Below are 832,942 nucleotides of genomic sequence, written 5' to 3'. Positions count from 1 at the left end.
CTGCCGTGGGCGTTGGAGATTTGAGAAGAGTTGCTCCTAGTACGAGAGGACCGGAGTGAACGAACCTCTGGTGTTCGGGTTGTTACGCCAGTAGCATTGCCCGGTAGCTATGTTCGGAAAGGATAACCGCTGAAAGCATCTAAGCGGGAAGCCTCCTTCAAGACGAGATCTCCCTTGGACGTAAGTCCACTGAAGTGCCGTTGAAGACTACGACGTTGATAGGCTGGGTGTGTAAGCGCTGTGAGGCGTTGAGCTAACCAGTACTAATTGCACGTGAGGCTTGACCATATAATCGCAGGTTTTTGGTGAAAGACTTACCAGGAACTGAGATTGTGTGAATAAGCAATCGTAAGACTTTGATGACAGGTCAGATTTGTATAACGCAAAGTACGACTGAGTACGAGTAAAAAGCTACAGCATACAGTCTTCATTCATTGAATTGTTGAGAACAACCGGTCGGAGGAATCTGGCCGGACAGCCCGGCTGCGCAATAACACATTGCAAAGCGGGGTTTACAGAATTGCCTGACGAACATAGCGAGTGTGAACCACCTGATCCCATCCCGAACTCAGAAGTGAAAGTGCTCAGCGCCGATGGTAGTGTGGGGTTTCCCCATGTGAGAGTAGGTCATTGTCAGGCATCTAATAACAAACCCCATCCGGCGTTGCCGGGTGGGGTTTTTTATTAGATGCGCAATGACGGCGTTGCGTTGCAACGCGTCATTGTGATTCGGATTCTGGCTAAGCCAGAATCCTCACCCTTCGGGCGGCTTCGCCGTCCTGAATGCTGCGCATTCAGTCAGGCATCTCATGAGTAGTGGGGTAGTGTCAAAAATGTTTCGCACTTTTTCTTCAGGGGCAGTCCCGGTTTTTGGTTAGGCTGCTGAGTGTATTGCTTCCTGATCCATCTCCCTCAGCAACTCCATGTTCATGTACTTGCGGGTTCCCCAAGACGTGGCAGAAACATGCCGAAGCCTAGCAGCCACCAGCATCAATGCAGAGTGACCATCCGGGAAAGCACCGACTACCTTGGTCCTGCGCCTAGCTTCCTTGAGCAGCCGTTCCATCGGATTGTTGGTCTTCAGCTTCAGCCAATGCTGCGGTGGATAAGCATAGTAGGTCAGAGTTTCATGAATTGAGTTCTCTACCAGCTCTGCTGCCACTTTGAGCTTCATCGCTTTTAATTTCTCAACGACATCCCTGGCCTTATTCTCAGCGGCCTCACGACTCTCCTGGGCGTGAATGGCCTTCAGCATGGCCGCTACCTCTCTGACCCTGCCACTAGGCACATGGGAGAATACATTGCGATAAAAATGAACAGCACAGCGTTGCCAGTCCGCGTCCGGATAGACCTCTGCAAGTGACTCGATCAGGCCCAGACAGGCATCTGAGATAAACAGCCTGACGCCTTTCAATCCGCGTTTCTTCAGCTCCTTGAGGAAGCCCAGCCAACCGGACTTGTCTTCCTTATGCCCCTCAGAGACGCCCAGAATGCGCCTGAAGCCGTCACTGTCTACACCAATGGCCGCCAGCACCGAGACATTCTTCACCTCGCCGCCCCAGCTGCGCTTGAGCACGATCCCGTCCAGATATACGTAGGCGAAATCCCCCTCAAGGGGCTGGCTACGCCAGCGTTCAATATGCTTATAGACCTTCTTGTTGAGATTGGAGACCGTGCCTGACGAAACCCGGGTGCCCCACAGCGCCTCAGTAATATCTTCCACGCGACGAACTGAAACCCCAGCCAGGTACATCTGCACAATGGCTTCCTCGATGGATATATCCCGGCGTCGATAGCGTTCAATTATTGCTGTCTCAAAGGTCTGCTTCCGCAATTTCGGCACCTTGATCTCGACTTCTCCGGCTTTCGTGTGGAGTTTCCGTTTGTAGCTACCGGCCCTGGAATCAATGCGGTCCGGGGAGTGCTCGTAACGCTGGGCATTGCAGAGATCATCAGCCTCAGCGTCAAGCATGGCATTCAATGTCTCTTCAACGGTTCCCCTAACCATCTCATCCAGATGGCCGCGGATCTCGCTCTCGTCGATACGTATCACCTTGCTCAAAGGTTTTGTGTTATCGTTTTTCATGGGTGGCTTCCTTATGGTCTGTACTGTGGTTTGGCGATTACAGTTTTAACAGACCGGGGCCACCCCCTTCAAAAAAATGTGCGAAAAATATTTTACGTTATCAGTAGTGGGGATGGGCTCTTTTATCAGGGACTGGTGGGGGCTGCTAATGTCGGTCTTTTGGGCTGACCTGGGCTGAGCAGAAGGCTGATGGGTTTTGTGATTCGTATTTCGTGTGCGCCCGAAATCCTCACCCCTCAGGGGCAGCCTTTGGCTGTCCATAACGCTGACACGTTTGTGATTCGTATTTCGCGAGGGCGCGAAATCCTCACCCCTTTGGGGCAGCCCTTGGTGGTCTGTAAGGCTGACGCGTTATATGACGCGGATTCTGGCTGAGCCAGAATCCTACTTGGTTTCGTGGTCAGGTGGTCCGCTCAGATATATTTCGTTTGTATCCACGCCTATTACACCCTCGGGTATAAAATTCATCGCTAATGATTTTCTGATTGCATCATTTTCATGCCGGTTTACTTTGTGTTTTAAATAGGAGGGGAATATTAATACCGTATCGTTACCCAGTTCGAAAACGTAGGATGGGCCATTCAGAACATTGTAGGTTGTGGGCTTTAAATCAAACTGATTGGTGACAGGCTTTTCAAAAGTTATTTTCGACTTTTTTCCTTCCGGTAAATCAAAATAATACACCGCACTGAACATGGCGTTGCCGTGGTTATGTAAAACCGAAATCTTGTTTTTCTCGGTTTTAGTAAACCAGGATGTCGTCATATAAAAGGTATTCTCATACAACATTACGTTTTTTGTGTAGTCGTTGATAATGTCTACAAATGCCTTTTTTAAATTCGCATTTTCGTCCAATACTTTCAGATTTTTGGATATCTGCAGGAAATAATCAGCATTGTCTTCAGAATTTGTGCTTTTCCACTCCTGTTTGTCATACAAGCCGTGAATTTTTTCCAGGTCAACTTCCACGTCGTTATAAGCGACGATTGGTTCAGGAAATATAGGAAGAATTAGTGGTTTCATTTGTTGGGTGTCTCCAAGCTTGCTTGTGGAACATCATTTCGATCAGCGGTATGTTCTGCCCCTGACTCGGATGCTGATGTAATGCTTTGAAAATCGACTTTTTGTAGAGCCTATCCCTGGGCGGTTTACGATCTCTACATTTTATTCATTCTTTATACTGTATTAACTCTAAGGAGCCTCTGCTCAATTACCACAATGCTCTGGCCTTCAGACGAGTCCTCTGGCATAGCAGGCTGTAACGATTCAGGAGAAAATTTCGTGAGACAGCTTTTGTCAATTTTGATTTCTCGTCCGCTTATATTGCAGTATGCCAGCTCTGTTGTTACACGGTGCCGGGAATACGACCTTAAATCCAAGCCTCTCCCTGTCAGTTACATGCGACTGATGCGTGACATGAACATGTCTGATGCCAGTGAGTCTTAACCTGTCGGCCGGTCCCTTCTCAAGATATCACCAGGGTTACAGTATCCGAGTGATAAATTGTTACACGACGTGGGGGGGCCATTGCCACGACTGAAACTCGAGCGTTAGTGCTGGATGTCTGCCATTCGGGGTGAGATTCTCAACGCCAGATGACTTGAATTCAACAGATTTATCCTTGAAGGGCAGCATAGGATGATTTTCTTACTCAGGTCCGGAATGAGAGATTTCCGGGGTTGTAGAGGGGGCGGAGTGGTGGATCTTTGTGTACGTGTAATCAACTGGTTTACAGACATCAACTGCCAGTACCTTGTACCTGGGCTTGCGCCAGGGAACCCGCGCCTGTCCTCGGGTATTCCGACGGTTTCCGGGTCGCGGTTATCCAGGCAACCAGGGGAGGTAACTGGTCTTCTCTTCCCGGGAAAGTTCTGTCCCCGGGTGTTTCGTGTTCTTTTACGTAAATCAGTTCCGCTGAATCGGGTGCGTGAATTTTACCAGTTACAAAGAATTACAAAATATTCCCTCCTGGTTGTCTTTAACTAATTGAAATATCTATGTTAAATGCAAACAGGTTGTCGTATCGGGCTTGCTTGTGGATAGCAGATTAGTTATCCTTCGCGACCCGATCTCTGGCTACTGTAAAACCTGAGTTATCGCCGATTGATGTAGCCTTCTTCAGCGAACGGAATGGCGAGTTGGGGAATTTGCGCGCACAAGTTACCCCGTACCCTGGTGTTAAGCTGGCATTAATCCATAACCGCGCACTATTAAAGACACAATATCGAGAGAGTCCAAGATGAAAACAAGAAACCGATTGATTTCGTCATTCATCGTCAGCGCCGGCACTCTAGCCTGCGTTTCCCTGGCATGGGGCCAAACAGGCACCAGCGTTTATGAAGGTGACTGGCCACAATACCATGGCAATGAATTTGCCCAACGTTACTCGCCGCTTGACCAGATTAATTCTGAAAACGTTGGCTCTCTCGAGCTGGCCTGGCGCTTTTCAACAGAGAATTTTGGTCCCACCACCGACTTCAACAATCCTTCAACACCCCTCGAGGTTGATGGGGTGTTGTACGCCAACATAGCCAGCACCCGCAACGTGGTGGCGCTGGATGCGACAACTGGACAGGTTTTGTGGTTGTGGCGCCCGCAGGAAGGCGAGCGATTTGACGAAGCGCCCCGCAAGGGCGCCGGTCGGGGTGTCGCTTTCTGGAGCGACGGCAACGAATCCCGGGTGATTGATGTCACCCCGGGTTATCACCTGGTTTCTTTGGATGCAGAGACAGGTATCCCCGATCCGAATTTCGGTGACAACGGCATTGTTGATCTGTTTGTCGGTCTGCGGAATGCCGATGATCCACGCTTCCCGTATCCGGATATCGGTCTGTCGGCTGCGCCCTTCGTGATGAACGATGTGATCGTGGTAGGCGCGGCACACCGGGTCGGTATGCGTCCCCGTTCCAAGGCCAACGTCAAAGGTGACGTGCGTGGCTTCGATGCCCGTACCGGAGAGCTGCTGTGGACGTTCCGTACCATTCCGGAAAGGGGTGAGTATGGATTCGAATCCTGGCTCGATCAGGGTGTCGAGTTTACCGGTAACGCCGGTGTCTGGGCACCAATGTCGGGCGACCCTGAACTCGGCCTGGTTTACCTGCCAGTTGAGTCCGCTACCGGTGACCGTTTCGGTGGCGATCGCCCGGGCGACAACCTGTTTTCAGATTCCATAGTTGCGCTGGACATCAAGACCGGTGAGCGCCAATGGCACTACCAGTTAACCCACCATGATATCTGGGACTGGGATATTCCTTCAGCGCCGGTATTGGCCGACCTGCCCAGCGGCCGCAAAATACTGATGTCGGTAACCAAGCAAAACTGGGTCTACACCTTTGATCGTCAGACCGGTGAGCCGATCTGGCCTATCGAGGAAAGGCCTGTCCCTGCTGGCGATGTCCCCGGCGAGTGGTACTCCCCTACACAGCCCTTTCCTACCCGCCCGGCTCCTTTTGACCGGCAGGGCTTTACCGAGGATGACCTGATCGACTGGACACCGGAAATCCGCGCGCTGGCGCTGGAAGCCATTGAAGGTTTCCGGCTGGCGCCCAGCGTCTACACTCCCCCGTCTCTGGCAGATGCCGCGGATGGTACCCGCGGCGTGTTGGCCTTACCGTCAGCTACGGGCGGCGCCAACTGGGAAGGGGCAGCCATGGATCCGGAAACGGGAATCCTCTATGTCCCGTCCCGTACTGCACTGGCGGTGATGTCACTGCAGAAAGATGAGGAGTCCGATCTCGAATACAGCGCGGCGTTCGGCGTGCGGGTACCCCGGGTCCAGGGCCTGGAGATCGTCAAGCCGCCTTACGGTCGGGTTACGGCTATCGATATGAATACCGGTGACCATCTGTGGATGATCGCCAATGCCGATACCCCTGAACGCCTCGCCAATCACCGCCTGTTAGAGGGCGTTGACATCCCTGCCACCGGCATCCCGACGCGAGCGGGAGTCCTGTTGACCAAGACCCTGCTGTTTGTCGCGGAAGGAACCGGCGGTCCCGGGGCTCAGCCTATTTTCAGGGCTGTGGACAAGCAGACCGGGGAAAGAATTGCAGAAATTGAATTGCCAAACCTGCAGTCCGGTTTACCTTTTACCTATGAGCATGCAGGCAAGCAATATGTAGCCATGTTCGTTGGTGGTGGAGGCCAGCCTGCTGAACTGGTCGCCTACGCATTACCGTAATTTTATTGATCAGGAGTAAATACATCATGCGAACTTTATCTCATACCTTGATGCTGGCCTCGGTTCTGGTTCTGGCTTCCTTACCGGCCCGCGCTGCCAACTGGGAACTTGACCCGGCGCAGTCCCTTGTCATCTTCAAATACTCGTACGGCAGTGAACCTTTTCAGGGTGAGTTCAGAAACGTCCAGGCGACATTCGACATCGACCCATTACGACCCAGTGCCTGTGAATTTCAGGTCACTATTCCCATCAACGATGTCTATGTTGATTCGCCGGAAGTCAAAGACTATCTGCTGGACTATGAACTGTTTGACGTGGATACCTGGCCGACGGCCACTTTTACGGCCGAGAATTGCAGCGTACAGTCTGCCAATTCTTTCGTATCCGACGGCACACTGACTATCCGCGATCAGACCCATCCAATCAGCTTTCCGTTCATGCTTGATGTGGAAACCTGTGATGGCCAGGTCTGTTTCCATCTGACCAGTGAAGTGACTATTCAGCGCCTTGAATACGGCGTGGGCCAGGGTTACTGGGCGAATACCGCTGAAGTTCCAAACGAAGTGACCATTGAGGTCGATGTCTACGCAATCCAGCAGTAATTAGATAGGTTAATTAGATGACTAGCAGATTATTTTCCAACATCGGTCGGGTTTCACTGATCCTGGCCTGCTCGGCGTTACTGATGTCGTGTGATCGTCTCCTGACGCCCGGCCAAACAACTGATATAGCAGAGCTGCGCTCGGGTGCCTACACGCTGGATACCGATCACGCAGCATTGCTGTTCAAGATAAACCACCTGGGTTTTTCGACTTTCATTGGCCGTTTCACTCAATTCGATGCGACGTTGGATTTTGACCCGGAGAATATCGAGAACTCCAGTCTTGAAGTGATTGTGGACATGAACTCCATTGATGTGAATCTGCCGGAGTTCGAGGAAGAACTGCGGGGCGGTAGCTGGCTTGATGCGGAGACTTACCCCCAGGCGATCTATCGAACCACTTCGTTTGTTGAGGCAACCGGGGAAAATTCGTTTGTATTCGCCGGCGATCTGACTTTCCACGGTGTCACGGCTCCGGTCAATCTGCAAATCGATTTTCATGGTGGTGGCCGTAATTTCCTGACTCGCAGCTACACACTGGGTTTTTCGGCCAGTGCTGAATTTCTTCGCTCTGACTTCGGCGTCGATCGGTTTACCAGTTTTGGTGTCGGCGATGAGATCGAGCTGGAGATTCACGTAGAGTTTATGGAAGGCAGTTAGCCTTTGATGCCTATCAGCCTATAGCACTGGTGGTCAGTAAGCCTGTACTCTGACGGCACTACTCTGAGCGCTGGAACTCTAAAAACCCCGGATTGGTCACAATCCGGGGTTTTTTACTCAGGTACCGATCATTTACCGGTCAGCAGGCGGCGCGACATCAAACGGTCGACTGTTGCCTGGCGTCAGCGTACCGCATTGAGGTTCGCTGTAAATCTCTAACGATTTTCCAGGCGATTGAAATCGAAAAGGCCACCCTCGACAGGATTGCGGGTCAGGAATGCCTCGTGCATAGCGTCGGCAATTTGCCAGAATTCAGGATCCGACCGGCGGATACCAAAGTCGTCCAGCAGTCTCCCGTAATCCTCCTCTGTACCCAGAGCCTGCACCTGCGTTACAAAATCCGCGAGTTGGGCAATGGTCACCCGTACGAGAATTTCCGGATATGCGCCGATAAAGTCATAGGCCAGGCTTACGGTGTCCTCTTCTGGAAGGCGGCGTTCCTCATTGTTGAACAGATGAGAAATATTTGTGTAAGCGTTGTTAGTCAGTAAAGTGTAGTAATGTGCCGTTTCGCTGTCGGGGTCAGCAATCTGAATAAACAGGGTCTGAGGTAAGACCGATGCGGCGACACCTCTGGTGCTGGCGAGTTGTGCGAGCAAGTCTCGTTCGCGCGGCCCGGTAAATCCGTTCTCCAACCCATGATGACTGCTCAGTACGGGTGCCAGATGTTCCCTGAGGCGTTGGTGCATTTCGCTCAAAGGGTTCTCTGCAGATAATCCGGTTGTCGAAAGATCATTGTTGAACTGACGGTGGGCGGCGATGAATTCGCTGACCGGATTAACCGAGCCCCGATACCAGGTGGACCAGGCTTGCGAGCTTGCTTCGGCTGGCAGAAACAGGAGGAAGTTGGATTCCCCTTCCATACGGAGGAAATCCATGTAAATGCGCGAGTTCAGCTGGTGTGAGACATTCCCATAGACATCAAAACCGGCTACCAGCAGGTAGTGAATGCGTTCGAGCAAAGGGTAATCGATAACCCACGTCGTCTGTGGAGTATCGCCAAGCAAGCCTTTGACCACTGAGGCGCTGTCGAAATGGCGAAAAATAGTCAACGCCGCATTGTCATTCTGCCCGTTCCCATCCCAGATCAGATCCATGCCGACAGGCTGTATTCCGGCAAGCTCTTCCTCAATGTAATTCTGGCGCGCGGTCAGGTAGTTTCTCTCGTCGCGAGCATATTCGATCCAGTTCACTTGAAAGGCAGTACTTCCAGAACTGGCGGGCAGAGGCATGGCCTCCAGGTGCTCCAGAATCGGGGCGGCATCGGCAAAGGGGCTGGTCGGGTCGATAAAGGTTACCCAGAAATAGTCATTGATCACGTTCAGCGCCGTTTGGCCTCTGCAGACCGGTCCTTTGATGAAGCCCATGATGGTGAATTGTGCTTCGTCCAGAAGGAAACGATAGCGGGATTCGGAAGGCAGTTCCCGGAAGGTGAGAAACGGATTGGATGATTGTTCCAGCTCATAGGAGGGCAGAGCAGTCACTTCGTAATCGGGCACATAAAACAGCTCATTCCAAAAATTTCTTCTTTCTGCGTCGAGCCTGTAGGGCAGGTTGTTCTTTACGGAGATACTTTCCCGAACCGGCATCAGACGGTAATAGACGCGCTCAATGCCGGGATCGGAAATTGGCAGGGGTGTATTGGCTATACGAATCGGCTGGCCGGGAGGGGTCGTGGATCTGACGAGATTGAAAAAAACCGGCTCAGCACTTTCTTTGAAATAGAGATTGGCAAGAAACAAGTGCTCGTAAAGGTAGCGGTTCACCAGCCTGGCTTTCAGAGAATCACCGTTGAAATAGCTTTCCCATTCGCTGACCAGAGCCTGGAGCTCAGGAGTAATCCGGTTTCTGTTCTGGAAAGGCGCACCCTCGGCAATCCACTCGAGCACCAGCTCGGTTTCAGCCGGCTGCAGCCCTGGCAATCCATAAGGCATGCCCCAGAGCGGTTTCTCCGTCCGATAATCGTCGTATTCTTCGATGGCCGGGCACACTTGGTCCCGATTCAAGCGAAAATCAAAAGTATCCGGGAGAATGCGTGCCTCGGGCAAGGGATTCTCTTGTTTCAGCAATAGTTGTTGAGCAAGCACGCTGCCCGACAGATTGGCCTCTCTGGTATTTTCCCGCTCGTTGAGTACCGGGAAAAAATCTTTCTGGCGCCATTGCGCCGTTGAAGAGGCGTCTATGAAAAGACGGGAGGGCTCATCGGCCAGCAGTCTTGACCCATGGTAGACAAAACTTTTGGATGCCCCCCGGGTTAAACCCTCGAAGGCGCTCAGCTTCAGCTGACAAGGTGCGTCATAGCAGGCATGGCAGACGACGCAGCGTTTCTCGAGAACAGGATTGACCTCGCTCCAGAAGTCCACACTTCCACTGGTCAATGGCTGATCATAGCGGGCAGGGTCGGCTTCACCGAGCTCTGCATCGAGTGCGGTTTGTGCCGCGATGCCACAACCTGCAAGCAGCCCGATGATGAACAATAGTGCGCTAAATCCAGAAAACTTGAGCATTTTGGGATTCCTGTTCGGGAGCCTGGCTTACAGGCTGTCTGGTCAATAAAACGGGTACGAGTGCGCAGGTCAATCGGTTTAAGCAAACACTGTTTCTGAATCTGTATGCAATCCGTTAGCACTCACGAGAGTATCGGTTCGAGTATTTTTTTCAATGGATCCAGGTGGCGCTCATATCGCTCCCAGGCTCGGGAACTCCCCTGGTACATAGGCAGCTTCACCTGATTCCTGCTGACCGTTTGAACCTCCCTGGGATTGTTGTAGAACTCCAGACAGGCTGGTTCCCATTCGATGCCGCAGTGAGTCAGTAACCTTCTGGTTTCTTCTCCCTGGCTGGTGGTCAGCTGTTCGTAGTTCAGGTCATAGATCTGTGTGCCGTGACGTTCTTTCCAGAACTTCATCAGCTCGTTATACAGGCGATAAAATTCTCCTATGTCGCGCAGATCGCAGGCGTAGCCATTCGACGTGCCGGCAAACGCCGTCTTGTAGAGGGACCAGCAGACAGCCATGGGCTCGCGTTCGGTATGCACGATGATGGCGTCAGGAAAGGCGGAAAGGATGAAACCGAGCCACAGAAAATTGACCGGCATTTTATCCGTGACGATCTGGTTGTCAGTCAACTGCCGGATTTGCTGCAGGTAGTGTTCTTGCAGTTGCGGGAGGTAGTCATTCAATGCCACGCGAGGATGATAGTCGGTGAACAGTTTGACGAAGCCGAAGCACCACTGCCCCATGGCTTTCAGTTCGCCTCCGCCATAGACCTTCGAGTGGGAGGCCAGGATCTGCTCAACCAGGCTTGTGCCGGATCTCGGCATGCCCACTATAAAGATTGGTTTCAGTGAATTGGCCATTTCCAGGGGTTGTACCGGTTGAGCGGAGAAAATTTCCCGTACCCGGGCAACCGTACTTCTGGCGTCGGCCAGGTTATCGGTCTTGCCTCGCCTGTGGTGCCAGTTTGCTTCCTCCAGGTAGCTGAAGCAGCGCTCGGTATCGCCAAGATCATCGCTCACCTTAGCCAGGGCAAAGCCCAGCAGGACAGCCTGCTGGCTGCTGCGGCTGACTTGGGCATACTGATCTTCCATGGCCTTCAGAAGTTCGTTTCTTTCACTCCAGGTCCTGGAGTAGGCCTGTTCAATGAAATCCTCGAATTGCTTTTCCGTCGCTGATGCTGGCATGGCGGCACTATAAATCACGGACCCTTCTGGATCAAATTACCTGCCTGACACATCGAGCAGCCGAAGCAAGGTGCACTGAATGGCCGCAGAATTTGCTGCTCAATGGTTGCAGCTTGGCTATAATCCGGGTTAGGGAAAATCATTTATAACCCGGTGCAAATAAAAACCGGATTCTTACCAAAAAAAGGCGAGAGAACATTGCAGGAATCAACCAGCGGGCTGATTGAGCAGCCCACAGCAATCAATCAGTCCAGCCAGGTTGACACCTGGCTGGTGCGGGCGCACAGCCTGGCGGCTTTTGCGACACTGCTGCTGGCCGTGTTATTCGGTATTGTAGTCTCACTGCAGTTTTTCCTGCCGGATTTCGCCGGCCTGCTACCCAGTTGGGGGCGTCTGAGGTATGCCCATACCCAGGGCATTATGCTGGGCTGGCTGGGTAATGCCTTTCTCGCCTTTCTCTATCATGCCGTGCCTATCCTCAGCGGCCGCCAGGTGACCAGTCGGCGCCTCGGATTGTGGTTGTTCGGGATCTGGAACTTCGCCGTTATGCTGCCTGGCTGGGTGCTGGTACTGGCCGGCGTGAGTCAGCCGCTGGAATGGGCTGAATTTCCCCTGCCTGTCGATCTGCTGGTAATCGTTGCCTTTATCCTGGCAGCTATCCAGTTTCTCCCACCCTTCTTTCAGCGCGGTTTTGAAAACCTGTATGTTTCAAGCTGGTACATTATCGGCGCTCTGGTGTTTACCCTGCTGTCCTACCCGATGGGCAATATTGTTCCTGAGCTGGTACCGGGAGCGGCCGGCGCAGCATTCAGTGGTTTGTGGATTCACGATGCGGTCGGCCTGTTTGTGACCCCGCTGGCACTGGCTATTCTTTATTTCGTCATTCCGGCCAGTACCGGTCGGCCGATTTTTTCCCATTTCCTTTCCATGCTGGGGTTCTGGGGGCTGTTCTTCTTATACCCGCTGAACGGCATACATCACTATATTTTTTCTGTCATACCCATGGCTGCCCAGACTACCGCCATTCTGGCCTCTTTTCTGCTTGGCGCGGTGGTGGTGATCGTGGTCAGCAATCTGATGCTATCCCAGCGTGGAGCGGGCCTGATACCGGCCGAGCCGGCGCTGCGTTTCGCCTCCATGTCGGTGGTTTTTTATCTGATAGTCAGCCTGCAGGGTTCCCTGCAGGCCAATATGAGTTTCAGTCAGGCCATACACTTTACCGATTTCGTTATCGGACACTCACATCTGGCGATGTTGGGGTTTGCCACCTTTGCCGGTATTGCCGCCATACTTCATGCCTGGCAGCGGATCCCTGATGCGCCTTATAACGCCCGCGCCATCGACTGGGCCTACGGGCTGCTGGTAGTGGGCATTACTCTGATGGTGGTTGACCTGACGGTCGCCGGGCTGGTGCAGGGCGGCCTGTGGCTGGATGGCGCACCCTGGCTTGAATCGGTTCGCGCGTCCCGACCTTACTGGGTTTTTCGCAGTCTCTCGGCGGTGCCGGTCGCGGCCGGCTTCGTAATGCTCTTTTATGGGCTGCTGGTCGGGCCCCGCGGTGCGGGTGTCAGTGCTGCCGAGGTGACACGACGGGCTCTGGGTCCCGAGCAGGCCAGTGTAGACACCCATTCCCCCATGCAGGATCCCTCCCGGGCCCTGCGCCTGTCTTATATTGTCGCATCGGTGGCAGGAGTGGCTTTCTTTGTATTTTCCGTGTCTTTGCTGGGCGTCTTGCCGCGCGCAGTGTTGGAGCGACAGACAGCAGTGCTCGGGCCCGCGCAGGAACTGCCCCTTACGCCATCGGAACTGCGAGGGCGTGACATCTATGCCCGGGAAGGCTGCGCCTATTGCCATACCCAGCAGATCCGCTATACGGCGGCGGACATGCAGCGCTTCGGTGCACCCACCCTGGCCTGGGAGGGGCGCTTTGACTTCCCCCATATGCTCGGCACCCGCCGCATAGGCCCGGACCTGTCGCGCGCTGGTAATACCAGGACCAGGCAATGGCAGCTGGCACATCTGTATGCTCCGCGCAGTGTGGTACCTCAATCCATCATGCCGGCCTACCCGGAGTTTTTCGAGGGCTCACCGCTTCGTCCCCGGCAGCAAGCGCAGGACCTGGTGGCGTATCTGGAAACCCTCGGTCGGGCCCGGGAACTGGCGTGGCCGGAGGGTGACGCCAGGGGTCGCCAGGCGCTGCCTGATGATCAGTGGGCGCAGATGTCTCTGGGGGCGACAGAACTGAACGCCCATGCCGCGCGCACCCGGCCCCGTGGCGACGCACCCCGCCTGGTCGAGCAGCCGGTCACTGACAGAGGTCTGCAGCTATGGCAGGACAACTGCAGCGGCTGCCATGGCGACGAGGGGCTTGGTGACGGATTGGCCGCGGCGTGGCTGCAGCCGGCGCCGGTCAACCTGGCGGCGCATGAGTACCGGGCGGATTTACTGGCCGATATTCTCTGGAACGGCGTGCACAACAGCGCCATGCCGGCCTGGCGTGATCGCAGCCTGGAAGAGCTGGCGCTCCTGGCTGCGGTGGTGCAATCGATAAGCTCGGTGAACGATTCACCGGGAGAGACCGTGCAGATTCTGGCGGGCCAGGCGGTGTATTCGGCCCACTGTGCAGAGTGCCATGGGGATGCGGGCGATGGGAATGGGTTCGCGGCGGCGAGTTTGCCTATTCCCATCGCTCCGACCGATTTTACCCGGGAGCGACTGAGTCTGGAGGAGAGCCTCAGAATTTTGCGCAACGGGGTGCCTGGCACGTCCATGGCGCCCTGGGGCGATCGACTTACCGACAGTGATATGCTGGCTGTCAGCCACTACCTGTCGTCTTTATACCAGCGAACCGGATCAGGAGGAGGGCAGTAGTGATAAGTTCAGTAATCGTCCTGCTGACGCTGTTAATGGCAGCCGTGTTTGTTCTGGTTTATGTGCTACGGCCCGGGTGGCGTGCACGTATCGAACAGCCCAAATACGGTTTTCAGCAACAATTGCAGCATTATGACCGCCTGCTGCAGCCGACAAAGGCAGAATCCCACGCCGAGGAACGCCCATGAATCCATCAAGCAGCACAACAGGCCGGCAATCAGGCAGCACCGTACTGGCTTTATTGGTCAGCACGGTATTGGGTGTTGGTGTCATCGCCGGAGTCCTGTTGTTGCGTCCGGCCCCGGTGTCGGACTCCAGTCCGGAGCCCAGTGTCGAATACGGGCGGCGCCTGATAAGGGAAACTGCGGCGCTGATGGGCCCCGGGCACGAGGACCCGGCGATGCGTTATTCAGGCACCAACATGGATTGTGCGTCCTGCCACCTGGAGGCTGGAACGCGGCCAGGCACCCTGTCTCTGCTTCAGTCCGCCGCCAGCTATCCACGGTTTTCTGGCCGGGACGGTGGGGAGCGGGATCTTCGGGACCGCATCAACGGCTGTATGACCCGCAGCATGAATGGCCGCGAGTTGGCGCGAGACAGCCTGGAGATACGCTCCATGGAATTGTATATCAATAACCTCTATAACCAGTTTGGACTTATGGGGGAAACCCGACGCCAGTCCGGCGAGCCGCCGGTGTTTGTCGAGCCAGACCGGGCGGCTGACGTGGCCGCGGGAGAAATTGTCTATAAAGAGCGCTGCCAGGTTTGTCACGGCGACGACGGAGAGGGATTGCCGGCTTCAACAGACATGGCTGAGGGTTACCTGTTTCCACCGCTGTGGGGCCCGGACAGTTTCAACAATGGTGCGGGTATGACGCGGCTGTTGACTGCGGCCCGCTTCATCAAGGCAAGAATGCCTCTTGGACAACCCGACCTTACCGACGCTCAGGCTTTCGATGTGGCAGCCTATGTCAATTCTCACGAGCGTCCTCAAAGGGCCAATCTGGAATTGGATTATCCTGACCTTACCAACAAGCCGGTTGACAGCCCTTACCCGCCTTATGCGGATCAGTTCCCGCTCGAGCAGCATCGCCTTGGCCCATTCGGACCAATTCGTGAGTACTATCGGAATCTGGAAGTGTCCGGAGACCGCTGAGCCACGGCCCTCGGAAGGGTGCTTTGGGGGAAGGATGCTTTTAAGGAGTCTCTGATTAAGGGTGAGGAGACCCCTGATCAGACATTCCATCCACAGAGATGCCTGATCAGGGGGCGGAAGCCTTGGTTTGCTTGCCCTCCCTCAGCCCGCAGCGAACAGCAGGCTGTAACCGTATTCCTGGGCGCGGGTCGCAGCCAGCACGCCGGCCGGCACAAAACGGCTGTTGGGAATATTGTTGCTGATAAGCTCCTGGTGTATCTCTTCGAACGAGCTGCTACTGGAGCGGGCCAGCATGCCGGCTACAGCCTGGGTCGCCCGGCTGCAGATTGCAAACTGTACACCTTTGCCGGCCAACGTTGCCAACGTAGTCCCACGGTTGCCATAAGCGGCCTGCTCAATGTTCATCGGATTTACTGCCAGGGGCTGATCGCTGCCTGGCGCAGTGAGACCGACGAAACGGCTTAAGCCCTCACCGTATTTCGCCCAGATGGCGTCATTGTAACCAAGCGGGGTAGACATGTGCCTGAAGCAGACAATCATGGCGTAGTCAGCATCACTGCCACCATACACTTCGCTATGCCCTGTCAGGATATTATTGGCGTAGTTCAGCGCATCGGCGCCGCCGGCACCGCGGGAGGAGTCAATAAATGCCCGGTGGGTGCCAGGCAGCTCATCCATCCAGGCATCCTGCTCGTGGCGTGCCGGGGTAAAACCGGCGCTACCGTGATGTTGTGCGTGATTATCAGCCGCCCGGGCCGTTGCAGCCAGGGTGGCGCCAGTAGCAACCACACCTACGCCGGTCAGGAAACGGCGTCGCCGGTTCAGCAGTTTGGAATCCTCTCTCATAGTCTTGCCTCGTCTGGCTTTTCTGGTTCAAAAAATGGTTTTTTCAGCTACACGGCTGATTTTACAGTAAAAAATCTGGCAACTCAGCCGCCTCTTCTAGCATTCAACTACAGAAGAGGCCTGTTGTCGAGTGCTGGGAGCTGGAAAGCTGACCCAGCGCAAACCGCTACCTGACGCAAGTTGGCTTTCCCCGTGTCCTGAAGAGTGAGACCCCTCGAAGTCGTCATGGATACAAAGGCCCGGAGCCAATACCGGGCAGTCACTGGCCCGGCAGAGATTGTCTGTCTCAGAGGCCGAGAGTCAGATTCAGTCCGTCAGCGGTATCCTGTTGTCGGGATCAGGTCTGAAGATCAGGTAGGAAATGTCGGTTTCGAGTTCACTGAACCAGTGCGGTGTATGCCCCGGAATAATTATGACATCACCGGGGACTACCCGGCGACTGACGCCGTTTTCGATGGCTGTCCCGCGCACCCAGGTTTCGTTTTCCTGACGTGCCTCGGTCATGGTGCCACCTGTCACCAGAGTCGCATAGCCGCTCAGCATGTAGTAAATCTCGGTCGTGTTCACCTGGTGTAGATTCGAGCCCCCGGGAAGCTCCCTGGGTCGGAATACTCCGTAAACGCCGACCCGGTAGTCTCCGGTTACTTCGACATTCCTTATCGGTCGATCACTTACCCGGTCCTTGGGAAGCGCATCAATAAATTTGGCAATTTCTTCTGCTGTAACATCGGTTGCCACAGGGGGGATTGCGGGTGCAGGCGATTGTGCTCCTGTGCCGGGGGCCAGCACGATAAACAAAAGTGAGAGCGCGATTTTTTTCATGATTATAGCTCCTGGTAAAGGCCTGGCAGTGGCCTGCTGTCTGTTGCCTGTGGATCTCCGTGGGACGGCACTGACCCCCACGCTGGTCTGAGAGCCTCTAATTGCCTGTGTATCCTGGCCCATGCAGTATCTTTCCCGGTCGTCGGCCGGTATGCCTGCCATCGGCGACCACCAGCTCGCCGTTCACCAGCACAAACTTCATGCCTACCGCGTACTGATGGGGGTCCTCGAAGGTGGCCCGGTCGGCTACTTCGTCGGCATCGAAGATGGCTATATCTGCATAAAAGCCCTCTGCCAGCAGCCCGCGGTCACGGATGCTGAGCCGTTGGGCAGTCATGCTGGTCATTTTACGGATCGCTTCTTCCAGGGAAATCACCCCACGCTCCCTGACGTAATACCCGAGTACCCGGGCGAATGTGCCGTATTGACGCGGGTGTGGCGCGCCGACGCCAAAAACCCCCAGCGGGCCATCGGAGCCGATTGCGACAGCGGGGTGTTGCATGATCCGATCGACGTCCTCCGGGCCTATGGCGTGATAGACGGCGCTCGCACCGCCGCCCTTGACGATTTCGAACACAATTTCCGCGGCGTTTTCCGGTGTGGGCTCCAGGCCTTTTTCGATTGCCAGATCAGCCAGGTTTTTGCCCTCCATGGAACGGTCCCAGGTGTTGCGGGAGATAAACACGTTGCGGGGGTGGCCGCCCCCACGGTCGTAAAGAATCTTATCGACGATGGCGTCCTTGACGGTCTGGCGGGTCTCCTGGCTGTCGATCCGGGCCAGCATCCTGTCGTTGCCGCCTTCCTGCGCCCATTGAGGAATCAGCGCCGTGATGCCGGTCTGGGAGGCCGTGTACGGGTATTGGTCAACGGTGACATCGATGCCCCGCGCCCGCGCCTCATCGACCAGTCTGAGAGAATCTGCGGACTTTCCCCAGTTCTCCACACCGATGACTTTATGATGGGTTATCTGCACCGGGATAGCGGCTTCCTCGCCGATGCGGATCGTTTCCTCGACGGAGTCGAGCAGCTGGTAGGCTTCCTCGCGCATATGGGAAATGTAGATGCCACCGTACTCTGCGGCGACCCGGGACAATTCAATAATCTCCTCGGTAGGAGTGAAACTGCCCGGTACATAAAACAGACCGGTGGAAATCCCCAGCGCTCCCTGTTCCATCGCTTCGGCCACCATGTCTTTCATGCGCTGCAACTCCGGGGCCGTTGCGTCGCGGTCTTCGGGCCCGATTACCAGGTTTCTGACCGTTCCCTGGCCCACAAAGACGGCCCAGTTCGGGCTGATTCCCAGTTCCTCGATCTGTCGATAGTGCTCGCCGACAGGGAAGGGCGAGCTGCCGTCATTGCCTTCGGTCAGGGTGGTGACGCCCTGCAGCAGTGAGCTTTCCGCCGTGGGTACATCGAAGATGCCGCGCAGGGCGTGGGTATGAGGGTCGATGAAACCAGGGGCTACCGTAAGTCCGCTGGCATTGATTACTGTGTCGGCGCCGGCGTCCGACAAGTCTCCGATTTTTTCGATACGATCGGCGCGGATCCCGATATCAGCCTTGAACCAGGGATTCCCGGCACCGTCTATCAATCTGCCATCCCGAATGATGATGTCATAGCGGTCCTGCGCCACCGCGTTACAGGCAATCAGACTGAGCAGCAGCCAGAATCCAGCACGAAAAATCTGCATGGTTGTGTGACCTTTGAGGAGAGTGGAAAAAATGGCATCCTCGTGAGCATAGAAGGATTCTTAAATATTGTCTATTTCAACCGGTCAATGGGGCTGCTGGAGAGACCAGTAAAGGTAACAGGGCAAACGCCAGGCGCGATTGCAGGGTGGGCAGGCAGGCTGCTGGCCTGGTCGCACAGGACAGGCACTGTGTTCGCGCCAGAAGCTGTGATTCATGCCAGCGGAAAATTCTGATCTTCAGGCCCGGTACCTGCCTGCTGCGGAAGGGATCCCCGGTCGCCTGCAACGATGCATTGGGGCAAGTGATGAACAAAAGTCAAAAGGCAGGATCCTCTCTTGCGCTTGCGCGTAGATGCAGGAAAGCCTGTCTCCGTGGTTACAGTCAGCATCTCAGAGCTGACTTGATTAACAGGAAGAGTATCTCTGCTTTTTCTTGAATCGGGCGCTGGTCAACGCGGGTCCGGTTGCAGTGATTTTTTGAAGCGTTTGAAGTTTTTCACGTAACTGTCAGCGCTGTCAGCAAGCCTTGCCTGCTGCTCTGGCGACAGAGCTTTTACCACCCTGGCGGGGGCACCCATTACCAGGGAGCCATCGGGGATCTCTTTGTTCTCGGTAACCAGGCTGTTAGCACCTATCAGGCAGTTTTTACCGATTCTGGCACCGTTGAGAATGATTGACCCAATACCGATCAATGAGTTGTCGCCTATCGTACAACCGTGCAGCACCACCTGGTGACCGACTGTGACATTGCGGCCTATGGTTAAGGGGATGCCGGGGTCGGTATGCAGCACTGCACCGTCCTGAATGTTTGAATTTTCGCCGACCGTAATGAGTTCGTTATCGCCGCGAATCACGGCGTTGAACCAGACGCTGGTATTATTTTCCAGTCTTACCAGGCCTACGACCGTCGCGTTGTCGGCGACAAAATAATCCGCGCCGACGATTTCAACCCGTTTGTCTCCCAACCGGTAAATCATTATGCCTTCTGCCCCTCAGACTCTGTCACGGTAAACGGAACACGAACAGGGTGTTGCCCCCGCTACGCTGCCGCAGTTCGGGAGTCAGATTGCGGTAGGTGACGCCGCCACCGGCCGCGATGGCGATATATTGCACGCCGTCGACACTGTAGGAAACCGGGAATCCTCCTGCCGTCGAATTCAGCAATTGCTCCCAGAGGATCTCGCCCGTGTCGGCATCGAATGCGCGAAAGCGCCGCGCGTCATCGGTAACAAAAACCAGGCCGCCACCGGTGGTCAACACCGAGCCGCCAATACCGGCTCGCTGCCGGTGAATCCACTTGGCCTCGCCAGTGGCTACATCGACGGCAGAGAGCAGGCCGACCTGGTCTTCAAGGCCGGGTGTTGCGACCACCAGGCTGGTGGCAGAGCGATGGTGCAGGCCAACGGTCGGCTCCACCGGATTCAGGTATTGTTCCATACAGGCGTTGTTGGTGGGCGTATAGACAGCATTGGTCTGAGGGCTGTAGGCGATCGAATTCCAGTTGATACCGCCGCGGGTGGTGGGGCAGATGGTTTTCCGCTGCCGGATCTCGGTGTAGTAAAGATCCGCATTGGTAATGCCTTTGTGTCCCTCGATGTCGACTCCGACTATGACGTTCTGGTAATTGGTTTCCCTGGCCCAGAGAAATTCGCCGGTAGCGGCGTCCAGGGTCCAGATGATTCCGGTTTTGCCGGGCACGCCGGTGATGACCTTGCGACGGGCGCTGGATTCGATATTCGGGTTGATCCAGGATACAGCCTCTGCGTTGGGCGTTACTTCGGACTCGACTACGAGGCGTCCAAACGGGTGATCGAGGTCCCAGTTGCCGCCGGGAATGTGCTGAAAATACCAGGCAATTTCACCGGTATCGGCACGCAGGGCCAGGGTGGAGTTGGTGTAAAGAACATCCCCGCCGTCGGTCTGGCGCTGGATATCTCCCCAGGGAATCGGTACACCAACTCCGATGTAAATCAGATCCAGCTCCGGATCATAGCTGGGGGGCATCCAGGCAGAGCCACCGCGGCGGCGCTCGTCGGGCACATCGCCCCAGGTTTCCCCGTTCGGTTCTCCCACGCGGGGAACAGTGTTGGTCCGCCACAGCTCCTCGCCGGTTTCAGGGTCATGGGCGGAGACCCAGCAGAAGGTATTGATGTAGTAGCAACCGGACATACCGGCGACCAGTTTGCCGTCCAGAATCTGTGGCCCACCGGAATAGTGCTGGCCCACGGTCCAATCGCCCATCTGCCTTTCCCAGATCACTTCGCCGCTGCGTACGTCCAATGCGATCAGGTAGGCATCACGGGTCGCCAGGTACAGCCTGTCGCCATACAGGGTCCCATTGCGGTTAGCGCATGCCAAAGGTGCCACGTGATCCACTTCCGGGCGTCGGTACTCCCATAGCAATGTGCCGTTGGTGGCGTCCACGGCTTCAATAAAGTCACAGGCCTGGGGCAGAAACATTACGCCGTCGTGCACCAGCGGCGTGGTTTCCTGCAGGCCGGGTGCCATGGTCCAGGCCCAGGCCAGGCGCAGGCTGTCGACATTGTCCTTGTTGATCTGGTCAAGGGGGCTGTACCCCCAGTGATTCTGTGTGCCACGCCACATCAGCCAGTCGCTGGCGGGAGGGCTTTCCAGTTCAGCGTAGGTGACCGGCGTATACTCCTCCAGCAAGGACTGGGCGGTCGCTCCCAGTGTGACCATGGCCAGAGATGACTGGACCAGGGCGAGAGCAAAACAGCGGGTGAGGGGATTATTCATATTATTTTTTCCCTGTTTGTCAGGACCGCAAGAATAAAAGGTCTTGCGGTCGGAGCGCAACTGGATGGAGCCCATCAAGGCAAAGCAAATACCCAGATGACGCCACCTTGAGGCACAAATGTACGGGTACCGCGAATCTGGTCGACGCGACCGGTCATGCCGGCGGCATCAACTCCCCAGCCGGACTGCACGGCTACGTACTGTTTACCGCCCACTGAGAAGGTTGAGGGTACGCCGATGATTCCCGAGTTGGTGCGGAAACTCCACAGTTCCTCCCCGGTGCTGGCGTCGTGGGCGCGGAAGTAACGGTCCGTAGTACCGCCGCTGAAGATCAGGTTGCCGCCCGTTGTAAGTATGCCGCCCCAGTTATGGGATTCAAACTCACGGGTCCAGACTTCCTCTCCGGTGTTCATGTTCCAGGCCTGGATTTCACCGATGTGGTCGGCTCCTTCGCGCAGGGTGAACTCCGTGCGGGCGCCGGTATAGGAACTGCCCGGCATGTAGGTCACTTCACGACCCTGAATCGCACCGCAGTGATTGTCGTTGGCCGGGATATATACCAGCCCGGTTTCAGGGTTGTAGGCGGCCGGAGGCCAGTCTTTTCCACCCCATAAGGATGGACAGAATGACGTGGTGCTGCCATCAGAGGTTGGCTTGTGTTCCGGGTCGTAGGTCGGTCGGCCGGTTTCCGGATCGATGCTGAGGAACGCATCCTGGTAGACATAAGGCACCGCGTCGATAAAACCGATCCGATCGGCCTGCCGTTCCAGTAACCACAGGTAGCCGTTCCTTCCCGGGTGCACCAGGGCGTTGATTTCCCGACCGCTTCTTTCCACCGGCATCAGGATAGGCGTGGACACCTCGTCCCAGTCCCAGGAGCCGTTCCAGTGGTATTGGTGATGGGCACGAATGGCACCACTGTCCACATCCAGGGCCAGCACGGAATTGGTATACAGGTTGTCGCCGGGCCGCTGGTCGCCGATCCACGGGCCAGGGTTTCCGGTGCCAAAATACGCCAGGCCCAATTCCGGGTCATAGTGCCCGGGAACCCACACGGCGGCTCCGCCGGTACGCCAGGATTCGCCTGGCCAGGTTTCATTGCCGGGTTCCCCGGGGGAGGGTACCGTGTAAGTCCTCCAGAGTTCTTCACCGGACTCGGCATCCAGGGCGACCACAAAACCGCGGATGCCCAGCTCGCCGCCCGAGGCGCCCACCATGATTTTGCCATCGATAGCCAGCGGGGCCATGGTGATGTAATAACCGAAGCTGTTGTCCTGCACCGGAGTATCCCAGACTTTCTGACCGGTTCGGGCATCCAGCGCAATGACGCGGGCATCCAGAGTCGCCGTATAGACCTTATCACCATAAAGTGCCACGCCGCGGTTGGTTCTGTGGAAGGCGATGAGGCTCTGGGGCAGATCGTGCTGATACCGCCACAAGAGATCGCCACTCGCCGCATCAAGCGCGTAAACCAGGTTCTGGGGGGTGGTGACAAACATAACCCCGTCATTCACTATCGGTGGCGCCTCGTGGCCGCCCAGAACACCGGTTGAGAAGGTCCAGACGGGCAGCAGTTCGCGCACATTGTCCGCGTCTATCTGGTCCAGAGGACTGTACCCCCAGCCATCCAGAGTGCCCCGGTAAGACAGCCAGTTGTGGTCTTCCGGGTTCACCAGCCGGGCGTCGGTCACCGGGCTGTAGTCCGCCAGTGGCGCTTGCGCCGAGGTGGTGATTGTGTTCAGGCAGATCGCCAGCACAGAGGCCAGGGCTAGGGGGTAACGGGCTACGGACATCATCGATCCTCGTTAAATTATTGTTTTCAGGATGTGCGATTAAGGCGCTGGCTGAAACGTTATTCCCTGCGTCGGGATTTGTCCAGTTCAGCGGGCCTTTGGATCAGCCTGCCGGGTTACTCGGTAAATTGATAGAATGCCGCCGCCGCCCGGTACAGGTTATACACATCGATTTTGGAGCTGACCGCGAAGGGCGTATGGATAGAGAGCAACGGTACGCCAAAGTCGATCACCTCATTGTTCTGGGAGGAGAAAATGCCGCCGATAGTCCCCCCGCCGGCGCTGCCCACTTTATAGGTGGAGGTCTGCCAGGGCACCTGGTTGGCATCCAGCAAAGCGCGGGTCCAGGCGATAAACTCAGAGTTGGCGTTATTGCCCTGGCCGTACAACTTCAGATTGACGCCGTAACCCAGTTTGGGGGCATTGCCGATTTCCCAGGCACCCGGGTTCATGGGGTTAATGCCTGGATTAACATCGATGGAAACAAACCGGGTATTGCGCATGGCGGTGCGCAGATGGGGTTCGCGGTAACTGTCGCCGAGCTCCGCCAGCAGCAGCCGGGACAGCAGGTCGGTGTAGTAGTCCGACCCGGCACCGGTGTTGTTGCGATTGCCCACTTCTTCGTTGTCCACCAGGTAAGCAACCGCCGTGTATTCAGGGATTTCAACCTCTGCCAGGGCGCGCATGCTGGTGTAAGCGGCAAGTCGGTCGTCCTGGCCATAGGCCGCGATCAGGCCACGATCGAACCCCATATCTCTCGGTGCGCCGGCAGGCACCAGCGACAGCTCCGCAGACACCAGGTCGGCAGCAGTAATGCCATAGGTTTCTCCCAGGTACGTAAGGATCTGCTGACGTACCTCTTCGCCGGCCATACCGGGAATATGGCCGATGACCGGATCCAGGTCTTCAGGGCCGAGAAACTCATCGAGGCGCTGGCTGCCGCGGCCCCGATCGACGTGCGGCGACAGCTCCGGGATCATGAATACCGGATCATCGGGATCAAGACCGATTGAGATGTTGACCACAGTGCCGTCCTTTTTGTCGATTCGACCCAGCAGCGCCAGGGGCAGGTTGGTCCACTGGTGGAATTTTATACCGCCGTGGTAGTTGGTCTGGAACAGGGCGAATTCACTGTTCTGATAGAGCGGGCGGCCTTTCAGTTCCAGCCGTGGTGAGTCGATGTGGGAACCGATGATGTGAAAGCCTTCCGTCATGGAGCGGCGGCCAATGATCATCAGGCTGATGGTCCGGTCCCGGTTGACCTCGTAGTAGCGAGCCCCGGGAGTGGCGAAAGACCGGTCATTCCACTGGCTAAAGCCATTGGCCTCGGCAAACGCCACCGCTTCGGTCACGAAGCTCAGCTCCGTTCGCGCCCGATGGATAAAATCCTTGTAGTTGTCAGCGAAGTCGAAAATGGCTTGACGCTGGGCTTCGGTAGTACCCAGCCAGGATGATTTACAGTCCAGGGAGTCCTGGCAATCTGTCGCATTTTGCGCGGCGACAGTGAATGGTAAGCAGGCAAGTATCAGTAGTAGTGTAGCGAAAGACTTGTTCATGACGGTTCTCTTGACGGGTAGGTAAAACAAATTCCTCAGACAATAATCAATCCGGCAGTCCGGTGTGTCGATGGAGCGGGCTAGCGGTCAATAACCTCGAATAACCAGACTGACCCGCTGGTCACAGCCTGTCCTGCCGCCGGGTTGAGCTGATCCGGGCCGCCGGCGTATTTGCGGATTACTTCTGACATTACCCGGGCCGCGATCGGGCCCTCAGTTATGCGGTTCAGCCGCTGGGGGTAAATCCTGTCATCGACCCGGATAAGAATCCGATTGTCCTCGGCCAGGTAAGTGGGCCACTGCTTCCAGAGCTGGCCGAGGGTGGAGGTCATGTAGCCACTGACAATATAAAGCCTGCCATCCACTACCGGTACCCAGACTGTGCGCGAGGTGGCCGGGTTCAGGGTCTGAATTTCTATCTCTTCCCTGTCGCGGATGAAATCCCAGTTATCCGGCGAAGGAGAAAGCTCCCCGCTGCGGAAAGGCCCGCCTATACTGATGGTAAACCAGGGCCAGAATTCGACCGGACCATCATGCAGGCGCATGGCGCCGTAAGAGACACCGAGCAGCAATACAAGGGCCGCGATGCCTGTCAGGACCCACTTGGCCAGAAGATTTATCATTATCAGCCCATCCGGAATGTATGCCGTTATAGCCAATCGCTGGCCGGGTATGCGCCATCGCCCCGGATTTACGGAGCTGCCTGGAGCAGTATACGCATTTGTTCTCAGCGAAACGAGTTCAGGCGCCGACAGAGCTTCCAGATGGGAAGCTTTTGCTGCCCTTAAGGGGTATTATCCAGAAAACTTCTGATTTCTCACTGCAGCACTCTGCGGTAAGTAATCAGAAGTTCACGGAACAAGTTCCATCAGACTACCGCAGAATTTTGCTGCAGTTAATCAGAGCTTTCTTAAGCCCGGCAGAGGGGTACACCATGGGAATGATCAAACAGGCACTTATAGTCATCCTTTGTCTGCTGCTGATCCCGATCACAGCAGTTGCCACGGCTGCCGCCAAGGCTAGATTTGCTGATGGTCCTAATCGGGTATTTTCCGGGGGCCCACTGATTGCGGGTGAGCTTCATGACGGAAGGGAACCCGACTGGCGTTTTGTTAACGCACTGCCGACCATTGAAATGCAATTGCTGGACCCGCCGCTGTCGCGCCGAATCTGGACCGTTGAGTATGCAGGCAGACTTTACGTCTGGTCCGGCTACATGGGCAGTACGGTGGGGTGCCTGTGGAAACGTTGGCCGGTGCAGGCGCAGCGGGATGGTCGAGCGGTGTTCCGCATAAATGGGGTACGTTATGAGCGGGAGCTGCGGCGAATCCAGTCTGGCGAGGCACTGGACGGTATCGCGGCAGCAATCACCAGTAAGTACCCCTCGCAGACAGATCGGGCGGCAATTGAAAACGGCGATGTGTGGTTGTTTGAAGCCGCGCCGAGAAACTGACCGGATCCGGAGTGTAATGATGAAGAGTTTCTATTGGGGTATTGCGGCGGCGCTGCTGCTTACCGTGCTGATTGTCGCTTTCGTACCCGGCGCCGCTGATACGGTAGAGCGAATCTTTCAACAGTACCTGGGCCGCGCTGCCAGGTAAGTGCAATCGTTGACAGGCTCCGGATGCGTTTGCCAGCCTCACAGCAGCAGGATTCCGGGCAGGTGGACTTGCCCCGCAATTACTTTTATTCTGTTGCCAATCAGGCAGTAAACCCGGAGGACGCTGACCATGAAAGCGAGTCTGCGGGTCCTGATAGTCATCCAACGGTGGGGCATTAAATGAAACATCGACCCTGTTTATCAGCCGGAGTTTTCGCGCTGGCAGCTACGGTTGCAAGCGCTGTCACCCAGGCTCAGCAAGCAGCCTATGAACCACCCCGGACCGAATGGGGACAGCCGGATCTGCAGGGAGTGTGGAACTTCGCCACCAACATTCCCCTGGAGCGTCCGGCCGCCCTTGGCGACAAAGCCTATTTCACCGATGAAGAGATAGCAGCGCTGGCCGCTCAAACGGAGGCTGGTCTGCAGGCGCTGAACAATGCCGGCGCCAATGGTTACAACACTTTCTGGCTGGAAATGGGCAGCGGTCAGGATAATCGCACCTCATTGATCATTTACCCGGAAAACGGCCGTCTGCCGGCTCCCAGGGAGGGGGTGTCACGTGTGAATGGCGGGCTTGGCAACGACGTGGACGGAGTTCGCCCGGTTCGATTTATTGTTGGCGGTATCGGCAAAGACGGGCCGGAAGACCGAGGCCTATCCGAGCGCTGCCTGATGGGATTCAATGCCGGCCCCCCGTTCACGCCGAATCTTTACAACAACAACATTCAGGTTTTCCAGAACCGGGACACGGCGGTCATCATGACCGAGATGGTGCACACCGCACGGGTCGTGCCTCTTGACGGTCGCGAGCATGTGGATGACAAGGTGCGACTCTGGTCCGGTGACTCCCGTGGCTACTGGGACGGTGATACCCTGGTGGTCGAAACCCGGAACTTCAACAGCCTGACCAAGAGCTTTGGTGCCTATGGGGATTCCAGTGATAAATTATTGATCGAGCGGTTCACGCGCACGGGCCCTTTCACTATGCAGTACGAATTCACTGTCGATGACCCTGCCACTTTTACCGATCGGTTTACCGCCATGATCACCATGTCCAGGGTGGATGGACAGATTTACGAGTACGCCTGCCACGAGGGCAATTACGCCATGCAGAATCTGCTGCGGGGAGCTCGAATGGAAGAGCAGGGACTGGTGGAGAGCGGCCAGTAAATAATTTACTGGTCCGCCACTGACTGACAGGGGGCGAGGCTCAACGACTTACTGAGAAATGGGGATGCGCAGCTCCTGCCCGACCTGAAGCGTATCGTCATCCAGCTTGTTCTCCATCATGATGGTGGCGACCGTGGTGCCGTACTGGTTGCCAATGCGCCACAGGGTGTCACCTTTCCTAACCTTGTGATTGACCAGACTGACACGGGCAAGCTCTCTGGTAGTCGATGTCGCGGTGCCTTCACTTCCCGTTGTGGGGATCTGCAATTCCTGACCCACGCGAATCATGTCCCCGTTCAGTGAGTTGGCCGCTCTGATTCTGGCGACACTGATACCAGTCAGCGCGGAAATCTCTGACAGGGTATCACCACGCCGAACAATGTACTGGCTGGTGCCGCCAATCATCGAAGCTACATAGCTTTCATAACTCTCGACAAACACCGCGACATGATAATGGGGTGGACGTCTTTCCCGGGTTACATCCAGCACACCCTTGGCTTCCAGGGATAAGAGTGTATTTTCCAGCCAGGAACGGCATTGACGGCCCCTGGGCACACGCAGATCCACGGCCATGCCAGCCGGATGGACGGAGCGGGTGGCAGCATTGGGAGGCTGTTGGTCTATAGGTCTCGACAGGCTGGTCACCGTCAGTTTTTCACCGCAGGCATTGCGGTATTGGGTACTGAGGCGATTGACGAAAAGTTTGACGCCAGCGCGAGCGTACGGAAACGAGACATCATGCAATGTCAGACTCTGGGTGGGCAGTACGCGGACCAGTTGCCCACCCTCTACCAGGCGAGACATGTGCTGGGCGGTCTGCACGAAGGTAAACCCGTAGGCCACCGCCAGATTGTTCTGCCTTTCAATTGAAGATGACGATCCCCGCAAAGTCTGTGCGTGGGCGCTAAGAGCCAGTGTCAGGCTCGATGCAGTTAAGAAGCCAAGAACAAGTTTGTTCAAAACGTGTTTCCTTTGAGTCCTGTATTCTGATCTGTCTTGTTTTTTTGATAATTCTTTTGCCTGCTTGCCCGTCACTGCGGCCCCGGCGCCAATCACGGTGTCTGGCGGGTCAAGCCACGCAGGCGCTGGATCAGCCCGCTACTGATAGCGGGGTTATCGTCACCCGAAACCTCGAGTTTGTCCAGTACCTGACTGAATTTAATAGTAAATGTGTCTGGATTTTTATTGCTTGTGTCATGCTTTTTGAGAAAAACTTTAATTTTGAGTGGGATTTTTCCTGCTTTTCTAACCAGATCACACTATTCTGCCGCCAGCTGCTGTGCCGCTTCCGCCAATAGCGGGGCCAGGGAGATACAGTTGCTGGCATGGCTGATACTGTCAGTGCTCCAGATCTCCGCGACACCAGCCTCACGCATGCGCTGCTGAGCACCCGGGGCAAACAGAGCGTGGGTTACCAGTACATTCACGCGCGTCGCGCCCTTTTGCAGGCACTGGGAGGCGGCGATGGCCACAGTCTCGCCACTGCTGACCACATCGTCCACCAGCACGATTTCGCGGCCGGTCATTGCCAGGTCGGGGAGCTCAACGGTCACCTGGCGGTCGCCGGAGCGTGTCTTGCTCCCCACCCCGAACTCCAGGCCACAGTCTCTGGCAATGGTTTCCACCCACTGCAGAGATTCGCTGTCCGGGCCAAGCAGTAACGGATTGTCGCGGGCCCGGAGAAAACGGCTCATCGCCGGCCCGGCCGATACGGCCAGGCTGTTCTGCAGTGGGATTGCCTCCTGCAGTGCGTGAATCCGGTGAAGGTGGGGGTCCACGGTAATAACATCGTCAAACAGCCCGGCAAGAAAACTGCCGACGATCTGTTGACTGATTGCCTCGCCAGGATAGAACGCAATGTCCTGGCGCATGTAGCACAGATAAGGTGCTATCAACGAAACGCGCCGGGCGCCCAGCTGTCGTGCCGCAGTGGCGGCCAGCAGCAGTTCGATCAGCTTGTCATTGGGACGATCGAGGCTGCGGCAGCAGGTCACGTGCTCCGGCAGCCCGGCAGGCAGTGTCACTTTGCTTTCGCCATCAGGGAAACGGTGCACAGAAACTTCTGCGTACTCTTCACCCAGAGCGGTGGCGAGATTTTTCGCCTGATTCCGGTAATCTTCAAACCCAAGCAGCATCAGAACTCCACAAAAGGTTTCGGTATGAATTCGTCCCGGCCTATCCGGTATCCGCTGTCCTCTTCACATAACTGTCGCGCGAATTTGAAATCGGCGGGAAACTGGGCGAATACCCGGTAAAGAGGGTCGCCTTTTTCAACCGGGTCGCCCAACTTTCTGCACAGATCAACACCGGCACCCTTATCCATTGGTGCACCTGCAAAGCGTGCAATATGCGCCATCTGCAGATTGTCGATTGCGGTCACAATTCCGCTCTCCGGGGCGCAGACTTCATGTACCAGCCTGCCCAGCTCCCAATCAGGATCGCGGGCGCCCTGCGCCTTGATCAGGGAGTTCATCTTGGTCAGTGCGCGGCCCGAATCCAGAATGTCCCGCGCAATTGAAAAACCCGAGCCACCCCGTACATCAGGGTCGAATTCCAGAATCCGGCCCGCCAGTTGCAGTGACTTCTGGCGCAGATCCTGCGGTGCTTGCGGGTTGTTCTCCAGCACCGACATGACATCACGGGCCTCCAGCTTGGGCCCGATACCATTCCCCACGGGCTGGCGTCCATCGGTAATAACCACCTCCAGGTGCAGGTTCAATTGGTCGCCAACGAACTCAAACAGTTTACGCAGCCGCTGGGCATCAGACATCCGTCGGATTTTGGCAGTGGGACCCACCGGGATATCTATAAGCAGGTGGGTTGAGCCCGCTGCCAGTTTCTTGGACAGAATCGAGGCCACCATCTGCCCCTGAGAATCGATTCCCAGCGGACGTTCTACTGAGATCATGATATCGTCGGCGGGCGACAGTCGGGCTGTACCGCCCCAGGCCATGCAGCCTCGTTCTTTCCTTACAATATCGTGCAGCCTGCCAATGCTCAGGTTGACTTCGGCCAACACTTCCATGGTATCGGCTGTACCTGCCGGCGAGGTGATGGCACGGCTGGAGGTTTTGGGAATCAACATACCATGGGCTGCCACGATGGGTACCACCAGCATGGAGGTGCGGTTGCCAGGAATGCCACCGATGCAATGCTTGTCGGCCACCAGGTCTTCACTCCAGTCAAGCTGTTCTCCGGAGCCCACCATGGCCTGCGTCAGGTACAGCACTTCATCCCGGTCCAGCTCGGTTTTACCCGTCGCCACCAGAAAGGAGGCAATTTCCATCTTGGAGTAGCGACTCTCGGTTATGTCCTGGATGATGTGGCTGAATTCTTCGGAGCTAAGACGCTCACCATCGATCTTGCGGCGTACTGAGTTCATGGAGACAGGCGGTCCTGCATGTTCCACCGACACCAGTTCGCCTTCCTTGAGGCCCAGATTGTCAAAGGCCTGCTCGGAGAGAGCCAGTTGATCGGTCAGAACAATGCGGTCATCGTCAACAACGTTCAGCACCGCCAGAATCCGCTGTCCGTCCCCACAGATTCTGACTTTACTCAGGGCCTGGAACCCCTCGGTCCGATAGACTTCGCAATCCCGATGCAGGTACACGACATTTTCGTGATAGGTGTCAATGCCCAAGCGCACCAGCTTCAAGGTGGGAGCTTGAGCTGAAGACAGGTTGGTGGATTTTCTGGAAGATTTCATGGCGCGCCAGCCCGTATTTTCTGTGGATGCTCGTTGGAATCCCTCAGCGCTGTTTCCGCCAATGGCGGGAACAGCAGGAGTTATTGTAACCAGAACAGGTATCGGCAGCTATGTGCAAGCCCGCAATTCATGGATTGCAGTCAAGTGGTTTTCAGCCTGGCCTGAAAGGCGCACAATGACATCTGTCCAAACAGATAAATGCGAGGGAAAAATGAACAGGATTAATAAACTGGTGCTGTCCGGCGTGGTAGCACTGCTGCTCCTGCCGGGGCTGGTCAGCGCGCAGCGTTCCTATATCGGCCCGTCAGACTCTTCCAGTGAAGACGGACCTCCGTTCAGCAGCGCCGTGCTGACTGGCGATACGCTGTATATTTCTGGAACGCTGGGTCTTGAAGGCCGCCAGGTGCCGGAAGACCCGGCCGAAGAGGCGCGTAACCTTCTCGATTCCATTCAGGACATTCTGCTGGAGGCTGGAATGACCATGGACGATTTGGTTTATGTGCAGATCTTCTGCTCCGATGTTGCCCACTACGATGTTTTCAATAGTGTGTATCGCCGCTATTTTTCACAGGAATTTCCGGCCCGGGCTTTCATTGGGGCCGGGACACTGCTGTTTAATGCCCGATTTGAAATGCAGGCTATTGCGGTAAAGCGCCAGTAGCACTGATTGATGCCGGACCGGGTCAGTCCATTGCCGGAGACATTCATTCCGGCAATGGAAAAAGGCCAGGGGGCCAACCCGGGGGGGCGGTCACGCTGGCCTTGTGCTGATCGCCGACGGGCTATTTGCTGAGCTCTGTTCAGCGCAGCTGATGCCCGGTGGCCTGACTCAGGTCAGGCCAGCACCTTGCGGAACACCTCCACGGCTTTCTGCATTTCTTCCATGCTGCCGAGTGATATACGGCAGTGGGTGTTCTGCAGCGGCGGGAAATCACGACCCACCAGAACCTTTTCCTGGAGGCAGGCCTCGCGGAACTGGCGGGCGGGCATGCCCAGGTTGACGAAGATGTGGTTGGTGTGGGAATCCGGCACCTGATAACCCATGTCCCGGAATGCTGCGATAGTAAAATCCCGCACCCGGGCGTTCTCCTCCGCTTCCCACTCGATATGCGCTTTGTCTTCAAGGGCAGTGAGCGCGGCAACTGCTGCCAGCATGTTCACGTCGCCCATTCCCCATGCCTGACGAATCGCAGTCAGGGTCGACTCCTGCCCGAGCGCGTAGCCGATTCGCATACCGGCCAGGCCGTGAGCCTTGGAAAAGGAGCGGGTAATGAATACGTTTTCAAACTCCATGGCCAGAGGCAATGCAGTTTTCATCGCGCCCGGCCGGGTATAGTTGATATAGGCTTCGTCGATATGAATCAGGGTGTCCGGGGACTCGCGCATGACCCGGCGGACGAACTGCTCTACAGCATCGGGGCCGTGGACGGTACCGGTAGGGTTATTAGGGTTGCAGAAATAAACCAGGCCCGCACCGCGCCCTGCCTCTGCGAGGGTATTCAGATCGATAGCCATCGAACTGTCCAGATCCAGATGGGTTATCGGTACGCCAATCTGTCTGGCGGTGGCCTCGCTGGTGGAGTAGGTGGGCATCGGTGTGACAAATTTTTTGCTGGAGGAGCAGAAAGCCCTGACCGCACCCTGCAGTAAAGGAGTGGATCCAGTAGCCAGCTGTACATTGCTGGTGTCCACATTGTAGTAAGCGGCAATGCCTTCCTGGAGTTCATTCACATGATCCGGCGAATAACCGCGGCCCATCCGTTTACTGGTGTGATTGTGAACGGCTTCGATGGTCTTAGGGCCAGGGCCCCGGGCGCTTTCATTCTGATTGAGCTGCATTATGCCGCCATCGTAGATGCCGGAATGGTGTGCTTGCCTGGTCTGGGCTTCAGCGGTCCTGCTCAGAATCGCCGTGCCTGACAGCAGCCCGGCGGCAGCGGTACCGAGACCTACTGTTTTAACAAATCCTCGTCGCGTTGTTTTCATTACTGACTCCTGGGGCGTCCGGCTGGACGCCGCTCTGTTTAACATGATTGTTGGTCAGAGACTTCGCTTACAAACTGCGAAGCTCGGCATCTAGACGCTCCGTAAAGCCTCGGCCATAGCCTGGAAGGCATCTTCTACAACGACCCGTGCCGAGGCTACGTTGATTCGCATGTGACCAGCGCCGCCCTCGCCATAGGTGGTTCCCGGATTCAGCAGTACGCCGGATCTTTCCACCAGCCAGTCCTGAAAATAGTGCTCTGGAGATCGAAGGCCCATTTCTTTCGCCATGTCACTGGCGTTGATGGCAGACATTGCGCGGCTGAAGTCAAGGAAGGTAAGGAACGTGCCCTCGGCCCGTTTGTATTCCACCATGGGCATATTGCGTTTCACGAAATGCTCCACCCAGGTGTGATTGGCATCAATGTAAGGCATGACCTGATCAAACCATTCGCCACCTTCACGGTAAGCCGCTTCGTTTGCTATCACGCCGAGTATATTGAGATCGGCACGGTGATTCTGGCGCACCCTGCCAAGCAGGGTAGGGTTGCGGCTGTAAAAATAGGCGTTTTTCATGCCCGCCAGGTTAAAGGTCTTGCTGACGGCATTAAAGGAGACGCTGTTGTTTACCACTTCGGCGTCGGGCAGGCTCGCGAAGGGCACATATTTATGCCCAGCCCGAACAAAGTCAGAGTGTATTTCATCGGACAGCACGACGATCTGATGATCCAGGCACAGGCGCCCGATGCGCAGCAGTTCCTCTTGCGTCCAGACGTTGCCGGTCGGGTTCTGTGGGTTGCAGACGATCATGGCATTGACGTCTGGCGTCATCTTCGACTCCAGGTCTTCCCAGTCGATCTCCCACCGGCCGTTGCTATAGACCATGGGGCTGTCGACAGTGTCTGCCCGGGTGTGCTGACACATTGAGTAAAAGCCGTTATATATCGGTGACAGCATTAAGGTCTTTGTTCCGGCAGGAACGAATGTACGCAGCCCGGCGATAACGCCCGGATAGACGCCATGAGAGATAACTATGGAATTCGGATCCAGGTCCATACCGTGGCGGGTGCCATTCCATTGAACGATCGCATCGCGCAGTGAATCGGTGCTGCTGATATAGCCCCAACTCTCGTGCTGCAGCCGCTCGGCCAGCGCTTCGGCGATACAGGGAGGCGCCTGAAAGTCCAGAGAGGCGATTCCCATTCCGTACTTGAATTTGTCGCCGTAGGTTCTTACCGGGGAATCCCAGCGGGCGCAGTTTGAGCCCCGCCGGTCGTAGGGTGTATCGAGGTCATACTTGCCATTATTGAGGCGGGTATTGGAAGAGGGCGTAGCCGCCTGCGTCGTATTTGGTGACAGTGTGCCCGCGGTTGCGGTTGCACCCGCCAGGGCAGTTAAGCCAGCGTTCTTCATGAAAGTGCGACGGTTGATTCCGGTGATTCGGGCCATTGAGAGCCTCCTCAGGTTTGTTGTTATTGCAGACAGTCCCCGTTCCCTAGCAGGATATACCCGAAAGTGCGACCAGGTAAAGCGCAGCGCGCCACGAGGCCTTGTGGCAGCAAGGACTGACTTCGAGAAACCAAAGCGGTTTTTTAGATTTGCAGCGGAAGGTGTTGAAAAAACGCTTCTTTTTCCAAAGCTGGAACCATTTCACAGGAATTTATCGCGGATTTGCCGATAATGGTGTTCGAGGAATCCCTGATTAATCAGAGGTTCTTTAAGTTGATACAGTGCAGTTGCCTGAATGACATACGCTGACGGGCCCGGGTGCTGACAGCCAGTGGAGTTCAATGCCAAGGACAACCCCGTGCATACTGCAGAGTCGTGGTAGAGAGTGAGAGGTAGAAAAATGGCTGATCGTAGCCAGGACATTCGAGAGCGACGCATTGGCGAGTGCCGTGTCGCGGAGCGCCGCAAGTCACAGCGCAGGAAGAGTGAAGCCAGTCTGGAGGAATTACTGGAGGCCGACCCCGGCTTCATCGATCGTCGCGAGGGGGAGCGCAGGATTGCCGAGCGCCGCCAGGGTGGCCGGCGTACGAGAGATCGTCGGCACTGAGCTGGCTGTCAAAGCAGGGTAAGCCCCAGGCCCCTCTTGTGCTGTCGCCGTATAATCTTTAGTATCCAAAATTCTTCGGGTGGTTTTACTTCCCGCCAGACTGGCTTGAATTGCGATAAAAATAAAAACAGCAATGAGTCCTCAAGAAATGCTAGATTTCGTTTCCCGCGACAGGAGCCACGGTTCCACGGAGCTGGCGTTGCTGGCGCTGGAAAAAATCGCCGCGCTGAGCACGGAACAAAGTAACGAATCTCCCACCAGGCTGCGCGCTGTTTTGTTGGCACTGATATCAGAGCTGCAGAGCAGCCGCCCCAGCATGGCTGCGCTGCAAAACATTCTGCAGCAGCTCTATGATCGCATCGCAGAAGTACCGGAAAACGAGCAGCAGCATTTCGGTAGTCTGGTGAGCGGCATCTGTGAGCAGGCAATTCGCCAGGTCCACGGCCAGCAGAAGGCCATAGTAACATCCATGCTGGAGCGGATTGCGCCAGATGATGTCATCATGACCCACAGTCTCAGTTCGACGGTGCGCCAGCTTTTTCAGCGGCTGGCTGAAACCGGTTGCCAGAACCGGGTAATAGTTACCGAATCCCGTCCTGGCAATGAGGGCACAGTACTGGCCGAGCTCGTGGCTGATCTGGGTATCTCCGTCACTTTTATCACGGATGCTGAGGTCGACCTGTTTGTACCCCGGGTCGACAAGGTGATCCTGGGGGCCGACACGGTGTTGGCAGACGGCTCGGTAATCAACAAGGTGGGTACAGTCTCGATGGCATTGTCCGCCAGTTATCACGGTGTGCCGGTGTATGTCTGTGCAGAATCTTTCAAACAGAAAGCTGACAACGAATTCAGGCTTGAAGAAATGGCGGCGGAAGAACTTGACTTTGTTCATCCCGGTGTTGAAGTTCGAAATATCTATTTTGAGCGATTACCCGCCGAGTTGATCACCTGCAGGGTTGATGAAAACACCGCTTTATCAACAACTGAAATGGTCGGCTGAGGCTGCTCGAAGCTGCTGCCATTCGTTCCACAATGTCTTGAACAGAGGTTCCTTCCACCACCCTGCTGTATAGAGTGCAGGTGGGGGAAATTGCATAGATAGGATCTGTGTCTGCCAGGTCAATACCGCGGCTGCCATCATAGTGCCGTCACAGTCCGGGCCGCGAGCCTGACACACTATTCGGGGTGGCGCTGGGTTATAGCCCCGGGTCGACCGGGTATGACGGCCTCTGTGGCGCCGGCACTGACAGTGCGGGCGAATCATGCACCAACATGCGCCATGCGTGCACCTATAATGGTCGGTATAAAATACAGCAGCTGATTCTCGCAATTTAACGCCAAAAGCTTCTCTGTGGGGCTATACCTGGCGAACAGACAGGTTACAATTCAGGTTCGCATGATCCTGAACTTCCCAGTATTTCGGAGAAAATCTATGTATCGCGTACGTCAGTTACTGAGTCTGACGCTTCCTTTGACATTGACACTCGTCCTGTCCCCGGCAGCGTCCGCCCAAGTCCCCATCATTCAGCCTGGAGCGCCCGGGCAGGGCAGTCAGATTATTTCCCCCGAGGAAGCCTCCAACCTCGCCTCTATCGAATACACAGAGGCGGATATCCGTTTTCTGCAGGGCATGATTTCCCACCATGCTCAGGCTATGGAGATGTCTGCCCTGGCCGGATCCCGGTCCAGTCGCGAAGAAATTGAGCTTCTGGCTGACCGGATCAACCTGTCCCAGGAAGATGAAATTTCCATGATGCAGGGTTGGCTGGAAGAGCGGGGACTGGAGGTGCCGGAGGCCCATGCTCACCATGCCGACGGGTTTGATCTGATGCCGGGCATGCTCAGCGAGGAGGAGTTCGCCGAGCTGGAACAGGCAGAGGGGCCGCAATTTGACCGGCTGTACCTGCAGTACATGATCAAGCATCACAATGGTGCATTGCAGATGGTGGAAAATCTGCTGGATCAATTCGGTTCCGCCCAGGACCCGGTGCTGTATGCCTTCACTTCCGACGTGACTTCGGATCAGACCAGTGAGATCGAGCGCATGGATGCCCTGCTGGCCAGTTTTTCGCCAGACCCGCGGGTAGGGCTGGCCGCAGGATTCCGGGATGCCGGCGAAGCGGCGCTGAATATGCGACTGCTTTCGACTCTGCCAAAGCCACCCGGTTTTTTCGATCCGGCCAATCCTGCCGGCCTGCCGGTGAGCCGACTGGCCGAGCTGGAGACCCTGGAGCCTGAAAGCCAGGAGCAGACGACTGAGCAAAGCGGTGTCGTTGAAGAGACCGTTACCGATGTGGCGGTTACCGGGCAGGCTGAGACTCCCCAGGATGAAGAGGAGGAAGAAGATGAAAATGCCGACCCCCGACCCTCGCTGCTCAGTTTCTCCAATACGGACCTGTTGTTCAGTGGAGATGCCCTGGTGGCCGGTAACTACCATGGTTTTAACATCTATGACATCAGTAACCCAGCCAGCCCGGAACTGATGAGTTCGGTCGTTTGTCCAGGCGGCCAGGGTGATGTGTCGCTGGTTGGTGACTTGTTGATCATGTCAGTGCAGGAGGTGCGCGGCCGCCTGGACTGTGGGCTTCAGGGAGTGGCACCACCGGTCAGCGATGAGCGAATCAGGGGTATCCGGATATTTGATGTCAGCGACATGCGCATGCCTCAGCAGGTGGCGGCTGTGCAGACCTGCCGTGGTTCTCATACCCATACCGTGGTGTCGAACGGCAATGACGAGGGCAATATCTATGTCTATGTCTCCGGTACCAGTCGGGTCAGGGATGACGAGGAGCTGGCCGGTTGTTCCGACGATTCGCCATTCGAGAACCCCGAATCGGCGTTGTTCCGGATCGAGGTGATCGAGATTCCGGTAGACAGTCCGGAAAATGCCCGGATCGTCAATCGTCCGTTCATTTTTTCAGATCCGGAATCCGGCGTTCTGGCCGGCCTCTGGCGAGGCGGTGACCATGGGCCGGACACCCAGCGCACCAGCGAAACCAATCAGTGTCACGACATCACCACATTTCCAGACATCGGTCTGGCCGCAGGCGCCTGTTCAGGTAACGGCATCCTGCTGGATATCTCTGACCCTGCCAACCCGGCGCGGCTTGACGAAGTGATTGATCCAGGCTTTGCCTACTGGCATTCGGCCACCTTTAATAACGACGGCAGCAAGGTCATCTTCACGGATGAGTGGGGTGGCGGCGGACGGCCCCGATGCCGTGCCCAGGATCCTCAGACCTGGGGTGCCGACGCATTTTATGACATTGTGGATGGTCAGCTGCAGTTCCGCAGTCACTACAAGATGCCGGCCCCGCAAACGGATACGGAAAATTGCGTGGCTCACAACGGTTCACTGGTGCCGGTTCCCGGTCGCGATATTTTCGTCCAGGCCTGGTATCAGGGCGGCATTTCGGTAGTGGATTTCACGGACTCCTCGAACCCGGTGGAGATCGCTTTCTTCGATCGCGGCCCGGTGGATGAGGAAGAGCTGATTACCGCCGGGTACTGGTCGGCATACTGGTACGGTGGGTATGTTTATGGCACTGAAATAGCGCGAGGGCTGGATGTGTTTGCGCTGGAGCCAAGTGACTTTTTGACTGCCGATGAAATTGCTGCCGCCTCCCTGCGGGGAGCTGACCTGGTTGTGAATGCTCAGACCCAGGAGCGCGTGGAGTGGCCTGCGGTACCGGTGGTGGCCAGGGCCTATCTGGATCAGCTGCGACGTGGTCAGGATATTGACGCGCCAAGGGCTGCGGCGCTTGGTGCCGCGCTGGACCGGGCGGCGCAGCTGCTTGATACCGAGCAGGCAGACCAGGCGACGGCCAGGGAGCTGGTCTCTCTGGCTGACTCCTTTGAGGTACAGGCGGGCGGCAGAAGCGGCATTACTCAGCAGCGGATGCTGGCGCTGGCTGAAACGTTGCAGGGAATCGCTGAGAACCTGCGCTAGCCAGACCGGAAGCCGGTCTGCAGAGACTGTTGCCGCCGACCGGACAGAGACAGAAAAAGCCAGTGCCCCAGGGCACTGGCTTTTTTTTGAGCAGAGTTTATTGTCCCCATTGTCTGTACATGGAGGGCAATAGCTTTTACTCTCCACGGAAAGCCAGCCGATTCCCGGGCACTGCGGGGAGCGCCTGAAAATAACTGAAAATAATAATCTTCATCAGGAGAAGGCAATCATGATGACCTCACGTTTTATCCGCGCAGAGCGAAACCTGCTGACCTGGCTTGGGGGGCTGTTGTTCTGTTTGATCACTTCGTCCGCCTCGGCCCAGCGCCTGCCAGGAACTGAAAACGGTGAATGGCGCTATCTGGGGGGTGATTCCGGGAACACCCGTTCGTCGCCCCTGGCGCAGATTAATCGTGACAATTTTGATGAGCTGGAAGTTGCCTGGATCTGGCGCAGTGACAACTTCGGCCCCAACCTGGATTATTTTTTCCGCTCCACGCCGATTTATGTGGATGGCATCCTCTACACGGTGGCCACGCCCCGGCGTCAGGTTGTCGCCATGGACCCTGCCACCGGCGAGACACTGTGGACATTCCGTGAGCCGGAAACCATCCGGCATCAGCGGTCCCCCCGGCAAGCCTATGGTAAGGGTGTGACCTACGCGGAAATCAACGGCCGAGGAGTGGTTTATGTCACCACGCCGGGATTCTTTCTCTGGGCGCTGGATGCCAAAACCGGCCGTCCGTTAGCAAACTGGGGCGCCGAATTCCCGGTTGGTGGATTTCCTGAGACGGGAGCAATCGATCTGATTCCGCGCCTGGTTGAAGACTGGGGGCCCTGGCAGGACTATCTGGTAGCCGGAGGCAGCTACGACCCGGATTATGGTATCCCCCGGGAACTAGGCATGGTTACTGCTTCTGCGCCGCCGATAGTCGTTAACGGGGTGCTGGTGGTACTGGTGGGGCACCAGCCCGGTTATGGTCAGACCCGGATCGAGAATGTGCCCGGTGACATCATGGGTTTCGACGCGGCAACGGGGGAATTTCTCTGGAAATTTCATGTGATCCCCCGGCCCGGTGAAGTGGGGCACGAAACCTGGCTTAATGACGCCTGGCGCTGGTCCGGGGACATGTCAACCTGGGCGCCGGCTTCGGCCGACCCGGAGCTTGGCCTCGTCTACCTGGTAACCAACGCCTCGACCGTGCAGTCCTATGCGGGGCATCGTCCCGGCGACAATCTGTTCGGAGGCAGTGTGCTGGCGCTGGATGTGGCGACCGGGGAAAGGCGCTGGCATTTTCAGATCCATCACAGTGATCAATGGAACTATGATCTGCCAACGGCCCCCATTCTCATGAACCTGACTGTCGATGGCCAGGAGATACCGGCTCTTATTCAGAACACCAAGCAGGGACTGGTATTCGCCTTTAACCGGGAGACCGGCGAGCCCATCTGGCCTATCGAGGAACGACCTGTCATCCAGACTGAAGTGCCCGGTAATTACACGTCACCGACCCAGCCTTATCCGACCTGGCCGGAGCCGGTAGACCCGATTGTACTGAACGGGATTACTGAGGAATTTGTTATCGACTACACACCGGCCTTGAAGAACCAGGCGCTGGAAATACTCAGCCAGTTCCGGGTCGGCGGCCTTTATGTGCCTGCGCTGCCCGAGAATCACGACAACCCGTTTCTCAATAACGTAGGCTGTCTGGGGGGTGGAAACGTCATTCCCCACCCGCCGGTTGCGGACCCGGACACCGGGCTGATGTTTAACTCCCATAGACGAACCTGCTCGGCCCCGGGGTTCATGCGTCCGACCAATGGCGTGGACCGTGACAATCCCAATTACCCCGAGCCCGGTACTGGCGGGGCGACACCCAACAGTACGCCAACCACCGGGAAGACGGTGGTGGCGTGGCTGCCGGGCGGTGGCGGTGGTCTGCCAAGAATTGACGGCTTGACGCTTTATAAAAGAATGAACAACCAGCTTACCGCTTACCAGATGAACACGGGTGAGAAAGCGTGGTCGCTGCCGGTGGGAGAGGCTCCTGAAGAGATTAGAAACCATCCTCTGCTGCAGGGTGTTGACGTGCCCAATAGCGGAGGTGAGGGATGGTCAATTCAGATGCCCATGGGGGACATCCTGGTTCAGACCAGGGCGCTGAGCGAAGGTATGGCGCAAATGGAACCTGACGCACCGCTGACTCTTAATGCACGGGATAAGTTTACCGGTGAGGTTCTCGCCAGCGTACCGCTGCCGGCCCCCGGGCAATATGGGATGATGACCTACCTGCATAACGGCAAGCAGTACATAGTGGTACAGGTAGGCAGTTCCCGGACGGATTTCCCCGGGGCGTTGGTGGCCTACCGTTTGCCGGATTGATTTCCTCGTAACCGGGAACTTCTGTGACCCAGGTAGCATTCCCGAGGCTGCGGGCTATACAGGTTTAATGCACAGCTCTAGGATTAGTTCGTAAAGTTTCATTTAGCACATGAAAGCTGTGAAGAAGTCCTATGAAAAGAAAGATTCATCAAGTCATTGACGTGACTCTGTTCGGGGTCGGAATAGTGACCATTCTGGCGAGTGTTGTGCTTGTCGACGCAGCGGGTCTGCAGGCACAGGTTATGCTGGTGATTCTGGGACTGCTGGTCATGGAGGCTGGTGTCTGGGGTGCGGCCCGCAAAGCCTTCTCGAATGAGCGTCAGTACTCTCGCCTTCGAGAGGAAGGTGACCGGATGATCGACCTGATCCGTAAACTGAACGGCGCGGCGGTAGCCCGTGCGCAGGGGGTGGAAGACGGAACCCGGTTTCAGGCAACCCTGGAGGAGATGCATGCCTCGGTGCGCTTTATGGCCGAACTCGCCGCCGTTAAAGACGACCAGAATTATGATCGGTTTGTGGAGGCGCAATCGGGAAGTTCCCAAGGCGAATCCAGCAGTAGACAGCACTTTTCTGACGTCGCCTGAGCCACCCTGTCTGCCCGGACAGAAGTGCCAGGACAGGTTCACGAGCCCTAGCATCAGACCCAACTCCACCCGAAGGGGTTTGCAGGCAAACTCACTGCCTTCGTTGCCTCGCCTTGACAGGCCGACGGCAAGGCGCCTCGTCAGTGACCTCGCCAGAAAGCCAGAGCGATTCCCTTATTAATCAAAGGTTCCTAAAGTCGCGGCTGCCGGGAGGTGAGTTTCCTGTTAGCATGCGGCAACCGTTTGATAACCAATCTGATCACCTCTGACATTGACAGAAGTGCCATGGCTAAACCGTTTCTTATCTTGCAACTGCGCCCTGAGGATGTCACCGCAGACGACGAGCTGGCAGCCATAAAGCGTTATGGAGGGCTGGATGAGAAAGAAGTGGTGCGACGACGGGTAGAACAGCAGGGGTTCGGTGGCATTGATCTGTGCCATTATTCAGCAATTATTGTCGGCGGCAGCCCTTTTGATGTGAGCACCCCGGCGGGGAGCAAAAGCACAACCCAGAAATCCATAGAAGCCGGCTTTGGCCTGTTGTTTGATCAGATTGCCGCCAGGGACTTTCCCTTCCTGGGCTGCTGTTCGGGTAATGGACTGCTGGGCAATTACTGTGGCGCCTCCATTTCGACCCATTACGGAGAAGCTGTGGGTGGAACCGACATTCATCTGACCGATGACGGCATAAAGGATCCGCTGCTGAAGGGACTGCCTCGCACAATAAGGGTTCTGGTGGGGCACAAGGAAGCCTGTGACACCGTACCCCCTGGCTGTACACTGCTGGCGGGTAATGCAAGCTGTCCGGTACAGATGTTCCGGTTCAAGTCCAATATCTATGCCACCCAGTTCCACCCTGAAGGCGACGCCGCCGGGTTCACCGTGCGAATCAATGCCTACCGGCATCACGGTTATTTTCCTCCCGCCAGGGCTGATGCGTTGATCGCTATGGTTGCTAATGAAAAAACGCCGGAGGCGCAACTCATACTGCGCCGTTTTGTAGACCGCTTCAGGGAACTCTAATCAGCCCGGGGATTGCTGGGACATTTGATTAATTGCCGCAGCAGATTGCGGTAAATAACCTGAGGATTCTCAGTCGGGATTTTCCTGTATCACCATCAATGGAGTGCCTTCAGAGCAGACAAACCCCTTATAGTTGGTGGGAAATATTCGTGTCGGATCGATCGGCGGTTGAGGCTGTCTTCCGCGGGGTAAATAGTGTGTGACCAGGCTTTTTCTGCTGAGCTGATGGTTGGTCCGGGGCGACCCGCCGTGATACAGACCCGAACTCCAGAGCAGCACGTCGCCTTTTGAGGGCGTAAAGCGCTGCAACTCCAGGCCTGCTGACGCGGCGGCCTTATCGAGCCCGTCGCTGTATTTGCTCAGATCGCCTGCAGCCCAGACGCTGTCATTTTCAAAAACCACATCCCCGAGCCTGTGGCTGCCCGGATAGTACTGCAGTTCTCCCGATCCAGGCTCTATGTCTTCCAGTGCTATCCAGGAGGCGATGAACTCGCGGGGTGAGCTGACGTGTACGAAGGCGATATCACAATGGGTTGGCTGCTGAGAGCCATACTCGAAACTCAAGGATTGGAAGGCGACTGGCAGCCGTTCGAAAACCAACGTTAAGAAACGGTGGACGCGCTCTGAGAAGATCGCCCGACGGGCCGCCTCCGAGACCATGTGAAGATCCAGTAGTTTGGCCTCTTCTTCAAGCATGTGTTCCTTCACAGCGGGCTCCCAGAACTTTTTCCCATCGCGCCAGAACGACGTGCGACAAACTGACGGGCTGGCATTGAGAACCCGCTCGATGTCACTGTTTACCGCATCAATCAGGTTGTCGGGTATGGCGTTTGGAATGACTACGTAGCCATTATGGATCCAGTCGCGCAGCAGCCTGGCTTCATCCTCGCTGATCCAGCCCAGTTCCAGTTTACCGGCTAGCAGGTCGAGACTGTTCTGCAGATCCGTCCAGAATCCGCCATAGGCATTGGTAAAGGCAGTTTTTTCCGAGGGAGTTTCTGTAGTCATGGTTCTGCTGTGCAACTCTCCTTAACAATTAACCGGGCTGAGGGTCGGATTCCGGCAAGTGGTCCCGGAATATTATTATTGGCGGTTTAATAACCGGCGCTGTCAGTGACGAAAGTGTGAAAAGATGTACTCAAGGTCGATCTTGTATTCGTTTTCATCCAGGACCGATTTGATGGTCCGCCCACCGGGGTGTTCCTGGTATTCACGGGTATCCACAATCAGGGGCTGACGGCTGCGTTTGTTCTCATCCAGCACGATAGTTACTTTCGGGTGCAGGCGGCTGGTCTTGTTACTGTCGATTACAACTGCTCCTTCACCGCTGCGCAATTCGACCAACGAGCCGGTCGGGTAAATGCCCAGGCAGGCGATAAATTCTTCTACCAGCCAGCCGTCAAATTGGGAATCCCGGCACGAGAACAGAATTTTAATGGCTTCGGTCGCCGGCCTGGAATTATCATAACAGCGATTGGTCGTTATGGCGTCATAGGTGTCCACGATAGAAATAATCCGCGTGTACAAGCCAAGACTGCTCGCTTTAGCGCCCCGGGGATAACCGCCTCCGTCAATACGCTCATGATGCCCCCACGCTGCATCGATGGCCTCTTTCGGCAGTCCCTTGTCTTCTTCAAGGATTGCCTTGCCAATCTGGCAGTGGGTTTTGATGACGGCAAATTCTTCCTCGGTGAGCCGGCCCGGCTTGTTCAATACTGCGGGGTCGACCTGCATTTTGCCGACGTCATGCAGCATGCCGCACAGCCCCAGTTTTTCCAGTGAACTCTCATCCAGTCCCAGATGGCGTCCCATGGCAATAGCAAGAATCCCAACGTTGAGACAGTGCTCGGCGGTATACTCGTCGCGGTTACGCAAGCGGCTTAACCACAGCATGGCGTTCGGGTTTTCGATGATGCTGGTTACGCAGGCTTTGACCGAACGGCGCACATTAGTGACGTTAATCCCCCCACCGCGACGCACATCCTTTAATACATCCTTGATAACTCCCAGGTTGTCCTGGTGCTTTTTGAATGCAGTGTCGAATACGTCTTCAACCGGCCTGGCGGATTGATAGCGGTCCGGTTTCGCCGACTTGAGACGTTGCTTGTCCACTGGTGAGATCTGGGACTTTTTACGGGGGGGAGTGGCTGGTGCATTCACGAGTGCCCGGGGGCTCTGGACATGGAGGCTCTTGCCTTTATCGATGTAAATGAAGGCACATTCTTTTTTTACTTTTTCCAACAGTCTGTCGTTGTCCAGCAGAAAGCCCTGGAACAGGAAGGGCGTCTCCAGCCAGGGGCGATCAGCATAGGCCATGTACATGCCAAGGCGAATGTCGTTGGCATTGACTCTGATCAGCTCGCGATCAGTCTTGGGGGGGTGGTCTGCCATGTAATTTCGGTGTACATCAGGGAGTAGGGGTGATTTTAACTATCAGTAGCGATCCGCGAATAGTACTTAAATCACGGTTTCAGTGAAAGTCCGCTGACAGGCTTTCATTGACCAGACAACCGCAGAGCGGGAAAAGCCTGTTTAAAGCCTGCTTAAGTGCCGGACGATAGGGGAAAAGGGTTTGGGAACAAAATATTGCAGCAATCTTTGGGCTTCGCCTATACTCCCCCAGCTCCCCCAGCTCCCCCAGCTCCCCCAGCTGCCTCTGCGGCTGAGTGGCTGGTACCAGCATGACCGGTGTCTCTGTTTCTGCAAATAGAGGCCAAACAGACTGGGCAATGCGCTTCAGTCATCCGCGCCCTGCTAAACCACAGAGTGATAGTGGGAATAGTGGCGATAAATATAGGGGGATATGGCAAGGTGGTTTATAGCCTGATGAATGTCGCCCAATATAGCTTTAGCTGGCTGAAAAGACTGGAATTGAATGTGGAAAAATTAGAAAGAATTAAAAAGAATTAAAAAGAATTACAAAAAGAGCCGCTATAAAGTGACCAGAAAAAAGCAAAAATTGAAGAAAATAGGAAATTTAAAGAGAGAGTTAAAATCAACAAGAATTTATAACCCTGAAGCCTCCATTCCCTTGCAATAAACTCAGACAGGTCCAAACTGGCTCAGTGTTCTAGGTTCATACCCACAAGATATCTAGGGGGATATTATGCGCAATACCTTTCCCGGCAAGCGTAATGCACTTACGTTAGCAGTCATGATTGCAGGGACTTCCCTGACGTTGTCCGCTGTAGCACAGCAGGATGAAGTTGAAGAAGTTGTAGTCACAGGATCCTATCTCAGGGGCACGCCGGAAGATGCGCCGTCGCCGGTGGATGTCATCGACCGGGCCAGTATCGAGGCCCAGGGCGCATCCCAGATATGGGACGTGATTCGAAATCTCGAAGTCAACCAGGGGTCCGATACCAGTGTGGCGGGCACCAACGATGCCGGCCAGCTATCCGGTACGGCCTCGGTCAATCTGAGGAATCTCGGAGGTAACTCGACGTTGACCCTCATAAACGGCAAGCGCTTTACCCCGGCTGCCGTTGTGAGCAGCTCTGGCCAGGAGTTTGTTGATCTTAATAGTATCCCGCTGGTCATGACAGACCGGGTTGAAGTGCTGACTGACGGTGGCTCCGCCCTTTACGGATCCGACGCGGTAGCCGGTGTGGTTAACATCATCATGCGCACCGACTTCGAAGGCCTGGAGCTCTATGCCGATACCCAGGGAATCCAGGAAGCCGGCAGTACTTATGAGGAAACCATCAGTGGTATCTGGGGAACCAGTTTTAACGATGGTGACACGCGTCTTGTTCTGTCTGGCGAATATTTCAATCGCGACCCAGTCGCCCTGGAGGATTCCCAGTATTTCGATGAGGACCGGACCATCAATACCGGCCGGGTAGGGTCATTCAGCGTCAGCGGTGTGTTGGGTAATCCTTTTACCGCAGCTGGATCCCGGTACATCGATAATGATCTTACTGCCCAGAATAAGGCCGAGCGCGCAGCATTGGGCGAGGCTTTCAGTGGGCTGCGGGGCGTCGTCTATGTAGATCCGCTGTGTGACGAGCTCGCCGGTAATCAGGGTGACTTCTTTGTCGATAACCGTTACAGCGGCATTGGCAGACGCAGCGGAACCTGTGTCGAGGATAATATGGACAATCAGTTCATCGCTATCGGTCAGGAACGCACCAGTGCCGCTGCCAGCTTTGAGCACACCTTCAGTGATTCACTGGAGTTCTACTCGTTCTTCCAATATTCCGATACGGAAACGATTCGAGAGTGGGACGGCACCGCTTCTTCCCGCTCTACCCATCTGTTTCTTGATCCTACTACACTCGGCGCGCTTTCCAGCTTCTTCGGCAATGGTGTGGCGCCATTACCCACTAATGCACCAATTCTGGCGGCAAACGGGGGCCCGGGTTTCGGCTGGTATGGCAGTGGCGTGCTGACCGGCTGGCCTCGTACTGATGACGACCTGACCACTGAAAATACTTCGTCGGGCGTGCAAACTGGGCTGCGCGGCGAATTCACCGCCCTTGACGATCGCCGGTTCAATTACGATGTCAGTCTGTCCTGGAGTGATTCCAGTATCGAACAGAATGTGGCGACACTGCAAAGAGACCGGACGGAACTGGCCATCAATGGCCTTGGCGGCCCCAACTGTACGCCGAATGGTACAACCGATGCCAATTTCCTGGGTGTCTCCAGCTTCGCGCCCCTTGCAGGGCTGTTCGATGTTGTGTTTCCGGGCTATATCCTCAATACACGGGAGTCCTACTCCCTGGCGTTGACCAGTACTAATCATGGCCAGGGCGGCTGTGAGTTCTTCAATCCGTTTCTGACTGCGCTGACCGACCCCAACCTGGCCAATTCCCAGGAGCTGTTGGACTGGATGTCCACCCGCATCAAGCGCGCCGACAAGCGTAACCAGTTGATGGTCTTCGACGCGATAGTTTCCGGTGAGCTGTTCGAAATGACCGGCGGTACCGCCCAGTTCGCAGCCGGCGTGCAGCGCCGGGAACGTGATGCCTCAGGCAGGGCACCGGCAATCAATCAACCAGGCCTGACAGTTATTACAGGATACGGAGATGCACCCTTTCCGGGCGGCGATCTGTTCGCGACACCCAATCAGTTCGAAGAGGGAATTACCAATAATCTGGAGTGCGCCAGCTGTATCTTCAACTTCGATGACAGCCGAAGTATCAATGCGGCATTTGTAGAGTTCTCCCTGCCGTTCGCGGCCAATGTGGAATCCCAGGTTGCCCTGCGCTGGGAGGACTATGGCGGTAATATTGGCAGCGATATTTCGCCGAAGGTTGCCTTAAGCTGGCGGCCGATCGAAGAACTGCTGCTGCGCGGTTCTTTTTCCCAGTCGTTCCGGGCACCCAATATCGGGGTTGTAAACCAGGCATTTGAGGCTTTCTCCACGACCGTGCTGGATCCTCTCCGGAATCAGGACGTGCGTGCCGGTCTGCTGCCTGCTACCAATGACAACGGGATCGCCAATAGCTCCTTTACCTCCGGGGCACCGAACCCGGATCTGGGTAACGAAAACGCCAATACCTACAATATCGGCTTTCAATGGACTCCTGACGGAGCCTTTGACGGCCTGCGTCTCGGTGCCGATATCTGGCGTTTCGAGGTGGAAGACCGTGTGCTGCCGTTGATTCCGCGGGCGGCGCTGAATCCTGAAATCGCCGCATTCAACGCGGCGGTACAGGATCCCAATAACTTTATCCTGAACGACAGCATCCCGCTGGATGGCCGGGGGCCGGATGGTCAGCCCATCGCGTGTAATCCAAACGATCCGTCCACCTATGACGATCGCCGCAACTGTGTGGTGAATCCGGCTGCCTACGTGGTACCGGGCATCCAGCGCACAGTGAATGATGAGAATGCGGGACTGACAACCATCGTGTTGCCGGCGGTCAATGCGGGTAATATCGAAGTCCAGGGTATCGACGTCAGTGCTGGCTACAGCTGGGACAACGATTGGGGTCGGTTCCGCGTCGGTATTGAGTACACCCACGTTGACGAATATCTGGTCAAAGACGTGCCTGGTCTGGAGCTTGGCCTGCAGGAGACTGGCAAGTTCGACGCCGCGGGTGTAGACGGCGAACAGAATATTGTGCGGGAAGTGCCAGACAACAGAGGAACCATCAGTTTCAGCTGGAGTCGTGATGATCACCGTCTTTCTGTTTTTAATCGTCATATCGGTTCTTATCAGGTACTCAGCCACGATGATTACCTCGCCAACCCGACCCGTAATCCGCTTGATGCCGCTTTCGCCAAGCCAAAGGTCGCAAGCTACGACACCTGGGATTTGCAGTACAGCTACACCATGCGCTGGTCCAATCTGGCGCTGGGAGAGACTCAGTTCTCTCTGGGTGTGATCGACCTGACTGACGAGGATATTCCGCTGTTCCGACGTAATACATACGATGCATCGGTATTCGATGCCCGCGGTCGACGCTGGTACGCGAGAGCGAGGTGGTCGTTCTAGAACGGTCCGATTGCGCAGCCTGGCAGACCAGGCGCCAGCCAGTACAAAAAGCGGCGATGAGTGATCATCGCCGCTTTTTCATTGGGGGCGGGTATGGATGGAGCTATTCAGGCTCCCTGGCTCCCTTTATTTTTGCCCGCAGACCTTGCAGGGATTTTTCGATGGAGTCCCGGGCGTTGGCAGAGACACTTCCATTCGTGTATTCTTTTCGCACGGCCTCTTCAAACTGCAAGATAACCCTGTCGATACCACGAGAATTTTCGGCGTCGGCGTCGTGCTGATCAAACAGATTAATGGCCTGTTCGGTTTTACGGCCAAACTTCAACAGTGAGGCGAACAGGGCTTTTTCTCCATGGTTGCCTTGTACAACGTCGATACAGAAAACCACCACCGACAGGGGGCTCAGCAACAGATCCCTGAGGGCATCAATATACAGTTTTACCTGAAAGACCAACAGCCTGCGGAACTGTGGCCAGATATGCGCCGGGGCTTTTATCCCGGTCTCAGGTCCGTGTTCGGAAGCGGCAGGCTTTTCACCTGTTGCCCCGGAGTCAGCCTGCGTGTCCCGGTCCACAGATTGTGATTTATCCTGCATTTTAACTCTCCAGCTTTACAGAAAAATAAGTAACTGCTGAACGGCATTCAGTTGCCAAAGATAATACAATTTTCGTACCAGGCGTGTACAAGCACGGAAATCGCCTGCTGGCAGGAATAGAAAAGCGGGCGAATCGGTCAGAATCGCCAATATATAGCGCGTTATTTTAAGGCGCCTCTGATCAATAAGTTCGACTAATCAGGTGCCAAAGCGGTAACGCAGCTTGACCACCAACTGGTCTCCTAACGGATCGTCCCAGGAATTCTGGAACAGATCGTCGAATTCGTCGAACAGTATCCGACGGCTGTCACCCTTGGTGTAGACGACGAAAAGGTCGGACAAGGGTGCGATCTGCCAGCGATAGCGCAGCTGAAAATTCAATTGAGACAGGCTGAAGCTGTCCGTAGGCCCGGCGGGCTTGGTGACTTTGTTCAGATCCCGATTCTTGGTCGGGGCGTCACTCGGCAGGTAATAAAACTCATCTTCTGTCGCTTCGATACCTGCCCATTGCATGACCATCCGGAACTGTTGCTTGGCGCTTAAAAAGTAGTCGAAGTTGACGTTGATACGCAGTTGATCCGCCTTAAAAGCGGTGAAGTTCTGATCTTCCTGGTGAATCAGCCAGCCATTCCGGTCGTTGTAGATGACTTCGCCTGACATATTGACGGTGTCAAGAGGCTGCCAGGTGACACCGGCGTTGTACTGCAGGTTTGTTCCGCCGGCGAACTCTCCGGAAGAGCCAAAGCTCACATTATAGCTGAGCGGCAGCGCGGAGTTGGTCGAATAACCCAGGCTGTAATTGGTTCGTTCCGAAACGGCATAAGTGCCATTGCCAAAGCTGTTTAGATCGTCATAGCGTTTGGGGAAATGCATCAGGCTGAGGCTGACCCGGTCCAGGTTGTTGAGCGTAATATTCATGTTCATGACGGGGAGGGCGTTGTTGGTACGATCACCGTTGCCGTTTTCCTCGTAACGAATGAACGGATTAAAGCTGAAATTTCTGGCCCAGCCCAGGTTGGATTTGATCCATTGAAAGCGATACCACACCTCCCGGCTGTCGTTGCGCTCCTGGAATCCAAAATCGTTTACTTCCAGTGTGTCATCCAGGTAATTCATTTGCAGTGTGTGCTGTAATCCCTGTCTTGGCGTATAGACGAAGTCGGCAAAGATCCCCTGACCACTGCCATGATCGTCGGAGTCGGAATTGATTGCCTGGCCGTCGACGCGGAAGCGACCGTCCGTAGTGAGGTAGTGAAAATCCACTGCGTGAACTTCCGCATCGGATTCCGGGTGGGTTACCAGCGAGCCAATGTAACCCAGGCCTCGGTAGGCGGCGTTCTGACTGTCTTCGTAAATCAGGCGGAAGGCCGTAAAGTCACGACCGACCTGGGAATAGCGCTGGTTATTGACCCGGAATTCGCTGTCGTCTTCCGATGCAGCCAGAACCCCGTAACGAAGGGCGCCAGCCTGGCCGGTCATTTTAACTGCGCCTATCAGATCGGCCGGCCTGATACGCTCACGGGTTGGCAGGCGCTGCCCGGGTGGTAACGCCGGAGGGCGGGGCCGGGCGCCAATACGTCGTGTATTGACGATGGCAAGGCGCTTGCCGTTTCGACCTGTGGAGCGTGGCGTGGTATTGAAGATCTCCTGGCCTTCCTGGAAAAACAGCCGTCTGTCAGGAAAGAAAACTTCGACCGCAGTCAGGTTGACCACCACATTGTCAGACTCTATCGAGCCGAAATCCGGATTTACCGTGGCAGTCATCTGGAAATTGCTCGATGGCCGCCAGAAAACGTCAAACCCCGCCTCGGTGTTGTTCGAGTTATCCACCTGGTCGAGGGTGGAGGCAATGTAGGGGAAAATACTCCATTGCTGGCGGGGGTTGATGCCGTCCAGTTCGAGCAGGGGGAGATTGCTCATGAAAATGGCTTCGGATCTGGCAATCGGTGGCCAGGCCCAGGACTGGTCGAGGTGAGCCACCTGCCTCTCCGTGTACACGCCAATACGTCGGGCTTCATCTTCCTGGGGCATGGCCATCTGTCCCCAGGGAATAAAAAATTCCGCCGACCAGCCGTGCTCGGTCACCTGGGTGGCACCGTACCAGGCACCGTCCCATTCGTTGCTGTACTGGCGCTCCGGCAGTATGGTCCCGTCAAGCTGGTTGTCGCCAAGGGCCAGCATCATCCAATAGCCGAACAACCCTTCGCCGGAGGTGTCAAGAGTCACGCCTATGCGGTCTCGATTGAGCGGAAGATTGTCCCGGGTGCTGATTCGCTGGACCAGCGTTTCCGCGGGCTGCTCCATATCGAAGGAAAGATAGAGCCCGCGACGGGTGTAAAAGATGCGTGTTTCCGTATCGTAGGGCACTTCATCCAGCGTGTCGGGAATAATAACCCGCATGTCGTTAATGACTTCAATGCGCTGCCATACCGGTTCATCGATTGCACCGTCGATGTCAATGTCAGCCTCGTCATGGTCAACAGACAGTAGCTTGATCGGTATGCTTCTGCCGTCCTGGAGTAGCAAGCCGCCGGAGGGTTGTGACTGACCGATGTCAGTTTGCTGGGCGACAGCACTGTTGGCTGTCCAGACGAAAAGCAGTACCAGCACTGCCAGGGTTCTGACCTTGAGCATAAGCGAATCGGATTATTTCAATTGGGCCGTCGGTCTTTCCCTGGCAGCAAAGAATGCCGCAGGCCCGACAGGCCGGTTTTTTTTTTCCTGTCGAATATGGCTCGGCAGGCATGAAGCGGCCAATTGTACGCGCTGAACTCCCTCGCTAAAAGTACACTGGGGCCGGAAATCCTCTGACTGACCTGCCAGCGAGCCGAAGTGCTTCCAGCTTCCCTGACCGATGCCGGATTACAGGTAAAATTTCCTTCTTGGCCAGCAGGTTATGCCTGGTCTGCCAAATTGAAATAGGGCCCAAGGTGGTTTATGCTTCCGGGTCTAATCGCCTCGCAGTAACCACGTAGTAGAAGGTAGTCCTCATGGCAACAGGCAGATCAAACCGTAAGAACAGGTCAGGCAACGGCATGCAGCTGGCCGCAGCAGGGCAAACAGCCGCGCTTCAGCAGGCCCAGACTTCTCTCCAGGCTCTGCTGTTACCGTTGTTGCTGGCTGCTGCCCTGTTTACGGTGTCGCTCAATCCCAGGATTCAGCAGAACCCGACGTTGATCTGGTCATTCTGGGCAGCGGCAGTGTTTATCGTCGTCTGGCTTGGACTGTTGTTTGTGCAGTTGAAACAGCATGAGTCCAGCCGGTCATTCACGGTAGTGCTGCGGTCCCAACACTACATTCAGGCCCTGGTTCAGAGCAGCCTGTATCTTTACTGGGGCTACTATTGGCAACCCGTGTACTCCCATTTCTGGTTGCTGGTGGGACAGCTTCTGTTTGCCTACAGTTTCGATATATTGCTCGCCTGGAGTCGTCGCGAACAGTACACGCTGGGATTTGGACCGATTCCTATAATTCTCAGTATCAATCTGTTCCTGTGGTTCCGCGACGACTGGTTTTACATGCAGTTTCTGATGATTGGCGCGGGCTTCATGGGTAAGGAATTTGTCCGCTGGCAGCGTGAGGGGAGAAGCGTCCACATTTTCAATCCCTCTGCATTCGCGCTCGGGCTGTTTTCACTGGTGCTGATCAGTACGGGTACAACGGATCTCACCTGGGGGCGGGAGATTGCCTCGACTCTCACCCTGGCTCCCAATATATACACCTTCCTGTTTTTAATCGGGCTGGTGGTGATGTATTTCTTTTCAATAACCCTGGTCGCAGGGACGGCGGCGCTGGTTTTGTTCGGGCTCAGTGCCCTGTATTCCGCCGTGGCGGGAGTTCCCTATTTCATCGATTCCGAAATCCCGGCGGCGGTGTTCCTGGGCTTGCATCTATTGATCACCGACCCTTCCACGTCGCCGCGGACACCGCTGGGCAAGACTCTGTTCGGTGCCTTGTATGGGCTGGGCGTGTTCGGGCTGTATTCCTTGTTGGGCGCCATCGGTGTGCCCACCTTCTACGACAAGCTGCTATGTGTGCCACTGCTCAATCTCAGTGTCATCGCCATCGATCGCTACGTGCGTTCCATAAATTCCGAGCGGATCGTTAACGTGTGGAATGAAAGGTGGGCCGGGTTGCGCCCGAATCTCGCCCACATGGCGATCTGGATTCTATTGTTCGGTTGCATGAGTCTGCTGGGGAAAACTGATGGCCGGCATACCGGTGACAGCGTGCCGTTCTGGCAACAGGCTTGCGCGGACGGCCGGGGAAACAGCTGCGATCGCCTGCTGCAGCTGGAATCCACCTATTGTGGCGATAATTCCGCCTGGGCCTGCAATGAACTGGGAATCCACTATCTCGAGGGGCGTATTGTACAGCCGGATCAGGAACTGGCCCTTGGTTACCTGGCGCGGGCCTGCGAGCTGAAATTCCAGGCTGCCTGCGTCAACCTGTTGAATCCGGAAACCGTTGCTCATCAGGATCCTCGCGAACTGGATCTGCGCCTGATGTTGCGCCAGGGAGGCTTGAACCTGATGGAAATGCCCGGACCGGTACTCTATGACCGCGCCTGCCAGCACGGCTGGACCTTCGCCTGTAACCCGCTGGTCGCGACGCGATGAGCACAGAACCATGAGTGCAGAGCGCGGGAATGCCGGCTCCGGGCCCGCCAGGGGTGAAGGTAGCGGCAGCACTCAGGTGGAACAGCGCAGTGGCACAATCGGGTTTGTTATTCTGTCGGTACTGGTGGCTTTTGTAGCCATCTGGATGTATGTCCAGGGGCGTGAGGCATTGCTGCCATCAGAACCTGCAGAAGTCGCAGCTGCCGGCGCTGTGATTGAAGGATTTCGCCCCGATCTCTGGCAATTACCTGATGAACCGATGCTTGGCTTTGTGGAAATTGCCGCCGGCGAGTTCCTGATGGGGTCGAATCCCGCAGTGGATCGACAGGCTTATGAAAATGAGCGCTGGTCCCAGGGTTCGCGTCAGGGGACCGTGGAGCTGCCGCGGTTTTATATCACTCGATACGAAGTCACCGTAGGCCAGTACAGTGCTTTCGTGCAGGATACCGGCCGGCCGTTTGTCCAGGCGGCGCTGTCCGTCGAGCCGGACCATCCCGTAGCCAACATTACCTGGACCGATGCGCTGGCCTATGGCCGCTGGCTGCAGGCGCGTCTCCTGGAAAGTGCACGGACTCCCGAGGCGATACGCGATCTGCTGGCCGAGGGGTGGCAGATAACCCTGCCGACCGAAGCGCAATGGGAAAAATCCGCCCGTGGCAGCGAAGGCGGGATCTATCCCTGGGGTAACCGGCTGCTGGAGGGGCGGGCCAACTTTGGCGCGCAAACAACCCGCCCGGTGGGAAGCTACGACTGCCCGGACTGCAGTTACGGCCTGTCTGACATGAGCGGCAATGTCTGGGAGTTAACCCGCAGTCCGTTTCAGCCCTATCCTTACAGGGGTGAAGTTGACCTCGGTAATTTGGGCGAAGACGCGCTTTGGGTAATGCGGGGCGGTTCCTACGCTGACGGCCCGGCCAATATCCGTGCTGCAGTGCGAGGCGGTGTAGACCCGGGTGTGCGTAACGCCACCATCGGCTTCCGCCTGGTACTGACACCCCCCTGATTCTGCCTTTACCTGAACCGGACACGAATTCCGGGGCACAAAAAACCCGGGCGTGAGGCCCGGGTTTTTTTGTTTTCCAGGATTCCCCGGGAGCTGCTACTTATCTGCTTCGTAATACTGATAGAAGCCGAAGAACATTTCCTGCCAGGTCTGCTCTCCAAAGTTGATTTCCACGGAAGGATCCGGGTTATAAGGATTCATTTCCGAGTTGTCAAAAGTCGCGTTGAATACCAGCTCACTGCCGGCGGGGACGAACATTGGCTCCTTGAAGTCGTAAGTCGTCTGCCAGTTAAACTGATAATTGGGCACATTGAGAAGCCGCTCTTCAGACCCGTCCGGGTAGATCAGTTTAAAGTCCGCATCGTAGCCACGGTAATGCATGTGTGGCCCGAGCATGCTGAGGTAGATATCCTCTGGGAACACCTTCGAAGCAGTCATCTCATGGCGATTGGCATGAGGTGGAATAGCGATATTCAGATCGGCTGCTGAACCGCCGAACACTGTCTTGGTGGGCTTTTCGTCGTGGAGGAAGATAGCTATTTCAGACGCATCCACGGTTTCCTTGCCGGAAGTGGTGTAATGCATCTGCAGCAGCAGTCCACCGCCGGGGCGAAGGGGGTAACCGGTGTTTTCCGGGAACGTATTGGGTGCATTGCCGGGTGCGTAGGCGCCCATGCCGATACCCTGGTTGAGGATTTCAAATTGATTAACACCGTCGCCACCAAATGTGAAGGCGATGATGTGGTGCAGCACCTGTCGGTCGCCTGGCTTGAACTCCACACCTTTGACCCAAAGCTCTTGTTCGTTGTTAAGAGGAATGGGGATGTTGCGGTAGTCGATCACGCCGGTGGCCGGGATTTCCTGGGGAGGAATCTTGACAATCATGTCAGGTTCGCCCCAACGCTCGGCAAGCTCCCACTCGGGGGCATGGTGCTCGATGGCTGCCAGCGGGTCGGTGCCGCTGGTGTTTGGAGATCCTGCATCGATCCAATGCAGAAGTGTCCGGGTTTCGTCGATGGTGATGTGGCTCTGATCCTGGTAAAGATGAACAAAATCCGGATCGATCTGCGCCGGCGGCATGCGCTTGGTCAAAAGAACTTCACGGATCATCGGCGACCACCCTTGCAGCATCTGGTGGCTGTTCATGGCAAAGGGTGCAATGCCCCCATCCTGGTGGCAGGAGACACAACGGTTTTCGACGATAGGAACAATGTCGCTGGCGTAGTCTATTCCTGCTGTGGCGCTCTGTGCACGGGCGGTGTAGACAATGGCCTCACCGCTGCTGGGTTGGCCTGTGAGGCTGATTTCACTGCCGTCCACCACGTTCTCCAGCACTTCCCGCAGGTAATGATCACGGGCCCGACGCCGGTTGCTGCCCTCAGTGAAGCGATCGTTGAGGGAGCCGTTGTAGACTACTTCGCGGGCAGCCGGGTCGATAACGATAACCTGTGCCGCACGGCTGACGTTCAGTAACTCAGAAACCGTCTGGGTGTCGTCGATCAGAATCGGGATCTGGATTTCTTTTTCGGCGGCAGTTTTTGCAACCAGGGCTTTATCAGCGATGCCGGTGGACTCAATCATAAAGAAGGCAATCTGCTCTTCTTCGAATCGATCCATGACCTGGTTGAAATCGCGCAGAGCGTCTTCAACCACTTCACTCACAGGGTCATAGACAAACAGCACTATCGCGTCATGGTCTGCGTAGCGGCTGACCTGGTGGAATTTGCCGAAGTGGTCGATGAGCGAGAAGTCGCTGATGCGTTGAGCCAGGGCGGTCGAACTCAGCCCGGTAGCTAGCGCTGCCACTCCCACGACCTTCAACAGGTTGTTAAATCTGAACATAGGGTTTGTCCTCAGCTGCAGGATTCATTGATATTGGTAGTTAAACTACTCCAATGAGACGCATAGTAGAAGCTGTTGGTAAACAATACTTCCTGAATATTGCAATCAGGCGTTATTTTAAACATTCAGACAGGTGTTTTTTCAATCAACCTGAGGAGCCTCTGACTGGAAAGGGATTGATCTGAATCGCTGCCGGCCTGGAAATCAGCGTGGGCCGCACGGCCCTTGTCGTTTCGAATTCACAGCAGGTCGCGGTTGGGAGTAATATGGCCACCTTGGGTGGATCCTTTCCTGTTTGAAGCAGGAGTAGGCTCGTCCCGAAAGTTGCTGGCGTCGCGGTTGTCAATGTCAATCGGGCACAGCCCAGGAAAACCCGATACTGGAAAAATAAACACACAGAACTATCAACAAACAGTAAAAACAACAAACAAATAAACAGTACAAACAAATAAATAGTACAAACAATTAAAGGATCAGACTGCCAGGTGCGCTCTAAAATTTTGCCCGATCAATTCTTCGCCTTGCTCTGCACAGGATTCCTGCTCGCGATGCCGCAGTCGACAATGGCCGAGACAGTGCGGTTTGCCCACTGTTTTGCCGGCTGTCCGACCGGGGCACCAGCAGACAATCATGTTATCGCCCGCTCCATCTACACGCTTTCTTTCAATTCCGACACGCGGATTGCCGATTGGTCCGCCTATACGGTCACAGCCGGGTCTATCGGAGTTGCGACTAATCTTTCGCGCGCCCCACTTGTCGACCCGTTTGTCACCAGCATGTTGGATCCCGGTGAATTTCCCGCTGCCGGGGAGGGGAACCACCTGATACTCGATTATCTTGTCCCCTTGGTGAGCTTTGCCGGCACACCATTCTGGGCGGAAGCCAATTTCCTGACCAATCGCGTACCACGCAACAGTGAGCTGAACCGGGGATCCTGGTATGGGTTGGAGTGGGCGGTGCGTAACCTGGCCAATCGGACAGCCAGCCTTTATGTAGTAACGGGCCCGCTTTTTGCCGAAACCGTACAGCTGTCAACGGCAGCAGCTGCAGGTGCGGTACCAAGTGGTTTTTTCAAAGTGGTAGTGGATGAAGGCGGGCACATGGCGGCATTCCTGTTTCCGCAGGAACTGCCCTTCCATGTGCACCATTGTGAACAACTGACCTCGGTCGCCGAGATCGAGCAGTTGAGTGGCCTTGACCTGTTTCCCGAGCTGACCCAGGCGCCACTTGAAGATCTCAGCGAGAAGCTGGGTTGCTTCCGTCCCTAGCCTCAACGAGACCGTGGCCCAGGGCCTGCCGCCAGTTCAGTCCGTTATCGTTGCCGGCTGGTGCAAGCGAGTTCTGACCCGGGTTACGGGCAGTGGGGCTAGGCCTTGTTGATCAGCTCTCTGCCCGGTTTCCGGTGCTAGAGCACTTCGATCAGGAAGTAGTCATCCTGTACCAGGCCTCGTATTGTCCGGTCCAGGGCATCGGTCATTGCTTTGCTCATCCCCTCCGATTCCGGTGCGGTGCCGCGACCGAATAGCACCGTTTCCCAGATAGTGCGGCCTGACCCCTGCAGTTGAACCCGGGTGCGCAGGGTGACCTGGATGGAGTTGACTCCGTTATTGTCAACCAGCTGGACCTGGGTGGACTCGATTGATCCTGCCAGGGTCACGTTTTCACCGGAATCAACCAGTGCGGCCTTGCCGTTCTCCAGGCCCTGAACCAGGGCGTCACGAACAATTGCTGCCAGAGGCCTGTCAGCGACATAGCCTTCCGCAATCAGATTGGGGTTACCGCCACGGGAATCCGTGAATTCACCGACTTTCATCGGTCCGCGGGACATGTTGCTGAAATCTGCTCTTACTGTGCCCTCAAAGAGGTAGTTGACGGTAAGCTCTTCCGCCGCAAATGCCGAAGAGGCAAGCGCGGTGCATAGAATTAAAAATGCAATGGTCTGTTTCATGACTGACTCCCTTAAATTACTGCTACTGCTTGTTCCTGGTATTCGCGCTTGTACGTTGGTTGGCGGATACGTCAATTGTCGAAGGTTTTAAAGTAAAAGGCCACCGCTGGGTGGCCTTTTCCCTGATTTTCGCGGCAGATTACCGGTTGTTGATCGCACTGGCGGGCCACGGTGCCCCTTCGCGGATAGTTGCCAGCTCTCGCATCCCCCGATAGACGAATTTCTGCACTCGTTTTCCCTCATAGGTTTCCGTCGTGTAGATGTTGCCCTCGGAATCGGTCACGATGCTATGGGGAGAAAAGAACAGCCCAGGCTGCCTGCCACCCTCCCCGAATGAGTAAAGCACTTCGAGGGTTTCACGGTCCAGGATGTGGACTTTCATATCACCGCCGTTCGCGACATACATGAATTCCTGGCCAGCGTCCCTGGAGAAAGTGATGTCCCAGGTGGAACCGGCAAGTGTCAATGGGTTGATCTGACCCTCCTTGACAAAGGTGCCATCAGGGCGGAACACCTGGATGCGGTCGGCGCCCCGGTCACACACATAGATAAGGCCATCATTGGAGGGCTCGGCGCAGTGCACCGGGCCTCGAAACTGCTGTGGTAATGCCTCTCCGGGAATATAGGTATTGTCTGCGTCATCGTCCGGGCGATTGCCGTAGGCCCCCCAGTAACGCTTGAAAGCCCCGCTGGCCATGTCAACAACGGCCACCCGGCGGTTGCCGTAGCCGTCGGCAAAATAAGCTTCACCGGCATCGTTGTCAAAGGCAATCTCGGCGACACGGGAGAAGTGGGTCGTGCTGTTGCTGTCGATGTCCTCGCCGGGTGTACCGATAGTCCGTATGTATTCACCCTCCCGGCTGAATACCAGCACGTGAGAGTCACCGCCGCCATTGCCGCCTATCCAGACGTTGCCATTGGGTGCGACTTCGATACCGTGGTTGGATTCCGGCCACACGTACTCGCCGTCCGGCGACGGGCCGCCCCAGGCATTGATCAGGTTGCCATCGATATCGAATTCCAGGATCGGCGGCGCCGCCGTGCAGCATTCAGCACGGCCGAGGGTCAGGCCGATTTCCTGGTTCATGAACATGCTGTTCTGGTCCCGATGTACGATGTAGACGTGGTCACGGGCATCGGTTGCCACGCCGATGGTTCGACCAAGAATCCACTTGTTGGGCAGGGGCTGGGGCCAGAATGGATCAACTTCAAACTGAGGTACCAGCCGCGAGCCGCTGGCTGCACTGGCGGTCTGCTGCAACCGATGTTGACCGACGCCAAGGCTTATCAGCAGCGCGCCAGCGAGGCTGAGGGTGATGAGAGGGCTTGGTGCAAATTTCATGGCACTGTCCTTTTTGAGTTATTCTTTTGTGATACAGCAGGATGAGTATAAGCCGGCAGGCCGCGGGAGTTAAAGTGCTGTTGTGCCGGGTCCGGGCTGGTTGGCAGCGCCCTGAGGACCTGCAGGCCCCGACTGGCATGACGGGCAATAAAAAAGCCGCAGCGCGTTGAGCGCTGCGGCTTTTGTCTGCTCGGTAGAAGCTGTTACTGCAAGGCTTCCGCGGGCCAGGTTGGAGCACGGTCTCTGACGGTTACGGGGCGCATGCCCTGGTAAACGAATTTCTGAACCCGCTTTCCTTCGTAAGTTTCCGTTGTATAGATATTGCCCTGGGAGTCGGTCGCAATGCTGTGTGGTGCGAAGAACAGCCCTGGCTGGCGACCACCATCACCGAAGGTGTAAAGAACTTCCATGGATTCACGGTCGATGATGTAAATCTTGAAGTTCTGACCGTCGGCCAGGTAGATGAATTCCTGCTCGTCATCCGGCGAGAAGGCGATGTCCCAGGTTGAGCCCTGAGCCAGCGTGGCAGGAGAGATAACGACTTCGCGCACGTAGGTGCCATCCTTGCGGAACACCTGAATACGGTCAGCGCCACGGTCACAGACGTAGAGCAGGCCATCATTGGATGGTTCGGCACAATGCACCGGGCCACGGAACTGCTGTGGACCAGGCTCACCCGGCGTGTAAGTGACATCGGCGTCATCATCCGGACGATTCCCGTAGGCGCCCCAGTAGCGCTTGAAGGCGCCGGTTGCCACGTCAACTACCGCTACCCGGCGGTTGCGATACCCGTCTGCCAGGTAGGCTTCACCAGCCTCTGCATCGATGGCGATTTCAGCCACCTGGGCGAAGTGGGTGGTGGAATTACTGTCCCGATCATTGCCCGGTACACCGATGGTGCGGATGTATTCACCGTCCCGGGAGAAGACCAGTACGTGAGAGTCGCCGCCACCGTTGCCGCCAATCCAGACGTCGCCGTTGGGTGCAACATCGATGCCGTGATTTGAGGCCGGCCATACGTAAGGAGCGCCTTCAACGGGCCCACCCCAGGCATTAACCAGTTTACCGTCGACATCGAATTCGAGGATCGGAGGTGCCGGTGTGCAGCACTCAGAGACGCCGGAATACAGGCCAATCTCCTGGATCCGCATAAACTGGGATTCAGAATTACGGTGGACAATGAATACATGGTCGCGTTCGTCAACGTCCACACCGATGGTGTTACCCTGAACCCAATGATTGGGTAGCGGGTCCGGCCACAGCGGATCGACCTGAAAATGGGGCGCGATCACATCATTGGCGGCTGCTTCTATCGCCTGATCCTGGAGGCGGGCTTGTCCGACACCAAGGGCTACTACGCCCAGGGCTAGGGACAGGCCGGTTAATAATTTCAGTTTCTTCATTCTTATTTCCTCTGATTGCCGGGGCCTGATTAAAGATGATCGGCCTCGCGACGGGCTGCAAGGGTGAGGTTTGAGTATATGATTACTCAATCGTGTTTAAAAGGGGGGAGTGCATGATCTTGTCAGAGTTCGTGGCAACTGCAGCCTTGCCTGTCTCTGGCGTAACCCGGTCAGAATTCGCAGGCGAAAAAAAACCGCGGCAGATTGACCTGCCGCGGTTTTTGTTTTCTCAGCTTGCTTTTACAGTTCTGAGGCCGGCCAGGTTGAGGCGCGGTCACGCACTGTTACCGGGCGCATACCCTGGAACAGGAACTTCTGAACTCGCTTGCCTTCGTAGGTTTCGGTGGTGTAGATGTTACCCTCCGAATCCGTGGCAATACTGTGCGGTGCATAGAACAGACCAGGTTGACGGCCGCCGTCACCGAAGGTGTAAAGAACCTCCATGGATTCGCGGTCGATGATGTAGATCTTGAAGTTCTGACCGTCGGCCAGGTAAATGAATTCCTGCTCGTCGTCCGGTGAGAAAGCGATATCCCAGGTTGAGCCCTGTGACAGGGTAGCCGGGGAAATGATTACTTCCCGAACGTAAGTGCCGTCCTTGCGGAACACCTGAATTCGGTCAGCACCTCGGTCGCACACGTAGACCAGGCCATCGAGAGAAGGCTCAGCACAGTGAACCGGGCCACGGAACTGTGAGGGTCCAGGCTCACCCGGGGTATAGGTTACATCGGCATCGTCGTCAGGACGGTTGCCGTAGGCACCCCAGTAACGCTTGAACGCACCGGTGGCCACGTCGACTACCGCTACCCGGCGATTGCGATAACCGTCGGCCAGGTAGGCTTCACCCGCGTCCACGTCGATGGCAATTTCAGCCACCTGGGAGAAGTGAGTTGTGGAGTTACTGTCCCTGTCGTTGCCTGGAACACCCACGGTGCGGATGTATTCACCGTCCCGGGTGAAGACCAGTACGTGGGAGTCACCGCCACCGTTGCCACCGATCCAGACGTCGCCGTTAGGGGCAACTTCGATACCGTGGTTTGAAGCCGGCCATACGTAAGGAGCGCCTTCCTGCGCGCCACCCCAGGCATTAACCAGGTTGCCTTCGATATCGAATTCCAGAATTGGCGGTGCCGGTGTACAGCACTCAGCCACGCCTGCATACAGACCGATTTCGGTGCGCAGCGAGAACATGGATTCCTGGTCGCGATGTACGACGAAGATGTGATCCCGGTCGTCAACGTCGACGCCGATGGTACGTCCCTGCACCCAGTGATTGGGGAGAGGCTTAGGCCAGAACGGATCGACCTGAAAATGCGGAGCCATTACGTCATTGGCGGCGGCCACAGCCGACTCCTGCAGCTGAGATTGACCTATGCCGAGAGCTACCAGTCCTGCGACTAGAACGGCCCCCAGTGTGATTTTAGTTTTTGTCATGCTTCCCTCCGAATACCCACTCGCGGATTTTTCATTATTGATCAAGCAGGGCGAGTATACTCGCTTACTGGGGGTCCGTATACTCGCTGATCAGCTTCCGGTCGGCTTAGTTACAATTTCTGACAATTTGCCAAAGGGCCAGGGGCCGAAATCTGCAGGCCGGGCAGGCCTGCCTCTTGCGCCGGGATAACCTGGTGCATTAAGGTGGCCGGCTCCCGGGAGAGCGCCTGGAATAACCCAAACAATCATCAAACCAGGGTAGTTGAAGCATGCAAGCACTAGTGTCATCTCTTAGGCACCTTGTTTTAAAGGGTCTAATTCCTTGTTTTTTATTGCTATTTTCTGGCTACGTCCTGGCTCATGATATCCCTACGCGGGTGACGGTTTACGCCTTTGTCAAACCGGAAGGCAATCAGCTAAACGTGCTGTTGCGGGTGCCCATGGAAGCGCTGGGCGAGATCGTTTTCCCGACCCGCGGTCCAGGCTACCTGATTATCTCCGAGGCCGATTTCGAACTGCAGGACGCTGCTCGCGTCTATATTACTGAATCTATTGCCTTTTTTGAAAACGGTGTGGAGCTTGAAGAAAAGTCCCTGGAGCGGGTTAGGGTCTCGCTGCCCTCCAACCGGTCATTCAGCAGCTACGACGACGCCTACGCAAACATCACCAGTCCGCCGCTGAGTGACGATGTCAATCTGTTCTGGCGTCAGGGGCTGCTGGATATGCAGGTCACCTTTACCATTGATTCCGCTCAATCCGACTTCTCGGTGGATCCGAAGCTGGGAACCCTGTCGGATCAGACAACGACCGTGTTGCGCTTTCTGCCCCCTGGCGGTGGCGAGCGGGTCTTCAATTACACCGGTAACCCGGGAGAAGTCCTTCTCGATCCGCGCTGGTATCAAGCAGTTTATCGCTTTGTCGCGATGGGTTTCACCCACATTCTGGAAGGGCTCGACCACCTGCTGTTCCTGTTCTGCCTGGTAATCCCGGTGCGCAGTATTCGCGGCCTGATTCCGGTGGTCACCTCTTTTACCGTGGCGCATTCCATCACGCTCCTGGGTTCCGCCTTCGGACTGTCGCCGGGAACGCTCTGGTTTCCCCCGCTGATCGAGACGCTGATCGCCCTGTCTATCGTTTACATGGCCTTTGAAAACATTGTCGGCGCCAGACTGTCCCACCGCTGGATAGTGACTTTTGGTTTCGGTCTGATTCACGGATTCGGCTTTGCCTTTCTGTTCAGCGACACCCTGCAGTTTGCCGGTGGTCACCTGTTTTCTTCGTTGCTGGCGTTCAACGTGGGCGTGGAACTGGGGCAGTTGATGATTCTACTGCTGGTGATCCCGTTGTTGAATCTGTTGTTTCGCTACATCGTGGCTGAGCGGGTAGGGACCATCCTGCTGTCCGCGCTGATAGCCCATAGCGCCTGGCATTGGATGATGGATCGGGGATCTCTGTTGAGTCAGTATCAGGTTCAGATGCCGGTTCTGGATGCCCAGTTCTTTGCTGGTCTGATGCGCTGGGGGATGCTGGCAATTATCGCTGCTGCGGCAGTCTGGGGTATGTATGAGGTTTTTCGCCGCTTTGGTGCGGTGACTCCGATTCTTGGAGGCAGGGCCCCTGCCGAGAAACTCGAATCCTCCTGATATTGGTAGCGCTATAAAAAAGGCGGAATCTCAGGATTCCGCCTTTTTTATGTCTTATCACACTCGACAGGCTGGAGTCACTGCCGGAGCCGGTATTTCCGCAGCTTCCGCTGGGCAACCTCGGCGCCGTACACATTGCCGTCTTCGTCAGCCGTAACACCCTCTGCCACGCTGGTTCCCCGGGCTGCGCCGGAGTTGGGGTCGGGGATGAAGGCGGTGACAAAGCCGTCCACGGCACTGCCGATGCGAATGCCGCGGTACCAGCCGGAGTTCCGCCGGGGGCCGGTGTTGGACTCGGAATCCGCCGAATAAAGTACATCGTTGGCGTCGATATAGAGGCCGCTGGGCCGGCCAAACTGGGTCCAGGTGTCGATGTGGTTGCCGTCCTGGTCGAAAATCTGCAGCCGGCTGTTGGCACGGTCAGCAACGAACAGGCGACCCTGGGAGTCCATTGCGAGGGCGTGAGGGACACGGATTTCGCCGTCTTCGGAGCCAGTCCCACCCCACTCCATAAGGTATTCACCTTCACTGGAGTACTTGACGATGCGGTTGTTGCCATCCGCCGAGTGTCCATCGGCGACAAAAATGTCACCATTCGGCGCCACCAGAACGTCGTTAGGCTGATCAAAGATATAGTGTCCCTTACCTGCCAGGCCCGGTTGACCCAGGCTCATCAGCAGTTCACCCTCCGGACTGAACTTGTGTACCTGGTGTCCCATGCCGCGGTCATCGTCACCACGGGCGTCGGCTATCCAGACATTGCCTTCAGGGTCCACGTGGATGCCGTGGGGCCACACGATCAGTCCGGCGCCAAAGCTGCGTACCACATTGCCCTGCGGGTCGATAAGAAAAATCGGGTCCAGCTCTGGTGTGTCAAGGCAATTACCATTGGCGCCGCAACGTTCGGCCGCCCAGAGGTAGCCGTCGCCTGCGTAATACACGGTGCTGGTGGCTCCCCAGGTCCGGCCGTTCGGGAGGGTTACCCAGTCTTCCTGAGCGGGGTTTACGGTTTCATAAGGGTTTGGAATGACATTGGGATTGTCCAGTTGGGCCACTGCCTGTGTGGTTATCAGGCAAGCTGCCCCCAGGCATGTAATCCAGGCTGTTAGTGATCTTAGACGAGACATTGTTTTCCTCCGCTCCATTGCGCTACAAGGGATGACTGCTACCTGACAAAAGGTATCTCACTGTACTGGATTATCCTACGGATGTCTCTGTCCCCTGGCAGGCAGAAGTCCCAACCCCAGGCCCCTGAAGTCTCATGGGTACGCCATGTCGGTTACCTCCAGGGGAGGGCGAGTGGGCGTAATCACCGTCTTTTTGTCCCGGGGTGGCAGAAGCAGTCTCGTCTGCCGCATCGATGGGGCATTTCAGCTCTGTCAGCAGACCGTGCCGGCTAACTTTCCGGGATAATGTGCAGTACAATCCCCCCGCGATTTTGACAACTGGAGTGTTACGATGAAACTGCTGCGAAACTTGGGTGTCACCCTGGTTGGAAGTCTGCTGGCTGCCGCCAGCGCCTATGGCCTGCCCGATCGGGTCGGCGACTTTGCGTTACTCGACGGTACTGGCGAATTCCACCAGTTCAGCCGTTACGGGCATAGTGAGGCACTGGTCATTATGGCCTATGCTGAAGACTGTGCCGCCATGGGGCCGGCACTCGACCAGTTCCGCTCGGTTCAACAGGCCTGGCAGGAGCAGGGAATCGCCTTTATGCTGATCGACGCCGAAAATATCGGCCGCTCCGAGGTTGCCCGGGTGAATGCCGGCATGCCGGTTCTGGTGGATGACGGTCAACTGGTTTCAGAGACCCTGGGCTTTACCTCCGCGGGCGAGGTGGTGGTGCTGGATCCCGATCGACTCACTGTCCTGTACCGTGGGCCAGTACATGAACAACTGACCGCTCATATTCAGGGCGCCACCGAGGGAAGCATCGATGCAACCACTGTGCTGCCGGCTTCCGGTTGTGCTATCGACTACCCCGTGAAGGAGATGCACGCGAATAATGTGCCTGATTACGCCACCGACGTGGCGCCAATCATCGCGGAGCAGTGCGCAATCTGCCACCGTGAAGGCGGTATTGGCCCCTTCGCCATCAACAGCCATCTGATGCTGCAGGGCTGGTCGCCGATGATCCGGGAAGTATTGTTATCCAAGCGTATGCCGCCAGAGCAGGTGGATCCGGCTATCGGGCATTTCGACAACGCACGGTACATTTCCGAGCAGGATTTACAGACGCTTGTCCACTGGATCGATGCCGGCGCGCCGCGGGGGATGATCGCCTCAGACCCGCTTGCCGAATTGACCTTTCCAGGCCTGGATGATTGGCAGCTCGGAGAGCCTGATTACGTTATCACGGCGCCCAGGCAGGAGATTCCTGCCACCGGTGTGTTGGACTATATCAACGTAGATGTCGAGTTACCGTTTGATGACGACCAGTGGGTTCGCGCTGTGCAGTTTGTACCGGGCGATCGTTCTGTTCTGCACCACCTGCTGACCTATGTCACCGCGCCATCAGAAAACTTTGAAGGCGGTGAGCAGGACACCCGCTCCATCGCCAGACGTTTTCTTGAAGGCTATGCGCCCGGTAAGATTGAGGCCATGGAGTTTCCGGAGGATACCGGGGTCTTTATCCCGGCAGGTCACAAACTGTCCATGCAGTTTCACTACACCACCAACGGTCGAGCCACTTCCGACGAAACCACGTTGGGGCTGTACCTCTATGATGAGCCACCGAAATACGAAAATTTCACCCGTTCCGTGGCAACCATGTTCAGAATCCCGCCCTATGCCAGGGATCATGAGCTGAAGGCCCAATATACCTTTGAAGAGGATGTGGTTGTAACCGGCTTGCGGGCCCACATGCACTTCCGTGGTAAAGACATGAAGTTTTCCGTTCTGCAGCCGGACGGCTCGCTGAAGGATCTGCTCAGCGTCCCCAACTACAGCTATGCCTGGCAGCCCACCTACCAGCTGTCGGAGCCGGAGTTTATTCCGGCGGGATCGCGGGTAGTCGTGTCAGGATCTTTCGATAATTCCGAGTACAACCCGGCAAACCCGGATCCCAGCAAGGAGCTTACCTTCGGCTTGCAAAGCTGGGACGAAATGTTTATCGGGTACTGGACCTACCACGCGGCTGAGCCCACCAACCCCTGACGGCTGCTGATATAACGCGGCCGGTGCAGAGCTCTTTCCAGCGGACAGGGCGGCCCTGCACCGGCCGCCTGATTCGGCTGATTAGCCGCGAAACGGCGAAATAAGTGCCGTTCGGCCAATATTGCCACGTCATTGCGTTGTGTCGGGTGACATTAACTTGCTATTATTCGTCGGCTTTTTTTCCATAATAAAAACCTGGGAGAGCGGTATATGTCCTCGCTTTTTATCATCATCTTTGGACTCGCGGGATTTACATTCGGCTGGTTCGTTTACTCGAAATTCATCGCCGAAAAAATCTATCGGCTCGACCCGGATTACGAAACCCCTGCCCACCGGTTAAACGATGGCATCGACTACGTACCTACCAACAAGTTTGTGTTGTGGGGTGCGCACTTCACCGCTGTTGCTGGTGCGGCGCCCATCGTGGGGCCCGCCATTGCAGTCTATTGGGGATGGGTGCCGGCTCTTCTGTGGGTGACCCTCGGTTCCATCTTCTTCGCGGGCGTCCATGATATGGGAGCTCTCTGGGCCAGTACCCGGCACGGCGCGAAGTCGATCGGTGCTCTTTCAGAAAGCGTGATCGGCAAGCGGGCGAGATCGCTGTTCATGGTTGTCATCTTTCTTCTACTATTGATGGTCAACGCGGTATTCGGCAGCATCATTGCCAATGAAATGGTCGAGTTTCCCACTTCCGTATTCCCGGCCTGGGCGGCAATTCCCGTGGCTATCGCCATTGGCGTGTTAATTCGCCGGAAGTACAACCTGCTGCTCATTTCTGTGGTTGGTGTGGCAATACTTTACTTCACGATTTACATCGGCAGCATCTGGCCTCTTGGACTGCCTGAAGAGATCCCCGTGCTGGGCGACAACGGTTCATGGATAATTATCCTCTTCGTCTATGCAGGTATCGCGTCCATGTTGCCGGTCTGGCTGCTACTTCAGCCCAGGGACTACATCAACGGGGCGCAGCTGGTTATTGGCCTGTTGGTTCTCTACTCGGCAGTTCTGATTACCGGTCCCGAAATCACGGCGCCGGCATTTAATCAGAATCTCGCCGCGGGGACGCCACCTCTGTTCCCGATGCTTTTTGTGACCATTGCCTGCGGTGCGATCTCCGGGTTTCACGGGATTGTTTCGTCCGGTACCAGTTCCAAGCAGATCAGCAATGAGAAGGACGCGCGGTTTGTGGGTTATCTTGGCGCCCTGGGCGAAGGCTCTCTGGCACTGATTACGATCGTTGCGGTGACAGGCTCACTCTATGCCGCCACTGGTGCCGATTGGAGCACGATCTATCCTGCCTACAACCAGGGGCCACCGGCCAGCAAATTCATCGAGGGTGGTGCCGAGCTGATCTTCCAGGGCTGGGGTATGTCATTAGCGTTCTCGCAGACCATGCTTACTGTCATGGTAGTGCTGTTCGCCGGAACCACAATGGATGCCGGCTTGCGACTGCAGCGGTATATCATTCAGGAGTGGGGTGATATCTACAAGATCAACCCGTTAAAGAATAACTATATCGCCACCTTGCTGGCAGTGGGCACCTGTCTGCTGCTGGCGTTTGGTGCATCGGTGGAATATCCGGGCGATGGCGGCAACAGGATCTGGCCTATTTTCGGTGCCGGCAATCAGATTCTGGCGAGCATGACCTTGCTGGTGATTTCCATTTACCTGATGAAGCTCAAGCGTAACTTCCTGCCAACCCTGCTGCCCATGATTTTTGTTATCGTGGTGGCATTCTGGGCCAGCGGTCTGTCGCTTATTACCTACGTTCGGCAGGCCAACTGGTTGTTGGTGATTCTCAGTCTGGCGGTTATGGCTGCCAGTATCGTCGTCATGCTGGAGGCACTTTCCGAGATATCGAAACTCCGAAAAGGAGAGTCGACACTGGCGGAAGAGGATCCGGCAAGTTCCGGCGGCGAGTAAGGATCAGCCTGGTGGGCGATCCTGGCGGCAGAAATGCCGGTAGGGTTTGCCCGCACAGGCGGCAAGGTAAGTAACAGGAGGGAGACGTGAAGTTGTCACGCTCCCTTTTTTGATGGTGGCTTTTTGATGGTGGCGTAACTGCCTTTGATCGCGCCTTTCGCTGAAGTTTCCGGTGCGTTTCGCTAAGCTGCGGGTGCTTCAGGCGCTGCGCTGCGAGCTTGGATCCCGGCGTGACTCGTCGCGCTAACAACTGTGTTTGCCCGCAACTCTCTGTTTCACTGAACTCACTACGTCATGACCTCGCGCTCTCTATTGAACATCCTGGCCGACGGCAAGTGGCACGGCAGGGCGAAACTGCTCGCTGAAACCAGGCTTGATCTTAAATCTCTGGAGGCTGAGTTGGTCGGGTTTCCGGACGAGGGGCTGAACCTTGAGGTTGACGAGGTGCGTGGCTATCGATTGATCGAGCCCCTGATCCTGCTTGATCGCGATCTGATAGGGGCCGCAATCAGCCCCTCTCTGCAGAAATCGCTGGCCTGCTTCGAAGTGCATCAGACTATCGACTCAACCAACTCACAGGCCATGCGCTGGTTGAGTGGTGGGGGCAGGGGGCAGGGACTGTTCCTGGCGGAACAACAGCTCAGCGGACGAGGCAGGCGAGGGCGGACCTGGGTGAGCCCTCCGGCACGCAATATTTACCTGACCGTGGTCTGGCCCGTGCCGGATCTGCAGTCAGCACTGGGTGGGTTGAGTCTGGTTACGGCGCTGAGTCTGGTTGACGGTTTACGTGCGGCTGGCGTGCAGGGTGGCGAATCGTTGCGGGTCAAATGGCCGAATGATGTCTGGCTCGGCGATGCGAAGCTGGCCGGCATTTTATTGGAGCTGCACGGAGCTCAGTCCAGTTCCGCTCATGTGATAATCGGTATGGGTATCAATGTGTCCCTGTCCGAGCGGGATCGGGCAAGTATCGATCAGGCGGCGACGGATCTCCGTTCCTGGGGTAATTCAGCCATTGATCGCAATAGCCTGGTCGCAGCGATCCTGTCGCATCTGGAGAAAAACCTACAGCAGCTCTTTGTCAGTGGGTTTGAGCCATTCCGGGCGCAATGGAGTCGCCTGGATGCCCTGCATGGCCAGGAAGTGGAAATTACCGATGGTAAAAGACGGTTAAACGGTATGGTAAAAGGTGTCGGCGCTACTGGAGCGTTAATCCTTCAGAGCGACGATGGTGATCAGCAGGTCAGTGGCGGCGAAGTCGCACCGTCATTGCGACCGGTGAGCACGGCAGCAGAACAGTCTGATCAAGAATAACCGGATGCCTGATCAGAGAATCTTCTCATTCAACAGCTGGAAAAGACCCCATCGGACTGAACCATGATTCTGGAATTGGACATTGGCAACACGCGCATAAAGTGGCGCGTAATAGACCTTGAAGATGTGGTGAAAGCAGCGGGAGTGGCAGACAACCTGCAACAGTTATTCGACCAGACGGTCAGAGCCTATTCGCTGCAGCGGGTCCGGGTAGCCTGTGTGCGGGCCGAGGGGTTTCTGCCGGATCTCATCCGCCAGTTACATGAGCAATGGGGGCTGACGGTGCAGGTAGCAAAGGTGTTGCGCGAATGTCAGGGAGTAACGGTCGGTTACAGTGATCCGCAGAAACTGGGTGTGGACCGCTGGCTGACCCTGCTGGCTGCCCATCGGGATGCTGCTGGCGCTGCTGTTATAGTAGACTGCGGAACTGCACTGACTATCGACCTGGTCGAAGCCAGCGGGAGGCACCTGGGTGGCTATATTGTCCCGGGTTTCAGGCTGAGTCCGGAGGCGCTGACTCGAAATACTGCAATTCGCCTGGCACCCCGGCCAGTCTGGAGTCTGGAGCCGGGCAACTCCAGCGAAGACGCTATTTATCATGGCACACTGGTGATGTTGACGGCGCTGGTGGAGAAAGTGATCGCGCGGGAGCTCCGGCAATTGTCCGCCTGCGGCGTGCCTGTTCTCTATTTGACCGGAGGGGATGCGCCCTTACTAAGAGATTTCCTGACAACCGATGGCGTTGAAATCCGTGAGGTGCCGAGCCTGGTGTTCGACGGTCTTGGTCTGGCTTTGCCGTGATAAGGCCGGGGACGGGTTGTCGCGGAGTAATTGCGAGGGGCGCAGCCAGGCCAGGTTACCCATTGCGGTGTTTCCTTCCCGGTTGAATTGAGGTGAGCTTGAGCCGATCAGGCTGACTTCGCGCCTGTCTGACCAGCCCGTTATCGTGAAGGTTAGAAAATCTCCGCGAAACGATTGCACAAGGTTAGCAATTCCCCTAAAATGCCGCGTTTGAATCAGAGGGCCAACGGAATTTGCTCCAGGGGAGCTCTGCGGGGAGGGGTTCCCGAGCGGTCAAAGGGATCAGACTGTAAATCTGACGCGAAAGCTTCGGTGGTTCGAATCCACCCCCCTCCACCATCTGGAAACAAGCCGAGAACGTATTGTTTCTGGCAGGCGGGTATAGTTCAGAGGTAGAACCCCAGCCTTCCAAGCTGGTCGCGCGGGTTCGATTCCCGCTACCCGCTCCATCTTATAAGTCGTATGTCGTATAAGGTTAGGGCGAAGTAGATAGAGTAATAAAAAGTTGCTGATCAATTAAACTGCGGACCGCTGGCCTCTGGTCGGCCAGATCCTACAGGGGTTGGCTCGCATAGCTCAGGCGGTAGAGCACTTCATTGGTAATGAAGAGGTCTCCGGTTCGACTCCGGATGTGAGCACCATTCCGCAGGCTCGTGGTATCAGCTGGGCAGGGTCAGCAGATCCTAAAAGATAGCAGGACAAAAATAGCAGCAATAAGTAACAAATAACAAAGGTGCTGGTGACAGGCCCGTGTCAAGGTCGAGCCAGGCGATCAGAATTACCCGGCACATAACCCAGATTACAAAATAACTCCGCGGCGGGAAAAAACACGCCCGGTAGAAAACGGCAGTAAAGCTTGTAGACAGTTAGAACTTAGACTCAGCTATAAGAAGGTAGAGGCAGGCAAAATGGCGAAGGAAAAATTTGAAAGAACCAAGGTACACGTAAACGTTGGCACGATTGGTCACGTTGACCATGGTAAGACGACGTTAACGGCAGCGTTGACAAAGGTATGCGCAGAAGCCTACGGCGGCAGTGCAAGGGCGTTTGATCAGATCGATAACGCGCCGGAAGAGCGGGAGCGTGGTATCACCATTGCGACTTCCCACGTGGAATATGATTCGCCAAATCGTCACTACGCCCACGTTGACTGTCCGGGGCACGCGGACTACGTGAAGAACATGATTACCGGTGCGGCGCAGATGGACGGCGCGATTCTGGTTGTGTCTGCAGCGGATGGTCCGATGCCACAGACGCGCGAGCACATTCTGCTGTCCCGTCAGGTAGGTGTTCCGTACATTGTTGTGTACATGAACAAGGCTGACATGGTTGACGACGAAGAGCTGCTGGAGCTGGTGGAGATGGAAGTTCGGGAACTGCTGGACAGTTACGAATTTCCGGGCGACGACACGCCGATCATTATCGGTTCGGCGCTGAAGGCGCTGGAAGGTGATACCTCTGATATAGGTGCGCCGTCGGTGATGAAGCTGGTGGAAACTCTGGACAGCTACATTCCTGAGCCTGAGCGTGACATCGATAAGCCATTCCTGATGCCGATCGAAGACGTTTTCTCGATTTCGGGTCGAGGTACGGTAGTTACCGGCCGTATCGAGCGTGGCATCGTGAAGGTGGGCGACGAGATCTCGATTGTGGGTATCAAGGACACTACCAAGACAACCTGTACAGGTGTTGAGATGTTCCGCAAGCTGCTTGACGAAGGTCGTGCGGGTGAAAACGTTGGCGTACTGCTGCGTGGGACCAAGCGTGAAGACGTTGAGCGTGGCCAGGTACTGGCGCAGCCGGGAACGATTACGCCTCACACCAAGTTTGAATCGGAAGTGTATATTCTGAGCAAGGACGAGGGTGGCCGTCATACGCCATTTTTCAAAGGCTACCGTCCGCAGTTTTACTTCCGTACAACCGACGTAACGGGCTCTGTTGAGCTGCCGGAAGGTGTTGAGATGGTGATGCCGGGGGACAACATCAAGATGGAAGTGACGTTGATAGCACCGATTGCGATGGATGAAGGTCTGCGTTTCGCGATCCGTGAAGGTGGCCGAACAGTCGGTGCCGGCGTGGTAGCCAAGATCCTCGAATAAGAAATTAGCGTAGCAAGACGACGAGCCGAAACATCTGATTGGGTGTTTCGGCTTAGTCATCTTTAGGAAAAACTGAAATCTGTCTGCAAGGTAAGCCTTGCAAAGGCAAAGAATCTAGGCCAGTAGCTCAATTGGCAGAGCAGCGGTCTCCAAAACCGCAGGTTGGGGGTTCGATTCCCTCCTGGCCTGCCAGCTTTGAAGCTGAGCAGGTAAAGCGATACTCACACGGTCTGGATTAGAGGCTGGATTGAAACACAAGATCACGGAACTCTTATGGCTGAGAAGGTAAACGAGCAAAGTAAAGGGATGGACTGGTTGAAATGGGCTGTCGTCGCCGTGCTGGTTGGCGGGGGCATTTACGCAAACACCTACTTTGCGGCTGAATCGCTTTTATTAAGAACGGTGGGTTTACTCGTGCTGGCCGCTCTGGCCGGGTGGGTGGCTGTACAAACCACAAAAGGGCGTGCCTTTCTGGATCTTTGCCTTGAGGCACGAGTCGAGATCCGCAAGGTTGTGTGGCCGACCCGTCAGGAAACCACCCAGACCACAATCGTAGTACTGGTCGTCGTTTTTATCGTAGCGTTGATTCTCTGGCTTCTTGACTGGGGCTTAAACGGCATTGTTTCGGTCATTATCAGCTAAAGGGATTCACTCATGACTAAACGTTGGTATGTGGTGCACGCCTATTCCGGCTACGAAAAGAAGGTAATGAACGCACTGCAAGAGCGCATTACCTTATCTGGCATGGAAGATTATTTCGATGAGGTGCTGGTTCCTACCGAGGAAGTGCTGGAGATGCGCGGCGGTCAGAAGCGCAAGAGCGAGCGGAAATTTTTTCCTGGCTATGTGCTGGTCAGAATGGAGCTGAACGACGATACCTGGCACCTTGTCAAGGACACGCCCCGGGTCATGGGGTTTATCGGAGGCACCCCTGAAAAGCCGGCGCCGATCACTGATAAAGAGGCTAACAAGATTCTTCAGCGCATGGAGGCCAGCGAAGAGACGCCTACCCACAAGACTATTTACGAGCCTGGTGAAATGGTTCGGGTTACTGACGGTCCTTTCAATGATTTCACGGGCACAGTTGAAGAAGTGAACTACGAAAAAAGTCGCCTCCGGGTGGCGGTATTGATTTTTGGCAGGTCCACTCCGGTCGAACTTGAATTCGGTCAGGTGGAGAAAAGTTAGGAAGCGCTTTTTCGAAAGGCGTTTTTCAGGGCGGGTGCAGTGTTGGGCTCCTCTTCATCGCCATGTCACGGCGAGTGTCAAAGGGTTTCACCACAGTATCCATTTTAGAAGTCGAGTCCCGCAGCAGATATTTTGGGACACGCCGGGGAGCTTGATAGCGGGTCCGCGAATGCGGATGGCTGAAGCAAGCGTTTGAACCCAAAGGAGTAGCACATGGCAAAGAAAGTACTGGCTTACATCAAGCTCCAGGTTGGAGCTGGCAAAGCAAATCCAAGTCCGCCAGTCGGTCCCGCACTGGGCCAGCATGGCGTAAATATCATGGAGTTCTGCAAGGCGTTTAACGCGCAGACCCAGGGTCTCGAGGCAGGTCTTCCGATTCCGGTGGTTATCACCGTGTATGCAGATCGCAGCTTTACCTTTATCACTAAAACCCCGCCGGCGGCGATTCTTCTTTTCAAGGCCGCAGGCCTGCAAAAAGGCAGCGGCAGACCGAACACTGAAAAAGTGGGCAAGGTTAACCGCGCACAGCTGGAAGAAATCGCGGCACAGAAAATGCCGGATCTGACTGCAGCCAGTATGGATGCGGCGGTGCGAACGCTCGCTGGTACCGCACGCAGCGCAGGTATCGAAGTAGAGGGGGTTAACTAGTCATGGCGAAACTTACCAAGAAGCGCAAAGCTATTCGGGAAAAAATAGGTGAAAAAACTACCTTTACGATCGACGAAGCAGTGGCTTTGTTGAGCGAATTCAGTTCCGGCAAGTTCAAGGAATCACTCGATGTGGCGGTGAACCTTGGGGTTGATCCTCGTAAATCTGATCAGGTGGTTCGCGGGTCCACTATTCTGCCAAACGGCTCCGGTAAATCGGTTCGTGTGGCGGTATTTGCCCAGGGCGAAAATGCCGAGAAAGCCAAAGCGGCGGGTGCCGATGTGGTCGGGTTCGACGACCTGGCCGAGAGCATACTGGCTGGCAACCTGGATTTTGACGTGGTGATAGCCTCTCCCGATGCCATGCGAGTGGTCGGCAAGCTTGGCCAGGTGCTCGGCCCCCGAGGCCTGATGCCCAATCCAAAGGTGGGAACTGTCACCGCGGATGTGGAAGGGGCAGTCAAGAATGCCAAGGCCGGTCAGGTTCGCTACCGAACCGATAAGAAGGGCATTATCCATGGCGGCATTGGTCAGGTGGGCTTTGAGGCGGATGCCGTCAAGGGGAACCTGGAAGCACTGCTGGCCGACCTGAAAAAAGTCAAACCTGCTTCGTCCAAGGGTGTGTACATCCAGAAAGTTGTTCTTTCTTCTACGATGGGCCCGGGCCTGGTGATTGACCAGTCTTCATTAACTATTTAACGCTGTCGGATCGACAGCGTAGTGATGCGGTTGGTATCAGGAGCTTCAGTCATCGATTCTCGATTTTTGAGTGATTGATAAAAAACCCGCATCATTACCAACTTTGGGGTTCTGCCTGGCTTTGTTCTGGCAGGGCCATCAAAGACCGTAGGTGTGGCCGCTCAGGCGACCACTTAATTTTGGCCTACGCAGATGGTGTAACCCGACCTGGATCAAGCCGTACCGGGTCATGATCACCGTTTATAAGTCGGCACGGTTACCCCGGTAGCTGTGTCATTCAACGACTGGAAACAGTCAAAGGAGTATAGCTAGTGGCTATTAGACTTGAAGACAAGAAGCAAATCGTCTCTGAAGTCAACGAGGCTGCTAACAGTGCTTTGTCAGCAGTGCTCGCCGATTATCGCGGCGTCACTGTGAGTGACATGACAGAGCTTCGTAAAAGTGCTCGAGAAAACAAGGTCTACCTGCGGGTTGTCAGAAATACGCTCTTGAAAAGAGCTGTTAAAGACACTGACTTTGAGTGCATTAATGAAGTTCTGGTTGGTCCAACAATCCTCGCATTTTCCCAGGAAGATCCCGGTGCCGCTGCTCGCGTGCTGAAGGATTTTGCCAAGGATCACGACGATTTTGAGATCAAGGCGCTGTCAATAGGCGGCAAGCTCCTGGATGCCAGTGACATCGATGTATTGGCCAAATTGCCTACGTATGATCAGGCAATTTCCATACTGATGAGCGTCATGCTGGCTCCGGTTACCAAGCTTGCCAGAACCTTTAACGAGGTTCCGTCCAAGGTTACCCGCGCGGTTGCAGCGGTACGTGACCAGAAGAAAGAGGCGGCCTGAGCCTGAGTTCTGTAAACGATTTTTTAACTTTTTAAATTTTAACTAGGAGATAAGAGTCATGGCTCTTTCTAAAGAAGAAATTCTTGATGCAATCGCCGAAATGTCGGTAATGGATGTAGTCCAGCTGGTCGAAGCGATGGAAGAAAAATTTGGCGTTTCCGCTGCCGCTGCAGTTGCTGCTGCACCCGCCGCTGCTGGTGGTGAAGCCGCCGCTGTGGAAGAGAAGGATGAGTTTGATGTCATTCTCGCCGGTGCCGGTGAGAAGAAAGTCAACGTCATCAAGGCCGTTCGTGCCATCACTGGCCTGGGCCTGAAAGAAGCCAAGGAACTGGTAGACAGCGCACCTTCAACAGTTAAGGAAGCTGCCTCCAAGGGTGAAGCTGAAGAAGCCAAGAAGCAGCTGGAAGAAGCTGGCGCGACCGTCGAGCTCAAGTAAAGACGTCGTTGCCTGTGCGGTATTGTCAAAGTCAGGCCGGATTTATTTCGGCCTGACTTTGGTTTACTGAATTACACCAAAGTTGATGATGCTAGGAAAACGCTAATGGCCTATTCGTACACTGAGAAAAAACGTATTCGCAAGAATTTTGGCAAATTGCCATCGGCGATGGATATTCCCTATCTGTTGTCGATTCAGGTCGACTCTTACAAGCAGTTTACCCAGGTTGATCTGACTCCGGAAGAGCGTCTTGATCAAGGACTGCATGCGGCATTTAAGTCAGTTTTTCCTATCGTCAGCTATTCCGGCAAGGCCGTGCTGGAATACGTCAGTTATGAGTTGGGCAAGCCGGTTTTTGACGTCAAGGAATGTCAATTACGAGGCTCAACCTACTCAGTATCCTTGCGGGTTAAAGTCAGGCTGATTCTTTATGATAAGGAATCGACCACGCAAACAATCAAGGATATCAAGGAGCAGGAAGTTTACATGGGCGAGATTCCGCTCATGACCGATAGCGGCACGTTTGTGATCAATGGGACAGAGCGGGTAGTAGTGTCTCAGCTGCATCGATCCCCGGGTGTATTTTTCGACCATGATCGCGGTAAAACCCATAGCTCAGGGAAGCTGCTGTATTCCGCGCGGGTAATTCCCTATCGTGGTTCCTGGCTGGATTTTGAGTTTGATCCGAAGGATCTCGTTTACGTTCGAATCGATCGTCGTCGAAAGTTGCCGGCCACGGTTCTGTTGCGGGCGCTGGGTTATAGTTCTGAAGAAATCCTGTCCACGTTTTTCGAGAACGACCAGTTCAAGATCTCACACACCAAGGAGCCTTCTTTTTCATTGAAGCTTGTTCCCAGCCGCCTGCGCGGCGAAGTGTTGTCGTTCACGGTCAAGGACAAGAAAGGCAAAGTCATTGTCGAGGAAGGTCGCCGGGTTACCAGTCGACATATTCGTGAGATGGAAAACGCCAATCTGACAGATCTCAAGGTGAGTCGTGAGTATCTGGTAGGGAAACCGCTGGCTCGGGATATTATCGATACCGAAACCGGTGAGGTGAAGTTCGCCTGTAACACCGAAATTACAGAAGAAATACTGGATACGCTGCTCGACTACAAGGTTAAGAGTTTCGAGACCATTTACACGAACGACCTGGATTGTGGCTCGTTCGTCTCCGATACCTTGCGTATCGATTCCACTACTTCGAAGTTGGAAGCGATGGTGGAAATTTACCGCATGATGCGTCCGGGTGAGCCTCCCACGAAGGATTCCGCGGAAAATCTTTTCGCCAATCTGTTCTTCTCACCGGAACGCTACGACCTGTCGGCAGTCGGCCGCATGAAATTCAACCGTCGTCTGGGGCGCCAGGACTCGACAGGGGAATCGGTACTGAGCGTCGACGACATAACCGACGTTCTCAAGACTCTGATAGCCATTCGTAACGGTTTCGGTTCGGTGGATGATATCGATCATCTGGGTAATCGACGGGTCAGATCCGTAGGAGAGATGGCTGAGAATGCCTTCCGGGTCGGCCTGGTTCGCGTCGAGCGGGCGGTGAAGGAGCGCCTCAGTATGGCGGATTCCGAAGGCCTGATGCCGCAGGATATGATCAATGCCAAACCAGTTGCCGCGGCGATCAAGGAGTTCTTCGGTTCCAGCCAGCTGTCCCAGTTTATGGATCAGAACAACCCGCTTTCCGAAGTTACTCACAAGCGCCGCGTTTCGGCTGTTGGGCCAGGTGGTCTGACCAGGGAAAGAGCAGGATTTGAGGTGCGGGACGTGCATCCTACGCACTATGGTCGAGTCTGCCCGATTGAGACACCGGAAGGTCCGAACATCGGCCTGATCAATTCACTGGCGACCTACGCCAGAACCAATTCCTATGGGTTTCTTGAAAGTCCGTATAGAAAGGTTAACAGCAATAAGGTAACGGACGAGATTGATTTTCTCTCGGCGATCGATGAGAGCGATTTTGTAATCGCGCAGGCCAGCGCGGCCCTTAACGCTAAGGGTGGCTTTGTAGATAATCTGGTAACCGTCCGTTACAAGGGTGAAACCACCCTTAAACCCCGGGAAGAAGTTGACTACATGGACGTTGCACCTCAGCAGATGGTGTCGGTTGCAGCGGCTCTGATTCCATTCCTGGAGCACGACGACGCAAACCGGGCATTGATGGGTTCCAACATGCAGCGCCAGGCTGTGCCGACGCTGAAGACCGAGAAGCCCCTGGTGGGAACCGGTATGGAGCGTAACGTAGCACGGGATTCTGGCGTGTGCGTGGTCGCTGAGCGTGGTGGTGTTATCGAGAGTGTCGATGCGGCGCGAATCATTGTGCGGGTGAACGACGAGGAAACGGATGCCGGTGAGGCAGGTGTAGATATCTATAACCTCACTAAATATACCCGGTCCAACCAGAATACCTGTATCAGTCAGCGACCGCTGGTCGGTGAGGGCGATATCATCAATAAGGGTGATATTCTGGCCGATGGTCCGTCTATCGATACCGGAGAGCTGGCACTTGGCCAGAATATGCGTATCGCGTTCATGCCCTGGAACGGTTATAACTTCGAGGATTCCATCCTTATTTCAGAACGGGTGGTTAAGGAAGATCGGTTCACAACCATTCACATCCAGGAGCTGACCTGTGTCGCCCGGGATACCAAGCTGGGTTCGGAAGAGATTACCGCCGACATACCCAATGTGGGTGAAGGTGCCCTGAGCAAGCTGGACGAGTCCGGTATTGTCTATATCGGTGCCGAGGTGAAGGCTGGCGATATCCTGGTGGGCAAAGTAACGCCGAAAGGTGAAACTCAGCTTACTCCGGAAGAGAAGCTGCTGCGGGCCATCTTTGGCGAAAAAGCCTCTGATGTGAAAGATACTTCTTTGCGTGTGCCTACCAGCGTTACCGGCACAGTTATCGATGTGCAGGTCTTTACCCGTGACGGCCTGGAGAAGGATCAGCGTGCCATCGAGATAGAGCAGATGCAGCTGAGCAAGGTCCGCAAGGATATTGAGGACGAATACCGCATCGTCGAGGGTGCCACGTTCGAGCGGCTTGAAAAAGCTTTGCTCAACAAAGTAGTGGCAGGTGGACCGGGCATCAAGAAGGGCGCCAAGGTAACCAAGGAATACCTGACCAGTCTGGATCGGGCAGACTGGTTCAAGCTGCGGATGTCCAATGATGCGGCGAATCAGCAATTGGAACGGGCAGAGGAGCAGCTTAAAGAGCGCCGTCTGGAGCTTGATGAGCGTTTCGAAGACAAACGGACAAAACTGACCCAGGGTGACGATCTGGCGCCCGGCGTACTCAAGATCGTCAAGGTTTACCTGGCTATCAAGCGCCGTATCCAGCCAGGTGACAAGATGGCGGGACGACACGGAAACAAGGGTGTGATTTCAGCCATTATGCCTGTCGAAGATATGCCTTACGATGAGAAGGGTGATCCGGTGGATATTGTGCTGAATCCTCTGGGGGTGCCTTCCCGAATGAACGTGGGACAGATTCTCGAGACTCACCTGGGAGCCGCCAGCAAAGGGCTTGGGGACCGCATCAACGCCATGCTCGAGCAGCAGAAGAAGGTGGCCGAGATCCGCAAACTGCTGGAAGATATTTACAACAAAGTTGGCGATCGCAAAGAGGATCTGAAGAGTCTTACGGACGACGAGATCCTGGTATTGGCCAATAATCTGCGAGACGGCGTGCCCATGGCAACACCGGTATTTGACGGTGCGGTTGAGTCTGAAATCAAGGACATGTTGAAGCTGGCGGAAATAGACGAAAGTGGTCAGGTGGTACTGCATGACGGTCGCACCGGAGAAGCCTTCGATCGAAAGGTGACTGTCGGCATCATGTATATGCTGAAGCTTAATCACCTGGTTGATGACAAGATGCATGCCCGATCAACCGGCTCCTACAGTCTTGTCACTCAGCAGCCGCTGGGCGGTAAGGCCCAGTTTGGTGGCCAGAGATTTGGTGAAATGGAAGTGTGGGCACTGGAAGCGTACGGGGCAGCCTATACGCTGCAGGAAATGTTAACGGTCAAGTCTGATGACGTCGCTGGCAGAACCAAGATGTATAAGAACATCGTGGATGGCGATCATCGCATGGAGCCAGCAATGCCAGAGTCGTTTAATGTGCTCCTGAAAGAAATCAGGTCTCTGGGCATCGACATGGAACTGGATCAATCCAAGTAACACCGTTGCACGAATCCGTTAAATAGAAACCAGTGATTTATGAGACCCGTCACCCTCAACAAGGTGACGGGTGGAGGAAATAGAATGAAAGACCTGTTAGGTTTGCTCAAATCTCAGTCACCCTCTGAAGAGTTTGATTCCATTCGCATTGGGCTGGCATCCCCGGAAATGATCAGGGCCTGGTCTTTTGGTGAGGTGAAAAAGCCGGAGACGATTAACTATCGAACGTTCAAGCCGGAACGGGATGGCTTGTTCTGCGCCAAGATATTCGGACCGGTAAAGGATTACGAGTGCCTGTGCGGTAAATACAAGCGTCTCAAGCATCGCGGTGTTATCTGTGAAAAATGCGGTGTTGAAGTGGCGTTATCCAAGGTGCGTCGCGATCGCATGGGGCATATCGAACTGGCCAGCCCGGTTGCCCACATCTGGTTTCTGAAGTCGCTGCCTTCCCGTATTGGTTTGCTGCTGGATATGACGCTGCGTGATATCGAGAGGATTCTGTACTTCGAGTCCTTCGTTGTCACTGATCCGGGCATGACCACGCTGGAAAAAGGTCAGCTGCTGACCGATGAGCAATACTACGAGGCTATGGAAGAATTCAGTGACGAATTCGAAGCCAAGATGGGCGCCGAGGCGGTTCAGCAACTGATGCAGGATATGGATCTCAACACAGAGGTGGCTTCACTGCGGGAGGAGATTCCACAGACCAATTCTGAGACCAAACTGAAGAAGCTGTCCAAGCGTCTGAAGCTACTGGAAGCGTTTGTGGAATCCGGCAATAAGCCAGAGTGGATGATCATGTCGGTGTTGCCGGTACTGCCGCCAGACTTGCGGCCTCTGGTCCCACTGGACGGCGGTCGCTTTGCAACTTCCGATCTGAACGATCTTTATCGGCGGGTTATCAACCGCAACAATCGACTGAAGCGCCTGCTTGACCTGAACGCGCCGGATATTATCGTGCGGAACGAGAAGCGTATGCTTCAGGAAGCCGTTGATGCCCTGTTGGACAACGGTCGCCGCGGTCGGGCGATTACCGGCTCCAACAAGCGGCCGTTGAAATCCCTGGCGGACATGATTAAAGGTAAACAGGGACGCTTCAGGCAGAATCTGTTGGGTAAGCGGGTCGACTATTCCGGTCGCTCGGTCATCGTGGTTGGCCCAACTTTGAAGCTGCATCAATGCGGGCTGCCGAAGAAAATGGCGTTGGAGCTGTTCAAGCCTTTTATTTTCGGCAAGCTTGAGCGACGAGGCCTGGCAACCACAATCAAGGCGGCCAAGAAGATGGTCGAACGGGAAACGCCGGAAGTCTGGGACATACTCGCCGATGTGATCCGCGAGCACCCGGTGCTTCTGAACCGGGCTCCCACTCTGCACAGGCTCGGCATTCAGGCGTTCGAGCCGGTACTGATCGAGGGTAAGGCAATTCAATTGCACCCGCTGGTCTGTGCCGCCTACAACGCGGATTTCGACGGTGACCAGATGGCGGTTCACGTGCCGCTGACGCTGGAAGCGCAGTTGGAAGCGCGGACCCTGATGATGTCAACCAATAATATCCTGGCGCCAGCTAACGGTGAGCCTATTATTGTACCTTCCCAGGACGTTGTGCTGGGGCTTTACTACATGACCCGGGAGCGGGTTAACGCCAAGGGCGAGGGCATGGCGTTTGCAGATCCTGACGAGGTGCAGCGCGCTTACCAGACTGGTGAAGTCCACCTGCAGGCGCGCGTCAAGGTACGCATCAATGATCTGGAAATTGACGAGGCGGGAGAAAAGCAGGCAATCACCAGGCTGGTCGATACCACCCCTGGGCGAGTGTTGCTGTATAACGTTGTTCCAAAAGGCCTGCCGTTTTCCATGGTCAACCAGAAAATGGCCAAGAAGCAGATTTCTTCTATCTTGAATGCCTGTTACAGAAATGTAGGGCTGAAGGAAACGGTTATTTTCGCTGACCAGTTAATGTACACCGGTTACAAGTATTCGACCCGGTCCGGTTCCTCAATTGGTGTAAACGATTTCGAAATACCGGCTGAAAAGGTGAAGATCATTGCCCAGGCAACTGCCGAGGTGGAAGAGATCGAATCACAGTTCGCCTCAGGTCTGGTAACACAGGGCGAGAAATACAACAAGGTGATTGACATCTGGTCCCGAGCCAATGACCTGGTGGCTAAATCCATGATGGAAGCGATCTCCAAGGAGACGGTGATCAACAAGGATGGCGAGGAAGAAGAGCAGGAGTCCTTTAACTCCGTCTTTATCTATGCTGACTCCGGAGCTCGAGGCTCCCCCGCGCAGATTCGTCAGCTGGCTGGTATGCGAGGTCTGATGGCGCGGCCGGATGGATCCATTATTGAAACGCCGATTACAGCTAACTTCCGCGAGGGACTGAACGTATCCCAATACTTCACTTCGACACACGGAGCACGTAAAGGTCTTGCTGATACAGCACTCAAGACCGCTAACTCCGGTTACCTGACCCGACGCCTGGTAGACATTTCTCAGGATCTGGTTATTACCGAAGTGGATTGCGGTACTTCTGCGGGGCTGAACATGTCTCCGATCATCGAAGGTGGAGACATTATTGCCGCCCTGGGTGAGCGGGTGCTTGGGCGGGTGCTGGCCGCGGACGTGGCCCATGAAGACACCGGCGAAGTGATTGCCGAAGCCGGCACCATGATTAATGAGCAGCTGGTTGAGATACTTGAGACCAGCGGTATCGATGAGGTGTATGTGCGATCGCCCATCACCTGTGAGACCCGCTTCGGTATCTGCGGCATGTGCTATGGACGCGACCTCGCGCGAGGTCATCAGGCCAATGTGGGTGAGGCTGTCGGCGTGGTTGCCGCGCAGTCTATCGGCGAGCCTGGTACCCAGTTAACGATGCGTACGTTCCATATCGGTGGAGCCGCGTCACGGGCCACTGCATCAGACAGTGTGCAGGTTAAGAATACCGGTACCGTGCATCTGCACAATATGAAGACCGTGGAAAACTCCAAGGGTGAGCTGGTCGTTGTTTCCCGCTCCGGCGAATTGATAGTCAATGACACCAATGGCCGCGAACGCGAGAAGTACAAGCTTCCGTACGGTGCCCTGATTGTTATCGGTAACAAAAAGGACGTGGAGGCAGGCCAGATCGTTGCTACCTGGGATCCGCACACCCACCCGATAGTTTCGGAAGTCGCCGGTAAGGTGAAATTTGAAGCAATGGAAGAGGGAATTACCGTTCGTGAGCAGACCGACGAAATTACCGGCCTGACCAGCATGTCGATCATGGATCCCGGCGAGCGCTCCGCGTCAGCCAAGGAATTGCGCCCAGGCGTTGTGCTGCTGGATGGCAAGGGCAAGGAAATATGCCTGCCTGGCAGCAAGCAACCGGCGCGCTACTTTCTGCCTCCGGCGGCTATTGTCAGTATCAAGGACGGTGTCGATCTCAATATCGGTGACATTATTGCGAGAATACCTCAGGAAGGTTCCAAGACTCGTGATATCACCGGTGGTCTGCCCAGGGTTGCCGACCTTTTCGAAGCCCGCAGACCGAAGGAGCCGGCAATTCTCGCCGAGATTTCCGGCACCGTGAGCTTTGGTAAGGAGACCAAGGGCAAGCGTCGCCTGGTAATTACCCCGAAAGACGGAGTGAACCCCATCGATGGCAGCGATCACTACGAAACGCTGATCCCCAAGTGGCGTACCATGACCGTTTTCGAAGGTGAGCAGATCGAAAAAGGCGAGGTGGTTTCGGAAGGACCTCCGTCTCCCCATGACATTCTTCGTCTGAAGGGGGTTGAAGCGCTGGCGGAATATATCGTCAACGAGGTTCAGGACGTCTACCGCTTGCAGGGTGTGCGTATCAATGACAAGCACATTGAGGTAATCGTTCGGCAGATGCTTCGCAAGGTGGAGGTTACCGATCCGGGCGATTCCATTCTGATCAAGGGCGAGCAGATTACCTATACGCAAATGCTGGAGGTCAACGACAAGCTGGGTGAGGAAGATAAAGCTGAAGCGAAGTTCGAGCGTATGCTGCTCGGTATTACCAAGGCATCGCTGGCGACTGAGTCCTTCATCTCGGCCGCTTCCTTCCAGGAAACCACCCGGGTACTCACCGAGGCAGCCGTCACAGGCAAGCGGGATTTCCTGCGCGGCCTGAAGGAAAACGTGGTGGTGGGTCGACTGATCCCGGCGGGAACCGGTCTGGCTTACCACGAAGCCCGGAGGCTGGCCGCCGAAGAGGCGTCAGCTGTCCATGAGGGGGTCAGTGCCGTGGACGTGGAAGCCGCATTGACTGAAGCCCTCAAAGAGGAATCCTCTGCATCGGATTGAGCCGATGAACCGGGTATTTGACCGGAAGGGTTCTGGAAAAGTTGACTACAGGGGGCGGGATCATTAAACTCTCGCCTCCTTTATCAGTACCGCCCTAAAACAGGCGGCCGGATACAGGAATTGCGCTGTAAGAGCCCAAAGGGGGTAACTTGACAGCGGCAGGCGGAATTTAGGAGCAAAGATGGCGACAATTAACCAATTGGTGCGTAAACCACGCAAGAGCAAGGTCGAAAAGAGTGACGTGCCGGCTCTGCAGGGGTGCCCCCAACGACGGGGTGTATGTACCCGTGTTTACACGACGACACCAAAGAAACCGAACTCGGCATTGCGTAAAGTCTGTCGTGTGCGATTGACCAATGGTTACGAAGTATCGTCCTACATTGGAGGCGAAGGTCACAACCTTCAGGAGCACTCGGTAGTTCTGATCCGTGGTGGTCGTGTCAAGGATCTTCCTGGTGTGCGCTATCACACCGTGCGCGGCAGTCTGGATACCTCCGGGGTTTCAGACCGCAAGCAGGCCCGCTCAAAGTATGGGGCCAAGCGGCCCAAAGGCTAAGTCAAGTCGTACTGAAAGTCTTACAGCGTCAGCGTTGGGGTGATTCTGCGATCTGATTGAAGTTCTGCGGTGAATTTTATCCGGATTCATTAGCTTTGAATCCGGCGCATGCCTGGCAGAGTCGGGTGTTGCAAAATAAAAATCTGGCAATCTGTGTACTGCCAGATTTTTTGTATATGGATTTCCGCAATTTTCGGTCAAAAACCGGTCGCGGAAGAGCAGGCTACAGGATGTAGACTTTCATTCTGACCCACGCGGTTACCATGAATAGTAGAGAGTAAGGCCAGGTAGACACTCCCGCTTGGGACGTGAATCCTGGATAACCCTGAATAAACATGAGGTCTCAAAAATGCCTAGAAGAAGAGTGGCGGCGAAACGTGAAGTTTTGCCAGATCCTAAATTTGGAAGTAAAACCCTGGCCAAGTTCATGAACCACGTCATGGTCGATGGAAAGAAGTCGGTTGCCGAGAAGATCGTATACGGCGCCCTGGACGTCGTGACTCAGAACAGCGGTTCGGACCCCCTGGAGGTGTTTGAGCAGGCACTGGAAGCCATCGCTCCCATGGTGGAAGTGAAATCCCGGCGTGTGGGTGGTGCGACTTACCAGGTGCCGGTTGAAGTGAGGCCTGAGCGACGCAATGCTCTGGCGATGCGCTGGCTGGTTGAACACTCCCGGGCACGGGGTGAGAAGTCCATGGCACTGCGACTGGCGGGAGAAATTTCCGATGCGGCGCAAGGCCGAGGCAATGCCGTACGCAAGCGGGAAGACGTGCATCGTATGGCAGAAGCCAACCGTGCGTTCTCCCATTATAGGTTCTGATTTAATCCATAACTTTTTAACTAGATAAGCTCATAGAGGTTTTAGTTGTGGCCAGAAAGCACCCACTGAAACGTTACAGAAACATCGGGATCGTCGCTCACGTCGACGCGGGTAAAACCACCACCACGGAACGGGTGCTGTTTTACACCGGTATTTCTCACAAAATCGGTGAGGTGCACGATGGCGCTGCCGTCATGGATTGGATGGAGCAGGAGCAGGAGCGCGGTATTACTATTACCTCGGCTGCTACCACCTGTTTCTGGAACGGTATGGACAGTCAGTACGATGAGCACCGAATCAACATCATCGATACCCCGGGGCACGTTGACTTTACCATTGAGGTAGAGCGTTCACTGCGGGTTCTGGACGGTGCAGTTGTGGTACTTTGCGCGTCATCAGGGGTACAGCCACAGACCGAAACGGTGTGGCGTCAGGCTAATCGCTATGAAGTACCCCGCGTGGTTTTCGTCAATAAAATGGACCGGGCCGGAGCCAACTTTCTGAAAGTGGTTCAGCAGATGAAAGATCGGCTCAATGCCAACCCGGTTCCGATGCAGCTGGCTATTGGTGCTGAGGATGAATTCAAGGGTGTCATCGACCTGGTCAAAATGAAATCTATCGTCTGGAACGAAGCCGATCAGGGCACCACGTTTACGTATGAGGACATTCCTGCCGAGCTGCAGGCCGAGTGTGAGGAGTGGCGGGAACACCTGGTTGAAGCCGCTGCCGAAGCTAACGAAGAGCTGATGGACAAGTACCTCGAAGGTGGTGAACTGACCGAGGAGGAAGTGGTCAAAGGTATCCGCCAACGAACTCTGGCCAGTGAGATTGTGCCGACTTTCTGCGGTTCCGCGTTTAAAAACAAGGGTGTTCAGGCAGTTCTCGATGCGGTCGTTGACTATCTGCCAGCGCCTACAGAAGTTAAGGCTATCGAGGGTACGCTGGAAGACGGTTCCAGGACTACCTGTGAAGCAGACGACAAAGCCCCTTTCGCGGCATTGGCGTTTAAAATTGCGACTGACCCGTTCGTGGGTACACTGACTTTTTTCCGGGTATACTCCGGTGTACTGAATTCCGGCGACAGTGTTTTCAACCCCATCAAGCACAAGAAGGAACGTGTCGGTCGAATGGTGCAGATGCACTCCAATTCCCGCGAAGAAATTAAAGAAGTACTGGCCGGCGATATTGCCGCTGCCGTTGGCTTGAAGGATGTGACTACCGGTGAGACGCTTTGCTCCCCGAATCACATAGTTACCCTGGAGAAAATGGATTTTCCAGAGCCGGTTATCTCCGTTGCGGTTGAGCCCAAGACCAAGGCTGACCAGGAAAAGATGGGCATTGCCCTCGGCAAACTGGCTCAGGAGGACCCGTCATTCCGCGTCGAAACCGATGAGGAGTCTGGCCAGACCATTATTTCCGGAATGGGCGAATTGCACCTGGATGTACTGGTTGACCGGATGCGCCGCGAGTTTGGCGTCGAGGCCAATATCGGCAAGCCCCAGGTAGCTTACCGTGAAACGATCCGCAAGGCTGTCGAGGTTGAAGGCAAGCACGTCAAGCAATCGGGGGGTCGCGGTCAGTACGGTCATGTGTGGCTGCGCCTGGAGCCAGTGGATCCCGACGAAGAGTACCAATTTGTCAACGAGATCGTTGGTGGTGTGGTTCCAAGGGAATATATTCCGGCAGTGGACAAGGGCGTTCAGGAGCAGATGAAGAATGGCTGTCTGGCGGGCTACCCGCTGCTGGCTATGAAAGTCTCCCTGTACGATGGCTCCTTCCACGATGTGGACTCCAGCGAAATGGCATTTAAAATCGCCGGCTCCATGGCATTGAAGAAAGGCGCGCTGCTGGCAGATCCGGCATTGCTGGAACCGGTCATGAAGGTGGAAGTTGTAACGCCGGAGGAGTACATGGGTGACGTGATGGGTGACCTGAACCGTCGACGAGGCATGGTGCAGGGTATGAATGACAGCCCCAGTGGCAAGGTCATCGATGCCGAAGTGCCCCTGTCGGAGATGTTCGGGTATTCCACCGACTTGCGTTCTGCCACTCAGGGCCGGGCAACCTATACCATGGAATTTCTCAAGTACGCTGAAGTGCCAGGCAGTATTGCTGAGGCAATCATCAACAAAGGTTAATTCCTGATTCATTACAAATTACTGATTGAGGTGACATTGTGGCGAAGGAAAAATTTGAAAGAACCAAGGTACACGTAAACGTTGGCACGATTGGTCACGTTGACCATGGTAAGACGACGTTAACGGCAGCGTTGACAAAGGTATGCGCAGAAGCCTACGGCGGCAGTGCAAGGGCGTTTGATCAGATCGATAACGCGCCGGAAGAGCGGGAGCGTGGTATCACCATTGCGACTTCCCACGTGGAATATGATTCGCCAAATCGTCACTACGCCCACGTTGACTGTCCGGGGCACGCGGACTACGTGAAGAACATGATTACCGGTGCGGCGCAGATGGACGGCGCGATTCTGGTTGTGTCTGCAGCGGATGGTCCGATGCCACAGACGCGCGAGCACATTCTGCTGTCCCGTCAGGTAGGTGTTCCGTACATTGTTGTGTACATGAACAAGGCTGACATGGTTGACGACGAAGAGCTGCTGGAGCTGGTGGAGATGGAAGTTCGGGAACTGCTGGACAGTTACGAATTTCCGGGCGACGACACGCCGATCATTATCGGTTCGGCGCTGAAGGCGCTGGAAGGTGATACCTCTGATATAGGTGCGCCGTCGGTGATGAAGCTGGTGGAAACTCTGGACAGCTACATTCCTGAGCCTGAGCGTGACATCGATAAGCCATTCCTGATGCCGATCGAAGACGTTTTCTCGATTTCGGGTCGAGGTACGGTAGTTACCGGCCGTATCGAGCGTGGCATCGTGAAGGTGGGCGACGAGATCTCGATTGTGGGTATCAAGGACACTACCAAGACAACCTGTACAGGTGTTGAGATGTTCCGCAAGCTGCTTGACGAAGGTCGTGCGGGTGAAAACGTTGGCGTACTGCTGCGTGGGACCAAGCGTGAAGACGTTGAGCGTGGCCAGGTACTGGCGCAGCCGGGAACGATTACGCCTCACACCAAGTTTGAATCGGAAGTGTATATTCTGAGCAAGGACGAGGGTGGCCGTCATACGCCATTTTTCAAAGGCTACCGTCCGCAGTTTTACTTCCGTACAACCGACGTAACGGGCTCTGTTGAGCTGCCGGAAGGTGTTGAGATGGTGATGCCGGGGGACAACATCAAGATGGAAGTGACGTTGATAGCACCGATTGCGATGGATGAAGGTCTGCGTTTCGCGATCCGTGAAGGTGGCCGAACAGTCGGTGCCGGCGTGGTAGCCAAGATCCTCGAGTGATGATTTAGCGGGAAGGCTGGGTGGCCGCCGGCTATGATTGGCAGCCACCTTGACCTGCTCTTGATTAATGCATGCAGGGTCAGCAGTTTTCCTTGACAGATCAGGGTCGCGGCCTTAGACTTTCCGCTCCGTTTTTTCGGGCCTTGTTTTAACCGGCATGGGGTCCTAAGAACTGTACTGTAACTTGTTATTTTGAAAGAATTTTTTGGAGTTAGACTAGATGCAGAATCAACGTATCAGAATCCGGCTGAAAGCCTTCGATCACAAGTTGATTGACCAGTCTACCCAGGAGATCGTTGATACGGTCAAGCGGACCGGCGCTCACGTTAAAGGCCCCATCCCGCTGCCTACCAACAAGGAGCGTTTTACAGTACTGATTTCTCCTCACGTCAACAAAGACGCGCGGGACCAGTACGAAATCCGCACCCATAAGCGGCTGCTGGATATCGTAGAGCCCACGGAAAAGACAGTTGAAGCGCTGATGAAGCTGGATCTGGCAGCTGGCGTGGAAGTGCAGATCAGCCTGGGGTAATACCAGGCGACGATAAGAATCCGGCTCGCCGATTTGCGAGAAGCAGCCGGCGCTAACAGTCCAAATTACTTTTAGCAGAAAGAACAGATTTATTAAAACCAGACTGCCTGGCAGCTGGTTCAGGGCCACTCACCATTTCGGTTTTTGGCGGAAGCGGGTGGCATACATGGTGTAACGCACCGGAAATCAATGGTTTCCCTATGCGGCCATAGTGGGTTAGAGCCCCGTACACGATGAGGTTAAGACAATGTCGATTGGTTTAGTCGGTCGAAAAAGCGGCATGACGCGCGTTTTCACCGAAGAAGGTGTATCAATTCCGGTAACTGTTATCGAAGTGCAACCCAACAGGGTCACTCAGATCAAGACAGTGGAATCCGATGGCTATGACGCTATTCAGGTGACCACCGGATCCCGAAAAGCATCACAGCTCAAGAAATCCGAAGCTGGCCATTACTCCAAAGCCGGGGTAGAAGCCGGAGAGGGCCTGTGGGAGTTCCGCACTGAAGGCGAGGATCTCGGTGAGATCGCGACCGGCAGTGAAATCAAGGTGGATCGGTTTGAAGCCGGTCAGAAAGTCGATGTAACCGGAACGTCTAAGGGTAAGGGATTTCAGGGTGGCATCAAGCGCCACAATTTCAGCATGCAGGACGCTACCCACGGTAACTCGGTTTCTCACCGGGCACCCGGCTCAATCGGCCAGTGCCAGACTCCGGGCCGCGTCTGGAAAGGTAAGAAAATGGCCGGCCAGATGGGTAACGTTAAGAAAACCCTGCAAGGCATGGAAGTCGTGAAGGTTGATGCGGAAAACAATCTGCTGCTCATCAAGGGTGCTTTGCCCGGAGCGACAGGGTCCAGCCTCATCGTCCGACCAGCAACCAAGTCCAGGGGGTAAGCAGTGGAACTGAGTCTTGCAATGCCCGGCAATAAGGCGGGCAACGAAACGATTTCTCTTTCTGACGATACGTTCGGTCGGGAATTCAACGAGCCACTGGTCCACCAGACGGTGGTCTCCTACCTGGCTGGTGCTCGCCAGGGAACGGTAAAGCAGAAGAGCCGCTCTGAAGTAAGAGGTGGCGGACGCAAGCCGTGGCGACAGAAAGGGACCGGCCGCGCGCGAGCCGGGACTATCAGAAGTCCGATCTGGCGTTCCGGTGGTACCACGTTCGCGGCACGCCCACGGGATTACAGTCAGAAGCTGAACCGTAAGATGTACCGCGGTGCCATGAAGTGTATTCTGTCCGAACTGGTTCGGCAGGAGCGTCTCGTGGTGGTAGACAACTTTGAACTGGATTCCCACAAAACCAAGAGTCTGGTCAGCAAGTTGAAGGAATTCAACCTGGAAAACGTGCTGATCGTGGCTGAAGATGTGGCGGAAAATCTCTACCTGGCGGCACGTAATCTCCACACCGTGGATGTGCTGGACGTGGCAGGCCTGGATCCAGTCAGCCTGATCGGCTTCGAGAAGGTTCTGGTGACGGTGCCGGCGCTGAAGAAGATTGAGGAGGTGCTGGCATGAATGTGCAAAGACTGTATTCCGTGATCCTTGCGCCCCATGTGTCGGAAAAATCCGCCATGATGGGTGAGGCCAACAACCAGTACGCGTTCAAAGTAGCGCGCGATGCCAGCAAGCCTGAAATTAAGGAAGCGGTAGAGAAAATTTTCAATGTGGTAGTTGAAGAACTGCAGGTTTTGAATGTGAAAGGTAAAACCAAGCGCACCGGTCGCGGCAAGATCCGTCGCCGGTCGGATTGGAAAAAAGCCTACGTACGGTTGGAAGCGGGTCATGAAATTGACTTTGCCGACCTGGGTTAGGGGGAGCAGTAGCTATGCCAGTAATCAAGTGTAAACCTACTTCACCCGGACGGCGTTTCGTCGTCAAAGTGGTGAACCCCGACCTGCACAAGGGTCAGCCTTATGCGCCTTTGGTAGCGATCAAGTCCAAGACCGGCGGTCGCAACAACGCGGGCCGTATTACCAGGCGTCACGCCGGGGGTGGCCACAAGCAGAAGTATCGGATCATCGATTTCCGACGCAATAAAGATGGCATCAACGCAACGGTAGAAAGGCTGGAGTACGATCCAAACCGTTCGGCCAACATCGCGCTGCTGCTGTACGCCGATGGTGAGCGTCGCTATATCATTGCGCCGGGCAAGGTAAGCGCCGGTGATACGGTGGTGTCCGGCGAAGATTCGCCAATCAAGGTTGGCAACTGCCTGCCTCTGCGCAAGATTCCGGTGGGAAGCACCGTTCATTGTGTAGAGATGAAGCCAGGCAAGGGTGCTCAACTGGCCCGAAGCGCCGGCACATCGCTGCAGCTGGTCGCCAGAGAAGGTGATTACGCAACGCTGCGCTTGCGCTCCGGTGAGATGCGCCGGGTGCTGTCCGACTGCCGGGCAACTCTGGGCGAAGTATCCAATTCAGAGCATAGCCTGCGATCACTGGGTAAAGCCGGTGCTTCCAGGTGGCGCGGCGTACGACCAACGGTTCGCGGTGTGGCAATGAATCCAGTTGACCACCCACATGGTGGTGGTGAGGGTCGTACCTCCGGTGGACGTCATCCAGTGTCACCGTGGGGAACTCCGACCAAGGGTTACAAGACCAGAACCAACAAGCGAACCACGAAGATGATCGTTCGCCGTAGAAATGCCAGCCGCTAGGTAAAGAGAGGAATCAGACAGTGCCACGTTCGCTGAAGAAAGGACCGTTTATCGATCTTCACCTGATGAAGAAAGTCCAGACTGCTGTTGAGAAGAATGACAAGCGCCCGATCAAGACCTGGTCGCGACGCTCCATGGTTTCTCCGGATATGCTGGGGCTGACAATTGCCGTACACAATGGCCGCCAGCACGTGCCAGTCTTTGTCACCGAAGATATGGTCGGTCATAAGCTGGGTGAATTTGCTTTGACCCGCACCTATCGCGGGCACGTTGCCGACAAGAAGGCACGTTAAGAGGAGTTTGCAATGGAAGTTGTAGCAAAGCTAAGAGGTGCCAGGATGTCCGCCCAGAAGGCGCGACTGGTAGCTGATCAGATTCGCGGCAAGGCCGTTGAAGAAGCTTTGGAAATTTTGACCTTCAGCCCCAAGAAGGGTGCTGGGATCATTAAGAAGGTTCTGAATTCCGCGATTGCCAATGCTGAACATAATGAAGGCGCAGATGTCGATGAATTGAAAGTATCGACTATCTGTGTAGATGAAGGAATGACCATGAAACGTATCATGCCTCGAGCCAAGGGGCGTGCTGACCGGATTCTGAAGCGTTCCTGCCATATAACAATCACCGTCGCTGACAGCTAGGAGTAACGGATGGGTCAAAAAGTACATCCAACTGGAATTCGGCTTGGAATAGTAAAAAAGCATACGTCGGTCTGGTATGCCGATGGCGCTAACTATGCAAAGCAACTGCTGATAGATCTGCAGGTGCGCGAATTCCTCAAGAAGCGACTGGCCAATGCCTCAGTGGCTCGTGTGGAAATTGAGCGACCGGCGCAAACCGCCCGTATTACTATTTTTACGGCTCGTCCAGGTATCGTGATTGGCAAAAAAGGCGAGGATGTCGAAGCCTTGCGTGGTGTGCTCTCCGAGAAGATGGGCGTGCCGGTTCATATTAATATTGAAGAGATCAGGAAGCCTGATCTGGATGCCCAACTGGTGGCAGACAGCGTAGCCCAGCAACTTGAACGTCGCGTGATGTTTCGACGTGCCATGAAGCGGGTCGTTCAAAACGCCATGCGCCAGGGTGCCGAAGGAATCAAGGTACAGGTGAGCGGTCGTCTTGGTGGAGCTGAAATTGCCCGTACCGAATGGTACCGCGAAGGTCGCGTACCTCTGCACACGCTGCGGGCGGACATCGATTATGCAACCTCTGAGGCAAGCACGACTTACGGCCTGATCGGAATCAAGGTCTGGATATTCAAAGGCGAAATCCTGGATCTGAACGAGGCTAAGCCGGTGGCACCGAGCAAGTAGGCGACGGCACTGAGCAAGTAAAGGGATAATCAGATGTTACAACCCAAGCGCACAAAATTTCGCAAGATGATGAAAGGCCGCAATCGAGGCCTGTCACATCGATCGAGCAAAGTAGATTTCGGCGAGTATGGCCTGAAAGCCATCTCCCGGGGACGTCTGACCGCCCGTCAGATCGAGGCAGCCCGTCGTGCCATGACACGCCATATTAAACGGGGTGGAAAAATCTGGATTCGGGTGTTCCCGGATAAGCCGATTACCCAGAAGCCTCTGGAAGTACGTCAGGGTAAAGGTAAGGGCAGTGTTGAGTACTGGGTTGCACAGATTCAGCCAGGTAGAGTGATGTTTGAAATTGAAGGTGTGGATGAGGAACTGGCCCGGGAGGCTTTCCGGCTGGCGTCTGCCAAGTTGCCGTTCGACACAACCTTCGTTAAACGGACGGTGATGTGATGAATACAAGCGAGCTGCGGGAGAAGTCGGTAGCAGAGTTGCAACAGCAACTGGGGGACCTTTGCAAAGACCGGTTTAACTACCGGATGCAGGTTAATACCGGTCAGTTGGGACAGACGCATTTGTTGAAGACGGTGCGCCGCGATATTGCCAGGGTAAAAACCGTCATCTCTGAAAAGCAGAAGAGTGGGGCTTGATTATGTCAGAAGCGAATACCGAGAAAGCTACACGGACAGTTACGGGCAGAGTGGTAAGCAACAAGATGGACAAGTCCATCGTAGTGCTGATCGAGCGACGGGTTAAGCATCCGGTTTACGGCAAGTACGTGAAGCGTTCCACCAAAATACACGCTCATGATGCCAACAACGATTGTATGCCTGGTGATGAAGTGACTATCAAAGAAGTGGCGCCGATTTCCAAGACCAAGTCCTGGTCGCTGGTGTCCATCGACGAGCGGGCGGTGCAGGTTTAAGTCCGGCTTGGCAGGACAATTAGATAATTGATGAACATTTGCGTATTCGTCCCCAAAGTCAGAAGTTTATAGACTGACGGATACAGATGGAGAGGATCGATGATTCAGGTACAGTCGTATTTAGATGTGGCAGATAACAGCGGCGCCCGGCGTGTCATGTGTATCAAGGTGCTGGGTGGCTCCCATCGTCGGTACGCGCGTATCGGTGACGTTATCAAGGTAACCGTTAAAGAAGCGATTCCTCGTGGCAAGGTCAAAAAAGGTCAGGTGTTAACGGCGCTGGTTGTTCGCACCAAGCAGGGAGTCAGGCGTGGTGATGGCTCATTGATCCGTTTCGACGACAATGCGGCGATCCTGCTGAATAACCAGAATGCTCCGATCGGCACCCGGGTCTTCGGACCAGTGACTCGTGAATTACGAACAGAAAAATTCATGCGAATTATTTCGCTGGCACCGGAAGTACTGTAGTCGATCAGCCGGCAGTTCAAAATTTAGGCAGAGGCAAAAATGCGCAAGTTAAAAAGCAACGACGAAGTAATCGTCATAGCCGGTAAAGATAAGGGCAAAAGGGGCACCATTATGCGTCTGATTAACGATCGGAAAGTGATCGTTTCGGGTGTCAATATGGTGAAACGACACACCAAGCCAAACCCGAACATGGGCCAGCCTGGTGGAATTCTGGAACGGGAGGCGGCGATAGATATTTCCAATATCGCAATCTTCAATCCGCAGACGAATAAGGCTGATCGAGTCGGCATCAAGGTGTCGGAAGACGGCGCTAAGTCGCGCGTTTTTAAATCGAATGATCAGGAAATTGATTAGCAATAAGCTGGCGAGTTATCAAGATGGCTCTTAAAGAGAAATACAAGACAGAAGTGATACCGGCGCTGACCGAACAGTTCGGTTACGACAACCCCATGCGCGTGCCTAAGATTACCAAGGTCGTACTGAATATGGGTTTGAGTGAAGCCGTTACAGACAAGAAGGTGCTGGAGAGTGCGGCCAGTGAGCTGGCCATGATCAGCGGTCAGAAAGTGGTCATTACCAAGGCGCGAAAATCCATTGCTGGATTCAAGATCAGGGAAGGCTGGCCTGTCGGGTGCAAGGTTACCCTGCGTGGTCAGCGTATGTACGATTTTCTGGATCGATTGGTTGGTATCGCGATTCCTCGTATTCGGGACTTCCGCGGGCTTAATCCGAAGTCTTTCGACGGGCGGGGTAACTACGCCATGGGAGTCACCGAACAGATCATCTTTCCAGAGATCGATTACGACAAGACAGATGCGCTGCGTGGTATGGATATCACAATTACCACCACCGCAAGAAGCGATGACGAAGGCAGAGCTCTGCTGGCGGCATTGAATTTCCCGTTCCGGGGTATGACAGGTAAGAAGGAAGCGAACGCAGAGGAGTCTTCCAATGGCTAAAGCATCTATGATTGCGCGTGAAACCAAGCGTGCAAAGACAGTAGCCAAGTACGCTGAAAAGCGCCAGGCACTGAAGGCCATCATCAGCGACTCGAAGGCCAGTGACGAAGAAAAGTGGGACGCGCAGGTGAAACTGCAGAAACTTCCCCGGGACGCCAGTCCTGTTCGTCAGCAGCGACGTTGCCAGATTACCGGTCGACCCCATGGCGTGTATCGTAAGTTTGGTCTGTGCCGCCACAAGTTGCGTGAAGCGGCTATGCGTGGAGACGTACCTGGTCTGCATAAGGCAAGTTGGTAAGCTGGAGAGTATTTATGAGTATGTCAGATCCCATTGCAGATTTTCTGACCAGAATCCGTAACGCACAGATGGCGGGAATGGTGGAAATCAACTGCCCGTCGTCGAAGATCAAGGTAGCCATTTGCCAGGTTCTCGAAAGCGAAGGTTATATAGCCGGCCATTCTGTTGCTGAGAGCGACGGTAAACCGGAGCTCAAGGTTAACCTGAAGTATTTCAAGGGTAAGCCTGTGATCGAGGAAATTAAACGGGTCAGTCGCCCGGGATTGCGCTATTACCGTGGTAAGGACGAACTGCCAAAGAACCGTGCCGGGTTGGGTATCGCAATATTGTCGACCAATAAAGGATTGATGACAGATAAGCAGGCTCATGCAGCCGGAATCGGCGGCGAGGTGCTCTGTACTGTCTTCTAAAGACCAGTTACAAGCCAGTTACAGTAGTTACAGTAAAAGAGATTAACTATGTCCAGAATAGCAAACGCACCAGTTGTCTTGCCCAAAGGCGTTGAGGCGACCCTGAACGACAGCGCTATCGCGGTGAAGGGATCCAAGGGCAATCTGAACCTGGCATTACACGAGTGGGTCAGTGTCCAGCAGGACGGTGATTCCCTGAAAATTGCCGCGACCAACGACAGCCGCAAGGCCAACGCGATGGCCGGAACGTTTCGAGCACTCATCAACAATATGGTGGTAGGTGTCAGCGAAGGGTTTCAAAAGAAGTTGGAATTACAGGGTGTAGGTTACCGGGCTAAGGCCCAGGGCAATTCGGTTAATCTGACGGTGGGTTTTTCGCACCCGATCGATTACGCGCTGCCTGCCGGCGTCACTGCCGAGACACCCACGCAGACTGAGATTGTTATTTCGGGCGCTGACAAGCAGCAGGTTGGCCAGGTGGCCGCGGAGATTCGCGAATTTCGACCGCCTGAGCCTTACAAGGGTAAAGGTATTCGCTACGCAGATGAACGCGTGTATCGCAAAGAGGCGAAAAAGAAATAAGGCTTTAGATTATGAACGTAAAGAAACAGGCCCGTATTCGTCGCGCGCGTCGTGGCAGGGCAAAAATCAGTGGGCTGCGAGCCAATCGCCTGTGTGTTTACCGCACACCCCGCCATATTTATGCGCAGATTATTGCGCCCAGTGGTGGCGAAATTTTGGCCAGTGCTTCAACGTTGGATAAATCTCTGCGAGGAGGTAAAACCGGAAACATTGAAGCGGCAACCAAAATTGGTGAATTGATCGCTGAACGAGCCAAGGCTGCCGGTATCAGCAAGGTCGCATTTGACCGCAGTGGTTACGATTACCACGGTCGGGTAAAGGCACTTGCGGATGCGGCACGAGAAGGCGGTCTGGACTTCTAAGGATTTAAGATATGGCATTTAAAGACGAGCCGGGTAAGAACGAAGAGGGTCTGCAGGAAAAGCTGATCCAGGTAAACCGTGTTGCCAAAGTGGTCAAAGGGGGTCGTATATTCGGCTTTACCGCACTGACCGCTGTAGGTGACGGGAACGGGCGCGTGGGTTTCGGTCGGGGTAAAGCCCGCGAAGTCCCTCTGGCGATTCAGAAGGCGATGGAATCGGCACGCCGTAACATGATCACGGTTTCTCTGGATGGCCACACGCTACAGTATCCGGTCCGGGCCCGTCACGGTGCCTCTAAGGTCTACATGCAGCCTGCGTCCGAAGGTACCGGCGTAATTGCCGGAGGTGCCATGCGCGCCATCCTGGAACTGGCTGGTGTGCAGAACGTACTGGCGAAGTGCTACGGCTCCACAAACCCGGTAAACGTTGTTCGTGCGACTTTCGAAGGTCTCAAGAACATGCGTGCACCCGAGGAAATCGCTGCCAAGCGCGGTAAAACTGTTGAAGAGATTCTGGACTAGGTTATGGCCGGCAAGAAAGTGAAAGTAACATTAGTGCGCAGCCCGGTAGGGCAAATGGACCGTCATCGGCAGTGTGTCCGGGGTCTGGGCTTGCGAAAGATGCACCAGTCGGTTGAAGTGGAAGATACTCCGGCCGTGCGTGGAATGATTAACAAGGTGCGCTACCTGCTTGCCGTTGAAGGTGAGTAGGGGTACAGACAGGTAACGAGGAATAACAGATGCGATTGAATTCATTGAGCCCGGCTCCGGGAAGCACCAAAGCGCGCAAACGCGTTGGCCGCGGTATTGGTAGCGGCTCGGGTAAAACCGCTGGCTCCGGTCATAAGGGGCAGAAGTCGCGCAGTGGTGCATCTGTGAGCCCGGCGTTCGAAGGCGGCCAGATGCCTCTTCACATGCGTCTGCCAAAATTCGGATTCAGTTCCCGGGTAGGCCGCAAAACGGCGCAGGTACGTACCAGCGAACTGAACAAAGTGGACGCTGATGTGATAAACATCGAGGCTTTGCAAAAGGCCAATCTGATCACAGCGAACATTACGCGGGTGAAAGTCATGCTTTCCGGCGACGTCACCAAGGCAGTCAACCTGCAGGGTATCGGTGTGACTAAAGGTGCCCGTGCTGCGATCGAGGCAGCCGGTGGTAAAGTCGAGTAAGCATTGCAAACAAACTGAGTAGCAGAAAAGGCAAAAATGGCTAACAAACCGAACATTAATCCGGAAAACATCGGAGCCGGTCTGGGGGAATTAAAATCCAGACTGCTGTTCCTGTTGATTGCCATTTTTATATACCGCATAGGTACCCACATACCAGTACCCGGTATCGATCCTATTCAACTGTCACTGTTTTTCGATCGCAATGAAAATACCTTTGCCGGCATGATTAACATGTTCGGCGGCGGAGCCCTGGAACGCATGAGTATTCTGGCGCTCGGTATCATGCCTTACATTTCAGCCTCGATCATCATGCAACTGCTGACCGCGGTGAGTCCGCAGCTGGATCAGCTAAAGAAAGAAGGTGAATCCGGTCGCCGTAAGATCACTCAGTACACCCGTTATGGTGCATTGGGTCTGGCACTGGTACAGGGTGCCGGAATGACTGTAGGCGTCCTGGCTCCAATGGCTTATGCGCCGGGTGTTGCTTTTAATGTCACAGCGATTATCTCGCTCGTTACCGGCGCCATGTTCATGATGTGGTTGGGAGAGCAGATTACCGAGCGAGGCATAGGGAACGGGATTTCCATGCTGATCTTCGCCGGGATTGTTGCCGGGTTCCCGACTGCGATCGGTACTTCCCTGACCCAGGCTTACGAAGGGCAGATCAGCGGTATCCTGTTGCTGCTGGTAGGAGTTATTGCGGTCGGTGTGATCGCCTGTATCGTCTATGTGGAGCGGGCCCAGCGGCGTATTACCGTAAACTACGCCAAGCGCCAGCAGGGGCGAAGAATGTACCAGGCTCAAACCAGCCACCTGCCGCTTAAAATTAACATGGCCGGTGTAATTCCTGCGATTTTTGCCAGCAGCATTCTGCTGTTCCCGGCCTCGTTGGGACAGTGGTTCGGGCAGTCTTCCCAGGGCTTCGAGTGGATGCAGGATCTGGCCTTGATGATCGGTCCAGGGCAGCCTCTCTACATCATTATTTTCAGCGCTATGATCATCTTCTTCTGCTTCTTTTATACGGCGCTGGTTTTCAACCCAAGGGACGTGGCGGACAATCTCAAGCGTTCAGGCGCTTTTATTCCCGGCATCCGACCCGGTGAGCAGACCGCCAAGTATATTGATGGCGTGATTACCCGATTGACAATGTTTGGTGCTATTTACATAACTCTGGTTTGTCTGCTGCCTAATTTTATGCAGATGCTGGCCAACGTACCCTTTAATCTGGGTGGTACAGCATTGCTGATCGTGGTGGTGGTGACCATGGATTTCTGGTCACAGGTGCAATCGCATCTTATGTCCCATCAGTACGACTCGCTGATGAAGAAATCCAAATTAAGCAACTACGGGCGAAGCGGATTCTAGGAGTAGAACGGTGAAAGTGAGAGCTTCAGTTAAGAAAATTTGCCGGAACTGTAAAGTCATTAAGCGTAATGGCACAGTACGGGTGATTTGCACGGAGCCCAGGCACAAACAGCGCCAGGGTTAACGAAGCGAAGCATACCTTAGGCCCATCAGTTGATTTTTATCGGGTCTGAGTATATGCTTTCGCGCCTTTTGTGGCGGGGCAGGGCAGTTAAGCAATCAGGGGTCATTCCCATTTGTCTGCCACCCGAATTGACAGGAATAAGCGGAGTAAACTATGGCACGTATTGCCGGTGTCAACATACCAGATAACAAGCATATCGTGATTTCCCTGCGCTATGTGTACGGCGTTGGTCCGACTACTGCGAAGTCTATTTGTGAGAAGACCGGCATAGCGCCGTCCACCAAGACCAGCGAGTTGTCTCCAGAGGAACTGGACGCGGTGCGTGCAGAAGTGTCGACTTTGACCGTTGAAGGCGATCTGCGTCGTGAAGTTTCCATGAATATCAAGCGCTTGATGGACCTGGGCTGCAATCGTGGTATTCGGCACCGACGTTCGTTGCCGGTTCGTGGACAGCGCACCAAGACTAATGCGAGAACCCGCAAAGGTCCGCGCAAACCTATCAGAAAATAATTGTTACCAGTTGGAATAGAGTATGGCGAATCCAGGCAACAAGGGAACCAAGAAGAAGGCGCGTAAGGCAGTCATCGACGGCATTGCGTTTATTCATGCTTCTTTTAACAATACGATTATTACTATCACCGACCGGCAAGGTAATGCACTTAGCTGGGCTACTGCCGGCGGTTCCGGTTTCCGTGGTTCCAGAAAGAGCACTCCATTCGCTGCCCAGGTAGCGGCTGAGAAAGCAGGCAAGCAGGCGATCGAACTGTACGGTCTCAAGCACCTGGATGTGAAGGTTAACGGGCCAGGCCCGGGCCGTGAGTCTGCAGTACGGGCGTTAAACGCCTGTGGACTGAAGGTCAGCAACATTACGGATGTGACGCCTATTCCCCACAATGGTTGTCGGCCTCCCAAGAAGCGCAGGGTGTAATGCGAGAGCACCTGCTAAACACGGACTGGTACAGACAAGTTAAAGACTAGTAACCTCGAGTTACAGGAGAACGATATGGCCCGCTATTTAGGCCCGAAATGCAAACTGTCCCGGCGCGAAGGCACCGATCTTTTTCTCAAGAGCGGCGTGCGGCCCATCGACAGCAAGTGCAAGACTGACACCATCCCCGGTCAGCACGGCCAGCGCCGTGGCCGACTGTCCGACTACGGTGTACAGTTGCGTGAAAAGCAAAAAGTACGTCGAACCTACGGAGTACTGGAAAAGCAGTTCCGTGGTTATTACAAGGAAGCTGCGCGGCTGAAGGGAGCCACCGGCGAAAACCTCCTGCAATTGCTGGAAAGTCGACTCGACAACGTGGTCTATCGCATGGGTTTCGGTTCCACGCGTGCTGAATCGCGGCAGCTGGTTGCCCATAAAGCGATCCTGGTGAACGGTGAGGTGGTGAACATCCCGTCCTATCAGATCGCAGAGGGTGACGTTGTTTCGATTCGTGGCAAAGCTAAGGAACAGCTGCGCATTAAGTCAGCCCTGGATCTGGCCGCTCAGCGTGGCCCGGTCGAGTGGATGTCAGTGGATCACTCAAAACTGGAAGGACAGTTTGTTCGCAAACCTGATCGCGCAGATTTGCCTGCAGAGATCAATGAGAACCTGATCGTCGAGCTCTACTCCAAGTAGCAACCCAGTTAATTGCCAAGGCAGAAGGTGTATTCATGCAAATTTCATTGTCGGATTTTTTAACCCCACAAGTGATACAGGTCGAAGAGTACGACAAGTGTCACTCTAAAGTTGTCCTGGAGCCTCTGGAGCGGGGTTTCGGTCACACACTGGGTAACGCCCTGCGCCGTATTTTGCTGTCTTCCATGCCGGGTTGCGCTGTAGAAGAAGTAGAGATTGATGGTGTAGTGCATGAATACAGCACCATCGAGGGTGTCCGCGAGGACGTCATTGAAATTCTGCTCAACCTGAAAGGTCTCGCCGTTATTCTGAACAGTGGCGAAGAAGCCATTCTTAATCTGTCCAAGAAGGGCCCTGGTGTAGTTACTGCGGCGGATATTCAGACCGATCACGATGTGGATATCATCAACCCTGAGCATGTCATAGCGAACCTGAATAAGAATGGTGAACTGACCATGCGCATCACGGTTCGCAAGGGCAGGGGCTATGCGCCAGCCGACAGTCGGGTCAGTGATGACGATGAGACCCGGGCGGTAGGCAAGTTGTTTCTGGATTCGTCTTACACGCCGGTTACCCGTGTCTCCTACTCTGTGGAGAACGCACGGGTGGAACAGCGTACCGACCTGGACAAGCTGATCATCGAACTGAAAACCAACGGCACCATCGAACCGGAAGAAGCAATTCGTCGCGCTGCTACTATTCTGCAGCACCAGCTGGCTGTCTTCGTTGATCTGCAGAGTGAACTCATTTCTGAACCAGAGGAGCATGAAGACGAGATCGATCCGATTCTGCTGCGGCCGGTTGATGATCTGGAGTTGACTGTCAGGTCAGCAAATTGCCTGAAGGCAGAAGATATCTATTACATTGGTGACCTTATTCAACGCACAGAGGTAGAGCTGTTAAAGACTCCAAACCTGGGCAAGAAGTCACTCACCGAAATAAAGGACGTATTGGCTACCAGAGGATTGTCCCTGGGGCTGCGTCTCGAGAACTGGCCACCGGCGAGCCTGAAGTCTGACGATCGAGCGGCTTGAACTAAAGGATAGGAAACAGATATGCGTCATCGACATAGTGGGCGTCAATTAAATCGTAACAGCCCGCATAGAAAAGCAATGTTTCGCAACATGACCATCTCCCTGGTCGAGCACGAAGTCATCAAGACTACGCTTGCCAAGGCGAAGGAACTGCGAATGGTGGCTGAGCCATTGATTACCCTTGCCAAGCGTGACAGCGTGGCGAATCGCAGGATAGCCTTCAATCGCGTGCGGGACAAGGCGGCGGTAGGCAAGCTGTTTACCGAGCTGGGTCCACGCTATGTGGAGCGCCCTGGTGGTTACATTCGCATCCTTAAGTGTGGCCTGCGACCAGGAGACAAGGCTCCGATGGCGTTTGTCGAACTGGTAGACCGCCCTCTGGATGGTCAGGATGGTTCGGCCGACGAAGAGTAGCCACTTCGCGCCGGCAATCCAGGCCAGGCGTTAAATCAAAGCAATTCGCAGGAAGCCGGGTCTGACTCGGCTTTTTTATGCTGGGCCGAATCCCAGCTACAGGTGTAGACAGCCGGTTTCCGCGCTTTACTCACGACACGTGGCTGGCTTTGCACCCTGACTCCCGATAATCAAGAAATACTGCAAGGAGTGTGATCACATGACGGCGACTTTCAATCCACCGGTTCGAGTGCTGATGGGGCCAGGTCCCTCCGATGTGAGCCCGCGGGTTTTGCAGGCCCTGTCACGGCCCATTATCGGCCATCTTGATCCGGCGTTCGTTGGTATGATGGATGAGGTCAAGGGCTTGTTGCAATACGCTTTTCAGACCAGTAACGAACTGACTTTACCCGTGTCGGCACCCGGCTCGGCTGGCATGGAAACCGTTTTTGTCAATCTGCTGGAACCCGGGGACAAGGTCGTGGTCTGTCAGAATGGAGTCTTCGGCGGGCGCATGAAAGAGAACGTCGAGCGCTGTGGTGCGGAAGCGGTACTGGTAAGTGATGAATGGGGCCAGCCGGTAGATGTGGACAAAGTTAAGAGCGCCCTGGCCAGTAACCCCGACGCCAAAGCTCTTGCGTTTGTGCATGCGGAAACGTCGACGGGTGCGCGCAGTGATGTGCAGGCCCTGACCGGCCTCGCCAGGGAACACGATTGTCTCAGCATTGTTGACAGTGTAACCGGCCTGGCCGGAATCGAACTGCGAGTCGATGAGTGGGGCATTGATGCTATTTACTCCGGTTCCCAGAAATGCCTGTCCTGTGTACCTGGGCTCTCGCCGGTCAGCTTCAGCGAGCGGGCCGCGCAGGTCATCAGGAATCGCGGTCAGCGGGTTCAGAGCTGGTTTCTTGACCTTAATCTGGTTATGGCCTACTGGGGGAGTGGAGAGAAGCGCAGTTATCACCACACGGCCCCTGTCAATTCCTTGTATGCCCTGCATGAGTCACTGGTGATGCTTAAAGAAGAGGGGCTCGAGCAGTCCTGGGCGCGGCACCGTAAAAATCACCTGGCATTTGCCGCGGGTGTCGAGGCCATGGGGCTTTCATTCGTAGTCGATGAAAACTACCGATTACCCCAGCTGAATACCGTTACTGTACCGGCAACTATAGACGAGGCCGCGGTAAGGGCCAGGTTGCTGGCTGACTACGGACTGGAAATTGGAGCTGGCCTGGGCAGCCTGTCCGGCAGGGTTTGGCGCATAGGTCTGATGGGCTTTGCCTCAAACAAAAAGAATGTACTGCTCTGCCTGTCTGCGCTTGACGAAGTATTGGCGAGTCTTGGCGCTCCTGTTGAGCGAGGCGCTGCAGTGAGCGCCGCACAGGACTACTACCGCAGTTCTAATTAATTACGTTGTCCGTTCAAGGATGCATCTGACTGTTGCTTCCTGGAGACTGCTTCTGACTGGCGAGCACCGGGCTCTGTATTTGAAAAGGCTCCCATGGCAACTGTGCAATTCACTGTTTTAAAATCCAGCGCCGTGCTGGAATTGCAGTTGCTTGCCGCGCTGTGGGGAGGCTCTTTTCTGTTACTTCGCATGCTGGCGCCAGCATTCGGGCCGTTTTTCCTGATAGAGAGTCGTGTCCTGGCCGGCCTGATGGTCCTGTTGCCGTTCCTGGTATTCTCTCCTGGATTGAAGGAGCTGCTGGCTCACTGGCGGGCTATAGCCCTGTTGAGTCTGACCAACATGTGCCTGCCGTTCTGCCTGCTGGCGTTTGCCAGCCTGTATCTTGGTGCCGGCACGGTTTCTATATTAAATGCGACCGTACCCTTTTTTGCAGCGGCAACCGGCTTTTTTCTTTTCGGTGAACGACTGGGTATAGCTGCCGTGACAGGCCTGATAACCGGCTTTACTGGCGTTGTGCTTCTGATGGCTGGGGACGTCGGTACCATCGCCGTGTCGGATACCCTGGTGGCGTTCGGGGCCGGGCTGACGGCAGCGTTCTTTTACGGTTATTCCGCTAATGTCATCAATCATCGACTGTTGGGAGTTAGCGGTCTGGCCATAACCACAGGATCCCTTTTGTGCACTTCAATCTATCTGCTGCCGACACTGATCTGGTTTCGACCTGAATCAATGCCAGAAAGCCGCCTCTGGTTAGGGGTCCTGCTTCTGGGCACGGTCTGCACCGGTTTGCCTTACCTGATTTTCTACCGCCTGATCATGCGCATAGGCGCCTACCAGACCCTGACGGTTACCTACCTGGTTCCCGTGTTCAGTCTTTTCTACGGCATGATTCTTCTGGCCGAGCGGGTCACCCTGGTGATGCTGTTTGGCGCATTGATGGTTTTGCTGGGGGTTGCCATTACAACAGGCCGACTCCGACTCTTCTCTCCTCGCTCAAAATAAAGCCTTGATACCAGCCCGGCTGGCTGATCAACCAGAGGTTGCCTGGCACAGGATCGACAAATTTCCGGTTTGCGACCTGGGTCAACGTTAGGTGCTTCGCTATTGTATGAAAATAGCGTCAACTTCTGGTTAAAGCGGGATCAGGTGCCGTATTCAGTGGACGGCACAGGGAATCAGGGAAAGCTAATAACTATCTGAAATGTTGATTAATTCAGAAGAGCAAGAGCGACCTACGCTGCCAGTCTCAGAATCAGCTCAGTGAGTTCTACCGGGAAGTAGAAATGCGTATAGATACTGTCATGAAAGTGGTTAAAGTTGACTCCTCGCCGCAGGAGCAATCACCAGCCGTAAGGACCCGCCTCGATCTGCAGCCGCCGCCATTTGCAGAACTGATGGATGGTCCGGACTACACCAATTGCCTGATTGCCGTCGAGATTCACCGCAACCAGCGCATCAAAGGCAAGCTTTGCCGCTTCGATGCGGATGCGGAGATGCTGGAAATTCTCGAGACAAGTAAAAGTAAGCCTACCAGTCTCGCATTCAGCGACATCAAATTCATACGGTTCGAAAAGCCCTATCAGGTAACTATCGAACAGGATGATCAGGCTGAGACTGAAGGAAAACTCCCTGTCGACAACGAAGCAAGGGATTTCCAGGTTTTCTTCAAGGACCGTCTTGAGATTACCGGCAAGACTTACGGTTCTCGCGTAGACAAGAACGGCATTCACTTTTACGAGCAGCAGAAGAAAGGGCGTAAATGGCGCTACTGTACCCATCTGTTCGTTTCCAAGGCAGCGGTGGAAAACTACATCATTGGTGAGCAGATTGGTGGCATGCTGGTTCGGAGTAATGCCATCAGCCAGGATGATCTGGAGAACGTCTTAAGTGAACAGCAGGAGCGGCGCTCCAAACTCCTTGGTGAATACCTGATTGGCAACCACATTGTCGACGGGGAGGATCTTGAGAAGGTTCTTGCCCGCCAGAAGAGCATGCCCAACGTCAAGCTGGGGGAACTGCTTATCAGCGAGGAGTTGATTACCGAGAATCAGCTGAACGAGGCACTGCGGGTTCAGAAACAGAAGCGCAAGAGCTCGCTGGGTGAAATTCTGGTTGAAAAAGAGCTGATCGATCGGGAAGAAATCCAGCATTGCCTGGCAAACAAGTTGGGCATTCCCTTTGTCAATCTCCGGCATTTCAATATTATGCCGGAGGCAGTAAAGCTGGTCAGCGCCGACACGGCTTTTTCACACGAAGCCATGCCACTGTACGTGTACGCGAACAAGCTGGTAGTTGCCTTGGAAGACCCCACCGACTGGCAGGTAATCGAAGCTCTGCGGGTTGGTTCCAACAAGCAGATCGAGCCAGTCATGGCTTCCCGGAGCGATATTAACTGGGCGGTCAACTTCCATTATACGTCTGACGATCTGGCCGCCAGCTCCACTTCTGCAAATCACTCTGAACCTGACTATGACTCAAATCTGTTCTCGGCTTTCGAATTAGCCGAGGTCACCAATCAGTCGGTGCTCCGCCTGGTGAACAGGATCATCGAAGACGCTCACCGGAAGAAAGTTGCCGACATCCATATAGAACCCGATGCCGAGAATCAGAAAGTCGTCGTCCGGTTCCGGAAAGACGGCGAGTTATCCGTGTACTACCGTTTCCCCTGGAAATTCGGAGCGGCTTTTGCCTCGCGGCTGAAAACCATGGCGCAGCTGAATATTACAGAGCGAAAACGGCCTCAGGTCGGCAAGGTCGATTTCCGGAAATTTGCGGACATCGATCTGGATCTGCGGGTATCGACGCTGCCGACTTCCGGGAGCGACGAGGACCTGGTTATTTCCCTGCTTGGAAAAAGTCGCTGTATGCCAGTCAATGCCATCGGTTTCGCCGCTCACGAACTTGACCGTGTGCTGGACACGATTTCTGTCAGGCAGGGACTGTTCCTGATCACCGGCCCCGCTGGCGCCGGCAAGACATCCACCATGCACTCTTTGATCAGTTACCTCAATCATCCGGGCCGCAAGATCTGTACGATAGAAGGCCCTATTGCCATCAGGCAGCAGGGCCTAAGGCAGATTGAGATTAACGATGGCAGTGGTATGGGGCCCGGCGCAGCGCTGAATGCGGCGCTGAATGCCCATCCGGATGTCATCATGGTTGAAGATCTGCGTGATGAGGAGGCCGCCCGGGTGGCGGTGAAGGCAGCGCTGTCCGGCCACCTGGTGCTGGCCGGATTGTCCGCTGAAACAGCGACGGACGCTCTGCAGCGGCTGATGGATCTTGGCATCAACCGCCTGGACCTGGCGGATTCGTTACTGGGTATTGCGTCCCAGAAACTGGTGAGAACCCTGTGCATCTCCTGCAAGACCCCGTATCGGGTAGAAAACAAGGAGCTGCTGTTCCTGGCAGGCCAGTATTGCCAGGAGATCACCCGCAGTGGGGGTGCGGCCACCAGTAAAGAGTCTATCAGCCGGGTGGTTCGGGATTGGGAGCAGCGGTTACGCCCGAGGGACGGCTTCATCCTCTACAAGGCGACGGGTTGCAAGGACTGTCTGGATACCGGGTATCGTGGTCATACCGCTGCCCACCAGGTGCTGAGAATGTCGCCGGAAATCAGGCGCCTGATTGTCAACAAGGTGTCAATGGAGCAGATCAGAGAGAAATCCATGCTGCTCTCCATGCGCAGTCTCAAACAGGACGGCCTTGAGAAGGTGTTACAGGGCTATACGGATTACTCCCAGGTACGCGTACTGTAAACCGGTCTTAGTCACCGGAACCCGCTGACACTGTCAGCAACGTTTCTGACCCAGGCAAGCTACCGCCGGCAATAAAAAAGCCCGCTACCTGACGATAGCGGGCTTTTTCAATGACTGGCAGAAAACGCTAGTGCGCGGCGCCGCTGCTTGTCGCATTGCCATCAGGTAATGCCATGGCAGTGAGGGTCGGTCCAGTCTGCAGAATAATGTACTGCCGGCCTTCATGTACCCAGGAACTCATGCCATAGCGGCTGCGGTCAGGCACTTCGATCTCGGAAAGAATCTCACCGCTGTTCTTATCGATGGCATACAGCATTGCTGTGCCGTCGGTTGCTGTATCGGAATAGACCAGCATATTGGCGGTGACCACCATGGGTACCAGGTTACCGGTACCGGTATTGTCCACATCCAATCCGTTCTCGTCGATGAAGCTCTGGATTCGCTGCGGCGTTTCCCCGGTGGGAATCATCCAGGCATGCTCACCCGTGTTCATGTCGATAGCGGTAATGCGGCTGTAGGGCGGCTTGTACAACGGGATGCCCTCTGGATGACGGGGCGCGCCGGCTCCTGGACCGTTGGCATACTGGGAGAAAGTGGTTCCGGTGGGTGCTGCCCACTGCAGATCGGCTTCCTCGCCGGGTACCAGTCGGATAGGACTGCAGGCGGTATGTGATGAAACATACAGCATGCCACTGTTCGGATCAGCAACCGCAGGGGCGGTGATGTTGGCACCGCCACCGCCGCCTGGGCAGAACATCGCGGCTCGCTTGCCCAGTTCATTGCCAGCGTGGATCGGCGGGTTGAACAAGGGACCCATCTGGTATTCGGCGAAGGCATCGATAGCCTGCTGCCGTAACTGCGGAGTCCAGTCAACCAGATCGTTTACGCCGACACCCTGAATGTCGAAGGGGGCCGGTTTGGTCGGGAAAGGCTGCGTTGGCGACAGCTTTTCACCGGGCACGATGGACTGCGGTACTTCCCGCTCAACGATCGGCCAGATTGGCTCGCCGGTGAGGCGGTTGAAGGCGTAGACAAAGGATTGCTTCGTCACCTGGGCTACGGCCGGTACCATGCCGCGACCAGGCATGTTGAGGTCCAGTAATACCGGGGCAGTAGGATTATCGTAGTTCCAGATGTCGTGATGCACCATCTGGAAGTGCCAGGCACGCTCACCGGTGCTGGCCCGCAGCGCGATCAGGCTGGTACCGTAAAGGTTATCACCAGGACGGAAGCCGCCGTAGTAATCGATGGTCGCCCCGTTGGTGGGAACGTAGACCAGGTCGTTGGCCGGGTCAGCGGAGATAGGTGCCCAGGAGGAAACGTCGCCTGTCCACTGCCAGGCATCATTTTCCCAGGTCTCGTGGCCGTACTCACCTGGTCGCGGGATGACATTGAACTTCCACTTGAAGGCTCCGGTACGGGCATCGTAAGCCAGGATGTCGCCGGGAATGTTTTCGATTCGCGACTGGTGATAGCCCTGTTCAGCAGAGTTGCCCACGATTACGGTGTCGTTAACCACGATCGGTGGTGAAGAGGAAGTGATGTAGCCAACTTCCAGGGGAATGCCTTCATAGGGATCGTAGGGGTGACCAAGGTCAGCCAGCAGGTCCACTACGCCAGTCTGCGGGAAGCCTTCCACCGGTACCGGCTTGCCGAAGCCTTCCAGTGGTGCGCCGGTCTCCGCATCCAGCGCGGTCAGGAAAAACGCTGGCGAGATAATATAGACCACGCCACGGCCATCGATTTCCGCATAGCCGACGCCTTTGCCGTAATCGGCGCGCATGGAGTATTCCCAGCGTTCGGTATTAGGCTCGCGATAGGACCAGATAGTCTCACCGGTTTTCGGATCGAGCGCTACGACATGGCGTCGCGCACCGGCTACGGTGAACAGCTTGCCGTCGATATAGCTGGGCGTGGAGCGCCCGCTCTGGGCGTCGAAGCTGGCGCCGTCCCAGACCCAGGCAACTTCCAGATCTGCAAAATTTTCCGGAGTTATCTGATCAGCGGGGGTATAACGGGTGTGGGCGAAGTCATTGCCGAGTGTGTACCACTCGATCGTGTCCTGGCCCATGACGAATGCAGGTGAAAGCAGTAGGAAGGCAGCGAAACCAGAAATAATATTCTTAAATTTCAAGACGTTGCCCAAAGCCTCCACGGTGGTTATTGTTTTCATTTTAGACCTCACTTGGATAGCTGTAATAAAAAGCGCGGTATTCCAGAAACACGACGCTCAGCCTGCCAAAGGCTACCGCATGAAGGTGCTGATGTCTATCAGCCTGAGCGATGAAAAAAGGCGATTACAGCCCTTACCCGGCGGGCAATCCAGGCATTTGAAAGTCCAGATTCCGCAGCCCGGAAACCAGTTCCGCCTGTTGCTGTTCAGTCAGGGCTGACAGGGGAGGGCGCACCCGGGTCCACTCCGGGTCCTGAGCAGTATAGGCCAGCGTGGCTTTCAGCGCCGCTATCATCGGGAAGCCCTGAAAAAAAGCGCGGCACAGGTCCAGGGCTTGTTGCCGTTCGGCGGCGTCCTCCTGCTGCCAGTTCTCCCACAGTTGTCTGATAGGTGCAGGATTGACGTTCGCGGTCGCGGAAATGCAGCCGGCTCCTCCACCCTGCATAGTGGCCAGCAGGAAGCTCTCGGAACCGCAGAATACCCTGAAATTTTCCCAGCCCGCATTCAGCAGTGCCTGCGTATTCTGCCAGTCTCCCGAACTGTCCTTGATTCCTGCAACGGTCTCCGGGTAGGCGGCAACCAACCTGTCGATCAGGTTAAGTGACAAGGGTACCTGGGCGATAGGGGGGATGTGATAGAGATAGAGCTGCAGCGCACTGTCACCAACCCGTTGTATCACTTCCGAATAAAACGCAAACAACCCGTCGTCGGAAACTCCTTTGTAATAGAAGGGTGGCAGCATGAGAACTCCGCGACAACCCAGCCGGACGGCCTGGCGGGTCAGGTGGACCGAGTCTGTCAGCGCGCAGCAGCCGGTGCCGGGCATCATTCTGGCAGGATCGATACCGGCTTCTACCAGGGCATCGAGCAATTGGTTGCGTTCGTCCACGGACAGCGAATTGGCTTCACTGTTGGTGCCGAAAACGGCCAGATTGACACCCTGAGACAGCAGCCAGTGGCAGTGCGCGATCAGACGCCTGGAGTCAGGGTTCAATTGCTTGTCAAAGGGCGTGATAACAGGGGCGAGGACACCAGTAAAGCGATCGATAGACACGTTGCAGATTCTCCTTGGCCCGGTGGCGGCAGGTGCTGCCACCCGAGCCAGTCTGTCAGGAAACCTCTGCTTAACCGCCGCAGAGTAGCGCGGTAGTTAACCCGAGGTTTCTTGAAACAATTGTGCGGCCCAGCATAGCAGACAAGCGGATTGGCCGGCGAGGGAAAAGCTGAGGCTTATTCAGTAGTTATCTATTGTTGTCCACTACCCGTGGCGCTATAGTTAGGTGCTTGAAAGTTTACCGGAACAGTAGCGCCAGCCGCGCGTTGGAAGTACACCATGACCCGCAAGAAAACCTCTGTTGTCAGCACCTGCCATGCCGCCAACCTGACCGCCGTGCCGCGCAATCCGGCCGTGGCGAGGCAGGCGGGCAATACTCTGGTCTGGTCGCTGGTTGTACTGGGGGGGCTGGGCGTGGTCGCCGTGCTGATCTGGCTGGCACTGGGTATGCTGGAACGCTCCCGCATCAATTCGGTAATAGAATCCCTTAACGGCACTGCGGCAGCGGTGTTTGCGTACCAGGATCGCTATGGTCGCACGCCCGGCGATGACGGCCCGGCGGCGTCCCTGGCAGCCCGCGGGACACACTGGTCAACAGTAACGGCCGGCGACGTGGACGGGCGGCTGGATATCGGCATTAACCAGCTTTTTACCGGCAATGGGGAATCCGGACCTTTCTGGCAACAATTGCGTGCTTCGGGGTTCTGGTCGGGCGACCCTGCGGTAAGTGGTCAGGCAGCCCTGCCGCGGAATCCCTGGGGCGGACTGCTGAGTGCATTGGCCGACGAGATGGGCGGAGGGCTGGCAGGTAACAAGGTCTGCACCAGCCAGGTTCCGGGTGCGGCCGCATTGGCCATTGATCTGCAACTGGATGATGGTGATGGTGCCACCGGTCGTCTGCGGGCGACACCGGGCAATCGGGGGGTCGATACCAATCCGTCCAATGCGCCACTGTCGAGGCCCTACAGCGAAGAAGTCGACTACACTATCTGTTATCGCATGTAAGGCCTGCAGGCGCAGACCGAATAAGACTGCTGGCCTGATCCTGGCCGGGCCGGGCGACTGTCAGGCGGAGTTGCCTGTCTGCTCCCGCCTGCCGGCGAAAAGGCCAAGCAGCAACATTGGCCAGATTCCCACGTGCACCATGACATCGGCTGTATTGAATACATAGTTCCAGTAGGGAATGTGTTGAATGTCGATGAAGTCGATAACGCTGCCGTAAATCAGACGGTCCAGTACATTGCTGGCGCCGCCACCCACAATAAATCCGAAACAGACATATTCGTAGCGCTGTATTTCCTGTCCGAGGGCCAGGTAAGCGGTGACTCCTGCCAGCAGCAGGGCGCTGACCAGTGCGAACAGCCAGCCACTGCCCTGCAGCATACCGAATACGCCGCCGTGATTACGAATATGGGTGAAGTGGACAAGGCTGTTGAATACAACCGTGGAATTTTCCGGGATAGCTCTATAGACCGCGTAGCCGATGAGTTGCGCAAAGGCCAGGGTAGCCACCGCAATAAGCGCGAAAAGTAGCAGTAATTTCGCTTTGGGTTGCATTTTTAATACCACTCGATCGATACCACCCGGTGCCTGTCTGTGTGTCGGCGAACGCGGCACAGCATAGCACAGTCACAGTGCACGACGTCCAGCAGCAGTGTCTGTCAGACTCCCGCAGAGCGTTGTGGTAACTAAGCCGAGGTTCCCTGGTTTGAACCAGAGTTGAGAAAAGCCTCGTAGTCGATCCCTCCGTAGCGGATTATCCTGCCGGCCCCAGACGTTTCCAGTTCCAGAATGCTGTGTGCGCAGTTAGGCATCCTGGGAGGCTCCCACAGGCGTGACAGGTGTCTTCCTTCAAAGTGGCAAAGCACAGATTTGATCAGTGCTCCGTGGCTGACGATAGCAACCTCCTCATGAACTTCCGCCGGAAGGATTTCTGCCAGCGCACTGAGGCCCCGTTGCTGCAGCTGTTTGAATGTCTCCGCGCCGGGGAGGGAGAACCGATCGGGCTGGTGCCAGAAAAAGTTGTACTGATCAGGGTCCTGTTCCGCCAGTTCGTCGTACAGATTGCCTTCCCATGGGCCCAGGTATATTTCTCTGAGTTCATCGTGGTAACTGATTTCCACAGCGGATTCGCTGAACAGAATGTGGGCAGTCTCCCGGGTGCGCAGGCTGCTGCTGCAATAGACCCGGCTGATGGGCAAGCCGTTCAATACCACAGCCAGCTGGCTGGCCTGCTGCCGGCCCTGCTCCGAGAGGCGCGACTCCATCTGCCCCTGTACCCGGCGCATGGCATTCCAGTCCGTTTCTCCGTGTCTGATCAAGTGCAGCCGCATGGTCATTCCAGTAAGGTTATGGTCTGCTTCGCGTTCTTGCTACCGCATCGAGCCAGCCGGCGTAACGCTGTGTCCGCCAGCTTTCATCACGGGCGGGGATAAAGGTTTTTTCGAGTCGCCAGCGTTCGGCGACCTGGTCCAGTGAGTGGAAAATTCCCGCCTGCAGACCGGCCAGATAGGCTGCGCCCAGGGCTGTGGTTTCGATCACTTCAGGTCGGTCAACACGGCAGTTCAGTATGTCGGCCAGACTCTGGAGCAGGTAGTCGTTGGTGACCATGCCGCCATCCACCCGCAGAGCAGTCAGGCGGGCACCGTCCCGTTTGATCGCTTCCAGCAGGTCGAGACTCTGATAGCAGACGGACAAAAGCGCCGCAGTGACGACTTCCTTGATGCCGGTATCCCGGGTCAAACCGAATATGGCACCTCTCGCATCCGCATCCCAGTAAGGGGCGCCAAGGCCGGTAAAGGCCGGTACCAGGTAGACGGAAAGGTCCTCAGCCGTTTCCCTTGCAAGTTGTTCAGAGTCCGCGGCGCTGGTGATCAGTTGCAGGCCGTCACGAATCCATTGCATAGTGGCGCCGGCCATGAAGATACTGCCCTCAATGGCGTAGCTGGTCTCGTTTTGCAGGCGGTAGCCAACAGTTGTCAGGAGACGGTTTTTCGATGTCAGAGTCTGTGAACCGGTGTTCAGCAGCATGAAGCAGCCGGTCCCGTAAGTACTTTTAGCCATCCCTGCTTCAAAACAGCATTGGCCAAAGGCAGCGGCCTGTTGATCTCCGGCAATACCCTGTATCGGTATCTCGGCCCCCATGACGTCAACTGCGGTGACACCGAACTCCGCCGCGCAGTCGCGCACCTTCGGGAGCATGCTGGCGGGCACGTCAAACAGCTCCAGTAATTCCTGATCCCAGCACTGCCGGTGAATGTTGAAAAGCAACGTGCGGGAGGCATTGGTTGCGTCGGTACAATGATTCCTGCCACCGGTAAGTCGCCACAGTAGAAAACTGTCAACCGTACCAAAGGCCAGCCGGCCCTGTTGAGCAAGCTCGCGGGCCCCTTCCGTATGATCCAGAATCCATTTCAGTTTGGTGGCAGAAAAATAGGGGTCCAGCAGCAGTCCGGTTCTACTTTGAACGAATGGTTCTTTATCCTGGGCCTTAAGAGTCTCGCAGAAGTCTGCAGTGCGCCGGTCCTGCCACACGATTGCATTGTACAGAGGTTTGCCGCTCTGGCGATCCCACACCAGCGTGGTTTCCCGCTGGTTTGTAATACCCAGCGTGGTAATATCCCCGGGTAACAGCCCCGCACTGTGTAAGGCCTGGCGACAGCTGTTCAGCGTGGTCTGCCAGATATCTTCCGGGTTATGTTCCACCCAGCCATTGCGGGGGAAAAGCTGGGGGAATTCTTCCTGACCAATACCAAGCAGTTGGCCATGCTGATTGAATAACAGGGCACGGCTGCTGGTGGTTCCCTGATCTATAGCCAGTATATGTCGCGTCATTTCTGTTGCCTGAAGTCGGACCCATCCCGGTTTGGATACGGCATTGTACTACTGATAACTGTCAGATGCGGGGTTGCTGCGCCGGTTGTAACGGCAGCAACTCTCCCTCAAGAGAGTCGTATCCTGATCTGTGTTCAGCCTCAAACAGTATATACAATGGCGATATGCTGCATCGGAGGCTGGCCGGCAGATATGCTGCGGACGTCCTTGGTTTCGCGACCTGCCAGCAGCAAGCGCCGATTATTTCACAACTGTCTGTCGATCAGGAACAGAGATATGGATTCGTACGACCTGGCCGTTCTGGGGGGAGGAATCAACGGTGCCGGAATAGCGGCCGATGCCTCCGGTAGGGGGCTGAGAGTAGCGCTGCTTGAACAGGATGACCTGGGCGGTGCGACGTCATCGGCCTCTAGCAAGCTGGTGCATGGCGGGTTGCGCTATCTGGAGACCTGGGAGTTCAGGCTGGTGCGCAAGGCACTGCAAGAGTCTCAGCTGCTGCTGGAACTGGCGCCCCACCTGATCAACCCCATCGACATCTATCTTCCCCACCAGAAGCATTTACGCCCCTGGCTGCTGATCTGGACCGGCCTGTTTCTTTACAACCACCTGGCTTCCAGGCCGTCCTACCCCCGAGCCCGTTCGCTCCACTTTGACAGCGAAAGCCCCTTGCGAGCAGAGCTGACCCGGGGCTTCAGTTTTTCGGATGGACAGGTTGACGACGCGAGACTGGTCGTCCTGAATGCCTTCCAGGCGAGGACGCTGGGGGCCGACATCTATGTCCGTCACCGTTGTATGCGGCTTGAGCCGGGGGCTGACGGCTGGAACATTACGGCACGGGACCTTTTGAACAGCGAAGATCGCCAGTTCCATGCCAGAGTCGTCGTCAATGCAGCCGGACCCTGGGTGAGTTCGCTTTACACTGCAAGTACCGGCAGGCAGGCCAGACACGATATCCGCCTGGTCAAGGGCAGCCATATTGTAGTTCCGAGGGCCTATGCCGGTGATCAGGCTTATATGCTGCAGAATGAAGACGGGCGGATTGTGTTTGTTATTCCCTATCTGGGCCGTTACACCATGATCGGGACTACCGAAGAGGAGATTGATGGCGATCCAGCGGCAGCTACTGTGTCCGAGCGTGAAATCGACTATCTTCTGGCGACTTACAACGCTTATTTCAGAAACACATTGAACAAGGGGGATCTGGTCGATAGCTGGTCCGGCGTCCGCCCGCTCATCGATGACGAGGAGGAGACAGCAACCCGTGCATCCCGGGATTATCAGCTGATCTTTGAGGATACAGCCTTACCGCTGCTGTCCGTCTATGGGGGCAAGTTGACCACCTACAGGCGCCTGGCTGAGGAGGCCGTCGACAAACTCTCTGCTCACTTCGCGGAGCTGCCGGCCTCCCGTACGGCGAGAGATTGCCTGCCTGGCGGCGACTTTAAGTCCCGCCAGCAATTACAGCAGCAACTGGCCGATCAATACCCCTGGTTGTCAGAGGCACTGATTCAGCGGTGGGTGAGCAGTTACGGAACCTTATCCAGAAAGATTCTGGCAGACTGCGAGGGGGCTGCCGATCTCGGCCAACAGTTTGGTCATGGGCTGAGTCAGTGCGAAGTTGACTACCTGCTGGAGTGGGAGTGGGCAAAAACCGCGGAGGATATACTGTCCCGACGGACCGGGCTGGAACTCTTGTTCAGTGCAGAAGAAAAGGCTAACCTCGCGCGCTATATCGACCTGAAATCACCGCTCCCCTAATCTTAGAAGCCGGTGAGACCGCAGCAGGAGTCAGTAGCAGGTCCGCATCAGGACAGTTGGGTAACCGCTGTAGAACCCTGAAAAAAGGAGCGCTAACAGCACGGGTACACAGACACCAAGGGCATGAAAAAGTACGCGGGTGGTATCAGAAAAATACCGGAAAGCTGCAGGTAAAGGTTCAAACAACGTGCGAGATTTAACGAGTACAGTACGAGGAAGTGAAGATGATTTCTGATTTCAAAGTCAGCCTCCCAGGGATAACCTGTGCGGCAGTTTTACTGGTCCTGACCGGACAAACCTGGGCGCAGGCACCGGCAGCGACTGTTACCGGGCCTATTGAGTCCACGGCGCCCGGCGATCCGTCCAGAAATTTTATCTACAATGCCTCTGCCATCGAGCTGGCTGCCAATGGCTACCTGGAAGAAGAGTACTTCATAGCGGGAGAGGCCAACCGCTACACTGCACCGGAACTGGCTACCGGTGAGATACAGGATAGCGGGCATCCTTACCGGACCCGCTTTTTTGTTCGCCGGCCGCGATCAGGTGTGGATTTCAATGGTACCGTGATTATCGAGTGGCTGAATGTGACAGGTGGCACCGATAAGGATATTGATTGGTGGCAATCCGGCCATCACCTGGTCGACAACGGCTATGCATTTATCGGTGTTTCAGCGCAGCGGGTGGGTATTGAGTCGCTGCGTGAGTGGAGTCCGTCGCGTTATGGGTCTCTGGATGTCAGCCACGGTGGGTTGATCGATGACGATGCCCTGTCCTACGATATTTTATCCGCCGTAGCACACGCCGTGACGCGAGTCGGCGATCAGGTACCTGAAGGTCAGGTGGATATTCTGGGCGGCCTGCGAGCGGAGCGGCTCATTGCCACCGGGCATTCGCAATCGGCCAGTCGCCTGGCTGCCTACTTCAATCATGTGCATCCCCGTGACCCGGTTTTTGATGGCGTGATGATCCATGGTGGCGGTGGTCGGGTCAGGGATGACCAGAATGTACGGATCTTCAAAGTGATGGCGGAAACCGATATGCCTCGGCGGGCCGCGGACCGGCAACCGGACAGTAATTATTTCCGTCAGTGGGAAGTGGCCGGCAGTTCTCACGTGGACATCGTGTTCGAGATTGAATTTGCCCGTATGCGGGCCCTGGCTGAGGGGCAACCGGTGGAGGCAGCCACGGCGCGGCCCCAGAACTGTCAGCTGCCCCCCTATAGTCGTGTACCGTTCCGGGATGTCATGAACGCTGCCTTTGAACATCTTGTGCAGTGGATCGACACCGGCAATCCGCCACCCACCGCGGCGCCCTTGCAGGTGGCCCGCTGGCTGCCGGAGCTGGAGTTTGCGCGGGACAGTTATGGCAATATCCTGGGCGGAATTCGCCTCGCGGAGCATGCCGTACCAACGGCGCGTAATACCGGGATGAACAGTGCCGCCAATGGTGGCTCGGGATTCTGTTTTCTGTACGGTTCACATGAACCTTTTGATGCAGTGACTCTGCGCAGCCTGTATCCCAGTCGGGATGCTTATATTGAGGCGGTGCGGAGCGTCGCAGAGCAGAATGTCGAGGCGGGTTACATTCTGCCGGAAGCCGCCGCGCGGACTGTCCGGGAGGCGGAACAGGCGGTAATTGGTCGCTGAGGGGGTTGACAGCGGGCAGCCCCCTTACCAACCGGCCCTGGATCTGAATGGTCAGCTGAGCAGGCGTGTCTGCTTACTGGACTTTTCCACCAGTTCTGCCAGGGTCTTGCAGCGGCTGGTCCATTCCGCGCGCAATGCGTCAGCCTGATCCGCCAGCTTCGGGTGTAGCTCGAAACCCAGTTTCATGCGGGTTTTACCCTCGTCGGCGGTCAATTCCATGGTGAGCAAAGTCAGGGGTGCAGCGTCGCTTTCTTCGCCAATGGTGCACTGCAGCTTCTCGGGGCGACGGATCTCCCGGTAGGTGCCGGTCAGTCGTCGCTGCCCATCGGCTCTGACAACTTCCAGCAGGAAATTACCCCCTGGCAGAGGCTTGTTCTCCAGCGCTATGACTTCCTGCGTGCCGCTTTTTGGACCGAACATCCAGCTCCCCGCCAGATAGGGGATGAGCCAGGCATCGAACACGGTTTCCAGACTGGCGTTATAACTGCGCCGGATTTGAAACTTCACCGGCTTGACCGCGCCGGCTGAGGCATCACCAAAAAAATTCATCTGACCATCATTCATTGGGCAGAGCCTATTTGAATTCCTGTTCGACTTCATCTTTGCGGGCGCCGGCCAGCACGCCGGGCAGGGAATAATTGCCTTCGTGGCAGGCATACTCATAGAGTCTGTCGGTGGTAAGTTGCATCGGAATTTCACCGCTGAAGTCGCTGACGAAGGTATCCGGGTCGTGAACGGTAAAGCTGTAGTTGATCTTGTCCTCGGCTACCCGGGTAAAGCGCTCGGTTACCTGCATGGTGTCCGATGAATTTCGAAACCGCTGACTGGGGTTGATGCGGGTAGTCTCCACCACCAGCGTGGCACCTTCCCAGCGTCCGGTGGAGTCTCCCATCCAGGGTGTCATAACCCCCGGCAGTGACTGTTCACCGATACGGATTATCCTGACGTCGTGAACCATTTCCACCAGAATCATGACGTAGCCAGGCGATTGCACGATCTGATAGTGGTTGTTGTAAAGGATCGGCAGCATGGGGGGGCCGGAACTTGAGCCAAAAGAAAGCATACAGCGTTCCGGCAGGGGCCTGGCTTCCGGGCCATCAAAGGCGCCGCGGAGGTTGCGCTGTTCCCTGGCGCGTTCGATTCTGGCCAGAGCGCTGCCGGTGTACTCCGGTAGTTGTCCGTCCGGTGGGTCGATCAGCAGAGAACTGCGATATTCCCCGTCATAGACGGCTACCCGGGTGCCGTCATCGAACCAGAAATTGTTATAGCTGTCGGCCAGCTCGATGGCGTCCTTGCTGGGAGGCGGACGATCGGGGTCGCTGGGCTGATCCTGCTGCACGGTATAATCCGCGATGCGCCGCTCCCAGGCTTGTGCCTGGTCCCTGCTGAGCACCAGGTTCTGGAATTCCGCCGGCCTGGTGAGGGGGGTGATTGTGTTGTTCGTCCAGGTTCCCTGCAGGTCTGGCGCTCCAAAGGCTGTTAGGGGAGGCTGGTACCCCGCGCTCTGGGCTGCAGCCGGCAGCGGGCAGCCAAGGCTGGCTATCAGAGCCAGTCCGCCTGCAGTTTTTAGAATCAAATGATTGGCCCTGATTTGCATGCTGGTCTCCTGATTATTCTGTTGCCAGTGCTGCCTGCTCTGGTTTTTGAAGCTTGAGTAAAAAACGATCGGTGTTTCGACCCAGCATCGGATCGAAGATAGAGCGTACGCGCCGGTCATTGGGGTTATGCAGCAGGTCGCTGTCACCTGCCACCAGAAATCCGGCTTGCTCAGCCACGCCGATGGCCTGAGCTTTTTCCATGCGATGAAAGCGACGGTTCTCACGGCCCGCGTCACCAGCATGATCGATGACACCGACAATGCCGCCCGGTTTGAGCAACGTTTTCAGGCTGCTGAGCATCTGTAAGGCGCGTTCGGGGCCGGGATTGTAATAATCGTGGAGAATCTGCACTACCATAATGACGTCGACGGATTCCGGCTCGATGCTCAGGTCTTCGATACGCTCAACCAGGTGGGTGACGTTGGTCAGGTTGCCGGCCTGAATCTTTGCTTCCAGCGCTTCCCCTTGCGAGATCTCCTGGCGGTCTTCTTCAAAGCGCAGTCCGCGCGGTGTGTTCTGGGCGAATACCCTGCCTGTTGGTCCAACGGCCTTGGAGAGGATGAAGGTGTAATAACCGCCCGCTGCGTAGACATCCAGCACTGTCATGCCCGGCTCGACGCCAAGGAAGTCCAGCACTTCGACAGGCTTGCGGGCCTCGTCCCGGACAAAGTCCGTTACATCCCGATCGGGTCCGCTGATAGCCCTGCGCAGCGCAACCTTGTCGACGGCCAGACTGCTGTTGCTTAGCAGTAGCAGGGCGCAGGCGCAAAGCAGCAAATTAAACTTGATCAAAGTGAGTCCCCGAGGCTTTACCTGGCTGGAAGTCTCTAAGTTAATACCATAAGACCCGGGCCTGCAACTGCCGGCAGCGCATCAGCCAGGCAGACCTATTCCCCGCGCCATCAGTACGGCCAGAACCGGCAGGATCAGCAACAGCACAATTTCTGTCCGCAGGGCCCAGATAAGCAGGCGCGGAACGGCAATTTCCTGTGCGGTGGATTTTCTGTGCCGGAAGAAAAATTGCGTGGGGTAGAGGGAAATCAGTGCGGCAAGGAAAAAGATTCCAACTTTCAGGTGGAACAGAGGATTGCTGCTGTAAAACTCAGCCGGTTTTCCAATCCACAGCCACAGGGTCAACCCGAACAGGAAAACGAAAACCGCGCTGATCCCGTACACGCCGTCTATTCTGGCGAGATTGCGGGCATCCTCACCGGTGATGCGGGGGGCGATCGCCATGTTCTGGATCAGCAATGATCCTCCCAGGCCAAGCAGGGCAATGAAGTGCAGGTATCTGAATATCACATAGCTCATTGGTGTGCTCTGAGTTGCAGGTCAGGGTGTGAAGGATTGTAAGACGGCTATTGTAGCCTAAGGAGCCTCTGACCAAGTACCACAATGCTCTGGCATTCAGACAAGCCCGCTGGCAAGGCGCATTGCCGCCGGCATGCTCAGGCCTGTCAAGGCAGTACAACGAAGCCAGCGGGCTTGTCTGAAGGCCCCGCCGGGCCGGGCCTGTCGGGCGCCACTGCGCTGTTGACCTGCTTGGCAAGGGAGTGACTGTTCCCTGCGCACGACGCCTGGCAGCAGCGCCCGACAGACTCCCGCACAGCGTTGTGGTACCTGGTCAGAGGCTCCCTGATCAGACGACAGGTCAGAAGCACAGAAAGACGCCACCATCCTGGCGCCGCGGCAGTGCAGGCCCCGGGCGGTCGGGATTGGCAGGCATTGACCCACCCCACTAATCCGCTATCATCCGTCTTCTACTCATGGAACGCTGACAGGACACGCCGGAATAATGAATAAGAATTTCTATGGACTGATCGAATCCCGCCTGGCTGGGGCACCACAGAAAATCTGTCTTGATTGCGCAGACGGTGAGCAGATCAGCAACGCAGAGCTGCTGGCGCTGACTGCCCGCATCAGTCACTTCATCAGGCAGCAGGGGATTGAACCGGGGGAGCGTCTGGTCGTTCAGGTGCCCAAGTCTGCTTTTGCAGTGGCGCTCTACCTGGCCTGTCTGCGCTCCGGAGTCATCTACATTCCTCTCAATACCAGCTATACCCCTGAAGAGGTCAGCTATTTTCTTGGCGACGCGACCCCCCGTCTGTTTGTCTGCGATCCTGATCGGATCACCAGCCTGGCCGAAGTAGCAGAAAAACACGGCGCCCGGTTACTGACGCTGGATGCCAATGGCGAGGGAAGCCTGCCGGACAGCATCGACGGTGTCGAAGCAGACCTTGCTGTAGCCGCAATGGCTGACAATGACATCGCGGTCATCCTCTATACGTCGGGTACCACGGGCCGTTCCAAAGGCGCAATGCTCAGTCATCGTAATCTGGCCAGCAATGCCCAGCACCTGGTCCAGCTATGGGGCTTCACCAGCGACGATGTGCTGCTGCATGCGCTGCCTATTTACCACGTTCACGGCCTCTTCGTGGCGCTCCATTGTGCCCTGTTGAGCGGAGCAACCATGAAATTCCTGCCTGGTTTCGATGCCGACAGGATTATCAGCTGCCTGCCGGAATCCACCGTACTGATGGGGGTGCCGACCTTTTATACCAGGCTGTTGAAACACCCCGATTTCGGCAGGGAAGTCTGCAGCTCGATGCGCCTGTTCATTTCCGGTTCGGCGCCGCTGCTGGCGGAAACCTTTGAGGAATTCGAGCAGCGCACCGGACAGAGGATTCTTGAGCGGTATGGTATGACCGAAACCGGTATGCTGGTATCCAACCCTCTGCAGGGGGAACGGGTGGCCGGCACGGTAGGTTTCCCGCTTCCTGAGGTGGAAACCCGCATTGTTGATGAAAACAGAAATGTCGTCCCTGTGGGGGAAGTGGGAATCCTGGAAGTAAAGGGGCCGAACGTTTTCCAGGGATACTGGAAAATGCCGGAGAAAACCGCCGAAGAATTCCGCGATGATGGTTTTTTCATTACCGGCGACCTGGCCAGCTGCGATGCTCAGGGGCGCATTACTCTGGTAGGCAGAAATAAGGACATGATCATTTCCGGTGGCCTGAATATCTACCCGATAGAGATAGAAACCTGCATCAACGAAATACCCGGTGTTGTCGAATCGGCAGTGATCGGTGTGCCTCATACGGACTTCGGGGAATGCGTGGTAGCTGTCATCGTGAGCGAGGCTGAAGGCGCGGTGAGCGAGGCGCAGGTCTATGAAACCCTGGCCACCCAGATAGCCCGCTTCAAGCAACCGAAGCAGATTGTCTTCGTAAATTCCCTACCACGAAACACGATGGGAAAGGTCCAAAAAAATCTCTTACGGGACCAATACAAGGACATCTTGGCAAGCTAACGAGCACGGTTGTAAGTCCAGAAAAATCTCTTACGGGATCAATACAAGGACATCCTGGCAAGTTAGCGGTCACGGTTGTAACTGGAAAAGAGCTTAAGTTCGCGACCAGTAAAATAGAGTTCCAGTCAGTTGGCACGCAGGGTTGCAGTTCAAAAAGAACATGACACCGACAGATCAGCAAAAACCGCCCTGCCGGAAAGCAATAACCGTCACAACAAAAAAGAACATTCCAAAAGCCCATCCCATAGGAGTCTCTCTATTGAATGCCATTCGATTCATCGCGACGATTATCGTGTCAGTCTTATGCCAATTGCCGTTGCATGCCGCCCCGGCATCCGGCCTGCCACTGGCGGACCCGCGATCGGCAGGAGTGAACCCGGAAAGCCTGGCCGGTATATCCCGTTTATTGCGCCAGCATGTCGATGACGGTCTCATCGCCGGCGCTGTGGCGGGCGTTGCCCGTCATGGTCAGGTGGTGTATCTGGAAAGTGTCGGGTGGCAGGATGTTGAGCAACAGCAACCTATGCAAACTGACTCTATTTTTCAGATTCGCTCCATGTCCAAGCCCATTACCGCCGTCGCTGCACTGCAATTGATTGAGCAGGGCAGGCTGTCGCTGGATGACCCTGTGTCCCGGTACATACCCCGGTTTGGTTATATGTTTGTGTACATCAATCCGGATGAACCTTTTCTTAGCGCCCAGCGCAAACCCGAGCGTGAAATCACGATTCGGGATCTATTGCTGAATACGGCCGGGCTGAGTCATCGCAACAGTCTGTTGTACCGGCGCATGGGTGTCCGCTCCAGAGCTGACACACTCGAGCAGCTGGTCAATAAGGTGGCAGGCGTCCCACTTATAGGGGATCCTGGTGAGCAGTGGGTCTACAGTATTTCTATTACGGTGCTAGGGCGGGTGGTGGAGGTTGTCTCCGGCCAGGCGCTTGACGATTACCTTGCTGCGCAGGTGTTCGGCCCACTGGCAATGCAGGACTCCGGATTTTTCGTGCCGGAAGACCGCGTGGCGCGGCTGGCCCGACCGTACCAGGCGCCCCAGGACAGTCAGCCATTGTCACCCATTGAGGCGATGGACATCCCTATCACCAGCGATCCGCCCCTGCTTGAGGGGGCTGCCGGCCTGGTGAGCACGGTCCCTGATTACCTGCGCTTTCTGCAGTCCCTGCTGGCGGGTGGCGAACTGGATGGCCAGCGCATATTAGGCGCAGACACGGTAGCCCAGATGACCTGTAATCAGATAGACGAGGCCCTGTTTCCGTTTGGTACCAACCCGGCCAATCCCATGCTGGACCGGGGCTGGGGCTATGGGCTTGCGGTTGTCACGGATGCCACGCAAAGTGAATTCGGCGTTAATAACGGTGAGTTCGGCTGGAATGGTTCTCTGGGTACATTTTCCTGGGCCGATCCTGAAACCGGAACTGTTGCCATTCTGATGCTGCAGATACAGCCGTCCAACGCCCATGGCCTGGCCGGGGAGTTCAAGGATCTGGTGTATCACAGTCTCGACGTTAACCGTTGATCTGTTGTCAGAACCTGAACCCCCGACGGGGACCCCTGGCCGGCGGTGCCCTTCTGCTGGAGGGGTTCCCTATTGAATGTGGCTCTGGTCGATGAACCCGTCACTGTTAGGCATGACAATGGACGGCAGGGAACTGGCGTCCAGCACCAGATCCCGCTCGACAATGCCGTTAAGGAACAGGACGTAAGCGGTGACCTGGTAGACCTCAGTGTCAGACAGTGACTTCGGCGCGTCGGCGGGCATGGCGCGACGGATGAAGTCAAACACGGTAGTGGCATGGGGCCAGTAACTGCCGACAGTGCGCAGAGGCGGGCCTTCAGAAAGCATCGATCCGCCCACCAGCACGGTGGCCGCTGTCAGCCCTTCGCCGTTTGAGCCATGGCAGGCCCGGCAACGAGCCTGGAATACGGCCTCTCCCTGCGCGGCAGTGCCTTGCCCGGCAGGCAGTCCTGCACCATCAGGAGATACTATCAGGTCAAATTCTGCCAGCTGCGCCTGGCTGATGGGAGTTCCCAGTGCAGGCGTGGCTTCCGCGGCAGAATTGCTGCTCGGGATCAGAGCCAGACAGACAGACAGGGCCATTGTCAGGGTGGTGTGTTTAAACATAAGTATTCCTCACGGTACCGTCCGCTGCCACAGCCCAACTCTGGTAACCGTGGTAGTGATAGAAACTCAGGCTGCCCCGCTCCGAGACGACGGTGCTGCGGGTAGGTTGCACGTTGCCGCGATCATCGGTGGCGCGACTGAGCAGGACTGCGTCCTGCCCCTGCCATTCCCAGGGAATTCTGAAGCGGGTCAGGGCTTTTTCGGTCTGTCGGGATTCCAGCAGTGCGTCCGCCCAGCTCGCGCCTCCGTCGGCAGAAACCTCCACCCGGCGAATTGCCCCGGCACCGGACCAGGCAATTCCGGTGACCTGGTAAAGGCCGCGGCGAGTGAGTGCCATCTGCCCGGAAGGGCTGGTTATCACTGATTTGCAGCCCATCGGAAAGGTAAACTGCAGGCTGCTGCGGTCCGGCAGGGTGTCCGTGTATTTAGAGGTTTCATCCCGGAATTGCGAGGGACCGGTGGTCAATTTCAACTGGGTCAACCATTTGACACTGATATTGCCTTCCCAGCCCGGCACAAATAACCGTATGGGATAGCCCTGCTCCGGTCTGATGGGTTCGCCGTTCTGATACAGTGCCACCAGCACGTCATCCAGTGCTTTGGTCAGTGGCAGTGAGCGTCCCATGCTGGCTCCGTCCGCCCCCACGGCGCTGATCCAGCTGGCTTCGCTAAGGACGCCAGCCTCGGCCAGCAGGTCCGCAAGCCGGATACCGGTCCACTCGGCGCAGGACACCAGGCCGTGAATACTCTGGGCGGTGCCGTCAACCGGCGTGTCGCCGAGCAGGGTGCCGCTGTTGCCAGAGCATTCCAGAAAATAAATCCGGCTGATCATCGGGTAGGCAAGCAGATCTTCGTAGCTGAAGACCAGGGGCTGGCGTACCAGGCCATTGATCACCAGTTGATGGGCGGCCGGATCGATGTCCGGGATGCCCGCATGGTGCCGCTCAAAATGGAGACTGTTGGGCGTAATGGTGCCCTGCAGCTCATGCAGCGGTGTTCTGGATGCACCGCCACCCGGGTAAATGGGGCTGGGGTTGCCGGCCAGCCGTCCGATGTGGTGGGTGTGGGAGGAGCGGCGCCCGTAAGCGCTGGGCCCCGGCCCTGGTTGACGTGACCAGGCCGGGATTTCAAATCTCGTCCCCTTGTCGGCGCCCAGGGCCTGTCCGGCTGCTGCCATGCCAAGGCCGCTGAGCCCGAGGCCCAGCAGGTGGCGGCGGTGAATGAGGCCGTTGCCGGCCGCCTTGATCAGCGAATCATTGGAACTCATTGTCGTTGCTCTTGTAGATGAACCCGGTCGGGGGCGCAATACAGAAGCGCAGTGTCTCACACCCCCACCAGACAGACGCCATTATCCCCAACACCGCCGAGCTAATCCAGTACCAAAAAAAGCTGAGTGGTGGGAGCTGGCTGCGGGTGCCGGTTGCCGCCCCTGACCTTTTCTCTCTGTGTTACCCTTGCCCCTGACTGACTACAGGAAGAGAGAAGGGGGGACCGATGGCAGCCAAGCAGCAGCATAGACTGAATTCCGGATTCGGCGCGAAAACCGAGCCGTCAGACATCCTGGCCAGCAGCAATCTTCAGGGCAAAGTGGCCCTGGTCACCGGTGGCTACAGCGGTATCGGTCTGGAGACGACCCGGGCACTGCTCAACGCCGGAGCCAGGGTGCATGTGCCGGTCAGATCGGCGGAAAAAGCCGCGGCGAATCTGGCTGGACTGCCAGGGGAAGTTATCGTTGGACAGATGGATCTGGCGGAACAGTCCAGCATCCGCAACTACACCGGTGGGGTGCTGCGCAGTGAAGAGAAATTGGACCTGCTGATTAACAATGCGGGTGTCATGGCCTGCCCGGAGACACGGGTTGGCCCTGGCTGGGAGTACCAGTTCGCCACCAACCATCTCGGTCATTTCGCGCTCACCACGCAGTTGTTACCGTTGCTGCAGAATGCCGGGCAGTCCAGGGTGGTCTGTCTCTCCTCCGTCGGTCATCGGCGCTCCGGTATTCGCTGGGGTGACATACATTTCACCCAGGAACCTTACGACAAATGGGTCGCCTACGGACAGGCCAAAACCGCCAATGCCCTGTTTGCCCTGGGCCTGGACCTGAAGTTCCGGCAGGACAATATACGGGGGTTTTCGGTGCATCCGGGAGGCATAATGACACCGCTGCAGAGGCATCTGGATAACGAGGAAATGGCGGCACTGGGCTGGCTGGACGAGGAGGGTAACCTGTCGGAACTGGCCCGTCAGATGTTCAAGTCTCCCACCCAAGGCTGTTCAACTACGCTGTGGGCGGCAACCAGTCCGGCACTTGACGGGCTGGGTGGTCTGTACTGCGAGGACTGTGATGTAGCCGATCTGGCCAGCGCCGAAACTCCCCGCTACAAAGGTGTCGAGTCCTGGGCTGCCGATGACGAGGAGGCCCTGCGGTTATGGGAAGTGACGGAACAGATGCTGGCCACCGACTGATCGTCAGCGGGGATCGGTTGCGTCAACGGCACGGGACATTATTAATGCCTGCACTGTGGTGGATTTGAATTCCCTGCGATACAGCACAAATACCGTGAGCGAACAGGCCAGCAGGAAAACCCAGGGGTTGATAAACCAGCCGAGTACTGCCAGGGCGAAGAAATACGCCCGCAGGCCGTAATTATAGCTGTGTGCCGCACGGTCAAGCACCTTGGCCATGGCTTTGAAATCACGGTTTTTTGCCACCGCCTGGTAGTCATCTGCCCGGTCATAATACCTGACCGTGTTAAACGAGGAGCCAAACAGGATAAAGCAGAATCCGTATTGCCTGATTGACCATGTGAAGGTGAAAAAGCCATAAGTAAAAATGACGATAAGCAGGAGTAATTTCAGCTGGATCACCTGCAGTGAAACCGCCGAGACGAAGCTGAGCGAGGAAAGGTTCATGAAAATGTCGCTGGCGGTGCTCAATACACCCACCAGACTCGCCAGTATCAGCAGCGACGTAGAGGCAAAGAAAGACACTTGCCTCTCAAGGCTGGCAAGTAACTCGGCGTCCACTTCGCTCATGCCGGTCCGGCTGAGTTTGTCGATCCACTCCTTGCGGAACTTGTAAAGCACGCTGGACAGGGTGTCGGTCTTCTTGGCAGCGCGGCGGGCAAACGCGGAATAACCGATCCAGCAGAGCAGGAACCAGAAAAAGGCGAAAATATCGAGCCACGTGAATGACATGTCGGGTAATGTGAAGTCCATAGCGGGTTCTTATCCCTGACCGGTCTGGTTGAACGCAAGGGACCGGGCAAGCAGGCGTAACAGGATTGTTGTAATTTACGCGCAGTATACCCAATTTTTGTGTCATTTATCAGGCAGCGGAAAACAGGGTTTTCAATCACCAGTAAAATAATCAGAGGTTCCAGGTGCCTCTTCGCCGTTGAGAATATCCTATGACTTTGAAAGCTTCCGATAATCACAGTCCGCTGATCGTGGTCAGCGATGCGCGGGTACGAATAGGGCGCCGCAGGATTCTCAGCATCGACCAGTTCCGAATCCAGCCCGGCGAGCACTGGTGCGTGCTGGGTGGTAACGGGGCTGGTAAAAGCCTGCTGGCGAGGCTGCTCTGTGGCGAACTTGTCAGTGGCAGACAGGCCGTGGCTTACAGGGCTGATTTCGATCCAGCCCGGCACATCGAGACGGTTTCTTTCGAGGAGCAGCAGCGGCTCTGGGCGTTGGACAACCGGCACGATATCAGTGAATACAGCGCCGAGGCGCAGGATGCCGGCACGACCGTTGCCAGATTTATCTGCGGCTCGCGCAGTCCTCAGTTGCTTGATCAGGCGTCGACCCTGGCGTTGTTGGTCAGGTTGGAAATCGATACGCTGCTGCAGCGGGGAATTCGTTTCCTGTCCTCAGGACAGATGAGGAAAGTCATGGTCGCCAGGGCTCTGCTGAGTAAGACAGCTGGAGAGAAGAGACTGCTGGTGCTGGATGACCCCCTGGAGGCCATCGACCGACAATCCGCGCCCGGCGTGCGTGACCTGCTGCGGCAGTGGATGGATAGCGAGACGGCCACAGTGCTGTTGAGCCGGCGGGAAAAGGAGATTTTGCCGGGCATTACGCATCTGGCGCTCATGGAAAATCTACAACTGGTCGGCCGGGGCCCTATTGATACCATGCCCGCCAGCGAAGCCTACCAGCGCATCGCCCACCCGGAGGTCAACGCACCGGCTGTGCTGCCGGTGCCGGGTCCGCAGGAGTGCCGGCAGGACACTGACGTAGCGCCGGTGCGGCTCAACAAGGTGACGGCGGCCTATGGAGACAGGCTGGTGCTTAATCAGGCCAGCTGGCTGATGAAGGCGGGGGACCATACCCTGATCGAGGGCCCCAACGGCTGCGGCAAATCAACATTGTTGAGTCTTATTGACGGTGAGAATCACAAAGCCTATGGGCAGGAGGTTTACCTGTTTGGCGTGCGGCGTGGCAGTGGCGAATCGGTCTGGGATATCAAATCCTACTTTGGCATCGTATCCAATGAAATTCACAACCGGTACGTGAAGGGCTGGAAGGTTCTCGACGTCGTCGTGTCGGGCTTTTTCGATTCGGTAGGCCTGTACGATGACAGCGGTGCCAGCCAGGAAGAAATGGCGCGGGCCTGGCTGAAGTCTCTGGGCCTGATTGACCTGGCCGGAGACTACTTCCACGAGATTTCCTTCGGTCAGCAACGGTTGACATTGCTGGCCAGGGCAATGGTGAAACAGCCGGCGGTGCTGATTCTGGACGAGCCCTGTGTCGGCCTGGACGATTATTTCCGCCGGCTGGTGCTGTTAACCGTGGACTGCATCGCTGAACAGACACGGACACAGATCATATACGTCAGCCATACCGAAGGCGAAGAGCCCCGCTGCATCAATCAGCGCCTGCGTTTTGAAGCGGCACCCGGGGGCGGTTTCCGACTGCTGGAAAAAAGCGGGGCGGCAACCGGGTAAACTGACGTTGCCGGCGTGACAGCAGGCGCAGTGTCAGCGGTATTTCTGTCACTGGATTCTCACAGTCAACTAGTTAGTGCGCGTAATCTGTATTCTGGCGAATCCTACGTTGTTGGTGTACGCACCCTGACTGTCGTTGACGAACAGCTTGAGGTCACCTTCGCAGGGCGCCGTATAGTTGTAGGAATCGGTCTGGCTGTCGTACTGCAATTCAGAGAGCCCAACCAGACTGTCGCTGCGGCAACCATCCTGGTAGAACATCAGTTCAAACCAGCGGTGCTGCCGGGAGCGCTTCAACAGGGCAAAGGCATCGGCCGGCATCAGGCTGTCGGCAAAGCCAAGCGGCCCCAGTGCCACACCGTTTTCATCGGCGTCGACTTCACCGTCTATCCAGTTGCTTATCAGGGGAATCTCCAGCCTGTAACTGGCGCCGGCTGCGAGATTGAGCCCGGCATCCGCTGCTGGTTCGGTGGTAAAGAAGCGGAAGCTGGCGGATTGCCCAGGGGCCAGTGTCCGGCCATCGTTTCCAGGAGTCGGATCAATATACATTTGGGCATTGCAGGCGGTCAGCAGGCCAAAGAGCAGTAACAATTGATAACGCATAGGTCATTCCTTACTGGAAAATTAACTGAAAGGTCGGTGGTCGGGAAAGTCGGCCGATTCTGCAGCACTGCCCCTGAGGCCGTCGCCGCGACGGGGCCCGAGCAGCCGGTCATAAGCCGTCGGTAGCCTAGAGTGCCTTTCCCGCATAATCAGGTCAAGCTTTGTTATTGACCAAAGAGGTCAGCCGCGGGCGAAGCGGGAAGATTTGCTGCTGAAAGCCGCCAGTGCTGCGACCGGCCGCTGCCTGTTTCCGGGTTACGCCTGTGCTGTAATCGGGCAGGGGAAACTGCTAAAGTGCAGCTGTTTCGTCCATCAAAAGAGGAGTAATTAGGTGAAAACCATCAGACTGGCAGCCCTGTGCTTGCTGTTTTCCAATTCATTGTCGCTGCAGGCCCTCGAGGACGTCGACCCGGCCCTGCAGGAAATTACCAACTTTCGGCAGTACAGCGCTACCTTTGCCAGTGCCGGTCAGCCAACCCGTGAGCAGTTTACGACGTTGAGCGAGCAGGGCTTCGAGCGGGTGGTCTACATCGCGTTCACCAACAACCGCAATGCTCTGGCAGACGAGGACCTGGTGGTCAAGGAGCTGGGTATGGAGTACATGCAGGTTCCGGTGGACTTCTCCAATCCACTGCCCAGCGATTTTTATGCCTTTGCTGATTCCATGCGCCGGGCACCCGAAAAAAAGACACTGCTTCACTGTCAGGTAAATGCCCGTGCCACGGCATTCAGTTTTCTGTATCGGGTGATCTATCAGGATGTGCCCGTGGCCCAGGCCAAGGCAGACATGAACTCAGTCTGGCAGCCTAACGAAGTGTGGCGCGATTTCATCTTCGAGGTACTGGAACAGAATGCTATCTCTCCAGACTGCCCGGACTGTGACTGGACTCCACCGCCAGCCAACCAGTGAACTGCCGGGAAACCAGCCAAGGGATTGCCGGGGCTGAGCCACGGCACTGAAATTGGATCTGCCCTTTAGCCGGTCCTTGAACTAAAAAAGCCCCGCTGACGCGGGGCTTTTTTATGTAAGCTTATTAAGCCTTATCAGTCGCCGCTCTGGTCGGCGTACTTCCAGCTGTAAAAGCCCATGAACATCTCTTCCCAGCTCTGCTCGCCCCAATAAATTGTTTCGTTGGGGTCCGGGTTGTAGGGGTTCTGGGATGAGTTGTCGAAGGCGCCCCGGGCCACGATGCGGGTGCCCGCCGGAACAAACAAAGGCTCTTTGAGGGCATGGGTCAGCTGCCAGTTGAACGAATAGTTCGGTACCGACAGGATCAGCTCCTCACTGCCGTCAGGGTAGATGGCAGTGAAATCCATACGCTTGCCGCGGAAATGCATGTGCGGCATCAGGCTGTGGATGTAGGCGTCCTTTGGCACCACGGTCTCAACTGCCATTTCGTGATCCTTGGCCTGGGGCGGGATCGCGATGCTGAAGTTGTTGCCGATCCCACCTGCCATGCGCTCGGCAGGTATTTCGCCTTCCGGGTAGAAGTAGATGCCGATTTCGGTAGTGTCCACGGACTCTTTACCGGACGTGGTGTAGTGCATCTGCAGGCTCAGGGTGGAGCCGGCTTTCAGTAGGCCTCCGGTGCCTTCCGGGTACATATCTGACGCGGTGCCGGGCGCGTAACCTGCGATGGAAGCCTGGTCGGGATCGCCGCTGGCACCCAGGAACACACCCAGATCTACTTCAGGACCCAGGAGCTCAAGGATTTCACCGATATTCGGTTGCTGACCGCTGGCAGCGGCGGCAAACAGGGCGACGCGAATCTCCTGAGCTTTTTCTTCCGGCAGGCTGTTGATCACTTCCATGAGGATCTCGCGCTGGTCCCGCATGCCCTCGGGGGGTACTACCGAAGTAATGACGTGATGGACTACCGTGGGGTCGCCAGGGACCACTTCACTGCCGCGTACCCAGACATCCTTTTCCAGCTCCAGATCGACGGGGATATTCATATAATCGACGATTCCGGTAGCAGGGATTGTTTGAGGTTCAATCTGCACGACAAGGTCCGGCTCGCCATTAGACCATTTGCTGTCCGGCCAGGTCAGCTGTGCCAGGGGATCCGCGCCATCGTCCACCGGAGATCCGGCATCGACCCAGTGAATCAGGGTCTGCATTTCAGCGTCGGTGAGATTCATCGGATTTTTGAGTGCGTGCCCTACCTTGTTATCGACCTGGCCTGGCGGCATGCGCTTGGTCAAAACGACCTCACGAATCATCGGCGACCAGCCCTGAGCGGACAGGCTGCTGTCGAGGGCAAAGGGCGCAATCCCGCCAGCGCGATGGCAGCTGGCACAATTATCGGCAATGATCGGGGCAACCTCTGCCACGTAGGAAGGCACGCTGGCGGTGTGTTGCGCCCGGGCCGGGAAGTCGATCAGGCTGCCGCCGGCCTGGGCTTCAATCTGCACTTCGGCGCCTGCCAGGTGCTGTTGCAGTGCCGCGCCCAGGTGCTCCTGCACCGGACCTCGGTAGACAACCTCAAAAGTCTTCGGGTCGTAGATTAATGCCTCTCCGATGCGGCTTGCGCCCAGAGTCTCGGCAACCAGTTGGGCATCATCCATGAGAACCGGCAGGTCGGCACCAAGCCCGTCAAGTTCGTTCTTTATGCTGTCTCGATCGGATTGCAGGCCCGGGTTGAGTAGCATGAACAGGACACCTTGATCCTGGTATTGACTCTGCAGTTCCAGCAGGGTGGGCAGATTGGCCGCGACTTCGGCCGCTCCGTTCGCCTGCACCATCAGGACAACCGCCGCCTGGTCGTCGTACCAGGCCATGTGATGGAAAGTTCCCTGATGGTCGATCAGGGCAAAGTCACCGACGCGCTCGGCGGCGCCGGCAAATGACGCGGTCACCGTCATGGCAATGCCAATCAGGCCAACGATTGATTTCTTCACAGTAATTACCCTCGTGCTGCGTATGCTGATGAATGTCAGGATCTTCTGTTGCCAAAGAGCTGAAAAAAACCACTGGCAACAGTCCTCAGGAGGAACCGATAAACCTTGCCGGGGACGTGGAATTGAAAATGCCCCGAATTCGCCCGGTCAGGTCGACCATGTGGAAGATCCAGTAAGCAGGCCCATATTAACCATTTCCCACCGGACTGAAAGCCTTTTACGTGGAAGGGACTGAAATCAAGGATTCTGTTACTAGTAATGGAAAACCTGGCTCCCTCTGGCAAGCCAGTTTTTAAAGTCATTGTCGTCCTGAAGCAGATCAGTGCTGAAAGTTTCAGTTACTGATATTTGAAACGACCTTAAAAGGCAATAAGAAACAACGGATTAGAAATGGGTGCGCCGGATGCGGCAGCCTGTTTCCGGTTCGGGTCGCATCGGGGGAAAATTTACGGCTTTATCGATGTCGAGAATCCCTTTAAACTTCGTGGTTATTGGCGACGCCCGGTGCGCCGGCCGATTTCAATCATCATTCACTGGAGTAAGCCCATGAAAACGCAGCTGAACCGGTCAGAAAAAAGACTCAACGGAGTGATACTGCCAGGCAGCCTTGATGGACGGGTTGTCATCACGGAACGGCGCTACTAGAACGGGGGATCAGGTATGCGGCAGGATTCACCAGGAACTGACCACGGTTCCGATAAGGTCGGGCGGGCAGGGTTGGTGTTGCTGGCAGTGCTGGCGACAGTGTCTGCCTGGCCCCAGGGCGCTTTTTCTCAGAGTGTTGATAATGGTCCCTGGTTCGGGCTGGCTCCGCCGCCGGTGCTGCAGCCCCATGTCAGCCCCGCAATAATCGGCAACCGCGGGCCCGCACCGGCAGTGGTTCCTGCCGGCGAGTCGGGTTATGCCGAACTTGCTGGCGAGCGGATCAGTCAGGATCTGCGCCAGATTGTCGATTTTTCCGTGCAGAGCAGGCTCTCACAGGAGCTGGGTGGTGCACAGATGTGGGGGAGAGTGAGCGGATTCCCGTCTGCGAATGCAACCATAGACTGGGTAACGGACCAGTTCCGTCAGGCCGGGATTGAAGAGATCCGGGTGCAGCAATTTCAGCAGGATCCCGGTGCGGAGCTGTGGCTGCCGGTCAGCTGGGAAGTCACTCTGCTGGGTGATGACCGGTTTGGCGCCGGGAGCGCCGATGTTGTTCTCACCACGGCCGTGGCGCTGGCTCCCTCCGCAATCTCTGGCGGCAGTCTTATCGCACCCGTGGTCTACGTCGGCACGGGCAGTCCGGCGGAACTCGTGAATGTGGACGTGCGTGGCAGGATCGCTATTCAGCGTGTTACTCCCCAGGCCCATCTGGTCTTCGAACGGGCCAGGTTTGTGCCCCAGGCCAATGACATCATGTCCCGGGGCGCTGTCGCCGTGGTCAACATAATCGACCAGCCCGGTAATGAAATGGCCCGTGATATGTCCGATTGCGGCGGACCCTGTTTTAATATTGGTGGGCGGGATGGCCACTTTCTGAGTCGGGTTATGAACGCTGCCGCGCTGGCGGGAACCCTGGATCAGCTGCAAATGCGTTTGTCCCTCGAGGCTAAGGTCCATCGCGATCTGAGCGGAGAAAACGTGGTCGCGGTCATCCCCGGGGCAAGTGATGAAACCATTGTTCTGAATGCACATATCGATGCCTGGTATGATGGCGCCGGAGACAATGGTGACGGGCTGGCCGTGCTGGTGGCACTGGCCAGACATTTCTCCCGCCCGGAAATTCAGCTGCAAAGGACGCTGGTGCTGGTTGCCAGCGCAGGGCATCATACCCGTGGCCTGAATGGTCCTCGTGCGGCGGTCTCCCTGAACCCCGATCTGTTTGACAACAGTGTCCTGATTTTCAACCTGGAGCATGTTGCGCAACGTAATTTTTCACCGGCCCGCAGTCAGTTCGAGGATGGTTACCGGGAATACATTGCCGATTCCGGCGAAGCTCCAATCGTTGCCGGAATCACCAACCAGTCGCCTTTCCTGCAACAATTGTTCGACCGCGGCGTCCAGCGCTACGGCACAAATTTTGTATCCGGTAATTCCACCATGGCCAGTGGTGAGGGCGGAGGGTACCGCAGTGCGGGAGTTCCTCTAGTTACCACCATGCAGGCGCCGCCGCTGTATCATACCAGCGGTGAGGTATACGAAGTGGTTTCGACACCGGGTCTGGAGCGGATGGCTCGTTTTATGGCCTGGTTTGTAAAACAGGTGGATACCGCCAGTAAAACGACCATCGATCCGTAAAGTAAAGTGAACCGGGCCTGACTGGCTCACGTAACTCACGCAGTCAACAAACAACGAAAGCGATCAGACATGCGCGCCATCTTACTACTGAATCTGGGTACACCCGCCGCACCCACGGCGAAAGGTTTACGGGAATTTTACCGACACTTTTTCTCCGACCCTTACGTGTTCGATATTCCTGCCTGGGCGCGCTGGGCCCTGAGAAACTTTATCATCCTGCCGTTCAGAGCGCCTAAAACCGCCAGGGACTATGAAACCATCTGGCTGGAAGGCGGATCACCACTGAAAGTGTATACCGACCAGCTGAAAATCCGCTTGCAGGACGCCATGGATCCGACCCGTAGTCGTATGCGGGTGTTTGTCGGGATGGGTTACAGTGAGCCGATGATCGCTGACACCATGGCCGAAATCGAGCAATTGGGCATTACCGATATCCTGGTTTTCCCGTTGTTTCCCCAATACTCGACAGCCACCACCGAATCGGTGCTCCACGGCGTGACCAAGGCGGCGGAGCGCTGGAAAAAGCGCCCTCGTATGACTGTCATTAAAGATATGTTCGGGGAGCCGGCCTTCATCAGAGCATGGACTCAGTTGATTGACAAACATCTGCGTCAGAATCATCCGCGCAAGAAGGTGGATCACGTAATTTTCAGTTATCACGGTCTGCCGGAAAAAAACATCAAGAAAGCTGACAAGGCGGATTATTGTCAGTTTGGCAGTTGCTGCGATGAGATCACCAGCAAGAACAGGTATTGCTACCGGGCCCAATGCATGCAAACCACCCGTTCCATCGCGGGGGAACTTGGCTGGGATTCAGACTTCTACTCCGTGGCGTTTCAGTCCCGCTTCGGGCGGGACCCCTGGATTCAACCTTATCTTGATGAGTTCCTGGAGGAACTGGCAGGTAAAGGCGTAAAGCGGGTCGCGGTCTTGACTCCCTCGTTTGTATCCGACTGCCTTGAAACCACTCACGAAATCGGTATCGAGTACCGGGAGCTGTTCAAGGAAAAGGGCGGGGAGGACCTGGTGCTGATCCCCAATCTGAATAATGAGGAATTCTGGTTCAGTGCGGTCGCCGAAATAGTCGAGAGGCACTTGAGCCGATCAGTCTTTCTGAGCTCAGTATAAGCCTGCTTTCTACCGCTCAACACTGACCAGTTCATAGCAGGGGCTGTATTGCCGACTGCCTATTTTCATGCGCTTGTTGGCGACGCATTCGTCCAGCAGGTTATCTATTGCCTGCATGACGGATTGATCGCCCTGCAGTCTGTAAGGACCGTGCTGCTCCACCTGCCTGATGCCGTAGGGTTTTACGTTGCCCGCCACTATCCCCGAGAACGCCCTGCGCAGATCGGCTACCAGTTGGGCTGAGGGCCGATCGCTGAACAGCCTGAGCCCCGCCATGTTCTCATGAGTGACCTGAAACGGGGACTGCATGGATTCTGGAATATGCAGTTCCCAGTTAAAGGCGTAGGACTCGTCACGGCGTCTTCTGTGTGCGATAACCTGATTCAGATTGCGCCGGGTAAGCTGTGCGACCAGTGCGGCATTGTCGTTGACTACCTGATAGTAAGCCGTAGCGGCTTCGCCCAGCGTATCGCGGATGAAACGGTCGACCATTGTGAAGTAGTCTTCGTAACCGGTTGGTGCGGTAAGGATTACCGGTATCGGGATCGAGCGGTTTTCTTCTCGCATCACGACGCCCAACAGGTACAGAATCTCCTCGATAGTACCAACCCCGCCGGGAAACACTATTATGGTATGGGCGAGCCGTACGAATGCCTCCAGGCGCTTTTCAATATCCGGCAGAATGACCAGTTCGTTGACCGATGGGTTGGGGGATTCCGAGGCGATGATGCCCGGTTCGGTAATCCCCACATACCTGCCTGTGCCGATAGCCTGCTTGGCATGTCCGATCATGGCTCCTTTCATCGGGCCTTTCATGGCGCCGATTCCGCAGCCGGTTGCGATATCCAGGCCCCGCAGGCCGAGCTGGTAGCCGACTTCCTTGGTATAGTCGTACTCAGTCCGGCTGATGGCATGACCGCCCCAGCACACTACCAATTGGGGTGGCTGATTAGGTTGTACGACGTTGGCGTTGCGTAAGATTCTGAATACCGTGTCGGTAATACCCTCGCCGGTAGAGATGTCGAAGCCGCCGAGACTCCCTATTTTGGCCTGGGTATAGACAATATCGCGGAGTGCGGAGAACAGGTGTTGTTCAATACCGCGGATCAGTTTTCCGTCGACAAAGGCCGACGCGGGTGCGTTCTGTACCCGCAGTTTGATGCCACGGGACTCAGGTACGATTTCAACCTGAAAATCGGCAAATGTCTGCAGCATCTGATCCGGATCGTCGGTTTCATTGCCGGTGTTGAGGACCGCCAGCGCGCAGTCCCTGAAAGTCTGAAAAACATCTTCCGTGGTTTCCATTGCCAATTGAATTTCGTGGTGCGAAAGCAGATTCAGGCTGGTGGAAGGCCTGACGAAGCACTCTTTTACTTTATCCAAGTCTGAAGTCCTGTGGCTGATTTTCTGATATGAATCAATACGTTCATCCCTGTCTTTCGTATTCTTTGCAGTGTGATAAATGGTATCTCAGGAGGCAAGAACATGGGAGCAGCAACGCAGGAACGACACGAAAAACTGGGGCCAGTGGCCTTAAAGATACTGACAGGTTACGTCGTAATCATGTTGGTAGGTTTTTTAGCAGGCGGATTGTTTTAAACCCAGGACCTGTTGGGTCTAACAAAAAAGGCCGGCTGACAAGCCGGCCTTTTTTATGCTGAGCCTGATTTTGTCAGGCGCTGATAGCCCGCTTGACGAGGTTCTGCAGCAGGGGCACCTTGAAGCCGTTGTGAGCCAGTTCTCTGGCCCCCTCGGTTGCCAGTGCCGCCACGGATTCGCCGGTCGCCAGACTTTTGGCCTGACCTCGCACGGCATTTTCCACGGTGGTCAGTCGACGCGGCGTAGCCTGTACGGCACCCGCCACGATGCGGCTGTTCTGGATTGTGCCACCGCTGACCTGAAAAGCCGCCGCCACGTTCACCAGGGAAAAATCCCAGACGTTGCGGTCAGCCACTTTCTCGAAGTAGAAGGTGGCGTTGGCCCAGGTAGCAGGGATCCTGACTGCGGTGAGAATTTCACCCGGTCGCAGAACCGTGGTGTTCTCGATGTCCAAGGCAGGTCCGACGAAGTATTCCTCAGCCGACACGGTGCGCTCACCGTCGACGCTGCGGATCACCATGGTCGCATCCAGTGCGACTACCGCCGGGGCGGTGTCTGATGCGCTGGCGGCTACACAGCGGCTGCCTTCGAACAGCGAGTGTTCACGGTTCATGCCTTCAGGGGTGTCCGCGTAACACAGGTTGCCGCCGGCGCGATAGCAGGACAGACCCCTGCGGTAGTACCAGCAGCGCACATCCTGAGACAGGTTGCCGCCAAGGGTACCGATGTTGCGAATCTGAGGACTCGCAACGACCCGGGCTGCATCGGACAGCAGGGAATACCTTGACTGGATCAGGTCGCTGTTGGCGATTTCAGTCAGGGTCGTCAGAGCGCCGATTTCGATGCCGTCGGCAGTCTCCCGGATGCCTCGCAGCGACTCGATTCCGCTGAGGTCGATCAGTGCGTCTACCGATTTGGCGCGGTCCTTCAGCCAGCCGTAGGTATCCTGACCGCCGCCCACCAACCAACCTCTTTCTGCCAGTCGGTCAGCTATGTCAAGAGCTTCCTCAACCCGGGCGGGCTGGTAGAGCTCCATATTTGGCATTACATCATGTGATGGCATAGTGAACCTCAGAATGTATTAGTTTTTAGAGTCTTGGAGCTGTAGGAATTACCAGCCAAGTGATTGATGATCATATCCGTGGTGGTCGGCGCCGTGTTGAACAGGTGGCCGTCGAGCGCGTCGGATATGGCGCTCGCCAGGGCGGCTGCTGAGGCGCCCTGAGTCGGTTCACCAATACCGCGAGCACCCACTGGATTCTGCGGATCCGGGATGTTCACCGCGGCGATCTTGGTGTTCAGATTCACATCCTTGTAAGTAGGAGGCTTACTCTGGTAAAGACCGACGTTGGCTGGCAGGCCGTTCTGCGGATCGTAGACATGGCGCTCAAGACTGGTAAGTCCTACGCCCCAGACTGCGCCGCCACGCATGGCATTGTTGAAGTTCTTGGGGTGCACGACGGTGCCACAATCGGCAACCATCGCGTAGTCAAGGATTTCGTACTTGCCGGTGTCCAGATCCAGCTCGATTTCGCAGAAACCAACCTGAATTCCCGGCGGCTGTCCCTGACCCGGAATATTGTCCTTCGCCACGCCAACCAGACCGGTTCCCTGCAGACCTTGGACGGCACGCTGGGTGATCGGGTTGATGTCATCGGGGTATTCCATGCCGCTGAATTTTCCGCCCATGGCTATTGCGCGCTGAGCCGCTTCGGCATAAGTCAATCCCTGATCCGGATCGCTGCTGAGGAATACCCGCTCACCACCGATCTCGTAGTCGTCCGCCGAACCACCCAGTTCGGCTGCGGCGATTTCCTTCATCTTGGTGATGGCATCCTGGGCTGCGACCCAGTTGGTCCGACTGTGGGTGAAGATGGTATTACTGCCACCCTGGCCGGAGCTGTGGGGCAGGTGTCGGTCAGTTCTGGCGTTATGTATCTCGCAATTTTCCCAGGGTACCTGCAAAGCCTCCGCTGCCACCCGGCAGGTTGCTGCGTAGGAATAAGTACCCAGGTTACCGACGCCGCTGTGAATGTGCACTTTGCCATCCGGCGCGATTCGGACCAGGCCGTCATAGCCGCGACTGCCGGCGCCGTGATAGCCGATACCGATACCTACGCCGCGTACCTTGCTGCCGTTGCGTTTTGGCTGGCTGATCTTGTCCTGCCAGCCAAACAGGCGCTCACCCTGGTCCAGCGCTTCAGTGACGAAGGCGCTGGTCAGCGGGCCGCGACTGCCACCCTGGAAACCCTGGCTGTTGGCGGCGTTGACACGACGAAATGCAACCCGGTCCATACCAACAGTTCTGGCTACCTTATCGGTGATAGGTGCCAGCACCGAAGCCATTTCATTCTGGCCGGGCCCCCGTTGGGCGCCTCGAGGCGTGGTATTGGTATAAACAGATATTCCCCGGTAGCGCATGGACTCCGGCTGGTAGGCAATAGTAACGTGCGCGGCAGAGGAGTTGCCGCTGCCGCCGCCGGTCGCACCGCCGTCGTTAACGATGGCCAGGTCGACTGCGGAAACTTTGCCGTCAGCCTTGACACCGACTTTGATCCAGCCTTGCATGCCGGAGCGCGCAGAACCGATATAAAACTCCTGTTCCCGGGTAATGCGGGTCTGCACCGGGCGGTTCAGCATCCGGGCGAAATTACCGGTGATGGCCATGTAAGGGTAGGGACCGATCTTGGAACCGAACCCACCACCTGTAGCTTCGTTGATGAATACCAGGTCCGCTTCGGGGATATTCAGCATCCGCGCCAGGCCATTGTCGTTGGCACTCTGGCTCTGGGACGAGCCGGCAAAATAGCACTTGCCATTTTCCCAGTAGGCCATACAGGTACGGGCTTCCAGAGAGTGGTGTGGGTAACCCATGGTGACGAAGGGCTCTTCGATAATGTGGGCCGCTTCCGCAAAGCCGGCGTCGACATCACCGAATGCCCATTCCTGGGTAAACTCGCCGCCGACTGGCTCGCGGCCTTCCCGGATCGCGTCAATGGCTGACTGAGGCCACTTGATGTCTCGAATTTCGGCGCCGACGATGGGCGCGCCTTCCGGGCCTTCTTCCTGGGTACGAACCAGTACGTTACCCTCAGGGTAGGCATTCGGTCCGCCAGGTGTGAGGCTGACCAGTGGGTCGACCACGAAATTTCGCCGCTCGAAGTCCACGCGGATACGTGCAATGGCACTTTCGGCGATTTCTTCAGTGACGGCCGCGACCGCCAGAATGGGCTGGCCGACGAAGGTGACGTAGTCGGAGGCCAGCGCGGGGTTGCCCGGCGGTGGCACGGGAGGCAGATCGTCGGCCGTAAAAACACCCACTACGCCGTCCATTCGCAACGCTTCCGCATAGTCGATATTGACTACCCTGCCGCTGGGCAGGGGGCTCGTCAGGATGCGCGCAAAAACCATGCCTTCGCGCTTGTGATCCTCAGCGTATTTGATCTCACCTGTGACCTTGCCAGGCACATCAGGTGGCGTGAAATCTTTTCCAATGTGCATAGTCATACTAATTGCCCCGAGGCGCGCATCACGCCATTCAGATAATGTTCATAGGCACCACACCGACAAAGATTGCCAGACATGGCCTGGATGGCTTCTTCTCTGGTCGGCCTGGGGTTATCCCGCAACAAGGCTACTGCAGACATCACCTGGCCCGGTGTGCAGAAACCGCATTGCGGTGCGTTTTCCGCAACGAAAGCCGCCTGTACCGGATGCAGGGTGCCATCGGCGGCCTTGATGCCTTCGATGGTGGTCACTGCGCGGCCCCGGACGTTGTGAGTCAGAACTGAACAGGCGTAGTTGGGGACGCCATCGATATGCACCGTGCAGGCTCCACACTCACCACGATTACAGCCGATCTTGGTACCGGTCAGGTCAAGCTTGTAGCGAAGCGTGTAGGCAAGGGTCTCGGATGGCAGGACATCGACAGGCCTGGTTCGCCCGTTTACGTTAAGGTTTATCAAGCGCTCTGCGGCGTTCTGCCCGGACTGGGCGTTCGCAAGGTAAAAGCTGGCACCGGTTGAAGCGGCGGCACCGGAGAAAATTACCCCCTTGATAAAACGTCTGCGTGTTAGTTTAGGGTTCACTGACATTGCTCCGTTTCATTATTTTGAGGAGTGGTCGCAACCCTTTCGGGCCACAACGCTGGATAGCTTTGGTATTCGCATCTATACCTGCCCCAGAAGGTACGATTTTCCAGCTGAAAATGCAAATGAATGAAGGGTTTGTGGCGGGACAATGGCCCGAATTCGGGGGCCGTTCAGCGGAACCGGGTCAGAAAATTGCAGACTGTTACATTTTTACCCACCGATTCGATGAATTCCCTACAGAATACGTGGAAAAGCGGCTGTCTTTACCGCCACTGCCGGTGCCACTCGCTGGCGGGCTTTCTGCCGCTCAGGCGAGTATCTTTTTCATGTAAAAACCGGTGTGCGAGCCCTTGACCCGGGCCAGCTGCTCGGGCGTTCCTTCGGCTACGATTTGCCCCCCCTCGTTGCCGCCCTCCGGGCCGAGGTCGACCAGCCAGTCGGCGGTCTTGATGACATCGAGGTTATGTTCGATCACCACGATGGTATTTCCCTGATCCCGCAGATGATGCAGTACCTTCAACAACTGGCGGATGTCCTGGAAGTGCAGGCCGGTGGTAGGCTCGTCGAGAATATACAGAGTCTTGCCGGTATCCCGTTTGGACAGTTCCCGTGACAGTTTGACCCGTTGGGCCTCTCCACCGGACAGCGTGGTGGCGGCCTGGCCGAGGCAGACATAAGACAGCCCCACGTCGATCAGGGTTTGCAGCTTGCGTGCGATAGCCGGCACCGGGCTGAAGAATCCGGCGGCATCTTCGATGGTCATATCCAGCACTTCGCTGATATTTTTGCCCTTGTAGGTAACTTCCAGGGTTTCCCGGTTGTAACGCTTACCCCGGCACACGTCGCAGGCGACGTAAATATCCGGCAGGAAATGCATCTCGACCTTGACCACCCCATCGCCCTGGCAGGCTTCGCAGCGACCGCCCTTGACGTTGAAGCTGAAGCGGCCCGGTTTATAGCCCCGTGCGCGCGCTTCCTGGGTGCCGGCGAACAATTCCCGCACCGGCGTGAAGATACCGGTATAGGTCGCCGGGTTTGAACGTGGCGTACGGCCGATGGGGCTCTGGTCTATGTCTACCACTTTGTCCAGCAGTTCCAGACCTTCGATGCTGTCGAAAGGAGCAGGAGTCAGGGTGGTTGCCTTGTTCAGTTGCGTCGCCGTAAGAGGATAGAGGGTGCTGTTAATCAGCGTCGACTTGCCGGATCCGGACACGCCGGTCACACAGGTGAAGAGGCCGATTGGGATTTCCAGATCAACAGATTTTAAATTGTTACCCTTGGCCCCTTTTAGCCGAAGAATGCGCTCTTTATCGATAGGAATGCGCTTTTCCGGGATACTGATCTTTTCCTTGCCGGACAGAAATTTCCCGGTGAGCGAGTCCTTGGATTGCAGGATATCTTTCAGTGCACCCTCGGCGACGATGTGCCCCCCGTGTACCCCGGCTCCGGGGCCGATGTCGATGATATGGTCGGCGCTGCGGATGGCTTCTTCGTCGTGTTCGACGACAATCACGGTATTACCCAGATCGCGCAGATGGAATAGCGTATTCAGCAGGCGATCGTTGTCTCGTTGGTGCAGCCCGATGGATGGTTCATCCAGAATGTACATAACGCCTACCAGCCCCGCGCCGATCTGGCTGGCCAGCCGGATGCGCTGGGCCTCACCTCCGGAAAGTGTCTCGGCACTGCGATTCAGGGTAAGGTAATTCAGCCCTACGTCCACCAGGAATTTCAGCCTTGCCTGCAGTTCCTTGAGAATCTTTTCCGCAATCCGGGCCTGCTTGCCCTGCAGCTTTAATTTCCGGAAATAGTCCGTCGACTGTGCCACTGTCATGGCCGTGATGCCGGGGAGGTTCTGCCCCTTGATAAGCACGTGGCGGGCATCTTTCCGCAGGCGCGTGCCCTGGCAATCGGGACAGGACTGGGAGCTGAGGAACTTGGTCAGCTCCTCACGGACCATGGAAGACTCGGTCTCCCGGTAGCGGCGTTCCATGTTCGGCAGGATGCCTTCGAAGGGATGGCTGCGGACAACCGTATCGCCCCGGTCATTGACGAAGTGAAAGTCGATGTTTTCACCTCTACTGCCCTTGAGGATGACTTCCTGGTGCTTTTTGGTCAGCTTTTCAAAGGGCTTGTCGAGCTGAAAGCCGTAGTGATCAGCCAGTGAGTTGAGCATCTGGAAGTAGTACATGTTGCGTCGGTCCCAGCCGCGGATTGCGCCCTCGGCCAGAGACAGTGCCGAATCCACCACGATACGCTGTTCGTCGAAATACTGCTTGACGCCAAGGCCGTCACAACTGGCGCAGGCCCCGGCGGGATTGTTGAAGGAGAACAGCCGTGGCTCGAGTTCGCTGATGCTGTGTCCGCACTGGGGACACGCAAAAAGCGAGGAAAACACCAGGTCCGGCTGCCCGGCGTCGTCATCCATGAAGCTGACCAGTGCCAGACCATCCGCCAGCTGCAGGGCGGTTTCGAAACTTTCGGCCAGGCGCTGTTCGATGCCTTCCTTGACCTTGAGGCGGTCGACGACCACCTCGATATTATGCTTCTTGTTTTTTTCCAGCTCTGGCGGGTACTCGATCTCGCAAACCAGCCCATCGACCCGGGCCCGGATAAAACCACTGGTTCTGAGCTCGCTGAAAACATGCAGGTGTTCACCCTTGCGGTCCCGGATGATCGGTGCCAGAACCATGAGCCGGCTGTCCGGCGGCAGGGACATGACCTGATCGACCATCTGGCTGACTGTCTGTGCCTCGAGTTTGAGACCGTGCTCAGGACAATGGGGTTCGCCGGCCCGGGCGAACAGCAGGCGCAGGTAGTCGTAGATCTCGGTGATGGTCCCTACGGTGGAGCGAGGATTGTGGGAGGTGGATTTCTGCTCGATGGAAATGGCCGGCGACAGCCCCTCGATGTGATCGATATCGGGCTTTTCCATCATGGATAGAAACTGGCGCGCGTAGGTTGAGAGCGACTCCACGTAGCGCCGCTGCCCTTCCGCGTAGAGGGTGTCAAACGCCAGAGACGATTTCCCCGATCCGGACAGCCCGGTGATCACCACCAGTTTGTCGCGGGGGATGGTGACATTGATGTTCTTGAGATTGTGGGTGCGGGCACCCCTGACAATTATCTTATCCATGAACCGCCTGGCTGCACTGTCTGGAAAACAAACCGCCCATTATCTGAAGAATTGCTTACGGGAGTAAAGCTGATCCTCGAATTAACGGAAGTTCTTTTCTTTCTTTCACATTGGTCTGTGCAGGCTCTGGTTAATTGTTGCAAAGGATTAAAGTAGTTCCAGCAGAGTTTTCGTGAATCATAGACAGCTGAATCGTGAGAGTATTCGGGCTTCGAGCGGCGGCGGCTGACCAGGCTGTGGCCCGCGGCAGACCGCGCCCCTCCGGGGTACCCTCACTACGAAAAATGCCCTGGAAGGCGGTCATTTTTCTTCACTCGGCGCTGGTCTTTGATCGCCGCGGGTCACAGCCTGGTCAGCCGCCTCGAGTGAGGTGAAGTCTGATGCGTCCTGGCTTCAACCAAGAGCAGCCTTGTTTTGCTCCTGGACTGCCGGATGCGATTCTTTCCTGTCACGGCTGCTTATCTGATGCGCCTTGTCTCGGTGATATCAGATAAAGCATGGCAGTGAATGCAAGTTGATCGAGTCTTCGATTCAGAAGCCAGCACCTCACTGTTCGCAAAAATGCCAGGTTTCCAGCCGGGGGGTGGCGGCGTAACCAATTTCATAGTGGGCCAGCGGCAGGGTGAGAGGCGAACGCCTTAAACCTTCAGCTTCTCAAAGCGCTCAAAGTCTGTTGAAACAAAGTTGTAGCGTAATGATCAGCACTGGAAAGCCCACAAATCCTGAACCTCTTCCGCCGAGCATCATTGTCAGTCAGCAGGACGATACGCATGAATAGCACGGGCAAGGAACGACACCAGGAGGTCATCCAGTATGCACGGCCCTTACCTTACCGGTCCTCCGATAAGTCCAACTTGACCAGAAGTTTCTGGAGATGGCCCTTGTTTTAATCCGCCGATTTATTTCTCTATGCCAGCCTCATGGTATAGACTTACCAGAGCAAACAGGCGGATTATTCTGACGGGAGGTCAAGGTGGCAAGTCGAGGTGTAAACAAGGTAATACTGGTCGGTAACGTGGGCGGTGACCCGGAAGTTCGGTATATGCCAACCGGGGGTGCCGTAGTGAACCTGACTCTGGCCACCTCAGAGTCCTGGAAAGACAAGAGTTCCGGTGAGAACGTCGAGAAGACCGAGTGGCATCGGGTGGTATTTTTCAACCGTCTGGCCGAGATTGTCGGCGAATACGTTCGAAAGGGCTCAAAGCTGTATGTAGAGGGTCGCCTTCAGACCCGCTCCTGGGAGCAGGATGGTGTCAAGCGTTATGCTACCGAGATAGTCGCGAACGAGATGCAGATGCTGGATTCCCGGGGTGCAGGTCAGGGGGCATCGGACTTTGGACAGGCTGGGGCGTCCCAGGCGGCACCCAGATCGGAGCCGCAGCAGGCGCCAGCCAACTTTGATAACTTCGACGACGACATTCCTTTCTGAATGGCCCTCTGCTTCGACGGTGACAGTCGAAGCAGAGGGCTTCTTATACCAGTCGTCTGGTGATAGTCTGCTGGTGTCAAAAGCCCCTGGGGTTACAGTTCGTCCACCGGCGAGAAACTTTGTCAGGCACGCTTGGCGAAAGTGACTTGAGTCAATTCCCGGGCGCGTCCTGCAGACATACGCAACGGCTGTAGTGAAAACGCTTCAGGGTACCTATAATTAGCGCTTCAAGCCTGGTGTCTGGAAGTCAGACAGCTGATCTGCTGTCTAGCCGCTGCTGAGAGTTTTCCAAGTGAAATTGATGATTGCGGGCGCCGAGTCGCCCACTGGACAGGAACTTCTGGAGTTGTTGACACAACAGGGGGTGAACTTCTCCCTGCTGCCGGCAAGCCTGTTGCAATCTGCGGATAACTCCGTGCTTGATCAGTTTATAAAGAGCTATCACCCCGACCAGTTGATCAACCTGCACACTTTCGAGCCAGGCTCCCAGACGGCACTTGTTGCGGCGGAGACTGCGCGACAGGAATGCGCGCTGGTGCAAAGAGATCATCCCGCCCTGCTGGCCGGCATCTGTGAGCGTCAGGGTATTCCCATGTTGCACCTGTCCACCTGTTACGTTTTCGACGGCGGGAAGCGGCTCGGGTACAACGAGCAGGACGCTACCAGCCCGGTTGGTGTGTATGGAAGCACAGCCCTGCAGGGCGAGCTGGCAGTGAAGAAACTGGCCAAACACGTGATTATTCGGGTTGGCTGGACTTTCGGGCGCCGCCAGTACGACATCATTGAATCCTGGATTCGGCTGTGCAAGAAACAGGGTGGAGAGCTGGCGGTGCTGCAGCGACGCTTCAGTCCGACCCCCAACGAGGATGTCGCCCGGGTGATTCTGGCAGTGTGTCGGCAGGTGGATTGTGAAGCCAGCGTATGGGGTGAGTATCACTATTGTGGTCTGGAGACCAAGACCGAAATCGAGTTTGTCCAGCAGGTGCTCAAGTACGCATCTCAGCATGATGAAAAGATTTACCAGTTCCTCGACAATTTCACTATGAGTGAAGTTTTCCCCACGCTGCCCGAGATCGCGAACTCAACACTGTCGTGCAAAAAAATATTTGACACCTTTGGCATCAAGCAACGTTCCTGGCACAAAAGTCTCCGTGCGGCGATTAAAACCATTTATCAGGGTAAAGGGGGCGTCGAAGCCGTTGGCGAAGAGGACACCCGGCCCGGTGAGGACAAGCCGGTGAAGCTGCCGGATACACTGAGTTCGAGAAGTTTGCATTGAGGGGTTGCTGGCGATGAATTCCCGGTTGACGCCTATAGAAGAAGCCCTGACTCGCCTGCGTGAAGATCTGCCCTTGCTGGCGCTGCCGGAAACCGTGGAGCTGACGCAGGCCGACGGCAGGATTCTGGCCCATGATCTGTATGGGGCGGTGGATGTGCCGGCATCGGATAACAGTGCGATGGATGGCTACGCGGTGAACTCACAGGCAGTGAGCCAGATTCCGGTCACATTGGCGGTCAGCCAGCGGATACCGGCAGGCCAGGCTGGTGAACCCTTGCAATCCGGCACGGCGGCCAGGATATTCACCGGCGCACCCTTACCAGCCGGTGCTGATGCGGTGGTGATGCAGGAAAATACGCAGCCGGCGGGCCAGTCGGTCACGATTCTGCAGCGTGTCGCGGCTGGTGAAAACGTCCGATCGCGAGGCGACGATATCCCGGCGGGAACCCTGCTGTTCAAAGCCGGCCACAGATTGCGTGCCCATGACATGCATGTTCTTGCCTCTTGCGGCATAGCCAGACTGGCAGTGCGGAAACCACTCAAGGTTGCTATTCTGACCACCGGCGATGAACTTGTGCGACCAGGCACCTCACTCGAAGCCGGTCAAATCTACAACTCGAACTTTTACCTCCTGTCTGCCCTGGTGGCTGGTTTAGGGATGCAGGTGGTTGACTGCGGCACGGTTGGAGATGGGCTGGATACCACGGTCGAAAAATTTGCCCGGGCTGCCGGAGAGGCTGACTGCCTGCTAAGTAGTGGTGGGGTTTCGGTGGGCGAGGAAGATCACGTGAAGGCTGCCGTACAGCGGTTGGGCCGGATTGACCTCTGGAAGCTGGCGCTCAAGCCGGGCAAGCCGTTTGCCTGGGGAGAAGTCAAAGGCAGACCTTTTTTCGGCGTTCCGGGTAATCCCGTATCGGCGTTCGTTACCTTTGTGTTGCTGGTTCGTCCGGCCTTGCTGGCCATGAGTGGTGCCAGAAGCCATGAGCCCTTGAGCTTCAGATTGCCGGTTGCGTTCGACTACAGCAGCGGCGATAGACAGGAATATTTGCGGGTGGTTCTGTGGTCGCGAGACGGTGGTGGGGAATTGCAGATTGTCGACAATCAAAGTTCTGGCGCGGGCTCGTCTTTGAGCCAGGCCGATGGCCTGGCAGTATTACCCCCGTTTACTTCGGTAACAGCGGGGGATATGCTCAGCTTTATTCCCTTTAGTGAATTGATCGGTTAGGTGAGTTGAGGTTGATGATGTTCTGGTCTTCGAGCAAGGCGCGCTGGTTAGCCCGCTTATTGCTGGTAAGTGTCCTGGCCGGGTGCCAGGCCGGAAACGATGAACAGGTTGTTCCAGAACCGGATCCGGCCGCGGCGGAAGCCCCTGTGGCTGAGGTGGTTCAGGGTGCTGAAACGGTGCAGGAATGGCAGGTTTCTTTTCGTCGTCAGCGGCTGCTTGGCGATCTTTTATACGATGCCCTGCAGGCGCTGGACCAGGACCGACTGCTGATCCCTGTTAATGACAATGCGTACACCCGCTATCGGCGTGTGCTGGCACTCGACCCTGAGAACGATCTGGCACTCGAAGGGCTGCAGCGTATCGTGGCCAGATACCTGGAGCTGGCGGCGACTGCCAGTCGTCAGGGCAGGTTTGCGGCGGCGGCGGAGTATATCGACAGAGCCCGCTTCGTGGATCGTGACGATCCTGCTATCGTGGCCGCCGAAAAAGCACTGGAGGCTGACCGGAATTCCGGTGATCTGGTTTTCGAGTTGAATCTTGACCAGCTGAGTGCTCAGTCTGACTACCTGGTTGAACAGTTGGCGGATATCGCTGAGCAGGCTGTAGAATTTGAAGCATTCGTCTGGATAACGGCGCCGAGCGATGAGAAAGGACGCTGGATCTATGGCACCTTGCGGGAAAGAGCCAATGGTTATCGGCTGCGGGGTAATATCGAGCTGGGTGGAAGGGCTATCATCCGGTTGCGATTGCCGGAAGGTGCTGACACAGAAGCCGGTCCGGGTGCTGAACCAAGCTAGGTAGCCCCGCAGAGCGTTGTGGTACTTAACAGAGGCTCCCTGGTAGCCCACTGCCCCAGGAAGTCAGAGGTCCACGAAGTAGCGTTATGAGCAGAGGACTGTCCCGGAGAAGCGATAATGTTTACCACTATTAAAGCGCGCATTGCCTCCCTGTTTGGCAGGGGCAGCGGCGAGGATGCGGGCGCTGACGAGGGCGAAGGCAGGGGCGAAGAGCAAAGTCAGGCAGGCGACTCCGCTGCGACCTACGAGAGCGATGACAGTAGCCCGATAGTCAGGATCCTGCTGTCCGTTCTGGCGTTCATTACACTGTTTATCGTCGTTCTGGGTGTTTTTTGGAGTTTCGAGCCGGACCAGTTCTCCGTGGTGGAGAATCGGGAGCAAAAACTGGCCGGCAGCGACAATGCGCCAGTGATCGGCGCTGCCTCTACTGCGGCTTTGATCGGTGTGGCTGAGACCCTGCTGGACAAGCCCGGTGGCTACCTGTCCAATGATGTTATGGTACCCGGCATCTACCTGGATAATATTCCCAACTGGGAATTTGGTGTCTTGGTGCAGGTCCGGGATTTTGCCAGGGCTTTCCGCGAATCGTTCAGTCGCTCTCAATCCCAGTCCCAGGAGGATCTGGATCTGCGTGAAGCAGAGCCGCTGTTCAACTTTGACAACGCCAGCTGGATGTTTCCGGCCACGGAACGCGAATACCGTAAAGCCATCGATCTGTTCTCCTCCTATCTGCAACGGATCGGCGATCCTGCCGACGCCGATGCACAGTTCTTTGCTCGCGCCGATAACCTGGCCGGCTGGCTGTTGACTGTGGAATCCAGGCTGGGCAGTCTGTCACAGCGTCTCAGCGCCAGTGTCGGCCAGGAGCGGGTCAATACCGACATCGCCGGTGAGCCGGGAGCTGCGCAGTCGACCCGGGTGGCGCGCGAAGCACGGGTGAAAACACCCTGGTTGCAGGTAGACGATGTTTTTTACGAGGCGCGTGGCACTACCTGGGCATTGGTACACTTTCTGCGTGCCGTGGAGATTGATTTTGGCGATGTGCTGGCCGACAAGAATGCGACAGCCAGTCTGGAGCAGATAATCCGGGATCTGGAGTACAGTCAGAGGACAGTGTTTTTTCCGGTCATCCTGAACGGCTCCGGATTTGGTATATTTGCCAATCATTCCCTGACCATGGCTAATTACGTGTCCAGAGCAAATGCCGCGATAATTGATCTGCGTAACCTTCTTGCCCAGGGCTAGGTCGTATAATTCAACTGTTATTTAAGTGGGTTGGAGCACCATGTTGTACGCGCTCGAGACAGAACCGGAATACCTGGACCTGCAGGTTGAATTTGTGCGCCTGCAGACGTGGGTCCGGCAGCATCGCAAACGTCTGCTGATTATTTTCGAGGGACGTGACGCCGCGGGTAAGGGAAGCACCATTATGCGCTTCGTGCGGTTTTTAAATCCCCGGCACTATCGGATTGTAGCGCTCAGTAAGCCTACGGAGCTGGAACGCGGTCAGTGGTACTTTCAGAGATATATCAAAGAGTTGCCCAATCCTGGCGAGATCGTTTTTTTCGACCGCAGCTGGTACAACAGGGCGGTGGTGGAGCCGGTCATGGGTTTTTGTACCCAGAGGCAGTATAAATTCTTCCTTGAACAGGTTGTGCTGCTGGAGCACATGTTGAAAGAGGATAAGCTGGAGATTATAAAATTCTGGTTTTCCATCGATGAAGACGAGCAGGAAAAACGCATTAGAGAGCGGAAAACCAACCCGCTCAAGCAGTGGAAACTGAGTACGGTGGATGCCCTCGCCCAGGCAAAATGGGACGAATACACCCGCTACAAATTGGCCATGTTCGAGAAGACGTCCACGCGCCGGAATCCGTGGCTGGTGGTCGAGGGAAATGACCGGGATAAAGCCTGCCTGGAATCGATGCGCTATGTGTTAAGCCAGGTCAAGTACGATGGCAGGGGGGACACCGGCAGCCGGATCGAGCCGGACCCGGAAATCGTTCACGTGCAGCCGACTTTCGATATGAAGCATCTTGGCTACCTGAGAGAGCCATAGTGGGTAACAACCGTGTGACAGTGACTTTATTGCCATTGCCGGAGTTATTTTCGCGGTTTCTGGCGCGCCTGTTTCGAGTCGGGGCGGCGGGCAGGTCAGGGTACGATGTGATGGCAGACGGGAGAAGGTAGCAGGGTGGATGCGATCAGGCAGTACCTGCCGATACTGGATTGGGGCAGGCGGTACAATTCAGCCAGTTTGACTGAGGATGGTGTGGCGTCGATTATCGTCGCGATCATGCTGATCCCGCAGTCACTGGCCTATGCACTGCTGGCAGGACTGCCTGCGGAAATGGGGCTGTATGCCAGTATCTTCGGGCTGCTGGCCTACGGGCTTTTTGGCACCAGCACTTCCCTGTCGGTGGGGCCGGTGGCCGTAGTGTCTCTGATGACTGCGGCGGCGCTGGAGCGGGTAGCCGAGGCGGGGTCTCCCGATTATGTCAGTGCAGCCTATACACTGGCCTTTTTGTGTGGCGCCATGCTGTTGCTGCTGGGCCTATTTCGCCTTGGGTTTCTGACCAATTTTCTGTCCCATCCTGTCATCGCCGCCTTCATCACAGCCTCGGCCCTGATCATCGCCGCCGGTCAGTTGCAACACCTGCTGGGTATCTCTGCCGGGGGGCATAATCTGCTGGACATTGTGTGGGAACTGGCACGGGAAATCTCACACAGCAATTTCTATACCTTGGCCATCGGCGTACTGGCCTTGGTGTTGATTGTCTCCATGCGGCTGGGCCTGAAGCCGCTGCTGATCAGGTTAGGCATGTCGTCCCGCAACGCGGCACTGATGGTGAAAGGTGGACCTGTCATCGCCGTGATCATTACCGCGGTTGTGACGTATCTCCTGCGACTCGATGAACTGGGCCTGGCACTGGTGGGGGACATTCCCCGGGGGATGCCTGGCGTTACCTTGCCGGGCATGTCGCGCGGCCTGATTGCCGAGCTTTTCTGGCCGGCGGTGCTGATATCTATCGTCAGTTTTGTGGAATCAATATCGGTAGGGGAGACGCTGGCCAACCGGCGCAGGCAACGCATCAACCCGGACCAGGAACTGGTCGGGCTGGGGCTGTCCAACGTGGCCGTGTCCGTTACCGGTGGCTTTCCCATCACCGGTGGATTTTCCCGTTCCATCGTCAATTTCGATGCGGGGGCCGCTACCCCGGCAGCCGGCATCTACACGGCCATACTGATCGCGCTGGTGACGATGTTTCTGACGCCGCTGATCTACTGGCTGCCCCGCGCCACACTGGCGGCCACGATTATCGTCGCGGTGATGTCGCTGGTGGACTTTTCCTTGTTCAGGCAATCCTGGAACTACTCCAGGGCTGACTTTATCGCCATGATGGCCACTCTGGTGCTGACCCTGATCATCGGTGTTGAAGTGGGCATTGCCGCCGGTGTGCTGGCGTCTGTATTGATATCCCTGTACAAGACGTCCAAGCCTCACGTGGCTATTGTCGGGCGGGTACCGGGTACCGAGCACTATCGCAATATCGAACGGCACAAGGTGCAGACGTTCGAGAATATTCTGTCCATTCGGATCGACGAGAGTCTCTATTTCGCCAACACCCGCTACCTGGAAGAATTGATTTACGAAACCATGTCTCACTATCCCAAGGTCAAGCACGTAGTCCTGATGTGCACAGCCGTGAATAAAATTGACATGAGCGCCCTGGAAACTCTCCTGCAGATCAATCGCACGCTCGATGACCTGGGTATCAAACTGCATGTCTCCGAGGTCAAGGGGCCCGTAATGGACAGGTTGCAGCGTACCGATTTTTTCTCGCGTTTGACTGGTAAAAGCTACCTTACTCAGAATCAGGCGGTGGAAGACCTGCGCGACGATTTTATGCCCCTGTCAGGCCTGTAGACTTTACCCAATCATTGCATAAATTGTTGGCCCAGGAACGCCTCGCTGCTTCCATAGCAGCATTTCCAGCGCCGTACTCAATTTTTCTGGATATCACGTAGAGTGACTACGCTCAATCCATAAAAATCTCCGTGCGACGCTGGAAATACTACTCTGAAAGCTCCTGACCTCAAGAACTTATACAATGATTGGGTTAACACCAATCCAGCCGTTCATTGAATTGCCGGGCCCGGTCCACGTTCTTACTTTGTCAGTAGATAGAGCATGTAGGCCACGTAGCCACCCAGCAGAGTGAAGCCTTCGATGCGACTGATGCGCAGGCTGGTCCAGGCGAATGGCAGAAGAATAATGGCGTAGGACAGCATTACGCCCAGATCCACCAGGCCGAACTCACTGCCCGCTACCGTGCTGAGCATCGCGGTGATGCCCAGAATCCCGAGGATATTAAACAGGTTCGACCCCACAATATTGCCAACCGCGAGTCCAGGTTCTTTCTTCAAGGCGGCGACCAGGGAAGTGGCCAGTTCCGGAATGCTGGTGCCTGCTGCAATAAGCGTCAGACCGATTACCGCCTGGCTGATTCCCAGCAGCCGCGCCAGTTCCACCGCACTGTCGACAAACAGCGCACTGCCATAGATCAGCATGGCGATTCCTAGCATCAGCATGAGAATGTAATAAAAAGCCGGTTTGCTGGGTGTGGTGATGATTGGATTGGCCTCGATCAGCTGGCAGGTGGCCTGGTCTTTGCGTGCCTGTTGGTAGCTGAAAAGCAGAAACCCGATGAGTCCAGCGCTCAGGAACAGGCCATCGACAAACCCCAGTTGGTCGTCCAGCAACAGCAACCAGAGCAACAGAGAGCTGGCAATCATCAGCGGGATCTGTTTCTTGATAAGCTGCAGCTCGATTGTCAGGGGAGTGATAAGCGCCATGAGACCCAGAATCAGGCCGATGTTGGCTATATTTGAACCGATCACGTTACCAAGGGCGATGGAGCTGCGCCCGCCCAGGGCCGATTCAATACTTACGGCCAGTTCAGGGGCGCTGGTACCAAAGGCAACGACGGTCAGCCCGATGACCAGCGGCCTGATGCCGAGCTTGAGAGCAAGCGTGGAGCTGCCCCGTACCAGCAGCTCAGCACCAAACCCAAGAATTACAAAACCAAGAATGAGAAAAACGAGGTAGGAAAACATAAAAGGCTACAGTGCTGCGCAATAATTCAGGTCAGTCCGTTGAGCCGTCGCCGGCAGGTGTGTCGAAGCGCGGGTCAGCGCTCAGACTTTCACCACCATTTTGCCGAAGTTAGCCCCAGAGAACAGTGCCAGGAAGGCGTCTACGGTGTTTTCCAGGCCATCGATGACAGTTTCCCGGGTTTTAATCTTACCCGCCTTGATCCACTCCACCATGTCCTTTCTGAACTGTTCCTGCATATCGAGATGGTCCGAAACAATAAACCCCTGAATGCGCAGTTTCTTCCCCACGATGAGCATCAGATTGCTGGGGCCGGGCGCAGGCTCGGCATTGTTGTAGGTCTGAATCATGCCACAGGCGACGATGCGACCAAAGGGATTCATCGTGGCAATGGCCGCCTGCAGGTGATCTCCGCCGACGTTTTCGAAATACACGTCCACGCCCTCGGGTGCTGCTTTACGCAAGGCGGTCGTCAGATCACCACAGGTCTTGTAGTTGATCACCTGCTCCACGCCACATTCCTTTTGCAGCCAGTCGGCTTTCTCGTCAGAACCGACGCTGCCTATAACCCGGCAGCCTTTCAGTCTGGCAATCTGACAGACGTTGGCGCCCACTGCGCCAGACGCGGCGGACACGAATACAGTGTCGCCCGGTTTGAGATCAGCAAATTTCGATAGCCCGACATAGGCGGTAAGGCCCGGCATGCCCAGGGTGCCGAGGTACCAGGACAGGTGTTCTCTGTCGAAGGGTTCTATTTTTGTCACTGCCGCCGCGTCAGCCACAAAACCGTCACGCCAGGCCAGTTGGTTGAGTACGATGTCTCCCGGTTGCAGAGCAGGGCTGCGTGACTCCACCACCTCGCCGATAGCGCCGCCATACATGACCTTGTTCAGCTCATAGGCTGCCGCGTAGACGGCATCTTCCCGCATTCGGCCACGCATATAGGGATCCACCGACAGGTAGATGTTCTTGACCAGTACCTGGCCTGCCTCTGGTGCCGGCAGGTCAACTTCCACCAGGCGAAAGTTTTCTGCCCGTGGCATACCGGCGGGTCTGGAAACCAGGTGAATTTCTCGGGCCTTTGTCATGCTGGGAACTCCTGTCACGTTCTCGTTTTAATCGGGGTGGCGCTGCAGCGCCAGAAGAACCTTCAGCCTTCGGATTGAACCAGAGCGGCCTTGGTCCGCCGTTGCCACAGCACCACCCCCAATAACAGGCCGGCACCGAGCAGATGGAAGAGCAGCCCAAACGGCATCCACATCAGCAGAATGGCGCTGAGCAGCAGGATGGCTGCGCTGACCAGATTGAGCCGTATTTCCAGGTGCCAGTGCAGCAGGCCGGCCAGAGCATACAGCCCCAGGCAGGACCAGCCGAACACCTCCAGGCGTTCCGGCCAGGTGCCGGAGATCAGTGGTGAGTAGGCGAATAGTAGCGGAACCAGGTAAAGCCCCTTGGCTACTTTCCAGCTGGTCAGCCCGGTAGCCATGGGCCGGGTTCCGGCAATGCCGGCGGCGGCGAAAGAAGCCAGGCAGACCGGCGGAGTCACGTTGCTGTCCTGGGACAGCCAGAAAATGATCAGGTGGGCGCTGAGGAGCATCCCTGTCAGCAGCTCCGGATCAAGCATTTCCTCGCGGATAAGCCGCTTCATTTCCAGCGGCATCTCCTGCAGGGCAACAACCGGATCGCCACCAAACAGCCCCAGGGTGGCCTGCACGTTGGAGGGCAGATCGCCGGCCTGCAGCGCAGCCAGTAATTGGGAATGGCTGATAAGGTCATAAATCAGCGGTGCCGACAAGGTGGCCAGGACGATATAGGAAGCTGTCACCGGCAGCCCCATGCCCAGCACCAGAGATGCCAGGGCCACCAGTATCAGCGTGATCAGCAGGCTCCCCTGGGCCCATTCCACGATCATCAGTGAAAAGGCATTGCCCACTCCGGTGGTGGTGACCACGTTGATAATGAGGCCGACCGCTACCAGCAGCAGGGCAGTGGATACCATGGTCCGAACCCCTTCCAGGACGGCGTTGTAGATATCGGCCCAGGTCATCGGATTGCTGGACAGCCAGCTGGCGGCAATGACCGCCACGGTGGCGAAAGCGGCCGCGGTGGTGGGGGTTCTGCCGCTGACCAGCAGTCCTACCAGCACAGCCATGGGCAGGATGAAATGCCAGCCCTGCTTTAGAACTGCGCCCACTTTTTCCGAGTCTTCGGTGGTTTCCGGGTGCAGCCCAAGGCGTTTCGCCTCGATGCGTACAAAGTAAGAAACGGTAAGGAAATACAGAATTGCCGGCAGTACCGAAACGGCGATGATGGTCAGGTAGCTGATCTGCGTGTAACTGGCCAGCACAAAGGCACCGGCTCCCATCACTGGTGGCATCAGGGCACCGCCGGTGGATGATGCCGCCACCACGCCGGCAGAAAACTGACTGTTGAAGCCGGATTTACGCATCATAGGTATGGTAATCACACCGGTGGATACCGTATTGGCCACGGCCGAGCCTGACACGGAACCCATCAGACCGGAGCCCACAACCGCGACCATACCGGCGCCGCCGGTGAAGCGCCCGGCCAGACAGCGGGCCAGGCTGACAATAAAATCTCCGGCGCCGGAATGCAGCAGGAACGAGCCGAAAATAATGAACATGAAAACAAAGGTAGCCGAAATATTGGCGGTCAGGCCAAACATCCCTTCACTGCTGAAGTAGCTGCGGTACAACACGGTTTCCAGGCTGAGGCCGGGGAAGGAAAACACACCGCTGATATACCGGCCCATGAACAGTATATAGGCCAGGCTGACGAGGATGAGTGTGGGCATGAACCAGCCGGTAGTGCGGCGGGTAAATTCAATCGCCAGTCCTACCGCAATCAACGAGAAAAGGTAGTCGGTGAAAATGTACTCCGCTTCCCGCTGGTACAGGGCAGTCTCGAACAGGATCAGGTAGGCCGTGACTGACATCCCCAGTAGCGCCAGGGCGATATTGGTCCAGTACTGCAGTCCATGGCGCCGCACCTCTTCCCGCTCGTTGGCCATGAAGGCGCAGATTGCGACGAAACCGCCGAAGTGAATGGCGGACAGCCACAGCTCCGAGACACTGGCGAAAACATTGGCGTAAATGTGAAACAGGGCGAATAGGAATGCGCCAAGACGGAGTGCGGGTGAATTCATCGCGTTCGCTCTTTCAGGAAGCTCTTGTTAGTGGTTTTTTTATTCAAGGAGAGACCGCTTGGCCGGGTTGGTCGGGAATCAGGCGGTCCGGTATCGGTAATCCCTGCTCCCGGTAATAGCGCAGGGCGCCAGGATGCAGCGGCGCTCCCAGTCCGGCGATGGCGATGTCCAGGCGCATGTCATTGGTTGCCCCGTGAATCTCCTGCAGAGTCGCCAGATTCTCCCAGATCACCCGGGTTATGTGGTAAACCACATCGTCCGGAATATCGGCGCGGGTGACCAGGACATTGGGTGAGGCGATGGTACGGACGGGCTTTTCCTGGTTGGGGTAGGTCCCAGGCGGAAAATCGTACCAGTCCCAGAGCGGATACCGGGAGTTCAGCCTGTCCATCTGCTCCTGAGTCCAGTCAAGAATGGTAATACGATCCCCCATGATTGCGTAAGCCTGGGTGATTGAGCTGACCGGTGCCCCGGCCGGAATGTTCATGCCGACGATGCGACCATCCTGAATGGCGCCGGTGGTTGGCCCGTACCCCATATACCCCAGGGTAAACTTGCTCTCATAGTCGATACCGAGGGTATCGAGGATGAAGCGCCCGGTCTGTTCGGCCCCGGAGTTGCGTGCCCCAAGTACGTAGCGCTCGCCATCCAGATTATTCAGGTCCATCATGTCGCCGTTGCTGACCAGTTCCGTCAACAGGACGAAGTGTTCGACGTTTTTCCACAATGCGCCCACTGATCGCATATGGGTCTGTGGATTGCGAATGGGGCCTTCCCCGGCCCAGGCCCAGGCCCCGAAAGGTCCCTGCAGAATTGCAAACTGTGCCTGATTATCGCGCAGCAACTTGACGTTCTCCAGCGACCCGGCGGAGCTGATGGCGGTCAACGAAATACCCTCGGTGCCGCTCAGCTGCGCGTGGGCAACGGTCGCGATCGCCACGCCAACGGGGTAGTAGGTGCCGCCCGTGGTCGCGGTGGTGAGCACATAGGGTCGAATGCCCAGTTCATCACTGCAGGCGCTCAGCAACAGCATCCCCAGGATTCCTGTAACTCGCTGAAAACTGGTAAAAAAATTCTTATTTCTCATCAAGATTTGTACCTTGTTGCAAGCGTCCAGATGTAAACATATTTCCCGTTAAATCACAATAATTCCTGCCCGCTTCTTTAAATACTGAATGGTAAAAAACAGGACATTCCCGCGCAGGCAGGGTGCTGGCTGATTCAGCGGCAGTTGCAGGTCAGTTCTGAGGATAGGCTGGCAAGAGGGTAACCGCCAGCAAGGGGTGAACGCTACTCGCGGCTCAGTCGGCTTTTGTGTCGGGCCGGGCCGGAGGCTCAGGCTGGTTCGCAGGTCTTTTCTGCAACGTGTCCTGGCCATGGCCGGTCAGTGGTCGCTCCTCGTCCATCTTGTTGACCAGGGCGAATGCCCCGGCAAAGACGATTGTACCCATGGTTATGCCCAGCACCAGCATGAGTCGCAGAATCATGGGAATACTGAAACCGGTGGACTGTTCCATCAGCCAGGCGAACAGGTTGACCAACACCAGGGCAATTCCAAAGGCTATCCAGACGGTTTTTTTCACGGGTTCCCTTAACGATAAGGATTGGCGGTCAGTCACCCGAGAGTAACAGTATTCCGCTGATTTGAACATTGTCCCGCCGGGTGAATACGAACACGTCGTCCAGCCCGTCATTATTGAGCTCGACGGCGATGATGTCACCGGCTGTGATTTCCCCGTCCAGAATCAGCTGTTGATCGGCCTCCCGCCCCTGCACGCTCTGCAGTTCCTCAGTCTCGTTGATGGCGATATTGTCGAGAACATCGCGGATATCGATTTCGTACTGATCCTGGCTCCGGGTGTACCCCAGCCCGTCCAGAAACGGATCGGTACGGGTCACCGGCGCGACGGCATTGAGGAACAGGTCCAGCCTGCTGTCAGCGAGTACCAGCAGGTCCTGGCGCTCAGGATCATTGTCCAGGTCAGCAAGAATATTGGGCGGGGCCGGTTCGGCACCGCTCTCCCGAGCCTCCCGCGCAATGTTCATGGCCTGGCTGGCAAGACGCAGGGCCGACGGGAATTTCAGGTCAACCGTGATGCGGCGGGAAGGGCGACGGGCGAAGCGTTCTCCCTCGTTGGGGTAGATGAAGGCTTCCACGGCGATACTGCCGGACAGCGCCAGCCACAGAAAAATATCACCGACCGAGATGGTTTCCACCCGCCACAGCCACAGATCTTTCAGGCCGTCTTCGTTTTCATCGAAAAGAAAGACGCTGAGGACATTGCCGCCGGAGCGCAGTACCTGGCGTGGCTGAGCCAGCTCCATACCGGTAGGGCTGCCTGTGAACAGGGAGACCTTGCCGCCCTCGCGCAGCAGCAGATCGTCGATCCCGTCCCCGTCCACGTCCTCGAGGATCTCCTCATGGGTAATCGCCAGGATCCCGGTGAGATTGGAGAAGTCCAGCCGGTCCAGATCGAACTCGCCCAGTCGTTCCTCAATGGCCGCAATATCAAGGGAGTAGGTAGGCGATGGCGCAAAGTAACGGGTGTTGCTGGCGCTGGCCAGAAACACGTCAAGCTGCTCTTCGGTGCGAGAGATCAGATCGGTGGTACCATCGGCATTAACATCCCGAAGCTCCATCAGCGGTATAGTCATCGACTGACCAGTCTCCCTTTCCAGTCTGCCAGGCGTCAGCACTGTACGCATCTGCACTTCCGTTTGCACGGTAATACCGGGCTGGTAGCTACCATCTCCGTTCCGGATGTAAAGCTCAAGGACGCCGGCACCTGGAATGATCAGGTCATCCTGGCTGTCACCGTTGATATCACGGCTGAAGTGCAGACGATTAACGCCCTTGGTCAGAAAGCCGTTGAGATTGCTGTGCAGGACTTCAGGTTCACTGATCTGCCGGTCCTGCACCTGCCAGCGCAGGACATCCCGGCCGTCCACCAGGGCGATGATGGACAGGCTCTCATCGCCATAACCGCGGCTCAGGTCCCAGCCCACTGAAGTGCCGGGCAGGGTGATGGTCTGAAAGCCGTTGGCAAAATCGAAACCGCCGGCGGTCTGAAAATAAATCCGCAGCTCGTTTCCGCTCAAAGCCAGCAATTCCCGCTGTCCATTGCCGTCAGCGTCTGCGACCAGCAGCTGTTCCGTATCGCCTGGCAATTGGAATGCAAGCCGGGCGTAATTTTCAATGCTCGGCAGGGGCATGGCCCAGGCGACACAGAAGGCGGTGAGAATTGATTTAAGAGAAGTGCAGATCTTCATCGTGTTGCCACCAGAATCGTATGGGCCGAGCTGTGCCTGAGAATGATATCCGGCACGCCGTCCTGATTGAGGTCTTCGACACTGAAACCGATGACGGTGCGCGAGGGTACGTATTCCCAGAATGGCTCATCGGCAATTCGCAGGTCCTCGTCGATACGCCGGGCTGCCACGGCACCTTCGGGTGTTATGTAGAGGGCATCGGCACGGCCGTCACCATCCACGTCATAGTGCAGCGACATCTGTTCAGCCAGGCCTCGCACGTCACTGGCGGAAAAGCTTTCGTCGAGGCGGAACTGCGGACGTCTGGCAAACAGCCCGTCCGGATCCCGGGGGTAGATAAGCTGGCTGCGGACGATACTGGTGTTGCGAATCGCTTCTACGACCGGAATCGTATAGTAACTGACGGTAAGCTCCGGCCTGTCATCACCGTTCAGATCCATTACCTGCAGGTCAACATCATAGCCGGAGAAACGCATGACCTGATCCGCCTTATCGAAATCGAAACTGCCAGACTGATTCAGGTAAAAATAAAGATCGTATTCGTTGCCTTCGCCAGTGAGTCGCACCAGATCCATCAGCCCATCGCCGTTCAGCTCGAGCAGCCGGATGTCGCCGCGGGTGTCTATGGATCCCTGCCAGTCCGGCACGGCGGAGAAGCTGCCGTCAGGTTGCTGAAATAAAAGATTTACCTGCCCCCTGATGTCGAGGCCGACATTGAGGAATACGATGTCCTGGCGCTGATCGCCATTGAAGTCCGCCAGCAATGCGGGGGGCATCCAGTTCTCAGCCTGGAGCAGATCCCCAGCGTCGGCAGAATTCCCGCTCCAGTCTTCTACGAAGCCACTGAAGGGGGTTGGCTGGCTGCTGTTGACCACCAGCTTGATTCCGTCGCGGGAGTTGATATCGATACTGGCGGACAGGCCGGCGTCACCAGTGGGTCGCAGATTCGGGTCCAGCGCCCGATTGATGGTGGAAAATTCAGTGGCCAGCTCGAATTGCTCGGGCCCCGTGGCCCGGAAAAACCCGTATCCTTCAGCGCCTGGAACCAGCAGGTCCGCAAGCCCGTCTCCCGTGATATCACTGATGCCCTGAAAGAACTGCACCTGTTCGGGTTCGGGGATATCGGCTACCAGCGGCCATTGGAACAATGGCGTCAGGTTGCCGGCGTATCCCTCAATGGCGGTAGACAGGCTGAATACGCCATTGTTGGCGAACAGCACCAGCTCCTTGCCGGGTTCCGGGCGCAGGTCGGCAAAACCCACGGCAATTATTTCCGTCTTGATTTCCACCAGTCTGGGGCGGGGGGGGAAACGGCCATCTTCAGACTGCTGGTAGATCAACAGTTCCCGACCGACACCACGGCGCCAGCGGGAGCCTACCAGATCAAGCCGCCCGTCACCGTTCAGGTCTTCGGTGTAGAGTCTGGAAAAGGGTCCGTCACTCTCAATTTCGGAATCCACGTAGTTAGTCTGGGAAAACCCGACACCAGCCGGCAGCAAGGTCAGCAGTAAAACCTGGAGTGTGCGTAGGATCAGAGTATGCTTCATAGGGGCTGTCTGGTTCGCGGTGTCAGGGGTTGTGTGGGTTCCGACGTGTTGAATTTACGCATCGTGGTCCGGTTACTCTGCGGGGCAATTCGTCTGGCGGCAGGATCCCCGCCTGTTAATCATGGGCTCCTTAAGTCTGCAAAGGCCTTGTGATTCGCCCATTCCTCTGCAGAATATTTCTGTCAAACGGTCAAACGGTCAAACGGTCAAACGGTCAAACGGTCAAACGGTCAAACGGTCAAACGGTCAAACGGTCAAACGGTCAAACGGTCAAACGGTCAAACGGTCAAACGGTCAAACGGTCAAACGGTCAAACGGTCAAACGGTCAAACGGTCAAACGGTCAAACGGTCAAACGGTCAAACGGTCAAACAGTCAAACAGTCAAACAGTCAAAAAACCAACTTTAGTATACGGTCGTCTATTCGGTCGTCCTGGCCGGCTCAGGGATCTGCTGATTCCTCCAGCAGTTCCCCATAGTCACTGCTGATAGAGAAAATTTCCAGCAGCTCGTGCTTCCTTTCGCCCTGGTTCTGGTCGTAGCGATACAGCGCGAACAGCCAGAAATCCAGCACCGAGAGCCGGGTCTGCTGATCGGCGAGGCTGGATTCATAGAACAGCAGTGGACGCAGGGCTATACGGTTAATCCGGCGGCCCGGATCCCATAACGCTATCCTGCGCTCCTGCAGGGTGTCACCGGTATAGACCGTAAAGTTTACCGTATCACCCAGTGCATAATCGGTTAACAGGCTGTCGATCAGGCCTTGCGCGGACTGGACAGGCTGCCCGTCCAGCGCCAGGATTACATCCCCGGGGCTGATGCCGGCGCTGTGCAGCGGACTGTCATTGCTCAGCTCCACGACCCGGGCGGCAGAAATCTCCCCCTGGCCACGCACCTGCACCAGCGTTGTTTCGTAGCCCGCCCGGGTGGCCAGCGGATCGCTGCGGTACAGTTCCCGCAGTGGCGCGCCGGCGGTGGCTCTGGGGCGAGCGACCAGGCTGGATTCCAGAATGGCCGTTCCCCGACGGATCCGGAAAGTGAACGCCGCCCCCTCCTGACCTTGACGCGCCAGTGCTTCCAGGGTGTCGGGCTGATTCACCTCGGTTCCATTGATGGCGAGAATGATGTCACCCGCCTGCAGGCCGGCAAGGTCTGCGGGGCCGCCGCCGGCAACCTGTCTGACCCGGACGCCCGGCAGCACCTCGATGTTGAAGAGGGAATCGCTTTCGTTGACCGTGACAGCGAGCCCGAAATCCACACCACCGGCATTTTCTGCCTCTGATACAGGCTGGCTCAACTGCAAATCGTCCGGGGACAGGGTGACGTTGGGTACCAGCCGCCTGGGTTCATGGCTGACACAGCCTGCCAGCAGACTGCAGGCGAGGGGCAGCCAGCAAAAGCGCAGACACCAGGACGGCGATACAATTCGGCCCATCAGATTTTTCTCCTTTGCACCAGCCACAAGGACAGCAGCACCAGCAACAGCATCTGGGGGATCGGGATCCAGGTGTTGAGGGTGAGCATGCGCTGGTCGATCAATACATCGGAAAATCCCCGGACCAGGCTGCTGACCTCGCCCAGGTAGGACTGGTCGAGCAGTGCAGGTTGAAAGGTGGCATACAGGTAGTAGGCTGAATCACCCAGGGTAGCCTTGAAGATATCGATGGCGAGGTTGATCCCCAGGGCGGTGGTCACCGCCTGAGTTGTGCTGTAAGTGAGCACCGATACCAGCATGCCGAAAGCGATCACCGCCGGCAGGGGCAGGAGCGCAAGACGCAATCCAAGCAGAATTTCAGCGCGGATTTCCCCCTCGCCAATCAACTCAAAACCGTCCTCCACCACCGGCCCGAAATCCCAGAGCCAGGCGCTCACGGCCCAGGTGCCGACCAGCAGCAATGCCAGGGCAATGAGGGCGGTAAGATGCAGTTGCAGAAGCTTGGCGGTAATTACCGCGGGGCGCGACACCCGGCGTATGAGCAGGTGCCTGAGCAGGCCGGTATCCCGATCATAGGCAAAGGAATGCGCGGCCAGCGCCACCATAATAAGTACCAGCAGCGTCAAGCCGGTACCGAGGCCATCGACAAAGTAACCGTAGGCCGTCACGACCGGGGTGTTGCTGCCGAAGGGTGAATCGTTGAGCAGTGCGTCCCGGGCTGTCTCGCCGGCCTGACCAAGGCGGGTCAGGATCAGTTGTGCGGACACGATGAAGAGGGGCGCCAGCACGGCAATACGATTGCCGTAATTCCGCAGGGCAATGAAGATTTCAGCACGCAGGGCGGTGACAAAACCACTCATCATTCTAAGCGGCCCCCGCCAGTGGTTCCTGATCTGCCGTTATGCGGTAGAACAGAGACATCAGGGAATCCCGTTTCTCAATCAATTCCGAAACCGCCAGCCCGTGGCCGACCAGCAGCGCGTTGAGTGCTGCTGCATTGCCCTCCAGCAGTTCGCAGAGCAGCTGGTTGCCGTCGCGATCTTGCACCCTGGCCAAGCCGGATTTTCCAATCAATTCCTCCGCGCTTTCCGGGCGATCGCAGGTAATCTGCACGCGGGAATGATCCCGACCGAACAGCCTGTCGATGCGATCACTCTCGGCAATTCTACCCTGGTGAAGAATCGCCAAGTGGCTGCAAATCTGTTCCAGGTAAGGCAGCTGATGGCTGGACAACAGGAACGCGGTTCCCTGTTCCCGGTTGAGGCGGGTAATAAGCTCCAGCACGTCATTAACGCCTTCGGCATCCAGGCCGTTGAACGGTTCGTCCAGAATTATCAGCTGCGGGTTACCCAATAATGCATGGGCAATGGAGGCCCGCCGTTTATTGCCCAGAGACAGATGGCGGACACGGTAGTCCCGGTAGGTTGTGATTCCCAGCATCCGTTCCACTTCTTCACAGCTTCGTACCGGTTTGTCACATAACAGGCGGGCATGTCTCAGGTTCTGCCGCACGGTCAATCCGGGATGCAGGCTGGGGGTATCGAAGATTCCGACCACCGCGCCTCTGGCGCGATAGAGTTGTGACGGCGGCAGGCCCAGTACCTGGACCTGACCACTGTCGAACTGCTGCATTCCCAACAGGCATTCCAGTGTCGTGGTTTTGCCCGAGCCGTTCAGCCCGACCAGGCCGTGAATACTGTTCTCCTCGACCTCCAGGTTCAGCCCCCGGAGTATGGGAGTGGAACCGTAGTTCTTGTGCAGGTCGTAGATTCTAAGGGGGTTCGTGTTCACGGATTCAGTATGATCTGGAATGCTGTTCAGAGCCTGTTAGATGGCTTGGAAACCTGTCCGGGCCGGGTCGCTCCGGATAATGCCGGAGCGGCCCCGGGTCAGGTTAGTCGACAAACAGTTCGTCCACCTCGACTTCCTTGACACTGCCAAACTGCGCCAGTGCTTCGGTATCGATGGCGGTGGTGTCACCGACAATGGAAATCAGCTTCGGACGCCCTTTGACGTGCTCCTGCTGGAAGGCCAACAGGTCTTCCATGGTGACATTCTGCAGCTGTGCATAGCGGTCCCGTCGCGGGTCACCCTGCAGGCCAAGCCGTTCCCAGCTGCGCACCGAGCCGATCACCTCACGGAAACTCAGCTTGGAAGTCCGATAACGATTCAGCAGGGAATTGACCGATTCGTCGAAGCGTTCAGTCGATTCCGGCATATTGTCGATCAGGTCTACGAAAGCCGTTACCGCGTCCACCGTCTTGTCGGTCTGAGAGCCGATAGCGCCCAGCATCAGGTTCTCGGCATCCTCGCGACTCCCCTGGGCATAGCTGGCCGCAGCGGAGTAGGCCAGGGCACGCGCCTCCCGCAGTTCCTGGAATACCACGCTGGACATACCGGAACCGAAGTAGTTGTTATAGATCGAAGCAATGAGGCTGAGGTCTTCGTCGAAACTGCCATCCGGAAATTCGATCCGCACCTGCGACTGGGCGGTTTCCTTGTTCACCAGGTAGATTTCAGTTGCATCGAAGTTCCGGGTGGTGCGGAAGCGATACGGAGGCGGATCCAGTAAATCAGCGCCCACCGGGTGATGTTCCCTGAGCACTTCGACCAGTTCTTCCAGGGCCATGGAGCCGGTGTAAGCGATGGTGTGCTTGTAATCAAGCAGGCTGCCGGGCAACCCCAGCAGCTCGGCCAGGGAGGTTGCCACAATTTCCTCGCTGGTCAGAGATTCCAGCATCGGCGATTCTTCGCCGTAGCGGTTGTAAAGATACAGCGCTCTGGAAATCGCCTGGGGCGATTCTTTCTGGTCTTCCCGGGACTTCAGGATGATGCCTTTGAGTTCTTCCAGGGTTTGCTCTTCGGCTACCGGGTTGTGCACAAGTTCCAGCATCAGGTCGAGGGTGGGAGCGAATTGTTCATCCAGGCCGGAGATGCTGATGCTGGACTGATTTTCACCGGCACCAAAACGGAACTCGCTGCCCATTCTGTACCATTCTTTCTGTAATTCTTCGTTGGAAAGGGAGGGGGTGCCGGCCTTGTCCATGACGGCCGCTGCCAGTCCCAGTTTTTCGTTGGTGTCGGTGCCCACGTCAACGGTGATGCTGAAAGTGAACAGGTCGTTGAGCGGGTTCGGTGCGTAGTACAGGGGCACGCCTTCGGCGAACTCCAACACCCGGTAGTCCTGGCCTTCTTCCACAAAAGACGGTTCGATTGGAACCACTTCCATCTGCAGAATACTGGCGGCGAATTCCGATTGCCGGGTGGGGTCGATGGAGACGGGATCAATCTGAGGTTTGGCCACCGGTGGAATTTCGTGCTGGCCATCTTCACGGTACACGGCCACGTAGTTGCCGTTGAAATAGCGGTTGGCGGCTGCGACGATGTCGGCTTTGGTGACCTGTTCCAGGCGCTCCATTTCGCCGACATAATGATCCCATTCGTCATAGGAAAGGAACGCCTGGCGCATCATGGCAACACGCGCGGTATTGGATTCCAGCGATGCTTTCTGGGATTTTTTGAAATCGTTGACGATGGCCGGGATTATCCAGTCGTCGAACTGACCGGCCTTGATCAGTTCCAGCTGCTCCAGCAGGAGCGCTTCCACTTCTTCAAGAGTCTGGCCTGCCTTGGGCACACCCCACAGCTGTTGTGACCCGTAGTCGTTCAGAAAACGGGGATAAGAACCGGCACTGGCTACCCGTTGAGCCTGATTGAGATTGAGATTGATGAGGCCGGCGGTGCGGTTGTCCAATATCATGTCCAGCATCATCAGCGCCTCCCGGTCAGGGCTGGCATTGGATACTGTTCGAAAAGCCAGTTGTACCTGTTCTTCGCCAGGATAGTAGACGGTCTGACGCTCGGCACCCTGCAGGGGAGTTTCATTCCACGGACCAACCTCGGGCACGTCCTTCGCTTCCCAATGGCCGAATTTCTCGCTGATCAGCCTTATGGTCTCTTCGGTGTCGATGTCACCGCTCATGAAGATAGCCATGTTATTGGGCACGTAATAGGTATCGAAATAGTCCTGGATGTAGACCAGGGAAGGGTTCTTCAGGTGCTCCGGTTTGCCTATAGTAGGCTGTTGTCCGTAGGGGTGCTGCTTGTAAAGCAACTCATCTGTGGCATACAGAATAATCCGGTCAGCATTGTCCAGGCTGCGATTCAGTTCCTCGTAGACAGTTTCCAGTTCGGTGTGGAACAGCCTGAACACGGGGTTGATAAATCGATCAGATTCGATTTCCGCCCATTGCTCAAGCCGGTTGGACGGCAGGCCTACCTTGTAAACGGTTTCCTCGTATGAGGTATGGGCATTGAGTCCACCCGCACCCATGCTGTTGTAGACCTTGTCGATTTCATTGGGTATCGCGTACTGCGCCGCCTGTTGGGCGACACGATTGATCTCAGCATAGATAGCTGCCCGCTCCTCTTCGTCGGTGGTGGCGAAATGCTGTTGGTACAGATCGACGATCTGATCCAGGTAGGGTTGTTCGGCAGCGAAGTCCAGGGTGCCCATGTTGCGGTTGCCCTTGAACAACAGATGCTCCAGGTAGTGGGCCAGACCGGTGGCATCGGCCGGGTCATGCTTGCTGCCTGCTCGCACGGCTATCTCGGCGTAGAACCGAGGCTCTTCGTGGTTTTCAGTCAGGTACACCTGCAGGCCATTGTCCAGTTCATAGATATGGGTGGCGAGGGGGTCGTTGGGATTGGGCTCGTTGATCTGACGATAGCCCGCCTCAGCGGCGGCTGAAGGCGTTTCCGACGCCTGTGTCAGCTGACTTCCGGAATCGGATTGCTGGCCGCAGGCTGTCAAAAGCAGCAGCAATGCGGTAATTGCCAGGCTGGTACCCGAGAAAAGCTTTGTCATGTCAGATATTCCCCTCTGCGACTGAATGGCTGATCATGAATGGTCAGCCTCAAACTGTAGTTAAGAATCGATACTGTATAGGAATTGCCGAAGAAATCCACAGCAGCCGGGTCAATTCGCCCGGGACCCCCAGGCAATCAGCGTTTCCCCCTGGATTACGAACATTGTCGGTGTCAGGACTCCATGACCGGTAAAACTGTTCCGCTGTTGCAGACACTCATTCGACTTCGGTGTCGAGTTGTTCGTTTACCCGCCCGGTTGCCGGTTCCATCATTTCCCGGGCCTCCTGCAGGGCTTCGGAAAGATTGGTCATCTGAACCTGAGAGCTGCGCAGATTATCCTGCAATTGCTGTATCCGGGTTTCGAATCGCTCCCGCTGTTCAGTATTGATGGCCAGTTGTTGCTCGTATTGCTGCCGATAATCCCGCTGTGCGGCCACTTCTGAACCGAGAGCGGCATTCTCATTATGCAGCATTACGGAAAAGAAACTGAGCCCCCCGGCGACAAACCAGGGAATGATGAATAACGCGAACCTGAGCATTGTCTGATGCATCATTAGACCTTTCCAAGCGACACTTTTATCCGCCAGTTCAAGCCTGATCCTGGCGCTGATCTGAAGACTGGGCAGGCTGGCTCGCCAGGGGCAACGGTTGAGGCGCTGCTGGCGCTCATCACTGTTGCTTCCCCGGCCTGCCTTTGCCCGGTTACCCGGGCAACTTTCGCTCTGCTCCCCACGCTCCCTCGTTCTGTGAGGCGTATTCTACCGCTTAATTCACCCGTTTGGCGGCTTTGGAAGGGCGGCCTGCCTCTGTCTCCCGCAAATACATCGGTTTTGAGCGAATTTGGGGTAAACGCCATTGCCAGGACGGCGTTATACTGTCCATCGGCCCGGTATCCGTTAATTCACCTTCAGAATAACAACAGAATAAAAGCGAACAGATAGAAAATTATGCTGCGACGCCCTTTAGCAATTTTGCTGTCGACGGCCCTGCTGGGCTGTACAACGGGTTATTACCGGCAGTCGGCGGACAATGAAACTTACCAGGCTATCACCGGCAAGACACCGACCGTGCCGGGCATGACCCGGCAGGTGGATATCGATCCGTCAGCCTCGGTCGAGGTGATTGATCTGGAGGCCTATGATCAGAACCAGCAGGTATTTGAATTTCTCGACAATCAGGCCGAAAGTGAACTGGAGGCCAGGGTCATCAGCCTCAACGATGCGCTCGAATTGGCGTTCCAGTACAGCCGGGAATACCAGACTCAGAAGGAACGGCTCTACCTGGAAGCGCTGGCCCTGACATTCGACCGTTACCGCTACACGCCGATATTCTCCTTCACCTCCAGTGGGGATTACCAATGGGATGCCGATGATCAGTTTGTCACGGACATGGAGGCGCTGACCGGCATGGAACGGATCAATACCAGTGAGAGCATCGATGCCGGGACCAATCTGGGGTCTCGCTGGCTGCTGAAGGGCGGCGGTGTGCTGGCCCTCACCCTGACCAATAATTTCACCCGCTTTCTGACCGGGGATGTCCGTGAAACAAACGGCAGCGCTCTGTTTGCCTCCTTTGCTCAGCCGCTGATTCGTGATTTCGGCACGGCGATCGAAACCGAAAACCTAATGCAGGCGGAACGGGATCTGCTTTATCAGTTGCGCGACTTCACGCGATATCGCAAGCTGTTCGCGGTTCGAATCGCCTCGCAGTATTATTCGGTGCTGCTGAACCGGGAAATTGCCCGCAATAACTATTCCGGCCTGCAGGCAGTCAATCTGAACCTGGAACGGGAGCAGGCATTTCAGGCTGAAGGCCTGCGCACGTTGTTGCAGGTTGGTCGACTGGAGCAGCAGTCTCTGCAGCAGGATTTGCGCTGGACCAATTCAATCACCCGCTACAAGCGCAGTCTGGATCTGTTCAAGATACTGATCGGGTTGCGGGCCAGCGACAATATCATCCTCGATGATAATGAGCTGGCGCTGATTGCTGAAACCGGCATGACTGATCCCGACCTGGATATTGATCAGGCGCTGGGGCTGGCGCTGCAGACCCGGCTGGATCTCTATACCGAGCTGGACCGCGTCCAGGACAGTGCCCGGAAGATCAGGGTAGCGGCGAACCAGCTCAAACCTGCCCTGGATTTTGGTTTTGATGTGGCGGTCAGCGGCCCCGCGGATGCTGATCTGGGCGAGCTTGATTTTGAAAACGCCGTGTATACGGCCGGGCTCAACCTGGATCTGCCCCTGGACACCAAGTTCAATCGCAACGAGCTGCGTCGCGCGCTGATCACTTATGACGCGACCACCCGGGCCTACCTGGCGGCGGTGGATGAAGCAAAGCTGGAAGTCCTGGATGCCTGGCGGCGCATGGACCAGGCATTGAAGAGTTACGAGATCAACCTGACCAGCGTCCGGATCAATGAACGTCGGGTGGAAGAGGCCCAGCTGCGCGCTGAACTGGGCCTTGGCGATATCCAGGATACGGTGGATTCGCAAAACGACCTCATCGCTGCCCGTACCGAACTGGTCAGCACAATCGTCGAACACAATATTGCCAAGCTGGAATTTTGGCGCGATATCGGATTGTTGTACGTGGACGATTCCGGTCAATGGGAGGAAGGGGTTGATGAACCTCAATAAACAAGGTGTTGTTACCGATCTGATCGACAGGCTGCCCGACGGGCTGAGAAACCTCGTGCAGGCCTGGCTGGCGCGTTTCAAGGCTGCCTCCAGGCGCACCCGCTACGCCATCGTGGCCGGCTCAATCGGGGCGCTGGTGCTGTTGATCAGCCTGGGCAGCGGCTCCGGGTCCGATGGTGGCGGTGGAATAACGGTCCAGGCCAGGCGTGGCGACCTCGATATTACTGTGTTGGAGGGTGGTTCGCTGGAAGCCCTGGTGTCCACGGAGATACGTTCCGAGGTGAAAGGCCGGGAAGGGGTGAAGATTCTCAGCATCGTCGAGGAAGGGTATCGCATTACGGAAGAGGACGTGGCCAGCGGCAAAATCCTGGTGGAACTGGACACCGCTCAGCTTATCGATCAGCAGCTCAATCAGGAGATTGCTGTTGAGACCGCCGAAGCCCAGTACATTGAAAGCAAGGCCCAGTATGAAATTCAGCTGAATCAGAACACGACCGAGCTGAATGATGCGCGGCAGGGCATGCGGTTTGCGAGGCTGGACTTCGAAAAGTTTCTGGGCGCCAACGTTGTCAACGACATAATAACGGAGCTGGGGATCGAGGAGCGCCTGGCCAGGGCAGAGGCGGCGGATCTGGCCGCCCTGAAAGCGGAATCGGTGCCCGTCAGTGCTGTCAGCCGGACACCTGCTCCTGCAGGCGGAAGCTTCGATCCGGATAACCTGGAGGCCCTGCCGCCCCAGTTGCAGGAGCGGATTCGCCAGTCCATGGCGGAAAATGGCGGGCAGATTCCAGCAGATATGCTGGAGCGTATGCAACGCTTTTCTCAGGGAGGCTTTCAGCCCGGCTCGGGACGGCCCGGTGGTTCTGGTGGCCGGCAGGGCGCCCGACTTGGCGGTGTAACCAGCAGTTTCCCGGAAGAGGCCGGTGCGGCCACATCACCCCCGGCGGAGCTGGTGCTGGAGCCCCTGAAGACTTCGGCGCTCCCGGCGGTAAGCTCCTTGCTCATGGATGAGGACTACATGCGCATTCGTGATCGACTGGATTTTACCCAGTACGCAGAAATCAACCGGCTGGAAGATGGGGAAGCCAAGCAATTCCTGCGACAGCTGCAGGACGAATTACAGGTAGCACAGGAAGAGTACCTGTTGGCTCAGGACCGTATCGAGGGTCAGCGCCGCCTGGAAGCCCGTGGTTTCATTACTCCGACCGAACTGGAGGCGGAGGAATTAAACCTGAACAAGGCCAATAACAAACTGCAGGAAAAAGAGACCGCGCTGAAGCTTTATATTCAGTACACCTTTCCCAAGGACGCGGAGCAGAAGTTGTCCGATTATGAAAACGCCATCATGAGCTACCAGCGGCAGGTCAAGGAGAATATTGCGAAGGAAGCCCAGGAAGAGGCCGGGCTCAGCTCGGCGGAACGCAAGTTCAACCTGGAGCGGGTCAAGCTGACTGATATTAATCAGCAATTGGAAGCGGCAACCATCCGCGCTGCACGTCCCGGTCTGGTGGTCTACGGAGCATCCGATCAGAGCAGTCAGCGTTACCGGCGCAGCAGTGAAGAGGCTATTCAGGAGGGGGCGACAGTCCGGGAAAGACAGCCGATCCTGACCATACCGGATATGCGTGAGATGGCGGTCAAGGTTAATATTCACGAATCAGCCGTGCAGCGTGTTGCAGTCGGGCAGCATGTTAATGTGTCAATTGACGCCTTTCCTGACGAGCGGCTGACAGGGGTCGTGACCAAGGTGGCTGTTGTGGCCGATTCGGCCAACGCGTTTATGAACCCTGACCTTAAGGTTTATCCGACCACTATCAAGATTGATGGTACCCACGAGTGGCTGCGTCCCGGCATGAGCGCCCAGGTGGAAATCCTGGTCAATCGCCTGGAAGATGTCATTTACGTGCCCTTGCAGGCGGTAACCTATCTTGGTGATCAGCGCGTTGTCTATGTCAGCAATGGTGGCCGACCGGAACGCCGCGAGGTTCAGACCGGAGCGTTTTCCGAGCAATTTATCGAAATAGTCAGTGGGCTGCGGGAAGGCGAAGAATTATTGCTGCTGCCTCCGCAGCAGGACCGGGCTGAATCGGGCGGCTAGTCGCCTGCGTTGCGATTGACCGGGCCATGGGGTGGTTCACCAGAGAAACCCGGGGTAGCCCTGTGAGGCCGCATGAAATAGTCGCGAGGTGAACGACTTGGACCCAAAGAGCATGACCACGACGGCAGCAGTTGGCTCCGATCCAGCACCGCTGGGGGGCCGGTCTGTGGTCGCCCGGATTGAGGATATTCGCAAGACCTACTACATGGGCACCCTGTCCGTAGAGGTACTGCATGGCATCTCGCTGGACTTTTACCAGGGTGATTACATCAGCATCATGGGCCCCTCCGGTTGCGGGAAGTCGACCCTGATGAATATCCTCGGCTGCCTTGATCAACCCACTTCAGGAAAGTATTTCCTCGGTGATGAAGACACTTCGAAAATGGAAGACGATGAGCTGTCCACGGTCCGTGGCGCCAGGCTGGGATTCATCTTTCAATCCTACAACCTGATTCAGCAGCTCAATGTGCTGGAGAACATCGAGATGCCGCTGTTCTACCAGGGGTACTCAGAGACCGAGAGCCACGGCATCGCGATGGCGCTGGCGGAGCGGGTAGGACTGGCGGAGCGGGTGGACCATAAGCCCTTTGAGCTGTCCGGTGGTCAGCAGCAGCGGGTTGCCATAGCCAGGGCACTGGCGGTGGACCCGTTGATCATCCTTGCCGACGAACCCACCGGTAATCTGGACTCCAAGTCCGGGGCGGAGATTCTCAACCTGTTCGATGAGCTTCATCAACAGGGCAAGACCCTTATCATGGTGACCCACTCGGAGGAGTTGGAAGAGCGGTCGCACCGATGGGTCCGCCTGCGCGATGGCGTAGTCGAAAGCGACGAGCGCCGTTAGCGCGGATCTTTCACTGAACTCCTGCTGTGGCCGCCCCAGGGCACTGCATCGCGACGGTTTTTCGTGAAATTTCCGGGTCGGGTCGTTTCTTTGATCAGCCTGACAATCAGCCAGTCCCGGGCTGAAAAAAACCCCCGCTGCCTGGACCGGCAACGGGGGTTTTGTTTTTTCTGCGCGGCCTGTCGTCAGGCAGTCGCATCCGAAATTTACCGGACTTCAGTGACCGTTATTGGAATATTCGGTACCGTTGACAGGAATCATCAGGTGAGCACCGGAGGTACCAGACCGCATCATCCAGGGTGTGCCTCTACCAGCCAGCGCGTTGTCTCGCTGCGGGCCTGTCGGCATGCCCAGTTGCTCGGCGCTGGCATTAGGCAGCGAGATCACGAACAGGTACTGGATTCGATCCGGGGTGTCAAAGCGTCGGTAGCTCAGGGCACCAAAAACCCGTGGCGGAATCTGACCTTCGTCTTCGGCTTTCTGGAGCGCCAGTTGCAGTGCTTCGCCTTCCAGGCCCTGAGCCCTCAATTTGGCTGACAGGTCGTTGCGGGCGCGCAGGGAGACCGGGTTGCAGCGAGTGAAACCCTCTGCGTCGGTGGGCTGGCATTCCACATGATTGGAACCCGTCTTCAGGGTGATGCGGTTGCCGGTGGTATCGTCATAGGTATACACGGTGGCATCCGCCCGCAGATCAGCCGGCAGGGGTGAAAGAGCTTTCTCGATGGTTTCTGCCTGACTCTGGGCGAACAGCTGTGGAGCAGCCAGCAGGCCTGGGATTGCCAGGGCAAGAGCGTAACGAAGTGGTGACATGTCAACCTCCCTTTATTGGTTTCACGGTACTGTGGTTTTATGGTTTTATATAAATAGTTATGGTGCTGCTACTGGTTTTAAGGCTGGTGATTACGATTTATATCGCACTCTTGATTGTCTCGCCTTTTTTTATTTGAGGCCCTTGAAGGGTCACGACCAGCCTTGTCAACGCAATGCCGATCACCGCCGTTATATATAGAGCTGTACTCTCGGCTTAGAACCTGCCAGGCGACGTCTATCTTACGGCATAAGCGAGGCTATACCTACTAAAAAACCTGATCTTGATCATGAAATGCATGCAAAATACCGTGAATCAACCGGCTATGCAGCCGAAATGCTGCCATAAAACCGGGGCAAATGGTCAAGATCGTGATAAATTAGCGGACTGGCCGTGCGAGTGATTGCCTACGGCCAGTCCCCTCAACCAGCCTCTTATCGGATTGCCATGACTGAACTGACTGTTCCCGGTCCCAGCGGAGAAAGCCCGATGCCTGTGCGGCGGTTGGCGTCCGTAAGCGGGTTCAATCTGGTGCGCTTCAAGAAAATTACTCAGGTTGGCCTGAAGAGTATCTATTCACACGGCCTCAGGTCGTTGCTCACGGTGCTGGGGATCGTAATCGGTGTGGCGGCCGTTATCGCCATGCTGGCTGTCAGCGAAGGTGCCAGCTATGAAGCCCAGCAGCAGTTCCGAGACCTGGGTGCGAGCAATATCCTGCTGAAGAGTGTCAAGCCGGCGGAAATCGAAGAAAACAGCGGCCAGGGCTTTGGTCCGCCCCAGGCCGTGGTTTATGGCCTGACCGGTGCCGACATCGACACTATCCGGATGACCATACCGGGTGTGAATGGAGTGATTTCCTCCCGCATAGTAAAAAAGAATATCTGGCACCTTGAGAAAAGCATGAATGCCGACGTGGTGGGAACTCAGGTGGATTACCCGGTCTCACGCAACTACACCCTGCAGGCGGGGCGATTCTTCAGTGAGGCTGAGGTCCGGGACCATGCCAATGTGGTGGTGCTCAGCGACGAGGTGTCACGACAGCTGTTCCCCATCGATAACCCGCTGGGGCAGAGCATCAAGATTGACAGTGATTACTACAATGTCGTCGGCATCATGGAACCGGAGGGGTTTTCCAACCTCGGGCAGAACCAGGCGGGCAGTTCCAATGCCGCTCCGACCCGGGTGTTTGTTCCCATTACTTCCTCCCGTTCCCGGTTTGGCGAAACCCTTGTCAGACAGACAGCCGGCGGCATGGAGTCGGAGACCGTGGAGCTGCATGAAGCCATTATCCGGGTCGACAATCAGGAAACCGTGATCGAGGTGGGTGAGATCATCGAGCAAATCCTGCAGCGCCGGCACCGGGGCGCGGACTATACGGTTGAAGTACCCCTGGCACTGCTGCGTCAGGCAGAGGAGAGCGCCCTGCGGGACCAGATTGTGGCCGGGGCGATTGCCGGCATTTCTCTGCTGGTCGGGGGCATCGGAATCATGAACATCATGCTCGCCAGTGTGACGGAGCGAACCCGGGAGATCGGTATTCGACGTGCGCTGGGCGCCAAGAAGCGTGACATTATCACCCAGTTCCTGATCGAGGCAGTCATTCTTTCCGGCGTCGGTGGGCTGATCGGCGTGGTGCTCGGGGTCATAATTCCCTTCGCCATCTCAGCGTTCTGGGGAATGACCACTATAGTTACGCCAATGGCACCGTTGCTGGCGTTTTCCATCTCCGCGCTCATCGGTGTGATTTTTGGCATCTACCCTTCGATGCGGGCCGCCGAAATGGATCCGGTGGAAGCCCTGCGCCACGAATAGACCTTATTTCCCGGCCGACTCCTGCGCCAGCTTCTGTTCCCATTGCAGGGACGTTTTCACGATGGTGTCCAGGTCGTCGAAGCGGGGTTCCCAGTCCAGGGTTCGGTGGATTGATTCCACGTTGGAAACCAGTGTCGCCGGATCTCCCGCACGCCGGTCGGTGTATTCCACATTGAGTGCTGTCCCTTGGCAGCGTTCCACGGCATCGATCACTTCTTTGACGCTGTACCCATGACCGTAACCACAGTTCAGGGTGGTGGACCTGCCGCCGGCGCGAAGGTAGTCCAGTGCCGCCAGGTGCGCCGAAGCCAGATCTGAAACATGGATGTAGTCGCGAATACCAGTGCCGTCGGGCGTCGGATAGTCAGTGCCGAAAACCAGCAGTTTTTCCCGCTTGCCCAGGGCCACCTCACAGGCGACCTTGACCAGCAAGGTGGCCTTTTCGGTGTTCTGGCCGATTTCCCCGTCAGGGTCGCTGCCCGCGACATTGAAATAACGCAGCGCAACGGCTTCCAGCGCTGACGCCGCACACAGATCCCTGATCATCCATTCGCTCATCAGCTTGGATGTGCCATAGGGGTTTATCGGTGCCGTGGGGGTGTCCTCCCGGGCCACGCCCTCTTTCAGCTCACCATAGACTGCGGCAGTAGAGGAAAATATGAAATGGCTGACGCCTGCCTCCTGACAGCATTGCAGCAGGTTACGTGTCGAGCAGGTGTTGTTACCGTAATATTTCAACGGGTCGGACACGGATTCTGGAACGATTGTGTGGGCAGCGAAATGCATGACCGTATCGACGTCGTATTTTTTAAGCAGTTCTGCAACCAACTGGCGATCACCGGTATTGCCGACTATCAGTTCGCCGGCGCTTACCGCGTTTCTGAATCCGGTGCTGAGATTGTCCAGCACCACCACGCGCTCACCCCGTTGGCCAAGCAGCTTGACTACATGACTGCCGATATACCCGGCGCCGCCGGTGACCAGAATTCCTTTGCTCATAATGCTTTCCGTGAATGTGTCGGTGGTCGACCCGTTGCCTAAAGGCGGTGCAGACCGGCTTCGAAAGGAAACAGATACTTGACGTCGAAGATTACATGGTCCGGTTTGCAGAGCGCCTGGATCGCCTCCAGACCCATGTCCCGAAACTGGTCGTGGGCAACGGCCAGCAGCACGGCGTCATAGCTGCCGGGCTGTGGTTTGTCGATGACATTGAGTCCGTATTCCTCCTCGGCATCCGCTGCAGCGACCCAGGGGTCGTAGACGTCTATCTGGGTGTTGAATTCACGCAGGCTGTTGATGACATCCACCACGCGGGTGTTGCGCAGGTCCGGACAGTTCTCCTTGAATGTCAGCCCCATGATCAGAATGCGGGAGTCCACCACGTGGATTCGTTTGCGAGTCAGCAATTTGATAACCCGCTCCGCAATGTAAGTACCCATGCCGTCATTGATACGTCGCCCGGCCAGGATTACTTCCGGGTGGTAGCCGATTTCCTGGGACTTGTGAGTCAGATAGTAGGGGTCCACGCTGATGCAGTGTCCACCGACCAGTCCCGGCCGGAAGGGTAAAAAGTTCCACTTGCTCCCGGCGGCCTTCAGGACTTCCTCGGTATCGATGCCGAGCTTGTCAAAGATGATACACAGCTCGTTGATCAGGGCGATGTTGAGATCCCGCTGGGTGTTTTCTATCACCTTGGCGGCTTCCGCCACCTTGATGCTGCTGACGTTGTGAGTGCCAGCAGTGATAATCGATTTATAGAGCTCGTCCACGAACCGGGTGATTTCGGGCGTTGAGCCTGATGTCACCTTGACGATGGATTCTATGCGATGCAGTTTGTCCCCGGGGTTGATGCGTTCAGGGCTGTAGCCGGCGTAAAAGTCCTGGTTAAAACGTAAACCAGATACCTGCTCCAGAATCGGTACACAGACTTCTTCGGTGGCGCCGGGATAGACGGTGGATTCGTAGATCACCACGTCGCCCTTGCCGAGTACCGAGCCAACCAGTCTGCTGGCACTCTGCAGGGGGCTCAGGTCGGGGCGATTCTGCTGATCGATAGGCGTGGGGACGGTGATAATAAAGACATTGCAGTCGGCCAGATCGGCCGGGTCGGCGCTGTACTTCACGTCGACAGCAGCCAGTTCCTCCCGCGACATTTCATTGGTTCTGTCGTAGCCCTCTGTCAGTTCCCTGATACGTCCTTTCTGGATGTCGAATCCGACACAGGGGAATTTTTTGCCGAAAGCAGCCAGCAGGGGCAATCCCACGTAGCCAAGTCCAATCACTGCGATCCTGGAGTTAGTTATGTTCAAGGTAATGATTCCACCGTAACTTGTTGTTAATGGGGCTATTTATAAACGGATTAGAGCATAAAAAATGCGTAGGCAGAATAGAACTGCGTCACAGCAATAACAAAAATTTCTGGCTTGTGAATGTGGCAGCGGCCAGATCTGGTGGACTGCCGGTTGGGCGGTACTGTGCCGATGGCGGGCAGAGGAGGCAATGGCCAGAGCAACTGTTATTTTTGCCGGGCAAGACCGGTCTGGCAAAGTGGGCGGTACCGCTGACTCTACGACACGTGTATCTGACTCGCGGTAAGCAGTAGTCCTCCTACCGGACGCCCTTACCAAAAATAACGACTTCCAGGGTCTGCAGCAGAATAAAGAAATCCATAACCGGGTTGGCATTCTTTATGTAGTAAAGGTCGTACTGCAGCTTTTCGTAGGCGTCTTTCTCGCTGGCCCCGTAGGGATACTTGAGCTGGGCCCAGCCCGCCAGACCCGGTTTGACCGAGTGGCGTTGCTGGTAGTAATCGATGGTCTGGCTGAGCTGTTGGACAAATTCCGGTCGTTCCGGGCGGGGGCCTACCAGCCGCATATCGCCCTTCAGGATGTTCACGATCTGCGGCAGCTCATCGATTCGCAATTTACGGATTACCGACCCGACCCGGGTAACCCGGGCGTCGTTCTGCCCGGCCCACTGGGCGCCATTTTTCTCCGCGTCAACCCGCATGCTTCTGAACTTGAGCAGGTCAAAGACCTGACCGTTCTTGCCTACTCGTTGCTGGCGATACAGAACCGGTTCGCGGAAACCGCCCTCCAGGGCGATGAGAAAGGTCACCAGCCCCAGGATCGGCGCCGTGACGATCAGGATCAGCAGGCTGGACGCCACGTCAAAGGCCCGAGACAGGGCGGTCTTGATTTTTGAGCCGCGAAATCCGTCGCTGAAAACCATCCAGGAAGGGTTGAGGTGCGAGAGATTGACCTTGCCCTGTTCTCGTTCCAGGAAGGAGATCGGATCGGTTACATTGATTCCTGCGAGTTTGCAGTCCAGCATGTGCTGCACCGGGTAATTCTCATTGCGGTCATCCAGGGCTATGACGATTTCCGTCACGTCGTGGGCGCGTGCCAGGTTCAACAGTGAATCGCCGATTTCAATTACCTTTTCCTCGGGTACAAAGCGTTGCTGTTCCGGCGTGGAAATGAAGCCCATGATCCGGTAGGAGCTGGTAGGCAGGTTACCGTCATCCTTGATGAGCAGGCTGGCTGCATTACGGCCGACGCCAAATACCAGAACTCTTGAAGTGACCAGGTCGGCGCCCAGGTACAGGACGAACAGGCGGCGGATGGCGACGACGAGAATCAGGCTGACCAGGAATGACAGCAGAGTAACCCCGCGACCAAGCTGAAAATAGGGGGCCAGGTAAAAAAGGATCATGAGGGCGAGGAACACCAGCATCAGGCTTACAAGTACCCGGGACAGGATGTGGGCATAGCCGATCCGGCCCCGAAACTGATCCTGCTGATAAAGGCCCAGGGCGGTCATGCCGAGCATGTTGGCGACGGCGAACAGCAGGGCTTTGGGGAACAGTTCTGCCGCCATTGCCTCCGGTGACGCGAAGTCCATGGTCTGAAACCGGATGGCGTAGGCGAGGTAGACAGCTTCGAAAAATGCCAGGCTTTCGGCGATTGCCAGCACGATGAAGCAGATCTTGATGTGGTTATTGAAAATTCTTAGTGTTGTCATGCTGACCGGTAGTTAGTGGTATGCACCCACAAGCTTTACCCGGGGGTGGGTTGCTCGGGTGTCATTTCTTGACCCTTCTCTATTTATTACTTGATCTACTACTTACTGCTACTGCCCCAAAGCGGTCGCGCCAGTCCAATGAACCGGTGGATCCTGATCTTCTTAAGATGCGCGTGATCGAGCATTCTACCACTTATGCAGCTTGCCAACACAGCAGAGACTTGACCGGAGTCAAGAAGTCAACCGGAGTAAGGAAGCGGCAGTCTGAGTGCATTGTAATAGTCAGGCCTTCAGAGCTGCTGTTAAGGCCATCACGTAATGAGCGAAATACTGTATTAACTTAATATTACAACTCGTTGACTTTACAAGGATTGAGTTGGATAAAAAAGCGCTGCCGTTGGACTGCTCAAGGCTGAGCGTGCCAACAGCACGGGAAAGGAATGCCGCAATTGATTACTGATACTTACAATGCACCAGATAGAGTTGCTGGCCGGGCAGCACTGTACAAGATGTGGGGTAGGGTTTTGGGTGATCCAGGGTGAAGACGTGTACTGGCTTTTTATAGAATTATTGTATTGTTGTGCTGCTGACTCCCCTGTCGGTGGCCAGGGAAATCGCGAATTTCGCGCAATGCGCCAATCTGCCAGATACAATTGTTTGAATCTGACTACAATGATGTGCGATCGAATATGAAAATTTGTTTCAGTTTACTGGTTGCGAAATGGCGCAACTATGCCGTTTTCCCATTGCTGTTGTTATTGCTGTCAGCAGCGGAACCAGCGGTCTCCCAGCAACCTGAGCCCTTTAACTGGGCGCCCTTCGACGAGGCGCCCTTGCTGGAGCAACTCGCAGCGAATGATAATCCGCGTCTGCGCTTCAGGCTGATCAATTCCCGCCACCTGGACAAAAACCGGTTGTGGGACCCTTTCAATCAGCAGTTGGCCGACTTTTCCGAGCTCCTCTACAACGAACTGAAGCCCTTGATCCTGGAGCAGGATATTCCGTCGCTGCAGCGTGCAGTTCGCGCGGGACGGTTGAGCTATGAAAATCTGGTCAAATTCTACCTGTATCGCATCCGTCTCTTTGAAAGCGACAAAAACATGGCTTTGAATGCCCTGATCGCGCTCAATCCGGATGTGGTCGCCGTGGCCAGGGGCAAGGACAGGGCAGTGGCGGCAGGGCTGGAGGTGGATGATTACTCCCTGTTCGGAATACCGGTGCTGCTCAAGGATAATATTGGAACGTTGGGTATGCCAACCACGGCAGGCGCCGTGGTGATGGCCGCGAATAGTACCGCTGACGCCTTCATCACCCGTCGTTTGCGGGCCAATGGCGCGGTTATCCTCGGCAAGGCAAACCTGAGCGAATGGGCCTACTATTTCTGTGAGGGTTGCCCGCTGGGCTACAGTGCTATGGGGGGGCAGACACTCAACCCTTATGGCAGGATGCTGATCGAGACAGGCGGCTCCAGTTCCGGCAGCGCGGTGGCCGTGGCGGCCAACTACGCTGCCGTGGCGGTCGGCTCGGAGACATCCGGTTCCATCCTGTCACCGGCCAGTCATAATGCCCTGGTGGGCTTGAAACCGACCACCGGCCTGCTCAGCCGCCACGGTGTGGTACCGATCTCCGGCACTCTGGATACCGTGGGCCCGATAGCCCGGACCGTGACCGATGCTGTCATCCTGTTCAATGGGATGGTCGGCTATGACCGCATGGATAGTCTGATGCCGCTGCTCAGTGTGGAGGCGGGGTTGTCGCCTGAAGAGGCTGACCTGGCTGGCCGACGTATCGGTTATGTGGCGGGTCTGGACTCCGAACCACTCTTTCGTGACGCTCTGGATGTCCTGCGGGCTGCCGGAGCCGAGGTGCTGGAAACCGGCCTGCCGGAATTTACGCTGGCCCGCTTCGGTGAATTCCTGGGGGCAGAGATGAAGCGGGATCTGGCCAGCTACCTGGAAAACATCGCCGCTCCAGCCGTGGGAGTGACGCGGGTCGAGGAAATCGTGTTGTTCAACAGTGTCGATGAGGAGAGTCGCGCTCCCTATGGTCAGGCACTTTTCGACGCCATGGTCGACATGGAGTTCAGTGCCGATCAGGTAGTGGCCATGAGAAACGAAATTCGGACCGTCGGGGCTGAAGTATTGGGTGCGACCATCGACGGCCAGCAGTTTGACGTGCTGCTGTCGATGAATAATCTGCACGCGTCACTGGCAGCCGCTGCCAATTTCCCGGCCCTCACGCTGCCGATGGGTATCCGGGGCAATGGAGAACCCGCAGGGCTGACGCTGATCGCACCGTCCTTTGCCGAGCAGACAATGGTGGCTATCGGCCTGGCACTGGAGCGGCTGATGGTGGAGCGGGCTGCGCCGCCTGGCTACCAGTAATTCTCGGTGGTAATGTGACCCGGCGTGCGCCGCCGGTTTTTTCTGAAGCCGCGCCGTTTCAGTATCTCGATGCTGTCCGACACCATGTCCGGATTGCCGCAAAGCATCACCTGGGAGTGCTCCGGCGACAGCTCCAGTCCGACAGCCTGTTCCAGTGAGCCATTGGTGATTGCCGCGGGAATTCTGCCAGGGAGGGTGTCCGGCACCTGCTCGCGGCTGACAAAGGCCTGGAATTGGAACCGGTCGCCGTGCTGTTCTTTCAGTTCTTCAATCAGGTCCAGGTATTGCAGGTCGTCGCGGGATCTCACCGCATTCACGATGACGACGTTTTCGAATCGCTGCCAGGGCTCCGGCGTTCTGGCGATAGAATAGTATGGCGCGACCCCGGTGCCGGTCCCCAGCATCCACAGGTCACGTCCGGCTGGTACTTCGTCGAGGGTGAAAAAGCCATTGGCGTGCTGTTTGATCCAGAGCCGGTCCCCGGGTTGCAAGCCGATCAGGGCATTGGAAAGTACGCCCCCGGTGGCCGTGTAGAAAAAAAACTCCACCGGTTGCTGGCCAGGCGCGCTGAGATAGGAGTAGGGGCGGGCGATCCGTTCCTCATCGATGTCCAGCGCCAGGCTGGTGAATTGACCGGCCTTGAAGGGCGCCACATCAGCCTCGATCCGCAGGGAGAACAGGTGCTTGCTCCAGTGTATGTTGTCGACGACATGCCCTTCGATCCAGTCTTTCAAGTGTAGTCCCCTTGTAATTGACGATTGCTCCTCTACAGCTGGAGTGAACACTCCGTAGCGGGTAGATAGCGGCTATAAAGAATGGAAGTATGTTATGAATTTCTATAGTCTGATCGCAACCGCAGACTGATGGTCAGTCGACAGCGGGGGAGCACCGGTTCATCCCAGGTCTTGCTGACAGGGTCGAAAATCGGGATTTGGAATTTTTCGGAGGCATCCATGTTGACCACCTGGTTTGAAACAGCGCTCTGGAAGCGCATCATGCTGGCACTGTTCCTGGGGCTGGTCGTGGGCATGTTGTGGGGCGAGGGGGCTGAGTCCATACGCTGGATAGGTGACCTGTTCGTGCGACTGATCCGCATGGTGGTGGTGCCGCTGGTGTTTGTCACCCTGGTGGCCGGAGTCGTTTCCATGGGCGATCCTTCCAAGCTGGGGTCGCTGGGTGTTAAAACCCTCGCACTTTATATGGTTACTACTCTGCTGGCCATCATCATCGGTCTGTTCCTTGCCACGGTGTTGCAGGCGGGTGTCGGTGTGGATCTGTCCGGTGCCACCCCGGACGCGGTGCAGGAGGCGATTCCCCTGTCACAACGTCTCATGACCATCGTGCCGGAGAATCCGTTTCAGGCCCTGAGTGAAGGAAACATACTGGCGATCATCTTTTTTGCCCTGCTGGTGGGAGTCGCCCTGCTGACCATTGGTGAAAAGGGTCGACCGATAGCGGATTTCATGGACGCAGGCATGGAAGTCATGCTGAAGATCACCCACTGGGTAATGGAATTCGCCCCGTTCGGCGTCTTCGCCCTGATTGCCTGGGTGGCCGGGAACCAGGGGTTGTCGGCGCTGCTGGACGTTACCCGCCTGGCAGCTGCAGTGGTTATCGGTTGTGTGGCCCACGTGGTCATTGTCCATGGCGGCATCATGCGGTTCCTGCTCAAACTGTCGCCAGCCAATTTTTTCCGTGGCGCTCGCGACGCCATGCTGCTGGCGTTTTCCACGTCCAGCAGTTCGGCCACGCTGCCGATGTCCATGTCGGTTGCCGAGGAGAACCTGGGCGTCAGGCCGGTGGTGGCATCCACGGTGTTGCCGCTGGGGGCGACCATCAACATGGATGGCTCGGCGCTTTACGTGGGGATTGTGACTATTTTCGCCACTCAGGCTTTCGGTATGGAACTGTCCCTGGCTGACTATGGCATTATCGCCGGTGCGACAACCATCGTCTCCATAGGGACTGCCGCCGTGCCAGGTGCCTCTCTATTCCTGATGGCGGCGGTGATGGAGGCTATTGGGATCGCGCCTGAGCAGATTGCTTTGGTGGTCGGCTTCATCCTGCCGTTTGATCGTCCCCTGGACATGCTGCGCACAGTGGTCAACGTCACCGGTGACCTGAGTGTGGCCACGGCAGTGGCCAACTGGGAAGATGAGTTCGATCGCGAGATTTTCGATCGGCCGCTGAAGTACTGATGGGCCGTCCGGTCGTTATCTGCGCGATCGCTGTTGCAGGACAGAACAGGCCAGTGAAGGCAGTTACTGCCGGTCAATTCCGGCTCTCACCTGCATTGGCCCGCATTCTCGACCGCGATAAAGTTCCTCAGCTTCAGCAGCGGATACTCCCTGATGAATCAGAGGTCTCCTAAGGGCAGCGATACACGATGAACTGCTGGCGGCCGTTTATTACTGTGGATTCGGCGACGATGGCGTTGCCGCCCATCAGGCCGGCCTCGTTGCGGGCCAGGTCCACCAGTTCAGCCTGTACCTTCTCGCTTCCGCGTGGAATAAACAGCAGGCGGCTTGAAGTGGTGGAGGTGGTGGAGCCCAGTCGGGAGCAGTTAGTGGCCTGACTTTGACTCAGCAGTCGCACGGATTCGCCTTCCGGGGTCACCCTGACCCAGGTGCAGGAAGAGAGCAGGAACAGACTTAGAATCAGGAAACTGGTTGTTTTCATGGCGGTATCCCCGGTCAGAAATTGATTACGCGTAGCGCGTCTTGCGGTTTACATTCTACCTCAGCTGAGCGTGCAAACAGAAAATTCCTGCGTAAAGCGCGGTCAGGTCATGACGGCGGCATCTGGTGAGCAGGTGTTGAAAGCCGGATCTGGCGGGGAGTACCGGGGTGCAAGGGTCTTCCAGTTTCAACAAGTGTGCTACCATCCCGGGGCAGCCGCGCGGTCTATTGCCGTTCGGAAATCCCTGGCCGGGTGGGTATTGCTGCGCCATTGTCGAAGGTAAAAAATAACACCGATGACTGTCACAACGTATTTGAGCAGCGAGCTGAAAGCCAGGCTGCAGTCCATTCTTGGCCCGGCTGGTTTCCTGACCGGCGATGCGATTCAGCCGCGCAATTACCGCGACTGGATGGGCAGTCGCGCGATCCGGCCGGCAATGCTGTTACGACCAGCCAGTACCCGGGAGGTTTCGGAGCTGCTCAAGGCCTGCCATGAGTGGGGCCAGCCAGTGGCCCCCCAGGGCGGCCTGACCGGCCTGGTATCCGCGGCCGCGCCTCTGGAAGGCGAGCTGGCATTGAGCCTGGAGCGAATGAAAAGAATCGAGGAGATCGATCGCTTCACCAGCACCATGACGGTGGAAGCCGGTGTCGAGTTGCAGACCATTCAGGAACGAGCCGAGTCCCAGGGGCTGTTATTTCCCCTGGATCTAGGGGCCCGTGGCAGCTGTACCATCGGCGGCAACCTGTCCACCAATGCCGGCGGCAACCGGGTTATTCGCTACGGCATGGCCAGAGCGCTTACTCTTGGTGTCGAGGCGGTTCTGGCCGACGGCACCGTTGTCAACGGGCTGAACAAGCTGCGCAAGAACAACAGCGGTTACGACCTCAATCAACTGTTCATCGGCAGTGAAGGGACACTCGGTGTGATCACCCGCGCGGTGTTGAAGCTGCAGCCGAAACCCAGAAGCCAGACAGTGGCACTGTGTGGCGCCGCTTCCTTTGACCAGGTGGCGGAACTGCTGCTGTACTGTCAGCAGCACCTGGCGGGTGATCTGACAGCCTTCGAAGTACTCTGGGACAATACCTACCAGCTGATTGCCACGCACCTGCCGGAGGTGCAGTTACCCCTCCAGCCACAATACGGTTTTTATGTGCTGGTGGAGGCCATGGGATCGGAGCCGGCCCGGGATCGTGAGTTGTTCGTCAGCACCCTGAATCAGGCGCTGGAGAGCGGGCTGGTGGCAGACTGCGTGATTGCCGATACAGAAAAACAGATCGAGGGTATCTGGCGGGTGAGGGATGCAGCCGCCGAAGTGATAACAGGCGCGGGGTTCATGCATGCCTACGATGTCAGCCTGAATGTGGGTGACATGGGGTATTTTGGTGACGAGGTTGCTCGCAGGCTCACTGACCAGTGGCCGGCAACAGTGGTCGGCCTGTTCGGTCACGTAGGCGACGGTAATGTGCATATCGTCGTCAACGTGGGGCCTGACACACGCCAGGCCCACCGACAGATTGATGAGGTTATCTACGGGCTGGTTCAGGAGTTACAGGGGTCGATCTCGGCCGAACATGGCATTGGCATGATGAAGAAACCATTTCTTGGTTTCAGCCGCAGCGAAGAAGAAATTGCCCTGATGCGGATCCTCAAGCAAAGCCTGGATCCAAAAGGAATTCTGAGCCCGGGCCGGATATTCTGATGCCGGGGCCGGGCGGACGGTGCAGCGTTGAGGCAGCAGCACAAGGTAGAGCATGCGGCGGTAGAGGCTCCGGGAAACCAATTACTAAATAAGTACAAATTATGTTGAAGGGGAAGTTGTAGATGAGTACAAACAAGCTGGCAGGTAAAAACGTTGTCATTATAGGTGGCACGGCGGGCATCGGCCTGGCGGCCGCAGTAGCGGCGAGTGAAGCAGGCGCAAATGTCTGGGCGGCGGGCCGTACGGCGGCCAATCTGGAAAAGGCGCGTGCCGTGGCCGACGGCCGTTTCAAGGTGGTTCAGGCGGACACCCATGACACGGCGGCCCTGGAGGCTCTGTTCAAAGAGGTGGGCAGTATCGATCACCTGGTCTCGGCAGCTATCGGCGGCGAGCGAACGCTCAAGCCGTTTCTGGAACAGACCGAAGAGCAGTTCAAGGCAGCCTATGACAAGTTATGGGGCTACACCAAGGTGGTCAGAACCGGTGCGCCGTACCTGGCGGCAGACGCGTCTATAACGCTGGTCAGCGGCTCCCCGGCACGGAAAATCAGGCCCGCCCAGTCGGCCCTGAGTTGTGTCGGCGCCTCGGTGGAAAACCTGGCCCGCTGCCTGGCAGTGGAAATGGCGCCGGTGCGGGTGAATATCGTTTCTCCCGGCACCATAGCCACGGCGATGTTCGACTGGATGGGAGAGGAGAAACAGGACAAGCTCAATGCCATGACGGCCAGTCACCTCATTAAGCGGCCTGGTACTTCGGAAGAGGTGGCAGAGGGGATTCTGTTTGTTATGCAGAATGGCTTTGTTACCGGGACAACTGTAGATGTTGATGGTGGCCGAATTCTGAGTTAAGAGCTGCTGCGCCTGCAGCTCGTCGTTGATTTTTTTTCTCGAGGAACACTCAGGTATTACAGTGCGCTGAGCTTGCGGGCTCACCGTTGAATTTCCGCGGGTAATGCTCGCGTACTGTACATACTGTAGTAGTACGCTGTGCTTCCGCTCAGATTCAGAAAACCAGTTTTGGAGGTACCAATGTTGCAGGACCACGGAAAAATCGTTGCTACTGATCCGGGCATGAGTCTTGTTGAGGCAATCTACGGACGTCGCTCGGTGAGAGGGTATCTGGATAAGGAAGTACCACAGGAAACCCTGGAGCGGATTTTTGAGATTGCCCAGCAGGCGCCGTCGAACTGTAATGTGCAACCATGGAAAGCCTATGTGGCCAGCGGGGAGCTGAAAAAGAAGCTCAGTGCGGAGATGGTACGGTTAACCCGCGAAGGCATTCCGCCGAACCCGGATTATCCCTATCGGGGTGATTTTGAAAACGAGTACCGTAAGCGCCAGGTGGAATGCGCTGTGGCCCTGTATACGGAGATGGGTATCGAGCGCGGGGATCGGGAGGGCAGGCAACGCGCCGTGCTGCGCAACTTTGAATTTTTTGACGCTCCCTGTATGGCGTTTATCGGCATGGACCTGTCATTTGGCACTACTGTCGCGATCGATGTGGGTATGTGGGCTCAGACGCTGATGCTGACAATGGTGGCATTCGGTCTGCACAGCTGTCCCATGGGTACTATGCGAAACTACCCGGATCTGGTGCGGGACGCATTCGATATTCCGGACGGTACCGGGATTCTGTTTGGACTGGCCTTTGGCTACGAAGATCCCGATGTGCCGGCCAATCGCACGGTCACTGCACGTGACCCGGTTAGCGCGAACGTGGTATTCAGGTCATAATCAGTCAAAAAACAGAGAACAAAGAAGGTAGACCTGCCGATGAGTTTCAAACCGGTCATATTGATATACGATCTGAATAATGCCCTGGTGGACGATATTGCCGCAACAATTGGTGCCACCGGACTGTATACCACCGTCAACACCTACAACGAGGCGAACGCGTTTGACGTGGTTCGTCAGTACAATCGCGGCTTTGGCTTATTGACCAACAGGCTGTCCTGCATCATAACCGGTTGGAATAACCACAAGAAACGCCGGGACCAGTTTCTTTTCAAACTGCGCGCAGCGGAACGGCGCTACCCGATTCGCAGGCCAACACCGGTTATCCTGATTACCGAGGATCATCTGCTTGAATTGCGTAAGATCGCTCTCGATCCTGCCGACGGCAATGTGGCGGCCTATCTCCATTCCGACAGTTTCCAGAGAGTGATCGCGGATATACTGCACCAGGTAGTGTATGAACAGAAAGCCGAAGAACTGGGCCAGGCGGCATTCAGCGCGCTGAATGAAGAGGACTGATCGATGGGGCAGAGCTAATCTGCCTGAGCGAGATAGCCAGATGGCAGGAAAACGGGAAACGGGAAGCGAGGTTTCATAAATAGAAAGAAAGCAAGTAAGCTACCAAGCAGGCAACTGAGAAAGCAGGTAAGCAGGGGAAATTGAAAAAGTTGCTCCTGTATAAAAAGAACTATCAGAATCGTTTAACACTCACCAGCTACTGCCAGGTTTCTTGTGCTCATGTCTGAATTTGAATTCATCAGTGTTTTTGTCTCTATCTTCTGGCTGCTGCTGGGCAGCGTGTTTCGACCGGTGCGGGCGCTTTAGGGATTCCCGGCCGAGTTTCAATGCCACCGAAATTCAGGCTCAGGGCCTGTTAAGAGGAGTCAGTCTATGGATGCTTCATTGCAATTGTTTGGTGTGATGATGGCGGTTATGACGCCGATAATCCTGATCGTGTTGATTTCTGAATATTTCAAATACAAGAAAGCCACCAGTGCCCAACTCAACCGGCTTGATAAGGAACTGCACAGCAGTTCCACCCGGGCCCTGGAGCAGGAGGTTGCCAGCCTCCGGCAACGGATTCAGGTACTTGAAGAGATAGTGACCGATCGCGGTTTCGAAGTGGATCGCAAGATCGGCAATCTATAGAGCGAGGGACAAGCCTGTCCGGGGCTCGGCTTCTTGCTGGTAGTACCAGAACCTGCAGTTGTGGCCAGGAGGGGCAAGGGTGGACCGGCGGCTACCCGTCACCGATTATCTGCCCCTTACAGAATGAAAAACAGGCTCAAGTGCCTCTCTGTTAGCGATAGGCTCCGCCTTTCACCTGTTCTCGCTGCAGCCACCGCTTCGGCAATGATTCCGGCAGTTCCCCAGTCCTCGGGCGCTTAAGCCCGAGACCCTGTGCTGGCTGCCTAGGCGTTCTGAATCATGCAGAAGGCGTTCAGCTTGTTGCCGTCCATATCGCGAAAATACCCTGCGTAGAAATTGTCTCCGCGTGGGCCAGCCGGTCCTTCGTCCTGGGCTCCCAGTTCAATCGCCTTGGCGTATATTTTGTCCACCATGGCGGGGCTGTCTGCAGCGAGTGAAATCATCACACCATTACCAACGGTAGCGGGATCTCCATCGAAGGGTTTGGTCACAGAGAGTGCCGGCTTAGTCGGATCGACAGCCCAGGCGATGAAGTTGTCCATCTCCATGAAGCGCTTGGCGCCGATTACGGCTAACAGTTCATCGTAGAACCTGGCGGCTTTTTCAATGTCGTTAGTGCCAAGAGTCACATATCCAATCATTGTGGTTTCCTTTGTCGTTTACAGATCAGGGGTGTTTGTTTAATCGTTTGATTTCTTCGTAGCGGTAGCAGTCGTGCAGGTGATCATTAACCATGCCGGCGGCCTGCATGAACGCATAGCAGATAGTAGAGCCGCAGAACTTGAAGCCCCGTTTCTTCATGTCTTTGCTCATGGCATCACTCTCCGGTGTCGTGGCGGGCACGTCACCGGGCTTGTGTCGCTTGCCATCCAGCGGCCTGCCGTTTACGAACCGCCAGATATAGTCATCGAAAGAGCCGAATTCAGCCTGTACTTGAAGAAAGGCCCTGGCATTGATCGGGATCGAATAGAGTTTCAGGCGATTGCGGATCAGCCCGGTGTCTGACAGCAGTTTCTCAATGGTGCTGTCACGCATGCGGGACACCTTGAGAGGGTCGAAATTATGGAAGGCCCGGCGGTAATTGTCCCGTTTTTTGAGGACGGTAATCCAGCTGAGCCCGGCCTGCTGCCCGTCCAGGCAGACAAACTCGAACCAGGTACGTTCGTCATGGACGGGAACGCCCCACTCCCGATCATGGTAATCAACGTAGACCGGATCGTCGCCCGGCCACCAGCAGCGTTTTTTCATGGCTGGAAGTGTAGCAGACTACAGGGGCAGGTGAAGTCGTAATATGGATACAGCAGGAGAGGGGCGCTCGCCGCCGGGTTGCAGGTAAGGTAACTGGAACCGACAGGCCGGGGCTGTTCAGAGGGAACAGCCCGGCAGCAGAATGAACCGCAGAAATCCTGCCGGCCTGTCCCCGTCAGTCAGGCAGCGCCAGTACTACAACCCTGGCAGGTTGCCGAAAGTTGCTGACGGCCATGGCCAGGTATTGTCGGCCTTCGACCATGTAGGTCATGGGCACACCGGTAACAGAGCCGGGCAGTTCGATTCTGGCCAGTGACTCGCCGGTGGCCTTGTCCCGCACCCATAGCACCGGGTCGCCGCCGGGCCCCTCGCCCTGAAACAGCAGGGTTCGGGTCAGCAGCAGCGGTGAGCGGGTCGGTTTGCCGGTAGGGGGAAGATCGACACCTTCCAGCAACGGATGGTTGGCGATATTCTGCGGTGTTTCGCCGTTGACCACCTGCCAGACATGCTTGCCAGAAACCATGTCGATTGCCGTTACGCGGCCATAGGGCGGCTTGACCAGCGGAATACCGTCAATGCTTGGTGTGCGGTCACCGCCGTAAATATAGCGGACTGATGAAGCGGATGGGTCACTGACCAGCGACAGCACGCTGGTGGCGGTGCGGGAAGGCACATAGACCAGACCGGTTTCCGGATCATAGGGGGCGCCCTCCCAGTTCGATCCGCCGGTGGAGGAGGGCAGGTGCAGCGTACCCAGGCTGCCGTCGGCTGCCTTGTACAGAGAAGGCGGGCTGTAGAGTTCGCTGAAGCGGTAGTTGGCGGCAATGACTTTCGCCCGGTCTTTGATCCCGGGCGTGAAGTCCACCAGGTCATCGGCCTGGAAACCCTGCCGATCATAGGGTGCCGGCAGCAGGGGGAAAGGCTGGGTCGGCGAGCTCCATTCCCCGGGCACGTCGCTGGCGGGCACCGGTCGCTCCTCGACAGGAAAAAGCGGCTCGCCGGTTTCACGATTGAACACAAACAAATGAGACTGCTTCAGGGTCTGAATCAGCGCCGGGGTGCCATCCGGCAGGTCGGCGACTATCGGTGCCGAGGGCGTGTCCCAGTCCCAGACGTCGTGATGGGTAGTCTGGTAATACCATTTCATCTCACCGGTTTTGTAGTCCAGCGCTACGGTGGAACTGGAGAACAGATTGGCACCGTGACGGTCACCGCCATAGCGGTCGCCGGTAGCGGATTCCACTGGCAGGTAGACCAGGCCCAGTTCCGCATCGCCGGACATGGGAGCCCACACGCCGGCATTACCGGTGTAGTCAGCGCCACTTAGCCAGGTCTCCGAGCCCGGTTGGCCTGGCTCGGGAATAGTCTTGAAAGTCCATAGCAGTTCACCGGTTCCGACGTCGAATCCGCGAATATCGCCCTTGACGTTGCTGGCAGAGGACGGGCGCATACCCACTTCGTGGGCGGCACCGGCAATCACCACGCCGTCAATGACGAACGGTGGAAACGAGATGCCGATGTCGATGGCCTCACGGCCCGACCCCAGGCGCAGGCCACGCTGCAGATCCACGTAGCCCCCGGCGCCGAAGCTTTCGACCGGATCACCGCTGCCTGCATCCAGCGCAACCAGGTAATAACCCGGCGTGATAGTGAAAATAATGGCCTGCCCGTCTGCTTCGTAGTAGGCGAGACCTTTGCCTGAGCCCTTGCGGGGCGCCTGGTCGAAGCGCTGGCCTTCCTCGGGGCGCCACAGCCATAACAGCTGGCCGGTGACAGCATCCAGGGCCACCACATTCCGCGTTGATCCGGCCGTGGTGTACATTACCCCATCAACCACCAGGGGCGTGGTGACACTCAGGGTTTCCGCGCGGGGCCCAAACAATCCCAGGTCCAGTGACCAGGCAATTTCCAGCTGCGCCGCGTTGTCGGCGTCGATCTGACTCAGGGGTGCGTAGTGGGTGGAGCCCAGGTTTCCGCCGTAAGAGTGCCAGTCGTAGTTGTCTGCTGCTCCACCGGTTGCGATTACCGCGCCTGGATTGATACTCAGGGCAACCAGTTCTGCCGCTGGCAGTGTGGCCGGTATCGCCACGTTGCCCGCGGACAGCAGGAAGGCAGTAAGATCCAGGTACTGTTCATTGGCGAGAGAGCCGGGTGTTTCGGCCGGCATGGTCTGGCGGATCTGGTCGTAAAATTCCTGCCCGGACCTGCCTATCCAGCGAGCCTCCAGGCGCCCGTTCATTTCCGCTGGCACGTGGCAACGGGAGCATTCCGACTGAAACAGATCCTGGCCCCGAAGGACACTGGCTTCCTGCGCTGCTGCGGTGAAAGTCATAAACAGGCCGATGCCTGCGGTAAGGAGTAATACTGAACGAAGCAAACCTTTCTGCAATTTCTCTCTCCTGTTCCGGTAAATCGTCCACGCAAACTTTGTGGCTTTAAGCGGCGCGGATAGTAGCGTTTCTGAGCGTACCCGGGAACCGATCTGAAACAAGTGACCGCGCAATATCACACATTGTTACAGAGTGGCTGAACAGTGACTGAACCGCCGCGCGGGGCTGCGTGAGCGCTACTGTTCCGGACCCAGAAAGTTATCTGCGGGCGGGCCAGGTCATGGTGCTAACCGCTTAATCTGCCTCCTGAAATAACCGGGAAAACAAAGCGTTAAAATTTTGCCTCTGTGTATGAAAGGATTTTTGCCGGTCCCGGTCTTAATAGTCGAATAACGCAGTTTTCTGCCCGGGTGGCAGCCTCTGCGTCTCCTATCTTGTTTCAGTCAGGGACACCTTCATTCCCCGTAGGTCCTGACTTACCCTGGGGCACTTCAATTTGAAGTGCCTCTTTTTTATGCGGGGTTTTCTTACTTATGATTGCTCTGACAGCCCTTTTCCAGAGAACAAGTCCATCTTCAGTGATTCTCTGATGGTCAGAGTCTTCCTGCCCGTTGCGATGTGATTAGCGCTGGTTGAGCAGATGGAACGCGCACATCTGGGGGAGTTTGCCGGCAGAAGGTCTGGGAGTTCTGGGCCGCGCTAACGGGCCAGGGCCCTGGCATCGGCGTCTTTCCAGTGACGGGTACCCTTGCCAGGGGTTCTGGTCAGGTTTATCCAGCTTTCAGCGGCGACAAGGTTTACCACGCCGGCCATCCAGAAGGTAGTGCCGAACAGCACAGCGATGTCGATTTCGGTAGTGATCTGCAGAATGATCAGAAGTGTGCGCTCGGTGGTGACCGCCAGCATCAAAGCCCAGGAACGGATCATCCACTCTCGATGCTGAGGGATCATCCGATTGCGGATCCGGTCAAACGCCATAAACAGAGCGAACAGGGTATAACCGGAGAAGAAAGTGGTGGCCATGGATTCGTTGAAGCCCTGGCCACTGACCCCCATGAACGGATTGAATACACCCAGAATAATGCCGGAAAGTGCGCCAATCACGCCACACACCATGAATGTGTAGCCGCTCAAGCGGTGAAACTTGATGTATTTAGTGCGAATTCCACGGATAAACTGCAACGGCCCAAGCAGCATGATGGCCAGGGCAGGGATTAGGTGCAGGGTTGTCGCAACCGCATGTTCGTAATAGCGGTAGTCGAAAGGGCCCAGAGCCCCCTCGGGATCCGCAGGTGCCAACTCCAGGGCACCGGCCAGAAACCCCGCCCGCCCCACTATCGAAGTGAGCCCTACGATAACCAGCCAGGCCACAACAACCCAGCCAAGTACTTCCAGGGTGCGACGGACGGTGGGCATCGGCGCCGCAGAAAAATCATTCTGCGCGGCCTTTGGGCAGGCCGGGGGCACTGCTGAATCGGCTGTCGTGACACTTAAACTGTCTGACATGGCAGGCTTCCTGTTGTTTTGAATCAGCCAAGAGACCGGTAGCGTAACGTTGTAAGCGACTATTTACCACTAACACGGTGACGGTAGTGCAAAGGGCGGTTATAATCCGCACCCTACGCGCCCGTAGCTCAGCTGGATAGAGTAACTGGCTTCGAACCAGTTGGTCGGGAGTTCGAATCTCTCCGGGCGTGCCAAAATAAGCGATTTAGAATCAAGCAGTTATCTCAAAAAGGGATAGCTGCTTTTTTGTTTCGCTCGTTCTTGTGTAGTGGAAAATGTAGTAACAGGTTCCAACTCACACAAGGTTTCGGCATACGGTGACAGATGCTCCGGTGCCAGGTGAGCATAGCGCTGCACCATCCGAATATCTGACCAACCACCTAGCTCTTGTAACACATGCATCGGCGTGCCGTTCTGAACGTGCCAGCTTGCCCAGGTGTGCCGCAAATCATGCCAGCGGAAGTTTTCTATACCAGATTGCTCTAACGCTCTGCGCCAGACTTTGGTATTGGCCCGCTTGATGGGTCTGCCATTGAAGGTAAACACGTATTTCTCATGCTTACCTAACTCACCTCTGAGTAAAACGACTGCTTCCCTGTTTAACGGTATCCCGATTGGACGTCCTGTCTTGGATTGATCCGGGTGTATCCAGGCAGCCCGTCGTTCAAGATCAACCTGTGACCACTGCAATCGCGTGACGTTGGTTTCTCTCAATCCGGTTGCCAAGGAGAACCGCACCAGGGTTTGTGTATGGGGTGGCAGGTTCGACAGGAGAGTTCTGACTTCCTCCCGTGTTAGCCACCGGATACGCCTGGTCGGGTCCTTCAGCATCCGGATATGGGGTGCCCGATCAATCCATTCCCATTGCTTTACAGCGGTATTCAGAATCACTCGGACCAGTTCCAACAAGCGATTGACCGTTGCCGGTTTCACGCCGGTATTCACCTTGGCTTCCGTGATCTGGTCGATAACCTCCCGTGTGATCTCATCCAGGAACAGATGCCCCAGGTAAGGATCAAGCCACTGGATATGACCAAGGTCATTCACCACCGACTTGCGGGAGGTTTCTCGATACCATCTGACCGCTGCTTCTTTCCAGGTCCTTCTAGGCTTCTCACCCAGCTGGGCGTTCCGCCAGTACTGAACACGGAGCTTATCCTCAAACTCCTGTGCCAGGGTCCTGTCTACTGTTTTAGTAGAGCGTTGTATTCGAGCTCCGTCAGGTGCGGTAAAGCTACACCACCAGAAACGCGAATTCGGTCGTTTGTACAACATAATGCATCTCCTACATTCTGCTGGACTTGCGACCTTGGTCGGCCAGTAGAGTAGTGGGATTGCAGGTAGAGCACAAGGTCAGCCTTGAGGAACACCCAGCGGCGTCCCAGCTTAGCGGCAGGAATCTCCCCGGATTTGGCTCGCTCCCGGACTGTCTGCCAGTGGAGCTTGAGGAAATTAGCGGCCTCGTGGAGATCGAGAGTCTCATGGTTAGTAGTCTCCATCGCTGCGTTTCCTGTACTCACGGGACACGGCTTTGTCTGCCGGATGGGGACCGTCTCCGAGGGGCTTGTTCGGGCCTGCGTTGTAGAAGCGGCGTTTCTCCTCGACCTTGGTCCGGTAGTAGTCGTCAAAGCTGACGCCAGTAATCTGGGACGTGCCATCGTGGTAGTCCTGTGCAGCCTTCAGGAACGCTTCAGAGGCTTCCCCGGCATGGGTGTAACCTTCACGGGCAGAGAACGAAGTCAGAGGGCTGAGGCCATTCACGAACAGGTGCCTATCGGAGGGTGGGCGTCCACGTTCGACCTTGTGCCTGGTCAGTATCCGGCAGGTATCGCCCCAATCGGCGCCCTGCAAGACTTCCCAGAGCGAGGATACCGGCCAACGGGTCTGAGTCTGATCTGCCAGATTCGGAACAGTGTGCTTTAACCATTGATGCGTGCAGTACTGCCAGAGACCACCGAGGCAATCTTTCAGCTCCTTGTAGGACACAATGTCCAGTGTTCTTAACGCATCACGTCGAAACTGAAACTCCAGGCGCCAGACGTCTTGATCACCGTCCCAGCCAGCCTCATGCCACAGCGCCTTCAGGTAGGGCCGCGTATTGTTCTTAGAGCGCATCTCCAGGGTCTTATTGTAGAGTCGAGCCGAGAGGCCTGCCCCGACCGCAAAGGAAATCCCGGAGAACCGCCGCATCTCAGAATGTCGTGACATGGATCTGGCCTTGGTGACGAATTCAGCATCGGTGATCCTTTCCAGGGGGTAATCAGTGAGGAAGTCAACGCACAGATCGACCCTGGCGACATTCGGACCGGCAGTGACAGCCCCGAGCACGTCGATAACCTTCTGCAAGACATCCAGGGCCGCGTCAGGTCCAGCGACCGTCAGCAGCTCACTAGATACTTTCGCGTATGCCAGGGGCGCTTGTTTGGCGTCCTGTTTGGCGGCCTCGATCCGGAACGTGCCATCTTCCAGGATGTAGGCAAAGGGATGCCTGCCGTTGCCCTTCACCTCGAACACATGGGGATCGACACGGAACTGGGCCAGATTGACGCTGGAAGCACTGCTGGACTGGGCTAGTTTCTTGAGTTCAGTGAGCCGGATAGAGGACTCATCGGATAAATGGCCCTGGTAGGTCAGGTACAGGCTATCAATACCGGTACGGAGAATCCGGGTATTACTGGTATCAATGCAATTAGAGGGTACTGTGTTACTAGACTGCGTACCCTTACCAGAACCACCATCAGGGGCGGGCCGGTGCTGCGAGGCAGCATCCCGCGCCGCCCTTGAATTAATACTTTGTTTGGATTGAATATCAGATTGCATGGCAACCTCCTTAAATTGTAAGGGCGGTGCCGAACCGCCGGGACAAGGCGGTTACCGATACTATGGCTGAGTTTAGGGTCTGCGAAGGACCACAAAATTAAATTTGTGGTCCTTGCTTTTTGAGGAACTTGTTTTTCAGCTTGGAAAAGGCATATACATCGTCACCTTGATATATGCCCAGGCCGATACAGATATCGAGTAGCTGGTCATTAGGGAGACTGGTCAAGAACCCCTCGGAGTGGAGCAGAGCGAAAACGAAGCGGAGCTCAGGGAGTTCCACTTTTTCGCTCAATACCTTGCCCTTTAGCCCCCTTGCTAATGATGCCCTGAATGCGGGTTCATCTGAGAGCTGTGACCGCACAAGCCTCTGCTTGAAGTAGGGGATTGTAGATAGTACGGTCGCGTCGATCTGCACAGCTTTTAAAAAGGCCGAATCTTCACCTTGCTGGGCGTCATGAATCAATCTGACCATACTCTTACCATGAGTGATAATAGCCAAAAAATTGAACGTACTTACAACTACTGCATTGAGGAAAAAAGTTAGGAACGAGGTCTCCTGCTCTAGTTCTAATTCTGACATAGAAGCCAAGGTCGTCTCGATGTCGGAGGAATTCAGCAATTTAAGGTTTTGCAACTTCTCATCGAACACATCCGCTTTTTCAAAAGCCTCCTTCTCGACTTGTATCTTCAATGCTCTTACTTCGTCGGCCGAAAGACCCTCGATCTGCTTCTGAAGGTCAGACACGCCTTCGATACCTTTAACAGCGAATAGGGCGAGTGTGTTCGCCATCTGCTCTGACCCATAGAAAGTTGCCCAGGGTGGCTGCTCAATTCTTGTGAGGAACGAGATCCACTGCTCGGGAAAATGGATAGAGCCATTGTGTTCCTTGATCTGGCCAAAAAGCCAAGAATATTCGGCTAAAGAAGCTCGAATGATCTCAACAAGGTGAGAGAGTGTTTCATTGTCTGTGACAGATCTATTCATGGCTCAAAGTTACTTACTGCTTCTCGGTTTGTAAGCCCAGAAAACAAGAAAACAAACTGCTATGCGAAACAAAGAAAATGTAAGTGTGCCTCTTGAAAAAAACAACCAAAATTCTTGGTCTGTTGAGAGTAACGACCGATCAACTCCCGGTAAGTCCAGTGAAGCGGAAAGCATAGACAATAGCGTGGCCGGTATTGACAAGCCTACGCTTCCTAGAATGCCAATTTTAATTATCCTAAAATTTTTGTTAATGGCCTCAAACCAGAGCAGGAAAGCAACCACTCAGAATATTGGATGCTATGGGCCATCGTGCTGTCTCTAATTTTGAATTCCAATAGCGCTTTCTGCAAAATTTATAATGCCTCTCGCCAATTTAGTGAGCGAAGGTGATTTCAAATTTTCATGCCAAGCCAATTCCAAAGCTTTAGCTATAGCTAGTGGATTCTTTGACAGTCCACCTGCTTGCCCATAAATCAGTGCGGCTTTATCGACGTGTGACTTCCATTCGCCGCCCAATTCATCATGTACCATTTTTGTAATATTGTGCTTCCATACGAACAGGTCAGTCTTTTCGATTTGCTCTGTAGGCCAATCGCTTTCCGATGCGTAACCTAATATCTTCAATATATGAAGGTTGTCCTTCTTATGCATTCTCACGTGCTCTTCATTTGTTACATCGGTGTCCGCATCGAAGATTACAAATACCGGAATACTAAGCTGTTTGGCAACGGCGAGAGGCCTAAGGATTTCACTTTTTCCTCCTACCGGAACAATATGACACCCAGATTTTCTAAATTGTGGCATCATGTTTTCCAAGGACAAGTAAGATGTTATATACGCAACATCCTCTATGCCTTCAACTAAAACAAGAACTCTACAAAAAAACATCTCGTTTATTGTTGGATTCAGTGAGGAAAATAACTTGGCCAGCATCCCAGCTTCTTTTAAATGCTTATGGCCAGCATCCTCCAAAGACTTAGCAAGCTGCTTGTAACAAAGTTCTGTTACTGAAGTGCGAGAAGGGCTGCCGGAGTCCCGTACAACCCTAACAGCTTCAAAATCGTCTCCAGGTATAAAATGGGGGCTGTGGGAACACAGGGCTATTTGGGCATTGTTTTCCGACAAGGTATGCAATACTTCTGCAAGGTATCTTGCTTGAGGCGGATGTTGATATAGCTCTGGCTCTTCAATGGCTAAGATTAGAGTAGGTCCGGAAGTATGATCTATTGACGCTAGCTCTTGTAGGAGAGTTAACATGAAAGATCTTTGAATACCATGTCCAAATCTAGCCAACTCACTTTCGAATCCACGTTCCCCAATTTTTATATATGCCCATGGTTCTTCAACTTTGACAGACTTATCAGAGTCTTGAGTCCACAATATCTTCGCAGAGACGTCAGGGTGTGCCCATTCTTTTAGTCGAAGTTCTATAGACCCAGACAGTTCATCTAAGACAGATTGCTCAGCATCTAACATCGCTTGGTACTTAAGACTCAATGCGATTTTCAGATCCGCTATTTTTTGGGAAAAATCAACTTTAGATCTGACAGTTCTTCCCAATAGTTGACCAAGGCCTGATGTTTTTGACTCTTGACTTTCTTCGGTTATATCTTTTACTGCTGGTACGAATACCCATTGGACATGCGGCGCCAGCCTATTCGTACCTTTTGATGCGCCGTAGAACTGGTCTTCACTTGGCAGCAGGGAGCAATCTTCAGGGCGACTAGATTCATAGTCCTGCAAAGACTGAGCCATTGAAGTTTTTGTTTTTGCATCATGGAGGTCCGGGAATTTTAACTTTAGATCAGAATATATCTCCTTAAGCTCCAGCGCGCTTTTACCCAACTTATCGGATTCGAAATAAATTCTGAATTCCTCTATGCCGAGTCTATTTCCGTATTGTTTAACCTCCGCTCTTTCAGTACTTGGGTCATACTTGGCTACTGCCGATACAATTAGTTTATTTTGTCTTACATAGTCTGAAAGATCAGACTTTGCTTCCTCAGAGAGTTCCGAAAAAGTAACAGTGATCCGGATGGGATTGTCAATATTTTTATGATGGAAATCATCAATAGATAACTTGCTTAAGTCGGTTTTAGAATCTTTGAATTGTCGAAAGAAAACATTTAATGCAGCAAGTACGGTCGACTTACCTGCGCCATTTGGCCCAACAAAGCAATTATACCTCCCGAAAGAAATAGTCTGATCTGCTATTGCGCGAAAATTTTCAATATGTACTGATTCTATAATCAATTGCTGCTCCTGACTGAATATCTTGAAGAATCCCTTTTGGCCCCTAAACAGAAGCAACTAATTTAAATGCGGTCGATATACGTCTTTATTACTTGTTTTCCGGGATTAGGTTATAGACCTGACGATGCATAAGGCACGACTCTTCACCCTCGGTTATTAACGATGCAGTCGCCTTATCTCCGAATACTTGTACTACTCCATCAGCTCTAAAATATTCTGGATCAATTGGGTTAACAGCATACGGGTTGTGATAAACCTGTAAGCCGTCTTGAATGGTTTCAGTGGATTCTGAACCAGAGCACGTAAATAATTTCGGAGCTCCGTGTGGAGGCTCTCCACGAATAGAACTTATGACGCGTCGCACGTTTGAATTTGTAGTTAAAGCATCAACTTTGCCCCAGGTTGCAGTGCAACTAAAAATAACTGCACTTATTTCACTACACAAAGAATCAGAGAAGACTCCCAATTCAATCTCAGAGCCGTTGTCTTTTTCTACTGAGCCTAATTGTCGTGCTGGAGGCCCGCTCGGGTAGTCTTCCGGGTTAGCAAGATATGCTTCTTCGTCAACGTAATAGTCGTATAAAAGCGCTGTTATTGGCCTATTGTATTGAAGATTAAAATGGGGCTGCTCGAATGGAGCAATCGCAATAACGAAAGGTCGGTTTTTCACATGCGACGCTTTGGAGTAGCTATCGCGGTATTTCTTTAATTTAGAGAAAAATGTGTTAGACAATCTTATTATCGATTCGCGATTCAGTGCGTTTAAACTTATATTTTCTATCTCTTCAGGCTTGCTAATAGTTTTTTCCCACTCTGGCGTTTTCCCACTTGCGGCTCCAGCTGTGGCGGCTTCAATTGAAAATTGAATACCATTCTTCCTAACCAAAAAATCTGGCGAAGGAAATTCCCAATCTAAATCAAACCCTAAATCTTTAAAAAGAGCGTTTAAATATAACTCCCAAAAGCAGGGGTTAAATGTAGTTTGAAATTCCTTTACGAATTTTCCGTCTCGATCAGGAAAGTCACTTGCCCATCTTTGGAGCTCCTTCCGTTCCTTACACAATTCTGCTCTAAGAATGTTGCGAAAATTTGGATGAAAATCTTTCTCATTTACAGCTGGCGTAAATAAATCCATCTTTTGCAAGTCTCTTATAGAAACAATCTATTTGTTGTGTCCTGCGCTTCACTAACTATTTCGCCAGACTTGGTAACACTTTCTTGAACGAAAATGTCCGTTGTTCTTACTAATTCCTTTATAAAGTGAATGTGCTTACGCATCGCATCACGTGTGACTACATGTTGTGATGGTTGACCAGGCACCGGTCGTATTGAACGGTGGGCAATATCTCCACGTTTCCTTACAAGATTATTTAACTCCTTACGAGCCTTTGTAGGATCAATATTGTTCCATGACCAAGCTTCGGTGATGTTAACGCCAAGGTACTTGATGAAAATTGGCTTCACTCTGTCAGTACTCGGAGAGTGGAAGACTTTAAGATCATTCTTAAGGGACGATCGGAAGAAAGCAGTTAGACGCTCGCTTTCGCAGCTCTGAGAGCACAAATATTCTACATATTCAATTAAAAGCTCTTCAAAATATGTCTCGAGCGCAGCTAGTGCCATAACTAAACTAGCTCTTTTAAGGACCTCTATCTGCGGAGGGGGAGGATGCGTGTTCAAGGCATCAAAGTGGTCCAATAGCTCGGTTGCATCCTTGATGGAGTGTTCAAATGATTGGATTGCCTTTGATCCCATACAATAACTCAATATATTGGAGTGAGAGTCCTAATGTGCTGTGCCAAAAGGTAATTTGTACATAAATTAAGGGTCTCGCCGGTGAATTAAGCACTTAAGCTAATCAACCCTTTGGAGTTTGGAGCAAGCTAATTGTTAGCTGCCGTAAAAATAACCGATCTGCTTACAAGGCTACTATAAAATTAGTGGGAATTAATGTTAACTATTTTTGATTTTTTTCTAGTGTGTAGTAATTTTTGTGCTAATTCACATTAAATCTGGCTACTTCAGGCAATTTCTGGGGCTTGACCAAGGCCGTAATCCATTGTTAATTAAGAAAATATAAATCTACAGCTAAATCTTCGAACCAGTTGGTCGGGAGTTCGAATCTCTCCGGGCGTGCCATATTAAAAAGGGTCCCCCAGGGGACCCTTTTTAATATGGCGAGTCTGGCGGACTTGGTTCTAACCCCTCAGTTCGACAGCCGCGTAGCGGCGCAGACAGCCGCAGGCTGCCCCGAAGGGGTGAGGAATCTGGCTAAGCCAGATTTCGAATCAATCTCTCCGGGCGTGCCAAAACTAGTGATTTAAAATCAAGCAGTTATCTCGAAAAGGGGTAGCTGCTTTTTTGTTTCGCTCTTTCTTGTGTAGTGGAAAATGTAGGCTCTACCCCATTAACGGGGGATGGGCATTCATTTCGATTGTCCCAAAGAGTGGGGTTTGTCCCATTGGGATCTGGGTTTGATCATTATAAACTGTCTGAAATTTCGAAAAACGTTTCCAATCGGAGATGGTCAGAAAGGAAGGACAACTGCACCGAGAATTCTACAAATGACTCGATAATTCCCAGATTCCCCAAGTCTTCGAATGATTCGACGAGTAACTGCGCCAATAGGTATTTGTCAGCTAGGGGTAGCCTGCCTTCCTGTTTTCGGTACAGTCTATATTTCCAAAGCAACCTGGACGGGGTTCGACCAAGGCCGTAAACTATTGTTATTAATAAAGTTCTAACTTTACAGGTAAATCTTCGAACATTGTACTCTTAGAAGCAAAGAACCTTAACAGCCAAGTTGTTAAGTTGTGAGTGTCCCCTTTAACAGAATCGATCCCATAGACCCAACTCAAAATTGTGGTTAGTTTATGAACAAAGTATTTGGTATTGGGTTTCATAAAACAGGAACTTCAAGCCTCGCACGGGCGCTTGAAATTTTAGGATATCGGGTAACTGGTCCAAATGGTTCTAAAGATTCTGAAATTGCCGACAAAGCGTTGCATATGGTTTACGAGCTCGCAGATCAGTTTGACGCGTTTCAGGACAACCCATGGCCACTATTTTATAAGGAACTCGATAAGAGATATCCGGGCAGCAAGTTTATTCTTACAGTTCGCGAACCAGACTCATGGATTCGCAGCCAAGTAAACTATTTTGGGGAAAACAGCACTCCTATGAGAACGTGGATATACGGAGTCGGATGCCCGGCCGGGAACGAAGATATTTATTTGAATCGATATAATCGTCACAACAAAGATGTGATTGACTATTTTAAAGACCGCCATGAAGATTTACTGGTTATTGATATAACTAAAAAGGACTGTTGGGAGGAAATCTGCGATTTCCTCGGTCATGAAATTCCAGATGTTTCTTTCCCTCACGTAAACAAAACAAAAGTTGAAAAGGTATCGATTTTCAAGTTTTTCCCCTTTAATTTTGGTAAGCGGGGCAACCGACCTGGTGACTCATAAATTATTATTGGCTATTGGTATGTGATGTTTCGTTCCCGGAAAATCAATTCTGCTTGTGGAGGCGAAGCTCCACGCCAGATATCCCGACCTCCCCTCGAATTGAGTAAAAAAGAAAAATCCTCCCAGAATCTGAGAAAACGCAAGGGTCTCTGAGTTGGCAAACATTGGTCTGAGCTCCGTGCAATGAAGGTTGCATTGGGCAATCTATCCCCTCATTTGCGTCATTGGGTCTTAAGACTTCAATTGGTCTTGATGGCTGCCACGAGTCGATTGCCTTTCTCATATCTATGCTGGTAAGAAGGATTCGTTCAGGGCAATCACCGACACGACTAAAGAAAATCAGCAAATTATCGTCGATCACCATGACGGCTGTATGCCTCGCACGTCTTAGTAGCTTTCTGCCTGGTTTGAAGCTTATGCCCCCGTCCAGTGAAGTATACAACTGACTCCAGCCACTCCTATAGTTTTTTGCCAATGCAAAATGGACGCCCTTATAATTCCACACTCGGAAATAAAACTTGCCTACGGATCTGTCTTCTCCACTGAACTGCAGTCCGTTGTGAGAATGTGCGATTCCAGTTTCTTGGCGGTCGATCGTTGGTCTTGCGCCATGGAAGTACATGCGAATACGTCGTTCATCCTCCAATACATGAACATCTGGAGACGCCAAATGATCGTTGAATCCTGGTGTATCAGTCAGATGTAGAACGCCAGGTTCATAAACCTTCCAAGGACCTTCCAGCATGTCTGAGTAAGCCATCCTTATATGCTTACCTTTATGATGGGCGAAATACAGGTAGTAACGGCCGAGTTTGTCTTCGACCCAATCCGGCACTTTGATTAACGACGGGCCATTGATATTCTTTCCAAGTGTAAGACTGGATTTCGGTGTAACTAAGGGATTTGTTGGAAAGCTTGTAATTCGGTCAATAGTAAAACTACATTTTGGGGAAGAAACCCAATCCTGTATTCGTATTATGGAAGCATGTAGAGGGGTTTTCTCGCTGATAATTTTGTTAGAAAACCAATCATGGAAAATTGATATAGGCATGTTGATCAACTAATCGTCATAGTAACAATTCAGGCCAGTTTTTCGCTGGAAAAATAATTTCCAAAATTCAGATCCAGATTTTTTCGATCGGATCCGCGTTAGAAACTAGCGATATGAGGTTCTGCAACTCTTTGTCGTCAGTTACTTGTTCTAAAAGTAGTCGCTCGTTTTCAGCGAGGCAATCCTTGCGCCTGGCAATATCCATTTTTTCAGCGTCACCATCGAACTTAGTTCCATCAAAAGAGCTGCCGCCGCCTGTCTGACTTACCTGATTGATACCAACATCATCCGAAGCAAGACCCAAGCGATTGCAAATGGCTTCGCGATAGATTGGATCCTGGGTCCATCGATCAAAGTAGATTGCTACCCGCCCGGCAGACGGCTCATTGGCATCCAAGTAAGATCTGGCATGATTTTTCCAGGTGTTTACAATGCTTTCCAGTACAGGAGACATTTCACGAGGATAGGCTGCCATATTTGTCTTAAAGGCCTTGTGAATACGGCTGCTCATCATATTTTCGAACGAACGAATGATCAGAATGTTCACGGGATTGTTGACCGCAAATGCGCTTAAATTAAGAGGGAAATCCTCCAGTGACACATAAACCGGCTTGAACATAGGGCTGATATCTTTATACAAAGTCTGCAACGAATTCGAATCGTCACGCTGTCGGTGCGCAAACCAGGATGCGAACCTATCTAGGTCAGGAACTGTTTTTCTACCCCTGATGATATCCTCCATTGGTACAATATTATTAAAATATATGGCATTCAGCTTAGGAAGGAGCCAGTTTGTGATAGCGTGATTGCCACTTCGCTTCATGCCGTATTGAACGATAAGCCGTGGCACCCTGATGTTGAATGCCGTCTCAATTAGCCTGGTCCTGACTGAATTAAGTTTCATGACGATGTCAACCATGATCTGGAAAAACGATTATCAATCTCGCAAAGTACGCTTATAAATATTTCTATGTCAAATTCTTGCCTCCAGTTCAACTTGTGCATGGGTATCCCGCGCAGATCAGGTAACGGGGTTTCTGGAGACTTCTCGATAGTTCTCAACCAGTACTGCAGCCAGTGAATGGGTGATGCGCTTACCTTAGGGATTTTCGAAAATCCCCTATAGAATCTAGGGTTTGTTCTATACAGGAACTCGACCGTGTAATGATAATTGTAATAGGGTGGTTGCTTTTCAGAGATGTATACAGGGGGAGATGTCAGGTAACGAGTATAGGCCCTTTCGATCGAATTCATGAGGTTTCCCCCTTTTATCGAGGCCAGAAACCAGTTGGAAATTATTCTGTCCTTACCTGGCCGACTGAAGGCAAACATGTCTGTTTGTAACACAAAATAAAGCCAGCTATCCAGTGGCGCACTACATACTAGCGTACTATCACACCAGACTCCACCATGCTGCTTTAGTAGTCGAGTACGCAACAGATTTGCGCGCTTCTGGATAGGAACTCCGATGTTTTCGATATCTCTCAAATTGACATATTTCGAAACGGACTCATCGTCAATGAGAATGAGGGTCCAATCCGGATTTAATACCTCCCAGGTTTTTACGCAGATTTTGACAACTTCAGGCGCTGAATCAAATCCATCAGCCCAGTACATCCAGATGGTTTTGGGAATCTTTTGAAAATACCCATCGTCGACGATCCATCGATTTAAGATGCTCCCGGCTCTCGAAGCTTTGATCGAAACAAAAAGTTTATGCAGATTCATTTTCTATTAATCGCTCGATCTCATGGAAATAACATTGCCTGCCCCTTTATGCAGAGGCAGCTACTATTCTGAGCAAATGCCTAAGGAATTTTTTAAATGGACACCGCCCGTTTGCCAAGAGAAACTTATTAACGCAAGGTAGTAGATTGCCGTCTTACATCCGGACTGTTTACAGAGCTTTTCTCCTGTGTCTGCAGGGACACTGATAACTTAACAACTTAAAGAAATGATATTGCCGTACTCCCCTGTACTTGACCCTTGCAAGCATTGGAAATCCTTGACGTAGGGGCCCTGATCTGCAAGGTAAATCCAGGCCCGACCTACCGGACTGCACCCGGCTGGTCGGTAAGCCGAGGCCGTGCGAATCTCCCCTTCATCAAGGATTTCAGCTACTTGCACTCGTGTAAATACTTAGGCTTTAGATGACAATAAATGTCTGCTCTGGTATCCATCGTACGAGGGCAACCAAGATCCTTTTTGGATTTGCGAGTCCTGGCCGATGCTAACCTGTAAATAGGCTTGATCTTTCGTCGGAAAGCAATTCTTGTCTGAGAGTGAGATGGGGTAGGAACGATGTCCAAGCTTTACGAATTGTACGTTACAGTTGCTCGACACGTTCTAGCAGCAGTGATAATACTCGGATTTTTCAGTATTACTGCCGGACAAGTTCGAGCTTAATACCAAAGCGCTTCGACCTATATGGAGGAGCTTCTAGCCTTGGAGAAGCACAATGCCAACTTATTCGTTGCCATTCTGTTATTACAAGGTGAATCTACGCATATAAATCGGGACAGCTATGCTTCACTTGAAGTCCAATTACTTAAAGAGGCAGCCTATACGACGCCTTATTACGATCGATATTTCAAGATAGTGGAAGAGTGTCCTGGGAACTGCCTGGCATGATCAAGCTCAGTATAGGAAGCTACCTTTGCCCGCAGATCATGTTCTGTGAATTTCTCTACCAGGCTGGTCTGCTCGAGAACCTTGGCCATAAACTGTTGCCAGATCGAATTGAATCCGTCAGCCGAACCGTCAGGCTTGATATGAGGCTGTCCACGGTTGGTATGAAAGAGCCGAACTGAAAGGACTTTCTTTCTCAGGCTCGAGTTTGATAGATCGCGCACTTATAGCGCTTGGGGTCGCAACCAAGAGAGATCGGAAGAGTTAAAGAAATACTGGCTTGGTAAGTGGGGCGAGTACAAATGCGTACTTTCCGAAAGTCGGGGAATAAAAGAGAAGACTGGTGCGCTCTCTCGATGTTGAACATGCTAATGCGGATCGGTTTTTTCTCCTTCTGGTCGATCTCGCCCGGTAGATTAACCAGCAAATCTATCAGGAAGATGTCGGTAACGACTACGGCAATAACTGGCTGTGCCAGCACCTCGCGACTCATTGGCATCGAAGGAAAAGGCACGGGACGCAAAAAAGGGCAAACCCGCAAAGGTTTGCCCCTCAATTTGCAGCAACTATCGTTTAGATAGCTACAATATTCTCGGCTTGTGGACCTTTTTGGCCGCTCGTCACGAGAAACTCTACACGCTGTCCTTCTGCCAGAGTTTTGAAACCACCGCCAGCGATTGCACTGTAGTGGGCGAAAACATCCGGGCCTGACTGTTGTTCGATAAAACCAAATCCTTTAGATTCGTTGAACCACTTTACGGTTCCTGTAGTTGTATTAGACATAATAATCCTGAAAAAAATTTAGCATTGTGCCTTCAAGAGGCTTGAATAGCTTGGAAAGGTAGACAGAGACTTAGAAACTGCAGGACGAGGAATTACGAATAAAACAACGAAATGTAGAATGTAAATATATGGCTTCTTTTAGCTGGAACTCAGTCTACAGGGGAAGTTGCCACATGTCGATCTATTTCTGATTATGATTAACAGGCTGGGGGTAACGATTGCAGCGGGTTAATGGTGACAGGGTGAACCTGGCTGGCTTGACGAACGCTGCAGAATAAGGACAATGCAACCCTTTTTGACCGCTACTACAAATATTAGGAAGAGTAATGTCATTACCCCCGTGCCCTAAATGCCAATCCAGCTATACCTACGAAGACCGCGATCTGTTTATCTGCCCTGAATGCGCGCATGAATGGAGTAAAGATTCTAGGCCAGTCGAAGACGTTGCAACGGTAAAAGATGCCAATGGCAACGACCTGATCGAGGGTGACAACGCCACCCTGATTAAAGACCTCAAAGTCAAAGGTAGCTCCAGTGTTTTGAAGATTGGCACCAAGATCAAAATCAACCGGATCATTGAAGGAGATCACAACATTGACTGTCGCGTACAGGGTGTAGGTGAGATGATGTTGAAATCAGAATTTGTGAAGAAGTCTGGCGCTTAGAGAATCTGCAGGGACACTGATAACTTAACAACTTAACAACTTAACAACTTAACAAACTGATATTCTCTTCTATCTTTGGATTTATGGACATAGATACCTGGTGGAAGCAAAGCATTGTGAAAGAGAAGCAGGATTAAGGTTTTGCTAAGTTATTAACGATCAGGTGGTATCAGGACAGCCACGCCGACTAAATTCCTGGGGGAAATCGGGTCGCTAGCTGTTGACTCTGATGCAATCTTCAATGCAGAGGACAATTCGATTTTCCTGCCCGAAATTGATAGTGGAGTGCGCGGCGTAGAGACTAGAATATTCATTCTGGATCTTGCGAATTTACAACTGGATCTCGACGGTAGTGCGCCGATCTACTTTGGTATACAGGCGACCGATTCTGCGGCGAACTATATAGATGCAGGTAGTAAAAGGAATTACTATGTGCCGAAGCTGCTTGTTGGCGATCAATTCGACGAAATAAGCTTCGAACTTATTGGTGGGTCCGCAAACAATACCTATGGGAATATTCAGGTCCTGAGTGTCACAGACAGATAATTAGACCGGTAGCTTAGAAAATGTAGTCCACTATCGCCTCAATCTTTTCATCAACAGTATTGGCATTTGAAATACGTCTCAGCGGAATCTCTGCCAGATTCTTTTGCCGCTGCGCAACTATCTCTCTTTTCGTCAAATGTTTTATCAGCGAATCTGAATCTGATCAGCCAGGAATTTGATTGCCCAGGACCTGAGGGAAATCGATCTGGTCGGCCACGGTGTGACCGGTGGTGATGCATCAGTTCAGCAACTGTATTAGAGTATGGCTTCCAGGCAACAAACCACAGATAACAGCGGATGGAAAATCAAACCAGCTTCAGCAGGATTTCCCGCAAGGCACGGTCCGTTGGGGCCCCGTTGTTCTTTATTTTACTGGCCTCCTGTATCACAACTGGCAATCCCACGTGGCTGGACGAGATCCCACCCCAGAGTCTGTTTGTTCGGGCCTACCAGGCTGATCCGCGGAACCAGCAATTGCAGTCGCAGCAAGAGTACCTGGATTGGATACTCGGTTTCTATCAGGGCACGCTGCTTTACCCAACGGGCTGGCTCGATATCGAGTCTGCGCTGCTGGGCCGGGCCGCCCCGGACTCTGTTGACAGCCTGGATAGCCGGCTCGAGCAGCTTGGGTTCGCCATTGGGTCCGAGTGGGCCAAGGAAAATGATGTCAGGTTGATCGACAATCGCATGCTGGCGCTATGGGGATCTACCTTGCAATTAGCATATGGTTCCGGTGCGCAGCAGCAGGCGATCGAGTTGATCGGCAGCGACATTGACAAAATACTGAGTGGCACACTGGCAAAGGAAGATATCGTCGAATCGCGCTATGCGGACAGCCTGGGGCTGGAGGTGTTCGGAGGTTTCTGATCGTTCTGCTTTCTCCTCTGACTGACCCGATTTCTCGCCTCGTTCATCGCGATAGTCCCAATGTATGCCTATAAACGCCAGGAGAGCATAGCTTGTTACCATTGGGCTATCCGGCCAGGCGGCCGTCTCTGGCGGGGTGTCGGGGCGGTGCCGTTGTAGTAAATAGAATTAATCAGCCAGGGGATGGTAATCACCCTGCCGAAATTGTGTCTTTTCTTGACCGTGGCTGGCTCAAACCCCTATTTATCCTTTACCATATCGCCCAAAAGTAATGTGGAAGAACAAAAACTATGCCACGCACCACGATCGCGTACCGGGTGTCTGATACCCCGAGAAGTAGAGTCGCGCTATTGGCAGCCCTGTTGCTGCTCGTCGCCAGTTTTCTAATCACCCAGCCTGCGTTAGCTCAACGCGCCATCCCCATCACCGAGGAGCTCATGCAGGAACTCCTTCCCGGTGCTGACGCGTTTTCAGAAAAATCCGGTGATCCTCCTGTGTATGCAGCCTACAGGGCGGGCGAGGTTGGCACCCAGGAGCTGGTGGGCTACCTGTTTGAAACCCCTGACCTGCCTCCGGAGGAGATCGGCTACGCGGCGCCTATACACGTGCTGGTGGCTATTGACCTGGAAGGCATCATTACAGGAATCAAGATCATAAATTACCGGGAGTCCTACCGCAGTATTCGTGGAGACTTCCTGAACACTGAACGTTTTCCCAACCAGTTTTTTGATAAAGACCTGCGGGACGACTTCCGGGTCGGACGTGATGTGGACGGTGTGTCGCGGGCCACGATCAGCAGCTGGGCGGTGGCGCGGGGCATCCGCAATGCAGCACGGCGCGTAGCGCAGACCTACCTGACCGACCTGGAGGGTCTTGGCGACGAAGGGGGAGGGGCGCTGGCCGCACTGGCAGAAATGGATTGGTACGATCTGCTGGATATTGGCATGATTTCCGAGTTGCGGGTGCCCTATCCGGAGAACTCGGAACTGGTGTTGAATTTCCTCTACCTTGGCAATGAAGAGTTCGGCGAGATGATGGTCGGGTCCAATGACTATTCGGGCGCGGAACGGGAGGCCAGTAACCGGACTGACGCGGGCACCTTGATGCTCGTGGGTATCAGCGGCAATTCCAACAGCACCGGCAATCCGTTCCGACCGGAGCGATTGGCGGTGCGCCAGGGGGAGAATTTTTTTCCTTTACCACGCCGGCAATTTGTCTATGCGGGCAGCGGCACCGATGGCAAGATCGCCAATCGGGTCAATTTTGCCGGTGCCATCGTGCTGAGCCCGGCTATCGATGTCACCCAGCCGTTCAGCCTGGAGTACGACACCAGCGAAGACATGGGGTCATTCACCACCGTTGAATCGGTGGATTACGAGCTACCGCCGATTGGTGTGGCACTTGCCACCGGCGCTCCCTGGGAGGATCCCGCCGACAGCATTGACTTTGGCAGTTCCGAGAATGAGACCGGCTTTGCCCGTTTGGTGAATGAAGCGCCTATGGGCCAGGTATTCGCCTTGATCGGGCTGATGGCACTGGTAATGACTGCCTTTCTGCGCAAGAGTGCTACTGTGCGTTGGGTGGCACTGGCCTGCACCCTGGGCTACCTGGGCTTCTATGACGGGGGCTTCCTGTCGATTTCTCATATCACCAGCGGTATCAAGATCGGGCCGTCCATGTACCTGAACGATGCGCCGGTGTTGTTGATGGTTACATTCACCCTGGTGACCGTGCTGCTCTGGGGGCGTATTTTCTGTTCGTCGCTTTGCCCGTTCGGAGCCCTGCAGGACTTTCTTACCCGCATTGTGCCCAAGCGCTTTCAGCGAGATGTGCCGCGGAAAATTCATGACAAGGCCATCTACATCAAGTACGGAATTCTGGCGCTTATCCTGGGGTTGACCGTGGTGGCGCCCAACGTCAGCATCTTTCAGTATTTTGAGCCATTTGGCACCATTTTCTTCTTCAGTCAGTCGGTTCTGTTGTGGGTGATATTGATCGCCTTCCTGATCAGTTCGTCGGTCGTGAAGCGGTTTTACTGCCGCTACGCCTGCCCGCTGGGAGCGGCACTGGGCGTGGTATCGCTGATCTCTCCTTTCAAGATCAAGCGCGTTGAGCAGTGCAGCATCTGTAAGGTCTGTGAGCACGCCTGTCCCACCGGTGCAATTCGCGGTCCCAATATAGATTTCAAGGAGTGCGTGCGCTGCGATCTGTGTGAGATCAAGCTGATCGAACGTGCCGGGGTCTGCAAGCATGAAATTGAAGACGTCAAGGCCAGGGTGAAAGACTGGCAACCGGTTACTGTTTCCTGATTCGCTTGAATTCGGTTGTGGGTCTGCATGGACCGCAGTTGCAACGCAGCGCTGGGAATGCCACTATCACCGGGTAGTAACACGCTACTGCGGAGCACTTTAAGAAGTGCTCCTAACTTCCTGTAAAAACTAAAATAAATTGGGGAGTCGTTGCCATGTTCAACATCCCGCAAGTCCTTTCCCGCTGTATCCCGGCCCTGCTTGTCGGCCTGGTTGCCGTGTCAGCAACCCCTCTGTCGCGCGCTGCCGAGGACACCACGCCGGCCACCGGTACCTTCACCGAAGAACAATACCAGCGCGGGGAGCTCCTCTATGCCGAGCAATGTGCCCTCTGTCATGGCGACAACCTGGAAGGGGGGGTTGCGCCAACTCTGTTAGGCCCCACTTTCCGCAAGACCTGGTCGCGGATCAATGCCAACGTGGGCGAGCTGTACAACCGCATTGCCACCACCATGCCTCCTGCTCAGGCGGGCAGGTTGGGTGACGCGCAGAACCTGGATATTCTCTCCTTTGTGCTGGGGCGTAACAATGTGCTGGTTGGCACCGAGGAGCTGCAGGCTGATTACAATTACCTGAGTGTCATCCCGCTGGACCGGGGTGATGAAGTGCTGGATATCTCGGCCAATTTCATCGAGGGCTTCAACGGTATCGAGCCCACCGGCAGTGGCCCCAGTTTCGACCAACTGAAAGCGGCAGCGAGCAATCCGCGCGACTGGCTTTATCACAACCACAATTATCAGGGCACCCGCTATTCGGGGCTGGCTCAGATCAATACCGGCAATGCCACCGAAGTGGCCCAGGTCTGCGCTTACCAGATGAACAGCCGGGCAGCCATGCAGAACGGACCCATCGTCTACGATGGGGTCATGTACATCACAAATACCACCCACACAGCGGCGATCAATGCCGCCACCTGCGAAAAGCTCTGGGCCTACGACTGGCAGCCCCGTGACCGCATGGTGTGGGGCAACAACCGCGGTGTCGCCATCAAGGATGGCTACGTGGTGCGCGGCACCAACGACGGCTATCTGTTTGCGCTCGATTCTGCCAACGGCGAGCTGCTGTGGGCGCGGCAGGTGGCCGACCCCTGGCTGGGCGAAACCTTCACGATGGCTCCGATGATCTTCGAAGACATGATCCTGATCGGGCCGGCTGGCAGTGAAAATGCCATCTCCGGCTGGGTGGGAGCGTTCAGCCTGGCCAACGGCGACCAGATCTGGAAGTTCATGACGGTACCAGGTGCCACACTGCAGGGCGGCCCCACCTGGGGCAACCCCCAGGGTATACCCCTGGGTGGTGGCGCGGTCTGGACCCCATTGAGCATGGATCTTGAACTGGAAGAGCTGTACGTGGCAGTGACCAACCCGGCACCGGATTTTCCTGCCTACCTGAGACCGGGGGAGAACCTTTACACCAACAGTATTGTGGCTTTGAACGTCAGAGACGGGGCCTTGAACTGGTACAAATCCATCGTGCCCAATGACGACCATGACTGGGATCTGACCCAGGTCAGTCCGGTTCTGAAAGCGGGTCTCAATAACGTGACCCGTGACCTGGTCGCCACCGTGGGTAAGGATGGCGTGCTGCGCACTCTGGACAAACAGACTCGCGAGGCGCTTTATGAAGTGCCCGTTACGACCCTGGAAAACGTGGATGTGCCGGTGACGCCGGAGGGGGTCCATGCCTGCCCCGGCCTGAATGGCGGGGTGCTGTGGAGCGGCCCGGCTTACCACCCCGGCGAGAACATTCTTATCACCCCGGCTATCGATTACTGCGACACCTTTATCGCGGCGCCTACCGATGAGGTGCGGTTCGTGCCGGGCCAGCTCTACATGGGAGGTGCCTGGGAGCGGGATTCGGAATGGTCCGGCTGGGTGACGGCAGTCGATGTGGAGAGTGGCGAAGTACGCTGGAAATACCATGCCCCCATGCCCATGCTGGCGGCGGTCACTACCACCGCCGGTAACCTGGTCATCACTGGTGGCCTTGATGGCAACCTGCTGCTGATGGACGCCGCGAGCGGCGAAATTCTCAAAGCCATCTGGACCGGAGCACCTATTGGCGGCGGCATTGTTTCCTACGAAGTAGAGGGTCGCCAGTACATCGCCATCAATTCCGGCGAGGCGTCCGGGTTTTTCCCGACCGGGATCGAGCCGCGTCGCGACGGCAGTGTTATCGTCTACGCCCTGCCTGAATCCGGGGCGGATTGAACCTTGCCAATCAAACACGGCGGCAAGGCGCATTGCCGGCGTGTTCGACTGCAGGCCAGAACCTGGCGGCAGTTGATCAGAGCGTATCTAGATCAATCCGCTAATAAGCCCGATTGCCACCACGGCCAGTAACGCTGTAACCACCACTTGCACTGACCGGTAAGTCAGCTTTGTCAGCAGTCGATTGCCCAGAAAACTCCCGGCAAAGGCGGCACCGCAGGCACTAAGAATCAGTGGCCACTCGCCACGCAGATTCTGGTCTGCCATGCCGGCGCCATAGACCAGCAGCCGGGTCGTGTCGACCATAACGGCCAGTGTCACACCGGTGGCGATAAACTGGCTCTTGTCCAGGCCGGCCTTGATCAGAAACATACTGCGAAAAGCCCCCTGGTGGCCGGACAGGCCCCCGAAGAAACCGCTGATCATGCCGCCAAAGGGCAGGTAGGCAGGTTTGATGGTCACGTTTGCCAGCAGTGGGGTGAGTTCCAGAAGCAGGAACAACAGGATCAATAAACCGATGGTCAGTTTTACCGGTGAAATGATAAATTCCTGTGCCCCCAGGGAGTAGCTGGCCAGGCTTGGGACCGCCGACAGCCAGTTCAGCAGGAGCGCTCCCAACAGGGCAAACAGGATGGCTGGCAATCCGAAGCTGACCAGCACCGGGCGCTGCGCGTTTCTGCCCACCAGTGCCAGCTTGAACAGATTGTTGGCGAAGTGCACCACGGCGGTAATGGCGATAGCCACGTTAAGTGGGAAAAAGAGCGCCACCACCGGCATCAGCAGCGTGCCCAGGCCGAAGCCCGAAAAAAAGGTCAGCGAGGCGGCGCCCAGTGCCGCAAGAGAAACCAGAAGAATCGCCATCGCTACCTCACTGTCTGCAGTCAGTCGGCCCCACTCAGAGCCATGCTATGCCTTTCTAATGCCTGAGCGGGGCCGGGGTGATTCAGTCAGCCAGATCAGCGTAAATGATGTCATTGGCGATGCCGCGCATGTCGGCTGCCCCCGGGCGCCTGCCATTCTGGCTCTGGATCATACCAATCCAGAACAGGTCTTCCACCGGATCGATATAGAACCAGGTGCCGGCCGCGCCGGACCAGTAATAGCTCCCGGCACTCTGGGGCGTGTTGGCTGCGGCCGGGTCTTCGATAATGGCGAAGTCGAAGCCGAAAGTCCGGCCAGCGAGGCCCGGGCTGGTCTCGGTCTGGTAGATGTTCAGCTCATCCCGGAGCCGGTTGGTGCGCATGATGTCGATTGCCTCCGGCGACAGAATCCGATTGCCATCCAGTTCACCGCCATTGACGAGCATCTGCAGAAAGCGGGCATAGTCATGGGTTGATGAGACCAGGCCGCCGCCACCGGACTCAAGACGGTCGGGGTCGTGGTAACTGGGGCGGTCGGTCCGTGGCTGGTTGCGCGCCAGTCGACCGTGCTCGGTGTCCCAGCGGTACACGTCGGCGAAGCGGTTGCGGTCTTCCGGTTTGACAAAGAAGCGGGTGTCACTCATTCCCAGTGGCTGGAAGATACGCTGCTCAAGAAAGTCGCCGAATTTCTGACCTGACAGCTTCTCCACGATATAGCCCTGCAGGTCCACGGCGATAGAGTATACCCACTGCTCGCCGGGCTGATAAAGCAGGGGGATGGTGGCCACTTTGGCTACCAGTTCGTCCAGGTCGGCGGAGTTGAGTACTTCCAGATCCCGGAAGCGCTGATTGACCGGGTCATTGCCGCTGAGCCCGTAGCCGAAGCCGGCCGAGTGACTGACCAGTTCCCGCATGGTGGGCTGGCGCTTCATGGGCTCCAGGATCATGTTGCCGTCATTGTCATAATGGGTCATGACCTGCAGGTTGGCGAACTCGGGTATGAATTTACTGACCGGGTCATCAAAGTCCCACAGACCCTGTTCCCACAGCATCATGAGCGCCACGCCGGCAACGGGCTTGGTCATGGAGTAAATTCGAAACAGGCTGTCCCGGGTCATGGGCCGGTTGTCTTCGATAGAGGCCATGCCGGCGGACTTGAAGGTGGCGATGTTTCCGTCTTTGGCCAGCAGCCAGACAATACCGGCCACGTCCTGATCGGCGACCAGTTTTGCCATGACCGAATCCAGCTCGGCGATGGCGGACTGGGAAAAGCCGGCTGCGGCGGGACCGTTCTCGTGCATGGGCCAGCTGTCATCCCCATAGAGGGGGCTGGACAGGGGTAGCAAAAGCAGCGTCAACAGCAGCGCGCGCAAGGTGGGAATAAGGGCTCGTAGTTTGTCAATCATGAAACTCTCCAGGGTATCAGTGCTATTTTTTTTCGAAATTCACCAGTGGTCGATTGTTTATCAGTAGCGATGCGCTAACCTAGTCGTTGATTCTACTCTCCAGGGAGCCTCTGTTGCACGGCGGCAGTTCATCAGAAGCTTTCTCAACCCTGGGCAGTCGCCGGTCATTCTCCCCGCTTGGCACATCGCTCGGCTTGTCTTCCTGGTGCGCTGTGATGCAGCCGATGGCGAAGGAATCATTGACAACGGCAGGACCGGAATTCTGTCTTGATTTCGTTTCAGATGCCAGCGAATCAGTCCTCCTTCTGACAGCGTGCCGACTTGGAGAAGTCCGGTAAGGGATGCCGCACAGTAGTTAATACTGGCTATTGTGCCAGGGCGGCAAGGCAGGTCAGCCTGGATCCGTGTGGAGAAAAAGGTGTATGTTAATAAAAACAGAGAGTTAAAGGTTTTTTATGATAAAAAGTCTCAGCTTTTTTCTGTTGCTTTCCCCATTTTCCCGGTAGTGCAATACGCCGCTCGCACCCGGTCTGAGGGAGCCACCGGGCCTGCCGCTAGCGCGGCGGCTTCGGGATCAGCACCGGCGTGTTCTGCTTATAGGCCTGATAGTCGGGGTCGTCGCCCCATTTTTCGTCGGCCTTGCGTTCCAGTAACGGTACGCCGCTGACGCGGGTCAGCAGCAGCACGACGAACACCGGCGAAATCAGTGTCACCAGCTGCCAGCCCTGCAGAACTGGAAAGGCAACAATTGCCAGGCCTATCCACAACAGAATTTCGCCAAAATAGTTGGGGTGCCGGGACCAGGCCCAGAGTCCCTCGCGGATGAAGCGGTCAGCATTGTCCGGATTATTTCGGAAGGCGGTCTTCTGCCGGTCGGCTATCACTTCAACTCCGAAGCCTGCTGCCCAGAGTATCAGTCCACTGTAGGCCACCGGCCCCAGCGGGACCTTGGTGGCGGCGGTAATGGCCGCCAGGGGGGCTGCCATGGTCAGAAACACCCACAGTCCGCCCATGGTCCAGGTGAAGCCAAAGCGCCAGAAGCGGGTCTTCAGTTCGCTGAAGCGGCGGTCCTGGCCGGCGCGCTTGACGCGCACAAACAGGAAACTGCCCAACCGCAATGCCCAGACTATGATCAGCAGGCTGAGGAGCAGGGTGCGGGTATCCGGTACAGGGTTCAGCAGCCAGGCGAGGGACGTGGCGGCGATAAATGACACAGCACCGGTCAGGTCGAAATAGTGTTCGGTCTGAGCCCAGTAAGAGGGCAGAAAGACCAGCCAGTGGAACAGGAAGCCCACGGCACCGCAGGCTGCAAACAGGGGGATGGTGTCGGTGAATGGCAGGCTGCCCTGACTGCCGGCCAGGGCAATCAGGCAACCGATGGCTACGCAGAGGATTATCGCCAGGACGGCTTGGCTGTTCTTCATCGGGGCTCTCCGGGACGCTTATTGTTTTTATTCTGGGTGGCTATGCGTTGGTTGTGATCTGCTAGTACGCCCGCCAACCCCAACTGGTTTTATGGTTCTTGCGGATCGCTGCAGGCAATAAGGTCTGCAGCAGGCATACCGGGCAGGACGTTTCCCGCCATGGTCCCCGGGCTCCTGCCCGTATCGGGCCCGGGAAGCTCCCGAGCGCGGGGTTGCCTGATGGGGTGCCTCAGTTTTTCTTGCTGGCCGGTTTTTTCTTCTGCAGCAGTTTCTGAATTTCCGAGCTGCTGTCTATTTTTCCGTCCGTCATGAACTGTTCGTGGTTCCGCTCAATGTGCCGCAGGTCGTAAAGGTAGTTCACCATGAGTCCTCGACTCTGCTGCAGGCCTTTCTCACTGGTATCTGCAGCAACCAGGATGTTGTGCACAAGCGCGCCGTTACCGAGATGAAAGCGTGCCACCGGGTCGAGGGGCAGGATACCGCGCTTAATGTTTAACAGGTACTCGGCGCAAAGGGGTTTGAGCAGGTCAGCCGCAGGTTCGGCGTTACCCACCGTGTTGGGCAGCCTTTTGACCTTTTCGACCAGCGGCGACAGGTGTTCAGGAATGATCGGGTTCTCTGTTTCCAGCCAGCGGTTGAATCCCGGGATCGGTGAAAGGGTGACAAAATTCCTGATCGACGGCACCTCACTTTGCAGTTCCTGGACTACCTGCTTGATCAGAAAATTGCCGAAGGAAATGTTCTTCAGCCCGGGCTGGCAATTGCTGATGCTGTAGAACGTCGCCGTGTTGTAATTTCCGGAAGGCTCTTCATCCGGGTCCAGATTGAGAATCTCGTTGATCGAACCCGGTATCTCATTGCTCAGCGCCACTTCCACAAAAATAAGCGGTTCGTCGATGAGCGCGGGGTGAAAAAAAGCAAAACAGCGGCGGTTCTCAGGCTGTATGCGGCGGCGCAGATCGTCCCAGTCCTGGATTTCGTGCACCGCCTCGTAGCGAATAATGCGCTCCAGGATATCCGCTGGCGTCTGCCAGTCAATTCGCTGCAAAGTCAGAAAGCTGCGCGCGAACCAGGATGAAAACAGGTGGATAAAATCACTGTCGACGGCAGCCAGTTCCGGATGCTGCCTGACCAGGGTTATCAGGTCGGTCCGCATTGCCACCAGGTCATGGGTGGCGCCGGCGGTCTGGTTGAGGCGTCGCAGCACTTCACGACGGCGGGGCTCGCAGGCATCGCTGAGATCACGCAGGTTCAGGCTGCCGGGGTTCTCTTCGTATTCCCGGTAAGCCAGCCTGACCTCATCAAGCTCGGCATTGAAAGCGTTCTCCAGCAGCTGAAAGAATTTCAGTTGCTCCTTGTCATTCAGCTTCTTGTAGCGGTCCAGAATTTCCCGGGCCGTGACCATGGCGGAGATTTCGCCGGAGCTGCTCATGAGTTTCTCCAGCAGCTCTTCCAGCGTCGAATACTCATCGGTGCCCAGTAGCCGCTGACCCTTGATCATGTTGGCGAGGAAGTTTTGCACAAGCCCGAAATTCATAAGGATATCCTTCACTGGATGGCGCTGCCGTTATGGCGGCGCTGACACAAAGCAAGCAATCAGCCCTTACATGAAACAGAAGTTTCCTACTCGAACGAAATCGGGAAATACAGTCCGGCCCGTAAACTCGAGGTTTTCTGGTTATAGCTGATGAGTGCCTCTCCGTAACCTTCGTAGTAGCTTAGCATGAACTGGCTGTTCACCCATTCCGGGATACGATAAACCAGATCCAGCTGATAACTGATTTTGCTGGTTTCCCAGCCTTGAATGGCATTGGCCCTGACAGTCAGGTGGTCATTCGCCTGAAAAGCGGCATTAAGCCTTATATTGCCAAGGTAATCAGTGATGTCGGTGTTCAGATCGCCGGTATTAAACTCCTCCCAGGCCTTGATGCCAACCTGCAGGCGGTCGTTCAACTGGAACTGGCTTTGGATATAGAGGCGGTCCCAGCTGCGGGAACTGGCTCCATCTTCGCCATTGGACTGATGTTCGTAGCCCACCTGATCGATAAGCCTGCCGACAAAGTTAAGGCCGTTGCGATTCGATGTTTTGGAATAGTCCCAGAACACTTCCGGGTTGTAATTGTGTTCCCGGAACGGCGCTGAGGATTCGGCGACATCCCACCAGGATTCCTGGGAATAACCGAAGTACAGGGGCGCCAGGGGTTCAAAGGCCGGCAGGGCAGGAAACAGGCGAAATTTCATTCCCAGCCTGAACTTGATGTCGGCTGTCTTGCCGCTGAACGGGTCACTGCCATCCTCATTATGCATGGCTCCGGTCAGCAGGTAGGTTTCTTTGTAGGGCTCAAAAAAATCATTGAACCGGCCGCGTTCGAAAGCCGGCACACCCGCGGTTGGAGCGGCGACCGGGGCGGAAGGCGCTGCCATAGCCTCCACAGGCTGTTCTGACTGGCAGCGCTGTTTTACGGCCAGCACGGTCAGCAGATTGTTGTCAGCCTGTCTGAGCTGTTCTATCCAGCAGGACTCCAGTGCCGTATTCCCGGCTGCCATGGCAGAAGCGCTGGCGAAAATCAGTGCCGCAGGGAAAAGCAACGGAAGCAGGGCAAAAAGACCGGCCAGGAGTCCGGGGGCAGAAACTGAGGCCCGGTTCTGCCCTGGCCTGGGGAGCCTGAATCCGAAAGTCGTGAAAAAAGATGAAACTGGCGTAAGGCGGCTATCGTCGGTCGGAAGTGACATGTAACAATCTCTGGTGGCTGAAATAATCATTGTTTGAGGCGGATCCTATTTTCTATCATTCTTGATGGCGAAACAAAGTGTCGTGAAAATGTCATGGGAGAAATGAAATCTTTGCTGCTGGCTGAGAAGTGGCTTTTGCCGACCTTGATGATCGTAATTGGCTGGCCATTGCCGAGCCTGGCACAGCCTTCTGCGCCCGCTCTGCTGCTGGAACAGTCACAACTGCAGGCCCAGCCCCAGGCCCGGATCCGGAACCAGACCCAGAGCCGTCTTACCCTGACGGTTCAGGATGGCTCCGAAACGGAACCCAACTGGAATGATTATTACCAGGCAGGCAGAGAGGAGAGCCTGCTGGAGGAGGCGCGTCTGGCTCTGAGTGAGAGCCGGTTCCAGGAAGCTGAACGTCTGCTTGATCAGGCATTGCAGGTCAACCGGGCCAGTTACGGTTTACACAATCCTTCCCAGCTCGGCGTTCTCGATGCCATGCTGGAAGCCCAGCTGGTGCAGCAGAATTGGACAGAGTTCGGCCAGCGACTGGAATATATTGATTGGCTCAATCGGCGGCTCTATGCCGAGCATCCGGAACGGCTGGCGGCAGGGTTACAGCGCCTGAGCCGCTGGCATCGGGCAGCCGCAGCTGTTGTCGAGGGCACACCAAGCGCCTGGTATCTCATTCAGGGGAAGTACCTTGACTGGCGGGCGGTCAGCATTCTAGAACGCCAGTTTGGTCGAAATGACAAGCGCCTCGCACCGATTCTTTACCAGATCGCACTGACCCATTTTTACCAGACAGTGTCCATTGAACGGCGTGGCATGACCAGTTTCGATTTCAAGACTGAGGAGAAAAAAATCGCCAACGGCTGGATGTCCTCCCGCAGCGAGACCGTCCGGCGCAGTTACCGGATCGGTCGCGATAATCTGCGACGCATTCAGGCTATTTACGCCGCCGATTCCAACTCGATGAACACAAGCGCTGCCTTGCTGAAGATCCACCTGGCCGACTGGGAGTTCCTGTACGGAAATTCCACGACAGCGCTTCAGCTGTACCGTGAAGCCTATGCCCAGCTGCTTGAGGCCGGTGTGGCTGAATCAGCAGTGGACGCTTATTTTGCGCGCCTGCAGGTTTTACCTGAGCAGCAGTTGTTGCAGGAGTGGCAATTCCCAGAGGCGGGAGAAGAGGGTGAGGTGGTTTCTATTTCGGCGTGGTCGCGAGTTTATCCTGGCGCGCAGTTGCCGGTGGATTTTCAGCAATCGCTCTCGTCCTCCCCTCATCAGGTTCGCGCTCTGCTGGAATTTGAGGTGCAGGCTGACAGCGATTCTGCTCAGTTCGGCTACGGCATAGCGGGCATGGAATTTATTGATGTTGCCCGGGAACACGAACAGGCTGCCGCGCGAGCCAGTCTGGAAATCCCGCTGCTGAGCTTCCGGCCCCGCCTGAAGGCCGGCGAGCTGGTGGCACACGATCCGGTGCTGTTGGATTACACCCTGGCGCCAGACTGATCAGTGGCGAAAAAATGGGGACTGGCATGCAGGTGACAAACGTGGCACGGACAGGGATCTCAAGCCGCTATCGGGCCAATAGCTTGGCTCGCGCTCCAGTCGGTAGATCGAGGAAAAATTTTAAGATTCTAAAGATTCTCAATAGGCTGAGGAGTCTGAAGGCCCTGGCGGTGCCAGTCCTGCTCCTGGCAACAGGGTGCTCGTCTGTCCTGCCCGAAAATGGGGAGCAGCAGCCGCTGCGTCGTTTGCCCAGCGACGCGGAGGTCGAGCAGTATAACGCTCAGGTAGCGCCGGAAGAACGCATTGTCTGCCGTGATGAAATCAGAGTAGGTAGTAATATTCCGCAAAGGACCTGTCGTTACATACGCGACATGGAGGACACCTCAAGGTCTACCCGGGACCAGCTGCGCAATATACTCCACTGAATAGTTGCGGCGTTGCACGCGGGCGGCAAGTAGTATCCCGATCATAAGCAGTCCCAGTGTGGACACCAGTTCCCAGTCTGTGTTCGCCAGGCCGGCAAGCACAATTTCAAAGGTTTCTTCATTGTTCTGGAAAGTATGAAACAGCAATCCAGGTACCAGAGAGCCACGCAGAAAAAGCGTGACCAGTAATCCCGTCTCGAGGCTGAATAAAATGGGCCCTGCCTGCAGTCTGGACCACTCCAAGTAGGGCAGTGCGCCGCTGATTGATGTGGCCAGCAGATAATGAAGTCAGCGGGGCTTCCGGCTAGAAGGCACCGCTGACGACAAACGGGTCAGTCAGGTGATTGACCCTCAGGTTATTCCTTCACCCGGTTACGGGTTCGGAATCAACAGTCGATGCTAGAGCGCAGCTATGTTGGCGGCCTGTGGACCTTTCTGGCCCTGGGCGACAGTAAACTGCACGCGCTGGCCTTCGTAGAGGGTCTTGAATCCTGAACCGGCGATGGCGCTGAAATGAGCAAACAGGTCGGGGCCTGATTCTTGCTCGATAAAACCAAAACCTTTCGATTCGTTAAACCACTTAACGGTTCCTGTTAATGTATCTGACATGGTAATTTCCTGTGTATTCACAAGTTAAAGTAATGTCCGCCATCGGACCGGCCGGCAACTGAACAGCGGTGCTGGAAATGTTGCTATTACTACTTATGAATTTCAGGACGAGGTATTACTGGAAGGAACTTCGAAATGGTCTTACATAAATATAACGCTTACTTTCAAGCTGGGACCAGTATAGGGGCTAAGGGCCGGAAGTCAACTGCTATAAGCGACTCATTGACGGAAGGTGCTCTTTCTGCGACCAGACACGCATTTGCCGGTGTTGTTCCGGTGCCCTGGCCGGTATTTTGGGAGGGTTTCGGCCAGTGGCTTTGTCATAGGGGCTGCGCTATGCTTGTCCCAGGGTCATAACAGGGCCGTAACAGGACCCTGATTAAAGACTCTTGCCCGGGTTACGTGCCTGATAACCGGTAACGATAACCGGTAACAAATTTATGGAGCCTCTGATTAATTACTACGATGCTCTGGCCTTCAGACGGTTCCGCTGGCAACACGCATTGCCGCCGGCAGGCGTCGGTCTGTCAGGGCAGTGCAACGAAGCCGGCGGTCTTATCTGAAGTCCTTCCGGGCGGGGCCTGTCGGGCGTTTTGGTAATTGATCAGAGGCTTCCTAGCAGAACAACACCCTGGAATAAAAAGCACCCGGGACAGCGGGGAGAAACAGGTGAAGAGATTAGTCGTGGCGCTTTGTCTGGCCGGGCTGGCGGCCTGCGGGGAACCACCACCGCCCGCGATCGACGCGGCAGCTGAGGGCCTGTTGCTGCCACGCACCATAGCCTGGTCAGCCTATCCCACCGGCACAGGTGGTTACAGTCAGGCGGTCGCGCTGGGAAATATCATGCAGCGCCAGTACCGGGTCAATCTGCGTGTTGTACCGGGCCGCAATGATGTATCCAGACTTGCCACGCTGCGCGCCGGGCGGGTTAATTTTTCAGCCGGCGGGTCTGAGGCGGTTTACGCTCAGGAAGGCATTCTCAACTTTGCAGCGAAAATCTGGGGGCCACAGCCAATCCGGGCGCTGCTGTCCAATTTCTCCGACAGTTGTTCCTTCAACTTTGCCACAGCAGCAGATGCTGACATCCGGTCTCCGGCGGATGTGGCCGGTAAGCGGGTCACATTCGTGCAGGGAGCGCCATCCCTCAACAATGCGACGGCAGCATTGCTCTCCTACGCCAACCTCACCTGGGACGATGTCACACCCGTAGAGGTCGGGGGGTATAACGCCTCCATCGACGCTGTTTTGAACAACCGGGCCGATGTGGTGGGCGGTGCCTGTAATTCGCCCCCCTTCCTGCGTATCGAAGCTTCCCCCAGGGGGCTCAGTTTCGTGGCGTTTCCTCACGACGACGCCGAGGCGATCGCCAGGGTGCGTTCCCGATTGCCCTGGTATGTGCCCCATCTTGCCACCGAGGGGCCTACATTGCCGCCGGAGGGCCTTGAGGTGTTCACGTCGGCCTACCCTTTGCTGGTGGGTATGGTGGATGCCGATGAGCCTCTGGTTTACAGCCTGGTCAAAATCATGCACCGTCATTTTGACGATTACAAAAATAATGCCCCTGGCGCCAATGGCTGGGCAATGGACAGACAGAAGCTGGAACAGGCTTTCATACCCTATCATGCGGGGGCTATCCGCTATTTCCGGGAGATCGGTGTGTGGACGCCCGAGGCGGAGGCCAAGCAGCAGGAAAATCTCTATCGCCAGGAAGTGCTGGCGCGGGCCTGGAAAAATTTTCTGCCCTCGGCGCCGGAAAGGTTTGGCGAGTTCGAACAGGCCTGGCTGGACTTCAGGACCCGTGCTCTGGAAGCGGAAAATCTGATTACCCTGGCAGATACCCAGTAATAACCAGCCCGTCGGGTAATGACGGCAGCAGAGTGACCGGGGCTGGCGGGAATAACACCAAGGGAGCCTCTGATCAAGTACCAAAATGCCCTGGCCTTCAGACGAGTTCGCTGGCTAGGGAGTGACCCTTACCTGCGGACGACGCCTTGCAGCAGCGCCCGACAGACTCCCGAAGAGCGTTGTGGTACTTGATCAGAGGCTCCCAAGAACTGGCGGAAGAACTGACCCTATGACCCACGAAAGTTTTGCTGAAGATCCTTCTCAGACCCACGACGAGAATGATGCGATCGATATCGGGCGCTACCGGGAACTGAATCGAACCTGGCGTATTACCATGGCAGTGCTCACCGGTGTTGCCACTCTGCTGGCGGTCAACCAGATTTTCAACCTGGGCTTTCTGGTCGGTTACGTCATGCTGGACAGTCGCTACATGTACCTGGTGACCGGCACTATGCTGGCGATGGTGTTCATCACTTTCCCAGCGACCAAGAAAAACCTCAATCATGTTCCCTGGTACGACATCGGCATCATCGCCGTGATAGCGGCGATCTTCGGCTATTACGCTTTCTACGCCGAGCGCATCGTGCTGGAAGCCTGGGAGTATGCGGCGCCACCGACCGGCATCGGGCTGGCGTTGATAACCTGGGTGATCGTTCTGGAAGCAGGGCGTCGAGCCGGGGGTTGGCCGATCTTCATCATCGTCGCCCTGTTGTCGTTTTATCCTATGTATTCCGATCGTATGCCGGACGTGGTGGCCGGTATTGGAATGCCGATTCAGGATGTGGCTATTTTTCATATTCTCGGTGAGGAAAGTCTGTTCGGAATTCCCATGCAGGCATTTGCCCAGCTGGTATTCGGGTTTCTGTTGTTCGGGGTGGCTCTACAGTTTACCGGGGGCGGTCCGTTCTTTATTCACTTCGCCTTCGCATTGCTGGGACATATGCGGGGCGGGCCCGCGAAGGTGGCGATCTTCTCCAGTGGCCTGATGGGTTCCATGAGTGGCGGCCCGGTAACCAATGTTCTGACCACCGGCCCACTGTCGATACCGGCCATGCAGCGTATCGGTTTCAGCCGTCAGTACGCGGCGGGAGTGGAAGCCTGTGCCTCCACCGGTGGCGTGTTAATGCCACCAATCATGGGTGCCACGGCATTTGTGATGGCGAGCTTCCTCAATGTCAGCTATATCACTGTTGCCGTGGCCGCCATTGTGCCGTCGGTACTTTATTTCTTTGGCCTGTTCATGCAGATCGATGCCTATGCGGCCCGCAACAAGCTGGCCGGGCTGCCTAAAGAGGAATTGCCCAGGCTGAAGGATGTGTTCCGGGAGGGCTGGTATTTTATTGCCGTATTCGTCACTCTGGTCTGGCTGCTGGTTTATATGCAGCGGGAAGCCACGGCACCATTCTATGCCACTGCTCTGTTGCTGGTTATTAATCATTTCACTGCCCATCGGCTGTCGCTGGAGAAATTTCTGCTGATGATTGCGGCAACCGGCAAGCTGATGGCCGAGCTGGCCGGTATCCTGGCGGCCATCGGTCTCATCATCGGTGCGCTGGCGGTAACCGGTATGGCAGGCACGCTGGCCAATGACCTGGTGTATCTGGCCGGGGACAATGTGTTGATCCTCCTGATCATGGGGGCGCTGACCAGCTTCTTGCTCGGCATCGGTATGACAGTGACCGCTGCCTATATTTTTCTGGCTATCGTGCTGGCTCCAGCTCTGATCAACGCCGGCCTGGATCCTCTGGCAACCCACATGTTCATCATGTATTGGGGAATGCTCAGTTTTATAACCCCGCCAGTGGCTCTGGCAGCCTTTGCGGCGGCTTCAGTCGCCAGGGTCTCGGCCATGCGGGCCGGCTTCGAAGCCATGCGCCTGGGGGCAATAATTTATTTCATTCCGTTTTTCTTTGTTTTCAATCCAGCCCTCCTGTTACAGGGACAGGCGAGCGAGATCCTGATCGTATTGATCACCGCGGTAATCGGTGTGGCGCTGGTGTCCGGCGCCCTGCAGGGTTATCTGATCGGATTTGGTGATCTGGGTAGAAACGCTGTTTCTCTGCTGTCCCGCCTGCTCGTCGGACTGTCCGGCATGATTCTGGCCGCCCCGGCGGGAGGCATGCTGAATGTGGGACACTGGACCCTGATTGGCCTCAGTGTGATCCTGCTGGTTGCAGGTCTGGGGCTGGCCGGCTACGCCCGTAGACAGAATGCTCTCCCCACAGCCGGGCCGGGCTCGGCGTTGTAGGGGGTAACAGAAAAAGCGGCCGTTTCAGTGCCGGCGCCAGGGTCAATTGGCAAGTGGAGGTCAATGAATGCTTCAGAAAAATTGCCAGAGCATTGTGATAATAAATAAGAGGCTCCTTACAAGATCATCAAAAAAACAGTTTCCACAACCCCGGCAATCAGCTTCCGGGCCAGGAGGTCATAATGAAAACAACCCTGTGTAATCTTTTATCTGCTCTGACGCTGGCAGGTGTCGGAGTGGTCAATGTCCATGCCCAGCCTTTGCCGGTTGAGCTGAGCAGTACCGTGGATGACGGTTTTACCCTGGCGGCAGTGGGCGACATCATCATTGCCCATTCTCTGGAGCACCTGGCCGATGAAGCGGACTTTGCCCGGGTGATCGGGCTGCTCAGCGAAGCCGATGTGGCCACCGGCAACCTTGAAACCCAGATCATCGATCCCCGTACCTTTGTTGGCAGCAACGGGGGCGGGCGGCATGGGGCGGAGCCGGAATCGGCTGAGTTTCTCAAGGCTATGGGTTTTGATCTGATGGCACGTCCCAATAACCACGCCAATGATTACGGGCCGGAAGGACTGGCGGAAACCAGCCGCCACCTGGATCGGGCGGGACTGCAGCACAGTGGCTATGGCGGGAATTACTGGTCGGCACGGGCGGCCCGCTTTGTCACCACTTCCCGGGGCAGGGTGGGGATGGTTGCCACCACCGCCGGGACCAGTTTCGCGGCCAGAACCGGCCTTGGCGAATGGCCAGGGCGGGGAGGGCTCAGCAACCTGGATGTACAGCGTTATCTGATGATTCCGGCCAGCGACTGGGATGCGGTGCAACGGATTCGTGATCACTTTCCCAATGGCACCGGTTTTTATGCCCGCGGCGCCAATAGCGACCAGCAGATCACTCTGCTGGGAAACCAGTTTCGCAAGGCACCAGCCGGTGTCAGGGAAGCCTATTACCAGTTTGAGCTCGACCAGCAGGACCTGACCGATATTCTGGCTTCGGTCCGGGAAGGCAAGATGCGCTCAGATTTTATTGCTGTGGCACTGCATTCCCATCATTTTCGTGACGCAAAAGGCGGCTACCGTGGCGAGGGTATCCCCGAGGCGGATCATCTGGACACCAATCCCAGCGTGGCCAACTACCTGGAGGAATTCGCCCGCGCGACTATCGACAATGGCGCGGATCTGTTTCAGGGCACTGGCGTGCATGTATTGCGTGGCATCGAGATTTACCGGGGCAAGCCGATTTTTTACGGCCTGGGCGAGTTTATCCGGCAACGGGATATCGGAGGCCTGGCCGGTCGCGGTGATCCGACCAGGGATGAATGTGCCGGTTGTCCCTTCCCGGCCAAATACGAGAGCGTGGTTGCGGTGAGCGAGTATCATGAGGGGCGCGTCTCGGAAGTCCGGTTGTACCCGGTAGAGCTTGGTTATGACAGTCCTCGCATGGCGCATCGGGGCGTGCCCAGGCAGGCGGATGCGACAACCGCCAGGCGCATTCTGGCAAGGCTGCAGCAACTCTCGGCTCCTTATGGCACTGAGATCAGTATTCAGGGGGACGTGGGTTACATCAGACCCTGAGGGCTGCCGCGATCTGCGAGCGCATTGAAATCAACCGGCGGCCGTTTTATGCTGCAGGGCAACTGACTGTCAATTACAACTGGCCAAGCGATGAAACCTAAAACCGGCTATCTTGACCTGGTTGCCCGGGCCGAACAGAAGATCAGGGCGCTGACCCCGGCGGAGGTGACGCGTCGACGCGGCCTGGACGGGGTGTTGCTGGTGGATTTGCGGGATATCCGGGAACTGAAACGGGAGGGCCGCATTCCAGGCGCCGTGCACGTGCCGCGGGGGATGCTTGAATTCTGGGTGGATCCGGACAGTCCTTATTACAAACCCGTCTTCGCTTCTGCCACAGAAGTCATACTGTACTGTAACAAGGGCTGGCGCTCTGCGCTCGCGGCGGAGTCGCTGCTGGCTATGGGCTGTGAAGGCGTTGCTCACATGAGCGGGGGGCTGGAGCAGTGGCTGGCAGAAGGGGGCGAAGTTGAACCATTACCTTAGGAACCTCTGATTAATCTATTTCGGAGCCGGCCTGACTCCGCAGTCAGCGAAAAACAGCACAACGGAGTAAGAAATCCGGCAAATCAAAAGCCAGCAAAGCGTTAACGCGTGCTATTGCCAATCGAATAACAATCAACAGGGTAAAAATCAATGACGAAACCACTACCGCCCAAGAAAAGTATTCCCGGTGTTACCCGCAGGGCGTTGCTGAAGGCGATGCCGGCTCTGGCACTGTCTCCGGGGCTGTTGGCGCAACGGGCTCCCGCGCCGATCCCCCTCGTTAAACTGCATAATTTCGGCTTGCGGGTGCGCGATGTGCGGCGCTCGCTGGCGTTTTATCAGGGCCTGTTCGGCTCGCCAGTGCTGGCGCGGCAGGGGGAAACGATTGTTCTGCAGATGGGGGATGGGCCGTATTTCTATACCATCAGCCCGCTGCAGGCTGGGGAAAGTCCGGGCATCACCCACGTTGGCCTGTCAGTTGCTGATTTCAACCTGGAACGCACCGAAGCCCTGCTGGCCGGCAACGGCGTTGCCCGGGGAGCTGTGCCTCCTCCGGGGGGTCCCAGCCTGCGAGCGGCAGGCACCAGCTGGCGGCGGGTACGGGGGCCGGAAATGGGCGGGGCGCCTGGCGGCACGACAGAACTGTTTTTCGCCGACCGGGATGGTATTTACTACCAGTTGAACGGGCAGTCCTATTGCGGGGGGAGCGGTCCTGATGGAAATCGTTGCGGGCCTTTGCAGGCCAGCCCTCAGCCGGGATTAATCAGACTGCGTGAACTCAGCCATTTCACCAACTATGTGCACAACAGCGATCGTTCCAACGACTTTCACCGCCGCCTGTTCGGGCTGGAGTTCCAGGCCTACCAGGGTCCCACCTCACCGGTTATCGGGGTCGGTGACGGTCTTCAGTTTCTGATGTATGTCGGCGGACGCAACGAAGGAGCGCCGCAGCAACCGGGTCGGATCGATCATGTCTGCATGGGTATGGATGATTTTGATGTGGATGCGGTCCGGGCACTGCTGGACGATTATGGGCTGCGGGCGCGCTCGAACCCGGCTGACACGCAGCCGCTGATGCACTGGGTCAGCCTGCGCATGCCGAATCGTGGAGGCGCCGAAGGCGGCACGCCGGAGCTGTATTTCAGCGACCCTGACGGCATCCATGTGCAGCTGCAGGAGCCCTCCTATTGTGGTGGCACCGGTTACCTGGGCAATGATTGCAGTGCCTGATGTCAGGGCCAGGGCTAAAGTAATGCCGACGTTACATTCAGAAAAGCCGCCGGGATCACACATAAAGTGATTTTCAGAGGCACCGAAGAGAAAACAATTCAGGAAGGAAGCAGTATGAAGCACCGTTATATTGGCAAGAGTGGTTTACGGGTCAGCCCCATCTGTATGGGCACCATGAGTTTCGGGTCCTGGAGTGACAAGGCGGAATCGTTCAGGATATGCGAGAAAAGTTATGATCGCGGTATTAATTTCTTCGATACCGCCGAGGTCTATCCGGTACCACCCCGCGCGGAGACCGTCGGCCGCACCGAAGAGATTTTTGGTGAATGGCTGAAGACCAAGCCGAGGGATTCGGTCATCGTTGCCACCAAAGTGGCCGGCGCGGCGGCGGGCTGGTTTGTGCCGCCAATCCGCAACGGCATGACAGCCATCGATCGTCACCACATCGAAACCGCGGTCGAAGGCAGCTTACGGCGCATGGACATTGACTACATCGATCTGTATCAGGTCCATTGGCCGGATCCGATTGTTCCCATGGAGGAGTCCATGGAGGCGCTGGACCGCCTGGTCCAGTCTGGCAAAGTTCGTTACATAGGCACGTCCAATGAAACGGCGTACGGGCTGACCAAGTCCAATACCATTGCCGATTACGAGGGGTTCGCCCGCTTTCAATCAATTCAGAATAATTTTTCACTGCTGAATCGCCGCTTCATGGATGAGCTGGCTGCCGTCTGTCGTCGCGAGAACGTATCCTTGTTGCCGTATTCGCCAATTGGCGGCGGTGTGCTGAGCGGCAAATACAATGGTGGCCTGTTTCCGGAGGATGCCCGTTTCAGTGCCTATTTCAAGCTGGAAGATCCGCGCCAGCGGGCCATGGGTGAGCGGTTCGTGAATGAGGGTACTCTCGCTTCCACCGAGCGCTACATGGCCATTGCAAAAGAGGCGGGAATGTCACCAGTCACGCTGGCTACCGCCTGGAGCATGAATTTTGATTTCGTGGCGTCGACCATCATCGGAGCGCGAACCGCCGCGCAACTGGATGAATCACTGGCGGCGCTTGATGTCACGCTCAGCGACGATATCATGCGTGCCTGTGACGAAGTGCACAGCCAGTACCTGTATCCAATGGGCTGAGCGTGGTCTGTCTCTAGACTATTCGTTCCATTTTCAGGGGCGGTTTGCCGGCGTGAAAGCCTGGCTCCGCCTCTGTGCGTTTCAGGCGTAATAAACAGAATGAGCTTCAGGCAGAGTAAGGCAGTTGTTCGGCGTTTCTGTGCCGGGTTCATCGGGGCTGCCTGGGTGGTGCTCGGAGCGTCCCGGTTGGCCAGTGCGGCTGAAAATACGACCGTCGTGGATGATAGTCTTGCCCCCTGGGACTGGCTGTTGGAGCGAAGGGCGCAGGTGTCACGTCAGGTGACGCAGCTTGGTCGTAGTCTCGATGAATGGCTGGCGGGGGAAGGCGTTGGCCAACAGCTTAATGAGACTTATCTGAGTATCCGTTTCAATCAACTCTACGGCACCTTTGATCACTATAACTCCAAAGTCAAGATTGGCGGACGACTCGATCTACCCGCCGTATCGGAGCGCTGGAAGCTGGTCTTTGACTCCGACGTCCAGGAATTGAATTCGCTGGAAGAAAATGTGCTGGACGGAGCAAATTCCGGTGACACAGTCGGGGCCTTGCGTTATCAGAATGATACCGATTCCGGCTGGAATCTGAGCCATGACGTGGGTATCCGTTCATTGGCGCCGGTGGATCCCTACTACCGCTTCAGGGCCCGCTATGCGCTTCCCTTGAACGAGAAGTGGCAGGCCGGTCTCGATCAGAAAATCTGGTACTACGACAGTCGTGGCTGGGGGTACGAGACAGAGCTGTCTTTTATTCGCCGCCTGGAGGCGGACCGGTTTATCCGGATAGCCTCGGAGGGGAATTTTCAGGATTCCCGCAATCGCACCGACCTGATTCAGACTGTCGCACTTTTCAGGACTCTCGGAGACCAGGAAACTCTGGGTTATCAGCTTGGAATTCTTGGTACCAATAAACCCAATGTCCGGGTAAACGACTATTTCGCGCAGCTGATTTATCGCCGGGCCATTTACGAGGACTGGCTGCTGCTGGAGTTCACTCCCCAGATTCTGGTATCAAGAGTTGAAAGCTGGCGGCCGCAGCCCAGGTTGCTGCTTAATCTTGAGATGCTATTCTTTGATTTCTGATTGTCTGCTCGGATGCCCTGTATTAAAGTTGGTCGCGGTTTTTCTCTGTGAAGGATTCAGTTATGCAACAGATTTCGCTTACGGTGCTGCTCAGCCTGCTCCTAGTCTCCGGAGGAGCGCCCGTGGCAATGGAAAATCTGACTATCGCCCACTGTCTGCAAGGGTGCCCAACGGGCACGGCTGCCAGCAATGAGATTGTGGTTCGACATCTTTACGCTGTCTCTATCAACCAGCAGACCAGGATGGCGGACTGGGTTTCCTATCGAATTCTGCCGCAAAGTATCGGGGTCGCCTCGCTGCTGCCACGGCGATGGAATAATGACCAACTGGCACAGAACAGTGTGCGGGTTGAAGAGCTGGGGACCGGCGCTGCCACTGACACGTTGCAGCAACCCGTGCTGGGCAATCAGCCGGAGAGTGTATACCGGATAACCGAGTTTACCGTGCAGGCGGGCGATCAGGGCCGCCTGGTACCCATGACCAGCTTTGCCGGAACTGGTTACTGGAACGATCTCAATCTGGTTTCTGTCATGTCGTTGATGAGGAGTGATCTGCGCCTGGGCGCCTGGTCCCGGCTGGATCAGGCTGTCAATGCCCTGGTGCGCAGCGACGGTGAGCTGTTCGTGATCGCCGGGCCGGTTTATCAGTTCGATGGTACTTTGCCTGAGGCCGGGAGCAGCAGCACGCCCACGGCCTTTTTCAAGGTGGTCGCCAATCAGGCCGGAGCGGTGGCCGCGTTTCTTTTCGATCAGGATTTACCGATACATGCCAGCTTCTGCGCGCAGCACACTGAGCTCGATACAGTGGCTGAGGCGGCTGGGCTTGCACTGTTTCCCGCAGCAACGGAATGGCCTTTGAGCGGGTTAGGCGACCGGCTGGGATGCTGACGCGGGTTTTTCTCAGCTAAGGGATGCCGGCTATTAAAAACTGACAAGGGCAAGACTATGAATTATCTGTTTCCGCCACTGATACCCAGCGTTCCGATAGCCGACAGCGATAGCGCCCTGGCAGTTCACCGGGTCTATTGTGTAGGTAAGAACTATGTAGACCATGCGCGGGAAATGGGGGGGGATCCCAGCCGCGAGCCGCCCTGCTTTTTCAGCAAGCCTGCGGACGCAGTGGTTCACGGCAGGGAGGAGATTCCGTTTCCCGGGCATACCGGCAAGCTTCACTATGAGGTGGAACTGGTGGTGGCTCTTGGCAAGGGTGGCAGAAATGTTGCAGTCGATGATGCCGCGGACCTGATCCTGGGCTATGGGGTCGGTATTGATCTAACCCGCCGAGACCTGCAGGATGACGCCAAGAAAGCGGGCCGCCCCTGGGATGTTGCCAAGGGCTTTGATAATTCAGCGCCGCTTTCGGCTATTCATCGTGTCGCCCGGACCGGGATTCTGGACCGTGCGGAGATCAGTCTGACGGTAAATGGTGAAATACGGCAACAGGGTAATATTGCAGACATGACCTGGGGTGTCGCGGAAATAATTGCCGAACTTTCCACTTACTTCACGTTGCGCGAGGGTGATCTGATCTTCACCGGCACGCCAGCCGGCGTGGGGCCTCTGCAGGTGGGGGACAGGGTGGTGGCAACCGTAGAGGGAATAGACCAACTGGCGATCCGCCTGGTCTGAAGGCCGGGGTATAAGCCTGTTGAGGGGAATTATTCAGCCACAGGGCGAATTAAACCCTTCCGATCAGCCGAAACAGGCAGTCAGCATTACCTGGCCTGGCACGATGGCCGCGCGGCCAGGTAATTCTGTATTCAGGCTTCCTCGAGAACGTCGTCCTGGTCTAATTCCCAGTCAAACTCGTGACTGATTCTCTTCCAGTCCTGTCGCTCTTCGGCACGTCGACGCAACTCGGTGAGGCGATGTTTTTGCACTTTTTTGACGTCCGCCTCGACGAAATCGCTGAATTGCATCACGTTGTCGGCGTCAATACCTTCGAACTGCTCAGCGACTTCCTCGCTGTCGTCCCAATCGTCGTCCCTGGTTTCGCTCAAATCTGCCATCTGAACAACCCTCTATCAACCTCTGGCCCGAGAAGGATCCAGCAGGATTGGTTGAAAACAAAACCTTCAATACCATTATCGGAGCCTGGGCAAATTATCTTCAACAAAAAATTGCCAGTTTCGTGAAGTACCGCCCGGTTTGACCTCGGGTTCGGCGTTGCCGGGCACCACTTTGCTCCGAGGACTATATAGGGGGAAATGGAGTAAAAGGCAATAGTCGGCAGGCTAAAATATGCCAGCATTCAGTCACTGGCGAGCTTTGCTTCCGCGATTTCGCGCAGCTGCTTCTTGGCGATTTTGCCACTGGCGATCCGCGGCAGCTGTTCATACTGGAAAAAGAAATGAGCCGGGATCTTGAAGCGGGCCAGTTTCCGGGCCAGAAAAGTATTGAGATCCTCGCTTGAGAGGGATTCTCCTGGCTTCAACATGACCGTGGCGCAGGGAACTTCTCCCAGGCGGTTATCGGGGATACCGTACACGGATACCTCGTTAACGGCAGGATGTTCCACGATGGCGTACTCCACTTCCGCGCAGCCTATGTTTTCGCCGCCGCGGATAACGATGTCCTTGGCCCGGTCCATGATGATCAGGAACCCCAGATCATCGAGTATGCCGATATCGCCGGAATGGAACCAGCCATCCCTGATCACCTCCCGGGTGTCCTGGGGTTTGTTCCAGTAACCACGCATGACAGTGGGGCCTTTGATACAGATTTCGCCTGCCTGGCCGGCGTCGAGCGTGTTGCCCAGCTCGTCGACTATTCTAACCTGGGTTACCGGTGGAGTCGGTCGCCCGGTACTGCGGGGATTAGCCTCGTAGAACTTGCCGGTGATGATGCCGCCAATGGCATTGGTTTCCGTCAGGCCGTAGCCAAGTCCGGGGACGGCCTTGGCAGGAAACCTTTTCAGCATCAGTGCCAGATGTTCCGGGGGGCGGGCGGCGCCACCGCTCTGGACGCTGCGCAGGCAGCTAAGATCGGTCCGGTCGAAAGCAGGCGACTGCATCAACTCCCAGGTCATGGTCGGTACGCCGTGAAAAACCGAAATGCGTTCTTTTTCTATCAGCTGCAGGGCGACTTCCGGATCCCATTTGTACATCATGACGAACTTGCGCCGGGTGACAAAGCAGTTCAGGAACTGGGCGTGACTGCCGGTCACATGAAACAGGGGGACGTTGCATAAAATGGCCGGCTCGGCTGTCGGGTCCGTCTCCGCCAGTTCCGGGCGCAGAATTTCGTTCGCTTCTTTGACGAACAGCCAGGTATACAGGGCGTGGGTGATGTTGCGGTGGGTAGAAAGCACGCCCTTGGGGTGCCCGGTAGAACCGGAGGTGTACATGATCGAGGCGTCGTCGTCAGCCGTGGCCCGGTGCTGCGCGAGGTCGATGTCCGCAAAGGCCGGCCCGGCCAGCAGCTGGTGAAATTCTGGGTAGGGCTGGTTCCGCTCCGGTTTGATGGCGACCACCTGCAGGTTCAGCGGGTTCAGGTAGGGCTCAATACGATCGATGCGTTCCTGGTCGGCAAACAACAGCCTGGCGCCACTGTCCTCCAGGCCATACTCCATTTCGGCGCCAGTCCACCAGGAGTTCATGGGAACCACGATAGCTCCGATCATGGTGGTAGCCAGGTAGGCCAGACACCACTCGGGATTATTGCGGGAGCAGAGGGCAACCCGGTCCCCTTTGGCTATGTCATAGCGGCCTATCATCACTCGCGCGAGCTGCTGAGCCAACCGGTAGGTTTCGCCAAAGCTGAAACGCTCATCCTGATAGACGAGAAAATCCCGCTCGGCAATCTCTAAGCCCAGCCGGTAAATTTCGTCGAGGGTCTGCGGTGTATTGGAAAATACATCGAGCTCGATACCGTCGATGATTTCCTTGTGGGTGGCTAGGGGGCGACCGGGCGCCTTGAGGGCCAGAACTATTTCCCGCAGGCGCTCCAGATCCCGTTTCATCTCCTCGCGACTCAGCATCGACAGCGCCTTAACTCTCGGCCCTGATTTCTAGCACTACCTTGCCCATCACCTTGCGTTCTGAGAAAACATTGAAGGCAGACACGAATTCCTGCATCGGAAAGGCCTGTGTGACAACCGGCTGGATCCTGCCGGCGGCGAACAGGTCCAGCAGTTCCTGAAAATTCTGCTCGTAGGCCTCTGGCTCCTCCTTGCGGAACCGGCCCAGGAAGACTCCGACCATGGAGGCTCCTTTCAAAAGTGCCAGGTTGGCCTTGTACTCGGGAATTCTACCGCTGGTAAAACCAACGACCAGCAAGCGGCCGTTCCAGTTGATGCAGCGGGTACACTGATCAAACAGATCACCGCCGACGGGATCGTAAATGACGTCGGCGCCACGCCCGTCGGTCAATTCCTTGACTTTCTCTTTCAACTCGCCGTCTGCGTAGTTAATAGTATGGTCAGGTTTGAAGCGCCTGACAAAATCCAGCTTCTCGTCTGAGCTGGCTGCGGCGATTACCCGGGCGCCCATCAGCTTACCAAGCTCCACCGCCGTGAGGCCCACACCGCCGCTGGCACCCAGCACCAGGAGAGTTTCTCCGGGCTGCAGTCGGGCCCGTTGCTTCAGAGCGTGGTAAGAGGTGGTGTAGACCATGGCAAAACTGGCCGCCGTTTTGAAATCCATGTTGTCAGGTATTTTCCGCAGGCCGGCCCTATCGACGGTCACTTTCTCGGCCAGGCCGCCAATGGAGGGCGTGGCCATGACCCGGTCGCCAGGCTGGAAATCTTTCAGGCCCGGGCCAATAGAATTGACAACACCACCGACTTCGGAGCCCGGTATAAAAGGCATGGGGGGTTGGAACTGGTACTTGCCCTGAATCTGCAGCGTGTCGGGGAAATTGAGCGATGCGGCAAACACCTCGACAACCGCCTGATTTTCTCCGGGGATGGGATCCGCCACCTCTTCCAGTGCCAGGTTTTCAGGGGGGCCATAGGAATGACAAACAATCGCTTTCATGGTGCTTTGTTCTGCTTCGGTAACGACGAAGCCGGATTCAAACATGAATGTCGGAGAATCACAACAGCCGGTCCGGCCCGGTTGTTGCGGTCACCCTAAAGGCGTATAGTGAAAGGCCTGCAGTATCCGACGATTCAAGCACTATTCACTCTATGAACGAACTCCGCCGCCTGGCCTACTTACGCGCAATGGGAATCGATTGTTATGAGCGTCATAGTCAGGCGGCGTTGGCAGACGCTGATAATGACGCGGTAATTTCCGATCCGGAGCGGGTGGCATCCGCCGGGAAGGCTGCCCTGTCTGTCCGCGCCTCGACTGCTGCCGGGCCGGCGGCCTCGGCGCTGGACGCAATGGGAGTTTCGGTTGCCCCGGCGGTACCACCTCAAGCCGGCACCGGTTCCCGATCCAGTTCATCTGTAACCCCTGAGCCAACGGCATCGATTGACCCGCCGGCGGATGCCGAGGCACAGCAACTGCGATTCAGTATGCAGTTCTATCCGGCCACGGAAAAATTGGCGTTGATCAGTGAAATCCCGTTCATGGGAAACGAACGTATAGTAAACGGAACATCGAGACTCCTGCAGGCAATACTGCATGCCCTGGATGTAGAGTCAGAACAGACCCGGAAGCCGGATAGATTCAACTGGCCCCTGGGGCTTGAAGATGATGCCTCGATCGCCCGGGCCCCAGAGGCCTTTCAGGCGCTGCAGGGTTTTCTGCGCAAGCGGCTCGAATCAGCCGCCTTTGCGGTGATCGTGGTGTTCGGGAATCAATCTAAAGCGCTGTTTGCCCAGGCCGGGGTTGACACGCTATTGGCTGGAGGTGATACGCGGGTGATTTACACCCACAGCCTCGGTGCCATGCTTCAGGTTCCCACTTTGAAGCGGTCCGTCTGGGAAGACATCCGCGTAATTCGGAGCCTCTTGGAACAGTAAGGGACTGGCGTGCTACCAGATATTCAAGCAGAAGATGATTTTGTCATGCGCCGTATGCGTGCCAGTGATCTGGACCTGGTGGTGCAGAATGAGGCCGCGGCATCCTATGAACATCCATGGAACAAGCGTATTTTCGTAGACTGTCTGCGCGCCGGCTATCAGTGTTGGGTACTTGCCAGCGATGACAAACTGATCGGACATGGGGTCCTGTCAGTCGCCGTCGGCGAGAGTCATCTGCTGACCCTGTGTGTGCATCCTGACTATCAGGGAGCAGGGCACGGCAAGCGCATGCTGAGATTTCTGCTGGAGCAGGCGGAACAGGAAGAGGCGGAAGTCTGTTTCCTGGAGGTCAGGCACTCTAATGAAGGCGCCAGGTCACTGTACCGGGCAATGGGTTTTCTGCCGATCGGCGAGCGCAAGAACTACTATCCCTCCGAACACGGCAGAGAAGACGCTATCATCATGTCGCGTACGCTCCCACTATGACGGGTCGTCGTCGGACTCGTCGCCTGGAAGCGATTTCCTGATCAGCTTTCCAACCCCTTTCAGTGTCACGATTACCAGCAAGGCTATCAGCATGATACCCAGGATTAAGGCCAGGCTGCCCAGTAACACATTAAAGAGTTGTCGGGCGCTGACATCCTGCCACATGGCGATGCCCCACAGGCACGCCACACCGATCATCACGCCGGCAATCACGGTGCTGGTTTTCTTGCGAACTTTAATCAGAGAGAAAATCAAAGGTCCGGTTTTCCGTCAAGATCATTGTAAGTCTGTTTGCATTCGGGATAGCGACTGCAGCCCCAGAACGCGCCGTGTTTACCGTGCCGCAATTTCAGGAGTCGGCCACAGCTGCCGCAGCGCCAGGCCCGCTCCGGCATACCATTATCGTCCTTGAGTCGCACGTTACAGCCTCTGCTGGAACCGGTGCAGATCCAGAATACGTCGTCTTCGTCGCCCTGAAGACGCACCATCCGGCGCGTACAGATCGGGCAGCAATAATGTTCGTCCGGTTCATGGGACGGTTTGCCGCCCACGTCATCCAGGGTGGTGCGACACTGGGGGAAACCAGTACAGCTCCAGAAAGGGCCCATCTTACCATTGATGCGACGCAGAGGCTTCCTGCAGTCCGGGCAGAAGTGCACCCTGCTGATGCCAAATTGATCAGATCGTCCGGAGAATTCCTGGTTGCCAGTCATCACATCACACCCTGTGTGCCCGGTTTTGAAGGCCTGCTGCTCAGAGCTTCCCGAGGCAATCCAGCAAGCGCTGGTTCTGCTGCGGAGTACCTACTGTTATCCGCAGTTTGTCCCGCAGGCGATCCTGAGCGAAATAACGAATCAGAATGCCTTGCTGTTTCAGGCCTTCATAAATCGACAGCGCCACTTCCGTTGACCGGCATTGAGCCAGCAGAAAGTTAGTCTGGCTTGGCAGGCAGGGCAGACCGAGTCTGTCGAGTTCGGCCGCCAGGCGACGCCGTTCGTCCCGTACCAGTTTCCAGGTAGCGCGCGCGTTGTCCACGGACTCGATTGCGGCACAGGCCAGATGTTGGGCAATGTAATCGGTATTGTAGCTGTCTCTGGTCTTGAACATCATGGGGGCCAGCAGGCTGGCCGCCCCGATACCGTATCCGAATCGCAGGCCTGCCAGGGAATAACCCTTGCTCAGGGTCCTCAGTAGCAGCAGATTGTCCAGCTCTTTGGTTGCAGGGGTCAGGTCGTATCCTTTGTCGGGGTCAACAAAATCCACGTAAGCCTCGTCCACCAGCAGCACGCCTCGAAAAGAGTCAGCGATAGCCATCAGTTCTGCGGCAGGCATCAGCATCCCGGTAGGAGCGTGCGGGTTTACAAGGATGGCGAGGCGGGCACCGGCATCGTTCAGGATGGCGGTAAAGTTTGATGGCAGCGTCCAGTCATCCAGCAGTGGTACCGGCAGAAGCTTGCAGTCCTGTATGTCGGTCAGTACCGGGTAGAGCGAATAACTGGGCTCAGCTACGCCGACCATTTCACCCGGGCCGGCGAAGGTGGTGATCGCCAGGCGCAGCAGCTCGTCGCCGCCATTGGTGGGCAGAATATTGTCACTGTCCAGCCCGTGGTAGTCAGCGGCCAGCTGTCGGAAGCGCTGCGCCGTGGGAGAGGGATAGCGGCGCAGATCCTGAATCCGGATTTCAGCCAGTGCCGCGGCAACTGCGGGGCTGGCGGGATAGGGGTTTTCATTGGTGTTTAACTTGATGACTTCCGGATCAGCAGGCTGCTCGCCCGGTACATAGCCGGACATCGACTGGATGTTGGAACGTTCGTAACTCACGGTAGCGCAACCCCGGACTTAATTGCTGACGAAGGCCGCAAGGTTACTGCCTGGTCCCGGGTTCGGCAAGAGGTAAGCGCTGCCGCAGACTGCAGTGGGAGGTCAGGAACAGCCCCAGGCAGAGACTCCCTTGGTGGTTACAGGCTCCGGCGCCGCTCAGTCGGCAGGTAGGTCTGCAGGCGGTTCAGCCAGCCGGTGAGCCAGCGTTGTTCATTGCGCTCGACCGGGGCGTTTGCTACCCGGCGTTGCAGCACCCGCGCTGCCGCTTCGGAAAATCGTACCAGCACGGCCTGGTCATCAGGGTGCGCAAGCATTTCCTGCAGCACCTGCAACAGGCCCCAGCCCTGACCCTGGTAGCGCTCAGCCGGGCTGGTGCCTTCGCCCTTGAAGTTGACGTAGTCGATCAGGGCGTAGCGTCCGTAAGGCGGGTCGGCGGCGGCGATCCGGTGATACAGGGTCTCGATGGCAGTCCGTTGGGAGCGGGGGAGCCGTTCGAGAATTCCGGACAGGGCGCCTTGCTGGCGTTCAATAATGAAGCGTGCCTGGATCGGCAGGGTCTGCGACAGAAAATCCCTTAATTCCGTCAGCCGCGGCTGATCAATTTCAGCGTAGAACTGCTCCCGGGTCTGCCAGGGAGAATCCAGACCTGGCAGGGCTGTGATCCAGGTCGGAGTCTCGATTTCGTGGATTTGATAAAAATGCATCAGTTCGGGGAAGGTTTCTGAGTAAATCTCCGCCTGCCCGGCCCGGTACCAGATGAAATGTCCCAGCCCCAGGGAAGGAAAGTCCTCTCCTGGATTCCAACTGGTAAGACAACGGACTTCCCGGTTGCATTCGTTGTTGAAAATCTGCTCGGCAATCCACTGGTGCTGTGCCTCGGTCAATTTCGTGGTGCGGGACGGCAAACAGGCTGAAAAAGGCGACCCAATTCCCAAAATTGCAATGAAGACGTTGAGTTTGCTGGATTTTACTGGCAGTTTGAATCGCAAGTTGCTTTATCCTCTGGATTTTTCTGAATTCAGGAGTATGGCCCACAAAGCTTCCGGGTCAATGAATGGCTCCCGAGGACAAGGTAACGACTGTTTTTTCTATCGGCTATACACAGAGTAAGTTGATGAAAGGGTTTTTCTCCTCATCGGAATCAAAAGAAAAGCGACCACCCGTGTCGTCAGCAAGTTCCCAGGATGAGTTTGTCCAGGAACTGGCCAAGGTCTATCAACGCCTGCGTTACAGCAAGAAATTGCCAGTGGCCATGCGGGAAGTGGAAGAGGACCTGCTGAAGTTGCTGGGTGTCAAGCTATTGACCATCTATCAATGCGTGGATCATTGCGCCGAGCTGCTGGCTACTGTAAAGGCCGGTGATACTCGTGGCGACGATTCAGAAATCCGCGTCCCTTTCAGCCCGGGATCCATTGCCGGCTACGTGGCTCTCAGCCACCGTTCCCTGCTTATCAAGGACGTCAACGACGGGGCTGAGCTCAGCGCAATGCATCCGCGATTGCGTTATAACAGCAGTTTCAGCGAGGAACGAGGCTGGAAAGTCAAATCCCAGATCGTCGTGCCTATCAAAGATGAGGTGCTGCTGGGTGTGCTGCAATTGGTTCGATTCGAAGGCGATCCAGAATTCACCCGGCTTGATCTGAAGTATGCCCTGATGCTCTCTCAGATCCTGGCCAAGCAGTACCGGGCGGCTCTTCAGTCTACCCAGGGCCCCTACGATTACCTGGTCCAGAAGGGCAGAATCACCGCCCTGGAATTGGCCGCTCTGCAGAAGCGCACCTCTTCCTATGGCGGAACCATGAGCCGGGCGCTGATGGAAGGTGAGAAAATCGAAGCGGATCTGATCGGCAAATCCCTGGAGTATTACTACCGGGTGCCCTATTTAGGCTACGAGCCTGAGCGGGAACTGCCCATGGACCTTCTGCAGAATATCGGCCTGAGCTACCTGCGCAGCAACTTGTGGTTGCCGATTGCTGGAGACAAACAGGAGGCCGTCATCCTCATCGACGACCCCAGTGACTACCGGCGTATCATGGAAATCCAGGGCGTCGTTAACGCACGCAACTATACTTTCCGGGTCGGGTTACCCGAGCACATTCTGCAATACCTGCACGATGAGTCCGGGGAGCTGGATGAGGCAACCGACTTCGATGAGGTGTTCTCGGCCCTTGACGAGCAGATAAACATCGAAGTCGAGGATGACGGTGAACAACACGATGAAGAACTGGCGGCAACCTCCGCGGTAATCCAGCTGGTCAACAAGATTATTACCGAGGCGGAACGCCTGGGAGCTTCGGATATTCATATTGAGCCTGGCAAGGACGGTTCTCCGGGGGTGGTTCGGGTCCGCGTGGACGGCAGTTGCCGGGAATTATTAAAAGTCCCCAAGGAGCACACGGCCGCGCTGATTGCCCGTATCAAGGTAATAGCCAGGCTCGATATCGCCGAACGGCGGCTGCCCCAGGACGGCAAATGTAAGCTCAAAGTACGCAACCGCAAGCTCGAACTGCGGGTTGCCACACTGCCTACTGTTTACGGTGAAAGTGCGGTACTGCGTTTACTGGCGGCCGGCTCGGCCATGCCGCTCAGCAAATTGAACCTGTCCAAGCCCAACTACGACAAGATTATCGATCTTTCCACCCATCCCCACGGCCTGTTTCTAGTGGTGGGGCCAACCGGTTCCGGTAAGACCACCACCCTGCACGCGGTGTTGGGACACATCAACACTCCAGACCGGAAAATCTGGACTGCGGAGGATCCGGTGGAGATCACCCAGCCGGGCCTGCAGCAGGTCCAAATGCTGCCTAAGATTAATTTTACTTTCGCTACAGCCATGCGGGCTTTCCTGCGGGCTGACCCGGATGTCATTCTGATTGGTGAGATGCGTGACACCGAGACTGCCAATATCGGCGTTGAAGCCTCGCTGACTGGACACCTGGTGCTTTCCACGCTGCATACCAATTCGGCGCCGGAAACCATTACCCGTTTGCTGGACCTTGGTCTGGATCCGGTTAATTTCTCCGATGCCCTGCTGGGCGTACTGGCGCAGCGCCTGATGCGAACACTGTGTCACAAGTGTAAAGAATCCTACAAACCGGATCAGCGCGAGTTGGACCACCTGATCATGGTGTATGGCGAAGACGATTTTGACAGCCTGGAACTGGATCCGGAGAAAATCGAATTACACCGTCCGGTCGGCTGCGTCGAGTGCGGTGATACTGGTTACCGGGGCAGGACGGGGATCCATGAACTGCTGGTTGGCACCCGTGACCTGCAGTCGATGATTTACAGCAAGGCGAGCCTTAAGGAGATTCGCGAGCAGGCCAAAAAAGATGGCATGCGCACCATGAAGCAGGATGGTATCGAGAAGATTCTGGCCGGCCTGTCGGATTATCAGCAGTTGCTGCGGGTCGTGGCCGAGTAGGGCCTGCCCGGCAGTTGTGGGGCTTGACGTGCAGCGTCGGGGTGCGGAGCAGCCCTGTTGTGACGGCGCTCACAATTAGACGAATCAGGCAGCTGCGGAGCCGACCAGTTCCTTGTTTGTCGAAGAAGATTAAATAACCATAGGCTGCTCAGTCATTGCTGGATCAACAGACTAAGTCAACAGATCGTCAGTCAGCAAAAGGTCTGACAACCAGAATTCGGGCAAGCCAGGCGGGCCCTGCAGGGGCATAAGTCACAGAAGGAGTGTTACTTTGGAGCGTGAAGGAAAATCTGCTCGGGCAGTGATGTATGCCCTGGCCTTTTTTTCACTGATCGGTATCAGTCTGGCCAGTGAAACGCTGTCCCGCCTGGGTCTGGGTGACAACTACTTCTACATCGTCAGCCTTGGACTGGTGTTCTCCGTGTTGTTGCTCAACAAGCGACGCCTGCTGGTTCTCTGCGTTCTCATCGGTGTGCTGGCGATTAATCTGCCGGAGTCCTTCATGGCGACCTACATGATCGATCGGGACATGCTGTTGGCGTCGGTTTGCAGTTTCATCCTGGTTCCGACGCTTTACGATTTGTTTCTGGCGTAAGCAGGTTTTCACCGCCATTGCGCAACCGGGGTTTCCAGACAGCACACCAGCCCATAAAGAACGAGCGGTAATCCAAATAGAAAAAATCCAATAAAAACAGTGAGAAAACACATGCAGTAAGTTGGAAGCTGAGTTTTGTTCGGGTTTTTATGCACAAAAATTACCCGGGTGTCATAAAACCTCGGGAAATCGCTGTTATTTTTTTGTTTCGACCCGTCAAAAACACATAACTAATTGATATAAAAGAACTTAATTTGTTGGTTAAAAATTGAACAAATTAACGTGATGTACCAGAAAATCGCGCTTTGGGGCTACGGTGACTATTTTATTCACTGAGTTATCCACAGATTTTGTGGAAAAGCAGCGTTTAAAGAGTGGAGCATGCTTTATTATTTTAGATCAATGGGTTAGCCGCGATAGCTTGATTTTAATCTGAGCTAAGCAGCCTAACTTGACAAAAATTGGCTTTAATTTTCCACCGCCTGATTGACTGTGTTGCAGGCAGAAATTTTTATCGTGAACAACCTTCAGAATAAATAGTGCCATACGACTTACTTAGAAAGGTGACAGATGGTTTCCCCCGGCAGACGGTACCCTATGATTGAAATTGAAAACGAGCTTCCTTTTCTGTGGTGCCTGAGCGCGGAGTCCAGCGAAGGCTTCTGCGCAGTTTCCATGGTGGTTTCCTACCAGGAAGAAGAGGACCTGAAGAATATGACCATTGAGACCTCGGTGCTCAGCTTTTCCTCTGACAGCAGCCGTTCCACCCACGGCGAGATGCTGGAATGGAACGATGACGATATCGACCTGTTCCTGAAAATGGTCAACTACCGGCGCCTTTGCAACAATCTGCCCATGGCCGATACCCTGAGAATAGACCTGTCGGACCCGGCTATTGTCGAGATCATCAACGTGGTGGCCGCTGCCGGTTTTGGTACCGCTTACATGGTGCCTGGGGTATTGAAAAGGAAGCGGGGCAATCTCCCTGGCTATCACTGTCAGATCGGCGGGTTGGCCTCGCTGAATACAGTCTGCGGGTTTAAGCCCTGCGCAGTAGTGGAGATGGACGATGAGGAGGTGATCTGCGTCCTGCTGGATGACCTGGAGTTTGATGAAAAGGACGACATGGAGCCCCTGCATTGCCACGATCTGCTGCTGGTGAAGCGAGGTGATCTGCTCCACCCGGGTTTCACCAGTGAACAGATGCTGGGTGGTTCCCACGTGCTCCACTAGGGCCTTCAGACCCTGACCTGCAAACCCCGTCACGAGGGTGCAGCGCACTTCTCAGCGACGCTGATCGAAGCGCCGACCTGCCAGTGAAGCCGCGATATTGATCTTCTGAATGTCGATGGTCCCACCGGCAATCCCCCAGCCCCATCCGTCACGGAGTTTCTGTTCGATGGGAAACTCCTTTGAGTAACCATAGCCCCCCATCAACTGCATGGCCTGGGAGGTCACTTCTCTGACCGTTTCATTGGCAAAACATTTGGCGATGGCGCTTTCGTTGCTGGAAGGCAGCCCCTGCTGGGCATTGGCCACCGCCCGATAAAGCAGTAACCGGGCTGCATCGAGGCGCATTTTCATGTCTGCCAGCTGGAGCTGCACGGCCTGGAAATCCACCACCGGCTTACCGAACTGCCGGCGTTCCTGCACATAGTCCAGTACATAATCAAAGGCAGACTGGGCCACGGCCAGGGACATGGTCGTATTGCCGCAACGTTCCAGGTCAAACGCTTCCATCAGCCTGCTGAAGCCGCCCGCCGGCACGATAACGTTATCCTGTGGTACCGACACCTTGTCGAAATACATGTCGGCACTGTACACACCGCGAAAGCCCATGTGGTGGTCGCGCTTCCCGAAACTGAAACCGGGGGTGTCCTTTTCGACCAGGACCGCCCCGATACCCTTGGCGCCAGGCGCGTCACTCAGGCGGCAGTAAACCACATAGGCTTCCGCGTAGCCGGCACCGGAGCACCAGCGCTTCTGGCCGTTGAGGATGACGCGATCGCCTTCGAGCACCGCGCTGGTGGTCAGATCGGTCAGTGCCGAGCCGGCTTCCGGCTCCGACATGGATACGGCGACTACCAGATCACCGCTGCAGACCCGGGGCAGTATGCGTTGCTTGAGTTCCTCACTGCCAAAATGAGCAATCGCCAGGCAGGGGCCGAAGCAACTTTCGAATACCGGGAATGCCACGGCAATGGAGATACTGGCAATTTCCTCCAGCACCAGCACGGCGTCCAGGTGAGACATGCCGGCCCCGCCGTAAGCTGAGGGCAGATTGGCGCCCAGAAACCCCAGTTCTGCAAAGCGGCGCCGCAGTTCAATGCCGGGCGGCTCGTCGGTCGTTTCGATTTCCCGGGCCAGTTGCGGCAATTCGCTGCGGGCGAATTTCCTGGCGGTGTCCTGTAGCAGTTTTTGTTCCTGGCTGAGCTGAAAATCCACGGATGAATACTCCTGGTGCTGGTCGGGACTGTCGCGGGGCCCTTGCCGCTCTCAGGCTTGCAGAGGCATGCAAGCCGACAAGCGGTGATTATAAGGGCTGGTGGAGACGCCGGACAGGGGCGATCTTCCATTGCCAGTGGGGGCGGGCAGTGCGGCGGCAGGGCCTGACAGAAGGGGCAGGGCCTGACAGGAGGGGCAGGAGCTGCAATGGGCAGTTTGCCGGTAATCGGCCAGTTGTTATACTTGCGCCCCTTTCACGGATGCGCTTCCTGATTAGCCCGGGCGCCGAGGCCAAGCTGTCGATGAACACCAAAGAGTTACAGGATGAGATCCAGCGTCGGCGGGTGCTGGCCATCATCTCCCACCCCGACGCGGGTAAGACCACCATTACTGAGAAGCTGTTGTTGCTGGGCAAGCTGATTCAGGTCGCCGGCATGGTCAAAGGGAAAAAATCTGATCGCCATGCCACCTCCGACTGGATGGCCATGGAGCAGCAGCGGGGCATATCGGTGACCTCCTCAGTGATGCAGTTTCCCTATCGGGAGCGCATGGTCAACCTGCTGGATACACCCGGTCACGAGGATTTTTCCGAGGACACCTACCGCGTGCTTACGGCCGTGGATTCCGCCTTGATGGTGGTCGATGGGGCCAAGGGTGTGGAAGATAGGACCATCAAGCTGATGGATGTCTGCCGGTTGCGGGACACACCGATCTTTACCTTTGTCAATAAGCTGGACCGTGACACGCTTGACCCGGTTGAAATTCTCGATGAAATAGAAACGGTGCTGAAAATCTCCTGTGCGCCGATCAACTGGCCACTGGGCATGGGCAAGGAATTCCGGGGCGTTTATAACTTTTACACGGATACTATCCATGTCTACCGGCCTGGCAAGGGCGATCAGATTCCGGACGATGAAAAAATCGCCGGTCTGGACAGCGCGGCGGCCAGGAGTCTGCTGGGCGATGAATACCAGGATGCAGTGGATGCCATCGAGCTGGTGCGCGGTGCCAGTCACGAATTTGACCTGGCTGCGTATCTCGCCGGCACGCTGACACCGGTTTATTTTGGTACGGCGCTCGGCAATTTCGGTGTGCGGGAAATGCTGGACGACTTTGTGGAGTGGGCTCCGCCGCCCGGCGAGCGGGCCACCCAGACTCGCAGTGTGGCTGCCGACGAGCCGGCCTTCAGCGGCTTTGTTTTTAAGATTCAGGCCAACATGGACCCGAAACACAGGGATCGGATCGCCTTTCTTCGGATCTGCTCCGGCGCCTATGAAAAAGGCATGAAAATGCGCCATGTGCGACTGCAGCGGGATATCAAGATCAACGATGCGGTGACGTTTCTGGCGGGGGAGAGGGAGCAGACAGAGGAGGCGGTGTCCGGCGATATCATAGGCCTGCACAACCATGGCACGATTCAGCTGGGGGATACCTTCAGCGCGGGTGAGGATCTCAAGTTCACCGGCATTCCGCATTTTGCCCCGGAACTGTTCCGGCGGATCCGCCTGAAAGACCCGCTCAAGCTCAAGCAGTTGCAGAAAGGCCTCACCCAGCTGGCAGAGGAAGGCTCGACCCAGGTTTTCATGCCCCTGAAGAGTAACGACCTGATTGTCGGCGCGGTTGGCGCGCTGCAGTTCGAAGTGGTCGCCTTCCGGCTCAAGGATGAATACAAAGTAGACTGCCTTTACGAACCAAGCAGTATCTACACCGCCCGCTGGGTGCACAGTGACAACGGGGCAAAGCTGGAGGAATTCCGCAAGAAGGCCCATGACAACCTGGCCATAGATGGAGGCGGGTGCCTGACTTATCTTGCCCCGACCCGGGTCAATCTGGCCCTGATGGAAGAGCGCTGGCCGGACATTGAATTTTTTGCCACCCGAGAGCACTAGAAAGGTCTGCTGATGGTTATGGAATTTACGGTCAAGGCAACAGACGGTCAGGCCCGTTGCGGCGTACTGGAGTTTCCCCGCGGCCAGGTACAGACACCGGCATTCATGCCAGTGGGCACCTACGGAAGTGTCAAGGGGCTTACGCCGGAGCAGATCACTGCCAGTGGCTCAGAAATCCTGCTGGGCAACACCTTTCATCTGATGCTGCGGCCGGGAACGGCAATTATTCAGGCCCATGGCGACCTGCATGATTTTATCGGCTGGGATAAGCCGATACTCACGGACTCGGGTGGTTTCCAGGTCTTCAGCCTTGGCAGCATGCGCAAGATCAGTGAGGAAGGGGTCAGCTTCAAGTCACCGGTGGATGGCAGTGCGGTATTTCTTGGGCCGGAATCGGCCATTGAGGTGCAGCAGCAGCTGGGCGCGGACATCATTATGATTTTTGATGAGTGCACGCCCTATCCGGTCGACAGGAAGACCGCCGAGCAATCCATGCGGCTCTCCCTGCGCTGGGCGCAGCGTTGCAAGCAGGCCCACGGCGACCATCCGTCTGCTTTATTCGGCATTATTCAGGGTGGTATGTTCGAGGATCTCCGTCAGCAGTCACTGGCCGAGCTGGTTGGCATGGATTTCAGCGGCTATGCCATCGGTGGGCTGTCCGTTGGCGAACCCAAGGAAATGATGAGCGAGGTGATTGCCGCTGTTACGCCACTCATGCCGGCAGCCAGGCCGCGTTATCTCATGGGAGTAGGAACACCCCAGGACATTGTCGATGCGGTGATTCAGGGGGTCGATATGTTCGATTGTGTGATGCCAACGAGAAACGCCCGCAACGGCTACCTGTTTACGTCCCGGGGATTGCTGAAGCTACGCAACTCCCGCTACCGGAAAGATACCGGGCCTCTGGACCCGGACTGTGACTGTTACACGTGCCGTAATTTCAGCCGCTCATACCTCCATCATCTTGATAAATGTAAAGAAATGCTGGGCGCGCAGCTCAATACCGTGCACAATTTACGCTTCTATCAGAATCTCATGCAGAATTTGCGTCAGGCCATAGAACAAGGTAGATTGAGCGCCTTTGCGCGGGAGTTCGGTCAGTCTCAGGAGCAGCTCAGCGCTGAAGCTCCTGGAGCGGCGTAAGTGGAATTATTGCACTGCCAGGCCTTGAATTTTCAGCAAACTGCCAGATTCATACATTCAACAATCAATTAATTAATTCGTGTTGTCGTATTCAAGCGAGATCACTCAACCTGTGAGAAGAATCATGGACCTGTTATTTCCAACCGCCTACGCCCAGGAACCTGCGGCTCCCAGTGCCACCTTCAACCTGATTTTCATCGGGGGCATGTTTCTGTTGTTTTATTTTATTCTGTGGCGGCCACAGTCCAAGCGTGCCAAGGAGCACCGCGATCTTATCTCTTCCATTTCCAAGGGTGATGAAGTGATGACCTCGGGAGGGATACTGGGCAAGGTAACAGTAGTTAACGAGGACTATATCAGTGTGGCCGTGGCCGAAGGCGTCGAACTGAAGGTGCAGAAATCTTCTGTGGCGGCGGCGTTGCCCAAAGGCACTATCGCAGGAATCAAGTAAGCACTGAAATCAGACCGGGCCTAGAGCAGTCCGGTTTTGTACAGGCTCCGAAAAAAGCAGAAGCCAGCCAGGGCCGAACCTGGCCTGACTGTGACCCGTAGGGACTGACGCAACATGTTGAACAAATACCCACTTTGGAAAAATGCCCTGGTACTCCTGGTCGTAGTGCTGGGTTTTCTGTATTCCTCCCCCAACCTGTTCCCCGACGACCCGGCGTTGCAGATATCCCACGAAAGCGTTCCGGTTACCGAGGCGGACCTGGCGATTGCCACCACCGCTCTGGAGGCTGCCCAGATCGAATTTTTCGGTGAGCAGGTTCAGGATGAAAGTGGCCTGATCCGACTCAATAATTTGAACGATCAGTTACGGGCCAAGACGGCAATAGAAGAGGCGCTGTCGGACGAGTATATCGTCGCGCTGAATCTGGCACCTACTACGCCGGCGTGGATGCAGAGTATCGGAGCCGGCAAGATGAACCTCGGTCTCGACCTGCAGGGGGGTGTTCATTTCCTGATGGAAGTGGACATGGAAGCGGCCTTGACCCGGCGCATGGAAGACAACCTGAGCAATATTCGCAATCAGTTGCGAACCGCCAGAATCCGCTCGCTCGGCATGGAGCTGGTGAGTAATTCTCATATTCAGATTCGTTTTGCCGATGAAGACACCCGCTCTCTGGCGAGGTCTGAGTTACGCGATGGCTTTCCGGAACTCCTGTTTCAAAACCGTGAGCTCAGCGGCGAGGCCATACTGGATCTGCGCATGACCGAGACGACCATTCTGGAAATCCAGCGGGACACAATACAGACCAACCGGGTCACTCTCCTGAACCGGGTGGATGCGCTGGGTGTGGCAGAGCCTACTGTTCAGCAGCAGGGTGCCAACCGTATTGTGGTGGAATTGCCCGGCGTGCAGGACCCGGCCCAGGCGATCCGTATCCTGCAGCGGATTGCCACGCTGCAGTTTCATTTGGAGGCTGAGTTAGGGGCGCCGTCGCTGAGTTACGAAACCTACGAATACCAGGGTCAATTGATCAACGTGGATAACGACGTGATCCTGCAGGGAGACCGCATCAGTAACGTGCGGGCAACGTTGGATGAAAACGGTCTACCCCAGGTGTCCATCAACCTGGACGCCCAGGGCGGGCAACAGTTGAACCGGGTCACCCGTGAGAACGTGCAGCGCAACATGGATATTCTGCTGATCGAAACCAAATCCCGCACCAACTCCTACCTGGATGAGAACGGCGAGGAAGTCGAGGAAATCGAGTTTTACGAGGAAAGCAGGCTGATCAGCCATGCCACGATTCAGACTGCGCTGGGGCGGCAGTTCCGCATTACCGGCCTGACCCAGCGGGAAGCCAATGATCTGGGGCAGTTGATCCGCTCCGGTGCTCTGGCGGCACCGATGATGATAGTGGAGCAATCGGTTATCGGTCCCACTATGGGGCGGGAAAACCTGCAGCAGGGCCTTTACGCGGTAGTCATCTCCTCGCTGCTGGTGGTCGCATTCATGCTGGTTTATTACCGGGTGTTCGGCTTCGCTGCCAATGTGGCGCTGGTCATGAATATTCTGCTTATTTTTGCGGTGATGTCGTCGATCATTCCTGCCACACTGACCCTGCCCGGGATATTCGGTATCGTGTTGACGGTGGGCATGGCGGTTGACGCCAACGTGCTGATTTTCACCCGCATCAGGGAGGAGCTGGCCAGCGGTCTGCCACCGCAGCAGGCAATCGACGCGGGCTATGATCGGGCGTTCAGCACGATTCTGGACGCCAACCTGACTACTTTTCTGGTGGCGGTGGTGCTGTTTACCATCGGCACCGGGCCGGTGAAAGGGTTCTCGGTCACTCTGATGATCGGTATCATCACCTCCATGTTTACCGCCATCGTTGGCACCCGGGCGCTGATAAATCTGATCTACGGGGGGCGTCGCAATCTCCGGACCCTGTCTATCGGCGGGCAGAAAAACAACAAGGCGGCAGCCCCTACGGGTGCAACGTCCTAGCGCTTGCGGGGCACCTTCATGGCGCCCTGAAAGCACTTTACAGGCAATTGACAGGGCACACGGCACAGCACTCATCGAGCAAGGATCCAGGCGAGCATGATAATAGACCGACAGATTGATTTTATGGGCAAACGCCGTATTGCGGCCATGGCTTCCGGTTTACTGGTAGTCGTCTCGCTGGTGTCGCTACTGGTGAACTCGCTCCAGTTTGGCCTGGATTTTACCAGTGGAACCTCGGTCAGGCTGGCCTATGACCAGTCCGTCAATATTCCGCAGGTTAATGAAGCCCTGCAGGAAAACGGTTACGGCGATGCGCTGGTTGTGACCTTCGGCTCCGACCGGGATATCCGCATTATCCTGCCGGTCAACGAAGAAGTGGCCGAGGAGGATCAGTCAGCCGCCGCGCTGCAGACCGGCGAGGAGCTGGCGGCCCTGCTGCGGCAGTCCACCAACGGCGAGATTCAGTTACAGGGTTCGGATTACGTCAGCGCCAAGGTGGGTGAAGAACTGGCCGAGCAGGGTGGCCTGGGTATGCTGGTGGCACTCGGGATCATCATGATCTATATCTCGGTACGGTTCCAGTTCAAGTTTGCAGTCGGCGCAGTTTCCGCGCTGGCCCATGATGTCATTATTGTCCTGGGGATTTTCTCGCTCTTTCATCTGGAGTTCGATCTGACCGTACTGGCGGCACTGCTGGCAGTAATCGGTTATTCCCTGAACGATACCATCGTGGTGGCCGATAGAATTCGTGAGAATTTCAGGCGCATGCGCAAAGGCTCGCCGGAAGAGATGGTCAATGTCTCCCTGAACCAGACACTCAGTCGTACCCTGATCACGTCATTAACCACCTTGCTGGTGCTGGTTACCATGCTGATCGTGGGCGGTGATTCCATCCGTGGTTTTGCCATTGCGTTGACAATCGGCGTGGTGGTTGGAACCTACTCGTCCATCTACGTGGCGAGCAGTACCATCCTTTATATGAAGGTTTCTCGAGAGGATCTGATGGTGCCGGTCAAGGAAGGCGCCGAGCTGGACGGTATGCCCTGAGTCTGCGGTCCGGGCGTGGGCACCGCGCTGGCGGGCATCGGCGGGAAAGCCTGACAGAACGGGGCTGAAACAGGATGGTCCGTCTGTCGAGCCCCTTTACAGCAGGACCGGTGGTTTCTACACTCTACCCGGTTTCGTGAATCTCGAGCGTACAAGGTCAGTGACGTTGCATAAAGATCGTTAACGCCGGGGCGATAAACCTTACGATGTCCGTCGTTTAGCGCCAGCCGCCCGCGGCAGCTGCAGCAGCAGGATTAAAAAGGCAGCTGCAGGTCAGACCGGTGCCCCGCATGGGGCGTGCAATCACGACCGGATTTGTTGCCCGCGACACGAGACAGGCAGAAGAATTCGGAACGAAAATAATCGCCTGGTCAATCTTACCGGCCGGGTCATCGATAAGCGATTCAGTCCAGACTCAATGGGTTTTACCAGATCTCCAAGTTTGCTCCTCCTGCTCCTGCTGCTGCTGGCAGGTTCCGCATCGGCCCAGGATCGCTCCCTGTTTCCCCGCCCCCCGGAACTGGAGCCGGCCATTCAATTCTGGATTAAAGTCTACACTGAAGTTGATACCCGCAGCGGCTACCTGCACGATGCCAGAAATCTGGCTGTGATCTACCGAAGCCTGCCGTTGGACCGTCGCTTGATCGAACAGACCCGCCAGCAGATCGGTAAGGATCTGGAGGTGCTGGCCTCTGGTCGACGTAGCGGCCTGACTGACAGCCAGCGGGAAATTCTTGCTTTATGGGGAGAGGATACAAGCAACGCAACGTTGGCGGAGGCATCCTCCAATATCCGCTGGCAGCTGGGGCAATCGGATCGGTTTCTTGGCGGGCTGATTCGTTCGGGCGCTTACCGGGCGCATATCAACCAGGTGATCCGGGAAAAAAACCTGCCCCTCGAGCTGGGTGTTCTGCCCCATGTGGAGTCTTCATTCAATCCCCTGGCTTATTCCAGCGCGTCGGCCTCCGGCATGTGGCAGTTCGGTCGTGCGACCGGGCAGCGTTTCATGCGCATCGATCACATAATCGACGAACGACTGGATCCTTATACGGCCACTCATGCCGCCATGAGTCTGCTGGAATACAACTACAGCATTCTGGGCACCTGGCCGCTGGCGCTTACCGCCTATAATCACGGCGCCGGGGGCATGGCAAGGGCCAAGCGTCAATTGGGCACCGATCGCATTGAGGACATTGTCGCCGACTACCGGGGGCGGGCTTTCGGGTTTGCATCCCGGAACTTCTACGCGCAATTTCTGGCGGTACTGGATGTCGAGAATAACGCCCGGCAGTATTTCGGTGACTTTCGTCTCGATCAGGCGCCTGAGTTTGTCGAGGTGCGAACCGACGCCTTCGTCGATGCCGAGGTTTTTGCCCGTTCCGTGGGAGTCAGCCTGGAACAGCTTCGAGCAGACAATCCGGCATTGTTACCCATCGTCTGGGACGGCACCAAGCGTATTCCTCGGGATTTCCCCGTCAAGCTGCGCAGCAGTGTCGCTGACGACCCGGCGCGGGTTCTTGCCCAGATCCCTGCCGATTACAAATTTGCCGTGCAGACGCCGGATGTCTCCTATGTCGTCGAGCGTGGTGACAGTCTTTCCGTCATTGCGCGACGCTTCAATACCACGGTTGCCAAGCTGGCGTCGCTCAATCAGCTGGCAAGCCGCAACCGGATCCAGATCGGCCAGCGTCTGCTGCTGCCGCAGGACAACGCCCAGGCTCAGCGCCTGCTGGCCGTGGCAGACATGCCGGTGCCCAGTGACGGCGTCTACAGTGTCAGGCGCGGTGACACGCTGTCCCTGATTGCCGCCCGCTTTGATGTGGGAGAAGCAGAGCTGTTACGCCTGAACAATATTTCCGACCCGCACCGTATCTTTCCGGGGCAGCAATTGAGCCTGCCAGGTTTTGGCGCTGGCGGCGCTGAAGCCGGTTCGTCGCCTCAGGAATCACCGGCCCGGCTGGTAATTGCCAGCGAGACCCTGGCAAGCGCCGGCTCACCTGCAGACTCGCACTCTGACGACAGGCAGGCAGCACCGTCACCCGCTCCCGTGCAACTGGCTCAGGTTGAAGAGCTGCTGCCACCGGCGGCGGTCCTGCCTGACAATCAGCAACTCGAACAGGCTGCATCTGACGAGCAGGGCCAGGCGGTGGCGCAGGAGTCCAGCCTCAGTGTCGCCGAAACCAACGAGCAACTGGTCGAGGAACTGCTGGCGGATCCCTCTGACTATGGCGTGGCGGCGGACGGCACCATTCAGATTCAGGCTTCGGAGACCCTGGGGCACTATGCCGAGTGGCTGGGAATCCGGGCCACTGATATCAGGCGTCTGAATAACATGAGTTTTCGGGAGCCTGTCATTATAGGTGAACGCCTGAAGCTGGACTTCGCGCGCATTCCTGCCTCGGAATTCGAGGTCAGACGGCGGGATTTCCACGTGCGGATGCAGCAGGAATTTTTCAGCAATTACCGGATTCAGGACGTGGATCATTATCGGGTCGCAGCCAATGACAACATCGGCTCCATCGCCCGGCGCCGGTATTCAACTCCGATCTGGCTGTTGCGACAGTACAATCCCAGCCTGGATTTCAATCGGGTGCAGATCGGTCAGGAAATTGTTTTTCCGCTGCTCGAGCCGGCCGAATAGTTTTTTTGCGCTGGCCGGCGAGCCAGGGGCATTCCTGCCGGGCGATTATTGCCACAGTGCTTCAAACAGAGCCAGGTAACGTTTTTTCAGGGTGGCTGCTGCAAAAGCGGTTGGTTGAAACGCTGGCAGCGGCCGTCCGCTGGCCAGCTGTCGCTGCCAGGCGCACAAGCTGGTCAGCAGTGCCTGCAGCGTAACGTCATCCTTGCCGCCCGGTGGCGCCGGATAAAGAAACCGCTGGTCCAGATACTCCGGGTATACCAGCTGGTCCGGGCACAGGGGAGTGCAGCCCAGTGCGCAGGCCTCCAGCACAGCCAGACCCTGAAAATCATGTATCGCCGTGGACAGCACCACATCGCAGGATGCCAGTCTGCCAAGATAGTCGCTCCGGTCAGGCACATAGCCCAGATGAGACGGCCAGTGGGGGTTGCGTCTGTCGTGAGCGGCCAACAGTCGGCCAAGCTGTTCAAATTCCTCAGGCTGACGACGGAACTGCTGGCCCATGATGCAGAATTGAATCGGCAGTTCCTGGTCGACAACCGCTTTTACCAGCTTCAGCAGCAGAGCCGGCCCCTTGTCGTATTCCCAGCGGTGGTTCCAGGCCACCGTCAGGACTGCAGGCGCGACCTGCAGCGGTTCTGTCCTGCTGGCGCTGCGATGACCTGTAAGGGCCGGGTCCAGTGGCACCGGTAAAGTCTCTGCAAGCGACAGTTTTTCCATCAACCGGGTGGGCAGCCGGTCGGGCAGCCGGTTGAACAGCTGTCTGGCCCCCGCCAGGAAGCTTAGCCGGTTGTAGTCGCTGTTGAAAACCACCCGATCCGCGCACAGTGCTGAATAGAGAGAAACCAGGGCTGCATCCAGGTCGGTGTCATAGGGGCGCTGAACCTGTTCAGGGCTCCGTGGATAGGCAAACTGATTCTCGTGAAAGTAAACCACCGAGGGAATCCGGGCCAGAGCGGGGCGGAACCCCCGTAAACTGGCCAGGTCCACCAGCGAAGTGGCTATGAGGAGGTCGTACGACTGCTCCAGTTCCACGTGTTCGCCTTGCCCCCAGAGCAGGCTGTTGCCCCGCACGCGCCAGCTGAAATGCCGAGGCGGCAGAGACAGCTGAGTCCAGGTAAACTCCGGGAACAGACTTGCCAGTGACTGACGCCACTGACGATGGCTCATGGCATCGTAGGCGGAAAGAAGCAGGATGTGTTTTTTCATGCAAGGGGGTGTCAGGCAAGGCTTGCTTTGATGGGCCAGGGCTGATTTTGCCGTCCCGGGCAGCGCAATTGCAACCGGCGGCCAGAAGCGCTAGCTTGAGCGCTGCGCATCCGGTGTCGTTTTCGTCCTGGTCAGCGCGCTGAAACAGGCGCTTACCTGCTGCCATGGGGTGAGTCGGGGGGCTTTGAACGGGCGATTAACGGAGAATATCAATGGTTGAACCCAGACCCGCTGCCACTGTTGTGCTGGTTCGGGAAGCGCAGACTGACCTTGAAGTCCTGTTGTTAAGGCGGGATGAAAACCTGGCCTTCACTCCCGGATGCTGGGTCTTTCCGGGAGGCAAGATCGACCCACAGGATTACCCCTCGGAATCCGGTACCGGGGAGTATCAGGCGGCACTGCGAGCGGCAGTGCGGGAGACCCGCGAGGAAGCGGGGATTACCATTGATCATCGGCACCTTATTCACACCGCGCACTGGACCACGCCCGAAAATCTGCCGCTACGGTTCAGCACCTGGTTTTTCCTCTGTCCCCTTTACGAACAGGTTGAGGTTACTGTCGACGACGGCGAGATAAGAGATTTCCGCTGGATCAGCCCGGTCCGGGCGCTGCAGGAAGTTGCGCGGCGGGAACTGAAAGTCATTCACCCGACTCTTGTGACACTTCAGGATCTGCGGCACTACTCAAGTCTCGATGAATTGCTTGCCGGCGTATCCGGGCAGGGTATCCGGGTTTTTCCCGACGATTCTCCCCACTACCGACCAATCGAAATGGGGGTGGCCGACGTACCCGATAGTGAGTAGTGGATAATCCGGGAAAAGCCGGGTTGAAAAGCGGCTCACCATTCTGTCCGAAAGCGGGCAGAAGAGCGGCTTGTCTGTGCGCTTTTCTGACTGTTTCGGGCAGTTGGCGGACTGTCGGAAATATGACGCGCTTTGTCCGCCCCGTATGCGCTGCCGGCTTGCTTTTCATGGCCGACTAGTGGGATAGTTAGGGCAGTTTAATGAAAGCAAGTACCACTGATTCGGGCACCGACCAGGCAGATTGCCCGATACCGGCTGCAGTCTGGCAGGTTGCTGGTAGTCCGCTGTTGATGTCGGTCACCAGGTAATCGGATTCACGACCGACAGAACTTGGCGAGATAAACCGGCGACAGGACAGGACAGGACAGGACAGGTCAGGTCAGGACAAGACAGGAAAGGACGGGATACAGGGCAGCCGGCCGTGGCAGTGAAAGTGGCGCCACCCATCAGTCCGCACCTGGCCGTGTAAAGCGCGCGACTTAACTACATTCGACGGAAGAGCTCACCATGTCGTCCCCTACATTCTCTACCTTGCGACAAACCCTCAAGAAAATCCGCCGTCGGCACAGCCTGCTTTTTGCAGTCAAATACCTGGGTCTGGCTGTGATCGGATTATCGGCACTGGTTTTGCTGATGACGGGTATCGAGGCCTGGCTGGAACCTGGCCGTACCGGCACAATCGCACTGTTTGTTCTGACTGTGGCCGGTGGGGTGGCAATACTCTGGGCATTGCTGCGGGTGCTTCACTTCGGCAGGGCTGACGATCGCAATCTCGCCCGCTATGTGGAGGCGCGAATTCCCGATCTCGAACAGCGCCTGCTGACCTCCCTGGAGTTTACCGATGATGAACTGCTGCATGGCCGCCGGGGTGTTTCCTATCAGTTTATCCAGCAGTTGTGGCTGGATGCCCAGGAGCATGTACAGCAGCAGGAGCGGCATGTTGAAACAGTTATTCCGGCGCGGCAGTCCTGGTTCAGTCTGGCAGGGGCGGGCCTGGTTGTGGTTGCGCTGGGCGTGCTGTTCAGCTTGTCAGAAACACTCCTGAACGCCGGCAGCAAACTGGCCTGGCCATTTGCCATCGAGACGCCGGTGGTCGTGGTGGAAACACCCCCGTTACCGATTGAAATAGCGCTGGAACCGGGTAACCTTGAATTACAGCGGGGCAGCAGTGTCACCGTCATTGCGCGGGTGGATAATGCTATCCCCGGCACCGTCACTCTCAGGCTCCAGGACGATAATGTCAACTGGCGTGATTACACCATGTCCAGGGATGGCAGTGGCAGCGACAGCGCTACCTATAGCTATTACATCCCAAGCCTGGATGAGGACACCACTTACTATGTGACGTTCACCGAAGCCGAGCAATACAACTCGCCCCAGTATCAGATCGAACTGTTCGATCTGCCCCAGGTGGAGCAGATTGACGTGGCTTTTGATTATCCGGATTACACCGGCTTCGAAGACACCGTGGAAACTGACAGTGGTGACATGGTGGTGCCCGAGGGCACCGCGGTTGAGTTGACGCTGACTTTTAATAAGCCCATCGCGGAAGCAACTCTCCTGTTCCAGCCTTCCTACAATGACGAGGGTGAGGAAGTGATTGTCTATGAAGACATTCCACTCAGCCTGGAGGGTGAGACCGGCGTGGCTTCCTTTACCGTCAGTGCTGACACCGTCTACCGGATAGTGGCACGGGATTTCGAACAACTGGAGACCCAGAATCCGCTGGACTACTACATTCGCGCCATCGAGGATACGCCGCCGGAGCTGGTGCTGAAGCGTCCCGGTAATGATCAGGAAGTCATGCCGCTGGAGGAAGTGGTCATTGAGGTTGATGCCAGCGACGACTACGGGATCAGCGAATTCAGCCTGCATTACAGCGTGGTCGGCCAGGATGAGCGATCCGTTCAATTCCTCAACGGCACTGACGTGCGCTCCGTATCGGGTACAGAATTGATCTACCTGGAGGATCTGCAGGTAGAACCGGGTGATTTTGTTTCTTACTATCTCACCATGGCTGACAACAACGGGCTGGAAGGGCCGGAGGAAGTGATCTCCGATATCTACTTCCTGGAAGTGATCCCCACTGATCAGGAGTTTCGCCGCGGTGGCGGCGGTGGCGGCGGTGGTGGCGGTGGCGGTGGCCAGCAGGGCGGCGACAGCAGCGCGCTGGTAAGAATCCAGAAAGACGTGATCGCTGCCACCTGGAAGCTGCGTAACCGCCAGGGCGATGTGTCGCCCGATGAGTTTCTGGCGGATGCCGAGATTATTGCCGAATCCCAGCGGGAGGCTACGGAACGGGCCAGGATGTCCATAGATCGCCTGTCCGAACGGCTTAACTTCTCCGACGATTCCTATGACCAGGCGGTGGAAAACCTGTCGCTGGCCATTGAGCAGATGAATGTTGCTGCCAACGAATTGGACCAGCAGCAGATTACCAGTGCGCTCACGCCGGAACAGGCTGCCCTGCAGTACATTCTGAAAGCCGAGGCCAACATCAATCGCACCCAGATCAGTATGCAGCAGGGCGGTGGCGGCGGCGGTGGTGGTGCGGCCCAGCAGGAACGTGAAGATCTGCGGGAACTGTTCGAAATGGAGTTGGGCCGGCTCGAAAATCGCTATGAGACCCCACAGAGTGCCGGCGGCGGTCAACAGCAGGACAGCGAGGAAGCCAATAAGCTCGAGGAACTGGCGCGCCGTCAGGAAGGGCTGACCCGGGCGCAACGTAACCTGGCCCGCCGCGAGGACCAGATGACGGAAGAACAGCGGCGCCGTGAACTGGAACGCCTGATGCGCCAGCAGGAACAGCTGAGCCGCGAAGTGGCCCAGTTGTCGCAGCAGTTGTCCCGCTCACAGCAGGCGCAATCGGGATCACCCCAGTCACAGCAGCAGGCCCAGCAACAGTCGCAGCAGCAGGCCCAGGGCGGTTCCTCCTCCAGTGGCAGCAGTTCACAGCAGGCTCAGCAGCAGCCCCAGTCACCGCTGCAGCGGGCGGCGGAGCAGATGCGTCAGGCCGCCGAGAGTGGCGACGCTTCAATTGCGTCGGCACTGAGTCAGAAGGCACTGGAGAACCTGCGTGAACAACAGCAGGCACTGAATGAACAGTCCGAGCGATCGGTTAACCAGCTGGCGCAGAATATCGGCCAGAGGGGGCAGCAACTCTTGCAACAGCAGCGTCAGTTGCAGGAACAGCTGCAGGAAACCAGCCGTCAGCAGGGGCTTGGCCAGACCCGGCAGTCGGTCCGCAACGACGAAGATCTGCAGTCGCTGGTGGAAAGTCAGCAGCGCCAGCAGCGGGACCTGGAAGAAATCGAAGAAATGCTCAGGGCGATAATCGCGCGTGGTGACAACGAAGATCAGCGGCTGATGTCCCAGGCTCAGGAAGCCAGTCGCGAGCTCCGCCCGATCAGGGAGCAGATGCAGACCAGTAATCGGGTTCTGCGTAATGGCATGGTGAATCTGGCAGTGGATATTGAAGGAGAAATCGAGGATCAGCTGACTGATTTGAGCAGCCGTCTGATGGCACTGGACGCGGGGCAGCAGGGTACGCCTTCGGATCAGATTCAGCAGGCTGCCGCCGATGCAGCCGAGCTTGCGGAACAGATCAGGCAGCTGGAACAGCAGGCCCTGGCCTTTAACGAAGGCAACCAGCAGAACGGTGTCCCGACAGTCAGGCAGATGCGCGATCAATTGCAGCGCAGCCAGCAGTTGGCCCAACAGCTTACCCAGCAGCTGCAGCAACAGAATCAGGCTGGCGGACCGCAATCGGGCGGCAGGCAGCCGGGTCAGCAACCGGGTCAGCAACCGGGCGGCAGGCAGCCGGGTCAGCAGCCAGGCCAGCAACCGGGCCAACAGCCCGGGCAACAACCGGGGCAGCAGCCCGGTGGCAATCAGCAGGCCAGTGCCGGACAGCCTGACGGCCAGCAGGCCGGTGGTCGTGGAGGCGACGCCAACAACAACCAGATTGGCGGTGGCCAGATTGACACGGATGGCAATAATTCACCGGTCGGCAATGCCCGGTCCATTCGCCAGCAACTGACCCAGCAGGATATCGAGGACTTCCTCAACCAGCCGGATTTATTCCGCCAGTTGCTGGAACCTGTTCTCGAGCTGGAAGGCCAACTGCGGGCGCAGGCTGAGCTGGATAACATCAACAATAAACTGTACGCCGCCATGGACGAGGATATCCCGGACGCATACCGCGACCTGGTGCAGGAGTACTATCGGGTATTATCGGAAAATCAGGGGGCGGCGGGTACGGCTCCGCAGTAATGCAGTTTATTAATCCAAACCTCTTACAGGCTATTCAGGAAGGACGATTCTCGTTTGCTTACGGAGTCAGCCTGCCAGTATTTCTGCTGATCGTGGCAGCGCTCGTTGCGTTGGTCTGGTTCACCTACAGAAAAACTACGCGCCCGATCAGCAAACCATGGAAAGCGTTTTTTATCGGGCTGCGGTCCTTTGTGCTGGTACTCCTGCTGGTGTGCCTGCTGCGACCGATAATTACCACTACCCAGGTGACTCCCCAGGAAACTTACCTTGGCATATTGATAGACGACTCTGAAAGTATGCAGATCGCAGACCAGAATGGTCAGTCCCGGGCCGGTGCAGCCAGCGGGCTGCTGTTTGAAAGCGGCTTCCTTGATCAGCTGTCGGAAACCTTTCAGGTCAGGACATTCCGGTTCGACAACGAAACCCGCCGTATCGCCAGTGCCTCCGACCTTCAGGGCAGCGGAAATGCTTCTTCTTTGGAACAGGCGTTACAATACGTGGATGATCAGTTAAATGGTCTGCCGCTGGCAGGCGTTGTTCTTGTTACCGATGGTGCGGACAATACCGACTCCAACCCGCTGTCGGTGGCTGAATCCCTGGGCTCGCGCCAGGTGCCTGTGTTCACGATCGGCGTCGGTCAGGAAAACATCCCCCAGGATATCGGTATTGTAGATGTCAGCAGCGCCAAGACCGTACTGGAGGGCTCCGTTTTCGACGTCCAGGTGGCCCTCAATCATCAGGGCTATCAGGGAGAGCAGGTTGAGATTTCAATCCTCGATGGGGACATCCCGGTGGTCAGCGACACGATTACCCTGGGTGAAGAGGGAGTAACCCGACGATACGACCTGCAACTGACGCCCGAGCGGCGGGAGGAAATCGTCTACGAGTTGCAGGTCGCCCTGCAGGATGGAGAGATAATCCCCGAGAACAACAGTTACCGGTTTCTGGTCGACAACAGTGAGAAACCCCCACTGGATATTCTCTATATTGAGGGGCACCCCCGCAACGAATACAAATTCATCAGGCGCGCGGTGCAGGGCGACAGTTCCTTGCGCCTGGCGACTTATCTGCAGACAGGGCCGGAGAAATTCTATCGGCAGGGTATCGAGTCGCCAACCGAGTTGAGTTCCGGCTTCCCTGACAGCCGCGAAGAGCTGTATCGTTACGAAGCGATCATTCTGGGGGATATTGAAGCCAGCTTTTTCAATGCCGATCAATTACAGATGATCGATGATTTTGTTGCCGAGCGCGGCGGTGGATTTCTGATTACCGGGATGGTTGACGAAGGTTACCTGGGTACGCCAGTGGCTGATATTCTGCCGGTCACCATCGTGGAGGAGAATTTTCTACCTTCTCATTTGCGAGGTGGTATCCGGCGCGGTGATCATCCAACCGGCGAGCTCTACTTTCCGCGCCTCACGCGCAATGGTGAATTTTCGCCGTTACTGCGACTTTCCGGTGACGATGCGGAAAATCGCCGTCTATGGCAGGAGTTGCCTGAACTTCAGGGTGTTCATGTAACGGGTCGGGCCAAGCCGGGCGCCACTGTTCTGCTTGAACATCCAATACTGCAGTTTCAGAATCAGCCGCTTCCGGTGATCGCGTCACAGCGTTACGGCAGCGGTCGCAGCATGTCCATCAGCACGGCCAGCACCTGGCGCTGGCAGATGATGATGCACTCCGAGGATCAATCCCACGAAACGCTGTGGCGGCAGGCTCTGCGCTGGCTCGCCGTGTCGGCGCCCGAACGTATTACCGTTGATTTTGATCGGGAATTCTATAATGTCGGTGATAAAGTCAGTATCTCCGCTACGGTGCTGGGCGACGATTACGAGCCTGATAATGACGCCACCCTGTGGGTCCAGGTGACGGATCCTGAAGGGCAGGTCAGCGATATCCCCATGGAATGGGACATCGAAGAGGATGGCGTGTACCGGGTCAGCTTTGAAGTGGAAAATGAGGGTGTTCACGACCTGCTGGTTGACGTCACCAGTGCTGCCAGCGATGCGGCAATCGACAGTTCGGAAAAGCGCGCCGCGTTTGTTGTTACCCCGTCATTGCGGGAGTACTCCAATGCCAATATGGACGCCGGCCTGTTGGAGCGGGTGGCGGCCGCCAGCGGAGGCAATTTCTATGATTTTTCCCGGGCCGGCAACCTGCTCTCGGACATTGAATACGTACCGAATGCCTATTCCAGAGAAGTTCAGGAAGATCTCTGGGATCGTCCCTGGCTGTTGGCGCTGCTGATCTCGCTGATGTGCATTGACTGGGTCGCCAGACGAATGAAAGGGTTATCGTGATGAGCAGAACAGAATATTTTGCCTGGCTGCCTGGTTTCAGAGTGGCGTGCAGAGGGCTTGTTGCTGCCGTGTTTGGCTGCCTTTGTGCGGTAACGGCGACGGCTCAGACTGCCGGTGGTCTGTTATTGGACCCGGGCAATTATTTCAGGGAGCAGCCAGAAGCCCGTAAGTATGCGGTGATTCTGACCGGGCCTTCTGTTGGAGAGGATTCCATCAACCGGTTCCGGCAATGGTCTTTCTCGTTACATGACATCCTGATCCGCGACTATGGTTACAGTTCCGATACAGTTACCCTGTTGCTGGACAGGGGGAAAGACTCCCATCCTGACAATACCCGCATTGATGGGGCCTGTGATCGAGACACCATCTTTTCTCAATTGGCCAGTCTGGCGGCTCAGGTCAATGACGGTGATCAGATTTCAATCTTCCTGATAGGTCACGGGACCGGCCGCGACGAGGAATCAAAATTCAATATTGTCGGTCCTGATATTACCGGGGATGAATTCGCGGCCGCACTCGATGAGTTTGAGGAACAGGATATCGTCATCGTCAATACAACCAGCGCCAGTTACGGCTTTTCGGCCGCACTGTCCAGCGAGGGTCGGGTGGTGATCTCTGCCACCAGGTCGCCCTCGGAGAAATTTGATCCGATTTTTTCCGGCTATTTCATTGAGGCGCTGGAGCAACGCAACGGTGATCGGGACAAGAACAATCGGGTTTCCATGCTGGAAGCGTTTAACTACGCGCGGCAGAGTGTAGATGCCTGGTACGAGGAGCAGGGGCGGCTGGCTTCCGAACATGCCAGTCTGGATGATAACGGCGACGCGCTGTTCACCATCGACCCGACCCCTACGGAAGCGGATGGTCGACTGGCGGAAATCGCGTACATCGATGTACTGACCGCGGCTGACGAAAACCTGTCTCCCGAAGCCCTGGCCTTCAAAGCCAGAGTGCAGGAGTTGGAGCGTCAGGTTTTTATTCTGCGCGGGCGTAAGGCCGATTTCCTGGAAGATGATTACTGGGCTCAAATGGAAGAATTATTGATTGACTTGGCGAGAACCACAGGACAGTACAATGAATTACTTCAGAACTAGCAGGCTGGGTAAACTGGTTCAATGCACGACGTTGGCGCTGTTGCTGCCTCTGGGCAGCAACGCGTTGGCGCAGGATGCGCTCGTCGATACCGGGGAGTCCCCGTTGTTCCGGGGCGAACAGCTCTATCAGACTGGCTCCTTTGTAGCGGCCATCGATGCATTCAAGACCGCCGATGGACTGGATCGTAACGAAGGTGTGGTAGGCGCCAGCAGGGCTTACGCCATGCTCGGCCGATACGAGGAAGCCATCGCCATCTGTGAGGAATTGATCGATGGAGGGGAATATGTCGATTACCCACTGGTCAGTACTCAATTGGCGGAGATGTTGCGGGTCGTAGGCCGCTCCGCAGACGCCGTGGCAATCCTGGCGGCGGTGGTCGACGCCGATCCCCAGGGAGCCCCGGTAAGGGCGCTGGTTCAGTACGGCAGTGTACTGCGCTTTGTGGGGCAGAAAGCCCGTGCCGTCGGCTATCTGGAAGCAGCGATTCAACGTTACAACAATGGCCTGGTCTTCGCCTCGGAAGACGTCGCGATGGTGGCTCTGGCCAACTGGCAACTGGACCGCTTTCACGAAGCCAACAGCCTGTTCAATGAAGCGGTCCGCGCCAACCCGAACAATCTTGAGGCCCACGTGCTGTGGGGTGATCTGTTCCTGGAAAAATACAATGGGGCAGATGCCGAGCAGTCGTACCGGGATGCACTGGAGATAAACAACCGTTACATCCCGGCACTGGTCGGCCTGGCGCGGGCCGCAGGCGATCAGCGGTCACTGCAACGGGCGATGGCCCTCAATCCAAAATCCGTGGAGGCTTTGCAGACTTATGCTGCCGGCATGATGCGGAACAATCGCAAAGAGGAGGCCCGCGCCGGGCTGGAAGAAGCGCTGGCGATAAACCCGGAATACCTGCCTGCCCTCAGCACCCTGGCGGCGGAAGCCATGCTGATGGAGCGGGAAGACGAATACCAGGAGCTGCTGTCGCGGGTTGAAAGCTTCAGTCCGGGTAACCCGGAATTTCTCAGCAACGTGGCGGATGCATTCGGGAATTCCTACCGTTTTACCGAGGCGGTGGAATTTGCCAGGGCGGCCATTGCCGTCGACCCCACCTATTGGCAGGCCTATACGTTGCTGGGTACCAATCTGGTCAGGCTTGGCGAGGAAGAGGAGGGCAAGGCGAACCTTGAAATCGGCTTCGAGAATGATCCGTTCAACGTCATGACGTCCAACATGCTCAAGGTATTCGATACGCTGGCGACCTACGAGACTCGCGAAAGCGAGCATTTCAAGGTTCATTTGAGCGAGAATGACGCGGATATCCTCTGGCCTTACCTGGAGCCTTTATTGGAGGAGTCCTGGGATACGCTGACAGCCAAGTACGGATACCAACCGGAAGACAAGGTGCTGATCGAGGTATTTGAGAACAGCGAAGACTTCGCGGTCCGCTCGGTGGGCCTGCCCGATATAGGCCCCCTGGTGGGTATCTGCTTCGGTAAGGTAATTACCCTGATTTCACCGGATACCCTCAGTGCCAACTGGCAGGAGATCGTGTGGCATGAATTCATGCACGTGATCACCCTGCAGATGACCAATAACAGAATGCCGCGCTGGCTCTCCGAGGGGATCTCGGTGTGGGAGGAAAGCGAGGGCCGACCTTACTGGGGCCGACGTCAGGGGCTGGACCTGGTGCGGGCGGTAGAAGACAACAAACTGTTGCCAGTCGCCAATCTGAACGCCGGTTTCACTGGCGCCCAGAGCAGTGCAGACCTTGGGTTTGCCTATTTCCAGTCCTACCTGGTGGTGGATTACATCACTGACGCTTTTGGCTTCCCCAAGCTGGTGGACCTGGTCAAACAATACGGTGAAATCAAGGAAGAGAACGCCATGTTTGAAGAGGTTTTCGGGCAGGATCTGGATACCTTCAACAATGGTTTTATCGATTGGATCGTTGGCCGTGTAGAAGAGATCAATGTTTATGTCCATTCGGAAGACCAGCCCGATGAAGGTGAAGGGCATGGGCATGGCATTCGGGAAAACTCCAGTGCCATTCTGGCGGAGCTTTACAACAACACCTCACTGAAACAGCACATGCGAGCCCGCATCGCCGACCAGCCGCGGGATTTCCAGGCCCATCTGCAATTGGGAATCGTGCTGTTCAAGGAACAGAATTTTGCCGAGGCAAAGGAGCATCTGCAGAATGCCCATGAAATTCTGCCCAGTTATACCGGCTATCCCAGCCCCCCGCTGGTGTTGTCACAGATCTACGAACAGGAAGGCAACCGGGAAGCTCAACTGGAGCAATTACAGATCATGCTGGAAAATCAGCAGCACGATTATGCTTCCGCCATGGTTCTCGCCGAAGCGGCAGTCCAGGAGGGTGACATCGAACAGGCGAATTATTACCTGGACCGCGCTCTGCAGATCGATCCTTACCGGCTCGATGTCCATCAGCTGAAAGCCAGGTACGCGGATTTGATTCAGGATCCGGCGCTGGCCGTCACTGAATACGAAGTGCTCGCCAAGCTGGACATTACTGATCCGGTGGAGGCACAAACCAATCTCGCGCAGGCTTATCTGAACAACGGCCAACTGGACAACGCCAGACGCAACATTCTCAACGCGCTGGAAATCGCGCCCAGCTACCAGCGTGCCCAGCAAATTCTGTTGCAGTCGGTTGATGCGGCTAATTAATCAGGAACAAAGCTTACAGTGAGAGTGTCAGGCAGGAACTATAGTCCCGGGTGGTTGGCCCTGCTGACGGTACTCGCCTTAAGTGGTGGTGCGGGGCGGGTCTCCGCACAGGTGCAACCACTGATGCTTGGCGGTGGCGAGGATCTTGCCCTTTATGGAACGGACATCACCGAATTCACCTGGGTGCGTGGAAAATACGCCAATTACGGTGGCGGACGAGGTGGCGGCTACGGGTTTGGCCGCCGGGGTGGCTGGTGGGATACCGACTACCCGGATTCCGATGAAAATTTTCTGCGCGGTGTACAGCGCTATACCAACGTTGATACCAATCCGCGAAATCATAGTTGGCTTGAACTGACCGACCCCCGCCTGTACGAACACATGTTCCTTTACATGAACTGGAAACGGGTTCCGATCGGCTCCACCTTCAGCGGCCCCAATTTTACCGCCGAGGAGATCGAGGCGCTGCGCGAGTTCATGTTCCGCGGCGGCTTTGTCATGGTCGATGATTTCTGGGGCGATGCGCACCTGGAAGACATGCGCACGGAGATTGGCAAGATATTTCCGGAACGTGAACTGGTGCAGCTGGATACCAGTCATGAGATCTTCCATATTTTTTTCGATATCGATGAAGTGGCCCAGGTGCCCGGCCGCATGGTGACCTGGGATCGGGGTGGATACTTCAATCTGGATGATCCGAATTATCCGCCGGCAGTTTATGCCATCCTGGACGACGACGGCCGAGTCATGATGGTGGCCAATTACAACACCGATCTGGGCGATGGCTGGGAACATACGTTCTACGAACCTTACCCTACCCGATACACTAATGAAGCTTACAAGATTGGTATCAATTTTTTGATTTACGCTTTTAGCCATTAAAACCACAGGAACTACCCATGGCAGAACTACAAGAAAACCCGGAAGCGATTGAAAGCCAGGACGATCTGGCTCTGGTTCAGAAGATGCAGGACGGTCGTGCGCAGATCGTCGCCGAGATTAAAAAGGTCATCGTGGGTCAGCAGGATATTATTGATGAACTTTTGATCGCGCTGTTTGCCGGTGGGCACTGTCTGGTCACCGGGGTTCCCGGGTTGGCCAAGACGCTGCTGATTAAGACCGTGGCGGATATCCTGCAGGTGAATTTCAGCAGAATCCAGTTCACTCCGGACCTGATGCCCTCCGATGTGGTGGGCTCGGAGATTGTGACCGAGGAGGACGGCCGCCGGGAGCTGCGTTTTGTCCAGGGACCGATCTTTACCAACATTCTGCTGGCGGATGAAATCAACAGAACCCCACCCAAGACCCAGTCTGCTCTGCTGGAGGCTATGGAGGAGCGGCAGGTCACGGCGGGTGGTCGTACCTGGCCCATGGCGAAACCGTTTTTCGTGCTGGCGACCCAGAACCCCATCGAACTTGAGGGAACCTACCCGTTACCGGAAGCTCAGCTGGACCGCTTCATGTTCAAGATAGAACTCGGCTATCTTTCCGAAGAGGACGAGGTGCAGGTGGTTGCCAATACCACTCAGATCAGGGATACGACACTGGCCCATCCCTTGAGTGGCGAGGATATTCTGGAGTTTCAGCGCATTGCCCGACAGGTCCCGGCGGCCGAGGCAGTGGTGCAGTACGCCGTGCGACTGGTGCACGCCAGTCGACCCCAGTCAGCCAATGCCCCGGATTTTGTCAAGGACTGGGTCAGCTGGGGAGCGGGCATTCGCGCCTCGCAGAACCTGGTACTGGCGGGCAAGGTCAGGGCTCTGCTGCTGGGTCGCTACAATGTGTCCTACGGCGATATTCGCGCACTGGCGCCTTCAGTCTTGCGGCATAGGGTATTACTTAATTTTCACGCTGAAGCGGAACGGGTCACTACCGACGACGTCGTGCGCAGACTGCTGGAAGCGGTACCGGAACCGGCGGCTACGATCTGAGTCGCTGCTTACCGTGTTCCCGTTGCAGAGTATCGGTATTGCTGGCACTGCCCTGGCGGGCGGTACCGGCAATCTCGGCAGACCCACAGGGTCTGTCCTTTTGGAAATAGGCTAGCAGTATGGCAGAGTCATTGAATTTTCTGGATCCCCAGGTGCTGGCCAGTCTGGACAACCTGGAGCTCAGAGCAAAGGTGGTTGTGGAAGGGTTTTTGTCCGGTCTGCATAAAAGTCCCCGGCGGGGATTCAGTGTGGAGTTCAACGACTACCGCAATTATTACCCGGGCGATGACATGCGGCACGTGGACTGGAAGCTCTACGCCCGCAGTGAAAAGTTCTATATCAAGCAGTTCGAAGACGAGACCAATGTCCGTTGTTTCATTGCTCTGGATACCAGCGCCTCCATGGATTACACATCCGGCGGCATCAGTAAACTGGAATACGGCAAGACGCTGGCGTCGGCACTTGCTTATTTTATTATGCGTCAGCGGGACGCGGTAGGACTTATTACCTTTGATGACAAGGTGCGGGATTTCATACCGGCTAAATGTCGGCAGCCTCATCTGATACATATACTGCGTACGCTGTCGGCCCTGAAGTCCGGCACTCATACGGACGCGGTGAAGCCGCTTTCCGACCTGGCTTCCCATTTGCGCAAAAAGAGCCTGGTCATCCTCATTACCGATTTGCTGGATGATGAAAAACGGGTGATCAGTGCGCTGCAGAACCTGCGCAGCATGGGCAACGATGTCATCACCTTTCAGATTATGGACGATGCGGAATTGAATTTTCCGTTCAACGAGGCTTCCGAGTTTGTCGATCTGGAAAGTAACGAAACGTTTATTACCTCCCCCGCGGCGATTCGTGACGCCTATTTGAAAAATCTGAACGAGTTTCTGGACTATTGCCGCAAGCAATGCCAGAGCAGTGGCGTCGACTACTGTCTGGTGAATTCCAGCAAGCCACTGGATGAGGCACTTTCATCCTATATCGCCAAGCGTGGCCGGGGGTACTGATGGTTTTTCTGTCGCCACTGTTCCTGCTGGGTCTGTTCGCCGCGCTGCTGCCGGTTGCGATCCACCTGATACGTAAGGAGAAACCCCCCAAGCTGATGTTCGGCACTATCCGGTTTCTCAAAAAGACATCCAAGAAACTGGTGCTGTTCCAGCAGATACAACAGTGGTTGCTGTTATTACTGCGCGCGGCATTGATCGCGTTACTGGTGTTCGCTTTTGCCCGGCCCCTGGTCAACCAGACCATGGCGCGACTGCTGGATGCCGACCCGGCTTCCGTGGTGCTGTTGCTGGATAACTCCATGAGCATGCGTTATGGCGACCGCTTCGAAACTGCCAGGCGGGAGGCCATCGACGTGATCGATGGGCTGAGCGCCGGCGACGAAGTGGCGTTGGTTATTTTCGCAGACGGGGTGGAAACCCTGCAGGAATTGACCACCGATCTGGACAGTGTGCGCTCCTCGATTCAAAACCTGTCCCAGGCAGGTTACGGTGGAACCCGGTTTATGCCGAATCTGCGCCTGGCTGACCAATTATTGAGTGAGTCCAGCTACGACAACAAGCAGGTTTACCTGATTTCTGATTACCAGCAGGTTGGACTCGATGCCAGCGATGCCGATTGGAAGCTGGCCCCCGGGGTGGCTTTTACCGGCATCAACGTGGCTGATGAGGAGAGTAGCAACCTGGTACTGACCGATGTACGCTCGCCTGAACGTCTGCTTGAAGGTGGTGGTGCCGAGCAGTCGATCCTGGCCCGTGTTCGCAGTACCGGATCAGTTTATCTCAGCGACGCTGAAGTCACCCTGGCGGTGGATGGCACTGTCGTGGACAGACAGCGGGTAGACTTGTCGGATGCCTCGGAGGCGGTGGTCAATCTGACCGGTGACTTCGCGGCGACCGGCATTCGGCGTGGGCAGGTAACTGTCGCCGGCGATAATTTCAGAGCCGACAACAGTTTCTACTTTACCGTCGACGTGGCCCGCAAAATCCGCGTATTGCTCGTAAACGGTGAGGCGTCTCCCAACTGGTACGACGATGAAGGCCACTGGTTTGGCCTGGCGGTGAGCAGTGCAGAAGTTTCACCGTTCAGCCTGGACACGATAGAGGCCAGTGGCCTGACACCTGAGCTGTTGGCGCAGCATGATGTGGCGGTTCTGCTGAATGTCGGTGGTCTCTCCTCATTCCAGGCCCGTGCCCTGGTGGATTACACCCGGGGCGGCGGAGGCCTGCTTATCGCGCCGGGAGACAGGGTAGACCCCGAACAGTTTAATCGTCTCCTGGGCGAGATCAGCCCTGCCGAATTGCGTGGCGCAAGCGACAGGTTTGTTGATGATTATCTGGTCATCGCCGATTTTGATCGCCGTCATCCGATCCTGCAGCCGCTGGATAGTGACTGGACGGCCCGATTTCAGCGGCACTGGCAGTTGGTTCCCACCGGCGATGCAGATGTACTGATGCGTTTCGACAACACGCTTCCCGCTCTTGTAGAGCGGCAGGTGGGTGAAGGTAAGGTGATACTGTTCGCCTCCACAATGGATCTTGAATGGAACAACCTGGCGCTGCAGGGCATGTACCTGCCGTTCGTTCATGAAACGCTTCGACACCTGGTAGAACCGGAAACAACCAGACGCGCCTATGCCATCGGCGAAACCATCAGTCTGGCGTCCCTGGCAGAGCCGGCAACCGCAGTGGCGGTCACGCTGCCGTCCGGAGACAGCCGCGACCTGGTGGTTGGCCGGGATTCCCTCGAGGCTACGGAACCAGGCTTTGTAGAAGTGGACCTTGACGGTACGACCGGGTATTTTGCGGTGAACCTGGCTCCCGAGGAGTCGAACCTGCTCGCTACCAGTGTGGGCACGGTAAACGACCTCATCATCAATCCTGAGACCAGTCCGATACAGTCGCGGGAGGTCAGAACGGCACAGATGGTGGCGGAACTTGAGCAGCCGCAGCGCATCTGGTGGTGGATTCTGTGCCTGGTAATTGTGTTGATGTTGGCAGAAGCCAAAATTGCCAATCAGACCTACAGATAGTGGCATTCTGCCTCAGGCGAGCTTTAACCAACTGATAACTAAAGATAAAAAAATAAGTGTTGTCATCGTTCTGTCATAATCCTGACATATTCGGTTAATTTTTACTCTGATTTCAGTTGTCAATGGCGCCTTATTCAGCCATATTTAGCGGGCATAGGAGCACGCTGAGATGGGAAGCAAAGGCTTACATTACGGGTTTACCCTGAGGGGAGTACTCGCCAGTCTGACGCTGGCAGTACCGGTGTTTCTGTTTGCCGATGATTCTCCTGTAGCAGCCGACTTCGTGAGCAGAGAGATTGCTCCGGCGGTTTTCAGGCCCGGTAATGAAGATCTTGTCGCCAGGCAGATAAGTTTGCTTGAAGACCTCGAAGTCCGTTACGGGCCCTACGATATTCGACTTAAGGAAGCGCTTAAAGGACTCGGCTACCGTCTCAGGAAGGACGGGCAGCTGCAGGCCGCCAGCGAGGCATACAAACGCGCGCTGCATATCTCGAGAATCAACGAAGGCCTTTACAATGAGTCCCAGCTGGCCATCGTTGAGCGGTTGATAGACGTCGATCAGCAGATGGGGCGCTGGGAAGAGGTCAATGACCATTTTGCCTACCTTGAGCACGTCTACAAGAAGCTTTATGGCCTGGAGGATCCGCGCCTGGAGGAGGGGCTTCGAAAGATAGTGGCCTGGCATTTTGACGCTTCCAATTTCAATCTCAACGGTAATCGTGTGGAGCATCTGCGCAAGGCCCATGACTTGCTGAAGCTGCGCCTGCAATCTGCCGAAATGACTCTCAGTGGCGAAGACCCGCTGCTGGATTCCCTCAAGCGCAATATTGAGCGTAGCGAGCGCTACCTGTATCTCAATTCCGATATCTACCGGGAGTTGTCCAGCGAGCGGCGCCGTACCATACGTGATCGCTACCTGGCCAATACTGACTGACAGTTCGTCCAGTTCCTGTAACCCGATTTTCTCCTCCCCTGTGTTTGAATCCGGAATACGGTGTGCCAACCGGTTACCAATCTGATAAAGCCTGATCGGGAGAATTTCAAACCTGCCGGAAAAAGGCCGGGCAGCTGTTTCTGTCGGATTGGCGGGCTGGGCTGGTGGAAGGAGCATCTGTGGCCGAGCAGGTCGCGGCGAGCCTGGTGCTTATGACAGTGGCAGCCGGGGCAGTAACCTGTTTTTCGATTGGAATATTGGCGGGCGCCGAAGCAAGAACTTGAAAGCCGCTCAATGCTAATGAAAAGGGGGGAACAAAGAAAAACTCCCAAGCCTTGCTGTCGACTCTTTCCCGATGACCGCCCTTTCCCTGACGGTAGTCAATCTGGAAAGTAAAAAAATACTACCATAGGTAAATTGCGATTGGCCGCCGATTACAAATTGTCACATCAATAGAACGATTGTTCATGGCGGCCGCCGCGACTCCTTCAGCTGCCGGCCAGGCCTGCCTGGGGAGCCAGGACATTGCTTTTACGTCGCCCCACGAGCTGCCTGAGACGCTCTGGCAAGGCCAGCAGGGCCGGTGTAACGATCAAGGTCAGCAGGGTGCCGAATGACAACCCGAAGACGATGGCGCTGGCCAGGCTGACCCATTGGGAGGTTATGGGCCCACCCACTTCAATCTCTGCACCGATCAGGTCGATTGAGACGTGCATCGCAAGGGGCAGCAGGCCGAAACCGGTAGTAAAAGTTGTCAGGAATACCGGGCGAAGCCTTTGTACCCCGGTGTGAACGATGACATCAACCAGAGACCACTCAGGATTGTTCTTGCGCAGAAAATTGTAGGTGTCGATCAGCACGATGTTGTTATTAACGATGATTCCCGCCAGTGCAACCACGCCCACGCCGGTCAGAATAACGCTGAACGCCTGACCGGTTATCAACAGGCCAAGTAGAACACCGGCGGTGGACATCAGAACCGAGGAAAGTATCAGTAAGGCCTGGTAGTAGCTGTTGAACTGGGTAACCAGCAGGATGGCCATCAGGGCCAGAGCCAGTGTGAATGCCTGGCCAAGGAATGCTGCGGAAGCTTCCTGCTCCTCGTTGGCGCCCCGGAAAAGAAAAACCAGCGAGGGGTCGACCGGATTTTCGTCCAGGTAGCGCTGCAGTTCCGCCACCTTGTTCGATGCCAGCACACCCGGTGCTGGATTGGCGCGTACGTAAACGACCCGGCTGCTGTCGACGCGCTGAATCGAACCCACCTTGGGCTGGGGCGTGCGGGTAATGAAGCTGGAAACCGGTACCGGCCCGTTTGCCGTGCTGATGCGGATAGTATCCAATTGTTCCAGCCCACGGTACTCGGCCGGGTAGCGGATTCGGATATCCACCTCCTCCTCGGTGTCGTTGGGCCGATATTCACCCATCATCACACCATTGGTCATCAACTGAATTGCGGTGCCGATTTCAGCGATGTTGGCGCCCATCATGGCGGCCCGCGCACGGTCTACCTCGATCTCCCATTCAATGCCAGGCACCGGCATCGTGTCGTCGATGTCGATCAGCCCGGTCATGCTGTTGGTCATGTAGTCGCGAATCCGGCGGCCTTCGGCGAACAGCAGGTCGAGATCGTCGCCGCTGAGTTCAATCTGTATCTCCTTGCCCACCGGTGGGCCCATCTCAATGGTCGCCACCTCGGCTTTCAGTCCCGGCAGGCCGTTAATGGCGTCGCGATAAAGGTTTTCCAGTTCGAAACCGTTAACATCACGGTCACGACGATCGATAAATTCAATGAAGATTGTTCCGACCAGATCCGGCGCGGTCTGTTGATCGCCACCCATTTGCTGCCCGGCACCTGACTGAGTGACGATGTTCTTGTAGTAGCCGATGGCTTCAATACGGTCTTCCACATCCAGCATGATGTCCCTGATCTCGGCCGGTGAATAGTTGCCCCGGGCAAAGACCTGAACCTGGGTCATGTTCGGTTCCACATTGGTGAAGAACTCCACGCCCCGACCAAACATGCCGTAAGCAATAACGATAACAACCAGTCCGACAATAGAGCCTGTGAAGACCAGAACCGGGCTTCTTACGGCTGACCGCAGCACTCTTGCGTAGACACCGGTGATACCACCGACCTTGTCCGGATCGCCTTCCTCGAGCTCCCGGAGACGTCGCGCAGAATCCTCCGCTCCCTTGGATTTACCCAGCAGAGCGCCGAGAGTTGGTGCAAAAAGCAGGGCGTAAAGAAGTGATCCCACCAGCACGGCGAATACTGTGATGGGCAGATAGCGCATGAATTCGCCTGACACACCCGGCCAGAACATCAGTGGCAGGAAAGCCGCCAGTGTGGTCGAGGTGGATGCGACAATCGGCCAGAACATGCGTTTAACCGCTTCTCTGTACGCGTCGATACTGTTCAATCCCTCGGCCATCTTCCGGTCGGCAAACTCTACCATGACGATCGCTCCGTCGATGAGCATGCCCAGGCCCAGCAACAGGCCGAAGATAACCATGAAGTTGTAGGTAAACCCGAGGCCGGAAATGATGATGAAGGCAAAGAGGAAGGAAAACGGCACAGCCAGCGTAACCAGGATTCCGGAACGGATGCCCACGGATCCGATCACCACGATAAGGACCAGTATCATGGCGGTGGCCATGTTGCCCTGCAGCCCCATATTCTGCTCGATTACCTGGGGGATGGTATTGTTCAGGTATTCGATTTCCACGGCGGGTGGCAGGGTCGGCTTCAGTCGATCGACGATGGCCTCGATGCCGTCCATCGCTTCGATCAGGTTGGCCCCCTTGCGCTTGTTGATGTTCAGAGAGATGGACTGAAAACCGTTGGCGTAAGAAAAGCGGGTCGCATCCTTGAAAGTGCGCCGCACATCTGCCACATCACTGATAGTCAGCACACCCATGCTGTTGGAAGCAATCGGCAGGTTATACAGGTCATCAGCCGTTTCAATAAGACCCGGTACCTTGACCGAAAAACTGCCGCGCCCGGTATCGACAGCCCCGGCGGGAATCAACCGGTTGTTGGTTGTGACTGCCTGGACGATCTGACTGTTGGTTATCCCGTAGGTTTCCAGTTGCCCCGGATCAATGGTGGCCTCCAGTAATTCCTCCCGGTTTCCCACCATGTCGGCAGAAAGCACCTGAGGCAGAGTTTCAATATCACGCTGCAGATCCTGGGCCACCTGCAACAGAACGCGTTCTGGAACATTCTTTCCCCCGATGGCTATCTGAACAATCGGAAGAGTGGCTGCGGCCACTTCCTGAATTATTGGCTCCTCGGTGTTCTGGGGGAATTTGGCCTGGGCGCGGTTGATTGCTTCCCTGACTTCAATCAGTGCATTGCTGGAGTCGAAGCTGACATCAAACTCGGCAATAATGGTGGCGGCACCTTCGCTGGAAAAAGATGACACCTGGGTAATTCCGTCGATAGTCTTCAGTTCCACTTCCGCCGGCTTGGCCAGCAGCCTTTCGGCATCTTCCGGGGAGATGCCCTCGTGAATGATGGTGCTGACAATAATCGGTACTGTCACGTCGGGATTCAGTTCGACCGGAATAGACCGGTAAGCGCCCAGGCCCGCCAGCATGATGACAACGAATACGCTGATAGTGGTTCGTGCTCGCGATACGGCAGCGTCAATATATCCCATGATGTTTATTCCTCTTACAAGGCACTAGCGACTGGTTTGCGCCCAACTGAAATCTGATTCGACCTGCTGTCCGGGGAACACGATTTCCTGCCCATGGGTAATCAGGGTAACCTGATTGGGCAGACCGGTAACCCAGACGCCGGCACTTACCTGGCTGGTTTCATCACCGACGACGGTGACCGGCATGAAAGTAACCGTGTTCTCGTCATCGAGTGTTTTGACACCGACGATACCGCTGTCATCCAGGGTCAGGGCGGAGGGTGGAATGAGGTGGGCGCGGGTGGTAGCTGCGGCGATGAACATCTCAGCGGTTATGCCATCGCGGATACCGTCCGGTTGCTCGGCGGTGGCTTCAATGCGGTAGCTGCGTGACATCGAATCCGCGCTCCGTGACAGATAGGTGACCGTCGCGGCGACTTTTTCGCCAGTCAACAGTTCTGCGTCAACCCGGGCGCCGGGCTTGAGCTTGCCAATCTGCTGCTCGGGGACCATGCCGACCAGCAGCATGGGGTCGTCATCCAGCAGGGAGGCGCACACGGCGCCCCGGTCCAGCAGGTCGCCGACCTCCGCGGGCCGGCGTTCAACAATCCCGTCGAAGGGTGCCTTGATGCGGGTATTGTCCAGCGCCAACTGGGCGCGGGCTAAAGCCGCAGTGGCTGAGTCATAGGCGGCTTTCGCCTGGACCAATGACACTTCCGAGGTCAGCCCCTGGCGACGCAGATCCTGGGTTGCGTCGTACTCCACCCTGGTCTGTTGCTGCCGGCTTCTGGCCTCCATCAGATCGCTTTCCCGGGTATCCACGGCTATCTCGCACAGCACATCACCGGTTGTCACCCGCGAGCCTTCGACCACGGGTGTGGCGACTACTCTGCCAGGCTGCTCGGCACGTATGTCAACCCGCCGAAATGCCTCGGTCCGGCCCCGGACCCGCACGTACTCAACGTAATCCTGAGCGGTAAGCCTGGCGGCCCGGACCGTAAAGCCAGTGATGTCGCTGGTACCAATCTGCTGATCATCGGCGACTGCGTTGATGGTAATCTGCGCTGCCTCGGCCACGTCGGTATCCAGGGTGTCGGAAGAGCGGGGGAAAAACATCCATAGTGCTACCAGTGCGACTATGCCCACGGCAACCAATTGCTGTTTATTCAAGGTGTAACTCCTGGATCCTCTGTAATAATGACAAACTTACGACGGTCGTGCAGTCGAGGATCAATTCTAGTTTGTTGACTGGCGGTTGGACTGTGCCGAAAGTCACTACCACGATCCACCCGGAGTCACACGCTACCTGGTGGCATGCGGTCGGCCGACTGCTGTCGTGATTGATGCTTGGTATCCCTGTTATTGACTTGACCCGCCGCTGCGGGTTGACAGATGACTTCCCTGGACTGGAGGCGCTATCGGCTGGCAGCCTCAAAAACGTTACGTATTGTAACGCCAGAGCGGGGAATTGCAATTCCTTTGGCATCCTGATTCCTGTCGGCACACCCTGTTGATGCTATGTGTTTAGTCTGACAATTCTGTTACAGTCTGGCTCGCGGCAGCCGGGTAAATCAGTGTTTTCGGCACCGCCTGACGCTGGGATGAGAGACTCGCGGGAAACGGGGATTGGCATGAAAGATTTCACTGACCAGGTAGCAATCGTAACGGGTTCCAGTAGCGGAGTGGGGGCGGCAACTGCCAGATTGCTCGCCTCGCTTGGGTGTCATGTGGTTATTAATTACAGCACCAAAAAGGATGCTGCTGAGGCGGTGGCCGGGGAATGCCGACAGCACGGCGTGGAGGCTCTTGTTTCCGGGGCCAACGTGGCCCGCGACGAGGACTGTCGGGCGCTGGTAAAGCAGGTGCTGGCCAAATGGGGGCGCGTGGACGTGCTGGTCAATAATGCAGGGACCACCAAGTTTGTTGAGCACAGCAATCTTGACGGACTCAGTGAGGAAGACTTCCAGCGTATTTACGGCGTCAACGTGGTCGGCGCCTACCAGATGACCCGGGCTGTCAACGAGGTCATGCAGGAGCAGGCCACCGGTGGCAGTATCGTCAATGTAGCCTCAACCGCTGCGATCAACGGCATCGGCAGTTGCATCGCCTATGCGGCCTCCAAGGGGGCGATGGTCACCATGACCCTGTCACTGGCCAGGGTGCTGGCACCGAAAGTGCGGGTCAATGCCATATGCCCCGGGTTTATCGAAGGTGACTGGCTGCGCAAGGGAATGGGCGATGCACGCTATGAGGCCGTGATGCAAAGTAATCGGGACAATGCGCCACTGGGTGTCAATGCAACCCCTGAAACCGTGGCCGAGGCTATTCTGCATTTTATCGTAGGCCCCAGTGTGGTTACCGGCGAGACGCTCATCGTCGATGGTGGTCGCCACCTCAACCAGGTCCCTTTGACCCGGCGGTGATGACGAGACCGCGTGCTGTGGCTCAACGGGCCCCGATCGCCAAAGGGCTGTGCAAGCAGCGGGGCTGAGGCTCCCTGGGTCATTCTTCAGAAGCAGCGGATCACAAGGGCTGGATCAGGAGTGCCGGAGCTTTACTTGGCGACCGGTCGTTTCTGCAGTTTTCGCTGTAAGGTGCGGCGATGCATTTTCAGCTGCCGCGCGGTCTCCGAAATATTGCCATTGTTTTCCTGCAGCACTTTCTGGATATGCTCCCATTCCAGGCGTCGCACTGACATGGGTTCCTGGTTGGCTTCGCTGACGTTTGCCTTGCCGGGCTTCTCCAGCAGCGCCGCAAGTATTTCATCGGTGTCAGCCGGTTTGGCCAGGTAGTTGGTGGCACCGAGCTTGATCGCTTCCACGGCGGTGGCAATGCTGGCATAACCGGTCAGAATCAGGGTTTTAATCTCCGGGTTTTCCTCATTTAATACCGGTATAAGTTCAAGTGATGTCTGACCGCCCAGGTTCAGGTCCAGGATGGCATATTGGAACGTATGATTGTTAATCAGCTGGAGCGCTGTCTCCAGTGTTTCGGCATGGGATACGGCGTAACCCCGCAGGCCGAGCGCACGGCTTATGACGCGGGCAAAGACCGGGTCGTCCTCGACCAGAAGCAGGTTACTGTCCATGGTTCAATCTCCAGTCCTGCTCATGGCAGAGGATCTGAGTGGCAGGTGAATAACAGTCTGTGCACCCCCGGTTTTGCGGTTGAACATCTCGATGCTGCCGCCCGCTTTCTGCAGTGTGGCATTGGCCAGGTAGATACCCAATCCCATGCTGTCTTCCCGTGTTGAAATGAAGGGCTCTCCCATGCGCTCCATCACTTCCTTGGGGACTCCGGGTCCATCATCCTGTACTGAGATCTCGACGCTATCGGCGGGATCCTGCAGGACGCGAAAGCTTACCTGGGTTTCGGATCGGGCAGCCTTGATGCCGTTTTCTATGATATTGATCAGGGCGTGGTTGATGTTCGGATCCCTGGCCATCAGCGACCCGGCGTCGGCTTCAGAGATGGAGAAACGAATGGTTGCCGACGGATGAATATTGGTGATGTAGTCCTTGATGCTCTCAACAAAATCACCGAGGCCTACGGTGTCTTCAGTGTTATCGTATTCCTTGTTGTAGTAGTCGGTCAGCTGTTTTAGAGAATTCTTGCAGCGTTGCACCTGCTGCCGGAGCAGGGAAATGTCCTCCTTGACTTCTTCACTGCCTACTTCCTCCACGCTCAGCTTATCCATTTCGGCAAGCAGGACCGACATGGTCGAGAGAGGGGTGCCCAGGGCATGGGCGGTGCCGGCCGCGAGGGTGCCGATCGCCACCAGTTGTTCATTGCGCATTTCGTTTTCCCTGGATTTGGCAAGGGTCAGTTCCCTTTCCCTGATGGTGCTGGCCATGCGGGTCACAAAAACCGAAATCAGTATTGCGCAAACAACGAAGATTGCCCACATGCCTACCAGGTGCATCTGAAAGCTCATCATGGTGTCGCTTTCAGCAGAGTCGGTGCGCAGGTCCAGCCAGATAAACGTGGTGTAGACCAGAATGCCCCCGAAGGCGAACAGATTTGCCTGGGTTCTGGTAAGGAAGGTTGCCCCAACGGCCAGCAGTACCAGCAGGTAGGAAATAAGCGGGTTGCTGGCCCCGCCTACAGTAAGCAGTACCAGGACCAGAAAGAAGACATCGATCATCAGGTGCGTGAACAGCTCGGTGCTGCTGATCACTCTGGCAGCGGAGAGCCGCCATATTCCCAGCAGGACAGAAAAAAAGATGCCGATAAACACCAGCGCCATCGGTGTCGCCGGGACACTGCCGCCGGAATAGAAACGGTAGATCAGTAATCCCAGCCCGCCCAGCAGGGTCACGGAAGCGCGGATCAACAGCAGCAGGGAGAGTGCCTGGCGGGCGGTGCTGGTGCTGTCGCTCAGGGAGAAAGACGCGAACAGGTTTTTGAATCCGGTGTTATACATTTCGGTAGTCATGGGGCGGTAGTTTAACCCATAAAGGCAAGACTGGTACTGATCGCCGGCTGATCGGCTACCATGCCGGCCCGCAGACGGGAGCAGAGCGGAATCCTGCCCATACCGGCTGGCCAACGGGCTGCGGTAGCTGCTGACTGCAGCTGAGGCCGTTGCCAACCCCTTGCGGGTTCTCTGGACTGGTAATTTTAAAGCGTGTCATCATTGGGCAAACGTGGTTTAACCAGCAACACTGTAGGCGAGAGACATGAGCAGCACGAATATCTATGAGCAGTCTCTGGAGCGCAATGCCGCCAATTTCGCTCCACTGACACCGCTTTCCTTTATCGAAAGGGCCGCCAGCGTGTATCCGGACCGGGTTGCATTGATAAACGGCGCTCGGCGCCAGACCTGGTCAGAGACTTATCGGCGTTGCTGTCTGCTGGCATCGGCGCTGCGCAAGCGAGGGATTGGTAAAGGTGACACCGTGTCTTTCATGGCAGCCAACACGCCGGAAATGTTTGAGGCGCATTTCGGCGTACTGATGCCCGGTGCCGTATTGAATGCCCTGAATACGCGGCTCGATGCCAGAGCCATCGCGTTTATTCTGGAGCACGCTGAGGCCAGGGTGGTGTTTACCGACCGTGAATTCAGCGCAACGATCAAGGCCGCCCTGGCGCTGTTGTCTGACAAACCACTGGTGATCGATATAGATGACCCGTCGTACGAGGGCGGTGAGCTGCTGGGTGAAATGACCTATGAGGAATTTCTCGAGGAGGGTGACCCGGACTATGCCTGCTTTCAGGTCGAGGATGAGTGGCAGGCCTGCTCTCTGAACTACACGTCCGGCACAACCGGCAATCCCAAGGGGGTTGTTTACCATCATCGGGGCGCTTACCTCAACGCGGTGTCCAACGCCTTGAGCTGGGATATGACCAGCCATCCGATTTACCTGTGGACCCTGCCCATGTTCCATTGCAACGGCTGGTGTTTCCCCTGGACACTGGCGGCGATGAACGGTACCAGCGTGTGTCTGCGCCATGTGCGGGCCGACGCTGTTTTCGAGGCTATCCGGGTCCATCAGGTCAGTCATTTTTGTGGCGCACCGGTAGTTCTGAATACACTGATCAACGCGGACGAATCGCTGAAGCAGGGGATTAAGCACAAGGTCGGGGTCATGACGGCAGGAGCGGCGCCACCGGCGGCCGTGATTGCCGGAATGGAAGAAATGAACTTCAGCGTATCCCACGTTTACGGGTTGACCGAGACTTACGGTCCTTGTGTGGTGTGTGCGCCCCAGGAAAACTGGGCCGACCTGTCCATAGCCGACCGGGCTGAGCTGCTGGCCAGACAGGGTGTGCGCGCGCCTCTGCAGGATGAGCTGATGGTGGCCGATCCGGAAACTTTACAACCAGTCCCCAAAGACGGCGCAACCATGGGGGAAATTTTCATGCGTGGAAATCTGGTAATGAAAGGTTATCTGAAAAACCCACCAACCACGGAGGAATCGTTTGCCGGTGGCTGGTTTCACTCCGGTGATCTGGCCGTGTGGCACCAGGACGGCTATGTGCAGATCAAGGACCGTTCCAAGGATATAATCATTTCCGGCGGCGAAAACATCTCGTCGCTGGAATTGGAATCGGTGTTATTCAAGCATCCTAAGATACTGGAGGCGGCAGTGGTGGCAGCACCGGACGAGAAATGGGGTGAGGTGCCCTGTGCCTTTGTCACGCTGAAAAACGGCCAGCAGATGAGCGTTGATGAGCTGGTTGCTTATTGTCGCGCCGAACTGGCGGGCTTCAAAATTCCCAAGAAGGTTGTTTTTGGCCCGATCGAAAAAACCTCAACGGGCAAGGTGCAGAAGTACAGATTGAGAGAGCGTGCGGCCCAGGCGGACTAGCCGTTCGACGCTCAGATGCAGTTGAGCCGTATTGATCAGTGAGGGCAGGCACTATAGTTTGCCAGTTACCAATAACGAGAAGGAATCCCACAGTATGAAAATGACATCAGGTATTCTAGTGGCCGGCCTGCTGATGCTGGCCAGTATGGTGCGGGCCGCGGACGCGCCCGAGACGGTCAGGGTCGCCAGCAGTGCATTCGACAACCATGGCACGGTGCCCCTGGCGTACACAGCCTACGGGGATAATCAGTCGATAGATATCAGCTGGACCAATCTGCCGGCAGGTACTGTCGAGCTGGCGCTGATCTGCGATGACCCGGTAGTGGCGATGTCGCAGCCGTTCGTGCACTGGGTGGTCTACAATATCCCGGCTTCCGCCCCGGGGCTGCCGGCCGGAATGCCGGCTGATTCTTCGCCGGATCTGCCCGGGCTGGAGGGTGTGACCAATGGTGTGAGCGGGGTAAGGCGACCTGGTTACTTTGGTCCCAGGCCTCCGGTAGATGGTCTGCTGCACGCCTACCATTACCGGGTTTATGCGCTGGATGCTGATCTGGATCTGCCCGAAGGGCTCAACAAGGATGAGTTACTGGCAGCAATGGAAGGTCACATACTGGCAACCGGCCTGTTGATGGGACACTATCAGCGAACCGAATAGTCAGTGCTCAGTGGCATTGAAGGGGGCTGGTCAGTGCGGGTGGGGCCGGACTGGTCGGCTGCCTGGGCGCTGCGCTTTGGCGCTCCTGCTTCAATAGTGCCGAATAATCTCGCCAACCTGCGCCCCTTCGGCAATTTCCAGGTCGACGCGCCGATACAGGTGAATGTCCCCGGCCACCGATGAGCTGCTATCGATACGAATCAGCGGCTTGTTGTGTGAGCCGAACCAGCCATTCAACCAGCTGCGGCGTTTCTTCACGATGAGATCACCTGCCACATGGCTGCCGTCCTGCAGGGAGATGTCGCCGTTCTGGGTGACGATATCACCGCCTACCCGGGCGCTTCGCAGCCGGATATCACCATTGGTTGCCCGCGTTTCACCGGACACTTCAGTGCCTTCGCTGAGACTGATGGAGCCGTTCACGCTGGTCACCGGGCCGCGGACCTTCCCGTTTCTACCCACATGAACCCTGCCATTGACGGTCGAAACCCGCTCCCCAATGTTGACGTCGGAGCCAACGGTGATGCTGCCATTCACCGTATTCACCCGTTCTACGGCACTGTTGTCGGCGATGTCGATGCCCCCGTTGACGGTTTTAACCTGTTGAGCTGTGGCGCCCCGTTCAATGGCGATGCGGCCATTGACTGTAGAGACATCGGCGACGAGACTGCCTGGCGCCACTTCGACCCGGCCGTTCACTTTGCTGATATCGCGCAGGCCTTCCCCGGCGCTGGCATCGGTTCCGAAAAGATAGGCTCCGAGCAGCAGGGCCAGCAGGGTGGCCGTGCTTATTCTGGCATTATGGTTTAAATCCCGCATTGTGCTTTCTCCTTTGAGAATCTTTCTGGTTAGACGCTTCCCGTCTCAATCGGGTTACAAAAATTTTTGGCGTTGGTCACTTCTGCGTCTGTGTGAGGAATCTTAGCAAGAGGCTTGCCATAAAATATAAAAACATAAAAAACAATAAGATAAGATTCTTTTATCAAATAGTTCTTAAGTTGAGATGGGGGAGCTGACGACTCAGCTGGTCAATTTCGCCAATTTCTCCCGCATCGTCGCAGCGTATCGTTCGACATCCGTGGCGGTGTGACCAGGCTGGCCTGAGACTATCCGTTGGACTTCTGGCTGGACTGCAGCCCGCTGCAGAAGCCCCGCGGCAGCCGGATTCCCACAAGTTATGGATTGAGCGGATGACAGGCGCCGCAAAGCTTCTCTGGGGCCAATAATTTAGGTACGATGCGCTACTTGAAAACAACCTCAGCGAGGATTAGATCGGGCCATGACTCGACGAAAAAATGCTTCATCTCTAATAAAAATATCTATAGCTGTCTCGGCATTACTGATCATCGCCGCAGGCTTTGCGGCCAGTGCCCATTCCCAGACTGGCAGGGTGGTTGAATCGGATACACACCGCTTTACCGAACTGGCCGAGGGCGTCTGGCATGGCGTCGGGACCGGCCGGGTGCATGTCATGAGCAATGTCATGGTCCTGGTAGGGGAGTTCGATACCCTGGTCGTGGATTCCCATGTCACACCCGCGGCAGCCCGTTCCCTGCTTGACTCACTGTCGGTGTTGAGTGACAAGCCGGTCCGGTATCTGGTCAACAGCCATTATCACTTTGATCACGCCCACGGCAATCAGGCGTTTCCCCGCGAAGTGGAAATTATTGGCCACAGTTTTACGCGCCAGAAACTGAATGGCGAACTGGGCAATGTGCTCGAAGAATCCACTTTCCGGAGCTTTTCAGACGGCGTACCCAGCACGGTTGCCAATCTGGAGCGTCAGGCTGCGGCCGAGCAGGACCCGGCGCGCCGTGCCCAGCTTGAAGAGCGGGCGAGTGTCCAGCGCGACTACATGAATGCCATCCCGGAGGTAACTCCGACGCCGCCCAACATCACCCTGGAAGAAAAAATGACTCTGTTCCAGGTAGTTGAGCGGGGCAGCCGTGAAATCCAGTTGCTGCATCTCGGGCGGGCCCATACCGGCGGTGACGTTGTGGTCTACCTGCCTCAGGAGCAGATTGTCTTTACCGGAGACATGATGCTGCCAAGCCTGTCCTATATGGGTGATGCCCACGTGGACGAATGGCCTGATACCCTGGAAGCCCTGAAGACACTGAAGTTCGACTGGGTGTTGCCTGGTCATGGGCAGCCCTTCAGTGACAGGGCGGTCATCGATAATTTTCAGGCCTACCTGGAAGACCTGTGGGTCAAAGTGGCGCGCCTCAAGGACCAGGGGCTGAGTGCCGAGCAGACTGCTGAACAGATAGATCTGACCAACCACAGCGCTAACTATCCCCAGCTGCGAGGGCCCGGTGCGGACCCGCGGGCGGTGCGGCGTATCTATCAGCTACTGGATAACCGGTGAAACACGGCCTGGCCGCTGCCGGGCCGCTGCTGTTCCTCCTTGACCTGTATCAAGCAAAGCGGTGGCAGGCGTTGCCTGTTATAGCTGTCGAAGCGCAGAATGAAGAGTCTGGTATCTGGTCAGCGAGTTAATCTCGCAAGGAGTGTGGTAATGGTTTTCAGCACAGCAGTATGGGGTACGCGAAGAATTTTGTTGTCGGGTATGTTGGTGGCGTTGGTCGCCTGCTCCGATGAGGGCACCGAGGGAGGTGTTCAAACACAGACCGACACCCTGCCGACCAGCACCAGTGCGGTCATGGAGTCACTGATCAATCACTCAGCCGATCCTCTGTTTGCTGTTTCCTGGGGAAGTCCCACTACCGAAGAAGAGTGGATTGAAATTGAACAGATGGCGCGGCAACTGGAGCTGGGCGGAACGCTGTTACCCTTTCCCGGCACCGGTCCCCTTGATGGTGAGTGGACATCCGATGCCGCTTTTGTGGGTTATGCTCAGCAGCTTACGAGTGCTGCCGGCCGTGCGTTGAATGCTGCGCAAAGCCGCCGTGAACAGGAACTCCTGCAGGTGGGTGGCGAGATCTCAGCTGTTTGCAATAGTTGCCATCGTGATTTTGCCCCAGGTCTTCCGGTCATTAACCTGGTTAACTAGTGTGGTTATGCCGGGACTGAACCAGGCTCTTGGAAAACTCCAGAAAGGAAACTCTACCGTGTTGCGAAATACCCTCGTCTCCGTCGTTGTATTGATGATGTTAAGCGGTTGCGCAGATACCGCGGCGCTGATACGACAGGCGACTTATCCGCCGGATTTCAATTATGTATCTGGCGAAGAATTACGCAGCAGTATGGAGCAGCTGGGTTATCAGCTGCAGCGTCTGGACATGGCCCTTGTGCCGGCGGAAGCCGGGCAACCGGTCGAGCGGGGGGAAGTGCTGGATGTGCTGAGTAACATCGAAAGGATCGGTGCCAACCTGCGGGCGGGGGAAGGGGGGTCCAATCATCCTTTCCTGGAAGACCATATGAGCAACTTCGTCGTGGAAGTGGGGCGTGCCCGCATTGCCGCCCTGATGAACCCGCCAAGTTATTACCTGGCGGGGCGGGTAGCCGGTGGCTGTGTAAGCTGCCACCGCGTGAATCGATAGCGGCCAGTCCTGTCAGTGAATCAGAGGTTCCTTAGTGTGAACAGACCCTGAGAGAAATGGATCAGACCGAGCAGGAAGCGCTGCAGAGGCAGCTCGATAACCGCGACAAGCCCCTCTTCATGAAACCGGGTCACTGTGCCGGTGACCTGGTGGAAGCCTACAAGTGGAATACACTCCGCGAGGAGCCAGGTCTGCTGGAGCTGGATGTGCACCTGCCTGAGCAGCTGCTCAATCCGCGCAGGCAGCTGTTCGGCGGATTTACCGGAACCTACGTAGACATGGCGGCGATCTATACGGTTCGAACCCTGTTTGCTGATAAACCGGGTTTTACCTGGTCCTCTACGGTGAACATGCGGATAGATTACCTGCAGCCGGTGACTGGGCCGCGATTCCGGATCAGAAGTGAAGTGCTCAACGACGGGCGGACCACGACCCTGGTCGCAACCTGGTTTCTCGACCTGGCCGGTAACAATCTTGTGTATGCCATCACCACGCTGCGGAAATACACTCAGGCAACTTAAAGCACCTTTAAAAAGGCGGCTTAGAGGCTCTGTGAGAGTCTTATTGGGTTACTGAGGAGGGGTGTCGACGAGCGTGTCCGCTCCGATGCCGCATGGTGCATGGTAAGGGCGCGTTGGCACCACCCTGGCAGGGGTGGTGCCTGTTCGTCGTATCTATCAGTCGGCTACATTGAATAACCTTTCTCGTCGTGGTCGCTGATGTCGCAGCCCATCTGCTCTTCCTCGTCACTGATACGCAGGCCGGAAGTCAGTGCCCCCACTGTTTTCAGAATCACGACAGTCAGAATGCCAGTATAGACAGCAACGGCGAGAATGCCGGTGATCTGCACCAGCACTTGCGACCCCATGTTCATGCCTTCGGCATAGCCGTTGCCGCTGAATACGCCCAGATTCTGAGAAACCAGGACTCCGGCCAGTAACGTCCCCAGTATGCCGCCAACACCATGGACGGGAAAAACATCCAGCGAATCGTCGATCTTTAATCTGTTCTTCATGGTCGTGGTGGCAAAAAAGCAAATGGCACCCCCGGCGATGCCGATCAGCATACCGCCAGCGGGGCCCACTGACCCCGATGCGGGGGTGATCGTGGCCAGGCCGGCAACCATGCCGGTCACGGCGCCCAGGGCGCTGGGCTTACCGTATTTTACCCACTCGATTGTCATCCAGGTGAGTGCTCCGGCCGAGGCTGACAGATGGGTGGCGATCAATGCCATGCCGGCACTGCCGTCGGCTGCCAATGCACTGCCCGCATTAAAACCGAACCAGCCGACCCACAGCATGCCCGCGCCAGTCACGGTCATAGTCATATTGTGGGGAACCAGGGCCGATGAAAGAAAGCCTTTCCGCTGCCCAAGCATCAGGGCGGCAACGACCGCTGCCACCCCGGCGGTGACGTGCACAACGGTACCGCCAGCAAAATCAATGAGCCCCATTTGGCCCAGCCAGCCTCCACCCCAGACCCAGTTCGCCACGGGAAAATAAACCAGCAATGTCCACAGGGCGCTGAACAGCATCATCGCGGAGAATTTCATACGTTCGGCAAAGGCACCCACCACCAGTGCAGGCGTAATGATGGCGAACGTCATCTGGAACGCAGCAAACACGGTTTCAGGAATATCACCGGCCATGGAGTCCACAACCACGCCACTGAAGAACGCTTTGCTCAGGCCTCCCCAATAGGCGGATTCAGAGGGGCCAAAGGCGATACTGTAGCCTACCAGCAGCCACAGTACGGACACCATGATGGTAATGGCAAAGCATTGCATCAGAATAGAAAGTACGTTTTTGGTTCTGACCAGCCCGCCATAAAACAGCGACAGGCCTGGAATGGTCATGAACAGAACCAGCGCTGTTGCGGTCAGTATCCAGGCGGTGTTGGCGCCGTCAATCGCGGTGCCCTGAGCCTGTGAAAGCGAGGGTAGTGCCAGGGTCGCCAACGCCAGTAGGCTGGACCCCCGGTGTTTTCTTTTTATCATTGTGTTCTCCCCGCTTACAATGCGTCGTTGCCGGTTTCCCCGGTTCGAATGCGAACTACCTGCTCGAGGTTGCTCACGAAAATCTTGCCGTCGCCGATCTGCCCGGTCTGGGCGACCTTGCATATCGCCTCGATTGCCTGATCGACCAGCCCGTCTTCGATCGCTACCTCCAGTTTTGCTTTAGGTAAAAAGTCGATGACATATTCGGCGCCACGATAGAGTTCGGTGTGACCCTTCTGACGCCCGAACCCCTTGACTTCGGTTACAGTCATACCGTTTACACCAAGTTCAGAAAGCGCCTCGCGGACGTCATCAGACTTGAACGGTTTAATAATCGCCGTGATTAATTTCATGGTTTCTCTCCCGCCTTTATTGTTAGCTGGTTTTTATGCCTGTTAAGGGAATCTCCGCTTTATCGCTGCGGCATGGTGCCGGAATCAGGCAGAGCTTCCTGGGTTCTCCGTGCTTCCCGGGCCTGATTGACGCTAATCATAGCGGGGTCGCAGAATGGCCACGACTTTATCATGACACCTTGCAAAGCACCAATAAGGTGCCTGCCGGTTAAAAAAAGGGCGGCCATCCGGAAGGGGATTCTGGATGGCCACCCAGGGGGGGGATTTCTGGCGGGTTGTCAGGCCGGCTCCCGCTGCAGCAGCTTCACCGATCGGATCAGTGGCAGCATGATGAACAGGAATGCCGCGATAAAGGCCCAGCCCAGCAGGTTGAGCGCCATGGTCAAGCCCTGGCTTTCAGCGACATACCCTACCAGTGGCCCTGTGGTGATAAATCCCAGGCGGAATGTAAAGCTGGTCAGTGAATTGGCTGTGGCCCGAAAGCTGCTCGGGACACGCCTGTTGAGCGCGTTAACCAGGATGACCTGTACCAGCCCCCGGCCAAAAAACAACAACAGGCAGATCGCGATTCCTGTCCAGCCCTGGAGCCATGCCATGCCGAAAAAACCAAGCACGGGCAATACTCCGATCAGGCACAATGCTGCTGTGGCGCCATGCCTGCGTTCAATATCAAAGCTCCAGCGGCTGGCCATGCCGACGGTCAGGCTCTGGGCGAACCAGAGAATACCGAAGGCCGCGAGGGACACGCCCCGATCTTCCCAGTACGGCTGGACCAGCCAGACGACGTGTATCGTAGCCAGGTTGTAAACGGGTATAGCGATAAAGACATTGCGCAATACCCGATCGCTACGCCACATATGCCTGAAGATATTGACCAGCCTGGTGCTGGACTCATCCTGTTCCTCATTTTTGTACGGAGGTTCCACCACAAACAGGGCGAGTATGAAACAGACCCAGGCCCCCAGCGATTGACCGACCACCATAATTTCGAATGACCACAATGCAAGCACGCCGCCCAGCAGCGCACCGCAACCTTCCGCGCATGACTTAATGAATCCTAACTGCGCAATTCCAGGGCTGTGTGGCGAAATGTCCTCGTTGTCGAGAGCTTTATGGGAATCGTACAGCAAGGCAAGATCCGCACCAGAGAGCAGGCTGCCGGCAACCCCGACAATGATTTCAAAAGCCATCAGGCTCAGAAAGTTGTCAGCGAAATTGAGCAGCAGATACCCCACGCCGTGTACAACACTGCCTGCCAGCAGGGCGATTCGACGACCGAAGAGGTCGGCGAAGTAACCCGAAGGTGCCTCGAGCAGAACAATGGTGGCGGCATAGACTGTCTGCAGGTAAAAAATCTCCGCCAGGCCAAGCCCCTTCGACATGAAAAACGGCACGATAACCGGCACGATAATCATGAAGCAGTGAAAGAATGCCAGCCCGTAGACAAGCTTGATGTTTCTTTGCAGTTTTTTAACCACAATAGTTCCCCTGCACCCGAAGTCAGCTTCGGATGTTTTGATAAATGCAGTGCAAAAAAAAAGACCTCTAGGCGGTTGAGACGCGTAGAGGTCTTTTTTCAGACTTGGTAATCAGCAGTTTTCTGATGAAATCACTCCAAGCTGGACCTCCGGGTCTCCACCACACGCGAGCAGGCCGTATTCCCCTTCAGGAACATGCTTGCCGGCAGGCTGTTAATTGTTGTGGTGTGATAAATAACCATTTTTCTCACGCGATTTGTATGGATTAGTTTAAAACCCGATGCAGGCTTCAGACAGGTGGCGAATTTTATGCCTTTTAATTTTCAAGTCAACCGTTGATCGAAAAAAAATGTGAAGTTACTAGTACGTTCAAAAACTTTTCCTGGGGCCGGTACCCGGTTCACGGTCAGAGCCTGTCCCTTCGGTGGGGGTGTTTGCTCCAGTGAGTCGCCAGTATAGAGCCGCTGATGTTGTGCCAGATGCTGAACAGCGCACCAGGCAGGGCTGCGGTGGCAGAGAAAAACTCCATGGCCAGCGCCACACCCAGTCCGGAATTCTGCATGCCGACTTCGATGGCAATTGTCCGGCTCTGTTGCAGGTTCAGGCCCAACAGGCGCGAAAAATAGTAACCGCCGCTCAACCCCAGGGCGTTATGCAGGATTACCGCCAGCAGGGTTAGCGTTCCCACCTGAACCAGACGATCTGCGTTCAAGGCAACGATGATGGCGATTATCATCAGAATGATCATAACCGAAAGGCTTGGCAGGAGGGGTTCGAGGCGCGGGATCAGTGCCCCCTGGTAACGGTTCACCAGCAGGCCTGCGCCAACAGGGATCAGCACTACCTGAATGATACTCAGCAACATACCCAGGGTGTCGACTTCAACGGCGGTGGTCAGATACAGGGTACAGAGCAGAGGCGTGGCGACTACCCCCAGCAGTGTCGATACCATGGTCATGCTGATAGACAATGCCACGTCGCCTCGGGCCAGAAAGCAGATGACGTTGGACGCGGTGCCGCCGGCACAGCTGCCGACCAGAATCATGCCGGCAGTCAGTTGGGTGGACATTTGCAGAGTGCGCGCCAGCAGGAAGGCCGCCAGGGGCATGACGAGAAATTGCAGCCCCACTCCGATGAGTATCGGGCGGGGTGTTACCAGCACGCGACGAAAATCGGACGCTGAGAGGGTTAACCCCATCATGAACATGACGGCCGCCAGTAACGGCACAATCGATCCCTGCCAGCCGATGAATAGAGAGGGCTGCAGATAGGCCAGCAGGGATGTCAGTAGGGCCCAAAGAGGAAACAGGCGATTAAAAGACGCCAGGGCGTTCATCGATCCGCGACTAGAGCGCGAAGGGGATGGCGCTCTTGCTGGCGGCGACCAGGAGAATATAGATCCCGCTCAACAGGGTGAGACCGTAGAGCAATCTGCGCCGGCCCTGGTCCGCCTGGGAACGCATCAAGGTGATACCCAGGCCAATATACACGAACAGTGCCAGCACTTTGGCTGTCACCCAGGAAACCACGAAGGGATACTGGCCTGAGAGTGCCACCAGGAAGATGGCACTGGTGAGCAGGACTGTGTCGACGATATGCGGCAGAACCCGGTAGACGAAATGCCGTGGGAGTTCATTGCGACTTACTTTGAGATAGCCGCGCCAGGCAAAGCCCAGTATTGAAATGAGGGCGAAGCTGGCATGGATTATTTTGATGGTCAGGTACATGGCATTACTCGGTTGATTGCTCGGAAGCGTTGATGAAGCATTGATGAATCCTGGGCGCTAACCTTATCAGTACCGCTCCCGCCTGCCAATACGGGATTAAGCCCTGGTTAAGCCTCCTGGCGGCAAAGTCGACAACTGCGTGATTGCCGCGCCGCCGGAGCGGGAAGTGCCGCTCGTGGAGGCCAGAGCGGTGGTATCTGTAACCTTTGTGAGACAGCACGCGTCTAAACAGAATCGAGTAATCGGTGCCGTAATGTAATAACACTAATGGGGTAATGGTATGACTAGAATCGTAGTTCTTTTAATAATGGGGATGGCTCTTGCCGGTTGTCTGCTCACGGTGGATTCCGATGGCCGGTTGCTGGACAGTACCTGGGATGAGGGTGATGTCAACCGCCTGCAGGTTGGCTCCAGTGACGTGGACTGGGTACGGAGTACGTTTGGTGAACCCTCCACCCGTCTGAGCTATGCTGACGGGACAGAGGTCTGGAAATACCGCAATCGTTCGGAAAAAGATACAGAAGTCGGCCTTTTTCTGGTTTTTTCTGTGGATGTCGAGCAGGAGCGCACGGAAACCCTTTCAATCGAATTCGATCAGAATCTGGTTACCAACTACTGGATAGAATCCGATACGTTCTAGGGCTTGTTCACACTAAGCTGATTATCGCTGCTGGAGGCCATTTTTGCCTCCAGCCAGGCGGAATGAGTGCAGTTTAGTCGCTCTAAATAAACGAATGCCAACAACGCTGGCGGCAGAGCACTACCTGTCCAGTGTGAGCAGCCAGCGATCCAGCTCCTCCAGGTCCACCTTGATTATGTGGCGTGCATCAGGGACCAGCGCCGCGTCGACACGGGCGCCAGCAGACATCAGGCGCTGAGTCATGTCCGACATGTCCTTGTGCCAGCGGAAATAGTCTTTTTCCGCCACCCGCAGGAATACCGGCAGACCGTCCAGGGCCGGCAAAGGGCCCGATTGCTTGATGCGGCCCGGGACCGCCACGACGCCGTGGTAGTGTCCGGGGTTCTTGCTGGCTATCTCCAGGGCCGAACTGCCGCCGCTGGAAACGCCCATTAACAGCGCCTTGCCAGTCTTGATGGTTTGATCCTTTTGAAGTTCGGTGATCACCTGGTAGATATTGGTTTCACTGTCGCCGACAAAGGAAAGTCCTTCCGAAGATGCCGGAACCGCCACTACCCAGCCCCGCTCGGTCATTTCGCGCCCCAGCCAGAATTGCGCCCTGGTCGCGTATTCCTGACCGCTGCCGGCGGGTATCATCATGGCCAATGGCCAGGGTCCGGGTCCCGATTCCCGGGGTGTAAACACCCAGATCCGGACTTCTTCCTCGCCTTCCAGGGCCACGGTACGCTCAGCGCCCACCGCCAGATACGGTGTCGCAATCAGCACAGCCATTGCCAGTAAGCGCTTCAAAGTCATTGGAGCTATTAATCCCGAAAAAAGTAGGGGGATTATAGCAACGGTCTGGATTTTCCTTACCACCCGATGAGATAAAACAACCCTCCAGGCAGTCAGGCACCATGAAGTTGGACCATGATGATCCGCGGCTGCGACAATGCCATGTAACTATTTGCAGAGGCGGACGTCTTTATCAGCATATGTTGGCGGAATACAAACAGGCAATTACTCAGCACCGACAGCGGATCTTTTCGTTCGCTTATTACAGTCTGCGTGCCCGGGAGGATGCCGAAGATATAACCCAGGATGTGTTCATCCGCTTGTGGCAGCACTGGCGCAAGATTGACCATGACCGCATGGGAGCCTGGTTGATGCGTGTGGCCCATAACTCGGTCATTGATCACCTGCGCCGGCATAAGAACGACCAACAACGAGTCGATATGCCGGAAACCCTGGAAGATGCGGTGGCGGTGCAGGATCCGGGCCTGGAGTCCGAACAGTTCCGTGAGCATCTGGAAACGGCGATCAGTACGTTGCCTGACCCGCACCGCAGTATCGTCATCATGCGGGATATCCAGGGCCTGAGCTATCTGGAGATCGAACAGAGCCTGAACCTGAGTCAGAGCCAGGTGAAGGTCTACCTGCATCGGGCCCGACGCCAGTTGCGCGGGGACCGGATGTTGAGACTGTTTGCCGCCGAACAGAATCTGATCCCCTATGAACCACCAGCCAGCGCCCCTGACGCCCCGGCCGGTAAGGATAATCAAGGATTTAGTCATGCAGACCAGTAACAATTCACAGTGCCAGCTTTGTCAGTTGCATATCGATGCCTACCTGGACAATGAGCTGGAAGCAGCCCGGGAAGCAGAATTTCAGGCCCATATGGCAGGCTGTCAGACCTGCCGGCAGGAACTGCACTTTGCCCAGCAGCTGCACCGGTCGGTAATCAGCCTGCCGATTCTGGACTGTTCCGACCAGGCACTGGAGCCGGTGGACAGGCTTTTTGAGGTCGTCGCGCAGCCCGCTGTGAGCCCCCGGCCCGCCACCCCGGTTGGGCAGCGAAACACGGGCGGATTCCGGCATGCTCTGGAGACACTGCTGGGTTCAATGCCACTGCCCGTGCGGGTTGGGGTGCCCCTGGCTGCTGCGCTGTTGCTGGCGGTGGGGCTTGGCCGGCTGCTTCTGCCATCTGGGTCGGCACCGGAAATTGCCGGTCAGCTGCCCGCCGACAACGGGCAGCCCCACTACACACAGGCGGAGATTGTGCAGGCGATGCAGGACCTGGAACTGGCTTTGAGTTACCTGGGCCAGATCAGTGCCAGGACCGAGGTCATGATTGAAAACCGGTTTCTGCTGCGCCAGTTGGAAAGCTCAATCAACGCCTCGTTTTCTGAGGACTCGCGGCGCGAAAGCATTGACGCAGTTAATGATGGACCGATTTGACCGTTTTCACAGTCTGCCGGACCGGCAGAATTAGAGAGGTTAACACTATGAAGTACCAAAGGATGTTTGCAACGACAATTCTCGGGCTGCTGCTGTTGCCGGCTGCTCTCGCACAGCAGGGAGACCTGCTGGACCACCCGGGGTATGTGGATTTTTCGGAACTGAATCAGATAGCGGGCAGTGAGCCTAATGTAGAGGTCAGTCTGAAGGAGCCCCTCCTGAATCTGATTACCAATATCCTGAAAAACAATGACGAGACTGCCGCTCAGTTCATATCAACTCTGACCCGGGTCAATGTGCGGGTGTTCGACAGCAGTCGCATCGACACCACGCTGATGGCGGCCACCATGTCTGCGATCGCTCAGCGCCTTGATACCAGTGACTGGGAGCGGGTCATCAGGGTCCGGGAGGGGAGCGATCATGTGGATGTCTATTTCCGCCTGTCTGACGACGCGGAAATGATCCATGGTATCGCCATCATGGTCACTGAGCCTGAAGAGACTGTGCTGGTGAACATTGTTGGCAACATCAGCCCTGCGGACATCAGTGCCATCGGGGCCCGGTTCAATATCGAGGAATTATCGGGGATGGATTATGAGCAGGCTGATGATCATTAGAAGCCTGCTGGCAACAGTGCTGCTGGTCTCAGGCACTGGCTGCCTGTCTTTCTCGGACCGCGGGTTCAGGCCGGTAGCCCGGGAAATATCCCGGCAGGCTCCGCAGATGGAACTGCGCAAAGAGTTTGCCGTCTCTATCGGGGCCGGAATAATCAATACGCTCGATCTGCTGGCTGTGGGTTCAGAATTCGATTTTTCAGAGGTGGACAAGGTGCAGGTGGCCGTTTACGAGATCCCCCATGAGGTGGAGTTTCCCGAGTTCGACGTGGCGGAATCCCTCGGCGCCAGGGATCCTTCGCTGAGTTGGGAAATCGTCGTGCAGGCCAGGGACGAGGAGGAGCGCACCTGGGTGCTGATGGGTATTGATCACCAGCGCCAGACAGTGGAAGCGGTATCCATTATGGTTCTGCAGCGGGGCGAACTGGTACTGATTCATGTGGACGGCGGCTTACAGGAGATGATCGAATTTGCGTTCCGGCCGGCGCGGGACAGGCGGGGGGGAATAAACTTCAGCTAGCCGGGCCCCTCGGCCCGGGAGGCCTCCAGGGCCTTTTAACAGGCCTCTTCGGATTGGGCCGATCGGCGGACCCTGACCGGGACTGACTTAAAGGCTGGTGTGCAGCTGCGCGCATCGGTCGACTGGGAAATCAGGACATTGGCTTCCGGGAAATACGTCATTACATCCCCTTCATGAATAGCAAAGGCGGTGGCTACCAGGGCGGCCATTTCTCCGGTCTCGTTACCCATGTCCACGGTGTCCCCCTCTGCAATTCCCAACCTCTCCATGTCCCGAGGATTCATAAACAATACGTGCCGGTGGGTCTGTCGGCGATACACGTCTTTTTCATTGAAGATAATGGTATTGAACTGTCCCTCGCTGCGCACAGTAGTGAGGGTAAACCGGTGGGGGTCGGAATCCTGCCCCCGCTTAGGAAGTCTGGTGGGCCACTGCAAAGGAAGCCTGAAACTGGCCCTGCCGTCGGGTGTTGGAAACAGCGGCTCCTCGAGGTGCCGGCCCGGGATATGGAATTCCTGTTTGCTGTCATCGATTTCTGCCAGGGTATCGAAACCCGGCACCAGGCGGGCAATGGCCTGGCGGATAGTCTGGTGTTTGAGGAACTGGCTGAAATCCAGGGTCGTTTCGGGAACGACCTGGCAGGCCAGCCGGCCGATTATCTCCACCTCCGACCAGAGTGCCGGTATCCGGTCGAAACCGCCGTCGCTGAGCCTGACGAAATTAAACATGGACTCCTGGCTGGTGGGCTGCTTTTCTTCATCCCTGGCGCGGACCGGCAGGATGATATTCTCCTGTTCGACCCCGAAAACATGTGTCTGATTGAGGGTGGTGCTGAGCATGACCTTGAAGGGGATCTGCGCCAGAGCCTGCTCCGCAAACCGGCTGTCCGGGGTCGCTGCATAGAGATTGCCGCCCAGCAGAAAGGCAAAGTCCATTTCACCCCGGCTGGCTGCCTGCAGGCAGGCCAGGGTATCCAGGCCAGGTGCACTGGGAAGCTGGATGCCCAGTTGCTGCTGCATCGCCTCGAAGACCTGGGTCTTGAGAGCAGGCGTGAATCCCATCGAGCCAACGCCCTGTACGTTGCTGTGACCTCGCAGCGGTAACAGGCCGCTACCGGGTGCGCCGATCATGCCCCGCAGCAGGGCCAGGTTGCTGACGGCCTCGATGTTTTCTGTGCCATGCTTGTGGTGGGTCAGCCCCATGCCCCAGGCGAAAACGGTCTTTTCAGCCCCGGCGTAGACGGTTGCCACCTGTTCCATTGTCTGCCTGGAAACACCCGCCTGGGCTTCCAGATCCTGCCAGGCCAGGCCGAGCAGAAAATCCCGGTATTCATCGTAGCCGTTGCAGTATTTCTCAATGAAACGGTCGTCCTGCGCGGTGCCGGCCAGCACCGCCTTGGCCACGCCGCTCAGAAAGGCCGCATCGCCGCCCACTGAGGGCTGCACGTAGAGAGATGCCACCTCGCTGCCGCCACTGATCATGGATCGAAAATTACTGGGCGAGGCAAACCGCACCAGCCCGGCCTCCCTGACCGGGTTGACAACGATCACCTGGCCTCCCCGCTGGCGGCATTCGATCAGCGTCTTGACAAAGCGGGGATGATTGGATGCCGGATTGGCGCCCAGCACCAGAATCAGGTCTGCCTGATGTAGATCGGCGTATTGGATAGTTGCTGTGCCGGTGCCTATGGACGCCTTAAGACCGACGCCTGAGGCCTGGTGACAGTAGAAGGAGCAGTTATTGACATGATTGCTGCCGTAAACCCTGGCCAGCAGTTGCAGCAGGAAGGCGGCCTCGTTTGAGGAGCGCCCGGAGGCATAAAAAAAGCTTCTGGGCGCTGTGGCTTCCTTCATGCGTTCGGCGATCAGCTGGATCGCCTTTTCGTAACTGATCGGTCTATAATGGCTGGCCCCGGGCGCTTTGTGCAGTGGCTGTCCAAGGCGGCCGAGGTCCTCCAGTTGCTTTCCGGTAAGCGCCTGTAACTCCGCGATGCTGTTGTGAGTGAATATCTCAGGCGGAATCGGCTCGCGGATATCGCTCAGTTGTGCCTGTATGTTCTTGTTGCAGATTTCGACCCGGTTGCTGTATTCATTATGCAGCCCGCCCCGCTGACCGCCGGTGCCGAATGCGCAGGCCTTGCAGGCGTTCCTGGACTTGACCGCCGCCGCCAGCCTGCCCGGACCAACCTTGTTGGCGCAGGACATGACGTATTCGATGGCTTTGAAACCGCCACCGACAACCGGCTTTGTTGGTGCTTCCGTTTGCTCTTTGCTCATGGTGATTCCAGCCCCGAGACCTCCATGCGCTCACTGTCGGCAACGGTAATACGAACACCGCTGGTGGTGGTGAAGGACCGGCTGTCCAGTTGAAACTTGTAGACCTGATAAGTCGCCGGCTCTGACTGGCCATCGCGAAACAGGTTGACTGTGACCACGGTATGGTCGTCCTGCCAGCTGAAATAATAGCCGATAGCACCGGCTCCGAACATCAGAATCAGAAACAGATAGGCGGCCGTGCGCAGGTCCGATGCCATGGGCGGGCTGGACTCCGCCTCCGCCGGTGCTTTGCGGGACTTCTGTGCCGGCCTGGCTTCCGCCTCTTTACGCTGTTTAATAACCAGGATGGCGATTACGATAACCACCAGAGTTAGGACAACTTTTCCCAGCATCGCAGGAGACCCGCTATCAACGACAGACCGGGGATGATAGCAACCGGTCTCCGGTGATTGCCAGCTTTCAGATCAGTGACTTATTATTACCGTTGTATTTTCGACGTTTCACTGGCCGGTGTGCGGCAGTTTTTGCGATGCGGATGAATGAAACCGGTACAAAGTCGTTTCCATTCCATCAGGTCCAGAAAACCTCTGAGTAACTGAGGTACCTTAAGTTTTCCTGCTGTAGAATCCGGCAGGCTTTTTATAACAACAAGCTTCCCAGGGTGTCACGGTGCCGGATCAGAACAGGGCAGACAGTCAATCACAGCACGTCTACGTGCCGGCAGGCATGCCTGCCATGGACACCTCGGGCAAACCCACTTCGTTTTTCGAATTCTGGCCCATCTGGCTTATTTATTTTCCGGTTGCTGTGCAGTGGGCATTGCTGTCCTTAAGGTATCGCAGCCTGACGCTGCCGCTGATCGCCAATCCGGCGGTCCCCCTGTCAGGGATGGTTGGGGTTCACAAGAGCGAGGTTTTCCGACGGGCGGGGGAGCGGGCCAGCGGCTGGATTCTGCCCTGGATCGACTACCAGGTGAGTGCTGAGGCGGGTTCCGAACAGATTACCCGGGTGCTGCAGAGTCTGAGGGATAGAGGCCTGGAACTGCCGATAGTGGCCAAGCCCAGCATGGGGTGTCGCGGCGCGGGGGTAAAGTTGTTGCAACACGAGCAGGCGCTCTGTGATTATCTGGAAGATTTTCCGGTCGGGGGCATGATCCAGTTTCAGCAACCGGCTGCCTGGGAGGCGGAGGCCGGTGTCTTTTATGTGCGTCATCCTGACAGTGGCAGTGGCGAGATTACCTCGTTGACGCTCAAATACATGCCTTACGTGGTTGGTGATGGTGCTTCGACGCTGGCGCAACTGGTGGATCAGGACCCGCGGGCAGGCAGGCTCGCGCATCTTTATCGGCAGCGGCATGAGGAAAGCTGGGATTCGGTGCTGGCGCAGGGGCAGCCCTATCGACTGGTTTTTTCGGCCAGCCACTGCCGTGGCGCGGTATTCCGGGACGGTCGTCAATACATTACCGATGCCCTGTCAAAAACCCTTGATGTTATCTTCGATGACATTCCGGGGTTCCACTACGGGCGACTGGATATCAAGTTCAGGGATCTGGAAAGCCTGCAGAGCGGGGAAAATTTCGCCATCATCGAAATTAATGGCGCCAGCTCCGAAGCGATTCATATCTGGGACAGAAATTCCAGCCTGGCCGAGGCCATGACAACCCTGCTGGGACAATATCGCACCCTGTTCAGGCTCGGGCATGCCAATCGCCGCCTCGGGCACCAGCCACCCGGACTGCGGGCATTGTGGGATGCCTGGCGCTGCGAAAGCCGTCTGGTCAAGCAGTACCCGGCGAACGATTGACGGATTGCAATCAACAGGAACACAAACCACGCCATGACCGATCCTTTCGCTGTTACCCTGGGTTCAAAGCTGCTGAGCAGGCTGGTTAATCGTGCGGTGGGGCTCGATGTGATTTCGAGGGCCTACCGCGCCCGGCCAGCCGGGTTGGATGCCCCCGGGTTCCTTGCCTACGTGCTGTCGACTCTCGGTGTGTCAATGCAGCTGAATAACGGCGATAACCTGCAGGCCATTCCCCGCGAAGGACCGCTGCTGATTGTGGCCAATCATCCTCTCGGTGGACTGGAAGGCGTGGCGCTGGCCAGCCTGGTCGCCGCAATACGGCCGGACCTGAAGGTGCTTACCAATGAACTGTTGTGCCGGATTCCTGAATTTGCCGGAATGTTTATCGGCGTCGACGTGCTGTCCCGACAGGCTGCCGCAAAAAATGTACGCGGGGTGAAGCGCGTTCATGCCCATCTCAAACAGGGTGGGGCGCTGCTGATCTTTCCTGCCGGCCTGGTCGCTACCTATGAGATGAAACACCGGGCCATCGTGGACAGGCCCTGGGATCGTCTGGTCGGTCAGCTGGTGAGGCGACATCGCTGTGCCTGTCTGCCCGTCCATGTGGGCGGTCGTAACAGCGCTTATTTCTATGCTGCCGGCTTTATCCACCGTCGTCTGCGCACTGCTTTTCTGCCTCGCCAGTTGCTGAACAAACAGGGTTACCGGTTGCCGCTGACTTTCGGCAGTCTCATTCCTTATCAGGAATTGGCGGCCATGGACAATCCCCGGACCGTCACGGAATACCTGCGCATCAACACCGAGGCTCTGGGGCGCCAGGAAACGGGCGGGCACAGACAGCGGCAGCAACAGGCACTGGCTGACCTGCCGGCCGATCAGACGCGGGAACAGCTGCAACAGTCCATCGGCACGCTCAGCGATTGCCGGCTGGTGGAGCACCGGGATTTCGATGTGTATTGCGCACCTTACGACCGATTGGGTGCGCTCATGGGGCAGCTGGCGATTGCCCGGGAACTGACCTTTCGCACGGTGGGCGAGGGGACTGGTCATGCCGCCGATTCAGATCGCTACGATCCCAGCTATCTGCATCTGTTTCTCTGGGACCGGGCCGCCTGCAGAGTGGCTGGTGCCTACCGGATCGGATTGGTGGATCAGATTGTGGCTGAGCAGGGTGTCAAGGGTCTTTATACCCGCTCCCTGTACCGCTACAACCAGGCCTTTATCCGCCAGTTGGGGTCAGCCATCGAGATGGGTCGTTCTTTCATTCACCCGGACTACCAGCGGCGGCCGGTTGCCCTGAACCTGCTCTGGCGTGGAATCGGCGAATTTCTCAACCGCCATCCGCAATACCATACCCTGTTCGGCTCGGTGGATATTTCCCGCGATTACACAGACCTGGCCCGGGCGCTGATTGCGGACACGCTGTTGACCAATTATCAGGCCGACGACTTCCAGGCCCTGGTTCGCCCCACCAGGCCGCAGAGGATCCGCCACCGGCTGTGGACCCGGGAAACCCTCAGTGCACTCGCCAATATCAAAACTCTCAGTAAGCTGATCGGTCGCTGCGACCCGGGTAAGGCCGTGCCGGTGCTGTTACGTCACTACCTGGCCCTCAATGGACGGCTGGTCTGTTTCAACGTGGATCCGAACCGCAGCGACACACTGGGCGGGTTGATAATTGTCGATCTGCGCCAGTGTGACAGCAAAACCGCCATTCGCTTCATGGGCGAAGCAGGGTACAATCGCTTTCTCGAAATTCACAGTCTGTCTAAATCCGCTTAGGAATCAAGCCTCATGAACAGAGTCCTGGCAGTGCTCCAGTTAGGGCTGGCACTGATACTGTTTCTTTTTGCCCTCGCCACGCTGGTCAACATGATACTGATTACCACCCGCCCGGAGACTATCTCGGTCGTCAATACCCTCATTGGGCAGATCGTAGTGATCGTCTGCCTGGTTGCCCTTGGCCGGATAGTAATGAAGAAGGGGCTGGCCCGCTTTTCCAGCTCGCGGCAACCCGAAGCCGGCGCAGCAGATGAACAGCAGGACCGCGCCTGACGGCCCCCGGCTGGATTGACTTTACGCCACAACTGACACCGTACCCGAATAGATAGAAAGCATGGAAGTAATCAAAGAGCACAAGGGTTTTCAGCAGCGTTATTCCCGTTGTGTGGCAACCATCGGCAAATTCGACGGCGTGCACCTTGGTCACCAGGCCATACTGGGTCAGGTGAAGGGCAAGGCTGCCCAGCTTGGGCTGCCGGCGCTGGTCATTCTGATTGAACCGCATCCGGAGGAGTTCTTCGCCCCGGTTCCGGAGCAATGTCCCGCCCGTCTGACTACCCTGGCAGAAAAACTGGCCCTGCTTGAAGCCATGGAAGTGGAATTTGTTTACCTGCTGGCGTTCAACCAGGCCTTAAGCCAGTTGAGTGCCCGGGATTACATACAGGACATACTGGTTGACGGTCTGGGCATCGCCGCGTTCATCGTCGGTAATGATTTTCGTTATGGAAATCAGCGCAAGGGTGATTTCAAGCTGTTGCAGAAAACTGGTGCCAGCCATGATTTCGAAGTTATCGAGACTGCCACCTGCGTGGTGGATGGTCACCGGGTCTCCAGCACTTATGTGCGCCGGCAGCTGGAAGCAGCAGATTTCCGGCTGGTGGAACGCCTCCTTGGCCGGCCCTATGCCATGAGTGGGGAGGTGGTGGAAGGGCGCAAGCTGGCCGCCGATCTGGGATTCCCTACCTGTAATGTCAATCTGCATCGGCAGCGCACTCCGCTGCATGGTGTTTACGCCTGTGAAGTGGACGTCGATGGTCAGTGGCATCCGGCGGCGGTCAATATCGGCTACCGACCTACAGTCACCGATCAGGGCGAAGCCCTGCTGGAAGCGCACCTGCTCGACTTCAGTGGCAATCTTTACGGACGCACGCTGGAGGTGGTCTTCCGGGCCAAGATACGGGAAGAACAGAAATACGACAGCCTTGAAAGACTCAAGCTGCAGATTGCGCTGGATGTGGATCAGGTGCGGAAGTTTTTCTCCGCCTGATAACGCCGCCCGAAGGGGTTATGCCAACAGATAGGTGTATAATCGCCGGTCTGCCGTGGAGGGCGGGGTGGTGCAATTGTTGTCTGGTTTGATCGGGCGAGTGCGGCATGGAATCGGACAGAGCCGGGCACCAAAGAAACGGGCAGCACAGGAAAAACAGACCAGTACAGAAAGACGCCGGGCAGGCCAAACAGAACAGAACAGAACAGAACAGAACAGAACAATATCGGTTTGAAAACTAGACCCGGGCAAGGCTCGATCAATCCGAGCCGAACCGGACCCTGACAGGCAACAGGTACATAACCTTTATCACATGACAGACAGATCTTTCCCATGAGCGATTATAAAGACACTTTGAATCTCCCCAGTACGGCATTCCCCATGAAAGCCAGCCTGGCTCAGCGCGAACCCGACATGCTCAAGCGCTGGCAGGAAATTAACCTGTACGGAAAGATCTGCGCCAAAAATGCCGGCCGCCCCAAGTTTATTCTTCACGATGGCCCACCCTACGCCAATGGCGATTTACACCTGGGGCACGCGATCAACAAGACGCTGAAGGACATTGTGGTCAAGTCCAGGCAGATGAGTGGATTCGACGCGCCTTATGTGCCCGGTTGGGACTGTCACGGACTGCCCATCGAACACAACGTGGAAAAGAAGAAAGGCAAGGCAGGCCAGAAAATCAGCTACAAGGAGTTTCGTCAGGCCTGTCGCGACTATGCCACTCGCCAGGTGGAAAATCAGAAGGAGGATTTTATCCGGCTGGGTGTGCTGGGTGACTGGGACAATCCCTACCTCACCATGAACTTTCAAAACGAAGCCAATATCGTGCGGGCGCTGGGAAAGATCGTTGCCAATGGCCATCTGGTAAAGGGATTCAAGCCGGTCTACTGGAGCGTGGTGGGCGCCTCGGCGCTGGCCGAAGCGGAAGTGGAATACCAGGATAAAACCTCGTTCGCAATCGATGTTCGCTTTCCCGTCGCGGAGCGGGATAAATTTATCGCCGTCACCGGGCTGGCTGCTGACACGGGCGAATTGCCCCTGTCGGTGGTGATCTGGACCACCACGCCCTGGACTTTACCGGCCAATCAGGCGGTGTGCCTGAACGCCGACCTGGATTATTCCCTGGTGCGGGTCGATCTTGGTGCTGGACCAGAACTTGTTCTGATCGCCAGTGACATGGTAACGCAGGTTATGGCGCGCTACGGGGCCGAAGATTACACGGTGGTGGGTCACAGCGCAGGGTCCAGTTTCGAGAATCTTCCTCTGCATCACCCCTTTGCGGAGCGACAGGTGCCACTCATTCTGGGCGACCATGTCACAACCGAAGCCGGCACCGGCGCGGTCCATACTGCTCCGGACCATGGGCTGGACGATTTCTATGCAGGTCAGGCTTACGGCATCGGCACGTTGAATCTCATTGATGAGAATGGTGTTTTTTCTGAGGCGGCGGGTCAGTTTGCCGGCGATCATGTCTACAAGGTTGACGAAAAAGTGATCGACGTGCTCAAAGCCCATGAAGCCCTGGTGGCGGAAGCCAGCCTCACCCACAGCTATGCCCATTGCTGGCGGACCAAGACACCGCTGATCTATCGTGCCACCCCTCAGTGGTTCATCAGCATGTCCGAGAAGAACCTGCTGGGCGCTGCTCTCGAAGCGGTAAAGGGGGTCAAGTGGATTCCGGAGTGGGGCCAGGCCCGCATTGAATTGATGCTCAAGGGCAGCCCGGACTGGTGCGTGTCGCGCCAGCGCACCTGGGGCACACCCATCACCTTGTTTGTCCACAAAGAAACCCAGGCGCTTCATCCCCGCACACAGGAACTGTTCGAAGCTGTGGCGCAGCGAATTGAAAAAGAAGGTATCGAGGCCTGGTTTGAACTGCAGCCGGAGGAGCTGCTGGGTGCTGAGGCGGGTCAATACAGCAAGGTTACCGATACGCTGGATGTCTGGTTTGATTCCGGAGTCACACATTACACGGTGATGGGGCAGCGGGCCGAGCTGGGCTACCCGGCGGATCTGTACCTGGAGGGTTCAGATCAGCACCGGGGCTGGTTTCAGTCTTCGCTGAAGACCGCCGTGGCGATGAATGGCAGCGCACCCTACAGGCAGGTGCTGACCCATGGTTTCTTTGTCGACGCGGATGGGCGCAAGATGTCCAAATCTTTGGGTAATACAGTGGCGCCAAAAAAAATCTATCAGGAATACGGCGCCGATATTCTACGTCTGTGGGTGGCGGCCACAGATTACCGGGGTGAGATGACCGTCTCCGACGAAATTTTCAAACGTGTTGCTGACGCCTACCGGCGTATCAGGAATACCGCCCGCTTCATGTTGTCCAACCTCAATGGCTTCGACCCGGCGACCGATCGGGTGTCACAGTCGGAAATGCTGGCGCTGGACTCCTGGATAATGAGACGGTGCCAGCAGCTGCAGCGGCAGGTTGAGGAGCACTACGCGGCCTACAACTTTTTAAATGTGTACCAGAAGGTACATAATTTCTGTGTTATCGAGCTGGGCGGATTCTATCTGGATGTTGTCAAGGATCGCCAGTATACCTGCCAGCAGGACAGTCTGGCGCGCCGCTCTACTCAGTCGGCCATGTATTACCTGGTTGAAACCTTGAGCAAAGTTATTGCACCAATTCTGAGTTTTACCGCGGATGAGATCTGGCAGCATATCCCCGGCGAAAGGGAGGAATCGGTTTTTCTCAGCGATTTCGCCAGCGGACAGCAGGAGCTGCCGGAGCACGGGCAGTTTCCGGACAGTTACTGGCAACAGATGATGGAAATCAAGTCGGCCGTCAATAAAGAGCTGGAGCATAAGCGGGCCGAGAAGGTTGTGGGCTCCGGGCTCAGCGCTGACGTTACTCTATACTGCGATGAGGCGCTGGGCGAACAGCTCAGTCGCCTTGGCGCGGAGCTGCGGTTTGTACTGATTGTCTCTGCGGCAGAAATCCGTCCCCTCTCAGAAGCCGGACCCGATGCGGTTGAGACAGAGATTGCCGGTCTGCGGCTGACAATTCAGCCTTCGTCATTCGCCAAGTGCGAACGATGCTGGCATCACAATGAGACGGTGGGGCAGAGCAGTGCACATGCGGTCCTGTGTGCCAGGTGTATAGAAAATGTCGAGGGCAGTGGCGAGGTCAGGCGTTTTGCTTAATGCGTTCCCATCGTCACGGACTGGAACTGACGAGGCAGGTCTGATCCATGTCGCATGCTGAGACTGTCCAACAGGGAAGCCAGGTCACTCTGTTTTTTTCCCTGTCTCTGATTGATGGGGAACTGGTTGACAGTAACTTTGATCGAGAGCCTGCTACCTTCCGGTTCGGCGACGGTAACATGCTGCCAGGTTTCGAGCAGCAGTTGCTGGGTCGGCATGCCGGTGAAGAGCTGGAGGTGGTGCTGGGACCGGAACAGGCATTCGGCGCAGTCAATGAAGGCAATATTCACCGTCTTCCCCGAGCGCGTTTTACCCAGTTCCTGGATGAGGAGTACGAGGCACTGCAGCCGGGTACCGTTATTTCCTTCAAAGACCCGGCTGGATTCGACCTGCCTGGTGTGATAAAAGAGAAATTCGATGCCACAGTAGTGGTGGATTTCAATCACCCGCTGGCGGGCAAGGAAATCCTTTTCAAGGCCCGAATTATCAGCGTCCTGCCGGCCGATATCAGTCCGGTGGAAATTAAGTTATAGGCAAGTAAAGTTTCAGGGAAGCTATGAGCAGTCAGTCAGAGTCAACCGGCAGAGCCAGCATTAAACTGGCAAATCCACGCGGGTTTTGCGCCGGGGTTGATCGTGCCATCGACATAGTCAATCGGGCGCTGGATCTGTTCGGTGCGCCCATCTACGTGCGGCACGAAGTTGTGCATAACAAATTCGTGGTGGACAGCCTGCGCCAGCGTGGTGCCGTATTTGTGGACGAGCTGGCGGAAATTCCGCTGCAGGATGAACACGGTAGGGCTTCGATCGTAATCTTCAGTGCTCACGGCGTCTCGAGAGCGGTGAAGGACGAGGCGGAAGACAAAGGTTACCAGGTTTTTGATGCAACCTGCCCGCTGGTTACCAAGGTTCACCTGGAGGTCAGCAAATTCAGCCAGTCAGGCACGGAATGTGTACTGATCGGTCATCAGTTTCACCCTGAAGTGGAAGGCACCATGGGGCAGTACGACACCAGCGCCGGCGGCAGCATCTATCTGGTTGAGTCCGTCGAAGACGTTGCCAAGCTGGAGGTTGCCGATCCCGAAAATCTTGCTTACGTGACCCAGACTACCCTGTCCATGGACGACACCTCCAAAGTGATCGATGCACTGCGGGAGAAATTCCCCAGCATCCAGGGGCCGCGCAAAAAAGATATCTGCTATGCAACCCAGAACCGCCAGGACGCGGTTAAGCAACTGGCTCTCGAGTGCGATCTGTTACTGGTTGTCGGTTCGCCCAACAGTTCCAATTCCAATCGACTCAAAGAGCTTGCCGAGCGCATGGGCTGTGAATCCCATCTGATAGACAGTGTCGTTGAAATTAACGATGCGTGGTTGCTCAATAAACACCGTCTTGGCGTGACCGCCGGAGCGTCGGCGCCGGAGATTCTTGTACAGCAGGTTGTGAATTACCTGCAGGAATACAGTGGGATCAGCCCTGAAGAAGTCAGGGGAGTCGAGGAGAATATTGTTTTCAGTTTGCCAAGGGAGTTGCGTACCGGTTAGCCGGCTGTCGAAAGGTATGTCGCGGTAATCGCGGCGTTAAAAAACCGGCTGAAAACCCCGCTACCTGCCAGAAAGCGCTTTTTGGCCTCCACTAATTCGGACTGTCCGGGTTCGAACCCTGAAACTTTTTCGTCACTTCAACAGTCACTACTCAACAAGTCGCGTAATAATTACCATGCCAGGTCGCCCAGGCGAGGGAGGGACAGGAATCATGTTCAAATTCAGGAATATCGGCTTTCGAAAGGGTGGTCCAGGCAGTCTGGCCCTGCTTGCCGTGTTGGGGTTTGCCGTTCCAGGCCATGCCGATGATATCGAAGTAACTTCTGAAATCGATCGCGTCACGGTCTATCTCAGCGGAGCCGAGGTCACCAGGCGCAGCGAGGTGACTATTCCGGCCGGTCAGCATCGGTTGGTTGTAGAGGGTCTGCCTCCGGGTGTTGATCCGGCCCGCTTGCAGCTGAGCGTCGCCAGCAATGAAGTGCGGCTTGGCACCCTGCAGCTGGAAGAGTTGCATGCCGGTGACCTGGTCAGTGAGGATGAGCGTCGCCTGCAGACAGAGCTGGACCTGCTGCTGTTTGAACGGCAGGAAATCGCTGACCGTATAGAAGCGGCCAATACGCAACTGCAGCTTCTGTCTTCGCTGGCGGACGGATCGGTAGGCGGGCAGCAGGCGACGCTCGACAGCAGCGATCTGCCTGCCTTGCTGCAGACACTTTCCGAGTCCTCGCTGCAGGCGCGACAGGTTATTCGGCAGGCCAATCGTGAACTGGCAGGCAAGGACCAGGAGATTGGGCAGAAAAAGTTCGAGCTTTCCCAGGTGGCCACCAGGCAGCGTACCGAGCAGATTCTGACGGTGGCGGTGGAGGCCGCTGGCGCTGTGACCACTGTCATTGATGTGACGTATCCGGTCAATCAGGCTCGCTGGACCTGGCTCTACGAGGCCCGACTTGATACCGAGGCCCGACAGTTAGCGCTTGAACGCAAGGTTTCCGTCACTCAGGGCAGTGGTGAGGATTGGACCGATGTGGCAGTCACGATCACCACCGCCCGACCCAATCAGAATACCGAGACGCCGCAGCTAGGTTCCCTGCTGGTGGATTTCTACAAGCCGCCACCGCCCATCGCCCTGGAGTCCAGGGCGCTCTCGGCAGCGGATGTTGAGGAGGTGGCAGTCACCGGCTCATTTGTTCGTCGCAATGAAGGCTTTGCGGCAGCCAGCCCCGTGGTGGAGATCGCTGCCACCCAATACCTGGTAAATTTTGAAATCCCCGGTCGGGTGAGTATCGCAGCCGACCGACAGCCGCAGATTCTGCCGATTGATCAGCGCGGCATTGCAGTAGAACTGGTGACTCGCGCCGTACCGGAGCGGGATACCAATGCGTACCTGGAAGCCCGTTTTACCCTGGAAGCCAGCGAGCCCCTCCAGGCCGGTATCATGCAGCTTTATCGGGATGGGGCGTTTATCGGTCGCCGACCGGTAGCGGCACTGCAACCCCAGGACGAGATCAATCTGCCGTTTGGTCAGGATGAGCGTGTGACAGTAGAAGTCTTTCCGGAGCAGGAGGCCTCCCGGGGCGGCGGGGCTTTCCGGCGTACTGCCGTGGAGGACCGTCGGGTGCGCTATCAGGTGACCAGTTTTCATGCTGAAGCTATCGAACTGGAAGTGCTGGCCAGGATTGCGGTGGCACAGAACGATGAAATCGAGGTTGAGATTGGTGCCGGGGCCACTCCCGCCGACGCACAGGACGTGGCGGGAAACCCCGGCGTGCTGATGTGGCAGCGACGGGCACAACCTGGTGAGGCCGTGCAGATCCGCCACTATTACAGCATTCGTTATCCGGACGACGAGCGCCTGAATTTCCTGGGCAGATAGTGCCGTTGCATCCACTGTGACTGATTGAGTCTGCCGACTGGAGGTGCACCCGGGTACTCCCTGCGTCAGTCGCCTGGCACGGGGCCCGGCACCTGACCGTCAGGAGGCTTTGGCGGGGCAACGGCGCTGTGGCAGTCGAGTGTCAGTCAGCCAGCTGTTGCAGGGTTTCGAGCTTTCCCTGCAAAGCAGCAAGCGACGCCTGCAGGCCGGCCTGTTTGTCCCGCTCCTTCTCAACCACCTCCGCCGGCGCATTGGCAACGAATTTCTCATTAGCCAGTTTTTTGGTGATTCCTTCCAGAACACCCTGAAGTTTGACAATCTCCTTGTTAAGGCGGGCTATTTCGGCTTCAGTATCAATCAGCCCCGCCATTGGCACCAGGATTTCCAACTCGCCGTGCAGCTGCGTGGCAGCAGGTGGTAATTCCGCGTCTGCTTCCAGCCACTGCACAGACTCCAGTTTGGCAAGGCGGGTCAGGTACTGTCGGTTGCCTTCCAGCAACTGCCGATCGTTTTCGTTGCCGTTGCGAAACAGGACGGGAATCACTTTGCCTGGCGGGATATCCATTTCGCCACGAATGTTTCTAATGGCCAGTATCACGCCCTTGAGCCAGTCCACTTCGGCTTCCGCTGCCGAATCCTTCATCGTGGAATCTTCCAGCGGGTAGGGCTGCAGCATGATAGTCGGCCCAGCGATGTCCAGCAGGGGTGCCACCCGCTGCCAGACCTCTTCGCTGATAAAAGGCATGAAGGGATGCAGCAGACGCAGACTCTGCTCGAGAGTAACCAGTAACACGTAGCGGGTGGCGGCCGCCTGCTCCGGGTTGGACTCCTCGTCCCAGAGAACCGGTTTCGAGAGTTCGAGGTACCAGTCGCAGTACTCATCCCAGAAAAAACTGTGAATGGCCTGTGCTACCAGGTCGAACCGGTAGTTGGCCATACCGTTATGAACTTCTGTGACAGCCTGCTGCAGACGGGACAGTATCCAGCGGTCTGCGACGGTCAGCCGACCCTTTTTCAATGCCTCCAGGTCCAGTGCTTTTTCTTCACTGTTCATCAGGGCGTAGCGGGCAGCGTTCCAGATCTTGTTACAGAAATTTCGATAGCCCTCGATACGACCCAGGTCGAAAATGATATCGCGGCCGGTAGTGGCCAGAGAGTAGAACGTGAAACGTAAGGCGTCGGTACCATACCCTGGAATGCCATCAGGGAAGGATTCCCGTGTCATCTGCTCGATCTTGCCGGCCAGTTCCGGTTGCATCATGTCGCTGGTGCGTTTGGCTACCAGGGCGTCCAGTGCAATGCCGTCAATGAGGTCGATGGGGTCAAGTACATTTCCTTTTGACTTGGACATCTTCTGGCCATGGTCGTCCCTTATCAATCCGTGAATATAGACTTTGTGGAAAGGTACCTGGCCGGTAAATTTAAGGGTCATCATAATCATGCGGGCGACCCAGAAAAAGATTATGTCAAACCCCGTGACCAGGACATCCGTAGGGTGGTAGGTGCGGAATGTTTCCATATCATCCGGCCAGCCCAGGGTGGAAAAAGTCCACAGTGCGGAAGAGAACCAGGTATCCAGCACATCTTCGTCCTGGTGGAGTTCCAGCTCTGCCGCCAACTGGTATTTCTGCCTAACGTCAGCCTCATCGTGGCCAACGTAAATATTGTTGTCGCTGTCATACCAGGCCGGAATACGATGCCCCCACCAGAGCTGGCGGCTGATGCACCAGTCCTGAATGTCCCGCATCCAGGCGAAATAAGTATTCTCCCAGTTTTTCGGCACAAACTGGATAGCACCGTTTTCGACAGCCTCAATGGCTGGCTCGGCCAGTGATTTGACTGCCACGTACCATTGATTGGTGAGGTAGGGTTCGATGACCACACCGCTGCGATCGCCCCGGGGTACTTTCAATTTGTGCGGATCGATTTTCTCCAGCAGGTCCAGATTTTCCAGGTCGGCAACCACCTGCTTGCGCGCATCAAAGCGGTCGAGCCCCTGATAGGGAGTCGGCGCGTTCTCGTTTATGGTCGCATCGATTGTGAAGATGTTGATCATTTCAAGATCATGGCGTTTGCCGACTTCGTAGTCGTTGAAATCATGCGCAGGGGTGATTTTTACACAGCCGGTGCCGAACTCCGGGTCTACATAATCATCGGCGATAATGGGAATACGGCGATCACACAGGGGTAGCTGAACCCACTTGCCGATCAGTTCCTGGTAACGAGCGTCTTCCGGATGCACGGCCACGGCTGTATCCCCCAGCAGTGTCTCCGGTCGCGTGGTGGCAATGACAATGTGGTCGGCGCCGTCGGCGGTGGTTTCGCCGTCACATAACGGATAACGGAAATGCCAGAGAGAGCCGTTTTCTTCCTGTGAGATGACTTCAAGGTCGGAGATGGCTGTATGCAGAGCAGGGTCCCAGTTTACCAGGCGATTGCCCCGGTAAATCAGGCCCTCGTCATAGAGCTCAACGAAAACCTTTTCCACTACCCGGGACAGCTGCTCGTCCATGGTAAAGCGTTCCCGGCTCCAGTCCGGGGAAGAGCCCATGCGACGCAACTGGCGCGTAATGTTGCCGCCGGACTGCTCTTTCCATTCCCAGACTCTGGCAACAAAATCCTCCCGACCCAGCTCGAGGCGGCTGGTCCCTGCTGCACTCAGTTGCCTTTCCACTACCATCTGGGTGGCGATGCCTGCGTGGTCCGTGCCGACCTGCCACAGGGATTTTCGCCCCATCATCCGCTGGTAACGGATAAGGGCATCCATGATGGTCTGCTGAAAGCCATGCCCCATGTGCAGATGGCCAGTCACATTGGGTGGCGGTATGACTATGCAGTAGGGTTCGCCGTCACCCTGGGGCTGAAAATAGCCGGCTTCTTCCCAGGTTTTATACCAGTGAGCTTCAAGTTGTCGGGGTTGGAAGGTTTTATCCATTGAATCGTTTCGCACTGCAATTCGAGAAGGCGCAAGTATAACGCAACCACGCCGGAAGTGGTGGACAGGGCGTCACCAGCGGGAGTTCCTGGCGACATGGGTCTTCAGCATGATACCGCTCAGTTTGCCGTTAACTTTTTGGTTTCGACCGTGTAGCCCTGGTCCTGATAGAACCGGTATCGCTGCCTGCCCAGCGTGCGGTCCTCCTCACTGGCCGGAACCACTTCCCGAATGTCCGGAAACTGCGCATGCTGATCCCAGACCGTTTCGGTGAGGTTGATCAGGACATCCCGCTCTTTCGGTAAGCAGTTTTTAGTCCCGAGCGTAACCCGTGTATCCAAAGACTTGTGGTCGTCGCTAAGGCGCTGGTGAGGAATAAAACTGTCGGCACGGAATTGCCACAGCAGGTCGTCCAGCAGCTTGAGCTGATTTTCGTCGCGCACCAGCAGATGAACCCGATGGCCCAGTTGGGTCGCCTTGTCCACCAGCCGGCAGGCGAACACCAGGGATTCCTGAGTGCTGCCCTGCCTGAGCGGGTAGAAACAGACCTTTGGCATGGCCACTGCGGTCAGGCTTTTTGTCGACTGAGGTAGTCAACCAGCAGGCTGACGGGACGGCCGGTTGCACCCTTTTCTTTGCCCTGGTCCCAGGCGCTGCCGGCAATATCCAGGTGCGCCCACTTGAACTTTTCGGTGAAGCGGGACAGAAAACAGGCCGCCGTAATACAACCGGCGCGGGGGCCGCCAATATTGGCGATGTCGGCGAAATTACTGTCCAGCAACGGCTGGTATTCGTCCCACAATGGTAATTGCCAGGCCGGGTCCAGGGCCTGTTGTCCGCACTCCAGCAGTTCGTCGGCCAAATTCTGGTCATTGGCCAGGAGGGCGGAGACCACGTTGCCGAAGGTGGCCACCGCAGAACCGGTCAGGGTGGCAATGTCGATCACTGTTCGGGGCTTGAACCGTTCGGCATAGGTCAGTGCGTCACACAGGATAAGCCGGCCTTCGGCGTCGGTGTTGAGGATCTCGATAGTTTTCCCGGACATGCTGGTGACCACGTCGCCGGGCTTGGTAGCCTTGCCGCCAGGCATATTTTCCGCACTGGGAATTATCCCTATCACATTGATGGGCAGCTGTAATTGCGCGACGCTGTGCAGGGTGCCCACGACGCTGGCGGCGCCACACATGTCGAATTTCATCTCGTCCATGGCTGCACCGGGTTTAATACTGATGCCGCCGGTATCAAAGGTGATCCCCTTGCCAACCAGGATATAGGGCTTGCTATTGGCTTTGCTGGTGCCTTTATATTGGACTACGATCAGTTTTGCTTCCTCGGCCGAGCCGGCGCTTACTGACAGGAGTGACCCCATGCCCAGGCGCGCCATCTGCTTCTCACTCAGCACATCGGTTTTAACGCTCTTGTAGCGCGTAGCCAGTTTTTTACATTCTTCTGCCAGGTAAGTGGGCGTGCAGACATTGCCTGGCAGATTGCCCAGTTCCCGCGCGACGCTGACCCCGGCGCTGACAGACCGGCCCAGTTTGATGGCGTTCCTGGCCGCCGCGCGGCTGATGTCGGCGGGCAGGGAAATACCTACCTGATTGAGACCCGGTTTGGTGACTTTGCTGCTCTTGGTGCTGTCATAGCGGTACAGGCTGTCCTCAATCTGTTGCACCGTCTGGCTGACTACCCAGTTGCCATCCCGGTCCCTGACCACCGTGTCGGTGAGCAGAAAATGTGCGCTGCTGATTCCCAGTCCTGCCAGAGATTTCATGGCGCCCTGCAGAAGCTTGCGGTAACTTTTGCCGTCCAGTTTGTCAGCCTTGCCGCCATTGACGAGCAGCACGCGCTTGGCTTTGATTCCCTTGATGTCATGCAGCAACAGAGTGCTGGCCGGTGCTTCACCGAGGTCACCACTGCGCAGGATTTTACTGAGAACCTTGTTGCTGGCCGCATCCAGTTGCTTACCGCTCACGGTCAGGGTGGATCTGTCGAGCACGGTGACGACCAGGCAATCGGTGATGATATTGGCGGGTAGTGCAGAACTGAGAGAGTACTTCATAGAGTCTTTGAGATCCTCTTGGGTCAATGAAAACGGTGGCGTTCTTCAGAATCCGGCCGTGATCCCTTGCCGGATGCAGCTAAAGTCGGACTCTGTTCAATTTCAAGCGTGTAATTTTAAATGAATTCAATAAGTTAGGCAACAGATGTGGCGTTTTGAGACGAGTTTGCTGGAAATCTGCAATTGAGGGCTGGTAGAATCCGCGCTTAGATTTTTTCAGGTGTGGCCCGGTGTTCGCCCAGTAAGCCGGCCAGCCCGCTTGAACCATTCCCGGATCCGGTTGTCTGAACACTAGGCCTGGCCGGTTGAAGCACCCTGATGCAGACAGGCCGAATACGACATTTCTGAAGCTACGGCATTTCTGAAACAGTGCAGCAGGACCGCGAAAGTCGCCAGCAGTAACAGGATCGATGGAGTCATCATGCAAAGAGTGAAGTTAAGTCCCCCGGAAACATTTTTCTTCAGCATGGAGCGCACGGTCGGGATCAGTGACCTGAATTACGCTCGCCATATGGACAGTGTTGCCATGATTCGGGTAATCCACGAAGCCAGACTGCAGTTTCTCGCCGACCTTGGTTTCAGTGAATCCAACATCTACGGCCTTGGCATGGTGGTAACAGACCTGGCCATCGATTTCCGCTCTGAATCTTTTGCCAACGACGTTCTGATCGTCGACGTAGGGGTCAGTAAATTCAACAAATACGGTTTTGATATCGGCTTTCAGGTGACCAACCGCGCACTCGATACCGTCGTCTGCATCGCCAATGTAGGGGTGGTGTTCTTTGATTTCGACAACCACAAGCTGGCGGAATTACCGGCCGCGTTCCGGGCGCGTCTGGAAAACCCCGCTTCACAGGTCGCCTGAGCGGGTCGCGAGCCGGTAGCGAATTTCGCTGACAGGCGCGAGACACCGCGTGATAATTTTTCGTTACCTCAGCAGGCAAATCCTTACGGTTATGACGGCCGTCACCCTCATTCTGTTGGTGGTCGGTCTGATCAATCGCTTTATTCAGTACCTGTCGGAAGCCGTGGCCGGTGAGATGTCGTCCAACGTCCTGGTGCTGCTGATTTTCTATCGCCTCCCCGATTTCCTGCTGGTTATTCTCCCCCTCGCGCTGTTCCTGGCGATCCTGCTCGCCTATGGGCGCATGTATGCCGAGAATGAAATGACGGTATTGATAGCCAGCGGGTTGAGCCGCAGGCGGTTGCTGGGTTACACCCTGGGCAGCGCCCTGCTGGTGGTAGGGCTGGTGTCTCTGCTAAGCCTGGTACTGGCGCCATGGGGGTTTCGCCATACCGAGCTGCTGAAGCAGCAGCAGGACGAATTGACCGAAGTGGATCTTATCGCTGCCGGGCAATTTCAGGAATTCAATGACGGCGAGCGCATTACCTATGCCGAGCGGATCGCCAGAGGCCCGGCAGGCCGGCGGCTGGAAAACGTCATTGTGATTTCCAATCCTGCTGGCAGTGACCGCGGCTCCGCGATCCGGATTCTGGTCTCCGAATCGGCCCGGCCCGAGGTGGACCCCGATTCCGGCGCCCGTTTTCTGCGACTGGAAAGCGTTTTTCAGTACCAGGGAGAGCCAGGTTCGGCAGAGTTCACAGTCGGTCAGTTTGATGTTCAGGCAATTCTGCTGCCTGAGCAGGCCGGTATTCAGGAAATTGACGAGGAAAGAGCCCTGCGAACCAGCGATCTGTTCGGCTCCCCGGACCCGGCCCTCCAGGCGGAGTTGCAGTGGCGACTTTCGACGATTCTGATAATTCCAATTGTCACGCTGATCGCCGTCCCGTTAAGCAGGGTCAATCCTCGTCAGGGCCGCTTTGGCAAGCTGGTTCCAGCGGCTCTGTTGTATGCGGTCTACTATATTCTCTTGCAGGTCAGTCGCGATCAGGTTGCCTCCGGCGAATTGTCCGGCAGTGTCGGGTTGTGGTGGGTGCATGTACTGTTTCTGCTGATAGGAGCGATTGTTTATCAGGACTTTCCGGGATATGGCCGGCGCAGGAAAAGCACGTCATGACCCGCCTGAACCGTTATGTGCAAAAGAGTGTTGTACTCGCCATGCTGGTGGTTATGGCCCTGACGACCAGCGTAGACCTGGTTTTTTCCCTGGCTGACGAGCTGGGAGCGACCGATGAAAACTATACCGCGCTGCATGCGCTTTATTTTGTATTGCGCACGACACCTACCGCCATCTATGAGCTGCTACCTTTTACAGCACTTGGGGGCGCTCTGATCGGGTTAGGGTTTCTGGCTTCCAACAACGAACTGGTCGTCATACAGACCGCCGGTGTCAGGACCTGGCGGGTAGTGTGGTGGGCTATGAAGCCTACCCTGGTGCTGATGCTTTTCAGTCTGGTGCTGGGGGAATTTATTGCACCACGGCTTGAGCAGCAGGCACAGAGTGACAGGGCGGTACAAAAGAGCGGCGAAAATGCCATACGTTCCCGGTCCGGCACCTGGCAGCGTATTGGTAACGAGTACATTCACATCAATGCCATCCTGCCGGGCGGCCAGGAGCTGATCGGGGTCACTCGTTATCGCCTGGGCGAGGATCGCCGTCTTGTCTCCAGCAGTTTCGCCGCCAATGGGCGCTATGTCAGCAGTGCAGAGGGTGGCTACTGGGAGCTTTTCGATGTGGTAGAAACCCTGCTGGCAGCTGCTGAGATAAATACCCGATCCTACCTGCAGATGGACTGGAAAGTAGACCTGTCGCCGGAGCTGCTGAGCGTCCTGCTGGTTGAGCCGCAGCGACAGTCGATTTCCGGGCTCTATCGATTTGCCAGCTATTTCGAGGCGGAAGGGTTGGAAGCCGGCAATTATTTCCTGGCGTTCTGGAAGAAACTGCTGCAACCCTTAGCCACAGGTGGCCTGGTGCTGCTTGCCATTTCCTTTGTGTTCGGCCCGCTGCGAGAGGCAACCATGGGATTCCGTATTTTCGTGGCTATCGCAATCGGTCTGGGGTTCACAATTGCCCAGCGCCTGATGGAGCCGGTCAGCTTGCTGTATGGCTTCAGCCCGGTACTGGCTGTGCTGTTTCCCATCATGATTTGCCTGGTCCTTGGCGGTATTCTGATGCAGCGGGTTCGGTAGCGGCGAAGATGGACCTTAGGTGCGGAAGCGATTATTCTGCCTGTCAGTCATTTGAAAATACAACCTACTGCGGATCAATTGAATCATGAATACTGTTTTAAACAAGTTGTTGTGCGGCACCCTGATGGTGTTCGCGGCCTCGACTGCGGCGCCGGGGCGCGCCCAGGAACCGGGGGATCACCAGTACACCTCGGCGGCAATTGAGGCTGGATCGCGGGTTTACACTCAGCAGTGCGCTCTGTGTCACGGCCCGCAGGGAGACACAGTCGACGGAATCAACCTGCGCCGGGGTATATTCAGGACGGCAAACTCGGATGACGACCTCCGGCAGGTGATCTCCCGGGGGGCTGCGGAAGGGCGTATGCCGGCTTTTGATCTCAGTACGGCGGAGCTGGACGGGGTGATCGCCTATATTCGCGCTGGCTTTGATCCGGAGGGTGTGGCGGTTCGCATTGGTGATCCGGCCCGGGGGCGAGCCCTTTTTACTGGTAAGGGCCAGTGTGCTGAATGCCATCGGGTCAATGGCCTCGGTCCTCGCACGGCACCTGATCTCAGTGAGATAGGTGCGCTCCGCACGCCGGCCGCCCTGCAGCGGTCTCTGCTGGAACCGGCCAGCGCGCTGCTGCCGATCAATCGTTCGGTGCGTATCGTAACCCGTGACGAGGAAGTCATCACCGGCAGGCGCCTCAACGAGGATACCTATACGGTGCAACTTATCGATTCTCAGGAGCGGTTGCGCTCTCTGGTCAAGGCTGATCTGGTGCGCTATGACATCAGCGACACTCCGACTCACGAACCCACGATGCTTTCCAGCGATGAGGTGGCTGACCTCATTGGCTACCTGTTAACCCTGCGAGGTCTGTAATGAAAAAGTATCAATTTATGAAGCCATTACTGGGCTTGCTTTTGGGCTGTGGTGTGCTCGTCTCACAGGGGCTTTTCGCCCAGGTGCCCTATGAGCGGATTCTCAATGCTGCCAGTGAGCCACAGAACTGGATGACTTATAACGGTAGCTACATGAGCCAGCGGCATAGCCAGCTGGACCAGATCACCCGTGACAATGTTGACGATCTGGAATTGCGCTGGATGCTGCCCAATCAGGTATTCGGAGCCTGGCAGAGTAACCCCATCGTGGTAGACGGCATCATGTATGTGACCGAGCGACCTAACAGTGTCATGGCAGTGGACGCCGTCACCGGTCGGGTGTTCTGGAAATATCGCCATACCCCGGCGGATAACGCGCGGGTCTGCTGCGGTGCCAACAACCGTGGAGTTGCGGTGCTCGGTGATCGCGTATTTATGGGCACCCTGGATGCGCGCCTGGTTGCACTGGACCGCATCAATGGGCAGCTGCTATGGAATGCCGAGGTTGGCGACGTCAGCCGGGCCTACTCGGTGACCATGGCGCCCCTGGCCTTGAAAGACAAAGTCATTGTGGGTGTTGGCGGGGGGGAATATGGCATCCGTGGTTACGTGGCCGCATTCGATGCCGCCACCGGCGAGCAGGCCTGGAAAACATATACCATCCCTGGACCAGGTGAAGCGGGGCACGACACCTGGGAGGGTGACGACTGGCAATATGGCGGAGCCCCTGTCTGGATCACCGGATCCTTCGATCCCGAACTCAATCTTACCTATTGGGGCGTAGGCAATCCGGGGCCGGATTGGAACGCCGAGCAGCGCCCCGGTGACAATCTGTATTCCGATTCGGTAATAGCGCTGGACGCGGATACCGGTGAATTGAAGTGGTATTTTCAGTTTACCCCCAATGACGCCTACGATTACGACTCAGTGCAGGTACCGGTGCTGGCCGATATAGAGTGGCAGGGTCAGGCTCGCAAAGTCATGATGTGGGCCAACCGCAATGGTTACTTTTACGTGCTGGATCGCACCGACGGTGAATTCCTCGTTGGCAAACCCTATGTGCGAGTCAATTGGTCGAGCGGCCTGGACGAAGACGGCCGGCCTATTCCTACGCCTCAGCCGGACGGTATGCCTACCTATCCGGGGAACCAGGGCGGTACCAACTGGTACCCACCGTCCTTCAGCCCCCGTACCGGGCTGTTTTACTTCAGCGCATGGGAAGACTACGCCACAATCTACCGATCGGAAGAGTCCGAATACGAACCAGGGAGAGCTTTCCTTGGAGGCGGCTTTTCGGTGCTTGCCCCAGTGCCGGGTGCTCCAACCATCGGCATAGGCCGAACTAACCCGATCAATAACTGGACCGACGAAGTGGGGCACGCTTCCCTTAAAGCCATGGACCCGCAAACTGGAGAAGAGGTCTGGGAATTTGAGCAGTTCGATGTCAGTGACAGTGGCATGCTCACGACCGCGTCTGACCTGCTTTTCACCGGCGGAAGGGAAGGGTACTTTCATATCCTCGACGCCCGCACCGGTGAACTGTTGTGGTACAAGAATCTGGGTGGCCAGATCGTGATGGCGCCTGTCACTTATATGGTAGACGGTACCCAGTATGTGTCCATTATTTCCGGCAATACCCTGGCAACTTTTGCCCTGCGGCGTTAGGTTTGTTCGAGCCTGTCGCCGTCGGCCGTGATTTACAGAGACTGGCAGTAGGTTTCCCGTCAGTTTAAGGAGGCTTTAGCGATTATTCCAGAAACTGTGACGTGGTTCTCTATTAACCTCATATTTTCCTCCTAGAATCGATCTAATGGAAAACAGGCATGGCAATTGCGGGTCAAGCCATTGACAGCAATTGTTGAATTCCAGGGAACCTCTGATTAACTAAGAAATCGCAGGGCGTTTCCCTAGTTAATCAGAGGTTCCCTGGTCACTATGTTGGCTTCGAAATTTTAAACAGCAGATTCCCGCCATCGCGCAGGCCAGTGTACTGGCGGGCTCAATGCAGGGCACAGCTGTACTTTGGCAAAGTACCAAGCGGCACCTGGTAAGGTCAGAGTGGATTCAAGTGTAATTCCATTGACAATTCTTTATCGCTACGACGCAACCAATATTGCAGGACTGAAGGCTGGAGCGAGGGATACAAATTCAGGGGTTGACGCATGAATGCACGAAATCTAAGCGTCATGAAATTAGAAGATGCCTTTGCGTACGCAATTGAACTACGTCCGGTTGTTGACGCTCTACGACTGCTTCGCTCAAAGTTGTCCACAGAGTACTGCTATCACTCTGAGGGCCATACGCTTGATGTCATAAACGAATCATTGCGTTTCGGTAAAGCTGACAAGCTGCCTGAAAACGACCTCAAGCTTATTGTCATTGCTGCTGCGTGGCACGATACCGGATTCGTCATAGGGCGGGACGAGCATGAGCTACAAGGAGTCAAGCTTTTCACCGAGTACTGCAAAGAGAGTCGCAAACATGACCTTAAGCCTTCGGATATTGAAACAATCTCGCAATTAATCAAGGATACTAAACTTTTAAATACAGAAGATGGTGTAAAGCAAATTCCATCGTCATCGCTATCAAGGTACTTGTTGGATGCTGATCTGAGCAATCTTGGCCGGAAAGATTTTTTTTGCTGTCTTGACCGGCTCTGTGAGGAAAATCAGGTACAGTGCTACGACTTTTACAGACAAACGCTTGATTTCATAGCACGACATACCTGGCACACACAAGCAGCCAATAGAATTCGCCGGCAGCAACAGATTAGGAATATTGCCGAGTTAACCCGGCGAATCTTTAACGAAAGATATAGCTTTTCTTGTGCTGTCCATGCCCGGGAAGCCAGTATCAACGGTCAAGTAACATTTCTTGAATACGATAATGTTCGCGACAGGTGTGCTCTCAATTGCCCCGCGAAAATTGGAGGGTGTTTAGCTCGAGTTATGTCTCCATGGCAGACCCTTCAGCTTTTTCACAATAAATCTTTGCATACTCCGCCGGTGGTAGATTCGGAATAAGCCCAGAAAGCCGCTTGTTTTTAAACCGTTCCAGCCATTCCTGTTGGCTGCAGATACCGTGACTGGTAGCAAGCTCTCCTGTCAGTTGAGAGGGGGAGAGAAAAATCATCCAACTGACTAACGCAACGCCGCTTCATAAATCCCATCTCGCTAGTCACCTCTACATGTAATCCAGAATAAAATCCGGTATTTCAGTTAGTAATAGCGAAGAGTAAATCCTGCTTCCCAGTGTCATTTGAGCTTTTCAGGGCTTAAAACGGTCCGAAATCGTCGAAATTTCCCGTCCGTTTCAGGAGACTTTAGCGATTATTCCAGGAACTGTGATCTGCATCCCTTTTGACCTGATATTTTCCTCCTAGAATCGCCCGTGTTGAAAGCTTGCCCTGCAATTGTGGACCAAGGCTTTTAAAAATCTTTAATTTTAATCATGAGGTTAGCTATGAAATATGAAGTTAAAAAATCAATCCGATCTATGGCGAAGGCTGGTCTGTTGGCGGGTTCGTTAACAGGGCTTGCAGTGTTGAGTCAAGGCACTCAAGCCGCGACCGGACAAGTCCAGGTGGATGTTTCTTTTCCGCCGCTGGTAATTCTGTACTACTACGATCAGATTTCGGTTGATGTGAATGCTGCGCAAATGGCAGTAGCAACTGGATTGGCTTCAACAGACTCAGCCACAGTGCTGCAGGGTGGTGTTGATATCAGTGCAACACTAGGCAGCATTAGTGAAGGTTCCATCTCCGCCTCCGCCTCGGCCAGTACAGAAGCTGGTGCCTCTGGAGCCACAACCACTATCGCCTTTGATATCGATGATGTCTGGGCGGTGCGTTCGCTGGCTTCCAATAACCTGACAGCCACTTTGACAGGAACCTCTGGTGAGTTTACATCGATCAGTTCAACGTTGGCTGGCGCTAACGTTGCTCCAGGCTGGTCTCTTGGTGCGGGAAACATCGGTGATATCACTTTTGAAGTTGATCTAACAGCTGTTACCAATCCTCTGTCTGTTTCCGATGTAATCACTATTGAGGTTACTCCTTAAGAGCTCCGGTTTGCGGTCGCAGAGCCATGAAGAGTAATTTGTCCTCAAAAAGGTTAAGAGTGCTGGCGAATATTTCGCTGGCACTTTTACTCTTCTCGCCCATATCAGCAAGGGCGCAGTTTCCTTGTGACAACGATGGGGTAGAGATTGTGTTCCTGGATGAAGTGACTGGAAGTCTGCGGCTGCGGGAAGCAACAGCAAAAGAAATCACCAGGCCGACGAAAAATGATCTGGCACTCGAAATAGGTCAAAGTGATCGACTCATTGGGCAGTTGGTAGGGCAGACAATTCGTACGCGCACCCGCGGTTTTTCCGGTATTCCATCGGGCTTCGGCGGCAATATGGGATTTGAGAGATTTCTTCCTAATGCCTGGGAGGCAAGATTCCCCCAAGGTATGTATGAGTTTAGGGACAAGAGAGAGATTGAAGTTGAAGTACAAGTGACCGTAGCTGATCGAAAGGCCAGTCACTTTTTGAATGGCGAGAGTTCGACCATTACATTGGAGGTTACGGAAGGTCGAGTACAGAAAAGCTGGTATAGCGGAACCAATTCTCTACGCGCCTTACGCGGGGGGCTGGATTTTCGCTTTTCAGATATTCAGAAGCTAGGCGCTGCAGGGATCCACAGAGCTACGCTATCAGTTTGTGTGAGTATTAGAGGTAACCTGTGATGATTTTTACTAAAACTGTGACGAAACGCAGTAAAGCAATGCTACACCTTCAATTCCTGATGCTTATTTGTGCGCTGGTGTTTTCCACGCTTGCCAATGGGCAACCACCTGCCAGAATGGGAATATCTCCTGATCGGTACCAGATTACGTTCGACGAGCGAGGTGGTGAAACTCAGGCTCTGATGATACATAACCTCAGCAACAGTCCCATGAAAGTTAAATTGAATGTCAGTAACTGGGAGCTGGATGACAACAATAGAGTCAAGGTAATTGGGCCTACCGAAAAATCATTGGACCAGTGGATTGTAATCAATCCGCTGTCAGTCACTATCCCCCCGGGAACACCCCAGACTATTCGTTGGGCAATTATGCCAAGGTTAAAGCCTGAACCAGGTGAGTACCGCGCCCTGGTGTTTATAGAAGAAGATACTCCAGTCCAAACTGGTGAGGGTGAAGGTACGCAAGTAAGGATGCAAATGCGTTACGGATTACCTATTTATGCTCAGGTGGGCGAGCGTACTCAGAGCGCTGAGCTGAATAGCATTGACGTTGATCGGGATAACAATCGTGTCTTCCTGGACATTACCAATACCGGTAACAGTCACGGACGATTGGCCGGTACCTACGGTATCTGGCGCGCAACTGAGTTTCCTGGCACTGATGAGGCGTTATCAATGCTTCGGGCCGCCGCCGGCAGGCCATACGACCAGGAAAGCTTCTTAATGGGGCAGCTGCCCGGAACCGTGATCCTGCCGGAAAACAGACGCTCGATTCCATTGGATATTCCACTGCCCCTCCCAGGGGACTATGTGGTGCAGTTCAATGGCGAGTTTGCCCAGCTGCAGATAACCGACGTTATTCAAGTCACACAACCTGGTACGTAATCTCATGAATTGCAGGTTGGTCAGCTTCTCACTGGCTATGCTGTGGGTATTGGCGACTCCATCTACTTTGTGGTCTGCCGACTCCTCACAGCTCCTCGCTCAGTTGGAGAATTACGATATTGTTAACTTGAGTCAGGCTCAGGGTCCTGGTAATGGTACTCTTGCGGCGGACACTGGTATTGCGAACGGCAATATCGCTGGGAATAACCCAGCTGCTTCGCAGTCGACCTACGTTAAACAGCTGATAGGCCTCTATGTTGATGAAGTAGAGCAATCTGCTGTCATGGCTGTCTACGATGGTCAGCAATATCTGCTGCCACTGCTGACTGTCATGGAAACCTCGGACATCAGCATCAGCAAAGAACACTCGAAAATTGATTCAAAAGACATCCGCCTGGTGACCCCCGGAGGTGAAGTCATTCTGAGTCCTGAGGACTTAAGAATTAGTGACGGGCAGTTGGTGATACTGCAATCTGCTTTGTCGGAGAAGCTGTTGATGGATGCACGCTTCGATCACTCAACGTTGGCAATCTACCTTGAATTACCCTGGAATAGACAGGGGCTCAATCTACCGGACCACGATACGCCGCCGGAAGCACAATTTTCGCCACCTACGGCATCGATTCGCAATTTACGGGCTGACTTGAACTATGTGAGTACCGGTGACTATGACGGCTGGGTTGGCAACTATTTTTCAGCGGGCAACCTGGCTGGTGGTAACTGGCGTGTTCGTGTTGAACAGGAAAGCGAAGGGCAGGTGCGACCATTCGATTATTTCTGGGCTCGAAGTAATCGCAACACACAGCTGCTTTTAGGAAACGCCGGCTATTCCCTGCACCCCCTCCTATCGACTGTTGAGCAGACCGGATTGCAGTTTCTTCATAGTACCGCTGCAATACCTCAATCAAACTTTGGAGGTATTTCCAATCTTAATGGCTCTCGCAGGATAGCTAACGGCATCCGCAATATAGAGGGGCTGGCAATCCCGGGATCGATAGCTGAGCTTAGGATTGATGGAGGTGTGGTGGCGCGGACAAGAGTCCGTCTAGACGGCACCTATGACTTTTTGAATGTTGAATTGCCAAGTCGCGGTTATTCCGAGGTGCTCGTGCATATTCTGGATCGCAGTACAGGTGTGTTGATGGAAGCTCAGAATTTCTCACGACGCAGTGGTATTGAATTACTCGGGAATGGTCAGCAAACACTATTCGCAACGCTCGGAAAGTTGGGTAACCCACTGGATAAGAGTCGTAACGTTCAAGGTTTATCCGCGGGGGCCCAATGGCGTTACGGAATAACTGAGGATGTGACTCTCGAATTGGGTCATCAGGAAGTAGGCGGTCGTTCAGAGTCGGAAGGGTCTCTGTCCATGGCGCTTTTTAAGAATTGGTTTGCCTCGCTCGGTTATGCCACTGTTCTCAATAGGGATGCCGCAGAGCTAAGCCTGGAGGGCGGGGATGATATCTGGTCATTCGATTTTCTCGCCAGAGAGTATGAAACGACGGGGTTGCTCGAACAAGGTGAAGAGAGGCGCCAATGGTCACGGTTTTTAAATTACCGTTATCAGGTTACTGACAATTTTAGTCTGGGTTTGGTCGGCAGAGACGTAAAGACTAATTTTGAGGAGCAAAGGTTCATATCACCCAGTGCCAACTGGACCAATCATCGTAATTTTTCGGTCAGCGCATCTCCCAATATTTCTGGTGACTACCGAATAGACAGTCGGTTCAGTACTTCGCTGCGGAGTATTGTCCGCTATTCCTACGAAAGCGAGCGACATCTAGTAGATTATCGGTTCCGAAATGGGCTGGGCCGGGAATACTATGCGAATTTCCGCACCGGGCCACTGTCAAGCAATCGATTCGAGCTAGGTCTAACACATTACTCAAATAATGATTTGCTAGGCAGAACACAGGTTGGCTTAGTCAGCAATAGTGGCAGACTCGGTTATACGCTGGACTGGGAATCCAGGTTGATTCCCGGATTCAATTCCAGGCTACGACTTGCCAAAGGTGGAAACGGTATCGGTATTCAAGAACACCAGGATGAAAGTGATCTCTACCTGCAGTGGAACATGACCCTGGATTTTGCTGTGGCACAGAATCAGATTGTACCAGCTGACTCCAGTTGGAATTCGCTCGACAGCGCATCGTTGACGGGAGAGGTACTTCTTGGGGGAAAGCGCATAACGGATGCCGATGGGATTAGCCAGGTTGAGTTGATTGTGGATGGAGATGGTTATACTGCACGGGTTCAGAGAGGTCGCTACTATGTGGATGGATTGGCGCCCGGGCTACATAAGATCTCGATCGATTCCCGGCATTTACCCATCGAAATAATGCCTGGTGCCAATCAGAATTACTGGGTAAGGCTGGAGGCGGCAGCAGCCACTGAAGTTCCGATAATTCTCGAAGCCCGCTATGCAGTTGCCGGGCGGGTCCGCGACCTCGATGGTGAATACGTCGTTGGGCTAAGACTTTCTGTTTTGAACGAAAAAGGTCGTCAGGTCTCCGAAGCCTATACGGATCAGTATGGTCTGTATCGTGCAGATTCCCTGCCGCCAGGGGAGTATTACATTGTTGCAGAGGAAGACGGCGAGCGCTTGTCCGCTATTCAGGTGCAAATTATTGATGAGTTTCTCTTTGAGCAAGACCTTTTGGTACCCTGACGGTTCGGGTCGATATACCCTTAGCGCTCAGCCTCAGCTAGCGCAGCAATAGCTGGTTGCCAGAACGCGCAGACTTACTTCAGTGGCTGAAACTCCTTCGGTAACAGGATGACCCGGGTCTTGGAGAGTATGTCGTGGACTGCATTGTTGTCCCGGTCGACCAGTACCCACAGGAAACCCAGCCCGAACAGGAAAAAAGACGGCCAGGCCAGCAGCAGGCGCAGCAGGGCATGGCGTGGTGTGAGCAGATTGCCCTGATAGTCCTGCACTCGCAGGCGCCAGGCCAGCATCCCCAGGGTCTGGCCGCTCTGGCACCAGAACCACAGGTAGAACGCTGTGGCCGATAACAGCATGACCACAAACAGCACGGCATCCAGCACCGGGTCCGTCTGCACCACGCCATTCTCCAGGCGGTTCGTGTCTGTACCTACGATAAGTTGCAGCAGAAACCCCAACAGCATCCAGATGGCTACTACCAGAAAGCCGTCGTAAAGCAGGGCTGCCAGCCGGCGGAACAGGCCGGCGCCTGGCAGCGCCGACATGTCGAGGTTGGTCAATTCCAAAGACAAGGTCGGCTTACAATTCCTTCACGGCGCGGATCAGCTCATTGGCTGCTTTCTGTCCGTCGCCGAACAGCATGCGCGTGTTGTCGGCGAAGAACAGCGGATTCTCCACGCCGGAGAATCCGGCCCCGCGGCCTCGTTTGATAACAATGACATTGCTGGAGTCCATGGCGTTCAGAATAGGCATGCCGTAAAGCGGGCTGCTGGTGTCATTCTTGGCCGATGGGTTAACAACATCGTTGGCGCCGATTACCAGGCTGACCGTGGTGTTCTTGAAATCGGCATTGATGTCTTCCATGTCGTAAATCATGTCATAGGGAACACCTGCCTCCGCCAGCAGCACGTTCATGTGGCCCGGCATACGCCCGGCGACAGGGTGAATGGCAAATTTTACCGAGACACCCTTGTCGGTGAGTAACTGGGTCAGTTCCCAGATCTTGTGCTGGGCCTGGGCTACCGCCATTCCGTAGCCGGGAATGATCACTACCTGATCGGCAAACGCCATCAGTATACCGGCATCCTGGGCCTGGATTTCCTTCATTTCACCCTGCTCACCGCTGGCAACAGCTCCGGTCTCGGTGCCCATGCCGGCAAAGAACACGTTGGCCACCGAGCGGTTCATTGCAACTGCCATCAGGTGCGTCAGCAGGCTGCCTGCGGAGCCGACCACGATACCAGCAATAATCATGGCGGCATTGCCCAGCACATAGCCCTCAAAGCCGACAGCCAGGCCGGTCAGGGCATTGAACAGGGAGATGATCACCGGCATGTCGGCTCCGCCCACTGGGACGGTGATAAAGATTCCGAGTATCAGAGCCAGAATGTAGAAAACGATGATCGGCGTCAGATCGGTGGCAAAGTAGATGGCGATGGCAAAGCCCACTGTTGCCAGGGCCAGTACGGCATTGATCAGATGCTGAGAGGGCAATAGCCTGCTGCGGTTCAGCCTGCCATCCAGTTTGGCCCAGGCAATGATGCTGCCGCTGAAAGAAATGGTGCCGATGATGGCGCCCAGAATTGCAAGTATAGCCACATCACTACCCAAAGCGTCGGGTATGGAGGCGGCGAGGCCTCGCTCAACCTCGCCATTGGCCTTGAGCAACTCTACGGCGGCAATGGTGGCGGCCGCGCCACCGCCCATGCCGTTATACATGGCAATCATCTGTGGCATGTCGGTCATGGCGACTTTCTTGCCGGTGTGCCAGGCATAGCCGCCGCCCAGGGCAATGGCCAGGATGATCAGGATCAGGTTGGTGTTAGCGTGACTGCTGCCGGTGATTTCCGGCACCAGGAAGGTCACCAGCGTAGCCAGGACCATACCGGCTCCGGCCCAGACGATGCCGCGGCGGGCCGTGACGGGGGAACTCATCTGTTTCAGCCCGAGGATGAACAGAGCCGCGGCAATAAAATAGGCGGATTGCGTGAGTAGTTCCATTTACTTTTCCTCCCCGTCGGCGCCGCCGGCTTTTTTCGTGCTGGGCTTGAACATCTCCAGCATGCGTTCGGTAACTACATAACCTCCGACCGCATTGCCGGCTCCGAGCAGCACGGCGATGAAGCCGATGATCTGCTCCGCTGGCGTTTCAGCGATGCCCAGTGCAAACATGGCGCCTACCAGCACGATACCGTGTACAAAGTTGGACCCGGACATGAGCGGTGTGTGCAGGATCACGGGGACGCGACTGATAATCTCGTAACCGGTGAAACCCGCCAGCATGAAGATATAGAGGGCAGCCATTCCTTCAATCATGATTCGGCTCCTTGGTTGATGTTCATTCTTTCCCGTAAAGTGGGGTGGTGAACCTTTCCGTCGTGAGTTAACAGGCTGTCGTTGATGATTTCGTCGTCCAGGTTGATGTTGATCTCACCTTCTTTAATCAGCAGCTCGAGAAAGTTCAGCAGATTCTTGGCATACAATTCACTGGCATGGTTGGCGACAGTGCCGGGAACGTTGAGGGGGCCGGCGATCTTTACCCGGTTATGCAACACGGTTTCGCCGGCTTGCGTCAGTTCGCAGTTACCGCCACCCTCTGCCGCCAGGTCCAGAATCACCGAGCCACCGCGCATGGCTTCCACCATCGCCGTGGTCACAATTTTTGGTGATGGGCGCCCGGGAATCGCCGCCGTAGTGATGACCACGTCTGAAGCGGCGATATGCTGCGCCAGCACGTCCTGCTGTTGTTGCTTCTCTTCGTCGGTGAGTTCACGGGCATAGCCGCCGCTGCCTTCTGCCTTGATGCCCACGTCGACGAACTTGGCGCCCAGGGATTCCACCTGCTCTTTCACTGCGGCGCGCACGTCATAGCCTTCCACGATAGCGCCCAGGCGGCGGGCCGTTGCGATGGCCTGCAGACCGGCCACGCCGGCGCCGATTACCAGCACCTTCGAGGGGCGCACGGTGCCGACAGCAGTGGTCAGCATGGGAAAGAATTTACCCAGCAGGCTGGCAGCCATCAGGACGGCTTTGTAGCCTGCGATCGCGGCCTGGGAGGACAGTGCGTCCATGGCCTGAGCCCGGGTGATACGGGGGATCATCTCCATGGAAAAGGCGCTGATGCGGCGGCTGGCCAGTTTTTCAAAGCGCTCCAGATCCGTGTAGGGATTCAGGTAGCCGATAAGCACGGATCCCTCTTTCAATTGCTCGATCTGCTCGGAGGTGATCGGGTTCACCATCAGGGCAATGTCGCTGTCTCCCAGCAATTGTGCGCTGTCACTGCTGACGCTGGCCCCGACGTATTCTGCGTCACTCCAGCCGGCTGCCTCGCCTGCTCCTGATTGAATAGCGACCTGGACGTCCAGCTTGCCCAGTCGCGTGACGACATCGGGCACCAGCGCCACGCGCTGCTCGCCATCCCGAATTTCTGTCGGGACTCCGATTTTTATAGGCATAAACCACTCCTGGCGATCATTTGCGGGTAAAGCGCGGAGTATATACGGAACCGCCCGACAATTGAATGGAGCCGGCTGCCTGGCAGTGCCTCAATCTTGATTTAAGGTTTTTTCGAGACCGCACCACGCCGGGGGAATCCGCCGACGGAGCAACGCGCATCCCTCCGGGATTCCCTCCCTCGGTCAGGAGCCCTGAAGGACGGTCTCCTTCGGTCAGTCGGTGCTGCGTTTTGATTGCTCCGTCGGCGGATTCCCCCGGCGTGGTGCTCAGAGCGAGATTTTAATTTCGGTGTCTTGATGCAAGCGTGCGGCAGTTTCTTCTTAGCACTATTTTCGCTATTGCGTTTTCAGCGATTTCTGGTTGCTTTGGTCTCCGTCGAAGTCGTTGAATGATGGGGACCACTTGGTGCCAGGGCGTGGTCGGCAGGGGCTTCTGCGAACTGCAATCAAGGACCGGTGCTGAATGGCGGGAAATGACCGCTTTTCAGGGTAGTTAATCAGAGGCTAATTAGAGGGAAGGTGCTCAGGACGGGCGCGGTACGCAGCCCGCAGAAGCCGCTGCCGGCCGCGCCGTTCGAAGCCACAGAACGCGACTTCTACCGCCCTCCTGCGCAAAAAGCCGCCAACTACCCTCTGACCAAAGACAAATCTGCCCTGCAGGACAAGTAAACGGAGACACTACTGGCAACTTCAGCAATTTCTAGGCTGGCCGTTTTACTGGTAGAATCAGCGCCCCTTGATCAGCAGATCTTCAGTCCGGTGCGCAGAGCAGTCCGTTGCACCGTCAGTCAGGCAGAAATGAGAATGAGCAGTTCCGACAAGCAGGCCCCGCGCACTCCCGGGCGGCACATCGCCATACTGGACACCACTCTGAGAGATGGCGAGCAGACCCAGGGCGTCTCTTTTGCCGCCAACGAGAAATTGAATATCGCCCGCGCACTGCTGCAGTCCTTGAAGGTAGACCGCATCGAGGTGGCATCAGCCTGTGTTTCCGAGGGCGAGAAGCAGGCCGTGGCACAGATCAACCGTTGGGCCGATCAAGAGGGCTTCGGTGAGCGCGTCGAGGTGCTGGGTTTTGTCGACCACCGGCGCAGCGTGGACTGGATCAAGGCATCCGGAGGCAGGGTGATCAATCTGCTCTCCAAGGGCAGTGAAAAACATTGTCGCGAGCAGCTGGGCAAGACCCTGGAAGTGCACGCCGATGATATCGCCAGGACAGTGGAGTATGCCCACAGTCAGGGTCTGCAGTGCAACATGTACCTGGAGGACTGGTCCAACGGTTTTGTTGACAGCCGTGATTACGTGTTCGGACTGCTGCAGCGTACTGGCGAGCTTGGCATCCGGCACTTTATGCTGCCGGATACACTCGGCGTCATGGCGCCGGAAGAGGTGTATGCCGCGCTGCAGACCATGGGGAGTGAATTTCCTGCGCTGGACTTCGATTTTCATCCGCACAACGATTACGGGCTGGCAACAGCCAATGTCCTCGCTGCGGTGCGGGCAGGCATCAATACTATTCACTGCACAATGAATTGCCTGGGTGAACGGGCTGGCAATGCCTCCCTGGCAGAGGTGGTGGTCGCCCTGAAAGACAAGCTGGGCATGACCTTGTCCGTCGATGAAACCCGCATCGTCATGCTGAGCAGGATGGTGGAAAATTTCTCGGGTAAGTGGATCGCAGCCAACACGCCGATTGTGGGGGCCGACGTATTTACCCAGACAGCAGGCATTCACGCCGATGGCGACCTGAAAGGCAATCTATATGTCACCGAGCTGCGTCCGGAGCGCTTTGCCCGCAAGCGGACTTACGCCCTGGGCAAAATGAGTGGCAAGGCTTCCCTGATCAACAATCTCGAGGAGCTGGGATTGAATCTCAGTGAAGAGGAGCAGGCCAAGGTACTGGAACGGATAGTTAAGCTGGGGGATTCCAAGCAGATCATCACCCCGGAAGATCTGCCTTTTATAATCGCTGACGTAATGGAAAGCCGGGACGTTCACCTCATTACTTTGAAGAATTGCTATGTGAGCAGCGGTCTGGACGTGGAAAGTACGGCCAGTATCCGGGTAGACATTGAGGGTGAGGAGTATCACAGCTCGGGGTCGGGTAATGGAGGGTTTGCCGCTTTCATTAACGCGATTCTCAAGATACTGAAGCAGCGCGAATTTCAGATGCCTGAGCTGGTTGATTTCGAAGTGCATATCCCCCGTGGCGGTGATACCAACGCACTGACCGAGGCCATCATTACCTGGGGCATAGAAGGTCGCAAGATCAAGACCCGCGGGGTGGATTCCAATCAGGTGCTGGCTGCCATCAAGGCAACCATGCGCATGATTAATATGCGGTTGCAGTCTGATCAGGCTGGGTAGATTTATCTGATTTTTCCTTGTTAGCAGGAATGTTGAGTTGGTTTGGCGTCGGGCCCCAGTCAGGCATTGCCTCGCCGGCCGGGCGCCAGTGCAGAGCGTTTTCCGGCGCTGCGCAACTCAACCTCCGCGCTGCGCGCTCCGGGACTCGGTCAGTGCTCGCTTGTTTCCGGAAAACGCTCTGCACTGAAACGCGCCCTGATTGGCCGGCGAGGCAATGCCTGACCGGGGCCTTCCAGCTTCTGTGTCAACGTCAGGAAACCCCGATTAATTTTCATGATGCGCTGGTCTTCGGACCAACTCGCTGAAAGGGCGTATTGCCGGCCGATGGATTTCCGTAGAATTTTGCCCTGACAGTCTGTCAGTCAGCGTGTCTTCAGGTTATACGCTTTGAGGCTTCAGTTAAGATTTTCTGCGTTACGGTCACGCTCAGATCAAATCAAATCAAATGTTGGGGCCTGGAAATTGAATGGTCACAATCTCGCAATGACCAAGCCGCCGGGAAGGGTGTCTGTGCCGCCAATCAGGGCGCGCTTTCAACGGCCGGCTGTTCCCGAAACAGCGCGAGCACTGTTCGAATCACGGAGCGCGCAGCGCGGAGGTCGAGTTGCGCAGCGCCGGGAACAGCCGGCCGTTGAGCGCCCGGCGGCACAGACACCCTTCCCGGTGGCGAAACAGGACATCTATTATTAATCGAGCATGCGCCGTGGAGAAGACTTTCGGCCCCACTATCGCGGGCTGAATTACCCAACCGGTTGCTTTCGCAGTTCCTCAACGACCAGATCACCAAAGCCGCTGGTGTCGATCATCTTCACGCCGGTGCCCGGCTTGGAGAGGTCGGGGGTGGAGTAGCCCTGGGCAAAGACACTCTGCATGGCGTGCCAGACGTTTCTGGCTTCCTGGTCCATCCCGAAAGACATTTCCAGCATCATGGCTACCGAGCCGATCATGGAATAGGGGTTGGCGATGTTCTTGCCGGCAATATCCGGCGCCGAACCATGGGAAGGTTCGTAGTAAGCCTTGTCCGGGCCAATACAGGCAGAGGGCATCAGTCCCAGTGAGCCCAGTATGCCACCACCCTGATCACTGAGAATATCGCCAAACATGTTCTCCATCACCATCACGTCAAACTGGCCTGGATTAAGACACAGGTAGGTTGCGGCAGCGTCCACCAGGATGTGTACGATTTTCACTTCCGGGTAGCCCTGGCCGACTTCTTCCAGTACTTCGTTCCACAGCACACTGGATTTCAGCACGTTACTCTTGTGAATATTGTGCAGTACTTTCTTGCGTTTCATGGCAGTCTCGAAGGCGACCTTCGCGATGCGGGCGATCTGCTCCTCGTCGTATTCCAGAGTTTCCTTCACATAGCGCAGGCCCGCCGCATTTACACCGGATTCTTTCTCGCCAAAGTAGAGCCCCCCAACGAGTTCACGAATAATGAGGAGATCGATGCCCTCACCGATTATTTCGGGCTTCAGCGGGGAGAAGTGGGCCAGACCTTTGGGAAGGTATACCGGTCTGAAATTGGCAAACGTGTTATAGCGGCGGCGCAGGGGGAGCAGGGCGCCGCGCTCCGGTTGCATATCGACGGGAATCTTCTTTGATTCCTCATGGCTCAAACCGATAGGGCCCTTGATGATGGCATCAGCCTCGTCACACAGAGCCTTGGTGGCCTCCGGAAACGAGTGGCCGTGTTCGAAATAGGCGCTGGCCCCGAAAGCACCGTGTACCAGTTCGAAATCGATGGCATTGCGTTCGGCAACCAGGTTCAGCACCTTGACCGCTTCGGCCATGATTTCCGGTCCTATTCCGTCGCCGTCAAGTAATGCTATTTTGTAGGTTGCCATAATTTTTTCCTTTGCGGGGGAGTGCTGTTAAAACAAGAGTCCGTTGCGACGGGCGCGTAATTTAGCACGTTGTCGACGCGGCGAACAAGGAACCACACCGGTGCAAGGCTGGCAGAGGCGCAGCGAGAACCAGCTCCGGGGAAGGGAAAAGCACTGTGAAATATGCCATCATTGGGCTGTTGGTGGCACAATGCAGGCGCGGCCAGCTTTACTTGCCTGCAGCAGGACATCGATTAGCAGGACCTGGCGGGACATAGCGGGATATAGTCAACTCATGAAGCATCTGTTGCGCATTACATTACTTAATTTATTACTGCTGCCTGCCGCCTTGGCGCTGGGAACGCCGGTGGGATGGCAGCCTCTGCTTGAACCGCAGGAACTGGCAGTAATCCTGGCGGACGCTTCGGAAGTGCGGATTATCCGGGTCAGTGGCAACTACGCACGGGGGCACCTGCCTGGGAGCGTGGAGAGCGTTTACGAGCAGTGGCGTGGTACCGGTCGCAATCCCGGTGAGCTGCGAGAGTTGGAAGAATACACGGCATTATTACAGGGCCTGGGGATCGATGCCGAAACGCCGGTGGCGGTTGTGCACGAGGGTTCCAATCCGGCGGATATGGGGGCTGCGACACGGGTTTACTGGACCCTCAAAAGCCTGGGAGTGAACGATGTCGCCGTCGTCAATGGCGGATTCAGGGCCTGGCAGGCGGCAGGTCTGGCCGTCAGCACCGATCCGGTCACAGTGACGCCCAGTGATTACAGTCCCAGCTGGCGGAGTGACTGGCGCGTCACTACCGAGGAGGTGGAAGTGCTGGTACAGACTGGCGAGGCTAACCTGGTAGACGCCAGGCCGGTCAGTTTTTACCGTGGTCTGCGCGCTACCCTGGGCGAACCGGGCACCATTCGTGGCGCCGCCAACCTGCAATACGAAACCTGGTTTGACGGAGATCGGTTGACCACCAGGAGGGCGCTGGCCGAAAGCCTGCAGTCGCTGGCACTGGATGCACCGATAACCGTTTCTTTCTGTAATACCGGACATTGGGCGTCTATCAACTGGTTTGTAATGAGTGAGCTGCTGGGTGTTAAAAACACCAGGTTGTACGCGGAAAGTGTGGCGGCCTGGAGCGAAGAAGAACGGCCCATGGACAACCAGGTGGGGCGTCTTCGAGTGTATCGTGACCTCACTTACCGCTGGCTGCAGGATCTGTTGGGTAATCAGCCATGAGCGACGTGGGATATAAAGCCATGCCTCGAAACAGGCTGGTAGCGCTGGCGTTACTGGTGCTGGCCGGCACCTTTTACCTGGCCGGGCCGCGCTCTACTTTACTGTTGATGGTGGGCATGGGCTTCGGTTTGGTGCTGGAAGGATTCCGCTTCGGCTTTGCCGGCCCCTGGCGTCTGGTAGTCCTGCAACGGGACGGCAGGGGTTTGCTGGCGCAGCTGCTGGCTATCGGGCTGACGGCCATGGTGGCTTTTCCATTGTTGGCTTCCCATCCAGATGAGTTGACCGGCGCCTATGCGCCCGTTGGTGTAGCCATGGTCGGGGGCGCCTTCGTATTCGGTATGGCCATGCAACTGGTGCTTGGATGCGGCTCCGGTACATTGGTCAATGCCGGTAGTGGCAACCTCACTTCGCTGGTAGCCTTGGCGGGTTTTATTGCTGGCAGCTTCGTGGGGTCGCTCCACCTGGTCTGGTGGAATGCCTTGGGCACTCTGCCGCCACTTACCCTGCAAGAGGCCTTCGGCTCCAGCGGGGGGCTATGGGTGACCCTGTTGGGTCTGTCGGTGTTGGCCGTTCTCGCGCTGGTCTGGTCGGAACCCGGCAAAAGAAAACTGCCGCCCCGGCTTATTGCGGCAGCTGTTCTGCTGGCCCTGTTGGCAATACTTAACCTGATGATCGCGGGGCAATCCTGGGGCGTGGTATACGGGTTGGGATTGTGGGGAGCAAAAATTGCCCAGGCGGGCGGGCTGGAACTGGCCGGCTCAGCGTTCTGGTCCAACCCGGCCCATGCCGAGCGTCTGCAGCAAAGTGTACTGACCGATACCACCTCGTTGACCAATATCGGGTTGATCGTCGGCGCCTTTCTGGTCATGCGCTGGCGCCGGCAGGTGGATCCGCAGGTGGCCAATCTGCAGTTGAGCAGCTGGCTGGTGATTATCGCGGCAGGTCTGCTGCTGGGTTACAGCTCACGGATCGCCTTCGGCTGTAACGTGGGTGCTTTTTTCAGTGGGGTTTCCACTGGCAGTGTGCATGGCTGGGTCTGGTTTGTGGCGGCTTTTATGGGCTCGACATTGGGAATCCGATTACGGCCGGTACTGTTACAGCAGGCGCGCCCACGGCTACAGGTGGGCATCCCATGAGCGATAAAGACCGGCTTCCCCAACGGCCCACGACCGGCATGCTGGCCATGCTGTTTATTCTGCTGTTCGTGATCATGGACCTGATCCTTGCCGAACCCATCGATCCTTATCAGGCACCGTACCCAACCGCGCTGGGCTCCGGGCAGGTTCCCTCCGGTGCCCACTGTACCAATGTGTCCGGGATTGAGTAGTTTGTCAGACGTTCATTAAAAAAGAACTGTTGATCAATTACCGCGATACTCTGCCCTGGTTGTCCAGAAATCCCCTGGTACGCCTGGTAAACCTTCGATAAAAAGTGGCTTAACTGGCGGTTAATTAAACCGGGAAAACTGAGTTTATTGGTCAGTTTCAAACCCGTTTTGGCTGCGCTTAGAGCAGTCTTATACAGCCCTTAAACTACTGACTTTGTCACACCAGCGCTAGCTGGCAGGTGCGCATGCTGGCATCGATGAGCCTCGCCGGCGTGGCCCTCAGAGCCCCCGGGGGACTTTAGCAAACAACAGCAGGCCCTCAGTATTCCTGGCTATCCAGAAGCCGCTGCCTCGCCATCTCGTATTCGCGCTTCAATCTGCCTACCAATTGCGCGACCGGCACCACTTCCTTGATACTGCCGATGCCCTGGCCGCAGCCCCAGATGTCCCGCCACGCCTTGGACTTGCTGCCGCCGCCGGAACCAAAGTTCATTTTGCTGGGATCGCTTTCGGGCAGATTGTCCGGATCCATCCCGGCTGCCTCGATGGAAGGCTTCAGGTAATTGCCGTGCACGCCCGTAAACAGGTTGGTGTAGACAATATCACTGGCCGCATAGTCCACCAGCGCCTGTTTGTAAGCGGGGTCGGCGTTGGCCTCTTCGGTGGCGATAAAAGCCGATCCGATATAAGCCAGATCGGCACCCATCGCCTGGGCAGCCAGGACACCCGCGCCGGTCGCTATGGCGCCGGACAGCAGAAGAGGGCCGTCGAACCATTGCCTGACCTCCTGTATGAAAGCCATCGGTGACAGTAATCCTGCATGGCCGCCCGCACCGGCGGCAACACAGATAAGACCATCGGCACCTTTTTCGATTGCCTTGCGGGCAAAGCGATCATTGATTACATCGTGGAGACAGATTCCGCCATAGGAGTGTATGGCCTCAAATACTTCCGGGCGCGCACCCAGTGATGTGATGACAACGGGTACCTTGTGTTTTACACACATTTCCACATCGTGCATCAGTCGATCGTTGGAGCCGTGCACGATCTGGTTCACTGCGAAGGGTGCGGCCGGGCGGTCCGGGTTGGCCTGGCTGTAGGCGTCCAGCTCTTCAGTTATGCGGGTGAGCCATTCATCGAGCAATTCTTTCGGTCGCGCATTCAGAGCCGGGAATGAACCAACCACACCCGCCTTGCACTGGGCTATCACCAGATCGGGATTGGAAATGATAAATAAAGGTGCACCAACGGCGGGAATGGACAGTCGTCCTCGCATACATTCTGGAATTGCCATAATAATTCAGATCACTGTGTTGAAGTTGGTTTAATGGTGGTTGAGGTTGCCCTGGTTATAGCTGCATGGTTACAGCTGGAAGGTTACTCCTGTCAGTTCTTCTGAGCGGGACCAGAGCTTTTCGGACAATGCCTTGTCGGTCGCCTTCGGTGGCAGTGCAACTTTACCTGGCGGGCCTGTACGCTCATCCTTTCCTGTGGGGCCGATAAAATCTCCGGCATTGACACCAGGGTTCAGAGCGCCAAACAAAGTCGACTCTGCTCCTTCGGCCGCCTTGGAGATATCCATGAATCTCACCAGGACCGGGGCCAGAACTCTTAGCAGTGGCGGCATGTTACGGGATAAGTCGGTGTTTGACACCCCGGGATGGACCGCCACCGCCTTGATTTTCTTACCAGCGGCCGCGAGGCGGTCTTTTAACTCCATGGTGAATAGCAGGTTGGCCAGTTTGCTCTGGCTGTAGGCTACCATGCCGCTCAGACCAAACATCTTTGGCCCGTCTTCATAGGTGCCTACGAAATTCAGGTTGTCAAAGTGAATATCGGCATACTCCCTTTTGCCGGCCAGGCTGGAGACATTGACTATTCTGGTTTCATACGGCTGGTCCAGTTTGTCAAGCAGCAGAGCCGTGAGGCAGAAATGACCGATATGGTTGGCGTCAAACTGCAGCTCCAGATTGTTTCGGGTAATGGTGTAGGGAGGGCCCATCATGCCCGCATTATTGACTAAAAGGTCAAGGTGGTCGTAGCGCTGGGCGAAAGTATCGGCGAACTGCCTGATAGAGTCGCGATCGATCAGATCCAGCGGGATAAAGTCCAGGCGTGCCGCGGGCACCTGGCGCCTGATACGTTCAATCGCGCCGTTCGCTTTCGGCTGGCTGCGGCAGGCCAGCACGACGGTGTAACCCTCTTTGGCCAGACCTGTGCTGGTTTCCAACCCCAGCCCGGTGTTGGCGCCGGTTACCACGGCAATTTTCTGTTTATCCGAAGACATGCTGGCTCCTTGAAGTTCAGGGTGTCCATAAACTTACGATGGGTCGGCCTGATGTTGGCTCCGGGGTGTCAGATGCCCGGCCAGGGAAAGAGATCAACCGGGGGTACATCCAGGTTCACTTCGTTGCCGCGCGCCATGACGAACGTGGGCTCGAGCAGGGTTGAAATGTCCTCCAGAGGATTTTCCCGCACAGCGATAATGTCTGCGTCCTTAGTGGCCTCTATCGTGCCTATGAAATCGAACAGGCCGATAAGTTCCGCGGCGTTCACTGTCGCGGAAATCAGTATGGCGCGCTCCGGCATGCCGGCTTCATGCATCAGCACGGCTTCGTAGGCATTGGTGCCGTGATCGTTGACACCGGCGTCGGTGCCAAAGGCAATCTTGACGCCTTTTTCGTAGGCGATTCGCAGCGCATTGCGCATCACCGGCCCGACTTCCAGAGCCTTCTGCCTTACCTCTGGCGGGTAGAAATCCGGCCTCTCGGTAGCAATGCGTTCTACGGTATGTCCGGCAATAAGTGTTGGAACCAGGTAAGCGCCAGTTTCTACAAACAGATCGGCGGTCTCCTCATCAAGATAGGAGCCATGTTCGATGGAATCGACTCCGGCGCGCAACGCGGCTTCCATGCCTGTTTTACCGTGGGCGTGAGCCGCGACCTTACGACCCATGGCATGGGCAGCCTCTATCAGTGCGATCTGCTCTTCGTCGGTAAATTGTTGACCCGTGCCGGTATCGGTGATGCTGAGCACGCCGCCGGTGGCAACGTACTTGATGTGGTCGGCTCCGTATTTGATCTGTGTCCGCACTGCCCTGCGACACTCGGCGACACCGTCGCAAACGCCGGAGTGGGGGTGGGGAAAGATGTCATCGCGAAAGCCGTTTCTGTCTCCATGGCCGCCTGTTGGAGTGATACTTTGACCGGACGCACGGATACGCGGTCCCATCACAATGCCCTGGTTGATTGCGTCGCGCAATGCAAAGATGGCGTTTCTGTCGGCACCCACATTTCTGATGGTGGTAAACCCGGCCCGTAAAGTGCGCATGCCATACTCGACGCCCATCAGCGTGCTGAACTCCGTGCTTCGGGTAACGCTTATTTCACGCCTATTGGGTTCCTGCTGGCTGAGGATATGGGTATGTGAGTCGATAAGGCCAGGCAGGACAAAATGATTCTTCAGATCAATCACTCTGGCATTGGCCGCGCCGCGAATCTCGACGATGACATTGTTCCTGATAATAATGCTCTGTTCCGTTCGCGCCGCATCCCGTGCATCCGCCAGCAGGGTCCCGGCATGGATAATTTTCCATTCATTGGCCACCTGTGCTGACAAATACGAAGAACAAAGTGATAGCGCGATAAATAACAGCAGCTTTCTGGTCATGTCAGCCTCGCTTGCAGGAGCTCAATTCGGATGATGGTAATCAGCGTTCAATCAGGGAATCATAACTTCAATCGCTGATTGAAACTACTCGCGCCGGTTGTAAGAGGTGAGGGGCATGTTGAGGTAGAAAGCCACAGGTAAATCCCGCCACAGGAAAGAAGGGGGCACTGAAAGCAGGGGACACTGATAACTTAGTAACTTAGCGTGCCCTGTTCATTGAAAGAATTTTCTTAAGTTATTAAGTTATCAGTGTCCCCTACTTTCCCTTCACTGCGCTAAACAGTTCACTGGCTGTCGAAGCGACCCCGCCGAGCAGCAGGGAGCGGAAAGAGGGTTCGGCATTCTGCCGGTAAGCGCAATCTTGAATTAATGATTGCTAAAGGTTAAGTTGTGTTCGTCCTTTTGCGCTTCCTGGGTGATGTTGCATGTCGTTGCTGCCGGTTCCAGTCAATCATCGAGGTTCCGTCTCGGAAGCCGGCGATCCCCTCTATCTTGCCAGTTCACTGTCGCGGCGGGATTTTCTCCGTTATTCGTCTGCTCTGGCGGCCGCCGGGCTTCTCGTGCCTGCCGCCGCGCCGGTAGCGGCCCAACCCTTAACCTCTACCGAGCGGGAACTGTTGCTGCTGGCTATCGACGCCGCCATGAGTGCTGGTGCCAGTTACGCGGACGGAAGAATCATTCGGTCCCGATTCGAAGCAATCGGGACCCGGGAGCAGACCATCACCCGGGTTGAAAATTTCGAGTCGTTCGGCATCAATGTGCGTGCGCTGGTGGGTGGTTCCTGGGGATTTTCGGCCACCCAGGTGCTGGAGCGGGGTGCAGTGGCAGCCATGGCCCGGGAAGCGGTTGCGATCGCCAGGGCAAACAACGCCGTGGCGCCGTCCCAGGCTCTGCTTGCGCCGGTTGATGTCTTCAACGATGTGGAGTGGGTGACGCCTCACAGTGTTGACCCGTTTACGGTCTCGCTCGACGACAAGGCTGCTTTACTGCTGCGCATCAACGAAGAGGCGCTGCGGGTCAATTATGTCGAATACGCTTCCAGCAGTATCCTGTCTATCCGGGAAGACCGGCTGACGGCAACGTCCGAAGGCTCCCTCATCAGGCAGACTTATTTCCGCATCGCGCCGTCCGTGAATATCACCGCCATCTCCTCCGATGGCAGGGACTTTCAGACGCGGGGCGCCGTAGTGGAGCCTGCGGGTCGTGGCTACGAATACGTGATGGGCCTGGAGATGGCCGGCAATGCCCAGCGCTGGGCTGAGGAAGCTGCCATGAAGCTGGAAGCGACTCCGGTCTCGCCTGGAAAATGGGATCTGATCCTGCATCCCTCGAATCTGTGGCTTACCATTCATGAAGCAATCGGCCATCCGACTGAACTGGATCGGGTGCTTGGGTTCGAAGCCAACTATGCGGGGACCTCTTTCATGTATCCACCGGACCAGGTGCTTGGCAGGATGCGACTGGGCCAGGACTTCGTCCAGTTTGTAGGTAACAGGACCGAACTGGGCGGCTGTGCCACTACCGGCTGGGATGATGAGGGTGTACCGGCGGATACCTGGCCCATCATCAAAGACGGCATACTGGTGGATTATCAGACCACCCGGGAACAGGCCGCCTGGATCGCTCCTTATACAGGCGTAACCCACAGTCATGGCTGTGCCTATGGCGAAATCTGGGAGAGCATGCCGTTTCAGCGTATGCCCAATGTCAGCCTGTTGCCCAACGAACAGGATGTCAGCGAAGAAGACGTCATTGGCGATACAGAGCAGGGGATACTGATCGAAGGCCGCGGTTCCTATTCAATCGACCAGCAGCGCTACAATATTCAATTCGGTGGCCAGGTCTTCTGGGAAATCCGCAACGGCCGCAAGGAACGAATGCTGCGTGATGTTGCCTATGTTGGCAGAACACCGGAATTCTGGAATGCGATGGATTTAATCGGGGGCGCGCAGACCTACTACCTGGGTGCCTCGTTTGGGGATGCCAAGGGCCAGCCCATGCAGGTCAATGCAGTATCCCACGGTTGCCCGATAGCCCGCTTTCGTAACATCGACATAATCAATACTGGATAAACGGCAATACCTATGGCCGAAGCCCGAGGACTCTCAGCAACAGAGATCAGGAACCTGAGTGAGCGCATCGTGCAGCTCTCAAGGGCAGACCATTGCCGTGTGAACATCACTTCCGGCTGGTCAGGTTACACCCGGGTCGCCACCAACCGGATAACCAGCGCCGGTGGTGCCGATCGCACCAACGTCACCATTACCAGTGTGTTCGGGAAGCGGGTTGCCTCGGTGGTTACCAATCAGCTGGATGATGGCAATCTGGCCCTGGCGGTCCGCAATTCCGAGGCGATGGCCCGGCTGGCGCCGGAAAACCCCGAATACCTGCCCGAACTGGAGGCCCAGGCCTACGATGAGGTGAACGGCTATTACGAGTCCACCGGTGAACTGGAACCCCTGACCCGGGCCGAGGCGGCGGCCATCGCCATTCGTCAGGCACAGGCGGCAGATCAGATTGCCGCTTCTTTTATGGATGCCAGGGCCGAGCGCACGGCAGTGGCCACTTCAAACGGGCTGTTTGGCAGTAATGCCGGGACCGGCGTTGCCTATACACTGACCTGCCGTTCGCCCGATGGTCTGCAGTCAGGCTGGGCGGGTGACGAGGCTAACGACTGGAGCCGGATTGAAAGTCGGCGAGTTGCCGATGACGCGGTCAGGAAGTGCCGGGACTGGCGCAAATCAGATCTGGAACCTGGTGCCTATACCGCTATCCTCGAACCGACGGCTGTGGGCATGCTCATGTCGCGAATGCTGGCCAGCCTCGATCAACGGTCAGCAGATGAGGGCCGTTCTTATTTTTCACGACCAGGCGGGGGAAATCGGGTCGGCGAAGCGCTTTTCGATCCGCGTGTCACTCTGTTCAGCGATCCCTCCTACAGCGATGCCGAGGCAAGCCCCTTCAACAGCCTGGGGGAACCCTTAAGGCGACAAACCTGGGTCGACGGTGGCCGGCTGACAGCTCTGTCCAGATCCCGGTACTGGGCACAACAGCGCGGCGAACAAGCGCTGCCCAGACCTGCCAATCTGATCATGCCGGGCGGTGAGGACAGCCTCGAAGCCATGATCGCTTCTACCGAGCGGGGTGTGTTGCTGACCCGGTTCTGGTATATACGCGGTCTGAATCCCCGCATCGTTTCCTACACCGGGCTGACCCGGGACGGCACGTTTCTGATCGAGAATGGTCGTATTACGCGCCCGGTCAACAATTTCCGCTTTAATCAATCGATTACCGAGATGCTGCAGAACGTGGAAATGATTGGCCCTGCGACCCGGGTAGCTGCCTCCGAGAACAGTTCGGTCAGTACCCCGATCGTAGTGCCGGCGCTGAAAGTGCGTAATTTCAATCTGTCCAGCGTCAGTGACGCAATCTGACTGGTGGTCTATTGAGCGTGCCTGCAGGTGTCTCAGCAAGCGCTTTCGAAATGGGTCAATAAAGGCTAACGCCTGCTGGAATGTTCCACTATCAAATTTCCCTTAAATTATGAAGTTGTGAATGCCTCCCCCAACTCCCTGAAATCGGGAGCCGTCTGCTCCGGGGGAAGCCCGCCGGGGCGGCCCGGGTCGCCAAAGTAAAAATTATGTGAACTCTGACTGAAAAACTGCTCCCTTTAGTGTATGCTGCGCCGTTTTTTACCCAATACCTCCATCGACGGACTTAAAACGCCATGAACGATCTATCCCTTTACCGAAACATAGGCATTTTCGCCCACGTGGATGCCGGCAAAACCACCACTACCGAGCGCATCCTCAAGCTGACCGGCATGATCCACAAGATCGGCGAGGTTCACGAGGGTGAATCCACTACCGACTTCATGGAACAGGAAGCTGAACGGGGCATTACCATCCAGTCGGCTGCCGTCAGCTGTTTCTGGAAAAATCACCGTTTCAATGTCATCGACACCCCCGGGCACGTCGACTTTACCGTGGAAGTGTACCGCTCACTGAAGGTACTCGACGGCGGCATCGGCGTATTCTGCGGTTCCGGCGGTGTTGAGCCCCAGTCCGAAACCAACTGGCGCTATGCCAACGATTCCAAGGTGTCACGCCTGATATTTGTCAACAAACTCGACCGCATCGGGGCCGACTTCTTCAAGGTGGTTGCCCAGATCAAGAAAGTGCTGGGTGCCAAGCCTCTGGTCATGACCCTGCCTATCGGTTTCGAAGACACCTTCGTGGGCGTGGTGGATGTTCTCACCCGCCAGGCTTACGTATGGGACGACTCAGGCCAGCCTGAGAACTACACGATTCAGGATGTCCCTGCCGACATGGTCGACCAGGTGGAACAATACCGTGCAGAAATGATCGAAACCGCCGTCGAAATGGACGACGAGGTGATGACCCAGTACCTGGAAGGTGAGGAGCCCTCAATTGAGGACATCAAGCGCTGTATCCGCAAGGGCACACTGGAGCTGGAATTCTTCCCGACCTACTGTGGCTCGGCCTTCAAGAACAAGGGTGTCCAGCTGGTACTCGATGCCGTAGTCGACTACCTGCCGGCGCCGCACGAAGTGAACCCTCAGCCCCTGACCGACGAGGAAGGCAACCCCAACGGGCAGTTCGCAAAGGTGTCGGCCGACGAGCCATTCCGAGCGCTGGCATTCAAGATCATGGACGACCGTTTCGGCGCCCTGACCTTCGTACGTGTCTATTCCGGTACGCTCGACAAGGGTGACACCATCCTCAACAGCTTTACCGGCAAGGAAGAGCGTATTGGCCGTATGGTGGAAATGCAGGCCGATGAGCGAAAGGAGCTGACTCACGCAGAGGCAGGCGACATCATTGCCATTGTAGGCATGAAGAACGTACAGACCGGTCACACCCTGTGTGATCCTGACCGCCCCTGTACGCTGGAAGCCATGGTGTTCCCCGAGCCTGTGATCTCCATCGCGGTCCAGCCCAAAGACAAGGGCGCCAATGAGAAGATGGGTATCGCAATCGGCAAACTGGTGGCAGAAGACCCGACTTTCCGTGTTGAAACCGACCAGGATTCAGGCGAGACCATACTCAAGGGCATGGGCGAACTGCACCTGGATATCAAAATCGACATCATGAAACGTACCTACGGTGTCGAGCTTGTTGTGGGTCAACCCCAGGTGGCTTACCGCGAAACCATCACCAGCGAGGTCGAAGACAGCTACACCCACAAGAAGCAGTCCGGTGGTTCGGGTCAGTACGGCAAGATCGACTACAAGATCCGCCCTGGTGAAGCGAATTCAGGCTTCAAATTCTTTTCTACAGTAGTGGGCGGTAACGTACCGAAAGAGTTCTTCCCGGCGATCGAGAAGGGGTTCAAGTCCATGATGGAAACCGGTCCGCTGGCAGGGTTCCCTATGCTGGATGTGGAAATAGAGCTGGCCGACGGTGCCTACCATGCAGTCGACTCATCAGCGATCGCTTTCGAAATCGCTGCCAAAGGAGCCTTCCGTCAGTCCATGCCCAAAGCCACTCCAAAACTGCTTGAGCCCATCATGAAAGTGGACGTATTCACACCCAACGATAACGTGGGTGATGTGATCGGTGATCTCAACCGTCGTCGCGGCATGATCAGGGACCAGGAAAAAACCAACACGGGTGTCCGTGTGAAAGCCGCTGTACCGCTGGCCGAAATGTTCGGTTACATCAGCACGCTGCGAACCATGACCTCAGGCCGTGGCCAGTTCTCGATGGAATTCGATAATTACAGCGAATGTCCTGCCAACGTCGCCGAAGCAGTCATTGAACGCGAGAAAGAGAAAAAGGCCGCTGCCCAGAAGAACTAGGTTTTTCCCGGCACGAACAGCCAGGAAGACTTTAGGAATAACGGCCGCACTCGACAGTGCGGCCGTTTTTTTATGTACTGTTGAAGATTCTCCGCAGGGGGCACAGGGGCAACAGGGGACACTGATAGCCTGATAACTTGGCAGATTCGCGCACATGCATCTGGTGAGCTACGCTGAATGCACGCGAATATGATTAAGCTTTTCTGTTTTCTGTAGGGATGGTACCGGAGGCCGGACTTGAACCGGCACGCTATCGCTAGCATCGGATTTTGAATCCGACGTGTCTACCAATTTCACCACTCCGGCATCTTGAGTAACTTGATCTGCCCTGCCAGGGCAGTGTCATACCTTGGAATGCCTTAAGAAAAAACCCATCATTGGTACAGTTACCATCAGGCCGGCTCTGGCCCGGATTCCTGATGCGGCAGGATTATAACAGCAATCAACCGCTCCGCAATCCGCAATCCGCCCCTCCGGGGCTTCAAGGGTGCGGAAAATTTCTATATTCTTGCGCCTTGCTGACTGGCCAGACCGGCTGGCAGTCCTGAGAAACCGGTTCGGGCCGATACCACCATGCAGACCAGCGACTTTGATTACCAGCTGCCGGACGAGCTGATTGCTCTTTACCCGCCAGCCAACCGCAGCGACAGCCGGTTGTTGTGTCTGGACAAACAATCCGGGGAGGTGCAGCACCGGGTCTTTCGCGAGCTGCCCGACTTGTTAGGGCCCAACGATCTGCTGGTGTTCAATAATACCCGGGTGATACCCGCGCGACTGTTTGGTCACAAGGAATCGGGTGGCAAGATTGAGTTGCTGATGGAACGGTTGGTGTCTGAGCGGGCTGCTTTGTGCCAGATCCGCGCCAGCAAGTCACCCAAGCCCGGCACCCGGCTACTGTTCCCGGCAGCCCCTGAGGAGCAGGGCTCAATCGAAGCTGCGGCGGAGAGCCCACCCAGAGGCCCAGCCGAGCGTTCAGCCGAAAGCTCCGCGGGGAGTTCAACAGAACATTCAGTAGAAAATCCAACCCAAAGCGCCGCAGAGAGTTCAGCGCAGGTCTCGGTGCCTGCCACGGTGACGGGGCGGGAAGGTGAGTTTTTCCGGGTGGAGTTTGATTGCGAACAGGGCCTGGTGGCGTATCTGCAGGCAGCAGGGCACATGCCGTTGCCTCCCTATATCCGGCGGGAGGACCAGCTGGCTGATCGTGAGCGTTACCAGACGGTGTACGGTCAGATTCCGGGGGCGGTGGCGGCTCCCACGGCCGGGCTGCACTTCGATCAGCCCCTGCTGCAGCGGCTCGAGGAGGTGGGGGTTGAAAAAGCCTTCGTCACGCTGCATGTGGGTGCTGGAACTTTTCAGCCGGTGCGGGTGGACAATGTCGAGAAGCACCGGATGCACTCGGAATGGCTGCGGGTGCCAGAATCCGTGGTGACCCAGATTGAAACCTGCAAGGAGCGGGGCGGCCGTGTCATTGCAGTCGGCACCACCTGCGTGCGCAGTCTGGAGACTGCTGCCCGGAGTGGCAGCCTGGCGCCCTTTGAGGGCGAAACGGATATTTTTATTTACCCCGGTTTCCACTTCCGCGTTGTGGACGCCATGATCACCAATTTTCACCTGCCACAATCGACGCTACTAATGCTGGTGAGTGCTTTTTCCGATAAAGAAAAGATACTTGGCGCTTATAATCAGGCGATAGAAGAGAGATACAGGTTCTTCAGTTACGGGGACGCAATGTTTATCAGCTGACAGGAAGTGGCTGATTGTCTCGCTTGCTTGAGGGGGCGCAAGACAGGGTCTGTCGGCCGCCGTGGCGCTGATAGCGCGCCTGGCAGGGCAGTGGTCACTATCCGCACACAACACCTCGCGGTAGTGTGAGACAGACTGACGCAGCGCATTGCGGCGGTAATTCAAGGGTTACAGGGCCAGGGTTTCTTCGGGCGCGGGTGCCGGTCCGGAAGGGCGCCTGCAAATGCCCGGGATGGCTTCAGAGTGATGGGCCAGCCCTGCCGGTACGGGTGTTTCCCGGAAAGTCTGCTATAATCCTCCGCTTAAATTTCTGTAGTTTTCACTTATTTGACCAGCAAGGATTATCGAAACTTATGAACGCACCAGTCAGAGTTGCTGTAACCGGAGCAGCAGGACAAATCAGTTATTCCCTTTTATTCAGAATCGCTGCCGGTGAAATGCTGGGCCCCGATCAGCCCATAATCCTGCAATGCCTGGAGATAACGCCGGCGCTGGATGCCCTGAAGGGTGTTGCGATGGAGCTTGAAGACTGTGCTTTCCCTCTGGTGGCGGGTATCGTGCAGACCGATGACCCGAATGTAGCCTTCAAAGATGCCGACTACTGTCTGTTGGTGGGAGCGCGCCCCCGCGGCCCGGGCATGGAAAGAAAAGACCTGCTGGAAGCCAACGCGGCAATTTTTTCTGCTCAGGGCAAGGCCATCAACGACCATGCCAGTCGTGATGTCAAGGTGCTGGTAGTAGGCAACCCGGCCAATACCAACGCGCTTATCGCCTACCGCAACGCACCCGATCTGAAACCAGGCCAGTTCACGGCCATGACAAGACTGGACCACAACCGGGCGATTGCCCAGCTGGCCGAGAAAACCGGCAAGCACAGTACCGACGTCGATGGCGTCATCATCTGGGGTAATCACTCTGCGACCCAATACCCTGATGTACACCATGCCAGCGTAGCCGGAGAAAAAGTCCTGGACCTGGTGGACCAGGACTGGGTGGTGAGCGATTTTATTCCTACCGTGCAGCAGCGCGGTGCGGCAATCATCAAGGCGCGCGGGCTATCCAGTGCTGCCTCGGCCGCCAATGCGGCAATCGAGCACATGCGTGACTGGGCTCTGGGAACCGGTGGCAAGATCGTCAGTATGGGAATTCATTCTGAGGGGGATTACGGCATCTCAGAGGGGCTGATCTATTCCTTTCCCGTGACTTGCGAAAACGGTCAATATCAGGTGGTTGAAGGGCTGGATATCAATGATTTCAGCCGCGACCTGATGGCTAAGACCGAACAGGAACTACTTGAGGAAAAGCAGGCCGTTTCGCACCTGTTACCGTAGTTGCCAGTCGCGGGCTCAAAGCCCTCTGCCCGGCTTCGCTCCAGATAAAGCCATGCTGCTGACCGGTAGCGTGGCTTTTTTATCCAGCGGATGGGCCGGTCCCGGGTGTCCAGTCAGGGGCCATTGGGGCATAATCAGGGCTGGTATCCACTGACTGGAACAGCAATGACGACACTTATCCAGCCTTACGAGAAATCCGTGCCGTTGAAGGAAAAGGCGGTTTCACTGAGTCGGGGTAAGCAATTCTGGTTGTTTCAGGCGGGAGGCTGGGCTACCTGGGTGGTGCTGCTGGTGGTACGCGATCTTACCTTCGTACCGGCCGAATACCTGCTTGGCCGGGTGACCATCTATATTATCTCCGCCCTGGTGGGTATTCTGCTGACCACAGTACTGCGGGGGTTATACCGCAGCGTGTGGGAGAACGCCATGGCTGTCCGTATCCCGACCGTGGTTTTCGGTTCTCTGGGAGTCGCATTGCTCTGGCAGCCCATCAACAATTACATGGATTACGTGTCATTTGGAGAGTTCCTGCCGTTCGAGGATTTCCGGCTGGAAGATCTGTTTCGAGGTTCGCTTTCTACGGCTTATCCCACCATGCTGATGTGGAGTGGCCTGTACTTTTTTATCAAATACTATCAGTTATTTCAGTTGGAAAAAGAAAAAAGCCTGCGCTCGGAAGCCCTGGCCCAGGAAGCCCAGTTACGGATGCTTCGCTACCAGCTGAATCCCCATTTTCTGTTCAACACGCTGAATGCGATATCCACTCTGGTGCTGGATAAGTCCACCGACCAGGCTAACCAGATGCTGACCAAGTTAAGCAAGTTTCTTCGTTATTCCCTCGATCATGCTCCGCTCGACCGGGTTACTTTTGCCCACGAACTTGAAACTTCAAAACTTTATCTCGATATAGAGAAGGTCAGGTTTGGTGAGAGAATGCAGGTTGAAATCAGTGTCGAAGACGCGGCGCTGGGGGCACTTGTACCAAGTATGTTGCTGCAACCTCTGATAGAGAACTCGATCAAGCACGGGCTGTCCAAGATGGTAGAGGGCGGTAGAATTACCATAACCGCCCAGGTGGACGGGGATCGGCTGCTGCTGACTGTGGCGGACAACGGGCCGGGTATTCCGGATTCCCTGCTGGATGATTCCCTGTCCAGGTTTACCGGTGTCGGTCTGATGAACGTGCGAAACAGGTTGAAGGAAATGTATGGCAACAGGCAGAGCTTTTCTTTTTCCAACCGGCAGCCCTCCGGGTGCCAGGCAACTGTAGTTTTACCTTTCGAAGTGGCTGGGAATTAGTATGTTGAAAGCATTGATTGTTGATGATGAAGAATTGGCCTGCAAGGGTCTAAAAATGCGCCTCGAGGCGATTGAAGAGGTCGAGGTGGTCGGTGTCTGTCAGAACGGCCAGCAGGCGCTGGCAGCGATTGTCGAGCATGAACCGGATCTGGTTTTTCTCGATATTCAGATGCCTGGCATGACTGGTTTCGATGTGGTGCGCGAAATTCAGGTGGACCTGATGCCGCTGATTGTTTTCGTTACCGCCTATGACGAGTATGCAGTGGATGCATTCAAGATCCATGCGGTCGACTATCTCCTGAAACCGGTCGAAGAGGAGCGCCTGAAGGAGGCAGTGGATCGGGCGGTGAAAGCCAAGACTCAGCTCAGCGCAATGGACGAGAAGCAGCGATTGCTGGACATGCTGGTCAGCATGACCGGCAAATCAGAATCGGCAATCGGCGAGTTGCTGGAGTCCGAAGAGACCGATTCGCCGCATCCGGATCGACTGGCGATCAAGGACGGTTCCACCACGACCTTCGTGCCGGTAAAGGATATCGATTGGATCGATGCGGCAGGTGATTACATGTGTATTCATGTGCAGGGCCAAACTCATATCATGCGCACCACGATGAAGGAGCTGGAGGCCAAGCTTGACCCGGCTGTTTTTCAACGCGTACATCGTTCGACTATCGTCAATCTGCAGCGGGTCGAAAAAGTGTCTTCACATATCAATGGCGAATACCACCTGATTCTGAGTTGCGGGTCCTCGCTGAAGATGAGCCGCTCTTACAAGGACAAGGTCAAGCACTTCTTCCAGTAGCAAGAGGCCCCTTAAGGCGTCAGGTGGTCCAGGGGTAATTCCGTGGATTGAATGACCTGGCGCATGATGAAGCTGGAATGCACATCAGAAACACCCTTGATCCGGGTTATTTTGTTGAGCAGGAATTCCTGGTAATACTCCATGTCAGGCACGATGACCTTTAACAGATAGTCTGCCGACTGGCCGGTAATCAGCGAGCACTCCACGACCTCCGGGTAGCCGGCCACCTGGCGTTCAAACTCCTCGAACCGGTCCGGCGTGTGACGATCCATGGCGATCTGAATCAGGGCGATGAGCTTCAGGCCCAGCCGCGAGGGGTTCAGCAGGGTCACTGTGCGATCGATGATACCGCTTTCTTCAAGCTGCCTGACCCGTCTGGCGCATGGGGAAGGCGACAGCCCCACTTTGTCGGCCAGCTCGAGGTTGGTGATCCTGCCATCGCGCTGCATTTCCCGCAGTAATTTCAAATCGATTTTGTCCAGTTTCACGGCAAGGCACTCCTGTAGTCTGGGGATGGGTGAACCGGCGGCCGGCCGGCAAAGAGTCTGAGTTAGGGGAGAATAACACTAATAATATTGATAAATATAGATAATAAATGCGCATAAACACCGAATATATAGAAAATATGCGTAGAAATGCTATTCCTTTTTGGTTAGGATACACATCACTTAATCAAAGGTTCCCTGACTGATTCAGGTACACAGGAACAGAGCAATGTTTGATCATACAAAGTACAAGCCTTTCGAACCGGTCAACCTGCCGGACCGGACCTGGCCGGACCAGGTGATTCAGCAGGCACCCACCTGGTGTAGCGTGGATTTACGTGACGGCAATCAGGCTCTTATCGAGCCGATGTCGGTGGCGCAGAAGAAGAAGTTGTTTGCGTTGCTGGTCGAGGTGGGTTTCAAGGAGATCGAAGTGGGATTTCCCGCCGCTTCACAGCCGGATTTTGATTTCGTTCGCAGCCTCATCGAAGAAAACCTGATTCCTGATGATGTCACCATCCAGGTGCTGACTCAGGCCCGGGAAGAGCTGATCAAGAGGACCTTCGAGTCTTTAAAAGGAGCACGGCGGGCGATATTGCATGTCTACAATTCGACCTCCACAGTGCAGCGCGAGAAAGTGTTCAAGACCGACCGGGCCGGGATCATAGATATTGCTGTCAATGGCGCTGCCGTGGTCAAGCGCTGCGCAGAACAGGCGCCCGAGACTGAATGGGTATTCCAGTATTCACCGGAAAGCTTTACCGGCACTGAAATGGATTATGTGGTTGAAGTCTGTAATGCGGTGCTTGCCGTGTGGCAACCGGTGCCGGAGCGGCCGGCTATCATTAACCTGCCGGCCACGGTCGAGATGGCGACGCCCAATGTCTATGCCGATCAGGTTGAATGGTTCGGGCGCCAGGTAAGTAATCGGGAGGCGGTTATTATCAGTCTGCACACCCATAATGATCGGGGTTGTGCGGTGGCCGCTGCAGAGTTGGCGGTCATGGCGGGTGCGCAGCGCGTAGAGGGTACTCTGCTTGGTAATGGTGAACGCACCGGAAACATGGATATCGTGGTCATGGCCATGAATCTTTACAGTCAGGGTATTGATCCCGCTCTGGATCTGCATGATATGGACCGGATTGTATCCATTGTCCGGGAGTGTACCCAGATAGATGTCCATCCTCGTCAGCCGTATTCCGGCGACCTGGTGTTTACTGCTTTTTCCGGCAGCCATCAGGACGCCATCAAAAAGTGCCTGGATATTTACCGCGAGGGTGAGACCTGGGAAATCGCCTATCTCCCCATTGACCCCCGGGATCTCGGCAGGACCTACCAGGATGTTATCCGGGTGAACAGTCAGTCCGGCAAGGGGGGAGTGGCCTACGTGCTGGCCAATAAGTTTGGCTTCGAATTGCCACGCTGGCTGCAGATCGAGTTCAGTCGGGTAGTGCAGAAAGAGGCGGAGGATACCGGGCAGGAAATAGCGCCGGACCAGATCTGGAGACTTTTCAACACCCATTATCTGGAAAACTCCAAGGTATTGAGCCTGGAAAATTTCAGTATCGAGAAGAGCGAAGGAAGGGAAACTTTCAATGCGACGATCGATTACTATGGCAGGGAGATTGCCATCAGTGGTGAAGGCGATGGAGTTCTCGATGCCTTTATAGAGGCCTTGAAGTCCTCCATAAACCTCGATTTTGAAGTGCTGGATTATGGGGAGCATGCGCTCGGGCAGGGCGCTGCCGCTGAAGCAGTCACTTATATCCAGTTGAAGTGTGAAGGCAGGCGCTATACCGGTGTTGCTATCAGTAAGGACATTATCGCTTCCTCGCTTAACGCCCTGATGAGCGCAGCCAGTGAGTTGCTGGCCAGTCAGAATAAACAGGCGGCGGCCTGAACTTACGGATTCAGAGAATTAACCAGGCCGATGGCAGCCTCCAGCTCACAAGGCGGGCAGGTTGGCCACCGGTCTGGTTATACTGGTTATGAAAGAGCTCCTTGTGCTGGCATCTCTGACTTCCCTTTTTGGCAGCCTGTTCGGGGTCGACTGGGAGGCCGTGGATCGATTGATTGCCAGTCGATTTCCTGCCGTCGAATCGCTGACAGTCGCAGAGTTGTATCGACGTCATCAGCAGGGCGGGAATCTCCCGCCGATTATCGATGTCCGGGCGGACGAGGAATTCCAGGTCAGCCATCTTGTCAATGCTTTTCATCTTGAGTCTGCTGAACAGATTGCAGCGCGCTTTCCCGATCTCGAGGCTGAATTGATTCTGTACTGCTCAGTTGGCTACCGATCCGCGGCTGTGGCCGATGCCCTGCGTGAGCTTGGTTATACGCGGATAGTAAACTTACGACATTCACTGTTTGAATGGGCTAATCAGGGTCTTCCCCTGGTAAATGCACAGGGTCCAACGCCAATGGCACATCCCTTTAATCGTCGCTGGGGGAAGCTGCTTCGTCCGGAGTTACATGCGACCCGTCCCGCTTCCTGAAGCGGCAGTTGTCAGGGTAAGGCACAGCCTGAAACCCGAGGCAAACTATTTCTCGAATCTTTACGACTCTATATCCAAAGCAGTGATCCGCGCCGCTGGTACGCTGAGAGTCAGGGAACACAGTGAAGGTCCCGCTTCCCTGCTTGCGCCCGGAGCCCCCTGAGTGGACTGTAATGACCAGTTTTCAAGATGACGAAGCGCTTGTGGCCGCAGCATTAGCCGGGTCCCTCCCTGCCTGGGATAAGCTGGTGAGACGCTACGAACGAAAAATCTACAACTACGGACTGCGTCTTACCGGCAACGCAACGGACGCCATGGATCTTATGCAGGAAGTGTTTCTTGGTGTGTACAGAAATCTGGATCGGTTCCGTGGTGACGCGAGATTCAGTAGCTGGATTTTTCGCATTGCACACAACAAGGCGGTCGATATGAACCGGCGTAATGCCCTGCTGCGGGGTCAGGGATTCAGCCACGACGACAGCACCCCGGGCGGTTTACCGCAACTCAGTGCCGATGAGACGACGGAGCCGGATCGGTGCTTGGCCAATGAACGGCGCAATGAACAAATAGCGCGATTGCTGCAGTCTCTTTCGCTGGAGCAGCGCCTGGTAGTTGAAATGAAAATTTATCAGTCGCTTACCTTCGAGGAAATTTCCCGGTTACAGGAAATTTCAGAAAACACAGCCAAAACGCGCTTTTACACGGCACTCCGCAAACTCAGATCAATCCTGGAGGAATCCCATGTCATGTCCTAACACCCGGTATCTGCTAACTGAGTATTTTGATGAGAGTCAGCCGTCATTGGCACGGGAAGAGCTGGAGCGGCACCTGGACGGCTGTCAGCAATGCAGTGAAGAGCTGGGGAGACTGCAAGAGGCGCTTAGCACGCTGGATCACTGGCAGGAACAGCGCGTACCCCACTGGGACAGGGGGGCACCCCTGTACCTGGCTGAGCACCGGCCGGAGAGTGCTGGAAGAATTAACAGCGGCGCCTGGCTTACGCAATGGCTGCCCACGGCGGCCAGCTTTGCCATGCTGGTATTGCTGCTTTTCAATGGCTCCGTGGTAATGAATGAAGGCGGTTTCAGGATTGAGTTCGGCGCGGTGGCCCCGGGGCTCAGTCAGGTGCAGCTGGACCAGCAGCTGCTGCAGTTTGCAGAGCAGCAACAGCAGCGCCAGGATGCATCGATGCAGCTGTACATGACCCGCCTCGATGAGCGCCAGGACAGTAACAACCTGCGTCTGATGCGTACGGTCCTCGAGCAGGCGCGGGAAATCAGTGCTGAAAACTTCGATCAGATTTACACTTATTTTGATCAGCAGCGACAGCTCGATATGGAAACGGTTCAAGTGAGTTACCAGCAATTGCTGGACAGTGATTTCGAAACACTCAGGACTATACAGCAGCTGGCAAGTGCCGCTCAGTACCAGGACGGGAGTCGCTAACGGGAGGGCCTCCATGCGTAAAAAATCTGCAACAGTAATGTGTTTTCTCGGTTTATTGCACCTGCAGCCAATGGTGGTTGCTCAGGAAGCAGAATTGGCCGAGCTGCGCAGTGAAATTGATACCCTGGCCGGCGTCTTGCAAGAGGGGCTGGAGCTGGGAAACAGTTCCGGGTTTCTCGGCATCGGCAGCGGTCGAATCGATGCCGTCTATCTGCGACAGCAGGGCGTGGTGGTGGAGATCCGGTCGCCGCTGGCAAATCAGCGTAACCGTTTGAGCCTCAGCGCGCTGGCCTCGTCTTTGCGCAGCGCCTCCGGAATAGAAAATCCGTTTGCGCAACTGTCCCGGCAGCTGGCGCTGTCATCCCCGGCAGAGACATCGGTGCTGTCTCAGGCCGCGGAATTGGCGGCGGATGCCCGCCAGCGCAGCATGGACGAGATACGCGCGATCGACTATCAGGGAATCATTGAAAGCGCCATACGGGAAGCCTACCGGGGAGCCAGAATGCTGCGGGATATAGATGCCATGGACCCCGACACGCTGGTAAATACTGAGGAAACCCTTTCCGGGTTGCGGCGGGATTTGGCGGATACGCTGCGCCAGGTGGGCGAGCTGGAAACGGATCAGAGCAGGGAAGCCGGCGCGGCTTCTGACAGCGGCAGCGTTGAAGCGGAACAGCGTCTTCGACAGTTGCAGGAAAGGCTTGAGGCACTTACTACTCAGGCCAGGCAGCAGGCGACAGAGCTCAGCGCCCGCTACGAACAGGCCAGAGAAGAATACCGCCAGCGCTGGACGCAGGATGTAGCAGATCTGGAAGCAGATCTTTTTCGTCTACTGTGTGATTACGGCGTCACTCTGAAGAGTCTGCCAGAAGGCGAATTCGTGTCGGTGCTACTGCTCGGGCTGGGCACTGAAGCCGGCGAGACCCTTGCCACCGACCGCATTCATGTCCTGCGGCGGGAATCTCTGTCTGCCTGTGCGGCCGGGGAATTCGATGCCGAAACTCTTCAGCAGCGGGCAGTGAGTTATGACTTTTGACCCATGGGATAACTGCTTCAGGGTTTCTGAACAGTTGCCGCGGTAACGGGCGGCACTGTCTCAGAGCGTCCCTAGAACGGTGCCCCCTTAATACTGGCATCCGGGGGCATGAACAGACTGGCCTTGTCCTGTACGCCGTACAGCCGGGTCACCAGTAATAACACGCCCGGAACATCCAGCAGATCGAGGTCGTCGAGCACCAGTTTGCGCCGGATCCGTTCCCGGGTGATCGTCAGATAACCATCCGGCTCAAAGTTCAGGTAGTTGAAATCCCTGTCTTCTATCCCCCAATCGCTGGCGATCAGCTGTTGACCTGGCCTGCCGTCCAGGCGGGGTATCGGATAAAACCAGCGGCCGCCCTGATAGCCGGATTCATAGGTAATGATGTTGCCGTCAGGGTAGTACCAGGTGACATCGAAGGTGCGGAAGGCATTAGTGGCCAGCCGACCGTTGGGCCAGAACAACGCCTGTCCGCCGTGCATCCAGTGATACGCCAATGGCTGACCATTGGGGTAGTAGAGGGTGACGTCTTCTCCCGGTCGGGACAGGAATAGCTGGCCATTGGGGAAGTACCACGGGTCATAGTAGAGGTCGCTAGAGACCCGGGATCCGTTGCTGTACCTGGAATCGCCCCGGGTATCGCGGGTAAGGATCACCCGCTGACAGACCAGTTCGTTGAGCTCCTGCAATTGTCTGTTCATGTCCTGCAGATCGCCATAGCTGTCTCGGTGCGCCGGCAGCAATGTGTTGATCGTCAGCATCTTGGCCATGAATTCGAGGGTGGCACAGGCACTGCTTACGTTCTGGGAGCCGGAGGCCGCGACCCCGGACAGGGGCGCCAGTATCAGTAGGGTCAGGCTTGCAGCCGCCAGGCTGGGTGCTGTAAGTAGGCGTGACATGGTGTTTCCTCCCGGTTTGCAGACTGTGGCTGCCCTGTTTTGTCTCCGAGTGCCACTTTAGGAGGCGGCAGGTGAATGGCGACTGAATAAATTCAGTGCTGAGCAGGAAAATTGCCGCTGAAACTTTGTTTAAGGCTTGCTTATCCGATAAAATGCCGGCAGGTTGCTGTTTGCAGAGTGTTGAATAAAAAGAATGCCTCACGGCGGAAGTTAGGAGAAAAAGATGGATTGCCCGAAATGTAACTCGAATATGAAAGAGGTGAAAATTGACACCTTACACGGTCCGGTCGAAATTGATCAATGTGAAGGCTGCAAGGGGCTGTGGTTTGACAACGGTGAAGCCGAGAAGCTGAAGAAAGACTGGATGGCTGATTTTATCGACAGCGGCGATCCGGAGCAGGGCAAGTCTTACAATAAAGTAAGGGATATTGAATGCCCCCGTTGTGGCAAGGCTATGACCAAAATCAACGACAAGAAGCAGAAGCATCTTGAGTACGAAGCCTGTGAAGAGCATGGCATGTTTATGGACGCTGGCGAATTCACCGACTACAAGCACGAAACACTGCTTGACGTGTTCCGGGACCTGGTTGCCCGGGTCAAGCGGAGTTAAAGGATCGCGCTTCCTTCTTTCAGACTGATTTGAGTGGCTTTTGAAAATGCCATCTGGGATGTGTCCAGATGGCATTTTTTTTTGCCGAGTCAGGAAACCCGGTCAGTCTGCCTATGTCCATCCAGGTGGCTTCGCTGCTGTGAAAATCCGAACCTGCCGACACCCATAGCGAATACTCCAGGCTCAGCGTAGTCAGATTTTCCAGGTTTTCGCGGCTCATATTGGAGCAGCAGACTTCCATTGCCTCTCCTCCGGCTTCATGAAAATCACCCAGTAACTTTTTCAGCGACTTGCGATTGAGCGGGTAGCGATGTGGGTGTGCCAGCACAGCTATGCCGCCAGCGGCCCGAATAGACTCTATGGCTTCGCTCAAGGCGCACCAGTTGGGCCGGACATAGAAGCGACCGTTTTTGGCCAGGGAGCGAAACGCTTTTTTGGCGCTCGCGTTCCTGCTGCGGGTTGCCAGGAATCGCGCGACATGGGCCCGACTCGGCGACACGCAGGGCAGGTCCTGCATGAAATTATCAAGTCCGCTGATGCCTGCTTTTTGCAGTTTTTGATCCATAGCAACCAGGCGCTCACGGCGCTTTTCCTGCTGCTCCTCGAGTAACCGGTTCAGTGCCGGGTTCCGGGGGTCGAAGCACAACCCGATTACATGGATTTCCAGGTTCGCCCAGACGGTTGAAACTTCTACACCTGGGACCAGTTCCAGAGAATAGTCCTGTAAATTGCGGGATGCCTGCAGATAGCCGTCGAGACAATCGTGATCGGTCAATGCCAGGTGGGACACGCCATTCTCTGCGGCCCGTGTGAGCACGAACTCAGGAGCGTGCGCGCCGTCTGAAAAATGGCTGTGAGTATGCAGGTCGACCTTCATGAATTGCGGTTCCGGGCTGGGCTGATGAGGCCTGGGAAAATGGATAGGGCGCAACAAATGGCCCTCCGGGAGGGTCTATAGTAGCATTCGACAGCCCTGTGCTATAGTCGCGGTCCCGATGGCCAGCGCGGATCGGGTCCGAACCATTGCAGATGATACAGATAATAAAAACTCCGCACTGAGAATAAGACAGCAACGTCTGATGAATCCCGGTCAGCACCCAGAACCTGAAACAGAGTCAACAAGGGCAGGAGCCGCCTTGCTGAACGCCTGCCTCCAGAGTATTGAACAGTGCCTCGAAGTGATAAATGGCCTGCCTGCGGCGGTGTACCGTTATTCAAGCACTGACACATCCTCTATCGGCATCCACACCCGCCATATCATTGAGCGTATCCAGTGCGTCCTGGAAGGGGTGAGCTGTGGCACGGTGAATTATGATATTCGAGCCAGAAATCAGGACCTGGAAACCAGTAGCGCCAGCGCAGAGCAGGCACTGCAGGAAATTTGTGCCAGGCTTGCCGCGCTGGAACCTGAGCCGGAGCAGGAATTACAGATTGTTGAGTCGGTGCATCAGGATCATGCCGCAGTTACCGTAGCCAGCACACTGGATCGAGAGCTCATGGGCCTGGTATCCCACACCATACATCACCTGGCGATAATCGCCCTGCTGGCCCGCTCGCGGGGCATCCGAATCGGTGCCGACATCGGTAAAGCGCCGTCCACACTGATCCACGAGCGCTCCATCGCGCCAGCTTCCCGGGCAGGACAGGGCGCTGTTAAATAAGAGCGATCGGGCAGCAACAAGAGGGAGGCGAAAGAGCACCGACCAATACTTGACTAATTTACTTAGGTATTAAATAATACCCGACAGTTTTAGTCGAGTAAGTAACAGGTTGGTCTCATGCGCCTAACAACCAAGGGCCGCTACGCGGTCACAGCAATGCTGGATCTGGCAATTCACGAAGATGAGGGCCCCATCAGCCTGGCTGATATTTCTCAACGCCAGGAGATTTCCTTGTCCTATCTGGAGCAGTTGTTCTCAAAGCTGCGCAAGAATGACCTGGTGAGCAGTGTTCGAGGGCCCGGGGGTGGCTACGAGCTCAGGGAGAGTGCCGATGCCATCTATATTGCCCAGATCATTGATGCCGTCAATGAGTCTCTGGATACCACTCGATGCCAGGGTGCCGGAGACTGTCAGGGCGGAGAGATCTGTCTGACCCACTACCTGTGGAAAGATCTAAGCCAGCAGATTCACGAATTTCTGAGTAACATAAGCCTGGCCGACCTGGTTGAAAAAAACGAAATAAGACGCATTGCAAAGAATCAGGACCGCAAGAAGGAACTGATCGCGGCAGACGTCTTGGATTCAGTCACCGCTACGGCGGGAACCCTGTAACCGGAACGGCTTTTTTTGGAGTTTGAAATGCAAGTGCCTATTTATCTGGATTATTCCTCAACCTCACCAGTCGATCCTCGTGTCGTGGAGAAAATGGTGGAGTGCCTGTCCCTCGAGGGCAATTTTGGCAATCCCGCGTCACGTTCGCACGTCTTCGGCTGGAAGGCTGAAGAGGCGGTGGAGACCGCGCGTCGGCATGTTGCTGACCTGATCAACTGTGACCCGCGTGAGATTGTCTGGACTTCCGGTGCCACCGAAGCGGATAACCTGGCCATCAAGGGCGCTGCCCATTTCTATGCCAAGAAAGGCAAGCACATCATCACCTCCAAGATCGAACACAAGGCGGTGCTTGACAGTTGCCGGCAGCTGGAGAGAGAAGGCTATGAAGTGACTTATCTGGAGCCGGGCGCCAGCGGGATTATTACGCCAGAGCAGGTGGAAGCGGCAATTCGACCGGATACCATCCTGGTATCACTGATGCATGTGAACAATGAAATCGGTGTCATTAACGATATCGAGGCAATCGGCAGGGTTACCCGCGAAAAGGGCGTGGTTTTTCACGCCGACGCGGCTCAGAGCACAGGCAAAATCGATATTGACCTGGAGAAAATGCCGGTTGATCTGATGTCTCTTACTGCCCACAAGGTTTATGGCCCCAAGGGAATCGGCGCGCTGTTCGTCCGACGCAAGCCGCGGATCAGAATCGAGCCACAGATGCATGGTGGTGGCCATGAGCGGGGCATGCGCTCCGGTACGCTGCCTACTCATCAGATCGTGGGAATGGGCGAGGCCTACCGTATCGCCAAGGCGGAGATGCATGAAGAAAACGCCCGCACCCAGGCTTTACGGGATCGGCTGCTGAACGGCCTAGAGGATATCGAGGAAGTGTATGTAAACGGCGACCTGGAACACCGGGTAGCCGGTAACCTGAACATCAGCTTCAACTTTGTTGAGGGTGAATCATTGATGATGGCACTGCGTGATCTGGCGGTTTCCTCCGGATCGGCCTGCACCTCAGCAAGTCTCGAACCCTCTTACGTATTGAGAGCACTGGGGCTGAACGACGAACTGGCCCACAGTTCACTGCGAATAAGTCTCGGCAGGTTTACTACCGAAGAGGATATAGATTACGCATTGGAGAAAATTCACGACGCCGTCGCTAAACTGCGCGAGCTTTCACCCCTCTGGGATATGTACAAGGACGGGGTGGATCTGAGCAAGGTTCAGTGGGCAGCCCACTAATACTGGAGTTTTAATCATGGCTTATTCAGACAAGGTTATCGACCATTACGAAAATCCGCGCAATGTCGGCAAAATGGACGAGAAAGATGTAAACGTGGGTACCGGCATGGTGGGAGCGCCTGCCTGTGGCGACGTGATGCGTCTACAGATCAAGGTCAACGACCAAGGCGTTATCGAAGACGCCAAGTTCAAGACTTACGGTTGTGGTTCCGCCATTGCTTCCAGTTCGTTGTTGACCGAATGGGTGAAGGGGCGTTCGCTCAGCGAGGCCACGGAGATCAGGAACAAGGATATTGCTGAGGAGCTGGGCCTGCCTCCGGTCAAGATTCACTGCTCGGTACTCGCCGAGGATGCCATCAAGGCTGCTATCGCCGATGTAAAGAGCAAGCGTGGAGAGGGGTAATTCCCTCGGCAGTGGAAACTTTCTATTTTGATTGAAGAATTGTGTAACTGATCATGTCTATTTCACTCACACAAACTGCTGCAGAGCATGTCGCCGATCAGCTGGCCCACCGCGGCCATGGTATTGGAATCCGGGTGGGAGTTAAAACCACCGGCTGTTCAGGTATGGCGTATGTTCTTGAATTCGTTGATAAACTGGATGTCGGTGATCGGGTGTTTGAGGATCACGGCGTTAAAGTTATCGTGGACCCGAAGAGCCTGGCCTACATTGATGGCACGGAGATGGACTACGTGAAGCAGGGCGTCAATGAAGGTTTTGAATTCAAAAATCCCAACTCCAGAGGGGAATGCGGTTGCGGAGAGAGTTTCAGCGTGTAAGCTGGGCTCTCCTCCGTTGCGAGGGTTGCACCCTGCAGCGATCCTCAACCAGGGGGAGGGGGCTGGCTTCGGGTGCAGGGCGTCGCGCGGACTGTACTCTTTGCGGTAATAGCGGTATTAAATGCCAGCGCATTCAGGGCCCCGGTGGGGCAATAAAGCAGCTTCAAGTGCAGAGCCAGTGTTGTTCAAAGCCAATAATTTTTTTGAAATCTTTTCCCTCCCCGCTTCCTATCAGGTTGACCTCGCCGAACTGGATGCCGGCTATCGGCAGCTCCAGGCCCAGGTGCACCCGGATCGTTTCGCCGGCGGCTCCGAGCAGGACAAGCTGCAGGCCATCAAGGCAACCAGCCTGCTTAACGAGGCCTACAGCACCTTGAAGTCACCGCAGAAGCGTGCAGCCTACCTGTTGTCGCTGGCAGGTATCGATGTCGAGCAGGTTGACCAGGCTGATCTAAGCCCTGCTTTACTGATGGAGCAGATCGAACTGCGCGAGCAGCTGGAAGAGCTGCCCCGGGATGAAGCGGCGCTGGGGCAACTGGAGCAGCTTCGTAGCGGAATCAGCGAGAGGCGCGAAACAAGCCAGCAGAAGTTCGCCACCGCGCTGGAGTCGGGGCAGTTAAGCCAGGCGAAAAAACGCTATTATGAAATGCAGTACTTTGCCAAGCTGGCGATGGAAATTGATTCACTGGAGGAGGATCTGCTGGGTTACTGACGCGCAATAGTGCACCACAACCTAAAGCAGGTAGAACACGAAATCATGGCGCTACTTCAGATTGCAGAACCGGGTGGTAAACCGGCCATTGCTCCACGCAAACGGGCGGTTGGAATTGACCTGGGTACGACCAATTCACTGGTGGCGGCACCCTGTGGCGAGAAAGTCGAAACGTTGCCGGATCCCCAGGGCCGCCATCTGTTGCCTTCCGCTGTGCGCTATCTGGCTGACAACCAGGGTGTACACGTGGGCTATGAAGCTCTGCAGGAAGCTGTTACTGACCCACTGAATACCGTTATATCCGTCAAGCGATTTCTGGGCAAGGGGCTGAAAGAGATCCGTACCGCGAACCCCTTTCTGGCGTATAAATTCGTTGCCGAGGATGCCACCAGCATGCCGGTGATCGAAACGGCTGCCGGCCCCCGCAACCCGATCGAGGTCTCCGCTGAGATATTGGGGGTTCTTAAGTCGCGGGCAGAGAAATTTCTCAGTGGCAGCCTGGATGGGGCTGTCATCACGGTACCAGCCTACTTTAACGATGCCCAGCGTCAGCAGACGCGCGACGCTGCCCGGCTGGTCGGCCTCAATGTACTGCGACTGCTGAATGAGCCAACCGCGGCAGCCGTGGCGTATGGCCTCGATTCGGGCGACGAAGGCAACGTGGTGGTTTTCGACCTGGGCGGGGGAACGTTTGACGTCTCGGTCCTGAGTCTGCAAAAGGGCGTCTTTCAGGTTCTGTCCACGGGTGGAGACACTAACCTGGGTGGCGACGATTTTGACCACCTGGTGGCAAACTGGATTCTGGAACAGGCCGGTAACGGGTCGGATCTGGGTGCCTCGCAGCAGGGCGCGCTGTTACAGGCAGCTCGACAGGCGAAGCACGGATTGACCGATAACGACAGGGTTACGGTAAATTTCGGTGATTGGTCCGGTGAGTTGGGCGCCAGCGAGTTCGCGGCACTTTCCAGTGCGCTGGTGGACAAGACTCTCAACGCCTGTCGACGGGTATTGCGCGACGCAGGCATGAAAGTCACCGAGATAGACAACGTGGTTCTGGTGGGTGGCGCTACCCGCATGCCGGTGATACGGCAACGGGTCAGTGAGTTTTTCCAGCGTCAGCCCCTGTCCCATATCGACCCCGACAAGGTGGTGGCCATCGGTGCCGGCATTCAGGCTGATGTGCTGGTGGGTAATAAATCCAGTGACACGTTTCTGTTGCTGGATGTTAATCCGCTGTCATTGGGTATCGAGACAGTGGGAGACCTGGTCGAGAAAATCATTCCCAGAAACACTACCATACCTGTTGCCAAGGCGCAGGAGTTCACTACTTTCAAAGACGGGCAGACTGCCATGCTTATTCATGTGGTGCAGGGAGAGCGCGAGATGGTGCGTGATTGCCGGTCTCTGGCGCGCTTCGAGCTGCGCGGTATCCCGCCCATGGCCGCAGGTGCAGCCAAGGTCCGGGTGACGTTTCAGGTTGATGCGGACGGCCTGTTGAGCGTCAGCGCCACTGAAACCGCCAGCGGCAGGTCGGCCGAAGTTCAGGTAAAACCCAGTTACGGCCTGAGCGGGGATGAGATCGAGAAAATGCTGCGCTCTTCCCAGGAGCACGCCCGGGTAGACAGGCAGGCGCGGGCGCTGCAGGAGGCCCGTGTCGAGGCCGAGCAGATTCTCGACGCCCTGGCCGGCGCATTGCAGGCCGACGGCTCCCTGCTGGATCCGGCCGAGGCCGAGCACATCGCCGAAGCCACTCGCGCACTTGAATCGGCGCTGGAAGGCGAAGACAGCAGCACTATTCATGAGCGTACAGAAAAATTGAATGCCGCCAGCGCCAGTTTTGCGGCCAAACGGATGGACCAGCAGATCGGCCGGGCCCTGCGCGGAGAGGCCATCACTTCGGTGGTTCGAGACTGACAGACAGCACTGACAACAGCACCGGAATTGTTAGCGAAGCAGGTTTACAACTATGCCCAAGATTACTTTTTTGCCACACGAAGTCATTTGTCCCGATGGGGCAACAGTGGAGGCGGACAGCGGGGAGACTATCCTCGATGCAGCTCTGCGTAATGGTATTGCCATCGAGCATGCCTGCGAAAAATCCTGTGCCTGCACCACTTGTCACGTGATCGTTAAAACAGGGTTTGACTCCCTGGAGGACGCTTCAGAGAACGAGGAGGATTACCTGGACAAAGCCTGGGGGCTGGAGCCCGAGTCCCGCCTCAGCTGCCAGGCGCGAGTGGATGACGACGACCTGGTAATCGAAATCCCCAAATACACAATCAATATGGTGTCCGAAGCGCATTGATACCCGCGCGGAAACCGGAGGGCGCAGCCATGAAGTGGACCGATATCAACGACCTTGCCATTGAACTGACGGACAATCATCCGGATACCGACCCCAGGTATGTAAATTTTGTCGATTTACATAATTGGATCTGCGCCCTGGAGGGGTTCGATGACGATCCCAATCGTGGCGGGGAGAAGGTTCTGGAGGCTATTCAGGCGGCCTGGATCGAGGAGGCGGCAGATTGACCTGCCTGCGTGGCTGGCGCCTTCTTATGCCGGTTCAACCCGCACTCAAAGCCTAAAAAAGCATATAAAACATCCCGCTGAGGCCGTATAATGCGGCCTCTTTGCAATCTGTTGGATTTAATTTTGAGGAACAGGCATGGCGATTGAACGTACCTTATCCATTATCAAACCGGATGCGGTGGCTAAAAACGTGATCGGCGAGATTTACAGCCGTTTTGAAAAGGCAGGGTTGAACATTGTGGCCGCCAAGATGCTGCAGCTGGACGACGAGTCAGCGGGTGGTTTCTATGCGGAACACAAGGAGCGGCCATTTTACGGTGACCTGATAGAGTTCATGACATCGGGTCCGGTCATGGTGCAGGTTCTCGAGGGTGAGAATGCCGTGGCCCTGAACAGGGAACTTATGGGGGCCACCAATCCGGCGGAAGCGAAACCCGGCTCTATTCGGGCCGACTTTGCCAAATCGATCGATGCCAATGCGGTACATGGGTCAGACTCTCCGAAGTCAGCGGAACGAGAGGTTGCCTATTTTTTCAAAGCCGAAGAAATCTGCGCGCGGTGACTAAAAAATCCGCCGCCTGATTCGGGTCATGCCATGAGCGATTCAGAGAAAATCAATCTGCTCGGACTAAGCCTGCCGTGTATGCAGGCTTTTTTCGTCAATCTGGGGGAAAAATCTTTTCGGGCCACCCAGATGCTGCGCTGGATACACCAGCGGGGTGTTACCGAGTTTGAGCAGATGACGGATATCAGCAAAGCCTTGCGCGTCCGGCTGGCCGGGATCGCGGAAATCAGGCCGCCCGTTATCGCCAACGAGTACCACTCGATTGATGGTTGTCTCAAATGGATAATCGAAGTGGCCAGCGGCAGTCGCGTGGAATGCGTCTACATTCCCGAAGCGAACCGGGGAACCTTGTGCGTGTCCTCCCAGGCCGGTTGCTCGCTGGACTGCAGCTTCTGCGCAACAGGAAAGCAGGGGTTTAACAGTAACCTGACAGTGGCCGAGATTGTCGGCCAGCTGTGGTGGGCGAACAACAAACTTGGTGGCTTCGACGATCCGACCTTCAGGCCGGTCAGCAACGTCGTGATGATGGGGATGGGCGAACCACTGCTGAATTTTGATCACGTCATGGACGCTGTCAGTCTCATGATGGAAGATCAGGCCTATGGTCTATCCAAAAGACGGGTGACCATCAGCACCTCTGGTGTTGTACCGGCTATTGAAAAAATGCAGGGTATTACCGATGCCTCGCTGGCTATTTCCCTGCACGCACCGAATGATGAGCTGCGCAGCGAGATTATGCCGATTAACCGGCGGTATCCGATCCAGCAACTGCTGCAGGCTTCCCGGAATTACATGGACAGTCTGCCGGACCGCAGGGTCCCGGTAATCGAGTACACGCTGATTGCGGGAGTCAACGATCACCGTGCCCACGCCCGGGAACTGGCCGCCCTGCTCAAGGATTTTCCCTGTAAGATCAATCTGATCCCATTCAATCCGTTTTCCCTGTCGGACTACAGAAAACCGAGTGCCAATGTGGTCGGCAATTTTCGCCAGATACTGCAGGAAGCAGGCTATACAGTCACTATCCGCACCACGCGGGCAGATGACATCGGTGCAGCCTGCGGACAACTGGTGGGGGAAGTGGCGGATCAGACCCGTCGCAGTCTCAGGCACCAGGCCAGGAACTCAGGAGCCCATCCTGTTGTCGAATCTGATGGTGCGAATCCGATCAGATCTGCCGAAACAGTCAGGTAGTAACACAATTTCCGCTGACAGATAACATTATGCACAGATCAAGCAGTTCATTATTGGGCACCGGGAACATTTGCCCCATCAGCATCAAGATGGCGATTTGTGTCTTCACGCTGGCATTGGCCGGTTGTGTCACAACAACCACCGGTGGTTTCAACACCGATACCTCGGACGAGGAGGCGCTGCAGGATTATATCCGGCTGGCGGTCGCCTATTATGATGCCAACGATATGGCCGGCGCGCGGCGGCATATCAACAACGCGTTAGAAATCAATAACCGCAGTTCCGAGGTCTACAACATTCTGGCGTTGGTCCACCAGCGAGAAGGGGATCTGGAACTCGCCGACGAAGTATTTCAGCGCGCTATTCGCCTGGACGAAACCAATTCGCAGGCACGCAATAACTACGCCGCCTTTCTGTTTGGCCGGCAGCGCTATGCAGAGGCTTACGAGCAGCTGGAAATTGTGGCCAGTGACACGAATTACGAGGGCAGGCCTATCGCGTTTGAAAACCTGGGCCGCAGTGCCTTGCGGATGGGGGCAACACAAGAGGCTGAAAGGGCCTTCGAGCGTGCCTTGCAACTCAACAGTAACCTCTACGTGTCGACCCTCGAACTGGCCCAGCTCCGGTTTAACGCAGGGGATTATCTGTCGGCCAGGAGCCTCTTCAATCAGTATTTGACCGTAAAGGATTTCTATAGCATTCCCCATACGGCCAGAAGTTTATGGATCGGAATCCAGGTGGAAAGTCATTTTCAGAACAGCGAGGCCGTCGACGGATACGCCAGGCTGTTGACCGCTCTTTACCAGGATTCTCCTGAATACCAACTCTATCAGAATTTTTTGCATGGCAATTGACACCGAAGACAGCGACATCAAGCAGGAAGTGCAGGAAAGCGCTCAGGAATCCGTCGGTGATTTACTGAAGGTCGAGCGGGAAAGGCAGGGGTTTACGGAAAAACAGGTGGCCGACCGTCTGCACATCACCATGCACTATGTGCGCGCAATCGAGACAGATTGCTACGAGAAACTGCCGGGTACTGTGTTCGCCCGGGGCTACATAAAGAACTATGCGTTGTTACTGGGTTTGGACAAAGATCAGTTGACGGCTCTATTTGATCTCAAAGTAGGGGAGCAGAAACGGCGGATCAGGGAAGACGAGTTGGAAGCCGACCGAAATAACGGGAGGACCAAGCTGTTTTCCTGGCTGGCGGTGGCGGTACTGGCGTTCCTGTGCGGTTTCCTGGTGTTCTGGGCTTACAATGCCTTTCTTGCGCCGCAGGATGAAGTGACCCTGAGTCCCGACGCCGGTGATCAGGAGAGTCAGATAAAAACGGAACGCGTCATGGCGAGACGTGGTAATGACAAAATGGCGCCCTTACAATCCCCGTTCGACAACCGGTTGCTCACTGCATTGAACGGGCAGGAAGCGCCGGCTGACGAGAAAGTCCCCTCAGGCAATACCGCTCGGCAGCTGGTCGGCTTATAATCTGCACCTATGAAAGCCAATTCTCTTATAAAACGACGTAAAACCCGCCAGATCATGGTGGGCAATGTCCCGGTCGGGGGTGATGCGCCTGTCTCCGTGCAGAGCATGACCAACACAGAGACCCGGGACGTGGCAGCCACCGTGGCGCAGATTGACCGGCTGGTAACGGCCGGCGTGGATATTGTCCGGGTTTCAGTTCCTTCCATGGAGGCGGCCGAGGCATTTCGGGAGATCCGCAGCAAGGTGTCTATTCCGCTGGTTGCCGATATTCACTTTGATTACAAAATCGCCCTGAAAGTAGCGGAATACGGAGTAGACTGCCTCCGTATCAATCCCGGTAATATCGGCAGCGAGCAGCGTATCCGCGCGGTAATCGACAGTGCCAAGGACAAGGGCATCCCGCTGCGGATCGGCGTGAATGCCGGCTCTCTGGGCAAGACGCTGCTGCGTAAGTACAAGGAACCCAATGCCGAGGCAATGGTGGAATCAGCTCTGACGCAGATAGATATTCTGGATCGGTTGAATTTCCAGGATTTTAAGATCAGCCTGAAATCATCAGAGATTTTTATGACTCTGCAGGCATACCGCGCCCTGGCCGGGCAAATAGAACAACCTTTTCATCTGGGCATTACCGAAGCCGGTGGGTTACGTTCCGGCACGGTTAAATCAGCTATCGGGCTGGGTTCCCTGCTGATGGATGGTATCGGGGATACGATCCGGGTGTCTCTGGCAGCGGATCCGGTCGAAGAGGTGCGGGTTGGATTCGATATCCTGAAGAGTCTCGGGCTTCGGCACAAGGGCGTGAATCTGGTTGCCTGCCCCAGCTGCTCGCGACAGAATTTTGATGTTATCGGGGTCGTGAATGAGCTGGAGAAGCGGTTGGAAGACATCACTACACCAATCGACGTCGCTGTCATCGGCTGCATCGTTAATGGCCCTGGCGAAGCAAAAGTGGCGGAGATCGGGTTGACCGGTGCCAGCCCCGCCAACCTGGCCTACGTAAATGGCGTTCCTGATCACAAGATCAGTAACGAAAACCTGGTCGACGAACTCGAAGCCATGATCCGACAACGGATCGCAGACAAGTCAACTGATCATCCCGTCAAGAACGACGACATAATAGCCACCGGCTAGTCCGACTTCCGCATTGTCTCTCTCTATCTGACCGAACTTATGTCAAGAATCCAGGCTATCAGGGGAATGAACGACATTCTCCCCAGTGAAACGCCCCTATGGCAGTATCTGGAACGATGTTTTCAGAACGTGGCGGGGCGTTACGGATATCAGGAAATCCGTTTTCCGGTTCTGGAGCAGACGCAGCTTTTCAAACGTTCGATCGGGGAAGTCACTGATATCGTCGAAAAGGAGATGTACAGTTTCGACGACCGCAATGGCGATAATCTGAGCCTGCGCCCGGAAGGTACTGCTGGCTGTGTCCGTGCCGCCGAGCAGCACGGATTGCTCTACAATCAGCAGCAGCGTCTGTGGTATCACGGTCCTATGTTCCGACATGAGCGGCCACAGAAAGGCCGTTACAGGCAGTTTCATCAGTTCGGTGTCGAGGCCTTCGGTATGGTTGGGCCGGATATTGATGCGGAGGTGATCATGCTCTCCGCCAGGCTATGGAAAGAACTGGGTGTAGCCTCGTCAGTGACTCTTGAGCTCAACAATATCGGGAGTGCCGAGGATCGCAGAAATTTTGGCACCAGCCTGGCTGAATACCTGCGAGATCACAGTGACGGCCTGGATGAAGACAGTCGTAGACGACTGGACAGCAACCCGCTGCGGATTCTTGACAGCAAGAGTCCCGATACCCAGGTAATCCTTGAGAATGCACCGGTACTGGCTGAGTTTCTCAATGCACAGAGCATCGAGCACTACCAGGCATTAAAGGCGATGCTGAAGTCGGCGGAGGTGCCTTTTACGGAAAATCCCCGGCTTGTCCGCGGACTCGACTACTACAACAATGCCGTTTTCGAGTGGGTTACCGACGCGCTGGGTGCCCAGGGTACAGTCTGTGCCGGGGGACGCTATGACACGCTGGTGCAGCAGCTGGGTGGCAGGGCCACGCCGGCAGTCGGATTTGCCATGGGGGAAGAACGACTGGTTCTGCTGCTGGAGCAGCTCGCCGTGCTGCCGCCGGAAACCCGCCGTGGGGTGGATGTCTACCTGGCGGTGGTGGGAGACGGGCTGGTCAGGCAGGCTGTGTCGCTGGCCGAGAATTTGCGGGCCCAACTCCCAGGATTGAGCCTGCAGTTGAATTGTGGGGGCGGCAAGTACAACAGCCAGATTAAAAAAGCCTTCAATAGCGGTGCGCGCATCGCTATAGTACTGGAGCAGGAAAGGGGGGAGACAGGGCCGGTAAGGGGCGTAAAACTCAGGCCGCTTGATGATTCCCCGGATTCTGAAGTCGTCATGCTGGAAGATCTTCCCGGGCGACTGCAGGAATGTTTAACACTTTGAATGGACTATTTATAGATAATCTGCCTCTTTCAAACGCAGATTCAGGAGTTTTTCGTGGCGTTACACGCAGCTGAAGAAGAAACGATAGAAGCCCTCAAGAAGTGGTGGGAGGACAATGGCACGCTGGTCATTTCTGTAGTGGCTGCGGGTGCGCTGCTGTGGGGCGGATGGACGTTCTGGCAGAATTCCCGGGAAACCACCGTGTCGGCAGCTTCGGACCTGTACGAAGAGATTCTTTCCCTGGCTTCTGCCAGTGCGGATGGGCAGGTCAACGAGGCTGATCGCGCCCGCATCCTGTCGGTAGCCGAGGCGCTGCAGACTGAGTACGGCGATTCATCCTACGCCCTTTATGGTGCTTTGTTTGCCGCACAACAGGCAGTCAACAGCAATCAGCTCGATGTGGCCGAGCGGCACCTGGGCTGGTTACTGGAAAACGCCGAGGGTGGGTTTCTTGGTAATACTGACGAGGGCCTGATCCTGACGGCCACCCTGCGACTCGGACGCGTTCTGCTGGCGCAGGGTGATGCCGATCGAGCTCTGGCACTGGTGGATTCCGTTGATCCGGGTACTTTTGAAGCCGATTTCGCGGAACTGCGCGGCGATATCTATCTGGCCCAGGGGCGCCCGGTGGACGCGCGGGACGCCTACACGACGGCTCTGGAGTCTGCCGCCGGGGCGAATAATTTTCTGCAGATGAAGCTCGATGAACTGAGCGACGAAACATAGCCGGTCACTTTACCGGTCGGCGGCCCGGATCGACTCACGTTGCATGCACGGAGTAGTGATGCATAGTACGAAAACAAAGCTGATGGCCCTGGCAGTGCTGGCGCTGTCACTGAATGGCTGCAGTAACCTTAATCCCATGAACTGGTTCCCGGGGGATGAGGGTGAGCAGCCCGCTGAACTGCAGGAAATTGCAGAGGAAGTGGAACTGAGGCGGGTCTGGTCAGTCAAGGTTGGCAATGGGCAGGGAGGGCTGTACAACAAGCTGGTACCGGCCGTGGATGGCGACAGAATTTTCGTTGCCAGTGAAGACGGTGAGGTTATGGCCATCAATATCGCCGACGGCGAGCTTCTCTGGCGTGTGCGGACCCGCGAAACTATCACCGGTGGAGTAGGCGCCGATAATGGTCTGGTCATGCTGGGCACCGAAGATGCCGAGGTTATCGTCTTTGATCAGGCCGATGGCAGCGAGCGCTGGCGGGCGCCAGTCACCAGCGAAGTGCTGTCTCCCCCCAGGAGCAACGGCGATGTTGTGGTGTTGCAGACCGTCGATGACAAGCTGATAGCCCTGGATGCGGAATCCGGCGAGCGGCGCTGGATCTACGAGGCGAATCTGCCAGTCCTTACCTTGCGCGGTACCAGTACGCCGGTTTTCGTGGCCGGTGCAGTGGTGGCCGGATTCAGTAACGGCACCCTGGTGGCGGTGAATGCCGCTGACGGAATCTGGCGTTGGGAAGAGCGGGTTGCGGTTCCCCAGGGGCGCTATGATATCGATCGCGTTATCGACGTGGACGGTGACCTGCTGGTAGACAATAACGTCGTACTGGCCACCAGTTATCAGGGCAACGTGATGGGTTTTGACGCGCAGACCGGGCGTATTGTGTGGGGTATGGAAGCCTCAAGTTATCATGGTCTGGCCCAGGGATTCGGTAATCTCTATCTCTGCGATGACCGCAGCCACCTGGTGGCGATTCGCAGTAATACCGACGACGAGGCCTGGCGGAATGAGGAACTGGATCTGCGTGAAGTGACAGCGCCCACGGTGGTTAACAACTACATCGCGGTAGCCGATTTCGAAGGTTATGTCCATCTGCTGTCACAGATTGACGGGCGTATTGTCGGACGTACGGAGGTGGACGGCGAAGGGGTTCGAGCCCGGCTGGTGGCAAGATCAAATACTCTTTTCGCCTACGGTAATAGCGGCAGGCTCACTGCTTTAGCGATACAATAGCTCCCCGCGGGCATTTCCCGTCAATTCAACACCCAGTGGATCGCCATGAGGCCTGTTATTGCCCTGGTCGGACGTCCGAACGTCGGCAAATCGACCCTTTTCAACCGACTGACCCGCAGTCGGGATGCGCTGGTGGCCAATATTCCGGGGCTCACCCGTGACCGTCAGTACGGGCAGGGTATGCTCGGCGACCGAGCCTATATCGTTATTGATACCGGTGGTATCACCGGCGATGAGCAGGGCATTGACTTTGAAATGGCGGCTCAGTCACTGCAGGCCGTAGAAGAAGCCGATGCGGTTCTGCTGCTGATGGATGCTAAAGACGGTCTCACCCCGGTGGATGCCAACCTGCTGGAGCATCTGCGAAAAAGCAACAAAGCGGTGTCTCTGGTAATCAACAAGGTCGATGGTCTGGATATCGAGCAGGCACTGGCCGAGTTTTATGTCACGGGTATGAGTGAACTGTTTCCCATTACAGCGACCCAGGGGCGTGGCGTCCGCACGATGATGGAGCAGGTCCTGTCCCGGTTTCCTGTCGAAGACGAGCAGGAAACCCAAGCGAGCGGGCCTGGACAGGGCATCAAGATCGCTATTGCCGGGTGCCCCAACGTCGGAAAATCCACCCTGGTCAATCGGATGCTTGGAGAAGAGCGAGTGGTGGTTTTTGATCAGCCCGGGACCACCCGCGATAGCATCTACATACCCTTCGAGCGGCACGGACACCACTACACCCTGATCGATACAGCGGGCATCAGGCGTCGTGGCAAGACCCGGGAAACGGCAGAAAAGTTTTCCGTGGTGAAATCACTGCAGGCCATTCAGGATGCCAACGTCGTGGTCATGGTCATCGATGCCCGCAAGGGTGTTGTCGAACAGGATCTGCACCTGCTTGATTACGTCATCCAGGCGGGTCGTGGCCTCGTGATTGCCTTGAATAAGTGGGATGGCATGGACGCTGAGCAGAAAGCCCACGTGAAGACAGAAATTAAACGACGTCTGTCGTTTGCCGATTTCGCCCAGGTGCATTTTATCTCTGCCAAATACGGCACCGCCGTTGGGGACCTTTACAAATCGATTCATAAGGCCTACGACTCGGCCAAAAAAGAATTGTCCACCAACGTGCTGACCCGGATTCTGCAGGCGGCAGTTGCCGAACACGAGCCGCCTTCGATCAACAATCGCCGTATCAAGTTGCGCTATGCCCACACAGGTGGGCACAACCCTCCTATCATAATCATTCACGGCAAACAGACCGAGAAGCTTCCGGATTCCTATCGGCGTTACCTGGAGAAATATTTTCGTCAGGTGTTAAAGCTGGAAGGAACGCCGGTCAGGGTGGAGTTTAAGAGTAGTGAAAATCCTTTTACGGAAAAAGAAAAAGACCTGAGACCCCAGCAGGTGGCCCAGAAGCGCCGTATCAGGAAAAACCGTCAGGCAAGAAAGGCCAGGGTCGGGTCGTGACTCGCAGGAGGCTGGCCGCCTGGGTGCTGATTTCTGGCGCGCTCGTATTGTTTCTGTACCTGGCAGTCAGAATCCCCGCAACAGAAGCGCGCTTCCTGCCTTCAGAATCGGCTGCCTACATTCCTGCCGAGAGTGTGCCCTACGCTGACTATATTGCCGAGAACCGGCGCCGGATCCGGCAGGCACTGGAAGTTGGCTACTTCGCCCGGGAAGAACAGCCATTCGGCCCGGCGTACTCGGTGGATGTTGTTGTTTCAATGCGCGCCCCATTCGAAATACGTCCGGCGCCTGGTCGCTGTGACTCCCGGGCCGCAATGCCGGGTGCCGGCTTCCTGTTGATTCACGGACTGACCGATTCTCCCTATCTGCTGTCTGAAGTAGCTGCGAGGCTGGCGGAGAGGTATCCGTGTGCCTACATTCGCAGCCTGCTGTTACCGGGTCATGGTACTGTGCCCGGGGACCTTCTGGATGTTTCTCTGTCCGACTGGCGGCAGGTGGTTCGCTATGGCGTGCAGAGTTTTTCCGGTCAGGTCAGCGAGTTACACCTCATTGGCTATTCCAATGGGGCTACCCTGGCTATCGACTACCTGCAGGAACATCCAGAAGAGGATTCAATCAGCAGTGTCATTCTGCTGTCGCCCGGCCTGGCGGCAGCCCAGCAATCCATAGCCCTGGCGCCGCTGTTGAAATATGTGGTTGCCTGGGCCAGCAGGGGAGCGGACCGGGATGCCGCCAAGTACGATTCTCTGGCGACCAACGCGGCCGCGCTTTTTTACCAGTTGACGCGCAAGATTACCGGGCCGGAACAACCGGTTCTGAAGCGGCCGGTTTTTATGGTGGTCAGCGGGGACGACACAACGGTCGATACGGAATCCGCCGCGGAATATTTCTGCCAGCGGGCTACGGCACCAGGCAGTAAACTGCTCTGGTACCGCAGCAAAGTGACCGATACTTCGCCCTCGGTAGACTGTCCGGGACTGGAAATTGCCGATGTAGAGGAGCCGGATTGGCGATTCGTCAGCCATTCCCACGTGGCCATCAGTATGCCGCCGGATAATACGCATTATGGGCTGGATGGGCATTACGCAATCTGTTCTGCTTATGGCAAAGTGCCTGAATTGCTGGATCAATGCTACACAGACAACCGCAATACGGTCTACGGAGAAAACACCGTGCGTGACGAGAGCCTGCTCTTTCAGGGCAGGGTGGTTCGGCGCGCCTCGTTTAATCCGCTGTTCGATGAACTGATGAAAGCCGTCATCTGTTTCGTCGAAAACAGCTGTCCTGGACCTGCCACTTCAGAATAAGTAACCGCTGGCCTGTCAATCGTCATTCGATAGAGGATTTTTCATCATGGCTGTAACTCTGGACGACATTCGCGCCGCCAGTCAGCGCCTGGCCGGGGTCGCGCTACGCACCCCCCTGCTGAAATCCATGGAGTTGGACCGCCGGACCGGTGCTGAGGTCAGTATCAAGCCGGAGAATCTGCAGCATATCGGCGCGTTCAAGTTCAGGGGAGCCTATAACCGCCTGAAGCAGTTCGATGAACGCCAGCGGCGCCGTGGCGCCGTGGCATTTTCCTCGGGTAACCATGCCCAGGGGGTGGCGCTGGCAGCAAAACTTCTGGGTTTTCCAGCGACCATCGTCATGCCGAAAGATGCACCGGCCGTGAAAGTAGAAGGTACCCGGGCGTTAGGGGCAGAAATACGTTTCTATGATCGCTGGAGCGAATCCCGGGAAGAAATCGCCGCAGAGATCGCCGAGAAAACCGGCAAGACCGTGGTGCCGGCCTATGACGATCCGGACATTATTGCCGGTCAGGGTACCTGCGTACTGGAGATAGTCGAGCAGTTGCAGGAGGCTGGAAAGCATCCTGACAGTATTCTCTGCCCGGTGGGCGGTGGTGGCCTGATTGCCGGGGTCTCAACGGCGGTGAAGAGTCTCGAACCGGCTGCGCAGGTAATCGGTGTTGAGCCGGAAGCGTTTGATGACCATCTGCGCTCTCAGCGCAGCGGCACGCGGCAGGGTATTGTGGGTGGAGGCCAGTCAATCTGCGACGCCCTGATGGCCCCTATGCCGGGAACCCTGACCTGGTCTATCAACCGGAAGACGGTGGACAGCTTTGTCACTGTATCTGACTCAGAGGTGGAACAGGCCATCGCCTTTGCTTTTCGCCATCTGAAACTTGTTGTCGAGCCGGGCGGGGCAGTCGGGTTGGCCGCTTTACTGGCTGGCAGACTGGATGTCACAGGCCAACGTGTGGCCCTGATATTGTCCGGTGGCAATGTGGACCCGCAGTTATTCTGCCGCTGCCTGACGAGTGACCAGAGAGTTTGATGGTGAGTCAGGTCAATGCAGTGAAAATGGCGTGAGTCTAAGATCCAGGCGAAGCGATAATGAAGAAAATTGTCATCGTAAAAACAGGTCAGACAGTCGCTTCGCTGTCGGCGGCGGGTGAGGATTTCGAAGACTGGATTATTGCCGGTAGCGGATTGACCGCGCAGCGGTTTGAGATTGTGCCGGTATTCGCTGGCGCCCCTCTGCCGGAACCGGGCGCGTGCGAGGCGTTGATTGTGACCGGTTCGCCCGCCATGGTTACGGACCGGGAGCCCTGGAGTGAATCTGCCGCTGCCTTTCTGCAGCGGGCCCATGAACAGCATATCCCCATACTGGGCATCTGCTACGGCCATCAACTGCTGGCTCATGGTCTGGGTGGGCGGGTAGGGTATCACCCCCTCGGGCGCGAAATCGGCACGGTATCCCTTGCGCTGACAGAGTCGGCACCAGGTGATCCGTTATTCCAGGGTTTGCCCGGCAGATTTCCTGCGCAGGTATCCCATAGCCAGACAGTTCTGCAGTTACCGCCCGGCGCGGAATTGCTGGCCAGCAATGACTTCGAGCCCCATCATGCTTTCAGGGTCGGGGCCACTTCCTGGGGTGTCCAGTTTCATCCCGAGTTTTCAGAGCGGGTGGTGAAGGTCTATATCAACGAGAGACGCAGTCAACTGCTGGCCGAGCACCTGCATCCAGACGCCTTGCTGCAGACGGTAAGACCCACGCCTGAGTCGGCGAGCCTGCTCAAAAGATTTGCAGATCTGGTGGAGGATCTGGCCTCTCATTAGCAGGCAGTAAAAAAGCTGTTGGCTGTGCACACAACGTTTTTAAACAGCCGCTCAGGTCGTGGAAAGAAAAGGCGGCCAGCTAAGAATAGTCGCAGGTTAACCGCCGCAGCAGTTGCGGGAACGGAGAGTCTGAGGTGGATACCGGAGCTATTGGTCAAAAGCAGCGGCAGCAATTTTTGCGACCTGCTGTGGCTGGCCAGGGAGCGCATGGCAAGCAGGCGCCTCGCCAGCCGATTTGCTAGCCGCCGGATGCCGCCCCGTAAGCTTCGTTAACCAGTTCGACCAGCCCTGTTACCGTGGTTATTGATGCCAGATCGCCGTTGATGAACACGGTCGGCGTGCCGCGCACTCCTGCCTGGGTTCCTCCCCGCTGATCATTTCGCACCTTCTGAATGACCTCGTCGGTATCCATGTCCGCGTGCAGTTGTTCGACATCCAGGTTTAACTCCAGCGCATAGCTGTCCCACTCATCCATTGGGTTGCCGGAGGGTCCCCACAGGGCCTGGTTGAGAAACAGGTAATCATGCATTTCCCAGAAGCGCCCCTGTCTGGCCGCGGCCTCGGCATAAAGCGATGCCCGGAATGCGTTGGGGTGCGTGGCGGTAATGGGAAAGTGCCGGAAAACCAGGTGCGCCCGGTTGCTGATTGTGGGCCAGGCCCGTGACATCAGCTGGTTTTCCTGGGCACAGGCAGGGCATTGGAAGTCCGCATAGACTGTAATCGTAACCGGGGTCGCGGGGTTGCCCCGGATGTGATCGTTTTCCGCTATTTCGACCGGTGAATAAGTCGGCCCTTGGGAGAAAATGGTAAACAGGACCAAAAGTGCAAACAAGGGAGCAACCACGTACAACCCAACCTTCAGCATCAGTTGCCTGCTCTGCTGCTTCTTGGCTTCGGACTGCTGCTTCTGTTCTTTCTTTAATCGTTGTTGCTCGCGCTTATTCATTGCTGGCTCCGTGAATGGGACTGTCATCGCAAACGGCTACTATAAACGCATTCAGGGTAGGGTTCAAAACTGACTGCGGAAGGTTGATAAGCAGAACCGGAAACAGCCGGAAGCTCCTTTATTATTTTAGGGTTGCTCAGAGAAGTGCGGCGTAGATGATCTTGAAGGCTACATGAATAGCCTGATCCTGGTGCAGGCTCAGGCGGCCTTCACATTTCAGGAAATCGACTATCCAATGGGACAGGGTCTCTATTAAACCGAGTAGTACATTGCCGGTAATCAGGAACACTATTCCGCCATGTATGAGGGAGTGCCCGGTCATCCAGTAGCACCAGTGAGGAAACAGGCCTTGTTCTTTGTCGTGTATTGCACTGTTCCTGTTTTTACCATAGCCCATCGCCTCGGGCTGCAGAACAAAATCAGCCAGGGCATGACCTACAAGTAACATAAACAGTGTTTCCAGAAACTGCATGATCTCTTTCCAGCAGGGTTGCTATTTTTCTTTTCCCTTGCATTTGTCAGGGCTTTTAACCGGGCTTTTCTCAGGGACCGCTGCAACTGACCATTGAGAGAGGCTACTTTCTCACGAGAGTATTTTTGGTAACTAGATCTACCGCACAATTGTTCCTGCAAAGCTGTTGTTCCATAGGCTTTTTGCAAGCAGGTTCACAGGCGAAACGTGCGCTGGCGCAGGTCTGGTCAGTTCGGAAATTGACCAGGGAGAAATCGGGGTGCAGGTCTGCCAGTGTTGTTCTCATCAAGGTTGGCAAAGATAAAAAAAGATTGATCAGTGCTATGCGCCTGGAGTGGCGCGGGTTGCATCAGTGACGGGTTGCATTGACACAACAGTTCGCGGATTCAGCGAATACGCGTTGGGTTGATTGATTGTGTGCCAGGTTGCACATTTAGTGTCGGAGCAGGAAAGAACGTTACGGGCGGATTGGGCTGCTGAGATTCAGTTCTTGGCGGTATTGTCGACAATGCCGACCACCTTCGATTCGATGGAGCCACGCTGCAACCTTGTAGTGATCAGTTGGCCAGGTTCTACTGTCCCGGCATCCCTGAGCACGCTGTCATTTTCCAGATAGGTAATACTGAAGCCTCTGGCCAGTGTGTTCAGGGGGCTCACCGCATTCAGATTCCGCACAAGCTGTTGCAGGTTGCTGCGTCGAATTCTGCAGGCAGTCGACATGGTCAGCGCCAGGCGCTTACGCAGGTTTTCACTGCTGCCCTTCAGGCTGGCTATTCTTTGCTGTGGCGAACTGGACAACAGTGTTCTCGATAATTCCTTCAGGGTGTTGTTGCGTCGCTGCAGTTGCCAGTGCAGGGCACGCTTAAGGCGACTGTCGAGAATGTCGAGAGTCTGGGCATGATCCAGCAGGCGCTTGCCCGGGTGTTTAAGCTGCGTGGTCAGCCAGCGCAGCTTCTGCCGGGCCTGGATCAGTTTACGGCGCATACAGCCGGTCAGTTGCAGGTGCTTTGCCCCCAGTGCCTGAAGAGTGTCCTGCTGGTCAGGGCTGAGTAATTCCGCGGCGGCGGAAGGAGTGGGTGCCCTTAAATCCGCCACGAAGTCGGTGATGGTAAAGTCGATTTCGTGGCCCACTCCCGACACTACCGGCAGGCTGCTGGCATGGATTGCCCGGGCAACGGATTCTTCATTGAAGGGTTGCAGATCTTCCAGAGACCCGCCACCTCGGGCTACGAGCAGCACATCCAGGTTGAGCTTCTCCGCCAGCCGGTTGGCCCTGCCGATCGCCTGAACAATGGCTGGCGGGGCTTCTTTACCCTGTACCGGAACGGGCAGCACGGTTATCCGTGTAGCAGGGAAGCGGCGTCGCAAAACGGTCAGGATATCGCGGATTGCCGCACCGGTCGGGGAGGTGATGACCCCCACATGCCGAATCCGTGCGGGTAGTGCTTTCTTCGCCGATGCATCGAACAGGCCTTCCTCGGCCAACTGTGCCTTGAGCTGTTCGAAGGCCCGTCGCAGTGCCCCGTCGCCGGCTTCCTCCAGATCGTCGATGATTAACTGGTAGTCACCCCGGGCCTCGTAGAGGCTGAGGCGCCCCCTGGCGAGCACATTATTGCCGTTGCCGGGACGAAAGCGCACCTTGCGGTTGTCGTTGCGGAACATGGCGCAACGGAGCTGGGAGTGCCGGTCTTTGAGGGTGAGGTACCAATGTCCGGAAGCCGGGGTGCTGAAGTTGGAAATTTCCCCTTCCACCAGAACGGCGGGGAAATTGCCTTCCAGCAGCGAGCGGGCCATGCGGTTCAGGCTGGTTACCGACAGCACCTGGGGGCGGGCTGGCGCGGTCGTGGCGTCGTTTAGCGGGGCGAAGTCAGGGAGCAGGGCCATGGGCGTAGTCTAGCGCAAAGCGCTACCGTGATCTCTACCCGCACCGGTAAATTTCTGACTGACCTGCCAGCAGTGCGCTGTCCGATTCCCGTAATCCAGCATTTCGAACTCTGAACCCTGGACTCCGGCCCCGGAATCTCGAACCGCGCAGACCTGACCCAAACCTGCATCGTAGCCGGGCTGGTGGATTTTAGCCGGGAGTCCGACTTTGAGTTTCCCTGGCAGTGACTTTCATAGTAACCTGCACCCTGATCTGCGGTCCTTGGGCGTCCTTGTTGGACGTCAGCAGTGTAGCCCCAGCCGGCAATGTCCGGGGGAGGGAGGGGCCGCTCGTCGATTTGAGGAAAATGACAATAAAACAGGGTATTACTATGAGAACATTGTTAGCTGCTACAGCAATTTCACTCACTTTTTTCTGCTCGGTTGCGGCCGCTCTGGATGTCGCGGCCCTGAATACCAAGCTGGCCGATGACCCGCTGCGACCGGAAGCGGATAAAGCCCGTGATGCCGGCAGAAAACCAGCTGAAGTGCTGGATTTCCTCGGCGTGGAGTCGGGCATGACCGCGATCGACCTGATTGCGGCGGCCGGTTACTACACCGAAGTGCTTTCCAAGGCTGTTGGTCCTTCCGGCATGGTCTACATGCAGAACTCACCTGCGTCACTGACCGGCCAGCGGGGCGAGCGCACCACGGCTGCCATTGATGCAAGATTGGCCAACAATCGACTGCGTAACGTGGAGCAGCTTAACCGTAACCCCGATGACCTGGGGCTGGCGGACAATTCCGTCGACGTGGCGGTTATTGCTCTGGAGTTCCACGAACTCTACCTGCAGGATAATCCCGATGCAGTCGCTGAATTTCTGGCCGAGTTGCGTCGTGTACTGAAGCCTGGTGGCGTGCTGGGAATCATCGAGCATGCCGGACACCCGGTTTACGATCCGGGTCCTTTGCACAGAGCGCTGGAAGCTCAGGTAGTGGCCGATGCTCAGAAGGCCGGTTTCTTCGTATCCGCCAGCAGCCCGCTGCTGGAAAACCCGGACGATGATCGCAGCCTGGCAGTATTTGACAGCACCATTCGGGGTGCGACCGACCGCTTTGTCCTGCGTCTGATCAAGACCCGGTAAAACCTCTCAGGCTGGGTAGCCCGGATCAACGGGCTACCTGACCCTCCGTTGTTCCCAGTTTGAATACGTAAAGCGCGTTGTGCCCTTCCGGGCTGACCAGTTCCGGTGTCAGGAAATTGCCAATGCGCCAGGGACTGCCGCCTTCCCGGCCTGCGGGTATGGCAATGTACTGTTCACCATCGATGGCATAAGAGATTGGAAATCCCTGCACGGAAGTGGCCAGCCTGGTGCGCCAAAGTTCCTCTCCGGTCTCCACGTCCAGAGCGTGCACCACTCTGTCATAGTCACCGATGATGACCAGCCCGCCGGCTGTGGTAAGCGCAGCAGTCAGAAAGGGCGCCCGCTGTTCGATACTCCAGGATTCCTCCAGAGTCTCTACATCGTAGGCAGCGAGCTTGCCGAACCTGCCGTCAGTGCCCGGCATTTCCATCCATCTGCGATCCCCCTGGTTGCCGCCCGAACCGATTTCAAACGTGGTCGTGCGGGGTGACATTTCCATGCAGGATTGGCTGAGCGGGATCACCAGTTGTCGTGTCGCCGGATGGTAGGCGCTGGATTGCCAGTTGTGACCGCCGGCGGTGGAGGGGCACACTGACAGCCATTCACCCACCTGCATGTTGCGAATATCCTCGCGGTAGCGAAGTTCCCCGGTCTCGATGTTGACTTCCTCGAAGACGTTTTGAAAGACAGTCTGCGTGAGGCCCAGGAATTGACCGGTGCGGCGGTTCAGTTTCCAGAGGATGCCGCTTTTCCCAATGGTGAGCAGGTAGGGTTCATCAGCCACATCCACCAATACCTGTTCAAAGGCTTCATCCATATCCAGAGACTCGCCCGGTACATGCTGCCGGTACCAGACCAGACGACCGTCCTGCGGATCAAGGGCAAGGGTGGAATTGGCATACAGAGTGGCATCTTCGGTGGTGAGGCCCCGGCTTGCCGCCATCCATGGCTTAGCCTGCGCCGTGCCGAAAAACACCAGTCCCAGCTCGGGGTCCCAGCTTCCAGTAAGCCAGACGTCGGCACCGCCGCGAAACTCCACTGGCAGTCCGCCCCAGCTGGCGTCGCCTGGCTGGCCGGGTTGCGCCACGGTATAAGTCCGCCACAGCTCGACCCCACTGCGAGCATCGTGGCCGGTAATAAAGCAGCTTTCCGGGTAAAACTGCTGGCAGCCGTTGATGCCGTTGATTACCACGCCGTCAGCGACAATGGGTCCGCTGCTGTTGGAATAGCCGTGGCTCTCGTCGGCCAGTTCCGTATCCCACCGGACGACACCGCTGCGGGCGTCCAGGGCTACCAGATGGGCGTCCGTAGTGGCGACGAAAACCAGGTCTTCCCACAAAGCCAGGGTCCTGAGATTGCCACCCTGGCGCCCGCCGGCGGGGAACTGGCGGCGGTATTCCCAGAGCAGGGTACCATCTCTGCCATCCAGTGCCTGAATGACGTTACCGAAGTTCGGGATGAAAAGGATGCCGTCCCGGACCAGAGGGGCCGGCTGGCTGCGTCCAGGTTCCATACCCCATACCCAGGCCAGTTGCAGCCTGCCTACGTTGCTCCGGTCGACCTGGGATAGCGGACTGTACCCCTGGCTCTGGGGTGTGCGCCGCCAGTAAACCCAGTCTGCGGCGGGCGGGTCTGCCAGGTCCGCCGTGGAGACATTGGTAAAGCCGTCCACCGACTGGAAGGTGCGGGTAAGCGCCGTATCGGTCTGGAAAATCGTGCCAACTTCCGGTGCGCGGTTCCGGGCTTCCGGGGAAGGGCGGGTGCCGGGGCTGCCGGGTGCCGGGTAGCGGATTTCCCCGCTGGCGGGTCCGGTGATCTGCGCGGCGGCGATCATCAGGCCCGGGGTCGCAGAGTCCAGGGGCGACTCACCGGCAACAATACCGTTAGCCTCCAGCAGGAAGGCGGTAACATTGGCGTAATCAGAGTCTGCCAGGGAACCGGGCGCCTGGGGCGGCATCGATTGTTGCAGGTAGGCAAGGAACTCGCCGACCTGGCGCGGCCCCCAGTTATTGACGAAATTGCTGCCCGTCAGCGCCGGTGACTCAAAGGCGCCCTGCAGATTCGGCAGGTGGCAGACTGCACAGGCTGCCTGGTAGATTCTGCCGCCTTCATCGGCCTGGGCAGAGAGAAAACCGGCCTGGGACTGGGAGTTGGCCGGGAATGCGATGCTGAGCCACAGGGCTGTGCCCAGGCTGAGGCGGTCAAGGATAGAGACAGTCTTCATCGTCCGGCGCCCAGGCGTAGGGTTTGCTGCCTTGCCCGTCGCTCGCTAACGGCGCGGCTGAACTGTTCCTCGTTCATGTAAGTGATACCGACCCAGGCATGGCTCATTTCGTCAACGCCCCGGCGGCCGAAAACCACCCACTGGTTGGGGTCGGGGTTCAGGGGATTGTTGGCCGTATTGTCAAACACGGAGGTAAATTGCAACACCGTGCCTTTGGGCAGCAATGGCTTTACATCGTCGTCGTACTGGTAGGAAATCTGCCAGTTGTGGTTGTACTTGTTAACCTGGCTGAGCACTTCCTTGCGGCCGTCGGGGTAAATGGCCTCCATGGTCATGACTTTGCCACGCATGTGCAGATGCGGGCGAAAACTGTGAATCGTTGCCGGGGATTCGAGAATATGGGTGCCCTGCAGAACCTGGTAGCCGTGGGGCGGTATGAGAATATCCTGCCCTCGCGCCATCCCGTTACCACCATCAACCCGCATCAGCACCTCGCCGGCTGTTTCCAGTTCCGGCCGCTGGTCCTCCGGATAAAACCACAGCCCTACCTCAACCACGTCGGCCGGACCTTCAGCGCCGACCGGGAAATAATGCAGATTCCAGGCAATGGTGCCACTGGTCGGTACCCGCATACCGGTGCCCTCAGGATAAATCTCGAATGACTTCCCAACGCCATAGCGTGACAGTGCTACCTGGCGCCTTTCCCCATCGGGTATCAGCACCGCATGCCCATGATGAACCACCTTTTTACCCAGGGGATACGACGGTTTGAATTCTGCCGCGCGAAGCCAGCGTTCCCGGCTCAGGCCCTGAAATCTGACGTTGGGCATCCACCATTGGTCCTGGCCATTGGCGATGACGTCGTAAGGGGTGGACTTCAGAATAATATCCGGCGGTCCCAATTGTTCTGCCAGTTGCCATTGCTCCCCACTGGGAAGCTCAACAGCCGGTGGCAGGTCGGCCGGGTTGCCCTCCGGCGAGCCAGCGTCCACCCAGGCGGCAATCAGTGATATTTCCTGGTCGCTCAGGGAGATGTCGTTCTTGAAGCTCTGTATGCCAGTGGTTCTGTCCAGATGCCAGGGCGGCATGATACCGCGGGTCACGCGATCCTTGATCAGCGCTGCGAAGGGTTGTACCTGCTGGTAGTTCATCAGGGGCATCGGGCCTATGCCTTCCGGGTTGTGGCAGGTCTGGCATTTCTGCTGCAGAATGGGCGCCACTTCGCGGGAATAGGTTGGTGGCCTGTCACTGTCCTGGGCTGCAGCGTTTAAAGGAAACAAGCCTGCGAGGATGAGATAACCAAGGACTGATTTCAGGGTGGGCTTGAAACTGACGTTCATACAATGCTCCTCGCGGTTGGTCCGGTTGGCTCAGCAGGCTGTTAGTCGGTTATGTTGACATGAAAATAGGCGTTACTGTGACAGCAGTAGAATTCAAATGCGGCCACGCTGTCGATTGTCTGCAGGCGGATTACGTAATCTCCCGGCTGGTCGAACAATACGGTTACTGACGCTGCATTCCGATTGCTGGCAACTTCGGATTCCGCGATGCTGAATAAGACATTACCGGGGCCGGAGTGCTTCGACCAGCCCACCCACACGCGCGGATCCGGGTGCTCTATCCAGGCACTCAGTTGCACAGCTGTGCCGACAGACCCGTTAATCGGTCGACGGGAGTGAATTCCGACGCGTCCGCGCACTCCTGCACTGTCCGGGCGCAGCCTGACCAGCGGGGCGATGTCACCGCGGCCATCAGAAACAGGTTCGTCAAGAATGTAGGCAGGCAGGGTGTGGCCCGGTACGCTGAGCGTCTGCCCGTTGGTGGTCAGGGACCAGACTACGGTTTCGTCGCGGGGAAAGCCGGCAGGTACAGTAACGGTGAAAACGCAGAACTTGTGTCGATAACGCGGCGGTACCGGTTCGAAATGAGTAGGCAGCAGGGCTTCGAATCGGGAGTCACTCAGCTGGTTCAATGGCCCGACCGGCACATCAAAAGACTGTTCAGTATTGAGGTTGAAGTAGCCGAAACACAGGGTACTGGTCCCATCTGCATTGGGAAACCAGCCGTCAAACAAGGGCACTACCGGCTGCCCGCTGGGGCGAATCACTTCGGCAGACCAGATCTGATCCGACAAGGGAATAGCCTGTCCAAGGGACTGGGCGGGGATCATTCCCGCTCCGAATGGTACTGCCGCGATCAGCGCGGCCTGAAGCAGGCAGGTTGTCTGGCGCAGGATGCTGGTGGTCACGGTTCGTAAGAGAGTCATGTTTGAGATGAGGTTTATGGGGTAACCTTCAGATATTCATTGTTATTTTTTTTCTATCTATAGGCGGCTTGCAGGTCCCCGTGCACGTCCCGGGGAGCGCCTTCAGAAATGGTAATTGATAGCCGCCGGTTTGTCATGCCGGGTGGTATTGTCGACCGGGATCAGGCCTGTGCTAGACTTCCGGGATTACTGTATCCTACGGATTCTCAGGCCGACGTGGGCATTGGTCCGCTGCGTCAGTGATCGCATAACAATAATAACGGTGTCATCTATGGTTAATCGGCATTCAGTGCTTGGTCCCGCCTGGTTATTTCTCCTTTTGCTGACAGCTGTTCACGCCAGCGCGCAGAAGGGGGCTGCCGATGGGGAATGGTCAACTTACGGGGGCGACCTTGGTCACACCCGCTACGCACCCCTGGGTCAGATCGACGGGGACAATTTCGCAACGCTGGAAGTGGCCTGGCGTTTCAAGACCGACAATCTGGGAGCCACCCCCGAATATCGTTTTCAGTCCACGCCGCTGATGATCGACGGTATGGTTTACAGCACTGCCGGGACCCGGCGCGCAGTCGTGGCCCTGGACGCCAGAACCGGGGAACTCAAGTGGGTTTTCAGTATTGATGAAGGTGAGCGGGCGGCCAATGCGCCCCGCCAGCTGTCGGGGCGGGGCCTTGCCTTCTGGCAGGATGGTGAAGAACGCCGTGTAATTTATGTGACACCTGGCTATCAAATGATTGCTCTGAATGCGGAAACAGGCCGGCCGGTTCCAACGTTTGGCGTTGATGGAATCGTCGATCTAAAGCAGAACGCAGATCAGCTGATTGACTTGATTAGCGGAGAAATAGGCCTGCATGCTACGCCTGCCATTGCTAAGGACGTCATTATCGTGGGCGCTGCACATCGCACTGGAGGCAATCCCCGCAGTCGCGAGAATGTAAAAGGCTTTGTGCGGGGGTTCGATGTCCGCACCGGAGAACGGTTATGGATCTTCCATACCATCCCGTTTCGTGGCGAGTACGGTTATGAGTCCTGGTTGAACGGCTCGGCGGAGTACACCGGCAACACAGGTGTCTGGGCTCAGATTTCGGTCGACGAAGAGCTGGAGACTGTCTATCTGCCGGTAGAGGCCGGTACCGGGGATTATTACGGTGCTTATCGCCCTGGCGATAATCTGTTTGCAGAATCGCTGGTTGCCGTGGACCTGCATACTGGCGAGCGCAAGTGGCACTACCAGCTCGTGCACCACGGAATATGGGACAACGACATTCCCTGTGCTCCCATACTGATGGACATCGTAGTGGATGGCCGGGCTGTGAAAGCCGTAGCTCAACCTACTAAACAGGCATTTCTCTATGTGTTCGACCGCGAAACCGGGGAGCCGATCTGGCCGATCGAAGAACAACCGGTGGAGCAGGGTGATGTGCCGGGTGAATGGTATTCGCCAACTCAGCCACATCCTGCCAGGCCACCCGCTTATGACCGGCAGGGCGTCACCGTTGACGACCTGATAGATTACACGCCGGCGCTGCGGCGGCAGGCCCTGGAAATAGCCAGCTGGCATAAGCTGGGCCCGTTGTTTACACCACCAGTGGTCAGTCAGATTGACGGCCCGCTGGGAACCCTGATGGCACCGTCGACAGGCGGCGGTACGAATTGGCCGGGTGGCTCGTTCGACCCGGAAACCGGCATTCTCTACGTTGCCTCCAACAGCTCAGTGACTAGTCTGGGGCTCGTGGCCCCTTATCCAGGGCAGTCGGACATGGCCTACATTCAGGGCAATGCTGTTACAGGGCCGCGTACTTCCGGGGGCGCAGGCTCCAGTGCGGGAGGAGGCAGAACAGAATTCAATGGGGCCGGATCCAGTACGCCGGGTTCGCGGCGGGGTAATCCACCGCGCAGCCTGCTGGTGGAGGGGTTACCGCTGCTGAAACCGCCCTATGGCGTTATCAGCGCAATCGACATGAATAAAGGAGAGCTGCTCTGGAGTATTCCTCATGGTGAGACACCTGACCGGGTAAAAAATCATCCGGCCCTGCAGGGGCTCGAAATACCCCGCACGGGGCAGGGTGCTTCGGTAGGAACTCTTGTTACCGCGTCACTATTGATAGCGGGCGAGGCGGAGGCAACCACTGGTGCGGACGGTCAGCGCAGTGCCTGGTTGCGGGCCTATGACAAGACCAGCGGAAAGGAGGTGGGTGCCATCAGGCTGCCGGCGCCACAAACCGGGTCACCCATGACTTACAGTCTTGACGGTGAGCAATATCTGGTTGTAGCCGTCAGCGGCAGCGGCTATTCCGGCGAGCTGCTCGCCTACCGGCTGCCCTGAACAAGGCAGCAGACCAGTTGACAGGTATCAGGAGCAAAGCATGAAAAAAATTGCCGGTTTTGTTGGTGGCTTTCTGGTTTCGGGTTCGCTTGTTTTCGCGGACAGTGTGCCCGGGGAGTCAGGCCCTGTCGAGATCAAGCCGTTGATTCATTCGAGTGTGCAGCTTTTGTACCAGGGCAGAGTAGTGCAGGTTGACCCCTGGGATCGCCTTGGGTTGCCGGGTGCCGAAGTCGCTGATCTGATACTGATTACTGACAACGTCGGCCATCACCTGGATGTTGCTGCCGTCGCGAAATTAAGCAGGCCTGAAACGCCGGTGGTAATTGCCGCCAACGGGCGGGACCAGTTACCGGAGGGCATTGTGATGGCCAACGGTGAACGCCTCACCATCGCGGGTATTACAGTCGAGGCGGTGGCAGCCTACGACATTATTCCGGGAGAGCCTTCCCACCCCAAGGGGGAAGCTAATGGCTATGTGGTGGAGCTCGGCGGCAGGCGCTTCTACTTTGCCGGTGTGACGGAGTGTGTCGATGAAGTCAAGGCGTTGGAGGATATCGATGTGGCTTTCCTGCCCATGAATGTGCCGCTTGGACGAATGACACCGGCGGCTGTGGCCGAGTGTGCCCGACTTATCGCTCCGGAAGTGGTTTATCCCTATCACTATGACCAGGATTACGCGCGTCGTGCCCTCAACCCCGCTTACCAGGGGCCGGGATTACCGGGCAGCCTGACTGTTGAGCAGACGCTGCAGCGCCTCGTGACAGAGCTGCAAGGCAGTGGAATCGAGGTCAGGTTGGGGGATTTTTATCCGCCGCTTGATTGAGGAGCCGCTCTCCGGCGCCCTGTTAACTGTCATTCACTGGCGGCGGGGCAGGGTTGTTGGTGAGGCGACCCGGGCCCTGCAGAGCTGGAGGTGTGCGCGGGCGCCTTGTTCAGGAATGCAGGTTCAATAATTGAACTCGGGCATGCAGGCTCACACACTCACCTCGCTGCTCACTCGACTGTTTCCAGCCGCGGTTATATTTCCTCCATAGCGGTCAGTACCCGGGCAACACTCTCCTCAATCGATAGTTCCTCTGTGGGCAGGGTTATCTCTGCTGCCTCGGGAGCCTCGTAGGCGCTGTCGATGCCAGTGAAGTTGGGCAGCTCACCTTTGCGGGCCTTTTTGTAGAGCCCTTTCGGATCCCGCTGTTCGGCGACTTCGAGTGGTACGTGGATATGGACTTCCAGGAATTCTCCCGGATCGAATAGCGCTCTGGCCATGTCCCGTTCCGAGCGGAACGGAGAAATGAACGCCGTCAGAACCACCAGTCCGGCATCGACCATCAGTTTCGCCACCTCGGCAATTCGACGGATGTTTTCCACTCGGTCGGCATCCGTAAAACCCAGGTCCTTGTTCAGGCCGTGGCGGATATTGTCGCCATCCAGGATATAGGTGCGCACGCCTTTCTTGTGCAAGGCCTTTTCCACGGCGTTGGCAACTGTCGATTTGCCCGATCCGCTGAGTCCGGTGAACCAGAGGACCCGTGGGCGATGACCGTTCAGTTTGGCCCTGGCATCCTTGTCTACGGTCAATGCCTGGCGGTGCACATTCTGGGCCCGGCGCAAAGAAAAATTGATCATGCCGGCGCCAACTGTGGCAAAGCTGTAGCGGTCGACCAGTACAAACGCGCCGAGGTCCCGGCACTGCTTATAGGCTTCGAAAGGGATCGGCTGATCCAGATTGATGGTCACTTCTCCAATGTCATTCAGTTCCAGGGAGCGGGACTGCAGCTTTTCGAAGGTGTTGATGTTGTACTTGTACTTGATATCCGTGACAGTGGCATTAACCCGCATGGTGCCGATCATCAACCAGTAGGAGCGCCCCACGAACCCCGCTTCGGTGTCCATCCAGACCAGCGAGGTTTCGAACTGATCGGAAACCTCTGACGGCGAATCCGCGGCCACGATGACGTCACCACGACTGATATCGATTTCCCGGTCCAGGGTCAGGGTTATCGACTGGTCGGTAACAGCCTCTTCCATATCTGCCGAATACAGGTTGAGAGTCGCAACATTGGCGATCTCTCCTGACGGCAGGACCCGGATGCTGTCGCCGGGTTTTACTTTGCCACTGACGATCTTTCCGGTGTATCCGCGGAAGTCCGCATTGGGGCGGTTTACCCACTGAACGGGAAACCGGAACGGAGCGGCGTCCTGGGAATGAGTGATCTCTACTGTTTCCAGAAATCCCAGCAGGGTCGGACCTTTATACCAGGGTATATTGCCTGAGCGTTCGATCACGTTATCACCCAACAGGGCAGAAAGGGGGATAGGAGTGACGGTTGCGAACTCAAGGTTCCGGGCGAAGGCTTTGTAGTCTTCGACAATGCTATCGAATACATTCTGTCGAAAGCCCACCAGGTCCATTTTATTGACGGCAAGCACTACGTGTTTGATACCCAGCAGGGAAGTAATAAAGGAATGTCTGCGGGTCTGGGTTAAAACACCCTGCGAGGCATCGATCAGAATCACAGCCACGTCCGCGTGAGAAGCCCCGGTTACCATGTTGCGGGTAAACTGTTCGTGACCTGGTGTGTCTGCCACGATGAATTTGCGTCTGTCGGTGTTGAAATACCGGTAGGCCACGTCGATGGTGATACCCTGTTCGCGCTCTGCCGCCAGTCCATCGACCAGCAGGGCGAAATCAATCTCGCCTCCCTGGGTGCCCAGCTTTTTGGAATCCGATTCCAGCGTTGCAATCTGGTCTTCAAAAATTGACTGAGCTTCGTAGAGCATTCGTCCGATCAGAGTGCTTTTTCCGTCGTCAACACTGCCGCAGGTGATGAATCGCAGTTGATCGAGGGTGGCCTGATTTTCGATATAGGCTTTTACTTTTTCCAGTGAGGCCTGTTGTTCGTTAGCCTTGCTCATCAGAAATAGCCCTCCTGCTTTTTCTTTTCCATGGAAGCGTTGGAATCCTTGTCAATGACGCGCCCCTGTCGTTCACTGCTTCTGCTCTGCAGCAACTCCAGTACTATCGAGGGCAGATCATCGGCATCCGATTCGATGGCGCCGGTCAGAGGGTAACAGCCAAGAGTTCTGAACCTTACCTTCTTTATCTGCACTTTTTCATTCTCGAATAGTTCGGTGCGGTCGTCGTCCAGCATCATCAGCATACCGTCGCGTTCCACCACGGGTCGATAGGCTGCGTAATACAGGGGGATAATCGGTATCTGCTCCCGGTAGATGTATTGCCAGATATCCAGTTCGGTCCAGTCAGACAGCGGAAAAGCGCGAATGCTGTCGCCAGGCGCTTTGTAGCCGTTGTAGAGATTCCACAATTCCGGTCGCTGTCGTTTAGGATCCCAGCGATGGCTGCTGTTGCGGATCGAAAACACCCGCTCCTTGGCCCGGCTTTTTTCCTCGTCGCGGCGAGCCCCTCCCAGGGCTACATCGATCTTGTAGTGATCGAGTACCTGCTTGAGACCTTCGGTTTTGGTTATGTGGGTATGCAGTTCACTGCCATGGTCGAATGGGTTTATGTTTTTTTCTATCGCTTCCGGATTCACATGAACGATCAGGTCCATGCCGCTTTCGCGGGCCACCTCATCGCGGAATTCATACATGGCCTTAAATTTCCAGCGGGTGTCGATATGCACCAGTGGAAACGGAGGCGGACTGGGGTAAAAGGCTTTACGAGCCAGGTGTAACATGACGCAGGAATCCTTGCCAAGGGAAAACAGCATGGCTGGGTTTTTCGCCTGGGCTACCACCTCCCTGAGGATGTGAATGCTGTCCGCTTCCAGCCGATCAAGATTGCTCAGAGTATGGCCGGATTTCATTGCCGCAGGGGGGATGTGCCAGTCAGCATTGGTGCTGGGTTCGTGATACGCCGGCAGGCCGAACTGTATCTGCCTGCCTGAGGCCAGTGGTAAATAAGGCGTATCAAGCTGTTTCTGCAGGGCGCGAATCCTGGCCGTCACGTTGCCATGGGGGAACAGCAAAACGTTGCGTTCATCTGCAAGCGCCTTGAGGGCCTCGGTCAGTTCCTGCTCGTCTTGGTCGGAAAGCAGGTATACCCAGCGCCGTCCTCCGCGCAGATCGTTACTGAACAGGACCCGCAGACCATCCTTGTTGAGGTATTCCTGCAAAATCAGCGTGGTAAAGCGTTTGCTCCTGGCGTTCTGCTGCAGGGCGTTCAGGACGTTAAGCCTGGGATTCCGACCGGATTCGTCCACCACTTCCTTAACGTCCAGGGTGGTGGGGATCAGGTTTGAGGATTCCAGGGCGCGCTCCGTGGTTCGGAGCGAGGCACTATTCGTGGTGCCGGCGAGGGTGTCGTGGACAGATTGTGTATCCCATGGGAGCCACGCACCGTTTTCGGTATAGCGGTTCTGGCGTACATCGGCAGGCAGTGTCATGTCGCAAAATCCATTTATCCGGTGATTTTGCTAAAATTACCAGCGTTTCCGAGCAAGTCAACAAATTAAATTGCAAAAAGTGCAAAATGCGACAGAATTGGCAAAAAGCCAGCCTGCCCGCCCCGGTTACTGGTCGCCGGCCCGGACAAATTGAGTGACCAGGTCAGGGCGCGGCGCCAGGGACTAAGGCTAAGATTAAGACAGAAGTTCCTGATTTGCAGTGTCCGGGTTGTCAGTTCTTGGGCCGGAATGCCAGCAGCACATTGCCAGGGGTCTGGCTGAATTGTCCGTAACCGGAACCGATAATCACCATACCGGAGCCGGCGGCGATGGAATGACTGTCGATAGAGCCGCCCCTGGCCTCCACGCCGTTGACTGTTTCGAAGTCCACGGCCGTGTCGTACTGGAACAGAATGTCACCGGATTGCGAGTCGAAGATAAACAGCCGGCCGTCCAGACCGGCGCTGATCACAGCCCCGTCGACGGACAGCGGAGTAGCCGAGAAACCATAAAGCCCCTGGCAGCCGTTGATTCGTTCTGCGCGACCCTCATCACAGTCGGGCTCTACGGCGAAGGACCAGCTGGGTTCGCCGGTGCCGACAAAGAAAGAGTGGATCCCTGATTGACTGCCCCCACCGGGGCCCATTACCGGGTCGTTGATGGTGAGAAAGGCCCGCTGGTAGTCGCTGGCGATCCCCCAGTGATTGCCACCCAGGGCAGTGCCCTGTCCGACCCGCTGGTTCCAGATCACGGTTCCCGTGCCGGGATCAACAGCCCACAGGTCGCCGGATTTCTGACCGGCAAGCAGCAGTTCCCTGCCGTTGTCCTGTACCAGGATGGCCGGCCCACCAAAATCATAGTCGAACGAAATGGTGTCGCCCTCGATGATGCAGTTGGGGCCCGGCTGGCGTCCCGCACAGGCATAATTCCACATGTCATTGGCCAGGGCCTGAAATACCCATTTTTCCGCACCCGTCTCCAGATCCAGGGCGATAATGGCATCACTGGTTCCGGTGGTGGGCAGAGAGGTATTTTCCCCGGTGGTGACGTACACCAGACCGCGCTTTGCATCGACCGTTGGTGTGGACCAGATCGGCGCACCGGAAGGACCCTTCAGCTTGACGCCCAGTGAATTCTCCATGCCGTTATACGTGGCGGGAGGCATGGTGTGGTATTCCCAGATCCTGTCGCCAGTGGCTACATCGAGGGCGGTAACAGCGCCATGGTTTTCACAGCATTCGTAGCGCGGGTTGTCGCCGGTCAGCACCCCGGAGCCGGAGATGGGAACGATGATCTTGTCCTCGTGAACGACCGGCGAGCCGGTAATCATACCCTGGTTGTTGGACGCCTGGCCGCTCTTCACCCATATAGCAACGCCGCTAGCGGCATCAACGGCATGCACCAGCCCGGTGATATCGCCAAAAATCAACGTGCCGGAACCGTTGATCGTGCCATAGGCCAGTGACGAGCGCAGTGGTGTCGCCGACTCGTAAACCCATTTGGCACAGCCGGAATCCATGTCCAGAGCAAATACTTTTTGCGTATCGGTAGCGGCGTAAAATATTGTCGTGCCGATGATGACCGGTGCCGCCCGCATACCGGAAGTGTCCGGGAAGCCTACTGCCCAGGCCAGTTCCAGATTGGCCATGTCAGCGGTGGAGAGACCCGCCATTTCCGCCGTCAGGTGTCTGGAGTTGTTCTCGTCTGCCCCGAAGCGAAGCAGAGAGGGTGGCTGGGTAAGATCGACATTGCGTTCATCCGCTTTGCACAGCATGCCGGCGACCCAGGCGTCAGAACCGCCCTCTGCTGCCAGATAAGCAACTACCAATTCTCGCTGCTCTGCACTGAGGCTGGCGCCCTGGGTCGACATCAATCCTTCGGTCAGCGCATAGGACAGGGCCTCGGAGTTCATCATGCGCAGGGTGTCGAAGGCGTGGGCGCGCGGGAATTCCGGATTGCCGTGGCAGTTACTGCAATTGCTTTCATAGAGTTCCCGTCCCGGATGCTCGGGATCGCCCGCAGGTGGCAACTGGGCCTGAGCTGACGAGGCGGATGCCCACAGCAGGAGGGATAGGGCGATGAACCTGATAGATCTGCGCATGAACTGCTCCTACGAAGCTGGAAAAAATCCTGGCGAAAATACCCTATCCACTGGACTTAATCCATGGCTTACGCCGCGTCACCGGGCTTTTCAGTCGTAACCGCAGAGCCGGTTTCTACTGCCTTTCCGGCAGTGGCTGCAGTAAACTGGCCAGGGCGATTGCAGCAGTATCCGAAATCAGGGGCTGCAGGCGGCCCGTCTACTGGTGAAATTGAACAGGGGGTAAAGTGATGACATTCAACCCGCGGGCCGCCTGGCTGATTGCCGGCATGTTGATCGGCGTTGCCGCATGGGCTCAGCCGACCGCTCCGGTGGTTCATGGTGTGCGCAATGATCTGCCACAGCCCTACCTGACACAGCGCAACTGGGGGGAGCTGCCGCCGGGTATGCAGTGGGCCGCCGTTACGGCTGTCGAGGTATCGCCGGATGGTCGTTTTATCTATGTTGTACACCGCTGTGCCGCCAATTCCTGCGAGGGCCGCAGTGAACCACCAATACTCAAATACGACTACGCCGGTCAGCTGCTGGCCAGCTTTGGACAGGGGCTGTTTGTGTTTCCCCACGGCGCCACGGTTGATAGTGAGGGAAATCTGTGGGTTACCGATGCCCGTGACAACGGCGCGATCGGTCATCAGGTTTTCAAGTTCAGTTCCGAGGGTGAGGTATTGCTGACACTTGGAGTCCGGGGGCAGGGTGGATCGAGCCCGGGCCAGCTGTTCTGGCCCAATGACGTGGTTGTCGACCCGCGCTCCGGTGATATCTTTGTGGCGGAAAGTCATCGCAATGGGGTCAATAACCGCATCGTGCATTTCTCGGCAGACGGTCGCTTCATCAAAGCCTTCGGCCGAAAGGGCTCAGGGCCGGGTGAATTGAGTGAGCCCCATACCATCGCCATGGATTCCCGGGGGCGCCTGTTTGTTGGCGATCGGGAGAACAATCGTATCCAGCTGTTCAGTCAGGAGGGGGAGTTCCTGGACGAATGGCGTCAGTTCGGCCGACCCAGCGGGATTTTTATCACCCCTGATGACATCCTCTATGTGGCGGATTCGGAATCCGGGCCAGACACTGGCGCGAATGAACTGATGGGTATCAGGAAGGGGATTCGCATCGGCTCCGCTGTTGACGGGACCGTTCACGCCTTTATCGAAGATGCCGAGTCGCTGACTGGCCCCCACTCGGGTGCGGAAGGTGTCGGCGTTGATGCCGAGGGTAATGTCTACGGCGCGGTTGTGCGGCGGCAGATGCTGGAACGCCATGTCCTTCGCTGACCCGGGCAGCGGGAACAGCATCGAGGCAAGGTGGGGAGAGTGGAAATACAGTTTATAAAACAGTCTCAGGAGGCAGTTTGACGATGGAAAATCACATAGAAGCGCTTATCAGCCAATACGAAGAGAAAAAACTGACCCGTCGCCAGTTGGTGACTTCATTGCTCGTGGCCACCGGTGCTGCGGCACTGTCCCGTTCGGGTCAGGCGCAAACGCCCGCACCGGTGGCGACAGGCAGGTCGATGAATCATCTTTCTCTGTCGGTCAGCGACGTGAACCGCTCAGCCGAGTTCTACAACCGCGTGCTGGGGATGGAAATTATCAGCCGGCCGGCCAACGGCGGACTCAACATGGGCCTCGGAGACGAGAGTTTCCTGGGCTTGTACAACATCGCCGGTACCCGGGGCATGCACCATCTGTGTATCGGGGTAGACGACTACGATGCCGATCGCCTGAATGCCAGGCTGGCGGAACACGGTGTACAGGGTAATGTAAACCGCGACCCGGCCAACCGGACCAGCGGTGGCGATCAGCTGTACTTTCCCGATCCCGATGGCAATCTGGTCCAGCTGGCGCAGCACGGCTATCTGGGCTGAGTGACGGGTTTGCCCGGATGCTACCGGGGCTTACTTCGTGTCGGGGATGAGAGATTTCTGGATTGAAAATTCTTATTAATCAGATAAATAGAGCCAGAATCTCAAAAATTTATTAACGACCCGATCCGGCAGTTCTCACTGACGGGACAGCAACCACCAGCGCAGGGTGGTGGTTACCAGCTCGGCGGCATCCTGCTGAACAAAATGGCTGGCATCCGGAGCCGAGACCAGGGTGGTATCCGCATCGTTCCAGTCCCAGGTGTTATTGAGTCCGTCGGAGTGCAGCGCGGTATCCTGCAGACCATGGAAAATCAGCAGGGGCACATCCAGCTGCGGGGCCGGTGCTGGCGCAGGTGCACTGCCATCCACCCGCGGGTAATTTTCCTTGTAGTAAGCCAGCATGGCATCGAAGTCTGACTGGCCGAAGGCTTCCACGTAGCGTGTTCGTGCCGCCGGGTCGCTGACCCAACCGGACAGAGACTGCGGATTCATGGGGCCGCCGAAGAAGATGTCCGGATCTGTGGGAGAGCCCTCGATGAAAGCCCGGGCATACCCGCTGTTGCGCTGCTGTTCCGGGTTATTGGCCAGTTCCCGGGCCATGCCGTTGGGATGGGGCAGGTTGAGAATGACCAGTCGGTCGACCATCTGCGGATTGGCAAAGGCGAACTGCCAGGCGACGATACCGCCCCAGTCATGCCCGACAACAATGGCCTTCTCCTGGCCGAAATGGCGAATCACCGCCGCGACGTCGCCAACCAGGTGCCGCATATTGTAGCTGGCCTGGCCAGCAGGCTTGTCGCTGAGGTTGTAGCCCCGTTGATCGATGGCGACAACTTTAAAGTCATTGCTGAGCCCTTCCATCTGGTGGCGCCAGCTGTACCAGAAATCCGGAAAGCCGTGAATCATCACTACCAGCGGACCTTCACCCATAGTGGCGTAGTGGATGCGGACATCGCCGTTCTGCGCGTAGCCGTGTTCTGCCTCCGTCCAGGCATCGGCCAGTGCGTACACGGACACCAGACAGAGTGCTGCCATGAATCCTGCTGCGGTCATCCTGCGTCGACGGCGCGTGTTATAGCCCGCCCGGTCGTTGGTGATCGTGATAGTCATGGCGTTTTCTCCCGGATTATTCCACTTGCAGATCAGGTCTGATTAGAACAGATTAGGCGCTGACTGTTAAGCAGCGCCGGGTCAGTTGCCGCGAAGCCTGACCCATTGGCTATTGATATAGGCCAATACCCGCTGGAATGCGCTTAGTAAACTGTTACGGGCTGAAACTGGAAAAGGAGTATTACGATGAGAGCCAGGCTGAAAAAAGTGGCAGTGACCGTGCTGATCGGGGGAAGCCTGATTGCGGCCAGTAGTGGAGCTGGGCAGGATTCCGGGCTTACAGTAGAGCAGATAATGAAAGCTATTATTGCCCCGATGACGGGCACGTTGTGGGGTGCTTACGAAATTCAGACGCCGGCACAATGGCAGGAACTTGAGAACGCCGCCCTGACGGTGGTCGCTGCAGGCAGCTTGCTGAATGGCACCGGCCCCAATGCCGCCAATGAAGACTGGCAGGAATACAGTCAACAGATGATTGTCGCAGCCCGGGCTGCTCTAGCCGCTATTGCAGAGCAGGATGAGGAGGCACTGTTCAATGCCGGCAACGATCAGTTGTACCCACCCTGCGAGAGTTGTCATCAGCGCTATATGCCGCAGTAACCGGGCCGGCCGTCACCCCAGCAGGCCAGGCAGGCGTTGCAGCAACCAATAGGTGGAAATTCCGCCCAGGCCATAGGCCAGGGCGGTTTCCAGGCGTGGCATACGCTGGATGAAGTGTTTCCCTATCAGGTTGTTGATCACCAGCACCGCGGCGATAAAACCCAGCTGCCCCAACTCCACGCCAAGGTTGAAGAACAGCAGGGCGAGGGGGATATCGGCGTTCCTCAGGCCCAGTTCGCCCAGAGCCCCGGCGAACCCCAGGCCGTGAAACAGGCCGAACAGGAAGGCGATCAGCCAGGGCAGGCGGTGGACCAGGCTGAGGTTGCCCCGCAGCCCCATGATGATTTCCCGGGCCAGCAGCACGATGGACAGGGCAATGATACTTTCCACTGGTGCCGAGGGAACATTCACAACACCCAGCACTGCCAGCCCCAGGGCGATGCTGTGGGCCACCGTGAAGGCAGTGATGGTTTTGATCAGGGGCCAGATGCCCCGTAATAACAGTAACAGGCCAAATACGAACAGCAGGTGATCGAACCCGAATAGTATATGTTCCGCACCGCTGATCAGATAGTTCGAGGCAAGAGCCGCCAGGGAGGCGGAGCCGGCCCTCAGCTCGCTGAGTGGTACGGCTATCCTGGCACCATTACCGCGAAAATAACCTGACCCCTCCGATCCGTCGCTCCACCTGGCGACGACCACCAGCCCCTCCAATGACCAGGGCAGTACCAGCTGATCAGACTGATCGAGCCGGGGATCGCAGTGGAAGCTCTGGGTCCGTGGTCCTTCCACTACGGTGCAGCGTGCAGGCACTACGTCAGTCAGATCACGCAGGGGAGGAACCTGGCGATCCACCACCGACAGGCGGTAGGAACCCGGGGAGGTTTCGTCCAGAAACATGCGCGCCACGCCGGTAACATCCACATCGTGCGCGACCGCCGGGGCCGCCAGAAACAGCAGCAGACAGGCGAGCAGGTTATGAAGGGCGATTGATAATGGAAACGGCATAGCGATCTCGCAAACGGTCTATTTCTACCTGGAGACGGGCCTCTTCTTCCCGGCCTATCCAGTCCAGTCTCACACGCTCGATGATTTCCGTCAGGGGTGGGTTGCGGGCTGGGTAATGCTGCTGTACCTGAAGCCAATGCTGGCCCCGGTTGCTGAGGTAGGGGCCGATCCAGCGGTTTGCCGTTGACTCGAAGACCTGGTCAGCCAACTCTGGGTTGAAAATGCTGGCGAGGTCGTCGCGGGTGACGCGCGGCAGTATGCCCGCAATGGGTTCCAGGTCGCTGACCAGATTCTGTTCCGCCACGCCATCAGCCAGCTGTCTGGCGACATCGGCGGGCAGCGGGGCGGTGTCATTGAACACCAGTTCGGTGGCGGTCACTCTGGCGGTCTGCCGATAGAGAGCCTGGTTCTGCTGATAGAATGCATCAAGCTCCTGCTCGGAGGGCTGAATCACGTTACCGCTCAGTACATGACGCATCTTCTGGGCCAGGATGTCGTTGATGCGGGCATCGTTCTGAAGCCCCATATTGTAGGCCTCCATGACAAGGATGTAGTCATCGACCAGCAGATTCTCAATTTCCTGTTTCTGTTGCTCGGTGGCAGGGTAGCCTTGGGTGAGTTCAGTAACCAGAATGCGAGCCTCGACCTCCTGCCAGTCAATCTGCAGTGGTTGGGAATCGCTGTTATTGAATAACCAGTAAAATAAGGAGATTGCCGCCGCCATGGCGAGAAAGTGAAAGGTGGGTTCCCGCAGTATTCTGAATTGCATGGTTGTAGGCGCCAGAGTCGCTAGGTTATCGACAGGTGACGGTATTGTAATGTCTCGGGTAATTTTGGGGCAAGCCAAGTTCACGATGCGTCCGGCATGTGGTAGGTTGGGCAGGAATTGAAGCTGATTGCGGTATTCCTGGCCAGAAGGCCGGTAAGGAAGTTGGAATCAACCCGGAATAAAGCTGGACTGAGGGCTGATTGGATAAGCGGATCAAGAAGGCCGGTGAACGAGGCCGAAGGGGAGAGAGGTAATGAAAATTGGAAAACTGCTGGTAAGCCTGCTATTGCCAGGCCTGTTTATCGCCGGGGGCAGCCTGAATGCCGAGGAAATACCCGCCATCTCGGTGGTCCGGTTGGGAGACGGGCCGATCATCAGACCGGACATGGACGAGCGTATGGGAGGCAATATTCAGGGTCCATCACTGATCCGCGTGCCTGACTGGGTGGAAAACCCGCTGGGTAAATATTACCTGTACTTCGCTGATCACAGGGGCACCTATATCCGCATGGCCTACGCGGATCAGCTGACCGGGCCATGGACAGTGTATTCACCCGGCACCCTGCAACTGGAGGATTCCTATTTTCCTGCCACCTGTCCACCCTGTTCCCTGGCGCCAGGGGCCAGCGGCGCCCTCTATGCCCATATAGCGTCTCCCGATGTGCATGTGCGCGAGGACCTGCGGCAGATCGTCATGTATGTGCATGGCCGGGAGGTCGGGAAGCAGGTGACCCGACTGGCCGTTTCCCATGATGGCATTCACTTTCAGGGCCGGCCGGAGGTGCTGGGCCGCCCGTATTTTAGGGTGGTGAAGCACGATTCCTTCTACTATGCCCTGGCGATGCCGGGATACCTGTACCGTTCAGCCGATGGGATCGGCAACTTTGCGGCCGGGCCAGACCTGTTCAACGAGGCCATGCGTCACTCGGCGTTGCTGGTCCGGGGCAACACGCTGTATGTATTCTGGACCCAGGCCGGCCATGCCCCGGAACGTATTTTCCTTTCCACCATCGACCTGGCAGGTGACTGGCACAGCTGGCGGGACTCTGAGCCGGTTGAAGTACTGCGTCCGGAAATGAGCTGGGAGGGGGCCGACCTGCCGATCGCGCCATCCCGTCGTGGCCATATCGATGAGCGGGTCAATCAACTCCGGGATCCGGCCCTCTTCGAGGAGGATGGGGAAATCTACCTGCTGTATTCGGTAGCCGGCGAGAGCGGCATTGCTATCGCCAGGCTGGCGTTTGGTGAGGCCGGGGAGTAAGGCGTGGAGCCACTATCCAAGGAATTTCTCGCCACCTGCCGTGTAGACGACGGGCGGCTGTTGCGGGGGGAAAGCATGACCCGCATCGAAACCTTTGTCGACGCTGCCTTTGCCTTTGCGTTTACCATGCTGGTAATCAGTATCGACGAGATACCCCGCAGTCCCCAGGAACTGTTGGAATTGTCCCGGGATATACCCGCGTTTGTTATCAGTGCCACGATCATCGGCTCCGTCTGGCTATCCCATGCCACCTGGAGCCGTACCTTTGGCCTGCAGGACCGGCTGACGATTTATCTCAGTCTTGCCCTGGTCATGCTGATGTTGATTTTCGTCTATCCGATCAAGCTTGTCATTCAGGCTTCGGTCCTCTATCTGAGCGGTGGCCTGCTGGGTATTCAGCTGCCTGACATGACCTGGGAGGGTGTGCGCAGCCTGTTTCTGTTCGTGGCCATCGGGCTTATCACGTTATCGATTATCATCATAGCGCTGTATCAGAATGCCCTGCAGCATCGGCGGGAGCTTTGCCTTAACGATTTCGAGCTGTATTTCTGCCGGCGTATGAGTCTCACCTGGCTGGTCGTTCTGATTACCGGCGTGGTATCGATCGTTCTGGCGCTGCTCTTCGAGGAAGAGGAATTAGTCTGGTCCGCATACATTTATTTCAGCCTGTTCATTACTATCCCCCTGGCCGACTTTCGCTATGGGCGCAACGATCCGCGCGGCAAGCAGTAACTCCGGCCAATCCGTGAAAGGGGTTGTTTCCCCTAGGCGGGTTAAGTTTCACTCAGACTCGCCGTGACCGAGCCGGCACCCCGGTACCCAGGGGATGCTGCGTTCAGGCCGACACTGGGGCATGTTGGTCGCATTCTGTACAAGCCTGGACCCCGTCTGTATAATGTGCTTTTGCGGAAAGTAGATCTTATGTTACGTATAGCTGAAGAAGCCCTAACATTCGATGATGTTTTGCTTGTGCCCGCTCACTCCACGGTTCTGCCCAAGAACGTCGAGCTGACCACCTCCCTGACCCGAAACATAGTGCTGAACATTCCACTGATTTCGTCCGCTATGGACACAGTGACCGAAGCGCGTCTGGCGATTGCCATGGCTCAGGAAGGTGGACTGGGTGTCATTCATAAAAGTATGACCGTGGAGCGTCAGGCCCGGGAAGTACGCATCGTCAAAAAATACGAAAGCGTGGTGGTTAAGGACCCCATAACCATCTCCCCGGGGGAAACGATCCGGGATCTCATCGATCAGATGAAGGAAAACAACATTTCCGGATTGCCGGTCGTCGACGGCACCGGCCTGGTGGGCATCGTGACCAGCCGGGATGTGCGTTTTGAGGCTAACCTCGACGCCCCGGTCCAATCGATCATGACACCGCGGGAGCGTCTGGTAACCGTTAAAGAAAAACCCGATATGGATGAAGTGAAGATGCTGCTGCATCGACACCGTATCGAGAAAATTCTGGTGGTTAATGACGCCTTCGAGCTGTGTGGTCTGATCACCATGAAGGACATACGCAAGTCCGAAGATTTCCCCAACGCCTGCAAAGATGAGCTGGGTCGCCTTCGGGTGGCGGCGGCGGTGGGCACCGGGGCGGATACCATGGAGCGGGTCGACGCCATCGTTGAAGCGGGTGTGGATGTCATTGTGGTCGACACGGCACACGGGCACTCACAGGGTGTCATAGACCAAGTTACCCGCATCAAGCAGAAGTATCCGGAGATCGCAGTGGTAGGCGGCAATATAGCCACGGCGGAGGCGGCCCGGGATCTGGCGGCGGCCGGAGCCGATGCGGTAAAGGTGGGTATTGGGCCAGGCTCTATCTGCACCACACGTATAGTGACCGGCGTCGGTATTCCTCAGATTACAGCAGTGGCTAATGTGGTTGATGCTTTGAAGGATACGGATGTCTGTATCATTTCTGATGGGGGTATCAGATTTTCCGGCGATATCGCCAAGGTGCTGGCGGCCGGCGCACACGTGATTATGGTTGGCAGCTTGCTGGCAGGATCGGAAGAGGCTCCCGGTGAAGTCGAACTGTACCAGGGGCGGAGTTACAAGGCCTATCGTGGCATGGGGTCCATGGGTGCCATGTCCGGCTCCCAGGGTTCCAGTGATCGTTACTTTCAGGATGCGGGTTCTGGCGCTGAAAAGCTGGTACCGGAAGGTATCGAGGGGCGGGTTCCCTACAAGGGCAGTATGTCAGCCATTGTCCATCAGTTGATGGGCGGCCTGCGATCATCCATGGGGTACACCGGATGTGCCACTATCCAGGAGATGCGTACCAAACCCCAGTTTGTGAAAATAACGGCGTCCGGGATGAGTGAAAGCCACGTGCACGACGTATCCATCACCAAGGAAGCACCTAATTACCGGGTTAGTTAAGGGGCGGTAAACCGCCTTTTCTGAGAGGAATCAGGGCGCTGATTCCTCGCTGTTTTTTTATCGGAAGTGTCAATTGTCTGTTTTCGCAATCCGTTCGCTATGCAGTTTTGAGAGTAAAATTCCAGAACTGTGCCGGGGGATTGTGGTTCTGCCTCTACAGCTCAGACTTCCTGTTTTCCATCTTGTCTTAGTGTCAAAAAATGTCCGCAACCAACATTCATAGCCAGAAAATTCTGATACTTGATTTCGGGTCCCAATACACTCAGCTCATCGCCAGACGCATTCGTGAATCAGGCGTTTACTGTGAAATCTGGGATTATGCCTGCGAGCAGGAGCGAGTGGAGGAGTTCAATCCTCAGGGGATTATATTTTCCGGTGGTCCGGAAACCGCCACCTTGCAGGATTCCCCGAGGGCGCCCGCCTTTCTTTTTGAGGCCGGTACGCCAATACTGGGCATTTGCTATGGACTGCAGACCATGGCGGAGCAGCTGGGGGGCAGGGTGCAGCCTTCCGACAAATCGGAGTTCGGCTATGCCGAGGTGGGAATCACCCGCCCCGGGAGTCTGTTCGAGGGAATCGAAGACCGCGTCAGCGGAGCAGGCATTGCGCAGCTTGATGTCTGGATGAGTCATGGCGACAAGGTTGTCGAGGTACCGGAAGGTTTTGAAATTATCGCCGCCACCGAGAGTGCCCCGGTGGCCGCCATGGCGGATGAGTCGCGCCACTTTTACGGTCTGCAGTTCCACCCCGAGGTCACGCATACGCTCCAGGGCCAGAGGATTCTTGATCGGTTTGTGCGGGATATCTGTGGCTGTGAGGGGCTCTGGACGTCGGCGAGTATCATCCAGGACGCTGTCGAACGGGTGCGCGCGGCTGTAGGTAGCGATACAGTGCTGCTTGGGCTGTCTGGCGGAGTTGATTCCTCGGTCGTGGCAGCCCTGCTGCACAAGGCCATCGGTGATCAGTTGACCTGTGTTTTTGTTGACAACGGTCTGTTGCGCCTGGAGGAGGGGGAGCAGGTCATGGCCACCTTTCAGAAAAATATGGGGGTCAAGGTTATCCGGGCGAATGCCCAGGAGCGCTTCTTCAACAACTTGCGCGGCGTAGCTGATCCGGAACAGAAACGAAAAGTTATCGGCAATACCTTCATTGACGTGTTTGATGAAGAGGCGTCCAGATTAAATAATGTTCGCTGGCTGGCCCAGGGCACCATTTACCCGGACGTGATTGAATCGGCCGGCTCCAAGACCGGCAAGGCCCATGTGATCAAGTCCCACCACAATGTGGGTGGTCTGCCTGACGACATGAATCTGAAGTTACTGGAGCCTTTACGTGAACTGTTCAAGGATGAAGTCCGCAAGATCGGACTCGAACTCGGCCTGCCCTACGAGATGGTGTACCGCCATCCCTTTCCGGGGCCGGGGCTCGGTGTTCGGGTTCTGGGAGAGGTCAAGGAAGAGTATTGTGAGATCCTCCGCCGCGCTGATGCGATTTTCATCGAGGAACTGCATAAAGCGGATTATTACAACAAGGTCAGCCAGGCGTTCGCCGTGTTTTTACCGGTAAAGTCCGTGGGCGTGGTTGGCGATGCGCGGCGCTATTCCTACGTGATCAACCTGAGAGCTGTTGAAACGATAGATTTCATGACCGCCCGCTGGGCGCGGCTCCCCTACGAATTACTGGAAACCGTATCAAGCCGCATCATCAACGAAATCAAAGAAGTGTCCCGGGTCGGTTATGACATCAGCTCCAAACCGCCTGCGACTATAGAGTGGGAATGATCAGTCCGGAATATTCTCGACAGACAACAGCAGGTTCAAGTGGGAATTCGGACTGACTCCAGCTTTCACCGCTGGAATACTGGTATGACCGACACAGCAATAGATCCAGTTAATCATGACTATTGGATGGCCCGCGCCATCAAGCTGGCCGGCCTGGCTGCAGAGCTGGGTGAGGTTCCGGTCGGGGCTGTGCTGGTCTCTGCAGGCGAAGTTGTTGGTGAAGGATTCAATCAACCAATAAGCAGCCACGATCCAACGGCACATGCAGAGATAGTCGCCATCAGGGCGGCGGCCCGCAATCTGCAAAACTACCGTCTTCCGGATACCACTCTCTATGTCACCATCGAACCCTGCACCATGTGTGTCGGGGCCATCATGCATGCGCGCGTCGGTACGGTGGTGTTCGGTGCCCGTGAACCTCGTGCCGGCAGTGTGGTAAGTCAGAGAGCACTGCGGGAAGACACGTATTTCAATCACCGGATCGAAGTCATCGAAGGGGTGAGTCGTGACTGCTGTGCTGCGCTGCTGCAGGACTTTTTTCGTGTCCGACGTGGCCTGGTTCCTGCGTCAGTTGCCAGAGCTGGCTCTGACCCCGGTGAATCAGAGTCGTCATCGTGATGATCCGGTCGACCCCGAACGGCTGTCCTGGTAATACAGCAAAAGACATCCTCGGCAAAGGGGCACTATTTCCTCTATCATTCGCACCAGATCGTCATGCACACCAATCAAGGACTGAAATTCAATGCTTCTGATGTACGGAGTTCCCGCTCTTTCAGCATTTAAAAAGTCGAAACTGCTCGCAAATCTGCAAGCCATCATCCCGGCAATAAACGCGGTTCATGATCGCTATGTGCATTTTGTAGCGGTTGAGGAGACTCTTGACGCGCACGAGATGGCGAAGCTCCAGGCCCTGCTTGATTACGGGCCGGATAGGTCAGCGACGCTGCCGCCTCCGGAGGGTGGGGCCGATGAAGGTCGACAGGTCAGGCTTGTTGTTCCCAGGCCTGGGACCCTGTCGCCATGGTCCAGTAAGGCGACTGAGATTCTGCATAACTGCGGTTTGACCCGAATCAGGCGCGTAGAGCGGGGCATCACTTACGAAATAGTCAGCAGCAGGCAATTATCCATGACAGAGAGGGTGCTGCTGGACGACCAATTACACGACCGGATGACCCAGGCCGTGCTGGATCAACCTGAGCAGGGGGCCTTGCTGTTTCAGGATTCTCAGCCGCGACCACTAGAGTTTGTCGATATTCTTGGCGTGGGCAGGGCGGCGCTGCAGGAAGCCAATGAGCTGATGGGGCTGGCGCTGGCGCCTGATGAAGTGGACTATCTGTTCGACAGTTTCAGTCAGCTGGCACGCAATCCCAGTGACGTGGAGCTGATGATGTTTGCCCAGGCCAATTCGGAGCACTGCCGACACAAAATATTCAATGCCAGTTGGACCCTGGACGGCAAACCCCGGGATCACAGCCTGTTCGCGATGATTCGCAACACCCATAAGCAGGCGCCGAAGGGCGTCCTGTCGGCTTATGCAGACAATGCCGCGGTAATGAGCGGGCCTGTTGCCGGGCGGTTTTTCCCGGATCCGGGCAATCGCCAGTACGGCTTCCACCAGGAGCCGGTACATATACTGATGAAGGTCGAGACCCATAATCATCCCACGGCCATTGCGCCATTTCCCGGTGCCTCGACGGGGTCTGGCGGAGAGATTCGCGATGAGGGGGCCACCGGCCGCGGTGCCAGGCCGAAGGCTGGATTGACAGGGTTCAGTGTTTCAAACCTGCATTTGCCCGGTCTGCCGCGCCCCTGGGAGCAGAATTTTGGCAAGCCTGGCCATATTGCCTCGGCGCTGAATATTATGATCGAAGCTCCGCTTGGTGGAGCGGCTTTTAACAACGAATTTGGTCGGCCTAATCTGTGTGGCTATTTCAGGACGTTTGAAGAGCAGGTAACGGGCGCAGACGGTAGACCCGAAGTGCGCGGATATCACAAGCCCATCATGATCGCTGGCGGCTATGGCAACATCCGCCCTGAGCATGTTGAAAAAGGGGCTGTGGAGGTCGGTGCCCGACTGATCGTGCTGGGCGGACCGGCTATGCTGATCGGCCTCGGCGGCGGAGCTGCCAGTTCCATGGCCGCCGGCGCCAGCAGCGAGGCCCTTGATTTTGCCTCGGTTCAGCGGGACAACCCGGAAATGGAACGACGTTGCCAGGAAGTGATCGACCGGTGCTGGCAACTGGGTGACGACAATCCCATCAAGTTTATCCACGATGTGGGCGCCGGTGGACTTTCCAATGCCCTGCCGGAACTGGTGAAGGATGCCGGTCGTGGCGGCAGTTTCCGACTGCGGGATATCCCCAGCGCCGAAGCACAGCTGTCGCCTTTGGAGATATGGTGTAACGAAGCCCAGGAGCGCTACGTACTGGCTGTGGCCGATAACAGTCTCAAGCAGTTTGAGGCGATATGTGTCCGGGAGCGCTGTCCCTTTGCGGTGGTGGGCGAAGCGACCGATGAACAGTGGATTCGCCTGCAGGATTCCCATTTTGGCAACAATCCCATTGACCTGCCGATGAACGTGCTGTTCGGTAAACCGCCCAGGATGCACCGGCAGGCGGTTTCACTCCAGCGGCAGTACAGTGCGCCGGATCTCGAAAACATCGACCTTGGCGAAGCGCTGCAGCGGGTATTGCAGCTGCCGAGCGTGGCCAGCAAAAGCTTTCTGATTACTATCGGCGACCGGTCCATTACCGGGCAGGTGGCCCGTGACCAGATGGTTGGTCCCTGGCAGGTGCCGGTGGCAGACGCCGCCGTTACCACCAGCAGCTTTGATGTTTATCGGGGCGAGGCGATGGCGATGGGCGAGCGTACCCCTATCGCCGTACTCGACGCGCCGGCATCAGGGCGCATGGCGATAGGCGAAGCCATTACCAACATAGCCAGTGCGCCGATCGCGGAACTGGGTGATATCAAATTGTCTGCCAACTGGATGGTGGCAGCGGGTCATGGTGAAGAGGATGCCAACCTGTATCGGACTGTGGAGGCGGTAGGGATGGAACTCTGCCCGCAACTGGGAATCTGCATTCCGGTTGGCAAGGATTCGATGTCGATGCGCACGGTCTGGCAGCAGGACGGCACCGAGCGCAGTAACACGGCGCCGCTGTCACTGATTGTATCGGCTTTTGCGCCGGTCACTGACGTACGCAAGACCTCTACGCCACAGCTACGAGTGGACGGGGAAAAGACTGCTCTGCTGCTGGTGGATCTGGGGCGGGGCAAAAACCGGCTGGGCGGATCTGCTCTCGAACAGGTCTACCGACGCCTGGGTTCGGCGCCGGCAGACCTGGACAACCCGGCGGATCTGAGCGCGTTTTTCAGTCTGGTGCAGCGGTTGCGCGCGGAGGGCAGGCTGCTGGCTTACCACGACAGATCGGATGGTGGCCTGCTGACCAGCCTGGTGGAAATGGCTTTTGCCTCCCATTGCGGTCTCAATATCAAACTGCCGCAGGCTGGAGAAAAGGGCCAGGTTCTGGCGAGTCTGTTCAGTGAGGAGCTGGGCGCTGTGCTGCAGGTAAAAAGTGAAGACCTGGAAAGCGTGCATAAGTTCGCCGAGGAACTGGGTCTGGCTGACTGTGTGCACTCTCTGGGTGTTGTCAGTGCCGATGATCGGATTATCGTGCGCAATCACTCCGGAGTATTGCTCAACGAGAGTCGCGTAGACCTGCAGCGGATCTGGTCTGAAACCAGCTACAGAATTCAGGCGCTGCGTGACAACGAAGCGTGCGCCATCGAAGAGTACGACAGCATTCTGGATGCAGAGGATCCTGGCCTGGCGGTGGCGTTGACCTTCGACCCCGATGCTGACACGACAGCGCCTTTCATTAACCGGGGGGTGCAGCCCCGTGTCGCGGTGCTGCGTGAGCAGGGGGTCAACGGACAGGTCGAGATGGCGGCCGCGTTTCATCGGGCCCGGTTCAATGCTGTCGATCTCCATATGACTGACCTGGCCAGCGGACAGGCACACCTGAAAGAGTTTGATCTGCTGGTTGCCTGCGGCGGTTTTTCCTATGGCGATGTATTGGGCGCCGGAGGTGGATGGGCGAAATCCATTCTTTTCAACGAACAGCTGCGGGCGCAGTTTGAAGGGTTTTTTCAACGGGACAATACGCTGACGCTGGGGATCTGTAACGGCTGCCAGATGATTTCCCTGCTGCATGAATTGATCCCGGGCGCTGATGGCTGGCCGCGCTTTGTCAGAAATCGGTCTGAGCAGTTCGAGGCGCGCTTTATTGGCGTTCGGGTTGCGGAATCAGCCTCGGTATTTCTCAAAGGGATGTCCGGCTCGATGTTCCCGATTGCTGTCGCCCATGGCGAGGGTTGTGCCCGGTTTGATCAGGAGGAGGGGCACGACAGTCTGCTGGCCAGTGGCAGGGTGCCACTGCAGTACGTGGACAATCGCGGGCAAATCACGGCACGTTACCCATTCAACCCTAACGGTTCACCGGCGGGGATTGCCGGAGCAACCAGTCGTGATGGCCGGGTAACGATCATGATGCCGCACCCGGAACGGGTATTCCGCGCAACTCAGAATTCCTGGCATCCGGACGACTGGCAGGAGGATGCGCCTGCCCTGCGACTGTTCCGGAACGGACGTAGCTGGTTCGGCTAGCAGGCTGTTAAAAAAGCATTACGCGTGTCAGAGCCTGACTCATCAGGCTCATTTGCACCTGCTGAACTGCGCTTTTTCGCCTGGTGGTTGCGCTTAAAACATTTTTCAGCAGCCTGCCAGCCAGCCGGCTATTGGAGAGCTCTCGTTCTGGATATTGCAGATTTAGAGTCAGGCGTCAGGACTCCCATTTTTAACTGTGTTCGTCAGTCGGTTGTCCGTGGAAACGGTTGCCGGTGGCGCAATGAGTATTCAATGAAAGGACAGCCAGAATGACGCAACTCTACCGGATCGAGTTTTATGTTCCCGAGACCCATCTTGAAGTGGTCAAGGAAGCGTTGTTTGCTGCCGGGGCGGGCCGGGTAGGCGACTACGAAAAGTGTGCCTGGCAGACCCGTGGTGCTGGCCAGTTCAAGCCCGGGGACAACAGCTCGCCGTTCATCGGTTCGGCAGGGGAGCTGGAAACCGTGGTGGAGTTCAAGGTCGAACTGGTGTGTGCCGAAGAGCGGCTGGAAGCCGCCGTGACCGCCATGAAGGCCGCGCACCCTTACGAAGAGCCCGCCTATGCGGTACTGAGGCTTGAATCCGGAGTGGGCATCACCGCAGGCGAGAGATAACCGGGGGTTTTCCATGGCCCCTGCGCAGGGCGCGGTCTAGTCGTCACTGTGGCTATGGCTGACCAGGCGCGTGTTTATCCCCCGGTTGCCGTCGTAGTGGACATCAAACATGCGGACCGGAAACCGATTTGAAGTCCGGTCAATAAAGTAGTGTTCCAGCGTGCTGCGCACCACCGGGAAAGCAATCTCGTCCCAGGGTATCTGGTCCTCACGAAATAACTCCACTTCCAGAGATTCCACCCCGGGAGCGAAGTTCAGATCCAGCAGTTCGGCGCGAAAGAACAGGTAGACCTGGTTGATATAGGGCAGGTTGAAAAGCGTGTAGAGGTTGTTTTCCTGCACCCGCACCTTTGCTCCTGCCTCTTCGGCAGTTTCCCGTATCGCGCCGTCCAGCGTGGTCTCCCCGTTTTCCATGAATCCGGCCGGCAAAGTCCATTTACCGCGGCGGGGCTCAATCGCGCGTTTACACAACAGCACGCGATCCTCGAATACAGGCAGTGTGCCAACGATGTTCTTGGGATTCTGGTAAAAAATCACATCGCAGCTTGTGCAGCAATAACGGAGCTTGTCATCGCCTTCGGGAATGCGCTGCAGTATTGTGCCGCCGCAGTGATGGCAAAATTTCATAAACAGTTTTCTGAGCCTTGGTTAGGTCGGTAGTGTACTTGGATGTGGGGGCTGAGAAAACGCTGGGCTACGGTATCGCCACGCCCGGTTTCGACTGAAGTCGATCTGTTCCGGGGTGGCGGGCAGGGGAAATCAGCGATCCGGAAATCAGATGCGGCTTATTTCGCAGTGCAGGCGGAACTTCTTTGAGGTGATAAAGGCTTCCAGTTCCCGCAGGCGATTCTCCAGCGCATAGTAGGTGTCTGCGCACTCTTCCATGGATTTTTCGTTGTAGGAATGGCGGCTGCTGGATTGTCGCGCCTTCCTGGCTTTGCGGTAATGTTCCCGCTTGGCGGTCACGGAATCGGAATAGAGACCAAAGCGCGATCCCTCTTTCGTACCCGCATGCCCGTCCTCAGGTCCATCCAGATCTCTCTCGTCAAAGACCGGATCACTGTCTGCCATTGCTTCGGCATAGGCTTCATCGGCCATGTCGTCGAGTTCATCGTCATCGGGGATATTGATGCGACTGGAAGAGAACCCCTTGCGGGAATTGCGCCGGCTATACCGCTTTTTACTGCGGTGAGAGCGGTGCCCCTGTCTGCCGTAGCGGGGGGCGGGATTAGGTTCCATGACAAACCAGCAAACGGCATAGCCCAGCAGCGCATACGGACCCAGTACAAACGCGGCCAGAACCGCTGCTCCGCGAACCAGTACCGGCCTGACTTCCAGGTAATCGGCAATACCGCTGCAGACCCCGGCCACTATCCGATTGCGCCTGTTACGGTACAGTGGGCGACGATAATCCAGATTCTTCAAGTGCCTGGTCGGGGTGCTGCCGCTCAGCCAGTCGGTCACTTTTTCCGTGCTGAGATTCCGGTCGAGCCAGAAATACAGGGCGAAATAGGCAAGAATCAGGGTAGGCCAGGTCAGGATGCTGATGATGAAGATGATCCTCACCAGCACCACAGGCATGTCCAGGTAGTCGGCGATGCCGGCGCATACGCCGAGGAACTTGCGTTCCGCGTGATTAATTCTTAGATTGTTGGGCTGGCTGCTCATTCTGTTCTCTCCAGTCCGGAATTTCGGCATCGAGAATGGCTTCGAGTATATCGATGCGTTCCTGCAACGACTCGGCCATGGAGGATAACTGGGCAAGATCGTATCTGGCGTCTGACTCGCTGACCCTGGGGCGTTTGTCTCTCCGTGCGTAGAACAGGAGAAGCCACAGGGTGACGCAACCCAGAATGATGCTGACCAGCGAAATGATGAACTCGAATAGTCCCATGGCGGTATCCTACCTGTTCAGTTTGTTCTTGAGTTCCTGCAACTCCCGGTCTATTTTTTCTTCCCGTGCCAGTTCTTCAAACTCACTCTGCAGGCTCTTCTGCTCGACGTTGGCGCTCTCCATCTGCCCTTCCATGAGGTCGATTTTGCGCTCGTAATACTCAAATTTGTCCATGGCATTGTCAATAGTGTAGTTATTGAGCTGCAGATTGACATCGAGCCTGGAGCGTGTGGCCTTGGTCCGCATCATCAGCGTTTTCTGGCGTGCCCGGGCGTCGTTAAGCTTGGCCTGTAGCTGCTCGATTTCGGAGCTGAGTTTGTCCAGGGTTTCGTCCAGCCGGGCAATATCCTGTTCCATGATCTCAATCGTTGCGTTGACGCTGGATTTCTCCAGCAGTGCTGCCTTGGCCAGGTCGTCCCGGTTTTTGGACAGTGCCAGTTCGGCTTTTTCTTCCCAGTCCCGCGCCTGACGCCGCAGCTGTTCCATACGCCGGGTGTGGGTTTTCTTCTCGGCAATCACCTTGGCGGTGCCGCTACGCACCTCTACCAGGGTCTCTTCCATCTCCTGGATCACCATGCGGATCAGCTTCTCCGGATTTTCTGCTTTATCCAGCAAGGCGCTGATATTGGAGTTGATGATGTCAGTCATTCGCGAAAATATGCTCATGAGTCGTACCTCGACAGTAATAAACTTGTTCCGGCATCCCAGGGGATTTTTGCGCCGTCGATTAGAGGAGAGCAGGGACTGTGCCAACTTTCTGCATTCTCCTAACAGGTTGAAAATAAAGAAATTAAAACGTTACCCTGGTTAGCCTGGCTTGTTGTGCAGGTTAGAAGCGTTAATAATTGGCTAAATTCACCAAAGAAAGCGGGGATCGGTTAAACTCGGGTCATGACGCTGACAACGGTAGACTACCGGTGCCTGGTGCAGTGATGATTCAGGTAAGTTAAAGCTTGAATAAAACTCCCTAACTAGCTGAAAAGAAAAAAGTAATGGCTGACAAAAGATCCCTTCCTCGCATGCTGGGCGAATCGGCTTCTTTCCTGGAGATGCAGGAACATATTTCCCTGGTGGCGCCCCTCAATAAGCCGGTCCTGATCGTTGGCGAACGAGGAACCGGCAAGGAACTGGTGGCTGCCCGGCTGCACTTCCTGTCCCGTCGCTGGGAGCAGACTTTCCTGAAGATCAACTGCGCGGCGATGAGTGAGACGCTGCTGGAGGCCCAGTTGTTCGGGCACGAGGTTGGTGCTTTTACTGGAGCAACCCGACAGCGGAAGGGCTACTTCGAGCGCGCGGACGGCGGCACGCTGTTCCTGGACGAGCTTGCCAATACGTCACTGGCCGTGCAGGAAAAGATTTTGCGGGTGATCGAATACGGTGAATTTGAGCGGCTGGGTGGCAATGAAACGTTGACGGTCGACGTCCGATTGGTGGCCGCCACTAACGAAGACCTGCCGGCACTGGCCAGGCAGAACCGGTTCCGGGACGACCTGTTGGACCGGCTGGCGTTTGACGTTATTACCCTGCCGCCACTGCGGGCCCGCAAGGAGGATATCCTGATCCTGGCCGAGCATTTTGCCATGGCAATGGTAAACGAGATCGGCGGGGAATATTTCCCCGGCTTCACCAGCAAGATTCAGAAGGCGTTGCTAAGCCATGACTGGCCTGGGAATGTCAGAGAGTTGAAAAATGTCATTGAGCGGGCAGTTTATCAGCACGGGGATCAGAAAATTGCCCGGCTGGTTTTTAATCCTTTCGAGTCTCCGTATCGGCCTCAATCGTCCTCCGGATCGTCAGGCACCGACACGGCGGCTTCGACGCCAGAGGGCGGCAATGCTGCCCCGCCAAGATTGCAGTCTGACCAGGCCATCGACCTGAAAGAGACGGTACAGAATTTTGAGATAGACCTGATCAGGCAGGCGATGGAGCAAAGTCAGTTCAATCAGAAAAAAGCCGCCGAAAGACTCAATCTCAGTTACCACCAGTTGCGCGGTTACCTGCGCAAATACGACCTGCTTGGCCAGTAGTGCTCTGCCCGGGGACCACAGATTAATGTGGTACCCGGGTGGAGGTTTGCCGGCTTCCGAGTATCGGCGCGTTTTTGTAACGGCCCGATACACGGCAGGAAAAAGGCTCAGACCTAATTGCCCATAGCCTCGTAAACGACCCGTTGTGCATGGTTGTTACTGAAAGGTGCGCCGCGGGGGCCGCCTCGGCGCTGTTCCATGTAAAGCAGATAGAAATCGTTTTCCCGGTCTACCAGGAACAGGGTACCGCCGATGCCCCGCCAGCCAAAATTGTATGGCCCGTTCGGGTCATCGGTAGTCGGTTGCAGGTGGAAGCCAAGTCCCCAGTCGCCCTGGTTGCCGTAGAAAAAGTTTTGCCGTGAAACGGAATCGCCAATGTATTTGCTGGTCATCAAATCCAGGGTTTGTTCACTGATGATACGTACACCGTAGTACTCCCCGCCATTGAGAAGCATGATGGCAAAACGGGCGTAATCCTCAATTGTCGAGTTCAGGCCACCGCCGCCGGACAGGAAAGCCCGTTCGACGGTGTTGTCTTCCATGACGCCATGGCTGGGTTCGGCAATCCGGTAGGCCTTGCTCTTTGGTACCCAGAAAGAGGTGTCGTCCATGCCGAGGGGGTCAAAAATTCGTTGTTGCAGGAGTTCATCCAGCGGTTGACCTGCGGCTACTTCGATGACAGCTCCCAGGACGTCAGTTGAATGTCCATAGTGCCAGCGCGTGCCGGGTTCGAACAGGACCGGCAGCCTGCCGATGCTCTGCGCAACCTGCAGTGCCGTTTTGCCATCCGTGGTCACTTTCTCCTGGTAAAGATTTCCCAGCGGTGTCCCACCGGCAAAAATTTCCTGCACGATGCCAGACTCCTGGGTGAGCAGGTGCTGGACCGTCATGGTGTTGGTCGCAGGGCGGGTTGCACCAGTTTCTTCATTGATAACCTGCAGGTTGGCGAATTCGGGGATGTACTTTGAGACCGGATCGTCCAGCCGGATCAGGCCTTCCTCCACCAGCATCATGGTGGCCACGCTGATTACCGGCTTGGTCATCGAGTAGATGCGCCAGATGGTATCGGTGTTTACGGGGGTGTTGTCTTCGGGACCCTGCGTACCGACAGTCAACAGCGCGCCGACGCCATCACTATTGCCGACCATCAGCATCGCACCCGGCAGATGGCCGCTGTCTATGGCAGCCTGCATCTGGTTCTTGATGTCAGTCAGTTCTGACTCGTCAAGGCCGAAATTGCTTGAGTGCACCCGGTTGATGGAACTGATCGGGGGGTGACCGGTTGCCGGCAGGGAAAACGCTGCGCTCAGCACTGCAATCAGCAGCGCCCCAAATATTCTCTCTCTCATAAATACCGAACCTCTCTTAGTGATAGCGATTCTCAGACGATGCAAGTATCGACGAAAAAACGCAGCGATCATAGCATAAGGAAGCGGGAACGCAGGAATTCCCGCGATCGGTTTTGAGTGGACTTGAAACACGCCAGGGGGCGCGGAAGACCTGACAGCGGGCTCTGCATAAAGCCCGCTGACGGGAGAAGGGCCGAGCCACGCAGAACGCTATCGCGCCGGGGGCATCAGGAAGGAGGCAGCGCGGTGGCTGCCTCGTAACCGGGCTCAATCGAAGTCTTTGACCAGCGACGCGCGGACGTTATCTGGCAGCAGAGTCTCGTGCGAGTAGTTTTCATGCTCACAGCGCAGCGTCCAGGGTGCACCGCCTTTGGCAGCCTGTATCGCCTGTCTGGGGAATTCAAAGCGGAGAAAGTGCACGGAGGAGGTTTTTTCGTCAGTACTCCGTTCCAGGTCTTCGTTGGCGATGGGATAAACAGGGTCCTGCCCGTCAATGACTACGGAAATTTTATGCTCGATACCGATCAGGCGCGCAAGTTGCTCGCGGCGCTCTGATTCGTCAGGGTATTCAATCATGAATGTCGCTTTCAAATTTTCCCCGTCCGGTATGAGGGGGTTGTAAGCTTCCAGTTCTTCCCTGATTTCGTCGACGTTGGAGATGTGCTCGGCACGCATCAACTCCTGAACCTGGTAACGCATGGTCATATAGTCTTCAAAATGTACGGTGGCATTGGGACCTAATTGAACGCGACGGTTGTTCTTGTGTTCTATCATCGCTTTGCGAAATGCGGGTCGTTGAGCGTTGTAGGCCTCGTTGCTTTGCAGATCGTCAACAGCAATTTTTTTCATAGTGGTTGAGTTTGCCTCTGTCGTTGAAATAAATAAGAGAAATAAACAAATGAATCAGTTCAGCCCATACGCCTTACGGAGCAGTTCCATGGGATGTTCGTGCTGCTGGCCGTTGTCGAGATTGTTCTCGATATGGCGTCCGGCCACCGGGCAGTCGCTGCCGTAATGATCAGGCTCCTTCTGTTTGATCTGCTTGACTATAGGGGCGGCGATCTTGTTAGCAAATTTCAGCGTCTCTTTCTTGACCCCGTAGGTGCCGTCATGGCCGGAACAGCGTTCGATATTCTGTACCGTGGTGCCGGGTATCAACTCCAGTACCTGCTTGGTTTTTGGTCCGATATTCTGGACTCGCTGGTGGCAGGCGACGTGATAGCTGATGTCGCCCAGCTCATTTTTGAAATCAGTATTCAATTTGCCTGCCTTATGCAGCTTGAACAGATACTCGAACGGGTCGTTGAATGCCCTGGCAACCTCGGCGACACGTTCATCGTCGGGAAACATCAGCGGTAATTCCTGTTTGAACATCAGCACACAGGACGGCACCGCCGCCAGGATGCTGTAGCCCTGCCTGGCTTTCTCATACATTTCGGGAATGTTGCGTTCCATCAGTTTTTCGACGGTCTTGAGATCGCCAAGTTCCAGCTTGGGCATACCGCAACAGTGTTCCAGGTTCATGAGCGAGACTTCGACGCCATTGTGCTCCAGCACTTTGATGACGTCGGCGCCGATATCGGGTTCGTTGTAGTTGCAGTAGCAGGTGGTGAACAACAGGACCTTGTCTGTGGCGTCAGGATTGACTGACCTGCCTGCGAATTGTTTGCGCAGTGTCGGGCGCACGTACTTCGGCAGCCTGGCGTCCTTGTGTATTTCAAGGGTCTTATCCAGCAAGCCCCTAAGGGTACTGTTCTGGTTGGCTGCATTGACTGCACCGTTTACCAGCGCAGAGGTGGCCACTTTTCCAATCAGGTCGGTGCTGGTAATGATGTTGTCGCGGAATTTGGTGTCGCCTTTCCTGAATTTGATTGCTTTGGCACGCAGCATCAGATGGGGGAAATCCACGTTCCACTCATGGGGGGGAACATAGGGACACTTGGTCAGGTAGCAGAGGTCGCACAGATAACATTGATCCACCACCTTGCTGTAGTCGGCCACCGCAACGCCGTCCACTTCCATGGTTTCGCTCTCGTCGACGAGATCGAACAGGGTGGGGAACGCGTTGCACAGGCTTACGCAGCGACGACAGCCATGACAGATATCATAGACTCGCTCAAGCTCTTGGTTGAGATCCTGCTCATCCCAGAATTTGGGGTCATTCTGATTTAAAGGATGACGGGTAGGGGCCTGGAGGCCACCTTCTCTGCCTGATTCAGTCGCCATGGGTTACCTCGATACTGGAGAGTCTGACGCGGATAGATTTGTTGTGGATTACTGTGTGACGAACGCTGTTGAATTACCGTGAAAAATCCCGGGTGCCGCCGAAGGCGACAGCCCGGGAGTCTTCTCCTCGTGCTCAGCTGTCCAGACTGTCCAGCGCCTTCTGGAAGCGGTTGGCGTGGGACCGCTCGGCCTTGGCCAGGGTCTCCATCCAGTCGGCTATCTCATCAAAACCTTCATCCCGGGCGTCCTTGGCCATACCAGGGTACATGTCGGTGTACTCGTGAGTTTCGCCGGCTACTGCTGATTTCAGATTGTCAGCGGTGCCACCGATGGGCATGCCGGTCGCGGGATCACCCACTTCTTCCAGATACTCCAGGTGGCCGTGGGCGTGACCTGTTTCGCCTTCAGCAGTGGAGCGAAACAACGCGGAAACATCGTTGTAGCCTTCTACGTCCGCCTTCTGGGCGAAATACAGGTAGCGACGATTAGCCTGAGATTCGCCGGCGAAAGCGGCCTTCAGGTTGGCTTCAGTTTTAGATCCTTTCAATGACATATCAGTTCTCCTGTCAGTCGGTTGTCAGTAGTCCATTGGTATCGCTGTCTGTTACGGAAGATCGGTCACTCACAGATCCTTTTTTCCGTAAAAGACCTTAAAAAATTTGCGGACTTAAAGTCTAAGTTGTGTACCTTACGACAAATCAATTATAGAATCTAATTGATTTTTTCATCGATGCGTATCGATTTTATCGATAAGACTTATGTCCACTTTTCCAACTTTCAAGCAGCTCAAATACTTGTGTGCGGTGGCCGAACACCGGCACTTCAGCAAGGCGGCGGAAGCCTGCCACGTTACCCAGTCAACACTCAGCGCGGGGATTCAGGAACTTGAATCCCAGCTCGGAGTAACGATGTTTGAGCGTAACAAGAAAAATGTGCTGATAACGCCACTGGGAGAAAAAATTCTTCGCCAGGCGCGTCTGTTGCTGGGTAATGCCGAAGATCTGGTCGCCATCGCGCAGGCAAGCCAGGCGCCGCTTTCGAGTGAAGTGCGCCTGGGAGTAATTCCCACTATTGGCCCTTTCCTGTTACCCCAGATGCTGACCGATCTGCGCAAGCAATACCCCAGCCTCAAACTTTTTCTCAAAGAGGGGTTGAGTGCCGACCTGGTGTCGCGTCTGCAGCAGGGCGAGCTGGACCTGATTCTGCTGGCATTGCCGTATCCCCTGCCAGAGATGCATAAGGAACGGCTGTTCTGTGATGAGTTCGCTTTGTTGTTACCGCCCGGCCACCCCCTGGAGAAGGAACAGAAAGTACATCAGAAACAGCTACGGGGCCTCAAGCTGCTGTTGCTGGAAGAGGGGCACTGTCTCAGGGATCACGCCCTGGAAGCCTGCAAACTGGAATCTCCGCAGCTGGATCTGGTGTACCAGGGTACCAGCCTGCACACGCTGGTGGAGATGGTCGCCAACGGTCTCGGTGTGACGCTGCTGCCGGAGATCGCGTTGAAGGCCAATATACTGGGAAATTCCCCTTTGCAGGTCAAACCCTTCAAGGATGGCCGGGTTGCCCGTGAAATTGGCCTGGCCTGGCGTAACACGGATCCCCGCGATCAGGACTACCTGGCACTGGCGCAGTTCATTCGAGGCTGGGTCAGGAAGCAGCTCGGCGTTTCAATACTGGGTGAATAGCCTTTTGCAGGGCAGGCACCACTTCGTCTTCAAACCAGGGATTTTTACGCAGCCACAATTGATTGCGTGGTGAGGGGTGAGGCAGGACAAACTGCCGCGGGGCGAAACGGCGCCAGTCCTTTACCCGCTCGGTCAGCGTCGCGTAGTTCCCCCGCTGGTAGTAGTGCTGGGAATACTGGCCGATGAGAAGGGTGGTCTCGATTGCCGGCATTAACGCCAGAATCTGAGCGTGCCAGGCCGGTGCGCATTCCGGCCGCGGAGGCAGGTCGCCGGATCGGCCCCTGCCCGGGTAGCAGAAACCCATCGGTACGATAGCGATGGCCGCCTGGTCGTAGAAGGTTTCAGCGTCGACCCCCATCCACTGTCTCAAGCGATTACCACTGGCATCGTTCCAGGGAATGCCGCTGGCGTGCACTCGAGTCCCCGGCGCCTGTCCGATAACCAGGATTCTGGCGCTGTGACTGGCTCTCAGCACCGGTCTGGGGGCATGATCCAGATGGGGCGCGCAAAGATTGCAGCCCCTGATCTGATCCAGTAAGGTGTCCAGCTTTGCCGCCTGTCTGTCGGGCACCGGGTTCACTTCCCTTTGTAGTAAGAACACAGAATTATACAGTATGCGGGTTCATGCTATTTCTGATATCCATGTGGACTATCCGGACAATCTGGACTGGTTGCGCAACCTGTCTGACGCGGACTTTTGTGAAGACATCCTGATTCTGGCCGGGGATGTCAGCGATGACATGGCGTTGCTCGCCGTGGTGTTTCAGCTGCTGCAGCGTAAATTTCACCGGGTGTGCTTCGTACCGGGTAATCACGAGCTGTGGATAAGTAATTCGCCCTTTAACTGTTCGCTGGCAAAGCTCGACGCGGTGCATGCCCTGTGCAGGGAACTGGGCATCGTGATCGATGTCTACCGGCAGGGAGGGTTGTCGCTGGTTCCCCTGCATGGCTGGTACGATTACTCGTTTGCTGAGCCGGACCGGCATTTGCGGCGTGGCTGGAGAGACTACCGATCCTGTGCCTGGCCGGATGAGCTGGACAGCTGTGCGAAGATCAACCGCCACTTTCTGGATCGCAATGAACCATTGCTGGCCGAGATGAATGAGACGGTCATCAGCTATTCGCATTTCGTGCCGCGTATCGATCTGATGCCCGGGAGCATCCCGGACCGCAAACGCTTTCTCTATCCGGTGCTTGGCAGTAGCGGGCTGGGGCAGCAGGTTGCCAGGCTGCAGCCGCGCATACACGTTTACGGGCACAGCCATGTGAATCAGGCAAAAACCCTGGCCGGAATTCAGTATGTCAACAATGCGTTCGGGTATCCTTCGGAAACCCGGATCTCCAGCAAACGCCTGCGGTGTGTTTTTGGACCGGGTCATGAATAATGAACGAACAGATTAAAACCACCGTGCAGCTGAAGACGCCAGAGCCTGACACAGTGCATCTCTGGTTGCTCGGCCTGACTGAAACAGGCGCGGAAAACAGCGCCGCTTTCAGGGCGCCCCCCAGTACTGAACAGCTGCATATTCTTGATGGGGACGAGGTTCAGCGGGCTGCGCGTTTCGCCAATCGTGAGGCACAGCAGCGCTACAGGTTGACCAGGATACTGCTGCGAAATGTGCTTTCCTCGTACTGTCCGGACATCAACCCTGCTGCCTGGCGCTTTGACAGAAATGCCCACGGCAAGCCCTTCATCGCCAGTCCCGCGCTTTCTCTACCGTTGTATTTCAATCTCTCCCACTGTGAAAGCGCGGTGGTGGTGGCCACCTCGGGGCGACCCGGGTTGGGGGTCGATTTAGAAAAAATCACGCCCAGAGGCAATGCGCTGGCGGTGGCCAGGCGGTACTTTTCTGCGCGGGAATATGCGTTGCTGAGCAACCTGACAGCTGCCGGATTACCGACCGCCTTTTTTTCATTGTGGACTCTAAAGGAGGCGTTTTCCAAGGCCTGTGGCGGCGCCCTGGTGCCTGCCCTCAAAAAACTGTCCCTGGACCTGCCAGGTGCGCATGACATTGTCGTGACACCAGGGTGTGACGAGGGAATAGATGTCAGTGCCTGGCGCTTCTGGTTGTTTGGTGATGCCGAGTACAGACTGGCCTTGGCGTTGCAGGGTGTCACCGGGCGGCAGCCGGTCAGCCTGGAGGTGATGGAGCTGGACAATCCGGCCCGGCCGGATACGCGCCGTCCCGGCAACATCCCCTTGCTTCGCCAAAGCCGCTAGCGCCGGAATCAGTTGCCGGCGCTGCCGGCCGCATCGTCAGACAGGCCTGGCTGGCTTTCGGCTCCGGTCTCTTCCCGTGGTTGTTCCCACATTTTTACCGCACGTATTTTGTTGTCTTTAACCTGCAGGATCTCGGCATAATAGCTGCCAATTTTCAAACAGATCGAGGAGTCGGGAATGGACTCCAGATATTCCATCAACAGACCGTTTATGGTTTTGGCTTCCTCGCTGTTCAGGTCCCAGGACAGCAGCTTGTTGATGTCCCTGATAGTGGCACTGCCGTCGATTACGAAACTGCCGTCGGTCTGAGGGTGTATGTCGCGGCTGCTGGTAGCGAGATCGGTGGTAAACTCCCCGACGATCTCTTCCAGGATGTCCTCCAGTGTAACAATGCCTTTGACGGCGCCGTATTCGTCGACCACCACGGCGAGGCGTTTTTTGTGCTTCTGAAAATTAAACAGCTGGGTGTGCAGCGGCGTGCTTTCGGGGACAAAGTAGGGCTCGTTGGTTTCCTGGATAATGGCCGCTTTATTCACGCTTTCTGCTTTCAGCAGTTTACTGACACTGCGCATGTGCAGCAGGCCGACGATATTGTCGATGTCGCCTTTATAGACCGGCAGCCGGGTATGTTGGGTTGAACCGATCTGATCGAGGATGGTATCCAGGTCGTCATCGATATCGATGCCCAGAATTTCATTGCGGGGTACCAGGATGTCATTAACGGTGACTTTTTCCAGGTCCAGAATGCTGAGCAGCATACCGTGGCGGCGCTGCGGCAGTCGCTCGGCGGATTCATACACTACGGTGCGCAACTCTTCCTTGCTCAACTGGTGGCTGTCGCCGGGCAAGGGTTGAAAACCCAGCAGTGCCACCAGGCGATTGGACATGATGTTCACTATCAGCACGATGGGATACAAAAGCTTGAGAAGCAGTGTCAGCAGGTAACTGGACGGGTACGCTACCTTTTCTGGATACAGGGCGGCGATTGTTTTCGGCGTCACTTCGGCAAAAATAAGTATCACCAGGGTCAGAACGCCGGTGGTGATAAGCGGTTCCGGCCCGCCAAACAGGGCGATTGCAATTGACGTGGCAATGGAGGCGGCCAGTATATTGACGAAATTGTTGCCGATCAGTATCACGCCGATCAGGCGGTCGGGAGATTCCAGCAGTTTGCTGGCCCGTCGGGCGCCTGCATGACCGGTACGCTGAAGATGCTTCAGGCGGTAGCGATTCAGACTCATCATCGCGGTTTCGGAGCTGGAAAAATAGGCGGAAGCGCAGATCAGGAGAAAGAGCAGTCCTAGCAGCAGGCCTAATTGGGGATCGTCACTGTTCATGAGATGTTTGCAGACGGGACTTGTCCCGGTATCGTTGGCGCCTGTGCGCGCTAATTAAGGACGTACTCTATTACAAACTTGGAACCGTAGAAACCGACCAGCAGCAAACTGAAGCCGGTCAGCGTGCCACGAATTGCGGTCTGGCCGCGCCAGCCGAGACGGTGGCGGCCCCACAGCAGGCCGGCAAAAACAAACCAGGCCATAATAGAGAAGAATGTTTTGTGAATGATGCCCGCATGGGCAAAGATATCCTCGTTGAAGGCAAACCCGGCCAGGATTCCCAGGCTCAGCAGAAGTTCCCCCACCCACAGCAGTTCGAAAAGAAACGCCTCCATATCCTGCAGGGGCGGAAACCTGCTGACCAGTCCTGAGGCGTGATGGTGTTTCAGCTGGTAATTCTGGTAGCCCAGGAACGCCGCCTGCATTGCGGCGATGGTAATGATGCTGTAAGCGACAATAGAAAGCAGGATATGGCTGGCCAGACCGGGTGCCATGGTCGTGGGCGGGAAGCTGCTGGACACCGTCAACGAGACGACAATCGACAGTATAGCCAGGGGAAACAGGCCCAGGAAGAGATTGTCCAGCGGTTTGCGCAGGCTGCTGACCAATACCAGCAGCGACACGGCCAGAGTGATAAGCGTGCTGATTTCGGTAATGCCGAAATGGTAGCCGCTGGCAGTTCTGATTACGCCCGCAGCACTGATGGCATGGGCGAAAACTGCCATGAAGCCGAGGCTGAACACCTGGTTGCGGGTCGGCTTGCTGGCGAAAACCTGCTGCCCCTGGAAGATTGTTCCGAGCAGATAGAACAGCGATGCGAGCAAACCTGAAATCAGGGTTATGGGCATGGAATGAGTCCGGCAAAAAACAGCCGAAAGTGTCGCATAAGTGCCGATACCGTTGTAGTCCTTTTTTGTCTCCCGCCAATGACCGCTGGACTGTGTCGGTCGGCAACAGTTTCCCGCCGGCATTCACAACTGTTTTGAGTCGGGCCCGATTCCGCTATAATGCAGCACTTTTCCGGGATCTGTCGTTATGTTTGAGAGCCTTACCGATCGACTTTCTTCAACCTTGCGCAAACTCAGTGGCAAGGCCACCCTGACTGAAAACAACATTCAGGAAGCGCTGCGCGAAGTAAGAAGGGCGCTGTTGGAAGCAGACGTCGCGCTGCCGGTGGTCAAGGATTTCACTGAGCGGGTCACGCTGCGGGCAGTCGGCCAGGAGGTTTCTCAGAGCCTTTCGCCTGGGCAGGCCTTCATCAAGATCGTGCAGGCCGAGCTCGAGCAGTTGATGGGGGCGTCCAACGAGGCGCTCGATCTTAAAACGGTACCGCCAGCCGTGGTATTGATGGCGGGATTGCAGGGTGCCGGCAAGACCACTACCGTAGCGAAGCTCTCGCTGTGGCTTAAGAACAATCCCAGGAAATCGGTACTGGTTGTCAGCGCGGACGTTTACCGGCCGGCGGCAATCAAGCAGCTTGAGACCCTGGCCCGGGATCTGGAGATCGACTTTTTCCCCAGTGATCCTTCCCAGGCCCCGGAACAGATTGCCAAAGATGCACTGGCCGAGGCCCGACGCAGGTTCATTGATGTACTGATCGTCGATACCGCTGGCCGCCTGGCTGTCGACGAGCAGATGATGGCCGAAATCAAGCGTCTTCATGAGGTGCTTGATCCAGTGGAAACCCTGTTCGTGGTGGATGCCATGACCGGGCAGGACGCTGCCAATACCGCGAAGGCATTTAATGAAGCCCTGCCGCTGACCGGTGTGATACTGACCAAGGCCGATGGCGACGCCCGGGGTGGTGCCGCGCTGTCGGTGCGGCAGATTACTGGCAAACCAATCAAGTTTATCGGCACCGGAGAAAAACCGGACGCACTGGAGCCTTTCTACCCGGACCGGATCGCCTCCCGGATCCTCGGCATGGGCGATATGCTGTCGCTCATTGAAGAGGTCGAACGCAAGGTCGACAGGCAGAAAGCCGAGAAACTGGCCAGTAAGATAAAAAAGGGCAAAGGTTTTGACCTGGAAGACTTCCGCGAGCAGCTTCAGCAGATGAAGAATATGGGCGGGGTCGGCAACATCATGGACAAAATGCCCGGCCTGGGCGCCCTACCTCCGGGAGCCGGGCAGATGGTCGATGACTCGCAGTTCACGCGCATGGAGGCGATCATAAATTCCATGACGCCACGGGAGCGGATCAATCCCGATCTGTTGAATGGATCCCGTAAGCGCCGCATCACACAGGGGTCGGGAACCCAGATTCAGGACCTGAACCGGTTGTTGAAGCAGCATAAACAGATGCAGAAGGTCATGAAGAAGATGAAGGGTGGGGGCATGGCGAACCTGATGCGCGGGCTTGGCGGAATGAAAGGACCGGGTGGATTCCCCGGTGCCGGAGGTGGTGGTAACTTCCCCCGCTTCAAATAATTGTCGTCGATTCTGTCGCGCCGGCCTGTTGCCATTTTCCGCCTGCCGGCAGGCGGTCAGTGCCTGATTTGCCTGGCACGTTTTCTTTCCTGTAAGGAACGAATTGAATCCCTTCCCATCGCGAGGCAATTGGCATAAAATACGCGCCTTTTTATCCGGGGGAAGTCGGAGCGGTGTCTGTGATACCGACCCAGGCCTCTGGAATAGCAGATTTTTTTAGTTCTTAGAACGGGAAAGGATATATGGTCACAATTCGATTATCCCGGGGTGGTGCCAAGAAGCGACCCTTCTACCACATCACGGTGAGTGACAGTCGAAATGCTCGCGATGGCAGGTTTATCGAGCGCATTGGTTTCTTCAATCCCATTGCCAGGGGTAAGGAAGAGCGCCTGCGTCTCGATCTCGAGCGTATGCAATACTGGCTGGGGCAGGGTGCGCAGTCCAGTCCGCGGGTTGCCAGCCTGGCCAAGCAGGCGGCCAAAGTGGCTACCACAGAGGCGTGATGCGGCCGCTGGCGGTCTGATGCCTGTTGCGATGAAGTCTGCAGGCAGATTGGTAACGCTGGGTCGGGTCGGCAAGGCACATGGCATCAAGGGCTGGGTGCGGGTTCATTCCTATACCGACCCGGCCTCGAACATAGCCGAATATGCCCATTTCATTGCCCATCGGGACGGTCGGCAGGTTGAAGTGGTCATGGACGAAGTACAAACCCAGGGCAGTCATCTGCTCGCTCATTTTGAGGGGTATGACAGCCCGGAGTCGGTGCAACCGCTGGTTCGCGCCGAGCTGCAGGTTGCCATCACCGAGTTGCCGCAACTGGGCCCGGGTGAATTTTACTGGCATGAGTTGATCGGCCTGAAGGTGATAAACCTGCAGGGGGAAAACTTAGGCACCGTCGCTCGCATGCTGGAGACCGGTGCTAATGATGTTCTAGTGGTGCAACCGGACGCCCACAGTATTGACGCTAATGAGCGTTTGATTCCCTACCTGCAGGACACCGTTATCCGGCAGGTGGATAGCGATCAAAAAGTTATAGAAGTCGACTGGGCCGCCGACTTTCTGCTCTGAATCGTGATCAGGGTGGGTTGTCAGGTTGAGTTCAAAGACCGAAGCAGGGGGTAGTCATGCAGATTGCAGTCGTCACCCTGTTTCCGGAAATGTTTGCCGCGGTCAGTGAATCCGGTATCACTGCCCGGGCTTTCAGAAATGGCCTGGTGCGGCTGACCTGTTGGAATCCCCGGGATTTTACCGACGACAGGCATCGAACCGTGGACGACAAACCGTTTGGCGGCGGCCCCGGTATGCTGATGAAGACAGCGCCGCTGCAGGCAGCGATCAATGCTGCCCGTGAAGCGTTGGATGCATCTGTTGGCGGTCGAGGCGATCGAGGTTCCCGGGAGTCTGGAGAAAGTGGCGCAGCCAGCAGGGCACGACGGGTGATCTATCTGTCGCCGCAGGGGAGGCGCCTCGATCAGCGCGGGGTCTGTGAGTTGGCGGAGCTTGACGAGCTGATCCTGGTGTGCGGTCGCTATCAGGGTATCGACGAGCGGGTCCTGGAAAGCGAAATAGATGAAGAGTGGTCGATTGGTGACTTTGTCATCAGTGGCGGCGAGTTGGCGGCGATGGTTATGCTTGATGCGATTACACGTCAGCAACCGGGAGCGCTGGGCAGTGAGGAGTGCGCGGAGCTGGATTCATTAGCCAACGGGCTACTGCACTGTCCTCAGTATACCCGCCCACAGGTAATCGACAGGCGGTCGGTGCCGGACGTGTTACTGAGCGGCGATCATGAACAGATTCGCCTCTGGCGGCTCAAGCACAGCCTTGGAGCCACCTGGCGTAAGCGGCCCGACCTGCTTGAGGGTCTGGAACTGGGCAGTGAGCAACAGGCTCTGCTGCAGGAGTACATAGAGGAATTCGAAACGGCCCCGGGCGATCAGTGCGGGTAAGTGTTCAGGAGCGGAAATAGAGATGAGCAAGAACAAGGTAATTGAGCAGATTGAAAATAGCCAGATGAACAAGGAAATACCGGAGTTCGGCCCCGGTGATACCGTCGTTGTTCAGGTCAAGATCAAGGAAGGCGACCGGGAACGTCTGCAAGCCTTTGAAGGGGTGGTAATCGGCAAGCGAAACCGGGGCCTCAATTCCGCATTCACAGTGCGCAAGATTTCCCACGGTGTGGGCGTTGAGCGTACCTTCCAGACCTACAGCCCGCTGGTGGACAGCATCAAGGTAAGGCGTCGTGGTGACGTGCGCCAGGCCAAGCTGTACTACCTGCGTGAACTCACCGGTCGTGCAGCCCGTATTACCGAGAAGCTCGAGAAGCGTCCCGGCCAGGAGTAAGGGCTTCTGGCTGTATCGGCGGGGGGTTTACTCCCCCGACGCAGCCTGGCAGGTGCCCCCCAGGCGCGCCATCGCGCCTGGCCCGTGGGTGATCAACTGCCCTGACGGGTATTTCGGCGAAGATTTCCGTCTCTTTCCGGTCTTTCTACGATAAGATTGTGACCACAGGGTGGTTTCCTGGAAACCACCGTCTTGTTGCCATTGTGCAAAGTCTAAATGGACTGCGATAATCGCTTCATTCTGAAATCTGAAATGAGTGGAGCGTCACTGGCCTGATCCGGTGATCCAGTTCATGGATGAAAGTGTGAGACCCGTTATAATTGCGACAACGGTAGAGTTACCTGTAAGTACAGACACCTGTAACAAGTCACCTGCAACCCACTGCGGCTGGTACCAGATTATGAAGCACCTCATTACTCAATTTGTCCTAGTTCCTGGATTATTCCTGCTCCTGTCCCAGTCTGCCCTGGCGCAATCCGCCGGCGCGGAAGACGCTGCTCTGCAGGCGTTGCGGGCACAATTGGCAATCTCACTGGAAGCGGCGTCCCAGAACCAGATCCAGGTTCTGTCGTTGCAGCCCACGGCCATGTCAAACATTATTGAAGTGGAGCTGAGCACTGGCGAAATTCTTTACTCGGACATTGCCGGGGAATTTCTGTTTGCTGGCGACATGTTTCGATCCGGCCCGACCGGTTTGATCAACCTGTCTTCCCAGACCCGCCAGGAGCGGACAGTGGAAAAAATAGCCGCCATACCCAGCGATGAGATGATCATATTCAAGCCAAAGCAGACGCGGGCGGCCATCACCGTTTTTACCGACGTGGACTGTCAGTACTGCCGCGCGCTGCATCGGGATCTCGAAAAGCTCATGGACCTCGGCATTGAAGTTCGCTACATAGCCTACCCCCGCGGGGGACAGCAGGCTTCGTCGTACCAGAAGATGATTTCCGTCTGGTGCTCCGAAGACCGTCAGAAAACCCTCACCCAGGCCAAGCATGGTCAGAATCTGCCGGAGCGGGAGTGCGACAACCCGGTGCTTGAGCACTATGCGCTCGGTAACGAAATCGGCATCTCAGGCACGCCCGCACTGGTTCTGGCTGACGGCCGCGTCATCCCTGGCTACATGGATTCCGAACGCCTGGCGGCGCTGCTGCTGGATTAACAGAGACGGGGTCTGTCGCTCTGCCGAAGGGCGTGGACAGACCCCACCAGCCGGGACTGCCCCGTTCCGGTGTCTGAGCCGCCCCGGCACCTTGTTTCCCGCCCCCGGTTTTACTCAAAATCTCTCTGCAAGTTACTGAGCAGTCTGCCGGATTGCAGTATAATCCCCGGTTTGCCGAACTAGCAGTCGAGGAGCAAACTTGAATTCTGACCAGAACAGGCCAATTCGAATCGGTATCTGTGGGCTGGGCACTGTGGGTGGCGGGACCTATCGCCTGCTGAGTGAGAACCGTGACGAAATTTCCCGCCGCCTGGGCAGAGACCTGGAAATCTGTCACCTTGCCTCCCGAACCCCCAAGCCTGAGTACCAGTCTACCGGTATCCCATTCAGCACCGATGTCTTTGCCGTTGTAGACGACCCACAGGTGGATGTGGTCGTGGAAACCATAGGCGGTTTCGACCCGGCAAGGCAACTTGTCCGGCGCGCGGTTGAGAACAGAAAGCACGTGGTGACTGCCAACAAGGCGCTGATCGCCCTGCACGGTAACGAGTTGTTTGAACTGGCCCGTCAGAATGCCGTGGAAATAGCTTATGAAAGCGCCGTGGCCGGGGGAATCCCGATTATCAAGGCACTGCGGGAGGGGCTTGCTGCCAATTCCATCCAATGGCTGGCCGGCATCATCAACGGGACCGGTAATTTCATCCTTACTGAAATGGCGCAGAAACAGCGCAGTTTTGTCGACGTGCTGGAAGAGGCGCAGGCGCTGGGCTATGCAGAGGCCGATCCCACTTTTGACGTTGAGGGTATCGATGCTGCCCATAAACTGACCATTCTCGCGTCAATCGCGTTCGGTATCCCCCTGCAGTTTGACAAGACCTATACCGAAGGTATCAGTGGGATCACCATCGATGACGTGAAATTTGCCAAAGAACTGGGCTATGTGATCAAGCATCTTGGTATCGCGCAACGGGGGGAGCGTGGCGTGGAAATGCGCGTGCACCCGACACTGATTTCGGATAAGCGCCTGCTTGCCCATGTCAACGGTGTCATGAATGCGGTGCTGGTGAAAGGGAACTCTGTTGGCGCAACGCTTTACTACGGCGCAGGGGCCGGTGCGGAGGCAACCGCATCGGCAGTCGTGGCGGATATCATGGACATAGCACGAACCTCCTTTGGTCCGCAGGGGGCAAAGTCTGGCAGTGGGCTGCCTTCGCTGGCCTTCAAACAACTGAATGAGGCCGTGTCCATACTGCCAATCGATGCTATCGAAACGGCTTATTATCTGAGAATACAGGCTCGTGACAAGGTGGGTGTCATGGCAAAGATATCCAGTGTGTTGCAGGCCTTTCAGATCAACATAGAAGCGGTCATTCAAAAAGAACCCGAGTCCCATGGGGTCAGCCAGGTGCCGGTGGTAATTCTTACTGACACGGTCCGGGAGAGCCAGATCAATCTGGCGATTCAGGAACTGGAAAATCTCGAGGAGGTGACTGGCAGAATCACCCGGATTCGAGTTGAAGAACTGGATAGCGAGGAAACCAGGTGAAGTATGTCAGCACCCGCGGTGGAGGGGAACCACAGACTTTTGAACAGGTGCTGTTAACCGGCCTGGCCCCAGACGGGGGACTTTACGTGCCCGAGCAGCTGCCTCGTTTCAGCGCGGCGGAGATCGCCGGCTGGGCAGGGCTGCCTTATAGCGAACTGGCCCTGGAAATCATCAGACCCTTCGTGGCGGACAGTATTCCCGAAGTGGACCTCAAGCGCTGCATCGACGAGAGTTGCCGGGAATTCTCCCACCCGGCTACTGCGCCGCTCACCATGCTCGACACCAATGAATGGATACTCGAGCTGTTTCATGGCCCGACCCTGGCATTCAAGGATTTTGCCCTGCAGGTATTGGGCCGGCTGCTGGATTTTGTCCTGACACGCAATAATCAGCGGGTGGCAATACTGGGTGCTACCTCCGGGGATACCGGTTCAGCAGCACTGGAAGGCTGCCGACACTCTAACCGGGTAGACATTTTTATTCTGCACCCCCATGAGCGCATTTCCGAAGTGCAGCGCCGGCAGATGACTACGGTGCAGGGTGAGAATGTGCACAATCTGGCCATCAGGGGTAACTTCGATGACTGTCAGAAAATCGTCAAGACCGCGTTTTCCGATCAGGGTTTCCTTCCGGCTGATCGACAGCTGGTGGCTGTAAATTCCATTAACTGGGCACGCATCATGGTGCAGATCGTGTATTACTTCTACGCGGCTGTCAGTCTTGGGGGGCCACATCGTCCGGTATCTTTCTCAGTGCCCACCGGTAACTTTGGCGATATCTATGCCGGTTATCTGGCCAGGTCAATGGGGTTGCCGGTGAAACAGCTGGTGGTCGCCACAAACCGCAACGATATCCTGCACCGCTTCATCAGCAGCAACAATTACCAGATCACTGAACTGTCACCAACCTATTCCCCGAGTATGGATATCATGGTGTCGAGCAACTTCGAACGTTATCTGTTCGATCTGTTTGATCGCGATCCATCCCGGCTCAGGGACTTCATGTTGCGCTCCTCGGCGGAGTCGCTGCGGGTGGATGAGTCTCAGTGGCAGCGGGTCAGAGACTGCTTTGCCAGTTTCGCGGTCAGTGATGAGCAGACTCGTGACGTGATCAGGCAGGTGTATGACGAGTCCGGTGAGTTGCTGGATCCGCACACGGCGGTGGGAGTGAAGGCGGCTCGAGAGTGCAACAATGACGCGGCTGTGCCCATGATCACTCTGGCCACGGCCCACCCGGTGAAATTTTCTGAAGCAATCAATGCTGCCGGAATTGACACGCCGCCCTTGCCCCCGCATCTCAGTGATCTGATGCAGAGACCGGAAAAATGCGCCGTGCTGGATAACTCGGTAGCGGCCGTCACGGATTTCATGACCCGTCATCTGAGTGCCTGATCAACTATTTTTTTAGCGGTTCCGAAAGGCGGATGCAGTGTTGAAAGCTGAACTATGACCCTCGTCATTGAACGTCGGCAGGTCGACCAGAGCCTGCAGCTGCCCGAGGGCCTGCACCCGCTGGTGCAACGAATTCTGGCGCGCCGCAGGCTCGGTTCAGTCGATGACCTGGATCTCTCGCTGAAAAAGTTGCTTGCCCCTGAAACGCTGCTGGGCATGGGCAACGCCGTCAGCCTGCTGAGCAGCCATCTGCAGCGGCAGAGTCGACTGCTGGTGGTATCGGATTTTGATGCCGATGGCGCCACCAGTTGCGCATTGGCTTTGCGTGCCCTGCGGGCACTGGGCTTTCAAAACCTGGATTATATCGTTCCCAATCGATTCGAGTATGGCTACGGGCTGACGCCCGAAATCGTCCAGCTTGCGGTGACCAGAAACCCCGACCTCATTATCACCGTCGATAATGGAATTTCGAGCCTGGCCGGCGTCGATGCTGCCCATGAGGCCGGTATCCAGGTTCTGATCACCGACCACCACTTGCCCGGCAGACAGTTGCCGAAAGCAGACGGTATTGTCAATCCCAACCAGCACGGCTGTGAGTTCGCCAGCAAGTCCCTGGCCGGGGTGGGGGTGATCTTTTACCTGATGCTGGCCTTGCGTGCCTACCTGCGCGATGCCGGCTGGTTCGAGTTGGCAGGCAGAAAAGAGCCTAATCTTGCAGAGCTTCTGGACCTTGTGGCGCTTGGTACGGTTGCCGATGTGGTGCCACTGGATCGGAATAACCGCATACTGGTCAGTGAAGGCTTGAAACGAATACGGGCAGGGCGGGCCTGTCCCGGTATTCTCGCGCTGCTTGAGGTCAGCCGGCGACGGCGGGTAAATCTGGTGGCGGCGGATCTCGGCTTCGCGATCGGACCGCGACTCAATGCCGCCGGTCGGCTGGATGATATGTCGCTGGGTATTGAGTGTCTATTGACCGATTCCGGTGATGCTGCCTACCAGATGGCTGTCCAATTAGACAGTCTGAATTCCGACCGGCGGCTGATAGAAGGGGAGATGCGCGAGCAGGCTTTTGAAAGTCTCGACGGCCTGGAGATTGCCGCGGAAGCGATGCCAGCAGGTCTGTGTGTCTACGATCCACACTGGCACCAGGGCGTGATAGGGATTCTGGCCTCCCGAATCAAGGATAAATATCACCGGCCTGTTATTGCTTTTGCTGATGCCGGCGAGGAGGAGCTGAAGGGGTCCGCGCGCTCCATTCCCGGCTTCCATATTCGCGATGCCCTGGATGCTATTGCCAGCCAGCAGCCGGAACTGATCAGCAAGTTCGGGGGGCATGCAATGGCGGCGGGGCTCAGTCTGGACAAATCCTGTCTGAAGGAGTTCGAAGCGGCGTTCGCAGAATATGCCGGACAACACCTGAGCAATGAACAGTTACAGGCCAGGATACTGACCGACGGTGAGCTGGCTCCAGGTGAGTTTCACCTGTCCGCGGCAGAGGCTCTGATTAACGCGGGGCCCTGGGGGCAGGGCTTCCCGGAACCGCTGTTTGATGGCCGGTTCGTGGTGCAGGATCTTCGCGTTCTGGCTGACAAGCATCTCAAACTGACAGTGCTCCCGGAGGGGGCCGAGGCGGCGGTTGAGGCCATTGCGTTCAATGCCAGTTTCGATGATCCCCTGCAGCCCGGTGACAGGTTGCGACTGGTCTATCGGCTCAGCGTGAATGAGTTCCGTGATCTGCGCCAGCTACAGCTGGTGGTGGAGGAATTCGAAAAGACCTGAAGGGTAGAAATCGGTGCTTTGATGAGCGCTTTTCGCGATTATCGGGTCTATTGCTTGAACGAGGCGGAAGAAGGAAGGCGTCCCTGCCGGCAGGGTGACTGTCGAGCCAGCCGGGGATCTGGCGAAACCTGGCGCAATCTGGCGAGAAGCGCCGTGAATTCAATGACATCTAATAGCATTTTTGTTACTTTTACAGGCTCTCCACGCTGGCCTTATACGCCTCACGAGGCTATCGATTTTAACCACAGGATCCTTGATGGCAGGTTTTAGATGAGAAAAATCACCTTACAAAGCGCGGCTTTCCTGGCTCTGCTGCTGGCAGCCCTGTCCGTCAGGGCCCAGGTCCACAGCACCGAGCAGATCGAGGTGGAACTGATTGCCGAAACGACTAACGTCGTGCCCGGGGAGACTCTGTGGCTGGCTGTCCGGCTAGATCCCATTGAACACTGGCATACCTATTGGAAATTCGGTGGGGACAGTGGCGAAGCCACGGCGGCCAGCGAGTGGCAGTTGCCGGCTGGCGCTGCAGCCGGAGACATTCTCTGGCCGGTTCCGGAGTGGACCCCGTTTGAAGGCACCAGCCTGGTCACCTTCGCTTACGAGCGGGAAGTTTTCCTGCCCATCCCCGTCAGCGTGCCGGCGGACTTCAGGGGCGACTCTTTTTCACTGAGTACCAAAATCGACTACCAGGTCTGTGATGTTATCTGTATCCCGGGCGATGCGACCTTTGCGCTCACCCTGCCGGTCGCTGACCGGTTACAGACTGACCCTCGCTGGGTGACGGCCTTTGCTGAAACACGCGCCAGTCTGCCCATTGCCGATCATGGGCTGGCGGCCCGTTTCAATACCCATGATGGCAAGGTCAATATCATGGTGTCAGCTGCCGAGGCCCTGTTCGATGGGGCAGAGGACGTGTATTTCTTTACCGAACAGGGGCGCATCATGAAATACGCCCCGTTCCGGGAGAACATGATCGAAGAAAGCCGGCTGCAGATCAGTTTCGAACAGCATCGGCGCATTCCTGAAGACCTGTCGGTTTTCAGGGGGCTGCTGGCGGTCATCGACGCGGAGGGTAACACGCGGTCCTTCGAGATTGCCCCGACCCGCACCGAGGTGGCCTGGAACAATCGGATCGAGGTGGAGTTGCTGGCCGAGACCACCAGTCTGGTACCAGGTGAAAACCATTGGGTTGCCGTCCGCTTGCAAGCGGACGAGGGCTGGCATACCTACTGGAAAATGGCCGGTGACAGTGGTGAAGCCACGGAAGCCGTGGACTGGTCGGCGCCCGAGGGAACTCTCATCGGGGACATACAATGGCCGGCTCCTTATTGGTTGCCTTTCCCCGGCTCCGACCTGGTCAACTACGGCTACGAAGGGGAGGTCATTCTGCCTCTGCAGGTGCAGTTACCCGCGACACTGGACACAGACGAGGTCACTCTGTCCACCACAGTCAAATGGTACGTGTGCGAGCTGCTCTGTATTCCTGGAGAGCAGCGCCTGGATCTGACCCTGCCGATTGCGCAAGTGACGGAGCTGGACGCTGTCGACGGCAGCCTGATTGCCGACGCCCTGACCCGATTGCCGGAAACGGAGCATGCAATTGAGTTTCTCATCGCGGCGGCCGGCGAACGGGTCAGTCTGGGTTTCCAATCCCCTCAGCCCCTGTTTGATAATGTCGCCGATGCGTGGTTTTTCCCCGATCGACGGCGGGTGATTGCCAACGGGCCACTGCGCGACGTGAGCGTGCAACCGACCATGCTGCAGATCACCCATGAACAGCCCCGGCGTATGCTGGAGGACCTGTCGGAAATTTATGGCACGCTGGTGGTCCAGGATCAGGCTGGTAACCGACGGGCCTATGATTTTGTCGACCCTGCCGCCGATGCCAATCAGTACAGTCTGGCACCGCTGGCGGCAGCGGCGTCCGGAGCTGAGTCACAGGGCCCCTCGGCACCGCTGGCGATCGTGGGCTTCATGCTCGCGGCCCTGGCCGGTGGGTTGATACTGAATCTGATGCCCTGTGTGTTCCCGGTTCTGTCGCTGAAAGCGCTGACCATTGCCGGAAATGCCGGAGCGACCGCACGCAAGCAGCGCCTCGACGGTCTTGTCTACACGGGCGGCGTGCTGGTTTCTTTTCTCCTGCTAGCAACGGTTCTGATTGCTTTGCGAGCCGGCGGCGAGCTCGTGGGCTGGGGGTTTCAGTTGCAGGAGCCCTGGTTCAACGCGCTGATTATTTACCTGTTCTTTATGATGGGCCTGAGTCTTTCCGGTGTCTTTGAATTTGGCACCAGTCTGATGAACGCCGGCAGCGACCTGGCGGAGCATAGCCATGGCTATCGCCGCTCGTTTTTCACCGGTGTGCTGGCGGTGATAGTCGCCACTCCCTGTACGGCACCATTCATGGGGCCGGCACTTGGTTTTGCCCTGACTCAACCCTGGCTGGTGGCAATGCTGGTATTCAGCGCGCTGGGTCTGGGTATGGCCCTGCCTATCCTGATGCTGTCTTTTCTTCCAGGCCTGGTCCGCTTCATGCCCAAGCCCGGAAACTGGATGGTCACCTTCAAGGAATTCATGGCTTTCCCGCTTTACGTGACTGCGCTGTATTTCCTCTGGGTATTGGGCACCCAGGTTGGTGTTACCGGCATGGCGCTGGTTCTCGTCTCCTGTATCCTGCTGGCATTCGCACTCTGGCTGACCCGGAAAACCCGCAGCTCGGTACCTTTCTGGCGTTATGGATACCGTGGGCTCGCGACCGCCTGCCTGCTACTGGCATTACTGGTCTTGCAGTCACCGTTCCTCAAGCCGCTGCAGGCTCCGACACTGGCTTCCGGCGGGGGCGAGGATGCCGGGCAATCTGGCTTTGAACCGTTCAGTACACAACGGCTGAATGAGTTACAGTCAGAGGGGCGGCCGGTGTTCGTCAACATGACCGCGGCCTGGTGCATTACCTGCCTGGCGAATGAACAGACGACACTGAGTACAGACGCAGTGCAGGCCGCCATGGCGGAATATGACATCACTTACATGAAAGGGGACTGGACCAACGAAGACCCGGAAATAACCCAGGTGCTGAATAATTTTAACCGGCCATCGGTACCGCTTTATGTCCTTTATTCCGGGGACCCGGATACGGAGCCGCGGATTCTGCCTCAGATCCTTACTCCTTCGACTATGCTGGACGCCTTTGCGGAACTGTAGACCGGTCCGCTGTGACACTGTTATGCAACCGGCCGAGTCTCAGGTTATCTGACATGGCGACCAACTGGTCAGGCAAGTCACTGCAAGGGATTATCCTGGCGCTGCTACTGGTCAGCGCGGGGGTGAATGGGCAGCAACCTGATTTTTCCCGGGCGCTGCAGCAGGCCGGGCAATTGCCGCGCCTGCACAGCCTGCTGATCTATTATCAGGACGAACTGGTGGTGGAGGAATACTTCAACGGTCGCGACCGTTTCCAGCCTGCCAACATGAAGTCAGCTTCCAAGAGTGTCATTTCCGCCCTGGTAGGCATAGCCATTGAGCAGGGCCTGATTGAGGATATCAGGCAACCTATTGCTGAGTTCTTCCCCGAATATGCCACCGATCTGAGCGACATCGCCAAGCAGGCCATCACCATCGAAGATCTGCTGACCATGCAGTCGGGGCTTGAATCCACCAGTAATCGCAATTACGGTCGCTGGGTGCTCAGCGATAACTGGGTGGAGTTCATACTGCAGCAACCACTGGTCTCTAAACCCGGTGAAGAAATGATTTACAGTACCGGCAGCACCCATCTGCTGTCGGCGATCATCAGCCGGACCAGCGGCATGACTACCAGGGACTACGCCCAGCGCTACCTGGCGACCCCGCTGGGGGTTTCTCTGGCTTACTGGAGTCAGGACCCGCAGGGAATCTACTTTGGCGGCAACGATCTGGAAATGACCCCCAGGGCAATGCTGGCCTTCGGGCGGCTGTATCTGCAGGAAGGCGCGGTCGATCAAGGCAGGGTGTTGGCAGCGAGCTGGGTGAACGAGTCCTTTCAGCCTCATGCCACCTCGCCAAGAGGGCAGGGTAGGTTTTACGGTTACGGCTGGTGGCTGCGCGACCTGGCAGATATGCTGGTCCCGGTGGCCTGGGGTTTCGGTGGTCAACTGATTTTTGTGGTTAAGGACTATGGCCTGGTGGTGGTGGCCACCTCGGACAGCAGGCCCGGAACCGGGCGTCGCACGCATTTGAGCAGCCTTTACGATCTGGTGGAAGCGGAGATACTGTGGCCTGTGAAGCGTGCCTCCGGGCCGCTGGTGAACACAGAGTCGAGCCCTGGACGGGCGATAATGCCCGGTGACGCTATGTCCCGAGGTAATATTCGATCTTCAGCTGATTGATTTCGATAATGTCGTGGTTCTGAAGTTTTACCGAGCGGGAACCGATATCAACACCGTTCACCCGCAGGGGCTTGCATTCTTCGGCCTGTTCCAGGGTGACAATGAAATGCCCGTCGGGACGCCGATTGATCAGGACCACCTGCGTGCCGGGCTTACCCAGCTTTATCGATTCCTTTTCAAGAAACAACTCTCTGCCGGAACTCTTACCGTTCAGTAGTTGCAGTTTGGCCGTTTGCAGGCGTTCTTCAAGATTGGGCTTGGGCGCACCGTTGATCGGCGCTTTCTTTGGGCCTTTGGCGCCGATAAAGACGGTTTTCTCTATATCGCCAGCCACTGATGCGCTGGGCTTGTTGTTGTAGTTGATATAACGCAGTTCATGCTTGCCGATAGTGATTACGTCACCATTCTGCAGGGCATGCTTGTCGATGCTTTTCCCGTTTACAAAGGTGCCATTGGTGCTGTTAAGATCTTCCAGGAACGAATCGCCAAAAATCGTCAGCAACTTGGCGTGATGGCCACTCACGGCAAGATTGTCGATACGGATGTCATTGTCATCCTTTCGCCCGATAGTCATGACTTCTTTATCGAGAGCGTACTCGCCGATTTTGTTTGCGTTGAAACTGAACTCTAATTTTCCAGTCATCGGGTTCTACCTGATCGATTTAAAATTTGTAGTATGCCGCGAGGCATCCTGATTATCAGCCTACTCGGGAGACTGCACCCTTATCAGAATGACAGAAACATTGTCTTTGCCGCCGTTCTGGTTGGCCCTGGCAACCAGGCCCTGTGCCTTGTCATCCAGCGTCATGTCGGCCTCGCTCAATATCTGCTCAATCATTTCGTCACTTAACATATCGGACAGACCGTCCGAGCAAAGTAGAAACAGGTCATCCCGCTCTGCTTCCTGTTCGAGAATATCGACTTCAACCACCTCTGCTGTTCCCAGGGCGCGTGTGACGACATGGTTGATAGAAGCCGAGCGGGCTTCGTCTTCCGTATAAAATCCTTTATCGATCAAATCCTGCACCAGGCTATGATCCTTGGTAATTCTCCGCAGCTTGCTGTCGCGGAGCAGGTACAGCCTGGAATCACCAACGTGGCCGGCATAAAGGTGAGATCCTTCGACCACCGCCGCGACCACCGTGGTTCCCATTCCGTGCCTGGAACTGATTTCTTCTGATGCCTCAAATATTTTCCGGTTGCTGCTCGAAATTGTATTGGAAACCAAATTAAGCATCTGAGAACTGGTTATCGGTCTGCCAGTTTGTTTAATAAGCCTCGATTTCATCTGCCTCAGGACCTGTTCTACCGCCATACGGCTGGCTATCTCACCGGCCTGGTGGCCCCCCATCCCGTCCGCCAGCACGGCGATACCGGAGGAAATGTCATACCCGATGCAGTCTTCGTTATGATCCCTGGCCAGCCCGGTGTCGGTAAACGCCGCTATCTCTACTGCATTGGTAAGTTCTGACATCACTGTTCTCCCAGAAACCCCCGGAAACTGTCGGCCATCTGATCATAGACCAGTGGCACGACCTGGCTGATTCGCCCGTTTCCGCCAAAGAACAGCAGATACTGTGTAAACAGTAACAGCAGAATCCCGAACATCCAGGATGTGCGAGTCTTGTAAAAAGGTACTTTTTTCTGATGAGCGGCCAATTCAAAGACCGGCTCCTGGGCGTCCTCCTCGAGTCTGGGTACAGTTATCGCCGTTATATCGTCCTTGGTGCGCCGGGGCTCAGAATCAGGTTCTCTCTCCACATCAGCGGCAGAAGTGTCAGGAGATTTAGACCCGGTTACTTCCAGATGTTCGCTGAACATTCTGATGCTGCGCTGCAGACTGTCCCGGTGGCGCCGTTCAGGGATGGTCGAAAGCATGGTGGTAATCAGTTCCTGGATATCACCAGGCAGGTCGAGGAAGGTCTTGCGGGGTTGACCGGGATAGTTTGATTGCTGCCTGGGCAGGCTGCCGGTAAACAATTGGTAAAGGATCACCCCGACCGCATAAATGTCGGCGGCAATGCTCTCAGGTTCGCCCTGGAGACTGTAGAAGTGGGCGTTTCTAACGTCGCTCAAGTCATCCTTCAGGCCGAAATCCGTAATTTTGACTTCGCCCCGATCGGTAAAAAGTATATTCGTCGGTCGCAGGTGGCCGTGCACTATGTTGTGTTTGTGGGCGAAATTCATGCCCTGGCAGATTTCCTTGCCGATTCGCAGAGTCTCGTTCCAGTCCAGTTGGAAGGCCAGTTTGTCCTGCAGGGTACCGCCGCTGAGGTAGCTTTGGACGAGGATAAAAAGACGGTCGTTCCTGGCCGTTCCCAGCGTGGAAAGAACATTCTGGTGCTGTATTTTGGCCAGCTTGTTGCTGGTTTCGAAACCGGGTGAGTTCTTGGTTTTCTTCTTTATGATCAGCAGGTTTTGCGATTGCTTCTGCTGGTACAGATAGACCGACCCGTACCGGTCTTCACGCAATACATCGAGCAGCTGAAACTTAGCCTTGATCTGAGTGATGCCCTGTTCGGCGCGTTTCTTCTGGTCGCCCATGATGTGAGCGCCTTTCATGACGCTCAACACCTCTATCTTCAGCGCTTCGGCGGATTCGGGCCGGTCCTCGGGTTTGGGCTCCAGACACTGCAGGATGATCCGGTCCAGGTCCGGACTGACTTCGGGGTTCAGTTTGGAAGGGGGAGGGAAGTGGCCGGAGGGAATCTCACCGGTAAAGAGTCGGTACATTACGACACCGACGGAGTAAATATCACTCTTTACTGTCACATTGTCGGCAGATTCCCGTTGCTCCGGGGACATGTAGTTATAGGTTCCCATGACCGTACCTTCCACGGTCTTTTCGCTGGGTAAGCGCTGATCTTCATAAAACTGGGCGATACCGAAGTCCAGTACCTTGATGTTGCAGTTTTCGTCGACCAGGATATTGTCGGGCTTGATATCCCGATGAATTACATTGTTCTTGTGTGCATAGGCCAGGGCTTTCAGCAATTGAATGATGATGCCCATTTTGTTGTAGTGGTCCAGCTGCATCACCTGGACAGCATTGTTCAGATCGATGCCTTCGATGTATTCCATGACGAAGTAGGGCAGATCATCCTCGTTGATCCCCCGGTCAATCACGTGAATGATGTTGGGGTGATTGAGGCGGGCGATAATCAGAGACTCCCGTTCGAATCGATTACGGGCTTCGCCGTGATCTTCCAGTTCATGGGTAAGAATTTTGATCGCCACCGGGCGCTTGAGGGAATCCTGAATGCCGCGGTACACAAACGCCATGCCGCCTTCACCTATCTTGGCGAGGTTTGAGTAGCCGTTCAGTTTTACCTGCTCTTCCATGGGAGTCTTTTTGCCTTATAAAACAGAGGAATGTGCAAGGTACATAGCGTAAAGAGTGAGCCGCCGGGAAAATGTGATATTCTTCGCAAAATCACCCGGTTACAGTACGGGACAATGTGACTCCCGGCGCAACTTGAACAACAAGGTGAAAACCATTGATGAAGACCCTTAACGTCACCGCCATTGCAGTGCTGGTAATTGCGATTTTCTACGTTCTGATTGTGGGCGAAGCATTGCTGTTGCCGCTGGTGGTGGCGGTGGCCCTGTGGTACCTGATCAATCTGCTCGCCAGCGGGTTTCAGCAATTCAAACTGGGAGGTGTCCGCATCCCCTGGTCGGTCTGCCTGCTGGCTTCCATTCTTACGTTTGTTGCCCTGGGCTGGGCCGTGGTCAATTTCATCGGCTCCCGTATCGCGGATGTCAGAGACGTAATTCCCACTTACCAGGCAAATATCGAAGCCCGCATACGAAATCTACCGTTTTCCGAATACCTGATGGACGAGGAAACCGGGGATCTGTCGGGATTTTTGCTGGACCCTGGCTGGCTTGATCTGCCTGCTATTTTCGCTTCCCTGGCCAGTACTTTCACATCGATAGTCACCAGTGGCGGTATCATCTTCATCTACATTATTTTTCTGTTGCTGGAACAGGGCAGCATGGATAAGAAAATTTCCAGCCTGGTGGATAATCCGGAGCGGGAACGAAGAGTTCGCAACATCATTAAAAAGATTCAGCACGATATTCGCAAATACATCAGCATCAAGGTGTTCACCAGCACGCTAACCGGGGTGCTCAGCTATGGATTTCTGCTTATTCTTGACGTCGATTTCGCTGCGGTGTGGGGATTACTGATATTCCTGCTCAACTTCATTCCCACGGTTGGATCGATCATTGCCACGATTTTCCCCGCCGTCATTGCGCTGGCTCAGTTCGAAGGCTACACCCAGTTCGTGCTGGTGCTGGCGGTGATCGCGTCATTCCAGATGGCCATCGGCAATTTCCTGGAACCAAGGATGATGGGTACGTCGTTCAACCTCAGCCCGCTGTTGATCCTGTTGAACCTGGGCCTTTGGGGCTATATCTGGGGGGTGGTCGGGATGTTTCTGTGTGTGCCCTTCCTGATCATTGTCTTTATCGTACTGGCTCATTTTCCGCAAACCCGGCCTATCGCGGTCATGCTGTCCGCCGATGGGAATGTCGGGTTTATCGATGACGAGTGAGCCGGCCGTAGAGGGTGCGAGCGAGCCTTTGCATAGCCTTGAAATTCTTTCCTGGCGCTGCACCCGCAGGCCGTTAAACGCTATAATCCCTCTCCGCGGAACAAGGGAATGTCTGACCCGTCAGTGCTTCCCCGATCCTCTTGAGCCAACCCACTAGCTGGATTTACCAGATGAATAGCGCTGAGATCAGACAGAAGTTTTTAGATTTTTTTGCCCGTAACGGTCACCAGGTGGTCAATAGCAGCACCCTGGTGCCTGCCAATGACCCGACGCTACTTTTTACCAATGCCGGGATGGTGCAGTTCAAGGAAGCATTCCTGGGGGAGGAAACCCGGGACTGTCCTCGCGCTACCAGCTCCCAGCGCTGTGTCAGGGCGGGGGGCAAGCACAATGACCTGGAGAATGTCGGTTATACCGCGCGGCATCACACCTTTTTCGAGATGCTCGGCAACTTCAGTTTTGGCGACTATTTCAAGCGCGAGGCGATCAGATTTGCCTGGGAGTTTCTGACTGTTGAACTCGGGCTGCCGGCTGAAAGACTGTGGGTGACCGTTTTCCAGGATGACGACGACGCGGCGTCTATCTGGCTGGATGAAATGAAAATAAATCCGCAGCGTTTTTCCCGCCTGGGCGAGGCAGACAATTTCTGGGCCATGGGGGATACAGGTCCCTGCGGGCCGTGCTCAGAAATCTTTTACGATCATGGCGAAGAGGTTGAAGGCGGTCCGCCGGGAAGTCCCGATGAGGACGGGGACCGCTACGTGGAGATCTGGAATCTGGTATTCATGCAGTTTGATCGCCAGCCCGATGGCACGCTGAACCCGCTGCCCAAACCCTCGGTCGATACCGGCATGGGGTTGGAGCGCATAGCCGCTGTGATGCAGGGTGTGCACAGTAACTATGAAATTGATCTGTTTCAGATCCTGCTGAAAGCTGCGGCGAAGATTACCGGGGAAAGCGATCTGTCGCGGCCCTCGCTGCAGGTGATTGCCGACCACATTCGCTCCTGTGCCTTTCTGATCGTGGATGGGGTGATCCCCTCCAACGAGGGGCGAGGCTATGTTCTGCGGCGCATAATACGCCGTGCTGTGCGGCATGGTTACCAGTTGGGCATCAAGGAAATCTTTTTTTACAGGCTGGTCGGCGCGCTCGCAGAGGCCATGGGTGAGGCCTATCCGGAACTGCTCGCACGGCAGCAGTTCGTCGAAAAAGTGCTGCGGGAAGAAGAGCAGCAGTTTGCCCGCACCCTGGAACACGGCATGGGAATTCTTGAACAGGCCATCGAAAAATTGCAGGGCAGCGTGATTCCGGGGGAAACCGTATTCCGACTCTACGACACTTACGGGTTCCCGCTGGATCTCACCGCTGACGTGGCGAGAGAACAGGGTCTGACCCTGGACCGTGAAGGTTTTGACAAAGCCATGGAAGAGCAGAAGTCCCGTGCCAGGTCCGCCAGCAGTTTCGGCGGTGTCGAAAAACTGGTAATCGACCTGGCTTCAGCCACTGAATTCATCGGCTACGACCACTTGCAGGGGCAGGGCACTGTGCAGGCGATTTATCAGCATGGTCAGCCAGTAAAGCAGATCGCGGCAGGTGCGGAAGCAGACCTGATACTGGACAACAGTCCGTTTTATGGTGAATCCGGTGGTCAGATTGGTGACTGCGGCACCTTGCAGGCAGACGGCAAACTTTTTGAAGTGATCGACACGCAGAAACAGGGGGATTACCTCATTCATCGAGGCGTGCTGCAGAGCGGTGAACTGCATACAGGCGATCTGATCAGTGCCCAGGTGCTGGCTGAAAACAGGGCAGCGATCACCCTGAATCATTCCGCCACCCACCTGATGCATGCGGCCCTTCGCCAGGTGCTGGGTTCTCACGTTGCCCAGAAAGGCTCACTGGTAACGGCTGACCGGCTGCGGTTCGATTTTTCCCATCCATCGTCGCTGACTGAGCCGGAACTGCGTGAGGTGGAAGAGTTGGTCAACGGGCAGATACTGGCCAATAGCGAAGTCAGCAAAGAAGTCATGAGCATGGATGACGCGCGGCAAAAAGGTGCACTGGCACTGTTTGGCGAGAAATACGGCGACCAGGTGCGGGTAGTCAGCATGGGTGATCAATTTTCCACCGAGTTGTGTGGCGGCTGCCACGTGCAGCGAACCGGTGATATCGGGGTCTTTAAAATTGTCAGTGAGGCGGGCATCGCCGCCGGTGTGCGCCGGATAGAAGCGGTGACCGGCAGGGCGGTTCTGGAACTGGTCAATCGGCGGGAACAGACACTGTCTCAGCTGGAAGAGATCGTCAAAGCCAGCGAAGAAGGCCTGGTGGACAAAGTCCGGCAGTTGGCCAGCCAGACCCGCTCTCTGGAGAAACAACTTGAACAGCTTAAGGCCAAGCTGGCCAGCAGCGCCGGCAGTGACATCGCCAGTCAGGCAAAGGAAGTGAATGGTGTCAAGCTGCTGGCCGCCCGGCTGGAGGGTTTTAATGCCAAATCGCTGCGGGATACCGTGGATCAGCTTAAGAACAAACTGGGTGCCGGCAGCGTTATTGTGCTGGCCAGCGAAGAAGACGGCAAGGTCAGCCTGGTGGCTGGTGTAACCGCCGATCTGACCGACCGGATCAAAGCCGGCGAGCTTGTGAGCATGGTGGCGAACCAGGTTGGCGGCAAGGGTGGCGGCAGGCCCGATATGGCCATGGCGGGTGGTAGCGATGCCGCCGCCTTGCCGGCAGCGCTACAGAGTGTGGAACCCTGGCTTAGCGAGCGTCTTTAGTCTCAGGGTGGCTGGTGGGAAGCGATTGCATTCGGGCAGTCATTACTGTTTAATTTGCAGCTTTTTGGACAGCAGTAAACAAGACAATGGCATTGATCGTTCAAAAATACGGCGGGACGTCGGTAGGCTCTGCGGAGCGTATCGAAGCAGTAGCCGATAAAATCGCCGGTTTTCGTGATCGGGGTGATGACATAGTGGTCGTGGTGTCAGCCATGAGTGGCGAGACCAACAGACTGGTTGCGCTGGCCCAGGCAGTCAGCGAGAACCCGCCGCCACGGGAAATGGATGTACTGCTTTCCACCGGTGAGCAGGTCACCATCGCTTTATTGTGCATGGCTCTGCAAAGCAGGGGATACCCGGCCCGGTCCTTCACCGGCGGCCAGGTGCGGATTCTTACCGACGAGGCCCATACCAAGGCCAGGATCCGGGAAATCGACGACGTTAAAATCCGTGACGAGCTGGCTGCTGGCCGGGTTGTCGTGGTGGCGGGCTTTCAGGGCGTAGACGGGGGAGGGAACATAACCACCCTGGGTCGAGGGGGGTCGGACACCACGGCGGTCGCTCTGGCCGCTGCGCTGAAGGCGGATGAATGCCAGATTTACACCGATGTGAAAGGCGTTTACACAACCGACCCACGCGTAGTGAAGGACGCCAGCCTGCTGGAGTCCATCACCTTTGAGGAAATGCTGGAACTGGCAAGCCTGGGTGCCAAGGTGTTGCAGATTCGTTCGGTGGAATTTGCCGGCAAATACAAGGTACCCCTGCGGGTATTGTCCAGTTTCGAAGAGGGGCCTGGAACCCTGATCAGTATAGAGGAAGAAAGTGATATGGAAGATCCGGCTATTGCGGGAATCGCTTTTGCGCGTGACGAAGCCAAGATTACTGTCTCCGGTGTCCCTGACGTTCCCGGCGTTGCCTACAACGTGATAGGTCCGGTCAGTGAGGCAGGAATCGAAGTGGACGTGATTGTCCAGAACGTCTCCGCCGATGGAACTACCGACATTACTTTTACCGTCAAGCGCCCCGACAGCAGGCAGGCTCGCGAAATTCTGGAAAGGGTAGCGACGGCTATCCACGCCAGGCAGGTCAGTGTGGACGACAAGATTGCCAAGGTCTCAATTGTCGGCGTTGGCATGCGCTCCCATGCAGGTATCGCCAGTAAAATGTTCAAGACCCTGGCGGATGAAAATATCAATATTCAGATCATCACCACTTCCGAGATCAAGATTTCAGTCGTGATCGAGGAGAAATACCTGGAGCTGGCTGTCAGGGCTCTGCATGCGGCCTTCGAGCTGGGCGATCCGGACTATCAGCCAAAACCGGAGGAAGACGCTTAAGGCATCGCGCCGGCAGGGCAGGATCCAGGCTCGGTTGTCGGTGAGGATGGTGGCAGATCCGACAGGTTGAATCACGCGTATTGTCAGAGTCGTCAAGCCATACTGGGCTTACGGGGCTCTCACAGGCTAATTGGGTATTTCCAATGGGTCTAAATACGTGAATAATGGGCCAGGCAATGGAATGGTAAAAGGAGGTAACACATGCTGATTCTAACCCGCCGAATAGGGGAGACCCTGATGGTAGGAGACGATGTCACCATCACGGTTCTGGGTGTCAAGGGCAACCAGGTTCGAATCGGAGTGAACGCCCCGAAAGACGTGGCTGTGCACCGCGAGGAAATCTACCAGCGCATCCAGAAGGAGCGCAATGGCGACGAAGACCCCGATGGGTCAGACGGGGACACCTGAACCCTGGCGGCCGGTTAGCCGCCGGAAGTTCTCTCACTACGCCGACAGAATTCGGGCAGTGAGGGCAACTGCTACACTGGGCGCTGCGCGCGGGTAACAGTTGCAGACCCAGAAGCAGTCAGCCTCAGGCTGCTCCACAGGGTCCCCGACGCAATCGGGCATGTGTCCAGACGGTCAATTGACCAACTCCTCACAAAGTACAGCAATGTTGAATTCGCGCTAAGCCTGATTCAAACCTAACCCCCTCTAGCTTTCTGTCCCGCCGGCATTCCGTTATTTTTCCAATCCTAGGACACCCGGACTACACAAAAGCCAGGAATCCTGTGCTATTATTCCGCCTCCTGGAGAGATGGCCGAGTGGCTGAAGGCGCGCCCCTGCTAAGGGCGTATAGGGTTAAACCTATCGAGGGTTCGAATCCCTCTCTCTCCGCCAAGCAGTCTTGTCTCTTCTAGGATATCCCCTAGAACACCTAAATACTTCAAAGAATTCAGTGGGATGCTGGCCCATGGTCAGGCCAGCATGGACTTCTACGGGAGATTTTCGGCGGAATTATCCCAAATTTCTCTGCAGGCCCATTTGGTAGTCCATGGTGGCTTCAATTGGCTGCAAATGTCTGGCCATCTTGCTTGTGAAAGCGTGACCAATTGAGATGGTTAGGGGGAGTGGAAAGGGGGATGGAAAGGGCGGCTAGGCGTTCTCCCCATTTATAACCAGCGCTCTGTCTACGACATCGTAGCCCAGAGGCACAAACCCACCCATCCACATGCCTTTGTGCTTGGAGGCAGCCAGCTTGTCCCGAATGCGCTCACCGGTGATCTCTCGCTCAAACTGGGCAAAGGACAGAAGCACATTAAGGGTCAGGCGTCCCATGGAACTGGTTGTGTTGAATTGCTGGGTGACGGAGACAAAGGAAACGCCGTGGCTATCGAACAGTTCAACCAGCTTGGCAAAATCATGGTTCGGAGATAGCTTTAATGCTTCCTATAAGCCAATTGCGCATCCTGGTTAGATTTATAACGTGCTGAGCGGGCTGCGCACGCCGTGAGCACCCTGGTTCAACACGTGGGTGTATAACTCGGTGGTTTTTACGTCGGCATGCCCCAGTTGTTGCTGCACAGTGCGGATATCTGCTCCTGACTGCAATAAGTGAGTGGCAAAGGAGTGGCGCAGGGTATGGCAGGTTACTGACTTGCGGATACCTGCTTTGCGGGCGGCCGCCTTGACCAGTCTGTTTACGTTGGTTTCGTCGTAGTGGTGGCGGCGAACCCGGCCGCTGTGCGGGTCTACACTAAATCTGCTAGCCGGAAACAGGTATTGCCAACCCAGGCTTTTGCAGGCGTTTGGATATTTTCTTGCTAACGCCTCCGGCATCCAGACGCCGGCGAAATCGGCCACACATAGATCCTGTTCGAGCAACAGGTTCACGTGTTTTATCTGCAGACGAAGCCGGGGAATGAGCTCTTCAGCCAGGGTCACAAGCCGATGCTTAGCTCCTTTGCCAAACAGAACCCGCACCTGTTTATAGTCCAGGTCAATATCCTTCACTCTGAGGCGCACCAGTTCTATTCTTCGCAGACCTGAACCGTACAAGAGGCCCGCCATCAGATAGTGGCAGCCTGTCAACTGATTGAGCAGGTTTGCTACCTCCGGTTGAGTCAGAACCACGGGTAATTTCCGTTGCCTTGTTGCCCGAGCGAAATTACCAGGTAATTCCAATGGACGGGACAGATAATCCCTCATCAAAAAGGCGATGGCATTCAGGGCCAGGGACTGCGTTCCCGGAGCCACATCGCGCTTGACCGCCAGCCAGGTGAGAAATCGCTCTACATCAGCGGGGCCCAGTTTCTCCGGGTGTTGCTTGTGACAAAATACAATGAAATACTTTATCCAATAACAGTATGACTGGATCGTACGCTTACTGTAATTCCGCGCTCGCATATAGTCTGCAATAGATTGCAGAAACGGTGAGTTTGACATAACAGCCGGTTCTTCCTTGAAAGCCCTGTCCTAGTAGAGTGTAGCAGGTATTAAAAAGGGTAAATTACCCTCCAACGGTCGAGGAGCAAGGGATCGTTGTTAAATATCGATAAATTTCAAGAGGCTGACTTTAAACAGCTAAACGAATGAAGAATTACAAATTAAACTCGCTATTAACTATTATGAGGTCTACGACCTCATTAACAGACTGTTAGGCGTCATACGTTCTATTTTAGTGTAATTATTAGAGTGAAAAAATCGGAGCAAGGAAATGCTGGACAAGTTAAGACATCCAAGAGCAAGACGAGCCTTCATTGTTATTGTCTTGTTGGCGACTGTGGTCTCTCTAGTGGTGAATTATGTCGTTGAATACCCAGCAGCGGCTGCGCTTCTACAAAGCTGCCCTATAAATTCGTCTTCAAACCCTTTTTGGTGCGAAGGATTATCATTCACTTATAAGCTGATTTCACAACTGACATACAGTTTTATATCGGCTGCTTTAGTAGCGGTCTTGTTCATCGGAATATATGCCGTTGTTCAAGATGAAGAAAAATCAACGACTGACGTCGAAATAATTTTTCAACCTGACCAAAGAAAAAGACATTACCACGCGCTAGGAAAAGCTACATTTTGGCTACACAATGGCCATTTAGCGAATTGGGTGCGTCGTCATGTACTTCCTGAATTTCATAAACGGTCTGCGGAGGACTTAGCTTCCAGAAAAATACACGCAGCTATATTAGACCCATGTAGCGATGGTGTTTGTGAAACATATTTAGTACATGTAGCACAGCTTCCGGTAGATCAACAAAGAATTACCGATCTCCTGACATTAAAAGCTGATATTTGCGCAACGATCTATTTATTTTGCAAGTATTACAAAGAAGGCTTGCTTGATTTATCAATTTATTTAAAACGTGAACTTAGCTTTATAAGAGATGATATTTGTGATAGCTGTACTTTTTGGACAACTGCTGGGAAAAATACCCCTGCTATTCTTCTCTTAAATAGAGATGCTTCCTCTCATTATTACAATCTTTCTTTGAAGGCATTTCAAACTATTGCTTCTAAACATTACCAACAGCTAGATATTTCTAAAGGTAATACTACACTTAGATCACTAAACATGGATGAAAAGACAGGAATTGGGACAATACTAAGACTGTATTTTCCAAATGAAGAAATTTTACATACTCAGAGTTTCATTGATTTAGTACTAGAACGATCAAAAATGGAGTAATCGAAAGTTGATAAAAGACATATCACCAATTCCCCACCCTAACAATGCTTCAAAGTTTATTATAGAGTTTTCTCGAAAAGAAGATGGTCCAATGGAACGGGTGCAGGCAAGGAGGAGTGAGGCAAGAAATAATCGGAGTAAATTTTTTGGACGAATATCCCTTCCAAACATTCATATAGATTGGATTCGTCCAACACAAAGTCCAAACATAGAAATAGTAAACTTTGTAAGTGATTCTAACCAAGTACGCCGAACAGAGTATTTGACACCTCCAAAAATAGATACAGATTATGATTTTTATAATACAGGAGTTGATGGAGTACTAACATTTGATAAAAATATTGCTGTAGCGCTTATTTCAGGCGATTGTGTGCCACTTGTAGTATGGGACAATGACTCAAAGCTGCATGGAATTATCCATATTGGCATTCTTGGAGCGCTTAATGGCGTAGCTCGATCGTTAGAAATATTATTTAAAGAATTTAAAATCGATGCTAGTCACTTGCATGCATACCTTGGGCCATCCATTTCAAGAATTAATTACGATGTAACTCGATCCGGACTATGGGAGGCAATAAAGCCGCAGGTCCTTAAGGATAAGATCTTACTCAAAGAAATTGAGCCTTACTACGACGGAGTTCATTTCGATGTTAGGGGGCTTATAGGTGCTCAATTGAGCCAAACTGGCTTCTGTGATCAGAATATTGAATATTTTGAACAATGCACTGCCTCAAAGGAGTCTCCCTTTTATTCGCACTACGCTGCTGTGCAAGATGGCGAAGAGCCTCATAATTTTTGCTCAATCATATGTCCCAAAGTATAAAGAAAATATTGACAGCCATTGAAAATGACCCAACAGTAAAAGGACTAGTTTCAACTGCTTCCGATATTAAACAAAAAAGGGGATTTCTTGACTTTCTTGAAGATGTTTTAAGTATGCCCTCATCGCAAATTCAACCACTGATTCGAGACTCGTACTATCATAAAAATGGGTTTTCTAAACTTGTGCTCGCAGGCAAAGAACTTGGACCTCGAATTCGAATTCATTATTGGAATATAAAAAATGCTACGCAACCTTTTCATAGTCATACATGGAATTTCTCAGCTATTGTGCTTAAAGGGTCGCTAAAAATTGAAGAAGCTAGCATATGCAATTTCGGCGGTGACTTAAAATTGTATAACGTTCCAAATCGAGCTGCCAGGACAAATGGAGCCACTGTATTTTGTGAAACAAGTAATGCTTTAATAATAGAAAGATCACCAAAAATAGTAGAGAACGGTAATTTACACTCTCTGGCTGTTAAAAAATTCCATTCAGTTTCTTGCTTAACTAAAGAAGGGGCTATAAGTCTAGTCCTGCAGGGGCCTCATGAATCACAGTGCTCTAAAATATTGATGGATTCATATGTCAAACTCCATGATCCATATGAAGTTAAATATTTTTCAATGAAATCTTATACGAATGAATTAAGGGAAATTTTAGAGATTTTAGAAACACAATATGGGTAGATAATTATTTTATACTTTGCTCGCCTAACAAATACTTGCAGACGGACCAAATCATGCTGTCATGCATTTTGCTAAGATCGCAAAATACATGCCAGCATGCCTTGGCCGCTGAAGAAAAGCGTTGAGGCTGTAGAAAAATCCCTATACCGTTCGTTCTGATATATAATGTAGCCCTCACAGACAAAGAGGCTTTTCTGTTGCCTAACTTCAAACATTACGATTACAACCAGTCTTCTATGGTTGTCATCAACTACGAAGACCAGCTCCAGCCCGGTACTTTCGAGCACACCATCCACCACCTGATCGATAACAAGCTGGACCTGTCCGTTTTTCATCCCAACTACCGCAATGATGACAATGGCCGCCCGGCCTACGACCCGGCGATTCTGCTGAAGATCATCCTCTTCGCCTACTCCAAGGGCATTACTTCCAGCCGCGAGATACAGTGGTGCTGCGAGACCAACATCCTGTTCAAGGCTCTGTCCTGCGACAGCGTGCCCCACTTCACCACCATCGCGCATTTTGTCAGTACCCATACCGATGAGATCGAAGCCCTGTTCGAACAGATTCTGCTGGTCTGCCACCAACAGGGGCTGCTGGGCAATGAACTGTTTGCCATCGACGGCTGCAAGATGCCCTCCAATGCCGCCAAGGAGTGGTCCGGCACATTCAAGGAACTTGAGGAGAAGCGTGACAAGATCCGGCGTCGCATCCGCCATCAGTTAACCGAGCACCGGCGCCTGGACAAGCAGGATCCGGACAACCAGGCCCGGGTTGAGCGTTCGAAACAGACCCTGGAAACGCTCGATAAGGCCTGCGACCGCATCGACCGCTTCCTAAAGCAGGCGGCCCCAAGGATGGGACAAGGTCGCCGGCGCAAGGAAGTGAAGAGTAATATCACCGACAATGAAAGTGCCAAGATGACCACCAGCAAGGGCACGATCCAGGGGTATAACGGGGTTGCAACGGTCGACGGCAAGCATCAGGTCATTGTGGACGCCCAGGCTTTTGGGGAAGGCCAGGAACACCATACCCTACAACCGGTTATCGAGGCAGTCCGGGGACGCCTCAAGAAACTCAAGATCAACAGGAACCTCAGCAAGACCGGCACGGTAATCACTGCTGATACTGGCTTTGCCAATGAAGCCAACATGAAATACCTGAAGGATAACGGCCTCAATGCCTATATCCCGGACAACCAGTTCCGCAGCCGCGATCCCCGCTTTGCGGATCACAAAAACAAGTACGGCAAGAAGCCGGCAGTAACCGGCAAGCCCTGGGGCGGAGACAAGAAGAAGGCCGTTATCCCCGGCAGTGAGTTTACCTTTGATGCCAAGGCGCTGGTCTGCATCTGCCCCCAGGGAGAGACGCTCAGCTATAACGGAACCCGCACCAATGCCCAGGGTGACAAAGTGGCTTACTTCGAGGGACGCTTATTACAATGCCGACACTGTCCGAGGAAGAAGGCTTGTATGCACAACCCGGAATCCGCTGACCACCGAAAGGGGCATGGCAGGCAGGTGTCCTTTGTCCTAAAGCAAGCCGGCAAGCGGGAGTCCAGCACCCCGTATACCGACTGGATGAAGGCCAGGGTTGATAGTGAGCAAGGTAAGGAAATTTATGGGCACCGGATGTCGGTGGTGGAGCCGGTGTTTGGTAATATCGGAACCAACAAGGGTTTGAATCGGATCAGTCTGCGAGGCAAACGCAAGGCGCAGGGGCAATGGCGCTTGTATTGCATGGTTCACAATATTGAGAAGTTGATGAATTACGGGAAGCTGGCGGCATCACCGTGAGAGGATGAGCGAATATCTGATCGATCTGGGTAAATTCAGATGGAAACGTCAAATACAAACGAATCGATAAATGGCCATAGGTAGAGAGACAATAATACCAGCTTGGGAAGGCCTGACTTGTCAGTCGGTTTTTCTACAGCCTCGTTATGGAGCTAGTTAAATTTTGGAGATAGTTCTAGTTTTTTGTACTGTACTTGGCGGCATAGCTGCTCTGTGGTATTTCTGGGAAAAAATATTCCCCAAAACCGAACCAACAATTGAGCAGCCACAAGTAATTCCACCTATTTCCGCAGAACCAACGAGAGAACGAATAGAACAGGCAATTTTGGACTCGAATCCTCAAGAAGACTGGAATCGCACAGGTGACATTAATCGGTCCGTAATTTCTTACAATAGAGACCACAACTTGAGATTTGAGGTTCATTACACAGATGAGGGAAAGCAGAATGCTGATTTCAAAGAACCTTGGGCAAATCGGCATCCAGATCAGCATGCTACGGGCTACTGGTGCAACCTGTACTACGGCGCAACTTTAATAGAACGTTTTATTCTGGTATCTGTAGATGGTGGTAGAGCTATGTTACCGATTCCGAAAGACGGTGAAGATGGCATGCGACCAGATCGTATTTTGCCTTTAGATTATCGCATAGCTCAAATTCATGACACTATCGGTAACTTGGATGAATATATACGTAGATCTGACCTTCATGTCAGTGCAAGCGCTCCATAACAAACAAATCAAAAAGGAAGCAGTGCTTCGCGACTGCTCCTATTATTCAGGGCGTTAGGTGGCATAAGTGCCCGTAGCGAGCGTTGAATTATGAAAGAACCTAATTCATGCGTAACAGTTCACATGGCTGCAAGCCTTGATGGTTTCATTGCAAGAACAGATGGGAGTGTTGATTGGCTTGAGACTTCCGATGAATATGCAAAAGGTGAAAATCTGGATCCAGAATATGTTGAGGAATTCCTCAATTCTATCGATTGTTATGTGATGGGTTCACGCACCTATGAAACAGCGCTCGGTTTTGATACCCAGGGGGTAGGCTGGGCCTATGGAGATAAGCCTGTATTCGTGCTCACAACTAGAGATCTACCGAGAAATCGAGAATCTGTAAGATTCCACTCTGGGAATATTGGCAATTTCGTGAATGAAGAGCTTCGCCCGAATTTTAAATCCATATGGTTCGCCGGAGGTGGTGAGGTTTGCACCGAATGCATCCGGCTGGGACTTGCAGACGAGATTAGCTACTCTATTCTTCCAGTGCTGATTGGTGATGGAATTTCCTTCTTTGGAAAACTTGATAATGATGTTTCCCTACATTTAGCGGATGCAAAGGCATACAAAAGCGGGATGGTAGATCTACGCTACGAAGTAGTAAGAAAGAACAAGAATTCTTGAAATGCCACCTAACAATCAGTTCAATCGCCCCTTCAGGGCTCTAGGACAAGTGGCTGCGCCACTTGCCTATTAACCAGGGCTACATGGACTCTCCCAAGTGTCAAGCGCTGATGGTATTAGACCTTAAGGTATAGACTGCAGCTCTACATTCGGCCTTCTGATGAGTTGTTCTGTCAACTCGGGCCCAGATGAATATTCGCTAGTGAAATCGGCCTCATTCGTTAGACGATCTTTCTGATCACCCTTGTTACCAGGCTCTGATTTCCTCGGTCTGACCTGTTTGTCAGATAACGTAAAATATTTTTCGCACATTTTTTTGAAGGGGGTGGCCCCGGTCTGTTAAAACTGTAATCGCCAAACCACAGTACAGACCATAAGGAAGCCACCCATGAAAAACGATAACACAAAACCTTTGAGCAAGGTGATACGTATCGACGAGAGCGAGATCCGCGGCCATCTGGATGAGATGGTTAGGGGAACCGTTGAAGAGACATTGAATGCCATGCTTGACGCTGAGGCTGATGATCTCTGCAATGCCCAGCGTTACGAGCACTCCCCGGACCGCATTGATTCCAGGGCCGGTAGCTACAAACGGAAACTCCACACGAAAGCCGGAGAAGTCGAGATCAAGGTGCCGAAATTGCGGAAGCAGACCTTTGAGACAGCAATAATTGAACGCTATCGACGCCGGGATATATCCATCGAGGAAGCCATTGTGCAGATGTACCTGGCTGGGGTTTCAGTTCGTCGCGTGGAAGATATTACTGAGGCGCTGTGGGGCACCCGGGTTTCGTCAGGCACGGTCTCCAATCTCAACAAGAAGGTCTATAAGCATATTGAACGCTGGCGTAGCCAGCCCCTTGAGGGGGATTTCGCCTACGTATATCTGGACGGGATCGTGCTCAAGCGCAGCTGGGGCGGCGAGGTGAAGAATGTCTCGGTGCTGGCGGCCATTGGTGTAGACAGTGACGGCTTCAGGCGCATTCTGGGCGTCTCTGAGGGGCATAAGGAAGACAAGTCCGGTTGGCTGGGCTTCCTCAAGGAGCTGAAGAAACGCGGATTGAAAGGCGTCAGGCTGTTTATCTCAGATGCCTGTCTGGGCCTGATCGAGTCACTTGCAGAGGTCTATCCGGACGCGGACTGGCAACGCTGTGCTGTTCATTTTTATCGCAATGTATTCTCCCATGTGCCTAGTGGCAGGGTCAGAGAGGTAGCGGCCATGCTGAAGGCCATTCACGCCCAGGAGAGTCGTGAGGCCGCTGAGAATAAGGCCAGGGATGTCGTTGAGAAATTAAAAGCGATGAAGCTCAAAGTGGCAGCAGAGCTGGTAGAGAACTCAATTCATGAAACTCTGACCTACTATGCTTATCCACCGCAGCATTGGCTGAAGCTGAAGACCAACAATCCGATGGAACGGCTGCTCAAGGAAGCTAGGCGCAGGACCAAGGTAGTCGGTGCTTTCCCGGATGGTCACTCTGCATTGATGCTGGTGGCTGCTAGGCTTCGGCATGTTTCTGCCACGTCTTGGGGAACCCGCAAGTACATGAACATGGAGTTGCTGAGGGAGATGGATCAGGAAGCAATACACTCAGCAGCCTAACCAAAAACCGGGACTGCCCCTGAAGAAAAAGTGCGAAACATTTTTGACACTACCGTTTGTCATCTACCGCCTTCGCAGGACTCGGTGGGTATCACTTGTAAATTCTTACTAGTTAAATTGTGTTCAATACAGTGCGTTAAATTTACTCGTCGTTCACACAGGCATCGTTCGATAGCTTTCCTGCTTCATCATCAAGGTCCATATTAACCTCGCATTTCTGGCCGCCAACGCGACCACTGCCCGCAAGTAGCCTCGGCGAGCAATCAGGTCCCTCAGCCAGCAGCTGACCCTGTCTTGTTTATCTCTCAAATTGGCCACCACTGCTCTAGCACCGTGTACCAGACAAGTGCGCAAATATTGGTCCCCTTTCTTCGTAATACGGCCCAGTTTGATCTTACCCCCTGTCGTGTATTGCCTGGGAACCAGTCCTAACCACGCTGCAAACTGCCGACTATTCTTGAACATCTTTGGGTTGGGTACGCTGGCCACTACGCCGCTAGCCGTCTGTTCTCCTATGCCAGGGATTGTCATTATTAGCCTGGCAATTGGGTGTTCTTTCACCAGCAATGCAAGTTCTCGATCATAGTCTTGAATCTGATCACTGGCCTGTTTGATACGCTGCCATAGATTGGCAATAACCCGCCTCGCAGTCATCGGCAAGCTATTCTCAGCATCTTCCAATATGCCCACTATCGCCTGCTGAGCCGGATAACGGCCTTTGGGCATCACAATGCCAAACTCACTCAGCAGGCCTCGAAGTTGGTTGATCATGCTAGTTCTGTCACGTACCAAGCCCTGGCGTACTCGATGTATACACAACACCGCCTGTTGATCCGGCGTCTTGATTGGGACAAACCAGATATTGGGCCGTAATACTGCTTCACAAATGGCCTCGGCATCGTTATTGTCATTCTTACTGCCCTTGCGGTATGGTTCAACAAACTTGGCCGCAATAAGGCCTACTCGGTGCCCGAGCTTAATGAACTCGCGGCCCCAGTAATGTGCGCCTGAGCAGGCCTCCATGCCAATGAAACAGGGTGGGCACTGAACGATGAAAGGCAATAGCTTGTTTCGCGATAACGACTTGCGTAGAACAACCTTACCCTGCTCGTTCATGCCGACGACACTGAAAGAATTTTTAGCCAAGTCTATACCGATGGTTGTAATATTCATTTGGGCTCCCCTTACTATTAAGTGTATTGGTAACACATTCACTTTGGCACGTTGCGATGCCGTTAGGTAGGGGGAGTCCATTTCATTCGTTAGATAACCTATGGATTCTTCGTTCGAACACCTAAGCATATTCGCGGAAGTCGCGGCGGCCCTTGTTGGCTTCATTGCAATATTTCTTGTCCTCGTTCGACGAGAGGAGAAATTTCCAGCGGAAGATGCAATAAGAATACGAGTGATGGTGCTAGTCGGATTCGCAGGGATCTCCATGTCGCTATTGCCCATAGCTATCGCTGAAACCAACTTGGATAACGTACAGGTATGGGTTATAAGTAGTGCCGCATTCATTACCATGATTGGCAGCATAGCGGCGTACACTGCGGTCCGCCATTTTCAGTTGCCGGATACGGCCAGAAAAAACATCCCTTGGAGCAATTTGCTCATTGGTTGGAGCTGCGCCGCGGCTGCTGCGGGCCTTTTAGCGTCGAATGTGTTGCAGATGCCTATTTTCGGCTATTCGTTCTCATATACTGCTTCATTGCTTCTCGTGCTTGCTGTTGGCGCCACAAACTTTTACATAATTGCAATCCAGAAACTGTTGGAGCTATGAGAGCTCTGCTCTCCGAAAGTAGGAGCCGGTTGGGGATCAGTGAGAGCCGATACCGCCGGCCACCTAACAAGCGCATGTTGTCGGACTGGTTTTCCGCTGCGCTCCAAACCAGCCGCAAATTCGGGCGTTGAGGCTGTAGAAAAATCCCTATACCGTTCGTTCTGATATATAATGTAACCCTCACAGACAAAGAGGCTTTTCTGTTGCCTAACTTCAAACATTACGATTACAACCAGTCTTCTATGGTTGTCATCAACTACGAAGACCAGCTCCAGCCCGGTACTTTCGAGCACACCATCCACCACCTGATCGATAACAAGCTGGACCTGTCCGTTTTTCATCCCAACTACCGCAATGATGACAATGGCCGCCCGGCCTACGACCCGGCGATTCTGCTGAAGATCATCCTCTTCGCCTACTCCAAGGGCATTACTTCCAGCCGCGAGATACAGTGGTGCTGCGAGACCAACATCCTGTTCAAGGCTCTGTCCTGCGACAGCGTGCCCCACTTCACCACCATCGCGCATTTTGTCAGTACCCATACCGATGAGATCGAAGCCCTGTTCGAACAGATTCTGCTGGTCTGCCACCAACAGGGGCTGCTGGGCAATGAACTGTTTGCCATCGACGGCTGCAAGATGCCCTCCAATGCCGCCAAGGAGTGGTCCGGCACATTCAAGGAACTTGAGGAGAAGCGTGACAAGATCCGGCGTCGCATCCGCCATCAGTTAACCGAGCACCGGCGCCTGGACAAGCAGGATCCGGACAACCAGGCCCGGGTTGAGCGTTCGAAACAGACCCTGGAAACGCTCGATAAGGCCTGCGACCGCATCGACCGCTTCCTAAAGCAGGCGGCCCCAAGGATGGGACAAGGTCGCCGGCGCAAGGAAGTGAAGAGTAATATCACCGACAATGAAAGTGCCAAGATGACCACCAGCAAGGGCACGATCCAGGGGTATAACGGGGTTGCAACGGTCGACGGCAAGCATCAGGTCATTGTGGACGCCCAGGCTTTTGGGGAAGGCCAGGAACACCATACCCTACAACCGGTTATCGAGGCAGTCCGGGGACGCCTCAAGAAACTCAAGATCAACAGGAACCTCAGCAAGACCGGCACGGTAATCACTGCTGATACTGGCTTTGCCAATGAAGCCAACATGAAATACCTGAAGGATAACGGCCTCAATGCCTATATCCCGGACAACCAGTTCCGCAGCCGCGATCCCCGCTTTGCGGATCACAAAAACAAGTACGGCAAGAAGCCGGCAGTAACCGGCAAGCCCTGGGGCGGAGACAAGAAGAAGGCCGTTATCCCCGGCAGTGAGTTTACCTTTGATGCCAAGGCGCTGGTCTGCATCTGCCCCCAGGGAGAGACGCTCAGCTATAACGGAACCCGCACCAATGCCCAGGGTGACAAAGTGGCTTACTTCGAGGGACGCTTATTACAATGCCGACACTGTCCGAGGAAGAAGGCTTGTATGCACAACCCGGAATCCGCTGACCACCGAAAGGGGCATGGCAGGCAGGTGTCCTTTGTCCTAAAGCAAGCCGGCAAGCGGGAGTCCAGCACCCCGTATACCGACTGGATGAAGGCCAGGGTTGATAGTGAGCAAGGTAAGGAAATTTATGGGCACCGGATGTCGGTGGTGGAGCCGGTGTTTGGTAATATCGGAACCAACAAGGGTTTGAATCGGATCAGTCTGCGAGGCAAACGCAAGGCGCAGGGGCAATGGCGCTTGTATTGCATGGTTCACAATATTGAGAAGTTGATGAATTACGGGAAGCTGGCGGCATCACCGTGAGAGGATGAGCGAATATCTGATCGATCTGGGTAAATTCAGATGGAAACGTCAAATACAAACGAATCGATAAATGGCCATAGGTAGAGAGACAATAATACCAGCTTGGGAAGGCCTGACTTGTCAGTCGGTTTTTCTACAGCCTCGTTAGCGCGAAATATGGAAGCGAAAGTATGATCACGAGAGAAGTCACAGATGGTGAAGTTTTAGCGCTATCTACCAGAGAAGAGTCACACTTTTTCGATAAAAAATCGTCGGCAATTTCAGGGAAGGGTGTGCAAAAGATCGCCGTTGCATTTGCAAACGCAGATGGTGGAGAGTTTCTAATTGGTATCGCGGATGATGCTGACGCACCAAGCCCTGAGGATAGATGGCAAGGTGTGGATAACATCGAAGCACTAAACTCTCATCTACAAGCGATATTTGCCATACAACCTGCTCTTGATGTTCGGTATGAGTTTCTTAAGCATAACGATGATAAAAGTTACGTGTTAAGGGTTACTGTAGAAAAAAGCTCTGAAGTTCACAAGACCTCAGACAGCACTGTATATCAACGTTATGGGGCGCAATCACTGCCAATCAAAGACCCACAACAGATAGCGCAGCTTTCTTTTGCCAAAGGATCAACGACATATGAAGATCAGCTGCTTAAAGAATTACCTCCTGAACTGATAGTGGAATCTACCGAATTGGTATCATTTGGGTTCTACCCCGATTTTACGGACACTTCAAAGAAGCCTCATAATAGGCGAAAGGAGTGTTTATGTCGAAGAGAAGAAAGTACAGTCCCGAGTTTAAGCAAGGTGCCGTTGAGCAGGCCCGTCAGCCAGGTGTCAGTTGTGCTCAGGTAGCACGTGAACTGGGCCTCAACTCTAATCAGCTGTCCCGCTGGAAACGCGAAGCTGACGCTCGTGGCCATCAAGCCTTTGGTGGTACCGGCAAGCCCAGAGATGAGGAGATGGCCCAGCTAAAACGAGAGTTGGCCCGCGTTAAGAAGGAACGAGATTTTTTGCGCGAAGCGGCAACGTTCTTTGCCAAGGAATCGTCCTGAGGTACCAGGCGATTCAACGTTGTTGCAATGAGTTTCCAGTACGCATGATGTGCAGGTGCCTTAAGGTTTCACCCAGCGGGTATTATAGTTGGGAGACTCGACTACCGAGTGCCAGACAACTCGACAATGATCGATTGCTGGGACGTATACGTGAGATTCATGATGACAGCCAGGGCTGTATCGGTGCCCCACGCATGCATGAGGACCTGGTACATGAAGGAGAATCCGCCAGCAAGAACCGTGTTGCTCGCCTGATGGCTACAGAGGGTCTGCAGGGCTGGCCACGAAAGAAGAAACAGGGTCAACGCGGCCGACCCGGCCTGCCGCCTCCTGGCGTTCGGAACTTGCTGGAACGAGATTTCACCGCACTTGAACCCGAAAGCAAGTGGGTAACCGATATTACGGAGATAAAGACTGGCGAAGGTAAGTTGTATCTGTGCGTTGTCCTTGATCTTTTCAGCAATCTGGTTGTCGGCTGGTCAATGCATCATCGGGAGGATCGACAGATGGTGATCCGAGCCGTGGAGATGGCAGTTTGGCAACGTCAGGGAGACTGGTCCGTGATTCTGCATTCAGATCGTGGTGGTCAGTTTCGCAGCGGTGACTATCAGCGCTTCCTGAAGCAGAACACCCTGATCTGCTCAATGAGTGCTGTAGGTCATTGCGGAGACAACGCAGCCTGCGAAGGTTTCTTCGGGGTGCTCAAGAGAGACAGGACAAACCGCAAGCGCTATCGAACAATGAACATAGCAAAAGCGGATATTTTTGATTACATTGAGAGATTCCACAATCCGCGAATGCGACGAAGAGTCGCCAAGCGTGATCAGGAGTTTACGAACGTTTTAGAACCGTCCGTAGAAACGGGGTAGAACCCATTAGGGTCAATATTCACGGCAATTCAACACCCCGGCCATACATCGACAGGAACTTGCTCTCAATCTCATCGCTGACGCTGGTTTGATGCTTTGCTAGAGACTGCCGCGAACCGAAGTTCACGACACTGGACATACCTGCGCTACGGAGATAACTTTCGATTATCGAGAAAATAAATAGAATTCAGAGGTTCTTCTAATGCGGCTTTTCGTCTTTATACTTGCTCTAGGGCTCATGTCAACTGCCTTTTCCCAGGACTATTCGATAAATGCACCAAGCGAAGCACATATTCGGCAACGCATCGAAGTAAACTGGACGGCACCTCAAGACACCGGCGGACTCCTCGAAGTCCGGCCGATCCAGGAAGGCGCCCGGCGAGTTGGCTATTCCTATGTGCGAAACAACCCTGAAGGTATAGAGGTGCCTGAGGAGCCAGGTCAATACGTCGTCGTCTTTGTATTCGAAAACGAGATACGCGCAACAGCGACGCTGAGCGTTGTGATGGCCGAGGCCGAGTTGTCCGGGCCAGTGACCGCAGGCGCCGGCGAGACCATTGAAGTGAGTTGGACCGGTCCGTCAAGCCGCAGCGATCAGATTACCTGGGCCGAGCGCAATGGCGCCTTTATTCGCGGTACCAGCTACGCCTATGTACAGTCTGGAAATCAAGGCATTCGGAGCCTGCGCGCACCGGCTGATGCCGGTGAATACGACGTTATCTACCGTAGCGGTGAGACAATCCTTGCGCGTCATCCCATTACCATTGGCTCTATTGAAGCGAGCTTAGAGGCTCCAGCCACTATACACGCCGGCGGTAGTATCGAAGTGACTTTTGAAGGACCGAACAATTCGGGCGACCTCATTACCTTTGCCGAGCGCGGCGGAGAAGCAAGTAGAGGCATTGGCTCTTACACCTACGTTGGCAATGCGGACAGAAACACGGTTGTTTTGCGCGCCGGTGAGACGCCCGGCGCGTATGACGTAGTTTATGTTTCGAATAATCGCGTAATTGGTCGTTCACCGATTGATATCGGTGTAGCCAGTGTCGATATCGACGGACCGGGTGGGGTGAGCTCGCGATTACGCTTCCCTGTCAACTGGTCTGGTGCCGGCAATGCAGGAGACCTGATATTCATTCGAGATGAGGCTGGCCAGGAGTACGACTATGCCTATATTGATACCAACGAGCCGACCGTTGAGCTTATTGCGCCAGAGGTTGTCGGCACATACACGATTATTTATCGAACCCGTGGTGGTTTAGTTGCCGCCAGTGAACCTTTAAATGTGCTACCAAGCGAAGTACCTCCAGGTGAGTTGGTCGTAACACAGGCACGGGCCACACTCGGCAGTGGCGATGCTGTAGAAATAATTCTCGATGCTTCAGGTAGCATGCTTCAGCGTCTCGGTGATTCGCGCCGAATCGAGATTGCCAAACGCACTTTGAATGATCTTGTGTCCACGGCTATTCCATCAGGTACGGGCTTTATCCTGCGAGTGTTTGGTCACCGTGAGGCTGATTCCTGCCGAACCGATCTTGAAATTCCGCTTGACCCACTCGACCCAACGGCGGTGATGAGTAAGATATCTAGTATCGACGCAATGAATCTGGCACGAACTCCAATCGGGGCTTCGATAGCGGCGGTGCGAGATGATATGGAGAGCGTAACTGGGCAGCGTGTGGTCGTCGTGCTGACGGATGGCGAGGAAACCTGCGACGGCGACGCCGCAAGTGAAATCGAAGCACTGCGCAATATCGGCTGGGATATTCGCGTTAACATCGTTGGCTTCGCTATTGACGACGCCGAGCTTGTGCGCACGTTTGAAAGTTGGGCGGCAGCCGGCGGCGGGGAATATTTCAATGCCACCAGTGCCGAAGACCTCAGCGCTGCAATGTTGCGTGCTGTGGCGGCGCGTTTCGAAGTGATAAACGCAAACAATGAAACCATCGCGAGCGGACTGACAGGCGGCGAACCGATTGTCTTGCCACCCGGCGACTACCGCATTGTGGCGGGTAGTATAGATATGCTGGTGACGATTATATCGGGGCAAGTTGTTACAGCAGGGTTGCAGTAAAGTCTATTGCAGATTAAGGGACACTAATAACTTTATAAGTTAGTCAAACCTAATCGACTACATTTGGGTTCAAAAAAACTTGGGGCAGATTTAGTTTCTGGATAAACCTATTCTGCGAGCAGATTGTTCGAAGCCAGTTACTCTCGATTGAAATGTTCGCATTGAAGCCGGCAGCGGTAATAGAATGATTACAAACGTAGTACCGCTTAGAACCCACAGCGGACGGCACTCCCTTGTTGCACCTAATCCATAAGTGAGTCTTGACATGACTGCAAACTTCGAGTTTTATCATGAGCAGATATGGCTAGATTACAACAACGACGCTGGCTCATGGCCGGAGTGTGAAAACCGGATTGAGTGAACAACTTAGTTTGTATGGATAGTGAAGCTGTAATAAGAAATATTGCGATTGCTCTTTGCATAGTCGCACTAACAGGGTGTTTTAGCGCTGGAGGTTCGATTAACTATACCCGTATGTCGGATAGTGAACTAAAGGCTTTTAATGAAGAAAGGCCCGACGAACAGAAAGTTTATTGCGTTGAAGAAAACCGGCTGGGTAGCCATATTGTAAGAAGAGAATGTAAAGAATTGAGTGAATGGCGTAAGTCTAGAAATCTGGAAGACGGATCCAACTCCATTCAACTTCTTGAGATATTGAATGTCAGATAAGGCCGATAACGTAGAAAAAAGGTGTGGTTATTATTTCCGATTCTATGCCGGGAGCGGAACTAAATCTGAAAATTTGGTGGGCGGCTTATAAACCCAATTCGGCCATTGGGTTCTACCCTGTTTCTACGGAGAGAGTGTAAATAATTTTGTGTATCCGCCCGGTTGCATCAGTGATCGCCAAGTCGGTCACCGAATTCGATCATAAATCTATTCAAAGTCGGTTTCCAATTACGAATTGGCATCGTCCACTTTTTTGAAGCTGCTGTAATCGCCAGGTAGACGACTTTCATTGCAGAGTCGTCGTTGGGGAATAGCTTCCGCTGTTTGGTTGCCTTTTTGATATCACTAATCGGTGATTAGATGGCGTTAGTGGTGTAAATCACTTTCCGGATTTCCGGCGGATAGTCGAACAACGCGTGTTAGTTTGCATGCTCGTTTGCCCCCCTTTGAGCTATTTTTGTATCGAATAGTTAACCCTCCACGTGATGCTGATTTTGCTGGATTGCTTTCGATTTTGAGGATTAAATTTGATTGCAATTACTGGGTCAGATTTAGATGCAAATCAACAGCGACAACTGTGCATGATGAACCTTACCGTGCATTCGCTGTCCGGCGATATTCGCTTGGGGAACAGCTACTACCAAATATAAATCAGCTGATATACTATGAGCGTTGGCGATATCTAATAAAAATAAGTGCTCATGATAAGGCTGCACAATGAAAACTCTCTTTTCCGTATTGGCTTTCTTGATCGCCACTCTGTTTTCGATGGTCACCCTTTCGCAAACAGTGGCCCTTGCTGACGTTGATAAGTTATTTGATTTTGCTGAGATGGCAGAACCTACACTATTCTCGCCGTCGACAGACACACAACGGTTAACAGAGGCAGGTTCCGATTGGTACGTGCGGTTTTTTTCCAATACTGGGGCTTATCTAGCAGTGAACATAGATGGCACCGTGCCTTTTTCGGCCGGGGGAGTTTACGCGCTGGGAGGTTCTTTTGGCGATACGGTAACGTTTATTGGTACACTCCCTGGCCTTATCGCCTATATCGATAATCCTATTGTTGAACCGGAAGTGACATTGGCGGACGCTAACAGAATGTTCGATTCTGCCGAAGCGGAAGTACCATCGTTGGCCTCACCTGCTGCTATTACTCAAGAGATCTTCGAGCAGGGCTCTTACTGGTATATTCGTTTTTACTCTAATTCTCAAATCTATATCAAAGTAAATATCAATGGCACTGGCCCCTTCGTCGGCGGGAACGTCTACGTGGTCGGTGGTCCATTCGGGGAAGAGGAGATTTTCGTTGATACGCTTGCTAACCTGCTAGCCAATTTCGATAATCCCCCTGGCAACGGCGGGAGTTCTCAGCCGGACGACGACGACAACGACGGGGTAATTAATGGCCTGGATCAGTGCCCGAACACTCCGCCAGACCGCAGACGCCGGGTTGCCGTGGACGCCCAGGGTTGTAGTGCCGCCGAACTAGACGATGACAACGATGGCGTCAGCAATGGACTGGATCAGTGCCCGAACACCCCAGCTGGCGTAAGCGTTAGTGGGCAGGGCTGCAGCACGGCTCAACTGGATGTTGACAATGATGGGGTGGACAATGCCCTGGACCAATGCCCTAACACGCCAGCAGGTGTATCCGTTAATGCTCAGGGTTGCAGTGTCTCCGAACTTGACGATGACAATGATGGCGTGAGCAACTCTTTGGATCAGTGTCCCAGCTCGCCATTCAATGAATTTGCCAATGCCCAAGGCTGCAGTCCCTCACAACTAGACGATGATAATGACGGAGTCAACGACAGATTTGATCAATGCCCCAATACCCCGGTCGGCGAAGCCGTTAATGCCCAGGGCTGCAATGACTTTGAACTAGACGATGACTTTGATGGTGTAAGTAATGCCTTGGATCAGTGCCCTAACAGCTCTCTTCGCGGTGGAATCGTAAACGCACAGGGCTGTAACGCCATTCAGCTATTGGATGATGACGATGATGGCGTCAACAACTCCCTGGATCAATGTCTTAACACACCAGCAGGCGTATCCGTTGATGCTCAGGGGTGCAGTGCCCCTCAACAGGACGATGACAACGATGGGATCAGTAACGGCCTGGATCAGTGCCCGAATACCGCGGCCGGAGGATTTGTCAATGCCCAGGGCTGCAGTGTCTCTCAACTGGACGATGACGATGATGGTGTAAACAACACCCTGGATCAATGCCCTAATACGCCAGCTGGTAGAACCGTTGATGGCCAAGGTTGTATAGAAGCCCAGCCGGACGACGACAACGATGGGGTAATTAATGACCTGGATCAGTGCCCGAACTCGTCATTAAACGAACCCGCCAATGTCCAGGGTTGCACTCCCTCCCAGCTCACTGGGCGATGAAATTGATGGGGTATTTAATTGCATGACCAATTGATCCATTTTGGATGGTTTTTGTACTGAAAAATTGATCCACTGTTTTCTCCAGATTTCGCAGGGTTGATGCCGTCTTTGAAGATCAAAGCTAAACGCAATTACTGGGCTAATAGTAACTGCAAATCAACATAAAAATGGTTTTGGCGTGAAATATGCCTTAGTAGTTACCGCACATGAACTCACTATAATTAGAAAGGAGTTTTTGATGAACCAACATATTTTAATGGGCTGCTGTGGCGAACGCACCGGGAACTCCATATTTGGATTAGCGGTGTCGACCTTGGGCCAGAAATTTGTTCTGGTGGCTACTTTGGTCGCGCTGTTCGCTGCCCCGGTACAAGCCACGCCTTTCGACATCAAATTCTGGGATACGACGCCAAGTGCGCCGGGAACTCCGCCAGCGACGAACATTGCGGATGCGACGCTTGTGACCACGGGAACCATGACAATTAACGACAGCGCGATCGCACCGGGCGCCTTCGTAACCTTTGAATCCGGTGACATCACCCAATTCCTGGTCGAATACAACGACCGCGATGGAAATCCACTTTCGTTTGACTATCATACCGACATTACTTCGTATTTTGATGACGCTGATTTCGGGGTACTCTTCGATTCTGCGGGAGAGTTTCTCAGGTTCGATTCCCCGCTTTTCACTTTTTCTAACTCTACGGTCCTGGTCGATGACGAAAACCCGAACCCAACCAGCGGTTTTTTCGCAGCCTTTCTGACAATCTTCGATGACGATGATCTGAGTTACGGCTACCTACTTGAAGATGCCACGTTCGGGGGGGTGTCCTATTCGGCTGGGGACTTTGTCGATCCTACTCTCTTTCCAACCTACAACGTGGCACTTTTCCCGAATGCTTGGGATTCGACCGGCGCTGTGCAGATCACCGGCCCGCGTCAGTTCGAAGGTTTTATCGAAGTCATTGAGCGGCCAGGCTCTCCTCAGGCGATCCCGGTGCCGCCGACGCTCCCGCTTCTCGGGATCGGCCTCTTCGGCTTCGGTCTCTCCGCACGAAGACGCAAGATGCACTGAGCTCGCTCATGATAGCTTGTGAACTTTCCCCAGTAATGCGTACAACGAAAGGTCAGTAAAGCAATGGTGTGGAGAACTACACGCACGATTGACCGTAAGCGTCCGGCAAAACCCATCTTGTTTATGAAACCTGATCTACCGATAGTGTCCACCTATTTTTAAGTGGACACTTTCATGAACGAGTTAAGCGTCGAAGGTTTTCCCCGGATTTCAAACACAAGATCGTAGCAGCTTGCAAAGAACCCGATGCCTCTGTTGCAAGGATTGCCAGGGAACATGATCTCATTGCCAATCTGGTCCATAATTGGATTCGTCAGGCCAAGACGAATACGTTGCCGGCAATAACGCCAGCTTTTGTATCGTAAGAATCAATGCCAAGGACAGACCGGACTGCAAAAAAGCGGACGCTCGCGAAACTAGCCAATGCGCAGATTCAAAGATACGTTTCATCTTCTATAAATAAGCCGAGGAGGCTAAAGCTCGTGGATGATACCGACCTCACGCCACTGAACCGGTTGGCACGGCTCAGGGATGCCGTCAGCGGGTGGCTCGGGCCACTCTTCCGCACACTCGGTCTGGGCGGCGTCCCGTTCTTCGGGAACATGGCAGGGAGGCGTGTTCTGCAGCGCGGCCTCGGTGGGGGGGCTCGGCTACCGGCTCCTCCGCGAGGACTGGCGGCCGTGAGGCGCTCACTGCGTCGGTTCGCTGTCCATGTGCTGGCCGTGGTTGTGCTGTCGACCGGTCCGATCCCGATCCTCGCCCAGGAGGCGGAGGCGGATGACACGGCGTTCGGACTCCACGTGATGACCTTCAATATCCGGACCGCGATCGGGCAGGACGGCGACAACGTGTGGCCACGGCGCAAAGACCTCGTGGCCGAGACCATCCGAGCGTCCGACCCCGACGTCCTCGGCCTCCAGGAGGCCCTCGCTGAGCAGATCGACTTTCTCCAGTCGGAAATGCCCGAGTACCGATGGGTGGGCGTCGACCGTGGTTTGAACGGAGGCAACGGGCTGAGCGAGGCGACCCCGATCTTCTATAAATACGGGGCGCTCGTCCCCATAGAATCCGGCACGTTCTGGCTCTCGGACGACCCGAACCCGCCCACGCAACGTCGTCGGGTCTCCCGTATCGTCACGTGGGCCCGCTTCCACCACCTCGAAACGCGCCGACAGTTGTACGTCTACAACACCCACTTCACGCTGCGTCGCGGCCCCCGCCAGTTACGGTCCGCCGAGCAGATCAACGCGCGCATCGCGGATCTGCCTCCCGAGAGCGTGGTGGTGGTCATGGGCGACTTTAACGCCGTCGCGGAAACAAGCGAGACGTGGCGAGTCGCGACGAGCGATGGCCTTAGGGACGCCTGGGTGATCGCGGAAAAGCGGGAGGGACCGCCGCTGACGGCGAACGGTTTTTACCCACCACCGGAGGGGCGCGAGGGCCGGATCGACTGGGTCCTGGTCGGGGGACCCGTCACCGTGAGGCGTGCCGTTACGGTGCTGAACAGCGTGGACGGACGATGGCCGTCCGATCACTACCCAGTGGCGGCGGAGCTCCTCGTGTTGTCCCGGTAGCAGCATGAGGCCCCACAAAAGTCGTAATAAGTCAAAATAGCGAAATAGGAGCGTGAGGAGGATAACAGCCATGGATTTCCCTGTTAATTCCCTGTTTTCGTGTCCAGGAAAATGCGCGTAGTCTCTATAATTCTTTGAAATTGCGATTAAACCTGGAAAGAGGTGGGGGAAGTAGGGCGGTGATTGCCCGGTTATTCCCTGTATTTTTCCTGCTAACAGGGAATTTTCTGGAGCCACTTGGCTAACGGGCGGTGTCCATGTAAGCGGCTCCCTAAAATAGCCCCCACGATACAACGGCCTGGGTTGCTACCACTTTGGAGGCATTGCGCCCTTTCAGGTGTTTGGCTTTATCGCTCGCGATCACCCCTCACGCATCAATTCTTCGAAAAATTGTGGACCGGTTCAGTTATCGGACAGGGTGGCACGTACCGCGGATTCCAGTCGTGTTAGTCCCCAACGCTGACCTTCTGCAACGGCGGCATCTACGCTCATTCCCTGGGTATCGGCGGCAGACACGGCCACTAATGCGCCCACGCGGTTGCCGCTGGCGCAATGTATCAGTACCGGCTGCCCGCTCAGGGCAGACAGCATCTCACTGAGGGCGGCGGCGTTTTCGTGGGTGATATCTTCCGCACCGGAAATCGGTATCGAGTGGTACATCATGCCAATGGATTCCACCACGGCTTTTTCGTCAAACTCCATTTCCGAGGCCGGTCGCAGATTGATCACGTGCTTCAGCCCGGCGCTGGCCAATGCCTGGAATTGTTCCTGGCTCGGCTGTCCGGCGGAAATTACCTGGGCCTCGGGCGACTTCAGGTTCATGATGCCGGCATTGTTAACAAGATCCACATCCAGTGACTGGGCCTGCACTCCGGCGGCGAAAAGCGCCAGCAGAAGGGTGGCCAAATGGCGCAGAATCAGGGTATGTACGGTGGAATGGGAAAGCATAGGAAATTCCTCACGGTCGGTATGAAAAGCGCGCGTTATGCGCATCGGTTTCAGGCTAATTTAACACGTCGAACGGCATTGACAAGTTAACTTCAAATTTACTCTCTTAGGCTTGTAATCATCCTGCTCCACAACGAAAAATCTTCGGCCATTCCTTAGCGCTTGGCGGGCCAGCTATTCAATGCAAATAGGGCGGGAAATGGGCCAATCGAGCGTGTAATTCAACAACTAAAGAGTTTTATGTGCCTGCCGCAACCAATCCAATGCACCCTGTTGCTGCCAAAGTGAAAGATGATCCTGGCGGTAGTACCAGGCTTCATCTTTCCCACCTAATGTCACACTGAATTCTGATAATTTTGGTTTCCGGGGATTTGCGGCCAGCAACATCTTGGCGGCTTCCCGGATGCTGTCAGCGCTCAGGCGCAGGCTCTCCAGCGCTTCGTCGAGCCGGCCGAGACGATGCAGTGCCAGAATTCGGTTAAGGGTCATACCACAAAAATCTTCAGGGTAACGATCGCACAGTTCCAAGGCTTTTGCCGGTTGACCGCAGGCAATGTATGCCCTGGCCAGGGGTGCACGCAATCCGTGATTGTCGACTGGGTTCAGAGCCAGCAACAGCTCAGCCGGCCTGGCAGTGACCAGCTCGCCGGAATAGTCCATCAGTCGCTCCATGGCCAGGAAGGCCTGGTGCGCCAAAATGCGCAGAGCCGGGCGGTTCTGTTGAAAGCCCCAGGGTAACAGGACGTCTTGCGATACAGACTCTTCAAGGTTTGCTTCCAGCAGCTCTGCACCGCGATTCAGCAGCGGTTCTTTCAATGTGACATCCAGACCCAGAATCTGCAGTGCGTCCACCGCCATAATAAGATCATCAAGAATGTCGAAGCTCTGCCAGGCATAGGGTGAGCTTTCCAGAATGGGCAACCAGTCAGGCGCTGAATTCCAGACGCCCGGATCTTGGTGGTGAAGTGCGGTCAGCCCCGGCTTGACCTGTGGGAATACCTGGTGCCAGGTTTTCTCCACTGCGATAAGCCGGCGATCAGGGACGAGGAAGGTGTCCCTCTCTCCGTCCAGCGCATAGTGTGGAGCGACTGGTGGCGCCGATAGCAGCAATTCGGTGAAGACGTCCAAGGCCGGGTCCCTTTCGCGTGCAAGGCCTGACATCGCTTTGTCTGGATCGTTGACGACTTCGTTCAGGAATTCGATCATCGGGGCGAACTCCGGATTAGGGGATCGACGCAGTCGGGCTGACCAGAATCGGGCGCGCTCCTGTGCCTGGCTTGTGTTTCCTTGGGTCATGAGCAGTGTAATTTCCAGCGGTGCCAGAGCGACATTGTCCGGGTCCAGGCGCCGGGCTTCTTCCACTGTAGTCCATGCCGCCGCGTAGTCACCGGAGTCTGCCTCGATGCTGGCCCTGCGATGCAGCGCCGCGGCACGGAGGGTGCGATCGCCGCGTGCCAGCACGTCTTCCAGCAGACTCTTACGTTTACGCGACTTATTCAGCTCCAGATAACAATCCATCAATTGATCAAACAGTTGCTCAAGCTTGCCGGAGAGTTTCCGCTTGGCTCCGAACCAGGGTTCCAGCAGCTGCACGGCGCTCCTGGTTTCACCTTTCTCCAGCAATTGCCCGGCAGAGTCCGCCACCATCTCGATATCAACATCGGAGTCAGGCAGCGTCGTAACTTGCTTGCGCGGCAGGGCGTCCAACACGAACGGCAACAGGTTGAATTGGCGAAGATCAAACAAGCCCTCCGACGCCTGGCAGCACTGTTTGTACTTGCGCCCGGAGCCGCAGGGACAGGGTTCGTTTCGTCCCGGTTTCGACATGGTGGGGCGGCGGAAGTTATTTGCCGGCAGTGGCATTGCCCGATAGATCTCCAGACCGATGGATCGAAAGGCATCGCTAATGGCTCCAGTGCGCGGATCGATTTGCGCAGCCAGGCCTGGAGCAAGTGCTGGACCTGCATCGGCGATCCAATCGAGAAAAGACTGTTGGTCGGGGGAGTTCACCAATTTTCTGGCGCTTGCAGTAAACAGCAGCCAGAGTTCATCATCACCCGACTGCTCGGCGGCAAAAAGATCAGGAGGTTCGCGGTTACGCATAGTCTGAGATGGCTATTTCCACAAATTCAAACGTTTCGCAGGGCAATGTGCGAGCGAAGTGCATGGGCCAATCATAACTGAAAAAGCACTGATAGCTTAAGGGCCTCTGATTAATTAATCAGAGGTCCCTCAGACCGGGGTGCGATTTTTACTTAAAATGATTGCATTCGAATAGAAAGCTGCAAATAGTGAGCGCACAAGCCAATAGCAATGTTGAGGCCGCTTCACTTTCAATGTCTTTCACTAACTTTTATTCCGGAAATCGGCTTCTATACAGATGAAATTCACTACATTGGCGAAGTCCGACCTTGAGGAAAAATGCCTGACCCGATAAATGGGGCATGACCTCTGTTTTTCGTGTGGCGGTATCCAGGGCTTCGATATTGTTACTCATGGCATGCTCCTGCTCATCATGGACGCTATGAGTGGCCTGGAGCTCAACTCATTCGGTGAATATTGAATAACCAGGCCAGTAGGATTGGGGCCCATAGACCACCAGGAGGAACTCAACCATGAGGTACCCGCTCACCATCCCGAAACGAAAAGCGCCTTGAAAAAAAGGACGAATCATTGGCCAGAAGGCTCCGCTGAAATTACAGGCGATCTGGGTAATGCGAATCCGCCTACAGATCAGATAGAATCGATTGGCACGAGCTTAAAGCCATGTATCGCGCTTATCGCTGTCATCTCGACCAGCTGTTCCGCTCGCTGGCTCAGAAAATGTGAACGTAAGCAGGAGAACGCTGACGGGCAATGCTGAATATCCCCAAGGCGTATTGTCTGTTCATTACTTTTTGTTGCTTTTTATCTGTGATCGGTTGAATGGCAACTACAAGGAATCTACTCTCATTTCCCTAGTTAATCAGAGGCTCCCTAAATGGATAACGTTACTCTGAAGCCACCCAGCTTCGACACCATCCGTCCGAATTCACTGCTTGCCCTGGAAACAGAGCACAACCAGCCCATCGACCGGAACCTCCGGCAAAGAAGCGGCAATTATGGCAGTAAGCCGACTCATTGCTTCTACTGGTAGCGGAGTTCGCATTATGTGTATAGGCAAGAGCCCGTGCCCTTTGCTCATCCTCTCGAAGGTGTGGCAGGGAGTCTCCCTGATTCTCCTGGGCCGAAGACCGGGAGATTAAAAGCGGTACGCCGGGCCATGCCAATGCGCCAAAAGCGGCCGCTTTGACCAGCGCTCTGCGGTGGGGTTGAGTACGATGCTTTGGCATAGTGTGTCCTCCTCAAAGGCAAATTATTACGAAATTCGTAAACAGCGAACCCCTTAAACAGGGGGCAGGCACCTATATACTGTCTAACGGAGATCAACTCATTTAGTTCCTGTAACAAAAAAGCCTATTCTATGGCCGCACTGACTTTTCCCTTTGTAAATCCTGATTTTCTTCATAAAGGGTATCCTGCTACTCGATTAGCCAGCCCAATCGCCCGCCACAACTGTTGCGCAGATCATTCGCTCCCTTGCATGGAAAAATGTCGGCGAAGATGCGCCGTGGCAGCAACCTTTAAGCTACCTTTAGAATTTTAGAGGGAAAATCCTTATACATAACGGGCATCCTCATCGCCTGTCTTATAAATGTGGTGTATCTGACCCGGTTGAATTATCCAGTCAAGGGTCGTAAGGTAAAGGCATATCGCAGAAAAAATTCACAACGAGACTATCAGGTACTGCCGATAGCAAGGAGATCGACATGAAAATACGAGAGGCAATGACTGAAAACGTAGAACTACTATCACCGGAAACAACACTCCAGGACACTGCCGTTAAAATGGGCCAGCTGGACTGTGGCTTCCTTCCGGTTCACGATGGGACGGCCAGTAAGCTGATCGGCGTTGTGACCGATCGTGATATTGTGGTGCGTGCTGTAGCCGAGGGCTGCGATCCAGCAAGCACAAATATCGGCAAGCTGATCACTAACAAGGTTCTTTACTGTTTCGCCGATGACGATCTGGAGAAGGCCTCAGCCAGCATGAGCGATCAGGGAGTCTATCGACTCATAGTGCTGGATGATCCCAAGAGCAAACAGCTTTGCGGAATAATATCTCTTGGTGACATTCTGCGTAACGGATACACTGGCCTTGCAGGGTCGACTGCTGAAGCGATCACCAGGGAAGCTGCCTGAACCTTGGGAGGTAGAGAAACCTGGTACCGTTTACGCATCGGTTAAGTGCGACAGCGGGCCAGCTTTTCCGGAGCCCTGGCTCCGGAAAAGTTGGCACCACACCAGAATTTCACTACCGCCTCGCCCGCCGCTGACCTTTTGCGGCAGCTTACGCTGAGTGATTCGACAGCCAGAGCCATCCGAGCGGTGGAATTCCAGGCATAGAAAATCGGGCTCTGTGAAAAACACGCCCGCCGACGGCGGCATTTGGAACCTTATCCAAAGACCTGATGACAGGGTTCGCAACAGCTGAAGCAGCCATTGGCGCTGGGAAAGAAATTTCTGGCTTCCTGGACGGCTCGGAATAGTGGATAAACTCCCCTATATAGGTTCTGTTGCTTTCTGCCGGCATATGATGACAGCCATCGATGTGTACTTCATGATCACCATTGAGTAACTCGGTATTTTCAACAAAAAAGCTCGACATGATTACCTCCTGCAAGAAAGGCTTTTGGACGTTCGATAGTCCGCCACCCTCGCAGGATACTGTTGATGAATAACCATAGAGTGGCGACGGAACCTATTGAACGGCGTTTCACATTGACTGTAGAAATACAACCAATAGCGTTCCATAGTGTTCATGATGTCATGCTTTTTCTGTGACGCAGATCACGCACTGTCGAAAATTGCGCAATCATTGCGGTTCTACAGGAGAAAGCAGAATACCGGAAATCTGTTTTGGGGCATTCCACTGCAGGACAGTCATCAGTCTTGCTACAGCAGTCCAGAGTAGTTCCTCTGTTAACGCATTTTGCTCTTACGCTGCGCCAGCCCTTTTCTGAAAGACTTCGCAGACTTCAGGATTCTTCTCCCAGGTGGCCTTCAGGCCTTGGTTAGGCCGCATTGCGAGCTACATGGACGGTTCTGCGCACTTTTGGAGAGTTCCGCTATCACTGAGTACTCCATCGGTCATGGCGGTTGAAAGTGCATTGGATAGGGCTCTTTTTCTGGAGATTTGTGTAGCTTGACGGAGGAGTGGTGTCATTGGAAGGTTTCAATTTGTTGACAGTGGGTGGTTGGCTGAGTCGTTTGGATCGAATGGAGCAGGAGCCGGGAACGGCGGGGGTTTTCATTATAAAATCTGACCCGCAAGGTGTTCAAACCATGCCGAGCATGGGTAGCAGCAGACCCAGCACTAACCAAATAAGGGCAATGCAGGTCAGAATGATCAAGACCTTTTCACTACCACCGTTACCATGACCATGACCATGCTCGCTGTGCAGCTTCAGATGTAAAATCAGGAACAGGCCGCTGAGGATGAGGAACACCAGATTCAGAAAAGCCGTGTAATCAACGACAAAGAATTCTCTGTCGGTCATCACGCTGGGGTTGGCGTTATCCGGCAGTGCGCCAGAAAAGGCAAACCCGTAGTGCAGTATTAACGCCGTGGTTACCAGAATGACGAAGAAGATCGCCAGGATATACAGGGCCATGCGCCAGCCATAGTACTGTGCCTTAATTCGCAGTACCGGCAGTACCACCAGGTCGCTGAAAATAAATGCCATGATGCCGGCGAAGCTGACACCGTTTTCATAAAGCACGGCGGCAAGGGGGATATTGCCCATGGAACCAATGAAAGTGAAAAAGGCGGCAATGGGGCCCACGATGCTCTGCAATAGGACGCTGACAAAACCCGGGTCCGCCTGGTCGGATCCAATAAAAAGCGCTTCAAAAAAGGCCCGGGGCACAAAAGCGGCTATTATGCCGGCGACAGTGAAACCAATGGCAACGTCCTTCCACACCATCATCCATTCCATCACATAACGGTTACCGACCTGGCACCAGCCATCCAGGCTCATGATGAGCTTTTTCCAATCGGGAGATTCGTCGTTGTCATCATGCTCTTCGGAATCGCGCGCTTTTTCCCTGGCATGCTTGATCAATTGTCTGGGATAACTGATACGAACCAGTAACCACATCAAAAGAATCAATAGCGCGCCGCCCACATATTCGCCTACCACAAACTGCCAGCCTAGAAATACGGCGATGACAATACCCAGTTCAATGACCAGGTTGGTTGAAGCTAGCAGGAAGGCAAGCGAGGGTACCAGTCCAGCACCCTTGGCAAACAGAGAACGGGTGGTGGACAAGGCGGCGAATGAACAGGAGCTGGAAATAAAGCCGAACAAACTGCCCAGGCCAACACTGGCCGGCCCCGGGTCGCCCATGTATTTTCGCATGCGCTCGCGTGTCACGAAAACCTGGATCATGCTGCTTATGAGATATCCTAGCCCAAAGGCCCAAAACGCCATCCAGAACAGACCGGCGGTAGTTGTTGCTGCGGAATTCCACAGTTCGAGGAAATCTTGCATTTTCCATCACCTGAACAAATTGAATGATTAGTGTAATTTACGAATATTACGACCGTATTGGGCTCAGGATATTGCCTGGTATGCTGCTGACGGAATAGTTCCAGGATCGCCTCGATCAAGGATTGTGAAACCTATGGAGCCTCAGACTGATTACCACAACGCTCAGCAGTAATCAGTCGGGCGCTACTACCACGCGTCGTACGCAGGGAATGATTACTCCCCTGCCTTGCGCGACAACGACGCAGTTGCGCCCGACAGGCCCCGCCCGGAGGGGCCTTCAGACAAGCCCGCTGGCTTCGTTGCACTGCCTTTGCATGCCGACGCATGCCGGTGGCAATGAGCAATGCCAGCGGATTCGTCTGAAGTCCAGAGCATTATGGTAATCAGCCTGAGGCTCCCTAGCAGGTTGTTGATTTTTATCTAGCCTCGAACACACTGATCGTTTGAAGCTGGCCTTTTTCGCTTAAAGTGACGTTTTATCGCCGTTTCTTATCCCTATTAGCCGCCATGACTGGAACCCCCGGCCATCAGGGCGAACTAACACTGTAACGCCCTCATACGTGTCAGATTCCACCCGATCATTGTCAGCATAAAGACGCTATTCACCTTGGATAAACCACGCACTTTCATCTGCCTGATCAGCCCAACTGACTTGCCCCAGCCAAAAGGCTCTTCAACTCGCTTTCGGCTGCGCTGGCTAATCTTGTACCCAGTGTGCCGACTGGTCCGATCGTCGATAGCAGAGCCGCCAGGGCGATTATCATTACGGGCAACATGGGGCGTAATCTTCATAGCTCGACAACCCGACACAAAACCCGCCGTGTCGTAATTCTTGTCTGCGCCCACGGTGCGCTTCTTTATTCCCGGGAGTTCAGCTAGTAAGTTTATCGCCACTTCCCGTTCAGCTTTTCCCGTAGCATGGCTGGCGGCAGCCTTAACAATCAGACCGTTCCGGTTTTCCATCACAGTATGACCCATATAAGAGAGCCTGGCTTCTTTGCCAGGCCCTTTCTTAGCCAGTCGCGCATCACCGTCTGTTTTTGACTCGTGGGTCTCGTTGCTACGCCTTTCCCCGTGGAAATTAGTCTCGCTGTTGCGACCACGACCGGTTGGAGGATCGCTATCATCATCCTTGCGGCGGTAGCTCTTTTGCGAAGCCCATGCTTGAATCAGTGTGCTGTCTACACTGAAGTGCTCCTCGGATAGTAGTTGTTGCTTTCTGGCCAGACCAACCACTTCCTCGAACAACTCAGTAATCACATCGTTTTCCAGCAGGCGATCCCGATTGATACTGAACGTGGAATGATTCCAGACCGTATCATCAATCGTTAAGCCTACAAACCATCGATACAGAAGGTTATAGTTGATTTGCTCAACCAGCTACCGCTCACTGCGAATGCTATAAAGTACTTGCAGTAGCTGTGCCCTGATGAGACGCTCCGGTGGGATCGACTCCCGGCCAGTGTGACAATAGATGCTGCCAAAGAGCCAGTTCAGGTTCTTCATCGCTTTATCAATGAGTGTCTTAATAGGCCGCAGTGGGTGATCTGCTGGGACGAACGATTCCAGCTGTACCGTCGTAAAAAGGGATTCCTGGAAAACATCTTCGCCGCGCATTGGTTTAATAACCTCAATGAACTATAGTTTTCCGTATTATATCTAGCCCAGTATTATCGGGCGATAAAATCAACAGCCTGCTAGGGTTATGTAATTGTTTCATTGATTTCAGAGCTAGGTTCCCTAAAAATCGAGCAGTAATTGCCTTCCCTGGCTAAATACTCCCCAGGCTTTGAGGCGCTTTATGTTCCGGTCAGTGCCTCGAGCCGCCTATGGGGTTCAGTGGCGCTGTGCCCATTCCTCAACTTCCTTCTTTGCTTCTTCCTGGGACAGGCCATAGCGTTCCTGGATCAGGCCCGCCAGTTCTTCGCTGGAACCGTTAATTTTTTCAAGCTCATCGTCTGTAAGCTTTCCCCATTCCTGCTTCGCTTTTCCTTTTAACTGCTTCCATTTTCCTTCGATGATGTCACTGTTCAGCACTTTTGCACTCTCCTTTGGATTTTGCTTCAACAACGAAGCTGCTAAATTCATGCCAGGTTACAGTCGGCTCCGTTGCAGAGTCTATTTAGCGGATTCACTGCACGTTTTGAGTAAAGTTTCTAACTGAGATTGAACGGTTCGATATTCTAAGTCGGCAAAAATTACTGGTTAGTATGAAAAATATCAAATTCGGTCTATTGTCTTTTATAGAGAATTGAAGTGCTCGATCACCGAAAAACCTCGCTAATTCCGCATCAGCTTAAATTGCCCCCTTCCGAGCGCCTTGCCTCTCGCATAGACATGGATATCATGGTTTCGTTAATCAGAGATTATTTAGGTTTTTTCGGTTAGTCGAGACTGATAGCGTTGGCTTGTATGGCAACGATCTGCTTTGACGGGGAGGGTTGGGTGTAAAAATCTCCTTACTCGCCTGACCTGATTAGATCTTCATACGCTGAATATTCAATGCAATTTTCTAATCTACCAGGTCACCCTGGTCAATCCACATCTACAGTTCTAGCGGTTCCGGAATATTCTGGCAGTGCGGTAAGCCGGTCTTCATAAAAATAATTGCTCAGGGGTGGTAGTAAGCTTAGAGCTGCGATTGCCGGCAGCACGGGAACGGTCAGTATCGTGCGTGATTTTAATAACGAGGATTGGGGCTTTCAGCTACTTTAAGTCCGGGTAATTTTCTTAATCATGCCAATCAGTATGCCTATAGTTTCCTTGATTAGATTCAGTTTGCTAAATCGGTTAGGATTGCTACTAAGATGGTTTTATTCTCCCAAGGTGAAAATTGCTGGCGTGAAACGTACGCAGAAAAAGCGTCCTGCCTGGTTGATGGCGAGGCTTACTTTTCTGCCTTGCGTAAAGCTATGCTGGCTGCAAAAGAAACAATTTATATTCTTGGCTGGGATATAAACAGTCGTTTTAGATTAGTACGGGACAAGCCACAGGATAACCTGCCGGAGCAATTGCGAGAGTTTCTCAACGCACTGGTTGAACGCAATCCAAAACTTGAAATCTATATTATTGCCTGGGACTACTCACCGCTTCTGGCGCTTGACCGGGAGTGGCTGGCAGAATATAAACTCAAGCATAGTACCCATTCTCGAATACATTTCATAATGCAGACTACTGGTGTCTTTGGTGCCAGCCATCATCAGAAAGTCGCAGTAATCGACGACAGTCTGGCATTTTCAGGAGGGCTCGATCTGACATTCGGTCGCTGGGACACACCGGCTCACGCTGTTAACGACAAACGGCGATGTGATGAGGGAGAAGGTAATATACCCAGGCCCTATCACGACGTGCAGGTAATGGTTAATGGTGATTGCGCCAAAGCGCTTGGAGATCTGGTGCGCTCACGCTGGAACGAGGCCACCGGCCAGCAGCTGGCGCGACCGTCGCCATGGATGCTGTGGCTGGAATCTGTCGACGCGGATTTTATCAATTGCGAGATTGGGATAAGTCTTACTCAGCCTGAAAGCAAATTACAACCTGAAAGTCGTCATGTAGAACAGTTATTTCTGGATATGATTGATGCTGCGGAAGAGTACATTTATATAGAAAATCAGTATCTTACGGCTGATAAATTTGGCAATGCACTCAAGAGCTCGTTAATGAAGAGTTCGGGGCCAGTTATAGTGGTCGTTACCCCTTATAACACCAATGGATGGTTATCCCAGTACACCATGGATGTGCTTCGCAGCCGTATGATAGATACATTACGCGAAGCGGATAAGCATGACCGGCTGCGCATTTTTTACCCACGCATTCCCCACGCCGATGAGGATCACGCATTAAACGTACATTCAAAAGTCATGATTGTCGATGACAGGATGGTGCGCATTGGTTCGTCCAATCTTAACAATCGTTCTATGGGGCTTGATTCTGAGTGTGATTTGACGCCATTGACGAATCCGAAGGAGAACGGGGAGCGCGCCCGTGCGTTTCTCAACCGGCTCCTTGCAGAGCACCTGGCTGTGAGTTCCTGCGAGCTGGACGCACAGTGGCAAAAGCACGCTCAGTTGACAAAAGTAATCGAAGAGTTACAGGGAGGGGAAAGGACGTTGATCACTCTCAAGCCAAAGGTTTCAGAGCAGGTCAACAGAAATGTGCCCGACAAGGCCCTGGTCGATCCTGAAGCTCCAGTGGATGCGGGACAATTACGTGAGATTCTTGTCCCTGACGAGGCACGGAAATCAGCAGCAGGCAGATTAATGTTGGGCGGTCTTGTACTGCTGACCTTACTGGCTCTGTTCGTAATCTGGCGCTGGACACCATTATCAGAGTGGATCGAGGTAGGTAAACTGGTCAGTGAAATAGAATGGCTGAATTCGACACTTTACGGTCCAGCGGTTGCTGTAGCGACAGTCGCGATCGGTGGGTTAATCGCGATTCCCATTACGCTGCTTATCGTGGCAATCATGCTGGTGTTTGGCAGTATAGAGGGCGCGGTGTATGGCTTTCTAGGCTCCGTGTCCTGTGCAGTGCTTGGCTATGTCGCTGGTCAATCCCTTGGTCAGGAATTTACCCGTAAAATAGCCGGCAGAAAGCTGAATCAGGTCAGCAGGCAGCTTTCAAAACAGGGTGTTATGACTGTAGTGATCGTGCGACTGATTCCCATAGCACCTTTCGTGATTATCAATATGGTGGCTGGCGCCTCGCACATCAACCTGCGGGATTTTACCGTCGGCTCAATTATCGGCTTGATTCCCGGGACGGTCGCGCTGGCCATACTCACAGATGGTGTGATTCGAGCCGCGTCGGAACCCAGTGCCTATCACCTTATTCTTGTGGCACTTCTTCTTGCTGCATTGGGAATACTTACCGTTGCGATGCGTCACTGGTTGTTAAAGTTTAAAAATCGTCTCTAGCCTCTCTCGATATGCAATCCTCACTCAGGCTTTCCAGTTACAATGTGCATGGCTTTGTAACGCGGTACGGAAAACATGATCCTTTCGAAGCACTGAGTGTTGTGAAGGATATCAGCGCTGACGTTGTGGCTTTGCAGGAAGTGTCTTCAAGTGATCGGGACAGTAAGATACTTTTGGATGAATTTGCCGACTCCAATGGCTACCGATTGATTTTCGGGCCGACATTTAGGCGCAAAACCGGCGACCATTATGGAAATGCCATATTAATTCGCTGCTCAGTAGAAGAAGTGAAGCTGCATGATATTTCCCATCCTACAAGAGAACCTCGAGGAGCGATTGAGGCCATCATTGAATATAGGAGTCAGAAATGGCAGGTGCTGGCGACACATTTGGGGCTCAGTCCTAATGAAAGGCGTCAGCAGGTCAAACGCTTACTTCAATTAATAACTTTGAGCGGGTGTTCACACACTGTTCTGATGGGTGATCTGAATGAGTGGTTTACCTGGGGACGCCCACTGCGCTGGTTGAAGTCCTATTTTCAAATTGGACATTCAAAAGCGACGTTCCCTGCTGTGTGGCCGATTTTTGCTCTTGATCGCATCTGGGTACATCCCAGCGAGAGGATATCCAAAGCGGAGGTTTTTAAGACACCGAGTAGCCTGGTCGCCTCCGATCACTTACCTATTGTGATCGAAATTGCCTGAAAGTGTCAGCTGTATAAACCTGTCAAACTGTGACAAGGGTTAATGATGGCCCAAAGCTTCCCATAGTAATGAATGCGAAACAATGACTCGCAACCCTGATGGTGGCACTTCATGTCTGGGTGGTGATCGCCAAGACAGATGGAGTTGATTGAAGGGTTCAATTAAGCTGCGGAGCGCATTTGTTTACTTTTTTCTTTCACTCGTCAGTAAAGCCTGACGCTGGCTGACTGCAACACTCAAGGGCATCTCGTCACAGCTGAGCAGACCACGACCCATTGCACAGAACTCAGTTTTTCTGCCCGACTCCGGCACTCAGGATTACCCGAAGCGCATCACCCGGGCTGATATCCATGCGCGTAACGCGCTCCTCTGGCACCACGAGCATGTATCCGCCGGCCTGGTAGCTCATTGGGAGATAGACGGCCACTTCGTTTTTTTCATCATGCCTGACAATCCACTTTTGCTGTCTCCCGCCTTCTTGGTGGGAATGCCAAAGACCTTGCCCAGGCTACCAGGAATATCGATAGAAACCATCGCGCGATCTTTTAAGCTCTTGCCCTGCGCAATCTCCAGGAAATCCTGAATTGTGGAGTAGAGAAGACCCAATCATTGCATAACTTGTTGGCCCAGGACCGCTTCGCTGTTTCCATAGCAGCATTTTCGGCGCCGTACTCAATTTTTCTGGATATCACGTAGAGTGGCTACGCTCAATCCATAAAAATCTCCGTGCGACGCTGGAAATACTACTCTGAAAGCTCCTGACCTCAACAATTTATGCAATGATTGGGGTAATTGACCAGTGGAAGTCGCTCGAGCATCTTTCCGGGCGTCGACCAGAATCGGTTAACCAGGTTAAGCCGGGTCGAATAGCCGATCAACGCTGCCAGCAGGATAAAGCCTCCTGTCGCCAGGCCTGAAAAGTATAGAGATTCGGGCAAAATTAGCAACAGAGCAGCCTTCAGCTATTATTCGATTGTAACCCCAAGCCAGATCAGAAAATGAACGGAAAGCATTATAGGCAACAATACTGATAGACCGGGCAGTAGATTCCTGATGAATTCCTTCATTGTTTCACTCCTCTTATAAATAAAAAGCCCGTGCATCCGCAATGAGTCTGTCCCCGCTTCTAATTTGCCTTCAATCGTTTGAGGTTTCGAATTGCTTCCAGCGTATCCTGGCATCTTCCCGATCCGCTTCCTGTGCAATAGTTGACTGGGCAGTATCCATAACAATTTTGGCATGGTGCTGCAGGATTTTCTGATGGGCGCTGTCGCCGGTATTGTCCAGAACCGTTTTCAATACCTCCAGAATTCTTATTAACACGGCTGCGTTGCCGGCAGCATGTTGTCTGACCTGGTTCAGGCCAGCGGATACGGCTCTCTCAAACGAAAAGGCAGGCAGGGTGACGCGCAGATAGCCTTTGTCGTCAAGCAGCCTGTCAGCAGGACAGCGGCGTCTCGCAATTAGCGAGAAAGCACTGCCAAGATGGTCGATACAGGCCATAGCTGTATAGGGGTCATTAATGCCGGGGGACAGGGCGCGCACCGCAACTTCCACCAACTGGTGAATTGCATACTCAAGGTCCTGCTCTGGCGACCGCTGATTGCCAATGACAAATGCTCGGACAAGGCGTTGCAGAACCTTGTCGTCGAGTTTTTCCAGCGCATTTACTCGTCCAAGCACCTGTCCCTGGGATACATAGGCACCGGGCCTTTCAAGAACTTCGATGACAAGATTGAACTTACAGGCCACGCTCAGCAAGGTTCCTCGCTCCAGTGCCTGAATATAGCCCCAGTCCTTGGATACAAGTTCCAGAGTGTCGCTGGAATTCCAGTTCTTCTCTGTCCCTGAGGGAACGGAGTCACTGGTCTCTCTGTCTGCCATTTCAGGCATGGATGTCTCAATCTGGGCCAGTAACGTTGTCGTTACCTCACGAATTACATTGTCTGCCTGAATGGAAACAGCAACGTGGTGGATAAAGTAAATGAGTATTCCGACATTGACCAGGGCCAGGACAACAGCGATATCGACAGCCAGCCTGGGAACGAATTCCGGTTTGTTCTGTGGCTGGATTGTGGTGAGCACACACAATGCGAAAATAAAAGTCGCAATCAGGCTGCCCAGAACAAACTGATTGCCCCTGCTGCGTATAAAGTTTTTCAGGAGTCGTGGTCCGAACTGGTTGGATGCCAGTGTCAAGGTCAGTATCGTGATGGAAAATACCGTGCCGACAATAGTAATTGTGGAGCCGGCTATCGTGGATAGAATCACCCGGGCGCCGCTGCCGCCAACCGGTTCGAAAAAATTGAGTATGAATGGAGAGGGCAGCGTGAACTGCCGATCCATATAAGTAATGATCCCGAACAAGGTGATTGCCGCCAGGGACATCAGCGAGGGAATAAGCCAGAAACTGGTGCTGAGACGCTCCCAAAGATTCCTGCTTCTCACTTTAATGGAAGATAACACGCTGAATTCTTATCCTGTAGCAGCATTGAATTAGGTGATTCGGCTTTGCCTGCCGCAGGGACGGGAGGCCAGAATTATAGTGCCGGTATATCAGTTATTGCCGGACTGCCGCCGAATTGTAGAAAGGTTATCACGAAACAGCCGATAGGAAGAATTGGCGGTATCTCCGAAGTATGCCGTTGCCGAGCTAGATGATAGGCGACCGACTACCAGCAGAGCATCTATCGGGACTTCTGGAGAACCATAAGTTTTTCATCGACAACTAGCTCCTCAAGCCCGGCGACCCTGCTAAAAACGCAGACGGCACTATTATCCCGGTAAAAAATATATCTGCCAAGCTGCATATCGGGTCTTCTCGTTTTTAAAATATGTTGCCACTCGTGCAGGTTTCTTTTCCAGAATTCGCATATGCGAAGGGTCTGCTGCGCGTGTCCTTGGTCTTGTTTTGAAGTCCGACACCAAGTTTCCCTCTGTCAGTGCTCCCGCTTCGCCAGCCTGAACTTATAATGCCTTGAGGCTCGGGGTCAATAATGAGCCGGGTCCTGCAGCACCCATCGTTCTTCGCCCGTGTTGGTTTCACCCGACATACAAATACCCGTATTCCAAAGAGTTAGCGAGATACGCATCAAAATGATGGGTTTTGACGACAGGTTCGGGGGACCGGAATCTCCGCTTCTTTTTCAGGGTGTTCTGATGATGCGGCCTCCAGGCCGGTCTGTAAAGTGGCACGACGTTTGCTCCTGCTTCTACAAGGGTCAGATCCCACTATTTAAACGACCCGGAATTAATTTTCCAATTCGAAATATGGAGGAGTGACATGAAAACACTGATTAAATCAATCTTACCGCTGGCTTTAGCTGCTGCATTTCCAGTCTTGGCGCAACAGGAAGAAATAGCCAGTTTTAAGGATGCAGACAATAATGACAACGGTGTGCTGAACGCTGACGAGGCCGCTGAAGCACTGCCTGGTGCTAACATCAACGATGCTAACGACGATGGTGTTGTCAGCAGGGGCGAAGCAGAAAACTCTATTGCCGGCCTGAATCTCACCCCGGGAAACGACGGCGATGACGCATCGGCTGTCGACGAATCTGACTACCATATTATTGTGCAGCTGTTGCAACATAACGCACAGGCCGGCAACTGATTCTGCGCCTTTGTTGCTTTCGATGCCAGGGAGGGCGCGTCGGTCCCCAGGGCTGAAAAGCCCTTTAACCCTCGCTTCGCGGGGGTTTTTTGACTCAGCAAGTTGGATGCGGCGGTATTGTCCAGCCAGTACTGCGGCTTCCGTATCACCGACCGGGCCATGTCTATCGGTGCCCTGAGCTGTTCGAGCCTGTTTTGCATTTGCTGGTAGGAAAGCGTAATGGGAAGGGTTCTGGAACGACTAACAGATCTTCTCAGATAGGATCTCTATTTCTGGCACGCGGCTTGTCCTTAACTTGGTAGCCCGGGATAGAGCGGCTTGAGTCGTTCAAAGAAGAGACATAGGATATGTTCGGCAGACTATCGTTTATTGCTAAGTACCGTTAAGGAGTCGAGTAGACCAGGTGAAAAATAAGGGGCGATGTCAACCTGACAAAATCCCATTTCATTTTGTCAGAAATTGGGCTGGTGAGAGCCGCTTGACTCGAGTGTTGAAATTTCCATCAGGGTTCTTCTGTAAATCTCCACATACTGATCACTAAACTGGATTGCAATCAGAGCATGTTTTCTGGCTGCATCGAATTGTCCAGTCTTAACCAGACTGTGCGCGAGGTTGTTGTGTGCTGGACCGAACTTTGGATGCGCGACCAACAGAGTGCGATAGCTGCTGATAGCCAGCCGGTGCAGGCCATTCCGGAGCAATAAATTACCTTGCCCCATCAGTAATTCTCTATGTGTAGGCCATTTTTCCAAGGAATGCTGGTAAGCAAAATACAAAGTGTCAAAGTCGGAGTTACTGTGTTCCAGGTCAACCAGGCTCTGGAAATACTTATCAGGCTCGGCGGTCGCAGGTAGCGTGTCCGGTGATGTAGTCGTGACGGCCCAGCGATCAGCTCGAGTCCAGGTTCGCTCAAAAATTCGCAATCGGACACGGTAATTTTCCGTAACGCCCGAGTTCAGGATAACCTGATTACTGGCGCGATCATAGCCTTTCAGTACGGCGAAATGCCATTTCGGAAGGCTCTCGAGTCCGAGGTTTTGCAGAACCAGCACCGGATTCCCGGCGCTCACCTCACGGAAGAGTACCGACAGGTGCGGTTGTAGTTGATAAGCGATTCTGCCCCTAGTTCGCGCCGTCGCTGCCATTTCAGCCTGAAAACTACCACGGCGGCCGGGTACGTATACCTGACTCACAAGATCTTCCGGCAGGACTGCCAACCCACTTGCGTTTAGGACTGTAGCCAGTGCTGCTGGTCCACACTGGTATTGTTCCTGGGGGAAGAAAGGCAATTCGTCAATCGTGGAAGAATCTGCCAATAGCTCCGGCCAATCTCTATCGAGGCTGTCGGTTTGCGGCGTAGCATGGCAGGCACAGAGCAGCCCTGCGAATAACAGGGCCGTCAGGCGATTGCGTATTTTCCGTTGCATGACTTGCTGTGACGCTTATACGACTGTCAGACATCAGGAAAGACGTCTGTTGCTCCGGCCATATCCAGCAGTAGAAAAATCACGATCAAGCCAATCGCGACACCCAGGATGCTGCCCCCGGCCGGAAGCTCATCTATTCGTTGCTGCAGTTCTCTGACTTCCTGATCCGTTAGTACGTCGACACGCTGCTTCAGATCGGTCGGATTTACGCCAAGTTGGGATAGTTGCGCCATAACATCGGTTCGAGCCAGAAGGCTATTGACCCGGTCGCGCTGCTCGGAAATCTGTGTCTGCTCTGCCAGTTGAGTGGAAGTGACGATATCAGCGGCGGCCATGGGAACGCGCACACCCGTTATGATAATGCAGGCGACAAGCATGAAAGCCGATGCGGTCTTTAGTCGCTTCTGGTTAGTAAGTTTCATAGTTAAAATCTCCTCTTTTTGTGGTTTACCTTAGCTGCGCTGAGCTGATACGGAAATGGGATCAGCTGACTCTTTAAAGTCGGTACGGTCCCGGTTTTATGTCTATCAAGAGTCGTGAAACCTAATTAATCGGAGGTTCCCTAAAATGAGTAGCGCAGGCCAATTGCATAAGTGGTCAGATCGTCATAAAAATCCGCGCCGATGCTGATTCCAAAATTCCCACCTGTTTCAACCAGGGCGTTACCAAAGATAGCCAGATCATCGCCTGTATCCAGATCTGTATAGCGGGCACCACCGCCCAGTTCAAGCCAATCCGTGATCTGTGATCGTATCCCGACGTCGGCGAAGTATCCGTCACTGCTATCGTCGTTCAGGTCTCGAATAGCATCCTCCAGGTCGTCATCACTGTTGATGTCGCTGTTTTCAGTGGCGCCAAGATTGTAATCGCCAAAATCGACATCCATGTAGGCGCCCCGGACAACCAGGTCCGTGGAAGTCGACATCGGGACATGAAAGCCACCTCCAAGCCGTAAAGTGATGACATCCTGATCGTCGGGGATCAAGAGTCCATCATCAGCAATAAATGTGTATTCCGAATCAGTTCTGGCGTAATTGCCGAAAATAAAAAAATTGCTTCCCAGGCTGATGGAGCCCTTGAATCCGTATCCATCTCCGTCCTCAAAGTCTTCGACAAAGTTGTCGAAAACATTGCCTTCACCGTTTCCATCGATGTCCTGGGCGATGTAGTCAATTTCTAAAAAGCTGTAGCTGATTTCCTCGGCCGCCTGGGCGGCAGCGGGTATCAGACTCAGTGCCAGTAAGCTGCAAAGAGCAGTTCTTCGTAATGGCATAATGCCTTTCCTTGTTAACCTCCAGGTTAACCTGTCTGGTGCGGTTGGGTGGCTGCCAGGATGTCTGACGCAACTACTTCAGGGAGCTTCTGATTAATTACCACAATGCTCTGGCCTGCAGAGGAGTTCGCTGGCAAGGCGCATGGACGCCGGCATGCGTCGGCCTGTCAAGGCAGTGCAGCGAAACCAGCGGGCTTGTCTGAAAGCCCCTTCGGGCGGGGCCTGTCGGGCGCCACTGCATCGATGTCGCGCCAGGCAGGGGAATGACCCTTCCCTGCGCACGACGTGTGACTGTAGCGCCCGACAGACTCCCGCAGAGCGTTGTGGTAATAAATGAGAGGCTCCTTGGCTTTATTTGTTGCTCCGTCCTCTTCGGAAGGAGAGGGCGCAGACACCTGTCGGCCTCTTTAAAGCTATCGATTCATGTTCTTCAGAGCGAGTGGCTGTCGCAAAGTCTTGTCGCAAAGCCTTAGCTGTTAATGTCATTTCTGGCAGTTATTCTGAGCATGTTTAAAGGAGTGCTCCTTCTGGTGCCATGAAACAAAAGGAGTGCTCCTTCTGGTGCCGTGAAACAGTAGGAGACTAAGTGGTGCTACGCCCATTTCATCGCTGGAACCATCAACCCTGCCAACTCCCGCGTACGTGGGCTTGCCCCATTTCCGTTTCGCTTTCCATTTCAGCTGCCTCCATTTTCCTTCAATGATGTCGCAGTTAAGCATTACTGAATCCTCCTTCATTTCTGGTTCAATAAGGGAAATGCCAGATTCGTGCCAGGTTGTGGCCATTTCAGATAAAGAACCTGCTGACAGAGCGTTGCTGCATAATGCAGATAGTGCCCGGGTTTGAACCTGAGCGATTCGATTTCAGAATTCGGGAATTAATTTCCGATTAGTTTGAAAGAAATTCGATGCAAACTGATTTGAGTAATTGATATGACATGGCCCTTCACTTAGGAACCCGGCCAGATTATGGAATCGCCTTGGCTTTAAGGCGAAGTCCCTGACAAGGCGCCTTGGCGCCGGTATGCGTCGGCCTGTCAAGGCGAGGCAATGAAGGCAGTGGACTAGCCTGAAAGCCCCTTCGGGCGGTGCCTGTCCGGCCCCGCTGCGGCGTTGTCGCGCCTGGCAAGGGCTGGGCCATTCCCTGCACACGACGCCTTGCAGTGACGCCCGACAGATTCCCGCAAAGCGATTCCATAATTGCTCAGAGATTCCCTAAAGAAGCATTAAAAAGCGCGCGAAGTCTCCAGCAGTTAACGGTGCGACGGAGTTGGGGAAAAGTTGGCATGCTTTTGGCTGGATGACTTAATGAAACAGCGATCTGCAATTTGCGATCGATTTCATTCTGGTTTTTCAATCGTTAAGTTAAGAAGGAGTAATTATGTTGGGCTGGGCACTTATGTTTCTTATTATCGCTATTGTGGCGGCGTTGTTCGGATTTACAGGTATTGCGGGTGCTGCTTCGGGAATTGCGCAGATTCTTTTCCTGATTTTTTTCGTGTTGCTGATTATCGCGCTGGTCGCCAAAGCAGTCCGGGGAAAGCCGCCAATCTAGGATTACCGTCCCAGGTTTCTGCGCCAGCGAGTTACAATTTGAACGTCTCGCGGTCAGCAGTGGAGGCCTATTTCCACATTTTATTTACTAATCTTAGTGATATTTGTTCTTATTACGGATGGAGTATTCTCATGAAACATTTTATGGTGGTTTTACTTGCTTCGGCTCTTTTTGCCTGTAGCGATGACAGTGGCCCGGCGGAGCAGGTGGGTCAGGATATTGACCGGGCGGCTGACGAACTGGGTGATGCTACTGAGGCAGCCTTCGATGAAGCGGAAGAGGCTACTGACGAGTTGAGTGGTGGCGGGCCGTTAGAAGAGCTGGGTCAGGAAGTGGATCAGGCCGCTAATGAACTGATGGACGCTGCCGAGGATGCAGCCGATGAGGCCGAAGAGGCGGCCGAAGACCTGGGCCGCTGACGATGATCTGATCCATAAGCAGGTAACGCAGCCTTGGAGTTGGTGCTGATATCGTTGCATCACCATTCGATTGCGATCCTTGCCGAACACAGGCGCTCTGGAAACGACAGGGACGATGCAGCGTAATGGATGGCCGGACTCAGCCTGGTGATTCCTGGCTATACCTCTCCAGTTTGTTGTAGAGCGTCTTTACGCTTATACCCAGCGACTGGGCGCAAGATCGCTTGTTACCTTCATGTTGACGTAGTGATTGCAGTATTGCCGCTTTTTCCAGTGAGGCGAGGGGCATGCCGGATGGAATTTTCAGCGCCGGAATCCTGGTCTCCACCTCTTTCATGGCCAGATGCTTCGATTCGATTGTGTGGTCAGCAAGTATGTAAGCACGCTCAACTGCATGTTTCAGTTCTCGAACATTTCCTGGCCACGTGTAGCCTTTCAGCTTGTCAATAGCGGCATCTGAAATACCAATATTAGTCCGTTCTTCGGCATTCCGGCTGGCAAGGAATTGGCTTGCCAGCCCCTCGATGTCCTCACCGCGAAGACGCAAGGGTGGGACCTCAACGGGAAATTGGGCAAGTCTGTAGAACAAATCTTCCCTGAACCTGCCCGAGTTGATGGCTTCCGTCAGGTCACTGTTGGTAGCGGCGATAATCCGCACGTCGGCGTGCTGAGCCGTTTGGCTCCCCACTTTTTTAAAATCTCCGGATTCCAACACCCTTAGCAGATGAACTTGTTGGCTCGCTGGCATTTCACCGATTTCATCCAGGAACAGGGTACCACCGCGTGCCTGTTCAAAAATTCCGGCTGTGGTCTGCAAGGCCCCGGTAAAAGAACCCTTTTTGTGCCCAAAGAGTTCGCTTTCGATCAGTTCTGATGCTATTGCGCCGCAATTCAGGGTCATCAACGGTTGATCATGTCTGTCGCTCAGTCCGTGAATCGCCCTGGCCACAAGTTCTTTACCCGTGCCGGTTTCTCCAGTGATCAGGACGCTGGCATTCGTACGTGCCACTTTTCTGATGGTTTTGAACAGTTCCATCATGGGTGGAGAGGAGCCACACAGCGGTCCCAGTTGATTCAGTGCACCCAGGAGGGTTTTTTTTTCATTGTTCTGGGCATTGCGCTTCTCAACCTCCAGCCAGATCTCCCTCAGCATGCTGACAACATAATTGATGTCAAGTGGGAGCAGCATATGAAAAATCGTACCGCACGAATGCTCCCAGCTGACAGGTATTGATGTCGTTCCTTCACTGATCATAATGAGGAATGCGTCGGCGCCCAGATATTTATCCATGATCAGTTCAATTTCACTACTGGACAGGCCGTCAATCTGGATAATTGCGAGAACCACATTCAAATTTTCAGCCGTCAGGTTCTGTAGTTCCATGGTGTCGTGTTTTCTGATTTTGTAGCCAAGCTGCTCAGCTTGGGCGTGAATCAGACTGCTGGTCGCGTGGTCATCGATGGCAAGAAGCATGTCGATTGTATTCATGTAGTGGTCCCCGGGTAAGGGCCTCCTGTTAATTCCACAGCTGAATCGCTGGTTGTAAAATTGACAATTCGAACGTAGATATTTCATAGTCTAACGGTCAGGCCGCTAGTTAGTTCCCTGCTAATCCAGGGAGCCGCTGATAAACACAAGAGAATCTCGGCGCCAGAACCTGGCCTGACCTTTGCACCCAATATCAAGGAATAGTCTGGTAAAGGGTAAGAGTGAGTCGTGACCGGGCTTGTTATACGAACACTGGCAACGGGCGCCTGCTCACTGATCCTCACTCATTTTTCTTCTCTGGCCCAGCTTCGGTCCGGGTCAGCCACACCGGTGTAAAAATACTATGGGCAGCCAATACCGTTCATGCACAGGGAATCAGAGCAAAGGCAACAACAACTACGAGTTGGACTTCCTCTGGTCGAGTGTTGAGAGTCTCTGTCGACAGAGCACTGAGGCGATTTATCAGGTGATGATGGCAATCCCCAATCATCACGTGCAGCTGAGACGCTGTCTGGGCGACCTCGCGGTGGAACGGTCGCGTTTGATAGGTACCCGGCACCGGACAATTTCTACAGAGCTGTCGAAACCCACTATTCTCAATTCGTTTATTCAGGATATTGCCAGGAACTACCAGAAACTGGGTTGCGAGGCAGTTGAGTCGCGACAAGGCATCCCGGCGCTGTCTCATCTCGTCCTTGTCGACAGGGTGACCCTGTCTTATCTGAGAAATGCCGTCAGGCGCCTGCCCCTCAACGCCGAGACTATAGGAATTGCAAGTGTCATAGCCAGTTTGCAGATGAACAATGACCGGATGAGAGACTGCTGGCGAAAGCGTACTGAATAAGTGCATCAGCAGCACGCTCAACTCGCAATCACACAACTGAGCCAGCGAAACTGATCGATCGGGGATGACGGAGCTTTGTATTTTCAATTCCCAGACACTCTGTGTGTGATTTGTTGTGCCATAGTACAGAATAAAGTAGGCGGGCCGGGCAGCTAGCCGGGGAAGTTCTGGTATCACTGCCAGGCCGGGCTGCGGGTGCTGCTGCGTCGTAATCGTGCCAGGGAAGGGTATGAACTCTTCCCGTCGCACGATACCTCACAGTAGCGTCCGGCAGACGCCCGCAGCGCATTGTGGTAATTAACCGGACAGGACACTAGTTGCCCGCAACAATGAGTTCGTTCTGTACCGCCATCACGCCTTCAGTGTTCTTGGCTATGCTTTCGGCGAGCATGCGTTCCTCAGCTGAGTCAACAGCACCGCTCAAGGTCACGACTGTATCCATGGAGTCCACGTCTATAGCCAGCCCCTTAGTTTCTGAGTTGGCCAGTAAGCGGGACTTGACTGTTGCTGTCATGGTTGCATTGCTGACCCAGCGTGACAGTGTATCAGTGGCCTTGGATAGCGAGTTTTGTGCCTGCTCGACAGGTCCCGGTTCACCTGTGACGGACAGTTCATTATTTATTTCCCCAACGCCTTCAATGCCATGGACGAGTTCAGTAGCAAGAGCTTTCTCTACATCGCTGGAAACTTCTCCGGTGAGCGTTACATTGCCCTGTTCGACGTCCGTGTCAATGGTGAACGAGTTCAGCATTGTATTCAGAGTCAGTACCGTTTCGATCTTACCCGTCAGCCAGGCGTCATGGGCTCTGCCTTCAAAATTGTCAGTCGACTGCGCGCTTGCCGAGTTGAATATCAGCAGTAATGAAAAAATTACCACCACGCATGCAACTGTTACAGCGATTGAGTTCATCAATTTACCGGCCATGTCGTGATTCTCCTCTATCGAATTTGGTTCATTCGACGTTTCAGATTTAATCTGAAACGCTTCTTTTGATTCCCTGGGTAGTGGTTGCAAAAGACGTACCGTATTTACCTTAATAAGATGAATACATTGATACTGGCTTTATTCGTATTCGCAGACAGAACTGTCCCGCAACAAGTGTTCCCAGCTTTGTCATATACAGCAATAGAGGAACCATTGGCGCTAGCTTGGCATCAGGAAAGGCCTGTATCAGTGGCATACATGACAGGAGAATTGAGTATTGAAATTATTTTCCTTATTGAAAGCTGGCTTGGGATTGCTGATGGTTCTGGAAGTCAGCAGCTGCGGTGTTTCCTGCGCATCAGTTCAGAAATGTAGCGAGCCCGAATGCAGTTGCCGGCCAGTCACCTGGTGCTGGCGGATATCGAACTCACCTGGAGTCATGGTGTCTCTTGCAAGCTACTTCTGCCGCATTAACCAGCTGGCAATTCGGGTGGGCTGGTGATAGCCGACGGCGATCAATTGTAGTAATACGGATTCAACACAGCGGACACGTCACTCTGCGAGAAAAAAAAGCCCCCGTCTAAGGGGGCAGAAGGGGATGGCCGTGTATCGCTTGGGAGGGCAGCGGTGTTGCCTGTCATCGTTACCTGAACAGCCGCTCAGTTTCAGGTAGATGGATCGTGAACTCTGGCAGTCTTCAGAGGTTCCATCATCGTCTGACGAGCAGCCTCCCTGCGTTATTGAGATTTGCCGCCGTTACTGTCAGTGGAAAAGCCCAGACCAACATTGCAATTTTCTGTTTCGGTTCGACTGGAGATTCCATTTTAGTTTGTTTCTGCTGTTGTTATCCCTGGTAGTGTGTTTCTCGCCCCGCCAGTGCAAAGCAAGCCGTCTTTTTCAAATTGACATTTGCTAAGATTGTGCCAGTTGCAACGATTGTGCCAGCGTGCCGAAAAATCGTTGATGGGCTTTATTCTATTATGGAGTCTGCGCTGTTCGCCGGTGATAATGTCGGGTTGTGACGACGCTTCTGGTTGGCAGCCAGCTAACCCGCTGAATATACGGCGCTTTGGAGTGTCGGTTTATCCCAACGCTATAACAGGGCAGTCAGGCGTTATCTTGTCCGGCATTGCGAAACTGTGCCGGTTCCAGGTCGTGTCGTTTTAGCAGATTATAGAACTCACTGCGATTGCGATCGGCCAGGCGGGAGGCGAGGGCGATGTTCCCAGCGGTCAGGTTGAGAAGTTTGACCAGGTAGTCCCGTTCGAATTGCAATCGCGACTCAGTGAGGCTCAGAAGCCTCTCCGGCTTATAACGCAATGCGCGTTCAACCAGGGCCCTGGGGATAATAGGCGTTGTCGTCAGAACGACACACTGCTCAATCACATTATAGAGCTGTCGAACGTTGCCCGGCCATTCTGCGCTGATCAGTGCTTCCATTGCTTCCGGAGCGAAACGCATACTGTTGCGCTGCTCCCGTTCGGTAATCTGATCGCAAAAATAGTCTACCAGCATAGGAATGTCTTCAGACCGCTCTCGCAACGAGGGCAGGCGCAGCGGTATCACATCCAGTCGGTAGAAGAGGTCCTCACGAAATTCCTGTTGCTGTATCTTTTTCTGCAGGTTCTGATGAGTCGCTGCAACGATTCTTACATTGACGGGTACTGTTTTTGTTGCCCCGACAGGACGAACCTCTTTCTGCTCCAGTACGCGCAGAAGTTTTGACTGGGCGCTCAGTGGCATGTCGCCAATCTCGTCCAGAAATACGGTTCCCCCGTCAGCTGCCTTGAAAATGCCTGGGTGAGAGGTTCTGGCGCCGGTAAATGACCCGGCGGAGTGGCCAAACAGTTCCGACTCAATCAGGCTTTCCGGGATGGCCGCACAATTGAGTGCCAGGAAAGGCCTTGTCGAGCGGTTACTGGCCTTGTGTATGGCTTTCGCCAGCAATTCTTTTCCAGTACCGGTCTCACTTTGAATCAGCAGGTTGGCATCCGACAAGGCTGCCGCGTGAGTCTGTTGCAGCAACGTCTCCATTGCACTGCTGCAACTGATAATTTCTTTGCGCCACTCGTCCGGATGCCCGTTGGCAGGTGCGCTGCTGAACTGGGCCTGGCTCGAGGCCCGTTCCAGGTTGTGCAACAGGATTTCGGCATCGAACGGTTTGACAAGGTAACTGAAGACGCCTTTCTGCGTCGCTTCAACGGCATCGGGAATGGTGCCGTTGGCGGTGAGTACAATAACAGGCGTTCTGACATTCCGACGCTGTATCTCTTCAAACAGCGCCATGCCGTCCATACCCGGCATTTTCAGATCTGTCACCACTACGTGTGGATTAAAAGATGTTAACTGCGCCAGGGCATTGGAGGCACAGTTCGCCGACCGAACCTCGTAACTGTTGGCTTTCAGCCTGAGGTTGATCAGGTGTAACAGGTCCTGGTCGTCATCAACAACCAGCACCCTTGCAGTTGTTTTCCGGAGCGTGTTCATCTTGGCAGCTCGTAAAGTTCCCGTTGGATGATTTCCTGTTCCAGACTGGTCAGGGCGTCGATCTGTGCTTCGAGCCCTGCAATGCGTTGCTGCAGTCTCGAGAGCTCTGCTTGGAGGGTGGCCTGGTCATTTTGACCTTGGTTTTGTTCTGAGCGCGCAAGGTCCAGACTCTTCTGTGTTGTGGCCAACTGATTCAATACAGCGCCAAGCCTGACATAGTCTTCACAACTTCGTGTCTGACAATCCCGCTGCAACGAACCCAGGTCAGCGAAAATCGGCGTTAAAGCAGCATTTCCCAGAGCCATTCTGACGATATCCAGCTGAATACGGGAAACCGGATCTGAATATAGCTGAACCAGGGATTCCAGGCGACGCTGCTCCTCAATAAGCTGTTCACCGGTCGCCTGCTGTGACCAGTCATAATAGGGAAGTGGAGCGGTAACTTTATCCCCGCCGGGAATCAGGGAATCTGCCAGATCACCCAGTTTCAGTGGTGTCTGGCAACCTGCCAGGCTCAGCAGCACAAGACAGAGGAATCCGCTGGGTTTGCAGGTTGCTTTCATAAATCTGGAGAATAATCAACTAGGTTCATTTTTCCGGTCTTTGGTAGTGCGCCACTGACAGTAATCCCGGGCCCAATTGCCGGAAGCGTAATACGGAAACAGGCTCCCCTGGGATCGGAGTTAGAGGCTTTGATAGCACCATTGTGCGCCGCCGCATATTCCCTGGCTATGGCAAGCCCCAGGCCACTCCCCTTGAAAACCCCGGTAGTCTGCTGCCGGCTCTGGTAAAATGCCTCAAAAATCTTTTCCTGTTCAGAGTCCGGGATCCCCGGACCTTCATCCTTAACCAGTATGACGAACAGATTTTCTTCCTGGAACATTTCAATGGCCAGGCTGCCGCCTTCCGGTGAAAACCTGATAGCATTGGCAATGACATTGTCCAGAAGAACCCGCAGTTGTTCCCGATTACCACTGATACAGCATTCTTCTAGATTAAGACTGACATCGATCGCCGAAGTTCCAATCGCATAATCGTGATCAGCCAGCACGCGCCCGATCAGTTTATCTAACCGGATGTCCTGGCTGAATTCACTCACTACTGCGTACTGACGCTGGTGCTGCCGCAATAATTCATCGATCAGGTTATGCAGCTTCTGCAAGCTTTTTACCTGGATGTTGATCAGTTCTTTTTGCGGCGTGCTCAATTCTCCGACAACGCCGTCTTCCAGCAGTGCGGCGCTTTCCTGAATAGCTGCCAGAGGTGATTTTAATTCGTGGGAAACATGCCGTAAAAACAGCGTGCGCTGCTGATCTAGATGGGACAGGCGCTCTCTCAGCCAATCCAGCTGCTGGCCGATAGCCACCAGGTCTTTAGGGCCACCGATACTGATATCGGTTGAGTAACTGCCTGACCCCAATTGTTCAATAGCCGTTGCCACCTGCTTCAGTGGGCGAGTTATCAGTAACACAAAGACACTGGCAAGGCTTATCGCCGCGGCGATAAGAAAAAGGAGCTGCATCGCAATCAGGCGCTGTGATTCTGATGTTTCACGTGCAATAGTATCGATCTGCATGTTGGACCAGTTGGAAACAATAGTGGACAGGTTTGTTGCTGCTTCCAGGATTTGCTCAAAGGCAGTTTCAAGGCTGATTTTGTCTCCGGACTGAATAGCCGTATAGGCATCTGCTTCGAGATTCCGAATGATGGTGGCCTGGGAGAGAAGTGCCGGGCTGAGGGCAAGCCTTTCTAGAGAATCAGTGGCCGCCAGAAATGCTCTACGCCGCTCTTCATAAATGCCGAGGATCTCTTTTTCTCCCACGATAGCGTACTGTCTGGCGTTACGCTCCATCGCTCCGCTTTGCTGCAACAGTACACGACTTGCCGCCATGGCGGTCAGGCTGCGGCTGACAGCTGCCTGACTTTGTCGGCTGATCTGGTCGAGCTGATTAATCGCAATTGTCAACGCAATCAACAGAATCCCGCTGACCAGGGCAAAACCGGTAATGAGCAGTTGCAGGATAGTGCGGGGCTTGATGAAAGACAGTTCGGTCATCAGGAAATACCGGGACAGGCATTGCAGATAACGCAACCATGGCGTGATCTGCTCAATATCGGAATCATGGCTGACTATAGCAGAAAGTCGGTATTGCCTCTAAAGCGAACTGCTTAGAAACGGCCCCAGACTCGTAATTAGAGCACAATCAGGGGAAAGGCTCGACAGCATCTGCTCCTGAGTGCCTACTGCTGACGGGCGGCGATCCAGGCAACTGACTGACGGAAGGGCTGTAGTCGTCAGCAAGGTGTCGGTACGGCTGTGGATTGAAACATAGCAGTGTCGTCACTGCCCAACAGCCTGGGACGGAGCAGCCTGGTTGGCAGAGAATATTTCGTCACTCCGCAGGTCAGCAGCATTCCTAGCGGGGGTTGTGACCTCTGGAAAGATTCCGCCAGTATCGGATCTGGCTATGCCGGGCCAGATGTTTCCGGCCTTTAGCGCAATTGAACAGATTTATGCGGTTTTCGGCCTGCAGTGGTTCTGATTTATTAATGAACGAAAGAACAAATACTTGTGGGTGGCACGCCGCTTGCAGGCAAAATTGGCAAATTTATAGAGTCACACCCGCTGTCTGTTTGGAAAAATACTGGAGACAGGCAGATAAATTTGTAAATACCAGAACAGGATTTGGAGCATAATAATGAAAGATGTTGAAGGAATGACATTCGTGGACTTGCTGATAATTGCGACCTGCTTCAGCCTGTTGATGAGCGTGGTCATTCCATTTCTCCAGGCTAGTAAGGGATCTGAGCGTATAGAAGATCTGGCACTCTCGGCGGGCTCCAGAGTAAAGGCTATAGAGGCAGCAGTGGTCCAACATGATATTGAGAATTATGACAGCCTGGATGGCGGATCATTCGGAATACCAGCCGATCTCACGGCTACTTCTACTCTTCACGGTGCGAGTGTCACCAATGGCGAAATCCTGCTCACCTGGAAGAAAGACGCCACCTTTATGGAAGGCGTTACCTATACCCTCAGACCGCAGAAACTGTCCCATCCGCTGGAATGGGGGGCAGGGGGTAGCTGCGTGATGCGTGGCTTCTGCTGAGCCGTGTGACAGAAATTGCTGCGGAACAACCTGTTGGCCAGTCAGCCTGGTACAATTTTCTAAGGAGCCTCTGAGTGCGGGGCCGCGTGACAGGGCAGGTCTCGCTGGAAACAACTTCCGGGATTTGAATTTTCGCCAACCTGTTGCATAAACCGCCTCGCTAAAGCTGACTTCGACAAAGGATGGTAAGGATCACAATGGCAGTCTCCGCACGCAACAAGATCTCTCGTCGATAATAGTACAGATACAGATTGATTTTATTGAAGATTGAGGCTGATCGACCTGAAGGGACGGGCCGACAATCGACTATAAGACTATTGATTATAAGGACGGTCAATTCGCCAGTGAGTCAGTCCCGTATTACCTGATGCGAGGTGAAATTGGAAAAGCAGCACCGACCAGCCCGGGCGGACTGGCCGAATAGGTTTGCTATCTCAAGTATTGATGTGGTTCGGGGCTGTCGGCTATTGACCGTCGTATTTAATGCCCCGAGCCATGGCTCGGTCTTCAACATCCAGTTCGACGGTAACTATTTCGTCTTCCTCAATGTCGTCCAGCGTGTCCGGCAATACTTCCCATCGGTATTCATCACGGATTACCACGGAGGTGGGAATCTTGTAGGTCTGAATCGAGTTGACCGGTTCGTCCACACTCGCCCCCACTTCAATGAGATGAAGCGTCAAGGTTCTTTCCATTACGTCGACATCCAGCACGCGGCCGCGCAGCTCGTCGTCCTCCACTTCTGCCCATGCGGATGATACGGCAAAAATCAGCAATAGTACTGTCACCAGTTTAGTTCTGAGCCCTGATATTCTCATCTGAACCTCCTAAATTTTCAGCTTGGTTGGATTTGCGGGATTATCCACCCCGTCTGATCATGCCAACGACTCAACCGCAGTAAAGTTCCCTTCAGTCTCCCTGAGACCGCTCCGATTCGTGCAACCCCAGTGCTTTATCGCCAGCCGACGCAAGATTTCTTATAATTTCCCACTCGTTCTTGATGCGCCCCAGCAAAAATTCCCAGGCCTTTTCCTCGTCCTGGGCTTCTGGACGACATCGACGCTGAACACGGGCAAAACAGGTCAACGCCTTCTCAGCGCTGCGGACCATTGAGAACTCCCTGGCAGTTTTACGCGCTCCCTCAATGAGTTCATCCCGTTCACTCGCGTTCCGGTCGTACACCCAGGCCAGAGCGGAACTGAAATCCTTCTCACTGGCATCCTTAAGCAGACGGCCATTGATTCCGTCCCTGACCACCTCCCTGGCGCCGGCAGCATCCAGTGCCACCACAGGCAGGCCCGCGGCCATTGCCTCGGTCAAGACCATTCCCTGGGTCTCAGTTTTCGAAGTGAATGCGAACACATTCATGGCATTCATGGCGTTGGCAAGATTCTTACCCTCCAGTTTCCCGGTCAGAACGAGACGCTTTCCAAGCCCTGCACGTGCGAATTGATTCTCGATAAACTCTCCCTTATCTCCTTCACCAACCACCAGGAAATAGCTGTTTCTGTGGCGCTTCATGAACAGCTCTACGGCGCCGGTCAGGAAACGAATATTCTTTTCCAGCGCCAGTCTTCCCATATGGCCTATTACCCATGATTCATCAGGAATATCATGGGAAGCTCGACAGGTCTTGCCATCACCATTACTGAAATTCTGTACATTAACGCCGGTTGGTATGACTTCAATGGGAGTTTTAACTCCCCGCTCGATTATCAGATCACGGATACTCTCACTGGGTGCAATTACCTGATCAGCAAGATTGGCATACCCTGTAGCGAGTTCAACAACAAATTTTTTCAATAGTGCTGAATCGCCTGGGACATAGTGGGTGTATTGTTCATACAGGGTATGGTGGGTGAATACCAGCGAAAGCTTCATCATCCTTGCAATGCGAATCGCTGTCATGCCAAGTAAAAACGGGTGTTGGGAATGGATGATGTCCGGCCCGAATTCTTCAAGGGTCTGCGTCAATCCTTTGGGAACCGGCAGAACTACAGAGAAGTCACTGGCATTGAAATTCTGTATTGCCCTGACCCGCAGTACATTTTCTTCATGGGTCGGCATGCCTTCAAACTCGGGGGCTATAACTATGACTTTGTGGTGTAACGCGAGGTATTCCCTCCGGAAGGCCTCAACCGAGCGAGCCACGCCGCCCACGTGCGGAGTGTAGGTATTGGTGACAAGGACAATATTCATGACGTTATACCCGTTCCACTGGCGAGTGGCTCGAGTAGTGCGTGACGATCGGACCGCTCACGCACCTGGTAACCCGGAATCGCGATGTCTATTTCTGGCTGCTGCCTGTGCCACCGCGGCTCCCACTCTACCAGCAGACGGCCATGTTGCCTGGGATCGACTGTGACGGTTAAAGCACCAAACCGTGTGAATGTGGGGCCAAAGGAAAACCGTTTATTACAGTGCAACCAACGCTTGGGAATGCCTGCGCCAAGAATCAGGCGGTTGCCTTCCTCAAGAACAAAACAGCTGCGGATCATAAGCACCCATTCGGCCGTTGCCCAGACATGTTGACCATCCCCCATGCAGCCACCGCGGGTCTGGGGGTGTATGGCTTCCGGCCACTGTCCAGTCGGCGAAGCAAGGTCCGCGACGCTGTCCATCAATTCCAGGAAGCGGGGATCGTTTGCTCGCAATAGCACCTGTGCCGTTTGCAGAGTGAGATAGGCGTTCATACCGGAGTGAATCATATCCTGGAAGAACGCACCATCAACAAAGCAATCGTCCAACAGATACTCAACACAGTCCAGCAATCGCTCGTCCTGCGAGCTCACTAACTGCAGCGGGTAACCGGCGACAATAGAACCGATCGCTCCTGCATCCAGCCTGCGATAGGGCGATGCCGGTATGGCTGGCCTGCCCAACCGTTCGTAACAGCGGGACAGACTTCGATCAATTGATACCATGAGCCGATCCGCCGCATTTGAGAATTCCCTCCCCAGCTTTTCGTTATGTTCTTCCAACAACGCGCTACAGGAACGAAGTCCGGACGCCGCCCAGAAGTCGTCCCAGTAATAGTAATCGTTGGGTCCCAGGTGTTCAGCGCTGAATCCTGCCGGCAGTAACCCGGCGTGGAGTATTTCTTCGTCATCATTGGTAAGCTTCCGAATAATCCACCTGCCGCCTTTTTCAATAGGGCGGAGCCAGGAATTCGGAATGTCCAGTCCGGTAAGCTCCTTGTACCGATTGAGTATCCAAAGCACTTCACCGTTTGAATCCCATTCTCCTTCCTGGGACCGGAAATAGCCAAGGGGCGTCTGGCGGTGAAAAAATTCATCTATTGACCGACGGGCACGATCCTCCAGCCCCGAGCAGAGTAGTGCATGAACGATGAACGCCGCGTCCCTGAACCAGAACCGCTTGTAGGTATACGGACCTGGATAAACATCCCTTGGGGAGTGGAGTATCAACGATGCCAATGCGGCGTCATAGAGGTTCTGATAGCGGCTTTCGGGGCACACCAGTCGGCAGGCAGTCTGTCGTTCATCCAGCCAGCATGGTTTAACAACAGGTTCGGTATACTCCTCTTCCAAGGGTATGGACAGCTTGAGCTGTCTTTCTCGATCAAGTCGGAACATCGCCGCGGCACTGGCAAGTCCAGCCTGACAATTGACCTCTTTTTTTTCAGCGCGGTCATGAATGCCCAGGTAGACATCGCCATCCAAGTAGCTGGCAACCCGATGCTTCTCCACCGGGCAATCAAACCGTATCTGATCATCATCGTTGATTCTCCAGGTACTGGCTGAATCCAGTAACTCCAATCTGGAGATGAAACTGATTCCCTCAGGGTTATAAGGACGCGCGCTGACAACCAGCCAGGCATCGCCGCCTTCGCTGTCAGACGCATTGATATTCATTTCACAGCAAGCGTAGCCGTTTCGACGCACCACCTCACTGACTGTGCGCAGTTGCATGCCTTTTTCACCGGTAACTGTTACCACTGCCAGACCGGGGTCCATATTATAAAATTGTTCCGCGTCCTTCTGTCGCGACGGCAGCAGCCGCGATCCATCGCTTCTTAATATCCATACGTCCAGTGACCAGCCGTCCAGCTTTGGCGTTAACAATCCTCTGGGGTCTACAATCGGATATTGATCCAGGTCCGGAAGGCCGATAGCGGACCAGTTCCGATGGGTCTGATTGATGTGTGTAATGGCAAAGGCTCGTGGTGTAAACGATATGTCATGGGGGTTGTACTGCCGTTCTACCCAGTAGGGCCAAAGCCAGTCCAGGTTGTGTTGAATGACTTTACTGTTGATTAGTCCGCGCGCATGGAAAACCACTCCCGCCCGAAGCAACTCAACTGGTTCTCCAACTTCAGAAGGTTGAGCCAGGGCTCGAAGTCTGGCGAGCAATTCTATGGGGTCCAGAAACCCCTGACTTGTCGCGGCCTTTCGAATAATATAGCGGAACGGAAACCAACCTAGTAATTTCATTTGGGCTTATTACTCTCTGGTTACATCGGGTGAATACTTCGCTAACGTACGGCGGGCCAAGTGGTTCAGATAAAGAACAGCCGTCAATGTTGTGAGAAAGCCCAACAGATAAATTATCCACTCCAGAGGGGTTCGCCCCGTCTCTCGTACACCCAGGTTACTGAGATTAGCGGCGAAGGAGCCCAGATAAACATTGTGTAGAGAGAACGGAATGAGCCCGATGAAGGTGCCCAGAGAAAATCCTCGGAGGCTGAACGCAGTCATTCCGAAAAAATAGTTTGAAATCTTGCCCGGAAAGAACGGAATCAATCGAGTCAACATTACTACTCGTAATTCGTGATTCCGCATTTCGTCCGTAACAGAGTGCAGGAGGGAACGTTGAAGAATAAAACGACGGGCGGTGTCACCCAGCAGATACCGCGCAATTAGAAATGCGATAACAGCTCCCAGCGTAGTCCCGAGAACTACATAGATGGTGCCATTGACCAGCCCGAATACAAAACCGGCTCCGGTGGTAAACAATACGCCGGGCAGCAGAAAAACAGTAACCAGGGCCATTATCAGAATAAACCACAATCCAGACCATATTCCCTGCCGATTGATCCAGCGCAGTAATTCCAGAAGTTGTTCGTCTACATTGAAAAAAACCAGTAATCCGACCAGGGCGGCAACGAAAATCAGACTGGCCAGCATTGCGACAAGCGGTGATCTCATACTTTCAGATGCTATCAGAAACACGGTAGAGGTAATTGAGCTTCATCCCTGTTCCATAACGGCCCGCCTGCTTTAATGATCCAGTTTCTGAAAGGCGGGCCGGGTCAACAGATAACCACCTAGCAGTACTATAGCTATTCCGAACAACTCAGTGGTATGGAACTCTGCACTCAACCAGTACCATTCAATCAGTAGAGTGAGTATCGGTGACATGCTGAGCATTGCCGCAGCAAGCGCCGCACCTTTCATTTTCATTCCCAGATACAGCATGTTGATGCCGAGACCAATGGTAGCGGCTGAAAGCCCTATCCAGAGCCAGTCTAACCCCTTAGGCCAACTAAGTCCGATTTCTGCTGTGAGGAGGAAAGGCAGCAATACCAGGGTGCCGAAGAAAAAGCGACCGAACGACACCCACTGAGGCGAGAGTGTGCCAAGTGTCTTTTTAGCCCAGGCATCGCAGAGGCCCATCATCGGTAGAGTGAGCAGGAGTAGCCCATCACCTTCCACCATCTGAAATTGAATTCCGCCGGCACTCATTAGCAACACTCCCCCGGTCATGGCCGCGATAACAAGATAACCCGACAGTGGCAGGCGCTCATCGATAAGCCAATAGGCGAAGATCGCTGTCATGGCTGGGTACATAGCCTGAAAGACGCTACGGTGCGTCGCAGTGGTTGTCTCGAGCGCCCATATATTAAGATACACTACTACACCGGAAGCCAGGCCTCCCACGAGCAGCAGGCTTTTCCAACTGGCACGTATCTGCTCCGGCCTATGCCTCCAGGCCGGAATAGTTAGCAGGGCGACAGTAAGCAGATTAATCGTCAGGACGACTGTCGGTAGGCTTGCTTCCCCTGACACCGCGAGCTTTTCAAACAGTGGTGTCAGACCAAGGGCAATAATCGCTACCAGCATGATGGCAGTGAAGCGCATATTTTTCAGCATGTCTCAGCGACCCTGCCAACAGATTCTGTAAGAAGCCAATACTGAATTATCATCGACTGAAAGTTGGTCAAGGAGAGCCTCGTGTGGGATCTGCGGGAATCGCAAAAACCGCGATCAGCAGCATAGTGAGCGTAAGGAGAATAAACCCAATCATTGCAACTAGGGAGTCACGCCAATCATGCCTGGAGTTACATAGATGTAGCATTGCTGTCAGGCACTGCAACAGATAGTACAAGGCAAATGCCCGCCTTGCGCTGGTGATAACAGTGAATGCATCACTGCTCCATAAAAGCAGCAACGCCAGGGCCATGGCTACCGCGTGCACATAGCACCGTTTTATTCTGCCCTCGTTGCTCTCATCGAGAAATCGCCCGGCACCTGTAGTATCCGCAACGGTTGATGAAAACTGATTCTTTAGAGTATCCAGTATCAGCATCTTGGGAAGAACGCCGGTAACCCGCCTGGACAGGCACAGCACGCTGATCTCATTGAGTTCTTCAAGAGTGTCCAGGCAGGCAGTCGCCAATGTGATGAACACAATATAGACCGTTGCGCTTATCGCTTGTGCGAAAGCCATGGTCCTGGCATCGCAAGGATGCAGAGGGCTCAGCCTGCGGAAAACGGGAAGTTTCGAATCCCTGATCAATAAGGAACACCCGGAAATTCTATGCAGGGTCCGAATTTCCAATTCAGGATCATTGCCCGGTAGTTGCCGGTAACCTGCCACCAGATCTGCTGCTTGCAGGTATGAAAACCCCAACAGAAATGAGGCAATTAGCGCCAGCATTAGGTTGACTGCCAGTTTCTCAAAATTTTCCAGTGGGCGCAAACTGCGCACCAGACCGAACTTGGCGATCGAGACCATAATCATCGAAGCAAAAAGCGTCTGATATGTCGCGTTTCCAGCGCCCGTTGAACGAGGCAGGAAGGCACCAAGCGGTTCCAAATAAAAGGTTATGGCAATCACATAGGCGATCGCCAACACCAGGGCGGCGGTTCGATCAAGCCTAAACAGCAGCAGGGAGAGTCCAGTTCAAGTTTCGGTTGAACTGATCAATGGTTCAACGTTGATGATGTCGTACCGAATCGCGCTGCCTACCAATTAAGCAAGAAATACCACGAGGGTGATACCGGGAAAGGACCACAGCCCGGCGTCAGAGCCATGGCAGGGGCCACAACCAGAAAACCACTCCGAATTATTGAGGCAATCGGAATACCTGTCGCTCGCCAGGGTTGGGATGTTCCGGTGCAGCCAAACATGGACGGCGACAGCTATAACTAAAACTAAAACTACCAGTCCGCTGTTTAAAAAGAGTGTCATAACAGCAGGAATCGGTGTCCGCAGGCGGCTGGAGGAAACGACGTGTGCGCCTCGTCATGGGTGCTTGAACAGGCCCAAAGCTGACAGGTTACCTGGCAGGCCCACGGCTTAAAACCTGACTTGAGTATTCGAAAGACTACCTACTTTTTGCTCTCAGAGCCGACGGCTTCACTGTCGACTGCTTTCTCATAATTACGGTGCACGGCAGGGTCAAGTTCCCTGGCTTTGACTTTGCCTTTCTGCTCCGCTGCCGCAGCTTCCGAAGGACTCTGTTTACTGGCCTCCCTGGCTGCTTTTTCAACTTTACCTGACTTTACAAATTCGCGCGTATGGTCACGGTAGACTTTGTCTGCCTCCCGATTCCCTTCACCTGGTTTAGAATTCGATTGATTACTCACTATCCACCTCCTTTTATCTAAGGTTGCCTAATTCGAAATTCGAAACGCGACAGAACACCATTCAGTTCAGTTTCTGATTTCGGTTCCGACATATTTGCTGAGCGTTTCTCTGGCCCGGTAAACCCGGGAGCGAACCGTACCAATCGGAAGATCAAGTTCTCTGGCAATATCTTGATAGCGCATATCTTTGAAACAATAGCAGTCCAGCGCTCCCCGGAGCCGCTCGTCCAGTTTACTCCAGGCCTGTTGAAGTTCGGCGCAACAGGCGTAGTGGAACTCCCGGCCCGGCTCTGTCGCCGAGTCGATGACCGGCTGAGGATCGATTGTGCTGCCATAGCGCCGCTGACGCCTGTATTTTGAGACGAACAGGTTGAACATGATCTTGGAACACCAGCCTTTCAGGTTGCTGTTACTGATGAACTTGTTTTTATTCTCCAATGCCTTGGTCAACGTGGCCTGAAGCAGATCGTCTGCCTCGTCCGGGTCCCTGGTCAGGTGTCTGGCGAAGCGGTGTAACCCTTCAATTTCGTTTATTAGTTCGTGATTTCTAAACATTTGTCCTCTTGGTTGTCAGATTTAGCTTCTTGAAGATTCAATGTCTTATTTTCAATAATTCAAAGTATAGGACCCGGCTGTAAGCACCCCAATGCACTTTAGTAGACAGACTGTTAATTCTTTGTTTCAATTATGTAAAAGAACCTGACTCAACGGCCATGAATCACACGATTCTTGCTATCGACAAAGAAAAAGGAACCTGGGGGCGTATAGAAGCCCACCTCAGGTCCAAAGGCTACCGACTGCTATTTGCTTACAGTGAGCAGCACGGGTTGCAAATACTCCAAACTGAACCCATAGACTTGGTGCTGCTGAACGAAGGCATCGCAGATAACGACTATCTAGAAATCATAAGAACAATGAAAGAGCACTCGGTGGTTCCGGTAATCGTGCTGGCAAAGAAAAGCAGTGCCGTTGAACGAGTGACCGGCCTCGAACTGGGAGCTGATGACTTTATCACCTCACCGATTGACATCGAAGAACTGTCAGCCCGCATCAAGGCCAATCTGAGACTGGTTGATAGGGTCAGATTGGAATCTGAACCGGGTCAGCAGCAGAATAACATTTCGGCAATTGTTTTTAATGGCTGGCGGCTAGATTTACAGAGACGCCAACTCCTTGATGCTGAGGGTAATCTGGTAAGTCTGACTCCCGGGGAATTCCGATTGCTGGAAATTCTTGCCCGTTCATCTGGCGTTGCTCTGAGCCGGGAGCGCCTTTTTGCAGCAACCAGGGACAGAGATGCCATGGAATTTGATCGCTCGATCGATGTACAGATTTCCCGCCTTAGACAAAAGCTGGACGACGACCAGCAGTCAAATCCACTGATTCGAACCATTCGGGAGTTTGGTTATATGCTGGATGTAAAAACCGAAAAAATTCGTTGATCAGTCAGACTGCGGGAACCAGAGTCGGTTTTGATCGTTGGTATATGGCATCAGATCATATTCAACCTGTTACTATTATGATGACTGACAGACAAAGCCAGCCTATATGGGAACTCTTAAGGAATGGTGATAGACCCTTGTTGAGCTACTATGACAAGAATCGATTGCGGACGCTTTCCCTTGACTTGGTACAGGCCAGTTTTGACGGGACCCTTTGGTTCCCGGTGTTGTGGTATGAGTTGATTAACCGGAACTTACGGGTAAACGATCCTGTCTGCCTGTTATTCAAAAACAGCAAAAACGGTGTCCAGGTATGTCTTAGCGGCACTGTGAATTTCACTCGCGATAGCGGGTTGTTTAACAAGCTTTGGGGCCACTCCGACAGCAGGTCCAACAGCCTTCTATCACAATCAAAATCAGATTATGTGCTCCTCGAAATTTCCATCGATCAGGCAGAGTCCTGGTCTTTGTCTGACGGTTCTTACGAAGTTTTATTTCGGGACGACTGGCACATTTATTCGACAAACAGACTCAGCTAGACATACTGATTATTTTCGGAAGCCGACTCATACCTGACTACTCAAGTAACCTGTTCAAAAACGATCCTTTTCAATAACTTCCTTATGCCTGTAAACCCGAATTTTTCATGTGTCGACGGTTGAGACTTACGTTTCGCGATGAACAGGGGCAATGACGTCCTGTATTTCGGTGTTGTCAATTTTGAAATTTCAGGCGCTACTGGCTCAACTTCCATGTCTTAGGATGGCTTCAGGCGCGAGAAGGGTTGTTTGATCAACGGTAGTCGGTGGGAGTCACCATGCCCGGCGATTGCGTGTATATTCGTCGACTTATCAACCGGCCATCGTTTTATTGGCAAAACAAATCCGAAATCGCGGTTTATTTCTTTCTGCAGGGCTGTACAATCAATGAAGCCATGTCTCAGAAAAGTAATAAAACAGCGGCTTCTGCTGTCACTTTATACCATGTTGCAGGCAAGGTCGTCAGGCCATTACAGTACATAGTCCGCGACCAGAAAACTGCTAGTCTGCTCCTGCTTGGCTGCGCGATTGCAGCATTGGTTTTAGCCAATTCCGCTGCATACCCGTACTATGAACGGCTGGTGGAGAGTCAGGTTGGACTGGTTTTCGGTAACCATCGTTTCACCATGAGCCTGAGACACTGGCTCAACGATGCGTTCATGTCCCTGTTCTTTTTCGTCATCGGTTTGGAAATAAAGCGAGAACTGCTGGTTGGAGAGCTGCGCAAGGCCAATCGGGCCGTCCCTGTCATTGCTGCTGCATTTGGCGGTATGCTGGTTCCTGCAATGACATTCATGCTGCTTAACTACGGACAGACCAGTCTGCGCGGCTGGGCCATTCCCATGGCAACTGACACCGCCTTCGCTATGGGTGTACTGTCTCTTCTTGGCCGTCGCATACCATACGGGCTTACGGCTTTTCTGCTGGCACTTGCCATCATAGATGACATGGGTGCAGTATTGGTTATAGCACTCTTCTACACTACCAGCCTTGACCTGCAGTACCTCATCGTAGTGTCACTGCTTATCGTCTGTTTACTGGCTGCCAACCGTGCGGGGATCCGCCACCCGGCTGTATTCATCTGCGGCGGAGGGCTTGTGTGGGCAGCCATGCTGGGGTCTGGGGTCCATGCAACCCTGGCCGGCGTGCTGGTTGCTCTGACCGTTCCAGCGCGTCCAGCCAGAAGTCCACGAAGCTTCGTGAGGAAAAGCCGAAAACTGATAGACGAATTCGTTCGACGGGTAAAGAAGAGTAAGGAAGACAATCCCGTGCTTGCTGAACAGGACCATCATTTTCTGGTTGAGCGGGTAAAATTAGCGGCTGAAGAAGCCACCACTCCGCTGCAGCTGTGGGAACGTACACTTGAACATCCTGTCGCGCTGTTGGTGTTACCCCTGTTTGCGCTGGTTAACGCTGGCATCCCACTTCAGGGTTTCAATCTACTCGAGTTTCTCCACCAACCGTTGGCGTTGGGAATCATTCTGGGGCTTGTCGTGGGCAAGCCCATTGGCATTCTCCTGGCGACCTCGATCGTCGTGAAAATGGGCTGGGGCAAACTGCCGCGAGGTATGACACTGAAGCACACTGTCGGCCTTGGACTGCTGGCAGGAATGGGATTCACCATGTCAATCTTTATAGCCGGCCTGGGTTTCGATACAGCGGCAGAACCGCTGATCATTGCCAAAACCGGGATCATTGCAGCTTCCCTGCTGGCCGGAGTAGCTGGCTACCTGTGGCTTAGGTTTATCCCGGAACGGACAGGAAAAACTGAGAGTCTGCAAGCGTATCGGAAAGGATAGAGGAAATGTCAGACGGTCCTCTGGTTATTGCGCTGGGTGGAAACGCCCTGAAGGGCCAACCGGGCTCCCTGGCGTTGACCGGTCTGAAAAAGGCCTGTGCGACGCTTTCCGGGTATGCCGGTTCAGGCCTGGTGATCACTCATGGAAGCGGACCTCAGATCGGCCTTCTTTCTCTGAGTCACTCCGGTGATAGAAAGGTAACGTTGGATGTTCTTGATGCCGAAGTGGAAGGCTGGCTAGGTTATCTCATCGAGCAGGAACTGGATAATTGCCTCGATGAACAATCCTCACCGGTGACATTGCTGACCAGAATCGAGGTGGATAGCGCCGATCCAGCGTTCAAGAACCCCTCTAAACCTGTTGGTCCATGGATGCCTGCGGCTGATGCGAAAAAACTGGCAGATCGGCTAGGCTGGAATTTCCTCGAGGGAAACTGCGATTTCAAGCGTATCGTTCCTTCACCCCTGCCTCGCAGGATTCTTCAGGCGAGTGTGGTGAGTGAACTCGTGAAGAGGGGCCACGCAGTAATCTGCGCGGGTGGAGGTGGCATACCCGTAATTCGCGACCGGCTGGGCAGATTCCAGGGAGTAGAAGCCGTCATTGACAAGGACCTGGCCAGTGCCCTCCTGGCGATTCAACTCGACGCCAGGTTATTGGTGATGGCAACCGATGTACCTGGCATCTATAAGGACTGGGATGCCACCGACAGAGAATTGATAAACAGGATATCTGCGGATCGTCTTGCAGAACTGGAGCTGGCGCCTGGGTCCATGGGGCCGAAAGCTACTGCAGCTCGTAACTATGTTAATGCCACCGGAAATATCGCAGTTGTCGGCGCTCTCAATGATTTATCCTCTTTAATCGAACTAAAGGCAGGTACGCGGGTTTTCCCCTCACGGAGTCTTTAACTGGCTATGAGCAAGAACGATCAGTACGAGCCCTATCAAATAACGGAATCATTGGCACGGTACCAATCCCGGCTTGAGAGGCCGAGCCAACAGGCGCTTCTTTGTATTGACCTGCAGGTACTCGGATGCCGTGAAGGTTACGGGATTTTCGAAAGTCATAGAGACGCGGGGGTGGCAGAACATTCAATCCAGTATTACCTCCATCGACTCGATTCATTGGTTATTCCCAATGTCAAAAAACTACAGAAGACATTCCGCGAGGCCGGTGGCGAAGTAATACATTGTCGAATTCAATCATTGACGCAGGACGGTCGTGACCGAAGTCTGGAACACAAACGCCTGGGGTTGCACGCTCCCCCAGGCTCAGAGCTGGCTGAGTTTCTCCCCGAAGTCGCCCCCAAAGACAATGAGATTGTCGTGAACAAGACCGCCAGCGGCGTTTTCATATCCACCAACCTTGAATACTTACTACGCAACCTCGGCGTTCAGAAACTGTTCATCAGTGGCGTTTATACCAATGAGTGCATCAGTAGCGCTGTGAGAAGCGCCAGCGATCTAGGGTTCGACGTACGCCTGATCAGCGACGCCACCGCCGCGATAACCCAGGAGTTGCATGACGCGACACTAATGACCACAAACGATCGCTATGCTCGCGTAGTAACCACAAACGAGGCTATGGTAGAAGTGCTCAAAAATGGATAGATACAGTGAGATTCGCTGGCGGAGAGCGCTGACAAGAACCCTCGCGGTTCGAAAGCTGCGCAACAGCGCAGACGTCCGATGATTGCACTATAGGAATGAGATTTCTGGCTGAGCCAGATATCGAATCAATCCTTCTCCCGTCCGGGGTGCTTTCACTCTTAAAAATGCCCTGGAGTACGGTCATTTTTCGTCGCTCAGTGCTGGTCCCTGATTGCAGCAGCAGCGCGGCAGGCCTGCTTGACCAGCCCTTACGCTTCAGCAAAAAGTGCAGTCAGGTGTCTTCGAAAGCAGTCGTAGCGATTGGTCAGGCGGTAATGGGATATGAGCATTTAGCAGTCTGTTAAAGAGGCCTGGTTGATTGCGGAGACAAATGCAGCAGGAAAGGGGAGACCCTTTTGGCTGCAATCACCATTTTAAGACTTTACGTGTTGAAGCCATCCGGGAGGGCGCGCTCAGGTTTTCAGGAAACCTAGATTAACCCGATCATTGCATAAATTCTTGGCCCAGGACCGCTTCGCTGCTTCCATAGCAGCATTTCCAGCGCAGGACTCGATTTTTCTGGATTTCACGTAGAGTGACTTCGCTCAATCCATAAAAATCTCCGTGCGACGCTGTGGACAGGTGAAGCTTAGGTGTGACGTAGAGCCCGGCCATCGCTTGCCATTGTCAGTTATGCCAATTCCTTACTTGAGCCTGATGACCAGGAATCGATTAACTGGGAAATAATTCGAGCGATCAGGTAGATTATCGTGGCTATCGCGTTAGCTGCGACTATTGGCTATCTGGCAGTTCAGAGAATTCAAAATGCGGCCTGGCGTCTAAGCCCGTGCAACTTTAAGAGGACCCTGCAGATGGAGATCCTGGTAACAGGCCTTGCCCGCTCCGGAACGACGTGGCTGGCGAAAATTCTGGATAGCCATCCAGGCACCCGTTACCTTCATGAACCGGATTCGATTCCGCATTTCCGCGGAATCCCGCCCGTGAATGTTGAACCGGCCACTGCCCACTACGCTGCGGTGATCGATTCGACGCTGAGAGCACTGGAGGTTGAGAGCCGGGTCAATTCCTCCGGTTCCTGGCCGGTATTTCAAAAAAGCGGCGAGACAGGACTTGCTTTTCGGCAGCGTCAGCTGGCCGTGTTAACTTTGCGATTAGCGGCAAAAAAATTTGGTAACTTTCGCATGCCAGGTATCGCGGTGCACAGAAACCCGGAAGCCACTCTGGTCTGGAAATCGGTACTGGCAGTGGGCCATATCCGGGCGCTGGCGTCCCGGCGTTCAGGAATGCGAACAGTTCTGATTCTTCGCCATCCCTGCGGGGTTATAGAATCCCGCGAACGCGGCGCCAGCCTCGGTGAGATGGCTCGCCTTGCTCCTGACCATTTTCAAAGCCTGCTCAGCCTGGATACGCCGCTGGTTGAGTCTTTGCGTGCGCGTTGCGATCTCAATTCGAGATTGGATCTGGAGTCATTGCGCTGGGCTGTTCTCAACTCACTCGCCATCGATTACCTCGCTTCGACGCCAGCCGGTTTGATAGTGCGCTATGAGGATCTCGCCAGGGCGCCGATTGACGAAACACGCAAAATACTGGATTTCATGGGGTTGCCCTGGGATGCCGAGGTGGAGCGTTTTATAACCGCGAGTACAGGGGCGACTTCCCGAAGATTTTATGGGATCTCACGTACCCATCAGGATGTTGACCCATGGAGAGTAAACTATCGCGAAGAAATTCGCCGTGTGAACGAAATTGTAAGCGGTACATCCGCAGCAGCGTTCTACGATGAGATCAGAGCAGGGAACCTCCGATAAACGAGAGGTTCCCTGATTGCAACCAACAGGTCAGTAATCGACCTGAGCGAATAAATGTCCATCAGGACGATGGGATATCAGTCCTCTATGGATGGATGGACATAGCCGGTCGGCAACACCTGATCCGGGTCTACGCGGATGCTCAGGTAAGTGATCTGATCCTGTATATTACGAAACCCATGGGGCACGCCAGCCGGAATTACAACGACATCACCCGTCGAAATGGTCCTGGTCTGGCCATTGGTGACAACGCGGCTACCGCTGGGGCCGATCAGCTCAAGAACTGAAATGTTGTCGGCAGGAAACTCACGTCCATCGCTCTCATCGCCTCCTGTTACAAGGGTTCCAGAGCCTGACAGTACGTAGTAAACCTCGGTTACCCGATGATGCACAATCGCATTCACTGCTTCACCTTCGGTACGGGTTCCAATGCGTTGTAATATGCCAACACCGACATTCACTTCATCTCCAATATCGACCACCCTGATCTGCTGATCGATTGTTTCCCCCATGTGTTCAAACACGGTCATGATCTCGGCGCGAGGAACGTGAGTGGCTGTCGTGGGTCTCTGGGCATATAAACTGGATGACATTGCGCAGAGTAATGCAGTACTGAGCAATACTTTGCTGGTTCTTTTATTCTTCATTCTTGTTCCTCGCGTCTCTGGTTACAGGGTTGGATGGGTGGATGCAATCTGTGGTCAGCGCCAATTAATGTCCTTAATAGCGTCTCCAGTGATTTATTGCAAGCAACTGCATTTTCCGAACTATCAAGGCCAATCCTGATAATGGAAGAAAGTGATTGATGCCACTGGTGTCGCCATAGGCGCTGTGCTTGCTGTCTTGACAACAGTCTAGCTTCAGTTCATGTTCTCAAATGCCGCCCTTAAGCGGACAAGATTTCAAGAATATCCATAAGAAGTCAGGAGAAGTCAGAATGATGAATAACAGTAAATCCGGGACCGGGTTGATGGTTAAAGCCGGATTGGTAGGGTTGGCGCTAACCGTCGCCGCTACCAGCGCGCTGGCGCAGCGCGGATCCATGGCAGAAACCGGCAAGCCAGCAGCTCATGCGGGCCAGCAGCCGGTTAACAACCTGCCGAATCCTTACGAGACCCAGCGAAATTTCGGCTCCTTGCCCGATGGCCGTACCTGGGGTTCGGTGAGCGCTGTCGATATCGATGTGGACGGTGTGCACGTCTGGGCCGGGGACCGCTGCGGCACCAACTCCTGCGCCACCACTCCCGATATTAACCCTATTGTAAAACTGGACCCCAACGGCCGCGTTGTGCAGCAGTTTGGAGCCGGTCAGATCGTCTGGCCACACGGGATGGACGTGGATCACGAAGGCAATGTCTGGGTTGCGGATGCAAGGGTGGCCAACGAGCGTGAAATTGGCCAGAACCCGGCGGCCGCAAACATAGGCAATGTGGTACTTAAGTTCAGCCCCGACGGTGAGCTGTTGATGACCATCGGTACCCCGGGTGAAATGGGTGATCCGCCCAATCGTCTCACCGAGCCTAATGACGTACTGGTGGCGCCCAATGGACGCATCTACATCGCCGAGACCCATACCGCACAATTCCAGAGTGAACCGGGCCCCGACGCCAAGAGCCGTGTGACCATGTGGGAGCCGGATGGCACCTATATCGGTTCTTTCGGTGAGTTCGGTTGGGAAGACGGACAGTTCCGCTCCCCCCATTCTCTGGCAATGGACTCCCAGGGCAGGCTGTTTGTCGCTGACCGCGGTAACAACCGTATTCAGATTTTCACTCAGGACGGCGAATGGCTGGATACCTGGTACCAGTTCAGCCGTATCAGTGGTCTGCACATCGATCCAAGCAACGATATGCTGTATGCCATTGACTCCGAATCAGACCCCAACTACAACCCGGGCGGCTGGCGCAAAGGCCTGCGGGTAGGGAACGCCCGTAACGGAGAAGTCCTGTACTTCATTCCTGAGCACGTGTCTGCGGAGCGCGCTTCCGGGATGGGTGGGGTCGGCTCCATGGGTGAAGGTGTTACGGCAGATCGCGACGGCAATGTGTATGCCGGTGAGGTTGGACCAATCCAGGGCATGACCAAGTTCGTGCCCAGACTGATCCCCTGATTAACCGCGCTAGACGACAACGGGCAGGTCCAACAGGACCTGCCCGTTTTTCATTATTCCCCGGTCAGTCAAACAGCACCGTCGAAATCCCGATTCGATTCTGGCAAGTCACATTTCAGCCTCCCTGACTGCTTGAAAGGTACTTCCTGGCACGCCAGGCCTGGTAGCCCGCTAATCGGGTATTCAGCCACGAGCCGAAGATAAACCTTGGAATTATTCAATAAATAAATCACTCGATAGTCAGCAGAAGCTCAGGATTGTTGCTGCCCGTCAGCGCAGGCTCGGTGACCACTGTTGGTGTTCGGGGATAGTCTGTCTGATTCAGGCAACTATGTTGCGCAGGTCAAGGATCTGGAAGTCCAACCTTATGAATCGAATCCCACCGGAACTGCCTGCGTTCCCAGTGCGCCCTATGCAGTAGGAGGACGGCGGTTTACCAATGGAAAGACCTGGATAGAGCAACTGGCAATGCGGGTTTTCGGTGGTGGAGGAGGCCTGCATAGCCCCTGATGCAAACGGAAAATCCCTAATTACACACCCGGATTGCTACCTGTTCTGGGACGGGCAACATCCCAGCCAGGCAGCCCATTCTATATCTGGCAGAGCAGGCATTCGAGTTGCTTAGCCAGTGATCCCGCAGCGGGGGACGACGGGTGTTGTCTCCTGCAATTCTCTACGCTACTTTCTGCGCTACCTTCTTCACTAGTTGTCTTGCAACCTTACTTATGACCTTCCTTGCCACTGCCTGTCTTGTTATCTGTTTGTACTTGCCTATCCGACGCTTTCAATAAGATATAGCCACTTCTGACGGGGCCGTAGTATCCTCACGTCGTTCTCAGTGGGCGCTCAATTGAGGAAAGCGTATTCTGACAGCGGTTCAGGATTCTGCGGTTTTTTGCTGCGCTGTTAAAGTGATTCATTAGATATAAGTAAAATAAATATAAATAACAAAAGGATATAAGTTTTTTCTAAGCTAATATCCTTTTTTTGTTTGGTCGTTTGTGAGCTGTAGAAATAATGCTGGATGCAAAAAAGCCGTTCAAGCTTGGAGACTGGCGGGTAGAACCGGATCGGCTATGTATAGAGTGTGGTGGGGAGGAGAGGCACCTAGAACCCAAGGCAATGGATATGCTGGTTTACCTGGCGCAACATGCCGGCGAAACCATCAGTCGCGAAACACTCGGCAGGGAAGTCTGGGCCGGCACGTACGGCGGCGATGAGGCCATCTCCCGTGTCGTTTCTCTGCTGCGCAGTCAACTCGGGGATAATTCCAGGAAGCCCCGCTATATCGAGACCATTCCCAAGCAGGGCTACCGGTTGGCGATCTACCCCCAGCCCGCCCGTAAGCGTAGGCGCATTGCGCCGAAATTTTCTCAGCGGGCAGTCGGCCTGATTGCGGCTCTACTGATAATAAGCCTGTCATTGTCGGGCTATCTTCTGCTCAGACCGGCGCCTGCTGAAAAAATAGTGGACAGGATTTACACGGTCGCGGTATTGCCGTTCAGAGATATCAGCAGCGAGGAAACTGATCGGTTTATCAGTGTTGGGCTTACTGATGAACTGATCAGCCATCTCAATCAGTCGCCGCAACTGCGGATCGTCGCGCGGAACTCATTGGGAGATCGGCAGGGAGCGGGCGGCAGCATCGATTTTTTTCTGGAGGGCAGTATCGCGGTTATTGCCGATCGGTTGCGCGTCCATGCGGAGATAATTGATGGCGAGGAAGAGCTGATTGTCTGGTCTGACAATTATGAAACGGCAAGGACAAATTACCTGGCCGTGCAACGGGACCTGTCGGCGCTCATTGCTGAGGCCATCAGCAGGGAGTTGGGCATTGACGCGATACTGCCGCGTTCCCCGGCGGTGAACCTGGATGCCTACACAGCTTATCTTAACGGTATATTTCTCTCCAGGCTGCGAGGAGAAGAGCCTCTGCGCGCCAGCATCGAAGCTTTTGCCTCGGCGCTGACCATGGCGCCAGATTTCGAAAACGCGCGAGTGGCCCTGGCTCGTGCTCAAGCGTTGTTGCCATTTTACTCCCAGGAAGAGCAAATGCCTGCCTTCGCCGAGGTTGTCAGACTGCTGGATGCACTGACACAGGACTCCCACGCTGAAGCCATATCGATTCGTGGATTTATCGCTTATCGCCAATGGCGCTGGCAGGAAGCCGAAGCTTATTTTCTGGACTCACTGGCGCTGGATCCCAACCTCGCCAATACACATGTCTGGTACTCGCAATTTCTTGCCGTTGTCGGACGACTGGAAGAATCCTTGCAGCATGCCAGAATGGCCTATGAGTTGGATTCTGTCTCGCCCGTGGTAAATGACAGGCTCGCCACCGCGCATCTGTGGAACAATCAGAATGACGAGGCCGAACGCCTTTTTTCAGCCGGCGCCAACCTGGGGTTCAGCAGCTGGCAGAATCCCAGCTATCTGGTTCTGCTGCTGCGACGTCAGGACTACGACGCACTCCGGCTTGGGCTGCGGGCATTGCATCCCGATACCGATCTCGGCCCTCTGCCGGATAATCTAGAATACCTGTTTGTGCCAGAGGCCAGGCCGCAACTGGTAGCCATGCTGGATACGTTGATTGAGCAGCAACAGCTTAGCCCGCGGCTGGAGTTCGGCGTCTGGATCATATTGCAGCAATGGGATCGGGCACTGGCTACGATAGAGAAGTACCGGGATACCGATAAAAAGTACCTGGACTTCGAATTTCTTTTTGCTCAGGAGTCTGAGTCACTTCGCAATGACCCTCTGTTTGAACAGATAACCGTCACCATCGGTATGCAAGGCTACTGGCAACAGTCGGAAGGGCAACCTGATTTCAGATAAAACCCGGCAGCGGGCCCTATTTGAACGGGGCGGTAAAAAAGCGATAGGCAACGGATAGTGCCCCGTAACTCACCGCCATGACAGGAGCTTTCAGTGGTCTTATCAGGCCGGCCGATTGAAATCCCTGTTTTCAGTCTGCGATTCAGGCTAAGCCTTGGTTATCTGTGGTGCTTGGGTTGTCACAGGTAGTGAGCCATTAAGATTGTAAAAAAGTCGATGAGAGAGCCTCGTCACATTTTTTATCCGGGGTTAATCGAAAGTGCCGAGTGCGTAACACAGGCCACCAGCGACCGAAAATCGGAAAAACGCAATCTATTCGGTCAAACATTTCGTAACCCTTTCTGAATACGGTAAAAGATGCTTATGAATATTCTGATAACGGGGGCGAGTGGCCTGATAGGCAGCGCCCTGAATAGCTACTTCGAAGGCGCGGGGCATCGAGTGATTCCTCTGGTCCGCGACAGCTCGGGCGCAGCGTTTACCTGGCAGCCCGAAAAGGACGTCATCAACCTGGATGAGTCAGTTGACATCGATGTGGTCATCAATCTCGCCGGCCCCGGAGTAGCTGACAAAAGGTGGTCCGAGACGCGGAAAAAGGAACTCCTGGAGGCGCGAGTCCACTGCACGGAATTATTGAGTAAGACTCTGGCGCAACGGGATCAGAAGCCCAGCGTCTTTATTTCGGCGTCAGCCATCGGGTTCTATGGGCCCCGTGATGACCAACCGGTCGATGAATTCGCCGATAGCGGCTCCGGTTTTCTGGCGGAGATCTCCCGCCAATGGGAGGCCGCTACGGCTGCCGCGGAAGCGGCGGGAATCAGGTCTGTACACACGCGCTTCGGAATCGTTCTGGCTGCGGATGGAGGCGCTCTGAAGCGGATGCTGTTGCCTTTCAGGCTGGGCCTTGGCGGGCCTATCGGAAGCGGGCGTCAGTATATGAGCTGGATAACGCTTGACGATGTGGTGCGCGCTGTGGAATTTGTCATTCAGGATGATAACCTGAGAGGCCCTGTCAACCTGGTTGCCCCAGGGGCAGTGGACAACCGGGAATTTACCCGAACTCTCGGCCGGGTGCTTAAACGCCCGGCCTTTATCCCCATGCCGGGGTTTCAGGCTCGGTTGCTGTTCGGTGAAATGGCAGAGGAAATCCTGCTTACCGGTGTGAGGGTAAAGCCAGCGCGTTTACAGCAGGCCGGTTTTCATTTCAGAAGCGAGAGTCTTGAGGAAGCGCTGCGAAGCATGCTGGGCTAACAGATAATTGCAAAATAGATTAAAGGAACCGCTGATTAATCAGGGAATCGCTCTGGCTTTCAGGCGAGGTCACTGACGAGGCGCCTTGCCGCCGCCTGCGTCGGCCTGTCAAGGTGGGGCAATGAAGGCGGTGAGTTCGCCTGAAAGCCCCTTCGTGGGGGGTGTCGGGAGCCACTGCGTTGTCGCGCTTGACAAGGGCTGGGCCATTCCCTGCGCACGAGGCCTTGCAGTGACGTTCGACAGACTCCCGCAGCGCGTTTCCCTGATTACTCAGAGGTTCCTGAAGGTTGGTAACAGAAGGGCAATGGATAGGTATCCGGAAGATATTAGAAAGAAAGGTATAAAACAGGAAATCCCGATGACACGATACACTGAAGAACGCGACTGTGATGATCTTGAACAGCAACCCTGCGCGGGGGTAGAGCTGGTCATCAAACCCCGAGAGAAAGACCTGGGCGAGTTTTCGGTACGCCGCTTGCTTCCTGTTGCGGGGCGCCACATGGTCGGCCCTTGGATATTTTTTGATCACATGGGCCCGGCTGAGTTTCCTGCTGGTAAGGGTATCGACGTGAGGCCTCATCCCCATATCAATCTGGCTACCGTCACCTATCTGTTTGAAGGTGAAATACTGCATCGTGATTCGTTGGGCAGTCTGCAACCCATCAGGCCGGGCGACATTAATCTGATGGTAGCAGGGCGGGGAATTGTTCACTCCGAGCGTGAGCGGCCGGAGGTGCGAAACGTTGATCATGTGTTGCACGGGTTGCAGTTATGGCTGGCACTGCCGGAGAAGGATGAGGAAACCGAGCCTGCGTTTTACCACTACCCGCAGCGAGATATCCCCACCGTGGAAGTGGCCGGTGTGACAGTCAGAGTCATGATGGGGGAGGCGTTCGGAGTGGCGTCACCGGTCAGGACATTCGCTCGCACACTTTATGCAGAGGCAACGCTGGAACTCGGGCAGTCCCTCAAATTACCTGAGGAAGAGGAGAGGGCTGTTTATCTGGCCAGTGGCAGGTTGCGCCTTAATGCCACCGAGATCAATGCCAGCGAGATGGCTGTTCTTCAGGCCGGAGAGGCAGTGGAGTTGGAGGCACTGGAAACCAGCAGGTTCGCTCTCATCGGAGGCGAAAAGCTGGGAGAACGGTTTATCGAATGGAATTTTGTCTCCAGCCGCAAATCCCGTATCGAGCAGGCAAAGAGTGACTGGCGAGCAGGTAGTTACCCGAAGGTGCCTGGCGATGAGGAAGAGTTTATACCGTTGCCCGAGTAGAGCGCCCCGCGGGCCGGGTTACCGATCCATTCCTATCTTCATTCGCGCCAGCAGACGGCGGGCTTCCCGCAGGTCGGCGGTGGAAATGTCATCTTCGATATTCTCCAGTAGATCCCGGGCCGGGTCGTGGTCGTTTTCCACGGCCCTGCTGGCCCAGGCGTGGGCTCTGACCAGATCTTTTTCGATGCCGTCGCCGAGGAAATACATTTCTGCAACGTTATATTGCGCCGGGGTGTATTCGGCGTTACCTGCCTTGATATACCAGTCCAGTGCCGATTGCCGGTCCCGCTTTGTTCCCTGTCCTTCGTAGTAAAGAGCACCCAGGTTGAACTGTGCCTGGGTATGGCCCTGCTCAGCGGCGGCAGCTGTCCAGCGGAAGGCCTGCTCCATGTCCGGCTCTACACCCCGGCCGGAAAAATAGAGGATGGCGAGATTATACTGTGCCATCATCACTCCTTCTTCCGCGGCGACGGTGAATTCCCGCAGGGCGGTCTGGTAGTCACCGTTCTGAGCCGCCGTTAACCCGGCCTCGTAATCCGCCATGGCCAGGTTTGCCGCCAGGATGAGCCAGGCGCTCAGGAACCATTTGAAAATCTTCATCTTTGTCACTCTCTCGATTAATGTTGTTCAAGCCAATCCCTGGCCATTGCATCACTGCGAACGATTTCTTCCGGACTCAGTTCGGCACTAAGCTGCTGAATCAGCCGTGATGCCAGTTGATTGCTTCCCGCCGCCGCAATTTTATACCACTTGAGTGCTTCCACTTTATCCAAGGTTACGCCGTATCCATTGAGATAGAAGTTACCCAGCAGGGTCTGCGAGGAGGAGTCGCCGTTTTCGGCGGCCCGCACAAACCACCCGTGGGCCAGGGCATAATCCTGCTCCACACCCTGGCCAGCCGCGTACATCATACCCACGCTGGTCTGGGCCTGAGCTAGTCCCAGATCGGCGGCGCTGGTAAACCACTTGAGCGCTTCGCTGTAGTCCTGCTGAACTCCTTCGCCACTGAGATACATGGAGCCCAGGTTGAATTGTGCCTCGGTATTGTTCTGGCTGGCAGCGGCATAAAACCAGTCATAAGCCGCGCTTATATTTCTGTCTGCGCCCAGGCCCTCGGCATACATGATGCCGAGGTTGAATTGAGCGGCAGCATGACCGTTCTGAGCGGCGAACTCATACCATTCCCGTGCCCTGGCGTAATCCTGATCACGACCATCGCCGCGGAAATACAGGTTCCCCAGAGCATATTGAGCCGGCGCATAGTTCTGCTCGGCGGATTCACGATACCAGTAGAGAGCTTCTTCCCGATTAGCCTCGGTGCCTATGCCTCTTTCATACAGGCCGCCCAGGTAGAACGCGGACTCGGGAACCCCCAGCTGGGCAGACTGCCTGTACAGTAACAGTGCCCGCTGCGGATCCGGCTCGGTCCCCAGCCCGCGCAGGTACATCAGCGCAAGGTTGAACTGGGCAATATAGTCGCCCTGATCAGCCAGTTCGGTGAAGCGCTCCAGGGCCAGGGGGTAATCCCCGGCATCGTAAGCGTCCAGCGCCGCATCCAGATCCGCCTGCGCCAGGGCAGGAAACGCGATTAACCCTATCAGTATCCAATTACGCATACCTGCCATGTTAAACCACCGGAAAGCCAACTTCGATTGACTTAAGCCAATCAGACAGATTTGGTCTATGAAAATCATCCAATTTCGCTATAATACGCCACCTCGCAAAGAGCATTGCACCCGTAGCTCAGCTGGATAGAGTACCTGGCTACGAACTAGGGGGTCGGAGGTTCGAATCCTCCCGGGTGCGCCATTTTGTTTTCACCCCCTGTCATGCCACCTAACGCTTTGAAAGGTAAGGTGGTTTCGGGGGTTCGAAAACCCTCTCCACGGACATACGCCAACCTATCAGAAAAAGTAAGCTTCATTACTGCATGTCGGTTCTCTATATGCCCGGAAGCCCACAATTCATGCGGGTTTGAGAGGAACTCCATAGCGGTTCGAAAACTTTCATCAAAGTCTTTTAACGGACGCCCGCAGCTGGCGATTTTTTCCTGCATAATTTGCTTTTCAAGCTGAAGTTCGCCTATGCGTTTCTCATAGGCGCTAATGACTGACGTTGACTCAGCGTCTACAATCCGATCCAGCAATTGCTCAATTTTCTTCTCAGCTTTATTTATCTCCAACTGAAGGGACTTGCTATGTGTTCGTTGGAACTCCAAGCGGTATTCCCAAAGTTCTTTGAACATTGTTAATGCAAGGTTGAACAGCTCCCTTGTTGGTTTTAGAGATAGCAAGAACTGCTCAAACTCCCCTTCGATAACTTCCCGCTTGATTGACTTTCGATAGCTAGAACAGCCTTTCTTGAAGCACATGTAGTAGGGGTGTTTGACCGTACGCCCTTTCGACCAGCAGGCAGTGAGGCTATGACCACAGTCACCACAGGACACGAAGCCACGAAGAGGGAAGTCGTGGTTAATATCTTTGCGAGCAGGGGCATTAGCATTTCCCTTAAGACGCTCTTGAATTTTCTGGTAGGTCTCAAGGCTTATTAGCCCTTCATGCCGCCCAGGTCGAAGACTTACTTCCCAATCAGCAGATTCCACATATCCCGCATATAAAACCCTGGTCAACAGTTCAGTTACGCGTTGATTGCGGACTTCGCCTTTACTATCTCTTGGATAGTTGGGAAAAGACTCCAGGAAACGCTTAACCTCAACTTGCAGCTGGAAGCGTCCGCAGGCATAGCCTTCCAGGGCTTCCTGAATGATCCTGGCTATAGGCTCATCCCGTACCAGTATCTTTCCCTGACCTGAGGTCTTTTGGTATCGGTAGCCCACAGGTGCTTGAAAAACCCAATAGCCGTTCTTAAGGCGGGATTTCATCCGATTAAGAGTTTGCTCCGAATTTTTCTGGCGTTGGTGCTGTGAAACGCTGGCTAGCAGATTTTCCACGAGCACGGAGTCAGAGTCATCACCAAACTCAATAGAGGGGGATTCCAGCGTAGCACCTGCTTTGGCAATAGCGCCTCTAAGCTGGAGATGGGCGTCAAGACCACGAGCGAGCCTTGAGATATCGTCAATAATTGCCACGCGTGGGTTCTTGCGATGCTTGCTCAAATGGGCAAGCAAGGCCTGCATACCGGGGCGCTTAATCAGACTGCCCGACACGTCATCGGTAAAGACCTTTTCTACTTCATAGCCCTTGTATTTCGCATACTCTCGACAACGAGTTTCTTGCGAACCAAGACCATCACCGCGTGTTGTCTGGGTTTTATTGGAAACGCGGCAATAAATGACTGCCTTTTGGGCGCTACTTGTCATGAATTCCTCCATTCAGTGCTAATCGTTGATCCTGCTCTTTTGTGCAAGAGGGAGAGTTCAAACCCTGTCCTTTTTCAGATGCAGATAGGAATTGTATTGAATCTACCCCAAATCCCAAATCAACGAAAGCTGCCATTATCAGCCATAGATTTTTGAGAAGCTCCGCTTCTTCTTCAGGAGATAAATCAAAGCTCTGAACGTGTTCACGATATTTTTCGATATCGCATTTCGGAGGAGAGATTCCGGTAACAGGCTGAGGTGTAGAATTATCCTCGTTTGAGTCAATTTTTCTGTAATCAGTCAATGGACTTCCTCCTTTCTTTCGTGAAGCAGAACCAAAAGTCAGATAGCACACTGAGCCGAGTTAAATATAAATTTCGGAAGTATAGTTCCAATGTAATCTTGAAAAGATTAACTCCCGAAAAAGTCATCGCAAATAAAAAGTACGCGATATTTATCGTAGTTAATTTCATGATACCGTCTCAGCCGTTAATAATTTCTTAAATTCTTTCGTATAGAGCTTATTTTTATTTTCCCAAAAGTGGCTCTGAGAGCGACTTTCGGAGCGCAGTGTGTTCTCGCGCAACCTTGAATTCCCGAAGTTTTGCTTCTCGATGTTCTTTTAACCATTCTTGGTCAAATGAGAGTTTTTTTACTCGATTGGAGTATTTTGGCTTCAATTCGGGAAATGGTTTGTCTCTTGAAACCGTCATTGAGCCACGGAGCTGCTCAGGTTTCTTAGTATGAGTTTCCAACGTAAACTGACCCCGTAGTGGCCCCGCCAACTTTAAGCTTGACGGGGCCTGTTTACGTAGAGTTGGTTCACTCCAGGAGTAAATTGAAGAAGGTTGGTTATTATCGAGTGCGGCCACGACCTTCTTTCCTCTCGGAGCTGCGCTCTGAGTTCTCAGCCTGGCGATCATCTTCGTAGGAATTCATGCGCTCTTCGCGCAGCTCTCGAAGTGTCACTCGACCATCGACTGGCGTCGCATCAAGTTGCAGGTCAATCCCTTGGCCGTCACGATGCCCCCAAGCTGCGCCGACCTTATTCCAGTCACTTTTACCGTCGCGTGTATCACGCACGGAATACGCAATGTAATCCGGCTTTTTACCTACGCTGTTTCTTTCATGCTCACTCATCATCACTCTCCAACTAGCCTTCAAGAATATTTAAAGTCATCGCCAGCCGAAGGCATTGGCCGACAAATTCCACTCCGATATCTGCTTAGTATTTCCGCCTATCTATAATGGTGAACACAGGGCAATCGCCACCTTGGCGATAGCTGACTAATCCTCGTGAACCGATATATTCGCAATCGAGCATATAGCGGTAGGCACCGTGCTGCTGGTAGGTGTATTGCCAGCGCAAATGAGGACCGATAGGTGATATTAAGAACGCTACAAGTAATAGCAGTGGCCAGCGACTGATTATTCCTGCAATACTGCGAACGAATGAAGCAAAAACTTTCCCCCATCGAATACGTTTGGGTTTGTAATGGCTCATTTGTAGTCACCTCTACGAAGTTGTATTTTGGTCTTCTTAAGAAATGGTTTGCCATGAAATGGATTGATGCCTGCTTGTTTCCGCCAGGGATCAATCTCCGCAACTGAAACAGGTTCGATCAAAGCTGAAGGCGCTTGCCGAATAAAAAGTAGACTGTGCTTGCAGCGACGGATTTCTTCCGCCGTCATCAAAGCGCGGCCTGTCTCGCTGGTGTTTTCCTGGAGACCGTTTTCGCTAGGTGAAAGCCCAGCACTCATTACGCTTTGTTCGCCAAGTAGCTGGCTGATTAAAGCCAAGGTCCTTGGCGAGCGTTGTCCAGGAAGAAATTGCTTAATTTCCGTTTCGGAAAGCAGCGTTTCAACGGCAGTTTTGCCGTAAGTGTTTTCAAATGCTGAAATGTCCTGGAAGATTAAATGGAGTCTTAACCCATAGGAGCGCCCCCAGGTTAGAAGGCTGACAAGGCTGTGAATCTTATAGTTCGTAGCCTCATCCATTATGAAATAAACAGGGATACCTTTGTTTTCATGCCGCTTGATAGCGGTCATCGCGCACCACTGGATTAGGCCGATATAGCTCTTATAGGCTTCCATTCGGCTGGCATCTGCGACAACAAATAGGCTAGTGGGAACCTCGTCATTCTTCAGCTCATTCATGCTGAAGGTAGATCGACGCATTGCTGGAGCCAGCCTTCCAAAAGCAAAAGGCGCGAGCGCTTGTTGTGCACCGCTGATAAAGGAATCGAAGGTGCGGCTTTCTCCATTACCCATAAGGGAAAGTAAACTACGAGCTTGTGCTCGCACCCATTGAATGAATTCGGCCAAGTCTGCCGCATCATGTACTTGCGCCCACCTACAGCTTTCTATGGGCATTGGACCTTCCGGTAGGGGTTTGCCGTCAAGATCAATACCAATTACCCAGCGGAGGTTGTGTTCAAGTGCTTCTCGGTCCTCAATGAGCAAAGCTACAGACGCCAGGGTTGCATCTCTACCCTCGATCATACATTCGAGGATAGCGGCCACACTCATGCACTTACGAGAGCCTTCTCTCCAGTAGGTGTTTTCACCATCACTTTGTGCAGGCTCTGGTAATATTTGCGAACTTTGCTCACGTAAATCATCTGGTACGTCGCGTAACCCACCAAGGCGTTCAAGGTCATCGACAATAATATCGTTCGGGTTATAGCAATCACCCTCGCCAATGTGCTCACTCCACAAGCCGCCTGGGTTCAGGACACGGACTCTCTCCCCACGATTTTCGAGCGCGTTCTTCAGAATGCATACCAGCTCGCCTTTAAAGTCGCTGAAGACTTTTGATGCACGGATAGCTAATCCATTGGTAATTACGCTATAGATACCTTTGCCTGATCCGGCAGGTGCAACGGTGACCGCATTGGATGCGTAGTCGCTAAATACCGCTACCTTTTTCCCGGTCGTCATTCTTCCCCAGAAGGGGGCGATTTGGTTTTTACTGAATTCCTTTTTTAAATCTTTGAAACTTGCCCATTTGGCAGTGCCATCTTTACCTGTTGGTTGATGGGCGCTCAGCCATTCAAGGGACTCCGCCAAATAGTTCAAGAGCTGAATAATGACCCGCAAAGCGAACAGTGCCGTAAACATATACAATGTGGCAGGCAACCATTTTAGTTCGCCTCCAATATATGGCTCTCCGGCCTGATAACTACCCCAGGCCAAAAGGCCGGAGATAATTAATAGGCTTGATAAATGTTCGGCTTGTCGTCCGCTGTGGCGCATGGCGTTAGTCTCCGATTATGCCGTGACGAACACGCACGAAGCTTGGGTCAGACGCGCCATTGGCAATGAGATAATCCCGCCAGAAGCTACGCAGCTCTTCTTCGCTATAGCAGTGCGAAAGATCGTTTATGCCGTATCCAATTCTCTGGATCATTAACACCTCTACCTCGATGCCTTCCAGCGATTCCGGCTTTAACCTCCCGTAAATGGATTTTTCCCTAAAAATTGAAAAGGGTGGCATGTCGTTTTTAGTACGGCAAAACTGCACCGAGTCACTGTTTTGGATTAGGTCGCTTGTGATTATTAAGCGATCACCAGGCCGCAGAGGATGAAAACGGCGTATGCCTTGCACAACTTCCAAAATAGGTGACTGGTAGCGTTGCCTGCTATCAGTATTCGGTGAGAGTATTTCTGACATTGCAGGCGCAAATTTCTGCTCGAAAAGTCGTTCTTTCTGCCTCGCCAAAAACCCAGTGGTTGCAGCATCAGCATTGATGTTGTCAAGCTGAGCAGGATTGCTTGCCTGTCCACATACATGGAAGCGCGGTTTGGGAACAGAACCTATCTGGTCTTCCGCAGTTGTTACTACGCTCAGTCGCTCATTGAATTCAAGCTTACTGTAAAGCTGATTAAAATATCGGAACAAGGAGCGAGTCTGTTCCTCATTGAATTTTGGCTCACTGACATCGACTAATACCACGGTTTGTCGTTGAGGCGCTTCCGAAAAGCATCCAAATTCATCGGCAGTGGCTTTACCGATTGACTGCCAGGCGATGTAGCCAATGGCACTGATACCAACAGCCAATACTGAGGACAGGCCTAACGTTCTTAAAGCATCATTGTTTCGTGGACGTCTTCTCATGATTTACCTCCAACAGATGAAGTTGCTTTTTCAAAAATGCTTGTGAGGCGATTTACCGCTCTATTTTTTTCAAGCAGCAATTCAGACTTATGTGCGCTCACTTCAGGTGGTGAGCGAAATGCAGGGATATCAACATCCAAATACTTTTCAAATGACACCATCTGTCTTAGTGCTTCGATTGGCACTTCTTGATCTTCACCAGCGATGCTGCGATACGTCGTGATCAGTTCGGCAAGTTCTCCACGGCAAAGGGTCTCGGCATCGCTTACCGATAGTTCTAGCTGGCGACGTGCTTCCTGACAGGAAGAGACAGCTTTGTTGAATTGTTCAACCGCTTTTTTCTCGCTCTTCAAAGGAGACTCGATTTCCTTCTCAGCATCTTCGAAATAGGCGTTAATTTCGTCTTGGTAGTAATCCAGTGAGTCCCGGATATCGTCTCTGGCCGATGCTTCAGCTCGTTGCGAACGACCGATATCGGGATAAGGACAATCAAAACTGTGAATGCCCTTGTGAAAGGAAATTACACTCATGCAAGCCCCCATAATGATTAAGAAAATTGCTTCAGGGGTTTTCAGCATTTGCCAATAGGCTAGAGGCGAATGACTGATGGCTTCGATGGTTTCTTGTGTACGCACAAGTCCGACGGTGACATGAAAAAACACAATCAAAGCGATGAAGCCATAAAACTGGCACTTCGCATTTGTTCGGGTTCTTCTGAAATGCGCGTCGCTACTGCCCAGGGCGTTTGAGCCATAGTTCAAGTAGCGACCGATAAAATAGCCCGCACAGGCAGATGCCGTGACATTCGTCATGGATATCAGAAAGCTGGTAAGCAACGCGGCGGCTGGCCCAGACACCATATGTGCATTTGAGAAAAAAGCAGCGTTTAGCAACGCCTCCCCGAACATCATGATCAGGAGGATTAGTACGCTATTAGTAACCGACTTATCACTCGCTGATCCAACGTAGCCATGTTGAAGCTGCGCCGCTTGCAGGGATTTCTTGGTAAATCGGTGGACTTGAATTTTGTCGCTTAAGTCTTGTTCTGCGCAGGTATAAAGATATTCCAGGTCGCTGCTTTGGCGGGATGGAACAGACTTTCGCTCCGCCAAGTCTGGGCTAAGCTTTTCAGCTTCGGCGCATTTGCGCTTCAGTTCGAATAGCTTCTGCTGGATGGGCCTTTCGTACTCAGAGAGGAGTTTCTGAAATTGGCCGTCTAACTTTTGACCAATTATCGCTTGTAGGGCTGTTCTTTCGTAGCTGCTCACAATGATCTCCTGTTTAAAAGGCACAATGGGCCTTAAATGAAGAGATCAAATTGTCAGTGTTTTGTAGTGTATCCGGCCGTCAAGAGAGTTTCGACCCTCTTGTTTGAGGCTTGCCAAGTTTGGTAACCTTGTGAACTTTAGGGCATTTTAATCTCTGTCTATGCCTAAGCAACCGAAAAACCAGTATTGTGCTAATTCTCATTTGTCCGAGTGGGTATTTCTTGCAATCTTGAATCAATGGTGCAAAGCCAGGTCCGCGAGCAAGGCTACAAATACAATCAATCGGTGGTGTGAGAAAAATGGGCATAAGAAAGTTTCTCGGGAGACCGTGAACAAGTACTTCAACCAAATTGGCGCTTATGCTTGGATACGTTTTGTCGTTGGAAATATGGCTAAGTCAGTCTCGTTTAGAAAATACCCACCAGACAGCCATGAATCGTTAGCGGGGATTTTTTCCGCTTTATATGAGATTTATAAGTTATTAACTACAACCACCCAGTGGAGATTGACTAGGGAATTCAGGCACGGGCTTGGAATTACTGCAAGTGTCGATACAGAGTTGGGCATGGCGCTTCTTATTCGCCACTTTCAAGAATTGAATGGCTTTAGCTTCAAGTGGTTTCATGCCTACTATGCTCGCGCCGTTTTGCTGGAGGGGGTGATTGAGGAGGAGCAATCTTACAGAGGGGGATTAAAGTTATTTATTACGGGAATGCAATCGGCTTTTCTTGATCATCCTCTAGGAAAGCCTCTTCCCGTTGAAGAATATCCCTGGAGTGATGTCTGGATACATCCTCTGGAAGAGGCGTAATTACAGCAAGCTGCAGATTACTAAGAGCAACATCTAGCGTCGTTGCTCCCTGGGCGGCCTTATAAAGCTTCGAAAGTGAATCTCGATCAATTTCCCTGTGAGAATTCTTAAACAATGTTTGCTTGCCTTTCTTTCCATAAAGGCATAGCAGCATTTGTTTGCAGTTAGCAAGAAAAATCGACAATTTTTACCTATCATAATTCATTGGTTCATATATCCAAAAACTTCCATAGCAACCATGAGATATATGGCGATTACCAGTCGCCCTGATGTTAGTTTTGTGCTGTGCACAATATGTGGAAGCGAAGAAATAATGTATTCCGGCAAATAGTAATTAGGGGCGACGGCAAATAGTAATTAGGGGCGACGGCAAGATGTGTATGTACTACGTTCATACCATCTTGGCAGGGAGATCACTGCCGTTCTCCCGTGCACCCTCTGGGCCGCTCTAAGCTTCGAATTACATTCTCAGACAAGAGCTGATGTGGTGCTTTCACGGCGTCGAGCCATTCCAGCACCAGTGAACGGATGGCCGTTCAATCACCAGTCAAGGAGCGTTCCTGCTCCCCGACACCCCGTGACCAAAGGGCATTTCATGGCCCCTTGGAACCCTCGATGATTTCATCAAGACCAACCTTGCGCGGATTGGATGCCGTGAGCGTTTCGGCGCTCAATCCCGACCACTGTCTCGCCAGTGGATGGCGACCAAGGAACGTCCTTGGATGCGGCGCAACAAAATGGGGCGTGGATCAACTCATAAAATTGGCACGGAGCCATTCTTCAAGCCGTCGCGTGGCGGTCACGTCATCGCGGTTGTAGCCGAGAATATCGCCCTTGAGACGTGCCTTTATTTCGGGATCAGGTTCCGCCAAGAAGCGATTGAATTGCACCACTGACCACTGCGAGCCGGATTCTTCGTCTTGCCACTGGAAATTGACCAGATCGCGGTGTTTGCAGATATCCTTCAGGCCATATCCCTGCAATGGCAAGACCAGACTTTCCAGCACAGGTTTTTGCAAATCAAATAGCGGACTTTCATCGCCTAGCAGATACACCACGGTGGGGTGATCTTCCATTCCGTAGCGTTTGGCGTAAGCAAGGATTGTGCTGCGCTCATGGCTGGAATAATGTGCCAAAATCAGATCTGGATATTGCCCTTTATAGCCCTCTATCTGTTCGAGAAACTGAAGCCAGCCCTGTTCGTCCTCATCATCACGATCTGTCCATACGTATTCGAAGCCCTCGTGACCGCTATCGTCGAAAAAGTCCGGCACGAGGAAGCCCCATAAGTAGACGTGCTTTTCACCGTTTCCAGTCAAGGGGTTGTCTTCAATATCGAAATGTATCCAGTGGCCTTCCGGTAATTCGACAGGCTTGAGCCGGAAAACCTCATTCGAGAGGTAGGATTTGGCTTGAAGCACCGCTCTGTTTTTCTTGTCATCGCCCTTGAGGTAAGGGATGTCGGGAATCGCGCTCGCGTCGGTATCGGCCAGCTTGCTTATCGTGTCGATACCTGCACTTTCTAATCCAATTGCTGCACGCCCCTGTATGCCATAGAGCAACGACAATTCTTCCTTTTGCTCGAATGGAGGCTTGCAATGCGCGTAGTAGGGACAGGCGCGGCATTTGCTGTGGCTGTATCGAACCAGAGGTTCGTCTTCTGATGAAAGAAGCTCTCGCATTTCCGTAGCGAACTGATTTGCGACTGCGTTGGCTTCATCACCGATCAACGCTTGCTCGCCGTCGCCGAGGAATACGATGGCAGGCAGACCAGTGCCTAGCAATCGACGATAGATGCCCAATTGCACCTGAATTTCTTTCTTTTCTTCGCTCAGCGAAAGTTTGGCGTCAGCCGCTTGATACTCGCCGCTCTCGTCCAGAAGGAGGAAGTCTGGCAAGCCAATAATGCCCTCAGCCTCATTTAAGAGCTGTGCTTGGTAGATCGCAGGCACTCGGTCGGCCATGAGACGGGCGGTATCCTCTGGTGAACTGGCCGTGTGAACATCCAAGTCGGCGGAAAGCCGCTCAAGGACGGCTTGCTCGTGCGCCAGACCCAGCTCGATCACCAGTTGTTCGAATGGATCATCTACGGTCTGGAGGTCGAAATAACCCTTGTTGTCCAGCCAGACCCGCCGCGCACAGAGTGACCATGACTTGGCGTCACTCGGCTTTATCAATGGCAGGTCTGGTGCATTTGGCATCGGCTACGAACTCTCTTTCCTCGGTTTACTTATCAATCTATCGCATAACTGCCTGATGGCAATAACAGTTTCGCGGTTGTCGGTTCCCCAATTTTCCCTTATTCTCTCACGTATCGTAACGGTGGAAAAAGTGATGAACGACGAAATCATGACCCTGAAAGAGGTCGCGGAATACCTGAAGCTGGCTGAAAAGACGGCCTACCGCCTTGCAGCGGAAGGCAAATTGCCCGGCTTCAAGGCTGGCGGAAGCTGGCGCTTCAAACAGTCCGACATCGAAAAATGGATTGAAGAGAACAAGAAAGGCCAAAAGGAATAAGGGGCAGATTACGTGTTACTGGATAACAGAAATAACGGCTATGTCGGGAATGAGCTGAAGAAGCGCTCGTTCGAAGGCTCAAAGCTGGCCGTTCTTTCGAGCTTGTTCACCATCTATGGCTATGCAGCCCTAAAAAAAGAGCTGGGCAAGCTTTCCGATAGCCGTTTGCTTCTCACGGACTGGCAACACCAAACCCTTCAATCGCTCGTCGGCACCGAGGCCGAAGTGCGCCTTACCAATCAACTCAACCAACGCCGGATTGCCAGAGAGTGTGCCAAGTGGATCAGGGGGAAAGTCGAGGTCAAGGCCAGTCGCGAGCCGCATCAATCCAGTCAAAACCTCATTCATCTGATGGCCAACGGGAGTGGCGATCATTTTGCCGTTCATGGCAGCGCCACATTGACCCCCACGGGGCTGGGTGAAGTTCGGTCGAATGGCTTGCAAATGAACACGGGTACTTCCGATGCCGAAACCACCCAGCAACTATTGGCTTGGTTTGATGGCATCTGGTCGGACGATTCCAGCGCAACGGATATTCGCAACGACGTGCTGGAAAGGCTCGATTTTATTGCCGCCGATCAGCCTGCCAGCTTTGTCTACTTCCTGACGCTCTACAACATCTTCAAAGACTTCCTCGAAGACATCGACGAGGAAAACATTATTCGCAGCAAGACGGGCTTCAAGGACACACTGGTCTGGAACAAGCTCTACAAGTTTCAGAAAGATGGCGTGCTGGGAGCTATCGACAAGCTCGAAAAACACAACGGCTGCATCATCGCCGATAGCGTCGGTCTGGGTAAGACTTTCGAAGCGCTGGCGATCATCAAATATTACGAGCTACGCAATGATCGTGTGCTGGTTTTATGCCCGAAAAAGCTACGTGATAACTGGACGATGTACACCATCAACGACAAGCGGAACCTGCTTGCCAGTGATCGGTTCAACTTCGACGTTCTGAATCACACCGACCTTAGCCGACTAAAAGGCTTCTCCGGCGAAATCAATCTCGAAACGCTTAACTGGAGTAACTACGACCTGATCGTTATCGACGAGTCACACAATTTCCGCAACAACCCGAACAGGGCAGACGGAAAGACCCGATACGAACGTCTTCTAAACGACATTATTCGTTCCGGCGTCAGGACAAAGGTTTTGATGCTATCGGCTACGCCCGTGAACAACCGGATGAATGACCTGAAGAATCAGGTCGTATTCATCACTGAAGGGCGCGACGATGCTTTTGGTGATGTCGGTATTCGGAGTATCGACAGCACACTCCGACTGGCTCAAAAGCAGTTTAACCAGTGGGTCAAGCAACCCGTCGAAAGCCGGACAACGGCGAGCCTTCTGGATAGCATGAGCTTCGACTACTTCAAGTTACTTGATGTTGTCACCATCGCTCGGTCGCGGAAGCACATCGAAAAATACTACGGTACCGCCGATATCGGTGAGTTTCCTACGAGGCTGCCACCGAAGAATATCTATGCGGATATAGACCTGTCCGACGAGTTCCCACCACTACGGGAGGTCAACAAAACCATTCGCAGACTCTCGCTGGCGGGCTATTCGCCACTCAAGTTCGTGCGCAATGACAAGAAGGATGAATATGCACGGCGCTACGACAAGGCCGTTGGCGCGGGTGCCAGCGTCTTCAAGCAGATAGACCGTGAAGAAAGTCTGGTTCACCTCATGCGGGTGAACTTGCTCAAGCGTATGGAAAGCTCTATCCGCTCATTCAGGCTTACCGTGGACAAGCTCAATAACCAGATCGAAGTGCTACTTTCAAAGATCGAAGAGCATGAGGCAGGCGATATTGATGCTCTCAGCATCGAAGATATTCATGACTTCGAGCTGGATTCGCCTGAATTGGAGCCGTACATGATCGGCAACAAGACCAAGGTACTCTTGCAGGACATGGACTTGATTCACTTCAAGCAAGAACTTGAAGCGGATCGTGTGTTGCTGACCAGCATCGCGGAGGCAGCCAAAGAGGTATCAGCGGAGCGTGATGCCAAACTGGATCAACTCAAGGCCACCATTGCAGAAAAGGTCAACAACCCTCTCAACGCCGACAACAGGAAAGTCATCGTTTTCACGGCCTTTGCCGACACCGCGCAGTACCTCTATAGCCACTTGGCGCAATGGGCAAAGCAGGACATGAACATCGACAGCGCTTTGGTCACGGGCGGCGGCACAAACAAAACGACGGTCACTGGAATCGGCTCCGAGTTGAACAGCATTCTCACCGCTTTCTCACCAGTTTCGAAGGAGCGGGACAAGATTGACCCGAACGCGACCGCAGAGATTGATCTGCTCATCGCTACTGACTGTATCAGCGAAGGTCAGAACCTTCAGGATTGTGACACGCTGATTAACTACGACATTCACTGGAATCCGGTCAGGATTATCCAGCGCTTTGGTCGTGTGGATCGGCTTGGTTCCAAGAATGAGCAAATCCAGCTCATTAACTTCTGGCCGAACATGGAGCTGGATGAATACATCAATCTGGAGGCGCGTGTATCAGGCCGTATGGTGTTACTGGATATTTCGGCGACTGGCGAAGAAAACGTCATCGACGAGAACGCCAAGGAAATGAATGACCTTGAGTATCGCCGTAAGCAGCTCCAGCAATTGAAGGAAGCCGTTGTCGATCTGGAGGACATGGCGGGCGGCGTCTCCATTACCGATCTTACGCTCAATGACTTTCGGATGGATTTGTCGGACTACATGAATCGCAATCTTCCAGAGGAAAGCACTAAGAGCCAGAATCTCCACGCGCTGGAGCAAGCGCCCATTGGTCTATATGCCGCCGTGACTTTGGATGAATCGCTCTCTGAAGAGGGGCTGAAGTCCGGCGTGATTTTCTGTCTGAAGAATATTCGAACAGGTACACAGGCTGTTCAGGTGGACGATAACTATCCGCTGGCTCCCTATTTTCTCGTCTATGTATCCGATGATGCTGTGATTGAGCTGAACTTCACCCAAAGCAAAAAGGTACTCGATCTTCTCAAGCGTCAAGCCTTCAGTCATTCGGACATAGACGAGGGTGCGGCGAACTATGTGAATGATGAGACCAAGCAAGGCCGCAACATGGAGCACTATCAGCACTTGCTCGCCGTTGCAGTGGATAGCATCGCGGGTAAGAGTGAAGAGAAAGGCGTCGAAAGCCTGTTCACCAAAGGTGGCACGGTGCTCACTGCGACAAGCAGTCAGGGAATTGAAGACTTTGCCGTGATTTCCTACCTGATACTCGTTGACCAAGACGACGCGGTGCCCTCTCTACCAAACGATAGCAAGGAGGCGACCGGATGATTCAATCCTTCGATGACTTCCTTGAGCATCTGGATATCCCAAGTTCTTGCAGGCTCGATAAGCCTGTCTTTAAGAAACTGTTTCTGGACAATGGCGTACTCGATGCCACGGATAAGAAATGCCTGAAAGACGATATCTCGCGGGTGCGATGGCTCTACACGCTTAAACCCAGCACGATCAATATCGCGGCTTACGGTGACGACATACGCGAATACCCAGAGGTGGCCGTTCTGCATGTCGAGTTAAGCAACGCCAGCCGCGCTGCGCGGATTGCGCACTTTATCAACCGCTCGATTCCATATCCCCTTGTCCTGCTCTTCACGGCAGAGATAGATGGTCACACCAGTATGTCTATTAGTTTGGCGGATAAGCGGATCAATCAGGCGGACAAAGAAAAATGGGTGCTGGAAGATTCCGTGCATTCCGGCTGGCTCACCTTTACCGATCAGTCCACGTCGGAAAGCGAGTTTATGAATAGCCTAAAAGTTACGGCTTTGCCGTTCACAGACTTCTGGCGTTTCTATCAAGCGCTCATGGAGCGCGTAATCGCGATCAACTGTGCGATCCATAGTGGTGACTTCAAGCTGGATGCGCTCTCTATAAATGGGGGCACTTCAAATCAGGCTGTTGGCCGCTTAGAGAAGTTACGTGAACTTGAAAAGCTGGATACGCAGAAGGCCGAGATTGCCAACAAGCTAAAGAAAGAAAAGCAAATGGGCAGGCAGGTCGATCTGAATACCAAGGTAAAAAATATTAACGACAGGATTGCTGAAATCAAAGGCAGCCTTTAAACCCTATATATGAAAGAAAGTGTGAACGCTAAATCATGGGAAGCAGAATGAAGAAAGTACAACCAGAAGAAGGCGAGAGCGCCGACATCGTTTCAGCGAACATTGAGCGATTGAAAGAACTGTTCCCCGATGTGTTCAGTGAAGGCGGAGTTGACTTCGAGGCGCTTCGTCAATTGCTTGGTGATGCCAAAGTATTAGACGAAGGCGAGGAAAAGTATGGCCTCAATTGGCATGGCAAGAAAAAGGCTCGCCAGATAGCGCTGACACCATCCACAGGAACACTCTTGCCTTGCCCTGAAGCGAGTGTCGATTGGGATACGACCAAAAACCTGTTTATCGAGGGAGACAATCTCGAAGTTCTCAAGCTGCTTCAGAAGAGTTACGCCAATAAGGTCAAGATGATCTATATCGACCCGCCATATAACACAGGCAAGGAGTTCATTTATCCCGACAAGTTTCAGGAAAATCTGGATACCTATCTTAAGTACACAGGTCAGGTAGATGATGAGGGAATCAAGTTTTCATCCAATACGGAAACCACAGGAAGAAAACACACAAACTGGCTTTCCATGATGATGCCAAGGTTGAAACTAGCTAGAGATTTATTGTCGAAAGACGGAGTAATTTTTATCTCTATTGACGATAACGAACAGGCGCATTTGAAGAAATTGTGCGACGAGGTTTTCGGTGAAGCCAATTTCTTAACGCAGGTTATCGTTCAATCCAACAAGCGTGGGCAAACATACAAAGAAATTGCAAAGTGCCACGAGTATCTACTCGTCTATTACAAGTCAGAGGAATCAAGTCTTGGAGAGTTGGAGAAAACAACAGGAGCACTCCCATTTGAGGATGAGCATGGTGGATACGACCTGTGGGAGTTGAGGAATCGTAATCCGAAGTTCGGAAGGCATAATCGCCCGAATTTGTTCTATCCGATATACGTCAATTCAAAGAGTGTAAATGAAGAAGGATTGGCTCTCATTTCGCTGGAAAGAACAGAAGAGTTTGATTGTGAGGTTTTGCCGAGGAATTCGGAAGGCGCAGATAGTTGTTGGCGTTGGGGAAAGGATAAGTTGGTCAATGAAGGCATAAACGCTTCCCCAAAGACGGTATGGGCAAAGCAAAAGCGGGATGGTGGATGGAATATCTACGAGAAGTCTAGGAAAAGTACAACAAAAGCCAAGTCGATTTGGACGGATACAAAGTTCATTAGCGAACAAGGAACTGTAGAGGCGGGTCGCATAGATATGGGAGGCGTATTGGAGTTTCCGAAGCCTCTTGAATTGATAAAACAGTGTGTCTTTCTTGGGTCGTCAGATGATGACATCGTAATGGATTTTTTTGCCGGCTCAGGAACAACGGCTCATGCCGTGATGGCACAAAATGCCGAAGATGGTGCCAATAGACGGTACATTTGTGTCCAGTTGCCGGAACCTACATTTGAGCTTGAGGATGGCAAAAAAGTACCGAAGAAGCATAGCAAAACAGCATTTGAGCAGGGGTTCGAAACGATTGCGGAGATTTCGCGAGAAAGAATAAAACGGTCAGCGAATTCTATAGAGGGGTCGAATCAAGATATAGATAAGGGGTTTAGGACTTTTAAGCTGAGTAATTCCAATATCCAAGTCTGGAATCCTGATCGATCCGATCTCGAAGAAAGCCTGCTTTCTCATCAAGATCATTTGGTGGAAGGTAGAACCGAGCAGGATGTTCTTTACGAGCTTCTTCTAAAGCGTGGAGTCGATCTTTCCGTTCCTATTGAGAGTCGCGAAGTAATTGACAGGACAATTTTCAGTATTGGCTATGGAGTTCTGTTTGCTTGCCTCAGTGAGTCAATCAACAAGGATCAGGTCGAGGAAATTGGCCAAGGTATCGTCGAATGGCACCGCGAGCTTGCGCCAAGCTCTGATACTCATGTCTTCTTCCGTGATAGCGCGTTCAGCGATGATGTTTCAAAAACCAACATGGCTGCCATTCTTGAGCAGAACGGCATAAACCATGTGCGCAGCTTGTAGGGAGATTGCTGGATGAAGCTGCATTTTGAAGACGATCTGGATTACCAAAAAGCCGCCGTAGACTCGGTTGTTAGTCTGTTTAAGGGGCAGGAAATATCCCGCTCTGAATTCACCGTGACCTTCCAGCCGGAATCCAGCCCCAATTTGTCATTGGGTATGGAAGAAAGCCAGCTCGGTATCGGTAACAGGCTGGTGCTGGTGGATGAGGAAATTGAAGAGAACTTGCGCAAGGTGCAGCTCCAGAATGGCTTGCGCCCCACTGAGAAACTGGCCAGTGGCGACTTCACCGTTGAAATGGAGACCGGAACGGGCAAGACCTACGTGTATTTGCGTACGATCTTCGAGTTGAACAAGAACTACGGCTTCACCAAATTTGTGGTTGTCGTGCCGTCCGTTGCGATTAAGGAAGGTACATACAAAACGCTACAAATCACGCAGGAGCACTTCGAAGGCTTGTATCCAAAGGCCAAGGGCTACGAATACTTTCTCTACGATTCTTCAAAGCTCGGTCAGGTACGTAACTTTGCGACCAGTAGCAATATCCAGATCATGGTCACGACAGTCGGAGCGATCAACAAGAAGGATGTAAATAATCTTTATAAGGAGAACGAGAACACAGGTGGTGAAAAGCCGATTGACCTCGTTCGCGCCACCAACCCCATCATCATCGTCGATGAGCCGCAAAGTGTTGACGGTGGCCTGACGGGTAAAGGGAAAGAAGCGCTCACGGCGATGAACCCGCTGTGTACCCTGCGTTATTCCGCTACCCATGTTGACAAACATCACATGACTTTCCGATTGGATGCTGTGGACGCCTATGAGCGCGGGCTGGTTAAGCAGATTGAGGTGGCTTCGCTCCAGATCGACAGTGGCCACAACAAACCCTATATCCGGTTGGACTCTACCCATAATCGGAAAGGATCAATCACTGCAAAGGTCGAAGTGGATGTGCAGCGTGGCAAGAATGTACGGCGAGAATTCTTGACCGTAGAGGACGGTGACGATCTGGAGCAAATCACTGGTCGATCCATCTACGAGAATATGCAGATCGGAACCATTACCTGCGGAAAGGACAACGAGTCTATCGAAGTTAAAGGTGATGGGTTCGATCAACTATTGAGGCCGGGCGATGCCATTGGTGGTGTTGATCCAGACCAGATCAAGCGTCTGATGATCCGGCGCACAATCAAAGAGCACTTCGATAAGGAACTAATGTTCGCTGCGAACAAAAAGCCGATCAAGGTGCTGAGCCTGTTCTTTATTGATAGCGTCGAGCACTACCGCCAGTACGACGAAGACGGTAACGCAGTGAAGGGGAAATACGCTCGGATGTTCGAGGAAGAATACCGCAAGCTGGCAAAGTCAGCGGAGTATCAAAGTCTCTTCAAGGAGATTGATCTGGATGCCGATGCGGACGAAGTTCACAACGGCTATTTCTCCATCGACAAGAAAGGTCGATCCGTAGAAACCGCCGAGAATAATCAGGCAAACCGCGACAATGCCGAGCGGGCGTACAACCTGATTATGAAGGAGAAGGAGAAGCTGCTGAGCTTTGATACCAAGCTGAAGTTCATCTTCTCTCACTCCGCCCTGAAGGAAGGTTGGGACAATCCGAACGTCTTCCAGATTTGCACGCTTCGTGACATGGGCAGTGAGCGAGAACGCCGCCAGACGCTTGGCCGTGGTCTGCGTCTCTGTGTCAACCAAAACGGTGAAAGGCTTCGCGGTAATGACGTAAATACGCTGACCGTGATTGCGACGGAGAACTACGAGAAGTTTGCCGAGAACCTGCAAAAAGAGATCGAGCAGGACACGGGTATTCGCTTTGGCATTGTTGAGCCGCACCAGTTCGCAACCATTCAAACCCTCAACGATCACGGTGAGGTTGCGCCCTTGGGTGTAGAGCAGTCGGAGAAGATTTGGCAGTTCCTCAAGGATCAGCATTTTGTGGATGCCAAAGGCAAGGTGCAGGACAGTCTCCGCGCAGTATTGAAAGACGGAAACTTTGAGCTGCCGGAAAACATCAAGCAGGAGCTTATCAAGGATCATGGAGAGGAACAGGCAGGCATTATAGCTTCGGACATTCAGGGTGTTCTTCGCAAGTTGGCGGGCAAGCTGGATATTAAGAACGCCGATGACCGGAAGATTATTCGAACGCGGGAAGCAGTTCTTGAATCCGATGACTTCCGCCTGCTTTGGGAGCGGATCAAGTACAAGACGACTTACCGCGTAGAGTTCGACAATCTCAAACTTCTGAACGATTGTGCTGATGCAATCAGGAACTGTCCGCCAATTACGAGAACTCGTGCTCAATTCCGAAAGGCAGATATCGCAATCGGTAAAGGCGGCGTAGGGGTTCAGGAAACCAGCGCATCCGGCTATACCACAATCCACGAGAATGATATCGAATTGCCCGACATCATTACTGACTTGCAGGACAAGACCCAACTCACCAGAAAGAGCATTGTTCAAGTTCTCAGGGAGAGCCGCAGGCTACAAGACTTCCTTCGTAACCCCCAGCAGTTCATCGACTATTGCTCAGAGGCGATCAACCGCACGAAGCGGTTAGCGCTGGTGGATGGAATCAAGTACACGAAAATCGGTGACGACCATTTCTACGCTCAGGAGCTTTTCGAGCAGGAAGAGCTGAAAGGCTATTTGAAGAATACGCTGGAAGTTCAAAAGTCCGTCTACACCCATGTTGTGTACGACTCAGGAGGCGTGGAGAAGTCATTCGCCGAGGACTTGGAAAAGAATGAGAAAGTGAAGGTCTACGCCAAGTTGCCCGCGTGGTTCAAAGTGCCAACGCCACTTGGTTCGTACAACCCCGATTGGGCGGTTGTCGTGGAGAACGATGGCGAGGAAAAACTGTACTTCGTCGTCGAAACAAAAGGCAGCACATGGTGGGACGATTTGCGCCACCTTGAAGGCGCGAAAATCAAGTGCGGAGAGCGCCATTTTGAAGAAATCGCAACAGACACAGAAAACCCAGCCCGCTACATCAAGTCTACGGACGTTGACGGGATGATGGGATACGTGGACTGACAGGATAAGGGTTTATGCCGGATAACAATGTAGATAATGGCACTCCGAAATTGCACGAAATTGTGCCAAGGGAAAATGCTGGCCGCGATACGATAGCCCGCTACCAAGCTCAATTTCGTGCGGCGGCATATGAGTGTCTTTCTCTGCTAGAAGACGATGCGCTTGATAGAGTCTATTGTGATTATCAGGATGATTACGTTGCTCGTCTAAATCTGGACGGAAAACACGTCTATAACTTTTATCAAGTTAAGACGAAAGAAAAGCGAAATTACCAATGGACAATAAATGACATCTTTGGGCTATACAAAAAACGAAAGTCAGCCTCACCTGAAAAGATTGCAAACAGTTTTGCAGGAAAGCTGCTACTCCATACGATCAAATTTAATAACTCATGTGGAAAAGTAGTCTTCCTTACGAACGTGCATTTGGATGATGATGTTGAGGCGTGCTTACAGGCCGCGACTAACGGAGCTAAGGGGAATAATCATTACGGCCTGTTACTTGAGCATTTCAATGATGCTTTCCCGCAGGACACTCCGCTCGAAGATGCGGAAATTTTTGAATTGCTTAAGAAACTCAATTTGGAGCCAAATGTTTCGTATCTTGCCCCAGATGATGAAAGCTTCTCGGCAATAGCAAGAGATACGATATTTAAGTATAGCGAGATTGACCTCCGACATGGTGAGTGTGAGGAAATTATTAGCAATCTTGTCGCGCTGGTCGAATTGAAGTCGTTTTCAAAACTTATGCCAGATATCAGTGAGCATGAGCTTGATGAAATAGCCGGAGTCGGTATAGCCGAAATGCTCGACATCTTGTCGATATCTAAGGGGGCATATAGGCACTTAAAGGAAGGTGGTGATACACAAGCAATCAAAACTGCATCAATTATTCATAGGCTTATGAAGCAGGCCGGAGCAAGCGAGAGAATGATTGAGTTTGCTTCAGAGTGCAAAGTCAAGTGGGATATTTGGTTTAGAAACAAGCGCCACAGTATGGCGGAATTTGACCTGAATTTTCTACAGGAAAAGATCGATCAGATCGCGTTTGATTGGTCAAGCAAAGACAGCTCCTTCGAGTTTTTAAAAAATAATGTTGGAACACTATTTGACGAGGTAACGGAACAGGGTATTTCAAGTACCTTAACAAGGGAGCTTCTGCTCGGTGGGGTCTTCGCAGCCATGGTAAGGAATGAATCGCAATGAATTACGACGAGTTTTTTGAAGAAGCTGAAGAAAAAAATATCACGGTGCGATTCGATAATTCCGACTCATCAGTTAGTCACAGACTGAGTAATGAAGCTCTTTTCCATCTTCCGTTACTGGCCATGACAATATTGTTACTTTCCAAATCCAGAAGAAAACCTAAGAGCGAGGAACTAGGGCAGGTTGTGGGAGAGTGCTTTGAAAGAACATTTTCAGGGTTCAAAGGTTCTTCTCAACATCTTGGGTGGTCGGCAAATTTGAGGATGCGGACGGTAAAAGCTTTAACCTTCTTGGAGGCTGCTGACCTTGTTCTTGTAGACAAAAGCCATTCGCGTATTCGTGCCACGGAATTAGGCAAGAAAGTAGTAGCTGCCGCTATTGATGGTGATACCGATCTCGCATATACGCTTCGGCTCATAGAGAGGAAGTATAGGGACATAGAAATAGAGAAGCAGATATCGATGGAGCTTACATGAATCTTTTGGAGCTAAGAATAGAGCCTTCTGGGCCAAGAGGTTGGGGTTCCAGAAAATTGGAATTTTGAAAAGATATTACTCAACTTTATGGGCCAAATGGTTGTGGAAAGACTCCAGTTATCCATTCAATTGCCTATGCTCTTGGTTATCCTGTCCGATATCGAGATGATATTTTGAGTAACTGTGCTTCCGTGGTTTTGAAAGCTGTACACAGGGATGTTCATATTGAATTCCGGCGCGAGATAGGATCAGATTTTCATATAGATTGCACTCAGTCAGACACGCAGCAGACTCGAACTTTCTACAACGAGAAAGATATGTCTGCATACTTGTTTGGGTTTTTGGGATTGCCAGAGCAAACGTTGACTTCGAATAGAAATGAGCCAACGCCAGCCTATGTTTCAACTTTCCTGCCCTTGTTTTATGTGGATCAGGATTCTGGATACGCTAGTGCTTACAAGTCTCCTGCTTCATTCATTAAAGATCAGTATGCCGAAATGGTTCGCTATTCATTGGGCGTTCCTGCAAAAAATTCCTTTGAGAGAAAGCGGCTACTAATTGAAAAGAAAGATGAGCTAAAGAGAACAGATACAGCGATCGTTACAAGTGAACGTTTTATTGAGCGCCTAGTAAATGAAAGGGAGGGTTCTGGACGCACAAGTCACCAACTAGAAAATGAGCTGTTGCGACTTCGTGGAGAATTAGACGATCTGAGAGCAAGTCAAGACGCTACGGAAGGTGCAGATTCGGCCATTAACTACTTGCTCCAAGAAAAAGTGGCTCAAAAGCAAGAGATAGATAAGCGTGTCCGAGATTTGCAAGAGCGAATTTCAGGTTTGGGGAAAATAAAGAACGAAATTGAAATTGAGATAAATACTCTTTCACTAAATGAAGAGGCAAGGCGACTATTCACATCCTTTAATGACATATGTGCTAATTCTCGGTGTCAGCTTTTTCTTAATAGCTCGGAGTCATACGGAAAAAATTTGCTCTATCTTCGTGACCAGATAAAGGACTTGGAACGAAATGCGTCTTATCAGGAAGTTCGACTTGAGGATTTGTTGGATCAATCCAAAAAAATTGAGAGTGAAATTGCTTCCATGCGGACAAGTTTGTCGTCGGAAAGGGTAGGGAATTCCACCGATGGTCTCGTTAATGCAATCAGTCAGCTTACTAGAGCGATTATTGATCTCCAGAGCGAAAAGGAGATTGTTGAGCGTATTGAATCTGAAAAAAAAGGCTATGTCGAATTACTTAATGCGCGTGAAAGATTACACAATGATATTGCCGCGATGGATTCTGGCGGGGCTTCGGCTGATCTCAGAATTTTAGAGTTCAGGTCAGAATACAGAGAGAAATTGAAAGAATGGCTTGATGTTTTAAGTACACGAAATGTATCAAGAGATATTTCAGTAGACTCGGATTTTGGGGTTTTATTCGGCAACGAAAAGGTTAATCAGTTCAGTGGCAGTACCTTGCTGCGAGTTGTTCTAGCGATGAAGGCAGCTTTCTTCGATATCTATATAAATAGAGGAGCCGAGCACATTGGGTTTATCATATTCGATACACCCCGCCAGCATGACATCGAAGCTGAACACTTTGCAGCATTCATTCAACGGCTGAAAGAGACAGTTAAGTCCAGTTCGTGCCAAGTGGTCTTTTCGACCACTGAATATCATTATGATTCACAGGAAAATGATATTGAGTGGGTGCCAGAATTTCCAGGTCTGGAACAGAATATGTTTCTTGGAATCATCAATGAAGACAGTGCGAATACATGACTTCTTCACGGCTCAAGGGCATGGTGCCCTTGAAGCCAGTTCATTTTGAATATTCTCGATGGATGCCAGTGCGTTTCTGCGCTGATGAGTATCAGGCTCACTTCTGGCAAGTTCGTTAAACGCCTCTCTTAAATATGCGTGCAGCTCGTTTTCGTTCTTGGCTGCCAGTTCAAATCGCGTAACCAGTTTCATTGTTACCTCCTGTTCTTGGAGGCCGCGCCTATCGCAGCCTTTCGTGTGGCCGCTTGTGCGCAGGAGGTCATAATTTGCACCTATGGTCGAAATATATGGAGAAGCGTGCCCGTACAGGATCGGCACGCTTGCTGGTCTATGGCTTGCTGATGCAACGAATAGGTCACTCGAAAAGGCCGCAGGTTGCGGCTGGAAAAGATGGAGCGTTACGAGTAATCGGTACGCATTGAAGGGCAGTCATCGAAGATGAGCGGCTATCTATGGAAGAGAAGGACGTGTTCACCTTGCAGGTGAGCGTGATCTACAAGAAAGCAGTTGAGGGGCATTGCATCCCCTCAGAATCAAGAAAAATGACGGTTTCCAGCGGAGCCAGACCCTCCGCAATTTTTCTGGATTCTTTCACCCCCGCCTAGTCGGCCTAGTCGCCAGAGGTTCATGAGCAGCGCACCACAAGCGGTGCTTGTAAGAACCTCAACAGCGAATTCAGGAGCAAAGACGATGAGTGAAGAAATCAGAATTTACGTGGCAGACCTCGCAGCCTATAACAACGGCAAGTTACACGGCGTATGGATAGATGCGACCCAAGACATTAATGACATTCAAGACCAGATTAACGCCATGCTGGCCGAAAGCCCCGAAGGCTTCGCGGAAGAATTCGCCATTCACGACTATGAAGGATTTGGTGGTTATTCTGTGAGCGAATACGAAGGTATTCAATCATTGCATGAAATTGCCTGTTTCATTGAAGAGTATCCCGACCTTGCAGGGGAATTACTGAGCCACTTTGGCGGGCATCTTGAGGATGCCAGAAAGGCTATGGAAGAGAATTATTCCGGTTGCTACAAGTCCCTAGCGGACTATGCAGAACAATTAACCGAAGACACCAGCCAGATTCCTGAAAATCTTGCTTACTACATCGACTATGAGCGCATGGGGCGTGATATGGATTTAAGCGGGGATATTTACACCATCGAAACGGCCTATGAAGAAGTACACGTTTTCTGGAATCATTGACCGCTGAGAGTGAGGCCGCCGGATCATCCGGCGGCAAATTTTCGCCTGAGAACCTTTTGTGGGGCTGCGAAAATTTGCGCCGCCAAGCCTTGCTCCGGCTTGGCGGTTTAACGCGGCACTTGCCGCTAAAAAAGGCAAGTGACGAGCATCAATCTTCAAATGCAAAAGGATTGAGGAACTGCCTTTCCCAAAATAGATTGCGGTCAACTGTGCTTAGCTTTGCTTCATCGCAAACCTTATCCCAATTTGCCTCAATCGCTTCGCGCTGCTTTTCGAAAATCGCTTTCGCTTTCTCTTCGGAAAGCTGAAAGTGGGGCGCGGCATCAAGGCAGGATTTAAGCTTGCTCAGCCTGTTGTCGCCAGAAATCAGCATGGCTTGCGTTGCCTCATTGCCTGCACGGCCTTGAGGGCAAATGTCGTAAGCCGGGGTTAGGCGCAGTGTTTTGCCGTTCCAGAATGCCGCATGATTTCTTGCATGGTCATCGGTATTGCCGCACAGAATATTAAAGACTATACGAGAAAACAGCTCTTCAAGAGTTTCCTTCGGATCACCGAAACGGTGGCGGATAATTTCGGCGAAGGTTTCATAGCTCGCATACCGTGCCATCATGTCATCCAGCCCAAAGAGTGTTAGCGCAGAGACCATAGATTCGCGCGTCCAGCCCTTGGCGGTTTTCTCACGATCAAATCGTTCGATTAGCAGAATGTCCTTTTGTGCAGCTTGAACAAGCCTTACAGGCGCGGCATTTATTCCGGCCAGTGCCGCCAGGCGCATGGCGATATATTCAGCTTTTACCACGCTGTAGAGGTCGGTGCTTGAAGAAAACTTCGCAACGTATTTCGTGCCCTGATCTTCGATCAGGGCTTTGGGGCGCGCACCGCCGATAGAGCTGCCATGGAAAAGCGCCTGATCCAGCTCAGGGGTGAGCGGTACGCCTTGCTCAACCCGCTCAGCGGATTGAAGCAATTCTTCCAGGGGGACGTTGTTTGCCGAGCGCGGCACGTATTCGCTGGGAGAGCGCTGAAAATCCAATGCGCCGATACGATCAGAGCCGGATTCCAGCAAATAGGTTAGCTCGCCTAGCGCATCGGTATCCGTATCTTTGCCTTTGCGCCCAAGCTTTTTATTGATGATAACGCGCCGTCCCCAGGCATCCGGTGCAGAATCTCGTATGCATCCAGGCATGGTTAGCCCATCAAGTAAGGGCAATACGCCTGTTTTAAGCGGTAATTCCGGCTCGTAAATGGAAATGGCCGGAGGGCTAGAGCTAATACGCTCCAGATAGCTGTTACCGTAGTTGAATAGCACGTTGCCCTGATCGTCAGCTTCCAGCTTTCCGGCAACAACGGGTTCAGTGGCTTCGGGTAGCCATATCCAGACGAAAGCCTCGTTATCGGAGGTATTAGAAGTCATCATCAGCGACCTTTACTTTTTTGCGCACAGACTTGGGTAGCAGTGCGAGTTTGTCTTCTGTTTGGCGAATATGCTTGGTGAGTGTGGTCGCTTCTGCGTCAAAGAGCTTCACGCCCACGATGGTGGCAACTTCAAAGGTTGCTCCCAGTTCGCACTTGGGATCGCCTTTTTCTATACGCTGCAACAGACCGCGAGAAATTCCAGCGCGGTCGGCGACCTCTTGTGCGGTCATCTTGCGCTCTTTTCTCGCCGCACGGATCAGCTTGCCAAGCAGGCTGATGGCCTCCAGGCTATAGCGGGAATATGTGCGTGCCGATACTTTGGGCATAACTCACCTTTGACTTTTCCTTTGGCCTCTCTATGAATCATATAGTCTTTATATGATCTATACATGAATCAGCGTATCAGTGTTTGCCTGATTCAGCAAGTAAAAAATGGCTTATATATAGACCGTAATGTGTTTATACGGTCTATATATGGATCATATATTTCAATTTTAAAGGGTGCTAGATTTCCGGCTCATGCCCGCGATCTCGGTTTTTGTCCCGTTTTGGCTGGGGTTTTCGTTCGTTCTCCTGCTGCGCTGACCGTTTGCGGTATTCACTCCTTAGAGTGCTGGATTTTCCGGTTTTTAAATCCCGGTAATCTTCAATATCTTGACGTAACAGCTTGATTTCCAGCTCATGAGTATGGATTTCACTGCGCTGGCGCAGGCTGAGCTGCTGGCGTTGTTGGATATGCTTGAATATCAGTTCGTCTTTCTCATGACGATCACGCTGGAAGGCGACAAGCGCATCCAGTTCATTCTGGCGTTTTGTCTTTTCGTACTTACCTGTGAGCCGATGCCAGATACCCATAAGCCCTTTAGATAGGCGCTGTGAACGCTCTTGTGTTTCTGCATCCCAGCGTTTGCGCTGTGACTGTTCCAGAAGTTGCCTTTCTTTACGCTGCTCTTCCACCAGACGTTGGCGTTTGAACTCAAACGCAGCGGAGCGTTTCTGTTTGATTGCTTCAGCATGAGATAGGTGCTGCTCAAGTTTTTTGGACATATCCGCTGCGATTTTGTCTTTGGTTTGCTCAATAGATGGCAGCGTTTGCGGATCACCCAGCCGCTGGCGAACATCCTTGGCCTTTACGCCTGTATATCTGGCGATTGCGTAGGCTTCGCCCTGATAATCGACGGCAACAAATCCGCGCCGATCCCCGCGAGCCAATACAAAGCCCTTGCTGAGCAGGGCTTGTGAGAAAGCATTGCGGTTATCGGAGATAGCCCAACATTCCTGAAATGTGCGCTTAATATCCTTGGGGTTCAGGCCAGCGCGGCGAGCTTGCTGCCATTCCTCACGGCTGAAGTTGAGTGGGTTCCGATCCTTGCGATCAATGATGCCTGGTGGAATTTTCCAGCCGTGCTCCAAATACAGCTCCCTGGATACGTCTTTCAGCTTCATTTTGTAGAATGGCAGGTTGATAGCCTTCATCTCGTCTGTGTCGATCCTCGACCAAACGACATGGGCATGACGGCGACCTTCTTTCTCGTGAAATACGATGGCGCGAGGCTGCTCTTCCAGACCGAGCTTTTGCTCTATCTGCTCGATAGCTGTTTCAAAGACCTCAATACGCACACGCTCGTTAGGCGGTGGGCTGAGACTCAGGGAGAAAAAAGGCTGCTTGGCGCGAGTACCCTTGCTGATTGCATGGACTTCATTGAAGGCGGAAGGCAGGTCTTCAGACATAAACCCTCGCAGCTCGTGGATTTCGACATGCTCGTTGTCTTCAGTTTTGAGCAAATGCGCGGCGAGCTGCCTGCCGCCTAAGCGCTGGCTACCCTTCAAAATCATGGCTACACCTCCGAGGAGTAATAGCCCAGCGCCTGCATAAGCAACATGCGCATGGCTCGCACGTCGTCACAGGCATTTTGGAGTGCCTTTTCGGTATCTGGCGTGACAGGTAAAGAGCCAGAATTGGCCGCTTTGGCGAGCTGGTTGACGTTGCTGGCAAGACGGGACTCGCCAAGCTTGCCCAACAGCTCACCCAGAGCTTTTTCATCCTTGAGAGGTTTTCTGGTACGGCTGCGCCGTCTTCTGGGCTTCCGTTTGCTGCCTAACAGCTTTTTGCGGATATAAGCACCTAGCGGCTCATCTCCGGCTTCCTGCTCTAAAGCTGCTCGCTCTTCGAAAGTGAGCCTGAGCGAGAATGGAGTGGGTATCTTGTTGTTTTTGCTTGATTTTGTAGGAGGTGTTCTCATTACGCCACCTCCTTGAAGAATGGCGCATATTTCTTGAGAAACTCATTCCATTCCTCTAATGTCTGAAAAAGGCGGTTCGAAGTTTCTCCTTCGATGTGCGCCATATTAAAAAAGGGTCCCATTGGGGCCCTTTTTTAATATGGCACTCCCAGGAGTGCAGCAGAACCTCCCTAGGTTCGAAAGCCGCGCAGCGGCGCAGACAGCCGCAGGCTGCCCGAAGGGTGAGGAATTAGGCTCAGCCTAATTCCGAATCAATCCTCCCGGTGTACGAACTCTCAGGTCCCATTGGGGCCCTTTTTTAATATGGCACTCCCAGGAGAGCAGCAGAACCTCCCCAGGTTCGAAAGCCGCGCAGCGGCGCAGACAGCCGCAGGCTGCCCGAAGGGTGAGGAATTAGGCTCAGCCTAATTCCGAATCAATGTAAGCGGCCGGGGAACCCATCTTGCCTGGTCAGCCTGATCTACCGATAGTGTCCACCTATTTTTTAGTGGACACTATCATGAACGAACTAAGCGTATTCGCCACACCTGTTAAGCGTCGAAGGTTTGCCCCGGATTTCAAACACAGGATCGTAGCCGCTTGCCAAGAACCCGGTGCATCTGTTGCCAGGGTCGCCAGAGAACATGACCTCAATGCCAACCTGGTCCATAAGTGGATCCGTCAGGCCAAAACGAATTCATTGCCGGTAACCACTCCAGGTTTTGTAGCACTACCGATCAATTCGACGCAAGTGCCACGGCCTGCTTCGGCTAGCGGAGCGGACGAGTGTGTCCGTCTGGAGATTCCCTTCCGTCAACAATCGATCAAGGTGAGCTGGCCAGTCTCTCAGTCGGATCGTTGTCTGGCACTGTTACGTGACCTGCTGCAGTGATCCGTATTGAGGCGATCTGGCTGGCCACCGAGCCACTGGATATGCGTGCCGGGCCGGATAAGGCGCTGGCCCGAGTAGTCCAGGTGTTCGGCAGTGCCAGACCACACTGTGCTTATGCTTTTACCAACAAGCGTGCCAACCGGATAAAGATTCTGGTGCATGATGGATTGGGGCTGTGGCTGTGTGCCAGACGCCTGAACCGTGGCAAGTTCCACTGGGCGGAACCCTGGCGCGGCAAGCACCTTCTCGTGGATGAAGAACAGCTTCAGGCGCTGGTTCAGGGGCTGCCGTGGCAGCGCCTCGGTGAGGCGGGCGTCATTCGTGCTTTGTAGTGAATGCCGGGCCTCTTTGAGTCGCACTGACCGACCATCGGTGGCATACTTGGTCCATGTCACATCCCGACGTGAGCCAGCTTAATGCCGAGCAACTACGAGCCCTGACTGCCTCGTTGTTCTCGCGCCTCGCCGAGCAGGAGAAGACACTTCAGCAGCGGACTGAACGCAACGACAGCCTTACGCACCGCGTCAGTTACCTCGAAACACTCAACAAGAAACTGACCCACGAGATGGCGTTACTCAAACGTCACCGCTTCGGTAAACACAGTGAACAACTGAACGTTCTGCAACGCACTCTCCTGGAAGACATCGTCGACGCCGACGTGGGCGGCATCGAAGCGGAGCTGGAGGCGGCGCAGGCTGACCCCCTCTCACAGTCCAGGCCGAAACAACAACCCAAGCGTGTACCCCTGCCACCGGAGCTGCCACGCCGGCTGATCGAGCACGAGCCGGACAACACCCACTGCCAGTGTGGCTGTCAGCTCCAACGGATTGGCGAGGACATCAGCGAAAAGCTGGACTATACCCCCGGTGAGTTCACCGTTGAGCGGCATGTTCGTGGTAAGTGGGTGTGTAAAGACTGCGAAACGCTGGTGCAGGCACCGGTACCGGCGCACGTAATCGATAAAGGTCTGCCGACCACTGGCCTGCTGGCACAGGTGCTGGTGGCCAAGTACGCCGACCACCTGCCGCTGTACCGTCAGGAAAGGATCTTCGAACGTGCCGGGCTGGGTATTCCCCGCTCCACGCTGGCCGAATGGGTGGGTCGCTGCGGTGTGGTGTTGCAGCCACTGGCGGATGCCTTGCGCGAGACCATCCTGAGCCACCCGGTGGTTCATGCCGACGAGACGCCGGTGCCAATGCTGTCGCCGGGCAAGAAGAAAACCCACCGCGCCTACATCTGGGCTTACTGCACAACGCCCTATGCCCAGACCCGGGCAGTGGTCTATGACTTTGCGCCCAGCCGTGCCGGGGAGCATGCCCGCACCTTCCTGGGCGACTGGCAGGGCAAACTGGTGTGCGACGATTACAGTGGTTACAAGGCTGGGTTCGGCCGGGGTGTCACCGAGATCGGCTGTATGGCCCACGCCAGGCGCAAGTTCTTTGAGCTGCACGCTACCAACAAGAGCACCCTGGCGGCCAGTGCGCTGAATAGCATCGGTCAGTTGTACGAGATCGAGCGTCAGGCCAGGGATCTGAATGACGAGCAACGTTGCCTACTGCGACAACAACGGGCCGGCCCACTGCTGGAGAACTTCCATGCCTGGCTGCTGGCGCAGCGGCAAAAGGTACCGGACGGATCGGCTACGGCCAGAGCCATTGATTACAGTCTGAAACGCTGGCGTGCCTTGACCCACTATCTCGATGATGGCGCGGTGCCTATCGACAACAACTGGGTCGAGAATCAGATCCGCCCGTGGGCCTTGGGGCGTTCCAACTGGCTGTTCGCCGGATCGCTGCGCAGTGGTCAGCGCGCGGCTGCTGTGATGAGCCTGATAAAGTCAGCCCGAATGAACAGGCTTGATCCTTACACATACCTAAAAGATGTCATGGCCAGGCTACCGACTCAGAAGGCTAGCCGCATTCATGACCTGTTGCCACATAACTGGCAGCCGGAATAGCAAGGTGTGATGGCCGGACGGTTACGAATCAATCCTCCCGGGGTACGAACTCTCAATCGAAGCCGCGATTGCACTGGGAAAACTATTTCTGTCCCCGTTATCCCAGTTTAAGGGGTTAGGTTGGGAAGGGTACGGAAAGGAAAGGGATGCCAATTGCTGTGGTGGGGCTTCAATGACCTCGTTTGAAAGCAAAGAGGGTAGTTCTAAGCAGGCCCTTACTTCCGAATTCGGCCAACAGCAGACGTCACCATACCTACATGGATTCGTTGTTGCGCAAATTCAAGTCGTCATAGTCGGCGGTTGCGCTTGCTAGTTGCGATACGTCTCACTGCCGAAGTCCGGACAGGCCTCAACTAGCTCCGGCGCCTGCAGGTCCTTGCGACTATCCGCAAGCCAGCACTCTTCGAATATCGAGCAGTAGCAAAATGTGAGTGAGGCTCGCGGATTGCCGACGGCACCAATGAGCTTTCGCGCTAGATCAGCGTCCTCGGTATTGAAAATGAAAACTTTTTCATCGGGTCGCAGGACGCGATCACTGATAAAGTCTCGGTTGATTGTGGCTCCGATATCCCCGTCTACGCTGGCAACTAGCTCTGACCAGTTTCTTGTGACGTTCCCATCGATGCTAAGGCGGACATCCTGCATCTTTGCGGGACCAACGCCGACATTTGTAAACCCCAAGGAAAATCCTGCAGCGTCGCCCGTATCGTAATTTTCAATATTCAGCTGCACAAACGGCCAAACAGCTGCCGCGGTCTGCTGGCGAACCGCGGCAGACTCAGTAAGCGCCGCGTAGAGGGCGAGAACAGCAATTACCACACCAACAACCGAGAGGATGGTTTGCCAGAAGGTCAGCCGGATAATGTGATTTTCGGCGCGCAACAGAGAGTGAGACGCAGTTGAGTCAGCATTGATCGTGTTTGTCTTACTTTCCGTCATGCATCGACTCCTTTTTACCTTTCAGTCATCCTTTAAGGAAAGGTTTTGTCATTTTAACTGAGCCGATACCGCGGCACAGTGGCCAAAGTGTAAACTTTACCGCTGGCAGCTTTCGGCCAGAAGAGGACTTCATCCCCGTCTTTAAAGTATTAGATTCGCTTTGACATGAGACGATAAGGCATATACTCGAATTCTGCTTTTTCATACGCGCGAATTGCGGCCTTATTATTAGTATGAACATAAAGCCTTAGCTCAAGACAGTTCTGCTGGCGGCCCGACTTAGCGACTGTATCAATCAAAAGGCTCATAAATCCTTTGCCGCGATATTCCGGCGAGATATACATACTTTGAATCCACCAATAATAACCGGCATTCCAGTCGCTCCATTCTTTGATCACCGATACACAACCGGCCGCTTGTTCTCGATCATCAACTAAAAGCCAATAATCGGATATAGCGCTATCCCTTAGGCCAGCTCCGACTCCCTGTTCGAGAGTTTCGCGATCTTGAATACGCCCCTCTGCATCCATTGCTTCTAGAGAAATGAAATCAACAATGACATTCAGGTCTTCCGGGACAGCTTTCCTAACGCGCATACATCAACCATAGTGCCATATCATTAGACGCCAAGTGCTTTACCTGTCCATACCCAAGTCTTTCGCCTTTGCTTCTTAACGGCAGCTACCGGCCAAAAGAGTAAGTAAAACCGCTGACTGAAATTTTCAATTGATCGTTATATCGAGACTACCTTCTATGAACGCATTAACTCTTGGAACCCAGTTGAGATCAACCTCACCCGTAGTTGTATTTACAAGCTCGTGATCTGCATCATTTACAATAATCGCCTCGAAGGGTTTTCCTCTGAGTCTCCAATATTCGATACTTTCTTTATCAAGGACCATAGGGTTTGAGGCATCATTAGTGGCCAGTATAAAAACTCCCGGCACGCTTATGCGTTCAAGATCAAGAGTGGGATCGTAACTACGAATCAGTGCTGTCGCGCGTGTTTCGGTAATAGCCTGGTCAATAGTCATCCCATCATCTGTAAGGCGGTCGAAAGTATCAGACATTGCTACTGACTGAGCTCCTCCATTCATTGTGACAAAAAAGTCCAGCCGATCTCCGCCCGCCGCAGACACAGCCAACCACCCTCCGAAGCTTGACCCTAATACCCCGACGCGAGAAAAACCATCGGTCCGTAGATAATCTGCAACTGCTTCGAGATCCATGGCTAATCGAGGCACCAGCCATCGACTATTGCGTGTTCCAGGCCGTGTAAATGTTCCAGTCGAAGTGCCACAGCCACGGCGGTCTACCAAAACTATTGCTGTCTTTCCCCGTAAGAACAGGGGTACCGCAGAACTGGTATCAGAACGTGAGCAGACTCCTGAGCCACCGGCTATGATAAGGGCAGTTGCGGGCTCTGAACCTTTTATTCGGTGGACCTCGCCGGCGATTGTGTCGGCACCTAAAGATACGGAGAACTGCTCAATCTCGTGAGAAGTTTCAGCACTCCAGACTACGTTACGGGACAGTAACGCGGCACAGGTTAGAAATACTAAAAAATTACGAGACCAACCAGAAAACACTATTTTTAAATTTAGATTGCTAGCATTCTTCACTTTTTACCTTTCAGGTCTCGGCCAAGAGCAGTCGTAGTAAATCGTGGTCTATCCCCGGCTCTAATTCACCATCCTTGTCTTCAGCTCCTCAAAGAAATTCAGAATAACATGAGCCTCGGCAACTCTTAATTGCCATCGGTTTGGACTTATAGACACCGGACGTTCGGCATCAGTCGATGCTTCCTGCGCATCGAGTATGTTGTTGGCGACAAACGAACCGTCTGCGTAAACATCGTAGGCTCTTACCCGGCCACCACTGTTATAGCTGAAGCGTTCAATTAGAGTTACAGCTCGGCTTGCCTGAAAGCTTGCACCGGGCGCAACATCGACCGCCATCATCTGTCCCGCGCTACGGTAGTAGAGACGTGCACCGTCCTTTGACCATGCTGGTGCCGACCCGCCACCAGAGGAGATTAAGGTCGCCGGTTCCGGACCGGGATAGGGCCTGACATAGACTTCTCTGCGGCCGGTCTGATCTGATGTATAAGCCAGCCAGCGCCCATCCGGCGAAAAAGAGGCATATTCTTCGTTGGCCTCGGATACAAAAAACGCAGACGGCTCGCCCTCTGGCGGCAGTACCCAGATGTCACTTGGCGCATTGCCCTGCAAATAGGCGATCACGCCGGTGGACGACCAGGACGACATAAACTGAGGTGTATCCGAGGCGGCGAGACGTTCGATTTTGCCGCTAGCGTCCGCCGCCATGCGATAAACGTTCGCGACGCCGTTTTCAGTATCATCACGATCGGAACTGAATGCAATAGAGCCCCCGTCGGGGCTCCAGATCGGCCAATGGTTTGAATAGCCTCCCGTTTCAAGCCGTTGGGTTACGCCACGCTTAAAGTCGTGAATGTAAACACTCTTTGCCGCCCCAATTCCAGCAGTGAAAGCAAGCTTGTCTTCCCCGGGTGATAAACGGAGAGTCAGCGTTTCAAGGCGGTCAAGATTAAGCGACTCTGCTTGACCGTCCAGCCCAATCTTTAACACGTCGCGGGGCCGCGCTGGATAGTTGCCACCCTGAGCGTAAACCAGATCCCCAGTCTCAGCGAATGCGAATTGAGCGGCGCCGGTATACCAACCTGGATTTGGCATCGTCACCGCATGCATGACATCCTCTAAAACAGGGATGGGCTGACCCTGGACCTCCAAGGTGTCAGGATCAAAACCAGCCGCCATTAAACTACCCTGACGCATGAAGAGCAGATGACCCGTTTTGATAAATCGAGGATTCATTCCATTGGTCAGAACCGTGGTCAATTCGCCGGTGTTGAGGTTCACCGCCATAATCACAGCCCGTTCCGGATCTGCAGAACGTGCGCGGTGAAACAGCACGGTAGCACTGCCTGGCATCATGTCGGGTTGTGCGTAACGGCGAAATTGACCTGTTTCATTGCCGATGTCCGCCACCAGCTCTGAATTACCTCCGTTTGCCGCCACAGCGTATAACCCGCCATTGCCAGCAAAGATGATGGTGTCATTATCACCCCAGGAGGCACCCCGTGGTCTCCCCTCAGGGATGTCAGTATCAGGGTCGATCATCTGCAGATCGCTTCCTGTTACAGTGACCCGCCGCAATGATCGCCCGGTAAAGAATCCGATCCAGGCTCCGTCAGGGGAAAAAAACGGATTCATGGCACCTTCGGTACCCGGGATGGGGTCGGCCCGTTCCTGGTCCAGGCGCCGGGTATAGAGGCTGGACTCCAAATTGCCAGTGGCTCCAGGTTTCCACGCTGCATAAACCAGCATTGCTCCGTCAGGGGAGAGAGCCAGCGATGTGTTGCTCGGACGCCCCCACACGCCGTCCTGGATACCCCCCAGATAAACTTGAGCTTCTTCGCCGAGCGGGACTTTGAAGCGCACGACCGAGGCCGACCTTGAAGCGGTCTCCGGCAGGAAAGCGCGGGGCACTTCGGCACCCGCTAAGCTGGCTTGTGTATCGAAGTCAAAGCGATCGGCAAACTGAAAACCAGCGACCAGTAAAACCAGGATAAGAATAGCGTAGATAAGCTTTCGGTCAGTACTTTGGTCAATGCGCTGTTGTGGCTGAACGCCTGAGTCGGCTCTGATTCCGTCAGGTGTTACCTCATAGGCCCAGGCTAGAAACAAGGCGACAGGAAAAAGAATAATCAACAGAAACAGCACTAACCGCGGCGCTGAATCGGGTAAGTTCATCAGCGGGGCAATGGTGTCTGCTACCTGAATCAACACCCAAGCCACCACAGCATACACCGCAGCCACGCGGAAGACCCTGCGGCGCTTTAACTCTTCGTACAGCTTGCCCATGAAGGGTCCCTGATTCTTATAAACTATTATGCTGGGAGTCTAGCATAGAAGGAATATCCGCCTAAACGTCTGCTTTGGAGAGCCGAATTTTAAGGGTTTCTGGAAAATTGCTAATGTCTGCAACGGGTCGGCTCCAGTCCCGCAGCTATTGCTGAAATTCAACCCTGCGAAAGACAGCAATCGGCCAACAGCAGACATTTTTCAATCCGAATGCGCTGTGTAGTGAGGCCGACCGATTGAAAACTTTGTATGGTCTCATTCTAATTCCCCAACAAATGGTTATTAAACCAATCTAAAGTTGGCGAAAAAATCTCATCCCGTAACCATAGCAGATGTCCTGCGCCTTCAATTACTAAGAGTTGAACATCAGTACCCACGTCTTGTAATGCATTGTGCATCAATTGGCTTTGTGACATCGGAACCAAATTGTCTTCAGTGCCATGGATTAACAGTGTAGGCGGGTCACCAGCTGAAGCAAAAGACGATGGCGAAAAATCTGGGTATCTTTCCTTAATAAAATCCATGCCTGGGGGTCCCGGTGAGCCTTCTCTTGAAGACCCCATGAGACTGGCTAGGTCCGTGAGTGGTGCCATAGCGACCACTGCTGAAACAAGGTGTGACTCATTACCTCCGGACTCAGCGGCCAATGCTAGCTCTGGATTAAGAGCGACTAAGAGAGCCAGATGACCCCCAGCACTCTGCCCCCACACTCCTATTTTTTCCGGATTTACTTCGTACTGCTCTGCGTTCTGGCGAATAAAAACTACGCCTTGCTGAATGTCAACGACAATTTCGGGTATCGAATAACGTGGAATACTCCCATGACGTAGATCAAAGACGACATAGCCTTCTTCTAACAAGGGTTGATGTGGACTCATTGAAGGCAGGTCGCTTTGTGCATAAGCACCCCCCAAATCAAACCTTGGTGACCTATGCCCGCCACTATTGATAATGATTACAGCTGCTCCATTTCCATCAATAGGAAGGTGAGCATCAAAAGTCAAAGCTAAGCCATCTTTGTGCCCGTAAACTTCATCTTCAACTATAGATTGGTTTTCGGCCGAAAACGCTGGCAAGCAAATTAGGAGAAGTGATAACAACAATTGAACTCTACTGAAGATTGTCAAGTTGTGCTCCTGTCTAGAAGTGGAAAGACTTTTGTATACATGTCAGGGTATCCGAGACACACAACACTTGTATATTGGGACCCTCTCGCTGTATCAGACATACGAGCCGGTTCATTTTTTCCTTTATTCCAGCACTCTAGCGGCCGCACTCGGCCAACACCAGACATTTTTTAACCCTAGATGCACCCGCTCAAGCGTTCAGAAAACGTATAAGCTCATCGTAGGTCTGTTCAGGGTGCTCATCTTGGAATGTATGCCCACCTGGCATTGCCTTCCCTTCGGCGCGAGTGGCTTCCTTCTGCCAAATGCCTAGCACGTCATATAGCCTCCCCATGGGAGCAGAATCTCCCCAAAGCACATTCAGTGGACAATTGATAGTTTTTCCTGCCGCCAAATCGGCCTTGTCAATCTCCATATCCATGTTTGCTGACGCTCGATAATCCTCGCACATTGCATGAATTGCTGCAGGATCCTGATAAATCCGACGATACTCTTCTCCCACTTCACCACTGCCCCCGCCAACGAACATTTCTGTAGCAGAAATAATATTCTCAGCAAAAGGCGCAGGTCGTATGAACATGAACCAGTGGATATAAGCAACAGCAAATTCTCTGGTGGTGTTAGTGTAAAGATAGTGTGCCGGAACAATATCCAAAACGGCTAGTTTTTCCACCTTCTCCGGGTGGTCAATTGTCAGGCGACGTCCAACTCTGCCTCCGCGATCATGGCCAAATAAGATGAATCGATCGTAGCCAAGGCTTTCCATAACTTCGACTTGGTCCAGAGCCATGGTGCGCTTCGAGTAATTTATATGATTTTCTCCTCCATCTGGTTTGCTGCTATATCCGTAACCACGCAGGTCAGTAAGTACAACCGTATAGTCACGTGCTAATTCGACTGCCACTTTAGCCCAGGAGAAGTGTGACTGAGGGGCACCATGTAGAAGTAGTATGGGCGGGCCATTACCGCCGACAAGTGTATGGATCGTAGCACCAGAGGTATTTATCTTGCTGACTCTAAATCCTGGGAACAACCGCTCATCTAGATTGCTTTCCGATTCTTGGGCTAGTAGAGCGGGGGTTGTTGGCAAGAATCCAGTCATACCAAATCCAATTGCCGCTTTAAGCAATTCCCTTTTTGATGTCGCGATCTTGGTCATTCCCATCTCTCTTTAGGTTGAAGGTTCGCCCCGCTAGTTTTAGTTTACAGTTTCTAAATGGAAATCCTCGAGCATAGTCAATTCACGGCCAGGAGCGGACCTTTCGCCATACACATTTGTCGTGTGGTGAGGCCGACCCGTTGCACAGCTTGTTATGTTAAGCTTTCTGAGAATCAATTTGTGTTCTCCTCGCAAAAAAAATCATCTGTAAGAAAGCTGTTCATGATTTCTTGAAAACCCTCTGAATATGTAGATCTGGTGTTGCACCAAACCCCTTGACGAAATCTATTTCGCATGTTGTTTCTCCAGCGGTTCTCTCGTCCCAAAAACTCAGATTCTGAGAAGAGGCCTTTCTGATACTGATAGAACTCATTCTCCCATATCCTAAAACTTGATGTGGTTAATAGAAAGTAAGCAGCACCTTCTCCTGGTTCTGTGAATTCTATTTCACTATTTCCTTTCTCCCATAACGCCGCTATCGAGGTATCTGATGCTATAGCCAAGCTCCAATCCAGCTGTTTATCGGTTATTGAATCCCTTGTTTGGGCTTCCATCATGTCAGTATTCTGTTGGAGTTCAATCGCAAGAAAAACAATTCCTGCAAGAACGCCTAAATTAGCGAGCAGGGATAATAGTTGGTTAAATTTTTCGATATTCATCTAGCTTTCCGCATCGCAGGAATCGCCCGGCGAACATAACATTTTGTTACCTAGAATAACTCCACATTTTGGAAAGCGAAGCTACCTACTAATACCGCTCACGGCCAACTGCAGACGATTCCTCTGAACGTTTTTCCTTCACTTCTTAGGCATTCTTTACTTCTGCTGCCAGCCAAAAGCTAACAGCAGTTGTCATTTAGGAACTCTAGTGCCGAGCTAGGCTATCCGGCATCTTCTAAAACACATCATTGGGCAAAAGGCGTTCAATTTCAGCAATCCAGTTTTGGGCAATTATAATCTCATCATAGTAGCGGCTACTTTGTCGAAAGATTATCAAAAACTGGCTGCCATCTTCTGAAACATCATAAGTTGCGCCCCATGGGCTATAAGTTCCCGATACCTCTAAAGACGCAGCTTCTATTGTTGGAAAAAGGGACCGTGGTGGGCCGAAGCTCAATGGATCTTCAGATTCTACTTCGACAACTTGCATAACCTGATCACCACTATCGATTGTTGCATTAAAAAACAACGCCTTTCCGTCAGCACGCCATAACGGACGCATGCTGGGATCAATCGAGACTCGCCTCGGCTCAGTGCCTGATGGAAATCTTGCCACGAATATTGAGTTATTGAGAATGTAGGTTATCCACTGGCCATTAGGAGAAACGTCAGGTGCTATTGCATTCTCGACTATCAACTCAGCTTCTGTCTGGCCTGGTTGCAGCAAGTAAATACCGTTGTTCTCTGAATTGGTAACTGCAAACAAAAGGGTTTCGCCATCAGCTAAAATAGTGGGAGTATTTGATATATCTTCTGTTGAATAAAGGACTTGCTCCGAGTCATCTTCAATATTTCGTTTAATGATTTCATCCCGTCCGAGTGTGTAATTGGGCTTAGCGAAGATGATGTGTTTACCATCTGGGTGCCAACTCGGGTGGTAGCCTTCCTCTATTTCCAGGCCAAATGGGACCTGTAAAGCCATGTCCCATAGAAAGAGAGTATTGGGGCTGGAGTCTGTCGCAATGGCAGCAAGCCTTCCATCTGGCGAGAGTTTCGAAAGCGCTGATGAGGCTGGCAATTCGCCGATTGGTGTTCGATTACCTTCAACATCAACCCAATTCAATGTTGCCGGAATTGGCGATTCTGATTCAGCAACATAGGCTAAAGTACCATTAGAGGAGTTAACAATCTGAGGTCTACGATCGCTTACGCTCCAGGTAAATTGTTCAAGAACTGGAACCGCAACTCCCACTCTCCGTTCAACTGGGTCGAATCGTGCAACCATCAAATTACGGTCTCGTGAAAAAACAAGATAGGAATCGTTCATGAAGGCAATTAGCCTAGCATTGCCAAGAATTTGCTCAGCATCCCCAGTCTCTTTATTGACTAATAAGATCGATTCAGTTTGAGCGTCAATTGAGGTTATACCAAGAAGAATTTCCCCGGTAGTTGGCACATACGCCATTTCTTCAAATCTCGATGTTGCCGCGAGTGTGTCGTCAATAGGCACTTCAATTGGAGGGCTTTGGGATTCCGCGGCAGCTGATACTTTGAGTAATTTGGATGAATTATCAATGGTAGTAAAATAAATCTCGGAATCCACCCATAGGCCACTGCTACCACTGCGTGTTTGTGTAATATTGACAGGAGAGCGTCCATCAAGCGTCACCCGTTTAAGAATTCCGCGGTCGAATACAGCTACTGACTCACCATCAGGAGAAAAAAACGGGATTCTGGGATTATCAATTCCAGGAATTGGAATCAGCGTACGTTGATCGAGTGATCTGACAACCAATGTTGACTCATTATCAAGTAAGGCTCGAAACACAATTTTCGAACCGTCGGGAGATAAGGCGATCTCTTTACCATTACCGCTTGCTAATTGGTACAAAACCTCAGAAGGGAATACCACACTCAAACGAGAAGTCTGTCCAGCTCCCGATGTCGATGCAGCATTTGAAGTTGTAGGTTGAAAGTCAGAAAAAAGAAAACGATCGGCAACCTGAAAACCAGCGACAAGTATGACAATAGCAAGGATAAGGTAGTTAATCGGTTGGACAGCAGATTGGGATACCGTCGAGGTTGGCTGCATCGTAACATCAACCTTGACGCCTTCTGGGGCCGCCTCGTATGCCCATGCTAGAACAACCGCGATAGGAAAGCCGAGTATAAAAAGAACAGTGACAAAGGAGACTGTCCAATCCGGCATTTGCAGCGCAGGTAGAACAGTATCTGCCACCTGGATAAGCACCCAAGCCACCACGGCATATACTGCAGCAACTCGAAAGACCTTGCGTCTCTTCAACTCTTGAAACAGGTTGCCCATGGAAGCACCTTGATGCGGGCTAGGGACTGCTCCCGCAGGCTTGTTGTTATGTGGAAAACCATACCATATCGGACTGGAAATTGAATGGATTTCGCGGGTAGCCGGGCGAAAATTTCTAAATTCCGCTTGGGGTCGGCATCTAAAGTCTTTGTGCCAAGGGTTGAAACTTCTCAAAACGGCCAATACCGGACCTTATATTCCATGGCCAGGAACCTAGTCAAGAGACAGCACGGTCTGGTATTTCGAGTTCTTGGATACCTTGAATGCCCAAATATTCCAGTATCGATTGTTTCAATTCAGCGTTTCTCTCAAGCAGGCTTTCGAGTCGGGGTAACAGATTATGGGTTACCCTACCTAAATTACTCAGGGTTCCCAGAAAGTCTGGATGGCGTGGAAAGTCCTCGACAGGCTCCACGACATATCTTCTACTCGTAATTTCATCCGATCCAGGTGCGATTTCCGTGATTCCAAATATATCTCTTCGGGAAACTTCTATTAGCTGTTGTCTCGTAGCGGCTTCAGTCATTAGCAACGAGTTCACGAACGCAGCATATTCGTAGTAGTCGAACAATTCCGCACGCAACTTAAAATTCTCGAACAGGTGCAATTGTCCCGATTCCCTCAGCCCGAGGTAAGTTGGTGCGCTGGGCTGCCATATCCTGCCACTAACTGCGCGCCCGTAAGTCTGTCCCAGCCATGTACTATCGAGCATTCTGTCATTGATAAGAGCGGTGGATAGGTTCGCAATTCCCTCAATATTCTCCTCGAGTGAATTGATTTTCAGGGCTACTTCACTAAATTCATCCTCCAACTCGAATAGCATGGCTTCGAGATTAGCTATTGTCAGCACCCGAGCCGCACGTTCTTCCCGCCACTGTTCAATCTGAAACGCAATCAGTATGCCAAGGACTACTACAAATAGTTCAGCAAACAGCCAACGCAGTCGCTGATTTCCTAGTGAAATTATGGGCATCTTCAAATTCTCATCCGGACGACGACGGGTTGCGGCCAACAGCAGACATATTCAAATTGCTGCTACTTCTCTAAAAAGACGCCGCACGTTAAACAGTTCTAAAGACGTAGTCCTGAATATCAGAATCCGCAGGAACCACGCCTGCCTCGATAGCCTGTTGCCAAGCCAATGAATAGAGTTCTTCTAAGTCAGGGTCGTGGTCAAGACCTGAACTTTGGACAGTCGTTGAATAAATTGGCTCTGCATCAGGATCTTCGCGAATCTCTATTATCATGTTTTCACCCATGTTGGTCATGGCGACCGAACTACTTATTTGGCTTTTTCTTTATGTCTCTAGTGCACAACGATTTCGGGTTGCGGCCAGAGGAGGACATTCATCTAAAATTTCCGAATAGAAATGCAGCTTTTATGAAAAAGCAGTCATTCGCTGTATGTATCCCGAGCTCACTCTAGTCCTAGCTCTGATTCCAACTCTATGAGAAGTTTCTTAAACTCTGGGTGAAGCCCCCTCATTTCATGGTAAGTCGCTCTACTGAGCGGGCTTCTAAGATTTCTCCGGATAATTTCCTCGAGATTTGTCCACGCATCCTCGTCAAGTAGCCCATTCCGAAATTGGAAATAGTTATTATCGTAGGAATAGATCGACATGGCGTCTCTGTAAAATCTCTGAACCATATATTCCATGGAAACCCCTGAAACTCGCATCAGTTCTTCAATATCCTCGTTCCAGAAAACTGGTCTTTCTTTTTCCCAGCGCTCGGCTGAATTTAGAACAAATTCGTTGTTCTCAAAATTACTTCGTTGAAACTCTATAGCGATTTCTGACCTATTTTGATACTGAGTGCTAACTGCCAACTTACGGTCAAACGACAATTGAAGCCCAACGAATAATAGTGAAGCAATGATTCCAAGTACTCCTACTATTTCAGCAAATTCAGCAAAGAATTTTAATTGGTTCTTCATCTTAAACTTATTAGGACGTTAAACTTAATCCTAGTCGTCATTACCGATCCCTCTTGCGATAGAAAATTCCACATTTGCAAAAAGCCTATCACCATTGTCAGTTAGTTACCGCTTGCGGCCAAAACCAGCCGTTAGGCAAATTTAAGGCGGTTAACAAACACCAACCTCTTTAAAACATGAATCCAGCAATTCGCGCGAACCAGGGGCACGATACTTTAACTTGGAAATACTATGTTTTTTATTCCCAGTGTTTGATTGTGAGAAACTTCGCTTACAGCTTTAAGAAGCTCAAATTTTAGATGCGAACTCCACGTAGTTAATCCGAGAGGACCTATTCATAATCTATCAAGGGAACCTGATTCACCTTTGCCTACTTTGTCATTAACTTCTGCCGTGAAATTGCTAATCACATTCGCAATAACGGGCTTTTGTCCATCTCCCCAACTCTGCCGCTCGTCCTGGTCGATAAATTTCGAGAACAGTAGTCGATCGTTAATCTCGTCCACGGCATAGGAGGGTCTGCTGCCAATAAAATAATACCTCAGTGCTTCCTGGCGACGATCCCGGACACGAAGATCGGTATCATATTCTATGTCCAGAGTGACCAGTTCCAGGGGTCGACTGGTGGTCAGGTAATAGAGTCGGTTATTACTTCCCCAGTGAGGTTCGTCCCCACCGTTGGTGCTTACCCGCCAACGGTTTGACTCTGTATCCGGGTATGGCCGCACGAATACCTCTCTCACGCCGGTCTCGAAACTCACATAGGCCACGAGCCTGCCATCGGGTGATATACTTGGCAACGTTTCGCCATATTCTGAAACAATCAAAGGGCTGAGCGTGACATTACCCGAAGCCGGGGTGCTGCGCATAATATCGCTGTCGCCTTGCAAACCACGCTGAATAATTAAATTTCCATCCGGGTCAAGACTACGTGGTATCAGCAACGAGTCCCCGGGGATTACTCTGATTGTTTCCCCGGCGCCAGAAGCACTGACTTGCCAGACACCGTTTGTATCTGGATCTTGAGTAGAGCGATTAAAGAAGAGACTGTCGCCATCTAGTGACCACACTGGATTTTCTGCATCACCCGAGCCGGTAACTCTATTGAGGACACCTTGCAGGTTAAAATCGTAAGTCCAGATATCCTCGACCCCATCCACGGACACAGAAAGTGCGATGCGCTGACCGGAAGGAGACAAGGCCATCTCCGTATACGGCCCTGGAGACAGATCTATAACCTCTTCATTCCCATTCTGATCACGCCAGACCAGGGATCTCTGCGATCTCGAAGTGACATTAGTCCCTGGCACATACACCAACATCCCCCGAGATGAAACGGCGTAACTGCCGAAGTCCATGCTGGATTCGTTTTCGATGCCGGAAACCAGTGGCACTGGAGTTCCCACAACCTGCAGTGATTCTTGATCGAAATAAACACCCCATAGATCATTGCCACGCATGAATAACAGCTGACCGGAATCGATCAGCCGCGCGTCATAGGCATTAGCCAGCAGTTGCCGTCTCGCACCGGTTTGCAGATCTATTGACATGAGTGCCGGGTCGCCAGGATTCGCCGATGAATTGTCCCGATTCGCTGTAAAGAGAATGATATCTGTGCCCGGTACAAGCAAAGGGGATTGTAAGTAGGGCAATTTCAGACCATCGAAGAGTAATTCACTGTCCTGGGTGTCAAGCGCATAGCGATACACGGAGTCGGACACGTAATCCTGGTAAATAATGTGATTATTATCGAGCCAGTTGTAGCCGTTTACCTGGACATTCTCAGGCCCTTCCTGTGGCGATCCGCCGGCCAGGGACAAAATACTCAGATCACCAATACCCTGATGTATTGCCAGCATTCGGCCATCGGGAGAAAAGCGAGCCCCATCGATCTCCTCGTCAGTCTCTATCAGAACTCTTGCTTCAAATTGCTCCATGTTCCGCGCATTAAGCTGATATTTTTTGCCGTCAAAACTGGGGAATATTAATTCCTCGCCATCAGGCGAAAATTCAAATCTGGAAATAAAGTTACCGGCATTCATTGGTCGACGAACAAGAGGACCAAGGTTCAAGTTGTAGCGCATTGGGGCCAGGGTAGCGTCTGTAGCAGTAACTGATGTCGATTCCCGTGCAGCTTCGAGGTTTGACTCTGCAAAGCGATCGAAAACCTGGAATCCGGCAACTGCCAGCACCACGATCAGGATCAGGTAATTGATTGGCTGGGCCGATGTGGCTGGCGAACCTGGCGATGCCTGCACCTGTTCATGGGGTTTGATTCCCTCAGCTGATCGCTGGTAGGCCCAGGCCATAACCATGGTGGGGAAGAAGCCCAGGATCAAGAGGACAGTGATAAATGTAATGGTCCACTCGGGGAGTTGCAGAGCGGGAAACAGGGTGTCGGCCACCTGAATAATGACCCAGGATACTACGGCATACACCGCAGCCACCCTGAAGACTTTACGCCGTCTCAGCTCTTGAAAGAAACTACTCACTGGTAAGGCCCTTCGCAGAGCATGGAATTTCGCTCTGTGTGGTTTGTTATTTTGAGCAAAACCTTACCACACCACTCCAAAAATGGAACGAATTACGTGGGGCTGGCGGGTGAATTCGCCTAAAACGCTAACTTCCACTAGGGGTCGAAAGCGGTCTTTTCGCCCTGGAATGGAGCAAGCCGTTGAATTGACGGGATTTCATTTCTGACAGTTTCCGCTGCACTTCGAAAGCGGACTAGCTGGTTATTTTTTAATCAGTTGGATTTCGAGCGGTCGCTCTAGTCCGCAATCGACCCCTAGCGGAAGTTAGAGAATTCGCGGATTGCGTTTGTGAGTCTCACTAAATCCATTCAATTACAAGATTGATATGGTAAGGTTTCCCTCAAAATAACAAACCATACGCGGGTGGTGCCTACGCTCCGTGAAGGGACTTATCAGTGAGTCACATCTTTCAAGAACTGAAAAGACGCAAAGTCTTTCGCATAGCGGCTGTCTATGCGGTTGTGTCGTGGGTGATACTCCAGGTTGCGGACACCCTGTTTCCTGCCCTGCAATTACCCGAGTGGACAATTACTTTAATAACAGTTCTGTTGATACTTGGCTTTTTCCCCACCATGGTTATGGCCTGGGCTTATCAACGCTCTGTTGAAGGGGTCAAGCCAGATGCACAAGTACAAGCTGCACCCGGTTCAACAGCGACATCAGCCCAGCCCATTAACTACTTCATCCTTTTGATCGTATTACTGGTGGCTGGTATACAGGTTTTCGATCGCTTTGTCTCAGCGCCCGATTCTGATCAGCAACCAGTGTCCGCTACAAATCCCGCTACTGCTTCTACGACACCGACAATTGTTTCCCAATTGGACCTCGGACCGATTCAGAGCAGAATGGTAGAGGAACCAGCGCGACTGTTTCGTGGCTATGTGGATCTTGCTGACGATGGTTCCCTGTTAGTCTTTTCAAATTACGATGAGGGTAGCCCGCAACTCTGGATAAAAGAGCTGAGTGAATTGACACCCCGCATTCTATTTTCGGGCAATGGATTTCGGATAGATGCTCCTAGAATTTCTCCAAACAAACAATGGGTTGCTTATGGCGATGGAGGAGCAAGCGGTCTGCGAATTAGATCAATTTCGGGAGGAGAAGCTCGACAGATCGGAATTAACACCAACGACAACCAGACCGAGTGGCTGGACCTTGATTCGCTTATCTGGATAGATGCAGGTGGGCGTTTAGTAAAGTACTCAGTGTCGACAATGGAAAGTGAAGTGATCTCAGAAGCGGATCACTTCCGCTATATGTCCGGCCCCTCGGCGATTAAGGGAAGTAAACAAGTCCTGTTCACCTATCGCGAGCAGGTCGGTGATATACCGGATATCGCCGTGGTGGATCTGGAATCAGATACCTGGCGGATCCTGCTCAGCAATGCTTATTCGCCCAAGTTAACAGCTTCCGGGCATCTATTGTTCATGCGAGGGAGTGATTTATGGGCCGTATCAATTGACCGGCCCGCTTTACAATTAGGGGCCACCCCTGTTCCCGTGGTGCAAGAGATTGAAAATAACCAGCATTCATTGATCCCGAGCGCAACATACTCGGTATCAGAGACCGGAGAGTTAATTTATCTTCCAGGAAGAACGCTCCCTTTAGAAGAGTATCGAATCAGCAAGCGCCAACTGACCTCACTGGACCGGGAGGGCAATGAGTATCCGCTCGCTGTACCCGAAGGTGAATACTTAGACTCGGCGTATTCTGCCGACAAACAACGGCTGTCAGTCACGCACTACGACCCTGATACTGAGCGACCCGATATCTGGATTCACGACCTCGCTTCGCCGGGAATCATGAACCGGATAACCCACACTGGCGACGCAGTGAACGGCATCTGGTCCCAGGATGATAACCACATTATTTTCGATCGCCTGGGCATGAATGGATTGTGGCAAGTTGCCGCAAACGGCACCACCGAGCCGGTACAAATCTATCCCTCCGACTATCCGATATTTGCCCGGTTTCTGACACCCGATGGGGCTATCGTTGGTGAGCGAGTTGTTGAGGGTCAGGATGATATCTATCTGCTTGATCTTTCCCGGTTGGAAGGAATTCAGCAAGATCTGTTATCCGCTGAGTATTCGGAAAGAAGTCCGAGTCTGTCGCCAGACGCCCGCTGGCTGACCTATGCCAGCGACGAAACCGGGGCTTGGGAAGTGTACGTCAGGCCATTTCCCAACATAGATGCGAATAAATGGCGAGTCAGCGTTGCCGGCGGTGAATTTCCGCAATGGAGTAACTCCGGAGAATTGCTGCATTACATCGATTCCAATCGTAATGAGTTGGTCACGGTTGATATTCAGACAGAGCCCGAGTTCCTGATAGGGCAACGCACCGCCGTGTCTTTGCGCAATTACACCAGTCGCAATATGCCACCATTTATCTCTGCCGGCGATGAAGACAATGTTATTGGGCTAAAGACGCCAGATGAGGTGATTGACGAATTCGCCAGATTGCAGTCACCGGAAAAGAAGCTGGCGGTATTGGTCAGCAACTGGTTCGCACAGCTCAACGAAGTAGTTCCGAGGGCTCAAAATTGACTGCAATTGGCGTGTGCCGGGCAAAGGCGGCGCTTATCCAGTAAGTGAAAGTCCCACCCGGCTACCGCTCCCGCCGGAAGCAACTGGAGCGATCATAGAGGTAACGAACTGGGGTGGCGGAGAGGCTCGTAGTACTGAGGAAGCCGGGTAACGCTGATGGAGGGAAGGGGCCTCAGTTCAAGACTAGGGATGGAAGTGGTGAAGGGCCGGTGAACTGATGTAAGCCACACCACTGGTGTGGGTGTCCCAACGACTTTTCGAGACAACGCTTCAAGTCTTCGCCCGCGGCGCCTGAGTCATGACCAGGTGATGTGGTGTCTGTGATAAACGGAACGAGAAGCTCTTTAATGCGCATTGTCCTGCAGGATGAAACGCGCTCCCTGCTCGGCGATCATCACGGTAGGGGCGTTGGTATTCCCTGAAGTGATGCTCGGCATGATGGAAGCATCGATCACCCGCAGTCCATCGACACCATGTACCCGGAGTTGATCGTCGACGACTGCCAGGGGATCGTTGCCCATCTTGCAGGTGCCTACCGGATGAAAGATTGTGGTGCCCAGTTCAGCGGCAGCCTGAAGCAGATCTTCATCACTGACCAGTCCGGCGCCGGGCTTCCATTCCTCTGGGCTGAATCGTGCCAGTGCCTGTGCGGCCATGATGCGGCGAGTGAAGCGCAGGCCCTCAATAGCCACCTGCCGGTCTTCATCAGTCGACAGATAGTTCAGCCTGATGGCCGGGTAATCACGCCAGTTGGCACTTTTTATACGAACGTGGCCGCGACTGCTCGGACGCAGGTTGCAGACCGACGGCGTAATAGCGTTGAATTTATGTAACGGGTCGCCAAACTTGTCCAGCGACAGTGGCTGCACGTGCCACTCGATGTTGGCGCTTGATTGTCCGGGATCGCTTTTGGCGAAGGCGCCCAGCTGCGAAGGCGGCATGGTAAGGGGCCCGGTTTTGAAGAAAAAGTATTCGAGCCCCATCCGGGCGTTTCCAATGAGCGAGTTGGCGCGCTGGTTCAAGGTGACGGTATTGCTGACCTTGTAGACGCTACGCACCTGCAGATGGTCCTGCAGATTCTCTCCCACGCCAGGCAGATTGTGCAGCACGCTAATGCCATGTTCGCCCAGCAAGGCTGTCGGCCCTATGCCGCTGAGCTGCAGTATCTGGGGTGATCCCACAGCGCCTGCACTCAGCAACACTTCTCGTCTCGCACCGAATCGCACGGTTTCGCCATCATTCAGGCAGACTTCGACCCCGGTGACCCGGGCTTTGCCGTACGGTGCTTCCGCCGTCAGTTTTTCCACCTGGGCGTTGATGATTACCTTGAGGTTCGGGCGGGCCAGTGCCGGTTTCAAAAACGCGCTGGTGGCGCTCCAGCGTCTGCCTCTGCGCTGGTTCATCTGAAAATAGGCGTTACCGAAGTTGTCACCACGATTGAACTCGGTGATCTTTGGAATGCCACACTCTTCTGCCGCGTCGCGCCAGGCGTCCAGAATCTCCCAGTTGACTCGCCGCTCCTCCACCCGGAGTTCGCCACCCGCGCCATGGTAATTGTCCGCGCCGTGTTGATAGTCCTCTGATTTTTTGAACACGGGAAGCACGTCCTGCCAGCCCCAGCCTTTGTTGCCCAGCGACTCCCAGTAGTCGTAGTCACTTTGCTGGCCACGCATGTAGATCATGGCGTTAATGGAAGAACAGCCGCCAAGCACCTTGCCGCGCGCATAGCCGATGCTGCGATTGTTCAGGCCGGGGTCTGGTTCTGTGTGGTAACACCAGTCGGTGCGCGGATTGGCAATAGTGTATAAATAACCCACCGGAATATCGATCCAGAAATAGTCATCTTTGCCGCCGGCCTCCAGCAGCAACACCTGGCATTGCGGATCCGCCGACAGTCGGTTGGCCAACACACAGCCGGCGGTACCGGCCCCGATGATGATGTAGTCGTATTGCTGCATATTACGGCTCGTCGAAAACTTCCAGATTACTCAGCACTTTTTGATTCTGACGTGACCACCTGATCAGCAATGACGCAACCGGACCACTCGTACCATAAACATCGTGTGAAAAACTAACTCTGTACCCGTTATCAATAAGCCGCAATCCCAACCGGACTCTTCTGAGTTGTCAGATGTAAGCCCTTTCCAGCATATCTCTTCAAAGCTTGAGGAACCTGCTCTCTCTTCTATCTCAATACTGATTGCGGCCAGGAGCAGAAGCGCCTGTTCAAATAAGCCTGAACACACGGCGGGTGGAGAAGATTCTCTCTCAATTATTCATAACAGAGCCAGTTATGGCCGCCTGTTATCGGTATACGCCGCAACACTTATTAAGCTTAGTTCAAAAGGGCCATCTTTTTTATCGTAAATGTACAGGCCGAATTCAGAAATCTGACTGGTATCGAGCTCGGGGCCATCGAGCCTGAGGCCCCGAAACTGAGGGGAAAAATTCGAGAATGGAATGTCAACTACCTTCGTTTCATCAGGCACAGTGTCGAAATCAGCCCAGTAATTGATTTGGTGTCCACGCCAGGTAGCGTCCGTTTTTAATTGCCAGCTGTAACGACGTCCATCACCCTTAACTTTTACTCTTATTCCGGCAAAACCTGACAAATCCAGTTTCAAAGGTTGTGTACGGATGGCGCTGAAGCCGCCGCCGTTCGTGTTGGTGTTGCCGGAAAATATCAGCTGCCCCGAAGCTGAATGGAACTCACCCTGGCTCCTCCCTCCCATGACGCTGTCATTCTGCACGTACCAGCCTAGATCTGGACTATCTGAATTAAAACTGGTTAGCAGCAACGCGTTCATAGCATCAGACTCCAAGGCGTTGCCAGCGGTTCAGTAAACGTTCACTGGAACTTCATTCCGGTAACGCCAGAACCAGAAATTCCGGCACCGGTTCGCTGGCAATGCTGATGCCAATGTGCTGGCGACCCTCCAGCATATAAGTCATCGGTGCCCCCCGTGGCCTGGCTGGCAGATCCACCATAGCCAATTCCTCGCCGGTGGCCTTGTCACGGGCCAGCAGTACAAAGCCGCCGTCGCGGTCCTGCGCATGAATCAACAGGCTGCTGGTCACGAGGACCGGGTGGCGGCCACCGCCGCCCAAAGGCGGCAGATCCACGCCCTGTAACGCGGGGTGGTTCTCTACATCTGCATCGCCTGCGCCATTTGGCGTCTGCCAGGCAATTTCGCCAGTGTTCATATCAACCGCGGTGATGGTTGAGTAGGGGGGCTTAAGGAAAGGCAGACCCTGGGGGCCGCGAATTCCCCCGAGAGATATCCGTACGTAAGCGATGTTGGCCTGATCAGGGCTGAGCTGCGACATCAGGGGCACGGTAAGGCCGTCACTGGAAGGGATGTACAGCAGGCCGGTTTCCGGGTCGACACCGGCACCACTCCAGTTTGCGCCTCCGCCTGTACCGGGGCGCAGAATAGTGCCTCGATTGCCCCCTGGCTCAGTCAGGGATGGTGGAGTAAACAAGGGGCCGTAGGTGTAGTTCTGCAGAATTTCTTCAGCCTCTGCCCGCAGCGCCGGGGTAAAGTCGATCAGGTCGTCCACCGTCAGGCCCTGACGCGTGAACGCAGGGGGGCGGGTCGGGAATGGCTGGGTAGGGGATGCGACTTCACCGGGAAGTATCGCTGGAGGTACAGGGCGCTCCTCGATGGGCCAGAGAGGCTCCCCGGTTACCCGGTCAAAGGCGAACACAAAACCCTGTTTGGTAACCTGCGCGACCGCTTTGACCGGCCTGCCATCTATCACCACGTCGATGAGATTGGGCGCCGCAGGTGGATCGTAGTCCCAGATACCATGGTGCACCATCTGATAGTGCCAGACTCTTTCGCCCGTGCGGGCATCCAGTGCGACCAGGCTCTGGCTGAAGAGGTTGTCACCCGGACGGTGACCGCCATAAAAATCATCCGTTGCGGCTTCGATCGGCAAGTAGACGTAGCCCAGCTCCGGATCGGCACTCATCATGGTCCAGACCCCGGCATTGCCCGCAGTACGCCAGGAGTCCTGCTCCCAGGTCGCCACGCCAAATTCGCCGGCCTGGGGGATAGTATGGAACACCCAGGCCAGTTCGCCACTGGGGAGATGCCAGCCACGAATCCACAAGGGTGGTCGTTCCTTGAAGCGGGGGCGGTTGGAGGTGATCTGTGACGTAATCAGGATGTCGCCCACAACGATGGGCGGCGAGACCACCGCCAATGGCTGACCGCCGCGCCAGTCCAGCACGTTGCGCTCGGCGCGCGGGATGCCGACCGTCAGATCGATGCGGCCGTTCGCGAATGCCGGATCGGGAATGCCGGTGTCGGCATCGAGGGCCAGGACGAAGGCATCCTGGGTGCTGACCAGCACGCGACGTGTTTCACCCTGTTCCCAGTAGGCTACGCCACGGGCGTGGTAGCTGATGGGGCTCATGGTCGGTCCCGCCAGGTAGGACTGGGGGTTGTAACTCCAGAGGGTTTCGCCGCTGCGTGCGTCGATGGCGGCAACCAGGCCCAGGGCGGTAATCATGTAAAGGCGACCATCTATCATGAGGGGAGTGCCCTGTAAATTATTGATGCGGATGCCGGAATTGACTTCCAGCAGGGCCTCAAGGTCAAGATCGCCGTCGATGGAGCGCCAGCGCCAGGCTGTTTCCAGGGTCGAGAAGTTGTCCGCGTTTATCTGCTCCAGTGCCGCGTATTTGGTGGAGCCGGCATCTCCCGCATAGCTGGGCCATTGTCCATCACTGACACCCTGTTGGGCTGGAACGGCAGAAGGAAGTAACAGAGTAATTAACAGGCCTGCAAAAACAGTGCGCGGATTCGTGTGTTGTTTCATAGGATAACTTTCGGTTGTCGGCTAAGGGGTTATTGTTATTGGCAATATCAGAGGAAAGTATCTTTCCGCGGGCAGCTTGTCCAGACCGGCGATCAGAGCAGCCACCTTTTTCTTCTGTTCGCTATTATTTGCTCATGCTTATTTCGTTGTTTAAGGCCTGCCAGGATACCGGACGATCTGGGGCAGGTGGGCTGGGCCAGTCTCAAGCTGGCCTCGTTCGAAGCAGTTACTTGCGCACCCACTGGCCGTTGGGCAACTGGATGTAGTGGCCACGCTGGGTAGCCTCCACAGCCCGCTCGTAGGCTACCGCGGTCACCTGTGCCAGGGTGATGCCGTTCTCCTGGGCGATCTGCTCGTAGCGACGCCGACGCTCCTCGTTGACCTGTTGCACCAGTGCCCGCACCCCAGCGGGAACATCGCTCTGCACCAGCCCCACATAACCGTCGCGCTGTTCCCCGACAAGCCCCTGTTGCTTCGCTTCCTGCAAGGTCTGGGCGTAAGCGCTGTGGGTTACCAGCAGCAGTAACAGTATTCCCAGCAGGCGTGGCACATGTGGCATGTAACGGATCATGGTGAGTCTCCTAAAACAGGTTGCTGTCTTCGCTGAAGATATCATCCAGCTCTTCTTCCACCCGGACCCGGATGTCGTGCTGAATGCGCACGTTGAGATTAATGGTGATGGGCTCTTCCGGAGCCGCCACTCTGACGGTGGGGGTGCAGGAAGCGACCAGCAGCAGTGAAGTTGGTAACAGGAGCAGCAGCGCGCTGCGCGCGATAAACTCGTTCATGGGCATCTTATCCTCTATCCATGGGCTTTATGTTACCCGGTGCACATTAACCCTGGCTTAATTGCAGGTCGCCACCCGTGCACCGTCGAGTCTACTGCCTATTCAGTCGCTGTTCCAGACGTTCGGTGATTGCGCGGCTGGCCTGGAGGGATCGGAGCAGGGCTGGGATGTTATCGCTGATATTGATATTGACATTGATGCGCCGTCCGCCCTCCAGTTCAGGGTTCATCCCCTGCAGACTGACAGCAACCTCCATGTTACCGGTTTCGCTGTAGTTGAGCTCGGCATCGAAATGTTCAAATTGGTAGTTCGACAGGGCCTCGTTGATGAGTTGCATGGTTGCGTTGCTGCTGGTCGGGTTAGCTGCCGTGTAACGTATACTGCCGCCCGGATTCAGCGCGCTGATCAGGCCGCGGTCGATGGTAACGCCGGCAGGGCCCAGCAACAGCGGCATGTAACCGCTGATGGTGCCGCTGACCTGCAGGTTGGGGTAGTTGGCAAGCGCCACGATAGTGGCCAGGTCGAGTTCAACCAGGGCAATGTCGAGACGATTCTGTTCGGCATTGGTGTCGTACTGCAGCTCGGCTATCTCCAGACTGCCGCCTAGCAGTTCAGTATGGGCCTGCTGCACGGTGACCAGTCCGGCGCCCGTGTCGAAGCCATAGCGCCAGTCGATGCGGTTCAGGGGCAGGCCTACGTCCAGAGTGGCAAGACTGGCCTCCTGCAGCGCATCGGTGTACAGCGTTGGCCCGGTGCCGAAGCGGGCGTGCAATTCGGTGTTCAGGCCTACAAAAAAGTTGTTCGCGACCGTGCCGGACAGGGCGTCCAGACGCAGGGTCAGGGGGCCGCTCAGCTGCCACAGGCCGGCGCCGCCTGGCTGCCACTGCAGGGTTGCCTCGCCGCTGAGACTGCCTGCTACCAGATCCGTGTTCAAATCCCCATAGGAGACCAGGCTCGCGAGATTGAAGCTGTCTGTGAAAACGTACTCCTGCAATGTCAATGCGGCGCTGCCGGCTCCCAGGCCCTCGTTGCCCAGGTTCTGGTCGATCGCCAGGATGGCCTGCAGGCGATTGTCCAGGCTGAAGTTCAGCCCGGCCGACAGCGTCCCGGCGTTGAGCTGGATCTGACCGGCGACCTGCGGGTTTGTCAGCGTCAGGTTGGTGATGCCGGGTTCGAGGCGGGTGCTGACAAGGTTGAAGCGCAGAGCGGGGGTTGTTGCCAGCTGGAGGGCCAGCTCGCTGAGATCAAAAGCGGCTGCCGCGCGCTGCTCAGCCAGCTGGATTTCAGGCAGGCTGAGAGTCACCAGGGGAGAATGCAGTTGTGCCGTCTCGCCGCTGTAATCGACGGCGATCGCGCCGCTCAATACCGCGTCACTGCCGGTGATCGAACCCGCGTTCCAGCGCTGCGCAGCCAGGCTTGAGTCAACTGCCAGATTACAATTGCCCGGGTCGGCACAGAGCAGGGAGAGCTGTTCTAAATGTATGTCTCCCTGCATCGATGCTGCGCCGCTATTCATGCTCAGGTCGCCTTGCAGCTCCTGTGCAGCAAGGGACAGGTCTCCCAGTAAGGAGCTGGCTGAGCCCCGAACCTGCAGTGGCAAGTGTATCCGTGCCTGTGCATCCAGCTCGGGCGCCTCCCAGCGAACCTGCAACAGAGAGTCGGGCGAGTCCAGGGATACAGTCAGGGCAGCAAGTGAAGGCTGGTTCGATAAATCCTGCAGCCGTAATTCACCCTTGAGTTGGAGTACCTCTGAAAGTATCGCCAGGCCGTTCAGTTTTCCGGCTATGCCAGGCAGGGACAGCAGGGGGACAGGATTCAATACCGTTTCAGCTTCCAGGGCCAGGGAGTCGTTCAGTACAGTCGCGGTGAAGTCGGACTGGAGCGTTTCCCCGGTATTCCTGTCGAGCCTGGCAATTCCGATGAACTCCCTGGCACTGGCGGCCTGTACGGTGAGGGCCAGATTCCAGGCAGCGAAGTCTGGTAGCGACAGCCGGGCTTCCAACAGCAGCGGGGCGCTGGTCATGGTAACGCTGGCGCGTATTTCCCTGCGGCCATGGAAGCGCAGCTCGCCGACATCGGCGCGGTCAAAAGGTAACCTGGACAGAGGCGCCAGCTGTTCCTCAAGTACCCGGTCCGAATTACCGTTTGCCGCTTCCGTCGCCGTTGGGGTTATCCCGATCCGATCGATCTGGACCGTGAGAATGCGTCCGCGCAACAGCTCGCCAGGCCGATAGGTGAGGCTTACCCCGTCGAGATCAGTCTGATATCCCGGCAGGCTGAGTGTCACCGCCGCCACATCGGCTCCCTGCCAGCCCAGCCGGACAGATTGCAGGGACACTACATGGATGCCGGTCCCGGCCAGCAGCAGATTGGCCACCGGGGTCAACACCCTGGCCGGAGCCAGCAGGACCGAGCCGATCAGGAGGCATGGCAACAGGATCAGAAGCAGAACTGTTAGATGGCGACGTTTCACGACAAGAATTTCACCTGGGCTTGCCAGCAGTCTGACTGCTGGCCCCGACTATTACAAGACTGAATCCAAGGCTGATCGAAGAGGCGGCCCGAGCCGCGGAATGAACGGCTCTCACACAGAGAGCCGTTCCGAGGGTAGCAGCGCGGCGGGAAAAATCAACCGTGACAAGCGGTTACTCTCCGGAAAACGTTGTCGTCGAATAGCGGCGGCCGGATGACTCTAAAGGTCAATAAATTTGCTATCATCGCGCTTCATCCAGCCAGCGGTCTAATTCTCTCCCTGATGAATGTTGAACTTCTTGCAGGCCTTGCGCTGTTCGCCTTTGTGTCGTCGATCACACCTGGCCCCAACAACCTCATGCTGATGGCTTCCGGAGCAAATTTCGGTTTTCTTCGCACCGTCCCTCATCTGCTGGGTGTCGCCATCGGCTTTACCCTGATGTCACTCATTGTCGGTGCCGGGCTTGCTCAGGTGTTTGATCGCTACCCGGTCAGCTACACAGTCCTGCAGGTAGTGAGCGTTGTCTATCTGCTCTTTCTGGCCTGGAAAATCGCCACGGCGGCGCCGGTACGCTACGGCAGGCTGGCGGTGCAACCCGATAGTGACGGGATAGAGTCGGGGGCAGGGACACCGATCAATTTTTTACAGGCAGTGCTGTTCCAGTGGGTTAATCCCAAGGCCTGGGCCATGGCCCTGACAGCCATGAGCGTCTACAATCCATCCCGCACGCTGGCCGGTGTAGCGCTGGTGGCACTGGTTTCCGGGCTGGTGAATCTGCCCTGCATAAGCACCTGGACAGTACTTGGGCAGCAGATCAGGCGCTGGCTGAACAGCAGTGCACGGCTGCGTCTGTTTAACTGGGTTATGGCATTGCTGTTGGTTTTATCGTTGGCCCCTGTGCTGCGGTTGTAGTGTTCAGGGGGTTATAAAGTACCCGGCTTCTAACGAGCAGCGCAATCGCAGTGAAAACTGGCCGTCGGCTGGCGACTGTTCAGTTTCTTAAAGTCAGGGGGCGGGCATTAAATGCTTCAGCTTGAGTTATTGTTTTATCGGAACTTTCTCCGGCAGAGAATTGGTAATCCAATGGCCAGAAGGTACACTTCCGTTTTTAAAGTCGGGCTTGTGAATCAGTAATGATGGATTTTATCTATTTGGTCCTGGGGCTGCTCCTGCTCATCAAATGCGCCGATCTGATGGTGGCGGGTTCGGTATCTTTCGCGAAGAAGCTGGGCCTGTCAACACTGATCATCGGACTGACCGTGATTTCATTTGGCACCTCGCTGCCGGAGCTGCTGGTCAGTTTCAATGCCGGGGTGGAGGGCAATGCAGATTTCGCGATCTCGAACATAGTGGGGAGCAATATTGCCAACGTACTCCTCGTGCTGGGTCTGGCAGCAGTCATAAGGCCTTTGCCAGTCAAGGATTCAACCGTCGTATCTGAAATACCGTTTTCTCTGACTGCAGCCCTGTTGCTGGGGTTTCTCGCCAATGCCGCCGTTTTTTCCGCGGTTCCGGAGCTGAGTATCAGCCGCCTGGATGGTGGAATACTTATCTTCTTTTTCGTACTGTTTCTGCTCTATATCTATAAGACTTCTGACGGTGATGACTTGTTGCAGGAAGAGGTCCATATAAAAATACTCCCCAGAGCGAAAGAGATTTCCTATATTGCTGTCGGGATGATCGGTCTCTATATAGGCGGCCAATTGGTTGTGGAAAGTGCAGTAAACGTAGCGCAGAGACTCGGAGTTGACGATGTTGTGATCGGCCTTACCATCGTGGCAATAGGAACCTCTGCTCCGGAACTTGTTGCATCATCGGTCGCCGCCTACAGAGGCTATACTGACGTCGCGGTTGGCAATGTGGTGGGCTCCAATATATTTAATATCCTCTGGGTGATGGGCTTTACTGCGTCATTCAAGGAGCTGCCGTTCGAAGCGGTAACGAACACAGACCTGATGCTTGTTGCAGCCGCCAGCGCGCTGATTCTGGTGGCAATGGCGGTGAGCAGAACCAACTCCATTCTTCGCTGGCATGGGGTCATGTTTGTCTGTCTTTATGTTGCGTATTTGCTATTCACGGTGGAGCGCGGACTACTCAATTGACCCCGGTACAGAAGGAACATCAATCTTGATTCGCAAGCCACTTTACATCTCCTATGCAGGGCCTTCTCTGCTGGAAACGCCCCTGCTGAACAAGGGGTCGGCCTTCACCGAAGCCGAACGTCGCAGCTTTAACCTGCTTGGGCTGTTGCCGCCCCGTTACGAGACCATCGAAGAACAGACGAAACGCGCCTACATGCAGTATCGGAGCTTTGATGATCCCATCAACAAGCATATCTATCTGCGCGCAGTGCAGGACAACAACGAAACCCTGTTTTATCGCTTGCTCACCGAACATCTGGTGGAAATGCTGCCCATTATTTATACGCCTACGGTAGGCGACGCCTGCGAGCATTTCTCTGATATCTACCGCAGTGCCCGCGGCATCTTCGTGTCCTACGAGGAGCGGGCGTACATGGACGATTTATTGCGTAGCGTGACCAAGGACAAGGTCAAGGTCATAGTCGTTACCGACGGTGAGCGAGTTCTTGGCCTTGGTGACCAGGGCATTGGTGGCATGGGTATCACCATCGGCAAGCTCAGTGTCTATACTGCCATCGGCGGTATCAGTCCGGCGTACACCTTGCCGGTGGCACTGGATGTGGGTACCAATAATCGCAAGCTGCTGGACGACCCGTTTTATATGGGGATGCGACACCCGCGGATCGGCCGGGAAGAGTATGATAGCTTTGTTGACTCATTTATCGATGCCGTAACGGAACGCTGGCCTGGTGTGCTGATTCAGTTCGAAGATTTCGCCCAGCCCAACGCCATGCCAATTCTGCAACGTCACCGTGACCGGGTGTGCTGTTTCAATGATGACATTCAGGGCACAGCCGCTGTCACGCTGGGTACACTGCTGGCGGCCTGCCGGAAGAAGGGTGCCGCGTTGAAGGATCAGCGGATCGTCTTCGTCGGCTCAGGCTCGGCGGGCAGTGGTATCGCCGAACTGGTAATCAGCGCCATGGTGGAAGAGGGGCTCTCCGATGCCGAGGCGAGGGCGCAGATTTATATGGTGGACAAGGACGGCCTGCTGACCGAGGGGATGACGGGGCTCAGAGATTTTCAACTAAGTCTGGTACAGACAAAAGCCGCTATTGCCGACTGGCAACTTGCTTCGGGACAGGCTTACCCGGACCTGCTTGACGTGGTGACTAATACCGGAGCTGGTGTTCTGATCGGTGTTTCAGGGCAACCGGGCCTGTTCACCGAACAGATTGTACGAGCGATGCAGGCTGGCTGCGACAGGCCGATCATACTGCCGCTCAGCAATCCGTCCCGCCATGCCGAGGCGCATCCTGGCGATGTGTTGAGATGGACCGGGGGTGAGGCCATCGTGGCCACTGGCAGTCCCTTTCATGACGTGGAAATTGAAGGCAGGACGCTGCGCGTTTCCCAGTGTAATAACAGCTATATTTTTCCCGGCGTCGGTCTTGGTGTCATTGCGTCCAAAGCAACGCGGGTTACCGATGAAATGTTGATGGTGGCCAGTACGACTCTTGCGGAGCTGTCTCAAGAAACTTCAGATTCTAATGCCGTGTTGCCACCGCTCACAGCGTTACCGGATATCAGTCGAAAGATCGCCTTTGCTGTCGCCAGGACCGCCCAGCAACAGGGTAATGCACTGGGCACCAGTGAAGAGGAGTTGCTCGCGGCTATAGACCGGAATTTCTGGACGCCCGGCTATCGTGAGTACCGGCGTGTGGCGATGCGGGCCCGCTGAGGACAGTGCAGAGGTCAATTGCCAGCCATTCTGGCGCTGAGAAGACGGAGGTCCTGAGCTATCTTTATCCAGCCTGGCCGCGCCGTTTTTCCTGGAATGCGTCAGTAAACACGAAAGACCTGATGGGGTTTGCTCAACAAACTTGTAACGTAACAACAACCGGGGTTTTTTTATGAAACACTATTTCATTCCAGCTGTCGCTATCTTGTTGCTGCTGACAAATTTGTCAGCCACTGCCCAGCAGTCGCACCCGCAATACCCGGCAGTCAAGCAGGTAATAGACCAGTTTTTCACCAGTATCAATACAGGCAACGGTGAACTCCTGGCGAGTCTTGAAGTGGGAGGGGGCCGAATTCAGACTGTGGTTCAGAATACGGTCGGGAGCTATGATTTTGTCGAACGGGCCTGGTTTGGGCCTGATAATTTCGATGCCGACACCCGTCTCACTGAACGTTATTGGAGTGAGGAGTTGCTAATTTCGGATCATCTGGCCGTTTTCTGGGCACCTTATGATCTGCATATCAATGGTACGTTTTCTCACTGCGGCATCGACCTGTTGAATCTTGTCAAGGTGGATGGTCAGTGGAAAATAGGCCATGCCATGTGGACGACGCAGCGTCAGGGTTGCGATCCGTCGCCGCTGGGCCCATTGAACTGAGACGGCAGAGAAAACAGAGATAAAGACAGCGGAGAAGGCAGAGATATCAAGGGGTGTTACGGTAAGCGGCGTGACGGGAGGTGAGTGGATCCGGCCGCTCCAATAACGGTTCTTAGCAGTCTGTTAATCCGAGCTTCCTTAAAAAGTACCGGTAACTTTCAGTGAAGTAACCACGCCGCGACCGGTGCAACGTTCCTCAATCTCTTCGAGTATCCCAGCTGAGCGGCGGCCGATAAAACGTGTTCGCTCGCTACATTGCTGATTGTTGGTAATGTCGCGGACATCGAAGCGCCAGCTCGTACCCTTTGGGCTGATCCATTCGGCGAACATGGAAACATTAGGCTCGCCCACGAAGTCGGTGACTTCGTCAATGTCATAAACTTTTTCATTGTGGTCGAAACGGTTACTCCACTGGCCGCCCCAGTTGAGTCTCCAGTCAGGCACATCGTGACGAAAACTCAGCGTCCAGCGGCCACGTCCGTAACGATTGAAACGTCGATCCTCTCCAGTAAACGGATCTTCAATCTTGGAATCCTGGACACTCCAGTTGGAGGTGACCAGCAGGTTGGGCATGTTGATCATTCGCATTCTTAGGCTGCTGTTGATGCGCAGCCCGTACATGATTCCATCACCGATATTACCGTTACTGGAATCTAGATTTTGCTCGGATCTCGAAACATCAATTCTTTCGATGACGTCATGGTGCTGATGGAAAAACAGCGTGGCATCGACCACGCCGGTATCATTAGGCAGGCGATATTCGGTGCTCAGATTATAGGCCCAGAGCCATTCCTGGCGCAGATTGGCATTACCGGTAAAAGTATTGGACTCTTCGTCCTGGTCATCCGTGGCGGCCACGAAATCGCTGAAACTGAGTTGTTGGACAATCTTCTCGACAGAGCCTTTCAGCTGCAGGAGAGGCGTGACGTTATAGCGTAAATCCACTTTCGGTTTGATGAAGCTAAAATCACGCTTGTTGGAGACATCACCACTCTGCTCGATTTCTGAATATTCGTACAGCAGCGTGCTTTCCAGGGACATGCGATCGTTAAATGACCAGTTATGGATCAGGAAGGGTTCATAGCGGGTTTCCTGCACCGTGGAGTTAGCATTGGAAACCGCTACCGGTACCAGCCCACCGACCGAAGCCGATGGGGTTCCAGTGGTACTGAGTGTTCCAAGGGCAAGCGTGGAATCAAGGGTTGTTATGGCCCGTTCGGCACCAAATTCAATATTCTGCCCGCCAAAAACGTCCATGGTGTAAGAGCCGCGCAGAATGTCTTCTTCGGTGGTGCTGCCGGATTGCAGAAACAGATTCTTCTCTCTGGACCCATCATCGAACACATCGTAGCGCTCACGCGTGCTGTCCTGATTGTCCTGATTGAGAACAAACAGCACCTTGAAGCGATTACCGTTGGAGAAAAAATGTTCAAAATCTCCGCCAATTTCCCAGTTATCCCGCTCACCCGGAATATCGTTAAACTGGTTCAATACTGAGTTAGGCTCGACAGTAAAATCCGTAGTGATGCGGGTCATCTCGGTGGGGTTGTCGTTCTGTGAGTAGAGCGCGTTGAAGCGGACACTGGTACGATCGCTGAGTTCGTAGGCCAGATTGGTAGACATTTCGTAGCTGGTCTGTTCAGTGATTCGGTCTTCTTTTACATAGTCGTTCCGGGAAAAGTCGCCGAGTATTGCCTTTTCCTCACTCACAGAATGGCCATAACGTGGTTCGGCAACGGCGCTGAGCACCATGTTAAGCCCGCCGACCTGGTTGGTGTAAGACACGTTGGCACCGGGCTGAAAATTGCCGTCCTGGTGATGGTCGGCATTGACCTGGTACTGAGTCGAAGAGGTCGAAAGCTCTTCAAAGGTGACGATATTGACCACCTGGCCACTTCCCCGCACATCCAGTTCGCCGGAAGTGCCCCGGATCAGCTGGATGTAATCCACCTGGTCCGAGGAGATGCGAGTCAGGATACTGCTGGTCTGGTTGTTCTTGCCGGCGGTCCGCTTGCCATTGATGAGGATCTCGCTGCTGCCGCTGCCGCTGCCGAATCCCCGTCCGCCGCCGCCACCACCACCGCCGCGGAAGCCGCCGCCACCGCCAGGAGGGCCGCCGCCGGTAGTAGAACCGAGCCCCGGGATGCGGTCCAGCATGTCCTTGGCGGTTACTGGCGCAAACTGATTGAAATAACTTCGCGGGTAAGTGACGGTTGACTCGTCTTCGGCGATCTGACCGAGGGCCTGATTGGCATGGCTGATGGATAGGGTCAGACACAGGGTAGAAAGCAGTAATTTTTGTTGTTTTTTATTCATTTTGGTCATAGCCGCCCGCGTGTGGTTGCAGTTCTCAGAGCGATCCGGGCACCTTTTTGCGCCCGGTGGACGCAATCTCACCACAAAGACCGGATTTTAGCCAGTTGCTGTAATAATTGCTTACAAGTTGGGGTACCATCGCTTTTCGGGCAGGTTCCAGGTTTGATCTATGCCTGCCTGTCGCAGTAACCCTATGATTGATCGGCCATCGGCTTCGATTCCTGAAGGGGAATGCACCAGCACTGAGGCGATGGACTGGATAGTCTTTTTGTGCGACTAATAGCGCTCTCACAAGAGCAACAGAAAATTTGAGGAGAATCTCATGAAAAAATTGATTTCCACGGCCAGCGCGCTGACAGCCTTAGTGCTGTCGTTCTCGCTATTCGCCCAGGACATGCCTGATACTATCGCTGTCTCCAGTTCCGCCTTCGATCACCACGGTATGGTGCCATTGGCAAACTCGGCCTATGGCGACAATACCTCCATCGACCTTGCCTGGTCGAACCTGCCGGCAGGCACGGTACAACTGGCTGTGATCTGTGATGATCCCAAAGTCGTGGAGCTTGGCATGATGCCAACGCCTTTCGTCCATTGGGTCGCCTACAACATTCCTGCCAGCGCCGCCGGGCTTCCGGCCGGATTGCCCGTGGATGCGGAAGTCAGCGGGATTGCCGGACTCGATGGCATGATCAACGGCGTCAACGGTACGCGTCGAACTGGTTATTTCGGCCCGCGACCGCCAGCCAATGGTCAACTGCACGCCTATCATTTCCGGGTTTATGCGCTGGATGCCGACCTGGGGCTGGAGCCAGGGCTCAATAAAGATCAGCTACTGGCAGCAGTCGACGGCCATGTGCTGGGCACCGGCATGCTGATGGGACACTACGAACACAAAGAATAAGTTCCAGGGTGTCGCTCGGCCGTTGGGGATGCGTCTTGCCCTGGCGGCCGATTCCGGACCATAAAGCGTGCGGAGGTTACTGCCCAAACACTGAAAGTCACCGCAACGCGCCACAAAATCTGATCGGGGAATTCTTGCCGGGCGATTTCTTTGTCCTCCTTGTTGCGCTGTGATCAGATTGTGCATGGCACAACTGCACCCACTGAATAAGAATTGCCATTGCCAGGATTTCCCGTTGCTGTTATCAACCAGTCGATATTGACTGCTGTGCGAGCTACGCTCTCCCTAATCAACTCTGCTGAGGTCGCCCGCTATGAACGCCCACCAGACCCGCTGTCAGGAATTCCGGGAATTACATCGTCAATGTAATGGCTGGATTATCCCGAACCCATGGGATGTGGGTTCCGCCCGTCTGCTCGCAGCCCTTGGCTTCAAGGCGCTCGCCACTACCAGCGCGGGCCTGGCTTTCTCACTCGGTAAGGTGGATGGTGCCGTGACAATGACTGAAATGGTGGCTCACTGCAGCGCTCTCACCGCGGCTGCCCGGGTGCCGGTCAATGCTGATTTTGAAAATGGTTATGCCGAGAATCTGAAACAGATGGTTGCGAATATCACTCAATTGGCCGCGACCGGTGTGGCGGGAATTTCGATCGAAGATTTCAGCCGGGATCGACAGGTGATCTATCCATTGACACAGGCAACCGAGCGGGTGCATGCGGCCGCAGAGGCCATCGCGGCCACCGGCTTACCCATCATGCTTACCGCGCGGGCTGAAAGCCTGCTGCGCGGAGGCGATGAAATAGACAATGTTATCGAACGCCTGCAGGCTTATGAGAAAGCCGGTGCGGATGTGCTTTACGCGCCGGCAATCCGCTCGCTCGACACCCTGCGAACCGTCACCGGCAGTCTCAACCGGCCGTTCAATGTGCTTGCCTCGTTTTTGCCGGGCGAGAGTCTGGCTACCCTGGCGGCGGCTGGAGCAAACAGGGTTAGCGTAGGCAGCGCACTGACTTACGCGGCAATGGCACCGTTGCTGGAGGCAGGGCGTGAGATGCTGGTGCAGGGCACTTTCAGCTGGATGGAAAAGGCGCCAGGTGGCGCCGATATCAGGTATCTGTTGGATTCATAAGAGAAGTTCTGTAACCGATTCCACAATGAGAAAAAGCGAGGATCAGCATGCAGCGACGCCAGTTTCTATCACGACTCGCCACGGCGGCGATTCCGTTCACCTTTCCTTCGCTGGGTCTGGCCCAGAGTGACCGTCCACGAATAACCGCTATACAAGTACATCGCATGAGGTCTCTTGGCGACACAGGGATGATGGAATCGGCCTGGGCCCCGGGCCGACCCTCGATGCGGCGCATAGGCGGCGGTACGGTAACGGAAATATTTACCGACCAGGGTATCAGTGGACTTGCCCCCGGAATGAGTCAGGCAGGACTCAGGCAGATGCGTGCGCTGCTGATCGGCCAGGATCCGTTCGACAATGAGGCACTGGGTCATCGGATGCGCTATACCAATGGTGCGGCGTCTAACTGGCGCGATGTAGGCTGTGCGGAAATTGCGCTCTGGGATATCGTCGGCAAGGTGGCTCAGCAACCGTTGTATAAACTGTGGGGTGCCCATAAAGACAAGGTACCGGCCTATGCCAGTATGATTCAGCTTTCCACGCCCGAAGAACGTGCCGATATGGCTGTACGCCTGCAGGCTGAGGGTTGGCAGGGTATGAAGATCCGCCTGCATCACCCGGATATGTCCGAAGACATCCGCACCATCGAGCGAGTTCGTGCTGCGGTGGGCGATGATTTCACCATTATGACCGATGCCAACCAGGCCCAGTCCAGTGGTATCTGGCAACCCGGCGTGCAATGGGATTTTACCCGAGCGCTCGATACGGCCAGGGCGCTGAAAGAGCTCGGCGTGTACTGGCTGGAGGAGCCGCTGCGGCGCTATGATTTTGAAGGCCTGGCCGAGCTGAATCGGCTGGCTGACATTCCTCTGGCCGGCGGCGAAAACAACCAGGGCGTGCAGGAATTCCTGTGGATTCTTGAGAAGCAGGTGTATGACATTCTGCAGCCCGAGATCCTCGTTACGGAGGGCGTACAAGGCTTGCGCGCGGTTGCCGCACTGGCGCTGGCCCATCATAAGCTGGTGATTCCCCATCATGGCGGTGCGCAACTGGGTACCGTCGCCCAATTACACCTGATAGGAACCTGGCCCCATTGTCCCTGGGTAGAGATCCTCCATGATCCACCCATTGCCCCTTACTCGAACGGCTTCGCCATCATGGAGAACCCGCCAAGTGTGGATGCCGAGGGTTTTATGGCCATGCCCCAGGGACCTGGACTTGGTGTGGAGATTCGCCGGGATCTGATCGAACCGGTGTAACTGAATCCCACCATGACTGTTGTTTGTCTGCCCCGTGGCCGGCAACTGCTCCTGGATGCGCGCAGCGGAGTCTGAAGCACACATTTCAATAGAGGCTGCTGTGTATGAATGGTCCCGGGAAGCCTGGGTTTTTGAATGACTCACAAAATGAGGGTCTATTCCCCAATGCTGGCATTGGTAAGCTTCGCAATGGCCGCCAGCGTTGTTTGTGCGGCGTTTAATCCCAGGCGAAAATCCTCGTCATCAAAGGTTGTCCACACATCCAGGGGAGTATGCCAGGTGGGGTTCCAGCCGGCACCGGTGTGAGCGCCCCGTTCGTTTTCCCGCAGGCTGATTGAGGGCACATCATTCATGAAAGGCGTCGAATCGGTGTTGGTCATGTGGGGTCCGACAGTGGCCGGGTAGTCGGTGTTGTACTCATCGGCAGCGGCTTTGAAAATAAATGCCAGCTGCATGGACTGTTCGACCAGTTCGGAGTTTGACTGAAATTCGATATTCACGTCGGCTTCCGGTCGCTGCTCCATGCTGACTGTGCCATCGGCACGAGGAGCGCCGTGATCCCACAGCATCATGTCATGTTGAATCATGCCCAGCCACCTGGGTTCGGGATAGCGTCCTGAACCGGGCGGATTCTCCTGACCCTGCAACTCCCGGCGTTGTTCGACGTAAGCTCTGGATCCATTCAAGCCGGTCTCTTCGTTGTTCCACAGAGCGAAGCGGATGGATACTTCTGTCTCCACATCCGGGGCGCTGAAAATACGGGCCAGTTCCATAACCAGCGCCGTACCCGAGGCATCATCGTTCACCGCTTCGTTAACGCCGTGGCCGTCCATATGGGCACTGACGATGTACATTTCATCCGGCCTGGTCGTGCCCACTTTCGTGCAATAGACTTCGGAACGGGGGCCATTAACCGGTTCTTCCCGGTTCAAGTCCCGAATCCGCTGGTCCGGTTGTGCCATCAGGTCGCGATTGACGCCGGTGGGTGCCCGATAGCCGAAAATGGAGGAACCGCCGGGCCCGCTGCCATTCCGTCCTATTGCTCCGCCGGTGGGTGTGGTCAGATCGGGCGTTTCCGTAGACGCCGGCCCTGGCGTTCGCGGTGGACGCGGCTCGGGATCGTAAACATAGTTCAGGCGTTCGGTCTGGCAGCCCGCCAGTTCCAGTTGCTGCTCAATCCAGTCCACAGCCTGCCGGTTGCGCTCCGTTCCCTGACGTCGGTCACCAAACTGAGCCAGCCCTCTGATAACCTCTTTGTAGCGGTTCAGGTCCAGCCTGCTGACCAGTTCCCGGACCGGCTCCTGTGTCACTTCGATCTGCTCCTGTGCTGTTGTCAGCGACGGGACCAGCAGAGCAGCCGCCAGGGAGGCAGAGTAATAAAAACAGCGGGTTTGAGGATTCATGTGCAGCTCCAGAAATTGTCAGCTTTGCCTCGTAGCATAGGCAATACAGGTGAAGGAAGCAAAGGGTTCGGGATTAGCAATCTGATCTTGGCGGTCCCGACTGATTGCGCCAGGGAATCGAGGCTTATCGCAGTCACATTGCGCCTCAAATTGCACCACAAAAGGTCACGCTTCGACTGGAATCATCGCGGGCCGGGCTGATTTCCGACCAAAGGGTTACCGTGTAAACTTGGATGCTGAGTGTGCGTATCCGCAGGGTGGGGTGATGACAGCAAATCTGGCGGCTTTATTTCAGGCAGGTATCTAACTTTGAACAGAACCATATTGCTATTTTTGTCCTTCGCTCTGCTGATGGTTTCGCTGATGCTGGAGGGATGTACGCCGGCCTCTGAGACTGTCGAGGGTGTTGGTATCGTTGAACCGGTAACGAGTGCCGACTACCAGCGGGCCGAGCAGTTCCTGGGCGCTCATACCGCGGAGCGGGTCTACGATGTAATCCTCGCTCAATACTGGCAGGACGATGACCGACTGGTTTATCGCAAGCGAACCCCGGAGGGACTGAATTATATCGTAATGAATCCGGCGGACCTGAGTAAGGTAGCGTTGTTTGAACTGGATCGACTGGCGCCTTTGTTGTCGCAGCATAGTGAACAGGAACTGGATGCCAGGGAACTGGAGTTGAGTCAGATCGAACTGGAAGACTCCACGCAGGTGGTTTTTTTCAGCCACGATGGGGCACGCTACCGATTGGACCTGGCTGACTATACTCTGCAGGCCATCGAGAAGTCGGCTTTTGATGAATTTCTGTCCCCGGACGGCAGCAAGGCGGTTTATATCGACAATTACAACCTCTGGCTGCGGGACACGGAAAGCAACGAACTGACGCAGCTGACGTTTGATGGCGAGCCGGACTACGGCTATGGAACCAACAACGCCGGCTGGACTCGCAGAGACGGCCCGGTGTTGCTCTGGTCACCTGACTCCAACAGTATTGCCACCTTTCGTCACGATGGCAGGCGAGTCGGGGACATGGTTGTGTACTCGACCGAAGTAGGTCATCCGGAGCTGGATGTCTGGAAGTATCCGCTGCCGGGTGACGAGCATATTTTTATGATCGAGCGGGTTGTCATTCACCTGGGCGAAGCGCCGCGCCTTGTGCGCCTGAATATGCCGCCGGACCCGCATCGCTCGAGTACCAGCGATCATATTGCTGGGCGGGGAGGTCTGTTTCTGGATGTCGAATGGAGTGATGACAGTGCTCAGCTTGCTTTTGTCTCTTCCAGTCGTGATCACAAAACAGCCACCTTGCGTATTGCGGATCCGGACACCGGGGAGGTCAGGGAGGTTTTTACCGAAACAGCCGAAACCTACTACGAGTCCGGGTCCAGAACTGCCAACTGGCGCGTTCTGCCTGCTCGCGATGAGTTTCTCTGGTTTTCCGAGCAGGATAACTGGGGGCACCTTTATCTGCATGATCTGGCAAGCGGGAGCCTGAAGCGCCAGCTGACTTCCGGGCCATGGCTGGTTGTCCAGTTGCAGCAAGTGGACCACAGCAGAGAACAGTTGTATTTCACCGGTTCCAACAGGGAGTCGGGTGATCCCTATTACCATTACCTGTACCGGATCAATCTTGATGGCAGTGAACTGGTCAACCTGACGCCGGAACCGGCTCACCACGAAGTCACCTGGTCAGAAACCGGAGAGTATTTTGTCGATACCTGGTCGACGCCGGTGCAGCCACCCAGATCCGTTATGCGGTCTAGAAGCGGTGATGTGCTTATGGAGCTTGAGGTTGCCGATATTGGCGCGCTTGAGGCCGGCGGTTGGGTGCCACCTGTCCCGTTCAGTGTGAAGGCCAGAGATCAGCAAACTGATCTCTATGGGCTGCTGTATAAACCTTCAAACCTGGATGAAGCACGTCGCTATCCGGTGCTTAACTACCTGTATCCAGGGCCGCAGTCGGGCAGCGTCGGCAGTCGGGCCTTTCAGGCTTCCCGTCGCGACAAGCAGGCTCTGGCGGAACTGGGCTTTATCGTCGTCGAGGTGGATGCCATGGGAACGCCCGGGCGGTCCAAGTCTTTCCATGACGTCTATTATGGCAACATGGGAGACAATGGACTGCCGGACCAGATCTCAATGATTCGCCAACTGGCAGGGCGTTATCCGTGGATGGATCTGGAACGGGTAGGGATCTGGGGGCATTCTGGCGGCGGTTTTGCCTCAACCGCGGGAATTCTGCGTTATCCGGATTTTTATAAGGTGGCGGTATCCGGCGCCGGCAACCATGACAACCGGAACTACGAGGATGACTGGGGGGAAAAGTGGCAGGGCCTGTTGGAAACCTATCCTGAGACCAACCCCACTGAGGGTGATGGATCACAGGTCGCCACCAACTACGACAACCAGGCCAATCAGCTGCTCGTCGACCGGTTGCAGGGTAAGCTGCTGCTGGCCCACGGAATGATGGACACCAATGTTCACCCGTCCAACACCTTACTGGTCGTGGAGGCCCTGATCGAAGCCGAGAAGGATTTTGATCTGCTCGTACTCCCGAATGCCAGCCACGGCTTCGGTAATGATCGTTATTTTATGAAGCGACGCTGGGATTACTTTGTGGAGCATCTCAAGAACACCGATCCCCCCGAGTCGTTTCGCTTTTCTGACAAGATCGACTAGCAGTATGTGTGTCTAAGATTGCTTTGTGAGTATCGGGGGGATTGCTGCGAGCGTCCTCGTGCTGTGCCGAGTTGGGTCGGCAAAACGGTAAGCAGGCTGTCTATTGCTCAGCTACCCAGCCTGCTATGGCGGTCCCAATTTCCGCGATGGCCGCGTTGCGTTCGTCAAAGGATGCGTCGGTCTCGGTGATATAGACCGTCGCGATGACAGGACTGCCGGATGGAGGCCACAGGATTGCCGCGATCGAGCGGGATCCGTAGCCACCGGCACCTGATTTGTCGCCTATTTCCCAGTTGTCAGGAATTGTTGCGCGGAACAGTGCTTCGCCGACGGTATTTCCCTTCAACCACCCTGACAGTTTTTCCCGGGATGAAGCTGACAGGACTTCACCCAGGACCAGCTTCTCGATTGCTTCGGCCATAGCAAGGGGGGACGTTGTGTCGCGGTAGTCACCGGGCCTGGCTTCATTGAGCTCTGTTTCCCAGCGGTCCAGGCGGGTGACTCTGTCACCGATGGAGCCCATAAAGTGAGTCAGTCCTGCGGGGCCCTCAATGGCTGCCAGTACCAGATTGCCTGCCGTGTTGTCACTGACCGTGATGGCGGCATCACAAAGCTCGGCGAGTGACATGCCGACACTGTCGACTCTGGTTTCTGTGACCGGCGAGTAGCTGACCAGGTCGGTATTTTTAACCGGTACGATACGGTCCAGTGATTCTGTGCTGGCGTCAACGCGCTGGAGCAGGGCGGCGCAGGCCAGTGGTTTAAAGGTGCTTGACAGGGGGAACAACTCGTCGCCTCGGTACTGCCAGCTGCGATCAGAGCCCACGACCAATACGGCTGCCCCCAGACGCGCATTCAATTGATCTTCAATTTCCATAACTGTCTGACTGAGCGCAGAGTCCTGTGCTGACAGCGATGCGCTCAGGAGTATGCAGCTGAACGTCGACACGAGCTTGCTTAAGGCGCACAAAGAAGGAGACAGAACGGGTAGTTTCGCTGGCATGAGGCTTTCGGTCCTGCGGGTCAAGGTTTTGAAAGGGGTGTCTGCAACAGCCTTACGTCGGGCGCAACAGCCAGAATTCAGCCCAGTACTCCAGGCATTGATGACTTTTTGTCAAAACCCCGGTTACGGGCGCGAACTGACCGCGCCAGAAACCGGTGCTTTTCCTGATCCCGGGCTGCAATCCATGCAGCCCGGTGAGCGATTCTCAGTCCGGCTGCGTTGCAAGGGGCATACCCTCAGGCCGAATACAAAAGACTGTAGCCGTACTCCTGGGCGCGGGTTGCCGCTACCACCCCGGCCGGTACAAAGTGGCTGTTGGGAATACTGTTGGTAATGAGTTCCTGATAGATGTCGTCACGGGAACCGCCGGTGGATCTTGCCAGCATACCCGCCATGCCGCGGGTGGAAAGATTGCAGACGGCAAAATGGACGCCCCGGGCAGCCAGGATATCGATGGTGTTACCGCGGTTGCCGTAGGGAGAGCGTGGCACGTTCATGGGATTGAAGGCAGGTGCTTCGCCAGTGTCATTGTCGCGTATTCCCGTGCGGGAGGAGAACAGCTCGCCGTACTTTTCCCACATGGCATCGTTGAAACCGAACGGGGAGGAGTCGTGGCGGAAACAGACCAGCAGGGCGTAATCGCTTTCACTGCCTCCTGCGTAGGCGTCCACGTGGGCAGCAAGGATATTGTTGGCGAAATTCAACGCCGAGACACCACCGGGCCCGGTTGAGGAATCCACAAAGGCCCGATGGCTTCCGCCCAATTGATCCATCCAGGCATCCTCCGGATGGCGCGCCGGTGTGAAACTTACGGTTTCCTGGGGCATGTTGCTGGCCGCCCGGGCAGCGGTTACGGCAGCCGCACTGGCGGCAGCCATTCCTACGCCGGTAATAAATCGGCGCCGATTGGTGTGTAGTTTCAATTCCTGTTTCATTTTCTGATCACCTCTTATGGCTAATAGTTCGATTCTGGTTTTCGTATGACAATTGGTTCGATTCCAGTTGTCGGTACCGCATCTGTCTCAGCGCCTTGACCGTGATCGCGAGCGCGAGCCTGTCGCGGGACAGTTTCATCTGGCGCTAGGCGCCCGACTCTTCGGCCTGGATCGCAGCAGAGGCCTGTTGCACTTCGTCCAGAACACGGAGCAGGTTGCCGCTCCAGAGCTGGGCAATTTCTCCTTCACTGTAGCCGCGGCGCACCAGCTCCCGGGTCACGTTAAAAGTTTCTGATGCATCATTCCAGCCATCGATGCCACCGCCGCCGTCGAAATCGGAACTGATACCCACGTGATCCAGACCAATCAGTTCGACCAGGTAGTCAATATGATCTACGAAGTCGGCGACATCCACCGGAGGAGCGGTGGCATTGACCTCCGCCATGCGTGTCTCCGCCAGCTCCCGAACCCGCGCCATATTCTGCTGATAAGTGTTCCGCTGCACCTCATCCAGTTCGGCGAGCGCACTTCGCTCGAGGATCTCGAACCCTGACTGCCGGGCCAGCTCCCCATACAGATTGTCGAGGGCCGCCCGATGAGCGTCGTTCTTGGCTGAATTCACATAGCCGCTGAAGGCGACTGTCTGCACGACACCCCCGCCGTCGCGAATGCGCAGCAGCTGTTCGTCGTCCAGGTTCCGACTGTGGTCATTGAGCGCACGGGCGGAGGAGTGCGAGGCGATAACCGGGGCGCGGGTGACGTCCAGCATCTGCATGATCGCGTCACGGGATGGGTGTGAGACGTCCACCATGATGCCCAGTCGGTTCATTTCGGCGATGGCCTGACGGCCCAGTTCACTGAGTCCGTTGTGCAGCCACTCGCCTTCAGCCTCGCCGGTCTGAGAATCGGCAAACTGGCTGTGGCCATTGTGTGCCAGGGACATGTAACGGCCACCGCGGGCATGGAATTCTTCGATTCGGGAAAGATCCAATCCTAACGGGTAGGCATTCTCCACGCCGATCATGATGACCTTTTTTCCACTGGCAGCGATGCGGCGTACATCGTCGGAATTGTAGGCGATCTCGATACGATCCGGAGCAATCTCTTCAGCCAGGCGATGAATGGCGTTGAACTTATCATCGGCATTGGCATAAGCCGCTGCGTACCCTTCGTCATCCAGCGGCCCCTGGCCGGTATAGACTATGAACCAGGCCACATCCAGCCCGCCTGTTTCCATTTTCGGCAGGGTTACCTGGGTGTCCAGATCTTCCGTGTAGTTATTCTCTGCGGTGAAATTCCGCGTGTTGATATCCACGTGGGTATCCAGGGTAATGACCCGCTCGTGTATGCCGCGGGCGAGTTCCAGCAGCTCCTGTTCGGTCGGAACGGCTTCCAATACTGGCTGGCTGACAGTTTCCCGACTTTCTGACGCAGGGGTAGCGTTGTCGGAATCGCTGCCGCAGGCAGACAGAAAAAGGAAGGCGGATAGCAGTGCAATCAGACGTAGGTTCATGGCAGGCTCTTGAGGGATTAAAAGACCCGGTTAGGCTACTTCATTGCGATGCGCTGTTCAATGTCATGGGCACTTGTAAATCCGGTGTATGCTGAGAACTGCGCTGCGGTGGCCTGGCGAAGCACCGCTCCCTGTCGGCTTTTACCGTTTTCGTGGAGTCAAAAGCGCGTACCAAAGTGGTGCAGGAAATGTCCCGTGGCGCTTTCCGCCCCTCCGTTCTGAACCGTTCTGGCTCAGGCAGGAATGCTGGCGGTCAGCGTGAATACTTCTTCATCTATAGAACATCAGCCAGGGTTTTTCGAGCAGGGAAAGGCTGATGCGATAGCCTTTGATAGTGCCGGAGCGCAAGGTATTGGTTCTGTCTTGCAGGTCAAACCCAACGGCGACCGCATAATGCCATTGCGGAAACCACGCCAGGCCCAGATTCTGGAACACCAGTACCGGTTTGCCTTCAGCAATCTCTCTGAGTAAAGCCTCCAATCCGGGTTCAATCAGATAAGGAATACTCCCCCTGCCGCGGGTTGCTGCGAGCATTTCGAACTGCAATGCGCCGTTGCGTGCCGGGATGTAGACGCTTGCGACCAGTTTATCCTCGGAGGCGTTGACTTTGCTGTATTGCAAAGTCGTTGCCAGAGCGGCCGGACCACACTGGTGGGCATGTTGGGCAAAAAAAGTACTTCATCCAGTATTACGCTGCGTGGAGACTGGGGCGGCAAGTCCTCGGCAAGCCAATCAACCTGGCTCGAGGTCGAGCAGGCTGTCAAAGCCAGGATTCCGACAACAAAGAGCAACAGGCGTATCAGTGGCACGCAAGGGTTCCGGAAGATCTGACTGGTCTGGTGTTAAACGGCTGGGGAAATATCGGTCACATCGGCTATGTCCAGCAGAATGAGAATTCCCAGCACCATGGCGATTGTGCCCAGAGCGCCTTCACCGGCAGGTAACTCATGCATTTTTAAATGTTCAGAACGATCAAGGGCGCCTCTGATTAATTGCCCGCAGAGCGACGTGGTAATTAATCAGAGGCTCCCAAGGTATTACAAGCGGGGTTTCAGGACCTTGCGCAGGGTCACACTAGCGATGGAATAAAGCAATGTGTGGGGTGAGCCAGGTTGATTCAGAGCTATAAATACTAAAATGTAGAAGAAATGCTTGACACTCCTGAATAATTCTCTATTCTTTAAAGGAAATCAAGCTGGTCCTATTCGTTATGGCTGACAAGAACTCCACTAGAAGCCCCTCCCTGGGTGAATTTGAACATATCGTTCTACTTACGCTGATCAGGCTTGGCGATGATGCCTATGGCATGTCCGTCCGGGCCACAATTCACGAACTGATCGGGCGCGACATCTCTATCGGCGCTATTTACACAACGCTGGATCGCTTGCAGGAAAAGGGGTTCGTGAAGTCCAGAAAAGGAGAGTCGACTGCCAGAAGGGGGGGGAGGGCAAAGAAATACTTTGCCGTTACCGACAGCGGTCGGCGGGCCCTGAAAGAAGTGCGCTCCAATCTCGAAGTGTTATGGGAGGGTGTCCAGTTGTCAATCTTCCAGCAAGTCGGTGCGGCGGAGTAAGCCCGGTGACTGCTCAACAGCCAGCGCTGAAGTCAGGTAGTGGTGGAGGGGCCAGGCCACCCCGAATGGCGGAATCAATGCTGTCATTCTTTCTCCCGGCCGTTATGCGGGAACCATTGCTGGGGGATCTTGAAGAAGAGTTCCAGTTTCGACTTGAAAGCAGTAACAGTTCAGCAGTTTATCGATGGTATTGGGCGCAGGTGCTGAAAAGTACCTGCTTGTTTATCTGGATACAGCGAGGTGCAGGTATGGCTTTCTTTCTCAGTGTAATTTTTTTCCTGTTTGTGCTTGGAGCCGCTTTGTTTACAGCGGAATTCGGGTTGTGGCTTGTCAGTCCGCCGGTGATTCTGCTGCTGGTGCCGACCAGTCTTATTCTTGGTATTGGCGCTACGTCTTCCCAGGCGGCAAAAAATGCTTTCATGCTGAGTTTCAGCGAATCGGATCAGCATTCACGGCAGCAGATTGATCTGGCCAGCAGATTTCTACATGTAACCGGCAATCAGTTTCTGCTGGTTGGCGGGGTGGCCTTCTTTCTCGGTGTGATTCTGCTGCTGGTCAGTTTTTCACAAAACCCGTTGCTGATCAGCGAAGGCGCCCAGTATGCCCGTTATGGTGTCGCGTTACTGCCACTGTTTTACGGCATGATTTTTAAATGTCTGTTCTATTCAGCCGAGCAGAAGCTGGCCTGGAAGTATCAGCAGCAGTAGAGACCGTGGCCAGAGTAGTCAGGGAGTCTCTGATTAATTACCACAATGCTCTGGTCTTCAGAAGAGTCCGCTGGCAAGGCGCGTTGCCGCCGGCAGGTGTCAGCCTGTCATGGCAGTGCAACGAAGCCGGCGGGCTTGTCTGAAACTCCCTCCGGGCGGGGCCTGTCGGGCGTCACTGCGTCGTTGTCTCGCCCGGCAAGGGAGTAACCAGTCCCCGCGCACGACGCCTGGCAGGGAAATTGCCGGCCTCGCGCAGAACCACGCTTGACCTATCACAGGCCCTTGACGGAATGCAGCCACCGTTCAATATGCTCGGCGGTCTCAAGGGGCTTTTCGAATGGCAGCAGGTGACCGGCTGCTTCGATTACCAGGAATTCATGTTGTGGCGCCTGACGTTGCCATTTGCCCCAGGCGCCGGGGAAGATAGTGTTGGAATCCCTGGCCCGGATTGCCAGGGTCGGAATGTGAATGGAGTTGAGTGCCTGCCAGATGTCGTGCACACGTGTATAGCAGTGGGCTTCCCAGTCTTTGCTGTAGGTCAATCGAACACTGCCATCCGAGGCTTCCTCGGTGCCATACTGCACATAGTCCCACAGCTCGCGATCGGGTATGTTTTTGAATACTGCCTTCGGTCGAAAATGCTCGAAGGCGTCCTGCCGGGTTGGCCATTGGTCGGTGCGGTTCAAAGTGGTCCGCACCAGGGGGATCAGGTCCGGTGCCAGGCGGGCGAAAAGGCGTAACAGCACCAGATAACGACGCGACACGATGGCTGGCTCGATCAGTATCAGGGCCTTGAACAAAGACGGCTTACTGGCCGCTGCCAGGACCCCAGCGGAGGCTCCCATGGAGTGCCCGACATGTACCAGCGGCCTATTGGCGACGTGATCGGCCAGGGCGACCAGGTCGTCCGCGAAAACGGACCAGTCAGGGAATTCGGCAGACTCCTGCATCGAGGGCCACAGGGGGCGATGCAGCCCGGCGAAAAGCCGGTTTGAGCTGCGCAATGGCTCCAGCAGGGATTGATAGCAGAGCGGTGGATAGCCATTGGCATGGGAAAACAGCATCACGGGATGCTGTTCGGCGCCGCCCAGGTCCAGGTAGGGAATTCCACCCTCGGTTAAAAGCGGTTCATGCTGCATAAGAAGAGCCTACCCCTGGCAACCTTCTCCTGTGTGGTGATAATTGCACATCCGGAGGCTGGTGCCTATTAAGTGAATATTGGAAGTGCCATTGATCAAGGCAGGAATACAGGCAGGAATCCATTACTGACCGGACAAAGTCTTGAAGGCTTCAAGGGCTCGAAGCCTGGACTCCCTGAGATCGACCATGGCCTGTGGGTAAGTTTTTCCCAGCACAACGCCGGCAGCAGTCAGAACACCCGCTGGGGCGCTGGAAGGGTCGTGGATGTATTTGTCCGGCAGGTCGGCGATTTCCGGCACAAAGCGGCGCACGTATTCGCCCTGGGGGTCGAATTTCAACCCCTGGGTAACCGGATTAAAAATCCGGAAGTAGGGCGCCGCATCGGCTCCACAGCCTGCCACCCATTGCCAGCTGGCGCTATTATTAGCCAGGTCGGCATCCACCAGGCAGTCCCAGAACCAGTCTTCTCCCCGGTGCCAGTGGATCAGCAGGTTTTTTACCAGAAACGATGCAACTATCATTCGTACCCGGTTGTGCATGTACCCGGTTTGCCAGAGCTCCCGCATGCCCGCATCGATAATCGGATACCCGGTCATGCCGCGACACCACTGGTGGAAGGCATCGGGATTGTCATGCCAGGGAAAGCTGTCAAACTTCTTTTGCAGGTTTTGTCTTGGCAGGTGGGGAAAATGGTAAAGCAGGGAATAGGAAAACTCCCGCCAGCCCAGCTCACGCTGAAAATGTTCCCCCTGAACCTCCAGTCCGCGTGCCTGCATTTCCTGCTGTACCCGGTACCAGGCCTGATTAGGGGAGATTTCCCCGAAGTGCAGGTAGGGCGATAGCCGCGAGACAGCCTCAAGTGCAGGGAAGTCACGGCCCTTTTTGTAGAGTTCAAGGCCGCTGCTTAGAAATTTCTCAAGTCGTTCGGCGGCACCGTTTTCCCCCGGCTGCCATGCCTCGTCAAGGCTTGTGTACCAGTCTCGCGCAGGCATCAGGCCGAGGTCGTCGATGCGGCTGTGCGGCTGACTGCAGTCCGCCAGAGACAGTTCTTCGGGACTTTTCAGTGGTAGTCTTGGCTCCGCAGCCTGCCTGCAGCCCTTGGTGAAATAGGGGGTAAACACTTTGTAGGGTGTGTCGTCAGCTTTCAGTACTTCCCAGGGTTCCCATAACAGGGAGCCATTGCTGCTGGTTACTTCCAGGCCTGCTTCCTGCAGAGTTTTTTTCAATCGCCCGTCGCGCGCCGTGCGCCAGGGTTCGTAGCAGCGATTCCAGTACACGGCCTCCGCGCCGTGCTCCGCGGCCAGCTCAGGGAGGATGACCTCCGGGTCGCCGCGGAACATCCAGAGGCGGTTGTGCAATGTCCCATTCAGGTCGCTGAGGGACTGATGCAGCCACCAGCGACCGGCTTCCCCCATGGGCCAGGTGTCCTGGCCGGATTCATCGACTATGTAAACCGGCAGCACCCGGCCCGCTGCCGCGGCCGCAAGGAGCGCCGGGTTATCCCTGGTTCTCAAATCCTGTCGCAGCCAGAGTAGGACGGTCTTGTCGGACATTTGTTGTTTCTCCGGCGCGGAAGCCTTTACAGTTTTGTTTGCCTGTCATGTTACGAGGCGCGGCCGGTTCCAGATCAGGACGGCAGGCAGGTGTTCAGCTGTTCGTCAGTTCGCGCCGTTAAAAAATTCCCGGCTCGCCGCGTCGGCAGGGAAATAGTTTTCAATCAGAATATCGGCCGTGCCCACATCCAGCGCCGTACCGAACTGGCTGAGCGTCGAAAACAGTTTTATGACGCGATTCTCTACGCGCAGATCAACCGTCATGACCGGGGCATCGGACCTGCTGGTTGACGGTGTCTGCCAGTTGCGGGGCGGGTTCCTGTTCAGGAGGTTTTCATAAAGAGCGACATGGCCCGGCCTTGAAAATGTGACCAGCTGGCGCCGCAGGCGCCGCAGCAGGTGCGATGCCACTTCCTCCCAGTTTTCTATCACGGGCCGGAATCCATCGGGATCGAACACCAGTTCCAGCAGATTGCCGCTGCGCGACGGATCGGGGCTGATGGCAAGTCGTTCCCCCAGCTTCCGTTGCCCTTCATTGACCATGAGAATGTTCCAGTCGCCGTCCAGCACCAGGGCAGGGTAAGGATTCTGCCTGTCCAGCATCATGCCCAGAGCCTGTCGCACGGGGGTCATTGCCGGCGAGGTAAATTCAAGGTTGCCGTAGACTGCCGTATAGCCGGCGGAGTTGAGCAGGAGATTGCTGTCCTGTAACGACAGCGCCATTGAATCGGCGAGTTTCAACAGCATGTCGCGACTCGGTGCGGATTTCCCGGTCTCGAAAAAACTGATGTGACGCGTGGACACCTCCGCAAGGAGGGCCAGTTCCAGCTGCGACAGATGGCTTCGCTTGCGGTACTCGGAGAGCAGAACGCCGATACTGGACAAGGGTAAGACTCCTCTACGGGCGGTTTCTGAAGAGTACGATTTTAGTCAGCACAACTCATTAATTCCATTACTTCGGAGGTAATTGCCTGCTGCTGTCAGGGGACTAGAATTGGTCCTGATCTGAAAGAATAGAGGCTGTCTAACAGCCAGCTGACTCAAACAACCCTGTCAGGAGATTGCAGAAGATGAGAATTCCTCGCTTACAGACCGTTCTATACGCCAATCTGGCGTTCTGCCTGTTCAGCGTCGCGGTGATTCTGTTATTTCCGGGGCACATTGCCGACTACATCATCAACCTGCCGCGCCTGTATTTTGTTTCGCTGTCCGCGGGGCTGCTGCTGTTTGCCCTGGGCGTCTGGCTCACGGCCCGGCAGGCATCACCATCGCGGGGCAGGGTGCTGATGATCTTCTGGGGTGATGTGGCCTGGGTCGTGCTTACTCCCATTATCATGCTGACCACGCAGGACCGTCTGACCAGCCTTGGGAATCTGGTTCTGGTTGATATTGCCCTGGTGGTGGCCGCGCTGGCAGCCTTCGAGTGGATGGCTCTGGGCCGGCCCCCGCTGGCATCGGATTGATCTTGCCCCCTCTGGCAACCCAATCAGTATTAGTAGGATTTAATCAGAGGTTCCTTGAGCAGAGGATCTCTGCGGATTGCAAATTTTGCAGGGGTTTCAGCTGATTCACGGTTTACGAAACTGGACAATCTGTTGGTTTGGCGATACTTTTTGGTCAAATACACTAAAAACTGCGGCTGAAACACATTACGTACTGGCCAATTCCACTCGTGCGCTCGAAACCTGGGATCCCATAATCATGACAATGCTTCGCACTTCAAAAACCATTTCGCTATCAGCTTCAGCATTATCAGTGGCATTGGTGCTTTCAGTCTACACACCGGCCATTGCTCAGGGACAAACCTCTGTAGCAAAAGAAACCTGGGACTTTAACCTACCAGCTGATGAGCTAACCAGCCTCTGCGGAGCCACATTGTCAGCAGCCGAAGCGGCGTTTATCGCGATAGAAAAGGACACGTCTGTGGCAACCCTGGAAAGCGTTTTTGGCGCGTTCGATGCCGTCCTCACTGATTTGCAGCCAATCCAACACACCAACTACCTGAGTAATGTTCACCCTTCAGTGGATATTCGTGAAGCAGCCCAGGCCTGCTCTCGGGATCTTGCCAACTTCAGGAATTCCCACAGCCTGTCACGGAAGTTTTACGAGCGCATTGCTGCAATAGATACTTCAGATCTGAGCGCCGCTGAAATCAAGATGATCGAAGACCGCCTTCGTAACAGTCGCCTGTCAGGTGTAGACAGGGACGATGCCACACGGGAACGTGTGGGGCAGTTGAAACGAGAGATCACTGAAATTGGCAATGCCTTTGATAATACGATTCGTGAAGACGTACGGTATGTCGATACCAATCTGGCTGAACTTGATGGATTACCTCAGGACTATATCGACAACCACCCGGCTGATGAAAACGGTGTAATACGAATCTCTACCAATACGCCAGATCTGAACCCTGTGCTTTCCTACAGCAGGAATGATGATCTTCGCAGGCGTCTTTTTATAGCCTCCAACAACCGGGGTATGCCGGCAAATACTGAAAATCTTAAACAGCTTATCAGTAAACGTTACGAGCTGGCTCAGCTTCTGGGCTATGAAACTTATGCAGCCATGGCGATGGATGGGTTGATGATTCAAAATCCAGAAAATGCCGAACGCTTCCTCCGTGATATTGGTGCTGCTCTGGAGGTGCCAGTCAAAAATGAATTGGATGTTCTGTTACAACGCCTTAGAGTTATTGATCCTGTCGCGACACGGGTTGAGGCCTGGCAGAGAGGCTACCTGTCTAACCTGATAAGACAGGAAGACTATGCACTGGATTCTCAGGAAGTGCGTCAATACTTCCGCTTCTCCAAAGTACAGAATGGCATTTTTCAGCTGACCGAAGACTTGTTTGATGTGGAGATCATTCCCTGGGAAACGGAAACCTGGCATGAATCTGTTAGCAGTTGGGAGATTCGGCGTAGCGGCGAGCCAATAAGCCGCTTTTATCTGGACCTGCATCCCAGAGATGGCAAATATCAACATGCTGCCCAATGGAGCTTACGCAGGGGCCTGAAAGAGGGGCAGATACCGGTTTCCGCACTGGCAACAAACTTTCCCAACGGCCTGATGGAGCATCGTCAGGTCACTACGTTCCTGCACGAGTTTGGTCATCTATTGCACAATACCTTTGCCGGTACTCAATCCTGGTTGAGCATCAGTGGCATGTCCATGGAGCGTGATTTTGTCGAAGCACCGTCGCAGATGCTGGAAGAATGGGTGTGGGACTACGATTCACTAAGCAAATTTGCCACCAATGATGCTGGCGAGGTGATTCCCAGAACATTAGTCGACAAGATGGCAAATGCACGATACTTTGGCAGAGCCACGGGTACGGCTATGCAGATCTACTTTGCTAATATTTCGCTAAACTTTTACCAAACCCCACCGTCCGAATTCGAGCCATTACCCCTGACGAAGTCACTTAGCGCGCAATATTCACCTTATCCCTATGTTGAGGGAACTCACTTTTACGCGGCGTTCGGTCATCTCAATGGCTATTCATCAAACTACTATATCTATCAATGGTCTCTGGCTATTGCCACCGAGATGTTCAGTCGCTTTCAGCAGGCCGGACTTCGTGATGAGAAAGTGGCCCATGATTACCGAGATAAAGTGTTGGGTTCTGCCGGCAGCAGACCGGCAAACGAATTTGTTGAGGATTTTCTTGGCCGCACTTTTTCAACACAGGCTTATATTGATTTTCTAACTACCCTGAACTGAGACTGGCTTTGGGCAGGCCGTTAATCGCGCTGAACTGAAAGTGCCGGGAACTTTGCAGTTACGATGCCCGTCAACAAATACGCATAAAAAGCACCAGGCAACTGGCGCTTTTTATACGTGAATTGCTGATTGCAGTCAGGCTGTGGTAATCGCCATCTGGTCAGAACGTCAGCTGCGCCCGCACCCAGAGGATACGACCTGGTTCATTGACCCGGGTGGTCTGGTCGAATCCGGCGATTGCCGCACCCGCGCGGCTGATGTGCTCCGCATAGGTTTCATCGAGGACGTTGTCGACACCGGCAGTGAAGCTCAGGCTGTCAGAATAACGCCAGCCACCATTCATTGACAGAATATTGGCCGAGCCAGTGGGACCGAAGTCCTGGCCGACGATGTTGCCGCGATTAATATCGAAGCGATCCTGGGCGGAGATGCTGCGCCACATCATGCCGGCTGACCAGTTGCTGTTGTCATAGTAGAGTCCGACTCTTCCTTCCAGCGGTGGCAGTTGTGGCAGAGTGCGGCCATCGGTATCGTTGGCGCCTCGTACCGAGGCCAGGGTGATTTCGGTGCGCCAGTAATCGTTAAAGTGATACTGACCATCCAGTTCCAGCCCCCATGTCCGGGCGTCGATATTGCGGACTATTGAAGCGGACCGGGTGCCGCCCATAGCCGGCTTCAGATAACCGGATTCAATCATCAGGTAGTCTTTGATTTCGTTAGCGAACAGGGAAACGCTACCATCCCAACCCCCGTACTGATACATGAACCCTACATCGAGCTGGGTGGTTTTTTCCGGATCGATATAAAATGCACTGGTCGAATCGGCGCTCTCCTTGCCGATCATTTCCCAGTAATCCGGAAATCGCTCGCTGTGGCCCAATCCAGCGAAAAAAGTCGTGGAGCCCGCCAGCAGAGTCTTTTCATAGCGCAGAAAACCGCTCTGCAGGGTTTCTTCCCGTTCCTTTCCGAAGGTGGGATTAGGCATCGACATCATCATGTTGAGCTGAACATTTTCGCGAGTGTCCTCCGCTTGCCAGCGATCTGTCCTCAGGCCGGCAATGATCCTGTTGTTCATGCTTAAGTCCCATGAGAGTTCCCCAAACAGCCCAACCTGTTGAAATTCGGCATCCGGATTACGGGCCATGTTCTCGTACGGCATCATTGTCTGATTCATCGTGCTGCGAACACTGTGCTTATTAGCCTGTGTGTCGATACCCAGCACGACTTCGTACTCTGGTGCGGGCCTAAGGGTCATTGCCAGGCGTGCGCCGGTCGTTTTTCTATCGGGGTTGCTGGCCATAGGGTTGGGCATCATGGCCGATGGCTCGCGCAGCGTATAATTGTCCATAACATGGTCTACATAGTTGTAGAACGCATTCATTTCCAACGATTCGATCAGTGTCGTCAGATTCTTTTTTTCAAATTTAATGCTGTAATTCTCACGGTCGAACACAGTACCGTCCATTCCACGGTCGGCGTAGGCCGTCTCGCCGTCGCTGCGCGCAGCACCCATTTCAAGATAGGTTGTGTCATCCGGCGTCCACGCCAGGCTCAGTTGCGTGCTCCAGCGTTCATATTCGGAGTGGATACTGGTTCCATCACCATCCTCGTAGTCATTCTGGGCAGAATGGGTACCCGTGCCACGCAAGGTAAATGTCGGCGTGCTCATGGTGGCATCGAGAATCTGATCGTTGCGGCCGTAGCTGCCACCGACTGCGCTGGAATGAACCTCCCAGCCCGACTCTTCGGGTCTCGACGTGTCGCGGTCAAACAGAACGATCCCTGCAGAGTTGCCGGGACCGTACTGAACCGACTGGGGACCCTTGATGACGCGGATGGTGTCATAAGACTCGGGAAATATGTAGGCAGTGGGTGGATCCATGCGGTTACCGCAGCCGCCGAGGATCATCTCTCCATCCATCAGCAGCGATAATCTCGAACCGGCCATACCACGCAGAACCGGGTCGCCTCCGCCCCCACCTTTGCGGATTACCGAGAAGCCGGGAATGGTTTTCAGGTAGTCGGCGCCATCATGTGCAGGTAAAGGTTGCCTCGGCGTTTTCGGGTCAGTCACAATATTGAGTGGAGAATCCATCCGGACACCGGTAACGACCATCTCCTCCAGGGTTCTTGCTACCTGGGATTGTTCGGCCGCCAGGCTCGCCTGGCTCAAGGTGGCAAGAATCGCCAGGGACAGTGACTTTTTGCGATGCATGATACTTTTCTCCGTGTGGTCGTGACCCGGTCACCGGGATCGAAAAAATACTTTCAGGAACTATAGACCAGCATCATCGTGCTGCGGATGTGTCAAATGGTCGCACCTGGCGCCTTTTTTAAAAAATAATCTGCTTCAGTTGATTTAGATCAAAGTTGGGGGCGGCAGCTTATCCCGGATCAGTTCAGCCCTGATTGGAACAGCAAACCCGTCTCTGGTCTGCTGCCGAGAAGTAATTCATTGACTGTCAGTTTGATAACCTGACTATCCGGGACGCTCGGTCTGAACGGAGGTCGGGTTCCTGAAAATCCTGCTCAGGAGACGCACAATGTACTGAGCTCGATTCAGGCGACGATGAGGGATTGTGGCGGTTTCAGTGACCCGCGAGGTTTCACGCTGCCCCCGTTACCTGCATGGCCGCTGGCAAGCAGTATATCGGCCGGCAGTGGATGGTGGCGTGCGCGGCGAGACCGGGCAATTGATAGCGTTGGCACTGCCCTGACATTAATGGCTCTCGCATGAAAAAGGGGGAGGGCGATCGATCCTGCCGACTCCGGAGGCATGGGAGTGAGTGACCATCCCGGGCGCACGGCGCCTGGCAGTGGCGCCCGGCGGACTCCCGCAAAGCATCGCGGTTGCTGATCAGAGTTTCCCTTGGAAAAAGGATCGGGTGCCGGTGTCTCAGACGCTGGCAGGTTGTAGGGCGTTATACAAAGATGTACGCACTGCTTACAGTAACAGGCGTCAACGGTTAGAATAGGGCTTTTCCAGCAAGCCCGCAGCCGATGCCTACGAAGAAGCAAGATTCCAGTAAACAAACAGCAGGCCCACAGATCGTCTCCAATCGGGTGGGGTTTGTTTCCCTTGGGTGCCCGAAAGCCCTGGTGGATTCGGAACGTATCCTTACGCAATTGCGCATGGAAGGATATGAGATCGCCCCGACCTATGCCGATGCGAAAGTAGTGGTGGTAAATACCTGCGGATTTATCGACAGCGCCAAGCAGGAATCTCTGGAGGCGATCGGTGAGGCACTGCAGGAAAATGGCAAGGTGATCGTGACAGGGTGCATGGGCGCGGATGCCGAAGCGATCACAAAGATTCATCCTGGTGTGTTGAATGTCAGTGGTCCGCAGGCTTATGAGCAGGTTGTTGCCGCGGTACACGAAGTGATCCCTCCGCAGTTGCAGCATGACCCCTACGTGGATCTGGTTCCACCGCAGGGTGTGAAGCTGACCCCGCGGCATTATGCCTATCTTAAAATTTCTGAAGGCTGTAATCACAAATGCAGTTTCTGCATTATCCCCTCCATGCGTGGCAAACTGGTCAGCCGGCCGGTTGATCAGGTGCTTGAAGAGGCCAGGCGGCTGGTTGATGCCGGCGTGCGGGAATTACTGGTTATTTCCCAGGATACCAGTGCCTACGGTGTGGATATCAAGTATCGCACGGGGTTCTGGCAGGGGCGCCCCGTTCGGGCGGATATGCAGGGGTTGTGCGAAGCACTGGCGGATCTGGGCGTCTGGGTGCGGTTGCACTATGTCTATCCTTATCCCCACGTGGACCGCATCATTCCGTTGATGGCGGAGGGCAGGCTGCTGCCCTATCTGGATATCCCTTTTCAGCACGCCAGTCCGCGGATTCTGCGCAGCATGAAACGACCGGCGGCGGCGGAAGACAACCTGGCCCGTATTCAGGCCTGGCGCCGGCAGTGTCCGGATCTGACACTTCGCAGTACCTTCATCGTCGGTTTTCCCGGTGAAACGGAAGAGGATTTTCGCTATCTGCTGGATTTTCTCGAGCAGGCGCAGCTGGACAGGGTTGGCTGTTTTCAATATTCGCCGGTAGAAGGGGCCAGGTCTAATGAGTTGGAAGGGCAGGTTGATGACGCGCTGAAACAGGAGCGTTGGGAGCGTTTCATGGCTGTGCAGCAGGCAGTCAGCAGCAGACGGTTGAAAGACAGGATAGGGCGCACGCTCGAGGTGCTGATAGACGAAGTAAATGACCAGGGTGCGATAGCTCGCTCCAGTGCCGATGCGCCCGAAATAGATGGTCTGGTTTACCTGGATGAGGCCGGCGACCTGCGGCCCGGAGACCTGGTGTGGGTTACAGTCACTGACGCCGACGAGTACGATCTCTATGCAGTACCCGCCGACGCCGTGTCGGGTTGAAACCGATTATTCGTAATAGCCCTTGCTAAGAATACCGCTGCTGACACCGTCAACCTGACCGTCGCGCAGCCATTGCAGAGAGGCATCGAAAAGAATTTCGGCATTGCTCTCCCACATGGCGTTATGGGAGGCGCAGCCCAGGTCCAATAGTACCTTTTCGCTTGCACCCAGGTCTTCATACAGTTGTGTGACCAGGCTGGCCGGAATCTGTCGGTCGTGAATGCCGGCCACCAGCAGCATCGGGTTGTGGGTGGCAGCAACTTCGGCCGGTCCCCACCCCCAGGTGCTGGTGCGTGGTGCGCGTCTGACACCCTTTCCCCAGGTGGCGCCAATCGGGTCGGAATCCAGCATGGCTGTCCACACCGCGTCGCTGACGGATTGCTGATACTGATTGCTGCAGCCTACCTGGCGGTCCCAATTGGTGACAAAGTCCTGTCGGGATTGCTTGGTAAAGGCCGCTCCGGGTACAGGAATAGCAGCAGGGCGCCGGGCCGCGCGGTTCCTGTTGTAGGCCGGCGCCAGCAATACCAGGCGCTCAACCTTGTCGGGGTACAGGGCGGTATAGCCTGCCGCTCGCGGGCCTCCCAGAGACCAGGCTACCAGATGGATACTGTCCACATTGCGGCTTGCCAACAGGTATTCCACGACAGCGTTGATGTCGTGCCAGTCCGATTCGATGGTAGTGGCGGCATAGGCGTAGCTGGGCTCACAGGGCTGGGAGAGGGTGGTCGGAACAAAATCCTGCTGCTGCGTGGGTGACAGGTTACAGATATCGTTCATGACAGAGGGACGGGTCGAACGGCCGTAACCGGTAGTGTCCATGGCAAACGTATCAAATCCCGCCTGCGCCAGATAACCCATCCAGCTGAAGCCCTCGTGGGGCGGGTCAAATGCCACTTCGGCGGGAGTTCCCGCGCCGTGAATGAACAGTACGATCTGCCCGCTCAGATCTTTGCTGCGTGCCAGGGTGCTCGGCAGCGTGCGTTCCCGCACATAGATCTGCGCCTGCTCTCCCTGCATGGCCGGAGCCCAGGAGAATACCGGTACATAGTGGTCGATGGTAAGGACTTGTTCCTGTGCGAACAGGGGAAAGCTGGCCAGCAGTAAGCTTATCAGCAAGGTTGATTTATTTTTCATGGATCCCTCCTTGGGTGTAAGAACGTTTTTCTCAAAACCTTATTCTGTTAGAACTATACACGCCTGGCTGGCCCGATTGAAAGCCTCAGGAACCGCTGATCAGCAGTCTGTTAACTACCGCAGGCCATTGCCGTAACTGATCGGAGGTTCCCTAAATCACACGTTTGCTGCGCAGCTCTGCGATAGCTTCATCGCTGTAGCCCAGTTCCTGCATGATGCGGTCGGTGTGTTCGCCAAGCAGGGGAGCCCTGTGACGAACTTCGCCAGGCGTGTCGGACAATTCCACTGGTGTCTGCATGATCGGTGCGGGATGGGCGGCACCGGGAAATTCGGTGTTCTTGAGCAAGTCCTTGGCGGCGACATGGGGGTCTTCCAGCACCTGCTGCGGTGACAGTACCGGTCCGGCCGGTATCCGTGCCTGCTCCATAGCCTCCAGCACTTCAGCGGAAGTGCGCTCGGCGCACCAGGCAGCCAATCTCTCGCTGATCAGGGCGCCATGATCGCCGCGGCTGATATCAGTCTGGAAACGGGGATCGTCCAGCCAGTGAGGTTCGCCGATCAATTCCACCCAGCGTTTGAACAGTGGCCCTCCTACCGACTGCACCAGGACCCAGCCATCCAGGGTTTTAAATGTGTCCGCCGGGGCGGAGGTTTGTGAACGATTCAGGGTGGCGACCCGGTTGCGCTTGATGATGGCCTGCTCAATCAGGGTGCCATTCATCATAGTGAGAGCGGTATTGAACAGAGACCCCTCCACAATCTGGCCCTGGCCGGTTTTCTGTCGCTGGTAAAGTGCTGCCAGGGTGCCGAAGGCGCTGAGGCTGGCGGTGCCGAAGTCTATATAGGGGGCATAGGCCTTGACCGGCTGGTCGCTGGTGCCGGACAGGTACATGTTGCCGGACATGGCCTGGCCGAGGCCGTCGAAGCCAACCCGGTTCTGGTAGGGGCCTCCGGTGCCAAAGGCGGAGATCATGGTCAGGATGATATCGGGCTTGGTTGCACACAGACTCGCGTAGTCCAGCCCCATCGCCTGGAGGGTATCGGGGGGCAGGTTGGCGACAACCACGTCTGCTGTGGCCACCAGCTTCCGGACGATTTCCCGACCCTCCGGTTTCATCGGGTTCAGGGTGAGACCCAGTTTGTTGCGGCCCATCTGCATGAAAAGCGCACCGTCTCCCTGCTCTGAGACCGGCGACAGAAAGCGGTCTTCGCTGCCGTCGACTTTCTCCACCCGGATGACTTCGGCACCCATATCACCCAGCAGCGTGGCGCAGAACGGGCCTGCAATATAGCGGCCAAAGTCAAGGACCCGGATCCCCTCCAATACTTTACTCATGTGTTTCTGTTCTCCGGTAAGTTGCCGTCAAGCCCGGGCAGTCACCGCTGACGGAGAGGGCCACCCAATCCTGAATCGATATGGTAAGTGATTAAAACAACACCGGATTCTAGCACACTGAGGGTGGCAGGCGCGGGCTTCGACGCGGCCGCCCGCGTATTGGTTTTTTGGTGATTTGTGACCTGGTTAACGCTGCCTGGCAACGGGATTCTTCATACTACGGACCTCTCATCAAGTCCCGTGAAGTGAGCGTTCGCGGGATGTTTGGCAGAACAAGATTCACTGGAATTCCTGACATGAACGCGATAGTAGACAAAGGGGTGCATCCCCAGGTGATGAAAGAATTACAGGCCATTCTGAAGCAGCCCTATAAAGATATCTGTGACGGCTGCGACGGGCGTGGGGTAACAGTTAAACAGGAGCCCTGTCCAAAGTGCAAGGGTAACGGCTACCGGCTGCTGCGGCTGCTCTAGCGTTACGAATGCGATCAACGTTACCTGAATTATCGTCATTACAGTCCTGCAACAGCTTGTCTTGGTTGCAAATCTCTCACTCTCTGCAATAATCAGCAGTCTCTAACCTCCCCACACCGGATCTGGTCGTTCCCCGGCAGGCTATGCCTGTCTCTGGTGCTCAGCCAGACCCGCTGCTTTCAGGTGATGCCATGAACCCGCGTTCCGCTGTTCGATCTTTGTTGTTGCTAGCCGCTTTTTCATTACCTATGGCTATGGCGCTTGCCCAGGATGGGCCCGGTTATGTCTACAACGCGGCCAGGAGCCAGGACGGGATCGGCAAGTTTTACCAGGGCCGCGAGATTTCCCGTGTCATGGGGCACCAGGGAGCGGACTGGCTGGAGAGACCCGAACGAATCCAGCAGGAGCAGCCCGATCAGGTGGTGGCGAATATGGGGTTGGAGCCTGATCATGTGGTTGCCGACATCGGCGCAGGCACCGGCTATTTTTCGTTTCGAATCGCGCGCCAGGTTCCCGAGGGTAAGGTGCTGGCAGTCGATATTCAGCCAGAGATGCTCACCCTGCTCGAGCAACGTCAGGCAGCAGAAGGGGTCAGTAACATCGAAGGTGTGCTGGGTCAGATCGACGACCCCAACCTGCCGCCGAACTCCATTGACGCGGCAATTATGGTGGATGCCTATCACGAGTTCTCCCATCCCTACGAAATGATCAGGGGCATCTACCAGGCGCTTAGGCCGGGTGGCAGGGTTTTTCTGCTGGAATACCGGGCTGAAGATCCCAGGGTGCCAATACGCCCACTCCATAAGATGACCGAAGAACAGGTGGTCAAGGAAATGCTGGTATTCAATCTTGAATGGACTGAGACCCTGGATTTTCTACCCTGGCAGCACATGATGATATTCACCAAGGTGGAATAGCAGCCTGACAGCCGAAAACCCCCGCACTTATTTAAACGCGCGGGGAGCTCAGCAACCTGAGTCAGCGCCCTGGTTAGAAGGTGCGGCGCACTTTCAATGCAAACTGACGGCCCTCACCATTGCAGGTATTTTCGATCTCCTCCACGACACCGTCAGCTGTTGCGCCCAGGTAACGGATCCGGTCCCGACAGAAAACGCTGTCCAGCGCGTTCTGTGCTTCCAGCCTGATCGTGGTACCCCCGAAGGCCCGCTTTTCGATGAACAGGGCCAGGAAGGGTTCGCGTTCCTCTATTTCGATATCGTCAACGTCAATGGTGGTGCGGCCTGAGCCGCCGTTGATCTGGTTCGAATAGTTCATTCCGTAGTTCATGTTCCAGGCTGTCAGGTCGTGGCGAAAGCCCAGGTTACCCCAGCCGCGACCGTTATTGGCAGTGCGGCGCTCGATGCCGAGGAAGGGATCCATGACCCGGGAGTCCTGCAGATTCAGATTGGCGGTGACCAGCGCATCGGGCAGGCCGATAAAACCAAGCCGCGAACTGGCATCCAGTCTGACTCCCCACCGTTCACCATCGCCAATATTGCCGCGCGCGGATATTGGGGTATCCGGGTTGGTCGTCACATCGATCCGGTCGATAACATCCTCAATGTCACGGTAGAAGAAATTGGAACTGAGCACGCCGATATTTTCCGGCAGGCGGTACTCAAACCCCATGCGGTAGACCCAGGACTGTTCCTGCACGATATCGGGGTTGCCGGCTTCAGTGTTCTTGTCTTCGTCATTGTTGTCGATTGTAGCGCTGAAGTCCGAGAAGCTCAGCTGTGAGACATCTTTTTCAACCGATGCGCGCAATTGAATGGTGTCGGTAAGATTGAAGCGGTAGTCCACCTTCGGCCGGATGAACTGGAAATCACGCTGGTTGAGGACATCACCTGTCTGGGTAATTTCCGACTGTTCCAGGATCAGGGTGCTTTCCAGGGTCATCCGCTCATTCAACTGCCAGTTGTGAATGGCAAATGTCTCGTAGCGCATCTCCTCGATTTCGGAAAAGGCGTTATTGATAGTCACCGGTACCAGACCGCCGACCGCCTCAGAAGCGGTTCCGGATCCCGCCACCCCAAGGCGCAGGCCATTGTTGCGGATGGTCTGGGCGGCCTCGATACCAACTTCCACGCCGTGGTCCTGCAATGGATTGAAAATGTAAGAATTGCGGGTGATGCGCTCCCGATCCCGGCCCAGATTGTAGAGGTAGAGATTCTTCTCGGCCTCCCCCTCTGCATCAATCTGAAAACGCTCCCGAATCCCTTCCCCCTGCCGGTCGTTAACCACGAACAGCATGCGATACCTGCTGCCATTGTCAAAGCTGTGCTCCCAGTCCCCGCCGAGCTCCCACTCGTATCGATCGAAGCTGTTCTGCTCCCGTTCCAGTCGGCTCAGTGGCACAGCACCGCTGTAATCGGTAATCGTCCGCTCTGTGTCTGTGGGTGGGTTACGGGTTCCGTAGCTGGCGTTCAATTGCACCAGATCCTTGCTGAACTGGTAGCTGAAGGCGCTGTTGAAATTAACATCGGTGCGCTCCTGAATGCGCACCTCGTCGCGGGTTTCAAGCAGGTTGTAGTCGGGGTCGTAGCTGACCTCGTTGGTAAGGCGGTTCTGGTAACGAGGTTCTGCCTCGGCACTGACCAGGTAGCTTAAATCGCCGGTCTGCCCGGTAACCGACAGTTGACCACCGGGAGCGAGCGTGGCATCCCGGTAACGGCTCATGTTTAGTTCGGTATTGACGCTGCGCCGGGACTGGGCGTCTCTCAGCACAATGTTCAGGGTCTGGCCTGAGTTTCGCACGCCCAGTTCTTCCGATGCGCCGCGAATGATCTCGATGGACTGAACCTGGTCGGCCGGAATGCGGCTCAACTGATCCCGGCCGGACATGCTTTTGCCCGTCACCCGTTGGCCGTTGATCAGGATTTCATTCTGGCCGGAGCCCAGGCCGCGGCGATTGCCACCGCCGCCGCCCATGGCCAGGTTGACGCCTGGAATAACACTCACCATATCGTTGGCGGAAACCGGTGAATACTCATCGAAATAAGAAGCGGGATAGGAAACTGTGGTGGATTCCAGCTCGTCTTCGACGCCGGCCGGTGCCTGTGCGAAGGATTGATTTGCCAGAGATATTGCCAGACTGAGAGCGGTTGCCCCAAGCAGCTTATTGGTAAGCTGTGGTCTCATTACGAAGGACTCCTGTAATTCTTTTCATCAAGCCGGGGTCAGTCTGGCGCTGACTCGGATTTCCCGCCCGTTTGAGGAGCCTCTGATTAATTACCACAGGTCTCTGCGGTAATTAATCAAAAATTCCTTAATGCAAGTCAGCCAGTATAGTAAAGACCGGCTCTTGATTTTGTGACTTTTTGTCAGAATAGGGTGAACGATGTCAAAACGGCGTCGTACAGGTTCATTCTGTGAACCGGGCCATAAAAATCTATATCGTTTTCGGGGCTGGAAAGTTTAGCAAAGCGGCAATGTGCCAGGTTTCCTGGCCCGGGTGACCGGGCCAGGAGGCTATGCCTGCTGCTGAGATGGGCTGATCAGCAGGTTGTCAGGCAGACGCTCAGAAAGTACCGCGGATTTTTATCGCGTACACTGGCCCTGCGTCGGAGCAGGAGTCTTCGATCTCATCGATGACGCCGGTTGCGATGGTGCCGTTGATGTAACGGGTACGGATACGGCAGCGGTCCCGGTTGTCGCGAGCTTCCAGGCGATAGATAAGCCCGCCCCAGCGCTGCATTTCAAACCAGCCGAAATAGGAGCCGAACTTCGGGTACCGTTCGGTCTTGTCGATGTCGTAAACCATGAACTCGTTGTAGAACTCACGACGGTAGTTGAAGCCCCAGTTCATGCTGCGCTCCGGCAGGTCATGGCGGAAACCGAAGCTGTAGCGGCTGGCGCCACCTCTGATGGAGCGCTCCCGTTCCCGGTTGAGAAACGGGTCGGTGACAGTGGATTCCTCTATGGACAGGCCGGCGGTCAGCAGCATATCCGGCTGGCTCAAAAACCCCAGTCGCAGGCTGCTGTCCAGGTTGACACCGTAGCGTTCTCCGTCCCCGATATTGCCCCGGGCGGAGAGGATCTGATCTTCCGTGGATACATCGATGTTGTCGATCAGGTCTTCCAGGTCATGGTAGTAGAGGTTGGTGTTGATGACGCCGGCATCGTTGGGCAGGCGGACTTCCAGGTTTGTCTCGTACTTCCAGGACTGCTCCTGGCGCAGATCGGAATTACCCTCGAAGGCGTTCTGTTCGTCGTCGCTCTGGTCCACGTTGGCCGTGAAATCACCAAAGCTGAGCTGGGCCACATCTTTCTCGATACTGGCGCGCAGCTGGATCGAGGGAGTGATGGCAAAGCGGTAATCCAGCTTGGGCCGGAAGAAATTGAATTGCCGGGATTTGTTGAAATCACCTTCCTGCGAGATTTCACTGTCCTCGAACAATAACGTGGTTTCCAGGGTCATGCGGTCGTTCATCTGCCAGTTATGAATGGCGAAATACTCGTAGCGCATTTCCTCGACAGTGCCGTTGGCATCGGTGAACGGAGTCAAACCGCCAAAGCGAGGCTGGCCCGCGGCCGACGTAAGCAGGCCAAGCTGCAGGGAAGTATCCAGTATGGTCTGGGCCCGTTCGACACCGGCTTCGACACTTTGATTTTCAAACAGGTCGAAAATGTAGGACGAACGCACTATGCGTTCGCGGTTGCGGGCATAATTGCGCAGATACAGGTCGGTGTATTCGCGGTCTTCCAATACCTTGAAGCGATTGCGAATACCTTCGTTCTCCGATTCATTGACGATGAACAGTGTCTTCCAGCGACTCCCATTGCCGAAAGTGTGCATGTAATCACCGCCCACTTCCCAGGAACTTTCATCGGTTGGTGTGTCGTCGCGCTCTATGACCGAAGCAGGGGGATCGGATTCCAGATCGGTGATAATCCGGTCGGCAGTGAAATCGAAGTCATTGCCGGTCCACTGAAGATTCAGGTTGGCGACATCCTGCTCACTGAATTCGTAGCCAACGTTCGAGCTCAGGGTGACAGGCCAGGCATCCCGGGTTTCGTCCCGGTCCACCGTCTCGTTGAGGCTGCCGTCGGGCCGATAGCTGGTTTCAAAACCGTCACGAAACTCGTAGCGGGGTTCCCGTTCGGCGCTGAGGAAATAGTTCAGGTCTCCGCGCTGACCGGTTACTGAGAACTTGATCCCAGGCCGGTTGGTGCCATCCTGAAGATGGTCCATATTGATTTCGTAGGCATAGGAGGCGCTTGATTCCGCCTGCAGGAGCACGATATTGATCACCTGATTCCCGCCGCGAACGTCCAGATCTCCGGAAGTGCCGCGGATGATTTCAATGTAATCGACCTGGTTGGAGGGAATGCGCGACAGCTGGTTGCCGCCTTCATTGTCCTTGCCGGCAATCCTGCGACCGTTAATCAGTATCTGATCGCCACCGGCTCCCAGTCCGCGTCCACCACCTGAGCCAGGACCGCCACTGGGACCGCCGCCACCCCTGGCCACCGTAATGCCTGGAATTCGATCCAGCATGTCGTTGACCGAGTAGGTCTGATACTGGCTGAAATAGGAGGCTGGATACCTGACCGTGGAGTCTTCGGTCGTCACGGGCTGGTCTGACAGCTCCTGGGCCATTACCAGGCTGGCCTGGCAGGCCAGGATAGCGCTCGCCATGCCAATCGCCAGAGTCAGTCTGGTGGGTAGAAATGCAGGTTTCATTAACTTATATGCTCCGAATTAACCTTGAATGTCTGGAGTTGCAAGCTGTCGTAATGGCAGGGTGCCCAGGCAGAGACACAGCTACTCCAAGAATAAGCCGCGTAGTATGCACTCAAACAACGCCTGAAAAAACGCAAAGTCAGGGCAATTTTGTGACATTTTGTAATGCCTGCCGGGCGGTGTATTTTGCGCCCGCAGGGGGAATCGAGGATAATGCACAGTCACTCTGCCGGCGGTTTTCAAGGAGCCTTTGATCAATTACCACAAACCTGCGTGGTAATTCATTCGCGGTAATTCATCAGTGGAGCCTCAGGCTCCGCTGCAGGTATGACTGATCCGGATAACCATTAATCTAATCGTTCTCACGAGGATTCACTATGCAACGCGAGTCGATGGAAGTCGATGTAGTCATTGTAGGGGCCGGGCCGGCGGGATTAAGCACTGCCTGTCGACTGATGCAGATGGCCAACCAGGCAGGCAGGGAGCTATCGGTTTGCGTAGTGGAAAAAGGTTCCGAGGTGGGCGCTCATATCCTTTCAGGTGCGGTTTTTGAACCCTCAGCACTGGATTCCCTGTTCCCGGACTGGAAAGAGCGGGGCGCGCCTCTGGATACACCGGTCACTGGCGATGACGTGTACTACCTGCCCAACGCCAGGTCCTCGTTCAAGTTTCCTGGCCTGGTGGTTCCCCGCACCATGCACAATCACGGCAATTACATTATCTCTCTGGGCAATCTCTGTCGCTGGCTGGCGGAGCAGGCCATGGAACTGGGCGTCGAAGTGTTTCCCGGGTTTGCTGCCGCCGAGTTGCTGTACAACGTCGATGGCAGCGTCAAGGGTGTCGCGACGGGTGATATGGGGGTCAATGCCGAAGGAGAGAAAAAGGATTCCTACGAGCCCGGTTTCGAATTTCATGCCCGGTATACGGTGCTGGCGGAGGGCTGCCGCGGACATCTGGGTAAGGAACTGATCGCCAGATTTGAGCTCGATAAGGACAGCGACCCTCAGCATTATGGCATCGGGCTGAAGGAAGTCTGGGAAGTGCCCGCCGGGCAGCACAGGCAGGGGCTGGTCGTTCATACTGCCGGCTATCCGATGATCGGAGACAGCGCAGCGCCTACCAGTGGCGGGTTTGTTTATCACACCGAAGGCAATAAGGTATCGGTTGGTCTCATCGTGGACCTGGCCTATCAGAACCCGCACATCAGCCCTTACGACGAATTTCAGAAATTCAAGCTGCACCCCGTCGTACGCCAGTACCTGGAAGGCGGAACCCGTATCAGCTATGGCGCCAGGGCCTTGATCAAGGGTGGTCTCAATTCTCTGCCAAGGATGACGTTCCCCGGCGGAATGCTGGTCGGCTGTGACGCGGGTACCATGAATGCTGCCAAGATCAAGGGCAGCCATACGGCGATGAAATCCGGTATGCTGGCGGCGGAAACCCTGTTCGAACAGCTGAGTACCGAAACTCCGTCCGTTGAGCCGCAAGAATATACCGAACGGTTTAAAAACAGTGAGCTTCATGCTGAGCTGCACAAGTCCAGAAACTTCAGCGCCGGCTTTCACAAATTCGGCTTCTGGATCGGCAGTGCCCTGGTGTTTATCGAGCAGAATATTTTTCGCGGCCGTTTCCCGCTAACCTTTCACGATCGCAGTCGGGATCATGAACAGCTCAAGAAGGCTGCTGTCTGCAACAGGATCGAATACCCCAGGCCGGACGGCAAAATCACTTTTGACAAACTGTCATCCGTATTCCTGTCCAATACCAATCACGCCGAGGATCAGCCCTGTCACCTGAAACTGGCTGATCCTGCCATTCCCCTGGCGGTCAACCTGCCTGATTACGATGAACCGGCGCAGCGCTACTGTCCGGCCGGGGTTTACGAGGTCGTGGAGGAGAACGGAGGAAAGCGCTTCCAGATCAACGCACAGAATTGCGTGCATTGTAAAACCTGCGACATCAAGGACCCTGCTCAGAATATCAACTGGGTCGTCCCTGAGGGGGGTGGCGGGCCGAATTACCCGGGTATGTGAACTGCCGGCCGGGTGCTCAGGCCGTGGCCGCAGTCTGGCGCACAGGGGCCAGGTCCAACGCCAGGTCGGATAGAGTGCCGGCCTCTTTCAGTCCTGTCAGTTAAGGTCCGGGTCTTTCCAGTAGCGGGTGCCTTTGACAGTGGCCTGTAACGCCAGGCCACTCTGGGTCAGCTGGTAAACGGTGATATTGTCCAGCACCGCCTCACCCGCCACCGCGGCGCCCAGGTCGTTGGCTTTGGCAGCCGCATCTGCCTGGCCGCCAAACATCCAGCCGTACTGGATAAAATCATCCAGGGAATCCTGGTCATGGAATATGAACACGGCGCGGAAGTCCTTGACGCCGGCGCCGAATCCCACACCGATCTCGCCCATACGCATGAAGGTTTCCTGGCCGCTGCGGTTGTCCCGCACGATGCCGATGCCGCTGCCGAAACTGGCGAGCACGATGTTGATGTTAGCGTTGCTGAAAACAGCATAGCCCACGGCTTCGCCGATCTGGGGGCGAACATCAGGCTTAACTCTGAACAGCTGTTCCAGTACGTCGGCACGCATATCCCGGATCGCCTGCTGGCGTTGCTCTGGTGTATCCCCGCGGCTCCCGGTCGTGGTGCACTGCACCAGTAACAGGGCTGCCAGCAACAGTGACATGTAATTAATGGGCCTGGGCATGACTTTACCTTCTTCTTGAATCCAGTTACGAAGTCCCGCCCACGCTGATGGGCAGGGTGAAGTTCTGTACCAGTTCTCGAGTTATCTCGATCTCCTGGGGGTCTGTTACCTGTATATCGGCCGATACGCCTTTCTGCTTGTGGATCTGGCAGTGAACCGTTGCCTCGATGTGGTGTTCCGCCAGCAATTCAGTCAGTACTTTCTCGGTAATGAGCTGGCGCAGGCGCGGGCGGAATATTTTACCGACGGCAGTCAGGGGCATGGCATCGAGGAACTCGAACCGTTTGGGGATGGCTGCTCGTTCAGATATGTGCTCTTTGCAATACTGGTGAAGCTCCTCGCTGCTGAGATTCTGGCCAGGTTCCAGCAGGATGAACGCCATGGGCAGCTCCCCGGCGTACGGGTCCGGCTGGCCAACGGCAATGGCGATAGCGACCGCCGGGTGGGCGTTCAGCGGTTCTTCGATAAGAATCGGGTCAATGTTGTGTCCGCCGCGAATGATGAGATCCTTGGCCCGGCCCGTCAGGTAAAGAAAACCATCGGCGTCCAGGTAACCCAGGTCGCCGGTATTGAACCAGCCGTCATCGGTCCAGGCACTGGCATTGTCCGAGCTGTGTTTGTAGCCCTTGAACACCTGCGGTCCTTTGACCAGGATCACGCCGCTGTCACCCACCTCACAGTCCTGCTCCACGTTATGCCCCGCCATGCGGGCGATGCGGATTCTGGAATAGGGCAGGCGCATGCCCACGCTGCCGGGCGGCTGGTGGGATGGAGCCCGGGAAATCAATGCCGTCGTCTCGGTCATGCCGTAGCCATTGGCCACCTCGACGTTAAATTTCTTTTCAAAGCTCAATTCGAACGGGTGGGACAGGGGCGCTGCGCCGGAATTGATATTGGTCAGACAGCTGATGTCGGCATCGCCCACGGGGATCTGCGCCAGGGCCATCAACACAGTGGGTACCGTGGAAAAACTCTTAACCTGAAAACGCCCGATGTGATGCCAGAAGTTCTTCATGGCCTCCGGCGAGCGAAAGCCGTTCGGCGTCATTAGCACGACGCGGTAACCGACACTGAACGCGGCGATGCCCTGTATGATGACGCCGTAGATGTGGAACAGAGGCAGCCCGCAAAGCACTGTCTGGCGCGGCTGGTGGGCAGTATAGACCTGCATCAGCTGACCCAGGAAGGCCATGTTCCGGTGGGTCAGCTGGGCGATTTTCGGGCGCCCGGTAGTACCGCCGGTATGAAAATAGGCAGCGATATCGTCGCCTGGGATCTGTCTTTCACTAAGTAGCCTGTCGCCGGCCTGGTCGGTCAGGGCAGAAGCGTAACTCAGTATGTGAATCCCGGAATCGGGCAGAGACTCGGGAATGTCACTGGTGAAACCGGGGATGCTTACCGCAAGTATCACTTCGATGGTATCGGCATGAGTGGTCGCCGCAATCACTTTCTGCCAGATATCACTGTGCTCAGAAGGTGCCAGGCAGACAACGATTCTGGATTCGGCGGCGTGCATGATTTCGCCGATATGATCCGCTTCCAGCATCGGGTTGATTGGGTTGGCAATGCCGGCTGCCTGGGCTCCCAGGATCGCAAAATGAGTCTCCGGCAGAATCGGCAATACCAGCGACACGGCCTGGTCAGCCTGCAAACCCAGGGAATTCAGCAGGTTGGCGGTTCGAGTCACCTGTTCCTCCAGCTGCCGGTAGCTGATGACACGGGGCGATTCATCCCTTTGGCCGGTCAGCAGGAACTCCAGGGCACTCTCGTCAGAGAAACGCTCCGCGCTGCGCTGCAGCATCGCGTAGCTGTCTGTATAGGGGAAATTCTGCTCTAGGGGGGTTCGCTCAAACTCTTCAATGGCCTGCAGCGTTTCCAGCAGCGGCTCAGTCAGGGGGTGTTGAGTGTTGGGCATAGTGATTTCTTCCCCATCGGTGTTTTTTTTCAGGCGCTGCAGACGACCGTCTTTCTGCTGCCAAGTCACTGGCTGTCGGGCAAGAGTTTATAACAAGGGCAGGAGGATTGTTGAGGAAACTATGGGGCCCCGGCGGCAGTCGGCGAATTGCTTTGGGAAAACCGCGGTAAGTTGCTATGCTTCGTGTTTCTTGTATTGCATCACTGACAGGTAAATGAGGAGGCCTGAATGAGCAAAGTATCTAAACCGGTAATTGCCTTTGTTGCGATGTTGCTGGCGGTTTTAACGGTTGAGGCGCAGCAGTTAAGTCAATCGTCTTCGCCACAGGGCGCCAGGGTCTACATCATGTCGCCCGCCAACGGGGCGATTGTGCCAAGTACCTTCACCGTGGAGTTTGGCCTGGCTGGCATGGGCGTAGCGCCTGCCGGTGTCGAGCGGGCCAACACCGGACATCATCACTTGCTGGTGGATGGCGTCGAATTGCCGACCCTGGATGCTCCTTTAGGTGATGCTGTGACCCATTTCGGTGGCGGTCAGACCCAGACCCGCTTGACCCTGCCGCCAGGCGAGCACACCCTGCAATTGATTTTTGCCGATCATCTGCACCTGCCGCACAGCCCGCCGGTGGTATCGGAGGTTGTGACAATCACTGTGGTGGATAACTGATACCGCGATTGTCAGCGGACTCGGGTAACTCTTTTAATGCGGAATTGTTTATTGCGTACTTGCGGAGCTGCTCTGAGTCTAGCTGACCCGGTTCACCGAGAATTTTGCCATGGAGTCCAGCGCTGTTTTGAAGTTGGACTCCGGCAGATCCGCCAGGCAGGCAACGGCTTTTTCGGCCTGCTCTTCGGCCAGATTGCGGGTATAGGCCAACCCGCCTGAATCCCTGACAATCTGAATGATACTGTCCAGTTCGTCGAGGCCGCCGTCTTTGAGGCTCTTCTTGATCAGCTGTGCCTCGGCCTGGCCGCTTTGATGGATGGCATAAATCAACGGCAGAGTGGGTTTACCTTCTGCCAGGTCGTCGCCGATATTCTTGCCCAGTTTCTCCGCATCCCCTTCATAATCAAGTACGTCGTCAATCAATTGAAAGGCCGTTCCTACGTGCAGCCCGAAAGCGCGCAGCCTGCTTTCGGTGGCTTCACCGGCACCGGCCAGAATGGCGCCGCATTGGGCAGCAGCTTCGAAGAGAATAGCGGTTTTATTGTGGATGACCCTCAGGTAGTCGGCCTCGGTCACGTTCACATTGTGCTTGTTAAGCAGTTGCAGGACTTCACCTTCGGCGATGCGATTGGTGGTATCCGCCATGATCTGCATGATGCGCATATTGTCCAGGGCGACCAGAATCTGAAAGGCCCGGGAGTAGATGAAGTCACCCACCAGGACGCTGGAGGGGTCGCTCCACTGGCTGTTGGCTGTCGGACGTCCCCGCCGCATGGTGGACATGTCGACCACGTCATCGTGGAGCAATGTAGCGGTATGGATAAATTCGATGACAGCGGCAAGACTGATGGGGCTGTCCTGTTCGCTGCCGCAGGCCCGGGCACTCAGCAGGACCAGTACCGGGCGCATGCGCTTGCCGCCCGCTTCGACGATATAATGCCCGATACTTTCAACCAGCGGGACATTGGAATAGAGTTGCTCGACGACATAGCGATTAACGGCTTCAAAGTCGTTTTCAACAGCTGCGCGGATCGATTTATACATGGAATAAGGTAGCCAGAGTCGCCGGTTTGGGGGCTTATTTTCGAGACGCCATCCTAGGGAGGCTCGATTACCGTGTCAAGAACCCGCTGCTGCTCAGGCGGTCGGTTGAACGGCCGATGATTAAGAGCGGTGGATACCTGGCGGGTAAGCCGGGCAGGCAATGAATTGAGGCTTGCCAGGCCGGTGCTGATCCCGTAAAATGCCCGCCCCTGTAGGAATGGCCCGCCAGGCGTGCCTTTTCCAGAATATAAAGCGGAGCCCGTGAGATATGTACGCAGTGATTGAGAGTGGTGGCAAGCAGCATCGCGTTGAGGAAGGTGAAGTCCTCAAGCTGGAAAAGCTGGAGGCGGCTACAGGTGAGCAGGTTGATTTTGACAAGGTTCTGATGGTTGGTGAGGGTGATTCGGTGAAGATCGGCACCCCCTATGTCGAGGGCAGCAAGGTTACCGCGCAAGTGTTGACCCAGGCGCGAGCGAAAAAGGTACAGATCATCAAGTTCAACCGTCGCAAGCACCATCGCAAGCAGCAGGGCCACAGACAGTGGTATACCGAGGTTAAAATTACCGGCATCACGGCCTAACAGAATTCAGGAGTAAACCATGGCACATAAAAAAGCAGGTGGTAGCACCAGTAATGGTCGCGATTCCATATCCAAACGGCTGGGCGTGAAGCTTTTCGGCGGTCAGCGTGCAGTGGCAGGCAACATCATCGTACGCCAGCGCGGGACGCGGTTTCACCCGGGCGAAAATGTCGGTCTGGGCAAGGATCACACCATCTACGCCAAGGCTGACGGCATGGTGAAGTTCGAAGTCAAAGGACCAAAAAACAGGAAATTCGTCAGCGTCGAGCCGGCTTAAGCGTTCTACTGAATGCCGCAAAAGCCTCGTCGATCGACGGGGCTTTTTTGTATGTGGAATTTGACCAGGGAACGTTTCTTATCAACAGGCGGGAATTATTGTGAAATTTGTCGATGAAGTGGAAATCACGGTGGAAGCGGGCAATGGTGGGAACGGCTGCCTGAGCTTCCGTCGGGAGAAATTCATCGAGAAAGGCGGCCCGGATGGCGGCGACGGTGGCGATGGGGGCAGCGTCTACCTGGAAGCAGATGATAACCTGAACACCCTGGTGGATTTCCGTTTTCAGCCCCGTTACCGGGCCCAATCGGGTCAGTCCGGTCAGGGGCGGAACTGCACCGGAGCCGGCGGGGAGGATCTGCTGGTCAAGGTCCCTACCGGCACCACGATTATCGACGCAGATACCAATGAAATGCTGGGCGATCTTACCGAGGCCGGTCAACGGATTCTGGTCGCCCGGGGCGGTCGTCGGGGCCTGGGGAACACCCGCTTCAAGTCCAGCACCAACCGCGCCCCGCGGAAAACCACCACTGGCACGCCGGGAGAGGTTCGCAGCCTGCAACTGCAGTTGAAAGTTGTCGCCGACGTTGGCCTGCTGGGTCTGCCCAACGCCGGTAAATCTACCCTGATTCGCGCCATTACCGCCGCTAAACCGAAAGTGGCAGACTACCCCTTTACCACCCTGGTGCCCAACCTGGGCGTGGTGAGTCTGGGCCTTGATCGCAGCTTTGTGGTTGCCGATATACCGGGCTTGATCGAAGGGGCCGCCGAGGGAGCGGGTCTTGGATTTCGCTTTCTGAAACACCTGGCCCGCACGCGACTGCTCCTGCACCTGGTGGATGTGCTGCCGGTGGATGGCGGCGATCCAGTGCAGAACATCGAAACCATCATGGCTGAGCTGCAAAAATTCAGCCCTGGTCTGGCTGGCAAAGAATGCTGGCTGGTGCTGAACAAAATTGATTTATTGTCCGATGAACAGCTGCAGGCACTGCAGCAGCGTATTGTGGACAGCCTTGGCTGGTTGGCACCGGTATTTGCCATCTCAGCGGTTTCCCGTCAGGGGCTTGATGTACTCTGTGAAGCGCTGATGAGTGCCATTGAGGAACATCGTCTCAGGCTGCGGGAGGACCAGGATTACGTTGCCGCGCAGGCTGAACAGGACCGGCAGATGGAGCGTGAGATTCGAGACAGTGTACGGCGCAGTCGCCCGGTGCGGAAAAGCAACCGGGACTATGACGAGCTGGATGAGCTGGACGAACTGGATGATCTGGACTATTTGGACTAGCGGGGGTTCTGTATTTCATTATGATGCGTTCTGAGCTCAAAAAAGCCCGACGACTGGTAGTAAAAATTGGCAGCTCCCTGATCACGAACAACGGTCTCGGGCTTGACCGTGCTGCGATCGAGGGCTGGGCAGATCAGTTGGTCGTCCTGCAACGGCGCGGTTACAAGCTCGTACTGGTGTCCTCCGGGGCCGTGGCTGAGGGCGTGGCAAGGCTGGGCTTGAAGAGCAGGCCGCGGGAGGTCGCGCTGCAGCAGGCGGCCGCGGCGGTCGGGCAGATGGGTGTCATACAGGCCTACGAAACCTGCTTTTCCCGCCACGGCGTGCATGCGGCGCAAATACTCCTGAGCCATGAAGATCTTTCCAACCGCACCCGCTACCTGAATGCGCGCAGCACGCTTATAACCCTGCTGGAGATGGCTGTGGTGCCCGTGGTCAACGAAAACGACAGCGTGGCTACTGCGGAGCTGTGCTTTGGCGATAACGACACCCTGGCAGCGCTGGTTGCCAATCTCATCAATGCCGATGCCATGATACTGCTCACCGACCAGCAGGGCCTGTACAGTGCCGACCCCCGGCTGAATCCCGATGCGCACCTGATCCGGGAAGCCGCGGCGGAGGACCGCAGCCTGCAGAAAATGGCCGGCGCCGGCAGCAGCCTGGGCCGCGGCGGCATGCTGACCAAGCTCACAGCCGCCCGTCTCGCCGCGCGGTCCGGAACCAGGACGGTGATCGCCAATGGCCGGGAGGACGAAGTGCTGATGCGGATTCTGCAGGGGGACGACCTTGGGACCCTGTTGATTCCCGAGCAGGAATCCGTGGCAGCCCGCAAACAGTGGCTGGCCGGGCAGCTGAAGGTGCGTGGTACCCTGGTGCTGGATGCCGGTGCCGTGGAAGTCCTGCGAAATTCCGGGCGCAGTCTGCTGGCGGTAGGCATTACCGGCTGCGAAGGAAAATTTAAACGAGGCGACGTAGTTGCCTGCGTGGACAATCAGAAAAATGAGGTTGCCAGGGGTTTAACGAATTACAGCAGTGAAGAGGTGCTTCTGCTGCAGGGTCAGCCAAGCAGCAGGATTGAAGCACTGCTGGGGTATTCCGGTGAGCCAGCGATCATACATCGCGATAACATGGCGCTGACCGACTGATTGCCGGCCAAAAAAAACCGGCGTGTTGCCGGTTTTTTCAGCGAGTGATCAGGCCTTGAGGGCTTTGATCTTCGCATTGAGACGACTCTTGTGTCTGGCAGCCTTGTTCTTCTTGATGATGCCTTTATCGGCCATGCGATCGATCACCGGTACCGCGTTGTTGTAAGCGGTAGTTGCCTGTTCGTAGTCCCCTGATTGAATGGCAGCAATAATTTTCTTGATGCTGGTTCGAACCATGGATCGGAAACTTGCATTGTGCCGGCGTCGAGTTTCTGCCTGACGCGCACGTTTGCGTGCTTGCGGAGAGTTAGCCAAGAGTTACTCCTCTGTGTTGTCGATAAGCGATTTTAATCGGTGTCTTAACTGGGAAACGGAGCAGTCGAGACTTGCTGCAAGGCCCAATTTTCGAGCGCGACACTATGCCGTTTTCGCCTGATGATGTCAATAGGCGGGCAGTGGCGGGGGCAACGCCGGAGGCTGGCGCTATTATGCGCTTTACTAGATTGCAGGATGGACGATAGAGGTAAGGGGTTTGCCTGGATGATCAGCGTATTGCGTTGCTTCCTAAGGAGCCTCTGATTAATTGCCACAACGCTCTGCGGCAGTCTGGCGGGAGCTGCTGCCAGGCGTCGTGGGCAGGGAAGGGGCACACTCCCTTGCCAAGCGCCGACAACGCCGCCCGGCAGGCCCGTCCTGAGGGCCAGAGCATTGTGGTAATTAAATCAGAAGCTCCCTGAGGGTTTCCCTTCGTAACAACTAGGCCCCGGGGCGAACAAGCCAATTCATGACTGATAAACGATCAGCGGTTCCACACACAGCAATAGCCGGCAAGGGCAACTCAGGGCTGCTGAGAGCCAGTGGCGTGACTGGCATGATGACCCTGGTGTCGCGGGTACTTGGCCTGATCCGTGACGTGGTGATTGCCAGGGTGTTCGGAGTCGGTGACGGAACCGACGCCTTTTTCCTGGCGAACCGGATTCCCAACTTTCTACGCCGGTTGTTTGCCGAAGGGGCCTTCAATCAGGCGTTTGTGCCTGTGCTTTCGGAATACCGCACGCAGCGCAGTCATCAGGACGTTCAGCAGCTCATCAATTCCGTGGCCGGGACGCTGGGTTTGATTCTGCTGCTTGTCACGGTGCTGGTGGTGGTCGCGGCACCCTACATCTCGGTGCCCATTGCCTACGGGTTTCTGGATCAACCGGATAAGTTCCAGCTTTTTGTACAGATGCTGCGACTTACCTTTCCGTATCTGCTGCTGATCTCTCTCACGGCGTTTTGTGGTGCGATTCTCAACAGCTACGACCGCTTTGCGGTACCGGCCCTGACGCCGGCCTTGCTGAATGTCTCGTTGATCGCCTGTGCGCTGCTGTTGGCGCCTTACATGACCCGGCCGGAACTGGCTCTGGCCTGGGGGGTGTTGATTGCGGGCGTGGTTCAGCTGTTTTTTCAATTGCCGTTTCTGGCCCGGATTCAGCTGTTTCCAGTCCCTGTACTGAACCGCAGGCACCCGGGCGTCAGGCAGATCGGGAAGTTGATGATCCCGGCGCTTTTTGGTGTCTCGGTCAGTCAGATTAATCTGCTGCTGGACGCTTTTATCGCTTCACTGTTGATGTCCAATGCGGTGTCCTGGCTTTATTATTCTGATCGACTGGTCGAATTACCGTTGGGCGTTTTCGGTATCGCGATCGCCACGGTGGTTCTGCCCAGTCTGTCGCGCAAAAATGCGGAAAATTCCCTGGCTGATTTCGCGGGCACGCTGGACTGGGCCATGCGGCTTATCTGCCTGATCGCTATCCCGGCGGCCCTGGCTCTGGGCGTGATCGCGGAGCCCATCCTGATCACCCTGTTTCAGAACGAACAGTTCTCCGTCACCGATGTGGAGCGGGTTGCCATGAGCCTGCGGGCCTACGCACTGGGTCTGATTGCCTACATGGGCGTGAAAATATTTGCGCCAGGCTATTTTGCCAGGCAGGATACCAGTACGCCGGTTCGAATCGGTATCATCGCCATGGCGGCAAATATGGCAATGAACATGGTGCTGGTATTCGGCTTTGACCTCCAGCATGTTGGGCTGGCACTGGCAACCAGCCTGGCCGCCTTTCTCAATGCCGGCCTGCTGTTTGCCGGCCTGTGGCGTGACAAACTGATAGTCCGTCAGCCAGGCTGGCTGTTGTTCCTGGTGCGACTGGGCCTTGCCAATACAACGATGGTGCTGTTTTTGAGCTGGTTCGCGGGAGATTGGACAGTCTGGCTGGAGTTGGGGATCTGGTCACGGGTGCTGCAACTGATGCTCACCTGCGTCGGTGGCCTGGTAATTTACGCCGGCAGCCTCTATATAACAGGGATGCGCCCACTGGACCTGCACAGGTAGCAAAAGCAAAACTTATGAAACGCCTGATTGTCACAATGCTGTTTATGATTCTTGCTGTACCGGCCGCCGCAGAATCGGTTCGGGAATGTGTGGTGCTGCTGCACGGCCTGGGGCGAACGGCCGGTTCCATGGATGAACTGGAGCGAAAACTGCAGGAAGCGGGCTATACAGTCACCAATATCAGCTACCCCTCCCGGAATTACCCGGTGGAGGAGCTGTCCTGGCTGGCGGTGGGGGAGGGGTTGCAGCGCTGCTCGTCGGGGGGTACGACGACTGTTCATTTCGTTACCCATTCGCTGGGCAGTATTCTGGTCAGGTATTATTTTGCCAACAGGGCTGACCCGCGGCTGGGTCGGGTAGTCATGCTGGGGCCACCCAATCAGGGCAGCGAACTGGTGGATGCCCTGGGGGAGTTCCCCGGTTTCGGATTGCTTAACGGGCCCTCCGGAGATCAGCTGGGCACCGGTGATGGCAGCGTTCCGGAATCCCTCGGTGCCGTGAATTTTGAGCTTGGAGTGATTGCCGGCAATCAGAGTCTGAATCCATTGTACACGGCCCTGATCCCCGGCCCCGACGACGGCAAGGTGTCTGTCGAGAGCACGCGGGTAGAGGGAATGACGGATCATATCATTCTGCCAGTCACCCATACCTGGATGATGTTCAATGATGAGGTCATCGACCAGGTTCTGTATTTTCTCGCTTACGGGCGCTTCTTACACCAGGGAGCCACTGATTAATTACCATAACATTGTGGTAATTAATCAGTGGCTCCTTCGATCCATGCGCGATCGGGTGGCCAGGTGCCGGTCAGGCTCTGGAAATGAACTTGCCGGTCAGAGTATTCACCCGGATTACCTCGCCGGGTGCAAGATACTCGGGCACCTGAACTTCCAGGCCGGTGGACAGCAATGCTGTCTTGGTCCGGTTGGTGGCGGAGGAGCCGCTCACGGCTGGCGGCGTCTCTTCGATTGTCAGTGATACCGATTGGGGGAGCTCGATGCTGAGGAGGTTCCCGTCCATGATCAGGGCGATGATGTCGTCCTGTTGCTCGGCGAGAAACTCCAGCTGGCCTTCCAGCTGGTCGGCGTTCAGGCTGTACTGGGTGAAGTCTTCCGTGTCCATGAAAAAGTAGGCATCACCGTCTTTGTAGGAGTACTGCACCTTGACCCGGATACAGTCCGATTCCTTGAGGTGGTCGTCCCCCTTGAAAGACTCGTCCAGTTTCTGGCCGGTTTGCAAGTTATTAAAGCGGACTTTATAGAGCGTGGCGGCGCCCCGTGACGATGGGCTTTTACTTTCCAGTTGCTTGACGATATGCGGAACGCCGTCGATGTCGATTACCATTCCTCTTTTCAGTTCACTTGCCTTTGGCATTTCAACCCCCATTAGTTTTCAAGCTGGAGCCAATTTACTGGATCGGCAATAGTGAGTAAACCACTGATGAGAATCCAGTCGCTGCTGTCATGCCAGCGATTCAGAGTGGACAACAACAGTGGTACGGGAACCCGACTTTGCCATTCCGGCGCGGCGGCAGGATAATACACGAATCTTATTCAGACTGGATGTACCATGAGCGAGCGAAACAATGAAATCGACAATCTGCATATCATTGGTTATGAGGAATTGCCGACCCCCGGACAACTGAAAGACGAGCTGCCCCTGGAAGGGGAAGCTTTGGAGACCGTTTTGCAGGGTCACCGGAGTCTGAAGGCGATCCTGGACAGGCAGGATCCCCGGGTTGCTGTGGTGGTGGGGCCCTGCTCGATCCACAATACCAGTGAAGCGATTGACTACGCCGAGCGACTTAAACCGCTGGCTGACGAATTGTCCGATTCTCTTTTAATACTCATGCGGGTGTATTTTGAAAAACCCAGGACCTCCATCGGTTGGGAGGGATTGATTTACGATCCCCATCTGGACGGGTCATACCGGATTGATCATGGATTGAGAACCGGCCGGGAACTGATGTTGAAAATCGCCAGGATCGGATTACCCATAGCGGTGGAGGCTCTGGATCTGATTTCACCGCAGTATCTTCAAGATCTGGTAACCTGGACAGCGATAGGTGCCCGTACTACAGAATCTCCCACACACCGCAAACTCGCCAGTGGGATTTCTTCCGCTGTTGGATTTAAAAACAATGTCGAAGGGAATCTTTCCGTGGCGGTCAATGCCATTCGATCAGCTTCCGCCAGCCACAGTTTTATCAGCATTACCGAACAGGGCAAAGTGGCGGTCTTTCGTACTTCGGGTAATCCCCACTGTCACGTCATCCTGAGAGGGGGCAATTCTCCCAACTATGATCGGGCCAGTGTGGCCAACTGTGAGGCGGAGCTGCAGAAAGCCGGTATTACAAAGAACATCATGATCGATTGCAGCCACGGTAATTCGAGTAAGGATTTTCAGAAGCAGGTGATGGTGCTGAATGATATCGCCGAGCAGATTAAAGCCGGTAATCGTTCCATTATCGGCGTCATGCTGGAGAGTAATCTGCTGGAAGGTAATCAGCCGATACCTGACGACCTCGATGAAATCCGCTACGGAGTATCCATCACCGATGCCTGTGTCGGCTGGGATGCGACCGAGGTGATGCTGCGCAGTTTCGCTGCGGCTGTTAAGTCCGTTCTGCCGCAGCGTGCCAGTGATTAGACACCCGTCACGTTAGTGGCTGTGAGGGTGGTACTGTTTGTTTCTGCCGGTTGATGTAGATCAAGTGGTATCAGCAGCGAGTGTCCCATACTAGCCCGCATCTTTTTTGGTTTTTAGTGGTATCAGTGCCAGTCAGAAGGCTGATCCCAGCCGGGAGGCGTGTTTTGGATATCTTTGAAAAGTTGCTCCTCGCGATTGACCTTACTCCCGACTCCGATCAACTGCTGAGGCGCGTACTGAAGCTGTGCAGCGGTCGTATGGACCGGGTTCATGTGGTTCATGTGCTGCGGACTGATGTGCTGTTTTCCGACGACCGTGTGGACCCAAGAGATCCGGATCAAAGGCGATTGCTGGACCAGGCGACGGTCAAGCTGGATGACATTCTGATGCGCAATGGTTTCCGCGTTCCCTCCCAACAGATCAATATCCGCCGTGGCGAACCGGCTACCGAAATCAAGCGACTCGCCCATGACCTGGAAGCCGACCTCGTGATTGTCGGCAGCCATACCAAGAACAGCGGCTGGATGAGCCTGCCCGGTGCAACGACCAACTGTGTGTTGCAGGGCATTGATACCGACGTGATGGCGGTCAGGCTCTAAGCGCGCCGGCGCCGGGTCTGGCTGTTACCACTAACTGTTCGCTAGTCAGAGTCAACAGCCCCCAGCACTGACACCAGGCTTTCGACCAGGTAGTCAATATTGCTCTCGTTTATACCCGCCACGTTGACCCGGCTGGAGTTGACCAGGTAAATGCTGTAGTTCTCTATCAGCTGCTGCACCTGCGCAACGCCGATGCCAAGGAAAGAAAACATTCCCTTTTCGTTCTGAATAAAATCAAAGTTGCGGCTGGCGCCGGCGGCTGCCAGTCGAGTGGCCAGTGTGGACCGCAAGCCGTTGATGCGATCCCGCATTTCTGTCAGCTCCCGGTCCCAGCTGATTGTCAGATCCGGGTCTTCCAGGATTATGCGGACTATGGCGGCACCGTGGTCCGGGGGCATTGAGTAGATACCTCGGGCTATCGAAGCCAGCTGGCTCGAAACGGCACTCAGCTGAGCGGGAGACTGGCAGATAACAGTGAGCGCACCGACCCGTTCGCGGTAAAGGCCGAAATTTTTCGAGCAGGAGCTGACCACGATCAGTTCCGGCAATGACTCTGCCAGCAGGCGCACGCCGTAAACGTCTTCGTCGAGGCCATCGCCGAGGCCCTGATAGGCCAGGTCTACAAAGACAGTGAAGCCTTTCTCCAGTGCCAGATCACGGACTGCCTGCCACTGCTCCGGGGTCAGATCAGCACCGCAGGGATTGTGGCAACAACCGTGCAGCAGGACCAGATCGTTACTGCCTGCCGTGGCCAGGGCTTCCAGCATCTCCTCGAACCGGATGACATGGTTTTCGTAGTCGTAGTAGGGGTAGGTCTCTATCCGCAATCCAGCGGTACCCAGCAGTGGCACGTGATTGGGCCAGGTGGGGTCACTTACCCAGATACGGGCCTGGGGGTTGGCCTTCATGATGAATTCAGCAGCCACCCGCAGCCCGCCGCAACCACCAGGGACCTGAACAGTGCAGCGCCGGCCCTGTAACAGTTCGCCAAGGGAATCGCCCAGCACCAGCCGGGCTATGTGTTCGTTGTAGGCGCCATCCCCGGCTGGTCCCACGTAAGATTTGGTCTCCTGAGTCGCCAGCAGGCGTGTTTCGGCTTCTTTGACCGCTGCCATTACCGGGGTTTTCCCTCTGGGATCCTTGTAGACGCCAATCCCCAGATCGATTTTATCGGGGTTGCGATCGGCGCGGTAGGCCGCCATTAATCCCAGAATCGGATCGGCGCTAAGACTTTCCAGTGATTCAAACATGGTGCTGGCTTCCTCAGGATTTCCGTTGGCAGGCTTTCAGGGTGTTTTGTAATAACGAAGCGCGGGTCATGGGGCCGACACCGCCGGGTACCGGTGTGATGAAACTGCATCTGGCGCTTACAGCGTCAAAATCAACATCGCCCACCAGACGGAAGCCGCTGCTGCGGCTGTCGTCTGCCACTCGCGTGATACCAACGTCGATAACGACGGCACCTGGTTTAACCATGTCGGCAGTCACGTAGTTGGGCCTGCCTATGGCGGCTACCAGGATGTCGGCATTCCGGCAATGCCCGGCAATATCCTGACTGCGGCTGTGCAGCAGGGTCACCGTGCAGTTGCCGGGGCGGGTGTTGCGTGAAAGCAGAATTGCCATGGGCGTGCCGACGATGTTACTGCGCCCCAGCACTACACAGTGCTTGCCCTCAGTCTCGATTTCATAGCGGGCCAGCAGTTCCATGATGCCGTTTGGTGTGGCCGAGATATAGGTCGGCAGCCCCAGGCACAGATTGCCGACATTGGCGGGGCAGAAGCCGTCCACATCCTTGGCCGGATCGATGGCCAGGATGACCTTGTGATCGTCGATGTGCTTCGGGACCGGAAGTTGCACGATGAAACCATCGATATTGTCGTCCTGGTTGAGCTCCTCGATTCGATTCAACAGTTCGTCTTCACTGATTGAGTCGGGCAGGCGGATAACTGTCGAATCGAAGCCCACTTCTTCGCAATCCTTGACCTTGTTGGCTACGTAAGTTTCGCTGGCACCGTCGTTACCAACCAGTACCGCAGCCAGGTGCGGAGCCTTGCCGCCCTGTTGCCTGATGGTTTTCACCTGCTCGGCGATTTCCCGGCGAATCTGTTCGGAGGTCTGTTTGCCATCTAGTATCTGCATGTTGCGAAGCTGCCTTTGCTGAGGAATGGAACCGCTGACGGGCTGATTTCAGGGCGGCTATGATAATCGAGCTACCCTGAGCGCTCAAGAAACGCGGCAACCTGATCAGGTTGATGATCCAAAGCCCCGTTGATGCTGCTGACAGCGCTGGTTCTGATCGGTGAGGTGAGTGAGCGCGGCTACCAGCTCCCTGAGTTCGGCATGCTGGCCCAGGGTTCTTTCGGGGGCAGGGGGGCGCCCGCCTGCAGCAATTCGATAGAGATATTGTCTGGTGAGCGCACGAAAGCCATGCGGCCGTCCCTTGGAGGACGGTTTATGGTAATACCACCGGCCTGCAGTTTTTCACAGGTGGCGTAGATATCGTCCACCTGGTAGGCCAGGTGACCAAAATTGCGCCCTGCGCCATATTCTTCCGGATCCCAGTTGTAGGTTAGTTCGACCTGGGCAGCCTCGTCCCCCTCTGCGGCCAGAAAGACCAGGGTAAAACGGCCCTGTTCATGATCGACCCGGCGGATTTCCTTGAGCCCCAGCTTATTGCAGTAAAAGTCCAGCGACTGGTCGAGATCGGTGACCCGCACCATGGTGTGGAGGTATTTCATAGTTGTCCCCGCGCGAAAAAATCAATGGATCAAAACAGTACCACAGAGCGAATGCTTTCCCCGGCATGCATCAGGTCGAAGGCCCGGTTGATGTCCTCCAGGGGCATGGTATGGGTGATCAGGGGGTCGATCTGGATTTTACCCTGCATGTACCAGTCAACGATCTTCGGTACATCGGTTCTGCCTCTGGCTCCCCCGAAGGCAGAACCGCGCCAGACACGGCCCGTTACCAGTTGGAAGGGGCGGGTAGCTATCTCCTGACCGGCACCGGCCACGCCGATGATGACAGACTCCCCCCAGCCCTTGTGGCAGCATTCCAGAGCCTGACGCATGGTGTGGACATTACCGATACACTCGAAGCTGTAGTCAACGCCCCCGTTGGTCATGTCGATTATTGCTGCCGTAACGTCATCCACGTCGTGGGGATTAACGAAATCTGTCATGCCGAACTGGCGCGCCAGCGCTGCCTTGGCGGGGTTGGTATCAATGCCGATAATCCGGTCCGCACCGACCATTCTCGCCCCTTGCACCACGTTCAGGCCGATCCCGCCCAGGCCGAATACAGCCACTGTACTGCCAGGTTCGACCTTGGCGTCAAAGGCAACGGCACCGACGCCCGTGGTTACGCCGCAACCGATATAGCAGACCTTGTCGTAAGGTATGTCACTGCGGATTTTCGCCAGGGCTATTTCCGGCAGCACCGTGTAATTGGAAAATGTCGAGCACCCCATGTAATGGAGAATCGGTTTGCCGTCGAGGGAGAAGCGGCTGCTGCCATCGGGCATCAGGCCCTGCCCCTGGGTGGCGCGGATCGACTGGCACAGATTGGTTTTGGGGTGCAGGCAGAAGTCACACTCCCGACACTCCGGGGTATAGAGCGGTATGACGGTGTCGCCGACGCTGACAGACTTGACGTCGGGGCCGATTTCCACCACAACGCCGGCACCTTCGTGGCCAAGTATGGCCGGAAACGCACCTTCCGGGTCGTCTCCGGACAACGTGAAGGCATCCGTGTGGCAGACGCCGGTGGCCTTGATTTCCACCAGCACCTCACCGGCTTTGGGGCCCTGTACATCGACCTCGACGATTTCAAGGGGTTTTCCGGCCTCAAAGGCGACAGCGGCTCGTGATTTCATAGAAAGCTTACCTGTTGGTTGCTGGTGGATTTTATCCGCAGGCGTTCGATTGTAATGATCGTCCCCTGCCCAGGCAACCGGCAGGCAGTTTCACCGGTATGACTCACTGGCCCACAGTGGTAAACTGCGCGGCTTTATTATAGATGGTCCTGCCCGGGCATGGGTGCGGATTGAACGAAAGCAGGTCACAAGTGCCGAAGACCGATCCTAGAAGGTTTGTCCTGACCGTATCCTGTCCGGAAGCGAATGGCATCGTGCGGGCAGTGAGCGATTTCCTTTTTCAGCGCGGAGCGACGATCACCGATGCAGCACAACATCGGGATCCCGAGGTGAATCAGTTTTTCATGCGGGTGGCGTTCGAAGAGGTGGAATCCCGCCTGCCCGGCAGCGAAGACCTGGATCGCGATTTCGGCGTCATTGGCAGGCAGTTCCACATGCAATGGTCGTTTTTCGACCTGTCGGTAAAGCCCCGGCTGTTGCTGGCAGTGTCCCGGCATACCCATTGCCTTAACGATATACTGCATCGCTGGGGCAGCGGTGCCTTACCCGCTCAGGTGGTTGGTGTTATTTCCAATCATCGCGAGATGGAGAAGATGACAGAATGGTATGGTCTGCCTTATCACTACCTTCCCGTCGACGGCCGGAACAAGCAGCAACAGGAACAGGAAATGCTGCGAATAATCGAGCAGGAACGCGTGGATCTGTTCGGGCTGGCCCGCTACATGCAGATCCTGTCTGCCGAAATGTGCGGTGCGCTTGAAGGTAGAATTATAAATATTCACCATTCATTTCTACCCGGATTTAAAGGGGCCAACCCCTATCGCCAGGCCTATATGAGGGGGGTTAAGGTTATCGGTGCAACCGCCCATTATGTCACTACCGATCTCGATGAAGGACCGATAATTGAACAGGTGGTAGAAAAAGTGGATCACAACTGTGACGTTAACGATCTGGTGCAGATAGGGCGTGATGCGGAGTGCGTGGCTTTTGCCCGGGCTGTCAGATGGCACTGCGAACATCGCATCATTTTAAACGGCAATCGGACGGTTGTTTTCCGCTAGGAGATTTCTTGTGAGAAGCATGGTTTTTATCCTGCTGGCTACGCTTTGCTTTAGCCTGCCTCTGCCTGCGCAAACGGCGGATTCTGCGGAGCCAGGCGCGATCTGGATAGATCTGCGGTCGCCCCGGGAATACCAGCGCGGGCACGTCGAAGGTGCTGTTAATATCCCGCGAGGTGAGATCGCCCACCGGATCAGTGAACTGGTCACAGATCTGTATGCGCCAGTGCATCTGTACGACAGCAGTGCAGGCTTCGCTGGACTGGCGCTGGAAATCCTGATGGAGATGGGGTTTCAGTACGTTGTCAATGAAGGTTCCTATGATTCGATTGTCGCGCGGCAGAAAGATTCCTTATGAGTACTGAAAGCAGGGTTTGCACACAATGGCCGCCTCAACAGGCTGATGACATGAGGCGCACTGGCTGGTGAATACACAGATGCTGCTGGCGATTGCCGTCATTACCCTGGGGTCATACATTCAGAGCTCGATAGGGTTCGGCCTGGCCATCATCGCCGCGCCAGTGTTGTTTTTTATCGACCCTGCTTATGTCCCGGCCCCGATTACGGTAAGTGCTTTTACATTGTCTGTTGCCAATGCCTGGGGGCATCGGAAGTCAATTTCATTGCGCGGGCTCAAATATGCCGTTATAGGCCGGGTACCGGGTTCGGTCGCTGGCGCGTTGCTGATACTCTGGATTAATCAGGATCTCCTGGGGCTCTGGCTGGGGGTTTCGGTTCTGCTGGCGGTCGCTGTCAGTCTGAAAACCGTGTCCCTGACACCAACCCCCGGACACCTGATGACCGCGGGATTTCTGTCGGGTTTCATGGGCACCAGCTCCTCAATCGGAGGGCCACCCATGGCACTGGTGCTTCAGCATCAGGAAGCCCAGTACATCCGGGCTAATCTGTCAGCGTTTTTCGTCGTCAGTTGTATCATGTCCCTGGCGATGCTGGCGCCGATTGGCTACTTCGGTGGGCGTGAAATAATGCTGGCGTTGCCGCTGTTACCGGGCACATTGCTGGGCTACTGGCTGGCAAGGCACACCTGGCACCTGATATCGCCGCGGCTCCTGCGGCTTTCCTCTCTGGCGCTTTGCTCAGTAAGCGGCATTATTGCCGTCGTTTCCTTCTGGCTATGACACAACGGCGGATTGTCGCAAAGGTCGGGAAACGGGCTTTGGAGCACAGAGTCTGGCAGCGCCCGGCGACGTTTATCCGGCTTGCCCGACTGGTTCGGGTCGAACCCGTAAGAACCCGGAAAACCCGAAGGCCTATGAGTTCTTTTCAGTGGCTCCTACCATGCCGGGCTTTTTGACGGTAGAATTCCTGGCCGCCCGCCGGCTTTTGCAGTCTTCGGACTCGGCCCGGGTCAGCACCGAACAAACTGATAAATCACGCCGTGAGCAGATGTGAATAAAAAAAATTTAGAGCCAGAGCCAACGGACCGTTGGCCAACCGAAATCAGCATGGCAGCCTTCCGGGAAGCCTGGCAACTTGAAGGAACGCCTGTCTGGGAGACGGTTTTTGAAATGCACAAGGAAAAGATGCAGATCAAAAACGTCAATGTGGCAACTGCCAACCTGGAAAATATTTTTGACGCGACTTTTCGACTGAGCGCCCAGAAGGGTTTTCAGGCCATGAGCCTGCGGGATTTGAGTCGGGAGACGCGGATCAGTATGGGCGGCCTGTACGCCTATATCCACAGCAAGGACGAACTGGCGTCAGTCATCGAATCGGTCCTGCGGCATTATATTCTCCAGGTTCTTGGCAGCCTCGCCAGTCAGAATCTTGACCCGATGACGCAGTTGAAAGCGATTATTTTCGGGGAAACCTACATGAATGAAATCATGAAATCCTGGTTTTATTTTTCCTACATGGAGGTCAAGGGGCTGCCTCGCAGTCAGCAGGAAACTGCCATGGATCTTGAGCTGCTGGCCCAGTCGATTCTGCTGGATAATTTCAAGGCGGGTATAGAGCAACAGGTTTTTCGCTGCGAGGATCCTGACATGCTGGCGGTTCACACAGTGGGTTTATTACAACAATGGTATCTCAAGCGCTGGAAGTTTAAGCGGATGAAGATTGATGCCGACCAATTCGCTGCGTCGGTGTTTACATTTGTTTTAAAAGCGCTGGATTGCGAAGAGCGGTCAGGGGCAGGGAGCTGCTGAGTAATCAGGCGTTCTCTGGTTTGAGGCCGCCTTTGTCGGCGTAAAAAGCCTGTATTTCCTGCATATCTTTTTCCAGATCGCCCGTTGGGATGAAAAAATCCGCCAGTCCCGCCTGTTTCTTTGGGGCATCCACATAACCCAGCAGGATGGGCACGCCGGCGTTTCTGGCAATATGGTAAAAGCCGGTCTTCCAGCGTTCCACTTTGCTGCGGGTGCCTTCGGGGGGAATCAGCACTACAAGTTCCGTCTGTCGGGCGTACTCTTCGGTCATCTGCTGTACTACGTTGTTGGCCTTGCTGCGATCGATGGGGATACCACCCAGCCACCGCATCAGCCAGCCGAACGGAAAGCGGAACAGTGAGTTCTTGCCCATCCAGAACACCTTCAGGCGCAGCTTCAGGACCACCAGCAGCATCAGTGGAAAATCCCAGTTGCTGGTATGGGGTGCGCCAATCAGCACCAGTTTTGGGTCGGGGATTTCCTTGCCGATAGCGGTCCAGCCGGTCAGTTTCAGAATTGCGATGGCCAGGGCCCGCAGCAGCGGAGTAAGCAGGGGAGTGGAAAAAATGGTAGTACGCATTTACAAGGTATAGCTCTCTGTAGCCGGCCATCGTCTCTTGATGCACTTCCGGCCCGGGACGGCTGACTATAGAGCCATTGGAGCAGGGTATCAAGCGGCGGGGCAGGATGGGCTGACAGGGCTCCTACTCATCACCAAACAGGCGCTTGAGTTCCTGCAGAGCCCGCTCAGCTTCAGTTTTCGGATTGCTGTTCAGGTCATTTTCCAATTGCCCGGATGATTCGCCGAACAACTCCGCAAGCCTGGCCCGGGCCTCGCGAGCCTGGGCATCATCCCTGGGCTGGTAGGCGCCCGGTCGCGGCTTGAAATAGTCACAGAAATTGGCCTTTTCCTTGTCCAGCACGAACTCGGCGCGATCTTCCCGGCAGCCGTCAGCCAGGTTCGGATCGTATTCGCGACACAAACGGCAGACATGCTGATCCGCCTTGCAGACGCTGCACTCCTCGTAGCGCGAGTAGGGAAAGCGCATTTCCTGTAGCGCAGAACCACACTTCCAGCATTGTAGCTTCACGGTGTTACGTCCAGTTCCTGAAATACTCGGAAACATCGGGGTCGGCCAGGCGTTTGCTGGCCCCGGCTTTCTGCCCCAGATAAAGAAATCCGATCACGTGCTCGTTATCACTCAGCCCAAGCCCGTTTCTCACTACCGGATCATAGGCCATGGACCCGGTCCGCCAGAAGGCGCCGACGTCCTGTGCGAATGCAGCCAGCAGCATGTTCTGAGTTGCGGCGGCGGCTGAAAGATCCTGTTCGATCTCCGGTACTTTGGGACTTTTCTGATGGCACGAGATTGTGACAATAATCAATGGGGCCCGCAGTGGCTTTTGCCGGGTTCTTTCCAGCGACGCTGCATCCAGGGATGGGTCCTTGTGTTCTGCCGCTTCGGCAAACAGGTCTCCCAGTTTCTGGCGCGCCTTCCCACGGATCAGCAGAAAGCGCCAGGGACGCATGACCCCGTGGTCCGCCGCACGGAAAGCCGCCCGGCAAATATTCTCCAGACACTCGCCGTCCGGGGCGGGGTCGGTTAATTTGGGAACGGAGGTTCTGGTATGCAGCGCTTCAAGAGCATCCATGGGTTAATTCCGGTTTAGAGGGTGTTGAGCTATGAGTGCCTGATTGACAAGCGCACTATCGGCTGCAGTGTGCCCAAAGAATAAAACAAACAGTGCCATAAATGAACCGGGGAATGTTATTTCAGAGTGACAGAACCCTTATAGGCAGCGTGGTTCTGCTCGAGGTTGAATGCTCAGGGGACCAGTCGATATCGAGGCCGGAAGAAATACTGATCAGGTTGAGCGGGGCTGCTCCAGTTGCGCTGACTGGCCCATTTCAGCCCCCAGGGCTCGTTTGAATGCCCGTAGCGAGATTGCAGCCATCAGCAAATTGCCCGTCAGTGCACCGGCGAAGAAGCCCGGTATACCGAAGAGCTGCGATCCCAGCCACGCCAGGGGGACGTAAAAAACAAAGAATCTTGCCAGCGACAGATAAAGCGCCTCGAGCGGGCGGTGCAGGGCATTCAGCGCTGAGTTGGTCAGAATGATAATGCCCTGAAAACCATAGCCCAGAGGCAATACCCAGATATAAAGTTTGATCACCGAGAGTACAGCAGGATCCTGTGAAAAGATCAGGGCGATGAGCCCGGCGAATACGGCCAGTACCAGATACACGCCCAGTTGCCAGGCCACGATGAAACGGGTTGCCAGGCGGTAGGCTTCTTCGACGCGGTCCAGTCGATGGGCGCCGAAATTCTGGCTGATCAGTGGTGGCAGGGTGGAAGACATGGCCAGCACCACTAACGTGGCCAAAGGTTCGATGCGCGAGCCCACGCCAAACGCCGCCACGGCCTGCTCACCAAATCCGGCTGCAATTGCCGTCATGACCCCTGCCGCCAGCGGAGTCATCATGTTGGCGCCTGCCGCTGGCAGACCGATGCGGAGCATTTCACGACTGGACGCCAGCAACACCTTGCGGGAAGGAATCATGCGACTGATCAATTCCAGTCGATGTATCAATACGTAACTCAGGTAGGCGAATCCGACTAACCAGGAAATCAGGGTTGCCAGCGCGGCACCGCGAATGCCCAGGGCCGGGACAGGTCCCAGGCCAAATATTAGAATCGGGTCCATGATCGCATTGATCAATCCGCTTGCTGCCATCAGCAGGCTGGGTGTCTTGGTATCCCCACAGGCGCGCAGGATACTGTTGCTGTTCAAGATGGCGACCAGCAGAATGCTGCCTGGCAGCCAGATCAGCATATATTCTCTGATCAGCAGCAGGATTTCCTCACTGGCGCCAATGGCGCGGAATATGCCGTCGTGGAACAGCCAGCAAATCAATACCGTGACCGTGCCGCAGAAGATCGCCAGATAGTTGGTTACCGTGGATGCTTCCTTGGCTTTGTCAAAATCCGCACGCCCCATGTATTTGGCCACCACAGCGGAAGTGCCGATACCGAGGCCGATCGCCAGGCTCATGATCATGAAAGTGACGGGGAAGGTAAAGCTGATGGCGGTCAGTGGGTCAGTGCCCAGAAAGCTGATAAACAGCGTGTCAACCAGGCTGAAGGTGAACAGCATGGCCATGCCAATAATCATTGGCGCTGTCATGCGCCGCAGGGTCTCGGGTATGGGGGCTTCCACCAGACTCAGGCTGTGTCGCTTGGTTCCTTCTTGCATCCGCTCCGCTGCCAGTTCTTTCTTCTTTGTTATTAATGCTTGCTCAGACCGTTACCCTGCCAGGCTGAGTCGTAAGCCCCCATCGGGGCCAGGGCTCTGAAGCGGGGGTTGCCGCCTGCCCTATAGTAAAGCGACGCGGCTGCCGCCGTCACCTCGCTTGGGCTACAACTGACCGGATTTGAGATGGGCAGTGCAGGTTGCCTAGCGGGGTTGCCTGGCTAATTGCAGCAATTGTTTGAAGTACTTGGGGTTCCCGAACACCAGTTGATCGCCTGCGAGTTTGGGGTTGCCCTCGATATCACTGACGAGCCCGCCGGCCTCGCGCAGCAGCAGGGCAACGCTGGCCAGTTGATCGGCAGGGGGCTTGGGGATTATCCCGCCGTCCAGCCGACCCGCCGAGGCCATGGCCAGATCCAGTATCCCATTGCCGGTAGTTCGGATCCTGACCTGCTGCTCCAGGGCCTGCTGGAGGGGGCGGGTCTGGGTTCCCGGCTCCTGGCCTGGCGCAAATTCCATGGCACAGGTGCTGTCTTCCAGGTTGATTCGACTGCTGACCCGGATGCGGCGTCCATTCAGGCTGGCACCACTGCCCCGGATGGCAGTAAATTCTTCATTCAGCAGTGGGTCGATAAATACCGAGATCTGCAGCTGGCCGTCCACCTGGCAGGAAAGCCCAAGCAGGAATCCCTGGGTGCCGCGCAAAAAATTGGCGGTCCCGATCAACGGGTGCAGGAACCAGACATTGCTCGTAGTGCCCGACTCGGGTAATTGCGTTGCCGAGGAGTGATAGCCATATTGCGGATAGATTTTCTGCAAATGGTAAAGCAGGGTCTTCTCAACGTCCTGATGTGCCGTAGTGATTAATTCGCTGCCCCGGGTCTCCAGAATTCTGACGCGATCGGGACGATCAAAATGTCCGGTGAGGACCGAGGCCCCGTCGCGGGCGGCGCGCAGAGCGATGTTTAACAGAGCATGCATAGTGGAGTCCTGAGAGTCCCGGAAATGGCGTTGTCCTCTCGGGGACGCACCTGGAAAGCGCGCCATCATAGCAGAATAGCCTGCGGCCGAGAATGACCAGTAAGCGGCCGGTGCTGTTATACTTCTGCCCGGCCAGGTGCAGTACCGGCGCCGGGGCACAAACCAGGGGAAAAATAGTACCATCACTGGCAGGACTGACAGCTTTGAAGGGTGGAAAGGATTTGAAGGCAGCGAACGAGTTACTCAATGTGGAACAGATCCGGATAGTACTGGTCAACACATCTCATCCGGGCAATATAGGCGCGGCGGCCAGGGCGATGAAAAACATGGGACTGTTCCATCTGGCACTGGTAAACCCGGAGGACTTTCCAAGTGGCGTTGCCGTGGGCCGGGCCGCCTCAGCCCTGGACATCCTCGAAAATGCCAGCGTGCACGGATCACTGCAGGAGGCTATCGCCGATTGTGGTCTGGTAATCGGGACCAGTGCCAGGTCCCGCAAGATTCCCTGGCCGGTACTGCTGCCTGAGGAATGCGCCGAAAAAGTAGTGCGTGACAGTGCCGGGAACAAGGTGGCCCTGGTGTTTGGTCGCGAAGACAGCGGGCTGACCAACGAAGAATTGCAGTTATGTCACTTTCATGTACAGATACCGACATCCGAACAGTACAGCTCGCTAAATCTGGCGGCGGCCGTGCTGGTGATCTGTTACGAGATTCGTCGCCATGCCCTGCGTCTGCAGGGTGAAGAACCGGTCAATGAAGATGAATACTGGGATCTCGAGTGGGCCACAGGGGAGCAGGTGGAACAATTTTATCAGCACCTGGAAGAAGTGCTCGTCAGACTCGATTTTCACGATCCTGACAACCCGCGGCAGCTGATGCAGCGGTTGCGGCGCCTGTTCAGCCGTATCCGGCTGGACACCATGGAAATGAACATTCTGCGCGGCATTCTAACCCACATGGAGTATCACCTGGATAATCCACAGCCGACCGGTAGACGTTCCACACGGCTGCGGGGGAACTCCAATGAACAGGCGATTCAGGTCAAGCAGGACAAGCGCCGGCAACGCAAGGATTTCGATGAGGTGGCGCGCAACAAGCGTAGTGTCGATACTATGGTCGAGATCCTCAAGCAGGCGAGGGAAAATGGCAGTGAGGAAAACGGCGAGTAGTAAGGAAACGGATATCAGGGAACCTCGGCGGAGTTACTGCAACCCGCAGTAAGTAACCCGGCAGAGGTTTCACGGACGAGGCTGCCCCTTCAGCGTCGGGAGGGGCGCCTATGGGCGCGGGTGGCGCCAGTTTTCTGACCACGGCGCAATTTATTAACGTGCCTGGTCTTCTCTTTTTCAGGCGGGACCAGGCAGCGCGGACCGTTGCCGATTAGATCTGCGCGCCCCATGTCCCGCAGCGCCTTGCGTAACAACGGCCAGTTTTTCTCATCGTGGTAGCGCAGGAAGGCCTTCTGCAGGCGCCGCTGTTGAATGTCCTTGCAGACAAACACCGATTCACTCTTGTAGCGCACCTTTTTAAGCGGATTCTTGCCTGAATAGTACATGGCTGTAGCCAGGGCCATGGGCGACGGATAAAACGTCTGCACCTGGTCGGGCCTGAAGTCATGTTCCTTCAGCCAAAGGCTGAGGTTAAGCATGTCTTCATCTTCACAGCCAGGGTGGGCGGCGATGAAATAGGGGATCAGATACTGCTTCTTGCCGGCCTTGCGGGAGAATTTGTCAAACAGTTTCTTGAATTCGTCGTAGGCGCTGATTGACGGCTTCATCATTTTTGACAGGGTATTGGCTTCGCTGTGCTCGGGCGCAATTTTCAGGTACCCACCGACATGATGAGTAACCAGTTCTTCCACGTATTCGGGGTCGCGCAGTGCCAGGTCGTAGCGCAGGCCCGATGCGATGGCTACGGTTTTGACGCCGGGAATCTGCCGCGCCTTGCGGTATAGCTGTGTGGTCGGGCTGTGATCCGTGTTCAGATGTTTGCAGATGGTTGGATAGACACAGGACAGCCGTCGGCAGTTTTTCTGGATGTCGGGCGATTTGCAATTCAGCCGGTACATATTGGCGGTGGGGCCGCCAAGATCTGAAATTGTGCCGGTGAAGCCCGGCACCTGATCACGGATTTTCTCGATTTCCTTCAGAATGGATTCTTCAGAACGGGACTGAATTATCCTCCCCTCGTGTTCAGTTATGGAACAGAACGTACAACCGCCAAAACAGCCACGCATGATGTTCACGGATGTCTTGATCATTTCGAACGCAGGGATCCGGGCATCCCCGTAGAACGGGTGAGGGCGGCGTTGGTAGGGCAGGTCGAAGACTCCATCCAGTTCTTCTGTCTCCAGAGGAATAGGCGGTGGGTTTATCCAGACGTCCTGGGTCTGATGTTTCTGGACCAGAGGTTTTGCGTTATGCGGATTGGATTCCTGATGCAGGACCCGGGAAGCATGGGCATACAGGGCCGGGTCATTCTTGACCTTGTTGTAGGATGGCAGGCGGATGTAACTGTTGTCCGGAGTCAGTTCGTGCTGCCGTTGCAGTGGCATCGGGATGATTTTTATCGGGGCGTCCTGGTCGACTGAAGGCACCTCCTGGCTGTTGGGTTTGGGGCTATGATCAAAATCGTAGGGATTGGGGATCTCGTCGATCCTGGACGGCCAGTCGATACGGGTGGAATCTATCTCGGTCCACTGGTCGGGGATTTCCTCCCGCAGGAAAGCGGTTCCCCGTATATCGATCATCTGCGCCGGCTTTTCACCCCGGGCGATTCGATGGGCAATTTCGGCGATGGCTCTTTCGCCATTTCCGTAGACCAGCAGATCCGCATTCGAGTCGAGCAGGATCGAGCGGCGTACTTCATCGCTCCAGTAATCATACTGTGCGATGCGCCGCAGGCTTGCCTCGATGCCACCGATAATGATCGGGCAGTCATAGTAGGCCTCACGGCAGCGCTGACTGTAGACAATTACCGAGCGGTCCGGCCGTTTGCCGGCCTCGCCGTTGGGAGTGTAGGCGTCTTCACTGCGAAAACGCATGTCGGCGGTGTAGCGATTGATGAGGGAGTCCATGTTGCCGGCAGTTACCCCGAAAAACAGGTTGGGTTCGCCGAGCTGCTTGAACGGTTCAGCGCTATCCCAGGCGGGCTGGGAAATTATGCCGACCCGAAAACCCTGCGCTTCCAGAAAGCGCCCGACCACGGCCATGCCGAAGCTGGGATGGTCCACGTAGGCGTCTGCGGTAACCAGGATGATGTCGCAGCTGTCCCATCCCAGTGCTTCCATTTCCTGTCGGGACATGGGGAGAAATTCTGCGGTGCCGAAGCACTCGGCCCAATATCTGGGGTAGCCGAATAACGATGGCGTGTTGGGGATATTCTTGCTCATTACAGGTTCACAAATTGTTCGAGGGGCAGGATGTCGCCGTTGATATTCAGCTCGCCATTGGCAAGGCTGACGAAGGCTTTGACGCGACCTGCGTCCACTTCCAGCATCGCCTGGTAGTCAATCACGGTCTGGGCGAACGGGCTGTTCATCAGGGCCGCCTGATCGCCATCGAAGGTAAGCGTGATCGCGACTGCGTTGAGGGCTGCGCCCGGATCAAAGGCCTCGATACTGGCAAGATCTGGCAGTCCCGGCCAGTTGATGTCAAGAGTCAGGCTATGGGTGCCGTCAAAGGCACCCAGTTGAAGCGTATTGTCGAGTTGAAAAGCCTCCCGGGCCAGGCCCAGGATAAACCCCTGACTGAGATAGTTGAGCGATGCACCGGACTGAGCCGGATCGTCCGTTGGTGCCTGACTGGCCTCCTGCGCCAGTTGCAGGTAGGACTCCAGTAACTGGCGGCTTAACTGGCTGACCTGCAGCTGCCAGTCAAAGGATGTAATCGGCATATCCCAGTCGATCGACCCGACGCTGAAATTCTGCGAAAAATCCATTGTCGTCGTCTTGCCCGGGCTATCGCTCAGCCGGTAATCAGCCCGCAGTGAATGTAATGTAAGAGGCAGGGGTGCGCTGCTGCTCAGCTGTGAAATAAAGATGGTGCTCTCACCCAGGGACACCGGACGGCTGACGTCAGATCTTGACCCGCTGGCCAGCAGATTCTGCATCGCCAGGTCAAACTGACCGTTTGTGGCGGTCAGCGTGGTCGTGGTGAATTCAGCTTCAGCTGCGCTGGAAAGGTCGGGCAGTATCAAAGAGGTACCCCGAATGTCGGCCACGGAGAAACGAAATTCCGGACTGCTGGCCACAAGCTGATCAACGTTTATTCCCAGCTCCAGGGTGCTGTCGAATCCGGCGTACAGGTACAGCAGTGATTCAAGGGTTTCTACAGCGGCGTCCGGAGCAAGATTTTCCATTGCCAGGCCGTTGACGCTGGGGGCAATGTAGGCGTACGCGGTGCCGAGTCTCAACCCCTGTGGTGTGAAGAGCAGGGGGCCATGACGAATATCCAGGTCGAGTAGCACGGTAACCGGTTCACCGGCCAGTTCGTCCAGTTCATCGAGACGGACTTCAATGCGGGCCTGGCTGCTGAACCAGCCGCGTTCGAATTGCGTTTGCTCAATGTCCAGTGCCGCCCTTGTTTCAGCAGACATCCGCTCCAGCAGCGAATCCACGGTGGCCGACTGTATGCCGCCACCCACAAAGTTAGGGATGACAAGCAGTGCGACCGTCAGGATCGCTATAATTATCAACAGCTTTCTTTTCATCAGATTCCGAGGTTGTTAACAGCACGGGAGGGAAAGCCGGGATTTTAACACTAAGGCGGTTTATTTTCCCCAGAACTGGCCCGGCAGCCTGTCCTATGGCCGCAGTTTGACGATCTTGTACGCACAGCGGCGATTGCCCTCCAGCAGGTACTCTGTCCTGCTGACTGCTGCCTGATCGCCAAGCAATTTCTGAAACAGAGCCAGCTCGGCGCGGCAGTAATGATGGCAGCTCTGCGCCAGGCCGACGATCGGGCAATGGTTCTCGATCAGCAACCAGTTCTGGTCTGGCAGCAGCCGTACCTCTGCCATGTATCCATCCCGGGAGCGAAGCGAGGCCAGCGTTCTGATGCGCTCGGCCAGGTCAGTCTTGTCAGCCAGAACACGCTGATATTGCGCGGCCAGGTTGTCGCTGCGCCGGTCCACCAGTTCGATGAGGGCGTCACCACCGAGGCTCTCTCTGATCACCTGGATCAGTTCGCAGCTTTCTTCGCGATGGCCGTCCGGGAACTGGCCGTGGCCTTTTTCAGTCAGTTCCCACAGGTGCAGGGGGCGTCCCCGGGTCTGGCGGGTTTCCACCGTGGCCTCAACCAGCCCGTCGCTGAGCATCTCTGCCAGGTGCTGCCGAATGCCCATGGTGGTCATATTGAGGCGCTTGGCGAGCAGTTTTACCGACTGACTGCCGTGCTGTTTGAGCTGCTCCAGGATGTTCTGCTGCGAGACCGAGAGGTTCATCCATCAATTCCGTCGTGATACTGCCTATTGGTATCGGCAGATTAACAATAGCGTTTACTGTAGTAAATCCTCTCTGTCAGACAGTGGCCTGGCTTTAAGGGGCGGCTGTTCAGCCGGAAGTGCCATTGTCAGGGCCTGTTCACACTGATTTGATTGTCACAACCCGAAGGGCTGGGGCCATTTTCGCTTCCCGCGTTGTTGGAATTCGCATATTTAGAACGACTAAACTACACTCATTCCCCCTGGCTGGAGGCAAAAATGAACTCCAGCAGCGGCAATTAAGTCAGTGTGAACAGGCCCTGGCATCCCGCAACGCAGACTTTCGAGGATCATGCAAAATGGAGTTACCGCTGCTGGTCAGCTTTGTCGCTTACCTGTTGATGGTCACGTTAATCGGTGTCGTCGCCTATACCCGCACCCACAATATTGATGACTATATTCTCGGGGGGCGTAAGCTGGGTGCCGCAGTGACCGCCCTGAGCGTCGGGGCCTCGGACATGTCCGGCTGGCTTCTGCTCGGCCTGCCCGGGGCTGTCTACCTGTCCGGTCTGAGTGAGGTCTGGATCGGTATCGGCCTGGTCTGTGGCGCTTATGCCAGCTGGCGGCTGGTCAGTCGACGGCTGCGCGTATACAGCCATCATGCCCGCAACTCGCTGACCCTGCCCGATTACCTGGAGAACCGCTTCGCCGACCGCAGTCACGTGTTACGGGTTCTGTCGGCGCTGGTTATTCTGTTGTTTTTTACCTTTTACACCGCCTCGGGACTGGTAGGCGGTGCGATTCTGTTTGAAAGCAGCTTCGGCCTCGATTACCGGGTAGCGCTGTCCCTCGGCGCCCTGGTCATCGTTTCCTATACCTTTGTCGGGGGCTTTCTGGCGGTCAGCTGGACTGATGCCCTGCAGGCCTTGTTGATGCTGCTGGCACTAATTCTTACCCCGCTGCTGGTGCTGCGGGACGCCGGCGGTCCTGGCGCGTTGAGCCAACAGCTGCGAGAGGTGAACCCGGCCAGTGTCAGCCTGTTCTATGGCACCTCCCTGGCGGGCATCGTCTCGCTGCTGGCCTGGGGGCTTGGCTATTTCGGGCAGCCCCATATCCTCGCCCGCTTTATGGCGATAGAAAGCCCGGCCAGATTGGTGGCGGCGCGACGGGTGGCCATGAGCTGGATGGTTATTGTGCTGATCGGCTCAGTGAGCACGGGCCTGGCCGGCATGGCCTATTTCTCGGAGCAACCGCTGGATAATCCGGAAACCGTGTTTATTGCCCTGAGCCAGACCCTGTTCAATCCCTGGGTCGCCGGGATTATCTCGGCGGCTATTCTGTCGGCCATCATGTCCACCATCGACTCGCAATTGCTGGTGTCCTCCAGCGTGATCAGCGAAGACTTCTACCGGGTGTTCATCCGGCCCGGGGCCGGCAAAAAAGAATTGCTGCTGGTGAGCAGGGCGGCGGTCATAGGCATTGCCCTGGTCGCTGTCATTATTGCCAGTGATCGTGACAGTCGGGTACTGGACCTGGTCAGTTATGCCTGGGCTGGATTCGGCGCCTCATTCGGCCCGGTGATTCTGTTCTCCCTGTTTTGGCGCCAGATGACCGGGCTGGCAGCTATCGCGGGGATGCTTTCCGGAGCGGTGACCGTTGTCCTGTGGTCGAGCCTGGAGGGCGGGTGGTTTGACCTCTACGAGATGGTGCCCGGCTTCGCCATTGCGTCACTGGTGATCGGGGGCGTCTCCAGGCTGGCTCCCCAGGCAGATGGCGAGATTCTGGCTGAATTTGATCAGGTGCAGGCCCTCGGCAGTGAAAGCCAATCCCGCCGGAGCGGATAATTATTTACTGGCTGGCCGAATCATTTCCACGTGGGGGATCCCGTCTTCGAGATAGGGCGCCGAGACCGGATGGAAGCCGAACTCCCGATAGAATTTCTCCAGCCGCTGCTGGGCTGAGATCCTGATGCCTTCGGCGGGCCAGATGTCCTGGCAGATATCGATTGCCTTCTTGACCGTTGACCGGCCAAACCCGTGGCGTCGCAGTGAAGGTGTGCTGGTGATTCGGCCGATAGCCGGCTCTTCGTATTTCACTCCCGGCGGCACAAGCCGCGCGTAGCCGGCCAGCTTGTCTTCCAGGTAACCTAACAGGTGCATGGCATCCTGATCCAGGCCGTCGAGATCCTGGTAGATACAAGCCTGCTCTACCACAAACACCTCGGATCGCAGTTGCAGCAGGCTATAGAGTTGTGCGGGTGTCAGTGCATGAAAGGTCAGGCACTGCCATTTCAGTTTTGACATGCAGGTCGCTGCCTGGTGTACTCAATTTGGTCGGGACAGCCCATGGATTCCGGGTAAACATAGCACGGAATGCGCCCGAGGCGTGTTACTATTTTCAGCGTCGTCCTGGTTTGCTGACTGGACGGTTTACGAGGATTGTAAGGTTTATGAAACGGCGAACGGTGTTTAAAGTCATGGCAGTGTCAGCGCTGCCGACGCTGGGAAAGCTCGGCGGCAGGGGTACGTTAGGGGCTTTTGGCTCCCTCGGTGCGTTCAGTCTGTCTGCCCGGGCACACGAAGCGGATGCCCAGCGGATTTACATTAACGAAGAGGAGTGGTTCGACCGGCTGAGTTACCTCCAGTATTCGATCCTGGTCATGGGTGAAACTGAGGACCCCGGATCCAGTGAATTGCTTACTGAGCAGCGTCCCGGTGTATACAAGTGTATCGGGTGCGACCTGGACCTGTTTCGCTCAGAGTGGAAATTTGACAGCAACACCGGCTGGCCAAGTTTCTGGGACGCAATACCCGGTCACCTGGAGGAGATTCGCGTCGGCCTGGGCCTGCTGGGCCCGGTGGAATACCGCTGCGCAAGGTGTGGTGGCCACCATGGTCATGTATTCAATGATGGTCCGCAGCCCACCGGGAGGCGTTACTGCAGCAATGGTGCTGTGCTGGTCTTCACGCCGGATCAGGGATAACGCATTGGATCTCTGAAAATGCTGGTTTTATGCTATACTTTGCCGGCGCAGCCCCGGTGGCACAGCTGGATAGCGCGGCCCCCTCCTAAGGGGCAGGTCGCAGGTTCGAATCCTGCCCGGGGCACCAATAAAATCAATAAGTTACATGGTCTTTAACTGCGACTCTAACCAATCGCATCTTCCGGGGCTTCACGGGGGACTCTTCTACCTTTGTAACTCTAATCCGTCATTCTTAAAAATAAATCGGACTTAAAATCCCTCGGAGGAAACTCCGTACCGGTTCGATTCTGGTCCCGGGCACGAATAAAATCAATAGGTTATGTAAGGATTGCTCGTCGATATCAGCTAGCATCGAGACCCCTAATGCTCGTGTAGACACAATGTAGACTAAGTCGCGAGTTCGATTTTAATAATTCAGAGACGATGCCAAGATACCAAATTTCGAATTGATGCTTGAAGCTGAGTGTGCCTATGTTCTAATGTGACGCCACGTGAAAGACGGGATTGATTTTACTTGGGCAAATTACTTTTGGTCCCGTTTCAATTTAGAACTCCAATATATGGGTAATCGTATGATTTCTCTCAAAGAAGCGACAATTCAAAAATATAAGTCCGTTGAGTCGGATCAGCGATTCGAAGTTGACGAAAAGACCACTGTATTGGTAGGCATGAATGAGTCTGGGAAAACTTCAGTCCTGGAAGCGCTTGCTAAGACCCGATATTTTTCAGATGACGAAGATTTTGTATTTAACTTAACTCATGATTACCCGAGACGAGAGAAAAAAGCGATAGAGAAGTCTGGTCAGAACCCTGCTGCAATTACTTGTGTTTATCAAATATCTGACTCGCTAATGTCTCAGATTGAAAAAGATGTTGGTCCTGAAGTCTTCATTTCAAAAGAATTCAGTATTACAACGAAATATGACAATACAAATGCCTATAGTGGAGTAGATACCAACATTGAGGCGTTAATAAAAAATAAAACAAGAGAAGATAATATTGACAGCACTGCCTTGATTGGAAAATTAGTTAAGGTTAAATCCGCTGATGAGCTAACTTCAATAAGAGACGGGTATAAAGACGACAAGATTATCAGTGGTATCAATTCGCTAAATAAGTATTTTGTCAATGAATGGAATTGGGGCTCATCGGCTGTTAGCGAATATATTGCGCGTACTTACCTAAAACCCAACTTACCTGTGTTCCTGTACTACGACGAATTCTATTCGCTACCCTCAAGAATTAGCATTGAAAAACTAAAAAATGAACAGTTGGAGTCAAATGATTTAAAAACAGCAAAAGCACTTTTTGAGTTAGCAGATATTAATGTAGATGAGCTAATTAGCGCTGAAGATTTTGAGGATTACAAAGCTGAGCTGGAGGCTACAGAGGCTACAATCACTCAAGAACTCTTTAAATATTGGTCAACAAATACAAATTTGGATATCAAATTTGATATTGATAAAAAAATAGTGACAGGCCCCCAGGGTAACCAAAGAATTGCGGAGCATATTTTAGATATTAGGGTTTGGAATTCCAGAGCCCGTGTTTCCTTGCCACTAAAAAACAGAAGTAAAGGATTTAACTGGTTCTTCTCCTTTCTGGTATGGTTTCAGAAGATTCAAGAAGATAAAGACACTAGCTACATACTTCTTTTAGATGAGCCCGGGCTAAATCTTCACGCGTCAGCACAATCAGATTTATTAAGGTTTATTTCAGATTTGGCGACTGACTATCAAATAATCTACACCACACATTCACCCTTTATGGTAGATCCGGCAAAGTTACATCATGTAAGAACTGTGGTCGAATCTGACAAAGGATCCGTGATATCAGATTCTATTCAGGAAAAAGATCCCAAAACGCTTTTTCCACTTCAAGCAGCTTTGGGCTATGACATAGCGCAGAATCTATTTATTTCTAAAAATAATCTATTGGTTGAAGGGGTTTCGGATCTTATTTTCTTAGAAGTAATGTCAGGAATATTGCAGGAGGAAGGTAGAAATTTTCTTAGAGAAGATATAACAATAGTCCCCGTCGGTGGTTTAGAAAAGGTATCAACATTTGTTTCCCTTATGCGAGGCACAAAACTGAATATTGTTTGTTTGCTTGACTCAAGCATTGATGTGTCTAGTAAAACTAAGCTAGATAATTTAGTTAGGGAAAAAATTATTAAAGATAGTACTGTAAGGTATTACGATGAATTTAGATCTGACAGTGATGAGGCAGACGTAGAAGATTTGTTTGCCAAAGACGAATACTTGGAATTGTTTAATGCGTCGTTTGATCAGTATTCTAATATTGATGTTAATGATCTCGATTCGAGCTTAAGTAGAGTAATAGCGCAAATTAATAAACATCTGTCTGTAGAGAGATTTAATCATTATCGGCCTGCTAACGAACTTGCAAAAAAAGGTGCTAACACTACCGATTTCTCAGAAGGTACGATTAACAAATTTTCGGAATTGTTTGGAAAAATTAATTCGCTTTTCCCGGACTAGTTTCGAGTATCTTCTTTGCTCCTATTCAATGTGCTGCTTTAGTGATTTACATATAGGACATATTAGTTGTTTTGATCTTGTCCGTTTGTAAACCTCCTGCTTCCACTCATGCCCTCGATTGCAAATCCACCAAACTAGTTTGCTGCTTCTGGGTACTATTTCTTCGGGATGCAGGCCAATATTTTTATTATAGATGTCAGTTGAAAGGTCCTCTTGATCGACCACACTTAATGGTCTGGCTATAGCGCCTCCTTGTTGTCTCCATTTGGTTGTCAAGAGGTCAATCTGGGTCTGTGAAAATCGATCAGGGCCTGTGACAATTAGCTTGTAAGACAAATGGAGAATTATGAAGATTTTAGTCACACTTTATGGAACTATTCTGCGCAGGATAGACGGATATCTAACTACGTTATCATCGCTGGACTGCGATCGTCCCCGTAGGTATGGTCGGGGCAGATCGAGCGCAATCCCTGGCTCAGAAATGATGAGCTAGAGCTAGCCGCTCAACCATAAATGTCACTAGTTGTAAGGTTTTATTAGATATTCTGTTAGGTCATAAACTCCTAGATATATCGGAATGCACGAGCGAATCTAGGAACGAAACACAAGGCGAAGGACATATTTATGGAACATAATAAGTTTGAGCGCTACCTTGACGTTTTAAAGTTGCTCAGCTGCAGGGTAGTGGGGCAACGCCAAGCTAAAATGGCTATTGCTGAAGGTTTGAGTCCTCATAAGATCCAAAAGATCCCTGCACCCATTATTGCAGCCATCGGTCGATATGGGCATGGAAAGCTAACGGTGCTGAGAATGCTTACTCAGTACCTATACGGTAACGATATAGCTATATACAACGGTATTGGCATAGACCGTCTCTCAGATCGTTACTTCACGGAAGTTTCTCATGATTCGCTATTTTATCGCCCACTTTATGGAGAAAATACTTTACGCACACTTGAGCTGCTGAATGCTGAAACGAAGAAACTTCGTGAATTGGGAGAGTTCCGGCGCGGTTTTTTCATTCAAGTTAATCTAAGCTCAGATTTATACAGATTTGATGATCACGATCCAACGGAGGTTCTCATAAACGCAGCAATGTCTGAACCCCCTAAACAAATGACGCCAGAAATTGTTCGGGCAGTAATTGAAATGGCAGATGTTGTCCTTCCGTTCGAGTGCTTATCTGAGCAAGAGCTTCACGAGTTGGTCCGAGTGTCGTTGAATAATAAATTATTTAGGCATCAGGCTTATGCGGCATCAAAATTTGGAAATCCCTCTCCCGCGTCAGTACAGTTCTCGGATGAAGTCGTTTCGTGGCTCTTGAGTGAAATTGTGGAGAAAGAGGGTTCATATCCAAGCGGCAATGCCATTCAGCAAGGTGTTGAAGAAATTTTTTCGGACAATGATTTATACGATCAAATTATGAATGCTCGTGCTGATTTGCTGGTCGACCTAAAGGGTGGGACGATTGTTGTTACAAAAATTGGGAAGAGGGGGGTTGCACCTTTCTGGCTTTGATCTACCGAAATGTACAAAATTTAGAGATTTACGTTGTAGGATTCACATATTTTTGAATAACAGATTAATGGTTCTGCTAATGGCCAGCTCAAGAAGGGAATTCCTGAAAGCGACAAGTTTGGGTTTATTATCATCTGGGCTTCTCAGGCTTCACTAGACGCTTTCCAGCCTCTGAAAAAACGCCTCTTCAGATTTCACCGGGAAACCCCGTCGTTGCTTAAATGACTCTTTATCGGATTGTAGAATATCTCGATAAAGTTAAATATCTCTGTCTTGGCTTCTGCCCGTGTCGTGTAAATATTTCTCTGGGTGGCACGTTTCTTGAATGTCACAGAGAAGCTTTTAGCTGCGGCGTTACCGTGTCAGTTTCCTCGCCTGCTCATTGATGGCAGCATGTTGTTTGCTTCAAGGAACGAGATGCAGTCATGGCTATCGTACTGGCTAACCTGGTCGTTGTGGAACAGCACTTTGTTTTTCGGTTGTCGCCTCAGCTTTGTCATAGAAATGGCGTCGGTAACCAGGTGTCGATCGATATTCTTGCCTATAGTCCAGCCCACGATATTTCGAGAAAATATATCCAGCACGGTCGCCACATACATAAATCTTTCGTAGGTCCTGGCATGCGTGATGTCACCGACCCACGCTTTGTTCGGCCTATCAGGATTATATACCCGGTTTAACCGCTTGCCTGCCAACTGCGCTGGCTTACCGCATTTGAAGTGGCGGCGCTTATAGCCGATCTGTGCTCGGAGCCTGTTTTTACGCATGATCTCTGCTACCCACTGTACGTTGCAGACCTCTCCAGCTTCGCGCAGATCACGGCAAATGCAGGGGCTGTCGTACGTGCCGCTACTGGCAACGTAGTATTCGCGGATCATCTTAAGTAGTCGCCTGTCTTCAATCTTTCGGTCAAAAACCGGTTTATGCCGCCAAGCATAAAAACCACTGGGATGCAGCTTGAGGACCTTGCACATGATCGGAGTCGGAAATTCCTGGCGATCTTTGTAAATGAAGGCATACTTTACTCGTGGTCATTGGCAAAGTAGGCGGCCGTTTTAGAATGTCACGCTCCATTGTGGCTCGATTGAGTTCCGACTTCAGCTTAGCAATCTCCGCTTCAGCATCTGGTTTGCAGGCCTCTCGGGGGTTGGGTTTGCCGTACTTCTTCATCCAGGCATAAAGGTTGTGGGTGGTGATACCCAGTCGCTGAGCCTCCTCCGCCACTGAGTACCCGCGCTCAGTTACCTGTTTGACAGCGTCCTTTTTGAATTTTTTGTCATATCGCTTGCCACTCATAGACACCTCGCTTAAAGTTAGATTCTATGGCTTTTTGGTGTCTAGCAAACCCTGTAAAGTTCGATTAGCGGTTGTGGTCTTGGAGTTGGAAGACGAGGATGGGATCCGAGGTCATCAACCTAGACACTTACCTTAACTACTTTGTCTAGGTCGCCAAGATAGTCTGACGAAGGCCCCCGCTGGCGGCGTCGGACTTTAATGAACGGCCGCGGAACTCGCTCAGTTCTTAAATAGAGGTTTGTCAAGCACAGGGTCGATCCTGGATATTGCTCCTAGTAGCGCCTACTTCGGAAGGCCGGAGGCAAGCCCGATCAACCCATAGAATGGCGGTGTGGCTGGTGCAGAGTTCGGATGTATTCGTTGTTCGTCGAACTCGCAAATTAGGGAGTTGATAGTCGGTTATGAATTTCTTGCGCGGATTGAATCTTCCAATTCCCCAAACTCTTACCAATACTCAGCTTGTGGACCTAGCTGCAGTGGTCCTTTTTGCAATGACGCTGCTTTTTCTTGTCCTCCGCCTCCGTCAACGCATTCGCCTTGGTCAGAAATACCTCGATGATTTACCCGATAAGTCAGCCGATATAGCGGAGGCCATTTCCGACGCCGCTCGGCTTGCAACGCTGGACGAGCCATCTGAAGAGGCAAGTAATGCCTTCGTGGTTTCCGGATCACCCCGCCAAGTAAAAGACGTTCTTGAGCCCGAAAACCGGGCAGATGCGGCTATGCTGCGCCAACCGCTTGCTGAATTAAACAATGGACTGCTCAACCTCACGGACAATTTGATCGCGTCAATGCCATCCGACGATGGAACGCAGCGTTTTGTTGCTTTTCAGCGCGTGTCAGAGTCGTTTTCGGCACAATTGCCGGACCGTTTTGTTGCAGCTTCTCGAGCAATAGCCTTCAGCCGCTTGTCGGTTCAGGCGGGTTTAGCGTTTTCCGTCCTGTTTATCCTTCGAGCGCTCATGGATATCAACAACGACGATGAGGTGTTACGCAACGTCACTTTCAAATTTGGCTTCACCCTTGTTGGCCTGACCGCTTCGGTCGCTGTGCAGCTTATGCTCGGGTCTGCAACTCGCATGGCGAGCCTTGCTTTCTTGAAGTTCGAAGAAGAACTGAACCGGAAATTGAGCATAAGGATTATGTCGCCGCTGGCTGGAAGTTACCAGTTGCTTCAAGACCAACGCGTGCTGAAGGAGGAACTCAAGCACACGCTGGATGCGTTTTCGGAACAGATCGGGAAACTCGAGCAAGGTGCGGCGTCTCTTAGCACCGCTGCCGGTCATGCTGCCAGCACGCTGACCGACGTCATGGCGGCCACACGTAAGGCGAGCGCAGAGGTTTCTTTACAGGTCGCCGAGCACGTCAAGGCTATGGCCGACGCCATGGAAGAGGCGCAGTCAAATTACAGGACAAAGATAGATGGCCATGCAAGCAGAGTGATTACGCGTTACGGGAGCGCGCTAAAGGCCGCGAGTATTAGGTTCAAGGCGACGGCGGGCGAGGCTGGCGCTGATTTCGGTAAGAATGTGTCCACCGCTGCGAAAACTCTTTCGACATCTTGCGCAGAAACCACGAACAGCTTCGAAAAGCAATTTGAAACGGCATCGAAGCACTATCTGGAAAGCGTCGGAAAGATTGGCGAAACGACAGCAGAGGTTGCGAATATCCAAGCGTCATTGGTCCAGCGAGTTGCCGATGAAGAGGAGCGTGCAAGCGCTCGCATTGGCGAATTGACATCCGAAGCAGTCGATTACCTGAATCAGGTAATGAACGAAAAGAAAGCTGAAATACTCGAAGAGATTCGCAAAAAACGGTTCGATGGCGATCAACTTGGACTTGCCGATATCTTGCAGATTAGCGCGGACTCCGAGAGCGCCGATGTCGCCGAGGAATCCGAGCCAGCGGACATTCCAGTCGAAACTCCGACCAACGGACCGCGTGACACAGAGCCAGATACGCCACGCGATCCGCCGACGGATCCCGATGATGAGCGTGGTTTGGAGCTTTGAAGCCGGTTGAGATGATTTGTCCAAGCATCAATGTTCTCCGCGCAGATGTGAAGGATACCGCACCGTTACACGATGCGTTCTTGCATTTTCTCGTCCCCCTTCAACCCACGGACCGGAAAATACGAGAACAGCTGCAGGCATACTTCGAGAAGCATGCGACCGTCGCATCGCTGAACGTAGGAGGTAGAACGCTTCACAATTCTCCGCCAGAAGAGACAACGCCGGTACTTACGGTTGTTCTAGTAGAGCCGTGTCCTGAAATGGGAAGTAAAGTGAAGAACGTCAATAAGGATGAAGAAAAACAAGAGCGCGACGAAAGGATTGAGTCTTTCAAAGCAAGTCTTGAACGTTCAAACATCCCGTGGTCACCGAACGTAATCGTTGCATGTCTTGGTGAGAAAGACGTCGCGGTTACAGATTTGTCTTCGCCGCTTGAAGCGCATTTTCCCGGTTCAGCGCTCCGCTTTATTGATGTTCTGCCAAATAATGAGATGCCGGAAGCGTTCTGGTGGTGGCGGTATCACCAAAAGCGTGTCGCGGTCTTGCCGTCTTCCGGAAGGACGATCTCCGCCGGGCTCAAGAAGACAATCGGCGCTCTGGCCGCGGCAGGGATCAAGGATGCTGGGCAGGCACCCGTAATCTGCGCTGCTACGAATCTCTTCGGGCCACCGGATCTGTTCGCAAAAGTTGCCCTGTTGGTTCTTGACCTCCAAGATGGCTGGTGTTTCGAAGACGCCCCGAAAGCGACAGTGAGGCAGAAGACCAAAAACGAAGAGGCGCGTCAAGCCTTCCTGAGGCTGCTGCAGGAGTATGGGAAGCAACTCTCGTTGGGCTCGGACGACATCCGGATTGTCGTGTCGCGCAGCCACGCGTCAAAGGAGCTTCACCCAGATATCGAAGCTGAACTTGGGCACGTACCGAAGGCTTTGCCCGACACTGTGTTCACTCCACTCAGCGTTCAGCTAAGCCAAATCACGGCGGAGCAACGCTACGCATTGTCAGCCCTGTTGCGCACGGAAGAAGCTAAGCAAACAGAGACTGTTTCCGAGACAAAGTTGATGGCGCTGGAGGGTCGTCTACGAGTGCTAAAACACCGGATCTCCTTGCAGGAAGCCCGCAGTGGCGGAGATATCGCAACTCGTCTTGATGCGCTCTTCGAAGCCGGCAACAAGGAGCTTGGCCAGATCGTCGAACATTCTATCGAGCGAATGATCCAACGTCTGCGGGCTGGGGCCTATCATGGCGTTGACAATACGAAAAGCGGAGAGGGCAGTCGTGACGGCCCGCGATGGATCAAACGATTTCCCGTCCGCAATCACCTACCAGCCTGGTGGTCGTCAAATCGCGGGCCAGCGGGCGGGAGAAACTGGCTTGTTTCAAGGCCTGCGGTGATGGGATACTTCGAGAGACTAATAGACCGAAAAATCAACGTCGAACCGAATGAATGGATAAAGGAACGGATATCTGAAGCCATCAGTTTGGATTGCAAGGCGGGATTGGCGCGTCTGTCTCTGACGACAGATCTCTTTTTTGAAGCCGTTATACGCGGCGAAAGTCGAGCGATGTTGCGTGAACTCGAGGTGTCGGAGTCGAAGTCGGGTTGGGCTGGCCCGCAAACGGAACCTTTGCCGTCCGGTGCACATGTCGCCACAGGTCTGGCCGGTCGGCGCGCCGCTGAGGCGGTCGCCCCCGAGACACTTCTCCTTGGCGTGCCGATATGGCCCGAGGTTCAGAAGCTGCCAACGCGCCTTAACTTTATTCGAAATTTCAAGTCACTGGGTAGACTTACCAAACAAGCTGGCAAGCTATTTGGGGGGCTAGTTTTAGTTACAGCCTTTTCTAATAGTGTAGACTTTTCGCAAGCTAATTTGAGTAGCGACTACATTGAAAGCAATTGGCTAATTTTGCTTGTTTGCCTGGCAGCCTTGATCATCACTATCGGGCTCTCAGTGAATGCGCATCTGACACAGCTTGGTGAAAAACTCGACAAGCTGCGCGACGATACTCACAAGTGTATTGAAGACGCTGCCATTCGTCAGCTTTCCGGAGCAAAAAAAATCATGCTCGATGTGATCGAAGACGATATGGTGGCTCTACGTAGTGACTTGGCCGCGGCTATTCAGGCCCGCGATGGCAAAGTTCTGAAAAGCCTTTACACCGAACTACAGGAGCTGGAAGATCGCATTGCGGCCGCCCGGCCGCTGGTCAAGGAAAATAATGAAAAAGCGGTACAGAAAAAGAAGGAAGAAAAAAGCCGCCGTGACAAGTTAGTCAGGGCTTTCGAAAAGACTTTCTCCCTGAAGGTGCTTCAGCCATGACCGGCAATCAGATACTTGTGGTCGAGTTCGGAAAGACATCCGAAACGGATGCTCGAGCTATCCTGTTATCGTCCGATGCCGATACCCGGCCAATCAAGGGCGAAATTAAGGCTATCGGGGGCTATTTGACGGACCGGGGGAGCGAGGCTTCCTACGCTTGGATTGTCGGCGACACGTTCAAGGATGTCACGCAGACTTCCGATTGGACGACGGTAAGGCTTGAGGACAACAGGCTTGTGCAACACGCTTGGCAATTACGCACGGGGCTGTTTCTTGCATTGGCGGAGAAGATGCGGAAGGAAGGCGCGCATTTCAACGAGGATCTAAGTGTGGTTCTTGTCGACCCCTCCATTCCGGACAAGAGATGGCTTCCGGGCTGGCTTCGGCTGGTATTGGAGCGCCTTGGCTGGAGCGGTCGCGCCATAGCTTTTAATGACCGCCTCGTCTCCGAGGAAAGGCTTTACGGAGACGGTCATCATGAGGCCCCGTTGAGTTACTCCGCCTTCGACAAACTTCTAAGGCGCATGAGCCTTGAAGGAAAGGAGCATGACTTCGGTCAGCGCCGGGCAAGTTTCGGACTCAAGTTCAGCGGGCCCGGCAAGAATGGAATCGTGCACACGGTTGTGAAAAAAGGCGAGACCTTTCCGATGCAAAGCGAACACCGCATCGTGAGAGAAAAGTCGACCCAACCCCTGCGGTGGGACCTGTACCTGATTTATGACCCGAGGAATCGTCCGCAAAAAGATCCGGAGATTAGACTGTCACCCGTCATCGCGGGGACGCCCGCCGAAGGGGTGTTGTTCGCGGTGATGGAGGCTGAAGATCTCAATGCATCTGATCCCAATGGGGGGGTCCGGATCATTTTCGAGGTTGATCGTTTCGGGCGGCTGTATCTCACGTTGAGAGACGATTTTGACCGCCTCATCAAGATGCGAACGGCAATGCCACAATCGTCCGACGGCCTCTTGTGGTCCCCTGATGACCCGGTTCTGGAGCCCAAATACGAACCAGCATACATGAAATCCAAAGATAGTGATTATCGCAAATTCCCGATCATTCCTGCCGACCGAATATTTGTCTCGGTGCCGTTCCTCCAGGAGCCAGCGAAGGACGTGGTCAGCCTTTGGGGCTGGGAGCGCCTTCCTGGAGCCATAGCGGCCACAAACTTCAACGGCGGGGCATGCGAAAGCTACGACCATGACTTACCCTCTCGCCAGCGGCGCGGCGCGACCATGGATCTGGTTCCGGACGACATCACGAATGCCATCAAGATCCATCGCGACAGATGGGATGAGCCGGGTAATAAGGAGCGAGAGCTTGCGCGCCGCGTGGTGAGCGAGTCGCGGGAACCGTCAAGCAACAGTGATCTCGTCGAGGCGCTGGCAGAGAACCTTCCGGAAGAGATGCACCATTTTCGGGCGTTGCTCACGCAGATCGCCCGAGAGGTCAAGAGTACGACAGAGAGAATGAAATGACGGATCCGGACCTTGCGCCACAGTTGGATGAATTGGAACAGCTTCTCGATACAGTCGCAAAGGTGATTGACACGTTCGAGAAACGCTCGACTGCGACACGGGAAGGGATCGAACGACTCGAGATCGCCCTGCCGAAACTCGATACAATGCTGGCGCTGGCCGAAATCGCCGGCGCTCCGGACCAGTCGAGCTATGCCGCGTTGGCCACGACGCTGTTCGCACCTTTGTCTGCCCGTTTGCAGGAGGCCGATGCCGTGCTCGACGTCAGCTTCGATCCCGGCTCTGCGCTCGACGGGCTGACGGAGAGTGTAAAGGAAGCCCTCGGAGATATGACCGAGTTCGTTGAGGAGGCCGCCGATGAGTTCGACACTTCGATGGACGGGCTAGACACCTTGATGTCCGAGGCGGTCGTTCAAGACGTCGAAGAGACTCTTGCCGAGTGGCAAAGCATGTCCGAGGAGGCGGAAGAAACGGTCACGTCTGCGTCCGAAGCGTTTGAGGAGGCGCGCTCTATCTCTACCGACCAACTTCAGACGGAGATCAAGGAGCGACTCGAAGATGCAATGGGTGAGCATGTTACAAGAATTGCCCGGGAAATAGAGGGCGTTTTCGACACCGCCGAAGAGGTGCTGGAGAAAGCAAATGCTCTCGTTGGTGAGGGCGTCGGCAATGTGACGGATGTCGCAAACAGAGTGCTGGTTATCCAAAAGGCGATCAAGGATCTCCGGCCCGTTCTGGAGGTTTTGCTATGAGCTTAACGATTGCACCGCTGACGAAGTCCATGGGCAACCTGAAGACTGCCATCGACGATGTCACATCCCAGGCGTCGGCTCTGGGTGAGAGCGCCGCAGGCATGGTGGCCGAAGCAGACCTCGTTGACCGCATAAAACTGCCCAATCTTGTGTTTGATCCAGCGACGCTACCCGGGTTGACGACAGCTAACGCCCTATTCGACGAGATCGATGACTTCCCCGACAAGATGCTGGCAAGCCAGGCAGAAGTCTTTGCCAAGATTGCAGAGTTTGATGCTGCTATTGGGCAGATCGCGACATTCGAGGAGGCCTGCGTGGAAATGCTGGACGCACGCAAAGCTGCGATCGAAGCGCTTCGGGAACGATTGGAGCAACTCGAACAGCAGATCATTGCGGATATCCAGCGCTTGCTTAGTGAGTCAGGCGACGCCCTGAAAGAGGCGCTCACCGAAGGTATGGAAGAAACCGGGAACGCGACCTTTGACGATGCGCAGAAACTGCTGGAGGACGCGTTCAGTGACTATAAGGATCTGGTGGAAGACACCGCAGATCAGCTGGAAAGCACCATAGATGATGTTCTGGAGGCGTTCGAGAACGGCAGTCAGGAAATCCTCGAGGAAGTGATCGAAGAGCGTGTCCGGCAACTCGTAGAGGCCCAGCTGGTCGAGGTGATTGAAGATCTCGGGCTCAGCCAGGCCATCTCGGCGTCAAGTCAGGTGTTGTATTCCTCGGTCGCCACGGCCGCGCCAAACCTCGTCATTGCTCTCAAGGCTGTCGGCCCTGTTAAATCCATTCTGGAGGCGATGAAGTTATGAGCCTCGATCAATCAGACATCGACAGACTGGCCGGGCAGGTTGATCGCCTGACGATGCTGGTCACTGGTGTGGGTCGGCGGGTGGAGGATCAGGAGATCCTGCTGCGCAACATTGAAGCGCGCATGACGACAGATCTTGCGCCGGTGATAGACCGGCTCAACATGGCCTTTCAGGATGCGGAAGCAGTCGGCCAGGAGGTCTTGGCTGTCGTGCAGGAGGCGGATGCCGAGGTGTTGGAATTGGCGAATGCCGTGAGCGGTGGATTGTCGGACGTGCTCGCCAATCCACCTGTTACCGAAAGCCTCGACACGTTTGAAACTGCCATTGCCACTGCAGCAGACGTCAATGACGCGCTCCACGGCAGACTCGCTGCATTGACCGAGGTTGTTGAAGGCGCAGAGGCAAATGTTTTTTCAGCCTTCGATGCGCTCTCGGACAAGAGTTCGGAAATCAGCGAAACCCTGGTGGAAACCCTCACGACAGAGGCGGAGAAACTGACCGAAACCATGGCTGAGGAAGTCTTTGGCCCAATCCGCGAGGCCATTGATGCCATGACCAGCGCTTTGGTGGAGGTCGCAGACGAAACAATCTCTGACGTTCTCAAGGCGCAAATCGAACGGTTGGGGACAGAGGTGGCCGAACAGTTCGAAAAAGTGCTTGCATTCCTCAGAACCGCGATCGAGGACATGACAGACGGGATCGTTGCACAGCTCGGCGCCGACACGGAGAACGAGCAATCTGCGCGGGCTGTCCTTGAAGCTGCTGTTGCCCCGCTGGACCCCCTCATGGACAAGGTCAAGGAGGCGTATGATCTCTTCAAGGGCATTGCCGACTCCGTCGGAGTCCCGCTACCGGATCTTGGGTAAGGAGACACAGCGATGAGTCAGCACCGCGTTCAGGAATTGTCGGCCCGCATCGAAGCGTTGCATGCCCGAGCTGCCGGCCTGCACAAGGAGAGCAGAGAGAATGCCGACAGGCTTTCCGATGTTGCACAGGGGCTGATTGCCCGCTTGCCGCGCGCCGAGGCGGCTGCTGACGCCGCATTGCAAAAGCTCGATCCAAAAACGCATGCAGAGCTATTGCGAGGTGCGTTGCAAGCAGAGATGGACAAGTTCAAGGAAGATTTCAAGCGCGTGTCGGATAAGGCGCTTGCCCTGCCTGCCCGCATCCAGCATCTGGCCTCGGGAGCTACCCTTGAAACCGTGGAGACCAGTCTCACGGATTTGCAGGAGGACGTGACAGAGGCGTTCGATGGAGTGTCAGATCTCATCGAAGGCCGTCTGTCGACAGAGGCGTTCTCAGCTCGTGCCGAGCAAGCTTTGGACACCTTTGAGGATCTGGCAGAAACGCTTGAAACCGCCGCTGAGCAGACGAGGGACCGGCTGGAACACATCGCGCAGCGTATGGAAGTCATGGCGGGGTCCGTTGGTGACACCACTAAAAACGCAACCGATGTGATCTCGGACACCTGGGACGGCCGCGCCGACCTTCTGGACGATGTCTTCGAGAACCACGTCATCAATTTTGGGGTTCGTGTAGAGCGGGTTGAGGCCAAGTTCGGCTCCGTCGAGGCACGTGTTGTCGCAGGTTTTGACACGCTTTCTGAATTGCGCGTCAATCTGACTGAGCTGACTGAAGAAAATGCCGGGCCGGGCGAAAACTTGGCAGACGCTTTGGGTGTGATCTCGGAAACTCTGTCTTCCGTGTCTGGTTAGGGAGGGTCAGATGCGCTACGATGAAGTTGCAGAAACGCAAGATGGCATCGACGAGTCGACGTCCGGGTTCATCGACATTCAATTCGGTTTGATCGCCATTCTTATCCTTGCTTTGTCAGTGACATCCCGAGGGTTGAGGGACGGCTCCCAACAACTCGAACGAAGTCAGTCCGGCTCGAATCTCTTCATCGAGATGTTTCTCAGCGATGAAGACGAAGAAACATCGCACAGGGAAAGGCTTTCGTGCGCTAGAGGCGGCGAGATACACAGCGCCGTGCGCTTTGGCGATATAGCACTCTGCGCAGAGTGGGATGATGGGGTCGCGGTGTTAGGCCCCTGGGAGAAAAGTGGCGAACTTTTTGAATCCGGACGAAGCGAGCTGCCCCCTGGCCGAACCGGCAAAGAGTTCACGGACATGGAGACTGCTGCCAACTTGGTCGAGCATCTGCGAGGCCGGACGCTTGACCTGTTTCCTTGCCTAGCGCCGCTCGACCGCAATATGGACTTCGAGGACGGTGCGCTGGATGCGTTCAAGGCGCTCATGCTGCGTTGCCAGAAGACGCACTTTTCTGTGGCCGCCCGTACCTTGGACCTGCCGTGGTCAGACGAAACCGGCGTGGCCAGCCTTCGCCTGCCCGGCCTTGATCTTTTCATGATCGAAGGACACGCGGATGGGGCACGACCAGACCAGATTGGGGATCCAATAGCCGAGCGGAATAGGAAGGCAGCGGTTGCTGGGGCGCGTGCACAACGCGTGCTCTATGCCATGCTCAATCCGGGTGGTGCAGAAAGCATCGGCTCGTTTCTTGGCGCCGTGAACAGTATTTTACCGGAAGCCCTCCCGTTTCACATCGATCAGTTGGCATCGGCGTTGCCGGGTGAAGACGAGCGCAGCTACCAGTCTGGACTTCTCGATCTCGTGCCACTGAGCCGACGGGTCTATCAGGAATGCTATATTCATGCGCGGGAACTCGAGGTTGATGCGGACGTTGGGGATAGGCGCCTACCGGTCTGGTGTGCGGCGCTACTGGGGGTGCAAAATTCTAAGGAGATTGATGCGCAGGGCTTCGTCCAGATCGAACTGAGCGCGTCATCGGACCTCGAAACCGAAAGCGCGTCACAAATCCGGAACCTGCACGTCCCGCGGCTCTTCGCACTGAGCAACTACGACCGTTTTAGCCTGCGGCACGGCCAGTTGGGCGTTGGGGACCCTCGCGACCGCCGGGTAGAGTTTCGATTTCTGACGGCAGCCATTCCAGCGGAGATCCACCAACTGGTCCGAACACGGGGGAACACGGACTTTTACCTGCTCTACACTGCAGCTGCAACGATGGAATTGCACAACTGCGATATGGTGCGCGCGCAGCCGGGCGCGGCGGATGGAACCTGTGTCGAGCGTTTGAACCGTTTGGTTCTGGGGGAGCTCACTGGAAGACCGGAGTAGTGATCCATGAGCATGTCGGCGCCACTCGGACCGGCCAAGTACAGCCAATGAATTTCAGTGAAGCCCAGCCCTGATCGCGGGGAACGGTCAAATGGGACGTGATTCTGGCTCTGGCGGATCTCTCTAATTTAGATCATGCGGACAGTTTTCGTCCATCCACCTCCGCTTGGCTATCAGTTGGCCTTCAAACGTGTCTAAGAGGTCCCTGCGACGAAGAAAGGGTCGACTATGAAGCCTTCCTAAGTTTGCGTCCGCTCCTAATTTTGGGTTCAATAAACCACGACAGTTCAGCAGCAGATATCGCTGGAGATCTTTAAGGAGGCACTCCCTATGAACCGACGCAACTTCCTTCGTTCTTGCACAGCTCTTGCCACTTTGCCAGGGTTGCCGGCTTACGGGCAGCTAATGAGAGACGTTTACAGCGAAGCTCCAAGAGTGCGCCAAGCTCTCCAAGACGCAACCTCCGTGGAGGAAGTGCTTGCAATTGCTGTTGACTGGAATTCCGTCTACAAAGATAGCGCCAACGGTGTAGCCCCGACGTACATGACTGACTGGGATATTTTTGTAAACGCGGTGACGGGTCAAATTCAAGAGGAATTGGCAAAGGGCGGAGCAGGCTTGTTGGCACCAGCGCTTGCGAGGGTCGCGCCAAAACTGCTGCAGGCCATCACGACAGTGGGTGCCTACCTGAATGCACTGGGCCCCATTTTTGTTTTCTTAACTGCTATGACCCCCTCGAGAATCGCAAGCGATGCTGTGGAAATCCACCAGGTGAATATAGCAATGCAAGAACATATCTCGGCGGCAATAACCCGCCTTACGGGCGGTCCAGATTGGTATTTGGTGATAGAGTCAAATATTGAGCTGGTACCAACAGGGCCGTCCATTAGAATACGATGAAGATCTTTGTGAATCGCCCCGGGTTTACCGGAGGGTCTTGTCACAAAGATTCCGGTTGAGTCGGCCAGTGCGGCCTCGTAGCATGGGAGCATGACTCAACCTGACCCGTTTAAGGGCTGTCATTGCAGCCCGAGTTTGGACGACCAGATCTATAGTCAAGAGTGTTGGTTGAATTCGCACGGACCTATTGGCTTGGAGTGGGTTCTTAAAATAGACCTAAATGTCCGCAATGGAGCCGGAGGCTAACGTAGTATCGAGCAGTTGCTCCGTCTGCTTTGGTATCTGGCACTTTCTGTTAAGTAAGTTTCTGACTGTTACAGGTCAAGCCTGTGGACTTCCCAGGGTTTGCTAGACACGAAAAAGCTTTAAAATCTAACTTTAAGCGAGGTGTCTATGAGTGGCAAGCGATATACCGAAGAGTTCAAGAAGGAAGCAGTTAAACAGGTAACTGAACGGGGCTATTCCGTGGTTGAAGTAGCTGAGCGGCTGGGTACAACTACCCACAGCCAGTATGACTGGATAAAGAAGTATGGCAAGCCCACGCCTCGGGAAGCTAATAAGCCAGATATAGAAGCCGAGAATGCCCGGTTAAAGGCTGAACTCAAGCGAGTCACTACGGAGCGCGACATCCTAAAAAAGGCCGCCGCGTACTTTGCCAACAACCCAGAGTGAAGTGCGCCTTCATCCACAAACACCGCCAGGAGTTTCCGGTTCGGATGATGTGCGAAGTCTTCAAGCTGCATCCCAGCGGTTTTTACGCGTGGTTGCACAAGCCGGTTTCTGACCGGGAGGTTGAAGACAGGCGGCTGTTTAAACTAATCCGCGAGTTTTACGTTGCCAGTGGCGGCACCTACGGCAGCCCCTGGATTTACCGTGATCTGCGTGAGGCGGGTGAAAGGTGCAGCGTACACCGGGTAGCAAAGATCATGCGTAATAATAGGCTCCGGGCACAGATCGGCTATAAGCGCCGCTATTTCAAGGGAGGTAAGCCAGCGCGGGTGGCAGACAACCTGTTAAACCGTGAATTTAATCCTGATAGGCCGAACAAAGCGTGGGTCAGTGACATCACGCATGTCAGAACCTACGAAGGTTTTTTGTATGTAGCGACCGTGCTGGATTTATTTTCTCGAAAGATCGTAGGTTGGGCTATGGGTAAGAATATTGATCGGCATCTGGTTATCGACGCTATTGCCATGGCAAAGCTGAGGCGACAACCGAAAAACAAAGTGCTGTTCCACAGCGACCAGGGTAGCCAGTACGGTAGCCATGACTGCATCTCGTTTCTTGAAGCAAACAACATGCTGCCGTCAATGAGTCGGCGAGGTAACTGTCACGATAACGCCGTTGCTGAAAGCTTCTTTGCGACTTTCAAGAAACGAGTTACCCAGAGAAAAATTTACGCGACACGGGCAGAAGCCAAGACAGAGATATTTAACTTTATCGAGATGTTCTACAATCCGATCAAGCGTCATTCAAGCAACGGCGGGCTTTCCCCGGTGAAGTTTGAAGAGGCGTATTTTGAGAGACTGGAAAGTGTCTAGTAAAGTCTGGGAAGTCCAATAAATACATATAAAACAATATGGTAATGAAATATACAGAATCCTGCCCGGGGCACCAATATATTCAAGTTGCAGCCTTTCCAGGCCTGATTTTTCTTCCCTGCGTTGTCTTCACTGCATTTTATTAGTATCGCCACGACCGACTATATTTGTGCCGGATCGGGTTTTTTATTGGATTGATCCCCCTACGGATCGGGCATTTGTCACCCAGCTTGTGCGCCCGCAATCAGGCGAAGCACTAAAAGGATAAAAGCATGTCAACTCATCGCTGTTCTACGCTGAATTTCGAGCAATTGTCGCAGTCGTGACGGGCGTCTGTGGTTTCGCTGACGCAGTTGGAGGAGGATCCCTCCATTACGGTGATTCCACTCCGGGCCGGCGCTTCACCGGTTCTGCCGGATGAATCCGGTAAGTACTGCCGGCATCTGGTATCACTGCAGTGGGCGCAGTCGCCGACGGATAGCCGGCATGGGCGCTACTACCTCAGCCGGCAGGATGGAGAGTGGTGCCTGTGGAACTGCCATCGGCAAAGCCTGGAGTCACTCGACTTCGAGGCGGAACATGGTTACCTTAAGCTGACCCCGACCTGGTGCCTGCTGGCCCACAGTGCTGGACCGGAACTGTCTGCCAGGGCGGCGGGGTGCCGGTTGCTGTGTGCCTATCTTGCTCATCAGCGCAATGAAGAAGGGCTTGATCGCTTTTACTCGGTATCCCGACCAGGCGAGCTGACTGAAGAGGATCTGCGGGTAATTGCGCGAGCCGTTTGGTCAGAACAGGCGGATAGTCGCAGCCGGTCTGTTCTGACGGGACTCGGGTAGCATCCAGCACAACCGAATCTGCTGAAACTGGTCGAACTGACAGAAACGTGGCAGCTGGCAGCAAATCCTGAAACAGTATTACCGGGTACCCTGAACCCCGGAAGCGTAAAGCCGGAGCAGTGCTATGACCGAAACCGATAGAACCAGGACCTGGACGCGCCGTCAGGCCATGCAAACACTTGGTGTGATGAGCCTGGGTGCGCTGGTCCCATCAGTTTTCGCTGCCGAATCCAGCATCGGCCTGCCGACTCCGCCGGTTGATCAGGGTGCGGACCGTCTGGCGCGGGATGAAGCATTCTGGCGTGAGGTGGCGGGCTACTATGATCGCGTCGACGGTGTCGTCAACCTGGAGCACGGCTACTGGGGCAAGATGGCGCGACCGGTACTGGAGAGTTATCAGCAGGCTACAGCCATGGTCAACAAGGAGAACTCCTGGTATGGCCGGCGTCAGTACCCTGCCGACCTGCAGGAAAGCACCCGACGGGTGGCGCAGGCGCTTGGCGTGGATGCCGACGAGATCGTCCTCACACGTAATGCTACCGAGGCTATCCACGCGCTGCTGTTGCAGTACCAGCCGCTGGTGCCGGGTGACAGGATCCTTTACGCCGACATTGATTACCCCAGCTTTACCAATACTATGCGCTGGCTGGAGCAGGCCCGCGGGGTAGGGGCAATACGACTTGCGATCCCCAACGAGGCCAGCCAGGAGCAGATATTCACGCTCTACCGGGATGCTTTTGCGTCCAACCCCGAACTTAAGCTGGCTTTGATCACTCATGCCAGTAATCAGAATGGACTGGTTATTCCAGTACAGGCGATCAGTCGTGAAGCCAGGCAATATGGCATCGATATCGTCTGCGACTGTGCCCAGTCCTGGGGGCTGATCGATTTTACCCTGCCAGAGCTGGGCGTTGACTGGGCAGGATTCAACCTGCACAAATGGATCGGCTCGCCGGTAGGCGTCGGTGCCCTGTATATGCGGCGCGGTTCCCTCGACAAGGTGGCGCCTTACCCGGGCGAATCCGACCCGCAGGATCTTTCTGTTGCACGTCGAGTCCATACCGCCACCTCCAATTTCGCCGCCAACCTGGCGGTGCCGGCGGCACTGGATTTTCACCAGGCGATCGGCGGCGCCAACAAGGAAGCCCGATTGCGCTATCTGCGCAACCTGTGGACCGCCGAAGCACGACAGATGAGCCATATCGAGGTGCTGGGCGCCGGTCATGAACAGGCCTGGAGCGGCATCGGGTCATTTCGCCTGGCGGGTAAGAACTCGGCCGCAGACGCCCAGGCGCTGCAACGGACTCTGGAACAGGAATACGGCATTTTCACCGTGGCCCGCTACGGGTTGGACAGCGGCGCCTGCGTGCGGGTGACCCCACAGGTGTTCACCTCGGCTGACGAAATTGGCCGCCTGGTGGATGCGCTGCGCCTGCTGCGTGCCTAGCTGCTTTGCGGAACAGCTGCCTAGCAGGCCTGCGTGAAACCGTCCGCTGCGGCATCTGAAGCGGCGCAAGGAAAGCATCTGCTATCTGGATCAGCACCCAGACCACCACGGAATATACGGCGGCAACGCAGAAGACTTCGGGACGCTTTGACTCCTCGAATAGCTTGTCCATAGAGACGGTCCAGTTTGAGTCTTATCTTTCACGGCTTATTCTGATTGGGTGACTTTGCTTGTATGTAACGCTAAACGTAACAATACATCGTTTCTTCAATAATTAAATTATATAAAACAACAGGATATGAGATAACACAAAATCCTGTCCGGGCACTGAGAAGAAAGCGGGACAGCCTCCCGTTACAATCCTGATTTTCCCCATCCACTTATCCGATGCAGAATAACACCCTGTGGCGATACCCTTTGCCGCATAACCGCAGGAATGTCGGTCAGCGCAACCAGGCTTTCTTCAATTGGCCTGCACTCTTTCCAATTCTGCAGTTAGCCTCGGCTAACGTATGGGGTGCAATGGCCGGCCAGACAGGGTTAAACTGCTAAGCAAAAGAAAAGGGCCAGATCGCATGTTTGAAAAATACGCCATGATCGTCATCTACTTCGGCATTCTTTTGGTGCTGGGCTACCTGGCGTCCCGACGCATTCATTCCATGAAAGATTTTGTCATCGGCGGGAAGACGCTGAGTTTCTGGGTGGCTGCCTTCTCCGCCCAGGCGACCGGTGAATCTGCCTGGCTGTTGTTAGGCGTTACCGGCATGGGGGCCATGATCGGGTTCTCTGCCTACTGGATCGTGGTCGGCGAGGTGCTGGGTGTGGCGGTTGCCTGGTTCGTCATGGCACCTCGGTTCAAGCGCCTGACGGATATCTATGAGTCAATGACGGTCATCGATTATCTGGTATCGCGATTCAATTCCAGAACCAATACCCTGCGGATTTTGTCTGCACTGGGTCTTTCCGTCTTCGTGCTCATCTACATATCCGCGCAGATAGATGCCACTGGCTCGGCATTCGAAACCTTTCTCCAGTGGGACTATCACACGGGGGCCATTGTGGGTTTTGTCATTGTCGCCGGGTACTGCATCGCCGGCGGTTTTCTGGCGGCAGCCTGGACAGACATGTTCCAGGGCGCAGTTATGCTGGTGTGCCTGGTTCTGTTACCGCTGGTGTGCCTGCTGGTTATTGATAACCGCGGCGACATCTACAGCGGTCTGCAGGCCATCGATCCGGGTCTCGTCAATTTCTGGGGGCCGGGCGGCTTCAGTTTGATGAACCTCTCCGTTGTGATCGGTATGGCGCTGATAGGGCTTGGGTTTCTTGGCTCTCCCCAGGTGTTTGCCCGCCACATCGCGATCAGAAGCGAAGCACAGATTATCAAGGGGAGCTGGGTTGCGGTTGTGTTTACCATCCTGGTGGATTTTTCTGCCGTCAGCATCGGAGTTCTGGGGCGCTATGTGTTTACCAGCCAGGGCGTGGAGCCCGAATCGGTGCTGGGGAACGGCGCTCAGAATGTGCTTCCCCAACTGGTTGAGTACACTTTCCCGCCCTGGATTGTGGGGCTTTATGTTGCCGCCGTACTTTCTGCCATCATGTCCACGGTTTCTTCGCTACTGGTGATGGCGTCCAGCTCCTTTACCCATGATCTTTATGAGCGCCTCATCAATCCGGGAATTACCGACACCCAGGCCGCGCGCCTGTGTCGCCGGGCAACCCTGGTAATGTCGCTGATTGCCCTGGGCCTGGCTATCACTGTCTCAGTCCTGTCACCGGACAGAACGATTTTCTGGTTTGTGATTTTTGGCTGGTCAGGTATCGCGGCGACCTTCTGCCCAATGATTATTCTTTCGCTGTTCTGGCCAGGATTTACAGAGCGGGCAGCCATAGCCTCGATGGTTACCGGATTTCTGATGACGATCATCAGTAAGTTCGTTCTGCAGGAATTTGAAGCGGTTGGGCCTTATTTCGTTGCGCTGGAGACCATGCCGCCTTCATTCCTTTCCGCGCTGACAGTAGGCTATGTGGTCGCCGTAATCTGGCCGGACCAGCAGCTGAAGACGAAGTTTGAAGCCGAATTGAAGGAGATTCTGGAACCGGATCCCCTTGACAGGTAAACCCAATGATTGCATAAATTCTTGGCCCAGGACCGCTTCGCTGCTTCCATAGCAGCATTTCCAGCGCCGTACTCAATTTTTCTGGATATCACGTAGAGTGACTACGCTCAATCCATAAAAATCTCCGTGCGACGCTGGAAATACTACTCTGAAAGCTCCTGGCCTCAACAGTTTATGCAATGATTGGGTAGATTGTACCGGGTGACAGGAGTTTCCGGACACAGAACAACACAGACGCAAATTCAACGAGCAGGTAAAGACAGTGACACTGAGCCGAGATGAGTTAGAAGCCCACTGGATGCCCTTCACGGGCAATCGGCAGTTCAAAGACAACCCGCGAATGCTGCAACGGGCCGATGGCGTGTTTTATTACGACACCGAAGGCCGGCAGATTTTTGATGGCCTTTCGGGGTTGTGGACCTGCGGGGCCGGGCACAATCGACCCGAGATTGTTAAGGCGGTCAGTCACCAGATAGCGGAACTGGATTATTCACCCGGATTTCAATACGGCCATCCCCTGTCGTTTCAGTTGGCCAACAAGCTCGTTGCGCTGACACCGGACGGCCTCGATCATGTCTTTTTCACGGATTCGGGTTCAGAGACGGTGGACACAGCGCTCAAGATTGCGAGGGCGTACTGGCGGAACAAGGGGCAGCCCGGCAAATCGCGTTTCATCGGCCGGCAGAAAGGTTATCACGGCGTCAATTACGGTGGCGTTGGGGTCGGGGGGATCGGCTTTAACCGCAAGTTGTTCGGACAGACAATTGAAGCGGACCATATTTCTCACACGGTTCTTGAGGAAAACAGGTATTCCCGCGGGATGCCGGAAGTCGGTGCCCATCTCGCCGACGAAGTGGAAGAACTGGTTCTGTTGCACGACGCCTCCAACATCGCCGCTGTGATTGTCGAACCCCTGTCGGGCACGGCCGGTGTGCTGCCGCCACCCAAGGGCTATCTCAATCGCCTGCGGGAGATATGCGATCACCATAACATTCTGCTGATTTTCGACGAGGTAATTACCGGGCTGGGCCGGATGGGTGCACCTACCGGTGCCGAGGAATTTGGTGTGACCCCCGATATCATGGGCCTGGCAAAACAGATCACCAACGGCGCTATTCCAATGGGTGCAGTGGTCGTCGGCGCCGAAATCTATCAGACATTTATGGATAATGGCGGCCCGGAATACCTGGTGGAGTTTCCCCATGGCTATACGTATTCGGGCCATCCTGTTGCCTGCGCCGCCGGGATGGCAGCCCTTGATCTGTTGCTTGCCGATAACCTGATCGCCAATGTGCGACGACTCGCCCCGGTACTGGAAGAGGCAGTTCATGGATTGAAAGGCCATCCAATGGTGACCGATATCCGTAATTACGGTCTGGCGGCGGGCCTGAGTATTGCGCATGCACCCGGCGAACCCATGAAGCGGCCCTTCGAAATCGGCCTGCGCTGCCTCGAAAAAGGCTTTTACGTGCGCTGGGGGGCTGACACCATTCAGTTGGCGCCTCCGTTTGTAGCAACAGAGGAGCAGATTCGCTTACTGGTCGGTGCAGTGGGGGAGAGCCTCGATGAAATCAATTGAACCGGATAGCGGGCTGGGCAGAGAGAGCGATAGCGGAGAGGCTGCCGCGGGGGCCGTGGTGGGAGATGACGCCGGGAAGGCTGAATCAGCAGGCTCCCAACTTGGTCACTACATTAACGGCACCGAGGTCGGGCAGGGTGGCAGTGCCATGCCGGTCTACAATCCAGCCCTGGGCTCAGTAATCCGAGAAGTGTCGATTGCCGATGCCGCGGCCACAGAGCAGGCTATCAGCAGTGCCGAAGCGGCCTTTCCAGCCTGGCGTAACACGCCACCCCACAAACGTGCTCAGGTGATGTTTCGCTTTAAACAGTTGCTGGAACAACACGCTGATGACATCTGTCAATTGATCACGGCCGAGCATGGCAAGGTGCTGAATGACGCCCGCGGTGAACTGGGGCGTGGTATCGAGGTCGTTGAGTATGCCTGCGGTATCCCTGAGCTGTTAAAAGGCGAGTTCTCGAAAAATGCCGGGCCAAACATTGACAGCTGGTCAGAATTCCAGCCCCTTGGTGTGGTGGCGGGGGTAACCCCGTTCAACTTTCCCGCTATGGTGCCTATGTGGATGTACCCCCTGGCTGTTGCCTGTGGTAATTGTTTTATCCTGAAGCCTTCAGAGCGAGATCCCAGCGCTTCAATGTTGATAGCCAGGCTTCTTTCCGAGGCAGGGCTGCCAGACGGTGTGTTCAATGTTCTCAACGGCGACAGAACCACGGTCGAGGCCCTGCTGGCGGATTCCCGTATCCAGGCAATCAGTTTTGTCGGGTCCACACCCATCGCCAGGTCTATCTACGAGACAGGTACCGCCAACGGAAAACGGGTGCAGGCTCTTGGTGGAGCAAAAAACCATGCCGTCATCATGCCGGACAGCGATGTGGAGCAGGCTGTCGATGCCCTGATGGGGGCCGCCTATGGGTCCTGCGGTGAGCGCTGTATGGCGATCTCTGTGGTGGTCTGTGTTGGTGAGACGGCAGCCGAACAGGCGGTGGCCAGATTAAGTGAGAAAGTCCGGGGGCTGAGGATAGGGCCCGGGGTGGATAACAGTAATGACATGGGGCCATTGATCAGCCGGGAGAGCCTCGAGCGTGTCAGAAATTACGTACAGGCCGGCATCGACCAGGGAGCGGAACTGGTCGTCGATGGTCGTGGGTTCCGGGTGCCCGGACACGAGGAGGGCTATTTTATCGGCGGCTGTCTCTTCGATCGGGTTACAGAGGACATGAGTGTTTACCGTGACGAGATATTCGGGCCGGTGCTCTGTGTGATGCGCGTGGACAGCCTTGACGAGGCAATTGGTCTGATAAATCGACACCAGTACGGTAACGGAACCTGTCTTTTTACCCGGGACGGAGAGGCTGCCCGCTATTTTACCGATGTTGTAAAGGTCGGTATGGTAGGTGTCAACGTGGCGCTGCCGGTGCCCATCGCGAGCCAGAGTTTTGGGGGTTGGAAAGGCTCATTGTTTGGCGATCTTTATGCCTACGGCCCCGATGCGGTCAGATTCTATACGCGGAGGAAAACCATGACGCAGCGCTGGCCTTCCAGTGATGTGCGGGAAGGAGTCAGGTATTCCTTTCCTAGTAACTGAAAATAAATCTCAGTTTAAGGATGTCTGATCAATCGCCGGAACGCTTTGCGAAGGGCTGTCAGCCGCAGCTTCCAGCCATTGTATTGTTTTCCTTGGCTGTCCGTTTCCGGCTCGGGTCAGCACCTACATTCCAATACCTTGAGGATGCGCTATGAAGAGAAGAACAAGACCTCCCCAGCTTACCCGGCGTGATTTTCTGAACGGCTGTGCGATCAGTCTTGCAGCCGGCACGACCTTTTCACCGTTGCAAGCTGTTGCACAGGGGATGCTGGATTCGTCCGCACTCCCGGCCGACTATTACCCACCCACGTTGCAGGGTATGCGGGGCAGTCACGACGGCTCCTTCGAAGTGGGGCATGGTATGCGTGATGGTGCAGCCTGGCAGGCTGTGGATTCCGGTGAGGCCGAGTATGACCTGGTGGTTGTGGGTGGCGGCATCAGCGGTCTGTCGGCGGCGTATTTTTTCATCAAGCAGAACGGACCCGATTCGCGGGTTCTGATTCTGGACAACCACGATGATTTTGGCGGTCATGCAAAACGCAACGAATTCTGGCATGAGGGGCGCATGTTTCTGGTGAATGGCGGGACGCTGAATGTCGAAGCACCCTCGCAGTACAGCACGATTTCGGCGGGTTTGTTGTGGGAGTTGGGTATAGACCGAACCCGCTACTTCGAGCAGAACCGCGACATGTTTTCTTTTTATCGAGACCTTGGTCTTAAGGGAAGTCAGTTTTTTGACCGGGAAACCTTTGGCGAGGACCGGCTGATTGTTGACTACAATAACCTGCCGATTCAGGATGCCATGGCTCAGGCGCCCTTAAGTCAGCAGGCAAAGGATGATGTCGTGCGGCTTTACGGCACCCGTGAAAATTATTTCGAGGGAATGAGTGCAGAAGAAACGCGACGCCACCTCAGTCAGATGAGCTACAAGGACTACCTGGTGAATGTGGTGAATTGCAGCCCCGAGGTCGTGAAACTGTTTCAGTCCAGCTTCCATGGCTCCTTCGTGGTTGGCCCCGATGCCATTCCGGCAATTTATTTCCGCGATTCCGGTTATCCCGGTTTTGCCGGTCTCAACCTGGAAGACCTGCCCGAAAACCTGCTGGTCAATGAACCCGGCGGTCAGCACGGCAGGGAGAATCAGCGCCGGGCGAACCGGGGCGACCCCGACATGTATTTCCCTGACGGTAACGCGACCATCACCCGGCTGCTGGTGCGCGCCCTGATCCCGAATGCCATCCCGCCCGGAGACATGGAAGATATCGTTACGGCCAGAGTTGACTACCAGCAGCTGGATCGTTCCGACAATCGCTGTCGCATCAGGCTGAACAGTTCGGTTGTCGACGTGCGGCATCTGAACGACCAGCAGGTGCAGACGAGTTTTGTAACCGGCGATCAAGCCTATTCGGTGAAAAGTAAAAACGTGGTGCTGGCCTGTTGGAATACGGTGATTCCTTATCTCTGTCCGGAAATCCCTGCGCCACAGAAAGAGGCATTGTCCTACGGGATCAAGTCGCCGCTGGTCTATACGGGAGTGCTGCTTTCGAATTGGCAGGCGTTTGTTGATCGAGGTATATCCAGCACCAGGGCACCGACCAGCCTGTTTTCCAGCATTGGCCTGCAGGCATCGGTCAGCATGGGTGATTACCGGACTTCCCGCGATCCTGCGGAACCGATCGTCGTCAGAATGTCCGCTTATTTCGACGTGCCAGACAGCGATCTGTCGCGCAGAGAACAGCATCTGATCGGTCGCAACAGGCTCCTTAACACCTCGTTTGATACCTTCGAACAGTCCATCAGGGATCAATTGACGCGTATCCTGGGCACGTCAGGTTTCGAACACGAGCGGGACATTTTAGGCATAACGGTAAATCGATGGCCCCATGGCTACTCCTATTCCTATAATCCACTTTCGGATCCCTACGAATGGGCTTATACGACCACGCCGGAGCGGCCTAACGTGGTAGGCAGGCAGCGGGTTGGCCGCATTGCGATCGCCAATGCAGATGCTTCTGCCAGCCCCCATACCGACGGTGCGATAAACGAGGCCTACAGAGCTGTGAATGAGTTGTTGGCTTAAAGCAGCGTGATTTCAAAAGGGGGAGAGTAGTCATGGCAGGTAAAATTTCGGCAACACCGGAGCGGGGTGGTTTATTCATACTCATTACGCTGTGTGTTCTGGCGTGGGCGGCTCCGTCACCGGTGGTCAGCGCGGAGGCTGAGAGTGGGATGTCAGATAATGAAAGAATCGTTCGCGAGTTCATCGCTGCCTGGTCCAACCTGGATCCGGCAGAACTGGCGACTTATTTCGCCGTAGACGGCACTTACCATAATATTCCTTCGGGTCCCGTCACCGGGCGGGACAACGTGCAGGCGATGATCGCCGGTTTTATTCGCCCCTGGCAGTCAACCGAATGGGAAATCATCAGTCTGGTTGCTGACGGTGATCGCGTGATGGTGGAGCGACTGGATAAGACGGTAGTGGCTAGCCAGCCGGTCAATCTGCCCTGTGTCGGGGTTTTCGAGATGGAGAACGGCCAGATCAAGGTGTGGCGGGATTATTTCGATCTGAATACCTACCTGGAACAGCTGAACCAGGCGCTCGGCCAGGCTGGTAATAATCCAACCAATTGACTGGTTTTTGACAGGCTAATTGCCCTGTTGGCGGGGCACGGCATCAATGTTTACGGCGATAGAAATCCGTTCCCGGCTGCCTTTATAGGGCCGCACACCATGGCGTAACCAGGCAGGAAATACCACGATATCCCCGCGCTGCAGTCTGAACTCGGTCTGTATATCCTGAGGGTTGCCGTCCGCGCTGATCAGGCGCATGCCGGTATTGCGCATGACGGTCATAGGAAAGCGCGGATCTTCCACGAAGAAATTGCCGCCGACGTCCAGTGGAGCATCGGCTTCTCTACCCAGGTCAAGGTAAAGGACCGCTGCCCAGAGATTTCCCGGGTGAACGTGCATGTCGTTCATGCCGCCTTGCGGCGTGACATTGGCCCACATCTGTAACGGCCAGTCGAACGCGTCCGGAGAACTTTCTTTGAAGTGGGTCATGCGCCTGGCGATGCTGATGACCGTCTCACCCAGCTTTCTGGCTGGCTCGCCACCCCATTCCAGCATCCTGGTATCGGAATGCCAGCCACCAATATTGGAACGGGACAGGCCGGGATCCTCGTCGCGGCGCCGCCGCACGATCGCTTCCAGGTCCTGCAGAAACTCTTCACCCCCCTGCAACTGGCAATAGGCGATCGGCGTTTCGAACAAGCCCATTGGTTGGGCTCTGGTGCGGAAATTGTAGGTATCTTTAGGATCACTCATGGGCTTGTTGCCTGGGACTTCAAGGTTGATCGGATTATGGCAGCCCCCCCATTCTCTTATCCGTCCCCGATGGAAGCAACTCCGTCAGTGCCTGACTGGATGCTCGTCCGTATCAAAAAGCTTGTAGGGACAATAAAGAGGCAGGAGCAGCGGTTGTCATAAAAATGTAAAGAAAATGTCGCTGAACTGCAATATCACCTTCTTACCATTCCGGTCTGTTCCGTATCCGATACCGACCCTCAAGCTGAAGGAGTAATAATGAAATTTCAATCTAACAAAATCAACGCGATCGCATTGGGTGTTGCGATGGGCGTTTCGGCAATGGCTGCACAGGCTGCCGACCAGCCAACCCTGCAGGCCGTTGGCTTCAAACCGGGGGCGCAGTTCACCGGCGGCGCCACGATTAACGGTGGCGCAAGCTATCTTACCGAGATTCCGGCAGCGGATGCAGTTGATGTGGTTGCCACGATTAAACCTGATGCTTCCGACGTGGGTAAGCAAGGCAGCCTGTTCCTGATTCTTGACGTGCCAGGAATCGGCCTGTTTACCCGCCTGTCCGGTGGAGTCTGGCTGCCTCTGGATCTGAATAATCTGGAAAGCACGCTGTTGCCCTATACCACCAAGACGCTGGAGGCCGAAGAGTCAGTGTCCATTCTTGAGGGGCTCGTCGGTGAAGATTCCAATCTGACTGATATTACCTTCTCGGCTTTCGCCGCTTATATCACTGACAATAATCTGGCCACGCTGACTTTCACTGGAACACCGATACAGTTCAGAATTTCAGACACTCCGGCAGCCGGGTGTCCGGCCAATACCACAGCGGGCGTGGGAAATGTGGATGGCAAGCCGATCTGTGTGCTGTCCGGTGACTCCGCTATCACCTCGGATACACACCTGACGGCCAATAATGTCTACTTTCTTGATGGCACCATAAGAGTGGGTTCACAGACACCTACCGCCAATGAGAACAAGATTACGATGACGATCGATGCCGGTACCACGCTGTTCGCCAACAGCGCCACACAAAGCTTCCTGCTGATCGACCGCAGCGCCAAGCTGATGGCTAACGGCTCGGCAGAGAAGCCCATTATCTTCACCTACGATGAAGACGATGGATCCGGCACCGTCGACCCCCTGAACGATCGTGGCAAGTGGGGCGGCCTGATTCTCAATGGTCGCGCCAGGCTGAATACTCAGAGCGGCGTCGACCAGGGTGAGGGCGGTACCGGTGAATACGGTGGTGGTAATAATCCTGTCAATACCGACAGCAGCGGTGCGCTGACCTACGTGCAGATTCGTTACGCCGGCCAGATTATTACCGAGGAAGACGAACTGAACAGCCTGGCTTTGCAAGGTGTCGGTTCCGAAACGATCATCGATTTTATCAATATTCATAATGGCGCTGACGACGGTGTGGAGTTTTATGGCGGTGCGGTGAATGCCAAACACCTGGTCCTGACCGGTATGGACGACGATGCCGTCGACTGGACGTCCGGTTGGAGTGGTAATCTCCAGCATGTGCTGGTGAAGATGACTACCAGCGGAGACAACTGCATCGAGGCGGACAACCTGGGTTCCAACCCGACTGCCACGCCGCGTTCCATTCCAACTGTTTCCAACCTCACCTGTATCGGTGACGGACAAGGCATGAAGAGCAGTGGTCACGCGTTCGAACTGAAAGCGGGCACAGGTATGAACATGTTTAATTCCGTAATCGGCGGCACTTTCCCCCAGGGCGGCGAAGGCTGTATCCGCATTGCCGGTCAGGAAACTTTTACCCAGTCTACCAGCAATGGCAATATCTCTGGTTTGAACGGTACTCTGACCATGGAAACCAGTCTGATTAGCAACGCCTGTGCTGCGGACCTGCAAGGCAATGGCGGTGGTGATTTCACTGCCACCAACTGGTACAACGCTCAGAACGGTGCCAACGTTGGCAACGCGGATCTGGGCGGACCATGGGGCTGGGCCAACGGCTGGAATATCAATTCTGTTGAGCCGCAGGGCGGTTTGCCGGCCTTTTTTGATGAGGTTGAATACATCGGTGCCGTCAAGGACGATACATCCGACTGGGCGAAGGGCTGGTCCTTCGACTACGAGGCTGAAGCAGGCAACTGATAGAGGTTTTAATCTAACCGGAAGAAAGGGTGCTTTAAGCACCCTTTCTTTTTCTGGTGGCTCACTCTGCTGCTTCGCTGAAGCGCTCGGCGGGCTGTATCCGCGTTTTTCCTGCTGCAGTTTTTTGATCTTCCGTGATGTTACTGGCATGACATATTAGTGTCATATTCACTCACTAAGATACCCGCCATCACCGCATCCACTTCCTTGGAGTTATTTTGATGACCCGCAGAAAAATTCTCGCCCTATGCGTCGCTTCTGCTGTCAATACGATGGCCAATGCACAGCAACCTCCTGAAATTCAGGAAATTTCTGTTATCGGGCAGTTCGTTCCTGATGAGAAACGATCCACCGATCAGGTTTCCAACGTGATAGGCGAAGAACAGTTTACCCGGGCGGGTGATGCGAACATTGCCGAAGGACTCAAGCGTATTTCGGGGCTCAGCACCGTGGACGGCAAGTTTGTCTATGTGCGCGGACTGGGTGAGCGGTATTCCACGACTCTGCTTAACGGTGCGATATTGCCGAGTCCCGAACCGATCAATCGGGTCGTACCGATGGATCTGTTCCCGACCGCCATTCTTGAAAGTGTGCTGGTGCAAAAGACCTATTCCGCGCAATATCCCAGTGAGTTTGGTGGCGGGGTGCTGCAGATGCGTACCAAGAAGTCTACCGACGAGTTCTTCTGGAACGTGACCAGTTCCCTGGGTATGGTCGACAACGCCACGTTTAAAGACAGCTACACCATGAGTGGCGGCGGTCGTGACTGGCTGGGGTACGACGATGGTCATCGCGCCCTGCCTGATGTAATCAATGCAGCGGTAGGCGACGGCACCAGAATTGCCCCGTTCAGCCGCTTTACCGGCCAGGGTTTCACCGACGAAGAAATTCAGGCATTCGGCCGCTCTCTGCGCAATGAATACGCACCCACGGTTGAAGATGCGCCTCCGAACATCGACTTCACAACCTCATTGGGCAACTTTCACGAAATCGGCGATTCCGGCATGCAGGTAAATTACCTGGCTTCCGTCGATTACTCCAACGGCTGGGACACCAATCGGATTGAGCGAAATACCTGGGTGCCCGCGACCGGTGGTCTGTTCCAACAGGAAGGGATCGATTTTGTCGGTACTGAACACAGCATCGATGTAAGCGGGATCTTCACGGCCGGCCTGGATATCAGTGCCAACCACAATATTCGAGCCACGTCTGTTTTGTTACGTAAAACAGATGACCGGGTTTTCAGGTCCCAGGGCTTTACCGAGGCCGAGCAGAACCTGGATGTCACGGAACTGGAATGGGTGGAAAGAGAACTTTTCTCCAATCAGTTTCAGGGCGATCACTATTTTCCTGACTTCAATGAGCTGGGCATCCTGTGGCGCTACAGTAAGATTTCAGCCGAGCGGGACAGCCCGGATCAACGGGAATACCGTTATGACCTGGGGGAACTGTCGACCCGTGCCGATGGAAATCTGCGCCGCTGGAGTGTGCTGGATGACAAGGTCGATGATTTCGGGCTGGATCTGTCCATGGTTTTCTATGGTCCCCTGAGTGCCACGATTACAACCCGGGGTGGTTACGTATATTCCGAGAAAACCCGCGAATCGGAAATTCGTCGCTATGGCTTCAATCCTTCGGGCTCGGTCGCTAACGATCGAGAACTGCTGCGCAAGCCGCTGGAGGAGATTCTCACCCTGGAGAATATCTCTCCCGATGGGTTCGAGCTGATCGAATTGACCAGGCCCACAGATAACTACGCCGCCGCCAACGAGCTCGAAGCGTTTTACGGCGAAGTGGAAGTCAATTTTGACGATCGGTTCCGTTTCACTCTCGGCGGCAGGCAGGAAGATTTTCAACAGAATACCACCACTTTCGATCTGTTCCGGCCCGACATTGCCGTTGAGGCCAGGCAGGAGCAATCCAAATTTTTGCCGGCCTTCAGTGCTACCTACATTCAAAATGATCATCAGTTCCGGCTGGCCTACAGTGAGACCGTTTCGCGACCGGATTTCAGGGAGCTTTCCACCGCTGCCTTTACCGATCCCATCACCGGTAAAGACATCATCGGGAATCCCAACCTGGAAATCACCTCCATTACGAACTATGACTTCCGCTGGGAATGGTATTTTGCGTTCTCTGATTACATGTCATTGGGGGTGTTCTACAAGGAGTTTATAAACCCTATCGAAGCATCGGTGCTCAGCCCGACCACCCGCGCCTCGACCTACATCAATGGGGCATCGGCCGAAAACCAGGGGGTCGAGTATGAAATCTACAAGCGCCTGGATTTTCTGGGTAATGACTTTCTCGGTGGCATCGGCCCGGATTTCTACGTCCAGGCTAATGTTGCCTATATTGATTCCAGTGTAAACATCGCTCCGGAAGACCAGGGCGTGCTGACGACAACCAACAGGCCCTTGCAGGGCCAGTCAGACCTGCTGTTCAACTTTCAGCTGGGTTATGAACCGTACTCAGGCACTACCGCCACACTGCTGTACCACTACTACGGTGACCGTATCGCTGAGGTGGGTATCGAGGGTGCTCCAGACCTGATTGAAGAAGATTTCGGTGAATTGAATCTTGTCTTCATTCGTGAGTTGAATGACAACTGGCGGGTTACCGCAAAAGCCAGGAATATCCTGGATGAACGGTTTGAGATTACTCAGGGTGGGCGGATATCGACTGCCTACAACAAGGGCCGTGAATTCAGCTTCCAGGTTGATTACAGGTTCTAGCCGGGATCAAGGAAAGGTTGCCAGTTGTCAGCCTCAGCCCTGCAGGCGGGGCTGAGGCTGACGAATCGCTCGTCGGCGTGAAGACGAAATGTCACCCTTTCGGGGCGCTGGGGCTCCCAGACAGTTGTGCATAACCTGCCAGCCAGATGTCGCTGTCAGACCTGGCACCAGGTTCTGTCCAGCCTATTTCCTGATCTGCTTTTCCAATCGGCCATGTCGCTCAGGCCCCGCTTGCAGTTCTTCGTGCATGCGTCCCTTATTGCTCTGACTGCTGGCAACCAACCTGCAACCAGGTGGAGAGTTTTTGTCTGCATCAGTCCCATGTCAAATTTCCCTGGAGCCGTGATCTGGCTTTCTGAGTCGGTTGAAAGCAATTTCAGTTTGGAAATCCAGTCTCAGGCAGTGAACTGAGCACCTGAAATTCAGCCTGCAGGCCGCAGCTCAGTCATTTCCAGAGTGAAATCCAGGCCTATTTTGCACTTTTCAGTAATTGATGACTGCAAGTTGACTACAGGCCGGGGTTTAAAAAAATCAATTAATTCAAGTTGTTGACGTGGTCATGAGGGCATCGCACACTGCTTTGAAAAGTTTTCCGGGTTGTGGCTGCCGGCCGAGGTCGAGTCAGAGTCCCGGGCTGGTAAATGCGGAACGTTTTTCACCCCGGCTCAGTGAGGAAATTGCTCCATGGGACGCCTGATCTACTTTGAAGACCACCACCCCGGTTTCGAAAGAGGGGGGCCTGTCAGGCGTCTGCAGGGCGAGAGCCTGATTCCCCTGCAACTGGCCCTGGATGAATACGATATCGAAAAATGCTTCGCCCAGCTTGCCGGCTTTGGCCGCTGTTCTGTATTCCCCCGTGCCAATCCATCGGATGCCGGGAAAATCCTCTTCCTGGTCCGGATTCGCGATGCCATCGACCTTAACAGGCACCTTCTGGAGGAAGAGGGTGATGATTCCCAGGCCGCTGCCGACCGCATCGATCACATTCAGATGCTGGAGAATTGCGAGGAAAGCCTGCTCTCCAAAGCGTGGGACCGGATTGGACTTGAGACATCGGTCCGCTTTACGTCAGGATCAGTCTCGGCCCGCCCGGTAAGGCAGTGACTGCAGAGTGACCAGGGCCTGCGGGTCCCGGTCAAGGTAGACCCGGCTGGTTTCTTCCTCTACCGCTACCGGCAGAATCGCCAGTACATGCCAATCCCTCTGGCTGTCCTGGGCGCAGCGTAAAATTTCTCCACTGAGCGCTTCCTGTCCGGCATCGATTTCACACTCGATGGACCCGGGCTTTGCATTCTGCTTGGCGGCCACGCCATGATACAGCCGCTTCTTGGCGGTGCCCCGGTAATACATGCGGGCAATAATTTCCTGCCCCGTGTAGCAGCCTTTCCTGAAATTAATTATTCCCGACAGGTCGTAATTCAGCGCTTCGGGCAATTGTTGTTCAGACAGGTCGGGGGTGATGTGCACAATGCCGGCCTTTATATCTTCCAGCTCCCAACTGTTGCTGGAAGTGTCTGTCGACAGGCCTGCCAGCCTTGAAGCGGGTGGTTCACCCGCTGCATTGAACTGCCAGTGTTCAAAACGGGGGGTACTGCCCGGTATTCGCAGCAGCAATTCGCAGTCGGTTGCGATGACATCGCCAGCAGCAGGGGGAATCCCGCTGAACCGCTGCGAAAGATCCGCTTCGGCTTCCCCGCCGATGAATCCAGTGCGCTGGAGCGTTTCAGTAGCCAATCGGCATTCGGCTTTTGAGAAAACGATGTACTTGCTCAACACCGGCAGTACGATAGCGGCCATGCCTGCGGCCATCAACAGGTAGCATTCGCCGTTGTGTTCGACGAGCCTGAAATCGCTGATCACCCGGCCTTTAAGATTGCAAATGCTGCCCGTCAGACTGTGTTCGGATGACAGCTGTTCCAGGTCACAGGTGACCTGACCCTGAAGGAATTTCCTGGCATCCGGGCCGGATACTACGATCAGATCAAAATTGTTCAGGTCGATTACCTGCATGATTCACTACTCTTTTCGCTTAGCCTGCTGTTGAAAAACAATTGCTCTTGCCACTGCTGCTTCTCAGTGCCTTGTGGCCCACAACATGATACTTTCTTGCTGACAATAAGCAACGTACAAACCCGGCCTCAACTTCAGTGGAAGGACGCAATTCCATGTCACAGATCGACAAGAACCGTATCGTCTGGCACAGCCGGCGTGGCATGCTGGAACTGGATCTATTGCTGGAACCGTTTGCCCGTGAATGCTTCGACAGACTTTCACCCGCTCAGCAGTTGCTTTTCCAGCAACTTCTCAGCAATGAAGATCAGGATCTCTATGCCTGGCTGCTGCAGCGACAGGAGCCCGACGACCCGTCTCTGAATGCCATTATCGGCCTGATACTGGACCGGGCCAGAGCGGGCAACTAAGCTTCAGGTAACCTCGGATTAATTACCACCGCGCTCTGCGGTAATTGATCCGTGTTTCCCCAGACAGTTTTCTCCAGAGTCAATCAGGGCAATGTTGCTGCGCCTCCGACTGAACGGTTCCAGGCTGGAACTGGCAATACTCCTGGTTTGCTACGGGCTGGCCCAGCAGGGTATGGTGCGAAGCGGGCTCTCACTGCCTTTTATACTGCTAAGTTCCGGCATACTGGTGGTGTTCACGTTATACCTGGCCAGTCAGGCACTCCGGCTGCCTGAAAACGCAGTGACCGGGGTTGATTTAACGGAGCAGGGGCGGGCAATTCTGTATACGGACGCGGGAGGAGTAAACGCCCGGCTAAGTCGCATAGTCTATTCGAACTACTGGCTGACAGTACTGGACTTCAGGGTGACGTCGTTGCCCCCAGGGCAGGGGCGTTGGCCCACAGCAACAGCGATAAAAACGCCTGCACTCAGGTTGCGCCTCTGTATCGCGCCGGACAGTGTCAGCAGGCAAGCGCGCAAGGAGCTGGTGGTTTTTCTTCGCTGCTTTGTCTGCCTGCAGGGCTGAGTCTGCCCGCAGGTTTGACATTGGCCGCCAGGGTCAGGGTGTCGACTATGCCTCGTGCTGATTGTTTCGGGGCTGGTAGTTTTCCGGCACCAGAATCGTGTCCACGGCCTGGTCTGCAGTGGCAGGATAGTCCAGTGTGTAGTGGAGTCCTCGACTTTCCTTGCGTTGCAGTGCACTGTCGATAATCAGCCGGGCGACCAGTACCAGGTTTCTCAGTTCCAGCAGGTCCGAATTAATCTTGTAGTGGCGATAATAATCCTGTACTTCCTGTTCCAGAACCTCGACCCGTTTCAATGCTCTCTGAAGGCGGCGGTCAGTTCTGACGATGCCGACGAAATCCCACATAAAGCGCCGCAGTTCGTGCCAGTCATGGGAGATCAGGATGTCGTCCTCGGACTGGTACACCCGGCTTTCATCCCAGGGTGTGCCCTCCTGACTGAGTTCTGTCTGCTCGATCTTCGCTTGTATCTGGCGGGATGCTGAAAATGCGAGCACAAAGCATTCCAGTAGCGAATTGCTTGCCATCCGGTTTGCACCATGCAGACCCGTGAAGCTGGTTTCGCCGATCGCATACAGATTAGGAATATCTGTTTCGCCAAATTCATTAACCATCACGCCGCCACAGGTATAGTGTGCTGCCGGCACCACCGGGATCCGTTGGGTGCAGATGTCGATGCCGAACTTCAGGCAGCGTTTGTGAATGGTGGGGAAGTGGTTGAGGATAAAGTCCCGCGGCTTATGGGTGATATTGAGGTAGACACAGTCACAGCCCAGTCTTTTCATTTCGTGATCGATAGCCCGGGCCACGATGTCTCTCGGTGCCAGTTCCAGGCGTTCGTCAAATTTTTCCATGAAACGGGTGCCATCCGGTAATTCCAGGTAGGCGCCTTCACCGCGCAAGGCTTCGGTAATCAGAAAAGATTTGGCGTGGGGGTGATACAGACAGGTCGGGTGAAACTGATTAAATTCCATGTTTGCAACCCGGCAGCCGGCACGCCAGGCCATCGCGATTCCGTCACCGCTGGCGCCGTCCGGATTGGTTGTGTACAGATAGGCCTTACTGGCCCCGCCGGTAGCCAGCACAACGAAACGGGATCTGACCAGTTGAACCCGGTTGCTGGTGGAATCCATGATGTAGGCGCCAATGCAGGCCTGTCCTGGCAGGCCTAGTTTTTCCCTGGTTAACAGGTCGACGGCGATATGATTTTCAATCAGCTCGACGTTGGGATGCTCGAGTGCTTTATTTTTCAGGGTCTTGAACACCGCTTTACCGGTCGCATCGGTAGCGTGGATAATGCGCCGATGGCTGTGGCCTCCCTCCTTGGTCAGGTGCAACGAAGTCAGGTCATCGGCGACCAGTGGTTTTGCTGCGGACGCGGACTTAGCGGCAACTGCCTGTAGCGTTTTTTCTCCTGTCTTGGTGGTAAAGGGCACGCCCTGATCCACCAGCCAGCGAACGCATTCGGTGCTGTGAGAAACGATAAATCGCACCATGTCTTCGTGACATAGACCCACACCGGCAATGAGAGTGTCCGCCACATGGGCGTCGGTACTGTCCTGATTGTCGAGTACTGCCGCGATTCCGCCCTGGGCATAAAAAGTGGCGCCCTCGCGTAAGCTCCCCTTGCTGATCACCCGGACCCGGGCGAATTCAGCGCAGCGCAACGCCAGGGTAAGCCCTGCCGCACCGCTGCCGATGATAAGTATGTCAGTCTCAAGGAGTCCAGGAGTGGGGCTTTCGGTAGCGCTGATCATGGTTTGGGGGTTCTGCCAGTGGTGGACCAGAGAGGGTTTACGTTATTGTTTTAAAAAGAGATTGGCGCCATTGCAGATCCGGCATGGGGGTTGGATAGCCGTTGGATGTCAGCAGAGGTAACCGGATGGTGCCTGTGTTGTAATGAAATTGCAGCAATTTTATAGTTTTGCAGAACTTTTGAACATCCCCGCGGTCTATGTGTTTGAACGAGTCGGAAAGTTCCAACAAGAATGGTCCCCGGTCTGAAAATGGAGTTGGAACACTGTGAGCAAGGATACCGACCAACAGTTGGTGGACCGGGTATTGGCTGGAGACAAGCAGGCGTTTAATCTGCTGGTTTTGCGGTATCAGCACCGGGTAGCTGCATTGATTGCGAGGTTTGTGAAGGATCCACAGGAGGTGGAAGACGTCAGCCAGGAGGCGTTTATCAAGGCATACCGGGCGCTGGCGCTGTTTCGTGGCGAGAGTGCTTTCTATACCTGGTTGTATCGGATCGCTGTCAATACAGCCAAGAACTACCTGGTGGCGAGAAATCGACGGCCACCAGCCGTGGATGTGGACGTGGATGAGTCTGAAAACTCGGATCTGGCGCTTCCACTCCAGGAGATTGAGTCTCCCGAAGCGAGCCTGGCTACCGAAATGCTGCGCCAGGCGATTAACGAGGCAATTGGAGAGTTGCCGGAGGAATTAAAAACAGCTTTCACCCTGCGGGAGTTCTCCGGGTTGAGCTATGAGGATATCACCGAGGTAATGGGTTGCCCGGTGGGGACGGTGAGGTCGCGAATCTTCCGGGCCCGTGAGGCGATTGACAAAAGAATTCGTGAATTGATTTAACCGATCGGGCGGACAGAAACGCGGAACGCCAGAAGCGAGTACCGGAAGCGAGTATTAGTAACGTGAACAAAGGGCAGATTATGAACAGCCAGGACCATGAAACCCTCTCGGCCATGCTGGATAACGAAGCTGATGAACTTGAGCTCCGACGCCTGGTAAAAGCGACGGCCGGCGATCCGGACCTGGCATCGAAGTGGGAACGTTTGAATCTGGTTCAGGCGCTGATTCATGATGACAATCTCAAATCCACGGGGGAACTCCATTTCACGGGTAACCGCCTCAGCGATGCTGTTGCCGCAGCGATAGCCCATGAACCAGAACAGCTGGCCGAAACAGCCGCAGGCAATCGATGGGCGCAACCACTGGCCAAAGTTGCCATCGCAGCCTCGGTCGCGATGGCGTTTTTCGTGGGCATGCAGGTCAGTGTCAATGAGTCTTCCCGTCTGCCAGGAACGCCGGAAGTAGCGCAGCAGGGGCAGGCTGGTGACGCCGGTCAAGCTGCCGAGCTGCCGGTGACTGAACTGGCTGTGGTTGAAAATCGCCCCGCCGGCGCCCCCCAGGTTGACCCTGAGGCCCGATTACGCCTGGAGGAGTACATTCGAAGCGCCTCCATCACCCGGGATGAGCCGCAGAAACTGGAGCAGTTGGAGGATTCCCCTCTCTACCGCCTTGTGAATGAGAGGCAGGATTGAGATTGCCTCTCAACATTTTGATAAATCAACAGTAATTTCCCCGGAGGCTCCGCCGATTGGCGGAGTCTCCGGTTTACGTCCTCCTCCCGCTCAAGTACACTCCAGAAAACCTGCTCACAGGTCTGACTGCGGTCAGACGCGGGGCACGTGGCCCGTGTCCCACCCACCTCTGAATTTTCCGGAATAGTTGACTATGATGATTGCCCGATTTCCGCAACCCGCTCATCTCACCGCCTGCTTCCGTGCGGGGTTGATTCTGCTCCTTGTGCTACCCGGTCTGGGCAGAGCGGCGGCAGGGCTGCCCAACTTTGCCGATCTGGTGGAAAGTAACGCGGCAGCAATCGTAGAAATCTCGACAATTCGTATGGTTGAAAGTCGCGGCTTTGTTTCTCCGCAGGAACTGGAGGAATTTCTGGGCCGGCGTATTAATCCCGATGACGTTCCTGATCTGAATCTTGGGCCAGAGGAGCCCGAGTTAAGTCCCCGTGGGGCAGTGGGGTCAGGCTTTATTTTAAGCGCGGACGGTTTTGTTATAACCAACCATCACGTGGTGGCCGGCGCGGCGGAGATCACCGTGCATCTTACCGACCGTCGCGAATTCAATGCGTCGATCGTCGGCCTGGACGAACCCTCAGACCTGGCGTTGCTGAAAATTGAGGCCCGGGGCCTGCCCACGGTCAAGATGGGTGATTCAGATGCGGTGCGGGTCGGTGACTGGGTGCTTGCGATCGGTTCGCCTTTTGGCCTGGAGTTTTCAGCCGCGGCGGGAATAGTCAGTGCCAAGGGGCGCTCCATTGATAATGACAACCGCATTGGTAACAGTCGCTACAATTACATGTCCTTCATACAGAGCGATGTGGCGATCAACCAGGGCAATTCCGGTGGGCCCTTGTTCAACATGGATGGCGAGGTGATCGGAATCAATTCCCAGATCCTCAGCAGCACTGGCACCTCGGCGGGTATTTCTTTTTCTATCCCCAGTAACGTAGCGCTTAATGTTATCGATCAGTTGCGTGAATCCGGTGCTGTTCAGCGTGGTCTGCTGGGTGTGCAGATCAAGGAAGTCAGCTATGCGTTCGCCGAGGCTTTCAACCTTGATCGTCCCCATGGCGCCTTCGTTGATGTCGTTTCACCCGGCAGCCCGGCAGAGCAGGCGGGTATTCAGATTGAGGACATCATCCTAGAGTTTGACGGGCGGGAGATCGATAACTCCGCCGATCTGCCCTTTTTCGTGGGTCAGAATAAGCCTGGTACAACGTCGCCGGTGGTGGTTTTTCGAGACGGTAGCCGTCTGACGCTGAATGTGACCCTGGGAAGTTCGCCGCTTAACGTGGTGCAGGAGGAAATTGTCCAGGCTGAACCTGACCGTGTTAATCCGCTGGGACTGCGGGTGGCGGAGTTGAGTCGCGAGATCAGGCAGGTGGCCGGGCTGTCCGGGGTGCTGGTTGTTGAAGTCATGGAGGGGCCCGCGAAAAAGGCTGACATTGCTGAAAACGATGTCATCGTTTCACTTAATCAGCAGGATATCGGCAGCGTCGAACAATTCGCGGCGGTGGCACAGGAACTGCCAGAGAACGGGTTTGTGCCGGTGCGCATTGTCCGGGGGGGCAGCGGGACCACCCTGGTGCTCGATATGAACTGACAGGAACCGGTCTTGAGAAGGCAGCCGGTGGCTGCCTTTTTTGTGGGACCGAAATCGTTTTCCCGTCAATAAAGCCACTGACAGGATTCCGTAGATACTTTAGAATTGCGGCCTTCGTCCGCAGGACCCCCAGGGAAACCAGATCTGGTGACTGACCTAGCTAATATTCGTAATTTTTCCATCATTGCCCACATCGACCATGGTAAGTCTACGCTGGCTGATCGCTTCATCCAGATGTGCGGTGGAGTTTCCGATCGGGAGCTCGCCGAGCAGATGCTGGATACGCTGGAGATCGAGCGCGAGCGGGGTATCACCATCAAGGCGCAGAGCGTTACGCTTTTTCATCAGGCCCGTGACGGCAAGCGCTATCAGTTGAATTTTATCGATACCCCGGGGCATGTGGATTTCAGCTACGAAGTATCCCGCTCCCTGGCGGCCTGTGAAGGCGCTCTTTTGGTGGTTGATGCGGGGCAGGGCGTGGAAGCCCAGTCCGTGGCGACCTGCTATACAGCCATTGAACAAGGGCTGGAGGTGATTCCGGTTCTGAATAAGATGGATCTGCCGCAGGCCGACCCGGATCGTGTCAGAACGGAAATAGAAGAAATCATCGGTATCGACGCGGTTGAGGCGGTTTGCGCGAGCGCCAAGACGGGAATGGGTGTCGACGACATACTGGAACAGATCGTCAGCAAGGTCCCTCCTCCGACGGGTGATCGCGAGGCGGATCTGCAGGCCCTTATCATCGATTCCTGGTTCGATAACTACCTGGGTATCGTGTCCCTGGTGCGTGTGAAACAGGGCGTGATCAAGAAGGGCGACAAGATCGTGGCCAAGTCCATCGGTAAGGCCCACCTGGTAGACAGCGTCGGGATGTTTACCCCGAAGCGGCTGGAAACCGGCCGGCTTGAAGCCGGTGAGGTGGGGTTTGTGATCGCCGGTATCAAAGAGATTCTTGGCGCTCCGGTAGGGGACACCATCACCCGGGCGGGTTCTCCCAACGTTCCGGCGTTACCCGGCTTCAGAAAAGTGCAGCCCCAGGTCTACGCGGGCCTGTTTCCCGTATCTTCCGATGATTTCGAAAACTTTCGCGATGCTCTTGCCAAGCTGACCCTGAACGACGCCTCGTTGTACTACGAGCCGGAAAACTCCGATGCGCTGGGGTTCGGATTCCGTTGTGGGTTTCTCGGCATGCTGCACATGGAGATCATTCAGGAGCGCCTCGAGCGAGAGTATGATCTGTCGCTGATTACCACTGCGCCAACGGTGGTCTACCAGGTTTTGATGAACAACGGCGATGTGGTCGAGGTCGACAGCCCTTCGGCGCTGCCCCCCGTGGCCAGTATTGCCGAGATGCGCGAGCCCATAGTGCTTGCCAGCATCCTGGTTCCACAGGAATACCTTGGCAATGTGATCACGCTTTGTGTCGAAAGGCGCGGGGTGCAGAAAGACATGCAGTTTATCGGGAGGCAGGTGTCACTCAATTACGAACTGCCGATGAACGAGGTGGTGCTCGATTTTTTTGATCGGCTCAAGTCCGTCAGCAGGGGCTATGCATCGCTGGACTATCACTTCCTGAGATTTGAAAAATCGAACCTGGTGCGTTTAGATGTTCTCATAAATGGCGATAAAGTGGATGCGCTGGCTATCATTGTGCACCGCGACCAGGCACAGTCCAAGGGAAGGCTGCTCACCGAAAAAATGAAGGAATTAATTCCTCGACAGCTATATGATGTAGCTATTCAGGCAGCGATCGGTGGTCAGATCATTTCACGACAGACTGTCAAGGCGCTGCGCAAGAACGTCACTGCCAAATGTTACGGTGGGGATATAACCCGAAAGAAAAAACTTCTGGAGAAACAGAAAGCAGGTAAAAAGCGAATGAAGAAAGTGGGGAATGTTGAAGTTCCCCAGGAAGCTTTTCTTGCTGTTCTGAAAATAGATTCCTGATGGATATAGACTTTGCGTTAGTACTGGTAATACTGGTCGCCGTTTGCGGGGCTATCTGGCTGCTTGATTCACTGTTGCTTAGAAAAGCCAGGGAGCGGAGTATCGACGCCTATCGGCAGAACCAGGCGGCCTCGAAGCCAGAGAAAGTGGCTGAGCAGGAGCTGGATGACCTGGCCCGGGAACCCGTGGTGGTTGAATACGCGAAATCGTTTTTCCCGGTGTTGCTGATCGTTCTGGTATTGCGCTCTTTCGTGATCGAGCCTTATCAGATTCCGACTGGTTCGATGATACCTACGCTGGAGGTTGGTGATTTTATTCTGGTGAATAAATACGCCTATGGTTTGCGCCTTCCGGTTATTGGCACAAAACTGGTCGAGATTGGTGAGCCACAGCGCGGCGAGGTGATGGTCTTTATACCGCCCCATGAAAATAAATACTATATCAAGCGTGTTATCGGGCTCCCCGGGGACAGAATTCGCTACGAAGACAATCTGCTTTATATCAACGGTGAACAACTGCCCCGTGAATATATCGGCGAGACTGAGATCGAGTTCGGGCCCGAAAGAATCCCCGGTTCCTCCTATCAGGAGGAGCTTGGCGGCGTTGTACATCCTATCCAGCTCTCGGACCTGCAACTTGGGCGCCAGGGCAGGACCAGCTGGATTGTTCCGGAAGGGCACTATTTCATGATGGGTGACAACCGGGATAACAGTGCAGACAGCCGTGTTTGGGGGCCTGTTTCCGAGACCAAGATAATTGGTAAGGCGGTAGCAATCTGGATGCATAAGGATCCGGGGCTGCATTTGCCCAACTTTTCCCGTAATCAGCAGATACGGTAGTTGCCGGGCTTCCATGCCTGTTGACCTGGAAAACCCTCGCAAAATTAATCGCATGCAGTTGAAATTTGTGATTTTATTGGCGGTTTTCAGGCACCAAAGGTCGTAAGGTAGTGCTGGCAGTCTTGTGGAATGCGTGGTTAATGGTGGACATTATGGGAAAAAGCTTCAAGGGCCCCGGCTACCAGCGGGGGGTTTCCAAGTTCGGTTTGCTTATCATGGGCTTGTTTGTAGCGCTGTTTCTTACGGTCGGCCTCAAGGTAGGTCCCCTGTACATGGATAACAGCGTGGTAAACTCGCTGGCGGACGAGCTGGTTGCAGACGGCACCGCAGACCGATTGCGGGTAGACGAAATCAAGCAGCGCTTTGCGGATGCACTGCGGCTTAATTCAATTTACGACTTCCAGCTTTCAGATATCGAAGTGGCCCGAGCAGGCGGTCGAACCGCTATCAGGATAGCCTATGAACGTCGGATACCGCTGCTCGCCAACCTGGATATCGTCGCCGTATTTGATCACACAGCTCAATAATTCATGACTGTGGATCGGAGGAAGCTCGAGTCAAGTCTCGGATATTCTTTCCAGGATCCGAACCTGCTGGAGCAGGCTCTTACCCATAGGAGCGCCGGCAAACTTCATAATGAAAGACTCGAATTCCTCGGTGATGCCGTACTGGATATGGTCATCGCAGAGAAACTGTTTCACCATTACCCCCAGGCCACAGAAGGCGAGCTGAGCCGCATGCGTGCCAACCTGGTTAATGGTGAAGTTCTCGCCGACATTGCCGGTGATCTGGGCCTGGGGCAGCATCTTAACCTCGGCGCAGGTGAGCGGAAAAGCGGTGGCAAGCGCAGGGCATCCATTCTGGCAAATGTCGTCGAAGCCCTGATTGCCGCAGTCTTTCTGGAAAGTGGCCTGGCCACCGCTGGCTCTGTCATCGGCACGCTGTACAGTCACCGGCTCACTTCCAGAGAGATAAGCAGAACCCGCAAGGACAGTAAGACGCGGCTGCAGGAATTGATGCAGGCGCGGGGACTGCCACTGCCTGGATATAGCGTCACCGAAATAATCGGTGAGGCGCACGATCAGACCTTTATGGTGGCCTGCCAGGTTGCCTTGCTTGACGAATCAAAGGTCGGCAGTGGCAAAAATAAACGAATGGCTGAACAGGATGCGGCCGAGCAGGTGCTCGCTGCGTTGGAAGAAAACGATGATTGAAGAACAGGGAGAGCAAAGAAGCCAGCGATGCGGTTTTATCGCACTCGTCGGTCGACCCAATGTGGGTAAATCCACTTTGCTGAATCATCTGCTGCGGCAGAAAATAAGCATAACCTCCCGCAAACCGCAGACCACCCGCCACCGAATTCTTGGTGTGCATACCACCGGCGACACCCAGTTTATCTATGTGGATACGCCGGGACTACACCATGAACGCAAGAAAACCCTCAATCGGTTAATGAATGAAACCGTGGAAAAGGTCATTCAGGACGTGGATGTGATTTTCTTCCTGGTGGAAAGGCTGGCCTGGACGGAGGAAGATGAGCTGGTGCTGGCTGCGCTTGCGAAGGTCAAGAAACCAGTTCTGCTGCTTATCAACAAGGTCGATCAGGTGCAGGACAAGACCCGCCTGCTGCCCTACATTGAATCACTGTCCGGAAAAATGGCATTTACGGAAATCATTCCCATCTCGGCGCTCAAGGGCCACAACCTGGAGATTATCGACGAGATAGCCAGGAAGTATCTTCCCGAGGGTGAATTTCTTTTCCCCGGGGATCAGGTTACCGATCGCAGTTCCAGGTTTCTGGCGGCAGAACTGATCCGCGAAAAAATTACCCGCCAACTGGGCGATGAGCTGCCCTATGAAGTCACTGTTGAAATAGAGACTTTTAAGGAAAAGGGCAAAGTTCTGCACGTGGATGGACTGATTCTGGTCGAGAAACCCGGTCAAAAACAGATTCTCATCGGGAAACAGGGTGCCCGCCTGAAGTCCATCGGTTCTCAGGCACGCGAGGATATGGAAGAAATGTTTGACCAGAAGGTCATGCTGAGACTCTGGGTAAAGGTAAGATCCGGCTGGGCAGACAACGAGCGGGCTCTGAAGAGTCTTGGCTACTCAGACACCCTCTGAACAGAAACCCGGTCGGCTGGATTTTCGCAATCCTGGCGATCAAGCGGGCTTAGCGGCGTACCGGTATCTGCAACTCGCCTGAAGCCAGGCGCTTTCCTATAATTACCCTGTGATTTCCAACAGATTCCGCTATGGATAATCGTGTTTTTCTGCAGCCGGCTTACGTCCTGCACAAACAACCTTTTCAGAACAGCAGCCTGCTGCTGGATTTCTTTTGTCTGGATTACGGTCGGGTTCGTGCTGTGGCGCGGGGCGCCCGTCGGGCGCAATCCAAGTACCGCAGCCAGTTACAGGTGTTTCAGCCCCTGCTGGTATCGTTCACTGGCAAAGGAGACGTCAAAACAGTTGTCAGCGCAGAGAGCAGCGTCGGTGCAATCGAGTTAAAGGGAGAGCGGTTATTCAGCGGTTTTTACGTGAATGAACTGATTACTCGATTAGTGCTCAGTAATGTGGAACATGCGGACCTTTATCAGCGCTATCAGGAAACGCTGATTGGGCTCGCCGGGGCAGGAGAGATACAGGGAGTGCTGCGACGCTTTGAAATTTCGCTGCTTGATGAGCTGGGTTACGGAATCAATCTGGAACAGGATTGCGTGTCACGCCAGCCAATTGAGGCGGAACGCACCTATCTGTTCGTGCCGGATCTGGGGTTTGAGCACGTTGCCGATATTGATGATCGGGCCGGCCAGCAGATGAACCTGTTCTCGGGGAAACATATCCTGGCCCTCAGGGCTCTGGAATTCTCCGATCGGGACTGTGTGAAAGCCGCCAAGCTGATCACCAGGCTGGCACTGGCCGCTCATCTGGGTGGCAAACCGCTGCACAGTCGCAGCCTGTTCGCCCGGCGATAAGCGCCATGGGCTATGGCTTTAAGCCTGACTCTAATCGGGGTAGAATCGCCCACCTGTCAGCAAGGTCCTGAAAATGACTTATCAAACTATCGATAATCTGATTGGCAATACCCCACTGGTCAGGTTGCAGAGGCTACCCGGTGATACTTCCAATGTCATTCTGGCAAAACTGGAGGGAAACAATCCGGCAGGCTCAGTCAAGGACCGGCCGGCTCTCAATATGATAGTGCAGGCCGAATTGCGGGGTGAGATACAGCCGGGTGATGTTCTGATCGAAGCGACCAGTGGAAACACCGGGATTGCGCTGGCAATGGTCTGTGCGATAAAGGGTTACCAGCTGACACTCATCATGCCGGACAACATGAGTGCTGAGCGTAAAGCATCGATGACCGCGTACGGCGCGGAGTTGATACTTGTTACTGAGCAGGAAGGTATGGAGGGGGCCAGGGATCTGGCAATACGACTGCAGCAGGAAGGAAAAGGCCGGGTGCTTGATCAATTTGCCAATCAGGACAATCCCAATGCTCATTACATGCGGACAGGACCGGAGATCTGGCGTGATACCCGCGGTGAGGTTACCCACTTCGTCTCTTCCATGGGCACGACCGGCACGATCATGGGTGTATCCAGGTACCTGAAAGAGCAGAATGCCGCAATTGAAATAGTGGGTCTGCAACCCGGAGAAGGCTCAAGAATTCCAGGCATCAGACGTTGGCCTGAAGCCTATCTGCCGAGAATTTACGAACCGGCACGGGTAGACCGGATTATTGATATTGAGCAGAAGGATGCCGAGCGCACAATGAGGGAGTTGGCGCGGCAAGAAGGAATTTTTTGCGGTGTATCCTCCGGGGGTAGCATCTTTGGCGCGCTGCAATTAAGCAAACAGGTCAAGAACGCCACGATAGTGGCTATTATCTGCGATCGTGGTGATCGTTATCTTTCCACTGGCGTTTTCAACTAGACGCCTTATTCACTGATTATGTAATCATGACCCGACGCGGACGGCGCAGCAGAAAAAAATTGCCGCAGGATCCGGTTGAATTGACTATTGATCGTATCAGTCATGAAGGCCGGGGCATTGCCAGTATTGACGGCAAAGTGGCATTCGTCGACGGGGGTTTGCCCGGCGAGCGGGTAATGGCGAGGTACCTGGATACCCGGTCTCGCTTCGATGAAATGTCGGTTGTAGAAGTGCTGGAGCCTGGTGATTGTCGCGTGGAGCCGCAGTGTGTCTATTTTGGGATCTGTGGTGGTTGTTCGTTGCAGCACCTTTCCTCCGACGCCCAGATAGCGTTTAAGCAGGATCTTTTATTCGATCAGTTCTGCCATGCCGCAGGGCTCAATGAAGAGGATTTTGAAAAACTGGAGATCCAGCGGGGCCAGGTATTTCAATATCGCCGCAAAGCTCGTCTGGCTGTCAGGTATGTTGCGAAAAAAGGCGGAGCTCTGGTGGGGTTCCGGGAGAAGCACAGCACTTTCATCACTGACATGAATACTTGCAAGGTGCTGGTAAAGGAAATCGCCGATTTGATCGAACCTTTGCGGGAGTTGATCGACACCCTGGAAGCGCGGCAGGTAATCCCCCAGTTTGAAGCCGCCGCCGGTGAAAACCTGGCTGGCGAACAGACCGTAGCACTGGTGATGCGCCATCTGGAGCCGCTGAATGGCAGCGATCTGGAAAAGCTGCGCGAGTTCGCCAGGCGAACCGGGTGTGAATTCTATTTGCAGCCCAAGGGCATGGACAGCATCCATAAACTCTGGCCTGAAACGGGGCCGGATCGCCTGCAATACACGTTGCCGGACAGTGACATCACCATGCGTTTTCATCCAACTGACTTTGTGCAGGTGAATGAGTCAATCAACCGGAAGGCGGTCTCTCTGGCAATCGACCTGCTGACGCTGGAGCCCGGGGATAAAGTGCTTGATCTCTTTTGTGGACTGGGAAACTTTACCTTGCCCTTGTCCCGCCACTGCAGGGAGGTGGTTGGTGTTGAAGGCAGCAATGAGATGGTCAGTCGGGCTGAGGAAAACGCCGCATTCAACAATATAGCCAATGTCAGATTTGATGCCGCCAATCTCTACGCACTCTCAGGCCACGAGTTCTGGTTCGCTGATAAGTTCGACAAGATCCTGCTTGACCCGCCGCGCTCCGGTGCGCTGGAAATCATCGACTGGATCGGGAACAGTGGCGCAAAGAAAATTGTCTATATTTCCTGTAATCCGGCCACTCTGGCACGGGATGCGGCGCGGCTGTTGACCAAGGGATATAAGTTGAACCGTGCTGGTGTGATGGATATGTTTCCCCACACTGCGCATGTTGAATCCATTGCTGAGTTTGAACTCAGGAAAGCCTGATTCGAAGGTTTTCCGGCTAGACTTACTGGAGTGTGTACGATGGATAAACTGCTGCGCATAATGGCCTTGTTGAGGGATAAAGAGCACGGGTGTCCCTGGGATCTGGAGCAGACACTGACCAGTCTGACACGCTATACGCTGGAAGAAGTGTATGAGGTCGTGGATGCTGTGGAAGAAGGAGATACAGCCTCTCTCAAAGATGAGTTGGGGGATCTGCTTTTTCAGGTTGTGTTCTATGCCCGCATTGCCGAAGAAGACAGTCTGTTCTCCTTTCAGGATATAGTCGATGCGATTTCAGACAAACTGGTAAGGCGTCACCCCCATGTATTCCCTGCCGGCAAAGTGGAGAGTTTTGGCCAGCAGCAGGCGCTGGATGCTGACCAGGTTGTAACCAACTGGGAAGCGATCAAAAAGCAGGAGAGGGCGCAGAAAGGCCAGGCTGACCAGCAGCCAGTTTCGGTATTATCCGATATTCCACAGGCGTTACCGGCTCTTGAGCGGGCTCTTAAAATCCAGAAGCGGGCGGCACGGGTGGGATTTGACTGGCAGCAGTTGGCTCCCGTGCTGGGAAAGGTCAGAGAAGAGCTTGCAGAGCTGGAGGCAGCAATCGCCGGTGGTGAGAATGAGGCGATCCAGCACGAGACAGGCGATTTACTCTTTGCGGTTGTAAACCTGGCCCGGCATACCCGGGTTGAGCCGGAAAACGCGCTGCGGGAATGCAACCGGCGGTTCTTCCGTCGCTTCTCATTTATTGAACAGCAATTGAGTGAGGAGAATACCCGAATCGAGGACGCTGGTCTGGAAAAACTTGATCAGCTCTGGGATGCTGCCAAACAGAAAGGGCTATAATCTTTCGTCACGGCCCATACATCATACAATCAAGGAGCAATCTTTCATGAGAATCATCCTATTGGGAGCCCCTGGGGCTGGCAAAGGCACTCAGGCGGCGTTTATCACCGAGAAATTCGGCATACCGCAAATTTCTACCGGAGACATGCTGCGTGCTGCGGTTAAGGAGCAATCAGAGCTTGGCCGGCAGGTGGAAGCGGTTATGGCCTCCGGTGGGCTGGTTACCGATGACATCATCATTGCCCTGGTGAAGGATCGCATTCAACGGGATGACTGCGCGAACGGGTTTCTGTTTGATGGTTTTCCAAGGACCATTCCCCAGGCAGAAGCGCTGCAGGAATCCGGTGTACCGATTGATGTGGTGCTGGAAATTCATGTAGATGATGAGGAAATCGTGGAGAGAATGAGCGGTCGACGTGTACATCTCGACTCTGGTCGGGTTTACCATGTCATTAATAATCCTCCCCAAACGGCAGGTGTTGATGATGTTACCGGCGAAGCGTTGATACAAAGAGAAGACGACAAAGAGGAAACAGTCCGTAAGCGCCTGCAGGTCTATCATGAACAAACCAAACCGCTGGTTGATTTCTATAAAAGGCTTAAAGCCGAAGGAAATGCTGTTGAAGTGCTAAAGATAGATGGTCTGGGTTCGGTAAACGAAATACGGGAAAAAGTATTGGATGCTTTAAGTAACTGATCAATTCAACCTGGGCGTTGTCCGCGTACCCCGTACGCCGAACAACATTACCAGGATAGTAAATTTAAATTCCAGAAGCCCGGCAACCGCCGGGCTTTTTCGTCTACAGTCAGAAAATAAAACTTACCCACACCGTGATACCCGCTGGTTCCAATACATCGGTGATGCTTAATTATTTAAAGTTTTTAATTCAACTAGCGAAATACTTGATGAGTGCTGTATTCGGTAAGAGTTTCTATTGGAATGTGGGTTTTGTTCCAGTTCAAGAAAAAGCGCTTCATTACTGTTAGCTTAATTTTATTTATGCTATGTTGCCGGCGAATGAAGCTTTATCTTACCTCGCTAGGGTAAGCAACTGTTTCACCAACTTGGAGATAGATGAGCATGGCTAAAGTAACTGGTAAGAAAAGGGCTGCTAAGAAAAAGGCGCCTGCGAAAAAAGCGGCAGCAAAAACAATGACTGCTGCACAAAAACGCGAAGAGGCATTGAATAAGGCCCTTGCTGCATTTGCGGCTAAGTGGAACAAGCAGAAAGATAAAGAAGAAGCTGCCAAAGAAAAGAAGGCGGCTAAGAAAGCTGCTGCTAAAGCCAAGGCTGCTGCAAAGAAAGCTGCAGCGAAGGCGAAGGCCGCAGCTAAGAAGAAAGCTTCTGTGAAGAAAAAGCCAGCAGCAGCGAAAAAGTCAGCAGCAAAGAAGCCCGCAGCAAAGAAAAAGGCTGTGGCAAAGAAGAAAGTTGCCAAGAAAAAGGCTCCAGCCAAGAAAAAAGTGGCTAAAAAGAAAACAGTAAAGCGAGCTGCGATGGCTAAGAAAGCCGCTCCTAAAAAAGTTGCGAAGAAGACCGCAGCGAAGAAATCAGTTGCTAAGAAAAAGACCGCTGCTAAAAAAGCAGTAGCCAAGAAAACCGTAGCCAAGAAGACAGTAGCCAAGAAGAAAGTGGCTAAGAAAAAAGTAGCCAAAAAGACTGTAGCGAAAAAGTCTCCAGCTAAGAAGGCAGCGGTGAAGAAAAAGGTTGCCAAGAAGAAGGCTGCAGCCAAAAAAGGCGCTGTCGTGAAGCGTAAGGCCGCTGTAAAGAAAAAGGCGCCGGCCAAGAAAAAGGCTGTAGCCAAGAAAGCGCCTGCCAAGAAAAAGGCTCCAGCTAAGAAAAAAGCCCCAGCCAAGAAAAAAGCAGCGGCTAAGAAAAAGGTAGCTAAGAAAGCGCCGGCCAAGAAAAAAGCGCCAGCCAAAAAGAAGGCAGCCACGAAAAAGGCTGCAGCCAGCAAGAAGAAGTAGCCGATTGGTGAATCCCTAGCACTCACGTCAGGCAGTGCCGAAGAAACTGCGCTGTTTGACGAATCTCCTGGTAAGACAGATCCCTCTCGATAAACTCGGGAGGGATCTTCGTTTCAGGCCAAAAGTTACCCCATCACGGCTTAGATCACAGGCCTTGTGCCGATACGCTGTCACCATGTCAGGGCCGGCACTGTCATCTTTGCTGCGAAGAGAGATTTGGACCACTCGTGATGTCCGTTCTGGATGCTTCAAACCTGCTCGTCATCGACACGTCTTCCCGCGTTTGCACTGTCGTAATGCAGACGGGCAAAGGGGTCAAGACCCGCGTTATCGAGGGTCATCAATCTCACGGGCAGTCACTGCTTTCCGCCATTGACCAATTGCGTATCGAACTTGAAATAGAGCTTCAACAGTTGTCTGCACTGGCTGTAGTCGCTGGCCCGGGTTCTTTCACAGGGCTGAGAATCGGGATCGGCGTGGTGCAGGGGTTGGCTGCCGCGCTGGAGATCCCGGTTATACTGCTGTCCTCCCTGGAATGGCATGCCTGGAGTGGGTTTGCCGCGTACGACTGCTCACATGTTACTGTGTGTCGAAAGGCCCGTGACGGTGAGTTTTATGTTGCCACTTTCCAGAAGGGCCCGGATTCAGGCATACAGTGTATTGGAGGCGAGGTGGTTGTGGAGGGGCACGCCATTGTGCTGCCCGAGGTCATAGAACGCGCTGGCCACTGGATAGCAATCGGAGATGGGTGGAATGAGCGTGACAGTTTTCCGGCCGCACTGCTGACAGGATTTTCCGACGTGGATTGCGACCTGGAAGCGGATATCGAGAGCCTGCGGCGGATCGCCAATTTTAAACTGAACAATAAGCAGACTGTTTCAGCTGAGCAGGCATTGCCCAGTTATTTGAAAGAAAACATGAATTATCGAACCGCCGGTTGATAAGGGGTGCAGGGAAGTATGGAATATCTGCAAGCGACATTTCTCGCAATTTTACAAGGGTTCACAGAGTTTCTGCCGATTTCCAGTTCCGGCCATCTCATCCTGCCGGCCGAACTGCTTGGCTGGCAGGATCAGGGGCTGGTCTTTGACGTATCGGTTCATGTTGGCAGTCTGGCTGCGGTGATCTACTACTTCAGGGCACAGATCGTCGCGCTAGGCCTGGCCTGGGTGAGATCTCTGGGGCAGCAGGGCAGTACAGAGGAGTCGAAGCTTGCCTGGCTGATTATAGTCGCTACTGTGCCAGCCGGGCTGGCTGGGTTGCTGGCAAACGATCTGGTAGAACTTTATGCCAGGTCAATTCTTCTGATAGCTGTTACCTCAATTGTTTTCGCCTTGCTGCTTTATATGTCTGATCGTCAATCCGGGACGCCGGGCAATCTGTCAAATCTTACCTGGAAGACTGCGTTACTGATTGGTCTGGCGCAAATGCTGGCCCTGTTGCCAGGAACCTCGAGGTCAGGGGTTACCATGACGGCCGGTTTGTTTGTTGGTTTGTCACGGCATGCTGCGGCGCAGTTTTCTTTTCTACTTGCCATACCGATCATTGCAGCCAGCGGGCTGCTCAAGAGTATAGACTTTTATCAGTTGGGCGCTGGGGTTTCTGAATGGATTACATTGCTTTACGGGGCAGTTGTATCGGGAGTTGTATCCTATTTCTGTATTCACTATTTCCTCAAGCTGATTGAGCGAATCGGTTTTTTCCCATTTGTCGTTTATCGTGTCCTGCTTGGTCTGCTTCTTTTCGCTGTCTACTTCACTCGTTAGTTAGCCGGAATTTTTATGGCACGAATCGCAGTTCTTGCTGATCCCAATTCCAATCCCGATCACGGAGAGCTGGTGGAAATCACCCCTGGCCTGGTGGAAGAGTCTGCGCGACTGGCAGGGTCTCTGAAATTACCTTGTGTCAGCAGCGACTCGGACTCCGATTTTGATTTTCTGTTGCGCTTGACCGGGGCCGGTCTGCAATTTGTCATGAATCGTCCAGGCTCGCCCGGGCCGGTGTGGGTTGATTTCGAAAACCCGACTCTGGACTACCGGATTCGCAATCGTGTAAGTAAACAGGCGATTACGCGTGCTGTGGGAGTAAAGCCTGGTCTGTTCCCCGTTGTTCTGGATGCAACGGCTGGCCTGGGAAAAGACGCCTACCTGTTGGCCACCACGGGCTGCCAGGTAAAAATGCTGGAACGGGATCCGATCATTTTCGCTTTGCTTGAGGATGGAATGAATCGGGCTCGCGAATCACAGGATGACAAGGTCCGTGAGGCGGTAAGCAGGATGTCTGTGCTTCACACCAGTCTGTCGGTATTCGCACCTGCTGCGAAGGGTGTGGATGTGGTGTATCTGGACCCGATGTTTCCTGAGCGAAGCAAGAGCGCGCAGGTCAAGAAGGATATGTACGTGTTACAGCAGTACTTCGCCACTACGGCTTTAAGCAGTGCCCGGGAACGAGACAACGAAGCCCGGCTATTGCGTGATGCACTCGCGGTCGCACGCCGTCGTGTGGTGGTTAAGCGCCCGGCCAGAGCCGGTGATCTGGCCGGGCAGGTGCCTTCTTTCAGGCTGGCCGGGAAAAGCAGCCGCTTCGATGTCTATGTAACCGGCTGACTGGTCCGGAAATTTCACATAATTCCTGCTGCGGCCGCTTCATGGCACGTCCTCGCTATGGAGATTGGTGAAATAACTGGCTAGAGCAGTTTCTCAATAATGCCACGATACAGCGAGGTCAGCGGTTCCAGATCGCTGATTCTTACGTGCTCATTGACCTTGTGAATCGACTGGTTGCACGGACCCAGCTCGACCACCTGGGCCCCTGAGGGGGCGACAAAGCGCCCATCGGAGGTTCCGCCGCTGGTGGACAGTTCGGGTTCCTGACCAGTCTGTTCCTTGACCACGGCATGGACGGCTTCAATGAGCTCACCGTGGTCAGTCAGAAACGGCTGCCCGGAAAGCTGCCATTCCAGCTGGTAGTCCAGTTCGTAACTGTCAAAGATCCGCTCGCACTGCTCCTGTATCGCCGCGTCGGTCAGTTCGGTTGAAAAGCGCAGATTGAAATCGACCTGGACCTTTTCCGGGATTACATTGGTCGCGCCGGTTCCACCCTGGATATTCGAAATCTGCAGGCTCGTGGGCGGGAAGGAGGCGTTACCACTGTCCCATTGCCGGCAGGTCAGTTCCGTGAGCGGTTGCAGCGCCCGATGAATCGGGTTGTCCGCCAACTGGGGGTAGGCCACGTGTCCCTGGATGCCGGAAACTGTAAAACGACAGTTCAGAGAGCCGCGCCGTCCGATTTTAACCGTGTCGCCGAGGTTGAAGCTGCTGCTTGGTTCTCCGACTACGCAGTAGTCGATCTGTATGTCACGCTGCTCCAGCCACTGCATGACTCGAACCGTACCATTTACGGCCGCGCCTTCCTCATCACTGGTTATAAGAAACCCCAGCGAACCTCTGGGTTCGCGAGTCTGGAGAAATTCTTCACAGGCACAGACCATGGCAGCAAGGGAGCTTTTCATGTCGGCGGCGCCACGTCCATACAGGTAGCCCTCTCTCTCACTGGGCTCAAAAGGGTGCGACTCCCAGGCGTCAAGAGGGCCTGGTGGCACTACATCGGTGTGACCGGCGAAAACGAGCAGCGGGCGCTGGTGGCCGTACTGGGCCCAGAAATTATCGACATCCTGAAAGGGCAAGCGGTCTACCCGGAATCCCAGCTTTTCCAACCGCTCGATCAGAATATCCTGACAGCCGGCATCAACCGGGGTTACCGATTCACGGGAGATCAGTTCTTTAACGAGTTTCAGCGTGGCATTCATGGTTGTATCCTGGGGCCGGTTATCAGCAAACAGACCGCCTCTTCTAGTTGTGGCTGTGCAATTCTTCGTTGAGTTCTATGGCGGCCTTATTGGGTACACATTCCACCGCACCGGTCAGCGAATTGCGTCGAAACAGTAAATCGTTCTGGTGCGACAGATCCCTCGCTTTGACGGTTTTCTGCAGGTCACCCTTAAAATCGAGCACATTTACCTTGGTGCCAGCGGTCACATAAAGACCGGCTTCGATTATGCAGCGATCGCCAATCGAAAAGCCGATGCCGGCATTAGCGCCAATCAGGCAGTTTTCCCCGACTGTAATGACTTCTGTGCCGCCACCGGACAGGGTGCCCATGATGCTGCAGCCTCCACCGAGATCGCTTCCTTCGCCGACCATCACGCTGGCTGAAATGCGGCCCTCAATCATCGCCTTGCCGGCGCTGCCAGCGTTGAAATTTACGAAACCTTCGTGCATCACAGTGGTTCCCTCACCAAGGTAAGCGCCGAGTCTTACCCGCGCAGTGTGCGCGATACGCACTCCTGGTGGCACAACGTAATTGGTCATCTTGGGGAATTTGTCCACAGACATGACTTCCAGCAGTTCCCCGGCAAGTCGACTCTGCAACTGGGCTGCCTGAAGTTCATCAAGCTCTATCGGTCCACGGCTGGTCCAGGCCAGGTTGTGCAAAAGGCCAAAGGCACCTTCCAGATTCAGGCTGTTGGGAACAGCCAGGCGGTGCGACAGCAGATGCAGTTTCAGAAACACCTCGGCCACTGAGTCTGGCTTCCGGTCCTCGCGAAGGATACAGACGATGGTGTCCGGCTGCCCGGTAGCAAGTTGTGTGACCAGCGCCGAGTGATCGCCGTATCCGGCGGTATCCAGTCTGCCTTGCAGGCTGGCGGCCTGCTCGTTACTGATGTCTGCCACAAGGTTGTCAGCTTCGCTGATGTTCAGGCAGTCAAGAATCACCTGAATGAGACCCGGATCGGGATTTAACAGGGGTGCGGGATAAAAAACCTCGATTATTTTGCCCTGGCGATTCTTGGTTGCTATTCCGAATGCAAAACTGTGAAAGGTGTCAGTAGTCATGGCTGGGCCTGCTGCAAGTGTTAGGTTAGGAAGTCAGGGTCTGCTGTATGGCTTGCGGGTCGAACCCGAGAAGCCAGTGATTGCCGTCCGTCAGAATCGGGCGCCTGATCAGGGCGGGATTCTCCAGCATTACTGTTACAGCAGATTCGGGAGTCAGTGCCTCCCGGACAGTCTCTGGCAGTTTGCGCCAGGTGGTGCCGCGGCGATTTATCAGTTCTTCGAGGGTAAACCGGGCCAGGAAGGTCTCAACCAGTGATTCCGTGATGCCATCTTTCCGGTAGTCGTGAAAGTCATGGGGGACACCGGCGTCTTTCAGCCAGGCACGGGTCTTTTTTATCGTGTCGCAATTACTGATTCCATAAATTGTGATCATGCTGTGTGTCGTTCCGGTTTACAGTGCGTGCTGGGTCAGGAGGCGAATCGTTCTTCCAGTCGCTCCTTGATTGCTCCCTTCAGGTTTTCTGCTTTTTCTGTATTGGTGATGGGCAGATTGTCTTCGCCAATAATATAGAACAGGTCTTCCACGCGTTCGCCTAACGTGGTGATCTTGGCGTCCAAGAGGTTAATCTGGTTTTCGGCAAAAATCTTACCCACTGTTGCCAGGATTCCCGGTCGGTCCGGGCAGTTTATTTCCAGAATGGAGTAGGGTTTTTCCGGATTGTTGATCAGCTCCGCTTCTACATGCTGACTGAAATGCTTGATCTGGCGGGCGGGTTTGCGGCTGAGCGGCGCAACGTAAGACTGCCGATTCTGTATGTGCTCCAGCACCACTTTTCTAATCTGGGCAATGCGGTCCGGGCGATCCCCAACGGGCTTGCCGCTGTTTTCGAGCACCGTATAGGTGTCCATGCAATAGTCATTCGCCGAGGTGAAAATTCTGGCGTTCTGAATATTCAGGTTGAGTTTTTCGAAGGCCGCCGTGCTGTTGGCAAACAGATAGCTGGTATTGGGTGTGTAAATAAAAATTTGTGTGGCACCTTCAATGGTATTGCCGACCGTGTCCTTAACGGCAACAAGTGGCCCGGAATCATCGTGCTCATTAATACACTCGCTGTGCCAGCAGATATTCGCTACCGATTCCCGGATAAAGTATTCATCGTCAGCATTCGCCCAGATCCGTTCGATTGCGGCCTCGTCCATACCTCGGTCCAGCAGCTTGGCCATAGCCTGTTGCTGCTTGTCGTGGATGCGTTCGGTGCGATTCAGCGGATTTTCCATTCCCAGTCGCAGCACGCGTTTGGTGCTCAGGTACAGCTGGCGAAGCAGGGCGGCTCGCCAGGCGTTCCAGAGATTCGGATTGGTAGCGCAGATATCGGCAACAGTGAGTGCGTAGAGATAATTCAGGTGCAGCTTATCGCCGACCTCCAGAGCAAACTCCTGGATTACTTCCGGGTCAGATATATCTTTGCGCTGGGCAGTCATGGACATCAGCAGATGTTTCTGCACCAGCCAGGAAACCAGTTTGGTGTCCCAATCGCTGAGATGGTGGCGCCTGCAGAATGCTTCCGCATCGTCCATGCCCAGCACCGAATGATCGCCACCACGACCTTTGGCAATATCGTGGTACAGACCGGCGATATACAGCAACTCGATTTTTGGCAGGTCACGGGCTATATGGGCTGCCACGGGATAATTTTCTTCGGCATCGTCCAGCAGGAAGCGACGCATGTTCTCCACGACCTGCAGTGTGTGGGCGTCGACTGTATAAATGTGAAACAGATCGTGCTGCATCTTGCCGATTATGCGGCCAAACTCCGGCAGATAGAGGCCGAGTATTCCATAACGCGCCATCCGGCGCAGTTGCAGCGTCAACATGTGGGTAGAGCGTAACAGCTCCATAAACAATGAAGTATTACGAATGTCATTGCGGAACGCTTCATCAACCAGATGCCGGTGGTCACGGATCAGGCGAATGGTGGCGGCGCGCACACCCAGAATGTCCGGGTTTTGTGCCATAAGCACAAAAATTTCCATCAGCGCAAACGGGAAGCGCTTGAAGACGCCGTCGTTACAGACCTCGATATAGCCATTGTGAATCTGAAAGCGCTTATTGAGCGGGGTGATCTTCTCCCGTTCGTTGGCGCGCAGAATAGCCTCGTCCAGATGCTGCAACAGTACGTCGTTGAGTTCGCGCAGACTGGCCACAACCTGGTAATAGCGCTGCATGAGCTGTTCGACTGCAAGACTGGTGTCGTTGTCGACATAGCCAAGCATGCTGGCGAGTTCTCTCTGTTTGTCGAACAGCAGGCGGTCCTCCCGGCGACCTGCCAGCAAGTGCAGACCGTAGCGCAGCTTCCAGAGAAATTTCTGTCCCTCATCTATGAGCGCTTCTTCCGAAGGGTTGAGAAAACCGAGCTTGACCAGGTCATGGAAATCCCTGGCACCGAACTGGCGCTTGGCGACCCAGGCAATAGTCTGAATGTCCCGCAGACCCCCTGGAGAAGTTTTGATATTGGGCTCCAGGGCATAGTCTATGTCCTGGTATTTCTCATGCCTGGCAATCTGTTCGTCCCACTTGGCCTGCAGAAAGGCTTTGATTGGCCAGATCTTGCGACTGGAGGTGAGTTTTTCCATTTCATCCCGCAATTCAGCAGGCCCGGCCAGAGTGCGGGATTCCATCAGGGCGGTGGCGACGGTGATATCGGCCTTGGCTTCCTGTTTGCATTGCTTGAGGGATCGAACGCTTTGCCCGATCTCCAGGCTTATATCCCAGAGCAGTGTCAGGAAACCACTGATACAGGTCTTGTATTTGGCGATACGGTCATTGCGGGTGAGGATCAACAGATCGATATCCGAATGCGGGTGCAGTTCGCCGCGCCCGTATCCGCCCACGGCGACCAGTGAAATGTTTTTCTCATCGGGCCAGGGAAACTGGCGCCAGGCCAGTGCCAGAAGCTGGTCTATCATCCGGGCTCGGCTGCTCACCAGCAGAGCAATGTCTTCGTTTTCCTGGTATAGCCGGTCGAGTTCGCTGTTGGCATGCTGCAGGGCTTCCCTGAACAATGCAATCCGGTTTTCTCCAGCTTGAAGGCGGGATGAAAGATCCTCGATATTGAGCAGATCGAGTTGGCGGAGAGGCGCGGTCTGTTGTTGCGGCATCTATAGGTCCGGTGCAGGGGGCTGGCTGGCCATTACCAGGGGAGGGCCTCATCTGATCGCAGGGTCAGAATTTCGCATCCGTCCCGTGTTACAGCAAGTGTATGTTCCCATTGCGCGGACAGTCTTCTGTCCTTGGTGGTCACGGTCCAGCCATCTTTCTTCGACAGCTTGGTAAAGCGGGTGCCGGCATTGAGCATGGGTTCGATGGTGAATGTCATGCCCTCGGTAACGACGCAGCCGGTTCGAGGGCGACCGAAGTGAAGTACCTGAGGGTCTTCATGGAACACGCGACCTATGCCGTGGCCGCAATATTCTCTCACCACGGAATAATGATTTGCTTCCGCATGGGTTTGAATAGCGTGGCCGATATCCCCCAGCGTGACGCCGGGTTTTACCAGTTCGATACCCAGGTAAAGGCACTCCTGGGTTACCCGGATCAGGCGGCGTGCGTGCTCAGCAGTCTCCCCGACGCAGAACATTTTGCTGGTATCGCCATGGAACCCGTCCTTGATAACCGTCACGTCAATATTGATGATATCGCCGCTTTTCAGGACTTTGCCGTCACTGGGAATACCATGACAAATGACGTGGTTGACTGACGTGCAAATAGATTTGGGGAAACCATTGTAGTTCAATGGTGCCGGGGTTGCGTCCTGAACATTGACAATATAGTCATGACAGATACGATCCAGTTCGCCAGTGCTGATACCGGGCTCAACATAAGGCGTGATCATTTCCAGGACTTCCGCGGCCAGTCTGCCGGCCACGCGCATCTTGGCGATCTCGTCAGCGGTTTTCAGGGTGATTCCCATGGCAAGTTTTTTCGGTTATCTCAAGGTTGTCTGGCGACCAACTGATTCCGGCCTGCGTGTCAAAAGGATGCGTATTGTAAAGCACCCGGAAAGCGAATAATAGAAGTGGCAGGTGCGTGACAGGGCCTGGTCGGAGTCTCAGGGAATTCAGAGAAGCTTTATGTTTCAGTGCTGTTGTGGTATAAAGCGGCGCGCTCTGGGGAGCAGTCCCCGGAAAAATAGGAAAATCAGGCTGGTTTGCCAGCTCTTTTAATGTCGCACACACACCGTCACGTGTGCTTTGGGTGCCCGCCGGAATGCCGTTCAGTGCGTTCCACGGGTTAAGCCATGGGGTGTGTGGAGGCCTAACCCGAACTACAGGAAAGATTATGACTGCTGTATCTATGAAAGAGATGCTGAAGGCCGGCGTGCACTTCGGTCATCAATGCCGTTACTGGAACCCCAAAATGAATCAGTACATTTTCGGGGCTCGAAATCAGATTCACATTATCAACCTGGAGCATACGCTGCCAGCGTTGAATGTCGCACTGGAAGAAGTGCGCGATCTGGCTGCCAAGAAAAAGAAGGTATTGTTTGTCGGTACCAAGCGGGCGGCCGGCAAATTCATTCGCGCCGAAGCCGAACGGGTCGGTATGCCTTACGTTAACCACCGCTGGCTGGGCGGTATGCTGACCAACTATAAAACCATTCGGGGCTCCATCAAACGCTTAAAGGACCTGGAAGCGCAGGAAACTGACGGGACTCTGGGCCATCTGACCAAGAAGGAAGCCCTGATGCGGCGCCGCGCCAAAGAAAAACTTGAGCGCAGCATAGGCGGTATCAAGGATATGGGTGGATTACCGGATGCCATTTTTGTGGTGGACGTAGACCACGAACGTATAGCGGTTAAGGAAGCCAACAGCCTCAGGATACCGGTAATCGGTATTGTTGATACGAACAGTGATCCCGATGGTGTCGATTTCGTTATTCCTGGCAACGATGATGCCATTCGTGCTATCCAGCTCTACGTCAAGGCGATCGCCGATGCCTGCGAGGCAGGCCGCAATGCTGCTAATAACGTAGGCGAAGGCGAGTTCGTCGAAATTGACGACGACGAGCCGGCTCCGGTGGCAGAAGCCAAAGCTGAAGCCAAGGTCGCGCCTAAGATAAGTGCTGCCGAGGTTGAGGAAGCCGAGGTCGAGGCTCCAGCGGAGCCGGCAGCTGAAGCAGAGGCTGACGATTCGCAGGGCGAAGTGGCAGCCGAGGCCGGCAAGGTCGAAGCCGAGGCAGACTCAGCAGCAGATGCTGAGGCAGGTGAAGAGACTGCCGAAGCGGCAGCGAAGAAGGCTCCTGCCAAGAAAGTTGCAGCCAAGAAGGCTGTTGCCAAGAAGAAAGCGCCGGCCAAGAAGCAGTCTGCGGCCGACTCCGAGGAAGAATAGCGGTACCCGTCTTCAGGGGGCTGGGCTCATTGCCGCAGCCCTCGTAACTAATTTCGGGGGCGTTATGCCCCCTTTTTTCAAAAACCAACCAGTTTTTATTTCACCCCGCTCTGACCAGGGCGGCGGGACAGTTGAGAGGCAAAAAACATGACTACGATATCGGCAAGCATGGTCAAAGAGCTGCGCGAGCGCACCGGACTGGGCATGATGGAGTGCAAGAAAGCGCTTCAGGAAGCTGACGGCGACATGGAGCGGGCAATTGACGATCTGCGTAAAGCAAGTGGTTTGAAGGCCGAGAAAAAATCCTCCCGTGTGGCCGCTGAAGGCATTGTGATGACTAAAATCGCCGAAGACGGGAACTACGGCGTGGTAATCGAGGTCAACAGTGAAACCGATTTTGTTGCCAGGGACGATAATTTTCTCGGTTTCGCCAGGGACGTACTGGGTCAGGCATTCGATCAGCGGGATGCTGACCTGGCGCAATTGATGGAAGCTGGACTGGAAAATCAGCGTCAGGCTCTGGTGCAGAAAATCGGTGAGAATATTTCGGTGCGACGTATAGCACGCCTTGCCTTTGATGATGCCAATAAAGGCATAGTTGCTTCCTACGTGCACAGTAACAACCGTATCGCGGTACTGATCGCCTTACAGGGCGGTGATGAGTCTCTTGCCCGCGACATCGCCATGCACATCGCAGCGCTCAGTCCTATGGTAGTGCGCGCCGAAGACGTGCCGGAAGAAGTGCTGGCCAAGGAGTCGGAAATATATTCGGCCCAGGCCCGTGAGAGCGGTAAGCCGGAAGAAATAATTGAAAAGATGATCAGTGGCCGGTTGCAGAAATTCGTCGCTGAAGTAAGCTTGCTGGAACAACCCTTTGTGAAAGACCCAGACGTGAAAGTGAAGGGCCTGCTGAAAGAAGCCGGTGCTGATGTCGTAACATTTGTCCGATTCGAAGTTGGCGAAGGGATTGAGAAGAAAGAAGAAGATTTTGCTGCCGAGGTTGCTGCGCAGCTTAAAAACTAACAGTGTCGGGACAGCTCCCCATTCCGACCCGACTCACCTGGTGAGAGGGAATCAAAAGTCATGCCTGGAGCGGAAAAGAAGTACAAGCGGATACTGCTCAAGCTGAGCGGGGAAGCGCTGATGGGAGACGTTGACTTTGGCATTGATCCCAAGGTGCTCGACCGGATAGCAGTGGAGGTCGGGCAGCTGGTTGGCTTCGGTATCGAAGTCGGTATGGTTATCGGTGGCGGGAATCTGTTCCGTGGCGCGGCGCTGCATTCAGCTGGAATGGAGCGGGTGACGGGCGACCATATGGGAATGCTGGCCACGGTGATGAACGCTCTGGCCATGCGGGATGCGCTGGAACGGGCGGGTATTGCGACCCGGGTGATGTCGGCTGTGCAGATGAGTGGCATGGTCGAGCACTATGATCGCCGCACGGCCATGCGGCATCTGCGTGCCGGAGACGTGGTGATTTTTTCCGCCGGCACCGGTAACCCGTTCTTCACTACCGACACGGCCGCCTGTCTGCGCGGTATCGAAATCGGCGCGGAGCTGATCCTGAAAGCTACCAAGGTTGACGGTGTTTACTCCGCTGATCCCAATGTGGATCCCGAAGCCATCAAGTTTGATACGCTCAGTTACGACGAAGTGATTGAGAAGAAGCTGGGCGTCATGGACCTCACGGCGATCTGTTTGAGCCGCGATAATGCCATTCCGATCCGCGTATTCAATATGACTAAAGCGGGCGGTCTTTTAAACAACGTGATGGGCAGTGGGGAAGGAACGACTATCGGCTAGACCCCTAACCCTGTCAGCAGGGAATTCTTTAAAATTCAGACCGGGAGAATCAGTGAATGATCAAAGAAATTACTCAGGATGCAGAGGAGCGCATGCAGAAAAGTGTGGCCTCTTTGGAGTCGGCTTTCAACAGAATTCGAACCGGCAGAGCGCATCCCAGTCTCCTTGATGATCTTGTCGTCTCTTACTATGGCGTAGAGACACCGCTGAATCAGCTCGCCAATGTCACCGTGGAGGAAGGCAGGTCGCTGGTTGTGAACCCCTGGGAAAAGGGCATGATCGGTGAGGTTGAGAAGGCGATCATGAAGTCGGACCTGGGCCTGAATCCTTCCAACAACGGTGAGTCGATAAGAGTTCCCATGCCGCCGCTGACTGAAGAAACCCGGCGTGAGTATACCAAGCAGGCCAAGAACGAGGCGGAGAATGCCCGGGTGGCAATTCGCAATATTCGCCGCGACGCCAATTCCGATCTGAAAGATCTGGAGAAGGAAAAAGAGATCAGCGAAGATGAATTGCGTCGTGCAGAAGAGCAGATCCAGAAGCTTACCGACAAGTACGTAGAGGCTGTCGAGAAGTGCTTTACCGCGAAGGAAAAGGATCTTCTTTCCGTCTGATAATCCGCTTCTATGCCCACGGCCGGGATTGAAGTTTTACCCGGTCGGCTGGATGTGCAAGGTACAGGAAGGGATTAGGCCATTATGAAGCCCGATAAAACTCAGAGTCTGCCCGCTCATATCGCGGTCATCATGGATGGCAATAATCGTTGGGCCAGGAGTGCGGGGCTGACCGGGACTGCGGGTCATCGGGCCGGCGCTGAAGCTGCCAGGGATCTGGTGGACAGCTGTATAGCGCGCGACATCAACTATCTCACCCTGTTTGCCTTCAGCAGTGAAAACTGGCTCAGACCCAAGAAGGAAGTGCAGGGTCTCATGGCCCTTTTCCTGGCCGTACTCAAGCGCAAGGAAGTGGAACAGTTCCATGCCAAGAATGTGCGTGTGCGTTTCATTGGTCGGCGTGAAAGTTTCTCTAATAAGCTGCTGACTCACATGCGCCAGGTCGAGGAGTTGACAGCCAACAACTCGGGAGTCACGGTAACGGTTGCGGCAGATTACGGTGGCCGCTGGGATATCGCGGAGGCTGCTCGTCGACTGGCGGCAGATGTCGAAGCGGGGCTGATGACCGCCGACCAGGTGAATGAGGACACCTTGCAGAAAGCTATCTGCCTGGGAGATGCGCCAGCACCGGACCTCTGTATTCGCACCGGTGGTGAACGGCGTATCAGCAATTTCCTGCTCTGGCAGTTTGCCTATACGGAACTCTATTTCACGGATTGTTACTGGCCAGACTTCGATGATCGACAGTTTCAGCTGGCGCTGGAGGATTTTGCCAGTCGCCAGCGCCGGTTTGGTTCCCATCCGGATTCCGAGTGATGGAGTGACCAGCGTGCTGTTAAAAAGAATACTGACTGCTATAGTCCTGATTGTCGGGTTGATCTTCCTGGCAGTGTTTTCCTCCCCCTTCGTGTTCGCCATATCGGTGGCGCTAATTACTGTTCTCGCTGGCATGGAATGGACACGTTTCATCGGCGTGGAAAGTACCGGGGCCGGAGCCGGCTACGTATTCAGTCTGGCCGGCCTGTTACTGGGTGCTTTTTTTCTCATTGGCGCCACTCCTGATGCGGTCGCTGTGGATCCCCTGCGGGTACTTTCACTGATGGGATTTGGCTGCATGTTCTGGATACTGGCCGGCTGGCTGTTGACGGGTTATCCCGCCAACAGCAGTTCCTGGAATGATCAGTCTCATGTGGCATTGATGGGGATCTTCGTACTGGTTCCTACCTGGTGCGGCATTGTTCAGTTGAAATACCTTGACGAATCCGGAGGACTGGTTCTGGGTCTCATTGCCCTGGTGAGCATCGCGGATATAGGCGCCTATTTCACCGGTCGCGCATGGGGTAGGCGTAAACTGGCGCCAGCACTGAGCCCCGGCAAATCGTGGGCCGGCTTCTGGGGCGGCATGATTTCCTGTGTGGCAGTCACCGCCGGTATAGTCGCTGTGGTGTCAGTCCGGGTTCTACCGCTGACGTTGATCCAGGCCATTCTGCTGGTGTTGGGAGCAGTGCTGGTATCTCTGAGCAGTGTCGTGGGAGACCTGTTTGAAAGCATGCTCAAGCGCAATCGTAACCTGAAGGACAGCGGAACCCTGCTGCCAGGGCATGGGGGCATACTGGACCGGCTGGACAGCCTGACAGCCGCCACCCCGTTTGCGGTGCTGTGGCTGTTTCTGGTAATGGGGCTGGGGGGCTGATGGCGGTGGCGGCAAAGCAGCGGATAACAGTGCTCGGATCAACGGGCTCAATCGGAGAAAGCACCCTGGATGTCATTGACCGGCATTCTGACTACGAAGTTTTTGCGCTGACGGCCTACAACAGGGTTGAATTGTTGGCCAGGCAATGTCGTCACTTCAACCCCCGCTACGCGGTGGTCGTTGAGGAGGAAAAGGCGGAAGCCCTGCGCCAGTTGTTAGCGGACACAGACACCGAAGTGTTGTGCGGAACCGCCAGCCTTGAATTCGTTGCCGGCCATAACGCAGTGCAGATAGTGATGGCGGCCATCGTTGGTGCCGCGGGTCTGGGTGCGACCCTGGCGGCTGTTGATGCCGGCAAAAAAATTCTGCTGGCCAACAAGGAGTCACTGGTGATGGCTGGTGACCTGTTTATGCACCGCATACGGGCCAGTGGTGCTCAACTGTTACCCATCGACAGCGAGCACAACGCGATATTTCAGTGTCTGCCAGCGCCGCTGAACGGTGAGGTAGTCAGCGGCAAGCAGGGGGTGAGCAGGGTGATCCTGACGGCGTCCGGTGGCCCATTTCTGGACCTGCCTGCGGAAGATTTTTCTTCGGTAACTCCCGACCAGGCCTGTAAACACCCGCGCTGGGAAATGGGGCGCAAGATTTCGGTGGATTCGGCGACGCTCATGAACAAGGGGCTGGAATTCATCGAAGCCTGCTACCTGTTCGATCTGGACTGCGAGCAACTTGAGGTCGTGATCCACCCGCAAAGTATTGTTCATTCCATGGTGGAATACCGGGACGGCTCGGTGGTTGCACAACTGGCAAACCCGGATATGCGCATCCCCATCGCCTACGGCCTGGCCTGGCCGCAGCGCATTGAGTCCGGAGCTTCCCGATTGGATCTTACCCGCCAGCAGCCCCTGGAGTTCAGGCCGCCTGATCTGAACCGCTTTCCCTGTCTGCGCCTCGGTATGGAGGCGGCGGCACGGGGTGGTACCGCGCCGGCCATCCTGAACGCGGCAAATGAGCAGGCGGTCGAAGGGTTTCTACAGGGGCGCCTGAGATTCGATCAGATTCATCGTGTTATCGAAGGGGTTATAGCGAAAATACCTTGTGAAGGCGCGTCAAGTCTCGATATTATTCGAACTTCCGATTCGCAAGCCCGAATTTTGGCTAATGATCTGATTGCTAAAGCAAATAATTGATTTGCGCGGATCGACCCACAAGGTTTAATTATGCTTCCAACGCTGTTTTTAAATGTCGCTGCCCTGATTGTGACGCTGGGCATTCTGGTTACATTTCACGAGTTCGGTCATTTCTGGGTGGCCCGTCGCTGCGGTGTCAGGGTGCTGCGGTTTTCGATTGGGTTCGGCAAACCACTAAAATCCTGGATCGGAAAAGACGGTGTGGAGTACGCCATCGCGCCGATCCCCCTCGGTGGCTACGTCAAGATGTTGGGGCAGGAAGATATCGCGGTAGCGGACAACAGTCAGCTTACCGCAGTGCAACGGGCGGAGTCTTTTGCCTTCAAGCCGCTGTGGCAGAGAATGGCTATTGTCGCCGCGGGTCCGGTGGCCAATTTTATTCTCGCGGCGGTTGTTTTCTGGATAATCAATCTTAGCTACGGCGTTACCGGCCTGGCGCCGGTAGTTCACAGTGTTGTCGAAGACAGTCCGGCGGATCGGGCCGGCCTGCAGGCGGGCGACGAGATTACAGCAGTCGACGGTACCCAGACGCAAATGTGGCAGCAGGTAACCATGAAGTTGCTTGAGCGACTGGGGGAAAGTGGCCAGATCGAAATGACAGTCACCCCGGCAGGCGCGCTGGATTCAGAAACCAGGCAGGTTTCGATCGATAGCTGGCTGGCACAATCCACTGCGCCGGATCCATTGTATTCACTGGGGCTCGTGCAGTTTGATCTGCCTCCGGAAATCGCCTCCGTAATACCCGGTGGTAGAGCAGAGGCGGGCGGTTTACAGCCTGGTGATGAAGTGATCAGTGCCAATGGCCGGCCCATACGCGGCTGGTCCCACTGGGTCGAAATCGTGCGAGCAAACCCGGAACTCGATCTGGATGTCGTTGTCCAACGAGGGAGTGAAGAGGTCGAATTGCGACTGCGACCAGAGCGCACGGCAGTGGGGGATGGCAGGGTCATCGGCACTATTGGCGCCTCGGTTGTTGAAAGGTCCATTGCCGACCTGTTACCGGCAGACCGGCAACGCCGTCTTGAATTCAATGCGTTTACAGCCATTGTTCCGGCGTTGCAGGAAACCTGGAGCAAATCGTTGTTCGTGCTGGACTCGATAAAGAAAATGGTTGTAGGCCTGATTTCCGTAAAGAATATCAATGGGCCTATTACCATTGCACAGGTCGCCGGCGAAACAGCCTCGTACGGACTGGATGTGTATCTCGGGTTTCTGGCGATTCTGAGTATTTCGCTCGGCGTGCTGAACCTGTTACCGATACCGGTTCTGGATGGTGGCCATCTGCTGTACTACCTGATCGAGGCGGTGATCCGCAGGCCGGTGCCGGAAAAAATTCAGGAGCTGGGTTTGCAGCTGGGTCTGTTGCTGATATCAGGGATAATGGTTCTGGCTATTTATAACGATGTTAGTCGACTGCTATAAAAAACACATCAGCAGCCGAAGTGATTAACCTACCCGCCATAGTAGTTTGAAAAGCTTAAACTTGAGTACGAATTGATAATGAAAAAACTTTGTCTTGGTCTCCTATTATTCATTGGAATTGCCAATTCGTCTTATGCCCAGAATTTCACTATCGCTGACATAATCATCGATGGCTATCAGCGGGTTTCACCGGGTGTTATTTATGGGCTTCTACCGGTTGGTATAGGTGATGAAGTAACGCCCGATGTGGCAGCTGACATTATCAGGGCGCTTTCTGACTCCGGCTACTTTGATGATATTGAAGTGCTGCGTGACGGGAACCTGCTGGTCATCAGTATCCTGGAACGTCCTTCGGTTGCGGAAATCAATATCGAGGGTAACAGTGTTCTGGAAACCGAGCAGATCATTGACAACATGGCGACGGCGGAAATAGCCGAAGGGCAGATATTTACCCGCGCCACACTGGAGGCGATCCGGCAGGGTATTCAGGATGTTTATTCTTCGCGGGGGCGCTACGGTGCTACAGTGGAGATTGAGGTCGAGGAGCTGCCAAGGAACCGCGTTGCCATCAATCTGGACATCAACGAAGGTGAAGAAAGCCGGATTCAGCATATCAACATTGTCGGCAATGATGCTTTTGAAGACGAGGTGCTGCTCGAATTATTTGAGCAGGGTACAAAGCCCTTCTGGCTGTTTCTGAGTCGGCGTGATCGGTATTCCCGGGAGCAGTTTTCCGGTGATCTCGAGCGTCTCGAATCTTTTTATCTGGATAACGGCTACGTTGAGTTTAGTATCGATTCCACGCCTATCTCCATTACGCCCGACAAAGAAGAAATCTATATCACCGTCAATGTGAATGAGGGCCCTCAGTACACTATCAATGAGGTGGAGCTGGCCGGCGATCTGGTGGATGCCGAAGCACTGCTGCGGGCAGCGGTCTTTGTCAGGCCAGGGCAGATCTATTCGCAGGCTCTGGTCACCGGTACAGAAGAGATCATGGTGCAATTTCTGGGGAACCTCGGATACGCATTTGCCGCATCGACCGGTATTCCGGAGATCAACGAGGGTGAAAACACCGTCGACGTGACGTTTTTCGTCGAGCCGGGTAATCGTACCTATGTCAACCGCATAAATTTCAACGGCAATCTCTCCACGGCTGATGAAGTACTGCGACGTGAAATGCGTCAGTTGGAAAGCGCGCCGGCCTCCAGCCAGCAGATCGAACAGTCGAAGGTGCGTCTGGAGCGGCTTGGCTATTTCGAAACCGTTGAAGTTGCCACTGTCGAGGTGCCGGGCACGGAAGATCAGATCGATGTGAATTATGATGTGGTGGAACAGAATTTCGGCTCGGTAAATTTTTCCGTAGGGGGCGGCGCTGGAAACTTTTTCGTCAGCACTTCCCTGCAGGCGCAGAATTTTCTTGGCACTGGCAAAACAATCGGGTTCGGTCTCAACCGCAGTCGTTTCAGCCAGAGCCTGAATATCCAGTATCTGGATCCCTATTACACGCCTGACGGGGTGAGCCGGGGCTTTAATATATTTGCCCAGGAAGTTGAGTCGCCGTTCAATATTTCCAGTTTCAATACCAGTTCGTACGGGGCGGGTTTCAATTTCAGCTATCCGATGAGCGAGGTGGAAGCCCTTGGTTTTGACATCGGGTATTCCCATACGGAACTGAGTTCCGGATTCGGTTCTGTGCAGGAAATTCAGGCCAGTCCGGTTTTCTTTCAGGGGATTGATCAGTATGTTATTTCCCCCGCCAACAACAATCCCTGGCAAGGGCCTGTTCAGGACGCGGTGCTGGGTAATGTAAATGATCTGCCCGATTCAGCCTTGCGGAAATACCCTGAGCCGGGCTTCATTGACCGCAATGGTGATACCTTTGATAATTTTACTGTCACCGGAACCTGGTTTCGTAATACGTTGAACCGCGGGCAGTTACCCAATGCGGGTTCGCTGCACTCACTGGCAGTGGAGGTCAGCCTGCCCGGCAGTGATCTGGAATACGCCACCATCAATTATCAAGGGCAGATGTACTGGCCCATCAGCGACAACCGTGACTGGGTGGTGGCATTGCGCTACAACCTTGGCTATGGGTTTGGTTACGGTAAATCCAACGAGATGCCGTTCTTTCAGCACTTTTTTGCCGGAGGGATAACCGCGCAGGGGGTGGTCAGGGGCTTTGATGAGAACAGCCTTGGCCCGCAGAGTACGCCCGGGCGACGCTACCGTTTCCAGAATATACCATCCACGCTGGCCCGCGACGAGAACGGTGAAATTATCCGGGATTTCGAGGGTTTTGCCGAGTATGCGGAGAATGTTGTCGGCTATGAGACCACCACGATTCTGGATGAATTAGGCAACGAGCAACTGGCGCTGGCGATAGAGGAACAGTTCCTGGATCGTGATTTCGACAGCTTTGGTGGTAATATACTGACCACGGGGAGCCTGGAGTTGATGTTTCCGCTGCCTTTTGTACCAAATCGCAATCAGGTCCGGTCAGCGTTCTTCATTGATGGCGGAAACGTATTTTCCTCCAACTGTACCCAGACTCAACAGCTGTTGCGCAACTGCAGTGACTTTGACGCAGGGGAATTGCGGTTCGCTGCCGGTATCAGTGTTACCTACCTGTCACCGTTCGGGCCGTTGACCTTCTATCTGGCGACACCGTTGAAGGAAGGTCTGAATGATGACACGAAATCATTCGATTTCACTGTTGGTACCGGATTCTGACAGGGTGGCGTAGAATTAGCAGCCTTCGCGCGGCGAAGGCCCCCGGGGCCGGAGAATACAGGGGCGGAGCGCACTATTGGGTTGCGACAACCTGAACGCTAGATTGAACAGAAAAGCAGTAGATTCAGCCAATTGCCCGGCAGGGCTTAGATTTTTTTGGAGACGGTACGTGAAAACAGTTAAATCCTTGATGTTGCTGGTGAGTTTGACCTTAGTTCCGGGCTTTGTCATGGCCCAGGACACCAAGATCGGCATCATAAACCTTGAACAGGCGTTGTTTAATTCGGAAGCTGCGCGGGTTGTTCAGGAAGAGTTGCAGTCAGAGTTTTCCGGCGATGAGCGTCGCGCCCAGACCCTGCAGGAGGAACTGGTCGCCTTGCAGCAGAAGTTTCAGCAGGACGAAGCAATCATGAGCGAGTCGGAAATTCGTCAGATGAATGCCGATGCACAGGAAAAACAGCTTCAATTGCAGCTGATTTCCGAGCGGGTTCAGCAGGCATTGCAGCAAAAAAACCAGCAGTTTGTAGAGAGCATGCGCGGAACCCTTACCGAGGCCATTACTGATGTGGTGGCAGAAGGCGGGTACGATCTGATTCTGAATGCGACCGGTGTCGCTTATGCAGACCCGGTGTTGGATATCACTCCCAAAGTGACCGCGAAGATTAACGAATTAAATCAGAACTAAACGTTTAATACGTTGAAGCTGCGGGTAGTTGCCAGGTGAGTGACGAAAAAAGTTATACACTTGGCACACTTGCAGACCTGCTCGGTGTCAGGCTGGTCGGGGACAAAGACTGCCTTATCAGCGGTCTGGCGACTCTCACCACGGGAGCGCCGGGAAAACTCTGCTTTCTCAGCAATCCCTCGTATACCAGGCAGTTAGCCGAGTGCCGTGCATCTGCCGTGATTTTAGAAGAGAAGTTTGCTGAGGCCTGTCCAGTAAGCAAGTTGATATCTTCGGCACCCTATGTCAGTTTCGCCCAGGCGACACAGCTCTTTGACGCCACACCGGTCCCCCCCCAGGGCATCCACCCCAGCGCCTCCGTTTCTTCCTCCGCCCGTCTGGCCGACAATGTTTCCATTGGTGCCAACGCGGTAATCGAAGGGGGTGTCAGCCTGGATTCCGGAACCCGTATCGGTGCTGGTACTTTTATCGGTGAAGGCTGCCAGATTGGAGTCAATTGCCGTTTGTTTGCCAATGTGTCTCTCTATCACGGTGTACGGCTGGGTAACAATGTGATCGTCCATTCGGGTGCCACTATTGGTGCTGATGGATTCGGGTTTGCGTTTGACGGGCAGAAATCGGTCAAGATTCATCAGTTGGGCGGTGTGCTGGTGGGTGACGATGTAGAGATCGGCGCCGGTTCTACAATAGATCGTGGTGCCATTGAAGATACCATTATTGAACAAGGGGTTAAAATAGATAACCAGGTTCAGATTGGGCATAATGCAAGGATCGGGGCACATACTGTGATATGCGGCTGTGCGGCAGTTGCGGGCAGTGCCGAGGTTGGGCGGTACTGTGTGCTGGGCGGCGGCTCAGGCGTCGTGGGGCATATACGGATTGTTGACAGGGTCAGGGTAAGCGCCATGTCGTTGGTCAGTAAGAGCATAACCGAGGCTGGAGATTATTCTTCGGGCACGGGTATCGTCAGCTCAACCCAATGGCGTCGGAATGCCATTCGATTTAACCAGCTGGACAGCATGGCCAAACGCTTGAGCCGGCTTGAAAGCAAGAATTAGCAGGCTGTTAGCCAACTTGAAAGGCGCGCAGGCAGCAGAGAGAGGACTAGAAGTGATAATGACGATTGAGGAAATCAAGGAATATTTGCCGCAGCGGTACCCGTTCCTGTTGGTTGACAGGATTGTGGAGATTGAGTTGGGTAAGTCGATTGTGGGCTACAAGAATGTGACTGTAAATGAGCCGTTCTTTATGGGCCACTTTCCCCATGAACCGATCATGCCAGGTGTGTTGATTATCGAAGCGCTTGCCCAGGTGGCTGGTGTGCTGGGGTTTAAAAGTCAGGAAAAAAAGCCCAAGGACGGTTATCTGTATTATTTTGTTGGCGCCGATAATGTGCGTTTGCGTCGCCCCGTGGTTCCCGGTGACCGGTTGACCCTGATGGCAGAAATCGAAACTGCCAGAAAAGGGATCTACAAATTCAAGTGTACAGCGAAGGTTGACGATGAACTGGTTACAACAATGAATATCATGTGCGCGGAAAGGAAGGTTCAGGTTGATTGATCCCAGTTCGCAAATTGATCCCTCGGCCGAACTCGCGGACGGCGTATCGGTGGGACCCTGGTCGATAATAGGGCCACAGGTAACGATTGAGTCAGGAACAAAGATCGGGTCACACGTGGTTATTCGCGCCAATACACGAATCGGCGCAAACAACACGATCTTCCAGTTTTCGTCTGTTGGGGAGGATCCGGCCGACAAAAAATACCAGGGTGAGGAAACCTGGCTGGAGATCGGTGATAACAATACCTTTCGCGAGGGAGTCACGCTGCACCGGGGGACCGCGGCAGGAGGCGGCGTTACGGTTATCGGAAATGATAATCTTCTAATGCCCTACGTCCACATTGCGCACGATTGTGTGGTCGGCAGTAACACCGTGTTCGCGAATAACGTAGGAATATCCGGTCACGTCCAGGTGGCGGATTGGGCAATACTGGGTGGTTATGCCGGTGTTAACCAGTTTCTCAAGATTGGTGCCCACGCCATGGTAGGTGGGATGACTCATATCACCAATGACGTTCCGGCTTACATAATTATCAGTGGAAACCCAGCTGCGGTGCGAAGTATCAATGCCATTGGCCTGGAACGTCGCGGTTTCGATCGCGATTCCATCAAGGCTATCCGGACCGCGTTCAAGATTATCTATAAGCGTGGCCTGAGTCTCGAGGAAGCTATTGATACCCTGGAGTCCATGAAAGCAAAGTGCAGCGATCTGCAGGTGCTCATTGATTCACTGCAAGCCTCCGAGAAAGGGATTCACCGCTGAACGATTTCCCAACAGCCTGTTAAATCCGCGCACTGTGCCCGACAATCAATCTCAGGTTTTATCACATGGGTAACAGTTTGCTTATCGGCATGGTGGCCGGGGAAAAGTCCGGTGACAACTTAGGCGCCGGTTTTATGCGGGAAATGCTGAAACGGTACCCGGACGCCCGTTTCGAAGGTATCGGTGGGCCGGCTATGATGGAGCTTGGATTTCACAGCCTCTTCCCGATGGAGCGACTGTCGGTTATGGGGTTCGTTGAACCATTGAGCCGCCTGCCGGAACTGCTGTCCATCGATCGGCAGCTCAAAGCACATTTTTTGAACAACCCTCCTGACGTGTTTGTCGGCGTTGATTCGCCAGGATTCAATACCCGCTTCGAAAAATACCTTAAAAATCATGGTATCAGGACTGTGCACTACGTGAGCCCCAGCGTGTGGGCCTACGGTGAAAAACGCCTGCGCAAGATCAGGCAGGCGGTAGATCTGATGCTGGTGTTGTTTCCCTTTGAGTTGTCAATCTACGCAACCCACGGTATACCGGCTGAATGTGTCGGCCACCCGCTGGCCGATCAGATCGAAGGGCATTCGGACCGTGATGCCGCACGCGCTGCCTGCGGACTGGACGGGAAGGACACTGTGATCGCCTTGCTGCCAGGTAGTCGGAGCAGCGAGGTGAAACGACTGACCCCGCTGTTTCTCGACGTGGCAGAGCGTTGCCAGGTGTTGCCGCAGGTACCGGTTTTTGTCATTCCCTGTGCCAATCCTGGATTGCGACAAGAGATTGAAGCCCTTATCGCCGCCCGGCAGGGCAAGGCCAGTGTCAGGCTGCTCGATGGTCAGGCTCAGCATGCTATCAGGGCGGCGGACCTGGTATTGCTGGCGTCTGGAACAGCCAGCCTGGAAACCATGTTGCTGGGGAAACCTATGGTCATCTGCTACAAGGTCGCTCCCCTGACTTATGCTCTGGCGTCACGGATATTAAAGGTGCCTTATGTCGGGCTGCCCAATCTGCTGGCCGGTGAAATGCTGGTTCCCGAGTATATGCAGCACGAGGCCACCACGGAGAACCTGTTTGGCGAGATCCAACGTTTTCTCGCTGATCCAGGCAGTTGGGATGGTCGCCTGCATCGTTTCGAACAGATGCGGCAGTCGATAGCCAGGCAGGCCAACAGGCGGGCGGCAGAGGCGGTGCTTGGCCTGTTGGGCAGCCCCTGAGAACGCGGTTGACACCATTTATGGAGGCACTGTTAATTGACCCGCAACGAAGTTTTGAGCTGCCTCCGCTGGCGCTTGGCTGTCAGCTGCTGGCCGGGGTTGATGAGGCGGGCCGGGGACCTCTGGCCGGTGATGTGGTTGCGGCAGCCGTTATCCTGGATGCCAGGAAACCAGTGACAGGCCTGAACGACTCGAAGAAGTTGAATGCCAGCAGGCGGGCCCGGTGTTTTGAAGAAATCACCGAACGGGCAACTGCGTATGCCATCGCCCGAGCGTCGGTGGCTGAAATAGACGGGCTGAATATTCTGCAGGCGAGTCTGCTGGCCATGCGCCGGGCAGTGGATGCACTGGCCACAACCCCGGGATTCGTTCTGGTAGATGGCAATCGTTGCCCCGACTGGGCCTACCAGTCGGCCGCGATAGTCAAGGGGGATGCAAAATTGCAATGCATCGCGGCCGCTTCAATTCTTGCCAAGGTATCCCGCGACCAGTCAATGGATGCGTTGGAATTGCGCTACCCGGGTTACGGCTTCGCTCAGCACAAGGGGTATCCGACCCGCGCCCACCTGGAGGCGCTCGCGCGGCTTGGCCCCTGTCCCGAACATCGCCGTTCCTTTAAACCGGTAGCGGATCTGCTGTAGGTTTTAAGGCGCAGGAAGCCCTGCAGAACTGTGCGGCAGTCAACGGGCGGTTACTCAGAGGTTCTCTAAACAAACTGCAGAAAAACCGGTATAGTCAGACTCACTGACTCGAACCGCCCGATGTGCCGACAAATGCCTGAATCCTCCCCAACCAGCTGCTTTGTTCACCTGCGGCTCCATACTGAATTCTCCATCAGTGACAGTATCGTCACGATCAAGCCGCTTATCGCATCGGCCGCTGAGCTTGCCATGCCGGCGTTGGCGGTCACCGACCTGGGTAACCTGTTCGGTCTGATCAAGTTTTACTCGACGGCAATGGCCCAGGGCATCAAGCCGATCTGTGGCTGTGATATCAAGGTCATCGATGAACACGAAAACGAATCGCAGCTGGCGTTACTGGTCAGGAACCGGGAGGGTTATCTCAATCTCACGCGACTGATTTCCCGGGCCTATACCGAGAAGTCCACGCACGCCGAGGTGCACCTGGAGAAAAGCTGGCTTAGAGAAGCGGCATCCGGTCTTATTGCACTTTCCGGTGCCAGGCACAGTGACGTGGGCAAGGCGCTGCTTGAAGACGAACAGGAGCGTGCGGCGCTGTTGCTGCGTGACTGGCTGGCTATTTTTCCCGACAGCTTCTACCTAGAGTTGCAGCGCACCGGTCGCAATGGTGAAGAAGATTACATCGAAGCGGCTATACAGCTGGCCTTGCAGGAAGAGTGCCCGGTAGTGGCGACCAATGATGTCAGATTCCTCAGGCCGGAGGATTTCGATGCCCACGAGCTGAGAGTCTGTATCAATGAACGTCGAACGCTTGATGACCCCAGGCGTTCCCACAATTACAGCGATCAACAATACCTGCGCTCAGCGGAAGAAATGCAGACCTTGTTCGCTGACATTCCAGAGGCCATCGAAAATTCCGTCGAAATCGCCAGGCGCTGCAATCTGGCCTTGAACCTGTATCAGCCTCATCTCCCCAATTACCCGGTACCCGATGGTTCCGGGGTGGATGATTATTTCCGCCGCCTCAGCAGGGAAGGCCTTGAGGCCAGACTGGTGGAGATATTTGATCCCGGCAGCGAGGATTATCCGACCCGTAGCGGCCCGTATTACGAGCGTCTGGACCTGGAACTGCAGACCATCATCCAGATGGGGTTTCCGGGCTATTTTCTGATCGTGATGGAGTTTATTCAGTGGGCCAAGAACAATGGCATTCCGGTTGGACCGGGGCGTGGATCCGGTGCCGGTTCCATTGTTGCCTGGGCGCTGGGCATCACGGATCTGGATCCCCTCAGGTATGACCTGCTGTTCGAACGCTTTCTGAATCCGGAGCGGGTCTCCATGCCGGATTTTGATGTGGATTTCTGTATGGACGGCAGGGACAGGGTGATCCAGCATGTTGCGGAGCTGTACGGTAAAGAAGCGGTCTCGCAGATTATTACCTTCGGCACCATGGCGGCCAAGGCCGTGGTGCGTGACGTGGGTCGGGTGCAGGGGAAGTCCTATGCCCTGGCTGACAAGCTATCCAAACTGATTCCCTTTGAACCGGGGATGACCCTGGCCAGGGCCCTGGAGCAGGAGCCTCAGCTGCGCGAGTTTATCGACAGTGACGACGACGCCCAGGAGATCATGGAAATGGCCCACAAGCTGGAGGGTATTGTCAGGAACGTGGGCAAACACGCCGGGGGGGTGGTCATCGCGCCGACCAGGCTGACCGATTTTACGCCCCTTTACTGCGATGAGAACGGCGAGAGCCTGGTTACCCAGTTTGACAAGAATGATGTTGAAACCGCCGGTCTGGTGAAGTTTGACTTTCTGGGCCTGCGGACACTGACCATCATCGACTGGGCAGTGAAGATGATCAACGCAGGTGCCCCGGATGGCACCGAAATAAACATCGGCAGGATTCCTCTCGACGATGAGGAGGTCTATGGTCTCCTCAAGAAAGCTAACACGACAGCGGTTTTCCAGCTGGAATCCCGGGGCATGAAAGACCTGATAAAGCGTCTTCAGCCAAGCTGTTTTGAAGACATTATTGCGCTGGTAGCCCTGTTTCGCCCCGGGCCGTTGCAGTCTGGCATGGTGGACGATTTCATCGACCGCAAACACGGACGCGCCAGGGTAAACTATCCGCACCCGGACCTTGAGCCGGTTCTGAAAAACACTTATGGCGTTATTCTCTATCAGGAACAGGTGATGCAGATCGCCCAGGTACTGGCCAGTTACACCCTGGGTGGTGCAGACATGCTGCGCCGGGCCATGGGTAAGAAGAAACCTGAGGAAATGGACCGTCAGCGCACGATTTTCATGCAGGGTGCCGAGCAGCGTGGCGTTGATAAAAAACTGGCCGGTTCAATATTCGATCTGATGGAGAAATTCGCCGGCTACGGATTCAACAAATCTCATTCCGCAGCCTATGCCCTGGTCTCTTACCAGACCGCGTGGCTGAAAACCCATTATCCGGCCCATTACATGGCAGCTGTATTAACGGCTGATATGCAGAACACGGATAAGATCGTTACCCTGATTGACGAGTGTCGTTCCATGGGGCTTCCCCTGGTACATCCGGATGTCAACATCGGAGCGCATAATTTTACCGTAAACGATCGCGGGGAAATCGTTTACGGCCTGGGAGCCATCAAGGGTATGGGGCAGGGCCCGATATCGGCCATCACCGAGGCGCGCGCCCGGGGTGGGGTGTTTACCAGTCTGCTGGATTTCTGCTCCCGGGTTGAAGGACACAGTGTAAACAAACGGGCTCTTGAAGCGTTGATTCGGTCCGGTGCGCTGGATAGTGTGCTGGACGGCAATGACGCGGATACGACGCGGGCGGTGTTGACAGCCTGTCTCGATGAGACGCTGCGCGCTGCCGAGCAGAGCTCGCGAAACCAGGCTATCGGGGTCGACGATATGTTTGGCGCCATAGAGCCGGTCAGGTCGAACTCCGATATTTCGCCGCAGGCGGTATTGAAGTCCGGTGTGCGGCCCTGGAGCGAGCAGCAGCGCCTGACTGCCGAGCGGGATACGCTGGGACTCTATCTGTCCGGTCATCCGGTAGACGAGTACCTCCCGGAGCTGGAGCAGTTTGTCGCCGATCGGATTGTGAACCTGAAACCGGAAAAGGAAACCCAGCTGGTGGCAGGTCTGGTCCATTCCGTGCGAACGATGAAGAGCAAGAAGGGCGACACTATTGCTTTTGTCGTACTGGATGACAAGAGTGGTCGCTTCGAGGCGTCAGTGTTCGCCAAGGAATACGAGAAATACCGGGATCTCCTCACCAAGGACTCCATTCTGGTGGTGGAATGTCAGGTCAGTGAAGACGATTACAGCGGTGGCATGCGTGGCAGGGTGAAAGAAATATTTACCTTGCAGGACTTTCGCCAGGCACGTGCCAGGCGGCTGAATATTCACCTGGAGGCGCGTGCGCTGAATGCTGATTTCTGCGATGAGCTTGCCACGATCCTGGCGCCTTATCGAATAGACGCCAGCCTGAAATTAGTCGAGGCGCGGATGGATGCGGGTTCTGGCAGCCAGAGCAATCACCAGGCAACCGAGGGCGGCAGCGGTCGGCGGGGGTGTCTGATTGCGGCCCGATACCGTCGCGAAGACTCCGAAGGGTGTATAATCTTCGGCCATCAGTGGACGGTGGCGGTATCAGATGATCTGTTGCAGCGTCTGAAGGCCGAGTTCGGCAAGCAACACATCAGCGTCCAGTATTAGGGCCAGTCAACGGGCCCTGGAGACAGGAGTGCGGCTGAGCGCCGTGTTAACGAATTACAGGAATCTGAAAGGACAATATGGATCCCAATTACCTTGAGTTCGAACAACCGATAGCGGATCTTGAAATCAAGATCAATGAACTGCGCCTGGTCGGCTCTGATAACGAGCTGAACATCAGCGACGAGATTCAGAAGCTGCAGGAGAAAAACACCAAGCTGACAGAAAAAATTTATTCCAATCTGTCTCCCTGGCAGATAGCCCAGGTGGCCCGCCACCCTTTGCGTCCCTATACCCTGGACTATATACAGCATATTTTTACTGACTTTGACGAATTGCACGGTGATCGGTTGTTTGCCGATGATCTGGCGCTGATCGCTGGTATTGGCCGCCTGGATGACAAGCCGGTAATGATCATTGGCCACCAGAAGGGACGGGGCACCAAGGAAAAGGTGCGGCACAATTTTGGCATGCCCCGGCCAGAGGGTTACCGCAAGGCGAGGCGCCTGGTGCAAATGGCCGAGCGTTTCAGAATGCCGGTGCTCACCTTTATCGATACTCCCGGTGCTTATCCCGGCATGGATTCTGAAGAGCGGGGGATCAATGAAGCAATTGCGGAAAACATGGCGCTGATGTCTCAGGTCAGAACCCCCTTGATCGCGACGGTAACCGGCGAAGCGAATTCCGGCGGGGCCATCGCCATCGGCGTCGCCGATTACCTGAACATGATGCAGTATTCCACTTACACCGTCATTACGCCGGAAGGCTGCGCCACTATCCTTTGGAAATCAGCGGAATACGCAGCCCAGGCGGCTGAGGCCATGGGAGTCACTTCCAAACGCCTGCAGGAGCTGGGTATTGTGGATGAGACGATCCCTGAACCCCTCGGTGGCGCCCATCGTGATGTCGCTGCCGCGGCGGAGTCTATCAAGGCAACCCTGGTGCAGCAGATAGATCAGCTTCAGCGCCTGGAGCTGGATGATTTGGTCGCGCGGCGTTATCAGCGTCTGATGAGTTATGGTATTCATTCCTGATTTCCGGCTGAAGGTTACACAGCAGCTCCGATGCGGGCGCCATGACGTTTGACCCGGGGTTAATCCTGTCGGAATTAGACGACCTGGCTGACAATGTATCCCTGGTGATTGCTCTCAGCGGCGGTCTCGATTCCATGGTGCTGCTGGAGTCCCTCAGCTCCCTGCAGCACGCCGGGCGGCTCTGTCGCCCGGTAAGCGCCCTGCATGTTAATCACGGTCTTAATCCTGATGCCGACAGCTGGTTGCAGTTCTGTCAGCGCCAGTGCCAGCGACGTGGCATTCATTTCTCGGGCACGCAGGTCACGGTCGAGCTGCAGCCTGGCGAGAGTCTGGAAGAGCTGGCCCGGCGGGCGCGGTACAGAGTTTTTGAACATCAACTGGATAAGGATCAGTGTCTGGTGATGGGGCATCACCTGGATGATCAGATGGAGACCCTGCTGTTGCGCCTGAATCGCGGGGCAGGGCCTGGTGGTCTGGCCGGGATGCCCCGGAGCCGGGAATTGGGCAGCGCGCTGTTGTTAAGACCGTTGCTGCCTTATCGGCGCCACCAGCTGGAAGAGTTTGCCCGTGACCGGGGACTGGAGTGGGTGGAGGATGCAAGTAATGCCAACCGCCAGTTTGACCGGAATTTCTGGCGCCATGAGGTGCTGCCGATAATCGAGCAACGATTTCCCGGCTTCCGGGAAAGCTGGCATAAAGCCATGACTTTATGCGCTGAAGCAGATCAGCTGGCGGAGGAGCTTGCGTTACTGGACCTGGCGAGTATGGCTACGGATGATCCCAGGATCCTGCAGGTGCAACCCTTGCTGCGGCTTGATCAGGTCAGGCAGCGCAATTTGCTGCGCCACTGGATGCTCAAAACGGGCTTCGCGCCGCCGGGCTGGCAGCTTATGCAAAGGCTGGTCACTGAAATTATTGTCAGCGATAAGCCGGGGGCAAGACTGGATTGTGCGCGCGGGTCGGTGCAACGCTTCGGTGACCAGTTGCTATTGTTTTCCGACACTCAGGAACCGACTATTGGGCCAGAGCAGTGGGAACCAGACAGTCAGCCTCTGTTGGCGTTGGCTGGCAACGGTAATCTGCGGGCAGTGGGAGCAGCTGCAGGGCATGGGGGCAGTCCACGACAGCGACTGCGGTACAGTGGAGGTGGCCTGAAGGTAAGTTACACTAGCGATGGTGGCTCGATTCACCTGGCTGGCCGTCCGGGCAAGTCCCTCAGAAAAATCCTGCAGGAGTCCACCTTGCCGCCCTGGCTGCGAAGCCGGCAGCCATTGCTTTATGCTGACGATAAACTGGTCTGCATTCCGGGTATCGGCGTGGTTGAGCAGTTTGCAGCCGGCCCCGGGGAGCCGGCCCTTCTCGTCAGCTGGGAACAGCCCGACCTGCTGCATCGCCAGCCGCAAGATGACTGAAAATTGCGTTGAGCTTGGGGAGTCCTTCTAGTATCCTGTGGTTCCATCTGTGCGTGCTGGCCTGATGTGAAAGCATGGCATTATTCTAAAAAGATGGGGCGCTAATGACGCGATTTATTTTCATTACCGGTGGTGTGGTCTCATCACTCGGCAAAGGCATCACTTCAGCTTCAATCGGGGCGATTCTCGAAGCCCGCGGTCTCAAAGTAACCATGTTAAAACTGGATCCCTACATCAATGTGGATCCGGGCACTATGAGCCCGTTTCAGCACGGGGAAGTTTTTGTTACGGATGATGGTGCGGAAACGGATCTGGATCTGGGGCACTACGAGCGTTTTATCCGTACTACCATGACCCAGAAGAACAACTTCACCACCGGCCGGGTCTACGAAGAAGTTATCAAGCGGGAACGACGCGGTGACTACCTGGGTGCAACGATTCAGGTAATCCCTCATATTACTGACGAAATCAAGCGACGCATTATCGCCGGCGCCGAAGGGGCCGAGGTAGCCCTGGTGGAAATCGGTGGTACGGTCGGCGACATTGAATCCCAGCCGTTCCTGGAGGCGGTACGCCAGCTGCGGGTTGAGCTGGGTCCGCAGCGGGCACTGTTTCTGCACCTGACTCTGGTGCCGTACATCAGCACTGCAGGGGAAACCAAGACCAAGCCCACTCAGCATTCGGTAAAAGAATTACGCAGTATCGGTATTCAGCCGGATATCCTGGTATGTCGTTCCGATCATGAGATCCCCGAATCTTCACGGCACAAGATCGCTCTGTTCACGAATGTGGATCTGGAAGCCGTCGTGTCGTTGCCCGATACCGATACGATCTACCGGGTGCCGTCCCTGCTGCACGCTACCAGTCTGGACAACTACATTGTAAATCGCTTCAACATAAGCTGCCCGCAAGCGGATTTCGCAGAATGGGATCGGGTTGTCGATGCCAAGCTCAACCCCGATCGGGAAGTTAACCTGGCCATGGTAGGCAAATACATGGAATTGCTGGACGCCTACAAGTCACTGAACGAAGCCATCAGTCACGCGGGGATACAGACCCGCACACGCGTGAATATCAGTTATATCGATTCCAGCGACATCAAGGAAAATGGTATCGGGCTGCTGGAGGGGCAGGATGCCATTCTGGTACCCGGCGGCTTTGGTGAGCGAGGCGTCGAAGGAAAAATCCGTGCCGTGCAGTGGGCGCGGGAAAACAAGATTCCGTTTCTGGGTATATGCCTGGGCCTGCAGGCGGCCGTTGTCGAGTATGCCCGTAATGTAGCGAACCTTGAAGATGCCAACAGTTCCGAGTTCCAGCCCGACTGCAAACATCCGGTCATTGCACTGATCAGTGAGTGGACTACCGCCAGTGGCGGCAAAGAGGTCAGGGATGAGGGGTCAGATCTGGGCGGTACTATGCGCCTGGGCGGCCAGGAGTGCCGTCTGAGCGAAGATTCAACCACCTTTGGTTGCTACGGCAAGGCTGTCATCCGCGAACGGCATCGACACCGCTACGAGGTCAATAATGACTACCTTGAATTGTTGACCGGGGCAGGCCTGAAGGTAGTGGGCAAATCCATGGACGGTACCCTGGTGGAAGTCATCGAGGTGCCTGATCATCCCTGGTTTGTGGGCTGTCAGTTTCACCCGGAATTCACTTCCACGCCACGGGACGGTCACCCGTTGTTCACGGGCTTTATTAATGCCGCGCTGGACAGACACGCGCTTATGGCCGGTTCTGCCGGCAGGGATGAAAGCGCCGGGTCAGGGTCCGCTGATTTGAGCCAGGCCAGGTCCGCGTAGTGGTATTGCCAGGTAAAGGACAGGCGTGCGTATGAATCAGAAATCCATTTCTATTGCCAATCTGAAGGTATCCAATGATCTTCCGTTTACCCTGATTGGTGGAATGAACGTTTTAGAAAGTCGGGAGCTGGCCCTGCAGGTGGCGGAACATTTTGTGGAAGTCGCCGCACGGTTGAAAATCCCCTATATCTTCAAAGCTTCATTCGATAAGGCCAATCGGTCTTCGGTTACTTCCTTTCGGGGGCCTGGCCTGGATGAAGGGCTCAAGATCCTGCAGGAAATCAAGCAGACTTTCCAGGTGCCACTACTGACTGATATCCATACGCCGGAGGAGGCCCTGCCTGCCAGCGAAGTGGTTGATGTTCTGCAATTGCCGGCATTTCTGTCCCGGCAGACAGACCTGGTGGTGGCGATGGCCAGGACCGGCGCCGTGATCAACATTAAGAAGGCACAGTTTCTGGCGCCCCAGGAAATGGGGCATATCCTGAGCAAGTTTCAACAGGCGGGTAACGACCAGTTGATGCTTTGTGAGCGAGGCAGCTGCTTCGGTTACAACAACCTGGTGGTGGACATGCTGGGATTTCCGATTATGAAGCGCTTTGGATTTCCGGTGCTGTTCGATGTCACCCACGCCCTGCAATTGCCTGGTGGTCAGGAGCAGTCGGCAGGGGGCAGGCGGGGGCAGGTCACAGCACTGGCACGGGCAGGGCTCAGTCAGGGAATCGCGGGGCTGTTTCTGGAAGCCCATCCCGAGCCCTCACAGGCAAAGTGTGACGGGCCCTGTGCCTTACGACTTGAGCGCCTGGAAGCCTTTCTCCGGCAGATCAAGGCGATGGACGAACTGGTCAAGTCGATGCCTGAACTCGATACCCAGTGATGTCGGCACCAGATTCGCGCAGGTGATTTAACATTAACCAGGCAAGTCAACTTACTGAATAGAAAAAATTTATAGGGATCACTATGTCAGAAATCAGCGATATTCGAGCCCGGGAGGTTCTGGACTCCCGAGGCAACCCCACTGTGCAGGCGGATGTGACACTGGCGTCCGGAGCCTTTGGTACCGCCTGCGCCCCTTCCGGAGCTTCCACCGGATCGCGTGAGGCGCTTGAGCTTCGTGACAAAGACCCCGCCCGCTACCTGGGTAAGGGCGTATTGACCGCTGTCAATAATGTGAATACCGCTATCAAGGGTTGCCTGGTAGGCCGGGAAGCCAGCGATCAGGCCGGCCTGGATGCTGCCATGAATGCGCTGGATGGCACGGAGAACAAATCAAGTCTCGGTGCCAATGCAATCCTGGCGGTTTCTCTGGCGGCTGCCAAGGCGGCCGCTGCAGATACGGGTGTGCCGCTCTATGCGCACATCAGAAGTCTGGTGAGCGATCCTGCTCCGTACTCCCTGCCGGTACCCATGATGAATATCGTCAACGGCGGTGAACACGCGGACAACAACGTGGACATTCAGGAATTCATGGTACAGCCCACTGGCGCCACCAGCTTCTCAGAGGCACTGCGCTATGGCGCCGAAATCTTCCACGCACTCAAATCGGTGTTGAATAAGCAGGGTTTGAGCACGGCGGTCGGTGACGAGGGTGGCTTTGCCCCCAATCTGCCCTCCAACGCCGCTGCTCTGGACGCGATAGTGCAGGCAGTGGAAATGGCCGGTCTCAAGATGGGTGAACACATTCACCTGGCTCTGGATTGTGCCGCGTCGGAGTTTTATCGGGATGGCAAGTACCAATTGCGGGGCGAGGGCGCCAGCTACGATTCGGCAGGCTTCGTTGATTATCTGCAACAGTTGACCAGCCAGTACCCGATATTGTCGATTGAAGATGGCATGGATGAGAGTGACTGGGATGGCTGGGCTAAATTATCGGCTCAACTGGGCGATAAGGTGCAACTGGTGGGTGACGATTTGTTCGTGACCAATACCGGTATTCTGGAGCGCGGCATCAGGCAGAATATCGCCAATTCAATTTTGATCAAGTTCAACCAGATCGGCACGCTCAGTGAAACACTGGCGGCTATCGCCATGGCGCGGGCAGCCAATTATACGGCGGTGATTTCACATCGCTCCGGTGAGACAGAAGACACCACTATCGCTGATCTGGCAGTGGCTACCGGAGCCGGCCAGATCAAGACCGGTTCTTTGTGCCGGTCTGATCGGGTCGCGAAGTACAATCGCCTGTTGCGTATTGAAGAAGAACTTGGCAGCGCAGCCCGGTACAATGGGCTGGCGGAGTTTGCCCACGTAGGACGCGGGTGAGGGAAGGCGGGTTCAGGCAGGAGCAGGTCACCGTTGGCTGTTGGCTGAAATAACAGGTCCCTCCGTCAGGCAGTGGCGGAGGAAAGTAGCTGTTGGAAACAACATGAACAAACTGGTTACGGGATCTCTGATACTGGCTCTGGCTGTTTTTCAATACCAGATCTGGTTTGGAAAAAGCAGTCTGCGGGCCCTGAATGCGCTGGAAGCGAGGCTTGAAAGTCAGCAGGCCAGTAATCTGGAAATGCGGGAGCGCAACCGCTATCTGGCGGTAGAAGTAAAGGATTTGCAGGGCGGACTGGAAGCCGTTGAAGAGCGGGCCCGCTCTGAACTGGGCATGATCGGAAAAGACGAGACTTTTTACCTTATAGTCGAATGAGGCTCGAACCACCCACAACCCCGGGAGCTCCTGCCGTTGCAAACAAGTAGAAAAAACTATGTCGATATGGGCAATTATTCCTGCCGCCGGAATTGGTCGCAGAATGCGGTCAAAAGTCCCCAAACAGTACCTGAACCTGAACGGAAGACCTATTATTGAGACGTCGCTGGCCAGGATAGGCTCGCTGAGCTACGTGCGCCAGGTCGTAGTAATGCTGAATCCGGAAGACACTGTCTGGCCTACGCTGGGGCTGGAAAACAACCCCAAGATACATTGCCAGTTTGGCGGTGAGAACCGCTACCAGTCAGTTTTGAATGGCTTAAGGTATCTGGAATCCAAGGCGGCGGACGACGATTGGGTACTGGTGCACGATGCCGCCCGTCCCTGTGTCCGGCGCAAGGACGTGGACAAATTGATCACGCAGATTGCCGACCATCCGGTCGGAGGTGTACTGGGTGCCCCGGTCGACAATACCATGAAGCTGGTGGATGAAAACCAGGAGGTGGTGTCCACGGTGGACAGAGTCAATGTCTGGAGTGCGTTTACCCCGCAGGTGTTGCGTTTCCGGTTGTTACTCGAAGCACTGGAAGCCGTGGATAAAAGCCAGAAAACCGTGACGGACGAGGCCACCGCTGTGGAATTGATGGGACACAGGCCGAGGATGGTGATCGGTCATCGGGACAACATCAAGATTACCCACCCCAGTGATCTAAATCTTGCCGCCCAGATACTCAGCTCCCAGGGCATTGAGTAACCGGACCATGAACCTCCGTATCGGCCACGGCTTCGACGTGCACAAATTTTCCGATGTTCATGAGCCCGGCTGTATGCTGACTCTGGGCGGAGTGAAGGTGCCCCATGACAGACCCCTGCTGGCCCACTCCGATGGCGACGTCGTCGTCCACGCGCTTTGCGATGCGCTCCTGGGCGCCATCGGTGCCGGCGACATAGGCCAGCATTTTCCCGATACCGATTCCCGCTATGAAAATATAGACAGTTGTCTGCTGTTGCAGTCGGTCATCGATCAGGTTCGCGACAAGGGTTATCGGGTTGTCAATGCCGACATGACGGTGGTGGCACAGGCGCCGCGTCTGGCGCCCCACGTAAACGCCATGCGTGAAAGGCTGGCGGCGGTCGTGGGGGTTCCCGCATCCTGTCTCAACGTCAAAGCGACGACCACCGAAGGGCTGGGTTTCCCCGGCCGCCGGGAAGGGCTTGCCGCCCATGCCGTAGTCCTGCTGGCGGGCAATGGAGCAGAATGACCGCTTCGATCGTCTTTCCCGGAGACTTTTCCCAATTCGTTCGCGCCTGCGGAGAGCCGCTCTGCCCGGCGCTTATGAAACAGGAGTGTGAGGATTTCCAGGTTGACGAAGAGCTTGGCTTCGAACCGGTCGGGGTTGGTGATCATCTGTTTTTAAGGGTTCGAAAGCGGGATCTTGGAACCGCGGACGCTGCCGATCGCCTTGCCCGCGAGATCGGCGCAGAACCCGGCGTAGTGGGGTTCTCTGGCATGAAGGACCGGCGCGCTGTGACGTCCCAATGGTTCAGTGTGCCGGCAAAGCTCGGCAGGGGGCTCAAGGCCGGTGTCTCACTGGGCGCCGGGCTGGAATTGCTGGAAGTGCGCAGTAATGACCGCAAGCTGCGTCTGGGCAGTCATCGCGCCAACCATTTTCGAATCCGCCTGCGCCAGCTCAGCGTGGATCCTGGGGAACTGGCAGCGCGACTGGACAGAATCAGCACCGCCGGCGTGCCCAACTATTTTGGGCCGCAGCGGCTCGGACGACAGATGTCAAACGTGTGTCAGGCTCAAGATTATTTCCGCGGATTCGATGACATAAAGGGGATGCCGCGCTTACCCAGAAAGAAAAAGAGCATGCTCCTGTCGGCCACGCGCAGTTTTCTGTTCAATGGGATTCTTTCCAGGCGTGTCACAGAGGCGAGCTGGAACCGGATGTTGCCCGGTGAGGTATTCAACCTGGCGGGCACCAAGCGCCTGTTCAAGGCGAAGCCTACGGACGACGTCGGCGTGCTGGAATCGCGGCTGGGCGAGCTCGATATCCACCCGACCGGTCTGCTGGCTGGCGAGGCGGACGGCAAGGATCCCTATCTGGCCTGCGATGCTGTCGCCGCGCTGGAGGCTGATTGCCTGGCCGTCTTTCCCGAATTGTCTGCAGGGTTGGTGCGGGCAGGTGTGCAATCCTCCCGGCGGGCATTACGTCTGGTACCGAAGGATTTGCGGGCTGAATTTGAAGACGCAGAGACATTGGTGCTGAGCTTTACGCTGGGACCAGGCGGTTATGCCACCGCGCTGCTGCGGGAACTGGTGCTGGTCTGAATGTCCAGCTAAGGCGGTGAATTAAAAGCAAGATACGGACCGGCCCGCACCCTGGTGCAGGCCGGCTTCAACGGCTGTCACGGTGAATAACAAGTATGATCAGTAAACCCAATCTGAATGGAATCGGCATGACTTCTCAGCGCACCAGGGAGCGACTGATTGGTCGCCTGATGGAGCAGGGTGTGAAAAATCACCGCGTCCTGGATATCATGCGAACTACCCCGCGGCACATCTTTCTTGACGAGGCGCTTTCCCACCGTGCGTATGAAGATGTTGCCCTGCCGATCGGATACGGCCAGACGATTTCACAACCTTTTATCGTCGCGCGCATGACCGAAGCGCTGGTGAACACAGGCTCGCTGGGGAGGGTGCTGGAAATCGGCACGGGCTGCGGATATCAGACGGCGGTAATTGCGCAACTGGCCGATCAGGTGTTCTCCGTGGAACGGATCAAACCTTTGCTGGAACGAGCCAGGAAAAATTTGAAACTGCTGGGGCTGCGGCAGGTGGAATTGAAATTCGCTGATGGAACGCTGGGGTGGCGGGAGAAAGGGCCTTTCGATGCCATTCTGACGACAGCGGCACCCCAACAGATTCCAGGTGAGCTTTTCGGGCAGCTGGCGGAGGGTGGTCGTCTGATCATACCGGTAGGGGGCGAAGCCGGGCAGGAGCTGCAACTGATTACACGCCATGGCGATGAATTCCATACCGAGTCGCTGCAAAAAGTCCGCTTCGTGCCGCTTCTGTCCGGCAAAGCTTCGAGCTGAGCTGCATCGATGCCCAATGACTCTCAACAGTCCAGTGCTGGCAGGGAATACCTCTGGCTGTTTCTGAAAGGAATGGCCATGGGCGCAGCGGATTCCGTACCGGGTGTGTCGGGTGGCACCATTGCTGTCATCGCGCGCATCTATGATGAACTGATTTTTTCCATTCGTTCCATCGATGGCAAAGCCTTGCGGCTGTTGGTCAGTGAAGGGCCGGCAAGGGCCTGGAGTTACGTGAATGGTACGTTCTTACTGGTGCTCGCCAGCGGCATTCTGCTGAGCCTGCGGCTTTCCGCTGAACTGGTGCTGGTATTGCTGGAAAATAATTTCGAGGCGCTGATGGCGTTTTTTATCGGCCTGGTAGTGTCTTCGAGCTGGTCCCTGAAACGTGAGTGGGGCGTCTGGCGCTGGTCGATCGGGCTGCTGATGCTGGCCGGAATGACGCTTACACTGCTGGTAAGCACGTTGTCGCCCCACAGTGCTGATGCCGGGTATGGTTACCTGTTTCTTTGTGGTCTGATTGCAATCTGTGCCATGATTCTGCCCGGCCTTTCCGGAGCTTTTCTGCTGTTGATGCTAGGTGTCTACGACACGGTCCTGACCGCCTTGATAAACCTGGAGATACCCATAATACTGGTGTTCGCGGCAGGTTGTGGCTGCGGGCTGCTGGCGTTTTCCCGCCTGTTGTCCTGGACGCTGGCCCGTTACCGGGAATTGAGCTACGCCTTTCTGACCGGTATGCTGTTAGCGTCGGTTTACGTCTTGTGGCCGTGGCAGCAGGTTGACAGCTACTACCTGGACAGCGCCGGTGAGTCCCAGGTACTGCAGGCGCATAATGTGTCGCCGTTTAATTATGAATCGCTGACCGGGCAGGATCCGCAGATCATCACGGTAGCGATCAGCCTGCTGGCCGGAATCGTAATAATTACTGCTTTTGACAAACTTTTCCGCAAGTCGGTCGATTAACAACAGGGGGTTTCCGGTAACCGGGGCCCGGTGGATCGAGTTGATTGCTGTATGTGGACTATGAGTCGGTCTGAATTTAAACACGGGTGGCAGGAAGCACCGAGGATGCTCGGCTGGCTGGTTATGGGTGCTGCGCTGGGTGGCTGTCTGGGGGGTAAATATCAGGCTCCAATCATGGATCAGAGCGAGATTGCAGACCAGTCCGGGCCGGTCATCGTTACCCGCAGCGACGATTCGCCAAGCCGTTATGGCAGAGGTACTGCAGTAGCCGCTGCGCCTTCTGCAGCAGCTGGATCGCGCGCCATGCCAAGTGTCCGGCGCAGCCAGGAAGCAACCCCGCGAACCGATGTGCACCGGGTTGCCAGTGGCGAATCGTTATACTCAATCGCTTTTCAGTATGACCTGGATTTTCGAAGTCTGGCCCTTGCCAACAACCTCAGCCCTCCCTATACGATATTCGCGGGTCAGGAATTGAGTCTGGATATCGAGCGACCGGTAGCGACCGCGCCCGAAAACCCTGCAGCCGCCGCCATCGGTCGGGTGGTGGAAAACAACACCGTGGCCCGTGCCCAGGCAGCGAGTCCGACGGTTCGCGGGGTAATCCGCCAACCGATTGTCCGCAGTGAGAGTCAGGCCGAACCAGACTGGCAGTGGCCGCTTAAGGGGCAGATTCTGACTAACTTCCAGGCCGATACCAGCGCCAGGAAGGGGATTGATATTGGTGCCATTGACGGGCAACCGGTACTCGCGGCGGCAGCCGGAGAAGTGGTCTATGCCGGTAATGGGATACAGGGTTCCGGTAATCTGGTCATTATTCGACACAGCGAGAGGTTACTGAGTGCCTACGCCCATAATCGCGCTATGCTTGTAACGGAAGGGCAGCGTATTCGCGGTGGGGAACAGATTGGTGAGGCGGGTGTCAACCCGGATGGGGCTCCGGTGCTGCATTTCGAAATCCGCCAGGACGGTAAACCCGTTGACCCGTTGAATTATCTGCCGCGGCAGTGATTCCCAGCGCCTGGATTGAGTGCCTGGTGCGGTGATTCCAGTCGTTCCGAGCCGGCGCCGCTGCCAGGGTGTTTCCCGGGAGAGGCGCCATCGGTGTGGGGCCGGGTCAGCGCTCCAGGTACTGAAGTTTATCCTTCTTGTCAGCCCACTCTTCCGCGTCGGGGAGGGCATCTTTCTTCTCGGTAATGTTCGGCCACTGTTCGGCCAGTTCGGCGTTGAGTTCCAGAAACTCCTGCTGATCCTCCGGTAACTCATCCTCCGCGTAAATCGCATCGACAGGACATTCTGGCTCGCAAAGCGCGCAATCGATACATTCATCCGGATGAATCACCAGAAAATTAGGGCCCTCGTAGAAACAGTCAACCGGACAAACCTCTACACAATCTGTGTGCTTGCAACGTATGCAATTTTCGCCAACTACGAATGTCATATCGTCTCCAAAACCATTGGTGCGAAACCAAGCTGAATAGTTAGTTTTTCGTTATTTGGAGCGGTTGCCCGCCAGTCATGCCGGGGCGCCGCGACGTCCGGATTCTATCAGCTTTCCGGCATTGTTTCAGATTTTTTGTTTCAGTTCGTAGAGCAATTGCAGCGCTTCCCGGGCACTCAGCCCATCCGGGTCCAGGTCGGCCAGACGCTGTAAAACAGGGTGCGGGTCGGCGCTGAATAATTCACTTTGCAAGGGCGCCTGCGTGCGGGGCTGAAGTGGCCGGCTCACGGACCCCTGCTCCAGCAGCTGCAGTTTTTCTCTGGCCATATCGATTACCCCTGCCGGGATGCCAGCCAGTTGCGCCACCTGCAGACCGTAACTTTGATTGGCCGGGCCTTCCTTGACAGCGTGCAGGAATACCAGCCCGTGCTGGTGCTCGGTGGCATCCAGGTGGACATTGTCTATCACGCCGATGTCGGCGGACAGAGCAGTGAGTTCGAAATAGTGAGTGGCAAACAGCGTATACGCCTGCAGTTTTTCCGCGATATAGATGGCTGAAGCCCAGGCCAGAGAAAGGCCGTCAAAGGTACTGGTGCCACGGCCGATTTCATCCATCAACACCAGGGACTGGTCACTGGCGTTATGCAGTATGTTGGCAGTCTCCGTCATTTCCACCATAAAAGTGGAACGCCCGCCAGCCAGGTCGTCCGACGAGCCAATGCGGGTGAAAATCCGGTCTATCGGGCCCAGCCTGACGCTGGCGGCGGGGACGTAACTGCCAGTCAGCGCGAGCAGCACGATCAGGGCGGTCTGACGCATGTAAGTGGATTTACCGCCCATGTTGGGACCGGTGATCACCAGCATGCGGCGGTTCAGGTTCAGCGACAGGTCGTTGGCTACAAACGTATTCTCCAGCACCTGCTCCACTACCGGGTGTCGGCCCTGCTCGATGCTTATTCCCGGTTCATCAACGAGTTCGGGCTGGCAGTAATCGAGATTAAGCGCCCGCTCAGCCAGTGTGTTCAGGACATCCAGTTCTGCCAGAGCGGCAGCGCTGGACTGTAGCGGGCCCAGGTCGGCTGCCAGAGTTTCGAGCAGTGATTCGTACAACTGTTTTTCCCGGCTCAGAGCTTTACTCCTGGCGCTGAGTGCCTTGTCCTCAAATTCTTTAAGCTCAGGGGTTATGAAACGTTCGGCATTTTTCAGCGTCTGGCGTCGCTGGTAGTCTGCTGGTGCCCCATGGGATTGTCCTTTACTGATCTCGATGTAGTAGCCATGAACCCGGTTGAACCCCACTTTCAGCGTGGAGATGCCGGTGCGGGCCCGCTCACGGGATTCCAGGTCCAGCAGAAACTGCCCGGCATTGGCGCCAAGATTTCGTAGCTCATCCAGTTCTGTATCAAAGCCTTCGGCAAGTACGCCGCCGTCACGAATTACCGCTGGTGGGTTATCGATGATGGCCCGGGAGAGCAGGTCGCTGAGTTCCGGAAACTCGGCAATCCCGGCAGCCAGGCTCTCCAGTAATGGAGAGGAAATTTCCCGCAGGTTGTTCTGCAGTGCCGGCAGGTGGGCGAGGCCGTCACGCAACCTGGCCAGATCTCTGGGGCGGGCCGAACGCAGTGCCACCCGGGCAAGTACCCGTTCCTGGTCACCGATCAGTTTCAGATCCTCATGAATGGATTCAAAATGGTATTGGTCGATCAGGCTGGCGATAGCCTGCTGCCGCTGCCGAAGTCGCTGAAAGTCCCGCAGCGGGCGGTGCAGCCAGCGCTGCAAAAGACGGCTGCCCATGCTGGTGGCGCAGCGGTCGATAACAGACATCAGCGTATGCTGGCGTCCGCCGCTGAGGTTGGTATCCAGTTCCAGGTTGCGTCTGCTGGCGGCATCGAGCACCACACTCTCGGACTGCCTTTCGACCTGCAGGCTCTGCAGGTGGGGTAATTCACTGCGCTGCGTTTCCTTGGCATAACCGAGCAGACAGCCGGCAGCCTGTAAACCGGTTTCCAGGGTTTCACACTGGAACGGGCGCAGGTCGCGGGTACCGAAATGCCGGGTCAGACTGCGGCGGGCATTGTCCAGGTCAAACTCCCAGGGCGGGCGCCGGCGGTGGGCACAGCCGGCGGGCAACAATGCCTCGATGTTCAATTCATCGTTGAAAAGGATCTCTGCTGGTTTAATCCGTTCCAGTTCGCCCAGTAAGGCTTCCTCGCCGTCGACCTCGTTGAGCACAAAACGACCGCCGGCGATATTTATCCAGGCCAGTCCGAATGTTTGTTTGTCAGCGGTAATGGCAAGCAGCAGGTTATCCTGTCGGTCTTTCATCAGCGCTTCGTCGCTGACTGTGCCCGGCGTAATGATGCGGACTACCTGTCTTTCCACCGGTCCCTTGCTGGTGGCCGGGTCCCCGATCTGCTCGCAGATGGCGATTGATTTTCCCTCTTCGACAAGTTTGGCAAGGTAGCGGTCCGCGGCGTGGAAGGGGATGCCGCACATTGGAATCGGCTCACCGGCGGATTTGCCCCGGGCGGTGAGGGTGATATCCAGTGCCTGCGCCGCCACTTCGGCATCCTGGTAAAAAAGTTCGTAGAAATCGCCCATGCGATAGAACAGCAGGCAATCCTGGTGTTGAGCCTTGATGCGCAGGTATTGCTGCATCATTGGTGTATGTGATTGCGCGCTGGACAAAATATTGGATTCGCAAAATGTTTTACTTGTGAAGACAGGCGAGATTCTATATTAAGTACCTGTAATTTTCAGTCACTGCAGAAACCTGAGTATTACGGATTTGGGGAGTGAAGTATGACTCAGTCAATCGAGGAGAATGTCCGCCATCTGGTCAAGGACGTTGCCGGTAGATTTATTGAACAGGAACTGGTGCTGGCGACTGCCGAATCCTGCACTGGCGGTTGGATTGCTCAGGTGGTTACTTCGTTGCCTGGAAGTTCCAGGTGGTTTGATTGCGGTTTTGTCACCTATTCGAACAGTGCAAAGCAGAAGCTGCTGGGCGTACCGGCTGGTCTGCTGGAAGAGAACGGGCCTGGTGCTGTGAGCGAAGAAACCGTCCGCGCCATGGCAGCCGGTGCCATCGCGGCTTCCTCCGCTGACGTGGCGGTTGTCACCAGCGGCATTGCAGGGCCTGATGGCGGCTCCGAGGAAAAACCTGTGGGTACGGTCTGGTTTGCCTGGGCGCACAGGGACGGGCGCTGCAAGGCACGGATTCATCACTTCGACGGTGATCGCTACAGCGTGCGACTTCAGAGTGTCGAGCAGGCCTTCAAGGGGATTATCGAGTTGCTCGACACCACAATGCTGTCGCGGTAACAATCCGATCACGTATCCGCTCTAAAGAAAGTGTCCCGGCTGCCAATATACTGGTTGTATATACAGTGACAATCTGGTTTAATCATCACTGGTTTTATATACAGTAGTCGGTCCGCCAGGGCTGCACTCCAGGTGAATAACGCCAACAATTAGGCAGGTAGCCGAGGAACGTCTACCATTTGAAGTACCGGGTCTTTCGATCTGTTTGCTATTCGGCCAGGGGAACCAGTCATTGTTCTGTTTAACACTGTCAGCCGGGTAGCTTCGGACCGCCGAGGCCAGTCAATAGCCACAACTGTATTACTCACGGAACCAGCTTCAGTTGTACCAGGAAAGGATAAGATTATGATTGAAGACAACAGCAACAAAGAAAAAGCACTGGCCGCTGCGCTAACCCAGATTGAACGGCAGTTTGGCAAGGGTTCCATGATGCGTCTGGGCGATTCCGCCAGAACCGCGATCCCCTCCATTTCTACTGGATCCCTGGGCCTTGATGTGGCACTGGGTATCGGCGGGTTGCCCCGCGGCCGGATTGTGGAGATTTACGGCCCGGAGTCTTCAGGTAAAACCACGTTGACTCTGCAGGTTATCGCCGAAGCACAGAAAGCGGGAGGCAACTGCGCCTTCATCGACGCGGAGCATGCTCTGGACCCGATTTACGCAGAGGCACTGGGTGTCGATGTTGAAAACCTGCTGGTCAGCCAGCCCGATACCGGTGAGCAGGCGCTTGAGATCTGTGACATGATCGTCCGTTCCGGGGCGCTCGACGTGGTGGTGATAGATTCTGTCGCGGCCCTGACTCCCAAGGCGGAAATTGAAGGCGATATGGGTGACAGCCACATGGGTTTGCAGGCCAGGCTGATGTCCCAGGCGCTGCGTAAAATGACGGCCAACATCAAGAATTCCAATACGCTGGTTATCTTCATCAATCAGATCCGTATGAAGATTGGTGTCATGTTCGGATCGCCCGAAACCACCACTGGCGGTAACGCTCTCAAGTTTTACTCCTCTGTCCGGCTGGATATCCGTCGTATCGGTTCTATCAAGGATGGCGACGAAGTGGTTGGTAACGAAACCCGGGTCAAGGTTGTCAAGAACAAGGTTGCACCGCCGTTCAGGCAAACGGAGTTCCAGATCATGTATGGCACCGGTATCTACCGACTTGGCGAAGTGATCGACCTCGGTGTAAAAATCGGTCTGCTGGATAAATCGGGGGCCTGGTACTCCTATAACGGTGAGAAAATTGGCCAGGGCAAGAAGAACGTCGGCCAGTATCTGGAAGAAAACCCCGAGCTGGCTGATGAGCTACAGCGGAAGATTCGTGCCGAATTGCTCACCAACGGCAGCAAGAAGGACGATAATGTGCTGGAGCTGGATAAAAACCCGGCCAATGACGGCGAAGTCGTGGCGTCTATTGACACCAGCAAGACTGGCTGATGAGTGAAGCGATGCGAGCTTTCGGAAAATGACCGAGTCGGAAACGAATTTCATGCAGGAAGCTATGGCACCGTCAGCCGGGCTCACTGATGATTCTCGTGCTAAAAGTCCCCGTAGTCTCCGGCGGGCCGCAATGGATTGCCTGGCCCGCCGGGAACACTCGTTCTTTGAACTCAAGCAAAAACTGCAAAGCAAGTTTCCGGAGCGAGGTCCCGATGAAATTCGCCACGAACTGGAACGTCTACGGGACGAGAATCTGCAAAGCGATAAAAGGTTCGTGGAATCCTTTATCAGAAGTAGAAAGTCCCGTGGCTATGGTTACCAGGTGATCCGGGAAGAACTGAGGCGCCGATTTGTTGCAGAGGTGCTGATTGACAGTTTTCTTCAAGCCGATGATGAGGACTGGCTGTTTATTTTGAATCGTCTGATAGAAAAGCGTCTGGACCAGGTTGAAAGTATGGAGTTTGGCAGTCGTGGTCATTTAAGGCTGGTTCGTTTTTTGCAGCGGCGCGGTTTTGCTCCCCGTGCGATTCAGGCGGCCCTGATGCCGTACCTATCCCGCAAAGCAGGATAATCTTCCTGACTTATTGTTACTTCGCACTACGCAGCGAATTTGTAAAGTGAGACAATGGCGCTTTCACTCACAATTCGAGAGCCCATGATGAAATTGTTGAAACCTTTTGCCGGTTTAAGACCCAGAAAGGACCTGGCTGCCCGGGTAGCCTCCCATCCTTATGACGTGGTCAGCAGGGAAGAGGCTGCGGCCCTGGCCAGGGACAATCCTTACAGTTTTTTCCATATTAATAAACCTGAAATCGATCTGCCTGACTCTGTCGATCCACATGACGATGCGGTCTATCAGCAGGGTGCCAGAAACCTGGCGCGTTTCGTCGAAGAGGGTACTCTGAGCAGGGAGGGTGAGGAAAAGCTGTATGTGTATCAGCAGATCATGGGTGATCACAAGCAGGTTGGGGTAGTGGCTGTCGCTTCTATCGCCGCATACGAGCAGGGATTGATTAAAAAGCACGAGTTCACCCGCCCGGAGAAAGAAGATGACCGGGTTAATCACATGGTTGCTTTAGATGCCCAGGTAGGACCTGTTTTCCTGACTTATAAGGCCGATCCCAGGATCGATGAACTCGTGATCAAGGTCACTGATACTGCGGCTGAATACGATTTCACAGCCGATGACGGGACTCGTCATACCTTCTGGGTTATCGAAGATCTGGAGCTCGCGGCGGATCTGGAAACGGCATTTGATAGTGTTGATTGCCTGTACGTGGCGGATGGACACCACCGATCAGCCGCTGCTTCGAGAGTTTGCCACCTGCGCCAGAGAAGTAACCCCGAGCATACCGGGGATGAATCCTATAACTGGTTCCTGACGGTGGTATTCCCACACGATCAGATGCAGATCCTGGACTATAACCGTGTGGTGAAGGATCTTAATGGGCGGACTTGTGAGGAGTTTCTGGCCGGACTGGCGCAAGGCTTCGAAATCACCCAGGTGGCTGATAGTACGGAAGCAAAACCCGGTAAGGCAGGTACCTTCGGCATGTACGTGGCCGGGCAGTGGTATCTGCTGACGGCCCGTGAAGCCATCCTGCAGCCTGATGATCCGGTGAAAAGTCTGGATGTCAGTCTACTGCAGGAACAGATACTTGAACCCCTGCTCGGTATACTTGATCAACGTCGAGATAGTCGAATTGATTTTGTCGGCGGTATACGGGGGCTGGCTGAGTTGCAGACGCGGGTTGACTCAGGCATGTGGGAAATTGCTTTTGCCTTGTATCCGACCTCTATAGAAAGTCTCATGGCGATTGCGGACGCGGGTGAGGTGATGCCGCCCAAGTCCACCTGGTTTGAGCCTAAACTCAAGAGCGGATTGGTTATCCACGTACTGGATTAACAGCCTGTACAAAGATTTCCCGGATACTTCAGTAGAGGTTCCCTGGCAGAGTAGAGTTTTATTGATGCGCGGTCTATGGCTGACTGACAGGGGAATTGAGTATCGCACGGATCTGCGGATACCCGGGCTGAGCCCAGGTTTTGCGCTGATCCGCGTAGAGCGAGCGGGTATTTGCAGCACGGATCTCCAACTCGTCGGTGGAATGTACGATTTTCAAGGTATTCCGGGCCATGAATTTGTCGGTGTCGTTGAAGAGGTGGACGAGGGCCCCCTCCAGTCATCGGACTGGGTAGGCAGGCGGGTTGTCGGTGAGATCAATATCGCCTGTCACGCCTGTGATCTTTGTCGGAGAGGTCTGGCCAAGCACTGTCGCCGCCGCGACGTCCTGGGAATCCGCAATCACTACGGAGCCTTTGCCGAATATCTCGCCTTGCCGCTCTCGAACCTGCACAAGATCCCTGATGACCTGCCCTTGGATCTGGCGGTTTTTGCTGAGCCGCTGGCGGCAGTATTCGATGTTCTGAACAAGGTAGAGGTTACCCCGGAAGCCCGGCTCGCCATTGTGGGGGACGGCCGCATCGCCCAAATGGCGGCCAGAGTGTTACTCCAGGAAGTCGACCGCTTGACGGTTATTGGAAAGTACGCGGACAAACTGTTGCGATTCCCTCCCGGCATTACAACCCACCTGTATGATGAGGAACTTCCTGACCAACAGTTTGACCTGGTGATAGAGTGCAGTGGCTCGACTTCGGGCCTGGCTACGGCACTGCAGCTGATTCGACCTGCCGGTCAAGTGGTTCTGAAAAGCACCGTTAAAGCACCCCTGTCGATCTCGACAGAGACCCTGGTCGTTAACGAAATTTCTCTGATCGGCTCCCGCTGCGGAGATTTCGAACGGGCCATACGATTTATTTCCGCCGAACAAAAAAAAGACCAGGATCTCGCGAACCTGGTCGATGGGTATTTCAATATTGAAGAGGGGCTGGCAGCAATGGCCCTTGCTCAGAAACATTCAACCATCAAGGTTGTTTTGAACATGGCATAGCCGTTAGCAGACTCCTGTCTGTCAGAGAAGTTAACACTACCGCTCTGAAATGCATCCGCATGGCGATGTAGTGACAGTATGTCATCGATAGACGGTGAAACGTACGTGCAAATATGTTCACTTCAATTACCTGTTGTTACCAAGAATCTGTACGTTACCTGCCGGCCCGAACAGGCCGCGTTACCTTCCAAGGGATGCAGCGGACTGAGTTCGCTGCACTCTTGCTGTACCTATACGTATGATCTTAAAAAAAGTTTACCGGAGATTGCAAAAAACCGGGCATTGGAGACTGCTTATCGACAAATTGTCACTTTCGAACGTTCAGCTGTGAGTCGCCAGCCTCTGAGTCTGCCGGTCTATCGCAGCAGACCGGCAGACTCAGTGCTTCCTTTCAGCGAGAATCCTGTCCAGCCAGCAACCGCTCAGGCAGCCTTGTCCCGCTCCACATCGATCAGTCGTTGATCACCGGACTGTATCTGGATAGAGCGCGGCCTCATGGCTTCGGGCAATTCACGTTGCAGTTCTATATGCAGCAGGCCGTTTTCAAGCTTCGCCGCTGAAACTTTGACGTGGTCAGCGAGCCGGAAGCGCCTATCGAACCCGCGCCCGGCGATGCCCTTGTACAGGAAGGTGCGGGAGTCTTCGTCAGTCTCCTTTCTTCCGCGGACAGTCAGTGTTTGATTCTCGACTTCAATATCCAGCTCACGTTGTTCAAAACCGGCTACCGCCATAGTGATGCGGTAGTGATCTTCCTCCACAAGCTCAATGTTGTAGGGCGGGTAGCTGGGCTGGCTCTTGTCCCATTGAGTCACGGTGTCCAGCAGTGATGTAAGATTGTCAAACCCGATGCTGGATCGGTACAGAGGTGCAAAATCGAGTGTTCTCATAGTCGCTTCCTTATCCTTTAATCTGGAACCTCTGTTCAGTTACTGCAGCCTCTTCAGAATATTGAATAGCGGAAAGTAAGCAAAGGTTCCTTAAGCAATAAGCTTCAGTTAGAAGTAGTAGGCTATTGAAAAACGCTGTAAGCACAGGAAAGGCGAGGCAAAACAGGGGGAGAAAGTGCAGTTTACCGGGTGTAAATGTGCATCTCTAGCCAGTTTTTAACGCAGTATTCCTAGGCGCAGTGGTTCTTCAGCAGCCTGTCAGACCGGCATCGCCGGTAGAGCCTCGATACGAGCGCTCCTGACACACTAAGATGGGGTTGCGCCTGAGAAATTCAATACTCTGAAATAGAGTAGTGATCTTAAACTGAGTTTGTATCAGGGGAAGGCTATGCCCGGGGTCCGCCGGGCACGGCGCCTTTACGAAGAATTGTAGGGTGGCAGGGTGTGCAAGGGGTTGTTACCCTCAATTAAATCACCAGCATTTCCATAAATTCGTTTACCGGGGTAGCCTCCAGTTTCGATTGGTCTTTGCACAATTCAAAAATTGCTTCGCAACGGCGAGCGGGAAAGCGGGTAGCCAGATTAGCCCGGAACTTCGCCTCCAGTAGCGGGATACCTTCCGCCCGCCGTCTCCGGTGTCCTACAGGGTACTCGATTTCCACGCGATCGGTGCAGCTGCCATCCTTGAAATAGATCTGCAGAGAATTTGCGATTGATCGCTTGGACGGCTCCAGGTATTCATTGCTGTACCGGGGCTCCTCATGAATTTCCATTTTCTCCCGTAGCTCGTCGATGATGGGGTTGGCCTGATGGAATTCATCTTCGTAGTGTTCGGCAACCAGATTACCGAACGCCAAGGGAACGGCGGTCATGTACTGCAGACAATGGTCCCGGTCTGCCGGATTGTTCAGCGGACCGACCTTACTGATGATGCGTATGGCGGACTCGTGAGTATGAATCACGATGCGTTCAATGGCGTGTAACCGGTCCTTGACCTGAGGGTGAAGTCTGACCGCGGCTTCGGCTGCGGTTTGCGAATGGAACTCCGCCGGGAACGAGATTTTGAACAGTATATTCTCCATCACGTAGGAACCGTAAACCCGCTGAAACTTGAATTTATTGCCCTTGAAAGAGACATCGTAGAAACCCCACTTGGGTGCAGTCAGCACGCTGGGGTAGCCGATTTCTCCACGCATTGTCAGGTCTGCCAGGCGCACGCCGCGCGAAGTGGCATCGCCCGCTGCCCAGGATTTTCTGGGGCCGGCGTTCGGCGCATGCCGGTAAGTACGCAGGCTGGATCCGTCCAGCCAGGCCTGAGACAGGGCATCGATCACCTGTTCCCGGGTGCCGCCCAGCATATGCGTGACCACGGCTGTGGTGGCGACACGAACCAGCAGGACGTGACAGAGTCCAACCCGGTTGAAGCTGTTTTCCAGCGCCAGTACGCCCTGAATCTCGTGTGCCTTGATCATGGCGGTCAACACGTCGCGTAGTGTCATTGGCGGACGGCCACTGGCTACTGCCTTGCGGGAGAGGTGGTCAGCGACAGCGAGTATGCCGCCCAGGTTGTCGGAAGGGTGCCCCCATTCGGCCGCCAGCCAGGTGTCGTTGAAGTCCAGCCAGCGAATGATACAGCCAATGTCCCAGGCAGCCTTGACCGGGTCCAGCTGGAACTGGGTACCTGGGACCCTGGCGCCATGGGGAACTACGGTACCATCCACGAGAGGGCCGAGCAGTTTAGTGCACTCAGGAAAGCGAAGAGCCAGGAATCCACAGCCCAATGTATCCATGAGGCAGTTGCGTGCGGTGTTGTATGCTTCCGCGGAATCGATCTCGTAATTCATGACATAGTTGGCTATATCTACCAATTCCTGGTCCGGTTCGGGACGCTGGTTTAAATCTACATTTGAACTCATAGTGAAGGTTTTCCACCCAATCGGTTAATTAATGGCTGTTAAAGACGCCTAGCAGGCTGCCTGCAATCGGTATCTCCGGGGCCGCAGTTCTCAACGGTTATCGATGTCCACCCATGCAGCTGTCTCCGGACCGGTGTATTCAGCACTGGGTCGGATAATGCGGTTATTGGCGCGTTGTTCTTTGATGTGGGCGGCCCAGCCGGTCACCCGGGACATGACAAAAATCGGCGTGAACAGCTTGGTGGGTATGCCCATGAAGTGATAGGCCGATGCATGGAAGAAATCCGCATTGCAGAACAATTTCTTCTCGCGCCACATGACCTCTTCGCAGCGCACCGAGACCGGGTAGAGAGTCTTGTCCCCGACATGGTCCGCCAGTTGACGGGACCATTCCTTGATAATGCTGTTGCGCGGATCGGATTCCCGGTAGATAGCGTGGCCGAAGCCCATGATCTTTTCCTTGCGTTGCAGCATACCCAAAATCTCTGCTTCAGCCTGATCCCCACTCTGCCATTTTTCGATCATGTCCATGGCCGCTTCGTTTGCTCCGCCGTGCAGTGGCCCGCGCAGTGAGCCGATAGCAGCAGTGATACAGCTATGCATGTCTGACAGCGTGGAGGCACAGACTCGAGCAGTAAATGTCGATGCATTGAATTCATGTTCTGCATAGAGGATCAGCGAAACATTCATCACCTGTTCAAACAGGGTGTTGGGCTTCTCGCCGGATAACATATGCAGAAAATGAGCGCCAATGGAGGCGTCATCCAGGGCTGTTTCGATGCGTTTCCCATGATGACTGAACTGATACCAGTAACAGATTATGGCGGGCAGGGCAGCCAGCAGGCGATCCGCCACGTCATCCTGTTGGCTGAAGTCCTGTTCCGTTTCCAGGTCACCCAGCATGGAGCAGCCGGTGCGCATCACATCCATGGGGTGAGCACTGGCCGGTATACGTTCCAGCACTTCTCTCAATTCTCCGGGTAATTCCCGCAGGGCCTGTAATTTTCCGGTGTAAGCATTCAGCTCGGACCGGGTCGGCAGCTGACCGCGCAGGAGCAGGTGGGCAACCTCTTCAAAGCGGGCCTTCTCTGCCAGCACGCTGATGTCGTAGCCTCTATAAGTGAGGCCGGTACCGGATTTGCCTACTGTGCAAAGCGCAGTTTCTCCGGCTACCTGCCCGCGCAGGCCGGCCCCACTCAATTTCTTGTCAGCCATAGGATTTATCCGTCACGTATCGGGTTAGTGTTCAGGCGCTTTTTCCTTCAGCGCGTTCAAATAACTTATCCAGTTTTTCTTCATAGACGTTGTAACCGAGCACTTCGTAAAGCTCGGCGCGGGTTTGCATTTTGTCGAGTACGGCTTTCTGATCGCCGTCCACAGAGATACTCTGGTAGACCTGCAGTGCCGCCTTGCTCATAGCTCTGAAGGCGCTCAGTGGATAGAGCACCATCGCGACACCGACCTCGTCCAGTTCCCGGCAATTGAACAAGGGTGTTGCGCCAAACTCCGTGATATTGGCCAGCACGGGCACGCTGACCGCCTGGGCAAATGCCCGGTATTGGTCAAGTTCCAGCATGGCCTCCGGGAAAATAGCGTCGGCACCTGCTGCCACGCAAGCAACTGCGCGCTCTATGGCGGAGTCCATGCCTTCCACGGCCAGGGCGTCAGTGCGGGCCATGATAACGAAGTCCTGATCACGTCTTGCATCCACAGCAGCCTTGATCCGGTCCACCATCTCACCCTGGCTGACAATGGCCTTGTTTGGGCGATGACCGCAGCGTTTCTGAGAAACCTGGTCCTCGATGTGGACTGCCGCCGCCCCGGCTTTTTCCATGGCCTGAATTGTCCGCGCGATATTGAAGGCGCCGCCCCAGCCAGTATCAATATCCACCAGCAAGGGAAGCTCGCTGGCGTTGGTTATTCGCTCCACATCAACCGCAACGTCATTGAGGCTGGTAATGCCCAGGTCGGGCAACCCGTATGAGGCGTTGGCGACACCCCCACCGGATAGGTAGATGGCCTTGTGGCCCGCGTTTTCCGCCAGCATGGCGCTATAGGCATTGATTGCACCGACTATCTGCAGCGGCGAGTTTTCATCGAGTGCTCGGCGAAATCGCGCGCCGGGGGTTAATTTAGTCATGATCTCCTGATCCCTGTCCTGGTGAAACCGGGGAGGATTATCGCATATTGCTCAGCTTAAGCAGAAACCCGGCCAGGTAAAGGTGTGAATGGTTGCTGAGGGCCCAATTCGGCCTGTTGAGACTGCATTAGCTGAAGGTCGTAACCCTTGATGGATTGCTCGATGGATTGTGCCTCCCGCAATTAAGGTTAAAAGGTCGTTTAGAAGGCTAAATGCTAATAAAAAAGGCTTAAGGCTTTATGGTGAGCTGTCTGTCGGCAGCCTCTTGCGCCGTCCAGTTCGCCGCGGGTTGCCGGCTTCCGTCGACATGGGATTCCCTCGCCCAATACAGCCTCTGGCAGTGCTCCAATCAGGTGTTATTGGTCTGCCAAATCGGATAAACTTCGCCCTTGTTTGGCGCTAGGCGCAGACTTAACCCAAGCATTGCCTGAACTCTTGGCCAAGGACCGTTGCGCTGCTTCCTTAGCAGCATTTCCAGTGCCGCACTCGATTCTTTGGATAGCAGCCAGTGCGACTGCGCTTTATCCTGAAAATCCCTGTGCAACACCGGGAATACCATTCTGAAAGCGCCCGGCCTCAACAAGTCAGGTGATCATTGGGCAATAACAACCCGTGCAGCAGGGCTATCAAGGGGCTACAAAACCGTCCATGAGATTGAAATGTATTAAGTTATCCGGTTTCAAATCGTTCGTAGATCCAACCGCTGTACAGTTCCCATCCGATCTTTGCGCTGTCGTTGGCCCCAACGGCTGCGGCAAGTCCAATGTCATCGACGCGGTCCGCTGGGTAATGGGTGAGTCATCCGCCAAGAATCTGCGTGGTGAACACATGACCGACGTTATTTTTAACGGTTCGGGAACCAGGAAACCGGTGGGGCAGGCCAGCGTCGAATTGCTGTTTGATAATGACGATCATCGCCTGAAAGGCGAGTACGCCAATTTCACGGAAGTATCCATCAAGCGGAAAGTGGAGCGCGACGGCCAGTCCAGCTATTACCTGAACGGTGCCAAATGCCGCCGCAAGGATATTACCGACATCTTTCTCGGCACCGGTCTTGGCCCAAGGAGCTACTCTATTATCGAGCAGGGCATGATCTCGCGATTGATCGAGTCCAAGCCGGAAGAGCTGCGCATTTTCATCGAAGAAGCGGCGGGCATCTCCAAATATAAAGAAAGGCGGAAGGAAACCGAGAATCGCATCAAACGTACGCGGGATAACATCGAGCGCCTGACAGATATCCGTGATGAGATGCAGAAGCAGCTTTCCCACCTGCAGCGCCAATCGGTGGCGGCAGAAAAATACGGCGAGTACAAGCAGCAGGAACGGCAGACCCAGGCCAACCTCAATGCCATGCGATGGCAGGCTATGGACAGGGAGCTCAGTACGCAGAGGCAGCAGGCCAGCGAACTGGAAATAAGAATAGAGCAGGCCGTTGCCGAGCAGCGGTCCATTGATGCCCGGGTGGAGAAACATCTGGCAGATAATACCGATCTGACCGATCAGCTGGGCGAGGTTCAGGCTCGCTTTTACGGGCTCGGCAACGATATAGCCCGGCTGGAGCAATCCATCGAGCATCACCTCGAGCGCGCCGCGCAATTGAAGCAGGATCTGCAGGAAACCGAGGAGGCCTGGGAACAGACCAAGGAAGAAATGGATGTGGACCTGCAGAAAGTCATCAAGCTGGATGAGGAGCTGAAGGAAATCGAGCCGCAGCTTGAAGAATCTCGCAGTCAGGTGGAGACGTCCAGTGCACAGCTTGAGGAGGCTGAGGCGGCCCTGCAGGAATGGCAACAGTCCTGGGATGACTTCAGCCAGCGGTCTGAGGAGCCACGCCAGATTGCGGAAGTTGAGCAGTCCCGGATTCAGCAGCTGGAATCCATTGTTGAGCGCGGGTTCGAGCGGAAAATCCGCCTGGAAAAGGAGCTGGCCGCTCTGCAGCAGGAAGATACGGGAGATCAGGACACTGAAAAGCTGTCCGGCGATATCGCTGTGCTGGAGGAGTCCATCGGGCAGTTGCAGGACGAAAATCGCAGTCTTAACGCCCAGATCGACTCACTGCGCCAGCAGGATCAGCGTTACAGCGGTGAACTGGACCGCAAGCGCAGCGACCTGCAGTCTGCCCGGGGCCGGCTCTCTTCGCTGGAAGCGTTACAGCAGGCGGCCCTGGGTCGGGATGATTCGGCAATGAACACCTGGTTAGGGGAAAGGGGGCTGAACAACAGTCAGCGGCTGGGTGAAACCATCAGGGTGGAAGAGGGCTGGGAGTCAGCCGTAGAGGTTGTACTGGGAGACTCTCTGCAAAGTATCTGCATCAATCCTGGGGACAACCTGGAGCAGTTACTGGCCAGCCTGCCCAAGGGTATGGTTTCTCTGGTGGACACCAGCGCCGGTTCCACCGGTGGCAGCGTTGCCCGGGGTGACTGGGAGCCGTTATCCAGCAAGCTGACAGCCGACTGGAAGATTGCGGACATGCTTGACGGGGTGTACGCCTGTCAGACCCTGTCCGATGCACTGTTCCGGCGTGCCAGCCTGGGCATGCATGAATCCATCGTCACCCAGGGGGGAGTCTGGCTCGGCAGACAGTGGATTCGGGTACAGGGCAAAGCCGATAACCAGGCCGGAATCCTGGAGCGAAAGGGAAAAATCACTGAACTTGAGAACAATATCAATGAATTAGGAGCAATTGTCGACAAATTGCTGCAGATTCAGACAACCACGCGTCGTACGATTTCGTCGGCGGAATCCAAGCGCGAGGATGTGCAGCAGCAGATTGCTGAAAAGAGCCGTTCGCTGACTGAGCTTAAGTCAGATCTGAGCGGCAGGCTGGCGAAAGTCGAACAGACCGTCCTGCGCCGTCAGAGAGCAGCGCGGGATCTGGATGAGCTCGTCCGGCAGCTGACTCAGGAGGAGGAGAATACCGCCAGCGCCCGCGCCCGACTGCAGACTGCCATCGATGCCATGGAGCAGGATTCCTCGCAGCGGCAGGAGCTGGAGCGGGAGCGGGAACTGCGCCGTTCAGCGTTTGACAGCCGCAAGCTGGAAGCGAACCGGAACCAGGAGGCCGCCCATCAGCTGGCGCTGCGCCACCAGGCCATTACTGCCCAGCTGCGTTCAACTCGCGAGTCCATGGATCGGATGGCCAGCCAGGTCCAGCGATCCCGGGAACGCATCGATTCCTTGCAGGCCCAGATCGACAGTTCCGACGCGCCGCTTAAAAAGATGCGCGTGGATCTGGAGGAGATGCTGGAAACGCGACTTGGTGTTGAGAAAGAACTGGCTGAAGCCAAGGCCAGGGTAGATGAGAACGAACACACCATCCGCTCCCTGGAGCAGGAGCGCGCAGGCTTCGAGCAGAAATCCGGGGAGCTGCGAGAGGCGCTGATGCAAAACCGGATCAAGACCGAGGGTGCCTCGGTGCGGCAGCAATCCCTGCTGGAGCAATTGGAGGAAGCCAAGTTTCAGCTTGATCAGGTGCTGGCAGAGCTGCCCGAAGAACTGAACGAGCAGGCCTGTGAAGAAGAACTGCAGAAGCTTGCCAACAGAATTCAGCGACTCGGCCCGATCAACCTGGCGGCAATCGACGAATACAAGCAGCAGTCCGAGCGGAAAGAGTACCTCGACAGGCAGAATGAGGACCTGACCAAGGCACTGGCTACGCTGCAGAACGCAATTCGGAAGATTGACAAGGAAACCCGGTCCCGGTTCAAGGAGACCTTTGATCAGGTTAACAGTGGCCTGCAGAGCCTTTTTCCCCGTGTGTTCGGTGGCGGGCATGCCTACCTGGATATGACCGGAGAGGATCTGCTCGATACCGGGGTGGCGATCATGGCGCGGCCACCGGGCAAGCGTAACAGCACGATTCACCTGCTATCCGGTGGTGAAAAAGCCATGACGGCAATTGCGCTGGTATTCTCGATATTTCAATTGAATCCATCGCCATTCTGTATGCTGGACGAGGTGGATGCACCGCTCGATGACGCGAATGTGGGACGTTATGCCAACCTGGTAAAGGAAATGTCCAAAAATGTGCAATTTATCTTCATTACGCACAATAAAATCACCATGGAAATGGCAAATCAGTTGTTGGGTGTCACCATGCATGAGCCTGGGGTTTCCCGGATCGTGGCCGTGGATATTGAAGAGGCGGCTGAACTGGCTGCCATGTGACTTTTGACCCGCTTTCCCGGCCCGCTAAAATAACCGTTTTTTCTGCTAAAGAAATTCCACTACCCGTGGGATAACCTAATAAAATTTATCCGAATTTTTATTGGTTTTTTGGGCAACCTGAAGAGATTTCATAACAATGGGTACACGAGAGTTATTGATTCTGATTCTGGGGCTGGCGGTTATCGCGGTAATCCTCCGGGGGCTGTATGTGGCAATACAGGCCCGGCGTAACCAGATTCGCCTGGCCATCGATAGAAACATTCCCCAGGACATTGATCTGGAGGAACTGGAGATGTCCGAACTGCCCAGTGGCGGTGCGCGAGTCGTTAAACGCTCCCTGGCGGAGGTTAACCTGCAGAATTCGCTGCAGAGTGAGCTTGATCTCGGAGTTCACGGCGAAGCCGAAGAGACCGTGCCGATGCTGATGGACAGTGTGGAGCTGCGCACCAAGACTCCGGAGCGACGGGATAAGACCGCGCCCGCTGATAAGGATACCGATCAGGCCGAGAGGGCGATAGCTGCCCTGGGTGAAGAAGCGGAAGAGGACTCGCTGGAACAGTGGGAGACGTCCGGCACTCGCCGTGTTGAGCCTGAGCAGGACAGTATTGATGCTGAGACTGAAGAAGTAGATAGTCGCCAGATCGCTGCGGCACAGTATGAACAGTACGATCAGGCTGACGCCGATGACGATGGCCAATATGATTCCTCAGACTGGGAAGAAGAACCGGACAGCGCAGCCTGGCGCGATGAGGCTGAAGCGGAGCCAGAGGAACCCAGTGATATTTTCAGCGAATATGACGAGGGCCGGCAGGATCCCGCCATGGGTCTTGACGAGGAACTGGGCGACGAATTCGGCGAGTTTTCAATGTCAGCCGGAGATCGTATTGGCGCGCCGGAATCTGATCGGACTGCTGCCGGCCAGCCGGACACTGACAACACCTCTGCCGACCCAGGCCGTGGTGGCAGGAAGGGTTCGCTGTTTTCCCGCTTTGGCAGGAAAGAGGAGCCCAGTTATCAGGAGCAGGGCCCTGTTGACTTCGATTCCGCTGACGAAGAGGACATGGATGACCCTCTGTTTTCTACCCAGTCAGCGAAATCGCAGGCGGAGACTGAATCCCGAACTGCTGAATCTGGAGAGTCGGCAGCATCGCTGCGGAGGGCTGCGGATCAGGACACTGCCAGGGCGGAAACTGCTGCGCGCCCTGCTACGGTGGCAGAGGAACCTGCCAGGCAATCTCCCAGGGACACGGCAGGAAAGGCCGGGGTGACCGACTTCAATCAGGCTCGTGAATCAAGACGGCCTGCATCCGGCAACCGAAGGGGTAACGGGCATTCTGCGGAGGCCTCCGGTTCGCGCAACAATTTCGAGCCCTCAGAAGTACTGGTAATCAATGTGATGAGCCGGGAAGGTGAGATGTTTCATGGTGCCGACCTGCTGCAGGTGCTAACCACGGCCGGGTTGAAACACGGTGACATGAATATCTTTCATAAACACGTGGGCAGCCGCGTGGATAGCCCGATCGTGTTCAGCGTCGCCAATATTCTTAATCCCGGCACTTTTGAGCTGGACAAAATGGAGCAGTTCGAGACCCGGGGGGTCAGTCTGTTCCTGGCGATGCCTGCTGTTATCAGTAACCGCGAAGCGTTTGATGACATGTTGCGGATAGCGCAGCAGATACGGGCAGCGCTGGACGGGGAGTTGCGGGATGACCGTCGAAGTGTCATGACTTCGCAAACCATCGAGCACTACCGGCAGCGGGTTCAGGATTATGAATTACGCAAGTTGAAGGCTGCCCAGGTTCAGTCCTGATAGTCTTCAAGCCTGACGACATTGGGGAAGGCAGCCATGTCTGCTTCAGGGTCTGACGCCACTCAGAAAACTTCACCTGCCTCCGTCAGGAAGGACATAGAGCAGCTGCGTGAGCAGGTTGCTCACCACGATCGCCTGTATTTTGAGCAGGATAGTCCAGAGATTCCTGATGCTGACTATGATCAGTTGTTTGCCCGGCTTGTTGCCCTGGAAGAGCAATATCCGGAATTCGTTACCCCGGATTCCCCCACCCAGCGGGTCAGTGGCACACCCATAGCCGGTTTTGTTCAGGTCCGCCATGAAATTCCCATGCTTTCCCTCGACAAGGTGTTCGACGAAACCGATCTCGCCCTGTTTGATGCCAGGATAAAAAAACGGCTGGGGAGCGATACCAATCTCCAATACAGTTGCGAGCCTAAGGTAGATGGGGTGGCTGTCAGTCTGCTTTACGAACAGGGCAAACTGGTCCGCGCGGCGACACGGGGTGATGGGGTGGTTGGAGAAGATATTACCCATAATGTCAGGACCATCCGTGGGCTCCCTCTGCTTATAAGGGCAACTGAGCTTCCTACCACCTTTGAAGTACGCGGGGAGATTTTTCTCAGCAAAAGCGGCTTCGAACGGGTGAATCGCTCTGCCGCGGCACGCGGTGATAAATGTTTTGTAAACCCCCGCAACGCCGCCGCGGGTACCCTCCGGCAACTGGATCCTCGAATCGCCGCAGGGCGCCCGCTACGGATGTATTGCTACAGCATCGGAATTGTTGAGAACTTTCAATTGCCAGCGTGCCTCAGCGAGGTATTTGAGTTGTTGGAAAGCTGTGGGCTGCCCGTCAATCCGGAAAGGGATGTCGTCCCGGATATTGGCGGCTGTTTTGACTACTGCCATAGACTGCTGGCGAAACGGCCGCAATTGGACTATGAAATTGACGGTGCGGTGTTAAAGGTTAATCAGCTGGAACTGCAGAGAACTCTGGGCGCTAATGCCAGGACTCCCCGCTGGGCTATGGCCTATAAATTTCCTGCCGAGGAAATGTCGACCCAGGTTGTCGATGTGGAGTTTCAGGTAGGCAGAACTGGCGCCATCACGCCAGTGGCGAGGCTCGCTCCGGTTTTTGTCGGTGGTGTGACGGTCAGTAACGCCACGTTGCACAATATGGATGAGATTGAGCGCCTGGGATTGAGGGTTGGTGATACGGTCATTGTAAGACGCGCGGGGGACGTTATTCCCCAGGTTGTAAAAGTCATACCCGGCGAAGAAGAGAACCGCCTCCGGAAAATCACTATGCCGGAGCATTGTCCCGTTTGCGGATCTGTAGTGGAAAAAGACGGAGAGGTGCTCTACCGTTGCAGTGCAGGTATTATTTGTCCAGCACAGCGAAAAGAGTCCATTAAGCATTTCGCGTCACGGTCGGCGATGGATATCGAAGGCTTGGGCGATAAGCTGATTGAACAACTGGTTGATAACGGAATCCTCGAGAACGCTGCGGATATTTACACCATGGAGATCGAGCAGCTGGCGGGTCTCGAGCGCATGGGGATCAAATCGGCCACCAATGTGGTGGCAGCCATTGAAAAAAGTAAGCATACGTCTCTGGCAAAATTCCTTTACAGTCTGGGAATCCGTGAAGTGGGTGAGGCGACCGCCGCAGCCCTGGCTGGATATTTTGGCAACCTGGAAAAGATTATCGAGGCGGATTCCGAGCAACTGCAGGAAGTGCCGGATATTGGTAAAGTCGTGGCAGAACATATCCGGGTGTTTTTTGATAACAACGAAAATCTGGCCTTTATTCAACAGCTGCGGGATCGCGGCGTGCACTGGGAAGACATCACGGTATCCGGTGAGGATAAGGTACTGGATGGCCAGATCTTTGTGCTGACCGGCTCCCTTGAAAGCATGACCCGTGGTGAGGCAAAAGGTCGCCTGGAAGAGCTGGGCGCAAAGGTCGCCGGGAGCGTTTCCCGAAACACTGATTGTGTTATAGCGGGCCCCGGGGCCGGATCGAAACTCGCCAAGGCAGAGCAACTGGGAGTAAAAATTCTTGATGAAGGGGAATTTTTAGCCTTTCTGGACGCTCAAAGTTAAGGGACCTCTAATTAATCAGAGGTTCCTTAAGCAGGGCTCCAGGACGGATCCCTGGAAAATCCCGACCTGATTAAACAGGAAGATAAAAGGCACCAGTACTGCCAGGACGAGGCAACGACCGGCAAGAAAGCGCAGTTTATCAGGTGTAAATGAGCGCTTTGAGCCGGTTTTAACGAAGGACCGGCAAGCGCCCTGGTCCTTCAGCAACCTGACAGCCATAACCCGGAGCAATTCTGTCGCTATGAAATGCTGGATTCCTCTTGGCAGCCTTTACCTGAGCGCAGCTTTGACTGGCTGTGCCGCCTCTCAGCCAGCCAATGTGACCGACATCTGCGCCATTTTTGAAGACCGGCGTAGCTGGTACAAGGCGGCCAGGCGCAGCGAGAATCGCTGGGGTATTCCACTGGCCGTAAACATGGCTTTTATCTACCAGGAAAGTGCTTTCCAGGCGCGTGTCAAACCGGCACGACGAAAGTTTCTCTGGATTTTCCCCGGCGCCCGACCGTCCAGTGCTTATGGCTATGCCCAGGCGCTGGATACGACCTGGGAAGAATACCTGTCCCGGAGCGGTAATTTGGGCGGGAGGCGTGACAAGTTCGATGATGCGATCGATTTCGTCGGCTGGTACAACGCCATGAGTCGGCGTACCAGCGGTATTGCACCCCACGATGCCGCCGGTCTCTATTTTGCCTATCATGAAGGCAACGGTGGTTATGCCAGGGGCAGCCACCTTGAAAAACCGTGGTTGCTGGACACCGGATCACGGGTACAGGCCAATGCTCAGCAGTTCGGGGCTCAGTACGACGGTTGCCGCAGCGATCTCGAGAAAAACTGGTTCCAGCGCCTGTTCAGTTGAGATCTGGCCCGGCAACCGCTCGCCTGATCAGCCCCGCTGATCTGTCAGCGGGTTGTGGCCTAGCGGAAGGTTTCGTTGATGGTTTCGAGCACTTCCTGGCCAGGGCACAGGTCTACGCTGGACAGCGCGTTCAAGGGCTTGTCCACGCTGTCATTCAATTCGTGAAAATCCGAGACATCCTGGTTGATATACAGGAGTCCAGTCGCTATTTTGCCGTTCTTTTTGTACTCATTGATGTGATGCAGGGCGTTTTCGCGATCATAGGGCTGATAGTTACTACTGGTTTTATGTAAATGTATCACCGAGCCATCGTGCAGGGTGATTTCCTTATCTTCACCCTCGGCATAGCTGGTGGTGATTTCTTCACGCATGGGAACATAGTCGATATCGCTCAATGACTCGTAGTTCTCCCAGGTATTTTTATAGCCATGGGTGGAGGCATCAGTATTGTTGAAAGTGACACAGGGAGAGATTACATCGATGAATGCAAAGCCCTTGTGACTGAGGCCGGCCTGGATCAGCGGAACCAGCTGTTTCTTGTCGCCGGAAAAACTGCGTGCTACGAAGCTTGCGCCCAACTCGATTGCCAGCGTGGCCATATCGATATTGTCGTACAGGCTCTCCTCTCCGGATTTAGTCCGGGAACCGGGGTCGGCGGTAGCGGAAAGCTGCCCCTTTGTCAGCCCGTAAGTGCCGTTGTTGGCAACGATATAAAGCATATTGATACGGCGGCGTACGATATGGCAGAACTGACCGAGGCCGATAGAAGCACTGTCGCCGTCGCCGGAAACGCCTAGGTAATAGAGCTCCTTATTGGCGAGATTCGCGCCGGTTGCCACCGATGGCATTCTTCCATGTACCGAGTTGAAGCCGTGTGACTTATTCAGGAAGTAGGCGGGTATTTTTGAGGAGCAGCCTATACCTGAAAGCTTGGCGACACGGTGCGGGGGCAGGGACATACCCACTGCCGCCTGTATGATCGCGGCACTGATGGAGTCGTGACCGCAACCGCCACACAGGGTTGTCAGTGAGCCTTCATAATCCCTGTGAGTCAAACCCAGGTCATTTGTCCAGAGATCCGGGTTGGCGAATTTAGGTTTACGTATGTAGGTCATGTCAGTTTGCCTAAGAAGCCTGGCTTCCTTCACTGTTGCCGACTTGCGCGCTCAGTGCTCCGAGATGGTTAAGTACTGAGGTCTCGATATGCTGTGCAGTTATTAAGACACCGTTGTAGTTGAGTATGGAAATAAGTTTTGCATTGTCGATGTCACATTCAATTTTCAATAAGCTCTTCATTTGCGCATCCCGATTCTGCTCGATCACAAAAACTACATCCTGTGCATCAATAAAATTCTGCACAGCGTCGTGAAAGGGAAATGCCCTGACTCTGAGCGTATCAAAATGGTAGTTGTGGCGTTCAAGGCTGTCCAGAGATTCCTGAATGGCGCTGGTTGTCGTACCATAGAACAGCAGGCCAAGCTTTAACTGAGAATTATTCTCACATTCCGTACTATTTATTTCGGGTTTTGGCAGATAGTTAATTGCTGTATTAAATTTGTGAGCTATCCGGTCCATGACCGCGGCGTATACGTCGCCATCTTCTGTGTAGGCAGCTTTGTCGTCATGAGAGCTGCCGCGAGTAAAGTAGCTGCCCTTATCCTGATGAGTGCCCGGGTAAGTCCGGTACCCGATGCCGTCACCATCCACATCGCGGTAGCGGGAGAATTCCTCTACTGCGTCGAGTTGGGCCTGACTGAGGACCTTGCCGCGTTGGTATTCCCGGCCATCGTCCCATTGCAGGGCGTCACACATCTGTTCATTCATCCCCAGTTCCAGATCGCTCATTACAATAACCGGCGTCTGCAGGGTATCAGCAATATCAAAAGCATCCGCTGCAAAGATAAAACACTCGGTGGGGTCGGCGGGAATCAGCAGGATGTGCTTGGTATCACCATGTGACGCATAGGCACAGCTGAGCAAATCACTTTGCTGAGTCCTGGTTGGCATTCCTGTGGACGGGCCAGCTCGCTGAATGTCAAATATCACTGCCGGGACCTCAGAAAAGTACGCCAGGCCCAGAAATTCCTGCATGAGTGAAATACCTGGACCGCTGGTGGCGGTGAATGCCCTGGCGCCGTTCCAGCCGGCACCAATCACGACACCGATAGCAGCCAGCTCATCCTCGGCCTGCACGATGGCATACTTCCTCTTACCGTTGCCCGGGTCGATTCGCAGTCGTTGACAGTATTTACCAAAATTGTCGACCACTGACGTCGACGGAGTAAGCGGGTACCAGGCGGCAACGGTGGCCCCTCCGTAGACACAGCCAAGCGCTACGGCAGTATTGCCGTCGAGCAGGATTTTATTGCCAGTTTCGCCACAACGCTGCAGCTTTATCTGCAGGGGGCATTTAAAGTTCTTGCTGGCGTATTGATGGCCAAGTTCAAGGGCATGTATGTTGGGGGGGATCAGTCTTTCCTTGCCGCGGAACTGATCACCCACCAGATCGGTTAACACCTGAAAGTCGATCTCCAGAAACGCTGCCAGAGCACCGACATAGACGATATTCTTAAACAGTTGCCGTTGCGTGGGTTTTTCAAACTCCCTCAGACAAATGTCTTTCAGGGGTACCCCCAGGTAATTGATGTCGTCCCGCAGCAGGTGCGGCGCCAATGGTTTCGAGCTGTCATAGAGGACATAGCCGCCAGGCACGACGGCTTCGATATCCTTTTTGATGGTCTGCTCATTCATGGCCACCATTAGATCGACGCCGTCTCGCCGGCCAAGATAACCCTTCTCGCTGATTCTGACTTCGTACCAGGTAGGCAATCCCTGAATATTGGAAGGGAAAATATTATGCGGACTGACCGGGATTCCCATCCTGAAAACAGCCTTGGCAAACATGTTATTGGCGCTTGCTGATCCAGAGCCATTAACATTGGCGAATTTGACCACAAAGTCATTTACCCGGGCAATTGGCGTAATTCGGGAGGCTTCCGAGGTGGTTATGACTTCTGGCATGATGCTCCAGCCTTTGCCGTGTTAAATAAGAATTTACGCATATCCCAGGCGCTGGTGGGACATCGTTCTGCGCAGAGCCCGCAGTGCAGGCACAGGTCCTCACTTTTTACCATGACACGATTGGTTTTCAGTTCGCCCGATACGTATAAATCCTGATCGGTATTGGTTGCCGGAGCGATCAGAGAATGGCGCAATTGTTCTTCATCTGCGTTCTGCGTAAACGTGATGCAGTCGGTCGGGCAGATATCCACGCAGGCATCGCATTCGATGCACAGACTGTCGGTAAAGACCGTTTGTACATCGCAGTTCAGGCAGCGCATGGTTTCGTCATAGGCCAACTGTTCGTCAAAGCCCAGCTCCACCTCTACGTTAATGTCGTTAAGGCTGACGGCCTTATCTGCGTGGGGCACTGCCTGACGCAATTCGGTGCTGATGTCGTTGTCATAGGACCACTGATGAATTCCCATCTTCTGGCTATGCATCTGAGTGTCGGGCGGTGGTCTCTGTTCCGGATCCTTCCCGTTGCAAACCAGATCGATGGACACGGCTGCCTCGTGACCATGGGCCACAGCGGTGATGATATTGTCGGGCCCGAGTGCTGCATCGCCACCGAAAAAAATCCGCGGGTGCGTGGATTGAAAGGTTTCTTTGTTCAGGACCGGCAGATCCCACTGGTCGAAATCAATACCCAGATCCCGCTCTATCCAGGGAAAGCTGTTTTCCTGACCGATAGCGCAGAGAACGTCGTCACAGGGAATGATGACGGGGTCCTCTCCTGTGGGTACCAGTTTGCGTTTGCCCTGTGTATCCACTTCACGGCGTACCTTTTCGAACTCCATGGCTACCAGCCTGCCATTTTCGTGGAGATAACGCTTGGGAACATGAAAATTCAGGATGGGGATGTCCTCGGCCTGCGCATCTTCAATTTCCCAGGGTGAAGCCTTCATTTCGTCGAAACCACTGCGCACCGCGACTGTCACTTCTTCACCACCCAGCCGCTTGGCTGTTCGGCAGCAGTCCATTGCCGTATTTCCGCCACCCAGCACGATGACTCGCTTACCTATGCGCTCGACATGCTCAAATGCCACACTGGCAAGCCATTCGATGCCGGTGTGTATGTTTGCCCGGCATTCTTCGAAACCCGGTAATCCCAGGGTCTTGCCCAGCGGCGCTCCGGTGCCCACGAAAACTGCATCGAAGTTTTCATCCAGCAGGGCTTGCATGCTGGTTATTTCCACGCCAAAGCGGCAATTGACGCCCATGTCGAGCACGTAATTGACTTCTTCCTCGAGGACCTTACCGGGCAGCCGGAAGCGTGGGATCTGGGTACGCATGGCGCCGCCGCTCTTGCGGTCTTTTTCAAACAGGGTAATTTCGTAGCCCAGGGGGAGCAGGTCTCTGGCCACAGTCAGGGAAGCCGGGCCACCGCCAATCAATGCCACATGCCGGCCATTTTTTTCTGTCGGGACCAGGGGGATTCGATCGGTAATGTCGGACTTATAGTCTGCTGCAACCCGCTTCAGACGGCAGATCGCCACCGGCTGCTCTTCTACCCGAACGCGGCGACAGGCGGGCTCGCAGGGGCGGTCGCAGGTTCGCCCAAGGATGCCGGGAAACACATTGCTGTGCCAGTTGATCATGTAGGCGTCGGTATACCGCTTGGCCGCGATCAGACGGATGTACTCGGGAACCGGTGTGTGAGCCGGGCAGGCCCACTGGCAGTCGACTACCTTATGGAAGTAATCCGGGTTGGCAATATCAGTCGGTTTCATTCTTATTTTTATATTTTACTGCGCCTGGGAGCGCATATACCTATTGCTCAAAGGTGCCAGATTTCTGCTGTGCGGGCCTTGCGGAGACACCCTTAGTATAGGGAAAACACTTTCAATTGGAAGCGTTTTATGAGAACTGGCGGACCACGCTGGTCTCAAGGATGTTGTTGTATATTTTCAGGCGCTTGACCGCGGAGATCGGGCGTAAGGCCTCGGCCAGTTGACTGGCGAGCCGGCTGTCCACCGCATCGCTTATCAGGTAAAGATCCACTTCGATGCCGTTGCCGAGATAATGGAGATCGATATTCTTGATGTCGGACTGGTCCAGCAGGGCTTCCCAGTGTCGGGTTATCAGTGTCACGATTTCATGGCGAAGGGGTAGTTCCACAGAGTCTACCTGAGCATGAGACTCAGGATCAATATGTACCACTACATCACTGATATTTTGGTATTTATCCATGATAACCCGGGTGCACACTTCGCCCAGTTGGTGGCCTTCAGAGACTGATATTCTGGGATCTACCTCCAACTGCGCTTCCAGCAGCACCTTTCCGCCTGACTGTCGACTGCGAAGGGCCGTTACCTTGTTGATGCCGGGAATTTCCAGGATAGTCTTCCTTATCCTGTCCTGATGCTCCTGGGGAATGGCAGTGTCGACCAGTTCTTTCAGGCTGTCGAGGCAGAGCTGCCAGCCAATTCTGGCAATGATGGCCGCGACGAACATGGCTGCCACCAGATCCAGCCAGGGCAGACCCTGCTGCGCTCCTACAATGCCGATCATCACCGCGATAGAGGATATGGCGTCAGAGCGACTGTGCCAGGCATTGGCTCTCAACAAAGAGGAATTGAGGCGGCTGGCAGTGCGCATTGTGTAGTGGTAAATCCATTCCTTGGAGGCCACTGACAAACCCGCAATCAGCACACCACCCCAGCCTGGTACTGGCAGCTCCGCACCGGAAATAAGCCGCAGGAAGCTGTCGTACAGCAGCACCGCTGCGATGGCGAAGAAGAACATTCCCATGACGACTGTACCGATCGTTTCAAAGCGACCATGACCATAGGGATGCTCCCGGTCCGGTTCAACATGGGAGAAATGACCGACGATCAGTACGAAGACATCAGATGCCGCGTCGCTCAGCGAATGAACCCCGTCACTGATCAGGGCGAATGATCCGTTAGATGCTCCGCCTATTAACTTTAACAGGCCCAGCACCAGATCCAGCCACATGCCCACCAGGGTGACTCGGGCAGCTTCCTTCTTGGCAGTCAATTCGTTCATGGTCAATCGGTATCGGCCAGGGCAGGGAGCAGGGCTAACTGCTTATTTTTCCGTAAAAAAAAAGCCCGACAAGAGCCGGGCTTAATATACTATCAAGGGAGAGATAAATGAAACAAAACCCACAATTTTGTCTACACATCTACCTACACTAACTAAGACTGACTGCTGCAGGAAAAGTTCCGGCAAGCTGCCAATTTTTTTACTGCTGGTGCAATATATTTTGATCGCGCCGTTCAGTTAAACCCTATCTTTTTGAAAAATAGAGTATTTCTATTTCTCTGTCACAGGGAAATTGTGTCGATCTGCTCCAACCGGCTCCCTGCCAGGTTCGCTTTACTGGTCACTATACCGATGCTGGCCTGCTCGCTCCTAAGCCAGGTTTCAGCCACCTGCCTGAGGTCAGTCAGAGTCACGGCGAGAATTCGCTGCCTGAGGTCGTTCAGGAATTCCTGGTCGCGTCCGAACAGATTGTTGTAGAAAACCCGCTTGGCTTCGCCCGCCGGGGAAGAGGGTTTATCCATGCTGGCGATGACGCCGAGAATAGCCTCTTCAAGTTGCCAGGCCTGGTGGTCGGATGACAACAGCCAGTCTATAGCACGATCGAAGTCGTGCAGAGTCTCATCGAGTCGCGGATCTCGATAAGAGTAGAATCGGAAAGACGCCGAGTTGGCATCCTGATCCGCTCCTCCTCCATAAGCGCCGCCCTGTTCGCGGATCGCCCGGTGCAGGAAACCGTTACGCAGGAATCCTGCCAGCACGGTCAAGGGGGCGTGATCGGGGTGGCCGGAGGGAACAGTAGGAAATGCTTTGGCGCAGAAATTTACCTGGGTAGGAACAGTCCAGGCCTCCCGCACCTGGGCACGGTTCGCTGGATATTGCAGAGCGCTGAAGGACTGCGCTTGCGAGTCAGCCTTCCAGCTGCGTTGCATGTCTGCGATCACCGCATCGCAGTGATCCTGTTCGGCAATGGCAAGAAATTGGCGCGGTGCTGCCAGTACCTGCTGATGGATCCTGGCCAGTTGCGAGAGTAATTCCTGCAGCTTGTCGGGATTCTTAAGCGCCTCCCGCTGCGACTTGAGAAAATGTATGCCGGCGAGGCCGCCGAAGCGATAGCTCAAGTTGGCCGCTGGGCTCATCTGACTGGAGGCGAGGCCCATGGCCAGGGCATGGCCTTGGCCTGTGATACTGGAAACCTTGCGATCACAGATCTGCTCTATGATTTCCCTGATGCGACGCTCTTCGTCGAATCTGACGTCGTGCAACGTTCGGGACAGCAGCTCTGTCATAGCCCCGTGGTTGTCCTGCAGGGCCTTGGAAGAAAGCACCAGGTAGCCATTGGCCCGCTGCTCATCCGCCACTGTGCTGCGGATGCTGCTGAAGCAACTGATACCCCCGCTTACCTGGGACTGCCAGGTTTGCACCTGCGCGTAATCCAGTTCGCCCACTCCGAGTTCAGTCAGACAGCTGGTGTATACCGGCAGCAGTGGCAGCAATTCCTCGTCCAGTGCAGGCAGCTCCATAATGGCCTGCTGATAGCAGATTCCGTTAGTACCCTGACCGTAAAAATTGACGGTACTCGTTGATCCTGCCAGTTTGACCCGTGTTGATCCGGGCTGCTCGATAGACGGTGGGATGTCCTGCAATCCAACCTTTGGCAGCAGATCCGGATCGTCTTCCTGTTCCTGCCGTTCCGAAAGCGCTTTGGCCTGTTCGATGATGCGCTGGACCTGCTGCGCATCCAGTTGGCGCTTCAAGTCATCCAGGCGCTTCTGCTCTGCTTCGGCCTGCCGGGTTGACAGTTCCGGGTCCGGCGACAACGTGAGGGTCAGACGATGCTGGTTCTTGAGCAGCAGTCTTTCAATCAGGTCGGGAATGAAACGGGGATTCTGGATTTCCCCGCGCAGCTGCTCGAGAACCGGGTCGATATTTAACAGGTCAATGGGGTCGCCGCGGTGAACTGAGGTGGACAGGCTGGACAGAATCAGCTGCAGCCCGTAAGGATAACTGTCGCCGGTGATTTCCCGCTGATGCAGTTCAAGCTGATGCAATGCCGCTTCGACCTGCTCCTGCGGCACACCGTCCCGGGCAATCTTATCCAGTGTTTCAAGCACAAGCTTCTCCACCGCGCGAGTGGAGCCTTCCGCGCATCCTTCCAGACCGCACATGAAACTCATTTCCCGGTGTGAATCTTCCAGGCCACACATGGGGGAGGGGGAGCTGCCCAGGTCGGTAGTCTCCAGGACACTGAGAAGAGGGCTGGCGCTGTTATCTAGCAGGACCGCGTTCAAGAGCTGTGCTTCAAACAGCTCCTTCAGGTCGATGCTTTTGCCAAGCAGCCAGGCAACCACGACATGAGTGCGATTGCCGGATGCTTCATCACTGTTATAGTACTCTTCCACCCGGATAGGAGCCAGGTATCGTTTTTCATCGCTGACAGAGATGTCGATATCCAGTTTTTTGAAGCGGGAGAGTGCCAGGCTGTCAAATTTTTCCTGCAACGTAGAGGCGGGGATGTCACCAAAAGTCATAAACACCGCATTGCTGGGATGATAGTGAGTCTTGTAGAACTGGCGTAGTTGCTCATAGCTGAGATCAGGTATTTCAGCCGGGTCACCACCGCTGTTGTAATGATAAGTGGTAGTCGGGTAGAGATGCTTGGTGATGGTATGCCAGAGAACACTGTTCGTGGAACTCATGGCGCCTTTCATTTCGTTGTACACGACGCCCTTGATTTGAAGAGGCGTGTCGCTGTTTCCTGGATCGGTAAATTCCAGTCGATGTCCCTCCTGGGCGAAATCAAGTGGGTGCAGGCGAGAGAAAAAAGCGGCGTCCAGATAGACATCAAGCAGGTTGAAATAGTCTTTTTCGTTTTTGCTGGCGAAAGGGTAAGCCGTCCAGTCACTGCTGGTAAAGGCATTCATGAAGGTGTTCAGGGATCGTCTGATCATCATGAAAAACGGATCACGTACCGGGTATTTTTCGCTGCCACACAGGGCTGTGTGTTCGAGTATGTGGGCCACGCCTCTTGAATCCATGGGTACGGTACGAAACGCAACCAGAAAAACATTTTCCGGGTGATTGGACGCGAGGTGGTAGTGCAGGGCGCCGGTTTCACGGTGTCGATATTCCTCTACCACCAGGTTCAGTGAGGCAATCTCCTCACTCCTTATCCAGTCAAAAGCGGGATAAGAGGATTCCTGTGGGGCCGCAGAAGCCGGTGCGCCAATAGTCGTGGGTTCGGTGTCAGCCTGTCCTGTGATGCTCATGCTGAAAAATTACCTCAGTTTGTCTGATCGGTTGAAGAGCTCGATGAAGAGTCCAATACGGAATCCATGGCAGTCTCCAGTGCAGGGTCTGCGGTAGAGTCCGGTGAGGGTGGATTCTCCAGGGTAATACGGCCCAGTCGACCTGACCGTAAATCGCCCAATAATAGTTCGGATACCTTGTGCCAGTCCACGTGACCACCACGCCCCAGGCAGCCATGGCCGGTGGCGATGCGGGTGAGTAATTCCTCAGTATCTGCCGGGCGAGTCTCCAGGCGGTAACGGGATTGCAGTTGTAGATAAAAGCCGGCCAGCAGTGTTTCGGCGGCAAACCAGCCGATATCCTCGAGATCAATGGCAGTATTCCGAATACTGCCAAGGACGGCCAGTCGATAGGCTGCCTGCTGGTCCTCAAGTTTCGGCCACATCATGCCTGGACTATCCACCAGAAACCAGTTTTCCTCGAGTTTGACCTTTTGCTGACCTTTAGTCACTGCTGGTTCATTGCCGGTTCTGGCGACTTTGCGGGCCAGGATCTGATTCAGGAAAGTTGATTTGCCAACGTTTGGTATGCCCGTGATCAATACCTGGTGTCTATGGGCGGGGTGTGTGTTGCGGGTCACCAGTTCGCGGCAGACGGACATCAGTGCAGAACGGGTCAGCAGCTTGTCGAGGCCATTGACCAGGCAGCGGGTGTTGGGTTGACTGGCAAAAAAACGCTGCCAGAGGCGGGTCAACTCGGGGTTGGCCAGGTCGGCCTTGTTGAGAACTTTAATACAGGGCAGAGCTCCCCGCAGTTCCGCGAGCAGGGGATTGGAGCTGGCCTGTGGCGCCCTGGCATCAAGGATTTCAATCACCAGCTCGGTGTCCCGCATGGTGGCGGACAGCTGCTTGCGCGCCTTGTGCATATGGCCTGGGTACCAGGAAATTGGCATAGCATTACCTGTTGAATGTGGAACAGCGGCACATGTTACCGATCACTGCTATAATTTGCAGCCAAAGAAACCAGTGATACGGGTTTATCAATGTCAGTACAACAGATAATCGAAGGCAAGTTACAGACAGCGCTGGCGCCTCTCCATCTGGAGGTGGAAAATGAAAGCCATCGACATGGAGGCCAGGCGACTGAAAGTCATTTCAAGATTGTTGCAGTGTCGGAGGTCTTCGACGGTCAGATGGCGTTGAAACGTCATCGCCAGCTTTATGGATTGCTGGAGGAAGAACTGGCCGCAGGCGTGCATGCTTTGGCTCTGCACCTTTATACCCCTCAGGAATGGACGGCACGTCAGCAGCAGTCCCCGGCGTCGCCAGACTGTCGCGGGGGGAGTAAGACCGATCCTGGATCCTGATGTCAGGAGGCAATCCAGTCAGGCACTCCACCGCGTATAAGACGGATATTCAGATCTTCCGGTCCAGTAATGAGCGCGCTCAATGAAAAATCCCTTCCTGCTCCTGAAACGTTCAGCAAAAGCAGTTTTCAGCCGCGAGTTCCCCCTTGGGGCACTGGTGGTATGTGCCATGATGGCGTTACTGGTTGTGGCGTTGCAGCACCGGCAACAACGGCTGGTTCCAGAGCCTGCTCAGATTCAACCTATCGCCGTATTCCCGGATTTCGCGTCGATTCAGGAAGTTGAAGTCAAGAAGCAGATGTTTTTTGACTTCCTGGAACTCTATATCGATGAGCAGAACAGGCGCGTGCGTCAGACCCGGGAACGTCTGTTGGCGATGTCCGGCGTACTGCAGGTGGGGGGCTCCCTGAGTGCCGAGGAACAGGATGATCTGGTGGCCATCGCGCGACGCTATGATCTGGAGAGCAAGGAGATGCGGGACACCGAAATCGTCTTCGAATTGCTCAAACGGGTGGATATCATTCCCAAGCCTCTGGCGCTTGCCCAGGCCGCCACCGAGTCCGCCTGGGGGACCTCGCGGTTTGCCAAGGAGGGGAACAACCTGTTTGGACAGTGGTGCTTCGACGACGGCTGTGGGCTCGTGCCCATTCGTCGCGGATCCGATGCCAGCCATGAGGTGCAGGCATTCGAATCGATCGAAGCCGCGGTGCGGGCCTATTTCATGAACCTCAACACCCATTATCGCTACGACAGCTTTCGCAGAATGCGGTTTCAAATGCGTAATCAGCGGGGCAGGCTCGATGCGCTGGTGCTGGCCTATGGGCTGGATGGCTACTCGGAGCGGGGTGAAAAATACGTGGACGAGCTGCAGACCATCATGCAGCAGAACGGCCTTGTTGAAAGGTACAGCGGCTGAGCAAAGTTTTCGGTTTCAGTTGAAAGTGGCCGCACTTATCACACGACACTGTGGTTAGTTGCAGGTCATCGTGGTGAGCTGAGAGCTGTCGGTCTGGTAGCGAAGCCAGGACACTGAATCGCCTGTATCAGCCATCCGCGTCGGGATTGATCCATTGCACCGAGTACCAGAAGAATCTGCCGGAACTCGGACTGGGAGCCGTGCAGATATAACGCCAGCGCCTGCCGGTAAATGCCTGATCGGGGCGCAGTTCAACCAGTCCCGAATCTCTGTCCAGCCACACCATAGGTAAAGGCTGGCTGTTTGCGAAACAGCTTATCTGGTCAAATGCATAGTCACCGGGGGCAAAACGCAACCGGGCAGCGGGGCTGTCTGCTCCGGTAACAGGACTTTCCGGTATCTGCTCAAGCACGTGGAAAGCCATCGAATCGAATTTGACCCGCGCTGTGTCGAGATTGGCGTAAATGCCGGCGAGCGGGTATCTGGGCAGTGCCAGGAAGTCGGAATGATAGCCCACCGCGCCTGAGTTCTGAGCAATGCCGGTAAATCCTTCGGCAGCGAGCATGGCTTTAACAGCCGGATCAAACTCACCATAAGGATAAGCCAGATATCTCAGGGATTGCCCGGTATTGGTAGTGATACGCTGTTCCGCATACAGCAACTCCTCGCGCAGCCGCTGAATCCACTGGCTCTCCGTTTCTGTTCCCTCACGGTTGAGCATGTAGGGATGCTCGACCATGTGATTGGCGATGAGAGCGCCGTGTTCGGACATCTCTCGAAGTTGAGACCAGCTCATAAAACCGGCCTGGCCGTTGTCAATGGGGCCGGTGCTGATAAAGACAGTGAAGGGGAAATCGAATTCCCGCAGCATGGGGTAGGCAGTATCGTAGATCGACAGGTAGCCATCGTCGAAGGTGATGGCGACACTCCTGTCCGGTATCGGCTGGCGGGATCGCAAGGACTCGAGCATTTGATCCAGTGGCATCACATTGAAGTCGTTGTCCCGCAGGTAGGTCAGGTGGCGCTGGAAATCGGAAGGGGAAAGGGAGGTTGATGCCGGCGTGTCGGTAGCCACATGATGGTACTGAACAATGACGCCATGCTCCGCAGCCTGGGTGGCTGTTACGGAGGTGGCCAGAATCGCCAGTGTAGCGAGTTGACTCTTGAACAGGAGCTTGAGCATTGTCATATTCGGCTGATTCAGGGGTGTTCAGGGTAAGAGCCGGTCGAGAGGCAATGATAGCGTGCCGGCATCGATTCCCGACAGCATCAGTTGCTTTCGATTTAATCGGCTGCCAACGCTATAATACGCCACCGCCGCGAACCAAGTATATTCGGGGATCAGACCCCAGGGGATATTCGAGCATGATTTTCAAAGGAACGGCATTAAGCGTCGATCGACTTCCATCCGGTATAGCCAGCCTGGTTTTTGATCTGGAAGGCTCTTCGGTCAATAAATTCAATCAACAGACTCTGCTGGAGCTTCGCGATGCCTTAGTGGCGGCCGCTGGGGCTGACGTCGGTGGTCTCATTCTCAGCAGCGCCAAGGCCGGATTTATCGTCGGGGCTGACATTACCGAGTTTACCGCCATGTTCCAGGCGCCGAAGGAGGAAATTCTGGGCTGGCTGCGGCAGGCCAATGCCATCTTCAATAGCCTGGAAGACTTACCTTTCCCCACGGTCGCCGCCCTGAACGGCGTGGCGCTGGGAGGAGGCATGGAACTGGCAATTGCTGCCGATTACCGGGTGGCAACCGAATCAGCGACCCTGGGCTTTCCGGAAGTGAAGCTTGGCATTATTCCGGGCTTCGGCGGTACCGTACGGACGCCGCGCCTGATCGGGGCTGACAACGCGAATCAGTGGATCAGCAGCGGACAGCATGTTAAGGCCCGTCAGGCATTCGCCGAAGGTGCCGTGGATGCGATTGTTGAGCCGGCAAAACTGCTCGAGGCGTCGGAGGCCATTATTAAGCAATGCAATGCGGGCAAGCTTGATTATCAGGCAATCCGCCAACGCAAAACTTCGCCGCTGATGCTGCAGGGAGCGGAATTGATGGTGGCATTCGAGACCGCGAAGGCGCTGGTGATGCAGCAGGCTGGTCCGAATTTCCCGGCCCCTGTCACTGCCGTAAAGACTATGCAACAGGCGGCGACCCTGACGCGGGATAAAGCGCTGGAGTGTGAACATGCTGCCTTCGTGGATATGGCGCAAACCGAAGTTGCCGCCAATCTTGTGCAACTGTTTCTCAATGATCAGTACCTAGGGAGCAAGGCCAGGAAGCTGATGTCCGAAGCAAGTTCGGTCACGCAGGCGGCCGTGCTGGGCGCCGGTATTATGGGGGGAGGAATCGCTTATCAGTCGGCGTTACGTGGCGTCCCGATCATCATGAAGGACATTGCCCGGGAGGGAATCGACACCGGACTGGCCGAGTCGAAGAAACTGTTTTCCAAGCGGGTGAGCCGGGGCAGGATGAGCGGTGAACAGATGCTGGATGCCATGTTGGCAATAACACCTACTCTTGAATACAGCGGTTTCAAGCGGGTGGATTTGGTTGTAGAAGCCGTCGTGGAAAATTCAGCCATCAAGAAGAAGGTGCTGGCCGAAGTCGAGCAACAGGTCAGCGACGATGCAATAATAGCTACTAACACTTCAACTATTTCGGTTACCTCGCTGGCCACTGCCCTGAAGCGCCCGGGGAATTTCTGCGGTATGCATTTTTTCAATCCGGTGCCGGTCATGCCCCTGGTAGAAGTGATTCGCGGTGAGCAGACCAGTCCCGCAACCATTGCTACGGTAGTGGCCTATGCAAAAACATTGGGTAAGACGCCGATTGTGGTGAATGACTGCCCCGGGTTTCTGGTAAACCGTATTCTGTTTCCCTATTTCGGCGCGTTTTCTATGCTGCTGCGCGATGGTGCGGATTTTCTCTCGGTTGACAGGGCGATGGAAAAATTCGGTTGGCCGATGGGCCCTGCGTATCTGCTCGATGTGATAGGAATGGATACCGGCGTGCATGCCCAGGCAGTCATGGCAGAAGGGTTTCCGGATCGCATGCAGTTAACGTTTACCAGTGCCATGGATATCATGTATCAGCACAAGCGCCTGGGCCAGAAGACCGGTAGCGGCTTTTACCGTTACGAGCCCGACCAACGGGGTAAACCCAGGAAAATTGTTGACGAAGAGGCGCAGGCACTGGTGACCACGGTGCAGGAAACTGGCCGGGAATTTACCGAGCAGGAGATAGTTGAGCGCATGATGCTGGCTATGTGTCTGGAGACCGTGCGTTGCCTGGAGGATGGGATTATTGACAGCCCGATTGAGGCAGACATGGGGTTGATTCTGGGCCTCGGTTTTCCCAGCTTTCGTGGCGGTGCTCTGCGGTATGTGGATTCACTGGGCAGCGCCGAATTCTGTCGCCTGGCGGATAAATACAGTGAGCTGGGTCCTTTGTATCAACCCACTGAGAAGCTCCGGGAAATGGCATCCACCGGGAGTAAATTCTATGAACTGCGCGCCTAGTCGGGAGAAAATACGATGACATTTCAAGCAAGAGATGCAGTGGTTATAGATTGTGTTCGCACTCCCATGGCGCGCTCCAAAGATGGATCGTTCCGTTTCGTACGCGCAGAGGAACTGTCGGCGCGTTTGATCGATGCGATTCTGCAGCGCAATGACAAGCTTGACCCGGCAGAGGTCGAAGACGTCATCTGGGGTTGTGTCAATCAGACCAGGGAGCAGGGCTGGAACATTGCCCGTAATGCCGCACTGATGACAGCGCTTCCCCATTCGACCTGTGGTCAGACCGTAAACCGCCTTTGCGGTTCGTCGATGTCGGCTCTGCACACTGCCGTTCAGGCAGTGCAGACAGGCAACGGAGATGTGTTTGTGGTTGGCGGCGTCGAGCATATGGGCCATGTCCCTATGGATTATGGCGTGGATCCGAACCCCAAGGCTTCACTGCATATAGCCAAGGCATCGTGGATGATGGGCATGACTGCCGAAGTGCTGGCTCGCATGCACGGTTTTGGGCGGGAGCAACAGGACCGGTTTGCGGTCAGATCCCATACGCTTGCCGACCAGGCCCGACGCAACGGTGGCTTTGCCAACGAGATTGTGCCGGTGGAGGGCCATGATGCCGACGGAATAAAGAGGCTGCTGGAGGAGGACGAGACGATCCGGCCAGAAACCAATCTGGAGAGTCTGGGCAGGCTCAGAACGGTCTTCGATCCGGTCAACGGTACCGTGACTGCAGGTACTTCGTCGCAGATAACAGATGGCGCTTCGGCGATGCTGATCACTTCAGCAGAGCGGGCCCTGGCGCTGGGGTTGAAACCCCGGGCCAGAATAAGGGCCATGGCCTGCGCCGGTGTCGACCCATCGATCATGGGATACGGGCCCGTGCCGGCGTCCCGGAAGGCCCTGGCCCGGGCCGGGCTGTCCATCCAGGATATCGAGATAGTGGAACTGAACGAGGCCTTTGCGGCGCAATCCCTGCCAGTGCTGAAAGATCTGGAATTGCTCGATGTTATGGACCAGAAAGTCAATCTGAAAGGCGGTGCTATCGCATTGGGCCATCCTCTGGGGTGCTCAGGAACCCGCATTTCAACCACGCTTCTGAATCTCATGGAGGAGAAAGATGCTGCTCTAGGTCTCGCCACCATGTGCATAGGTCTCGGTCAGGGTATAGCGACGGTTTTTGAGCGTGTTTAGCGGCGAAGTTTTCGCATTTCGGTAAGGTAGAATGGACAATCAAAAAGAGCAGTTCCTGTTGAATCGGAGCCACAAGAACCTGCGTCGTGATGTTGGTCGTGCAATCTCCGATTTCAAAATGATCGAAGAGGGCGATCTGGTGATGGTGTGCCTTTCGGGCGGGAAGGATTCCTATACGATGCTGGATATTCTGATCAGTCTGCAGCGTCACGCCCCTATCGATTTTCGCATCAAGGCGGTAAATCTGGATCAGAAGCAGCCTGGGTTTCCAGAGCATGTGCTGCCCGAATACCTGGAATCCGAGGGTGTCGATTACCACATTCTCGAACAGGATACTTATTCGGTGGTCAAGGACAAGACGCAGGCTGGCAAGACCTTCTGCGGCCTGTGTTCCAGGCTGCGGCGGGGGAGTCTGTATACCTATGCCCGCAAGATCGGTGCGACAAAGATTGCGCTCGGTCATCATCGGGAAGATATTATTGAAACATTATTCCTGAATATGTTTTATGGCGGAAAACTGAAGGCCATGCCGCCCAAGCTGTTAAGCGATGATGGCGATAATGTGGTGATCAGGCCGCTGGCCTATTGTAAAGAGAAAGAAATAGCCCGTTATGCCGGGCTCAAACGCTTTCCAATAATTCCCTGCAATCTTTGCGGTAGCCAGCCCAATATGCAGAGACAGGTGATCAAGCAAATGCTGGCAGAATGGGACCGGCAGCACCCGGGCCGGATCGAAACCATTTTTAAAAGTATCGCTAATGTGTCGCTCTCGCACCTGGCCGACACAAGCCTTTTTCCATTCGGGGAGCTGAGGGCAGGGGCTAAGGACGGTGCGCTGCTGGACCTGGTGGAGATAGGTCAGGGTATCTCTGCTTGACAGTTTGATAATCAAAGCGTTCAGAATACAAGTTTGCGAGTGACCGTCTTATGAAAATCCCACATGCATCGCTGTCTGCTGACGCCCTGCACGGCATTATCGAAGAGTATGTGAGCCGGGAGGGCACAGAGTACGGTGTCAGGGATTTCAGCCTTGAGGAGAAAGTCCAACAGGTGTTGGGTCAGCTGCAGCGAGGCGAAATCTATGTGAATTTTGACCCGGATACCAGCACCTGTAACCTGCTTGTCTGTGACCAGGCGCCGAGCGCAAACCGTCTCAATCGGGTAGACTGCGAACTTTGCACTGACTCAACAAAGGGCTGAGCGCGTCACTCTTATCGGGTCAAGGAATACCATGTCTGACAAACTGAAAGATGAAACAGTCCAGAACTCTCCGCTTGAGCTTGACGCCAGCGGTTTGTTCTGTCCCGAGCCGGTCATGCTGTTGCACAATAAGATTCGGGATATGCAGGGCGGTGACTTGCTGCGGGTGATTGCTACCGACCCGTCCACGGCCAGGGATATTCCCAAGTTCTGCCTCTACCTCGGGCACGAGCTGCTGGAGGAAGTTCAGCAGGATGATAAATACTATTACCTGGTCCGTAAAAAAACTGATTGAGCGACTGAACACATAGTGCAGATGGCGGCCTCGGGTCGGAAAATCCAGCATGTGTTGTGCTGTCTGTTACCTCCACTGAAAAAGATACGCGCCGATGTCTGCCTACCTGATCGATGCATCCATCTACATTTTCCAGGCACATTTTTCACCCTATGTGGAATGCTATGATGCCGATGGCGAAAACCTGGGGGCTCTCTATGGCTTTTCGCAGTTCCTCCTGCAGTTTCTGCGCAGGGAAAATCCGCACACGGTAGCTGTAGCGATGGACGAAAGCCTGTTCTGCGGTTTCCGTCACCAGCTTTGCGATGCCTACAAATCCAATCGCGAACTTCCGGATGATAATCTGGCCTATCAACTGCAAGCCTGTGCCCAGTTGTGCAGTGTTCTTGGTCTGGCCAATTTCGGCAGCCGTAAATACGAGGCAGACGACATTATTGGTACCCTGGCGCGGCGTCTGAGAAGTGAGGGCCGGCTCTGGGACGATCGACTCGTCATAGTTACTCGGGATAAAGACCTGGCACAATTGCTGCGCAGTGAAAAGGACCACCTGTGGGATTATCAGAAAAATTCCAGGCGGGGACCGGCCGAGATCCAGCTTGAATTTGGTGTATCTCCCAGTCAAATACCCGACTACCTTGGCCTGGTAGGTGACGCAGTGGACAGGATCAGCGGCATACCCGGGCTCGGACCGGTAAAGGGCAGGGCGTTGCTGCAGGAATATAGCTGTCTGGATGATATTTATAACAATCTGCAGAAAGTGGGAGCGCTGCCGTTGCGCGGTGCTGCCAAACTCGGTCAACTGCTGGAAAATCACCGGGAGCAGGCCTATCTGAGTAAAACCCTGGCCACTATCGTCGAAGATGTGGTGGACCCCGATGAGAAATTTTCCATTGTTGGGCTGGACGCACTGCAGCGTGAACCTGCGGATACAGAGCGGCTGGCAGATTTTCTTCGACGTTATAAGTTCGAGGAACGCTTTTGTGAATCTATGGTCAAGGCGGCGGGGCGGCTCAATGATTCTTTCAAGTAATGGCAGGTAGTCATGCGCATAGTAGCCGATGCAGATATTCTCTCCGTCGAACAAAGCTTTGCCGCGCTGGGCGAGCTGGTGCTTCTGCCGGGCCGTGAGATCACCAGCAAGGAACTGCGTAATGCCGATGTTTTACTGGTCCGCTCTATTACACCGGTTAATCAGCAGCTGCTGGAGGGAACTGCCGTCAGGCTGGTGGGGACAGCCACCAGTGGTACCGACCATGTTGATGAGAGTTTTCTGCAGAGCCGGGGAATCCATTTCTGCGCCGCTGGAGGCAGCAACGCCGAAGCCGTTGTCGACTACTGTTTTGCCGGTCTGTCCGAGGTGGCCAAACAGCGTCAGGTCAACTTATTTGATAAGAAGTTTGCTCTTATTGGCGCAGGCCATGTAGGGAGACGCTTTGCCACCAGGCTCGCCTTGCTCGGTATTCGCTGCCTGATTCATGACCCCCTGTTGAGCTTTGATGAGTGCCGCGCGTTCGAGCGGGCCGGCGCAATGATGGTGGATCTGAACACGGCGCTGGCCGCGGATGTGATCAGCCTGCATGTGCCTCTGACCCGGTCAGGGGATTACCCCACTTTCCACCTTCTGGGTAAAAGCCGGATTGGAAAGTTGAAGTCGGGCTGCATACTGCTTAACACGTCCAGAGGTGCGGTCGTTGATAATGAGCAGCTGAAAGAGGCGTTGTGCCGTCGGCAGGATCTGACGGTGATCCTGGATGTCTGGGAGGAGGAGCCCGGGCTTGATCCTGCACTGCTTCAGGAAGTCGCACTCGGCACACCGCACATTGCCGGTTATTCGCGGGAGGCGAAACTGAAGGCGACCACCTGGCTTTGTCGGCAGGTGGCCGATTTTCTGGGGCATGCCAAGCAGAATTCGAGCCTCCAGTCTGTACAGGAGTTGAGTCCTATCAAACTGGCACCAATCGAAGTGGAAACTCCGGATCAGGCTGACTGCTTTTGTGCCGAAGTGCTGGCCAGGGCTTTCAGTATTCGCAAACTGGATCGACAGCTTCGCGCTGAATGCTCGGCGGGGGTTGTCCCGTCAGCAGCCACATTCGACAGGCTTCGCCGACAGCTTACCGAGCGACGGGAATTCAGTGCCTGGCAGGTTGTGGATTCTGGTTTTACGCCACTACAACGGAAATTCCTGCACACGATGGGCTTTGCGTTTATCCCACATTAGCCAGCCGTTGCCGACGCCGGGCGAGAAATCGGGCCAGGCTTTCAGCAGCTTTTTCCAGAATATCCTCGCGCGGCAGAAACACCAACCTGAAGTGGTTGTTGTCTTTGATATTGAAGGCGCTGCCCTGGACCAGCAGGATTTTTTCTTCGTCAAGCAATTCCAGTATCAGGCGCGCATCATTAGTGACCTGGTAATAGTCCGGATTGAGGCGCGGGAACATGTATATCGCGCCTTTCGGTTTGACACAGGACACGCCGGGGATCTGGGTCAGTAATTCCCACGCCCGGTTACGCTGATCATAGAGTCTGCCACCCGCCAGTATCAGTTCGTTGATGCTCTGATAGCCACCCAGAGCGGTCTGCACGGCAAACTGTCCAGGCACATTGGCGCAGAGTCGCATATTGGTCAGGATATCCAGGCCTTCGATATAACTCGAGGCCCGTTCCTTGTCGCCGCTGAGGATCATCCAGCCACAGCGGAACCCCGCCAGGCGGTAGGCCTTTGAAAGGCCATTGAAGCTGACAACCAGTAAATCGTCACACAGCGAGGCCAGCGGGATATGCTGGGCGCCGTCAAAGGTGATCTTGCTGTAAATTTCGTCGGCGAACAGCACCAGATTGTGTTTGCGCGCGACTTCAACTATCTCCAGCAGTACTTCCCTGCTGTAAACTGCACCAGTGGGATTGTTTGGGTTGATGATGACCAGTGCCTTGGTGTTTTCAGTGATCTTGCTTTCAATATCAGCGAGATCGGGCTGCCACTCTGCGGTTTCATCACATAGATAGTGCACGGGTCTGCCCCCGGAAAGGCTTACCGAGGCGGTCCAAAGCGGGTAGTCAGGGGCCGGAATCAGCACTTCATCACCGTTGTTCAGCAGTGCCTGCATAGACATGGTGATTAATTCGCTGACCCCGTTGCCCAGGTAGATATCGTTAATTTCGACATTGGCGATCTGCAGCTTCTGGCATTCCTGCATGATTGCCTTGCGCGCGGAAAACAGACCCTTTGAATCACTGTAGCCCTGTGCATTAGGCAGGTTCAAAATGACATCCTGGAGAATTTCATCCGGCGCATCGAAGCCGAATGCTGCCGGGTTGCCGATGTTGAGTTTAAGGATGCGGTGGCCTTCTTCTTCCAGGCGCTTGGCTTCCTCCAGGACCGGGCCACGTATGTCGTAACACACGGCGGCCAGCTTTTGTGACTGCTTGACGGGTTTCATGGTTCAGGTTCTCGCAATAGAGTCCTATTATTCTAGCGGTAAATCCCGTACGCGACGAGCGTCGTACTGCCTGGAAGATACAAACTGTGCGCAAATGCCGTGACGGTCTGGCAATTGCTCCGGGTTTGTTACAGGATTCATGAAGTAAGTCGGCAATAGGTCTGAATTAAGGAGTAGCGAAAGTGACAAAAATCGTAAAGTCGGAGCAGCAGTGGCAGCAGGAACTGGACCCGGAGCAATACCGAGTATGCCGGGGAAAAGGAACGGAGCCAGCGTTCACCGGCAAGTACTGGAATGCCAAGGATGCCGGTATGTATTGCTGTGCCGCCTGCGGCGAGCCGTTATTTGCATCTGATACAAAGTACGATTCAGGCTCCGGCTGGCCAAGTTTCTATCAGCCGGTGAGTCCATCGAGCGTCGAGGAGCACGAAGACCTTTCCCTGGGTATGCATCGTGTTGAGGTGGTTTGCAGTCGCTGCGATTCCCATCTTGGCCATGTGTTTCCCGATGGACCACCGCAGACAGGGTTGCGTTACTGTATCAATTCCGCTTCCCTGGATTTCGAGGAGAAGCAGAGGAATTAACGGTCACTCTCCTGGTGCGGGACAAACTCAGGGCCTTTGTAACTGGTTCTGCAGGTCCTGGAGAAAACGCTCCAGGCTTGACTGCGCTTCTGACCGATAGCGAAACGGCCCCACCTGTCCCTGTTCCCTGGTACGGAAGTACCAAAGCTCGTCGTCACTGTAGAAACGATCGCTGCGTGGAGGGGCTTTGGTAATCGCAATGTCCTGTGATCTGGTGGAATCAGCCATAAGTCGCCTCGGAACCTGTTTTACGTTTTATGACAGTTTATGACAGCGGGTCGCTGTATTGGTTCCCTGCCGTGCAGCACGCAGACCAACCTGCCCGTCGAGACGCAAGCTTGCCTCAATTCCCTGCGCCTGGCAACCCGGGGCAACCCGCAGCAACCCGCAGTTTCCTTCAGCCAGTACGCAGCAGTCGCTCGGCGTGAGCCAGATCCTGTGGCGTGTTGATGTTGAAAAACAGCGGTGGCTGCGGGGCTGGTAACAAAACGGTCAGGTTGGGGTTGGTGCGGAAATACAGCCTGGGGCCGTGAATGCCAAGGCGAACTGCCTCTTGTAGTCGCGGCAGGCAGGTAACTGGCCAGAGAGAAAACAGCGGCTGAATCTGAGCGCCGGTTTTACACCAGGCAACCGTCTCGCCTGTTTCCGGGTTGTCCGGGAGACGGCCGCGTAAGGCGCGCAGAGCGCTCAGCAGCGTGGTAACAACATCGTCCGGGAAACAGGGCACGTCGGCTGGAAAGCAGGCGAGAAATCCATCGTGCTGACCCTGCTCCCGGCACCACTCCATGGCACTGCACAGCCCGGTCAGCGGTCCGCGGTGCGGGGTAGATCGATCGGTTACCAGGGGGAGACCAAAACGCTGGTATGCCGTCAGGTTGCTGTTGACACTGATAACCAGGTTTTCCACCTGGGGACGGGCCAGAGTGATGACATGTGTGAGCAAGGGCCGGCCGGCCAGAGATAGCAGTGGCTTGTCCTGATACTGCATCCTGGAGCCCTGTCCCCCGGCCAGAATTACACCATTAATCAGCGCCACCGGTGCCGTCCTGTGACAGGGCGAAAACGGCCTGGCCGCGGCCTGGATTGGCAGGATGAAACAGCCGATCTCTGTGCGGCCAGGTGTCTTGCTTTCATTGGGCTTTCAAGGTCTCGGTTCGATATTGAATGTGAGGTGCCAATGTGGCACAATCGCGCACCTTGTAAGGTTGGCTTTGTTTAGGTTAACTAGCTGAAAAGCCTATAAAAAGACAAGCTCAAAATTCCCGTCTACAAGCATTTGCAGGCTTTCACCACACGCCTGCCGGCAGGCCTGGGTTGGCGCCCTCGGCCACGGGCAAACATTTTATCAGGTAAACGAGGTTCATAGATGCAAATTTCCGTAGAAGCCACCAACGATCTGGAACGAAAAATGACGATTGCTGTTCCGTCCGAGGAGGTTGATTCAGCGGTCAACGCTCGTCTTCAGGAAGCCGCTCAAAATATCCGGCTCAACGGCTTTCGCAAAGGCAAGGTCCCCCTGAGGGTAGTGAAGAGCAAATTCGGTAAAGGTGTTCGCCAGGAAGTCATCGGAGAGCTGATGAATCGCTCCTACTACGAGGCCTTGACCGAGAAAAATATCCGCCCCGCTGGTCAGCCCCAGATCGAGACTAACGAAATCGACGAGGGCAAGGACCTCGAATTTACCGCTACCTTCGAAGTTTACCCGGAGGTGGAGCTGCCTGATTTTTCAGTGCTAAAAGTGGAAAAGCTGGTCGGTGAATTAACCGATCAGAATATTGACGAGATGATCGAAACCCTGCGCGAGCAGAGACACACCTGGCAGGAAGTCGAGCGTGAGGCCGCCGATGGCGACAAATTGAACATCGACTACGTCGGGCGCCGGGACGGCGAGGAGTTTGAGGGTGGCCAGGCCAAGGGTGCCGGCCTTGAGTTGGGTTCCGGCCGCATGATCCCTGGATTCGAGGCCGGACTGCTGGGCAGGAAGGCGGGGGAATCAGTGACACTTGATCTCACTTTCCCCGAGAATTACCACAACAAGGATCTGGCCGGGAAGGCGGTCCAGTTCGAGGTGACCGTCAATTCTGTCTCCGAAAAGCTCAAGCCGGAATTGGACGACGAGTTTTTTGCCAGCTTCGGTGTGGAAGAGGGTGGCCTGGAGGCTTTCCGCAAGGAAGTAGCGGAGAACATGGAACGTGAAATGAAAACCGCCGGGCGCAACAAGCTCAAAAATCGGCTTATTGAAGCGTTGCTGGCAGCCTGTGAGGTGAAAGTGCCCCAGACGCTGGTTGGCGGAGAGATTAACAACCTGCGCCGGCAGGCCATGGAGAGAATGGGGCTTGGCGCCGGGCAGAAAATGGATCCCAGTCTGTTGCCTGACGAGTTGTTCAGGGAGCAGGCGCTGCGGCGGGTAACCAGTGGCCTGTTGCTGGGAGAGGTGATCTCCAGCCAGAATCTCAATGCCGATCCGGACAAAGTTCGTGAGGCGATAGAAGAGATCGCCTCAACCTACGAAAGCCCTCAGGAAGTGGTCAACTGGTATTACGGTAACGAAGAGCAACTGGCCGCGGTGGAATCTTCGGTGCTGGAAGATCAGGCTTTCGATTATATTCTCGACAACGCGGATGTCAGTGAGACGAAGGTCAGTTATGAGGAGGTCATCAAGACTGATCCGCCCGCGGCATCGGCACAGTCAGCCAAAGCGGATGAGCAGGGTAAACCTCAGCCGGACCAGGTCGATAACCCGGAACAGGGCGAGGCAGAGTAAGTTTCGTTTACTCCCGGCCGAAACCCAACCAGGCGCCAGCCGCGCGATGGCGCCTTTCTGCCGTATCGTGAACTGATCGAGGCGGAATTCTCCCCACACTTCATGGCTGCCGCTATAATGGGCAGTCCTAACTGCTGCAGGAATATTTCTTAAATGGCATACGAAAACAGCCCTATTCATTCCGCCCTGGTACCCATCGTCGTAGAACAGACCGCGCGTGGAGAAAGGTCTTACGATATTTACTCCAGGTTATTGAAAGACCGAGTAATTTTCGTCACTGGGCAGGTCGAGGACCACATGGCCAACCTGATCGTCGCGCAGCTGTTGTTCTGTGAATCGGAAAACCCGGACAAGGATATCAGTCTGTACATCAACTCGCCTGGCGGTTCGGTCACCGCCGGCCTGTCCATTTACGATACCATGCAGTTTATCAAGCCCGATGTCAGTACCATGTGCATCGGTCAGGCTGCCAGCATGGGGGCGCTGCTGCTGACCGGTGGCGCCGAGGGCAAGCGGTTTGCGCTACCCCATTCGCGCATGATGATCCACCAGCCCAGTGGCGGCGCCCAGGGCCAGGCCTCGGACATTGAAATTCAGGCCAATGAAATAATCAAAATCAGGCGCCGCCTCAATGAAATCATGGCCTTCCATACCGGCCAGGACATTGAGGTGATAGCCAGGGATACCGAACGCGACAACTTCATGAGTGCCGAGGAAGCCGTACGCTATGGGCTGGTGGATAAAGTAATTGAGCGACGGGTAGATAAAAAAGAAGATACCACCGATTAAAACCCGGGCGCTCCTGACAGATCAGGAGCGCCTGACATTTTTCCTGGACAGGGCTTGCAATTGTTGGCGTTAGCCTGCATGTTTTCAGGTACATGTCGCTGATCTGTTTGATGAGCTGCCGCGAAGGCTCTAACAGACTGTTAATACGAAAAATTATCGCAACAACGCAGGCGTGAGGTAGGAACAGATGTCCGACGATCATTTCAACAAGGGCGACGACAACGGCAAGCTGTTGTATTGCTCCTTCTGCGGCAAGAGCCAGCACGAAGTGCGTAAGCTGATTGCGGGTCCTTCAGTATTTGTCTGCGATGAGTGCGTCGATCTGTGTAATGACATCATCCGTGAAGAAATACAGGAAAAAGACTCGGAGTCCGGAGGGCGTAAACTGCCCATTCCGGAAGAGATCAAGAAAACCCTGGACGAATATGTCATCGGTCAGGAGCGGGCCAAGAAGGTACTCTCTGTAGCAGTCTACAATCACTACAAACGCCTCAACTACGACAAAGGCAGCGCCGATGTCGAGCTGGGCAAGAGTAATATTCTGATGATCGGGCCTACCGGGACCGGTAAGACCCTTCTGGCTGAGACGCTGGCGCGGTTGCTGGATGTGCCTTTTACCATCGCTGATGCGACTACCCTCACAGAAGCGGGCTATGTCGGCGAGGATGTCGAGAATATCATTCAGAAGCTGCTGCAGAAATGTGACTATGATGTCGAAAAAGCCCAGATTGGGATCGTTTATATCGACGAAATTGACAAGATATCCCGTAAATCGGATAACCCCTCTATCACCCGTGACGTTTCCGGTGAAGGTGTGCAGCAGGCGCTATTAAAGCTTATCGAGGGCACCGTCGCCTCGGTTCCGCCTCAGGGCGGCAGAAAGCACCCGCAGCAGGAGTTCCTGCAGGTCGATACATCGAATATTCTGTTTGTCTGTGGCGGCGCTTTTGCCGGTCTGGACAAGATCATCAGAGACCGTTCCGACAAGAGCGGGATTGGTTTCACCGCCCAGGTAAGAAACAGGGAAAACGAGGATCAGGTGGGTAAAACCCTCCAGGACGTGGAACCTGAAGATCTGGTCAAATACGGTCTGATACCGGAATTTGTCGGGCGACTGCCGATGATCGCCACCCTGGACGAGCTGGATCTGGATGCGCTGGTCAGAATCCTGCGGGAGCCCAAGCACTCGCTGACCCGGCAATACGCCAAGTTGTTCGAAATGGAAGGGGTCGAGATTCAGTTCCGGGAGGACGCTCTGCGAGCCATCGCGGCCAAAGCCCAGGAACGTAAAACCGGCGCCAGAGGCCTGCGGTCCATCATGGAAGGTGTGCTGCTGGAGACCATGTATCGCATTCCATCGGAAGAAAAAGTCAGCAAGGTCATTATCGACGCAGCAGTCATCGCCGGTGAATCTGAGCCTCTGCTGATGTACGAAAACCTGGAACAGGAAGACGCGCCACGGCAGGCCGTCGACGAGTAAAACCTGCTCCAGGTGCTTGAAAAATCCACTGGCCGTCTCCATATCAGGGGATACTAAGGTCGTCTGCAAACCAGCATAATCCGGGGTTGTGGCGCCTCCAATTTTCTAGCGAGTGATTTATGAGCCTTTCCGAGCAAAATCTCCAAGATTCCGGCGATTCCTACCCTCTGCTGCCATTGCGGGACGTGGTTGTCTATCCACAGATAGTGCAGCCTCTTTTCGTGGGACGCCCCAAATCAATCAAGGCCCTGGAAAAGGCTATGGCTGCAGACAAGCAGATTCTGCTGGTTGCGCAAAAGAACGGCACCGAGGATGAGCCGGCTATCGGTGACCTGTTCCAGATCGGGACCGTGGCGTCCATCCTGCAACTGATTCGTCTTCCGGATGGTACGGTGAAAGTGCTGGTGGAGGGGCTTACCCGGGCCAAGGTCAGCAAGGTTGCCATGGAGAACGACTGCTTTGTCGCGGACGTCAAGGAGTTGCATCCCGATGAACTGGACGAGAAAGACGCTGATGCCCTGTTGCGATCATTGCTGTCCCAGTTCGATCAGTACGTGCAGTTAAGCAAGAAAATACCACCGGAAGTCATGACTTCGATTTCGAGCATTGACGAACCCGGTCGTCTGGTTGATACCATCGCGTCACACATGTCTCTGCGCCTGCAGGAAAAGCAGAATCTTCTGGAACTGGCTAATCTACAACCACGCATCGAGCACCTGATGGCACTGATCGAGTCGGAAATCGATCTGTTCCAGGTCGAAAAGCGAATCCGTGGCCGGGTCAAGAAACAGATGGAGAAAAGCCAGCGCGAGTACTACCTGAATGAACAGATGAAGGCTATTCAGAAGGAGATGGGCGAGCTGGATGATGTCCCCAATGAGGCAGAAGAGCTTAAACACAAGATCGATGAAGCGGGGATGCCCAAAGAAGCCAAGGACAAGGCACTGTCTGAGCTGAACAAACTGAAAATGATGTCGCCGATGTCTTCTGAGGCGTCGGTGGTCCGCACTTACATAGACTGGATGGTAAGCATCCCCTGGAAAAAGCGCAGCAAGGTGCGTCTGGACCTGACCAAGGCGGAAGAAATACTTGAAAACGATCACTACGGCCTGCAGGACGTAAAAGAAAGAATTCTCGAGTATCTGGCGGTTCAGAAGCGGGTCAAGAAACTGAAGGGTCCTATTCTTTGCCTGGTTGGTCCGCCAGGGGTTGGGAAAACCTCTCTGGGCGAATCCATCGCGCGGGCTACCAACCGCAAATTCGTCCGCATGGCGCTTGGCGGTGTCCGGGACGAGGCTGAAATCAGGGGCCACCGACGCACCTACATCGGCTCACTGCCGGGTAAACTGGTTCAGAAACTGTCCAAGGCCGGCGTGAAGAATCCGTTGTTTCTGCTTGATGAAGTAGACAAGATGGGGATGGATCACCGGGGTGATCCCGCCTCAGCCTTGCTGGAAGTGCTGGATCCTGAACAGAACCACAATTTCAATGATCACTATCTGGAAGTGGATTATGACCTGTCAGAGGTGATGTTCATCTGCACCTCCAACTCCATGAACATTCCCGGGCCTTTGCTGGACCGCATGGAAGTGATCCGTATCCCGGGATACACCGAGGATGAGAAGGTCAATATTGCCCAGCGGTACCTGATTCCCAAACAGAAAAAAAACAATGGCCTGAAAAAAGATGAACTGGAAATAGGCGAAGAGCCGATCCGGGATCTGATCCGCTACTACACACGGGAAGCCGGTGTGCGCGGGCTGGAGCGTGAAATTGCCAAGATCTGTCGGAAAGTGGTCAAGGAAAATGCCATGCAGGACAAGCCGGTCCGGCTGATCATCGATCGGGAGAAACTGGAAACTTATTCCGGGGTTCGTAAGTACGATTACGGGAAGGCCCAGGAAGAAAACATGATCGGTCAGGTCAACGGTCTGGCATGGACTTCGGTGGGTGGCGAGCTGCTGACGATAGAAGCTATCGCCGTCGAGGGTAAAGGTAAGACGATTAAAACCGGTTCTCTGGGTGATGTCATGCAGGAATCGATTCAGGCCGCTTTCACCGTTGTCAGAAGCAGGGCGCAGGCTCTTGGTCTGGACACTAATTTTCATGAAAAATTTGATTTGCATATTCACGTACCGGAAGGGGCCACACCTAAGGATGGTCCGAGTGCCGGTGTTGGCATGTGCACGGCACTGGTGTCAGTGCTGACGCAGATTCCTGTTCGTGCAGATGTGGCGATGACCGGCGAAATAACCTTGCGAGGTCAGGTGCTACGCATAGGTGGCTTGAAGGAGAAGTTGCTGGCAGCCCATCGCGGGAATATCAAGACGGTCATAATTCCTGAAGAAAATGAAAGGGATCTGGCAGAAATACCGGATAACATCAAAGCAGATCTGGAAATTATTCCGGTGCGCTGGATCGATCAGGTTTTAGAAATTGCATTACAATACATGCCGACTCCGAAACCGATTCAGGAAAAAGAAAAAACTGAAAGCGATTCAAGCAAAGACGAGGTTGAACAACCGGGCGACGAAAAACTGATCAATACCCATTGATCACGCGCTTTTTCAGGTTGACACCTGTTTCGAGCAATTGGTATAAAGGGCCGGTGTCGCGGGGGTTCCGCGGCAACGATCAGATTTAAATCGAGCTGGGTACAGAAAACTTATTCAATTACCACTCATTATTCAGTTGTGAAATTCAACCGTGTAACACTGGGTGCGGGGAATGGAAGCAGGTGAATTATCAGAGTCAATACAATAAGAAAAACTGCTACTTCAAAAACGAGAAAAGGGGATAACGTGAACAAATCAGAATTGATAGATGCCGTCGCCGACAGTGCAGATATTTCCAAAGCAGAGGCAGGTCGTGTCATAGACGCCATGATCGACACCATTACCGATTCACTCAAGAAAAATGATCCAGTGGTGCTGGTAGGTTTCGGAACCTTCGCAACCAAGGATCGTGCAGCGCGAACTGGCCGTAACCCTCAGACAGGTGCGCCTATTCAGATTGCAGCGGCCAAGGTGCCCAGCTTTAAAGCCGGTAAGGCTCTGAAAGACGCGGTCAATTCCTAGGCGGAAACTATCAGGGGTTAAGAACCTTATTTTGACAGTCCGGGTCTGATTAAGATCAGGCCAAGCCTGACACCAGGCTTTCCCTGCGGGGAAATATCTGGCAGGCGATACGGGGCGCATCAGCTTGATGCGCCTTTTTCATTAAAGAATGAAACAAAAGTTTGAGGCTAATCAGAGAGTATGCTCCAGGACATTAGAGACAATACCCAGGGTGTCATCGCCAAAGTAATAATAGGCCTGATTGTAGCCGTCTTCGCGCTATGGGGCGTGGAATCTATTATCGGTGGATTTATTACAGCGCCGTCTGTTGCCGAGGTGAACGGTGATGAAATTACCGAGCAGCAGCTTGCTCTTGGGACGCAGAATCTGATCGCCTCCCTGGGAGGCAACATACAGAATATCGATCAGGGACTTCTGGAGCAGATCGCTCTGAATCAATTGGTGGAAGAAGTTCTGCTGCGCCAGGCGGCTCAGAAAGCCGGGCTTGGCATCTCTGAAGATCGTATCGATCGCTCTATTATCGAGAATCCCTCTTTCCAGATTGACGGCAGGTTTGATAGCAACCTGGCGATCCGTACTATTGCCTCGCAAGGAATGAATGTTCCAATTTATCGTGAGCAGCTCAGACAGAGTATGCAGCTGTCACAGTTAGCCAATGCGTTTTCTGCAACGGGCTTCGTTACAGAAGCCGAGCTGGAGCGAGTCGCGGAGTTGCGGCTGCAGACCCGGGATTTTCGATTCTTATCGTTGACACTCGGCACGCGGACCCTCGGCGAGCCAATTCCGGATGCAGACATAGCCGAGTATTATGAAGCAAACCAGTCAGATTTCGCCATCCCTGAGCGGGTAAACGTTCAGTACGTTGAACTGAATCGAGCGGCCATCATGGATGAGATTGATATAGACGAGGAGGTTATTCGCGCTCAATATGAGGAAGAACGGTCCGCTTTCGAAGGAGCCGCAGAGCGTCGGGCTGCCCATATCCTTTTCGAAGTGGGCGCATCGTTATCGGAAGCGGAAGCTCTGGAGCAGGCGACTGCCGCCAGACAGAGGCTGTCCGACGGTGAAGATTTCGCCGAGCTGGCCATGGAGCTATCCAGTGATATTATTTCCGCCGAGCAGGGTGGAGACATCGGCTACTCTGATGGCACAGCGTTCCCGCAGCCCATCGAAGACGCACTGCTGGAACTGGGAGTGGGCGAAGTGTCCGAACCTGTGGTGACCGAGTTCGGCGTGCACCTGGTGAAACTGACCGAGGATGCAGTCACGCAGTTTGCTTCGTATGAAGAGGTTTCCGAGCGAATCTCCCGGGATCTTAAGTCTACCCAGGCGGAACAGATCTATGCGCAGCGCCTGGAGACTCTCTCAAACCTGGCGTTCGAGTCGGGTGATCTGCAACCCATGAATGAGGAATTGGGCCTGGAGATTCAGCAGAGTGGCTTTTTCTCCCGCGCCGGTGGTCTGGGCCTGTTTGCCAACCCGGTTGTCATCGAGGCGGCTTTCTCCGGTGATGTGATGGAAGGTGGATTTAACAGCGATCCAATCGAAGTGAATGATTCACAGGCCATCGTTCTGCACCTGTTAGAGCGTCAGGAAGAGTCCGTGCGGCCGCTGGATGAGGTGGAGGCTGAGATCGCCGTTATTCTGCGTACCGAAATTGAAAGAGAGCGTGCGATGGAACTGGGCCAGGAAATTCTGGGCAATCTGGTCCAGGGGCAGGATGTAGAGCAGCTGTTGCTGGAAAATGAGCTTGAGTGGATCGAGCAGGAAGGTATCACCCGGGATTCCACGGCTGTTAACCGGGAGATTACCAATGCCGTGTTTGCCTTGCCGAGCCCGGAAGGGGATGAACCCGTTTATCAGGGTATTGCGCTGACTAATGGCACTTACATCGTTGTTGAACTGAATAATGTGACGGTGGGTGATCTGGCTTCCATGCCAGAGCAGGAACGGCTCGCAATTGAGCAATCCATCCTCTCACAGCGCAGTCAGTCGCTGTTCAGTTCCTATCTCAATCACCTGCGTGCGAACGCGGACATCACCACCAGCCAGCTGCCAGAAGAGCCGCTGCTGTAGCCAGGGAACCTCTGGTTCCCGCAGAGCAAGGCGGGAATCAGTCAGAGCTTCCCTCGTCTTCCAGACTGCCCATGGCGGTAATATTGAATCCGCCGTCGACATAGAGTATTTCTCCTGTGATTCCGGCCGCAAGGTCGGAACACAGGAAGGCAGCCGCATTACCCACTTCGTCGATCGTTGTATTGCGTCTTAATGGCGTCTGCTTTTCGTTGTGATCAAGCATTTTTCTGAAACTCTTGATTCCCGATGCGGCCAGGGTTCTGATCGGGCCGGCAGAAATGGCGTTTACCCTGGTGCCTTCCGGTCCCAGGCCGGCAGCCATGTAGCGAACGTTGGCTTCCAGGCTTGCCTTGGCCAGCCCCATGACATTGTAGTTGGGGAGTGTTCTTACGGCGCCAAAATAGCTCAGGGTCAACAGTGAACCGTTGCGCCCCTGCATAAGGCTCCGAGCCGCCTTGGCCAGCGCGACAAAACTGTAAGAGCTTATTTCATGGGCGGTGCGAAAACCTTCGCGGGTGGTGACGTCCACGTAGTTGCCATCCAGTTCATTTGCCGGTGCATAGGCCAGGCAATGCACGATCCCGTCCAATCCGTCCCAGTGCTGGCCCAGGTCGCGGAACAGTTGTTCAATCTCTTCGTCATTGGTGACGTCACAGGGGAAGGTGAGGTTGGAATCCCAGCTTTCGGCAAAGCCCTCGACCCGCCCTTTGAGTTTCTCATTCTGATAGGTCAGTGCCAGCTCGGCCCCTTCCCGGTGCATGGCGGCGGCAATGCCACTGGCGATGGAAAGTTTACTGGCGACGCCCAGCACGAGAATTCGTTTTCCTGCTAGAAAACCCATAAGCGCATTCCTGTCTTTCTGTTAGTCCAGCAATCGGTATGCACCGGCCAGCTGGTAATTGGTGTATTTATTGCTGTGATCAACTGCCCCAGCAGTGGTTTCGCTCGCCTCACGTTATTGCCTTGCAGCGATTCAGTTAAAGAAGGTAAGCGGCAGTATCACTTCAATGGTTTGTCCCGGGAAGATGGTTGTCGTGGTATCAAAATCGTTCCAGGTGGCGAGATCATCTACTGAAACCCTGAATTTTCTGGCTATCTGGAACAGGGTGTCGCCTTTGCTGATTTCATACCTTACGCGCCTTGCGGAAGCAGCGCTGTTGCTTCGGGCAGCCACCAGATCAGGTGGCTGCAACATTAACAGCTGCCCAGGATGCAGCAGAGCGTTCAGTGCTATGCTGTTCCAGGTCGAGATATCCCCAGCCTTGAGGCCGAAGCGCTTTGCTATCTGCCACAGGCTGTCACCGGATTTAACCCGATAGCTGGTTGGCGTAGGCTCCGCATCGGTGCTGGGCCTGTTGGCCAGAATGCTGGCCAGTGACTGCCCTGCGGCGTCGCCACCGGTGCGCGGTATCAGTAAGGACCTGCCAGCGATTATATGTGAGCCGCGTAGTTTATTGATGCTCTGCAACACTTCAACGCTGGTATTGAACCGGGTTGCGATTCCGGTGAGGGTATCCCCGCGCTGAATCCGGTAATTTTCCCAGGTCAGGCGGCTGTCTTCAGGAATTTCAGCCAGCGCAGCTCGGAACTGTTCGGCATGGACTCTTGGCAGCACAATACTCTGGGGATGATCAGGGTGAGTGGCCCATTGCAGATAGCCGGCGTTCAGGGTCTTAAGCAGTTCCCTGTCTATGTCGGCGAGTTGTGCTGCGGTGTTCAGGTCGATTTGAAAGTCCAGGTCGACCAGCTCAAGATAGGGTTCGTCGGGAACTTCGTACAACGTCAGTCCATACTGATCGGCATCGGCTATAAGGCGGGCTGCGGCAAGCAGACGGGGAATATGTCCGCGGGTTTCACTGGGGAGGCGCAGTTCCCAGAAGCTCACCGTGGCGGCCGGTTTGCCGCTGCGTCTGACTGCGCGCCGCACGCTGCCCTCGCCAGCATTATAGGCGGCCAGCGCCAGCAGCCAGTTGGAGTCAAATTCCTCGTGCAGGTACTGCAGGTAGTCCAGCGCGGCCCGGGTTGAAGCCAGCGGGTCCCGCCGGCCGTCGTACCACCAGTCTGACTGCAATCCGAAACTGCGTGCCGTGGGGCCGATGAACTGCCAGAGCCCGGCGGCGTGTTCGGCGGAGTAGGCATTGGGGTCGAAGGCACTTTCGACAATAGGCACCAGCGCCAGCTCCAGAGGCAGTCCCCGGGATTCCACTTCCTGCACTATTTCGTAGAGGAATGGTGCAGCGCGCTCGGTAATTCGTGTGAAGTAACTGGGATTCTCGAGATACCAGTTCAGTTCGGTATCGATACTGGCATGCTGATACTGCTGATGGAGGGAAAAGTTTTCCCGCAGATACTGCCAAAGCTCACCTTGAGGCTCGGCATACTCAGCGATAGCCGGCGTCGCGCGGGGTGTGCTGACCCGGCGTTGTGGCACGACCCGGTTGGTAACACTGACACCCGGCTGGGTTCGTGGTGTTACCAGGGGTGGCGTATCGACGGTATTAACCTGGCAGGCGGCAAGCATCAGCAGCGCAATAAAAACCGAAGGTAGTCTGCTAAATATTAGCGGTAAGTAATTCATTAATAGTTAGTTTCCGCAATCAGAAGGTGTCTTTCCAGCGTCGCAGCGCGGCAAAGACTTCGACCGGCTCAGAGAGATCCGCACCGACATGGGAGGCTGCAGAATCTGCCAGCGGCTCTTCTGTACAGCGCAGAAAGGGATTGGTGGCCAGCTCGAGTGCAAGGTGGGACGGCAGGGTAGGCTGTTGCTGTTCCCGGGCTTTCCGGGCCGCTGCTGTTCTTTCCTTCAGTGCCTGATTGTGCGGATCTGCGGCTGCGGCAAAAGTGAGATTCGCCAGGGTGTACTCGTGGGTGCAGTAAATTTCAGTATCGGCAGGTAAGCGGGCGAGTTTTTGCAGGGAGTCGTACATCATCTGCGGATTCCCTTCGAAGATACGGCCACAACCAGCCGCAAACAGGGTGTCACCGCAGAATACCAATGGCCGGTGGCGGCCAGGCGGACGCTCGCAGTAATAGGCGATATGATCCAGCGTATGCCCTGGTATCTGCAACACGGAAAAATCAAATCCCAGCACCGTGAGCTCATCCTTTTCTGCCAGTTGCTGCTCGATTCCCCCATAAGGCGAATTCTGCGGCCCGAATACTCTGGCATTGAAGCGTCTGGCCAGGGCTTCGACTCCTCCGGTGTGGTCCGGATGATGATGGGTAATGAGAATGTGGCTCAGCTGCAGGTCATTTTTGTCCAGAAAACTCAGAACCGGAGCGGCATCGCCGGGGTCAACCACGCACGCGTGGCGTTGTTGTTCATCTGTGAATGCCCAGATGTAGTTATCCGAAAAGGCCGGTATGGGAAAGATCGGGTTTTCCATGCTGAACAAACAGCTCCAGTAAAATGAAGGTGCGAATGATAGCGTCAATTTGCAGGTATTTCGACAGCTTTAACTGCGGTCGGGTTCCTGTAAAATGGCGTGACTATATCGGCTTATCGAAACCCCCGATATTCCGTCGCTGAAACAGTGTAATACAGGAATTTAGTGTGAAAATACCTTCAAGGCACCAGATACGGCGACGCCTGCTCAGAGAGCAGGTCGATTTCGAGGATGGGCAGAATGTCCTGATCCAGTGGTTTGAGTCACCGCTTGGCCGCACGGTACTTGAAGCAGAGCAGGCGCTTATCAATCCCTATCTGAGTCGTCTGTTTGGCTATCACATCCTGCAAATGGGCTGCAGCTCCCGCCACTCGCTGATTTCTGACAGCCCGGTCGGGCATAAAATCCTGTTTGCTCCGGAGTACGATAAAGTCAGCAGATTACCGGTGGCCGACAACGAACAGTTACCCCTGGCGAAAGAAAGTATAGACGTGGTGGTAATCCACCACGCCCTGGATTTTACCAGGGACAGTCACAGCCTGCTGCGGGAAGCCACCAGGGTGCTCAGGCCGGGAGGACACCTGTTGATTGTCGGGTTTAATCCGTTCAGTCTCTGGGGCGTAAAGAAACTTCTTAAGATCAAAGCGGAAGTCCCCTGGGCGGGGCGCTTTATCAGTCACAGGCGAGTCGCCGACTGGCTCAAACTGCTGGAATTACAGGTTGAGAAGGTCGACTACGGGCTGCATTTCCTCCCGTCCCGCTGGCGCAAGGCCATGAATTCCTCCGGTGGGGTGGATGTCCTGAGTGAGCGACTGACCAGTCCGTTCGGGGGCGCTTACCTGGTTATAGGCACTAAACAGGTTCTGCCGCTTACCCCGGTAATGCAGAAATGGCGTCCGCTTCGACCTCGCGCGACCGTGATGCCGGCTGCGGAAAATATCCGGATCAAGAAGCTTCATTAGGGCAGGGCCTTTGAAAAAAATTGAGATGTTCACCGACGGCGCATGCCGGGGCAATCCGGGCCGGGGCGGCTGGGGAGTGCTGCTTCGTTATGGCAGTGTGGAAAAGCAGCTGCATGGCGGCGATCCGCAGACAACCAATAACAGAATGGAGCTCACCGCGGTAATCCGAGGGCTGGAGGCCTTGAAAAAATCCAGCCGGGTGGTGGTGACCACCGATTCGAAGTATGTCCTTGATGGCATTACCGAATGGTTGCCCAACTGGAAAAAACGCAACTGGAAAACAGCTGGCAGGAAGCCGGTTAAGAATCTGGAGTTGTGGCAACAGCTGGATGCACTGGTGACCAGGCATCAAGTGGAGTGGCATTGGGTGAAGGGGCACAGTGGACACCCTGAGAACGAGCTGGCTGATCAGTTGGCCAACAAGGGCATTGATGAACTCGACTGAGAGGAATTAGGCGACACACATGCGGCAGATCGTACTGGATACTGAAACTACTGGTCTGGATCCTGGCCAGGGCCATCGAGTGATAGAAATCGGGTGCGTGGAAATCGACAATCGGCGTCTGACCGGCAGTCATTTCCACTATTACCTGAATCCCGAGCGGGAAATAGACGCAGGGGCCATCGAGATTCACGGTCTGACCAGCGAGTTTCTCGCGGATAAGCCTCGCTTTACGCAGATAGCCGAGGAGTTTATTGAATTTGTCAGTGGCGCCGAGCTGATCATTCACAACGCGCCCTTTGATGTTGGGTTTCTCAATAATGAGATTCAATTGATGCGTGGCAACCTTCAGGCGCTGGAAAGCTATTGTTCTATCATCGACAGTCTGGCGCTGGCGCGCCAGAAACACCCCGGGCAGCGCAACAGTCTCGATGCGCTCTGCAAGCGCTACGAAGTGGATAACTCCCAACGGGAGCTGCACGGCGCTTTGCTGGATGCTGAAATTCTGGCCGATGTTTACCTGGCCATGACCGGTGGTCAGACCCGCTTGCAGCTTGGTGCGGAGGAGACTGAGGCAACGGCGAAGGCGCGGAAATTCAAAGTGTTTGATGGCAGCAGGCCGCCCTTGAAGGTAATCAGGGCCAGCGCTGATGAACTGGCGTCTCACAGGGAGCGCCTGGCTGTGATCAACAAGGAGAGTGGTGAGAAATGCGTCTGGCTAACGCTGGAAGCGGACCCTTGACGCTATCGATCGGCCTGCCGGTAAGCTGCCTGCTGCAGCGCGTCTCCGGCCCATCAGCCGGTCCCGGAGCGAACGATGGATAATCCTCATTTTGTCGCACTGAATGCCTGTCAGGAGGGTGATCGACTGCTGGTTTATCACCGGCAGAAGATCCTGCTCCGCAATGGGTCCTGTGAATGGTCGGTGGCGGAACTGGCACACTGGTTGAGAGACGACCATCGGCCATTGCTGGTGGGGCTTCGCAATGGCGCACGCTATCTGGCTGTTCATGTCGAGGAGGAATTCCAGGTCCCGGCGGAGGCTGAGTTCATTCCTTTGCGGCAGCTGTTGCTGGAATTCAGGGATATCGAATTCCAGCTGCCGGGTCTTGGCAATCAGCTGGCTGACTGGTATCGGACCCACCGTTATTGCGGCGTCTGCGGGCATCGCAACGAACCACACCCCGGGGAGCGAGCATTAGTCTGTCCCGATTGCAGGCAGAGTTGCTACCCGCGTATCAACCCCTGCGTAATTGTCCTGATCAGCGATGGCGAACGCATGCTGCTGGCGCGCCACACGCGTTACAAAGGCGGTTTTTTCAGCTGTCTGGCCGGCTTTGTAGAGATAGGGGAGACACCGGAACAGACGGTGGCCAGGGAGGTCAGGGAAGAAGCGGGGATAGAAGTCAGCAATATTCGCTACGTCAAGAGCCAGTCCTGGCCTTTTCCCTCGCAGCTGATGCTGGGTTTCTTTGCGGATTATGCCTCCGGCGAATTATGCCCGGAACCGGGTGAAATCGAGGAGTTGAAGTGGTTTACGCCGGCTGAGATGCCTGTGATACCGGCTCCGGGAATCAGTGTGGCGGGTCAGCTTATTAAGTTACACTGTGAACGGTTTTCCCGAACCGGGGCTGCTAGGCAACCTTTCTGGCAACCATCCTGATGGTCGCTATCATTTCACTTTCTAACGGGAACGGGCAAAATGAGCGCCCTACCGAGTTCAAGTTCAAGTTCAAGTTCAAGTAAAGGAGATTTCACTTGGAGTACCTGATTGAGTACGGCATGTTTCTCGCCAAGGTGGCCACCCTGGCGTTTGCCATCATTTTCGTTCTGGCGGCCCTGGCTTCGGCAGGAAACAAACAGCGCAAGAGCCCGGCCAAGGGGCATATCAAGGTCATAAAAATCAATGAGCACATTGATGAAATGCTTGAATCACTAAAGCGGGCGGTTCTCGACAAGCACAGCCTGAAGCTGGATCACAAGGCAAAGAAAAAGCAGGATAAAGCTGCGGAGAAAGCTGGTAAGGCAGCGAAGAAAACTGATTCTGAAGCGGAGGTGCAGCGGAAGAAACGCCTGTACGTGCTGAATTTCACCGGGGATATTGCCGCCCATGCGGTGTCTTCTCTGCGGGAAGAAATCACGGCGGTGTTGTCGCTGGCCAGCGACCAGGATGAGGTTCTGTTGCGGCTAGAGAGTCCGGGCGGGATGGTACATGCCTACGGCCTCGCCTCGTCACAGTTGATGCGCATCAAGGAAAAGAAGATTCCCCTGACCATCTGTGTCGATAAGGTGGCCGCCAGTGGGGGTTACATGATGGCCTGTCTGGCGGATCGGCTGATTGCTGCACCGTTCGCCATCATCGGTTCCATCGGGGTACTCGTACAATTACCCAATTTTCACCGCTTGCTGAAGAAAAATGAAATTGACTACGAAACCATTTCCGCCGGTGAATTTAAAACCACGCTCACCACCTTCGGGGAGATCACTCAGAAGGGGCGTGAAAAAGTCAAAGACGATGTAGAGGAAATGCATGCCATCTTCAAACAGTGGGTCAAAGACCACCGACCCAGTGTCGATATCGATAAAATTTCAACCGGTGAAACCTGGGTTGGTCTGCAGGCAAAAGAACGCTACATGGTCGATGAATTGAAAACCAGTGACGAATACCTGGTGGTGGCCTGTCAGTCAGCAGACGTCTATGAGGTCGAATACGAACTGAAAAAAACCATTCACGACAAGGTGGGATCCATCTTCAAGGGTATGATCGAGGCAGCCACCTCTCTGTTTCTGGAAAAAAGTAATTCCAGAAACTTTTATTCCTGATCTCAGAAAAAGTCAGCCGCGGGTCAGGTGCTCGCGGGCAGGAGAACAACCGTGGAAACATTCAAAGCTCTGCTGGTCGAAGAGCAGCAGGATGGCAGCTTCAGCAGCCAGGTCGTCGATCGGCAGGTAGCGGAGTTGCCGGCCGGCGAGGTGCTGATTAACGTCCATTATTCCTCGCTTAACTACAAAGATGCCCTGTCCGCCTCCGGCAACAAAGGGGTTACCAGGAATTATCCGCATACGCCCGGTATTGATGCGGCCGGAACGGTCGTGGAGAGCAGCGATGGCGTTTTTTCACCGGGGGACGAAGTCATTGTCATCGGCTATGACCTGGGGATGAACACCGCCGGCGGGTTTGGCCAGTACATTCGCGTTCCTGCCGGCTGGGTGGTTGCCAGGCCCGCTGATATCACTCTGAGGGAAAGCATGATACTTGGCACTGCCGGGTTTACGGCGGCCTTGTGTGTGGAGAAACTGTTAATGAATGGTTTGGAGCCGGCGCAGGGTGAAGTACTGGTTACTGGTGCGACCGGTGGAGTAGGGGCGATAGCGGTTGCTATTCTGCATAAGCTTGGCTACCCGGTGGTGGCCAGCAGCGGAAAAGCGGAGCAGCAATCTTTTCTGGAGGCCTTAGGCGCCTCGCGGGTAGTCGATCGTCAGCAGTTGACCGAAGAGTCAAAAAGGCCACTGTTGAAAGAGGAGTGGGCCGGTGCTGTTGATGTGGTCGGCGGCCAGACTCTGGTCAATATTATGAAGAGCCTTCGCTACGGGAGTAGTGTTGCCTGTTGCGGACTGGTAGGCTCGCCGAACCTGCCGGCGACGGTTTTCCCGTTCATTTTGCGCGGTGTCAATCTGCTGGGTGTGGATTCGGTTAATCTGCCGCTGGCAACCAAGGCGCGGGTCTGGGAGCGGCTGGCTTCAGAGTGGAAGCCGGCAGGCCTGGAAGCTCTGTGCCATGAAATAGGTTATGACGATCTGCAAGCCAGTCTTCAGACTGTCCTGCAAGGCCAGGCGGTGGGGCGGATGGTGCTGAACCTGGCCGACTAGCAGGAAATTTTGGGGAAGAAATCAGTCACGCCTCAGTTTGTCACTCAAACTGATCGGTGTGGGAAGGAACATCACCACGATATAAGAAGAAGCCACAAACGTCAGGATAGCCGCGGCCTGGATAATGAGCGAAGCCGATTCGCCGATCACTTCGGACTGGGTAGCTACGTAGGCGATCAGCAGGGAGAACTCGCTGATCTGCCCCAGTCGCAAACCGGCGTCCCAGGCCAGTTTGTTCCGCTCCTCAAATCGCTGCAGCAGATAATGGAAAACCACCGGCTTTATCGACAGGGCGAGAACTGCCAGGACCAGCGCCGGGACGATGATGTCGGCCAGCAGCAGAATATTGAATTGTGCGCCCAGGGAAAAGAAGAACAGGATCAGAAAGAAATCCCGGAGCGGCTTCAGGCTGTAGGCGATGTATTGGGCAATAGGGCTGGTAGCCAGCGAGACGCCTGCTACGAAGGCCCCGATCTCTGCCGACAGTCCCATGAAAGAGGCCAATGCTGAAATCCCCAGACACCAGCCGATTGCCAGCAGGAAAATGTATTCCTTGAAGTGATCAAACCTGCCGATCAGAAACAGCAATACATAGCGCGTGCTACCCCAGGCGATCAGTACCAGCATGGGGAAGGCCATGAATAATCCGACCAGTGCATTGGATTCCTCCCCCGGATGGACATCCAGGAAAACCAATAGAAAAATCGCAATGAAATCCTGCAACAGGAGGATGCCCACCATCAGTTCACCCATGTGTTTCTGGTGTAGAACGGTGGTGGGCAGCAACTTGATACCAATAATGGTGCTGGAAAAGATCATCGCAGCGCCAATAACCAGGCTTTCAAGTTGAGTCAGCCCGAACAGCAATCCCGTGCCATAGCCCAGTAGTACGAAAACACCGGTACTGATGAGAGTTACCAGGAATGTCTTCTTTAATGTACTGAGTAATTTTGCGGGCTGCATGTCGAGGCCGAGCAGAAACAGCAGGAAGATGATCCCGAACTCCGCGATATCACTCAGCAGGTTGGCCTCTGAAACCAATCCGGTTCCGTACGGTCCCAGCAGCACGCCCAACGCGATATAGGCGACCAGCAACGGTTGTCGGAAGACCAGGGCAAAAGTCGATAGGAGGGCGGCCCCGCTGAAAATCAGGAAAAAAGAAAACAGTAGGGAATCAGGTTCCATAATTAAACCGGGGCGGCACTGGGATCAGCGGCGCCGGAAAAGCGGGGCTGGCTGATCAATGCTGGCCTGGTAACCGGTATGGAAATCCTTGAACGCCTGAATACATTCATCCACGTCCTGATCGTGGCGCAGCTGGAACGCATTGAAACCACAACGTTGCATGTAGAAGAGCTGGTCTCTCAGCACATCACCGATGGCGCGAAGTTCGCCCTGAAAACCGAGGTTTTCCCGCAGCTCCCTGGCATTGGTATAAGATCTGCCGTCAGAAAAAACCGGGAAGTTCAGTGCGATGAGCGGGAAATTGTTCAGGGGCTCCCGGATATCGCCGACGTATTCATGACTGTCAAGCCAGATAGTGACTTCGCCGTTATACTCGGCGATATCGTCCGGGAAAAATTTCCAGAATCTGTACGGCACAATAATGTTACGCCCGGGCAGTACCTGCAGAATGCCTGGATCTGTAGCTTCTTTAACCAGTACCCACTGATCATCAGCAAGGCTAGCGTCTTTAATCAGCTTTGGCATAAACCTTTTCCTTGAATGGGCTCATTCCTATCCTGTCATAGGTAGCGATAAAGCTCTCGCCCGGCTGGCGATTGTCCCGGTAGACAGCGATAATTTTTTCCATCACATCGGGAATCTCCTCCTGGGCGAAAGCCGGTCCCATGATCGCGCCCAGACTGGTTCGGTTACCGGCCGAACCGCCGAGTGAAACCTGGTAAAATTCTTCGCCTTTCTTGTCGACTCCGAGTATGCCGATATTACCGACATGGTGGTGGCCGCAGGCATTCATGCAGCCGGAAATGTTGATTGCCAGTTCTCCTATGTCCTGCAGCAGCGCCTGATCGTTGAATTTACGCTGGATAGACTCGGCAATGGGAATCGACTTGGCGTTGGCCAGGGCACAAAAGTCACCTCCCGGACAGCAGATGACGTCGGTGAGCAGGCCCAGGTTGGGGGTGCCCAGGGATTGCTTGCACAGTGATTTCCACAGTGAGTAAAGCTGCGATTTCTCCACGTCAGAAAAAATGATGTTCTGCTGGTGACTGATGCGCATTTCGCCAAAGCTGTACTGTTCCGCCAGGTCGGCGACAAAGTTCATTTGAGCGGCGGAAATGTCCCCGGGCGCAGTCCCGGTTTCCTTGACGCTGAGAGTTACGATCCCATAGCCCGACCGCTGGTGGGGTCTGGTGTTGTTCTGGTACCAGCTGGCGAACAACAGGTCAGAAGCCAGTGCCTGATCCAGTTCCGGGCAGGAATCAGGCAGATCCTGATAGGCCGGAGCGGAAAAAAAAGATTTGCAGCGTTCGATTTCTGCATCTGTGAGTGTCATGGTGCCATTTTTAATTTTTTCCCATTCGGCATGCACCTTGTCGCGAAATGCCTCGGGGCCGGTTTCCCTGACCAGGATTTTAATGCGGGCCTTGTACTTGTTGTCCCGACGCCCCTCACGGTTATATACCCGCAGGATAGCTTCCAGATAAGTCAGCAGGTGTTTTTTCTCCACGAACTCGGACATGACATGCCCGATAACGGGTGTACGACCGAGGCCACCACCGGCCAGGATCTTGAAGCCTGTTTCACCCTCGGCATTGCGGACAATGTAAATACCTATGTCGTGCACCTGGGTGGCAGCCTGGTCGTCCCGGGTTCCGCACACAGCGATCTTGAATTTGCGGGGCAGGTAAGCGAATTCCGGGTGAAAGGTGGACCACTGGCGAATAATTTCGCACCAGGGCCGACTGTCCTCAATCTCTTCGACGGCGCAACCGGCGAACTGGTCTGTGGTGGTATTGCGGATACAGTTACCACTGGTCTGGATGGCATGCATTTCCACTTCGGCCAGATGTTCGAGAATATCCGGCACGTCTTCCAGCGCAGGCCAATTGAATTGAATATTCTGCCGCGTGGTCAGGTGCCCGTAACCCTTATCGAAATGATTGGCGATGAAGGCCAGTTTTCGCATCTGGCGTGATGAAAGGAGTCCGTAGGGGATCGCGATCCGCAACATAGGTGCTAACCGTTGGATATACAGACCGTTCTGTAAGCGCAACGGAAGGAATTCCGTATCGCTTAATCTCCCCTCCAGATAGCGTTGAGTCTGGCCTCTGAATTGAAGGACCCGATCAGCGAGCATCTGGTGGTCATAGTAGTCATACCGGTACATAAAAATTTGAACCTTTTTGCTGTGCCTGCCTGTTTGGTTGCTATTATTTCTGCTTAAGGAAGTTGTCTGGATTTATTCGCCAACCTCTTATCCGGAATCTATCCATAATCTTTCCAGAGCCTATCGAATATCAATCGATCACCTTTCGCGGTCTGCGGGACTTCTTCGACAATCAGTTTGTCTGGGCGGCCAGCAGTTATCCGGCACCAGTTTTCGCGTAGTCGGCGAAGGGGCAGGGGAAAGATACCCAATTTTAACCAATCGGGTCAGTGTTTGTCAGCCTCACCTCAACTCAGGTTCGGGGTCAATAATCTGCTCATTTCATCGACAGGCAGATCTTTCCGTACTGCCAGGCTCTCCACCTGTTCAGGCGTCACTTTCCCGACGTTAAAGTATCTGGCTTCCGGATGGGCGAAATACAGGCCGCTTACACTGGCTGCAGGCCACATGGCGAAACTCTCCGTGAGTGAAATGCCTACCCGGCGTTCAGCATCGAGAAGCTGAAACAGGGTCGTTTTTTCGGAGTGCTCCGGGCACGCCGGGTAACCTGGCGCAGGGCGGATGCCAAGGTATTTCTCCCTGATCAGTGCATCACTGTCCAGCGTCTCATCTGCGGCATACCCCCAGAATTCCTTTCGGACCCGCTCGTGCATCCGCTCTGCCAGCGCTTCCGCCAACCGGTCAGCCAGTGCCTTGACCAGCAGAGCGCGGTAGTCGTCGTGCTGAGCCTCATAGTCGGCGACCAGTCGCTCGATACCGATGCCCGTAGTCACGGCGAACCCACCCAGGTAGTCTGGCACAGTGCCCAGCGGCGCGACAAAGTCAGCAAGACAATAATTCGGCAGTCCGCTGTCCCTGACAGTTTGCTGGCGCAGGAAGTGCAGCGCGGCCACCTGCTCGCTGCGGTCCTCATCCTTGAATAGAATGACGTCATTGCTTTCATTGGCATTGGCTGGCCAGAATCCGATGACGGCTTTGGCGCACAGCAGTTTCTCTGTAATGATCTTGTCCAGTAACTGACGGGCGTCGTTGTAGAGATCTGTTGCCACCTGACCCACCACCTCGTCCTGGAAAATGGTCGGGTACTTGCCCACCAGATCCCAGGTGATGAAAAAGGGTGTCCAGTCGATGTAGGGCACCAGTTCATCGAGCGGATAGTCGTCGAAAACGCGGGTGCCAAGAAACGTCGGTCTGGTAGGTTGGAAAGCCTGCCAGTCCGATTGAAAACGATTAGCGTTGGCCGCCGCCAGCGACAGAAGCTTCCGATCATTGCGGCGTTTACCCGTGCGCTCCCTGATGTTGGCATATTCATCGCGCAGTTTGCTGACGAACTCCGGTTTGCCGTCGCGGCTCAGCAGCGTGCTTACAACCGAGACACAGCGGGAAGCGTCCGGAACGTACACGGTGGCGTCATTATTGAAGTGTTGTTCAATTTTTACAGCCGTATGGGCCTTGGATGTGGTAGCGCCGCCAATGAGCAGGGGTACGTGGAAATCGAGCCGCTGCATTTCTTTGGCAACATGAACCATTTCATCCAGAGAAGGTGTGATCAACCCGCTAAGCCCGATTACATCGACGTTTTCATCCCGCGCAATCTGTAATATTTTTTCACATGGCACCATGACACCGAGGTCGATGACCTCGTAATTATTGCAGCCAAGGACAACGCCAACGATGTTCTTGCCTATGTCGTGCACGTCACCTTTAACCGTGGCCATCAGAATTTTGCCTTTTGCCCGGCTTTCGCCATCCTGTTTTTCGGCTTCAATATAAGGCAACAGATAGGCGACGGCCTGCTTCATGACACGGGCGCTTTTTACCACCTGGGGTAAAAACATCTTGCCGCTGCCGAACAGGTCGCCTACCACGTTCATGCCGTCCATCAGGGGACCTTCAATGACACTGATGGGGCGCTCGAACTTCTGCCGGGCCTCTTCGGTGTCTTCCTGAATAAACCGATTTATACCCTTTACCAGGGCATGTGTGATCCGCTCTTCGACACTGGCGTTACGCCAATCGAGGTCTTCATTGCTTACAGTCGCGGCACCGTCGCCGCCGTATTTAGCGGCTATTTCCATCAGACGTTCGGTACCGTCGCTGTTGCGATTCAGCACTACGTCCTCAACCCGCTCCTTGAGTTCTTCTGGTATTGCATCGTAGACGGTAAGCTGACCGGCGTTGACGATGCCCATGGTCAGACCGGCGCGTATGGCATGGAAAAGAAATACTGAGTGGATGGCTTCCCGGACCGGATTGTTACCGCGGAATGAAAATGAGACGTTGCTGATGCCGCCTGAAATCAATGCATGCGGCAGGTTTTCCCTGATGTAACGGCAACATTCGATATAGTCCACCGCGTAGTTGTCATGCTCCTCAATACCCGTGGCAATCGCGAAGACGTTGGGATCAAAAATGATATCCTGGGGCGGGAACCCGACCTGCTCGACCAGTACTTCATAACTGCGGCGGCAGATCGCATTTTTCCGCTCCAGGCTGTCTGCCTGTCCCTGCTCATCGAAAGCCATGACAACTACGGCAGCTCCGTAGCGAAGACACAATCGGGCCTTGGCGATGAAATCCTCTTCACCCTCCTTGAGGCTGATGGAGTTGACGATACCCTTGCCCTGGATACCTTTCAGGCCCGCTTCGAGGATATCCCACTTGGAAGAGTCAACCATGATCGGCACCCGGCTGATGTCCGGCTCCGATGCTACCAGGCGCAGAAAACGTTCCATGGCCTCCTGAGAATCCAGCATGCCTTCGTCCATGTTGATATCGATTATCTGCGCACCTGCCTCGACCTGCTCCCTGGCCACGTCCAGGGCCGTGTCGTAATCGCCTTCTCTGATCAGGCGCGCGAAGCGGGCGGAACCGGTCACATTGGTTCGCTCTCCCACATTGACAAACAGAGAATCAGGCCCGATGTTCAGGGCTTCGAGTCCGCTCAGCCGGCACCGCGGTTCTATCTGCGGAGGGCGCCGTGGCGGGAATTTAGCCACGGCTGCAACGACGGCCCTGATATGCCCCGGGGTGGTGCCGCAGCAACCCCCGACGATATTGAGGAATCCCTGCTCGGCAAACTCGGCGATTATCCTGGCCATTTCCTCCGGGGATTGGTCGTATTCTCCCATTTCATTGGGCAGGCCGGCATTGGGGTGGGTCGATACCAGGCAGGGCAGCAGGCCGCTGGCTTCCTCGATATAGGACCTCAGTTGCTCAGCCCCCAGGGCGCAGTTGAACCCGATGGAGAGAGGTCTGGCATGGGACACCGAGTTGCAGAATGCCTCGACTGTCTGGCCCGACAGAGTCCGCCCGCTGGCGTCGGTGATCGTACCGGAAATCATGATAGGCAGCGTGACGCCACTGTCCTCGAAACAGCTCTGCACGGCAAAAATTGCAGCCTTTGCGTTCAGGGTGTCGAAAACGGTTTCAATCAGAATCAGATCGACTCCACCGTCCATCAGTCCTCGCACCGCATTTCTGTAATCAGCCACCAGGAAGTCGAAACTGGTATTTCGATAACCAGGATCATTGACGTCGGGCGAAATCGAGGCAGTTTTGCTGGTAGGCCCCACGACCCCGGCCACGAACCGGGGTTTTTCGGGGGTCAGAGTGGTGTACTCGTCACAGGCCCGGCGCGCCAGCAGGGCGGCTTCGTGGTTGAGTTCGTAAACCAGCGGCTCCAGCTTGTAATCCGCCTGGGAGCTGGCGGTCGAATTGAACGTATTGGTTTCGACAATATCGGCGCCAGATTCCAGATATTGTCTGTGAATCTGAAAAATTATGTCAGGTTGAGTCAAGGTCAGCAGATCATTATTACCCGCCAGATCGCTGGCATGATTCTGAAACCTTTCGCCTCGAAACTCCGCCTCACCCAGTCTGTGCGCCTGAATCATCGTGCCCATGGCACCATCGAGAACCAGGATACGTTTCTCGAGAGCGTCGGTGAGCAATTGCAGGCGATTGACAGTATTCATAACTAGGATCCATTCACTGGCGAGTCTTGTTGATTCATTCCTGACGGCCTGGGCCGGTCAGGAGCGTTGCGCATTCTACCAGAATAACAAGCAATAAAATCAACAGCTTCCCAAAATAACCAAGCAAATTACTAGGGTATTTAATTCCACCTCCAGTTACGCTAAAATAGCGCAAATTCTGACTTACCACTGAAACACAGAGCGTTTTCATGATTACTATCACTGAGTCTGCCCAGGATTACCTCGCAGAACTGCTTAAAAAGCAGGATTGCGATGGAATCGCCATACGCATATTCATTATCGACGCCGGTACCCCACGGGCCGAAACCTGCATCTCTTTCTGTCGCCCCGGCGAAGAGAAAGGCGATGATGAAGTCAAGGAATACAAGGGCTTCCGAGCCTTTCTTGAACAGCAGAGCATCCCGTTTCTGGAGGATGCTGTGGTGGATTTCGCCAAGGACGACCTGGGTGGAGGGCAGTTAACGATCAAGGCCCCCAATTCCCGACTGCCGAAGCTTTCTGAAAACAGTAGCCTGGTAGACCGGATCAACTACGTGCTCTACAACGAAGTCAATCCGGCACTGGCGTCCCACGGCGGTAACGTCACGCTGGAGGAGGTTTTTCAGGACACGATCGCTGTCTTGCGCTTTGGCGGAGGTTGCCAGGGCTGTGGGATGGTTGACGTCACCCTGAAGGATGGGGTGGAGAAAACCTTGCTGGAGCAGGTTCCTGAGCTGACTGAGGTGCGAGATGTAACCGACCACAGCCAGAAGGAAAATGCTTACTACTAGCCGGCGGCGGCCTGACCTGATTGCTGACAGGCAGGCCAGCCAGTTGGCGGGTTGCCTGGCTGGTTGTCGGGGCAGATAGCTCATCACCCGGCACACAGGGCGCCGGGCCGCAATGTGGATGCTTTGCTGTTATCCGGGCAGGAGAATGCCGGGTCCGCTCCGGGACCGGGGCTTGAACTCAGGTATCTGCGCCATAGCGCTGAGCGAGGGCCTGATACAGGTTGTCCTGAAAGCTTTCGTCCTGTGCATCCAGGGTTTCAAGAACTTCCACCAGGTGCTCATTATCTTCCCTGCCTGCCCAGGTCTTGCGGTAGGTACCCTGCTTATAACCATTGTCCTGGCGGAAGAAATTCAACACATTCTTGCCTACGTACTGGCGGAACAGGTCATCCCAGTCCATCTGGCAGTCATGCATGATCGCGGCGAACAGCCCGACTTCCACCCTCCGCGCGACGCTGGTTCCGATAAGCAGTTCCAGCTTGGCAATCAAATCCAGATCAGTGATGTGGTAGTGCCTGCCGTCAAAAAGCAGGGTTTCCGCAGTGTGGCTTTCTACCGCATCAAGCAGGCTGCTCGATGCCTGGGAAACGTCGCCTTCGCAGTCAAGCAGGATCTCTGACAGCATGAAGTGCCAGATATCGATCAGTTCCATCTGCAGCTGAGAGAGATCATGAAGCTGGTGCTTCCACCACTTCCAGCCATGGTGCTCGATTGCCTCGGCGCCTTCTATCACGACTGCCCGCAAGTAGGGGTAGCGGGCAGCCAGCCAGTTTTCATCCACCTTGCTGTTCATACTGTGTTGAAGGGCCAGCATGGTATCGGCCTGGGTATCGGTTAAATCGGTCATGGAGAGGGAGTCAGCAGCGTAGGGAGTATGAATAGGGCGCGATGGGTTGATGACAGGTCGTACGGTGGCGTGAGCTCTGCTGTCAATGTCTAATTAGACAGTCTAACTCTTTGCCTGGTCAGCATCGCTGCCGGCATGCTGGTTCAGCGCGCTAAGCATTTCGCGACGGCTTTTTAACATGTCATGGTAGGACTTTCTCGCAGCCGAAACCTCGGAATCGCCGGTATCAAGATCTTCGAGTTCTGCCAGCCAGTCTTCCAACACCTGAATTTCACTGGCCAACTGGGCAATCCCTTCTTCGATAAGCTTTTCGTCAATATTTATCTGCTTATCAGCATTAGTCTGTATTGGTTGGCTGTTGTTCATTCTTTTCTCTTCTTTGGGTCTTTTTTGGGGCTCTTTACCTGACTGCCTTGCCAGCTTTTTAAGCTGTACACCTATGTATCCAACCTGCCTGTCTGCATGTCATTCATCTGCATGGCACTGGTGACGCTCGAATCAGACCACCCCTGTATCGGCAAGCTGAGCAACTGCCGTAGTGCCCGGGGGATAGTGACCCCTGACCCGGTCCAGATTTAGAACACGATAGTTAGTTGCATTGGGCAGGATGTCACAGCTGTTTATTGGGGTCAAGGGAAGCAGACCGGTTAGTTCATAACGTGACCGTCGGGCTTTCTGACAGATGAGGCGTGGCGCAAAAGCTGATCCGGAGCGGAACTAGAACAGGGTCGTCTGACGTCGGGCGATAAGGCTTTTCCAGGTTTCGGCATGTAGCTCACGGGGCTTTATGTGGGCCTGGGGTTTGCCCCATTTTTCCAGCAACAGCTTGATATCGGTTTTCTTGATGAGGCGCAGCTCATTGTACCCGATCTGTTCGTAGGGCATCTCCAGGCTTTCCACCTCGTCCAGATCAACCCGCTTCAGCTGTGACAGGGGCAGATTTGGAAGTCCTTTTACCCGGTCATGAAGAAAGCTGGCTTTGGCCGCGATGTCATACAGTTCCTTCAATTCCCCTTCAATGTCCCGGCCTTCCTGGCTTAGCAGCTTCAGCCTGGCCCGATGGATCAGCGAAGCCTGCTGGTACGCGCTCCAGAGCGGTAGCTGCTCCTGGCACAGCTTCAGGGCGTCGTCCAGGCGATCCTGTTTCTTAAGCTCCTGCACCTGTTCCTGCCAATTGTCGACGTCTGACAGAGCAGGTCCTGGCTCAGCTGCGCCGGCCGCGTAGTCCTCTGAGTTCTGGGTGTCCAAGTTTTGAGTCTGCTTATCAGCACCCTGGAGCAGCCGGCTGGATAATGCTTCAACCTGCTCGCCAGGCAGATCTGTTGCCGCGTTCTCCTGCCTGAGGCCCAGGGGGGCGGGCGCAGCCGTTTCCTCTGTCTGAACGGAGGCGGAAGAGGGAGTGACGCTTGCAGCCGCCCATTCGGCCTTCTGTGAGCGGGTTTTCGTGGCAAAGTTATTGTCAGTGCTGTCTGCCGGCAACTCATAGGCCTGGTGTTCAGGAGAGCCCTGTAATGGTCTGTGTGAAGGGGAGGAGTCAGGTGTCTCGTCCTCTACCGGTGGCGCCACCAGCGCAGCCGGGGAGGATCTGAATCCCGGCGAACTGATCAGGGTGATTTCATCGTCATCTTCGCCGGTGGGCTGGTCTTCCATATTGCCAGGTTCCGGCACCTCTATCCGGGTCGTCTCTTGTGACGAACCCTGGCTGGCAGTCTGCCTGTCATGTGGATTCTCGTGATTCGCCCTCGACTGCCCGGTTCCAGTCTCTGTACCCTGCCGATCGGGGCGGGCTGAGAGATCGTCCCCTTCCTCGTCGTTCACCTGCCCCTGAAAAGCGGGGTGGGGCTGCTCCCGGGCGTCCATGGTGGACCTTGAAAATGATGACGAGTCACTTTGTTCCAGAGCCGTTTCTGAAGCGGCTTTTGACTGGAAAGGCGTCGCTTCGTCCAGATCTTCATCAAGTTCAAGGTCGGGAAGAGTGGAATTCAGGGCTGTGCTGTCAAGCGGGGGCAGTGGATCGTGTTTGTCCGCATTGGATTGCGCTACCGATAGCTGATACCTGTGCAGACCCAGAACCAGCGCAATCAGCAAGGCGAGGGTCAG

692 protein-coding genes, 9 tRNA genes, 2 rRNA genes and 6 pseudogenes (2 of these 709 running past the window's edge) are annotated in these 832,942 nt (G+C 54.9%); 428 read left to right on the top strand and 281 right to left on the bottom strand.

Annotated features, from left to right (window positions below; all coding sequences use genetic code 11):
* Together R3F50_21230 and rrf are read left to right on the top strand one after the other, a co-directional pair.
* Nucleotides 1-288: ribosomal RNA gene (locus tag R3F50_21230) — 23S ribosomal RNA — on the top strand; it begins 2,616 nt to the left of the window's first position.
* A gap of 235 nt (nt 289-523) precedes the next feature.
* A 5S ribosomal RNA gene (gene rrf, locus R3F50_21225) occupies nt 524-639 on the top strand.
* A 235-nt stretch (nt 640-874) separates the two neighbouring features.
* Here rrf and R3F50_21220 read toward each other — a convergent pair.
* Both R3F50_21220 and R3F50_21215 read right to left on the bottom strand, forming a co-directional pair.
* The gene (locus tag R3F50_21220) at nt 875-2,086 is read right to left on the bottom strand and encodes an IS256 family transposase (protein MEZ5492810.1); all 1,212 of its coding nucleotides are present in this window, start codon (nt 2,084-2,086) and stop codon (nt 875-877) included.
* A gap of 384 nt (nt 2,087-2,470) precedes the next feature.
* On the bottom strand, nt 2,471-3,109 hold the full coding sequence (locus tag R3F50_21215) for a putative 2OG-Fe(II) oxygenase (protein MEZ5492809.1): 639 nt from the start codon (nt 3,107-3,109) through the stop codon (nt 2,471-2,473).
* A 1,216-nt stretch (nt 3,110-4,325) separates the two neighbouring features.
* Here R3F50_21215 and R3F50_21210 point away from each other — a divergent pair.
* From R3F50_21210 to R3F50_21200, 3 genes are read left to right on the top strand one after another with little or no spacing between them, the layout of a single operon-like run.
* Nucleotides 4,326-6,266, top strand: a complete 1,941-nt coding sequence (locus R3F50_21210) for a PQQ-binding-like beta-propeller repeat protein (protein ID MEZ5492808.1) — start codon at nt 4,326-4,328, stop codon at nt 6,264-6,266.
* Nucleotides 6,267-6,292: 26 nt separating this feature from the next.
* On the top strand, nt 6,293-6,868 hold the full coding sequence (locus R3F50_21205; protein MEZ5492807.1) for a YceI family protein: 576 nt from the start codon (nt 6,293-6,295) through the stop codon (nt 6,866-6,868).
* 17 nt (nt 6,869-6,885) lie between these two features.
* Complete coding sequence (locus R3F50_21200) at nt 6,886-7,527, top strand: YceI family protein (protein MEZ5492806.1); 642 nt, start codon at nt 6,886-6,888, stop codon at nt 7,525-7,527.
* 215 nt (nt 7,528-7,742) lie between these two features.
* Here the strand turns inward: R3F50_21200 and R3F50_21195 are convergent, their stop codons facing one another.
* The gene (locus tag R3F50_21195; protein MEZ5492805.1) at nt 7,743-10,094 is read right to left on the bottom strand and encodes a fatty acid cis/trans isomerase; all 2,352 of its coding nucleotides are present in this window, start codon (nt 10,092-10,094) and stop codon (nt 7,743-7,745) included.
* Nucleotides 10,095-10,216: 122 nt separating this feature from the next.
* On the bottom strand, nt 10,217-11,287 hold the full coding sequence (locus tag R3F50_21190; GenBank protein ID MEZ5492804.1) for a sulfotransferase: 1,071 nt from the start codon (nt 11,285-11,287) through the stop codon (nt 10,217-10,219).
* 180 nt (nt 11,288-11,467) lie between these two features.
* Here R3F50_21190 and R3F50_21185 point away from each other — a divergent pair, with 180 nt between their 5' ends.
* Genes R3F50_21185 through R3F50_21175 form a run of 3 tightly spaced genes read left to right on the top strand, consistent with a single transcriptional unit; the run spans nt 11,468 to nt 15,296 of the window.
* A complete protein-coding gene (locus R3F50_21185) occupies nt 11,468-14,140 on the top strand; it encodes a cbb3-type cytochrome c oxidase subunit I (GenBank protein MEZ5492803.1) in 2,673 nt (890 codons plus the stop codon).
* Nucleotides 14,140-14,328 carry a hypothetical protein gene (locus R3F50_21180; protein ID MEZ5492802.1) on the top strand — a complete coding sequence of 63 codons (189 nt, stop codon included), beginning with the start codon at nt 14,140-14,142 and terminating at the stop codon, nt 14,326-14,328. Before R3F50_21185 ends, R3F50_21180 begins: the two co-directional genes overlap by 1 nt.
* Nucleotides 14,325-15,296 (top strand): c-type cytochrome, encoded by a 972-nt coding sequence (locus R3F50_21175; protein MEZ5492801.1) that lies wholly within the window; start codon nt 14,325-14,327, stop codon nt 15,294-15,296. Before R3F50_21180 ends, R3F50_21175 begins: the two co-directional genes overlap by 4 nt.
* 141 nt (nt 15,297-15,437) lie before the next feature.
* Here the strand turns inward: R3F50_21175 and R3F50_21170 are convergent, their stop codons facing one another.
* The 8 genes from R3F50_21170 to R3F50_21135 all read right to left on the bottom strand — a co-directional run bounded on the left by R3F50_21170 (nt 15,438) and on the right by R3F50_21135 (nt 25,383).
* On the bottom strand, nt 15,438-16,142 hold the full coding sequence (locus R3F50_21170) for a hypothetical protein (GenBank protein ID MEZ5492800.1): 705 nt from the start codon (nt 16,140-16,142) through the stop codon (nt 15,438-15,440).
* A 306-nt stretch (nt 16,143-16,448) separates the two neighbouring features.
* Complete coding sequence (locus tag R3F50_21165; protein MEZ5492799.1) at nt 16,449-16,964, bottom strand: hypothetical protein; 516 nt, start codon at nt 16,962-16,964, stop codon at nt 16,449-16,451.
* Between the two features lie 97 nt (nt 16,965-17,061).
* Complete coding sequence (locus R3F50_21160; protein MEZ5492798.1) at nt 17,062-18,654, bottom strand: D-aminoacylase; 1,593 nt, start codon at nt 18,652-18,654, stop codon at nt 17,062-17,064.
* Between the two features lie 449 nt (nt 18,655-19,103).
* Entirely contained in the window at nt 19,104-19,631 is a 528-nt protein-coding gene (locus R3F50_21155) for a gamma carbonic anhydrase family protein (GenBank protein MEZ5492797.1), read from the bottom strand.
* Between the two features lie 25 nt (nt 19,632-19,656).
* Nucleotides 19,657-21,411, bottom strand: coding sequence for a PQQ-binding-like beta-propeller repeat protein (locus R3F50_21150; protein MEZ5492796.1), 1,755 nt, complete (start codon nt 21,409-21,411; stop codon nt 19,657-19,659).
* Nucleotides 21,412-21,485: 74 nt separating this feature from the next.
* Nucleotides 21,486-23,204, bottom strand: coding sequence for a methanol/ethanol family PQQ-dependent dehydrogenase (locus tag R3F50_21145; GenBank protein ID MEZ5492795.1), 1,719 nt, complete (start codon nt 23,202-23,204; stop codon nt 21,486-21,488).
* A gap of 116 nt (nt 23,205-23,320) precedes the next feature.
* Nucleotides 23,321-24,760 carry an aminopeptidase 1 gene (locus R3F50_21140; GenBank protein ID MEZ5492794.1) on the bottom strand — a complete coding sequence of 480 codons (1,440 nt, stop codon included), beginning with the start codon at nt 24,758-24,760 and terminating at the stop codon, nt 23,321-23,323.
* A gap of 80 nt (nt 24,761-24,840) precedes the next feature.
* Nucleotides 24,841-25,383 (bottom strand): hypothetical protein, encoded by a 543-nt coding sequence (locus R3F50_21135; protein MEZ5492793.1) that lies wholly within the window; start codon nt 25,381-25,383, stop codon nt 24,841-24,843.
* Between the two features lie 311 nt (nt 25,384-25,694).
* Between R3F50_21135 and R3F50_21130 the strand changes: the two genes are divergently transcribed.
* The 3 genes from R3F50_21130 (at nt 25,695) to R3F50_21120 (ending at nt 27,533) form a co-directional block, all read left to right on the top strand.
* A complete protein-coding gene (locus R3F50_21130; GenBank protein MEZ5492792.1) occupies nt 25,695-26,213 on the top strand; it encodes a hypothetical protein in 519 nt (172 codons plus the stop codon).
* Nucleotides 26,214-26,232: 19 nt separating this feature from the next.
* Nucleotides 26,233-26,361, top strand: a complete 129-nt coding sequence (locus tag R3F50_21125; protein MEZ5492791.1) for a hypothetical protein — start codon at nt 26,233-26,235, stop codon at nt 26,359-26,361.
* 179 nt (nt 26,362-26,540) lie between these two features.
* Entirely contained in the window at nt 26,541-27,533 is a 993-nt protein-coding gene (locus R3F50_21120; protein ID MEZ5492790.1) for a hypothetical protein, read from the top strand.
* A 48-nt stretch (nt 27,534-27,581) separates the two neighbouring features.
* Here the strand turns inward: R3F50_21120 and R3F50_21115 are convergent, their stop codons facing one another.
* From R3F50_21115 to R3F50_21105, 3 genes are all read right to left on the bottom strand, one after another.
* Nucleotides 27,582-28,493, bottom strand: a complete 912-nt coding sequence (locus tag R3F50_21115) for a DUF5715 family protein (protein MEZ5492789.1) — start codon at nt 28,491-28,493, stop codon at nt 27,582-27,584.
* A 299-nt stretch (nt 28,494-28,792) separates the two neighbouring features.
* Entirely contained in the window at nt 28,793-29,668 is an 876-nt protein-coding gene (locus R3F50_21110) for a ribose-phosphate diphosphokinase (GenBank protein ID MEZ5492788.1), read from the bottom strand.
* Nucleotides 29,668-31,239, bottom strand: coding sequence for a thymidine phosphorylase family protein (locus R3F50_21105; protein MEZ5492787.1), 1,572 nt, complete (start codon nt 31,237-31,239; stop codon nt 29,668-29,670). Before R3F50_21105 ends, R3F50_21110 begins: the two co-directional genes overlap by 1 nt.
* 211 nt (nt 31,240-31,450) lie before the next feature.
* Here R3F50_21105 and R3F50_21100 point away from each other — a divergent pair, with 211 nt between their 5' ends.
* Complete coding sequence (locus R3F50_21100; GenBank protein MEZ5492786.1) at nt 31,451-31,900, top strand: RidA family protein; 450 nt, start codon at nt 31,451-31,453, stop codon at nt 31,898-31,900.
* A 173-nt stretch (nt 31,901-32,073) separates the two neighbouring features.
* Here R3F50_21100 and R3F50_21095 read toward each other — a convergent pair whose 3' ends face one another.
* The gene (locus R3F50_21095; GenBank protein ID MEZ5492785.1) at nt 32,074-33,225 is read right to left on the bottom strand and encodes a histidinol-phosphate transaminase; all 1,152 of its coding nucleotides are present in this window, start codon (nt 33,223-33,225) and stop codon (nt 32,074-32,076) included.
* A 90-nt stretch (nt 33,226-33,315) separates the two neighbouring features.
* Complete coding sequence (locus R3F50_21090; protein ID MEZ5492784.1) at nt 33,316-34,671, bottom strand: aminotransferase class I/II-fold pyridoxal phosphate-dependent enzyme; 1,356 nt, start codon at nt 34,669-34,671, stop codon at nt 33,316-33,318.
* Between the two features lie 400 nt (nt 34,672-35,071).
* On the opposite strand from R3F50_21090, the gene R3F50_21085 reads away from it, so the two are divergent.
* The 6 genes from R3F50_21085 (at nt 35,072) to R3F50_21060 (ending at nt 43,217) form a co-directional block, all read left to right on the top strand.
* Nucleotides 35,072-35,278 (top strand): hypothetical protein, encoded by a 207-nt coding sequence (locus R3F50_21085; protein ID MEZ5492783.1) that lies wholly within the window; start codon nt 35,072-35,074, stop codon nt 35,276-35,278.
* A gap of 148 nt (nt 35,279-35,426) precedes the next feature.
* On the top strand, nt 35,427-36,278 hold the full coding sequence (locus tag R3F50_21080; GenBank protein ID MEZ5492782.1) for a hypothetical protein: 852 nt from the start codon (nt 35,427-35,429) through the stop codon (nt 36,276-36,278).
* Between the two features lie 432 nt (nt 36,279-36,710).
* The gene (locus tag R3F50_21075) at nt 36,711-39,227 is read left to right on the top strand and encodes a DUF305 domain-containing protein (protein MEZ5492781.1); all 2,517 of its coding nucleotides are present in this window, start codon (nt 36,711-36,713) and stop codon (nt 39,225-39,227) included.
* 229 nt (nt 39,228-39,456) lie between these two features.
* Nucleotides 39,457-41,610 (top strand): PQQ-binding-like beta-propeller repeat protein, encoded by a 2,154-nt coding sequence (locus R3F50_21070; protein ID MEZ5492780.1) that lies wholly within the window; start codon nt 39,457-39,459, stop codon nt 41,608-41,610.
* A gap of 131 nt (nt 41,611-41,741) precedes the next feature.
* A complete protein-coding gene (locus R3F50_21065) occupies nt 41,742-42,194 on the top strand; it encodes a hypothetical protein (protein ID MEZ5492779.1) in 453 nt (150 codons plus the stop codon).
* A gap of 285 nt (nt 42,195-42,479) precedes the next feature.
* Nucleotides 42,480-43,217 carry a glutamine amidotransferase gene (locus tag R3F50_21060; GenBank protein ID MEZ5492778.1) on the top strand — a complete coding sequence of 246 codons (738 nt, stop codon included), beginning with the start codon at nt 42,480-42,482 and terminating at the stop codon, nt 43,215-43,217.
* 69 nt (nt 43,218-43,286) lie between these two features.
* Here the strand turns inward: R3F50_21060 and R3F50_21055 are convergent, their stop codons facing one another.
* Nucleotides 43,287-44,225, bottom strand: a complete 939-nt coding sequence (locus R3F50_21055; protein ID MEZ5492777.1) for a phytanoyl-CoA dioxygenase family protein — start codon at nt 44,223-44,225, stop codon at nt 43,287-43,289.
* 102 nt (nt 44,226-44,327) lie between these two features.
* Entirely contained in the window at nt 44,328-45,608 is a 1,281-nt protein-coding gene (locus R3F50_21050) for an HD-GYP domain-containing protein (GenBank protein MEZ5492776.1), read from the bottom strand.
* A gap of 715 nt (nt 45,609-46,323) precedes the next feature.
* Between R3F50_21050 and R3F50_21045 the strand changes: the two genes are divergently transcribed.
* Nucleotides 46,324-49,662 carry a TonB-dependent receptor gene (locus tag R3F50_21045; protein ID MEZ5492775.1) on the top strand — a complete coding sequence of 1,113 codons (3,339 nt, stop codon included), beginning with the start codon at nt 46,324-46,326 and terminating at the stop codon, nt 49,660-49,662.
* A 103-nt stretch (nt 49,663-49,765) separates the two neighbouring features.
* Here the strand turns inward: R3F50_21045 and R3F50_21040 are convergent, their stop codons facing one another.
* Together R3F50_21040 and R3F50_21035 are read right to left on the bottom strand one after the other, a co-directional pair.
* Nucleotides 49,766-50,257: a hypothetical protein gene (locus R3F50_21040; GenBank protein MEZ5492774.1), complete on the bottom strand. Its 492-nt coding sequence runs from the start codon at nt 50,255-50,257 to the stop codon at nt 49,766-49,768.
* Between the two features lie 198 nt (nt 50,258-50,455).
* On the bottom strand, nt 50,456-52,891 hold the full coding sequence (locus R3F50_21035) for a DUF5916 domain-containing protein (protein MEZ5492773.1): 2,436 nt from the start codon (nt 52,889-52,891) through the stop codon (nt 50,456-50,458).
* A 356-nt stretch (nt 52,892-53,247) separates the two neighbouring features.
* Between R3F50_21035 and R3F50_21030 the strand changes: the two genes are divergently transcribed.
* Both R3F50_21030 and R3F50_21025 read left to right on the top strand, forming a co-directional pair.
* On the top strand, nt 53,248-54,876 hold the full coding sequence (locus tag R3F50_21030; protein ID MEZ5492772.1) for a hypothetical protein: 1,629 nt from the start codon (nt 53,248-53,250) through the stop codon (nt 54,874-54,876).
* Between the two features lie 10 nt (nt 54,877-54,886).
* Nucleotides 54,887-55,879 carry an SUMF1/EgtB/PvdO family nonheme iron enzyme gene (locus tag R3F50_21025; GenBank protein ID MEZ5492771.1) on the top strand — a complete coding sequence of 331 codons (993 nt, stop codon included), beginning with the start codon at nt 54,887-54,889 and terminating at the stop codon, nt 55,877-55,879.
* Nucleotides 55,880-55,975: 96 nt separating this feature from the next.
* Here R3F50_21025 and R3F50_21020 read toward each other — a convergent pair whose 3' ends face one another.
* The gene (locus tag R3F50_21020; protein MEZ5492770.1) at nt 55,976-57,721 is read right to left on the bottom strand and encodes a redoxin domain-containing protein; all 1,746 of its coding nucleotides are present in this window, start codon (nt 57,719-57,721) and stop codon (nt 55,976-55,978) included.
* Nucleotides 57,722-58,269: 548 nt separating this feature from the next.
* Here R3F50_21020 and R3F50_21015 point away from each other — a divergent pair.
* On the top strand, nt 58,270-58,989 hold the full coding sequence (locus R3F50_21015) for a DNA/RNA non-specific endonuclease (GenBank protein ID MEZ5492769.1): 720 nt from the start codon (nt 58,270-58,272) through the stop codon (nt 58,987-58,989).
* 137 nt (nt 58,990-59,126) lie between these two features.
* Here the strand turns inward: R3F50_21015 and R3F50_21010 are convergent, their stop codons facing one another.
* The 4 genes from R3F50_21010 to R3F50_20995 all read right to left on the bottom strand — a co-directional run bounded on the left by R3F50_21010 (nt 59,127) and on the right by R3F50_20995 (nt 63,848).
* Nucleotides 59,127-59,669, bottom strand: a complete 543-nt coding sequence (locus R3F50_21010) for a hypothetical protein (protein ID MEZ5492768.1) — start codon at nt 59,667-59,669, stop codon at nt 59,127-59,129.
* Between the two features lie 139 nt (nt 59,670-59,808).
* Nucleotides 59,809-61,011, bottom strand: coding sequence for a hypothetical protein (locus R3F50_21005; protein ID MEZ5492767.1), 1,203 nt, complete (start codon nt 61,009-61,011; stop codon nt 59,809-59,811).
* A 203-nt stretch (nt 61,012-61,214) separates the two neighbouring features.
* Nucleotides 61,215-62,414, bottom strand: a complete 1,200-nt coding sequence (locus R3F50_21000; protein MEZ5492766.1) for a hypothetical protein — start codon at nt 62,412-62,414, stop codon at nt 61,215-61,217.
* A gap of 240 nt (nt 62,415-62,654) precedes the next feature.
* Complete coding sequence (locus R3F50_20995) at nt 62,655-63,848, bottom strand: hypothetical protein (GenBank protein MEZ5492765.1); 1,194 nt, start codon at nt 63,846-63,848, stop codon at nt 62,655-62,657.
* 377 nt (nt 63,849-64,225) lie between these two features.
* Between R3F50_20995 and R3F50_20990 the strand changes: the two genes are divergently transcribed.
* Complete coding sequence (locus R3F50_20990) at nt 64,226-65,491, top strand: HupE/UreJ family protein (GenBank protein ID MEZ5492764.1); 1,266 nt, start codon at nt 64,226-64,228, stop codon at nt 65,489-65,491.
* Between the two features lie 77 nt (nt 65,492-65,568).
* Here the strand turns inward: R3F50_20990 and R3F50_20985 are convergent, their stop codons facing one another.
* A complete protein-coding gene (locus R3F50_20985) occupies nt 65,569-66,618 on the bottom strand; it encodes a peptidyl-alpha-hydroxyglycine alpha-amidating lyase family protein (protein MEZ5492763.1) in 1,050 nt (349 codons plus the stop codon).
* 331 nt (nt 66,619-66,949) lie between these two features.
* On the opposite strand from R3F50_20985, the gene R3F50_20980 reads away from it, so the two are divergent.
* The 52 genes from R3F50_20980 (at nt 66,950) to R3F50_20725 (ending at nt 111,215) form a co-directional block, all read left to right on the top strand.
* Nucleotides 66,950-68,647 carry a hypothetical protein gene (locus R3F50_20980; GenBank protein ID MEZ5492762.1) on the top strand — a complete coding sequence of 566 codons (1,698 nt, stop codon included), beginning with the start codon at nt 66,950-66,952 and terminating at the stop codon, nt 68,645-68,647.
* Between the two features lie 210 nt (nt 68,648-68,857).
* The gene (locus tag R3F50_20975; protein MEZ5492761.1) at nt 68,858-70,570 is read left to right on the top strand and encodes a carbon starvation protein A; all 1,713 of its coding nucleotides are present in this window, start codon (nt 68,858-68,860) and stop codon (nt 70,568-70,570) included.
* 294 nt (nt 70,571-70,864) lie between these two features.
* Entirely contained in the window at nt 70,865-71,881 is a 1,017-nt protein-coding gene (locus R3F50_20970) for a biotin--[acetyl-CoA-carboxylase] ligase (GenBank protein MEZ5492760.1), read from the top strand.
* A gap of 63 nt (nt 71,882-71,944) precedes the next feature.
* Entirely contained in the window at nt 71,945-72,682 is a 738-nt protein-coding gene (locus R3F50_20965) for a type III pantothenate kinase (GenBank protein ID MEZ5492759.1), read from the top strand.
* A gap of 255 nt (nt 72,683-72,937) precedes the next feature.
* Nucleotides 72,938-73,021: transfer RNA gene (locus tag R3F50_20960), tRNA-Tyr, on the top strand.
* Nucleotides 73,022-73,057: 36 nt separating this feature from the next.
* Nucleotides 73,058-73,131: transfer RNA gene (locus R3F50_20955), tRNA-Gly, on the top strand.
* A 116-nt stretch (nt 73,132-73,247) separates the two neighbouring features.
* A tRNA-Thr gene (locus R3F50_20950) sits at nt 73,248-73,323 on the top strand.
* Nucleotides 73,324-73,590: 267 nt separating this feature from the next.
* Nucleotides 73,591-74,781, top strand: a complete 1,191-nt coding sequence (gene tuf, locus R3F50_20945) for an elongation factor Tu (protein ID MEZ5492758.1) — start codon at nt 73,591-73,593, stop codon at nt 74,779-74,781.
* Between the two features lie 116 nt (nt 74,782-74,897).
* A tRNA-Trp gene (locus R3F50_20940) sits at nt 74,898-74,973 on the top strand.
* 81 nt (nt 74,974-75,054) lie between these two features.
* Complete coding sequence (secE, locus tag R3F50_20935) at nt 75,055-75,423, top strand: preprotein translocase subunit SecE (GenBank protein ID MEZ5492757.1); 369 nt, start codon at nt 75,055-75,057, stop codon at nt 75,421-75,423.
* A gap of 12 nt (nt 75,424-75,435) precedes the next feature.
* Nucleotides 75,436-75,969 (top strand): transcription termination/antitermination protein NusG, encoded by a 534-nt coding sequence (gene nusG / locus R3F50_20930; protein ID MEZ5492756.1) that lies wholly within the window; start codon nt 75,436-75,438, stop codon nt 75,967-75,969.
* 213 nt (nt 75,970-76,182) lie between these two features.
* Complete coding sequence (gene rplK / locus R3F50_20925; GenBank protein MEZ5492755.1) at nt 76,183-76,617, top strand: 50S ribosomal protein L11; 435 nt, start codon at nt 76,183-76,185, stop codon at nt 76,615-76,617.
* A 2-nt stretch (nt 76,618-76,619) separates the two neighbouring features.
* Nucleotides 76,620-77,315 (top strand): 50S ribosomal protein L1, encoded by a 696-nt coding sequence (gene rplA, locus R3F50_20920; protein MEZ5492754.1) that lies wholly within the window; start codon nt 76,620-76,622, stop codon nt 77,313-77,315.
* A 311-nt stretch (nt 77,316-77,626) separates the two neighbouring features.
* Nucleotides 77,627-78,157: a 50S ribosomal protein L10 gene (gene rplJ, locus R3F50_20915; GenBank protein MEZ5492753.1), complete on the top strand. Its 531-nt coding sequence runs from the start codon at nt 77,627-77,629 to the stop codon at nt 78,155-78,157.
* Between the two features lie 58 nt (nt 78,158-78,215).
* Nucleotides 78,216-78,593: a 50S ribosomal protein L7/L12 gene (gene rplL, locus R3F50_20910; protein ID MEZ5492752.1), complete on the top strand. Its 378-nt coding sequence runs from the start codon at nt 78,216-78,218 to the stop codon at nt 78,591-78,593.
* A 105-nt stretch (nt 78,594-78,698) separates the two neighbouring features.
* Entirely contained in the window at nt 78,699-82,784 is a 4,086-nt protein-coding gene (gene rpoB / locus R3F50_20905; GenBank protein MEZ5492751.1) for a DNA-directed RNA polymerase subunit beta, read from the top strand.
* Nucleotides 82,785-82,868: 84 nt separating this feature from the next.
* On the top strand, nt 82,869-87,101 hold the full coding sequence (gene rpoC, locus R3F50_20900; GenBank protein ID MEZ5492750.1) for a DNA-directed RNA polymerase subunit beta': 4,233 nt from the start codon (nt 82,869-82,871) through the stop codon (nt 87,099-87,101).
* A 181-nt stretch (nt 87,102-87,282) separates the two neighbouring features.
* On the top strand, nt 87,283-87,657 hold the full coding sequence (gene rpsL / locus R3F50_20895) for a 30S ribosomal protein S12 (GenBank protein ID MEZ5492749.1): 375 nt from the start codon (nt 87,283-87,285) through the stop codon (nt 87,655-87,657).
* Nucleotides 87,658-88,006: 349 nt separating this feature from the next.
* Nucleotides 88,007-88,477, top strand: coding sequence for a 30S ribosomal protein S7 (rpsG, locus tag R3F50_20890; protein ID MEZ5492748.1), 471 nt, complete (start codon nt 88,007-88,009; stop codon nt 88,475-88,477).
* Between the two features lie 47 nt (nt 88,478-88,524).
* Nucleotides 88,525-90,615, top strand: coding sequence for an elongation factor G (gene fusA / locus R3F50_20885; protein MEZ5492747.1), 2,091 nt, complete (start codon nt 88,525-88,527; stop codon nt 90,613-90,615).
* Nucleotides 90,616-90,653: 38 nt separating this feature from the next.
* Nucleotides 90,654-91,844 carry an elongation factor Tu gene (gene tuf / locus R3F50_20880; protein MEZ5492746.1) on the top strand — a complete coding sequence of 397 codons (1,191 nt, stop codon included), beginning with the start codon at nt 90,654-90,656 and terminating at the stop codon, nt 91,842-91,844.
* A 220-nt stretch (nt 91,845-92,064) separates the two neighbouring features.
* Nucleotides 92,065-92,376, top strand: coding sequence for a 30S ribosomal protein S10 (gene rpsJ / locus R3F50_20875; GenBank protein MEZ5492745.1), 312 nt, complete (start codon nt 92,065-92,067; stop codon nt 92,374-92,376).
* Nucleotides 92,377-92,623: 247 nt separating this feature from the next.
* Nucleotides 92,624-93,268 carry a 50S ribosomal protein L3 gene (gene rplC / locus R3F50_20870; protein ID MEZ5492744.1) on the top strand — a complete coding sequence of 215 codons (645 nt, stop codon included), beginning with the start codon at nt 92,624-92,626 and terminating at the stop codon, nt 93,266-93,268.
* 21 nt (nt 93,269-93,289) lie between these two features.
* Nucleotides 93,290-93,892: a 50S ribosomal protein L4 gene (rplD, locus tag R3F50_20865; GenBank protein MEZ5492743.1), complete on the top strand. Its 603-nt coding sequence runs from the start codon at nt 93,290-93,292 to the stop codon at nt 93,890-93,892.
* A complete protein-coding gene (rplW, locus tag R3F50_20860; protein ID MEZ5492742.1) occupies nt 93,889-94,188 on the top strand; it encodes a 50S ribosomal protein L23 in 300 nt (99 codons plus the stop codon). Before rplD ends, rplW begins: the two co-directional genes overlap by 4 nt.
* 14 nt (nt 94,189-94,202) lie before the next feature.
* The gene (gene rplB, locus R3F50_20855) at nt 94,203-95,033 is read left to right on the top strand and encodes a 50S ribosomal protein L2 (protein MEZ5492741.1); all 831 of its coding nucleotides are present in this window, start codon (nt 94,203-94,205) and stop codon (nt 95,031-95,033) included.
* 20 nt (nt 95,034-95,053) lie between these two features.
* Entirely contained in the window at nt 95,054-95,326 is a 273-nt protein-coding gene (gene rpsS, locus R3F50_20850; protein MEZ5492740.1) for a 30S ribosomal protein S19, read from the top strand.
* Nucleotides 95,327-95,338: 12 nt separating this feature from the next.
* Nucleotides 95,339-95,671 carry a 50S ribosomal protein L22 gene (gene rplV, locus R3F50_20845; GenBank protein ID MEZ5492739.1) on the top strand — a complete coding sequence of 111 codons (333 nt, stop codon included), beginning with the start codon at nt 95,339-95,341 and terminating at the stop codon, nt 95,669-95,671.
* A gap of 9 nt (nt 95,672-95,680) precedes the next feature.
* Nucleotides 95,681-96,343 carry a 30S ribosomal protein S3 gene (gene rpsC / locus R3F50_20840; GenBank protein MEZ5492738.1) on the top strand — a complete coding sequence of 221 codons (663 nt, stop codon included), beginning with the start codon at nt 95,681-95,683 and terminating at the stop codon, nt 96,341-96,343.
* 33 nt (nt 96,344-96,376) lie between these two features.
* Nucleotides 96,377-96,790 (top strand): 50S ribosomal protein L16, encoded by a 414-nt coding sequence (rplP, locus tag R3F50_20835; protein ID MEZ5492737.1) that lies wholly within the window; start codon nt 96,377-96,379, stop codon nt 96,788-96,790.
* The gene (gene rpmC, locus R3F50_20830) at nt 96,790-96,987 is read left to right on the top strand and encodes a 50S ribosomal protein L29 (protein ID MEZ5492736.1); all 198 of its coding nucleotides are present in this window, start codon (nt 96,790-96,792) and stop codon (nt 96,985-96,987) included. Before rplP ends, rpmC begins: the two co-directional genes overlap by 1 nt.
* A gap of 2 nt (nt 96,988-96,989) precedes the next feature.
* Nucleotides 96,990-97,262: a 30S ribosomal protein S17 gene (gene rpsQ / locus R3F50_20825; protein ID MEZ5492735.1), complete on the top strand. Its 273-nt coding sequence runs from the start codon at nt 96,990-96,992 to the stop codon at nt 97,260-97,262.
* 99 nt (nt 97,263-97,361) lie between these two features.
* The gene (gene rplN / locus R3F50_20820) at nt 97,362-97,730 is read left to right on the top strand and encodes a 50S ribosomal protein L14 (GenBank protein MEZ5492734.1); all 369 of its coding nucleotides are present in this window, start codon (nt 97,362-97,364) and stop codon (nt 97,728-97,730) included.
* Between the two features lie 39 nt (nt 97,731-97,769).
* Nucleotides 97,770-98,084: a 50S ribosomal protein L24 gene (gene rplX / locus R3F50_20815; protein ID MEZ5492733.1), complete on the top strand. Its 315-nt coding sequence runs from the start codon at nt 97,770-97,772 to the stop codon at nt 98,082-98,084.
* Nucleotides 98,085-98,107: 23 nt separating this feature from the next.
* Nucleotides 98,108-98,689: a 50S ribosomal protein L5 gene (gene rplE / locus R3F50_20810; GenBank protein ID MEZ5492732.1), complete on the top strand. Its 582-nt coding sequence runs from the start codon at nt 98,108-98,110 to the stop codon at nt 98,687-98,689.
* Entirely contained in the window at nt 98,682-98,987 is a 306-nt protein-coding gene (rpsN, locus tag R3F50_20805; GenBank protein MEZ5492731.1) for a 30S ribosomal protein S14, read from the top strand. The genes rplE and rpsN overlap by 8 nt, the downstream gene beginning before the upstream one ends.
* Before the next feature lie 14 nt (nt 98,988-99,001).
* On the top strand, nt 99,002-99,397 hold the full coding sequence (gene rpsH / locus R3F50_20800; protein MEZ5492730.1) for a 30S ribosomal protein S8: 396 nt from the start codon (nt 99,002-99,004) through the stop codon (nt 99,395-99,397).
* A 48-nt stretch (nt 99,398-99,445) separates the two neighbouring features.
* The gene (gene rplF, locus R3F50_20795; protein ID MEZ5492729.1) at nt 99,446-99,979 is read left to right on the top strand and encodes a 50S ribosomal protein L6; all 534 of its coding nucleotides are present in this window, start codon (nt 99,446-99,448) and stop codon (nt 99,977-99,979) included.
* Between the two features lie 11 nt (nt 99,980-99,990).
* On the top strand, nt 99,991-100,341 hold the full coding sequence (gene rplR, locus R3F50_20790) for a 50S ribosomal protein L18 (GenBank protein MEZ5492728.1): 351 nt from the start codon (nt 99,991-99,993) through the stop codon (nt 100,339-100,341).
* An 11-nt stretch (nt 100,342-100,352) separates the two neighbouring features.
* On the top strand, nt 100,353-100,862 hold the full coding sequence (rpsE, locus tag R3F50_20785; protein ID MEZ5492727.1) for a 30S ribosomal protein S5: 510 nt from the start codon (nt 100,353-100,355) through the stop codon (nt 100,860-100,862).
* A gap of 3 nt (nt 100,863-100,865) precedes the next feature.
* The gene (gene rpmD, locus R3F50_20780; GenBank protein ID MEZ5492726.1) at nt 100,866-101,051 is read left to right on the top strand and encodes a 50S ribosomal protein L30; all 186 of its coding nucleotides are present in this window, start codon (nt 100,866-100,868) and stop codon (nt 101,049-101,051) included.
* Nucleotides 101,052-101,080: 29 nt separating this feature from the next.
* Nucleotides 101,081-101,512 (top strand): 50S ribosomal protein L15, encoded by a 432-nt coding sequence (gene rplO, locus R3F50_20775; GenBank protein ID MEZ5492725.1) that lies wholly within the window; start codon nt 101,081-101,083, stop codon nt 101,510-101,512.
* 36 nt (nt 101,513-101,548) lie between these two features.
* On the top strand, nt 101,549-102,877 hold the full coding sequence (secY, locus tag R3F50_20770) for a preprotein translocase subunit SecY (protein ID MEZ5492724.1): 1,329 nt from the start codon (nt 101,549-101,551) through the stop codon (nt 102,875-102,877).
* A 10-nt stretch (nt 102,878-102,887) separates the two neighbouring features.
* Nucleotides 102,888-103,001, top strand: a complete 114-nt coding sequence (gene rpmJ, locus R3F50_20765) for a 50S ribosomal protein L36 (protein MEZ5492723.1) — start codon at nt 102,888-102,890, stop codon at nt 102,999-103,001.
* A gap of 153 nt (nt 103,002-103,154) precedes the next feature.
* Nucleotides 103,155-103,511: a 30S ribosomal protein S13 gene (gene rpsM, locus R3F50_20760; protein ID MEZ5492722.1), complete on the top strand. Its 357-nt coding sequence runs from the start codon at nt 103,155-103,157 to the stop codon at nt 103,509-103,511.
* 22 nt (nt 103,512-103,533) lie between these two features.
* Nucleotides 103,534-103,929 carry a 30S ribosomal protein S11 gene (rpsK, locus tag R3F50_20755; GenBank protein MEZ5492721.1) on the top strand — a complete coding sequence of 132 codons (396 nt, stop codon included), beginning with the start codon at nt 103,534-103,536 and terminating at the stop codon, nt 103,927-103,929.
* 75 nt (nt 103,930-104,004) lie between these two features.
* Nucleotides 104,005-104,625, top strand: coding sequence for a 30S ribosomal protein S4 (gene rpsD, locus R3F50_20750; protein ID MEZ5492720.1), 621 nt, complete (start codon nt 104,005-104,007; stop codon nt 104,623-104,625).
* A 35-nt stretch (nt 104,626-104,660) separates the two neighbouring features.
* A complete protein-coding gene (rpoA, locus tag R3F50_20745; GenBank protein ID MEZ5492719.1) occupies nt 104,661-105,659 on the top strand; it encodes a DNA-directed RNA polymerase subunit alpha in 999 nt (332 codons plus the stop codon).
* A gap of 21 nt (nt 105,660-105,680) precedes the next feature.
* The gene (gene rplQ, locus R3F50_20740) at nt 105,681-106,073 is read left to right on the top strand and encodes a 50S ribosomal protein L17 (protein ID MEZ5492718.1); all 393 of its coding nucleotides are present in this window, start codon (nt 105,681-105,683) and stop codon (nt 106,071-106,073) included.
* 235 nt (nt 106,074-106,308) lie between these two features.
* A complete protein-coding gene (locus tag R3F50_20735; GenBank protein MEZ5492717.1) occupies nt 106,309-107,457 on the top strand; it encodes an alanine--glyoxylate aminotransferase family protein in 1,149 nt (382 codons plus the stop codon).
* Between the two features lie 93 nt (nt 107,458-107,550).
* Nucleotides 107,551-108,459, top strand: coding sequence for a DMT family transporter (locus tag R3F50_20730; protein MEZ5492716.1), 909 nt, complete (start codon nt 107,551-107,553; stop codon nt 108,457-108,459).
* A gap of 281 nt (nt 108,460-108,740) precedes the next feature.
* Entirely contained in the window at nt 108,741-111,215 is a 2,475-nt protein-coding gene (locus R3F50_20725) for an ATPase, T2SS/T4P/T4SS family (protein ID MEZ5492715.1), read from the top strand.
* A gap of 127 nt (nt 111,216-111,342) precedes the next feature.
* Here the strand turns inward: R3F50_20725 and R3F50_20720 are convergent, their stop codons facing one another.
* Together R3F50_20720 and R3F50_20715 are read right to left on the bottom strand one after the other, a co-directional pair.
* Nucleotides 111,343-113,388, bottom strand: coding sequence for a PQQ-binding-like beta-propeller repeat protein (locus R3F50_20720; protein ID MEZ5492714.1), 2,046 nt, complete (start codon nt 113,386-113,388; stop codon nt 111,343-111,345).
* Nucleotides 113,389-113,521: 133 nt separating this feature from the next.
* Nucleotides 113,522-114,442 carry a dihydrodipicolinate synthase family protein gene (locus tag R3F50_20715; protein ID MEZ5492713.1) on the bottom strand — a complete coding sequence of 307 codons (921 nt, stop codon included), beginning with the start codon at nt 114,440-114,442 and terminating at the stop codon, nt 113,522-113,524.
* 279 nt (nt 114,443-114,721) lie between these two features.
* On the opposite strand from R3F50_20715, the gene R3F50_20710 reads away from it, so the two are divergent.
* Complete coding sequence (locus R3F50_20710; GenBank protein ID MEZ5492712.1) at nt 114,722-115,447, top strand: prepilin-type cleavage/methylation domain-containing protein; 726 nt, start codon at nt 114,722-114,724, stop codon at nt 115,445-115,447.
* Between the two features lie 60 nt (nt 115,448-115,507).
* On the opposite strand, the gene lspA is transcribed toward R3F50_20710, so the two are convergent.
* From lspA to glpK, 3 genes are all read right to left on the bottom strand, one after another.
* Complete coding sequence (gene lspA, locus R3F50_20705) at nt 115,508-115,999, bottom strand: signal peptidase II (GenBank protein MEZ5492711.1); 492 nt, start codon at nt 115,997-115,999, stop codon at nt 115,508-115,510.
* A 131-nt stretch (nt 116,000-116,130) separates the two neighbouring features.
* On the bottom strand, nt 116,131-116,775 hold the full coding sequence (locus R3F50_20700; protein ID MEZ5492710.1) for a histidine phosphatase family protein: 645 nt from the start codon (nt 116,773-116,775) through the stop codon (nt 116,131-116,133).
* Nucleotides 116,776-116,791: 16 nt separating this feature from the next.
* Entirely contained in the window at nt 116,792-118,276 is a 1,485-nt protein-coding gene (gene glpK, locus R3F50_20695) for a glycerol kinase GlpK (GenBank protein MEZ5492709.1), read from the bottom strand.
* Between the two features lie 276 nt (nt 118,277-118,552).
* Between glpK and glpD the strand changes: the two genes are divergently transcribed.
* Together glpD and R3F50_20685 are read left to right on the top strand one after the other, a co-directional pair.
* On the top strand, nt 118,553-120,034 hold the full coding sequence (gene glpD, locus R3F50_20690; protein MEZ5492708.1) for a glycerol-3-phosphate dehydrogenase: 1,482 nt from the start codon (nt 118,553-118,555) through the stop codon (nt 120,032-120,034).
* A 224-nt stretch (nt 120,035-120,258) separates the two neighbouring features.
* The gene (locus R3F50_20685; GenBank protein ID MEZ5492707.1) at nt 120,259-121,680 is read left to right on the top strand and encodes an alpha/beta hydrolase domain-containing protein; all 1,422 of its coding nucleotides are present in this window, start codon (nt 120,259-120,261) and stop codon (nt 121,678-121,680) included.
* Between the two features lie 51 nt (nt 121,681-121,731).
* On the opposite strand, the gene R3F50_20680 is transcribed toward R3F50_20685, so the two are convergent.
* From R3F50_20680 to R3F50_20665, 4 genes are all read right to left on the bottom strand, one after another.
* A complete protein-coding gene (locus R3F50_20680; protein ID MEZ5492706.1) occupies nt 121,732-122,244 on the bottom strand; it encodes an SRPBCC domain-containing protein in 513 nt (170 codons plus the stop codon).
* Between the two features lie 10 nt (nt 122,245-122,254).
* Nucleotides 122,255-123,277, bottom strand: coding sequence for a hypothetical protein (locus tag R3F50_20675; GenBank protein MEZ5492705.1), 1,023 nt, complete (start codon nt 123,275-123,277; stop codon nt 122,255-122,257).
* A gap of 13 nt (nt 123,278-123,290) precedes the next feature.
* Nucleotides 123,291-124,070, bottom strand: a complete 780-nt coding sequence (locus tag R3F50_20670; protein ID MEZ5492704.1) for a methyltransferase domain-containing protein — start codon at nt 124,068-124,070, stop codon at nt 123,291-123,293.
* Between the two features lie 81 nt (nt 124,071-124,151).
* On the bottom strand, nt 124,152-124,589 hold the full coding sequence (locus R3F50_20665; GenBank protein MEZ5492703.1) for a DUF2214 family protein: 438 nt from the start codon (nt 124,587-124,589) through the stop codon (nt 124,152-124,154).
* 484 nt (nt 124,590-125,073) lie between these two features.
* Between R3F50_20665 and R3F50_20660 the strand changes: the two genes are divergently transcribed.
* On the top strand, nt 125,074-126,588 hold the full coding sequence (locus tag R3F50_20660; protein ID MEZ5492702.1) for a malonyl-CoA synthase: 1,515 nt from the start codon (nt 125,074-125,076) through the stop codon (nt 126,586-126,588).
* Nucleotides 126,589-126,847: 259 nt separating this feature from the next.
* Nucleotides 126,848-128,122 (top strand): serine hydrolase domain-containing protein, encoded by a 1,275-nt coding sequence (locus tag R3F50_20655; GenBank protein MEZ5492701.1) that lies wholly within the window; start codon nt 126,848-126,850, stop codon nt 128,120-128,122.
* Between the two features lie 69 nt (nt 128,123-128,191).
* On the opposite strand, the gene R3F50_20650 is transcribed toward R3F50_20655, so the two are convergent.
* Nucleotides 128,192-128,728, bottom strand: a complete 537-nt coding sequence (locus tag R3F50_20650) for a cytochrome c (protein MEZ5492700.1) — start codon at nt 128,726-128,728, stop codon at nt 128,192-128,194.
* Nucleotides 128,721-129,995 (bottom strand): sulfite dehydrogenase, encoded by a 1,275-nt coding sequence (gene soxC / locus R3F50_20645; protein MEZ5492699.1) that lies wholly within the window; start codon nt 129,993-129,995, stop codon nt 128,721-128,723. The genes R3F50_20650 and soxC overlap by 8 nt, the downstream gene beginning before the upstream one ends.
* Nucleotides 129,996-130,222: 227 nt before the next feature.
* Between soxC and R3F50_20640 the strand changes: the two genes are divergently transcribed.
* Entirely contained in the window at nt 130,223-131,194 is a 972-nt protein-coding gene (locus R3F50_20640; GenBank protein MEZ5492698.1) for an oxidoreductase, read from the top strand.
* 3 nt (nt 131,195-131,197) lie between these two features.
* On the opposite strand, the gene R3F50_20635 is transcribed toward R3F50_20640, so the two are convergent.
* Nucleotides 131,198-131,947: a DUF599 domain-containing protein gene (locus R3F50_20635; protein MEZ5492697.1), complete on the bottom strand. Its 750-nt coding sequence runs from the start codon at nt 131,945-131,947 to the stop codon at nt 131,198-131,200.
* 191 nt (nt 131,948-132,138) lie between these two features.
* Between R3F50_20635 and R3F50_20630 the strand changes: the two genes are divergently transcribed.
* Nucleotides 132,139-133,677, top strand: coding sequence for an ATP-binding cassette domain-containing protein (locus tag R3F50_20630; GenBank protein MEZ5492696.1), 1,539 nt, complete (start codon nt 132,139-132,141; stop codon nt 133,675-133,677).
* A 69-nt stretch (nt 133,678-133,746) separates the two neighbouring features.
* On the opposite strand, the gene R3F50_20625 is transcribed toward R3F50_20630, so the two are convergent.
* Entirely contained in the window at nt 133,747-134,280 is a 534-nt protein-coding gene (locus R3F50_20625) for a hypothetical protein (protein ID MEZ5492695.1), read from the bottom strand.
* Between the two features lie 331 nt (nt 134,281-134,611).
* Between R3F50_20625 and R3F50_20620 the strand changes: the two genes are divergently transcribed.
* Nucleotides 134,612-135,190, top strand: a complete 579-nt coding sequence (locus tag R3F50_20620) for a protein tyrosine phosphatase family protein (protein MEZ5492694.1) — start codon at nt 134,612-134,614, stop codon at nt 135,188-135,190.
* A gap of 134 nt (nt 135,191-135,324) precedes the next feature.
* On the opposite strand, the gene R3F50_20615 is transcribed toward R3F50_20620, so the two are convergent.
* Complete coding sequence (locus R3F50_20615) at nt 135,325-137,181, bottom strand: hypothetical protein (GenBank protein ID MEZ5492693.1); 1,857 nt, start codon at nt 137,179-137,181, stop codon at nt 135,325-135,327.
* Between the two features lie 660 nt (nt 137,182-137,841).
* Here R3F50_20615 and R3F50_20610 point away from each other — a divergent pair.
* Nucleotides 137,842-139,461 carry a M28 family peptidase gene (locus R3F50_20610; protein MEZ5492692.1) on the top strand — a complete coding sequence of 540 codons (1,620 nt, stop codon included), beginning with the start codon at nt 137,842-137,844 and terminating at the stop codon, nt 139,459-139,461.
* Nucleotides 139,462-139,530: 69 nt separating this feature from the next.
* Nucleotides 139,531-140,589 (top strand): ferrochelatase, encoded by a 1,059-nt coding sequence (gene hemH, locus R3F50_20605; protein MEZ5492691.1) that lies wholly within the window; start codon nt 139,531-139,533, stop codon nt 140,587-140,589.
* A 9-nt stretch (nt 140,590-140,598) separates the two neighbouring features.
* On the opposite strand, the gene ppnN is transcribed toward hemH, so the two are convergent.
* The 5 genes from ppnN to uvrA all read right to left on the bottom strand — a co-directional run bounded on the left by ppnN (nt 140,599) and on the right by uvrA (nt 149,415).
* Nucleotides 140,599-141,972, bottom strand: a complete 1,374-nt coding sequence (gene ppnN / locus R3F50_20600) for a nucleotide 5'-monophosphate nucleosidase PpnN (GenBank protein ID MEZ5492690.1) — start codon at nt 141,970-141,972, stop codon at nt 140,599-140,601.
* A gap of 289 nt (nt 141,973-142,261) precedes the next feature.
* The gene (locus R3F50_20595; GenBank protein ID MEZ5492689.1) at nt 142,262-143,251 is read right to left on the bottom strand and encodes a xanthine dehydrogenase family protein subunit M; all 990 of its coding nucleotides are present in this window, start codon (nt 143,249-143,251) and stop codon (nt 142,262-142,264) included.
* Between the two features lie 8 nt (nt 143,252-143,259).
* On the bottom strand, nt 143,260-145,695 hold the full coding sequence (locus R3F50_20590) for a xanthine dehydrogenase family protein molybdopterin-binding subunit (GenBank protein MEZ5492688.1): 2,436 nt from the start codon (nt 145,693-145,695) through the stop codon (nt 143,260-143,262).
* Nucleotides 145,692-146,276 carry a (2Fe-2S)-binding protein gene (locus R3F50_20585; GenBank protein ID MEZ5492687.1) on the bottom strand — a complete coding sequence of 195 codons (585 nt, stop codon included), beginning with the start codon at nt 146,274-146,276 and terminating at the stop codon, nt 145,692-145,694. The genes R3F50_20590 and R3F50_20585 overlap by 4 nt, the downstream gene beginning before the upstream one ends.
* Nucleotides 146,277-146,586: 310 nt before the next feature.
* The gene (gene uvrA, locus R3F50_20580) at nt 146,587-149,415 is read right to left on the bottom strand and encodes an excinuclease ABC subunit UvrA (protein MEZ5492686.1); all 2,829 of its coding nucleotides are present in this window, start codon (nt 149,413-149,415) and stop codon (nt 146,587-146,589) included.
* A gap of 973 nt (nt 149,416-150,388) precedes the next feature.
* On the opposite strand from uvrA, the gene ssb reads away from it, so the two are divergent.
* The 7 genes from ssb to sulP all read left to right on the top strand — a co-directional run bounded on the left by ssb (nt 150,389) and on the right by sulP (nt 158,073).
* Nucleotides 150,389-150,844 carry a single-stranded DNA-binding protein gene (gene ssb / locus R3F50_20575; GenBank protein MEZ5492685.1) on the top strand — a complete coding sequence of 152 codons (456 nt, stop codon included), beginning with the start codon at nt 150,389-150,391 and terminating at the stop codon, nt 150,842-150,844.
* 301 nt (nt 150,845-151,145) lie between these two features.
* Nucleotides 151,146-152,123 (top strand): sugar nucleotide-binding protein, encoded by a 978-nt coding sequence (locus R3F50_20570; protein ID MEZ5492684.1) that lies wholly within the window; start codon nt 151,146-151,148, stop codon nt 152,121-152,123.
* 13 nt (nt 152,124-152,136) lie between these two features.
* Nucleotides 152,137-153,348, top strand: a complete 1,212-nt coding sequence (locus R3F50_20565) for a molybdopterin molybdotransferase MoeA (protein ID MEZ5492683.1) — start codon at nt 152,137-152,139, stop codon at nt 153,346-153,348.
* Between the two features lie 14 nt (nt 153,349-153,362).
* On the top strand, nt 153,363-154,145 hold the full coding sequence (locus tag R3F50_20560; protein MEZ5492682.1) for a hypothetical protein: 783 nt from the start codon (nt 153,363-153,365) through the stop codon (nt 154,143-154,145).
* Between the two features lie 117 nt (nt 154,146-154,262).
* Nucleotides 154,263-155,390, top strand: a complete 1,128-nt coding sequence (locus R3F50_20555) for a DUF2333 family protein (protein MEZ5492681.1) — start codon at nt 154,263-154,265, stop codon at nt 155,388-155,390.
* A gap of 40 nt (nt 155,391-155,430) precedes the next feature.
* Nucleotides 155,431-156,204, top strand: a complete 774-nt coding sequence (gene ppk2, locus R3F50_20550; protein ID MEZ5492680.1) for a polyphosphate kinase 2 — start codon at nt 155,431-155,433, stop codon at nt 156,202-156,204.
* Nucleotides 156,205-156,339: 135 nt separating this feature from the next.
* Entirely contained in the window at nt 156,340-158,073 is a 1,734-nt protein-coding gene (gene sulP, locus R3F50_20545) for a sulfate permease (protein MEZ5492679.1), read from the top strand.
* Between the two features lie 242 nt (nt 158,074-158,315).
* Here sulP and R3F50_20540 read toward each other — a convergent pair whose 3' ends face one another.
* The 12 genes from R3F50_20540 to R3F50_20485 form a co-directional block, all read right to left on the bottom strand.
* Complete coding sequence (locus R3F50_20540) at nt 158,316-159,263, bottom strand: calcium/sodium antiporter (GenBank protein ID MEZ5492678.1); 948 nt, start codon at nt 159,261-159,263, stop codon at nt 158,316-158,318.
* Nucleotides 159,264-159,344: 81 nt separating this feature from the next.
* Entirely contained in the window at nt 159,345-160,349 is a 1,005-nt protein-coding gene (locus R3F50_20535) for an NADP-dependent oxidoreductase (GenBank protein ID MEZ5492677.1), read from the bottom strand.
* 62 nt (nt 160,350-160,411) lie between these two features.
* On the bottom strand, nt 160,412-162,427 hold the full coding sequence (locus R3F50_20530; GenBank protein MEZ5492676.1) for a TRAP transporter fused permease subunit: 2,016 nt from the start codon (nt 162,425-162,427) through the stop codon (nt 160,412-160,414).
* A 43-nt stretch (nt 162,428-162,470) separates the two neighbouring features.
* Nucleotides 162,471-163,514 (bottom strand): TAXI family TRAP transporter solute-binding subunit, encoded by a 1,044-nt coding sequence (locus R3F50_20525; GenBank protein MEZ5492675.1) that lies wholly within the window; start codon nt 163,512-163,514, stop codon nt 162,471-162,473.
* Between the two features lie 214 nt (nt 163,515-163,728).
* The gene (locus R3F50_20520) at nt 163,729-164,010 is read right to left on the bottom strand and encodes a hypothetical protein (GenBank protein MEZ5492674.1); all 282 of its coding nucleotides are present in this window, start codon (nt 164,008-164,010) and stop codon (nt 163,729-163,731) included.
* 28 nt (nt 164,011-164,038) lie between these two features.
* On the bottom strand, nt 164,039-165,697 hold the full coding sequence (locus R3F50_20515) for a VCBS repeat-containing protein (GenBank protein ID MEZ5492673.1): 1,659 nt from the start codon (nt 165,695-165,697) through the stop codon (nt 164,039-164,041).
* A complete protein-coding gene (locus tag R3F50_20510; GenBank protein MEZ5492672.1) occupies nt 165,694-167,244 on the bottom strand; it encodes a VCBS repeat-containing protein in 1,551 nt (516 codons plus the stop codon). Before R3F50_20510 ends, R3F50_20515 begins: the two co-directional genes overlap by 4 nt.
* Nucleotides 167,245-167,685: 441 nt before the next feature.
* On the bottom strand, nt 167,686-168,678 hold the full coding sequence (locus R3F50_20505; protein ID MEZ5492671.1) for a PDZ domain-containing protein: 993 nt from the start codon (nt 168,676-168,678) through the stop codon (nt 167,686-167,688).
* Nucleotides 168,678-169,541 carry an ABC transporter permease subunit gene (locus R3F50_20500; protein ID MEZ5492670.1) on the bottom strand — a complete coding sequence of 288 codons (864 nt, stop codon included), beginning with the start codon at nt 169,539-169,541 and terminating at the stop codon, nt 168,678-168,680. The genes R3F50_20505 and R3F50_20500 overlap by 1 nt, the downstream gene beginning before the upstream one ends.
* Before the next feature lies 1 nt (nt 169,542).
* Nucleotides 169,543-170,469, bottom strand: coding sequence for an ABC transporter ATP-binding protein (locus R3F50_20495; GenBank protein ID MEZ5492669.1), 927 nt, complete (start codon nt 170,467-170,469; stop codon nt 169,543-169,545).
* A gap of 103 nt (nt 170,470-170,572) precedes the next feature.
* Nucleotides 170,573-173,545, bottom strand: a complete 2,973-nt coding sequence (locus R3F50_20490) for an insulinase family protein (protein MEZ5492668.1) — start codon at nt 173,543-173,545, stop codon at nt 170,573-170,575.
* Between the two features lie 217 nt (nt 173,546-173,762).
* The gene (locus R3F50_20485; GenBank protein ID MEZ5492667.1) at nt 173,763-174,101 is read right to left on the bottom strand and encodes a hypothetical protein; all 339 of its coding nucleotides are present in this window, start codon (nt 174,099-174,101) and stop codon (nt 173,763-173,765) included.
* A gap of 393 nt (nt 174,102-174,494) precedes the next feature.
* Between R3F50_20485 and R3F50_20480 the strand changes: the two genes are divergently transcribed.
* From R3F50_20480 to R3F50_20470, 3 genes are all read left to right on the top strand, one after another.
* Nucleotides 174,495-176,186 (top strand): TolC family protein, encoded by a 1,692-nt coding sequence (locus tag R3F50_20480; protein MEZ5492666.1) that lies wholly within the window; start codon nt 174,495-174,497, stop codon nt 176,184-176,186.
* Entirely contained in the window at nt 176,173-178,284 is a 2,112-nt protein-coding gene (locus R3F50_20475) for an HlyD family efflux transporter periplasmic adaptor subunit (GenBank protein ID MEZ5492665.1), read from the top strand. The genes R3F50_20480 and R3F50_20475 overlap by 14 nt, the downstream gene beginning before the upstream one ends.
* Nucleotides 178,285-178,381: 97 nt before the next feature.
* Nucleotides 178,382-179,128 carry an ABC transporter ATP-binding protein gene (locus R3F50_20470; GenBank protein MEZ5492664.1) on the top strand — a complete coding sequence of 249 codons (747 nt, stop codon included), beginning with the start codon at nt 178,382-178,384 and terminating at the stop codon, nt 179,126-179,128.
* Between the two features lie 216 nt (nt 179,129-179,344).
* Here the strand turns inward: R3F50_20470 and R3F50_20465 are convergent, their stop codons facing one another.
* On the bottom strand, nt 179,345-179,938 hold the full coding sequence (locus tag R3F50_20465; GenBank protein MEZ5492663.1) for a hypothetical protein: 594 nt from the start codon (nt 179,936-179,938) through the stop codon (nt 179,345-179,347).
* Nucleotides 179,939-180,383: 445 nt separating this feature from the next.
* Here R3F50_20465 and R3F50_20460 point away from each other — a divergent pair, with 445 nt between their 5' ends.
* Nucleotides 180,384-181,748 carry an ABC transporter permease gene (locus R3F50_20460; GenBank protein ID MEZ5492662.1) on the top strand — a complete coding sequence of 455 codons (1,365 nt, stop codon included), beginning with the start codon at nt 180,384-180,386 and terminating at the stop codon, nt 181,746-181,748.
* A gap of 3 nt (nt 181,749-181,751) precedes the next feature.
* Here R3F50_20460 and galE read toward each other — a convergent pair whose 3' ends face one another.
* From galE to R3F50_20445, 3 genes are all read right to left on the bottom strand, one after another.
* On the bottom strand, nt 181,752-182,750 hold the full coding sequence (gene galE, locus R3F50_20455; GenBank protein ID MEZ5492661.1) for a UDP-glucose 4-epimerase GalE: 999 nt from the start codon (nt 182,748-182,750) through the stop codon (nt 181,752-181,754).
* Between the two features lie 35 nt (nt 182,751-182,785).
* Nucleotides 182,786-184,066: a nucleotide sugar dehydrogenase gene (locus R3F50_20450; GenBank protein ID MEZ5492660.1), complete on the bottom strand. Its 1,281-nt coding sequence runs from the start codon at nt 184,064-184,066 to the stop codon at nt 182,786-182,788.
* 289 nt (nt 184,067-184,355) lie between these two features.
* Complete coding sequence (locus tag R3F50_20445) at nt 184,356-185,771, bottom strand: TIGR03013 family PEP-CTERM/XrtA system glycosyltransferase (protein ID MEZ5492659.1); 1,416 nt, start codon at nt 185,769-185,771, stop codon at nt 184,356-184,358.
* A gap of 689 nt (nt 185,772-186,460) precedes the next feature.
* On the opposite strand from R3F50_20445, the gene R3F50_20440 reads away from it, so the two are divergent.
* Nucleotides 186,461-188,155 (top strand): amidase family protein, encoded by a 1,695-nt coding sequence (locus tag R3F50_20440; protein ID MEZ5492658.1) that lies wholly within the window; start codon nt 186,461-186,463, stop codon nt 188,153-188,155.
* On the opposite strand, the gene R3F50_20435 is transcribed toward R3F50_20440, so the two are convergent.
* Entirely contained in the window at nt 188,146-188,889 is a 744-nt protein-coding gene (locus tag R3F50_20435) for a ferredoxin--NADP reductase (GenBank protein ID MEZ5492657.1), read from the bottom strand. The two genes, R3F50_20440 and R3F50_20435, sit on opposite strands and share 10 nt — an antisense overlap.
* 219 nt (nt 188,890-189,108) lie before the next feature.
* Between R3F50_20435 and R3F50_20430 the strand changes: the two genes are divergently transcribed.
* Nucleotides 189,109-190,353, top strand: coding sequence for a dicarboxylate/amino acid:cation symporter (locus R3F50_20430; GenBank protein MEZ5492656.1), 1,245 nt, complete (start codon nt 189,109-189,111; stop codon nt 190,351-190,353).
* A gap of 169 nt (nt 190,354-190,522) precedes the next feature.
* Here the strand turns inward: R3F50_20430 and R3F50_20425 are convergent, their stop codons facing one another.
* The gene (locus tag R3F50_20425; GenBank protein ID MEZ5492655.1) at nt 190,523-190,834 is read right to left on the bottom strand and encodes a DUF4156 domain-containing protein; all 312 of its coding nucleotides are present in this window, start codon (nt 190,832-190,834) and stop codon (nt 190,523-190,525) included.
* Nucleotides 190,835-191,129: 295 nt separating this feature from the next.
* Between R3F50_20425 and R3F50_20420 the strand changes: the two genes are divergently transcribed.
* From R3F50_20420 to R3F50_20400, 5 genes are all read left to right on the top strand, one after another.
* On the top strand, nt 191,130-192,533 hold the full coding sequence (locus tag R3F50_20420; protein ID MEZ5492654.1) for an FAD-binding oxidoreductase: 1,404 nt from the start codon (nt 191,130-191,132) through the stop codon (nt 192,531-192,533).
* A gap of 122 nt (nt 192,534-192,655) precedes the next feature.
* On the top strand, nt 192,656-193,381 hold the full coding sequence (locus tag R3F50_20415; GenBank protein ID MEZ5492653.1) for an SDR family oxidoreductase: 726 nt from the start codon (nt 192,656-192,658) through the stop codon (nt 193,379-193,381).
* A 180-nt stretch (nt 193,382-193,561) separates the two neighbouring features.
* Complete coding sequence (locus R3F50_20410) at nt 193,562-194,266, top strand: nitroreductase (protein MEZ5492652.1); 705 nt, start codon at nt 193,562-193,564, stop codon at nt 194,264-194,266.
* Between the two features lie 39 nt (nt 194,267-194,305).
* Nucleotides 194,306-194,785: a hypothetical protein gene (locus R3F50_20405; protein ID MEZ5492651.1), complete on the top strand. Its 480-nt coding sequence runs from the start codon at nt 194,306-194,308 to the stop codon at nt 194,783-194,785.
* Nucleotides 194,786-195,157: 372 nt separating this feature from the next.
* Nucleotides 195,158-195,415, top strand: coding sequence for a hypothetical protein (locus tag R3F50_20400; GenBank protein ID MEZ5492650.1), 258 nt, complete (start codon nt 195,158-195,160; stop codon nt 195,413-195,415).
* 263 nt (nt 195,416-195,678) lie between these two features.
* Here the strand turns inward: R3F50_20400 and R3F50_20395 are convergent, their stop codons facing one another.
* The 4 genes from R3F50_20395 to R3F50_20380 all read right to left on the bottom strand — a co-directional run bounded on the left by R3F50_20395 (nt 195,679) and on the right by R3F50_20380 (nt 200,499).
* Nucleotides 195,679-196,056 (bottom strand): VOC family protein, encoded by a 378-nt coding sequence (locus R3F50_20395; protein ID MEZ5492649.1) that lies wholly within the window; start codon nt 196,054-196,056, stop codon nt 195,679-195,681.
* Between the two features lie 25 nt (nt 196,057-196,081).
* A complete protein-coding gene (locus R3F50_20390) occupies nt 196,082-196,663 on the bottom strand; it encodes a DNA-3-methyladenine glycosylase I (protein MEZ5492648.1) in 582 nt (193 codons plus the stop codon).
* Between the two features lie 175 nt (nt 196,664-196,838).
* Entirely contained in the window at nt 196,839-198,995 is a 2,157-nt protein-coding gene (locus tag R3F50_20385; protein MEZ5492647.1) for a pyrroloquinoline quinone-dependent dehydrogenase, read from the bottom strand.
* Nucleotides 198,996-199,692: 697 nt separating this feature from the next.
* Nucleotides 199,693-200,499 carry a DUF2306 domain-containing protein gene (locus tag R3F50_20380; protein ID MEZ5492646.1) on the bottom strand — a complete coding sequence of 269 codons (807 nt, stop codon included), beginning with the start codon at nt 200,497-200,499 and terminating at the stop codon, nt 199,693-199,695.
* Nucleotides 200,500-200,616: 117 nt separating this feature from the next.
* Here R3F50_20380 and R3F50_20375 point away from each other — a divergent pair.
* A tRNA-Arg gene (locus tag R3F50_20375) sits at nt 200,617-200,693 on the top strand.
* 25 nt (nt 200,694-200,718) lie between these two features.
* Here R3F50_20375 and R3F50_20370 read toward each other — a convergent pair.
* The 6 genes from R3F50_20370 to R3F50_20345 all read right to left on the bottom strand — a co-directional run bounded on the left by R3F50_20370 (nt 200,719) and on the right by R3F50_20345 (nt 208,312).
* Entirely contained in the window at nt 200,719-201,774 is a 1,056-nt protein-coding gene (locus tag R3F50_20370; GenBank protein ID MEZ5492645.1) for a site-specific integrase, read from the bottom strand.
* 210 nt (nt 201,775-201,984) lie between these two features.
* A complete protein-coding gene (locus tag R3F50_20365) occupies nt 201,985-203,319 on the bottom strand; it encodes a hypothetical protein (GenBank protein MEZ5492644.1) in 1,335 nt (444 codons plus the stop codon).
* Between the two features lie 97 nt (nt 203,320-203,416).
* Nucleotides 203,417-204,304 (bottom strand): hypothetical protein, encoded by an 888-nt coding sequence (locus R3F50_20360; GenBank protein ID MEZ5492643.1) that lies wholly within the window; start codon nt 204,302-204,304, stop codon nt 203,417-203,419.
* A 318-nt stretch (nt 204,305-204,622) separates the two neighbouring features.
* A complete protein-coding gene (locus R3F50_20355; GenBank protein MEZ5492642.1) occupies nt 204,623-206,557 on the bottom strand; it encodes an ATP-dependent endonuclease in 1,935 nt (644 codons plus the stop codon).
* An 88-nt stretch (nt 206,558-206,645) separates the two neighbouring features.
* The gene (locus R3F50_20350) at nt 206,646-207,692 is read right to left on the bottom strand and encodes a hypothetical protein (protein MEZ5492641.1); all 1,047 of its coding nucleotides are present in this window, start codon (nt 207,690-207,692) and stop codon (nt 206,646-206,648) included.
* Nucleotides 207,693-207,706: 14 nt separating this feature from the next.
* The gene (locus R3F50_20345; GenBank protein ID MEZ5492640.1) at nt 207,707-208,312 is read right to left on the bottom strand and encodes a HEPN domain-containing protein; all 606 of its coding nucleotides are present in this window, start codon (nt 208,310-208,312) and stop codon (nt 207,707-207,709) included.
* Nucleotides 208,313-209,430: 1,118 nt separating this feature from the next.
* Between R3F50_20345 and R3F50_20340 the strand changes: the two genes are divergently transcribed.
* The gene (locus R3F50_20340) at nt 209,431-210,033 is read left to right on the top strand and encodes a sulfotransferase (protein ID MEZ5492639.1); all 603 of its coding nucleotides are present in this window, start codon (nt 209,431-209,433) and stop codon (nt 210,031-210,033) included.
* A gap of 43 nt (nt 210,034-210,076) precedes the next feature.
* Here the strand turns inward: R3F50_20340 and R3F50_20335 are convergent, their stop codons facing one another.
* The 3 genes from R3F50_20335 to R3F50_20325 all read right to left on the bottom strand — a co-directional run bounded on the left by R3F50_20335 (nt 210,077) and on the right by R3F50_20325 (nt 214,495).
* Nucleotides 210,077-211,084: a hypothetical protein gene (locus tag R3F50_20335; GenBank protein ID MEZ5492638.1), complete on the bottom strand. Its 1,008-nt coding sequence runs from the start codon at nt 211,082-211,084 to the stop codon at nt 210,077-210,079.
* A 67-nt stretch (nt 211,085-211,151) separates the two neighbouring features.
* Nucleotides 211,152-211,988 carry a hypothetical protein gene (locus tag R3F50_20330; GenBank protein MEZ5492637.1) on the bottom strand — a complete coding sequence of 279 codons (837 nt, stop codon included), beginning with the start codon at nt 211,986-211,988 and terminating at the stop codon, nt 211,152-211,154.
* A 2,297-nt stretch (nt 211,989-214,285) separates the two neighbouring features.
* Nucleotides 214,286-214,495 carry a cold-shock protein gene (locus tag R3F50_20325; GenBank protein ID MEZ5492636.1) on the bottom strand — a complete coding sequence of 70 codons (210 nt, stop codon included), beginning with the start codon at nt 214,493-214,495 and terminating at the stop codon, nt 214,286-214,288.
* A gap of 326 nt (nt 214,496-214,821) precedes the next feature.
* On the opposite strand from R3F50_20325, the gene R3F50_20320 reads away from it, so the two are divergent.
* The 4 genes from R3F50_20320 to R3F50_20305 all read left to right on the top strand — a co-directional run bounded on the left by R3F50_20320 (nt 214,822) and on the right by R3F50_20305 (nt 221,092).
* Nucleotides 214,822-215,160: a zinc ribbon domain-containing protein YjdM gene (locus R3F50_20320; protein ID MEZ5492635.1), complete on the top strand. Its 339-nt coding sequence runs from the start codon at nt 214,822-214,824 to the stop codon at nt 215,158-215,160.
* 843 nt (nt 215,161-216,003) lie between these two features.
* On the top strand, nt 216,004-216,573 hold the full coding sequence (locus R3F50_20315) for a hypothetical protein (GenBank protein MEZ5492634.1): 570 nt from the start codon (nt 216,004-216,006) through the stop codon (nt 216,571-216,573).
* A gap of 290 nt (nt 216,574-216,863) precedes the next feature.
* Entirely contained in the window at nt 216,864-218,882 is a 2,019-nt protein-coding gene (locus R3F50_20310) for a 4Fe-4S binding protein (protein MEZ5492633.1), read from the top strand.
* Between the two features lie 155 nt (nt 218,883-219,037).
* Nucleotides 219,038-221,092 carry a PQQ-binding-like beta-propeller repeat protein gene (locus tag R3F50_20305; protein ID MEZ5492632.1) on the top strand — a complete coding sequence of 685 codons (2,055 nt, stop codon included), beginning with the start codon at nt 219,038-219,040 and terminating at the stop codon, nt 221,090-221,092.
* An 87-nt stretch (nt 221,093-221,179) separates the two neighbouring features.
* Here the strand turns inward: R3F50_20305 and R3F50_20300 are convergent, their stop codons facing one another.
* The 5 genes from R3F50_20300 to R3F50_20280 all read right to left on the bottom strand — a co-directional run bounded on the left by R3F50_20300 (nt 221,180) and on the right by R3F50_20280 (nt 227,515).
* Nucleotides 221,180-221,953 (bottom strand): TSUP family transporter, encoded by a 774-nt coding sequence (locus R3F50_20300; protein ID MEZ5492631.1) that lies wholly within the window; start codon nt 221,951-221,953, stop codon nt 221,180-221,182.
* An 82-nt stretch (nt 221,954-222,035) separates the two neighbouring features.
* Nucleotides 222,036-223,358, bottom strand: a complete 1,323-nt coding sequence (locus R3F50_20295; GenBank protein ID MEZ5492630.1) for a serine hydrolase domain-containing protein — start codon at nt 223,356-223,358, stop codon at nt 222,036-222,038.
* Nucleotides 223,359-223,912: 554 nt separating this feature from the next.
* Complete coding sequence (locus R3F50_20290) at nt 223,913-224,782, bottom strand: DUF1295 domain-containing protein (GenBank protein MEZ5492629.1); 870 nt, start codon at nt 224,780-224,782, stop codon at nt 223,913-223,915.
* Between the two features lie 229 nt (nt 224,783-225,011).
* On the bottom strand, nt 225,012-226,319 hold the full coding sequence (locus R3F50_20285; GenBank protein MEZ5492628.1) for a malonyl-CoA decarboxylase: 1,308 nt from the start codon (nt 226,317-226,319) through the stop codon (nt 225,012-225,014).
* 86 nt (nt 226,320-226,405) lie between these two features.
* Nucleotides 226,406-227,515 carry a phospholipase A gene (locus tag R3F50_20280; GenBank protein ID MEZ5492627.1) on the bottom strand — a complete coding sequence of 370 codons (1,110 nt, stop codon included), beginning with the start codon at nt 227,513-227,515 and terminating at the stop codon, nt 226,406-226,408.
* 93 nt (nt 227,516-227,608) lie between these two features.
* Here R3F50_20280 and R3F50_20275 point away from each other — a divergent pair, with 93 nt between their 5' ends.
* Nucleotides 227,609-229,015, top strand: a complete 1,407-nt coding sequence (locus R3F50_20275) for a hypothetical protein (protein ID MEZ5492626.1) — start codon at nt 227,609-227,611, stop codon at nt 229,013-229,015.
* Nucleotides 229,016-229,398: 383 nt separating this feature from the next.
* Here R3F50_20275 and R3F50_20270 read toward each other — a convergent pair whose 3' ends face one another.
* Together R3F50_20270 and R3F50_20265 are read right to left on the bottom strand one after the other, a co-directional pair.
* Entirely contained in the window at nt 229,399-229,683 is a 285-nt protein-coding gene (locus R3F50_20270; protein MEZ5492625.1) for a hypothetical protein, read from the bottom strand.
* Nucleotides 229,684-229,839: 156 nt separating this feature from the next.
* On the bottom strand, nt 229,840-230,049 hold the full coding sequence (locus tag R3F50_20265; GenBank protein MEZ5492624.1) for a cold-shock protein: 210 nt from the start codon (nt 230,047-230,049) through the stop codon (nt 229,840-229,842).
* Nucleotides 230,050-230,489: 440 nt separating this feature from the next.
* Here R3F50_20265 and R3F50_20260 point away from each other — a divergent pair, with 440 nt between their 5' ends.
* From R3F50_20260 to R3F50_20215, 10 genes are all read left to right on the top strand, one after another.
* Nucleotides 230,490-230,612: a hypothetical protein gene (locus R3F50_20260; protein ID MEZ5492623.1), complete on the top strand. Its 123-nt coding sequence runs from the start codon at nt 230,490-230,492 to the stop codon at nt 230,610-230,612.
* Between the two features lie 106 nt (nt 230,613-230,718).
* Nucleotides 230,719-231,894: a TAXI family TRAP transporter solute-binding subunit gene (locus R3F50_20255; GenBank protein MEZ5492622.1), complete on the top strand. Its 1,176-nt coding sequence runs from the start codon at nt 230,719-230,721 to the stop codon at nt 231,892-231,894.
* A 229-nt stretch (nt 231,895-232,123) separates the two neighbouring features.
* Complete coding sequence (locus R3F50_20250) at nt 232,124-234,142, top strand: TRAP transporter fused permease subunit (protein MEZ5492621.1); 2,019 nt, start codon at nt 232,124-232,126, stop codon at nt 234,140-234,142.
* A gap of 182 nt (nt 234,143-234,324) precedes the next feature.
* On the top strand, nt 234,325-235,716 hold the full coding sequence (locus R3F50_20245; protein ID MEZ5492620.1) for a CapA family protein: 1,392 nt from the start codon (nt 234,325-234,327) through the stop codon (nt 235,714-235,716).
* A 90-nt stretch (nt 235,717-235,806) separates the two neighbouring features.
* Nucleotides 235,807-236,199: a rhodanese-like domain-containing protein gene (locus R3F50_20240; GenBank protein MEZ5492619.1), complete on the top strand. Its 393-nt coding sequence runs from the start codon at nt 235,807-235,809 to the stop codon at nt 236,197-236,199.
* A gap of 150 nt (nt 236,200-236,349) precedes the next feature.
* Complete coding sequence (locus R3F50_20235) at nt 236,350-237,429, top strand: VOC family protein (protein MEZ5492618.1); 1,080 nt, start codon at nt 236,350-236,352, stop codon at nt 237,427-237,429.
* Nucleotides 237,430-237,543: 114 nt separating this feature from the next.
* On the top strand, nt 237,544-238,563 hold the full coding sequence (locus R3F50_20230; protein MEZ5492617.1) for an aldo/keto reductase: 1,020 nt from the start codon (nt 237,544-237,546) through the stop codon (nt 238,561-238,563).
* Between the two features lie 99 nt (nt 238,564-238,662).
* Nucleotides 238,663-239,643 (top strand): hypothetical protein, encoded by a 981-nt coding sequence (locus R3F50_20225; protein ID MEZ5492616.1) that lies wholly within the window; start codon nt 238,663-238,665, stop codon nt 239,641-239,643.
* Between the two features lie 62 nt (nt 239,644-239,705).
* Entirely contained in the window at nt 239,706-240,530 is an 825-nt protein-coding gene (locus R3F50_20220; protein ID MEZ5492615.1) for a DNA/RNA non-specific endonuclease, read from the top strand.
* A 57-nt stretch (nt 240,531-240,587) separates the two neighbouring features.
* Complete coding sequence (locus R3F50_20215) at nt 240,588-241,271, top strand: fumarylacetoacetate hydrolase family protein (protein MEZ5492614.1); 684 nt, start codon at nt 240,588-240,590, stop codon at nt 241,269-241,271.
* A 131-nt stretch (nt 241,272-241,402) separates the two neighbouring features.
* Here the strand turns inward: R3F50_20215 and R3F50_20210 are convergent, their stop codons facing one another.
* The 3 genes from R3F50_20210 to R3F50_20200 form a co-directional block, all read right to left on the bottom strand.
* Complete coding sequence (locus R3F50_20210) at nt 241,403-241,651, bottom strand: hypothetical protein (GenBank protein MEZ5492613.1); 249 nt, start codon at nt 241,649-241,651, stop codon at nt 241,403-241,405.
* 242 nt (nt 241,652-241,893) lie between these two features.
* Entirely contained in the window at nt 241,894-243,621 is a 1,728-nt protein-coding gene (locus R3F50_20205) for a class I adenylate-forming enzyme family protein (GenBank protein ID MEZ5492612.1), read from the bottom strand.
* Nucleotides 243,622-243,631: 10 nt separating this feature from the next.
* Nucleotides 243,632-244,618: an NADPH:quinone oxidoreductase family protein gene (locus R3F50_20200; GenBank protein MEZ5492611.1), complete on the bottom strand. Its 987-nt coding sequence runs from the start codon at nt 244,616-244,618 to the stop codon at nt 243,632-243,634.
* A gap of 152 nt (nt 244,619-244,770) precedes the next feature.
* Here R3F50_20200 and R3F50_20195 point away from each other — a divergent pair, with 152 nt between their 5' ends.
* Both R3F50_20195 and rimI read left to right on the top strand, forming a co-directional pair.
* Nucleotides 244,771-245,553, top strand: a complete 783-nt coding sequence (locus R3F50_20195; GenBank protein MEZ5492610.1) for a hypothetical protein — start codon at nt 244,771-244,773, stop codon at nt 245,551-245,553.
* Nucleotides 245,554-245,562: 9 nt separating this feature from the next.
* On the top strand, nt 245,563-246,039 hold the full coding sequence (gene rimI, locus R3F50_20190) for a ribosomal protein S18-alanine N-acetyltransferase (protein MEZ5492609.1): 477 nt from the start codon (nt 245,563-245,565) through the stop codon (nt 246,037-246,039).
* On the opposite strand, the gene R3F50_20185 is transcribed toward rimI, so the two are convergent.
* The 4 genes from R3F50_20185 to R3F50_20170 form a co-directional block, all read right to left on the bottom strand.
* Entirely contained in the window at nt 246,034-246,294 is a 261-nt protein-coding gene (locus R3F50_20185; GenBank protein MEZ5492608.1) for a hypothetical protein, read from the bottom strand. The genes rimI and R3F50_20185 overlap by 6 nt on opposite strands.
* The gene (locus tag R3F50_20180; GenBank protein MEZ5492607.1) at nt 246,291-246,752 is read right to left on the bottom strand and encodes a topoisomerase DNA-binding C4 zinc finger domain-containing protein; all 462 of its coding nucleotides are present in this window, start codon (nt 246,750-246,752) and stop codon (nt 246,291-246,293) included. The genes R3F50_20185 and R3F50_20180 overlap by 4 nt, the downstream gene beginning before the upstream one ends.
* A gap of 40 nt (nt 246,753-246,792) precedes the next feature.
* Nucleotides 246,793-247,860: a histidinol-phosphate transaminase gene (gene hisC, locus R3F50_20175; GenBank protein MEZ5492606.1), complete on the bottom strand. Its 1,068-nt coding sequence runs from the start codon at nt 247,858-247,860 to the stop codon at nt 246,793-246,795.
* A gap of 137 nt (nt 247,861-247,997) precedes the next feature.
* Entirely contained in the window at nt 247,998-248,744 is a 747-nt protein-coding gene (locus R3F50_20170) for a hypothetical protein (protein MEZ5492605.1), read from the bottom strand.
* A gap of 170 nt (nt 248,745-248,914) precedes the next feature.
* Here R3F50_20170 and R3F50_20165 point away from each other — a divergent pair, with 170 nt between their 5' ends.
* From R3F50_20165 to R3F50_20155, 3 genes are all read left to right on the top strand, one after another.
* Nucleotides 248,915-251,284: a GspE/PulE family protein gene (locus R3F50_20165; protein MEZ5492604.1), complete on the top strand. Its 2,370-nt coding sequence runs from the start codon at nt 248,915-248,917 to the stop codon at nt 251,282-251,284.
* 271 nt (nt 251,285-251,555) lie between these two features.
* Nucleotides 251,556-251,879 (top strand): hypothetical protein, encoded by a 324-nt coding sequence (locus R3F50_20160; GenBank protein ID MEZ5492603.1) that lies wholly within the window; start codon nt 251,556-251,558, stop codon nt 251,877-251,879.
* A gap of 597 nt (nt 251,880-252,476) precedes the next feature.
* Nucleotides 252,477-253,112: a hypothetical protein gene (locus tag R3F50_20155; protein MEZ5492602.1), complete on the top strand. Its 636-nt coding sequence runs from the start codon at nt 252,477-252,479 to the stop codon at nt 253,110-253,112.
* Between the two features lie 51 nt (nt 253,113-253,163).
* On the opposite strand, the gene R3F50_20150 is transcribed toward R3F50_20155, so the two are convergent.
* Nucleotides 253,164-254,324: an acyl-CoA dehydrogenase family protein gene (locus tag R3F50_20150; GenBank protein MEZ5492601.1), complete on the bottom strand. Its 1,161-nt coding sequence runs from the start codon at nt 254,322-254,324 to the stop codon at nt 253,164-253,166.
* 302 nt (nt 254,325-254,626) lie between these two features.
* Here R3F50_20150 and R3F50_20145 point away from each other — a divergent pair, with 302 nt between their 5' ends.
* From R3F50_20145 to R3F50_20120, 6 genes are all read left to right on the top strand, one after another.
* Nucleotides 254,627-256,213: a peptide chain release factor 3 gene (locus R3F50_20145; protein MEZ5492600.1), complete on the top strand. Its 1,587-nt coding sequence runs from the start codon at nt 254,627-254,629 to the stop codon at nt 256,211-256,213.
* A gap of 18 nt (nt 256,214-256,231) precedes the next feature.
* Nucleotides 256,232-257,356, top strand: a complete 1,125-nt coding sequence (tgt, locus tag R3F50_20140) for a tRNA guanosine(34) transglycosylase Tgt (protein ID MEZ5492599.1) — start codon at nt 256,232-256,234, stop codon at nt 257,354-257,356.
* Between the two features lie 124 nt (nt 257,357-257,480).
* A complete protein-coding gene (gene yajC / locus R3F50_20135; GenBank protein ID MEZ5492598.1) occupies nt 257,481-257,807 on the top strand; it encodes a preprotein translocase subunit YajC in 327 nt (108 codons plus the stop codon).
* Between the two features lie 114 nt (nt 257,808-257,921).
* Nucleotides 257,922-259,814 (top strand): protein translocase subunit SecD, encoded by a 1,893-nt coding sequence (gene secD / locus R3F50_20130; protein MEZ5492597.1) that lies wholly within the window; start codon nt 257,922-257,924, stop codon nt 259,812-259,814.
* Nucleotides 259,815-259,910: 96 nt separating this feature from the next.
* The gene (secF, locus tag R3F50_20125) at nt 259,911-260,861 is read left to right on the top strand and encodes a protein translocase subunit SecF (GenBank protein ID MEZ5492596.1); all 951 of its coding nucleotides are present in this window, start codon (nt 259,911-259,913) and stop codon (nt 260,859-260,861) included.
* 442 nt (nt 260,862-261,303) lie between these two features.
* Complete coding sequence (locus R3F50_20120; GenBank protein ID MEZ5492595.1) at nt 261,304-263,502, top strand: LysM peptidoglycan-binding domain-containing protein; 2,199 nt, start codon at nt 261,304-261,306, stop codon at nt 263,500-263,502.
* Nucleotides 263,503-263,547: 45 nt separating this feature from the next.
* Here R3F50_20120 and R3F50_20115 read toward each other — a convergent pair whose 3' ends face one another.
* A complete protein-coding gene (locus tag R3F50_20115; protein ID MEZ5492594.1) occupies nt 263,548-264,708 on the bottom strand; it encodes a DUF3524 domain-containing protein in 1,161 nt (386 codons plus the stop codon).
* A 212-nt stretch (nt 264,709-264,920) separates the two neighbouring features.
* Here R3F50_20115 and R3F50_20110 point away from each other — a divergent pair, with 212 nt between their 5' ends.
* The 10 genes from R3F50_20110 (at nt 264,921) to R3F50_20065 (ending at nt 281,771) form a co-directional block, all read left to right on the top strand.
* Nucleotides 264,921-265,511: an NUDIX hydrolase gene (locus R3F50_20110; GenBank protein MEZ5492593.1), complete on the top strand. Its 591-nt coding sequence runs from the start codon at nt 264,921-264,923 to the stop codon at nt 265,509-265,511.
* A 507-nt stretch (nt 265,512-266,018) separates the two neighbouring features.
* Nucleotides 266,019-269,783 (top strand): DUF4175 family protein, encoded by a 3,765-nt coding sequence (locus R3F50_20105; GenBank protein ID MEZ5492592.1) that lies wholly within the window; start codon nt 266,019-266,021, stop codon nt 269,781-269,783.
* Nucleotides 269,783-272,083, top strand: coding sequence for a VWA domain-containing protein (locus tag R3F50_20100; protein MEZ5492591.1), 2,301 nt, complete (start codon nt 269,783-269,785; stop codon nt 272,081-272,083). The genes R3F50_20105 and R3F50_20100 overlap by 1 nt, the downstream gene beginning before the upstream one ends.
* On the top strand, nt 272,083-273,177 hold the full coding sequence (locus R3F50_20095) for a hypothetical protein (protein MEZ5492590.1): 1,095 nt from the start codon (nt 272,083-272,085) through the stop codon (nt 273,175-273,177). Before R3F50_20100 ends, R3F50_20095 begins: the two co-directional genes overlap by 1 nt.
* A complete protein-coding gene (locus R3F50_20090; GenBank protein ID MEZ5492589.1) occupies nt 273,158-275,863 on the top strand; it encodes a tetratricopeptide repeat protein in 2,706 nt (901 codons plus the stop codon). The genes R3F50_20095 and R3F50_20090 overlap by 20 nt, the downstream gene beginning before the upstream one ends.
* Nucleotides 275,864-275,881: 18 nt before the next feature.
* Nucleotides 275,882-276,745: a DUF4159 domain-containing protein gene (locus R3F50_20085; GenBank protein MEZ5492588.1), complete on the top strand. Its 864-nt coding sequence runs from the start codon at nt 275,882-275,884 to the stop codon at nt 276,743-276,745.
* 17 nt (nt 276,746-276,762) lie between these two features.
* Nucleotides 276,763-277,794 (top strand): MoxR family ATPase, encoded by a 1,032-nt coding sequence (locus R3F50_20080; protein ID MEZ5492587.1) that lies wholly within the window; start codon nt 276,763-276,765, stop codon nt 277,792-277,794.
* 119 nt (nt 277,795-277,913) lie between these two features.
* On the top strand, nt 277,914-278,807 hold the full coding sequence (locus tag R3F50_20075; GenBank protein MEZ5492586.1) for a DUF58 domain-containing protein: 894 nt from the start codon (nt 277,914-277,916) through the stop codon (nt 278,805-278,807).
* The gene (locus tag R3F50_20070) at nt 278,807-280,837 is read left to right on the top strand and encodes a VWA domain-containing protein (protein ID MEZ5492585.1); all 2,031 of its coding nucleotides are present in this window, start codon (nt 278,807-278,809) and stop codon (nt 280,835-280,837) included. Before R3F50_20075 ends, R3F50_20070 begins: the two co-directional genes overlap by 1 nt.
* A 169-nt stretch (nt 280,838-281,006) precedes the next feature.
* A complete protein-coding gene (locus R3F50_20065) occupies nt 281,007-281,771 on the top strand; it encodes a hypothetical protein (GenBank protein MEZ5492584.1) in 765 nt (254 codons plus the stop codon).
* Between the two features lie 488 nt (nt 281,772-282,259).
* Here R3F50_20065 and R3F50_20060 read toward each other — a convergent pair whose 3' ends face one another.
* Both R3F50_20060 and R3F50_20055 read right to left on the bottom strand, forming a co-directional pair.
* On the bottom strand, nt 282,260-285,433 hold the full coding sequence (locus R3F50_20060) for an efflux RND transporter permease subunit (GenBank protein MEZ5492583.1): 3,174 nt from the start codon (nt 285,431-285,433) through the stop codon (nt 282,260-282,262).
* A gap of 24 nt (nt 285,434-285,457) precedes the next feature.
* Complete coding sequence (locus R3F50_20055; GenBank protein MEZ5492582.1) at nt 285,458-286,582, bottom strand: efflux RND transporter periplasmic adaptor subunit; 1,125 nt, start codon at nt 286,580-286,582, stop codon at nt 285,458-285,460.
* Nucleotides 286,583-287,043: 461 nt separating this feature from the next.
* Here R3F50_20055 and R3F50_20050 point away from each other — a divergent pair, with 461 nt between their 5' ends.
* A complete protein-coding gene (locus R3F50_20050; GenBank protein MEZ5492581.1) occupies nt 287,044-287,835 on the top strand; it encodes an SDR family oxidoreductase in 792 nt (263 codons plus the stop codon).
* Between the two features lie 131 nt (nt 287,836-287,966).
* Here the strand turns inward: R3F50_20050 and R3F50_20045 are convergent, their stop codons facing one another.
* Together R3F50_20045 and R3F50_20040 are read right to left on the bottom strand one after the other, a co-directional pair.
* Nucleotides 287,967-288,500, bottom strand: coding sequence for a response regulator transcription factor (locus tag R3F50_20045; GenBank protein MEZ5492580.1), 534 nt, complete (start codon nt 288,498-288,500; stop codon nt 287,967-287,969).
* Between the two features lie 3 nt (nt 288,501-288,503).
* Complete coding sequence (locus R3F50_20040; GenBank protein ID MEZ5492579.1) at nt 288,504-289,847, bottom strand: ATP-binding protein; 1,344 nt, start codon at nt 289,845-289,847, stop codon at nt 288,504-288,506.
* A 244-nt stretch (nt 289,848-290,091) separates the two neighbouring features.
* Here R3F50_20040 and R3F50_20035 point away from each other — a divergent pair, with 244 nt between their 5' ends.
* The gene (locus R3F50_20035) at nt 290,092-291,723 is read left to right on the top strand and encodes an acyl-CoA synthetase (GenBank protein MEZ5492578.1); all 1,632 of its coding nucleotides are present in this window, start codon (nt 290,092-290,094) and stop codon (nt 291,721-291,723) included.
* A gap of 94 nt (nt 291,724-291,817) precedes the next feature.
* On the top strand, nt 291,818-292,378 hold the full coding sequence (locus tag R3F50_20030) for a YbhB/YbcL family Raf kinase inhibitor-like protein (GenBank protein MEZ5492577.1): 561 nt from the start codon (nt 291,818-291,820) through the stop codon (nt 292,376-292,378).
* Between the two features lie 90 nt (nt 292,379-292,468).
* Here the strand turns inward: R3F50_20030 and R3F50_20025 are convergent, their stop codons facing one another.
* Entirely contained in the window at nt 292,469-293,197 is a 729-nt protein-coding gene (locus R3F50_20025; GenBank protein MEZ5492576.1) for a hypothetical protein, read from the bottom strand.
* A gap of 460 nt (nt 293,198-293,657) precedes the next feature.
* Between R3F50_20025 and R3F50_20020 the strand changes: the two genes are divergently transcribed.
* The 4 genes from R3F50_20020 (at nt 293,658) to R3F50_20005 (ending at nt 296,402) form a co-directional block, all read left to right on the top strand.
* Complete coding sequence (locus tag R3F50_20020; protein MEZ5492575.1) at nt 293,658-294,746, top strand: MBL fold metallo-hydrolase; 1,089 nt, start codon at nt 293,658-293,660, stop codon at nt 294,744-294,746.
* Between the two features lie 150 nt (nt 294,747-294,896).
* Nucleotides 294,897-295,391 carry a hypothetical protein gene (locus R3F50_20015; GenBank protein MEZ5492574.1) on the top strand — a complete coding sequence of 165 codons (495 nt, stop codon included), beginning with the start codon at nt 294,897-294,899 and terminating at the stop codon, nt 295,389-295,391.
* A gap of 58 nt (nt 295,392-295,449) precedes the next feature.
* Nucleotides 295,450-295,881 carry a hypothetical protein gene (locus R3F50_20010; protein ID MEZ5492573.1) on the top strand — a complete coding sequence of 144 codons (432 nt, stop codon included), beginning with the start codon at nt 295,450-295,452 and terminating at the stop codon, nt 295,879-295,881.
* Nucleotides 295,882-295,937: 56 nt separating this feature from the next.
* On the top strand, nt 295,938-296,402 hold the full coding sequence (locus tag R3F50_20005; protein MEZ5492572.1) for a PaaI family thioesterase: 465 nt from the start codon (nt 295,938-295,940) through the stop codon (nt 296,400-296,402).
* A gap of 164 nt (nt 296,403-296,566) precedes the next feature.
* On the opposite strand, the gene R3F50_20000 is transcribed toward R3F50_20005, so the two are convergent.
* From R3F50_20000 to R3F50_19980, 5 genes are all read right to left on the bottom strand, one after another.
* Complete coding sequence (locus R3F50_20000; GenBank protein ID MEZ5492571.1) at nt 296,567-297,877, bottom strand: ammonium transporter; 1,311 nt, start codon at nt 297,875-297,877, stop codon at nt 296,567-296,569.
* A 14-nt stretch (nt 297,878-297,891) separates the two neighbouring features.
* A complete protein-coding gene (locus tag R3F50_19995) occupies nt 297,892-298,230 on the bottom strand; it encodes a P-II family nitrogen regulator (protein ID MEZ5492570.1) in 339 nt (112 codons plus the stop codon).
* Nucleotides 298,231-298,508: 278 nt separating this feature from the next.
* Complete coding sequence (locus R3F50_19990; GenBank protein ID MEZ5492569.1) at nt 298,509-299,708, bottom strand: MFS transporter; 1,200 nt, start codon at nt 299,706-299,708, stop codon at nt 298,509-298,511.
* A gap of 406 nt (nt 299,709-300,114) precedes the next feature.
* A complete protein-coding gene (locus tag R3F50_19985; GenBank protein ID MEZ5492568.1) occupies nt 300,115-301,044 on the bottom strand; it encodes a bile acid:sodium symporter family protein in 930 nt (309 codons plus the stop codon).
* A 10-nt stretch (nt 301,045-301,054) separates the two neighbouring features.
* Nucleotides 301,055-301,435: a SirB2 family protein gene (locus R3F50_19980; GenBank protein ID MEZ5492567.1), complete on the bottom strand. Its 381-nt coding sequence runs from the start codon at nt 301,433-301,435 to the stop codon at nt 301,055-301,057.
* Between the two features lie 280 nt (nt 301,436-301,715).
* Between R3F50_19980 and R3F50_19975 the strand changes: the two genes are divergently transcribed.
* Complete coding sequence (locus R3F50_19975; GenBank protein MEZ5492566.1) at nt 301,716-302,075, top strand: hypothetical protein; 360 nt, start codon at nt 301,716-301,718, stop codon at nt 302,073-302,075.
* 120 nt (nt 302,076-302,195) lie between these two features.
* Here the strand turns inward: R3F50_19975 and R3F50_19970 are convergent, their stop codons facing one another.
* Nucleotides 302,196-302,870: a dienelactone hydrolase family protein gene (locus tag R3F50_19970; GenBank protein MEZ5492565.1), complete on the bottom strand. Its 675-nt coding sequence runs from the start codon at nt 302,868-302,870 to the stop codon at nt 302,196-302,198.
* 101 nt (nt 302,871-302,971) lie between these two features.
* Between R3F50_19970 and R3F50_19965 the strand changes: the two genes are divergently transcribed.
* The 4 genes from R3F50_19965 to R3F50_19950 are packed head-to-tail and all read left to right on the top strand — an operon-like array spanning nt 302,972 to nt 305,426.
* Nucleotides 302,972-303,640, top strand: a complete 669-nt coding sequence (locus R3F50_19965) for a sigma-70 family RNA polymerase sigma factor (GenBank protein MEZ5492564.1) — start codon at nt 302,972-302,974, stop codon at nt 303,638-303,640.
* Entirely contained in the window at nt 303,627-304,292 is a 666-nt protein-coding gene (locus tag R3F50_19960; GenBank protein MEZ5492563.1) for a zf-HC2 domain-containing protein, read from the top strand. Before R3F50_19965 ends, R3F50_19960 begins: the two co-directional genes overlap by 14 nt.
* 47 nt (nt 304,293-304,339) lie before the next feature.
* Complete coding sequence (locus R3F50_19955; protein MEZ5492562.1) at nt 304,340-304,909, top strand: DUF4252 domain-containing protein; 570 nt, start codon at nt 304,340-304,342, stop codon at nt 304,907-304,909.
* Entirely contained in the window at nt 304,899-305,426 is a 528-nt protein-coding gene (locus R3F50_19950) for a hypothetical protein (GenBank protein ID MEZ5492561.1), read from the top strand. The genes R3F50_19955 and R3F50_19950 overlap by 11 nt, the downstream gene beginning before the upstream one ends.
* A 35-nt stretch (nt 305,427-305,461) precedes the next feature.
* Here R3F50_19950 and R3F50_19945 read toward each other — a convergent pair whose 3' ends face one another.
* Both R3F50_19945 and R3F50_19940 read right to left on the bottom strand, forming a co-directional pair.
* Nucleotides 305,462-307,702: an FdhF/YdeP family oxidoreductase gene (locus R3F50_19945; protein MEZ5492560.1), complete on the bottom strand. Its 2,241-nt coding sequence runs from the start codon at nt 307,700-307,702 to the stop codon at nt 305,462-305,464.
* On the bottom strand, nt 307,699-308,094 hold the full coding sequence (locus tag R3F50_19940) for a hypothetical protein (protein MEZ5492559.1): 396 nt from the start codon (nt 308,092-308,094) through the stop codon (nt 307,699-307,701). The genes R3F50_19945 and R3F50_19940 overlap by 4 nt, the downstream gene beginning before the upstream one ends.
* Before the next feature lie 277 nt (nt 308,095-308,371).
* On the opposite strand from R3F50_19940, the gene R3F50_19935 reads away from it, so the two are divergent.
* The 8 genes from R3F50_19935 (at nt 308,372) to R3F50_19900 (ending at nt 319,129) form a co-directional block, all read left to right on the top strand.
* The gene (locus R3F50_19935) at nt 308,372-309,505 is read left to right on the top strand and encodes a D-alanine--D-alanine ligase (protein ID MEZ5492558.1); all 1,134 of its coding nucleotides are present in this window, start codon (nt 308,372-308,374) and stop codon (nt 309,503-309,505) included.
* Nucleotides 309,506-309,538: 33 nt separating this feature from the next.
* On the top strand, nt 309,539-311,287 hold the full coding sequence (locus tag R3F50_19930) for a lysophospholipid acyltransferase family protein (GenBank protein MEZ5492557.1): 1,749 nt from the start codon (nt 309,539-309,541) through the stop codon (nt 311,285-311,287).
* Nucleotides 311,288-311,299: 12 nt separating this feature from the next.
* Entirely contained in the window at nt 311,300-311,560 is a 261-nt protein-coding gene (locus R3F50_19925; GenBank protein ID MEZ5492556.1) for a hypothetical protein, read from the top strand.
* A 61-nt stretch (nt 311,561-311,621) separates the two neighbouring features.
* Nucleotides 311,622-312,554, top strand: a complete 933-nt coding sequence (gene ribF, locus R3F50_19920; GenBank protein ID MEZ5492555.1) for a bifunctional riboflavin kinase/FAD synthetase — start codon at nt 311,622-311,624, stop codon at nt 312,552-312,554.
* A gap of 333 nt (nt 312,555-312,887) precedes the next feature.
* The gene (gene ileS / locus R3F50_19915; GenBank protein MEZ5492554.1) at nt 312,888-315,713 is read left to right on the top strand and encodes an isoleucine--tRNA ligase; all 2,826 of its coding nucleotides are present in this window, start codon (nt 312,888-312,890) and stop codon (nt 315,711-315,713) included.
* 47 nt (nt 315,714-315,760) lie between these two features.
* Nucleotides 315,761-316,246, top strand: a complete 486-nt coding sequence (locus tag R3F50_19910) for a peptidylprolyl isomerase (protein ID MEZ5492553.1) — start codon at nt 315,761-315,763, stop codon at nt 316,244-316,246.
* A gap of 23 nt (nt 316,247-316,269) precedes the next feature.
* On the top strand, nt 316,270-317,256 hold the full coding sequence (gene ispH / locus R3F50_19905; protein MEZ5492552.1) for a 4-hydroxy-3-methylbut-2-enyl diphosphate reductase: 987 nt from the start codon (nt 316,270-316,272) through the stop codon (nt 317,254-317,256).
* Nucleotides 317,257-317,467: 211 nt separating this feature from the next.
* Nucleotides 317,468-319,129, top strand: a complete 1,662-nt coding sequence (locus R3F50_19900) for a mucoidy inhibitor MuiA family protein (GenBank protein ID MEZ5492551.1) — start codon at nt 317,468-317,470, stop codon at nt 319,127-319,129.
* Nucleotides 319,130-319,271: 142 nt separating this feature from the next.
* On the opposite strand, the gene R3F50_19895 is transcribed toward R3F50_19900, so the two are convergent.
* From R3F50_19895 to R3F50_19885, 3 genes are all read right to left on the bottom strand, one after another.
* On the bottom strand, nt 319,272-322,064 hold the full coding sequence (locus tag R3F50_19895) for a valine--tRNA ligase (GenBank protein ID MEZ5492550.1): 2,793 nt from the start codon (nt 322,062-322,064) through the stop codon (nt 319,272-319,274).
* Nucleotides 322,065-322,183: 119 nt separating this feature from the next.
* Nucleotides 322,184-322,621: a DNA polymerase III subunit chi gene (locus R3F50_19890; protein ID MEZ5492549.1), complete on the bottom strand. Its 438-nt coding sequence runs from the start codon at nt 322,619-322,621 to the stop codon at nt 322,184-322,186.
* An 11-nt stretch (nt 322,622-322,632) separates the two neighbouring features.
* Entirely contained in the window at nt 322,633-324,123 is a 1,491-nt protein-coding gene (locus R3F50_19885) for a leucyl aminopeptidase (protein ID MEZ5492548.1), read from the bottom strand.
* 421 nt (nt 324,124-324,544) lie between these two features.
* Here R3F50_19885 and R3F50_19880 point away from each other — a divergent pair, with 421 nt between their 5' ends.
* The 9 genes from R3F50_19880 to R3F50_19840 all read left to right on the top strand — a co-directional run bounded on the left by R3F50_19880 (nt 324,545) and on the right by R3F50_19840 (nt 333,692).
* Nucleotides 324,545-324,988 carry a thioesterase family protein gene (locus R3F50_19880; GenBank protein MEZ5492547.1) on the top strand — a complete coding sequence of 148 codons (444 nt, stop codon included), beginning with the start codon at nt 324,545-324,547 and terminating at the stop codon, nt 324,986-324,988.
* Between the two features lie 49 nt (nt 324,989-325,037).
* Nucleotides 325,038-326,141, top strand: coding sequence for an LPS export ABC transporter permease LptF (gene lptF, locus R3F50_19875; GenBank protein ID MEZ5492546.1), 1,104 nt, complete (start codon nt 325,038-325,040; stop codon nt 326,139-326,141).
* Nucleotides 326,138-327,214 carry an LPS export ABC transporter permease LptG gene (lptG, locus tag R3F50_19870; protein ID MEZ5492545.1) on the top strand — a complete coding sequence of 359 codons (1,077 nt, stop codon included), beginning with the start codon at nt 326,138-326,140 and terminating at the stop codon, nt 327,212-327,214. The genes lptF and lptG overlap by 4 nt, the downstream gene beginning before the upstream one ends.
* Before the next feature lie 85 nt (nt 327,215-327,299).
* Nucleotides 327,300-328,079 (top strand): c-type cytochrome, encoded by a 780-nt coding sequence (locus R3F50_19865; GenBank protein ID MEZ5492544.1) that lies wholly within the window; start codon nt 327,300-327,302, stop codon nt 328,077-328,079.
* Nucleotides 328,080-328,096: 17 nt separating this feature from the next.
* Entirely contained in the window at nt 328,097-329,743 is a 1,647-nt protein-coding gene (locus R3F50_19860; GenBank protein MEZ5492543.1) for a PQQ-dependent dehydrogenase, methanol/ethanol family, read from the top strand.
* Nucleotides 329,744-330,240: 497 nt separating this feature from the next.
* Nucleotides 330,241-331,101, top strand: a complete 861-nt coding sequence (locus R3F50_19855) for an HD domain-containing protein (protein MEZ5492542.1) — start codon at nt 330,241-330,243, stop codon at nt 331,099-331,101.
* Nucleotides 331,102-331,540: 439 nt separating this feature from the next.
* Nucleotides 331,541-332,137, top strand: a complete 597-nt coding sequence (locus R3F50_19850) for a hypothetical protein (protein MEZ5492541.1) — start codon at nt 331,541-331,543, stop codon at nt 332,135-332,137.
* 26 nt (nt 332,138-332,163) lie between these two features.
* Complete coding sequence (locus R3F50_19845; GenBank protein ID MEZ5492540.1) at nt 332,164-332,808, top strand: hypothetical protein; 645 nt, start codon at nt 332,164-332,166, stop codon at nt 332,806-332,808.
* Between the two features lie 38 nt (nt 332,809-332,846).
* The gene (locus R3F50_19840) at nt 332,847-333,692 is read left to right on the top strand and encodes a hypothetical protein (protein ID MEZ5492539.1); all 846 of its coding nucleotides are present in this window, start codon (nt 332,847-332,849) and stop codon (nt 333,690-333,692) included.
* Nucleotides 333,693-333,777: 85 nt separating this feature from the next.
* Here R3F50_19840 and R3F50_19835 read toward each other — a convergent pair whose 3' ends face one another.
* Nucleotides 333,778-333,999 carry a hypothetical protein gene (locus R3F50_19835; GenBank protein ID MEZ5492538.1) on the bottom strand — a complete coding sequence of 74 codons (222 nt, stop codon included), beginning with the start codon at nt 333,997-333,999 and terminating at the stop codon, nt 333,778-333,780.
* Between R3F50_19835 and R3F50_19830 the strand changes: the two genes are divergently transcribed.
* Complete coding sequence (locus R3F50_19830) at nt 333,976-336,360, top strand: carboxypeptidase-like regulatory domain-containing protein (GenBank protein MEZ5492537.1); 2,385 nt, start codon at nt 333,976-333,978, stop codon at nt 336,358-336,360. The two genes, R3F50_19835 and R3F50_19830, sit on opposite strands and share 24 nt — an antisense overlap.
* 74 nt (nt 336,361-336,434) lie before the next feature.
* On the opposite strand, the gene R3F50_19825 is transcribed toward R3F50_19830, so the two are convergent.
* From R3F50_19825 to R3F50_19810, 4 genes are read right to left on the bottom strand one after another with little or no spacing between them, the layout of a single operon-like run.
* Entirely contained in the window at nt 336,435-336,929 is a 495-nt protein-coding gene (locus tag R3F50_19825) for an RDD family protein (protein ID MEZ5492536.1), read from the bottom strand.
* A 7-nt stretch (nt 336,930-336,936) separates the two neighbouring features.
* Entirely contained in the window at nt 336,937-338,358 is a 1,422-nt protein-coding gene (locus R3F50_19820; protein MEZ5492535.1) for an NAD(P)(+) transhydrogenase (Re/Si-specific) subunit beta, read from the bottom strand.
* Entirely contained in the window at nt 338,359-338,676 is a 318-nt protein-coding gene (locus tag R3F50_19815) for an NAD(P) transhydrogenase subunit alpha (protein MEZ5492534.1), read from the bottom strand.
* Nucleotides 338,670-339,812: a Re/Si-specific NAD(P)(+) transhydrogenase subunit alpha gene (locus R3F50_19810; GenBank protein ID MEZ5492533.1), complete on the bottom strand. Its 1,143-nt coding sequence runs from the start codon at nt 339,810-339,812 to the stop codon at nt 338,670-338,672. Before R3F50_19810 ends, R3F50_19815 begins: the two co-directional genes overlap by 7 nt.
* 804 nt (nt 339,813-340,616) lie before the next feature.
* On the opposite strand from R3F50_19810, the gene R3F50_19805 reads away from it, so the two are divergent.
* Entirely contained in the window at nt 340,617-342,179 is a 1,563-nt protein-coding gene (locus R3F50_19805; protein ID MEZ5492532.1) for an alpha-isopropylmalate synthase regulatory domain-containing protein, read from the top strand.
* A gap of 740 nt (nt 342,180-342,919) precedes the next feature.
* On the opposite strand, the gene leuB is transcribed toward R3F50_19805, so the two are convergent.
* Nucleotides 342,920-344,026, bottom strand: coding sequence for a 3-isopropylmalate dehydrogenase (gene leuB / locus R3F50_19800; protein MEZ5492531.1), 1,107 nt, complete (start codon nt 344,024-344,026; stop codon nt 342,920-342,922).
* A 274-nt stretch (nt 344,027-344,300) separates the two neighbouring features.
* Between leuB and R3F50_19795 the strand changes: the two genes are divergently transcribed.
* The 3 genes from R3F50_19795 to R3F50_19785 are packed head-to-tail and all read left to right on the top strand — an operon-like array spanning nt 344,301 to nt 346,575.
* The gene (locus tag R3F50_19795) at nt 344,301-345,248 is read left to right on the top strand and encodes a rhodanese-like domain-containing protein (GenBank protein ID MEZ5492530.1); all 948 of its coding nucleotides are present in this window, start codon (nt 344,301-344,303) and stop codon (nt 345,246-345,248) included.
* A gap of 20 nt (nt 345,249-345,268) precedes the next feature.
* A complete protein-coding gene (locus R3F50_19790) occupies nt 345,269-346,384 on the top strand; it encodes a YeeE/YedE family protein (protein MEZ5492529.1) in 1,116 nt (371 codons plus the stop codon).
* Nucleotides 346,381-346,575 carry a hypothetical protein gene (locus tag R3F50_19785; GenBank protein ID MEZ5492528.1) on the top strand — a complete coding sequence of 65 codons (195 nt, stop codon included), beginning with the start codon at nt 346,381-346,383 and terminating at the stop codon, nt 346,573-346,575. The genes R3F50_19790 and R3F50_19785 overlap by 4 nt, the downstream gene beginning before the upstream one ends.
* 319 nt (nt 346,576-346,894) lie before the next feature.
* Here the strand turns inward: R3F50_19785 and R3F50_19780 are convergent, their stop codons facing one another.
* The 3 genes from R3F50_19780 to R3F50_19770 all read right to left on the bottom strand — a co-directional run bounded on the left by R3F50_19780 (nt 346,895) and on the right by R3F50_19770 (nt 350,244).
* Nucleotides 346,895-347,869, bottom strand: coding sequence for a nitronate monooxygenase family protein (locus tag R3F50_19780; protein ID MEZ5492527.1), 975 nt, complete (start codon nt 347,867-347,869; stop codon nt 346,895-346,897).
* 69 nt (nt 347,870-347,938) lie between these two features.
* On the bottom strand, nt 347,939-348,862 hold the full coding sequence (locus R3F50_19775; GenBank protein ID MEZ5492526.1) for an oxidoreductase: 924 nt from the start codon (nt 348,860-348,862) through the stop codon (nt 347,939-347,941).
* Between the two features lie 68 nt (nt 348,863-348,930).
* Nucleotides 348,931-350,244 carry an amidohydrolase family protein gene (locus R3F50_19770; protein MEZ5492525.1) on the bottom strand — a complete coding sequence of 438 codons (1,314 nt, stop codon included), beginning with the start codon at nt 350,242-350,244 and terminating at the stop codon, nt 348,931-348,933.
* A 425-nt stretch (nt 350,245-350,669) separates the two neighbouring features.
* Between R3F50_19770 and R3F50_19765 the strand changes: the two genes are divergently transcribed.
* The 3 genes from R3F50_19765 to fusA (R3F50_19755) all read left to right on the top strand — a co-directional run bounded on the left by R3F50_19765 (nt 350,670) and on the right by fusA (R3F50_19755) (nt 356,065).
* Entirely contained in the window at nt 350,670-352,316 is a 1,647-nt protein-coding gene (locus R3F50_19765) for a TldD/PmbA family protein (GenBank protein ID MEZ5492524.1), read from the top strand.
* Between the two features lie 12 nt (nt 352,317-352,328).
* Nucleotides 352,329-353,678, top strand: coding sequence for a metallopeptidase TldD-related protein (locus R3F50_19760; protein ID MEZ5492523.1), 1,350 nt, complete (start codon nt 352,329-352,331; stop codon nt 353,676-353,678).
* Nucleotides 353,679-353,971: 293 nt separating this feature from the next.
* Nucleotides 353,972-356,065 (top strand): elongation factor G, encoded by a 2,094-nt coding sequence (fusA, locus tag R3F50_19755; protein MEZ5492522.1) that lies wholly within the window; start codon nt 353,972-353,974, stop codon nt 356,063-356,065.
* Between the two features lie 219 nt (nt 356,066-356,284).
* Here fusA (R3F50_19755) and R3F50_19750 read toward each other — a convergent pair.
* Nucleotides 356,285-356,371: transfer RNA gene (locus R3F50_19750), tRNA-Leu, on the bottom strand.
* Nucleotides 356,372-356,638: 267 nt separating this feature from the next.
* Here R3F50_19750 and queA point away from each other — a divergent pair.
* From queA to R3F50_19730, 4 genes are all read left to right on the top strand, one after another.
* Entirely contained in the window at nt 356,639-357,808 is a 1,170-nt protein-coding gene (queA, locus tag R3F50_19745) for a tRNA preQ1(34) S-adenosylmethionine ribosyltransferase-isomerase QueA (GenBank protein ID MEZ5492521.1), read from the top strand.
* A 353-nt stretch (nt 357,809-358,161) separates the two neighbouring features.
* Nucleotides 358,162-359,139 carry a malate dehydrogenase gene (locus tag R3F50_19740; protein ID MEZ5492520.1) on the top strand — a complete coding sequence of 326 codons (978 nt, stop codon included), beginning with the start codon at nt 358,162-358,164 and terminating at the stop codon, nt 359,137-359,139.
* Nucleotides 359,140-359,304: 165 nt separating this feature from the next.
* Complete coding sequence (locus tag R3F50_19735) at nt 359,305-360,438, top strand: histidine kinase (GenBank protein ID MEZ5492519.1); 1,134 nt, start codon at nt 359,305-359,307, stop codon at nt 360,436-360,438.
* Between the two features lies 1 nt (nt 360,439).
* Nucleotides 360,440-361,240, top strand: coding sequence for a LytTR family DNA-binding domain-containing protein (locus R3F50_19730; GenBank protein ID MEZ5492518.1), 801 nt, complete (start codon nt 360,440-360,442; stop codon nt 361,238-361,240).
* Nucleotides 361,241-361,251: 11 nt separating this feature from the next.
* Here the strand turns inward: R3F50_19730 and R3F50_19725 are convergent, their stop codons facing one another.
* On the bottom strand, nt 361,252-361,728 hold the full coding sequence (locus R3F50_19725; GenBank protein ID MEZ5492517.1) for an Lrp/AsnC family transcriptional regulator: 477 nt from the start codon (nt 361,726-361,728) through the stop codon (nt 361,252-361,254).
* Between the two features lie 226 nt (nt 361,729-361,954).
* Here R3F50_19725 and leuA point away from each other — a divergent pair, with 226 nt between their 5' ends.
* The 5 genes from leuA (at nt 361,955) to R3F50_19700 (ending at nt 366,702) form a co-directional block, all read left to right on the top strand.
* Nucleotides 361,955-363,625: a 2-isopropylmalate synthase gene (gene leuA / locus R3F50_19720; GenBank protein ID MEZ5492516.1), complete on the top strand. Its 1,671-nt coding sequence runs from the start codon at nt 361,955-361,957 to the stop codon at nt 363,623-363,625.
* An 88-nt stretch (nt 363,626-363,713) separates the two neighbouring features.
* Nucleotides 363,714-364,220 (top strand): rhodanese-like domain-containing protein, encoded by a 507-nt coding sequence (locus tag R3F50_19715; GenBank protein MEZ5492515.1) that lies wholly within the window; start codon nt 363,714-363,716, stop codon nt 364,218-364,220.
* Between the two features lie 173 nt (nt 364,221-364,393).
* Nucleotides 364,394-364,975, top strand: a complete 582-nt coding sequence (locus R3F50_19710; protein ID MEZ5492514.1) for a sigma-70 family RNA polymerase sigma factor — start codon at nt 364,394-364,396, stop codon at nt 364,973-364,975.
* Nucleotides 364,962-365,666 carry a hypothetical protein gene (locus R3F50_19705; GenBank protein MEZ5492513.1) on the top strand — a complete coding sequence of 235 codons (705 nt, stop codon included), beginning with the start codon at nt 364,962-364,964 and terminating at the stop codon, nt 365,664-365,666. The genes R3F50_19710 and R3F50_19705 overlap by 14 nt, the downstream gene beginning before the upstream one ends.
* Nucleotides 365,667-365,679: 13 nt before the next feature.
* Nucleotides 365,680-366,702, top strand: coding sequence for a hypothetical protein (locus tag R3F50_19700; protein MEZ5492512.1), 1,023 nt, complete (start codon nt 365,680-365,682; stop codon nt 366,700-366,702).
* Between the two features lie 71 nt (nt 366,703-366,773).
* Here the strand turns inward: R3F50_19700 and R3F50_19695 are convergent, their stop codons facing one another.
* Nucleotides 366,774-367,601 carry a hypothetical protein gene (locus tag R3F50_19695; protein ID MEZ5492511.1) on the bottom strand — a complete coding sequence of 276 codons (828 nt, stop codon included), beginning with the start codon at nt 367,599-367,601 and terminating at the stop codon, nt 366,774-366,776.
* Nucleotides 367,602-367,824: 223 nt separating this feature from the next.
* Between R3F50_19695 and R3F50_19690 the strand changes: the two genes are divergently transcribed.
* Nucleotides 367,825-368,211 (top strand): zf-TFIIB domain-containing protein, encoded by a 387-nt coding sequence (locus tag R3F50_19690; protein MEZ5492510.1) that lies wholly within the window; start codon nt 367,825-367,827, stop codon nt 368,209-368,211.
* Nucleotides 368,212-368,230: 19 nt separating this feature from the next.
* Here the strand turns inward: R3F50_19690 and R3F50_19685 are convergent, their stop codons facing one another.
* Nucleotides 368,231-369,088 carry a PHP domain-containing protein gene (locus R3F50_19685; protein MEZ5492509.1) on the bottom strand — a complete coding sequence of 286 codons (858 nt, stop codon included), beginning with the start codon at nt 369,086-369,088 and terminating at the stop codon, nt 368,231-368,233.
* A 259-nt stretch (nt 369,089-369,347) separates the two neighbouring features.
* On the opposite strand from R3F50_19685, the gene R3F50_19680 reads away from it, so the two are divergent.
* The 21 genes from R3F50_19680 to R3F50_19580 all read left to right on the top strand — a co-directional run bounded on the left by R3F50_19680 (nt 369,348) and on the right by R3F50_19580 (nt 387,994).
* Nucleotides 369,348-369,872, top strand: a complete 525-nt coding sequence (locus tag R3F50_19680) for a hypothetical protein (protein ID MEZ5492508.1) — start codon at nt 369,348-369,350, stop codon at nt 369,870-369,872.
* 117 nt (nt 369,873-369,989) lie between these two features.
* Nucleotides 369,990-370,484, top strand: coding sequence for a Fe-S cluster assembly transcriptional regulator IscR (gene iscR, locus R3F50_19675; protein ID MEZ5492507.1), 495 nt, complete (start codon nt 369,990-369,992; stop codon nt 370,482-370,484).
* 27 nt (nt 370,485-370,511) lie between these two features.
* Nucleotides 370,512-371,726: an IscS subfamily cysteine desulfurase gene (locus R3F50_19670; GenBank protein ID MEZ5492506.1), complete on the top strand. Its 1,215-nt coding sequence runs from the start codon at nt 370,512-370,514 to the stop codon at nt 371,724-371,726.
* A 16-nt stretch (nt 371,727-371,742) separates the two neighbouring features.
* A complete protein-coding gene (iscU, locus tag R3F50_19665) occupies nt 371,743-372,129 on the top strand; it encodes a Fe-S cluster assembly scaffold IscU (GenBank protein ID MEZ5492505.1) in 387 nt (128 codons plus the stop codon).
* Between the two features lie 53 nt (nt 372,130-372,182).
* Nucleotides 372,183-372,506 carry an iron-sulfur cluster assembly protein IscA gene (gene iscA, locus R3F50_19660; GenBank protein MEZ5492504.1) on the top strand — a complete coding sequence of 108 codons (324 nt, stop codon included), beginning with the start codon at nt 372,183-372,185 and terminating at the stop codon, nt 372,504-372,506.
* Nucleotides 372,507-372,684: 178 nt separating this feature from the next.
* Entirely contained in the window at nt 372,685-373,218 is a 534-nt protein-coding gene (hscB, locus tag R3F50_19655) for a Fe-S protein assembly co-chaperone HscB (GenBank protein MEZ5492503.1), read from the top strand.
* 45 nt (nt 373,219-373,263) lie between these two features.
* Nucleotides 373,264-375,132: a Fe-S protein assembly chaperone HscA gene (hscA, locus tag R3F50_19650; protein ID MEZ5492502.1), complete on the top strand. Its 1,869-nt coding sequence runs from the start codon at nt 373,264-373,266 to the stop codon at nt 375,130-375,132.
* A 52-nt stretch (nt 375,133-375,184) separates the two neighbouring features.
* Nucleotides 375,185-375,523, top strand: a complete 339-nt coding sequence (fdx, locus tag R3F50_19645) for an ISC system 2Fe-2S type ferredoxin (GenBank protein ID MEZ5492501.1) — start codon at nt 375,185-375,187, stop codon at nt 375,521-375,523.
* Nucleotides 375,524-375,552: 29 nt separating this feature from the next.
* Nucleotides 375,553-375,750, top strand: coding sequence for a Fe-S cluster assembly protein IscX (iscX, locus tag R3F50_19640; protein ID MEZ5492500.1), 198 nt, complete (start codon nt 375,553-375,555; stop codon nt 375,748-375,750).
* Nucleotides 375,751-375,886: 136 nt separating this feature from the next.
* Nucleotides 375,887-376,312, top strand: coding sequence for a nucleoside-diphosphate kinase (gene ndk / locus R3F50_19635; GenBank protein MEZ5492499.1), 426 nt, complete (start codon nt 375,887-375,889; stop codon nt 376,310-376,312).
* A gap of 33 nt (nt 376,313-376,345) precedes the next feature.
* On the top strand, nt 376,346-377,509 hold the full coding sequence (rlmN, locus tag R3F50_19630) for a 23S rRNA (adenine(2503)-C(2))-methyltransferase RlmN (GenBank protein MEZ5492498.1): 1,164 nt from the start codon (nt 376,346-376,348) through the stop codon (nt 377,507-377,509).
* Nucleotides 377,510-377,538: 29 nt separating this feature from the next.
* Nucleotides 377,539-378,363, top strand: coding sequence for a type IV pilus biogenesis/stability protein PilW (pilW, locus tag R3F50_19625; GenBank protein MEZ5492497.1), 825 nt, complete (start codon nt 377,539-377,541; stop codon nt 378,361-378,363).
* On the top strand, nt 378,353-378,994 hold the full coding sequence (locus R3F50_19620) for a helix-turn-helix domain-containing protein (protein MEZ5492496.1): 642 nt from the start codon (nt 378,353-378,355) through the stop codon (nt 378,992-378,994). Before pilW ends, R3F50_19620 begins: the two co-directional genes overlap by 11 nt.
* A 9-nt stretch (nt 378,995-379,003) precedes the next feature.
* The gene (ispG, locus tag R3F50_19615) at nt 379,004-380,128 is read left to right on the top strand and encodes a flavodoxin-dependent (E)-4-hydroxy-3-methylbut-2-enyl-diphosphate synthase (GenBank protein ID MEZ5492495.1); all 1,125 of its coding nucleotides are present in this window, start codon (nt 379,004-379,006) and stop codon (nt 380,126-380,128) included.
* Nucleotides 380,129-380,167: 39 nt separating this feature from the next.
* A complete protein-coding gene (gene hisS, locus R3F50_19610; protein ID MEZ5492494.1) occupies nt 380,168-381,457 on the top strand; it encodes a histidine--tRNA ligase in 1,290 nt (429 codons plus the stop codon).
* Between the two features lie 54 nt (nt 381,458-381,511).
* Nucleotides 381,512-382,183 carry a tetratricopeptide repeat protein gene (locus R3F50_19605; protein ID MEZ5492493.1) on the top strand — a complete coding sequence of 224 codons (672 nt, stop codon included), beginning with the start codon at nt 381,512-381,514 and terminating at the stop codon, nt 382,181-382,183.
* 58 nt (nt 382,184-382,241) lie between these two features.
* Complete coding sequence (gene bamB, locus R3F50_19600) at nt 382,242-383,411, top strand: outer membrane protein assembly factor BamB (protein MEZ5492492.1); 1,170 nt, start codon at nt 382,242-382,244, stop codon at nt 383,409-383,411.
* Between the two features lie 45 nt (nt 383,412-383,456).
* The gene (der, locus tag R3F50_19595; protein MEZ5492491.1) at nt 383,457-384,872 is read left to right on the top strand and encodes a ribosome biogenesis GTPase Der; all 1,416 of its coding nucleotides are present in this window, start codon (nt 383,457-383,459) and stop codon (nt 384,870-384,872) included.
* Nucleotides 384,869-386,179, top strand: a complete 1,311-nt coding sequence (locus tag R3F50_19590; protein MEZ5492490.1) for an alpha/beta hydrolase — start codon at nt 384,869-384,871, stop codon at nt 386,177-386,179. The genes der and R3F50_19590 overlap by 4 nt, the downstream gene beginning before the upstream one ends.
* A gap of 46 nt (nt 386,180-386,225) precedes the next feature.
* On the top strand, nt 386,226-387,209 hold the full coding sequence (locus R3F50_19585; protein ID MEZ5492489.1) for a threonine/serine dehydratase: 984 nt from the start codon (nt 386,226-386,228) through the stop codon (nt 387,207-387,209).
* Between the two features lie 59 nt (nt 387,210-387,268).
* Entirely contained in the window at nt 387,269-387,994 is a 726-nt protein-coding gene (locus R3F50_19580) for a glutamine amidotransferase (GenBank protein ID MEZ5492488.1), read from the top strand.
* Nucleotides 387,995-388,232: 238 nt separating this feature from the next.
* Here the strand turns inward: R3F50_19580 and R3F50_19575 are convergent, their stop codons facing one another.
* The 3 genes from R3F50_19575 to xseA form a co-directional block, all read right to left on the bottom strand.
* Entirely contained in the window at nt 388,233-388,940 is a 708-nt protein-coding gene (locus R3F50_19575) for a DsbA family protein (protein MEZ5492487.1), read from the bottom strand.
* A 136-nt stretch (nt 388,941-389,076) separates the two neighbouring features.
* Nucleotides 389,077-389,412: a DUF3307 domain-containing protein gene (locus R3F50_19570; GenBank protein MEZ5492486.1), complete on the bottom strand. Its 336-nt coding sequence runs from the start codon at nt 389,410-389,412 to the stop codon at nt 389,077-389,079.
* Between the two features lie 483 nt (nt 389,413-389,895).
* A complete protein-coding gene (gene xseA, locus R3F50_19565) occupies nt 389,896-391,296 on the bottom strand; it encodes an exodeoxyribonuclease VII large subunit (GenBank protein MEZ5492485.1) in 1,401 nt (466 codons plus the stop codon).
* 371 nt (nt 391,297-391,667) lie between these two features.
* On the opposite strand from xseA, the gene R3F50_19560 reads away from it, so the two are divergent.
* Nucleotides 391,668-392,420 (top strand): methyltransferase domain-containing protein, encoded by a 753-nt coding sequence (locus R3F50_19560; protein ID MEZ5492484.1) that lies wholly within the window; start codon nt 391,668-391,670, stop codon nt 392,418-392,420.
* Between the two features lie 25 nt (nt 392,421-392,445).
* On the opposite strand, the gene R3F50_19555 is transcribed toward R3F50_19560, so the two are convergent.
* The 3 genes from R3F50_19555 to R3F50_19545 are packed head-to-tail and all read right to left on the bottom strand — an operon-like array spanning nt 392,446 to nt 396,910.
* Complete coding sequence (locus R3F50_19555; protein MEZ5492483.1) at nt 392,446-394,644, bottom strand: PQQ-binding-like beta-propeller repeat protein; 2,199 nt, start codon at nt 394,642-394,644, stop codon at nt 392,446-392,448.
* Nucleotides 394,641-395,984: a cytochrome c gene (locus R3F50_19550; protein MEZ5492482.1), complete on the bottom strand. Its 1,344-nt coding sequence runs from the start codon at nt 395,982-395,984 to the stop codon at nt 394,641-394,643. The genes R3F50_19555 and R3F50_19550 overlap by 4 nt, the downstream gene beginning before the upstream one ends.
* A gap of 41 nt (nt 395,985-396,025) precedes the next feature.
* Nucleotides 396,026-396,910 (bottom strand): hypothetical protein, encoded by an 885-nt coding sequence (locus R3F50_19545; protein MEZ5492481.1) that lies wholly within the window; start codon nt 396,908-396,910, stop codon nt 396,026-396,028.
* 108 nt (nt 396,911-397,018) lie between these two features.
* Here R3F50_19545 and R3F50_19540 point away from each other — a divergent pair, with 108 nt between their 5' ends.
* From R3F50_19540 to R3F50_19530, 3 genes are read left to right on the top strand one after another with little or no spacing between them, the layout of a single operon-like run.
* A complete protein-coding gene (locus R3F50_19540) occupies nt 397,019-397,153 on the top strand; it encodes a hypothetical protein (GenBank protein ID MEZ5492480.1) in 135 nt (44 codons plus the stop codon).
* Between the two features lie 28 nt (nt 397,154-397,181).
* Nucleotides 397,182-399,236 carry a PQQ-binding-like beta-propeller repeat protein gene (locus tag R3F50_19535; protein ID MEZ5492479.1) on the top strand — a complete coding sequence of 685 codons (2,055 nt, stop codon included), beginning with the start codon at nt 397,182-397,184 and terminating at the stop codon, nt 399,234-399,236.
* A 40-nt stretch (nt 399,237-399,276) separates the two neighbouring features.
* A complete protein-coding gene (locus R3F50_19530) occupies nt 399,277-400,059 on the top strand; it encodes an MBL fold metallo-hydrolase (protein MEZ5492478.1) in 783 nt (260 codons plus the stop codon).
* A 194-nt stretch (nt 400,060-400,253) separates the two neighbouring features.
* Here the strand turns inward: R3F50_19530 and cysN are convergent, their stop codons facing one another.
* The 3 genes from cysN to R3F50_19515 all read right to left on the bottom strand — a co-directional run bounded on the left by cysN (nt 400,254) and on the right by R3F50_19515 (nt 405,740).
* Nucleotides 400,254-402,149 carry a sulfate adenylyltransferase subunit CysN gene (cysN, locus tag R3F50_19525; protein ID MEZ5492477.1) on the bottom strand — a complete coding sequence of 632 codons (1,896 nt, stop codon included), beginning with the start codon at nt 402,147-402,149 and terminating at the stop codon, nt 400,254-400,256.
* A complete protein-coding gene (gene cysD, locus R3F50_19520) occupies nt 402,149-403,639 on the bottom strand; it encodes a sulfate adenylyltransferase subunit CysD (protein ID MEZ5492476.1) in 1,491 nt (496 codons plus the stop codon). Before cysD ends, cysN begins: the two co-directional genes overlap by 1 nt.
* A gap of 232 nt (nt 403,640-403,871) precedes the next feature.
* On the bottom strand, nt 403,872-405,740 hold the full coding sequence (locus R3F50_19515; GenBank protein ID MEZ5492475.1) for a PQQ-binding-like beta-propeller repeat protein: 1,869 nt from the start codon (nt 405,738-405,740) through the stop codon (nt 403,872-403,874).
* A 230-nt stretch (nt 405,741-405,970) separates the two neighbouring features.
* Here R3F50_19515 and R3F50_19510 point away from each other — a divergent pair, with 230 nt between their 5' ends.
* Together R3F50_19510 and R3F50_19505 are read left to right on the top strand one after the other, a co-directional pair.
* Nucleotides 405,971-407,008, top strand: a complete 1,038-nt coding sequence (locus R3F50_19510; protein MEZ5492474.1) for a peptidyl-alpha-hydroxyglycine alpha-amidating lyase family protein — start codon at nt 405,971-405,973, stop codon at nt 407,006-407,008.
* 83 nt (nt 407,009-407,091) lie between these two features.
* Nucleotides 407,092-407,601, top strand: coding sequence for a VOC family protein (locus tag R3F50_19505; GenBank protein MEZ5492473.1), 510 nt, complete (start codon nt 407,092-407,094; stop codon nt 407,599-407,601).
* Nucleotides 407,602-407,736: 135 nt separating this feature from the next.
* On the opposite strand, the gene R3F50_19500 is transcribed toward R3F50_19505, so the two are convergent.
* Nucleotides 407,737-408,711: an alpha/beta hydrolase gene (locus R3F50_19500; protein ID MEZ5492472.1), complete on the bottom strand. Its 975-nt coding sequence runs from the start codon at nt 408,709-408,711 to the stop codon at nt 407,737-407,739.
* A gap of 186 nt (nt 408,712-408,897) precedes the next feature.
* Here R3F50_19500 and R3F50_19495 point away from each other — a divergent pair, with 186 nt between their 5' ends.
* Entirely contained in the window at nt 408,898-409,311 is a 414-nt protein-coding gene (locus R3F50_19495) for a hypothetical protein (protein ID MEZ5492471.1), read from the top strand.
* Nucleotides 409,312-409,323: 12 nt separating this feature from the next.
* Here R3F50_19495 and R3F50_19490 read toward each other — a convergent pair whose 3' ends face one another.
* Together R3F50_19490 and R3F50_19485 are read right to left on the bottom strand one after the other, a co-directional pair.
* Entirely contained in the window at nt 409,324-410,319 is a 996-nt protein-coding gene (locus tag R3F50_19490) for a HupE/UreJ family protein (protein MEZ5492470.1), read from the bottom strand.
* Complete coding sequence (locus tag R3F50_19485) at nt 410,288-411,088, bottom strand: peptidylprolyl isomerase (protein ID MEZ5492469.1); 801 nt, start codon at nt 411,086-411,088, stop codon at nt 410,288-410,290. The genes R3F50_19490 and R3F50_19485 overlap by 32 nt, the downstream gene beginning before the upstream one ends.
* A gap of 253 nt (nt 411,089-411,341) precedes the next feature.
* Between R3F50_19485 and R3F50_19480 the strand changes: the two genes are divergently transcribed.
* The 7 genes from R3F50_19480 (at nt 411,342) to R3F50_19450 (ending at nt 421,804) form a co-directional block, all read left to right on the top strand.
* The gene (locus R3F50_19480) at nt 411,342-412,349 is read left to right on the top strand and encodes a hypothetical protein (protein ID MEZ5492468.1); all 1,008 of its coding nucleotides are present in this window, start codon (nt 411,342-411,344) and stop codon (nt 412,347-412,349) included.
* A 3-nt stretch (nt 412,350-412,352) separates the two neighbouring features.
* Complete coding sequence (locus R3F50_19475; protein MEZ5492467.1) at nt 412,353-413,081, top strand: TMEM175 family protein; 729 nt, start codon at nt 412,353-412,355, stop codon at nt 413,079-413,081.
* Between the two features lie 189 nt (nt 413,082-413,270).
* Nucleotides 413,271-414,740 carry an IMP dehydrogenase gene (guaB, locus tag R3F50_19470; GenBank protein ID MEZ5492466.1) on the top strand — a complete coding sequence of 490 codons (1,470 nt, stop codon included), beginning with the start codon at nt 413,271-413,273 and terminating at the stop codon, nt 414,738-414,740.
* Nucleotides 414,741-414,940: 200 nt separating this feature from the next.
* Nucleotides 414,941-416,521, top strand: a complete 1,581-nt coding sequence (guaA, locus tag R3F50_19465) for a glutamine-hydrolyzing GMP synthase (GenBank protein MEZ5492465.1) — start codon at nt 414,941-414,943, stop codon at nt 416,519-416,521.
* A gap of 84 nt (nt 416,522-416,605) precedes the next feature.
* Nucleotides 416,606-417,139, top strand: coding sequence for a tRNA adenosine(34) deaminase TadA (tadA, locus tag R3F50_19460; GenBank protein ID MEZ5492464.1), 534 nt, complete (start codon nt 416,606-416,608; stop codon nt 417,137-417,139).
* 124 nt (nt 417,140-417,263) lie between these two features.
* Nucleotides 417,264-421,190 carry a phosphoribosylformylglycinamidine synthase gene (gene purL, locus R3F50_19455; protein ID MEZ5492463.1) on the top strand — a complete coding sequence of 1,309 codons (3,927 nt, stop codon included), beginning with the start codon at nt 417,264-417,266 and terminating at the stop codon, nt 421,188-421,190.
* A 269-nt stretch (nt 421,191-421,459) separates the two neighbouring features.
* Nucleotides 421,460-421,804, top strand: a complete 345-nt coding sequence (locus R3F50_19450; protein ID MEZ5492462.1) for an NGG1p interacting factor NIF3 — start codon at nt 421,460-421,462, stop codon at nt 421,802-421,804.
* Nucleotides 421,805-421,840: 36 nt separating this feature from the next.
* Here the strand turns inward: R3F50_19450 and R3F50_19445 are convergent, their stop codons facing one another.
* From R3F50_19445 to pspA, 4 genes are all read right to left on the bottom strand, one after another.
* Complete coding sequence (locus tag R3F50_19445; protein ID MEZ5492461.1) at nt 421,841-422,431, bottom strand: NUDIX hydrolase; 591 nt, start codon at nt 422,429-422,431, stop codon at nt 421,841-421,843.
* Nucleotides 422,432-422,578: 147 nt separating this feature from the next.
* A complete protein-coding gene (locus tag R3F50_19440) occupies nt 422,579-423,472 on the bottom strand; it encodes a PspC domain-containing protein (GenBank protein MEZ5492460.1) in 894 nt (297 codons plus the stop codon).
* Entirely contained in the window at nt 423,441-423,698 is a 258-nt protein-coding gene (gene pspB, locus R3F50_19435) for an envelope stress response membrane protein PspB (protein MEZ5492459.1), read from the bottom strand. The genes R3F50_19440 and pspB overlap by 32 nt, the downstream gene beginning before the upstream one ends.
* 9 nt (nt 423,699-423,707) lie before the next feature.
* Nucleotides 423,708-424,364 (bottom strand): phage shock protein PspA, encoded by a 657-nt coding sequence (gene pspA / locus R3F50_19430; GenBank protein MEZ5492458.1) that lies wholly within the window; start codon nt 424,362-424,364, stop codon nt 423,708-423,710.
* A gap of 326 nt (nt 424,365-424,690) precedes the next feature.
* Between pspA and pspF the strand changes: the two genes are divergently transcribed.
* Nucleotides 424,691-425,725: a phage shock protein operon transcriptional activator gene (gene pspF / locus R3F50_19425; protein ID MEZ5492457.1), complete on the top strand. Its 1,035-nt coding sequence runs from the start codon at nt 424,691-424,693 to the stop codon at nt 425,723-425,725.
* Nucleotides 425,726-425,838: 113 nt separating this feature from the next.
* Here the strand turns inward: pspF and R3F50_19420 are convergent, their stop codons facing one another.
* The 4 genes from R3F50_19420 to R3F50_19405 form a co-directional block, all read right to left on the bottom strand.
* Nucleotides 425,839-427,074: a serine hydrolase domain-containing protein gene (locus tag R3F50_19420; protein MEZ5492456.1), complete on the bottom strand. Its 1,236-nt coding sequence runs from the start codon at nt 427,072-427,074 to the stop codon at nt 425,839-425,841.
* A 267-nt stretch (nt 427,075-427,341) separates the two neighbouring features.
* Complete coding sequence (locus R3F50_19415; protein ID MEZ5492455.1) at nt 427,342-427,923, bottom strand: DUF3501 family protein; 582 nt, start codon at nt 427,921-427,923, stop codon at nt 427,342-427,344.
* Between the two features lie 54 nt (nt 427,924-427,977).
* Nucleotides 427,978-429,300: a heterodisulfide reductase-related iron-sulfur binding cluster gene (locus tag R3F50_19410; GenBank protein MEZ5492454.1), complete on the bottom strand. Its 1,323-nt coding sequence runs from the start codon at nt 429,298-429,300 to the stop codon at nt 427,978-427,980.
* 133 nt (nt 429,301-429,433) lie between these two features.
* Entirely contained in the window at nt 429,434-429,853 is a 420-nt protein-coding gene (locus R3F50_19405) for a rubrerythrin family protein (protein ID MEZ5492453.1), read from the bottom strand.
* 205 nt (nt 429,854-430,058) lie between these two features.
* Between R3F50_19405 and R3F50_19400 the strand changes: the two genes are divergently transcribed.
* Complete coding sequence (locus R3F50_19400) at nt 430,059-430,988, top strand: LysR substrate-binding domain-containing protein (protein ID MEZ5492452.1); 930 nt, start codon at nt 430,059-430,061, stop codon at nt 430,986-430,988.
* On the opposite strand, the gene R3F50_19395 is transcribed toward R3F50_19400, so the two are convergent.
* A complete protein-coding gene (locus R3F50_19395) occupies nt 430,951-431,559 on the bottom strand; it encodes a uracil-DNA glycosylase family protein (GenBank protein ID MEZ5492451.1) in 609 nt (202 codons plus the stop codon). The two genes, R3F50_19400 and R3F50_19395, sit on opposite strands and share 38 nt — an antisense overlap.
* Nucleotides 431,560-431,602: 43 nt before the next feature.
* Here R3F50_19395 and R3F50_19390 point away from each other — a divergent pair, with 43 nt between their 5' ends.
* Together R3F50_19390 and R3F50_19385 are read left to right on the top strand one after the other, a co-directional pair.
* On the top strand, nt 431,603-432,373 hold the full coding sequence (locus tag R3F50_19390; protein ID MEZ5492450.1) for a metallophosphoesterase: 771 nt from the start codon (nt 431,603-431,605) through the stop codon (nt 432,371-432,373).
* Nucleotides 432,373-433,209 carry a 4'-phosphopantetheinyl transferase superfamily protein gene (locus R3F50_19385; GenBank protein MEZ5492449.1) on the top strand — a complete coding sequence of 279 codons (837 nt, stop codon included), beginning with the start codon at nt 432,373-432,375 and terminating at the stop codon, nt 433,207-433,209. Before R3F50_19390 ends, R3F50_19385 begins: the two co-directional genes overlap by 1 nt.
* A gap of 8 nt (nt 433,210-433,217) precedes the next feature.
* On the opposite strand, the gene R3F50_19380 is transcribed toward R3F50_19385, so the two are convergent.
* Together R3F50_19380 and ccsA are read right to left on the bottom strand one after the other, a co-directional pair.
* On the bottom strand, nt 433,218-434,546 hold the full coding sequence (locus tag R3F50_19380; GenBank protein MEZ5492448.1) for an HlyC/CorC family transporter: 1,329 nt from the start codon (nt 434,544-434,546) through the stop codon (nt 433,218-433,220).
* A 50-nt stretch (nt 434,547-434,596) separates the two neighbouring features.
* Nucleotides 434,597-435,394, bottom strand: a complete 798-nt coding sequence (gene ccsA / locus R3F50_19375; GenBank protein ID MEZ5492447.1) for a cytochrome c biogenesis protein CcsA — start codon at nt 435,392-435,394, stop codon at nt 434,597-434,599.
* Between the two features lie 187 nt (nt 435,395-435,581).
* Between ccsA and ffh the strand changes: the two genes are divergently transcribed.
* From ffh to R3F50_19320, 11 genes are all read left to right on the top strand, one after another.
* Nucleotides 435,582-436,976: a signal recognition particle protein gene (gene ffh / locus R3F50_19370; protein MEZ5492446.1), complete on the top strand. Its 1,395-nt coding sequence runs from the start codon at nt 435,582-435,584 to the stop codon at nt 436,974-436,976.
* Nucleotides 436,977-437,218: 242 nt separating this feature from the next.
* Nucleotides 437,219-437,479, top strand: coding sequence for a 30S ribosomal protein S16 (gene rpsP / locus R3F50_19365; protein MEZ5492445.1), 261 nt, complete (start codon nt 437,219-437,221; stop codon nt 437,477-437,479).
* 19 nt (nt 437,480-437,498) lie between these two features.
* Complete coding sequence (gene rimM, locus R3F50_19360) at nt 437,499-438,044, top strand: ribosome maturation factor RimM (protein ID MEZ5492444.1); 546 nt, start codon at nt 437,499-437,501, stop codon at nt 438,042-438,044.
* A gap of 56 nt (nt 438,045-438,100) precedes the next feature.
* Nucleotides 438,101-438,925 (top strand): tRNA (guanosine(37)-N1)-methyltransferase TrmD, encoded by an 825-nt coding sequence (trmD, locus tag R3F50_19355; GenBank protein ID MEZ5492443.1) that lies wholly within the window; start codon nt 438,101-438,103, stop codon nt 438,923-438,925.
* A gap of 22 nt (nt 438,926-438,947) precedes the next feature.
* Nucleotides 438,948-439,319, top strand: a complete 372-nt coding sequence (rplS, locus tag R3F50_19350) for a 50S ribosomal protein L19 (protein ID MEZ5492442.1) — start codon at nt 438,948-438,950, stop codon at nt 439,317-439,319.
* Between the two features lie 400 nt (nt 439,320-439,719).
* Complete coding sequence (locus R3F50_19345; protein MEZ5492441.1) at nt 439,720-440,481, top strand: DsbC family protein; 762 nt, start codon at nt 439,720-439,722, stop codon at nt 440,479-440,481.
* Between the two features lie 199 nt (nt 440,482-440,680).
* The gene (locus tag R3F50_19340) at nt 440,681-442,027 is read left to right on the top strand and encodes a homoserine dehydrogenase (GenBank protein MEZ5492440.1); all 1,347 of its coding nucleotides are present in this window, start codon (nt 440,681-440,683) and stop codon (nt 442,025-442,027) included.
* Nucleotides 442,024-443,418, top strand: coding sequence for a threonine synthase (gene thrC, locus R3F50_19335; protein MEZ5492439.1), 1,395 nt, complete (start codon nt 442,024-442,026; stop codon nt 443,416-443,418). The genes R3F50_19340 and thrC overlap by 4 nt, the downstream gene beginning before the upstream one ends.
* A gap of 54 nt (nt 443,419-443,472) precedes the next feature.
* Entirely contained in the window at nt 443,473-445,197 is a 1,725-nt protein-coding gene (gene recJ, locus R3F50_19330; protein ID MEZ5492438.1) for a single-stranded-DNA-specific exonuclease RecJ, read from the top strand.
* 270 nt (nt 445,198-445,467) lie between these two features.
* A complete protein-coding gene (locus R3F50_19325; GenBank protein MEZ5492437.1) occupies nt 445,468-448,395 on the top strand; it encodes a protein-disulfide reductase DsbD family protein in 2,928 nt (975 codons plus the stop codon).
* Nucleotides 448,396-448,448: 53 nt separating this feature from the next.
* Nucleotides 448,449-449,558 (top strand): serine hydrolase, encoded by a 1,110-nt coding sequence (locus R3F50_19320; protein ID MEZ5492436.1) that lies wholly within the window; start codon nt 448,449-448,451, stop codon nt 449,556-449,558.
* Here the strand turns inward: R3F50_19320 and R3F50_19315 are convergent.
* Genes R3F50_19315 through R3F50_19305 form a run of 3 tightly spaced genes read right to left on the bottom strand, consistent with a single transcriptional unit; the run spans nt 449,521 to nt 452,900 of the window.
* Complete coding sequence (locus tag R3F50_19315) at nt 449,521-450,201, bottom strand: FHA domain-containing protein (protein MEZ5492435.1); 681 nt, start codon at nt 450,199-450,201, stop codon at nt 449,521-449,523. The two genes, R3F50_19320 and R3F50_19315, sit on opposite strands and share 38 nt — an antisense overlap.
* Nucleotides 450,202-450,261: 60 nt before the next feature.
* Nucleotides 450,262-451,032, bottom strand: coding sequence for a Stp1/IreP family PP2C-type Ser/Thr phosphatase (locus R3F50_19310; protein MEZ5492434.1), 771 nt, complete (start codon nt 451,030-451,032; stop codon nt 450,262-450,264).
* Nucleotides 451,032-452,900, bottom strand: a complete 1,869-nt coding sequence (locus R3F50_19305) for a protein kinase (GenBank protein ID MEZ5492433.1) — start codon at nt 452,898-452,900, stop codon at nt 451,032-451,034. Before R3F50_19305 ends, R3F50_19310 begins: the two co-directional genes overlap by 1 nt.
* 158 nt (nt 452,901-453,058) lie before the next feature.
* Between R3F50_19305 and R3F50_19300 the strand changes: the two genes are divergently transcribed.
* The 5 genes from R3F50_19300 to R3F50_19280 all read left to right on the top strand — a co-directional run bounded on the left by R3F50_19300 (nt 453,059) and on the right by R3F50_19280 (nt 459,069).
* A complete protein-coding gene (locus tag R3F50_19300; protein ID MEZ5492432.1) occupies nt 453,059-454,120 on the top strand; it encodes an AI-2E family transporter in 1,062 nt (353 codons plus the stop codon).
* A 170-nt stretch (nt 454,121-454,290) separates the two neighbouring features.
* Nucleotides 454,291-456,891: an alanine--tRNA ligase gene (gene alaS, locus R3F50_19295; protein MEZ5492431.1), complete on the top strand. Its 2,601-nt coding sequence runs from the start codon at nt 454,291-454,293 to the stop codon at nt 456,889-456,891.
* 86 nt (nt 456,892-456,977) lie between these two features.
* Entirely contained in the window at nt 456,978-458,228 is a 1,251-nt protein-coding gene (locus tag R3F50_19290) for an aspartate kinase (GenBank protein MEZ5492430.1), read from the top strand.
* A 201-nt stretch (nt 458,229-458,429) separates the two neighbouring features.
* Nucleotides 458,430-458,636 carry a carbon storage regulator CsrA gene (csrA, locus tag R3F50_19285; GenBank protein ID MEZ5492429.1) on the top strand — a complete coding sequence of 69 codons (207 nt, stop codon included), beginning with the start codon at nt 458,430-458,432 and terminating at the stop codon, nt 458,634-458,636.
* A 343-nt stretch (nt 458,637-458,979) separates the two neighbouring features.
* Nucleotides 458,980-459,069 (top strand) — tRNA-Ser (locus R3F50_19280).
* A 270-nt stretch (nt 459,070-459,339) separates the two neighbouring features.
* On the opposite strand, the pseudogene R3F50_19275 reads toward R3F50_19280, so the two are convergent.
* A pseudogene (locus R3F50_19275) lies at nt 459,340-459,591 on the bottom strand (recombinase family protein).
* 57 nt (nt 459,592-459,648) lie between these two features.
* Entirely contained in the window at nt 459,649-460,614 is a 966-nt protein-coding gene (locus R3F50_19270) for an integron integrase (protein ID MEZ5492428.1), read from the bottom strand.
* 271 nt (nt 460,615-460,885) lie between these two features.
* On the opposite strand from R3F50_19270, the gene R3F50_19265 reads away from it, so the two are divergent.
* The 7 genes from R3F50_19265 to R3F50_19235 all read left to right on the top strand — a co-directional run bounded on the left by R3F50_19265 (nt 460,886) and on the right by R3F50_19235 (nt 468,161).
* Nucleotides 460,886-461,854 (top strand): hypothetical protein, encoded by a 969-nt coding sequence (locus R3F50_19265; GenBank protein ID MEZ5492427.1) that lies wholly within the window; start codon nt 460,886-460,888, stop codon nt 461,852-461,854.
* Between the two features lie 7 nt (nt 461,855-461,861).
* Nucleotides 461,862-462,677: a laccase domain-containing protein gene (locus R3F50_19260; GenBank protein ID MEZ5492426.1), complete on the top strand. Its 816-nt coding sequence runs from the start codon at nt 461,862-461,864 to the stop codon at nt 462,675-462,677.
* Nucleotides 462,678-462,685: 8 nt separating this feature from the next.
* Nucleotides 462,686-463,363 (top strand): hypothetical protein, encoded by a 678-nt coding sequence (locus tag R3F50_19255; GenBank protein ID MEZ5492425.1) that lies wholly within the window; start codon nt 462,686-462,688, stop codon nt 463,361-463,363.
* A gap of 197 nt (nt 463,364-463,560) precedes the next feature.
* Nucleotides 463,561-465,159: an IS1182 family transposase gene (locus tag R3F50_19250; protein MEZ5492424.1), complete on the top strand. Its 1,599-nt coding sequence runs from the start codon at nt 463,561-463,563 to the stop codon at nt 465,157-465,159.
* Nucleotides 465,160-465,322: 163 nt separating this feature from the next.
* Nucleotides 465,323-465,889, top strand: coding sequence for a hypothetical protein (locus R3F50_19245; protein MEZ5492423.1), 567 nt, complete (start codon nt 465,323-465,325; stop codon nt 465,887-465,889).
* 90 nt (nt 465,890-465,979) lie between these two features.
* Nucleotides 465,980-466,561, top strand: coding sequence for a dihydrofolate reductase family protein (locus R3F50_19240; protein MEZ5492422.1), 582 nt, complete (start codon nt 465,980-465,982; stop codon nt 466,559-466,561).
* A 388-nt stretch (nt 466,562-466,949) separates the two neighbouring features.
* Nucleotides 466,950-468,161, top strand: coding sequence for an IS256 family transposase (locus tag R3F50_19235; GenBank protein MEZ5492421.1), 1,212 nt, complete (start codon nt 466,950-466,952; stop codon nt 468,159-468,161).
* Between the two features lie 153 nt (nt 468,162-468,314).
* On the opposite strand, the gene R3F50_19230 is transcribed toward R3F50_19235, so the two are convergent.
* Nucleotides 468,315-469,334: an IS110 family transposase gene (locus tag R3F50_19230; protein ID MEZ5492420.1), complete on the bottom strand. Its 1,020-nt coding sequence runs from the start codon at nt 469,332-469,334 to the stop codon at nt 468,315-468,317.
* A gap of 100 nt (nt 469,335-469,434) precedes the next feature.
* On the opposite strand from R3F50_19230, the gene R3F50_19225 reads away from it, so the two are divergent.
* The 6 genes from R3F50_19225 (at nt 469,435) to R3F50_19200 (ending at nt 476,403) form a co-directional block, all read left to right on the top strand.
* Nucleotides 469,435-469,941: a hypothetical protein gene (locus R3F50_19225; GenBank protein ID MEZ5492419.1), complete on the top strand. Its 507-nt coding sequence runs from the start codon at nt 469,435-469,437 to the stop codon at nt 469,939-469,941.
* Nucleotides 469,942-470,144: 203 nt separating this feature from the next.
* Nucleotides 470,145-471,743: an IS1182 family transposase gene (locus R3F50_19220; protein MEZ5492418.1), complete on the top strand. Its 1,599-nt coding sequence runs from the start codon at nt 470,145-470,147 to the stop codon at nt 471,741-471,743.
* 170 nt (nt 471,744-471,913) lie between these two features.
* A complete protein-coding gene (locus R3F50_19215; protein ID MEZ5492417.1) occupies nt 471,914-472,591 on the top strand; it encodes an ATP-binding protein in 678 nt (225 codons plus the stop codon).
* A protein-coding gene (locus R3F50_19210; GenBank protein ID MEZ5492416.1) for an IS3 family transposase occupies nt 472,504-473,660 on the top strand; the annotation gives its coding sequence in 2 pieces (ribosomal slippage) (nt 472,504-472,744 and nt 472,744-473,660; 1,158 coding nt in all). Before R3F50_19215 ends, R3F50_19210 begins: the two co-directional genes overlap by 88 nt.
* A 238-nt stretch (nt 473,661-473,898) precedes the next feature.
* Entirely contained in the window at nt 473,899-475,734 is a 1,836-nt protein-coding gene (locus tag R3F50_19205; GenBank protein MEZ5492415.1) for a VWA domain-containing protein, read from the top strand.
* A 357-nt stretch (nt 475,735-476,091) separates the two neighbouring features.
* Nucleotides 476,092-476,403, top strand: coding sequence for a hypothetical protein (locus R3F50_19200; protein MEZ5492414.1), 312 nt, complete (start codon nt 476,092-476,094; stop codon nt 476,401-476,403).
* Nucleotides 476,404-476,570: 167 nt separating this feature from the next.
* Here R3F50_19200 and R3F50_19195 read toward each other — a convergent pair.
* Nucleotides 476,571-476,813 (bottom strand): annotated as a pseudogene (locus tag R3F50_19195) (transposase).
* A gap of 141 nt (nt 476,814-476,954) precedes the next feature.
* Nucleotides 476,955-477,323, bottom strand: a complete 369-nt coding sequence (locus tag R3F50_19190) for a hypothetical protein (protein MEZ5492413.1) — start codon at nt 477,321-477,323, stop codon at nt 476,955-476,957.
* A 19-nt stretch (nt 477,324-477,342) separates the two neighbouring features.
* Here R3F50_19190 and R3F50_19185 point away from each other — a divergent pair, with 19 nt between their 5' ends.
* The 3 genes from R3F50_19185 to R3F50_19175 all read left to right on the top strand — a co-directional run bounded on the left by R3F50_19185 (nt 477,343) and on the right by R3F50_19175 (nt 481,452).
* Entirely contained in the window at nt 477,343-478,803 is a 1,461-nt protein-coding gene (locus R3F50_19185; protein ID MEZ5492412.1) for a thrombospondin type 3 repeat-containing protein, read from the top strand.
* A 238-nt stretch (nt 478,804-479,041) separates the two neighbouring features.
* Nucleotides 479,042-479,878: a PEP-CTERM sorting domain-containing protein gene (locus R3F50_19180; protein ID MEZ5492411.1), complete on the top strand. Its 837-nt coding sequence runs from the start codon at nt 479,042-479,044 to the stop codon at nt 479,876-479,878.
* Nucleotides 479,879-480,558: 680 nt separating this feature from the next.
* Nucleotides 480,559-481,452, top strand: a complete 894-nt coding sequence (locus R3F50_19175; GenBank protein ID MEZ5492410.1) for an endonuclease/exonuclease/phosphatase family protein — start codon at nt 480,559-480,561, stop codon at nt 481,450-481,452.
* 402 nt (nt 481,453-481,854) lie between these two features.
* On the opposite strand, the gene R3F50_19170 is transcribed toward R3F50_19175, so the two are convergent.
* The 3 genes from R3F50_19170 to R3F50_19160 all read right to left on the bottom strand — a co-directional run bounded on the left by R3F50_19170 (nt 481,855) and on the right by R3F50_19160 (nt 484,897).
* On the bottom strand, nt 481,855-482,400 hold the full coding sequence (locus tag R3F50_19170) for a protein tyrosine phosphatase family protein (protein ID MEZ5492409.1): 546 nt from the start codon (nt 482,398-482,400) through the stop codon (nt 481,855-481,857).
* A gap of 228 nt (nt 482,401-482,628) precedes the next feature.
* Nucleotides 482,629-484,503 carry an SEC-C domain-containing protein gene (locus R3F50_19165; protein ID MEZ5492408.1) on the bottom strand — a complete coding sequence of 625 codons (1,875 nt, stop codon included), beginning with the start codon at nt 484,501-484,503 and terminating at the stop codon, nt 482,629-482,631.
* A 250-nt stretch (nt 484,504-484,753) separates the two neighbouring features.
* A complete protein-coding gene (locus tag R3F50_19160; protein ID MEZ5492407.1) occupies nt 484,754-484,897 on the bottom strand; it encodes a hypothetical protein in 144 nt (47 codons plus the stop codon).
* Between the two features lie 483 nt (nt 484,898-485,380).
* On the opposite strand from R3F50_19160, the gene R3F50_19155 reads away from it, so the two are divergent.
* A complete protein-coding gene (locus R3F50_19155) occupies nt 485,381-485,536 on the top strand; it encodes a hypothetical protein (GenBank protein ID MEZ5492406.1) in 156 nt (51 codons plus the stop codon).
* Nucleotides 485,537-486,209: 673 nt separating this feature from the next.
* On the top strand, nt 486,210-486,641 hold the full coding sequence (locus tag R3F50_19150) for a CBS domain-containing protein (protein ID MEZ5492405.1): 432 nt from the start codon (nt 486,210-486,212) through the stop codon (nt 486,639-486,641).
* A 148-nt stretch (nt 486,642-486,789) separates the two neighbouring features.
* Here R3F50_19150 and R3F50_19145 read toward each other — a convergent pair whose 3' ends face one another.
* From R3F50_19145 to R3F50_19130, 4 genes and pseudogenes are all read right to left on the bottom strand, one after another.
* Entirely contained in the window at nt 486,790-487,107 is a 318-nt protein-coding gene (locus tag R3F50_19145; protein ID MEZ5492404.1) for a hypothetical protein, read from the bottom strand.
* A gap of 670 nt (nt 487,108-487,777) precedes the next feature.
* Nucleotides 487,778-488,992 carry a permease gene (locus R3F50_19140; protein ID MEZ5492403.1) on the bottom strand — a complete coding sequence of 405 codons (1,215 nt, stop codon included), beginning with the start codon at nt 488,990-488,992 and terminating at the stop codon, nt 487,778-487,780.
* Between the two features lie 537 nt (nt 488,993-489,529).
* Nucleotides 489,530-490,609: pseudogene (locus R3F50_19135) on the bottom strand (IS5 family transposase).
* Nucleotides 490,610-490,828: 219 nt separating this feature from the next.
* Entirely contained in the window at nt 490,829-491,080 is a 252-nt protein-coding gene (locus R3F50_19130) for a CsbD family protein (protein MEZ5492402.1), read from the bottom strand.
* A gap of 719 nt (nt 491,081-491,799) precedes the next feature.
* On the opposite strand from R3F50_19130, the gene R3F50_19125 reads away from it, so the two are divergent.
* Complete coding sequence (locus tag R3F50_19125) at nt 491,800-493,908, top strand: VTT domain-containing protein (protein MEZ5492401.1); 2,109 nt, start codon at nt 491,800-491,802, stop codon at nt 493,906-493,908.
* Between the two features lie 11 nt (nt 493,909-493,919).
* Nucleotides 493,920-494,612 carry an endonuclease/exonuclease/phosphatase family protein gene (locus R3F50_19120; GenBank protein ID MEZ5492400.1) on the top strand — a complete coding sequence of 231 codons (693 nt, stop codon included), beginning with the start codon at nt 493,920-493,922 and terminating at the stop codon, nt 494,610-494,612.
* Between the two features lie 286 nt (nt 494,613-494,898).
* Here the strand turns inward: R3F50_19120 and R3F50_19115 are convergent, their stop codons facing one another.
* The 3 genes from R3F50_19115 to R3F50_19105 all read right to left on the bottom strand — a co-directional run bounded on the left by R3F50_19115 (nt 494,899) and on the right by R3F50_19105 (nt 497,078).
* Complete coding sequence (locus tag R3F50_19115) at nt 494,899-495,021, bottom strand: hypothetical protein (GenBank protein ID MEZ5492399.1); 123 nt, start codon at nt 495,019-495,021, stop codon at nt 494,899-494,901.
* The gene (locus R3F50_19110) at nt 495,018-495,218 is read right to left on the bottom strand and encodes a hypothetical protein (GenBank protein ID MEZ5492398.1); all 201 of its coding nucleotides are present in this window, start codon (nt 495,216-495,218) and stop codon (nt 495,018-495,020) included. The genes R3F50_19115 and R3F50_19110 overlap by 4 nt, the downstream gene beginning before the upstream one ends.
* A 531-nt stretch (nt 495,219-495,749) precedes the next feature.
* Nucleotides 495,750-497,078, bottom strand: a complete 1,329-nt coding sequence (locus tag R3F50_19105; protein ID MEZ5492397.1) for a DUF2254 domain-containing protein — start codon at nt 497,076-497,078, stop codon at nt 495,750-495,752.
* A gap of 817 nt (nt 497,079-497,895) precedes the next feature.
* On the opposite strand from R3F50_19105, the gene R3F50_19100 reads away from it, so the two are divergent.
* A complete protein-coding gene (locus R3F50_19100) occupies nt 497,896-498,225 on the top strand; it encodes a hypothetical protein (GenBank protein ID MEZ5492396.1) in 330 nt (109 codons plus the stop codon).
* Nucleotides 498,226-498,677: 452 nt separating this feature from the next.
* Here the strand turns inward: R3F50_19100 and R3F50_19095 are convergent, their stop codons facing one another.
* From R3F50_19095 to R3F50_19085, 3 genes are all read right to left on the bottom strand, one after another.
* Nucleotides 498,678-499,652, bottom strand: a complete 975-nt coding sequence (locus R3F50_19095) for a PA2778 family cysteine peptidase (GenBank protein ID MEZ5492395.1) — start codon at nt 499,650-499,652, stop codon at nt 498,678-498,680.
* A gap of 26 nt (nt 499,653-499,678) precedes the next feature.
* Nucleotides 499,679-500,074, bottom strand: a complete 396-nt coding sequence (locus tag R3F50_19090) for a PA2779 family protein (protein MEZ5492394.1) — start codon at nt 500,072-500,074, stop codon at nt 499,679-499,681.
* Between the two features lie 140 nt (nt 500,075-500,214).
* Complete coding sequence (locus R3F50_19085) at nt 500,215-500,925, bottom strand: outer membrane beta-barrel protein (protein ID MEZ5492393.1); 711 nt, start codon at nt 500,923-500,925, stop codon at nt 500,215-500,217.
* A 1,380-nt stretch (nt 500,926-502,305) separates the two neighbouring features.
* Between R3F50_19085 and R3F50_19080 the strand changes: the two genes are divergently transcribed.
* Nucleotides 502,306-502,479, top strand: coding sequence for a DUF1328 domain-containing protein (locus R3F50_19080; GenBank protein MEZ5492392.1), 174 nt, complete (start codon nt 502,306-502,308; stop codon nt 502,477-502,479).
* Nucleotides 502,480-502,610: 131 nt separating this feature from the next.
* A complete protein-coding gene (locus tag R3F50_19075) occupies nt 502,611-502,898 on the top strand; it encodes a hypothetical protein (protein ID MEZ5492391.1) in 288 nt (95 codons plus the stop codon).
* 139 nt (nt 502,899-503,037) lie between these two features.
* Here the strand turns inward: R3F50_19075 and R3F50_19070 are convergent, their stop codons facing one another.
* Nucleotides 503,038-504,387, bottom strand: a complete 1,350-nt coding sequence (locus R3F50_19070) for a sigma-54 dependent transcriptional regulator (GenBank protein MEZ5492390.1) — start codon at nt 504,385-504,387, stop codon at nt 503,038-503,040.
* A gap of 343 nt (nt 504,388-504,730) precedes the next feature.
* On the opposite strand from R3F50_19070, the gene R3F50_19065 reads away from it, so the two are divergent.
* On the top strand, nt 504,731-505,231 hold the full coding sequence (locus R3F50_19065) for a hypothetical protein (GenBank protein ID MEZ5492389.1): 501 nt from the start codon (nt 504,731-504,733) through the stop codon (nt 505,229-505,231).
* Nucleotides 505,232-505,544: 313 nt separating this feature from the next.
* Here the strand turns inward: R3F50_19065 and R3F50_19060 are convergent, their stop codons facing one another.
* Nucleotides 505,545-506,246: a BON domain-containing protein gene (locus R3F50_19060; GenBank protein ID MEZ5492388.1), complete on the bottom strand. Its 702-nt coding sequence runs from the start codon at nt 506,244-506,246 to the stop codon at nt 505,545-505,547.
* Nucleotides 506,247-506,273: 27 nt separating this feature from the next.
* Between R3F50_19060 and R3F50_19055 the strand changes: the two genes are divergently transcribed.
* Nucleotides 506,274-506,531, top strand: a complete 258-nt coding sequence (locus R3F50_19055) for a hypothetical protein (protein ID MEZ5492387.1) — start codon at nt 506,274-506,276, stop codon at nt 506,529-506,531.
* 732 nt (nt 506,532-507,263) lie between these two features.
* Here R3F50_19055 and R3F50_19050 read toward each other — a convergent pair.
* Genes R3F50_19050 through R3F50_19040 form a run of 3 tightly spaced genes read right to left on the bottom strand, consistent with a single transcriptional unit; the run spans nt 507,264 to nt 510,699 of the window.
* Nucleotides 507,264-508,643 (bottom strand): sigma 54-interacting transcriptional regulator, encoded by a 1,380-nt coding sequence (locus R3F50_19050; GenBank protein ID MEZ5492386.1) that lies wholly within the window; start codon nt 508,641-508,643, stop codon nt 507,264-507,266.
* Nucleotides 508,640-509,206, bottom strand: coding sequence for a hypothetical protein (locus R3F50_19045; protein ID MEZ5492385.1), 567 nt, complete (start codon nt 509,204-509,206; stop codon nt 508,640-508,642). The genes R3F50_19050 and R3F50_19045 overlap by 4 nt, the downstream gene beginning before the upstream one ends.
* The gene (locus tag R3F50_19040) at nt 509,203-510,699 is read right to left on the bottom strand and encodes an ATP-binding protein (GenBank protein ID MEZ5492384.1); all 1,497 of its coding nucleotides are present in this window, start codon (nt 510,697-510,699) and stop codon (nt 509,203-509,205) included. Before R3F50_19040 ends, R3F50_19045 begins: the two co-directional genes overlap by 4 nt.
* Before the next feature lie 643 nt (nt 510,700-511,342).
* Here R3F50_19040 and R3F50_19035 point away from each other — a divergent pair.
* Complete coding sequence (locus R3F50_19035) at nt 511,343-511,753, top strand: hypothetical protein (GenBank protein ID MEZ5492383.1); 411 nt, start codon at nt 511,343-511,345, stop codon at nt 511,751-511,753.
* Nucleotides 511,754-512,217: 464 nt separating this feature from the next.
* On the opposite strand, the gene R3F50_19030 is transcribed toward R3F50_19035, so the two are convergent.
* The 8 genes from R3F50_19030 to R3F50_18995 all read right to left on the bottom strand — a co-directional run bounded on the left by R3F50_19030 (nt 512,218) and on the right by R3F50_18995 (nt 520,140).
* The gene (locus R3F50_19030) at nt 512,218-512,571 is read right to left on the bottom strand and encodes a hypothetical protein (GenBank protein ID MEZ5492382.1); all 354 of its coding nucleotides are present in this window, start codon (nt 512,569-512,571) and stop codon (nt 512,218-512,220) included.
* Between the two features lie 91 nt (nt 512,572-512,662).
* Nucleotides 512,663-513,952, bottom strand: coding sequence for a glycosyltransferase (locus R3F50_19025; GenBank protein MEZ5492381.1), 1,290 nt, complete (start codon nt 513,950-513,952; stop codon nt 512,663-512,665).
* Nucleotides 513,949-516,207 carry a hypothetical protein gene (locus R3F50_19020; protein ID MEZ5492380.1) on the bottom strand — a complete coding sequence of 753 codons (2,259 nt, stop codon included), beginning with the start codon at nt 516,205-516,207 and terminating at the stop codon, nt 513,949-513,951. The genes R3F50_19025 and R3F50_19020 overlap by 4 nt, the downstream gene beginning before the upstream one ends.
* A gap of 9 nt (nt 516,208-516,216) precedes the next feature.
* Complete coding sequence (locus R3F50_19015) at nt 516,217-516,921, bottom strand: TVP38/TMEM64 family protein (GenBank protein MEZ5492379.1); 705 nt, start codon at nt 516,919-516,921, stop codon at nt 516,217-516,219.
* Nucleotides 516,922-516,993: 72 nt separating this feature from the next.
* Nucleotides 516,994-517,866, bottom strand: coding sequence for a DMT family transporter (locus R3F50_19010; protein MEZ5492378.1), 873 nt, complete (start codon nt 517,864-517,866; stop codon nt 516,994-516,996).
* 67 nt (nt 517,867-517,933) lie between these two features.
* The gene (locus tag R3F50_19005; protein ID MEZ5492377.1) at nt 517,934-518,737 is read right to left on the bottom strand and encodes a hypothetical protein; all 804 of its coding nucleotides are present in this window, start codon (nt 518,735-518,737) and stop codon (nt 517,934-517,936) included.
* Nucleotides 518,738-519,327: 590 nt separating this feature from the next.
* On the bottom strand, nt 519,328-519,585 hold the full coding sequence (locus tag R3F50_19000; protein ID MEZ5492376.1) for a hypothetical protein: 258 nt from the start codon (nt 519,583-519,585) through the stop codon (nt 519,328-519,330).
* A gap of 66 nt (nt 519,586-519,651) precedes the next feature.
* Nucleotides 519,652-520,140, bottom strand: coding sequence for a sigma-70 family RNA polymerase sigma factor (locus R3F50_18995; GenBank protein ID MEZ5492375.1), 489 nt, complete (start codon nt 520,138-520,140; stop codon nt 519,652-519,654).
* A gap of 158 nt (nt 520,141-520,298) precedes the next feature.
* Here R3F50_18995 and R3F50_18990 point away from each other — a divergent pair, with 158 nt between their 5' ends.
* The 5 genes from R3F50_18990 to R3F50_18970 all read left to right on the top strand — a co-directional run bounded on the left by R3F50_18990 (nt 520,299) and on the right by R3F50_18970 (nt 526,783).
* Nucleotides 520,299-521,027: a response regulator transcription factor gene (locus tag R3F50_18990; protein ID MEZ5492374.1), complete on the top strand. Its 729-nt coding sequence runs from the start codon at nt 520,299-520,301 to the stop codon at nt 521,025-521,027.
* 817 nt (nt 521,028-521,844) lie between these two features.
* On the top strand, nt 521,845-523,365 hold the full coding sequence (nhaA, locus tag R3F50_18985; GenBank protein ID MEZ5492373.1) for a Na+/H+ antiporter NhaA: 1,521 nt from the start codon (nt 521,845-521,847) through the stop codon (nt 523,363-523,365).
* Nucleotides 523,366-523,370: 5 nt separating this feature from the next.
* Nucleotides 523,371-524,273 (top strand): carbamate kinase, encoded by a 903-nt coding sequence (locus R3F50_18980; GenBank protein ID MEZ5492372.1) that lies wholly within the window; start codon nt 523,371-523,373, stop codon nt 524,271-524,273.
* A 6-nt stretch (nt 524,274-524,279) separates the two neighbouring features.
* Nucleotides 524,280-524,975, top strand: a complete 696-nt coding sequence (locus R3F50_18975; GenBank protein MEZ5492371.1) for an isochorismatase family cysteine hydrolase — start codon at nt 524,280-524,282, stop codon at nt 524,973-524,975.
* Between the two features lie 851 nt (nt 524,976-525,826).
* A complete protein-coding gene (locus tag R3F50_18970; GenBank protein MEZ5492370.1) occupies nt 525,827-526,783 on the top strand; it encodes a sulfotransferase in 957 nt (318 codons plus the stop codon).
* A 77-nt stretch (nt 526,784-526,860) separates the two neighbouring features.
* Here the strand turns inward: R3F50_18970 and R3F50_18965 are convergent, their stop codons facing one another.
* Nucleotides 526,861-527,430, bottom strand: coding sequence for a cupin domain-containing protein (locus R3F50_18965; GenBank protein MEZ5492369.1), 570 nt, complete (start codon nt 527,428-527,430; stop codon nt 526,861-526,863).
* 290 nt (nt 527,431-527,720) lie between these two features.
* On the opposite strand from R3F50_18965, the gene R3F50_18960 reads away from it, so the two are divergent.
* The 4 genes from R3F50_18960 (at nt 527,721) to R3F50_18945 (ending at nt 534,252) form a co-directional block, all read left to right on the top strand.
* On the top strand, nt 527,721-528,893 hold the full coding sequence (locus R3F50_18960; protein MEZ5492368.1) for a hypothetical protein: 1,173 nt from the start codon (nt 527,721-527,723) through the stop codon (nt 528,891-528,893).
* 1,017 nt (nt 528,894-529,910) lie between these two features.
* A complete protein-coding gene (locus tag R3F50_18955; protein MEZ5492367.1) occupies nt 529,911-531,728 on the top strand; it encodes a winged helix-turn-helix domain-containing protein in 1,818 nt (605 codons plus the stop codon).
* Between the two features lie 363 nt (nt 531,729-532,091).
* A complete protein-coding gene (locus R3F50_18950; protein ID MEZ5492366.1) occupies nt 532,092-532,979 on the top strand; it encodes a TIGR01777 family oxidoreductase in 888 nt (295 codons plus the stop codon).
* Between the two features lie 358 nt (nt 532,980-533,337).
* Nucleotides 533,338-534,252 (top strand): pirin family protein, encoded by a 915-nt coding sequence (locus R3F50_18945; protein ID MEZ5492365.1) that lies wholly within the window; start codon nt 533,338-533,340, stop codon nt 534,250-534,252.
* An 18-nt stretch (nt 534,253-534,270) separates the two neighbouring features.
* Here the strand turns inward: R3F50_18945 and R3F50_18940 are convergent, their stop codons facing one another.
* Nucleotides 534,271-534,852, bottom strand: a complete 582-nt coding sequence (locus R3F50_18940; protein MEZ5492364.1) for a tetratricopeptide repeat protein — start codon at nt 534,850-534,852, stop codon at nt 534,271-534,273.
* Nucleotides 534,853-534,869: 17 nt separating this feature from the next.
* Nucleotides 534,870-535,877, bottom strand: a complete 1,008-nt coding sequence (locus R3F50_18935) for a tetratricopeptide repeat protein (GenBank protein ID MEZ5492363.1) — start codon at nt 535,875-535,877, stop codon at nt 534,870-534,872.
* A 107-nt stretch (nt 535,878-535,984) separates the two neighbouring features.
* Between R3F50_18935 and R3F50_18930 the strand changes: the two genes are divergently transcribed.
* A tRNA-Arg gene (locus R3F50_18930) sits at nt 535,985-536,061 on the top strand.
* On the opposite strand, the gene R3F50_18925 is transcribed toward R3F50_18930, so the two are convergent.
* The 7 genes from R3F50_18925 to R3F50_18895 form a co-directional block, all read right to left on the bottom strand.
* Nucleotides 536,024-537,571, bottom strand: coding sequence for a recombinase family protein (locus R3F50_18925; GenBank protein ID MEZ5492362.1), 1,548 nt, complete (start codon nt 537,569-537,571; stop codon nt 536,024-536,026). The two genes, R3F50_18930 and R3F50_18925, sit on opposite strands and share 38 nt — an antisense overlap.
* Entirely contained in the window at nt 537,561-537,875 is a 315-nt protein-coding gene (locus tag R3F50_18920) for a hypothetical protein (GenBank protein MEZ5492361.1), read from the bottom strand. Before R3F50_18920 ends, R3F50_18925 begins: the two co-directional genes overlap by 11 nt.
* Before the next feature lie 551 nt (nt 537,876-538,426).
* Nucleotides 538,427-538,711, bottom strand: coding sequence for a hypothetical protein (locus R3F50_18915; GenBank protein MEZ5492360.1), 285 nt, complete (start codon nt 538,709-538,711; stop codon nt 538,427-538,429).
* Nucleotides 538,712-538,796: 85 nt separating this feature from the next.
* The gene (locus tag R3F50_18910; protein ID MEZ5492359.1) at nt 538,797-539,075 is read right to left on the bottom strand and encodes a hypothetical protein; all 279 of its coding nucleotides are present in this window, start codon (nt 539,073-539,075) and stop codon (nt 538,797-538,799) included.
* Entirely contained in the window at nt 539,072-540,826 is a 1,755-nt protein-coding gene (locus R3F50_18905) for a type IV secretory system conjugative DNA transfer family protein (GenBank protein MEZ5492358.1), read from the bottom strand. Before R3F50_18905 ends, R3F50_18910 begins: the two co-directional genes overlap by 4 nt.
* Nucleotides 540,827-540,830: 4 nt before the next feature.
* Nucleotides 540,831-541,688: a hypothetical protein gene (locus tag R3F50_18900; protein MEZ5492357.1), complete on the bottom strand. Its 858-nt coding sequence runs from the start codon at nt 541,686-541,688 to the stop codon at nt 540,831-540,833.
* Nucleotides 541,685-542,956, bottom strand: a complete 1,272-nt coding sequence (locus R3F50_18895; GenBank protein ID MEZ5492356.1) for a hypothetical protein — start codon at nt 542,954-542,956, stop codon at nt 541,685-541,687. The genes R3F50_18900 and R3F50_18895 overlap by 4 nt, the downstream gene beginning before the upstream one ends.
* A gap of 328 nt (nt 542,957-543,284) precedes the next feature.
* Between R3F50_18895 and R3F50_18890 the strand changes: the two genes are divergently transcribed.
* A complete protein-coding gene (locus R3F50_18890) occupies nt 543,285-543,767 on the top strand; it encodes a hypothetical protein (GenBank protein ID MEZ5492355.1) in 483 nt (160 codons plus the stop codon).
* Between the two features lie 749 nt (nt 543,768-544,516).
* On the opposite strand, the gene R3F50_18885 is transcribed toward R3F50_18890, so the two are convergent.
* Entirely contained in the window at nt 544,517-545,968 is a 1,452-nt protein-coding gene (locus R3F50_18885; GenBank protein MEZ5492354.1) for a TM0106 family RecB-like putative nuclease, read from the bottom strand.
* Between the two features lie 133 nt (nt 545,969-546,101).
* Here R3F50_18885 and R3F50_18880 point away from each other — a divergent pair, with 133 nt between their 5' ends.
* The 8 genes from R3F50_18880 (at nt 546,102) to R3F50_18845 (ending at nt 558,909) form a co-directional block, all read left to right on the top strand.
* Complete coding sequence (locus R3F50_18880) at nt 546,102-546,284, top strand: helix-turn-helix domain-containing protein (GenBank protein MEZ5492353.1); 183 nt, start codon at nt 546,102-546,104, stop codon at nt 546,282-546,284.
* A gap of 12 nt (nt 546,285-546,296) precedes the next feature.
* Complete coding sequence (locus R3F50_18875; GenBank protein MEZ5492352.1) at nt 546,297-549,596, top strand: helicase-related protein; 3,300 nt, start codon at nt 546,297-546,299, stop codon at nt 549,594-549,596.
* Nucleotides 549,593-550,387, top strand: a complete 795-nt coding sequence (locus R3F50_18870) for a DUF4391 domain-containing protein (protein MEZ5492351.1) — start codon at nt 549,593-549,595, stop codon at nt 550,385-550,387. The genes R3F50_18875 and R3F50_18870 overlap by 4 nt, the downstream gene beginning before the upstream one ends.
* A gap of 47 nt (nt 550,388-550,434) precedes the next feature.
* Nucleotides 550,435-552,402: a site-specific DNA-methyltransferase gene (locus R3F50_18865; protein ID MEZ5492350.1), complete on the top strand. Its 1,968-nt coding sequence runs from the start codon at nt 550,435-550,437 to the stop codon at nt 552,400-552,402.
* A 12-nt stretch (nt 552,403-552,414) separates the two neighbouring features.
* On the top strand, nt 552,415-555,447 hold the full coding sequence (locus R3F50_18860; protein MEZ5492349.1) for a DEAD/DEAH box helicase family protein: 3,033 nt from the start codon (nt 552,415-552,417) through the stop codon (nt 555,445-555,447).
* A 14-nt stretch (nt 555,448-555,461) separates the two neighbouring features.
* Complete coding sequence (locus tag R3F50_18855) at nt 555,462-556,652, top strand: dsDNA nuclease domain-containing protein (GenBank protein ID MEZ5492348.1); 1,191 nt, start codon at nt 555,462-555,464, stop codon at nt 556,650-556,652.
* Nucleotides 556,649-557,128 (top strand): hypothetical protein, encoded by a 480-nt coding sequence (locus R3F50_18850; protein ID MEZ5492347.1) that lies wholly within the window; start codon nt 556,649-556,651, stop codon nt 557,126-557,128. The genes R3F50_18855 and R3F50_18850 overlap by 4 nt, the downstream gene beginning before the upstream one ends.
* A 317-nt stretch (nt 557,129-557,445) precedes the next feature.
* Nucleotides 557,446-558,909 carry a hypothetical protein gene (locus R3F50_18845; GenBank protein ID MEZ5492346.1) on the top strand — a complete coding sequence of 488 codons (1,464 nt, stop codon included), beginning with the start codon at nt 557,446-557,448 and terminating at the stop codon, nt 558,907-558,909.
* Nucleotides 558,910-558,921: 12 nt separating this feature from the next.
* On the opposite strand, the gene R3F50_18840 is transcribed toward R3F50_18845, so the two are convergent.
* On the bottom strand, nt 558,922-559,101 hold the full coding sequence (locus R3F50_18840) for a hypothetical protein (GenBank protein ID MEZ5492345.1): 180 nt from the start codon (nt 559,099-559,101) through the stop codon (nt 558,922-558,924).
* 260 nt (nt 559,102-559,361) lie between these two features.
* Here R3F50_18840 and R3F50_18835 point away from each other — a divergent pair, with 260 nt between their 5' ends.
* On the top strand, nt 559,362-559,514 hold the full coding sequence (locus tag R3F50_18835; protein ID MEZ5492344.1) for a hypothetical protein: 153 nt from the start codon (nt 559,362-559,364) through the stop codon (nt 559,512-559,514).
* Between the two features lie 85 nt (nt 559,515-559,599).
* A complete protein-coding gene (locus R3F50_18830) occupies nt 559,600-560,115 on the top strand; it encodes an antirestriction protein ArdA (GenBank protein MEZ5492343.1) in 516 nt (171 codons plus the stop codon).
* Between the two features lie 148 nt (nt 560,116-560,263).
* On the opposite strand, the gene R3F50_18825 is transcribed toward R3F50_18830, so the two are convergent.
* From R3F50_18825 to R3F50_18810, 4 genes are all read right to left on the bottom strand, one after another.
* On the bottom strand, nt 560,264-561,529 hold the full coding sequence (locus tag R3F50_18825) for a type II toxin-antitoxin system HipA family toxin (protein ID MEZ5492342.1): 1,266 nt from the start codon (nt 561,527-561,529) through the stop codon (nt 560,264-560,266).
* Nucleotides 561,519-561,857 (bottom strand): helix-turn-helix transcriptional regulator, encoded by a 339-nt coding sequence (locus tag R3F50_18820; GenBank protein MEZ5492341.1) that lies wholly within the window; start codon nt 561,855-561,857, stop codon nt 561,519-561,521. The genes R3F50_18825 and R3F50_18820 overlap by 11 nt, the downstream gene beginning before the upstream one ends.
* Nucleotides 561,858-562,035: 178 nt before the next feature.
* Nucleotides 562,036-563,367, bottom strand: coding sequence for a relaxase (locus R3F50_18815; protein MEZ5492340.1), 1,332 nt, complete (start codon nt 563,365-563,367; stop codon nt 562,036-562,038).
* 2 nt (nt 563,368-563,369) lie between these two features.
* Nucleotides 563,370-563,774: a hypothetical protein gene (locus R3F50_18810; GenBank protein ID MEZ5492339.1), complete on the bottom strand. Its 405-nt coding sequence runs from the start codon at nt 563,772-563,774 to the stop codon at nt 563,370-563,372.
* A 499-nt stretch (nt 563,775-564,273) separates the two neighbouring features.
* Here R3F50_18810 and R3F50_18805 point away from each other — a divergent pair, with 499 nt between their 5' ends.
* From R3F50_18805 to R3F50_18795, 3 genes are read left to right on the top strand one after another with little or no spacing between them, the layout of a single operon-like run.
* Nucleotides 564,274-564,645 carry a transposase gene (locus R3F50_18805; GenBank protein ID MEZ5492338.1) on the top strand — a complete coding sequence of 124 codons (372 nt, stop codon included), beginning with the start codon at nt 564,274-564,276 and terminating at the stop codon, nt 564,643-564,645.
* On the top strand, nt 564,642-564,977 hold the full coding sequence (gene tnpB / locus R3F50_18800) for an IS66 family insertion sequence element accessory protein TnpB (GenBank protein MEZ5492337.1): 336 nt from the start codon (nt 564,642-564,644) through the stop codon (nt 564,975-564,977). The genes R3F50_18805 and tnpB overlap by 4 nt, the downstream gene beginning before the upstream one ends.
* A 56-nt stretch (nt 564,978-565,033) precedes the next feature.
* Nucleotides 565,034-566,602, top strand: coding sequence for an IS66 family transposase (locus R3F50_18795; GenBank protein ID MEZ5492336.1), 1,569 nt, complete (start codon nt 565,034-565,036; stop codon nt 566,600-566,602).
* Nucleotides 566,603-566,911: 309 nt separating this feature from the next.
* Here R3F50_18795 and R3F50_18790 read toward each other — a convergent pair whose 3' ends face one another.
* The 12 genes from R3F50_18790 to R3F50_18735 form a co-directional block, all read right to left on the bottom strand.
* Nucleotides 566,912-567,541 carry a hypothetical protein gene (locus R3F50_18790; GenBank protein ID MEZ5492335.1) on the bottom strand — a complete coding sequence of 210 codons (630 nt, stop codon included), beginning with the start codon at nt 567,539-567,541 and terminating at the stop codon, nt 566,912-566,914.
* 149 nt (nt 567,542-567,690) lie between these two features.
* Nucleotides 567,691-568,137 (bottom strand): GNAT family N-acetyltransferase, encoded by a 447-nt coding sequence (locus R3F50_18785; protein MEZ5492334.1) that lies wholly within the window; start codon nt 568,135-568,137, stop codon nt 567,691-567,693.
* A gap of 126 nt (nt 568,138-568,263) precedes the next feature.
* Nucleotides 568,264-569,130, bottom strand: a complete 867-nt coding sequence (locus R3F50_18780; GenBank protein MEZ5492333.1) for an alpha/beta hydrolase — start codon at nt 569,128-569,130, stop codon at nt 568,264-568,266.
* 93 nt (nt 569,131-569,223) lie between these two features.
* Entirely contained in the window at nt 569,224-571,446 is a 2,223-nt protein-coding gene (locus R3F50_18775) for a hypothetical protein (GenBank protein MEZ5492332.1), read from the bottom strand.
* Nucleotides 571,447-571,706: 260 nt separating this feature from the next.
* Nucleotides 571,707-572,573 (bottom strand): alpha/beta hydrolase, encoded by an 867-nt coding sequence (locus tag R3F50_18770; GenBank protein ID MEZ5492331.1) that lies wholly within the window; start codon nt 572,571-572,573, stop codon nt 571,707-571,709.
* 190 nt (nt 572,574-572,763) lie between these two features.
* Nucleotides 572,764-573,606, bottom strand: a complete 843-nt coding sequence (locus tag R3F50_18765; GenBank protein MEZ5492330.1) for an alpha/beta hydrolase — start codon at nt 573,604-573,606, stop codon at nt 572,764-572,766.
* 299 nt (nt 573,607-573,905) lie between these two features.
* Entirely contained in the window at nt 573,906-574,391 is a 486-nt protein-coding gene (locus R3F50_18760; GenBank protein ID MEZ5492329.1) for a hypothetical protein, read from the bottom strand.
* 235 nt (nt 574,392-574,626) lie between these two features.
* The gene (locus R3F50_18755) at nt 574,627-576,717 is read right to left on the bottom strand and encodes a hypothetical protein (GenBank protein MEZ5492328.1); all 2,091 of its coding nucleotides are present in this window, start codon (nt 576,715-576,717) and stop codon (nt 574,627-574,629) included.
* Nucleotides 576,718-576,934: 217 nt separating this feature from the next.
* Nucleotides 576,935-577,690 carry a hypothetical protein gene (locus R3F50_18750; GenBank protein MEZ5492327.1) on the bottom strand — a complete coding sequence of 252 codons (756 nt, stop codon included), beginning with the start codon at nt 577,688-577,690 and terminating at the stop codon, nt 576,935-576,937.
* Nucleotides 577,691-577,778: 88 nt separating this feature from the next.
* On the bottom strand, nt 577,779-577,985 hold the full coding sequence (locus R3F50_18745; GenBank protein ID MEZ5492326.1) for a hypothetical protein: 207 nt from the start codon (nt 577,983-577,985) through the stop codon (nt 577,779-577,781).
* 149 nt (nt 577,986-578,134) lie between these two features.
* Nucleotides 578,135-578,653, bottom strand: a complete 519-nt coding sequence (locus R3F50_18740; GenBank protein MEZ5492325.1) for a hypothetical protein — start codon at nt 578,651-578,653, stop codon at nt 578,135-578,137.
* 335 nt (nt 578,654-578,988) lie between these two features.
* Entirely contained in the window at nt 578,989-581,145 is a 2,157-nt protein-coding gene (locus tag R3F50_18735; GenBank protein ID MEZ5492324.1) for a hypothetical protein, read from the bottom strand.
* Nucleotides 581,146-581,759: 614 nt separating this feature from the next.
* On the opposite strand from R3F50_18735, the gene R3F50_18730 reads away from it, so the two are divergent.
* The gene (locus R3F50_18730) at nt 581,760-583,736 is read left to right on the top strand and encodes a hypothetical protein (GenBank protein MEZ5492323.1); all 1,977 of its coding nucleotides are present in this window, start codon (nt 581,760-581,762) and stop codon (nt 583,734-583,736) included.
* A 344-nt stretch (nt 583,737-584,080) separates the two neighbouring features.
* Here R3F50_18730 and R3F50_18725 read toward each other — a convergent pair whose 3' ends face one another.
* The 6 genes from R3F50_18725 to R3F50_18700 form a co-directional block, all read right to left on the bottom strand.
* Nucleotides 584,081-585,694: a GMC family oxidoreductase N-terminal domain-containing protein gene (locus tag R3F50_18725; GenBank protein MEZ5492322.1), complete on the bottom strand. Its 1,614-nt coding sequence runs from the start codon at nt 585,692-585,694 to the stop codon at nt 584,081-584,083.
* A 333-nt stretch (nt 585,695-586,027) separates the two neighbouring features.
* Entirely contained in the window at nt 586,028-586,543 is a 516-nt protein-coding gene (locus R3F50_18720) for a CIA30 family protein (GenBank protein ID MEZ5492321.1), read from the bottom strand.
* A gap of 52 nt (nt 586,544-586,595) precedes the next feature.
* Nucleotides 586,596-588,563: a PQQ-binding-like beta-propeller repeat protein gene (locus tag R3F50_18715; protein MEZ5492320.1), complete on the bottom strand. Its 1,968-nt coding sequence runs from the start codon at nt 588,561-588,563 to the stop codon at nt 586,596-586,598.
* A 226-nt stretch (nt 588,564-588,789) separates the two neighbouring features.
* Nucleotides 588,790-589,134 (bottom strand): YdbL family protein, encoded by a 345-nt coding sequence (locus R3F50_18710; GenBank protein MEZ5492319.1) that lies wholly within the window; start codon nt 589,132-589,134, stop codon nt 588,790-588,792.
* A gap of 10 nt (nt 589,135-589,144) precedes the next feature.
* Nucleotides 589,145-589,351: a YnbE family lipoprotein gene (locus R3F50_18705; protein ID MEZ5492318.1), complete on the bottom strand. Its 207-nt coding sequence runs from the start codon at nt 589,349-589,351 to the stop codon at nt 589,145-589,147.
* Nucleotides 589,352-589,442: 91 nt separating this feature from the next.
* Nucleotides 589,443-591,824: a YdbH domain-containing protein gene (locus tag R3F50_18700; GenBank protein MEZ5492317.1), complete on the bottom strand. Its 2,382-nt coding sequence runs from the start codon at nt 591,822-591,824 to the stop codon at nt 589,443-589,445.
* Nucleotides 591,825-592,106: 282 nt separating this feature from the next.
* Here R3F50_18700 and R3F50_18695 point away from each other — a divergent pair, with 282 nt between their 5' ends.
* The 4 genes from R3F50_18695 (at nt 592,107) to R3F50_18680 (ending at nt 596,304) form a co-directional block, all read left to right on the top strand.
* Nucleotides 592,107-592,736: a LysE family translocator gene (locus R3F50_18695; protein ID MEZ5492316.1), complete on the top strand. Its 630-nt coding sequence runs from the start codon at nt 592,107-592,109 to the stop codon at nt 592,734-592,736.
* Nucleotides 592,737-592,957: 221 nt separating this feature from the next.
* On the top strand, nt 592,958-593,926 hold the full coding sequence (locus R3F50_18690) for a calcium/sodium antiporter (GenBank protein ID MEZ5492315.1): 969 nt from the start codon (nt 592,958-592,960) through the stop codon (nt 593,924-593,926).
* Between the two features lie 22 nt (nt 593,927-593,948).
* Entirely contained in the window at nt 593,949-595,646 is a 1,698-nt protein-coding gene (locus R3F50_18685; GenBank protein MEZ5492314.1) for an NAD-dependent malic enzyme, read from the top strand.
* A 172-nt stretch (nt 595,647-595,818) separates the two neighbouring features.
* Nucleotides 595,819-596,304 carry a hypothetical protein gene (locus R3F50_18680; GenBank protein ID MEZ5492313.1) on the top strand — a complete coding sequence of 162 codons (486 nt, stop codon included), beginning with the start codon at nt 595,819-595,821 and terminating at the stop codon, nt 596,302-596,304.
* Between the two features lie 138 nt (nt 596,305-596,442).
* Here the strand turns inward: R3F50_18680 and R3F50_18675 are convergent, their stop codons facing one another.
* Nucleotides 596,443-598,620, bottom strand: coding sequence for a hypothetical protein (locus R3F50_18675; GenBank protein MEZ5492312.1), 2,178 nt, complete (start codon nt 598,618-598,620; stop codon nt 596,443-596,445).
* A gap of 322 nt (nt 598,621-598,942) precedes the next feature.
* On the opposite strand from R3F50_18675, the gene R3F50_18670 reads away from it, so the two are divergent.
* The 3 genes from R3F50_18670 (at nt 598,943) to R3F50_18660 (ending at nt 601,909) form a co-directional block, all read left to right on the top strand.
* Entirely contained in the window at nt 598,943-599,521 is a 579-nt protein-coding gene (locus R3F50_18670; GenBank protein MEZ5492311.1) for a YbhB/YbcL family Raf kinase inhibitor-like protein, read from the top strand.
* A gap of 313 nt (nt 599,522-599,834) precedes the next feature.
* Nucleotides 599,835-600,650 carry an isocitrate lyase/phosphoenolpyruvate mutase family protein gene (locus R3F50_18665; GenBank protein MEZ5492310.1) on the top strand — a complete coding sequence of 272 codons (816 nt, stop codon included), beginning with the start codon at nt 599,835-599,837 and terminating at the stop codon, nt 600,648-600,650.
* Between the two features lie 47 nt (nt 600,651-600,697).
* Complete coding sequence (locus R3F50_18660; protein ID MEZ5492309.1) at nt 600,698-601,909, top strand: mandelate racemase/muconate lactonizing enzyme family protein; 1,212 nt, start codon at nt 600,698-600,700, stop codon at nt 601,907-601,909.
* A 155-nt stretch (nt 601,910-602,064) separates the two neighbouring features.
* Here the strand turns inward: R3F50_18660 and R3F50_18655 are convergent, their stop codons facing one another.
* The gene (locus tag R3F50_18655; GenBank protein MEZ5492308.1) at nt 602,065-603,312 is read right to left on the bottom strand and encodes a M20/M25/M40 family metallo-hydrolase; all 1,248 of its coding nucleotides are present in this window, start codon (nt 603,310-603,312) and stop codon (nt 602,065-602,067) included.
* A gap of 309 nt (nt 603,313-603,621) precedes the next feature.
* Here R3F50_18655 and R3F50_18650 point away from each other — a divergent pair, with 309 nt between their 5' ends.
* Nucleotides 603,622-605,988 (top strand): DPP IV N-terminal domain-containing protein, encoded by a 2,367-nt coding sequence (locus R3F50_18650; GenBank protein ID MEZ5492307.1) that lies wholly within the window; start codon nt 603,622-603,624, stop codon nt 605,986-605,988.
* 100 nt (nt 605,989-606,088) lie between these two features.
* On the opposite strand, the gene bla is transcribed toward R3F50_18650, so the two are convergent.
* The 4 genes and pseudogenes from bla to R3F50_18630 form a co-directional block, all read right to left on the bottom strand.
* Nucleotides 606,089-606,991 carry a class A beta-lactamase gene (gene bla, locus R3F50_18645; protein MEZ5492306.1) on the bottom strand — a complete coding sequence of 301 codons (903 nt, stop codon included), beginning with the start codon at nt 606,989-606,991 and terminating at the stop codon, nt 606,089-606,091.
* A gap of 236 nt (nt 606,992-607,227) precedes the next feature.
* Nucleotides 607,228-607,926 (bottom strand): hypothetical protein, encoded by a 699-nt coding sequence (locus tag R3F50_18640; GenBank protein ID MEZ5492305.1) that lies wholly within the window; start codon nt 607,924-607,926, stop codon nt 607,228-607,230.
* Nucleotides 607,927-608,071: 145 nt separating this feature from the next.
* The gene (locus tag R3F50_18635; protein ID MEZ5492304.1) at nt 608,072-609,439 is read right to left on the bottom strand and encodes a membrane dipeptidase; all 1,368 of its coding nucleotides are present in this window, start codon (nt 609,437-609,439) and stop codon (nt 608,072-608,074) included.
* Nucleotides 609,440-609,709: 270 nt separating this feature from the next.
* Nucleotides 609,710-610,102 (bottom strand): annotated as a pseudogene (locus R3F50_18630) (PA2778 family cysteine peptidase).
* A gap of 547 nt (nt 610,103-610,649) precedes the next feature.
* On the opposite strand from R3F50_18630, the gene R3F50_18625 reads away from it, so the two are divergent.
* Together R3F50_18625 and R3F50_18620 are read left to right on the top strand one after the other, a co-directional pair.
* On the top strand, nt 610,650-611,012 hold the full coding sequence (locus R3F50_18625) for a PadR family transcriptional regulator (protein MEZ5492303.1): 363 nt from the start codon (nt 610,650-610,652) through the stop codon (nt 611,010-611,012).
* 65 nt (nt 611,013-611,077) lie between these two features.
* A complete protein-coding gene (locus R3F50_18620; GenBank protein ID MEZ5492302.1) occupies nt 611,078-611,719 on the top strand; it encodes a hypothetical protein in 642 nt (213 codons plus the stop codon).
* Between the two features lie 272 nt (nt 611,720-611,991).
* Here the strand turns inward: R3F50_18620 and R3F50_18615 are convergent, their stop codons facing one another.
* From R3F50_18615 to R3F50_18605, 3 genes are all read right to left on the bottom strand, one after another.
* Nucleotides 611,992-612,858 carry an alpha/beta hydrolase gene (locus tag R3F50_18615; protein MEZ5492301.1) on the bottom strand — a complete coding sequence of 289 codons (867 nt, stop codon included), beginning with the start codon at nt 612,856-612,858 and terminating at the stop codon, nt 611,992-611,994.
* 123 nt (nt 612,859-612,981) lie between these two features.
* On the bottom strand, nt 612,982-614,412 hold the full coding sequence (locus R3F50_18610) for a deoxyribodipyrimidine photo-lyase (GenBank protein ID MEZ5492300.1): 1,431 nt from the start codon (nt 614,410-614,412) through the stop codon (nt 612,982-612,984).
* Nucleotides 614,413-614,517: 105 nt separating this feature from the next.
* Nucleotides 614,518-615,297 (bottom strand): helix-turn-helix transcriptional regulator, encoded by a 780-nt coding sequence (locus R3F50_18605; protein MEZ5492299.1) that lies wholly within the window; start codon nt 615,295-615,297, stop codon nt 614,518-614,520.
* Nucleotides 615,298-615,482: 185 nt separating this feature from the next.
* Between R3F50_18605 and R3F50_18600 the strand changes: the two genes are divergently transcribed.
* Complete coding sequence (locus tag R3F50_18600; protein MEZ5492298.1) at nt 615,483-615,875, top strand: hypothetical protein; 393 nt, start codon at nt 615,483-615,485, stop codon at nt 615,873-615,875.
* 76 nt (nt 615,876-615,951) lie between these two features.
* The gene (locus tag R3F50_18595) at nt 615,952-618,135 is read left to right on the top strand and encodes a M3 family metallopeptidase (GenBank protein ID MEZ5492297.1); all 2,184 of its coding nucleotides are present in this window, start codon (nt 615,952-615,954) and stop codon (nt 618,133-618,135) included.
* 160 nt (nt 618,136-618,295) lie between these two features.
* Here the strand turns inward: R3F50_18595 and R3F50_18590 are convergent, their stop codons facing one another.
* Complete coding sequence (locus R3F50_18590; GenBank protein ID MEZ5492296.1) at nt 618,296-620,350, bottom strand: TonB-dependent copper receptor; 2,055 nt, start codon at nt 620,348-620,350, stop codon at nt 618,296-618,298.
* Nucleotides 620,351-621,135: 785 nt separating this feature from the next.
* On the opposite strand from R3F50_18590, the gene rimO reads away from it, so the two are divergent.
* Nucleotides 621,136-622,515, top strand: coding sequence for a 30S ribosomal protein S12 methylthiotransferase RimO (rimO, locus tag R3F50_18585; protein MEZ5492295.1), 1,380 nt, complete (start codon nt 621,136-621,138; stop codon nt 622,513-622,515).
* Nucleotides 622,516-622,521: 6 nt separating this feature from the next.
* Here the strand turns inward: rimO and R3F50_18580 are convergent, their stop codons facing one another.
* Together R3F50_18580 and R3F50_18575 are read right to left on the bottom strand one after the other, a co-directional pair.
* Nucleotides 622,522-623,652 (bottom strand): alpha/beta fold hydrolase, encoded by a 1,131-nt coding sequence (locus tag R3F50_18580; GenBank protein ID MEZ5492294.1) that lies wholly within the window; start codon nt 623,650-623,652, stop codon nt 622,522-622,524.
* 151 nt (nt 623,653-623,803) lie between these two features.
* Nucleotides 623,804-624,988 carry a CoA transferase gene (locus tag R3F50_18575; GenBank protein ID MEZ5492293.1) on the bottom strand — a complete coding sequence of 395 codons (1,185 nt, stop codon included), beginning with the start codon at nt 624,986-624,988 and terminating at the stop codon, nt 623,804-623,806.
* 296 nt (nt 624,989-625,284) lie between these two features.
* On the opposite strand from R3F50_18575, the gene R3F50_18570 reads away from it, so the two are divergent.
* On the top strand, nt 625,285-625,461 hold the full coding sequence (locus tag R3F50_18570; protein ID MEZ5492292.1) for a hypothetical protein: 177 nt from the start codon (nt 625,285-625,287) through the stop codon (nt 625,459-625,461).
* Between the two features lie 191 nt (nt 625,462-625,652).
* Nucleotides 625,653-626,378 (top strand): class I SAM-dependent methyltransferase, encoded by a 726-nt coding sequence (locus R3F50_18565; protein MEZ5492291.1) that lies wholly within the window; start codon nt 625,653-625,655, stop codon nt 626,376-626,378.
* A 73-nt stretch (nt 626,379-626,451) separates the two neighbouring features.
* Here R3F50_18565 and R3F50_18560 read toward each other — a convergent pair whose 3' ends face one another.
* On the bottom strand, nt 626,452-628,602 hold the full coding sequence (locus R3F50_18560) for a TonB-dependent receptor (protein MEZ5492290.1): 2,151 nt from the start codon (nt 628,600-628,602) through the stop codon (nt 626,452-626,454).
* A gap of 379 nt (nt 628,603-628,981) precedes the next feature.
* The gene (locus R3F50_18555) at nt 628,982-631,147 is read right to left on the bottom strand and encodes a TonB-dependent receptor (protein MEZ5492289.1); all 2,166 of its coding nucleotides are present in this window, start codon (nt 631,145-631,147) and stop codon (nt 628,982-628,984) included.
* A gap of 377 nt (nt 631,148-631,524) precedes the next feature.
* On the opposite strand from R3F50_18555, the gene R3F50_18550 reads away from it, so the two are divergent.
* A complete protein-coding gene (locus R3F50_18550; GenBank protein ID MEZ5492288.1) occupies nt 631,525-633,180 on the top strand; it encodes an electron transfer flavoprotein-ubiquinone oxidoreductase in 1,656 nt (551 codons plus the stop codon).
* Between the two features lie 96 nt (nt 633,181-633,276).
* Here R3F50_18550 and R3F50_18545 read toward each other — a convergent pair whose 3' ends face one another.
* Nucleotides 633,277-633,849, bottom strand: coding sequence for a YSC84-related protein (locus R3F50_18545; protein MEZ5492287.1), 573 nt, complete (start codon nt 633,847-633,849; stop codon nt 633,277-633,279).
* 25 nt (nt 633,850-633,874) lie between these two features.
* Complete coding sequence (locus R3F50_18540; protein ID MEZ5492286.1) at nt 633,875-635,764, bottom strand: acyl-CoA synthetase; 1,890 nt, start codon at nt 635,762-635,764, stop codon at nt 633,875-633,877.
* Nucleotides 635,765-635,992: 228 nt separating this feature from the next.
* Here R3F50_18540 and R3F50_18535 point away from each other — a divergent pair, with 228 nt between their 5' ends.
* Nucleotides 635,993-636,430 carry a DUF4399 domain-containing protein gene (locus R3F50_18535; GenBank protein MEZ5492285.1) on the top strand — a complete coding sequence of 146 codons (438 nt, stop codon included), beginning with the start codon at nt 635,993-635,995 and terminating at the stop codon, nt 636,428-636,430.
* Between the two features lie 78 nt (nt 636,431-636,508).
* Here R3F50_18535 and R3F50_18530 read toward each other — a convergent pair whose 3' ends face one another.
* Nucleotides 636,509-637,474, bottom strand: a complete 966-nt coding sequence (locus tag R3F50_18530) for a polyprenyl synthetase family protein (protein MEZ5492284.1) — start codon at nt 637,472-637,474, stop codon at nt 636,509-636,511.
* 268 nt (nt 637,475-637,742) lie between these two features.
* On the opposite strand from R3F50_18530, the gene rplU reads away from it, so the two are divergent.
* From rplU to proB, 4 genes are all read left to right on the top strand, one after another.
* Nucleotides 637,743-638,054 (top strand): 50S ribosomal protein L21, encoded by a 312-nt coding sequence (rplU, locus tag R3F50_18525; protein MEZ5492283.1) that lies wholly within the window; start codon nt 637,743-637,745, stop codon nt 638,052-638,054.
* Nucleotides 638,055-638,073: 19 nt separating this feature from the next.
* Nucleotides 638,074-638,331: a 50S ribosomal protein L27 gene (rpmA, locus tag R3F50_18520; GenBank protein MEZ5492282.1), complete on the top strand. Its 258-nt coding sequence runs from the start codon at nt 638,074-638,076 to the stop codon at nt 638,329-638,331.
* A gap of 100 nt (nt 638,332-638,431) precedes the next feature.
* Entirely contained in the window at nt 638,432-639,613 is a 1,182-nt protein-coding gene (gene obgE / locus R3F50_18515) for a GTPase ObgE (protein MEZ5492281.1), read from the top strand.
* Between the two features lie 20 nt (nt 639,614-639,633).
* Nucleotides 639,634-640,755 (top strand): glutamate 5-kinase, encoded by a 1,122-nt coding sequence (gene proB / locus R3F50_18510; protein MEZ5492280.1) that lies wholly within the window; start codon nt 639,634-639,636, stop codon nt 640,753-640,755.
* Nucleotides 640,756-640,803: 48 nt separating this feature from the next.
* On the opposite strand, the gene rpsT is transcribed toward proB, so the two are convergent.
* Nucleotides 640,804-641,070 carry a 30S ribosomal protein S20 gene (gene rpsT, locus R3F50_18505; protein MEZ5492279.1) on the bottom strand — a complete coding sequence of 89 codons (267 nt, stop codon included), beginning with the start codon at nt 641,068-641,070 and terminating at the stop codon, nt 640,804-640,806.
* Nucleotides 641,071-641,539: 469 nt separating this feature from the next.
* Between rpsT and murJ the strand changes: the two genes are divergently transcribed.
* Complete coding sequence (gene murJ, locus R3F50_18500) at nt 641,540-643,126, top strand: murein biosynthesis integral membrane protein MurJ (protein ID MEZ5492278.1); 1,587 nt, start codon at nt 641,540-641,542, stop codon at nt 643,124-643,126.
* A 14-nt stretch (nt 643,127-643,140) separates the two neighbouring features.
* Complete coding sequence (locus R3F50_18495; protein ID MEZ5492277.1) at nt 643,141-643,863, top strand: alpha/beta hydrolase; 723 nt, start codon at nt 643,141-643,143, stop codon at nt 643,861-643,863.
* Nucleotides 643,864-643,933: 70 nt separating this feature from the next.
* On the opposite strand, the gene yeiP is transcribed toward R3F50_18495, so the two are convergent.
* Nucleotides 643,934-644,500 (bottom strand): elongation factor P-like protein YeiP, encoded by a 567-nt coding sequence (gene yeiP, locus R3F50_18490; GenBank protein MEZ5492276.1) that lies wholly within the window; start codon nt 644,498-644,500, stop codon nt 643,934-643,936.
* 195 nt (nt 644,501-644,695) lie between these two features.
* Here yeiP and R3F50_18485 point away from each other — a divergent pair, with 195 nt between their 5' ends.
* A complete protein-coding gene (locus R3F50_18485) occupies nt 644,696-645,775 on the top strand; it encodes a 3-deoxy-7-phosphoheptulonate synthase (protein ID MEZ5492275.1) in 1,080 nt (359 codons plus the stop codon).
* Nucleotides 645,776-645,939: 164 nt separating this feature from the next.
* Nucleotides 645,940-646,374, top strand: coding sequence for a universal stress protein (locus tag R3F50_18480; GenBank protein ID MEZ5492274.1), 435 nt, complete (start codon nt 645,940-645,942; stop codon nt 646,372-646,374).
* Nucleotides 646,375-646,415: 41 nt separating this feature from the next.
* Here the strand turns inward: R3F50_18480 and R3F50_18475 are convergent, their stop codons facing one another.
* The 4 genes from R3F50_18475 to R3F50_18460 all read right to left on the bottom strand — a co-directional run bounded on the left by R3F50_18475 (nt 646,416) and on the right by R3F50_18460 (nt 650,248).
* Complete coding sequence (locus tag R3F50_18475; protein ID MEZ5492273.1) at nt 646,416-647,624, bottom strand: amino acid aminotransferase; 1,209 nt, start codon at nt 647,622-647,624, stop codon at nt 646,416-646,418.
* Nucleotides 647,625-647,637: 13 nt separating this feature from the next.
* Nucleotides 647,638-648,513, bottom strand: a complete 876-nt coding sequence (gene folD / locus R3F50_18470) for a bifunctional methylenetetrahydrofolate dehydrogenase/methenyltetrahydrofolate cyclohydrolase FolD (GenBank protein MEZ5492272.1) — start codon at nt 648,511-648,513, stop codon at nt 647,638-647,640.
* A gap of 179 nt (nt 648,514-648,692) precedes the next feature.
* Nucleotides 648,693-649,112 (bottom strand): VOC family protein, encoded by a 420-nt coding sequence (locus tag R3F50_18465; GenBank protein ID MEZ5492271.1) that lies wholly within the window; start codon nt 649,110-649,112, stop codon nt 648,693-648,695.
* A 29-nt stretch (nt 649,113-649,141) separates the two neighbouring features.
* On the bottom strand, nt 649,142-650,248 hold the full coding sequence (locus R3F50_18460) for an S-(hydroxymethyl)glutathione dehydrogenase/class III alcohol dehydrogenase (protein ID MEZ5492270.1): 1,107 nt from the start codon (nt 650,246-650,248) through the stop codon (nt 649,142-649,144).
* Nucleotides 650,249-650,439: 191 nt separating this feature from the next.
* Here R3F50_18460 and purU point away from each other — a divergent pair, with 191 nt between their 5' ends.
* The 4 genes from purU to R3F50_18440 all read left to right on the top strand — a co-directional run bounded on the left by purU (nt 650,440) and on the right by R3F50_18440 (nt 653,474).
* The gene (purU, locus tag R3F50_18455; protein MEZ5492269.1) at nt 650,440-651,309 is read left to right on the top strand and encodes a formyltetrahydrofolate deformylase; all 870 of its coding nucleotides are present in this window, start codon (nt 650,440-650,442) and stop codon (nt 651,307-651,309) included.
* A gap of 19 nt (nt 651,310-651,328) precedes the next feature.
* Nucleotides 651,329-651,664: a rhodanese-like domain-containing protein gene (locus tag R3F50_18450; protein ID MEZ5492268.1), complete on the top strand. Its 336-nt coding sequence runs from the start codon at nt 651,329-651,331 to the stop codon at nt 651,662-651,664.
* Nucleotides 651,665-651,743: 79 nt separating this feature from the next.
* The gene (locus tag R3F50_18445) at nt 651,744-652,445 is read left to right on the top strand and encodes a sulfite exporter TauE/SafE family protein (protein MEZ5492267.1); all 702 of its coding nucleotides are present in this window, start codon (nt 651,744-651,746) and stop codon (nt 652,443-652,445) included.
* Nucleotides 652,446-652,772: 327 nt separating this feature from the next.
* Nucleotides 652,773-653,474, top strand: a complete 702-nt coding sequence (locus tag R3F50_18440; GenBank protein MEZ5492266.1) for a TetR/AcrR family transcriptional regulator — start codon at nt 652,773-652,775, stop codon at nt 653,472-653,474.
* Nucleotides 653,475-653,478: 4 nt separating this feature from the next.
* Here R3F50_18440 and R3F50_18435 read toward each other — a convergent pair whose 3' ends face one another.
* The 5 genes from R3F50_18435 to R3F50_18415 form a co-directional block, all read right to left on the bottom strand.
* Nucleotides 653,479-654,054 carry a lysophospholipid acyltransferase family protein gene (locus R3F50_18435; GenBank protein ID MEZ5492265.1) on the bottom strand — a complete coding sequence of 192 codons (576 nt, stop codon included), beginning with the start codon at nt 654,052-654,054 and terminating at the stop codon, nt 653,479-653,481.
* 124 nt (nt 654,055-654,178) lie between these two features.
* A complete protein-coding gene (locus tag R3F50_18430; protein ID MEZ5492264.1) occupies nt 654,179-654,565 on the bottom strand; it encodes a hypothetical protein in 387 nt (128 codons plus the stop codon).
* 4 nt (nt 654,566-654,569) lie between these two features.
* Complete coding sequence (locus tag R3F50_18425; protein ID MEZ5492263.1) at nt 654,570-655,127, bottom strand: nitroreductase; 558 nt, start codon at nt 655,125-655,127, stop codon at nt 654,570-654,572.
* 213 nt (nt 655,128-655,340) lie between these two features.
* Nucleotides 655,341-656,729 (bottom strand): MATE family efflux transporter, encoded by a 1,389-nt coding sequence (locus tag R3F50_18420; protein ID MEZ5492262.1) that lies wholly within the window; start codon nt 656,727-656,729, stop codon nt 655,341-655,343.
* 201 nt (nt 656,730-656,930) lie between these two features.
* A complete protein-coding gene (locus tag R3F50_18415; protein MEZ5492261.1) occupies nt 656,931-657,707 on the bottom strand; it encodes an inositol monophosphatase family protein in 777 nt (258 codons plus the stop codon).
* A gap of 203 nt (nt 657,708-657,910) precedes the next feature.
* Here R3F50_18415 and R3F50_18410 point away from each other — a divergent pair, with 203 nt between their 5' ends.
* Nucleotides 657,911-658,876, top strand: a complete 966-nt coding sequence (locus R3F50_18410) for an RNA methyltransferase (GenBank protein ID MEZ5492260.1) — start codon at nt 657,911-657,913, stop codon at nt 658,874-658,876.
* Between the two features lie 89 nt (nt 658,877-658,965).
* On the opposite strand, the gene R3F50_18405 is transcribed toward R3F50_18410, so the two are convergent.
* The 3 genes from R3F50_18405 to R3F50_18395 all read right to left on the bottom strand — a co-directional run bounded on the left by R3F50_18405 (nt 658,966) and on the right by R3F50_18395 (nt 663,149).
* A complete protein-coding gene (locus R3F50_18405; GenBank protein ID MEZ5492259.1) occupies nt 658,966-661,098 on the bottom strand; it encodes a YgiQ family radical SAM protein in 2,133 nt (710 codons plus the stop codon).
* Nucleotides 661,098-662,417, bottom strand: a complete 1,320-nt coding sequence (locus tag R3F50_18400; protein ID MEZ5492258.1) for a DUF945 family protein — start codon at nt 662,415-662,417, stop codon at nt 661,098-661,100. Before R3F50_18400 ends, R3F50_18405 begins: the two co-directional genes overlap by 1 nt.
* 93 nt (nt 662,418-662,510) lie before the next feature.
* The gene (locus R3F50_18395) at nt 662,511-663,149 is read right to left on the bottom strand and encodes a winged helix-turn-helix transcriptional regulator (protein MEZ5492257.1); all 639 of its coding nucleotides are present in this window, start codon (nt 663,147-663,149) and stop codon (nt 662,511-662,513) included.
* Nucleotides 663,150-663,487: 338 nt separating this feature from the next.
* Between R3F50_18395 and putP the strand changes: the two genes are divergently transcribed.
* Nucleotides 663,488-664,972 (top strand): sodium/proline symporter PutP, encoded by a 1,485-nt coding sequence (gene putP, locus R3F50_18390; protein ID MEZ5492256.1) that lies wholly within the window; start codon nt 663,488-663,490, stop codon nt 664,970-664,972.
* Here the strand turns inward: putP and R3F50_18385 are convergent, their stop codons facing one another.
* Nucleotides 664,973-665,431 (bottom strand): GNAT family N-acetyltransferase, encoded by a 459-nt coding sequence (locus tag R3F50_18385; GenBank protein MEZ5492255.1) that lies wholly within the window; start codon nt 665,429-665,431, stop codon nt 664,973-664,975.
* A 146-nt stretch (nt 665,432-665,577) separates the two neighbouring features.
* Here R3F50_18385 and msrB (R3F50_18380) point away from each other — a divergent pair, with 146 nt between their 5' ends.
* From msrB (R3F50_18380) to R3F50_18365, 4 genes are all read left to right on the top strand, one after another.
* Complete coding sequence (gene msrB / locus R3F50_18380; GenBank protein ID MEZ5492254.1) at nt 665,578-666,111, top strand: peptide-methionine (R)-S-oxide reductase MsrB; 534 nt, start codon at nt 665,578-665,580, stop codon at nt 666,109-666,111.
* A 50-nt stretch (nt 666,112-666,161) separates the two neighbouring features.
* Nucleotides 666,162-666,238, top strand: a tRNA-Arg gene (locus R3F50_18375).
* 364 nt (nt 666,239-666,602) lie between these two features.
* Nucleotides 666,603-668,612 (top strand): AAA family ATPase, encoded by a 2,010-nt coding sequence (locus R3F50_18370; GenBank protein MEZ5492253.1) that lies wholly within the window; start codon nt 666,603-666,605, stop codon nt 668,610-668,612.
* A 624-nt stretch (nt 668,613-669,236) separates the two neighbouring features.
* Nucleotides 669,237-670,130 (top strand): hypothetical protein, encoded by an 894-nt coding sequence (locus R3F50_18365; GenBank protein MEZ5492252.1) that lies wholly within the window; start codon nt 669,237-669,239, stop codon nt 670,128-670,130.
* A gap of 362 nt (nt 670,131-670,492) precedes the next feature.
* On the opposite strand, the gene R3F50_18360 is transcribed toward R3F50_18365, so the two are convergent.
* Nucleotides 670,493-671,104, bottom strand: a complete 612-nt coding sequence (locus R3F50_18360; protein ID MEZ5492251.1) for an IS3 family transposase — start codon at nt 671,102-671,104, stop codon at nt 670,493-670,495.
* Complete coding sequence (locus R3F50_18355; protein MEZ5492250.1) at nt 671,052-671,426, bottom strand: transposase; 375 nt, start codon at nt 671,424-671,426, stop codon at nt 671,052-671,054. The genes R3F50_18360 and R3F50_18355 overlap by 53 nt, the downstream gene beginning before the upstream one ends.
* A gap of 401 nt (nt 671,427-671,827) precedes the next feature.
* On the opposite strand from R3F50_18355, the gene R3F50_18350 reads away from it, so the two are divergent.
* From R3F50_18350 to R3F50_18270, 17 genes are all read left to right on the top strand, one after another.
* On the top strand, nt 671,828-673,438 hold the full coding sequence (locus R3F50_18350) for a hypothetical protein (protein MEZ5492249.1): 1,611 nt from the start codon (nt 671,828-671,830) through the stop codon (nt 673,436-673,438).
* Between the two features lie 272 nt (nt 673,439-673,710).
* Nucleotides 673,711-675,756 (top strand): hypothetical protein, encoded by a 2,046-nt coding sequence (locus tag R3F50_18345; protein ID MEZ5492248.1) that lies wholly within the window; start codon nt 673,711-673,713, stop codon nt 675,754-675,756.
* A complete protein-coding gene (locus R3F50_18340) occupies nt 675,753-677,231 on the top strand; it encodes a hypothetical protein (GenBank protein MEZ5492247.1) in 1,479 nt (492 codons plus the stop codon). Before R3F50_18345 ends, R3F50_18340 begins: the two co-directional genes overlap by 4 nt.
* Entirely contained in the window at nt 677,228-677,983 is a 756-nt protein-coding gene (locus R3F50_18335) for a hypothetical protein (GenBank protein ID MEZ5492246.1), read from the top strand. The genes R3F50_18340 and R3F50_18335 overlap by 4 nt, the downstream gene beginning before the upstream one ends.
* Nucleotides 677,980-678,798, top strand: a complete 819-nt coding sequence (locus R3F50_18330; GenBank protein MEZ5492245.1) for a hypothetical protein — start codon at nt 677,980-677,982, stop codon at nt 678,796-678,798. Before R3F50_18335 ends, R3F50_18330 begins: the two co-directional genes overlap by 4 nt.
* A complete protein-coding gene (locus R3F50_18325) occupies nt 678,795-679,664 on the top strand; it encodes a hypothetical protein (protein MEZ5492244.1) in 870 nt (289 codons plus the stop codon). Before R3F50_18330 ends, R3F50_18325 begins: the two co-directional genes overlap by 4 nt.
* 12 nt (nt 679,665-679,676) lie before the next feature.
* Nucleotides 679,677-680,513 carry a hypothetical protein gene (locus R3F50_18320; protein ID MEZ5492243.1) on the top strand — a complete coding sequence of 279 codons (837 nt, stop codon included), beginning with the start codon at nt 679,677-679,679 and terminating at the stop codon, nt 680,511-680,513.
* Nucleotides 680,514-680,523: 10 nt separating this feature from the next.
* Nucleotides 680,524-681,957, top strand: a complete 1,434-nt coding sequence (locus tag R3F50_18315; protein ID MEZ5492242.1) for a hypothetical protein — start codon at nt 680,524-680,526, stop codon at nt 681,955-681,957.
* A gap of 330 nt (nt 681,958-682,287) precedes the next feature.
* Nucleotides 682,288-682,857 carry a hypothetical protein gene (locus R3F50_18310; GenBank protein ID MEZ5492241.1) on the top strand — a complete coding sequence of 190 codons (570 nt, stop codon included), beginning with the start codon at nt 682,288-682,290 and terminating at the stop codon, nt 682,855-682,857.
* Between the two features lie 393 nt (nt 682,858-683,250).
* Nucleotides 683,251-684,398 (top strand): IS3 family transposase gene (locus tag R3F50_18305; GenBank protein ID MEZ5492240.1). Its coding sequence is split into 2 segments (ribosomal slippage): nt 683,251-683,494 and nt 683,494-684,398, totalling 1,149 coding nucleotides; the frame shifts between segments, so codons are not numbered across the junction.
* A 335-nt stretch (nt 684,399-684,733) separates the two neighbouring features.
* The gene (locus tag R3F50_18300) at nt 684,734-685,234 is read left to right on the top strand and encodes a hypothetical protein (GenBank protein ID MEZ5492239.1); all 501 of its coding nucleotides are present in this window, start codon (nt 684,734-684,736) and stop codon (nt 685,232-685,234) included.
* A 124-nt stretch (nt 685,235-685,358) separates the two neighbouring features.
* Complete coding sequence (locus tag R3F50_18295) at nt 685,359-686,681, top strand: aminotransferase class V-fold PLP-dependent enzyme (protein MEZ5492238.1); 1,323 nt, start codon at nt 685,359-685,361, stop codon at nt 686,679-686,681.
* 575 nt (nt 686,682-687,256) lie between these two features.
* Nucleotides 687,257-688,798, top strand: coding sequence for a sodium/proline symporter (locus tag R3F50_18290; GenBank protein MEZ5492237.1), 1,542 nt, complete (start codon nt 687,257-687,259; stop codon nt 688,796-688,798).
* Nucleotides 688,799-689,096: 298 nt separating this feature from the next.
* The gene (locus tag R3F50_18285) at nt 689,097-690,377 is read left to right on the top strand and encodes an aminotransferase class III-fold pyridoxal phosphate-dependent enzyme (GenBank protein ID MEZ5492236.1); all 1,281 of its coding nucleotides are present in this window, start codon (nt 689,097-689,099) and stop codon (nt 690,375-690,377) included.
* Nucleotides 690,364-691,962: a CoA-acylating methylmalonate-semialdehyde dehydrogenase gene (locus R3F50_18280; protein MEZ5492235.1), complete on the top strand. Its 1,599-nt coding sequence runs from the start codon at nt 690,364-690,366 to the stop codon at nt 691,960-691,962. Before R3F50_18285 ends, R3F50_18280 begins: the two co-directional genes overlap by 14 nt.
* A 151-nt stretch (nt 691,963-692,113) precedes the next feature.
* Complete coding sequence (locus R3F50_18275; GenBank protein MEZ5492234.1) at nt 692,114-694,042, top strand: FAD/NAD(P)-binding protein; 1,929 nt, start codon at nt 692,114-692,116, stop codon at nt 694,040-694,042.
* A gap of 32 nt (nt 694,043-694,074) precedes the next feature.
* Nucleotides 694,075-694,596, top strand: coding sequence for a limonene-1,2-epoxide hydrolase family protein (locus R3F50_18270; protein MEZ5492233.1), 522 nt, complete (start codon nt 694,075-694,077; stop codon nt 694,594-694,596).
* A gap of 15 nt (nt 694,597-694,611) precedes the next feature.
* On the opposite strand, the gene R3F50_18265 is transcribed toward R3F50_18270, so the two are convergent.
* Nucleotides 694,612-695,289: a TIGR02466 family protein gene (locus R3F50_18265; GenBank protein MEZ5492232.1), complete on the bottom strand. Its 678-nt coding sequence runs from the start codon at nt 695,287-695,289 to the stop codon at nt 694,612-694,614.
* Nucleotides 695,290-695,547: 258 nt separating this feature from the next.
* Here R3F50_18265 and R3F50_18260 point away from each other — a divergent pair, with 258 nt between their 5' ends.
* The 3 genes from R3F50_18260 (at nt 695,548) to R3F50_18250 (ending at nt 701,246) form a co-directional block, all read left to right on the top strand.
* Complete coding sequence (locus tag R3F50_18260) at nt 695,548-697,407, top strand: hypothetical protein (GenBank protein MEZ5492231.1); 1,860 nt, start codon at nt 695,548-695,550, stop codon at nt 697,405-697,407.
* Nucleotides 697,408-697,628: 221 nt separating this feature from the next.
* Nucleotides 697,629-700,142, top strand: coding sequence for a TonB-dependent receptor (locus R3F50_18255; protein ID MEZ5492230.1), 2,514 nt, complete (start codon nt 697,629-697,631; stop codon nt 700,140-700,142).
* A 684-nt stretch (nt 700,143-700,826) separates the two neighbouring features.
* A complete protein-coding gene (locus tag R3F50_18250; protein MEZ5492229.1) occupies nt 700,827-701,246 on the top strand; it encodes a hypothetical protein in 420 nt (139 codons plus the stop codon).
* On the opposite strand, the gene R3F50_18245 is transcribed toward R3F50_18250, so the two are convergent.
* Entirely contained in the window at nt 701,217-702,152 is a 936-nt protein-coding gene (locus tag R3F50_18245; GenBank protein ID MEZ5492228.1) for a hypothetical protein, read from the bottom strand. The genes R3F50_18250 and R3F50_18245 overlap by 30 nt on opposite strands.
* Nucleotides 702,153-702,307: 155 nt before the next feature.
* Here R3F50_18245 and R3F50_18240 point away from each other — a divergent pair, with 155 nt between their 5' ends.
* On the top strand, nt 702,308-702,562 hold the full coding sequence (locus R3F50_18240; GenBank protein ID MEZ5492227.1) for a succinate dehydrogenase assembly factor 2: 255 nt from the start codon (nt 702,308-702,310) through the stop codon (nt 702,560-702,562).
* Nucleotides 702,563-702,653: 91 nt separating this feature from the next.
* Nucleotides 702,654-703,127 (top strand): hypothetical protein, encoded by a 474-nt coding sequence (locus R3F50_18235; protein MEZ5492226.1) that lies wholly within the window; start codon nt 702,654-702,656, stop codon nt 703,125-703,127.
* A 45-nt stretch (nt 703,128-703,172) separates the two neighbouring features.
* Here the strand turns inward: R3F50_18235 and nadB are convergent, their stop codons facing one another.
* The gene (gene nadB, locus R3F50_18230; protein ID MEZ5492225.1) at nt 703,173-704,882 is read right to left on the bottom strand and encodes an L-aspartate oxidase; all 1,710 of its coding nucleotides are present in this window, start codon (nt 704,880-704,882) and stop codon (nt 703,173-703,175) included.
* Between the two features lie 265 nt (nt 704,883-705,147).
* Here nadB and rpoE point away from each other — a divergent pair, with 265 nt between their 5' ends.
* From rpoE to R3F50_18145, 17 genes are all read left to right on the top strand, one after another.
* A complete protein-coding gene (gene rpoE / locus R3F50_18225) occupies nt 705,148-705,717 on the top strand; it encodes an RNA polymerase sigma factor RpoE (protein MEZ5492224.1) in 570 nt (189 codons plus the stop codon).
* Between the two features lie 80 nt (nt 705,718-705,797).
* A complete protein-coding gene (locus R3F50_18220; protein ID MEZ5492223.1) occupies nt 705,798-706,409 on the top strand; it encodes a sigma-E factor negative regulatory protein in 612 nt (203 codons plus the stop codon).
* A gap of 193 nt (nt 706,410-706,602) precedes the next feature.
* Nucleotides 706,603-708,051 (top strand): Do family serine endopeptidase, encoded by a 1,449-nt coding sequence (locus tag R3F50_18215; GenBank protein ID MEZ5492222.1) that lies wholly within the window; start codon nt 706,603-706,605, stop codon nt 708,049-708,051.
* A gap of 147 nt (nt 708,052-708,198) precedes the next feature.
* The gene (gene lepA, locus R3F50_18210; GenBank protein ID MEZ5492221.1) at nt 708,199-709,998 is read left to right on the top strand and encodes a translation elongation factor 4; all 1,800 of its coding nucleotides are present in this window, start codon (nt 708,199-708,201) and stop codon (nt 709,996-709,998) included.
* Nucleotides 709,998-710,837: a signal peptidase I gene (gene lepB / locus R3F50_18205; protein MEZ5492220.1), complete on the top strand. Its 840-nt coding sequence runs from the start codon at nt 709,998-710,000 to the stop codon at nt 710,835-710,837. The genes lepA and lepB overlap by 1 nt, the downstream gene beginning before the upstream one ends.
* Nucleotides 710,838-710,977: 140 nt before the next feature.
* Entirely contained in the window at nt 710,978-711,364 is a 387-nt protein-coding gene (locus tag R3F50_18200; protein ID MEZ5492219.1) for a DUF4845 domain-containing protein, read from the top strand.
* Between the two features lie 3 nt (nt 711,365-711,367).
* Complete coding sequence (gene rnc, locus R3F50_18195; GenBank protein ID MEZ5492218.1) at nt 711,368-712,051, top strand: ribonuclease III; 684 nt, start codon at nt 711,368-711,370, stop codon at nt 712,049-712,051.
* The gene (gene era / locus R3F50_18190) at nt 712,044-712,961 is read left to right on the top strand and encodes a GTPase Era (protein MEZ5492217.1); all 918 of its coding nucleotides are present in this window, start codon (nt 712,044-712,046) and stop codon (nt 712,959-712,961) included. The genes rnc and era overlap by 8 nt, the downstream gene beginning before the upstream one ends.
* A gap of 131 nt (nt 712,962-713,092) precedes the next feature.
* Nucleotides 713,093-713,812: a DNA repair protein RecO gene (gene recO, locus R3F50_18185; GenBank protein ID MEZ5492216.1), complete on the top strand. Its 720-nt coding sequence runs from the start codon at nt 713,093-713,095 to the stop codon at nt 713,810-713,812.
* A gap of 73 nt (nt 713,813-713,885) precedes the next feature.
* Nucleotides 713,886-714,773, top strand: a complete 888-nt coding sequence (gene cysM / locus R3F50_18180; protein MEZ5492215.1) for a cysteine synthase CysM — start codon at nt 713,886-713,888, stop codon at nt 714,771-714,773.
* 26 nt (nt 714,774-714,799) lie between these two features.
* On the top strand, nt 714,800-716,167 hold the full coding sequence (gene rlmD / locus R3F50_18175) for a 23S rRNA (uracil(1939)-C(5))-methyltransferase RlmD (protein ID MEZ5492214.1): 1,368 nt from the start codon (nt 714,800-714,802) through the stop codon (nt 716,165-716,167).
* Nucleotides 716,168-716,206: 39 nt separating this feature from the next.
* Complete coding sequence (mazG, locus tag R3F50_18170; GenBank protein ID MEZ5492213.1) at nt 716,207-717,016, top strand: nucleoside triphosphate pyrophosphohydrolase; 810 nt, start codon at nt 716,207-716,209, stop codon at nt 717,014-717,016.
* A gap of 46 nt (nt 717,017-717,062) precedes the next feature.
* Nucleotides 717,063-717,713 carry an adenylate kinase gene (gene adk / locus R3F50_18165; protein ID MEZ5492212.1) on the top strand — a complete coding sequence of 217 codons (651 nt, stop codon included), beginning with the start codon at nt 717,063-717,065 and terminating at the stop codon, nt 717,711-717,713.
* Nucleotides 717,714-718,097: 384 nt separating this feature from the next.
* Nucleotides 718,098-718,982, top strand: a complete 885-nt coding sequence (locus R3F50_18160) for a hypothetical protein (GenBank protein MEZ5492211.1) — start codon at nt 718,098-718,100, stop codon at nt 718,980-718,982.
* A gap of 230 nt (nt 718,983-719,212) precedes the next feature.
* Nucleotides 719,213-719,923 carry a tRNA (adenosine(37)-N6)-threonylcarbamoyltransferase complex dimerization subunit type 1 TsaB gene (gene tsaB, locus R3F50_18155; GenBank protein ID MEZ5492210.1) on the top strand — a complete coding sequence of 237 codons (711 nt, stop codon included), beginning with the start codon at nt 719,213-719,215 and terminating at the stop codon, nt 719,921-719,923.
* Nucleotides 719,924-719,941: 18 nt separating this feature from the next.
* Nucleotides 719,942-720,748, top strand: coding sequence for an undecaprenyl-diphosphate phosphatase (locus tag R3F50_18150; protein MEZ5492209.1), 807 nt, complete (start codon nt 719,942-719,944; stop codon nt 720,746-720,748).
* Between the two features lie 15 nt (nt 720,749-720,763).
* Nucleotides 720,764-721,588 (top strand): class I SAM-dependent methyltransferase, encoded by an 825-nt coding sequence (locus R3F50_18145; protein ID MEZ5492208.1) that lies wholly within the window; start codon nt 720,764-720,766, stop codon nt 721,586-721,588.
* Nucleotides 721,589-721,668: 80 nt separating this feature from the next.
* On the opposite strand, the gene dapE is transcribed toward R3F50_18145, so the two are convergent.
* The 5 genes from dapE to map are packed head-to-tail and all read right to left on the bottom strand — an operon-like array spanning nt 721,669 to nt 727,788.
* On the bottom strand, nt 721,669-722,790 hold the full coding sequence (gene dapE, locus R3F50_18140; protein ID MEZ5492207.1) for a succinyl-diaminopimelate desuccinylase: 1,122 nt from the start codon (nt 722,788-722,790) through the stop codon (nt 721,669-721,671).
* Between the two features lie 43 nt (nt 722,791-722,833).
* Nucleotides 722,834-723,877, bottom strand: a complete 1,044-nt coding sequence (dapD, locus tag R3F50_18135) for a 2,3,4,5-tetrahydropyridine-2,6-dicarboxylate N-succinyltransferase (GenBank protein MEZ5492206.1) — start codon at nt 723,875-723,877, stop codon at nt 722,834-722,836.
* 25 nt (nt 723,878-723,902) lie between these two features.
* Nucleotides 723,903-724,250 (bottom strand): ArsC family reductase, encoded by a 348-nt coding sequence (locus R3F50_18130; protein MEZ5492205.1) that lies wholly within the window; start codon nt 724,248-724,250, stop codon nt 723,903-723,905.
* A gap of 35 nt (nt 724,251-724,285) precedes the next feature.
* The gene (locus tag R3F50_18125) at nt 724,286-726,976 is read right to left on the bottom strand and encodes a [protein-PII] uridylyltransferase (protein MEZ5492204.1); all 2,691 of its coding nucleotides are present in this window, start codon (nt 726,974-726,976) and stop codon (nt 724,286-724,288) included.
* A gap of 32 nt (nt 726,977-727,008) precedes the next feature.
* Nucleotides 727,009-727,788: a type I methionyl aminopeptidase gene (map, locus tag R3F50_18120; GenBank protein ID MEZ5492203.1), complete on the bottom strand. Its 780-nt coding sequence runs from the start codon at nt 727,786-727,788 to the stop codon at nt 727,009-727,011.
* Nucleotides 727,789-728,156: 368 nt separating this feature from the next.
* Between map and rpsB the strand changes: the two are divergent.
* From rpsB to R3F50_17980, 28 genes and pseudogenes are all read left to right on the top strand, one after another.
* A pseudogene (gene rpsB / locus R3F50_18115) lies at nt 728,157-728,882 on the top strand (30S ribosomal protein S2).
* 471 nt (nt 728,883-729,353) lie between these two features.
* Nucleotides 729,354-730,229 carry a translation elongation factor Ts gene (gene tsf / locus R3F50_18110; protein MEZ5492202.1) on the top strand — a complete coding sequence of 292 codons (876 nt, stop codon included), beginning with the start codon at nt 729,354-729,356 and terminating at the stop codon, nt 730,227-730,229.
* 60 nt (nt 730,230-730,289) lie between these two features.
* A complete protein-coding gene (gene pyrH / locus R3F50_18105; protein MEZ5492201.1) occupies nt 730,290-731,009 on the top strand; it encodes a UMP kinase in 720 nt (239 codons plus the stop codon).
* A 56-nt stretch (nt 731,010-731,065) separates the two neighbouring features.
* On the top strand, nt 731,066-731,623 hold the full coding sequence (gene frr, locus R3F50_18100; protein MEZ5492200.1) for a ribosome recycling factor: 558 nt from the start codon (nt 731,066-731,068) through the stop codon (nt 731,621-731,623).
* Nucleotides 731,624-731,707: 84 nt separating this feature from the next.
* Nucleotides 731,708-732,439, top strand: a complete 732-nt coding sequence (gene uppS, locus R3F50_18095) for a polyprenyl diphosphate synthase (GenBank protein MEZ5492199.1) — start codon at nt 731,708-731,710, stop codon at nt 732,437-732,439.
* Nucleotides 732,440-732,452: 13 nt separating this feature from the next.
* Entirely contained in the window at nt 732,453-733,316 is an 864-nt protein-coding gene (locus R3F50_18090) for a phosphatidate cytidylyltransferase (GenBank protein MEZ5492198.1), read from the top strand.
* Nucleotides 733,316-734,509 carry a 1-deoxy-D-xylulose-5-phosphate reductoisomerase gene (ispC, locus tag R3F50_18085; GenBank protein ID MEZ5492197.1) on the top strand — a complete coding sequence of 398 codons (1,194 nt, stop codon included), beginning with the start codon at nt 733,316-733,318 and terminating at the stop codon, nt 734,507-734,509. The genes R3F50_18090 and ispC overlap by 1 nt, the downstream gene beginning before the upstream one ends.
* A gap of 30 nt (nt 734,510-734,539) precedes the next feature.
* Nucleotides 734,540-735,931, top strand: coding sequence for an RIP metalloprotease RseP (gene rseP / locus R3F50_18080; protein ID MEZ5492196.1), 1,392 nt, complete (start codon nt 734,540-734,542; stop codon nt 735,929-735,931).
* A 78-nt stretch (nt 735,932-736,009) separates the two neighbouring features.
* The gene (gene bamA, locus R3F50_18075) at nt 736,010-738,664 is read left to right on the top strand and encodes an outer membrane protein assembly factor BamA (protein ID MEZ5492195.1); all 2,655 of its coding nucleotides are present in this window, start codon (nt 736,010-736,012) and stop codon (nt 738,662-738,664) included.
* A 169-nt stretch (nt 738,665-738,833) separates the two neighbouring features.
* Nucleotides 738,834-739,349 (top strand): OmpH family outer membrane protein, encoded by a 516-nt coding sequence (locus R3F50_18070; GenBank protein ID MEZ5492194.1) that lies wholly within the window; start codon nt 738,834-738,836, stop codon nt 739,347-739,349.
* Nucleotides 739,350-739,384: 35 nt separating this feature from the next.
* Nucleotides 739,385-740,407: a UDP-3-O-(3-hydroxymyristoyl)glucosamine N-acyltransferase gene (gene lpxD, locus R3F50_18065; GenBank protein ID MEZ5492193.1), complete on the top strand. Its 1,023-nt coding sequence runs from the start codon at nt 739,385-739,387 to the stop codon at nt 740,405-740,407.
* Nucleotides 740,408-740,465: 58 nt separating this feature from the next.
* Nucleotides 740,466-740,909 (top strand): 3-hydroxyacyl-ACP dehydratase FabZ, encoded by a 444-nt coding sequence (gene fabZ, locus R3F50_18060; GenBank protein MEZ5492192.1) that lies wholly within the window; start codon nt 740,466-740,468, stop codon nt 740,907-740,909.
* Entirely contained in the window at nt 740,902-741,672 is a 771-nt protein-coding gene (lpxA, locus tag R3F50_18055; GenBank protein MEZ5492191.1) for an acyl-ACP--UDP-N-acetylglucosamine O-acyltransferase, read from the top strand. Before fabZ ends, lpxA begins: the two co-directional genes overlap by 8 nt.
* 65 nt (nt 741,673-741,737) lie before the next feature.
* The gene (gene lpxB / locus R3F50_18050) at nt 741,738-742,886 is read left to right on the top strand and encodes a lipid-A-disaccharide synthase (GenBank protein MEZ5492190.1); all 1,149 of its coding nucleotides are present in this window, start codon (nt 741,738-741,740) and stop codon (nt 742,884-742,886) included.
* Nucleotides 742,887-742,906: 20 nt separating this feature from the next.
* A complete protein-coding gene (gene rnhB, locus R3F50_18045; GenBank protein ID MEZ5492189.1) occupies nt 742,907-743,527 on the top strand; it encodes a ribonuclease HII in 621 nt (206 codons plus the stop codon).
* 132 nt (nt 743,528-743,659) lie between these two features.
* The gene (dnaE, locus tag R3F50_18040; GenBank protein MEZ5492188.1) at nt 743,660-747,244 is read left to right on the top strand and encodes a DNA polymerase III subunit alpha; all 3,585 of its coding nucleotides are present in this window, start codon (nt 743,660-743,662) and stop codon (nt 747,242-747,244) included.
* Between the two features lie 77 nt (nt 747,245-747,321).
* Nucleotides 747,322-748,275, top strand: a complete 954-nt coding sequence (locus R3F50_18035; protein MEZ5492187.1) for an acetyl-CoA carboxylase carboxyltransferase subunit alpha — start codon at nt 747,322-747,324, stop codon at nt 748,273-748,275.
* 41 nt (nt 748,276-748,316) lie between these two features.
* The gene (tilS, locus tag R3F50_18030; protein MEZ5492186.1) at nt 748,317-749,687 is read left to right on the top strand and encodes a tRNA lysidine(34) synthetase TilS; all 1,371 of its coding nucleotides are present in this window, start codon (nt 748,317-748,319) and stop codon (nt 749,685-749,687) included.
* Between the two features lie 104 nt (nt 749,688-749,791).
* Nucleotides 749,792-751,399 (top strand): annotated as a pseudogene (locus tag R3F50_18025) (CTP synthase).
* Nucleotides 751,400-751,520: 121 nt separating this feature from the next.
* On the top strand, nt 751,521-752,366 hold the full coding sequence (kdsA, locus tag R3F50_18020) for a 3-deoxy-8-phosphooctulonate synthase (GenBank protein ID MEZ5492185.1): 846 nt from the start codon (nt 751,521-751,523) through the stop codon (nt 752,364-752,366).
* A gap of 83 nt (nt 752,367-752,449) precedes the next feature.
* A complete protein-coding gene (gene eno / locus R3F50_18015) occupies nt 752,450-753,751 on the top strand; it encodes a phosphopyruvate hydratase (GenBank protein ID MEZ5492184.1) in 1,302 nt (433 codons plus the stop codon).
* 103 nt (nt 753,752-753,854) lie between these two features.
* Nucleotides 753,855-754,127, top strand: a complete 273-nt coding sequence (locus R3F50_18010) for a septum formation initiator family protein (protein MEZ5492183.1) — start codon at nt 753,855-753,857, stop codon at nt 754,125-754,127.
* A 58-nt stretch (nt 754,128-754,185) separates the two neighbouring features.
* Nucleotides 754,186-754,881 carry a 2-C-methyl-D-erythritol 4-phosphate cytidylyltransferase gene (ispD, locus tag R3F50_18005; protein ID MEZ5492182.1) on the top strand — a complete coding sequence of 232 codons (696 nt, stop codon included), beginning with the start codon at nt 754,186-754,188 and terminating at the stop codon, nt 754,879-754,881.
* Between the two features lie 7 nt (nt 754,882-754,888).
* Nucleotides 754,889-755,389 (top strand): 2-C-methyl-D-erythritol 2,4-cyclodiphosphate synthase, encoded by a 501-nt coding sequence (gene ispF / locus R3F50_18000; protein ID MEZ5492181.1) that lies wholly within the window; start codon nt 754,889-754,891, stop codon nt 755,387-755,389.
* On the top strand, nt 755,386-756,462 hold the full coding sequence (locus R3F50_17995) for a tRNA pseudouridine(13) synthase TruD (GenBank protein ID MEZ5492180.1): 1,077 nt from the start codon (nt 755,386-755,388) through the stop codon (nt 756,460-756,462). The genes ispF and R3F50_17995 overlap by 4 nt, the downstream gene beginning before the upstream one ends.
* A gap of 98 nt (nt 756,463-756,560) precedes the next feature.
* Nucleotides 756,561-757,229 (top strand): protein-L-isoaspartate(D-aspartate) O-methyltransferase, encoded by a 669-nt coding sequence (locus R3F50_17990; GenBank protein MEZ5492179.1) that lies wholly within the window; start codon nt 756,561-756,563, stop codon nt 757,227-757,229.
* 9 nt (nt 757,230-757,238) lie between these two features.
* The gene (locus tag R3F50_17985) at nt 757,239-758,192 is read left to right on the top strand and encodes a DUF368 domain-containing protein (protein MEZ5492178.1); all 954 of its coding nucleotides are present in this window, start codon (nt 757,239-757,241) and stop codon (nt 758,190-758,192) included.
* A gap of 105 nt (nt 758,193-758,297) precedes the next feature.
* A complete protein-coding gene (locus R3F50_17980; GenBank protein MEZ5492177.1) occupies nt 758,298-759,200 on the top strand; it encodes a peptidoglycan DD-metalloendopeptidase family protein in 903 nt (300 codons plus the stop codon).
* A 106-nt stretch (nt 759,201-759,306) separates the two neighbouring features.
* On the opposite strand, the gene R3F50_17975 is transcribed toward R3F50_17980, so the two are convergent.
* Both R3F50_17975 and mutS read right to left on the bottom strand, forming a co-directional pair.
* Nucleotides 759,307-759,630, bottom strand: coding sequence for a ferredoxin family protein (locus R3F50_17975; protein MEZ5492176.1), 324 nt, complete (start codon nt 759,628-759,630; stop codon nt 759,307-759,309).
* Nucleotides 759,631-759,756: 126 nt separating this feature from the next.
* Complete coding sequence (gene mutS / locus R3F50_17970; protein ID MEZ5492175.1) at nt 759,757-762,288, bottom strand: DNA mismatch repair protein MutS; 2,532 nt, start codon at nt 762,286-762,288, stop codon at nt 759,757-759,759.
* A 141-nt stretch (nt 762,289-762,429) separates the two neighbouring features.
* Between mutS and R3F50_17965 the strand changes: the two genes are divergently transcribed.
* The 5 genes from R3F50_17965 to R3F50_17945 all read left to right on the top strand — a co-directional run bounded on the left by R3F50_17965 (nt 762,430) and on the right by R3F50_17945 (nt 767,342).
* The gene (locus R3F50_17965) at nt 762,430-762,951 is read left to right on the top strand and encodes a CinA family protein (GenBank protein ID MEZ5492174.1); all 522 of its coding nucleotides are present in this window, start codon (nt 762,430-762,432) and stop codon (nt 762,949-762,951) included.
* A 345-nt stretch (nt 762,952-763,296) separates the two neighbouring features.
* Entirely contained in the window at nt 763,297-764,388 is a 1,092-nt protein-coding gene (gene recA / locus R3F50_17960; protein MEZ5492173.1) for a recombinase RecA, read from the top strand.
* Between the two features lie 133 nt (nt 764,389-764,521).
* Nucleotides 764,522-764,962, top strand: a complete 441-nt coding sequence (locus tag R3F50_17955; GenBank protein MEZ5492172.1) for a regulatory protein RecX — start codon at nt 764,522-764,524, stop codon at nt 764,960-764,962.
* An 87-nt stretch (nt 764,963-765,049) separates the two neighbouring features.
* Entirely contained in the window at nt 765,050-766,297 is a 1,248-nt protein-coding gene (locus R3F50_17950; GenBank protein MEZ5492171.1) for a DUF1015 family protein, read from the top strand.
* 64 nt (nt 766,298-766,361) lie between these two features.
* Entirely contained in the window at nt 766,362-767,342 is a 981-nt protein-coding gene (locus R3F50_17945; GenBank protein ID MEZ5492170.1) for an alcohol dehydrogenase catalytic domain-containing protein, read from the top strand.
* Between the two features lie 422 nt (nt 767,343-767,764).
* On the opposite strand, the gene R3F50_17940 is transcribed toward R3F50_17945, so the two are convergent.
* The 4 genes from R3F50_17940 to prpB all read right to left on the bottom strand — a co-directional run bounded on the left by R3F50_17940 (nt 767,765) and on the right by prpB (nt 772,285).
* On the bottom strand, nt 767,765-768,229 hold the full coding sequence (locus R3F50_17940) for an Hsp20 family protein (protein ID MEZ5492169.1): 465 nt from the start codon (nt 768,227-768,229) through the stop codon (nt 767,765-767,767).
* 467 nt (nt 768,230-768,696) lie between these two features.
* Nucleotides 768,697-770,145 (bottom strand): bifunctional 2-methylcitrate dehydratase/aconitate hydratase, encoded by a 1,449-nt coding sequence (locus R3F50_17935; protein MEZ5492168.1) that lies wholly within the window; start codon nt 770,143-770,145, stop codon nt 768,697-768,699.
* Nucleotides 770,146-770,235: 90 nt separating this feature from the next.
* Entirely contained in the window at nt 770,236-771,360 is a 1,125-nt protein-coding gene (gene prpC, locus R3F50_17930; protein ID MEZ5492167.1) for a 2-methylcitrate synthase, read from the bottom strand.
* 31 nt (nt 771,361-771,391) lie between these two features.
* On the bottom strand, nt 771,392-772,285 hold the full coding sequence (gene prpB, locus R3F50_17925; protein MEZ5492166.1) for a methylisocitrate lyase: 894 nt from the start codon (nt 772,283-772,285) through the stop codon (nt 771,392-771,394).
* A gap of 648 nt (nt 772,286-772,933) precedes the next feature.
* Here prpB and smc point away from each other — a divergent pair.
* The 4 genes from smc to R3F50_17905 all read left to right on the top strand — a co-directional run bounded on the left by smc (nt 772,934) and on the right by R3F50_17905 (nt 781,203).
* Entirely contained in the window at nt 772,934-776,452 is a 3,519-nt protein-coding gene (smc, locus tag R3F50_17920; GenBank protein MEZ5492165.1) for a chromosome segregation protein SMC, read from the top strand.
* 136 nt (nt 776,453-776,588) lie between these two features.
* Nucleotides 776,589-778,262: a cell division protein ZipA gene (gene zipA, locus R3F50_17915; GenBank protein ID MEZ5492164.1), complete on the top strand. Its 1,674-nt coding sequence runs from the start codon at nt 776,589-776,591 to the stop codon at nt 778,260-778,262.
* A 36-nt stretch (nt 778,263-778,298) separates the two neighbouring features.
* Nucleotides 778,299-780,347 (top strand): NAD-dependent DNA ligase LigA, encoded by a 2,049-nt coding sequence (ligA, locus tag R3F50_17910; GenBank protein MEZ5492163.1) that lies wholly within the window; start codon nt 778,299-778,301, stop codon nt 780,345-780,347.
* A 241-nt stretch (nt 780,348-780,588) separates the two neighbouring features.
* Complete coding sequence (locus R3F50_17905) at nt 780,589-781,203, top strand: hypothetical protein (GenBank protein MEZ5492162.1); 615 nt, start codon at nt 780,589-780,591, stop codon at nt 781,201-781,203.
* Nucleotides 781,204-781,262: 59 nt separating this feature from the next.
* Here the strand turns inward: R3F50_17905 and R3F50_17900 are convergent, their stop codons facing one another.
* From R3F50_17900 to ylqF, 6 genes are all read right to left on the bottom strand, one after another.
* Nucleotides 781,263-782,318 carry a 2-oxoacid:ferredoxin oxidoreductase subunit beta gene (locus R3F50_17900; protein MEZ5492161.1) on the bottom strand — a complete coding sequence of 352 codons (1,056 nt, stop codon included), beginning with the start codon at nt 782,316-782,318 and terminating at the stop codon, nt 781,263-781,265.
* A 10-nt stretch (nt 782,319-782,328) separates the two neighbouring features.
* Nucleotides 782,329-784,224 (bottom strand): 2-oxoacid:acceptor oxidoreductase subunit alpha, encoded by a 1,896-nt coding sequence (locus R3F50_17895; protein MEZ5492160.1) that lies wholly within the window; start codon nt 784,222-784,224, stop codon nt 782,329-782,331.
* Nucleotides 784,209-785,996 carry an FAD-dependent oxidoreductase gene (locus tag R3F50_17890; protein ID MEZ5492159.1) on the bottom strand — a complete coding sequence of 596 codons (1,788 nt, stop codon included), beginning with the start codon at nt 785,994-785,996 and terminating at the stop codon, nt 784,209-784,211. The genes R3F50_17895 and R3F50_17890 overlap by 16 nt, the downstream gene beginning before the upstream one ends.
* 127 nt (nt 785,997-786,123) lie before the next feature.
* Complete coding sequence (locus R3F50_17885) at nt 786,124-787,275, bottom strand: cation diffusion facilitator family transporter (GenBank protein MEZ5492158.1); 1,152 nt, start codon at nt 787,273-787,275, stop codon at nt 786,124-786,126.
* A gap of 281 nt (nt 787,276-787,556) precedes the next feature.
* The gene (locus R3F50_17880; protein MEZ5492157.1) at nt 787,557-790,541 is read right to left on the bottom strand and encodes an insulinase family protein; all 2,985 of its coding nucleotides are present in this window, start codon (nt 790,539-790,541) and stop codon (nt 787,557-787,559) included.
* A gap of 14 nt (nt 790,542-790,555) precedes the next feature.
* Nucleotides 790,556-791,473: a ribosome biogenesis GTPase YlqF gene (gene ylqF, locus R3F50_17875; protein MEZ5492156.1), complete on the bottom strand. Its 918-nt coding sequence runs from the start codon at nt 791,471-791,473 to the stop codon at nt 790,556-790,558.
* Nucleotides 791,474-791,563: 90 nt separating this feature from the next.
* On the opposite strand from ylqF, the gene R3F50_17870 reads away from it, so the two are divergent.
* Entirely contained in the window at nt 791,564-791,887 is a 324-nt protein-coding gene (locus R3F50_17870) for a BolA/IbaG family iron-sulfur metabolism protein (protein MEZ5492155.1), read from the top strand.
* Between the two features lie 82 nt (nt 791,888-791,969).
* A complete protein-coding gene (locus R3F50_17865; GenBank protein ID MEZ5492154.1) occupies nt 791,970-792,803 on the top strand; it encodes a glucosaminidase domain-containing protein in 834 nt (277 codons plus the stop codon).
* A 127-nt stretch (nt 792,804-792,930) separates the two neighbouring features.
* Here R3F50_17865 and R3F50_17860 read toward each other — a convergent pair whose 3' ends face one another.
* Nucleotides 792,931-793,986: a polysaccharide deacetylase family protein gene (locus tag R3F50_17860; protein ID MEZ5492153.1), complete on the bottom strand. Its 1,056-nt coding sequence runs from the start codon at nt 793,984-793,986 to the stop codon at nt 792,931-792,933.
* Between the two features lie 182 nt (nt 793,987-794,168).
* Between R3F50_17860 and fadB the strand changes: the two genes are divergently transcribed.
* The 7 genes from fadB (at nt 794,169) to R3F50_17825 (ending at nt 801,226) form a co-directional block, all read left to right on the top strand.
* Complete coding sequence (fadB, locus tag R3F50_17855; protein MEZ5492152.1) at nt 794,169-796,322, top strand: fatty acid oxidation complex subunit alpha FadB; 2,154 nt, start codon at nt 794,169-794,171, stop codon at nt 796,320-796,322.
* Nucleotides 796,323-796,337: 15 nt separating this feature from the next.
* On the top strand, nt 796,338-797,513 hold the full coding sequence (gene fadA, locus R3F50_17850) for an acetyl-CoA C-acyltransferase FadA (protein MEZ5492151.1): 1,176 nt from the start codon (nt 796,338-796,340) through the stop codon (nt 797,511-797,513).
* A gap of 31 nt (nt 797,514-797,544) precedes the next feature.
* Nucleotides 797,545-798,390, top strand: a complete 846-nt coding sequence (ttcA, locus tag R3F50_17845; protein MEZ5492150.1) for a tRNA 2-thiocytidine(32) synthetase TtcA — start codon at nt 797,545-797,547, stop codon at nt 798,388-798,390.
* A 50-nt stretch (nt 798,391-798,440) separates the two neighbouring features.
* Nucleotides 798,441-798,713: a YheU family protein gene (locus R3F50_17840; protein MEZ5492149.1), complete on the top strand. Its 273-nt coding sequence runs from the start codon at nt 798,441-798,443 to the stop codon at nt 798,711-798,713.
* Nucleotides 798,714-798,744: 31 nt separating this feature from the next.
* On the top strand, nt 798,745-799,008 hold the full coding sequence (tusA, locus tag R3F50_17835; protein MEZ5492148.1) for a sulfurtransferase TusA: 264 nt from the start codon (nt 798,745-798,747) through the stop codon (nt 799,006-799,008).
* A 94-nt stretch (nt 799,009-799,102) separates the two neighbouring features.
* The gene (locus tag R3F50_17830; protein MEZ5492147.1) at nt 799,103-800,038 is read left to right on the top strand and encodes a 5'-3' exonuclease H3TH domain-containing protein; all 936 of its coding nucleotides are present in this window, start codon (nt 799,103-799,105) and stop codon (nt 800,036-800,038) included.
* 12 nt (nt 800,039-800,050) lie between these two features.
* The gene (locus R3F50_17825) at nt 800,051-801,226 is read left to right on the top strand and encodes a 4-phosphoerythronate dehydrogenase (protein MEZ5492146.1); all 1,176 of its coding nucleotides are present in this window, start codon (nt 800,051-800,053) and stop codon (nt 801,224-801,226) included.
* Here the strand turns inward: R3F50_17825 and R3F50_17820 are convergent.
* Complete coding sequence (locus tag R3F50_17820) at nt 801,213-802,445, bottom strand: pyridoxal phosphate-dependent aminotransferase (protein ID MEZ5492145.1); 1,233 nt, start codon at nt 802,443-802,445, stop codon at nt 801,213-801,215. The genes R3F50_17825 and R3F50_17820 overlap by 14 nt on opposite strands.
* A gap of 182 nt (nt 802,446-802,627) precedes the next feature.
* On the opposite strand from R3F50_17820, the gene msrB (R3F50_17815) reads away from it, so the two are divergent.
* Entirely contained in the window at nt 802,628-803,029 is a 402-nt protein-coding gene (gene msrB / locus R3F50_17815; GenBank protein ID MEZ5492144.1) for a peptide-methionine (R)-S-oxide reductase MsrB, read from the top strand.
* Nucleotides 803,030-803,056: 27 nt separating this feature from the next.
* Here the strand turns inward: msrB (R3F50_17815) and R3F50_17810 are convergent, their stop codons facing one another.
* Nucleotides 803,057-803,257, bottom strand: coding sequence for a DUF6316 family protein (locus tag R3F50_17810; GenBank protein MEZ5492143.1), 201 nt, complete (start codon nt 803,255-803,257; stop codon nt 803,057-803,059).
* Nucleotides 803,258-803,426: 169 nt separating this feature from the next.
* Nucleotides 803,427-804,065 carry a molybdenum cofactor guanylyltransferase gene (mobA, locus tag R3F50_17805; protein MEZ5492142.1) on the bottom strand — a complete coding sequence of 213 codons (639 nt, stop codon included), beginning with the start codon at nt 804,063-804,065 and terminating at the stop codon, nt 803,427-803,429.
* A gap of 330 nt (nt 804,066-804,395) precedes the next feature.
* Between mobA and tig the strand changes: the two genes are divergently transcribed.
* The 6 genes from tig (at nt 804,396) to R3F50_17775 (ending at nt 813,215) form a co-directional block, all read left to right on the top strand.
* Nucleotides 804,396-805,793 carry a trigger factor gene (gene tig / locus R3F50_17800; GenBank protein MEZ5492141.1) on the top strand — a complete coding sequence of 466 codons (1,398 nt, stop codon included), beginning with the start codon at nt 804,396-804,398 and terminating at the stop codon, nt 805,791-805,793.
* Nucleotides 805,794-805,946: 153 nt separating this feature from the next.
* Nucleotides 805,947-806,582, top strand: coding sequence for an ATP-dependent Clp endopeptidase proteolytic subunit ClpP (clpP, locus tag R3F50_17795; protein ID MEZ5492140.1), 636 nt, complete (start codon nt 805,947-805,949; stop codon nt 806,580-806,582).
* 187 nt (nt 806,583-806,769) lie between these two features.
* Nucleotides 806,770-808,062 (top strand): ATP-dependent Clp protease ATP-binding subunit ClpX, encoded by a 1,293-nt coding sequence (gene clpX, locus R3F50_17790; protein ID MEZ5492139.1) that lies wholly within the window; start codon nt 806,770-806,772, stop codon nt 808,060-808,062.
* A 119-nt stretch (nt 808,063-808,181) separates the two neighbouring features.
* Complete coding sequence (gene lon, locus R3F50_17785) at nt 808,182-810,617, top strand: endopeptidase La (protein MEZ5492138.1); 2,436 nt, start codon at nt 808,182-808,184, stop codon at nt 810,615-810,617.
* A 246-nt stretch (nt 810,618-810,863) separates the two neighbouring features.
* Nucleotides 810,864-811,139 carry an HU family DNA-binding protein gene (locus R3F50_17780; protein ID MEZ5492137.1) on the top strand — a complete coding sequence of 92 codons (276 nt, stop codon included), beginning with the start codon at nt 810,864-810,866 and terminating at the stop codon, nt 811,137-811,139.
* Between the two features lie 180 nt (nt 811,140-811,319).
* A complete protein-coding gene (locus R3F50_17775; GenBank protein MEZ5492136.1) occupies nt 811,320-813,215 on the top strand; it encodes a SurA N-terminal domain-containing protein in 1,896 nt (631 codons plus the stop codon).
* A 37-nt stretch (nt 813,216-813,252) separates the two neighbouring features.
* Here the strand turns inward: R3F50_17775 and R3F50_17770 are convergent, their stop codons facing one another.
* From R3F50_17770 to gloB, 3 genes are all read right to left on the bottom strand, one after another.
* A complete protein-coding gene (locus tag R3F50_17770; protein MEZ5492135.1) occupies nt 813,253-814,056 on the bottom strand; it encodes an enoyl-ACP reductase in 804 nt (267 codons plus the stop codon).
* Between the two features lie 132 nt (nt 814,057-814,188).
* Nucleotides 814,189-815,793, bottom strand: a complete 1,605-nt coding sequence (locus tag R3F50_17765; GenBank protein ID MEZ5492134.1) for a LysM peptidoglycan-binding domain-containing protein — start codon at nt 815,791-815,793, stop codon at nt 814,189-814,191.
* A 19-nt stretch (nt 815,794-815,812) separates the two neighbouring features.
* The gene (gloB, locus tag R3F50_17760) at nt 815,813-816,601 is read right to left on the bottom strand and encodes a hydroxyacylglutathione hydrolase (protein ID MEZ5492133.1); all 789 of its coding nucleotides are present in this window, start codon (nt 816,599-816,601) and stop codon (nt 815,813-815,815) included.
* A gap of 167 nt (nt 816,602-816,768) precedes the next feature.
* On the opposite strand from gloB, the gene R3F50_17755 reads away from it, so the two are divergent.
* From R3F50_17755 to R3F50_17730, 6 genes are all read left to right on the top strand, one after another.
* Entirely contained in the window at nt 816,769-817,563 is a 795-nt protein-coding gene (locus tag R3F50_17755) for a class I SAM-dependent methyltransferase (protein ID MEZ5492132.1), read from the top strand.
* Nucleotides 817,564-817,573: 10 nt separating this feature from the next.
* Nucleotides 817,574-818,008: a ribonuclease HI gene (gene rnhA / locus R3F50_17750; protein MEZ5492131.1), complete on the top strand. Its 435-nt coding sequence runs from the start codon at nt 817,574-817,576 to the stop codon at nt 818,006-818,008.
* 19 nt (nt 818,009-818,027) lie between these two features.
* On the top strand, nt 818,028-818,747 hold the full coding sequence (gene dnaQ, locus R3F50_17745; protein ID MEZ5492130.1) for a DNA polymerase III subunit epsilon: 720 nt from the start codon (nt 818,028-818,030) through the stop codon (nt 818,745-818,747).
* Nucleotides 818,748-818,822: 75 nt separating this feature from the next.
* The gene (gene nudC, locus R3F50_17740; GenBank protein ID MEZ5492129.1) at nt 818,823-819,668 is read left to right on the top strand and encodes an NAD(+) diphosphatase; all 846 of its coding nucleotides are present in this window, start codon (nt 818,823-818,825) and stop codon (nt 819,666-819,668) included.
* Between the two features lie 95 nt (nt 819,669-819,763).
* The gene (gene sohB, locus R3F50_17735; GenBank protein ID MEZ5492128.1) at nt 819,764-820,828 is read left to right on the top strand and encodes a protease SohB; all 1,065 of its coding nucleotides are present in this window, start codon (nt 819,764-819,766) and stop codon (nt 820,826-820,828) included.
* Nucleotides 820,829-820,879: 51 nt separating this feature from the next.
* Entirely contained in the window at nt 820,880-821,875 is a 996-nt protein-coding gene (locus R3F50_17730) for a YhdH/YhfP family quinone oxidoreductase (GenBank protein ID MEZ5492127.1), read from the top strand.
* A gap of 21 nt (nt 821,876-821,896) precedes the next feature.
* Here R3F50_17730 and R3F50_17725 read toward each other — a convergent pair whose 3' ends face one another.
* The 4 genes from R3F50_17725 to metH form a co-directional block, all read right to left on the bottom strand.
* Nucleotides 821,897-823,060, bottom strand: coding sequence for a cation:proton antiporter (locus R3F50_17725; GenBank protein MEZ5492126.1), 1,164 nt, complete (start codon nt 823,058-823,060; stop codon nt 821,897-821,899).
* A gap of 24 nt (nt 823,061-823,084) precedes the next feature.
* The gene (locus R3F50_17720) at nt 823,085-823,585 is read right to left on the bottom strand and encodes a DUF934 domain-containing protein (protein ID MEZ5492125.1); all 501 of its coding nucleotides are present in this window, start codon (nt 823,583-823,585) and stop codon (nt 823,085-823,087) included.
* Nucleotides 823,569-825,227 (bottom strand): nitrite/sulfite reductase, encoded by a 1,659-nt coding sequence (locus tag R3F50_17715; GenBank protein ID MEZ5492124.1) that lies wholly within the window; start codon nt 825,225-825,227, stop codon nt 823,569-823,571. Before R3F50_17715 ends, R3F50_17720 begins: the two co-directional genes overlap by 17 nt.
* A gap of 287 nt (nt 825,228-825,514) precedes the next feature.
* On the bottom strand, nt 825,515-829,204 hold the full coding sequence (gene metH, locus R3F50_17710) for a methionine synthase (GenBank protein ID MEZ5492123.1): 3,690 nt from the start codon (nt 829,202-829,204) through the stop codon (nt 825,515-825,517).
* Nucleotides 829,205-829,413: 209 nt separating this feature from the next.
* On the opposite strand from metH, the gene nfuA reads away from it, so the two are divergent.
* Nucleotides 829,414-829,995: a Fe-S biogenesis protein NfuA gene (gene nfuA / locus R3F50_17705; GenBank protein MEZ5492122.1), complete on the top strand. Its 582-nt coding sequence runs from the start codon at nt 829,414-829,416 to the stop codon at nt 829,993-829,995.
* 178 nt (nt 829,996-830,173) lie between these two features.
* Here nfuA and R3F50_17700 read toward each other — a convergent pair whose 3' ends face one another.
* The 3 genes from R3F50_17700 to R3F50_17690 form a co-directional block, all read right to left on the bottom strand.
* The gene (locus R3F50_17700) at nt 830,174-830,842 is read right to left on the bottom strand and encodes a dUTP diphosphatase (GenBank protein ID MEZ5492121.1); all 669 of its coding nucleotides are present in this window, start codon (nt 830,840-830,842) and stop codon (nt 830,174-830,176) included.
* Nucleotides 830,843-830,944: 102 nt separating this feature from the next.
* Entirely contained in the window at nt 830,945-831,208 is a 264-nt protein-coding gene (locus tag R3F50_17695; protein MEZ5492120.1) for a hypothetical protein, read from the bottom strand.
* Nucleotides 831,209-831,559: 351 nt separating this feature from the next.
* Nucleotides 831,560-832,942, bottom strand: the 3' portion of a protein-coding gene (locus R3F50_17690) for a hypothetical protein (GenBank protein ID MEZ5492119.1). The gene runs 24 nt beyond the window's last position; the window shows 1,383 of its 1,407 coding nt (coding positions 25-1,407); its start codon lies off the right edge, out of view; it ends in the stop codon at nt 831,560-831,562.

The organism is Gammaproteobacteria bacterium (assembly GCA_041395725.1).
Lineage (GTDB): Bacteria > Pseudomonadota > Gammaproteobacteria > Pseudomonadales > Pseudohongiellaceae > NORP240.
Note: the sequence above shows the minus strand (reverse complement) of the source record. Positions and strands in the feature narration are given on the sequence as shown.

Bases quoted from the DNA above. Each gene is read 5' to 3' on its own strand.
- R3F50_17995 (MEZ5492180.1), top strand. From the start codon at position 755,386: ATGACCGCTTCGATCGTCTTTCCCGGAGACTTTTCCCAATTCGTTCGC.
- R3F50_19120 (MEZ5492400.1), top strand. From the start codon at position 493,920: ATGCAATCCTCACTCAGGCTTTCCAGTTACAATGTGCATGGCTTTGTA.
- R3F50_20005 (MEZ5492572.1), top strand. From the start codon at position 295,938: ATGGATCAGACCGAGCAGGAAGCGCTGCAGAGGCAGCTCGATAACCGC.
- R3F50_19910 (MEZ5492553.1), top strand. From the start codon at position 315,761: ATGTCGCATGCTGAGACTGTCCAACAGGGAAGCCAGGTCACTCTGTTT.
- tusA (MEZ5492148.1), top strand. From the start codon at position 798,745: ATGTCTGACAAACTGAAAGATGAAACAGTCCAGAACTCTCCGCTTGAG.
- R3F50_20510 (MEZ5492672.1), bottom strand. From the start codon at position 167,244: ATGAAGCATACTCTGATCCTACGCACACTCCAGGTTTTACTGCTGACC.
- R3F50_18690 (MEZ5492315.1), top strand. From the start codon at position 592,958: ATGATGGATTTTATCTATTTGGTCCTGGGGCTGCTCCTGCTCATCAAA.
- ttcA (MEZ5492150.1), top strand. From the start codon at position 797,545: ATGGACAATCAAAAAGAGCAGTTCCTGTTGAATCGGAGCCACAAGAAC.
- R3F50_19145 (MEZ5492404.1), bottom strand. From the start codon at position 487,107: ATGTCGAGCTTTTTTGTTGAAAATACCGAGTTACTCAATGGTGATCAT.
- R3F50_18255 (MEZ5492230.1), top strand. From the start codon at position 697,629: ATGACCCGCAGAAAAATTCTCGCCCTATGCGTCGCTTCTGCTGTCAAT.
- R3F50_18400 (MEZ5492258.1), bottom strand. From the start codon at position 662,417: ATGAAAAGAAAGCTGTTGATAATTATAGCGATCCTGACGGTCGCACTG.
- R3F50_21040 (MEZ5492774.1), bottom strand. From the start codon at position 50,257: ATGCAGGATAAATCACAATCTGTGGACCGGGACACGCAGGCTGACTCC.
- R3F50_19960 (MEZ5492563.1), top strand. From the start codon at position 303,627: ATGCAGACCAGTAACAATTCACAGTGCCAGCTTTGTCAGTTGCATATC.
- R3F50_20075 (MEZ5492586.1), top strand. From the start codon at position 277,914: ATGGCAGAGTCATTGAATTTTCTGGATCCCCAGGTGCTGGCCAGTCTG.
- R3F50_18670 (MEZ5492311.1), top strand. From the start codon at position 598,943: ATGAAAAAATTGATTTCCACGGCCAGCGCGCTGACAGCCTTAGTGCTG.
- R3F50_18320 (MEZ5492243.1), top strand. From the start codon at position 679,677: ATGAGTCAGCACCGCGTTCAGGAATTGTCGGCCCGCATCGAAGCGTTG.
- R3F50_19315 (MEZ5492435.1), bottom strand. From the start codon at position 450,201: ATGACTGGAAAATTAGAGTTCAGTTTCAACGCAAACAAAATCGGCGAG.
- soxC (MEZ5492699.1), bottom strand. From the start codon at position 129,995: ATGAGTTCCAATGATTCGCTGATCAAGGCGGCCGGCAACGGCCTCATT.
- R3F50_18440 (MEZ5492266.1), top strand. From the start codon at position 652,773: ATGGCAGCCTTCCGGGAAGCCTGGCAACTTGAAGGAACGCCTGTCTGG.
- R3F50_18405 (MEZ5492259.1), bottom strand. From the start codon at position 661,098: ATGAGCAAGAATATCCCCAACACGCCATCGTTATTCGGCTACCCCAGA.
- R3F50_20410 (MEZ5492652.1), top strand. From the start codon at position 193,562: ATGTTGCAGGACCACGGAAAAATCGTTGCTACTGATCCGGGCATGAGT.
- R3F50_19805 (MEZ5492532.1), top strand. From the start codon at position 340,617: ATGAGCAGTTCCGACAAGCAGGCCCCGCGCACTCCCGGGCGGCACATC.
- guaB (MEZ5492466.1), top strand. From the start codon at position 413,271: ATGTTACGTATAGCTGAAGAAGCCCTAACATTCGATGATGTTTTGCTT.
- R3F50_19440 (MEZ5492460.1), bottom strand. From the start codon at position 423,472: ATGAGCAGCCAGCCCAACAATCTAAGAATTAATCACGCGGAACGCAAG.
- R3F50_19380 (MEZ5492448.1), bottom strand. From the start codon at position 434,546: ATGAACAGTGACGATCCCCAATTAGGCCTGCTGCTAGGACTGCTCTTT.
- R3F50_18860 (MEZ5492349.1), top strand. From the start codon at position 552,415: ATGAAGCTGCATTTTGAAGACGATCTGGATTACCAAAAAGCCGCCGTA.
- map (MEZ5492203.1), bottom strand. From the start codon at position 727,788: ATGGGAATCACCCTGAAAACCGCTGACGAGATCGCCAAGATGCGCGTG.
- R3F50_21215 (MEZ5492809.1), bottom strand. From the start codon at position 3,109: ATGAAACCACTAATTCTTCCTATATTTCCTGAACCAATCGTCGCTTAT.
- R3F50_19055 (MEZ5492387.1), top strand. From the start codon at position 506,274: ATGAATACATTGATACTGGCTTTATTCGTATTCGCAGACAGAACTGTC.
- R3F50_19735 (MEZ5492519.1), top strand. From the start codon at position 359,305: ATGACGACACTTATCCAGCCTTACGAGAAATCCGTGCCGTTGAAGGAA.
- R3F50_19390 (MEZ5492450.1), top strand. From the start codon at position 431,603: ATGCGGGTTCATGCTATTTCTGATATCCATGTGGACTATCCGGACAAT.
- R3F50_19495 (MEZ5492471.1), top strand. From the start codon at position 408,898: ATGAGAGCCAGGCTGAAAAAAGTGGCAGTGACCGTGCTGATCGGGGGA.
- R3F50_18265 (MEZ5492232.1), bottom strand. From the start codon at position 695,289: ATGAGTGATCCTAAAGATACCTACAATTTCCGCACCAGAGCCCAACCA.
- R3F50_19785 (MEZ5492528.1), top strand. From the start codon at position 346,381: ATGAGCGATAAAGACCGGCTTCCCCAACGGCCCACGACCGGCATGCTG.
- rplB (MEZ5492741.1), top strand. From the start codon at position 94,203: ATGCCAGTAATCAAGTGTAAACCTACTTCACCCGGACGGCGTTTCGTC.
- uvrA (MEZ5492686.1), bottom strand. From the start codon at position 149,415: ATGGATAAGATAATTGTCAGGGGTGCCCGCACCCACAATCTCAAGAAC.
- R3F50_18725 (MEZ5492322.1), bottom strand. From the start codon at position 585,694: ATGCAGCAATACGACTACATCATCATCGGGGCCGGTACCGCCGGCTGT.
- R3F50_19270 (MEZ5492428.1), bottom strand. From the start codon at position 460,614: ATGTCAAACTCACCGTTTCTGCAATCTATTGCAGACTATATGCGAGCG.
- R3F50_20015 (MEZ5492574.1), top strand. From the start codon at position 294,897: ATGGTTTTCAGCACAGCAGTATGGGGTACGCGAAGAATTTTGTTGTCG.
- trmD (MEZ5492443.1), top strand. From the start codon at position 438,101: ATGCAGATTGCAGTCGTCACCCTGTTTCCGGAAATGTTTGCCGCGGTC.
- R3F50_18835 (MEZ5492344.1), top strand. From the start codon at position 559,362: ATGGAAGAGAAGGACGTGTTCACCTTGCAGGTGAGCGTGATCTACAAG.
- R3F50_21210 (MEZ5492808.1), top strand. From the start codon at position 4,326: ATGAAAACAAGAAACCGATTGATTTCGTCATTCATCGTCAGCGCCGGC.
- R3F50_18755 (MEZ5492328.1), bottom strand. From the start codon at position 576,717: ATGGGCAACCTGTTTCAAGAGTTGAAGAGACGCAAGGTCTTTCGAGTT.
- R3F50_19975 (MEZ5492566.1), top strand. From the start codon at position 301,716: ATGACTAGAATCGTAGTTCTTTTAATAATGGGGATGGCTCTTGCCGGT.
- R3F50_19585 (MEZ5492489.1), top strand. From the start codon at position 386,226: ATGGCTGTAACTCTGGACGACATTCGCGCCGCCAGTCAGCGCCTGGCC.
- R3F50_20400 (MEZ5492650.1), top strand. From the start codon at position 195,158: ATGGATGCTTCATTGCAATTGTTTGGTGTGATGATGGCGGTTATGACG.
- R3F50_19045 (MEZ5492385.1), bottom strand. From the start codon at position 509,206: ATGAAAGCAACCTGCAAACCCAGCGGATTCCTCTGTCTTGTGCTGCTG.
- R3F50_21025 (MEZ5492771.1), top strand. From the start codon at position 54,887: ATGAGTGCAGAGCGCGGGAATGCCGGCTCCGGGCCCGCCAGGGGTGAA.
- R3F50_19090 (MEZ5492394.1), bottom strand. From the start codon at position 500,074: ATGAAACTTACTAACCAGAAGCGACTAAAGACCGCATCGGCTTTCATG.
- rpoA (MEZ5492719.1), top strand. From the start codon at position 104,661: ATGCAAATTTCATTGTCGGATTTTTTAACCCCACAAGTGATACAGGTC.
- hscA (MEZ5492502.1), top strand. From the start codon at position 373,264: ATGGCGCTACTTCAGATTGCAGAACCGGGTGGTAAACCGGCCATTGCT.
- R3F50_19840 (MEZ5492539.1), top strand. From the start codon at position 332,847: ATGCTACACCTTCAATTCCTGATGCTTATTTGTGCGCTGGTGTTTTCC.
- yeiP (MEZ5492276.1), bottom strand. From the start codon at position 644,500: ATGCCAAAGGCAAGTGAACTGAAAAGAGGAATGGTAATCGACATCGAC.
- tsf (MEZ5492202.1), top strand. From the start codon at position 729,354: ATGACTACGATATCGGCAAGCATGGTCAAAGAGCTGCGCGAGCGCACC.
- dnaE (MEZ5492188.1), top strand. From the start codon at position 743,660: ATGCCTGAATCCTCCCCAACCAGCTGCTTTGTTCACCTGCGGCTCCAT.
- R3F50_20555 (MEZ5492681.1), top strand. From the start codon at position 154,263: ATGTTTACCACTATTAAAGCGCGCATTGCCTCCCTGTTTGGCAGGGGC.
- R3F50_21110 (MEZ5492788.1), bottom strand. From the start codon at position 29,668: ATGCTGCTTGGGTTTGAAGATTACCGGAATCAGGCGAAAAATCTCGCC.
- R3F50_20480 (MEZ5492666.1), top strand. From the start codon at position 174,495: ATGCTGCGACGCCCTTTAGCAATTTTGCTGTCGACGGCCCTGCTGGGC.
- R3F50_18290 (MEZ5492237.1), top strand. From the start codon at position 687,257: ATGTTTGAAAAATACGCCATGATCGTCATCTACTTCGGCATTCTTTTG.
- R3F50_19420 (MEZ5492456.1), bottom strand. From the start codon at position 427,074: ATGAGAGAGAGAATATTTGGGGCGCTGCTGATTGCAGTGCTGAGCGCA.
- R3F50_19300 (MEZ5492432.1), top strand. From the start codon at position 453,059: ATGAAGACCCTTAACGTCACCGCCATTGCAGTGCTGGTAATTGCGATT.
- R3F50_20660 (MEZ5492702.1), top strand. From the start codon at position 125,074: ATGAATAAGAATTTCTATGGACTGATCGAATCCCGCCTGGCTGGGGCA.
- gloB (MEZ5492133.1), bottom strand. From the start codon at position 816,601: ATGGAAAACCCGATCTTTCCCATACCGGCCTTTTCGGATAACTACATC.
- R3F50_19065 (MEZ5492389.1), top strand. From the start codon at position 504,731: ATGGGCAGCCAATACCGTTCATGCACAGGGAATCAGAGCAAAGGCAAC.
- pyrH (MEZ5492201.1), top strand. From the start codon at position 730,290: ATGCCTGGAGCGGAAAAGAAGTACAAGCGGATACTGCTCAAGCTGAGC.
- murJ (MEZ5492278.1), top strand. From the start codon at position 641,540: ATGACTGATAAACGATCAGCGGTTCCACACACAGCAATAGCCGGCAAG.
- R3F50_18475 (MEZ5492273.1), bottom strand. From the start codon at position 647,624: ATGTTTGAATCACTGGAAAGTCTTAGCGCCGATCCGATTCTGGGATTA.
- R3F50_19895 (MEZ5492550.1), bottom strand. From the start codon at position 322,064: ATGGATAAAACCTTCCAACCCCGACAACTTGAAGCTCACTGGTATAAA.
- R3F50_18260 (MEZ5492231.1), top strand. From the start codon at position 695,548: ATGAAATTTCAATCTAACAAAATCAACGCGATCGCATTGGGTGTTGCG.
- pspF (MEZ5492457.1), top strand. From the start codon at position 424,691: ATGGCTGACAAAAGATCCCTTCCTCGCATGCTGGGCGAATCGGCTTCT.
- R3F50_18990 (MEZ5492374.1), top strand. From the start codon at position 520,299: ATGAATCACACGATTCTTGCTATCGACAAAGAAAAAGGAACCTGGGGG.
- R3F50_21100 (MEZ5492786.1), top strand. From the start codon at position 31,451: ATGAACAGGATTAATAAACTGGTGCTGTCCGGCGTGGTAGCACTGCTG.
- lon (MEZ5492138.1), top strand. From the start codon at position 808,182: ATGAGCCTTTCCGAGCAAAATCTCCAAGATTCCGGCGATTCCTACCCT.
- R3F50_18710 (MEZ5492319.1), bottom strand. From the start codon at position 589,134: ATGATCCGTTACATGCCACATGTGCCACGCCTGCTGGGAATACTGTTA.
- ndk (MEZ5492499.1), top strand. From the start codon at position 375,887: ATGGCGATTGAACGTACCTTATCCATTATCAAACCGGATGCGGTGGCT.
- tgt (MEZ5492599.1), top strand. From the start codon at position 256,232: ATGGAATTTACGGTCAAGGCAACAGACGGTCAGGCCCGTTGCGGCGTA.
- R3F50_20040 (MEZ5492579.1), bottom strand. From the start codon at position 289,847: ATGACTACCGAAATGTATAACACCGGATTCAAAAACCTGTTCGCGTCT.
- R3F50_21145 (MEZ5492795.1), bottom strand. From the start codon at position 23,204: ATGTCCGTAGCCCGTTACCCCCTAGCCCTGGCCTCTGTGCTGGCGATC.
- R3F50_18555 (MEZ5492289.1), bottom strand. From the start codon at position 631,147: ATGAAACCTGCATTTCTACCCACCAGACTGACTCTGGCGATTGGCATG.
- ispC (MEZ5492197.1), top strand. From the start codon at position 733,316: ATGGCGGTGGCGGCAAAGCAGCGGATAACAGTGCTCGGATCAACGGGC.
- R3F50_20315 (MEZ5492634.1), top strand. From the start codon at position 216,004: ATGGAAAATCAAACCAGCTTCAGCAGGATTTCCCGCAAGGCACGGTCC.
- R3F50_18815 (MEZ5492340.1), bottom strand. From the start codon at position 563,367: ATGATTTTGAAGGGTAGCCAGCGCTTAGGCGGCAGGCAGCTCGCCGCG.
- R3F50_18970 (MEZ5492370.1), top strand. From the start codon at position 525,827: ATGGAGATCCTGGTAACAGGCCTTGCCCGCTCCGGAACGACGTGGCTG.
- rplD (MEZ5492743.1), top strand. From the start codon at position 93,290: ATGCCCGGCAATAAGGCGGGCAACGAAACGATTTCTCTTTCTGACGAT.
- R3F50_20530 (MEZ5492676.1), bottom strand. From the start codon at position 162,427: ATGAATTCACCCGCACTCCGTCTTGGCGCATTCCTATTCGCCCTGTTT.
- R3F50_18355 (MEZ5492250.1), bottom strand. From the start codon at position 671,426: ATGAGTGGCAAGCGATATGACAAAAAATTCAAAAAGGACGCTGTCAAA.
- R3F50_20260 (MEZ5492623.1), top strand. From the start codon at position 230,490: ATGGAGCCTCTGATTAATTACTACGATGCTCTGGCCTTCAGACGGTTC.
- R3F50_18825 (MEZ5492342.1), bottom strand. From the start codon at position 561,529: ATGACTTCTAATACCTCCGATAACGAGGCTTTCGTCTGGATATGGCTA.
- R3F50_17955 (MEZ5492172.1), top strand. From the start codon at position 764,522: ATGGATTGCCTGGCCCGCCGGGAACACTCGTTCTTTGAACTCAAGCAA.
- R3F50_19950 (MEZ5492561.1), top strand. From the start codon at position 304,899: ATGATCATTAGAAGCCTGCTGGCAACAGTGCTGCTGGTCTCAGGCACT.
- rplN (MEZ5492734.1), top strand. From the start codon at position 97,362: ATGATTCAGGTACAGTCGTATTTAGATGTGGCAGATAACAGCGGCGCC.
- R3F50_19535 (MEZ5492479.1), top strand. From the start codon at position 397,182: ATGGTTAATCGGCATTCAGTGCTTGGTCCCGCCTGGTTATTTCTCCTT.
- adk (MEZ5492212.1), top strand. From the start codon at position 717,063: ATGAGAATCATCCTATTGGGAGCCCCTGGGGCTGGCAAAGGCACTCAG.
- lepB (MEZ5492220.1), top strand. From the start codon at position 709,998: ATGGATATAGACTTTGCGTTAGTACTGGTAATACTGGTCGCCGTTTGC.
- R3F50_20295 (MEZ5492630.1), bottom strand. From the start codon at position 223,358: ATGATTGACAAACTACGAGCCCTTATTCCCACCTTGCGCGCGCTGCTG.
- R3F50_20700 (MEZ5492710.1), bottom strand. From the start codon at position 116,775: ATGCGGCTGCACTTGATCAGACACGGAGAAACGGACTGGAATGCCATG.
- R3F50_18855 (MEZ5492348.1), top strand. From the start codon at position 555,462: ATGCCGGATAACAATGTAGATAATGGCACTCCGAAATTGCACGAAATT.
- R3F50_21120 (MEZ5492790.1), top strand. From the start codon at position 26,541: ATGAAACATCGACCCTGTTTATCAGCCGGAGTTTTCGCGCTGGCAGCT.
- R3F50_18270 (MEZ5492233.1), top strand. From the start codon at position 694,075: ATGGCAGGTAAAATTTCGGCAACACCGGAGCGGGGTGGTTTATTCATA.
- R3F50_19705 (MEZ5492513.1), top strand. From the start codon at position 364,962: ATGTCATGTCCTAACACCCGGTATCTGCTAACTGAGTATTTTGATGAG.
- R3F50_20070 (MEZ5492585.1), top strand. From the start codon at position 278,807: ATGGTTTTTCTGTCGCCACTGTTCCTGCTGGGTCTGTTCGCCGCGCTG.
- R3F50_18340 (MEZ5492247.1), top strand. From the start codon at position 675,753: ATGACCGGCAATCAGATACTTGTGGTCGAGTTCGGAAAGACATCCGAA.
- rplW (MEZ5492742.1), top strand. From the start codon at position 93,889: ATGAATGTGCAAAGACTGTATTCCGTGATCCTTGCGCCCCATGTGTCG.
- R3F50_20240 (MEZ5492619.1), top strand. From the start codon at position 235,807: ATGAAACCTAAAACCGGCTATCTTGACCTGGTTGCCCGGGCCGAACAG.
- R3F50_18485 (MEZ5492275.1), top strand. From the start codon at position 644,696: ATGAGCGAGCGAAACAATGAAATCGACAATCTGCATATCATTGGTTAT.
- R3F50_20365 (MEZ5492644.1), bottom strand. From the start codon at position 203,319: ATGCAATCTGATATTCAATCCAAACAAAGTATTAATTCAAGGGCGGCG.
- R3F50_18750 (MEZ5492327.1), bottom strand. From the start codon at position 577,690: ATGCCCATAATTTCACTAGGAAATCAGCGACTGCGTTGGCTGTTTGCT.
- R3F50_20965 (MEZ5492759.1), top strand. From the start codon at position 71,945: ATGATTCTGGAATTGGACATTGGCAACACGCGCATAAAGTGGCGCGTA.
- R3F50_18610 (MEZ5492300.1), bottom strand. From the start codon at position 614,412: ATGTCCGACAAGACCGTCCTACTCTGGCTGCGACAGGATTTGAGAACC.
- R3F50_18365 (MEZ5492252.1), top strand. From the start codon at position 669,237: ATGGAACATAATAAGTTTGAGCGCTACCTTGACGTTTTAAAGTTGCTC.
- R3F50_20250 (MEZ5492621.1), top strand. From the start codon at position 232,124: ATGACCCACGAAAGTTTTGCTGAAGATCCTTCTCAGACCCACGACGAG.
- R3F50_20330 (MEZ5492637.1), bottom strand. From the start codon at position 211,988: ATGAAACTTAATTCAGTCAGGACCAGGCTAATTGAGACGGCATTCAAC.
- R3F50_19240 (MEZ5492422.1), top strand. From the start codon at position 465,980: ATGAAAGAACCTAATTCATGCGTAACAGTTCACATGGCTGCAAGCCTT.
- R3F50_18740 (MEZ5492325.1), bottom strand. From the start codon at position 578,653: ATGAAGAACCAATTAAAATTCTTTGCTGAATTTGCTGAAATAGTAGGA.
- R3F50_18850 (MEZ5492347.1), top strand. From the start codon at position 556,649: ATGAATTACGACGAGTTTTTTGAAGAAGCTGAAGAAAAAAATATCACG.
- R3F50_21015 (MEZ5492769.1), top strand. From the start codon at position 58,270: ATGCCGCAGTCGACAATGGCCGAGACAGTGCGGTTTGCCCACTGTTTT.
- R3F50_18310 (MEZ5492241.1), top strand. From the start codon at position 682,288: ATGAACCGACGCAACTTCCTTCGTTCTTGCACAGCTCTTGCCACTTTG.
- R3F50_18960 (MEZ5492368.1), top strand. From the start codon at position 527,721: ATGATGAATAACAGTAAATCCGGGACCGGGTTGATGGTTAAAGCCGGA.
- R3F50_19165 (MEZ5492408.1), bottom strand. From the start codon at position 484,503: ATGCGTAACCGCGAACCTCCTGATCTTTTTGCCGCCGAGCAGTCGGGT.
- rpsL (MEZ5492749.1), top strand. From the start codon at position 87,283: ATGGCGACAATTAACCAATTGGTGCGTAAACCACGCAAGAGCAAGGTC.
- rpmC (MEZ5492736.1), top strand. From the start codon at position 96,790: ATGAATACAAGCGAGCTGCGGGAGAAGTCGGTAGCAGAGTTGCAACAG.
- R3F50_19545 (MEZ5492481.1), bottom strand. From the start codon at position 396,910: ATGACTCTCTTACGAACCGTGACCACCAGCATCCTGCGCCAGACAACC.
- R3F50_19170 (MEZ5492409.1), bottom strand. From the start codon at position 482,400: ATGCTTTCCCATTCCACCGTACATACCCTGATTCTGCGCCATTTGGCC.
- R3F50_20155 (MEZ5492602.1), top strand. From the start codon at position 252,477: ATGATTGAAATTGAAAACGAGCTTCCTTTTCTGTGGTGCCTGAGCGCG.
- R3F50_19670 (MEZ5492506.1), top strand. From the start codon at position 370,512: ATGCAAGTGCCTATTTATCTGGATTATTCCTCAACCTCACCAGTCGAT.
- R3F50_18550 (MEZ5492288.1), top strand. From the start codon at position 631,525: ATGCAACGCGAGTCGATGGAAGTCGATGTAGTCATTGTAGGGGCCGGG.
- cysM (MEZ5492215.1), top strand. From the start codon at position 713,886: ATGACTTATCAAACTATCGATAATCTGATTGGCAATACCCCACTGGTC.
- R3F50_20635 (MEZ5492697.1), bottom strand. From the start codon at position 131,947: ATGGACTTCACATTACCCGACATGTCATTCACGTGGCTCGATATTTTC.
- fadB (MEZ5492152.1), top strand. From the start codon at position 794,169: ATGATTTTCAAAGGAACGGCATTAAGCGTCGATCGACTTCCATCCGGT.
- R3F50_19795 (MEZ5492530.1), top strand. From the start codon at position 344,301: ATGAAGCATCTGTTGCGCATTACATTACTTAATTTATTACTGCTGCCT.
- R3F50_20595 (MEZ5492689.1), bottom strand. From the start codon at position 143,251: ATGCCATCACATGATGTAATGCCAAATATGGAGCTCTACCAGCCCGCC.
- zipA (MEZ5492164.1), top strand. From the start codon at position 776,589: ATGGGTACACGAGAGTTATTGATTCTGATTCTGGGGCTGGCGGTTATC.
- R3F50_21030 (MEZ5492772.1), top strand. From the start codon at position 53,248: ATGGCAACAGGCAGATCAAACCGTAAGAACAGGTCAGGCAACGGCATG.
- R3F50_19310 (MEZ5492434.1), bottom strand. From the start codon at position 451,032: ATGTCAGAACTTACCAATGCAGTAGAGATAGCGGCGTTTACCGACACC.
- R3F50_18775 (MEZ5492332.1), bottom strand. From the start codon at position 571,446: ATGGGCAAGCTGTACGAAGAGTTAAAGCGCCGCAGGGTCTTCCGCGTG.
- fadA (MEZ5492151.1), top strand. From the start codon at position 796,338: ATGACATTTCAAGCAAGAGATGCAGTGGTTATAGATTGTGTTCGCACT.
- R3F50_20685 (MEZ5492707.1), top strand. From the start codon at position 120,259: ATGATTTCTGATTTCAAAGTCAGCCTCCCAGGGATAACCTGTGCGGCA.
- R3F50_18730 (MEZ5492323.1), top strand. From the start codon at position 581,760: ATGGTTATGGCCTGGGCTTATCAACGCTCTGTTGAAGGGGTCAAGCCA.
- fabZ (MEZ5492192.1), top strand. From the start codon at position 740,466: ATGACGATTGAGGAAATCAAGGAATATTTGCCGCAGCGGTACCCGTTC.
- R3F50_17840 (MEZ5492149.1), top strand. From the start codon at position 798,441: ATGAAAATCCCACATGCATCGCTGTCTGCTGACGCCCTGCACGGCATT.
- R3F50_19770 (MEZ5492525.1), bottom strand. From the start codon at position 350,244: ATGACCAGAAAGCTGCTGTTATTTATCGCGCTATCACTTTGTTCTTCG.
- R3F50_21135 (MEZ5492793.1), bottom strand. From the start codon at position 25,383: ATGATAAATCTTCTGGCCAAGTGGGTCCTGACAGGCATCGCGGCCCTT.
- R3F50_18830 (MEZ5492343.1), top strand. From the start codon at position 559,600: ATGAGTGAAGAAATCAGAATTTACGTGGCAGACCTCGCAGCCTATAAC.
- R3F50_21080 (MEZ5492782.1), top strand. From the start codon at position 35,427: ATGCTAGATTTCGTTTCCCGCGACAGGAGCCACGGTTCCACGGAGCTG.
- R3F50_19965 (MEZ5492564.1), top strand. From the start codon at position 302,972: ATGAAGTTGGACCATGATGATCCGCGGCTGCGACAATGCCATGTAACT.
- R3F50_19695 (MEZ5492511.1), bottom strand. From the start codon at position 367,601: ATGTCACGCCTACTTACAGCACCCAGCCTGGCGGCTGCAAGCCTGACC.
- R3F50_19235 (MEZ5492421.1), top strand. From the start codon at position 466,950: ATGAAAAACGATAACACAAAACCTTTGAGCAAGGTGATACGTATCGAC.
- R3F50_21155 (MEZ5492797.1), bottom strand. From the start codon at position 19,631: ATGATTTACCGGTTGGGAGACAAACGGGTTGAAATCGTCGGCGCGGAT.
- R3F50_18760 (MEZ5492329.1), bottom strand. From the start codon at position 574,391: ATGAATATCGAAAAATTTAACCAACTATTATCCCTGCTCGCTAATTTA.
- R3F50_21045 (MEZ5492775.1), top strand. From the start codon at position 46,324: ATGCGCAATACCTTTCCCGGCAAGCGTAATGCACTTACGTTAGCAGTC.
- R3F50_17775 (MEZ5492136.1), top strand. From the start codon at position 811,320: ATGCTCCAGGACATTAGAGACAATACCCAGGGTGTCATCGCCAAAGTA.
- R3F50_21065 (MEZ5492779.1), top strand. From the start codon at position 41,742: ATGAAAAGAAAGATTCATCAAGTCATTGACGTGACTCTGTTCGGGGTC.
- R3F50_20035 (MEZ5492578.1), top strand. From the start codon at position 290,092: ATGAGCAGCACGAATATCTATGAGCAGTCTCTGGAGCGCAATGCCGCC.
- R3F50_18845 (MEZ5492346.1), top strand. From the start codon at position 557,446: ATGTCTGCATACTTGTTTGGGTTTTTGGGATTGCCAGAGCAAACGTTG.
- R3F50_20145 (MEZ5492600.1), top strand. From the start codon at position 254,627: ATGAACACCAAAGAGTTACAGGATGAGATCCAGCGTCGGCGGGTGCTG.
- R3F50_19410 (MEZ5492454.1), bottom strand. From the start codon at position 429,300: ATGGCGACTGAATCAGGCAGAGAAGGTGGCCTCCAGGCCCCTACCCGT.
- ligA (MEZ5492163.1), top strand. From the start codon at position 778,299: ATGTCTGCTTCAGGGTCTGACGCCACTCAGAAAACTTCACCTGCCTCC.
- R3F50_17980 (MEZ5492177.1), top strand. From the start codon at position 758,298: ATGCTCGGCTGGCTGGTTATGGGTGCTGCGCTGGGTGGCTGTCTGGGG.
- R3F50_19040 (MEZ5492384.1), bottom strand. From the start codon at position 510,699: ATGACCGAACTGTCTTTCATCAAGCCCCGCACTATCCTGCAACTGCTC.
- R3F50_20000 (MEZ5492571.1), bottom strand. From the start codon at position 297,877: ATGATAAAAAGAAAACACCGGGGGTCCAGCCTACTGGCGTTGGCGACC.
- R3F50_20245 (MEZ5492620.1), top strand. From the start codon at position 234,325: ATGAAAACAACCCTGTGTAATCTTTTATCTGCTCTGACGCTGGCAGGT.
- R3F50_20105 (MEZ5492592.1), top strand. From the start codon at position 266,019: ATGTCGTCCCCTACATTCTCTACCTTGCGACAAACCCTCAAGAAAATC.
- R3F50_18955 (MEZ5492367.1), top strand. From the start codon at position 529,911: ATGCTGGATGCAAAAAAGCCGTTCAAGCTTGGAGACTGGCGGGTAGAA.
- mutS (MEZ5492175.1), bottom strand. From the start codon at position 762,288: ATGATGCAGCAATACCTGCGCATCAAGGCTCAACACCAGGATTGCCTG.
- rpmD (MEZ5492726.1), top strand. From the start codon at position 100,866: ATGGCCGGCAAGAAAGTGAAAGTAACATTAGTGCGCAGCCCGGTAGGG.
- R3F50_18785 (MEZ5492334.1), bottom strand. From the start codon at position 568,137: ATGCGCGTTAGGAAAGCTGTCCCGGAAGACCTGAATGTCATTGTTGAT.
- rplQ (MEZ5492718.1), top strand. From the start codon at position 105,681: ATGCGTCATCGACATAGTGGGCGTCAATTAAATCGTAACAGCCCGCAT.
- R3F50_20445 (MEZ5492659.1), bottom strand. From the start codon at position 185,771: ATGACAACACTAAGAATTTTCAATAACCACATCAAGATCTGCTTCATC.
- R3F50_20485 (MEZ5492667.1), bottom strand. From the start codon at position 174,101: ATGATGCATCAGACAATGCTCAGGTTCGCGTTATTCATCATTCCCTGG.
- R3F50_19010 (MEZ5492378.1), bottom strand. From the start codon at position 517,866: ATGCTGAAAAATATGCGCTTCACTGCCATCATGCTGGTAGCGATTATT.
- R3F50_20165 (MEZ5492604.1), top strand. From the start codon at position 248,915: ATGGCTCCCGAGGACAAGGTAACGACTGTTTTTTCTATCGGCTATACA.
- hemH (MEZ5492691.1), top strand. From the start codon at position 139,531: ATGCGCGCCATCTTACTACTGAATCTGGGTACACCCGCCGCACCCACG.
- R3F50_20090 (MEZ5492589.1), top strand. From the start codon at position 273,158: ATGAATTACTTCAGAACTAGCAGGCTGGGTAAACTGGTTCAATGCACG.
- smc (MEZ5492165.1), top strand. From the start codon at position 772,934: ATGAGATTGAAATGTATTAAGTTATCCGGTTTCAAATCGTTCGTAGAT.
- R3F50_18465 (MEZ5492271.1), bottom strand. From the start codon at position 649,112: ATGAAATACCTCCACACCATGGTGCGGGTCACCGATCTCGACCAGTCG.
- R3F50_19760 (MEZ5492523.1), top strand. From the start codon at position 352,329: ATGGCCGAAGCCCGAGGACTCTCAGCAACAGAGATCAGGAACCTGAGT.
- R3F50_21170 (MEZ5492800.1), bottom strand. From the start codon at position 16,142: ATGAGAGAGGATTCCAAACTGCTGAACCGGCGACGCCGTTTCCTGACC.
- R3F50_20730 (MEZ5492716.1), top strand. From the start codon at position 107,551: ATGGCAACTGTGCAATTCACTGTTTTAAAATCCAGCGCCGTGCTGGAA.
- cysD (MEZ5492476.1), bottom strand. From the start codon at position 403,639: ATGACACTGCCTGCCGATGTACGCCAGAACCGCTATACCGAAAACGGT.
- R3F50_20725 (MEZ5492715.1), top strand. From the start codon at position 108,741: ATGCGTATAGATACTGTCATGAAAGTGGTTAAAGTTGACTCCTCGCCG.
- R3F50_19130 (MEZ5492402.1), bottom strand. From the start codon at position 491,080: ATGAATTTAGCAGCTTCGTTGTTGAAGCAAAATCCAAAGGAGAGTGCA.
- R3F50_17885 (MEZ5492158.1), bottom strand. From the start codon at position 787,275: ATGAACGAATTGACTGCCAAGAAGGAAGCTGCCCGAGTCACCCTGGTG.
- R3F50_19940 (MEZ5492559.1), bottom strand. From the start codon at position 308,094: ATGCTGGGAAAAGTTGTCCTAACTCTGGTGGTTATCGTAATCGCCATC.
- R3F50_20305 (MEZ5492632.1), top strand. From the start codon at position 219,038: ATGTTCAACATCCCGCAAGTCCTTTCCCGCTGTATCCCGGCCCTGCTT.
- R3F50_19215 (MEZ5492417.1), top strand. From the start codon at position 471,914: ATGATCACGAGAGAAGTCACAGATGGTGAAGTTTTAGCGCTATCTACC.
- csrA (MEZ5492429.1), top strand. From the start codon at position 458,430: ATGCTGATTCTAACCCGCCGAATAGGGGAGACCCTGATGGTAGGAGAC.
- R3F50_20360 (MEZ5492643.1), bottom strand. From the start codon at position 204,304: ATGAATAGATCTGTCACAGACAATGAAACACTCTCTCACCTTGTTGAG.
- R3F50_18795 (MEZ5492336.1), top strand. From the start codon at position 565,034: ATGTCACATCCCGACGTGAGCCAGCTTAATGCCGAGCAACTACGAGCC.
- R3F50_21200 (MEZ5492806.1), top strand. From the start codon at position 6,886: ATGACTAGCAGATTATTTTCCAACATCGGTCGGGTTTCACTGATCCTG.
- R3F50_18820 (MEZ5492341.1), bottom strand. From the start codon at position 561,857: ATGCCCAAAGTATCGGCACGCACATATTCCCGCTATAGCCTGGAGGCC.
- R3F50_19485 (MEZ5492469.1), bottom strand. From the start codon at position 411,088: ATGCAATTCAGAATACTGCGGGAACCCACCTTTCACTTTCTCGCCATG.
- R3F50_19765 (MEZ5492524.1), top strand. From the start codon at position 350,670: ATGTCGTTGCTGCCGGTTCCAGTCAATCATCGAGGTTCCGTCTCGGAA.
- R3F50_18660 (MEZ5492309.1), top strand. From the start codon at position 600,698: ATGCAGCGACGCCAGTTTCTATCACGACTCGCCACGGCGGCGATTCCG.
- R3F50_19715 (MEZ5492515.1), top strand. From the start codon at position 363,714: ATGAAAGAGCTCCTTGTGCTGGCATCTCTGACTTCCCTTTTTGGCAGC.
- R3F50_20280 (MEZ5492627.1), bottom strand. From the start codon at position 227,515: ATGTCACTTCCGACCGACGATAGCCGCCTTACGCCAGTTTCATCTTTT.
- nudC (MEZ5492129.1), top strand. From the start codon at position 818,823: ATGGATAATCCTCATTTTGTCGCACTGAATGCCTGTCAGGAGGGTGAT.
- R3F50_18865 (MEZ5492350.1), top strand. From the start codon at position 550,435: ATGAAGAAAGTACAACCAGAAGAAGGCGAGAGCGCCGACATCGTTTCA.
- R3F50_19850 (MEZ5492541.1), top strand. From the start codon at position 331,541: ATGAAATATGAAGTTAAAAAATCAATCCGATCTATGGCGAAGGCTGGT.
- rlmN (MEZ5492498.1), top strand. From the start codon at position 376,346: ATGAGCGATTCAGAGAAAATCAATCTGCTCGGACTAAGCCTGCCGTGT.
- R3F50_19405 (MEZ5492453.1), bottom strand. From the start codon at position 429,853: ATGTCATTGAAAGGATCTAAAACTGAAGCCAACCTGAAGGCCGCTTTC.
- cysN (MEZ5492477.1), bottom strand. From the start codon at position 402,149: ATGAGCAAGGCTAACGAACAACAGGCCTCACTGGAAAAAGTAAAAGCC.
- prpC (MEZ5492167.1), bottom strand. From the start codon at position 771,360: ATGGCTGACAAGAAATTGAGTGGGGCCGGCCTGCGCGGGCAGGTAGCC.
- R3F50_19780 (MEZ5492527.1), bottom strand. From the start codon at position 347,869: ATGGCAATTCCAGAATGTATGCGAGGACGACTGTCCATTCCCGCCGTT.
- R3F50_18565 (MEZ5492291.1), top strand. From the start codon at position 625,653: ATGAACCCGCGTTCCGCTGTTCGATCTTTGTTGTTGCTAGCCGCTTTT.
- nadB (MEZ5492225.1), bottom strand. From the start codon at position 704,882: ATGATCAGCGCTACCGAAAGCCCCACTCCTGGACTCCTTGAGACTGAC.
- R3F50_21220 (MEZ5492810.1), bottom strand. From the start codon at position 2,086: ATGAAAAACGATAACACAAAACCTTTGAGCAAGGTGATACGTATCGAC.
- rpsE (MEZ5492727.1), top strand. From the start codon at position 100,353: ATGGCATTTAAAGACGAGCCGGGTAAGAACGAAGAGGGTCTGCAGGAA.
- R3F50_19810 (MEZ5492533.1), bottom strand. From the start codon at position 339,812: ATGCCTATAAAAATCGGAGTCCCGACAGAAATTCGGGATGGCGAGCAG.
- R3F50_18640 (MEZ5492305.1), bottom strand. From the start codon at position 607,926: ATGAAACAGGAATTGAAACTACACACCAATCGGCGCCGATTTATTACC.
- R3F50_18975 (MEZ5492371.1), top strand. From the start codon at position 524,280: ATGAGCAAGAACGATCAGTACGAGCCCTATCAAATAACGGAATCATTG.
- R3F50_21195 (MEZ5492805.1), bottom strand. From the start codon at position 10,094: ATGCTCAAGTTTTCTGGATTTAGCGCACTATTGTTCATCATCGGGCTG.
- R3F50_18285 (MEZ5492236.1), top strand. From the start codon at position 689,097: ATGCCCTTCACGGGCAATCGGCAGTTCAAAGACAACCCGCGAATGCTG.
- R3F50_19230 (MEZ5492420.1), bottom strand. From the start codon at position 469,334: ATGAATATTACAACCATCGGTATAGACTTGGCTAAAAATTCTTTCAGT.
- R3F50_18445 (MEZ5492267.1), top strand. From the start codon at position 651,744: ATGCTGCTGGCGATTGCCGTCATTACCCTGGGGTCATACATTCAGAGC.
- R3F50_17950 (MEZ5492171.1), top strand. From the start codon at position 765,050: ATGAAATTGTTGAAACCTTTTGCCGGTTTAAGACCCAGAAAGGACCTG.
- R3F50_18315 (MEZ5492242.1), top strand. From the start codon at position 680,524: ATGCGCTACGATGAAGTTGCAGAAACGCAAGATGGCATCGACGAGTCG.
- R3F50_18530 (MEZ5492284.1), bottom strand. From the start codon at position 637,474: ATGTATAAATCGATCCGCGCAGCTGTTGAAAACGACTTTGAAGCCGTT.
- R3F50_20265 (MEZ5492624.1), bottom strand. From the start codon at position 230,049: ATGTCAGATACATTAACAGGAACCGTTAAGTGGTTTAACGAATCGAAA.
- R3F50_18590 (MEZ5492296.1), bottom strand. From the start codon at position 620,350: ATGCATCGCAAAAAGTCACTGTCCCTGGCGATTCTTGCCACCTTGAGC.
- R3F50_20095 (MEZ5492590.1), top strand. From the start codon at position 272,083: ATGAGCAGAACAGAATATTTTGCCTGGCTGCCTGGTTTCAGAGTGGCG.
- R3F50_18360 (MEZ5492251.1), bottom strand. From the start codon at position 671,104: ATGTGCAAGGTCCTCAAGCTGCATCCCAGTGGTTTTTATGCTTGGCGG.
- R3F50_18995 (MEZ5492375.1), bottom strand. From the start codon at position 520,140: ATGTTTAGAAATCACGAACTAATAAACGAAATTGAAGGGTTACACCGC.
- R3F50_21020 (MEZ5492770.1), bottom strand. From the start codon at position 57,721: ATGTTCAGATTTAACAACCTGTTGAAGGTCGTGGGAGTGGCAGCGCTA.
- secD (MEZ5492597.1), top strand. From the start codon at position 257,922: ATGTTGAACAAATACCCACTTTGGAAAAATGCCCTGGTACTCCTGGTC.
- rpoC (MEZ5492750.1), top strand. From the start codon at position 82,869: ATGAAAGACCTGTTAGGTTTGCTCAAATCTCAGTCACCCTCTGAAGAG.
- R3F50_20390 (MEZ5492648.1), bottom strand. From the start codon at position 196,663: ATGAAAAAACGCTGCTGGTGGCCGGGCGACGATCCGGTCTACGTTGAT.
- R3F50_19505 (MEZ5492473.1), top strand. From the start codon at position 407,092: ATGGAAAATCACATAGAAGCGCTTATCAGCCAATACGAAGAGAAAAAA.
- R3F50_20110 (MEZ5492593.1), top strand. From the start codon at position 264,921: ATGGTTGAACCCAGACCCGCTGCCACTGTTGTGCTGGTTCGGGAAGCG.
- R3F50_20060 (MEZ5492583.1), bottom strand. From the start codon at position 285,433: ATGGGATATATTGACGCTGCCGTATCGCGAGCACGAACCACTATCAGC.
- ribF (MEZ5492555.1), top strand. From the start codon at position 311,622: ATGGAAGTAATCAAAGAGCACAAGGGTTTTCAGCAGCGTTATTCCCGT.
- nusG (MEZ5492756.1), top strand. From the start codon at position 75,436: ATGACTAAACGTTGGTATGTGGTGCACGCCTATTCCGGCTACGAAAAG.
- R3F50_19995 (MEZ5492570.1), bottom strand. From the start codon at position 298,230: ATGAAATTAATCACGGCGATTATTAAACCGTTCAAGTCTGATGACGTC.
- ispF (MEZ5492181.1), top strand. From the start codon at position 754,889: ATGAACCTCCGTATCGGCCACGGCTTCGACGTGCACAAATTTTCCGAT.
- dapE (MEZ5492207.1), bottom strand. From the start codon at position 722,790: ATGAATGCCACGCTGAAACTCGTTAAAGAACTGATCTCCCGTGAATCG.
- iscR (MEZ5492507.1), top strand. From the start codon at position 369,990: ATGCGCCTAACAACCAAGGGCCGCTACGCGGTCACAGCAATGCTGGAT.
- R3F50_19320 (MEZ5492436.1), top strand. From the start codon at position 448,449: ATGGCGACCAACTGGTCAGGCAAGTCACTGCAAGGGATTATCCTGGCG.
- R3F50_19775 (MEZ5492526.1), bottom strand. From the start codon at position 348,862: ATGTCTTCGGATAAACAGAAAATTGCCGTGGTAACCGGCGCCAACACC.
- R3F50_20225 (MEZ5492616.1), top strand. From the start codon at position 238,663: ATGAGCTTCAGGCAGAGTAAGGCAGTTGTTCGGCGTTTCTGTGCCGGG.
- R3F50_20430 (MEZ5492656.1), top strand. From the start codon at position 189,109: ATGTTGACCACCTGGTTTGAAACAGCGCTCTGGAAGCGCATCATGCTG.
- R3F50_18275 (MEZ5492234.1), top strand. From the start codon at position 692,114: ATGAAGAGAAGAACAAGACCTCCCCAGCTTACCCGGCGTGATTTTCTG.
- R3F50_18245 (MEZ5492228.1), bottom strand. From the start codon at position 702,152: ATGCAGGTAATCGACCTGAACAATTTTGATCTGATCGTAGTATCCGGC.
- R3F50_17830 (MEZ5492147.1), top strand. From the start codon at position 799,103: ATGTCTGCCTACCTGATCGATGCATCCATCTACATTTTCCAGGCACAT.
- R3F50_18915 (MEZ5492360.1), bottom strand. From the start codon at position 538,711: ATGAGTGAGCATGAAAGAAACAGCGTAGGTAAAAAGCCGGATTACATT.
- R3F50_17720 (MEZ5492125.1), bottom strand. From the start codon at position 823,585: ATGCCAAAGCTGATTAAAGACGCTAGCCTTGCTGATGATCAGTGGGTA.
- R3F50_19500 (MEZ5492472.1), bottom strand. From the start codon at position 408,711: ATGACTATCACGATCACCAACGACCGGGCGGGCTATAACACGCGCCGT.
- R3F50_20230 (MEZ5492617.1), top strand. From the start codon at position 237,544: ATGAAGCACCGTTATATTGGCAAGAGTGGTTTACGGGTCAGCCCCATC.
- R3F50_18580 (MEZ5492294.1), bottom strand. From the start codon at position 623,652: ATGAAAAATAAATCAACCTTGCTGATAAGCTTACTGCTGGCCAGCTTT.
- R3F50_20540 (MEZ5492678.1), bottom strand. From the start codon at position 159,263: ATGTTTTCCTACCTCGTTTTTCTCATTCTTGGTTTTGTAATTCTTGGG.
- R3F50_18560 (MEZ5492290.1), bottom strand. From the start codon at position 628,602: ATGAGACCACAGCTTACCAATAAGCTGCTTGGGGCAACCGCTCTCAGT.
- R3F50_19880 (MEZ5492547.1), top strand. From the start codon at position 324,545: ATGCAAAGAGTGAAGTTAAGTCCCCCGGAAACATTTTTCTTCAGCATG.
- rplP (MEZ5492737.1), top strand. From the start codon at position 96,377: ATGTTACAACCCAAGCGCACAAAATTTCGCAAGATGATGAAAGGCCGC.
- R3F50_18935 (MEZ5492363.1), bottom strand. From the start codon at position 535,877: ATGGCAGGTATGCGTAATTGGATACTGATAGGGTTAATCGCGTTTCCT.
- R3F50_18940 (MEZ5492364.1), bottom strand. From the start codon at position 534,852: ATGAAGATTTTCAAATGGTTCCTGAGCGCCTGGCTCATCCTGGCGGCA.
- R3F50_18745 (MEZ5492326.1), bottom strand. From the start codon at position 577,985: ATGACCAACATGGGTGAAAACATGATAATAGAGATTCGCGAAGATCCT.
- R3F50_18350 (MEZ5492249.1), top strand. From the start codon at position 671,828: ATGAATTTCTTGCGCGGATTGAATCTTCCAATTCCCCAAACTCTTACC.
- R3F50_20335 (MEZ5492638.1), bottom strand. From the start codon at position 211,084: ATGCCTATATCAATTTTCCATGATTGGTTTTCTAACAAAATTATCAGC.
- secY (MEZ5492724.1), top strand. From the start codon at position 101,549: ATGGCTAACAAACCGAACATTAATCCGGAAAACATCGGAGCCGGTCTG.
- R3F50_17870 (MEZ5492155.1), top strand. From the start codon at position 791,564: ATGTCAGTACAACAGATAATCGAAGGCAAGTTACAGACAGCGCTGGCG.
- R3F50_19490 (MEZ5492470.1), bottom strand. From the start codon at position 410,319: ATGCCGTTTCCATTATCAATCGCCCTTCATAACCTGCTCGCCTGTCTG.
- R3F50_20380 (MEZ5492646.1), bottom strand. From the start codon at position 200,499: ATGTCAGACAGTTTAAGTGTCACGACAGCCGATTCAGCAGTGCCCCCG.
- R3F50_18980 (MEZ5492372.1), top strand. From the start codon at position 523,371: ATGTCAGACGGTCCTCTGGTTATTGCGCTGGGTGGAAACGCCCTGAAG.
- R3F50_19450 (MEZ5492462.1), top strand. From the start codon at position 421,460: ATGACGCAACTCTACCGGATCGAGTTTTATGTTCCCGAGACCCATCTT.
- rnc (MEZ5492218.1), top strand. From the start codon at position 711,368: ATGACTGTGGATCGGAGGAAGCTCGAGTCAAGTCTCGGATATTCTTTC.
- R3F50_18545 (MEZ5492287.1), bottom strand. From the start codon at position 633,849: ATGCCCAGGCCCATTAATTACATGTCACTGTTGCTGGCAGCCCTGTTA.
- R3F50_19225 (MEZ5492419.1), top strand. From the start codon at position 469,435: ATGGATTCTTCGTTCGAACACCTAAGCATATTCGCGGAAGTCGCGGCG.
- rplU (MEZ5492283.1), top strand. From the start codon at position 637,743: ATGTACGCAGTGATTGAGAGTGGTGGCAAGCAGCATCGCGTTGAGGAA.
- R3F50_18695 (MEZ5492316.1), top strand. From the start codon at position 592,107: ATGAATGTTGAACTTCTTGCAGGCCTTGCGCTGTTCGCCTTTGTGTCG.
- R3F50_20115 (MEZ5492594.1), bottom strand. From the start codon at position 264,708: ATGAAAAAACACATCCTGCTTCTTTCCGCCTACGATGCCATGAGCCAT.
- R3F50_18680 (MEZ5492313.1), top strand. From the start codon at position 595,819: ATGAAACACTATTTCATTCCAGCTGTCGCTATCTTGTTGCTGCTGACA.
- ffh (MEZ5492446.1), top strand. From the start codon at position 435,582: ATGTTTGAGAGCCTTACCGATCGACTTTCTTCAACCTTGCGCAAACTC.
- R3F50_17725 (MEZ5492126.1), bottom strand. From the start codon at position 823,060: ATGGAACCTGATTCCCTACTGTTTTCTTTTTTCCTGATTTTCAGCGGG.
- R3F50_20290 (MEZ5492629.1), bottom strand. From the start codon at position 224,782: ATGAAGAACAGCCAAGCCGTCCTGGCGATAATCCTCTGCGTAGCCATC.
- R3F50_19925 (MEZ5492556.1), top strand. From the start codon at position 311,300: ATGAACAGAGTCCTGGCAGTGCTCCAGTTAGGGCTGGCACTGATACTG.
- R3F50_19860 (MEZ5492543.1), top strand. From the start codon at position 328,097: ATGAAGCCATTACTGGGCTTGCTTTTGGGCTGTGGTGTGCTCGTCTCA.
- msrB (MEZ5492254.1), top strand. From the start codon at position 665,578: ATGAAACGGCGAACGGTGTTTAAAGTCATGGCAGTGTCAGCGCTGCCG.
- R3F50_19305 (MEZ5492433.1), bottom strand. From the start codon at position 452,900: ATGGAAGAGCAGGTAAAACTGAACGGCTACTCAAACCTCGCCAAGATA.
- R3F50_19740 (MEZ5492520.1), top strand. From the start codon at position 358,162: ATGAACGCACCAGTCAGAGTTGCTGTAACCGGAGCAGCAGGACAAATC.
- R3F50_18905 (MEZ5492358.1), bottom strand. From the start codon at position 540,826: ATGCGCCACAGCGGACGACAAGCCGAACATTTATCAAGCCTATTAATT.
- R3F50_17715 (MEZ5492124.1), bottom strand. From the start codon at position 825,227: ATGTACCGGTATGACTACTATGACCACCAGATGCTCGCTGATCGGGTC.
- R3F50_20590 (MEZ5492688.1), bottom strand. From the start codon at position 145,695: ATGACTATGCACATTGGAAAAGATTTCACGCCACCTGATGTGCCTGGC.
- R3F50_19555 (MEZ5492483.1), bottom strand. From the start codon at position 394,644: ATGAAGACTGTCTCTATCCTTGACCGCCTCAGCCTGGGCACAGCCCTG.
- R3F50_20665 (MEZ5492703.1), bottom strand. From the start codon at position 124,589: ATGAGCTATGTGATATTCAGATACCTGCACTTCATTGCCCTGCTTGGC.
- R3F50_19970 (MEZ5492565.1), bottom strand. From the start codon at position 302,870: ATGACTTTGAAGCGCTTACTGGCAATGGCTGTGCTGATTGCGACACCG.
- R3F50_20675 (MEZ5492705.1), bottom strand. From the start codon at position 123,277: ATGCAAATCAGGGCCAATCATTTGATTCTAAAAACTGCAGGCGGACTG.
- R3F50_19690 (MEZ5492510.1), top strand. From the start codon at position 367,825: ATGGATTGCCCGAAATGTAACTCGAATATGAAAGAGGTGAAAATTGAC.
- rpsK (MEZ5492721.1), top strand. From the start codon at position 103,534: ATGGCGAATCCAGGCAACAAGGGAACCAAGAAGAAGGCGCGTAAGGCA.
- rplK (MEZ5492755.1), top strand. From the start codon at position 76,183: ATGGCAAAGAAAGTACTGGCTTACATCAAGCTCCAGGTTGGAGCTGGC.
- R3F50_18620 (MEZ5492302.1), top strand. From the start codon at position 611,078: ATGGCGGAATCAATGCTGTCATTCTTTCTCCCGGCCGTTATGCGGGAA.
- der (MEZ5492491.1), top strand. From the start codon at position 383,457: ATGAGGCCTGTTATTGCCCTGGTCGGACGTCCGAACGTCGGCAAATCG.
- rpoB (MEZ5492751.1), top strand. From the start codon at position 78,699: ATGGCCTATTCGTACACTGAGAAAAAACGTATTCGCAAGAATTTTGGC.
- R3F50_17820 (MEZ5492145.1), bottom strand. From the start codon at position 802,445: ATGAAACCCGTCAAGCAGTCACAAAAGCTGGCCGCCGTGTGTTACGAC.
- R3F50_18035 (MEZ5492187.1), top strand. From the start codon at position 747,322: ATGGATCCCAATTACCTTGAGTTCGAACAACCGATAGCGGATCTTGAA.
- recO (MEZ5492216.1), top strand. From the start codon at position 713,093: ATGGATAATCGTGTTTTTCTGCAGCCGGCTTACGTCCTGCACAAACAA.
- rplE (MEZ5492732.1), top strand. From the start codon at position 98,108: ATGGCTCTTAAAGAGAAATACAAGACAGAAGTGATACCGGCGCTGACC.
- R3F50_18395 (MEZ5492257.1), bottom strand. From the start codon at position 663,149: ATGAACCTCTCGGTCTCGCAGCAGAACATCCTGGAGCAGCTCAAACAG.
- R3F50_19050 (MEZ5492386.1), bottom strand. From the start codon at position 508,643: ATGAACACGCTCCGGAAAACAACTGCAAGGGTGCTGGTTGTTGATGAC.
- R3F50_18240 (MEZ5492227.1), top strand. From the start codon at position 702,308: ATGTCACAGATCGACAAGAACCGTATCGTCTGGCACAGCCGGCGTGGC.
- R3F50_19075 (MEZ5492391.1), top strand. From the start codon at position 502,611: ATGAAACATTTTATGGTGGTTTTACTTGCTTCGGCTCTTTTTGCCTGT.
- R3F50_21150 (MEZ5492796.1), bottom strand. From the start codon at position 21,411: ATGAATAATCCCCTCACCCGCTGTTTTGCTCTCGCCCTGGTCCAGTCA.
- rpsN (MEZ5492731.1), top strand. From the start codon at position 98,682: ATGGCTAAAGCATCTATGATTGCGCGTGAAACCAAGCGTGCAAAGACA.
- R3F50_17770 (MEZ5492135.1), bottom strand. From the start codon at position 814,056: ATGGGTTTTCTAGCAGGAAAACGAATTCTCGTGCTGGGCGTCGCCAGT.
- R3F50_20285 (MEZ5492628.1), bottom strand. From the start codon at position 226,319: ATGAATTTCGGGCTTGTGCAAAACTTCCTCGCCAACATGATCAAGGGT.
- R3F50_17890 (MEZ5492159.1), bottom strand. From the start codon at position 785,996: ATGAAACCGACTGATATTGCCAACCCGGATTACTTCCATAAGGTAGTC.
- R3F50_20415 (MEZ5492653.1), top strand. From the start codon at position 192,656: ATGAGTACAAACAAGCTGGCAGGTAAAAACGTTGTCATTATAGGTGGC.
- R3F50_21055 (MEZ5492777.1), bottom strand. From the start codon at position 44,225: ATGACTACAGAAACTCCCTCGGAAAAAACTGCCTTTACCAATGCCTAT.
- R3F50_19070 (MEZ5492390.1), bottom strand. From the start codon at position 504,387: ATGAATACAATCGACATGCTTCTTGCCATCGATGACCACGCGACCAGC.
- R3F50_20465 (MEZ5492663.1), bottom strand. From the start codon at position 179,938: ATGTCACCACTTCGTTACGCTCTTGCCCTGGCAATCCCAGGCCTGCTG.
- ispG (MEZ5492495.1), top strand. From the start codon at position 379,004: ATGAAAGCCAATTCTCTTATAAAACGACGTAAAACCCGCCAGATCATG.
- R3F50_21075 (MEZ5492781.1), top strand. From the start codon at position 36,711: ATGTATCGCGTACGTCAGTTACTGAGTCTGACGCTTCCTTTGACATTG.
- mazG (MEZ5492213.1), top strand. From the start codon at position 716,207: ATGGATAAACTGCTGCGCATAATGGCCTTGTTGAGGGATAAAGAGCAC.
- R3F50_18570 (MEZ5492292.1), top strand. From the start codon at position 625,285: ATGAACGCGATAGTAGACAAAGGGGTGCATCCCCAGGTGATGAAAGAA.
- R3F50_18615 (MEZ5492301.1), bottom strand. From the start codon at position 612,858: ATGCAGCATGAACCGCTTTTAACCGAGGGTGGAATTCCCTACCTGGAC.
- rpsP (MEZ5492445.1), top strand. From the start codon at position 437,219: ATGGTCACAATTCGATTATCCCGGGGTGGTGCCAAGAAGCGACCCTTC.
- R3F50_18790 (MEZ5492335.1), bottom strand. From the start codon at position 567,541: ATGACGGAAAGTAAGACAAACACGATCAATGCTGACTCAACTGCGTCT.
- R3F50_18125 (MEZ5492204.1), bottom strand. From the start codon at position 726,976: ATGCCGCAACAACAGACCGCGCCTCTCCGCCAACTCGATCTGCTCAAT.
- R3F50_21140 (MEZ5492794.1), bottom strand. From the start codon at position 24,760: ATGAACAAGTCTTTCGCTACACTACTACTGATACTTGCCTGCTTACCA.
- R3F50_20385 (MEZ5492647.1), bottom strand. From the start codon at position 198,995: ATGACTTTCACCGCAGCAGCGCAGGAAGCCAGTGTCCTTCGGGGCCAG.
- xseA (MEZ5492485.1), bottom strand. From the start codon at position 391,296: ATGGCCCTGCTCCCTGACTTCGCCCCGCTAAACGACGCCACGACCGCG.
- R3F50_20560 (MEZ5492682.1), top strand. From the start codon at position 153,363: ATGATGTTCTGGTCTTCGAGCAAGGCGCGCTGGTTAGCCCGCTTATTG.
- R3F50_20345 (MEZ5492640.1), bottom strand. From the start codon at position 208,312: ATGGGATCAAAGGCAATCCAATCATTTGAACACTCCATCAAGGATGCA.
- R3F50_21050 (MEZ5492776.1), bottom strand. From the start codon at position 45,608: ATGGCAGACCACCCCCCCAAGACTGATCGCGAGCTGATCAGAGTCAAT.
- metH (MEZ5492123.1), bottom strand. From the start codon at position 829,204: ATGAATACTGTCAATCGCCTGCAATTGCTCACCGACGCTCTCGAGAAA.
- R3F50_18335 (MEZ5492246.1), top strand. From the start codon at position 677,228: ATGACGGATCCGGACCTTGCGCCACAGTTGGATGAATTGGAACAGCTT.
- R3F50_19900 (MEZ5492551.1), top strand. From the start codon at position 317,468: ATGTTCAAATTCAGGAATATCGGCTTTCGAAAGGGTGGTCCAGGCAGT.
- R3F50_20735 (MEZ5492717.1), top strand. From the start codon at position 106,309: ATGGGGCCAGGTCCCTCCGATGTGAGCCCGCGGGTTTTGCAGGCCCTG.
- R3F50_20980 (MEZ5492762.1), top strand. From the start codon at position 66,950: ATGAAACTGCTGCGAAACTTGGGTGTCACCCTGGTTGGAAGTCTGCTG.
- R3F50_18160 (MEZ5492211.1), top strand. From the start codon at position 718,098: ATGGCTAAAGTAACTGGTAAGAAAAGGGCTGCTAAGAAAAAGGCGCCT.
- fdx (MEZ5492501.1), top strand. From the start codon at position 375,185: ATGCCCAAGATTACTTTTTTGCCACACGAAGTCATTTGTCCCGATGGG.
- secF (MEZ5492596.1), top strand. From the start codon at position 259,911: ATGATAATAGACCGACAGATTGATTTTATGGGCAAACGCCGTATTGCG.
- R3F50_18010 (MEZ5492183.1), top strand. From the start codon at position 753,855: ATGAACAAACTGGTTACGGGATCTCTGATACTGGCTCTGGCTGTTTTT.
- R3F50_18665 (MEZ5492310.1), top strand. From the start codon at position 599,835: ATGAACGCCCACCAGACCCGCTGTCAGGAATTCCGGGAATTACATCGT.
- R3F50_19980 (MEZ5492567.1), bottom strand. From the start codon at position 301,435: ATGTACCTGACCATCAAAATAATCCATGCCAGCTTCGCCCTCATTTCA.
- R3F50_19325 (MEZ5492437.1), top strand. From the start codon at position 445,468: ATGAGAAAAATCACCTTACAAAGCGCGGCTTTCCTGGCTCTGCTGCTG.
- dapD (MEZ5492206.1), bottom strand. From the start codon at position 723,877: ATGACTACTGACACCTTTCACAGTTTTGCATTCGGAATAGCAACCAAG.
- ileS (MEZ5492554.1), top strand. From the start codon at position 312,888: ATGAGCGATTATAAAGACACTTTGAATCTCCCCAGTACGGCATTCCCC.
- R3F50_20200 (MEZ5492611.1), bottom strand. From the start codon at position 244,618: ATGAAAGCGATTGTTTGTCATTCCTATGGCCCCCCTGAAAACCTGGCA.
- R3F50_21175 (MEZ5492801.1), top strand. From the start codon at position 14,325: ATGAATCCATCAAGCAGCACAACAGGCCGGCAATCAGGCAGCACCGTA.
- R3F50_19570 (MEZ5492486.1), bottom strand. From the start codon at position 389,412: ATGCAGTTTCTGGAAACACTGTTTATGTTACTTGTAGGTCATGCCCTG.
- R3F50_20350 (MEZ5492641.1), bottom strand. From the start codon at position 207,692: ATGGATTTATTTACGCCAGCTGTAAATGAGAAAGATTTTCATCCAAAT.
- R3F50_19035 (MEZ5492383.1), top strand. From the start codon at position 511,343: ATGAAAGATGTTGAAGGAATGACATTCGTGGACTTGCTGATAATTGCG.
- R3F50_19095 (MEZ5492395.1), bottom strand. From the start codon at position 499,652: ATGCAACGGAAAATACGCAATCGCCTGACGGCCCTGTTATTCGCAGGG.
- R3F50_21070 (MEZ5492780.1), top strand. From the start codon at position 39,457: ATGATGACCTCACGTTTTATCCGCGCAGAGCGAAACCTGCTGACCTGG.
- R3F50_20405 (MEZ5492651.1), top strand. From the start codon at position 194,306: ATGAGTTTCAAACCGGTCATATTGATATACGATCTGAATAATGCCCTG.
- R3F50_18655 (MEZ5492308.1), bottom strand. From the start codon at position 603,312: ATGAATCCTCAAACCCGCTGTTTTTATTACTCTGCCTCCCTGGCGGCT.
- R3F50_19205 (MEZ5492415.1), top strand. From the start codon at position 473,899: ATGTCAACTGCCTTTTCCCAGGACTATTCGATAAATGCACCAAGCGAA.
- R3F50_19955 (MEZ5492562.1), top strand. From the start codon at position 304,340: ATGAAGTACCAAAGGATGTTTGCAACGACAATTCTCGGGCTGCTGCTG.
- R3F50_20310 (MEZ5492633.1), top strand. From the start codon at position 216,864: ATGCCACGCACCACGATCGCGTACCGGGTGTCTGATACCCCGAGAAGT.
- R3F50_20630 (MEZ5492696.1), top strand. From the start codon at position 132,139: ATGACTTTGAAAGCTTCCGATAATCACAGTCCGCTGATCGTGGTCAGC.
- R3F50_21010 (MEZ5492768.1), bottom strand. From the start codon at position 59,669: ATGAAACAGACCATTGCATTTTTAATTCTATGCACCGCGCTTGCCTCT.
- R3F50_20570 (MEZ5492684.1), top strand. From the start codon at position 151,146: ATGATTGCGGGCGCCGAGTCGCCCACTGGACAGGAACTTCTGGAGTTG.
- R3F50_21000 (MEZ5492766.1), bottom strand. From the start codon at position 62,414: ATGAAGAAACTGAAATTATTAACCGGCCTGTCCCTAGCCCTGGGCGTA.
- guaA (MEZ5492465.1), top strand. From the start codon at position 414,941: ATGTCCGCAACCAACATTCATAGCCAGAAAATTCTGATACTTGATTTC.
- iscU (MEZ5492505.1), top strand. From the start codon at position 371,743: ATGGCTTATTCAGACAAGGTTATCGACCATTACGAAAATCCGCGCAAT.
- tilS (MEZ5492186.1), top strand. From the start codon at position 748,317: ATGACGTTTGACCCGGGGTTAATCCTGTCGGAATTAGACGACCTGGCT.
- R3F50_19830 (MEZ5492537.1), top strand. From the start codon at position 333,976: ATGGCTGTCTACGATGGTCAGCAATATCTGCTGCCACTGCTGACTGTC.
- R3F50_20970 (MEZ5492760.1), top strand. From the start codon at position 70,865: ATGACCTCGCGCTCTCTATTGAACATCCTGGCCGACGGCAAGTGGCAC.
- tadA (MEZ5492464.1), top strand. From the start codon at position 416,606: ATGACCGACACAGCAATAGATCCAGTTAATCATGACTATTGGATGGCC.
- R3F50_20320 (MEZ5492635.1), top strand. From the start codon at position 214,822: ATGTCATTACCCCCGTGCCCTAAATGCCAATCCAGCTATACCTACGAA.
- alaS (MEZ5492431.1), top strand. From the start codon at position 454,291: ATGAATAGCGCTGAGATCAGACAGAAGTTTTTAGATTTTTTTGCCCGT.
- R3F50_20490 (MEZ5492668.1), bottom strand. From the start codon at position 173,545: ATGACAAAGCTTTTCTCGGGTACCAGCCTGGCAATTACCGCATTGCTG.
- proB (MEZ5492280.1), top strand. From the start codon at position 639,634: ATGATGCGTTCTGAGCTCAAAAAAGCCCGACGACTGGTAGTAAAAATT.
- R3F50_20395 (MEZ5492649.1), bottom strand. From the start codon at position 196,056: ATGATTGGATATGTGACTCTTGGCACTAACGACATTGAAAAAGCCGCC.
- R3F50_19985 (MEZ5492568.1), bottom strand. From the start codon at position 301,044: ATGAACGCCCTGGCGTCTTTTAATCGCCTGTTTCCTCTTTGGGCCCTA.
- R3F50_21160 (MEZ5492798.1), bottom strand. From the start codon at position 18,654: ATGCAGATTTTTCGTGCTGGATTCTGGCTGCTGCTCAGTCTGATTGCC.
- R3F50_18600 (MEZ5492298.1), top strand. From the start codon at position 615,483: ATGAGAATTCCTCGCTTACAGACCGTTCTATACGCCAATCTGGCGTTC.
- R3F50_20370 (MEZ5492645.1), bottom strand. From the start codon at position 201,774: ATGTTGTACAAACGACCGAATTCGCGTTTCTGGTGGTGTAGCTTTACC.
- ispH (MEZ5492552.1), top strand. From the start codon at position 316,270: ATGAGCAGTCAGTCAGAGTCAACCGGCAGAGCCAGCATTAAACTGGCA.
- lptG (MEZ5492545.1), top strand. From the start codon at position 326,138: ATGACCCGCCTGAACCGTTATGTGCAAAAGAGTGTTGTACTCGCCATG.
- prpB (MEZ5492166.1), bottom strand. From the start codon at position 772,285: ATGACTAAATTAACCCCCGGCGCGCGATTTCGCCGAGCACTCGATGAA.
- rpsD (MEZ5492720.1), top strand. From the start codon at position 104,005: ATGGCCCGCTATTTAGGCCCGAAATGCAAACTGTCCCGGCGCGAAGGC.
- R3F50_18220 (MEZ5492223.1), top strand. From the start codon at position 705,798: ATGAACAGCCAGGACCATGAAACCCTCTCGGCCATGCTGGATAACGAA.
- R3F50_19580 (MEZ5492488.1), top strand. From the start codon at position 387,269: ATGAAGAAAATTGTCATCGTAAAAACAGGTCAGACAGTCGCTTCGCTG.
- R3F50_19620 (MEZ5492496.1), top strand. From the start codon at position 378,353: ATGGCAATTGACACCGAAGACAGCGACATCAAGCAGGAAGTGCAGGAA.
- secE (MEZ5492757.1), top strand. From the start codon at position 75,055: ATGGCTGAGAAGGTAAACGAGCAAAGTAAAGGGATGGACTGGTTGAAA.
- iscA (MEZ5492504.1), top strand. From the start codon at position 372,183: ATGTCTATTTCACTCACACAAACTGCTGCAGAGCATGTCGCCGATCAG.
- R3F50_19890 (MEZ5492549.1), bottom strand. From the start codon at position 322,621: ATGCCAAAGGTCTGTTTCTACCCGCTCAGGCAGGGCAGCACTCAGGAA.
- rplA (MEZ5492754.1), top strand. From the start codon at position 76,620: ATGGCGAAACTTACCAAGAAGCGCAAAGCTATTCGGGAAAAAATAGGT.
- R3F50_20195 (MEZ5492610.1), top strand. From the start codon at position 244,771: ATGAACGAACTCCGCCGCCTGGCCTACTTACGCGCAATGGGAATCGAT.
- R3F50_18635 (MEZ5492304.1), bottom strand. From the start codon at position 609,439: ATGAACCTACGTCTGATTGCACTGCTATCCGCCTTCCTTTTTCTGTCT.
- rplS (MEZ5492442.1), top strand. From the start codon at position 438,948: ATGAGCAAGAACAAGGTAATTGAGCAGATTGAAAATAGCCAGATGAAC.
- R3F50_19400 (MEZ5492452.1), top strand. From the start codon at position 430,059: ATGTCCACTTTTCCAACTTTCAAGCAGCTCAAATACTTGTGTGCGGTG.
- pspB (MEZ5492459.1), bottom strand. From the start codon at position 423,698: ATGGGACTATTCGAGTTCATCATTTCGCTGGTCAGCATCATTCTGGGT.
- R3F50_19415 (MEZ5492455.1), bottom strand. From the start codon at position 427,923: ATGAAAAAAATTGCTGTTGACGATCTGCAAAGCAACGAGGCCTACAAC.
- R3F50_20985 (MEZ5492763.1), bottom strand. From the start codon at position 66,618: ATGTCTCGTCTAAGATCACTAACAGCCTGGATTACATGCCTGGGGGCA.
- glpD (MEZ5492708.1), top strand. From the start codon at position 118,553: ATGGATTCGTACGACCTGGCCGTTCTGGGGGGAGGAATCAACGGTGCC.
- R3F50_19085 (MEZ5492393.1), bottom strand. From the start codon at position 500,925: ATGCCATTACGAAGAACTGCTCTTTGCAGCTTACTGGCACTGAGTCTG.
- R3F50_18415 (MEZ5492261.1), bottom strand. From the start codon at position 657,707: ATGCATGCTCTGTTAAACATCGCTCTGCGCGCCGCCCGCGACGGGGCC.
- rpsQ (MEZ5492735.1), top strand. From the start codon at position 96,990: ATGTCAGAAGCGAATACCGAGAAAGCTACACGGACAGTTACGGGCAGA.
- R3F50_18425 (MEZ5492263.1), bottom strand. From the start codon at position 655,127: ATGGATGCTCTTGAAGCGCTGCATACCAGAACCTCCGTTCCCAAATTA.
- R3F50_17940 (MEZ5492169.1), bottom strand. From the start codon at position 768,229: ATGAGAACACTCGATTTTGCACCTCTGTACCGATCCAGCATCGGGTTT.
- R3F50_20680 (MEZ5492706.1), bottom strand. From the start codon at position 122,244: ATGAATGATGGTCAGATGAATTTTTTTGGTGATGCCTCAGCCGGCGCG.
- rimO (MEZ5492295.1), top strand. From the start codon at position 621,136: ATGCCTACGAAGAAGCAAGATTCCAGTAAACAAACAGCAGGCCCACAG.
- R3F50_19685 (MEZ5492509.1), bottom strand. From the start codon at position 369,088: ATGAAGGTCGACCTGCATACTCACAGCCATTTTTCAGACGGCGCGCAC.
- ispD (MEZ5492182.1), top strand. From the start codon at position 754,186: ATGTCGATATGGGCAATTATTCCTGCCGCCGGAATTGGTCGCAGAATG.
- R3F50_20065 (MEZ5492584.1), top strand. From the start codon at position 281,007: ATGGGAAGCAAAGGCTTACATTACGGGTTTACCCTGAGGGGAGTACTC.
- R3F50_18675 (MEZ5492312.1), bottom strand. From the start codon at position 598,620: ATGAATAAAAAACAACAAAAATTACTGCTTTCTACCCTGTGTCTGACC.
- R3F50_19730 (MEZ5492518.1), top strand. From the start codon at position 360,440: ATGTTGAAAGCATTGATTGTTGATGATGAAGAATTGGCCTGCAAGGGT.
- R3F50_19865 (MEZ5492544.1), top strand. From the start codon at position 327,300: ATGAATACTGTTTTAAACAAGTTGTTGTGCGGCACCCTGATGGTGTTC.
- R3F50_18295 (MEZ5492238.1), top strand. From the start codon at position 685,359: ATGACCGAAACCGATAGAACCAGGACCTGGACGCGCCGTCAGGCCATG.
- R3F50_19530 (MEZ5492478.1), top strand. From the start codon at position 399,277: ATGAAAAAAATTGCCGGTTTTGTTGGTGGCTTTCTGGTTTCGGGTTCG.
- R3F50_20535 (MEZ5492677.1), bottom strand. From the start codon at position 160,349: ATGACAAAGGCCCGAGAAATTCACCTGGTTTCCAGACCCGCCGGTATG.
- R3F50_18130 (MEZ5492205.1), bottom strand. From the start codon at position 724,250: ATGATCACAATTTATGGAATCAGTAATTGCGACACGATAAAAAAGACC.
- queA (MEZ5492521.1), top strand. From the start codon at position 356,639: ATGCAGACCAGCGACTTTGATTACCAGCTGCCGGACGAGCTGATTGCT.
- nhaA (MEZ5492373.1), top strand. From the start codon at position 521,845: ATGCCCGGCGATTGCGTGTATATTCGTCGACTTATCAACCGGCCATCG.
- R3F50_17975 (MEZ5492176.1), bottom strand. From the start codon at position 759,630: ATGACATTCGTAGTTGGCGAAAATTGCATACGTTGCAAGCACACAGAT.
- R3F50_19515 (MEZ5492475.1), bottom strand. From the start codon at position 405,740: ATGCGCAGATCTATCAGGTTCATCGCCCTATCCCTCCTGCTGTGGGCA.
- clpX (MEZ5492139.1), top strand. From the start codon at position 806,770: ATGTCCGACGATCATTTCAACAAGGGCGACGACAACGGCAAGCTGTTG.
- R3F50_18200 (MEZ5492219.1), top strand. From the start codon at position 710,978: ATGGTGGACATTATGGGAAAAAGCTTCAAGGGCCCCGGCTACCAGCGG.
- R3F50_20210 (MEZ5492613.1), bottom strand. From the start codon at position 241,651: ATGGCAGATTTGAGCGAAACCAGGGACGACGATTGGGACGACAGCGAG.
- R3F50_19855 (MEZ5492542.1), top strand. From the start codon at position 330,241: ATGAATGCACGAAATCTAAGCGTCATGAAATTAGAAGATGCCTTTGCG.
- eno (MEZ5492184.1), top strand. From the start codon at position 752,450: ATGTCAGAAATCAGCGATATTCGAGCCCGGGAGGTTCTGGACTCCCGA.
- R3F50_18705 (MEZ5492318.1), bottom strand. From the start codon at position 589,351: ATGAACGAGTTTATCGCGCGCAGCGCGCTGCTGCTCCTGTTACCAACT.
- lspA (MEZ5492711.1), bottom strand. From the start codon at position 115,999: ATGCAACCCAAAGCGAAATTACTGCTACTTTTCGCGCTTATTGCGGTG.
- R3F50_18810 (MEZ5492339.1), bottom strand. From the start codon at position 563,774: ATGAGAACACCTCCTACAAAATCAAGCAAAAACAACAAGATACCCACT.
- R3F50_18900 (MEZ5492357.1), bottom strand. From the start codon at position 541,688: ATGAGAAGACGTCCACGAAACAATGATGCTTTAAGAACGTTAGGCCTG.
- R3F50_19790 (MEZ5492529.1), top strand. From the start codon at position 345,269: ATGCCTCGAAACAGGCTGGTAGCGCTGGCGTTACTGGTGCTGGCCGGC.
- frr (MEZ5492200.1), top strand. From the start codon at position 731,066: ATGATCAAAGAAATTACTCAGGATGCAGAGGAGCGCATGCAGAAAAGT.
- R3F50_21090 (MEZ5492784.1), bottom strand. From the start codon at position 34,671: ATGGCCCGAATCACCGGAATCAACCGTCGCACTTTCATGAAGAACGCT.
- rlmD (MEZ5492214.1), top strand. From the start codon at position 714,800: ATGACCCGACGCGGACGGCGCAGCAGAAAAAAATTGCCGCAGGATCCG.
- R3F50_20205 (MEZ5492612.1), bottom strand. From the start codon at position 243,621: ATGCTGAGTCGCGAGGAGATGAAACGGGATCTGGAGCGCCTGCGGGAA.
- R3F50_18250 (MEZ5492229.1), top strand. From the start codon at position 700,827: ATGGGACGCCTGATCTACTTTGAAGACCACCACCCCGGTTTCGAAAGA.
- bamB (MEZ5492492.1), top strand. From the start codon at position 382,242: ATGCATAGTACGAAAACAAAGCTGATGGCCCTGGCAGTGCTGGCGCTG.
- folD (MEZ5492272.1), bottom strand. From the start codon at position 648,513: ATGCAGATACTAGATGGCAAACAGACCTCCGAACAGATTCGCCGGGAA.
- R3F50_19080 (MEZ5492392.1), top strand. From the start codon at position 502,306: ATGTTGGGCTGGGCACTTATGTTTCTTATTATCGCTATTGTGGCGGCG.
- rimM (MEZ5492444.1), top strand. From the start codon at position 437,499: ATGCCTGTTGCGATGAAGTCTGCAGGCAGATTGGTAACGCTGGGTCGG.
- R3F50_18880 (MEZ5492353.1), top strand. From the start codon at position 546,102: ATGAACGACGAAATCATGACCCTGAAAGAGGTCGCGGAATACCTGAAG.
- R3F50_20610 (MEZ5492692.1), top strand. From the start codon at position 137,842: ATGCGGCAGGATTCACCAGGAACTGACCACGGTTCCGATAAGGTCGGG.
- R3F50_19030 (MEZ5492382.1), bottom strand. From the start codon at position 512,571: ATGAGAATATCAGGGCTCAGAACTAAACTGGTGACAGTACTATTGCTG.
- R3F50_21035 (MEZ5492773.1), bottom strand. From the start codon at position 52,891: ATGCTCAAGGTCAGAACCCTGGCAGTGCTGGTACTGCTTTTCGTCTGG.
- R3F50_19550 (MEZ5492482.1), bottom strand. From the start codon at position 395,984: ATGAACGTCAGTTTCAAGCCCACCCTGAAATCAGTCCTTGGTTATCTC.
- R3F50_19445 (MEZ5492461.1), bottom strand. From the start codon at position 422,431: ATGAAATTTTGCCATCACTGCGGCGGCACAATACTGCAGCGCATTCCC.
- recA (MEZ5492173.1), top strand. From the start codon at position 763,297: ATGATTGAAGACAACAGCAACAAAGAAAAAGCACTGGCCGCTGCGCTA.
- R3F50_19115 (MEZ5492399.1), bottom strand. From the start codon at position 495,021: ATGAGCTACCAGGCCGGCGGATACATGCTCGTGGTGCCAGAGGAGCGC.
- rnhB (MEZ5492189.1), top strand. From the start codon at position 742,907: ATGGAGGCACTGTTAATTGACCCGCAACGAAGTTTTGAGCTGCCTCCG.
- R3F50_19155 (MEZ5492406.1), top strand. From the start codon at position 485,381: ATGGATAACGTTACTCTGAAGCCACCCAGCTTCGACACCATCCGTCCG.
- R3F50_17945 (MEZ5492170.1), top strand. From the start codon at position 766,362: ATGCGCGGTCTATGGCTGACTGACAGGGGAATTGAGTATCGCACGGAT.
- R3F50_18945 (MEZ5492365.1), top strand. From the start codon at position 533,338: ATGACACGATACACTGAAGAACGCGACTGTGATGATCTTGAACAGCAA.
- rpsM (MEZ5492722.1), top strand. From the start codon at position 103,155: ATGGCACGTATTGCCGGTGTCAACATACCAGATAACAAGCATATCGTG.
- hisS (MEZ5492494.1), top strand. From the start codon at position 380,168: ATGTCAAGAATCCAGGCTATCAGGGGAATGAACGACATTCTCCCCAGT.
- R3F50_17935 (MEZ5492168.1), bottom strand. From the start codon at position 770,145: ATGAGTTCAAATGTAGATTTAAACCAGCGTCCCGAACCGGACCAGGAA.
- R3F50_19930 (MEZ5492557.1), top strand. From the start codon at position 309,539: ATGACCGATCCTTTCGCTGTTACCCTGGGTTCAAAGCTGCTGAGCAGG.
- R3F50_17865 (MEZ5492154.1), top strand. From the start codon at position 791,970: ATGAAAAATCCCTTCCTGCTCCTGAAACGTTCAGCAAAAGCAGTTTTC.
- putP (MEZ5492256.1), top strand. From the start codon at position 663,488: ATGGAGTTACCGCTGCTGGTCAGCTTTGTCGCTTACCTGTTGATGGTC.
- R3F50_19480 (MEZ5492468.1), top strand. From the start codon at position 411,342: ATGAAAATTGGAAAACTGCTGGTAAGCCTGCTATTGCCAGGCCTGTTT.
- R3F50_19575 (MEZ5492487.1), bottom strand. From the start codon at position 388,940: ATGAATAAGCGCGAGCAACAACGATTAAAGAAAGAACAGAAGCAGCAG.
- R3F50_18925 (MEZ5492362.1), bottom strand. From the start codon at position 537,571: ATGACAAGTAGCGCCCAAAAGGCAGTCATTTATTGCCGCGTTTCCAAT.
- uppS (MEZ5492199.1), top strand. From the start codon at position 731,708: ATGAAGCCCGATAAAACTCAGAGTCTGCCCGCTCATATCGCGGTCATC.
- R3F50_19700 (MEZ5492512.1), top strand. From the start codon at position 365,680: ATGCGTAAAAAATCTGCAACAGTAATGTGTTTTCTCGGTTTATTGCAC.
- R3F50_18215 (MEZ5492222.1), top strand. From the start codon at position 706,603: ATGATGATTGCCCGATTTCCGCAACCCGCTCATCTCACCGCCTGCTTC.
- R3F50_19160 (MEZ5492407.1), bottom strand. From the start codon at position 484,897: ATGAGTAACAATATCGAAGCCCTGGATACCGCCACACGAAAAACAGAG.
- recJ (MEZ5492438.1), top strand. From the start codon at position 443,473: ATGACCCTCGTCATTGAACGTCGGCAGGTCGACCAGAGCCTGCAGCTG.
- R3F50_20215 (MEZ5492614.1), top strand. From the start codon at position 240,588: ATGAATTATCTGTTTCCGCCACTGATACCCAGCGTTCCGATAGCCGAC.
- R3F50_17825 (MEZ5492146.1), top strand. From the start codon at position 800,051: ATGCGCATAGTAGCCGATGCAGATATTCTCTCCGTCGAACAAAGCTTT.
- R3F50_20625 (MEZ5492695.1), bottom strand. From the start codon at position 134,280: ATGCGTTATCAATTGTTACTGCTCTTTGGCCTGCTGACCGCCTGCAAT.
- leuA (MEZ5492516.1), top strand. From the start codon at position 361,955: ATGTTTGATCATACAAAGTACAAGCCTTTCGAACCGGTCAACCTGCCG.
- R3F50_19140 (MEZ5492403.1), bottom strand. From the start codon at position 488,992: ATGCAAGATTTCCTCGAACTGTGGAATTCCGCAGCAACAACTACCGCC.
- R3F50_18325 (MEZ5492244.1), top strand. From the start codon at position 678,795: ATGAGCCTCGATCAATCAGACATCGACAGACTGGCCGGGCAGGTTGAT.
- R3F50_20515 (MEZ5492673.1), bottom strand. From the start codon at position 165,697: ATGAAGATCTGCACTTCTCTTAAATCAATTCTCACCGCCTTCTGTGTC.
- R3F50_21130 (MEZ5492792.1), top strand. From the start codon at position 25,695: ATGGGAATGATCAAACAGGCACTTATAGTCATCCTTTGTCTGCTGCTG.
- R3F50_21125 (MEZ5492791.1), top strand. From the start codon at position 26,233: ATGAAGAGTTTCTATTGGGGTATTGCGGCGGCGCTGCTGCTTACCGTG.
- R3F50_18495 (MEZ5492277.1), top strand. From the start codon at position 643,141: ATGAAACGCCTGATTGTCACAATGCTGTTTATGATTCTTGCTGTACCG.
- R3F50_20505 (MEZ5492671.1), bottom strand. From the start codon at position 168,678: ATGGGCCGAATTGTATCGCCGTCCTGGTGTCTGCGCTTTTGCTGGCTG.
- R3F50_20475 (MEZ5492665.1), top strand. From the start codon at position 176,173: ATGAACCTCAATAAACAAGGTGTTGTTACCGATCTGATCGACAGGCTG.
- R3F50_18330 (MEZ5492245.1), top strand. From the start codon at position 677,980: ATGAGCTTAACGATTGCACCGCTGACGAAGTCCATGGGCAACCTGAAG.
- R3F50_19025 (MEZ5492381.1), bottom strand. From the start codon at position 513,952: ATGAATATTGTCCTTGTCACCAATACCTACACTCCGCACGTGGGCGGC.
- R3F50_19560 (MEZ5492484.1), top strand. From the start codon at position 391,668: ATGAGAACATTGTTAGCTGCTACAGCAATTTCACTCACTTTTTTCTGC.
- R3F50_18450 (MEZ5492268.1), top strand. From the start codon at position 651,329: ATGGTTTTTATCCTGCTGGCTACGCTTTGCTTTAGCCTGCCTCTGCCT.
- R3F50_17985 (MEZ5492178.1), top strand. From the start codon at position 757,239: ATGCCCAATGACTCTCAACAGTCCAGTGCTGGCAGGGAATACCTCTGG.
- clpP (MEZ5492140.1), top strand. From the start codon at position 805,947: ATGGCATACGAAAACAGCCCTATTCATTCCGCCCTGGTACCCATCGTC.
- R3F50_20220 (MEZ5492615.1), top strand. From the start codon at position 239,706: ATGCAACAGATTTCGCTTACGGTGCTGCTCAGCCTGCTCCTAGTCTCC.
- rpsJ (MEZ5492745.1), top strand. From the start codon at position 92,065: ATGCAGAATCAACGTATCAGAATCCGGCTGAAAGCCTTCGATCACAAG.
- R3F50_20525 (MEZ5492675.1), bottom strand. From the start codon at position 163,514: ATGAGAAATAAGAATTTTTTTACCAGTTTTCAGCGAGTTACAGGAATC.
- rplO (MEZ5492725.1), top strand. From the start codon at position 101,081: ATGCGATTGAATTCATTGAGCCCGGCTCCGGGAAGCACCAAAGCGCGC.
- R3F50_20975 (MEZ5492761.1), top strand. From the start codon at position 68,858: ATGTCCTCGCTTTTTATCATCATCTTTGGACTCGCGGGATTTACATTC.
- R3F50_17895 (MEZ5492160.1), bottom strand. From the start codon at position 784,224: ATGCCAGAAGTCATAACCACCTCGGAAGCCTCCCGAATTACGCCAATT.
- pilW (MEZ5492497.1), top strand. From the start codon at position 377,539: ATGCACAGATCAAGCAGTTCATTATTGGGCACCGGGAACATTTGCCCC.
- rpsH (MEZ5492730.1), top strand. From the start codon at position 99,002: ATGAGTATGTCAGATCCCATTGCAGATTTTCTGACCAGAATCCGTAAC.
- dnaQ (MEZ5492130.1), top strand. From the start codon at position 818,028: ATGCGGCAGATCGTACTGGATACTGAAACTACTGGTCTGGATCCTGGC.
- R3F50_20325 (MEZ5492636.1), bottom strand. From the start codon at position 214,495: ATGTCTAATACAACTACAGGAACCGTAAAGTGGTTCAACGAATCTAAA.
- R3F50_19020 (MEZ5492380.1), bottom strand. From the start codon at position 516,207: ATGAAATTACTAGGTTGGTTTCCGTTCCGCTATATTATTCGAAAGGCC.
- R3F50_19125 (MEZ5492401.1), top strand. From the start codon at position 491,800: ATGGTTTTATTCTCCCAAGGTGAAAATTGCTGGCGTGAAACGTACGCA.
- R3F50_20440 (MEZ5492658.1), top strand. From the start codon at position 186,461: ATGAAAATTTGTTTCAGTTTACTGGTTGCGAAATGGCGCAACTATGCC.
- R3F50_17810 (MEZ5492143.1), bottom strand. From the start codon at position 803,257: ATGGCTGATTCCACCAGATCACAGGACATTGCGATTACCAAAGCCCCT.
- R3F50_18715 (MEZ5492320.1), bottom strand. From the start codon at position 588,563: ATGAAACAACACACGAATCCGCGCACTGTTTTTGCAGGCCTGTTAATT.
- R3F50_21095 (MEZ5492785.1), bottom strand. From the start codon at position 33,225: ATGAAAACAACGCGACGAGGATTTGTTAAAACAGTAGGTCTCGGTACC.
- R3F50_17765 (MEZ5492134.1), bottom strand. From the start codon at position 815,793: ATGAATTACTTACCGCTAATATTTAGCAGACTACCTTCGGTTTTTATT.
- R3F50_18535 (MEZ5492285.1), top strand. From the start codon at position 635,993: ATGAGCAAAGTATCTAAACCGGTAATTGCCTTTGTTGCGATGTTGCTG.
- R3F50_17905 (MEZ5492162.1), top strand. From the start codon at position 780,589: ATGAAATGCTGGATTCCTCTTGGCAGCCTTTACCTGAGCGCAGCTTTG.
- iscX (MEZ5492500.1), top strand. From the start codon at position 375,553: ATGAAGTGGACCGATATCAACGACCTTGCCATTGAACTGACGGACAAT.
- R3F50_18910 (MEZ5492359.1), bottom strand. From the start codon at position 539,075: ATGAGCCATTACAAACCCAAACGTATTCGATGGGGGAAAGTTTTTGCT.
- bla (MEZ5492306.1), bottom strand. From the start codon at position 606,991: ATGCCAGCGAAACTACCCGTTCTGTCTCCTTCTTTGTGCGCCTTAAGC.
- R3F50_20995 (MEZ5492765.1), bottom strand. From the start codon at position 63,848: ATGACAAAAACTAAAATCACACTGGGGGCCGTTCTAGTCGCAGGACTG.
- R3F50_19265 (MEZ5492427.1), top strand. From the start codon at position 460,886: ATGCTGGACAAGTTAAGACATCCAAGAGCAAGACGAGCCTTCATTGTT.
- R3F50_18965 (MEZ5492369.1), bottom strand. From the start codon at position 527,430: ATGAAGAATAAAAGAACCAGCAAAGTATTGCTCAGTACTGCATTACTC.
- fusA (MEZ5492522.1), top strand. From the start codon at position 353,972: ATGAACGATCTATCCCTTTACCGAAACATAGGCATTTTCGCCCACGTG.
- R3F50_21165 (MEZ5492799.1), bottom strand. From the start codon at position 16,964: ATGAAAAAAATCGCGCTCTCACTTTTGTTTATCGTGCTGGCCCCCGGC.
- R3F50_20720 (MEZ5492714.1), bottom strand. From the start codon at position 113,388: ATGAAAACAATAACCACCGTGGAGGCTTTGGGCAACGTCTTGAAATTT.
- R3F50_19945 (MEZ5492560.1), bottom strand. From the start codon at position 307,702: ATGAGCAAAGAGCAAACGGAAGCACCAACAAAGCCGGTTGTCGGTGGC.
- R3F50_19510 (MEZ5492474.1), top strand. From the start codon at position 405,971: ATGACATTCAACCCGCGGGCCGCCTGGCTGATTGCCGGCATGTTGATC.
- rseP (MEZ5492196.1), top strand. From the start codon at position 734,540: ATGCTTCCAACGCTGTTTTTAAATGTCGCTGCCCTGATTGTGACGCTG.
- R3F50_19345 (MEZ5492441.1), top strand. From the start codon at position 439,720: ATGAAGCACCTCATTACTCAATTTGTCCTAGTTCCTGGATTATTCCTG.
- R3F50_19005 (MEZ5492377.1), bottom strand. From the start codon at position 518,737: ATGATTATGGTCTCGATCGCCAAGTTCGGTCTGGTGCGCAGTTTGCGC.
- pspA (MEZ5492458.1), bottom strand. From the start codon at position 424,364: ATGAGCATATTTTCGCGAATGACTGACATCATCAACTCCAATATCAGC.
- R3F50_20500 (MEZ5492670.1), bottom strand. From the start codon at position 169,541: ATGATGAGTGGTTTTGTCACCGCCCTGCGTGCTGAAATCTTCATTGCC.
- bamA (MEZ5492195.1), top strand. From the start codon at position 736,010: ATGAAAAAACTTTGTCTTGGTCTCCTATTATTCATTGGAATTGCCAAT.
- R3F50_18720 (MEZ5492321.1), bottom strand. From the start codon at position 586,543: ATGAACGCGTTGCTGCTAACCAGTTTTAATTCAGATAGTCCAGATCTA.
- R3F50_17695 (MEZ5492120.1), bottom strand. From the start codon at position 831,208: ATGAACAACAGCCAACCAATACAGACTAATGCTGATAAGCAGATAAAT.
- rplV (MEZ5492739.1), top strand. From the start codon at position 95,339: ATGGAAGTTGTAGCAAAGCTAAGAGGTGCCAGGATGTCCGCCCAGAAG.
- ppk2 (MEZ5492680.1), top strand. From the start codon at position 155,431: ATGTTGTACGCGCTCGAGACAGAACCGGAATACCTGGACCTGCAGGTT.
- R3F50_19885 (MEZ5492548.1), bottom strand. From the start codon at position 324,123: ATGAAGTACTCTCTCAGTTCTGCACTACCCGCCAATATCATCACCGAT.
- R3F50_20045 (MEZ5492580.1), bottom strand. From the start codon at position 288,500: ATGGACAGTAACCTGCTTCTGGTCGAGGACGACCCGGTCTTTGCCCGC.
- R3F50_19820 (MEZ5492535.1), bottom strand. From the start codon at position 338,358: ATGGAACTACTCACGCAATCCGCCTATTTTATTGCCGCGGCTCTGTTC.
- R3F50_21085 (MEZ5492783.1), top strand. From the start codon at position 35,072: ATGGCTGATCGTAGCCAGGACATTCGAGAGCGACGCATTGGCGAGTGC.
- kdsA (MEZ5492185.1), top strand. From the start codon at position 751,521: ATGAATCAGAAATCCATTTCTATTGCCAATCTGAAGGTATCCAATGAT.
- rplX (MEZ5492733.1), top strand. From the start codon at position 97,770: ATGCGCAAGTTAAAAAGCAACGACGAAGTAATCGTCATAGCCGGTAAA.
- R3F50_17860 (MEZ5492153.1), bottom strand. From the start codon at position 793,986: ATGCTCAAGCTCCTGTTCAAGAGTCAACTCGCTACACTGGCGATTCTG.
- R3F50_19015 (MEZ5492379.1), bottom strand. From the start codon at position 516,921: ATGAGATCACCGCTTGTCGCAATGCTGGCCAGTCTGATTTTCGTTGCC.
- rplC (MEZ5492744.1), top strand. From the start codon at position 92,624: ATGTCGATTGGTTTAGTCGGTCGAAAAAGCGGCATGACGCGCGTTTTC.
- rplR (MEZ5492728.1), top strand. From the start codon at position 99,991: ATGAACGTAAAGAAACAGGCCCGTATTCGTCGCGCGCGTCGTGGCAGG.
- R3F50_17900 (MEZ5492161.1), bottom strand. From the start codon at position 782,318: ATGACCTACATACGTAAACCTAAATTCGCCAACCCGGATCTCTGGACA.
- R3F50_19100 (MEZ5492396.1), top strand. From the start codon at position 497,896: ATGAAAACACTGATTAAATCAATCTTACCGCTGGCTTTAGCTGCTGCA.
- R3F50_20640 (MEZ5492698.1), top strand. From the start codon at position 130,223: ATGGCAGCCAAGCAGCAGCATAGACTGAATTCCGGATTCGGCGCGAAA.
- rpsC (MEZ5492738.1), top strand. From the start codon at position 95,681: ATGGGTCAAAAAGTACATCCAACTGGAATTCGGCTTGGAATAGTAAAA.
- R3F50_18145 (MEZ5492208.1), top strand. From the start codon at position 720,764: ATGGCACGAATCGCAGTTCTTGCTGATCCCAATTCCAATCCCGATCAC.
- R3F50_18625 (MEZ5492303.1), top strand. From the start codon at position 610,650: ATGGCTGACAAGAACTCCACTAGAAGCCCCTCCCTGGGTGAATTTGAA.
- purL (MEZ5492463.1), top strand. From the start codon at position 417,264: ATGCTTCTGATGTACGGAGTTCCCGCTCTTTCAGCATTTAAAAAGTCG.
- R3F50_20565 (MEZ5492683.1), top strand. From the start codon at position 152,137: ATGAATTCCCGGTTGACGCCTATAGAAGAAGCCCTGACTCGCCTGCGT.
- R3F50_18435 (MEZ5492265.1), bottom strand. From the start codon at position 654,054: ATGCGTACTACCATTTTTTCCACTCCCCTGCTTACTCCGCTGCTGCGG.
- R3F50_20425 (MEZ5492655.1), bottom strand. From the start codon at position 190,834: ATGAAAACAACCAGTTTCCTGATTCTAAGTCTGTTCCTGCTCTCTTCC.
- lpxB (MEZ5492190.1), top strand. From the start codon at position 741,738: ATGGGTAACAGTTTGCTTATCGGCATGGTGGCCGGGGAAAAGTCCGGT.
- R3F50_21105 (MEZ5492787.1), bottom strand. From the start codon at position 31,239: ATGAAATCTTCCAGAAAATCCACCAACCTGTCTTCAGCTCAAGCTCCC.
- R3F50_18870 (MEZ5492351.1), top strand. From the start codon at position 549,593: ATGATTCAATCCTTCGATGACTTCCTTGAGCATCTGGATATCCCAAGT.
- tig (MEZ5492141.1), top strand. From the start codon at position 804,396: ATGCAAATTTCCGTAGAAGCCACCAACGATCTGGAACGAAAAATGACG.
- nfuA (MEZ5492122.1), top strand. From the start codon at position 829,414: ATGATTACTATCACTGAGTCTGCCCAGGATTACCTCGCAGAACTGCTT.
- era (MEZ5492217.1), top strand. From the start codon at position 712,044: ATGATTGAAGAACAGGGAGAGCAAAGAAGCCAGCGATGCGGTTTTATC.
- ccsA (MEZ5492447.1), bottom strand. From the start codon at position 435,394: ATGCCCATAACCCTGATTTCAGGTTTGCTCGCATCGCTGTTCTATCTG.
- R3F50_19150 (MEZ5492405.1), top strand. From the start codon at position 486,210: ATGAAAATACGAGAGGCAATGACTGAAAACGTAGAACTACTATCACCG.
- tsaB (MEZ5492210.1), top strand. From the start codon at position 719,213: ATGTCCGTTCTGGATGCTTCAAACCTGCTCGTCATCGACACGTCTTCC.
- R3F50_21205 (MEZ5492807.1), top strand. From the start codon at position 6,293: ATGCGAACTTTATCTCATACCTTGATGCTGGCCTCGGTTCTGGTTCTG.
- R3F50_20235 (MEZ5492618.1), top strand. From the start codon at position 236,350: ATGACGAAACCACTACCGCCCAAGAAAAGTATTCCCGGTGTTACCCGC.
- R3F50_18460 (MEZ5492270.1), bottom strand. From the start codon at position 650,248: ATGAAATCACGAGCCGCTGTCGCCTTTGAGGCCGGAAAACCCCTTGAA.
- R3F50_20460 (MEZ5492662.1), top strand. From the start codon at position 180,384: ATGACTGAACTGACTGTTCCCGGTCCCAGCGGAGAAAGCCCGATGCCT.
- R3F50_18280 (MEZ5492235.1), top strand. From the start codon at position 690,364: ATGAAATCAATTGAACCGGATAGCGGGCTGGGCAGAGAGAGCGATAGC.
- R3F50_18840 (MEZ5492345.1), bottom strand. From the start codon at position 559,101: ATGAAACTGGTTACGCGATTTGAACTGGCAGCCAAGAACGAAAACGAG.
- R3F50_18150 (MEZ5492209.1), top strand. From the start codon at position 719,942: ATGGAATATCTGCAAGCGACATTTCTCGCAATTTTACAAGGGTTCACA.
- tuf (MEZ5492758.1), top strand. From the start codon at position 73,591: ATGGCGAAGGAAAAATTTGAAAGAACCAAGGTACACGTAAACGTTGGC.
- R3F50_20650 (MEZ5492700.1), bottom strand. From the start codon at position 128,728: ATGTTTAAACACACCACCCTGACAATGGCCCTGTCTGTCTGTCTGGCT.
- R3F50_19845 (MEZ5492540.1), top strand. From the start codon at position 332,164: ATGAAGAGTAATTTGTCCTCAAAAAGGTTAAGAGTGCTGGCGAATATT.
- rpmA (MEZ5492282.1), top strand. From the start codon at position 638,074: ATGGCACATAAAAAAGCAGGTGGTAGCACCAGTAATGGTCGCGATTCC.
- R3F50_18385 (MEZ5492255.1), bottom strand. From the start codon at position 665,431: ATGTCAAAACTGAAATGGCAGTGCCTGACCTTTCATGCACTGACACCC.
- R3F50_17965 (MEZ5492174.1), top strand. From the start codon at position 762,430: ATGACTCAGTCAATCGAGGAGAATGTCCGCCATCTGGTCAAGGACGTT.
- rplL (MEZ5492752.1), top strand. From the start codon at position 78,216: ATGGCTCTTTCTAAAGAAGAAATTCTTGATGCAATCGCCGAAATGTCG.
- R3F50_20420 (MEZ5492654.1), top strand. From the start codon at position 191,130: ATGACTGTCACAACGTATTTGAGCAGCGAGCTGAAAGCCAGGCTGCAG.
- R3F50_18950 (MEZ5492366.1), top strand. From the start codon at position 532,092: ATGAATATTCTGATAACGGGGGCGAGTGGCCTGATAGGCAGCGCCCTG.
- rplF (MEZ5492729.1), top strand. From the start codon at position 99,446: ATGTCCAGAATAGCAAACGCACCAGTTGTCTTGCCCAAAGGCGTTGAG.
- R3F50_20710 (MEZ5492712.1), top strand. From the start codon at position 114,722: ATGACCCGCAAGAAAACCTCTGTTGTCAGCACCTGCCATGCCGCCAAC.
- R3F50_19385 (MEZ5492449.1), top strand. From the start codon at position 432,373: ATGAACGAACAGATTAAAACCACCGTGCAGCTGAAGACGCCAGAGCCT.
- R3F50_18575 (MEZ5492293.1), bottom strand. From the start codon at position 624,988: ATGAGTAAAGTATTGGAGGGGATCCGGGTCCTTGACTTTGGCCGCTAT.
- R3F50_17700 (MEZ5492121.1), bottom strand. From the start codon at position 830,842: ATGACCGATTTAACCGATACCCAGGCCGATACCATGCTGGCCCTTCAA.
- R3F50_19710 (MEZ5492514.1), top strand. From the start codon at position 364,394: ATGACCAGTTTTCAAGATGACGAAGCGCTTGTGGCCGCAGCATTAGCC.
- R3F50_19180 (MEZ5492411.1), top strand. From the start codon at position 479,042: ATGAACCAACATATTTTAATGGGCTGCTGTGGCGAACGCACCGGGAAC.
- R3F50_20025 (MEZ5492576.1), bottom strand. From the start codon at position 293,197: ATGCGGGATTTAAACCATAATGCCAGAATAAGCACGGCCACCCTGCTG.
- R3F50_17880 (MEZ5492157.1), bottom strand. From the start codon at position 790,541: ATGAGCATCACAGGACAGGCTGACACCGAACCCACGACTATTGGCGCA.
- R3F50_21060 (MEZ5492778.1), top strand. From the start codon at position 42,480: ATGGCTAAACCGTTTCTTATCTTGCAACTGCGCCCTGAGGATGTCACC.
- yajC (MEZ5492598.1), top strand. From the start codon at position 257,481: ATGGACCTGTTATTTCCAACCGCCTACGCCCAGGAACCTGCGGCTCCC.
- R3F50_20050 (MEZ5492581.1), top strand. From the start codon at position 287,044: ATGAAAGATTTCACTGACCAGGTAGCAATCGTAACGGGTTCCAGTAGC.
- R3F50_20030 (MEZ5492577.1), top strand. From the start codon at position 291,818: ATGAAAATGACATCAGGTATTCTAGTGGCCGGCCTGCTGATGCTGGCC.
- R3F50_20100 (MEZ5492591.1), top strand. From the start codon at position 269,783: ATGCAGTTTATTAATCCAAACCTCTTACAGGCTATTCAGGAAGGACGA.
- R3F50_19290 (MEZ5492430.1), top strand. From the start codon at position 456,978: ATGGCATTGATCGTTCAAAAATACGGCGGGACGTCGGTAGGCTCTGCG.
- R3F50_18420 (MEZ5492262.1), bottom strand. From the start codon at position 656,729: ATGCAAGAAGGAACCAAGCGACACAGCCTGAGTCTGGTGGAAGCCCCC.
- R3F50_20020 (MEZ5492575.1), top strand. From the start codon at position 293,658: ATGACTCGACGAAAAAATGCTTCATCTCTAATAAAAATATCTATAGCT.
- R3F50_18235 (MEZ5492226.1), top strand. From the start codon at position 702,654: ATGTTGCTGCGCCTCCGACTGAACGGTTCCAGGCTGGAACTGGCAATA.
- R3F50_20080 (MEZ5492587.1), top strand. From the start codon at position 276,763: ATGGCAGAACTACAAGAAAACCCGGAAGCGATTGAAAGCCAGGACGAT.
- R3F50_21005 (MEZ5492767.1), bottom strand. From the start codon at position 61,011: ATGAAATTTGCACCAAGCCCTCTCATCACCCTCAGCCTCGCTGGCGCG.
- glpK (MEZ5492709.1), bottom strand. From the start codon at position 118,276: ATGACGCGACATATACTGGCTATAGATCAGGGAACCACCAGCAGCCGT.
- leuB (MEZ5492531.1), bottom strand. From the start codon at position 344,026: ATGGCAACCTACAAAATAGCATTACTTGACGGCGACGGAATAGGACCG.
- R3F50_19540 (MEZ5492480.1), top strand. From the start codon at position 397,019: ATGGTAATTGATAGCCGCCGGTTTGTCATGCCGGGTGGTATTGTCGAC.
- R3F50_18540 (MEZ5492286.1), bottom strand. From the start codon at position 635,764: ATGCCCAACACTCAACACCCCCTGACTGAGCCGCTGCTGGAAACGCTG.
- R3F50_20300 (MEZ5492631.1), bottom strand. From the start codon at position 221,953: ATGGCGATTCTTCTGGTTTCTCTTGCGGCACTGGGCGCCGCCTCGCTG.
- rpsG (MEZ5492748.1), top strand. From the start codon at position 88,007: ATGCCTAGAAGAAGAGTGGCGGCGAAACGTGAAGTTTTGCCAGATCCT.
- R3F50_18885 (MEZ5492354.1), bottom strand. From the start codon at position 545,968: ATGCCAAATGCACCAGACCTGCCATTGATAAAGCCGAGTGACGCCAAG.
- R3F50_20275 (MEZ5492626.1), top strand. From the start codon at position 227,609: ATGGGAGAAATGAAATCTTTGCTGCTGGCTGAGAAGTGGCTTTTGCCG.
- R3F50_20340 (MEZ5492639.1), top strand. From the start codon at position 209,431: ATGAACAAAGTATTTGGTATTGGGTTTCATAAAACAGGAACTTCAAGC.
- ylqF (MEZ5492156.1), bottom strand. From the start codon at position 791,473: ATGCCAATTTCCTGGTACCCAGGCCATATGCACAAGGCGCGCAAGCAG.
- R3F50_20180 (MEZ5492607.1), bottom strand. From the start codon at position 246,752: ATGACTGGCAACCAGGAATTCTCCGGACGATCTGATCAATTTGGCATC.
- R3F50_18805 (MEZ5492338.1), top strand. From the start codon at position 564,274: ATGAACGAACTAAGCGTATTCGCCACACCTGTTAAGCGTCGAAGGTTT.